Raw genomic sequence first — 922,746 nt, 5'->3', positions numbered from 1 at the left:
CAGACGTTCATGCTGGCCATGGGATCAACCTCCGCCGCCCGCACGCCCGCGACGAAAAGTTATGGCGCAGTGGGCAGCGTATCCGATTCAACGGCATCGGCATCCGCGCAATGGTTAAGCATCCAGCGTTCGTTCGGTCCGGTTGCTTTGAACCGGATCGGAGTCAGCTATCAGAATGGCCTGCTCTGGTTTTTGCTTGACGGTTCGCTGTCGGCGTTCGGGCTGACCATTACGCTAAGCGGAATGGGCTTTGGTTCTCCGTTATCGGCGTTCGAGCCGCAATTCTCGCTTCTCGGGCTCGGATTTGATGTGAAGGAAGGACCGCTGGAGATCGGCGGTGCCTTTTCTGAGGTATCGCCTGCACCGGACGGCACCGCTTTTTCCTATGAAGGCGGCGTCGTAATAGAAACGGAACGTTTCTCTATAGAGGGGATCGGCTCCTATGCTGAGTTGACGGACGGACAGCCTTCCATGTTTATATTTGCCACGGCCAGCGCGTCGCTTGGCGGACCGCCGGCGCTGTTTGTGACGGGCTTGTCTGCCGGTTTTGGATATAACAGCTCCATGGCGATGCCTGCGCCGGAGCAGGTGGCGGATTTTCCTTTGATGGCTTTGGCAGGGGGAGGGACGCCGCCGCCGCTCCTTGGGCTGTTGGCTGAGCTTGACGGAACGGCGGATTACGCGCCGGGCAAACGGCAAGCTTGGGTCGTGCCAAGTAAGGGCGACTCCTGGCTCGCCGCCGGCGTCTCTTTTCAATCCTTTGGGCTTATCCAGAGCCAAGCGCTTTTGCTGGGGAAATTCGGTAGTGATCTGGAATTTGCGCTGCTCGGAACATCCATGCTGCGTCTTCCAAAATCCGGCGATACGGTGTACGCTCAGGCGGAACTTGAGCTGCAAGCGATATGGAAGCCGTCGAGCGGATTTTTCGGTCTTACTGCCTTGCTGACCCCGGATTCGTTCGTGCTGGATCCGAGCTGTCATTTGACAGGGGGCTTTGCCTTTTACTTATGGTATGACGGACCGAACGCCGGACAATTTGTAGCGACATTAGGAGGCTATCATCCGGCGTTTCAGCCGCCATCCTATTACCCGTCAGTCCCTCGGCTCGGTATCAATTGGGCGCTCAGCGATCAGTTTCAAATCGAGGGGGATGCTTATTTTGCCATAACGCCGGGGGCGATTATGACGGGGGGAGCGCTCAAAGCGCTGTATCATGACGGCAATCTGAAGGCATGGTTCACGGCTAATGCCGATATGCTGATTACATTCAATCCATTCAGCTTTCAAGCGGATATTGGCGTAAGCATAGGAGCGTCTTACCGGATCAATCTGTTGTTTACGAGCAAAACGATCTCTGCGGAGCTTGGAGCGTCACTGGAGCTGTGGGGGCCGCCGACAGGGGGGAAAGCCCGCGTTCACTGGTGGATTATCTCCTTTACGATCGATTTCGGAGCGGATGCCAATGCCGCTCAGAACGACCCGCTTGCTTGGGAGCAGTTCAAGCCGCTTCTTCCGGCGCTCGACAGCGTTGTGACCATAAAAGCGGCGGGAGGGCTGGCACAGAGCCCGGCTGCCGGAACGAACGGAAGCGGCTCGAAGCCGGATGATACGGACCTTGGCTGGCTTGTACGGGCCGGAACCTTTAGCTTTACCACGCAAACCGCGTTTCCGGCAAGCCATTATGCGGCCGGTTCGAGCCTTGCCGCTATTCCGGATCCTGCCTATCCGAACGGATATTCCGTTCAGGTCCGGCCGATGAATACGACAGACGTGTCGGCTTTGCATCAGATTGTCATTGAACAGGGCGGCAGCGAGATCGACTTGTCAGGCTGGACGTTTGCGCCATACGGCTCGAACTTGCCGTCCGCGCTATGGGGAGAGCCGCTTAAAGATGCGGCCGGACAGTTTGTGCTTAACCCGCAGGTGCCCAGCGCCGATACGGTGGCGAATGTGCCTTCCGGATTAGCGGTTTCTCCTCCGCAGACGGAGCTCGGATCTTCCCGCTCGGCGCTATCCGGCGAACTGCTCGCTTTTGAGGATTTATCGCCGCAGGGTGAAATGCCGCTTGCTTTGTCTGCCCAGGCGGAGCCGCTCTATGTTCCGGTATTCGCCGAAGATACGCCGGATTCAATAGCAGCCATTATGGGAACTGCGATGCAAAATAGGAACAGCATTTATGAAGTGTTAAGCGGATTGCAGATTTATACGGGCAACAACGGTTCGCTTGCAGGGCTCGCTTCGCAGGCGGACAGCTTGTACTGCGACTCTCCGCTGCAGGTTGCCGCCGCAGGAAGGAGCAGGCGAGATGGCTGACAGTTTGCCGATTGGAGATATTCGATTTTACGACAATAAGATACCGGGGCTGGAAGCCGGCACATATACGGTAACGGTAAGCCACCAAATCGAAGGGCTGGGATTGTCGGCGGCGGAGCAGCAGCAGTTAACGGCTGTGCAGTCGTTCACGGTGTCTGGTCCGCAATTTGCGCTTGACGCTTCGGAAATCCACAGCGTCGTGCCGCCCGCGACCGCATCGGGTGATTTCGGTGGCGAATTGCCGCATATTGTGCTGAACGAGCCTATTCTTCCGTGGGAGAGGAGAATGAGCGCGGCCGGAACGCCGTGGCTCGGCTTGTTAGTTTTCAAAGAGGGGGAATTGCTTCCGGGCGATCCCGACGCGACGGATGCCGCGACCTGCGCCATCCGGACGACTGCAGGCGATTTTATGGCCTTGCAGGGAAGCGGAGATATTCTGATACCTCCGGGTCTTGTAAAAGATCCGGCTGTGCCCGACAGTCTTCCTTGCAGGTATATCCAGATGAGCAAAGAGCAATTTCAGGCGATGACGCCTTACGCTGCCGAGCTTCCCTACTTGGCGCATGTGAGGGAGATCAACGCCGGGGATAAGGCTTCAGCAGGGGACGACGGCTGGTATGGCGTCGTCGTTGCGAACCGGCTCGTGGCGTCCGATCAGGACGGCGGGAATTATACCGTTCATCTCGTATCGTTCGAGGGGATGGAAAGCATGATGGCGGCGGATGCCTCTATTGCACAGCCGACCGTGGCGCTGTTATCGCTGACTTCCTGGTCGTTCCGCTGTCTGTCGTCAGACGGCGAAAACTTTGGAGGGCTTGCGGCGGGAATTGCGCAAGGCGGCATGTCCGGCGGAGAGTACAATCCGGATCTGCTCTGGCTGCGCCATCCGCAAGCCGGTCAAGTGACGGCCGGCGATGCCGCCCATACCGAAACGGCAAACCGGCTGATGAACGGCTACGTGGCGCTGCCGTACCATACCCGCACCGGCGAGGATACTTTTGCATGGTATCGGGGGCCACTCGCTCCGGCGGTGCCGGCAACGCTTGCCAAAAGCACACCGTTTCTGTCGTCGGACGCCGCTTTGATCTATGATGCAGGCAACGGCCTGTTCGATTGCTCGCTTGCTTCCGCTTGGGAGATCGGCCGATTTATGGCGCTTGCCGACGAAAGCTTCGGACGCACGCTCCTCCAGTACCGGCAGCAGAGCACGGGACTTACGCAAAAGCTGTATGCGCATGCGGAGGCTCACGGGCTGACGGAAGCCGGCGATTTGCAAAAGCTTGCGCATCCCGGAGCTGTCAAGCATTCATGGCTGGACACGCTTGCAAAAGATCTCGGACGGTTGATAGGAAGGAAGCATTCTGCGGAATCCGCGGAATCTGAGCAAGCATCCGTTACAGCGTCATCCGGCGCTGTCCGCAAGCGGGGGGAATCTCCGTCTTCGGACCGGACGGCTTCACTGCGCCGGTTCATGCAGCAGGAGGATATTCGTCAAATGGTGCGTGACGGCGCATCGGAGCCGCTGCAAGCGGCAGCGGCTTGGATTGCCCGCAAAATGCTGCTGGAGAATGTGCCGTTCGGTCATTTGGTTCCTATAGAATCGATGCTGCCGCCGGAATCCATTCGCTTCTTTTACATGGATATGAATTGGATGGATGCGATGCTTGACGGGATGATGTCCGTTGCGATGCAATCCCGCCTTGATACGCTCGCTTATCAGCTTGACAAAGAAGCAATCGTAGCGGCTGTTAAGAGCAATCTGGAAAGCTACGTGAACGGGCTTCAGGGGGACGGAGCCGATCCCGGTCCAGACGGGGAAACGCGTGTAGCGGGCTTTTTACTCCGATCTGCCCTAGTGTCGGGTTGGCCCGGAATGCCGGTGCGCGCATTCGATGCCCAGGGCAATGCGTTAAAGCTTCTTCGTCTCTCCCGGCTTTCTTCCGGCATCATGCTCGCATTGTTCTGGGGGGTGCCGTCCAGTCTGGCGTTCAGCGAGCCTCAGGAAAGCTTACGCTTCGGTATAGACGATAGCGGTTCCCTTGATTTGCGCAGCCTTTCAACTGCTAACGCGCAATATCCGTTCGGCAGCGAACTTGGCATCCATTTGCCGCTGTCCGGGAATTATTTGCGGAACGGGGAGTATTTGAATTTGAATCCGGACGATCCGAACGGACTTGTCCAGTCCGTCGCCGGGCTGTTATCTCAGAAGCTGGCGGAAGGGGCGCTTGCTATAAGCCCGTCCGATCTGGCGCTGCAGCTGGTTAAGGCGCCGGAGCGGCAAATATTTGTGCCTGACAGCTCGGCTTCCGCCTTGTCGGAAAACGGCAAGCAGGAACGGGAGACAGGGCGTAACCGAGGAGGGAACGATTAATGGCCGATCCGATTGTGCTTGTGCCAATGGAAGTAAGCGCCTTATCGGCGAACGCATATGTGCTGCAAAATCAGCCGTTCCGCCGATGGGAGGAGACATACGGCAATATTGCTCAATTTGACAGCGCGGAGCCGGGACCAACCGACGTGACGGGCGGATTCGGAAGCTCCAACACCGGTGTTTATTTGCATTGGAAGCTGCCGGACGCTTGGACGCACGGGCGCCAGCAGCCCGATTCGCAACAGGTGGAGTATCCGGTAACTCCGAACCGCTGGCTTATCGTACGGCTAAGCGGCCCGCTGGACGCAAGAACGGCACTCGCTTTCGTTGTGGAAAGCGACGCCCCCGGAACGGCCGATTCCAGTGTCTGGCTGTTCGATCCCGACATTGTATCCGCATGGGAGGGTAGCGCCGATCCGCTGCGTCAGCAGGCAGGCAGCGCTTTGAGCGGTGCGGGACCTTTTATAACGGGCATGCTTGGAAGGTCCTTTCCGCTTACGGACTGGAAGGAGCAGGGAATTGAGCAATTGTTCGTAACAGCCGTTGCTCCGGGCAACCATCTGTTTAGCGCTTATCAAAGCCATTGCCGCGAAGTTTTTTCGTTTTACGATGCGCTTGCAGACGTCACGGAGCCTGACAGTATTCTCAGCTACCTGGTAGCGGGATGGTATTCCAATTCAGCCTCGGACCCGGTCGCTTCTTGTTTGAACGGGCAAACGGGGGATGAAGCGGAGCAGCTTCTGTCGGCGCTGTTGTCCGGCTATGGCTGGTCGCTTGATAGAGCCGAGGGCGATCCGCTTCCGGCGGGAACGGTCTGCCATGGCATGGTATACGGGGTGGATTGGCAGCCTCAAGGCACGATGCAGACGGTAAAAGACCGCTTTACGGCCGCAGGCGGGTCGATCAGCGTTGCGGTGGGAAATACGTCCAACGACGCTTTTGCCGCTATGATCGGGCAGCAGCTTCAGTCGCTGTCCGCAGGGGGCAATGAGGAGGCGGCGCAAATAGTAGCGGAGCAGCCGAATGCAGCCGCACTGCTTGAAGCGTTCCAGTATAACTTGCTGCACTTGGCCGACAGCGGCGATTGGACCGGGCTTGATTACCGGATTCGGCAGGAGTGGTTCGGCTCAAAAGCCGGGGGTTACCGCTGGACAATCGTTGATATTGACGCGGGGGATTCCGGAACGGGCGAAGGCGTGAACGACGAGAGCTGGCTGACCGGGCTGAATGCGGATCAAGCGGCCTTCGACGCGGCTCGTCTTCAATTGCACGATGCACAGTGGGAGCTGTACGCGACATGGTGGAAGGAGGGGCGTTTTGCTACTTATCCCGGCTTTGCGCAGCCTTCCGGCGTTACTCAGGCCCAATTTGCGATGGCGCTCGCAGCGGAAAACGATCCTTCGTACAATCCGGATCAGCTGCCCGGGCCGGCCAATATATACAGCGCGCCGAAAAAAGTGCTGGATTTGGCGAATCTTCTTAGCGGCACACTTGCTCCGAAGGTGCCTCAGCCAGTATATGCGGATGCGGCCACTACGCCTGAAGACGCGTTTCAGGCCGGTATCGCCGTTTTTGAGCAGCAATTGAGAGCGGAGGGCCTGCTGGCGCAAAACCGGGGGCTTAAAGCTGCGGCAGAGCCGAGATTTTGGCAAGCGCAAGATCCCGTCGTTCTGATTTCGGGAGCCGGCAATACGGCCGAGATTCCGCAGGCCGGCAGCCAGCTCCCGTGCCGAATGACCGCACAAACGATTGCCGGGCTTCAGAATGGCGGGACCGTTATTCCGGCTTCGTCCATTGCCGGATTGCCGGCTTTTCCGGCTTCGGCTGGAAATTTGGCAGAGATGCTGCAAGGCGCTTATAGTTCGGCTGATTTTGCCGCGGCGGTGTCGGCAGCGGCAGGGGCCTTGTTTACCGAGTGGCTTTTGTGCGATCCCGACAATGCGGCATCCATTTCCGTCCCCTATCCGGCGTTTACAAGAGAAAGGCTGGCCGAGCACAACCCATCCGATTTTGAAGGGGTGCTTCCGGCGCTGCTGCCGGAACAATGGTCGCAGCCATGGAATCCGTTCATGCTGAAATGGGTCGCAGAGTGGTATCCGCTTCCTTCCGGCGGCAGCAACTGGACCTTTCAAGGGACGGATTACGCTTATACAGGAGGAAGCCAGACGCTGACTCCACAGGCGATAGGCGGGGATTGTCTGCTTACGCCTCAAACAGCGTTCTTGTTCAGGAACCGGCTAATGCAAGCGGCCGCCGCGGGCGGCGATCCCGCCGATGCGGCGCTTGGGCAGCTTGCCGACTTGATCGGGGAAACGGACCGGTGGGATTTCATCTCCCAGCGCCTTAGCGGCTTCGGGGATCAGCTGTCGCTGCGCGATTCGCGAACGAATCAAGCGCCGGCTGCGGGTGTCGCCTTTACGTTCGACGACGGCACGACACACACGCTCGCCGAGCTGACCGGCAATCAATTCGACCGTCTGCCGCTTATTCTGAATACAGGCGGCACGACACCGTTTCAGGCCGTCCGGCAAGGACAGTTCTGTTTTTCTTATTTAGCGTTGTACGACGCTTTCGGTCAGGTGCTGGAAGTTGTGGGCGATTCCGGCCTGACGAGCTCGTCGCTGTTCGCGCCTGTTGCGGCAGAAGGTCTGAAGCCGAACACTCCGGTCGTGCAGGCCAATCCGCAGCGTTTTCTCCAATTGCCGCCTCGGCTGCTTCAGCCGTCGCGTCTTGATTTCCGCATGGTCGATGCGAACAATCCAGACCGGCCGGCCGATCTGGATTCTGGCGCCAATCCGGTTGCCGGCTGGCTGATTGCGAACCATTTGAACGGATCGGTAGCTATTTATGGCGCGAATGGGGATGCGATCGGCGCGGTCAGCCAAAAAATCGGTGCGCATGGTGCGCCGATTCTGAGTTTGGCATTCGCTCCGGATGGCGGCTATCAGTCGCTTGCCGAACTGACGGAGGCTTCTCCGCAGCTGGCCGCGATGCTGCAGGGGCTGCTTGCGCAGAGCGCAGCCGCTTTTGAAGATTTTCTGGAAGCGATCGACAATACGCTCTGGACGGTAGATCCGGCCTCGGTCGGCTTGGACGAAAGTTTGAGCATCTTGTCCGGCAAGCCGCTTGCCCTTGTCCGCGCTGGTATGCAGCTTTCTTTGGCTGATCAGCCTCTTGCCGATACTAGCTGGGCGGCTACGTTCTATCCGCCGGTACCGGATTTCGTCGTCCAGCCGTTCGAGGTGAGACTGGGGGATTCGGCTCTTCGCGAAGATGGACTCGTCGGTTACTTTTTGAACGGATCGTTTGATTCGTTCTATTGCGTGCAGCCGCCCGCCGAGGCGGACGGGTATTTGATTGCAATCGGGCAAGGGCAGTATATCCCACTTCGTTTTGACGGCAAGACAAGCGCAGACCTGCTCATGCTCGTCGATCCGATGTCGGCCGTCCACGCTTTTACCGGCATTCTTCCCGCCCAGCCGGTCAAATTGGACAGGCGTTTCTTCGATACGGCTATAGACCGGTTGTCCGTCCGATTACCGGTAGGGCCGATGCTGACGGCGGTGGGGCCCAATCCTCAGCCTATATCGGCTCCGTCAATGCCCGCCAGCGCCGTCAAGATTCCGGTTCCGGTAGAACGGGGGAATTCGTGGACCTGGATGGAGCTTGCGGCGGCGGACGAGATAACGATACAGAGGCTTGCAGTGACAGATACGGATGGGAGAGCGGTTATAGACGGCAGCGATCGCTCCTTGAGAGAAGGACAGATGGTCGTTCAATTGAAAAAGGAGGAAGAGAAGCATGAACGAAAATGAATATGGAGCAGTCACGGACGCTCCGGTATTGCTGACCTATACGATTATGACCGACCCGGCGCCGCTGTCGGCGAGCACGCCGACCTACAATTCTTACGGTACGATTACGGTGACGGTATCTCCCGCCGCAGCGAGCGTTTATTGCAAAGAAATAGATATTTATATTCCATCCGGCATTGTCAGCCGGACAGATCAATTCGTCGCTTCCACCGACAGCAGCAATTGGCAGACGCATGTGGGGAATGAGGTTCCGGGCAGTCAGGTAGGGCTTAATCCCCGTCTCAGCTATGTGCAAGTTAAATTTATGTGCAAATCGCCGGAGTTCTATTTGTTTACCAGTCCGGTCAATCTGACCGTAGGGATACAGCAATTGACGCAGCAGCCGGGATGGATCGGAAGTCTCGGCCTGACCGAAATGTCGACAAACGATTCGAGCCAGCCCTACATTTTGCGGTCGATGACATTCGGGGTTTCGGTTGGCGCGGCTCTGTTGTTTGCGCGCAACTTCACGGCAAGCGCAGCTGACGGAGGAGCCTCTCCGGCGGGCGTTTTTACGAACGGTCAGCCGATCCGGCTAAGCTGGGAAAGCAACGGAGCCGAATTCCAAATCTTTGAGGCCGCGGGCTCGGGTCCGCTTTATACCGGTACGGATAATTCCTTCAAGCTGTCTTCGGGACTCGCGAAGACGACGACCTTCATTCTGGCTGCCAGCCAAACCGATCTCCGAGCCGAAACGCAGTATATTTACGATAGCGTCACCGTTGTCATTTCGAATGAAGATTCAACCCCTCATTCCGTTACGGCAGCCGGTACAGTATCGGGTGCATTAGTGGAATCGACAGGGGAAATGTCAACTCAAGGCAAGTTTACCGCCAGCGGGGGAGCCAGCTTGGAAGGCCAAATAGACGTGATCGGCAATTTGACTATGACGGGTCCCGCGCATCTGTACGGCCCCTTGAACGTAGAGGGGGATATCCAAAGCAACGGGAATGCCCTGCTCGGTGCTACGTCTATAAACGGAACACTGTCGGCGACCAATACGGCGGCATTTCAGTCCGTCGTCGTTTCAGGCCTGCTCGGCTTGAGGGGCGGCAGCAATATATTCGGCGTTCCTATGTCTCTGTCGAGTGACAACAGCGTTATCTATATGGCTCATACAGACGGCTATGCCATAGCGACCATCACCCCTCCGGGAGGGGATATTTCCTCGACGATTTCGACTTGCAACGTTACTTTGCAGGCCATAATAGGAGGGAAGATTGTATATGGAATGTCAGTAACGGGAGGCTTGGCGACCGCATACAACTCCAGTTGGACAACGGTCAATTGGTATAGTCCGAACAGCATTACGATGCCTGTGCCGCAAGGATATAGATGGCAAATCTTGGTTAATCAGTACAGCGGAAATGACAAAAACCCGACCGTTTCGCTGTACTGGATTCCGCTCGGCAACAATGAAGGTTAGGGTTGATGAGTATTTCCTGAAGCCCGCAATAAAGGAACTATCTTATTCAGAAAGGAGGCCAATCGGACATGACGCATATCATTCAGACAAGAAGTGCTGCCAAGTCGCACTTGAATATCCCGTTCATTGTTCATTGGCCTCTACGGGCACCTGCAAGAGACAGGCTGAGACAGCGTTATTCCGATGCAACCGGAAGCCGCGCAGCCAGCCTTGTATTTGCAAAAAAGACCGTAAGCCTTTGGGCTTGCGGTCTTTTTTGCAAGCAGAAGAAAATAAAGCTCTAGACTAAAAATAAAGTGTTTTCTTAGTTAAGATTAAAGACGTACTGCAGTCTTCAGAGTTCACTGAATTTGTTAAAGGAAGTACGATCGCAGAAAAAAGAGGTCGAACCAGTAAGTTCCGGTGACCTCAAATCCGATCGGTTAGGTTATGAATTCATGAGAAATAGAACCGGGCTAAAGAACAGGGAATCTTGCCAGGCTTGACAGACATCCAATGCAAGTGACGATCTATTCTTTAGTGCTAAGTGACAACAAGTGTTTTAGATTGTCATCAATAAATTGATTATCGGCATTGTTGATTCCACGTCCGGCAAAATGGCCCCAGATCGATTGGATGGGTTTCAAGACCGCATGAGGTATACGCTTAGCTTCGTATTCATTATCGTCCGCTGTGCAGAAGAGATCCGTGCTTCCCGGCATGATACAGGCAAGAGCTTTTATGCTCTGAAGTGCTTTATCGAAGTCTCCGTTATAGGAGGGGTTTGCACTGATATCTGCATGTTGGCCTGTCCATAACATTGCCAGAACATTATGAGGATCCATATTCATAAAGCTATCTTCCCAGACACCGGCTACAAAATCCTCCAATGTGTCAAATCCCATCTCACGGTAAAGCTCTTCTCTATAAAACGCATGTGATAGTCCCCATCCCGCATACACCCGACCAACGGCACGCATGTCTGTAGAACTTAGCAGGTTTAATTTACTTGAGTCGAAGCCGACTGCTGATAGCAGTGAGGCTTTTACACCTTCCAGCACTACAAATGTGTGAGGCCAAGGTTTGGCGATGCCTCCGAAAGGTGCGATTCGTTCGACCATCTCCGGGTAACTTGCCCCCCATTGAAATGCCTGAATGCCGCCCATCGACCACCCGACGACGAGAGCAATCTTTTGAATACCGAATTTTTCGGTCAGCAGTTGGTGCTGGAATCGAACGTTATCATAGATGGTTACCTGCGGAAAGCTAGCCCGATCAAATGGAGGAGGCGTGTTACTGGGAGAGGAAGATAGCCCATTGCCCAGCAAATTGGGCACGATAATAAAATATTTCTCTGGATCGAGTGCCATCCCGCTGCCAATGAGCCATTCATTCTGAACATGATGATCCCCAAAAGCCGTTGGATAGACAATAACATTATCCTTCTGTTCATTTAATTTTCCGTATGTTTTATAAGCAAGAAAAGCATTTGGTAACTTTACTCCTGATTGTAAGAGTACATCACCCAAATTAAAAATTTCATAGTCCATCGTATAGTCGCTCCCTTCAAAATGAAAAACCACATGTTAACTGTGATCTCTTGTGCTCAGTATAGAGCCGTGATACTCTCAATAAAAGTGAATAGAATTCAAGATAGCTTTCAATAAATTTGATAGATGAAGGGGAAGCACCGGATGGAATTACGTCAACTGAATACGTTTTGTACGGTTGCAGCAACATTGAATTTCACGCGGGCAGCAGAGGTGCTGAGCTACGTTCCTTCCAACGTCACGATGCAAATTAAAGCATTGGAAGATGAGCTAGGTGTTCGCCTCTTTGACCGGTTGGGCAAGCAACTCGCGCTCACAACTGCGGGTAAACGCTTTTTAACACACGCCCGAGGCGTTCTTGAAAAAATGGACGAAGCCCGCAGCGCTGTCCATGATAATGAAAAACTCAATGATACCTTAACGATAAGTGCGAATGAGGTTATTTGCTCCTACCGGCTTCCGCCTGTCTTCCAACGCTTTCGTTCGCAGCATCCGGGAGTTCGTCTAATCTTCCGTTCAGTTCCGAATCAAGAGCTCAAGCAAACGCTCTTTGAGGGAACCACGGATATTGTTTATATGTTGGATGAACCCATTCGCTCAAGTGGACTTTCCGTGGAACCTTTGCTGGAAGAACATTTCCGATTGCTAGCTGCTCCGGATCACCCGCTCGCCAAACGAACTGTGCTTCAGTTGGAAGATTTTCACGGAGAAGTATTCCTGACGAATGAAAAGGGTTGTCCTTATCGAACTATGTTTGATCGATCATTTGAGAAAGAGGGCATTGATAGCCTTACATATTTAGAGTTTCAAAGTGCTGAAGCCATTAAACAATGTGCAATTTCAGGAATCGGTATTGCCTTTCTTCCTGAGATCGTCGCGGAATCCGAAGTTGAACGCGGAGAACTTGTTGTCCTCCCATGGCAAATTCCGGACTTGCAGGTATATACACAGATGTTGTGGCATAAAGACAAGTGGCTTTCACCAATCATGTTATCTTTCATAGAAGCAACCAGCTCAGTTTTTGGTTCACAGAATGAGAAACTAGTTTTTCCGGCGGAGGGCAAGAACTTAACTCCATAGCTGTAAAGGATTTTCGTGAACGCCGGCCAGGACTTAATGAAAAATGGATGCTAGGATTACGGCTTATATGGGGTGGCACAAAACCCTTCGTCCTGATATGCGTTCGGTGCGAATAGTTGGTCATGCAAGTGCAGAGCAGGTTTTATACCGCACATTAACAAGGGTCTCCTCAAATCGGTGAGTCAGGCTCACTCGGCGCGGCGGGCTGCGGTAACGGGAAGAAAACGAAAGCGGAACGTCTGCATGCGGACGTTCCGTTTTTTTTGCCGCATTCCCGGAGGGTGTTGACAGCTTGTAACTTTATAAGTTACAGTAAACGTTGTTCTTTTTACGGATGCTTTCGTTTATAGTAGGAACGGACAAAGCAATCAAAATTTCACAAGATAGGGTTGAATCGGATGAGTAACAACAGTCTTGCCGCAGCGGAAGGAGCAGGCCGTTCGCGGAAAATTACGCTCGCCGTCATTCTCGGTTCCTTGTCGGCTTTCGGACCGCTGTCGCTGGATATGTATCTGCCTGCGCTTCCCCGGCTGGCGGACGATCTGCATACAACGGCCTCACTGGCTCAGCTGAGCCTGACCTCCTGTCTGCTGGGACTCGCGATAGGGCAGGTTTTCGCGGGTTCCATCAGCGATATCAAAGGCCGGCGGGCGCCGCTGATGACCGGACTCGCCATCTATACGGCCGCATCCTTGCTGTGCGCGATCGTCCCTTCGATCTGGGGACTTATCGTGCTCCGGTTCATACAGGGAATGGCCGGGTCGGCGGGCATCGTGCTGTCACGCGCAGTCGTGCGGGACATGTACAGCGGCTCGGAGCTGACGCGGTTTTTCTCGCTTCTGATGCTTATTAACGGAGTCGCGCCGATCCTTGCGCCCATTGCGGGCGGGCAGCTTCTCCAGTTCACCTCCTGGCAGGGCGTATTTATCGTACTGGCCCTGATCGGCGTCATCATGCTGCTCGCATCCTGGAAAGGCCTGCCCGAAACGCTGCCCCCGGACAGGAGAACGAAAGGCGGCGTCAAGCAGACGGTCGCCGTGTTCAAAACCTTGCTGCGCGACCGGATTTTCATGGGCTACGCGCTGTCGCAGGGGCTTGTGGCCGCGGCCATGTTCGCCTATATTTCGGGATCGCCGTTCGTGATCCAGAACATTTTCGGCGCATCGCCCCAGATGTTCAGCCTCTTCTTCGCCATCAATGGCCTTGGCATCATCCTCGCGGGTCAAATCGCCGGGCGCCTGGCCGGACGGGTGAGCGAGACGAAGCTGTTGATCAGCGGCCTGGTCATTGCCGGTCTCGGTGGCGTCACGCTCCTTGCGATGATTCTTGCCGGAGCGGGGCTGACGGCTATCCTGATTCCGCTGTTCTTCGTGGTGTCGAGCGTCGGAATCGTAAACACGGCGGGATTTTCCCTGGCGATGCAGAACTACGGGCATTCCGCCGGCAGCGCCTCGGCGTTGCTCGGTCTGCTGTCGTTTATTTTCGGCGGACTCGTCGCGCCGCTGGTCGGAATCGCGGGAAGCGGCACGGCCGTACCGATGGGCATCGTCATCGCATCGTCGGATGTCGGCGCCATCCTTTGTTATTATTTCATGGTCAAGCGCCATAAAGCGCGCACCTCGTAGTCGTCCGTCCCGGCTGCGGGGCTGCGGCCGTCCGCGGATGTGGTTATAAAACGGTTGAATACTCTTTGCTTCCATCAGGGAAGCGGGAGATTCAGCCTTTTTTTGTGCGCGAAAAAATAGTTTAAGGGCCCTGTAAAAAAAGGATGCTTTTTTATTGAAAATAGGTTACACTATAAAAGTAGGTAACTTACAAAAAAGAGGTGGCTAAGAAATCATGGATTTCAATACTGCTGTAAAAAACAGACGCTCGATCTATGCGATCAGCAAAGACGCCGTCGTCTCGGACGAAAAAATCGTAGAACTGGTAAACGAAGCTGTTAAACATACGCCTTCTTCTTTTAACTCCCAAAGCGCGCGGGTGGTCGTTCTGCTGAACGAACAGCATGACAAGTTCTGGGATCTTACTAGGGAAATTTTGCGCGGTATCGTCGGTGACGGCGAGAAGTTCGAAGCAACCGCCCAGAAAATGACACTCTTCAAAAACGGCTACGGAACGGTGCTGTTCTTCGAAGATCAAGCGGTTGTGGAAGGGCTGCAGCAGCAATTCGCGGCCTATGCCGACAACTTCCCGATCTGGTCCCATCATTCTTCCGGCATGCTGCAATTCGTCGTCTGGACGAGTCTGGAAGCCGAAGGTTTCGGCGCTACCCTGCAGCACTACAACCCGCTCGTCGACGAAGCGGTGCGCAGCGAATGGAACGTGCCGGCTACCTGGAAACTCGTGGCTCAAATGCCGTTCGGCAAGCCTGCCGCTGAAGCCGGCGAGAAACAGTTCGCGCCGCTAGAAGACCGCGTGAAAGTGTTTAAATAAGCTTTTCGGCTCTGTTATAAAGACCTTCTCTTCCGGGAGAAGGTCTTTTTTGCTTGTATGACGGGTTAAATTGTCCTCTTCGCTAATTTTTCTCGCGTGTACAAGGGCGTTTGAGCTATATTCGAGGGGGATGGACATACACACTCGCAGCCGGAAGAAAGCCGGCATACTCTGTCCTATCAAACAGACGTTGAAGAGGTGAGGAGAATGGCTGTATCCCAGCATCCGATCATGGGCACTTCGCAAGCTTCGTCAGATGTCATCACAGCATTCATTCGCAAGGTGAATCCGTCCTTCAACCCGGAAATAGCCAGGCAGTTTCTGAGCGTAGGGGCCAAATACGGCGTCCGCGGCGATGTTGCCGTCGCTCAGTCCATTCATGAAACGAATTGGTTCCGATTCGGGGGGGACGTCAAGCCCGGGCAGAACAACTTCGCGGGAATCGGGGCGACGGGGGGAGTTCCCGGCAACAGCTTTCCGACCATCAAGGACGGCGTTACGGCCCAGATTCAGCATCTTTTCGCTTACGCGTCCAAAAATCCGCTCCCGGCGGGGGAGACGGTTGTCGATCCGCGGTTTTCGCTTGTCACGCGCGGCGCCGCGCCGAACTGGGAAGATCTTGCCGGACGCTGGGCCGTTCCCGGTTACGACAAGAAAAAATACGCCAGCCTGCAGGCTGCCCTGGAAGCGGGAGAATCTTACGGGCACTCCGTCCTGAAGCTTTACGGCAGTATGGTTGCGGCGGCTCCGGCTCCGTCGCCGGGCCCTAAACCGCTTATCGTGATCGACGCCGGTCACGGCGGCACGGATTCGGGCGCTTCCGGCAGCGGCCTGCTGGAGAAAAACTTGACGCTTGCACTGGCTTTGCAGGTCCATGACCGGCTCGTGAACGAGTACGCGGCCAATGTGAAGCTGACCAGAAGCACCGACGTTTTCGTTGCCTTGTCCGAACGCGCCAATCTGGCAAACGGCTGGGGAGCGGCTTATTTCGTTTCCATTCATATTAATGCAGGCGGTGGAGAAGGATTCGAATCTTATGTATACCCGGGCACTTCGGGAGGGTTGACGGGACAGAAACGCACGATTGTGCATGATACGGTTTACAAATATTTAAGCACGCTGGGGGTCGCGGACCGGGGCAAGAAGGAAGCGGATTTCGCGGTGTTGCGGGAGACGGATATGTCCGCCGTACTTCTTGAAAACCTGTTTATCGACAACGCGGTCGACGGCAAGCTGCTCGGCAATTCAGGTGTACTTCAAAATCTGGCAAACGCCATAGGAGACGGGGTGGCAAAAGCGATGGGACTGAATCCAGGGGTTCAACCGGAAGTGCCGGACTGGAAAAGAGAAGGCGTGGATTGGCTCTACGAGAAAGGTTTTCTGACCGATCCGGCATGGAGAGACAAACTCGACGAGCCTCTTCCTTTGTGGGCGGAGGCGGCTATTCTGAAGCGTTTGTACGATCTTCTTAACAGAAACGGGGCGTAATAAGCGCAGCGGGAAAAGCAGTCTGTAAACAGGCCGGTCCGATACTCGGAAGCGGCCTGTTTTAGGTGCGGATTCCGTCAGGACGATGCTTCAGGCCGGAGCCGTTTTCGGGGCTCAAGCGGAAGATTTCCTGACGGGCTGCCGCCTTTTGAGCCGGGAACGGAGCGCGTCGGCCAGCAGATAGACGATGGGAATCAGCTCCGCCAGCAGGATCATGGGTACCTCGGCCGTTCCCGCGAACCGGTCCAGCGTTTCGGACGATTTCACCATCCAGAGGCAGAGGAAGACGACCGTAACGCCGAAAGGCAGTGTGAGCGGCCGGGGATCCTTCATTTTCAGAGTCTGCGTGACCGCAATCACCGAGATATACAGGAAAAGGCTGATTTTGACGAGCAGCGTGAATAACCACATCAGAATGAGAATCGGGTCCATGTTCTGGATAAAATTGCCGAGCTGAATGTAGCGCGTCATTTCCAGATTGGCATAAGTCAGATTGGCTGCCAGGGACGGGCCGAAAAGGAGTACCATCGGAATCAGATTTCCCAGCGTCAGAACCCCGGCGGTGACGATCGCCCATACCAGTGCCTTCATCGTCTGTCCCGTTTCTTTGAATTTGGGGAAAAACAGCGCGATAAACGTCATTTCTCCAAAAAGACCCGTAATCATGGCGGTTGCTTTAAAAATGCCGTGTCCGTCAAAGTTGGTGATCAGGGATACGACCGAATAGGGCGCGATATCCTGGCAGGAAGCTACGGCAACCAGCACGACAAGAGCCAGTGTCAAGAAGAACACGCCTTGCGTCGAGCGGAAAATATTCGTCACGCCCGAGTGGACAAGCCTTGTCGTGCAAAGTCCGAGCAGGCCGGCCACGGCCCAGAGAGGAGTGCCCGGCAAGTAAATTTCGACGATAAAGTCCGTCAATTGCCTCAGAACAAGCGCCGCCGTAAACAAATAAACGAACGCCATGAACAGGACGAACAAATAATGCAGAGGCCGTCCGACAATCTCCTGGCCATACTCCGCCATATAACGTCCGGGTCTGCGGCAGCTTAATTTGTAAGCCAGGTAGGTAAGAACGCCTCCCAGGAGGCAGCCGGCAATGACGGGAATCCAGACTGAATAGCCCGCATGATCGATAAGGGGCGCCGCAAGAAAACTGACCAGCGTAGACAGAAGATACTGCGTGAACAGCATATAAGTCTGCAAAGGGGTTATTTTGTCCATGTTTGCCTCCTTTCACGGGTTAAGACGTCACATTCACGGAACCGAAGACGATTTCGAGCCAGTTAACCAACGTTTCGCCGTTTCTCGTATAATGCAGAAGCAGAATGCAGACGCAGAGCACGCCCGTTACGCTCAAGGAAACGGCGAAGGTCCGTCTCTTTTTGCCGCAGCGCACCAGATATCTCCATTGCATCCTCATCACGATCGCATACGTCAAGAGAATCGCAATCATTTCGAAACCTCCTCGCCGCCGTGCGGCTCTTGGGAGAATGTTTTCTTAACCACCCCGATCCGCCGGATGGTGGCGTCGGTCGTACATCGGATTTCCACTTGTTTACTGAAAAACTCATTCCATTTTTTACTGAGGCGGTTCCATTGTTTGGGATATTTCCACTCCATATAGCGGTTCAATTGAAAGGCATCGGTGCCCATCTGCCGGGTCAGCAGGATCGAACGCTCAACGTCTTCCCTGATTTTGTCTTCTACACTTTTTTCCATTTTTTTGAGCTGGTCGTGATTTTCTAAATCAATGGCGGAGTAAGAAGCGACGACATCCAGGTCCGTTTTCACATGGATGCTGTACGTGAGGCGGTCCCCTTTAAACTCCGGACGGATATCCGTCGAATTCCGCTCGACAAGCAGGCTGACGGTTTTGCCGTCGGTCGGAGAAGGCACCGTGATCTCCCGCGTTTCGGGCTTGCCTTGTATCCATAAAGCCCCGGCGGCTTTTTTGCCCGGCAGGGAGCCTATCATCTTGTCCTCCTTAAATACGGCCGCTCCGTCCGGACCCATCCAGTTCTCTTCATTGGTTTCGTTCATAATACCCGCTTTGCCGAAGACGAGACGGGTCGCCAGAAAATCTCCGCCCATATAATGGGCTTTCAGAATATCCTTGAAATTGATCGTCGTCGCGATTTTGCGCCGGCCGTACGCGTAGAAGATGTCGGACGGAAAACGCTCCATCGTCAGAGGCAGCTGGATAACCTGTGTGGCGGGGCCGTGCGTTACGAAAAGGTTCGCGTTGATGTGTACCCGGGGTTCCCGGGCGATCAGGTCCAGAAGCTGGCCGATTCCTTCTTCGGCATACCGGTTTCCGATGATGACGACACGGGTTTGTCCGAATGTGATTTTTCGCGAGAGATCGTTCTGGATTTTACGAAACGCGTCGCTCAGGTTCGAATCGATCTTCGAAAAATACGTAAACGGCTGGCCCTGGGATTGGGAGGAGCCTCCCACTTCGCCCGGGATGAGCCGGTTCGCCAGGGGCATGCCCAGCACAAGCTTGTAGCCCTCGTCCGTTTTGTCGACCATCACCATCCTCACGAAGGCCCGGTCGTTCAGCTCAACCGAAGACCAGCATCCCGCAAGCAGAAGAAGAGAAAGGAAGATGCCCGCTAATCTTGCCGTCATGCGCATGCTCGTTCAATCTCCTTCCTCGGCGGAATTTGCCCACTTGCGGCCGTCCGGTTTCTGCCTGTGAAGGTTACGGGAGGAAGTGAACTTGGGCCGCGTGATCATCGTCCACCACGGTGCCCTCACGAAAACGTCTTTCAAATCTTTCGGAACCATCGGCACGACCGGTGAGAGGTAAGGGATGCCGAACGACCTCAGCTCCGTGAGATGGATATAAATCAGAATCATGGCGCAGGCAATGCCTACGAGCCCGAAACCGCCCGCCAGAATCATGATGGGAAAGCGCAGCAGCCGGAAAGAGAGCCCGAGATCATAGTGCGGGATAATAAAAGAGGCGATGCCCGTCAGCGAGACGATAATGACCATCGCCGCGGAGGCGATGCCCGCCTGTACGGCCGCCGTCCCGATAATAAGCGCGCCGATAATGGAAACGGCCTGCCCGACCGATTTCGGAATACGCGTGGCCGCTTCCCTCAGCGCTTCGAAGAAAACTTCCATGATCAGCGCCTCGACAAACGCCGAGAAAGGGACGACTTCTCTGGACGAGGCGATTGTGATCAGCATTCTTTCGGGAATCGTTTCCGGATGAAACGTCGTAACGGCGATATAAAAGGACGGCAGCAGCAGAGAAACGAACAGGAACATGTACCGGATCCAGCGGATCCACGATCCCGCCCAGAACCGCTGGTAATAATCTTCGGCAGACTGCATCATCATGAACAAGGTGGTGGGCGCCATAATGACAATGGGCGTGCCTTCCACAATAATGGCGATTCTGCCCTCGAGAAGGGCGGAGGCGACGACATCGGGACGTTCCGTATACTGCAGCTGGGGAAAAGGAGAGTAAGGATTGTCTTCGATAAATTCTTCCAGGTAGCTGGAGCCCATGACCGCATCGATGTCGATGCCGGCGAGCCGTCTGGCCGCTTCGTCGACCAGCGAGGGATTGCAGACATCTTCCATGTAGGCCGTTATGACCCGCGTGCGGGTCTTCGTCCCGATGATTTGTTCCGTACATTTGAAATCAGGCGTTCGGAGCCGTTTCCGGAGCATAGACAAATTGTCCTGGATGTTCTCGACGAACGCTTCCCTCGGCCCGCGGATGACGGTTTCGCTGTTCGGTTCGTCGATCTGTCTCTTGATATAAGAACTCAGACCGAACGACATCATGCGGGGCTCCAGGTCGAGCAGGAGCACGGCGCTGCCCTCCAGAATATCCTGAAGCGCGTCCTTCAACTTCAGGAGCGTTTTCTGACGGTCGGCGGGAAGCATTCTTCGTTCGAACAGGTTTCCGGCAAGAGTTTCTTCGTCCTGCACGAAACCGCCGCTGAGAATCTCTCTCAGCACGCTCTGCTGCAAATCGTTCCGATCCACGGAGCCTTCGATATAAACAAGGAGACAGGGCGTATTTTTCCCCGCCGTAAAGGTGTGGTAAACGACATCGGAGCAGTGGGCGAGCCGGGCTTTCAGCCAGCCGGTTCTCTCCTCCAGGGAATAGCTTTCCGGTTCTGCCGGTGTGCCGGTGCCCTTACTCTCTTTTGACGACGGTTGTGACGGGCGTTTGGGAGGACGGTTTGCAATTTTGGAAATCCCGCGAAGAAAAAATGCCATGGCGTATCCTCTGCCTTTACTCGTGAAGTCCCCTTAGTTTGTCTTCAAGCGTTTTCTTTATTCTGGATGTGAAGGAATGAGAAGGAACAGGCCTGCACAGGCAGGCCGGGAAGCAGATTGAGGTTGCGCCGTTTTGGCGAATCTGATAAGATTTTCCGGCTGTCTTTAAAAAGAGCGAAAACAACCGCCTGATGGGGGGAGAACAGGAGAACGGAATGAAACTATTGCTGATCGGTCCCGGAGGTTCGGGAAAATCGACTTTTGCCCGCGAACTCGGCGAGAAGCTGAAGCTGCCTCTTTATCATCTGGACGCCTATTATTGGAAGCCCGGTTGGGTGCCGACTCCCCAAGAAGAATGGGACGAATTTCTGGAGAAGCTGGTCGGGGAGCCCGCATGGATTATGGACGGAAATTACGGCCGGACGCTCGATATGCGCCTGAAGGCTGCGGATGCGGTCATTTTTTTTGACCTGCCGTCCTGGCTGACCGTTTACCGGGTCATCAAACGCCGGATCATGTACCACAACCGGACACGGCCGGATCTTAATGAAGGCTGTCCGGAACAGCTCGATTGGGAATTCGTCAAATGGGTGTGGAATTTCCGCCGGCACAAAAGACCGCAGCTCCTGAAAAAGCTGGAGAACTGCGGGGATAACGTCCGGGTCTTCATCGTGAAGAACGGAAAGGACAAGCTGACCATTTCGGAGGAACTCCTTTCTCTCCGTTCCCTCTTCTGAATGCACAGGCTGTTCTTTCGGTTGGAAATAGGGAGAGCCTCTGGCCTTTATCTTGCGGCTTTTGTTTGAGATTGGCGGGTTTGAGGTACTTAGGTATATCTACGGAAGGAAGGTGAGTCCCATGACGGAACCGAAAAAAACGAGCCATGAACTGGAACGCCAGACTCAGCAAAAAGGCAACCGAGACCATCCGGAGCAGTATCCGACCGAAAACGAAAGCCTTTTCGATCTTCATGAAAGCGAACAGCATGTCGATCCGATTCCGATGGAAGATTTAAATATGGAGCAGAAGGAAGAAAAGGACAAGAGCGCTACGAAGACCAATTCTTCCAGCCCGGACAAGTATCATTCGGGTTTCTGAAACAAGCTGCCGGAAATTTTTCAGGCAGTCCGGGACGCATACCAAAAGCCGGTGTCCGCTTCATGAAGCGGACACCGGCTTTTTCGGCGCGGTCTGTACATGCTCGGCAGGTGACTTTACCGCCCGAAACCGTCAGGGGCCTGCGGGCTGTCCGTTCCGGTCCATGAGCTGCCTCAGTTTCATCTCCGTGGACGTTTCCTGTGCAGGAGTATAAATGCTGCAGCGCAAATCCGTGCTGCCGTGTACCTGCAGGGACGTCAGTTCGAAGAGCATTTTTCCCGCCTTGGCATGGCGGAATTCGATGAGAACTTCCGGTGCGGAGCTCACCTTGCTTTGTTCCCAGAGGCGGTTGAACTCGGGATAAGTTCCCTTCATTTCGGCCAGGAATCCGTTGTACCACTCGTCTTCGAAATACTGGCCGTAATAGGCGCGGAAGATAGCGAGAAAGCCGCTGACGAAATCTTCCCAGTTTACCGCCAGCCGGCGGAATTCCTTGCGCGCAAACAAGAGGGAGATCATGTTGCGCTCCCCTGGCGGTATCTTCTCGAAATCGAGAAAAACGCGCGTGGCCGCTTCGTTCCAGCCGACAATCGTACACCGGCGGTCGGAGATGATGGTCGGGCAGTTTTTCAGCTCCTGCAATATTTTCTGCAGGGAGGGGGGAATTTGCGGCGGCTCTTCATGGAGCAGCCGGATGCCTGAGCTGGTTTCCAGCGCCAGGGAAGTGAGATACTTCCGCTCATCGACCGTAAGCTGCAGAGCGGAAGCGATATTTTCCAATACGGATGCCGACACTTTGATATCCCGCCCCTGCTCCAGCCACGTGTACCAGGTGGTACTGACCCCGGCGAGCTGAGCCACCTCCTCTCTGCGCAGGCCGGGAGTTCTTCTCCTCGTACCGGCGGGCAGCCCCATGTTTTGCGGAAGCAGTTTGGACCGCTGGCTTTTCAGAAAAGCCGACAGAGCCTCCAGTCGTTCGTCCTTGTTCATTCGCACATCTCCTTAGTACCTTATCCTAGTAGTAATTATACTAGAATAAACTACAACTTGTAATAGGATACATACGATGACAAGATGAGGATAGAAGTCATGGACAGTCTATGGAGGAGGATATACGATGGAACGAGTCGTTATTACGGGAATGGGCATTATTTCGCCGCTGGGCAACGGGGTGGACCCGTTTTGGAAGAGTCTGGTGCAGGGGGAATCGGGAATTTCCCGGATCGATACCTTCGACGTCACCCTTTACAAATCGAAAATTGCCGGACTCGTGCGCGTTTTTGACGGAGAAGCTTTGTTCGGCCGCAAGGAAGCGAGAAAAATGGACCGCTTCTGCCAGTTCGCTCTGGCCGCCGCCGATCAGGCCCTGCAAGACGCGGAGCTGGATCTGGACCGGACGGACCGCGAACGCGTCGGGGTGTACGTCGGCTCCGGAATCGGCGGAATCGGCACCCTGGCCGAGCAGAACCGGGTGCTGCTGGAGCGGGGGCCGGGGCGTGTCAGCCCCACGCTCGTGCCGATGATGATCGCGAACATGGCGGCGGCCATGATCTCGATCCGGCATCAGGCGCTCGGGCCGACGATGTCACCGGTCACGGCCTGCTCCATCGGCAACACCGCCATCGGCGAAGCGTTCCGCACGATCCGTACGGGCGATGCGGACGTCATCATCGCAGGGGGCTCGGAAGCGGCGATCGGCGAAATTTCGCTGTCGAGCTTCGGCAACGCCACGGCGGTTTCCACGCGCAACGAGGAACCCGCCAAAGCGAGCCGTCCGTTCGATGCGGGAAGAGACGGCTTCGTAATGGCCGAAGGCGCCGGTATCCTCATTCTGGAGTCGCTCAGCCACGCGCGGAGCCGGAATGCCCGCATCTACGCGGAAGTGATCGGATACGGCGCGAGCTCCGACGCCTATCACATGGTGGCGACTCATCCCGAGGGAAGAGGGGCGCGGCAGGCCATGAAGTCGGCTCTGGCGAGCGCGGGAATCGCTCCGGGCGAGGTGGACGTCATCAGCGCCCATGCGACGAGTACGGAAGTAGGGGACAAGTCTGAGACGACCGCGATCAAAAGTCTCTTCGGAGAAGACGCCTATCGCATACCCGTCACAGCCAACAAATCGATGACAGGCCATATGCTCGGAGCGGCGGGCGGTGCGGAAGCGATCGCGCTTGTCAAAACTTTGCAGGAAGGTATCATTCCTCCCACGATCAATCTGGAGCATAGCGACCCGGACTGCGATCTGGATTATGTTCCCGGTACGGCGAGAAAAGCGGAGCTTGAAATCGGCCTCTCGAACTCGTTCGGATTCGGCGGGCACAATGCGGTCATCGTGCTGCGCAAATACAGAGAATAGCTGAGAAGGGTTTTGACATGATGGACATGCTCCTAACAGCGTTTCAAAACAATCCGCGGTTTGCAAGAATATCTCCGTCACCCGCATAGTCGCCTCACCGATGGTCACATCGCTTGACTGGAGAAAAGACCGAATGGCTGCATCCCCGACCGATGTCCGGCAAGAGAGTACAAGCCCGCTCACGTAACATAAGAGTCAAGAAAAAAAGGAAAAATCCGGTATTTAGAGACAGCTCGAACGAGCTGTCTTTTTTAACTTATAAAAAGTTAAAATCTTACATAGTCTTACATAAAAGGAAAAGGAAAAAGAAGGAAGACTGTCGAATACATGGCTAAGGAACAACAGACGTGAAGGCTGGAGGGGATTGAGCCGGAGGAGAACAAGACCAGTAACGAAGATGTCAAAAGCGGCTTTCCGGATATGCGGGCTTCGTCGAAGGTTCCGGCATTCCCGGGCAAACGAGCTGTCGGCGGCTCGGCGTTCAGAGCGGCGGCTCTTGCCCTGCTGGCTGTCCTCTGCATTCTGGCATATATCGGAACCGATACGCCGGATCAGGACCCTTATCTCATTACGGACTACAGCCGTCTGCATCCGGTTAAGGTGGAGCGTGTCGCGGAAGGCCGTGAGGAGAAGCAGCTAGTCAAGCTGCTGGAGGAAGCCAGGGCGAATAAGCTGAGCGTAGCCATAGCGGGACAGCGTCACAGCCAGGGGGGCCACACGTATTACAAGGACGGAATCGTGTTGGACATGACGCGATATAACCGTGTCCTTTCCTTCGATCCCGGGGCCCGCACCATCCGGGTCCAGGCCGGGGCGACCTGGAAAGACGTGCAGGATTTCGTCCATCCTTACGGACTGGCCGTCAAAACGATGCAGTCCCAAAATATGTTTACCGTCGGCGGCTCCGTGTCCATTAATGCCCACGGCCGGGATCTCCGCAGCGGCTCTATGATCAGCAGCGTCGAGTCGTTCCGGCTCCTGACCGCGGACGGCGTTATCCAAGAAGTCAGCCGCACGGAAAACGCGGATTTGTTTCCTTACGTGCTCGGCGGATACGGCTTGTTCGGCGTGATCCTGGATGTCACGCTGACTCTGGCGGAAGATGAAGTATACCGGATGACCACAGAAGCGACCCGGGTGGAGGAGTTTAGCGCCTATTTCAAGGAACGGGTAAAAGGCAGCCCCGACGTCCGCATGAGCATCGCGCGTATTTCGGCAGCGCCGGAACATTTCCTGACGGAGATGTATGCGACTCTGTACACGGCCGATCCTTCGCTGAATCCGGCTGATTATAACCGGCTTCAAACGAGGGAATACGGGGTTTTGCCGAGCAAGGTCCTGTTTCACTTGAACCGGAGCTCGGAGTGGGGCAAAAATTTGTTCTGGTCGCTGCAAAAGAACTATTTTTCCTACCGCCAGAACGAGATTATCTCCCGGAACAACGCGATGCGTTCGGAGTCCCTTTTTATGGAATACCGGGAGGCGGGGAAAAACGATCTGCTTCAGGAATATTTTATGCCGGTGGACGAATTCGCGAATTTTGTGAACCGCTTGCGGGGCGTGCTGCTTGAAGAGGACCTCAATCTGCTCAACATTACGGTCCGCTATGTGAACCGCGATGAAGAAGCCGTGCTGTCTTATGCGCGGGATGATATGCTGGCTCTGGTATGCCTGTTTAACGCGTCACTGTCGGAAGAAGCGCAGACGCGGTTTAAAGCGGGCATCCGGCGGATTATCGACGAGGTGATCCGGAGCGGAGGGACTTATTACTTGCCTTATGCCGCCTATCCGAGCGTGGAACAATTCCGGGCGGTTTACCCGCGGTATGAGCAATTTTTCCGCAAAAAAGAAGAGGTGGACCCCGGTCATCTGTTTATGAACGAATTTTATGAAACGTACAGAGGGGATAAATAGATGAATATCGGGTGGCTTATCCGCTTCCAAAGCATAATCACGCTGGCATCCGGGATGATTTATCCGTATTACCTGCTTTTCCTGAAAAACCTGGAAACAGCTATTCCAAGTACGGGCTTGCGTTCGCGGTATTTACCGTCAGCTCCGCGGCGGTTTCCCGTTATCTGGGACCGCGGCTGGACCGCTCCGGCAGGGAGATTCTGGCCTTCAGCTCGCTGGGGATGATGGCGGCCATGCTGGCTTTTCCCTGGATCGGCTCCTACGCGTGGGTGCTCGCGGTGCAGGCGTGGATGGGCGTATGCAGCGCCATGCAGAGGATGAGCGAGAGACTCCTGCTCGCCGATTACACGGACCGCGGAGCAAGAGGACCCGCTCTGGGGACCTATCATTTCTGGACGTCGGTCTCTTCCGGATTTGCGGTTATGGCCGGAGGTTATCTCATCGATTGGCTCACGATCGACGTCCTGTTTTATTTGAGCGCGTTCTTGTATGCGGCAAGCGCCTGGATGGTCTGGCGGCTTCGCGGCGGGACGTCCCGTAAAAGGGCGGCGGCCGAATAGTTGTAACGGCCGCCAATAAACCATATACTGGAAGGAGCTTGTGGATGTATGGCAGGGAGCGAGTCCGATGAAGAAGGAAACGTATTTTAACCTCAGCTGTCTGCTGTCGCTGCTTTCCTGCTATACGGAATATAAAAAGTTTGAATACTTTGTTTTGTGTGGAGATCTGAATGCGACCGGAGCGGATAATATGGCCGGAGCAGCGATTGCGATGATCGTTTATCCCTTGTTTGCCGCTGTGATTTACGGGATTTTGCATGTTGTTTTTTATGCACTCTCGCTGCTTAAATACAGGGACGTTCCGGTAGAGCCGGGCGCTGTCCTGTTCCGGAAAGATTCGCGGCTCTTGAACGGAGTCCGTCTCTTCGGATGGGGCTGCTGCTTTACATGAATACGCATCCCGACAGATTCGGCTTATACACCTGGTGGATGTATCTGGTTTCTAATCTCGTTGGATTGAATTTATTGGTGTGGATCGTGGGAATCATCCGGGAAAGACGCACAGACAGGCATCTGCGCTCACTATAATAAGGAGAAGAAGATGAAGAAATATATTCAGCATCAGGCACCGGTACTGCCCGTTAAAGATGTACTGAAGGCGCTTGAATTTTACCGCGACGTGCTTAAGTTTGACCTGGCCTGGGTTCTGGAGGATACATACGGATCGGTCTACAATGGGAATATCGAGGTTCATTTTACGAAAACGGACAAGGTGGAAGCCCAGACGCTCTATTTTTTTGTCCGGAACGCGGATCAAGTCTATCAATTTTTGAAAACGCAGCAGGTGGATTTCATAGAGGAGATCCAATCCAAGTCTTGGGGAATGAGAGAGTTCGTGATCCGGGATTTGGACGGACACCGCCTCCGTATCGGGCACGGGGAGCGGAACAAACACGAGATCGAGGTGCTGTCCAGAGAGATCGGCTGAAAGAGGACAGAGACCGCAAGACAGGACCGATTTAACGAAACGGGGTCGCTTTAAATTATGGATACGATTGGATTCATTTCCTGGGCCAGCATCGTTTATCTGCTCGTTATCATCGGAATCATCGCCATTTTTATTACCAGCTTATCGATGTTTATCCGGACGAGAACTAACCGTAAACTGTTTACACTGTCCAAGCTGCAGAGAATCGAGGACAAGCTGGATCGTTTGCTGGATATGCAGGCGCAGCAGACACAGAACAACAACCCGGATCAGGGGCGTTCGTGCACAGGGCCCGAGGATGAGCGGAAATACTGAGTCGGGACAAGAAAAACGGGAGGCCGTCTTCTCATTGGAGAAGGCGGTTTTTTTAACGGATCTGTTGACAGATCCCGGAAATCTGTGTACGATACGATTTATCGTAATAGTTACGAATAATCGATCATTTTTCATACCTAACTGTAAAAAAAGGAGACCGTGATGACAACTTGGAATCTGAACGGCATGAAGCATCATCTCTTCTTCTGTAACGGAGGCAGCTGCACCAAAAAAGGGGCGGAAGACGTTGTCGAGGCGATGCGCGATGAAATCAAGCGGCATGAAGCCGACGTCCGCATTCATACGACCCGGACGCGCTGTCAGGGCCGATGTGAGGATGCGTGTGTTATTACCGTGTACCCGGAGGGGGTATGGTACAAAGAAGTGACCCCGGAAACGGGCAGGCGTATCGTCCGTGAGCATCTGATCGGCGGCAGCCCGGTGGAAGAACATATCAGCTATACATATGAAGGCGAACTCGTATCCAGACCGGCCGCGAAAGAAGGACAAAGCAAAACGAAACGGAAAGAAGCGCAGACGAAATAGCCGCTGGGAAAGCCTCGCCAAGTGAAGGCAGCAGTGTACAAAGTAACAAGCGAAGGAAGGCGGACAAAGTTCTTATAAGGAACGTCCGCCGCGCAGTCGTCCCGATTGCCGGGGCGAAATGCCGCCGCTCTCCTTTGTCCGGCAACGGAAAGACCGGTTCTGCTTGGCGGAATCCGGTTTTTTTCGGTTATTTTGGGGAAGAATCGGGCTTACGGGGTAAAAAAGAAAGGTAACTCTTAACCCGAAAGGAGCCAATCCATGAAAGCCGTAACTTACCAAGGGAAGAAAGACGTCAAAGTCAAAGAGGTCAAGGACCCTGTTCTCGAAAAAAAGGACGATATTCTGGTCCGGATTACGACTACCGCCATTTGCGGTTCCGATATTCACCTGGTGAACGGGATGGTTCCGGGGATGCCTGAAGGCTACGTCATCGGGCATGAGCCGATGGGGATTGTAGAGGAAGTCGGTCCGGAAGTGACCCGAGTAAAAAAGGGCGACCGCGTCATAATTCCGTTTAACGTTTCCTGCGGGGAATGCTTCTTTTGTAAAAACCAAATGGAAAGCCAATGCGACAACTCCAATGATAATCCCGCCAAAGATACGGGCGCCTATCTGGGCTATTCGGAAACCTACGGGGGGTATCCCGGGGGCCAGGCCGAGCTGCTGCGCGTCCCTTACGGCAATTTCATGCCGTTCGTCGTTCCCGAAGATGCGGAGATGGAGGACGAGCAGATCTTGTTCCTGTCGGACATTTTGCCGACCGCTTATTGGGCGGTGGAAAATTCGGGAGTCAAAAAAGGCGACACCGTCATTATTCTTGGAAGCGGTCCCGTCGGTTTGCTGGCCCAGAAAATCGCCTGGCAGAAGGGCGCCAAGCGTGTAATTGCCGTCGACCACGTCGATTACCGGCTGCAGCATGCCAGACAGATCAACAAGGTCGAGGCTTACAATTTTAAAGAAAAAGACGATATCGAAAACTATCTGTTCGATTTGACGAGCGGCGGCGCCGACGTGGTCATTGACTGCGTGGGAATGGACGGCGAGAAATCCGTCGTGGAGAAGGTAGAGACGGCCCTTAAGCTTCAAGGAGGAACGCTGGGACCGGTCCAGACCGCAACGAAGGTCGTCCGCAAAAACGGCACGATCCAGCTGATCGGCGTTTACGGGTTGACATACAACATGTTCCCGCTGGGCGATTTGTTTTCCCGGAATATCACGCTGAAGATGGGACAGGCTCCCGTCATCCATTATATGCCCGAGCTTTACCGCCAGCTTAAGACCGGCGAGCTCGACACGACGGACATTATCACCCATCGGCTGCCTTTAACGGACGCGGAGCACGGTTACGATGTTTTCATGAACAAGCTGGAAGACTGCATCAAAGTCGTCCTGAAGCCGTAACCGCCGTTCATAAATTCCGTTGAGAAAAAGAAGAAGAGCTGTGATTTCATGACGGAATCACGGCTCTTTCTTTTTTTGCCGGGTAAAACGGAAGGGAATCGCGCGCCGGAAGGAGAAGTAGTCCTTTGGCTAAGAAGCGGCGGACGAGCAGCGCGCATGTTTCTCTACACCGTTTCAATTTCATCCTTAAAGGAGCGGGGCGCATCGATGTACCTGCACGAAGTGATCAAACGGAACGACAAGATCCGGAATCCGCACGAGTATCCGTTTCATATTCCCGCGATCGACAAGCTTGACCGGCTGAAATTCCATAAAAACGTCACGTTTTTCGTCGGCGAGAACGGCTCCGGCAAATCGACCCTGCTGGAAGCGATCGCTTACCAATGCGGGTTCAATACGGCCGGAGGCGGCCGGAACAATTTGTATAAGCTGGATTCGTCGGACGCTAAGCTGGGAGACTATTTGCGCTTGTCCTGGATGCCGAAGATGAATCAGGGCTTTTTTCTGCGGGCGGAGTCGTTCTACAATTTCGCCAGTCATATCGACGAGCTGGCACGGGAAGACCTCAGGGCGTACGATGCTTACGGCGGCAGGTCGCTCCATGAGCAGTCCCACGGCGAGTCTTTCTTGTCCTTATTCAAAAACCGTTTCGGGAGAAGGGGAATTTATCTCCTCGATGAGCCGGAGGCCGCGTTATCTCCCGCCCGCCAGCTCGCTTTTCTGAGCATCATCCATGAGCTGGCCAAGACGTCGCAGCTTATCATTGCGACGCATTCTCCCATTCTGCTGGGCTACCCCCAAGCGGATATTTACAATTTCAACGATTCGCCGGTCCGCCTTATCTCCTATGAGGAAACCGACCATTACCGGATTACCCGCCGATTTCTGGAAAATCGTTCGTTCTATCTCCAGGAACTGCTGGATTGACTCCCAAAAAAGCAACCCGTCCTAAAGGAAGGATTGCTTTTTTTGGTGCCGGCAGCAAAGCGGCAGGCTATGGGGGAAGGCTACAACAGCGTCCAATGCTTGCCCGCATCGGACGTCTTGAGCAGCTTCGACTTCTTGCCGTCCTCCGAGCCGAGCAGCAGCCAGCCTGTCTGAGGGCTTGCAAACCCAAGCCGGATCACGTTCGGGTCGGCCTTGAGCGTATCCGTCAAAACCGGATCGGCAGGAACCGGATTCCAGCTCACGCCTCCATCGGCAGTCGCATGGAGAACTTTATTCTTGAATCCCCAGCCGTGAAGGCTGTCCGCGAAAGCCAGATTGTTCTGCATACCGGTCTGTTTATACGTCCAAGTTTCCCCTCCGTCTTCCGTTATATATGCGTCGCGGCTGTCCGTGCTGCCGTTCAGTACCTGTACCGGAATCCAGCCTTTGCGGGGGTCATCTTTGAAGAATACGGGTGCTCCGTCCAGTGTAACCGATGAACCGTTCAGCTCCTGCGGAACTTTCATGGGGACGCTGTTCCACGTTTTCCCTCCGTCCCGCGTGCGGTATAAGACGGGCTTTTCTTCATTGCCCGCGAGGGCGATCCAGCCGTTTCCGGTGTCCCTAAAGGTCATGCCGGAGGCATGACCGGACAAGGGGAGCGCTCCCGGCGCGGGTTTGTCCATGGAAACACTCGTCAGCGGTTTCCAGTCTTTGCCGCCGTTCTCCGTGCCGTACAACGTTTTCTCCGATTTGCCCATCGCCGCGTCGGAGGAAGTAAGCATCCAGCCGTGAAGGGGATCGGCAAAGGAGAGGCCGGCGGCATTAGTCGGCTTATCCAGCGTGCCCCGGGTCCAGCTCCTTCCGCCGTCAGCCGTATAAGCGGTAAGAGTCTTCCGGCCGTCATCCGCAGCCGCCGTCCACCCGTGCAGCGCGTCGAGGAAGTAGAGGGAACCGCCCGCCAGAGGCGCTCCGCTTTTGACCGTGTCGTCCCAGGGTTGCAGGAAGGTCCAGTTCCGCCCGCCGTCATCCGTGCGGTAGAGCCGCAGGGAGCCGTTCGTTTCCCCCCAGGCGAACCCCGCCGTCTCCGAGATTAGCTGAAAATCGGCCAGCCGGGTCTGGATCTGAGCGGGTTTAGCCGCCGGGACAGGCGTCGCCCCGTCCGGAGAGGCCGTTCCGGGAGCGGGGGCCGGGCTCGCGGCGGCGGATGCCGCTGCTCCTCCGGTTCCCGCGGGGGCCCCCGCCGTCTCCGTGCCGCCAGGGCTGCAGGCGGTAAGGGAGACCGCCGTGAGAAGCGCGAGCAGGGCGGTTTTTTTGACGGTAATATTCGTCGTCTTCATTACGATCACTCCGTTTCGATACAGACTGTTCGACATGTTGTTGTCTGGTTCTTCCGATGTCTTCAAGTATTCTTACCCTTCCGCCCTTCTTAAGGAGCACATTCTGGAGGATTGTTACTTTATTGAAATAATTAAAGTACAGCTCTTGCAAAATATAGGGTAGGGGGGTATACTATAATTAACCGAATGAAGGAGAGGTATTTTTCTCATCTTATAAAACAAGCGGATACTGAGGCGGAAAGAGGTGTTTCGAAATGACGGCACATGTGAAAGCGGCCGGTGAAGAGGCGGCGAAACAGGCCAACATGCAGATAGCGGGTATGACCTGCGCGGCTTGCGCCAACCGGATCGAGAAAGGGCTGAGCAAAATCGAAGGCGTGCAGGCGGCTAATGTAAACTTCGCATTGGAACGCGCGACGGTCACTTACGATCCTTCCCGGGTAAATACGAATCAACTGGAAGAAAAAATCAGCAAGCTGGGCTACAGCACCGTGAAAGAAGCCGTAGACTTTCAACTCGAAGGCATGACGTGCGCGGCCTGCGCCAACCGGATCGAGAAAGGGCTCGGCAAAATGCCGGGCGTCACGTCAGCGACCGTCAACTTTGCGCTGGAAACGGCTCATGTCGAATATCAGTCTGGAGAGGTTACTCCCGGCGATATGCAACGCAAAGTGGAGAAGCTCGGCTACAAAGCGCTTCTCAAGCAGGAGCAGGGGGACCCGGCGGTACACAGGCAGGAGGAGCTTAAGCGGCACAAGCGCAAGCTGATTCTTTCGGCGATTTTGTCCCTGCCGCTGCTCTGGTCGATGGTCAGTCACTTCACCTTCATGTCATGGGTCTGGCTGCCCGACTTGTTTATGAACCCGTGGTTCCAGCTGGCCCTTGCCACTCCGGTACAGTTTTATATCGGGCGCCAGTTCTATACGGGAGCTTATAAAGCTCTGCGCAACAAAAGCGCCAACATGGATGTGCTGGTGTCGCTCGGAACTTCCGCGGCTTATTTCTACAGTCTCTATCTGACCGTGGAATGGGCAAGGCACGGCGGAAACGTTCACCACGGGCCGGAAATGTATTACGAAACGAGTGCGGTCCTGATTACGCTCGTTCTTCTCGGTAAGCTTTTCGAGTCGCTGGCTAAAGGCCGCACCTCGGAAGCGATCAAATCGCTGATGGGGCTTCAGGCCAAAACGGCGCTCGTGATCCGGGACGGAAAAGAAGCGGCGGTACCGGTCGAAGAAGTGATCGCGGGCGATATCGTGCTGGTCAAACCCGGCGAGAAAATACCGGTGGACGGGGAAGTGCTGGAAGGCAGCTCTTCGGTGGATGAGTCAATGCTGACCGGCGAGAGTCTGCCTGTCGGCAAAAAAGCTGGTGATCCGGTCATTGGGGCGACGCTCAACAAAAACGGCAGCCTGAGAATCCGGGCGACCAAAGTCGGCAAGGATACCGCCCTGGCCCAGATTATTAAAGTGGTCGAGGAAGCTCAAGGTTCCAAAGCGCCTATCCAGCGCGTGGCTGACGTTATATCCGGCATTTTCGTACCGATCGTCGTCGGTATCGCTCTTGCGGCGTTTGTAGTCTGGTATTTCTGGGTGACGCCGGGTGATTTTGCGGGAGCATTGGAAAAAGCGATCGCGATCCTCGTCATAGCCTGCCCATGCGCGCTAGGATTGGCGACACCGACGTCGATTATGGCGGGGTCCGGACGTGCGGCGGAGCTCGGCATTCTTTTCAAAGGCGGAGAGCATCTGGAATCCACGCATAGAATCGACGCCATCATTCTGGACAAAACGGGAACCGTGACGAAAGGCAAGCCGGAGCTTACCGACGTGTTGACCGCTTCGATGGATGAGAAACGGTTCCTGGAGCTGCTGGGCGCCGCGGAAAAAAATTCGGAGCACCCTCTGGCGGAAGCGATTGTAAGCGGCATTGCGGCGAGGGGCGTGCAGGTACCGGCTTCGTCCGAGTTTGAAGCCATTCCCGGCTTCGGCATCCGTGCCGTCGTGGACGGAGTGGAAGTTCTGGCGGGAACGCGCAAGCTGATGAGCCGCTACGAGGTGGACGCCGGGCACGCGGACGAAACGATGGCGCGGCTGGAGCAGGAAGGCAAAACGGCGATGCTCGTGGCGGTTAACCGCAGCTACGGCGGACTCGTGGCGGTCGCCGATACGGTCAAAGAAACGTCGAAAGAAGCCGTTGCCCGCCTGAAGGCAATGGGCATCGAAGTTATCATGATCACCGGCGACAACGAGCGGACCGCCCAGGCGATTGCCCGTCAAGTCGGGATCGAGCAGGTAAGGGCCGAGGTGCTTCCCGAAGGCAAGGCCGAGGAAGTGAAGAAGCTTCAGGCCCTGGGCAAGAAGGTGGCAATGGTCGGCGACGGCATCAACGACGCTCCGGCGCTGGCGCAGGCCGATATCGGCATGGCGATCGGCACCGGTACGGATGTCGCCATGGAGGCGGCGGACGTCACCCTGATGCGCGGCGATCTCAACTCGATTCCCGACGCGATCTATATGAGCCGCAGAACGATGGGCAACATCCGCCAGAACCTGTTCTGGGCGCTCGGCTACAACACGCTCGGCATTCCGGTCGCCGCGCTCGGCCTGCTCGCCCCGTGGATCGCCGGCGCCGCCATGGCGCTCAGCTCGGTGTCCGTCGTGCTGAACGCGCTGAGACTGCAGCGGGTCAAGCTGTAAGTCTCTCGCGGCAGCCGGCCCGGCCCGTCCGGCCGCAAAACAGTCCGCGTGAACGGCGAGTGCCGCCCACCCTCAGTTCCGTACACTGCGTTAAGCACCCGGCGAGCGGTACTCAGCGTCGTATGATGGCGGTCAATGGCTTGCACGGGAGCCGCGGCAATCTTGTAAAGAGCCTTTCCGAAGCGTATGAAGCTTCGGGAAGGCTATTTCTTTTCTTTCCCGCTCTTTCTGGTATCATAAGAGGACGCGACGTCCGAACCGGGACGGACAAAAATAGAGAGGTTTTTTTGCCGGAAAGGAGTGCCGGATGAGTTCTGCATTGACACGCAAAGCGGTCCAGCTGTTATGCGGCCGGACCGCTTACGATAAAGGAGAGGCGCTGAACCGCTCCGGAAAAGTTGTTTTTACCTACCATGACCCCGTTTTGCAATGTGTGGAAGCGGCCGTGGACGACCGCGAGAGCTACGTTGTCAAAGTGACCGTACAGTCCGGCGGCGGCATCGACGCGGAATGTACATGCCCGTCGCTTCCTTCTTTCAGACAGCCCTGCAAGCATACGGCGGCCGTGCTGCTCAAGCTGCTTGATTCCAGCCGGAATGACAAGGACTTTCCCGGAGCGGCTCTGCTTGCCCGTTCCTCCGAAAGCCCGGCTGACAGCGTGGCCGCTTCCAAGGGATCGGCTGAGTCTGCCGAGGAGGGGGAAGTGTCCCCCTATGACACCGAACTGACGAGCAGCATGCTGGGACTGTTCGGGGGGAGCCGGCGGCCGGGGAGTACCCGGTTCACGCGGGATGAACGGGACATGCTGGAGCTGGAAATCGTGATCCGGCCCATCACCTACGGATTCCGTAAAGTCATGTTCGCCGCCGAACTGAAAACCGGACCGAAACGGCTATATATCGTACAAAAAATAAGAGATTTCATGGAACGGCTCGACCGCAGGGAAGCTTACGAATTTTCCAGGGTGTTCACGTATGAACCGGATCTCCACGGTTTCCGGCAGGAGCACGATCAGATTTTGCGGCAGCTGATCAAGATTTATCAGAACGAAAACTTGTACAGAGAGACCGGCTATTCGCCCGGCTCTTCCGCGAAGGCGCTGCCGGGAGGGGAGCGGATGCTGCCCATTCCGCCGTTTTCGTGGACATCCCTGCTGCCGCTGCTGACTCAAGCGCCGGGGGTCAAGCTGGAGCTTGCGGAAGGCGTTTACGACGGCATCCGGATGTCGGAAGAGCCGCTTCCGCTCTCGTTTGACTTTGACCGCTCGGAAACGGGCGGCTACCGGATGGACGTAGAGGGGCTGGACCGCATCACGGTTATGGAAGCATACGGAATCGTCCTGTACGAAGGCGAGCTGATGAAGCTGCCCGATCACCACGGCAAACGGCTTGCCGAGCTGAAGCGGCTCATGGAGACGGCTCACCGGAACCGGCTTACCATTACGCCCGGCCAGATGGAGCCGTTCATGGAGAAAGTAGTCCCCGGACTGATGAAGCTCGGACAGGTCAGGATCGCCCCCTCCGTGTCGGACCGGATTTACCAGACACCGCTTAAGGCCAAGCTGTACCTGGACCGGGTCAGGGACCGGCTGCTGGCGGGTCTGGAATTCCACTACGGCAATGTGGTGCTGAACCCGCTGGAGGAAGCCGGCCTGCAGCGGGGAACCGACTATATTGTGATGCGGGACACCGAGAAAGAAGAAACGATCATCCGCCTCATGGAACAAAACTCGTTTGCCAAAACGGAAGGCGGTTATTTCTGGGACGACGAGGAAGCGGAATATGATTTCCTCTATCATACCGTTCCCCTGCTGGAGCGGATGCTGGATATTTATGCGACCTCGGCCGTAAAAGAAAGGCTGTACACCGGCTTTCCGCCCCAAATCACGGTGGAAGTGGACGAGCGTACGGACTGGCTTGAGTTCAAATTCGAGCTGCTCGGTCTGCCGGAAGCGGAAATCCGGGATCTGATCCGGTCCATGCAGATAAAGCGAAAGTATCACCGGCTGCCGGGCGGCTCCCTTGTGCCGCTGGAAAGCGCCGAGTTCCGGGAAATTATCGCGCTGATGAACGAAGCCGGAGCCGGAAAAGGCGATATGACGGATACGGGCTTCCGTCTGCCGGTTACCCGCGGCATGCACTTGTCCGACACGCGGGAAAGAGGAAGTCTCCGTTAAACTCGGCAAGTCGTTCCGGCGTCTGCTGGAAAATATGCGGAATCCGGACAACCTGGATTTCCCGGTGCCGGAGCGGCTTTCCCCCATACTGAGGGATTACCAGAAATTCGGTTACCAATGGATGAAAACGCTGGCCCATTACCGTTTCGGCGGAATTCTGGCGGACGATATGGGACTCGGCAAAACGATTCAGAGCATTGCCTTTCTCGTGTCCGTTCTGCCGGATATCCGTAAAAAGAAGCTGCCCGCTCTGATCGTTTCCCCGGCCTCCCTTGTGTACAACTGGCTTCACGAGCTGGAAAAATTCGCGCCGGAAATCCGCGTCGTTATCGCCGACGGGACCAAGACGCAGCGAAGCCGCGCACTGCGCAAAGGAACGAGGGCGGATGTTATTCTAACGTCCTACCCGCTGCTGAGGAGGGACACGGATCTTTACGGAAAAGAATCGTTCCATACACTCATCCTTGACGAGGCGCAGATGTTCAAAAACTACACGACGCAGACTGCCCATGCCGTTAAACAAATCCGGGCGGCTTACCGCTTCGCCCTAACCGGCACGCCGGTAGAAAACAAGCTCGAAGAGCTGTGGTCGATCTTCGACGCGGTCTTTCCGGGGCTTTTCCCGGCCCGTCAGGCGTTTAACGAGCTTTCCCGGGAAGCGGTAGCGCGGAGATCCAGGCCGTTTCTGCTGCGGAGGCTGAAAACCGACGTGCTCAAGGAACTGCCGGACAAAATCGAAACCGTGCAGGCATCGGAGCTTCTGCCGGAACAGAAGAAGCTGTATACCGCTTTTCTGGCGAAGCTCCGGCAGGAAGCGCTCAAGCATCTTCACGAAGAAAGCTTCCAGCAGAACCGCATCCGCATCCTGGCCGGCTTGACCCGGCTCCGCCAGATTTGCTGCCATCCCGCATTGTTCGTCGACGGCTACGAGGGAAGCTCGGCCAAGTTCGAGCAGCTGCTGGAGATTGTCGAAGAATGCCGCAGCGCAGGCAAGCGGATGCTGATTTTCTCCCAGTTCACCGAAATGCTCGGTCTTATTTCCCGCGAGCTCGGCTATGAAGGAGTGCCGCATTTTTACCTGGACGGCAAAACGAAGGGCAGCGAGCGGGTCGAGCTATGCAGCCGTTTTAACGAAGGGGAGAAAGAAGTGTTCCTCATCTCGCTGAAAGCGGGAGGGACCGGACTTAATCTGACGGGAGCGGATACGGTCATCTTGTACGATTTGTGGTGGAATCCGGCTGTCGAACAGCAGGCTGCGGACCGTGCCTACCGGATGGGCCAGAAGAAAGTGGTGCAGGTGATCCGCCTGGTCAGCCAAGGCACAGTCGAGGAGAAAATGTTCCAGCTTCAGCAGAGAAAGCGCACGCTTATCGAGGAAGTGATCCGTCCGGGGGAAGAATCGGTGTCCACGATGACGGAACAGGAAATCCGCGATATTCTGATGCTGGATGAGAAGATGGAAATAGGTGAAAACCAGGATTGACCCTCACGTAACGGGATAGTGTAAAGTTCATAATGGGGTGATGTTGTGGCGTATAAGGTAAAGGAAGTGGCGGATCTGGTGGGCGTGAGCGTACGCACGCTTCATCATTACGACGAAATCGGCCTGCTTGTACCCGACTCGGTTAACGCCGCCGGTTACCGGCTGTATACGGATCGGAATTTGGAAAGACTCCAGCAAATTTTGTTTTTTAAAGAAATAGGCTTTGCGCTGCAGGAGATCAAGATCATGCTGGAGAGTCCCGATTTTGACCGTAAACGTGCGTTAATCGGACACAAGGAACTGCTTCTCCGCAAGAAAAAGCGGCTGGAAGACATCATCGATACGGTGGACAGGACGATCGCTTCTGTCGAGGGAGGTATTCCGATGAGAAAAGAACAATTATTCGAAAGCTTCGACCGGACTCCGCTGGAAGAGCATAAACAAAAGTTTGCTGCCGAAGCGCGCGAAAAGTATGGAAATCAAACAGTGGAAGCCGTCGAGAAACGCACGGGTTCCTATACCAAAGAACAGTGGGCGGATATTATGGGGCAGTCCGGACGGATTTATGCCAAAGCGGCCGCCGCAATGGAAGAGGGCCCGTCAAGTCCTATGGCGCAGGAAGCGGCGGCGGAACTCCGGGAGTGGATTACCGGCCATTTTTACGAGTGCACGCCGGAAATTTTCAGGGGGCTCGGCGACCTGTATGTCACAGACGAACGGTTTACGGCCAACATTGACCGGCACGGGACCGGACTTGCCGCTTTCCTGAAAGACGCGATGCATATTTACTGCGACCGTCTGGAGGCAGCGGGAGAGGACCCGGCAAAGCGATAAAACCCAAAAAGATCCGGAGCCGTAAAGGCTCCGGATCTTTTTGCCAGTGTTGGTATTCTTGATTGACTGCCGTCATGTGGCGCCCAGTAACGTGTACTAGGAACTCTTCGCGGTGCGGGATGCGCATGTATTGGAACCCGGAAACGGGCAAGTTCTCCCGCGTGTTTCAGCCCGTAAAATCGGTCGCAGGACCGTTGGGCTTTCCTCCGGCTGGATACGCCCGTTACTCGGCCGCGGCCGCGGAGCCTTCCGTGATCCAGACGGTTTTGTCCTGTACGGGGCTGCGTTTGCCGGCTTGCGGCGCAATTTGCGGGTAGCCGACATAGACGAGGGCGACCATCTCGTCATTCTCCTGCAAGCCGAAAGCCGCTTTCATCCGGGGATGATACATCGGGTCCCCGGACCGCCAGATGGAGGCAAGCCCCAGCCCGTGCGCGGCGAGCAGCATGTTCTGCACCGCCGAGTGGGCTGCGGCGAATTCCTCCATCCGGTTAACGGCCGGATCTTCGGAGGGAGAGACCGCGACGCCGATGATGACGGGAGCGCGGTAGGCTTTGCTCCCCTGCTTGGCACGCAGCTCTTCCAGCGCCTCGCCGGAAGCGTCCGAGCTTTCGGCCGCGATATCGGCGTAAGCTTCGGCGAGGACGCCGCGCCCGTCGCCCGTCATGACGAAGAAGCGCCAAGGCTCCGTGCACCGGTGGCTCGGGGCCCAGTTGGCCGCTTCAAGCAGCTCCTCGATGATTTCGCGGGGAACCGGTTCGTCTTTCATTCTTCCGACGGATCTCCGCCCGCTGATTGCTTCGGTCAGCTTCATATCTGTAGGCATGACTGCACCTTCCTTTTCCATTGATAAAAGTTCTCAATGATTCAAGCATAGGCGGGGAGGGCATAGATGTCAACCGCGGATTACTGGGGCCTCCTGTCCGGCGGGCCGATGCTTCGGGGGCATAGTCGGGCTGCTGATGCTGACCTCAAGCCGAGGGACGCGTAGGTTCCGTCCCCCCATGGCGGCGGCGTGGATCTCTTCGGGAATGCTCTTTTCCTACAACCTACTTTCCGCTATTCACCCCGAATTAATATGACACAAGGTGACATATTTAAGGTCTAAAATGGGTGGTAGATCACTGAAAGGAATGATAAATCATGAAACGAAAAATAATTTTAGATTTAGCGGTTACTTTAGATGGTTTTATTGAAGGGAGAAATGGGGAAGTCGATTGGTGCATTATGGACTCTGAGATGGGGTTTATTAATTTCCTGAATCAAATTGATACAATTTTATATGGAAGAAAAAGCTATGATTTATGGGGACAATTTACTCCGGAAATTGAACATACGGATTTTGAAAAAGAATTTTGGGAATTGGTTCACAGTAAAGAGAAATATGTGTTTTCCAGGACGCGAAAGGGGACGGATAATAAAGCAATATTTATAAATGATCGTATTCTTGAAGAAGTAAATGAATTAAAGAATAAGCCTGGCAAAGACATCTGGCTCTATGGTGGAGCAAGTCTGATTACAACTTTTATCAATTTAGGACTCCTTGACGAATTTAGATTATCTGTTCACCCTGTTGTTTTGGGAGAAGGAAAACCGCTGTTTGTGGATATAAAACAGAGGTTGAATTTAAAATTGGTTCATACGAGAACGTTCTCCTCAGGTGTTGTACAACTCATTTATCATTTTAACGAAAACTAATCATATTGCACATTCTAATCATAAAATCAATCGTTTTATATTAAAAGCGGCAAGTCTAAGACTTTATTCACTGGTCTTCGACCGCCGCTTTATTCTTTATCGGGTTCAGTCAAACCTTATTTTCGCAGCGTTTGCTCTGGCTTGTCCAGCACCATCGTTAGCCCTCCAGGTGTCAAACAAACTTTATTCGCACGGAAAGCATTCGTCCAATCATGACAATAGGTGTCATGATTCTGCAGTTATACTGTGAAAATCTTAGTGAATAGAGATCCGAGGTGAAGTCTATGAATGTCAATGATATTGTAATCAAAGGAGCACGCGAGAATAATCTAAAAAACGTGAATATCCGCATCCCGAAGCGAAAAATTACGATCTTCACCGGTGTCTCGGGCTCGGGAAAATCTTCCCTGGTCTTCGATACTATCAGCGCCGAAGCTCGGCGACAGCTTAACGAGACGTTTTCCGCATTCATCCGCAATCGGCTTCCCAGGGTTAGTCAACCGGATGTCGATCTCATCGAGAACTTGTCTACGGCGGTTGTGATCGATCAGAAAAGGCTTGGCGGCAACTCCCGTTCGACGGTCGGCACGATCACTGATATTTATGCGATGCTCCGGCTGCTGTTCTCCAGAATCGGTAAACCTTTGGCTGTAAATTCACATGTTTTCTCGTTTAATGACCCGGCCGGTATGTGCCCGGAATGCTCCGGAGTCGGACAGGTGGTGCAGTTTGATGTGGATAAGCTGCTCGACAGGTCCAAGTCGCTGAATGAAGGTGCAATCCTATTCCCCGTATTTAAAGTGGGAAGCTGGTACTTGAATACGTATACCCATTCCGGCTTGTTTGACAACGACAAGCGGCTTGCCGACTATACGCCGGCAGAATGGGATACTCTACTCCACGGCAAAGAAAGCAAGATCGTATACCGCACCAAAGGCGGCGATATCGAATCGGATTATGAAGGTCTGCTGCCCAAGCTCACACGACTGTATGTAAAGCGGGACAGCAGCGAGATGTCAGATGCCAAGCGCGAAACCCTTGACCGCTTTCTTTCCTATAACGAGTGTAACCATTGCGGGGGAAGCCGGCTTAATCAAGCGGCATTAGGCTGCCGGATTAACGGCTACAACATTGCAGAGTGCGCGGCTATGGAGATTGGCGAGCTAATCCGTATGATTGAAGCCATTCGGAATCCCGTTGCCGGTCCGATGATTGACGGTATTCTCACACGGTTGAACCATCTGGTCTCTATTGGGCTGGAGTATCTGAGTCTCGACCGCCAAACCGTAACCTTGTCGGGCGGGGAGTCGCAGCGCATCAAGATGGTCCAGCATCTGAGCAGCAGTCTTACCGATATGATCTACATTTTCGATGAACCGAGCGTCGGACTGCATCCGCGGGATGTCCATAGGCTGAACGGCATGCTGTGCCAGCTCCGGGACAAAGGGAATACCGTACTTGTCGTCGAACATGACCGCGAAGTCATGGAGATCGCCGATTACATCATCGATGTCGGACCTCATGCGGGAACCCGCGGCGGAGAAATCGTCTACGAAGGCGACTTTGCGGGCTTGCTCCGCGCGGATACCTTGACAGGACGGTACTTGAAGCAAAGTCTGCCCTTGAAAACTTCAACCAGGGTGCCCAAGGGTCGGATGACCGTAGCCGGCGCCAGCCTGCACAATCTGAAAAATGTGACAGTCGATATACCCCTCGGTGTGCTGACCGTGGTAACTGGAGTAGCCGGCTCAGGCAAAAGTACGCTGATCAACGGAGCATTCCTGCCGTCGCATCCGGAAGCGATTGTCATTGATCAGACGGGCGTTGGCACGTCCATCCGCTCCAATCCGGCTACCTACACGGGGATGATGGACGCGATCCGCCGGCTGTTCGCGGCAGCCAATAAGGTAAGCGCTTCCCTGTTCAGTTTCAACTCCAAGGGAGCCTGTTCCAACTGTCAGGGTCTCGGGATGATCTACACGGATTTGGCCTTTCTCGAGCCTGTAAGGACGATATGTGAAATATGCGCGGGCAAGCGGTTTAGCGATGAAGTGCTGCAGTATAAACTGTACGGAAAATCCATCAGCGACGTCCTCGCTATGACGGTACGGGAAGCTTCGGTGTTCTTCAGCGGGAAGGAACTGCTCCGTCAAATGCAGACGCTTGAGGATGTGGGACTCGGATACGTAACGCTGGGCCAGCCTCTGAGCACCTTGTCGGGCGGAGAATGCCAACGGATCAAACTGGCGGGGGAACTTCACAAGGAAGGAAGGCTATATGTCATGGACGAGCCGACAACCGGGCTGCATATGTCCGATATCTCCCGTCTGATGGACATTATAAACCGCTTGGTCGACGGGGGCAACACGGTGGTTGTCATCGAACACAACCTGGATGTGATCAGGAGCGCGGATTGGATCATTGACATGGGTCCCGAGGGCGGCCAACGAGGTGGCCGAATTGTATTCGAAGGCACCCCTGCCCAGCTTGCTGCTGCCGAGCATTCGATAACGGGGGCGTATTTGCGTAAGGCGGAAACCGGACCTAGTCATTCCACGTGAATTTCCAGAATTCAAAAAAAGTCGACCATCCCGTTGGTCGGCTTCTAAATTATTTTATTGCGCCTTCAGGATTTGTGGACTTTCAGCGGTGATGCCGGGTTTAATCATGGCTGTGTCGGATGCGGATAAGCGCGCAGTGCCTCGGGTGCTTGGATTCGCGCGCCTCTGAAAGAAGCCGGAGTTGCTTTCCCGTATAGTTTTTTACGGGCCAGGAAAACTAGAATGAATGCTTTTTTACAAGCGAAGGGAGAGTATAGCGATGAGTGATAAGCATCCCAAAGGCCGCGTGGAATTCAGGCAGCCCCCGGTCAAACTGACGGCCGATCTTCCCGGCGATCCCGAAATGCGCGAGCATCTGGACGAGATGAGAGAAAACGACGGGTATCCCGGATCCTGCGGAATCCTAAGCACGCCCGAGGAGACGGGGAAATAACCCGTTCCCGCTTCGGTCTGCGAAGCTCCGCCACTAAGAACCTTGACTGCCTGCGGTCACGGTTTTTCTTTTTTTACGCACGGGTAAGCATGTACAGCCGCAAGGCGGCTCCCGGATTCAAGAGTTCCGATCCGGCGGTTGGATATATGTGCCTCTTGCTGCTGTAGGGCCGGAACGGATTTCTCCAAGGTTACATCTTGCTGACGTGCGGGAGCAGCTTGGTCGTGTATAATATGGAGAAAAGTTCGGAGTGAAAACGGAGGAACGGCATGGACTACAAAATACTTGTTGCAGATGATGAACAGACGATAACCAGCGCAATCGCATACGGCCTCAAACGGGAAGGATTTATCGTGGAAACGGCCGCGGACGGGGAAGAAGCGCTCCGTAAAACAGAGTCGTTCCGGCCTCATGTGCTGGTCATGGACGTCATGATGCCCCGGTTGACGGGTTTTGAAGTGTGCAGGAAGCTGGACAACCGCAAAAACCTGGGTATTTTGCTTCTTACCGTAAAAAACGACATTGTGGATAAAATTCTCGGGCTCGAATTGGGCGCGGACGATTATATGACGAAGCCGTTCGATTTGCGGGAACTGATTGCCCGCGTAAGGGCGCTGTGCAGACGTCTGGATAAAAGCGAAAAGGGCGAAGAGCTCTCCGTTTTGAAGATCGGCGAACTGAGTGTGCACCCCGAGCAGAGGCTTGTGAGCCTGAAAGGGGAGGCGCTGAACCTCACCCCCAAGGAGTTCGATCTGCTTGCACTGCTGCTTTCGAATTTAAAAAGAGCGTTCTCGCGCGAAGAATTGCTGGATCTCGTATGGGGAATGGACTATGCCGGCGGAACGCGCACGGTCGATATTCACATCCAAAGACTGAGAACGAAGCTTGGCGAGACGTATCAGAACGTGCTCCAGACGGTCTACGGAGTGGGATACAAAGCGGTCGGGGAAGTGCCATGCGAATAAGCTTGAAATGGAAGTTTGCGCTGTTCATTGCCGCGCTTCTTCTGTTCGCCGTCGGCGTGCTCAGCGTGCTCGTTCTGACCGGCGTACACAGGTATCAGAAAGAAGAAATGGAGAAGACACTGAACCGGCAGGCGGAAATCGCGAATAACCGGATCGGGCAGCAGTATGTGACGGGGACGCGCTTCGATCCTCAAACCTTTATGCAGCTTCAAGGACAAAATCTGGCCGTCGAAATCGGAGCGGCGAGCGGCATGAGGGTCCTGCTCTACGATATGACGGGCGCCGCAGCGGGAGATTCGCTTCCCATGGCTGAATCCCCCGACGTAAGCGGCGTGCTTTCCCATGCCCTGAACAACAAGATCGTCTACAAGGTACTGGGGGATACGGAGGATTATCTGGCGCCAGTGCGGGGTCCGGACGGACAAATCGGCGTTCTTCATTTTCAAGTGCCGCTGGCGGCCCAGAACGCGTTTTACCGGAATCTGCAAAATTCCTTTCTTATGGGGGGCAGCGCCGTCCTGCTGCTCAGTTTCGTCCTCGGTCTCTTGTATATGAACCGCCAGGCGAAGGCGATCCGGCGGCTGAAAGAAGCGGCCGACGACATCCGTATGGGTGATTTTATCGGCGCGCCGCCCTTCCGGCGCAAAGACGAGCTGGGCTCGCTCAGCGACGGCATTTACGATATGAGCCGGGCTTTACAGGGCAGTCTGCGTACACAGCAGCAGTTTATCAACAACATCAGTCATGAACTGAAAACGCCTCTGACTTCCATCCGGGCCTACACGGATCTGCTTCATATGTACGAGGATGATCCCGGATTGGTCCGGGAGGCGCGGGACGTTATCGATAAAGAAGCGGTGCGGCTTTATGAGTTCGTCGAGAAAGTGCTGAAGCTGGCCGCGCTGGAAAAGTATGAATTCGAGCAGCAGCCGGAGAAACTCCGGATCGATCTCCTTCTGGAGGATCTTGCCTCCCGGATGAAAGGGAAAGCGGAGAAATTCGGCGTTGCCGTCTCCCTTGAACTCGTTCCGGCGGAAGTGTGGGCGGACCGCGAAAGCCTGATTCAGATTTTTCTTAATCTGCTGGACAATGCCATTAAATATAACGTCGAGGACGGCACCGTTCTGATCCGCAGCCGGACTACGGAGGTATGCGCGCTTGAAGTTGAGTTCACCGATACGGGCCTCGGGATTCCGGAAGACCGCAGGGAACGGATTTTCGAACCTTTTTATACGGTAAACAAGGACCGGGCCAGGAAGTCGGGAGGCAGCGGTCTCGGGCTGTCGCTCGTCAAGCAGCTTGTAAACAAGCAGCAGGGGCAGATCCGGGTCGAACACCCCGCCGATGGCGGAACGTCGTTTATCGTGACTTTTCAGGCAGGGCAAAGGTGAAAAGTTTTGCGTAAACATTTACAAGTTCGAAACAAGTTGAAATCTTGCGGAAAACTTTGAGGGGTATAGTCTAAACAGAGCTTGAAAGGAGGACATCATTCTGAAGCTCGGTACAATCGGTAGGCGGCTCACCGTATGGGCGGGAATGATGTTCCTGCTCGCAGCCGCCCCGGGATGCGACAGTTCGCCTTCCCCGTCAGTGACCGTTGTGGATCCGCCGGCCTCTGGAAACAACGGGGATACCGTCCTGGCAGGAATCCGGCATCTCGACAAGTTCTATGCGATGGGCTGGAGCCCGCAGGGCGAACTGATCGGCATCCCGGGCGATTCCCCGGTCGGCGCCACTTTGGAGTTCCGGAATCTTGCCGGAGACAAAACCCGCGATACGGGGATAAAGGGAGCGACAGGGATTCAGATGGCCCCGGACGGCAAGTATGCCTGGGTGTATCACCGCTATGAGGGAACGGCGGATATATACCATCTTGAAACCGGCCGGGTCATCCGGATCGGGCCTCAAACCCGGGAACTCCTTGGAGCTTGGATAGATGAGGAGTCGTATCTGGCTGTGCTGACGGAGCCGAATAACCGGCTCGTCCGATTCGGCACAGACGGCGAAATGACGGCCGTAGAACACGAAGACGTGCCGTCCGGCATCGTTAAAGCCGCCATAAAAGACGGCAGGCTGTATATGCTGAGCGGCGATGGGGAGCTGACCGTGACGGAAACGGGCGGCGGGTCTGCCCGGATCTGGAGCCGGAGCGGAGTTTCCGACTTCGCCGTAGCTCCCGGCGGGCAGCGGATCGCCCTCGTCACCGTGACCGGTCCCGATCAGAAGACGCTCGTCCTGGCCGATGCCGCACGGGGCGGCAGCGAGAAGCCGGCGGCGAGGGGGCGCCTCCTGCAGCAGCTCTCCTGGTCACCGGACGGAAGCCGGCTCGCCTTCTCCGTCTTCAGCCCGGATCAGGGAATGACGGGACTTTACGTGATGAACGAGGCTTCGGGACGGATGATTCCCGTCTCCTATAAGCCCAATGTAACAAGTGACATTGAATGGAGCCCTTCGGGAACCTCCTTTGCGGTAAGTGAATTTCTGCCCGGTGAGACTGCGGAGCGATTATTCACGACCCTTTATCAATTGAAATAAGGAATCAGACACAGAGAGAGTGAAGAGAAATTGAAAGCGAACCTAGTCAAACAAGCGGCGGTATGCACCCTGTTGACCGCGTCCCTGCTGACCGGGTGCGGCTCCCCGGAGGGGAATGTTCAAGTAAAAGAGCCATCCGGATCGGGCTCCTCCCAGCCGGCTGCCCCGGGCACCGAAGCGGCCGCAGGCGGCAATGTCCTCGCCAAGTTTCAGCTGAAAATTTCCCAAGCCAAAGAAGCGCGGGAAGTCACGGCTTTCCTTGACGAGAACATGCCCAAAGCCGATAAAACGACGGCGGATAAACTGTTTATCGAACTGCAGAACTATTACGACACTCACCTGCCCGGGTTGAACGCCAGTTTTTCCGAAATGATGAGCCAGCCGGGCACGGCGGACAACATGCGCGAAATCGGCTATCCCGCGGATTTCGACAAGATCGTGAACGACGATACATTGAAGCAGTGGCTGAAAAATCAGACGGAGGCCAAACTCCAGCTGACCGATAAAGAGGGCAGCTATTACTGGAAAGTCGACTATGAAGCGCTTAACAAAGCTTATGCGCCGTACGTGTCGGACGAATTGAAAGCGTATCTGGCCATCCAGTCGCTGGAGAACAAGACGCCTTTCCGTTCCGACGCCAGCCTGAAAATAGCCCGCGATGCACTTGGAGAGCGTACCTTGGCCGCGGAGAAGTTTTTGACCGCCTATCCAAAGGGGCCTAAAGCGGAAGAAATGCTGGCTCTCTACAGCGAATATTTGCACGAATATATTCATGGCTACCGCTACGAGGCCATCGAAGAGCCGGGCATGAAGCTCATTCCGCTTGTGAAGCAGAGCTACGTGAAGCTTGTCAAAAACAGCCCGGATTCGAAGACGGCCGCCATCGTAAAAGAGTATTTGACGGTCATCGACGCGAACAAGGATGTTATTTATACCCCAGGCAAAAAAGGGGAAAGCATCATCGGCGATCCAAAACCCGGCATCGGCGCTTTCTGGAAAGGGCTTGACGCCCGTATCGCCGCCGCATTTCCGGATGTGTGATCCGCAAATTGAACGACAAAGGATGGGATGAAGGATGAAACGGATAAAAAAGATAAGAAAATGGACAACCGTACTGACGGCCGGAGGCGTTCTTCTTTTTTCGCTGACTTCGACCACGCAGGCTCACTGGCTTTTTAAAGATATCGACCATGTAGCCTGGGCACAGGAAAGCATCATCAACGCGTACCAGATGAATGTCATCGACGGCATCGCCGATCGTGAATTCGCCCCCCAGAGCCAGGTTACGTGGGCTCAGTTCATTAAAATGGTTGTGATGACGGACAACCCGGCCTTTACGGCAAAGGACGCTGCGAACGGCGGCTGGTGGCAGCCGTACTTTACGGAAGCCATGCAGAACAAGGGCTTTATCGACGGCAGCGTGAAAAAGGAGCAGATGAACAGGCCGATCTCCAGGCTGGAGCTTGCCCGGATCGTCAGCCGCGTGATAGAGCCTTCCCTGCGGTCCAAGGCGGTTGACGACAAAACGGCGGCAGACATCAGCCGGAAGAACGGTATTCTTCAAGGCCGAACCGATACCGATCTGGCGCTGGGTCAAAATTTGACCCGAGCGGAGGCAGCCGTCATTATCGACCGGCTTTTCGAAAAAAACGGCAAATACGGCAAACGCCACGATACCCTTCAGGTGAAAGCGGAGAACGGCCGATTTATCCTGAACGGATTGGCGGCGGGCCAAACGACGGAGGAAGTCCACGCGCTGCTCGGCCAACCGTTCGCGGTCGGTAAAGACGAAGCGGACGGCAATCCGGAGGAGGTTTATAAAAATTTCGTCGTCACGTATTATGAGGGAAAAGTGAGCCGGATCACGTTTAAGGGCGCGGACCGGGAACTCCTGCAAGCCAAAAAAGACTTGGGCGGAGCGGCCGTATTCCAGAATGCGGACACGACATTCTATTATTTCCCGGCGACCTCCGAGCTGCTGACGGCAGCGAACAGCACCGTCTATGTCCGCAAGGACGGCAAAAACTTCCCTTCTTATGTGCAGGGTGGCGAATTGAAAGCGGTGAATGCGGCCGCGAAAGCGTATGCGGATTCACTTAAGTCGGATACACCGGCCGCAAGCCGGCTGAAAGTGACCGTTGACAACGGTGCCTTCGCCCTGAACGGTCTCACGACCGGGATGAGCAGCCGGCAGGTTCAAATTTTGCTCGGCAAGCCTCTCCAGACGGGATTCGATGAGGTGGACAACAATCCGATGGAGACATATTCGCATTTCATCGTCACTTATCTGGACGGCCAATCCAAGCAGATCACGTATAAAGGCACCGATTCGGGGCTTGCCGGCGGCGAAGAGCTTGCCGGAGCGGCGATTTTTAAAGATAAGGATACGGCATATTACTATATTCCTTCGACCTCTCAGCTTCTTACCGCCGATAGCGCTTATATCCGCGTTGTCAAAGACGGCAAGAACTTTCCTTCCTACGTTAAGGGAGGCGAGACTGCAAGCCGTTAACGATGCGGCCAAGGCTTACGCAAAGCAGCTCAGATAAGTAAGCCGCAATCTATTTCAAAGCCGCAGTCATGCGGCTTTTCTTTTTTTCGCCGAGCGGGCTGTGGTGTACGAAAAATCGGCTGGCGGCACTCCCTGCAGGGGGTTGGTAGAACCGGGCCACCGGCTTCCCCGATTCGCAACTCACTGGAGCGGGAGGTATAATCTTCTTGGGAGTGCCTGATCCCTCTAAAAGCTGCGGAATTTCCAGCCCGTCTACATCTTTTCTACATATTGTGCAGGTAAAGTAAAATAGGGCCCGGCAGGGCCCGAATCCGGCAACGCCAACTAAAGGGGGAATCTGCCCTGAAGACGATTCTGGTAGTGGATGACGAAGAGAAAATCAGGGAAGTGATCGTATCTTATCTGCAAAAAGAAGGCTTCCGGACCGCCGAAGCGGGCAGCGGCCAAGAAGCGCTGAACATTGTCCGGCATGGAGGCGCCGACCTGCTCGTCCTGGATTTGATGCTGCCCGATATGGACGGGGAACAGGTATGCCGTGAAATCCGGCGGAGCGATGCCCTTCCGGTGCTGATGCTGACGGCCAAAGCGTCCAAAAATAATCAAATTTACGGTCTTTCGCTGGGAGCCGACGATTACTTGACGAAGCCATTTGATCCGCGCGAGCTTGTGGCACGCGTCCGGGCCGTTCTGCGCCGTTCGGACGACAGCCAGCTGCTGGCGGACCGCGTTTCTTTTCAGAACGGGCATCTGGAGATCGACTCTCTGCGGCAGGTCGTGTTCTGCGAAGGAGAGCCGGTAAACCTGACGCCTATCGAATACAAACTGCTGATCGCGCTTGCCCGTTATCCCAAAAGGAGCTTTGCACGGGACGAGCTTGTCGAGAAAATTATGGGCTACGCCTATGACGGAGACGTGCGGACCATCGATCAGCATGTGAAGAACATCCGTCAGAAAATCGAGAAGGATCCGAAAAATCCCGTCTACATCCAGACGGTCTACGGAGCGGGATACCGTTTCTCGGGTGAGATCAAGTGAAGAAGAAGCTGCATGTCCGGCTTGCCGTCATGATCGTCGCGATGGCTACGGGAATTCTGATCATCTCGACGGCGACCATTCTGATCAGCACGCATTATCACATCACGATGTACATGAACCAGGCCGACGGTGCCATGCACGATATGCCCCGGCTCAATACGCATCTGGAACAGGCGATCATGCAATCGGTGCTCTGGACGTTCCTGGGTTCGATCGTGCTGGCCGCCTGCATGGGTTTCTTCGTGGCGAAGCGGGTATCGGCTCCTCTTGTGGAGATGAAGGCCGTCGCCGAGAAAATGACGGGAGGCCAGCTCGACAGCCGGACCGCCGTGGGCGGAGACGACGAGCTGGCGGAGCTCGGGCGTTCGATCAACGAGCTGGCGGAGCAGCTGCAGAGGCTGGAGAAGATCCGCATCACGATGACGGAGGATATCGCCCACGAGCTCCGCACGCCCCTCGCGACTTTGAAAAGCCACATGAGAGCGCTGGAGGACGGTATCTGGGAGCCGACGCCGGAGCGCATCCATTCGTGTTACGAAGAGATTGTCCGTCTGGCCGATCTCATTAACGAGCTGGAAGAGCTCAACGAGCTGGACTCGCCGGTATTCCGCCTAAACCGGACGAAGGTGCCGCTGGAAACCGTGATGGAGAAGGTCAAGGCTTTCATGTCCGCCGCTTTTCTGGAAAAAAAGATCCGCTTCACCGTCGGTGCTCCCCGGAGCGTGTATCTCGATGCCGACCCTGACCGGCTCACGCAAATTCTGGTCAATTTGCTGAGCAACGCTTTGACCTATACGCCTCCGGGCGGGGAGGTGGCGCTCAAAGGCAGGCGTGCGGGAGACAAGGTGCTCATCACCGTCCAAGATACCGGGCCGGGTATACGGGAAAGCGATCTGCCGTATATTTTCGAGCGCTTTTACCGGGGCGACAAGTCGCGCAACCGCAGGTCCGGAGGCAGCGGTCTCGGACTTGCCATCGTCAGCAAGCTGGTGGAGGCGCATGGAGGCCGGGTATCGGCGTTCAACGAACGGGGAGCGGTGTTCCTGATTACTCTTTCCGCGGCGCAGCCGCCGGCAAGTATGCCGGTGAGATTGGCAGAGCAGGAAACGGCGGCCGAATAAACGTTTAACTTTTTTACGGTTGAGAGTGCCTCGCCTACACAGGTTCTTCATAACTGATGGGTAAACTGATCATTAGAACCATTCAGAATTGTGAAGGAGGCACACGTAAAATGAAAAAACGGATAGGCGCAGGGATGATTATTTTGACCGCATCGCTTGCTCTTTCGGGCTGCTTCGGCAATCCTTCCAATAACACGGCCGGTACGGGAGCGACGGCTCAGCCCGTGATGGCGGGAAGCGGGGGGAACGATTCGAAGGCGCCCTGGATCGCGTCCAAAAACACGACGCGCATCAATTCGAGCGATCCTTACGAAGCGGCGGCGCTCACCTCGCGCACGTTGTGGATGGCCACAAGCGACGACAACCGCCCCGGCGGCGTCGTGCTCGTCAACCCCGAGGAATGGCAGGCCGCTCTCGCGAGCGCGGATCTGATTCACCATCCCAACAACGGACCGGTGCTTTTCGTCAACAAGGACGGCATTCCGGATGTGACCGTGCGGGAGCTGAAACGACTGAAACCGGCGGGTGTCGCGTCCAATCAAGGCGTTCAGGCCATTCTCGTCGGAAATATGGACCCGAAAGTAGAAAAACAGGCCCAAGAATTAGGACTGAAAACGGACAAGATCCCGGCGCACAACCCCGCGGCGGCGGCGAAAGCGATTGATGCCTACTACGCGAAGGTTGCGAAGGAAACCCCGCCTTCCGTTATCGTCGGCTCCAGCGAGAGCAAGGAATACACGATGCCGGCCGTCAACTGGATCTCCCATATGCCCGAGCCTCTGCTCTACGTGAGCAAGGATCAAGTTCCGCAGGAAACGATCGACGCCTTGAAAACGCGGGGCGGCAAAGCCAACATCTACCTGCTCGGCCCGGATTCCGTCATTTCCGGGGCCGTCGAGAAGCAGCTCGGCGAATACGGCAAAGTCGTCCGGATAGCGGGGAAGGATCCCGTCGAGAACAGCATCGCGTTCGCCAAGTACAAGGACCCGGCGACGGGATTCGGCTGGGGAATCACGACGCCGGGCCATAACTTCTCGCTGATCAGCAAGGAGAACCCGGGCCTGGCCCTGGCTGCCGCCCCCTTCTCGCATCTGGGCAAGCACGCGCCTCTCATCTGGACGGAGAAGGACAAGCTGCCGGATTCCGTCATGGCCTACCTGATGTCCGTGCAGCCGAAGTATGACAAGTCTCCCGTCGAGGGCCCGTTCAACCACGCGTGGCTGACGGGAGACGAGCGCTCGATTTCGGCCGCGGGCCAGGGCGAGATCGATTCGATGCTCGAAATCGTCTCCAAGACCGGGGGCGGACACGGAAGTCACGGCGGCATGTCCGGCATGCCGGCTGCCGGTGACCAGCCCGCCGCGGCGGGCGGCGGTACCGGAAGTAGTTCCGGCACAAGCACAGGCACAGCCGGCACGGACTCCGGTACGGGCAAAACCGACATGCCTGGCATGTCTCATTCCGGCCATTAACGGAATCCGGACCCTAGACGCGTCAACGACAAAGAGAACGCCCACGGGGCGTTCTCTTTGCTTTTGGCAGCGAAGCTGTGCGCCGCGCTTCTGCCGGGCGGGGTATGCGGCTCTTTGGGTATCCGGCTTTATTCCACAACCCCCGTGCGGAGGAGCTCCATGTTCAGATGGACATCGACGGACATGGAAGACATTTTGTCATGCCAGTCACTCTTGGTCAGCGTACTGCCTCGAAGCGACTGGCGGTAAATCTCTCCGAAGCCGACGGGATCCGTTTTCAGTTCGATCATTTTGGCGAGCACGTTTTCCGTTTTTTTCGTAAATTCCTCGGTTACGAGCTTCTCGATCGTGCGCGTCACTTCGGTCTCGGTTAAATTGATCCCCGCCGAAATTTCCTCCAGAACAAATTTCAGCTTCATATTAAGTTCGTAAGCAGGCTTGCGGCGGTCCGTCATGCGGATTTCCTGGTTGGCATGGACAATCCGGACAACCGTATGAATATGCTCCCGCCGGTCCTCGGCATTTTCTTTTAAATAAGGCTCCAGCCTCTTCTTGTCCAGCTTCAGTTCGAAAGTGCCGGCTTTGAATCGGTTGCGGATCAGCTTCAGATAAGCGGAGTCGCTGTTGGACAGCATTCCGACAACTTTATCGGATTGGAATAATGCCATCTTTTCAGAGGCGATTGTTTCGCCCTTCCGGATAAAAACGGGAAGGACGGCATCTTTGCCCGCGGAGTAAAAATCCCGGAGAAATTCGTGGAGCGTCGGCGAAATAATTTGGCCTTCCAGCACATTTTGTTTAATCGTGTCGTACAGGTAGGTCCCGATATTGCTGATGCTCTTATACGGATGCTGGAGCAGATCGGCGGTTTTTTCGGTGCTGATTCCCAGATATATTTTCGTGCCGATAGAGGGATCGCGGATCAGAGAATCGACGAGATCGATCAGCCCGTCACGGGCGATCGCTTCCTCGTACAAGACGACGCGCAGCTGGCCCAGCATCAGTTTTTTGGAGGATTTGCGGTTCTGGTCCTCCCGCAACTTCTTGGTCGTGTAAGCCTGGTTGGACAGAATCGTAGCCCGGTGACCGGATTCCTTATCCAGGGTATACATGACGGATGTGCCGCTGAGGCGGCTGTCGGGGCCTTTATCGTAACCAAGTGCCACCACAAGACCGATTCTCTCGAAGACACGCCTTTCCACGCATCCTGTCAGAGCCAAAACGATCACAAGGGCCAACAGGCAGAGCAGCCTTTTTTTCACGGGGAATCACCTCCGTTCGCAGTCCGTACGATCTTTTTTCTAAAGAAAAGGATGATGCCCAGCAGGAGCGGATACACAAAAGCCATGTACATGCTCACTTCTCCGGAAACGGCGTTCAACTGCTTAATTTCAAGCCTGCTGCTGAAAAGCGTGCAAATCACAAACAAAATGGCGATTACGAGATAGAGGGACGCTTTTTCTTTCAGCGGGCTTATTTTCGGTATACCGCGGGAGGCGGACCACACAACCAGCATCACGTTCGGCAAAATTCCGATAAGATAGAGCGAAACCGTTATATATTCAACGCGCTCGATAAAAGGAAATTCCACGATTTTCAGCAAAGTCAGAGTCGGCCAAATGGTGTGGATAAGCTGTCCTCCGCTGAAATAGACAAGCGCCGTCAGCATGTAAATGAGATAAGTAGCCGTCGTAAACACAATAGCGAAATGTGCGTATTTCGGTGCTTTTTTTGGATCCCGTATAAAAGGAAAAACAAACATCAGCAGTTCAAAACCGACAACCGAGAAGGAAATTTCCTTCGTTCCTTCCAAAAATTCCTGCGGAGAATGACTTATGACGGGGAGCAGATATCCCCAATCCGCATACTGGAGAGGATAGTACAACAGCAGCATCTCGAAGGTTAGGATCAGAATACTTATAAATCCGATTCCGGTAATTACTTTGATGCCTCCGAGTACACCGTACAAAGTGAGGGAAAGAATCATAAAGGCCAGGAACCAGGGCGGCATGTCCGGAAAAATCCACGTCTGCACGATTTCCGCATAATTCCGGATAATCGTCAAAGCAATGAGTGTCAGGTAGGCCACATAGAGGAAGGACAGAACGCCGCCCAGCCATTTTCCGAAAACTTCTTTCTGTATGCCGTAGAGATCCTTGCCGGGGTATTTTTTGAGAAAAGAGAACATGGCCAAGACGACAAGATGGCAGAACAGTCCGGCGAGCAGGACGGTAACCCATGAATCCTGGCCGACTATTTTGTAAATTTTGCGCTGAAAGCTGGCTCCTCCCACACCTATCTGCGTTGTTGTAATGATAAAGAAAAGCAGGTAAGCGCGCAGTGAAGTGTGGGGAGATTCCGGATAGCTGTTCATGTCAGTCACCTAGTTTTCTTCTTGAAATTGTTCGAACAAATCTATTTTTTGTCTGTTATCCGGGGTTTGAGAGTCGTCCCCTTTGTTTTTCCGGGCTTGGGAAGAGAAGGTTTTGACAAGGTTGTCCATGAATTTGCCGTAAGGCCGTCTGATAAACAATTCGGTAAATTCGGAGCTGTCAAACGGATAAAACGGCTTCAGGTACGGCGTGCCGAGCGACGTGAGTCTCAGGAGATGAATGAGCAGAAAAGATACGCCGATGACGATGCCGACCCCGCCCCAGAACCCGGCGATCAGGATCATCGGGAAGCGGAGAATCCGGATGGCCGTGCCCATCATAAACCCCGGGGAGGTGAAGGAGGCCAGCGCGCCGAGCGCGACGATCATGATGAGCAGGTTGCTCGTGAATCCGGCCTGCACGGCAGCCTGCCCGATGACGATACCGCCCACGATACCCATCGTCTGGCCGACTTTGGTCGGCAGCCTGGCGCCCGCTTCCCGCAGAAGCTCAATGATGAATTCAAGCAGCAGGGCCTCGAACAAGGGAGGGAACGGAACCTTCGCTCTGGAGCTTGAAAGCGGGTCGAGCAGGGCAGACGGAATCATCTCGTAATGAAACGTGAGCGCGGCCACATAGAGCGGAGTCAGCAGCATGGAGAAGAAGACGGCCAACATTCTCAGCGTGAATACGAAAGCCGACATCTGCCAATGCACGTAGCGGTCTTCTTCGGCTTTAAAAAAGTCGATAAACGTGGAAGGGCAGATCATGACCCGGGAGCTGCCTCCCGCGAGTACGATTACTTTGCCTTCAAGAAGGGCGCCGACTGTCCGGTCCGGCCTTTCCGTCAGGAAATACATCGGGAAGATGCTGTCGGGATTATCTTCAAGCAGCTTGGCGAGCATACCGCTGTCCAGGATGCCGTCCGTCTTGAGATTAGACAGCCTTTTGCGGAGCGTCAGGGTATACGCATGGTTGTTGAGGCCTTCCATGTAGCACATGAGTACGCGGGATTTGGTTTGATCCCCGATAACGAACGCTTCGGTTTTGAGCCGCGGATCGTTCAGGGTGCTGCGGATCAGAGCCATATTCTGGTCGAGTGATTCCGCGAAACTGACCTGCGGCCCGAAAATCTGGCTCTCATTCTCGGCGGCCGTCAAGCTTCGTCCCGGAAAATGGTCGGCCTGAAGGACCACACCTTTGTCGAAAGACGCCGGATGCACGTAAATCCAGCCGGCGAGCATCAGGGAGGCTATCTCCCCCCAATCCTCTAATTTTTTGCCGCCCCCAACGGGCAAATAGGAGAGAAGCTCATCCGGTCCCAGGCCCCCGCCCAGCTCCAGTAGCGGATGGAGAATGTCGCGGTGAAGAATATCTTTGTCGATCAACTGGTCCAGGTAAAACAGTTCGTAAGATTCTCCCGGTATCCCGATGATTTTGCTTTGAATCTGGTTGGTCTCGAGAGAGCAGTAAGTTTTAAAATCGTCATAACTGCGAATGGTAAAATCAGACATGGGGCCGTCACATCCTCCCTTGCGGGCTTGGTTCCTTTAGTATGACCGGAAGGAGCTTTCTTTACTTACATTTAGCGGGAAGAAAGGAAACTGCGGGACGGAAAACGCGGTTCGGAGACCTAATCCGGAAGATAAGCCCTCCGGCATGTGATAGAGTGGTAAAAAAGTGTAAGGATGAATGCCGGCAATGGAGGATAACGTTTATGGAGCCGAAAGGAGAAAAAAAGCTGCTTCGGAGGAAGCCGCGGACAGTTCAAGGAAGTTACGCCGCCGGCGCTTAAGGCAGGCATTCCGCCTGTGCCGCAAGGAGGCACGGAGGCTGGAATACGGCCCGCGAACCTGCTATAATGTGGGAACCGAGGTGATGAGTGATGGGGAAGAAGAAAAGACCCGCCCCTGCGCCGCGTGCGGCCGATACGGATAAGCCCGCTACGCTTAAAGACCTGCTGAATCCGCAGGTTATCGAGAAGCTGAAGGCACAATCCGACCAGATGAAAGCGGACGAGGCGAACCGGCGCGAGGAAGAGCAGCGGAAAGCGGCTGAAGCCCGCAAGGCCGAGCAGAAACGGCTGGACAACAATTTCGAACATTTGCTGGCCAACAGTGAGATGGATTGGCGCAAATACAAATAAGCAAGCACTCAGGCAGTCTGCTCCGGCAGGCTGCTTTGGTTTTAACGGACGGCCCGCTCCCGCTTCGTAGGGGAAGGGGCACGGTTGCTCATGGAGCGGATTGCATTTTATAATTATGTAAGCCTATACAAATACGGGAGGAGCTTAAAGGGATGGAACAACTGCAAAGTTTGGCCGACACGTTTAAGCTCATGGGGGACAAAACCCGGCTGACGATTCTCGCCCTCCTGCGGGAACGGGAGCTCTGCGTCTGCGATCTGGTGGATATAACGGGAATGTCCCAGCCGAGCATTTCGCAGCATTTGCGGAAGATGAAGGATGCGGGACTGGTGAGCGAGACGAGAAAAGGACAGTGGATCTACTATTCGCTGGCCGCCGACCGGAAGGACCGGACTCTGGAGCTGCTCCGCCAAGTCCCTTCGATGAAACACATCATCGCTGAATCGCAAGAGCAAACGGACGGAAGCGGCCGCTGCGGCTGAGCCCGCAAAAAGCATGATTTTCGCAAGCGGCGGCGCGTGCAGCGATCCGCCGCGCTTCGCTCCGCAACTGCACGGCCCGGAATATATCCGGGCTTTTTTTGCTGTTGACACTGACATTAATGTGAGGGTTTATAATAGCCTCAGGAACAAATACAGGCAGAAAGGAGTTTGCCGGAATGAAAATCGGGGAGCTTTCCGCCCGTACCGGAGTCAGCATCCGCTCCCTCCGCTATTACGAGGAACAGGGGCTGCTTTCGCCGATCCGCGGGGACAACGGATACCGGGAATATGCTCCGTTCGCCGTCGAACAGGTGCAGACGATCCAGCTGTATCTCGGGCTTGGACTCAATACCGGGCAAATTTCCGGGTTTCTCCACTGCGTGCTCATGAATAATGAAGCCTTCTGTTCCGAGGTGCTTCCGGTTTACAAGCAGAAGCTTTCGGAAATCGAAGAGCAGATCGGAGTGCTTCAGAGCATCAAATCGAATCTGGAAGAAAGAATCTATTATATTTTAAGCAACGAAACCAGGGAGGAGAAAAGCCAATGAGTCTGACAACCGTAAACGATGCCACATACCCGGATCATATTTCCGCTGAAGGCGTGACCGTTATCGATTTTACCGCGGTGTGGTGCCCGCCCTGCAAAACGCTTCTGCCGATTCTGGAGGAGCTCAGCACGGAATATGCCGGTAAAGCGAACATCCTGAAGATCGACTGCGATGACTCTCCGGAAGCGGCCTCGGCCTTCGGTGTCATGTCGATGCCTACCGTGCTTGTCCTGCACCGGGGACAGCCGGTCGAGAAACTTGTCGGGCTTCGCCCCAAATCCGTATACGAGTCCGTTCTTTCCCGATATATCGGCTGATTTTTTGGTCCTGCTTAGGCGGCGGGAGAATGAAAACGAAAGATTTCGTTCAACTTATACAGAATCGGGGTAAAGGAAGATAGAGTCTCATTACGAGAAGGAGGGGTACCTATGGCTAACGAGCTCCAGCCCGTCACGGACTGGTTAAATTCCAACACGAATAAGTCAATTCGGATCGCCAAAGAGGAACAGGAAGATATCGACCGCGTCGATCTTCAACTGAACCAGTTTGAATACCGGGAGTATCAGCCCGATGCTCCGGACGATTATACGAACGGCAGTGCGCTGCTTCTTTACGGGGAAGGCACGGTTCTCAACAACGGCAGTGAAGAAGCCCTTCCGCAAGGAACTTTCGTCATCCCGCTGGAAGGCCTCTCCGTGGCGGATCTAAGCGAAGACAGCGTCGTGCTGAAAACCGAGCGCGCCATTTACTCGCTGACCCTCCAGTAACCGGCCGGAAGCCGGGCACACATGGCGAGCGATAGCCCCTTTTGCGGGGCTATTTTTTTTGCTCCGGGTTATTATGGATCGTGTAAAGAAGAATAAATGGCGGATGAAACGCGTCTATTAAAAGGAGACGGTTTTTAAACATCGACGAGGCTGCGAATCTTTATCCGGGTATTATGAAAGCGATTTCTTTGAAAAAAGGAATAATCCGTTTTTATAATAATATAAAGGTAATATTATCCAATACTTCATTCCGGGGAGGGTTTTTATTGAAAACATCTTTACGATGGCTTCCGTTAGTCATGGCCGCAGGGCTGTTCTTCACGGCAGCCTGCTCCAAATCGGATACGGGTCCGGGAACGTCCGCATTGCCTGACGCTTCCGCTGAGCAGTCAAGCAAAGGAGACAAGAAAGAAATTACGTTCTGGACGATCGCGCTGAGCCCGACCTTCGACGTTTACTTAAACGGTGTCATTCAAGAGTTTGAAAGCAAAAATCCCGGCGTGAAGGTGAAGTGGCAGGACATTCCTTTTGAGGCCGTTGAACAGAAAACGCTTACATCCGCTACCTCGGGCTCTTTGGCCGATGTGCTGAATCTCAACACGGATTATTTGAAAAAGCTGGCCGCTCTCGGCGCGGTCGCCAGTATGGAGGAGCTGGCTGCCGACGTGAAGAAGGATTACTTCGAGGGCGTCTGGTCGGCCGGCGAATTCCAGGGAGTCTCGTATGCGCTGCCCTGGTATTTATCGAACAGCGTTCAGCTGTATAACAAGGAGCTTCTTAAGAAAGCGGGCTTCGACGCTCCGCCGAAGACGGAAGAAGAGTCGTGGGAGATGTCCGGGGTGATTAAAGAAAAGACGGGTGCCTACGGAAATACGCTGAAAGATATTCACTTGTATCTGCCTCAGAACGGAATTAAGCTCGTCAGCGACGATTACAAGAAAGCGGCCTTTAACCATGAAAAGACGCTCGAAATTTTTAAGAAATTCAAGGAGCGCTACAAAGCGGGACTCATTCCCGATGAAATATTGTTAAACCAGGCAAAGCCGCAGGAGTGGTACGCGCAGGAGAAAATCGCGTTCTGGGGAACGGGGCCGCAGCTTTTCCGGCAGGTAAAGGATTTGTCCCCGGCGGTATACGCCAAATCGGATTCGACCGGCGCGCTGGTCGGCTCCAGCGGCAAGGTGAACGTGGCCATCATGAATATCGCCGTTTCCGCCAAGAGCAAACATAAAAAAGAAGCCGCCGATTTCGCCAAGTTCCTGACTAACGGCGATAACCAGCTGAAGTTCGCCCGAATTGTCGCCATTCTGCCATCCGTCAAGAAAGCGGCGGAAGATCCGTTCTTCACGAAAGGAAAAGAATCGGCCGATCCCGCCGAGAAAGGCCTTTACTATGCGGCCAAACAGCTGGAAATTTCGGAAAACATGTTCCCGCCGGTCGAGAACATTTCGAAAATCAACAAAGCCCTTAACGACGAGTTTCATAAAGTGCTGCTGGAGGATAAAGATCCGGCCCAAGCGCTGAACGATGCCGAAGCGGCCGTAAACAAGCTGCTTAAATAGGCGGAGCCGGCTTCGCCGACATCACGAATTTACGGAAGAAGACAGGATCCCGTCACCGGGCTGTGCACGAGTGCGTGTGTGCGCTTGCGCTTGTACCGTCCGGTGACGAACGGACTGGGAGGTCTCTTCGAGATGTACAAGACAATTCACGCCTGGGCGTTCCTGGCGCCCGCAGGGCTTTTGCTGCTCCTGTTCAGCATACTCCCTGCCGCGGCCGCCTTCTATCTCAGCTTTACGTCTTATAACGTATTCGAACCGATGGAGTGGATCGGGCTGGCCAATTACCGGTCTCTGCTGGGGGATGCGCAATTTTGGCGGGCGATGTTCAACACGTTCTATTACTGGCTTCTCGTTACGCCGGCCCTTGTCATTCTGCCTGTTTTTCTCGCCATTCTCGTCAATCAGACCCTGACCGGTGTGAAAGTTTTCCGCCTGATTTACTATTTTCCGGCGCTTGTATCCGTCGTCGTCACGGCCTTCTTGTGGAGCTGGATGTTTCAGAGCGAAGGCATTCTCAACTACATGCTGAGCTTGTTCGGAGCGGAGCCGGTCAAGTGGCTGACAAGCAAGTATTTTGTGATGCCAAGTCTTGCGATCGTGACCGTCTGGCAGGGGCTCGGCTATTATATGCTGTTTTATTTGGCCGGTTTGCAGGCCGTGCCGGAAGATCTGTACGAAGCGGCGGAGCTGGACGGCGCCGGCTTCTGGAGCAGGCATATCCGCATCACGTTTCCCATGCTGAAGCCGGTTGTTTTCTTTGTTTCCGTCGTCTCTACGATGGGGGCCTTCAAAGAGTTCACGCTCATGCTGACCATGACCGAGGGAGGTCCTATCGGAGCTTCGACGACCGTTGTGTACATGGTGTTCGACGAAGCTTTCAAGCAGTTGGATATGGGCTATGCCAGCGCCGTCTCGTTCGTGCTGTTTATCGTCATCCTGCTTCTCACGCTCGTTAACAAGCGTTCGATGGAAGGAGAGTGACAATGCGATGAAGATACAACCGGCAGCCGCACCGTCCGCACCGGATCTGCGGAAATGGAGGAAGAGACGACCGGCAGTCAGGCACCTGCTTTCTTACGTGTGCTTGACTCTGATGGCGGTCGTCATGATTGTTCCTTTTTTATGGACGCTGTCCACCTCTCTGAAAGGGCAAAATGAAACCTTGAATTCGATGCCGCCGCGTTTTATACCCGAGCTGTTTACGCTCGAAAACTATGCGGCGGTGTGGAATTCCCTGCCCCTGCCCTTGTATGTATGGAACAGTACCGTGCTCGCCTTCTTCGGCGTGCTGCTCCCGGCCGTGTTCTGCTCCATGGCGGCTTTTCCTCTGGCAAGGATGACATTCAAAGGGAAGGAGGCCGTATTCCTGGTCATTATCGCGACGATGATGATTCCGGGCGAGGTGACCATGATTCCCGTCTATCTGCTCCTGAACAAGCTGCATCTTCTCGGCTCGTATACGGGCGTCATTCTGCCCGCCGCCGTATCGGCTTTCGGCATTTTTCTGATGAGGCAGGGGTTCCTCGGCATTCCCAAAGAAATCGAGGAATCGGCCGTGATCGACGGGGCGGGCGTGATCCGGATTTTCCTGCTGATCATGATGCCGATGGTGAGGCCGATGCTGGCGACGCTTGCCATTCTCAGCTTTATCGGTTCGTGGAACAATTTTTTGTGGCCGTACCTCGTCATCGAGGACGACCGGCTTTACCCGCTTACGCTGGGTCTTTACAAGCTTAAAGGCACGTTCGTCACCAACACCAGGCTGATCGCGGCAGGCTCGGTTATTGCCCTGCTGCCCATTCTCGCCGTATTTATCGGCTTCCAGAGCTATTTTATCAAAGGCGTTCAATCGGGCGCGGTAAAAGGGTAAGCGCTTTATCGGCCGCATGGCGAGCCGCGGTGCGCTGCGGACCGCTTTTTCTTTTTTTACATAAAAAGTCCGGAACCGGGCAGGATAAGAATTCCTTTATAAAACGTGCAAATTGTATTATAATTTCTAGTGGATCACTGGACATGAACGCCATTGATTTTTGGGGCAGACAAATTTAGGATCCTTGGACGTAGACGCCAACGGTTTAAAGGAAGGTTACTTTTGGAGAAGAAGACTGCACTGAGCCAATTATCAAGCCAGACGGGAAAGATGCTCAGGGAACGTTTTGGCAAAGGACCTGAGTCCATTTTTATCTCGTATAATGAATACGGCATTACTCTGCATTTCCGGAATTTCGTAAGTGCGGTTGAAATGATTCTGCTCGATAAGCAGAAAGGCGAAGCGGTCCGTGAAACCCGCCAGATGGTTATGGATGTGCTGCTGCCGGACTTGAAGGAATTTATTACCCAGACCGTGGGCATCGCGATTGAGGAAATCTATTATGACTGGGATTTGGAAGATCACTCGGGCATTATGATCGGTTTGACGAATAAATCGCTCGATGCGGATATACAGGAGAAATACGCCGGCTACGAGAAAGTTCACCAGCAGGTGAGCGATGTGACGGCACACGTACAAAAAATTCCCGACCGTATATACTCGTTCTGGACGAATCCGAGAACGCTTATTATCGTCAGGGAAGGCTTGCTCATCATGCTGGAAAAAGAGCTGATTAAAACGGGCTACGAGAACGCCTTGAGGGTCGCCAAAACCTCCCTCGAAAAAAAGCTCTTACTGCATGATGTCGATATGGAACAAGCGATCGGCAGAACCGTAACCGGCTTATATCTGGACTGGGACTTCGAAAGAGACAGAAGCGTTCTGGTCTATACATTTAAATAAATTGACGGACTGAATGCCCAGATATCATACATACGCTGGTCATGAGCCAAGAACACGCGGAAGCGTGTTTCTTGGCTCTTGCTTTTTACCGAATCAAATCGCCGCAAGGAGGGATCCGGAACTCTTGAAACACTTACATGGAATGAGAAAGCACATGCCGTATGATCTGGCGGAGGGCGGCAGAACGTCCGGCGAATCGGACGCCACTTCCCCTGGAGCGCAACTCGAGAAGCCCAAAACGAAAGCATATACGTATACGCTGGAACGAAAAATCAGGCTTCCGGAAAAATTAGCCGTCTCCAAAGAACTGGATTTGACGGGCGCTTACCTGTTATTCCGCTTCTCGGATTCACCGGGCCCGGCTTATCCCGCTCTAACGCTGCTGCCTTCGGCCCCTTCCAAGAAATATTCCGGCGATGGGGAGGAGTTGTCCATCCTGATCGCGGAAGACAATCCGATGAACCGGAAACTGCTGCAGACGATTTTGAGAAAGCGCGGGTACGAACCCGACATCGCGGAGGACGGGGCCGAGGCGGTCGAAGCTTTTGCGCGGAAATCATACGATCTTATCTTTATGGATATCGCGATGCCCAACATGGACGGTCTGGAAGCCGCGAGAAGAATCCGCCAGGGGGCGCCTGCGGACAACAGTCCCGTCATCGTCGCCGTGACGGCTTACGCCCGCAAAGAAGACCGGGTGAACTGCCTGGCGAGCGGGATGCAGGATTATGTCAGCAAGCCTTTCCGGATCGCGGAAATCGAAGATGTGCTGACCAAATGGACCGGGTATATCAACGGACTGAAAAAATAATAAAGAAGCTGGTTTTCGTCCCGCGAAAATCAGCTTTTTTTGTTGAAGCGACGCGGGCCTTCCCGAACCTCTTCATTTGCTTTATTTGTTTCATTTACAGGAGATTACAGGATGAAAAGGGAGGTTGGCGGAAAAACTGAAAAGGCGCTTTGACAAAGCACAAAAGAAATTGTTACACTAGGAGTCCGTCAAAATTCAGGGTTATCCCCGCGGAATAGAACCCTTTACCAAATTCTAACTACGAAAGAAGCGTCTGCATAATGGAAAGCAAATTTGTCAAAGAAACAAGATGTATGAAAGTAGCCCGTGTATTCCCTCCCGATGTTAACAATCACAATACGATGTTCGGCGGTAAGCTGATGTCTTATATCGACGATATTGCCTCCATCTCGGCGTCCAAGCTCTGCCGGGTTACGGCCGTTACGGCCTCGACGGACTCCGTCGATTTTCTATACCCGATCCGTCCGTCCGATTCCGTTTCCCTGGAGTCTTTCGTGACTTGGACAGGCAGGACCTCCATGGAAGTGTTCGTCAAAGTCATTACGGAAGACCTGGTTACCGGCGTAAGAAAAATCGCGGCGACCGCTTTTCTGACCTTTGTCGGCCTGGACGACGACAACAAGGCGGTGCCGGTTCCGAGAGTCATTCCCGAAACGGAAGAAGAGAACAAGCTCTACGAAACCGCCGAACACCGTGCGGAAATCCGTAAGGTAAGAAGAGAAGCCAGCAAAACGTTTGCCGACTTCCTGCTGACCAAATACCCTTGGGAATAAGCTCCGGCAGGCGGGGAGCGCAAGCAAAAAGACTTCGGCGGTAAAAACCGGAGTCTTTTTTTATTTTTGTTTCGACCCGGCCATAATCGGGTAAATAAACAGTTTATTTCCTTTCCCGAATTCGATATAATAGCTGGTAACAACATCGAAGACTATCAAGGAAGGGATTGAAGATCGGTTGAAAAATCGGTTGATTGAAGATCGTGTGAATCGGCTGTTGAGCGTTTCGAACAGTCAGGTTCGTGTCGAGCTGGAGTCGCATTTTCCCGGAGGACGGATGGCCGGCGGAAAGTACAATATGGGCCGTCATCTCATTACCTTATATATAGAAGAAATTAAAGCGCAGTGCACGCAGCTGTACGGTTCGCTCGACAGGCTGGACGCGTATGTCGACATCGTGCTTGCCCACGAAATCGGCCATGCCGAGGACGGGGACCTGGATCGGCTGGCGTCCCTGCTGGAGACGTCGGACAGCGAGCTGGAGCGCAGACGGATCGCCTTGCGCATCGAAGAAAACGCCTGGGCTTACGCCCGTGAGCTGCTTCCGTTGACGAGCGGGCCGATGCTCGACGAAATTATCCGGGAGTCGCTTCTGGCTTATCACGAAGCGATCGATGAACTGGAGCTCGAACTTCAACCGATCGGAGCTTAGGCCGAGCGCCTAAGGCATGTACAAAAGAACGCGGAGCATGCCGCGTTGAGCTTGAGTATTACACCTATACAACCGGAAGCTTCCGGTTTATCGGACCCGCAGGTCTGTTCCTTCGCGAACGGACCCTGCGGTTTTTTTAGTTGGGCGGGAACAGAGCGGACTGGAAAGCCGAAGGCTGCCGGTGGCGCCGCTGGCAGCCTCTTTAGCCTCTGATAGCCGCAGCATTACCGGACATGAGGAAACCTGGGATTCTTTGACCGGAGAGAGCCGCGGGCGAACGGAAGATACATAAGCAGGAAAATGACGAAAGCGGCAGCCTCCAATGACAGGAGATACCACGGATACGGTCCGAGATAGTCGAGCAGGGAGGCACTTTCGGGTTTGCGGGCCAAGAACATATAATTGCCCCCGGTCAGGAGGTTAACGGTCCCGACTGCTACGAGCAGCACGTTAAGATAGCCCATCGTCAAGAACACGGATTTGAAAGCGGGGCGGAAGTCTTCCACCCAGATCAAATAAAGAACGCCGAGAATGATGGCGATATGAGCGGCAAAAAATTCGAAAAAACGGAAGTGCGGAAACGCGTACCAGAGAACAGGCGTAGCCAGTGCCATCAGGGCCCCGCCGATTCCGGTGAAATAAACGACCTGAAACAGAAGCTTGCTCCTGAGCAGCAGCATAATGACGCTGAGATACAGAGAAATGCTGCAAAGTTCAAGCGGGAGGGTATACCGGACATCGTAGATGCCCTCGGCGGCATACCACACGTTCAGGCCCGCTTCGCAAAGCACCAGCGTAAGGGCAAGAGCGATGCGTCCCCGCACAGCCCGTTTCCCCTGCCTGAGCCAATTCCTCGCGCAATAGAGCGCAAGAACGAGTGCCGCGCAAACCGTTAAAGCCATCCAGTGAGCTCCCGAAAAAGCGGTAAATCCCTCCGCCTCGTTTGCACCGAAAAAGCGCTCCATCACGCAAGCCCCCTCAATAACTCGTTTTTTTCATAATATTAACATATTTACCTGGGAGCCGAAGACCTTTTTGCAAAAAGACTCTTTCAAACTGCCGGGGATTGGTTAAGTAAGAGAAGAGGAGGTGTTGATTAGGTTATGAGAAACAACGAGGAAGCCAGTAAGGCCGTTTTTTCCAATGAGACTCCTGAGATAACACCCAAGACACCGCCGGAAATCAAGCCGAACGATGTGCCGGAGGTCGCTCCGCGGACGGTTCCCGAAACACCGCCTGCCGCGCCGCCGGAAATCAAGCCGACGGTTACACCCGAGATCAGCCCGCAGACAAATCCGGAGTTTCCGGACCCGAACAGATAGATTTCCAGAGACGGACCGGACGGTTCCGGACGCTTAAAATTCCATCTTACCGTTTTCCATTTTTCAACAATAAATTGGAAAATATCCGCCGAAGGTTTGACAAACATCTCGGCCTATACGATCTATAATCACATTTATGCGCGTAATCGCACATATTCAAGCGGGCTCCGTCATAGGTATCTTGTAGAGTGTTTTCAAAGATTAGGTCATCTATGACAGGCAAACGCTAATTGACATGCACAGAAGGAGAAGATTAATTGTTTATGGAGAGAAGAGAAGAACCCGTGATTTTGTTTCAAGCTTCGCTTTCTTTAATCGTGTCTGCGGGAAGTAAATCGCAGGCTGCCGAAACGGCCGCTTTCCTGTTAAACAGAGAAAGCATCGATCTCAGCCCCGTTCAGATGGTGAACGACGAGGGGGAGAAGGCCGAGTTCCGGATGGAATCCGTAGATGCGGTCGAGTGGACGCGTGTGGAGGATATCCGCGAAGGAGGCCGTTTCAAAGTGTACGGCACGATCCGGCTGAATCTGAGAGTTAGCAGACCGGAAGATTACGCGTCCGTGATTCAAGCGGGCTTGTCGGGTTATCGCCTGCCGCGTTCGATCATCCACGATCACACGGTATGGGTCATTCCGACGAACTGCGGTCCGGCATTCGCATGTGTGCTGGATGAGAAAGCGTCCTGGAAACCGGCCGTCCAAGAACCCGCTATGCTGGTTGCGGCAGGGTAACGATAAAGACTGTCTCCCCGGAGACAGTCTTGTTTTATGTCTTTATCTTTTTCTTGTTTCGAAAAACTCGCAGAGAAGTCGGTCATGATAAGTCAGCTCGCTTACCCGTGTCTGCACCACAACCGTGGAATCGTCGAAGCGGGTAATGACGGCCCCCGTATCAACAATATGATCGTTCTTGAACACGCGGACCGGCGCTTGGCGGTCCATTGCTTCTTTAAAATCCTGGTCGGTCGTTAATCGTCGGTTCTGGGCCATGGTCAGCTCTCCTTGATCTGTTGGGCGCTTTCTCGGTTACACCTCTTTACCCGCTCTATGTTACCACACATGCCGGGTTGAGTCAGGTATTAACAAGGAAAAGGCGGCGGAACATGCATTGGTAGATTGCTGGAAGTTGCCGTCCGCCACCCCCATATCCCCGATGCGGTACGAAAGGTAAAGGAGAAGGGGGGATTGGCAGATGGAAAAAAAACGGTGTTTATTCTGCGATCAAATCGTGCCGATCGGCCGTGAGGACGGGTACGATTTATATACAGGGTGCTACTGCTCGCCGGATGGCTCCTACGGGCTTCACCGGGACAGCTACGACCCTTACAGCGTTCTGTCTTACCAGACGAAGCATCTTATGTTTCCCGTCATATCCGCATACATCAGGGAACTTACGGACTGCGGGGAGACGGTTCGACTTACCATTGACGATCTGGAAGGAATCCGGAACTCGCCGCGTGTACCGGTAACGATAGAAGATAAAGGGATCCGGCTGCTGCAATATTTTTACAGGCACAGCGGAGGACCGGACGAAGCGGTCGTGCTTCAGCAGCTTCCGAAGAGTTACAACTTGACCTATTCGCCGAACCTTCAGGAGCTGATCTATATCATGGAGAAGCTGAAGGAAGAACGGCTTCTCGAACGCATGGGTTCGAGCTTCAAACTGACGGCGCAGGGCTGGAAAACAGCCGAGGAAAGCCTCGGCGGCAAGCGGCTCAAGCCGTGCTTTGTCGTGCTTCCCGAAGACGGGGAGGACCGGCTCCAGTGGGCGGAGAAAGTGCTGCCCGTTATTGAGCAGTGCGGATATGCGCCGCGTACGGCGGAGAAAACCGCGAAGGAGAAGGAAGCCGATTACAGCCTCCGCATGATCGCGGAAAGCAAGCTTCTGATCGCGGATCTCGGCGCTCCCGAACCCGAAGTGTTTCTTGCAGGCGGGTATGCGATGGGACGCGACATTCCCGTTATTTGGACGTCCAGAAGGGACGGTGAAGAGGCGGCCGCTTCTCCTTCCGAGAAAATCCGGCCTTTCGTCTGGGATACGGCGGAAGAGCTTGCCGCGATCTTAAAGCAGCGGCTTACAAGTGAAGTGTTTTAAGGAAGGCCATCCGGGAGGATGGTTTTTCTCTTGTCCGTCCGGGAGCAGCGACCGTAACTTTTCGTCATTTTCTGCGTCCAATACAACGAACACATGGGGGAGGGCACATAATGAGGAATAAAAAATGGGCCGCTGCGGCCGTTTTGGGCTGTATACTGACGGGCTCGGCCACGGCGAACGCGTATGAATCGAGACTAAAACCGTTCGGAGATGTGCCGGAGAGCGCCTGGTCGGCCGAACATATTTATACGCTGGCGGCCGTGCGGGCGCTGGACGGCTACCAGGACGGCGGATTTCATCCGCTCGCGGCCATGTCCCGCGAAGAATTTATCAAGCTGCTCGTCACGGCGGACAAAACCGGATACGATCCGGCTCATCCCGTGACTCTTACGGATGTCGGCCGGGACCGCTGGTCTTATCCCATGATCGGCGCCGCCCACCAGCGCGGCTGGATCAAAGCGATGGTAGACAGCGGCGGAGGTTTCCAACCGGCCGCACCGATCCGCAGGGAAGAAGTCGCCTACGCGATGGGAAGCCTGCTGCTGGACAAGCTGAGCGAAGCGGAACGCGCAAGCTGGCTGGAGAGCGGCTGGAAGCGGGAGCAGAGCAGCCGGGCTTTCGCGGACGCGGCGGGAGTCGACGAGGCGCTGAAGCCTTACGTGTATTACGCGGTAAACCGCGGAATGCTGGAAGGCAGCGAGAACGGCCTGGAGCCGGATAAGGGGCTGAGCCGCCAGGAAGCGGCGGCGGTGATCAACCGGCTGCTGCACAAGGAAGCGGCGGACAAGCCGCTTGAAGTCACCGGATTTTATGCGGTGCAGTCGTACAACAGCCTCGGCAAAATGCCGCTGCTGGACCGCGTTGCCCTCGGGTGGTGGCATCTGAATTACGAAGGTGCCGGCTCCGCCAAGCTCGGCTCGGCGGGCGATCCGTTTAAATTCAATCAGCCTGAAGGCTGGCAGGAAGTGACGGCTGCCGCTAATTCCGCCGGAACAGCCAAAGATCTGATGGTATTTGCCAATAAATCGCACCGCGTGGAGGAGTTTCTGGGCGATGCGGCCGCACGCAAAGCGTTTACGGCAGCGCTGGCGGAAACCCTTTCCGATCCGAAATACGGTTTCACCGGCGTCTGCATAGATTTCGAAGATTTGTACGGAGCGGACAAGAAAGCGGAATTTTCCGCCTTCTTAAGCGAAGTCAAGGAAGCGGCGAAAGGCAAAACGCTTACCGTAGCGGTGCCTCCGACCTATTATTTCGAAGGCTATGATCTTCCGTCCATCGGGAAAACGGCGGATACGGTCATTCTCATGGCGTACGGGTTTCTGTACAAACCGGACCGGCTGCCGTCCGCACCGCTTCCGCTCGCTGCCGAATCCGTGAGAGATACGATCAAAGCCGGCGTGCCGGCGGAGAAACTCGTTCTCGGCATCAGCAAGAAAACGGACCAGTTTATCGAACAGGGCGGAACGACTACGTATGCTTCGCCGGCAAGTTCGGCCGTGGAAGAGCGTCTGAAGAAACCGGGTGTGCAGTCGGCCTTATCCGTTCCTTATCTGCTCGGGCACATCCGGTATACCGATGGGGGCAAGCATGAATTGTTTTACGAGGATTCCGACAGCGTGGACCGCAAAATCTGGCTGGCGCGGTATTATGGCTTAAAAGGTGTTTCCCTGTGGTATATGGGCCAGTTTACGGATAGCGACTGGCAGCGGATCGACGCAGTGAAGTGAGAAGTGCGGGAGCTTTGAAGCGAAGACAGAAGCCGGGAATGACAGCTAAAGGAAGGCTGTTCAGAGCCGCATTCGCCATACTGGCCGCTGTGGTGTCCGCCGTCATGCTTTTTCAGCTCGTGATGACGAAAACGGACGAGAAAAATCTGGAGAAGCTCGGACTGGACAGCGCGCGGCTGCTGACCGGACTTGACCCGGGAGTCGTCCGGAAAATGGACGAGCTGCTGGCCAAAACGGCGGCTATCGGCATTAAAATCGTCATTACGGACGATTTCCGCAGCATGGAAGAACAGGACAAGCTGTACAGCCAGGGACGGACAAGCGAAGGGAAAATTGTGACGCACGCCAAGGGCGGGGAGTCTTATCACAACTACGGCTTGGCGATCGATTTTGCCCTCAAAACGAAATCCGGCAAAATCATCTGGGACATGAACGCCGACACGAACGGCGACGGCCGCAAAGACTGGACGCAGGTCGTCGCGATTGCCAAGGAGCTCGGCTTCGAATGGGGAGGGGACTGGACGAGTTTCCCCGATTATCCCCATCTGCAGCTGAGCTACGGCTTGAGCATCGCCGAGCTTCAGCGCGGCACGAAAACGGCCCGTTCGGGTCCTTAACGGATAAAAAGGCGGTTTCACGGGACATCCCCGGGAAACCGCCTTTTGTATGTAATTACACGTCCTCACGGGAATCCGGGCTGAACGTCACGCGGTTTTTCCCGCTGCGCTTGGACATATACAGAGCCTGGTCGGCAAGGCGCATCGTTTCGATCGGATCTTCATGATGAAGCGGCCATACGGCTGCGCCGATGCTGCAGCCGATTCTTAACGCATGGTCGTCTACGAGAAACGGCTCGTTCATTTTCTCCAGAATGCTTCCGGCCAGACGGATGGCGGCAGGATCGGGAGCGGTGTCGCCCGTCGGCAGGACGATGACAAATTCGTCTCCGCCAACCCGGGAAAGGAGGCTCTCCGGACTCAATCCCTGTGTGAGCCGCAGAGCGGTCTGCTGGAGAAGCTTATCCCCGAACAGGTGGCCGAGCGAATCGTTTACTTTTTTGAATCCGTCGAGATCCAGATAAAGAAACGTCAGTGTCGTCCCGTTCTCTTTCGCCTGACTCATCGCCTGTTCCAGGTAGGCGTCCAGAGCGATACGGTTCGGGAGTCCGGTCAGCTTGTCGTGAAGGGCAAGATCGGACATATGATCCAGAGCATGCTCGGTTTTCGTCAAGTTGTCGACGAGATTGCGCAGGGAATCCGATAAGATGCGGATTTCCCGGATAAACGTGAAAGCCGGGAAAACCGCAGGCTCGCCTTTCCGGAGAAGATCCGCGGACCGGGTGATTTTTTGCAGCGGCCGGACGACCCAGCCGGCGAGAAATGCGGCAAGCACCGCGAAGACGAGGGACAGGATAATGCCGGCTGCGGTTATGTATGTATTCAGCTCGCGAACGGACGTGAATGCGACGTCGGCAGGTTCCCTGACCAGAACGGACCAGCCCAGCCCGGGGTAATCCAGATACCCGTCTCCGTAGGCATGTCCGCTCAAATAGGTCTGCCCGTTCGGGTACGTCTCCGTCAGCCATCCGTTGCTTCCTGCCTGAGCCCGGCTTAAGCTGACCGTTTCCAGCGGACGGAAGAGAGATTCTTTGGGTCCGAGCAGAACCGTATTTTCTTTCTTGCTCACTATGAACACTTCAAGCTGATTCATTTTCTCTTTAAGGGGCTGCAGGAGCGCAGCTTCGACTTCGCGGGACCACTCCCAGCTGAGATGAGCGGCTAGGACTCCGGTAAGCTGACCCTGCTTGTTGTATACCGGAGTGCTGATATCGACGAATTGAAGCGGTTCGCCCGACGGATTGGGCAAAAGTTTGGCGAGCAGAACGGCTTCGTGAACGTCGCCGATGAACCGCCCTTTCCTTCCTTCGGCGAAAACGGGTCTGGACGCGATGTTGGTTCCGGTCAGGATGCCGTCCGTCGAAGCCGTCACCTTCCCTTCGGGATCGATAAAAGCGACCCATGTGTAGGAAGGGAAGCTTTTTTTCAGCTGTTCGAGCAGATTCCGCAGCTCTTTGGCGTCGCCGGCATTGTCACGGCTTGAGAGCAGCTCGCTCAGGACTTCGATTTCTCCCGCGCGGGACCACATAAAATGGTCCAGTTTGTCGGCCATTTGATAAGCGACCTGCGAAAGCGAGGTGCCGATCGTTTCTTCGACCTGATGGGTCGTTTTTTTGCCGATCACCGTACTCAGCACCAGCGTCAGAAGACAGATGACCAAGGCGGAAATCAGGGCAAACGTTGTTCGTAAACTGAGTGACATTCAATAGTCTCCTTGTTCCTGCTAAATCCGGTTCCCTTACGCAAAGGCGGTAACCGGGAACACTTTTATTTATATCGGAAACCATCGACAGCTTGTTTAGAGAAGGGGGAGGGATAAACGGGTGAGTGGAAATGAGGGTAAATTACACATTGACTTTTCGCTAAACATGAATTTAAAATATTTGATATAGTACAAACAAATATAATTATCGTTTAGTTTAATGAAAGAGGAGAGAGCGATGAACAGAAGGGCAGAGCTGATTCGGCAGTTTAAAGAAATGGAGACCGAAGCCGGGGTTTATCAGATCCGCAATACGACGAACGGCAAGATTTTCATAGAAAGTTCCCCGAATTTTAAAGGTCTCAACGGACGGAAGTTTGAACTCAACCTAGGTTCTCATCTAAACAGGGAGCTGCAGAAAGACTGGACGGAGCTGGGCGAAGAAAATTTTGCGTTCGAGATTCTGGAAATTGTCGAAAAGAAAAAAACCGGCTATTTCGATCTGAAAGACGCGCTGAAAAAAATGGAACAAAAGTGGCTGGACCGTCTTCAGCCCTATGGCGACAGAGGCTACAACAAACAACCGAGACCTTAAGTCTAAAGAGCTTTAAGCATGGGGACCGAGCCTAAGTCTAAAAAGCCTTAAGCATAGGGACCGGGCCTAGAAAGCCGGAAGTCGTAAGAGGATGCCGTCCCGAGGGGCGGGCCTCTTTTTCTTTTTTGTAGACGGAGTCCGGAAGTTGGTATAATGGGTGGAAAAAGATTTCAGGAGCCGGAGGAACGAGAAGGATGACATACATAGCCTCCTTTGATATCGGTACGACCCATGTAAAAGGCATTCTCGTCAACAGGGATGGAGAGCTGTTTCACGAACGGAACGTTCCGCTGACCTGCCGCCAAGACCCGCCTTTCATCGAGCAGGAGCCCGATCAGTGGTTTAAAGCGGTAGGCGTCATTGTGAGCGAGTGGACGGGGATCGGGATTAGCGCCGCACAAATCGGTCTCGTCGCGTTCAGCGGGCAGATGCAGGACTGTATCCCGGTAGATATGCAGGCGCGCGCGGTACGACCCGCCATTCTTTACTCGGACAGCCGTGCGGGAGCCGAAGCCCGGCTTATCCGCCGGGAAATCGGGGAAGAAGAGATTGTACGATGCGCCGCCAACCGGCTGGACGGAACTTTAACGTTTCCCAAACTCCTCTGGCTGAAAACACATGAACCGGACACGGACGCACGCACTAGCCGCTATCTGATTTCTTCGAAAGATTACGTCGTCGCGCGGCTAACCGGAGCTTTCGTGACGGACCCTACCTCGGCGGCCACCACCGGATGCATGGATATCCGGCGGAGAGAGTGGCGGGAGGACTGGCTCGTGCGGGTGGGACTGTCCGCCGGCAAACTGCCGGACATACTCCCTTCGGGAGAGACGGCCGGGCAGGTGCATGCGGAAGGAAGCCGCCTCACGGGCCTGGCGGAGGGTACGCCCGTTCTGTGCGGCATCGGCGATGCGGGTGCCGCAACGCTGGGCGCCGGAGTTTACGAGCCCGGCGAGGTTTACGCCTACATCGGAACGACTGGATGGATAGCCGGCGTATCCGGCGGGTTGGCTGACCCTGCGGCGGGGCTGTTTAACCTCGCTTACGAGGAGCCGGGCCGCTACATTCAGGTCGCTCCGCTGACGAACGCGGGCAATGCCCATCATTGGGCCGCCGAGGTGTTCGGGCCGGAAGCGGCCGGAACGGACGACGGCCAGGATATGTACGAGGCGGTCGAACGCCTTGTGGAAGCATCCGACCGGAGCAGGAACGCGATCTTGTTCCTGCCTTATCTGAACGGGGAGAGGTGCCCCGTTCAGGATGAGGAGGCGTCGGGCTGCTTCATCGGCCTGCGTCCTTCCTCGACGAAAGCCGATATGGCGGCCGCCGTGCTGGAAGGCGTCGCTTTCGCGATGAAGCAGGTCATGGAGCTGCGGGGGGCGTCTGAACGGGCCGCCTCTCTGACCCTTATCGGAGGAGGAGCAAGAAGCCGCCAGTGGTGCCGGATTCTGGCCGATGTTTTCGGGACGGAAGTATCCGTTCCCTCCGAATCGCAGTTTCTGCCCTGCCTGGGTGCGGCAATACTCGGATTTCCCGCCCTGGGCTGGGAAATCAGCTATGAACGGCTGTGCGAGCAGTTCAAGAACAAACGGAACTGCGAAACGTTTAGGCCGGTTGCGGCGCATAAAGCGCATTACGAATCCAAATATGCCCGCTATTTGAAGTTGTATCCCGCGCTTGTTCCGGTTTTCCGGCAGGCTGCGCCGAAAGTTTAACGAGATGGGAGATCAAGATGGAATGGAGCATTATCAGACGCTTATCGGAGTGGTTCTGGAAAAATTGAGCCAGTCTCATCAAGAACTGAAATTTAATCTGGACGGGTTGAACAGCGTGCTGGCCGGCCATACCGCGGAAGAAATCGCCGCCGCTCCCGAGCTGCTGACGATACGCGAGCTTAGGGATGTGTATGCGGACATAGTCGCGGCTGCGGAAACGCGGTTCCCGGGGTTGAAGGGGTAACCCGCCCCGCCCGCCCCTAAAACGCCAAATAAACCGGATCGTGAAGTTCACGATCCGGTTTATTTGCGTCCGCGCGCCCGGCTGTCAGCCGTATTTACCGAGCAGCCGGGAAAGCAGGGCTTTCATTTCCGCGAGAAGCTCGGGTGAGCGCTCCACGGTTGCTTCGCCGCCCAAGCCGATAAAAAACTTCGCGAAATAGGGCACATCCTCTTTCGAAACGGTTCCGCGAAGCCAACCGGAGCCGTCTTCGCGGACCGTAAGCCCGGGCTCCGGCCACGGCTCGGCTTCGCACGCCTCGACCCCTTCACGGGTCAGCTCCGCGAATACCGGCACTTCGTCCCGCGTTTTATATTCCGCAGACACCTTATTTTCGAGATGAATATGACGGAGGTCCAGCGGTTCAACTGCCGAAAGCACGGCCGAATGGATGCGGTCGCACCGGAACACGCGCATCCCTTCCGACAGGTGGCAGTAGGCGGAGCAGTACCACAGCCCGTTTCTTGTGTATATTCCGATCGGCTGAATTTCGCGGTCGGAGCTTTTATCCCGGGATTCGTACCGGATGAGCAGAACGTTCTGGCGAACGGCCGCATCGAGCAGAACGGACAAGAAAGGAGCCGGAGCACTTCGCACCGGTGTAATGAAATCTACCCGGTTTTTCATCTGATCGATACGTTCCCGGACATCTTCGGGCATGAAGGCGTAAAATTTTGTCAAGGCGGCGGAAGACTCCGTTTCAAACGGGAGGGAGGAATAGTGCCGGAGGGCGTGAACGGCGAAAAAGATAGCAACGGCTTCTTCCTCGGTAAAGGCGATAGGAGGCAGCAGTCTTTCCCGTAGCACTTGATACCCGCCGTGCGGACCGACCTCCGAATAAAGGGGAACCCCCAATTCGCCCAGTTCCTGCAAATCCCTCAGAATCGTTCTCTGCGAGACGCCGAATTCACGCGCGAGCTCCCCTACCGTAAATTTGCGCTTCCGGTTTACCGTCAACATCAGTTCCATGAGGCGTTTTGATTTAGACATTGGAAGTCTCCATCGTTTTTTAATTATGACAATAGTTGTCACTATTATGCGTTATACTGAGTACAAAGTCCAGAGAGATTCAATAAAATCGAACGAGAAAAAGGAGATTCCAAGATGGAATATGGTAAAGAACAATCGTCCGCAGAACGCCGTTATTTCAGATCGGGAGCGAATGAGCTTTCTTACGTGGATTACGGAGGGAACGATAAACCCGTCCTGCTGCTGCTGCACGGACATATGAACGATGCCGGGACGTTTGCGGATCTGGCCTCCCGTCTCAGAAAAGAGTGGAGGGTGATCGGTCTCGATCAGCGGGGCCACGGCTGGAGCGGACATCCGGCCGATACGGATTATTCCCGGGAAAGCTACGTTGCCGATATTTTGAATCTGGTCCGTCAGGAGCTGGGCGGCCGGCCTGTTGTTATTCTGGGCCACTCGCTGGGCGGCGTCAATGCTTATCAGTTCGCTGCTCGGTACCCCGAGTATGTGCGGGCCGTCATTGTCGAAGACGTCGGAGCGGAAATTCACGCCGACCTTTCTTTTGCCGACAAGCTTCCCGAACGTTCCGCGACCCTGCAGGATTTGAGAGATTCGCTGGCGCGGCTGGGACTTAGAGCCATCGATTATTTTTCGGAAAGCGTGTTTGAGGATGAGAGAGGGTGGGGATTCCGGACCGATTTAAAAGGAATGAAGGCTTCCCAGGAAAACATTAACGGACAGTGGTGGGAGGACTGGCTGGCTTCGACATGCCCGATTCTGCTTATTCACGGTAAAAAAAGCTTTGTCATGAATGCCGAACACGCGGAGCTGATGAAATCCCGGAGGCCGAATACGTCTCTTGAGATTTTTGAACATTGCGGACATGGAGTTCATTCCGACGATCCCGACGGGTATTATGCTGTTGTGAGACAATTTCTTGACGATCTGGGCGAAAGCAGGAACTTGAACGGGAATGTGGAAGTGAATGACTAAACGGGGAAAAGCAAAGCAAATCGCCTCCGGATGAAGGGACGGAAAGGCCGGCATGCGGGGGAAGCACCAAAACAAGATAAGGCAAGACAGAAGCAAGATAATTCCCGGTCGGATGCGGCATCATAGGCCAGCGGGCACCCGCAGTATGTAAGTAAATTATGCAGGCCTGAGTGAACTCTCTTATAGAAGGAAAAAGCATAAGAAAAGGAAGAAGGGCGAGAATTGCCTTCTTCCTTTTTTCATGCTTTAAAACCCGGCCAAAGCCAGTACTCCGACCCCTGGGAGACTACAAACAAGTCCAGCCATGTTTCGAAAGAAACTTTCAGGTTAAGAGGCGTATCGTCATTGCAATCTTGCCAGTACAAATACGCGGGATTTCCTTGCTTTACATCCTCTTCTTGCACAGCAGCAGCGCTTCTTCCCAAGATAAGGAAGGGGCGGCCTGCGCAGATTTTTGTTCGTCCGGACCGAACTCGATCTCGATCAGTTCAAGGGGGCCCGAAGAATCCGCCAGCAGGGCGTGCCCTGTTCCGGCTTCCAGATGAAAGACGTCCCCGGCTTTGACGGCGGTTAAACGCCCGTCCATAATCATCCGGCCGGAACCGGACAGCAGCGTCCAGCTTTTTTTCGCGGTGTCATGCGCCCGGTAAGGAAAAGATTTGCCGGGAAGCAGGGCGATCCGGCGAATTACCGCGTCCGCGCCGTCCTCCGTACGGCCGAGCGTAGTGACGGTGCCCCACCTGTATTCCTCGTACATGGGAGCCCGGTCTTTACCCGGATTGATTTGCTTGATCCGGCTGCTGCCCGCCTTGCTGGCAACGAGAATTCCGTCGGCGCTTGCCGCCACGATAATGCCCGATACGTCGATGACATGGACAGGAGAGGCAAGCTCGTTGACGATGTGCGTGTCCGCCGAATCGTCCGATACTTCACCGGGACCGACGGCCCGGCTTTCCAGATGCGGAGCGAGCGCTTCCCAGTTCCCCAGGTCATCCCATCTGCCTTCATACGGAAGGACGACGATGGACTCCGTCTTCTCGACGACTTCCTCGTCAAAGCTCAGTTCCGGCAGCCCCCCGTACAAGCCGAGCAGCTCCTCGCAGCTGCTTGGCAAACCGTGCGAGGCCAATATTTTCAGCATAAAAGCATTCGCGAAAGCGAACACGCCGCTGTTCCACAGAGCGCCCCGCGCCAAGAGCGCCGCAGCACCCTGTTCGTCGGGCTTTTCCGCGAATTTCTCCACGGGCAGGTAGGGCGTTTTCTCCCCGTCCGGCACGGCTGCCGGTACGATATACCCGTACTGGGTGGACGGGAAGGACGGCTTGGTGCCGATCAGAGCCATGCGGGCGCCGGACTTCGCGAGCACGGAAGGAAGGGAGGCGACCTGCTTGAAGAAAGCGGCATCCACGAACGGATCGGCCGGCATAAAGCAGACAACTTCATCGGGGCTTGCGCCTTGAGCGTGAAGATACAGGCTCGCGAGGCCGATGGCCGTGAAGGTTCCTCTCTTGTAAGGCTCAGCCAAAACGGGAATGCTCTCGCCGATCTGGCTTTTGACGATTTCAAGCTGGCTGAAGTGGGTAACGATAGATGTCGAACTGAGCAGACCCGCCTCGTCCAACTGTCTGCATACCCGCTGCAGCATGGATTCCCTGCCGCCGTCCGGCGCCGGTAACAGCTTTAGAAACGTTTTGGACCGGATTTCGTTGGACAGCGGCCAAAGTCTTTTGCCGGATCCCCCCGACAGCAAAATGATTTTCACGACTCTTCCTCCTTGTCTGAAAAATTCCGGTCAGAAAATAGCCGGGCGCCGGGCGCTACTTGGTCTTCTTGGCTTTGAAATAGTAGCCTCCGCGTTTATGGAACGAGAGCGACCGGAATTTGCCGGCCCATTTCTCCCTTTCACTGTGCGGGACGAACCGGATGCTTTTTTTGAACTCCTTGTTGCGGGCGGGTTTTAACAGGGAAGTACCCGGATACCGGGCATGAACGAAATTGCCGTACGTTTCGAATTCGGAAAAACCGAACTGCTTGGCAGTATTCAGGTTTTTGAGAATGGCTCTGTACCACGGCATTTTATGACGGGCCGAGATCGCTTTTTTCAGACGGGACAGCTTGACTTTGTCGTAGAGCATATAGTGATTGACATAGGAAGGGCGGGAGGTGGCTTTCTGCCCGAGAAGCTTGGCATGAATGCGGAAATATTCGGTGTGGCTCCAATTACGGGTAAAAAACACCTGCTTGCCGTTTTCCAGAAACCGGTGAGGGCGTATAAGCACGGTATCGGCGTCGGTGACGAGGAAATAGCGGTTTCCGCAAATTTTATCGCCGTTCAGCTTAAGCAGCTGCTGATACAGCCAGCCGGAACGGTCCCACCGTTTGGAACGGTAGCGGATGTCTTTTTTCGTCAGAGGAAGAACGGAATTTTCATGCACAAACTTGCATTTCTTAACCTTACAAAGTTTTTTGATCCGGGGACTGTCGGGGGAAACGATATAAATGCTGCCGATCGGATGCTTGACATGCCGGCGGAGGCCGTCGATTACGAAAGGGAGAGTTTCCAAATCTTTGTCGATAGCCGGGATCAGTACATCGATGGGGGTTCTGCCGCTTCCGGAAGCTTCGCTCATTCTCGCTTCATCTCCATTTATCAAAATCTATCGAAAGTCATGCAGTAAGATATGCGAGGAGGGTCCAACCCGTTTGTGTCACCGTCTACTTCTTTCTTTCATAGAAAAAGAGGGCGGAGGCCGGATAAGAGACTCCTTATCGGCATTAACTAAAGCAGGAAAACGCGCTGAAATGTCGAATGTGATTCTAAAGTACTAGGTCAATTCGACTCGCTGCCTGCATCGGGTCCTTTTTATGTTTCCGCTTGGAGCGGGAGCGGTCCGGGGGCGGGATGCTTGCAAATAAACGGAAAGTGACGGAAACAGCATGAAAACTAGACAAGTGAAAATTTTGGGAACTGGAGCTTATCTGCCGGAAAAGCGCGTAACCGCGGAAGATTTGGATGCAAGACTCGGCAAACCCGAGGGCTGGGTCTATAAAAAATCGGGCGTTAAGGTCAGGCATTACGCCGAAAACGAAAGTGTGTCCCAGATGGGAGCGAAGGCCGCCTTCTCGGCACTGGCGGACGCCGGTCTGGAAGCGGGCCGGCTCGACTGCATCATCTGCACGAATGCGGTTCCGGAGCAGCCCATTCCGTGTACGGCGGCGCTTATTCAAAGGGAGATGGGACTGGGCGATTCGGGCATTCCGTGTCTGGACGTCAACTCCACCTGCCTGTCGTTTCTTGCCGGTCTGGATCTGATTTCCTACCTGATCGACGCGGGACGGTATGAGCGCGTTCTGCTGGTGGCCCCGGAAATCGCCTCGGTCGGGCTGAATTACGGCCAGTCCGAAAGCGCGATTCTGTTCGGGGACGGAGCGGCCGCCGTAGTAGTCGGGCGAACGCCTGCGGGCGAAAGTTCGGGGATTTTGGCTTCCCGGATAGAAACCTACGGCTCGGGTGCGGCACTTTCCGAGGTGCGGGGTGGCGGCTCCAAGCTGCCGTCAATCGCTTACGAACCGGAGCGAATAGATGATTTCCTGTTCGATATGCAGGGGGAAGCCCTGTTTAAGAAAACGTCGAAGCTGCTTCCCCATTTTCTGAAAAAGCTGTTCGGAGAAGGCGGTGTCACGATGGAAGACGTCGGCCTCGTCATTCCTCATCAGGGGAGCGCCATGGCGATGAGGCTTTTGCAGCGGAAGCTGCAAATCCCGGACGGCAAGCTGATGAACATCATCGAACATCACGGCAATATGATTGCCGCCTCGCTGCCGATGGGGCTGCATGAAGCGGTCCGGCTGGGCAGGCTGAAGCGCAGGGATTTGACGGCCGTCATCGGCATCTCGGCGGGACTGTCCCTGGGCGGGCTTCTCCTTGAATATTAGGAAGAAGCCGGAGAGCCGCCGCATCCTGATTACCGGCGGACGGGCACCCGCGGCGCTGGATTTGGCCCGCCAGCTATCCGCCCTCGGCCATACGATTTGCGCGGCGGAAAGTCTGGAGAGCCCTCTGCTGCGCTTTTCCCGCTGCATAGAGAAATTTACCCGCATTCCGGGGCCGCGGGAAAATCCGGACGCGTTTGCGGAAGCGCTGCAGAACATTGTAAGGGAACAGCGCATCGATCTGCTGATCCCGACATGCGAAGAGATCTATTACATTGCGGCCATCAAGGACCGGCTCCACGGCTGCACCGTGCTGACCGACAGCTTCGCCAAACTGACCGCGCTTCACGACAAAGCGTCTTTTATCCGGCTTGTAGAAGCCATGGGGCTGCCGGCACCTCATACGATTCTAATGGAGACGGATGAGGAATTACGCGCGTTTCAGGAAAAGGACGACGGCCGGAAGTGGGTATTAAAGCCCGTTTACTCCAGATTCGCGAACCACATGCGCCTGTACACTTCGGGAGAAGATAGGCTTCGGATTCCCGTTTCGCCGGAGAACCCGTGGGTTGCCCAGTATTTCGTCGAAGGACGGGAGTACTGCACCTATGCGATTGCCCATGAAGGCCGCCTGACCGCCTATGCGGATTATGCCGCGGATTATACGGCGGGACGCGGGGCCGGTATTTATTTCAAATTTTGCGGCCGGCAGGATCTTTACGAATGGGTGGAGCGATTTGTCCGCGAAACCGCATTTACGGGACAAATCGCGTTTGACTTTATCGTCAATGAAGCCGGGGTCATTTATCCGCTGGAGTGCAATCCGCGGGCCACGAGCGGGCTTCATCTTTTTACGCCCGAAGAGGGGATAGACCGGGCTCTTTTGGACTGCGCGGACACGGTTATAACGCCTTCGCCCGGGGGCCGTCCCGCCATGATTACCGCCGCGATGCTGATGTACGGGGGGGTCGTGAACCGAACGCCCGCCGGATTCAGACATTGGGTCGCCAGCCTTGCGCGGGGCAGGGATGTGATTTACAGCCGGGGCGACTGGGGGCCTGCTCTTGCCCAAGGCCGGATTTTGCTGGACTTATGGAGAGAGGCGCGGGCAAAACGCGTACCTCTTAAAGAGATTACGACATACGACATCGAATGGAATGGTTGATATGAAAGCGTTGGTGACGGGGGCGACAGGTTTTCTCGGAGGAAATCTGGTACGCCGTCTGTTGGAGGAAGGCTATGAAGTGACGGCGATAGGCCGTAACCCGGAAGCGGGAAAAAGACTTATGCTGGAAGGAGCCGGATTCCTGCGGATGGATCTGGCGTCTGAGGAGCTGCCGGCAGCCGTACGGGGCCACGAGCTTGTTTTCCACTGTGGAGCGATGTCCGCTCCGTGGGGGGCTTACCGGGATTTCTACACCTCCAATGTGACGGGGACGAGGCAGATTATCCGGGGGTGCATGGAGCACGGCGTCCGCCGGCTGGTTCACGTATCGACGCCGTCGATCTATTTCGATTACCGGGACCGTCTGGGAATTTCCGAAGATGAACTCCTGCCGCCAAAAGGAGTCAATGCTTACGCACAGACGAAACGCCAAGCGGAAAACGAACTCGACGCCGCTCATAAGGCCGGGCTTCCGGTAATCACAATTCGCCCGAGAGGGCTTTTCGGACCCGGTGACACGGCGATTTTTCCCCGGCTGCTGCGGGCCAACGAGGAGAAGTTCGTGCCCGTTTTCGGCGGGGGACGCGCGTTTATGGATGTCACTTACGTCGACAACGTGACGGAAGCGCTTCTGTGCTGCGCCCGCGCCGATCAAGCCTGCGACGGAAGGAAGTACAACATCACCAACGGTGAGCCCGTCTATGTGTACGAGCTGCTGGCGGAGCTATTCGGGCTGCTGGAGATGCCCTTCCGCGCGAAGAAAATTCCGTATCCGGCCGCATACGGTGCCGCCGCTGCAATGGAAGCCTTCGCCGCGCTGCCTTTCGTGAGCAAAGAACCGATGCTCACGAGATACACGGTAGCGCTGCTCGCTTTCAGCCAGACGCTGGATATATCCAAAGCGCAGCGCGAGCTCGGCTACAAGCCTCTCGTGTCCGTCGCCGACGGTATCCGGCGCTTCAGCCGGTGGTGGCGGGAACAGGAGGAGCGAGCATGAAACTGACGATGCACTGCACAGGTACGTGCAAACAACTGGAGAGTTTGTCTATCCGCGGAGGGAAATGGAGGAACATCGCGTTTCCGGGTCTTTTTGCTATGATTGAGCATCCTTCCGAAGGGTTAATTTTGTTTGATACGGGATATTCCTCCCGGTTTGCGGACGCGACGAGACGGATGCCTTATGCCCTCTACCGCTGGACGACTCCGGTGGATACGGCGGGATATTCATCCGCCGCGGAGCATGTAAGGGCGGCGGGATACGTTCCGGAGGACGTGACTGCGGTCATTATTTCACATTTTCATGGAGATCACATCTGCGGGCTGGGAGACTTTCCGAACGCGAGATTGATCTGCTCCAAAGCGGGCTACGAATCGGTCGCTGCTTTAAAAGGGCTGGCCGCGGTAAAAAGGGCGGTGCTGCCGGACCTGATTCCACCGGATTTTGAGGCCCGGGCGAGCTGGCTGGAGCAGTTCCCGGAAGCGGAACTGCCGGCCGTATGCCGCCCGTTCGAACGGGGCCGGGACCTTTTCGGCGACGGGAGCGTGACCGCCGTGGATCTTTCGGGCCATGCCGCGCACCAGATCGGCGTTTTCCTGAAAGGAGCGGACGGAGATCCCGTGCTGCTCGGCGCGGACGCAAGCTGGTCGGCGCAGGCCGTCCGGGAAAACCGGCTGCCGAGTCCGCCCGCTTTTATTTTGTTTGACGGCAGGAGGGACTACAAACGCACTTTCGGCAATCTCGTCGAGCTGCAGCGCAGGCAGCCGGGGATGCGCCTTCTTTTTACCCATTGCGCGGAAGCGTGGGAACTTTGCGGAAAGGAGGGCATTGAACTCCCGTGAAACTCGCCCTGCTGCTTAAACAATACGCGTTGACCAAATGGAACAAACGAAGATGGAAAAGCCGGGATGATCTTGAGACGTGGCAAAATGCGCGCGTGCGTGCTTTTCTCGAAGAAACCCGGCGCAAGTCGCGTTTTTACGCCCGCCTTCATGACGGTCTTCCGCTTGAAAACTGGCGCGAATGGCCGGCTATAGACAAGGCGGCCATGATGGACGGCTTCGACGAGCTGAACACCGCGGGCATCACGAAGGACGAAGCGCTCCATGCGGCGCTTCAGGCAGAGCGCGAACGTGACTTTACCCCCGAGCTGAACGGGGTTACCGTCGGGCTCTCTTCCGGCACGTCGGGCAGCCGCGGGCTGTTCATCGTCAGCGCCGGGGAAAGAGCGGCGTGGGCGGGGGCCGCACTGGCGAAGGCGCTGCCGGGCTCTCTGCTGCGCAAGCACCGCATCGCCTTCTTTCTCCGCGCGGACAGCAACCTGTACCAGACGGTAAAGTCCCGGAGAATCCGGTTCAGCTTCTTCGATATGATCCGCCCCGTCCGGGAGCATATCGAGCGGCTCGGCAGGCTCCAGCCGACTCTTCTGATCGCCCCGCCGTCCATGCTCAGGCTGCTGGCGGAAGCGAAAGGGCGGGGGGAGCTGACGATTGAGCCGGATAAAATCATATCCGTCGCGGAAGTGCTGGAGCCGATCGACCGGCAGGTGATCGAGCATGCCTTCGGCAAAGGGCTGCACCAGATTTACCAGTGCACCGAAGGGTTTCTGGGCGCAACGTGCGAGCACGGGACGCTGCATCTCAACGAGGATATCGCCGTAATTCAGCGGGAGTACGTGGATGCGGAGCGGCGGACGTTCATGCCGGTGATTACGGATTTTTCCCGCACATCTCAGCCCATTATCCGCTACCGGCTGAACGATCTGCTCACGCTCCGGGCCGAGCCTTGTCCCTGCGGTTCGGTGTTCACGGCGGTCGAATCCGTCAGCGGACGCGCGGACGATTTATTCTTCGGCCGGTGTACGGACGGAGGCGGGGACGTTCCGCTTTTTCCGGATTTTATCCGGCGGGCGGTTATGATGGCTTCGGACGAAATTACCGAGTACAAAGTCGTCCAGCTTGGTCCGGAAAGTCTGCAAGTATCGGTCCGCACAAAAGAAGGAGCGCCGGACGTCACCGGAGCGCTCCGGCGGGAACTGACCGGCATTTTCGCGCAGCATGGCTGCCGGCCTCCCGAAATTACGTTTACGCCTTACTCGTTTCAGCCGGGATTAACGAAATTGCGCAGAATTGAGCGCGCTTTTTCCGTGGAGACAGATGGCGGGACAGACGGGGAGAGGAACGTCAGGAGATGAATGTGCTTCTCACGGGCTGCCGCTCCTACACGGCTCTGGATCTGGCGAGACGATTCCGGGCTTGCGGATGGAATGTTTTTGCCGCGGACAGTGTAAAATTTCCGGTCTGCCGCGGTTCACGGGCGGTAAAAAAATTGTTCCATGTTCCTTCTCCGAGAGAAGGATACCGGGAATTTATTGACGCGCTGTCGGCCGTTATCCGGGTGGAAGGAATCGATGTGCTTTTGCCCACGAGTGAAGAAATCTTCTATATCGCCCATAGCCGGGAAGAACTGGCCCGATACTGCCGCGTGTTCTGCGACGATTTCGAGGTGCTGAAATCGCTGCACAACAAGTGGACATTTTCCTTGCGGACGGAAGGGATGTCCGTGAAAACTCCCGCGACGAAGCTGCTCACGTCCACTGACCGGCTTGCAGAGCTCGGCGATCCTTCCGCCTTCGTGTTCAAGCCGGTATACAGCCGCTTCGCTTCGGAGGCGCTTCTGGCTCCGTCCCGGTTTCCGGAAGGATTTGCGCCGTCCTTGGAGCGCCCCTGGATCGCGCAAAGGTATGTCCGGGGCCGGGAGCTGTGCAGCTATCACTTGGCCGCAGACGGTGAAATCACGGCTTCCGGTTCCTACGAACCGCTGTACCGGCTCGGCCAGGCTTCGGGTTATTACTTCAAGCCGGTACAGCGCGAGAAAATCGACAGCTTCGCGGCCGAACTGGTGCGCAAGCTCGATTTTACGGGGCATGTGGCTTTTGACTACATAGAGGAAGAGGACGGAACCCTGCATGTGCTCGAATGCAATCCGAGGGCGACGAGCGGGCTGCATCTCGCCGGTACCGCCGGGCTGATGAGGCCGTTCGGCCGAATGGGAGAAGGGGTTCCGGAAACATCCGCGAAGAAGTTTTTCGGGGAAGGCGCTGCTCTCGGGGCTGTGGATTGCGGACGGGAACCTGGCGAGTTATCAACCGATCATGCGCCGAACAACCGGCCGGCAGGATTGGCTGGACAGGTAAGGCCGGCAAGCCCGGTAACCCTCAAGCCTGCGGAAACTCCCCGGATGATCGGGTATGCGATGCTGGGGAATCCCTTTTACCACGGCTTCAGGCCCGCCGGAATCAGGCGGTGGTTCAGCGATTTCCACAAAGGGCGGGATGTGCTTTTCAGCAGGGAGGACCCCTGGGTGCCTTTGCTGCATGCAGGCAGTCTGGCCGAAACGGTATTCGACTCGCTGCGGAAGCGGACCGCTTTTAAGGATGCGGCGACGGCCGACATCGAATGGGACGGCGAAGATTTGAACGGCGGGCCTGATGCCTGATGCGCTTCCAGAGCTTTTTTAGCTGTAAACCAACAACGGAGCGGGAGGTGCCGCGGGTGCGGAACTATACTTTTGACGAAACGTTTGTAAAACGAGCGGGGGCGGCGGAGGAAATTTTGGAGATGTTCCTTCAAAATTGGAAGCTTCCCCTGACGGAAGACGAAACGAAAGAGATCGCCGCAAGACAGGGAAATCCTTTTCCCGCGAATTCGCCCTTTTACGATGCCTACACCCCGATCGATCCCGCCGGATGGCGTTTGCCGCAGGGGGAACTGCCGGACGCGTATGCGGATTTGTTGCGTTACTCGGACGGAGGGGAATTTCAGAACGGAGAACGCTATTTCCAGTTTTTCTCCACATCCGACTTCAGGGAAATGAACCTGGCGTACGAGCTGCCCGAATACATGCCTTTATCCGTTTCTTTTGCGATGGACGGCTGCGGAAACCATTATATTTTTGATATGAGACAAGCGCCGGTGAAAGGCGAATATCCTATCCTTGCCGCGCATTCGGGCAGCCTGGGTTACGACGACTGCGTCCGGGTGGCGGATTCTTTCGAGGAACTGTGCCGGGGAAGAAGCTCGCTGGACGATGAATTAGACAGCCGTTACATCTGAACGGCCGGGGAGGGACGCAATGACACAGCCGGCTGAATCTACAGAAGAATGGCAGGCAGAGAATAACGATTTGAACGGGGCTGAAGCATGGAATACTCCCGTGAATGAATACGGACCGGAGAAAACTCACCCGGCTAACGGGATGACAACGGCCTACACAAAGCCGCTGATCGACGGCGGCACCGAAGCGTATATCCGCAACGTCCGGACGACAGTCGAACTGGCACGGGCCGGAGAGCAGCTGCTTCCCGTAACGGTGAACGACACGGAGTACGGGAATTCCTATGTTTGTTCGCCGTATTCAACCTACGTGTCCTACGCGCTGGAAGAGCTGGTGCTGTTCAAGAGCGGGCTGCTCAAAGGCATATTACGAGGAGTGATTAGCCTCTTATCGCCGCTGCTGAAAAGCGCCCGGATCAACCGGAACGTGCACGTCAATAACTGGCTGCTTTCCACGAATTTATATGAGGAGCTGCCGAGGGAGGATATCCGGGAGCTGACCGGCGGTCTGCTGAAGCGTTTTCCGTCGCATGCGGTCATTTTCAGATCGCTGAATGAGGTGACGAACCCGCAGCTGATGAAAGATCTGACGGCGCTGGGATGGATTCTCGTTCCGAGCCGGCAGGTGTACTTTTTCGACGGGCGCAAGCCGGATTATCTGCACAAACCGAACAACGTATGGGACAAAAAGCTGCTCGCGCGCTCACCGCTGCGGATTGTGGAGCACGAAGAGATTGCAGCATCCGATTATCCGCGCATCGTGGAGCTTTACGAAGATTTGTATATCCGCAAGTATTCCCGGCTGAATCCGCGGTTTACGGAAGCTTATATCGCGAATTGCCATAAACACGGGCTGCTTCGGATCGGCGGTTTGAGGGACAGCTCGGGGATACTGCAGGGTGTGATCGGCTGTTTCGAAAAAGCCGGCGTCATCACGGCGCCGCTGGTCGGCTACAACACCTCTCTTCCGCTGAAGGACGGGCTTTACCGGATGCTGATGAATCTGGTGCTGACCCGGGCGGCCGAACAATCGAAGCTGCTGCATTTAAGCTCCGGCGCCGCACATTTCAAGCGTATCCGGGGAGGAAGACCGGCCATCGAATACAGCGCCGTCTATATCCGGCATCTGCCGCTCAGGCGGCGGGCCGTATGGCTCGGATTAAGTCGACTTTTGAATGGAGTTGGGGTACCCGTGATGAGGAAGTACCGGTTATGAATCGGACGAGGAACGATGGTAGCAAAACGGACGGCGCAAAGGAATCCGCCGTGTACAAGGAGCTTCAAAACCACTGGCTCCCGCTCTGCCCTTCGCAGGATTTGAAGCGCAAGCCGCTCGGGTTGACGGTGCTTGACGTACCGCTTGTCCTGTTCCGCACGAAGGAGGGCGTACACGCCCTGCTGGACCGCTGCCCGCACCGGAACGTGCCTCTGTCGGGAGGATGGCTGAAAGAGGAAAAGCTGGTCTGCCCTTACCACGGCTGGGAATTCGACGGGACCGGCGCCTGTACCCGGGTGCCGGGTCTGTGCACGTTTAAGCCGGGTCCGCACCATGACGCGACTCCGGTAGCCGTGCTTGAGCGGGACGGCTTTGTATGGGGCCGGCTCGGTGAAGGGAATGCCGCGGGGGAGCCGGAAGGCGCTCCCGGTCCGGAGCCTCTGCCCCTACCGTTTATGAACGATCCGGAGTATTATTCCTTCGTCTGGAAAACGGCCGTCCGCGGTTCGCTGCTGAATGCGGCGGAAAATCTGCTGGACGCCACGCATACGCACTATGTCCACGCCGGACTCATCCGGACGGACAGCGGACGCCAGACTGTCAACGCCCGCATCCGGGCCGAAGGCGCCGCCGTCGAGATCGAATATACCGGCGAATCCGGGCAGGCCGGTCTTATCTCGCGCCTGTTCGAGCGGGACAGGCAGCGGAGCTGCGGCCGGTTTTTTATGCCGGGTGTCGCCCAGATCGAATACGGTTCGGCCAAAGGCTTGACGCTGCTTATTACCGCCGTGATGAGACCGACTTCCTACGCTTACCAGGATGTATACGCGGTCATTACCATGAAGCGCGGCCGGTTCACGAACGGGCTGAAGAAGCGGGTGCTTACCCCTTTTCTGAAAAAAGCGCTGAATCAGGACATCGCGATCGTCGAGACCCAGCAGCGGGCCCTGGAACGCTGGGGCGGCGAAAGCTTTCGTTCCACGCAGGCTGACCTGATCCGTCCTTATCTGGAACAGCTTATAAAAGGGAAAATATACGAGGCTCCTTATGAGAAGAAGGTGCAGTTGTTTGTATGAGGCTCTTCATCCGGTATCGGCTCTTCTTTTAAATCCGCAGAATTTCAGATAAAAGTTGTTATTTCCGTGAATAGAGATGGGATTTCCGGAAATTCTCTTTTTTTTTCGAAACCATTATGCCTGAAAGAGGCGGAAGTATAGTACACTTAATAAGATCTTATCTGAAAGTATAGAAAGCTGTGTGATAGCCATGACAGGAGAACATCAAGACCAGCTCGGTTTTTATAATAATATAGAGGAAGCTGCCGCTCATATCATTGAGGTCGTCAGCGGCCTGCTTCAAGTGAACACCATTTTTGTCGCAACCAACGACGGACGGACCAATACGATTCTGAAGGCGTTCAATCGTCAGGAACAGCTCGTTAAAGAAGGCGACGAGCTCCCGTATGACATTAGCTACTGCAGCCTGGTGGGACGCAATACCGGCGAGCCGCTTGTTATTGCCGACACGGCGGTTAGTCCGCTTACGGCGGATCTGGAAGTCACCCGTGCGCTCGGAAGCCGTTCTTTTATCGGGCTGCCGATTATTTTGAAGAACGGGCATTTTTACGGTACGATCTGTATTCTCGACCATCCGTCTTATCCCGTTTCGGAAACGGATCTCAAAACCCTGAGCGCGATGGCGGTCTTTCTGGCCCACGTGGTGGAGCTTGAGCATACGGTTACGGAACTGCGGGAAGCCCAGCAGATCCTTCGGGAGTCGCATGCCGCTTCCGAGCAGTCATCCAAGATCAAGAGCAAGCTTCTTGCCATGATCGGCCAGGAGATCAAGACGCCGATGACAGGCATTATGGGCATGACGGATTTGATGCAGGATACGGAGCTGACTGAGGAGCAGAAGAGCTACATGAGCATTATTGAAACGAGCAACAACTCCCTGCTCAATCTCGTAACGGACATTCTGGATTACAGCAAAATGGAATCGGGCGGCGTATCGGTAGAGGCGGAGCCGTTTGAGCTGCTTCCCGCCTTGGAAGAAGTCGTGAATCTTTACGGAATCAGGCATGCCGGCGGGCGGGCGGTCCGTCTCGACGCGGCTCCCGGACTTCCGGCGGTTGTCGTAGGCGATCCCGTGAAGATCCGGGATGTGCTGATCAAGCTGCTTGAGCATGCTTCCAAAAACGCCCGCGCCGGCGATCTCACACTAACGGCGGTTCAGTTGGCGGATAAGGATCATCCCGACGCGCATCATATCCGTTTCGCCGTTAAAGCGCCGCTTATTACTCCCGATAAACTGGAATTTCTCATGGAAGGATCCGGCGTCAAAGCCGACGCTTCTTCCGTTCCCGTCTATGAAACGAGCCTGGATCTGGCGATCAGCAAGAAGCTGGTGGATCTTATGGAAGGGCAGATCTGGACGGAGAGCGACAGGCAGAGAGAGACGGATCTGCTCTTTGACCTTACGCTAAGCAAGTATGCCGAAGCGGCCGAAGAGGCGGCAGTTGAAAACATAAATAAAAGATGACAGAAGCGCTCCGCGTTTCTGTCATCTTTTTTTCGTTTGGCGGTCATACTTGTCTTATGGAGAAGGAATCCGGAAAGTACGCGGCAATCAGAAAAGCGGCATGGAGAGTAAGGAGGGAAGCTTTGAAAGCCGATCATGAATTCAAAACCATCCGGACGTCGCTTCCGCTGTGGATTGAGGAGAGCCGCAAGCTGACTTCACGGGGAACCGTGGCGTCTTACATTCCGGAACTTGCAAAAGCTCCGGCTTCCGCACTGGGCATTCACCTGCTGAACGGGCAGGGGGAGCACTTGTCCGCGGGAGACTGCGGGCTGCCTTTTACGATGCAGAGTATTTCCAAAGTGTTTACACTGATTCTCGCACTGATGGATAACGGGGAAGAAGCGGTCTTCTCGAAAGTCGGCAAAGAGCCGACGGGCGACGATTTCAACTCCATGCTGAAGCTGGAGCTTGTGGAGCCCGGCATTCCGTTTAATCCGCTGATCAACGCGGGAGCGATTGCCGTGTCTTCGCTAATCAAAGGTGCCGGTCCCGAGGCGAAATCGGCGAGAGTGCTGGCGTTTTTCCGGGAGCTTGCGGCAAACGGCACCCTGGATTACGACGAGGCGGTATACCGGTCGGAGAATGAAACCGGGCATATGAACCGTTCGCTCGCGTATTTTCTGAAAGAGAACGAGGTTCTCGACGGAAGTGTCGAGGAGGTTCTCCAGGTGTATTTCCGCCACTGCTCGATCCGGGTCACATGCGGCGATCTTTCGCGGATGGCTTTGATTCTCGCTTTCGACGGGTACGACCCGCTTACGGGTCAAACGCTCATTCCGCGGCGTTACGTTCAGATCGCGAAAACGTTTATGACCACCTGCGGAATGTATAACGCTTCCGGAGAATTTGCGATCAGCGTGGGGCTGCCGGCCAAAAGCGGCGTTTCCGGCGGTATTCTGACGCTCGTGCCGGGCCGGTACGGCATCGGTCTTGTCGGGCCCGCGCTCAACGGCAAAGGCAACAGTGTCGCAGGCGTCGACCTGCTTGAGAAGCTGTCGGCAAGCTATGACTGGAGCTTGTTCTGATGAATTATTTCCGCCTCCCGCGTGCGGTTACGGCCCGCCCGGGACGGCTTTTGGCGCGGGACCGGGCGGATAACCGGAGCTCGATCCGCTGAAGCTTCACTTCGAGCTCTTTTAAATTTTGCTGAATTTCCAGGTTCTCCTGCTCGGCTTTATAATTGATGGCGATGTCGAGCATCTGCTCCTGTTTATCTTTGGCGGCCTGGCGGTTCTGGCTTTTCTGAATCAGTGTCGACTGAAACAGGGAAAGGATGGAGAGGGCGAAGCTGAGAATAAACAACGAGTTTCTTTCGCTGTTGACGAGCATCCAAAGCGTAATGATGACCGCCGAGCATGTAACAAACCACCAGCTTCCTGCCAGGACAGCTACGTGATCGGCCAGACGGTCCCAGCGGTTCGTCTTTTTCTCCTGCTGCTCGTGCAGATGCGCCTTGATCTTCCCCTGATAGTCGCGGACCATATCGGTGACGCGCTCGACATCTTTTTTGTGCAGCTTCTGCCTCGGATATTTCTCCAGCTCCTTCAGAAGCCTTTCTTCGGAAGTTCTCTCCGTCTCGCTTATATAACTCATGGTGTCTGTTTCCTCCCGGTTTAGAGCCTGTTTAAATTTACAACGGAAATGTTAGCCAATTGGACAGAATCGGGGTAAAATAGGGAATTACCCGGTATGCTTCTCCTTTTAACTGGAAAAGTATAGGGGCATCCTCGGAATGCGCCCCTTTGGACAGGACAGAATAAGCAGAACATACCTACTAAACGACAAGGGAGAAGCCCAATGCGCGCTATTGCGATGCTTCAAAATCCTAAACAGCGGAAGCTGCTGTTCAGCGCCGGTTTAAGCTGGCTGTTCGATGCCATGGATGTCGGCATTATTTCATTTATCGTCGCGGCTTTAACGGTTCACTGGAAGCTCAGTGCGGGACAGGTCGGCATTCTGACCAGCATTAACTCGGTCGGGATGGCTTTCGGGGCGGCGATCGCCGGGTATTTGGCAGACCGTTACGGCCGCAAATCCGTCCTGGTCTGGACCCTGCTCATTTTTTCGGCCGCCAGCGGCTTGTCGGCTCTGGCCGCGAGCTTTACCGTCCTCTGCATCCTGCGGTTTATCGCGGGTGTCGGACTTGGCGGAGAGCTCCCCGTCGCATCCACGCTCGTATCGGAGAGCATGCCCGTACAGGACAGGGGAAGAGCCGTCGTGCTGCTCGAAAGCTTCTGGGCGGGGGGCTGGATTCTGGCGGCGCTCATCGCTTACTTCGTCATCCCGAAGTACGGCTGGCAGTCCGCCTTCGTTATCGGAGCCGTGCCTGCGCTCTATGCGCTCTATTTGAGGCGGGCGATTGAAGATCCTCCGCGGTTCCGGAAAGAACGGTCGGGCGAATCTTCGTTTACGGCGAAGGTGAAATCCGTCTGGTCCCGCGATTACCGGCGGTCGACCGTTATGCTGTGGGTCTTGTGGTTTACGGTCGTATTCTCGTATTACGGCATGTTCCTGTGGCTTCCTACGGTTATGGTGATGAAAGGCTTTACGCTCGTAAAAAGCTTTCAGTATGTGCTCATCATGACGCTCGCCCAGCTTCCGGGTTATTTTACGGCCGCCTATTTTATCGAGAAATTCGGCCGTAAATTCGTTCTCGTCACCTACCTGGTGCTGACCGCTTTCAGCGCCATATGGTTCGGTGGAGTTTCCACGGAAGGCATGCTGATCGCGGCGGGCATGTGTTTGTCCTTCTTCAACCTCGGAGCCTGGGGCGGCCTGTATGCCTATACGCCGGAGCTGTATCCGACCGCGATCCGCTCGACGGGAGCGGGACTCGCCGCCTCGTTCGGCCGCATAGGCGGTATTGTCGCGCCGCTGCTGGTCGGAGTGCTTGTCGGCTGGGGCATCGGCATTCAGGCGATTTTCATCCTCTTTTTTGTCATGATCCTGATCGGCGCGCTCGCCGTGCTGTTTTGGGGAGACGAGACCAAGGGCAGAGAGCTTTCTTCCTGACCTGAGCGAAGCGCCTATTTTGTGATTGTGACACCGAATACCGATATGAACGGCGTTTGCAAAAAAACAGCTTGTCCGTCCGCCGGAAGACGCCGGTTGGCCATCGCTCCCGCGCTGCAGAGCAGCGCGTGCAGTGAGCTTCGCGGATGCGGAAAGCAAGCTGCGAAGGCGCGACGAATCAAGGATTGTCTCTACATGGGACAATCCTTTTTTTGTCGGCGGATGAAAGTGCCCGATAAGCGGACAGGACCGACTTGCCGGGCGGCTAGACTCCGAACAGGAACACACCCGTGACTGGACTGTCATCATGTGCTACCGGTATGAAATCGGAATGAAACGGCATGAACTTGCATGAAACTGTCATGAACTGACATAGAAACAGACATAGAAACAGACATAGAAACAGACATGGAAACTGACATGAAAACCGAGATGAAACCGAGATGAAACCGACATGCGGTGCATTCTTGTGTTACTGTCATTCGCTACCGTTATGAAATGCCGCAGGAGGGTTCGTCGTATCCGAAACGATTTGCGCAAGACATTTTACAGATCACGTTCCTTGTGGTATTTTAAATAAAGACCAATCATCCTATGTTTGGAGGTTTAGAGAAAGATGCTGGAAAAACCGAAAAAATTAACGCTGGTGGAGCAGGTTGCCGATCAGCTTCAGACTTTAATCGAATCCGGCCGGTGGCCGGTAGGTACGCGCATCCCTCCGGAGCCGGAGCTGTCGGAGACGCTGGGCGTCAGCCGCAATACGATCCGCGAAGCCGTGCGGGCGATGGTTCATGCGGGGCTGCTGCAGACGAAGCAGGGGGACGGCACGTATGTGTGCTCGTCCAGTGTCCTTGGCGTCGTTCTGCAGAAACGGGTCCGCCAGTCCACGCTGATCGAGACGCTGGAAGTGCGGCAGGCGCTGGAGCGCGAAGCGGCAAGACTTGCGGCGGAGCGCAGGACGGACGAAGACGTCGCTTCCCTGAAGCTTCATCTGGACGCGTGCACGGCGGCTGCGCAAGCCGGAGACATGGCGGCCTATTCGGGCGCGGATATCCGGCTTCACCAGGCGGTCGTCACGGCGGCGCATAACGAGCTGTTCAGCGAACTGTACGCTCACATGACCGAAGCGGTGGATCTTTCCGTACGAAGTTTGACGGAGGTTGTCACGGAATTCACGGAAATCGATCTTCATCACCGCAGTCATGCCAGAATGATCGACGCCATTATCCGGCAGGATGTGGAAGAAGCCGCGGAGGCGGTGCACGAATATATCTCGCATTCGAGAAACGATTTGAAACGCTTGGAGGAACTTTCATGAACACTAGAAATATGACACCATCCGAAGACCTGCCGCTTGCGGGGCAGGATCAAGCTGCGGCGAGAACGGCCGGCTGGCTGCTGATTGTCGGCATTTTATTTATCGGAGCCGTACTGAGAGCTCCTCTTACATCCGTCGGTCCTTTGATCGGCACCATTAAGGGAGAGCTCGGCATCTCCAATACGCTGGCGGGCATGTTGACGACGCTGCCTCTTCTCATGTTTGCCGTTATTTCTCCTTTCGCTCCGAAATGGGCTAAGAAGTACGGGATCGAAACGGTTTTGCTTGTCGCCGCAACCGTGCTGACCGCCGGAATTTTACTCCGGTCGGCATCGGGAGCGGGAACGCTTTTTCTGGGAACCGCCCTGTTAGGAGTAGCCATTGCCTTGTGCAACGTGCTGCTTCCCAGTCTGATCAAACGGGATTTCCCTGCCCGGATCGGTCTGATGACCGGCGTATATTCCGTGTCAATGAATTTGACCGGAGCGGCGGCATCGGGCGTCAGCGTACCGGCGGCAAGCAGCCTGGAGCTCGGCTGGAAAGGCTCGCTGGGAATCTGGGCCGCGCTGAGTATGCTGGCTCTGCTGTTTTGGGTGCCGCAGGTGACAGGCGTCCGCAAAGCGCGCCGGGTGGCCCGAGTATCCGCCATTTCGGCGAATAATTCCGGCGATACAAACATTTCCGTATGGAAATCGCCGCTAGCCTGGAAAGTCACCCTGTTCATGGGACTCCAGTCGACGTTTTTCTACGCATTCATCGCCTGGCTTCCGGCAGTCCTGAATACAAGAGGATTGTCCGCGGGGTACGCGGGATGGATGCTTTCCCTCATGCAGCTCGCGCTTCTGCCCATTTCGTTTGTGGTACCCGTACTGGCGGCGAAAATGGCTAATCAGCGCTTCCTGGTCACCCTTACGTCCGCGCTGTTCCTGGCCGGCATTCTCGGACTGCTGCTGGGAAGCACGGCTCTTGTGCCGCTGTGGATTATCTTGACGGGGATAGCCGGAGGCTGCGCGTTCAGTCTGGCGATGATGTTCTTCAGTCTGCGCACGCGAAGCGCCCAGCAGTCCGCCGAGCTGTCCGGTATGGCCCAGTCGTTCGGGTACCTGCTGGCCGCCGCCGGCCCGATTTTGTTCGGTTTTCTGCACGACACGACTGGCGGGTGGACGACTCCGCTGCTCCTGCTTGCCGCAATCGCCGTTCTGCTCTTTATCGTCGGCCAAGGTGCCGCCGCTAACCGGTTCATCGGAGAAGAACACGGAACGGAATGAAAGCTTTACGCTGTACGCGTTCACGAGACACGGAAGAAATCCGGCGTTCATCTGTGGTAAGATAGGGGGCAGGAACCCGGTAAATGGAGTGAGGCTTTTTGACGAAAAAACAAATCAAGCTCATACTTGCTTTCGGACTGTTCATTGTCCTGATGATCGCGTTGAAAAACGCGGGAACTTTCCTCGTCTATACGGAAGAGCCGGTTAAATCCGATGTGATTCTCGTTCTTTCGGGAGACAGGGGGGATAGGACCGAGAAAGGAGCCGAGCTGTACAAAAACGGAGTCGCCCCTTTTCTAATGTTTTCGGGGGGTGAAGTGTATCGAAACAGCAAAATGGCCGGTCTCATGAAAGATCACGCCATGGAACTCGGCGTCCCCGAACAAGCGATCGTCCTGGAAGACCGGGCGGACAGCACCTATGAAAATGCCGTTTTTTCCAAAAAAGTCATCGGGGAGCACGGGTTTAAATCCGTAACCGTCGTTTCTTCGGACTTTCATATGAGAAGGGTCAAGCTTCTTTTCGACCGGGTCTTCAAAGATTCCGGCATCCGGCTTCATTACGTGGCCGCCCCCGACAAAAATTTTACTCCCCTGAAATGGTGGGGCAACAATAAAAGTCTGATGGTTACTTTTACGGAATATCTGAAGCTGACCGGCTATTTTTTCGGTAAAAATTCATAAGTATGCAAGCCGCGCTTTTGAAGTTACCCCCGTCAAGTAGACAGCCTTAAAAAAGCGTCCTTAAGCAACCTTAGTTCGGTATTCTATCGGACTAAGGTTGTTTAGTTTTCCTTGAAAACGTTCGTGGTTGTAAAAATGGATGTACTGTTCTACAGCTTTTACCAGCTGGCCTTCGTTCGAAAAAGTGTGGAGCCGAAGACATTCCGACTTGAAGTGCCCAAAAAAGCTCTCGATACAGGCGTTATCCCAGCAGTTTCCTTTACGCGACATGCTTGCTTTCATCTTCTTGCGCTTCAACAGGGCATGGTACTGCTTATGGGTATATTGAAAGCCCTGGTCGCTGTGAAGCAGCAGATTCGTTACGCGGCGTTTGTGTACGGCTGCTTCTACCGTTTCCAGCACAAGCTTTAGGTTGTTGTGGCGCCCAATTCGGAAGGAAACGACTTCGTTGTTGTACAAGTCATAAATGACCGACAAGTATAGAAAACGAGAGCCGATCGGCAGGTAGGTCACATCCGTAGCCCATTTCGTATTCGGCGCTGTCGCCCCGAACGCCCGGTTCAGTACATTGGCGGATACGACCGTGGCCTCCCGACGACCAAAATACGGTTTTCTGCGTCTGATCCGTGAACGAATCCCTAACTCATTCATCAGCCGGTACACACGTTTGTGATTGACGTTTAGTCCGTAGGTTTTTTTCAGCCATACCCGAATCCGGCGATACCCGTAGATTCCTTTGAGCCGTGTGTGACACTCCAAGATTTTTTCCTTCATTGTGTGCTCTTCTGTACGTTTGGGTGAAGGCTTCCGTTTTGCGGTTCTCCACTTGTAGTAGCTACTCCGGACAACGCCTGCCAGCTCACATAGCAGGACGACCGGATAATCGACAGCTAGCGCTTCGATAGCTTGGTAGGTTTGACGCCGCTTTTCTCTTGCCCCCTTTGCAGTTCCCATAGCTTTTTTAGCAGCGCATTTTCTGCTCTTAGCCGCACCAATTCTTCCTCTTGGGACATTGCCTTTTTAGGCCTTCCTTTTCTGGAACCGACCGCGGTTCCTCTTTTTCTTTGAGCCCTTCCATTCCTTCTTGCTCGTAGTGAGCGACCCATCTTCTCACCATTCTGTCGTTAATACCAAGTTTCTTGGCTATTGTTTTATAGCCAAGTCCCTCTTCCAGGAACATGATGACGGCCCGGCGTTTAAAATCTATATCGTAGGTCTTTCGTATTTGTCCCATAAAAAAATCCCCTCCAAGTTAGACTTTAGTGTGCTTTTTACACTGTGTCTACTTAAAGGGGATCATATCATTTATGCGGCTTTTTTTATTTGGCGCAAAAAGGCGGCCGGGACGAGAGGCAGAGGGCTGCACAGCCTTTTCGGATATGCGGCCATGTAAAAGCGGTCGAATTTCCGTCCGCAACGGGGCACTATTCCCATGACAACATACAGGGCTTTGAGGGCGAAGCGCTTGCGTCACATGCCGGTTGGCGGCCCGCATGCTGCTCACAGGCAGCGGCGCAGCCGTGTATCCTGGCTGAACGTAGTGCCTGTACTAAGCTTCTTCCGCTGTGAATACAAATAAACAGAGGGGCCGGTAGAATGTGGGGCCGGCCTGCCGTATTGCTGTTTTCGGCCGAACAGGCTTATTCATAGACGAGGAGATGAACCTGTAGATGAACCAGAACCAGACGACTCCCGCAACCGCGATTCTTGGACTAGGCACGGCAGTCCCGGCCTACCCGCTGGAACAATCGGAAGTAGTTCTCCGCTTGGCTCAGGCATTGGAGCGTTATCCCGATTCCGCCCGCTGGGCCAAGAGGCTGTTCAGGCAGTGCGGCGTACAAACCCGGTACACCTGCGAACCGGGCCTTCTGGAGCCGGTCTCTTCCTGCCGCTATTTGCCCGATGCGGTGCCGGGTCTTATCCCGTCGACTGCCGAACGGATGGAGATTTATAAAAGAGAATCGGTGCCGCTGGCCCGTCAAGCGGCCGGACAAGCTCTGGCAGACAGCGGCCTCCGCGCTTCGGATATCACGCATTTGATCACCGTAAGCTGCACGGGGCAGTTCCTGCCGGGGCTGGATGCCTCGCTCGTGAATGAACTGGGCTTATCCGCAGAAGTCTCCCGCATCCCGCTCCAATTTATCGGATGCGCGGCCGGCCTGCGTGCCGTATGCCTGGCCCGCGAAATTGCGGATGCCGCTCCACAGGCGAACGTGCTGATCGTAAGCGTCGAACTGTGCACGCTGCATATACAGCCTTCGGGCAGCAAAGAAGCTCTTTTCGGAGCATCATTTTTCGGAGACGGGTCCTCCGCCTGTGTAATCGGCCGTACGGGACAATCGCGGCAGGGAATATTCGGGCTCGGTGACCACCGCTCCGTTCTGATTCCGGAAGCTGCGGAGGAGATGACCTGGGAAGTGGGCAACTTCGGTTTCGACTTGTACTTGTCGCCCCATATACCGAGGCTGATCACGAACCGCATTCCGCCGGAAGTCGGCAAACTGATTGGCGGGGAACGCCTCCCCGAGCTGTGGGCGATCCATCCCGGAGGCAAGGGAATCGTGGATGCGGTCCAGCAGGTATACGGCCTGACCGAAGAACAGACTGCGCCCAGCAGACAAGTGCTGCGGGATTTCGGTAATCTTTCTTCCGCGACGATTTTTTTCGTCCTGCAGCAGATGCGCGAGGAGCTTAGGACAGCGGGAGCGGGTGCCGCCGACGGAATCGCTCTGGCTTTCGGTCCCGGAATTACGGCGGAGCTTATCCGATTCACCTACATACCGGTAGGCGCCGCGGAGGAGGAAACAGCGCATGCCGCCGTTTGACCGTCTGAGCAGCCGTTCGCCCGAAGCGGAGCTTATGGACGATTTTACACGCGGCGGAGCCGAACTCCGGGAAGCTTTGCGGCATCTTCGCAGACTTAACCGTCTTTTCGCGGCCCCGGGTCCGACCTTGTACGGGATCGAGAGATTGTGGGCGGCCGCCGGAAAACCTGGGCACTTGACCGTGCTTGACGTCGGTTCCGGCTCCGGCGACATAAACCGTCATGTGCTCCGCTGGGCGGATGAACGCAAAGTAAGCATCAAGATTACCCTATGCGATATTACGGAGGAAGCGTGCGAGGAGGCACGGCATTTGTTCCGCGGCGAACCGAGAGTGGATATCCGCCGGGCGGATTTGTCCGAGCTTCCCGAAGGGGGCGCCGATATTGTGACCGCCGCCCAGTTTCTCCACCACTTCTCCCCGGAAGATCTCCCGGACGTCGTGAGAACGATGCTCCGGGCTTCCCGCTTCGGCATCGCGGTTAACGATATTCACCGTCACTGGCTTGCCTGGTCCGCCGTCTGGCTGGCTTCCCGCATCTTGTCGGGGAACCGGTACATCCGGCATGACGGACCGCTGTCGGTCGCCAAGGGCTTCTCGCGGAAGGACTGGTCCGAGCTTGGAACAGTCCTGAAGATGCCTGGCTATCACGTTTCGTGGAGACCGCTGTTCCGCTATGCGGTCGTAATCCTCCGGCAGCCCCGGCGGGGAGCGGACCCGGAGCCGAACCCGTGACTGTAACCGAGACGGATGCTGCCGTTCTGGGAGGAGGTTTGGCCGGAAGCCTTATCGCTAAAAGCCTGGCGGAAAAAGGATGGCGGACGCTGCTCGTGGACCGGCACCGCTTTCCCCGCCATAAGGTGTGCGGGGAGTTTCTGTCGCCGGAAGTCCGGCAGATGCTGGATGCGGCCGGACTGACGGACCGCGTGTCGGCCCTTCGTCCCGCCGCGGTAGAGCGGGTGCGGCTGATTTCCGCGGAAGGCGGACATGTCGATATCCCGCTGCCGGGAACCGCGATGGGACTCAGCCGCTTCCGTCTTGACGGAGCGCTGCATGAAGCCGCCGCGGAGGCAGGAGCCCGGGTGCGGACATCTTCGGCCGTTCTCTCGGTTGAGAGGTTCCCGGACGAGAATTTTGAGGTGAGAGTGAAGAGCGGGGACGACCTTGAGGTCATCCGGGCCCGCACGGTTATTGCCGCCTGGGGTGCTAACGGGCAGGCTGTCATAACCGGTTTTCCGGGCCGGACACCCCTTGGTAACCCGGCAAACCCCTCCGCACCGGCGGATCGCGGCCCAAGCGCCTTGTACCCGTGGAACCGCCGCGCCCCCGATTATATGGGCGTCAAATCCCACTACAGGGGCATCGAGATGGAGCCGGTCGTCGAGCTGTATCTCTTCCCGGGCGGCTACCTGGGGCTGTGCCCCGTCGAAGACGGCCTCGTGAACGCGTCCGCGCTGCTGTCGCGGGATGCGTTCCGCGGCGCGGGCAAGAGCGTGCCCGCTCTGCTCGAAGCTGCCGCTCGGCGGTGCCCCCCGCTTCTTTCGAAGCTGAAGCGGGGGCTGCCTGTGCCCGGTGCACAGGCAGCGGTCGCGCCGGTGATGCTGAACCGGCGCCTCAACCCTTGGGACATGGTGCCGCGCTTGGGGGATTCATCGGTGATGATTCCCCCGCTGTGCGGGGACGGCATGTCCATGGCCCTCCGCTCGGCGCGGCTGTGCGCTCCCCTGGCAGACGGGTATCTGCGGGGGGAGCTTAGCCTTGCCGGGTGGGAAGAGCAGTACGTCCGCGCCGTTGAGCGGACGTTCGGGGGGCCGCTGCGGTGGGGACGGCTGCTGCAATCGTCCCTCGGCAGTCCGGCCGCGGTCCGCTTGCTGCTGCGTCTTGCGCAGCTTTCGCCGGGCATGGCCTCAGGATTATTGAAGGCCACGCGGCTGAAGCCCGAAGGAGAAAGCTGAATTACGTTACCTATTCGGAAAAGAGGGGAGGGCATGGGCTTGTACAGACTGGCTGTCCTCTCTTTCCGTTATCCGAAAATCATTCTCATCTGCTGGACGGTGTGCCTCGTTATTTTCGGAGAGGGTGCCCTTCGTCTTCCATCCGTGCTTGGAGGACACGGTCTCGACCCCGGCGGCTCGTCCGGAACAGTCCGGCAGCGGCTGGATGAGGGCTTTAACCGGCCGGCGGAGCCGGTCGTGATCTGGTTTGAACAGAACAAGCCCGGTTCCAAGGCGGAGTTTAGAGCTTATATCCGGTCCGCTCTGCGGAATGCCGAGGGCTTGCCCGGACTGGAGAGGATCGTTTCACCCCTCGATAACGGGGACATGCTGCGTTCCGGCAAAGCCTACGCGCTGCTGGACTTACGCTTTACTGGCCGGGACGAACGAGCGGTGCTGGCCGAGCTGCGGGCACGCCTGCCTGTTCAGTCGGGCTTCACGTGGATGCTCACCGGGAAGCCGGTCGTTCAGGCGGATGTGAATGCGGCGAGCGAAACGGATATGAGAAAAGCGGAACTGATCGGACTTCCGGCCGCGTTTCTTATCCTGTGGATAGCGTTCGGCGGAGCGGCGACCGCTATGATTCCGGTCGTACTCGGATCGGTTGCCGCGGTCGTCTCGATGGGAATCGTCTACGGAATCGGAATGCGGACGGAATTGTCCAATTTCGTTCTCAATGTCATTCCGATGGTGGGACTGGCGCTTTGTATCGATTTTTCCCTCATGCTGGTAAGCCGGTTCCGGGAAGAACTGAGCTGCGGCAGGGCCGAACAGGCGCTTCGGGTGACGATGCGGACCTCGGGAAGAGCGGTCTTGTATTCGGCCGGCTGTGTGGCGCTTGGTCTGCTCGGCATTCTGTTCATTCCTCTGCCGATGTTCGCTTCGGTGGCCTGGGCCGCTCTTACCGTGCTGCTTGTCTCCGTGCTCCTGTCATTCACGCTGCTGCCTGCGGTATTGTCCATACTGAGAAGGAGAATCGAAGCGGAGAACTCCGCCCCGCCGGAACGAACCGGCAGCCGTTTCTGGCACCGCCTGTCCGAGGCTGTTATGAAAAGGCCCATGCGGATGGCGGTGTTCGCCATCCTGCTTGTTGTCCTATGCATCCTGCCGGCGGGACGGATGAAGATTGCGGTTCCGGATGCGGCATCGCTTCCCGAAAGCACGGAATCGCGCGCCGCTGCCGAACGGCTGGCCGTGCGTTTTCCTTCCCCGGATGCCACCCTTCTTCTCGGAGTACCGGATGCAAACCCCGGCAGCGGACGAAGTTTTGACTGGCCGTATGCTTACGGGAAGTTTCTGCAGCTTCAAGGAGATCCGCAAGTGGTCCGGGTGGACTCGGTTTTTTCCAGACTGGACATGAACGGCGAACAGCTCGCTGTGCTTCACGAAAAGCCGGGTATCCGTCACGAAGCCGCCGTGTTTCCCTTTTATTTTCACGGAAATCAGCTGGTTATGGACGTTTATCTCCGCACGGGCTCCGATTCGGAAGAAACGAGGCAGTGGCTGCGCAAATGGGAGGCGGCAGGAAACCAGGAACGGATTCCATTTCGGATCGGCGGGGAGGCCAAGTATCGTCAGGAAGTGTATGACGCTATTTTTACAAACCTGTATAAAGTGGCGCTGTTTGTCATCCTTACGAATTTCATCCTGCTGTACGGAGCGTTCCGGTCCGTATTCATTCCGCTTAAAACGCTCCTGATGAATGTTCTGAGCATTAGCGCTTCATTCGGCCTGTTGACCTGGATTTTTCAGGAGGGAGCGGCAGGGGGCGGTACTATCGCGATCATGATTCCCGTTTTCATCTTTGGCCTGGTGTTCGGCATCAGCATGGATTACGGCGTGTTCCTTGTCGCGCGCATCGCCGAGCTTTACGGACAGACACGGGACAACGATTACGCGGTTGCGGCAGGCTTGGCCGCGACTAGCCGGATCATTACTTCGGCGGCCGCTATTATGATCGCCGTCACGCTTCCGTTTGCGGGAGCGGACGTAGCGGGAGTCAGACAACTGGGAACCGGAATCGCCATGGCGATTTTACTGGACGCGACTTTGATCCGCATGATTCTGGTGCCGGCTTTAATGAAACTTCTGGGCAAGTGGAACTGGTGGTCGCTTTAATCTCATCAAACTTAGGAGACCGCAGGTGCTGCGGTTTTTTTGTGTGTTTATTGGGGATTGAGGTTGTTTTTCAATAAGAATTACTTGTCACTTTTTACGAAGTTATAAATATATCGGGGGTAAGGCCGTTTATTTGTGCTACAATCGAAGTAACTTTGTGCCTTGCGCTTGATCTCTAGTCTAAACTTCGTGAGTGAGGAGCAACGCTATGTCAGATGATGAACCCGATGATTACCAGGAAACCGGAAGTATCAAGAAAGCCGAACCGGCCGGAATTTCCGGCGGCTCGGACCGCGTGGAGGAACATGCGCCCATGGCCCGTGAAGCGGTTACTTTCTGGAAGCTGCTCGTCTTCTTTGTACCGCTCGGCATAGCGGCCAGTCTGGTCACGATGTCTCATTCGATCATTAACAGTACGCTTGCCCGGGCGCCCGATCCCGAGCATGTTATCGCGGGCTACGCCATTGCGATGAGCCTTCTCGGTATAACGGAGAAACCGGCCGTGCTGCTCCGGCAGACTTGTTCCGCGCTTGTCCGCGACCGGGTTTCTTTCCGCGCCATGCGGCGGGTCGCCTTTTATGTGTTCGCGTCCATTATGGCGGCCGGGCTGATTTTGTCGTATTTGCCGCCCGGTAAATGGCTGATGGGCGCCGTTTTCGGAATCGGCGGCGCCCAGCTTGAGAACGTTCTGAACGTTTACAGGATTCTCATGTTCGTCAGCCTGTTTTCGGGGCTGAGGTGTCTTTATCACGGATTGATCATCTATAACAAAAGAACGTTCTGGCTGACGATCGGGATGGTCGTCCGTCTCGTCGGCATGTATCTGGTCGCGCAGTATTACATACGGGTACACGGAGTTACCGGAAGCAGCGTGGGCGCGATTATTTTTCTCGTCGGCATGATTATCGAGAGCGCCGTTGCGGTATGGGAAGGCACGGCGCTGCTTAAGCATAAAATACCGGAGAAGGACCCCGAGCATACCGTCGAGAAGACGGGCGATGTTTTCCGGTTTTACAAGCCGCTCCTTTTCTCGTCGTTTATTGCGGTAGTGATCGGCCCGTCACTGAACGCGCTGCTCGGCAAGGCGGGAGATGCGGTTATCGCCATCGCGGCGTTCGCCGTCGCTTCCAATTTGACACAGCTCGTGCAAAGCTTTTTTTCGTATATTCATCAGATTGTGCTGAATTTTTACCGCATTCACCCCGGACGCGTCAAACGTTTCGTGCTGGTCATCAGCTTCATTCCGTCCGTTCTGATCGGTTTACTCGCTTATACGGCGGCCGGACCGTGGTTTCTGAGCGAGGTGATCGGCGTCGGCGACCGGCTGATGGAGGAAGTGATCAAAACGCTGCGTGTGTTTATGATTCTCACCCTTGTATTTCCCTGGCTCGATTACTGCAACGGCATTCTTATGCTGCGCAGGGAAACGCGGACGATGGTCTATTCGCAATCGGCCAACGTTACCGTAATGTTCGTTTCGCTTGTTCTGCTGATCGTGTTAACGCCGGGCTGGAACGGAGCTATCGGGGCTTTTGCCCAGTCGATCGGAACGCTGGCGGAGTTTGTCGTCGTCCTTTTTGCGGTAAAGCGGGGCAGGGAAGAAGCGCAGATAGACAGCCGACTGCCGCAGGGAAAATCCGTCTGAGTTTTCCGGAAATTTAAACGAAATTTAAACAGAATGCTTCCTCCTTTTAAATGACAGGGTCTAGTATAAAAGTGGTCATCTTCGTTGTGACGCTATTACTTACCGGTTTACTAGGGGGAATTTCTTTTGCATTCACATCATCTGAACCTGAAAAAAATCCGGACGGCGATTGCCTTGACGATCGCCGCCGTCTGCGCGTTTCCCGCCGCAGGAATGGCAGCCGCCGGAACCGCTGCGGACAGCGAGCCGCCAGCCGTCAGCACAACTCAGCAGTACGGCCGGAACTGGGGAGACTGGATTCAACGTCATGCTTACGCGCTGGACCGTATCCAGCCTGAAGCAAGCGAGAAGGGCGTTATCGAGAAGGACCGGTTTAACGATCTGGAATTTCTGAAGCCGCTCCTAATCGATAAAAGACTGGTCTACCTCGGTGAAAACACGCACGGGGCGGCGGAATACAGTTCTTCGAAAGTCCGTCTCATACAGTATCTGCACCAGGAGCTCGGTTACGACGTCATTGCCTTTGAATCGGGACTCGGAAACGCGTCGGCCGCCCTTGCCAAGAGCGCTGAATCGACCCCGGAACAAATGATGAAAGAGGCCATTTTCGGGGTATGGTGGTCCAAAGAGACGCTGCCTCTTTTTGACTATATCAAGCAGACTCTCGCAACGGACAAGCCGCTGATCCTCAGCGGTTTCGATATGCAAATCCAGTCCCCGTACTCGGATTTCGTCCGTGACTGGATCGGGACCGGGGACGCCAAACTTGCGGCAGCATTCGCGGATGCGGAGCAGGAGCTCGGCGACTGGAGCTTCAGCGAAGACGAAGCGGGGTATGCCAAGGCGAAACCGCGTCTCCTGGAAACGTATGAAAGCATGAGGACGTTTGTGAAAGAGAACGCCGGCAAGCTGAAAGCGGACTATCCCCGCAATCCGCACTTGGTCGAAATGACGCTGCGCGTTCTGGATAACCGCATCGAGGTCATCAATACGTATACCGAGGCGAATATCCGAAGCAACCTTGCGCTCAAGAAGAACGATATTGCCCCTTTCCAGGAAACCGTGCGGATGCGTGACGAGATGATGGCGGGCAATCTCACATGGCTTGCCGACCAAATTTACCCCGACAAGAAAATCATCGTCTGGGGACACAACGTACATATCCGTAAGAAAAACTCGGCGGTTTTAAACTCCGCCTACTCGGGTCTGAGTCTTATGGGCGAGAGCATGCCGGCCCGTTTAAAAAAACAGAGCTACGTGATCGGCCTGTATACGTATGGAGGTGAAGCCGCCAACAATATGGGGCAGAGCTATCCTATCGTTAAGCCGGAACGGGGCTCGCTCGAAGACATTTTGAAACAGCATGGACATCCCTATACGTTTGTCGACCTTAAATACCGCAAAGACAAATCGGGAACGTCCTGGATGTTCGAACCCCGCCTTTCCCTCGATTGGGGATTGATGCAGGAAAGCTTTATTCCACGCGATCAATTTGACGGGCTGCTGCTTATCGAAACGGTCCATCCGCCGTCTTACATGCGGGGTAAACCGGGCTCACAATAAGAGGGCCTCTTAACATGCACGGCCGGAATCCGCCTAGGCGGGTTGCCGGCTTTTTTGTGCAAGCGGCATCTGCAATAAACTCGGATGATCTTCCTTACCTTGGACTATAGATTGATCCGAAACGGGGCAAATGCGAAGAGTAACGCCGGCATCGTTACACCTGAAAAGATGCAAGCTGCCGGCAACTTCCGCTATAATAGAAAACAAAGTAAAAATGTTCCAGTTGCAGGAGGCGGGAGAATGGACTTTTTTAAAGAGCGTATCGAAGCCGAAGCGGAATTGCGGGAGATGCTCGGGTACCCGAACAAAATCGTGGAAGCGATGAAAATCACCTGTATGGAGCGGCACTGCCGGGAGTTTATCGGACTGTCGCCCATCCTGTTTGCCGCAACGGCCGATCTCCGGGGCAATTGCGACGTTTCGCCCAGAGGCGACGCGCCCGGATTCGTCAAAGTGCTGGACGATCATCATCTGGTTATACCGGAAAGACCGGGCAACCGGCGGATGAATACATACCGCAATGTCCTGGAAAACCCTCATATCGGACTTGTTTTTATTATACCGGGTCTGGAAGAGACCTTGCGGATCAACGGAAAAGCGTGCCTGACGAGAGATCCCGGTCTGCTTGCTCCGCTGGAGGCGCACGGCAAGATCCCGAAGCTGGCGATCGGAGTCGAAGTGGAAGAGGTTTTTCTGCACTGCGCAAAAGCGTTTAAACGCTCGGAACTGTGGGACAGCGGAACCTGGCCCGCGACTCTGCCCTCCGTGCCGGAAATGATCGCCGCCCATGCCAATCGTCCGGACATTACGGCGGATGAGGTTTCCAAAGGGTTGAAGGAAAGCTATGAGAAAAGAATGTACTGAGACGTGACGGTATACACATGAAGGAGGCGGGCTTGATGACAAACATTGTGGAAGAAAAGGAGCCTGCCGGGGAACGTCCGGGTTTTGTTTCCTTGTGGGTGGGACGGTTCAGCGGGGATGAAGAACTTGGGCGGTATACGGAATTTACGTATGATGAAGACGGGGAAAGCGTACTGCCGGCATTTTGCAGCGATTTCGGAATCGGCTGGTTCGACGAAGATTTTTTCGAAGCCTATCTTGTTGAGGATGAAACTTCATCGCCGGCTGATCTCCTGGAAGGATGTTCGTACGATGAACAGATCATTCCTGCATTCGAGGCGCTAGGTCTCCCGGAGGAAAACGACTGGAATACGGTGGTGCTCCTTTACGATTTCGTCTATCCTCTACGTTACCGGGGGAAAAGTGCCGCGTCCGGAACGAACCGTCTTGTATTCGCAGGGATGGCCGAGTACGAGTAAGGAGACAAAATTTTGTTATCTCCCCGATTAAAAGGATGATTTTTACATCCGCTTCTCTTGCCGGTAAGGTAGAGATCAGAGGTGAGAATGATGACAACTGATTTCGGAAAAGTATCGGACGATTACGCGAAATACCGGGATGCTCTTCCCGATCTACTGTTCCGGCAGTCTGAAAGCGCGCGGAACCGATTTTGAAGGCGGGAAGGGACTGGATCTCGGTGCCGGCACCGGTATTTTTAGCAGAGCTCTTGCGGAGCGCGGGGCAAATATTACGGGAATCGAGCCTTCGGCGGAGCTGATCGCAGCGGCTGTCGCTCAAAGCCCGAAAGCCGGATTGGGACAGATTTCGTACGTCCAGGCCTCTGCCGAGGAGTTCAGGCTGCCGGACACGTACTCGTTCGTTACGGCCGTCCGGGCCTGGCACTGGTTTGACCGTGACCGGACGCTGGAAAATATCCGGCGGCATCTGACGCCCGGGGGAAGCCTCATCGTGATAAATTCGGGTTTCGAATCCGCGTCGAAGGCTGTTCAGCTCACATTCAGCATTTTGAAAGAAAACGGAATCGTCCTGAAACCGGCCGGCTCAAACGCGGAAGTCAGGGAAAGAAGAAGCGGTTTTCCCGCGAATTGGTTCGAGGAGTGGGACCGGCATGGATTCCGTCTCAGGCACGAATGGGAACAGACTTATTCGCTTGCCTATACCCCCGAAGACTGGTGCGGTAAAATCAGGTCGGTTTCCTGGCTGGCAAACGAACCTGAGGAGCTTCGCATGAAGGTAAGCGGCGAACTGCTGCGGAACTTGTCCGCCTTTGGCCCGGTTTTGTCTATTCCGCACAAATACTCGGTGATCGTAATGACTCTGGAGAGCTAACGGGTCTCCACACATGTACAGAAAAGAGGGTGACTTCCGTGATTATATGGGTGAACGGCGCCTTCGGCTCCGGTAAGTCCCAAACGACGCACGAACTGCACCGGCGCATACCCGGTTCGTTTTTATATGATCCCGAAAATGCGGGATTTTTTATTCGCAAAAATGTGCCTTCTTCCACGACGCTGGATGATTTTCAGGATTATCCCATGTGGCGGGAAAGCAATTACGGCATGCTGAATTACATAAGCGGCAAATTTGACGGTGTGATCCTCGTTCCGATGACCCTCGTCAACCCGGTCTATTTCGACGAGATTGTAGGGAGGCTCCGGAGGGATAACAGGACGGTTCACCATTTCGCCCTCTGCGCGTCCAAGGAAACGCTTCTCCGAAGGTTAAAATCGCGGGGAGAAGGACCGAATTCGTGGGCGGCCCGCCAGATTGACCGGTGCAGAGAGGGGCTTTCCCACGAAGTTTTCAACTATCACCTTGATACGGATTTATTGACGATCGGTGAAGTAAGCGAGAAGATCGCTGCTCTTGCGGGGATACGGCTGCTCCCCGACAACAGGAGCGCAGTCCGGAAGAAGGCTGACCGCCTGCTGACCCAGCTTAAACAAATCCGCTTTTAGAAAGGAAGCCGCCGTGACGACTATACAAAGCATTACAGGCCAGCTTCTGCTCCTATTCGGTACGTTTTTCTCTTTAGCGGCCGGTAATTTGCCGGCGGCATTTATAAGTCTGGTGGGAGGTTTTATCCTGATATCCCTGTCTAAGCTTGTGGATTTTCAACAAGCTGCGTACCTCAAATCCCTCGGACTTCCGGTAACGGGTGAACAGATCCACCTGATTATGAAATATTCACCGGAATATGAGGTGGAGTCCGGGGATTTTAACGTATTTCCGGAAGCGCATAAGGAATATAGCCTCCTTCGTCTGGAAGGTGAGTTATACATCTCGACGCAGGTTTTTCAGAACATATTGACACGGGTGGAGAGCGAGTACACCTTTAACTTTCCGGGCCGTGAGGCCGTTATTCTGTTCCGTGCGCCATCGTTATACAAGGGGGCCGAGTTGTTTGAATACGGAGGAGAGGGATTCGTCCGCATTTCGGCACTGGATCTGGTGTGCCAATTTTGCGAAGGCCGGCTTCTGCTGAATTTCGCGGCTCAGGGAAGAGAGACGGACGATTAAACTCTGGTTTCTTTGCAGCACAAAGTAGGCGGTAGATTTTGGCGGCCGAGATCATGATTAACGGGGTTAATAATTGGCAGGTCCGCTCTGGCGGAACGGAAGAAAGCGAACGGATCAAAGTGACGGAAAGCCAGATCGGCTGGACGGACGTCAGTATAGCCATGGAAGAGAAGCTTTGGAGAAGGATGTCATCTCAGCGCTTATCTTAGCGTTTTGTGCGGTTGCCCGGGAAATGAAAGATATATTTCTCAAATTATTTCCTGCAGCGCAAAGCAGGGGACGGAGGGACGGGGCTATGGAGGTAAACGGCATCGGCTGGCTCACTTTGGCGCTCATCAATGCGGGTCTGGCCCAAGGAAAAAACAGAAGCGGATTAAACTGGTTTTTCATTTCGCTGCTGATGGGGCCGCTGGCTACTCTGCTTATTGTGGTTTGGGATAGAATTCCGAACGACACCTAGCGGAACAAACGGACTAAAAAAGAGCTGTCTCCCTGCGAGGGAGACAGCTCTTTGCATTACCGGAACCGGGGAGCGGGATGATAAGACGGCGCTCCGATTCGCGTCATTTCGACCGTAACGGAGCCCATGAACTGGGCCAGCTTGCGGATGGCGATCACTGCGACCGGAGCGGCCAGGATGCCGATTCCCGTATAAATCAGGGAAAGCTGCATAGAGTCGATCTTTTCGTTCATCAGGAAGAAGTTCAGCTGATCCTGGAAAATATCGATGTGGAGGGACTGAAGAAGAACCCAGTACACAATCGGAGCAACCAGCAGAGCCAGCACAACAGCAGCAATCGAGACCGCGAGCGCAAATGCGATAATGCCTAGGGGCAGGCGGACGAACTGCCAAAGCAGTGCGCTGAACGAGCGCGTGTCGACCACTTCCGCGCTTAGCCGGGACCAGAAGGACTTCCCTTCCTGAGCAGATGCACCCCGGGAAGTTTCCGTCTCCGTCTGGGGTTCCAAGCCGAGGAGCCGGGATGCGAGACGGGCGTCCAGGTCCGTCAGGTGCCGGTTCGTCCGCAGAACGAACAGAAGAAGCGGAAATCCGATAAAGATCGGCATGAGCCCGATGGACAACGCTATTCCTGCTACCGCATATACAAAACCGAAAATTCCCATGGGAAGAAGTGCGAGCAGATATAAAAACGATGCCGTAAAGTCTGGAGATTTGTTCAAGGCTTCCACCGTCCTTAAGTGATTTGCTTAATAAGACGACGGTGGAAAGAGGCCCCCTTCAAAATCTACAGAAACGGGATTTTAAAAGACTTCTTGTACAATGGATACAGCCATTTCACGCCGCTTGGCGTCAAAGTATCGGCGAACAGATGGGAGAAGTAGCCCGCGACGGCGACCATCATAATACCCTCCAGCTGCAGCTGTTTCTCCAGCTCCATGCCGATGGCGCCCCATGCCGCAAGCGCCCATACCGTGTGCGTCATCCCCCGGTGCTTCAGCCAGGGAGCCCACACGACAAATGCGCCGAGTCCCATCAGCCACCTCATCTGGGTATCCCATCCCCAATAAATGAGTCCCGCTCCGACCAGGCTGACGAGCGCGTTGCGGATGATGCCTTCTTTGGTCACGAAGCCGATCAGAAAGATCATGACCGCGATCGTCATCCGTTCCGGGTAAAACTGATGCTTCGTAAAGAAGAGGTAGGCCACGGCCGCTACAAGCAAAGCGCCTCCCCACAGAAACACTTCGCGCAGCCATTTGGAAATTTTGCCGAGCTTGCTGCTCAGCATGCTGGGGCCGTCCAGATCCGCGCTTAGCGCGGAGAAAGCGGCCACCGATATGTATACCGCGGCGTTGGTTAAGGTAAGAGGATGAAAAGCGGACGCGGCAAGTCCGATGGCCGTACCGATTGCGAGATGAGTTGATCCTTTCATAAGGCCTCCGTTGACTGACGATGATAGTGAAGGCAAACATATGTTTGCTATGACAGTATACAAGGAAAGCCCGGTTCACACAAGAGACGGAGGAAAAATATACCCTTTGCCGGAACAAAAAAGGAAACCCGGCGGCTTCCTTTTATAGCTGCTTCTATTTCGTACCCTCATACAGTCAATCAAAAAAATTACCGAAATTTTTAATACGGAACTCGGATTTGACATGCACTTGTATGGCCGGGTAGGTCTCTTCCCAGTCCAGCTTCTTCCACCCTTCATGCCCCAGCTTGTTCCGGACGTACCGGCCGAGCCCGATGCTGTCGGTGCCGTTTTCCTGCAGGATAGAGAACACCCTTTCGGAATGTTCGGAAATATAGGCGGCCACTTTCTTCTCCACCTTGGTGAGTTCGTCCGTGCTTAAATCGAGGCTGCCGATGTATTCAAGAACGCTTCCTTGGACGGCCATATGAATGTCCGCGTGAATAACGCCTTTTTCGTCTGTCCGGATCTTAATTTTCCGTTTGCTGGAGATGGCGGTGAACATGATCGACTTAACTTCCTCGTCGTTCAAAGCGAAAGAAAATTCACCCTGTCTCTGGTTCTGGTACAGCAGATTAAAGAAGATCATGTCTTTCGTAGGAAGTTTGGTGACGTAGACATCGTTTTTGAATAACCCGATTCCGCTGATCTCCAGGTCTTTTCCGGATGCGCGGATAACGGTCGCGATCGGATCGATGCCCTCGTCGAAATAATCCCGGATAAACTGATGGAGAAGAATACGCGGCATGTTTTGGAGCTGAAACTCTTTCTGCACCAGCTTGGCCACATACTGCTCCGTTTTGGGGTGGCCGGGATAATCGCGGCTGATAATATCGCGCGCTTCGCCTTCCACAAGAATGATGTTGGCTCTTTTGGAGATGGAAGGATCGCGCAGAAGGCTGTCCATATGCTGGCGGAGGCCGGTTTTGGCCAGCTTAATGCCATACAGCAGGTTTCTGAGCTGTCCGCTGACGAGCGTCCGGCTCGTTTTCCGGGAAAGCAGGTTTTTCGCCGCTTTATTGCTCGATGCCGTTATCATCAGTACTTCGTCATGCCCGTCCTGGGATTCCCTCTCGATAACGGGGATGCTCAAGGTGGCCTTCATTTTGTTGTCCGGCGCCCAGTCATAGGCGGCAGACTGCACGTAGCCGATCTTTTCGAGAATGTTCTGGTCGCTTGTGCAGCCGGTAAGAAGAAAGAGCGCCGCAAGGACAAGAATGCCCGGCTTACGCATTCGTTCCCCTCCTTTTACGGAAAAGTAAGACAACGAGTGCAAACACCGGCAAAAAAAACGCGAGAAAAATCGTCATGACACTGAGATAACCGAACCACTTTTCCACGGTAATAAGGGTTTTGGGAATGTACGAAATGAAGAAGGTGATGAGCACGATCCCGGCGGACATATATTTGACGTTTATTTTGGGAACCAGCCGGGCCAGCGTTTCTTTACTGCTCCAGATATACATGGAGGCCGTTACGATCACGGAAATGAGAAAAACGCTGTACAGGAAATTTTGAACGCGTTCCATAAACGGAAATTTTACATACGCGAGCAGATCCAGCAGCGGAAAAGACTGATGCTTAAGCTGGATATAGCTGAAAACGCCGTAACAGATGAACGTGACCATCATATATACGAACATCACCACGAAGTTTCCGAGGTAAACCCCCTTCATCCAATTGACGCTCCGGCTGGCATAGGGAATGAGGAACAGGCTGACTTCGTAGCCCATAAACGCGCTGTACATTTTCACGAATCCCAAAGCCATGTTTTCCCCGTCCTTAAAAAAGGAAGTTGTGAGCCGGATGGAATCGAACTCCGTCGTAAAAGCGATGAAAATCGGAGCGAGCAGCAGCAATAACAGACAGAATATGATGTTTGCCTTCGAGATGGTGTAAATGCCCTTGAGCAGCAGCAGCAGAACGAGAACGTCCAGAACCATTTTCAATACCATATCGGGCGTGGAAGGAAAAATCAGCAGCTGATAGATAAGCGCATACTGCTTGACCACCAGGCATCCGATCATGCTGAAAACGCCTGTCATGAACAGATAGAGCGGTGCCAGCAGCCATGCGGGAATCGCCTTCTCCACGATTTCGAAGAAAGAAGCTCCTTTCCCGTGCTTGTTGACAAGCGAGATCAGATAAATGTTGAAAGTAACGAGAATCCCGACGAAAAACATGGATGCCCAGCCGTTCGTTCCGAAATGAGTGGCCGCTATCCGCGGGAGAGTGAAGAATACGACACCCATCTGCGTGTTGAAAACGAGAAACCCGGCATGGTGGGTATATAATTTCTCCCTGGACAAAGCCGACCACCTACTTTTTGAGCTTGTTGTATTTTTTGTTCATGGCAAGGGACTGGGTAGGCCTGCTTTTCAGGCTCCAGAAAGGGGCGCGGATAAAGATGTCCTTCCAGTCCTTAAATTTGATGGGAGCGACCGGTATCGTGTACGGAGCGCCGAGGCTCGTTAATTTGGCCAGATGGATGATGACCAGCGCGATGCCGGCCATGAGGCCGAAATTGCCCAGCACGCCTGCCGCGATGACCAGTCCGAAGCGGATCAGCCGGATGGAAGCGCTCATCGTATAGCTGGGAATCACATAGGAGGCTATCGCCGAAGAAGCCACCGCAATGATCAGGATGTTGCTCGTAAAACCCGCCTGAACGGCCGCCTGCCCGATGACGATACCGCCCACGATGCCGATCGTCTGCCCGATTTTGGTAGGGAGCCTGGCTCCGGCTTCCCGGAGCAGCTCGATTGTCGTCTCCATGAGAAGCGCTTCAAAAACGGGCGGAAAAGGGACACGGCTGCGTGATTCCGTCAGCGTCGTGATCAGATTGTCCGGAATCATCTCGTAATGGTATGTCGTAATGGAAACATACAAGGCCGTAAAGGAGATGGTGATGATAAAAGCCGCGTAACGCAGCAGGCGGGTCATGGTACCGACCGCCCAGCGGCTGTAATAGTCGTCGGGTGAAATAAAAAACTCGAAAAAGGAAGTCGGTCCGCAGATGACCGAAGGACTCTGCTCCACGATGGCGACGACTTTGCCTTCCACAAGTTTGGAGGCCGCTACGTCGGGACGTTCCGTGTTCAGCATAATCGGGAATACCGAGTTGGGATAATCGTCGATGAGCTGGACGAGCATGGTCGCATCGAAGACCGCGTCCGTCTCGATAGCCTGTATGCGCTGCGACATCGTGTTCACGTATTCCATATTGGCGATTCCGTCGATGTACAGGACGAATATTTTGCTGTTCGTAACTTCGCCCACGGTAAACGTCTGGACTTTCAGATGACTGCTTTTTACCCGCCTGCGGATAAGAGACAGGTTCGCTTCCAGAGATTCCGTAAAAGCGTCGTGGGGGCCGACGATTACGCCTTCCGTCTCCGACTGCTCGATGCCGCGGACTTCAGGCCCGTAAATGTCGACGGTATAAGCGGTCCCCCTGACAAACAGGGCGGCCCAGCCGCTGACGATTTTTTCGATAAGCAGGCTTTCCTCGGTCACACGGATAAAAATCGAATTTTTCAGCAGCTCGTCCGTTTCGTCCGCTTGAACGTTTTCGAGAGGGGTCAAAATTTCGCGCTCGAACAGATCGGGGCTGACCATATGCTTGAAATAAAAAAGCGTGACTCCCAGCTCCGGAAACTCCCGCTCGGTAAGATCGCTGCAGTCTTTAAACTGTTCTCTGATCCTTTCAAGCACGGGAGGGACGGCATGGATTTGCCGGATAACGGGAGAAGGGGGATTCGTGCCGGACAACAAGCGTATCCATTTTTTGAAAAGCATGGCCCCATCTCCTCCGCCGGTTTTTCCTATTTTGTGAAAAGCGGGAAGATTTATACCTCCTGTCGAATTTTGCGCTTTGAAGTGCCTCCGCACCCGGGGAACTCACAGAATGCCCGGACAGAACCGATTTTTTTGCGGTGAATGGGGTAAGTATAAGCAGGGACAGAGTTTTCTGGAAAACTACGGAGTAAGAAAGGAGCCGAACAGATGGAAAATACATTTGAAGATAAAAGGATGCCGGTCACGTCCGTCAAGAGCGGAGAAGGGACCGAGGTTACCCCGGACATCTATTGTCTCACCCTGCAGATCGTGAACGTCGTGTTTGTGGGCGAAGTCAGCAATCCGCAGGGATGGGTGCTTGTGGACGCAGGAATGCCGCGCTCGGCGGACGACATTGCCGAAGCCGCGGAAAAGCGTTTCGGGACGGTGCCTCCGCGCGCGATTGTTTTGACCCACGGTCATTTCGACCATGTCGGTGCTATCGTCGATCTGGTCAAGCGGTGGAACGTGCCCGTATACGCGCACGAGCTCGAGATTCCTTATTTGAACGGCATGCAGGACTATCCGCCGGCCGATCCGGACGTGGACAGCGGACTCGTCGCGAAAATGTCGCCGACTTTCCCGAACGAAGGAATCGATCTGGGCAGCTATCTGCGCAAGCTTCCTTCGGACGGCTCCATTCCGGAAATGCCGGACTGGAGATGGATTCATACGCCGGGCCACACCCCGGGGCACATTTCCCTTTTCCGGGACAAGGATAAGGCATTGATTGCGGGAGACGCTTTCGTGAACGTGAAGCAGGAGTCGCTTTATAAAGTGATCATGCAGACGCCTGAAGTGAACGGGCCCCCGAAATATTTTACGACCGATTGGGAAGCGGCCAAAATCTCCGTCCGTTTTCTGGAAGGACTGCAGCCTTCACTGGCCGTTACGGGACACGGAAGACCCGTTTCCGGACAAGAATTGGCGGAAGGTTTGCGAACACTTTCTGAACATTTTGAGGAACGGGCGGTACCGGAGGGGAAATAAAAGCTGAAATCTCTCTTTTTTTAAGGGGAATTGTCTGAAAACTTGGCGAAAAAACCGGCAATCTATGAGCTTTTTACCAAAAAAACCATAATTGCCGGTTAAATTGTGAACTCTTGTGACAAAATGCGCAATTTTTTTGGACTTTTCTATAGACTGCATTATAATAAGTATTGTAATTTCCACATTTGATGACGATACCTGAAATTGAGAAGAGATTCTCAACGAGGAAGGCTATCGTTATTGTTATGCTAGAAGTTCTTTACGAGCAGAACTAATATCTTAAAAGTGAGGCGGAAAATTACAGCTATGAAGAATGAAGTGGAAGGCAGTCGATGGCCCTGGGAATCTTATTACGGGCCGAACCTAGGTTACATTCAAGAGAAGTATGAGCAGTATCTGAACGATCCCGATTCTGTGGAAGCAGCTTATCGGGACCTGTTTGCGCGTTTTGGAGCGCCTCCGGCAACGGTACAAACCGTCCAATCCGAAGGTCAGGCAAACGCAGGAACCACTACCATCAGCGACCCGAACGTGCTGAAGAAAGTCGTCGCCGTCGGCAAACTGGTGTGGAATATTCGCACATACGGGCACTTAGCTGCCAACCTGGACCCGCTGGGTCTGAGCACCAACCCGGATACAAGACTGCTTGAGCCGGGCACATACGGCCTGACCAAAGAAGATCTGATGGCAATGCCTGCTTCAATCGTCTGGGAAGAAGCTCCTTCGGACGTGGCGAACGGCTGGGAAGCGATCCAGCGCCTTCGTCAAAGGTATTCCCAATCGATCGGTTTTGAATTCAGCCATGTTCACGAAGAAGACGAGCGCAACTGGCTGAACCGCCAGGCGGAATCCGGCGCCTCCATCGAGCCGCTGACGAAAGAAGAGCGCACCAAGCTTCTTGACCGGCTCGTACAGACAGAGCAGTTTGAAAACTTCCTGCACCGCACGTTTGTCGGCCAGAAACGTTTCTCACTGCAAGGTACGGACGTACTTATTCCACTTTTAGACGAAATCGTGCATGAAGTCGTTCACGACGGAGCGGAACACATTCTGATGGGGATGGCTCACCGCGGACGCCTGAACGTGCTTGCTCACATTCTGGGTAAGCCGTACAAGAAAATTTTTGCGGAATTCCATCATTCGCCGAACAAAGACATCATTCCATCCGAAGGATCCACAGGAATCAACTACGGCTGGACAGGGGACGTAAAGTACCACCTGGGTGCACGACGCTCAATCAAGGAAGGCGAAACTAGAGAAGCCAAGCTGACACTCGCGAACAACCCGAGTCACTTGGAGTTTGTAGGCGCAGTCGTTGAGGGTTTTGCGCGTGCGGCACAAGATAATCGTGAAAATCCCGGCTATCCAGATCAGGATCTGAACAAGGCGGCTTGTATTGTCATGCACGGCGACGCCGCGTTCCCGGGTGAAGGCATCGTTGCCGAGACACTGAACTTTACGAAGCTGACCGGTTATGAGAACGGCGGAACGATCCACATTATCGTCAACAACCGGATAGGTTTCACAACCGACAGCTCGGATTCGCGCTCCACTCACTATGCGAGCGATCTTGCCAAAGGTTACGAAATCCCGATCGTTCACGTTAACGCGGACGACCCGGAAGCATGTCTCGCTGCGGCGCGTCTGGCTTGCGAATACCGCAACCGGTTCAAGAAGGACTTCCTGATCGACCTGATCGGCTACCGCCGTTACGGCCATAACGAGAACGACGATCCGGAAACGACTCAGCCGCTGATGTACGGCAAGGTGAAGAATCATTCCACGATCTCCGTCCTGTATGCGGAAAAGCTGAAGCAGGAAGGGCTTGTAGACGACAACGGCTACCAGCAGATGATCCAGAACATCCAGAACACGCTTCAGGAAGCGTACGATCTCGTCAAAAATCATCAAGGCAAGGGAAAACGTGTCGCCGAGCCCGCTATTTTCGATGATCTGAAAAAAATCAATACGGCCGTTCCGCTTCCGGAACTGCAGGAAATCAACCGCGAGCTGATCACTTGGCCGGAAGATTTCAACGTCTATCCGAAATTGCAGCGGATCCTGGAACGCCGCGGAGACGCGCTTAACGAAGGCGGCAAGGTAGACTGGGCGCTTGCGGAGACGCTGGCGTTCGCTACGATCCTGGCCGACGGCAAGCCGATCCGGATCAGCGGACAAGACGTGGGCCGCGGAACGTTCGCGCACCGTCACCTTGTTCTGCACGATGTGAAGAACGGCTCGACCTACTCGCCGCTGCACAAGCTGCCGCAGGCGCGCGCATCGTTCGCTATTTACAACAGTCCGCTGTCCGAAGGCTCCGTTCTTGCTTTCGAATACGGCTATAACGTATATTCGCCTGAAACGCTTGTCATTTGGGAAGCTCAATACGGAGACTTCGCCAATGCGGCGCAGGTTATCATCGACCAGTTCATCTCCGCGGGCCGCTCCAAGTGGGAGCAAAAATCCAGTCTCGTGATGCTTCTGCCGCACGGCTACGAAGGTCAAGGACCGGAACACTCCAGCGCCCGTCTGGAACGTTTCCTGCAGCTTTCCGCGGAAAACAACTGGACGGTCGCTAACCTGAGCAGCGCGGCGCAGTATTTCCATATTCTCCGCCGTCAAGCCGCCATTACGGAACGCGAAGAGGCTCGTCCGCTCGTGATTATGGCGCCGAAAAGCTTGATCCGCAACGCGCGCGTATCGTCGGACGGCAAGGAATTCAGCGAAGGCTCCTTCCTGCCGGTCATGGAACAGAAAGGCCTTGGCGATCAGCCGAAGAAAGTGAAACGTCTTGTGCTGACCACCGGTAAAATGGCGATCGATCTGGAAGAAGCGGTTGAAACTTCCGAAGACCGCGATTTCTCGTGGCTTCATATTGCCCGCGTCGAGCAGCTTTACCCGCTGCCGGAACAGGATATCGCGGACATTATCGCGAAGTACCCGGGACTGAAAGAAATCGTCTGGGTACAAGAAGAGCCGCGGAACATGGGCTCCTGGAACTTCATGGAATCCCGAATCCGTTCCCTTGCGCCGGACAAAGTCAACGTGCGTTACGTAGGTCTGCCTGACCGCTCCAGCCCGGCCAGCGGCTTCCAGGAGATTCATACGTTCGAACATAACCAGATTATCTCGCTCGCTCTTAAACAACCGGAATAATAACCATTGCATAGGAGGTCACCATCGTGGCTGATATTAAAGTGCCTGAACTAGGCGAATCGATTACTGAGGCAACCATTTCTAAATGGCTTGTGACAGAAGGAAGTACGGTAAGTCAAGGCGACTTGCTGCTTGAACTTGAAACGGACAAAGTCAACCTGGAAATCAGCGCGGAACAGGACGGCGTCCTGTCCGAAATCCGCAAGCAGGAAGGCGACAACGTATCGGTCGGCGAAATCGTCGGCGTGATCGGCGCTTCCTCCGGCGCACCGGCGGCAGCGGCTCCAGCGGCAGCGCCTGAAGCTCCTAAAGCGGCGGAAGCTCCTGCAGCTTCCCCGGCAGCAGAGGCGCCTGCCAAAGCTCCGGCGGCTTCCCCAGCGGAAAGCGACAGCGCGGCACTGGCTGCTTCGCCGGCCGCCAGAAAGCTTGCCAGAGAGCGCGGTATCGACCTGAGCCAGGTCAAATCGCAGGATCCGATCGGCCGCGTGTACCCGGACGACGTGAAGTCCCACGGCACGCAAGCGGCACAACCGGCAAGCGCGCCGGCTGCGGCGAAGTCCGCGGGTGCAGGACAAGCCGCCCAGCAAGCGGTACCGGGCAAACCGGTTGAGCGCAAGCGCATGTCCCGCCGCCGTCAGACGATCGCGAACCGTCTCGTGGAAGCTCAGCACACGGCTGCCATGCTGACGACGTTCAACGAAGTCGACATGACGGCGATCCTCGACGTGCGTAAACGCCGCAAGCAGGCGTTCCTGGACAAGCACGAAGTGGGCCTCGGCTTTATGTCTTTCTTCACGAAAGCGGTCGTCGGCGCTCTGAAGAAATTCCCTCATCTGAACGCGGAGATCGACGGAGACGATATCGTCGTGAAGCAGTTCTATGATATCGGTATCGCCGTATCCGCCAAGGAAGGCCTGGTCGTTCCGGTCGTACGCGAAGCGGACCGTCTGAGCTTTGCGGATATCGAGAAGCAGATCGGGGACCTGGCCGCCAAGGCGCGCGCCAACACCCTGGCACTGTCCGACCTTCAAGGCGGCACGTTCACGATCACGAACGGCGGCGTATTCGGCTCCCTGCTGTCCACGCCGATTCTTAACGCTCCGCAAGTGGGCATTCTGGGCATGCACAAAATCCAGATCCGTCCGGTTGCGATCGATGCGGAAAGAATGGAAAACCGTCCGATGATGTACATCGCGCTTTCCTACGATCACCGTATCGTAGACGGCAGCGAGGCCGTTCGCTTCCTCGTCACCGTGAAAGAACTGCTCGAAGATCCGGAATCCCTGCTGCTTGAAGGTTAATCGCTCCCAAGGAGTTTAACCCGGCGGCACACTCACACAACGTAGCTTATTGATATAAAAGCCTGCCGGGCATTTGCCCGGCGGGCTTTTTTGCATTCAGATGCGACTGCCTTTACAAAAAAACGTCTTATTAAAGGGATTTTAACAACAATAATTATTAATGAGATTAATAAATGTTTCAGACAACTTGCCTTCCTTCGTACTTCTGCCGCTTCTGTTCTTCTGATCCCTCCCGATACCGGTGCTCGTCAGCGCTTTTCCTCGAAGTTCTACCACACATCCGGGTTTGCCGGACCCGCAGACGTTATTAAAATTCGGAAGGCTCCGGCTGTCATAGGAAATGCTTTTCTGGGTAATGAATGAAGAGAAGCGGACACAGCGGCTGACCAGACAGACCATTTCAAAGGGGGAAGTAAAGATGAAAATTATGATTACGCAGAGCGAAGCGCTCGAGAAAGGAATTTGGCCCGAAGTGATGAGCATGTTCGGCTTGAATCAGGAGGACGACGTATGGGCCAATGAGGAATTTGTCTTGACCGAGGAGCAGGCCAAAAAGCTCGGATTGATCTCCTGAAAATCCGGGACCCGAAGAGAGGGATGGGAATTTCCCGGATTCGGTGTATAATAGGCTTCGAAGGTTTGGATGAGAAAGGAATGCTGACATGCTAACGATTACGGCTTATAGTGCAGAACTTGTAAAAGACCCGTTCGGAATTATTCCGGGCAAGCGTTATGAATTTAATCTGGAGGTAGACGTGCCCGAAGACGACGAGCTGTACACGGCGAACGGAATCTATCTGCGGGTGATATACGGCGTGGATGAAGACCAGAGCCGAATCATCAAGTACGATATCCACGAAAATTCGACGGATGCCTACCTTGAGTTCGATCTTGAGGACGAAGAGCTTGCGGTCGTCGATACGTTTTGCAGGGAGCACCTTCCGCAGGACGAATAAGGGGGAGGATGAGAGGGCGTTCAGTGCGCTCGCCCATCCCGCCGTTTTGGCAAAAGGCTTACCAGGACCGTCTCCGGACGGCCTCGTAAAGCCTTTTTGTGCTGGGAAATCTATAAATCCCGGGACATCCGGACCATATCGATCACCTGCATCCCGTTCTCGTAAATTTCTTCGGCATAGTGCCGCACAAAAAAGTCCTTGTCGATTCCCGTAATGCGGAATCCGCATTTCTGATAAAGCGCAAGCTGGGCGACACCGGTGCTGCCTGTCCCGATTTCGATCGTTTTAAAGCCGGATTCCCTGGCTTGCCCGATGGCATGGAGAACGAGCCGCTTGCCGTAGCCTCTGCCGTGATAATCTTCGCGGACCGCCACGTTAACGAGCTCGACCGTCCCCGGGCGGGTCGGGAGCAGCACGTAGACGCCTATCACGGTCCCGTCCACGTCCGCTGCGGTAAAGCAGCGTCCTCTTTGCATGTATTCATGTACCAGCTCCTCCGAAGGATCGGCAAGCAGGAGCAGGTCCATCGGATAGGGCTCGCCTTGGCGCAATTCTGTAATGTTCATGATTGTTCTCCTTTTGTACGGGTTCTGTTTTCTGATGACTCCACCTTTAATCCTATTAAACATCAACCCCCTAATTCCTGTTTCATGTAAAGGAAAAACGGCTTCCGGCCTCGAATTGTTTTGGGAACAGCACTTCGGGAGGCGCGACAAATGAAACCGATCGTAAACTATTACAGCCGTTTTGACGAGTGGGGGCGATTGGACCGGGAACCGTGGGAATATATCATTAATCTCTCTTTTATCAAAAAGTATATGCCGCCGGGCACCGCTGTTCTCGATAACGGGGCAGGACCCGGCAAATACGCGATGGAGCTGGCCCGTGAGGGACACCGGGTGACCCTGGCCGATTTGACGCCCAAGCTCGTGGAAACGGCGCGGGGCAAAGCGGAAGAGCTGGGACTGCTGGAGCGGTTCGGCGGCTTTCACGCGGCGGATGCCAGGGACCTCAGCCTGTTCGGAGACGGTCAGTTCGGCGCATCCCTGATGCTCGGGCCTCTTTATCATCTGCAGGCCGCAGAAGACCGGGTGAAGGCGGTGCGCGAGCTGCACCGGGTAACGGCCAAAGACGGCTTGGTTTTTGTCGCTTTTATGCCGCGGATCAGGCATCTCGCCAATTCCCTGCGCTTTCCGCGGAACTGGAAGCCCAACGATACCGTCAGCGGGCTGGAAGCTTTCGCCGAAACGGGCTCCTTCAATCACAGCGAGGAAGGGCGCTTTACCGGCGCGTACTATTTCCAGGTTGGCGACGTCGTCCCGTTCATGGAATCACACGGCTTCGAAACCGTCAAGCTGATCGGTTCGGGAAGCATCGCCGCCGGAATGACAGAAGAACAGTGGGATTATTGGCGTGGGCAGGGAGAGGAAGTTTCCCGCAGAGTGCTGGATCTGATCCTTCAGGCGGCCGAAGATCCGTACAATCTCGGTTCTTCTTCACACCTTTTGTATATCGGCCGGAGACTTTGAAGCAGCCCCCTGATTATTCTCTGTATAGGGATTGGAATAAACAGGTTTTAACGCTATAATCGAGGTAGGATTTTTAGCTTATCTTGCGATCCTTTAAATTCAAACGAAGTAAGGAGCCTTTATTAATGGAAAAAACATTGATTTTCGGACACAAAAACCCGGACACCGACACCATTTGTTCCGCACTCGCATATGCAGACCTGAAAACCCAGCTTGGCGAAAACGTAGAAGCGGTCCGCCTGGGAGCCGTAAGCGGCGAAACCCAATTCGCGCTGGATACTTTTAAGGCAGAAGCTCCCCGTCTTGTCGAGACGGTTGCCGGCGAAGCCAAGACCGTTATTCTCGTCGATCATAACGAACGTCAGCAGAGCGTAAGCGACATCGATCAAGTGCGCGTTACCGAAGTCATCGACCACCACCGTATCGCGAACTTCGAGACAAGCGGTCCGCTCTACTACCGCGCCGAACCTGTCGGCTGCACGGCGACGATTCTGAACAAGCTGTACAAAGAAAACGGCAAGACCGTTCCGCAAAACATTGCCGGACTGATGGTATCCGCCATTATTTCGGACACGCTGCTTCTGAAATCGCCGACCTGCACGGAGCAGGACGTGGCGGCTGCCCGCGAACTGGCGGAAATCGCCGGTGTTAACCTTGAAAGCTACGGGCTGGACATGCTCAAAGCTGGCGCGGACCTTAGCGACAAAACGATCGAGCAGCTCATTTCGCTGGACGCGAAAGAGTTCCAGATGGGCTCCCACAAGGTGGAGATCGCACAGGTGAATGCGGTGGACACGAACGATGTTCTCGCCCGTCAGGACGAGCTGGAAGCCGCTTTGAACGCGATTATCGAGAAAAAAGGACTGGATCTTTTCCTGTTCGTCGTAACCGACATTCTTAACAACGATTCCATCGGTCTCGCGCTCGGCTCTTCCGCCAAAGCGGTTGAGGAAGCGTACAACGTAACGCTGGCCGATAACAAAGCGGTGCTGAAGGGCGTCGTTTCCCGCAAATCGCAGATCGTACCTGTCCTGACGGACATTTTGAGCAAATAAGCTTCAACGATAACGGCCGCCGGACCCAAGTCCGGCGGTTTTTTAACGTGCGCTAAAGTCGAAACGAATGCCGATACCGGGCTAATCAATCGGAGCACCGACTCTATTCATATCTCTATAGGTAAGCAGGCGCGGTCCTATACGCTTCACGTAAAACCTAAGCGCTTTTGGAGGCGATGCAGCAAGTTTCGGCAGTTTCAGGTAGGGAGAAAGCGGAAAACAGCAGGCAGTGAAAAGCTGCAGGCAAAAAAAGTTAACGTTGCCTCTTGACGAAACGGCCGCTCGGCTTTTATGATTTATTTATCAATAAATAAAAGAGGGGGTGCGGAGTTGGTTGTCCGCGAAGATCGCAAAGAACAGATTATAGACGCAGCCGTGGGAATATTCGCGGAACTCGGATACTATAAAGCAACGACAGCCATGGTGGCTAAAGCGGCGGGCGTAACGCAGCCCTACGTGTTTCACTTTTTCAAGAACAAGGAAGAACTGTTTAAGGCGGTGGTTGACCGGGCCGTACTGCGGCTCTATAATGCCTTCATGCAGGTGGAGTCTCCGGGAAATCTCATCATGGAATCGATGGGCCAGGCATTCAACGAGCTTATGCGGGTCCACCGGGCGGAAATGTTGATGGTGCTGCAGGCTCCCGCCATATCGGAACCCGAAATCCGCAGATATATGAGCGAGAAGTTTGCGCTGATACACACTTCAATCGTGCGGAAGTTCACGGAAGCCGGGGTGGACGATGTCGAAACGGCGGCCGGCCATTTTATGGCAATCGGACTTTTGATTGTAACTTCGGATGTGCTGCAGCTTCCCGGACTGCTTCCATTCAAAGATTTGAACTGCTAAAACAGACCAAGGCGGCACGTTTAAGCTGCCTTTTTTTTACAGAATTATTTATTGACTAATAAATAAATTGTGAGAATAGGGAGTGTATAAAATGAAATCAGCTCTTTATAACGGACACGAAAACTCCAACTCGATGTTTTCAGGCGAGCGCATACTAATTTGGACGGGGTTGGCAGGTTTTATACTTGCGGCTTTTATGGCGGTTTACATGACGTTATACGGAAGCCGGATACTTCCGGAAGGCAACGTGGAAAGCGCCTTTTCGTTTAACGCCGCACTAGGCATGTTTATCTTGTCGATCGCGGCCATTCTGCCTCTGGCCCGTATGAGCGTCCGCTCGCGCAAAGTATACCGCTGGCTGCTCGCCTTTACCGCAGGGGCAGCCTATCTGCTGGAATCCGTCCAGCATTTGAGGGGAATCAATCCGCGCTTTTCGCAGGCGGGTTCCGCCCTGGACCGTATCGCGGGCATCACCTTCGGTATGGACTCCATGCTGCTGATTGTTCTCATCGTCTGGCTTGCAGCGGCTTTTTTCAGAAAATCGGCCTTTGCGGACCGGCCGCTTGTCATTCTCGGCATCCGATACGGGTTTCTCTCCACTATGGCGGCTGTTTCGGCAGGTATCGGCATGGTCGTTCTGGAGAGCCGTTATACCGGAGCTTCAGGCAATCTGATCGTCCTGCACGGGCTGGGATTTCATGCGGTTCAGACGATTCCGCTGCTTGGCTGGCTGCTGGAAAAATCGGACGAAGCGCAGTCCCGCAAAGCACTGCTTGTCCATGCGGGCGCGATCGGCTGGATGCTGGCGGTTGCCGGGATCGCTTTCCAGACGGCTTCGGGCATGTCCGTCTCCGGGCTGTCGCCCTGGACGCTCACGGCAGCGGCCGGGATGCTTGTGTGGCTCCTTGCCCTAGCTGCGGCCCTACGGATGTCGGTAACCGTAAGCTGGAGAACCCGGACGGGCCTGCCGAAGCTGTAACGGCTCCAAGACGCAGCGGGGAGCCGCATGACGGAGATTAACCGCATGCGGGAACGCGCTTGGCCCTGACTTGATAAACGGCCGGATCTCCTTGCAGACGAAGGAAATCCGGTCTTTTTTCCGGCTGAGCGAAGAGAGATTGAAAGTTTTAGAGGGAGGAAGTAATTTCGGCGTTTCTAAATGGTTCGTTGTTGTTATAATAACTACATCGAACCTATCTGTTTTCCGGCCGGATCACCGGTTTCAGTGAAACAGCGCCCCCGATTAGGGGGTAGAAATCAAGGAGGCTTTCCGTGAACATCCCTTCGCAGGCTAAAGAAACCCTTTTTACTCATTTGTACGGTCAGGCCGCGAACGGTCTTGTATTTGCATCTCCGGAAAACGGGGAGTGGCTAAGCGTTAATCCGGCTTTATGCGGTATTCTCGGTTACCCGGAAGGGGAACTGCGCGAAAAAAACGAGCAGGAGATTGTGCATCCCGAAGACCGGTTCACCGATGAGCATGGGCAAGTTATGGAAAAGTTGACCTCTTTTCCCGGTGAAGTTTATGAAAGGGAGAAACGGTATTTTCATAGGAACGGAAACGTTATCACGGTATCCGTCCGCACAACGCTCGCACACGATAACGCGACAGGCCAGCCGCTCTATCTTATCCATGAAATCGCGGATATAACGGGCAAGAAAGCAGCCGAGAAAGAGCTTGAGGACAACCGGGACCTTTCCCTGCTATTTTCGAAAAACATTCAGGATGTCATTTCGTTCAGCTCGCCAAGCGGAACGATTCTATATATTTCCCCTTCCGTGGAAGGGCTGCTCGGTTACAAACCGGAAGAAATGATCGGGCGCAAGCGCGTCGATTTCTATCACCCCGAAGATGCTTTTCAGATGAGGAACCGCGACAAGCTGTATTCGGAGAAAGAAACTTTCATAAGGAGGGTTCGGCACAAACAGGGCCACTATATTTGGCTGGAAACCGCTTTTCAGTTGGTGCGCGGCAGTGAAGGCCGCGTTACCAAAATTTTGGCGATCGGCCGCAACGTGACGGAGCGGAAAAAATATGAAGAAACGCTGGCCGAGGCACAGCGGGTTGCGCATATCGGTTCATGGGAGTGGGACCTGCTGAATTCGCGGCTTTCTTTCTCGGATGAAATGCGCCGTATTTTCGGTTATGCCCTCCATTCCGTCGATTCCAATGCGGATTCCTTCATGCGCTGCGTATACCCCGGAGATCTTCCGCGTGTCCGCGAAAGTATCGGGAATGCGATAGCTAATGGGGAGTCGGGTGAGCTTGTCTACAAAATCTGTCTGCCGGACCAATCGGTCCGTACGATAGCGGGCCAATGGGAGGTTGTTACCGACGAATTCAACCATCCTATTCAAATCATCGGAATGGTGCAGGATATAACCGAACGCCGGAGGATGGAAGAACGGATTCTGGAAAGCGAGCAGAATTACCGGCTTATTGCGGAATATTCGCTTGATTTTATTTCCCGGCATGCCGTCGATGAGCAGGCAACGTTTCTGTTCGTGTCTCCGATCTGCCGCACGATGCTCGGTTACGAGCCCGAGGAAATGGTGGGCACACCGGGACTGGACTACATTCATCCCGACGATGTCGGCTATGTTAAAAAGTATTTGCAGGAAAACCTTCACGGGGAAGGAGCCGAGAAAATTACGTACCGGTTCTTCCGCAAAGACGGCACGTGTGTCTGGTTTGAAACGACAAGCCGCTACACCGTGGACGATCAAAACAGAAATCAGGAGATCGTGGCCATTTCCCGCGATATTACGGAGCGCAAAAATACCGAGCTCCGTCTCCAGGAATACAAATCGCTGTTTGATTACAATCCCGTCGGCGTAGCCTCGCTCGATCTCCAAGGAAACCTGCTGACGGCTAACCGCGGCCAGCAGGTCTTGACGGGATACTCCGAGAAGGAGCTGACCGACGGTCATTTCGCATCTCTCGTTCATCCGGACGATTACGAGAAAACCCTCCGGCACTTCCGGCTGGCGGTGCAGGGCGATCCGCAGACTTACGAAACCGGTCTTATCCATAAAGACGGACACCGTATCGAAGCGAGTATTCTAAATGTTCCGATTGTGCTCGGCGGCACTATTGTCGGGGTGTATGTGCTGACGAGCGACATTACGGACCGGAAAAAATACACGGAAGAGATCGAGAAGCTGAGCTATGAGCACGCGCTCATTCTTAATTCCGTTTCCGAAGGGATTTTCGGACTGGACCTGCTGGGGCAGGGGATGTTTATCAATCCCGCCGGCGCATCCATGCTCGGATTTAACCCGAAAGAACTGATCGCAAGCCGTTACCTCCAAACCGTGGAGCAGGCTTGCCCGGACGGCAATCAATATCTTCCCGGAGACTCGCCGATCGAACGGGCCGTAAGGGACGGCGTATCGGTAGCCCCGAGCGAAGGCATATTCTGGCGGAAGGACGGAACGAGCTTCATGGCGTCCTATCAAGTTACCCCTCTGTTCGATAAGGGAGAAAGGAAAGGCGTCGTGGTCGTTTTCCGCGATGTGACGAACGAGAAAGAAATTATCCGGGCCAAAGAATTTGCCGAACAGGCCGACCGGGCGAAGTCGGAATTTCTGGCTATCATGTCCCATGAGCTGCGCACGCCGATGAACGGAATTATCGGCATGACCGGCCTTCTTCAGGAAACGATGCTGGACGAGGAGCAGCGCAGCTACGCGGATATTATCCGGGAGAGCAGCGACGCCCTGCTTCATATTTTGAATGAAATTCTGGATTTCTCCCGGATCGAAGCCGGCAAAATGGAATTAAACCTGGGTGCGGTCGATTTAAGGGAAACGCTCGCGGGCGTAATGGAATTGTTCCGGATGAAGGCGGAAGAGAAAGGTCTGGAGCTTTCGCACGATATTCCGGCCGGATTGCCCCGGTACGTAATGGGGGACGAAGCGCGAATCCGGCAAGTGCTGATCAATCTGATCAGCAACGCGATCAAATTTACCGAGAAGGGAAGCGTATCGGTAGCCGTGGAAATGACGCCTGCACCCGATCACCGGTCGGTGCTGCTGGAGTTTATAATCCGCGATACGGGGATCGGAATTCCCGCAGACAAACTTCACCGGTTGTTTCAATCGTTCTCCCAGCTGCATCCCGCTATTAACCGCAAATATGGCGGCACCGGACTCGGCCTGTCCATCAGCAGGAAGCTGGCCGAGCTGATGGGGGGCGAAGTCGGCGTCGAGAGCGAAGAAGGCGCCGGCTCTACCTTCTTCTTTACCCTCCCTTCGGGGTTGGGCATTACGGAGACTCCGGGCCCCGCAGCGGGCAGCCCTAAGGCCGCGGCCGCCACGGTTCCGTCTCTTCCGGAGGCGCAGCCCGAGCCTTTGCGGCTGCTGATTGCGGACGATCATCCGATGAACCGGACGCTGCTGCTGACGTTAACCGGTAAGCTGGGATACTCCGCGGATGTCGTAACGAGCGGCGCGGAAGCCGTGCAGGCTGCGGGAGAGCGTGCGTACGATATCATTTTTATGGACGTGCAGATGCCGGTTATGGACGGGTTGGAGGCGACCCGTCTCATCCGCGAGAAATACGGGCAAGATTCGCCGGCTCCCGTCATTATTGCGGTCACCGCGTTTGCCAGGGAGGAAGACAAACAGCAGTGCCTGGCATCCGGGATGAACGATTATATCAGCAAACCGATTCTTTCGGATGAGCTCAAACGTCTGCTTGCCCAGTGGTCCGCCCGGATAAAAGAGCGATAGAACCCGTGAAAACCCGCCGTGGAGCGGGTTTTTTTGTTGCAGAAGCCGGATTACCGGGACTATTCGAACCGGAGGCGATTTGTGAAGTCGCTCATAATGTTTTATAATAAGCTACATTTAAACCTACAATAGATTAGCCGCATACAATAGTTTAGGTGAATACGTCAGTATATTACTGGAGGAATCTTCATGCAGTTTATTAACCAGGCAGCGGTTCAGCAGGTTCTTGATCTGCTTAAGGGCCAAGACCTGTATATTCATCTGGAAATGACCAACGGGGCGTACGCTTCCCATCTGGATCAGTCCAAGCATACGGCCTCCACCTTTATCCGCAATTCCAAGATTCGTTATGTGCAGGGGTCGATTGCCGGAAACGGTCCCTACCGGGTCGGGCTTAAAATGGAAGAAGGCTGGGTTTATTCCGAAGGGCTCACCCATTGGGACGAAACGGAGACGGAAAGACTGATTTTATCGGGACATGATAAGGACGGCAAGCTTGTCGTTTCCCTGCAGCTGAGCCGGAGCCCTTTTTAACTTACAAAGAGAGAAGGTAAATGGAGATGGAACGACACATACTGGTCGTCCTGCCGCATCCCGATGACGAAGCGTTCAGCGTGTCCGGTACGCTTGCGGGCCATATACGGCAAGGAACCCCTGTGACTTACGCGTGCTTGACACTGGGAGAAATGGGACGCAATATGGGCAACCCCCTTGCGGCCAACCGCGTGACGCTGCCTGAAATCCGCAAGGCCGAGCTTGAGGAATCGTGCCGGTCGATCGGAATTGAGGATCTGCGCATGCTGGGCTTTCACGACAAAACGATTGAGTTCGAAGACCGCGAACTGCTCGTCGGCAAAATCCGCGGACTCATAGAGGAATTGAATCCTTCACTGGTCATTACGTTCTATCCGGGCTACAGCGTACACCCTGACCATGACGCGACAGGTGCAGCCGTTATAGACACGGTTCAAAGAATGCCCCTGGAAGAGAGACCGGCCGTTCACTGCATCGCTTTTTCCAAAGGATGCGAAGAGGTGCTCGGTAAAGCGGACATCGTGAACGATGTCAGACCGTATATGGCGCAGAAGCTGGGCTCGATCCTTGCCCACAGCTCCCAGTTTCAGCTGAACGGACAGCTCAGCGGTAAATCCGCAGGCGACAAAGAGGTACTGGACCGGTTCGGCCATGAGCGGTTATGGACCTACCGGTTTCAATAAGGGGCGCATAGGTGCGAGCACGACCGCTGAAGAGCCGCCAAGGAACAGTTGTACCGTTCCATGGCGGTCTTTTTTGCTTTATTCGAGAGAGAGGGCGTCCAAAGCGTTGGCCGCATCATTTTCCAGCAGTTTCTACAAGTCGTAAGCGGCATACGCGCCTCTGCCTACATCCGTTCGAACACTTTGGACAGGAGTTCAGGGGGATAGTTGATTGTTAACTAATTCATGCCTATCGGGGACACGACAACGATGTTAAGATGATTTTATACTTAATTAAGGAGCTCCCGGAGTGCCGAATAATAACAGTCTTATTTCAAAAACGGTTGTACTAGCAGAAAAAGCCGGATTAAAGGACATTACTCCTCTCGAGCTTGGGAATGGCGGGAACCTGGTCGTTCATTTGGCCCCGTATCCGATTGTGGCTCGAATAGCCACTGTGCTTTCAAGAGATCATGCAGAGTACGCTTACAAGGTACTGGTTCGTGAATTAAGAGCCGTACGTCATCTCCATTCAAAGGGGGTGCCGGTACGATGGCCAACTGACCTTACGGATGCGGGACCATACGATATTGACGGCACATGGATGACGCTTTGGAAGTATGTTCCCCCTACAGACCTGCAACGCCCTTCGCCAAGCGAAGCGGTTGAATTGGTTAATAGACTTTCACTGGCATTGAAAGATTTTAGCGACGAGATTCCTGTGCTTGGTGTTTGGGAGCGGACATGTCAATCGGCTTTTAGATTAATTAAACATCCGGATAGGCGCATACAAAAGTTGCTAAATCTGTTCTTCGCGATTGATAGAGAGATGCGTCTCGAAACAAGTTTGCTAATACCGTCTCATGGAGATGCTCATTCAAGAAACTTATTACCGAGTCCTGAAGGCTGGATCTGGTCGGACTTTGAAGATTTGTCGTTGATGCCCGCATACTGGGATTTGGCTTCATATGTAAGCAATCTTGCCTTATTCAATGGAATACAGGAGCCAACCTTTCAATATATCTGGAGTCGGATAAATAATCAGGCCGATAAGCAAGCTTTTGGATTTGCTGTTACCGCACGCATACTTATGTCCACTTTAGGTAACTTGGATTTCGCGCTTTCAGGCAACGGAGATTTGGAATTTGCATATAAACAGCTTGGTTTGGCAAAAGATTTTATTAATCAAATAAACCTGATTATTGAAGAGGGATAACCTTCGCGGCTCCCCTCCATAGTCCGAAGCTTGGAGGTCCCGCCTTACCGGTACACCTGCCTGCACGTTTGCTCCGCTCATTTGCCAAAACGCGGGATTTCAACTACTATTAACCGTGAAGTTGTTTGGCATGCTGCGTATCTTAAGACAATTGAATAACAAACATTCTTTATCAAACAGGTTCCGGTTCATTCTCCAAGGAGAGGGAACGGATTAAAAGGGAAGTCCGGTGCAATTCCGGCACGGTCCCGCCACTGTAAGGGAGAAGGGGGATATCCCCCGGCTGAAGCGCAATATGCCACTGGGTAAACCGGGAAGGCGCGCAGGAGTTTCCCGAGTCAGGAGACCTGCCTGTTTACCGGTAACTTCATTCCTACGCGGATATAGGATGGCGTTGATGCGAATGTTCTCCCTAATCGCCAGGGTCTTTCTGCTTCCATCTGTTGTGGAAAGGACCCGCACGCCTTTATGCGACGAACCGAACATCCTGCCTCCGGGGGGATGTTTTTTTATTTGCGGATAAATGAAATCCGCTCCCCGTCATGACAGTAATCAATGCGCGTAAGAAAAAAGGCAGCCGGAACCGACTATTTACCACCTATGGGGAGGAAAAGAGATGTATTACGGAGTCAAACTAAATACGAATTACAAATCCCTCTGGCAGGAGGGGATGAAAGACTGGGACGGAAATCTTCCCGTAAGGATGACGGATGACGTCAAGGAAGAAGGATTCTGGAACGCTTTTATGAAAAAGAAAGAAGAAACGGGCGTGGATTCCTGGGTCGCCAATCTGCGAAAGGAGCTTATCTCTTTTATCGATCCCGGTGAGGACGTGCTGGAAATCGGGCCCGGCTGGGGTAACTATACGTTCGAAGCGGCCGAAAAAGCGGGTTCCCTTACGTGCGTCGACAGCTCCGAGAGCGTGCTTGCTTTCTTGAAGGCGGCAGCGGAGCGGAAGGGGTGGAATCACGTAAACTTTGTGCACGCCAAGTGGGAGGAGCTTCCCGTGGTGGAGCCGGCCGACGTTGTATTCGGTGTCAACTGCTATTACCGGATGCAGGAGATCGACCGTGCGCTTCTGCACATTAACAACACGGCGAAGCGTCTTGGAATCGCGGGGATGGTAAGCGGTCCGGAAAGACCGCATTACAAAGACATCGCGGAGCAGTTGGGCTGCAGAATCAAGTTTCAACGCAGAGATTATATTCATTTGCAGAATCTGCTTTATGAACTTGGAATCGATGCAAACTGTAAAATCGTCAACCTGCACAAAACATACGCGTATGACACGGAAGAGGATTTGCTGAAGGACAACCTGAGCATGATTCTGGATAAGGACTACGACCGGAAGGAGGCAGTCCGGCTGCTGTATGCGTACGTGCGTGAAGCCGACGGCAAGCTGATATACCCCCACAATTTCAAAGCGGCTCTCCTTTACTGGAAGCCGGAGAAACGGCTGGAGCCTGCGGACCTGTCCACGGAAGTGAAACGGGTCGTCCAGGTTTAAAATCAGCCCCGTTTAAGCATTTGCCCGGTAACGCGATTTGGCGTGCCGGGATTTTTTGTGGCTTTACCACTGGACAAGGGAAAGGCTTGTCATAAATTCCAACAGGCCCGCATAGAGATGAACAAGAGGAATCGGTTGAGGGAGAAGTCTTTCTTGTTGAAAAACGTAATGATTACGATTAAAATAAAGGAACTGCCGCAAACAGGAGGGAAGAACGTGCATGTTGACGGAACAAACAGAAGGATGAGGAAAAGAAACCTGATCGTTCTCGCAGGGGGAAGTTTCCTGGCCGTACTGATCTGGCAAGCCATGCGAAAAGGGATAATGGTTTTGCCGGACCCCTCGGTCATCGGGCTGTTCAAAACGATGTTCATCGGCATCGTGCTCGAAGCGGTTCCTTTTATTATGCTGGGTGTGGTGCTGTCCTCGTTCATGCAGGTCTACATCCCCGAAACCTGGATCCGTAAAGCGATCCCCCGGAATCCCTTTCTCGGACTCGTGTTCGCCTGCCTGCTCGGCATTTTGTTTCCGATCTGCGAATGCGGCATGATTCCGGTCGTCCGCCGGCTGATCAACAAGGGAATGCCCTTGTACATAGGCGTGGTCGTCATACTTGTGGGGCCCATCGTCAACCCGGTCGTTTATGCGGCCACCTACACGGCTTTCCGGATGAATCCCGAAATGGTGTATGCCCGGATGGGACTGGCTCTTGGTGCGGGCGCGCTGATCGGCCTGTTCGTCTACGCGTTTATCAACAAAAATCCTCTGAAACACAGGCTGGACACGCTGTACTCGGGGAACGGCCAAGACTGTGCGCATGTGCGGGAGTGCAGTAAATTTTTTGCGATGACGGGCCATGCGGGCGCGGAATTTTTCGACATGGGGAAGTACCTTATTTTCGGCTCCCTTGTTACGGCCGTTATTCAGGCATTCGTACCGAGAGGAGACTTGTCGGCGCTGGGGGAAGGAGAAGTGCTTCCGCACCTGTTTATGATGGGATTCGCCTACATCCTGTCCCTGTGCTCCACCTCGGACGCATTTGTCGCTTCCTCCTTTCTGCAGACGTTTTCCAAAGGGTCGCTGCTCACGTTCCTTGTCTTCGGACCTATGCTCGATTTTAAAAGTACGCTGATGCTTTTGTCCGTTTTCAAAATGAAGTTTGTTCTGCTGCTTGCCCTGCTCATTACGATGACCGTGTTTGCCGGTTCTGTCATGGTCGAGCATTTGTTTTTCAGATAAGCTGTTGAAATCGGGAGGTGGACCGGGTGGAAGACAGGCGCGTTTACGCCTTTCATTATTTTTTCAGAGCGGCAATTTTATGCGGGTTTTCGTTCTATATCGTTTATCTCGTCAAAACGGGCGGTATGGCCCATTATTTGGCCCCCCGTCTGGTCCCTTACGTCAAAGCTTCGGCGATCGCATTGTTCGTATTGGCGGTGTTCCAGATTTATCTCGCTTTGCAGCCCGCCGTAAGCAGCGAACCCGACTGCGGATGCGAGCCCGTCATACGCAAGTCCAAGCTTTCGCACACTGCCGCCTATTCCTTGTTTCTTTTGCCGCTGCTGCTCGGCTTCCTGCTGCCTGACCGTGTAACGGGGAGCGATATCGTGCAGGTTAAAGGGATTCGATTGAATGCCTCCAACCTGCAAAAGCAGCAGAGTGCGGAGCCGCAGGAAGGACCTGCGGAGAAGCCGGAATCATCGGGAGAAGCACGGCAAGCTGGAGAGCAAACGGACGAAAGCTCGCTTAAGGAGATGTTTAAAGGCAGCCGGTTTACGGAAGAGTATGCGAAGCTGGCCATGCGGCTTTACCGGAACGAAACCATTCTGATCGGGGAAAAAGGGTTTATGGAGAAGCTGACCGCAGTGGATCTGTTTGCCGGCCGTTTTGCGGGGAAGCAAATGGAAATCAGCGGCTTCGTATACCGCGAGGAAGGGATGCCCAAAAACCGGTTTGTCGTAGCCAGGCTGACGATGCAGTGCTGCTCGGCCGATGCTTCCCCGTATGGCGTGATCGTTGAGGCGCCGGATGCGGGCTCGTATCCGAAGGATACCTGGGTTACGGTGAAAGGCACGATCCGAAAGTCCGTGTATGAAGATAAGGACGTGATGAAGCTGGAGGGAGCCGTTATCCGCAAAATAAAAGAGCCGTCGTCTCCATACGTCTATCCGTATGCCGGCGATTTTGGCGATCTGGGGAAATAGAGCTCAGGCAATAAAACCGCTTTCCATTGGAAAGCGGTTTTTGGGCGTTGCTGGAGCCGGTGGGTACAAGAGCCGGTAGGCGCAAGATTGGTGAGTGCAAAAGCCGATAGGTAGGAGACGGTAGGTACAAGCACTGATGAGTGCAAAAGCCGGTAGGTACAAGAGCCGGTAGATGCAAGAGTGGTAAGTGCAGGAGCCGATAGGTAGGAGAAGGTAGGTACAAGCACTGGTGAGTGCAAAAGCCGGTGGGTACAAGAGCCGGTAGGTGCAAGAGTGGTAAATGCAGGAGCCGGTAGGTACAAGAGCCGGTAGATGCAAGAGTGGTAAGTGCAGGAGCCGGTAGGTGCGAGCACTGATGAGTGCAAAAGCCTATAGGCGCAGGTAGTCGAACCGCATACGGCTCCCGGCGCACGGTGATTCGCAGCATGACGGCGGCAGGCCGACCATCTTGACCGGCAGATACGATCGGTACAGCAGGGAGCAGGCGGAAGAAAATCGTTCCGTGCCACGAGGTGACGATGCCCGCTGCTTGGTTCCATGAAAAATTCGCTGAACAGCAGGCAACTGTCTGACTGGACCCGAAGTTATCTCCGACGGCCCGGCTCCGGTTGAGCGGGCACCGGCTTTTCCGGCAGCCGTTTCCACTCTTCGCTCAGCCGCTGCGTATCGAGATCGATCCCTATAAATACGACATACGGTTCTCCCCGGTAAAAAGAAGGCTCCCAGCAGCTCCGGTTTCCAGCATACTGAAGCAGATGCATGTGTCCGGATTCTGAGAAGGCCACATACCCTTTGGCACGGATCAGCCCGTCCTTCCAGCGGTGGAGGAAAGCGTCCACGTCACCTTTGGTCAGCCCCGCAGCCTGATTCCAGGGGAGAGTAACGGTACGGACGCGCGAGTGGGAAGGCGCCGTTTGCGCCGGCGCAGGCGAGTTCGCGGGTGGCTTGCCGCTTTCTGCAACGGCTGTGCTGGGCTCCTTCGGATGAGTCCGTATCTTCGTCATCCGGATAGGCCGGACCGTCAGAGGCCCGTTCTGCGCAGGCTGGACACCTTCCAGGAGCGGCTGAAGCTCGACACGGCAGTGAGTGGTGTACACGAGCATGGCATGCCCGTTCAGCTTGCGTATCGCCTTCTCGATTTGATGCAGCCGGATGCGGTGCACATAATCCGTTTTGTTGACCAGGATGACGTCGGCCACTTCAACCTGTCTGCGAAGCGTCTTCACGAGCTGTCTGTCCGATGCGAACAAGCTGTTGTAATCCATGAAATTTTCCGCATCAAGCACCGTGATGATCTGCTTCAGAAAAACGCGGTCCAGCAGACCGGGCTCCGTGAGGACATCGGCGATTTCTTCGGGATTAGCGACCCCGGTCAGTTCTATGAAAAGTATATCCGGATTGCGCAGCATCAGCGTCTGCAAACTGCCTGTAAGTTCGCTTTTTTTACTACAGCAGACGCAGCCGTCCAGTAGTTTCTCGATCGATGCGGAGCTGTGCCCTTCCAGAATCAAGCCGTCGACATCCGCTTTGCCCAGCTCATTCATAAGAATCCCGGGGCGCAGACCGAGGTTCTTCGATTCTTCGAGCATCCGGACCAGAAGCGTCGTTTTACCGCTGCCCAAAAAACCGCTAAGTACGAATACAGGTATTTTCACGGCTCAGTTCCTTTCTGAGATCAACTATTTGTTTGTATTCTATTCTTGTCTGGGATAGAACATGCAATAAAATCGTAATTATTACGTTTAATTTTATTTTACAGGAAGCGGGGGTGTCCGGCAAGCCGGATACCATTATCAAGAGGGGGAGGGGGAAGGAGGTTTAAAGCCTGCTAGTCTTTCTAAATTTGTAACTGATAGAGGTGTATCCGGGTAAAAAGTCCTAAATTATTTGTAGTGGTAAAAAAATCCTCCAAACCCATTAAAGAGTCGGAGGATTTTTTAAGCAGCTTATCCTTTATTGCAGAGATTGTTGAGTTTTGGTGGAACCCGCAAAGGTTTGAAATTGATCCTTTAATTTCTGACGGGCGTCTTTATTGCGGAGTAAGTAAGCAGCTCCTAGACCAATTGCAGTAAACATCATTTTTTTACCCATTTTCGTTTACCTCCTGTATGTTAAGGTTGCGTGCTCTACAGAAAATTACCCGCTCAGCCCGATGCTAAACATTTTTCCGCTTCATAAATTAAAAAGAGAGGATGTTCTTCCCCGGAAAAGCTTTCTTTTCAACTAAAAAAAGACCACCCGATAAGAAATCGGATGGTCCTGCTTGTTGAGTAAATTAGACGGTTTTCCAAACGTCTGCTTTACCAGGGATGTCGCCTTGTGTCCACCATTTGGCTTCGTATACGACACCGTTGTAAGTAACGCGGTTGCCTGCCGTGTAAACAGAGGATGCGCTCCATGCAGGTGCAGTCGTGCCGCCGCCAGTACCGCCGGCAGTTGTTTTAGCCGTTACAGCGGAGCTTGCAGCGGAAGTGTTGCCTGCTGCGTCTTTCGCTTTAACTGTGAACGTGTAGCTAGTGTCAGCCGTCAGGCCTGTTACTGTGAAGCTTGTAGTTGCGGAAGTTCCTACTTTAGTGGAACCTTGGTATACATCGTAACCAGTTACGCCGACATTGTCGGAAGAAGCGCTCCAGTTCAGAGTTACGGAGTTAGCCGTAACGCCGGAAGCAGTTACACCTGCAGGTGCAGTCGGAGCTTGAGTGTCGGTAGGTGTGCCAGTTCCGCCACCATTAACATTAACGTCGATTACGTTGTAGAAAGCGTTAGGCGTGTCTGCGATTTCCCAAACAGCCAGGATTACGTTGTAACCGCTGCGTGCAGGAACGTTACAAGTGTGGGAAGTGGAAGGATCCGGTTTTTTACCGCCGTCTTGGAAAGAGCAGAACAGTTCGAAATCGGAACGTTTCAGAGGAGCGTTAGGATTCCAGCCTGTTTTCGTGATGTAGTATTTCCATTCTCTCGTTGCGTGTGCGGCAGTGAGCTTCCAAGTGAACGTGTTGCTTCCGCTGTTGATGTTCACTTTGGACCAGCGGTCTGCAGTTTGAGCGTTCAGCTCAGGGAAAGCGGCGCCAGCGCCGGCGATTTGACCGTCAGCAGGACCGCCTGTCGGGTAGCTGCCGGGTGCTTCAAGGCTTTGCGGCTCGTATACGATGGCTCCGCAGTTTTTGTTGATGCCTTGGTTACAAAGAGCCGCGCGGCTTGCCGGACCGGTAATGTAACCGTGTGCGGAAGCGCTTTCAGCGAAAACGAGCGAACAGATAGCTCCGATTACAAGCGCTGCGAATGCCACGAGAAAAGGAGAAACTTTGAAAAGAGAGCGGTTCCAAGAAATGGATTGGGACATTATTTAAATACCTCCGATTTTAGTGAATTGGAATACAGGGAATTTAGAGCTATACTGCCGAGAATCGTACAAGAATCAATAAGACTCAAACCAGAGTAATCTGGTGGAAAGGTCAGGATCCGGCAATGTAAGCAGTGAATGGCTATCTACCGAGAACAGCAAATGAGCTTTAATTCCTGCCTGTCAAAATGTTTAGCATCTACCTCCTGTCAGTTTATGTCTAAACTTTTCATTTCACCTCCTCATATCCATATTATAGTACAAGGTAGAAGTAATGGAAGTAGGTCTTTAGAACTATTTATAGACATAAAATGGCGGAAATAGTAAAACATATCCTCCGAAATATCCTAAAATTTTGGAATTTTTTTGCATGTACCGCGTAATAGAAAAAAGTTTAGAAATAAAAGGGAAAAATGTCGAAAGGAACGAATTAGAGGTAAACAGGTTCAGAACAGGGAGGAAGTGAGCCGGATATGAGTGTGGCGGCAGACATAAAAATGTTTATTTCGGTCAAAAAAGCGTGGGTTCTGGTTCTGGCGATGATTTTATACGGAATCGGCGTCGGAATTTTGGCGCCCATGAACGCCATTTACTTAAAAGAAGGAGTCGGTCTGGGGAAGGGCGAGATCGCTTCGATTTTTGCGATTTCGCTCCTGCTCAATATGATTTTTACGATTAGCGTGGGCATCTTAAGCGATAAGATTCCGCGCAAGAAAATCATTCCTATGGCGGCCTCGGTGGTGTGTGCGGCCGGGCTGCTGATTTATATGAGAGCCGGCGGATACGTATCCGCGCTCGTCGGCATGTCAATCGCCTCGGCCCCGTCCGGAATGGTGATGGGCCAAATGTTTGCCATGGCGCGGAATCATTTCTCGAAGCTGGCTCCGGACATCGTGGAGATTTCGCAGCTCTGGCTGCGCGCGTCTTTCAGTGTGGGTTTTTTTACGGGACTGCTGCTGGGTGCGAACATTTATTTGTGGTTTACTTTTTACGGGGTGCTCTGGGGCAATCTTGGGGGATATACGGCGCTCTTCGTTCTGCTGTTGTTTTACCGGGAAACGGTGGAAGCGCCTTCCAAGGCCGTCGTTAAAAAGAGCGGCGAGCCGTTCTCGCTGGCTATGCTGATCGCGCTGCTTATGCTCTCGTGCGCCGATGCGATACGGGGATTGTATCTTCCCCTTGTCGTGAACGAGAAATTCGGCAATCCGGAACTGATGTCCTACATCTGGAGCGCGCAGGCGGTTTTCGAGCTGGTGTTTATGACAGTCGCGGGTTATTGGGCGCTTAAATACGGCTTCAAACCGGTCATTTTATTTGCCAGCCTGTTCGCGCTCATCGTCTATCTGGTGTATGCCAATGTCGATTATTTGCCGCTCTTTTTCGCAATGCAGCCGCTGTATTCGTTTTACGTGGCCGTGCTGCTCGGAGTGGCCATGGGTTACGTTCAGCGCATGTTTCTGCATAAAACGGGGTTCGGAGCCAGCCTGTACGTCGTGATTTCCCAAATGGCATCTCTGGCCGGGTATTTCCTGCCGCTGCTGATAGAGGGAATCACCCCGGCAATCTTTTATATCCCCGGTACGCTCATCGTCGTTTCCATGCTGCTCATAACGAGAACGATGCTGAAAGAGCGCCGCAGCGGAAAGGCGCAAAACGTACAAACGTTGTAAGTGATACAGTGCTCTTGCAGCCTGCGCAGAGATACCCCTGCTCGGGTCCTATGCGGAAACAGCCGGTTGTGCCAAACGAAGCCCGCCGAATAGTGTGCAGCTGACGGAATATAGGGAGACACGGGTGCGGACCCGAAGAAAAACCGCCTGGTATTTCTTCCGGCCAAGAAGAAGTACAGGCGGTTTTTTGCCGGTTTAGGGCGAGCCGGCGTATGCTCTATTCGTACCGGCGGGTGGCCGGCCAGGAGCCCTGAAGCTTGCGGATCAGCACGATTTCGCCGGTGTGAAAAGCGTCGTGCTGGATCATGCTGCTTATGCGGAAACCGATCGGAGAATCGCGGTATTCGGTATTCATGTCCCCATCGGATTTGCTGTCCAGCAGGCTGCCGACCCGGGTATGAACGTCGTCAAGCTCGCGGAGTGTCCGCTGCCACGCTTCTTCGGAACCGTGGGTATCGGGCGTCTTGAACGTATCGTCATTGTTGCGGGCGGAGTGGTTCTGCTCATCTCCTTGGAGCAGTTCCAGCAGACGCTGCTTGTAATAGACCAGATGGTTAACGGTTTCCCAGATTGTATTGCCCGCTTCGCCCGGAGGCCGCCAGGAAGCCTGTTCGGCGCTTACGCCGCTGACGGCGTCTTTCAAAGGGGCATACCAGTCTTCCGTTCCGTAAGCGTTCTCCCAGCCGCGTTTAAGAAGATCCAATCCGTTCATTCGATTTCCTCCTGAATTAAGAATGGTGTAAAATTAAAAAAGCGGTGTCATCATGCGTGGACAGGTGAAGTAAGAAGCCTGCCCGGTATGCGAACAATTCGCACAGTTTTGATGTAACCATCTAAATCAGTTATGGTGGTTACAATTAGGATTTTAACATGAATTGGAAGAAGACTCAATCTTTAACCGGAGGTTGCTTTGGAAAATTCGGCTTTAGAGTTTATGAACAGCCAGTGGTATGACTGGCGGGGAACGGGGAGAAGCGAGGACAGGCTTGACCGGCCCGGCTGGCTGGAAGCCTTTCTGGAGAAATGGGAGCTGGAGGCTCCGCTGCCTCCGCAGCCCCATGAACGCGCCGCTCTCGGCGATCTCCGGCAGGCCATGCGCGCCGTTACGGAATGCGTTAGCTCGGGCAGAGAGCCTGATCATGAAGACATTTCAAGGCTGAATAAAGCGATGGCCGAAGTGTCTTCCCGTCCGGTTCTGGCAAGAGAAGCCGGCGGCTGGCGGCTGGAGCGCCGGACGGGCGACAGGGGCTGGGCGGCGGTCATGGGCCGGATAGCTGTCGCGTTCGCCAGTCTGCTGGCGGAAGAGGACGTGCGGCGCCTCAAAATTTGCGCCAACGAAGACTGCCGCTGGGTTTTCTTCGACGAGAGCAGAAGCCGGACGGCCCGGTGGTGCGACGATAAGATGTGCGGCAACCTGATGAAAGTCAGGCGGTTCCGCAAACGCCGGAAAGAAAGCGACTGATCCGGCGTCCGGTCTTTTTTTGGGGAAAGAACACAAGGAAAACGGCTGGGAAAGTCGAAGAAGTAAGAGGACCTTACATAACGTGCAGTGTGGCAGTGAATATACCTCAAAGGAGAATGAAGATGGCCGATCAATTCGAAAGAAATCTGGGAAAATACGCCGAGCTGGCGGTGAAAGTCGGTTTGAACATACAGCCGGGTCAGTCCTTATGGGTGAACGCTTCCATTCAGCAGGCTCCTTTAGCCCGTTTTATTACGCAAAAAGCATACGAAGCGGGAGCTAAATCGGTTCACGTCGAGTGGATGGACGATACGATTACGAAGCTGAGATATACGCTTGCGCCCGATGATTCGTTCGATACTTATCCGGCGTGGAGAGCGCAGGCGGTAGAAGAGCTTGCGGAAAACGGCGGCGCCTATCTGCTTATCGAATCGGGCAACCCGGAACTGCTTCAAGGGGTGAAACCCGAACGCATCACGGCTTATTCCAAGGCCGCGGGCAAGGCGCTTGCCAAATGGAGAGAGTACATGACCTCTCACAAGATGACGTGGTCGATTCTCGCCGCCCCTTCCACCGGCTGGGCCGGCAAAGTATTCCCGGATCTGCCTGAAGAAGAAGCCGTGGCCGCTTTGTGGGAGGAGATTTTCAAAGCTGTCCGCGTGGACCAGGATAATCCCGTCGAGGTCTGGGAGCGGCACAATGCGACGCTCCGCGCTAAAGTCGAGGAGCTGAACGCCAAGCAGTACCGGAAACTTCACTACCGGGCGCCGGGCACGGAGCTCAGCGTAACGCTGCCGGAGCGGCATATCTGGTCCGGCGGTTCGACGGTGAACGAGAAGGGGGATGCGTACAATCCGAACGTTCCGACGGAGGAAGTATTCGTTTCGCCTCTTAAGGACGGCACGAACGGAGTGGTACGCAGCACGAAGCCGCTGAGCTATCAGGGGAATCTGATCGAGAATTTCACACTCACGTTTGAGAACGGCCGTGTTGTGGATTTTCAGGCGGAGAAAGGTTACGAGGCGTTAAAAGGACTACTCGAACTGGACGAAGGAGCCCGCCATCTGGGCGAGGTTGCGCTTGTGCCGCATGAGTCGCCTATTTCCGCAAGCAACATCATCTTCTTTAACACGCTGTTCGATGAGAACGCGTCAAATCACCTGGCCCTCGGGAAAGCTTTCGGCTTCAGCATCCCGGACGGAACGAAAATGTCGGTGGAAGAGCTGACGAAAGCGGGTCTCAACGACAGCATTACCCATGTGGACTTCATGATCGGCTCGGCGGACATGGACATTGACGGCGAACTGGCCGACGGGACGCTCGAACCGATTTTCCGCAAAGGAAACTGGGCATAAGGTTCTGCAAGAAGTCGGACGTCCTGCCTCTGCCTGTAAAGGCACGGTACGTGCACGAGAAAGATAGAAAAAGCCAGCCGGATTGCCGGCTGGCTTTATTTATGCGAGATACGCGTGCAATTGTCCTTATTTCGGCAAGCGGGTATAATGGGACAATCAGCCGACTCCCGCTGCCGGAGGCGGCAACCTTTTTCTTAACAGAGAGGAAAGTCTGTCGCAACAAAGGAGATTGAGCTTATGTATACGATCATGATTGTGGAGGATGACCCCAAAATCGCAAATTTGCTTCAGGCCCATATACAAAAAAACGGGGATGAAGGCGTTGTGACGGAAGATTTTGATGGGGTGCTGGAGCAGTTCCGGCGGATACAGCCCCACGTGGTTCTGCTCGATATCAATCTGCCCCGGTTTGACGGCTACTACTGGTGCCGCCAAATCCGCTCGGAATCGACTTGTCCGATTATTTTTATTTCGGCCCGCAGCAGTGAATTCGACCAGGTAAGAGGTCTTGAAAACGGAGCGGACGATTATATTACAAAGCCGTTTCACTATGAAATCGTTATGGCCAAAATCCGCAGCCAGCTGAGACGGGCATTCGGGGATTATTCTTCCGGAACGCAGGAGCGAACCGTCGAGAAAAAAGGGATGATCCTATACCCGGAACGGATGGTGCTTCAGTTAAAGGAGAACAGCGTAACGCTTACCAAAAAGGAAGCCGTTCTGATGGAGACGCTGCTCCAGCGGAGTCCCCGGGTTGTAAGCAGAGAGACGATTCTGGACAAGCTGTGGGACGACACGTTCGTAGACGACAATACGCTCAGCGTAAACATAACCCGCATCCGGAAAAAACTGCAGGATTTCGGTATTGAAGATGCCCTGGAAACCGTGCGTGGAGTAGGATACCGGCTCAACGTGACCTGGACGGGCGGAGAGCGGCCATGAAACTGTTCTGGCGCGAACAGATGCCTCTGATCGGCTTTACGGCGGTCATCCTCTTGCTAGTGCTGCTTGTTTACCGGTATGACGGATACACGGACGTCCTTACTTCTCTGTACGCCGTTTTTCTGGGGATTTGCGTGCTCGGCGCCTATCTGGCTTACAGGTATTTCAGCCACCGGGAATTATACAGGCGCCTCTCTAAGCCGCCCGGCTCGCTGGGAAGCTCTGTGCAGAAATCGGATGCGGCACCGCTGTCTGCGGCGCTCGGACGCCTGCTTGAGACGCAGTACAGTCACTATCAGAGTGAAATAAAAGCGTGGGAGCGCACACAGCGCGACCATCTTACGTTTATAAACCAGTGGGTTCATCAAATGAAAACTCCGCTTTCGGTCATTGAGCTGATCACGGAGGAAGACAGTGATCCGCGCTTTGCCAGCATTGCGGAAGAAACGGACCGGATCAGAAGAGGTTTGGAGATGGTCCTCTACATGGCTCGTATGCAAACCTTCGAGCAGGATTTTTATGTGGAATCCGTGGCGCTTAGAGAACTGGCAAGCGAGGCGGTCCATGATTATAAACGTTTCTTTATACACAGTCATGTATACCCGGCAGTTGTGATGGAGCAGGAGCTTAAGGTGGAAACGGATTCCAAATGGCTCCGTTTTATTCTCCAGCAGCTGCTCTCCAATGCCATTAAATATTCGGCGGGAAGCGGTAAAAAGGTTGAAATCGCCGCGTTTGAGGAAGACAATGCGGTCGTTCTGGAGGTGCGCGACAGCGGCATCGGAATTCCTCCCGAAGATATTCCGCGTGTGTTCCGCCCGTTTTTTACAGGAGAAAACGGACGCAGGTTTAAAGAATCGACCGGCATGGGGTTGTATCTGGTGCAGCAGGTTGCGGCGAAACTTCATCTTACGGTCGGCATCCGGTCACGGGTCGGGGAAGGAACAACGGTTCGGCTCACGTTTGAAAGCAGCAGAGCCGTTAAGACGAGCGGGTAAGCCGCTCGTTTTTTTGTCGTTTCGCCGTTGCGGGAAGATGACATTCTTACAAAGCTGTCACCTGTCTGAAAGAAAGGCCGATAGGAGATCGGTACAGCCTCGGGTAAACTTTTAGGAGAAATAGCCCGGACTGAATAGAGGAGGATAAACCTATGGAAATTTTGAAAGTTTCTAATCTCAGCAAAATATACAAGGGCACGATCTCTTACGAGGCGCTTGTCGACATAGACCTGACGATCGAAAAAGGTGAGTTTGTCGGTATTATGGGGCCTTCCGGCAGCGGCAAAACGACGCTGCTTAATCTCGTATCCACCATCGATACGCCGACATCCGGAGCGGTGCTGATTAACGGAAACGATCCGCACCGTCTGACGGCGGACGAGCTGGCCGTATTCCGCCGCCGCGAGCTGGGATTCGTGTTCCAATCGTTTAATCTGCTTCATACGCTTACGGTGAAGGAGAATATTCTTCTCCCGTTGACTCTTGACGGCACCGATTTGACGGAGATGAACAGGCGTGTGGAGGAAATCGCAGACAAACTCGGCATCTCCGGAATTTTGAACAAACGCACGTATGAAATATCCGGCGGCCAGGCCCAGAGGACGGCTATCGCACGAGCGCTTATCCATACGCCCAAGCTGGTGCTTGCGGACGAGCCGACCGGCAATCTCGATTCCAAGTCCGCCCGTGACGTCATGGAGCTCCTGACGATGCTCAACAGGGAAGAGGAAGCGACCATGATGCTCGTTACGCACGATGCGATGGCGGCAAGCTACTGCAACCGGGTCGTTTTTATCAAGGACGGAAGGCTGTATAACGAGATTTATTGCGGGGACAGCCGGGAAGCCTTTTACCAGAAAATTATCAATGTCTTATCGTTGCTGGGAGGAAGCGGGAATGAATTTTCGACAATTCGCGTTTAACAATATTGTCCGCAACAAGCGGACCTATATCGCTCATTTTCTCAGCAGCGCGTTTTCCGTCATGATTTTCTTCACGTATGCTCTGCTCCTGTTCCATCCCGATCTGCAGGGGGAACTGTCTTCGACAAGCGCAACGATCAGTCATTTGAGCACGATGGGCATGCGGGTATCGCAAGTGTTGATTTTTATTTTCTCGTTCTTCTTTCTGCTGTACTCCGTCAGTTCGTTTCTTAAAAACCGGAAGAAGGAATTCGGGCTTCTCATGGTGCTCGGAATTTCCCGCAAGCAGTTGAAACAGCTTATTTTTCTGGAAAATATGATGATCGGGGTGGCTGCAATTGCCGCCGGCATAGGAACAGGCCTTATTTTCGCCAAGCTTATCCTGCTTATCAGTTCCAAAGTGCTTTATATTATGAACGGACTGCCGTTCTACCTGCCGGTAAAAGCGGCCCTGACGACGACAGGGGCTTTTCTGCTGCTGTTTCTGCTGATTTCGTTCTTTACCGCAGGTCTGGGTAAATCGGGGCCGCTTGTTGACCTTCTCCAATCGGAGGATAAGCCGAAACCGGAGCCGAAAGCGTCCGTATCGTTGTCGCTGCTGGCTTTGGCGCTAATTGCCGCGGGGTACGGGTGTGTCTTTTATTTTACTCTGGAGCGCGCCTTTCTATTTTCTCTGCTCGGTGCCGGAGTCATCTTGACGGTTGCGGGAACGTATTTTTTGTTTACGCAGTTGAGCGTGTACGTGATCGGCGCACTTAAAAGAAGAGAACGGCTGTTTTTTAACAAAACGAACCTGCTCACGTTGTCCGAACTGAGTTACCGGATGAAAGATAACGCGATTATGTTTTTCATGGTGGCCATTGTGTCGGCCGTCGCTTTTACGGGTATCGGTACCTCCCTGGCGATCAGCGATCCCGGTTTGTCCGAAATGCAGGACCCTTACGCATTCAAATATATTTCCTTGCAAAATAACCCGAAGGAGAAGGAACATGTTCAGGAAATCCGGACGCGTCTTGAGGATGCGCGTTATTCTTACAAGCAGGCCGTGGTTACCCCGTTCCAGACGGAAAATGCATACACGGTCCTGAAATTAAGCGAATATAACAAATTGGCGGATATGCTCGGCTACGAGAAAGAAACGATCGAAGACGACAGCCGAGTGATTATTTCGCCGCACACGATCAGCGAGAAAAACGATTGGGATCAAAAAAAACCGGATATAAAGACGCTTGACCTCGTCTATGACAATCAGGAGCAGACCTTGAACGTGCAGAAAATAACCCGTGATCTTGTACTACCGTTGAGCGGGAGGGTTGCCGTCGTGACGGATACGATGTTCGGTAAACTGCCTGTACAGGAGTATCAGCAGACCTATTATCTGTTTGTGGTGGAAGGCTGGGAAAAGTCGGCGGGAGTCTCCCGGGTATTAGCCGACAGCATCAACGATTCGGGCTCGGACGGGAGTTTTTACTTCGAGGCTCTCGTGCACGAATGGCTCTCGGCTAAACAGAAGAACGGCATCCTGCTGATCGTAAGCGTGCTGGTCGGGATCGTCTTTTTTACCTTCGCGGCAAGTTTTGTATACTTCCGGTTATATGCCGACTTGGAGCGGGATGAAAAACAGTACCGGATGATAGCGAAGGTCGGTTTGAGCCGCAAGGAACTTAGACGGATTCTGACCCGTCAGCTCCTTCTCATGTTTTTTCTTCCGATTGCCATGGCCCTTGTACACAGCGCGGTAGCCTTGACCGCTCTTCAGCTTCTTGTCGGCTATTCGATTTTGCAATCCTCGCTGACGGTTTTTCTCGCCTTTCTTACCGTGCAGGCTGTTTACTTTCTCATGGTCAGATGGCGGTATCTTCAGCATTTGTACCGGAAAATCGCTTCAGCGGTTTAGCCGCAGGCTTGGAGCGTTGACGGTACACGGAAAAGGAGCCTTTAACGGCTCTTTTCTTCGCAAGTTACGTATTTGTGAGTTTTTCCGGTGCACAGTCCGCTTGAACGCTTCGGGGTTGAAGGACGTTGAGAGGACCTGTCTGTCCTGAGATATACAGATTGTTTATACAGTTCGTTTTGCGTTTCTTCCGGAAGCGTGAGGCGGGCTTTTTATTTTAAAAAAAGGTTTATTTGGAACTCCTTGGAATATCCTTTTATACTTACAAAGTGGCCCTAATCAAACTCATAGGGAGTGATGAAAGTGAGCGTTTACGAGCATCCGATCCAACCGAATTTAACAGGCGATTTGAAAAAAGAGGTGGAGCCATGCGGAACTTAAGCCGCGGAAAGATCATTGCGCTGTTTATCGTTCTGATTATTTTAGTGGCTCCGCTTGTTTATGTTGAGGGAAATAAAATGGCCTATGCGGAAAGAGTCAAGAGCTACCTGCTCCAGGAAAAAGGCTACAAAGAGGATGAGCTGGCTTCGGTGAAAGGAGTCTGGGGAATCAAGCTGCCCGCCTTCTATACGGTCGTTGTTTTTAAGGATGAGCCCCACGTGAATTATGTATATTTCTCTCATAGCGATGTGATCCAATTCGATCAGCGGATTTCTCCCGAAGGAGTGGAGAAGGGGATAAAGCGTGAAAACCTGAAACATGCGGAAAAACTCAAGGAAAGATAAGGGAGGCTTAAAGAAACGAGCGGGAATTTACGTTTGATTTACCGGAAAAAATAAATTGTTGTTGACCAAAATTAAAACATTGTTATATTATGTTTGTGTATTAACCAAACGAAAATAAAAAACGTTTGTTAATTATCTTTTCTTCTGAGTTTATAAAGATCTCAGGGGAAATCGCGGAAGGGGTTTGCATTCGTGTTAAATAATGCTTTTGTCAGAACGATTATTTTGTCTAACGTTCTGCTGCAGCTTGGCATCTGGATAAGAAATTTTGCCATTTTGCTGTATGTGACGGATATAACGAATAACAATTCCAAATTTGTTTCGTTAATCTCAGTCGCCGAGTTTACTCCGATTTTTCTTTTCGCTATTATCGGGGGAACGTTTGCGGACCGCTGGAGACCGAAGCGGACGATGATCGCTTGCGATCTTCTCTCGGCATTGTCCGTATTCGCCGTGCTGCTCGTCGTGATGTACGGGTCGTGGCAGGCGTTGTTTTTCGCTACGCTGGTGTCGGCGATTTTGTCGCAATTCTCGCAGCCGTCCGCGTTAAAGCTGTTTAAACAACATGTCCCGGAAGAGCAGCTTCAAGGGGTTATGGCGATGTTTCAGACGCTGATGGCCATCTTCATGGTATTCGGACCGATTCTCGGCACATTCGTATACCAGCACTACGGCCTGGAAATTTCGATTGCCGTGATGGGGGTTTGTTTCATCGCTTCCGCCGCCGTTCTTACTTTACTCCCGGCCGATCAGGTGAATCCGGCCAAGGCGGAACGCAATTTCATGCAGGAAATGAAGGACGGACTGCGTTATGTGTGGAGCAGCCGGGCGTTGAAGACGCTGGGGGGAACGTTCGCCGTTTGCGGCTTTGCGGTAGGTATTATTCAGCCTTTGATGCTGTTTATCGCCATCGAAAATCTCGGGCAGGATAAACTGTTCCTGCAGTGGCTTCTCGCGGCAAACGGAATAGCCATGCTGGCGGGCGGGGGAGTCGTCATGGCACTCTCGAAAAAAATGCAGCCGCAATCGCTGCTTGCGGTGGGGCTTGTCGCAAGCACCGTGGGAACGATAGGAATCGGCTTGTCCGCCAGCGTTCCGCTGACGATCTTTTTCCAAGTCGTAAACGGTCTGTTTTATCCCTGCATAATGATCGGAATCAACACCATGATGATGAAAAACACGGAAGCGGCTTTTATCGGCCGCGTGGGAGGCGTGCTTACACCCTTGTTCATGGGATTTATGGTCATCGGCATGTCCGGCGCGGGATTTATGAAGGAGATCTTATCCCTTCAAGCAGTTTATACCGGAAGCGGAATTCTTTTCTTCCTGGGTGCGCTGCTGCTCGTTCCGTTGATGCTGCGGCGGCCGGAACCTCTCGGTGAAATTCATGGAGCCGCAGCAGCCGCGGACAGCACCGACTAACTCTGGGAAGGGGAGGGATTCCGCAGCCACAGGGTGCAACATGCGCTGTTACCGGTGTCAGGCAGCAGCACAATATGCGGATCAATCAACCTAAAAAAAACGCCGCCCCTTTATTAAAAAGGGGTGGCGTTTTGGCGTCCTAAGGCGCCGTATCGGCGTGCTGCAATCCGGCGTGACGGCTGAGCGCGCGGGTCAGCGTGCCGTCTACCAGATCGCTGATCCGTTTCATCATCGTTTCGGGCAGCTCTTTCATGCCCGTTTTGACCCATTTGACGACGATGCCTACGAACGCGAAGGTGTAAAATTCCGCGATAAAACTTTTGTCGGAATCCGAAACGTCAAGACCGGCGGAAGCGTCGTCCACGACACGTTTAATCATGTCTTTGGTTGCCTCAAACAGATAGTCGTCAAACGCATTCTGTCCCGGAGTGTTGAGCGCATTGATATAGAACAGCCGGTTGTTCATCAGATAATGCAGGATTTGTACGGCCATGTCGCTCCAATGCCCGTAATCGCGGTAATCCGCAATGCTTTCCACCGCTTCCGAATAGTAAATCCAGTGAACCAGGTCGTACTTGTCTTTAAAATGATAATAAAAGGTTTGTCTGTTCAGCCCGCTGCCGGAGGAAATATCCTGAACACTGATTTTTGCCAGAGATTTCGTTTCCATCTGCTTTTTAAGCGATGCGGCCAGCGCTTTTTTGGTCATTTGCGAATCGGTCATGATGTCACCTCGTTATGGTTCTCCACTTCCACTTGTAAATAGTATAAAGGAATCTTTTTCTTTTTTAAAATACAGGGGATTGACCTGGGAACACGTGTTCTTTATACTAAATTATGGAAGAACAACAAATAGGATGGACGGTGGTACTGTATGGTTCTACAAGAGAAGGACCTTCGATTATTTATTGTGGAAGCTAAAAAAAACGCGTACGCCGCAGGAGCGGCAAGCGGCGATGTTCCGTCGAGACCGGGCGCCAAAAATTTTCCTTATGCCGCGGGGAGCTACAGCTATCTCGACAGCTATTACGGAGAGTCCGACTTTGCGGGTCAGGAATTGGTCAGGCGGAACGGGACTCCGCTCTGGGCATTGAACTATTACGGAACTACACTGAATCCGGTAGACGGGTTTCCGGAGTTCTTGCTGGAGTGCCTCGGGAAAGTGACCGAAGCGGCTCCGTTCCGGGGACCCGAACAGTATCGCGACGAGAGGTTTGAGTACAACTGTTTTTGGAGCGGAGATATAAGCCGTTTTAAAGGAGAAGAGCGGCTTTTGCACCGCGGCGAAATGATCTTCACGCTTACTTTTCACGGAGGTTTTATTACATAGTCCGCTCCATGGTCCCGTTGCAAGGTACATATCCTGATTTTTTGCTCGGATGACGGCTCTCTCATAGGAACGAAAAACCGGTATTGCGCAGGTAGACATAACTTGGGAAAATGTTTCGTTTTTGGACATTTCACTGAAATTGTCTATTTGGGTGAACCGGTTTTTTGTTCTATACTGGAAATGATTTCATAAGACAGCCATTGAAGTGGTAATTTTTGCGCAAGCTGTCCTTAAGCCCGAAAAGAAATGGATAGCCGTTCCTTTCTTTTCAAATAGTAGTCATGATGTGTAAATACCCGTAAGGCATCAACAAGGAGGGCGAGAGTGTCTTGGCTAAATCAGAAACTTTAATTCCGCAGCCCAAAACATACGGGCCGCTCGGTAATCTTCCGTTAATTGATAAAGAAAGCCCGCTGCAATCGATGATGAAACTGGCGGACGAACTGGGCCCCATCTTTAAGCTGGAAATGCCCGGCCGGACGCAGCTGCTGATCTCCAGCCACGAGCTGGTCGCCGACGCGTGCGACGAATCCCGTTTCGACAAGAAAATCGGGGCCGCTCTATCGAACGTTCGCGCGTTCGGCGGGGACGGGCTGTTTACCGCCCACACGTATGAGCCCAACTGGCAGAAGGCACATCATATTTTGCTGCCGACGTTCAGCCAGCGTGCCATGAAGGGATACCACGACATGATGGTGGACATCGCGCTCCAGCTCATCCAGAAGTGGTCCCGGCTTAATCCGGACGAGATCATCGATGTTCCCGAAGATATGACGCGCCTGACTTTGGATACGATCGGATTGTGCGGATTCAACTACCGGTTTAACAGCTTTTACCGGGAGCAGCCGCATCCTTTTATTATAAGCATGGTACGAGCGCTTCATGAAGCGATGAATCAGACCCAGCGTCTCGGACTTCAAGACAAGCTGATGGTCATTACGAAAAGACAATTCAACCATGACATCCAAGCGATGTTCGCTTTGGTGGACAAGCTGATCGCCGAGAGAAGGGCCCAGGGAACGGAAGGTATCGACGACCTGCTTTCTCATATGCTGAACGGCAAAGATCCGGAAACGGGCGAATCTCTCGACGATGAAAACATCCGTTATCAGATCATCACCTTCCTGATCGCGGGACATGAGACAACGAGCGGACTGCTGTCGTTTGCGCTTTATTTCCTTCTCAAAAATCCCGACAAGCTCCAAAAAGCGTACGAAGAAGTGGACCGGGTGCTGACCGATCCCGTGCCGACTTACGCGCAAGTCCGCGAGCTTCACTATGTCCGGATGATCTTGAACGAAGCGCTGCGGCTGTGGCCGACGGCTCCGGCTTTCGTACTTTATGCGAAAGAAGACACCCTGCTGGCCGATAAATATCCGCTGCAGAAAGGGGACAGCCTGACGGTTCTCATTCCGAAGCTTCACCGGGACAAGTCCGTGTGGGGCGAGGATGTGGAATCGTTCATTCCCGAGCGGTTCGAAGACCCGGGTAAGATTCCTTACGATGCCTACAAACCGTTCGGCAACGGCCAGCGTGCCTGCATCGGCCAGCAGTTTGCCATGCAAGAAGCTACGCTGGTTCTCGGGATGGTTTTGAAGCATTTTAACATCATGCAGCATACGGATTATGTCTTGAAGGTGAAGGAAACGCTGACGATGAAACCCGACGGCTTTACGATGAAGGTAGAGCCCCGCCATCAGGGTGTTTCCGTCACCATTCCGGGAACTGCGGTTTCCGCGGCGGAAGACAAGCGGGTCAAAGAGCAGGCGGCACCCCTCAGCGTAAACGCCCATAACACGCCGCTGCTTGTGCTGTACGGTTCAAACCTCGGCACTGCCGAGGGCATTGCCCGCGAGCTGGCCGATGCGGCGAAATATCAGGGCTTCCGTCCCGAAGTCGCTCCCATGAACGACTATGCGGGCAAGCTGCCCAAGGAAGGGGCGGTGTTCGTCGTGACCGCCTCCTACAACGGCAAGCCGCCGAGCAACGCCAAAGACTTCATGGACTGGCTCGAAAGCGCGGAGCCCGATGAAATCGCCGGCATCAAGTTCGCCGTGTTCGGATGCGGCGACCATAACTGGGCGAGTACGTACCAGGACGTTCCGCGCCGGGCCGATGAGCTGCTCGCCTCCAAGGGAGGGCAGCGCCTGGCCGGGCGCGGAGAGGGCGACGCCAGCGGCGATTTCGAGAAGCAGCTGGAAGACTGGCGCGATGCGCTGTGGCCGGATGTCATGAAAGCGCTGGGTCTGGAGCTTGCCGAGATCTCGGAGAAGGAGAAAAGCTCGCTCAGCCTGCAGTTTGTGAGCGGCTTCGCCGGTACGCCGCTGGCGGAATCCTACGATGCCGTGCATGCAGTCGTCGCGGGCAATACCGAGCTGCAGCATGAGGGCAGCGGGCGCAGCACCCGCCGAATCGAGGTGAAGCTGCCCGAAGGCGTGACCTACCGGGTCGGGGACCACCTGGGCGTTCTGCCGCGGAACTCACGCGAAATGGTGGGGCGCGTACTCCGCCGGTTCGGGCTGCAGGGCAGCGACCATCTCATTCTGAGCGGAAGCGGACGGAGCGCCGCCCATCTGCCGCTGGACCGCCCGGTGAGCCTGGACGATCTGCTGGGCCACAGTGTGGACCTGCAGGAAGCGGCCACCCGCGCCCAGCTGCGGGAGCTGGCGGGCTGCACGGCGTGTCCGCCTCACAAGCGCGAGCTGGAAGCGCTGCTGGAGGAGGACGCGTACCGCGAGCAGGTGTGGAAGAAGCGCATATCCATGCTCGACCTGCTGGAACGCTACGAAGCGTGCGAGCTGAGTTTCGAGCGCTTCCTGGAGCTGCTGCCGCCCCTGAAACCGCGGTACTACTCGATCTCCAGCGCCCCGCAGGTGCAGCCGGAGGAGGCGAGCATCACGGTCGGGGTCGTGAAGGGCCCGGCGTGGAGCGGACGCGGCGAGTACCGGGGCGTGGCGTCGAACTACCTGGCGGAGCGCTCGGAGGGCGATGCGATCGTCATGTTCGTCCGGACGCCGGAATCGGGCTTCGGGCTGCCGGACGATCCGAAGACGCCGGTCATCATGGTCGGCCCCGGTACGGGCGTCGCGCCGTTCCGAGGCTTCCTGCAGGCGCGCAGCGCGATGCGGCAGGCAGGGACGGAGCTGGGGGAAGCCCATCTGTATTTCGGCTGCCGGTGCGAGAGCGACTACATTTACCGCGAGGAGCTGGAGCAGTACGAGCGGGAAGGCATCGTGAAGCTGCACACCGCATATTCGCGGGCCGAAGGAACGCCGAAGACGTATGTGCAGCACTTGATGAAAGAGAATGCGGCGGAGCTGATCGCCCTGCTGGACCAAGGCGGGCGGCTGTATGTATGCGGCGACGGAAGCCGGATGGCGCCGGACGTGGAAGAGCAGCTGCAGCAGGCTTACGCGAATATTCACGGGGTAAGCCCCGACGAAGCCCGGAAGTGGCTGGACAGCCTGCAAACGGACGGACGTTACGCCAAAGACGTCTGGGCGGGAATTTAGCGGGCACCGTTTCAATTGAACGGGACCGCCCCGAATAAAAATACAGAACGCCTCCGCAAGCGGGTAAAACCGCCGGCGGAGGCTTTTTGTCTGCCGCTTTTGCAAGCGCAAAAGGAAGAGAGGGCGCACGGGGCGCGTCCTTTTTTAGTCCCGTCTCCTTATTTCGCCGCTACGTCTGTTCTTACTACGCCCACGTCCGAGGCATTGATGGCGAATGCATTGCCGCCTTGTCCCGTATGAGCTCTGGCCGATTGCTTAACGTTTACCGTGTTGTGAGTCGTTTTTACTTTGGTGAATTTCACTTTTGTGTCTTTCCCATGCCGGTGTTTCCTCCCTTGTTTAGACATGTTTGCACCCCCTTTCCCAGCGATGATCCCTTAACGTTTTTTACCTTTTTTAAATACTTTCACATGGACGGCGTTGCTTGCCAGCGCATTTCCGGCGTGTGTCTTGGCGATGGCGGACTGAAAGATCTGGATGACAAGAAACTTGTTTTTGCCCACTTTATAGGTATAGGATTTGCTTTTCGTGTGAACCAAGGGATACGGCCTCCTTATCCGGTAAGTTATCCCTAACATATGAAAAATGACGGACTAGAGAGGCGGCAGATGTCAGAGTCAATTAGCGGGTTCGCGGAAAATAGCGGCAGTTGCCGACAGGCATGCAAAAGCTTCCTCGTTTTCATGGAAGTAAAGATAGGAAAGCGGAAGCTTTTAAGGTAAGCTTAAGCTAGCGGAAATGACCTTCCAAATGACCCTGAAAGGAAAAAACGGAATTCATGGAACTCTCAGACATCTTGTCCTATGTAACAAATGAAGACAATTTAAAAAATCTGCTCGAACAATACCGGTCGCTCGGTCCGTTTCCGGGTATTTTGCTTACCTTCCTGAAATCGTTTGTCCCGCCTCTGCCGACTTTGCTCATTGTCGGGGTAAACGCGGCGGTTTACGGGCTGTGGGCCGGTTTTCTGTACTCTTGGATCGGAATCGTCAGCGGATGCCTCGTCACCTTCCTGATCGTCCGAAAAATCGCCGGTCATCCGTATCTCGAAAGGCTGGCCCGCAAGCCGAAAATCGCAAGAACGACGAAGTGGATCCGGAGGAACGCTTACAGCTACGTTTTTCTGCTGAGCCTGTTTCCGGTCGGTCCGTTCGTGGTCATTAACATAGCGGCCGGACTTGCCGGCATGCGCCTTCGTTCTTTTCTGATGGCCGTTCTGATCGGCAAAGGCATTATGGTGTTCACCGTTTCGTATATCGGTTACGATGTGGCCAAATATATCGAGAATCCGTACCAGCTGCTCTATGTCGTCCTGTTCGTCGCCGTATCGCTGATCGTCAGCAAAAAGATAGAGAAGCGGTTTTCATCCGGTCAAAGGGTGGAGCTGGAATAGGTTTGAGACCTGATGGACGCCCGTTATGTGGGGCTCCTCATCCTTACGCTGCCTGGCTTCTGTTAAGCTTGTCCTTCTTCCGCCTCCGGATAATGTTCCGGCCGCCCGCATATGTATGAAGGAATGAAGGATACGGAACGGGGAGAGGAGCTTGACTAGTGAGCGGATACGGTTATAGGGCCGGCCCGGCGAGTTATCACAAAAGTTCCGGCATGCCCAATCTTGCCTTTAACGTAGGCGATAATGTGCTGTATAAACGCAACGAAGACAATGTGGCGTATGAAGTCACCTCAACTCAGCTTCCGCCCATGACGGGTGGGGCTTTTACGGATCTGCGGCTCGGCAGGGGACATATCCGCGAGCCTCACTGGCATCCGAACGCATGGGAGCTTCATGTCATCGTATCGGGGGAAGCCGAGATTTCGGTGATGTGTCCCGACAATCCCCGGCTCGTGAACTACCGCGCGAAGGAAGGGCAGGTCGTTTTCGTCCCCACAGGCTGGTGGCACTGGATTACCCCCGTTTCCGAGAAGGTGCATCTGCACGGTTTTTTCAATCATGATCAGCCCGAAACGGTTTACGGCTCCGATATCCTGCGGCTGACACCGCCGGAAGTACTGCAGAACGCCTACAATGTCAACGCGGCTCTCGCCGGCAAAGCCCTCGCGCCGATCACGGAATCGGTCCGTATCGGCCCGCCGGTCTCTGTGCACAGCGAACCGGGAAAACCGGCCAACCCGGGCCAGCCCTATTTCGGTGAGAAAAAGAAAACCTAGTGCAGGGGCCGGTTTTTCGTATAAAAGCTTTCCGCACTCTTTCCGAGGCGGGAGGCTTTTTGTATAATGATCTCGGCATGCCTGAAGGGGGAAACAGCATCAATAGAGCACGAGGACGACGCGTACGCGGGCCGTTCCTTGGCGAACCGGGCCTGACGGATTCCGGCTGCTGCCGCAGCGGACCGGAACAGTGCCGGACTGCCCGCCGGTCTCCCGGTCGCGGCCGCGCTTTTTTGCTGGAGCGCAGATGCTCGCCATGACGGGAATGCTGCGAGAATCTTCCCCGTGCCGTGCGGATGAACCTTCGGGAAAGCTTGCGGCTCTGCCGATTGCAGTTCAATGACTGTTAGGAGGAACGAGAATGCCCGGAGCGATTTTTAAAGAAAACGTGAAGAAAGAAACGGGAATTTCCTGGGACGAATGGGTCGTGGAGCTCAATCGTTCCGTGAACGAGCTTTGGTCGCACGAACAGATCAAGGATCACATTCGCAAGTCTCACGAGGTCTCGGAAGAGTGGAGCGAATGGCTGGCTGCCATGTACGCCCCTTGTCTGGGAAGGACACCCGTCGGTGTGACGAAAGATGCAGGCGTTCAGATCGGTGTAAGAAAAACGGTTGCGATGTCTCCTCAGCAAGCCTGGAATTATCTGACTTCGAGCCGGGGATTGGCGCTGTGGATCGGAAACGTGTCCGCCTTTCCTCTTGAGAGAGGAGCGGAATTTTCCTCCGCCGAAGGAGTTACGGGAAAGCTTGCTTCGGTCGTTCCGTTCCGGAAGCTGCGGATGACTTGGAAGCGTAAAGAGTGGACGAGCCCTTCTCGGCTCCAGCTTACTATAACGGCCGCAAAGTCGGGTGGAACCACGATTTCCATTCATCAGGAAATGCTCGACGATGTGTATATGCGTGAAATGATGAGACGGGAGTGGGAATCCGTGCTGAACCACATTCGTGAAATAGGGACGCGTGAACCCGGATAAGTCCGGCGGTCTTTGAAAGTCGGGAATGGAATGGTTGTGCCGCCAAAGGATACAAGAGTAAAAACATTTTCCAAAACGTACCAAAAGGATGTAAAATGTAGAAAACGGATTCACCATTCCAACTCTGTTCAAAGGCGGTGCGGACATGAAACTGAACCATCTTAATCTGACGGTTACGGACGTCCAGGCGTCCCAGGCTTTTCTGGAAACGTATTTCGGTTTGAAAACCACCGGCACGCGCGGCAGCGGATTCGCAGTTTTGTCCGATGACGGCGGAGCGGTCCTGACATTGATGAAAGGCTCGGAAGTCAGCTATCCGAAAACGTTTCATATCGGTTTTATACAGGACAGCGAAGAAAAAGTGAACGAGCTTAACCGGCGCTTCAAAGAGGACGGATTCGACGTGGAACCTCCTCAAAGACTGCACGGCTGGACATTTTATGTGAAAGCCCCGGGCGGCTTCGTCGTCGAGGTGCTGAGCTGACAGCCGCCAAGGAGGATTTGTTCAAATTGGATATCCGCTACAGTCATTCCAACGAAATCAACAAAGTCGAGCTCCGGGAGCTTTTCCTGTCCGTAGACTGGGAATCGGGCAAGCATCCCGACGAGCTGCACCAGGCGATTCTGAACTCTCACTCGGTCGTAACCGCCTGGGACGGAGAAAAGCTGGTCGGGCTGGTTAACGCTCTTTCCGACGGAGTGATGACGGCGTATTTTCATTACATGCTGGTAAGGCCGGATTACCAGAACCGCGAGATCGGCAAAGAGCTGATGACCGCGATTCTCGGCAAGTACAGGGAATACAAAACGAAAGTACTGATTTCTTACGAGGGGGCGGAATCCTTTTACCGTGCACTGGGATTCCGGCCCGAGCAGGGAACTGTTCCGCTTTATATTTCCGAATTGGTTTAAGGGAACTAGAAATAAAACCAAGTTGACAGCTTGGAAAAATATGTTATAAGATATGGAAATAACGGCTTCTTCCTGCCCGGTGCGGGGTTGCACAGCATGAATTTCCTATCCAGACAGCCTCGGGCAGATCCCTTAGGGACAGCCGTACGGCTGTTTTTTTATGTACACAGGAGGTGGGGGATTCATTCAAACCGGTACAAGCACACTTTTAATCCGTGTTATCCGGTGTGAATAGAAGGTTAAAATTTAGGAGGAGTATTGTGCATCTCGATACGGACTTTATGTGGAAGCATTTGCCCGATTTTATTAAAGCTGCGGGGGAAACGCTCAGAATAGGAGGCACTGCCGTCTTATTTTCCCTTCTTGTGGCCGTCTTTCATTCGTTTATTTTGTATTTCCGCATTCGTCCCCTGACCTGGGCGGTCCGGGTGCATATCGAATTAGCGAGAAACACCCCGCTGCTTATTCAGTTGTTTTTTCTGTATTTCGCCCTGCCGCAGCTGGGAATTAAACTTTCCGTCATGACGACGGTTTTTCTTGCGATGACCTTCCTGGGAGGCGGATATTTTACGGAGGTTTTCCGTTCCGGAATAGAAGCCGTAGACAGATCCCAGTCGGAATCCGGGCTTGCCGTCGGGCTTTCGAGATGGCAGTTGTTCCGGTATGTCGTCCTGCCGCAGGCTCTGCGGATTTCCGTCCCGTCTTTAGCGGCGAACGTTATCTTTCTGCTGAAAGAAACGACGGTCGTGTCCGCGATTGCGGTCCCGGAGTTGCTTTACACGACGACCAGCTATATCTCGCTCTACTACAAAACCTACGAGATGCTTCTGATGATGACACTCTGCTATCTCGTTATATTTCTGCCCCTGTCCTTTCTGCTCGGTTATCTGGAAAGGAGGTTCCGCCATGGCGCTTTCGGCTTATGAGCTGCTGGCCAGAAGCCTTCCCCAGCTTGGTGAAGGGCTGTGGGCAACGCTAAAAATCTCGCTTTTGACTATCGTGTTCAGCGTGATCCTCGGAACCGGCTTCGGGGTGCTCCGGACTTCGCGCCGGTTTGTGCCGCGTCTGCTGTCCGGAACGGTTCTGGAGCTGGTCCGCAGCGTTCCGATCCTGGTCTGGCTGTTTTTCTTCTTTTTCGGGCTGCCGATCCTTTTCGATGTTCATCTTTCCGCATTCGGCTCCGCGCTGCTTGTACTGTCTCTCTGGGGAATGACGGAAATCGGAGAAATTGTCCGGGGAGCCCTGCAATCTCTGTCCAAAGGGCAAACGGAGGCGGGAAAGTCTCTGGGGCTGAGCGGTCCTCAACTGCTGGTTTATGTCCTGCTCCCGCAGGCATTGAGGCGTATGGTCCCGCCTGCTATCAACGTGTTTACGCGGATTGTCATGACAAGCTCCCTGACGGTGCTGGTCGGAGTGACGGAGCTGATTAAATCGGGCCAGCAGATCATAGAACGCCATTACACGCTTTCTTACGCCTCGGTTGTGATTTACGGCCTTATGGCGCTGCTGTATTTTGCCTTATGTTACCCGCTGTCGGTGTTTTCGCGCAGACTGGAAAGAAGATGGGCCGGCTAGCTGCCGCCTGCCGGCCGGAAAGGAGGCTGTTATGGGGGAAGCGCTCCTGCAGCTTAGGCAAGTGGAGAAATCGTTCGACGGGCACCGGGTGCTCAAAAGCATCGATCTGGACGTCGCGCCGGGAGAGGTCGTCGTCATTCTGGGACCCAGCGGATGCGGCAAAAGCACGCTGCTTCGCTGCTTGAACGGGCTCGAACCGATACAGGGCGGGACTCTTTTGTTTAAAGGGGAAGATCCCGGTGCCGGAAAAGTACCGTGGCGGGCGACCCGCCAGAAAATCGGCATGGTTTTTCAAAGCTATCATCTGTTCCCGCATATGACGGTGCTCGACAACATTTTGCTGGGACCGCTTAAAGTACAAAAGCGAAACCGCCGTGAAGCGGCCGCGGATGCGGAAAAGCTGCTTGCGCGCGTCGGCCTGCTGGATAAGAAGAACGCGTATCCCCGGCAGCTATCGGGCGGCCAGCAGCAGCGGATCGCCATCGTCAGGGCGCTCTGCATGCGGCCCGAGGTGATGCTGTTCGACGAAGTCACGGCGGCTCTCGATCCCGAGATGGTGAAAGAAGTGCTGGAGGTGATGCTGGACTTGGCCCGGGAGGGCATGACGATGCTTATCGTGACTCACGAGATGAGATTTGCGCGGGCGGTGGCCGACCGGATCGTCTTTATGGACGAAGGTGAAATTCGTGAAATCGCACCGCCGGAAACTTTTTTCAACAGCCCTCAAAGCGGCCGCGCGAAACGGTTTTTGAATCAGTTTTTTGAATTGGAGACGGGTAAAGGGAGAGAAGAAGCATGATAAAACGATTAGCCGTATGGACAGCGGTCGTCCTGCTTGCGGGAGTATTGGCCGCTTGCGGAGCCGTCAAAGATCCGAAAGACGCTTCGGGAAGTGGGGCCAAACCGGTATCGGCCGGAGAAAAAGACGGTGGAAGCATTCAGAAAATCAAAGACCGGGGCAAGCTGGTCGTGGGCGTTTTTACGGACAAGCCCCCGTTCGGCTTTACCGATGACAAAGGGAATAAGATCGGCTTTGACAGCGATCTTGCCAAGCGTTTCGCGAAAGATCTGCTCGGAGACGAATCGAAGATCGAATTCGTGACGGTCGAGCCCGCCAGCCGCATCCCGTTTCTGCAAAGCGACAAGGTGGATCTCATCGTGGCGAATATGACGGTGACCGACGAGCGTAAGGAAGCGGTGGATTTTACGAATCCGACGATGAAAGTTGCGACGCAGGTGCTCGTGTCCGAGAAAAGCGGACTGAAGACGCTGGCCGATCTGAAGGGCAAAAAAATCATCGTCACGAAGGGAACGACCGCCGATCTCTTCTTGACCAAAAACCGCCCGGACGTGCAGCTGGTGAAGTACGAAAAAAATACGGAGTCCCTGCAGGCGCTCAAAGACGGACGCGGGGACGGCTATGCCCAGGACAACTTCGTTCTCTTCGCCTGGTCCCGCCAGAACCCCGGCTTCACGCTGATTCCCGAAAAGCTGGAGAAAGAAGCGCCTATCGCTCCGGCGGTCAAGAAAGGAAATACGGAGCTCCGGGATTGGGTGAACAAGGAGCTTGAAACGCTCGGGCAGGAGAAGTTTCTGCTTCAGCTTTACGACAAGTACGTCAAAGAAGAGCTCGGCGCAAATACCGATCCGAACGACGTCATTACAGAAGGCGGCAAGCTTTAAACGGCGTATTCGGCAAAACATCCCCTCTTGTGTATATAGAGAGGGGGTGTTTTTTTGCGCTTGCCGGGCATGTGCGGCCGTTTGTCTTGGCTTTTGAGGTCCCGTTGATTATCATAGACGCAGGGAAAGCAGTAATTACGGAGCAGTCCGCAAGGGGGGGAACCGCGTGTCGCCGAGAAATGTGGAACGGGATTTACGCGTCAGGGAAGAACGGACCGGGCTTATTCTGGATTCGGCCATTACAGTCATTTCGGCGAAAGGGTTCGGAGCCGCAAGCATCAGCGATATCGCCAAAGCGGCCGGGATCAGTATCGGCACGATGTACCATTATTTCAGCTCCAAAGACGAGATTTTCGCCGAAGTGTTAAAACGCGGGCAGCTCGATTACGGGAAGAGAGCGGCGGAACTCGCCGACGAGCAGACGATGCCGCCGCTTCTTAAGCTGCACGAATTCGCCGCGGGATGGCTTGCCAACCCGATCAATTGGGCGTACACGATCATGCTGCAGAGCGCGCGGACGACCGAAACCGTGCCTGCGGAGATCAGACAGGCGGTCACAGACCGGTTTACGGCCAATCTTAAGCCGATCGCGCGCATCATGGAGGACGGGCAAGGCCGGGGGGAGATTAGGGCCGGAGATCCGCTCCAGCTCGCTTTTTATTATGTGAGCTTGATTCAAGGTCTGACCCTGCAGAGGGCGCCGGGTTTCGAAATCCCCGTTTCCATCGAGGTAGACACGCTGATCCGTTTTTTTGAAGCGTAATTTAATTCCGATCTATCCGATAGGAAAAAAGTATTGACAATCCGGTTTTCTGCCTGATAGAATTCGGGTAACAAACCGAATCTAAATTCAATTTGTGAAATCAGCAAACCGAATAACTACCTTTTACGCACTCGACCAGACAGCTGGAGATTGGCGGCGGGCAAACAAGCGGGGAAGACACCTGCTTATGACCTGCGGCCATTTTTTTATTCTCTAATACCAATTAAACTGATCGGTTTTGTTATTTAAGGGAGCGTTACCTGTCCAAGCAATCTTTGGTGTTTAAGCACGTATCCCGCCGATTTCCGGAGCGTTACGACATTTCAGGAACTGCGCCGGAACGTGCCGCAGGTGTTCGAGAAAGAGAAGGGGCCCAAGCCGGATGGGTGGAGGAGCTAAATGAAAAGGGTAAAATTTACAATCGATATACATACGGAGGAGAGAAAGATATGAAAACATGGACAACGGCGCTGGTTCTGCTCGTAACGGTTATGTTCGCGGCCGGGTGCGCGCAGAAAGACCAGGCGGCTCAGGCCGATAACGGAGGCAAGCGGGATTACAAGGGGCTGACCCTCAAGCTGGGCGTGCAGGGAAGCGGAGGCATGTATGCCAAAGCGAGGGAAGAGCAGTGGTTCGAGAAAGCCTACGAGCCGCTGGGCGTAAAAGTCGAGTGGGCTGAATTTCAAAGCGGCCCGCCGATGACGGAAGCGATGGCCTCGGACAAACTGGATTTCGCTTCTCTAGGCAATATGCCGGTCATTGCGGCACAATCCGCCGGAATAAAGTTCGAGATCATTTCCCAGATACTGGACGGCAAACGGAATACGGCCATTATAGTTCCGGCGGACAGCCCGCTGAAAGATATCCGGGATTTAAAGGGCAAGAAGGTTGCCGTCACGAAAGGCAGCAACGCCTATAATCTGCTGACCCGCGGACTTCACGATGCGGGGGTTAACCCTGCGGACGTTCAAGTCATCCAGCTGCAGCCGAACGAAGCGCAGCCTGCCTTCGATTCGGGCAAGGTCGATGCCTGGGTGACCTGGGATCCTTATATAACCGTCAACACCTTGACAGGCAAAGGAAAAGTGCTTGCCGAAGGCGAGACGCTCGGCGTTCTGGCCCCGTCCTTTGTCATCGTGCGCAAAGAGATTGCGGATAAATATCCGGAGCTGGCTACCGTCTATTTGACCGTTCTGGAGAAAGCGAGGCTGTGGGAAGAGAAAAACTCCGCGGAAGCTCAGAAGCGGTATGCGGCGGATTACAAAATCCCCGAAGCGGTCGTCGGCGGGATGCTGGCGCGTTCGAAATCGATCAACATTCCGGTCAGTGAGGCTACCGCTGCGGAGCTTCAGAAAACGGCCGATTTTCAGGAATCGGCGGGAACGATCCGCAAGAAGATTAAAGTGGCCGACGCCGTGAACAATACCTTTATCGAAGAGGCTCTCAAAGCGGCCTCTGCGGCAAACTAACACCCGAAGGAGAGGTGCTGCACATGCTTTCGGCGAGTACCCGAAACAAACTTATGAACGGCGGGCGGACCGGGAGCACGACACCGGACCGGAAAACGAGGCGGAGAACTCCTCTTGCGGCCAACCGGTTCATCGGATTCCTGCTTCCTCTGAGTCTGCTTGCCGTCTGGCAGAGTGCCGGATCAGCCGGATGGCTGAACCCGATCCTCCTGCCGTCCCCTTTCGATATACTCGGTGAATTCGGAGCGATGCTGGCCAGCGGGGAGCTGCTCCGCAACCTGGGAGTCTCGGCATGGAGAGTGCTGTGCGGCTTTCTGCTGGGAGGAAGCCTCGGACTTGCGGCGGGTCTTTGGGTCGGATTTTCGTACAAGGCGGAAAGACTTCTGAATCCCACGCTGCAAATGCTGCGCACGCTGCCGCATCTGGCGATCGCGCCGTTGTTCATTCTCTGGTTCGGTTTCGGAGAAGAATCCAAGCTTCTTCTGATTGCAAAAGGCTCTTTTTTTCCGCTGTACATTCAAACCTTCCTGGGCATACGTTCGGTAGACAATAAATGGTTCGACGTGGCCAGAGTGCTTGAGTTCAGCCGTTTTCAGATGATTGCCAAACTGATTATGCCCGCATCTCTGCCCAACATCCTGCTCGGCACCCGGCTGTCGCTCGGCGTCGCATGGCTGGGGCTCGTCGTTGCCGAGATGATGGGCTCCAGCACAGGCATCGGATTTATGATCAACGATGCCCGTTCCATGTCGCTCACGACGGTTATGTTCGTCGGGATTATCGTATTCGCGGTAATGGGCAAGCTTTCCGACTCGCTCGTCCTACTCGCCGAACGCAGGCTGCTTCGCTGGAGAGACAGCTTTTCGGGAGAGGGGGGATGAGGGTGGTGGAATCCGTATCCGTTAAAAAGTCTGCCGCAACGCTTCGGGGCAAAGCGGCTCCGAAGGTGTACGGCAGGACGGCCAAAGATTTGGGCTGGCTCGGTGTGTTCCCGTCCTGGACGCACGGTCTGCTTGTCCCGATCGTCCTGCTGGCGGTATGGCAGGCGGCCGGTATGAGCGGACTGGTCGGCAAGGAGCAGCTGCCGGCGCCATCGGACATTGCCCGGCGTTTCGCCGAGCTTGGCTTGAGCGGCGAATTGCTGGAGCACATCGGCGTGAGCTTCGTGCGGGCCGCTGGCGGCTTCGCGCTTGGAGCGCTTGCCGGACTTCTCGTGGGATTGTTCACGGGAATCGGCAAACTGATCGAACGGACGCTGGACCCTTCGCTTCAAATGCTGAGGACGGTGCCGCTGCTTGCTTTGATTCCGCTGTTTATCCTGTGGTTCGGAATCGGGGAATTCAGCAAAATTCTGATGATTTCGCTTGCCGCTTTTTTTCCGGTCTACCTCAATACGTTCACGGGAATCCGGAGTGTGGATTCCAAGCTCTATGAGGTGACCCGCATTTTACAGTATTCGCGCGGCCGGCAGCTGACGAAACTCATTATTCCTTCCGCGCTGCCTCATATTTTGCTGGGTCTGCGTCTGGCCATGGGCGTTTCGTGGCTGGTGCTTGTTTTCGCCGAACTGATGGGAACGAGCGCGGGCATCGGATACATGATCGAGGATGCCCGGACGTATTCGAATACGGATATCGTATTCGTCGGAATCATTCTGTTCGCGCTCGTCGGTTCTTTATCCGACCTCGCGGTCCACGCGCTGGAGAAACGCTGGCTGGGCTGGCGGGATACGTTCAAGGGTTAACGCAGCCTATAATTTAGAGGAGGTTGAAAGCCGATGTCTAAACGCACGGACCAGCTCCATCTGGGAGCTTTCATTTATTATGCCGGCCACCATCATGCGGGCTGGCGCCATCCCGGATCCGGGGTGGAGGGGATGTACGACTTCGACTTGTACCGCTCCATCGCCGAAACGGCTGAGCGCGGCAAGTTCGACATGATTTTTTTCGCGGATTTATTGTATGTGCAGCATGTGGATATGGCGGCTTCGGGTATGCTGGACCCCATCACGCTGCTGTCGGCTCTGGCCGCCGTTACGAAACGGATCGGCCTTACGGCGACCGTATCCACGACCTATAATCATCCTTACAATGTGGCACGGAAGTTCGCGTCGCTCGACTATATCAGCAAAGGAAGGGCGGGCTGGAACATTGTGACTTCCCAGCTCGATATCGAAGCCCACAACTACGGTCTGCCGAAGCATCCCGATCATGCGCTTCGCTACGAGATGGCCGAGGAATTCGTCGAAGCGGTCACCCGGCTGTGGGACAGCTGGGAAGACGATGCGCTTGTGCTGGACCGGGAAGCGGGAATTTATGCCGATCCGGGCAAAGTAAAGGCGGTCGATTACCGGGGAAAATGGTTCTCCAGCAAAGGCCCGCTGAACGTTCCGCGTCCGCCGCAGGGGAACCCGGTCCTTATCCAGGCGGGCTCGTCCCCGCAGGGGCAGGAATTCGCTTCCCGTTACGGCGAGGTCATTTTCACCGCGCAGCAGTCGCTGGAGGCGGCCAAAGCGTTCTATGCCGCCGTCAACGGCAGGCTGTCCGGAGCGGGCAGAAAGCCGGGCAGCCTGAAAATTATGCCGGGAATCTCTCCGATTCTCGGATCGACGGTTGAGGAAGCCCGGCGGAAAGAGCGGGAGCTGACGGATCTTATCCCGACGGAGCTTGCCGTCATGGCTCTGTCGGGCATGGTCAGCCACGATCTGTCGGCTTATCCGCCGGACGGCCCGCTCCCCGATATTCCCGATCCGGTGGAGAAATCCAACGGGATGAAAAGCCGCGTCCAGCTTATTATGGATACCGCCCGCACCGAAGGGCTTTCCATCCGGGAACTGGGACAGCGGATTCTTGGCGCCCGGGGGCACTTGCAGTACGTCGGCACGCCGGAGGGGCTCGCGGACCTCATGGAACAGTGGTTCCAGGAGAAGGCATGCGACGGTTTCAACGTGATGGGGCCTGTCCTGCCGGGGGATCTTGAGACGTTTACCGACGAGGTGGTGCCGATTCTGCAGCGCCGGGGACTGTTCCGTACGGAATACAGCGGAACCACACTGCGGGATCACTTGGGCCTGGAGCGGGCCGAAGCCGGACATTTCGGCAGACGTGATGCGGCGGAAGCCGGCTTGATCGGATAGGAGGAAGGCGTCCTCCTCCGAAGTACCGGCATTCCAGTTAAAGGCCGTTTCCTTATGCGGGAAACGGTCTTTAAATTGGCATAAAATCAGGTTTTTCTATAAAAGTCATTAAAAACCTCAATAGATAAAAATTGCTACTTTCTGATAAAATGATAGGGAAACCACCCGTTCTACTAGAGAGGTGATAGATACGTTTGCCGGCGGAAGCGGTAAACCACGGATTTCGGTGTGACAAATCGAGAGAGAAGGATGGGAGAAAACTATGAAAAAATTGACTTACCTGACGACGGCGGCTTTTCTGGGACTGAGCCTGATCGGCGGTTTCGGCGTTTCTACGGCAGAGGCGGCTCAAACGACGTCTACGACCACCCCCAAAAATGTGGCGGCGGGAGGCACCATAACGGCAAGCGCCGAATTTGCGCCGACCCAAACCAAGGAAAGCGCATTCGACCAGTCTATTTATACAAAATGGCTTACGTTCAGCTCCACAGGCTGGATTCAAGTCCAACTCGATACGGCGAAGACAGTTACCTCTTACTCGATTACGGCCGCTGAAGATTATCCCGAAAGAGACCCGAAAAACTGGATATTGAAAGGCTCCAATGACGGATTGAACTGGACCGATCTCGATACCCGGCAGAATGAAGCTTTTACATATCGCTATCAGACAAAATCCTACCCGTTAGCGAACGCGTCCTCTTTTAAATACTTTAAATTTGACAACATTACAAACCATTCGGGCGGAATCCTCCAGGTCTCGGAAATCAAATTATTCGACGGCTCCGTCGATACTTGGACCAAGATTAAGCCGTCCGTTACGGCCAGCGCTGAAAATACGCCTAGCGAAGGCAAAGATAATCTGGTAGACGGAAACGAAGTGACCAAATGGCTGACATTCAATGCCACGGGCTGGCTGAATTTCGATTTCGGCAAACCAGTCACGATCGACGGCTACGCGCTTACGGCCGCTAACGATTTTGCCGAACGCGATCCCAAGAGCTGGGTGCTTCAGGGGTCCAACGATAACGCCACCTGGACGAACCTGGATACCAAAAGCAATGAATCATTCAGACTCCGGCATCAGCGGAATCATTATCTTCTGAACGGCAGCAATACCGCTTATCAATACTACCGGCTGAACAACATTACCAATCACAGCGGAGGCATTCTGCAGCTCTCTGAAGTCGAATTCACGCGCAAGGACGACATGTGGCGTGGGGTGGATCCGGTTATCGAGATTCAAAATCTTGACGCCGCAGGCAACGGTCAGCTGTTCGACCAGGCACTGCCTAACGCCACGGAAGATATTCGGGTTATCATTCGCAAAGTAAATGAACTGCTCTATAATAATCCGGGCGAGCTGCAGGGAGGCGTGCGGAAGATCAAGGTTACGATCGAAGACGTTCCCGGAGTGGCTTGGGCGTCGGGCGACCACATCCAGAAAACAGTCGGTTTCAGCTCCCGGTTTTTGCGTGATATCGCGAACAATCCGAACAAATCGGTGCGTGACGAAATTATCGGCGTCCTTTACCACGAGCTTACTCACTGCTACCAGTACGACGACAACCGGTACGCCGACAAAAGCGAAGGCGGTCTCAGCTACATGGTCGAGGGTCTGGCCGATACGGTCCGTTTTACAGTCGGTTATCATGACCGCTACAGCATGACCAAGGGCGGAACGTGGCAGGACGGCTACGGCATTACCGGCAACTTCTTCCGCTGGATCGAGGAAAAGAAAAAGCCCGGATTTATCCGCCAGCTGAACGCGAGCCTGACTCCGTTCGACGGTCAGGACTGGACAGAAGCCAAAATCCAGGAGCTGACAGGCACGAACGTAAATACGCTTTGGACGGAATATCAGGCAACACTTCCCAACTAAGCGCTGAAAATATTCCACTTGTAAAGGCTGCCGGTTTTCCGGCAGCCTTTCTTTTTTGGCAAAATGGTGTCCGCTTATATGAGCATGTAGAACCGTCCCAATGCAGAAGATGATTTTAGAGGGCTGTCATCCGGGGACGGACTCTGCAAAAGGCAAGAGGGAGACAGACCTGTTTCGGGCCTATGTTAACCGGGACACTGCGTGCCGGTATCGTTAAAAAAAGTCGTTCCTGCCGCCGGCCGCCGGCTCTGAAAACATTCCCACGTGTGAAGAGGAGGGAGTTTTTAACTTGGAGAAAATAACCGTTACTCTGATGATATAAAAAGAAAAGAAACATTTGTATCATGTTCTTGTATATTATGTAATATGAGGTATAATATGAGGTGTATTTTCGGCCGTATGCACCCGGTTCCATGTTCCAGCCGAATAGCTGTGGCCATGCAGCTTATGTACCGGCTGTTTTGAAATCGCTTACGCATACAGCCGTTATCGTAAAGAGGCGCGCAGGCTTTAATGCAGCAAGCACGCCCACCTGTGAAAGGAGGAGGATGCAGGGGTATCGCCAGGAATATCCTTACCGCTGCCCGTTCATGATCCAGTTTAATCCGGTCCCAGAGCCGGCATTTGTTAAAATGGTTTCATTTTCATTGCCCATTAAAAGGAGGAATTTATAGTGACCACTCGTTTGCCCTATCAAGGGATGATCAAGATGCTTGCGGCCGGAGCCATGATGCTCGTGCTGTCTATCGCCATGCTTCTTCTGCTGGAAAATAAAGCTTCCGCTCACGGGTATGTCAGCAACCCGTCAAGCCGTGCGGCTCTTTGCGCAAGCGGAGTGAACAAAAACTGCGGTCTCATTATTTATGAGCCATACAGCCTGGAAGCGCTCAAAGGTTTCCCGGTTGCCGGACCTGCCGACGGTAAAATCGCAAGCGCGAACGGACTGTTCGCACCGCTCGACGAGCAGTCGTCCACACGCTGGACGAAAGTAAACCTCAGCCCGGGCCCGACGACTTTCAACTGGACGCTGAAAGTTCCGCATGCGACGTCCGCCTGGAAATATTACATTACGAAGCAGGACTGGAATCCGAACGCGCCTCTGACCCGCGCTTCCTTCGACCTGACGCCTTTCTGCAACGTGCCGTACAAGGGACAACCTTCCGGTTCGTACTCCGACACATGTAACGTTCCGAGCAGAACAGGCTACCAAGTTATCCTTGCCGTATGGGAAATCGCAGATACGGCTAACGCTTTCTACAACGTGATCGACGTAAACTTCGGCGGCGGCTCCCCGGGTACTCCCGACACGTCCGCTCCGACTGCGCCTGCGGGCCTGACGGCTTCCAAAGTTGCCGCTACAAGCGCTACCGTATCCTGGACGGCGTCTTCCGACAATGTCGGTGTAGCCGGCTACCGGATCTATAACGGTTCCACTCAAATCGGCACGACCAGCGGTGCGCTCAGCTTCAACCTGACGGGGTTGACGGCGAATACGGCCTACGCCATTACGGTCAAAGCCGTTGACGCTGCCGGCAATGTATCGGCTGCAAGCAACACAGCCAGCTTCACGACCACTGTCGGCACGACTTACCCGGCTTGGAACGCTTCAACCGCTTACCCGGGCGGAAGCAAGGTTACGCATAACGGCGTAAACTACGAAGCCAAATGGTGGACGCAAGGCGAAACACCAAGCAGCAGCTCCGGTGTCTGGAAAGTAATTGCTTAACAGACACGACTGATCGTTTAACCTAAGATGACTTCCGGATATCCGGAAGTCATCTTTTTTTGTCGGGGAAGCACCGGAACTTACGGGAGGTATGTTATACGAGATACGCAATATGCAGATACGCAGATACGCAGATATGCGGCAAGCCGGCTACCGCAGGCAGCCTGGCTGCCGAAGGACATGAGAAGCCCGGGCGTTCATCCGGATGAACGCCCGGGCTTTGTTGTTCCCTGCCGGAGAGAAAACCGGCAGGGGAATTTTTGCGGGTCGCGACCGCAGCAGAGGGGGGGTTCACGTTTGGCGGCCCGTTGTCCGTTGTCTTTCCGCACCGCGCGAAGGTCCGGGGCGCGTGCCCGGCGTCACATGACGGTAGTCGCTGCCGCTGCCCGACGGCAGGATTAGGAACGGATAACCGACACCGTGTCTCCGTTGTTGTTGGTCACATACACCCGGTGCGTTTTGGAATTGACCTTGAGATCCGACGGCCGTGCACCGACCGTAAGAGTCGTAATGACTTTATTCTTGAAACCGCTGATAACCGAAATGGTCCCTCTCGATAAATTCGGTGAAGCGTTGGCGACGAAAATGCGGTTTTTCTTTGTATCGATACCCAAAACGGACGGCTGGCTGCCGACTCCGACCGTGTCGATAACCTTCAGGTTTTTTCCGCTGATGACGGAAACCGTATTGCCGGACGAATTAGCGGTGTAAATCCGGTTGGTCCGGATGTTGACCTTGATATCGGCAGGAAACGCGCCTACCCGGATCGTTTTGATGACTTTGTTCGTTTTTCCATGGATGACAGAGACGGAGCCGCTGTTTGTGTTCGCGACATAGATCAGGTTGGTTACAGGGTTGATCGCGATAGTATCGGGGCCTGTGCCTACTTTAACCGTAGCGATGACTTTGTTGAGGCTTCCGTTAATGACGGAAACGGTGCCGGCGCTGTTGTTTGACACATAGATCCGGTTGGTGAACGGATTGACGGCTGCGAAAAACGGCGTGTCGCCCACTTTAACGGTGGTGACGACCGTGTTGGTCCGGCCGTTGATTACGGTAACCGAGTTGCTGCCCGCATTGACGGCATACACCCGGCCGGTTGCAAGGTTTAAGGCGATATCCGCGCCGTCCTTGCCGACGTTAACGGACGAAACAAGCCGGTTCGTGACACCGTTCACCAGACTCACACTTCCGGTAAATCCGCGGGGATTTGACGTTACCGCCGTGTTTAATGTGTGAACACGGTTTTTCCGGGCGTTGACCACCAGGTAATTCGGCGCGTTATCGATAGGGATCGTTTTGATGACGCGATTTGTAAGGCCGTTGATGACGGCCAGCGCATCCAGACTCCGGGTTACATATACCCGGTTCGTTTTGCGGTTAACGGCCACGTGCAGGGGAGAATTGACACGGATCGAAGCGATGACTTTCGGTAATTTTTTTCTCCGGTGAGGGATTGTTTTCAGCATGGAGCGCAGTCCTGCCTTTCTATAGGGAACTACGACACTCTATTCAAGATCAAGACGGCTGCTTATGCATATGCCCATGGGAGAAGATTTCAAGCTTGACTTTTTGCGGGTGGTTGACCGATTTTGGGGCTAACAAAGTGAAACGGATAGGAGTTGAATGTGAGCAAAAAAAGGAAGAGGAATCCAAGGAGGAGATGATCCGCTTCGAGAGCCGGACGGCTGCGGAAGACCGTAGGGAGCGGTTTTTTGGCCTTGTAGTCGTGTCGGAAAGAGAAGTCGGAAGTCTGCACGGGTCTTTTCACACAAAATTTCAGGATGCCGGAGCGGAAGAGGGGAAGTAAAGAAGTGTATATAAAAGTCGGAAGTTATCTCTTTTATTCGAAAGGCGAGTCTCTTATGGTTACAGTGTAGGCGCTTTCACAATCATTATTTTAGGAGGGAAATTATGAGTTCGAATAAAAAATGGCTTTCGATGGCACTGGGAGTGACCCTGATGGCGACGATACTTCCCCAGGCATACGGCGCCCAGGCTCAACCTGAAATGCGCAATCTTGCCAAAGGTGCGAAGTACGAATGGTCGGAAGCACCCCATTCCAGCTATCCGGATACGACCGGCAAGCTTACCGACGGAGTGATCGGCAGTGCCAATGTGACGGATCCGTCCTGGGTCGGAAGCTTGAATAAGCAGACCCGCGAGATTGTTTTAGACCTCGGCGAGGCCAAGTCCATTTCCAAGATCCGGGCGCATTTTTTGCAGGATTGGCCGGGCTCGGCGGTTCTTTTCCCTCTGACGGTCTCCATGTATGTGTCGGATGACAAGCAGAACTGGGGAACGGTTAGCCACAAAGCGACGGAGCATCTTTGGGTAGACGGCCCTCCCGTCGATCAGTTCTATACGTGGGACGGAACGAAGGACGGTATTCCGAATGCGGGCTCCGATGCGAAGATGGCCTACGCCCGTTATGTCAAAGTGGCGTTTTCCATGCATCCGAAGGCGTGGGAGTTTATCGACGAAATCGAGGTCTGGGGCGCCGACGGCAAAATCGAAGGGGCGAAGCAGGTGCCCGCGGAAGCATTCGATTATATGCAGCCCGGTGAACATACCGCCGGTATCCGCAACCTTTCCCTGGTATATAACGGTTACTACTCGGACGGGGTCAAAATGACGAAGGAAAAACTCGTTCCCGAGATCGGCTATGTGAACAAGGAAGGCAAGACTGTCGACTGGTTTTTTGACGGAGCGCTTGTCCTCGGCTTGCAGTCCCCGCAAGGACGCGATTTCGGGGAAGGGGGGGCACTGCTGACCGACTGGAACTGGTACCTGGATAAAACGTTTGCGGCTCAAGGGGACTTGGAGCAGTTGAACGAAGCGACGAAGGAAGTCGGCCAAAAGCTGGGACAGCCCGGCCACAAAACGAAAACGGTTATGATGATCCCGAATCCCGGTGAGTATACGACCGATTTCGGGGATATCGACGGAGACGGCATCACCGAGAATTTCAACGAGAGCGCGGTCGGCAAGGATAAAGCCGTCGCCAACCGGCAAAAGGTGATCCGCTGGTGGATCGACGAGGTCAGCCGCAAGTTCGAAGAGAAGAACTATTCGAACCTGGAGCTTTCCGGTTTCTACTGGCTGCAGGAGCAGATAGGAACAAGCAGCAACGGGCCGGATATACTGCGCTTCACAAACGGTCTCGTTCACGAGAAAGGGCTGAAGTCGTTCTGGATTCCCCATTTCCTGGCGTACAAAAGTTACATGTGGAAAGATGTAGGCTTTGACGCGGTCACTTTCCAGCCGAACTATTATTTCGAACCTCTGAACATAGACCGCCTGCAGGATGCGGCCGGAACGGCCAAACGGTTCGGAATGGGCGTCGAGCTTGAATTTGACGACCGGTTGCTGACCGATGCCGTATTCCGCGAAAGATTCCTGGAATACTTGGATGCGGGCGAACAGTTCGGCTATAAGGGAAACGCATTCAAGGCTTACTATAAAGGCAGCGGGCCTGTCATGGCCCAGGCGGCGGCAAGCTCCGATCCCGAGATCCGCGGCCTCTACGACAAGCTGTACGAGTTCACGAAAAACGGACCGGCAGCCGGCGGGGCTCCCGTCGCTTCGGACAGCGCGCTCAGCACTGCGCCGGATACGCCCGTCTCCGGTACATTACCGGCGGCCGATGAGGACGGCGATCCGCTGACTTACAGCATCGTGCGCAACGGTGCCAAGGGAAATGCCGCAGTGACGGACGCGTCCAAAGGAACGTTCACGTATACGCCGGGCAAGGGCCAAACGGGGACCGACACGTTTACGTTCAAAGCCAGCGACGGCAAGACGGATTCAAACATCGCCACGGTAACGGTGACGATCGCGGCGGGACAGACGGGCTGGCAGACCGTACTCACAGGCAGCGGAACGGTTCCGGCGGGAGAGAAGTTCTCCGTCACCTATGGGCTGACGGGAGGTTCGCAGGCGGTATATGCGCAGGATCTTAAAGTCGAATATGATGCCTCCTTTATGGAGTTCGTGTCCGCGAAGCCTGTTCTGGACGGACTTTCCCTCCTCGAAACCGACAAGAAAACGCCGGGACAGCTCCGCCTCCTGGTGGCCAGTCAAGGCGACAGCCATGCCGTGAATCGCCCCGCCAAGCTGCTGGAGTTTATCTTCCGCAGCAAAAAGGACAACCAGACGATCAAGGGAATCGTCTCTGTCACGAATGCGGTGCTGGGCGACCGCGAAGGCAAAGAAACGGAAGCTGCGCCGTCTTCGCTGACGGTACAAAATCCGGGATCGGTACCGGGTGATTACAATGGGGACGGTAAAGTGAGCGTCGGTGACCTCGCTATCGTGGCGGCACCGTACGGAAAAACGAAACAAAGCCCGGATTGGGACCAGTTCAAGCACCTGGATATCAAGAAGGACGGAAAAATCGACAATCAGGACCTCTCTGCCGTTGCGGGTAAAATCTTGAAATAACCGCCTGCCGGCCTCCGCTCTTTATCGCCTGCGGTGACTGCGTGCATGATTCAAGGCGTGCAAGAGTCACCGAAGTTTGCTCTTTAAGCATGCGCCGGGAACAAAAGTAGCCTCTGATTCCGCCTACTTCCTGCATACCGGCATATACGTACAGGAAGGCCTTTAGAAAAACCGCCCGCTTCCCTCGAAGGAAGCGGGCGGTTTTTCTGTATGAAGATGCAAGGGGGAGGTAGGCGGGGTTATTCCCGTTCCATCAAACCGGCTTCTTTGCATAGCTCCACGAGTTCGGATACGGCCCGAAACTGCTGCCGGTTTCTTTCGTGAATGCTCAGGAGAGCCTGTTCCGTCACTTTTTTCGCCTTCCCGATGCTCTGGTGTTCCACGGCTTGTACGATATCCTTCATTCGTTCCAGGAAATAAACCGTTCTGCGCAGCGTGCGGATCAGCAGAATCTGCCGGATATGCATGGGCGTAAAAATCCGGTATCCGTTGTCCGGATCTCTTCCCGGTTTGAGCAGTCCTTCCTTCTCCCAGTGGCGGATCGCGGAATCCTGGACACCGGTGAGAGAGGCGGCCTCGCCGATGGTCATCGCGCTTTTCAGCTTTTTGTTGGCCAGGATCGGCAGCTCGGGGTCCTGCAGGAGAGCGAGCGTATTGTCGGCCACCGTTTTTTCATGCTGGAGAACGGACTGCTCGCGGCTGACGAGCCAGAACGCGCTGTCCATATCGCCGTGCTGGATATGGCGCAGTACGTCGCAGCTGAGACCGACGCCGAAGGCGGGGAACATCGCGCGCAGACAGCGGAAATAAGCCAGGTGTAAGTTCGTGTACAGGCGGTACCCGTTAGCGGCCCGGTCCGGTGCGGGTACGACGCCCCACGATTCGTAATGGCGCAGTGCGCTCGTGCTGATGTTCAGCCTCCGGGCTATATCGATGGGCTTGTAATATTCCAAATCTCGAACCTTTCTCCGCCTGGAAAGCGGCGGGCTTTAACGTTCGTTCAGGACGATTTCCCGGAAGCTCCGGACACTTCGGCGAAAGACAGGCCCTTGGCCGCCAGAGCGGGGCGCAGCACTTCGATCCCTTTTGGCCCCATGCCGTGAAGCTGCAGGATCTCTTTCTCGGTAACCCGGGTCAGCTGTTCCAGACGCAGAAAGCCGGCTCCGGCAAGCGCGCGGAGAGCGGGCTTGGACAAGCCTGCGGGAAAATCGGATTCCGGTCCGGATGACGCAGTTTTTTTATTTGGTCCGTCAGGAAGATTAGTCGGCATAAGAATACCTCCTCTCCGTGAATAGGTATGAATGTCTTAACACCGGTGCGGATGAAGCTATGTTTACTATACCACGGGGCACGTGATGTTCTTTCTTAGGAATTGCGGACCTTAAAAAAAGATAACTCATGTTAAGTCACGGTATCCCGATCGAGAAGCCCGTAAGGTACACTTCAATCATACCAAACAAAGCAAGGGTGATGGAATGTGAGCTACAGCGGGGCCGGACTCGAAGCCGGTACGAAAAGACAGCGAACGAGGAAAAAAGCCGGTTTTTTCTCCTATTACAGCCGGTACAAAGTGTTGTATTTATTGTCACTCCCGGGTATCGCGTATTTCCTGATCTTCAAATATATCCCGCTGACGGGATCTGTGATGGCTTTTCAGGATTACAACATCTTCGCGGGCGTCTGGCAGAGCGACTGGATCGGGTTCGACAATTTCAGACGGATGATCGAGTACGCGGATTTCTGGCGCATTCTGGGCAATACGCTTGCCATCGGGTTTTACACGCTGCTGTTCGGCTTCCCGATTCCGATCATTCTGGCCTTGATGATGAACGAGCTGCGCAATGCGGCTTACAAACGATTTGTCCAGACGTCGGTTTATCTGCCTCACTTTCTCTCCTGGGTCGTCGTCGGCGGAATTGTGATCGAACTGCTGTCCCCGACGAGCGGAGCCGTCAATTACCTTCTGGGCCTTTTCGGCCGGGAACCGGTGTACTTTATGGGCGAGGATTCGTACATCCGCACCATTATCGTAAGCTCGGGGATCTGGCGGGACGCGGGCTGGAGCACGATCATTTATCTCGCGGCCATGAGCGGCATCAATCCCGATTTGTACGAAGCCGCCCAGATGGACGGAGCCAGCCGGTGGAAGCAGACGTTCTCGATTACGATTCCGTCGATCATGCCGACGATTACGATTTTGTTTTTGCTGCAGATCGGGAATTTTCTGGATCTCGGTTTTGAAAGGGTTTTCGTTTTCCTGAATCCTTTGACGAACGGAAGCGGCGACATTCTCGATACGTATATCTACAGGGTGGGCCTGATCCAGCGGGAATACAGCTATACGACGGCCATCGGCCTGTTCAAATCCGTGATCGGTTTCGTGCTTATCGTATCGGCGAATAAATTCAGCAAAAAAACTACCGGAGAAGGATTATACTAGGAAGGAGGAATGAGCTTGTCTCCCTTGGAAAAACAAAGCAAGACCGCGCTGCTTAATCCCGTGCTGCTGCTTCTGATCTCGCTTGCCATGGTTTTGCCGATCCTGAACATCATAGCCAAATCGTTCAGCGGAGCCGGAGCGCTCAGCAGCGGCAGCGTTCTGCTGTGGCCCTCCGATTGGACGCTGTCGAACTACACCACCGTGCTCCAGCAGACGGCGATATGGCGGGCGTTCGGCATCAGTGCGCTCGTCACGGTCGCCGGGACGCTGATCGCGCTGGTGATGACGGCCAGCCTGGCTTACCCGCTGTCCAGGACCGAATACAGGGAACGCAAAGGGATTCTCGTGCTCGTGCTGATTACGATGATTTTCCACGCGCCCCTGATCCCGAACTACCTGCTCATCCGGTCGCTGGGGATGCTTGACAGTCTGTGGGCCCTCATGCTTCCCGGCGCGATCAGCGCGTTTAACCTGTTCGTGATGCGGTCTTTCTTCCAGTCGATCCCGAACGAACTTATCGAGTCGGCCCGGATAGACGGAGCGGGGGAGATGCGCATCCTGTGGACGATGATTTTGCCGCTTTCCAAACCGGCAATGGCCACGATGAGCATCATTTATTCCGTAGCCCTCTGGAACAACTATTCCAACGCGCTTTATTATATCAATGAACGGGCTTTGTTCCCGCTCCAGGTGAAGCTCAGGGAATACGTCGTCACGGATTCCTCGGACCTTGCCAATACGGCGGGCGATATAGCGAATTTGTCACCGGAAGGCCTCAAAATGGCGGTCATCGTCATTGCGACGATCCCGATCATGCTTGTTTATCCGTTCCTGCAGAAGCATTTCATCAAAGGTATGCTGATCGGATCGATCAAGTCTTAATCCGGGACCGCAGGATGCTGTAAAAGGGGTTAACACACGTACCTTAAGGGGGATATCCACATGAAAAGATGGAAAAAAAGCGCACTGCTCCTCACGTTGACCGCATCGCTGGCTCTGACGGCCTGCGCGGGCCAGGGGGCTAGCCCAAAGGAACCTTCGGGACCGGTGAAAGTATCCTTGTCGCTGAGCGATTCCTTGAATAAATACGCGCTCGCCAGCACCGATATCAACAACGACAAATGGGTGAAAAAGCTCGGCGAGATGACCGGCGTGCAGCTGGATATCAAACTGGTGCCGCATGCCGAATTCAAGCCCAAAACGGCGCTCATGTTCGCCAGCAACGACATTCCCGATGTTATGAACACCATTCAAGGGATGTTTCCGGAAGGGCCGGATATGCTCGGCGCGATTAAAGGCGGGCTGTTCATGCCGCTTGACGATCTGCTGAAAGAATACGGCCAGGATTTATTGAAAGCGATTCCAAAAGAAGCTTGGGACGAAGTCAAATACAAAGGAAAAATTTACGCCATTCCGGAATATTTGTCGGTGCCGACCCGGAGAGCCACGTTTATCCGCAAAGATCTTCTGGACGCGACGGGGCTGCCCGCTCCGAAGACGATCGATGAGTTTCTGAATGTGCTGCGCGCCATGAAAAAGAACGGAGTCGAGCAGCCGTTCGCGTTCCGGCAAAATTTCGTCTACTCCGATTTTATTTTCGGCGCCTACGATGTCATGCCTTACAGCACGATGTTCGAGAAAATCGGCGACGAGGTCGTGCCGAAATTTTTTAAAGTCGAGCAGATGCAGAAAGCCCTCCGGGTTTACAAAACGATGTATGACGAAGGGCTGATGACCAAAGACTTCGCCAGCGTAGACGGCAACAAATGGACGAACAACATCAATGCGGGCAAATCCGGCATCTGGAATCACAACGCCAACCTGCTCATGACATGGATCAACACAACAAAAGTGACGAATCCGAAATCCGAAGTCGTGATCATTCCGTCCCCGGTCGGCGACGACGGCAAAGGCGGCATGATGAAATACAGCTATACCGGCGGATTGACGTATATCAACAGCAAGGTGAGCAAGGAAAAGGCGGCCGCCATCATCAAAATGCTCAACTTTATGGTGACCGAGAAGGGCGACAAGTTCTTCAACTTCGGGATCGAAGGCGACACGTATCAGACGCAGGACGGCAAAGTGGTTTACAAGCAGCCTAAAACGCCGGAAGAAACGTACGAAGAGCAGTTCCGTTCGGTTATTCTGCGCCTTGTCGAGGATACGGCTCTGAACCGTACGCTGCTGAACCAGACCGAGGACGGCAAGAAGCTTATCCACCAATTCGATACGATCGTGGCCAAAGAAGGCCGGGACGGTATTTCGTTCGCACCCGAGCTTACGTCCAGCGCCAAATTTACCGATGCGGGTTTGAAGTTCTCCGACATGCCGCCGGTTATCCTCGACCATATGCTTAAAATGGTATACGGCAAGGAACCGATTTCCGATTGGCCGAAGGTGCTGGAGGAATGGAAAGCCAAAGGGGGAAATGATATCATTAAGGAAGCAACCGAGCGGTACAACAAGAAAGAAGGCGTCAAGCTCGGCGATTCGAAATAACGGCTTGAACATTTATCCACTCTCCGGGGCGGATAAATGTTTTTTGCCTTCCACAACATCAGATCCTTATACGAAGGAGGGGGCGGCATGAAGCGAATTTTGGTGGTCGACGACGAACCGTTGATCCGTCAGGGGCTGGTCGCCATGCTGGGGCAGCTGCCGTACGATTTCGAATGGGTAAGAACCGCCGGCAACGGACGGGAGGCGCTGGACAAGATGAACGAGAGCCTGCCTCAGCTTCTTTTAACCGACATCCGGATGCCCAAAATGGACGGGCTGGAGCTGTGCAGGCAGGTGTACGACAAATACCCTCTCGTGCAGAAGGTGATCATCTCGGGATACGGGGATTTCGAATATGCACAGAACTGTATTTCGTACGGCGTCAAAGAATATATTTTGAAACCGTTTACACCCGCTAAAATCGGAGATTTGCTGAACCGGCTTATCTCGCAGGGGAACCCGGCTTTGTCCATTTCCAAGTACGAGGATCTTATCGGAGACATGGCGGAATCGGTGTGGTCGATGCGGATCGAGGAAATGGAGACGGTTTTCGAGCAGCTCAAAACCTACTGTCTTACGGCTTCCCGGACCGATTACGACTTTGTCCAGCTGTTGAAAGATTGTCTTCCGATGCTGAAGAAAAGGCTTGCCCTGAAAGGGTTTTACCCGGCAGTCGGGGAAATACCGGATTCGGGCGATCATCTTCGTTATTTCGAAATGCTGCACGTCAGCATCCTGAAAATTATCGACGAGCTTGCGCTGCAAAGAGGGGGACAGGATCTGATGCTGAAGGCCAAAGACTATATGGACGCTCATATTACGAAGGAGCTTTCGCTGGAAGACACGGCCGATTATTTGGGCATCACCCCGCAGTATTTAAGCTTTCTGTTCAAAAAAGTGCATAAAGAGACGTTCGTCCAGTACCGGATACTCAAACGGATCGAATTGGCCAAAAAGCTGCTGGAAATTCCGCGTTACCGCACCAACGATATCGCATATGAGGTCGGCTACGAGAATTACCCTCATTTTTCGCGGATGTTTAAAAAAGTGACCGGCGTTTCTCCGCTTGAATACCGGCAGCAGTTGGGCATCAAATAAATGAAAAAGACGTTGTCCCGGACCATTTTTATTTATATCGCGGTTGTCGTGATTATTACGGCGGCATCGATCGGCTGGTTTTCCTACCATATTTCTTCCAGTCAGCTGCGACAGCAGAACGAACAGCATCTGATCGAAGCGGTAACCAACGCGGTCAACCATACGGATCTGTATTTAAAGCTGTACGAACGTGCGCATCTTTCTCTTTTTACCCACCCGGATATAAGAAAATTTCTCGATTCGCCGCCGAAAGACGATTATGCGTATTTTCAATATACCGATTCGCTCAAAAAGCAGGTTATCGATCCGCTTTTTCTGAAAACACCGGAAATTATGACCGTTTATTTGACGGATTACAACAAGAATTGGGTCTATTTCGTAAATCCGGCCCTGAAAATTATTCAGGATCCCGTTCCCGGAGCGACGCTGGAGGAGCTGGACAAGGAAACGGATTCCAACGGCAATCTGACGATCATCAACAACAGTGTGTTTTCGGAAAGCGACACCCAGCTCATTACGCTTTCGCGTAAAATACACGGCCAGGTGTTTAACGAATTCAAAGGCATTTTGACGATCCAGATCAAATCGGATGAGTTCTCCACGCTTTGGAAGGGAGTCAACCTCGGACGGGGAGGATTCTTTTCCATTGTGGATCACGAAGGAAGGATTGTGCATCATCCCGATAAAACCCGGATCGGACAAGTAATCGGCGGCGAGCTGCTGGCCAAGCTTGAAAACACGCAGCTCGACTTCGTTCACGGACGCCTCTTTCGGAGAAGAGCGCATGATCGTGAGCCGGAAGTCCTCGTACTCGGGCTGGAATCTCATGGTGTCGATTCCGACCGAAGACATCAACAGGCCGATCGCCAGCATCCGGTATTTATCGTTTCTCGTCGGAGGCATTACGCTGCTTATCGCGCTGCTCATTTCGTACCGGTTCGGCCGGGTCATCACGAAGCCGATTCATATTCTCAAAAGAGGCATGCGGCAGACCGAGCAGGGAAACTGGATGAAGATTCCCCAGCTGCGCACACGCAATGAATTCAGCGAGCTTATCGACCGCTACAATTTGATGGTTGCCAGCCTGTCGGAGCTGATGGATACCTTGTACAAAACGGAGCTGAGCAAGAAAGACGCGGAGCTGGAGCGGCAGAAAGCCGAGCTTCAGTCTCTTCAGCTCCAGATCAACCCCCATTTTCTGTACAATACGCTCGAAAATATTATCTGCTACGCGGTGATCCGGCAGTCCGAGGAAATCACGGAAATCGTGGACGCGATCGCCGCCATGTTCCGCTACTCGGTGCAGACGCATATCGAAGAAACCGCCATCGTCAACGAGCTTAAGCATGTGCTGAACTATATGACGATCATGAAGCACCGGGTAGGCCGGGATTTCGAGCTGGATGTGCGGATAACGCCGGAATTTTTCCTGAAAAAAACGGCCCGCCTCACGCTTCAGCCCTTGATCGAGAATGTGTTTCAGCACGCGTTCGCGGACGGAATCGAAGATTACCATTATATCCGGCTGGACGCCTGGACGGATGAGGAGGACAGGGATCTTCTCATCGTGATCGAGGACAACGGGGTAGGCATTCCGCCCGGGAAGCTGGCCTCCCTCCAGCGGCAGCTGGAATCCAACCAGCTGGCAGATTCCACCCTTGCCGGCCGCAAAGGGCACGGAGGGATCGGGCTTATGAACGTGCACCGCCGCATTCAGCTCGTCTTCGGAGAGAAATACGGCTTGTCCATAAGCAGCATCCAGGGCCAGGGTACCTCGATTTCCATCCGGTTTCCGAACATCGGTTCCTGAACCGGGAAAAGTTGTTACAGCAAGCAGCGCCTGCTCGAACAGAGCAGGCGTTTTTTTAGTTTGCGGAGGCGGCGGAAATTAAAAAAACACAATGAAGATTAAAAGGCGTCATGGGTTTGCGGACCGGCGGAACTTATAATAGGCATGAAATGAAACCGAGAGGATGGTGGATGGATGATTAAGAGCATGCCGGGTTTTAGAGCACGTGTCCGTGTCTTTCTAAGTTTGCAGCTGGTTCTCTCTCTATGCCTTTCCTTAGCTTTCGCCACAACTGTAAGCGCTACCGAAACCGGCGGTGCCGAAAATTTCACCGTTCCGGCCGCAGCCGCCGGCGTAACGGGCCCGTGGCTTGAACCTTTCGAGAGCTACGGATCCTCCCAGACGGGATACACATCTCCGGTTGGAACCGCCCCGACGGCAGCCCAGCCCTGGAAAGCGGTCACGGGCGGAAGCGCAGGCTGGAGCATAGGCGAAGAGACTGTTCCGGGATCTTCGGGGATCAATCATTTCCTGCAGCAGACCGATCCCGCGAGCGGTACCGCCAATCTGATCGCGAACGGTTACTGGGGAACGGACAATCCGGTTCTCACGGACGGCAGCATAACCTTGTCGGGCCGGGTGAAGGTAACCGGGGCCAACAGCACTTACGCGGGACTGACCGCCAAATATTCGGTTAACGGAACGGCGCCGGTCTATTACCGGTTTATGACCAAGAAAAATTCGGTCAGCTACCAGTTTTATCTGGAAAGGGTGACGGGTACTTCCAAAACGGCCGTCCCGCAGACACCCGGAAGTTCTAACGTCAGCGGCGTATCGGTTGCGAATACCGTGCTGAATCCTTCCTTCGACAGCCAGGGCTACCTGCCGCTGAAGCTGGACGTGATTCATCAGGAGGACGGCAGCCTTAAGCTGGACGCCTACTACGGCGGCACGCTAGTCCTGTCGGGCACCGATGCTTCTCCGCTGGCGTCGGGCGGGGTCGGCCTTTACAGCCAGTCCGGCACTACCGCCTTCGACGATATTCAAGCGGCAGCTTACACGGGCGGCGGACCCGGACAGCCGGGCGTTCCGTCCGCTCCGGCGGGCGTAGCCGCATCCCCGGCGGGAGCGGGAGCCGTCAAGCTGACGTGGTCGGCCGTTTCCTCCGCTGCGTGGTATAACGTGAGCCTGTCCGCAAGCGCAGGCGGACCTTTTACGAAGCTCAACGCGTCACCCGTTACGGGGACGGAGTATACCGCCGCCGGATTGACGGCAGGGCAGACGTACTATTTCACGGTAAGCGCCGTGAACGCTTCGGGCGAAGGCGGCGCAAGCGCGCCGGTAAGCGCGGTGCCTCTGTCGTCCTCCAAGCCGCCCGTCACGACGACACCGGAGCTGCTGACCCGCCTCAATGCGGCTGTGCCCGGTGAAGTGATCGAGCTGGCGGACGGCAGTTACACGGGCTTCACGGTGCGGAACAGGAACGGCACCGCGCAAAATCCGATCGTCGTGAAAGCGCAGCATAAGGGCAAAGCCGTTTTCCCCTCGACGGGCATAGCGGTTGAAACCAGCTCCTATATCACGATTCAGGATATGGAATTCCGGATGAATCCGCAGGATAAGTGGATTAACCTGAACGGCTCCAACAACATCCGGATCACAAACAATTATTTTCACTCCCAAAACACGACGACGGCTGCGGACAAATCGAACTGGATTTATATCAAAGGGAGTAACAGCCATCATAACCGCATCGATCACAACTTGATGGAAAACAAACGGGACCGTGGCAAGTTCATTCTGTTCGACGGCGTATCCAGCCGCCCGGAAGGCTCGACCATTCCGTATGAGATTACCCGGTACGATACCGTCGAGTACAACGTATTCCGCAACACGCTGGAACGGCAGACCAACGAATCGGAACCGATCCGCATCGGGGTGTCGGTTTTATCGGGCCTCGATGCCCATGCCACGATCCAGTACAACGTCTTCGATCACTGCGATTCGGATACGGAGATCGTATCGGTGAAGAGCGGAGCGAACACCATCCGCTACAACTATTTCGTCGAGTCGCTCGGAAGCGTAACGCTGCGAACGGGCAGCGGCTCCAGCATGTACGGCAACATGTTTATCGGCAAAGGGCGTCAAGTACTGAGCCCCGATCCGGACGATGCCCCGCTCGGGACCGGAGGAGTCCGTGTCTACGGCGAGAATCACAAAGTGTACAACAATTATTTCGAAGGTCTGACCGGCACGAATTGGGACGCTACGCTTGCGTTCACGACCGGCGACAACGATAACATGACAGGGACCATCGATCCGACGAACAACCATTATATCGCCAAAAATATCGTAATTGCCAACAACACTCTGGTGAACAACAAAAGCGGAATCGAACTCGGTATGGTCCGCTACGGAACCGCGCCGAAAAATCTTACTTTTGCCAACAACATCGTCGTCGGCTCGCAGGACGAGCTGATCCGCATAATGACTCCGATTCCGGGGTTGACGTGGTCGGGCAACATCATGTTCCCGCAGAAAGGTGTGCCGCTCATTACCGGAAATTCCGTTCCGCTGACGGAAAACGAGGTCAAAGTCGTCTACCCGAGCATGCAGAACGCGACTTTGGAGCTTGGACCCGAGGACTATCCGTGGTTATGGGCTTCCGGCGAATATGAGCCCCTTCGCCATATCGCTTATAAGAAACTCGCGGCGGACAGCCCGGCTGTCAACGCATCCAAAGGCAATTACGCGAGCGGGGGTCTCCTGTCTTTCGTAACGGAGGACATGGACAGGGAAGCCCGTACAGGTATTCCCGATGTCGGCGCGGATGAGTATAAAGCCGACGGCAGAACGGATACTGCGCCGCCTTCCTGGCCGTCTGCAAACCCGCTGGCGGTTGACGGCTTATCCCCCCGTACCGCGAAGCTGAAATGGACCGCCGCAGCGGACGACACGGGCGTCACCGGGTACCGGATTTACCGCAGCGGCGTTCTGCTCGATACGGTCTTCGGCGACGTCCTCACGTATGAGGCAGGCTCCCTTCAGCCGGGCACGGCTTATACCTTCAAGATCGAAGCGCTGGATAGAGCGGGGCACAAAACGGCCGGAAATACCGTCAATGTCACAACGCCCGCTTTTACGGGAATCAGCCTTACGGGCGTACCGGTCCAGTCTCGCTCTCGGAGGATTGCCTAAACAGCTTGCCGTGACCGCTCATTATTCCGACGGGTCTACGGAGCCCGTTCCTTCCGGCGCCGTGTTCTCAAGCAGCCAGCCGGGCGTGCTGGCCGTCTCGGCTGAAGGGAAGCTGACTCCGGCAGGTCTGGGCACTTCTTCGGTAAGCGCCGTTTACGGTGGCAAAACCGCCCCGGCGGTTGTTTACACGGTGCTTCCTTCTTCCACGAATCCGCTTGCGATCGGGGGAGACACCTATGTGGACAATATTTTGTCCGACAAGGCGGGAACGAACTTCAGTACGGAGCCCGAGATGCAGATCAAGCGGAAATCGGCCAGCCGCCGGAACGGGTACATAAAAGTTACCCTTCCGGCGTCCGCGCAGACGGTCGATTCGGTCCAGCTCAAGCTGTTTGTCACATCGGCCCAGTCCGGTTCGGACCTGCAGCTGACCGGCATACTGAACGACGGCTGGAACCCGGCGGCGGTAACCGCAAACGATCAGCCCGCCCGTTCTTATTCCGATATGCCGCTCGGTATCAAGACGCCCCTGGCAGGAGGCGGCTACGTGATTTTCGATGTCACGGAGTTTTATAAAAACCCGCAGGCCGCTCAGGATGGCGTCCTCAGCTTCCGGCTCAGCACCAATGAAAACGACCGGGAGGCCAGAGTCGCTGCACTCGAAGGAACGGATCCGGCCAAGGCCCCCGTTCTGCTCGTCACGACGATTCATCCGTAACCAGGCACAGAACTTACCGGAATCCGTACAATGTCTAAAGCCCGGCAGTCAAAACCCGGGCCATCTTATCCGCTGCCGGACGAGCGGGGAAAGGCGCAAGCATGCTGCATAACGGAGTGTATTTTCATAACGTTTCGGAACTGGAACAGAGGCCGGGATTGCCTGGCCTTCTGCTTCAGAGATTTCCCCGGGAAGTAAGGGAGGCGCTGTCCGCTAAGGGACGCACCAAAGCGGCGGAGTCCAGCGGATGCGAAATCCGCTTCGTGACGGAAGCGCCGTATGTCCGGGTCACGATCGGCGCCCTGGAAAAAGACGGCAGGGTCTACGTGTTCCGGGGAGATTTTTTCCACTTCGCCCATGATTTGAAGGCCGGAACGGCAGTGACCCTCCAGCTCGAAGAGCCGGAAAGATTCCCCGAGGTGCACAGGTCCGCCCTGCAAAGCGGGGCCTTCTCATCCGATGTGTGGCGCATCTGCTGCGACCGCTTTACGGCTGTTTTTTATGACGCCGACGCTTTCGGTTACGAGGTCAGGCCGCCGCATAAAGCGGAGATGCCGCCGTTCACTCTGCTCGCGTACGGTTCTTCCATCACGCAGGGCGCGGGCTCGCTCAACCACACCAGCAGTTACGTGCAGCAGGCCGCCAGAAGACTGGGAGCGGACGTCATTAATCTGGGGCTGAGCGGAACCTGTTACTGCGAGAAGGAAGCCGCCGATCACTTGGCGCGCAGCAGCGGCTGGGATGCCGTATTTCTGGAACTGGGCGTGAATATGCGCAGTGTCATGGAGCCGCCGGAATTCGGGCGCCGGATCACGTACCTGCTCGATGAAGTGACGGGGCGCAATCCGCACAAGCCTGTTTTCGTCACGACGATCTATCCGAACCGGGCGACTTTTTTTGAGGAAGAGGAGCATGTGTTTACGAAACGCGATCTGATTTTCAATGATATGTTGAGACGATACGTTTCGGACCGGAATCATCCCCGGCTTTATCTGCTGGAGGGAAGCGAAATCATGACCGAGTTTGTTTCTTTGACGACCGATCTTATCCATCCCTCCGATTACGGGCATATCCGTATGGGGGAACATTTGGCGCGGCTGCTTGAGCCGGTTTTAACCGGGCTGCGCACATCCGACCGAGAAACTGGGGGAATTTGAAATGGCTATCGACTTAACGGGAAAAATTGCACTTGTAACGGGTTCCAATGCGGGCATCGGACGCGCCGCCGCGCTTGCGCTCGCCGCTCATGGAGCGAAAGTTGGCGTTAACTGTCTGAGCAACACGGCTCAGGGAGAGGAAGTGGTGGAGACGATTCGCGCAGCGGGCGGCGAAGCCGTCCTGGTCCAGGCCGATGTGACCGACATTGCGCAGATCGACCGTCTTGTGAGCGGGGTGGAAGCGGCCTTCGGCGGGACTGTCGATATTCTGGTGAACAATGCCGGGCATCTGGTGCAGCGCGTTCCGAACGCGGAAATGACCGAAGACATGTACACGCGGATCATGGACGTCAACTTCAAGAGCACGGTTTTTATGTGCAAAAGAGTGCTTCCGGGCATGGCTGCCAAAGGCGCCGGCCGCATCGTCAATATGACCTCGGTCGCCGCCCATAACGGCGGCGGTCCGGGCTCCAGCATTTACGCGGCCAGCAAAGGCGCCGTAATGGCTTACGCCAAGGGGCTGGCCAAAGAAGCCGCCGGAAGCGGCATCACGGTCAATAATGTGTCTCCGGGGTTTATCGGAAACACGATGTTCCACGCCACCTTTACGACGGATACCGCCCGCCAGGCCACGATTAACGGCATTCCTCTCCAGCGCGAGGGAACACCCGAAGATGTAGCGGGAGCGGTGCTTTATCTGGCTTCGGATCTGGCTTCATACCTGACAGGGGAAACCATCGAGGTTAACGGCGGGATGATGATGAGATGACGAGAGAACGGGAAAGGGAGCGGGAACGGGAGCGGGAACGGGAGGGAGAACGAGCGAGAATACACCCGAATAGTGTATCCCGGCAGGAACCTGCGGACGCACCCGGCTCGAGGCGGCAGAGCAGCCCCGTGCCTTCGGTCTATGATAAGGAGGGGCGGCTGCTCCGGGTGACGCCAGGGGAGGTTTCGGCGCAGAAGGAGCGGAGCGGAGCGGAGGGCTCTGCAGCGGTTTCGGAACCGTTGTTCCCGGCACAAGGAAGCCTCCGGGACAAGGCGGCCCGTTTTCCGTGGGCGAGAGAGACGGCGGAAGCCGTCCGGGATGAGCTTAACCGGCTGAATGACGCAGGGAGCCTGGTGATTCCGCGGGAACCCGGCGGCTGGTGGCACCAGTATGTGTGCCCGGTGCACCATACGGAGCTGCTGTTCGATCCGGCCGAAACGGAGGCTTCGTCGTTCTGCTGCCCGTACGGCTGCGAGCTGGAAGGCGAAGAATACCGGGCCGCCTGGCTGGTGTTCAAGCACCAGTCGCTGGCGCGGGCCGCCTTGGAAGCGGCTGCCGTGCATGCGGCCCTGCGCGACGAATCCTGCGCGCGGCTCGGCAAGGAACTGCTCGTCGCCTATGCGGAGCAGTTTCCGCTCTACCCCGTGCACGCGGGCGCGCAGGGCTGGATGCTGAAGGGCAGAGCCTTCCACCAGGCGCTGACCGAAGCGATCTGGTCGACGTCCCTGCTCGGCGCTTACCTTCTGCTGCGCGACGAAGGCGTAACGTTCGGCGAGAAGGAGACAGAGGTGCTCGGCATCTTCATGGGACTTCTGGAACAAAGCATGACGGAATACCGTTATATCCTGATCCGTGAGCGCCAAAATGCCGAGAACAACTATACCGCCTGGCTGAACGCCTCCCTTTCCTGCGTCTATGCGGCCCAAGGCCGGAAGGACGCGCTGGAGGCGCTGATCGAAGGCGAAGGGGGCTTCAAACACCATTTGTCCATCGGGGTCAACGCCGATGGACTTGAATTTGAAGGCAGCACATATTATCACGTGTTCGTGCTGCGCGCCTATCTCATCTCCGCCCGGATGGCGGAGAGGTTCGGCATCGACCTGTATGCCTGCGAAGGCAGGAACGGCCGGTCGATGCGCGAGATGTTCGAGGCCATGGCGGATCTGGCCGACGACCGGGGCATGCTCCCGGCCCTGCACGACGGTCCGATGGAGCGTGGGCCTTACGCCCGGGAGATCGCCGAGATCGCGGAGCAGGGGCTGGCCCGCTACGGGATCGGCGGCCTGCGGCCGATCCTCCGCGAAGCGTACCGCCAGCTTGGCGGGACCCTCGTTTCGCCGCGTGCCCGCTGCGGGCTGGAGGCGCTGCTGTACGGCGAGGACGCGCAGCCGGATGCCGCCGGAGAAGGAGCGCACTCCCCGCGAGGCCCGCGGCTTTGGGCGGATACCGGCTTCGCCGTCGGCCGGAGGGCCGGAAATCCGCTGTCGTTTCTCGCCGATTTCGGCTCGCACGGCGGGGCGCACGGCCATTTCGACAAGCTTCATCTCACCGTGATGCATCCGGCCGGGACACTGACACCCGACTTCGGAGCGGTGCCTTACGGGTCCGCTCTGCGTCAGGCGTGGTACTTCGAAACGCGGAGCCACAACACCGTAACGCTGGACGGCCTGTCCCAGGCGCCCCATACGGGGCAGTGCATCCGTTTCGAGGAAACGGAGGAGGCTCTCTACGCGTGGTTTCAATCGACCGGCGGCTATCCCGGCTGCACGCTGGACCGCCATCTTCTGCTGACGGACGGCTGGCTGCTGGACTGGTTCCGGGTAACCGCGGACGACGGCGGGCCGCGTACCGCAGAGTGGTGGATGCATCCGGCCGCAGAACCGCTGCTTGTTCCGGAAGAAGCCGGAGAAGCACCCGGTGTGGAACAGAGGGTCTTGTCGGGAGCGTTCGGTGCCGACGAGGAGGGAAATCCCCTGCTGCTTGCGGAAAATCTGAAAGAGGGATTTACGGGACTGCCCGGCATCGGGCTGCGGTTAACCGGTCCGCCGGACCTTTCGGCCCGGTCAGCGGCTTCCGCCGCCATACGGCTGAAATACGGGCTGCCCGGCGGCGAATCCGTTTATCATACGGCGCTCGTTATGCCGGGGGACGAACTGCTTGCCGTGCGGACTCGGGAGATTCCGTGGACCCCAGCAGGCTTCTGACCGCGATTGTACATAGGCATACGGGCGCGACCGCAGATTTTGTCCATGTTTACCGGGCCGGTCAGGCGGCAGGTCTCCAATGGCTCGCCGGAGGAGTTGTCGAAGTTACGGCAGAGGGGGGCGTTTCGGGGGAAGGTTTCGCAAGAAGAGTCCGCCTGGCCGGTCAGGCGGGACTTGAGCTGGATGAGGCTGACCGGAAGTGAGTCGCGGTATGACACGCATCAACTAATAAAGGGGCACCCTTATCACCGTTTGTGGTAAAGGTGTCCCTTGTCGTTTGCTTCCGGCATGCGGGAATCACAGGCGTGCGCTGCGGCCCACTTCGGGGGCGGTCGAGCCCCCTACGGCATGAATATGTCCAGCGGCGTTGCGTAAAGCAGTTTGCTCCCGCTGGCCCGCCGGGGCAATTGCCATAAATGCCGGCGCGACTTTTCCGCCAGTGTACCCGTCAGTCTCTTTCGCGGCCGCTTCCGGCGGGTGCGGCTGCGGCTGCGGGGACCGGAAGCTTCTAACGGAACGGCTCATCCGCCGGTCATTCCCCGGATTCGGACAGCTCGGTGCTCCAGAGACTTTTCAACCCGTACACGGGTATTCAGCCCGCTTCCGGAAGCATCTGTACCGGTACAGATGCTTCTTTTCGGCATTGTAGGAGATTCCTAACCCTTCTAGAATGGAAGTACGCGGCTGGGAAATCCGTTTCCAAGAGCGCGGAATACAAGAATTCGGGGTGACTCTTTATGTATACATTGACACGGGAAGAAGTGCGCGCTTACTTAAAAAGAATCGGAATTTCGGACATCGGCGCGCCGACGCTCCCTTATTTGGCGGAGCTGCACAAAGCGCACGTCAAACATCTTTCCTGGCAGACGCTGGACATTTTCGGAGGAAAACCGGCGCCAATCGGATTCAAAGAGTCGGTTGATCTCATTTTGAGCGGGCGGAGCGGCTACTGCTTCCATTTGAACGGCGCGTTCGGCGTTCTTCTGCATTCTCTCGGTTACCGGGTGAATGTGCACCGTGCCGGCGTACAACCGATGGGAGCCGAGCCGCGGATCAATTCTTTTCATCTCGGTTTGACGGTAGATTTCGCCGGGTCAGCGGATGGAAGCGGGAGATGGATCATCGACGCGGGGCTTGGAGACATGCCTTTCGAGCCGCTGCCTTTAAGATACGGCACTTACGTTCAGGAGCCTTACACTTACAAGGTGACGAAATCGGGCGTTGCGGCGGACGGCTGGCGGCTGGAGCATGATCCGCTCGCGTCTTTTCCGGGTGTCGATTATGCCCCTGACGTGCTGGGGGATCTTGAAGAGTTTAAGCCGAACCACGAATTTTATATCCGTTCGGAGGAGTCTCCCTGGTATAACAAGCTGCTGATCAGGCAGCGGAATGAGGCCGACGGAAATGAGCTCAGAGGCTGTATCTGGACTAAACGGGACGCAAACGGGCTGAATAAAACCGAGCTTCGCACGAAAGCGCAATGGCTTGAGGTTCTGGCCGGTGTTTTTCATGAACAGCTTGTCCATTACAGCAAGCCGGAACGGGACGATCTATGGAAAAGAGTCGAGGCGGCCCATTCGGAGTGGCAAAAAATAAAAGAGCGCCAGGAAACGGCGGGAAGCCTGCCAACGGCATGATTCCGGTTGGGGTGACGATGGTGCTTAACGCTGCGCTGAACACCGCGCTTAAAGCCGTAAACCCGGGAAGCGCCGCAGATGCGGACTTTGGCCGCGTTAGGTCGTCAAAAAGACCCCATGGAAGCATGTGTGTAAGGCCGCGTGTCTGGCGGCTCCTGCTTTGTTTATACAAACCCTCCGTCTGAAGGGATGATCGCGTCAAGACAGCGCAAGCCGCATTCGAACCGCTTTGATAACGGCCGAATGCGGCTTTTGGCATTGTGTGCCCCGATCGGAAAACGTTCCTCCGCAAGCGGGGCTTCCAAGGGCTTAGTCCGCTTGCCTGTGGGACAAAATGTTGACGAGCTTGCCCAGCGGATCGCGCACAAAAAAGCGCCGGACTCCCCATGGCTCGTCCACAGGTCCGTACTCCGGGTGAAAACCCGCTTCCTCCATGCGTGCAAGCGCGGCTTCCAGATCATCCACTTCGATGGATAAAGCCGGTGTCGGGGTGCCGGCGCCTCCCTGCGAAGCGATGCTGACCTGGACGGTCATCGTTTCGCGGCTGCCGTATGTTGCGATCCAGCCGTGGTCCATGAGCAATTCGAGTCCGAGCGCATCCCGGTAAAAGCGCGCGGCGGCTGCGAGATCCGGCGATTCCAGATTCGCGATAATTCGTTTAACCTTCATAGTCGATCGGCCTCCGTTTCTAACCGCTGCCGGTTATAGGTAAACTACTTCGACAAAGGAGGCACTTTTTTCCTTTTTTTCGGAAATATCGGAGATCTCTTCTGAACAGCCGGCATCGGGGCGGGTAAGAGAAGGCGCATCACGAGGATAGCGCCGGACATGATTAATACGGACCCGGCGTGGTCCGCTATCGTTTAAAGACACAACACTTTAGGTGCTGTGTCTTTTTATTGCGCTGCGTTCAAATCATCCGTCTCTAACGAAAAAGGTATCCGGTTTCTAGTTTGCTTTTAGCATGCCGATTTCCGGTCTGGAGAGCTTCTGTACGCGGGACGGGGGGTTATTTCGCGTTATTGCCGGTCCAATTCGTTTAGAACCTTGAAGTGCTACGCTATACATTTTGCAGGCAAGCTCCTGACATAACAAGCAATAAAGAGCTAAACCTTATCATTTGCATGAATGTTATAGAATAGGGTTGTGTTCCTGGAAAGAATGGTTTTGATCAGGAAGAAAAAACAAAAATGAATGGAGGACTTATTTGTGAGCAGTGAGATCGTGATCCGGGGAGCCCGGGAAAACAATCTGAGGAACGTGACGCTTCGCATTCCGAAATACAAACTGGTTGTGCTGACGGGACCTTCCGGTTCCGGTAAATCGACGCTGGCCATGGATACGCTCCAACGCGAGTGCCAGCGGCAGTACATGGAGTCGATGGGCATGACCTCGGACGCAGTTGCCAAGCCGAAAGTAGACGCGATTGTCGGGCTGTCCCCGTCCATCAGTGTCGGGCAGCATGTCACGAACCGGAATCCGAGGTCGACGGTCGGTACGATTACAGATATTCACACGTACCTGCGGGTCATTTACGAGAAGCTGGGTGAACGTCCCTGCCCGGACTGCGGCAAGCGCTTCGTTCCGGGTCCTGACGGGGAAGCGGACGGGCCGGCTGACGGAGAAGACGGGGAGGACATACGGCCGGCCGTGAAGTGTCCGCATTGCGGCGCAGGTATGGAACGTCTTACACGCCGGTATTTTTCCTATAACACCCCGGAAGGCGCCTGCGGGGACTGCGGCGGGCTCGGTCATACGGTTACACTGAATGCGGATGCCGTTTTCGATGAGGAGAAAAGTCTGCGCGACGGCTGTGTAACGGTCTGGTACGACATGATCACCAAATACAACCTGCCGATCCTTAAAGCGGCGGGCGAACATTACGGTTTTCCCTTCGATGCCGACCTGCCGCTTAAAGAATACGGGACGGTCCAGCGCGACCTGCTGTTCTACGGTGTCGAGAGCGAGGCGTTCTCCGCCCATTTTCCGGGCGTAAAGCCGCCCAAGTCGGTCGGCGGCGGGAAGTTCGAAGGCGTCGTGACCGGAATCTGGAGACGCTACAAGGAGAAAGGCGGCGAATCGGGCGAGTCGGCGCTGTTCCTCGAAGAGCCGTGCGCGGGCTGTCACGGCGCACGGCTGAAGGAGAGCGTCCGCCGGGTGACGGTCGGCGGCTCTTCCATCTCCGATATATCCGGCTGGGCGCTGGAGGATGCGCTCGGCTGGCTGGAACGGCTGATGGAAGAGCTGCAGCCCGAAGCGAGAGAGAGGATCGGATCGCTTCTGCACGATTTGACGATCTGGACGGAGCGGATCGTAGCCGTGGGCCTGGGCTACCTGTCCCTGAGCCGTCAAACGGTATCGCTCTCCGGAGGAGAAGCGCAGCGTCTCCGGCTGGCCTCGATTCTCGGCTCGGGACTGACGGGCGTGCTGTACATCCTCGACGAGCCGACGGCCGGGCTGCATCCGCGGGATACCGCAGGGCTGATCGGCGTTTTGAAGCAGCTTAGAGACCTCGGCAACACGGTGCTCGTTATCGAGCACGACGTCGAGATGATGCAGGCCGCGGACCATGTGATCGACATGGGTCCCGGTGCGGGAAGCTTCGGCGGCCGTGTCGTCGGAGAAGGGACACTCGCCGAGCTAATGGACACCCCCGATTCCGTCACGGGAGCGTTTCTTCGCGAGATATCCGGATTGAACGCGTCTCAGTCCCGGCGGAGAAGGCCGGGAAACGGCCGGTTTCTGAACGTTCACGATGCCTTTGAGCGGAATTTGAAGCATATTGACGTCTCGTTTCCTCTAGGCTGCCTGACCGCGGTCACCGGTGTCTCGGGTTCCGGCAAGTCGACTCTGCTTTTCGATCTGGTGGCCGCAGGCGGGCGCGACGGACAGCAGCGCCGCGGCTGCCGGAGCATCACGGGCTTCGGTGATATCGGCGGGATCGTGACGGTCGACCAGTCGCCCATCGGCCGGATGAGCCGTTCTAACGTGGCGACCTACACCGACGTTTTCACGGCTATGCGAAGCTTGTATGCCGGCTTGCCGGAAGCGAAACGGGCGGGGCTTACCGCCAAAAGCTTCTCGTTCAACACGCCGGGCGGCCGGTGCGAGCACTGTCAGGGACTGGGCGTCGTGCCGATGGACATGTTCTTCCTGCCCGGTCTTGAGGTCCGTTGTCCGGTCTGCCGGGGGAAGCGGTTCAAGGAAGAAGTGCTGAGTGTCACCTACAAAGGGCACACCATCTCGGATCTGCTGAACATGACGGTCCAGGAGAGCCTGCCCCTGCTGCGGGGCAATATCAAAATGGACGGGCAAATCGCCCTTTTGACCGAAGTCGGATTGGGCTATCTGCACTGGGGGCAGTCGGTCCGGACCTTGTCGGGAGGAGAAGGGCAGCGGATCCGGCTCGCGAAGGAGCTGGGCGGCAAAACGAAGCAGCATATGCTGTATCTGCTCGATGAGCCGTCCACGGGCCTGCATCCGCGGGATACCCGGCAGCTGCTTCTGCTGTTGAACAAGCTGGTCGACGCAGGCAACACGGTCATTATCGTGGAGCACAATCTCGACCTGATCCGCGAGTGCGACTGGGTCGTCGATATCGGGCCCGAAGCGGGAGACAAAGGCGGCGAAGTAGTGGCCGCCGGTACACCGGAGATGGTCGCGGCAGCTTCGGCTTCCCATACCGGTCGCTTTTTGAAAAAAGCGCTGGCCGCTGCTTACTAAAAGAAGCCCCCGATGGCGGCCGGAATCCGGCCCCGCCGGGGGCTTTTGCGATCCCGGATTCCGCGATTCCGGATTCTGCGGACGCGCATAAACCGCTAGTAGCGGATGGCCGCATGCAGGTCCCTGCAGTGCCCGGCGAGTACTACGCAGCATCGTAACGTGCGCGTGCGCCTTGGATTCGCGGTCGCGCTTTTCGTGACCCGCTCTGCGCCTGGAGTCGCACATGATGTGCATGCCGCCGGAGCAGGCCGATTGGGGTTGAACGGTAAGGCACAGCAGGCCGGACGGGCCGAAAAAACGGTTATAATCAAATCCGCCTTAACGGCCGGTCAATTTTTCCATTATAATGGGTAAGACTATGAGCTTTTACGGCTCTAACTACATGAATAAGGGGAATCTCAATGCCGGATACCGGAATTGTTCTGCCTGTAAACCGTTTAACCCGCGATCAACTGGCGCAAGTGAAAGAACTGGAAAAGCGCTGTAACGAATACGATTCCATATCATTAAAACTGAACTGGGATATGCTCGAAAACCGGAAAGAGGAAGAATGCAGCGACTGGCTTTACATCGAGGAGGGAAAAGCAGTCGGTTTTTTGGCGCTGTTTGCCTTTAAAAGCAGCGAAGCGGAAATCAGCGGCATGGTCGACCCGGAGTACCGCCGCCGGGGAATTTTCGGGAAGCTGTTCGAAGCGGCCGCCGAGGAATGCCGGAAGCGCGGAATCCCCGAGATCCTGCTTATCGTGCAGCGGGGATCAGAGTCTGGGCGCTCTTTTGCCGGACATGCCGGAGCTGCTTATGAATTTTCCGAGTATTGGATGGAGCTGCCCTCCGATTATGACCGCGACGTGCTGAACTCCGTCATTTCCGCGGGTCAAATCAAGCTGCGTCCCGCGGAGGCGGCGGATATGGAGGTAGCGATCCGGCTGGATATTGCCGGGTTCGGCGTTACGGAATCGGATGCCAGGGGATTCAACGAACAGAAATTGGCCGCGGCCGGAGAAAGCTTCTGGATTGCCGAGCTTGAGGGGACTCCCATCGGGAAAATCAATATCCAGCTTTACGACGGCGGGTATATCTCGGGATTTTGCGTGCTTCCGGAATACCGCGGGCAAGGTCACGGAAGAGTGATCCTGGGCAAAGCGATAGCGATAGCAGAGTCGAAAGGGCTTTCGGGCAAGCTGGCACTGGAAGTGGCGGCGAGCAACGACCGTGCTCTCGGTTTATACAAATCGGTCGGCTTCGCCGAGCGCAGCGTCAACGATTATTACCGGGTAACCGTGTGATAACCGGCAGGTAAAAAAAGGACATCGGGGGCAACAGCCCTGATGTCCTTTTTTGTTGGGGGCGCATGTTGGCCCGAGGAACGGCCATGCAGACGCGCAGCCTGTACGAACCGCTTTTTTGGCAGCGGAAAGCTGCCGCCGGTTCTTAAGCGCGCGAATCCGAGGCGTACGCTGCGGCCTTGCCGGCACCGGTTGAACCGCAGCGGAACCGCAACGGGGACGGGTCGCAGGCGGGGCAATCGTGGCAGGCGGTGTACGCGTGCACGGTCCGGCCGTTAAGGACGCAGCGCTTTCATGACGTCGTCGACGATTTTCTCGGCCGCGATGACGCCGTTATACAGCCAGCTGCTGGATGAAGCGATCTCATAAACGCGGCCGTTTTTAACGGCCGGGATATTTTTCCAGAGGTCTTCTTCCAGATTTCCGGCCTGTCCTTTATCGTAATTGACGAGAAAAAGATAATCGGCGTCGAGCTCGGCCAGCTTCTCCAGCGAAACGGGAACCCAGTTGGCCTTGGATTCCGGCAAAGAATTCAGCAGATTCGGTTTGTTCAAGCCCAAATCCCCATAAAGCACCGCCCCGCTGGAAACGTTACCGTTGACGACGTAGAAGTTTTTCTTGGTGAGCCACAGAACCGCGACTTTCTTATCTCCCATCGTTTTTTGCAGGCTTTCTTTGGACTCTTTGGCCTTCCGGTCGTAAGCGTCCAGCGCTTTTTTCGCTTCCTCCTGCTTGTTTAACAATTGGGCCATTTTCGTTAATGTTTTCTTATAATCATCGGCGTCTTCCTTCGAGAGGACGAAGGTAGGCGCTATTTTCGCATACTGCTCGTAAAGGCTGTCTTGAGCGGCGTCTTCCGGGCGGAGAATGATCAGATCCGGGTTAAAGCTCAGAACGGTCTCCGGCGGCAGATTCGATGGAATGAGGGGAATTCCCTCCAATTGAGGGCGCAAATATTCCTGTACGTTTCCGCCTTTTACGGACCATTGGGCAACGGGTTTGATGCCGAGGGCAAGCAGAGGGTCCTCCAGGTAGGAGGCAATAATTTTCTTCGGTTCGGCCGGTAGGTCCACTTGGTGACCCATCCCGTCCGTGACTGTTTGCTGCCGGGGCTCCGCGCTCTCCTTATTGCCGCAGCCTGCCGTCAAGGCGAGCAGAAGCAGAGTAAACAAAGCGAGCGTACCGGGCTTTTTGAGCGTAAACACGATTGAATTCCTCCATATATGCAGGTTAAAAGGGATATCTTTTCCAAGCTTCATTATATTGATAATGATTCTCATTGTCAACAGACGAAAGAAGAGTTGCGCTGCGCAGGGCCCGTACACCAGCGGTTTTCCTCAAGGTAAGAAGCCGTTTCTTCGTCCGTTTTTTATTGTCGTGTCCGTGATTGTAAGATATAATCAATTCCGATGGAATTTATTAGGATAAATTACAAATTGATTTCGGGAAAGAGAATGGGAGGATGAGTGCTAGAATGACGATGCAATCGGAAGAGCAGGAAATCATACCGGTTCTTACAACGGGTAACAATCTGGCCGATTATGAAGAGGCGTACGCCAATTTCGACTGGGCGGATGTGGAGAAGGAATTTACGTGGTCCCGCACGGGAAAAGTAAATATCGCTTACGAGGCGCTCGACCGTCATGTGGAGGAGGGCCGGGGTGACAAAACGGCGCTTATTTTTACCGACGCGTCACGGAATGAATCGTATACGTTTGCCCAAATGAAAACACTCTCCGACAAATTCGGTCATGCTCTGCGGTCTCTCGGCATCGGCAAAGGAGATCGTATTTTCGTGTTTATGCCGCGTTCTCCCGAGCTGTATACGGCTTATATCGGGGCTGTAAAAATCGGGGCGATCGTCGGTCCGCTGTTCGAAGCTTTTATGGAAGCGGCCGTGAAGGACCGGCTTCTGGATTCCGAAGCCGTGGCCATTGTCACGACACCTGCGCTTAAAGACCGCATTCCCGTTTCCGAGCTTCCTGCGCTCAAGCATGTCATCGTGGTCGGCGAGAACAGCGAGCCGGGCGAAAGGGAAATTTCTTACGAAGATCTGATGGCAAAAGCGTCCGATCAGCTCGAAATCGAATGGGTCGGACTGGAAGATGGCTTGCAGCTCCATTACACGTCCGGTTCCACAGGCAAGCCGAAAGGGGTTCTGCACGTCCACAACGCGATGATCCAGCATCTTCATACGGCCAAAACGGTCCTGGACCTCCAGCCGGACGATATTTACTGGTGCTGCGCCGATCCCGGCTGGGTAACGGGAACCGTTTACGGAATGTGGGCACCCTGGCTGAACGGGACGACTTCGCTCGTACGCGGCGGCCGCTTCTCGTCGAACGACAGCTACCAGACGATCGAAACCTACAAAGTCACGGTCTGGTACTGGGCTCCGACCGCTTTCCGGCTGCTGATGGCGGCGGGCGACGATCTCCTCAAACAGTTCGATCTGTCCTCGCTGCGCCACATCCTGTCCGTGGGCGAGCCCCTTAATCCCGAAGTGGTGCGCTGGGGGATGAAAGTATTCGGCAAACGCATTCACGATACGTGGTGGATGACGGAGACCGGCGCGCAGGTTATCTGCAACTATCCGGCCATGCCGATCAAACCCGGCTCCATGGGCAAACCGATTCCGGGCGTATACGCGGCCATCGTCGACGATCAGGGCAACGAGCTGCCGCCGAACCGGATGGGCAACCTTGCGGTCCGCGCTCCATGGCCTTCCATGATGCGCCTCATCTGGAACAATCCCGCGAAATACGACGAGTATTACCGGCTGAAGCCGTGGTACATTTCCGGCGACTCCGCTTACAAGGACGAAGAAGGCTATTTCTGGTTCCAGGGCCGCGTCGACGACGTGATCAACACGTCCGGCGAACGTGTAGGTCCTTTCGAAGTCGAGAGCAAGCTGGTGGAACATCCGGCCGTTGCGGAAGCAGGAGTAATCGGCAAGCCGGATCCGGTGCGCGGGGAAATTATTAAAGCGTTTATCGCGCTGCGGGACGGCTACGAGCCTTCCGAGGAATTGATCAAAGAAATTCAGCAGTTTGTCAAAAAAGGCCTCGCGGCTCATGCGGCTCCCCGGGAAATCGAATTCCGCGACAAGCTTCCGAAGACGCGCTCCGGCAAAATTATGCGCCGCGTTCTGAAAGCTTGGGAACTGGGATTGCCTACCGGCGACCTGTCCACACTGGAAGATTAATTCATCCTTTTCGTTCGCTTGCCTTCTCCGGAGCTTGCGAAGCACCGGCTAAAACCGGTTAATCCCGTTGCCGTCAGGTAAGCAGACGGACTTATACGCAGATCTCTGCACACCGCTGCTTTAAAGCAGCACCCGGATAACCGGCCTCCCGCGAGGCCGGTTATTTTTTGGATTCCGGTAAGCCGGGGAAGCATTTTATAGTTTCGGGACATATGTCCTTTTCTGCGCTCCTCCGCTGGGATTTAATAAGAAAGAAGTTCTAAGCGAAGGAGACGGCCGTAATGAAAGGGATTTTATTCGCATTTTTGGGCGGGGCATGCATAACGCTGCAGGGCGTCGCCAACGCTCGGATCAGTCATGACATCGGCACGTGGCAGGCCGCCACGATAACGCAGTTGACGGGTTTCCTGATTGCGCTGGTAATCCTGCTTTTTGTGCGGGACGGCAGCCTGCGAAGTTTCAAAGGGATCAAGCCGCTTTATTTGATCGGAGGCGCACTGGGGGCGGTAATCATTTTCAGCGAGGTCACGGCCATTCAGAAAATCGGGGTTACGTTTACGATTGCCGCGCTGCTGATCGCTCAGCTCAGCCTTACTTTTCTCGTCGATATCAACGGATGGTTCGGCGTCGCCAAACAGAAAATGAAGCTGCCGCAGTTCATCGGAATCGCTCTAATGATCGCAGGTGTCGTGATCCTGAAACTGTGATAGGATGATGATTCGGGGAGAGGATAAGAAAAAGGCTGGAGGTGACCGGCAGTGAAAGAAATACAGGACCGGGAGCAGGTGGCGCTTTATTTGCGGGAGCACCGGCTGGAAGCGGTATTTAACGAAGCCTTGAACTCTCATTTGTCTCTGTTCAGCTTCGAGCAGGGAGAGATGATCTGTTCCAGGGGCGAGCCGGCCTGCTATCTGTATGTGCTGGTTAAAGGCAAAATCAAAATTTACACCTCCTCCGCGGAAGGCAAAACGCTCATTCTCTGCTTCAAGACGCCGATTGAAGTGATCGGCGATATTGAATATATACGGGGAAGCGATATCGTGAATACGGTGGAAGCCGTATCGCCGGTTCACATGATCGGGATTCATCACCGCTGGCTCAAAAAATACGGGAACGACCACGCTCCGCTGCTGAGATTTTTACTGGAAATTATTACGCAGAAGTTTTACATCGACTCGAATTTCTCCAGTTTTAATCTGATGTATCCGGTAGAAGTCCGGCTGGCCAGCTACTTGCTGTCGGTTTTCTGCGAAGAGTCGGATAATCTCGTCCGGGGGCAGCTCAGCACAAGTCACCTCATGGATGCGGCTAATTTGATCGGGACCAGCTACAGGCATCTGAACCGGGTGATCCAGAAGTTCTGCAGCGAAGGACTGCTTCAGCGCACGAGAGGGTTTATTACGATTAAAGACCGGGAAGGGCTGAGCGCGCTGGCCGGTCACAACATTTATGAGTAATCCGGTGCAGCGGTGACCGCTGTGTACGGGAAATAGCGTTTATATGTAGAGAGAGGGGAGCAAACCTCATGATACTGGGAATTTTGCTGGCGGTTCTGGCCGGCTCGCTCGTTAGTCTGCAGACCGTGTTCAACAGCAAAGTGAATGAGCGGACGGGATCTTGGGCCACGACGACCTTGGTGCTGGGAATGGGGTTTCTGGCTTCATTGACCATCAGCCTGCTTGTGGAAGGAAAGCAGACGTTCGCCTTGCAAAATATGCAGCTGTGGTATTGGATAAGCGGCATGATCGGCGTCGGCGTTGTTATCTGTCTCGTACAGGGAATGAAGCTTCTGGGCCCGACGTATGCCATTTCAATCGTGCTGACGGCGCAGCTCAGCTTTGCCCTGCTGTGGGATTCGCTGGGATGGCTGGGATTGGAGAAAGTGCCGTTTACGCTGAACAAGCTGATCGGTGTGCTGGTCATCGTCGCCGGAATCGTGCTGTTCAAATTCGGCGGCCGTCAGAGAGCCGAACCGTCCGCTGCCAAGGCGCCGCAAGGATTGCCGGACTGACGGACAGTCGGCACGCGGACATGAAAAAACTCAGTCTCTTCGCGGAGAGACTGAGTTTTTTTGCTGTTCACGCGGCTGTGAGCCGCGGCCTCATAGTCAGTGGACGGGGATGAAGAAAGAAACGGCGGTCCCGAGACCGGGAGAGCTTTCGAGCTTCAATCCCGTCCCGTACATGTGCCGCAGCCGGCGGTCGGTGTTCGCCAGACCGATTCCCCGGCGCTCGTCTCCGGCGTGGACGCTCCGGAGCTTCTCCAGAACTGCCAAGTCCATCCCCATGCCGTTGTCCGTCACACGGACTTCTGCTCCTTTTTCACGATTTTTCACTTCGATCCGGATAACGCCTCCCGACTTTTTCTCAAGCACGCCGTGGATGAGCGCATTTTCAACCAGGGGCTGGATGGAGAGAGGCGGAAGTCTCAGTCCGGGAATTTCCTCGATCTCCCATTGAATGTCCAGCCTGTGTCCGTGCCGGACAGTTTCTATGGCGAGATAGGAGCGGACGAGCTCAAGCTCTCTTTGAAGCGGGATAAGCTGCTCCGAGTTTTGAAAGTCGAAGCTGTTTTGTAAATAAGCGGAAAATTCCTCCAGAAGCGATCTCATCTTAGCCGGGTCAATCTCGCTGAGAATAGAGATGGAGTTAATCGTGTTGAAGAAAAAATGCGGCTTGATTTGAGCTTGAAGCCATGCGGCTTCCATGCGCAGCCGTTCTTCTACCGATAGCTTGAGGCCGATCAGGGAACGGACCCGCGCTTTCAGATCATAAGCTCCGAGCGGCTTCGTGACGTAATCGTTCGCGCCCGCCAGAAAGCCCGCCGTAATATCCTGCGGGCTGCTGCGTGCCGTAAGCAGGAGAACGGGCAGCTCGGCCAGCGTGTGCCTGCTTCGGATGATCCGGGTGAGTTCATAACCGGACATAAGCGGCATCATGACGTCGCTGATGACAAGATCCCAGCTGCTTCCGGCCAGCAGGGACAGGGCTTCTCTGCCGCCTGCCGCCGTTTCGACGCGGTAGCCTTCCGGTGCAAGCAGGTTGCGAAGCACCGTCAGATTGACCGGATCGTCGTCGACCACGAGTATATTCGGCAGCTTTTCCGCCCGCTCCGCTTCTTCTTGCAGGTCGGTTTGCGCGTCCTGTCCGGCCAAGGCGGCTGCGGAGAGTTCTTCCGCCGGGGACGCCGAGAGATTAGCGGGCAGGGCCTCGTTATCCGAGGGAGCGTTTATGACCGGCTGATTAGGATGAACCGGCTGGGCCGGATAAGCCAGATAAGCCGGATAGGCAGCGGTCCCGACCGTCTCCGCGAGAGGCAGCGTGAAAGAAAATACACTGCCCTTCCCGGGCACGGAGGAAGCTTCGAGCACACCGCCGTGAAGTTCCACCAGGCTTTTGCAGATGCCCAGACCAAGCCCCAGCCCTCCCGCGGATGCGGTAATTCCCGAATCGGCCTGCTCGTAAGGCTGGAATAATCTAAGCAGCAGCTCCCCTGTCCATTCCGATTCCCGTATCCGCAATCCGGATTTCCGCATGACCGTCCCGGACCCGCGCCTCAATGACAATCGTTCCCTCGTTCGTAAATTTAATAGCGTTGTGAACGAGATTAAACAGGATCTGGGTCAGTCTGTTCTCATCCGCCATGACGGCCGGAAACGTTTCGGGGATAGTCAGCTTCAGCTCCAGAGGCTTGCCGCCGGTCAAATAACGCAGCATATCCGCAACGCCGGCCGCGACGGACTGGATTTTCAGCTTCTTCGGCTGCAGGCGGACGCGGTTTTCTTTCAACAATGTGATGTCCAGCAGATCGTTGAGCAGCAGAGACATCCGCTGCCCGACCGTCAGGAGCAGTTCCATGTTTTTTCTGCTGTCCTCCGTAAGCTTATTCTGTTCCTTGTGGAGTACCGTCTGGGCCATATTCAAAATTCCGTGGAGCGGATTCCTCAGCTCGTGGGACGTGTTGGCGAGGAAGTCATCCTTCCGTTTGTCTTCTCTTTGTAATCTTTCGGCAAGCTCCGCCGTCCTGGCGGAAGTTCGGAAATAACGCTTAAACCAATAGGCGGCTAGGGCAAACAAAGCGGCAAGAAGATCAAGCGGATAAAAATCCGGTTCGGGGCCGGTTACCGGCTCTATGGCGCCCCAAAACACATTGGATACGACCGCCGTAATTCCGAGCAGCAGAAAAATGCCGTCTTCCTTTTCTCTTTTTACCGTTCTCAGCATAAGAACAAGAAATACAAGATCCGTCAACAAGCCGGATACCGTTAAAAAGAAAGAGGAGCGGGAGACCATATAAGCGGGCGCGAACAGAATAAACAGGGTGTAGATGACAAAAACCGATTGAAGTATTTTGAATATACGTTGGCCGGTCTGTTTGAGAAACCATACTCTCGCAAGCAGAATCAGGCAAAGGGCGATTCCCGAATAGGCAGTCAGTGTCGTCCTCGCCGTGGTTTCGTAACTCATATTCAGCCAGTCGGCCAGAGGCTTGGCGTCGTCAGAAAGCACGGCGACCGCCGCAAAGAGGCCGAGCGAAGCAAAGGTGAGGACGGATCTGCGCTGCGCGCCGATCAAATAAAGCAGCACCGCATAAGCCGAGTGAATCAGCAGCACGAGGGCGATGGCAAGCTGGGAGCCGGTGCCGATCCAGACGGTGCGCGTCAGGGCGGCCTTTTCACCGAAACGGACCGCACCCGTAATGCCTCCGGCTTTCATATAGGACGGGCTGGCTGCGTGAATGATCACGTCGGCTTGGCCGCTGTCCCCCGTAAACGTGACGGAGGCGGGGCGGTAGCCGGGCCTGAAATCATCGCCGGACTCCGCCGGCCGGCCGGTTTGATGAAGAAGCTGACCGTTTACGAACACCGCGGAAGCCGAACGGATATCGGGAAAACGGATGCCGAATGTCAGCTTCGTATCACGGGGAAGAGACACACGCAGCCGGTAACTGCCGAAGCGGTAGCTGTCTTTCGCTTCTTTCGCAAAGGCCCCCTCCCAGGAACCGGGAACAGGCAAATACCGCATCCCCGCCGGTGCCGGTGAGTCCCCGGTGGAAGGGGGGATCAGCTGGTTAGGGTAAAATTCCCACTCGCCGTCCAACGTTACGAGCGGATTCTCGGCAAAATCCCATTTTTCCAAATCCAGCGTTCCTTTAACGGCCGGAGGATGAGCGGGAATGGAGGTCATTTGAGACCAAATCAGGCGAAGACCGCCGAGCGACAGAAAGAAAAGAAGCACCCATATAAACACTCTAATTTTTTTGTGCGTTTTCATCTTGTTGGATTTCGACAAAATGGGCGGAAATCCTTTCTTGTTTCAAAACGCCTTAAGCACTCTATCATTCTTTTGACCTGATAAAAATAGGCAGGAAGACTCCTTGCATTTCTGATATGGTAGAGATAGAGGGCGAAGCCTTCTCTTGTTTGGACCCTAAGTCTAATTGTCATGACATCATTTTGATACATACATCAAGGGAATGGAAAGAACAGAGGTTGATTCGGAGGGACTGAGGATGTTAAAAGCAATTATTCTGGAAGACGAGCCTCTTGCCGCTTTACAAATGAACCGCATGCTAGAGGCGATTCCGGGAATTGAGGTGGCAGGCACCTTTTCGGATGCGGATGAAGCGGTAGCGAAGGCCGGAGGGCTGCAGCCGGATGTAGCGTTCCTGGATATCCAGCTGCCCGGGAAATCGGGGATGCAGGCGGCCGAGCTTTTGCAGGAGGTTTGCCCGGAACTGGACATCGTATTTGTGACGGCCTACGACAAGTACGCCGTTCAGGCGTTTGAGTTGAACGCTGTCGATTATGTGATGAAGCCGCTGCGCGAGGAGCGTCTTCTGAAAACCGTTCATCGCCTTAAGGAACACGCACGACTCTTCCGAGGGAACCGTACCGACGGTTCATCCCGCCCCGTGCGTATTCGTCTTCTGCAGACGCTGCAGTTCGAACGGCGGAACGGGGCAGTCGAGACGCTGAAGTGGCGCACGGCCAAAGCACAGGAGCTTTTCGCTTACTTGCTTTATTACCGGGGGCAGGTGATCCGCAAAAGCGACTTGATCGAGATGTTCTGGCCGGATCTGGAGGCCAAGAAAGCGGCCGCTCATCTCTATACCACCATTTATCATATCCGGCAGGCTTTAAAACAGACAGGAACGGACATCGAGATCCGCAGTGTGACCATAAAAGAGGGGTATGTCCTGGATGCCGGAGACATTCCGCTCGATACGGAAGAATGGGAGCGGGAGCTGAGCGGGCTGGCAGCCGTTCTTCCCGGCAATGCGGCGGAACACCGTAAAGTGCTGGAGCGGTATCCCGGAGACTTTCTGGCGGATTGCGATTATCTGTGGGCGGAGAATGAACGGCAGCGGCTGCGCATTTTGTGGATCAACCATGCACAGAAGCTGGGGGAGTATTACTCGGAGCACGGGCAGGTGAACGAGGCGGTCACAATCTACAGCCGTTTGCAGGAGAAATATCCGCATTTCGAAGGAAGCTGCTTTCCGCTTATGAAGCTGTATGCGTCTCTCAGGGACCGCAAAGCTGTAGAAGAACAGTTCGGCCGGCTGGTCGCCCTGCTTAAAGAGATGGATGTGCGTCCCGACACATCTGTTCTGACGTGGATGGAAGAGTGGCGCGAACGAGATAAAACTTTACGCTGAACATGAGTGCGTTCATAATTTCGAGGGCTCGTTTATAAGTGAACCGGACTGTGCGCACAGTCCGGTTTTTACATGTCCGGATTGTTCAGATTTTGTCGAGATGGACGCGTTACAATACAAAGTGTGCCTTTTTGCGGTATAAACCGATCGGGAGAAAGGAGAGGATTTTGGGAGATCAGACCCTGATAATGCCGGACGGCAAAAAAATCACCGTTGAAGTCTCTGTCCATTTTGTATTCACTTGTCCGAAGAGATGAGGAGCCGGACGACTTCAGCGTCTCCGGAGACTTCTTCCTGCACGGTGCAGGTGTTCGAACCTCTTGCAAGTTAACTACAAAGATAGAGTGATATTGACTTCAGCAAAAATAGGAGAATGGAGGCTTGAAACGTTCATGCTGAAGCAAAAAATTAGCGCTGTATTGGTTGCGCTGCTGGTCTTCGTCCAGGTTTTCAACGGATTCGGACAGTGGAGTGCGGCGAATGCGGCGGGCATTACCGGTTCTATTTTGGACAGCGTAACCTTGGCTGTGTACGATAAAGCCGGTAACGTTGTGACCGACAATGTTTACGAACAGGGCTCTAAAGTACAGGTGGATTATAATTGGTCTCTGCCTAACGGCCACGGTTACAAGGACGGAGACACGTTCAGTTTTACCCTGCCTGCGGAGTTTCTTCTTTTCAATAACATAAGCGGGCCTCTTCTCATCGAGTCCGATGATGTTGGTTCTTTCACGGTCAACAAGGATACCCGTCAAGTACTCATGACTTTCAATTCCTACATAGAGACACACGATGACGTACGCGGGATTTTAACGATCAAAACCCAGTTTGACAAACAAAAGATGACCGGCTCGACTCTTCAGAAAATCAAAATTCCGATTAAAAGCGGAGAGCAGATTATCTCCCTCCAGTTTAAACCTAACGTTGCCTCGACAATCGGAAAAAGCGGTGTTCCTCAAGGTTACAACGCTAAAAATATCGATTGGACAGTGGACGTTAACAAAGAATTAAAATCCGTCGAAAACGCGGTAATGACGGATCCGCTTCCGGCAGGACTTTCCGCTCCGGTTACGGCAGCGGTTTATGCGCTGGATGTAAATCTGGACGGTACGGTCGTTCAAGGAGCGCTTGTCGATCCCGGCAAGTATAGCCTGGACACATCGGGCGGTACGGTAAAGGTAAGTTTTGCCGACAGTCCTATTACGACCGCTTACCGCATTCAGTTTACAACGCCCCTGACGGACGGCTCTCCGGCGTCCTTTACCAATACGGCCACGTTTAAGGGCAGCAATCAGAGCGCGGTCAGCGCGAGCACAACCGTAACCGTGCAGCGCGGAAGCGCGCTGAGCAAGAGCTCAACGAGCTATGACGCGGCCACGCAAACGATCGGCTGGGCCATCAAGTACAATTACAACGAAAGAAACATCTCCCAGACGAATGCCGTTCTGACCGATTTGTTTGACGATGTTCATGAACTGACGGCAAACTCGGTTCACGTGTACCCGGTTACGCTGGATAGCGCCGGCAGCGAAACGGTCGGAGGAGAAATCCCGGCCGGCGATTATACGGTGACACCTGCGTCCGCTACCGGAAAGAACGGATTCAAGCTCCAGTTTAACCAGGCGGTCACAGGCGCTTATAAAATTACTTACGAGACCAAGACCGCCGACCGCGTGATTGCGGACGGTACCGTTAACAACAAAGTGACTTCGGGAAGCGGCGACAGTGCGACGGGAAGCCGTCCCGTCAAGCAGCTTGTTCTGGTCAAAACGATGGATACCGCTAATTATCAGGACAAAACGGCCGCATGGACATTGACGGTAAACGGCGACAAGCAGCCTATGACCGATGTTGTCGTGACGGACGCGTTCCCGAATAAGGGGATGAAAATCGTACCGGGCACGTTTAAGGTCAAGCAGGGAAGCACGGTTCTGAACAGCCCTGCCGACTACACGCTAGACGGAACGGTAACGGAAGATTCCGGCTTCAAGCTGACGTTCGCGGGTCCTCTGTCGGAGACCGTCACGATCAGCTACAAGACTGAATACAATTTCGATTGGATCACGCCTCCGGGCAGCACGAAGAACTTTGTGAACAATGCGGACATCACGTGGAAAGACAGCACTTCCACAGCGCAAACAAAGTCCGTATCGGCTACTTTCACCCCGCGTAACGAGGCTAAAAACAACGGATTCAAAAACGGCGCGTACAATGCTTCGACGAAACAGCTGAGCTGGACGATCGGCGTGAATTACAACAGCAAGCCTCTCAGCAGCGCGAGCGTCGAAGACCTTCTTGAATCAAAACAAACCCTGGTTCCGGGTTCGCTTGCTCTGTATACGATGAATATTGCGGCGAACGGTAATCCTTCCTTGGGTACGATTATCGACAGTTCTGAATACAGCTATTCGGTTGACAGTGCGAACAAGCTCGCAGTATCGCTCTTAAACCCTTCCTCAACGCCGTTCTATATCACGTATAAAACGAGTCTGGACGGGGAGCTTATCGACAGCACGGTCAGCAATACCGCGGAATTGTTCGACGCCGCGACGCCCGTATCGGAGAAACTTACCGCCAAGGTAACGATTCCGAAAGGCGGCGAATACGTCAACAAGACCGGTTCCCAGAGCGGAGACAAGATCAACTGGACCATCAACATCAACAGGGGACAATCGACGGTAGCGGACGCAAAAATCGTAGATACGCCTACGGAGAATCAATTGCTTCTGCCCGAATCTTTCCGTCTCTACACGACGAATGTAGCCGCTAACGGAGACGTCGTCAAAAGTGCAGAGGCTGTCAAAGGTACGGATTACAACTTGGTAATACGGACCGACGATGACGGCAAGCAGACGTTTGAGCTTAACTTCCTTAACGAAATTACCGCTCCTTACGTCCTGGAATATCAGTCTTTGATCGTGGCCAACGATCAGGATACGGTTTCCAACAAGGTAAGCTTTAGCGGAAACAACGTGAGCGTAGTATCGAAGGAAACGACCAACAGCATTGTTGTAGGAGTATCCAGCGGTTCCGGTACGGGGAGCGGCATACGTGGATCGCTTACCGTCCAAAAATCGGATGCGGCCGACAGTTCGCATAAGCTCCAAGGCGCCGTGTTCGAGCTGTACCGCAAATCCGGCTCCTCGCGTTCTCTGATTGACAGCGGAACAACGGATTCGACCGGCACTTTGGTCTTTAAAAAGCTGCTGGCCGGAGATTATATCATCAAAGAAAAAACGGCCCCGTCCGGCTATGTGCTTGACACTACCGACCGTCCCGTTACGATTAATTCCACAGCGGGCTTCACGCTGAACGTGACAAACGCGAAGGTGTCCGTGCCTACGCCGACACCACCGGTGACACCAACGCCAACACCGCCGGTGACACCGACACCGACACCGCCGGTGACACCGACACCAACACCGCCCGTGACACCGACACCAACACCACCGGTGACACCAACACCGACACCGAAGGTGACGCCAACACCGACACCGCCGGTGACGCCAACACCGACACCGCCGGTGACACCGACACCGACACCACCGGTGACACCAACACCGACACCGCCGGTGACGCCAACACCGACACCATCGGTGACACCGACGCCGACACCATCGTCGTCGCCGTCCGATGATGACTCGTCGGAGACACCAACACCGACGCCAACACCATCGGTAACGCCAACGCCGACACCGTCGGTAACGCCAACGCCCACACCATCGGTAACGCCAGGACCGACACCATCGGTGACGCCAGGGCCGACACCGTCGGAGACACCGGCACCGACGCCGTCAGTGACGCCAACGCCCGGGCCAACGTCTTCTCCGGTGACAGGTAAAGTCACAACGGACAAAGATACGCCTATCGGAGGAAAAGTCGTTGTGCCGGAAGGGCAGAAGCCGTTTATCGGCAAACAGCCAGAACACGGCAAAGTGTCGATTGACGAAAACGGCCGCTGGACGTATACGCCTGATCCGGGGTATACGGGCAAGGACCGCTTTACTGTTGCAGCCAGGGACAGCCAAGGCAATGAAACGGTACTCGCCCTTCTGGATGTTACGGTTCAAACAAAGCCGGTCTCCGGCCAGCAGAATCCCGACACACCGGCAGCCCTCTTGCCTCAAACGGGTGAATACGGGCGCTGGTATATCCAAGCGGCCGGTCTCGCTTTAATTGCGCTCGGACTGCTTTGGAGAAGAAAATTAACCGTAAAAAAGTAAAAATCTTTATTGAATGACAGACGCCCTTTAAGTAGACTTTGTTTAGAGACTAAACGGGTTTACTTAAAGGGTTTTTCTTCGCAAGAAAGAACGGGAACAGTATAAATCAAAGGCGGGGTGTTCAGACAGATGAAAAAACGGATATTCCCCCTGCTTTGCGTGATCCTGGGCATCGCTGTTTTTCTGTATCCGGCTCTCCGGGACCGTTATGACGATATTCAGCAGAGCAGGCTGCTGGAGCAGTGGCAGGCGAATTTGCATAATATCGATCAATCGGAACCGGAGAACGAAGGGAACGCTTCTTCTGCCGGACAAGCCCCAAGCACAGCGGAAGATCCGGTTACGCTTGCGACAGGGGGGAAAAACGTGGAGGGAATTCTGGTGATCGATAAAATCCAGCTGAAGCTCCCGATTCTGACGGATGCCACCAAAGAAAACTTGAAGGTTTCTCTTGCAAGCATCGCCAAGACGGGGAAGCCCGGGCAAATCGGAAACTATGCCGTTGCGGGTCACCGGAATTTCGCCTACGGAAAAAATTTTAACCGGCTGGATGAAATGGCCGAAGGCGATACGATCGAAGTGGATACGTCCACGGGCAGGTTCATATACCAAGTTCAAGAGAAGCGGTACGTACTCCCCGAGCAGGTGGAGGTACTTCAAGGGAACGGCAAAGATAGCGAAATTACGCTGGTGACCTGCCATCCGATGAAAAATCCGACCCACCGGATTATCGTGAAGGGAACGCTTATCGAAACGGTTCCCGTGTAGACTTTCCCCAGCGAATGAAGCCTCCGGCGTTTTAACGAAGCCGGACACCATAAAGAAACCCGTCAGCCCTTGCGCCGACGGGTTTCTTTTATTTTTTCAGCAATAAATAGATGAAGTACGGGGCACCGATTAAGGCAACCATAATACCTGCCGCGATACCGTCGGGTTCGATAATGTTGCGTCCAATCGTATCGGCAGCGAGAAGCATCCAGCCGCCGAGCAGAATGGCGAGGGGGATGAACATCTGATTTCTCGGGCCTACGAGCGATTTCGCGATTTGGGGCGCCATAAGCCCGATAAAGGAGATGCCGCCGGTTACGGAAACGACGGAAGCCGCCAGTGCGATGGCCGCCAGCAGGAGGCCGGCCCGCTCCTTTTCGACCGCTACGCCGACGCCGACCGCTACGCTTTCGCTCATGCCGAGCAGGTTCAAGCGGTTGGCTTTATAGAGGACGAACGGAATGAGGAGGATCAGCCACGGAAGAACGGCACCGATAAAAGGCCAATCCGCTCCCCAGATGCTGCCGGCCAGCCATTTCGCGATAAAATCGACTTTGACCCGTTCCGCGGACGAGATGATCACAATCATGACGCCCGACAGCGCCATGGAAAATCCTACGCCGATCAGCACAAGCCTGACGGGCTGCAGGCCGGTTTTACGGCTGTATGAGAGCAGATAGATCAGGCACGCGGTAATCAGTGCGCCTGCAAAAGCGACAGCCGGCAGCAGATAGACAAATGACCCCGGATCGATCGGGACGAATAAAAAGAAAACGGCAATGGCGACTCCTGCACCGGAATTGATTCCGATAATACCCGGATCGGCAAGGTCGTTGCGGGTAATGCCTTGAAGAACCGCGCCGGACAGGGCCAGTCCCATCCCCGCCAGGAGGGTGATGATAATACGCGGCAGCCGTATCGAGAATAAAACAAAATTTTCTTTGAACGACCCTTGGCCCATCAGAGTGGGAAGCAGGCGGTCATACGACAAAGAAGAATACCCGAGGCCCATGCCCGCCACGATGGTTAAAACGATTAGCACGACAGCGCCCGTAACCAGGAGCCGCTGTTTCCGGATCAGAGAAGGATGGATCATGAGAGGGTTTTACCTCCTTTACGTTCAATGAGCAGGAAGAAAGGCAGACCCAGCATAGCTACGATCGCGGCCGCAGGCGTTTCATACGGGGCGTGGATAGTCCGCGCGATCGTGTCGGCGAAGAGCATGAAAGACGCCCCGCAAACGGCCGACATCGGCAGGATGAAGCGGTAGTCGGTTCCGACGACGGCACGGACGATATGGGGGACCAGCAGGCCGATAAACGCCATATTACCGACGAGGGCGACGGAAGCGCCGGCAAGCAGAACGACGACGACAAAAAGGACCGCTTTCACCCGAAACGTCTTCTGGCCAAGCCCCACGGCAACCTCTTCGCTCAAGCTGAGAATGGTAAGCTGCTTCGAAAGAACGAACGAGATAAAGATTCCCGCCGTGATAAAAGGGGCGATCGTCTGAAGCTGGCTCCAGTTCGTACCGACCAATCCGCCTGCGGTCCACATGGAAACATCTTTGGAAATTTTGAAAATAAGCCCGATGCCTTCCGACACGGCATAGAGGAAGGCGGATACGGATGCGCCTGCCAGCACGATCCGGAGCGGAGAGAATCCGCCCTTTTTGAGCGCCCCGATGCCGAAAACGAGTCCGGCTCCGATAACGGCTCCGACGAAGCAGGCCGTCATGATGCCGAAGTAGCCCACCGCCGGGACGAACGCGATCGTGAAGGCGAGCGCGGCGTTCGCGCCGGCGGTTAATCCGAGCAGGCCGGGGTCGGCCAGCGGGTTGCGTGTCATGCCCTGCATGACGGCGCCGGATACGGCAAGCGCTGCGCCTACGAAAACCGCGGCAACCTCTCGCGGCAGCCGGATTTCCCGGAGAAGGGTAATCTGCCCGTCCGATGAGGAAGAAGTGAGAGCGAGCCAGACCTCCTTTACGGTAACATCGGCCGCGCCGAAAAGCATGGCCGCCATAAACATGCCGGCAAACACGAAGATACCGGCTGCGAGCTTGTATGAAAAAGGAAGGATACGCGGGTTTTGTTTGTTCATCCGTCTCATCTTTTCTGTACTGGAATGGAAGAAGGAATTCTTCCGAGAAAGAATCCCTTCAGGAGGGTGTGCCTATTTTCCGAGATGCTTGATAAAGAAATCGAGCTGGTAATCAAGGGTAAGCGGGTCGTTGAAATAAAACTCTTTGGCGTTCGCTTCGTATACATGGCCGTTTTTAACCGCGGGAATGTTTTTGTATGTTTCCGTCTGCTGGAACGCGTTATCGGCTTCCGGGTTTTTACTGAAGATGACATAATCACCGGCATATTGCGGCAGCACTTCGGCGGACAGGGCATAGTAGCCATCTTTCAGCGCCATTTCTTTCACTTTATCCGGCATTTTCAGCTTCATTTCCTGATAGAGGATTTCCGTGCCGCGTCCCCAGTTATCGCCGAAGACGTACAGCTGCTTGTCGAAGCTTTCGATGACGGAAATCGTTTTATCCGCACCGATTTTGGCTTTGATGTCATCACCGGCTTTAGCCGCCCGTTTTTTGAAATCGTCGACCCAAGCTTTGGCTTCTTTTTCCTTATTGAGCAGTTTGCCGATTTCCAGGTGCTGCGTGAGATAATCGACTTTTCCGTATGTAAAAGTGACGGTGGGAGCGATCTGCTTCAGCTTGTCGGTGTTTTTGATAGTGGAAAGGCCGATGATCAGGTCCGGCTTCAGCTCGATGATTTTTTCCAGACTTTCGTCGGAAACTTCCTGAACGTCTTTTAGTTTATCGAAACGGGGATTTTTTTTGGACCAGGAGTCCACGCCCACGAGGTTTACGTTGAGAGCCATCACGCTGCCGGCGTAAGTGGAAAGCACGATCACGCGCTGAGGGTTTGAGGGAACTTCAACGGGACCGCTTTCGGACTGGTAGGTAATGGTTGCAGGCTGTTTAGCATCCGAAGCGTTTCCTTTGTCGGCATTGTTTTGCGGTTTGGCGACGCAGGCGGATAGTGCGAGAACCAGAATGAGCAGAACGGGAAGCAGAAGTTTTTTCATGATGTCAATCTCCCTTGATTAAGTTATAGGTGCAGCACATCGGCTTGCCCGTACGGGGATCGCTGCCGATCTCCGCGTCGATTTGAAACACTTGCTTTAGAACGTCGTGGTTGATTACCTCTTCGCAGCTCCCGGCTTTTACGACTTCGCCGTCTTTAAGAGCGATGATATAATCGGCGAACCGGGCGGCCTGGTTGAGATCGTGAAGAACCATAACAATGGTGCGCCCCTGTTCAAGGTTCAGCTTGTGCAGAAGTTCAAGAACTTCCAGCTGATGCGCCATATCGAGGTAAGTTGTGGGCTCGTCGAGGAAAATGATTTCCGTCTCCTGGGCGAGCGCCATGGCGATCCAGACGCGCTGCCGCTGTCCACCCGAGAGGGCATCTACGGGGCGGTATTTGAACTCACTTGTACCCGTGACACTCAGCGCCCAGTCGATGACTTCGTAGTCTTTCTTCGTTAAACGGCCGAAGCCCGTCTGATACGGAAACCGGCCGTAGGATACGAGCTCGCCGACCGTAAGTCCGTTGGCGCTTTCCGGAGACTGGGGGAGGATGGCCATTTTCCGGGCCAGGACTTTCGTGTTTTCCTTGGAAATCAGTTCGCCGTCCAGAAGGATAGAGCCCGACTGATGGGAAATAATCCGAGTAGCCGCTTTCAGCAGCGTCGATTTGCCGCAGCCGTTGGCGCCGATAATCGTCGTGATTTTTTTGTCGGGGAACGACACGCTCAAATTTTTTACGATTAAACGATCCCCGTACCCGATGTTCAGATCATCTGTATATAGGCGAACCATGATGTGACCTCCAATTGCGGTGTGAAAAATAAATGCTCTATAAATGAACTTCCTATCATTGATAATGATTATCATCATCAGCACATTACATACTCTAAAGGGGAGGAAAACATTTGTCAACCCGCATTTTGACTTGTAAAATTCAAGAAAAGGTCGTATATTTTATTGAGAATGATAATCAATCACAACTTAAAGGCAAGGAGTGAGGGAACATGAGCGAGAAAGAACTATTCGATGTAACCGTCATTGGAGGGGGGCCGGCGGGTCTCTACTCTGCTTTCTATAGTGGGTTAAGGGAACTCAAAACGAAGATCATCGAGTTTCAGCCGCATTTGGGCGGGAAAATTCATGTATATCCGGAGAAAATGATCTGGGACGTGGGGGGGCATACGCCGCTTCCGGGAGCTGAACTCATTGAGAAATTGGTGGAGCAGGGGTTAACGTTCCGTCCCGAAGTGGTGCTGAATGAAAAGGTGGAGTCGATTAACCGCGACGATGAAGGAATTTTTGTTTTACATACGGCTTCCGGACAGAAGCATTATTCCAAAACGGTCATCGTGGCTGTCGGCGGAGGGATCTTGAAGCCGCAAAAGCTGCAAATCGAGGGAGCAGAAAGGTACGAGGTTTCGAACTTGAACTATACGGTGAAATCGCTGCAGCGCTTTCAAGACAAGACCGTGGTCATTTCGGGAGGCGGAAATTCGGCGGTCGACTGGGCGAACGAGCTGGAACCCATAGCGAAGCAGGTTTATCTGACTCACCGCAAGGAGGCGCTCACCGGTCACGAAGCGCAGGTCAAACAGCTGATGGAGAGCTCCGCCGTCTGTTTCCTGAATTCGTCGATCACGAAGCTGATCGCCGCTTCCAGCCATGACATCATCGACTATGTCGAGCTGACGAATCACTTGACGGGCGAGCTCACCCATCTGCCTGTCGATGAAGTGATCATCAATCACGGCTATGAACGGGACAGCACGCTGCTCAAAAGCAGCGGACTGGAGATCGAGCTGGCGGACGATTTCTACATTGCGGGCAGCTCTTCAAGCGTCTCTACGGTAGAAGGGCTCTATGCGGCGGGAGATATTCTGAAACATGACGGCAAGCTGCATTTAATCGCCGGCGCTTTCCAGGACGCGGCGAACGCGGTCAACCAGGCGAAGCAGTATATTCAGCCGGGCTCGGATAAAACCGGCATGGTTTCTTCCCATAACGATATCTTCAAGAAACGGAACCGTGAGCTTGTGAAGCAGATGATGGGGTAGAAGCGGCAATATGCCGCAGCACCCGAAGTATGCCGAAAGGTTCTTGCGCCGCCGTTTTCAAGGCAGGCTCAGGAACCTTTTCTGGACATTCCGTAATAGTCCGGATACATCAGTTTGAAACCGTATGATTGGTACAACCGGATTCCCGGCGTATCCGAGATGACGAATACCTGGGATGCTTCGGACGCATTCTCATCCAGGTACCTGACAAGTTCCTGCATAATCGTTTCTTCGACAACGCTTCTTTGTTCCCCGCAAGAAGGATGCACCAGCACATCCGCGATTTGAAAATAACAGGCGCGAGGGGAGAGGGAGTAAACGATGCTTCAAGGCACAAAAAAAGCGGTAGACCGGAGGTGATTGCCGGATTCCCGCTTAAATAACCGTTATAGCTGTAATCTTCCATCGTAATCAACAGGGTAAACCGGCCCGCCGGAATAGTCCGGAAGTTGGGCATATTCCTGAAATTCGGGACTGGGTGTGAATGCAGCAAATCCTTCCCGATGTTTTCTTCTCATTCTGACATACAAACGGATGTAGCGGTCCACCGTAATTTTTTCATGTCTTCTCCTGAAAGGATTCCAGACTTTAATATAAGTGCTCCAATAGGCATCTCCGGCAGAAACCTCGAATTCTCCTGCTCCGAATATTTTTCCTTTGTTGCTCAAAGCTTGTTTAACTGCGTCGGCCCCAACTTTTTTCATAAGATCTTCCAAACGTTGACCAAGATAAGCCTGAGCACAGCCTAAATAAACGCAAGCGGCTAACACGGCAAAATCTCCGGGACCGTAAGATTCGGACCAAAGTACAATGTCCCATCCTTGTTCAACACTGTTTTTCATATCCTGAAAAGTACTAGGCATATAACCCCTCCGTCAAGTAATATTAAACCTTTTATGGATATATGTGTTAAACAGCTTTTCTAATTCCTGGTGAATAAATATTTACCCGAAAAAACCCGGCAGCAGATCGTGGAGATCCGCTGCCGGGTTTTTCGGGTAAAACGATTATTTGGACGAAACCGACTTATACCAGTCGTTGACTTCTTTCGTAATTTGTTCGCCGCCGTTTGCTTTCCAGTTGGCGACAAATTCGTCAAAAGCCGTGATAGGCAGTTTGCCGTAAATAATTTTGTTGAACGTTTCCATTTCCGATTGACGGAGAAGGTTCCACTTGGACACCATCGTCGGCGTAGCCGCCCCGGTGAAATAGTTCTGCTTGCGGATGTTCTGCTGGGACATGACGATTTTGGCCGCCGCCCAGTTTTCCGGTTTTCGGAATTCGGCCATCTGCTTCTCGTAAGGTGTCTCGGGAGTCTTGCCGTCGGCTAGCTTCACGAGCGTTTTCATATACAGATCCGGAATCCGGGCGGGACCGGTCAGGAAAGGGAACTCATTGGAGAAGTCTTTGATTTTCTCCTTGTCGCTGGTCGGTTTGCCGTCGATAATATCCCAATCGTACCCTTTTGCGAATCCGTATTCGTACTTGCTTCCGGCAGTCGGGTTAGCCAGATTGTCGAGCAGGTAGTTGTAATACAGGAAAATGGCTTCCGGATGTTTGGCGTCTTTGTTGATCATGATACTGGCGTTCACGCCGGAATTTTGCCACTTCGTTCCGATTTTGCCGTTAGGTCCGGCTGGTATCGGATATGCTTTATACTTCGAGCCTTTTACGTTCTTAAGCAGATCCGGTGCGGGCCAGTCCGGTACCCAGTTCGCTCCGGGCAGAATGCCCGCGGTTCCCTTGGTCCAGCTTTCCGCCGACTTGGCTTCGTCCCATAAGGCGGAATCCGTATGGATGTAACCTTTGTCCATCCATTCCTTCAGCTTGGCGAGGGCTTCTTTGGCACCCGGATTGGTGGATCCGTATTCAAGGTTGCCGGAAGCGTCCTTGTTCCACTGCTCCTGAATCGTTCCGTAAGCGCCGAACAGCCAGTCAAGCGAGCCCATCCAGGTGTTCGTATTGTTTTTCAGCGAAATCGCCAGCGGAAAAACGTCTTTCGGAGCGAGGCCGTCCGGATTCTGATTTTTGAATTTGTCCATAATGACTTCCAGATCGGCAATCGTCTTAGGCGCCTGAAGATTCAGCTTTTCCATCCAGTCCTCTCGCAGCCACAGCAGTGTGTCGTCATTATCGGTATACTCCAGAATCGGCATGTTGTATTTCTTGCCGTCTCTTGTGAACGGATACCATAATTCCGGGTGCGCTGCGGAATGGTCTTTTAATATTTTGTTGGCATATTTGTCGAAAAGCTCGTCAATGGGCATGAACTGTCCGGAATCGATGAGCTGGTTGGTGAGTACCGGGTTGGTCGGTACGGACACGAAATCGGGTAGTTTTTCTCCCGAAGCGATCGCGAGCTGCAGCTTTTGTTTATATTGGTCGTCATTGGCTGGGTACCAGGTATCCTTATGTTTAATGCCCAACGTTTCCAGCATCCAGCGGTCGTGGACGTTGTTTTCCTTGGTATCGCCCTGTACGTATTTCTTGGGCATCAGCACGGAGCTGATTTCGATCGGCGGATCATATTTTCCTTTGGAGAAGGCGGCTTCGGCTCCGGAGGAAGCAGTACTGCCTTTCGTTGTGTCATTGGATGCCCCGCTGCAGGCCGTAAGCGTGACAAGTCCCGCCGTGATGAGAACCGATCCCAATTTCCTGAACTTGACCATTCATCATTTCCCCCTACTTGTGTGATCCTTACATGTGTTACTGTATCAACTTTCCGGGGAAAGCATCTATATGAGTTTGTTAGTTTCGATAGGAATCTGTCATGGTAATAAAGCCCCGTCCCGGTACTCCTGCGGCGTCACACCGAAATGGCGCTTGAACACTTTGATAAAATAGGCGGGGTCCATATAGCCGATTTCCATGCTGATTTCATACACTTTCTTGCCGGTGGCTTTGAGCAGATGACAGGCGCGTTCCATACGAAGCCGGGAAATATAATCACTGATGCCTTCGCCCGTCTCGATCTTGTAAATTTTGGACAAATGGGTCGGATGCAGATTGACATGGTCCGCCAAGGCCCGCAGGGACACATCCTCGTGCAAATGCTTGTCCGCATATTCCTGGATCTTCTTCACGTATTGGGAGCGGCTGTCCTTCACGCTGCTGGAGCTGACTTCTTTCAGCTTGTCAAGCACGCTCCGCGACCAGTTTCCGAGCTTCTTGATGGAAACGAACGCTTCTCCGCTCTGAAGCGCCTCCATATCGTCGGAGCCGAGCAGCTTCGTAAGCGTATACCCGCTGCGGTGTGCGAGGTTACTGAAAGAAGCGGTGATGAGGAAGCCGGCTTCCATGCAGTGCTCCCACGATTCCGGCCATTTGTCCTCCAGCTCCGTACATACGGCCGCAAGCTTGGCTTCCGCCGCATCCCAGTGACCCGCCTCCAGCAGGTTGATGAGGGAAGGCGGCACGTACAGCGCGTTCAGGGGACCCTGCGCCGGTGTGTGGTCGACTTCATTGACGCGTACGACAAAATCCCGTTCGTCGCCTACGATTTCCCGGAAATAGGCGGAAGCCTGCCGGAACCGGTCGGGAAGCTGTTCAGGGAAGGCAAACCATTCCGTGATAACGATGGAGAGGGAGCCCTGCAGGAACTGCTTCACTTTCGACTGGAGCTGCTGGGACAGCTTCTCCAGGAGATTTTCCCGGCCTGCGGCGCTTGCGGTTTCTTTAAGCTGGAGCAGGAAGACGAGATAGCAGTGCTCTTCCTTAACGCCCCAGACTTCCATAAACTCGCCGAGAATTTCTTCGGCCATGTTCATGATCGCATATTCGATCAACGGTTGTCCGTTGTTCTTGTAGCGGCCGAATTCTTCTTCGAGCCGGACCAGCATCAGCGCGCTGTCCCCGAAATCGAACGGCAGTCCGTAGTCGCTCAGCTTCCGGTGCCATTCGTCCACAGAGAGACGCCGGCCCTGCAGGGCATCGAGCAGAAGCTGGCCGCGCAGAATCGGCAAATTTTCGCGGAGCGTATGCCGGGTGCGCTCCAGAGAGCTGACCAGCTCCCACTCGGCATTGAGCTGATCGATGGCCGTTTGGACGGCGCCGAACAGCTCCTGGTCGGTCGGCGGCTTGAGGAGATAATCGACGGCGTTGTGCCGGAGCGCTTTTTTGGCGTATTCGAACTCCGAATGTCCGGACAAGATGATGCATTTCATCTTCTTGTCGCGGATTCGTATGCGTTCGATAAGCTCGATACCGGACATCTCGGGCATTTGCACGTCCGAGATCACGATATCGATCGGATGCGTATCGATCAGTTGCAGCGCTTCAAATGCGGAATAGGCTCTGTATACGTGTTCGATTCCGAATTCATGCCACGGCTTGTGCAGTGCGAGGTTGTCCACCCAGTGGGCTTCATCGTCAACGATGATCATGTGCATGTTTAAGGTCTCCTTGCGGGCTTTTATAGCCGGATGTTTTTGCGGCAGGGGGGATCTCCCAGACGATTTCGGTCCGGAGTCCGCCGAGCGGTGACTTGACGAAAGCCAGATAAGACCGGCCGCCGAACTGATGCATGATGCGCTGATTCGTATTCCATAAGCCGCAGCCCATTTCTTCCTGCAGCGGCTCCTGCATTTTCCGGTTCAGCGCCTCTTCCTGTTCGGCGTTCAATCCCGGTCCGTCGTCATCCACGTACACTTTGCAGAAGCCGTCTGCCATCTCGCCGGTAATCCGGATCTGGCCGGAGGTGTACGATTTTCCGACCCCGTGGATAACGGAGTTTTCCACGATCGGCTGAAGCATCAGCCGGGGAACGGACTGGTTCCGCATGTCTTCGGGAATGTCGATCTTATAGTCGATCCGGCCGTTACGCAGCTTCTGGATATCGAGATAGTTCACGAGCAGCTTGATCTCTTCTTCCAGCGAAGCCGTTTCCCGCTCCATCCGCGTGGTATAGCGGTAATAGGCGCTCAAATTATACGCCATCGCGACGACGGCGTCCTCGTCCTTCATCTGGGCCATATTAATAATATAGCCCAGGCAGTTGTACAGGAAATGCGGGTTTATCTGGGCCTGAAGCTGCTTAAGCGTCGCTTCCCGGGCGCGGATTTTTTCGTTGAACACGTTCTCGATGAGATCCTGGATCTGGCGCGACATGTCGTTAAACCGGTAAAACAGGAACGAAAACTCGTTATGGTACCGGGTATGCAGCCGGACGGAATAATCTCCGCGCTGTACACGGCGCAGTCCGTTGATCAGCGTGAGAATCGGCTTCTGAACGTTGCGGTACAGCAAAATCGAAGCCGAAATGCCGACAAGGAACAGCAGGAGCATGGAGAAATAGAACAGGTTCCGGCTGAACGAAATAGGTCCCAGGATCTGATCGAGCGGAACCACGTCAACGAGATGCCAATCCAGATAGGATGATTTTACGGAGCTTACCAGATAATTTTTGCCGTCAAGTTTGACGACATGCTGGGTCGTGTTATCGGGAGAATGCTCGTCCAGGTAGCGGATCAGCTCTCCCGTCAAATTTTTATCCGCGCTGCGGTTCAGGATCGGCGTGCTCCCTTTATGATAAAAGAAAGGATCGCCTTGTCCGCCCGCTTTGTACGTATCCAGCATATTCTGGATATTCTCGAAACTGAAGCTCGCTTCGATGACGAGACTGCTGCCCGTTAACATGCCCGGCTGGGCGAGGGAGTCGTTGTAGAACCAGTAGAAAGCGTCCAGCCCTCCGTGAGCTTCGCCAGTGCCGTCCCCGTAGGTCCATTTTCCGCTCCGGTTGTTCTGTAGATAGTTCTCGTCGTACGCCGGCGATTTGTAATTGGAAATAATGTCTTTGTTCTGCTGGGAATAAACGGCGTACCGGGCCGGCCAAATATCGGTCACTCTGGACTGAAGGGCCATTTTCTCCTGAATGACATACCTCGTCTGCATACGGTCGTAGCGGTCTTCCCAGATGTTCAGCCCGTTGAATTTACGGACGTTCGGGTCCCGGGAGAAGATCAGGCTGAATTCCATCATCTGACTGATGCGCGAATCGATTTGACTGGACAAAAAAGTGAGCTGCTTCGTGCTCGACTTCTGCAGCTCCGAGCTGACGACGTTGTAGGTGACGTCGTTTGAATACGTATACACCAGAATAATCGGAATAAAAAGCACGATAATCAAACTGTTCATTTTGGCGAACAGACTGAATCTGTACCGCGCCTTCCCCCGGACTTTCGCAGCGATTCCCGCTAATCCCAAACCCATTCTATCTCCTCCAGCTGGTACCCTAATATATCCCTATGGAAGCCTAACATTGTACTATAGTCAGCTTTCCGAAATGCTTGCTACTATTTATAGCAGAGATTCATCGTACACACAAAATAATTTTTTGGGGCGGGAGAGAGCGATGGGAGTGAACACGGTGCGGCAGGTCAAGGCCGGCAAAGCCCGGCGCACAGACACAAAAAAAGGCTACAAGCAGCCCTGGATCCTTCACTTTATGGTTCTGCCGGCGGCTGTTCTCGTATTTATATTTTCGTATATTCCCATGTCGGGGATTATTATGGCTTTCCAGGACTATAAACCCGCGCTGGGAATTTCCGGCTCGCCCTGGGTCGGTTTGAAGCATTTCCGGTATATGTGGGAAAACGATTATTTTCTAAAAATCACGTGGAACACGCTGTTTTTCGCCATTTCGAAAATGGTCATGAATCTGATTATTCCGTTTTTCTTTGCTCTGCTGCTTAACGAAGTGCGGAAGATGGCGCTGAAAAGAACGATCCAAACGCTCGTTTATTTGCCGCATTTCCTGTCCTGGGTGACTCTCTCGGGGATATTGATCGATATGCTCGCTCAAACAGGACTTATCAACCAGTTTCTTACGGCCGTGTTCGGCATCAAGCCGATTTTTTTCCTGGGAGACGGCAGCTGGTTCCGGTTTACCATTATTTTCAGTGACGTCTGGAAGGAATTCGGCTTTAACACGATCATCTTCCTGGCAGCGCTCTCCGGTATTAATCCGTCTCTGTACGAAGCGGCGGAAGTAGACGGGGCCGGACGCTGGAAGCAGACGTTCTACATTACGATTCCCGCGCTTATCCCGATTACGATCGTCATCGCGACTCTGGCGCTCGGCAACGTGCTCAACGCGAATTTTGACCAGGTATTCAACCTGTACAGCCCGCTCATTTACCAGCAGGGCGATATTATCGACACGTTCGTGTACAGGGAAGGTCTGTTAAGCGGACAGTTCAGCTTCGCCACGGCCGTCAGCTTGTTCAAATCGTTCATCAGTCTGATCCTGATCGCGGTCTCGTACAGGCTGGCCTACCGGTTTGCCGGATACCGAATTTTCTAGAAGGGGAGAGAGCGGATGTATCATAAAACACTGCCTTACCGGATATTCAGCCTGTTCAACAATGTGTTTTTAACGGTTCTGGCCATTCTGTGCCTGCTGCCCCTGTATCACCTGCTGATGGTGTCCCTCAGCGCCTCGGCGCCGGCGAACGCGGGACTGGTCACATTCTGGCCGATCGGCTTTACGTTCGAAGCCTACGCGAAAACATTCGACAACGCGAATTTCTTGTCGTCCCTATGGGTGTCCGTGCAGAGAACGGTGCTCGGAACGGCGATGGCTCTGGTCGTGAACACCATTGCCGCCTACGCGCTGTCCAAAGAAAGTCACGTCTTTCGCGCACGCAATCTGTATCTCTGGTATTTCGTCGTGACGATGCTGTTCAGCGGCGGACTCATTCCAAGCTATATTCTGATCCTGAAGCTTGGGCTTATGAATACGCTGATGGCCCTGATTCTTCCGGGGCTGGTGGGTGTCTTTAACATCATTCTGCTTATGAACTTCTTCCGCACGGTGCCCAAAGATCTGGAGGAAGCGGCTTTCATTGACGGAGCCGGCCAGTTCCGCACGTTCCTCAGCGTATACCTGCCGGTTTCCCTGCCCGTCGTGGCGACGGTCTCCTTGTTCATGATGGTCGGACACTGGAATTCGTATTTCGACGGGATCATCTATATCCGGGATTCCGAGAAGCTTCCCCTTGCCACGTTTATGCAGACGATTATCGTGCAGGCCGACATGTCGAAGCTGGATCCGGCAGCCGTTGCCAGCCTGTCCCAGCGTACGATCCGGGCGTCGCAGATCTTTATCAGCGCCCTGCCGATCCTGCTCGTCTACCCTTTCCTGCAGCGCTATTTCGTAACCGGCATCGTAGTGGGTGCGGTTAAAGAATAGGCCGGTTCACCGGCGTTTCAGATTATAGACAGAGAAGAGAGACAATAAAGTGTGGAGTTTTGCGATAAAAAGTCCGTGCACCGCGCGGGCTTTTTTGTTTTGTGCGGAATTAGGCCGGAAGGGGATGCAACGGTGCGCTTTATACATCAGCATGATGAGGGTATCTAATGGCCAAAGGCCAAAGTAAACGATTGTATATAAAAGTAAGAAGATATCTCTTTTTAACAGGATGGGGCGCCTTATAGTATTAACAGTGGATGGGTCTATTCATCACTTCAAGCAGCGGAAGGAGGTAAATGACGAAACGGAAATACAGCCGGTGTGCGGCCCAGCCTTACCGCTAAAACGCAGGATAAACAAACGATCTCCACTCCTTCTGAGAAATGAGGATGAGTCAATGAAGACCAATCAAGGATTGAAAGCGAAACTTTCACGCATACTCACATTTGTACTTGGATTCTCGATCGTTTTAAGCGCGGGCCAGCCTGCCGTCTATGCGGGTCCAAACCCGCAGAGTCCGGGTGCGGCGGAGGTGCGGACGGGAACGGCACCGGAGGTTATTCCCGTTGCGGAAGAAACGTACGGCGGACCGGTTGAACGCCCGGCTCCCGAACAACGTCAGGGGCCTTTTCTGAGCGCGCCGTCCGGCAGCGGCGAAAATTTTGCCCTGAAGAAATCCGTCAAAGTTTCGGGAAACGAGGTGGATTACGGTCTGTTTCCCGAGATGGCCGTCGACGGGGACGGAGGGACCCGCTGGTCGTCCGCCAAAACGGATGATTCCTGGTTCGAGGTGGATCTTGGCGGCAAAAAGGACATCGGCCAAGTGGTGATCCACTGGCAGACGCCCGCCAAATCATACCGTGTGCTTACGTCCGTATACGGGGACGTATGGGAGAATATTAAAGAAAACGACGGCTTGATCCAATGCGAAGGGGGCAGGGAGGTGCTGAATTTTCCTTCCCGCGAAGCAAGATACGTCAAGTTCCAGGGAGTGGAGCGGGCGCCGGCAAGCGACGGTATCTTGTACGGGTATTCTTTTTACGAATTCGAAGTGTACCAAGAGGACCCTATCGCTAAAATAATCAGCGGCATTCAGAAGCTGGATCCGGTCGTCAAGGGCCAGACCTCACTTACGCTGCCGCCCATGCCGCCCGGTTATAAAATATCCGTCTACGGCAGTGACGCCCTGCCGGTCATCGACAAAGAAGGCCGCATTCATCCGCCGCTGTCGGACCGCACCGTCCAGCTTCTTCTGCAGGTAGAGAGCGAAGCCGATCCCGCCCGGAAAGCAGTGACCGGCAACATCGGCGTGCATGTGCCCGGGCTGTACACCGAGACGCCGGATCAGAATCCCGAACCGAAGGTCATTCCTTCGCTGCGCGAATGGGCCGGCGGAACAGGCCGCTTCGCCCTGACGTCCTCCTCCAGGATCGTGATCAGCGATCCCGCTTTGCTGAAGACGGCCGAGATAGTCCGGACGGATCTGAAAGAGATGACCGGACTTAGTCCGCAGGTCGTTCAAGGCAAAAAAGCATCCGCCGGGGACCTGGTCATGATCCTGGATCCGGCCTTGAAGCATCTCGGCGCGGGCGGCTACCTGCTGGATGTGAAAGACAACGTGACGATTACAGCTCCGGAAACGAAAGGCATTTTCTGGGGAACCCGCTCGGTGCTGCAGATTCTGAAAGGGGATCCCGAGCGCCGGCATCTTCCGGCCGGGACGGCGCGCGACTACCCCAAGTACGAAACGAGGGGGCTGATGATCGATGTCGCCCGGAAGTTTTACACGATTGATTTTCTGCGGGACTATGTGAAACTGCTGGCCTGGTACAAGATGACGGATCTCCAGATTCATCTGAACGACGATGTCGGAGTTCCGTTCAAAAACGGGCAGCGGGCCGCCTTCCGTCTGGAAAGCGAGCGTTATCCCGGCCTGGCGAGCACCGACGGCCATTACACGAAGGAGGAATTCCGCGAGCTGCAGCGACTTGGAAGCGATTACAGCGTGAATATTATTCCTGAAATCGACACGCCGGGGCATTCGCGGATATTCACGACCTATGATCCTTCACTCGGCACGGACCATACGCTTGACATTTCGAAGCCCGCAACCGTGGATTTTGTCAAAAGTCTTTTCGACGAATACATCGACGGCCACAACAATGGGGAACCGACGTTTCTCGGGCCGGATGTTCATATCGGAACGGACGAATACGGGGGGCCTTCCAAAGAAGTTTTCCGCGGCTATATGGATACGCTAATCAAGTACATCAACAGCAAGGGCAAGCATCCGTATCTTTGGGGCGGCCTGAATGAGTATGCCGGAACGACTCCCATCAGCAACGAGGCCACCATGGGCATTTGGTATGAGCCGTACGGAGGTCCGAAGCAGGCGATGGATTTGGGCTATGACATCGTCAATTTCGACACCAATTACATGTATCTCGTTCCGCGGTTGTACCGGGATTATTTAAATACCCCGTTTCTTTATAAACAGTGGGAGCCTGTGAAATGGCCTGGCGTTACGCTGCCCTACGGGCTTCCGCGGCTCAAAGGCGGCATGTTCGCCATCTGGAACGATATTTCGTACGAAACCGGTATTTCGATGGACGATTCTCATATCCGGATGCTTCCCGCCATGCAGGTACTTTCGGAGAAAATGTGGCAGGGAGCAAGGGAAGGCAATGATTATGACGCCTTTATCGCGACGGCTGCGGAAATCGGCGAAGCACCGGGCGTAAACCGCCTGCACCGGGTCTCTACAGACCGGCCGGACGGTTTGGTGATCCGGTATCCTTTCGACGAGGGCACGGTGGATACTTCCGGCAGCAAGCTTCACGGAAAAGGCGAGAATGTTGCTTTTACGGAAGGAAAATACGGGAAGGCGGTGTATCTCCGGGGCGGTAAAAGCTACGTCGAAACTCCGATCGACACGATGGGCTTCGGCTGGACGGTATCCATGTGGATCAAGCCCGAGAGGGATAATCCGGACGATGCCGTACTGATGGAGTCTCCTATGGGGAAAATCAAGCTGAAGCAAGGAAAAACGGGCAAATTGGGCTTTTCCAAAGAGGATTACGATAGTGTATTCAACTATGAGGTGCCGGCTGACAAATGGACGCATCTTTATTTGACCGGGGATGCGGAGGGTGTGTCTCTTTATGTGAACGGCAATGGATATGCCGAAAAACTCGGTCTGCCGGTCAGACGCATTCAGACGCTGATGCTGCCGGTTCAGAAAATCGGAAGCGGGACGAACGCTTTTAAAGGCGCGATCGACAATGTGCACATTTACAACGAATTTCTGCCTCTGCTGGATGTCAACAATCTGGCTCTTCATCAAAAAGCGGAGTCTTCTCCCCTCGAAGCTCCCGAACATACGCCGGGCAATGCGATCGACGGCAATTTGTTCACCCGGTGGTCGAGCGCGTACGACGACGCTTCATGGATGATCGTTGATCTCGGCAGCTCGCAAACGATCAACAAAGTCCAGATCGGATGGGAGACGGCAGCGGAGAAATATAAGCTTCTCGTATCCGAAGACAAACAGACATGGACCAATGTCAAAGGGAGTGACGAGACACTGACTTCCGCCGGCAAGCTGGATATCATCGACTTTCAGCCTGTAAAGGCGAGGTACGTCAAATTTCAGGGAGTCGAGAGAAAACCGGTCGAAGGGAACAAGTACGGGTACTCCATCTATGAGTTCGAAGTATCCGGAGACGATAAAATGGTGCCCTACCAGGCATTGATCGCCGAATCCGCCAAGCTGCTGGCCACAGGTAAAGGCAGTCCGGATTTACGCCGCCAGGTGGAAAATCTGCTGCTGCAATATCCGATCCGCTTCGAAACGGTCATAGATACGCTGCGCGATCTAAATGCCCGCTTAAAAGAATCCATCGATCATACGGGACCGGACCCTGATCCGGGGAGTCCCGGAGACGGAGGCAGCGGGCCGGGTGCAGGCGGCGGCTCAAGCGGTGCGGGAGGTTCGCAGCCTGACGGCGAGACCGGAAAAGTTACGCTGAAGCCCGGTGAAGGGGGGAGAACCGGGATCGGAAATGAAATCGGAGTCGAGATACCTGCCGGAGCCTCGAAGGAAACCGTCACGTTCGGCATCCGAAAAATCACGGATCCTTCCGGTCTTATCGGCGGGGGACGGGAGAGAGTCAGCCCTGTCTTTGAACTGACGCGCAGCGCCGGCACGAGCCTGGATAAGCCGATTAAACTAACGCTGGCTTACGATGCGGAGAAGACTGGCGCGAAGCGTCAAGCGGCCGTTTTCTCCTACGATGCCGTCCGGAAGCAGTGGATACGGCTCGGAGGCGAGGCCGCGGACGGCAAAATCAGCGTGGAGGCTGGCGAGACGGGAATATTCGCCGTTTTTGCCGCGAAGGAAGAAGAGGCGAAGACCTCTCCGCATTTCGGGGATACCTCCGGACATTGGGCGGAGGAAGTGATTGCTGCCGCGGCCGCGGAAGGGATTGCCGCCGGATATCCCGACGGAACATTCCGGCCGGATGCCCGGGTGACGCGGGCTGAATTCACGGTGCTGCTTGCAAGAGCGCTGCACCTTGAGGATACCGCGTCCCTTCCCGGTTTTACGGACGCGGCCGATATCGGCGCCTGGGCCGGGACGGCGGCGGCACAAGCCGTCACGGCCGGCATCATCGACGGCTACGATGACGGCACGTTCCGGCCCGGGGCGGACATCACCCGCACGGAGATGGCGGTCATGACCGCCCGTGCGCTGAAGCTTCCCGCGGAGCGGGAGACGCGGGCCGGCTTTGCCGATGACGGCGACATTCCGGCTTGGGCACGCGGTTATGTCGGCGCGGCCGCAGGGCTGGGACTTGTCGCGGGACGTGACGGCGGCTTTTTCTCGCCGGCTGATCCGGCTACTCGTGCGGAAGCCGTAACGCTGCTGCTTCGGGCCGCCGGCCGGAAATGAGCAGAGGGTTTCGGCAGGAACACCGGGGGGCCCCGCGGCTTGTGTGCCTCCCCGGCGCCTTTGAAAAAAGGGCGGGAGGTGGTATACTTTTGAGAAAAAACAAGCGGGGGTACATCGTATGTCAGCAGCAGGAATAGACAAAATCGCGTGGATTTATGTGGAGAACGGCCGCATTCTCAGCGCGCGCTCCAAAGGCAAAGACACGTATTACATTCCCGGAGGCAAACGGGATCCCGGCGAATCCGATACCGAAACGCTGATGCGTGAAGTCGAGGAAGAGGTTTCCGTCCGCATCAAGCCCGAAACCGTGTCGCATTTCGGGACGTTTGAAGCCCAAGCTCACGGAAAAGAGGAAGGAATACTCGTGCGGATGGCTTGTTATCAAGCGGAATTCGAAGGCGATCTAAGCCCGGCTTCCGAAATCGAGGAACTTGTCTGGTTAACTTACGCAGAGCGGGAGCATGTCTCTCCTGTGAGCCGGCTCATTTTTGACCGGCTTCATGAATTAAAGCTGCTTCTGTAGCCGGTAAAGCCGGGAGGCGGTACTTGGCACGCAGGAAAGGTCAAGGTGCAGGACTGACTTCAATTGAGCTTCTTTTGAGCCCTAACTGGACCTAATAAGTGTTTATGTTTGAGACCCGAATTAAAAACCAGTAACAGCAAAAACCTTGCTGCTGCTGGTTTTTTCTTTTTTCATCCTAGGATGGTTTCCTGGCGTGCCCCGTTGCGAAATACTTGGAGTAATTTCGTCGGGCCAGTCGACATACGCGAATTAGAGCAGCCCACCTGGCAGTTGTAATAAAGAAAAGGAAAAAAATAGCCATAGTCAGCTATATTTCTATGAATCCGTTTGCTGTAAAATTTAAACTGTCTTTCATAATTATACCTAAGAGGGGGAGTGGTTCTCTTACAGTGGATTTTAAAAAAACGCTATGCGGATGATTAAACCGGGAGGGAGTGAATTTGTGAAAAGTAAATACGCTTTCCTGCTCTCGTTGCAATCGCTTGAGTATGAAATCAATCAATTGAATGCGTTCTCAAGAGAGTATCCGGGATGCTTTGAGCTTCTGAAGATCAAGCTTGACGATCTTTGCCGGTTTATGGTAAACGACGAAAACGAAAAGCGTTGGCACGAATGGGGAAATCACGATGAAGTGAGACAATACAGTGAGAAATTGCGGGAGACATCGGTCAAGGCGCTCTGTGACATGGAAAAATATCAATCGCAGCTATTGATCAACAAAGAGTTGGAAGCTACCTCTTACATCGAGCAGTTGTCCCATGCCGTACAGGAGGAGCTTGATTTATTCGGAATCGGACCCGCATCCAGAGTGTTTTTTATCGGATCGGGAGCTTATCCGCTGTCGGCCTTAACGATAGCCAAGGAATCGAGAGCCAAGGTGCTGTGCCTGGATATTGACGAGGAAGCCGTCGAACTTGGCTTCAAGGTTGCTTCGGCTTCCGGACTGCAAACGTTAGTGGATTTTGCGGGAGGCCGATTATCGGACCATCCGTTTATCCGACAGACTACACATGTTTTTATCGCTTCTCTCGTTCCGAATAAGCTGGAGATCGTAGAAGAGGTGAAGCGTGTGGCGAGGCCGGACACCAAAATTATCGTACGTTACGGCAACGGATTGAAGTCGCTTTTTAATTATCCTCTGCATGCGGACCTGTCTTATGAGTGGAACCTGACGCCCATTATCCGAAATAACAGCCTATACGATACGGTTCTTATGGAATCCAAACTATTAACCCAAGAAAGGACGATTGGCTATGACCCGTCCTGAGCAGGTTATTCCTCCGTTCGGAAACACATTGATCGTGGGAGCGGGTCCGGCGGGCATTCACATCGCTGTGGATGCGGGCCGTGGTTGGTGCGGCCGGCTGGGCCTGGCGAATCGCAGAGGAGCGCATTCGGACCGTATCCTTTGTGAGCTGGATCGGCAAGGCTATACTCTTTCTTCCGTTGTTCAAATTCAATCAAAGAGTCATCTTTCAGGTGAGGTCCTGCTGGACGATTACTACAATGGCTTTGACGAAATTGACGATAAGTGGCATACCGTGATCCTATGTACACCATCGGACAGCTATTCGGATGTAATAGCCGCGTTAAAGCTGGAGAACCTTTCACAAGTAAAACGGATCGTGCTTTTATCGCCGGGGATCGGATCGAATCTGCTGGTGCAAAGTCTGGTGAGACGCTCGGGCTCCGATATCGAGGTTATCTCTCTATCCACCTATTACGGCGCCTCCAGGTTCGCCTTTGAAGCAGGTCAGTCCACGGTGCTGAGATCGATCGTAAGAGGGCTCAAGCGCAAAGTTACAGCCGGCAGCAATAAGCCCGGCAGCCAGACGATAGAGGATGTGAAAAGGTTTATCGAATCGCTCGGCATTCAATTCGAAAGCGCTTCCCATCCTGCGGCTGCTGAAAGCCGGAGTATTACGACCTATGTACATCCGGCTTTTTTCATCAATGACTTTTCAATGAATGAAATATTTAGCCGCACGCCTTCCAGAAAATATATGTACAAGCTGTACCCGGAAGGTCCCATTACCCCACAGGCGATCCAATCTATGCTGCTGCTGTGGAAGGAAATAGGGGAGCTTGTCACACGTTTGCACGCCGAACCGATCAATCTGCTTAAATTCCTTAACGATGACAACTATCCCGTACTTGAGGCCACACTCTCCCGGGAGGATATCGAAGGTTTCACCGAAGCGGATCCCGTAAAGCAAGAGTATCTATTATATATCCGATATGCTTCTATTCTGATCGACCCGTTTGCCGAACCGGACGAACGGGGCAGATATCCGGATTTTTCGGCTTTTCCTTATAAACAAATTTCAAAAGACTCCGAAGGCAAATGGATCATCCCGAGAGTGCCGTACGAGGATTACAAGAAAATAAAGCTGGTGGAGCGTTTAGGCAAAAATTTAAATCTTTCTATGCCGCAAACGTCCGCCTTCATCAACAAGTTTGAAAGCAAACTGGCTTCCTTTGTGGAAGAAGAAGGCATGGAGCGCTTCCGTCCCGGTCTTTTCACGGATACGACTGAGAGTGAGGCCGACCTCATTTTTGGTGAGCTGGAGCTCTTTCGGGCGGCACCTGTGACAAGCCGCGCCAATTCCGGAACTAAAGGGGAACAGGGGTCTTTATAGAGCCTATTCACGATAGGAGGAGATACGGAAGGATGTATGATTTATTCAAAAGAAAAGGGGGCAGCAGGCCAAGGTTTAGAACGACTTCGGCCGGTACCCTGCTATGTGCGGTACTCTTGTTAACCGGCTGTAATCATGCCAGTCCGCTGAACGAAGGACAACCGTCCGAGGCGGGCGATCCTGCACGGCGGGAAGCCGCCAAGAAATTAACCCTTATCCACAGTCTCCCGAGCGATACGCTGGACCCCCATAACAGCTGGGTTCCCCTCAGAGCGGGTGTCTCCGAAACGCTGGTACGCCTGGACGAAAAGATGCAGGTGGTACCTTGGCTCGCCGAAAAGTGGGAGACAAAGGACAACCGGATATGGTCGTTTACCCTGCGTGAGGGAATCTTCTTTCATGACGGCACTAAGCTGGATGCCGCCGCTGCAAAAGCGTCCTTCGAACGGGGACTCGCGGACAGTGCGGCCCTTTCCGCTTCCTTGAAGGTAGAGTCCATTGAAGCGAACGGGCAAGAACTGATAGTTGTAACGAAGGAACCTTTTCCCGCCTTTCCCGCCGAACTGGTTCATCCGACAACAAGCATCATAAGTACGGCGGCCGAGAAAGCCGCGGGCAAGGATGCCTTCAACAAATCACCTGTGGGCACGGGGCCATTTAAAGTAGCTTCCTTTGTTCCGGGAAAAGAGGTTGCCTTGGTTCGTAACTCCGAATACTGGGACGGCAAGGCCAAGCTCAGCGAAGTCAAGTATCAATTTAATTCCGATGCCAACGTCCGGACGCTGGCTCTACAGTCTAAGCAGGCGGGAATCGTGTATCATTTGGCGCCCGAAGCGCTGGCGGCAATCCGGCAGGACGGACAGCTTTCGATACAATCGGTTACGAGTCTCCGTACGCATTATTTTACGTATAACCCCCGAAGCACGGCGGTTCAAGACATCCGGGTAAGACAAGCGATAGACAAACTCATCGACCGGGACGCTATCGTCAAAGACGTAATGCTGGGTTATGCGCTTCCCGCGAACGGACCGTTTAACAGCACGCTTCCATTCGGCAGAAAAGGCAGCTATCAGAAGCTCGATCCGGAAGGTGCATTCCAGCTGCTGGAAAGTGCAGGATACAAGAAAAAGACGAATGGCAAACTGGAAAAGGACGGAAAACCGCTTACTCTCAAGCTGATTGCTTTCAGCGGCATTAATCCTGAGCTTCCATTGATCCCGCAACTGCTCCAATCGGAGGCGGCCAAGGCGGGAATCGAGCTAAAGATCGTTTCGGTGGAATATCCGGATGTCTATATAAAGGATCACCACGATTGGGACCTTTCAACATCCAGTTACCTTACTTCACCACGCGGCGACGGGGGTTCTTTTCTGAATTCGGCCTATGTGCCGGGTGAATCCTATAACCCCGCCGGAGTTATAGTCGAGAAGCTTGCGCCTGTGCTGAAGACACTGAACGAAACGGGGGATGTGGAAAAGCGCGATATGCTCACACAGCAGGCCGTTGAAGTCATTGCGGAAGCCATGCCTCATTCCTATATTATTTATCCGAATATACTGGTAGGTATGGACAAAAGGATCAGCGGTTGGAAACCCGGAGCGGAAGAGTTCTACATTGTCACCAATAAGCTGGATGTGAACTAGGATGATTAAGCATGCGGCTAGGCGGATTGCTTATTTCGCCTGTGTTCTCTTCTTTTTGAGCATCGTTACTTTTGTCCTGATGAAGCTGGCACCCGGCGATCCGGTGAGGGCTGTGCTGAAAGAGGACGAAGGGGCGGTATCCGCTGCGGATGTGGCGGCTGTGCAAGAAAAGCTCGGTCTGAACATGCCGGTCTACGAGCAATACGTAAGGTGGTTTGCCGGGGTTCTGAAGCTCGATCTCGGACAATCTTATACGACAGGCCGGGATGTGTTCGATGTTCTCATCGAACGTCTGCCGGCTACGTTTTTCCTGATGGCGGGAGCCATGCTTGTCGTTCTGCTGACCGCAGTTCCACTCGGGGTGCTGGGAGCTAAGTATCAAGGCCGGTGGCCGGACCATATCAGCCGCCTGATCGCATTGCTGGGCATCTCCATGCCAACCTTCTGGCTCGGACTGCTGCTTATCTATCTGTTCTCCTTCCAATTGAACTGGCTGCCGGTCATGGGCGGAGGGGATCTGCTGCACTTGGTCCTGCCGTCGCTTACCCTGGGATTTGTAATGGCGCCGGAGTATATACGGTTGCTGCGGTCGGGACTGCTTGACACCCTTTCGCAGCCATATATCCGGGCGGCACGGGGGAGGGGAATACCGGAATGGCGGATTATGATAAATCATTCGCTAAGAGCCGCTTTACTTCCGGTAATCTCGCTCTTCGGGCTGAGTGTCGGCAGCCTGCTGGCCGGGTCTGTCGTCACGGAGTCTCTCTTTGGCTGGCCGGGCCTCGGCAGCCTTGCGATGGAAGCTTTTACGCAGCGTAATTATCCGGTCATCCAAGGGTATGTTCTGTTTTCGGGTCTGTGCATTGGTCTTGCCAACCTGCTGTCGGATATTAGCCTGGGGTATATGGATCCCAGAATTCATTACGCGAAGGGGAGAGAAGCATGAACGGCCGCATAGCGGACAGCACCGCATTCGCTCCTAACACTCCATGGAACAGGCTGCGTCGTAACCGAATGGCCTGCGCCGGGCTGCTCCTGATCGCGTTGTTTCTCCTGCTGGCCTTGTTCGGGGGATGGCTTGCTCCCCATGACCCTCTGCTGATCAGCATGCCGGAGCGGCTGAAGCCCCCCAGCCTGCAGTATCCGCTCGGTACGGACCATCTGGGCCGGTGCGTTCTGTCCAGACTTCTGGCGGGTGCTTCGGTCACGCTGGGTCTCTCCTTTCTCGTCGTGACGGTTGTTATGCTGATCGGTATTCCGATCGGCATTCTTTCCGGCTACAGGGGAGGCCGCACGGACTCTTATTTCATGAGGCTGGCCGACGCTGCAGCCGCTCTACCCGAATTTCTGCTTGCCGTTACGGTTACGGGCTTCCTGGGGCCGGGTTTGATGAAGGTTATGCTTGCGATTTCCTGCGTCAAGTGGATCGGCTACGCGCGGGTGGTACGCGGGACCGTAATGTCCGAGAAGAAACAAGATTATATCCTGGCTTCGATCGTCGCCGGCAGTACCGCTTGGGCGGTGAATCGGCGTCATCTCATCCGGCATATCGCCTCTCCGCTTGCCGTATTGGCTGCCCTGGATGTGGGAAGGACAATCCTGCTTATTTCGGCACTGTCTTATCTCGGGTTGGGCGTACAACCTCCCGCTCCCGAATGGGGGGCCATGCTGAGCGAAGGACGGCCTTATTTTCAGGCGGCACCGCAGTTGATGATCTATCCCGGCGTCACTATTCTTGCTGTTGTCATCGCATTAAATCTGTTAAGTGAAGGTTTGAGGGATGCGCTAGATGTTCAGAGCGACCGTCACAGCAACAGTAAGAGGAGGCATTCGTAATGAGTACGGACTATGGGAAAAGGCCCCCGGGAGCCCTCGCCGCTTCAATGTCTGCAGGTGAACTTGAGCAGGCAACCGCATTCTCTGATGAGCCCGTGCTGGTTATAAAGGAGTTAGGTGTCTGCAGGAGAGGAAGCGACGGGTCTCAGCCCATTATCCAGGATATCTCCTTTTCCATTTCTAAAGGGGAGACGCTGGCCATCGTCGGGGAGAGCGGCAGCGGCAAAAGCGTGACCGCTTCGGCCATCACGGGTCTGCTGCCTTCGTCACTCCGGGTAGCACGGGGAACCATCACTTTTCAAGGAGATGACCTTCTGACATTGCGGTGGAGGCAAAGAAAAGGGCTGCTTGGACCCAGGATCGGCTGGGTGTGCCAAGACTATCACAGCAGCTTTACTCCGTTGATTAGAATCGGTACTCAATTGACCGAAATGATCCGTGTACATCAAAGGTTGCCATCGCAAGAGGCGGTTGCTCTGGCACTGAGCTGGCTGGAAAGGGTTATGCTGCCCGCGAAGCGCGTGTTCGGCAGTTATCCGTTCCAGCTCAGCGGCGGCCAGCTGCAGCGGGCAGCGCTTGCCGCGGCATTTATGCTGCAGCCTGCCTTGCTAATCGCGGATGAGCCGACCACAGCTTTGGACGCGCTCTCCGCCGGCCGTATCCTTGATCTGCTGGATGAGCTTCGGGCCCAAACGGAATGTGCGGTGCTGTTTATATCCCATGATCTCCGCCACGTGGGCCGCACTGCCGACCGGGTGGCTGTTATGCGGGAGGGACAATTGCTGGAAATGGGAGAAACGGCTGAAATCTGCAGGCTGCCCCGGCATCTTTATACGCGGCAGCTGTGGGATGCTTGTCCGCGGATTGTAGTTCAAGGCAGGTCAACGGACATGCAGAACACTTCTAACTTATATGAGAGTGGGGCCGTCCGCGATCAGCCATTAATGACGGCCGTCGGGCTCGTAAAAAGCTACGGCGCCAAGACGGATCATGAAGCGGCAGTCCGGCAAATCTCCTTTGAGATTGATGGAGGGGAATGTCTGGGACTTGTCGGGGAGAGCGGCAGTGGCAAGAGCACGGTCGCCAGGCTGCTCTTGGCGCTGGAGCGGCCGGATGCGGGAGAAGTGAGTTTTGACGGAGTATCCTTGCATGCTCTTACAGGGCGTTCGCTGCGGCTGATGCGCAAAAATATACAGGCCGTCTTTCAAAATCCCGCTTCATCTTTGAACAGCCGGCTGCCCGTTTGGCGTTCCATTGTGGAGCCGCTCGATAATTTTCACCCTAAAGATCTTCCGGAATTTGCGGAAAGAGGGCACTCAAGAAGAGGCACGGCCGCCAAGCTGCTGGAGATGGTCGGTTTAGAGCGTACGCTTGGAGACCGGTACCCCCATGAGCTCAGCGGTGGGCAGCGCCAGCGCGTAGCGATCGCCCGGGCTATCGCGCTTAGACCCAGGCTTCTCATCTGCGATGAGCCCACTTCCAGTCTGGATGTTACCGTACAATCGCAAATTTTGACCTTGCTGAAGCAGTTAAGACAGGAGCTCGGCATGTCCTGCTTGTTCATCTCTCACGATATTGCTGTGGTTCAGCGGATGTGCAGCCGTATCCTGGTAATGAAGGAAGGGCGGATTGTGGACCGTTTCCCTGTCGACGGGCTTTGCAGTGAAGAACGTCATCCTTACACGCGTCAGCTTGTTTCGGCGTTTATGCGCGAATAGGATGAAGTCTGAGGTGAATATGAAAAACGGAATTTTGCTTTCTCTTCTTTCTTCCCTGGTGTTCAGTGTGATGAACGCGCTTGTTAAAGGCATCAGCGGTACCATTCCCGCCGCCGAAATTGCATTCTTCCGGGGACTTGTAGGAACCCTGCTTATCTTGATCTTGATGCGTTTCAGCGGAATAGCCTTTTCTAGGAAAGGCATTCCAATGCTCGCGGTAAGAGGGCTGAGCGGCGGCCTGTATATGCTTGCCTTTTTTTACACGTTGTCCAGCATACCGCTTACAGACGCGAGCCTTTTGGCACAGCTGGCACCTATCTTCGTAGCATTGCTATCCGCGCTCCTTCTGAAGGAGCAGCTCAGTCTCAGGGGAGCGGTAGTATTCCCGGTTATTTTTGCGGGGGCGCTCCTTCTGTTGAAACCGCATGAATATTCCAGTTACTCGATCTATGCGTTCGTCGGACTGCTCAGCGCTTTTTTCTCCGCAGCAGCGAGCATATCGATCCGATATTTGAGCAGGACGCATCCGTCTTATGAGATTGTGTTTTATTTTGTGGCAACCTCTACGCTGGTTGCCGTTCCCTTCATGTGGGACTCGTTTGTTATACCGGATGCAGGAGAAGCCGTCATGCTGCTGATCATCGGGTTTGTATCGCTGCTGGGTCAGGTATTCCTGACGAAAGCATTCACTCATGAAAATGCGGTAATTGTTCAGGTAGTAAGCTACTTCGGTTTGTTTCTGAACGTCTTATTCGGGTATCTTTTCTGGAACGAAGTTCCTGACCTGCTGACGGTAGCGGGCGGTATCATGATTGTAGCCGGCTGCATGGTATTGTTCGGAGGGAACCGCCGAAGCAGTCCAAAGACGAAACTTAAATTATGAAAAAGTATCAGTTGACACTAGGGGGAATAGCGATTGAATCGGGATGTTTTGTACGATGTTTGGTGGAAGCATGATGAAGAGGGTGACCAGGGGATGGAAAACGATCATATCCCCCACTGGAGACGGGTGCTCGGCTTTATACCGGAAGAGGACCTCTCGCAGTGCAGTGTCCTGGATTTCGGCTGTAATCAGGGAGGGTTCCTCCGACTGCTCTACGAGCAGAGGCCCTTCAAGGAAGGCATCGGTACCGACCTGGCACGTCAATCGGTAGAGGTGGCCAACAGCCGTAAAGGTGATCTGCCGATTCAATATGTGGCCACTGCCGATCCGGAGCAATTCGAGGGACGATTTGATCTCGCTTTCAGTTTAGCGGTGCTGTATTTGATAACCGATCTGGGAGAGCATGCGAGGAAGATGAAGAAAGCGCTGAAGCCGGGAGGGGTTTACTATGCCACCTTCGCCGATTACAGCGAAAATCCGAGTCTGCCTCATATCCGGGAGCGGATTAACGGCAACGCTTCCATTCCCATGCAGGAACATACCCTCGACCATATAGCGGAGGTGTTCTTTCAAGAGGGTTTCCGCGTTGGCATCCGGCGCATGACTCCATCGTGGTATCTTGATTTGTCACCGGGTAAAAGGTGGTACCAGCGTGTGGCCGATCATCTTCAATATGCTTACGAGCAGGCATATGTACTGCGGTTCGAGGCGCCCGGTGCTCCCAAAGCACATGATTGAAGTGATTTAGAAACAAAAATGAGAAGAGTTGCGATCGACGGTTCATGCGTTTTCCCGATTGGCAATGTTGAAAGCCTGCAGGTTAGCGTTAAAAAGCATGAGTTCGGCAATTTGCCGGACTCATGCCTTTTTGCTTTAATACGTTTAGCTATAGAGATGATGTCTAAACCTATTATTTAGAGCGGAAAAATGAGGAAACGGCCTTTCCGACCGGCAGTATCCGTTTTTTGTAAATCGCAAGAGGAAGGCTTTATACTGTATAAAAAGAGACCGTCGGGTACGTAAACCGATGGCGGGAACATCGGGTCCGGCAAACCGGCTCGCGGCATCCTTAATCCGAAACATTCTCCGGAAGGCCCGTCGTTCCGCTGACTACGAGAGGGCACCGTTCTCTCAGCTAAACCTCATCTCACGATAATTATCTGCCGTGTCGTTCAATGCCCGGCGGCTGACCAGTGCGAAGGATGAACAAGCGCTGCCGGAATCCGCGTGCGCGCATCGCCTCTCGCCGCATTGAGCTGGGCCTGCGTGAGGAATAAGCTCCCGCGGAGATCGGCTCCGCCCAGATTGGCGTCCCGGAAATCCGCGCCGATCAGGTCAGCCCCTCTCAGATCGGCGTTCCGGAGATCGGCGGCGATGAGGTACGCTCCCCGCAAGTTGGCGCCGCTCAGATCGGCTCCTTTCAGGTTCGCCCCCATGAGATCGGCGCCCCGGCCGACTTTGCGGGGCAGTGCACCGTTTTTCCGCCGGCTCGCGGCATCGGCTCGGACGAGCTCGCTCGTCCGCAAAAGAAGTTCGTTGACTTTCCCCCTATGTACGGAGACATTAAGCTCCAGAAGAGCTTCCGGGGACAGGAAAGTCAGGCGCTCCGTCTCGTCCAGCGCGGAGCGCAGCTCGCTGTGTACGGAACGGGCGGGCTGGAGAGTCAGCGCTTCGGACAAGTACCACAGAAGCTCGTGAAGCTGCCGCATAACCGGGAACACCTCGAACATCTGCTTCGCGGATCCGGGAACCCGGCGCCAGTCTTCTCCGGCATAAGTCACCTGCGAAACCTTCTGCCCCGCGCCGAAGCAGTCATATACCGTGCAGCCTTTGAAGCCCTGCTGACGCAGGCCGGTGTGAATGCCGCAGCGGAAGTCATGCCGCAGATTCGGACAAGGCTGTCCGGCTTCCTTGTCTTGCGCAAAGTCGGCGGATGCCGCATAAGGCAGCGCGACGCAGCAGAGGCCGAAGCATTTTTCGCAGTCGGACAGTAGTCCCTGCGGGTTTTTATAGGAATCCGTTTCCGGATTTTCATGAGGTTGAGACACTGTACTAACTCCCTTCATATGACCGTACAAATGCGATAGGCATTCTCCATTTTAAGGTAAGATCCACCCGAAGCGAAAGGATTTTTTTCTTATCAATCAAAAAGTCGGTTGTTTCGGAGCGCGCTAAAATACGATCAAGGAGGAAAAACAGGCATGAACCCGAATTTGCTGGAGCATGAGAATTAACTACTTTGGTTGAGAATAAGAGGTCCTCCGTAAATGCCGCTTCTTGGCAGGTTCCCGGATTCGAGACAAACCTCTATCTGGAAAAGCTGTACGAGATTCACCGGATTATTGTAGAAAAAAGTTATTTCCAAACGACACAGCACCGCTTTATTATAAAAGCCCGGCCTGCATAAACGGCAGGAGCCTTCCTTGGCGGAAGGCTTTCTCCTTTTCTCAAGCAGCCGCAGACAGGAGGGAAATCATGCCTTTCACGTTCGCGCATCCCGTTGCGGTTATGCCGTGGTGGAATAAAACGTCCCTTCCGGTATCCGCCCTAATTATCGGAAGTAAGTCTCCCGATTTCGAGTATTTCATCCGGTTCCGGGCTGCGGGCGTATGGAGCCACGACGGAGCGGGAATCGTGCTGTTTAATCTTCCGGTGATTATCCTGCTGTTTCTGCTCTTCGAAACCGTTGTCAGACCTGCGCTATACGTTTATTTGCCGGACCGGTTTCCTTACCGCTGGAGAAGGGAAGGCAGAATTCCCGGTTCCTTCAAGGGCTGGTTCACCGTCGCGGTTCTGGGTCTGGCCGGCACGGGCACTCATCTCATTTGGGACCAATTCACGCACAAAGGCGCCTGGATAGTCAACCATGTCTCGTTCCTCAGCGGAGCGCTAACGATGGGAGGCCTGGAGGTCCCCGTCTACAAAGCGGCGCAGCACGGAAGCACGCTGATCGGGTTGATAGGGACGGCTTGGTGGATACACCGGCATTTGCGTGTACCGGCAGATGCGGCAGAGGATAAACAGCAGGGTTCCACTGCGCCCTTCTGGTTGACCGTGCTAGCCCTGTTTGTCTTGATTTTCGCGATAGCGGCTGTGTTCACGGCGGACGGCGAGGGACTTGCGTTTCTTTTGCAGCTTGTCGTTCCGGCCATCAGCTCATTTATGCTTGCCGTTCTTCTGACTTGTCTGCTTTTTATCAAAAGCATCCGTAAGAACCGCCCGGTCTGAACCGTGCTTAACGGAACACGGTGTTTACCGGCTTTAAAAAAACAGGATACAAAAAGAGCGGGAGAATCCCGCTCTTTTCTGTTACGGATGGACCGACAGCCAGAAGTAAATCATGAACGATAAGTTTTGGCTGCCGCGGTTTCCGCAAGGCTTAAAAGTTAGGCGCTAACCGGATCAGTTTATCGGGCGTCCCGTCTCCGTTCTTGTCCCCGTTGTTGCTGGTTACGAGATAAAGCGAGCCGTCGGGGGCCTCGACAATATCGCGGATACGGCCGTATTTATTGACGTACAAGTAATTGAGACTGCCGCTGTCGATGACGGGCTTGCCGTTCTGTTCCTTGACGGTCATGCGGATAATCTGTTTGCCCTTCAAGTTCGTAACAAGCAGATTCCCCGCCCACGGTCCTTTGGTCACAAACGCGATGCCGGACGGCGCCCATGTGGTTCCGCTGGCGTAAAGGAGAGGAGGCGTAATGCCCGGCTCATTCTGATTTCCGCCTTCATACTGCGGCCAGCCGTAATGGGCTCCGGGCTGGATGAAATTGATCTCGTCTTTGGACGATTCTCCATGCTCGGACTCGAAAAGCCGGTTCGTTCCGGGCTGCCACGCCAATCCCTGCGGATTGCGGTGTCCCCGGCTGTAAATCGGGGAAGAAGCGCCGAACGGATTGTCGGCCGGGATCGTGCCGTCCAGATTCAGGCGGAATATTTTGCCTCCGAGGTAAGTCAGAGTGTCGTCCTTGTTTCCGTAGTTGCCGTTACTGAAATAAAGCTTTTTGTCCGGGCCGATTTTGAGGCGGCCGCCGTTATGATACACCGCTCCGGGGAGGTTTGTCATCAGGACTTTGTCAATTTTGGCGGTATTGTTGCTTTCGATGAGACGAACCACCCGGTTGGCTACCTTGTTGTCGGAAGTCTTGTAGGAATGGTAAATATACATATAATGGTTCTTGTCGAAATCCGGGTCAAGCGCCAGTCCCAGCAGACCGCCTTCGCTCTTGGGCATATAATAGAAAGGCGATCCCAGCGTAATGACCGGTGTGGATTTCAACTGGCCGTTCACCACGACACGTACTCTTCCGCTGTTGCGTTCGGTGAAGAAAATCCGGCCGTCCGGCGCGAAATCGACCGCCCACGGCGTTTCGAGGTTGGATGCGACGACCTCAGGCGTATACGGCTCCGAAGAGGCCGGATTCGTTTTAACCGAGAGCGCTTTGCTCGCGGGGGAGACGTTCCCGGCCAAATCGCGGGCCTTCACCGTAAAGCTGTAGGAAGTATTGGCGGCAAGCCCGGTCACGTTGTAGGAGGTCTTGTCGGTGCTGCCGGCCAATTTCCCGTTCGTGTAAACATCATAGGCATACACGCCTACGTTATCCGTGGCTGCGGTCCACGTTAACTGGACGGATGTGGACGTTTTGCTTGAACTCGCAAGTCCGGCGGGAGCGGCAGGGCTCTCCGTATCGGACCCGCTCGTTGTCTTCACTGTCAGAGGAGCGCTGGCCGCGGAACTGTTTCCGGCCGCGTCTTTGGCCTTTACCGTGAACCGGTAGGTAGTGGCGGGGGTCAAGCCCGTGAATGTATAGGAAGTGCCGGTCACGTTGCTTTGGGTCAAAACATCATCCTTGTACAAATCGTAGCCGGTAACACCGACATCGTCGAGCGATGGAGTCCAAGAGATTTCCGCGGACGTATCGGTCACGGATTTGGCCTGAACGTTCGTCGGCTCGGTCGGAGGAAACACATCTCCGGAAGCGTTCACCGTCACATTGGTAAAGGTCGCCGTGCTCAGCTTGGAAGTGCTGTGACTGGTGACGGCAAGGCCGACAAACACGGAGGCGTTCATCTTTAAAGTCAGCGTCCCCAGATCGCCCCAGTTCAGCCCGTTGTTGGACACGTACCCCCGGATGACGCTGCCTTTGCGCTCCAGCTTAACCCAGGCCGGACTGGTCGAAGCGATTTTCTCGCTTTGGGAGGTGCCGCCGTTTTCCGTCCGGTACTGGAACGTGAACCCGTTGGAAGGGGTCAGAAGCAAATCGGCATGTTTGGCATCCGGCTTCAGCGTTTCGCGGATCGTAATGCCCGCTTTGGCAAAATCGTGCGTGTTCGTCTGCGAGGAAATGAGCGCTACGATCGAGCCGTCCCCCGTCCAAGGCTGATAGACGAAATTGAACTGATCCGATTTGCCCCAAATGTCCGTTCCTGAGCCGCTGACTTCAAAACGGCCCGCATCGGAATCATAGGAAGCGCTTCCCGCCAAAGCGGGCGAACCGATGTTTTGCTGTTTCCAGGGGGCAGGCACACTTTCCGCCTTCACCGGTCCCGGCACGGGTATCAAAACGAACAGAAGACAAAAGCAGAGACTTAAAGCAACCTGTTTGCAATGCGTAATCATTCCCACACGTCCTTTTTGATTTGGAATGGCACTAAGGGTTTGCTTAAAGACGAATCCGATCCTCCTTTCGAAAGTTAAAGCGCTTTTACTTTCGGAATTCATTTTACCATAAATTCCAACAAAAGGTATATAGAATAAATGTAAACGCTATGCTTTTTGTGGCCAATGGCAGGCGTGCTACAATAAATACTAGGTAAATCCGAGATGAAAGAAGGAGTTAGGAACCCATGACGGACCCGCAGTCTATGACCGAAAAACAAAAAATGATCGCCGGCAAGCCTTATAAAGCGTTTGGAGAAGAGCTTCTGAACGAACGGCAGCATGCCAAGGAAGTGCTGTTCGACTATAACGCCCTGCGTCCCGGCGAAGTCGATAAAAGGAACGCCCTGCTCCGGCCGCTGCTCGGCCGTACGGGCCGGAATTTTTTTGTGGAACCTCCATTCCGCTGCGACTACGGTTACAATATTTCGCTGGGGGAAAACTTTTATTCCAATTACAATTTAACGGTTTTGGACTGCAACCGGGTAATGATTGGGGACAACGTACTGATCGGTCCCAATGTGAGTATCTTTACGGCCGGCCATGCCATACATCCCGAACCCAGAAGGGATGGAGTGGAGTACGCGCTCCCGGTTACCATCGGCAGCAACGTCTGGATAGGCGGGGGCGCGATTCTCAATCCCGGCGTGTCGGTCGGAGACAATACGATTATCGGCTCGGGGAGCGTGGTTACCAAGGATATCCCGGCAAATGTCATTGCCGCGGGCAATCCGTGCCGCGTTCTTCGTCCGATTACGGAGGATGACAGGAACCAGTTCCGGGACGCTTAATGCCGGACATCCTGCCAAAGACTGCTTCTGCGGAAGCAGTCTTTTCTTGTTTGCCGGGCCGTACGGGCCGCATTTCTTCTTCCGAAGCGCCGGCGGGCTGTGTCCGTCAATGCTTGAACGCTTAGCACAATAAAGAAAGAACCTGGATGCCTGATTGTAGGCGTCCTTTTTTTATGATTGACGCTTTCCCGGATTGTGAGTATATTAATAGTAATCGTTACGATTACGATTAAAGTTCCGAAGACGTAATTGTGCACTTTTTCAAAAAAATCGGTCCCGAGGTAGTTGTCTGATGAAACGTGAAATCGAATTTGTAAAATGCAATCCCACGCAGAATATGACTATTCTTGTGAAAACGAATCATCCGGCCGAAGACTACAAGCCCATCGCCGCTAAAATGATGTCCTACGACAGTGTGTACGCCGAACAAGTAGGCTTCATCGAAAAACCGGGCAAGTCTGAAGCCGAGGCCAGTTTACAAATGGCGGGAGGTGAGTTTTGCGGGAATGCTTGCATGGCCTTAGCCGCTTTTCTTGCCTCCGAAAAAGATCCGAATCGTGACGGATTCATGGAAATTGTCCTCGAAGCTTCCGGAACGGAACAGTTAGTCGCCTGCCAGGTGAAAAAGGTCAAGGAAGAGTACGTGTGCCGGCTGGCCATGCCTGTGCCCAAAAAAATCGACCGGAAGACAATCAAGTTTGAAGGCGATGAATTGGATATTGTCACGGTGAGATATCCTGACTTTCTACATATCGTGATTGAAGTCGGTCATTTCACTGAAACGGTGAGAAATCGGGCACAGGCCTTGGCGAAGCTCCTTGGAGCGGCCTCGGAAGCCAGCGTGATCGGCATTCTGTTATTCAAGAGTCATTCGGCCGAATTGGCTCCGCTCATTTATGTCCCGCTCTTGGATAGCCTGATTTGGGAAAGAGGATGCGGGTCCGGCACGGCTTCAATCGGTGCCTTGTTGTCCTGGAGAAACAAAGGGGCCGCGACTGCGCAAATCAAACAGCCCGGCGGCACGATGACTGTCACGGCGGAATGGGAAGAAGATAGGGTAACAAGCCTCGCTATCGAAGGGTCCGTTGGAATTGTAGCCCAAGGCAGAGCTTTTGTTGATGTTTAACGAACTGAATCGGATTGGAGTGAAAGTATGCATACACCCGAACAATTTCATCGGACTTTAACCGGGTTTCAAGCAAAATTCAGGCATTTGGCAAAACGTTACGAAGGTACCGTCCGGCGAAGCTCCGAGTTAGAAGCGGTACTGGATGACTATTCCGCTTTTATTACGAACGAGGCTAACGAAAAATCATGGGAACATTTGAACCGGCATGACCCCGGCCATATGTCCAGGCTAGCGGAAGATTTGAGGAAGACGTCAGCGTTTTGTGTCGCGGTAATGGAAAAATACCATGCATGGAAGCTGCTGAACGGTGAAGCGGAACGGACGGAATATTTCCGGAATATAGAATCGTGCATCGAGAAAGAATTCGGAAGTTTTCACGTGACGGCGGATTCGAAAGTTTTGTTGGTGGGCTCCGGTTCATTTCCTATGACGCCCTTGTACATAGCTAAGCAAACCGGTGCGGAAGTGGTCGGCATTGATATTGATAAGGAGGCTGTTGAACTCGGAAGAAGAGTTATAGAGGAATTGGGAAGCGGATTGAAAATCAGGCTGGAAAACGTGTTCCTGCAGCATCTGGAAGATATCCAAGAGGTGACTCACATCATATTCAGCTCAACGGTTGCCAATAAATACGAGCTGCTGGACCGGATGGATCTGCTGACTAACCCGCATGTGATTGTGGCCATGAGATACGGCGGCGGCTTAAAATCTTTATTCAACTATCCCATGCAGGAAGTGAACGGACGCAAATGGAGCTTGGCAGAAATCGTCCTGCGTCCCGGTCATGTGTTTGATATCGCTTTGTATCAGAAGGCATAGGCTTTATTGGGGAGAGGAAGGTTCAGATGGGTGATGATTTTCAACGTGTCTTAATGCTGGGGACGGGTCCCGCTTCGATTCAATTGGCCGTCCTTCTAAAAAAATATGCGAACTGCCGCATAGGAATCGCCGGTCGGGAGTCGGTCCGTTCGAAACACTTCTTTGCGGCGATCAAGCGGAGCAGCCGGCGTATCCGCGCCCACATTCAAAATGAAAAGCACCGGCGGCTGCAGGGTGAATGTATCATCGATGAGGTTTTTCACGGATATGAGAGCATTGCCGGAAGTTGGGATACCGTGATTTTGTCCGTTACGGCGGATGCGTACATAGGGGTACTCAAACGAATCCAAAACCAGCTTTTGCGGCAAGTGAAGTGTGTGGTCTTAGTTTCTCCGACCTTCGGTTCGAACAGCCTAATCCGGCACTATATGACGGATATTCATGCAAATGCGGAAATTATCAGCTTCTCCACCTATCTCGGCGATACGCGCTGGAAGCACGGCAAGCCGTCCGGTCAAGTCATCACGACAGGCCTCAAGAAAAAAGTGTTCATCGGCTCCACGAAGACCTTGTCCGATAATGTGCTAAAGCTCCGTACGCTGTACCAAGAACAGTTGGGTATAACACTGGAAATCATGCGTTCTCCATTCGAAGCGGAAACGAGAAATATTTCCTTATACGTCCACCCGGCTCTGTTTATGAACGACTTTTCGTTAAATGTCCTGTTCGGAGAAGAAGCCCCCCGGAAATTCGTATATAAAATGTTTCCCGAAGGTCCCATTACACCCGGTTTGATCCGCGATATGCTGGCATGCTGGAAAGAGATGACGGCCATTGTCCGCAAGCTGCATATAAACGGCCTTAATTTGCTTGGATTCATGACAGACGACAATTATCCGGTGCGGCCGGAAAGCTTATCGCGTCATGAGATCGAAAACTTCCTACATTTCGAAACGATCCACCAAGAGTATCTGGTATACATCCGGTATACATCGCTGTTAATCGATCCGTTTTCCGAACCGGATCCCGATGGGAAATATTTCGATTTCTCGGCCGTCCCCATCCGGCAAATCTATGTCAACCATGAAGGGCACTGGGACATCCCGCGCATGCCCAAGGAAGATTACTACCGGATCAAAATCATACAAGGCATTGCGAGGTTTGTGGACGCGAGCTGTCCGACGATCGACACATTTATTGCAACGTACGAGCGGAAATTGCAGGAAGCGGTTCAACAAAGGCTGCGGGGCGAGCTGTTGTCAGAGGCATTTACCGTGCAAAGTTTTGAAGAAGACTTGAAGAGGATATGCAGCGAAATCGAAACCGGGCCCGGAACCAAGAACATATAATACGCTGCATACGGGAGGAAAAATTATGACTGGACTAAAGAACATGGTATGGGCTGCTTTAATCGGTGCCGTTGTCATCTTGGCAGGCTGTGCCGGCGAAAAGAGCGCGAACACGGGGGCCGCGGAAGGGAGCCAAGAACTGGTGTACGCCTCGGCAAAAGACATCAACGATATGAATCCCCATTTATATACGGGTTCCATGCCGGCGCAGGGAATGATTTACGAATCTTTAGTGGAAAACACGGAAGACGGAATAAAGCCGCTGCTGGCCGAGTCATGGGAAATTTCGGAAGACGGGAAAACATACACTTTTCACCTGAGAAAAAATGTGACCTTTCACGACGGAGAGCCGTTTAATGCGGAAGCCGTAAAGAAAAACATCGAAGCCGTACAAAAAAATGCAAGCAAACATTCCTGGATCAAACTATCCGCCAAGATCGTCAGCTGTACGGTGACCGATGAGTTTACGGTTGCATTGAATCTGTCGGAGCCTTACTACCCGGCTTTGCTGGAATTGTCGATGACCCGTCCCTACGTGTTTCTCTCGCCCAAAAGTTTCGTTAACGGGGGGACAAAGGATGGCGTGAGCGGATACAACGGAACGGGACCCTATAAGCTCACGGAACATAAAACCGACCGGTACGCCGTTTTTGAAGCCAATGAAAACTACTGGGACGGCGCGCCTAAAGTGAAGAAAGTTACGGCAAAAGTTCTTCCGGCCGGAGAAATGACCCTTTTGGCGCTGCAAAAAGGTGAAGTTAATTTTATTTTCACGGATGACCGGGGTGCAGACAGTATTGATGTGGAAGCGATGAATAAGTTAGTTCAATCCGGTAAATTCCAGCTGATCAGAAGTAAAGCGATGAATACGAAAATGATCATTGCCAACAGCGGCAAACCAGGCCCTGTTCATGAAACGGCTGTGCGTGAGGCGATCTGGCATTCCATTGACCGGGAAACCGTCAGCAAACAAATCTTTAGCGGGCTGGAGACGCCGGCCGGGACTCTTTTCTCATCCAATGTCCCTTATGCCGACGTCGACTTGAAGAAGCGGGGCTATGATTTGGAAAAAGCGAAAACGCTGCTGGAGGAAGCGGGCTGGAGACTGGAAAACGGCAGCGAAGTCAGAGCGAAAGCCGGAAACCGGTTAGCCGTGAAGCTGTACTATGACGTCAATTCTTCTTCACAAAAAACGCAAGCGGAGTTCTTTCAGAGCGCATGGAAGAAGATCGGCTTGGGGCTGGAGCTTATCGGCGAAGAATCCTCTTCCATTGCAAAAAGAAGATCGTCGGGAGACTATGATTTGATGTTCAATCAAACATGGGGGCTGGCCTATGATCCGCAAAGTACGATTGCCGCCTTCACTTCGGAAGCCTCTTACAAACATACCACAAGCGGCATAACGAAAGCGTCCGAGCCGTACAAGAAAATAGATGAAATGACGGCGTCATCTGACGAGAAGACACGGAAATCGTTGGTTGCGGATATTTTGAAAACGGTCCATGAGGAAAGCGTCTTTATCCCCATCACAAATGGCGGCGTTACCGTCCTGGCTCCCGAAAATTTGAAAGGAATCTCGTTCAAGCAGACGCAATTCGAACTGCCGTTTGAGCGGATGTACTTTGAGTAGCTGCAAGAATGCACGGGGTTACCTCTTGGTGACCTGAGCAAAAAAAAGGAGACGGCTATGGGCAGTTATATTCTCAAACGATCTTTACTATCGCTTCCTTTGCTGGTACTGGTATCCTTTTTGACGTTTGTCCTGAACAATCTCTCTCCTTTGGACCCGGCCGAAGTGATTTTGCACGCCCAAGGCGTACCGGATATTACCGAAGAATTGATAGCCGAAACGAAGAGAACGCTCGGAATGGACCGGCCGTTTCTCACCCGTTATTTGAGTTGGTTCGTTTCCTGCTTGCAGCTCGATTTCGGTCAATCGTATGTCACGGGAAAACCGGTGTGGTCACTGTTGGGACCGGCTTTGCTGAACACATTAAAACTCACAAGCGTTTCCATGGCGGCCATAATCGTCTTATCGGTCGCCCTGGGCGTAATTTGCGCGTGGAGAGAAGGGAAACCGGCAGACAAATCGATTAGAGGCGTCTTGTTTTTTCTGACGGCAATGCCGTCCTACTGGCTTGGGGCGCTGATGGTGTGGTATTTCTCCGTCCATTTGGACCTGCTCCCGACAAGCGGGCTGGAATCTTACACCGGTTATGTTTTACCGGTTACCGTAATTACGATCAGTTACACAGGCATTTACTTTCGGCTCGTCCGAAGCTCCATGATCGGCCAGTTGAATGAGGACTATGTGCTTTACGGCCGGGCAAGCGGTTTACCGGAAAGAAAAATAACGATGCATGTGCTGCGAAATTCGCTTCAGGTGGCCGTTTCCGTGTTTTGCATGGCCATCCCGATTATTTTGGGTAGTACGGTCGTAGTTGAAAATCTGTTCGCGTGGCCGGGTCTGGGAACGTTAAGTGTCAAATCCGTTCTAAGCAGGGATTTTCCGGTCATCCAAGCCTATGTTCTTGTGCTGGCGGCGGCCTTCGTTCTGTTCAATACCTTGTCGGACCTGATTCTTGCGGTGATGAACCCCAAACTAAGGAAGGGGAATTAAATGAAGCTTTTCAAAAATGTATGGAAAGATAAGCTGGCTGTCCTGTCACTGGCCGTCATCTCGGTCACCTTGATTGCCGGGATGTTCGCCCCTTTGGTTGCACCGCACGCGCCGGGAGAAGTACATATGGAGCTCCGGTTTGCGGGTCCGTCGCCGGAATATTTGTTAGGCAACGATCACCTGGGCAGATGTGTGTTATCCCGATTAATTTACGGGATCCGTCCGAGCGTGCTCGGGGTGATGGCCGCCTTGATCCTGACGGTGGGAACCGGTGCCTTTTTCGGCTTTATTGCCGGGTATTTCAGAGGGAAAACAGATGCCGTCGTGATGAGAATTTGCGATGTGATGCTTTCTTTTCCGGGCTATGTCATGATTTTGGCCGTAATCGGAATTATGGGCATGGGCTTTGAAAATATATTAATCGCGTTTGTTTGTACGAAATGGGCATGGTTTGCCCGCGTCATCCGAACGTCTGTCCTTCAAGCTGCCGAAGCGGATTATGTGAAGTTCTCTAAGGCGCTTGGCGTCGGCAGCTTTCAAATTATGGCGAAGCATATTGTGCCCGTTTCGCTTCCCGACATTGCCGTACTATCCAGCAGTTCTTTCGGTTCGATGATTTTACAGGTATCCGGCTTCTCTTTCCTCGGTTTGGGCGTCCAAGCTCCGAATGCGGAATGGGGCATGATGTTGAATGAGGCAAGGGAAGTCATGTTCTCGAAGCCGGAACTTATGTTAGCGCCGGGTTTGGCGATCGTTCTTATCGTGTCGGCGGTCAACTTTCTGTCCGATGCCCTTCAAGCTGCGTCGGATCCTAGATTAAGAACCTCCAATCCAAAACGGCGAGGACAGACCCTCGCTTCCGGTACGGCGATTCAAGGAAATGGGGGGGCTTAATCCGCCATGAATAGTTTAGAGGTGGAAAATTTAAAAGTTTGGGATAACTTGACCGGTGAAGTAATTATCCCGAACAGTTCTTTTCAGGTAAAACGGGGAAGCTGTCTGGCCATTGTCGGAGAAAGCGGAAGCGGGAAGTCTCTGACGTGCAGAGCCGTTATGAGATTAAATAAAACCCGGCTCCGGCAAACCGGTGACATCGTGTTCAATGGAATCAACTTAAGCGGGCTGCCGGAGAAGGAAATGAGAAAACGAAGAGGAAAACAGCTCTGCATGATTTTGCAAAACGGCATGCGCGCCTTCGATCCCTCTTGCGTAGTGGGGGTTCATTTAAAAGAAACGCTGGCCGGACATTTCGGCTGGAGCCGTGATGAAATAACGGCGAAGATGAGAACCGCCATGGAGAGCGTGATGCTCAAAGATCCGATCGCGGTGATGAACGCGTACCCGCACCAGCTCTCGGGAGGCATGCTTCAGCGCGTCATGATAGCACTGGCGATCGTGCTGGAACCGGATTTGGTTATCGCGGACGAACCGACGACGGCGCTGGATACGATTTCCCAATTCGAGGTGGTCGAACAGTTTACGCAGTTGCGGAAGAGAATGGGCTGCTCAATGCTGTATATTTCGCACGATCTGGGCATTGTCCGAAAGCTTGCGGATGAGGTGCTGGTTATGAAAGAAGGAGAAATCGTGGAAAGAGGACCGGCTCCGGTCATTTTCTCGGAACCTGCACACGAATATACCCGTTACCTGGTCTCCTCGAAGCTGCTGCTGAATCATCATTTTACGAAAATAATGGGAGGCGGCGGCCGTGCTGAAAGTTGAAGGCGTCGGGAAATCGTACCGAAAGGGCGGCTTATTTTCCCCGAAAAAACAAAACGTGCTGGCAGACGTCAGCTTCGAATGCGGGCAAGGGGAATGCCTGGGCATCATCGGAGAAAGCGGAAGCGGCAAATCCACCCTGGGCCGATTGATCATAGGGATAGAAGAGCCGGATCGAGGGACCGTTCTATTCAATGGAAAGAGGGTAGGGGAACGGAATGCTAGACGGGGGAGCATTAGCGCTGTTTTTCAAGACTATACCTCCTCGATGAATCCGTTTTATACCGTTGAGCAGGCTATTATGGAACCCTTGAAGCTGAAAAATATACCGCGGAAAGAGGCATCGGGCAAGATGGATCTGCTGCTGCATCAAGTCGGGCTGGACTCGTCCTACCGGACAAAATACCCCCATGAATTATCGGGTGGAGAAGCCCAAAGAGTATGCATAGCCAGAGCCGTTTCGACCGGGCCCCAATGTATTTTGCTGGACGAAGCCATCAGCTCGCTGGACGGTTCGGTTCAAATCCAGGTGCTCCGATTGCTCAAAAAATTGAGGGAAATTTACGGCATGGGATACATCTTTATCACCCATGACATCCAGGCAGCCGCCTATATTTGCGACAGGATCGTTTTCATGCGACAGGGCAGGATCGAAGAAACGGTGAGCATCGCACACCTAAAAGACGTTCAATCCGAGTATGCGAAAAAATTGCTGAACATGATCATTCCCTAGCGATAGGAAGCGGCCGGAGAGAACCGGGAAGGAGGAAGAACGATGAGAGGAGCTTTGTCCTGGCCTTTCCTGAGGCTGTATTTATTGACTCTCATGTATTTCAGCGCCAACTCCATATTAAACGTGATTATTCCTTTGAAGGGCGAATCGCTGGGAGCCACGAATACAACGATCGGGATCATTATGGGGGCGTACTTATTTACAACGATGTTTTTCCGCCCTTGGGCGGGTCATATGATTCACAAGTATGGTCCGGTTAAAGTGCTGCGCACGATTCTTATGATGAATGGATGCGCCCTGATTCTATATACGTTTACCGGGCTCGGGGGATATTTCGCCGCACGTATGCTGCAAGGGGTCTGTACCGCTTTTTTCTCCATGGCTCTGCAGTTGGGTATTATAGACGCGCTGCCGGACAAGGAGCGTTCGCAAGGCATTTCGATGTATTCCTTATGCGCGTCCATGCCGAATATTGCGGGTCCTCTGTTGGCGTTGAGCATGTGGCAGACAGCGGATAGCCGTTATTTTACAGCGGCCATGATCACGATTGCCCTTCTTACCGGGGTGGTGGGCTATAGTGCGAGGTTGGAAAAAAAAGAGGCCGAGCCCGCCGGTGCCGGGGATCAGCCCGGACATGGTGCCAAAATGCTCAATTCCTTCGGCCAGTTGGTTAAAAACCCGCCTTTATTCAAATGCAGCGTTCTGATGCTCACGGCTTCTCTTGTATTCGGAGCGGTGACAACCTTTATTCCCCTATATGCCATGCAGATCGAAAGCGGCAATGCGGCCGTTTATCTCATGATTCAGGCGACGGCTGTCGTGGCCGCCCGTTTTGCGCTCAGGAAGAAAATTCCTTCGGACGGGAAATGGCATTCGACTTTTATGATGGCGATTATGCTGATGTTAGCCGCAGGAGCGCAGTGTGTAAGCTTTTCCGCATCCGGAGGAACGGTGTTTTTTTATGCCGGTGCATGTTTGACCGGGATTGCCCAGGCACTGCTTTATCCGACCTTAACGACATATTTGACTTTTGCACTACCGCAGCATAATCGAAATGTGTTAATCGGTTTATTTATCGCAACGGCCGATTTAGGCGTTTCGCTGGGCGGCGTCGTGATGGGCCCCTTCGCGGATCTTTTCTCGTATTCGTTTATGTACATGATTTGTGCGGGTTTGGGTTTATCGATGATCTTTTTTGCCTATGACCGACGTAAGATTGCGCGCCCGGGTTTATAGAAGTAAAAACGAGAGACCCCCAATCTAGTGGGCGAAGCGCAGCATAGCCCACATGTGAGTTGACGGGAGCGATTTGAACGTCTAACACCTCCATATTGATTAGATTTGGCTTAAATATAGAAAACGCCAGCGGCGAGGAAATGAGACATGACTTGAAGAGATACTATCTATATTTCTATTTAATATACTTAGTCCGACGTATTTGTCCGATCATATGAGAGATATTATTATCCTAAATTAAAATTTAATAGCCTTAAATTGATAGAAAAATTAGACAATAATATGTATAATTTTACCTAGAGATAAAAGGGGGAAGTTCTTTGAAGATTAGTGCACAATTTAATTTAGGAGTAACTCAACAGGAGTTAGATTTTATAGATATAGACACTTCAGAAGATATACCTCTTTTTCTTGATCCCTTTCTTCTGTCAATAAGACAAGATCAATGGTCATTAAACGCTTCACGAACTATTAGAGGATTCTTTCAATACTTAATAGAACTTCTCAATGTTAATCGTATTGAAGACGCAAGGGATTTATTTAATTATCTAGGTGAGCCAAACGAAACCTGTCTTGGGATATCTCAGGGGCTTCCTCGTGGGAGGGGAGTTGGTGAAGAGGATGCAATTGAAATATTTGAAAATTTACTAGAGAGTCGTGCTGTAGAGTCTGGACTTGTTGAGGATTTAGAAGATTGCGTAATTTTTGTAGATAACTTTGGAAAAGACAAATTGTCAGATATGACAACTAACATCATTAGAAAACATTTGATAGAGTATACACATAAACAGTGTAGGTTGTGGGGGATACCATTAACGAATAATGTACCTTCTGGTTATTATTGGAGTAGAGAGAATGTTAGATGGGAATCCAGTTTAACCGAGATGTTAGTCGTCGATGGCAAGGTAATTCTGCTGGTTCCTAAAGCTATTGTTTCTTATAGCAAGAATTACTCTTACGAAAAATATCATCAACATTTTGTACTGAATTTTCTACAAAGAGAGCACCTTACTCTCAATTCAGTATTAGTCAAGAGAAAAGTATTAAGGAACGGCACGGAAAAAGTATGGGTTTCAAAGAAAGATATAAAGGAGTATGAAGCCCCATGTACTAAGGAGTTTATCAGAGAGTTTACACAAAGACACCCATCCGTTTATGAAGATTTTACTAATCACGTCAAAAGAATTCATGAGCCGCTAATGCATGAGGAACTTAATGCAGGGTACGATGTAAACACATTCGTTGAATATCTAATACATAAATTAGAACAAATTCCACCAGGAAGAACTAATGCTAATGAATATCATAAACATATAGTCGGGATATTAGCTTATATATTTTATCCTAATCTTTCATCGCCTCAACTCGAAAGAGAAATTCATGAGGGCAGAAAACGAATAGACATAGTCTTCGATAATTCTGCTGACAAAGGATTTTTTTACCGTTTCCCTAATAGATTTGATTTACCTGCACAATTCATTTATGTTGAATGCAAAAATTATTCCTCTGACCCTGAAAATCCTGAACTTGATCAACTGTCTGGACGTTTCTCATGGCAAAGGGGAAAGCTAGGTTTCCTGCTTTGTCGTTCGATTAACAACTTGAATTTATTTATAAATCGGTGTAAAGACACGTATAATGATGGACGTGGGGTCATTATCCCAATTGTTGATAATGAACTAATTTTCTTATTGAATAGTATCAAGGATGGGAACCTTGATTCTGTAGATACTTTTTTAGATGGACGTGTTAGAGAGATTGTATTGAGATAAATTGAACATATAGAACAAATATCAAGATGAAGAAGTCTAAATAAAATAAGCCATAGTCTGTTTGATTAAAGCTATAATTTTTAGGTCGTCGAGACTTTCTTCACATCTATATCTTATGCCAGTAATTTATATAAATAAATTCCTTGAGATTTTTAAAAAACAGAACTAATTCCATGAAGGATTGCAGACTTTTCGTATGTCTAATCGCAGGATCTCACTGCCAGGCAAATCGATGATGCGCAAAAAATTCAAGACCTCGAACTGTAGTTAAGCCCGGGGTCGTTTTTTTATGTCCGAAATATGAAGTTAGGCGAGGGTCCACGCGAACCTATGTAATCAGAAAATATAGAAGATGAGACCTTTACCGTCGGCTGCGGTTTGGCTGAAGAAACGCCGGATTTCGTTAAAATGCTGCAGGATGTAGGCAAAAAACTCGTCCGAATCCTCATCTGAATGAACGCCGGCTTCGAGCGGATATACCTCTTCCTTGAGCATGACCGGAAAATCATACCGCAAGCGGAGCTGCGCTTCATCCAGCTCAGATATAGCCTGAAGCGCTTCGGCAACTTGGTCGGCGCCTAAGGAAAACGCCCCGAATGAGCCGAAATCGATGCCTTTGTCTGATGTTAACGGAACCACATAGCCAAGAGGGGGTTCCCCATCGGCAATACTTCCGCAAAGCAAGTAATGGATCGCCTCCCAGGATCTATCAATATTCAGCCCGGGATACTTGTCTATTTTCAAATCCTTCAATGCAGTGTCGCCTGCAGCAATTTGCTGCACCAGTTCGTTATCCACAGAAAAGTAATATCCTCTCATTGCCATGTTGTCAGCCTTCTTTCCATATTTAGTAGGGACTATACTGTACGATCTAAATGTAACATTCTGGAATTGTATAATTCAAGGAACAGCAGGCACGTGCGTAAATCTGAAATATTTTGTCGTCACTTCCAATCACAGTCCTACTGTACGTGTGCAGGCCGAAATAGGCGGGTATTCTCTAGAATGTTGCAATGTAGAAGCGGGCATGTTAAGATCGTGCTGACACTAAACGATCGGAGTTGAAGAGGATAATGTAAGTTTTCTTGCCGCTTTTTAAAGAATAAAACACAACAAATTTGGTTTATTCTTTATCGGCAAGAAAGTTACCTTATTCTTTTCATTCAAAAAATATCTTTCTCATACCCTTCACCGGGATTGAATGTGCCGATATTTTTTTGAGCTACAAGAAAGGTAACTTTCTTGTGGCTCTTTTTTTATTTTGACATTTTCCGGGAGGATGAAAGCGATGAAGAACGAGGTTGTAGATGATTTTGTGAATCGGTTCCTGACAGGTGAAGCGGTTCACAAAAAAACAAATCGGTTGCCGGAGGTTTACCCATCTATCGACAGGGGCACATAGCGATCTGTCTGCAAATGTTATGCGCTTTTTCTGTCTAGTTGGTTAACGACGTGTCAAAGCGCCCAAGGACGGCTGCTTTTTTTGCGTTTTCTCCGGCAGTAAGGAGAAGACATGAAACTACCCTCGAAATACCAAATGATTCGGCAAATGTTGTCCGACCTTAAGCAGCCCGAGTATCGGTATGCTCAAATTATAGATGCGATTTTCAAGAGAAACGCCGGTGAATACGAACGGATGACCATGCTGCCCCGGTTTTTGCGCGATGAGTTGACCCGGATGCTGGGTACGAACGTCTGCAGCATCGTTCCAATAAAAGAACTCACGTCGAAACAGGTTAACAAGGTGCTGTTTGCCATTGAGGGCGACGAGCGCGTGGAGGCTGTACGGCTTACTTATGAGCGGGGCTGGCAATCGTATTGTATTTCGACGCAGTGCGGCTGCGGATTCGGGTGCAGGTTTTGCGCCACCGGCACCATCGGCCTGAAGCGAAATCTGACCGCCGACGAAATTACCGACCAATTGCTGCACTTTCGCTTAAACGGCCACGCCCTGGACAGCATCTCATTCATGGGCATGGGGGAGGCGCTCGCCAACCCGTATATTTTTGATGCCATAAAGATATTGACCGACCCGCATCTTTTTGGTTTAGGACATCGACGTGTTACGGTGTCCACCATCGGCCTGCTGCCGGGTATCGAAAGGCTGACACGTGAGTTTCCGCAAGTCAATCTAACCTTCTCGCTGCATTCGCCGTTCGACGATCAGCGGAGCGAGCTGATGCCGATCAACGACCGATTCCCGATTCAAGATGTGTTGAACGTATTGGATCGACACATCAGGCAAACGGGGAGAAAGGTATATATTGCGTATATTCTTCTTCGGGGAGTCAACGACTCGGCGGCGCATGCGGAAGCAGTTGCCGGGTTGTTAACGGGTAGGGGACCTGTGGAACATCTCTACCACGTGAACTTGATTCCGTTCAATTCGACAGAAGTTACGCCGGACAGCTACCGGCAATCTGAATCTGATCGGATTAAAGCGTTTGTTCGGGTTTTGAAGTCAAAGGGAATCCGCGTCACGGTCCGGACTCAGTTCGGATCAGACATTAACGCGGCTTGCGGCCAGTTATACCGCTCCGAATAATCGATCAATCGGTCCTTACGTATGAGGCTAAGGCGATCAAATTGCCCTCTCTTGATTGAGAGGGTATTTTTTTATGTGGGAAGGAGTGCAGGAGGAGTTCATAATTAGGATGAGACAGATTAGTGCGAATGAAAAGAAAAAAGTATAGGATACTGTATAATGAGACTTGTTGGAGCACCAGATTGTTTCAAATAAACAGCCCGGCAGCCGTGAATACGAGGGGTCAGGCATTGAGAACATAGGAGGATTATATGTCCTGGAGCAAATTGAAGCAGCAGCTGGAGAGTTTTCTCTGTCCCGCCTTGCATGGCAGGGTGGAGTACCGCGCAACCAGTTACCGGTATTTACCTGATAAAGCCGGGGATTGCTACATTACGGTGGATAAAAAGAATGTACTCAATATGAGTGATAAAACCGGCTTAATCAAATGGTATCAGACGGAACTGGAAATTAAGAATGATTCCGATATCCAAATTCCTATCCATAAGGAAGAAATGGAAGCCTTCCGAAAAGATACCAAGGGGACGGTTCCGGAGGATCGTATACAAGTTATTATAAGAAACAGAAAAATATCGGAGCACGCAAAGGAGCTTTTGTCCGCACAAGCTTCCTTAAGTAAATCCAATTTTAACGTGGCGGCTAACAAGTTCTTAACCACTTCTATAGAAGATAGTTTAGAGAGCAAGGATATCCTGCTGAATATTCTAGCTTTAGTGGACAGACGAGTCGGAAAAAAACGGATTTTAAACATGAGTGAGAAGATAAAATTAAAACATCCGATCGTGCAGTATTTTTATGAACTCCGGCTTCGAACATTTTGAATGTCTTGTAAACTAATTTCTTTCAGGCCGGGACAAACACAAAAAAAGCACGCTGCGAATTGGCGTGTTTTTTTGCGCTTGCTGTAAATTGTACAAGCAACCCGGCTCCTACCCGGTTGATGAGGTTCTGACCAGTTCTTTGGCGGCCTGCTTGCCGGCCGAGAGAAGATTATCGCTCAGTTCAGCATCATTAACCGTCCGTGCAAGAATAAGAGAGCCGACCATGGTACTGAACAGAGCTCTCCCTTTGGACAGATCCATTTCCGCCAGATTGGAGATAAAAGCAATCATTCTCTCCACTTCGCGGGTGAAAATTTGCCGAACTTCTTCTGAAGAACGGGATATTTCCGCAGAAAGGGCGGGAATCATGCAGCCCGTGTCCGTCTTGTCCCGGTGATAAGAACTTAAATAATAATCGATGACCGTATTGATTTTGGGGTTCTGCTTCTCCTGATCGGCGGCTTTCTGCAAAAGCGCGATGGTATCGGTAATGGCATACCGGCAGGCTTCTGCAACCAGTTGTTCTTTGTTGTCAAAGTGCGCATAAAAACCTCCGTGAGTCAATCCGGCCCCTTTCATAATGAACGGAACGCTTACATCGTGAATACCCTTGGCGCGAAAAGCCTGGGCAGCACTTTCAATGATCTTATTGCGCACTTTCGTTTTATGGCCTTTGGGATACGGCATGACAGTCACCCCGCTGCTTCAATCTCTTTTCAAAATATTATAATCATCATAATAATAGCTGTCAATTTAGGGAGATCCTATCTGTCAGCTCCATGAACTGTTGATCGCGGCTGTTGACGTTTCTGAAATATGATGACTATAATATATTATGAACATCATATTATAAGCGACTTTTACTGGAGGGTATCGGAATATGAGCAAGCTAGAAGCGGTTGAAACGTTGGTAATCGGATCAGGTCCCGGAGGTTACGTGGCGGCGCTGCGTTCTTCACAGCTTGGTATGAAGACGGCGATTGTGGAACGTGGTCAGCTTGGGGGAGTCTGCACGCACGTCGGCTGCATTCCATCCAAGGCGCTAATAGCTGAATCGCATCGCTATGAATGGCTTAGAACGTTTAAACATGCGGATGCGGCAGCCTCATTTGAACATGCCCAGGATTTTAAGCAGGGGATTGTGAATAAACAGGCAGGCGGAGTCAGCTATTTATTAAAGACTGCCGGTGTGAGCATTCTGGAAGGGGAGGCCCGTTTGGTTGATGAACATACGGCTGTTATCAATCAATCCGGACAGGAACAAACCATATCTTTTAAGCACGCCATACTGGCAACAGGCTCCCGGCCGATTGAACTGCAAGCATTCCCGTTCGGCGGCCGTATTCTGTCTTCCACAGAAGCACTGTCGCTCCGTGAGGCTCCGGCCAGCCTCATAGTGATTGGAGGTGGATATATCGGTGTCGAACTGGGGCAAATGTATGCCAAATTCGGAACAAAGGTTACGATTGTGGAGGGAGGAGAACAAGTACTGCCCGGATTCGAGTCGGAGCTTACGGGCCCTGTTATCCGGCAATTAAAATCCGACGGTATCGAGGTGATTACAGGTGCGACAGCGGAACATGCAGTCCAAAACGCAAACACCATTACACTCCACTATTCACAAAATGGGATGAAGCATCAAGTTGCAGCGGAATATATGCTGGTCACTGTCGGCAGAAAACCGAACACAGACGGCAAACTGGGACTGGAGCGCATAGGCTTGCCGGTGACGAGCAGGGGATTGATTGCGACGGACGCACAGGGCAGAACGGCTGTCCCGCATATTTTCGCAATCGGAGATATTACGGCCGGTCCGGCCCTCGCTCACAAGGCTTCCTATGAAGCCAAAGTTGCGGCGGAAGCTATCGCGGGCCTTACGTCCGAGATTGATTACAAAGCACTTCCGCTCGTCGTCTTTTCAAATCCGGAGCTGGCCAGCGTCGGCGTGAGCGAAACGGAAGCAAAGGCAAAAGCCATCCCGGTTGTTACCGGAAAAGCATTTTTCGGGATCAACGGACGAGCGTTGGCATTGAGTGAGCCAGAAGGATTCGTCAAGATTGTGGCGGACCCGGTTTCCGGTATCGTGATCGGTGCGCAGATCGTTGGAGTGGAGGCCTCGACACTCATATCGGAGCTTGCTCTTGCTATCGAGATGGGGGCGACTGCGGAGGACTTGGCTATGACGATTCATCCCCATCCTACATTGGGCGAAGTGATTATGGAAGCTGCCGAAAACACGGTCAAAAAAATGACGAAAAAATAAGTCCGATATCCCTTTGAAAATACCCCGGCCGGGATGTGAAATAATAACAAACTGTAAGCGGTGTGTGACTGGCGGAGACATGGAGTACCATGAGAGAGCACACCGACGCTGCTGCAAGGATGACCGCGGAGTTCCATCCGTGCATCTCTTACGGCAAACGCCTGGGCATAGTATCCGATTTCCGGTCGGGTACTTTTTGTTTTTTTAAGTTTGGGAGAGGACAGGTGAAGAAGCGTTGAAAATGGGATTTGTTTTGTTCGACGGTATGACTGCGCTCGATTTTGCCGGTTTTTATGAGGCCGTCACGTGGATGGGCATCTTGAAGGCGAAAGGAACGTGGCTTGGGAATTTTGTGCGGACAAGCCCGAAGTGACGGACGACCGGGGCACGGCCTTGTTATATTTTCACATGTCAGCAAGGTTCGGAAAGCCCGGACGTTTTCGTTTTCGTCCCTGCCGCATGTTCTCTGAGCTGCTGCCCCCGGTGAAAGAACGGAAAAGCGGCAAACGCGAGCAGCATCAAAATGCCGAAGATAACAGGTCCCTGGCCGAACCCAAGCTCCTTAAGCAGCAGCCCGCCGATCCAGGCGCACAGGCTCTGCCCCAGGAATGCGAAGCCGCTGGCTCCGTAATAAGCGCCCCGGAGACGCTCGGGAGCGATTTCGCCTATAAGCACGTCACCGACGACGAAGCATAGAATCTCGCCCATGGTGAACACAATCATCGAGAGAAAAAGCAGAGCCGTATTCTCGAAAAGACCGAATCCCAGAAGTCCCGCCCCGAACAGGAGGCAGCCCGTTTTCAACGCGGTCAGGGACGTGTAACGCTTCATAAACCGGGTCAACGGATACTGCAGGATAAGCACGCATAACGTGTTGACGACAAACAGGCTGGAATAAACCGCTACCCGGTCATGGCCGATGTACTGCGATAAAGTTGTATCCAAGTGCGAGTAAGCGCCCGCAACGAAAAAATTGCCGAGCAGAAGGTACAGGAACACCTTATCGGTAAAAACGATTTTCATCATCTGCTTCACGGTCGCGCCGGGCTCATCCCTGCTCTGGAGCAGGTGCCTGAAGGAGAACATAAACACGAGGAGCAGTGCGGCATAGACGGCATAAATAGAAGCGCTGACCAGAAAAGGCAGCAGGGAAGACGTGCCTCCGACACCCAGCTTTAAGCCGATCAAAGGCCCGACGGCACCGCCGATATTGATGGCGAAATACCGTGCGTTAAACACCTCTGTGCGGCTTTCGGCAGGTGTCACATCGGCCAGCAGGGCGCGTGCGGCAGGCTCGAACACGTTCCGGAACAGTCCGTTCAGGGCGCTGAGGACAAAAAACAGCCAAGTCGCATCGGCGAAGGCAAAGCCGACAAACACCAGACTCCAGGCCGCCATCGAGGCGATCATCACGGGATAACGGCCCAGACGGTCCGACAGCGCGCCTCCGGCAAAACTGCCCAGCGTGCCCACGAACAGGCTTACAGCCAGGATGGCACCGATTGTCGCCGGATCGATCCCTTTGACTTTGCCCAGATAAATGCCGAGAAACGGGATGGTCATAAAAAATCCGGTCCGGGACAGGAATGTCCCGATAATGACTCCCCAGGCGACGGGGTGAAAGGAGGGAATGCGGAATTTTCTTGCCTTTTTTGCTTGCATGGGGATCATCCTTCTCTTTTGTCGTTATGTTCAGTATAGCTACACAAAAGGGGATGAAAAGTGTATGATTTGATGGAATCAGTTCACCTTTTAGAATGAACTTATCCGAAACGGAGGGCAAAACCATGCAGACCGCGCTGCCTTTTTTGGAACTTCGGCTGTATTTCAGAGACAGGGAGCCGCAAAAGCCTTTCTCCGTTACGGTCGAAGAACTGGCCGGTATCTGGCACTGCACGCCGCGTTACGTGAAGCTGATCGTCCGCGCACTGTGCGAGCAGGGATGGATCGATTGGCAGCCCGGCAGGGGGCGCGGAAACAAATCGAAGCTGACATTCGTGCTGGATTCCGAGGACCTGCTTCTGGAGGAAGTCCGCCGGCGAACGGAACAGGGCGAGGTTCACGAAGCGATGGAGCTGATGAACCGGTTCGGCGGTCCCGCCGTCAAGGACCGGTTTATGGACTGGATATCCGAAGGCATCGGCTTTTCGACGGAAGGCGTGTCGGAGTCTCCGCTGGAAACGCTTTGTATGCCTGTTTTCCGATCCATTACGACACTGGACCCGGGCCTTGTCTATTACGCCTTCGACTGTCATATGGCCCGGCAGCTTTTCAACACCCTTGTCGAATATGATGAACAATTGCAGCGTGTTATTCCCTGTATCGCGCACTCTTGGGAAAGCAGTCCGGACGCCAGAGAGTGGACCTTTTATTTGAGAAAAAACGTCCTTTTCCACCACGGGAGAGAGCTTAATGCGGAAGATGTGATGTTTACCCTTAACCGGCTCAGGAACGAACCCGACCGTTATGACAGCGGATGGATGTTCCGGGACATCGAGCGGATGGACGCTCCCGACCGGAAGACCGTCGTCATCCGGCTAAGGGAGCCGAATTACCTGTTCCTGAGATTTTTATGTACGATCGCGGCCGCAATCGTACCGGAGGATATCGTGAGCCGGGATGAGGCGGGATTCGCCCGGATGCCTGCAGGCACGGGACCTTTCAAGGTCGTATACCGCAATGAGGGCAAATGCGTGCTGGAAGCTTTCCCGGATCACTTTCGTGGCCGGGCCCATCTCGATCGCGTGGAAGTGCTCATATTCCCGCCGGAAGAATCAGGCCGGTTGAAGGAGCCTGACTGGACGTCGATCATGACTTCCCACGGCGAGACATCCGGAGCGGGACGGGAGGCTCTGGTCAACGGAGGTGGGGGCTGGCGCAGCATGGAGACCCTGCTCAACTGCAGCAGCATGCTCGTGTTTAACCAAAGAACAAGCGGCCCTCACAATCATCCCTTATTCCGGGAAGCGCTCCATCATATTATCGAGAGGGAAGCTCTGATCGCGGATCTGAAAGGAGAACGGCTATGCCCGGCCCATGGCTTCCATCCGCAGGCGGATATGAGGCAGAGGGCGGAAGACGGTTATCCCGTGAAGGGACGGTCTGAAATCAAGACGCTTCTGGAGCAGAGCGGGTATGCCGGGGAAATACTGGAGCTCGTCACGTATTCCTATCACGAAGAAGACGCCCGCTGGATTCAGGAACGCGCCCGTTCGTTCGGCGTTGCTATTAAGATCTTGGTCCGAACCCCGGAGGAATGGTCGGACCGGGCCTCTCTGGAGCGTTATCACTGTCAGCTGTACGGCATTGTTCTGGGAGGCGACGAAGTGCGTGAGCTGGAAGTGTACCTCCAGAACAATTATTTTGCGGCGCTTTGGGATCATGCGACAGAGGAAGTCATCCGCCGGGAGACGGCCGCGATTTTGCGGGAGCCGGGCGAGGCGGAACGCAGGGCGAGATTCGCACATCTCGAACAGTGGGTTTCTCAAACCCGCGCGATTTTGTTCCTCGTTCATAAAACGACGAACACCGCCTTCCACCAATCCGTCCGCGGAGTAAAAATCAACTCTTACGGGTGGGTTGATTTTTATCATATCTGGTTCAATACGCGGGCTGCCGTTTCGACTTGACGGACTGTCGAGAGTTGCTGCCGTTACTGCGGGCAGAATGGCTGGTACATATCACGAATACAGGAAGGCTGCCGATGAAAAAGTTCCGGGGAAAGAGAAGATACTTCCGTCAATTATGGGAGCAGGTTAACGCCTTTTATTTGCAGCCGGATAATGAATCATGGTTTGATTTCTGGCATTTTCACCTTGATTTTTACGGGTTTGGAGAACATAGCGTTAAGCTCAGAAGAGAGCATATTAAAGCTCATATTGCCCTGTACAAAAATTTATTAAAAAGATTGGAACAAATCGAAAAACCCTCTCAAAGCTGGATCTGCCTTCATGAAGAAGACGCGGGTTTGGATGCCGTATATATTCATACATCAAATCCGAACCACGACAATTTCCCTCATAAGTTTGATGCGGTAGATTGGAATTGTAAGATACCGGCTGCGTTTAATGATTTAATTGATCCTGATCTATTCCATGTCGGCTATAAAAAATCCGATGACGGGGGTATCTATTTTATCCAGTCAAAGGAACAAAACATAAAATTGTTTTAAGTTTCGGCTTACCTTTGAACGCTAGCGGAAACATAGGTAACGTTGGATATGCCAAGAAAATGATGGCCGAAAGCTTCAAAAAAAGAAGAACCTTTCTTAGGTTCTTCTTTTTATAGCGGAAGCGGCTGCCCCCGATAATTGAAATGGCCGGAGATGTATGAGATATCATTTGCACGTACTTCGGACAAGTAAAATTTATTTCCTTTCTTAGCTGAGGCTTTCTTGGAGCGGCAGCCTTTTGGCTTCACTCCAGTCCCTTCAAAGTTTCGAGCCCGCTCTTCAGCGCCTCGGGATCTTTGTTTTCCACGCCGAACAGCGCTTCCTGCAGGGCAAACGTTCCTTTGTAAAAGATTATCCGGCTCAGCATTTCGCGGGCTTCCGGGTTATTATCGAGAACAAGCCGGAAGAAAGATTCCCCGTACGAGGCAAGTAAAGCCGCATAATCGACTGCCGGATCTCCCAATCCGGCCGAACCGAAATCCAGAATTCCGCTTACCCGTCTGGATACGGGCTCATACAAAATATTCGCAGTCCCGAAATCCCCGTGGATGAGCGAAGGGATGATTTCGAAGTTCGCTTTGCAGCCGAGAAACGCGGAGAAATGCCGGTCTGTCCAAGTACGCGCGCCCTGCCTCATGCAGGGATAAAGCCGGCTTTGTATGCGTTCATACATATCCGACCATTCGCGGTAGCCGTCATACACGGGTTCGTGCTGCGCCCGCGCCAGACCTTGCGGGTCCAGTCCGTGCAATTCGTGCAAGAAATCGCCAAGTTGTCCGGCTATATGATGCAGAAACGCTTCGTTCGGGACATGTTCATTCTGGGAATCCTTCGACGCCTCCGCCTGCAAAAGATCGGCTTCAAGCGGTTCTCCCGCGATCTTGTTGTACCCGATGAAAGGGTGTTTTTTAAGTGAGGGGCGTGCATGGATAAAAAACGGTCGTGGAATTTCCAGCGATACATGATCCGCCGCGTAAAGCAGGAAAGCGGCTTCTCTCTCCATTTCACGGATGGCCGATTCGTATTTGGGGAACCGGAAAATCAGCCGGCCGTTTACGAGCCAAACGTCGTTATTTTGCCCGGCTCCGATTTTTTCCATCGTGTCTAAACGCAGTCTCGGGATAATGCTGCCGGATGATTTCCAGATAAGGTTCTGCTTTATTCATAGCGGGCATCTCCTTTTTACTGAATTTTACCAGTACGAACGTTTGAAAGTCTTGGTTTCGTTTGTTGTACGCTCCTTTTGCCTGAAAAGCACATGAAAACCGGGCGGCTACGCGGCCCTGCGCTGCTGGACAGAATACAGGGCGGAATTGTTATAATAGCAGCATAACAAGTTTGCCGACAAACGATAACCTGCGGAAACACGCAGGCCAAGTCTTTTAACATGTTTGACGAGAGGAGCCTTGTGATGAAAAAAATTATGAACACGCCGGAGAACCTTGTTAAAGAGATGTGCAGCGGCTTCGTGCTCGCTCATCCGGGTCTCGAATTTGATCGTAAATATACGGTTATCCGCAAAAAAACAATCTCGCCCGATAAAGTGACGCTGATCAGCGGCGGTGGGAGCGGGCACGAACCGGCGCATGCCGGATTTGTGGGCCAAGGAATGCTCGATGCCGCGGTCTGCGGCGATGTTTTCGCTTCTCCGTCCCAGATTCAGGTGTATCAGGCGATTCGTTCGACCGCCGGCCGGAAGGGAACGCTTCTCCTTATAAAAAATTACAGCGGCGACATCATGAACTTCAAGAATGCGGCTCATCTTGCGGGCGAAGACGGCATACAAGTCGATTATGTGAAAGTGGACGACGATATTGCCGTTGAGGACAGCTTGTACACCGTAGGAAGAAGAGGCGTTGCCGGAACGGTTCTGGTACATAAAATAGCGGGCGCGGCCGCGGAAGCGGGGCTGTCACTGGATGAGGTAAAGCGGGCGGCGCAGAAAGCCGTGGACTGTACGAAAAGCATCGGTTTCGCCCTGTCGTCATGCACGGTACCCGCCAAAGGCACCCCGACTTTCTCGATAAACGGGAATGAAATGGAGTACGGGGTCGGCATCCACGGCGAACCCGGCATCCGGCGCGAGCCTCTGCTTACGGCCGGTGAATTGGCCGGCCGAATGGTTGCCGAGTTGCTGCGAAGCCTGCCCGAAGACAGCGGCCGTCCGCCGGAAGTGGCCGTCCTGGTCAACGGTTTCGGCGGCACGCCTCTGCAGGAATTGTATGTGCTGAACCATTCCGTTCAGAAGGAGCTGGCCTTGCGTAACGTTGCCGTTTATAAAACGCTTGTGGGCAATTACATGACCAGCATCGATATGGAAGGCGCTTCCCTCACCCTGATGAAGCTGGACGAAGAGCTGAAAGAATGGCTTCGCGCGGAATGCGATACACCGGCTCTCACCGTCCGTGAGCACGTTGAGCCCGCCAGCTATACGGAAGTCGTTCCGGCGGCGGAGGCACACGGAGATAAGACCGTTTCCTTCCGTGTAGGGACCCCTGAAGAAAGCGCCATTGTTCATCACGGCAGGTTGTCATTGGACAATATGATCTATCTGGTGGATACGATGAGCGAAATCATTATCGACAACGAGGTGCCGTTCTGCGAACTGGACGCGCATGCGGGAGACGGCGATTTCGGTATGAGCGTCGCGAAAGGGTTCAAGCGGCTGAAAACGGAATGGGATGAAATAACCGCTTCGGCTGAGGACATCGGGTCTTTCCTGGATGCCTGCTCCCTGATTATAATGGAGCACTGCGGCGGCGCTTCCGGTCCGATCTGGGGGTCCGCTTTCCGTGCGGCGGGCAGAAACGTCCGGGGCAAAGACAGCCTGGATGCGGCGGATATCGCCGGAATGCTGCAGGCTGCGGTCCGGGGCATTCAGGACACGGGCGAGCGATCTTTCGGCAGAGGAGCGGTAGTCGGTGACAAGACGCTGATTGATGCGCTTGTTCCTTACGCCGATTCCTGGGAAGCGAGCGCCGCCTCAGGAGCGGATTTAAAGTCCGCCGGGGCAGCTGCCGCCGAAGCCGCGGTCCGGGGAGCGAAGGAGACGGAGACTATCGTCGCCCGGATGGGCAGAGCGGGAACCGTCGGCGAGCGGAGCATCGGCTATCCCGATGCGGGAGCGCACGCGCTGGGAGTTATTTTCACGGGCCTCGCCAAAGCGCTCAAATAACCGAAGGGAAGACACCATCCCGCCTTCGCGATACGTCAAAGAACCGGCCTCTGCAAAGAGGGCCGGTTCTTTTTGCCGATGCGGCGGAGCTGCTCGCAGCGGGGTTTTAACCTATTTTCCGTATAGGGGAGCGATCCGGTCAATAGGGTTTGTCCAGATTCCGCCGGTATAAGCGTCAGACAGGCGTTAGATGTCTGGGGGGTATCGAAGCCGCTGGAAAAATCGCTTCCGTCGCCTCCGACTACAATAACGCGGGTGCCTGCCTTGTCCAACCGGTGGAGGAATTTGTCCGGACAGCCCCATAACCACGGCGCGATTTTCTCGGGAATATGCAGCTGTGTCCGGTCGCAAACGGAGGGCATATAGCCTGTCCAGCCTGCGTCGATGTATGGAATCAGACAGCTTTTCAGCGTGGCTTTCGACAGCACCCGGATTGCGGGAAGCTCTGCTTTGAGCGCATCGATCGGCGATTGTTCATCGAATTCAGCCGTATCCGAAAGGGCCGTACAGCTCGGCGGTGACCCCGGACAGGGTCCGTTTTTCGCTTCTAATCTTCACTGCTACGAATTTCACACAGCCGGAAAACATATATAAGGAAGTAAAGCATACGATTAGCGGAGAACCGGGAAAAAGGGGGATCGGCTATGCCGGCTAACGAGACGCAGTTGACTTTGCTGGTTTCGACGTTTTTGCCGCATGGAGCGCAGCTGGTAACGATAGAAAAGCCCGCCCCTCACAAAGCGATTCACTTCGCTGACTTAACAGGGGGCGGCATACCGGAAATCGCGGCGGTTTATCGGTTGAACGATGAACTGCATCTGCTTATTTTGACGTACCGGGAAGGCGTTTGGCAAAAAGCGGCGGCCGCTAAAGGAGCCGGCTACGGAGTAACGCTGCTGTCGTCGGCCCCCGTGCTGCGGGCGGGTCTTAACAACCTTATCGTCGGCTGGCAGGTCGGGTCCATCTGGTCGAAGCTGTCGGTTTACGAATGGACGGCCGAGGGACTGAAAGATGCCGCTCCCGCGGACATGAGCTACAGTTATATCGAAGTGGAGGATATGCCGGGTGCTGCGGGGCGTGACGGGCAAGCCGAGGCGGCGCTGTGGATTCATGACACGGGAGAAGCCTACCGCGTGGAGGTGTTGAGATGGAACAAGGGGACGTTTGTGCCGGCGCCGGATGTGTACCCCTATTATTTTCCGCGTGTAGTCCGGTACTACGAGGCGATGACACATCGGCATCCGGATTATACGTTTTACTGGTATTATCTGGCCGACGCCCGGTACCGGGCGGGAATGCCGGAGGCGGCGCTGCCGGCGGTTCGTAAGGCGCTGTCATTCGAAACGCCCTATCCTTCGCGCGATAAACTGCTGGAGCTCCAGTGGAGGATTTTGAAAACACTGGGCGGATCGGACACGCCGCGTATCCCGGCCCTGTATCCCGCTCCTCTGCAAACGGCATCCGGACGGAAATGGGGCTACATCGGCCCGGACGGAAAGCCGGTGATCCGGCCGGTTTACGAGGAAGCCGCCGACTTCCAGGAGAACGGCCTCGCAGTCGTCGGGCAGAACGGAAAATACGGCCTCATCGACGGGAATGCTCGTTTTGTCGTACCGCCCGTTTACGAGTCGATCAACCCGTTTTCCGAGCACCGGGCGGTCGTCATCGACAAGGAAGGGTTCAGGCTCATCGACGAGAAGGGACAGGTGCTTACCGGCCCCGCTTACCCGTTCATCGCCAATATGGAGGACGGAAGAGCCGTCTTCTATGTGACCGGCGGCGATGGAAGCGGCGATCCCGGAACCAGCAGATACGGCTACCTCGATGCGGAGGGCAGGGAGGTGATTCCTGCCCGTTACGGGGAAGCGAACGATTTTGACGACGGCAAGGCCGTCGTCAAAATCCGGGACAACGACTATGCGCTGATCGCTCCGGACGGCCGCAAGCTGGCGTCCTACCCTTACGCCTACGTCGGGCCGCACGGGGACGGCCTGCTTGCCTTTCAGCAAACGTCCGGCGGCAAGTACGGTTACATCGACGAACGTGGAAAAGTGGCGATTCCGCCTTCCTTTACGACGGCGCTTCCTTTTCATGACGGCCGGGCCATTGTCAATACGGCGGAAGATTACAAGTGGACTTACGGCGTTATCGACAAGGCGGGCAGGTTCGTGATGGAGCCGGCTTACAACGATATCCGTGACTTGGGCGAGAAGCAGTTCGCACTGGGCAGAGCGGTAGACCCCGAACAGCCTTTCCTCGGTTCGGTGTACGCGATTGCGGATTGGAACGGGGCACTGCTGTCGGATTTTGTGTACGACGAGGTTTCCGATTTCGAGGACGGGTTGGCTTCCGTGTCCGGAGCCGGGCGCACTTATTTCATCAACCGCAGCGGCAAACCGGCGCCGGGCTATCCGCGTGTAGAGGGAAGCGGCTCGCTGACGCTCGAACCGGGTGGACTCATCAAGGCATACACCGACCGGAGATTGGCTTATTTGAACAGGGCCGGGAAGGTCGTCTGGCGGCAGAATACCGTCATTCCCTTAAGACCGCCCTATGCCGTAAAAGAATTGAAATACAAGCCGAACCCGGACTATCTCGTTTACTACCCGCAGGTCGAAGGTATGCAAGATAAGACCGGGCAGCGTTCGGTCAACGCTAAATTGAAGGAATTGAGCCGGGTAATACCCGTTCCGGCGGACACGAAGCTCGATTATTCGTATTCCGGCGATTTTGAAGTCGCTTTTTATAAGGAAAAATTGCTGGAGCTTGAGCTGAACGGGTATCACTTCCCGTTTGGCGCCGCCCACGGGATGCCGTCCAAAACGTATGCGATCCTTAACCTGGAGAACGGCCGCATGTACGCGCTTAAAGATTTGTTTAAACCCGGGAGCGATTACGTCCGGATCCTTAGCGGCATCGTCGGCAGGCAGATTAAAGAAGATCCGCAATATTCGTACGTGTTCCCGGACAGTTATACGGGCATCAAACCGGATCAGCCTTTTTATGTGACCGAACAGGCTCTTCATCTGTATTTCTTACCGTATGACATCGGCCCTTATGCGGCTGGTTTTCCGGTTTTTAACATACCCTTCTCCGAGATCGGGGCCATTATCGACAAGGAAGGGGAGTTTTGGAAAGCGTTCCATGCCTGAGGCGGAACGTTTTTCTTTTTTGTTATCATTGATAATCATTATCACTTAAATTAAAATAGAGAGAAGAACCGGAATCCGGCACTTTTGATTATGAATCCCAGATGAGGGGGAATGCAGATGAAGCCGAGCAAATCAGCGGCACGCATCGAGGGCCGCGGAGAGCGCGCAGCGGCCACAAGGCCATACCTGACTGACATCCGGGTATATATGGATACGCATTACCATGAGCCGCTGACCGTCCGGCAGCTTGCCGAACGCGTTCATGTCAGCCCGAAATATTTTGTCGATTTGTTCAAAAAAACGTTCGGGCAGAGCGCCATGGACTATTTGACCGATCTGAGGATAAACCGGGCCAAACGGTATTTGTCCGAGCCGGAACCGCCTCTTTTGAGGGAGATCGCCCAGCGTGTGGGTTATAAAGACGAATACTACTTCAGCCGGAAGTTTAAAAAGGAGGTGGGCATGTCTCCGACGGAGTTCGCGCGCAGTTCGAAGCACCGCATTGCGGCGTGGTCCCCCGACATGACGGGGTATCTGATCGCGCTCGGCCTTACGCCGCTGGCGGCCCCGCTCGATCCCAAATGGACGGCTCACTATTACTACTCGTACCGGAAAAAAATCAGATATGCGCTCAAGCTGACGGACCCTTACATAACGGGCACCTTCGAGGAAAACGCGGATCAGCTGGCCCGTCTGAGACCGGACGCCGTCGTGGCCGGCGACGGATTGAGCGCCGGTCAGCAGGAAGCGATCCGCAATATCGCGCCGGCTCTATTCGTCCCGACTTCGCGCGAGCTTGGCTGGCGGGAGTATTTGCGCGATATCGCGGCTTTTTTGAACCGTGCCGACGAGGCGGAAAAGTGGATCCTCGGATATGATAAACTCGCGGAAGAGGCCCGCGTTCAGTCGGAAGCGGCGCTTGGGGACGACGGGATTCTGATCGTGCGCCTTTACGGCAAAGGGCTGTATTCCTACAGAAACCGGGGAATGGAGGACGTGCTTTTCAAAGATTTGAACCTGCGCCAAGTCGCGGCGGGCACCCATTCCGCACCGATCACTCCCGAAGAGATCAAAGCGCTTGATCCCGGCCGGATTCTCGTTCTGGTCTGCCCGGAATCGGAGTCCAGAGCCTATTGGCTGGCTCTTCAGCATTCACCCGAGTGGAAAACGATCGGAGCTGTCCGTACGGGAAGCATTTATCCCATCTCCGCCGATCCCTGGCTGGAATACTCCCCGGTTGCCGTCGCGCGGATGCTGGATGAAGCGATGCTGCTTTTTACGGGAAAATGTCCAAACGCCTTTCTGGATCATGTGCATGGCGGAAGCCCCCCGGCTGACTTATAATTCCTGTGAATGAGAATCATTATCATAGGGGGCAGGGTCTTTTTATGCGGAATCAATCTGGTATCATGAATAAAATATTTACGGTGAAGGTGCTCACCGTTGTGTGCGCCGCTCTGATGCTGAGTGCTTGCGGAGCCAATCCGAACGCCGAGACGGCTGACGGCAAAAAGGTGGAGACAGGCGCTTCGGCGGCACCGGCCGGAACGGCCGGCGGGCAGGAAAAGACGTTTACGGACGAGCAGGGCCATACCGTGAAAATACCGGCTTCGCCGAAACGGGTTTTTGCGCCATATCTGGAGGACTCGCTGACAAAGCTGGGAGTGACTCCGATCGCCCAGTGGTCCGCGGGCGGACAAGGCAACAGCTACTTGAAGGACAAGCTGAGTCAGGTGCCCAAGCTTGACTTCTCGGGCGGTCCTCCTTCTCCGGAAGTCGTGATCGAGCTTCAGCCCGATCTGATTATTCTGCAGACCGAGTCGTACGCGTCCAACGGAGTGTACGAGAAATATTCCAAAATCGCTCCGACGTACGTGTTCAAAAACGCTTCAAGCGACACGGCTTCTTCGCTAGTCAAGCTGGGAGAGCTGCTTGGCAAGACCGAGGAAGCGAAGCAAGCCTTGCAAGCTTATGACAAGAAGGTTCAGGAAGCGAAAGCAAAGCTGCAGCAGGCCGCGCCGGGCAAAAAAGCCGCCGTTATCCGTTTCGCGAGCAGAGGCGTGAGCCTGATGGGCGGCAAATATCTGGCGGGTGCCGTCGTCCATGATAAGCTTGGCCTGGGTATGTCCAAGCTGGTGGACGGCAAAAATTCCGCGGCCATCTCGCTTGAAGTGCTGCCGGATCTGGATGTGGATTACATCTTTATGATGAACCAGTACGGCCAGGGGACGGAACGGATGAAAGAAATAACCGAAAGCCCGTTCTGGAAAAAGGTTCCCGCCGTCCAGGCCGGTCATGCTTACGAAGTAAACAGCGAGTTTTGGTTGGGAAGCGGAATGATTGCGGACGAAATGATGATCGATGATGTGGTCAAGCTGATTGTAAAATGAGTGAGAACCGTATCCGGCACAACCGGATACGGTTTTTTTGTGAGCTTTTTTCGCTAAAAATGGATTTTAACCAAATAAATTCCGGATTTCTTCCATGTGCCGGGGAGATAGGAGCCTATATAATTTTAAATGAAAATGATTATCAATATCACTAAATTGATTAAATTTACTTCATAGGAGGCCGTAAGGAATGGTTTCACGTGTGGGAACACCCCGCAGAACTTTTCAGGGAGAGACAATGTATGGCGGCGTGGAGATTCCGAACACCGGCCAGCATGTGATGCGTTCGTCCAAAACGAATCTTTCCTACCGGATTATGACGGCACTTCCGCCCGGACCGCCTCCGTCGGCGGGCTATCCCGTCTTTTATGTTCTCGACGGCAATTCGGTTTTCGCCACCGCCGTGGAGGCTGTGCGCGTTCAGTGTCGCCGTCCCGAGGTGACGGGAGTCAAGGCTGCGCTTGTCGTCGGCATCGGGTATCCGACGGACGAACCGTTTCACCCGCAGCGTTATTACGATTACACACCGGAGAAGACCGCCAAATATACGCGCAAGCCGGACGGTACCGTGCTGCCGGAGCAGGGAGGCGCGGCCGCCTTCCTCGATTTTATTCAGGAAGAGCTGAAACCGGCCATCGAGAGGGAATATCCCATCGACCGTCTGAATCAGACGATCATGGGACATTCGCTCGGCGGACTGTTCGTGCTGCATGCGCTTTTTACAAGGCCGGATTATTTCCGTACTTATATCGCAGGAAGTCCCTCCATCCATTGGAACCGCGAATGGCTGGAGGAGCGGGAGAGGCTGTTTACGTCCGCGCTTGACGCGGGGTCCCTGCATGGCCGTGCGGGTGTCCGGGCCTTGATCGCGATGGGCGAACTGGAAAATGCCCATCCGTCGGGCAATTACGGCATGGCCAGAGAGATGGCCGCCCGGTTGTCGAAGCTGGAGAGCCGCGGCTTAACCGCGCAATGGCATTCGTTCGAAGAAGAAGGACATGTCTCCGTTCTTCCCGGGTTGATCAGCCGGGGCCTGAGATTTGCTTCCCGCACGTAGCGTAAGCGGCAGGAGAGCCTGAAAATACAGCATAAGAAAGGGAGCGAATTGAAGGATGAAAGAAAGCCCGTTTGCAGGTGCGCCATACACGGGAATCTCCGGCAAAGTTGCCGTCGTGACCGGAGCCGCCCAAGGCATCGGTGAAGCGGCGGCAGCCGTTCTTGCGGGACTGGGCGCCATTATTGCCGCCGTAGATCTCCAGGGGGAGAAGGTGGAGCGGACAGCCGGAGCTCTGGCAAACTCGGGCGCTTCCGCCGCAGCCTATACGGCCGACGTGTCGGACAGCAGGAGCGTGGAAGAAGTTCTTGCCCGCATCGAGCGGGAGCAGGGCCCGGTCGATATTCTCGTCCATGCGGCCGGAGTACTGCAGCACGGGACCGGGGTTTCCCTGGGCGACGAGGAATGGGAGCGGACTTTTGCCGTGAACACGACGGGTGCCTTCTACGTCTGCCGTTCCGTTATCAGACGTATGTCGGAGCGGCGGCGGGGATCGATCGTGCTGATCGGCTCCAATGCCGGAACTGTGCCCCGTCACGGCATGAGCGCTTATGCCGCTTCCAAGGCCGCCGCGGCCATGATGCTGAAATGCCTCGGTCTGGAACATGCCGCGGACGGCATCCGCTGCAACATCGTTTCCCCGGGGTCCACGGACACGCCGATGCAGCGGGGCATGTGGAAAGACGACGAGGGAGAATTCAAGACCATTTCGGGATCGCCGGAGCTGTACAAGCTGGGCATTCCGCTCGGCAAACTGGCGACTCCGCAGGATATCGCCTGGGCGGCGGCTTTTCTCTCGTCGGATCAGGCGGGTCATATAACGCTTCACGATATTCGAATCGACGGCGGAGCCACGCTCGGCCGCTGACAGATAAAAAGGAGTGGAAAAAAACATGATGCTGGGACAAGAGGAAAAAGTGTTATCCCCGGCCGACCTGCTCGATAGGTATCGCGAAGGTTCGGCGTTTTATTTCGGATCGCCCCGCCGTACGCTGCTTGCCGAAGGGGAACTTGTGAAGCTTTCCGTTGAGGGAAAAGGGGAAGAACTGGAACGGCTGCCCCGCCGGGTCGCCGACCTGCTGGCGGGTGTCCGCGCGGGAAATTCCGCGGAAGCCCTGATCGTAGGCGCGATTCCGTTCACCGTGAACAGCGGCGTCAGACCGGAGTTGTTCGTACCTCGGCAAACCCGGTGGGCGGGTCCTTTGGCCGAGGCGGAGGAGGCTCTCGCCGATCTTGCGGGCGATATGGACCGTTCTGTTTTTGCCGGGGAAGCGCAAGGCGAATCCTTCAACATCGTTTCGTTTCCGACGGAATCCGATTACGAGGCAGCGGTGCGCAAAGGACTGGAACAGCTCCGGTCGGGCAAACTGCGCAAAGTCGTGCTGTCGCGTTCGCTGCGGCTGGAAAATTGCCCGCCCGTTCAAACGGGGCGCCTCCTCCGCCGCCTTGCGGCAGCCAACACGCGGGGCTACACGTTTGCCGTTCCTTTACGGGGACAGCAGCCTTTGGCGGCGGGCAGCGAACACAGCGCCCGGCAGGACGCAGGCACGGCGGAGGCAGTTGCCGCCCGCACTCTGATCGGCGCCAGTCCGGAGCTGCTTGTGGCGCGTTCGGGCCGGCTGGTCACGGCCAACCCCCTGGCCGGTTCGGCGGCACGCAGCAGCGACCCCGCCGAGGACAAGCGGCGCGCAGACGCGCTTCTGCAGTCGGCGAAAGACCGCCACGAGCACGCGGTTGTAATCGAGGCGGTAGCCTCCGCGCTCCGGCCTTACTGCCGGAAACTCGACGTGCCGGCCGAGCCTTCGGTCATCGGGACGAAGACAATGTGGCATCTGTCCACGAAGGTGACCGGAGAACTGCTGGAACCGGCGGCAAGCTCCCTTGAGCTGGCCGTCGCCATGCACCCGACTCCGGCGGTGTGCGGCACCCCGACGGGTCCCGCAAGAACCGCCATCCGCGAGCTGGAATCGTTCGACCGGAGATATTTTACCGGAATGGTCGGCTGGTGCGATGCGGCGGGTGACGGGGAGTGGGCGGTTACGATCCGCTGCGCGGAAATCGGGGAAGATGCCGTGACTTTATACGCGGGCGCCGGCATTGTGGAAGGCTCGGACCCGGCTGCCGAGCTGGCCGAAACTTCCTCGAAGCTCAAAACGCTGCTTCTTGCGATGGGAATGGACCCGGAGACGGCAGGCAGCGTCGGCGGAGGAGGGAAAGGCGTATGAGCGAAGATTATCCGTACTGGCCGGACGAGTTCGTCCGGAAATACCGCGAAGCGGGCTGCTGGCGGGGTGAAACGTTCGGCGGCATGCTCCGCGAACGCGCCGCGGCTCACGGCAGCCGAACCGCGATTGTCGGCGGCGAGGAGCGTGTAAGCTACGCCGAGCTGGATCTGAACGCCGACCGGCTGGCCGCCGGATTGAAAGAACTCGGAATCCGGAAAGGCGACAGGGTCGTCGTTCAGCTTCCGAACGTGCCGGTTTTCTTCGACGTGATTTTTGCGCTGTTCAGGCTGGGCGCTCTTCCCGTTTTTGCGCTGCCCCTTCACCGCCGGAGCGAGATTGTCCATATCGCTTCATATTCGGAAGCCGCGGCATATATCACCATCGACAAATACGGCGGTTTCGATTATCGTAAGCTCGCTTCCGAAGTGAAAGGGGAAGTTCCGGGCCTTCGTCATGTTCTCGTAGCCGGAAATCCTGGCGATCATCGGAGCCTGGAGGATATGTATGTCAACGAGATTCCGGCTGTTCCGGATAAGCTGCATCCCTTGTCCTTAAACGCTTCGGAGGAGAAGGCGGCAGATTCGGAAGTGCAACCGGATGCCGGGCCTTCTCCCGGAGACACCGCTTTTCTTCAATTATCCGGCGGCAGCACGGGACTTCCCAAACTTATCCCGCGTACGCACGACGATTATATATACAGTCTTCGCCGCAGCGCGGAAGTGTGCGGACTGGACGGCGCCAGCGTGTATATGGCTGCTTTGCCTGTCGCTCATAACTTCCCGCTGAGCTCTCCCGGTGCGCTCGGCACCCTTTATGCCGGAGGCACGGTCGTCCTGGCACGATCAGGCAGCCCGGACGAAGTGTTTCCGCTGATCAGGAAAGAAAAATGCACCATAGCGGCAGTCGTTCCGCCGCTCGCGCTCCTTTGGCTGGAAGCCGCCCGGACAAGAGGTGAAAGTCTTCATCCGCTCCAGGTCCTTCAAGTGGGCGGAGCCAAATTCAGCGAGGAAGCGGCGAAACGCGTCAAACCCGAGCTCGGCTGTACGCTCCAGCAAGTTTTCGGCATGGCCGAAGGCCTCGTGAATTATACCCGGCTGGATGATCCGGAAAGCATCATAACCGCCACACAAGGACGGCCCATGTCGCCCCTCGACGAAGTGCTGATTCTCGATGACGAGGATCGCCCGGTAGAGCCCGGTGCGGTCGGCCATCTGCTCACCCGCGGGCCTTATACGATCCGCGGCTATTACAAGGCCCCCGAGCATAATGCGCGGAGCTTTACGCCGGACGGCTTTTACCGGACGGGAGATCTGGCCCGCCTTACAGCCGAAGGGTACCTCGTCGTGGAAGGCAGAGACAAGGACCAGATCAACCGCGGAGGCGACAAAGTAGGCACGGAAGAGGTAGAGAACCACCTGCTGGCCCATCCCGCCGTCCGGGACGCCGCTATCGTGGCGATGCCCGACGAGTTTCTGGGCGAGCGTTCCTGCGCGTTTATTTTATCGAGGGAACCTCATACGGGGAGCGATGAGCTGCGCTCTTTCCTGCGGAGCCGCGGCCTGGCCGCTTACAAAATTCCCGACCGGTTCGAATTTATCGATTCGTTTCCCCAGACGGGAGTCGGCAAGGTGAGCAAAAAAGATCTGCGCCAGCGTATCGGAGCTCTGCTTGAACACGAAAACGGAATTAAAAGCTAGATTCGCACAGCGGGTTATCAGGACAATAGCCCCGCTTATTTTATAAAGCATGACAAGGAGAGGATTATAATGGCAATACCTTTAGTAAAATCATACCCCATGCCTGCGGCGGCGGAGCTGCCGGCTAACAGGGTTTCCTGGACACCGGACCCGTCCCGGGCGGCTTTCCTCATCCATGACATGCAGCAGTATTTTATGGCCTGCTTCGAGCCGGGCCAATCGCCCGCATCGGAACTGACGGAGCATATCCGTCTGCTTGCGGAGCGCTGCAGAGAACTGGGAGTACCGGTTATTTACTCGGCCCAGCCGGGTGCGCAGACACCCGAACAGCGCAGGCTGCTTCAAGATTTCTGGGGTTCGGGCATCGGTCCCGATCCGCGGGAACAGCAAATCATTGCGGAACTGGAGCCCGGTGAGAACGATATCCGGCTGACCAAGTGGCGCTACAGCGCATTTCAGAAGACGGATTTGGCCGAGCAGATGAAGGCGATGGGCCGGGATCAGCTGATCATTGTCGGAATTTACGCCCACATCGGCTGCCTGATGACGGCCTGCGAGGCTTTTATGCGAGATATCGAGGCGTTTATGGTCAGTGACGCTCTTGCGGATTTTTCCCGGGAGAAACACGATCTGGCGCTGCAATATGCAGCCGAGCGCTGCGCGGTTACGCTGACGACGGAACAACTGCTGAACCAGTGGGCAAAAGAAACTTCCGGCGCAAACTCCGGAAAAACCGAAGCGGCGGCCGCTTCAGCCGGATCACGAAGCTTTAACGGAGAAGCCGCCGGTATCGCCCAAACGGCAGCTGCCGCCGGCCGTAAGGACGGCACTGAAGCGATAAGCGCTTCGGATCCTTATGCTTTTGCCTTATCGGCTCTGCGGCAGCAGGTGGCCGGGCTTTTGCGGGAGCGGCCGGATGCGATAGGGGACGAAGATAATCTTCCGGAATACTGGGGACTCGATTCCATTCGTATTATGACACTGGCTGAACGCTGGAGAAGCCTGGGGGCTGAAGTTACGTTTGCGGAACTTGCCGAAGAACCGACACTGCTGGCATGGAGCAGGCTGCTGGCCTCAAGAACCGCAGCCTCCGTCCCGAACGGGGATTATTACGACGCGGCCGCAAGGGGGGAGCGCTGATGATAGGGAGCGCCCTCCGGCTGCCGCTTTCGGGCGCCCAGCAAGGAATCTGGTACGCGCATCATATGGACGAAAAACGTTCCGTTTACAACACGGCGGAATGGCTTGAAATCCAGGGAGACATGAACGAAGAATTTCTGGAGAAAGCGATATACCTGACGGTGCAGGAAGCGAAATGGCTGCACGCCCGTTTCGGTGAGGACGGGGAAGAACCTTGGCAGGAGCTTGGATCCGAGACGGACTGGACTTTGCTGAAGATGGACGTCAGTCGGATGAAGAATCCCCAGTCCGAGGCGGAAGCCTGGATGCGCCAGGATTTGCAGAAGCCCGTGGAACTTACGGAAGGCCCGTTGTTTACCCAGGCGCTGATCAGGCTGGATTCCGACCGCTGGTGCTGGTATCAGCGCATTCATCATATTTTGATCGATGCTTACGGGTATGCGCTGCTGCACCGGAGAGCCGCTCAAATTTATACGGCCCTCGCCGAAGGCAGGCCCGTGCCGCCCGAAAATTTCGGTTCACCCGGGCAGGTGCTGCGGGAAGAGGAAGCTTACCGGGCATCCGAACAGTTGGAGCGGGACCGGACGTTTTGGCTGGACAAGCTTGCTGGCGCTCCCGACTCCACCGTAATGGGCAGAGGCGGAAACAGTCCGGGCGGCGGCACCCTTCGCCAGTCGGGACGGCTTGCGGCCGCGGTAAGCCGCAAGCTGACCGAATCCGCCGCGGAGGACGGGTTCAGCTGGGCGGAAGCGGTCCTTGCGGCCGCCGCCGCTTACGTGCACCGGATGACGGGCTCGGAAGCTGTCCGTCTCGGCCTTCCTTTAATGAACCGGCTGGGCAGCTCCGCACTGAATGTACCCGGTATGGTTATGAACGTCCTGCCGCTGTGTCTCACCGTCAAGCCGGAAATGAGCTGGGGAGACTTAAACCGGCAGGTTGCCGCTGAACTGCGTCAACTCCGCAGGCATCAACGCTACCGGCAGCATGATCTGGTGAGAGATCTGGGGCTGCTGGGTGAACGGCGCAGGCTTTACGGACCGATGATTAACATTATTCCGTTCGTGGAAACTCCGTCCTTCGCCTCGGGCGGAACGGTGCGGCACTCGCTTTACGCGGGTCCTGCCGATGACTTGTCGCTGCAGATTTATGAAGCTTCCGGCGGTGACGGGCTTCAGATCGACTTCGATGCGAATCCCGGCATCTACAGCGAGCAGGAGCTTTCGGGCCACAGGCGCCGTTTTCTCAGCTTCCTGGAATCCGCGGCTTCCGCCGGCCCGGAAACATCCGCGGGTCTGCTGGACATGCTGCTGCCTGCGGAGAAGGATCTGCTTCTGAACCGCTGGATCGATACCGCCTGCGACGTGCCGGCAGATTCCCCCGCGGAACTGATCCGCCGGCGTGCGGAGCTTTCGCCTCATGCGCCTGCCGTTCTGTGCGGCGGACAAACGCTGACGTACGCGGAGCTGGACCGCCGGGCTGCCGTTCTTGCCGCGGAGCTGAGGCGACTCGGAATCGGCCCGGAGTCTATCGTGGCGATTGCGCTTCCGCGGAGCGAGTCGGCCGTCGTTTCCATCCTGGCGGTTCTCCGGCTGGGGGCGGCTTATATGCCCGTCGATCCCGATTATCCGGCGGAACGCATCGCCTACATGCTGGACGACGCGAACCCGGCCTGCGTCCTGACGGATTCCGCGTCGATAAGCTCGCTGCCGGATACGGGAAGCGTATCTCCGCTTCTGCTCGATCAGCTTGGGCACAATGACGCCCCGGTCCTTGCCGGCTCCCAGCCGGGAACAGGCAACGGTGTCCCTGCGGATGCCGGATGTCTTCCTCTGCGGCCGTCCCCGCTCAACCCTGCCTATGTGATCTATACCTCCGGCTCCACCGGCAGGCCGAAAGGCGTGCCCGTTACCTACGGGGGCCTCGCCAATCTGCTCCACGCCATGCAGGAGAAGTTCCGTCTGCAGGAGGGAGACCGTTTCTTGTCGGTGACGACCATCGCGTTCGACATTTCCGTGATGGAAATATTACTGCCGCTCACCGGAGGCGCCTGCCTGGATATCGCATCCCGGGAGCTGATTCTCGAACCGGGGGCTTTGGCCCGCAGAATCCGGTCCACAGGCGCTTCTATCATGCAGGCGACGCCGACTTTGTGGCAATCGCTCGTGACGGCAAGACCGGGACGTCTTGACGGACTGCGTGTTATTGCGGGAGGGGAGGCACTGCCCCTGAGTTTGCAGCTGGCCCTTCAGGAGCTCGGCTGTGAAGTGCACAATCAATACGGCCCGACGGAAACGGCCATCTATTCTACCGCGGCCGCACTCCCTGCCGGTTCGGCGGTCAAGCCTCCGATCGGACCGCCGATCGCCAACACCCGGACGTATATCCTGGATGCCGGTCTCCAGCCTGTTCCTCCCGGAGCGGAAGGAGAACTGTACATCGCCGGAGCCGGGGTCGCCCGAGGTTATCTGAACAAACCCGTTCAAACGGCGGATCGTTTCGTAGCCGATCCATGGGGAGAACCGGGTTCCCGCATGTACCGTACGGGGGATCTGGCCCGCTGGCTTCCCGACGGAAGCATCGATTATCTGGGGCGGGCGGATCATCAGGTGAAATTGCGCGGCTTCCGGATCGAGCTTGGGGAAATCGAGTCGCGTATCGCGGGCCAGCCGGGGATTGCACAAGCTGCTGTGGTGGTCAGGGAAGATAAGCCTGGTGAGCGCAGGCTCACGGCTTACATCGTGCCTGAGGAGCTTCATGAACCGGATCATGCCCAATTGAAAAAAGAGCTTCAGCAGGAGCTGCCCGAATATATGGTTCCGCTCGTCTGGGTTACCCTGGACAGCCTGCCGCTGACGCCCAACAAAAAGGTGGACCGCAAGGCACTGCCCGCACCGCAAATATCCGGCACCGGAGAATCGTCTTCCGCACGGACGCCTCACGAAGAACTTCTCTGCCGGATATTCACGGAGGTGCTGGGGATGTCTTCCGTCGGAATCGACGACGACTTCTTCCGTCTCGGCGGTCATTCGCTTCTGGCCGGTCGGGTGGCTCTGCGCATCCGCGAGACGACGGGGGTGGACGTGCGGTTATCCGGCATATTCGAAGCGCCGACGGTGCGTGAACTCGCACAGCTGCTGGGCCGAAAGGGGACAGCTGTCCCGCCGGTCGTTCCGGCCTCTCGGGGAGTAACAGTCCCTCTTTCGAGGGCGCAAAGACGATTATGGTTCCTGTACCGCCTGGAGGGGCCGAGCTCCACTTACAACATCCCGCTGGTGTGCTCGCTTTCCGGGAAGCTGGACCATCAGGCGCTTAAGAGGGCTCTTATCGACGTGCTCGGACGCCACGAGCCGCTGCGCACCGTATTTCCGGAAACGCCCGACGGCATGCCTCAGATTCGCATTATGGAGCGTGAAGATGCGGCCAACAAGTTCGTGTTTCAAGAAGTTCCGGCACACGGCCCGGACGGAGCCCGCTGGCAGGAAACGCTTGACCGGGAGGTTCGCCACGGATTCGAGCTGTCTTCCGAACTGCCGCTGAAAGCGGTCCTTTTCGAGCGGGAAGAGGGGGAACACGTCCTGCTGCTGGTCGTGCATCATATCGCGGCCGACGGCTGGTCGCTCTCGGTCATCACGTCCGATCTTTCCGCCGCCTATTCGGCACGGATCGCGGGACGTGAACCGTCACTCGGCGATACTCCGGTCCGTTACGGCGATTTTACGCTGTGGCAGGAAAAGCTTCTGGAGGAAGAGGGCGAACCGGACAGCCTGATGGGAAGCCAGCTCGCGTATTGGAAAGAGGCGCTGCGGGGTCTGCCCGAAGAGCTGCCGCTGCCGGCCGATCATGCTCGTCCGTCCGTCTCCGGACAGGCCGGAGGCGTGATTCCGTTCCGGATCGGCGAGGAACTGCACGCGCAGCTGCTTGAACTCGCGGCCGAAGGGAAAGCCAGCCTGTTCATGGTGATGCACGCGGCGCTGGCGGCGCTGCTGTCCCGGCTGGGCGGCGGCGAGGATATTCCGGTCGGAAGTCCGGCCGCAGGCCGGCCTGACGAGGCAACGGGGGCCCTCGTGGGCATGTTCATCAACACGCTCGTGCTCCGGGCGGATCTTTCCGGACAGCCTACGTTCCGCGAGCTGCTGGCTCGTGTCCGGCAGACGGACCTGGGTGCCTACGAGAACCAGGAACTGCCGTTCGAGCGGCTGGTCGAAGCGCTGAGCCCGGCCCGTTCCCGTTCCCGGCATCCCTTGTTTCAGATTATGATTGTGCTGCAAAACACACCGGCCGCCAGACTGGATCTGCCGGGAATCGCCTCCAAGCTGGAGCTGCGGGGGACCGGTTCCTCCAAGTTCGACCTTACCTTCGAGCTTACGGAAAACCGCCGGCCTGACGGAGAACCGTGCGGCATTGAAGGCCTGCTGGAGTACAGCGCGGATTTATACCTGCCGGACACGGCAGAGGCGCTTACCCGGCGGTTCCTGAAGCTGCTGGAACAGGCGGCGGCGAAGCCTGATGAGCCGATTGGGCGCATAAGCGTACTACTGGAGGAAGAGAGGCTGGCGCTCACGGCGAAACCGGAATTCCCGGCGTCGAAGCGATCGGCCGCGGGCGGCGACCCGTCTGCCGCCGGCCGCACTCTTGCGGAGCTGTTCGAAGGGCAGGCCGCACTGCGGCCGGATGCTCCCGCCGTCGTGTACGGCACGCAGGTGCTGAGCTACCGGCAGCTCAATGAGAGGGCCAACCGGATCGCCCGCCTCCTGATGGAGGAAGGAGCCGGACCCGAGCAGTTCGTCGCCTTGGCTCTGCCGAGATCGGCGGACCTCCCGGCAGCCGTGCTGGGCGTTCTGAAAACGGGCGCGGCTTATCTGCCGCTTGATCCGGATTATCCGGCCGACAGGCTGGCTTACATGCTGGAGGACGCGGGGCCTTCGATTCTCGTTACTTCGGCGGACGCCGCCGCAAGTGTGCCGGAAAGCGACAGTCTTAAAGTCGTGGTGCTGGGCGATTTTGCCTGTGAGGAACGTCTGCGTAAGCTCCCGGATTACGATCCCGATGCTCTACTGCGGGAAGGAAAACTCCATCGCCTTCATCCCGCGTATCTCATCTATACGTCGGGCTCGACAGGCCGGCCCAAAGGGGTCGTGATTCCGCACGAGAACGTGATCCGGCTGATGGAATCGACAGAGTCATGGTACGGTTTCGACGAGACGGACACCTGGACGCTTTTCCACTCGTATGCTTTCGACTTCTCGGTATGGGAAATGTGGGGCGCACTCTTGTACGGAGGGAAGCTCGTGGTCGTGCCGTTTTCCGTAAGCCGGTCGCCTTCCGAATTCCTGGGTCTGCTGGAAGAGCAGGGCGTAACGGTGCTCAATCAGACGCCTTCGGCTTTCTATCAGCTGATTCAGGCGGACCGGGAGCATTCCGGGAGAGCTTCGGCTCTTTCGCTCAAGCATATCATATTCGGCGGGGAAGCGCTTGATCCCGGTAAGCTGGAGGAGTGGTACAGCCGCCATGCGGACAATTTTCCCAAACTCGTTAATATGTACGGCATTACGGAAACGACGGTACATGTGAGCTACTATCCGTTAGACCGCCGGATTGCGGCGGCAGGCCCGGGCAGCGTAATCGGCGTACCGATTCCGGATTTGGACGTATACGTGCTGGACGATAATCTGGAGCCTGTGCCGTTCGGCGTCAGCGGGGAAATGTACGTGTCCGGCGCCGGGCTCGCAAGAGGCTACTGGAACAGGCCCGAGCTGTCTGCCCAGCGGTTTGTGGCCGATCCGTTCGGTCCGTCGGGAAGCCGGATGTACCGGACAGGGGATCTGGCCAAGAGATTTGCCGACGGCTCCCTGGAGTACCTGGGCCGGGCCGACCAGCAGGTGAAGCTGCGCGGATTCCGGATCGAACCCGGCGAAATCGAAGCCGTGCTGGAGAAGCATCCGGCGGTTGCCCAGGCGGCCGTCGTGCTGCGGGAGGACCAGCCGGGTGACAAAAGGCTCGCGGCTTATATCGTTCCCGCGCAAGCCGGCGAAGCGCCGGACACGGGGATGATCCGTCTGCACGCCTCCGCGGCGCTGCCGGATCATATGGTCCCATCCGGCATCGTCGTGCTGGACAGCCTGCCGCTGACCGTTAACGGCAAACTGGACCGCAAAGCGCTGCCGGCACCCGTCTACGCTTCCGTATCGGGCAGCCGGAGTCCCCGGACGCCGCAGGAAGAAGTGCTCTGCGGGCTGTTCGCGGAAACGCTCGGGCTGGAGGATGTCGGTATCGACGACGGATTTTTCGAACTGGGCGGACATTCGATGCTGGCCGTCCGTCTCATGAGCCGGATACGGGAAGTGTGGGGCAAAGACCCCGGTATCGGTATCCTGTTCGAAACACCGACCGTTGCCGGACTTGCCGCAAGGCTGGAGGAAGACACGGGCGACGGGGCGCTGGAGATGCTGCTGCCGCTGCGGTCCCACGGTTCCGGAGCTCCCCTGTTCTGCGTGCATCCGGCCGGAGGGCTCAGCTGGTGCTATGCCGGCTTGATGAAGCACCTCGATCCGGACGTTCCGATCTACGGACTTCAGGCGAGAGGCATAGCGGGACCGGACCGTCTTCCCCAGACGCTGGGCGAGATGACTGAAGATTATATCCGCTGCATCCGCACCGTCCAGCCGGAAGGCCCGTACCGCCTGCTCGGATGGTCGCTGGGAGGCAACGTGGCGCATGCCATGGCCGTCCAGCTTCAGAAGGAAGGCCAGGCGGTCGAGTTTCTGGCCATGCTGGACGCCTATCCGAGCCATTACCTGCCGCTTCGGGGCGAGCCGGATGAGGAAGAAGCGCTGACCGCGCTGCTCGCACTCGGCGGGTATGATCCCGACAGCATCGGCGACGGGCCGCTGACGATGGAAACCGCGATCGAGATTCTGCGCGGGGACAACAGCGCGCTGGCTTCGCTGAGCGTCGAGACGATCCGCCAGCTGCGCGTTACCTACGAGAACTCGGTCAAGATTTTGGCGGCCTACGTGCCGGAGAAATACGAGGGCGATTTGATGTTTTTCCATTCGACGATCATTCCGGACTGGTTCGATCCTATCGACCCCGACATGTGGATTCCATTTGTGGGAGGAACAATCGAGCGGCATGATATCGCATGCCGGCATAAGGATCTGTGCCAGCCGGGACCATTGTCGATCATCGGCCGCATGCTGGCCGGAAAGCTGTCGTCCGCGAAAGCGGAAGAGGAGGAGGGGAGTTTCTATGGCTAATCCGTTTGACGATCAGAGCGGCACTTTCCGGGTTCTGGTTAACGGCGAAGGGCAGTATTCGCTTTGGCCCGCTTTCGTCCGGACACCGGACGGCTGGACGGCCGTTCTGGAGGAAGGCACGCACCAGGAGTGCCTGGATTATATCGAGAGCAGCTGGACCGATATGAGACCGGCCAGTCTGCGGGAGTAGCGAGGCACAGAAATCGGATAGAAGCGGAGTTATCCGTCTGCCGGTAATCCGCTTGGCTGCCTGTTCAAACTGCAGGAAACTAAAAATTACGGACGGTTTCGGGTAGTATTGCCCGGATACCGTCTTTTTTTTACGGTCTGGGCTTGCTTATTCTAATGGTTTTTGGAAGAACGGCAACCTGTTCCGTTTACGCAGAAATAGGCCTTTTTTAAGCAACGGGCCGGAGGCAAAATAAATTCTTAACAACGAGCGTCCTCCGTCCGGGAGGACTTGTTCCGCATCCGATCCCGATCTCATTCCGGTACGCTTGCCGGGGGAGATTCGGAAGCCTATACACCGGCAAGGGCGACCCCCAGCCTCTTCATAAAACCTTAAAATTCGACGAAACGCTTGCCGTTGACATTAAAAATTAAAGCGCTTATTGTTCTAGTTGAATTGGGGCCGGTTGATGGTTGTTCTGATTCACAGTGAATCTTTATTCCGGTTGAGCACAAGGATATCATTCGGATCTCCGTCATAAATTAGAGTTATAGCGCTTTAATTTTGGTGGAGGCAATTCGGGTGAAATGCGTAAGGGAGGTGGCCGGAAGCGGGATAAGATAGGCTGGCAGCGACGTTTACCGAATAACGAACGCAATTTTGAGAGGAGAAGGATTCTATGAAGAAAAGATTGCTGGAATTAAGCACTTGCGCTTGTCTGTTAGGCAGTTTGATAGCAGGACCGGTGACGGCTTCCGCTCAGGAAAACGTACCGGCTTCATCCATCCAGACCGAACCCGTTTATGAGGGGAGTTCCAACGTTTCGATTGCCGCAACCGCGTTGAAGCCGTTTCCTCAGCATGTTTCCTACACCTCCGGCACGATCAAGCCCAACCATTTTACACAGGATCAGATGGATAAGCAGGTAAAGCAAAAATATGACGAATGGAAATCCAGATACCTTATCAAGCATCCGAAAATTTCGAACCAGTATTACGTTTTTTATAACCGGGAAAAAATTGTGGACGATCCGAAAAATGTGGTGTCCTGCTCGGAAGGCCATGGCTACGGGATGCTCATTACCGCTTATATGGCGGGACACGACGCCAGTGCGCAAACTTATTACGACGGTCTCTACCGGTTCTATAAAGCTCATCCGAGTTCGGCTGACCCCGCTTTGATGGCTTGGCAGCAGGCTAAGGACTCGTCGGGCAACATTGTGGACAGCTCAGGCTCCTATTCCGCGACGGACGGGGATCTGGACATCGCTTATTCCCTGCTTCTTGCCGATAAACAGTGGGGCAGTTCGGGGGAAGTCAACTACAAGAGTGAAGCCGTCAAGATGATCAATGCGATCCTGAAGCGCGACGTGCACGCCAAACAATTTCATCTGAAGCTGGGCGACTGGGCCTCCGACAGCGATTCGAAATACGGACCGGGCACGCGTCCGTCGGATTTCATGCTCCATCAACTCAAAGCGTTCAAGGACGCGACCGGTAATGCGGATTGGGACAAAGTAATTGATACGACCTACAAGATCATCAACTCCGTCTATAAAAAGCACTCGCCGAAAACGGGGTTGCTTCCGGATTTCGTCGTCCGTAAATCGGACGGAACATACGCACCGGCTCCGGATAAATACCTGGAACAGACGACGGATGACGAATACAGCTGGAACTCCTGTCGTACCCCGTGGAGAATAGCGACGGATTATCTCATCAGCGGCGACACACGCGCTTTGGAGCAGCTCCGCCAGATGAACGGATGGATTCAGTCCGCAACGGGCGGCAAACCCGCCAAAATCGGTTCGGGCTATGATCTGAAAGGCAATGTGAAAAAATCCGATCACGCCATCGCGTTCACGGCGCCGTTTGCGGTAAGCGCGATGATAGACTCGTCCAATCAGCAGTGGCTGAACAAACTGTGGAGCGACATCGTCGACTCGCCTACCTCGGACAGCTATTATTTCGACAACAGCATCCGGCTGCTGAGCATGATCGTCATTTCCGGCAACTGGTGGACACCCGGCGAATAACAAGCAATGAGCGAAAAGCGCCTGCTGTATGCAGGCCCTTTTCTTGTGACCAATAGAGAGGGATGTGGGAGCGGAATGTGTGGAAGCGCCATACGATTGAGTAAGAAGCTTTATCGCGTTTTAACGGTACTGACGATGTTTGCCGTCCTGTTTTCAAGTACGGCGGGCAGCCTGTTTGCCGCTGCTGCGCCGCAGCAGGCGGCAGCGCCTGCCCAACCAATTGCGGAGCAGCGGGGATCGGGGGATGTGCAGTCCGACCAGGGAGTTATCAACGCTACCTACGGAGTAGACCGTCCGTCCCTGGGTCAATGGAATTTCCGGAACGCCGGTACGGGCGACAACGGAATTTACCGTTCGACGGGCGGAGTTTACGGCTCCGCGTCTACGTTCCGCAACTCCGGAGGCGTATTCGAGTACGTGGAAGACGACACGCTGAGCTATCAGGGCTGGGATGAAGGGAACGGGGTCAAGTACTGGCTGGCTGCCGTCCCGACCAAAGGATTCCGCAGCATCACCCTGTCGTCCCAGCAGAACTCTTCCGGATCTGGACCGCGGAATTTTAAAGTCGAGATCAGCCCGGACAAGCGGACATGGATCCCCGTGGCCGATCTTGTGATGGCCAAATCGTCGTACAACTGCAGCGGAGATTCCTGCAAATTGAACGATTTGCCGCTTCCTTCCGAAGCGGATAACCGGCCTATGCTGTATATCCGCTGGATCGTCAGCTCCGACGAAAAAACGTCCGGCGGGCCGGGCATCGGCGGAGCGGGTTCGAGCCGGATCCGCGCCGTAGAAGTGAAAGGAGAGCGCATCGGCGGCTCGGATATTTCGGAGCCCACGGTGGCAGTAGCGGAATTTCCGGGAGACAAGTCGGAAGAAATTTCGGCGGACCGGGAAGTGTCCGTGAAATTCAATAAAAAAATCGCTCTGGAGAACGGAAAGCAGGTAGTCATAGCGGACGAGAACGGAAACGCGTCCGAAACCTCTCTCCAAGTATCCGGCGATACACTGGTAATCAAGCATACTCCTTTTGCGTATGAAAAGACGTACACGGTCTTGATTCCGAAAGAACTTGTAAAAGGAGCTGATAACGGGCATCCGCTTGCCGAGGATATCACCTGGAGCTTCAAGACCCGAACCTCGCCCAAAACGCCGAAGCTGCTGAACATGACGTTTAACGGGGACCCGAAAACCTCGATCGGCTTTGCCTGGTATACGCCCCAAGACATTTCGGGAACCGTGGTTCAGGTCATCGAAGCATCCGAAATGAAAGGCGGCGTGTTTCCGGAAGCGAAAGCTTCCGTATATTCCGGCAGCACGGACGTCATCGAAACTTATTTCGTCAAAAGCGACCGGGATACCGACAAAAAGACGAAATTCGCCAGCCACAAAGTAACGGCCGACAAGCTTAAACCCGGCACGGCATACAAGTACCGGGCGGGCAACGGCGACCCGGACGGCTGGGGACCGGTCGGATCGTTTACGACCGACGAAGCCGGCAACGAAGATTTCCGCTTTATTGTGGGGTCGGATTCCCAAGGGTCCAGCAAGTCTTCTTTTGAATTATGGCAGGATACTTTCCGTAAAGCGGTGGACAAAGCCGGACAACCGAAGTTTTTTATGGTTACGGGGGACCTGGTGGACAACGGGGATTTGGAGCAGCAGTGGCAGTGGCTGCTGGATACGGCCAAGAACGAGCTGGCTCACACGCCTTACGTGCCGATCCTCGGAGGGCATGAGGTTCACGACTACGAGGGTGACGAGAATACCGAAAACAACAACTTTTATTATCATTTTAATCTGCCCAAGCAGATCGTCCCGGGTACCCATGAAGGCTCGGTCTATTCGTTCGAATACGGTGACGCCCTGTTTATCCAGTTCAACACCCAGTTCGAAGGGGGACTGGATTCCAACGGCCAGGTGGAGTGGGTGGACCCGGAATTCACCGCCCAATTGGAGTGGATGAAGAACGTTGTGGCCCGGACGGACAAGAAATGGAAGTTCGTTTCGTTACACAAAGGGCCCTATTCGGCCGGTGACAATGCCGGGGAATGGGAAGGCGAACGGATCGCCTTTTACAAGAAACACTTAATTCCGGCATTGGATCAAATGGGCATTGATGTCGTATTCGAAGCCCACGATCACATGTATATGAGATCTTATCAGATGCTGAACGATGTTCCGATAAAAGACATCAAGGAAGATGGAGAAGGCAATGCCCTCAATCCGCCGGGAACCGTTTATCTGATGACCAATACGGTCGGAAGCAAATTTTACGAGAAATACAAGGGGTACGACGATTATTTCGCCAAGATCAACGAGCAGCCTTTCAAAAAGATGTTCACCGATGTTTCCGTGTCCAAAGACGTGATGAAATTCACTTCGTACACGGCAGCCAAGGGGGAAGACGTCAAGCCGTATGACGAGTACGGCATTAAACGGACCGACGAGAAACCGGCGAAAGTCGAAAATGCCGCCGTACAAAACGGAAGCGGCGGAGCGGTTCTGTCATGGAACGCTCCGAAGAACTCCAAAGAGCCGGTGAAAGGGTACCGGATTTACGAGAAGGACGATAAAATCCGTCCATTCTGGAGCGAATATGTGCCGGCCGATGCCAATTCCGGTACGTACAAGCTAGAGCTGGGCAAGCTTGATCCGCAGCAAAGCTATACTTTCTTCATTAAAGCTGCCGGAGTACGCACCAATTCCGATGCGGTGCAGATCGACGTCCGGAAAGATAACGGTTCGTCCGGCGGCGGCTCTTCCGGAGGAGACGGCGGATCATCCCTGCCGCCGGTAACTACGGTTCCGCCCGTCACGGGCACCAAACCGCCGGTGAATCCGGACGGCAAGCCAAAGCCGGATCCGGAGCCGAAGCCGGAACCTGCGAGAAAGACGTTCGCGGACGTGGACAGCCGCTTCGCATGGGCCAAAGACGCGATAGAACTTCTCGCCGGCAAAGGCGTTATCCAAGGCGTCACCGGCGACACGTTCGAACCGGCACGTCCGGTTACGAGAGGCGAATTCGTGACGCTGCTCGTGCGGGCGCTCGGTTTGAAGGCCGACACGGCGGGCCGCTTCGGGGATGTGTTACCCGGCGCGTATTATTACGATGCGGTCGGAACTGCGAAAGCGCTCGGCATCGCGGAAGGCACCGGTCCGGATACGTTCGAGCCCGGAGCACTCCTTACGAGACAAGACATGATGGCACTCATCGTCCGTGCGCTGAAGGCGGCCGGTTACGGCATTCAGCCAGGCAGTGCACAGGATCTGGCTGGTTTCGAGGATGCCTCCGAACTTGCTCCTTACGCGGTGGAGAGCGCAGGCGCCCTCGTTCGGGAAAAACTCGTCGAAGGCAGCGGAACGGGCATTATGCCCCGCGGCCTGACGACCAGAGCCGAAACGGCAGTGATCCTCTACCGGGTTACGAGCTTAAAATAAAAAGTCTGGCCACCTGTCCGCCTGGAGCGGACGGGTGGTTTTTTATCCGCCCGGTGCAAATCCACGCTGCCGCTTGCAAAAGCGAACCCTGTACGCTATAGTATATTTAATTAGATTATCTAACTAATAAGAGCGATAAGGTTATCTTTGAACAATCGAACGAAGAAACTGCCCACAGCGGAGAAGGGAGTACTGACTTTGAACAGAAAGCCCGCCAAAGAGTACACGACCGGTCAACAGCTTCCGAAGCTCGGAACGGAACCTTACCGGGATTTATTGGAACAGACCGCCGATCCCGGTACGGACCGGGAATCCGCTCTTACCGGCCTCCTTATGCTTTGGCTTGGGGATAGTGTTCTTGATGTGATGGATATTCATTTATCCGAATACGACATCACGGAGAGCAAGATGGATATTCTGCTGCTGATCTCCCTCCATCAAGACAAGGAGCTCGTGACTCCTTCCTCGATAGCGGACCGGCTCGGAATACGACGCTCGTCGGTTACGTCATTGTTGAACTGGCTCCATGAGAGAGACCTGATCATCCGCGAGCCGTACAGCAAAGACGGGCGGATGACACATATCCGGCTCAGTTCCGAAGGAAGCGGATTAATAAAGAGGGTGCTGCCGGTTTTCTGGACTACCTGCGCATCTCTTGTCGAGGAATTGGACAGAGAAGAGCGGGCGCTTTTCGATAAGGTGCTGGTTAAACTGAACGCAAAAATAGAAAAATGGCTCGGTACCGGCAGATAATTTTTTTGGTCATATAGTTAGATAATCTAATTACTTTTTCGAATTTTAATACATGAGGTGAAGTATGAATAGTCCGACTCAACTTACGGATGCTTCTGTCGTGCGCAGAAACTATTCCCTTATGACCGTGATTTTGTGCTGGTCCGGTCTTGTGGTCATGTCCAGTCTGTATGTGACGATTCCCCTGATTTCGGTTTTTGCCCGGTTGTATGACATTACGCCGACAGAGGCGGCCGCTGCGGGAAGCACGTTTTCGATCGGTTTTGCACTCGGGTGTCTGATTTATGGAGCTTTATCCGATAAATACGGACGTAAAAAGGTTATTTTTACCGGTCTCCTTGTGCTGGCATTTATTTCGCTTCTGTTAGGAACGGTTCATACGTTTGAGTGGATCGTGGTTCTAAGAGGATTTCAGGGAGCGGCGGCGGCCACTTTTTCCCCGGTGGCTCTTGCCTATGCCGTGGAAATGTATCCGCCGGAAAAACGCGTGACGACGATCGGGTTCATCAGCACGGGATTTTTGACAGCCGGCATTGCCGGGCAGGTGGTCAGCAGTCTCATCAGCGAACAGGCCGGATGGAATGCGGTTTTCTATGTGCTTGCCGGCGTTTATGCGCTGACTGCGGTTCTGGTTTATGCTTTTCTTCCGAAAGGAGGCATCCGGCAAGCTCACGCGAATATTTGGGAACCGATCAGACAGATCGGGCAAGTTTTTGTCCGCAAACAGCTTGTGCTCAGTTATGTGGTCGCTTTCGTATTGCTGATGTCTTTCGTCAGCATGTATACGGTTCTGGGCAGTTACTTAAGCAGCGCCTCCTTCAGTCTGGATAAACAAGGCATATTGGTTGTGCGGTCCATCGGAATCGCGGCTATGCTTCTGTCGCCGTTTGCCGGACGTGTTTCGAAACGCTTCGGCCTGCTCCCGACACTGCGCGGATTCCTGTCGCTGGCGGCAGCCGGATTGGCTGCGATGGGATTAATCTCCAACCTGACGGTTCTCGTGGCGGTAAGTCTCGTATTCGTGGCGGGCATCGCGCTGGCGGTTCCTTCGCTCGTGTCGCTCGTGGGTCAGTTGGGCGGTGATCTGCGCGGAATCGCGGTGTCCGTCTATACGTTTATTTTGTTTGCGGGAACGAGCTTCGGTCCGGTAATATCACTCTCTTTGATGAAAAGCGTCAGCTATCCCGTTACGTTCCTTCTGCTCGCTGCGATACTGTGCATTGGTTTGGCGGCAGCCTGTCTAATTAACCCGGAAGAGACACCGGAGGTCAAAAAAACGGGGTAAGCGGAATGTTTCAGCTGATGACGGAAGATTTTTACAGGAATAAAGCTGCCATCTGTCCGCCCGGGGCGGAAGGGCGGCTTTTTTTTATCCGCTTGGTGCAAATAAATGGTAATTAGTTTCTGGTAACGGCGGCATCGGTTGTGCTACGATTTCATCTAGGAACGGAGTGAAGGTATGGAGAAGACCAGACTACTGATTATCGAAGATGAAGCAGCCATTGCGGATTTGCTTGCGTACGGGCTGAACCGGGAAGGATTCGAAACGTTCACGGCCCATTCGGCGGCGGAGGGACTGCTCAAGATCGGCCAGGCGCGGCCCGATCTGCTTCTGCTCGACTGGATGCTGCCGGATCTGAGCGGACTGGAGGTGTGCAGGCAGGTGACGGCTTCCTATAATATTCCGATTATTATGATCACAGCCAAATCGGATATTACCGACAAGATTCAGGGGCTTGAATACGGGGCCGACGATTATATCACGAAACCGTTCGATTTGCGCGAGGTAGCCGTCCGCATCCGGACGGTGCTGAGAAGAGTCAGCCAGGCAAACGTACCGGCGGAAAAACCGGCGGGCTCCGTGATCCGGTTCAGGGGCATCGAAATCGTCGAGCACGAGAGAATCGTTACCATCGGAGGCGAGGCTGTCGATCTGACTCCCAAAGAGTTCGATCTTCTTCTCACACTGTACAAATACAGGGGGAAGATATTTACCCGGACGGAACTGCTGGATTTCGTGTGGGGCTACGATTATACGGGAGATACGAGAACGGTCGATATTCACATTCAGCGGCTGCGCAAAAAGCTGGGAGCGGGCGATCTGATCGTGACCGTATTCGGGGTGGGATACAAATTTGAAAAACAGGTGGATTAGTGTGTTAAGTGTGCTATCGACCATCAGAGCCAAATTTCTGATCGGCCTGTTCGTGATCTTTTCCGTTTCTTTTCTGCTGCTTCATCATTTTGTCGTCCGGATCATTGAAACCAGCAATGAAAAAATCATTACCCAGGACTTGGTTCAGCTCAAAAATAACAGCAGCATTTACGTCAAACAGGCGTTTATGATCAATCATTTCAACACGGACGACATGTACTTCCGGCAGATGGCGGAGGAAATGGTCCGGGATCTGAACCATGTCACTTCCAGCGATACAAGCGCTTATTCGATAGAAGGCGAACTGATCTACGCTTCGGATGAAGCAAGGTTTTTGTCCGCGGACCCGGAGGATCTTCAGCACGCGCTGGACGGAAAAACAGCCTACCGGATTCACTACATGGACGAGAAGGCGGAAGTGTTCTATGCCTATCCGGTTATTGTCGAGGGCAAAAATGTAGGCATTCTGCGTTTCGGCAAAGATTTTTCTTTATTGTATGAACAAAGAAAACATATCCTGGATGTGTTCTCCTCCGTAACGATTGCTATTTTTGTAGCGGCGTTCGTTTTTTCGTATCTGCTGTCCAGAAACATTACGATTCCCTTGATTAAGCTTACAAGAGCCTCATCGGAAGTGACGAACGGCAACTTGAATATCAAGATCGGCTTCCGCAGAAAAGACGAGATCGGGCAGCTTGCGCACAACTTCGGCAATATGATCGTGCAGATCAAGAAACAAATCCAGCGGATCAAAAAGGACCGTGACCGGCTGGAGGAACTTAACCGCCACCGCAAGCAATTTTTCGATAATGTCACGCATGAATTGAAAACGCCCCTTACTTCGATTATCGGGTACGCGGAGCTCATCCGGGAAGTAGGCAGCCGGGACGAAGCTTTTTTTGCCAAAGGGATGAATCATATCGTAAACGAAAGCAGGCGTCTGCACGAAATGGTGCTTCAACTGCTTACCTTATCCCGGGAAAACGGCGGACAAGACGAGACGGAAACGATCGAAGCGGGACAAATTCTGCACGACGTATGCGACGGCATGCTGCTGAAAGCCCAGCGGTACAACAAATCCGTTCATTGCGAGGCCGATGAAAATCTGATTCTGACCGCGGATCCCGATAAAATCAGGCAGGTTTATATCAATATTATCGACAACGCGATTAAATACGGCCGATCCCCGTCGGAAGTTCATGTCAAAGCCGAGAAGCTGCCGGAGAGCGTCGTGATCTCGGTGAAGAACGAAGGAGATACGATCCCGCCGGAGGCTTTGTCTAAAATTTTCGAACCTTTTTACCGGGTAAACGGACAGGCCGAACGGGAAGCCGGCAGCTGCGGTCTGGGCCTGAGTATCAGCAAAGCGATTGTGGAAGGAATGGGCGGTACGATACGGATGAACAGCGCCGGCGAAGTAACGACGGTCGTCATCGAACTGCCTTACGAAGCTTCGGGAGAGGGGGAAGCCCATGAATAAACGGCTCATGCGGAACGTGCCGTTTCTGCTTGTGGTCTTAACTCTGCTGGCGGGCTGCGCGGATTCGCCGAAGGCGAGAACCGTCGTGATCGGAAATACGGTAGAAGACGCGCAGAGTGAAGAGGACAGCACCGATTATTTTGAAACGAACAAAATATATAAGCTTTCCTTGCCCGGCAACAAGTCGGTGGATTTGTGGGGGTGGATGTCATCCCGCATGCTGCTCGGTTCCTACAAGAATGAGGGGATAGAGCATGATATTCAAACGGTGGATTACCGGAATCTGTCCGCCGTTAGCTTGACCCGGCTTGCGGGCAATACGGCGGCCGGCAAAGTTTCTCCCGACGGAAAGTATATGGCCTATATGGGGCAGTCCGGTACAAGGGAGACCTTGTTTATGCTCGATGTAAGCACGGCGCAAAGCTTTGACCTTGCGGTACCGGATTTCGGGAAAGCGATTACAAGTCCCATGTCCTGGTCCGGCAACAGCCGATACTTGTCTTTTACGGTAAAAAGCAAGGAGTACGGGACCGAGTCGGTCGTCGTATACGACATGATGAACCGGTCTTCGCAGGAAATCCCTCTGCCGAGGTGGCAGGAAAACAGCGAAGCGCCCGCTCCACGGTCGTTGAAACGCTATACCAAATATACGGTGATTTCGGTTAAATTCGCGGACGACGGAAACACGGCCCTGATGGGAAGGGTAGGCGAGGAAGGTTCGCATGTTACTCTCGGGGCCGTAACGGAGGACAAGTGGGCCCGGAAGTTCGAACATTCGGCGAGCGAGAGGCAGTTCGATTATGTGAACGACAGTCAAATTATTTTCCTGGATGCCAAAAATACATTGATGCTTTACGACTTGCGAGATGAGAGCACGGTTTCTCTTTCTGCGGGGATCAGCACTTTCCGCCTGTCCGGCGACAAGAAATATATCGCCTATACCAAAGACGAAGAATCTCTTTATGTCGCAAAGCTGCAAGGGAACAACATGATCAAGGAGAAATTGGTGTATAAGGGCCTCGTGCTGTCTCAGATGGACTGGAGTCCCGATAACAAGAAGATTTTAATAACGGGCTGGAAATCTTACGGTTTGGGGTCTTCCGCAAGCGGTGCGGAACAAACCCCGCTAGTGATCGAATTCAAATAAAATCCCTGTCTCCGTCAAGGCGGTGTGCAGGGATTTTTTCGTTAGGGCGCGGCTTTCCAAAGTTGGAAACATTTTGTTTACAAGTTAGAGAGCTTTCTTTTACAAGCCGGGTTTATAACTAGAGATAATACCTTTTAAGAATGGCGGTACAAATCATGTGAACTTATGGAGGAAGGCGGAATGAAAACGACGCTGCGGCTGATCGCGATCCTGCTGCTTCTTGCGATGACCGCCGCCTTCGGAGGAGGGGGGCTTAAGCAATCTCCCGGTTCCGGCGGCAGTTTAAGCATAAAGGACAAGACCGGCAAAAAAACCGTAGTCGTTTCCATGCTGTTTCTCGAAGACGTGTTTAAGGAGGCGGAGAAGAAATTCGAGGAAAAGCACCGGGATGTCGATATCCGGCTGAAGTACGTCCAAACCAAAGACGACTGGAAAGAAGGCGATCTGGAGAAGTTCGTCAAATCGGCGAACACGGACTTGCTCTCCGGTAACGGCCCGGACATACTCGTGACGGACCCGCTGCCCGTAGGGAAATACGTGAGCGGAAGTAGGCTCGTTAATCTGAGCGGCTTTATGGATCAGGACCCTTCCTTCCGGAAAGATCTGTACTTCGGCAACATTTTGGACAATCTCCAAACAAATGGAGCCCTTTACGGGATACCGGTGCGTTTCATGCTGGAAACCATGGTCGGAGACGAAGAGGCGGTCAAGAAGTCGGGCGCCCGTATTGACGATACCACATGGACTTGGAATGAGTTTGCCCGAATGGCCCGGACCCTCAAAAAAAGCGGTTCACCGGCCGCGTATGCCGCCAGTCCTCAAAGCCTGCTGACGGCAAGAGTCAGAGCCGATTATTCGGCTTTTGTGGATGAACCTCACAGAAAAGCGAATTTCGCTGGCGCTATTTTTATCAAGCTGCTGAAGGAGACCAAGGCGTTGTTCGACGGAAATCTCGTTACGGACAAGGCGGGAGACGCGTCCTTCAAAAGCACGTATATTCAAAATCCCGAGGAATTTTTCAGTTTTCCCCGGGCTTTTTACAAGCAGCCGGGGCTATATCGGATTCCGCTTGAGGAGGGGCAGAAGCCGGGCGGATTTTTTACGGCTTTTCAGACTCTGGGCATAAACGAGAAATCCCTTGTGAAAACGGAAGCCTGGGAATTTATCAAGTTTATGCTGTCCGAGGAGATGCAGGATTACAAAGGGCTGGACGGATTTCCGCTGAACAAGGCCGTATATGAAAAGCAGCTCGGTCAACTTCTGCAATCCGGCCGAGTCACGATCGAAGCCGGCCCCGACGAAGGCATGACCGTGGACGTTAACCCGGCGGACGCCGAGTATCAGAGACGGCTGATTTTGGAGCTGAGCAATCCGGTGTCTGTTAATAACTTTGTCGTCGAGAATACGCTGCTGACGGAAACCAAAGCGTTTTTCACCGGACAGAAATCGGCGGAAGAAACGGCCGAACGGATTCAGAATCGTATAAACGCTTATCTTAATGAATAACCGCCCGCGCTTCATGACCGGGACGTCTCATTCCGTATTTTAATGATTCATTCAAGCTTCTGATGATAGCGTCTGCGTGATCAGGGAGCCTATAATGGCGCTAAGCTACGGTTATTAACGGGTCCGTCAGGATACTACAACTTGTGGAAAAGGGGATTCGTAAGGTGTATACAATCTTGCTGGTTGACGATGAATCAACGACGATTAAACTGATGCGTTATATGCTGGAGAGTTCCAAACTTCCGATTCATCGTATTTTCGAGGCTTCCGACGGGAAAGAGGCGCTCGGGATCATGCGCGAGTACGGGGCCGATCTCGTTATCACCGATGTAAGTATGCCTTATATGACCGGTTTGGAGCTGTGCCGCCAGCTGTCCGGAGAGTTCAAATACACGCCCAGCATCATCGTGTCCGAGCACGATAAATTCGATTACGTGAGAGAAGCGCTGCTGTGCGGAGTGAAAGATTACCTGTTGAAGCCGCTGAGCAAAGACCGTTTCCTGTGTTCCGTGCGCAGGACGCTGGAGGAGCTTCCGGAAACGGTTCATTCCATAGGCGAGACATCGGACAGATGGAGAGGGCTTGCGGATTCCTGGATTGAAGCGGTGCTTCAGGACAACCGTCCCGCTCAGGAGACGGCGGGCCGCAAATGGCTGGCTTCGCTGCATGCGGTGCCACCTTATCTGTGCGTGAAGTGGCATAACGCGTTTCACCGCATCCTTCTGCAGAGCGCCGGGGCCAAGCTGGAGAGAGAGGTCGAATGCTCCTTGCAGCCTTATCGCGGGCAAACAGGCGCCGACCTGACGAACTGGATCACGGCCGATTTCAAAGCGATGCAGCATGCCGTCAAACTGGCGGCGTACACGGACAACCAGCGCATGATCTATAACGCGCAAAAATATATCCAGCAGCATTACAACAAAGAAATCACCCTGGAAGAACTGGCTTCGTCGGTGGGGTATTCCGCGCCTTACTTCAGCTATCTGTTCAAGCTGAAAACGGGCATCTCCTATATGGCTTACCGCACTCAGCTGCGGTTAAAGAGGGCTCAGGAGCTGCTGCTCAAAAGCGACAAGCCGATGCCCCAGATCGCCAGCGAGGTCGGTTACAACGATGTAACGAGCCTGATCCGCGCTTTTAAAAAAGAGCTGGGCTATACGCCTTCGGATTACCGGAAGGGCGGTTTAGTGTAGGCGGGGTTAGCGGAAACGACCGGGGAGCAAACGAGGAAGAAGCCGGAATTCAAAATTATACAGGAAATGTCTGCTTGTAAATTAAAACGCTTAAATTTACCGGTAATGCCTCACAGGAAGAAAAGATTAAGTGGAAATGACCGAACCGGGACACTGTTCGATGAGGAGCCGCCGGCTCTCTTCAAGCGGGAGAAAGGGCCGTAAACAGTATAACTATTGCAGCGCGCGCGATTCCCAAGCGCGTGTTGCAGCACTGCCCGGTGAGAGGCCAAGCCCTGCGGGAATTGCAATATTTGGAGCAATAAGCTATATTGGATATGTGATTAGATTATCTAACTAAAAAAGAGTGAGAGGGAGAGAGGTGGATAAAATTGCGCTTTTATAGTTAGATAATCTAATTAAATATAGCTGAAGGTACGTGATCTCCATGAAAGAAAGACAGCACACAACAGACCGGCCGGACCCTTCACATTGTATAATGAGCGTACGCGTCATGCTCAAAGAGATGTTTGTACACACAAAGGCCCATTGGGGCCTGCTTTTGACCGGGGCACTGGCCGTCCTGTTCATGTCGTTCTGTGAATTTATCATTCCGCAGCTGACAAAAACCGTTATCGACGACATCATTCCCGGCAAAAAGGCAGACGCCCTGCTGGAAACGGGCGGGCTGATTGTTCTGACGGCTTTCGTACTCGGACTCCTCCATTTTACTTCAAGTTACGTAATGACCATTGTGAGCCAGAAGGCCATTCTCGGGCTGCGCAACAAACTTTACACCCATACGATAAGGCTGGATTTAAAGTTTTTTGACCGCAGCAGGACTGGGGATCTTATGGCGAGATTGACCGGAGACGTTAACCAGCTTCAGGAACTGGTTTCAGCCGAGAGTCTATCCATTCTTGCCGATTTTGTCACTTTCGCCGCGATATGCGGCTATCTGTTTTATGTGGATTGGCAGCTGGCGCTTTTGACGGTTGCGACCCTGCCTTTTCTATTCCTATCGTCCCGTTTTTTCAGCTTGCGGATTAAAAGCGCTTATAGACGGGTGCGTCAAATCTCTGCCGAGCTGAACAACTTCCTGCAGGATACCCTATCCGGTATCCGCATGATCAAATCATTCGCGGGCGAAGAAAACGAAGAAAAGCAGTTCGTGAAGCTGAGCGACCGGAACCGGATCGCCACGGTTTCGGCATCGCGGCTTTCGGCGCTCTTTTCACCGCTGACCGATTGGCTCAATACTATAGGAATGACGCTCGTTCTTCTGTTCGGCGCCTGGCAGACGATGCAGGGCAGCCTGACTGTGGGGGAGGTCGTCGCGTATCTCGCTTACCTGCGCCTGCTGCAGGCGCCTATCCGTTCCTTCAGCAGGCTGGTTACGAAAATCCAGCAATCGGCAGCGGCCTTCGAACGTATCCAGGATATTCTGGCTGCGGTTCCGGAAGTCCGCGATCAGGAAGGCGCGATTGTGCTGCCGCCGGTTAAGGGCGAGATCGTTTTCTATGACGTTGATTTCGCTTATGACGAAGGGCAGCCTGTGCTGGAAAACTTCTTTTTGAAGCTTCGCGGTAACGAGACGACGGCTCTGATCGGTTCGTCTGGCTCCGGTAAATCCACCATTGCGGACCTCATCGCCCGAATGTACGACGTGCAGCGTGGAGATATCTACATCGACGGCTATCCGCTGAAGGCGGTCACACAGCAGTCTCTGCGAAGCCAGCTGGGAATCGTATCGCAGGAAGTCATTCTGCTGAACGGCACGATCCGTGAAAATATCGCCTACGGACAGCCTGCCGCATCGGACACACAAATCGAAGCGGCCGCGAAAGCCGCGAACGCGCACGAGTTTATAACCGCTTTGCCGCAAGGCTATGACACTCCGATAGGGGAAAGAGGCGTCAAACTGTCCGGCGGACAGAAACAGCGGCTGTCTATCGCCAGAGCCTTCCTGAAAGATCCCCGTTTGATCATTCTCGATGAAGCGACGGCCGCCCTGGATACGGAATCCGAGCAGAAAATCCAACAGGCGCTGTCACGCCTTCTTCCCGGCCGAACTTGTCTGGTCATTGCCCACCGGCTATCCACGATTCAGAATGCCGATCAGATTGTCGTTCTGGAGCATGGAGAAGTTGTGGAATACGGAAAGCATGATGTTCTTCTTCGCCGGAACGGAAGGTATAAAGAACTCCATAGGATGCAGTTCACTTGAAACTTACCGGCAAAGCCGCAGAATTCACACGCAAAAGACCGCGATAACCGCGGTCTTTTTATTTTACGAAATGGAGCGACAAAACCCCCGTGCCATAAGCATGGACGTGAGGGAGATGAGGTGCAGGGGGTTAGACTTTAGCCGCCCACAGTTCAATTTCAATTTTTAGTTCGGGCAATCCCAATTCGGTAATATAAGCTACCGTCATGGCCGGATAGCTCCCGCCGAACAATTCAGTCCATTTCTCATCCAGAAAATCCCAGTCTATTTTTTGGGTAGCCCATATATTCACTTTAATAATATGTTCGGACGTCAATTCCTCGGAGTGGAGGAGGGCATGGATATTCTCGAAAGTAAGGCGGATTTGTTCGTTCAGGCTATCGGGAATTTTTCCGTCTGGATCCGCTCCGATTTGGCCGGAAGTCACATACAATTCCGCATTTCTTGGAATTTTAGTGAGATGAGTGTAGTGGCCTACGGGGCTGTGCATACCTGCCGGATTTTTTCTGATGATTCTGGAATTTTCCATTTTAAAAGACCTCGCATTCTAGAATTTTTCTGCTGTCTTCGCTAACCGCATTTTTGGGCATACTTCACCCGTAAAAACAAGGATTAGAAAAAAACGGCAGTAGAGTATCCGTAACCGGCGGACAGAAAACCCAAAGACTTTTTCTTCATGGACGGATACCCCTTTCTTTCTAAATGCGAAGAAGATTTTGCATAGATTGTAGACTAAATCCTTGGGGGTGTCAAAATTTGTGAACGCTCAAAAATGTTTGTGCGGCCGCAAGTTAGATTACCTATGATTGAGAGGGCAGCTTCATTTGCCATTTTTTATCATTGACTCCTTTTTTGCCGGTTGTTTTGCGGGATTTTACAAAGGCACAAATACCTCTTGCATCCTTTGAAGCTAAGGTGTAAGATAAAGCCATAAGACATTGTGATTTATTTCACAGACAATATCTGGTCAGTATTTTCTCCTTTATACGCTATGGTTAATCGCCAACAGCTCTTTTTTTAACTAAGTATGTGAATAAATTCACTAATAAAATTCGGGAGGCTATCATCATGACATTCAAAGTTGCCGTAATCGGATGCACTCACGCAGGAACCGCCGCTGTTAAAAGCATTGCCGCACAATATCCCGACGCTGAAATCACGGTTTACGAACGTAACGATAACATTTCGTTCCTGTCGTGCGGGATCGCGCTTCATGTCGGCGGAGTGATCGGAGATGCGAAGGGGCTTTTCTACAGCAGCCCGGAAGAGCTTGCCCGGCTCGGAGTCGTTACGAAGATGCGCCATGAAGTACTTGAAGTCGATGTCCGGGCCAAAACGCTCCGGGCCCGCAACCTGGAGAGCGGGGAAGAGTTCGGTGACACCTACGATAAGCTGGTCGTGACGACAGGCTCGTGGCCGGTCATTCCGCGGATGGAAGGCATCGGGCTGGAGAACATCCAGCTGTGTAAAAACTACGGCCATGCCCGTGAAATCATCGCCCGGGCAGCGGACGCAAAACGGATCACGGTAATCGGAGCGGGTTATATCGGCATCGAACTCGTCGAAGCATTCCGTGATCTGGGCAAAGACGTGACGCTTATCGACAACATGGACCGCGTCATGGCCAAGTACCTGGACCCCGAATTCACAGCAGTCGCTGACAACGAGCTTAGGGAACGGGGAGTGCGGCTCGCACTCGGACGGACCGTCGAAGGATTCCGGGGCACGGACGGCAAAGTCTGCGAGGTCGTGACAACCGACGGCACTTTCGGGACCGACATGGTCGTGCTGTGCATCGGCTTCCGACCCGGTACGGATCTGCTCAAAGGCCAGGTCGATATGATGCCGGGCGGAGCTATCCTCGTGGACGATTATATGCGCACGAGCCATCCCGACGTGCTGGCCGCCGGTGACAGCTGCGCCGTCCGGTATAATCCGACGGGCGAAGCCGCCTATATCCCGCTGGCCACGAATGCGGTGCGCATGGGAACCCTGGCCGGCCTGAACCTGTTGAAACCGGCCGTCCGTTATCAGGGTACCCAGGGAACATCGGCCATCAAGCTGTTCGACTGGAATATCGCTTCGACGGGTCTTACCGAAGCGGCCGCGGCTGCGGCAGGCATGAATACGGAGACTGTCCTCGTCCATGAGAACAACCGGCCGGAATTTATGCCGACCTATGACGATGTGATGCTGAAGCTGGTATTCGAAGCGGAAGGAGGCCGCCTGGTCGGGGCGCAGGTCATGTCGAAAGCGGATATGACCCAGGCCGTCAATACGCTGTCGGTTTGTATCCAGAACCGGATGACCGTGCAGGAACTTGCTTTTGTGGATTTCTTCTTCCAGCCGCACTACAACAAACCGTGGAATCTGCTCAACACCGCAGGTCTGGCAGCTATGAAACGGCTCAATGAAGCGGCGGATGCTGCAAGAGAGCCGGAACGGTCGAAACCCGACGGCGCACGTACCGATGCCCGGACTCCCGAGAAATACGGAGTCGCTTAAACGGGCTAAGATGCAAAGACAAAAGACTTCCGCATCGGTGCCGGGAGCGTTCCGCACTGTGCAAGACTCCCGGCGCCGGGCCTGGCGTTCTATGACGCAGGCTGTTCCTAAGTCTGATAAAAGACAGAACCCCTGCCTTAAAGGCAGGGGTTCTTGTATAGATCCGTATTTTATCAGATGGAGTTGAAAATTTGAAATCGACCGCTGGTCCCTACACCGGCAGAGTGAGATCAGCGTTCGATCACTCGGGGATAAACAGCTAAAATTCACTTAACACAAGGATTTTCGAATGTTTGCGCGTTTTTTACTATGTTTGGATGTTGAAGATTATGGGGGGCACTTATTCGGTCACTTTTCCGACATTCTCTTCAATTTTCTTTAGTAACAACAGGGGTTCCAATCGGGCTGCCCGTTTTTTGAAATAGCAGGATCGCAAGAATCAAGGCTGCACTTACAGCGGCAAGACCCGGCCAATTTAAATACAGCACATGTGTACGGCTGATGATAAACCCGCCTAATCCCGATCCCAGTGCAAACCCGAATTGGATGAAGGAAGTATTTACGCTGAGCGCAATGTCCGGTTTTTGAGGTGCCAGAGTAACCAGATACAGCTGTTGGGCAGGGGAAATACTCCAAGTTGCCAACATAAAAATCATTAAGACCAAGATCAGCATAAAGAGATTGACACTGGCCAGAGCGAATAAAAGGAGAGCTGCCCCTTGTAACAGGAGACCGAGACAAATCGTGAACTTCGATCCCTTCGCATCTGCCAATTGACCGCCTACTCTGGATCCGACGAAGCTGCAAATGCCCGCCAGGAATAGAATCCCGCTGATTTCGGTTATGGTAAGAGAGGACGCGGCCTGCAAGAAGGGCGTCATATAAGTGAATAGGGTAGAATAGCCGCCGATATACAAGAGAGTAATAGCCAAGGCAGTCACAATTTTCGGATGTTTTAAAATGGAGAGCTGCATTCTGAGGGTAACCTTTTCTTCTTCTTTTATGGCCGGAACCTTCTTATAGATGATAAGCAACGGCAGAACGCTTAATAGGCCGATCCAACCAAATAAAACTTTCCATCCGAACATCTCGCTAAAAAAGGTGCCAATCGGAACACCCAGCACCAGCGAACTGCTGAGCCCCATCAAAATAATCCCGATAGCCCTGCCTCTTCTTTCTTTTTCGACGAGTCGGGCCGCTACTGCCATGGCCACTACCGTAGCGATTCCTCCGCTAGCTCCTTGAATAATTCGCACCCAAATGACTGTTTCATAGGACAGGTTCAGAAATATAAGTCCGTGGCTGGCAATAAAAACACTAAGGGCAGTCAGGAGCAGCTTCTTGCGATCCGCATTTATCGTTAAAGCAATCATAATGGGAGCGATAATAGCCGCTGCGAGAGCAAAAACAGTCACTAGCAGCCCGGCTTCGGAAGTAGATACTCCCAGGTCCGCGGCGATCATTTCAATGATGCCCGTTATAATGTATTCAATGGTTCCGATCAGAAAGACAACAAGTGCCAATATATAAACGATCAGGTTATTTTTCAATTAAACCCACTCCATCTCCGGTTATCTTTTTAGTATCGGAATTTGTAGTTCCATTAATTGTGCATCCTGCTTTGTTGATAACGGTAAATATATCTCCCGGCCGGGTTCGTTTTCTTTGATCGCATAGTTATTTTTCTCAATCCATTTGGCTAAATCAACACAGGCCGTACAAGCAAAGGCAGAGTCCGAACGAAACGTCATGGTGGCCATCATCGGCTCAGGAGGAAGAGTCCGCAGTTGGAATACATCCAGTGATAGCATAAGCTCCCGCGTTAAAAAATAACCGACTTCAAATTCGAACTCATCGTCTTTTTCTTCCGTTTCTTTCCATAAAACGACCTGGGGACTTTGAGCCAAATGACGAGTTTCTTTTGTTAATAATTGATTAAATGTACGAAACAGCTCTGGGATGTCTTCTTCTTTTCCGCGTGCTTTCAAAAATAGAAACGATTGGGCCTCTACTGCCTTGATCCTGATTTCTTGTTTCGTTTCCGCTTGCCCCTGTCTTTCTATAAGCCGCATACGCTCCTCGATCCGGGCGAGCTTGGCTTGTTCGCTTTCAATGATCTGCTGGGTTTCACTTTTTTTCAGCTTAAACATCCCTTGAATATGATCCGGTGTAATATCTTCACGAAGCAGCTGTATAATTTGCGGCAGGGTGAACCCTAATTCCTTATAGAGGAAGATCCGGTTCAGTTCAAGAAGCTGCTCTGCTGAATAGTAACGATAGCCGGTATCGTGATCGACCTTTATCGGCTTTAATAGGCCAATCTGGTCATAATAGCGCAGAGTTTTTAACGAGACCTTGCTTATTCTGGAAAACTCACTGATTTTAAACAAACGATCATCTCCAATCTATGCCTTAATGAAAGTATATAGTTTCCCGTGCAGGGGAAAGTCAAGTGCCTTTCTTGTCATCGTTTTACGACTGCGGCGCATTCGAACGCAGAAACTTTCTTCCGAATTCTTTCTAACATATAGAGCTCGATCTCTCCACTGTCAAGGCAGATCTTCGTGTCTTTTCCTATCACAACCGGAAAATTTCCGTCTGTCTCACGAATATGGTAAAATTTATTAGATAGTATAAATCAAAACCGGAAGGAACTGACTCAAGCAAGGTAGACGTTACTTACATACGCAGCGTAACGGGCTTAAACGGCCCAATGGCTATACAAAAAATTTGCGGGGAGGACAAGCTGATGACGTTCGCGGAACATTTTACATAACTCGATTTACCGTTAATCCGGGGACCTCCTTGAGACGTCTTCATTTCACAATTTGAATATGAAAACCCGGGAGGTGCCGATCCATGCGTTCGGAACAAGAAATGTTTGATCTGGTATTAGATGTGGCAAAGAAGGACAGCCGTGTAAGAGCGGTCGGGTTGAACGGTTCAAGGACGAATCCGAATGTTCCCAAAGACATTTTCAGGGACTATGATATCGTCTATGTCGTCACGGAAATGGAATCTTTTATAAACGATCCCGATTGGGTGAATGTGTTCGGAGAACGGCTGATAATGCAGACGCCGGAAGATATGGCTTTGTTTCCTAACGACCTGGGAAACCGCTTTTCCTACCTCATGTTATTTGAAGACGGCAACCGCATAGACATGGTGCTTATTCCACTTGAAGAGAAAGAGGAGTACTGCCGGGAAGACAAGCTGACGGTAATCCTGCTCGACAAGGACAACGATTTGCCGGAAATACCGCCTCCGACGGATGAAGACTACTGGGTTCAGCGGCCCGACGCCCAACGTTACGCCGATTGCTGCAACGAATTCTGGTGGGTATCTACCTATGTCGCCAAAGGACTCTGGAGACAGGAAATTTTGTATGCGATCGATCACATGAACCTGGTCAGGGCGATGCTGCTCAAAATGCTGGAATGGAAGGTCGGGATAGACACCGGTTTCTCGCTCAGTATCGGGAAGAACGGCAAATTTCTAAATCGCTACATGGATGAAAAATCTTGGAACAAGCTGCTGTCCACCTATGAAAACGGAAGTTATGAGCGGGTATGGCACGCTTTGTACGTTATGGGAGAGCTATTCGAGCCGGTTGCCCTTCAAGTGGCGGCTGAATTCGGATACGCGTATCCTGCGGATGAAGCGGAGAATATTAAACGATATGTGCGGGACGTTCAACTCCTTGCACCCGACGCACGGGATATGTACTGAAATTTGATAACGAAAAGAGCCCTGACACATAGCTGTCAGGGTCTTTTTGTTACGTTGAAAGCGGAAGAGGGCGGCCTATCCCGTATTTATATCCGTATTCCGAAAAGAAAAACAACGGTGTTTAACGGCGTGTCGGGATGAGGCAAATCATCCGTTGTTTTTATACGATCAGTGTCAAGGCTCACCGCCAGTCGAACGAAACGTTCTTGAGCTTCTTCCGAAACGCCTTCCCGAAAGTAAGACTGCGGCGGATCTGCAAATAAACGGCTGCCGTTATTTATTTTATATTGACTGTACGTTCATTCAATAATAAAATAAACGTATGAATTTGGAATATTTTAGATGGTGAAAGGAGTCTGTTGACATGGATCTGTATTATGAAGTAGCAGGTGAGGGCGTTCCGGTCGTGCTCATCCACAGTCCCGGTGTAGATTCTCGCGAATGGAAATTTATCGCTCCGATTTTGGCGCGGTCGTTCCAGGTGATCACATTTGACGGACGGGGGACCGGGAAGTCTCCGGCTTTGACCGCTCCGGCCGATTTGGTCGAGGATCTTAGGCGTCTGCTTCAGCATCTGAATATCCGTCAGGCGGTTCTGGTGGGTCATTCCATGGGCGGGCAGGCGGCAGCGGAATTCGCGTTGTCCTATCCTTCTATGGTGAGCCGGCTTGTCCTGCTGGCCCCGTCGCTTACCGGATTTCCTTACTCGGAGGCATTTACGCAGTGGATGGCCGCCGTGAACTCTTTTGCCCCCGACCTCGGCAAAATGATCGACTACTCCTTGTCGGGTCCTAATTACCGGGTTACAATGGCAAGCCCGCAGCGGGATTTTCTGATCGAGATGCACACCGACTATATGCGAAAAGTGTTTACGGAATGGAAAAGTTTCGAAGTGAACTGGCCGCAGCCTCCCGCAATCGAGCGATTAGAGAAGATTTCCGCGGATACTTTGTTCATTCAAGGAACGGTGGAATGGGAAGATATGGACCGCGTCGCGGAGGAGTATCAGCGTGTGCCTTCCTTTAAACACATCAGGATCGAGGGTGCCGACCATATGCTGACATTAACTCATCCCGCGGAAATCGCAGGTTTTATCGGACAGTTCCTGAAGGATCTAGTCTGATGCCGCGCACTAAAGAAGAAAACGAGCGGATCCGGCAGCTTGCCAAACAAAACATCCGTGCTTCGGCCATGCAGATTTTTATCGAAAAAGGCTATTACAACGCTTCTATCGCCGATATCGCGCAGAGGGCAGGGGTTTCCAAAGGCCTTTTATACAATTACTATAAAGGAAAAGAAGAACTTCTCGGCGATATGGTACAAAGCCGGATAGAAGAAATCGAAGACGTCATGCTAAAAGCGGCCTCTCTCGATACACCGTCCGGGCAGTTGAAACATATCATCGACGGCGCTATTGACAATGTGCAGCAAAACCCTAAAATTTACCGGTTTTATCTGCATTTGCAGACGCAGCCCGAAGAAGATCTGCTGCTTTCCCGGTACAGCCGCCTGCTCAACGAGGAGATGGCCCGGCAGTTTCGGCTCCAATGTGAGATGTTCCGGAAGCTTGGGGTTTCGGACCCGGAAATTAGATCTCTTCATTTCTCTTCGGCCATCCACGGGATTTCCTTGATGATCTCGACTTATCCCGAGCATTATCCCGTCCGCCAGGTGAAAGAGCAGCTGTATCGTGATTTTTGTGTAACCGAGTAATTATTCGAGAGGAGCATTAGGATGGAGAAACGTACGGCGGTAAACTTGGTTGAAAAGTATGTGGAGGCCTACAACGCTTTCGACATTGACGGCATGCTTCTGCTCTTGCACGAGGAGGTTGTGTTCCGAAACATTTCGAACGGCGTCGTGAATGCGGAGACGAAAGGGAAAGAGGCTTTCCGCGAATTAGCCGGACAATCGAAAAAGCTGTTCTCCCAGCGCTGTCAGACGATAACGGAAGTTAATTTTGCAGATGACCGGCTCGAAGCTGAGATTGATTACGAGGGAACACTTGCGGCCGATCTGCCTAACGGGCTTAAAGCAGGGGAAAAGATCACTCTCAAAGGAAAGTCGGTATTTGAAATCGAAGACGGCAAAGTGCTCCTGATCGAAGATTACAGTTAGAAAAAGGGACCGTCAGGTTTTCGCGTGCCTTTCGGAAACCTGACGGGCTGTCCCTGGACAGAGCCGTCTTGGCCTGCGGCGTTGCTCATACGGCGGCCGTCATGCGAAGCGTGAAACCGCCTCATGAAGAGGGGCACAAGTTTCATTCAGAAGACGGACAATGGGCCTTATATGAGGCGGCGAGCGAAAAACAGGTGCAGGCTTTTTTTAGCCTGCACCTGTTTTTTTGTCCCGCCGTTAGTAGCGGTCCATAATCAGCTGGGTTTTCAGCGAATCCTGCGCGAGGAACCAGCCTTTGCTCTGCAGCAGCGCGATAAGTTCGTCGTGCTTCGCGGCAGCGGTGGACTCGCTCGTTGTCTTGAACGAAGCTTCGACTATGTATTCGGTGCCGGTTCCGGCAGAGTTGCGGATCGGCCACACTTCGATGTACAGCTTCAATCCGTCCCAGGTGCCGATCGAGCGCTTGGCCAGTACGGGCCCGTAATAGCGGGAGCTTCCGAGCAGACTCGTGCCCCAGCCGTCGCCGAGCCAATCGTCGAACTTGCCCGGCGCGTTGCCGATCAACAGGCTGCGGGCATCGCTGATAGACGGGAGGTCCATGCCGCTGTAGCCGGATTTGCTCGCTTTTTTACTTCGCGAAATGCTGAGGGTCTTGTTCTGGTAACCCCATTCCACCTGAGCTTCATAGTTCGTCTCCCCGGAGTCGAATCCATCCTGTTTGGCCTTCGTAAGGGCAGCGTTGATGTCGTTGTTGACGATCGGGTACCGCTTTTTGTAAGTCAGCTCGAATTTGCTCTCGTCTTCGGATTTACGGATGCGCGTGCTCCAGCCGTTTGTGTAAATATCTTTGGCGTTCGTATCCAGGAAAGCCACATTCATTTTAGTAACGCTGGACGGCATGCCGAACGTATTAAGCACACTGCTTTTCAGCTTGTTGTCCGAACCGAGAACGGCTTCCGGTTTCAACAAAATTTTCACTTCATAGTCCGGTACCATGTTGCTTGCGGCTTGCGCGGGAGCGGACTGGATCACCGTTCCGGTCAACAGAGTCGTACCGACGGTCAGGACGAGCGCGGTGGTGCGGAGTAAACGTGTAAACATCCGATTTTCTCTCTCCTTTATTCTCACTAGAATAGTTTCCCATTATTTAGCATAAAGAATGTCTGTTAGCTCATTATCAAAAAAAGATGCGATTTATGTAAATACTTCTCTGTAACGAAAATCTGTAACGAAAAATAATGGCGCAGCGTACCCGTTCACACTTACGGCCGCTGTCTTTTTTAAATCCGCCTGTTAATTTATATTCGTAAAAAAGAAATGAATGCTGGAAATAAGTAAGGAAAGGATGCTGGAAGAGGTCGGGTGTGCGAACTAAACGAAAATGAAGGAAAGAGGCCGCGCTGAGCGGTTTTTTGGATTGGCCGGGTATACAGGGGGAGGCACTGGACGTTAAGCGCACATTTAGGCAAGGACAAACATCACACCAAATGTTGTTATTTTGTAAAATTGGATAAAAATAGACCTTATTATTAAATTAATACAAAATAGTTCAAAAATACCATGTTTACTTGGAGGACATCATATATAATTGGGAATTGATGGGGAATTATGTAATTTTATAAGATGAGGCAGCAAAGGGTCTTTCTACAAAGCTTTGAAACGATGGATCATTTTGTTTCAAGCACCTCAATCTATTCTCGTAAAACCCGGTTGCCGGGTTGATTTTGCCCATTTGTTCAAATGCCATCGAAGGGAGGACGCCTGTACTCATTATCTCTATCCGACATCATCTGTCAAGTTTTTGAGGGAGATTTTTGCCCGCCGGACAATTAATCAGACGAGCCTGCCGAAGGCTGCCCTTCACTTTTTGCCGAAATTTTTGCGAAAGTTTGGAGTGTGGAATTAGATACAGGGTTGCATACCTGAAAACGAATCTCTATAACAGGAGAGTGTCGATGTGAGAGAACATACTAACAAACGGTTTGCTTTAACTCAAGCGCAGCGAAGAATATGGAGTATGGAAATGATGTATCCGAACACATCGGTCGGAGTCATCGTGGGTACTTTGTTTATTCGCGGTCCCGTGAATACCGAAGCTCTAATGCAGGCGATTCATAAGCTGATCCGCGACCATGATGCGTTCCGGATCCGGATCGCGTCTACCGATGCCGGCGAACCCGTCCAGTGGTTTACGGAAGAGTCCGACATCGAACCGCAGTGCGATTATCTGGAAATGAGCGATGAAGCCGAGGCCAAAAAGTGGCTGGATCAGTTCAATCAAGTGCCATTGACAATTTTTGACGATCAGCTGTACAACTTCTGTCTGTTGAATCTTAATAACGAAGAACATTGGTTTAACATTAAAATCCACCATAGTATAGCGGATGGCATCTCCTCACACCTTCTTAGCGCAACGATTATGGAGAATTACGTGAAAATAGTCGGCGGGCAGGAACCGGACGCTAAAGCTAAAGGCACTTATCAGGAATATATTTATGCCGAACAGGAATATGAACGTTCGGAACGCTATCAGAAGGACAAAGCTTATTGGCTGGACAAGTTTGAGTCCTTTTCGGAAATTACAAGGATGAAACCGAGTTCGCCATACTCCGTGAGTACAGATGCCGACAGGGTCAGTGTGCTCTTCTCCGGCAAGCGCTACGAACAACTGCAGCGTTTTAGCGAGGAAAGCAACATCAGTACTTTTACGGTGTTTTTGGCGGCTTTATACATATTGCTTCACAAGGTAACGGGAAATGAAGATATCACGGTCGGTACGATATACGCAAACCGGACATCCAAGCAGGAGAAAGATACGCTGGGCATGTTCGTAAGTACGGTAGCGACCCGAATGCTGCTCGATCCGGATCAGCCTGTATTGGCGTTTTTGCAGCATATCTCCAAAGAACAGAAAACAAATCTCCGCCATCAGAAATATCCGTACAACCAGCTCATTCAGGATTTAAGAGAACGGAACAAACAGTGGGACGTTCCCGAACTGTTCCGGGTCGATATTGAATATTTGCCCGTCACCGTGACGAATTACGACGGCCTCAGCGTGGTCCGCAAGAGCAGTCATTCCGGACATGAAGTGGGCGATTTTGCCATACACGTCGTAGATGCGCTGGACGATAAGGAGATTGATCTCAATATCGATTACCGGGTCCAATTGTTCGACGAAAGTGAGATTTTGCGGATCGCGGAGCAGCTCTTTACGATCATTGACGGGATTGTCCTTAACCCGGAGCAGACCGTTCGCGAATTGTCCATGCTCAGCGATGAGGAGAAACGGAAGATTTTAACCGAATTCAACCCTGAGGCGTCCGAGCTTCCTCCAGCCAAAACGTTCCACCGGCTGTTTGAGGAACAGGCTGCGTTAAACCCGAATGCGGCGGCCGTGGTGTATGAGAACAATCAGCTCGCCTACGGGGAACTCAACGAGCGGGCAAACCGCCTGGCGGGCACCCTGCGGGGAGCCGGTATCGGCAGAGAATCGGTCGTGGGCATTTTGGCCGACCGGTCGGTCGATCTGCTCGTCGGCGTCATGGCGGTATGGAAGGCCGGAGGCGCATACGTTCCGCTCGACCCGGATTATCCGTCCGACCGCATCCGCTTTATGCTCGGGGACAGCGGAGCTTCGGTGCTGCTCACACAAACCGGTCTGAAGGACAGGGCCGGAGCTTGGCAGACGGAAGGCGGGACGCTGCATACGGTTCTTTGCCTGGACGACGAGAATTCGTACGGCGAAGAAAAGGCGAACGCGCCGGCCGGCTTCACAGACCAGGCAGCTGACGCCGTAACCGGCAGTGTGCCGGCGGAGAGCAGGCCGGAAGACCTTGCTTACGTGATCTACACGTCCGGCACGACAGGACGGCCGAAGGGCGTCATGATCGAGCACCGGAGCCTCGTGAACACGGCAGCGGCCTACCGCAAGGAATACAGGCTCGATCAATTTCCCGTGCGCCTGCTTCAGCTTGCGAGCTTTTCTTTTGACGTGTTTGTCGGGGATATCGCCCGCACCCTTTACAACGGGGGCACCATGGTAATCTGCCCGAAAGACGACCGGATCGATCCGACACGCCTGCACGGCTGGATACAAAGCCGGCAGATTACCGTGTTTGAATCGACGCCGGCGCTCATCATACCGTTTATGGAACATGTGGCCCAGCAGGGGCTTGATATGAGCTCCATGAAGCTGCTCATCACGAGCTCCGACAGCTGCAGCGTTGAAGATTACCGTCAGCTTCAGGAACGGTTCGGGTCTCAATTCCGGATCATCAACAGCTACGGCGTCACGGAAGCGGCCATCGATTCGAGCTTCTACGACGAGCCTCTCTCCAAGCTGCCGGAAGCCGGCAACGTGCCGATCGGCAAAGCGTGGCTGAATGCCAAATTTTATATCGTGGACGCTCAGCTAAATCCTGTCCCCGTCGGAATTTTGGGAGAACTGTGCATCGGAGGGCCGGGCGTCGCCCGGGGATACATGAACCGTCCGGAACTGACGGAAGAGAAGTTTGCGGAAAGTCCGTTTGCCGCCGGAGAACGCCTGTACCGTACGGGCGATCTGGCGCGCTGGATGGAAGACGGCAATGTGGACTTTATCGGACGGATCGATTATCAGGTGAAAATCCGGGGATACCGGATCGAACTCGGCGAAATCGAGACGGCGATGCTGCGCTTTGACGGCATCCGCCAAGCGGTCGTAACCGACCGTACCGACGAACGGGGCCAGAAGTATTTGTGCGGCTATGTCGTATCGGAATGTGATATCGATACCAGAGCCCTGCACGCGTATCTGGAGCAGACGCTCCCTTCGCATATGGTGCCGGCTCGCGTGATGCGTCTGGACTCGCTGCCTCTTACGCCGAACGGCAAAGTAGACCGCAAGGCCCTGCCTGAGCCGGAAGGCAGCGTACAGGCGGAGGTCAAGTACATCGCTCCACGGACTCCGGCGGAACAAGCGCTTGCCGCCGTCTGGCAGTCCGTACTCGGCGTGGACAGAGTCGGTCTGTCGGACAATTTCTTCGGACTCGGCGGAGACTCGATTAAAGCGCTCCAGGTTTCTTCGAGGCTCCTTCAGGCCGGTTACAAGCTGGTCATGCGCGACCTTTTCCACTATCCGACGATAGCGTCCCTAAGTCCCCAGCTTCAATCGGCCGGCAAAACGGCCAGCCAGGAAGAAGTGACGGGAGCCGTGACGCTGACGCCGATTCAGCGTTGGTTTTTCGGACAGAATCCGGCCGATCCGCATCACAGCAACCAGGCGTTCATGCAGTACCGCAGAGAAGGCTTCGACGAGACGGCGCTTCGACTGACGATCGCGAAACTGGTCGGGCATCACGACGCGCTGCGTACGGTTTACCGTAGAACCGGTACCGGTTATGAAGCATGGAACCGGGGGACGGACGAAGAGCTGTTCAGCCTGGAAGTGACGGATTTTACGGGTTACGAACATTGTGCGGATGCCGTCGAGGCGAAGGCAAGCGAAATCCAGGGAAGCATCGACCTGGAAAAAGGACCGCTTGTCAAACTGGGCCTGTTCCGCTGTTCGGATGGCGACCATCTGCTCATGGCCATCCATCATCTTGTTGTGGACGGCGTGTCCTGGCGCATCTTGTTTGAAGATTTTGCGGCCGGCTACGAACAGGCTCTTGGCGGACAACCGATTTCGCTTCCGCATAAAACAGATTCGTTCCAGACGTGGGCCGGACAATTGTCACGCTATGCGGATAGTGAGGCGCTTGAATCCGAGCGGGCTTACTGGAAGCAGATCGGACGGATCGAGCATACACCGCTCCCCAAAGATTTGGGGCAGGAGAACTCACGGCTTCAAGACAGCGATATCGTGACCGTAAGATGGACGGAAGGTGAGACGGAGCAGCTTTTGAAGCAGGCACACCGCGCCTACAATACGGAGATGAACGATCTTCTGCTTACGGCCCTCGGTATGGCCGTTCAAGCCTGGACCGGACAAAGCCGGATACTCGTGAATCTTGAAGGCCACGGACGTGAAGACATTCTTCCGGATGTGGACATTACAAGAACCGTCGGCTGGTTTACGAGCCAATTTCCGGTCGTGCTGGAGAGCGGCGGGGACCAGACGGTTGCCCAGCAGATCAAAGGGACGAAGGAAAGTCTCCGGCGTATTCCCAACAAGGGAATCGGCTACGGCATTCTGAGGTATATGGCGCAGGAGCGGGAGGACGATCTGTGGGGGCCCGATCCGGAAATCAGCTTTAACTACCTTGGCCAGTTCGATCAGGATTACGCGAGCAGCGGTCTGGAGCCGTCCCCGTTCTCCACCGGCAACGATGTCAGCCCGAATGCGGCGATGGATTTTGCCTTGGACATGAACGGAATGGTTACGGAGGGGGCGCTGGAGCTTACGATCCGCTATGGAACGACCCAGTACCGCCGGGAGACGATTGAACGGCTGGGCAACCTGCTCGAAAGCAGCTTGCGGGAAGTTATCGCGCACTGCTTATCCAAGGAAATGCCGGAGCTTACGCCGAGCGATGTCCTTCTGCCGGAGCTGTCCGTGGAAGAGCTGGAGCAGCTGACGCTGCGTACCGCCTCTATCGGAGAGCTGGAGAACGTGTATACGCTGACCCCGATGCAGAAGGGCATGATGTTCCACAGCCTGCTGGATGCCGATTCGGAAGCCTATTTCGAACAGGTGACGTTCGACCTTCAGGGGAGCCTGGACGCCGATGCTTTCGCGAAAGGGCTGGATGTGCTGATTCAACGGCATGAAGCGCTTCGGACCAATTTTATGATCGGCTGGAAAGACGAACCGGTTCAGATGGTGTTCCGCGAGCGTAAGGGCGAAATTTATTACGAAGATATAAGCGGACTTCCCGGGACGGAGCGGGAGCATGCGCTTGCTGAACTGGCAAACGCCGACAAAGCCCGGAAGTTTGATTTGGCGGAAGACTCCCTTATGCGGGTGACTCTTGTCCGGACCGGCGAACAGTCCTGGCATCTTATCTGGAGTCACCATCATATCCTGATGGACGGCTGGTGCATGTCCTTCATGATCAAAGAAGTGTTTGAAAGCTATTTCGCATTTTTGGAAAAAAGAAAACCCGAGCTTCCTCCCGTTACACCGTTTGCCCGTTATATCGAATGGCTGGAAAAACAGGACCGCAAAACGGCGGAAGACTATTGGAGCGGTTATTTGAACGGCTACGACCAGCATACGAAGCTTCCTCAGGAAAAAGCGCAGCGCAAGCAGGGAAGTTTCAACGCGGTCGAACTGGATTTCGAATTCAGCCGGGAACTGAGCGAGAAAATCGAACGTGTATCCAGGCAAAATCAAGTGACGCTAAGTACGTTTGTCCAAACGCTGTGGGGTCTCGTTCTCCAGGTGTATAACAACAGCCGGGATGTCGTGTTCGGCTGCGTCGTTTCGGGCCGTCCGGCGGATATCGCCGGTGTAGAAAGCATGATCGGCTTGTTTATTAATACAATTCCGGTCCGGGTCCGGAGCGAAGCGGGAGAATCCGTGGCGGATGTGATGCGGAAAACCCAGGAGCAGGCTTTGGCATCCGGGGCGTACGACACGTTCCCGCTTTATGAAATACAGGCCCTCAGCGAGCAAAAACGCGATCTCATCAGCCATATCATGGTATTCGAAAACTACCCGATGGAAGAGCGGATCGAAGAGCTTGTCGGAGGCAGCGGGGCTTTGGCCATTTCCAACATTCAGGCTCCGGAACAAACGAACTATGATTTCGATATAACGGTTATTCCCGGGGAGCGGATTATGATCCGGTTTACCTATAACGCGGATACGTTCAGCGAGGAGGATATCCGGGGCATTCACGGCCATTTCTCCCGTGCGGTCGAGCAGGCTGCGGCCGATCCGAACATTCGTGTGGAACAGTTGGAGCTGCTTACGCATTCCGAAAAAGAGCAGCTGTTCGAAGGGTTCAACCCCGCCATGTCCGAGCTGCCGCAGGTGCAAACGTTCCACCGACTGTTCGAGGAACAGGCTTCGCGCACGCCCGATGCGGCTGCCGTTGTGTACGAAGACAACGAGTTGTCCTACCGGGAGCTTAACGAAAAAGCGAACCGACTGGCGGCAGCGCTGCGTGCGGACGGCGTCGGCAGAGAGTCGATCGTCGGCATTCTCGCCGAGCGTTCGGTGGAACTGCTCGTCGGCGTGATCGCCGTATGGAAAGCGGGCGGCGCGTACGTGCCGCTGGATCCGGAATATCCGGCCGACCGCATCCGCTTTATGCTCGAAGACAGCGGGGCGACGGTTCTGCTGACGCAGACGGCACTCAGAGAGGGCGCTGAAGCTTGGCTGGAGGCGGACGAGACGGCGCTGCGTTCGATCCTCTGCCTGGACGACGAGAAGTCGTACATTGGGGACGGCGAAAATGCGGCTGTCGGCAGCAAGGCTGAGAGCATTACAACAGGCACGCAAGATAGCGTCCCGACCGAAACCCAGCCGAACGATCTCGCTTACGTGATCTACACGTCCGGCACAACTGGACGGCCGAAAGGCGTTATGATCGAGCACGGCAGCCTCGTGAACACGGCGGCGGCTTACCGCCGGGAATACCGGCTGGACCAATTCCCGGTCCGCCTGCTTCAGCTCGCGAGTTTCTCCTTCGACGTGTTCGTCGGGGATATCGCGCGGACGCTGTACAACGGCGGCACCATGGTGATCGTGCCGAAAGACGACCGGATCGACCCGGCCCGCCTGCACGGCTGGATCCGCGAGAAGCAGATTACCGTGTTCGAATCAACGCCCGCGCTTATCGTGCCGTTTATGGAACATGTCGCCCAGCATGAGCTGGATATGAGCTCGATGGAGCTGCTTATTACGAGCTCCGACAGCTGCAGCGTCGGGGATTACCGCGTGCTGCAGGAGCGTTTCGGCTCGCAGTTCCGCATCATCAACAGCTACGGCGTCACGGAAGCGGCGATCGATTCCAGCTTCTACGACGAGCCGCTGGCGAAGCTGCCCGAAACAGGCAGCGTGCCGATCGGCAAAGCGTGGCTGAACGCAAGGTTCTACATCGTGGACGCGCATCTGAACCCGGTGCCGGTCGGTGTCCTGGGCGAGCTGTGCATCGGCGGTCCGGGCGTGGCACGAGGCTACCTCAACCGTCCGGATCTGACGGAAGAGAAGTTCGTGAACAGCCCGTTCGTCCACGGTGAACGTCTATACCGCACGGGCGACTTGGCCCGCTGGACGGCCGACGGGAACGTCGACTTTATCGGGCGGATCGACCACCAGGCGAAAATCCGGGGCTACCGGATCGAAACGGGCGAGGTCGAGTCGCAGCTGCTCCAGGCGGACGGCGTCCGCGAAGCGGTCGTGCTCGTGCGCGAAGACGGCGGCGGCCAGAAAGCGCTGTGCGCGTACTACACCGCCGAAGGCGAGCTTGCCGCGAGCAGTCTGCGCAGCGCACTGGCGCAGGAGCTTCCGGGCTATATGATCCCGTCGTATTTCATCCGGCTGGAGCGGATTCCGCTGACCCCGAACGGGAAAGTGGACCGGAAGGCGCTGCCCGCGCCGGAGGCAGACGGAGGCGCGGAGTATATCGCGCCGCGCACGCCGCTGGAAGCAAAGCTGGCCGCCATCTGGCAGGACGTGCTCGGGCTTCAGAAGGAAATCGGCATCCGCGATAACTTCTTCGACCTCGGCGGGCATTCCCTGCGGGCGACCACGCTCGTCGGCAAAGTCCGCAAAGAGCTGAACGTGGACTTGCCGCTGCGCGACGTTTTCCGGTATTCGACGGTTGAAGGAATGGCCGAGGCCATCGCCTGGATGGAACGGCAGGAACATATTTCTATCCCTGTTGTTGAGAAAAGAGAATATTATCCGCTGTCGTCCGCTCAGAAACGGTTGTACATCCTCAACCAGCTTGAAGGAGCGGAGCTGAGCTACAATATGCCGGGTACCCTGATGCTGCAAGGGATGCTTGACCGCAAGCGGTTCGAGGAAGCATTCCGCAGACTGGTTGAACGGCACGAAACACTGCGCACAGGCTTCGAAATGGCGAACGGGGAAGCGGTACAGCGGATCTATACGGACGTTGATTTTGCCGTGGAACATGTCGCGGCAAGCGAGGCGGAAGCGGAGGAAGTGGTCCGGAAATTTGTCCGTCCGTTCGACCTCGCGAAACCTCCTCTAATTCGGGTCGGATTGATTGAACTGGCGGTTGAGCGGCATATTCTCATGTTCGATATGCATCATATCGTTTCCGACGGTGTTTCGATGGACGTTTTGGTGGAAGAGTTTGTCCGCTTATACAGCGGGGAAGAGCTGGAGCCGCTGCGGATCCAGTACAAAGACTACGCCGTCTGGCAGCAGTCTGAGGAGCAGAAAGAGCAGCTGAAGCTTCAGGAAGCGTATTGGCTTCAAATTTTCCGCGGAGAACTGCCGGTTCTGGAACTGCCGACGGATTATGCACGGCCCGCCCAGCAGAGCTACGAGGGGAGAACGCTCGGGTTCACTATGGATGAGCGGAAGAGCGATGGCTTAAAGCGGCTGGCGGCGGAAACGGGCACAACCTTGTACATGGTTTTGTTTGCGGCCTATACCGTCATGCTGCATAAATACACGGGCCAGGAAGACCTGATCGTCGGTACGCCGATTGCCGGAAGGACACACGGCGATGTACAGCCGCTTATCGGCATGTTCGTCAATACACTGGCAATCCGCAATTACCCGGCCGCAGACAAAACGTTCTTGTCCTACTTGCAGGAGGTTAAAGAAACGACACTCGGCGCATACGAGCACCAGAACTACCCGTTCGAGGAGCTGGTGGAAAAAGTGCAGGTTGCCCGGGATTTAAGCCGCAATCCGATTTTCGACACCATGTTTACGCTGCAAAACACGGAAAATAAGGAACTTCAGCTTCCGGGGCTGCAACTGGCTCCCTATGCGAGCGAAGAAATCGTCTCCAAGTTCGACCTTAGTCTGGACGTAACGGAAACCCCGGGTGGTTTGGACTACTTATTTGAATATGCAACCTCTTTGTATAAAAAAGAAACGGTAGAACGGATGGCGAAGCATTATGAACATCTTCTCGGTGCCATCGTGGAAAAACCGGAAGCGAAAATCGCCGAGCTGGAGCTGCTGACCTCTTCCGAAAAAGAGCAGCTGTTCGAAGCGTTCAATCCGGCGCTGTCCGAACTGCCGCAGGTACAGACGTTCCACTGGCTGTTCGAGGAACAGGCTTTGCGCACGCCCGATGCGGCTGCCGTTGTCTATGAAGACAAGCAGCTGACCTACCGGGAGCTTAACGAAAAAGCGAACCGACTGGCGGCAGCGCTGCGTGCGGACGGCGTCGGCAGAGAGTCGATCGTCGGCATTCTCGCCGAGCGTTCGGTGGAGCTGCTCGTCGGCGTGATCGCCGTATGGAAAGCGGGCGGCGCGTACGTGCCGCTGGATCCGGATTATCCGGCCGATCGCATCCGTTTTATGCTCGAAGACAGCGGGGCGACGATATTGCTGACGCAGACGGCATTTAGAGAAGGCGCCGAGGCTTGGCTGGAGGCGGAAGAGACGGCGCTGCGCTCGATCCTCTGCCTGGACGACGAGAAGTCGTACGTTGGGGACGGCGAAAATGCGGCTGTCGGCGGCAAGGATGAGAGCGGAACGGACGACAGGCTGACTACCGGCGCTGCGGGTAATCTCGCAGAGCGTGCCGGAATCTCCGCCGGTCAAGAGGCTGGAGCCGTTAGCGGCCGCAAGGAAGATATCGCAGCCTCCGGCAGCATGTCCGCGTCAGGCTCATCGGTCAGCGATTCTGCCGAAACCCAGCCGCACGATCTCGCTTACGTGATCTACACGTCCGGCACAACGGGACGGCCGAAAGGCGTCATGATCGAGCACGGCAGCCTCGTGAACACGGCGGCGGCTTACCGCCGGGAATACCGGCTGGACCAATTCCCGGTCCGCCTGCTTCAGCTCGCGAGCTTTTCCTTCGACGTGTTCGTCGGGGATATCGCGCGGACGCTGTACAACGGCGGTACCATGGTGATCGTGCCGAAGGACGACCGGATCGACCCGGCCCGCCTGCACGGCTGGATCCGGGAGAAGCGGATTACCGTGTTCGAATCGACACCGGCGCTCATCGTGCCGTTTATGGAACATGTCGCGCAGCATGAGCTCGATATGAGCTCGATGGAGCTGCTTATTACGAGCTCCGACAGCTGCAGCGTCGGGGACTACCGCATGCTGCAGGAGCGCTTCGGCTCGCAGTTCCGCATCATCAACAGCTACGGCGTTACGGAAGCGGCGATCGATTCCAGCTTCTACGACGAGCCGCTGGCGAAGCTGCCGGAAACAGGCAGCGTACCGATCGGCAAAGCATGGTTGAACGCAAGGTTCTACATCGTGGACGCGCATCTGAACCCGGTGCCGGTCGGTGTCCTGGGCGAGCTGTGCATCGGCGGTCCGGGCGTGGCACGAGGCTACCTCAACCGTCCGGATCTGACGGAAGAGAAGTTCGTGGACAGCCCGTTCGTCCACGGTGAACGACTGTACCGCACGGGCGACTTGGCCCGCTGGACGGCCGACGGGAACGTCGACTTTATCGGGCGGATCGACCACCAGGCGAAAATCCGGGGCTACCGGATCGAAACGGGTGAGGTCGAGTCGCAGCTGCTCCAGGCGGACGGCGTCCGCGAAGCGGTCGTGCTCGTGCGCGAAGACGGCGGCGGCCAGAAAGCGCTGTGCGCGTACTACACCGCCGAAGGCGAGCTTGCCGCGAGCAGTCTGCGCAGCGCACTGGCGCAGGAGCTTCCGGGCTACATGATCCCGTCGTATTTTATCCGGCTGGAGCGGATTCCGCTGACCCCGAACGGGAAAGTGGACCGGAAGGCACTGCCGGCGCCCGAAGCAGGCGCAGACGGAGGCGCGGAGTATATCGCGCCGCGCACGCCGCTGGAAGCGAAGCTGGCCGCCATCTGGCAGGACGTGCTCGGGCTTCAGAAGGAAATCGGCATCCGCGATAACTTCTTCGACCTCGGCGGGCATTCCCTGCGGGCGACCACGCTCGTCGGCAAAATCCACAAAGAGCTGAACGTGGACCTGCCGCTGCGGGATGTTTTCCGGCATTCGACGGTTGAAGAAATGGCCCGTACCCTAGCAGGGCTGGAGCACCGCGAACATACCGCCATCCCTGTACTCGAAAAACGTGCTCATTACCCGCTGTCTTCCGTACAGAAAAGACTTTACATCCAGCATCAGATGGAAGGCGCGGAACTTAGCTATAATATGTCCGGTCTTATGGTCCTTAAAGGAGAGTTGGATCGTGACCGCTTTGAAGCTGCGCTTCGCGGACTGATCGGCCGCCACGAAATTTTGCGCACGGCTTTCGAGATGGTGGACGGGGAACCCGTTCAGGTTATTTACCCGGAAGTGGATTTTGCATTGGAGTATTGGCTGGCTGACGAAGAAAAGGCCCGCGAACTTGCCGAAGGATTCGTTCGCGTCTTTGAACTGGATCGTCCGCCGCTGCTGCGGGTCGGCTTGATCGGGCTGGAACGGAACCGGCATATCCTGATGTTCGACATCCATCATCTTGTGTCCGACGGCGTGTCCACCGGCATTTTAATTGACGACCTTCTCCGTATGTACACGGGGGAAAATCTCCAGCCGCTGCGGATTCAATATAAAGACTTCGCCGCGTGGCAGCAATCCGAAGCGCAGCGCGAACGATTGAAAAAACAGGAAGCGTACTGGCTGGACGTATTGGACGGCGAACTGCCGCAGCTTGAGCTGCCGACCGATTTCGCGAGACCGCCGGTGCGGAGCTATGAGGGAGACGTGCTGGATTTTGCCATCGCGGAGGGGCAAAGCGAAACTTTACAGCAAATCGCCGACGCGAACGGCGCGACCTTGTATATGGTTATGCTGGCCGCCTACACCGTTCTGCTGCACAAGTATTCCGGACAGGAAGACATCATTGTGGGAACGCCGGTTTCCGGCCGGACTCATGCGGATACGGAGCCGCTGATCGGAATGTTCGTGAACACGCTGGCTGTCCGGAACTACCCGTCCGGCGACAAGATGTTCCTTACTTATCTGGAAGAAATCAAGGAAACGATGCTGGGAGCATACGAGAATCAAGATTATCCGTTCGAGGAGCTTGTGGAAAAAGTTCAGGCGGCAAGGAATTTGAGCCGGCATCCGATATTTGACTCGGTGTTTGTGATGGAAACCAGAGAAGACCGGATCAGCCGTTTCGGAGAGTTAAGCGTCGAGCCTTATATGGAGGCCCGGACGGTCGCTAAATTTGATTTGACCCTGGAAGTTACGTACGAGGAAGAAGGCATGAGCGGCCACTTTGAATATGCGACGAAACTGTTTTCCCGGAACATGATCGACAATTTTGCCCAAGACTTTCTGACCATCCTCTCCAAAATTTGCGAGCAGCCTCACGTTCTGCTGAAAGATCTGGCTTTAAACGGGTCTCCGGAGCAGGAAGAGGACTTGCTGGAAGCTATCGATATTGTTTTCTAAAGCTTTACCCGGCGGATGTGCGTGCGGCGCATTCCGTGCGCTATCCGCCGGATTGCTTTTTTTAACGAAAAGAGAGGGGAACGATGAAGGTGGCTTTCGAAAAAGAAATCCTTTATTGGAACGATAAATTCACAGGTGAAGATGATTCGCTTACCCTGCTGCCTTACAGCAAAGCTCCAAGCCATGCGGCTTCAAGCGTCCGGTCCGTATCCGGAACATTGTCCGGCGAGGCGGCGCAACGGGTCATTCAAATGAGCAAGGGTGCGCCTCTGGCCGCTTATATGATCTTGCTTGCGGGAGTTCAAGTCTTGCTGCACAAATATACAGGTGATTCCGCTGTTCTTGTCGGTATGCCGGTCGTGAAGAAACCTCAAGAGACGCGTCGGCCGATTAACCATACAGTCATTCTGAAAAATATGTTCGGCAGCGGGGTCACCTTCAAATCGGTTTTGAACGAATTGAAGGTTTCTCTCCCCGAAGCTATCCGGCATCAGCAGATTCCTTTTCTGAAAATGACGGAAAAGCTTGAGCTTCAGTATGCGGACGGGGTCCCGGTCGTCAATACACTCGTTTCATTGGATGAGCTGCACGGCACCGATGCAGGCGGGAGCGTAGTCTGGGACTGCCTGTTCAGGTTCCGTCTCCAAGAAGGCTCGATACATCTTCAGATGTCGTATAACGAAAATCTGTATCACGCGGACTTTATGACCAGGGTTATCGGTCATCTGGACCGTCTGCTTGCTGTCGGATTAAACAACCTGGATGGGGAAACGGCTGAAGCGGCCATGCTGTCTCCGGAGGAGGAGTATCGGCTTGTTCACGCTTTTAACGAGACGGAAACGGACTATGCGGCAGATAAAACGATCCACGCGCTGATCGAGGAGCAGGCGGCCCGGGTTCCGGATGCGACAGCTGTCGTCTTCGAACAGGAACGTCTCACATACCGGGAGCTCAACGAGCGGGCGAACCGTCTGGCGCGGACGCTGCGTGCGGCGGGTGTGCAGCCGGATCAGCTCGTCGGTCTGATGGCCGGACGCTCGCTGGAAATGGTTGTCGGCATATTGGCGGTTTTGAAGTCCGGAGGCGCGTATGTGCCGATCGATCCCGAGTATCCCGAAGAGCGCATCCGCTACCTGTTGGAAGATTCGGGTGCGAAGCTGCTGCTGACTCAGCGGCGGCTGCTGGACCGGGTTCCGTTCGAGGGGACCGTACTGCCGCTTGACGACGAGAGTTCCTACAGTGCGGATAATACGAATCCGGAGCCGGTTAGCGGCCCGAATCATCTGGCTTATGTTATCTACACATCGGGTACGACGGGGAAACCGAAAGGCGTCATGGTGGAGCACCACGGGCTCGTCAGTCTGAAGCACATGTTTCAGGACACGCTGGGCATCAACGGATCGGACAGAGTTGTCCAGTTCGCGAGCTTGTCTTTCGACGCGTCATGCTGGGAAGTCTACAAAGCGCTGTTTTTCGGAGCGGCGCTCTACATTCCTACAGCCGATACGATTTTGGATTACCGGCTTTTCGAGCGCTATATGGACGAGAACGGCATCACAGCCGCAATCCTGCCGCCTACGTATGCCGCTTATTTAAACCCCGATCATATGCCGGGACTGCAAAAGCTGATCACCGGCGGCTCGGCCGTGTCGGCGGAATTCGTGCACCAGTGGAAAAGCAAAGTGCGTTATTTCAACGCTTACGGTCCGACTGAGGCTTCGATCGTCACTTCGGTCTGGGCCGCCGAGGCGAATGATACGGGTTGGAAATCCGTTCCCATCGGACGTCCCATCCAAAATCACAAGATTTATATTTTGGACAAGCATGGGCAGGTTGTGCCAGAAGGAGTAGCGGGTGAACTGTGCATAGCGGGTGTCGGACTGGCGAGGGGATATTTGAACCGCCCCGAGCTGACGGCGGAGAAGTTCACCGACCATCCTTTTGCCTCCGGCGAGCGGATGTACCGGACCGGGGATTCCGCCCGCTGGCTGCCGGACGGGAACATCGAATACATGGGCCGGATCGACCATCAGGTAAAAATCCGCGGCTACCGGATCGAGACCGGCGAGATCGAGGAACAGCTTCTGAAAATCCCGTCCGTACAGGAAACGATTGTCATCGCGCGCGAAGAAGAAAGCGGACTGCAGCTGTGCGCCTACGTCGTGGGAGATCAATCGCTGACGATCGGCGAGCTCCGGACAGCACTGGCGCAAAACTTGCCGGGTTACATGATTCCGGCGCATTTCGTGCAGCTGCCCAAGATGCCGCTGACGCCGAACGGGAAAATCGACCGGAAGGCGCTGCCGGATCCGCAAGGGAACGCGCTCGGTGGAGGCGAGTATGTCGCGCCCCGTACCGAAGCGGAGCAGGCGCTTGCCGACGTGTGGAAAGCCGTGCTGAATACAAGCCGCGTCGGGGTTACGGATCACTTCTTCGAGCTTGGAGGAGACTCCATCAAGTCGATCCAGGTTTCGTCCCGCCTGCACCAGGCCGGGTACAAGCTGGAGATTCGCGACTTGTTCAAATACCCGACGATCGCTCAGCTCAGCCTGCATGTGAAGCCCGTCGCCCGGACGGTCGATCAGGGAGAAGTGACCGGACAAGCCGTGCTGACTCCCATCCAGCAGTGGTTTTTCGAACGCGAATTCGCCGATGCGCATCACTTTAACCAGTCCGTCCTGCTGCACCGGAAAGACGGCTTCGACGAGGCTTCTCTCCACAAGGTGCTGCAGAAGTTAATGGAGCATCACGATGCGCTGCGGATGGCGTTCCGCAAAACCGAGCACGGCTGCACGGCCTGGAACCGCGGAATCGGGGAAGGTGAGATGTACAGCCTGGAAATCTCCGATTTCAAGGGCGAGGTGAACCCCGGAGCCGCGGTAGAAGCGAAGGCAAACGAAATCCAGAGCGCGATCGGATTGGAAAACGGGCCTCTCGTAAAAGCGGGCTTGTTCCGCTGCACGGACGGCGACCATCTGCTAATCGCGGTTCACCATGCCGTCGTGGACGGGGTATCGTGGCGGATCTTGATGGAAGATATCGCACTCGGATACGAACAGGCGCGCAAGGGCGAGGAAATCCGTTTCCCCGCGAAAACCGATTCTTATCTTTCCTGGTCCAGACAGCTCGCGGCCTATGCGCAAAGCCCCGACATGGACGCCGAAAAGGCTTACTGGCAGGAGGTGGAGCGCACGCCGGTTCCGCCGCTGCCGAAGGATTCGGATGCGGAGGATTCCCTGCAGCGGGACAGCGAATCGCTTTTTGCCGTCTTGTCTTCCGAAGAAACGGAACTGCTGCTGAAAAAGGTACACCGGGCCTATAACACGGAAATGAACGACATCCTGATCACCGCGCTGGGAACAGCCGTGCAGGAATGGAGCGGCCATGACCGGCTCCTTTTGAATCTGGAAGGTCACGGGCGCGAATTCATCGGTACGGATATCGATATTACGCGTACGATCGGCTGGTTTACGAGCAAGTTTCCCGTCGTGCTGGAGCCGGAGAGCGGCAAAGACTTATCCACTCAAATCAAAGCCGTCAAGGAAAATCTGCGCCGGATTCCGAACAAAGGGATCGGATACGGGATATGCCGTTATCTTTCGGAGCAGGAAGACGGATTGGCATGGGGAGCCGAACCCGAAATCAACTTTAACTATTTAGGCCAATTCGACGACGATCTGCAAAATAACGAGATGGGTCTGTCGCCGTATCCGAGCGGCAGTCCGGCAAGCGACCGGCAGGCTCGAAGCTTCGTACTGGACATAAACGGCATGGTTCTGGACGGCAAGCTGTCGCTTGACCTGAACTACAGCCGGAAACAGTTTAACAAAGCGACGATTGAAAAACTGGCAGGGCTGCTGGAGCAGAGCCTTCGGGAAATCATCGCCCACTGCGCGGCCAAAGAGCGGACGGAACTGACCCCGAGCGACGTACAGTTCAAGGGTCTGACAGTCACCGACATGGAGCGGATCGCGGAAGATACGGCGTCTGTCGGCGAGATCGAAAATATCTACTCCCTTACGCCTATGCAAAAGGGCATGTGGTTCCACAGCGCGATGGACCCGCAGACAGGCGCCTATTTCGAGCAAGCGCGATTTACGCTGCTGGGCGAGCTGGATGTCGACGTTTTCTCCGGAAGCTGGACCGAATTAGCCGCGAGGCATGTCGTGCTCCGGACCAATTTTTACGGCGGCGCGGGCGCGGAACCTATGCAAATCGTGTACCGGGAAAAACCCGTCGGTTTTGAATATGTCGATCTGCGTCATCTGGAACCGGCAGAGCGTACCGTCCAAACCGACCAAAAAGCGGAAGAAGACAGGCGGCGCGGCTTCGATCTGGAGCGGGATGCGCTTTTGCGCGTCACGGTTCTCCGGCTGGAGGAACAGCGCTACCACGTACTGCTCAGCTTCCAGCATATTTTGATGGACGGCTGGTGCCTGCCGCAGCTTACGCAGGAATTGTTCGAAACTTATTCGGCCTTTGTCCGGAATGAGAAGCCCAAACGCATCGCTTCGGCGGACTACATTCAATATATCGACTGGCTGGATAAACAGGATGAAGAAAGTGCTTCCCGCTATTGGTCCGGCTATCTGTCAGGGTACGAAGGACAGACGGTGCTTCCGAAAAAAGCCGATGCGAAAAGCGGCCCCTTCCTTCCGGAGCATGTCGTTTGCGAGCTGGGCAAAAGCTTGAGCGAACGGATGGAGCGGGCGGCCAAGCAGCATCAGGTAACGCTTAATACTTTGCTGCAATCGGCATGGGGCGTCGTTTTACAAAAGATTAACGGGACGGGCGATGCGGTGTTCGGCAGCGTCGTCTCGGGAAGACCGGCCGAGATTCCGGGAATCGAGGAAATGATCGGTCTTTTCATCAATACAGTGCCGGTGCGGGTAACGAGCGAGCCGGACACTTCTTTTGCCGACGTAATGATTAAGGTGCAGGAGCAGGCGCTGGAATCCGGCCGTTACGATTATTACCCGCTGTATGAAATCCAGGCCCGGAGTTCCCAGAAGCAGGATCTCATCCACCATATTATCGCGTTTGAAAATTATCCGATGGACGAGCAGATGCAGCAGGCGGGCGGCGGCCAAACCGGAGGTCTGGCTATAACGGATGTCGAGATGGCGGAACAGACGAATTACGACTTTAATATGACGGTCGTGCCGGGAGAAGCCATTGAAATACGCTTTGATTACAATGCGGGTGTATTCGCGAAAGCGGACATCGAGCGTTTGCGGGGACAACTTCTGCACGTGCTCGAACAAATTGTGAATGATCCCCGAATCAAAGTGGGCGACCTGGAGCTCGCGACGGACGCTGAAAAGTTACAAATCATCGAAGCGTTCAACGACACAACGACGGAATTCCCGCGGGATAAAACGCTTCATCAACTGTTTGAGGAACATGCGGAGAGAATACCGGATGCGGCGGCGGTCGTGTTTGAGCAAAAGGAACTTACGTACCGTGAACTGAACGAGCGGGCGAACCGCCTGGCACGTACGCTCCGGGGCGAAGGAATCGGCCGGGACTGCCTCGTAGGCATTATTGTCGAACGTTCCGTCGAGATGATTGTCGGCATTATGGCCGTGCTGAAAGCCGGCGGCGCTTATGTACCGATCGACCCCGAGTACCCGGAAGAACGTATCCGGTACCTGATCGAAGATTCGGGCGCCAAGGTTATGCTGACGCAGCGTCATCTGCAGGAACGGATTCCCGTCCGGAGCGTCGTGATCGTACTGGATGACGAAGAATCTTACCACCCTGACGGGTCTGAGCTGGAACGGATCAGCGAATCGACCGATCTGGCTTGTGTGATCTATACCTCGGGAACGACCGGAAAGCCGAAAGGAAACCTGGTGTCCCACCGCAATATTATCCGGATCGCACGGAACACGAACTATGTCGAGATTACGGAGCAGGACCGGGTTCTCCAGTTGTCCAGCTATTCTTTTGACGGGTCGATTTCCGACATTTTCGGCGCTTTGGTCAACGGGGCCGCCCTCGTTCTCATTCCGAGAGAAATCATGCTGGAAATCGGGCAGCTGGCCGAATTGATCGAAAAACAGCGGATTACGGTTTCACTCATTACGACAGCTTTTTTCAACGTCCTCGTGGATGTAAATGTGGACTGCCTGCGGCATATGCGGGCCATTCTGTTCGGCGGAGAGCGTGTTTCTGTCGGTCATGTGCGCAAAGCGCTCGCTCATCTGGGTCCTGGCAAAATTATTCATCTGTACGGCCCTTCGGAGAGCACGGTGTACGCTACGTACTATGTGGTGAACGAAGTGGCCGAGGATGCCGTAAATGTTCCGATCGGTCGTCCGATCAGCAATACGACGGCTTATATTGTGGATGCCCGCAATAATCTGCAGCCGATCGGTGTAGCCGGGGAGCTTTGCGTGGCCGGCGAAGGCTTGGTCCGGGGATACTTGAACCGGCCTGAATTGACGGCGGAGAAATTCGTGGACAACCCGTTCGTTCCCGGCGAACGCATGTACCGGACCGGGGATGTGGCGAGATGGCTTCCGGACGGAACGATTGAGTATGTGGGCCGGATGGACGACCAGGTGAAAATCCGCGGCTTCCGTATCGAGCTTGGTGAGGTGGAGGCTCAGCTCCTGAAGGTGGATTCGATCCGGAAAGCGACGGTCGTGGCCCGTGAAACCGCGAGCGGAGACAAGCAGCTTTGCGCTTATTTCACGGCGGACGGACAGCTGCAGGCAAGCCGGTTAAGAAGCGCCTTATCCCGGGAGCTTCCGGGGTATATGATTCCTTCTTACTTCGTCCAGCTGGATGAAATGCCGTTAACGACGAACGGCAAGGTGGACCGCAGAGCGCTCCCGGCTCCGGAACTCAGCCTGCAGGAGGGAACGGAGCATACCGCGCCGAGGACTCCGCTGGAAGCGGATCTGGCCGCCATTTGGCAGAACGTTTTGGGGCTCGGCAAAGTTGGCGTGAAGGATAACTTCTTCGAACTCGGAGGACATTCCCTGCGTGCGACAACCCTTGTCAGCCGCATACGCAAAGAGCTTCACGTCGATTTTCCTCTGAAAGATGTTTTTGTTTACTCGACAATAGAAGAAATGGCTCAAGCGATCGCCAGTCTGGCACAGCTGTCGTTCTCTTCGATCCCGAAGGCGGAGGAAGCCGATACTTATCCGCTGTCTTCCGCGCAAAAAAGGCTGTTCATCCTTCAACAGCTCGAAGGAGCCGACCAAAGCTATAACATGCCGGGAGCTTTGCTTCTGGAAGGAGAGCTTGACCGGACTCGTTTCCAAGAGGCATTCAGAGGTCTGATCGCGCGTCATGAGACGCTTCGTACCGGTTTTGAAGTCGTAAACGGTGAAGCCGTGCAGCGGGTATACGACCGTGTCGACTTTTCGGTGGAGCATATCCGGGTAGTCGGAGAAGACGCGGACGAGGCCGTACGGCAGTTCATCCGGCCTTTCGATCTGGCGGAGCCGCCATTGCTGCGTGTAGGCTTGGTCGAACTTGCCGCCAACCGTCACATCCTGATGTTCGATATGCATCATATCGTATCCGACGGTGTTTCCATGGATGTGCTGGTGGAAGAATTCGTCCGGCTGTACAGCGGCGAAGAGCTGGAGCCCCTGCACATTCAATACAAGGACTATGCGGTATGGCAGCAATCGGAGGCGCAGAAAGAGCAGTTGAAGCGGCAGGAAGCTTACTGGCTCGATGTGTTCCGGGGCGAGCTGCCCGTGCTGGAGCTGCCGACGGATTTTGCCCGTCCTGCCGTCCAAAGCTATGAGGGACAGACGCTCGAGTTTATTGTGGACGGACAGAAGAGCGACGCTTTGAAACGTCTTGCGGCGGAAAGCGGCTCGACCCTGTATATGGTTCTGCTTGCCGCGTATACGGTACTTTTGCATAAATATACGTCACAGGAAGATCTGGTCGTCGGAACTTCGATTGCCGGAAGGACTCACGGTGACGTGCAGCCGCTGATCGGAATGTTCGTCAATACGCTGGCAATCCGCAGTTACCCGGCTGCCGGCAAAACGTTTTTGTCCTACTTGCAGGAGGTCAAAGAAACGACTCTCGGTGCATACGAGCACCAGAATTATCCGTTCGAGGAACTGGTTGAAAAGGTCGGAACGGCTCGTGATTTAAGCCGCAATCCGATTTTCGATACGATGTTCTCCCTGCAAAACCTGGAGAATAAAGAATTTGAGCTGGACGGTCTTAAGCTCACTTCCTATCCGAGCGAATACGGCATGGCCAAATTCGACCTTAGTCTGGATATCGTGGAAGAAAGCGGGCGTCTCGAATGCAGCCTGGAGTATGCGACCTCCCTGTATAAAAAAGAAACGGCCGAACGGATGGCGAGACATTACGAGCAGCTTCTCGGTGCCATCGTGGAAAAACCGGAAGCGAAAATCGCCGAGCTGGACCTGCTGACCTCTTCCGAAAAAGAGCAGTTGTTCGAAGCGTTCAATCCGGCGCTGTCCGAACTGCCGCAGGTGCAGACGTTCCACCGGCTGTTCGAGAAGCAGGCTTTGCGCACGCCCGATGTGGCTGCCGTTGTCTATGAAAACAGCGAGCTGTCCTACCGGGAGCTTAACGAAAAAGCGAACATGCTGGCGGCAAGGCTGCGGGAAGACGGCGTCGGCAGAGAGTCGATCGTCGGCATTCTCGCCGAGCGTTCGGTTGAACTGCTCGTCGGCGTAATCGCCGTATGGAAAGCGGGCGGCGCATACGTGCCGCTGGATCCGGATTATCCGGCCGACCGCATCCGTTTTATGCTCGAAGACAGCGGGGCGACGGTTCTGCTGACGCAGAGTGCTTTGAGAGAGGGCGCTGAAGCATGGCTGGAAGCGGAAGAGACGGCGCTGCGTTTGATCCTCTGCCTGGACGACGAGAAGTCGTACGTTGGGGACGGCGAAAATGCGGCTGTCGGCGGCAAGGATGAGAGCACCAAACCAGGCGCGCTGGATAGCGTCCCGACCGAAACCCAGCCGAACGATCTCGCTTACGTGATCTACACGTCCGGTACGACGGGACGACCGAAAGGCGTCATGATCGAGCACGGCAGCCTCGTGAACACGGCGGCGGCTTACCGCCGGGAATACCGGCTGGACCAATTCCCGGTCCGCCTGCTTCAGCTCGCGAGCTTCTCCTTCGACGTGTTCGTCGGGGATATCGCGCGGACGCTGTACAACGGCGGCACCATGGTCATCGTGCCGAAAGACGACCGGATCGACCCGGCCCGCCTGCACGGCTGGATCCGCGAGAAGCGGATTACCGTGTTCGAATCGACACCGGCGCTTATCGTGCCGTTTATGGAGCATGTCGCGCAGCATGAGCTCGATATGAGCTCGATGGAACTGCTTATTACGAGCTCCGACAGCTGCAGCGTCGGGGACTACCGCATGCTGCAGGAGCGCTTCGGCTCGCAGTTCCGCATCATCAACAGCTACGGCGTCACGGAAGCGGCGATCGATTCGAGCTTCTACGACGAGCCGCTGGCGAAGCTGCCGGAGACAGGCAGCGTGCCGATCGGCAAAGCGTGGTTGAACGCAAGGTTCTACATCGTGGACGCGCATTTGAACCCGGTGCCGGTCGGTGTCCTGGGCGAGCTGTGCATCGGCGGTCCGGGCGTGGCACGAGGCTATCTCAACCGTCCGGATCTGACGGAAGAGAAGTTCGTGGACAGCCCGTTCGTCCACGGTGAACGACTGTACCGCACGGGAGATTTGGCTCGCTGGACGGCGGACGGGAACGTCGACTTTATCGGGCGGATCGACCACCAGGCGAAAATCCGGGGCTACCGGATCGAAACGGGCGAGGTCGAGTCGCAGCTGCTCCAGGCGGACGGCGTCCGCGAAGCGGTCGTGCTCGTGCGCGAAGACGGCGGCGGCCAGAAAGCGCTGTGCGCGTACTACACGGCCGAAGGGGAGCCTGCCGCGAGCAGTCTGCGCAGCGCACTGGCGCAAGAGCTTCCGGGCTATATGATCCCGTCGTATTTCATCCGGCTGGAGCGGATTCCGCTGACCCCGAACGGGAAAGTGGACCGGAAGGCACTGCCCGCGCCGGAAGCAGGCGCAGACGGAGGCGCGGAGTATATCGCGCCGCGCACGCCGCTGGAAGCAAAGCTGGCCGCCATCTGGCAGGACGTGCTCGGGCTTCAGAAGGAAATCGGCATCCGCGATAACTTCTTCGACCTCGGCGGGCATTCCCTGCGGGCGACCACGCTCGTCGGCAAAATCCACAAAGAGCTGAACGTGGACCTGCCGCTGCGCGATGTTTTCCGGCATTCGACGGTTGAAGAAATGGCCGAAGCCATCGCCCGGATGGAACGGCAGGAGCACGTTTCCATCCCGCTTGCCGACAAACGGGACTATTATCCGCAATCCTCGGCGCAAAAAAGGCTGTACATCCTCAACCAGCTTGAAGGAGCGGAACTGAGCTATAACATGCCGGGGGCGCTGATGCTCGAAGGAGCACTGGACCAAAAGCGGTTTGAGGAAGCGTTCCGCAGACTGGTTGAGCGGCACGAAACGCTGCGCACGGGTTTCCAAATGGCGAACGGGGAAGCGGTACAGCGGATCTATGAAGCTGTTGAGTTTTCCGTGGAACATATTTCGGCGAATGAGGAAAAAGCGGCCGAAGTGGTGCACAATTTTGTCCGTCCGTTCGATCTTGCAAAACCGCCTCTGCTCCGCGTAGGTTTGATCAAGCTTGGGACTGAGCGGCATATCCTGATGTTCGATATGCATCATATCGTGTCCGACGGGGTTTCGATGGACGTGCTGGTGGAGGAATTCGTCCGGCTTTACAGCGGTGAAGAATTGGAACCTCTGCGCATTCAGTACAAGGATTACGCTGTCTGGCAGCAGTCCGAGGGGCAGAAAGAGCAGCTGCTGCGCCAGGAAGCTTACTGGCTTAATGTTTTCCGCGGAGAGCTGCCCGTGCTGGAACTGCCAACGGATTATGCGCGTCCCGCCGTCCAGAGCTACGAGGGGCAGACGCTCGAGTATTTCCTGGACGCTCCGAAGAGCGATGCTTTGAAACAGCTTGCGGCGAAAACCGGAACAACGCTCTATATGGTGCTTCTTGCCGCTTATACCGTTATGCTGCATAAATATACCGGACAAGAAGACGTGATTGTCGGCACACCGATTGCGGGCCGGAACCACGGCGATGTGGAACCGCTGATCGGCATGTTTATCAATACGCTGGCGATTCGCAGTTATCCGGCCGCAGACAAAACGTTCCTCTCCTACTTGAAGGAGATCAAGGAAACGACCCTCGGTGCGTACGAGCACCAGAACTACCCGTTCGAGGAGCTGGTGGAAAAGGTGCAGGTTGCTCGGGATTTAAGCCGCAATCCGCTTTTCGACACCATGTTCACACTGCAAAACACGGATAACAAAGACTTTGAACTCGAGGGTCTCCGTCTGACTTCGTATCCAAGCGACAGTTCCATGGCGAAATTCGATATAAGCCTGGATGTAGTGGAGGAAAACGGCGGCCTGGATTACAGCTTTGAATATTCGACCGCTTTATATACGAAAGAAACGGTAGAACGGATGGCCAAGCATTACGAGCAGCTTCTCGGTGCCATCGTGGAAAAACCGGAAGCGAAAATCGCCGAGCTGGACCTGCTGACCTCTTCCGAAAAAGAGCAGCTGTTCGAAGCGTTCAACCCGGCGATGTCCGAGCTGCCGCAAGTGCAGACGTTCCACCTGCTGTTCGAGGAGCAGGCTTTGCGCACGCCCGATGCGGCGGCCGTTGTCTACGATGACAAGCAGCTGACCTACCGGGAGCTTAACGAAAAAGCGAACCGGCTGGCGGCAGCGCTGCGTGCGGACGGCGTCGGCAGAGAGTCGATCGTCGGCATTCTCGCCGAACGTTCAGTGGAACTGCTCGTCGGCGTGATCGCCGTATGGAAAGCGGGCGGCGCGTACGTGCCGCTGGATCCGGATTATCCGGCCGACCGCATCCGTTTTATGCTCGAAGACAGCGGGGCGACGATACTGCTGACGCAGACGGCACTTAGAGAAGGCGCCGAGGCTTGGCTGGAGGCGGAAGAGACGGCGCTGCGTTCGATCCTCTGCCTGGACGACGAGAAGTCGTACGTTGGGGACGGCGAAAATGCGGCTGTCGGAAGCAAGGTTAACGGCAGTGCGACCAACGGCGGCAGGACTGACGACAGTGCGACCAACGACAGCGAGGCTGATGACAGCTTGACCGTCGACACTGCGGGTGACACCGCAGAGCGTGCCGGAATATATGCCGGCCAAGAAGCTGGCACTGCATTAGACCGCACGAATGACAGCACAGCCTCCGGCAGCATGTCCGCGTCAGGCTCATCGGTCAGCGATTCTGCCGAAACCCAGCCGCACGATCTCGCTTACGTGATCTACACGTCCGGCACGACGGGACGGCCGAAAGGCGTCATGATCGAGCACGGCAGCCTCGTGAACACGGCGGCGGCTTACCGCCGGGAATACCGGCTGGACCAATTCCCGGTCCGCCTGCTTCAGCTCGCGAGCTTCTCCTTCGACGTATTCGTCGGGGATATCGCGCGGACGCTGTACAACGGCGGCACCATGGTCATCGTGCCGAAAGACGATCGGATCGACCCGGCCCGCCTGCACGGCTGGATACGGGAGAAGCAGATTACCGTGTTCGAATCGACGCCGGCGCTCATCGTGCCGTTTATGGAGCATGTCGCGCAGCATGAGCTGGATATGAGCTCGATGGAGCTGCTTATTACGAGCTCCGACAGTTGCAGCGTCGGGGACTACCGCGTGCTGCAGGAGCGTTTCGGCTCGCAGTTCCGCATCATCAACAGCTACGGCGTCACGGAAGCGGCGATCGATTCCAGCTTCTACGACGAGCCGCTGGCGAAGCTGCCCGAAACAGGCAGCGTGCCGATCGGCAAAGCGTGGCTGAACGCAAGGTTCTACATCGTGGACGCGCATCTGAACCCGGTGCCGGTCGGTGTCCTGGGCGAGCTGTGCATCGGCGGTCCAGGCGTGGCAAGGGGCTACCTCAACCGTCCGGATCTGACGGAAGAGAAGTTTGTGGACAGCCCGTTCGTCCACGGCGAACGTCTGTACCGCACGGGCGATTTGGCCCGCTGGACGGCCGACGGGAACGTCGACTTTATCGGGCGGATCGACCACCAGGCGAAAATCCGGGGCTACCGGATCGAAACGGGCGAGGTCGAGTCGCAGCTGCTCCAGGCGGACGGCGTCCGCGAAGCGGTCGTGCTCGTGCGCGAAGACGGCGGCGGCCAGAAAGCGCTGTGCGCGTACTACACGGCCGAAGGCGAGCTTGCCGCGAGCAGTCTGCGCAGCGCGCTGGCGCAGGAGCTTCCGGGTTACATGATCCCGTCGTATTTCATCCGGCTGGAGCGGATTCCGCTGACCCCGAACGGGAAAGTGGACCGGAAGGCACTGCCGGCGCCGGAAGCCGGCGCAGACGGAGGCGCAGAGTATATCGCGCCGCGCACGCCGCTGGAAGCAAAGCTGGCCGCCATCTGGCAGGACGTGCTTGGTCTTCAGAAGGAAATCGGCATCCGCGATAATTTCTTCGACCTCGGCGGGCATTCCCTGCGGGCGACCACGCTCGTCGGCAAAGTGCACAAAGAGCTGAACGTGGACCTGCCGCTGCGCGATGTTTTCCGGCATTCGACGGTTGAAGAAATGGCCGAAGCCATCGCCCGGATGGAACGGCAGGAGCACGTTTCCATCCCTGTTGCCGAAGATCGGGAGTACTATCCGATGTCGTCGGCGCAAAAACGGCTCTTTATCCAGCACACGCTGGAAGGAGCGGATGAGCTTTACAACATGCCGGAGATGCTGCAGCTGGAAGGGCCGGTGGATATCGGCCGGATAGAGGAAGCTTTCCGGACCTTGATCGCAAGGCATGAGACGCTGCGTACCGGGTTTGAAATGGTTCACGGCGAACCGGTTCAGCGGGTGTATGCTCATGTGGAATTTGCGGTCGAGCGGAGTAAATCTGCCAAAGAAGAAGCGGAACAGGTTGTCCGCCGCTTCGTCCGCGCGTTTGACTTGAAGACGCCGCCTCTGCTTCGCGCGGGCCTGATCGAGCTGGAGCCGGAGCTGCACCTTCTACTGTTCGATATGCACCATATGGTCTCCGACGGTGTGTCCATGTCGATATTGGTGGACGAATTCTCCAGGCTCTACGCGGGAGAAACGCTTCCTCCGCTGCGTATTCAATACAAGGATTACGCGGTGTGGCAGCAGAGCGAAACATACAGGGAGCGCACACGGCGGCAGGAAGCGTACTGGCTGCAAGCTCTGGCCGGCGAGCTGCCTGATGCCGAACTCCCGGCCGATTACGATCGTCCGGCGGTACGCAGCTATGAGGGCGCTCATCTGGAATTTGAAGTCGGTGAGGATCTCTCGGCAGAGCTGAGTAAACTGGCGGCCCGATCGGGAACCACCTTGTTTATGATTCTTTTATCCGCCTACAGCGTACTGCTGTCCAAATACAGCGGACAAGAAGATGTGATTGTCGGAACCCCCGTCGCGGGCAGAACGGATGCGGATCTGGAGCCGGTTATCGGCATGTTCGTCAACACGCTGGCGATCCGCAACCGGCCTGCCGGAGATAAAACCTTCCTTTCCTTCCTGGAAGAAGTGAAAGAGACGGCATTGGGAGCTTTCGAGCATCAGGATTATCCGTTCGAGGAGCTTGTGGAGCGCTTGAATGTGAAACGGGATACGGGTCGGAACCCGCTGTTCGACACGGTGTTCGATATGCAAAATATCGAAGAGCACGACGCCGAGCTGGGGACACTTCGTCTAAAGCCGTATGAGCTGGACGATTTGGAAGAAGCGAAGTTCGATCTGACCTTGTTCATGTCCGAAGAGAACGGAACGCTCAGCGGAGGTTTCTTTTACGGGACGAAATTGTTCCAAGAGGGAAGAATCCGGACGATGGTCCGGGATTACCTGCATGTCCTGTCCCAGATTTGCGAAAATCCGGAAAGCCGGTTAAGCGAGATTCACTGCCTCAAGCCTTCCGCCGGCACGAAGAGTTCGGTAGAAGCGATTGAATTTGCCTTTTAGACAATGCCCTGACAGCCGCTAGGTGTTCATGCCTGAAGAGTGTGTGTCCGGTAAAAAGGGGCGCGCACTCCGGGTATGGGCGATCTTATTTTAGGGGAGGTACGCATGAAATCGTTGTTTGAAAAGGAAGAAGCGTATTGGAAACAAAAATTCAATGCCGAAGACAGCTTGACCTTTCTTCCGTACAATCCGCCTTCCAAGACTGTGGACCGCCCGAGTTCCGAAGAGAAACCGGACGTTGTCAGCCTTACGCTGCCGCCGGAATTGTCCGCAAGAATCCTCCGGCTCGCCAACGGCTCGGATCTGGCTGTTTTTATGATCGTACTGGCGGGGGTAAACTGCCTGCTCCACATTTATGCGAGACGGGAAAATGTGCTCGTCGGGATTCCTGCCGATACGGGAAACGGGGAAGAGCCGGCGATCCACGATTTTCTTCTGATTAAAACGTACATAAACCGCGAAAGCACGTTCAAATCCCTGCTTGGCCAAGTGAAGCCGGCTATCGGCGAAGCGCTGGAAAATCAGCAGTTTCCTTTCAGGAAAATGACGGAAGCCCTGAACATTGAGACCACACTTGAAGGAATTCCCGTCCTGAATACGATTGTTACCTACAAAAAAATCCATAAGGCGGATGTTCAAGGAAAAGCCGCCGCGGATACCGTTTTTGAATTTGATTTAAGCGGAGATTCCATCCGGATGGACGTAAGTTTTAACGGCCGGAGGTATGATACCGATTTTATTGAAAAGGCCGCCGGGCATCTCGTGCAGCTTTTTTCCGTCCTGTTGTTTCAACCGGATCTTGAATTGGGCAAAGCGGATATGCTTACTCCTTCCGAGAAACAACGGCTTCTTGCTGAGTTTAACGACACGGAAACGGACTATGACCGGGACCAGACGATTCATGGATTGATCGAGGAACAGGCTGCCCGGGTTCCGGATGCGACAGCCGTCGTTTTCGAGCAGGAACATCTTACTTATCGGGAGCTTAACGAACGGGCGAATCGTCTGGCGCGGACGCTGCGTGCGGCCGGAGTGCAGCCGGATCAGCTCGTCGGCTTGATGTCCGGACGTTCGCTGGAACTGGCGGTCGGCATTTTGGCTGTATTGAAAGCCGGCGGGGCGTATGTGCCGATCGATCCCGAGTATCCCGAGGAGCGCATCCGCTATCTGCTGGAAGATTCGGGAGCGAAGCTGCTGCTGACTCAGCGGCGGCTGCTGGACCGGGTTCCGTTCGAAGGAACCGTCTTGACGCTCGACGACGAGAGTTCCTACAGTGACGACGGAACGAATCTGGAGCCGGTTAGCGGTCCGGATCATCTGGCCTATGTGATCTACACGTCCGGAACGACGGGGAAACCGAAGGGCGTGATGGTGGAGCACCACGGCCTGGTCAGCCTGAAGAACATGTTCCGGGACACGCTGGGCATCACCGGCACGGACAGAATCGTCCAGTTCGCGAGCCTGTCGTTCGACGCGTCTTGCTGGGAAGTGTACAAGGCGCTGTTTTTCGGGGCCGCTCTCTACATCCCCACAGCCGAGACCATTCTGGATAACCGGTCGTTCCAGCGCTATATGCACGAAAACGGAATTACGGCGGCCATCCTGCCGCCGACCTACGCGGCCTATTTGGACCCGGAACATATGCCCGGGCTTCAAAAGCTGATCACCGGAGGCTCGGCCGTATCGGCCGAATTCGTTCAGCAGTGGAAAGACAAAGTACGGTATTTTAACGCTTACGGTCCGACGGAGGCTTCGATCGTCACTTCCGTTTGGACGGCAGGCAAAGGGGACAACGGGCTGAAGCCGATCCCGATCGGCCGGCCGATTCAGAACCATCGCATTTACATCCTGGACGAACATCGTCAACTGGTTCCTATTGGAGTCGAGGGAGAGCTGTGCATTGCGGGCGATGGATTGGCGCGGGGATATTTGAACCGTCCCGAGCTGACGGCCGAGAAGTTCGTCGATCATCCTTTTTCACCGGGGGAGCGGATGTACCGGACCGGCGACCTGGCCCGGTGGCTGCCGGACGGAAACATCGAATACCGGGGCCGCATCGATCATCAGGTGAAAGTCCGCGGCTACCGGATCGAAACGGGCGAAATCGAGGAGCAGCTCCTCAAGATTCCGTCCGTACAGGAAACGATCGTCATCGCCCGGGAGGAGGCGGACGGGCAGCAATTGTGCGCTTACTTCGTGGCGCAGTCCAAGCTGACGGCCGCCGGACTCAAGGAAGCGCTGGCTAAGGAGCTTCCGGGCTACATGATTCCGGCGCATTTCGTGCAACTGGTCCGGATGCCTCTGACGCCGAACGGCAAAATCGACCGGAAAGCTTTGCCCGCCCCGGAAGAAGCCGTGGAGCAATCAGCCGAATATACCGCACCCCGAACGCTTTTGGAGGTGAAGATCGCCCAGATCTGGAAGGATGTGCTCGGTCTTCGCAGAATCAGCGTGAAGGATAACTTTTTCGATCTCGGAGGCAGTTCCTTAAGTCTTATGCGGCTGATACAAACGATTTATGACGAAACCGGCATCGAAGTTCCGCTGAATCAGCAGTTCAAGAATCTTACGGTGGAAGCGATGGCACTCGGAAGCGGTGAAACGGGCCTGGAGATTAAGGGGCAGTCGTTTATCAAGCTCAATAAGAGCGGAGCCATGAACGTATTTTGCTTTCCTCCGGGAAGCGGATTCGCTATCGGGTACCGGGAACTCGCAAACCTGCTGGACGACCGTTTCGTTCTGTACGGGACCGATTTTATCGAAGGTTCGGAAAACTACGAAGCGATGCTGGACGACTATATCGACGAAATCGTGCGCCTGCAGGAGGAATCTCCTTACGTGCTGCTCGGCTACTGCTTCGGCGGGAATTTGATGTTCGAAGTCGCTCAGAGGATGGAGAAGAGAGGCTTTCGCGTCTCGGACTTGATCATGGTAGACTCCTGGATCAAGGAAACGCTGACACCTCTCGAGACAACCGACAGTGAATGGCAGGAAATACTGGAGGATTTGTCGGAAACGGAAAAAGAGCTGATGGAGAACCCCGTTATCCGCGAGCGTGTCAGCAGCAAAGTGCGGGCAACTTTGATGTACGAAGCGCAGCTCATAAACAGGGGAGCGGTTGAGGGAAATATCCATGAGCTGATCGCCGAAGACAGCGACGTCTTCCGTCTGGAGCACGGCCTGCCATCCTGGCGCGGGGCGGCTGCGGGAACCTATGCGGAATACAAACTCCCCGGCGCACACGAGAAGCTGCTTGAACCGGAATGCCTGGACGGAACGGCCAAAGTCATCCTCCGGATTCTGGAGGAAGCCGCTCAGCGGAACGGCGCATCGCCGAAGGTGCTCCATGGAAGCTGACGGCCGATCCATCGCCGGGAAGGGGGACCCAATGGCGGCACAAAAAAGCAAGCGCGTATACGCTGCATGGAAAGCGTTCCGCTGGTTATTAACGTTTGTAAACCGTCACAGAGGCTGGATGATCGCAGGCACCGTATCTGCGGTTGCGGCAGCCGTTATCGAAGTGTGGACGGGCAGCTTGATCGAACAGTCTGACATCCCAGGCGGAGAACGGAGCGGGGCCGGTTGTCATCGAAATCGTTTATACCGTTTTTTTCCTCATTCTGATCGGAGTACCCGCGAAATACTTGATGATCTATGGGGTTGAGCGAAGCAGCGCATCGGCTGTAAGAGATATCCGCAACCATGTGATGAACCATATCGGCAAATTGCCTATCCATTATGTGGAAAAGCAGCATTCCGGCGATATTCTGTCCCGGATCAGCAGCGATCTGCAGCTTATACAGCAATTTATGAGCCGGGATTTGGCCCAATGGTTTTATCATCCGCTGCTGTTTGTGGGCTGTTTCACCTATCTGATCTGGATTCAATGGGAGCTGATGATGTACAGCCTGCTGCTTTTTCCCGTATCCCTGCTTGTGTCTCACTGGATCGGCAAGCAGCTTCAGCAACTGACGGAAGAAGCCCAGGCGAATATGGGACGGATGAACATGAACCTCCAGGATACGCTTGGCGGCATGCCGGTGGTGAAAAGTTACTTATTGTCGGGGCTGCTGTTCCGTTCCTATCAGTCTCTTCTTCTGCTGACGGCTCAGAAAAAACTGGCCGTAAAGAAAAGGGAAGCGTGGGTCAACCCCCTCTTGTCGACGCTGATGATCAGCCCCATCATTTTTGCCGTCAGCTACGGAAGTTATCTGATTTCCAAAGGGGAGACTCGGCACCGGAGAACTTATCGCGTTTCTTTACCTGCTTAATCTGTGCCTGGAGCCGCTCGATCATATTCCGGAGCTTATTACGCGCACGTTCGAGATGTCCGGCGCTTTGAAACGGGTTTCCGATATTTTGGAACAGCCTGCCGAAAATCAGCAGGGGCATGCGATCACGAAAACCGCCTCAGCTCCGGTCGAGTTCCGGGACGTATCTTTTTCCTATGACGGCGGTTCTCCCATTCTGCAAAATTTGAGCTTTACGGTGCCGGAAAGAAAGACGATTGCCCTGGTAGGCGCTAGCGGCGGGGGCAAGAGCACGGTTTTCAAGCTGCTGTGCGGCTTTTATCCGCTGGAAGACGGGCAGGGGGACATTCGCGTTTTCGGCCAGCAGGTAAACGGCAGCAACCCGGAACAGCTGCGTTCCCATTTTTCCGTGGTGACCCAGGAGTCGTACTTGTTCAGCGGCACCGTAGCCGACAACATCGCGTACGGACGGGAAAACGCGTCTATGGACGAGGTGATCGCGGCTGCAAAATCGGCGCAAGCGCACACGTTCATAATGAGTCTGCCCGACGGGTATCAGACCTATGTCGGGGAACGGGGCGGCTTTCTATCGGGCGGCCAGCGTCAGCGGATCGCCATTGCCCGGGCGCTTCTCAAGGATGCTCCCATTCTGCTGCTCGATGAGCCTACATCCGCTCTGGATCCCGAATCCGAAAGCGCCGTGCAGGAAGCGTTGGGCGTTCTGATGAGAGAAAGAACGACAATCGTTATCGCCCATCGGCTGTCTACCGTTCAGAATGCGGACGAGATATGGGTTATGGAGCAGGGGAGGCTCGTTGAAGCGGGTACCCATGCGCAGCTTTTGGAGAAGAAAGGGCTGTACGCCCAATCGTTCCTCCAGGAGTTTACCGGTCTTGCGGAAAGCAAGGAGGTCGTTTACACATGAAGAGCGGCGGATTAATCTCGCAGGTGAAAGAACTTTTATACTTAATGAGATTCATGAACCGCAGACGCAAAATTCAGTACTACACAGGTCTCGGTATTACGGCAGTCAATCAGACGCTGTTTCTCGTTTCTTTCAGCCTGGTTGTCCAGAACCTGGTCAACTTTGCCGATTACCGCGATTCGGCTCTGATGTATCGTGCTTTCTATATTCTTGCAGGGGCTCTGCTGCTCGAAAATGTCATTTCGCCTTGGTTTACGTATTTGTATCATCGCAGCGTCGAATTTACGATTGTGGACGTGCGTGAGCGTCTGTACCGGAAATTTTGCCGTCTCCGGCCGAAATATCTGGAACAGACGCATCACGGCGACCTGCTGTCGCGGGTAAATAACGACGTAGCCGCGGTGGAACTTACCTTTACCAGCATTTATTTCATGCTTTTGCTGCAAGTGGTGTTCAGTGTGGGTTCCATCATTTCGATGGTGCTGATCGACTGGAGATTCGCCTCCGTTTCGCTGCTCGTTCTGCTTGTTTCTTTCTCGATCAGTGCCCGGTTTGCCCGGCAGATCCGTGTTCTGTCCGATAAGTCGCTGCAAACACTGGCACGGATGACCGAAAAGTTTAAAGACTTTATCGGCGGCATTCAGCTTGTGAAATTGTTTCATATCCGGCCGGTTTATTCCCAGTACCGGAGCTTGAACGAAGAAGTGACCCGGCTTGCCGAGCAAACCGCGAGGAAGAACGGGCTGCAGGCCGCCGTCAACCATTTTGTCAGCTATGTCACGTTCTGCGGCATTATCGTCATCGGAAGTCTGCTGTACGCTTACGGGCTTATCGGGATGGGAAGCGTTGCGGCGCTTGCCGTTCTCCAGATCAACCTGACCCATGCCATTATGAACTTCGGAACGGTGCTTTCTATGGCGCAAAATTCGCTGGCCGGCGCGCATCGGATTGAGGAAATTTTAGCGGAGGAAGAAGAGCCGGAAAGGCTTGGATTGCCCGATCCCGGAAAATCCTCGGAGGCGATGGTGGAGTTCCGGGACGTGGAATTTTCCTATCGCGCGGACAAAAAAGTGCTGTGCAGGATGTCCATGAAAGTGTATCCGGGACAGGTCGCGGCGATTGTGGGCGCGAGCGGGAGCGGCAAGAGCACCTTGATCAAGCTGCTGCTCGGCTTTTATCCCGCGGACAGCGGAGAGATTTTGCTCGACGGCAAACTCTTCGGCTCGTACACGCTGGATGAAATTCGCGGGCAGATCGCTTATGTACCGCAGGAGCCGTTTTTGTTCAGCGGAACGATCGAAGAGAACATCCGTTACGGCAACCCGCAGGCGACGGCGGACGACGTGATCAAGGCGGCTAAGGCCGCGTATGCCCATCATTTTATCGAGGAACTGCCGGGCGGGTATGGAACCCAGACAGGGGAGCGGGGAGCCTCCTTGTCGGGCGGGCAAAGGCAGCGTATCGCCATTGCCAGGGCCATCCTGAAGAACGCCCCGATTCTGCTTCTCGACGAAGCCACGTCCGCACTCGACAACGAGTCGGAGCACTGGGTTCAGAAGGCGCTGGGCGAACTGATGAAGGGCAGAACGACGATTCTGATCGCTCACCGCCTGAGCACGGTGGAGAAGGCGGATTCCATTACCGTGATGAATCAGGGCACGGTTGTGGAGCGGGGAACACACCGGGACTTGCTGGCAAAAGGCGGCCATTACGCAAGGCTGTACGGCTGATAGAACCTGATCCGGCACAAAGTTGTGTCATTGTGTCCGCGCAGGGAATAACATCCTAACCGCAGTCCGGTTAACCGGGCTGCGGTTATTTTGCGTGCGGAAGGGAACAACTGCTGATAGAGCGTTTTTATGAATTCAGCGATCCGAACCGGGTTGGAAGGATGGATAATCCGCTTTATACAGGTATAATGAGGATACGAAAGTCGGGCGATACCGGGTGTGGAAGGTGATGGAATGAACAAGGATTTTAAAATGATGAAGGCGCTCATCGAGCTGCTGGATTCCGAAGAGCGGTGGTTTACTTTCGGGGAGGCCGAAAGGGAGCTTGGCATATCGGACAAGTCCGTCCGCAGACTGGTGGAGGAGATTACGGCGCTTATGCCGGAGACAATGAGTATCGAAGTTTCCAGAGGCAAGGGCATCTTCTTCCGCCGCGAACGTCACGGACCGACTATCCGGGAAGTCCTTGTGGAGCAGTTCAGGCAAACCTCTTATTACCGTCTTATGCACAGGCTGTTCGTCTACGGCGGTCAGGCTTCCGCGGAGGAGCTTGCGGAGCTGCTTTATATGAGCGCTTCGTCGTTTAAAAAATTCATTATTCAACTGAATCGGGAAGATCTGAAGCCGTCGTGCCTGCGGCTCGCTTATTCTTCTCCGGCGCTAAAAGGAAATGAAATACACATCCGGTATTTTTACTGGAAATTGTTTTCCGATTCACACCCTTATACAGGCTGGCCGTTTCCGGAGGTTGATTATCGGCAAATCCACGACTGGATAACGGAACTTGAAGAGGAACAAGGGATCGTTTATTTTCTGAATTCCAAACGGAGTCTGATTTTCCTGATAGCCGTCACGCTGGAAAGAATCCGGCAGGGGCATTCCGTTTCGGTAAGTAGGGAGCTTTACGACTGGGAAAACGGCATATTTCATGAATCCGTCCGCTGTCTAGCCGGAAAGCTTGGACAAGCATACGGTCTGGACATGGCCCGGGAAGAGATTTATTTCCTGCAGTCGTTATTCGGCTTGAGTCAATATCATTACCGGAACGAAAGGGAAATGGCTCTGGAGCAGGAAGAGGCTCTCCATAGGAACGAGGAGCCCAAATACCGGATGATCAACAAACTTTTACCCTTGCTTAAGGAAACCTTCCCTTCGTTGGCTGCCGGCCGGCGTTTTGTAATGGAACTATGCGAATTTTTCGAGAAGCTGATGATCGATAATGCCGTTCCCGAACTGATGGCGGTATCGAAAAGCCGGCTGATCGCCTATATGCGCCAGGAAGAGCCGCTTATTTACGAAGGGGTAGCCGAGTGTATACACCGGTGGAGCCGTGAATACCCCGCCGTATCGGTCAGTTCGTACCATCTCGTCAAGCTCGGTTTTATCGTCAGCTCCAATGTCCGGTATAAAAGCAAAAAAGCTTTTCTCATTATCGGCGAAGAATTTTCCGTCCGTCATTATGTGGCCAACCGGATCAAAAGAGAAATCGGCGACGAGTTGACGATCGAAACTTCCATCCTGCATGAACTCAGCGATGAAACCGTACGAGAGCGGGAGATCGATTTTATTATAAGTACAATGCCCGTTGCGCTGAAAACCGTGCCCGCCGTGATCATTTCGGCCATACCGACGAAAAGGGATCTGGAAAATATCCGCAAAGAGCTGCTCGAGTAAAACGCTTGGTCCGGATTATTCCGTATTCAACGGCTTATAAGTGTCTAGTTTCCGTCCGCGGATTCTTTTATGCTGTGGTTGAAAGCGGTTGCGAACCGCCGATCCACGACAATCGAGGAGGAAACACAACATGAGTATCCACTTGGAAGCCAAACCCGGAGAAATCGCCGAACGCGTCCTGCTGCCGGGAGATCCGCTGCGAGCTAAATTCGTAGCCGAGAATTTCCTGAATGAGGTGCGCTGCCATAACGAAGTGAGAGGGATGTACGGCTATACCGGATTATATAAAGGAGTTCCCGTTTCGGTTCAAGGAACCGGCATGGGCAATCCATCGATGAGCATTTACGTGACGGAGTTAATCCGGGATTACGGGGCAAAGAAACTGATCCGGATCGGTACTTGCGGCGCCATGCAGCCAAATCTCAAGATCCGCGATCTTGTGCTGGCCCAGGCAGTTTCGACGGACAGCAACATGACGGACAAAATGTTTCATGGCTGCAGTTACGCCCCCACAGCCGACTTCGGCATGCTGATGCAGGCGTACCAGGGAGCGAAGCGGAGCGGCGCCAACGTATTTGCGGGGAATGTATACAATTCGGATGAATTTTACCGCCATACCCTCGACAGACTGCATACGTTTATGGAGTTCGGCGTTCTCGCCGTCGAGATGGAAAGCACGGCGCTTTATACGCTTGCCGCCAAATACGGAGTGAAAGCATTGAGTATTTTGACGGTGGGCAGCCAGCTTCTTACAAACGAGCGTTCCGCGCATAAAGACAGCGAGCAATCTTTTAACCAGATGGCAGAAGTCGCCCTGCAGACGATTATTGAGGATGCCGTATGAAATATGCGGTAGCTTTGATCGGCCTTATCGTCATATTGTCGCTCGCGTGGCTTGTCAGTTCGGATAAGAAAAAGATCAAGTACCGGCCGGTACTTGTGATGATTGCCCTGCAAATCATTTTAGGATTGATTTTGCTAAAAACGGGCGTCGGAGAATTTCTGGTAAAAGGATTCGCGGACGGGTTTGCCAAGCTGCTCGGCTTTGCCAACGCGGGAACGGACTTCGTCTTCGGCGGAATCGTAAACGATAAAATTCACTCGTTTTTCTTTCACGTCCTGATGCCGATCGTGTTCATGTCCGCTCTGATCGGAATCTTGCAGTATTACAGAATCCTGCCTTTTATTATCAAATACATCGGACTTGCCTTAAGTAAAGTGAACGGAATGGGAAAACTGGAATCTTACAATGCGGTAGCTTCCGCGATTCTAGGACAGAACGAAGTCTTTATCTCCATCAAAAAGCAGATCGGGCTGCTGCCGAGAAACCGCCTCTACACGTTATGCGCGTCCGCCATGTCGACGGTATCCATGTCGATTGTCGGTTCCTATATGACGATGCTGAAGCCGGAATATGTGGTGGCCGCACTGGTGCTGAATCTTCTGGGCGGATTTATTATCGCGTCGATCATCAATCCTTATGAAGTGAAGCCCGAAGAAGATATTTTGGAAACACGGGACGAGACGAAACAGACATTTTTCGAGATGCTGGGTGAATATATTATGGACGGCTTCAAAGTCGTCGTAATCGTCGGCGCCATGCTGGTCGGGTTTGTTGCTCTCATCGCCATGATTAACGGCATTTTCAGCGGTGTGTTCGGAATTTCGTTCCAAAACATTCTCGGATACGTTCTTGCTCCGTTCGCCTTCCTCATAGGCGTTCCTTGGAACGAGGCCGTACAAGCGGGAAGCATCATGGCTACCAAAATTGTGGCGAATGAGTTCGTGGCTATGCTGGACTTTGTGAAAATCCAAGGCGATTTCAGTGAACGTACTCGGGCAATCGTGTCCGTATTCCTTATCTCGTTCGCTAACTTCGGATCGATCGGTACGATCGTGGGCGCGGTGAAAGGGCTGAACGAGAAGCAGGGCAACGTAGTGGCCGGTTTCGGGCTTAAACTCTTGTACGGAGCGGCTCTCGTAAGCTTTCTGTCGGCGATTATTGTAAGTATCGTATTCTGATCATGCTTCTGTTTATGAAGTGCTACAGCCAAAAGAAAAAGGGGAACCGGGTGCCTGAGTGAGACTTTCCCGGCAAAATTCGTATCCTTCTCACGCAAGTCCAGCCAAAAAGAATACAAAATCACCGGCTGCGAAGAGCCGGTCAATGAGCCGGAAGCGATTTATGCTTCCGGTTTTTTGGTTTTTGCAGAAAACCGGTTCTGTCCCGCAGAGGCAGAGTAGGTCCGCAAGCTGCTTAGACGCGGCTTAACGGAAATCTCTCTTCTCCTTGGAGCTGCCAGCCGGCATCGGCTTTTAAGGATTTTTTGTACGCCATTCCGTATACAGGAACAGCTACATTGCGGGTCACCGAACCAGCGATTACGATACAGGCAGGCAAGACCATTCAGATATTAGGGGGATCCAGGCATGAAAAAAAAACAGGTAGAGATGAAAACAAACGGCTTTCCCGTAATCCAGGCCAAGCTGTTCGCGCACAAGGCGGCCGAATACGAATCGGAGATCCGGATCGTGTGGGAAGAGAAAAACATTATCTCCGACGGAAAAAGCATTCTTGGCTTGATGGCCATGGAAGTCAAACAAGGCACACAGATCGTGCTGACGGCGGAAGGTGCGGATGAGGAACGCGCCGTCGATGAGCTGGTGGATTGGCTGGAGACCTACCCCGTATAAGGGGCGAAGCGGATATGTCGAAACGAATATCAGGAGCTAAAGAACCGCGTTTTAAAAGGTTATGGAAACAGACGGTCCGGCAGGCGCGGCTTATCCGGACCCGGCTGATTGCAGCTTTCCTCGTTGTTCTCACCATTCCCAGTGTGCTGATCGGTTATTACTCTTATCAGAGTGCGAAGAATGAAGTCCGGCAGCGGATCGAAGACTCCATTTATTACAATGTCGATCTTATCCGCGGCAATGTGCATGCCAGGCTGGCGTCCGCAGCGAGTGCTCTCCAGGGAGCCGCGAGCTTGCTGGAGCGGCACAATACGTTGAACAAGGCAGATGTTCAAGCCGGGCTGGAGCAGCTTTTGCTCGCCGTGCCTGAGCTGACGGATGCCTGGATCGTCACGCAGAGCGGGGAGGTCATCCGGCCGCTTTCCCGCGGAGAGTCCGCATCCGATGCGAAGCGGACGGACGATGCCGAGTCCGGCTGGCTGGCGCGAAGCCGGGAGATGAAAGGCGCAATCGCGATAGGAGACGTGCGCATGGACGCGCAAAACGGCGCGATGACCGTGCGTCTTTCCAAAGCGCTCGCCGACGAAAGCGTCCTGACGGGGACACTGTCTACGAGCGAGCTCTCTGCGCTGATTAAGCGAACCAAAGCCGGAGATACCGGCACGCTGGTTGTGATAGACGCGCAAAATACGATCATAGCGGGCTCGGGCCCTGTGTTTGAGTCCGGGTTTCTCCAGCCGGGGAAGCCGTTTCCCTTCGAAGTTTTGACGGCACTCGCGCCTCCCGAGGAGAAGGACATTAAGAGGGATATCGTCAAAGCGTTTAAGGATTGGGACGATTTGGAGATGAATGTGTTTACGGGCACGGACCCGGATACACAGTGGAGCGTCATGGGGATCACAGCCGCCGCCGATTATTCCCGTGCGGCGAGACCGATTCTGGATACGAGCATGATCGTTATCGCCGTTTCGATGATTTTGACGGGACTGATTATTTTTTGTATCCTCCGGATGCTGTTTGTTCCGCTGAACCGGCTTCGCCAAGGAGCCAGAGCGGTACGGGAAGGCGATCTGACACAAAGGATCGGCATCTATAGAGCGAACGAATTAGGAGATTTGGCGGCGGATTTTAACGAGATGACCCTTTCGCTGCATAGCATGGTTACCGAACTGAGCGAGACTTCAGCCGTTCTTGCGGCTTCCTCGGACATTATCAAAAAAGAGGCCGGGCAGACGGAACGCTCGATCACGCGGGTGTCCGGTGCCGTCATGGTAACGGCGAAAACGGCCGTATCGGGTGCGGAAGCTTCGCGGGAAACCTCGAATGCCGTGGAAGAGATGGCCAGGGGAATCGGGTCCATTGCCGAGTCCGCGAACATGATCGTCGAATCGGCCTCGGTGACGGCAGCCGATGTCGCGGCCGGCAGCAGAACCGTACTCGACGTACAGGAACAGATGAGCCGCATTTTGGATGCGGTTCTGGTGTCGTCCGGTATGATGGATGACTTGTCGGAGCTTTCCGAAAAAACGAAACGGCTCAACGATGCGATATCCGATATGGCGGGCCGGACAAGTCTGCTGGCCTTGAACGCGTCGATTGAAGCTTCCCGGGCAGGAGATCACGGACGCGGATTCGCGATTGTGGCGTCAGAAGTCCGCAAGTTGTCGGAGCAGTCCGGAAGAACCGCCGAAGATATCCGGGAATCGCTTCGCCAGATGTTCGGACTTATCGAACGGCTTGCGTCGCACATCAACGACCAGGTGAAAAACCGCGTGGGAGAAGGCATCCGTACGAGCGGGGAAGCAGCAGCGGCCTTTCGCAGCATCGAGCGTTCGGCGGCAAGCATTGCGGAACAGATCGGGGAGATATCGGCGGCTTCCGAGCAAATTGCCGCCGGAACGGAACAAGTTTCCGCCTCGACGGCGGAGTTGTCCGTGCTTTCTTCCAAGTCTGCGGAAGGAGCGCAAGTTACCGCGGAGGCGGTGGAGCGCCAGATGAAAGCCGTCCGTACTATTCATTCGTCGGCGCAGCTGCTGGCGGATCGTTATGCCGATCTAGAGCGGCTCGTGAACCGGTTCAAGCTTTAGCAAGATATGCCGGCGACAGCGGAGTTCCGGAAAGGTGTGATTGCCCTGACCGGTTAAGTCGCCCAGGAAAGAATGGGAGACAGCGGCAGGAAGGAGGTCAAGTGCGCCCGCTCGGGCAAGCTTCAGCTTCTGCAGTCCCGGCGGATTCCTTCCCTGACGGTGGTGCGGCGGTGGAGCGGTAACAGCAGAACGCCGTCACGCGCGATCCCAGGGGGACGCGAAACGGCGCTGCGCGATGTCGGTCGAGCCCCGCTGTCTTGGCGTGATCCGGGAGCCGGATCACGCTGCTGTTCAGCGACATACAAAAGCAGGCCCGGGTCTTTCCGGGCCTGCTTTTTATAGGTAAGACAAAACAGCGGCCGGCCTGGCCAGTCCCCTGTAAATGATGCTGACAGCATGGCTCATTATTGTGCGGGATACTTCTATCCCTTTGTTCGGAACGATACGCGGAGGCGGAGATAGACTCCGCCGTCTCCGCTATAACCCTATTTCAAGTAGCCGAACCTGCGCGATATTTCTTTTGCCGCTTTGACCACTTTGCTTGTCAGCAGACTGATCCGCTTCTCATCGAGCCGGTCGGATGCGGCGATTAGCGTCAACACCGAGATCACGTGACCGGAGGCGTCGCGGAGAGGGGCGGATACGGAGCCCAGGGTCTTCCTGTATTCGCCGGCGGATACACAGTAGCCCTGCTTCCGCAGCACTTTAAGATGCGCCCTCAGTTCGTCCGGATCGGTTCGGGTAAGCGGGGTATGGCGGTTCAAAGGAGCGCTTAGCACCTTGGCGAGCCCGGCTTCGCTCTCATAGGCGAGCAGAAGTTGGCCGCCGCCTGTAGCGAAAGCGGAAGCCCGTCCGCCCGAGAATGCTTCTTCGTCGAGGAGATTCCGGGGGCCGACCTGATGGATGTAGACGACTTCGTTTTCCTCCAGCACCGCAACCCGGATATCTTCGGAAGTTTCCGCCGCGAGACGTTCGATGACCGGCATGGCCGCTTCCTGCAAATCCATATGGGACAAGAGGATAGTATGGTAGAGCGTTACAATCCGCTGCCCAAGCCGGTATTTATGCGTAACGGGATCCTGATAAACGAAGCCTTCACTGAGAAGAGTGGACAGAAGGCGGCTGGTGGTGCTTTTGCCGAGCCCGAGCTCACGGGCGATTTCGGTAAGTCTTTTTTCAGGCGACTGGAGCGTAAACAATTTCAGCAGGCGCAGCGCGTTGGTGACGGAGGAAAGCAACTGCGGATTCGTCTGTTTCACTTTCATACCCCCGTGGAAGTTTTTGGAGTTCCGTATAGAGGAACAATCGCGTTGTTCCTTCCGATCATGGCATATTATGATTCATTTGTAAACGCTCTTACGAAGAGCGAGTCCAATGATACGGGGGAGATGGCAGCATGAACACAGCAGAACATGCCGAAGCGCTTGTTAGAAAGCTTGGGAAAGAAACAGCGGTAACGGAGCGGGACGGATACCGGTTCACGGTAAAACATATTCCGGATTCCGACGCGGCCGGACGGCTCGATCCCAGAGTGTATGACGTTCTCAAGGAGCAGGTTATGCATCCTTTCTCGAACGTCGAGCGTCGCATGGAAGCGGAGGACGTCCGTCAAATGCGGGCCATGATGGGATGGCCGAATACACCGGTTAACCGGACGGAGGTCGAGACCGTTTGCCGGACGATTCAGGGCACGAACGGACCCGTCCCGCTGCGGATTTATACGCCGGAAGGGGAAGGTCCTCGTCCGGCCGTCGTTTTTTTCCACGGCGGAGGATTTATCGGCGGAACCGTCGATGTGATGGATAATCCGTGCCGGGCGCTTGCGGAAAAGGCCGGAGCGGTCGTCGTCTCGGCCGACTACCGGCTGGCCCCGGAGCACGCGTTTCCCGCCGGTCTGACCGACTGCTTCGAAACGGTGCAGTGGGTGCACCGCCATGCGCGGGAGCTTGGCGCCGATCCCGCCCGGATAGCCGTTGCCGGCGACAGCGCGGGAGGCAATCTGGCGGCGGTATGCGCCTTGATGGACCGAGACCGGGGAACGGGGATGATCCGGTTTCAAGCACTCGTCTATCCGACCGTCAACGTATCGGGCACCGAAACGGAGGATTTCCGCTGGAGCGAGGAGGCGTACGGTATCCGGGAACACGGGGACCGTGAGCTAATCCTCGGCGGGCTGCACGGTCTGGGCGGAAGCTTTCCGGGTCTGATCGGGCTTTACCTGCAGGGAAGAACGGAAAGCACGCATCCGTACGTATCGCCGCTGCTTGCCGGAGATCTGCAGGGGCTGCCGGAGACGCTTATCGTCACGGCCGAGTTCGATTACCTGCGGCTGGAGGACGAAGCTTACGCACGCAAGCTCACACGTTCCGGCGTTCCCGTCAGCATGATCAGGTACAACGGGATGGATCATGCTTTTTTGGACAAATTGGGCATGTACCCGCAGGCGGAAGACTGCCTGAACGAAATGGCACGCGAAATGAAAAGAGTGCTCACTTAAGCTTGCTGCCGGCATTGTGGCCGCTTTCAAGCCATTCGGGCAAGGCTAGACTTTAAGAGATTACGGAGGAAAACGACATGGAAACGATAAAACCTGCCGGAAGCGGGGAAGCGGCCGTCCATCCAACGGTTCATCCGTCAATGGCACGAATCGGGACTAAAGAGAGATTGAGCTACGGCTTCGGAGAATTCGCGAGCAGTCTGATTTGGACGGCTTTATCGGCTTTTGCCGCTTACTATTACACCGATGTCGTCGGTCTGTCCGCAGCCGCGGTCGGGACTCTGCTGCTTATTGCCAGACTCCTGGACGCATTTGCCGACGTGGGAATCGGCATTCTTGTGGACAAAACGAAGAGCAGGCACGGCAAAGCGCGGCCTTGGTTGCCGTGGCTGGCCGTTCCGTACGGAGTCGCGGGCGTTCTCTTGTTCTCGGTTCCGGATCTGGGACCCGTCGGCACACTTGTGTATGCGTATTTTTCGTACTTGCTCGTGAACATTATATTCTCGGGCATCAACATTCCGTTCAGCGTTTTGAATGTCATGATTACCCAGGAGCCTTATCAGCGTTCGATGCTGAACGTGGTCCGGACGATTTTCGCATCCGTGGGCGGGATTGTCGTCACCTTTTTCACCATGCCGCTCGTTAGCTTCTTCGGGGGCGGCAAGCTCGGCTGGCTGCTGACCTTTGTGGTGTTCGGCGTGTTCTCCACGGGTTTTTTCCTGCTTACGTTTTTCGGGACAAAAGAGAGGGTAAAGCCCTCCGTGGTTCAAAAAGACGTGCCGGTAAAACGGGCGGGCAAAGCCCTGCTCCGGAACAAATACTGGGCGCTGCTGGCCGTTTTCGCCCTGTTTACCTTTATCGGAAACGCGGCTTCGACGGGGATCAACGTCTATTATGCGCAGCATGTGCTCAAGAACGCGGAGCTGGTCGGAACGATCGGTCTGGCGAGTCTGCTGCCCATCCTGATCGGTCTGTTTTTTCTGCCCCTCGTTATCAAGCGGATCGGCAAACGCAACGCCTGTCTCATCGGTATTTCGCTTACCGCAGCCGGTTCACTGGCTGTAGCGTTCGATCCGGCCAACCTTACACTGGTGCTGACGGGAACCGTAATCAAAGCGATCGGCACCGTTCCGATCGTCGGCACGATTTTTGCGATGCTGGCCGATACGGTCGACTACGGGGAATGGAAAACGGGAATCCGCAGCGAGGGGCTCGTTTACAGCGCCACAACTTTCGGATCGAAGGCGGGAACCGGCATTGGAGCGGCGATCGTCAGTTGGATTTTGGCCTGGAGCGGATATTTGGGCGGGCAAGCCGTTGTAAGTGCTTCCGTTCAATCTTCCATTGAATTTCTGTTTATTTATTTACCCGTTCTAATCGGAGTTATTCAGATTGCGATACTTGTTTTCTATAAACTCGATAAGGAATATCCGCAAATTATCCAAGAATTAAACGAAGCAAAAAGCATTTAATTAATGACATAAATAATAAATGCCATTTAATGAACTGCTCATGCAGAAAAGGCGGCAAATGCCATGGAAGCTCGATTTCCGAGCGTATACACACCATTCCGTCTAAACAGGCCGTTCATCGGGTTTCACTTATTTTAAACGATCAGGAGGACTAGTTGTCATGGAAGAGATACCGTTTCCGTCAAGAGATGTAGAGGTTCCCGCCGACCAGAGTCATCCCGAAGGGATGCAGGTGATGTTCGGTGTTCAGGAAGACCGGTATGCCGCTTTCTACTATCCCGATATCGAGTATATGCGGCATGGCGAGCGTGTGATGCGGCTGAATATGATCCGGCCCGCTTTCCGGCAAGGGCCTCTGCCGCTTCTCGTTTACGTGCAGGGATCGGGCTGGCGGGAGCAAAAGTTGTATGAAGCGATTCCCCAGCTCTCGGATTTCGCACACCAGGGATACGTCGTGGCAAGTGTGGAATACCGGCCTTCGTCGGAAGCCGAATTCCCCGCTCAGATTCAGGATGTAAAATCGGCGATCCGCTATTTGCGGGCAAATGCCGGCCGTTACGGAATCGACACGGACCGTGTTGCGATCTGGGGAGACTCTTCCGGCGGTCATATGGCCTCGCTTGCAGGCGTAACCGGGGGCGGGCAGGAATTTTTGACGGAATTTGAAAAAGACCAGCGAGTTTCCGTTAAAGCGGTAGTCGATTTCTACGGACCTTGCGATCTTCTCCAGATGAGCAAATATCCGTCCAAAATCGATCACGATGCGCCGGGTGGACCCGCATCCTTGCTGATGGGCGGACCGATTCAGAACAAGAAGGAGAAAGCCGCCGCGGCGAATCCGATCGGGTATATTACCGCGGAGAAAAAACTGCCTCCTTTTCTCATTATGCACGGCGACCGGGACGAGGTCGTTCCTTTTAACCAGAGTGTGCTGCTGTATGAGGCACTGCGCCAAGCCGGCCAGGACGTTACCTTTTATAAAGTAAAAGGGGCGGGGCACGGTCCCGGTTTCTGGACCCCCGAAGTGCTCGGGGTTGTGGGCGATTTTCTGAGAGCCAATTTGTAGAGCTAATGTCATAATGCCGACAATTAAACCGGGAGGGACAATATGCTGGCGGAAAAATTAGGGTACCGGGCGGATGAACGCATTCTGATCATAAACGCGGACGATTTCGGCATGTGCAGCAGTACGAACCGCGCTATTTCTTCCCTTCTGGAAGAAGGAGTCATCACGTCAACTTCGCTGATGGTACCTTGTCCCTGGATGAAGCAGGCTGCCGCTATCGCGGGCAGACATCCGGAGTTTGATGTGGGTCTGCATCTTACGCTGACAAGCGAGTGGGAGCAGTATAAATGGGGGCCGCTGACGAGGGCCGGGGAAAAGCGTCCTTTCGAGGACGAATACGGGCATTTCCGGAACGATAACCGGTCCGTCGTTCTTACGGACCCTGAACTTATCGAGCGGGAGTGTACCGCCCAGATCGAAACCGCTCTGAAGCTGGGGGTAGATCTTACCCACTTGGACAATCATATGGCCAGCCTTCACGGAGCGATGGGGGCTGACCGGCATTTCGTCGACCTCCTTATCGGGCTCTGTGTCCGGTATAAGCTGCCGCTGCGGCTGCCGAGGCATCCGTTCCCGATGTTCCCTCATGACGAGGCTCTGATAGAACTGGCGGATTCGCGCGGGGTTATTTTTCCCGATTATCTCGAAGGTCTGCCGTTCGCGCCGGAACCTGGAGAAGACTCGAATCCGGTCAAAACGAATGCGGTCCGCATATTGCGGAATTTGCAGCCGGGTGTGACGGAGCTGATTTTCCATCCTTCTCTCGAAACCGACGAGTTAAAAGAAATTACGGACACTTGGCCTGTGCGTCAAAAAGAGTACGAAGTTTTTCGGGACCCCGAAATCCGGCAGGTTATGGAGGAAGAGAATATCAAGCTGATTAACTGGCGTAATTTACGCGATTTGCAGCGAAATAATTAGGCGAATCGTATGGAGATTGTACCGCCTAAGCGCAAAAAGGCTGATCGTACCGTAACCGGGGCGGTCAGTTTTTTGCTTGAGGAGGCGATATAATCATGCATTTTTTCAAGTCCATACGCTTAAATTACCTTCCTCAAAAAATAGTCACTTCCTTCGCAAATTCACTTTATCACAGGCCTTGAGGCGTCGACAAAACTCCTCGCGGGGTCTGTGTTTTTTTCTTTTATTGAGTTTTCTCCGATCCGGGTAATGTATGGCATAACGTAATTCGGCGATTGCCGTACAAAAAGGAAAGGGGGAGAGGAACATGTACCTTCAAAGCCGTTTTTTCCGCATATGCCTGGGAATTATCTCGGTGCTTCTGATTATTCTGCTTTTCAGCAAGATCAGTTTCGTGTTCAATCCCTTGATCACGATGATCAATATTTTGATCGTTCCGTTTATGATGGCGGGCTTCTTCTATTATCTGCTCCGTCCCGTGATCCATTATTTAACGACCCGGAAACTGAATAAAGTTTTGTCTATTCTCCTGGTGTATTTTGTACTGGGTGCGATTACCGTCGTTTTCGTAGCGGGCGTATGGCCGACGCTGCAGCATCAGGTGGAGAATTTCGTGAACGGGGTTCCCGGCCTGATTGAAAATTTCAAGCATCAGATAGCCAGGCTGCAGCAGAACCGGATGTTCTCCATGTTTGCGGGAAGCGAATCGGATCTGTCTACGAAGCTTTCGGACTATTTGAACCGGGGGATTACGGCGGCTTCCGATTATGTGTCCAATGTGGTTGCGATTTTGACGAATTTCATAATCATTATTGCGACGGTGCCGATCATTCTGTATTACATGCTGAAGGAAAGCGAGCATATCCCGTCCTCGATTCTGACAGTCATTCCAAGGCGCTACCGCCGGGACGGGAAGGAAGTGCTGGCCCAGATCGATTCCGCGCTCAGCGGGTTTATCGTGGGTCGCGTCATCATCACCTGTTTGCTGGGTGTCATGCTGTACATAGGCTTTCTGATTATCGATCTTCCCTACTCGCTTCTGCTGGCCATTGCGGCAACGATCTTGAATATCATCCCGTACATCGGGCCTATTCTCGGCGCTATTCCGACGATTATCGTCGCTTTTACCGTTTCCCCCGCCATGGTAGCCTGGGTGCTGATCGTGACGGTTATCGCGCAGCAAATCGAAGGAAACCTGCTTTCTCCTCACATTTACGGGAAAAGACTCGATATACATCCTTTGACGACTGTGATCCTGCTGCTGGTCGCCGGGGATATCGCGGGAATACTTGGCGTTATTTTGGCGATACCCGCGTATATAGTGCTTAAAATTATTATCGTGCGCATTTATTCGCTGTTTCTCGCGGAGAAAGTGGAGGAGCTCGTGGAATAGAAGCCGCTAGTCCGAAAAAAAAGGCTGCCGGCGGGCAGTCTTTTTCTTTAGGGAAGAGAGGTGGTAAAATTTAATCGAGGAGGGGATTGTTCATGCAAAACGTGCTTATTTTGGGCGGGACGCGTTTTTTCGGTAAAAAGCTTACCGCGAATCTGCTCCGCAGCGGAACTGATGTAACGATTCTGACCCGGGGGAATGCTTCCGATTCGTTCGGACCCGCCGTCAAAAGACTTCATGCCGACCGCACGGATGCGGCAGCGCTGCGTCAGGCGGTCGGATCCGTAGACTATGACGTGGTGTACGATAACATTTGTTACACGCCTCAAGATGCGGAAGCCGCTGTCCGGTTGTTTGACGGCCGGGCCGGCCGTTATATTGTGACATCATCGAAGAGCGTCTATCCCTATGGCGGCCCCCGCAAAACGGAAAACGATTTCGATCCTTACGGTTACCCGCTGCCGTCCGAATACCCGGACAAGCCGGATTACGCGGAAGGCAAGCGGCTTGTGGAAGCGGTGTTGTTCCGGAATGCGGCTTTTCCTGCGGCGGCCGTGCGGTTCCCCATCGTGCTCGGACCCGATGATTATACGCGCAGGCTTCATTTTCATATCGGGCATATCAAGCAGGGACTTCCGCTCGGTATTCCGAACCCGGATGCGCTCCTGACTTTCATCGATTCGGATGAGGCCGCTTCTTTCCTGGGCTGGCTTGGAACTTCCAAGCTGGAAGGACCCGTGAACGCCTGCTCCAAGGGAGAGACTACGCCGGGTAAAATCGTCTCCCTGATCGAAGAAGCTTTGAACAAGCAAGCGCATGTTACGGACAAAACGGACGAAGATCACATGTCCCCGTTCGGCGTACCGGAATCCTGGTACATGGACACCTCCAAAGCCGAAGCCGCGGGCTATACGTTCCGCCGCCTGGACGACTGGCTGCCGGACTTGATCCGCAACCTTGCCGGGGAGGACTAGAAGCGGTGTAATGTGGAGGATGACCGTCCACCTGGAGGAGGAACGCTTGCTTGGGATTGCAGGCGGCAATATACGGGTGAAGATAGCTGCCCTTTGGGTTACGGAATTGCAAAAAGCACGCTCGTATAACGGAGTGTGCTTTTTTTGTGCGGCTAAAATCAGATGCGGCGCATCTTAGTATTAAAAACTTGCTGTCCGCTCGTCTGCCGATCCTTTCGGATGCGGGCGGGCCGCGGATTTTCCTTTACCTTTATAAAGGGACATAAATAAGCATAAACCCGCTACGAACGCGAATTTCTGGTAATGGAGAATAAGGAAATCCGTCATTGGCATAGGCATGGCAAATATAAGAAGCGGGTAAAAGCTCAAGAGAAGAAACACAAGAAATACCGTAAAAAACAAGCTCCGGTGCACAGTCAACTGACTGGTCAGGAAAAGGGTGCCGCTGCAAACCCCCGTCAGCATGTACAACAAAATTTTGATGCCGCTGAGCAACAGCATGACTGAAAATGTAGATTGGATACTTTTCGCATCCAGAAACCGTTCCAGTTGTATGATCCCGTAAAAAATAATCGCAGCCCCGAGCAGCCAAATAAAAATAAACGCCGTTCTGTTTAATCGCATAGAAAGAAATCCTCCTTGAATTCGTAAGGTTAAATTTACCATATTATTTGTAATTTTGGTAGGGAAGCTGTTCGGCCGATTGACATGCTGCTATGAAGAGGTATGTTCCACTTGCCAAACCAATTACTGTTGTATATTATAGACATTGTAGATCCATAATAAATAGAAATGAATAGGAACGTTAATCTTCGTTCATTTTTAATCAAGCACCGAAAGGAGGCGCAGCCGAATCATGCAATTTTCCAAAAGTACCGGGTACGCTCTGCATGCATTGATTCATTTGGCTCATACGAAACGCGGCCGCAACGTAGGCATTAAGGAATTATCGGCCTGGCTCGGCGTATCCGAAAGCTACTTGTCCAAAATTATGTCCAAGCTTCGGCAGGACGGTATCGTCCGTGCAGTACCGGGAGCGAGCGGCGGTTATGAGCTTGCGCGGGAGACCGACAAAATCTCTTTTTTTGATGTGATTCAGGTGATCGAAGGACGCCAGCATATGTATGAATGTTTCAAAATCAGCGAAGAGCATCACCCGATGTTTTTTGAATCGGAGGTTTTGGAGCCTGAATCGCCGGACGGTACGGGCGGCAGAGAATGTCTGGTTAAAAAAGTGATGATGGGTGCCGAAAAGCATCTGAACGATTATTTAAGGCATCACACGATCCAGTCTGTCCTTGACTCGGCTTCCGCGGGAAGCGTCGAAGGCATGCACAAGAAGGTGTAACCTTCTTGCACCCTAATTATAGACATTAAAGATCCGCGAGGAGGATAATATGAAGCAGCAAATCGATGTAGGCATTATCGGCGGGGGGCCGGCGGGATTGAATGCGGCCCTCGTGCTCGGCAGAGCAAGAAAAAGCGTGGTCGTGATCGACGAAGAGCGTCCGCGCAACAGGGTTACCCGCGAGTCACACGGCTTTCTGACCCGGGATGGCATTAGTCCCGCAGAATTCCGCCGCATTGCGAGGGAACAAATAGGGGCGTACCCTTCCGTCTCTTTCGCTGCGGACGCGGCGGAAGCCGTCACGGGATCGGACGGTAATTTTCAAATCACGACCCGTCAGGGAAAGGTCTACCGGTGTAAAAAACTTCTTTTCGCCACGGGTAAAAAGGACCTTCCGGTCGATATTAACGGCCTGGCGGACGTTTACGGCAAAAGCGCGTTCGTCTGTCCTTACTGCGACGGGTGGGAACTGAGGGACCAGCCCCTGGTGCTGATCGTCAAGGGAGGGGCCGCGATGCATTCGGCCCGTACGATTTCCGGCTGGTCCGCGCGGACGACGATCTGTACCAACGGTCCCGATGAGCTCACGGAAGAACAGCGTGAAGAGCTTAAAGCGCATCATGTGCCAGTTTACGATTCGCCCATTGTGCGTATTGAGTCAAGCGGCGGCATGGTGGAAAGGGTTGTGCTCCAGGATGGCAGCGCCATCTCATGCAAAGGAATTTTCTTCGCGCCTAAACTGGCCGCCGGTTCGGAACTTCCGCGTGAGATCGGCTGCCGTATGACGGAAGGGGGAACCGTCGCGGCCGATCCTTTCGGCAAAACGAACGTGCCGGGAGTCTTTTCTGCCGGTGATTCCGCAACCGAAATGTATCAGGTGGTCACGGCCGCTTCTCTCGGATCCCTTGCCGCCGTCGGCATAAACACGGAGCTGCTTGCGGAAGCGTGGGGCAACCGGGCCTAGCGGGAGCTTTTGCGAGTTCTTTGTTGCGGCGGGTCATAAGGGACCGCAGGTCTCTTGCCTTGCACCTTTTTATATTTAAACCAAACACAGCGGCTCTTTGAGGCCGCTTTTTTATTGGAAACATTAGGATCTTATATTGACTGTACGGTCAGCATCCGGTAAAATTTTATTAACCGATCGGTTAGTATGGCAGAAGGAGGGCGCCGGTTGCCTTTACAACTTTACGAAAGAAACGAGATCTTCGAGGCTTGCCTTTCCGTTTTCGCGCGTCACGGGTATAAAGACACTTCGACCGGTATGCTGGCGGAGGCGGCGGGAATTTCCAAGGCGTTGATTTTTCACCATTTCAAAAGCAAAAAACTGCTGTATCTCAGCTTGGTAGATCACTGTTTCGATAAGGCGCGGGAAGAACTCCGGTTGGAGGCTGTTCCGGACTACGGTGATTTTTTTGAAGCGATTGAGACACACAGCCGCAAAAAGCTTGATTATTTCCGGAAGCATCCGAAGGATATTCAACTGATTTACGAGGTTTATTATCAAACCCCGGAAGAGCTGAAAGAGGAGATCGACAAGAAATACGGGTACGTACTAGCCTCCAAGAATGAGGTGTGGGAGCGGTTGTTTGAGAAGGTGTCTCTCCGGGAGGGAGTGGACCGTAAGCAGGCATTTGAGCTGGTCATCATTACTCTGGAGCATTTCGAGAACAAGTTCGTAACGGAAGTTACCGATCTGAGCGCCATCGACGACCGTTATATCGAAAACCTGTTTACGAAGATGAATGAATTCTGCACCATGATCCGTCATGGCATCGCGCAGGACCGCGCCTAATTGCTGCAGCACGAGATTTTCGCATAAACGTCAGCCGTTTTTCCGCTTATTCGCTTTTTGAGAAGAAGGGAGTAAACTCATGGAAAAAATTACGGGCGGCGATTTAAATTCGCCGGAAACGATGCGTGATGTTGCCGCGTTCTATAAGCGGCTGGCCGCACAGAAGGAACCGCTTCTCCGTCTCGATGATTTTTACGGGATGGGAGGGGCCTGGATCGCTTTTCGTCACGAAGATGTGGCCGCGATGCTGAAAGATCCCCGGTTGGTCAAGGATATGAGGAAATACGTGCCGCAGAACGAACCTGACGAAGCCGGGGCAAGCACGTATGTGGGCAAACTGTTTGAATGGCTGAGGAACATGCCGAATATGCTTACGGCCGATCCGCCCGATCATACCCGGCTGCGCAGGCTGGCTTCGAAAGCTTTTACGCCCCAGATGATCGAGGGCATGCGTCCGCGCATCCAGCAGATCGCCGACGAGCTTCTGGATGCCGTTCAGGATCGGGGGCAAATGGATCTGGTTACGGATTTCGCTTATCCGCTGCCCATTACTGTCATTTCGGAGATTCTGGGGATTCCGGCGGCCGACCGAAGCCGATTCCGGGGCTGGACTCAGAAGCTCCTGCAAGCCGCAACGGACCCGAGTCAAGGTTCCGCGGTGGAAGAGGCGCTGGATGAGTTCATCAGGTATATCCGTACGCTGCTGGACACAAAGCGCCGCAATCCCGGCGAAGACGTCACAAGCGGCCTCGTCCAGGCATACGAACAGGGAGACAAGCTGAGCGAGAACGAGCTTCTCTCCACAGTCTGGCTGCTTATCATCGCGGGTCATGAAACGACGGTCAACCTGATCGGCAACGGCGTGCTCGCGCTGCTGCAGCATCCCGGACAAATGCGTCTGCTCCGGGAAACGCCTTCTCTTCTTCCGAACGCTGTAGAAGAGCTGCTGCGTATGGAGGGTCCCATTGTCATCGCCAGCCGGTTTGCCGGGGAGGACATCGCCATGCACGGCAAAGTCATCCGCGAAGGTGAGATCGTGCTGCTGGCTCTGGCCGCCGCCAATCTGGACCCGGAGAAATTTTCGGATTCCTACAAGCTTGATATCACCCGCGAAGAAAACGAACATCTTGCTTTCGGCAAAGGGATCCACCACTGCCTCGGTGCGCCGCTTGCCCGAATGGAAGGAGAGATCGCTTTCGGCACGCTTTTGCGGCGCCTGCCGGACCTGCGTCTGGCGGTCGAACCGGAGAAGCTGACTTATAACCACGGAAAATTGCGCTCACTTACCAGTCTGCCTGTTCTTTTTTAACGCCTTAATATCAGTTAGAGCGTGGTATAGTTAGCCGGATCGCGTGCTTGACCGGTATCCTCGTATAATTTACGGTGGCATTGTAGCTCTGGCAAATGCTTTGGCGAATTGTAAACAAGTAGGCCCCATCCTATTGGAAGGGGCTTTATTTGTTACCTAATGTATGGAGCGCTGATCTACTCCTCTTTACTTCCTCCAGCCGCCCAAGCACAAGTATCCAAACTCTATAACGACACCAAAGTTCCCAAGTATTACAAAGGAAAAGCCATCAAGGAGAAGACCGCATCCTTAAATCGTTTTAACCCCGCACGCAGCTCTTTTTCATTCAAATAAGAATAGCTGATCCGCACCCGGGATCCCGACTCTCTGAGCGGATCGCAGATCGTACCCGGAACAAAGGTGAGGGACTGCTCCATGCAGCGGCTGAGCAGACGGTCCATCGGTACCGAAGCCGGCAGTTCCACCCACAGATTAAAGCCGCCGGCAGGGCTGGTCCAGCTCCAGCCCGTTCCGGCCAATTCATCTTCCATGATGTCTTTGCGCACGGCAAGGGCAATTCTCAGTTTCTCCAGATGCTGCTGCATCCGGTCCGAGAAGAAATAATGCAGAAAAATTTTCTGATTGAGAAGGGGAGCTCCGCTGTCGGATAACGATTTGGCCCGGATGAGGAAGGTCATCAACGACGGACGGCAGGCCACAACGGCTATGCTTAATCCCGGAGCGATATACTTGCTGAAACTGCGGAGATAGATGACGTAGCCAGCGGTGTCGTAGGCAAAGAGCGGGAGGGGAGGCTCATCGCCGAAATAAATATCGCGGCACGGATCGTCCTCGATCAGCAGGCACTTATAGGTTTCCGCCAGCTCGACCAATTTTTTGCGCTGTTCGGCCGGTACGGTGAAACCCGTCGGGTTGTGAAAGGTGGGGTTGAGGTAGAACAGGCGCGGCCTGCAGGTCCGCATGAGAGTTTCCACCTGCTCCATATCGTAACCGGACGGATAAATATCGACCGGTATGATCCGGGCGCCCTGCCGGCTGAAAACATCTATGGCCGGACTATAAGTCGGCCGCTCCAGCATAACGGCATCCCTCGGCTTTACGAGGACTCTGGCGACCAGATCGATCGCTTCCTGGGAACCGGAAGTGATCAGCAGTTCATCGGGAGACACGAAGAAACGGCTGGCTTTCGAGAAATAATCGCGAAGAGCTTCCCGCAGCTCCTGATCCCCCTGAACGGTCGAGTAGGTACCAAGCACTTTCGGATACAGATCGAACACCTTTTTTACATATTCCGACAAGTACAAATTCGGCAGCAGATTAGGATCGAGCAGCGCTTTGGAAAATTGATAGTCCGCCTGCACTTGATGAATTTCCGAAAGGTGGCTTTCGTGCACATACGCGGAAACGATCGGATCGTTCGAAGGACCCAGAAGCGACCGGCTGCCGGGATGAACATAGTACCCCGATTTGTCTTTTACATACACGTCTTCACTGCTCTTCAGCAGCTGGTAAGCCTTGAAAACGGTCAGCCGGTGAACCCGGAACTCCGCCGCCAGCGACCGGATCGAAGGAAGCTTGTCATGCGCTTTCCATTCCCCGCGTCTTATCCTTTCCAGCAGATAATTGTAAATTTGTTCGAACAGTTTATCCGAGTGGACGTTCGGACGATTTTCTTTTTCCACCCTGCATCGCTCATTTCTTCGGTTTTCGTTTTCACCAGTATAGCCGATTTCGGCGTTAATCTGTTCTGTACTTTGAAATCTGTTCTGTTCTTTCCCCTTTATACTGGGGGAAAAGGAGGAATGGATATGATCCCGCTCAACTATATCCTGATGTGTTTAATTTTCGGGACAACTTTTTTGGCCATCAAAGTGGGGATCGACGCAGGAGCGTCACCTTTCTTCTCGGCCGGAATCCGGTTTTTTCTTGCCGGTGTAATTCTGTTTATTGCCATGGTCGTACAAAAGAAAGCGAAAATCTCGCTTCTGCTCCGCAAAGAGATGGTGCTGACCGGCTTCGCGCTTACTTTCGGCGTTTTCGCCAGCCTCTACTGGGCGGAGCAGTATGTAAGCTCCGGAATCGCCGCCGTACTATCGGCAACGGCTCCGCTTATGATTATGCTGCTTCAGACGGCCATGATCAGGCAGAGCATGTCCGCGTCGTCCTGGGCAGGCTGTCTGGTGGGATTCGCGGGTGTGATTATTCTGCTTGTACCCGGCATGACTGTCGCTTTCAGCGCGGTTTGGGCGGCGGGATGCATCGCGGTTTTAGCGGGGCAGATCTTTTATTCGGCGGGGACGGTGTACTCCAGGCGGGTTATCCGGAGATTTTCGGATACGTCTCCGATTGCGCTGAATGCGGCCCAAATGCTGCACGGGGGAGTCATGCTCCTGCTGTTGTCGCTGTTCACGGAGCAAATTCATCCGGAAGCGCTGTTAGTTCCGGAAGCCGCTTTTTCACTGCTGTATCTCGTTGTCTTCGGCTCGATGATGGGGCACACCATATTTTACTGGCTTGTAGCCAAGACGAATCCCGTCTTTCCGTCCACCTGGCTTTATGTTTCTCCGCTGATCGCCCTCGGCCTGGGAGTTTATCTTTACGGTGAACCTTTCTCGTTGTTATCACTTCTGGGGGGAGTCACTATTATCGCGGGCATTTTCCTGATCAATCTCAAGAGCCTGCGGCAGCTCGCGGGCAGCCGGACTAATCTGGCTGAATGAAGTTAGCGGGCGGGAGGACTTTCGGATGAAAGCCGGCGGATCATTCGGTATGGAAATGTTCATAAATATGTCACTTATGCGGAGCCTTCCGTTGTCCCTATAATAACAAAGGTAAACAGAGAGGATGATGGAAGTGCCGACAACGAAGAAAGAACATGTTTATTTCGGGTTGATGATGTGCTGCGGGATGGTCGTGGGTATGATGTCTTATAATTTAATTAGGACTGGCCTCATCGGCACGATATCCTGGCAAGGAATACTGCTTCAATTCGTACTTTGCTTTATTACCGCGTTTCTTGTGGAATCGTTTGTCGTAGGCCCCGTGGCGAAGAAAATCGCTTTCTCGCTGCCTTTTGACAAGTCGAAGCAGATACTGGTCATTTTGTCCATGTCCGTCTGTATGGTAACCGGAATGGTTCTGGTTATGTCGGTGTACGGACTGGCGACGTCTTACTTCATGAATCCCCCGGCGGGACAATCATTGCTGGGCAGCTATTTTACGACGGCAGGTAAAAATTTTATATTTGCTCTGCCTCTACAGCTTCTTGTTGTGGGTCCGATTGCCCGTTATTTGTTTAAAAGATTCATTAAAAGCGAAAAAATGGGGGTATCCTTAACCTGATTTTACGTATTTTCGATTATTTGACGGAATATGACCAAATCTCCGTAGAAAAAAAGATTGACACAGTTATATGAATCTGTTACCTTGAAGGTAATTTCATACCCTTCAAAGGGGAGTAGCTTATACATGCTTAGTCGTCATTACGTGGCTTTATCGCCTCCGGCTTTGCATGCGACGTAAGAACGATCACGTTGTTAGCGAGACCTTTGCCTTACGGCATCGGTCTTTTATTTTGGGAAAAACAGCAGCCTTTGCCGGCCAACCGGTGAAGGCTGTTTTTATTTTGCCCTATTTCGGGGGAGGGAGGAAAAGCGGCGCGAGCTTTCAAGGGAATTTTTTTACCGCAGCATCAGATTATATGAGGAGGTAGATCAGCCCCATGTTAATTTCTTCATCCGCCCGGCTGAACGAGAAGGCGCTCGATATTGCGGCCGCCAGGCATCAGGCGATTCTGAGCAATCTTGCGAACGCGGATACGCCCGGTTACAAGAGCCGGTTTGTTTCTTTCGAAGAGGAACTGAGGAAAGCGACGGAAGGAACGGCTTCTTTGGAAGGAACCGTGACCCACAAGCGGCATTTCAAAATTCCGGGCTCCGGAGAATCGGACCCCATTAAAACCTCGATTCTCGGCCCGTATGCTTTTAACACTAACGGAAATAGTGTCGATGTGGATTACGAAATGTCCTTAATGGCTAAAAACCAGCTTGCCTACTCGGTTTTCGCCGAAAGGGTGAGCGGTCATTACAAGAAAATGAACGGGCTGCTCAGAAACTTGAAATAACACGCCCGGCGTAAATTCAACCTACCATAAAATTGCAGGAGGATAACGTATGGATGTTTCTCTAATTCTCGAATACGGCTGGGTACTGCTTGTGCTTGTCGGCTTGGAAGGTCTGCTTGCGGCGGACAATGCTCTCGTGCTCGCCATCATGGTCAAACATTTGCCCGATCAAGAAAGAAAAAGGGCGCTGTTTTACGGATTGGCCGGCGCTTTCGTCTTCCGCTTTCTGTCGCTGTTCATCATTTCTTTTCTCGTTGACGTCTGGCAGGTTCAAGCCATCGGCGCGGTGTATCTGATCTTCATCGCGCTCAATCATATTTTCCGTAAAGTTCTGGTCAAGAAGAGTGAAAACGGAAGTGCAAAAGAAAAACCGGCCAAAACGGGCTCTTCCTTCTGGGCGACCGTTTTCAAGGTGGAGCTGGCCGACATCGCTTTTGCGGTCGATTCTATTCTAGCGGCTGTCGCCCTGGCGGTGGCGCTGCCGGAAAGCGGGCTGCCGAGAGTCGGGGGGATGGACGGGGGACAATTTTTTATCGTCTTTGCGGGGGGACTCATCGGGTTGATCATTATGCGTTTTGCCGCCTCCTACTTCGTGAATCTGCTCAACCGGAGGCCCGGCCTTGAGATCGCCGCATTCGTCATCGTGGGCTGGGTGGGAGTGAAGCTGATCGTCTATACGCTCTCGCATCCCGCGCTTGCCGTCCTGCCCGAAGGATTTGCGAAGCTGCCGGCTTGGAAATATACGTTTTACGGCGTTCTGGTTCTTATCGCCTTGTGCGGCTGGTTTCTGTCGAAAGAAAAAAAGGAGACGGCGGTCTGACAACGGCGTGCCTTTATCCGCGGATCTAAGTAGATACGGGAGGAGAGATGTAAATGGAGCAGTGGATTACCGAAACGATGGGAACATTCGGGTATTTCGGCATCTTCCTGCTGATCGCGCTGGAAAACTTGTTTCCTCCGATTCCTTCGGAGGTTATCCTGACCTTGGGCGGGTTCATGACGACCACGTCCGCATTGACGGCAGCCGGCGTTATAGCGGCCGCAACCGCCGGTTCCGTGCTGGGTGCCGTCTGTCTGTACGGAGCCGGAAAGCTGATGTCAATGGAACGCCTGAAATCGGTAGTTGCCCGGTATGGGGGGATTTTCCGGCTGAAACCGGACGATATCGAAAAAGCGGGCTCCTGGTTTGACAAGTATGGTGTATGGGCCGTGTTTCTCGGGCGGCTTGTGCCCCTGATCCGCAGTCTGATTTCCATCCCTGCGGGAAGTGCCGGAATGAGCTTCGTTCCTTTCCTGCTTCTCACTACGGCGGGATCGCTTGTCTGGAACAGCGTTCTCGTCTATGTCGGCGCGGCCGTGGGAGCATCCTGGGAGACGATTGTGGGCTACATGGACATCTATTCGTCCGTTATTTACACGGGACTGGGTCTGTCCATCGTGCTTGTCGGTTTTTTCTACGTGCGAAGGCGGATCGTAAAAAACGATCCCGGGAAAGAATCGGCGGAGATCCGAACCGATAAATAACGGACAAGCTTAGGATGACTTTGGGATGACTAATGAGACTTGTGCCGGGCAAAGAGTGAAAAACAAACCGTTCCCGTTCCGGCTGGATACGAAAGACGGTCAAAAGGGGTGCCCGCAAATTTCGCGGGCACCCCTTCCGTTTGAGGCCGTACTATTCATTCCCCCTTTGAATTGTTGCATCGAGACCGGCGGCTTCTGAATTCAGCAGCACGCTCACACCTTCTTTCGGCTGAATAACTTTCCCTTCGACGACAACATGGAGCCGGCCGGTAACGGGATCGATAACGAGTCCGTGTACAAGAACCGATTCCGGGAACAGGGGATGCGAGCGGATCATGGAGACACTGTTGGCGATGCTTTCTTCCATGCTGGAAAATCCGGACAACCATCCGTTCAGATCAATGCCCGCTTCGGACAGCGTCCGCATATAAGGATCCGGGTCACTGAAGCCCCGGGCGCATTCGATATCGTCGTCGCTTCTTAAATTCGCTATCCTGCAATCGCGATGACCGATCACAAATAATTCTTTGGCCTTCGATTCGCAAATGGCAAGCAGAATGCTTCTCAGCACACTTCCCGACGGATGAGACACGACAGCGCCGGCGTTTTTGATGACTTTGACATCTTCATTTCGGATTCCGAGCGCTCTGGGCAGAAGTTCGGGGCTTGGAATGTCCATACAAGTAAGAATCACCATCTGTGTATCCGGGTAAGAGGACGCCGGCAAAGGGAGGGTCTGTTTCTCCTTCAGGAAAATCCGGTTGCGAGCGAGTACTTCATTCAGGCTTGACATGCAAAACACCTCCTTTCTTTTGTGATCTAAATTACCAAAATTAGTAAAATTACATCCTAATGTTAATTTGACGTTGGGTATTCGTAAATAATAAAAATCAACGAAAAATGATACATATCAATTTAACCCTCGCATTTTACCGAAAATTGATTCATTTTACGGATGTATAAAAAAATATCCCCGATGTGTATGGCCGAAATCCTTGTGCGTGAAGTACGTTTATGAGGTCGATTTCCTGACCCGGATGAATTACGGCATCCTCTCTCACCATAAAAAATCGATGATGTGCTGAAAGTGCCGGCATGAGGTTTGGCTCATTCATCTATCGGACAGAACGCGCTTTATCCCCAGCCGGTTATCGGGCAAAGTCAGCATGATTCCGTGCTTTTTTCGCTGGTCTGAGGTAATCTTAAGGTATACGAATCAGGGGAGGGGCCGGGATGAACGAACCGGGAATCGTCACGTTAAACAACGAGAATATCAGCGGGGAACATATTTGCTGTGCCATATCCGATAAGAAATGCGCCGACGGAGTGACGCTGAAAAAGGAATGGCTCCAGCAGCGCTTTCAGGAAGGTCTGCGTTTTAAAAAGCTGGACGTCCGGCAAAAGGTATTCATCGAATATATTCCGGCGGAATACGCCTGGTGCCCGGTGGAAGCTCCCGGTTACATCTACATAAACTGCTTCTGGGTAGCAGGTTCTTACAAAGGAAAAGGGTACGGTAAAAAGCTTCTCAGGGAATGCCTGGAAGAAGCGGGGGCGGAAAATGGCGCGATTGCGGTAACAAGCCGGACCAAACGGCCCTATTTGTCCGACAAATCTTTTTTTGTCCGCAACGGATTCCAGGTGTGCGATCAGGCGCCCCCTTATTTCGAGTTGGTCGCGCTGAAGTTCAAGGAAGACGCACCGTCTCCGAAATTCAAAACAACCGTCCATGAGCAGAAAGTAGACGTTGTAAAAGGATTTCAGGTTCTGTACACCGCCCAATGCCCCTATACGGACCATTATGTCGGCGAACTTGCGGATTGTGCCCGAGAGCGCTCCATTCCTGTCGAAATCAGGAGAATCGAGTCTACCGAGGAAGCGCAATCCGCGCCGACGCCCTACACCAGTTACAGTTTGTTTTATAACGGTCATTTTATCACACACGAAATTTTGACCCGGAGCAAGTTCGCTAAACAAATAGACGGCTGGATAGAAACGTACGGGTTGCCGGACGCCTGATAAATTTGGTGTATTTGTGCGTGGGGACGAACTGGCAGAGAAGAAAAAGCTTCGGTAATTCGAGTGCGGAGGTTGAAAGATGAAAGAAAAATATGTGTTTCGTTAAGTCCGCGGACCTCCGGGTATCCGTTTGTTCTTCATGCTTTTACGGTGATAAAACAAACATTCGGGAGGCTGAACATGGATATTAGGATTTGTGCATTAACCGCAGATGATAAGCTGGGGACCATGGAAGTGGACGGGAGTTTTATCGTCGATTCCGAACTTGCACTTACTATGGAGAACGGCCGGATCGGCTATACGGTTGCAGAAGTGCCCCGTTATACGAAAAGATATCCCGGCGAACCGGACGAAACAGGGGAGGACGGCGGGTATGCAAGCTATATCGGCAATCCCGATAAAGTCATGTACTTGGCGTGGGCGGAAGACCGGATCGTCGGCCAGATTATGCTGATGAAAAACTGGAACGCCTACGCTTACGTCGAAGACATCAAAGTCGCTCCTGCATACCGTAAATTCGGTATCGGCCGTAAGCTGATTGATGAGGCCAAGGACTGGGCCAAGTCAGGGGGAATGCCCGGAATCATGCTGGAGACGCAGAACAACAATGTCCGGGCTTGCAAGTTTTATGAAAGCTGCGGTTTTGTTCTGGGAGGATTCGATTCCTGTCTGTACAAAGGTCTCGACAAACAAAGTCAGGAAGTTGCGCTGTACTGGTATTTGATGTTCGATTAAGCTTATGCCTTCATAAATCGTATTTTGCGGTTTAGCGGAGGCATTTTTTCAGATTGGATGGATGGGCCGTCGATGAACATAAACAAACAGTCATCAGTGGAAACGGAAAAAAGTGAACGAGTAAAATCCCGGAAGGAGGAGGTGATTTTCCTCCTTCCGTCCGCTTGACTGCAGCTTGATTTTCATGTAGATTGATAAAAATAATTATATGAAAAGCGTTGAACAAGGAAACGGAGTTCAGCGGTCGCCGCACAGAAATGAAACCCAAAGGCTGAAAGGTTTCACGAAACGATCGGACTCTGTCCCGCCTTGCCAGTTGTAACGGGACTCCATTGGAGATGCCAGATAACCGTTGCCGGGTTAAGCCGTTATCCGAATGAGGACCGCGCACGCCTGCACGGTTGAATTAGGGTGGTAACACGACACATTCGTCCCTGACGAATGTGTCTTTTTGTTTTTTTATGAGCTTTCATAAGGAGATTACCAAGGAGACGATAGCGATGAGACAAAGCCGATTATTGCTTAACACTTTACGGGAAGCGCCTGCTGATGCGGAAGTGATCAGCCATCAGCTTATGCTGCGGGCCGGATATATCCGGCAGCTGGCGGCTGGGATTTATACCTACCTGCCTCTTGGAAGAAGAGTTTTAAGGAAGGCGGAGCAAATCGTGCGTGAGGAGATGGATCGTGCGGGAGCCCAGGAGATGCTCATGTCGGTTTTGCAGCCGGCAGAACTGTGGAAAGAATCCGGAAGATACTCGGTATACGGCCCCGAATTAATGCGTCTTAACGACCGGCACGACCGTGAGTTTGCACTGGGCCCGACTCATGAGGAAGTTATCACTTCTCTCGTGAAAGGAGAAATAAGTTCATACCGCAAGCTGCCGGTCACGCTGTATCAGATTCAGACGAAATTCCGCGATGAGCGGCGTCCCCGATTCGGATTGCTGCGCGGACGCGAGTTTCTTATGAAAGACGCCTATTCGTTCGATACCGATTGGGAAGGACTTAATGAATCATATAGGAAGATGTATCAAGCTTACAACCGGATACTCACCCGGTGTGAAATAAATTTCCGTGCCGTTGAGGCCGATGCAGGTGCGATAGGCGGAGAAGGCGGCACTCACGAATTTATAGCCCTTGCCGATATCGGGGAAGATACGATTGCCGCATGCACTGTTTGTGAATATGCCGCTAATCTCGAACAAGCGGAATCCAAGGCCGTACGAATGGAGTCCAATGAACCACCCTCGGAGGAGAAGCCGATGAAATTTCATACGCCTGACATCCGCACGATCAGTCAGCTCGTTCAGTTTCTGGGCATTCGTCCTTCCGATATTATGAAAACGATTGTTTATGTAGCCGATAAAACGGCCATTGCAGTTGTCGTTAGAGGAGACCGAGAAGTAAACGAAATTAAGGTGCAAAATTTCCTTGGGGCCCACGATTTCTCCATTGCGGATGCAGCAACTGTTGAAGAAGCTGTGGGTGCACCGGTTGGTTTTGCCGGACCTTTCGGCATGCACATCCCTGTTCTGCTCGATGAAGAGGTTCTAGGAATGGCAAATGGAATCGCGGGTGCCAACGAAGCGGACTACCATTACGGAAATCTCAATCCTTTACGTGATTTAGCGAATTATGAAATCGGCGATTTCCGACAAGCTGCCGAAGGAGACGGTTGTCCGCGCTGTGCCGAAGGCGTATTGAAATTGTCGCGCGGTATTGAAGTCGGGCATGTATTTAAATTGGGAACGAAGTACAGCGATACAATGGGGGCGTCTTTTCTGGATGCGGCCGGCAAAAACGCCTCCATCATTATGGGGTGTTATGGAATAGGTGTTTCACGCATTCTTTCCTCTGTAATCGAGCAAAAACATGATGCGAACGGCATCATCTGGCCCTTCGCTTTGGCGCCTTATCAGGTTCATCTTATTCCGGTTTCAATCAAGGACGACGCTCAAGTGCGAATGGCGAATGACATGTACCGCCGCCTGCAAGAGAATGGGATAGAGGTGCTGATAGATGATAGAGACGAGCGTCCCGGCGTTAAATTCAAGGATTCGGATCTGATCGGGATTCCACTGCGAATTATAATTGGCAAAGACGCGGTACAGGGCAGGGTGGAGTTTATAGAACGCGGGAGCGGATTGAAACAAACCATCACCGTCGAAGCTGCTTGCGAGCGGATTTTCGAACGGGCCCGTTTAGCCAAACTGGCGGATTGACAAGACCGCAGGGGCGTTATAAAATAGCTCCAAATGAAAGGGAGTATTCCAGATGAACTGCTTGGGAACTGAAAAAAGATATCCAAAATGCCGCTCCGTACAATCGGATACAAACGATGAAACGTTGTCCGGAGCTTAATCGAGAAGCGAACCGCTTTTCATTCATCGGCTGATAGCTTTCGAATTTTGCGTGAAGATTTCATGCTTATTTGAGCTGCCGTCCGCCGGTTAAATTAAGGCTGCCGACAATCGTTTGTCTGCAGCCTTTTGTGATACCTTGTTCAGTTTCCGCTGAAGAATGTATTGCTGTATTTGCACGCAAAATACAGAAAGCAGAAGGTTTGTGCCGCACCGGCGCATTCTTTCTGCTTTTTTTTATGGAAAAAGGAGAGATAACCATGAGCTTGCTGGAAATTACGGGCATGTCCCACTCGTTCGGAGACAGAACGTTATATAAAAGGGTGGATTTCGAATTATTCAAAGGGGAGCATCTGGGTGTCGTCGGACAGAACGGTACCGGAAAAAGCACGCTTCTGAGCATCTTGACGGGAGAAATTATCCCCGATGAGGGAGCAGTACGCTGGCAGCCGAACGTCCGGATCGGTTATCTCGATCAATATGCGGTCATCGACGGAAGCTTGACGGTTATGGAATATTTAAAAACGGCTTTTGCCCCGCTGTACGAACTTGAAAGGAAGATGAACGCTCTCTATGAAGAGAGCGCAGGCACCGGGAAGGAAGAACTTCTGCTGAAAGCCGCGCGCTGTCAGGAAGAGCTGGAGAGACAAGATTTTTATGGAGTGGACAGCACCATCGGGAAAATCGTCAACGGGCTAGGGCTCAGCGCCATCGGGACAGAGCGACCCATTCACGAATGGAGCGGGGGGCAGCGGGCCAAGGCGATTCTGGCCAAACTGCTTCTGGAAAAACCGGATGTGCTCCTGCTCGACGAGCCGACGAATTTTCTCGATAAAGAGCATATCGGCTGGCTGGCAGATTATTTAATGTCATTAACTAATGCCTTCGTCGTTATCTCGCATGATGCTGCCTTTCTTGATAAAATCACAACCTGCATTTGCGATATCGAAGGCGAAACGATAAAAAAATACCCCGGTAAATATTCGGATTTTATCCGGCAGAAGCAGCATTTGCGTGAGGAGCATATCCGGCGGTACAATGCCCAGCAGAAAACGATTCAAAGGACGGAAGAGTATATCCGCAAAAATATGGCCGGAGTCAACTCCCGAATCGCGCGGGGCCGTAAAAAGCAGCTGGACAAAATCGAAAGGATCGCGGCGCCTGCTTTTGTCTCCAAGCCGACCATCCGCTTCAGGGAAGTGCCGCTTGGGGCGCAGGAAGCGCTCCGTGTAAACGGACTCGAAGTGGGATATGACGATCCGCTGCTGCCCAAGTTAACTTTTTCCGTCAGAAACGGGGAAAAGGTCGTTATTACGGGGTTTAACGGAATCGGCAAATCGACCTTGCTCAAAACGCTTACGGGAAAAATTCCGGCTATTTCCGGCGTATTCCGTTTTGCTGAACCGGTCAGAATCGGCTATTATGAGCAGGATTTAGTCTGGGAAAACGACGCGATAACACCCGTTCAGTTTTTGTCGGATTGCTATCCGCAGTTGACTAACAAAGAAATCCGGCGTCATTTGGCACAGTGCGGAGTCAACGAAACGAGAGCCTCCCAATCACTTCGCAGCTTGAGCGGAGGAGAGCAGTCGAAAGTGAAATTGTGCCGGCTGCAGCTTTCGTCCTGTAACCTGCTCATCATGGACGAACCGACCAACCACCTGGATGCGGAAGCGAAAGACGCTTTGCGCAGCGCTTTGATTCACTTCGGCGGCTGCCTCATTCTGGTGTCTCACGAACACAAATTTTACGAGGGGTGGGTGGACCGGGTACTCGAAATCGGGAAAGGGAAGCGCAAGTTCGAATAAGCCAGGGCGGTCTCGTCTCATCGTATAGGATTGTGTAACGGAGAAAAGCACAGGGAAAGCGGCCCGATTCGTTCGGCCTGAAATTCCCTGTGCTTTGTTATTTTATTCGTACTATAAAACAGGCGTAACCGTCCGATTACTGGATCGTTAAGGTTCGCTTATTTCGTTCTGCCGTTTTGCAGCCCCGCCGAAAACACAAGCGCGATAACCACGGCAGCGGCTATGACCAGAAAAGCGTCGGAGTACGGAGCGGCGTTCAGAACATAGAAGGGGTTCAGGGGACCATGCGCGTTTTCTTTACGAGCCGCCAGGAACGCTCCGATAACGGAAGCGCCTGTACCTGCCCCGAGGAATAAGGCCCCCTGGAATATCCCGAGCCCCGCGCCGACTTGCTCTTCTCCAAGCGTATTCGCAGCAGCGTTGTTCGCCGGCGAATTGGCAAAGGCGACGCCCAGACCCAGACCGAGCATACCGGTCGCGGCCAATAGAGGAGAACTCCCCGCTGCGAAAGTGGAAATAAACAAGAGCGAAATGCCCATAAGCGAAAGTCCCGCGATAACGGGAATTTTGGCTCCGATCCGGTCGGAAAGACGACCGGCCGCAGGAGAGAACACGGCCACAGCCGCTGCGCCCGGAAGCAGGACAAGTCCCGCTGCTGCTGGGGATAGACCGTTTACTTCAACAACGAGAAGCGGGACGTAGACAAGTGACGAGACGTAAGCGAACATCGTGAAGAAGCCGACCCATACGGCCGCCGAGTAGCTTTTATCGGCAAATAACGCAGGTGGAACGAAGGGTTGCTCCGCCGTGAAAATTCGCCGGATGAATGCGGCTGTCAGGAGACAAGCGCCCGATAGGCTGCCCCAGGAGGCTGGCGACCGGAATCCTTCCGTTTGTCCCTGTGTGACGCCGAAAAGGAATAAACCCGCCGCCAGGCCGAACAAAATACCGCCAAGAAGATCCAAACGGCTCTCTTTGAGGGTCTCGGTTCGGGAACCGCCAGGGAGCACATAAAGAGCACAGGGAACAAGTGCCAGCAGCAGTACAAGCGTGAGCCAGAAGAGAGAAGGCCAACCGAACACTTGGCCGACAAAACCTCCGAAAATCGGCCCGGCCGCCGTCCCGAGACCGATACTGCCCGCAAGGAGACCGAGTGCGGCGCCTCTGCTTCCGGACGGAAGAACTTGAGAGACCGCGATGACGGAAAGAACCGGGATGGCCGCTGAACCCGCCCCTTGCAGCATCCGGCCTCCTACCAGAATCGGAAGGGCAGGGGCGACCGCGCAGACGAGGCTTCCGGCGGCAAATATCAAGAGAGCAAGAGCATAAAGCTTCCGTATACTAAAAAAATCCGAAATGCGGCCATACAGCGGAACACCGATAGAGATTACAAGCAGAACTCCGCTCACTACCCAGCCGGCCCCGGCTTCGGAGGCTCCGAAATCTTTGCGGATAAGAGGAAGAACCGGGTTGACCATATCGGCTGTCATACAGGCAAGGAATAAAGAAAAAACGAGCACAAGCAGCAGGGGAAGCTGCCGAGTTCTTTTAAAATCAGTTTGAACGTTCATCTATTTTACCTCCTAAAATTTAATGGGGTTAATCTTAGGAGGGAATTCCCATGCTTTGTTAATCAAGACAGTCACCTCCCTTCAGAAGAGATGTATAAGCACGTAAATGAACACAAAAAAGACGCCCCAACAAACCGGCGCCAAGTCGCTGCATGTTAAATGGAAATCTGCTGGTTAATGACAAACGTTTTTCATTGTGCAGATTCCCTTACGCGAGGCAAAAAGCGTCCGGCGGCAGTTTCCATGAAGTTCACTTCAACGCTGAGCGAAAAAAGGCAGACGTATCCCGTCACTGCCCGATCACCGGATTTTTTGATTCTCTTTTTAACCGGAACGAAGATGGGGTTCATCGCTTTTTGCCTCCTTTCCTGCGTGATTGTCTCTAATTTTATGAGAAAAACTTTTGAAAATCAATATTGCTTACATAGAGCCCCGTTTCTTCACGCACTTCACGGACTATCGCTTCAGCAGGCGCCTCGCCGGGTTCAATGGCTCCTGCGGGCAGGCTCCATTTCTCGCCGTTTCCTTTGTTTTGCAATAAAACTTCTCCCGAATCATTCCGGACAATTCCCCCAAAAATCAATTTCTTTAAAGAGCGGGATTTAGTATGCTAGGAGATAAGACTTTACGGCAGGGGGGAATACTGGATGAACGACAAAGATGCTTTGAAAGAGGCATTTAAACGGGTCTCTTATCCGCTCGGCGGTAACGGGCAGCGGGAAGCCGGGGTATTGAAGCGGGTCTTCGACGAGGTAGAGGACACGCTGGAAAGCGACGTTTACGGAACCGGGAAGCTTATAGAAGAGTTTCAGAGTAAAATAGCGGCTTATCTCGGCAAGGAATCGGCCGTATTTTTCCCGAGCGGAACGATGGCCCAGCAAATTGCGCTAAGAATCTGGTGCGACGAGAAAGGGAGCAAGCGGGTTGCGTACCATCCGCTCTGTCACCTGGAAATTCACGAGGAAGACGGTTTGAAGGAGCTGCACCGCATTGAGCCGGTTTTGCTGGCGGATAAGAACAGGCTGATTACGCTTGCGGATATAAAGCAGTTAGGCGAGGAGGTCTCCTGCCTGCTCCTTGAACTGCCGCAACGGGAAATCGGCGGTCAACTGCCCGATTTCGAGGAGCTGGCGTCTATTTCCGCTTATTGTCGAGAAAAAGGTATAAAGCTCCATTTGGACGGAGCGAGGTTATTCGAAATTACGCCGTACTACCAAAAAACGGCGGCTGAAATAAGCGCGTTGTTTGACAGCGTGTACGTGTCTTTCTACAAAGGAATCGGAGGCATTGCGGGAGCCGTTCTGGCCGGAGACGGCGATTTTACAGAGCGCTCCAAAGTATGGAAGAGGCGCCACGGCGGCGATCTCATTAGTCTTTATCCGTATATTATTACATCGGATTATTATTTTGACCGGCGCATCGGCAGGATGGCACAGTATTACGCAGAAGCGAAGGAACTTGCGGGTTTCTTCAACGAATGTGAAGGAATACATACGCTGCCCGCGGTGCCGGTTTCCAACCTGTTTCATGTTCATTTCAACCTTGCGGAGACGGCGATCATTCCGGTTCTTATTGAAGTATATGAAGCCACCGGGGTGGGGCTGACTTCCTGGTTGCATGAACGTGAAGAAGAAACCTGCTATTTCGAAATCAGCATCGGCGACAAGTATGAGAACGTCCCGAAAGACAAGCTTCATGAAGCTTTCCGCCTGCTGAACGGGAAGCTGGAAGCGGCTATCTACATAGGAAAGAAGGCGCGCAATGAAACGGACCTTAGTCATCAGTGACATACATGGAGAAATAGACAAGTTCATAAGGCTGCTTGAGCAGACGGGCTACGATTGCCGGCAGGACCGGCTGATTTTGCTGGGCGATTATGTGGATAAAGGCCCCGATTCCAGACGAGTGGTGGAAAAGGTCATGCAGCTTCACCGGGACGGCGCGATTGTCCTCAAAGGGAACCACGATCATATGATGGTCAAATCGTTCGAGCGTGATCCCGTATTTATTGAACGCTGGTTCCGGAACGGGGCGCGGCCGACATTAACGAGTTACGATCATGGAGGAGCAGCGGAGGAAGCTCCGACTCCCGAAACATTGGAGCTTACGCCCCTGCTGGAGGAGCACCTCTCCTTTTTGAACGGACTCCAAACGTATTACGAAACCGAGGATACGATTTTTGTCCATGCCGGCGTGCATCCGTCCACTCCGCTTGCGGAAACGGATCCTTATGTGCTGATGTGGATCCGCGACGAGTTTCACAAGGGTTACCGGGGCAACAAAACGGTTGTGTTCGGGCACACGATCACGCAAACCCTTCATGGTAAACATGATGTTTATTTCGGCGATAACAACATCATCGGAATTGACGGCGGAGCCGTGTACGGAGGGCTGCTGCACTGCCTTGAACTGCCGGGCCGGAATGTCTATTCCGTTAAATAAACAACCATCTGCACATGAAAAGGCCGCTTTGTAAAAACGCTCGCGAAGCGGAAGCAGCCTGCATCCTGAAAAACCGTTCAGTAGCTGAACGGTTTTTTTTCTTTTATAAACAAGTGGACAGAGGAAAGTAACAATTCCTTAACAAAGGCTTTATGATTCGTTTGGGATTGAGGGCGGCTCACCGTTGTATAATGCAAACAAACGTCTTCATCAGATCCATTCAACCATCAAAAACGGCTCAAACGGCCGCAAGTTTGCAGAAAAGAAAGGATGCCCCTCCATGTACCAAGGAAAACTCCGTAAAATGATGGTCCTCCTGTTAGTGTTATACACCGCGTTGATTTTTTATTTTTTGTATATCGGATTTGACCGGAGTTCCCGTCTCGCAGACGGGGCCATGCGCTACAATCTGAATCCGGAAGGAATTCCGCTGCATTTTCCGATGGGACGGGATTTTCATAATTGGATCTTCGAATTCGGCAACTTTGCCGCTTTTGTTCCTTTCGGGCTGCTTATCCCGCTCTTGTTCCGCAGTAAATTTCTTCCGTTTATCGGCTGCTTCCTGGTGTCGATCACGTTTCTTGAAACGATGCAAATGCTGACGCGCTTGGGTTCATTCGATGTTAACGACATCGTGATCAATACGCTGGGAGCCGCCGTAGGTTTTGGGGCGCAGCGCTTAGTCCCGGGCAGCCGGGACAATTTGCGGGGCGTCGTCCGGCTTGCCGTGATGACGGTTCTCCTTTCGGCCGGAACGGTTGCCGCTGTCGGCGGAATGAACGATTCACTGGAAAAAGGGAGCGGCAGCTACCGGTTTACGCCGAAGGAGCTTCCGCCACACAGTACAGTGCTGCATAACGACATACAGCGGCAGAGGGCGGATTAAGCCTCATCCGTCACTTTTCAACCCGCGCACAGTTGTCCGTGCGCGGGTTTTTGGCGTCTCATGAGAGCGGAATGTCTGCTTATCGCAAGATGGTGTTCCGCTTACTGTGACGGATTCACGGAAGAAGGGCCGCAAGGGCTTTGAAACCGAGCGGCCGGAGCCCAGTCATCATGTGAGGGAACCCACCAGCAGTTCTTTGAAGTTGGACGAGGCCCGGGATACAAATTGGTGCTGGAGCGTAATGATCGCGGTATCGGATTGAACGGGCGGATCTATCTCGGCATAACGCACTTGTCCGGGCTCTTTGAGAAGCAGAGCCGACCGCGGCACGACGGAAATCCCCAGACCGGAGTCCGTTAAAATCATAAGCGTGGAGACGTCGGGACTTTCGCATACCAGGTTCGGTTCGAAGCCGGATGTTTTGCATGTTTCGATAAATTTGTGATAAACGCTGTAATCGCCCTGGCCCCGGAGAATCAGCAGGGGGGAGGACGCAAGTTCACTAACCGGAACCGTTCCGCCGTCCGGGGCTTTCCAGTCCGGAGGAAATACCGCCACCAGAGGCTCCGTCTGCAGGCGCTGAACGGAAACTCCGGGCATGCGGTCCGGCAGATGCGACTGCAGGGGAAGCCTGACGATTCCCATTTCGATTACTTTGTTTTGCAAAAGTTCCTCGACGCGGAACGAATCGGCCTCCCACAGTTTAAAAGAAACATGGGGGTAACCGAGGCGGAACTTTTTCATTACGGACGGCAAGTACGGGACGCAGGACATCACGGTGCCGATAGACAAAGTTCCTCTCGCTCCGTCCTGCTGCTCTTTTATTTCAGCCATCATGCCGTCAATGGAATGCAGAATTTCTTTTGCCCGCTTATAGAAGGTCCAACCCGCAGGGGTGATCTCGAATTTCTTGTTCTCGCGGTCGATCAGCGTGATGCCGAGCTCTTCCTCCAGAGCCTTAAGCTGCAGGCTGAGGGGAGGCTGGGCCATATGCAGACGCTGCGCCGCTTTCGTAATTTGTCCTTCTTCGACAATCGTCAGGAAGTAGTACATTTTTTTGAAATCCATACCGGAGAACTCCACTCCATTTCATGATCATATATTTTATATATGTCATATAGCTATTATATATATTTTACATATGTATGGGGCGGAAAGTAAACTGAACGGGCGAGAATGAATAAAACAGCCAGGAGGTTAACGATATGAAGCCTGTTACAAGCTTTCGCGACTATGTCGAAGCGCTCGGACGTTACGGGGATTTGTTTACCGTGGACGAAGAAACGGACTGGAACCTGGAGATCGGGGCCATGATCCGGTACGCGTACGAGCTGCCCTCTCCGGCTCCTCTCTTCACCAAAATAAAAGACAGCGCCCCCGGCTTTCGGGTGCTCGGTGCGCCGGTAGGCCTAAGCCCGGTTAGGGAGCACCCGTATTTACGAATCGTGCTTTCTTTGGGCCTGCCGGTTCAATCGACGTTATCCGAACTTGTCGAAAAATGGTCCCGTCTTGCTGATGTGGAGCCGATCCCGCCACGAGAGACAGAGAAAGCGCCCTGCAAGGAAAATAAACTGTTCGGCGACGAGATCGATCTTACCCGGCTGCCCGTTCCTCTTATCCATGTGGGAGACGGAGGACGTTATTTGAACACCTACGGCGTTATGATCGTACGGTCCCCGGACGGCTCCTGGGTAAACTGGTCGATTACCCGGGTCATGCTTCACGATAAGCGGACCATGGCCGGCGTCATCGTTCCCACACAGCATCTCGGCAAAATCTACGCGCAGTGGAAAGAGACCGGAGAGCCTATGCCGTATGCGCTTTGCCTCGGAGTCGATCCGGGAATCGCGATGATAGCCGGGTACCCTCTTCCCGACGGAATCAGCGAAGCGGAACTGCTCGGCGGCTGGTACGGCGAGCCGATTGAGGTCGTTCGCTGTGAGACGAACGATCTCCAAGTTCCGGCTTCCAGTGAAATTGTCATCGAAGGAGTGGTTTCGCTTCGGGAAACGGTGCCCGAAGGCCCCATGGGCGAATACGCCGGGTATACCTGGGTCGGACACAGTAAGCCCGTTCCATGCTTTCATGTGACGGCTATGACTCACCGCGACAATCCGATCATGCCCGTTGTCGCTGCGGGCGTACCGCCGGAAGAAAATCACACGAACTGGGGAATCGCCATCGCGGCTAGTATCCGGCACGAACTGCGCAAGCGCCATCTTCCCGTGAAAGATTGTCTGATCCCTTTCGAATCGGCCGTGCACTGGCTTGTCGTTACCGTTGATACGCAAGCGGAAGGTGCCGCCGGGACAACGGGCGATTCTTTGGCTCGCCAAATCGGGGAAGCGGTATTTTCGTCACGCGGAGGGTCCTACATCCCCAAAGTAATAGTCGTTAACGACGACATCGATCCGGGCCGGCTCGACCAAGTCGTCTGGGCGCTCGCAACCCGGAGCCATCCGGATAAAGTCCTCCTCTTTCCCGGTCAGAAAGTACTCCCGCTGGTCGCTTATCTCGACACGCATGAGAAAGAAACGGGGACAACGACCAAAGTCGTGTACAACTGTTTGCCTTCCGAAGAATGGCCGAGGGATTACAGGCCGCTGGAAGCCTCTTTCGCGGGTTACCCGGAAGAACTCCGGGAGAGAGTGCGCGAGCGGTTTAAAGCTGCGGGGATACCGGTAAACGAAAATGAGAAGTGACAGAAGCCGCGGCAGCGATCGTGAACCCGACAACAGAATCACGGGAAAGGAATGAGGAACATGAAAGTTATTGTCGGCCTGTCGGGCGCGACGGGGGCTATCCTGGGAATCCGGCTGCTGGAGGGCCTGAAAGAAGCGGGAGCCGAAACGCACGCGGTCATTTCCCCTTGGGCCGCCGCCAACATTCAGCTGGAAACGGGCTGCACGGTGAAGGAAGTGGAGCAGCTCGCGGATTACTCCTATCCGCACAAAGATCTGGGAGCCGCCATTTCCAGCGGTTCCTGCCGGATAGACGCCATGATCGTCGCGCCGTGCAGTATGAAGACGCTGGCTTCGATCCGGCTCGGATTGAGCGATAATCTGATCTCCCGGGCGGCGGATGTTGTTTTGAAAGAACGGAAGAAACTCGTGCTGCTGCCGCGTGAAACTCCGCTGAATGATATCCACTTGGAACATATGCTCGCTCTGTCCAGAATGGGAACGACGATTCTTCCGCCGGTGCCGGCCTTCTATAACCATCCGGAAACGATCGAAGATCTGATCCGGCATCTCGTAGTCCGGACGATCGATCAGTTGGGCATATCCTTGCCGGCGGCCAAACGATGGGCGGGCATGAAAGAAGCTTGACCGGTATTGAATCCCCCTCTCTTGACGTATAGTTGAATTAACTTACAGACTTAACCATTCCAAGGGAGGAAGCGGAAACATGAGCGAGAAAGCCCCTGATCCGATTCTTTGTTTTGAAGATCAAGCGGCGTTTGAAAGTTGGCTCGGAAGCAATCACGGAACATCGGCCGGAATCTTTCTGCAAATCGCGAAAAAAAACGCCAGCCTTGCTACGGTTTCTTATCAGGAAGCTCTTGAAATCGCGCTCTGTTACGGATGGATCGACAGCCAGAAGAAAAAGCTGGACGACGAGTCGTGGATTCAGCGGTTTACACCGCGCGGAACGAGGAGCATCTGGTCCAAGGTAAATAAAGATAAAGCGGAGCAGCTGATCGCGGATGGGAGAATGAAGTCTCCGGGCCTTGAAGCCATTGAAGCCGCCAAGCGCAACGGTCAATGGGACAAGGCATACGAACCGCAAAGCAGCGGGGCCGTACCGGAAGATTTTGCCGCCCGCCTGGAGTTAAACGCCCGGGCTAAAGCGTTCTACGACACGCTAAACAATCAGAACAAATATGCGATCCATTTCAGAATCGGGAATGTCAAAAAACAGGAAACCCGTGAAAAACGCATCCTTCAGTTTATCGACATGCTTGAAAGAGGCGAAAAAATTTACCCCTGACAGGGTGGGCGATCGGGAGTAAAGGAAAGAGCAATAGGTGTGCCAATCATTGGCACGCCTTTTTTTGCGGGTAAAGTCAGGACACAGAAACACGTCTTGAAGTTTGACAACCGAAAAAGGAAGGTTTATTTTATACATATAGGGGTATTGGTATTAGAATCAATTTATTTTCACCATACCCTCCGGCAGCGGTTCAAAGAAGAACCGTATTTCACATAAAGGAGCAGCAAGATATGGACACTTCAGTACTGGCAGGGGGCATCGTTTTGGTGTTGGCCGCCTGGTTTCTCTACTCACGGATGACTCCGGTAAAAGGATTAAAAAGTCTGGACGAGGAGCAATTTCGGAGCGCTTTGGAGCAAACCCGCGGACTTCTCGTTGATGTCCGGGAACCCCATGAATACAAGAGCGGTCACATCCCGGGAGCGAAAAACATTCCCTTGTCCGGGCTCTCGCAGAAAATGAGCGAACTCCCGAAAGACAGGGATATTTTTCTGTACTGCAGGAGCGGGATGAGAAGCAGCCAGGCGGCGAAGCTGCTCGGGCGCGCAGGGTTTACGAAGCTTTCACACCTTAAGGGCGGGATAAACATATGGCGAGGCAAAACGAAAAAGTGAAGCAGGCTGGGCTGGAAAGGCGTTTAAGTCCGGCGGCACAGGGCAAGCTTAACCATAATAAAAACGTAGACAGGAGGAAACGGGATGTTTCATTACTCGGTAGAAACGGCCAAACCCGCCGGGCAAGCGATCAAAGATCTTGAGGAAAATCTTAAAGCGGAAAAGTTCGGTGTTCTATGGCACCTGGATATGAAAGAGAAGCTGGGGGAAAAAGGCGTCGAACTCGAACAGACCTATCATATTCTCGAAGTGTGCAACCCCGTTGAGGCGAAACGCGTGCTAACGGAGAATGCGCTAGCAGGTTATTTCTTGCCTTGCAAAATCGCCGTTTACGAAGATAACGGGACGACCCGGATCGGCCTGCCCAAGCCTACGGCACTCATCGGACTTCTGGAAAACAAGAACCTGATGGAAATCGCGGCAGATATTGAATCCCGGTTGATGGACGTTATTAACAAAAGCCGTTGACCTGCGGAAGAACCCACAGAAGACTGAGAAATCAGTCTTTTTTTATATGGAACGGGACTTTTGATTATAAAAACGGAAATCACAGTTGACAAAATAAGCCTCTCCCTGTAAGTTGATAGTAACATAATGATAATAACAAATGATTACGAACAGGTGGCGGAATGATGAAAAAAGACCGCAACGGGCTGACAGAAGAGCAATTTCTCGCTCAATACCGTGCGGGAGACTTTGTACGGCCGTCAGTAGCAGCAGATATGGTAATTTTCACGGTGGCCGATACGGCGGAGTTCAACTACCGCAAGCTTCCGCAGAAAAAATTGCGGGTTCTGCTCATTCGGCGGGGAGAGCACCCTTTTCTCGGAAAATGGGCACTGCCGGGTGGATTTGTCCGTCCCGGGGAAACGACGGAACAGACTGCACGCAGGGAACTCCGGGAGGAGACGTCGGTGGATAACGTTTACCTGGAACAGCTTTATCTGTTCAGTGAACCGGACCGCGACCCGCGGACATGGGTCATGAGCTGTGCCTATATGGCCTTGATCGATAGCACCGGGGTGCGGATAAGAGGCGGGGACGATGCGGCGGAAGCCGCCTGGTTCGATGTAACCTACCGGCTTATTAACGGGGAGAAAAGGCAGGCGGAAAACGACCGATGTTTAACGAGGCGATACGAGCTGACGCTGACCGGGGAACGAGAAACGCTAACGGCTGTGGTCGAATGCACAAAACACAAGACGGAAACTGCCGCGGCTGTGCAATATGCCATTAGCGACAGTGATGGGATAGCTTTCGACCACGCGAAAATAATCGGCTGCGCCATAGAGAGGCTGCGCGCTAAGCTGGATGAAAGCGATATCGCCTTTCATCTGCTGCCGGATCTTTTCACGTTAACGGAGCTTCAGCAGGTTTACGAGGTTATTCTGGACAGGGACTTGCTAAAGGCGGCTTTCCGCCGAAAAGCGGCTCCACTTGTTAAGGAATCCGGTCAATTTACCGAGCATGCCGGACACCGTCCATCCCGGCTGTACCGGAGAAATCGGGAGGAACTTATATGAATTATACGATTGAAGGGCTTAGGAAAGCTTATCAAGCGGGGGAAAAACAAAAATTTCTTTTCTTCTGGGGACATACGCCTCCGGCAGACGGAAGTATCAATGCGAGCTGCTTCAGCCAGTGGTGGAGATCCGGTTTTATTGTGGACGGCGAGACTTACACCTGTACGGAGCAGTATATGATGGCCGAGAAGGCAAGACTCTTCGGCGATGACAAGATGCTAGAGGCGATTATGAACGCCAGGCATCCCAAAGAGATGAAAGCGTTCGGTCGAGCGGTCTCATCTTTTGATGCGGATGTTTGGGAAAGCCGCTGCTACGCTATCGTGAAGAAGGGAAACCTTGCCAAGTTCGGGCAAAATCCCGAGCTGTGGAGCTTTATGAAATCGACCAAAAACCGCATCCTGGTCGAAGCGAGTCCGGTCGACCGGATTTGGGGAATCGGGCTGGCCAAGGACCATCCCGATGCGGATAATCCGATGAAATGGCGGGGAAGAAACCTCTTGGGATTTGCGCTTACCGAGGTGAGGGACGCTCTTCTGCTAGAGGAAACCGGCCATAGGTGAAGAGAGAGTGGTTACCGGCGTTCTGCTGTCTGCTGACACAGGCAATGAAAGGGAACGCATGACAACAAAAGGCATATCATACGTATGCCCAGCAAAGTAAGAGTTGTCATGAGAAAACCGTACCGGATTTCCGGTACGGTTTTTAGCCGTTAAAATTGCGATTGAACGTATCGCACGAGACAAATCGAGCTGCTTCTCGTCGCATGACGGCAGTCAACTTGTACCGGTTTAACGATCCTTTTACTGCTCCAGACTGCGTAAATAATGTTCATACTCGATGCTGAATTCCAGCGCTTCTTTAAAATCGGCGGACAAGCCGGATAAGGCTTCCACGATATCCTCTTGTCTCGTTTCGGCAAGGGCGATGATGCCCGGCTCGCGGGGGATACGAAACTGTGTATGGTCGTGATAGGTAATGGTGACAATCGTACCGACAGGGCCGTCCTCCTCCGTATAAAGCGTACTCCACATCCAGCGCTCCTGCTCGCTCCCGTCCGCTTTACGGCCCCACTCGCGGGAAATATCGAAATTGCCCGGGAGGCGGGGCTCCGGCCTGATTCCTGCTTCCTGAAGCTGGCGGTGTACGGGGAGGAAGAGGAGGTTCAAGTAGGTTCCGTAAGCGGGGTCACCCGCTTCCGCGTAAGCTTTAAGCAGCCGCTCGTTCTCTTTAACCAGAATTTCCTGCCAATTTTCACGGATGTGAGATTCGATAAAGGCGGCAGCGGCTCCGATCTTGCTTTCCGGCTGTTCATTCAAGTAATCGTTTAATGATTTGGTTGTTTGCATATAAGGTATAAAACTCCCTTCCTTCTATCCATTTTATGGAATACAATTTCATCTTACAACATGCATGCAAATGATAAGCTTATCGTCACAAAACAGGCTGTTGAAGCGGGATTAGGCGTAAAACGTTAGAAAGTGCTTTAAGCCTGGACGGGATGACATCTTTATGGATCCGATCTTTTTTTAAAAGAAACATGGAAAATAGTTTGCCAGTCACTGGAACACATGCTATATTGATAATGATTATCAATATCAATTAAATAGGAGTGAATACCCTTGCATACATCTATCCGGTCTTATACTTTATTGGTGTTCATTTTGCTGCTTGCTATGGTTATCGGCGGCTGCGGTCAAACGGCAGGTAACGCGGGAGCATCGTCCGGAGAGGCGGGAAAAACGGCTGCCGCTGCCGCTTCTTCAGACAATCACAAGTCTGCGGACAAGGGAGAGACGGTCACTTTCCATGCGGCAAACGGTGATATTCAAGTGCCCAAAAATCCGAAGCGGATCGTGGATACAACGAATTTTTACACAGGTTATTTTCTCGCCATAGGAGTTAAGCCGGTCGGTATTTCAGAGGGAGCCATGGGCAATCCCTACTTTAAGGGAATGCTGGACGGTGTCCGCAGCATTGGAGACAAGCCTTCGGCCGAATCGATTCTCGCGCTGAATCCGGACCTGATCGTTACGTTTACGGGGACCGAAAATATCGAGAAGCTGGAACAAATCGCTCCGGTCGTGGCGATTGATTACGGCAAAAAGAACTACAAAGATCAGCTCCTGGAATTCGGCAAACTGACGGGGAAAGAAGACCAGGCGAAACAATGGATCCACCAGTGGGAGAAAAAAATCAACGGACTGAAGCCGCAGATCCAAGCGGTCGTGGGCAATAAAACGGTGTCCATCCTGAATCCTTACGCCAAAGGGCTGTATGTATTCGGGCACAATTATGGACGCGGCGGCGAGATCATTTACGGGGAATTCGGCCTGAAAGCACCGCCGGAAGCACAGAAAGCCGCTATTGACAGCGGAAAAGGCTGGGCATCGATTTCCCTGGAGAAACTCCCGGAGTTTACGGGAGACATCGTGTTTACTTGCCCGTGGTCGGGCGATACGAGCGATCCCGGGAAAGTGTATGAAAATCCCGTGTGGAAGGGACTGCCTGCCGTGAAAAAAGGACATGTCTTCCAGCTCGATCCGAAGGGAGACACGTTTAATGATCCGGTGTCACTTGAAGCGGAGCTGACATTCATTTCGGAAAGCCTGCTTTCCGTGAAATAACAGCCGCACAGGCGGAAGGGGCGGCTATACACATCATACCCGGCAGTTCAAGGGCTGCCGGGTTTATGCTTGCCCTAGGGGGGGACAGCGGTTGACAGAACCGCTTTATTTTATCTATAATGGCATGGATTTTAAAGACGGAATCGAAGGTGAATCGGCATGTCTCCACGTACGAAAGAACAAAACGAAGCGATCCGGAACCAGCGCAGACAAGAAGTGCTCCAGGCGGCTATCCAGGTTTATGTCGATAAAGGTTATGCGGCGGCCGAAATGGGGGATATAGCGGATCGGGCGGGACTCGCCCACGGTCTCGTTTATTACTATTTCAAGAACAAGAAAGCATTGTTCCGCGAGCTTTACGAAACGATGCTGGATGACTCCAAACGCTTTACAAAATCTTATTTTGAGCAAGAGGGGAACGTGCTGGAACGGTTCGAGAGTTATGCCCGGATCGTCTGCGAACGGGTGGTGGACAATCCCGTGGTCCCGCGTTTTTATATGCGGATTAGCTCGGATGTGCATCATTTGTATACACCCGAAGAGTTTTCTCCGTTTTCATGGGTGCAGAGCTTTTTACAAGAAATGACAAGGGCTATCGAAAAAGGGATCGGAGAAGGCTCGATTCGGCCGGGGAATCCCGATCTTATGGCGAGACAGTTCTGGGGAGCCGTATCGCAGGGAATGAATTACTTGGACCAGGCGCACCAGGAGTGGCTGGCAAACGGCATTCCGGAAACTGAAAAGAAGAAACAATGGAGCAAGGCGCTGGACCAGGTGGTGGAGTCGTCGGTTTCCATATTGAAGCTCCGCTAATTTTTTTTGGTTTTAATATTGACTTGTATATCAATCAAAAATAAAATATGGGAAAGGAGAGTGATGTTTGTCTGAAAACGTTAGTCGTCGTGGCTCATCCGAATTTGCAAAAGTCCCGTGTCAACAAAAGATGGGTGGAGGAACTGAGGAAACATTCCGCCCGGTTAACCGTTCATGCGCTGTACGCCGAATATCCGGAGAAAGTGCTGGATGTCGGACGTGAACAGGCTTTGCTGGCGGAATGCGACCGGCTCGTGCTGCAGTTTCCGCTGCAATGGTACAGTACTCCGCCGTTACTGAAGCAGTGGCTGGATGAAGTGTTCACAACGGAGTGGCTGTTCGGTCCGGGCGGCAAGGCCGTGGCGGGTAAAGAACTCCTGCTCGCCGTTTCTGCCGGAGGAATGGAAGAGACTTACGAGGCAGGAGGTTTGATCGGCTACACGATCAGTGAGTTGACCCGTCCTCTGCAGGCTTTTGCCAATCAGATAGGCATGACGATGCTTCCGCATTTCAAATTTCACGGTGCGAATCAGGCGCCGGACGAACAGATCGAAAAGAGCGCGGAACGTTATATCCGGCATATTTTGAATCCCGAGCTTGATCCGCGGATCGCGCGGCAGAGAATGATCAGCGAAATGAAACTAAAGATGCAGGCCTCTCTATAAAAGCGAAGCCGAAGTTTCCCGTCGGGGAGGCTTCGGCTTATGTGACGTCCGGATTCAGACAGCGTATAATAGGAATGATTTGTATGCCCCGTACGGGGTTAAGTAGATTTTTGGACGGATATAATTCCGTGGGAGCGGCTTTCTTACGGATTAGCCGTATAACTGACACAGCATGAGAGCTAGGGAGGAATCGGACAATGAGTACAGAACCGAGTACGGCGGGATGGGACGCCATTGAGAAGGAATTTGTTAAGCTTTACGGGGAACAGGAACCGAAACATTACGGAACGCTAATCTCCTATATGCTGGGAGGACCGGATCCGCTGGATGGAATCAGCGCGTACAAAACGGACGAGCCTGTCCCGCATTGGCATATCGTAACGTTCGGATTTTCGGAACTTTACGATAAAGAGTCGGACAATACGGAAGAAAGCGGCTACGGATTCGAATTAACGTTCCGTCTGATCCGGGGTCCGGAAGAGGAGGAGCCTCCCGCTTGGGCGCTGAACCTGCTGCAGAATATGGGAAGATACGTATTCAACAGCGGCAATATTTTCCGGTCGGGCGACTACATGGACGCCAACGGCCCCATCTGCCTCGGCTCCGATACCCGGCTGACCGCTCTCGCTTTTATCGGGGATCCGGAACTTCCCGCTATCGACACGCCTAACGGACGAATGGAATTTATCCAGATGGTCGGAATTACAAGAGACGAGCTGGAAGCCATGCAGACGTGGAATACACTTGGCATGTTAAACGCTTGTCTGCCTTATATGCCGCGGTACATAACGGATTTATCGAGGGATTCTCTGCTTAAGAAGGAAGCCGTTTCCGAAGCGGCGGTGAAAGGAATCCGGGAGGACGGCTCCAACACCGGCTTCCTGTTTGTGGATCAGCTGGCATGGGAGCCGGGGAAAAAAGGCTGGCTGAGCAAAACTCCCGCCCTACTTACGCTTGGGGCAAAACAAGCCGGTATTATCGGCAAACTTCTTCAAGGGCGGATTTTGAAAGGCAGAGAGCTCACGCTTGTTGGTCCGGAAATCCGCGTGATTTTTGAAGCGGGAGAGAAACCGGAGTGTACTGCCCTGGAAGATACGGTCCGGATCATTCTCGACGAGGCTGCTGCCGCCGAGCTGAGCAGCGGTCTGGTGCCCAAAGAAAGCGACCTTGAGGTTGCTTCCTTGCCGGGCACTATTATCCGCATCGTGAAAACAAACATTAAAGACAGCGAAGGAAACGTAGTAGAAGTTATCGGCTGACCCTAACGTTAAAGTAGTGAAGGTGCCGGGAGCGGAGGAGGATTCATTCTTTCCGGCGGATTCGATGAACCTGCCGCCAAACAGCAGGCAGCTACGCTCCTCGGTGTTCATACAAGCTGTCCGATCCGGGAGGAGAAAAGGAAACCCTTTTCTCCTCCCGGATCGGCTTTTTTTTGTTGACGCTATTGAAGAAGACGCTTCTCCGCAGGCTGAAGCTCGCGATATCTTTCCGCGTATGCAGGAAGAAAATGGTGCAAAATCATACGCGCCGGGAAGGATAATATGGAGGAAGGCAAAAGTGAGAAAGGACTGCAAGCCGCATAGTCCGAGTAAGGGGGAGACTGCCGGGGGGCGGTCTTTTTGCCGTACGGATAAAAATGACGGCGGCGTTTACTGCGGCGTTTGTGCAGAGGAGAGCCCGCTTTCGGAAACGAATGTGTGGATTCTTGCCACGCCTTCCACGATCTCCCCGGCCGTCAAATTTCCGTACCCCAGAATAATGCCTCCAGGTTTTTCCGTCGTTTCCGCTATCGAATAATCGGAAGCAAGTTCAAGCCGGAAGCCGTATGAATCCGTATTCTTCCACGGAAGCCGCGCATAACAATCTGAGCGGAAACATACCTGGAGATGCATGCCGGCATCGTCGCCCAGGATACTTATCTCGTTTCCGAACAGGGCAAAAAGTCTTTCCTTGAGTAAGGCCCGCCTTTTTTTATATAGCTTCTTCATCGTATGAATGTGCCGCTCCAATTGGCCGTCGACAATAAAACGGGCGAGCGCCTTTTGAAGAACAAGCGGTGTGTACATGTTGAGCTCTTCTTTCGTGCCGGCAATTCTATCCATGAGATGAGGAGGAACGATCAGAAATCCGATTCGCAGACTCGGAGATAACGTTTTGCTGAATGTGCCCACATAGATAACGCGGGAAGGAGAGAGGGTCTGCATCGGCGGAACCGGGATGCCCTTTAACCGGAACTCGCTGTCATAATCGTCTTCGAGGATAAAGGAATCCGCTTCTTCCGCCATCCGTATGGCCTGCTGCCTCCGCTGTATCGAAAGCAAACTCCCGCTGGGGAATTGATGCGAAGGCGTGAGCAGCACAAGATGGCCTGGGGCGAACCGGGATAACAGGCCGAGATTCATGCCCTGCTGATCTACTTCGACAGGCACAAGATTATAATTCATTTTGCGGAATATGTCCCGGGCAAAACTGATGGTGGGATCTTCCAGGTACAAGGAATGAAACCCCGGCGATAACGAAAGTGCCGTGAGGAAAATGCCTTCGGAAGCCCCTGACACGATTAGGATTTGTTCGGTCGTACACCGGATACCTTTGGCTCTGAACAAAAAATCGCGGATTGCACACCGGAGAGTTCGGAAACCCCGGATGTCTCCGTAGCCGGATTCCGCAACCGCAAGTGTTTCGGCAGCCTCCCTCAAATATTTGGCCCATATGGTTCCCGGGAAGGAAGCCAGGTCCGGGATGCCTGTGGCAAAATCGATCACTTCCGGGCCGGAGACAGCTTCCTTTTGCGGTACAGGAGCTTCCGTTGGAGGTAGGTCCGGTTGGATCCCGGAATGTGTACGGATACCCGCCGCTACATAGGTGCCGGAACCTACCCGGCAATCGAGGTAGCCTTCGGCGGTAAGCTGTTCGTACACTTCAACGACCACATTGCGCGCGATTCCCCATTCTTTGGCAAGCACCCGGGTAGGAAGCAGCCTTGTTCCGGCTGCCAGCTGTCCGGATTCTATCAAGAGCCGCAACTGCTGGCATAACTGGCGGGTTGCCGATAAGGACGAACTTTTGTCAAGATGAATCCCGTACATAAAACGCCTCCCTAAATTGGTTCCTCGAATTTCACTTGAATTGGATCTAAAACAAAGCCATTTTACTTATTATAATGAAGTCAATTCGAACCGGAAAGGGAGAAAACAAGAATGAACGAATCATTGAAAAAAACACTGGGTACTACCGCTATTCCACTGAGTCCGCTTGGTTTGGGATGCTGGGCGATCGGAGGTCATTTTACGCTGGAAGGGTTACCGGACGGTTGGGGGGAAGTCAATGACGACGAATCCGTTATGGCGATTCAAACCGCTGTAGAAAGAGGAGTCACTTTTTTCGATACGGCGGATGCCTATGGGACCGGACACAGCGAAGAGGTGCTCGGACGGGCGCTGAAGGGACGCAGGAGCGAGGTTGTTCTGGCTACTAAATTCGGTTATACGAATAACGAAGCTACGAAAGAAGTTTTTGCCCGTCACGATGTTTCACCTGCTTATATACGGAGTGCTTGTGAAAAGTCATTAAAGCGGCTGAACACGGATTATATTGATTTGTATCAAATTCATGTCGGTTCTTTAAATCAGGAAGAGATGGAATCGGCGATCGAAACTTTAAACCGGCTGAGGCAGGAGGGATGGATACGCGCATACGGCTGGAGTACGTGGGATGCACAACTTGCCGAGCTGTTCGCCCGAAATTCGGAAGCCGCGGCCATCCAGCATACGTTGAATATCTTGAACGATCATCCTGAAATGCTCAGTATCTGCGAGAGGCATGGATTAACAAGTATTAACAACTCGCCGCTGGCGATGGGTCTGCTCAGCGGCAAGTTTACCGCCGCATCCGAATTGGCGGAGACCGATGTCAGGGGAAGCGGCCACGAATGGGTGACCTACTTTAAGGAAGGCAAACCGGTTCCTTCCTATCTGGCTAAACTCGAAGCGGTCCGTGAAATTCTGACCAGCGGCAATCGCACATTGGTACAAGGGGCGCTGGCATGGATATGGGGGAGAAGCGACGCGGCCGTCCCGATTCCCGGGTTTAAAAACCGCAAGCAGGTGGAGGATCTGACGGGAGCGATTGCACACGGACCTTTGACAGGGGCGCAAATGGAGGAAATCGAAACCATATTAAATTCCCGGCAAATACAGGATTAACGGACGATATCGAAGGAAGATCGAGGCCCTGGAAACCGGGCCTTTTTTTGTCCGGACACTTAAATATCCGTGTGTTTTGCATGATTGTCTTAACAAAAAAAGGGGTGAAGAAACGGCTTTCTTTCCGTTTCGGGCGAAAAGGTGATAGGACGCTCCGTACAAAATACGGGGTTGTAAAAATTCCCTCTTCATGGTAATTTAGCTCCTATCCGGTAAGAATCGGGAGGATATTTTCATGAATTGGCTCAAATGGGATTTGAATCTGAAAATAAGATTAACCGGCGATACCGTGTTTAATCTGCTTTTCTGGATGTACTTCCCGTTCATTACCCTGTTTTTCAGCGAAGCGTTCGGCAAAACCGTCGCCAGCGTACTGATGGCCGTGCCGCCTGTGTTCAGTCTGATAGGCGGCTTGTTCGGCGGCTTTCTCGCGGACCGTCTCGGCCGGAGACCGGCTATGCTGCTGGGAGCGTTTATGCAAGCCGGAATGTTCGCCCTGTTTGCGTTCTCTACTTCTCACTGGCTGGACTACTTCGCCTACATCGGTATCGGCCTGGGCGGCGCCGTCTATATGCCGGCCAGCTCGGCGATGGTGGCGGATTTGACGCCGCCCAAAGACAGGCGGATGGTCTATGCGACTTTCGTAACCGGGCGGAATATCGGGGCCGTGTTCGGACCCGCGCTCGGCTCGGTTTTCTTTTTCCAGTACCGCCAGGAGCTGCTCTGGACCTGCACCGCCGTAACGCTGCTGTATTCGCTGGCCATCCTGCTGATGATCAAGGAGACGCTGCCGGCAGCCTCCGGAGAAGCCCGGCCGGGCATGAAGCTGTCCGGCATTTTGAAAGAGCAGGCGGGCAGCTACGGCGTGATTTTCCGGGATAAACTGTTCGCTCTCTATATCGCCGCAGGCATACTGGTTACGATCGCTTTTATGCAGCTCGATATGTATCTGGCGGTGTACGTGACGGAGTACGTGCCTCAGCAGAAGCTGCTGACCGTCGGGGATTGGAGCCTGACCCTCGGCAGTTCGCAGGCATTCGGTTTGATCCTTGGCCTGAACGGCCTGCTGTTCGTCCTGGGTGTGATGCCGGTAACAAAATGGTTTGAAACATGGCCGGAACGCAACGTCCTTATTCTGTCATCCCTGCTGTTCGGGGCGGGTATGTTTATGTTCGGGTTCACGACACAGATAGGGCTGCTGCTGATTTTTACCGTTATTTTCACGATTGGAGAGATTTCACGCAGCCCGGTTACCGAAAGCTTTATCAGCAAATATGCGCCGGACCATGCCAGAGGCCAATATATGGGGGCATCCGGTCTTCAGTTTTCGATCGGCAGGCTGATTGCGCCGGTTACGGTTTTGTTCTCGGCCTGGCTTCCTCCGCTCGCGGTATTCGGGTTTATTCTTCTCGTTACCGTCCTCAGTTCTCTTCTGTATGTACGCGTGTTTAAAATGCTTCCCGCAAGCTACTACCATCCCCCGCGCGAGTCGGATACCGTCTGACCAGGAAGAGTTTGAGGAAATTAAGGCACCCAAAAGAAAGCTAAAAAAATAGCTCAAAAGAAAGCTCAAAAGAAAGCTCAAAAGAAAGCTCAAAAGAAAGCCGGAAAGGCTTTCTTTTTTTGCTGCGGGGATGCGCAGAAGGTCGAGATAAAAAAATATTCTTTTTTTTGGGCGGAGCTGTCGATTTCACGGTTTGTTCTTCGTCGCTTATAAGAAGGCGGCCGTTGAAGCGATAATGCAGGCTGATGCGAGCAGGAGAGAGCCGAAAGAAATGCCGTGGAAGAAGCGGCTGAAGGTAAGCACGGAGGAAATTCGCCGGCCTCTATCGTCCAGTACTTTCCAAAAACAGCGTTCCGTTTTAAGATAGCTAAATAATCCGTTCAGACAAAAGGAGACATTCATGATGGACTTCGTCATTTCAAAAGACGGCACCAAAATCGCTTATGACAAGTCGGGGCAAGGTCCCGCGCTCATTCTGGTAACGGGTGCGTTCAGCTACAGGAAATTCCCGGCACAGTTGCAGCTCGCCGGGCTGTTGTCGGACCGGTTCACGGTTTACAATTACGATCGGCGGGGAAGGGGCGACAGCGGAGACATAACGCCTTATACCGTTGAACGCGAAATTGAGGATTTACAAGCGGTCATTAAGGAAGCCGGCGGTTCCGCCTATGTCTGGGGCCTGTCATCCGGAGCGGTTCTCGCCTTGCAGGCGGCTGCGAGCGGGGCGGACATCGTCAAACTGGCCTTGCACGAGCCTCCGTTTGTGGTCGATCCGGCCGACCGGAAGCCCCCGCGCGATTTCACGGCGCATGTAGGCGAGCTTATTGCCGCGGACCGTCGTGCCGAAGCGATCAAATATTTTATGACCCAAGGTATGGGAGCGCCTTCGTTCGTGGTCGGCATGATGAAGCTGATGCCGGGTGTCTGGTCAAACCTGATGGCCGTTGCCCCTACGCTTCCTTACGACGCCGCCCTGCTCGACGGGTATATAGATGGAAAACCATTGCCGGCGGAATTATGGCGCTCCGTTACGCAGCCGGTACTTGTGCTCGAAGGCACGGAAAGTCCGGCGGGTCTGCGTCATGGCGCGCAGGCACTCGCTCACGCCCTTCCCAATGCGCGGCTGCTCAGCAAAAAAGGACTCGGCCACACGAAAAAGCTTCCCGCAAAATTAATTTCAGCGGAACTCTCGGCGTTTTTTGCCGGAAAGCAGTAAAACTTTATCCGGGCGGCGGCTGAAAGACCAGAATAAAAGACTTTGTGAAACACGGCCGGTTTAACGGATCGGCAGGATCAGGGGCTGCTGCCGGCGAAAAATAGTAACCAAATGATCGCGCTTTGTCGATTCCGTGTATTGCCGTTCGTTGTATTAATGAAGGTTCACGAGATCAAAGGAGGCATATACATATGAGATTTATGATGATCGTTAAAGCCACAACGGATTCCGAGGCGGGTACACTGCCGAGCCGGGAGCTTCTCGAGGCGATGCAGAAGTATAACGAAGAATTGGTAAAAGCGGGCGTTCTGCTCGCCGCCGACGGCCTGCAGCCAAGCTCGAACGGAATCCGGATTTCTTATCCCGAGCCCGGAGGCAAACCGAAAGTGGTTGACGGACCGTTCACCGAGGCGAAAGAAATGATCGCCGGCTACACGCTTATTGAAGTCAAAACGAGAGAAGAAGCTGTCGAGTGGGCTATGCGCATGCCCGATCCGCACGGGTACGGACAAGGCGAGATCGAGCTGAGACAGGTGTTCGAGGTAGAAGACCTGATGAGTAATCCCGAAACGGCCGAGAAGGAAAAATCGCTCCGCAGGCAGGTAGAGGAGCAGAAGAAAGCGTGACGCAGTCTTCCGCACACCGGACAATCGATGGGATATGGCGGATCGAATCGGCCAAACTTATCGCGGGACTGACCCGTATGGTGCGTGACGTAGGACTCGCGGAGGATCTCGCGCAGGATGCCCTCGTGATCGCGCTGGAGAAATGGCCGGTCTCCGGCATTCCCGACAACCCGGGCGCCTGGCTGATGACGACGGCCAAACGGCGTGCGATCGACCTTCTGCGGAGAACGAAAGTGCGTGACCGTAAATATGCCGAAATGGCCCGCACCTTGGATTTGTATACCGAGGAGGATCTTAACGGCACAGTAGACGGGGAAATCGGCGACGATCTCCTCCGTCTGATTTTTATGACCTGCCATCCCGTACTGTCCAGGGAAGCCAGAGTGGCGCTGACGCTCCGCCTCCTATGCGGGCTTACTACGGACGAGATCGCCCGTTCTTTCCTGGCTGCGGAATCAACGGTGGCCCAGCGGATCGTGCGCGCCAAAAAAACGTTAAACACGGAGAAAATACCGTTTGAAGTCCCCGCCGGAGAAGCGCTGAAAGAACGTTTGTCGGCCGTACTTGAAGTGATTTACCTGATGTTTAATGAAGGTTATTCCGCCACGTCGGGAGAAGACTGGATCAGACCGCTGCTGTGCCGGGAGGCGTTGAGGCTGGGACGCGTGCTTGCGGAAATCGCCCCCGGAGAAGGGGAAGTGCACGGTCTGGTCGCTTTGATGGAAATTCAATCCTCGCGGTTCCGGACACGGATCGGCCCTGCCGGCGAACCGGTCCTCCTGATGGATCAAAACCGCGCGCAGTGGGACCGGCTGCTGATCCGGCGTGGATTGGCGGCACTTGAACGGTGCCGCCAGCTCGGCCGTCCGCCCGGCCCTTACGCGCTGCAGGCCGCCATCTCCGCCTGCCATGCGGAGGCGCCGATCGCTGCCGAGACCGACTGGATCCGCATCGCGGCTCTATACGAGGCGCTCTCCAGAACGGCGCCGTCACCGATCGTCGAGCTGAACCGGGCCGTCGCGGTCGCGATGGCATTCGGTCCGGCGTTCGGGCTGCAGATAGTCGACGAGTTGAGCGGCGAGCCTGCTCTGAAGGGCTACCATCTGCTGCCGAGCGTCCGCGGTGACCTTCTGGCGAAGCTCGGCCGGCCGGAAGAAGCGCGGGCGGAATTCGAGCGGGCGGCTTCCATGACGCGCAATGCGCGGGAACGTGACCTCTTGCTGAGCCGGGCTGCTGAAAGCGGCACGGAAGCTGCGGAATAATTTTGAGCCGGCTTGTCGATTGTGAGGCTTCTCGTTCGTTGTCTTATAAAGGGAAGGGCTGCGGAGGGATACACGTAAGCACTCTTCCCGCAAGGAGGCGATGGAAATGCGATTTATGCTGATTGTACAAGCGACAAGTTACTCGGAGGCAGGAATAAAACCCGGCCGGAGCTACAGCGAAGCGGTAGAAGCCTACCGCAAGTCACTGGCCGAGGCCGGTGTGCTGCTTGCAGCGGAGGAGCTGCGGCCCAGTTCCACCGGAATCCGAATCCGGTATTCCCCGGACGGTGAACAGCCGGTATTCGAGGCGGGGCCTTTTGCGGCGGGACAAGGGCTTCCGGCGGGTTATACGCTCATCGAGGTAAATTCGGCTGAGGAAGCAGCCGTTTGGGCGCGGCAGATGCCGGTTCCGTTCGGTACCGGGGCATTCGCAATTGAAGTCCGGGAGCTTACGATGCGGTCCGGCCGGGCTAAAGAACCGATGGAACGGGCCTTGGAAGCCGATTTGAAAGATCAGCTCGATATGCTGAAATATACCTAAAAGGAGACTGGAACATGACCACCACAAACCAGGAAGTAACCGATTTTATTGAAGCGCTGAAAGAACAATGGCAGAAAGAACTGTCCGCCGGGCTGCGTGAAGTCGTTCATCAGGCGATTCCCGAGGCGTCGGAACGGATTCAGTACAAAAAGCCGCATTTTCTGAAAAACGGAAAATACGCCGCAGTCATTTCAACCTCGAAAGATGCGGTAAGCTTCACGATCTTCAACGCCACCGGTCTCCAGCTGCCCGAAGGCATGTTTGACGGTCCTCCCGAAAGAAAAACGTTAAAGCTGCGAAAAGGGGATACGTTTGATTCCGGGCTTCTGGTTTCTCTGGTTGTACAAGCTTCAAGCTCGCTTTGATTTCTCAGATCGCCCGAAAAGCAGGGACTAATTTAGCCGGCGCTAAGTTAATCCCTGCTTTTTTATTGAAAACAGACGGTTTCTTACCATGTGAAGACTATGTATAGTCCGGCAAGTAGCGCCGTCCCAGCCTCACTCATCGGCCTGAAGCGGCAGTTTCCTCTCGTAGACCGTATGGGATGATATTATTTAGAATTCAAAAATATAGGTGTCAACAGAATGGGCGGCGTCTGCCTAAGAAATCCCGTCACTATTCTAACCAGACAGTCCTGGATGAAAATAGTTTTTTAATATGCCCCAACTCAAATTAAAATAGTATTATTCCCGGCACGGAAATTTTTTAAAAAAGAAATAAAAAAACCGAACCTTTTTTCGATAGAGAGACAATATAGGGTGTAAGCTGCTTACTCAGGAGGGCCCTCTGAATGCAAAGTGAATATATGTACCAATTGCTCGCAAAAATGAAGGATGGTGACCAACAGGCGTTTCACGAGATGTATGACGCCACCTATCAGGACGTTTACCGAACCGTTTCCTTTCTGGTGGATCATCGGCAGGACCGGGAAGATGTCATGAATGAGATCTATATGCAAATGTGGACCTCACTTGCCAACTATGATACGAACCGGCCTTTCCACTTCTGGCTGCACGGCCTGGTCATCCGCCAAGTGCAGAGATTTCGGGTCAAAAGCTGGCGGAGATTCCGGATTTTCGAGCGCATCCGAGCCTTCTCCCGGGAAGAGTCTCACTGGGATCAGCCTGCGGTATTGACGGACGGGACGAACCAGATGATATCGCAGGCTATTCAAAAACTGACCGACAAACAGCGAGCGGTGATTGTTCTACGCTTTTTCCATGACTATACACTGGAGGAAATCGCGACATTGCTCGATATTCCGCTGGGTACCGTCAAGTCCAGATATCATGCCGGTCTACAGTCGCTTCGAAAAAACGTATGGAATCTCCCCCCGGAAAGGATGGAAAGAATCAATGACTATTGAACGCAAAATCCGAGAACATCTTCACGAAGAAGCAGAAACGATGGAATGTCCTCCGGCCGTTACCAGACGAATCGAACAATCCTATTCTACTTATTTCCAACAAAAAAGGAGAGAACCAACCATGAAGAAAAGACTAATTAGCGGAATAGTTGCCGCTGCGATCCTGATTCCAACCGCTGCCTACGCGGCTCCAACTCTGATTGAAATGCTTACGAGAACACCAATGACATCCGAGCAAGTCAAAACCGATGAAGTCGGCAAAGCGGCACTCGATAAGCTGTACCATGCATTTCCCGAAACAAAATCGTTTGAAATAATTGAAGCCAGCCAAGTTCAAGGGGTTCAAACAAGCATCATCCTGCAGGAAAAAGGAGGAACCGGTAAAAAGATTACCCTCCATACCAATGCCGGCACGGGTGCTATCGAGCACGTGATTCAAGAGAATTGGGAGCCTGCGGGCAAGCCGGTCACCGCTTTAACCGATCAGGAAATCAAAACAAAGACGGATTATCTGATTGATAAACTGTACGGCGGCGTGAAAGAGTACGAATTTGCGATGGAGCAAATGGAAAATCCGGATCAAAAAACGTTTATGCTGAATTACAGCAAAAAAGGTTCTCAAACACCATTCTACCAGGTATTCGTTCAAGGTAATACGATCAGTGCTTCTCTGATCGGAGGCGAGACTGCACCCGTAGCCGATAAGGTAGAAGGGTATTTCACGAGAGACGGCAAGCCCGATTATTATGCCGATAATTTCTTGAATGATCCGAAACTGTTTTCTTTACTGAAAATCAGCCCGGCCGAATTGAAAGACGAATTGGCAAAGGGTAAATCTGTGGTGGAAGTAGCGGCTTCTAAAAATGTCTCCAAACAACAGGTGATTGATGTTATTTCCCAAACACAGGTTGACGGACAGCTTCAAGGAGAAAAGCAAGGCGAAGTACCTAAAAGTAATCAATCGAATGAACAAATGTTAAAAGCTATTGAACCTAAAGTATTGCAAGTGATTGAACACAAAAATGAAGCATCCTCTAAGAAATAACTAGGCAAGCCGAAACGGTTCCCCCGCTCATTAAACCATGATAAAACCGGACCTGATGAGCATCGGCTTGCATGAAAATAAACGTCAAATACCCCCGCTTTGTTAGGCGGGGTATTTGACGTTGATACGAGTTCATGGCTATCGCAGAGAAAGCTTAGTGTAAGGGAAGCCGGACACCTTTCTTGTTCGCTGAATCCTTTTTCACCCGAGCTGTTTAATTAGAATGAGTAGAAATTGCTTCAAAAGCATAATCGAATCCGGTACGATCGTACGGGAAATGATTAAAATAAGAGCGCTGTGGCCATCACAGACGCTCTTTTATTTTTCGCTTGGCATCTTTTCGAATGGTTTTTTAAAGTCCGGGATAAACATTTCGTAACCTGAACGGTTTTTTCCCGTATAAATAGAACAAAATCGGTTACCGTCCGGCGAAGGGACTGTTCCTTTAAGACGGTTTAACCAAATAGAAGTCGAGGTCGTGCATCCTATGAACGAGACATTTACAGACCAGGCCGACGCCTGGTACCGGCTGGCTGAGCAGAGAGCCGCTCAGTATTTTACATCGCTTTACAAGCAGGTCAAGGAGAAGAGCTATGTGCCGGTCCTGACTGAAGATATCCGCTTATGGAAAAAAGATCATCTCCCGCCTTTTTCGCTGTTTTCCTTGTTAACCCGGAAAAAAAGAAATCCCGGTTCACGGGACTATTCCAAGTACATCCAATGGCTCCGTTACACGGGGAAATTGGACGATTATCTGGACCGGAGCATTTCCTACATCTATTTGCGTGATCTGGGCCAAGCCCTGGATTCCCCCGGCACACAGAAGAAGATCCGGCACCTGATCGGTGACGTTAAAGACCAACTGATAGGTTCCGGCAAATCGGACGGAGGGGATCAGCCGGATTATATAAGCTGGGCGGGCTTATACCGGTGGGCCCAGAAGGAAGGGATCGAATCCGCCGCCATTTGGTTAATAGCCAAGCTCAAAAGCGTTTCGTCCCGTATCCCGCAAGAAATGAATGCCGAGCAGGCCCAGCGTAAACTGCTCAAAATCATTCTCGGGGTCATACTGCACGTAAACGACGATATGGATGATGCAACACCGGCGGATGAACGGTCCCGCAGACTGGATGAAGCCATCCGGTTCGGCTATTCATACGGGCTGACCTATCCGTTCATAGACGATCTTCTCGATTCCGGGGTTTTAACCGACTGGGAGAAAGAAGAGTTTACGGGCATGATTCGAGACGCGCTTCTGACGGGAAGCGTACCTGAATTAGGCGATTGGTTCGACAATAACCGGACTTTGCTGGAATTCGTGCATGCGGAACTGCGGGATGCTTTTCAGTCGATCCAGTCGTATCAGCGGCCCGAAACATTAAAAATCTTTTACGAACAATCGTATGTATTTTTCCACTCCCAGGAGCTTGACCGTAAGAAGGATCTGTCCTGCGAGTCTTACACGAATGAAGAACTGTATATCCCCATCATTTTAAAATCATCTTCCTCCCGGCTGATTGTGCGTTCCGTGCTTAGCGCAGACGCGGACGAAGGCTTTGACAACCGGACTTTTTATTACGGCATTTACAATCAGTTGGCCGACGACTTCGCCGATATGTTCGATGACAGGGAAGAAGGCGCGGTAACACCCTATACCTACTATTTAAAATACCGGGATCGCCGTCCCGATCTGATCAATCCCTATGAATTGTATTGGACGGTTATTTCCCATCTGATTCATAACGTGTACGGCTCCGATGCCAAGACCCGGGAGGTCATCTTGGACCGTGCGATTAACGGTCTCAAACGATGCAAAGAACGTCTCGGAGCCGAAAAGTATAACAGCATCATGAATATATTCGCATCCGGTGATCCCGAGTTTAATCGTCTTGTCCAAACCATGGTAAGCAAAGCGGACGATGTCGATTTCTTTGACAAACTGCTGCGGGACCAGGTCGTTACCGTTCTGCGCAACAACCGGAGGGAGAAAGAAGCCTTCTCCGATACGGTCGCCAACGTACGTGACCGGATCAACAGCTTTCTGCACATAGCCAAGCCTCACGGAATGCCGGAGATGAAAGAAGCGCTGATTGACGCGGCCAATTACAGTCTGGAAGGCTCGGGGAAGCGTATCCGGCCTATTTTGACCTGGGTGATGGGCGTGAACGAATACGGCCTGCAAGCGGAGGAGATCGTCCCGCTGCTGAGATCGCTCGAATATATGCACACCGCTTCCCTCATCTTCGATGATCTGCCTTCCCAGGATAACGCATCCACGAGGAGAGGACGGCCGACCCTGCATCAGGTGCATAATATTGCCACCGCCGAACTGACCGGCCTTTACCTGATCCAGAAGGCTACCCAAGAGCAGACGTCGCTAGATCGTTTTCCGGCCAAATCCGTACTTGAACTTATCCGCTACTCGGCTGAAAAGACCGAAGAGATGTGTATGGGGCAGGCGATGGACCTGCAAGCCAGGGGAAAAGCATTGACCCTGGAGCAGTTGAACCGGATCTGCTTTTATAAAACCGGCATCGCGTTCGAGGCGGCTCTCGTTATGCCGGCCATTCTTGCGGAAGTTCCGGCTTCCGAGATCGAAGCGTTGAAAAAGTTCGCCTATCATGCGGGCATTGCTTTTCAGATCAAGGACGATTTGCTTGATGCGGAGGGAAGCGTGGATGTGCTCGGTAAACCTGCCGGAAAGGATATCGAAAACAACAACTCGACTTTCGTAACGATATTGGGACAGGACGGCGCAGGTAAAGAGATGTGGGAACATTACTGCCTGGCTATGGAAACGCTGAAAGAAGTCCCGCGGAATACCGCTTTCCTGAAGCATTTGTTGACTTATATAGTCGGACGGGATCATTAATCGTGCGGGAGCCCAAACATAAGGTTCTTTTTAAAAAGAAAAAAAGCCGATTTTCTGAATTCAGAAAATCGGCTTTTGCATTGAAGGACGCTTGCCTGAGAATGCCGCCTTATTTTACGGGCAGCAGCTTTTTGCTTACGAATACCATGATCAGCGACAAGACGAGAAAATACAGCGGCATGGTGAGTAAAGAATCGTTGTGAAGGTAACTCATACCGCTTGTGATCAAACTGACAAGGATATAATAGCCCAAGCCGAAGATGGCGCCCGCAGTCCCGAGTACATCGCCGTACCGGACCAGAGCCAAGCTTAGGCAGTTGGGGATAGCCATCCCGATTCCAAGCAGGAAGACGAAGATACAGACGGCCAGCAGGAAGAGAAAGGAAGCGGAAGGACTCGCCTTGAACAAGATAATGGCGGTCATGCAGGCCGCTCCGGCAGCGGATACGGCCGTACCGGTGACGATGATCTTCTCAGCGGTGAATCTCGTTAACAGTTTTTTCGACAACAAAGCGCCGAGAATGGAAGAAAGCGCCACAAGAATACCGAAAATACCGAATTCGCCCGGTGTCAGTTGAAAATATTCCATAAAAATAAACGGTGACTCGGCATAATAACTGAACAAAAGACCGTTAGTCGCACCGATGAGGAAGCCGAATGCCCATAACTTTTTATCGCCGATCATACGCCGGAACACGGACCGGATTTTGATGTCAGTCGTCAGGGCTCCTTTGGTTTCAGGAAGTGCGGCGAACGTATACGCGAAAACGGCCGCGCTCATGATAACAAGCGTGAGGAAAACGGCCCTGAAACCGAGCGCTTGATCGACCCAACCGCCAATTAACGGGCCGATCGCCGGAGTAAAGGCCAGCGCAGCGGAAATTTGGGCAAAAACGGCATGGCGTCTGGCGCCGTCGATACTCTCGCGCAGAATGGTTTGCGTAACAACCGAGCCGGTACTGGCTCCAAAAGCCTGAACGAACCGGCTTGCCAGCAGCCATTCGGCGGAGCCGGACAAATAACATCCCAAGCTTCCGATCCCGTAAACGAGAATACCCCAAAGCAGCGCGGGACGACGACCGATAAAATCCGAAAGTCTTCCCCAGCAGAAAACACCGAGGCCAAAGCCCAGGAAGTAGATACTGAGCGTCAACTGGATCAAGTTCCGGCTGGCCTGGAGCTGATCCGCGATGTCCGGTAAAGAAGGCGTGTAGATCGTTTCGCTAATTTGCGGAAAACCCACCAGAATAATAAACAGCAGGATGGATGGTGTTGAGATTTTTTTGGTTAACACAGTTCATGCCCCCTATAAATTGAAAAATCTCAATTCGGCACGATTATTACGGGATAGGGGGCTTGCATTTAATCAATCGGGCAAATGACAGCATATAATTTCACCTTCATTTTTTATAGGGGGACTATAGCGAGTATTATAACAGGAATTCTGTAAGTTCCCAAGAAGAACGCGGTGTGAATTCATCCTTCTCCATTGACAAAATATAGTGCGCACCGTATTCTGATGAAAAACATACGCTGCCGTATCCAGGGGGAGTTATGCAATTAACGAGGGAAGATTGGGTAAAAGCCGGAATACATAAACTGGCCAAAAGCGGCATACATGAAGTTCGTGTCGAAGTACTTGCCAAGGCACTGAGAATCAGCAAAGGCAGTTTCTACCATTATTTTCGGGACCGTAAAGAACTTCTGGATTCCATGCTGGATTATTGGGAAGATCACGCGACCAAACGGATCATTGAGAATGTGGAACAGGGGACCTTCTCGTTGGAACAACTGCTTCATCTAAGCATCAACAACGGGGACAAACAAATTGAAACCGGCATTTATGCCTGGGCCAAACATGATCCAGTCGTGGCTTCCCGGTTAGTCGATATCGAGGAACAGAGAATTCATTTTCTTTCCGTCTTGTATCAGAAGAGAGGACTGACGTTACCCGAGGCTGCTGACAGGGCCAGACTTACCTATTTAACCTATGTAGGATGGATATCCCGGTTTGAGAGCAATCCGAATTTTGATATCGGCAAAATGTTTGAAATTTTAGTAAAGCTATGAACACGCTCATGTCCCGATTCGGCTGTATACGTTGTGGGGACATAAAAATGCATCGACATACGGAGGCGTATGTTTACTTGCTTGGAAACCTTGTCAGGTTTCCGGACATTCTCTGAAAATTGTATCGGGAGGCGGGTTTAATGAAATCCGTGATAGTATTGTCAAGCGTGAGTATTTTGGCTCTGATCAGTCTGCTACATATGTATTGGGCTTATGGAGGGCGCTGGGGAGTCGGTGCTGTCATACCTTCGAAAGCGGGGGAGCTTAAACCTGCTTTTACTCCGGGGAAGTCGGTTACGCTGTTAGTGGCTGTTCTTCTTTTAACGGTTTGTTTGATACTCCTGGTTCAAGGCGGTTACATAGCTGTATTACCGGCCAATAGCGTTACAAAAACGGGGTGTATCGTTTGCGCTTCTGTCTTCTTTTTACGGTCGGCCGGTGACTTTAGACATGTAGGGTTTTTCAAAAAAGTAAAGCATACGGTATTTGCCAGAAATGATACGTGGTTGTATAGTCCGCTTTGTTTGTATATAGCGCTCACATGTACGATTCTTCTGTTTTAAAAAAGATTCGGGGAAACCCGATTTTTGCGGTCATGCCGCACACGCCTGCCGTTTCGCTTCAATCAAAATTATGAAGATCAGCCGGCGGCAGGCAGCGCACCACGTGGATTTCTACCCGCAGCGGGCTGAACGCGCGGGTTGTTTATTCCGGCGAGCTGGACGCTGCTGTCGTCATCGGAAGCCGCTGAGAAAGCCGGAATAATGGGGAAGAGGATGCGCTAACCCGCCCGTTTGCTTATCAGGTTGCCTGATAGCCAATCCGCTTTACGATAAGAAAACCGCCTCATTGAAGAGACGGCTTTGTGAGCTGTCGCACCCGTTAGTTGAGTCTCTTTAATCTGGTTTGCATTGTTTTCCGATAAAGTTCATGCATCACGAAGTCCCGCTCCGTTAAGGCAGTTTGATGCCGGACGAGATATGGTTAGTCGGAGCGGATGGGTCACTTATTTATTACGGAGTTGTTCCGCCAAACCGATTAGATGTCCTTCATTTCCGCGAATGTAGCAGAGCCGATACGAGTCCTCGTACTGAACCACTTCGCCAACGAGCTGAGCACCACGCTTAGTGAGTCTGGCTACCATTTCGTCAATGTCTTCAACGGTGAACATGACGCGCAGATAACCGAGGGCATTAACAGGGGCAGTTCGGTGATCTGCTGCAGCAGGCGGGGTGAGAAATCGCGAAAGCTCAAGTCGGCTGTGGCCGTCCGGTGTAACCATCATAGCAATCTCTACACACTGTGAACCGAGTCCGGTTACGCGACCAGCCCATTCACCTTCGACAGTAGCTCTTCCTTCAAGCTTCAAGCCAATCTCCTCGAAAAAAGAGATAGAGTCATCAAGAGATTCTACAACGATGCCTACATTGTCCATTCTCAGTAATTTGTTTTTTGCCATAGTTCTATCTCCTTATGTGAACAAATTTATTACCTGATCAGCTTCGTATTTATTTTATCAAGAATTACAAATTTATTCCAAACGATTAACGTCTTGTCACAGTTCGCGATAACAAAGATAAGTCACAAGGAACAACTATCAGCTAACAACATTAAAATTTTAGTCAAAGGTAAACAAAAAAAGCCGCAGTTTATGCGGCTTTCATAGTCTATATATTCCTGTCGTCTGAGAGCCGGAACAATATACAGGGGATTACAGCATAACCCGCCGGTCATTAGACTCGTGGAGAGGATTCGCGGGGTTGCGTCCCGGCCTTTCGGTCCGGTTTGACGTTTTTCCGTATGAATAGCCGTGCTCTAGGCTTCTTCCTCCGCCATGCCAAGTGCTTTGTTCCTTTCCTTGAACTTGGCGTTATGCGAAGAAACATAGGCCACCTTTGCTGCCGCCGGCTCCAAATACAGCTTGGCGCTGTTCACTGCCAACACGGCATCGGTAAAAGCCCCGGCGATCAGATTCACTTTAGACGGGTAGTCCGCCGTATCTCCGGCCACAAAAATACCGGGCAAATTGGTTGCGAGTTTCTCATTCACATGAATAGTCCATTGCCCCATATCCAACCCCCAATCGACTATCGGTCCGAAGTCACCGCGCAGCCCGTGATTCACGATCACGGCATCGATCACTAATTGTTCCGGTTCTTCCATAACCAGGCCCTCGGCATTCAGACGTGCAATCGATACCGCTTCAATGGCGTCGCCGCTAACATTGCCGTGAAGCCGGTCCAACACATACGGCGTACGAACATCGACAGATGATTCCTTCATCCGCTTCACATTCTTCTCATGTCCGCCGAAGCGCTCACGGCGGTGCACGACAGTGACACTAGCAGCAATCGGCTCCAGTGCGTTGGCCCAGTCAACTGCCGAATCACCGCCGCCCGAGATAAGCACCCGTTTGCCGTGAAACCTTTCGAGCTCTTGTACGGTATAGTGCAAATTGGTCACTTCATAACGTTCTGCGCCTTCGATGTCGAGCTTCGCCATCTTCAGCACGCCATGTCCGAGCGCCAAAACGAGCGTACGTGTATGGTGCTGCTCCCCGGTTGCGGAAGTCAGAAGCATGGTCCCGTCCTTGAGCCGTTCCAGTCCGCTGATCTGTTGGCCCAGTACGATGGTCGGATCAAACGTTTGAGCCTGCTGGATCATTTGCCGGATGAGGTGCTCGCAGCGGATAGGCGTAACTCCGCCGACATCCCAAATCATTTTCTCCGGATAAATCAACAACCGTCCGCCCAGTTCCTCCTTCGCTTCGATCAGTTTCGTTTTCAAATCGCGCATGCCGCTGTAAAAAGCCGCATACAACCCGGCGGGTCCCCCGCCAATGATCGTAATATCGTAAAGTTCCAACGCCTGTGTCATGCCGTTACCTCCTGTATGGTTTGAGTTCTGGTCACATCGTTTTCTTTTTAAAAAGATACGGCAGCATCTCTAATAACCGACCGCGTGTAAGGGGATCTTCATAATTCCATGCGGCATCCATAAGATGAATCTTACCGGGAGTTAACCCGGCTATAGGCTCTAATTGTGAACAATGAACGGTTGTTTGCAGTTCGAGGGGAGAAGCCAAGAAGAAATTGCGGTCTCCGGCATAGTGATTCATTTCGTTCTGCTGAATTTCTATCCATGCTTGCCCTTGTTCGATTAGATGCATCACCCGGGCAGAGGGACGAAAGCCAAGTGATTCATACAAGGTGGCTGCAAACCCGTTGTGGCCCATAACATAAAGCTTTGCACCTAACTTGAGATAAACGGCAGCAGTCTCTCCCACAGCATAAGCACCTGCTAATTGCCTGCGTACGAGTCTTACTTTGTCCTCATACGTAGTAATCCACTTCTCAGCCGCTTTAACACGCTCAAATAGTTTGGCGATATATCGTAACCGATCAAAGAGTCTGAACTTAGTGTCCAACACAACAGTAGGAGCGATCGCATCGAGTATTTGTAAATCTTGTGCTTGATGATGATAGCTTAGCAGCACGAACTCAGGCTGAAGCTGTGCTATTTTATCGGGATCTGCCCAATGTCCGATATTTTGAATATTTCGTAACTTGTTGTGATAAATCACATTCCCTTTCAAAGAGATGGCCGCTCCAATAGGGGATATGCCTAAAACGAGTAATTCTCCCAGCGTATATTTGCCATCCGTCACAATACGCGTTGCATTTTTGGGAACATGAACCTCTCTGCCAAGTGAATCGATAACTGTTCTTTGCTGAGTATGCAGATGAATATCGGCATATTCACGCGGAGCGTTTCCCGTTAATTTACGAAAGCACCGGCTGAAATAGTATTCATCCTTGAACCCGATTTGCCGGGATATTTTGCTCAATGGCTCGGTGGAATTGCAAAGAAGTTTCTTTGCCTGATTTATACGCAGATGCATCAAATAATCAGTCGGCTTTTGGCCGGTCAATGTTTTAAACTGTTGGCTATATTGCCATCGGACCATTTCTGCCATGTTAGCCAGTTGTTCCACGGTTAAGTCCTCGTCGTAATGCTCTTCCATGTAACGTATGGTGTGTTGAATCTTTGTTGTCTTTTCTTCGTTCTGCGAATGGGAAGCTTGCTGATCTAACTGGGCCATTAACCCTAGAATAAGTTGAAGTCTGCCTTGCATCATAGCCATTTCCGATGTGGATAGGGAGGAGCAATACCGATTCCTCGTCGATGATTCATTCCCTAAAACGTGATTGACCTGAGAAAATAACAGACTATAAGGGTATCCGCAAAGCAAAGGCGGGTGAGCAACCGGGTTCAAACTCAATCCTTCTACTTCAAAGGTTTCAAAAGTAAAGCGTGCAAGCTGGGCCTCATCGTTGCTTGATTCCACTGTGTAGTGTTGCACGGGTAAAACTAGAATGCAGTCTCCCTTGCCGCAGATCGATTGCCATTTTGTCTACATAGAGCCGTATGCCATGACTGAGCGCTATCAACAACGTGCATACATTTGTTTCCTTGTAATGAATGGCCTCATTATGACTGCCCGCTGACATCATTTGGTCAACTTGAAACTTATCATAGCGCTGCAGCCTAATATACAGGGGTGTTAGATTCATAAGCAGCTCTCCAACTATTGAAAATGATTCTCATTATCATCATAACATATCATGATCTGCTTTCAACTACAGCAATTCGAACATGTGTTATTTTTGAAAAGGAATAGGTTAGAGAACGGGGAGGGCAATACAATTCCTTACGACCGCTTCATCCATTGCGGCAGTTGTTTGAACAATTGCTCCAAAGCTAACAACCCATCTGTATTCCATTCCGCAGAAACAACGTAAACATGTCCTTTTTGAACCGCAGGCAGGGTTTTCCATACCGGGCTTTTCAGCAGTTGGCCGGATTCCGTTTTACTTTCATCATCATCCTGGACAACTACGAACAGATGATCTCCCGCAAACTCTGAAAGCACCTCTTCTGAAACTTTAACGAAAGAAACCCCTTTTTCATCCATAATATTTTTTTGTACTGCTGGCGGGACGGCAAACCCGTTTTTCCCATAAATAATGGAACCAAGTGAACGATTGCCCATAACGTAAAGCGTTTTACCCAGCTGGTAGAAAACGGTAGCGGTCTCCCCGTCCGTTAAATGAAGCTTATCAAACATTTCTTTCGACTGGGTTTCAAACTTAGCAATCAATTGAGCCGCCTTTTCCTGCTGGCCGAAGATATTTCCCATTTCTTTCAGACGTTCCGCATAAGGTAGAGCCGGATTAAAGGGGATAGTAGGAGCTATTTTCGACAATGCCTCATTTTTTACGGCATCCGCATTGTAATAACTGTTAATGATCAAATCCGGTTTCAAACTTAAAATCACCTCTAAGTCACCCGGATTGCCAACATCGACTATTCCTTCCGTTTTACCTTCATAGTAACTATGCTTAGTATGGATAAGATTACTGCCGACGATTGGAATCTCCATCACTAAGAAGTCGCCAAGCGTCGGACCGATATAAACCACCTGTTTGGGTTGTGCTGGTATTTCAATCTGCTCGCCTTTAATCGTTGTATATAGAAATGTTTTCTCCATTTTCTCTGCCTGCACAACGGATGCATCGCCTCCAGGGTTACTGCAGGCCGATATTAGTAACAATAGGAGAAAAATACCTCCCCCTAGCATAATTGGCATTCCACGATGTCTCTTCACACTTGCTGCCCCTTTCCTTCTCGCTTTTAATTGAAAATGATTATCATTCTCCGTGCTATTATAGTTGGTGTAAAAAGAGGGGACAATGAAAAAAACGCAAGGAATGATTTGGATAAATGTAAATAGCCGCGCTAGAAAGGTTTGATAGGGTAGCTGCAACCCTTTATTATCCGGTTTAGCAGTTCAATCCAGTATAGAATAGACATGCTTTGTAAGCCGCATAATGGGGGGCTTTTCTTTTTCATTGCTTCCATAAGCAATTTCTGTTAGTATCGGAACTACTTATTAAATGTATTTAATAAGTTTGTGAGGAGGGTGATTAAAGGATGAGTGAGCTGCCTCCGACGTCCAATGACAGCATGAAGAAAGCGATCCTGCGCAGTATGCGCGCAGTTCTTCTGGAGCTGGGGAGTGCCACGAAGGTTGAGCTGAGCCGCAAGCTGGGCCTCAGTTTTCCGACCGTCAGTAAGTTTCTTGCGCAAATGGAGAGAGACGGGGAAATTTATTCTTCCGGCCTGGACAACTCGAACGGAGGAAGAAGAGCCGCAAGGTATGTATATGATCCGGATTATTTGCTGGGGCTGGCGCTCTTTTTGGAGAAAGCGGAAACGAACTACACGGTATTTAACGGTTCGGGCGCGATAAAAGAACAGGGAACGGTACCCGGTGTGCTTCTGGATCCCGTTCTCTGCCTATCGGAGCAGGTCGAGCGGATCCTTGCAAAGTATCCGAGAATCGGGTCGATAGCGGTCGGGGTTCCCGGCGCGGTCAATAATGGCCGCATCATCTATATTCCCGGTTATGAGCAGTTTCATCATTTTGATCTGAAAAGCGACCTCGAAGAGCGTTTTTCCATCCCGGTAGCGGTTGAGAACGATATGAACGCGGCGATTCTGGGTTACAGCTTAAACGCGGCCGAGACGGAAAACCCGACGCTGATCTACCTGTATTTCGGTCAAAACGGACCCGGCGCCGGCATTCTGGTCAATGGGGACGTGGTGCGGGGAAGCACGTTTTTCTCAGGGGAAATTTCATTCGTACCTCAGTACGATGACCGTAATTTCCTGCAAGCTTTGGGGCGTGAAGCGGGAGTGGAAATAACCGCGCGGGAGAAGGAGATAGATGCCGTCAGCAGGCTGGTCGCCTCGTTTACCGCTATTCTGAATCCGCATGCGATTATTTTTTGCGACGATGAAGTAAGCGGACCGCTGCTGGATGGGATTACAAGAAGGAGCGCCGCTTACATACCGGAAGAACATTTGCCGGAACTTACGTCCAGTGACTGGAAGCGGGATTATTTAAGCGGATTACAGAGTTTGGGGCTTGATCTTATGATTCGGGAGAAGGGGTGACCTGTGGCTACTTTCTTTTTATTGATTATTTATATGGCTTTCATCAGCCTGGGACTGCCTGATTCCTTGCTGGGATCGGCATGGCCCGTCATGCAGACGGATCTTGGCGTGCCGCTTGAAACGGCCGGTTTACTGTTTATGACGGTTACGGCCGGCACGATTGTTTCCAGTATGGCAAGCGGCATGCTGCTTAAGCGGTTCGGAACGGGGAAACTTACCCTCATCAGCTGCATCCTGACAGCCGGTGCTCTGCTCGGTTTTGCCGCGGCCCCGTCGCTTGTCTGGTTAATAATCTGTGCGGTGCCCCTCGGACTTGGCGGAGGCGCCGTTGATGCGGGCCTGAACAATTATGTCGCCGCACATTACAAAGCGCATCATATGAGCTGGCTTCATTGCTTCTGGGGAGTGGGAGCTACGCTCGGGCCGATTATTATGGCCCGATTTATTTCGGGACCGGACTCCTGGAGGGACGGGTATTTGACGGTTGCCGGGATTCAGTTTGCGCTGGTGATTGTACTGTTCGTTACCCTGCCCTTATGGAGCCGGGTAGCGAAAAACCACGCTGCTTCAGGTGAAGATAAGGGAGACTTGCAGGACAAAGGAGAGCTTAGTTCTGAAGGTTCCGTGAAGCCTTTACAAGTCAGGGGCGTTAAGCTGGCTTTGGCCTCGTTCTTGTTTTATTCCGGAGTGGAAGCGACAATAGGGCTTTGGGGAAGCAGCTTTCTGGTGAATATGAAAGAGCTGCCGGCCGCGGTCGGGGCACAGTGGGTATCCCTTTATTTTGCGGGAATCACCGTCGGCAGATTGGTTACGGGATTTATTACGTTCAAGGTGGCTAACCGTACCCTTATCCGGTGCGGCCAAATTACCGCCCTCGTCGGTGCGGCCCTGCTGATTCTTCCGCTGCCGCCTGTTTTCTCGCTTGCGGGTTTTATGATAACGGGTCTGGGCCTGGCGCCTATTTACCCGTGCATGCTACATGAAACGCCCGAACGTTTCGGCCGGAAACACTCCCAGTCGATCATGGGGTATCAAATGGCCGTGGCCTATGTGGGCAGCACGTTTATGCCTCCTTTGCTCGGTTTTCTGGCTTCCCTTGTCAGCATCGGAGTTTTCCCGTTTTACATCGTTCTGTCCGCCGCGGCTATGCTCTTGTTCTCGGAAAAACTGAATGTCTTCTTAACGGCCAGGAAGAATGTCTTGAACAACAAGACGCCTTTCACGGGCTGAACCTTTTGTCCTTATGCGTTCCTAAGCTATAATAGATGTACTAAAAACTAGGGGGCATTTCAATGAGCCAGCGTTACCGAATTACAAGAGCGTTTCAGGAAAACGGCCATTCCGCAAAAACGATCTCTTTGGAAGAGTGCAAACAATATTTCTCGTCCAAAGCTGATTTTTCCTATACAACCGTTTTTACGGTGAAGGGTGCAACCAGCATGTCCATCGAAGGGGATTTTTTTATGTGGAGCTATGACGAGGATACCGTTATTCCATTCAGACATTACGACGGTGATATTTACGTGTCCGGTACGAACAAAGTCGTGATTCCCTTAGTTATTGAAGTCGCGAGTGATCTACAGGCGGATGTACAGGAAGAATAGGTCTTATCTAACCGTGTGCAGCCTAAACTAAAGGATACGAAAGCAAAAAGCCTGCCGGGTTTGATAGTCCGGTCGGCTTTTTTTGTGCGGGATGTTACATTCAGTGAAATAAAGCATTTGCGGGAATAAAAAAAGGGCTTGTCTTCACTAGAAGGCAAGCTCTTTCGTCATTTGTAAATGTTATGTTAGCTGGAAAACGGGGCAAAAGGCAGCGAATCTTTTAAGGCCAAGAGCTCTTCAAAGCTTCTTATCCGGTAATCGGCGAGTGAAAGATCCTGATTGCCCGAACCGGGATTTTGCAGCCCGATGCACCGCATGCCCGCGCTCTTCGCGGCTCTGACGCCGTTGCGCGAATCTTCGATGACGAGACAGGAAGAGGGTTCCACTCCCAGCAAGCCTGCCGCATGAAGGAAAATATCCGGAGCCGGTTTCCCGCGTTGCACTTCCTCTCCGCTGACCCTTACGTCAAAATAGGGCCCAAGGCCGGTCTTATCCATAATCAGCTCAATTAGCGGCCGTGGAGAAGAAGAGGCGACAGCGACCGGAATCTGCTTTTCTTTCAGCCAGCTTAGCCAGCGTTCCGCGTCGGGCATGGCCGTAAGCTGCGTATGTCCGGACAATATATTCATCACATTGTCCTTGTGATACGTTAGCACTTGCTCCAGCGCAAACGGAATCCGGTGTTTGTCCAGAACCTGCTCCCACATGGATTCCAGCGTTACACCCACAAAACCATGATGGTCTTCTTCGCTCACGGGCACGCCGAAATGGTCGAACGAACTGCGTTCGATATCAAAATAAATCGGTTCGCTGTCTATTAGGACGCCGTCCATATCGAACAGAACCGCTTTTATGGAAGTGTCCTTCCATTCGGATGTATTGAAATCCTCCAATGATATTCCTCCTTTGACATACAGCGCGGATTACAAACCAATGCTAGCATATCGGTCCGTTCTTTAAAAGATTAAAAGAATTTTCAGAGCCCGGACCGGCTTTCCGGAATTTGATTAAAGGCCCGGGAACGCAGGCATACCGTTGCAGCCGGAATAAACTTTTCAAATGTGCTACGCCATGTTATATTGTATGCAAGCAAGTACTTGCATGCGTGAAAGGGGATACCAATGGAGCAAAGTGCGCAAGAAACCCGGGATAAAATTTTAGCCGCGGCCATCTTTTTAATGAAAGAAAAAGGATACAAAGGCATGACTACACGCGCCATCGCCAAAGAAGCCGGCGTAAACGAGAGTACGATTTTCCGGCATTTCGTTAACAAACAGGGAATTGTGGACGCCTTAGTGGACCGGTATTCCTATGTTCCCGGCATTCATCAAGTTTTTGACAGCCTGACGGGAGAGATCCAATCCGATCTGATCCACATTGCGCGGACGTACCAGCAGTTTATGGAGCATCACGGCGGGATGGTATTAATCGGTTTAAGAGAGACGGGGCATTTTCCCGAACTGGACGAAAAAACGGCCGCTATACCGATTCAATTAAAGGAGCTGCTAATCGGATATTTAAGCCGTATGTATGAGAAGGGTGTCATTGAACGAACTGATTTAGAAGCGGCGGCGATGACTTTTATTTGGATGAACCTCGGATTTTTTATGTCGGCTTCGCTTTATGGTCAGAAAATAACACCCGTCAAAGTCGAAGATTTTTTGCAGTACGGTGTCGGTACATTCGCTCAAGGTTTGTTAAAGAGACTTTAAAGAGACGTTAGGTTAACGATAAAATCGCAGCCAGGGGAAATGTGAAAATGAATCATGTGGAAGTTATCATAATCGGCGGAGGACAAGCCGGTCTTGCTATGGGGTATTACCTGAAGCAGAAAGGAGTATCCTTCCTCATTCTCGATGCCCATAAACGGACCGGAGATTCCTGGAGATCACGCTATGATTCCTTGACTTTATTTACACCGAGGATGTACAGCAGCCTTCCCGGTATGAAGTTTCCGGGGGTTCCTGACGGTTTGCCCGCTAAGGATGAAACGGCCGATTACTTGGAGGCGTATGCCCAAACTTTCGATCTGCCTATCCGGCATGGGACGAGAGTCCGTTCACTTACGAAACATGAAAGGGGATTTATAATCGAAACCGCACAGGAAACTTTTGTTGCCCGGCAAGTAGTCGTGGCCACGGGGCCTTTTCATGAACCTGTCATCCCGGATTTTGCAACAAAACTGCCGGAGGAGATCGTTCAGATGCATTCTTCCGGCTATAAAAACGCATCCCAGCTTGCGGACGGCCCCGTACTGGTCGTCGGAGGCGGCAATTCGGGCGCACAGATTGCCGTTGAGCTTTCCGCTCATAGGCAAGTCACGATCTCGGTTAGCCGGCCTATGAGTTTTAAACCGATGCGTATATTCGGTAAAAACATATTCTGGTACTTTGAGACGTTCGGTTTGTTGAAAGCGGGCGAGGAGTCTGCGCTTGGTTCCTGGCTGAAAAAACAACCCGAGCAAGTATACGGCACCGAATTAAAAGCTCTTCTGAAACAAGGGATCGTTTCCTTAAGGCAAAGAGCGGTAGGTGCGGATTCCGGAGAGATTCTCTTTGAGGATGCATCAAAAATGAAGGCGGCTAACATCATCTGGGCCACCGGTTTTCGAAGTGTTTACCCGTGGATCGGTGTTCCGGAAGCGGTAGATGCCAATGGTAAGCCGATTCATGACAAAGGGGTCAGCAAGGCGAAGGGATTGTATTATCTGGGCCTGCCTTGGCAAACCTGCCGCGGTTCCGCTTTGTTAGGCTGGATGGCGCGGGATGCCGAACAATTGGCTGAAATCATCGAGCGGCATGCAGAGCGATCAGAATGAAGTACGCGGCTATCGATAAAAACGATGACCTCATCATCCAATCTCCCTTCGTTCGTATGAGTTATTCCGTTTAGAATGTATGGTGGAAAATTTGTACGTAGACCAGATGTTTTGGAAATGAAAATTTCAAAAACATCACTTCGCCAGAACTCCTCATTGCCTTTCTAATGAACTTTACCAATTTTATTGTATAGGATCTTGTATCAGTTCATTTAAACCGGTTATGGGGTGCTTATAGCTCGTTAAAACACGCATTTTATATAGTCAAATCATGTGATATTATATAGACCTGCATAAAAAGGAGGTTGTTTTTTGCGTTATTTCATTTTCCATGTAAAAGTGTCGAACAGGCTGCCTTGTTTAGCCGATGGGAGGGGAAGATGACATTCTCTCTGATCGTGCTTGTGGTCGCTGCGGTTTTTGTAGGTGCCTTCATGAAATCCGTCTTCGGATTCGGGGAAGCGATCGTGAGCATGCCTCTGCTTGCCCTGCTGTCGGTACCGCTGCAAACGTCGGTTTCCCTGATCGGTTTGGCGGGCCTGACCGTTGCTCTGCTGACCGTGTTCAGCGGTTGGCGTCATGTTGAACGCCCGGTTCTGATACGATTGGCCGTTTCTACCATAATAGGTATTCCTTTCGGGCTTATCATGCTTCACCTTGTTCCTGCCAGTATGATTACTTCGGCACTTGGTATTTTCTTGATGATCTTCGGCTGCTACTCTTTGCTGAAGAAAATGCTTTCCCGCAAAATCGGACAGCCGCTGCTTAATGACCGCGGATGGGTGCTTCCGTTCGGTTTTGCCTCCGGCGTACTTGGCAGCGCCTATAATTTTAACGGTGTGCCGGTCGTTGTTTACGGTACTTTGCGGCGCTGGAATCCGGATCGGTTCCGGGGCACGCTGCAAGCCCATTTTCTTATATCCGGCTTACTCGTTGTGACCGGGCATGCACTCGGCGGATTATGGACATCTGACGCCCTTGTTTTGTATGCGTACTCTTTACCGGCTATTCTTGCGGCTACCGGACTTGGCGTTCTTTTGAATAAGCGTATTTCCGCTGAAAAATTTGAGCGTTACTTATTTATGATGATTATCGCACTCGGTGTTCTGTTAATCCTGCCAAGCGGCTCCCGCTAAATCCGGCTTCTTATCCTTCAACTCAATCATTTATAGGACCGGCAGTTTGTATCTGCGGGTCTTTTTTATAGGAAAATTATTTGCTGCTGTAATTATCTCGCTCCATATATAGATACAAGCAACAATAATCTGAACTATGGTAAAATAAGGAAACGAATTATTTGTTGATTACATAAGAAAGAGGGGATGCAGGATGAATGAGGAGATCATTAAAGAAATATTAAAAGAACTAAGGACCTTAAACGAAAAAAACGATCATTTAAGCGCGGCAAAAGGATTATCGGCTCCTTATAAATTATTAGCCGCTTTTATCGGGTTTGCGGTGATTGGTCCAATCGTTCTGGCGATTGTGGCGGTTTTACTTAAGTTTTTCAAGATAACCGTGTAAAAGGCGATATTTTGTATAGGGGAGACAGTAGAGGAAAGAAAGGGATGATAAGAATGCAAAATAGACCGGGTATCGCGAAGGCAATCGATAGTTTGGAGGGACAGGGCGCTAAGATTTATCTGGCATTTGCGTTGGAACAAATCAGGAAGCTGAAGGAAGAGGAAGCAACACCGGAAAAAACGATGTTTCAGCTCTTTGAGCTGTATGACGAAGTCATCGAATTTTCAGAGAAAAGAGCGGCTTGGGACCCGGATCCGGCCTGTACCCATGTTCATTTTGTTCCAGGCTGTTCCTTTGCGGGCGGCATGAAAGCGGCTTTGAAGCAGTTGGGCTGGCCGGGCACACACAAAGTGATTACGCTACCGGACAACTACGCCATCGGCCCCCTTCGCGAGCTGGAGTCATACGAAGGACGGAGAGCCAGGCGGGACTGGTTTCAGGACCACATTACAGAAGATTGTGAAGTCTACGATGATTCTGACGAAGAGAATGATCAGTTGCTGGACAGGGTCAACAAAATTCCCGAGCAGGCGAAGGTAATCGTCTGGACCGGCCGCAATGCATGCGAGCGGATCGGGATGCTGCACGCGGTCCGTTTGATGAGCGGCCGTCCCCATTGTATAGCGGTATACGATGCGTGCACAATCTGTGAGGAGCTGATTAATTCTCCGGAGGCAACTTCCAGGTTTAGATACTCGGGGGAGATTCCCGCAAACCTTCTGCAGACGGCGCTTGTCCGTATGGACGGCAGCAGCTGCCTGAATGATGCGGATAAGGCCGGGTTGGAACGGGAATGGCAGGCTCTCATAAAGCAAAGCGGAACGCTTCGGATTTGGCACGACGGAGCAGTGGCCGAGGTGCCGGATGATTATTATGACACGTATTTGCTGGACAAGCTGGACCATCTCAGAACCGCTTTCGATTCCCGTTTTCTGAAAGCGGCTCGTCTGGTAGGAGAGGCGATGGGCTGCTGTGACCAATTTATCGGGGACGCTTATTTCGAATACCGGCTGAGGAAGTTGATTTATGAAGGTATTCTTGAAATCAAAGGTGTTCCTCGTTCGATAAGACACTATAGCGTCAGACGTAAAATGCTTTCGTCATACTGAGCTTACGGTTGGTAAGGAACCCCTTCATGATTTCCAGCGGAGCATACACTTATAGCGTGGTCCGCCCGGGGACCGGAAGCAGAGAGCATATGAAAGCTTTATCTGCATCTCAGCCGTCTAAGCATCCGGGATAATCGTAAAGGCTATGGTTCGTACCGGTGCTCCGGTATCTTCGCTGCCTGAATGATAGTACTTGGTCATTAATTCATTTAATTCGTTCTGAAAACGGCTAAATTGTTCTTCACCCAGCTTCATTTCAACCAATGAAAAGGTGGCCCCGTCGTTTTCCGGGGTGTTTTGTTCTTCTAATTTTTTAAGATAACCTTGATATTGTGTTATAAGAGAGAGCTGGTAATAAGAAACATAATCAAGCTTCTTCTCATGAGAAGCTTTTTTCCAATCTTCCACGCTCAATTTCGCCTCAAGTTCATTCAGTACATAATATTTTTCCACGACGGATTTCACTTTTTTCTCTTTAAATACGCGTATGATCCCCGAATCCAGCAACACCTGGATGTGCCGGTAGAGAGTAGCTTGAGGCACGTCTTTGATCCGTTTGACCATTTCCAGGGATGTCATTCCCGTGTCTTTGTTCCTTATCAGCACTTGCATGATTTTTATTCTTACCGGATGCATTAAAACTTCCACTTTGTTAGCCATCCTGTTCTCCTTATGCAAAATTAATTGGTTTCTGATGCTCCTTATATTGATTCTTATTATAAATAATGAGAATAGGTATTGCAACGAATGCGGTTTATCGATTATATTATCATTATCAATAACGATAATAAACAAAAGGATGATACACATGAAGTTGCACTACGGATTTAACGAATTAAAGGACTTCGATTTTATGGCTTTTATGCCCATGCTTCTCCCGTTTATAGCGATTGGTACTCTGTTGGTGCTGATTGCCTTAATGGATGTATTCCGGCACAGAGCGACGAGAAAGAATGTTCTCGTATGGACCTGTCTCATCTTTTTCGTGCCCACACTGGGTCCCATTCTTTACTTCGTGCTGGGCCGGAAGGATGACGTGAAAGCATGAAGTTGGAAATCAAGCGGGTAAAGAAAGCCTACAAAGACAAAATAGCGGTCCGTGATTTCTCGATGGAGCTTCATGCCGGGGAATGCGTCGGCCTGATCGGTCCGAACGGAGCGGGGAAATCGACTTTAATCAAAATGATTTCAGATATGATCGATCCCGACGAAGGTGAAATTTTGCTTAATGGAAACAAGATCTCCCGGATGAAAAGAGAAATCGGCTACTTGCCGCAGTACCCGAACTTTTATCCTTGGATGACGGCCCGGGAAACCCTTGCGTTCATGGGACAACTTTCGGGATTGCATAAAGAAGAGTTAACTAAGTCCATTCCGGAGATTCTGAACAAGGTCGGACTAGGCGAGGTGGGGAATGCAAAAGTCGGCACTTTTTCCGGCGGTATGAAACAGCGGCTCGGTATTGCCCAGGCACTGCTGCACAAGCCTGCGCTCCTCGTTATGGATGAGCCGGTATCCGCTTTGGATCCGGCCGGCCGGCGGGAAGTGGTTAACCTGATCCGGGAAATCAAACAAGATACGACCATTATATTGTCCACCCACATATTGAGCGATGCCGAAGAGATATGCGAACGATTCGTGATGATTAGAAACGGCGTCAAAATAGAAGATACCACGATTGCCGAACTGTTCGGCCGTGGTAACAAAAATAAGCTGAGCCTGCAATGCACAGCGAAAGATTTAACATGGGTGGACGCCGCAAAAAAATTGCCTTACGTGAAGGCGATAGAGGTTACCGGGCACACAATAGAGATAGAAGTCGAAAATATCCAGACCGATAAAAACCGATTGCTGGAAAATGCTCTTATGCATGGAGTAGACATCTTAAAATTCGAAATCCGAACCGAAACGTTAGAAGAAATCTTTCTGCAACTGGTGGTGAAGTAAATGAAATCTTTTCAAGTGCTCGCAAAAAAAGAAGGAATTCAAATGATACGCGAGTTAAAAGTGATTTGGCTGCCGATCGTCTTTATTTTACTCGGAATGACCCAGCCCCTGGTTACTTATTACTTGCCGGCCATTCTTGGAGCGTTGGGGAGCGGGAAGGGGATTACCATTGATCCGGTCTTGTCCGCCTCAAAAGGCGGGGAAGTCCTGGCGGGCACGTTAGGTTCTCAGTTTGATCAGTCTCGGTCTGATTATTCTTACCGTCTCTATGATGGGGATTATCCAAACGGAGAAGGGCAGCGGCATGCTGGCTTTTATCCTGACACGGCCCGTAACGGTCCGTTCTTATTTGGCGGGAAAAATCGCCACCCATTATTCCATGACCGCTTTTTCTGTAACGGTAGGCTATTTCATTTCTTATTTGTACGTAAATTTTCTTTTTACCAAGGTTTCTTTCTCATTAATGATTGCTTCTCTGCTGCTGTATCTGGTTTGGATTTTATTTGTCACGTCTTTCATAACCATGCTCAGCGCCCTATTTCATACACAGAGTATGATTGCCTTAGTAGCCATTGTACTGCTTATCGGCTTCAGAATGCTCGCGGGTATAAGTCCGGTTGTCGATTTAATCAATCCCGCAAGTATGAGCAAGCTAGCCATGGAAATGCTGATTAACGGATCGGTGCCGTCAGGTACTTTAGCCTATACCATCGTAACGCTTTTTTGGATCCTGCTGATCCTTCTTATTACCCATCACTGGATGGCGAGCAAAAAAATCCATGCCGAATGAAGGCTGCAGCCGTTTAATAGCGACTTCCGTTATATACTCTTTCCTATGTAGATTCTTCACAAAAGAGATTGTGAAGAATGCGGACTCATTTACATCACGGGACTAAGGGAAGAAATAAAGCTTAATTCAGATTGAAGAATACGCTGATCGGTAACAAGATTTCCAAATCCGTCGATACCGAACACGGACAGCAGCGCGTTGGGTGTTGTTACGGAAGCCGTATTAATCTGAACTTCATAAGCGACATTCCCGGCGATAAAAAATTCTCGGACATTATATGAATTTGCAGGAACGACGTATGAGATCAGGTAAGCCGTGTAGAACGTAGTGGAGTTTACAGAAGCGAATATTTGCACCGTAACGGTTACCGGGTTCGTCACATCCAGATTTCGGACGTTCATCACGATGTTGGAAGAGGCGGTACCTGCGTCTCTCGTATTTGTAATTACTCCTGTAGAAAATGGCATTCTTGTTCTCTCCTTTCGCTAGATTTGCTATAAGATATGAAAGATTCCGGCTCTTTGCTTGGATGCTTATCTCTTCTTCATACGAAAACAAGCCATCCTCGGAAAGCGAACGAAGGATAGGGCTTGTTTTTTTGCTGAAGCGTATCTGATTAAGATGTCGTTTAATCACGGCCGGTAACGGAAGCTGACCGTCGGGCTGATTTTCTCCCGCTTGTGCTTTTTCCCGAAACCGTAATGACGGCAACCGCGGCTACAATGAAGCAAGCGGCCGTAAGCGAACTGGAGGAGAGCTGTTCACCGCCAAGGAACCAGCCCAGAAATACGGCGACGACAGGATTGACAAAGGCATAGGTGGAAACCAGAACGGGTTCCGCATGTTTCAGTAGCCAGATATAGGCCGTATAACTGACGATAGAGCCGAATGCAATCAAATATCCAAGGGCCGCAAACGAACGGAGGCTAACGGCTCCCGGCTTAAAGCCGGACCACTCGCCAAGTAGAAGCGAGACGATTAAAAGCAAACTTCCTCCGACGATCATTTGAACGGCGGTAGACAGCAGCGGCGAGCCGGGAAGGTTGGCTTTACGTGAATACAAGGAGCCGATTGACCAGGAGACGGAAGCGAGCAGGAGAGCGGCGATGCCTGCCATATCCAAACTTCTGCCGGAAGATGAACCCGGGTGAACGACGAGGATGACAATTCCCGCGAAACCGAGTACGATTCCCGTCACGACACCTGCCGAGGGCTTTTTTCGGCCGGGGCCTGCCCAGCTGAAGAGCAGCATCCACAAAGGAACCGTTGCTACCAGCAGGGAGGCGACGGCGGATGGGACACGCTGCTCGGCCCAAGCCACGATCCCATTTCCGCCCAGCAGCAACAAGGCTCCGGTAATTCCTGCTCCTCTCCATTCGCGGGCATTCGGGCGTGTTTCCCCTTTCATTCGTGCCAATATGTACAAGATGAATCCTGCAGTGAGAAAACGAACTCCGCCCATCGTAAAAGGCGGGATCGTTTCAATGGCTATCTTCATGCCCAGGTAGGTCCCGCCCCAGAACAGATAAACCGATAGCAGTGCTGCCGCAATGCCGAGAAACGGGGGGACTCCTGCCTGAGGAAGCTTTGTCGCCGCAGGCTGTTTCATATTCTTTCTCCTTTCCGGTTCTATCCTGAAAATAACGGACAGTCCAGACTCAATTTTCTCTCTGGCCGTTTTCATAAACGGTAGACAAAACAAACGTCGTGGACGTTTCCAGAACTTCGTGAATCTTGACCATTTCATCGATTAGATCCGTAATTTGCCCGGGGTCGGATACCCTTACTTTAAGCATCATGCACCATTCTCCCGCGAGCCGCTGACATTCCAGGATGGTGACATTTGGAACCTGGAGTTCGACGATTCGGCCCGAGATTTCTTTAAAATTCAGGCATTTCATCTTTACGTAGATATAAGCTTTGATTTTTTGTTCCAGCTTGCTCCAATTCACGATGCCCCGATAACCTCGAATAATTCCGTTTTTTTCAAGCTTCGCGACCCGCTGATGAACCGCCGGACGTGAGATGTGGAGCAATTTGCTTATCTCTTCGTGAGAAAGTCTTCCGTTCTCTTCAAGCAGCCGGGTAATTTGTAAGTCGATAGGATCCATAGCTAACCTCCTCGCAATAAATTATAGCACGTGAAGAGGAATTCAAGACGATTCGTTAGATACAGGACACTAATTCAAACGAAACGTCAGTATACAAACCGATTTTTGAAATAATAATCCGGGCTTGCATGAAAAAAGACTGCCGCTTCTTTACGAATCGTAAAGAAGGATACGACGGTTAATCGGACAGCAACGTGTGCAGACTCCGTAGACATTGAAATGAATTTTATATATACCTTTACAGGAATATTCCTTATATGGTATATTCAATTCAGCAAGAAAAACAACATGAATACCGCCCCGGACACATACATACAAGACCGACACAGAAGGATGAGGACGATGGACGCTCGCGTCATGAGTGCTCTTGCTGAACCGAACCGGCTGCTGATATTGGAACTGCTGCGGGAGCGTCCGCTTACGGTAGGGGATATTGCAGAGCGCCTCCTGCTGCGCCAGCCTCAGGCTTCGAAGCATTTGCGCGTTTTGAGCGAAGCGGGCCTTGTCAAGGCGCAGGCAGATGCGAATCGGCGGATCTACAGCCTTCAGCCGGAACCGTTTCAGGAACTGGACGAATGGCTGGAGAGCTACCGCGTCCTCTGGGAGGAACGATTCGACCGTTTGGACGACTATTTACAGAAGCTGCAGAACCCGGCAAACGGAGAAGACCGGCACGATTGAGAGCAGAAGATGAAGAGAAAGACCAATTAGAGGAGGAATATAGGATGACAACCCCAATCACTTCCAAGGTAGAAGACAAGACCCTGACACTTGAGCGTGTATTCAACGCTCCACGCGAGCTGGTATTCCAGGCGTTCACGCAAGCCGAACATTTGAAACACTGGTGGGGGCCGAGAGGCTGGACGATCCCGGTAATCAACCTTGATTTCCGTGTCGGTGGCGTTTGGCATTACTGTATGAAATGCGAAGACAAGAATCAGGGCGATTTCTACGGCATGGAATCGTGGGGCAAAGCGGTATACAGCGAAATTCAGGCACCCGAGAAGATCGTGTATACCGACTATTTCTCCGACGCGGAAGGCAATGTTGCGGAGAATATGCCGGCTACCGTTTGCACGTTGAATTTTGTTGAAGTCGAAGGCGGCACCAAAGTCATCAATACAGCGGAATATGCAACGGCCGAAAGCTTGAAGCAGGTTATGGATATGGGAATGCTGCAGGGCATCACCGAAACATGGGACCGCCTGGTCGAGCACTTGGAAAGAATTCAGTAGAACATGGGTTCGGCGTTTTACATCCTACAAATAAGCGGAAGATCACTCCCCCGAGTGATCTTCTTTGTCGTTCACCGTCTAAACACACTGCTTAAGCAATCGGGAGACGTTAGTTCCATGAAGTTGGACGTCAAGAACATTGTCCCATTGAAAGAAGTTTTTGACATTATACAAAATTTTGCTACTCAAGACTCAAGACCTATTCGCCAAATCATTCTAAAATTCAATAGATATGTTTTAAAATCACATTGTAGCGGGGTAGGAGGAGTTTTATACCATAATATACCATTTATTTCGAGGCATCATTCTACATAACAGCACGACAAATTACTAATTACTTAGTTGGAGGAATCACTTTGTGAGAAAACTATCATTTTTTATTGCCTGTATCGTGTTAAGTGTAATGTTGTCCGCTTGTTCTGCCATTTCATCCACCGTAAATCAAGCGGCTGGCGTTACGACCGAAGAGAGCAAAAAAATCGAGAAATACAATGCGTATGTGGGGCTCAATAACTTGATGACGGGCCGAGTCAATGAAGTTCTGGTTCATTATTTCAAGAAGTTCGGAGCTGATCAACAGCCCGTAATCGAGAAGAATCTCAGTTTCATCATGCTCGGCGTTGCTCAAACGGAACGGGAAGTTATTGATAAAGCGAACGGCTATACCGCAAGCCAACCTGCTTTTGCGAACGCGGATCCTGTCGTGACCCAACTGACACCGGTCATCAAAGATCTGTTGTCCGTCCTGGATGATATGAAAGCCTACTATGATAGCAGAGGCTACGTGGATGATGATTTCGCAAAAGGTAAACAACTGCATACCAAGCTAGTAAGTGCCAATAGCGCTTACGAGACTGCCGCCAAACAATACTTCACCGCTTTGCAAAAATTGGGTAACGAGCAGCGTCAGGCCGAACTGCAGAAACTTAAGGATACAGACCAGCAGATCAGGTATAATGCCCTGAAGTTCATGATAGATGCCGAGGCTGCGGCCATTGAATTGGATGAGCAGGGCATCACCGCCGGCAATGTGCTGCAGCTTGATATGACGAAGTTTAAAGCCAAATACGACATTATGACGGAAGATTTGAATGCGCTCACGACAATCGCAAAAGACAAGCAACGAATTCAAACAGAAGGGGTTAACAGCTTCAGCATCGAGAACTATATCCATGCCGCTACCGAGGCAAAAGCGGCCGCTTCGAAAATTATCGAACGTATCAATAAGAAGCAACCTGTTTCTAATTCCGACCTGAACGGCCAGTTCCTGAGGACTACGGAAGGTACACCCGAGAATTTCAATTATCTGTTAAGCAAGGCAATCGAAAGATATAATGAAATGAATTAAGAGTATCTAAAGATTAATCTTCGGGACCCATCGGGCAGATGAATGAAAGCCGGTTTGTTCGATGCGGCTATCCGTATAAAAAGCCTGTAATTCACCGAGGCAGCCGGTCATAAGACCTGCTGTCTTTTCCGCATTTCCGATAAAGATCAGATATACCCGATAAATCCGTATACAACTTTATTCCCGCTTTGCTATAGTGTAGAAAAAAAGCGCCAGTAAATGAGAGGTAGTGAATCCATGAAAATTGCCCTTTTAATCGTTGATATGCAAATTGAATTTCTGCGGGATCAACCGGTCGCAGCAGCAAGCGAGTATATTAATCATACGGCTCATATTTTGAGGTCAGGCGGTCACCAAGTCATTCATATCCAGGATGTGGAAGGGGCTGAGACCGAGGTTCCCGAACAGCTCCAGTTTATTCCCGAAAATGCAGTGGAGCAAGATGATCTCATTGTGAAGAAGACGTTCTCCAACGCTTTCTGGCAAACGGATCTGGAACAAATTTTACTTGATCGTCAGATCGGTCTGGTCGTGGTAGCGGGCTATGACGCCGGCAACTGTGTCTTATTTACCTACAATGGAGCGATTGAACGCGGGTTCAAAACCGCCATTTTACACCGTGGCATTATGAGTGCGAAAGAAGATCTCGTCCTCCTTACCTACCGGGACCGCCATGTGATCTCCTATCCGGTTATCGAATTCATGGTTCAGTCCTAGGCAGCTCGGATCGGACGGCTTGACCACCGTCATGTGACAACCGGCACGGCGTGCTGCCGAAATCCCGCAGACCTTGAGAGATGGGCTGAAGAGAGACTGCTGTCACAGGCGCGATGATTAAAGACCGCCGTACCTATCGTTTAAATGTCCTCCATCTTGGTTACAAAGAGAAGTGTTAATCACTTTTCCGTCAACTGTCGAACGATACAGATACGACCAAGAGGAGGACTACACTATGCCGGATCAAAACCAGAATACCGTGCAGGATCCAACGACCCAATATCCGAAGGCGGCACCCGAATGGAAGCAAAAGCAGCCGGAACCGGGACTTCAGAACAAAATGAATCCCGTACCCGACGCGGGGGAGACCAGCTATCGCGGCACCGGGCGATTAACCGGACGCAAAGCGGTAGTCACGGGAGCGGACAGCGGAATCGGCCGTGCGGCGGCGATTGCTTTTGCCCGTGAGGGCGCCGATGTAGTTCTGTCTTACTTGCCGGAGGAAGAGGCGGATGCGCAGGAAGTCGTGGAGCTGATCGAAGAAGCGGGCCGGAAAGCCGTCGCTTTTCCAGGCGACCTGAAGGACGAGCAGTACTGCGGGCAGCTGATTGCTACTGCGGTGGAAAAACTGGGCGGAATCGATATTCTTGCCAACGTGGCAGGCAAGCAGCAGTTCGTGGAGGACATTGCGGATCTGACGACCGAACAATTTGACGCCACTTTCAAGACGAACGTCTACTCTTTGTTCTGGCTCTGCAAGGCTGCGATCAAACACATGAAGCCGGGCAGTTCCATTATCAATACTTCTTCCATTCAAGCCTATAAACCGTCACCGATCCTTCTGGATTACGCGACTACGAAATCCGCGATCAATACCTTCAGCAAAGCTCTCGCTCAGCAGGTAGCGGGCAAAGGCATCCGGGTAAATGTGGTGGCACCGGGCCCTGTATGGACTCCCTTGCAGGTGGCGGGAGGGCAGCCGACCGAGAAACTGGCGGAATTCGGAGCGAATACGCCCCTCGGCCGTCCCGGACAGCCTGCGGAAATGGCTCCGGCCTTTGTCTTCCTGGCCAGTCAGGAATCCAGCTATATCAGCGGGGAGACTCTTAACGCCAACGGCGGAACGCCTACGCCGTAATATTTTCAGAATTCGTGAGAAGGAGACGCCGTTGCCTGTAAAGAAACGACACTCCTCTAAATAGAACTCTTACCGGTCTTCATTAAGACGGTAAGAGTTTTTTAGGTTCGACAAGAAAAGCGGACGAATCGGGTCTCTCACACTTACCTTTAGGTAAGTACCTGTACTAAAAGTGCATACTTACCTATTTGCATCAGGCCCTTTATACTCAAGAGGTAAATACATCTGTAGGAGGACAAGGCCCTGAAAACACTTGTTATCGTTACACATCCCAGCCTGGAGACATCTGTCATCAACAAGCGGTGGGTAGAAGAGCTGAGCAAATTTCCGGAAAAATATACGGTGCACGACTTGCATAAGGCTTATCCGGACGGAAACATCGATGTGAAGAAGGAACAGCAGTTAATTGAGGCGCACGGCAGCTTTATTTTGCAGTTCCCGGTTTATTGGTTCAATTGCCCGCCTCTTCTAAAAAAATGGCTGGACGACGTTTTGACATACGGCTGGGCCTATGGTTCGGGCGGCGATAAATTAAAGAACCGCAAAGCCGCTCTAGCCGTATCCGCGGGAATTAAAAGAGAAGATTACAGGGAAGAGGGACGGTACCGTTATACGCTGGAGCAGTTGTTAGCCCCTTTCGAAACGACCTTCTTGTACTGCCGGGCGGATTATCGTTCCTTCTTCGCCCACTACGGTACGGAGAACGAGCCCGGTGAGAATGAACCCGGCCATGAAAACGAGCCTTTAGGAAGCGTCCTGGAAAAAAGCGCCCAAGATTATGTAAAGTTTATTGATCATTTGTAACAGGCGGCTTTACTTTCGAGTGTAAAAAAGAAGTATCTCCTGACGTGGAGATACTTCTTTTGATTTCATTAAAGCAGCCGGCCTTACCGCTGTCCGGTCTGCGGAGCCGGCAAGTTGTTTTCTCCCCACTCGCACATCAGGTTTAATAAAGGAAGAAGAGACAGGCCGCGTTCCGTTAAGGAATATTCGACTTTTGGAGGGACTTGGGGAAATTCTTCGCGAAGGATAAGTCCGTCCGCTTCCATTTCTTTTAACATGATGCTCAGTGTTTTATAGGGAATGCTTCCGATGCTTCGTTTCAGCTCATTGTGCCGCATCACTTTATTCTCGGCCAGCCAATACATAATGATCATTTTGTATTTGCCGCCTATGATAGACAGCGTATATCCGAACCCGGTGTCTTTCAGTGCCACGCCGGACGGAACACAGGTTTCGCTCACAAATTACACTCTCCTTCCGGTGAGTACAGGTCACCAATAGATATACTATAATTAGGGTCATTATGCAATCTTATGGGGAGAAAGTAACCGGGCAGCCGGTAAATCCGCGGGGACGGATGCTACAACTTGAACCTGTCCGCCAGACGCCGGATAGCGGGCGACCGCATCAGCATCTTGTAGATAAGAAAGCCGAAGGCTCCCCCCAGCGTGTTGGCCAGAAGGTCATTTATATCCGTGCTCCTTCCGTTACCCAGAGTGATCCGAATGATCAACTGCAATACTTCAAAGGTGAGGCTAACAGCCAGTGCCAGTTTCGCCGCTTTCATAACGATGCCGTATTTTGGGTTCAAGAGAGGCAGGTAAATACCTAGCGGTACGAGCATCAGGATGTTCAGGACAAAAGTCTTTATATCAAGCGTCAGAAGCGGAATAAAGTTAATCGTTTTATACCACGGCGTCAGATTGGCATACGGCCCGATATTGACGTCAATCGGAAAAAAGACCAAATGAATGACTGCCGATATATAGATGCCAAACGAAATCAGCAAAATGTACTGCAAACCAGTAAACTTACGGGTTTTAAATTTTGAAGTTCCGAACAAAGTGACCAGGAAAATCAAAAATAACGGTAACAGGATGAAGTAGGACTCAATCGTAAATTGGATAGACATCAGGTTCGAATCTCCTTATTCAGCGGCAGCGATCATGTCGATTTTCATTTCAAGCCCTTTGAGGTACTGATCTTCTTGCACCTTTTCCGTAAAATCGTCCTTGATCACAAAAGGCTTCAAAATCAAATAGCCGGTCTTACCCGGTGTTGAGGCGTACCGGCTGTCGAAGTTCAGCCGATTTCCGACATATACGCCGTCTCCGTTCAAACGGGGCAGCTGCCGGCCTTGGTCGTCGAATACCGCTATTCCGATCCGGCGCAATCTGTCTTCTTCTTTCAAATTCAAAGCGGTGACTTTATCCAGTGCCACGGAAGAATAAATGCGAGTCGTCAAAGGCGTCGCTTGCAGAGCGGATACCGAAAATGTAAGCTCGTCCTTAGTAACGGCCGCATCGGGATTCATTTCCAAGATCCGGTCCGTGGACTTACGGAAAGGAACAGCAACTTTAAACTCGTGATCGATTCCGTCCAAGACGAGCGTTACTTCGGCATCGAACGAATCGGGAATGGAGCGGACGTCCGACGTGTCCAGCACTTCTTCGAAGATCAGCATGTCCGGATTTGCTTCTCCGGCTCCCGCAAAGAATCCGCCTTTCAGAATAGAACCCGGATCACCCTGCCGTTTCCCGTCGACGCTGAAAATAACGTTGTCAACCGCGTTATTAAGATTCACTGTCTTTTTTCCGTTATCATACTTGCCATCCTGCAAATTTGGAGCCGTCACCTTGAGCAAGAAGGCGGCCCGGTTTCCGTCAAAGACCGTTTCGGTTACCTCAAGCTTAACGTCCTTGTACAAGACCTTTTTGTTCACGGGCGAAGCAAGCCCGAGGTCGCCGGCGCTGCGAAGTCCGATATCGCCCTCAATGGAGCTGAAGAGGCTTCCGATTAAAGGAATATTCTTGATTGAGCTCGCCATCACCGGAGACACGAACCCGGAAGCGAAGAGCGTTGTACCGAGGATAACAGCCGCTGAAGTGACGGAGGCAATCCGGCGCAGACGGGACTTCGGTTTATTTTTGCGGGCGGGAGCCCTATCCGGGAGCGAAGCATAGGTTTCATCCAGGCGCGAACGGACAAGCGATGAAATGGCCATATCTGCGGATTTCACTTCTTTCAGTTTTTTTAATTCGTTCCCAAGGTTAAACGGATCCATAATTCATCTTCCCCTCACGAAGAAATTTAAAATGTTTCAGCAGGGTATCGCGTGCTCTGGAGAGGCGCATCTTGACGGCACTCTCCGAAATGTTCAGGGCGCTTGCCACCTGGCGCAGGGGCAAATCTTCATAATAGTGCAGAATGACAACGATACGCTGGTTCTCATCCAACCGGTCTACCGCTTCTCTCAGATCCACTTTATCGTAATCATCGGAGAAGGAAGCGATTGCCGGGACTTCCGGATAAGCTGCGGTTCTGGACCTGTTTGCAAGAATCGTATGACATTCATTTATCAGAATCCGGAACATCCAGGTTTTAAAAAATTTCGGCTCGCGCAGCGAAGGAATCGCTTTATACGCCTTAAGTACGGTTTCCTGCAGCGCATCGGCGACATCCTCGTCTTTTCCCAAAATGGATTTGGCCATATGGTGTAAAGATTCCTCCGAGTGTCTGACAAGGCTGACAAAAGCTTCACGGTCGCCGGCTATCGCTTCAACCGCAAGTTTCGTTAAATCCACTTTCCACACTCCTCTTTCTTGTAAGCTTAGATTTATATTAGTTAGACGGCCCAGGTCCGAATATGGTCACATTTATTTTTTTGCCGCACGTCTGCTGCGGTGACAGGATACGTTCCGCTCAGGCACAAGACATCCTTTTCAGGAGAAAAGGCCGCTAATCGGCCGTTGACTTTACCCTTAGGGGAAGCTGTACAGTGAAGTAGAACAACGGTGAATACATATCCCGCACAGCCCTTAAACAACCCGAAGAATGGAGGTGATCGCTTGCTATCGATAGGGGAATTTTCGAAAATATGTGAAGTGTCCACCAAAACGCTTCGATATTACGATGAAATCGGATTAATTAAACCCGATGAGATTAATCCTGAAAACGGATACCGTTATTATTCCATCGGCCAGTTGAAAAAGATGCTTCTGATTAACCGCCTGAAATCTTATCATTTTTCTCTGGAAGAAATCAAAGCGCTGCTGGAAACGGAAGAGGATCATTCGGAAGAGAAGCTTTATTCGGCTCTCAGCCGCAAGAGAAAGGAGATCCGTGAGAGGCGGGATTCATTGGAATACACGCTGAATCAGATAAGTACGGACATTGTCCATTTGCAGAAGGGCATCCCCCTGATGTCGCACGTGGACCAAATAGAAGTGCAGCTTGTCGAAACCCTCCCCTTGAATATCCTTTCTACGCGTCAAATGTTAAGCAGTGATGACTTTGCCTCTGGCTACCAGGAGTATTTTGGCAGGCTATACGAGAAGGTTGCCGCCGAAAAGCTCACCATGCTGGGAACACCGATGACGATTTATCACAGCCTCGATTACGACCCTGCGGGCAGTGATACAGAGTTTGCCATCCCGATTGCGGAGGCGGTTAGGGGGACGCGGGATTTGCCGGGAGGTCTGTGCGCGAAGTCCGTATGGAAGGGTTCCTACCCGGAGTTAAGACCGGTTTACGCCAGGCTCACGGAATGGATAGAGAAGGAAGGGTATGAATGGGTGGGCGCGCCTTACGAAATATATGTAACTGATCCCCATCAAGCCGGGGTTTCGGGGGATATTGTTACCGAGGTGTATGTTCCGGTAAAGAAGAAGAGCTTATAGACTGACATTATCGTGGGGAGGCGTCGATCATGCAAAACAGCTATTGGCCGACTAAAGAATGGCAAGTCGAAGATCCGGAAGCTCTGGGAATGGATCAGGGAAAGCTTGCGGAACTCGAACCTGTTGTACGATCCGGGTACAGCAACATAAACGGAGTGGTTATCGTTAGAAAAGGGTTTCTTGCTTACGAAAGCTATTACAACGGTTACGGGCCGGATGATACGCATCATGTGGCATCGGTGACGAAAAGTATTTTGTCCGCCCTGATCGGGATTGCCATAGACGCGGGCTTTATTGAACATGCGGATCAGAAGGTGCTGGATTTTTTCCCCGACTATGTTCCCAATCCCGGTGCCGCTGGCGGACATATCCGTGACATCACGCTGCGCCACCTTCTTACGATGACGGCTCCCTATCCGTTTGAAGATTGGCACGAACCGCTCGACAAGATGTGCATGCAGCCGGATTGGGTAAAGTACACGCTGGATATGCTGGGTCAAAAAGGTGACATCGGAACATTTAAGTATTCTACTGCGGGCGCGCACCTGCTTTCGGGCATCATCACCCGCAGTACAGGCAGAAGTGCCCGGGAGTTCGCCAACGAAACGTTATTCAGTGCTATCGGCATGCGGAAAATTCCCGATTATGAAATGAATTCATTCGGGTTTGACGACTTATTCGGGGCCGGAGTAAGGGGATGGGTTAGCGACCCCGGCGGAAACTCAACGGGAGGCTGGGGCCTCACGCTCACTCCCCGCGATATGGCCCGTTTCGGTCTTCTTTATTTGAACCGGGGCCTCTGGGATCACGCTCGGATTATTTCGGAAACATGGATTGATGAATCGACCGCGATGAATGACAACCATTACGGTTATTTGTGGTGGCTGCGCGAAGAAAGCGGGGTTCAAGCCTATATGGCGCTGGGAGACTGCGGGAATGTCCTTTGCTGTATACCCGAGCATGAACTGATTGTAGCCATTGCGTCCGGATTTATCATGCAGCCCCGCGACCGGTGGACACTGATTAACGATCATATTCTGCCCGCCGTCATCGGTTAAACAGTATCGGCGGATACAAATTTGACCGCAGTCCGGAATATATGAAGAAACAGCTTGCTTCTTTCGCGGGGAGGCCCGATATGCGTAAGGAGGAGTCGTAGGGGACGGAGGACGAAAACAATGTTGTAAAGTTTTTATTTTCGCGGCTTGTTTATTTTCCCTGGAGAGGTTCTTGTTTAAAACGTTGAACGGGAACCTCTCCGCGGGGCGCATTAATAGGTTTCATAAACGAGCTGACTGCTGATTTCATGATCCCCGTTAAATACGGCGTATATGTACAAGTGTCCCGCCGGAGTTTCGCCTGCATCGTAGCCGATCCGAATGACATCGTCTTGATTAAATTCGAGCTCCGACAGCACGAGTTCAGATACATCTTCGTCGGGATGAGTGCGGGCGATCAGATCTTCAGCCTGCTCATGAAGCACCTCTAATTGCTCCCATGTTTCGCCGATCAAGGGCGACAGCCGGATCATATCCGCTTCAGCGGGTACATCGGCTCTGACGGTCAATTCCTTTCCCTTATACTGGAGTGTAACGTGATAAGAGCAGAATGAATTGTCATATCGAAAAGTTCCCATACCGTCGATCGTATGATCCGGTTCAAAAATCAGGTTGTCGGCATACACCGGTTCTTTCAGCAGCGGATTTGTGTCCGTACGAAGTTCCGAAAGCTTATTATCGGAGCAGTATAGCTCTTTTAACAGCGGATTATGCGTCAGATCCAAGCGGCTAAGATGATTCTGGAAACATCTTAAGCTTTCCAGCGCCGGGCTTTGAGTTATATCCAACTGTTTCAAATGATTACTATTGCAGCGGATTTCAACCAGGCTTGCGCAATGGTTTAGGTTCAGACTTATCAAATAGTTGTTTCCGCAATCCAGATGCATGAGAGAGGTATTCCGGTCCAAATCCAGGCTGAAGATGGAATTATAGCAGCAGTTAAGTTCCAGCAAAGAAGTGTTGTGCTCCACAAGCAAGTCTGAAATCATGTTCCAACTGCAGAGCAGCTTGGTCAGCATGACATTGCGGCTCACATCCAGATGTCGAAGCCGATTAAAACTGCAATCTAAGGTTTCCAACTGCACATTGGCCGTCAAATCGATCGAATAAATTTCATTGTTTCCGCAGGACAGCTTTTTCAGTTCCGGGTTATGTTCCGTATCCAATACATGAAGTTGATTTCCACGGCATTCCAGATGTTTCAGCTTCGAATTCTTACGGATGTCAAGTTCCGTCAAGCTGTTAAATGAGCAATCGAGCTCCTCAAGAGAGGCAAAGTGCTCCAGTCCTTTTAGACTGGAAATTCCGAGTTTCACAAGTTGAAGAGACAGAACTCCTTGTATATCTTCTTTCTGTATCATTTCGCGATTCTCGCAAAAGTGTTGAAGTACATAAGCTTTAAAGCGCTCGTCCGTAAAATCTTGGGTAATATCCATGACAATTCTCCCCGGGTTATGGTTTTTCCTGTCATTCCTACATTCGGTACAGATGCTTCATTAAATAATAAGCGGCCAACAGGTTTAAAGTAATCTATTTCCAAAAGTATTGCAAGTCAAAGCCCTGCGTACAAAACGAAACTATACCCGCATCATTTTAGGTTTTTTCGAGAAAAGCGCTTGTTTAGCGATCTTTCAGAAAGCCGCTTGACAGGTTGTTGCATTCACAGCTATCATGGATGCATGAAGTCCATAATAAAAAGTGAATAACTCTGCCGAAAGCGGAATGACCGGTCGTCGCGTTTACAAACGGAATGGCGTCGGTTGATGATAAAAGGGTTACCGAGTGCTTGTCCCGCGGCATGATTCTTGTCAAATCTGAGTCAAAGGCAAACGATTATTTTATTATGGATATTATCCATCCATGGAATCCGTAAAATACTTGCAACCATGCAGCTTGCGTGCCGAATTTTAAATATAAGGAGATTTACCTCAATGTGCGATAAGTCAACTGCCCATCTCTTCAAGTCGAATGTGGATCAAGCGAACCGGAATTTTAGCATGAACCCGGGAGCAGGGGTCTTGTCCTTGCTGCAGCCGCAGCCTGGCGAACGGATACTGGACATCGGATGCGGGAACGGTGACCTGATGTCCGAGATCGCGGCAGCCGGGGCCATACCTGCGGGTATCGATGTCTCACAGGAAATGGTGAAGCGGGCGAGACAGAAGCATCCCGGGCTTGATTTTCAAGTCGGGGACGCCAGCCGATACAGGACCGGTGCCCGCTATGACGCTGTAGTCTCGCATGCGGCGCTGCATTGGATCAAGGATGCTCCCGCTGCTGCCCGTACGATCTGGCTGGCCCTTCGGGACGGCGGCCGGTTCGTTGCGGAATTCGCCGGCAGCGGCAACGTAGCCGTGCTGACCACAGCCATCGAAAAGGCCCTGGTTGAGCATGGGTACGCGTGGGAGGGACGGAATCCGTGGTATTTGCCCACGATTGGGCAGTACGCCGGTCTGCTGGAGCAGACCGGATTCCGTGTCACACTGGCTCAGCACTTCGACAAGCCCACTCCGCTCAAGAGAGAGAATGGACTCCGGTTCTGGCTGGACAGTTTCGCCGAGCATTTCTTTCCGGATGTAACTCCGGCCGATAAAGCATCCATCTATGCAGCCGTCGAGGTGCAGGCTGCACCCCGTCTTCTGCGGGAAGGGCAATGGACGCTCGACACCAGCCGACTGCGTATCGAAGCCGTTAAGGAGTCTGTCTTTGTACCTAATGATGGAAAGCGGGATTAACGCCGCTGCTTACGCCTGTCAAGGTCCGCTCGAACATCTCAATAATCTCCAGAAACCTTTCCGCTTCGCGAAAAACATGGTCGGCCAATAAAGGATGGATGATACTTTTTATTTTACATTGTTCAATTAAATCTCTTGCCGTTTTCTTAAAATCTTTTAGTGACGCGACCGAGACCCGATTCTGATCGAGAAACTGGTTTAACAGCGGTGCCGTCTGAGATTGAGGGCGCATCGAATCCATATCCCTCGCCTGATATAACAATTGATCGAAATCATGGCTGAAATCCCGGGCTTGTTCCACTAACTTCCGCTCGGAAGGGTCCAGCAGATGCCCGATAAATTTGGCATGATCCGCCATAATGCGTAAGAAAAATACATTCTCGTCAATAATGGCATCCGGAAGCGGCTCCAGTTTTCCTTGGTTCAGTTCCTCTAAACGATTGCGGAAATACCTGGCTTCTCTGCTGACGTGATCCACTAAGAGAGGAAAGTTCGTTTGCCCCGGCAGCCGGCAAGTCAAAATGAGCCCGAGTACTTTTCGTTTGAAGACCCAAATATGAGAAACGGCTGTGTGTACTTCCTGATTAAAGGTATAAATCGCAGCCGGATCCGTTTCCTCGGGAAATGAAAGCGCCCTTTGCTCAATCGTTTCGAACGTTCGGTAGAAATGGTTGGCTTCATTTATAAGCTGGGTGTCTTCACATCTAAAACCTAAACGCAGGAAAAAGGAATGCTCTTTCATAATGCGCGACCAAAACCTGATCTCCTCCAACGAACGGGAAACAAACACATCAGCCATATAATTCCCTCCCCAAAATAAACGTACTTTCGTATAAGAATATGAGCGGGGCGGCTTGTTTAAATACAATCGAAGGAAGAAAACCCATGGCCGAAAAGAGATTCATCCGCTTCTGCATGCTCTAGTCTGTTAACATGTGGTAATATAGAATAAATATTCATAGAACTATCAAAGGATCCAACGACAATCATTCTATACCGCCAACTAAAGGAGCACTTGACGACATGGATTTCACACCCGAAACGATTTTGGACGAAATGAAACGTCAAATCGATAAATGGATCGCTTATATCAGCGACAAGGATGCGGATCAAATCATAAAGCGCACTTCGCTGCAGCTCGGAATTCACGATTACGCTCTGCTCGAATACAACAACGGCAGGGTCACGGTAACGGATAATAAAATCGACTTCGGGATACCCGAAGATGGGCCCCGGAGGAACCGGGCTGCGGAAATGCTGACGGAAGAACTAGTGCGCGAACGGATCGTTCCTGAGCTGGCTTCTTATATCCGGGATACATTCAAAGAGATTCCTTCCGCGGTGATCGACTATCATTTTACTTGGAACGGCAAGTTTCAGACGAGGGAAGGCGAAATTCTCGTTCTTCTTTACGAATACATAGACGAAGAAAAGAAGAATCTATTGCTGGAACGAATCTCCGATTATATCTCGAAAAAGCTGGAAGAAGGAAAATATCCGACTAAACCTTTGGAGACGTTTTTCCTATCCAGGCATCTGTTAGACGAGGGGCTGTTTCCGGAATCGGATGCCGGGCGTATTATTTCGCTTTTCGAAAAGATCCAGCAGGTGAACAAAGGCAACAAACATCTTGCCGAGCACCGGAAAGACGTGACCTCCGCCCTCCGGAATTGGGTGGAAGATCGCTGGCTGCCCCGTTATTTTGATCCGGTAAACGAACAGTTCACGAAAGAATATAAGAAAAAGAGCGAAGCCCGGCTGGAAGATACGGAGCGGGGTCCCATCGAACTCGTCATCTATACCGCGGTTATGATTCTAAAGTATGAGCCTTCCTACAGCAGAAGTACGGGGCTTACTATGCTGAACTGCGCTATCGAACTGGGAAGCGACAAGGCTAAGCGTCTGACGATGGAAGGCAGCGGAACGCTCGCCAAGGAAGATGTCTGCCGGAGCGATGAATGGGTTGAATGCAAAGCCAACGATGTGTTTGCCAAAGTAACCCTGGTGATTAAACAGGAAACGGAGGAGAGCTATGGCCGCGCTCTACGGTTTCTGACTCGCCTGCTCAGCCAGGGCTTTCCTAAAAGCTATGGGATTAAACTGAAGTCCGGCGTCAAACACTGGCTGCCGATCAAAGGCTTGGCCAAGTCGGGAACACATCGCTTCTTCGCCCAAGCCCTGGAATACTCGGACCTGCATCCGCTTTTGGAGGAATACGCCCGGACTGCGATGGAACCGTTCGAATGGTACGCGGATACGGAAGGGGAGAAGAGCTGCATGCCGGGCAGTTATGCGGTCTTCGGCCTCGGTTTGGCGGATGAGGCTTATTTTCCGCTGGTCGAAGAATACATGGCGAAGGTGGATGAGGAACACCAATCGGTGCAAAACCAGTTCACGGCCGCATTGGTAGAACGGCACGGCGTTAACACGCAGACAATCCCTGCTCTGGTGAAGTGCATGCTGCACTGTACGGATTCCATGAAGCTGAAGATTAAAGCCGAGATGGAAGACGACAAGAATCTCGCTCTGCTGCTCGATCAGGTCAGAAGTCTCCGGGACTATGAAGCGGCTCATCTCTTTTATTTAATCTGGGGCGGCACGGACAAGCTGAAAAAGCTGGCTGCCAAAGCCGAGAGAACGCGCGCACAGCAGCTCAACGAGCTGGTGGAACTGGCCGGTCGGCGGAAACGGTAAATGCCGAGTTGTAGAACACATAAGAAAGTCGCCTTCAACGGCGGCTTTTTTTGATTGCATGCCGTCACGATAAGTGCCTCGCCGGATATACCACTCCTTCGAAGAAGCCCGGCAAGTCTGACTTTGGAGCAAGGGTGAGTTTGGACAGTCGCGCTTTTTCCGAACGGAGAGATGAATAGGAACGTATCCTGTTAGAACTAAACGATACATTCCGTTACAAAGTCACCTTTTTTTGTTAAAATGATTGTGATCTAAACCATTTAGGCTTATAATATGGAAGATATATCCACGGGGACTTCGATCCATCCCCACAGGATAAACATAGAAGAGAGGTGAGGCAGTTTAAATCTTATATGTAAGCGCTTTTCTGCTTTAAAACCCAAAATCGAGGAGGAATGAATAATGAATTTGGCTTTGCCGAACAATGCTTGGCTGCAAAAACTGGTTGTCGCATGCGGAATGCTGCTGATGCTCGCTTTAGTGATGGTTTTGTTTCCCGAAAAAAGCTCCGCTCACGGGTATTTGGATGTACCTGCCAGCCGTGCTCTATTGTGTAAAAACAACGTGAATACGGACTGCGGAGGAGCGTCCTACGAGCCGCAAAGCGCCGAAGCGGGCAAAGGTTTTCCTAACGGAGGCCCCGGCGACGGTCATATCGCGAGCGCAGGCAATACTTTCCCTAAACTCGATGAGCAAACCTCCACACGTTGGAGCAAAGTTCCTATGAAAGCGGGCCCGCAGGCTTTCAAATGGCAGCTGAACGCAGCTCATGCCACAACGACTTTTAAATATTTCATCACTAAACCCGGCTGGAATCCGAACGCTCCTCTAACGAGAGCTTCCTTTGACTTGACGCCTTTCTGCCAAGTGGATTTGAACGGTGCAAGCCCTTCCAACTACTACACGACGAATTGTAACGTTCCCGAAAGAACCGGCTATCATGTCATCCTGGCTATCTGGGAAGTTTCCGGGGCGCCTACCGCTTACGTCAACGTAGCGGATGTGGATTTCGGCGGAGGCAGCGCACTTCCAGCTCCGGCTAATCTGGCATCCACAGCCGTAACGGAGAACAGCGTTTCCTTGAGCTGGGCATCCGTGGCGGGAGCGGCCAGCTATCAAGTATACCGTGATAACGTTGCGGTCGGCACGACAACTTCGACTTCCTATACGAACACGGGCCTGACAAGCGGCACTTCCTACAGCTTTACCGTATCCGCTATCGATTCCTCAGGCAAAGCGTCTCCATCCTCTAACGTAGTGACAGTCAAAACGACAGGAGGCAGCACAACCACGTATCCGGCCTGGAGCGCGACTACCGTTTATGTGGGCGGAAACAAAGTATCCTACAACGGCGTCAACTATGAAGCCAAATGGTGGACACAAGGCGAAACTCCGACCGGCACCAACGTTTGGAAGGTCATTCCTTAACGTTAGAACGCCAAAAGCCCTGGAGGCATAAACCTCCAGGGCTTTTTTTTCCCTTTTCCGGGTTGAGGTTTCGCGGGATACCACACTCTAACCATAAGCTCGCGGTGATTTTTGGGAAGGTTAGGATAGCTATCTTACCGCGTGAGATCCGTAAAGTGAAAGATTCGTGTTCCTACCGCGGTCTTTCCTCCTGGCTTTGGCAAAACCAAGCACGGCGACTATAGAATAGCCGATGTATCGAGTTTTTCCCGGTTTAAATGTGGGTTAATTAGACGACAGAACCCTTAATCATTGTCCATTGTACTTGAAATTGTTCGTCTAACAAGACAAGATCCGCATCAAAACCCGCGGAAATCTTACCTTTGGCAGCAAGTCCTAACAGCCGTGCAGGTGAACTGGATGCCATTTTAACCGCGTCCGTTAAAGAAATACCGGTTTCTACGGTTAGACGAAGTGCCTCATTCATCGTAACCGTACTGGAAGCTAAAGTTCCGTCCTCAAGGCGTGCTACACCTTCGGAAACCGTAACGGGATGGCCGCCGAACATATATTTCCCATCACCGAGCCCCATGGCTTGCAGAGCATCTGTGATAAGTACCATACCATCAGGTCCTTTGAGACGATGCATCATTCGAACGATGGCGGGATGCAAATGAATGCCGTCTACAATCGCTTGGAGGCTTACATGTTCTTGTTCAAAAGCGGCTACAACCAGACCGGGATCCCGATGATGAATCGGACGCATGCCGTTGAAACAATGCGTAACATGACTGGCTCCCGCTTCAAAGGCCTGTTTGGCTTCCTCGTATGTGGCATCCGAATGCGCGACGGCGATAATTACGCCCCTCTCCTTAAGAAAAGAGACGAGTTCCATACCGCCGGGTAATTCGGGAGCTATTGTAACCATCTTGATCAGCCCGTCCGCTTCATCAAAAATTTCTTTCATTTCAGTAAGATCCGGATGTCTTAAAAACCGTTCATTTTGCATCCCTTTACGCTTCGGATTGAGGTATGGACCTTCTAGATGAAGCCCGGCAATTTTGGCCCCGGCTTCATGCCCCGCGACACGCTTCACACTGCGAATCATGGCTATTAATGCTTCAATCGTCGAGCTGACGGAGGTGACCAGAAATGAGGTGCAGCCCGTTGCCGCACAAGCTCGCGAAACCTCCTGAATACTCGTCTCGCTTCCATCCATCATATCGAAACCGTTGGCGCCATGAATATGGACATCGATCATGCCCGGGATTAATAAGTGGCCTTGACCGTCCATAAATTCATAATCACCCTCCGGAAGAGCAGACAGGGAACTTTCTATCCGTTCAATTATTCCGTCCCGTATCCAAAGTGTGGCAGACATAACGGAGTTATCTTCTTGAACCACGTTTACATTGTGCAAAATTTTAAGACTCATCTGTATATTCCTCCTCGTATTTGTCTTTCTCCTGACATTGTATAAGCGTTATATTTTTAGTATGAAGTACCTCTCTAATAGGTAAAGGCACTTCTTGATCGGTAATCAAAATATCTATAAAATCAAAGTCCAACCGATAAACCGACTTGCTTGTAAACTTCGTAGAATCTGCTACAACAATGACCTGATCCGATCTGCGGGCCATCTCTTTTTTAACCGAGACATCCTCTTCGTACGGAAAGTAAAGCCCATCGGCCCGTATAGCCGTAGCTCCGATAAATGCCTTATCGGCTCTTAATTCCCTTAGCTTGTCGATGACGGAAGGTCCGTATAACAACCGGTTTTTGGCATGTAAATAGCCGCCGAGCACATAAACTTGCAGATCTTCCCGACCGGAGAGAATCCCTACAATGTCTATGGAGTGCGTGACCGCCGTAATATATTTAGCTGAAATTTGTTCGGCTGCGGACTGTACCGTAGTGGATACGTCCAAAATGACGGTTTCGTGATCTTGAACTAATTTAGCCGCTAACTTCCCGATTTTTCTTTTACTGTCTGTTTCGTCAATTAAACGTTCCTGATAAGTGGCTATTTCCTTCTGTAATTGAGGGAGAGCGACACCACCGTGTGTACGAATAACGACCCCTTCCTGCACTAATTTAACAATATCTCTTCGAGCCGTATCCCTGGATACATTTAGAAGCGAACAAATATCCATCACACTCATCGCGTGGTGTTTATTAATATAGTCGAGTATTTTCAGTAATCGTTCTTCTTGATACATCATTTTCACCTCTTATAAGTAAATTTATCATATGTTATAAGTATTTCAAGTTACATTTTAAGTACATGTAAGTATTTTGTTGAGTTGCCTAAATTAATTGTTTTATAGGGGTTCAAATAAGGCTGGGCAGCAATCATGAGGACGAATCGAGACCGGGATGAAGAAGTGTAAAATGTAAATTAAAAAAACAAGCCACCCTTCGCTTTAGTCCAGGATGGCTTGTTTTTATGAATAAACGGATCGGCCTTTAAGACGAGGTATCGCTCTGACCGGGAAAAATATATCAAGAACACGGCCGCTCCGACCGGAACCGATCTTCTGGGAAGGGACGCCCGCGGCGTAGCCGTGTACGGGACGAAAGCTCCCCAGTCGATCCACGACCTTACGACGGGAGCAGGCTAAGCTGACCGCCGGTTTCTAAGCCCGAAGGCTTAGTAGAGCGGCGGCGCTTCTTGCTTCAGATTTTTGAAAACAGCGCCCGCTTGACCTATAAAGTTGTCAGGCAACCGATAGTAGCTGTCTCCCATCGATACGATATTTAACTCGGGAATGATATACATGAATGTGCCGGTCCCGTCTTTCAGGTTAAACTTCAGTTGATACGACTTTCCTTGGGACTGTGCCTCCGCGATGCCCTCGTAATCTTTGCCGGCCAGTTCGGCCGTTTGGGCATTGTACAGCCCGTCAATGAGAGATTCCACAGAGGCTGGTTCCGTTATTTTCTTCAACACGTCATTTCCCGCATGATTGAGAATGTGAATGTCCTGCACCTGTGCCTTAAGGTTGGACATGTCCAGATATTCCTTCGCGGTGAACGCGGAGTCGTTTACCTTCGCCACGACTTCCGCCAGGTAGTAGTGCTGTTGGTACTGCACCGCTATGCGGAAGTGAGACGGGTAGCCGGGAACTTCATACAAGGTTCCGCCGGCGGCGAAAGTGGCGGCATAATCCTTTTGCGTATCGCCGCTTTCGTTGGTGTTCCCGTTTTCGCCGTTGAGGTCAATCGTTAACTTACCAAGGGATTTTACCGGTTCGGCACCTGTGAACTTAAAGGGAGCGCCGTCGTCGACAAAGGCGTAACGATAACCGTTGTAATTTAAATATTTCCGGATTCCGGTCGGTGACGAAGCAGGTGCCTGCTCTGAAATCTGCGGAACGGCCGGCTGCGGTGCTGGCAGAGAGCTATAATTCGCTAAACCTACTGCCAGTGTGATACAAGCGGCGGCAGCGATTGAACCCAGTACGGCATAGTTTTTTTTGTTCGCGCGTTTCGCGGTGTCGGCTTGTTCGATGAGCCGGTCGTCAATGTGACCGATCGTTTTAAAGAGATCCTTGTTATTCATACGGCATATCCCTCTTTCATCAGATAAGTTTGCAGTTTTTTTCGTGTCCGGAACAAGACGGATTTGGCTTTGCTTTCGCTTATCGAGAAACGCGAGGCAATCTCCGCCATAGAGTCGGAATACCAGTACCGTCTCAAGAAAATGTTTCGGTGATCTTCATGGATGCTTTTCAAAAAATGGCTGATGGCACCGGCCATCTGTTGTTCCTCAAACCGGCTTTCAACGTTGTCGGAGGAGGGCAGACAGTCGTTTAGTTCATCGAGTATCGTTTCGAATTCCTTGCTCCGTTTCTTAGCCGTGTAATAATCGAATTTATCCAGGGCGATATTCCTTGCGATCCTTCCCAGAAAAGACGACAGGTTTACGGGAGACTTCGGCGGGATCGCTTTCCATGCGCCTAGAAAGGTATCGTTCACGCATTCTTCCGCATCTTCCGCACTGAACAAAATATTCCGGGCAATCCGGGTACAATAATTCCGATATTTTTTGGATGTTTCTTCAATAGCTTTTTCGTTGCGCGCAAAGTAAAGCTGTATGATTTCTCGGTCTTCCACTCCGTCACTTCCGTTCGCTTTAATTAAAGGCCTTCACTTATCAAGTAGGAAAAGAAACACTCCGGTTGCAAAAAATTGTTCGCGGAATCGTTCTTTTTTGTATGTAGGAGATGAAAAATCGCGTAAGCATGTAATATAAAGAAGGTGAACTTTAATTTCAACTGGAAGATATGTACAGCTTGAGAAGGCGCCGAAAACATCAAACAGCCCTCGTCCGGCAGATGGCCGAACGAAGGCTGTTTTTTTGCTGCGCAAGGATGATTCGCAAGCTTTCCGCTTGAAGTCAGCGCGCCGGACGCTTTGTTGTCCGGTAGATAACCATGGCTGTAAGAATGATGATAAGAGCGGTAAGCAGACCGGATTCTCCGATCCAGATCTCCGTATGAGTTCCGGTAGTTGCACGCGTAAACGGTCCTTGAATGACGGCATTCCACGCGGAATGAGCGATAACCGCCGGCCAGACGCTGCCTGTGGCGAGCCGCAGATGGGCGATAATAAAAGAAAACGGAACGATACACAAGTAAAGGCCGATTACAGAAAGAATAACGGACGTTCCCGACACATATAAGCCGGCAATGACGATCGGAACGTGCCAGGTTGCCCAGATCAATCCGCTGAGAAGGATGGGACGGGATACTCGGGCATCGACTAACCTTGTCAGCATGTAACCTCTCCAGCCGAGTTCTTCACCCATAACCGGGATGAAGTTGATCAAACTCCCCAGAATTCCGGTCAACACGACTATAAGAGCGAAATGAAGCGGGGCCGGTAAATGCTGCAGTCCAAGCAGTTGAAAGACCGGTTCTAACGTTCCGCTCGCAGGAAGCTGAAATGCGGCAAGTCCGGTCGACCAGGCGATGGAGTAAGTAATCGAGCAGATAAGGATGGGAATCAGCACGGCCAATCCGATGCCTCTCCAAATTTTGGCGCGCCGGATACTGAACGACACGTCTTTGAATCCTTCCTTGAGAAGGAGACGGGCAAGTATAGAAGAAATCGAGGGTATAAACATGTACACGATGATGAGCGGAACACTTTTAGTCAAAATGACGACGGCATTCATAATAACGGATAAAACGAGCAAGATGCCCAGATAGAGCCGGAGACCTTTTTTTGCCTGTCGGACATGACCCTCGCTTGAGAGCGTTTCTGAATAAGATACCATGATAAACCCTGCTTTCCTGAATTATTAGTTTGCGTATCGAAATGAATTCCTGCCCTACATGCGTCTGAAACCTGCGCTAATCCTTAAGAAATCCTTTGATTTTTGTGTATCACACCCATCCCTTTTTTGTCATTTCTTTGTGTCCGGTGAGCTCATTATCAGTGGCACTTTGTCATTTTGGACAGTGAGAAAACGTAATTTCATGCCGTATGATGTTTTGTCAAAACGAGTTTGTGACGGTTCGTCACTAGGAAAAATGATAGAAAATGAGTGACAATCGGTTCAAAGCGATTGACGCATTGTAACAGCTGCGGATCATCTTGCTTAATGATATGAATGAGGTGGAGACGATGAAAAAGAAAATGATGTACGGCGGAATCGTAGCGGTGGTTAGTGCCGCTATGCTGGTTGGAGGATGCGCAAAAGAAGAGGGAACTAAAACGGTAGTGGTTTCGCAATCACCCGGGCCTGCCCAAAACGATCTGATCTCATCCATTAAATCGCAGGTAAAGCCTTTGAAGACGATTGACCCTGCACAGCCATTCGATGATTTGCAGCCGCTGAAAGGCATGATCGGAGAGGCTCGTTATGTGGGATTGGGAGAGAATACTCACGGAAGCTCCGAAATATTTACGATGAAGTTTCGGCTGGTGAAGTATTTGGTTACCGAGCTGGGTTTTACGAATTTCGGGATGGAAGAAGATTGGGGGAGCGGTTTAAAGCTGAACGAATATATCCAAACGGGTAAAGGAAATCCAAGAGAATTTTTGAATCTGTTGTACCCGACGGATGAAATTGTTGCCATGGTGGAGTGGATGAAAGATTATAATGCCGATCCCGCGAACAAGAAGAAGATTCAATTTATCGGACTTGACTTAAAAACGCTGGACCCGGGTGTCTATCAAAAAGTGACGGATTATGTTAAGCGGCATTATCCCGATATGCTGGCGGAAGTGGAGCTTAGCTACAAAGAGCTTCAGACCTCGACCGGAAACTTGGCCGAATACATGAAGCTGCCGCCCGAAGTAAGAGAGCGGTACAAGGTTAACGCCGAGAAAGTCGTCCGGTTGCTCGAAGAGAAGACCAAACAAGCTGACAAAGCGAAAGATGCAACCGAGCTGACATGGGTGAAAGGCTCCGCCAACGCGATACGGAATTTCACAAACATGCTGATTCCTGATGACTATCCAAGCATGATAAAGCTGCATGAGCAGTATCTGGCCGACCATGCGGTATGGGCCGAGAAGGCGCTTGACGGAAAAACGATGGTTTGGGGCCACAACATCCACGTTGCCAAAGGCATTATCGATAAGCAGTTATATCCGGATGGTTCCGGTAAATTCCTCAAAGAACGTCTTGGCGACCTGTATATCGTCATAGGAAGCACCACATCGGAGGGCGACTTCACCTTATACGGTGAATACAGACCTGATGGTACCGGGAAGCTCGCAACGGAAAAAATCCCACAGGATGTGAACAGCTCCAATTACACCCTTGGAAAAGTTTCTCCGGAAATGTTCCTGCTGGATGCCCGTCATCTTGAAGGGCCGGCCAAGCAATGGGTTGGTGAAAAGCGGCCTCTTCTCAGCCTGGGCGGGCAACTTATTCCGAACGCTCCGGTATACTTCGACGCTTCCTTGCAAGAGCAATTTGACATTCTTTATCACATCCGGAAAACAAGCCCCTCTCATATGAAGTAAAAACATGTGCTCAGCGGGAACGGCGAGACTGGCGTCGTTACCGGGAATCACAAGAAAAATCCTCCTTATCAATAGGGAGGATTTTTTCTTTTATTCACAATAAAGGACGGGTTCTGTATTTTGACGCACGGTTACATTGTGACACTTTCCTGAACATGTGGAATTAATCTTCCGGGTACTTAACAAATTTGGGAAGTTTGTCGATATATAGGATGCTGTAAATTAACAGACAAAAGAGGCGATCATATGGACTACCAACTGTTAGGAAAACAATTTATAGGCGGCGAATGGAGAGACGGCCGGAGCGGCAAAACGCTGCCAGACATCAATCCGTACAATGATGCCGTGATTACCACTTTTCAAATAGCCAATGTTGCCGATATAGACCATGCGTACCAAGCCGCCTATCAAGCAAAGCTGGAATGGGACAAGGTAAACCCCTACAAGAAACGTGACGTCCTTGAGAATGCGGTTAAATACATAGAAGCACATGAAGAAGAAATTACGTCACTGATCGTGCAGGAGCTGGGCGGAACACGTCTGAAGGCGGCTTTCGAGATCGGTCTTGTGAAAAATATGATCAAGGAAGCGGCTACGTTCCCCTTGAGAATGGAGGGCAAGATTCTGCCTTCTACCGAGGACGGCAAGGAGAACCGGCTGTACCGGATCCCCGTCGGCGTAGTGGGCGTTATCAGCCCGTTTAATTTCCCGTTCTTCTTGTCGATGAAGTCGGTCGCTCCGGCTCTGGGTGCCGGTAACGGGGTTGTGCTTAAGCCGCATGAGGATTCTCCGATTACGGGCGGCACGCTGATCGGCAAGATTTTTGAAGAAGCGGGAGTGCCGAAGGGCTTATTAAATGTAGTGGTTACGGATATTAAGGAGATCGGCGACGCGTTCGTTGAGCATCCGATTCCGAGAGTCATTTCTTTCACGGGTTCGACGAAGGTCGGAAGTTATATCGGCCAAGTGGCGATCAAAAATTTCAAAAAACCGCTGCTTGAGCTGGGTGGGAACAGTGCATTCATTGTGCTCGGGGATGCGGATATCGACTATGCGGTACAAGCGGCTACGTTCAGCAGATTTACGCACCAAGGCCAGATTTGTATGTCGGCTAACCGGATACTTGTGCAGAAAACGATCTATCAGGAGTTTGTGGATAAATTCAGAGAGAAGGTCTCAACGCTTACTACAGGTGATCCGAGTGATCCGCAAACTGTCATCGGTCCGGTCATCAATAACCGTCAGGCGGAGACTCTGGACAAGCTGATTGCAAAAGGCATTGAGCAGGGTGCCGTTCCGCTGGTTCATGGCAAGATTACCGGCAGAATGGTAGAGCCTACCGTCCTCGCCAATGTGAAACCGGATATGGAGGTAGCCCAGGAGGAGCTGTTCGGTCCGGTTATTTGCATCCTTCCGTTCGAAACCGAAGAGGAAGCCGTCGAAATCGCCAACGATACTCGTTTCGGACTCAGCGGAGCCATTCACACCTCCAATCTGGAGCGCGGCGTAGAAATGGCGAAGAAGATTCACACCGGTATGATCCATGTCAACGATGTCACCATCAACGACGAGCCGATTGTAGCTTTTGGCGGAGAGAAGCAGTCCGGTTTAGGCCGTCTCAACGGCGAATGGAGCCTGGACGAATTCACGACGCTGAAGTGGATTTCGGTAAATTACGGGCAAAGGAGATTCCCATATTAAGAGCCGGGGAGAGTATAGAGCATGAATAACGTAACAGACGTACAAACGCAGCATGAGCTGATTCAAGCTTTTGTAAGGGTAGCCCCGCTGCTGGGCAGTCTTACGCATGATGACATCACGATCGGCATTTACGACACGGAGAAACTGATCCTGAACATTCCGGGCAAAACCTTCTCGCTCAACGTCAATCCGGGTGACCCCCTGATGGAGGGGGATATTGTAACCAACGCGATCCGCGGCAATACGGCTTTAACGGCTGTCGTCCCGAAAGAGCTGTTCGGTTTTCCGCTTGCGGCGCGTGCCATTCCGCTTCACGACGAGCAGGGCAGTGTGATCGGCGGAGTAGGCATGGGCACAAGTCTTGAGAAAGCGAATAAACTTTTTGAGATGGCCGAAAGTTTTTCCGCTATTGTGGAACAAACAACCGCTTCTATCGGAGATATCAGCCAATCCGTTTCCCGCCTTACGGGGCGCGTTACCGACGTAACCAGCCAAATGAAGGATGTCAGCTCCAGTGCGCAGCAGATCGGCAAAATCTCCGCCGCAGTGAAGGAAATTTCGGATCAGAGCAACATGCTCGGCCTTAATGCCGCCATTGAGGCGGCAAGAGCGGGAGAAGTGGGCAGAGGCTTCTCCGTCGTGGCCGATGAGATCCGGAAGCTGGCGACGAGCTCCAAAGAAAATGTGGAGCAGATTAATGGCATTACGAAAAATATTCAAGAGCTTTTACAGCGGTTAAACCATGCGTTTTCCGATATTCACACGTTAACCGATACCCAGTCAAGAGCGATTCAGGAATTCTCCTCCACAATCCAGGAGATCAGCGTGAAAGCGGAAGATTTGGCGCAGGTTGCCGAAGCAACCCTTTATTCAACAGAAAGCAAAACGGCAGAAAATTAAAATTTTCATTTCCAGCCCTCTGCGGACCGGCAAGGAAGAAGTGCGATGTATGTTCTTCTTTGTGCGGTCCGTTTTGTTTTGTCTGCAGATTTTCATAAAGCGTGCGCCTCGTTCTGTATCTGTTCAGAGGCGGATTCAAGTTTCGCAGGCGGGAGGAAGGCAGTAGTTCAAAGCTATTTATAGTATACTAATGGCAATTACATGGATAGGAAAACAGAAAAGAGGGAAAGGATGCCTACTATACTGGTTGCAGACGACGATGTGAACATTCGCGAACTGGTCTGTTTATTTCTGCGTAATGACGGATTTGCAACGCTTGAAGCCGCTGACGGTAAAGAAGCACTGGCCGTCTATACGTCGGCGCATATTGATCTTGTCGTGCTCGATATTATGATGCCGATTATGGATGGCTGGACGTTATGCAAGGAGCTCCGAAGAGCCAATCCCGATCTTCCCCTGCTGATGCTGACTGCCAGAGGCGAGACATGGGAGAAAGTAAAAGGGTTTGAACTCGGGACGGACGACTATCTGACGAAGCCATTCGATCCGCTGGAGCTGACGGTTCGTGTGCGGGCGTTACTGAAGCGGTACCGGATCGGCTCCACACAGACGATTCAGTTAGGCAGCGTCACGCTTGATCGACAGACCTATAAGGTGATAAAAGGAACGGAGACGTTTACTCTGCCGCTTAAGGAGTTTGAACTTTTGTATAAACTTGCGGGAACACCCGGACAAGTCTATACGCGCGGGCAGTCTGATCGATCAGATATGGGGGATTGATTATGCCGGAGATGACCGGACGGTTGACGTGCATGTTAAACGACTGCGTGAACGGTTCGCCCCGACACCCGACTTTCGGATCGAAACTGTCCGGGGGCTCGGGTACCGGCTTGAGGTTTGTGAATGATCAAGTCCTTGTATACACGTGTCGTTCTGATCTTTCTAGTCTCCGTCATCGGAGGGACAATCATTTCATTTTTTGTGTCCACTTGGATATTCGAAGAAAAATTAAATGAAAACGCGCAAATCAACTTGCGTAATTTCGGCCAGGACATTGTCCGGATATACGAAACTCTTCCGCAGCATGAAGCGGATTCGTTCGTAAGCGAAATGAAGCAGCTCGATTCGTATTCCATTCGGATTTACGAAGCGGCGGGGCAGTTCCGGTCTTACGGAAAACTGAACGGACACAAACCGGCCGTCGTGACGAAAGAGCAGCTAAAGAAAGTAATCGACGGGGGCGCTGTTCAAGGCACTCCGAACGGTATTGCCTCGGTCCTCTTAGGGCTGCCGCTGCAAACGGAAACGGGAACGAAAGCGATGTTTCTGGAAACGCTCGCCCCGCCTTCCGCTTCTTTTGTCGTCAAGTGGGCCTTGATTTTTGCGAGCTGTTCGCTGATTGCGGGAAGCTTGTTCATTCTGGTCGCTTCCGTATTTCTGATAAGACCGATCAAAAAGCTGACTAAAGCAACCAAGCGTATAGCTACCGGTGATTTCAACGTCAAGCTGAATATTAAACAGAAGGGCGAGCTGGGTACTTTGGCCCGCAGCTTCGAAGACATGATGCATGATTTGCAGCAGTTTGAGCAGATGCGCAGAGATTTCGTATCGAATGTATCGCATGAAGTTCAGTCACCGCTCACCTCTATATCGGGCTATGCCAAAGCACTCAAGCAAGTAAATATCGCAGATCAAGAGCGGAGCCGTTATCTCGATATTATTATCGCCGAAGCGGAACGGATGTCCAAGATGAGCGACAGCTTGCTCAAGCTAAGTTTGCTTGAATCGCAGTCACAGCAGCTCCGGCTCGGCACGTTCAGCCTGGATGAACAGATCAGACGAGTCATCGTCGCGATCCAGCCGCAATGGTCGGCTCGCAACATCCGTTTCGAGCTGGATTTGAAAGCCGTCAGCCTAAGGGCTGATTATGATCTGTTAAACCAGGTATGGACAAACATAATGGCTAATAGCATTAAATTTTCCAAAGACGGCGACGTAATTAGCGTCACCCTCCTGCAAGATATTAAAAACGTAACAGTCCGAATATCCGACACGGGGATTGGTATTTCCTTAGAGGACCAGAAGCGTATATTCGAGCGGTTTTTTAAGGCCGATCGTTCCCACAGCCGCAAATATAGCGGCAGCGGTATGGGACTCGCCATCGTTAAACAGATCGTATCGCTTCATCAAGGCGACATCCGGGTGGAAAGCGAACCCGGCCGGGGAACGACTTTTCTAGTCACCCTGCCCATTACAACACCGGCAGAGTAATGAATCTTCTATTGTGTAATCCGGATTGTCTAAAACGCTGTTCCGTATTCTCCATGTTACGGTATCCTGTGCAAGCTTCCTTGCATGTGGTACCGTAACATTTTTTTTCATGTTCATACTCCGTTCATATTGTCGTCACAGAGAGTATTTATTCGTCGGGTAAGCTTTACTTAACTGGCGAATTAGTAGAGGCCTGATATACAGATGAGGACAGGGGAAGATGAAAGTGACACAACAAGAGATGAAAGTGACACAACAAGAGGAAAAGAAAATGCGGATTGGAACGAGAACAAGTAAAACGCGAAGCATGCTGCTTAAAATCACAGGAGCGATTCTTGCGGCAATCGCGCTTTTTCTGGCTGCTGTTTATATAAGTAATAAAATCAGCAATCATTCGGAACAAAAAAGAATAGAGCCCTACGGTCAGCACGCAGCGGTAGATGGGAAAAATATGAATGTTTTGATTCAGGGACAAGGAGAAGAAACGGTCGTACTCCTGCCCGGTTTCGGGACAGCGGCACCCGCGCTTGATTTTAAACCGCTAATTGAAGAGCTGTCCCCTTTTTATAAGGTCGTTGTGGTGGAGCCGTTTGGTTACGGATTAAGTGATCTAACCGAGAAGGAACGAAGCACAGAAAATATAGGGAGCGAAATTCATGAAGCGCTGCAGGGCCTTCATATCGACCGTTATATTCTCATGGTCCACTCCATTTCAGGGATTTACGGACTCGACTATGTAAATAAGTATCCAAACGAGGTGAGTGCATTTGTCGGGCTTGACAGCAGTGTTCCAACGCTAAGCGAGCAGGGGTTTTCCTCTTTAGAAATAGAAACGGTAAAACTGCTCAAAAAATCAGGTCTCACCAGATTGCTGGCCAAACCGGATACGGGCGTCTATGCCGGACTTCCCTATGATTCTCAAACCCTGGAACAAATCAAAATTTTTATGAACAAAAATATGTATAACCCGAGTCAATTAAACGAAATTGAAAATATGCCTGCTAATTTTAAAAGGGCTGAACATGTAACGTTTCCCAAAAGTCTTCCCGTTATTTTCTTTATCCAAGCGAATCATCCGGCAGCGGATCGATGGATACCCGAACATCAAAAGCAAATAAAAGATTCCGTACATGGAAAAGTGGAGCTGCTGGATGCCGGACATTATTTGTATCGTTCCCACTCTAAAGAAATTGCCGAGGGTTTTAGAGGATTTATGAAAGAAATAAAATCTGGAAAGGAGTAGATGAGTATGGAGCTAAAAGAAGAGATTGTAAAAAAGAGAGTGAGTAAACCGCTTCGGATTATCCTTCAATCGTTAGGTGTTATCGCGATCGTAATCGTCCTTTTTCTAGCCATCGTCTTTATCATGAATAGGGTCAGCAGCAAATCGGAAGAAGGAAAAATAGAACATTATGGCCAACTTGTAGCCGTCGACGGCAAAAATATGAATGTGTTTATTCAAGGAAAAGGCGAGGAAACCGTCGTACTTTTACCCGGTTATGGAACAGCGGCACCCGCGCTTGATTTTAAGGCGCTAATAGACGAACTGTCCCCTTATTATAAAGTCGTCGCGGTTGAGCCTTTCGGCTACGGATTAAGTGATATAACCGAAAAAGAGCGAAGCACGGACAATATTGTCCGTGAAATCCATGAAGCGCTGCAGAGTCTGGATATTGACCGCTACATTCTAATGGGTCATTCCATCGCAGGGATATACGGCCTGGATTACGTGAATAAATACGGGAATGAAGTAAATGCGTTTGTGGGGATCGACAGCAGCGTTCCAGCGCAAGGCGGTATGGATGTTGAATTTCCGGTAAACAAATTAAAACTGCTCAAACAATCGGGTTTGGCCAGACTGCTCTTGAAGTCGGGTGACGACCCTTATGCCGGACTGCCGTTTGATACCAAAACAAAAGAACAAATGAGAATGCTCACGCTCAAAAATATGTATAACTCCAGCATCTTAAACGAACTGGAGACCATTTATCCCAATTTTCTTGCCGTTAAACAATTAAAATTCCCTAAAAATCTCCCTCTTCTTTTATTTGTACAAGCGAATAATACAGAACGGAAAGATTGGGTGTCCTTACACGAAGAGCAGGTTAAAGAGTCTGCCAACGGAAAAATGATAACGTTTGAAGGAGGACATTATTTACACCATACCCGTTCAAAAGAAATTGCTGAAAACTTTAGACAATTTATGAAAGAAGTAAGGGGAGGCCATTAAAAGAGCTTGTACAATAATGTTCTGTTATTGATAATCATTATCAGCAAAGGTATAATGAATAAAATTCCATGTACGTATAAAGGTTGAATGAGGGGTTGAGCAAAAAAGATGAACGAAGCCATGCTGGAGAAGTTAGACAGTACCTTTAAATTGACGACAACAAAACAGAAAAACCCCGTGTTTAGCTGTCCTGCCGACGACTTGACCGATGAGAACAAAATGAAGCCGCTGCTGGATTTTTACACACCACTAATAAAAGGGCTGGATCCGTCGGTTGGTGAAGTCTATATGGCGGCCTGGTTTCAAGGACCGCTTCTTGGTCTCATTTACATGTTGTCCGCCTGGAATAAAACGCCTGTTCTCGCCTTAGATAATCTGACGGTTCAAATGTATACCGCTTCTTATAAGGACCGCGAATATTGTGCGGTTAACTTTTTAGTGAACAATCCCCAGCTTCAAGAGGGGCCTGACGATCCGCTAAAGCGCGCAAGCTGGGCGGAAGAGAACCTGAGCCGCTTTCTATCCCAGACCGTGCGGCCTGTTTTGGAGACGATTGCAAAAGCAGGCACTTTAAAGCAGGGCATGCTCTGGAGCCAGCTGCCAACGATGCTTGAGTACGGATACGAAAGGCTGATGGAATCGGAACAATGTGAGACTGTCAAGCAGCGGATGATGAGAAACTACGGAATTGTGAAATCATTGGACGGGGCAGTTTTCGGAAGAAGTAAAAACCCGCTGAACGTCAAATTCCTCAAAACCCAATCTCTTGCCTCTCCCGATAAGGAAACACGGCTGAAGGCGGCTTGCTGTTTGTATTATCTGGTTGATGGCGGATATTACTGTTTTACATGCCCTCGGATCAAGGAAACCGAGCGTGACAAACGGCGTGAAGAATACAGAGAAAAGCAGGAAGCCAAATAAGCAGCCGGGGACCGGAGAACATGACGGAGAAGAGGGGATTAATGGTTTTGCAGCAGCATCTGAACAGCCGAATCATGTAATGACCCGGCTGTTCTTATTTTTCTGTATATACGAATCTCCACACGTTACCCTCGATGCTGCGGGAATTTCCGCTGCTTTCATATCCGATTCCATATGACCGTAGGTCTAATTTTTCTTCAAATCGATTTTGAACACATCGCCCGCATGACCGCCGAACACGACCAGCCCGCCTTCAGGCAGTACGGCCGAATACTGTTTGCTTATCTTGGAGAAGTTCACAAGCTTTCCTTCTGCGTCATAAACGGCGAATTCCCCGTCTGCGGGTGCCTTTACGGTTAATGTCCGGCCTGCCGATTGTTTATCAATCCTGTACCAGGAGGCTTGACCATTGTATGGAATGCTGCGAATTTCGGAGCTTCCGTGGGAGAAGGGTGGAATATCGTCTCCTTTGATATACGTTTGTCCGGCGATCGTTACATATTCTTTATGATTCTTTTTATAAAAATTCAAGTCAAAAGAGTCTCGGCCGTTCATGACCGGAACAACCGCTGCGTTGACGGCTTTATTTTTGTTCACAATTTTCGTGCCGGAGGCGTAGCCGTAATCGGCATTAACCGTTATTTCTTTGGTCAAAAGCGCTTGGTTCGTGTAACCGACGGAAGTGATTTTTTCATCCAGGGCGTAATAAAGCTTCCCGTTTCTTTGTTCCCAGACTTTTTTGGTTGCAGGGTCCAATGGATTGCGGTCCAGCTTTTGAGACTCGTATACGACCATAACCGTTTGTCCTAAACCCGGAAAGGTCAGGAGTGCGTTTAATTTCAAATAGGTTTTTCCATTCTTCAGCCGGTCGAAACTTACGGTAAGATTTCCCTCATTGTTTTTAAATTCTCCCTTGCCCGTGTAGACGAATTTTTGAGCGGGGGTTAATCCTCCCAAAGCGGGCATATCAATCTCTCCGTCTTTGATGTCCAGATTGATCATTTTATCCGTAGCACCGTATAGTCCCGAATAAGCACGCAGTTCCGAAGGCATATCCGTTTTGACGGCAGGCTGAGATATTTTTTCAGGCAAAATCTCTTTAATGATGCCTTTCTTCTTTACGTATTCGAGCAGAACATTGGATGCCATGATGCTGTTATGGATGGAAGATCCTCCGGACGAAAGCACGGCTATGGAAATATCATGTTCCGGCAGAGCCGTCAAAGTGGCATGATACATTAGTGTGTCTCCGCCTTTGGATAACGCCGTGATTCCGTATTCATCGAACGGGGTTAACTTGACGGCGTCCCAACCGAGACCGTAATTGAAGGCATTTGATTCCTCCGGTACCCATAGTCCTTTGCGGTACTCATGGCTTTGCATGGCTTTGGCGGACTTCTCCGATAAAAGATCCGTCCGGTTGCCGATCAGAACATCACCGAATTTGCTTATTTCTTCAGCCGTAGAGTAAATGCCTCCGGTCCCGATGAGATTGACATTTTCAACCGGCCAAGCTTTATCGCTTCCTGGAGCATATGTTTTTGCAAGTCTGTTTCTGTCAAACGTATCGCGCGGTGTTTTGGTAGAGCTTAAATCGAGAGGCTGGCCAAAATGAATGTTCAAGAATTCGCTGTAGCTTAATCCGCTCATACGTTCAACCAGGATTTCAAGCAGTTGAAAACCATCGTTGCAGTAGACCGAAAATTCACCGGGGTCTGCCTTCAAATGTTCAGACCGCAATTTGGTCAATAATTGATCATGAGTTTTCGTATCATTGTCATCGAACAAAAAGCCGTTTTCATAGTGACTGCCGTAAAGTCCCGAAGAATGGTTCATCAGCATACGCGGTGTAATCTTTCTGTATCGTTCATCGGCCATTCTAAAGTCTTTCAAATACGTAGTCAGCGGTTTATCGAGCTCAATTTGTCTGGAATCCACAAGCTTCATCGCTGCGGCCGTCGCGTACATTTTACTTACAGAGCCTATTCCGAACATCGTGTCTTTCGTTACCGGAGTGCCTGCGGCTTTGTCCTTCAGACCTGCGCCGCCGGATACAACGACGGATCCGTGATCTCTGATCGCATACTGGATGCCGCTTACCTCATAGTCGGATACGATTTTCGAGGCCAGCACTTTCGCCTTCTCTTTAACGGGATCATCCATCGATTGAGCTAAAGCGGGGGCGACCGGAACAGCTAAAAACACGACACTCATAAGTAGGGAAACCATCTTCTTCAAGAATCATTCCTCCTCATTGATATGGATTATGCTTACTAAAATAATCATATATGGAAATTCCGGTTGAGATAAAAAATGACCCTGAAACGAAAAAAACAATCCCCAAACAACATGGGACTTGTCGAGCCTCATGCCGATCGCCCCGATCGGCGCGTCGTCAGGATACGGCTTTCGGACAAAGGTAAGACGGTATCCGGCCCATTGATGAAGCCCGCCTGAATATGTTCGCTATTGCGCCGAATTCACGCGCCGCCGGCTCATGAATACCAAAGACAGCGCAATGACCGTGAGGATAATCCCGAGCAGCCGAAAGCCCCCGAAGCTGAACTCGTCTCCCATTACGACACCTGTCAGCAAGGAGGAGAGAATCGTTCCCAAGTATCGGGATGTGTTAAACAAGCCCGATGCAACACCGATTATTTCCTTTGGTGAACTTTTGAACAAGGCCGCTTGCATAGCGACGCTGTTCAACCCGTTGCTAATCCCGAATGCCGCTAGCGCCAGACACACGCTTATAACCGGAGACGCCGGACTTAAGGTCACGATCCATACCGACCCGAATGTCATCAGCAATGCGGATAGGATCAATGCCGGTCTTGGTCCCGACTTATCGATCCATCGCCCTGCCAGCGGGGAAACGGCCAGCGAGCATAAGCCTAGGCTGAGCATAAGGATCCCCGTATGAAACTCGCTGACATGCCGTACCAATTGCAGGTAGGACGGAAGCCCGAAGAACAGCGAGTAAAAAAGCACGTTGACCAGCATGAATTGGACATTGACCCAAGTCATCTCGCGATAGCTGGCGAATGTGCGCAAAGGAATGAAGGGGGACGCCGTTGTTAATTCATGCCGCACGAATACCCCAAGCGCAGCGAGACCTGACATACTGAGCAGGACATGCCGGTACGAGATATACCCGGAAGTTTTTGCAGAGAGCAATCCGACGAGCAGACTAACCAGACCCGCTGTAAAGAGCAGGATTCCCGGCGCGTCGATCAGATGGAACCATTGACGAAAAGACAGGCCCTGTGCGGCGGATGTTGGCGATTCATCCCTCGGGATAGTTTTCCAAGCCAACAGAAAGCTCGCTGCCGCAAACGGAACATTCACGACAAAGATAGCGCGCCAATCCCACCAATGAATCAGGATCCCGCCGATAAAGGGGCCGATTGCTGCCGCTCCCGACAGAAAAATGGACAAAACCGAAAGCGCAGTCGCCTGTTTCTCGGTCATATGAATCCGCACTAAGGCCATTCCAACGGCAACCATCATGCTAGTTCCGATGGATTGGATCACCCGGAATGCGATGAGCCACCCGAAGCCGGGCGACAGCGGAGCCAGTAATGACGCGGCAAAGGCTACAACCAGCCCGGTGAGAAATATCTTTCTCCGGCCGAATAAATCGCTGGCTTTTCCCATTACTGGCTGAGCGACGGCACTAGCGATATAGAAAGATAAAATAATCCAGGAAACGCCTGTGAAATCCAGTTGAAACCCCTTTTGCAGACTCGGAACAGCTACAGAGACCATTGAAGAATTCAACGGGTTAAGCAGAATTCCCAGACCGATTGAAATCATCAGCCACCAGCTTCGAACGTTCATTTTTTGTTCCTCCCATCGTGTATTGATGACATCGTACTGGAGATCGGTTATTTATTCCAACGCATTTTGTGTTATGATTTGATAGATTTGAAGGAATATAGGGAGGCGTCTTATGGAACTTCTTCAACTGCACTATTTTCTCACGGTAGCCCGTTTGGAACATATGACCGAAGCCGCCCGGAGTCTGCACGTTACCCAGTCGTCCCTAAGCAAAACGATTCAGCGCTTGGAGGAAGATCTGGGAGTTCCTCTGTTCGACCGCATAGGGAGGAAGCTGAGATTGAACGAATTCGGAAGCAGATTCCTCCGCCGTGCGGAAAGAGCTCTGTTCGAGCTGGAGCAGGGGAAGCAGGAGCTTGGCGATTTGTCCAGCCCGGAACAGGGCACACTCGAATTGGCGGTAACCACCGCAAGCACATTACCGCATATCCTTCGGGAGTTCCGCAAAAAGCGGCCTTCTATCCATTTTCATGTACAAATGCTGACTACACGGGAAATGACTACGCTTCTTCATCGGGGAGAAGTCGATTTCTGCTTGTCATCTCCTCCCATACAAGGAGATGATATCGAATGCCAGATCGTATTCACCGATCCGATCCTTGTTGCTGTTCCCGAGGGGCATCGGCTGGCGGACCGGAGCAGCGTGTCTTTGGCAGAACTGAGGGATGAGTGGTTTGTGGGGGTAAAAAGAGGCTACGGCACTCGGGATCAGGTGGACTCACTGTGCGAATCGGCCGGCTTTGCGCCTAAATACGTGTACGAGGGAGACGAGCCCGCAAGGCTGAGCGCTCTGGTGGAAGCGGGAATCGGCATTGCCTTCATACCGGGTACGGCAAGGAATTCACGGGAACATATCCGCTATCTGCAAGTAGAAGACCGTGAATTGGCAAGGGAAATCGCTCTAATTTGGCACAAAAGCCGGTATATTTCGCGGGCCGCCCAGGAATTCCGGGAGGTCGTTGCGGAATATTTCGGTGAGATATCCAAACAGTCCGAACAGGCGATAGAGCCGGAGAGGTGAAGCAGAATAAGGAAATAACCGGAGAGATTAAAACGGAAACCGACTATAGATACAAAAGAAAAAGGCACTCCCATATAGGGTGCCCTTCGCTTTAAACATGATTTAATAATGATTCACAGCTTTAACCGGCAGAGTATAGTAGGCGTTTCCTTTCTGCTTGCCGTAGCTGTGCACCGCGACGCCGCCAAACCCGGCATGTCCGCCGAAGTGAGCTTTTAATGCGGCCAGTGCGCGGTCCAGATCATCCAACCCTTCTTCGTAAAAGGTTACGCTGTCTCCGCCGGCCGTTGCGGGATCGATCGTTTCAAGCCCGACAGTCACTTTTTTGCCAACTTGTGCCGCATAATCGATTTCGTTTTGGGCGTCACGGACGGCTTGCCATTGACCGTCGGAAAACCGGTCCGTATAGTCCATGAGTCCGACCCAATCGAGCCGATCGATCAAATGTTTATAGAACCCTTTATCGATACCGTTGTACGTAACGGTATATTCCGGACCGTCATACCATCTCGGAATATCCTGCGCATATGTCATGCCGGTTCCGCTCATAAGTGCCGTGGCTTTATCGATATAGGCAAGAGCCTGCTGCATGACAAGAGCTTTATTCGCTTCCCACAGTGTTTTATTCCGGTAAACTTCGATATCTTGATGCACTCCGTCGAATTTTTCGTTAGATGCCGCACTTCCGTTGAAGGTAATGACATCGGTTATTCTTTCCAGCCCTATCGAATGTTTATCTGTCAATCCCCAATCTATTTCTCCGCTTACCGCTTCAACCCGTATTCCCTTGGCATGTGCTTGAGAGATAAATTGCTTAAGCTGCGAGTTATTCGTGGTCAAATGGGTTTTGTTTATGGAAAGAAGTAGAACATTAACTCCTTTGTCTTGAGCGAATTGGAACAATGCCGAACGTTCCGCCGCATCCTGCAATACGGAAGCCGTTTCCTGCCAAACCCACATAGCTTTGACATCCTTGTTTATCGCTTGGATACCGCTTCTGGCTTTGAGACTAAGATCGTCCAAATAGGCATTTGCCCCGCTGTCGGCATTTTTGTATACATATACCTGGAGTTTAGCGGTGCCCGGGACGGTCGTAAATGCGGTCGATTTAAATTCATACAGCGTTTGATTAAATCTCAACGTGTTCTTGGCCAGTACATTGTTATTGGCGTCTAAACAATCTACACCGACTATGGCCGTATCCGTAGAGGCGCTTACGCTGCCGTGACCGGACAAAACATAAGTCGTCCCTGCTGAAATGCCGGAGATGATTTGCCCTGCGCCTCCTTCACCGGAAGAGACACGTGCCGCTTTGGCGCCCGCAAATGCCGGAGAAGTGACGGCAGCGGTATTTCCCCAGTTGGTCCAGCTTGTCAAGTTGTCTTCAAATCCCGGATTGGCGATCAGATTATCGCTCAGATTCAAAGCGGCCGCGCCCGGATCGGTACGATCTGCCGACCCGCTGTTGGACTCGGAACTAGAAGGTAACTTGTTGTCCGCCGCATGTCCAACAGATGCCATTCCCGAAAAGCTTATTAAGAGGGAAAAAGCCATAACTACCGACAAGCTTGTGTTCATAACCTTTTTCATCAACATAACTCCTTTTAACATTGAATGGTTTTAATACATATTTATGGTACCATGCCTGCTTTTAATAGTATATATAAGCTGGTTTATAGACTGTTAATAGACATAAAAGGTGAAAAATGAACAGTTAAAACGGTTTGTATCCTTTTTATGGTAATAACGTTACTTTTCCTGGTAATCTGATGACGATTGATTATACAGTTATTGTTAAAATGATACATAAATGTTAATTTGAACACGAGAACAGAGTACTCACTCTCAAACCGGAAGAAAAGGAGGAGGCTAAAAAAATTTTAACTTACTCGTTCGACAGATACGTTGTATATCCGGTCTGCTTTTAGTTTAGCCGCCAATTAGGGGCGGGCATTGCTGCAAAAATCAACAAAAATAATCCGTTTGCGAAAGGATGTTAAATGATGATGAAGAAAATTTTAATCAACTCGGCTCTTTCGTTATCTCTGTTGTTCTCGGCAGCACCGGCTTTTGCTTCCGTAGACACTTCAGCTTCTGCTTCTTGTAATGATACGATTCAGAACAGATATCTTAAAAATCGGACAGGAATTTTTTCGGATCATTTCACCGAGAACGGAACTACATGGTATATCAAGGGAATTACTTCCGAGCATGTTTCAAATGACGGCGGGTACGTTGTGTATACGGCCCATTATCAGGCACATGTTTGCGGGTAATTAGGATTAATCGTGGGATCGCCTCGTAACGCACGAGGCCCCCAAGGACAAACGGAAATGAAATAATTTGCGCCAGACAGCCCGGTCAATGATGACCGGGCTGTTTCTGAATTTTTGAAGTTGTGCCAGGTGGTAAAATTGCGGGCCGGTGTTATAATGATAGCCGTAAAGGTAGTTTACGGGGCGGGGTTACCCTTTTTAACTTTTCCCCTCCAAAAAAACGGACAGAAATGATGTTGATGATGAAAATTGAACTCGGGCAACGGCAAGTAGACATTCATGTGGAATACGGTCCGCGCAAAAAACTCTCCATACAGGTGCACAGTTCAGGTCTGATTACAGTGAAGGCCCCGAACCATACGGCCGATGATGTGGTGGCGAACGCCGTAAAGCAGCATGAGAGTAACATTTTAAAGCAATTGCAGGCGATTGAGTCCGCTCGCCAACCACAGAAGCTTCGGGAATATGAAGAGGAAGGAAAGTTTCTCCATCTTGGCCGGTATTATCCGCTTCATGAGTTAATCGAGACAAACGGGCGCACGGAACAAGAGCTTCAAGATGATCTGAAGAAGTTTTACTTCGCAAGCTGCAAGCAGGTAATCGGGGAGCGCATCAAAATCTATCAGAAACAGCTGAAAGTGACGCCCAAATCTTTCATTATCGAGGAATCCCGAACGAAGTGGGGCAGCTGCAGCTCGGCTAAGCATCTTACCTTCAATTATCGTTTGGCAATGGCGCCCCTGGATGTTATTGATTACGTGGTTATACATGAACTATGTCATCTCTTGCATATGAACCACGACAGGTCTTTCTGGCGGCGCGTCGGAAGTGTGATGAAGGATTACAAAGCGAAGGAAGCGTTCCTCGCGAGATATGGGCACGCCATGACCTTGTGATGCAAAGTTACAGGCACTCTTCAGCAGAGTGCCTGTCGTTGTTGGTTGGCCTATAGCTGCTGCGCACCTTTGAGCCACACGGCTTCGATCGACAAGGTATCCGAAATATCGGTTGTCGGATCTCCGTTTACCAGTATAAGGTCAGCACGCGCGCCCTCGGTAATTCGGCCTCGATCGTTAAGGCCAAAGCGGCGGGCCGGTTTTGAGGTAGCGGACTGAAGCGCTTCTATAGGAGTGAACCCCGCCGCAACCAGCAGCTGCATCTCATGATGGACGCTGGCGCCGTGCGCGAGGCCGCCAAGATTCGCAACGGGAACAGGGGAGACATCCGTTCCTACCAGAATATCCACTCCCGCATGGTGAAGATCCATCACGTTTTTATAGCTATTCTCCATGCTGCCTTGTGGAAACGTATGGAAGCTGGAGTTCAAAATATCGATCCATTCGGGACTTAATTTGGAAGAGACACGCGGGTCGTTTGCCAATTCCGATGCCGAATTCCCGAGAATGGAGGAGTTCAATACCAGGCACGGTGTCACAAACGCGCCCGATTGCGCTATGGATTTCACTAATTCGGCTGTGTTTCCGGGTCTGTCGATGAACAAGTGGCCCAGTCCGTCCACTCCAATATCGATGGCGGTCTGCGAAGAATGAGCGGTCAAAACGTGGGCAATGACGATTTTGTCGAGCTTATGGGCTTCTTCCACGGCCGTTTTCAAAATCTCGTCGCTTAAAACGGGCAGGCCGGGCGCCCCCATAACCGTTCCTTCTTCGATCATGATTTTGATATAGTCGGCCCCGTTTTCCACTTGGGTATGCACATGTTTGACCGCTTCTTCCACAGTCGTCACTTGGGGGATTTTTTCGTGATCGTGAGCGTAAGCGGCCAGCATAGCTTCCCGGTCTTCTTTCGATAACTTTTCCAGTTCTTTTAAGACGAATTCAGGGATTTCATCCCCGTCGGGCAGCAGTTCATCGGGATGACCGCCTGGAGCGGTAATCGCTGTGCCGGCAGAACGGACATCGGCAGCGTCCGTCACATTCTTCAATTGAATCGCACGTCCTCTTTCCGTAAAATCACCGTTCATTTCGAGTTCTGTCGTCACGCCGAATTTCAAAGCATCCCGCAATCCGCCGACGGAAGTGTGTACATGCGCATCAATCAGGCCCGGCATCAATGTCGCTTTTTTTGCATCAAAGATGGTGGCATGTGCCGGAAGATCTCCGCCAACCGCACTAATAGTTTCCCCTTTAATGACCACATGGCTCGCCTCGATAAGTTTTTCCCCATCAAAAATACGTGCGTTCGTAATCACCGTAAGTTTTTCCGGCGTAGAGTTTTGAGCGTTTTTCATGCTGGTATTCCTCCTTGTGTTGTTGATATGACAATTCGGATTTTAACAGTTAGAATTCTAACAGTCAATAAGTTAAGTCTCTGTTTGACAACAAGAAATAATTTTCGTATAGTTTAACTGTTAAAAGTTAGCCTTCTAACATTTCGGGGAGGTACAAGCATGAAATCTCACAACGATACGCCTTATCTGGAATTATTTCAGGTTATTGGCCTTAAGTTAAAGAAAAAAGCGGATGAAAGCATAAAAGAATTGGGGTTAAGCGCGCAGCAAGGAAAAATAATCGACTATATTTACCGGAACCAGGATAACAATTTAATCCAAAAAGACCTGGCCGATCGATTTCATCTGCGCGGGGCGAGCATTACGAGCATGCTTCAAGGTCTTGAGAAGAAAGGATACATCGAACGAAAAATCCCTGCCAATAATGAACGGCAAAAAAATATATATGCCCTGCCAAAAGCCGTTGAGTTGATTGAAGCCTTTAATGACTCTTTCCAGAAAGTGGAGGACGAGATCGTTCAAACCCTTAGCGAAGAAGAGAAGCGGACTTTGAAGGAATTGCTGATCAAAATTAACGACCGCTTTTAATGGCGCTGTGATGGATGCAAACGGGGGTTTAAACGGACGGGTCCTGAATTGAAACGTGTCAAGTAAACAAAGCATTTCTCTGCCAAGAGAGATGCTTTTTATTTTTGCTTAAAATAAAATGGAATGAACAAAACAATCGAAACATATCCTAAGGCGATCAAAATATATTGATAAACGATAAATTATGTGTTAAATTCAATAAGAAAATAACTAAGCGAGGTGCGTTATGGAACGAGGAACGACACTATTTTTAAAAGCGGCTCTTATTCTTATCGGAATCCCGGTTCTGGCGATGTGTATATTTTTGGTGCCGGAGATCGGGAAATTTGCGGCAGAGTTGTATCCGGATCATAGTTATATAAAATATCTCGTCTTACTTGATTTGTATGCGGCCGTGATCCCTTTTTACTTAGCTTTGTATCAAGCTTTTAAACTTCTAAGCTATATTGACAAGAACAAAGCATTCTCGGAATTATCTGTGCGGGCACTAAAGAATATAAAATATTGTGCGGTTACGTTCAGCGGCTTGTTTGTGGCGGGAATGCCGCTCTTTTATCTCATGGCTGAGGTGGACGACGCTCCCGGCATCATAGTGATCGGTTTGGTCATGATTTTTGCTTCCATGGTAGTCGCCGTTTTTGCGGCGGTTCTCCAGAAGCTTTTAAAAGAGGCTATCGATATAAAATCTGAAAATGATTTGACGGTCTGAGGTGAATAACATGGCGATAATAATCAATATTGACGTGATGCTGGCCAAAAGAAAAATGAGCGTAACGGAACTTTCGGAGAGGGTTGGAATCACGATGGCGAACCTGTCCATATTGAAGAACGGGAAGGCAAAAGCGGTTCGGTTATCGACTTTAGAAGCGATTTGCAAAGCTCTCGATTGTCAGCCTGGAGATATTTTAGAATATAAAGCGGACGATAACACTCAGGACTAGAGGAACAACGGAACAACGATAAAACCTGTCGAAACGACAGGTTTTTTTGTGCAGCGATATCTTGTTCCTGCTCTGCTCATAACCGGAAGAACGGCTTAGGGGAGCTGCTTGTAATCGGCGCACGCTCCAATTCTTCTGCGATAATACGAATACCTTCTTCAATATCCCGCTCATCGGCCCTGATAATGCTAATACGCAGCAAGTCAGGATCTGCTTTACGATCTGTTTCCAAATCGCCTCTCCGGTTGCTTGGAGACTCGTTATTCACTACTATGAAATAAACGGCAGCGGTGAAATAGGAGGGAAATCATATGATTTCAATCGTTCGGATGAAACTTGAAGATTCATTTAAAATACGCGACATAGACCGTTCCGAAACCATAGAGCGGATCTACACCTATAAGAATGAAGTTCTGGAGGAAACTAAAACGGATCATGAATGCTCTAACTGGGAAGAAGAAGATTATTCTTCTATCATTTCACGCTATGAGCGTGAACTTCAAAACGGCGGTACAGCATTTGGAGCGTATGACGGGGCTACCTTGGTCGGGTTCGGAGTCTTGGCTAACAAGTTTAGAGGCAGAGAGAAGGACCGGCTTCAGATAGACCTGATGTACGTTTCCCGGAATTACCGGAGACAAGGAATAGGCCGCCGGATTATGGATGAGCTAAGTAAAGCCGCAATCGATAAAGGCGCGAAGTATCTGTACATTTCCTCTACGGAAACAGAATCCGCTGTGAATTTTTACAGGAGCTGCGGGTCGGCCATTACGCCGGAAGTCGATGAGGAGCTCTTTGAGAAAGAGCCCTGCGATATTCATATGGTCAAACGACTGTAAGGACAGCCAACCGGATGAATGAGTAAGACGAACAAACCGTGAACTATGAAGGGAGAAACTATATGATTACTCTCAGAAAAATTACGCTGGAAAACCGACGTTCCATATTTAACTTAGAAGTTTCAGAGGAACAACGCCGCTTCGTAGCTTCCAATCTATCAAGTATGGCCTCTTGTTATGTGCTTGCAACCAATGGGGGACGTCCGTTTCCATTTGCTATTTATGCAGATGAGCAACCCGTCGGTTTTGTTATGCTGACTTATGGCATTACCGGTTACGATCTCCCTTCAATTGCAGACGATAGCTATTGTATTTTACGATTAATGATTGACAAGCATTACCAGAACCGGGGGTACGGCCGGGAAGCCATGAATAAAATCTTGGAATTTATCCGCACCTTTCCGGCAGGACCGGCACGTTATTGCTGGATTCCATATGGAACTGATAACCTTGCTGCCAAAAAGCTTTATGAAAGCTTTGGCTTTCGTGACAACGGTGAAATCTGCAATAACGAGCCAATTACCGTTCTGCAACTTTGACGGCGTACCCTCTTTGAATGATGTGCCCTTAGTCATCCCTTTGCCAACTCAAGGTCGTGTCCAATAAGAGGGGATGAAGGGTCGGCTTTTGTACGAATAACAGGGTGAACATTGCAATCGGAGTTAAATCATTCGAAGAACAGTGGCGGGAATAACTTAAATGTTTAGATGACCTTGACTGTAACGTTACGTCATAGCTCATACTTCAAACTAACTTACAAAAGAGGTGAGAACATGAATATTAAATCTTTGCGCTCCGATCAAGTATATCGAAAAGTGTTGCAAGCCCCGCCCCAGGAGAAAGTCGAGTTATTCAGACAGGAAATGATGGCCCCTTTTATGAAAAAATGGGAAATCCAACAAATTCCCTTTAAAGCGGAGGAGCCCGGTGGTTTTGATGTGATTGCACTAAATAACCTAATGGGCATGGCACCCCTTCAGATTACCACTGAGATTTCAAAAGAAATCGCATTGATTTCGTCCGATTCTTTTTGGCAGGAATGTGAAGAAGCCGTTGAGAGAAGCTTGAACTTATTTCCGCAGAACGGTGTAAACCTTCGAGTATCCGATTATTTATTTACTATTCTGTTAGGCAATCCGAACAGTCCCTCTTTACTATTAAACGAAGGATACACAGGGGACGGGGGGATTCCGGGTTATATTTTTTGTACACTCCTGCCTAATGACTACACACTGCCGCGTATAAAGGCTGCTTTGGCTCATGAATGCAACCATAACGTCCGCTATCAATTTATTGAGTGGGACCATTCCGCCGTTACTTTAGGTGAATTAATTGTTAGTGAAGGGTTGGCGGAGAACTTTGCAACAGCTATGTTCGGGAAGGAACTGCTCGGTCCCTGGGTATCGAAAACAAAGCGTGAAAACCTTAATAAGCGGATTAAACCGGTGCTCAAGCATAAATTACAACTAACGGGCTTTCAAAATATGGCCCCGTATCTTTATGGGGACGAATTAGCAAAACTTCAAAACGCCGTACCCGTCCAAATGCCTTATTGCGCCGGATATGCCTGCGGCTACTATTTAATTCACTATTATTTAGAAAAAACGGGCAAAACTATTTTTGAAGCGACCGTTACCCCGGCCCGGTCAATACTAGACGAAGTAAAGGAATTTTGGGATGAAGACACCATTATTGGCGATTAAAGATATGGTTCAAATTACAGGCGTATCAAAAAGAACCTTACAATATTACGATAAAATAAATCTATTAAAGCCCGCTCATCTGACGGATAGCGGATATCGGTTTTACGATAGAGAAGGTTTAGCAAAACTTCAGTTGATCTTATTTTTAAAAGAAATGGATTTTTCATTGAATGAAATCGCGGATATCTTAAAGCTGACGAAAGAAGAACAGCGACAAGTGTTAAAAAAGCATACCCACACCTTATTGGCAAAAAAAGAGCGATTAGGAACTATCCTTACCGCACTGGATGAGTATGTAGCGGGAAAGGATCTCTACAACCTTACTATTTTTAATCATTCCTCCGTTCTTCCCTTGCAAGAGCAGTATGCTCAAGAAGCGAAACTTATCTATGGAGAAAAAGAATCCTATAAAGAGTATGAGGGAAGACTGAACAAGCTTTCTCCTGCCGAAAAAGCCGATCTGTTCTCCGAGTTTGAACAAAACATGGAGAGCGTATTCAGAAGACTTGCGGCCTGTACCAATCAATCTCCATCTTCCGATGAAGTGCAGCAATTAATCGCGGAGTGGAAAGGATATCTCGAACAATCCGTTGGTTGTGACTCTGAAATGTTAACCTGTATCGCAACTACGTATAAATTTGACGAGCGGTTCAATCATTATATCAATCAATTCAGTACGGAGGACTTCACCGATTTTTTGTATAACGCGATTATGTATCATATCCGTCGGGCACCCGCCGATGAATGAGGATTGTTGCTTTATACGCGCTATTCCGTACAAAGAAAAAAGCCCGGTTTCTCCATGAACGCTGAGAAATCGGGCTTTTTGATGCGCGTTTTCCTTACCTTACAGTGGGTAAACGTTGCGGCAGATCCGCAAGCCGTGCGGCCAGGCCAATACCGGCTTATACGAACGGGTTACATTTTTAGCCTTCAACCACCGATACGTCCGCCTGAGGGTCTTGAGAAGTTTTGCCCCGGCGCAGCAGTAGGCCCAGAACCGCCCCTATGATCGCCACAACCACCATGACACCGAACGTATCGGCGAAGGAGTTGGCCGCTAACTCGGCCGCCGCCTGCTGAAGCATTTCGGGAGTCGGAGCTGTCGTCTGGGCTGCCGCCGCAGCTTTCAGCTCAGCCGTTCTGGATGTTACACGAGCCGAGAGGATCGTTACCAGCGCCGCTACAGACAGGGAGTTGACAACCTGCTGCATGGAATTGGTCAACGACGTTACCCGGCTGACCAAGTGGCGGGGAGCTTTATTGAACAGATGGGTATTCATCGGCATGGTCATCATGCCCATACCTGCTCCGGCCATAATTAACGGGACGATCAGGTCTTTGCCGACGGTTGTCACATCCACCTGAGAGTATTGGTAAGTAGCTCCGGAGACCAGTCCCAGCCCTATGACGACCAGCCAGCGCACACCGATCCGGTCGAACAAGTAACCCGCAACGGGCATGATCAGCATCGAAGCAATCGCCTGCGGGAGCAAAATCATCCCCGTATCAAAAGCGCCGAAGCCTCTGGCTTGCTGGAGAAACTGCGGAAGAAGGAAAATCGCTCCGAATAATGCAAATTGTCCGATCCATTGCACTAAAATTCCGATCGAAAAGTCTACGGAGCGGAAGACCTGAAGATCCAGAAGCGGTGTCGAAGTGGTCAGCTCTCTGGCGACAAAAGCAAGGAGAGCGATTCCTCCTATTACCAGACCGGCGACAGTGTTAACCGAGGTCCAACTGCTGGCCCCTTCGATGACGCCATAAGACAAGCCGGCGAAAGCGATAGGGGCGAGCAGCATTCCCGGGATATCAATTCCCGTTACCGCCTGACGCTCTACTTTGGGAAGTGTTTTTAAACCAAGGAGGATCGACAAGATTCCCACCGGGATATTGATAATGAACAGCCATCTCCACGAATAGAATTCCACGAGCCAGCCGGAGAGGACGGGACCGATGGCCGGAGCAAACAGAATGGGAATCCCCATCATGGCCATGACCGTTCCGACCTTGCTCTGCGGGCTGAGACGATACACATAAGCCATGGCGACAGGGATAACGCAGCCTCCGCCAAGACCCTGGATAATCCGGAATGCGATCAGCCAGCCCGCGTTGTCAGGAAGAGCGCATAGTACCGAAGCTGCGGTGAAGAGCGCAATGGAGCTCAGAAAAACCGTCTTTGCTCCGAAACGGTCCGATAACCAGCCGGCTAATGGAATGACGGATGCCTGGGCAAGCATATAGCCCGTAACCGTCCACTGGATGGTCGGAAAATCCGTATGTAAATCAGTCAGCAATGTAGATAGCGCCACGTTCATCGAGGTACTGTTAAGAACAACCATGAATACCCCTGCTATAATGGCCAATAATGGAACCAGTATACTTCTAAGCTTAAAATCTTCTGATGCGTTATTTTCCATTCTAATTTCCTCCCGGCATTTTTCAAGCTCATTGACCGCAATTTAGGCTGTTTGATATAATCAAAGCGGACAACTGTCCGCAGAAACTATATTACGGACAGTTGTCCGCTTTGTCAAATAGATTGTTTTATGAAAAATAGGCATCAAAGCCAAGGAGGCTTACGCAATGACCGAGCCGCTTAACGGGACAGACGAAGTGAACGAAACCAAGGTTCGCAAAACAGATAAGAGGGATTCCGACTATCAAAATAGGATTATGACCGCTTCCAACCGCCTGTTTAAAGAGCATGGCGTAGAGAATGTCAGTATGCACCAAATTGCCAAAGCTGCCAATGTCGGCCAAGCTACTCTTTATCGCCGCTATTCCAACAAAGGTGAAATCTGTATGGCGATTTTGAGCAGCAATACACAAGATTTTTTGAGGGAGCTGGATTCCTTTCGCTTGACCAGGGGACCTCAGATAACTTCGCTGGCCTTATTGAGTGAAGTGATCGATAAAATCGCGGACTATTTAGACGATCAGGCGGCCATGCTGGTCATCATTAAAAATGAATACAACCGCAGCAGTGAGCTTCAATTGTTACAATTTAACCATCCTGTTTTTCTTTACTTGCAAGAATTGATTGCTCAGTTGTATGCCCAAGCGGTAGAGGAAGGGGAAATCGCTCCTTTGCATGTTACTTTGACTACACAAACCTTAGTGGCCGCATTGAGCCCGGATCTCTTTCTTTATCAGCAGAAAACACTCGGGTACAGCAAAGAGGATATTGTGGCCGGGATAAAACATGTCTACATTCAAGGGCTGAGAAAATAAAATAAGCCAGGTTCGGCTCTGAAAGAGAAGAGATAGAAAGAAAGGGCTGCGCGGGGGGGTGACGGCAGACAGCAGATTCAAACTGTAAACAAAAGGCCATCCGGCGGAGGATGGCCAAGAAGACCGGCTGCATTTTACCGAAGGATTTCGGAGGGTAAATCGGTGATTTGTGTATCCACGCTTGGAGCCATGGGAAATGGGCCGGCAGGATATAAAGCTGAGCTTTATTGTCCGCTGGCGGATGAAATGCGTGAAGCCGAGCGGACAATCGCATCCCGGTCAAAATATTCGATCAGATAGAACCAGCACGAATCGCCCCCCATAATTTTATATTTTTTCATCAGGAATTCGGAAGTGGTCAGAGAATAGGGGGCAAACGCCTTCATGCTGCTTCTGTGTTCGATTCCTGTTTCCGTGATTTCCCTCCGTGTCGGATATTCGGCCAGCAGTTTGCCGAGCGGAAACTGCCGGTTATCAAGCTGCCTGGCTAAATCTGCCGGGAGTGTCTGCAGGTTCGCATACACGATATTGTAAGATAACACATGACCGGGCAATGTCAGGCTCGACAGCCGTCTGATAAACTGTCCGTCGTCCGGAAAAGCTTGCCGGATGTCTTCCGGAACGGATTCCGGCGCTGCCCGTTCATGTTCATACACATGAATATTGACTTGATTACGGACGATAATCTCAATCGTTCGTGTTGTCGTCCCGTCCGTTTGCAGCAGAAGATCGGATATGAGGCGCTTATCCTGTTCATTGTCCGTGTAAATGGTCATAATACCTCCCTTAATCTCTGTTTCTTACTCTTGATTATATATAAAATGGTTAATTTTTCAATTTATTAGTGTAAATTTAGTAATATTAGGAATAAGTGTTTGTCTTTACATTAGCCCCAGGAACCGGCATGCTTTTCACCTTGGAAAAAATACCAGCCCGTGCTATTGTAATCTGAAAGAACAAGAGTTTGAAGAAACAAAACACTCTCTAGTAAGTAAGCACAGCGAAAGGATGAATTTTATGACCCCTCAGATCATGCGTGTACTCAAAAAACTGTATCGCTACGGCAATCACGAATATGACCACGAACGTTCGGTTTCCGTTTATTGGGAACATACACTCCTTGATAAAGAGCGTGAATTGTTGAAGCAACACGGATGGAGAGCCAATGAAATTGTACATTTTGCCGATCATCAGGATAGTTTGCAAAAGCTGCTTTCCTTGAAAGCGAATTCTGCTCTTACCAAGCAAAGATGTCTAGAAAGTTTCATCGCCGGGGTTGGCGGAAGTTATCCCCGAGGGCGTTCCGTTTTATCCGCCTGGCACAAATTAAATACGCTAACTATGCATACTTACGAGGAGCGCCCCCAATTCGTATGCTGCTGGGTTTGTCAAGGAATGGACAAGCCGCGGTTTGAAAATGACGCTTACTTTCAATATTGTCTCTATATCGGAAATGCCTATTCTTCCCAGCCCCATTATGCCTACCTCAATCTCAAACATCTTTTGGACGCGCCGATTGTACAACCGACAGAGCAAGATATTCAAACCTTTTCTACATTATTGGATTTGCTTCGGACCGCCCCCGAGGATGAAACACCTGGCCAATTTGAAAAACGACTGATAGCCTCCAAAATTTTAAGCGGCGACAAGTATACCAAGCGGGGTATATTGGATTCCTTGGCCAGAGTGGGGGCAATTCCGAATTCCTTTTTAACATTGAGCCCGGATTCCTGGACGGATTTTGGAGATATCGCATCTTGCGAGGGCCGTTTGAAGAACACGAAAGGACGCTCGGATATGGAAATGCCCTGGGCGGGCTGGCAGGGTTCGTTAAAGCTTAATGAGGATATCGTATCGGAGCTGTTTGGTGATTATTTATAAAATGAAAGTAGTGATCCGAAAAATCCGCGATATTAACGCGGGTTTTTTTGTTGTTTATCGAGGGTACAAACAAAACCCCGTATGGTTACAGCTCCGCACAAAACGCGGGCTTTACAGCAGCAGATTAGAAATCAGTTATAACCCATAAAAACCGGTAAGGAGGTCCATTTGTTTCCCAAACAGAGAAGGGGATCACCTGCCTTTACAAGAAAGCAACAACCAAGAAAATAACTTTATTGTAAAACATTTGGTTTTGCTATATCATGGACAATGATTTTAACCTAGTTTTCCAATGCAATTAATAAACTTTATTAAATTGAGGTGAAGCTGTGCGTATTATTTATCTGGATATCGATTCGCTGCGGCCCGATCATATGGGATGTTACGGGTACAATCGCAATACGACGCCGAATATCGACGCGATCGCCGCACAAGGCGCACGGTTCAATCACTGCTACTGCGCCTCGTCCCCCTGTGTGCCGTCGAGGGCAAGTTTTATGAGCGGGCGCTTCGGTATCAACCACGGTGCGCTTACACATTGGGGACCCGGATATGAGTTTTACTACCCGGAAGGTGAGAGGCACAGCGAGCCGTATGCCTTTTTTACGCGTAAACTGCGGGAGGCCGGCTACAAAACCGTTACTTTCTCCTCGTTCGGGGACCGCCATCATGCCTGGTGGTACTTTGCGGGCTGGAATGAAGTGCATACCCACACGCTGAAGGAAGGCAACGAAGATGCGGAGGAAGTGAATGCGGCGGTCATTCCTTGGTTGAAGCGCCACGGGAAGGAGGAAAACTATTTTCTTCATGTCCAGTATTGGGACCCGCATACGCTGTACACGTACCCTGAGTCCTATGCCGCCCAGTGGGATGCAAGCACGGCAAAAGCGTTCCCATCGGAGGAGCGAATAGCCGGACACCAGGCGGACAGGTTTCCCCATTCTGCCATTTACTTGCATACGGACGCTGCGTTTCCCGGCACGATGCCCGGAAAAATCGCGAATAGGGAAGACTTCGTTCATTTGCTGAACGGTTATGACGGCGGCATCAGCTACATGGATCATCATGTGGGCGAGATTGTCGAGACGCTGCGGCAGCTGGGCATTGAAGATGACGTTTGTTTTATCGTGAGCGCCGATCACGGGGAGTCGATGGGCGAGCATGGCATTTATGCCGAACATGCAAGTGCGACGGAATCCGTGCACCACCTTCCCTTGATTATAAAAGCACCGGGCATAACCAAACCCGGAACGGTCGTGGACGGCTTTGTTTATAATGTCGACGTCATAGCGACGGTCACAGAACTGGCAGGGCTTAAGGTTCCTTCCGGCTGGGACGGGGAATCATTTTTAGGTGCGCTGCAGGGCGAATCCTGGCAGGGGCGCGACTACCTGATCATGGACCATGCCCTTTACACATGCCAGCGGGCGGTACGCGACTCTGTCTGGTATTTTATCCGAACGTATCATTCCGGGTTGTATAACTTCGAACCGGTCAGCCTGTATAACATGGAAAATGATCCCTATCAAACAAACAATGTGGCCGGACAGTATCCCGAAATTGTTCAGGAAATGGACCGCCGACTTCAAGAATGGAAACGGAGCCAGGCAAGCAAACACGGGCATATCGCCGATCCGCTGCAAAAAGTGATTGAAACCGGGCCTTGGAAATACGTCACACTGGACGGATGGATAAGCACATTGCGCGGATATGGCGATCACAAGTCGGCCGAGGCATTCGAAAGATTGTACGCCGGCCGCTAACGGAAAACAGGAGAGACGCTGCTTTTTTGGCGCCCTCCTGTTTTTTGTTTAGGTCGCCAGATAAGAGAACGACAAATGTTTATCCAGCATGAAGTTTGCCGCACCGAGCGCACCGCCGATCTCCTTGAATTGTCCGACTTTCACTTCGGTATCCCGGGAGAGCGTGCTCATCGCTCGCTGCCGCATAACCTTTTCCGCTGTTTGTACGTACAAAGAGCTGTCTTTTGGGATCGGACCGCCCAGTATGATGGCCTCGGGGTTAAGCAGATTAACCAGATTGGCCATGGCCGTCCCCAAATAAGACGCGGCTTTCTCGATGATTTGCACGGCCAGCTCATCACCGTTCTCGGCGGCGGCGCAAACATGTTCGGCCCGCAGCAGCTGCAGGTCGGAGACGGTTTGCGCCTGCAGGGAGGAAGCGGCGCCCGAACGAAGCAGCCTGCGTGCTTCCAGTTCGATTGCCTGCGCAGCCGATAACGTTTGCAGGCAGCCGGTATTGCCGCAAGGGCAGAGGGGCCCGCCGTCGGTCACCGTCGTGTGGCCGATCTCACCGGCTCCGCCGATAGCACCGTGAATCAATTCGCGATCGACATAGATACCGGCGCCGATTCCGGCGTCGATCCCGATATAGATCATATGACGGTGCTCTTTTCCCGAGCCGTAGCGGCACTCCGATAACCCTCGCGCCCGGCTGCGGTTAATGAGGGTCGTCGGCCATCCGAGCTCCCGTTCGAAAAGGGGGCCCCACTCGACATCCTGCCATCCGAGCACCGCCGAGCTTCGCAGAACGCCCTGATTGGAATCAACGATGCCTGGCAGGGAAATACCGAGGAGCGGCACCGGACTTTTGTCAAGATTCGAAATAAATGATGGCAATTCATCAACCAATGCGCGAAAAGCTGCTTCGGGAGTCAACCGGCCGAAAGGGATCGGCCTGCTGCTCACCGTACTGCCAAGCAGGTCAAAAGCGCCCAGCATCCAGCCGTGCTGGTTAAGGTCGGCGCCCAGCACCAGATGCGTATGCGGCATCAGTTCCACATCGGTCGGGCGTCTGCCGCCCGTTGATTGCCGAGTCTCGGTTTCATGGGCAATGCCCAGCTCGATAAGTTCCTGGATCGACATCGAAATCGTGGCCCGGCTTAATTCCGTCCGCTGCGCCAATTCGATCCGGGACATCGGACCATAAAGGCGGAGGGTTTGAATAATAGCCGTTTTGCTGCCTTTTTGATCCACAACTTTACGAATCGTTTCCATGGTCCATTCCTTTCGTGTTCGGACATGAAGGTAAATAAGTTTATATACATCATAGCAGATTCCGAAGTTAGTTTAAATATTGACAAAAGATTGGGGGAGGGCTTATGATGTGTCTAACCCGCGATATCTAAGTAAAACCATAGGAATTAAAGGTTTATGAAGGATGGCGACTATCGAAGAGAGGTGTCGAGGATTGAGCGGTAAACCCGGTAAACCCCACGTTGTGCTCATTATGGCCGATCAATTGAGATGGGATGCCATAGGCGATCACACGCCCAATCTGAACCGGCTCCGTGCGGAAAGCGTGGATTTCACGAGAGCCTATTGTGCCTCGCCGTTATGCGTTCCCGCCAGAGGCGCATTCTTAACGGGGAAATATCCGAATGTGACAGGTTCGCTTATTAATGCGTGGACGGAACAGGAGAGACGGCATGGCAACGTTCGTTGTGATCATACGCACTGGTATGATTTGCTGGAGAGTGAATGGGACAGTTGGCATACCGGGAAACAGCATTTGTTTGCCGAGGTGAAGCCGGAGCGTGTCACCGGCAGCAAAACGCACTGGCTTCCTCTGGAAGAGCGGTACGAAGCGTTTTTGAAAGAGCAGGGAAAACCGAAGCCCGGAGGCAGAGATTATCAAGGCCCGGTAGCCGAGCAAGTGTATGGAGCCATCACACGAAAGAGAAATTATTCGATACCGGCGACCGGACGTTACGAGGAAGGTTTGGATTATTTTTATGACGGCTTTATTCTGAAAGATTGTCTGCATGCGATTCGGAACCGTGACAAGAGCAAGCCGTTCGCGCTTACGGCGATGTTTACCGCCCCGCACCCGCCTTTTCACATTCCGGAACCGTGGTATTCCATGATTCAGGATGCCCAGCTGCCGGACAATGTCGGAGAATGGGGAGACAACCAATCGCCTTTGCAGTTGTATAACTTGCCGGGCCTGCTCGGAAGCACGTATTCCCGCATGGAGTGGGAGCGTATTTGGAACGTCTACCTGGGTTTGACGGCGCTGCTGGACCATTGTGTCGGAGAGGTGATCGCGCAGTTGAAGCGGGAGGGGATTTATGACGAGACGCTGATCGTTTTTGCCAGCGACCATGGCGAGATGCTCGGTTCTCACAGACTTTGGCAGAAGATGTGCATGTACGAAGAAGCGGTCCGCACCCCTCTTTTCTTCAAATTTCCGCATAGCTTTTCTCCGGCGATCCGCAGCAGCAGCGAGCTCGTCAGCGGCGTCGATTTCCTGCCGACGCTATGCGATTTTCTTCAGATCACGGCTCCGGAAAACATATCCGGCCGTTCATTAATGCCGCTGATAAGCGGAGAAGTCGACCGGCTGCGGCGCGAGCGGATATTTATCCAGTTTGACGGCAACGGCGCCCGGGGCCATTTTCAGCGGTGTGTTCTTGAAGGTTCGTACAAACTGATTGTCGACATGTTTAAAGACGAATTGTTTATCGAGCTTTACGACAGTCAATCCGATCCGCTGGAGATGAGCAATCTTGCGTTTCTTTCGGAACAACATAGCCGGATCGGTTCGATGCTGGACGCGCTTAGAGTCCATATGGGGGAAACGGGAGATATGCTGACGGTCCCGGAAGATGCTTATGACCGGTTTTTGTTCCGGTACGGCCCCTTTCAAACGCACGGAAACATTTGAGAAGGTGGGATGAAAATGTCTGCAGCAGATGCGGAGGTGTACCGGGTGGATATTAAGCGGTGCATAAGAATAGGGAGAAGCGATCTTACTGCATGGACCCGGTAAATTTCGTGGAACAAAACAACGCCTTAGGACAGATCTGCGTCGATTGCTTTTTACGTTGAAGCCCCGACGAAACTGTGCGGACAGAAAGAAACGTTCTGGTGAACAAAGCGCTGCCGGACCACAATGTGTACCGAACGACAGGAGATGAGCAGAGAATGAATTTATATTGGGGAGATTTACATAACCACTGCGGAATCAGTTACGGTTTTGGCGGGTTGGAAAACGCGCTGAACGCCGCCAAAAGCCAGTTGGATTTTTGCGCCATTATCGGCCATGCTTCCTGGCATGATATGCCGGAACGTACGCAGGGGCTTGAATATCTGGTCGATTTCCATACGGAGGGCTTCGCCAAACTGCGCGGCCACTGGGAACATGTGCGTGAAACGGTTAAATCGTTCAACATCCCGCACGAGTTTGTTACGTTTCAAGGCTACGAAGCGCATTCGAGCCGATACGGCGACCATCACTTCGTATCGCCGGATGACGATCTTCCGTTAGTCGAAGGAAGCTCGACGGCAGCGATCCTGGAACAGTTAAGGACGTATAGAGTAATCGCGGTACCGCATCATGTCGGGTACACGCCCGGCTATCGCGGAGGCAATTGGGACAGCTTTAATGCCGATGTCAGCCCGGTTGTGGAAGTGTACTCCAAGCACGGCAGCGGGTTGTCGGATCACAGTCCCTATCCGTATTACCACGATATGGGTCCCCGGGATTCAAGATCAAGCGCGTATGCGGCGCTGAAACGCAAGCTCCGTTTCGGCTTCGTCGGATCGACGGATCATCATGCCGGTTATCCGGGATCGTACGGCGACGGCCGTTTGGCCGTTCTGGCCGAGTCGAAAACGCGCGAAGCGATTTGGGACGCGATTCTGGCGCGCCGGACGTATGCCGTGACGGGCGATAAAATCCGCTGCAGTTTTACGCTGAACGGGGCACCGATAGGCAGCGAAGTGCAGGCGGCCAAGCGGAATTTTGCCTTAGATGTTACGGCAAGCGATCAAATCGACAAAGTCGTCGTTTTCAAAAACGTGAAGCCGTTTAAAGTATTCAACGGCGAAGATTTGACCGCTCCGCAGCCGATTTCCGGCACCGGAAGCTCCAAATACAAAGTAAAAATCGAATGCGGTCTGGGGCAACGCCAAGAACGGATTTGCCTGGCATGGGAAAGCTAGGGTTGACGCGGGTAAGCTCCTGTCGGTGGAAACATGCTTCCGCGGCCGCAGCATTCTGGCCCCGACGCCCGATTTGAAGGACGACCCTGCCATGAACATGCTTGGCAACGAAATTTCCCGACAAACGGACGCATCCGTGGAATGGACCTGTACGACCTTCCGCAATCCCACCACACTGCATCCACATACGGCAGGGCTTATCCTTGAGGTGGAAGGTGACCGCGACACGGTTGTGAGCGTGGAACTGAACGGCGGCATCCTCTCGGCTGCAATCGGAGAACTGCTGGAAGGCAACCGCACGACCCATCTAAGGGCGTATAATTCGGAAGCCTTTATGATTCACCGTGCCGTGGAAGAACGGTTGTATACGCTGCGGGAAACCTGGAGCGACGATGCCGTGGAGTCCGAATGCGATGTGTATCACGTCGAAATCCGGCAGATGAACGGCCAGTGCGCCTGGTTATCCCCGATCTATGCACTTGCCTGAACGAAGAAGCCGACAGCCGAGCAGTAGGACATCTTAAGACGATAGCATAACGATTTTACATGACGAATACCGGACGACCGGAGACGTCTGCCCTTGAACACTTTCATGGGGGAGGTCTTTTTATTATGCGATCAAGAGTTCCGCGCCGGGTTTTAAGAGAAAGGGGCACATGATGGAAACTGCCATGCAGACACAATCACGAAAGGGTGCTGAACGCAAGCGTTTCACGTTTCATTACCGCAGCCGGAAGGCGTTGTGGTGCTGGCTGTTTATTGCACCGCAGCTGATGCTGTTTTTATCGTTTACGGTTTATCCCATAGCGATGAGCTATGTGTATGCTTTTTTCGACTGGTCGGGCTACGGACCGCTCCATACGTTCATCGGATGGGACAACTTCCGGGAAACGCTGGCGGACCCGTTATTCTGGAACGCATTCCGCAACAGTCTGGTTTTCATGCTCTGGCTTGTCGGCATCCAGGTGCCTCTCGCGCTTTTGATGGCACTGCTGCTGAATGCGGACTGGATGCGCGGCAAGGTCCTATACCGGACGATTTACTTTTTGCCGGTGGTGACGACGACCGCTGTGGTCGGACTCGTGATGCGCTTTATTTTCGGAGCTTACAAAGGACTGGTCAATGAAATGCTGCTGCGTATCGGAATTCTTCACAAACCGGTCGATTGGCTGGGCTCTGCGGACACCGCTTTGCTCATCGTCATTCTCGTAGGCATTTGGAAAAGCTTCGGCATGAAGCTGATCTATTGGCTGGCCGGCATTCAGTCGCTGCCGAAAGAGCTGTTTGAGGCGGCCCGCATCGACGGTGCTTCTCACTTGCAATTGTTCCGCTATATCACCGTGCCTCTTCTCATTCCGGTAGGAACCGTGATTTTGCTGGTGTCGGCAGTTAATGCCCTGCATGTTTTCGATCTGGTGAAATCAATGACCGAAGGAGGCCCCGCTTTTAAGACGGATATGGTGGATGTGTATATTTACCGGTATGCGTTCGCAGGCAAAGGAGAGGCCAGGATCGGCTTCGCATCGGCGGCAGGTGTTGTGTACGGAATAGCCGTCATGCTCATCTCGCTGCTTCTGAGCCTGCTTGTCAGATTGAGCGGCGGGCGAAAATCCGCAGACGCGGGCAGATGACTGGAAAGGGAAGAGGCTTCATGACAAGAAAACGGGGCGGCCGTTCGCCGTTACTCGCGGCGGCTCATCTGGGGCTCATCGGCGTCGGAATCGTCTGGATCTATCCGTTCGTCTGGATGCTGATGTCCTCATTCAAAACAAACAACGAATATATCACATCGGGCATCTCGCTGCTGCCTGAGAAGTTCCAATTCGCTAACTACCTGAGAGCCTGGGAGACGGCACATTTCTCGGTCTATTTCTGGAATACGGTTGTGGTTACCGTCTCTGTCGTGCTCATCGTCATTGCGGTTTGCTCGCTAACAGGTTATGCGATCGGCCGCTATCGTTTTCGCGGAAGGCTGCTGTTCGTCTCGGCGATCACAGCGACGATGTTTATGCCCAAAGGCTATACGATCATCCCGACCTACATGTTGATCAACGAAATAGGGCTGAACAACTCCATCTTGGGCGTCATTCTGGCGGAAGTCGGAGGGGGGCATGTGCTGTTTATTCTGCTTTTCGTCGCCTACTTCAGAGGCTTGCCGAAAGAGCTTGAGGAATCGGCCGAAATGGACGGCAGCGGATTTTTCCGCACTTTCGCGCAAATTATGCTGCCGCTGGCGAAACCGGTCATCGCGACCTCTGCTATCATGCAGTTCATGTGGACCTGGAACGCGTTCTTGATGCCGCTTGTGTTCACGTTATCCAAACCGGAGCTTCGCACGCTAGGCGTGGGGATGTATCAGTTTGTCGGCGAGCAGACGATGGACTGGACGGGAATGGCGGCGGCCGCGAGCATCTCGCTGCTGCCTATTCTCGCCGTATTTATAGCGCTTCAGCGTTACTTTATCGAAGGAGTTGCCGGAGCCATTAAAGGATAGGTACAGCTCAAAAAAATAATGTCCGATCGGACTAAGGATGGAGAACCGATGTTGAACAAACAAGGGAAAGCGGGAGGGGCGCTTGCGTTATGCGCCGCATTGCTGCTGAGCGGATGCTCGGGCATTTCCGACAAATCGGCAGAAGCAAACGGCAAAACGCCGCCGGCGGATGGCAAAGAGGTTGTTCTCACCTTATGGGGAGGCGACGATTTTCTGAAAGGCGACGACAGTCCCGGTCAGCGTATGGTCAAAGCCTACAACGAAAAGCATAAAGGCAAAGTACGCGTCGAAGCCAAATATATGCCCTGGGCGGAGTATCATACGGCCATCCAGGCTGCGGCAACTTCGAATGAGCTGCCGGACGTGTTCGTGACACCGCAAAATACGGATGTCCGTACGGTTGTCGCAAGCGGTTGGGCGCTGCCGTTTGACGGAATCGTATCGGACAACTGGAAGAAGCAGTTCGCCGAAGGCTCTTTCCGGGAAGGCGTCAATATGATCGACGGCAAAACCTACTCCTGGCCGATTACCGGCCCTGTCCTGACTTCCATTCTCTACTACAACAAGGATGTGCTGAAAAACGCGGGCCTTGATCCCGAAAAGCCTCCTAAGACGTGGGACGAGCTGCGCAGCATGGCCAAAACCGTCACGGAAAAAGGCAAAGGCGACGTGTACGGCCTCGTCTTCAGCGGAGGGGAAAGCGCCACGGCTTCCGGAATCACCAAAATCGTCGACGGACTGGCAGCCGGGCTGAACAAGGAAGAGGTGGGTGACGGCTCTTATCGTTTTAACTATAAAACAGGAACGTATGCGTTCGATTCCAAAGCGACGATCGATTCCTTCGCCTTTCTGAACGAACTGAAGAATGATGGCAGTATCCTGCCGTCATCTTATACGATGAAGCTGGCGGAGGCCACGGTCCTGTTCGGCCAGGCGAAAGCGGCGTTCTTTATAGAGGGCCGCGCGCGGATGTGGATCATCAAACGCGACACGCCGGACGCGAACTTCGGGCTGGCCGCAGTGCCTACGCAGGACGGCAGCAAACCGGGTTATTATTACAACCGGGCTACCGGGACCGGCTATTTAATATCCGCCAATACGAAGCATCCGAAGGAAGCCGGCGAGTTTATCGAGAACGGCTTCGCATCACCATTGTTCTATGAGAAATATTTAAACAAGGGTGTTGCGTTAACCCCGATCGAAAGCATCAATAACGACAAGAAGCTGTATCCGTATCCCGAGTTCGAGCAGTTTGTCCGGCTTCACAAGGATTTGCTGCACGAGCGTCCGAACTACGCGGTAAGAAACCCGCAGACGGCGAAAGTGATCGTCGAGCTGGGCGCCTTATCTCAGCCGAAGATCAAACCGGCTTTCGGAGAGATTTTGCAGGCGGGGCTGACGGGAGCCCAGAAGGATTGGGCCGGGGCGCTCAAAGCGTATAACGACAAAGCCGATAAAGGCTTGGACGATGCGATCGGCAAGCTGAAATCCGGCGGTGTCAGCGTCAGCCGAAGCGATTTTACGTTTCCGAACTGGAATCCGGACAAAGACTTTACCGAAGGGGATTATAAGCAATTAAAATAACTTCACCGCTAGGGAAACAAATGCCGACCGGATGACTGGAGGCTCGTTTTGCAGGAGGAGGCATCGACAATGCCCTTATGCAAAGCGGGCTTCTTTCATATACATTCGTTCCTGGACAAGGAACATATTCAAGGGAGGATAAGCGATGAACCAAAGATGGGCAAACGCATGGAAAAAGGGAATCAGCTCCATGACGTCAGCGGCGATATTGGCGGCCGTCTGGGTTTCCGTCCCCGCTAAGACGCTAGCCGCAGACGACTATTCTCAGACCGAATCGTTTGAAGCGGCAGCGGTTCCGTCGACATGGAGCGTGGAAAACGGCGGCTCCGCAGCCATTTCCGGCAAGCATTACAAGCACGGGCAGAGCAGTCTGCGATGGACCTGGTCCAACGGCTCTAAACTGCGCGATACCCAGCCGGCCAATCTGGCCGCTGCCAACGTTAAGAACGGCGGCATGAAGTTATGGATTTATAACGAAACCCCCGTGAATGACAAAGTCACGTTTAATTTCGGCAAAATCGCTGAAATCAACAGCGGCATTTATCATTACTCCTTTGGTGTGAATCTCAACTTCAAGGGATGGCGGGCCGTCTGGGTTAAGTTCAGGGAGGAGGGGAATAACCCCGCCTATACGAAAAGTCAAAGCAATGCGCTCGAATCGATGCAAATCGTCCCTCCCGCTTCGGTTCCTTCGGGCAGCCTTTACTTCGACAATCTCGAATTTTCCTCATCCATGATTAAAGCGAGGTCCGCGGATTACCAGATGCCTAAACCCGGTATCGATGTAGGCGCCAGCACGTGGGATAACGTTTATTTGTACAGTCAGCAGCAGCCTTCGATTCCGCTGGAACCGGTGATTACTCCGCAGCAGATCCAAGCTTTTGACGCCATTGCCGATAAATATGAAAAGTGGATTTATGGCGATGCGCTTCAATATGCAGGCTTGACGGGTCCCCTGAAAACAAGGTACGACTCGCTTCAGGCTTTTATTGCGGCGGGACTTGCGGCTTACAATACGCTGGATATCACGAGACATCCCGATGGTTCGATAACCGGCGACGCCCTGTATGCGAGCCGTGACCCGCACTTGCGCAAATTCGGCGAAGATGTCAGCAAAAGAGTGCTCCTGCCGCTCGTTTTTGACTACAAAATAAATGGAAATACGGCCAGTAAGCAGAAAGTGATCGATGTGCTCGATTATATGAACGATCAAGGATGGGCGGAAGGGAGCGCACTCGGTACGCAGGATCATGAAATGAATAAGAACAACGGATATTTTCATGCGGTTTACTTGATGCGCAGCGAACTGAAGGAAGCGGGTATATTTGAACGCGAAGCCAGAACAAGCTTCTGGTATTCCAATTTCGGCAAGACGTTCGATAATTCCGTTTACGTGGAAACGACACCCGACGAATTCAGGACGAAATTTCTGTACGATCTGCTCTATGTGCTGGGTATGGAGAATACGCCCAAAAAAGTCCAGTACATGAAAGGTCTGATCGGGATGTATGAGCAAGCGCTTCAAACCGCTCCCGGCTATGCGGGAACGATCAAGCCCGACGGCTCCCTGTTCCATCACAGGGGCGTGTATCTGAATGCTTACGGGCCGGACGCTCTTCATGCCGCGTCATTAATCGCGTATTTCCTGAATGGTACGCCGTTTGCGCTGTCCGACGCCGCGTTCGGCAACATCAAAAAAGGCCTGCTCACCATTGAACAGGTTTCCAACAAATACGATATGCCGATCGGTGCGACAGGCCGTTTCCCCGGTCAAACAAGACCCATTACAGGCATTGTGCCGGCATACGCTTACTTGGCGCTTGCGAAGACGCCGACCGATAGTGAATTAGCTTCCACCTTCATGAGACTGTGGGATCCGCAGTCGATTTTGCTGCAAAACGAGCTGTTCCCGTCGGCAGATACGTATGGCGTCTCTTATTTGGATACGCTTGGCGGGTTGCAGCTGGCGGATTCTCTTTCGAAAGCCGGGTTCAGCCCCAAAGCGAATCCGCAGGGCTTCTGGGTAAAACCGTACGGCGCGCTTGCGGTCAACCGGATCAACGACAAGTTGGTCGGCCTCAAAGGCTGGAGTCAATACGCCTGGGACTTCGAAGCGTCCAATAAATTCGACCCGCAAACGACGGAGAATCTATCGGAAAATGTATATGGCCGGTATCAGAGTTACGGCAATTTGCAGATTATCAATAACGGTCCGACTTCCGGAATTATAGAAAGCGGAATTAACGTCGGGGCGGGTTGGGACTTCAGCCGCTGGCCGGGAACGACCGTCAAGCATTTGTCCCTGAGCGAGCTTGCGCTTCCCGAGGGGGGACCGACAAGGTCTTTTACAAACAGTACGTTTGCAGGAGGGGCGTCTCTCCAAAACCAATATGGTCTTTTCGCGATGAAGCTTCAGGATACCGTTTATGATACGAGCTTTAAAGCGAACAAATCCGTCTTTTTTTTCGGAGACAAGATTGTTAGCCTGGGCTCGGACATCGTAAATACGGATGCGGTACATCCGACGGAAACCGTCTTATTTCAATCGTATATGCCAAGCGGTTCGACGCCTTTCTGGTTTAATTCCACCACACCGGTCGTAAGCCCGATTTATACGAATACCGTTACCGGAACAAGCAAAGCATGGATCGTGGATCCGTACGGCAACGGATACGTGCTGCCAAGCCCGTCAGGCACGGTAATCACACGGGGAGTCCAACATTCCAAGAACAGCTCGGGAAGCGCGGACACGTCCGGCAATTATACGACGGCGTACATTAACCATGGCACGGCTCCGGCGTCTTCCGGCTATGAGTATGCGATTAAAGTCGGAGCGGGCGCTCAAGGAACAGCCGATTTCGCGAACAATACCCAATACACCGTTCTGCAGAAGGACAGTAGCGCTCATATTGTTCAAAATACCGAACCGGGCAAGCTGCTGACGGGATACGCGATCTTTAACAGCAGCTCGCCGGTTAACAAGGGGGTGCTGTACGGCAGCAGTGATCCGATTACGGCGATTGTCCGGCAGGTGGACGCGAATGAAGTTTTACTAAGCGTCGCCGATCCCGATCTTCGCCTGCCTAAATATCCGAACCAGTCCATACCGAATGCCGACGTGCTAAAACAAAGCGTCCTGAAAAAGGTCACGGTAACACTAAACGGCCTGTGGCTGTTGAAAAAGCCAAACAGCGAAGCGCGCATCATCGGTACAGGCGCCGCGACAACTACAATTGAATTCGACGCGGTAGACGGCAAGTCCATCGAAATCGAATTGGTGAAGTAAAATAAAAGTCTGCCGGAAGCCGGTAATGACGGCTCACGGCAGACTTTTTGAACAAAATAAAACAAGTTGGAATTTCTCTGACGGACGCAAAGAGGGTAGCCGTGTAAAAAGTATGAAATAATAATTGTTAGCGAAGAAAAGACCACCTTTTTAAAAATTAGGGGAAGCGTGCTCGGCAGTCGTTTGCAAAAAAAGGAAGGCTTTGATACTATGATCTCAATAATTAAACGCGATGACGAGAAGAGTAAGGGAATATGTTCTTGTACAGAGAGCTCTGGCAGGTGAAAAGGAGCCAAGAGTTTTCCCTGAAGCAAGCCTTTGAGCAGAATGCCGGAACCATACACGGGGATGGCATTACGGGAGCTCCCGTTACAGAGCTAGAGTATAAGCATGCATGGCATTGCCGTACTTGAAGAGGTTAATATGGCGACATATTAATGAATCTGGGGTGGTACCACGAAAATTTCGTCCCCAAGACTTAAAGTCTTGGAGGTGAAATTTTTTTTATTGATTTCTAACCAGATCATTAGGAGGAGTCGGCATGGTTAACGAGAAGGAGCATCTATCCGAAAATTTTATGTTCAGGTTGATTAAAGAAGAGCTAGAACACAACCCTTTTGACAAAAAAATGTGCACACGCTTTCCACCTGAGCCTAATGGCTATCTTCATATCGGGAGCGCCTATGCCATTCATACGAATTATTCGGTGGCTCAAAATTTTAACGGGACATTTCATTTACGCTTTGACGATACGAATCCGCTTAAAGAGGACATCGAGTATGTTAACGCGATCATCAAGGATCTCAAGTGGCTTGGATACGATCCGGGCAGCCACATCTACTTCGGCTCCGATTACTTCAACGAAATTTACAGAGCCGCAGTTAAACTGATCAAGCAGGGGAAAGCCTATGTTTGTGATTTAACACCCGACGAAGTGACTAAGTATCGGGGGACTTTAAAGGAGCCGGGCGTAGACAGCCCTTATAGAGGGCGTTCAGTCGAGGAAAATCTCGAACTTTTTGAGCGGATGAAAAAAGGCGCATTCCCCGTTGCTTCCAAAATTGTTCGCGCCAAAATTGATATGGCATCGCCCAATATTAATATGCGAGATCCTGTTATTTATCGAATTGTTTACGCCGAGCATTACAGGACAGGACGTGGCTGGTGCATCTATCCGATGTACGATTTTGCTCATCCTATTCAAGATGCAATCGAAGGTATCGCCTATTCCTTATGCTCTATTGAATTTAAAGACCATCGTCCCTTGTACGAATGGGTCTTAAACGAACTTGACTACCACGAGCCGCCGCGGCAAAGGGAGTTTGGTAGGCTGAACCTCACGGGTGTTGTGACAAGCAAACGCTTTTTAAGACGGATGGTAGAAGGAGGCTACGTTGACGGCTGGGATGATCCGAGGCTTCCAACTCTTCAAGGGCTTAGAAGAAGAGGCTTCACGCCGGAAAGCATCTGCAGGTTTATCGAAGCTATCGGCAGTATTCGGTCGGAAAGTACAGTGGATATTTCCCTCCTAGATCACTGCCTCAGACAGGATTTAAAAGAAAAAACGGTTAGTTTCATGGCTGTATTGGATCCTTTGAAAGTCGTCATTACCAACTATCCTCAAGATGAGGTGGAATTGTTACGGATTGAAAATAGCAGTGAAAACGAATCTCTGGGGAAAAGAGAAGTTCCTTTTTCAGGCACAATTTATATTGAACGTGATGATTTTATGGAGCAGCCTCTTAAAGGTTTTCACAGGTTGAGTCCGAATGGCGAGGTAAGGCTCAAAGGTGCGTATTTCATACGATGCGAGGAAGTAATCAAGGACCGGGAAACGGGTGAAATCACGGAACTTCGCTGTACTTACGACCCGCTTACGAAGAGCGGTACGGGGTTTACAGGACGCAAAGTGAAAGGGACCATTCATTGGGTATCAGCGGACCATGCCATTCAGGTTGATGTTAATCTTTATGATAAACTGCTGCTCGATCCGGATAACTCTACGGAAGATAATAAGGACTGGATGGGAAGGTTAAATCCTGAATCTCTGGTTACCCTAAAGAATGTTTTGGCAGAACCTGTCGTCAATCACGCCTCTCCGGAACAAAAATTCCAGTTCTTTCGTCATGGGTACTTTTGTGCAGATATAAAGTCAAGTACCAACGACCGGCTTGTTTTTAACCGGATCGTCCCTTTAAAGGATTCTTGGAACAGAAAATGAGGCTTCGAAGCATGCCTGAGCAGGTGTAAGAAAAAATGCAGCACATAGCCGTCATCATCATAATTGAAGGACACTCGTCACGGAGTGTCCTTCTTTGCATCCGCAACCCTCATCCTGCTGAGTTAACCGGTGTGTGCGACGGCGCGGATTTCGATCAGTTGGTGCGGGAAGGCCAGTCCTGATACGCCGACGAGAGTCGCGGCCGGACGATGGTCGCCCACATACTCCTTATACAAACCGATGCACGGTTCGAAATGTTCCTGCGGGTTGGTCAGAAAGACTTCCATCTCGGCGATGTTCGACCTCGTGACACCGAATCCCGCCAGCACGCGGTCAAGGTTCTCCAGCGTCTGCCTGGTCTGTGCTTCGATATCGCCCTCGCCAACGAACTCGCCCTGCATATTGTGAGAAAATTGCCCCGAAATATAGATAGTACCGTTAACGCTGTAACCTTGAGTAACGCCGAAAGTTTCTTCCCATGCCACACCATGATTGTAAGTTTTAGCCGTATTCATTTTTTTCTCTCCTTTACTTCAAAGTAAGGCTAGTATAAACTGGGCACAAATAAAAAAGTAGTACGCACTATTTTGATAGGTACTACCCGAAAGGATAGTGTAAATATGGGCATGTCTGAATATAAGGGTAAGATTACAAGTATTCAAGATACTCCTTTTGGTTATACAATGTCGGTCATTTCCGGCAAATGGAAAATGGTAATTATTTACCTGTTAGCGGAAAACCAGCCGGTTCGCTTCAATGATCTGAAAAGACAAATAGGAGCTATTACCTTTAAAACATTAAGTTCCCAACTAAAAGAGCTGGAAGCGGATGGGATGGTGAAACGCAAAGAGTATCCCCAAGTTCCTCCTAAAGTCGAATACAGTCTCACCGAAAAGGCGGAAACTCTGCTGCCCGTTTTGGAAGGTTTATGCGAGTGGGGAGCACAGAACCGGCATGATTAAATTCTTTAAGAACAGGTGATTTACAAAGCTGGTTGACACGACACCAAACGGTGTCATACAATCAATATGTCACCAAATGGTGTCCAATTAAAGAATCGTTGAATTAGTAGGAGAGGGTGTTGTGAGCGAGGACCATCAGCGGGATGTGTTTGACGCGATTGCAGATCCAACCAGACGCCGATTAATTCATCTGCTGGCTCTGGCCGAAGAGGTTCCTCTTCATGAATTAACGGCTCAGTTTCAAATGGGACGTACAGCGGTATCCAAGCATTTGACTATCCTGAAAGAGGCCGGTCTGGTCATGGACCGAAAGGTAGGCAGAGAAACACGATTTAGACTGAACGCCTCTCCACTCAGAGAAATTCAAAATTGGGTATCTTTCTACAGCAAGTTTTGGAGTACGAATTTATTGCGTTTGAACCAGCTATTAGAGGAGGAAGAAGAGTGAGTTTAACATTAACCCTTGATTTTCAGTACAAGACATCGATTGAGAAGCTTTGGTCCGCATTAACCGACTCCAGCAAGCTTGCCAAGTGGGTGGCCGACATCCACACCGGTCAGGCGATGGAGAATGATTTCAAGCCCGTCGTAGGACACCGGTTTCAGTTCCGTGCGCAGCCGACTCAATGGTGGAACGGAATTATTGAAGGTGAAGTGCTCCTTGTGGATGAACCCAACCGCTTGTCGTATACCTGGGCCAGTGGGGAGAAACACACGGTCACCTGGACGCTGGAAGACTTGGGGGACGGGAAAGTTAACCTTCATCTCGAACAGACCGGCATCTCGAATGAACCGGCACTCAATGGAGCCAGATATGGCTGGACTAAATGGTGCGGCGGGCTTGAACATGTATTGGAACAATAAGCGTGTGCCAAACTAACTTATACGTTCCTAGAGACTGTAACTAGGGGATAGGTAAACCCTGCTATAAGCGGTTCCATACAAACCGGCTGCAAACTGCCATGCAGCCGGTTTGGTCTACTTCGGCTAATCTGACCAGTTCAACTCGTTTCGAATCGAGTTCGCGCCACGTACAACGGATGGTACAATAACGTTTAAGTCCCAATTTAACTGCCGGAAGGATGTTAATCATGAGTGAATCCAATCAGGAATATATCGTCATCTCGGCTGCGAGGGAAAACAATCTCAAGAACGTATCCCTGCGCATTCCCAAACGGAAGATCACGATATTTACCGGGGTATCCGGATCCGGCAAGTCATCGATCGTTTTCGATACGATTGCCGCGGAGTCCACGCGGTTGCTGAATGAGAACTTCAGCATGTTCGTGCGAACTTTCCTGCCCCGCTATCCGCAGCCCGACGCAGACGCGATCGAAAATCTGAGCATGGCCGTTATCGTCGATCAGAAAAGGCTGGGCGGCGGTTCTCATTCCACGATGGGCACGATCACGGATATTTCTCCCATTCTCCGTCTTCTTTTCTCACGAGCGGGTCAGCCTCATGTGGGACAAGCGCACATGTTTTCTTTTAACGATCCCCAAGGCATGTGTCCGGAATGCAGCGGAATCGGCCGCAAATTAGGCATTAACTTGAGCAAAGCGCTGGACATGTCCAAGTCTCTCCATGAAGGAGCAATTAGGCTGCCGGACTATTCGGTAAACGGATGGGATTGGAACATGATCGTGCAGTCGGGGCCTTTCGATCCCGATAAGAAGCTTAGCGATTATCCGGAAGAGGAGCTGGAGCGGCTCTTGTACGGCAAAGCCAGAAAAGTGAAGATGGATTTCGCCGGAAAAGCAACGAATATTACGGTCGAAGGCGTCATCGAAAAGTTCACCAACAAATACATCAAGCAGGATGTGAAGACCAAGTCCGAGCGCACACAAAAAGCAGTGGCCCCGTACATCTCCGAGGGGCCGTGTTCGAGACTGCCGCGGCGCAAGACTCAATCAGGCTGCACTTAGCTGCAAAGTGAATGGTCTCAACATTGCCGAGATGTCCTCCATGGAGGTCGGCCGGCTTATTCGCGTCATTCGGGAGATCGACGATTCTGTGGCCGCGCCGATTGTGAAATCATTGACAGAGCGGCTCCAGCATCTGGCGGACATCGGCCTTGATTACTTGACACTGGACCGCGAAACGGATACGTTGTCCGGCGGAGAATCGCAGCGGGTCAAGATGGTAAAGCACTTAAGCGGAAGTCTGGTAGATGTGACGTACATCTTCGATGAACCCAGCATCGGTTTGCACCCGCGTGACGTACACCGGTTGAATGAATTGCTTCAGAAGCTGCGGGACAAAGGCAATACCGTGATCGTTGTCGAGCATGATCCCGATGTAATCAAGGTGGCGGATCATGTCGTCGACGTCGGGCCTCATGCCGGCAGCCGCGGCGGTACGATCGTATATGAAGGAAGCTACGAGGGGTTGCTTGCGGCGGATACATTGACAGGCACCCATATGAAGCGTCCGCTCCGGCTCAAGCAGGAGTGCAGGCAGCCGTCCGGCAAGCTGTGCATCAGGGATGCCAGCCTGCATAACCTGCAAAACGTAAGCGTAGATATTCCGACCGGAGTACTGACCGTAGTTACGGGTGTCGCCGGCTCGGGTAAAAGTACGCTGATTAACGAAGTGTTCCTCAGCGGGCACCCGGATGCGATCGTCATTGACCAGTCCGCGGTTGGAGTATCTACTCGCTCGAATCCCGCAACTTACACAGGCATTATGGACGATGTGCGCAAAGCTTTTGCTGCCGCGAACAAGGTGAGCCAGGGGTTGTTCAGCTTCAACTCCAAGGGGGCTTGCGAGAACTGCCAGGGGCTGGGTGTCGTGTATACGGACCTTGCATTTCTTGACAGCGTGAAGCTGCCATGCGAAGTATGCGGAGGCAGACGCTTCAAGGAAGAAGTGCTCTCGTACAAATTGAACGGAAAGTCAATTGCCGAAGTACTGGAGATGACAGTAGAACAGGCATTGGATTTTTTCCAGTTAAAAGAAGTGGTGCGCAAGCTTCAGGCGATGAGTGACGTGGGGCTCGGCTATATCACACTCGGCCAGCCGCTCAGTACACTATCGGGCGGGGAGTGCCAGCGCATCAAGCTGGCGAGTGAACTGCACAAGAAGGGAAGCATCTACGTGATGGACGAGCCTACGACCGGCTTGCATATGTCGGATATCGGTCACCTCGTGGGAATCATGAACCGTCTTGTGGATGCCGGGAATACGGTGATTGTCATCGAGCATAACCTGGATGTGATCAGCCAGGCGGATTGGATCATCGATATGGGACCGGACGGAGGCAGCAAGGGCGGACAGGTGGTGTTCGAGGGCACACCTGAGCAGATCATCCATGCGGAGCAGTCGATTACGGGAAAATATTTGATGTAAGACATGAAATTTCCCAAACACAGGTTGATGGACAGCTTCAAGGTGAAAAGCAAGGCGAAGTACCTAAAAGCAATCAATCCAATGAACAAATGTTAAAAGCTATTGAACCTAAAGTATTGCATGTGATTGAACACAAAAATGAACCATCTTCGAAGAAATAACAAGTGATTCCCACTCTCATTCAACCAAAGTGAAAGTAGGTCAAATGAGCCTCGTACTGCATGAAAGAAAGCGTCAAACAGCCCTCACCTCATTATAGGTGGGGGTTATTTGACGCTTTCTTTACCTCATGACAGAAGAGCAATGCGTGAGTTATGGATTGCTTCAATTCTATCTTTATGGACATTTAGTTTCATTCCAAAGGCTGATAAACTTGCCTAATAATCCTTCAATACACTAGGAGTGATAACAATGGATGGAGTACGTTACAAGATCAGAGAAGTGTTGGACAAGAGTAAGATGGATACATTTCTGCAGCAAGCTCGAATTGGACAACTTGGTATGGTCGATGGTCATCTGCCGTATGTAGTTCCGCTCAATTTCGTTTGGACAAATGGGAAGCTTTATTTCCATGGAGCCACCGGCGGGAGAAGAAATCAGGTTATGAGTGCTAATCCGGAAGTCTGTTTTACGGTGTGTGAAGAATATGGAACGATTACTGATCCGGTGCCTGCCAAGACGGACACGTCGTATATGAGTGTGATGATTTTTGGCAAGGCACAGCCTATCGTCGATCTGGATGAAGCTACACTCATGCTGCAAGAAATGATGGATAAGTATGTGCCTGGTTATTATAATCGTCCGTTATCTCGGCAGCACGTAGATAAATACCGGTCGGCGGTATTTGGCGGTGCCGTTCAGGTATACAGAATTGAACCCCATCATATCACCGCGAAAGAAAATGCAATAGAAGAAGAAAAAATGTTCAAACCTGGAAAAACCGTATAAGCTAGTTTTATTTATACATTACCTGCCGGATGGCTATTACTGGAACGTAAACGCGCACTGGGACGATCGGGAGCGGGGATGCTTGTCTTATACTAGCATCTTCGCTAGCCGATAAATGCCTTCTTCAATGGCTGTTTCATCTACTTTAGCAAAACCCAGTACCCATCCTTTACGATCGCTCTCCAAACAATACGCGCTAAGCGGATAAACACGGATTCCTTTTTGAAGTGCCAGGTTGGTCACGGCTTCTTCGTCAAAGGATCGATTAGCCTCAAGAAGCATATGCAGCCCCGTTTCTACGCCGCTTAGTGTGAAGTGTTCACTCAGACCTGTCGTGATGATGGCCTTCGTCATGGCTTCGTGTCTGCGCCGATATACATTTCGAACTCGTCTCATATGGCGCATGAAATGACCATGTTCGATAAAATGAGCAAGCGTCAATTGCTCCATAATCGGAAGATGACGATAGGTTAATTCATGGACTCGGGCAAGTTGACGAATGGCCTCTTTGGGACCAACGATTGCCGATATCCGAATACCGGGAGCAACCATTTTGGAAAAACTCATCATATACAACGTGTTCTGAGGTCGCTGACTGAACAAGGTTGGAAGCGGGTCGCCGCGATATCGAAATTCGCTGTCGTAATCATCCTCGACAATCCAAAACCGCTGCCCGGCAGCCATGTGTAGCAATTGTTGCCTGCGAGGCTCCGACATAATAACTCCAACCGCACACTGATGCGATGGCGTAACAAAGACAAGTTTGGATTGAGGGTGAATGCGGTTAACGCACAGGCCGTACTCGTCGACGGGAACGGGGACGACTTGCATACGCCGATACTTCATCGCCATCCAGGCGGCAGGGAAGCCGGGATCTTCAACCGAAACCGTTTCACCTTCATGCAAAAGGGCTTGTGCAATCAGGTCGATGCTATGCTGCGCGCCGGAGGTTAATATGATTTGATCGGTGTTCACATGAACGCCCCGTTCAAGTGACAAATAACGTTGAATCTGTTCTCGCAGGGGCAGGAATCCATAGGAGTCGCCGTAAGCCCAACTGTCCAGGTCAGTTTCAGTGGAGGCATGTAAAAATGATTGCCTCCAATTCTTTTGAAAATGTTCGTCTAAATAAGGCTCATGGGGACTGAAGTCGATCTCTACTTTTCGATTTGCTTTGTCTCCGAACCAGCTGTGCAAATGCCCGATTGCAGAGTCTAATAAAGGCAATTCGGGGGGGACGGGTCCTTGTGTCGCTGCAACCTCTGAAGGACGAGTCGCATATGTCCATTTGCTGACTCTTGTCCCGCCGCGACGAGAGGTTACGGTGTACCCGCGACTGAACAGCTCCTCGTAAACAATCTGTATGGTTGAACGGGAAACGCCAATCAAGGGAGCGAGTTCGCGGGATGGGAGCAGCAATTCGCCCGGCGGCCATTTTCCGGTTGTGATATTATGAATCGCTTGGTCTAGAAGCTGTTGCCAGATGGGACGTTCATCATCTCGGTTTACTTTTAGCATTCGTTCACCTCAAGTGTTTCTCCGAATTATGGATTACTCCTAAACATTAACTATGAATAATCATTAACACTCCATTTACTGATACGTTATCATAACCCTAGTTGTTTTCGCAAACGATAGAATTATCGGGTTTTTTAGACCGGTACAAGTAGGAATATGAGGACGTACAGGGGATAAAATGCGGAGGAACCACCGAAGGATTAAAAATCCAGTGCGGTGGTTCTTTTTTATCTCGTCTCCTATGCCATCATTATAGATGGGGGCGATGAACGATGTTCCAGGATTTCAAGCTCGTCGCTGACCGTCCGGTCGCGCTACAAGTGAAAGAATACATCAAACGGTTAATTATAGAAGGGGCGCTTCAAGCGGATCAGAAGCTGTCCTCCACACGAGAAATGAGCGAGCTGCTAAAGGTAAGCCGCAATACCGTCATTGCAGCCTATGAAGGCCTGGAGGATGACGGATTTAGGTATGCGATTCCCGGCAAAGGCAGCTATGTGGCAGCTACGGGAGTCCATTTGACTACAGACAACGGAGGAGTTGACTGCTCTGCCGCCTGGCAGATCGACTGGAAGGCAAAAATGAACGAGTATGCTATAACGGCTGTGGAGCTGGATAGGATGAAGCAGGGCATTCGCGCCCAAAAAGAAGTCATCTCTTTCACAAGCATCGCTTCGGATGAGCAGCTGTTTGATCTGAGGGATGTAAGGCGAGCCTTTATGGATCGGATGGCAATCGAAGGGCAGGTGCTGCTCAACTACGGCTATGCCAAGGGCTATAAACCGCTGATCGATTACCTGATCCGTTATATGGAGAATAAGGGCATGGATATAAGCGGAAAGGATATGCTGATTACAAGCGGATTTACAGAAGGCTTTGACATAGTGCTGTCGGTTTATCCAATAGCTACAGACATCACCTCTCTTATTGTTCTGATCGTTGCTATAGAAGTCATACCACCGTTTTGTGAGGAACTTCTATTCAGAGGGGTTCTGTTAACGGGATTTGAGAAGAAAGTCAGATGGATCGCGGCGGCAATAAGTTCCTTTCTATTTGCTCTTTTTCATGATAATCCATATAGATTAATAGAGTTATTTTTCGCTGCGTGGGTGTCTTCACTAATCGTGATATACGCACAATCAATCTGGCCAGCTATCCTTGTACATATGGTAACAAACATCTCTTACGTTGTGGGGTCATACTTTCAAGGCGGAGACTTGGTGAAATCTATGTCCTATGATTCACCTGAATATGTATTATTGGGCTTATCGGGTGTAGCGTCAATACCAGCATTATATATATGTTGGCTTTTACTGCACAAAATTAAAAGACAAGAACAACAATTTAAAATGGCAAAAATTTTAATAAAGAATTAAACTATTGGTTTTTACCAATTTTCATTTCCGTAATTTGGTTTCTTTTAGAGATTTTCTTATTTTAATGCGTTAACCCGATTAAATTTTTCTTTAGCAAAGAATCTGGTAACTCAGAAAATTAGCTGGAATCAAACCATTTGTTTTTCACATTCATCTGCTCCTCTGTACGTTTGAAATCAAAAAACAGGCTGTTTTATTATGGGATACTATTGCTGATTTATGCAGAGTCTTATTACGGAGTTAAGCCGATTTACGAGCCATGCTTTCGGTGCAACTTTCTCTTCTATCACGCATGGTCATGAGGCATGAGCCTGGTACGGGCACTGATGTCCGAGGTGTTATGTGATATACTAAACGGTAGGATCTGGAATTAAAACAGGCAGGAAGAGAGGATGAAACCCATGTATGAGCGTTTGGCAGACAAACTGAAAACAACCTCCGCTTTAAAATGGTTTCCTGGCCACGGTGCGGAAGAGAGCTGGATAACGGAAGTGGAAGAAGAGTTAGGATTCAGGCTGCCTCCGTCTTACCGCTGGTGGCTAACCCACTACGGAAATGCGCGGTTGAGCGGCGCCAATATTCTAACGGTTGTGTCTCCGGAGCACAGGGAGTATGACGACAGCGACATTCTTTATTTACATAGGCTTAACCAAGCGGAAGAGTGGTTAGTAAGCCGGTTTCCCCACAGGCTGGACTTGTTCGTTCCGGATGGTGACGAGCTTTACTATTTTGATACGTCTGTCAGCGACGAACAGGGTGAATTCCCGATTATGCGTTATGATCTCATGAATGACTTAATCGATACATATGCGTTGACTTTTGCGGAATTTTTGGAACAGTTGATCGACGAACGTTCATAATTGCAGAAGTCATCATTCAATCGCCGCTTGAATGTTCAGGGGGCAGGTATGGAACGAAACTCATCAGCGTGAAAATCAAAAAAAAGAACCTGATCAAATGATCAGGTTCTTTTATATTGCAACTAAACAGGCGCGATGATATAATCAGGTCACGACTGATTTAATTCTATTAGGCATATATATCACATCTTATACTTTAAGTATACCGTGCCGGTGAACTCTTGTCAAATGTTTTTTCTCAATTTAACGGTTAGGGGAGATATCGTATGAGTTCTTTGGTTCTCGGTTTTCAGGAAATGGAAAACACGCAGCTTATGCTTGTCGGCGGAAAAGGGCTGAATTTAGGAGAATTATCTAAAATTGAAGGCCTGCATGTACCCGAAGGATTTTGCGTGACAACCGTGGGGTATGAAAAAGCCATCGGACAAAACGAAACGTATCATGCTTTGTTGAACGAACTAATCACGCTAAGAATAGAAGATCGGGTTCGAATCGGTGAAATCAGCAGGAAGATCCGGGAGCTCATCATGAAAGCGGAAATTCCTTCCGATGTTGCGGAAGCAGTCACTCGGTATCTTTCGCAATTTGGCGAAGAACACGCTTATGCCGTGCGTTCCAGCGCGACTGCCGAAGATTTGCCGCACGCCTCTTTTGCAGGTCAGCAAGACACGTTTTTAAACATCATCGGCGTCGAAGCGGTCTTGCGGCATATCGGCAAATGTTGGGCTTCCCTGTTCACGGACCGGGCGGTCATTTACCGTATTCAGAACGGATTCGACCACCGTCAGGTTTATTTATCCGTCATCGTTCAAAGAATGGTTTTCCCGCAGGCTTCCGGAATTTTATTTACCGCTGATCCGGTTACTTCCAACCGGAAGCTGCTATCGATCGACGCCGGTTTCGGACTCGGAGAAGCACTCGTTTCCGGCTTGGTATCTCCCGACTGTTATAAAGTACAGGAAGATACAATCGTCGAGAAGAGGATAGCGGCCAAGAAGTTGGCTATCTACGGACGGAAAGAAGGCGGAACAGAGACCCGGCAAATCGATCCCGGTCAGCAGAAGGACCAAATTCTTACCGAGCAACAAATTGTACGACTGGCACGCATAGGAAGACAGATCGAAGCTCATTTTGGCTGCCCGCAAGATATCGAATGGTGTTTGGTCGATGACACGTTTTATATCGTCCAGAGCCGGCCGATTACGACTTTGTACCCGATTCCCGAAGCGGATGATCAAGAAAATCACGTCTATATCTCTGTTGGTCATCAGCAAATGATGACGGATCCCATCAAACCACTGGGTTTGTCTTTTTTTCTGCTGACGACTTCCGCACCCATGCGTAAAGCCGGTGGAAGGTTATTTGTTGATGTTACAGCCATGTTGGCTTCATCCGAGAGCAGAGAAAATTTGTTAACTGGCATGGGGCAGCACGATCCGCTCTTAAAAGACGCCCTTATGACCCTAATTGATCGAGATTTTATAAAACTAGTACCAGACGATACAAAAGAAACGCGTCCCGGCGCAAGCAATAAAGGGATGCCTCCTGCAGGTGCGCAACCGCAATTCGACAAAGATCCGGCAATCGTTTCTGATTTGATTAAACGTAGTCAAACATCGATCGAAGAATTAAAACAAAACATCCAAACGAAGTCCGGGACGGATTTGTTTGATTTTATCCTGGAAGATATTCAGCAGCGCTTAAAAAAGATCTTATTCGACCCGCAGAGTTCGGCGGTGTTTATGGCAGCCATGAACGCTTCATCCTGGGTCAATGAAAAAATGAACGAGTGGCTGGGTGAAAAAAACGCGGCAGACGCGCTATCTCAATCCGTAGCCCATAATATTACTTCGGAAATGGGTTTGGCGCTGCTCGATGTCGCCGATGCGATCCGTCCTTATCCGGAAGTCATTGATTATTTACAGCATGTCAAAGACGACAACTTTTTGGATGAACTGGTTAAGTTCGAAGGCGGGAAGGAATCCCGGGACGCGATCACTACTTATCTGAACAAATACGGCATGCGCTGTGCCGGAGAAATCGATATCACGAGAATTCGGTGGAGCGAAAAACCCGTTACGCTTGTCCCGCTGATTTTGGGTAACATCAAAAACTTTGAACCCAATGAAAGCGGCCGGAAATTCGGGCAGGGGCAGCAGGAGGCTTTAAAAAAAGAAAAAGAACTAATAGAACGATTGAAGCAACTGCCGGAAGGGGACGAAAAAGCGCAAGAAACCAAACGGATGATCGATCTTATCCGAAATTTCATCGGTTATCGGGAATATCCCAAATACGGTATGGTTAACCGCTACTTTATTTATAAGCAGGCTTTACTGAAAGAAGCCGGACAACTCGTTCAAGCGGGCGTTATTCAGGATAAAGAAGATATCTACTATCTTACTTTTCAAGAACTTCACGAAGCCGTACGCACGCATCAACTGGATTATTCGATCATCGACCAGCGGAAAGAGGAGTACACGTTATATGAAAAACTAACTCCGCCGCGTGTTATCACATCGGATGGTGAAATCGTGACAGGCAAGTACAAGCGGGAAAATCTCCCGGCCGATGCGATTGCGGGTCTGCCTGTTTCTTCGGGAGTTATAGAAGGACGGGCGCGTGTCATCTTAAACATGGAAGATGCCGATCTGGAGGATGGCGATATATTAGTCACCGCCTTTACCGATCCCAGCTGGACACCATTGTTCATAGCCATTAAAGGCCTGGTCACCGAAGTTGGCGGACTGATGACTCATGGAGCCGTTATCGCGCGGGAATATGGCTTGCCGGCCGTTGTCGGAGTGGAGAATGCGACCAAGCTGATAAAAGACGGGCAGCGTATCCGCGTGCATGGAACGGAAGGGTATATCGAAATCTTGTAGGGGCTAAAAGTAATCGGCGTAAACCAAGAGACTCAACCTGTGCTTTCACAGGTTGAGTCTTTTTTATTGCAAACTGATCTCCGTTAACGTGCCGTAAACTTTTTAAGTCATGGTTTCCTGTAAAAATCGCTTCAGATGGTTGTCGATTACGACGGAATCCGGCTCGTTGGCTCCGATTCCGAAACAGTGGCCCCATTTGGACTCCACCGGCCGGAATACGGCATTAGGCATATGCTCCGCTTCGTAGGCGCTGTCCCCGGGAGGAAAGAAGAGGTCGGTCGATCCCGGCATAACAAGGGCGCGGGCGGTGATCCGGTTCAATGCTCTTTCAAAACTTCCGTTGGCTGCAGGAACGGCGCTGATATCCCCGTGTATCCCCGTGCGGAGCATGGCAATCAAATCGTTCGCATCGAAAGAAAAGAATACTTTATCCCAGTAGTCTTCCAGATATGACTTCAACGTCGGGTATCCTTCCGCTTGATAAAGCTGTTCCAAATAATAGGCCTGAGAGAAGCCCCAGGGAGCGTAAGCTCGTCCCATTGCGGCAAGTCCTTGCGCAGGCTGACGGGTATAAAATCCGTCCTTCCAATCGGAGTCGGCTTGCAATGCGGCGATCAGTGATTCAAAAACCACTTGAGCATGCGGTCTGGTCTTAGCCGTTCCGCCGAACGGCGCAATTCGCCCGACCATTTCCGGATAGCTCGTGCCCCATTGAAAAGTTTGCAGCGCTCCGAGCGACCAGCCTACGACTAAAGCAAGTTTCGTAATGCCGAATACCTCAGTCACAAGCCGGTGCTGCAGCCGGACATTATCGTAAATCGTAACGAGGGGGAAATTCGCTCTGTCAAAAGGAGCCGGTGTATTGCTTGGGGAGGATGACAGGCCGTTCCCCAGCATATTAGGTACTATAATAAAATATTTGTCCGGATCGAGGGCTTTCTCCGGGCCGATCAACCACTCGTTATCGGTATGCAGGCCCGCGAACCAGGTCGGATAAACAATCGCGTTACTTTTGTCGGCGTTTAAAGTTCCATAGGTTTTATAGGCAAGAAAGGCTTGGGGTAGCGTAAGGCGCGATTGCAGCTCGACATCTCCGAGCGGATATACTTCGTAATCTTTCATGATCCGATTCTCCTCGTCTGCAAGTTTTGAGTTGAAGCTTGATTTTTACTCTACGTTAGAGCTAGTATCAAATCAATGAAACGTTTTTGAAAGCAACGTTCATTTATTTTGAATGAAGAGGTGCTTTTCCCATGGAAATACGCCAGCTGAAAACATTCTGGACGCTTGCTTCCACCCGGAGTTTTAGCCGTACAGCCGAATCCCTGAACTATGTTCCGTCTACGGTAACGATGCAAATCAAAGCTTTGGAGGAGGAACTGGGAGTTAAGCTGCTGGACCGTCTGGGCAAAACCGTTGTGCTAACAGACGCAGGCAGCCGGTTTTTACCCTATGCCGGCAAAATATTAAACGATGTGGAAGAGGCACGGTATGTATCAAGTCAGAGCGGGGAATTGACCGGTACCGTTATCATCGGGGCAGACGAAGTGCTCTGTACGTATCGGCTTCCCGTGCTGCTCCGGCTTTTTCGCGAGCGCTATCCGCATGTTCGTCTGTTGTTCCGGCCCTTCTCCAGCCACCATTTGAAACAGAGCCTGCGGGACGGAAATGCGGATGTGGTTTTTATGCTGGATGAATCCTCTGTATCTGCGGACCTGCATACGGAGCTTTTGCTGGACGAACCCTTTCATATGGTAGTTGCCCCCGATCACCCTTTAGCTTCGCGGACAACCTTAAGCATAGAGGACTTTCACGGAGAGCAGATTCTATTAACCGAGAAGGGCTGCTCTTACCGCTTGTATTTCTATCGCACGCTGCTTAGAAAAGGGGCCGACAGCTTGACCGAGCTGGAGTTTAACAGTGCGGAAGCCATTAAACAATGCGCAATGACAGGGCTCGGCATTGCCCTGCTGCCTGAAATGGTGATCAAAGGAGAAGTGGAGCGGGGGGAACTGATCGTTTTGCCCTGGGATTTGTCTGAAATACGTTTTGCTACTCAAATGGTATGGCATCAGGAGAAATGGGTTTCCCCATCGTTCAAAGCCTTCATCGAATTGGCGCGAAATGAGTTGTCTCCATGAAATCCGTCGACCGAATCTTCCTAAACCCGCATGGCAACCGGACATTGACAATTTTCAGAGTTGCTCTTATACTGGGTAAGAATTTGGATATTAAAACCTGTACCATTCAGGACGTGGATTTTTACAGAGGAAACTCTATTTTCGCCACACGGTTGTCTTTCGACAATCGTGTGGTTTTTTATTTGAGTAAGGAGGAAAACGATGAAAATTTGGCATTATGCATGTATTGTTTTTTTGGGAGGATGCTGCTATGGGGTGTTATCGACCTTTGTGAAACTTGCTTACTCCGCAGGGTTTTCGGTTTCGGCCGTCTCGGGCGGCCAATATTTATTCGGGGCGTTGCTTTCCTGGATCTTGGTGTTGTTTACCAAAAAACGAAAGCTGCCGTTTAAACGGATTCTCCAACTGCTTGCATCGGGAATTCCGTTTGGCTTGACGGGGGTATTTTATTACAAGTCCCTGCTAACGTTAAACGCCTCGCTCGCCATTATTTTTTTGTTTCAGTTCGTCTGGATCGGGACCCTTTTGGAATGGATTCTGTATAAGAAAAAACCGGGTGCAGTCAAGATGATCTCGATTGCCGTCCTGCTGATCGGCTCCGTTCTAGCCGCCAATCTCGTTTCCAAAAGCGGGATCGTGCTTTCCTGGACGGGAATGGCCTGGGCTCTTCTTTCGGCTTTGACCTTCACCGCATTCATTTTTCTTAGCGGTTCCGTCGGCAAAGACGTTGCGCCCGTCCAGAAAAGCGCTCTGCTCTCCACCGGTGGACTAATCGTTGTATTTATCTTGCTTCCGCCGACGTTCCTGCTGGATATGTCCGTATTAATGGGGATTGCGCCATATGGGCTGCTGCTCGGTTTTTTTGGAGTCGTTCTTCCGCCGCTGTTGTTTTCGATCGGAATGCCGCATATCGGACCGGGACTTGGCACGATTCTAACCGCTTCCGAGCTTCCGGTTGCCGTGTCGATGTCATCTCTTATTTTGGCCGAACATGTAAACTTATTGCAGTGGATCGGGGTAGTCCTCATCTTGGCAGGCATAGCGGCAGGTAACGTGACGTTCTCAAAAAAAGCCGCCGCCCGCGAAAGTTCCGCCGCGTGAGCTTTTGCAATATCCGTAGAAAGTCGCATATTTGCGGCTTTTTTTGTTTTCCGGATATTAAGCCGGATAAAGGTGGGCGGTTAAAATTCAGTTTATATTCAGATCGTATGAGGGGATGGGATGGGGGATATTTTATCAGCAAATGAAAGTGATATACTTATTAGAAAAATAACACCCGAGAAAGCCGCGCTCCGCGCGGTTTTTTGCTGTAAACACAGAAGTTATTTGAGACAAAGTATTTTATTGGTGATACTACCTTGACAGACACAGTAATGTGTCTTATCATACAAAGTGTGGAGGTGATTACATGAACGAGAACAAAATCACATCCGACCTGCTTCGCGGACATACGGATACGATGATTTTACGGCTCTTGTCCGAGGCTGATCATTACGGTTACGAGATCGTCAAGCTGATTGCCGAGCGTTCGGACGGCGAGTATGAATTAAAGGAAGCCACGATGTACTCCAGCTTCCGGAGGCTTGAAGCGGACGGCGACATCGAGTGGTATTGGGGCGATGAATCGCAGGGCGGACGACGCAAATATTTTAGGATTACCGCAAAGGGCAAGGATACATACGCCCGCAACAAAAGCAATTGGGAGTATGCAAAGCGCGTACTGGAAAACTTATTATAAGGAGATTGATGAGATGAATCAGAAGTTAACTGATTATTTGAACAGTGTTTTTACGCCATACAACGGGGTGAAAAGCGTCACTGAATTAAAGGCCGACCTGCTCTCCGATTTGCAGGAACGTTACACGGAACTGAGAGCCGAAGGCAAGGATGATGAAACGGCCTTTAAGATGACCGTTGAGAGCATCGGCGACATAGAGCAAACGATTCTGGAGGTCGCGAACCTATCACGCTCGTTGGAACGGCAGGTAGTGACTAACTTTAGCGCAAGCAACCTGGAGAAAAGCGACTTTGCGGGCGTCAGGGCCCACAAAGGTCAGTTTAATGGCAGCGCGCTTCACGGTTCTGACTTTTCAGGCGCGGATTTGACCGGCAGTTCATTTAAGGGCAGCGACGTACGTGAAGCCAATTTTGACGGCGCGAATCTGACGGACTGCAGCCTGTCCACGCTTGACTTAAGGAATGCAAGCTTCCATAAAACGATCCTGGTGAGAACCAATTTCAGCAAGTCGGGACTGGAAGGAGCCAAATTTACAGGAGTGAGACTGACCGACGTCACGCTATCGATGACCGATCTCAGGAAAGCGATTTTTGAAGGCTGCCTATTTGACGGGGTTGATTTCAATTACTCCGATCTGAGCCGGCAGTGCTTCGACGGACAGACGTTTATCGGCGTTAAATTTGAAAAAGCGGCTTTAACCGACGTTTCGTTCAAAGGCGCCACCTTTAAAAACGTATCTTTCCAGCCCGGCTTTACCTTTACCAAAAAGTATTATCGTATGATCAAAACGATCTGCTTTGACGGTGCAATGATGGATAAACTGACGTATGCCGCGCTTAAAGGCATGGAAGCCGATTTGTCGAAAGTCACCGTCATTTAAGGGAGGGAATCCGATGTTAACCGTGCAGACCAAGGCCATTCAAGTAAAAGGACTGCAAAAATCCTACAAGCAGCATGAGGTGCTGAAAGGCGTGGATTTCGAGGTGGAAAAGGGCAGTATTTTCGCCCTGCTCGGCTCCAATGGAGCGGGTAAGACCACGATCGTTAAAATCCTTGCCACGCTGCTCAAACCGGACGGCGGAACCGCCGCCGTAAACGGATGCGACGCTGTGCTCAGGCCCGATCACGTGCGGCAGGCAATCGGCCTGACCGGGCAATTCGCCGCCGTGGACGAAATATTGACCGGCCGGGAAAACCTGATCATGATCGCCAAGCTGCGATACCTTGAAAATCCGCGTCAGGTGGCCGATAACATGCTTAAACGCTTCGGTTTGACAGATGCCGCCGACCGCAAGGCGTCTACTTATTCGGGCGGTATGCGCCGCAGGCTCGACATCGCTTTGAGCCTTGTGGGAAGTCCCCAGATCATTTTCCTCGACGAGCCGACTACCGGACTTGATCCCGAATCGCGCATCGAGGTTTGGAAAATCGTCAAAGAGCTGGCCGACGGCGGCACGACGATACTTCTGACCACACAGTATCTGGAGGAAGCCGAGCAGCTTGCCGACCGGATAGCCATTCTGCACGAGGGCAAGATTATTGCCAACGGTACGCTCGCGGAGCTCAAAAAGCTGTTCCCGTCCGCAAAGACGGAGTACGTGGAAAAACAACCGACTTTAGAGGAAATTTTCCTTGCGATCGTCGGCAAAAAGGAGCGGAAATAAATGGAGGCGGTAAAGAAACATTATTTTAGCGATCTGGGCGTGATGCTGGGACGTTCCATGCGCCATATTTCCCGCAGTATGGACACCATCGTCACGGTCACCATCATGCCGATCGCGATGATGCTGCTGTTTGTCTACGTGTTCGGTGGCGCAATTCAATCCGGTACGGATAACTATGTCAATTATTTGCTGCCCGGAATCCTGCTGATTGCGATTGCCAGCGGTGTATCCTACACGTCTTTCCGCCTGTTTACCGATGTGCAGCGGGGCATATTCGAGCGGTTTCATTCCATGCCGATTTCCCGCTCCACCTTACTGTGGGGGCATGTACTGACCTCGCTGGTATCCAACGCCATATCGGTCATCGTTATCATTCTCGTGGCGCTGATTATGGGCTTTCGTTCGTCCGCGGGTGTTCTGCCGTGGCTGGCCGCAGCCGGTATCCTCCTGCTGTTTACACTGGCGTTAACTTGGGTCGCGGCTATTGCGGGACTGTCCGCAAAATCAGTGGATGGCGCAAGCGCATTTTCCTATCCGATTATCTTCCTGCCGTTTATCAGCTCGGCGTTTGTGCCGACCGAGTCAATGCCGACTGCCGTTCGCATTTTTGCCGAGAACCAGCCGGTGACCGCGATCGTGGAAGCCATTCGGGCGCTCCTCTCAAATCAGCCGGTAGGCAATGATATATGGGTCGCTCTGACGTGGTGTGCGGGAATTTTGTTCGTGGCTTACATTTTTGCGATGAGGGTTTATAAAAAGCGGGTATAAAACAAACAGGAGAGATGGGGAAGCTCTCGTGATTACCCCGCCATGTGACGCCGAGAAGCGCGGGCCGGAAGCTTCGCGCGGTGCGGGAACCCCTGAAAACGGCGAGCCTCCGCCATAAAAAACGCTCCACGGATGCATCTTGGAGGACAAGAAAATGCAATCGTTAAGAAGTCGCCGGACAGCGACTTTTTTGTTTTACTTGGCCAGTTTAATTGAACCGTTTATGGCCGCATGACACGAATGTAACCGACTAGTCTTGACAAGGGAAAAGGAATGCTTTATATTCCCATTAGACCGGACGGTCGGTCTGAGAAGGAGGTGGCGGTATGAATAAATCTACGGACCATGGCGAACAGACCAAGCGCAACATTGCGGCCAAGGCGAAAGAGCTCTTTGAGCTGAAAGGCTATGCGGCAACCACGATGGACGAAATTCGCCAGTTGTCGGGATCGAGCAAAGGGAGTATTTACCATCACTTCAAGAACAAAGAAGTGCTATTTTTGTACATCCTTGAGCTGTCTATGCTCGAGTGGACCGGCAAGTGGCGCGATAAAGAGAAGCCGCTCGGTACGGCTCGCGAGAAGTTGTACCGGCTTGCCGAGCATTATGCCGAGGATTTTCGGAATCCGCTGCTGCGGGCTGCGGATGAGTTTTCGGTAAGCGAAAACGGGAATCAAGAGATTAGAGACAAACTGCTGATGCTGACGCGAATGCACTTCCCGATCTTCCAACAACTGCTGGAGGAAGGAATGCAAAACGGAGAGTTTCGGCCGATACCGCTTGAAGATCTGACTTTTATCCTATTCGGGCTGTTTGGAGGCTTGAGTGTTTCGTATTACCAATACGACACCGATAAGATTGTCAGCTTATATCGGACTGCGATCGATGTCTTACTGCAAGGAATAGAGAATCGCTAATTTTTTTTGCTTATTAATTAGACCGGACGGTCGGTTTAGTATCGTCCTAAAAGGGGATATGTTATGAAAGCCTTGTTCGCCAACCGGGTATTCCGAATCGTAGCGTTCGCTGACCTTCTGCAGCAATTGGCGATCTGGATCCGAAATATCTCGCTGTTGTTCTACGTCATGGAGCAGACCGACAGTGATCCCGTCGCCGTTTCTCTGCTGAACGTAATGGAATACGCGCCGATCTTTCTGTTCTCTTTCATCGGCGGCGCCTTCGCCGACCGGTGGAATCCGAAGCGGACGATGATCGCCGGCGATCTGCTCAGCGCGCTGTCGATCGGAACTATTCTGTTGTTCGTGCTTGCGGGTTCTTGGCAAGCCGTATTCGCCGCGACGGTCGTGTCGGCCATCGTCAGCCAGTTTTCACAGCCTTCCTCGGCCGTCATGTTCAAGAGGCATGTGCCCGAGGAGCTGCTCGCGCCGGCCATCGGCATTTCTCAGGGGATCATGTCCTTGTTCATTATTGTAGGACCGGTCGTAGGGACGCTCATCTATTCGTCGCTCGGCCTGACCTATTCGCTGGCCGTGATGATCGGGCTGTTCCTCACGGCGGCAGCCGTCCAATTCTCCCTTCCTCCCTCGCCGCGCCCGCTCGAACGGAGCACCGTGCCGATTCTTGAGGATGTGAAAGAGGGGATTCGCTATATCCGCAGCCATCGGAATTTGATTGTTATTGCGCTTACGTTTGCCTGTATCGGACTTGGGTCTGGGTTGATCCAGCCGTTGGACATCTATATCGTGACCGAACGTCTTCAGCTTGAAAAGGAAAGCGTCCAATGGTTCTACGCACTGTCCGGCGCCGGAATGCTGGTCGGGGGCGTAGCGGCGGCGATTCTCGGTCCGAAGTTAAATCCGCGTGTCGTCATCTTCGCGGGCATCGCGTTCCTGTCTTTCTCTATCATCGTCGAGGCTCTATCCGTCTGGGTGTACCTCACGGCTGTTATGCGCTTCATGGTCGGCGTCATGACGGCGTTCATGCAAATCGTGCTCGGAGCGATTATGATGAAATTGGTCGAGGAAGCCTACATCGGGCGCGTGAACGGTGCGATTACGCCACTGCTCATGGCCGGGACGCTGACGGGGGCCGCTCTGGCGGGACCGCTCATGAAGTCCATTACGCTTATTCCCGTCTATAGCGTGTCTGCCGCGATTATTTTGATTGCCGCCTTTGTGAGCCTCGGGATGAAACTAGAAGGAGCCGCAGCCAAAGCGGATCAATCGGGAACATATCCGGATTAAGCCGCGCTGCTCAATCCGGAGCCGCTGTCCGTTCGTCACGTTTAACAATTGGATGGCAAAACTTCCACGAACTGCTGCCACGAATCAAACGAATGAATCTGCTCATGGAAAGAGCCGACTCGACGAATTTTCATGAGTCATTTATTTATCGGTTCATTCACCTTCCTGTCACGGCCACTTTTTAAAGTTTTTTATTTACAAAGTGGCCGGTTTGTTGTATATTCATAATGCCAATTGTGGTGAATATTTCCATTAAAGTGAGTTTTTTATGGAGGTGAGGAAGACAACGAACTCCAATCAGACTGGGATTTTCGACACTTCATACAGGGCATTGACGATTGGAATTATGCTCGTTCTGACAACTACAGCTTTCGAAGGACTGGCTATTACGACAATTGCCCCGAAAATGGCACAAAGCATGCAGGGCATTCATTTGTACGGTTGGATCTTCAGCTCGTTTTTGTTAGCCCAGCTTGTGGGGACCTTGGTCATGGGGCGGCAGGTTGACAAGCGCGGTATTTTTACGTCCATGCTTGTGTCATGCGGCATTTTTATGCTGGGTACCGTGGTTGCGGCGCTTTCTTTCCATATGCACGTGCTTATTGCCGGAAGAGCGCTTCAAGGTTTTGGGGCGGGGGCTCTGAGCACTTGTATCTATGCCAGTGTAACGTTACATTATCCGGATGCTCTTCGTACTCGGATCCTGGCGGCCTTCTCGATGGCATTTATCCTGCCTTCCTTGATCGGGCCTTATGTGGCCGGGCTTATCGCTTCCTATATTTCATGGCGGTTTGTTTTCTGGATCGTTTTACCCCTGCTTATATTGGCTTTAAGCCTAACATTCCGCTCTTTCCGTGATCTGCGGCATCGGCAGGGTTTGTCCGGTGAAACCTGCACGGGTGCAGCCCAAACATCCGGCGCGAAGGTCATCCAGGCGGTTCTGCTTGCCGTCGGGACGGGGCTGATGCTCACCGGGCTCGGTTTGATAACCGACTGGAAAGGAATTGTGCTCACTTCTGGCGGGCTATTCATCATGATTCCGCTATTGCGCAAGCTGCTGCCCGCAGGCACTTTTTCGGTAAAAAAAGGACTGCCCGCAACTCTGGTGTCCAGAGGGCTTTATGTCGCCTGTTATTTTGCGACGGAGAGTTTTGTGATCTTGGCACTGACCGAAGTGAAGGGGGTCTCGGCACAGTTTGCGGGGCTTCTCGTAGCCGCTGGTTCTTTGAGCTGGTCCGCCGCGGCATGGCTGCAGTCCAAGCTTGATGCGCGAGACCGGGGCCGTGGACGGAAGCAGAGAGTCATGCTGGGAATCGGGATTATGATCATCGGTACTGTACTTGTGCTCCTGGCCCTTATCCTGTCGGGCAGAGGAATCATGCTCATCCTGCTCTCGCAGATGATTACGGGATTCGGTGTCGGTTTAGCCAACCCTACAACCGGAACCATTGCTTTACAGCATGCCGAGCCCGGGAAAGAGGGAGAAGTGTCCGCGACTCTCCAATTCGTGGATTCCTTTTGTATAGGAGTGAGCATTGGAGTCAGCGGAGCTTTAATCGCGTTGGCCGAGGTTTTACAGTGGGGCGTATCTATTGGGGTTGTCCTCGTGTTAACGCTTCAACTAGTCTTTGTCTTGTTAAGTTTCTTGGCGTCCGTACGAATTACGGAACTCGTTCATCCTGAACATCCTAGGATGAGTCAAGCAAAGAACAAGCTTCCCATGTAACGGACAACGGGTCCGTCGTAGCAAAACATCAAGAAGAGCGGAGGGAATATATACATTTCGGAGGTGGGTAAGATGGCACGTGTGTTAGTTGTTATTACTCCGGCTGAAGGTCATGTGAATCCGTCGTTAGGACTAGTCACTCAGTTGATAAACAATGGCGAGGAAGTTGTGTATGTATGCACGGAGGAGTACCGTTCCCGCATTGAACAGACCGGGGCCCGGTTGCTAACCTACCCCTTTCCGAAAGATGCTTTCTCTCATGATCCGGTTTTGAAACCGCAGGAGTACAAGCATCCTTATGAGTTTATTTATATGATGGCAGGCGGGATTATTCGGCGGATGATCCCCGAAGTGCTCCGAGTGATTGAAAATCAAAGATTTGATTATTTGATCTTTGATTCCCTGATGGGTTGGGGAGGAACTATCCTCGCAGAGAAGCTGAACATTCCCGCTGTGTGTTCGATTGCCTCCTTTGCTTTCGTGGAGCCGCTGGGAGCAGACCAAGCGCGGAATGAGGAAGGGACGGATACGAAGGAACTGTATGAGGCCACGATGAGAATAACGCGTGAGTTAGCGGAGGAGTTTCAAGTGAGTATTCCGGCCATCGAAGAGATTCCGGCACATGCGGGCCGGTTAAAGCTGGTGTATACGAGCCGTTATTTTCAGCCGCAGGCGGAAAAGCTGGACGACAGTTTCGTTTTCGGCGGTCCTTCGATCCTACCGCGCCAGGATGCGCCGGACTTCCCGTTCGAGCTGCTTCGTGAACGATTCCCGCAAACCGTGTACATTGCGATGGGGACCATTTTAAATAAAGACTTGGATTTCTATCGGCTTTGCTTCGATGCATTCGGGGATTTACCCGTGAATGTGGTTCTATCTTCAGGAAAATACACGGATATGAAACCGCTGGCGGACCGCATTCCCGACAATTTTATCGTGAAGCCATACATAGCGCAGTTGGATATGCTTCAGCATACGGATGTTTTTATTACGCATGCGGGAATGAACAGTGCCAGTGAGGCGCTTTATTACAATGTTCCGCTGGTGATGATTCCGTTAACGTCGGATCAGCCGCTTGTCGCCGGTCGGGTCCGGGAGACTGGGAGCGGGTATCACACTCGATAAGCACAACCTCAGCCCGGCAGTTATGAGAGAGGCATTGAAAGAAGTGATGAGCAATCCGTTTTATAAACGGCAGGCTTCCCTTATCGGTGAATCTTTGCGGCAGGCGGGCGGTTATAAGCGGGCCGCCGATACGATTATGAACCTTTTTGCCGACCGGCGGCTCGACCGGGGACCCCGACTTCCAATGAGCTAACAATAAAATTTCTCCTGTTTAACCGCGTAAATCGCGGTTTTTTTATTAGATGGGACAAGATTCTTATCATTCGGTTTCGGAAGATGTAAGAAGACTAGCGGGGACGTTTAATTTGTCCGGCCGGCAACTTCATTGACAGTAACTGTCAGCGGAGTTACTTATAATTAACATACGGGACATCAATCTTAAGGAGGAAATCAATTGTCGACTTTCAGAATGGAGCACAAAAATCCGGACGGTTTATTCGTATCAAAAGCATTCAGTCAAGCGATTACCGTAAGTGGAAACGCAAAAACCATTTATATAGGCGGACAAAATGCGATCAACTCAGCAGGTGAGCTGATCGGAGCTGATAATCTGGAATTGCAGACGAAACAGGCGCTTAATAATATCGCCCTTATTTTAGCTTCTGAAAAGGCAACTTTCGCTAATCTGGTTAAACTGAACATCTATTTAGTTAGCGGAAGTGATCCGAAAATCGGTTACAAAGCATTCCAAGAGGTGGCCGGTACATTAGAGCGTCCGCCTTTGGTTACGGTTCTGTTTGTGTCAAAATTTGCGCGTCCGTCTTGCCTGCTTGAAATAGACGGGATAGCTGTCATTGAGGACAAGGACTAAAAGTATACCCCGAAGTTCCCGATGATTGGGGAGTGTTTTTACCCGAAAAGGAAATTCCCGTCTTATGCAGGGCTTTGCAGACAGCCTGCTTACTTTTTAGTTCCCATAGTACTTTAAAGTACGTACTTCTTTTTTGCGTTCGGTTGCTGCATAATCAATTTTGTCAGACGATGTAGAATACTCTATTGATTAATCAGTCCATAATTTCAGGATCGATTCATACCGATTGATCCATAGACTATAGATTATAACTATTTTCAGGAGGCAGAACTCTTATGAGAAATATATTGCAAGGAAAACTGGGATTTGGTACGGCGCCGCTTGGCAACATGTACCGCAATATCCCGGAGGAAGAAGCTATCGCGACCGTAGACGCGGCTTGGGATAGCGGCATTCGTTACTTTGACACAGCTCCGCTGTATGGATCTGGCTTGGCTGAAATGCGTCTTGGCGAAGCTTTGTCCAAAAGAAATCGGGATGAATACGTATTGAGTACAAAAGTCGGCCGAATTATTTCGGACGAATTGGAAGATCCGTCTGCACGTGATCTTGGAGAAAAAGGCGGGCTCTTCGAATTCGGCCGCAAGAATAAAATCATCAATGACTATAGCGCGGATGCAACACTGCGTTCTATCGAACAGAGTTTAAAACGTCTGAAAACCGATCGTCTGGACTTTGTCTATATTCATGATGTGGCGCAAGACTTTTATGGCGATGAATGGCTGTCGCAATTTGAAACGGCCCGTACCGGGGCATTCCGCACGCTTACAACTTTACGCGAAGAAGGAGTCATTAAGGGGTGGGGGCTTGGAGTCAACCGGGTAGAACCTATCGAACTCCTGCTGGAATTGGAAGAAGCAAAGCCGGATGTATCCCTGCTGGCAGGTCGATACACCTTATTAGACCATGATCGTGCGCTGCAGCGAGTAATGCCGGACGCAGAAAAACATCATATGGATATAGTCGTTGGCGGTCCATATAGCTCGGGCGTTCTTGCCGGAGGTACTCACTTCGAATATCAAAAAGCTTCGCCGGAAATCATGGCCCAAGTCGCGAAAATCAAAAGTCTTGCCGATCGTTATCAAATCAGCATCAAAGCTGCCGCTTTACAATTTTCGTTAGCGAATCCGGCGGTTGCCGCTGTCATTCCCGGTGCCAGCAAACCTGAACGAATCGCAGAAGATAAAGCTGCCTTGAACACCGTGATTCCGGCAGCATTCTGGGAAGAAATGCGCGAGCAAAAACTGATAGCACCTCATGCGCCGCTGCCAGTCAATCATTCCCGGCCTAAGCGGCAGAGATCGGTTAATCGATTTTTATGAAAGAAATCCAATGATGCAAAGCGGCCAAGGGCCGGCTTAGAGCCTGCCTCATTATTGCAGCTATTGAAAAGTCTTTACATGGCAAGCTGGCTCCGGGACCCCGGGTCCAGCTTGTTTAATTGGTTTTGATCCCGATTTTCACCCTAGCTGCCGATAGTTGAAAGCGTCTGCTGTATTCTTGACGGTATGAATCATAATAGTTATTATAGACTGGTAAAGTCTGTGTTTGAGGTGATTATGAATGAAGTATTCCAAGGCTACCGATTATGCGCTCCATACCATGCTCTTTCTTACTGCGGCGACTCCCCAAAAACCAATAGGTGTACAGCAGTTGGCGGAGCGGCAAAGTGTTTCTCCAACCTACCTGTCCAAAATACTGACCAAGTTGGTGAAGGCGGGCATGATTGAATCGATCACAGGGGTGAATGGCGGCTATCGTCTCAAACGTAATTGGGAAACTATTTCGTTCCTCGATATTATCCATGCGATTGAAGGCTCGGCTTCCTTGTTTGACTGCAGTTTCGAACATGGACCAGGATGCCCGATACAAAAGGTCGTATTATCGGCAGAAGAGAAGATGGAAGAACAGCTCCGCAATCAGAAAATGTCTGATCTTGTGCGGGAAATCAATATAGTCATCTAATTTCTTTTTTTAAGACTATTAAAGATAATAACAGTCTTTAATATCTACAATAATAATTTATAACGCAATTGATTGAATCGATAAAGGGGGTGATTGCCGGCTATTGATTCAAACGTAATCAGGAAAATATCTCTTCCTAGTTCTTGTTCATGTTCATGCTTAATTCAAAAAATGCGGCCGTGCCGCGGGATTGTGCCTGCCGAACGCAACATTAAGTTAGTGATGGACTGTAAGTTATCCCGGTAAACAGCCGGGCTTTCTGGAAAGGCCAAAATTAACCCTGTCAAACGGGAAGGAGCGGGAATTATGAGATGGAAAGCCATTGCACTTGGCCAATACGAGGAAGCGCAGTATCATCCTTTTACGTATATCTATTCGGAATTACAAACCATATTTGAACGTGTTATGGATGTTGAATGTACGGATGACTACGCTGTGCTTCAGGAGGATAAGCTGAATGGTTATGATCTGTTCATCTCGTACGCGGACATATGGGATCTAGAGATACCCGATGATCAGGTACAAGCGCTCCTTTCGTATGTAAGTAACGGCGGGGGGCTGCTGGTTATTCACAACGGTATATCGCTGCAGCAGAGTAAAGAACTCGAAAAGTTAATCGGCGGCAGAGTTACGGGACATCCGGAGTATACATCACTGCCCCTTCGGTATAATCAAGGGAGTCATCCTATCGTGGAGAATTTAAGCGATTTTACGATAGATGAAGAACCGTTTCGGTTCGAGCTGAGCCCGCATGAATCGGCGGTTATACTTGCCGAATATGTCCATGATGAGCAGCGTTGGCCTGCGGCGTGGGCACATACGTATGGCTCGGGCCGCGTGGTATATCTGATGCCGGGACATCATCTGCCGACTTTTCAGTCAGAACCCGTGCGTAAGCTGATTCGGAACAGCGGAATGTGGGCTGCCAGAAATTTGTAAAGTAGTTTAACCAGGCGGCGGAATCCCCCATCTGACGGTATTGCTGAAAAAGCCGCCTTGTTATTCAAAAGGGGAGCGAGAAGATGGATGTATTCGAAAACCAATATAAATTGATCCAACGCACGAGGGAATTATTATTTCGATATTGTGAAACTTTGTCCCCCGCAGATTATGTTAAAGAAGTTGAACCCTTAGGCGGAGCTTCTATTCGCAGTCTGCATGCTCATGTAGCCGATTGTTACAGGGTATGGCTCGGAAGCCGGGCCCTTGGTAAATCACTTCCCAAAATAAAACCCGAATCCGTTGGCAATGTACAGGAAATGCGTGAAGCTTTTAAGAATACGGATGCCCTGGTGTATGAATTTCTGAACAAATTTAAAAAGGAATGGGATCCAGCCGTTCAAGCATCCTGGCGGAGCGACAGCGTTGAGTCAACCGAATTATGGCTTTTTACGCACACCATTACCCACGAATTTCATCATAGAGGACAAATTGTTAAAATGGGCAGGCAGTCTCGGGTATATTCCGCCGAAAATAAATCTCGTTAAACCTTCGTGATTTTATGTTAGTTTGAGTCCGCCCGTGAGGGAACGATAACGATTCCCGCTTACCGGAAAACGGACCGCCGCCTGACCTTCGAACAGCAGAGAAATCAGAAAATGTCTGGTCATGTGCGGGAACCGAAAATAGTTATGCAGCCGTTCCTTTTAGGTTAATTATAGATATCTAATGCCTTTAAAGTCTGTTATATCGGAATGGGACTGAGAAAGCGGAGATGCAGGCAGTGAAGACACAAGTGCTTCTTGATGCTGTCGAAAATTACGACCGGGGATAGTTAAGAGCGTCCTAATCAAATATCCGTTAGAAGAGGGGTTTGTACGAATATCCGCATATTGACCAGTCTATTACATGGCCGGGACATTGTGCGGATAAATAGCCCCTCTTTTTTTGCGTTTAGCCGGCTAAGCCACGAACGAACTGAACCTTATCATAAAGGAGGAAAGGTTAAATCAATGACATAGAACATCACTGGAAGGAATCATGCGAAATTTGTCGAATTAAATCCGGTGTCGCCATATAAAGATCGTGGTCGTTACTTATCTAAAAGAGGTGCATCAATGTCAGATAGACCAATAGCGGTACTCATCCTGGGAATGCATCGAAGCGGCACTTCGCTTCTGGCTCAAACGGTAATATCGCTGGGCGTCTATATGGGCGGTGAACATCAGATGGTTCCTCCCAGGGAAGACAACCCAGAGGGCTTCTGGGAACACGCCGAGATCGTAGCGGTTCACGATGAGCTGCTGGCACGCCTGTCTTCGTCTTGGGATGCCACAAAGCCGCTGCCCGAGCAGTGGTGGCTGAACGAGGCGGGAATGGCGAGCCGGGCGAGACTGGTCGATATTATCGCCAGAGACTTCTCCAAGCATCCAATATGGGGGTTCAAGGATCCGCGGACGTGCCTCCTGCTTCCGTTGTGGCAGTCCGTGTTGGAAGAACTAAACATTGAACCCCGGTATATTCTCAGCTTGCGCAATCCTTTAAACGTAGCCGCCTCTCTGCATAAGAGAGATCAATTCCTTCCTGACAAGTCATTCGCAATATGGAATTTGTACGTCCTCTCCAGCTTGTATTACACGAGCCATAAGCGGCGGATCGTAGTTGACTACGACCGACTGCTGGAACAGCCAGTCGAGACCTGCCGGAAAATAAGCGATTTTCTAAACGTTCCGTTCGGTGCCGTGGAGCAGGCGAGAATCAGCGGTCTGCCAAAGCCTTCCCTGCGTCATAGCCGTTTTTCGGCCCGGGATGTGCTGGAAGATCGTCTGGTGCCCCCGATAGTACGGCAGACTTTTCAATTCGGACTGATCGGCGAGAAAGATTGTGATGAGTTGTGTAAAAACGAGCTGCACGAAAGTATTCAAAACTCCTATGATCAGCTCGTGCAGATCGATCGGCTTTTGAGCCACGAGACATCCCGCCGAATCCGGATTTATTGGACGGGAGCAGGGAAGCGGTTCACGGAAGATAAATCGACGTATTTTACCGTAAGCACGGATGGACGGAAAATTCTTCAAACGGTCGAAATTCGAGAATCGCTCGGATCGGTTTTGCGGATCGATTTTTTCGCCGAGCCCGCGTACGTCAGGCTGTCCAAGCTAAGCCTTGTTTATGAAGGACAAGAAGCCGATCTGCTCCGTGACTACGCCAAGGAGTACGTGCAGTTTCTGGCCTTCACAAAGCCGGGCGAAGAAGCGGACAGCGTATCCGGCATAAGCAAGGGCAGTACGTCTCAATTGTTGATTCGAGACTTGCCTCCGCATGGCGGGACGGCGACCTTGCACTTGGAGCTAAGCTGCTCGTTCGAAATAAGAGAAGATGTGGTGCAGGCGCTTCAGTTAGAGCGTCCGGCCGAAGTCGCGTTGTCCGCCGCACTGCACGATGCCGCCTTGCGGATCGAACGGCTGCTGACAGCAAATGCCGAGAAGGAGAAAGCGCTTGAACTGGCCGCCGGGCAGATTGAGCGGCAAATCGATACGCTCGAGCTTCTGTGTGAGGACGGCAGGAGACGCGAGGCGAAGCTCGCCGCTTTAAGCCGAGAGCTGCAAGAACAGCGAGCCGAAGCGAGCCGGTTAAACGACGAGATAAATAGAAGAGAACAGCGGGCGAGGGAAGACCAAATCCTGCTGATTCGACAAAAGGATTTGGAAATCGAAAACTATCGGCGGCAAGCGGCTTCCTATTCGGGTTCGTTGTCCTGGAAGGTAACTATGCCGCTCCGAATGACGAGAGAGATCGAGCGGCGAGCCAAGCGGCGAATCAAAGGATGGGCCAAAGGCATCCTGCAGAGATACGCGATTCGAAGGAACCGGCACTCACGCCACGCCGGCTTGGCTGACAGACTTCCTTATAAGCAATATGTGTTGATCTTCTCCCACACGAATTACTTGGAATCCATGGGCGGTACCGAGAAGTACATTTATGAGCAAGCTTCGTATTTGTCTCAGAACCATGTGGGTATCATTCAGATCTATCCGGGTCAGAGCGGCTCTTTCTTGGAGACAAAGGAAGATACATTTTACGGAGTAGTCGTAAGCGATCAATTCAGAGGCTTTTATTCGGCCGGAGAGATTATGGAGTGGCTCTCCCGCATTCATAAGCATCTTACCGAGATTTATACCCATCATCTGCTGAATTGGCAGATATGCGATTATACGGCTCTGCTCCGGAAAGTGGAAGAGACGGGCGTCCTTCCCCATACGTTTTTCATGCACGACTTTTTCGCGTTATGCTCGAGCTACCATATGATGTATCAGCCCAAGATTCGCCATAGCATTCAAGAAGCCAAAGAAAGACGTTCCTGCATTGCCGATATCTCCGCCGCCGCGGGAGCCGACGCGGCCATCTGTCAGAGCTGTACGCACGGCTTAACGCTCGCGCAGTGGCGGAATGCCCTCCGGCCTGTGCTTCATCGATCCGACCGGATCGTAGTTCCTTCTGATTTTGTCAAAGAGACGGTAGCTGCCGTTTATCCGGATATTGCCGATAAAAAAATACTAGTCCGGGGACATCTGATCTTCGACAGGCAAACGATCACCTGCAAGCCCCGGCCCGAGAATCGCAAAATCAGACTCGCTTTCCTCGGCTACAAGATGGAAAACAAAGGCTGGTCGTTATGGGAGCGCTTATATAAAGATGAGGCGCTCGGCCGCCTGTATGAATTCCATCATATAGGCTCGCAAGAGAAATATGCCGATCAGGTCGCGGTACACCGCTATTCATTCCTGCGGGAAGGAAGAATGGGAGCGCCCGATCTGCTGATCGCGCAAGACATCGACCTGGTCTTGTTGTGGTCGGTTGTTCCGGAGAGCTACTCTTACACGCTCCAGGAATCGATCGCCGCAGGCGTTCCCGTCCTCACCTCGCCGCTAAGCGGCAATATTGCCGCAACCCTCGATGCGCACCCGGAGCTGGGCAAGGTATTGAGCGGCGAAGATGAACTTAGAGCATTTTTATTCAATTCCGAGCATGTACGAAGCTATGTGTCGGGGGAGCGGGCGCGTTACGTGCTCGAATACAACCATTTGCCTTCCGGTAGAAGAGAGGCTCATTCATGATCGTGACTACATCCATATGCGCGAATTATTTGCCGAAAGCGATGGTGCTGGCAAAGTCGCTCAAAGAGACGAATCCGACCGCGCGATTTATCGTGTGCCTGCTGGAACGGGAGATTCATCCCGCCGCGCGAAGCTGCGAGCATTTCGACGAAGTCATCCTCGCGAAGGACCTGGGAATCGACCAGTTCGACAAGTTTATTTTTAAACATTCGATCGTCGAAGCCTCGACGGCGGTCAAGGGACAGCTATTTCTTTATTTGCTGCGGCACTATGCCGCTGAAGACCGCTTCGTTTATCTGGACCCGGACATCAAGGTCTACGGTGAGCTGACGGAGCTGGCAGAGGCGATGAACCGTCATCCGATCGTGCTGACGCCGCATTTGTGCCACCCCGAGGACATTATGGACGCGGTGATGGACAATGAACTAAGCGCCCTGCAGCACGGTGTGTTCAATCTCGGCTTTCTTGCGGTTTCCAGATCCGCAGAGGCCACGCGTTTCGCCGAGTGGTGGGCGAGCCGGCTGGCGATGTTCTGCTATGACGATATCCCGAGAGGCATCTTCACCGATCAGAAGTGGATCGATCTGGCGCCCTGCTACTTCGACGTACACATTCTGAAACATCCGGGCTACAATGTGGCGCCGTGGAATCTCTCCAAGCGAAAACTGTCGGATGCGGGCGAAGGTTGTCGGGTCAACGGACAGCCATTGCGATTTTTTCACTACTCCGGATTCGACTCGGGCGCAAATGAAGGGATGATTAACAAATATGTGCCGGATCGGAGCAATGTCGTGTACCTGCTGCGCGATGAATACGTTCGGGAGACTGCAGGAGGCGGATCAGGCTCATCTCGGTAATGCCAAGTGGACTTACGATCATTATCTGAGCGGAGAGCGGATCGAACGCGATGCCCGCATCGTCTACCGGGATACGCCTGAGATCCCGTACCGGGTGGACAACCCCTTCGGTCTCAGCAATGAGTACTTCGAAAGGTATATCAGCGTGGAGCAGGTTGCCGGCAATGTGATCAGGCAAGGCAAAAAGCTGCTGAAACGCCTGATTAACCGTTAAATCGCGGGCCCCGCGGAATTTTATGTTGGGAGATATACGATATGGCAAGATCAAGATGGATCTATACGGATGTTCTCCGGGTCGCGGCGGTAATCGGAGTGGTGCTCATACACCTGACCGCTCCGGTTATTGGAATCAGGGGCGACATCGGCGACATCCGCTACTGGTGGACGGCCCACATTATTAACGCCGCCTTCCGGTGGAGCGTTCCCGTATTCGTCATGATCAGCGGGATGCTACTGCTGGCTCCGGGCCGGAACGAATCGGCCATGGTGTTTTATCGGAGAAGACTGGGCAAGCTTCTGCCGCTGTTTGTCCTATGGAGCATAATTTATTATTTATGGGATATCCGGAACGGACCGGGTTCTTTCGAATGGGGGCAGTTCGCAGCAGGATTGATCAAAGGGACGCTTCACTACCATCTCTGGTACGTCTATATGATCGTTCTTCTTTATTTGATTACGCCTCTTGTTCGGGTACTGGTGAGACGCGCTCCGCTAAGTGCCGTCTTCTATACCGCAGCGGCGGGACTGGCTTTCTCCAATTTGTCAACGCTGGCAGGTTGGAAAAGCTGGGGATTCGTAATCGAGGCTTCCAGTATGCCCGGTTATATCGGTTATTTTCTGCTCGGTTACGTATTGTCGAAAGTGGAGTTGAGCAAGGGAAAGAGGGGACTTCTTTACGGAATCGGTCTTATATCCTACCTGGCAATCGTAGGAGGAAGCCACTGGCTCTTGACCATGAACTCTTCCGAGAATATGTATTTTTACAAATATACGTCCGTTCCCGTCATTTTTACAGCTGTGGCGGTCTTCGTCGGAGTCAAGCAGTTCGGATTCCGTACGGCAAGTGCAGGCGGCCCGCGTCTTCTGTCCTTTATGAGCTCTTCCGTATTTCATATTTATTTGAGCCACGTGCTGATCATGGAGTGGCTTTACGAGCGTCGGCCGTGGGATATTATTCACGGCAATCCTTTGGAGTATGTGCCGGTCGCCGCCGCTCTCATCGTATCCTTATCTCTTCTGCTCAATCTCGTTTGGCGCGGAAGCCTCTATGCATGGAAGGAAATCTTCAAGCTGGCTGCTCGCATTTACGAGGAGAGAGAATCGATTCGTCCGTTAAGGGACATCTACCAATACCGGGAGATGCTCCGGAACCTGGTATTAAAAGATTTGCGGACGCGCTACAAGGGCTCGGCACTTGGATTCCTGTGGACGTTCATGAATCCGCTTCTGATGCTGGGCGTATACGCTGCGGTGTTCTCCTTCATCATGAAAGCGGATATTCCCCATTTTCCGTTATTCATTCTGGTGGCGCTGCTGCCATGGAATTTTTTCTCCCAATCAGTCACCGGCGGCGCCAGAAGCCTGCTTAATCATGCGGAACTTATGAAGAAAGTTTATTTTCCGAGAGAAGTAATTCCGCTATCGGTCATCGGGAGCAATCTGGTCAACTACTTGCTTACATTGATTATTTTAGTCCCGGCGCTCTGGCTCAGCGGGATTCCGTTCGCATCGACCTTGTCGGCTTTTCCGCTCATCTTACTCGTGCAAACCCTGCTTATCCTGCCCATCGTGATGCTTACTGCTCTGGGTACGGTTTACCTTCGGGATCTGGAGCACATCGTTAACGTCATAATGGTCGTATGGTTCTATTTGACGCCCGTTTTATTTCCTTTGTCACTGATCCCTGACTCGTTCAGATGGATATTCGATTACAATCCGATGACGCCGATCATTTCTTCTTACCGGGACATCTTTTTATACGGCCAGTGGCCGGACTTCGGCCTTCTTCTCCCGATGCTGCTCGTTCTCATCGTCATCAACGCGGGAGTACTTGCCGTATTCTCGCTGTTACAGAAGCATGTGGTCGAGGAAATATGAATGGTTTACAAACGGGAGTGGGCACATGAAAAACGCAATCGAGCTGAATGGAGTATCAAAAAAATTCAACAAACTTAGCGGGCAGCGAAATACGATTAAAGACATGGTGACGACGCCCGCGCCTGCGGCAGCGAAAGACAAGTGGGTCCTGCGCGATATCGATCTGGAGATACCGAAGGGGACAAGCCTGGCGTTGATCGGCAAGAACGGCTCGGGTAAAAGCACGCTTTTGAAGCTGATCAGCCGCATTCTGCATCCTACCTCCGGCAGAGTCAAAGTCGACGGCAAAGTTGCGACGCTGCTGGAGCTAGGAGCCGGTTTTCATGCCGATTTCACCGGCAGGGAAAATATTTACTTCAACGGTTCCGTTCTCGGGTTTACGCGCAAGGAGATCCAGGAGAAGATGGACAGCATCATCGCGTTTTCCGAGCTGGGAGAGGACATCGACAGGCTGGTGCGGAGCTATTCGACCGGCATGTATATGAGGCTGGGCTTCTCTGTTGCCATCCACATGACTCCGGACATTTTGCTGATCGATGAGGTGCTCGCCGTCGGTGACCATGAATTTCAGAAAAAGTGCATCAACGCGATCTTGCGGTTGAAGAGCGCCGGAACCACGATTGTATTCGTCAGTCATGCGGGCGAACAGGCAAAAATCATTTGCGATCAGGCGATCTGGCTGGAGGAAGGCCGAATCAAGCTCAGCGGGCCGGCGCACGACGTGGTAACGGCTTATGAGCAGAGCGCGGCCGCCCATGATTATCTGGCGGAATATTATTACCGGATGGGCTGCAGGAGCCAGCAGCAGAAGGATTTCGAGAAAGCCTTGAAGTTTTTTGATCAATCGCTGGACAAGGGGTACAATGAATTTTCCGTTAAAATTTTGCGCTCGTCCGTGTACCTCGAACTAGGCATGCAAGAAGAGGCGGCCGGGGATGCCGTCCGGTGTTTGGAGATTGCGCCTCCGGGCACGGATATGGAGAGCATTGTCCAGCATGTACATTTCGTCAACAGCAAACGCGACGTGGAATGGGTACGATCCGCCCGGACAAAACTTTTCGATAACACGGCAACGGAGCCCGCTTTTCTGATTATCGGGACGCAAAAGGGAGGAACGACCTCCCTTTATCACGACCTCGCGCAGCATCCGAACATCGAATCCGCCGCAGTGAAGGAGGTTCATTTTTTCGATGAGCAGTATCACTTCGGTTATGACTGGTATAAGAAAAATTTCCCGCCCGATTTGCCGGAAGGCACCATAACGGGGGAGGCCAGTCCTTATTATATGTTCCATCCCCAAACGCCGGGCAGGGTGCGCGAATGGCTGCCTGACGTGAAACTGATTGTTCTCTTGCGCAATCCTATCCACCGGGCCTACTCCCATTATCAGATGATGGTCAGACGGGGTCTGGAACCGATGTCATTTCCGGAGGCGCTGCAGGCCGAAGGCACAAGGGTGGAAGAGGAGTATAACCGCATGAGCCGGGACCCCCGCTACTTAAGTCAGAACTGCTCGCTTTACTCCTATTTGAAGCGCGGGTTATATGCGGAGCAATTGGAGAGGTGGTACCGGTATTTCTCCAAGGATCAGATTCTCGTCATGAGCAGTGAGGCATTGTTCCGAAATCCGGCGGAAAGCTACCGGAAGGTGCTGGCCTTTCTAGATATGCCGCCATGGGAGCCGGACGGGTATGCTTCGTTAAATGAAGGGGAGTATGACCAGCCCATCCCGGACGATACGTTGGATTGGCTGCGGAGCTACTACGCGGAACCGAACCGGCGGTTGTTCGAATTGATCGGAGAAGTTTACGAGTGGGACTGTTAATCACTCAATGGAAGCTTATAGAGTGGAACTGAAGGAGGAGTAAGTATCATGATAGAAAAAAGGGAATGGAATCGCGTGAACGGCCATAAGGGTAAGGTGCTGTGGTTCACGGGATTGTCGGGCTCGGGCAAATCTACGCTGGCTGCCGCAACCGAGAAGGAGCTGTTCCGGCGGGGCATCCGGAGTGTCGTGCTCGATGGGGATCAGCTCCGGTCGGGTATTAATCGTGACCTCGGGTTCACGGACGAGGACCGTAACGAAAACCTGCGGCGCGCGGCGGAGATCGCCGCACTCTTTTTAAGCGTAGGATTTGTCGTTCTGGTGCCGATGATTTCCCCGTCTGCGGAAACCAGGAACACGATCCGGGAGAAGTTCGGACCGGAAGAGTACATGGAAGTCTATATAAAGTGCTCGCTTGAGGCTTGCGAAAAGCGTGATCCCAAAGGGCTGTACCGCCAAGCGAGATCCGGTCTCATCAAGCAGTTTACGGGTATCGATTCGCTGTATGAGCCTCCTTTGGAAGCGGAGCTGACGGTGGATACGGAATACGAGAACACAGAGCATTGCGTCCGGCTTCTCGTGGACAGCATCGTCCATGATTGCCAGTCCTAAGAGCGATGAATCCGTGTCACGGCAGTCTGCAAGGAGATGAGGCCGGACGAACGCGCTTCAAGTGGATTTATCTTATCCTTCTGAGCGCTTTGGTGCTTAGGCTCGTCTACATTTTCAGCAATTCGTTTCCTCCTCCGGTCGGCGATGCCATGTTCTACAGCAGAATGGCGAATCAATTTCTGGAGACCGGCATACTTGGCTATAATCAAACGGAGCCTAATGCTTATGTGACACCGGGATTTCCGCTGCTTCTTTCCGCGGTGTATGCGATGTTCGGTGCCGATCCGCTGGGGTTTCAGCTTACGCAAGTCGCGTTCAGCGTCCTCACGGTATGGGTAGTCTACCGGATCGCCCGAAAGTATTTGAGCGAGACGTTCAGTTTGATCGGCGCTGCGTGCATGGCGGTTTATCCGAGTTTTATTTATGCCAACGGGCTGCTTCTGACCGAGGCGACGTTTACGCTGCTGCTGGCCTCGTTTCTGCTGGTACTGTTGGAGGGATTGCAAAGCGGACGGCGTTCGACGTTGACGGCGGCAGGAGTTCTGCTGGGAATGAGCGTCTTGGTCCGGCCGACTCCCGCGGTCCTCGTCCTGCCCCTGGCGGTTTATTTCGCACGCAAGCTTCCATCCCGAAAGCTTATCGTCCAGGCGCTGATGTACGTGGGCTTCAGTTCGTTTATCGTCGTTCTCCCGTGGTGGATTCGCAATTTCCTGCTGTACGGCGAGCCCGTGTTATTTTCCACTTCCGGAAACAATCCATTGCTGTGGGGGGTTCATCCTTATCTCATCGGATGGGAAAATACTTTCCAATCGATTTATCAATTGAATCCCTCCGAGCTTGAACGGAATGCATTATGGGGGGAGAAAGCGAAGGAGATGTTTCAATCGCAGCTTCCTCAGGCATCCTTTATCGAATGGTTTCTGATGGGCAAGCTGAACTCTTTCTGGAAGATTCCCTGGGTCGAAAACGGAGAAATTGCTCATCTCCTCGAAAAATGGCGAAATCCTCTGCACCTATTGATCGTTGCGGGAGGCTGGCTGGGGTTAACGGCAAGTGTCTTGCGAAAGCATTCGATCGCTTTGCTTGCTCTTGTCGTCGTGGTTTATACGGTGATGCATCAAATCATGCTGCCGATTCCCAGGTATGCATACCCGATCATGCCCTACATCATTATTTTATTCTGTTTCGGAATGAATCTGCTCTATGATGCGGCAAACAAGAGAGTAAAGAAGGCGAATCGGCATGCTTCATAAAATCTATTCAGGAGTCATCGTCTTGTTTGCCGCCCTTGTCTTGTACAGCGTATTTATTTTCGACCGGGATAGAGGAGAGCTGGAATGGAGACAAGCTCAGGCGGAGAAAACTATAGAATTGGTGTACACGGATTTTGAAAATTGGACGTCTTACAACATCGGCAAAGAGGGAAGCGAATGGACTTCCACAACCAATGATCCGATCTTGATCGGCCCTTCCATGGAGAGCTCTCAAGCGAAGCAAACTTATTTGGGCATCGAACTTTCGATAAATAGCGGAAGAGAGGTTCAAGTGTTCTGGAGAGGAGCCGGAGAATCATTTTCGGAAGCGAAAAGCAAAGTGTTTTCCGGCAAGTCGATCGAAACGGTAGTCGACGGCGATGTCGAGCAGATTCGAATCGATCCCGCCATGAAACCGGGAGTGAATTTCGTCGTACAAAAGGTGCGGATTGTGAAATATCGCTAGTCCGCCATATTGATCGTCGGCAAGAAAAGCAAGCCAACATCGTTTGCCCGGATAAGCTCGCGAGCGGGCTTTCAACGGGTGCGGCCTAAGCGAGGAATGAAGGTGAGGGGGGGCTGACTGCTCTTCCTCTTTTTTCTTGTATCGGTAAATAAAATGAAAAGGGACGCGATGCGATTCGAACCGTTTACTCTCTTTTAAAATCTTGGATATATTTCATCATTTCCGATATGCCGTTCATTTGCTTTTCCAGCTGCTCATTCAGCTTCTGAAGAGCCGCCTTGAAAGAGCGTTCAATCGTCGTCAGATCATGTGTCTCTAAAGCTTCAAGCAGTTGTTTCATGCTGTCAATAAAGTAGACGGTTTTCCTTAGACTGCTTAGTACAATAATCTTTTTTAGTTCCCGCGCAGTAAAGACTCTATACCCGTTTTCGGGATTCCGACAGGCGCGGATAAGCCCCTCCTTTTCCCAATGTCGAATTGCGGACGGGTTTACACCGGCGATAACGGCAACCTCTCCGATTTTCAATGTATCCGTGACCTGAATATTCCTGTATACGGAAAAATCCGTTTGGTGAATGAGGTTCATGACCTCCTCGACTCTCTGCTTCTCTATCTGAATGTTATGCTGCTGTAAATTGATGATCCAAAGTGCCTGCTCAACGTGCCTTTTTTTCAATAAATTCATGACTTCGTAGGCGATGGGCAGATCGAATCCTTTAATCAAGGATCGTAAAGCAAGGAAAGCTTGAACATGGAGCGCCGTATAATATCTTCTGCTGCTGGCTGTCCGGGGTACGTCAGGCACTAAACCGAGACTTTCATATCTTCGCAGGGTTGTCGTGCTGACGAGAAGTTTGTTGGCCATCTGTTTCGGCGTAAAGATTTCGTCCACATGCGGCTCCTTCCTTAAAGTCAAACTCTAAAGTACAGCAACAATATTATAAGAGACAAAGTCCCGCCAAACAAGGATTCCCGGTATATCAAACGAAATCTTGCATGAATGTTGTATGATCGGAGGTGAAAGGAAAAATCGGGGAGGAAGCTTAATGGAACAGGGACATGCTGCTTTAAAGTACCGGAATCTTAAGCCCGGTCAGTTCATTATGTTCGGCACATATCCGCAGTCTGCAGACGGTAAAGAATCGGCGATTCAATGGCGTGTGCTTCAAAACTCAGGAAGCGAACTGTTTGTTATAAGTGAGTCTATTTTGGACTGTAAAAGGTATCACGGCAAAAGCGCGGATCTGAAATGGCGCGATAGCGTGGAAATGACGTGGCGTGACTGCGGTTTACGCGGGTGGCTGAATGACGAGTTCTTTAACACCGCATTTCATGCCGCGGAAAAGCCATTCATAAAGACGACTCATTGCTCGGATAATGGGGAGGACTGCCCGGATACGGAGGACAAGGTCTTTCTGCTTAGCGCTACCGAGATAAAAAATTTATCCGGGGTCCACGGCAAGGGTTTGAGGCGTGCTGCCGGAACCGATTTTGCCAAGTTAAAAAAGTCCGATGGATGCAGCTTGTATGTATACGATAAAACGAATATCGATAACTATATCGTCAAAGACGGTGAAAAAGCCGGCTGTTCCTGGTGGTGGCTGCGAACACAAGGAAACAAGCCCTCACGTGCGTGTTTTGCAGGTCCGGGTTGCAGTATTCGCAGCTACGGGAATAACAGCATAGACGGTTATGGGGTGCGTCCTGCTTTAAACCTCCATCTTGTATGACAAAGATGGGAAGCAAGAGCCGACAAGGCAGGCGAAATCGGGAATTTCACAAGGTAAACGATGGTTTTCAGTGATCCTGAAGTGAATCTATCCACTAAAACAAGTCTTTTTTCAAGGAGGTACGGCATGAATTACAGTTCACCGAATGAAGCGGCGTTACAGGTGAAGCGATGGCCTAAAAATACCTTGGCGGCGGGTTGTCGTCATACCGTCGGTCTTAAATCGGACGGCACGGTCACGGCTGCGGGTGATAATAAACACGGCCAATGCGATGTAAAGGGCTGGCGCGATATTACAGCGGTTGCGGCCGGAAATGTTCATATGGCGCCCAATACCGGTAACGCTCACACCATCGGCCTTAAATCGGACGGCACGGTGATAGCTGCGGGTTGGAACAAGCATGGCCAATGCGATGTAAACGGCTGGCGCGACATTGCGGCGGTAGCGGCGGGATGGCGCCGTTCCGTCGGGATTAAATCGGATGGCACGGTGGTGGCTGCGGGCCGAAATAAGGAAGGCCAATGCGATGTAAACGGCTGGCGTAATATCACGGCGGTAGCGGCGGGTGACTGGCATACCGCCGGACTTAAATCGGACGGCACAGTGACGATGGCGGGGAACAATCGGTATGGCCAATGCGATGTAAGCGGTTGGCGCGACATTGCGGCGGTAGCGGCAGGTTACCTTCATACCGTCGGGCTTAAAACGGACGGCACGGTCACGGCTGCCGGCATGAATAAGCATAACCAATGCGATGTAAGCGGCTGGCGCGGGATTGTGGCGATAGCGGCGGGCAGCCATCATACCGTCGGGCTTAAATCGGACGGCACGGTCATGGCTGCGGGCATGAATAAGCATGGCCAATGCGGCGTAAAGGGCTGGCGCGATATTGTGGCGGTAGCGGCGGGCTGCGCTCATACGCTTGGCCTGACATCCGACGGGAGAGTAGTGGCTGCGGGTGATAATGCATATGGCCAATGCGATGTAAGCGGCTGGCACAGCATGCAGCTTTCCGGCGCGGTTAGTTCAATCTTGCTTTCCCGAGAAAATAGGCCGGCTCTCTGCGCGATGAAAACGTCAATTGAATAGCATTTCAAATCGCGTTCCGAAACAGGCCGGCTCCGTTGGAGATCGGCTTTTTTCTAGTTGGATAACTTCAGAAACTGGATAAAAAATTGTTATAGATGTTGACAACAAAATTCGTCTATGGGAGTATGGATATATAAAACTTACATTATTTAGTTATTTTATTGATTTGCAGGTAAAAAAGATAATACTGCATTATTTTACAAATAAACCTAATCGAAAGAAGTGAGTATGGATTTGGGTATCAAGGAACTGGAATTGAGCATCCCGCCTATTGTCGGCTATCAGTATCTGGCGTATCCCCTATGCACAGTGCTCACGCGCAATGAGGCGCTGCCATGGTTTTACAGCAATTTCATTCATCTTTATTGTCAACATGATCTTGACGGAGAAGGCGCTGCGCGCTCTGTGCCTATGACTTTTTACGGGGAAGATTTTATCCGCTGTCCATGGCTGATTACGCAAAAGCTGGAACGCGACTATGTGTTGGATTCATCGCCCGGAATTATCGAATTTCTGATCAATAGTATCCGTTCAAACTATACGGTTTCTCTTCATGTAAATGAGTTCTATATCCCCCGGAGAAGAGTTTATCAACAAACTCACTATGCTCACGATATTCTGGTTTACGGTTACGATGACGCGAGAAGAACGTTTCTTGTTCTCGGTTACGATGAAGAAATGCAGTTCCAGAAAACCGTAGTGCCATACCATGAAATGGAGCAAGGGTTCCAGAACTTGGAATGGACGAGCAACTATAAAGAACAAATCTACCTTTTCAAATTTAATAAAACGGGAAGCTACCGGCTGGATGCGGCGTTCATCAAGGAATCCCTGGAAGAATATATGACGGGCAGTAATATTTCCTTACGGGACAGGGGAACGGCAGATCCGCTGGAGGCGGCATTCGGCATCCATGTGTATGAAGCGCTAATTCGCAATATGCCCGTACTTGTGCGCAAACGTGATATCCGTCCCATCCACATTCTGTGGGAGCACAAGAAACTGATGGGGCTGCGAATCCATTATTTATGCGATCAGGGACTCCTTTCACCGGATTTGGCTGATTGCTTCCGGCCCATTGAAGAGCAGGCATACGCTTTGCGGCATTTGTTAATGAAGTACGCTTTAACCGGAGACGACACCCTGTTGAAGCAAGGGCTGGGCGAAATGACTCACATCATGGAAAGCGAAAAACGAATACTGGGAACGGTTTTAAAAGCGCTGGACCTTCGGGTTCTTTCCTAGTATCCGTATCTTATTCCCATTGGAGGTTATTTCTATGGAGGCAAGCAGGCTCTATCCGCTCACACATCCGCAAAAACGAATTTGGTATGTAGAAAATATATACCCGGGTACGAGCATACATAATATCGGAGGGCTCATCAAAATTTATGGCCCTGTCGATTTTTCCTTGCTGGAGGAAGCCATTAATCAATTCATCCGGCTCAACGATGCCGTGCGCATACGGTTAGTCGAACAAGACGGTGCGGTACAGCAGACGGTGGCGGAATATCGCAGGAAAACGTTCCCGTTTGTCGATTTTACACATCACGAATCGGATGTGGATGCCTGGGTGAGTGCCGAGTTCGGCAAACCTCTCGCGCTGGACGGGGAACAATTGTATGATTTTGTACTTGTCAGGATCAGCGAAACGGAAAGCGCGTATCTCACAAAATTCCACCATATTATTTCGGACGGCTGGTCTTTTCAATTGATGACGACGCATATCAATCAAATTTATACGCAATTGATGCAAGGGGAGGAGGTTCGTCAGGAACCGCGTCCTACTTACCTGGAGTACATTGAACAAGAGCAAAAGTATTTGACATCCCCCCGTTTTACGAAAAACAAAACCTATTGGAACATTAAATTCGATCACCTTCATGACATTGAATTTCAAAATACGACAATCGGCACCGCCGGCAACCGCAAAAAGTTCTCTATAAGCCGGTCCGCTTCCGATGCCATCCGCGACTTTGCCAAAACCCATCATATTTCGTTGAATACTTTTTTTGTAGCAACGATGCTCCTTTATCTCCACAAAGCGAATCAGCAAAACCGTCTCCTGATTGGCACTCCTGTTTTGAATCGTACGGGGGCCAAAGAAAAAAATACATTCGGCATGTTTACCAGCACGATGCCTTTTCTCATTGACATCGAGCATGAAGTGTCCTTCACCTCGTTCATACATAACGTCAACCAGGAACTCATTCAATGTTATTTCCATCAGAAATATCCCTACAATTTGCTTGTACAGGATCTTCAGCTTCAGCAGCGGGGATTGGATCAATTATTTCAGATATGCGTGAACTATTATAATACGGCATTCGACCGGAACTTCGGTCCCGGATGGAAAATGCAGCAGATTGAAGCGAATAACGGGAACCAGTTGTATTCCTTGCAGCTTATCGTCACCGAGTGGTCATCGGATGAAGAGCTGGAGCTGTATTTCGATTATAAAGAAGGCGACTACACGGAGAAGCAAATCGATGAACTGCACAGCCGTCTTCTACATTTAACCGGCCAGGTCCTGAGCCGTCCCGATACTCCGCTTAATGAGCTGCAGACTGCTTCTTCCGGATGAGCGCTCGAAGCTTCTATATACGGTTAACGCGACTGACTGCGAATATCCCTCGCATAAAACGATCTTGCAGTTATTCGAAGAACAAGCCGAGCGGAATTCTGAACGCATTGCGGTTTCATGCAAGGGACAATCGCTTACTTATGGCGAGCTGAACGAACGCGCCAACCGGCTTGCACGAACACTGCTGGAAAAAGGGATAAGCCCTCAAACCCCCGCAGCTATCATGGGCCGTCACTCTCTGTCAATCGTTGTAGGCATCTGGGCGGTAATCAAGGCCGGCATGGCTTATCTGCCGATCGATCCCGAATATCCCAAAGAACGGATCGAGTATATTTTGAAGGATAGCGGAGCGTCCCTGCTGCTGACCCATGGCAAGGAATGGGAACGGCTTTCTTACAGCGGTGAGGTTCTTGCGCTCGATGATGAACGTATGTACGACAAGGACGGGAGTAATTTGCCGGCCACGCTTACGGCAGACGATTTGGTCTATATCATCTATACCTCAGGATCAACTGGTAATCCCAAAGGTGCGATGATCGAACACAGGGGACTGGTGAATTACATCCGGTGGGCGGGAAAAACGTATAACCGTTCCCAAAGCGACGTGTTTGCGCTGTACTCTTCCATTGCTTTCGACCTGACTGTGACTTCTATCTTTGTACCGCTAATTAGCGGAAGCCGTATCGAAATTTACGAAGATGACGGAAACGACTTTATAGTTAAACGTATTGTGGAAGACAACAAGGCCACAGTTATCAAGCTGACGCCGGCTCATCTGGCGCTTATCAAAGATATGGATTTCAGCGAATACACGGTCCGGACATTCATTGTGGGCGGTGAAGATTTGAAAAGTTCGCTGGCTCGCGAGATACATGAACACAGTCGGGGCGGAATTGAAATCCTTAACGAGTACGGACCGACCGAGACTGTAGTCGGCTGTATGATTTACCGTTATGATCCGGCGAGCGACGAAGGGGTATCGGTTCCGATCGGACAGCCGATTGACAATGTGCAAATTTATTTGCTGGATCGGCAGCTGGAGCCGGTCCCGAACGGATCGACTGGCGAAATCTATATATCGGGAGACGGGGTGGCCCGGGGTTATTTGCACAGAGAGGAGCTTACTCAAGACCGGTTTCTTCCCAACCCCTTCCTTACGGGCAAAAGGATGTACCGGACGGGAGATTTGGCCGTGCGCCACGATAATGGCCAAATCGTATATTTGGGCCGGATCGATCATCAGGTCAAAATTAAGGGATACCGCATCGAAATGGGGGAAATCGAGCATCAGCTGCTTGAAGTGAGCGGCATTGAAGAAGCCGTCGTCATTGACCGCACCGGAGAAGACGGTCAGCAGTATCTTGCCGCATATTACGTCGCTGCGGGACGGCTTACGGCTTTGGAGCTGCGGATGAAGCTGGCAGAGACGCTGCCTTCCTATATGATACCGGCTTACTTTGTCGGTCTCGATCAATTGCCGCTTACTCCGAACGGTAAAGTGGACAGGCGTCTTCTGCCGAATCCCGAACAGTACCTCGATACAAGAGAGCCCGGAAAGGCCAGTCAGATCGAGACGCTGTTAATGAACATATTCAAGGATGTACTCTGCAGGGATGAAATAACGGTTCAGGATAATTTTTACCGGCTCGGCGGTGACTCCATCAAAGCCATACAAATTGTATCCAAAATTAAAGCGGCCGGTTATCAGCTAAAGGTACAGCAAATTATGAGCTATCCCGTTATTCGTGAACTGGCGGTGTTTATTGAACGAAACACCACTGCCCCGATCGAACAGGGACAGAGTTACGGGGAAGTTAAGCCGCTGCCGATTGCATCCTGGTTTTTTTCAAGAGAATGGGATAATCCTCATTACTACGCGCAGTCTGTGCTGCTCCGGTTAAGTCCGTCCATAACGACAGATCAGCTTCGCGATGCGTTATTCGCCTTAATCGACCACCATGACACCTTAAGACTGCAGGCTGATGAAAGTCCGGGCCGCCTGATATACCGGCCTGTCGAACGCGGGGACGTGGAGCTTGCCCGCTGCGACCTGAGCGGTATTCCGGAAGCAGAGCGGGCTTCGGTTCTGAAAAAAGAAGCCGAATCATTCAAAGCAAGTGTGCGGCTCGGACAAGGCCTTTTATTCAAGGCTCTTGTATTTGATGAAGGAAGTCAGGGACAACGTCTCTTGCTGACAGCACATCATTTGATCGTAGATGGCGTATCCTGGCGCATTTTGCTGGAAGACTTGGACCTGCTGCTGCAAGCGGTCGTAAGCGGGGCGGCATGGACTCTGCCGAATAAAACGCATTCCATCCAAACCTGGTCGGATGCGATAGATGCTTACGGACGCGAAAAGGCGCCGGAATATCACGAATACTGGCATTCGGTCCTAGAGAACGCGGAAGACAGCCTGGATGCCGATTATCCTTCGGATGACGACCGGATTGCCGTATGCGCTACGCTTGTCCGGGAGCTTTCCGAGCAGGAGACGCACAGGCTGCTGGGGGAGGCGAATACCGCTTTCCGGAGTCATGCGGGCGATTTGCTGACCGCCTCGTTGGCGATGGCCTTAAGCGATATTACCGGCAAGCAAAAAATCACGGTCGAATTGGAGGGACACGGACGCGAAGAGTTGTTCGAGAACATGGATATATCCAGAACCGTCGGATGGTTCACTTCGCTGTATCCCGTTAACCTCCTGATGAATGAAACCGGAACAGCGGGGATCATCAAGAGCATAAAAGAACAGCTCCGCTCCATTCCAAACAAAGGAATCGACTATGGTATCTTGGCCTATGGTTCCGGCGGCATTCCGAAGACGGGCGGCAACCTGGTCCGTTTCAACTATATGGGTGAAATCGATAATCAGTTGCACAGCCCTGTGCTCGCGCTCGCCGGGGACGATACCGGAAGAGATACATGCCCGAGCAACAGGTTGTCCTGTCTGGTCGATGTGGTAGCCATGGTTACGGATAACAGGCTCCAGATCCGCATGACATACAGCACGGCTATGTTTAACCCGGAAACAATAGACACGTTCATGCAAGTTTTTATGCAGCGGCTGGCTGAAGTCATCCGGTTAGGCTCAGACAGGGAACAGACTGATTTTACGCCTTCTGATTTTGAGACTGTAAAGCTCGCGCAAGAAGAACTTGACGTACTTTTCCAATCATAAAGGGGCGGACAATCGTGGTTAAGAAGCTTGCTTTCTACGTACTGATGATGCTGCTGCTAGTCAGCCCGACAGCCGCATCCGCCGAAGACGGAGCCCCTGCTTCGCAAAAACAGCCGAACATAGATGCGGCCGCTATCGACGGGTTTGTGCAGGCCGAGCTGGTGAAGGCGCAAAGCCCGGGAGCCGCAGTCGTGATCGTGAGCGGGGACCGGGTGGTTTATACGAAGGGATTCGGGCTCGCCGACAGAGAATCGGGGATACCCGCTGCAAACACTACATTGTTTGAATTGGGATCGACGTCCAAAGCGTTCACCGGACTGGCCTTGTTAGAGCTGGAGCGTGAAAATGCGCTTAAACTTGACGATCCGGTCACCCGCTATATTCCTTGGCTCTCGCTAACCTATCAAGGACAGCCGGCGAATGTGACGCTGGCTCATCTGCTGCACCATACGAGCGGAGTACCTTTCGCTTCACTCGCTTCCATCCCGATCAGTTCCGAGGAGCAGGCCCTGGAGAAGACTGTACGGGCATTATCGGGCACGGAACTGGACACCCCTCCCGGAGACAAGTATCAGTATGCCACCATTAATTATGATGTTCTGGGGCTGGTCATCCAGGAAGTATCCGGCATGCCGTACGAAGCTTACATGTCGGGGATGCTGAAGCGGCTTGGCATGAACGACACGGTACCTGCGGCACAGCTGCAGGATAGGCAGCGGCTCGCCAAGGGATATAAGATCGGATTCGGCTCGCCTCGTCTGTACGAAGCCCCCGATTACAGGGGCAACACGCCCGCCGGTTATATAGTCTCCAACGCGGACGATATCGGGCAGTGGCTGCTGCTTCAGCTCGGGACGAAGAGTATCTCCGAGGCGGAACGGAGCATCATCGATCGTTCCCATATGCCCGATACGAGCGTAGGACCGGACGCCGGCGGAACCTACTATGCCTCGGGGTGGTTTGTAACTTCGGACGGCAAAGAGCTCTCACACCAAGGCTCTAACCCCAATTTTTCGTCCTATTTCATCATGCGTCCGCAAGAGCGGCTCGGCGTAGGAGTACTCGCCAACATCAACTCCGCCTATACGTTTCATATCGGTCAAGGTCTGATGAGCCTTCTGCGGGAACAGGAGCCACCGCCCGCTCAAGCGGATTTCTATCCGCTGCTTGATCGAATTGCGATGATCTCGCTGAGTGTCATCAGTGTCTTCGTGTTTATACTGGCAGGCAAAGCAGTCCGCGTCCCCGGACATTTACGCCGCCGGCGGCGCACTTTCGTTCCGCCAAAAGGAAGAAGGCTCATCGGCCTCGGAGCTGCGGTCGTGCTGACCGGAGCCTGCTTGTGGGGAATCGGCGTGCTGCTCAAGACTGCATTTGCAGGCCTGCCGCTTGCCGTTGTCGCGGTATGGTCGCCTGTCACCATCATCTGGCTCGTCTATGCGCTCTACCTATTCGTCGGAATCGCATTCCTGTCCTTTCTTGCAGTCTGGCTGTTTCCATCCGTGAAACGCCGTTCGGGGACGATTCCGCCGGCACAGGAGGAGGTGATCTAAATGAAATGCAAGCTGTTCTGCCTGCCCTACGCCGGAGGTTCCGCGACCGTCTATACAAGATGGAAACGCTATCTGCATGACCATATTGAACTGCATCCCGTTGAACTCGCCGGAAGGGGAAAAAGAATGCTCGAACCTCCTTACGACAGCATGGACGAACTGGTGGAAGATTTATATGACGGATATTTGGACACGCATCTGGACGAAGCTGATTTTGCTTTCTTCGGCCATAGCATGGGAGCCCTCATCGCTTACGAGCTGGCGCATGCCGTCAAGAAGAAGAGGGGGCGCGAACCCGTCCATTTATTCGTCTCGGGGACCTATCCGCCTCACACCCGCAGGATTCTTCCGCTGCATCTCTTATCCGATGCAAAACTGCAGCAGGAAATCAAACTGCTTGGCGGAACCGAGGATGAAGTGTTTGAGCGGGAAGATCTGCTGCGGCTGTTTTTACCGGGCCTGCGGAGAGATCTGGAGCTGGTGGAAACGCATCGCTTCGAGAGCAGAACGGAGCGTATTCACTGTGATATATCCGTGCTCAACGGAAAAGAGGACAGAGCGACAGAAGGTTTCAACCTTATGGAATGGTCCGCATATGGCAGCCGGGGCTGTCACCTTTATGAATTCGAAGGAGGTCATTTCTTCCTAAATGAACATACGGAGCAGGTAGTGGCGCTCGTCAATGATATGCTGAGCAGCCCTGTTGAACGTGAACAAATGTCCACCAAAAAGGAGTCGTGAATTCATGATACGAACCGTCGGAGTAGTCGGTGCGGGTGTAATGGGCAGCGACGTTGCCCTGGATCTGGCCTGCTATGGATACGAAGTGGTGCTCAAAGATATTAGCGAAGATATCTTGCATGGAGCTAAGGAGAAAATTAAGACGGATTTCCGGCTGTTAAAGCTGGTCAAGCCTCAGGCGAAACAGCTTACCGTGGAGGACGTTCTGTCCCGCATTACCTTTACCACGGCTTATGATGACTTCGCACGCGTCCAGTTTGTTATTGAGAACGTGACGGAAGAATGGGAACTTAAGAAAACGGTATTTACGGAACTGTCCGGGGTGTGCGGCTTAGAGACCCTCTATGCGGTTAACACAAGCTGTATTTCCATTACGAAGGTCGGCTCGTTAATGCCAAGACCGGAGAATGTCATCGGTATGCATTTTATGAACCCCGTGCCGATGAAGGAACTGGTCGAAGTCATCCGGGGCGAGCATACATCGGACGAGACCGTCGCCGCCGGGGAGCAGTTTTTAAAATCATTCGATAAAGTCCCGGTAGTGGTTAACGATTTCCCCGGTTTCGTAACGAATCGGGTCCTTATGCTGACGATTAACGAATGCGTCTGGACGGTGCAGGACGGTGTCGCGGAGCCGAAAGATGTCGATAAGATTTTCCGGCTGGGCTTCGGCCACAAAATGGGGCCGCTTGCTACATGTGATCTGATCGGCCTGGACACCATTCTCAATTCGCTGCTGGTGCTGCAGGACAGCTACAAGGATCCGAAGTTTCGGCCCTGCCCGCTGCTCGTTAAGATGGTGGACGCCGGTTACCTGGGCAAAAAATCGGGAAAAGGATTTTTCGATTACAGCAAGTAGGGAGGGATAACGATGAACGGGGCAGCGGACAAGGTAAAGGAAGTCAAATGTGTAATCTGGGATCTGGACAACACGATGTGGGACGGCATTTTGCTGGAGTCCGACGAGGTTCAGTTAAAACCCCATATGCGAGAGCTTCTCGCGGAGCTGGATTCTCGCGGCATTCTGCAATCAATCGCAAGCCGCAATGATACGGTGCACGCGCTGGACAAGCTGAAGGAGTTCGGGATCGACACCTATTTTCTGTATCCCGAAATCAACTGGAATGCCAAATCAGCCTCGATCGACAAAATTCGATCGAACTTGAACATAGGGATGGACACCATTCTGTTTATCGACGATCAGCCCTTCGAACGGGATGAGGTGCTGAGCATCCATCCGGAGGTAGAGTGTCTGGATGTGACGCCTTACGAGACCCTGCTTCGTCACCCGCGTCTCAATCCGCGGTTCATTACGGAAGATTCCAGACGCCGGCGCGCCATGTATCTGGAAGATATGCTGCGCAAAAACGAAGAAGAATCGTTTGCGGGACCTCAAGAGGCGTTTCTAAGTTCCCTCGGCATGCGCTTTGTCATTAGCGAGGCCAGAGAGGAAGACTTGAAACGGGCGGAGGAACTGACCATCCGCACAAATCAGCTGAATGCGACGGGTTATACGTACAGCTATGAGGAACTGGACAGGATCAGACAGTCGGATAATCATATCCTGCTCGTGTGCGAATTGACGGATAAATACGGCTCTTACGGTAAGATCGGGCTTGCACTGATCGAATTGAAGGAAAGCTGCTGGCATATAAAAATGCTGCTAATGTCCTGCAGGGTGATGTCTCGCGGAGTCGGTACCGTCATGCTCACGTACATCATGCAGCAGGCGAAGAATGAAGGGAAAGTACTCCGGGCCGACTTTAAACAGACGGACCGCAATAAGATGATGTACGTCACCTACCGTTTTGCTAATTTCACGGAAATCTCCAATGACGGAGAAGGAAACATCCTGTTCGAGAACGATTTAAACCAAATTCAGCCGTTCCCGCCTTATATTGATGTGTTGGTAACGGTCGCCGGGAGAAAGGGGTAACTAGATGGAAATCAAACAAAAGATCCGCAGTTTTATTGAAAGCAATCTGGTTGTATTTGAGGACGAGGCCGTGTTCACGGACGATGATCATATTTTTCAAAAAGGCTTCGTCAACTCTCTGTTCGCCATGAAACTTCTCAGCTACATCGAACAAGAATTCGGATTCACGGTCAGCAATGAGGATTTGGATATCGCGAATTTCAGCACGCTTAACAACATCGTAAAGCTAATCGAAAAGCATAAGCAGGAGGCCTAAACGATGGTTGCACAGACATGCGAGTCCGCCCTCCAAATCATAGAGGAGGCCAAAATTTTTGCCGGCCGGGAAATCCGTCCGCTCGCGGGTGAAATCGATGTCAAAGGCGAGCTGCCCCGCAGCTTGATTAATAAAATGGGGCAATTGGGATATTTGGCGGCCAGCTGGCCGGAGGAATACGGCGGTCTGGGGCTTGATCCTGTGGCATACGGACTGTTCACGGAGCAGATCGGCAAAGCATGCTGCAACACGAGAGCGCTGATAACCGTTCAAACCTCGCTGCTCGGAGAGACTATGCTGCGATTCGGTACGGAGGCGCAGAAAAGATACTGGCTGCCGCAAATGGCGCGGGCGGAGAAGCTGGGCGCCTTCGCTTTATCGGAACCGAATGTGGGCTCGGATGCGAAAAACGTTCAGACCACCTACCGTAAAGAAGGAAGCCATTATATTCTGAATGGCACCAAAAAGTGGATTTCATTCGCTGCAATCGCCGATTTTTTCGTTGTGGTCGCAGCCGATGCGGACGGGTTCATCACCTCATTCATCGTCGAGCGTGAACGTGAAGGAGTGTATACAATCCCAATGTCCGGCATGCTCGGCAACCGGGCGGCTCATCTTGCGGAGATTGAGCTTAATGAAGTGAAAATCCCGGCGGAGAATGTGCTCGGCATCGTAGGCGGAGGCTTTACTTATATCGTATCCACCGCGCTTGATCACGGCAGATACAGCATCGCCTGGGCAGGTGCCGCCATTGCGGGCGAAGCCTTGGAAGCGATGGTAGCCTACTCGATATCGCGCTCCCAATTCGGAGAGAAACTGCACCAGTTCCAGCTCGTCAAAGGACTGATCGGGGACGCGGTCACCAAGGTTCATGCCGCGCGTGCGCTTTGTATCGCCGCGGGTGAATTGCGTAAAAACGGGGCGGCGGAAGCGGTTGACGAGACAGCGATCGCCAAATATTTTACATCGAAAGTTGCTGTCGAGATTACGAACGATACGGTGCAAGTTCATGGCGGCAACGGCTACCGCAGCGGCTACCCTGCCGAGCGGTTATTCCGGGAAGCCAAAGTACTGGAAATCATAGAAGGCACCAGCCAAATTCAGCAGCAGGTCATTTCTCAATACGGACTTCGCAAATATGCGGTAAAGAAGCGGGAGGAAGTTCGAATCGGAAAGGATGGGTGATAGCGTGAAGGAACCTCAAAAGCTGGATAAAAGCAACGTTGAAGATATTTTGGCACTCACTCCTATGCAGTCGGGGATGCTGCTTCAATACTTGAGAGATCCCGAAACTACGCAGTATGTAGAGATGATCGCGCTTGGCGTCAGCGGAGAGCTGGAGCTAACGTTGTTTGAACGGGCGTGGGCTTACGTTGTGCAGGCCAATGAGGCGCTGCGGTCCTTGTTCCGCTGGAAAGAGGTGAACCAGCCTGTTCAAATCGTACTGCGGGAACATCGTCCCGTTATTCGTTATGAGGACTATTCCGGCTATGGCGAGAATGTGCAGACCGGGCTGATTGAAGACCGGATTGCCGCCGACAAAAAGGAGAAGTTCACGCTGGATCAGGTGCCTTTCCGCCTGACGCTGTGCAAGCAGTCCGAGCGCCAACACACCCTGCTGATGAGCTTTCACCATATCTTGTTCGATGGCTGGAGCACGGGTATTCTGTTGAAGGAGTGGCGGAGCGCCTATTTGACGCTGGCGCAGGGGAAGGAACCGGAGCGGCAGGACAAGCCGCGCCTCAAGCAGTTTATCTCTTTGCTCCAGCAGCAGGACAAGCAAGCACAAGAGGACTACTGGAGCCGGTACTTGCATGACTTACAGAACCGGCCCATCGGTACAAGGAGCGCAATAGCTTCGGGAGCTCCCGATATGGCCTTATACACGGAAAAACGGAGCAGCACCTTCGCAGCCGGACTGCACCAGAGCGTCCGTTCCGCAGAAGTGACGCAGGCGGCTCTATTTTATACGGCGTGGGGTATTCTGCTTCAGCACTATACGAACAGTGACGACGTATTGTTTGGTACTACTGTGTCGGGACGCAATACGATTATTCCCGGGATGGAGCAGATGGTCGGCTTATTCATTAACACGCTGCCGTTTCGCATGACGGCGGGTCCGGATAAATTGTTACCCGGGCTCCTGGCCGAGGTGAATGCCTCTATTCAAGCAAGCGAAGAGCATGCGAACACTTCCTTAACGGATATCAAAACGTATGGAGGGCTCAGAGCCGAAGGAAACCCGTTCGATACCCTGGTAGTTGTGGAAAATTATCCGCTGGATGAAGTCGTTACGAGCACCGACGGACCGCTTGTCTTAGAACCTCATCATATCGAGGAAGAGACCGAGTTCGATTTGACACTGCGCATTACGGTGGCTGAGAAGCTGGAAATAACCTTCTCTTATAATAAGCAGGCGTATCCGGAAAATACGATCAAGAAACTGGCTCATCATTACCTCTACATTCTTGAACAAATCACCCAAGTCTCCACACAGGTTACCGCGTACCGGGAGACAAGGCTTAAGGATATCGGGATTCTTACCCACGAAGAGCGGGAGCAAATTCTGTTATTCAACCTGACAACTTCGAATTATCCCAGTGAGAAAAGTGTTCATGAGCTGTTCGAGGAACAAGCGCTGTTGTCTCCCGACAGTCTAGCTGTAACAGATGAGCGGCAGTCCTATACCTATCGCGAGCTGAACGAACAAGCTAACCGGATAGCCCGTACGCTGCAGGCGAAAGGCTTGGAAAGCGGCCAGGTTGTGGGATTGATGGCGAACAGATCCACCGAACTGATTGCCGGAATCTTCGGTGTTCTGAAAGCGGGAGGGGTCTATCTGCCGCTTGATTCCGCCCACCCTGCCGAAAGAATCGCTTATATGCTGTCCGACGGCGATGTGCGTGTGGTGCTCGCTTCACCGGGCCTTGAGGCATTGATACCGGAACATGCTCAGGTGCTGGAGCTGAATGAAGCATTGCTTCATCACGGCGAAGCATCCGAGCTGCCTCCGGCAGGCGGTCCGGAACATCCGGCATACGTCATGTACACATCCGGTTCGACAGGTAAGCCCAAAGGCGTCATTGTCGGGCACCGGGGAATCGTGAGGCTGGTCCGGAACACGAACTACGTCCAGTTCGAAGCGCATGACCGGGTCCTTCAGGCAGGAGCAATCGGCTTTGACGCACTGACGTTCGAGGTGTTCGGGGCGCTCTTGAACGGGGCCAGCCTGCATATTGCGGACAAGCATACCCTGCTGGACAATGCCCGACTGGATGCCTTTTTGCGTACGCGTGCCATATCGGGCGGACTGCTGACACCGGCATTATTCAATCAGTTGGCCCAGCAGCGTCCGGAGATGTTCGCCGGAATTCGCAATCTGGTCGTCGGCGGCGATGTACTCTCACCGAAACATATTGAGGCCGTCCGGCAAGCATGTCCCGGACTGACGATCTGGAACGCGTACGGTCCTACCGAAAACACGGTCATTTCAACCTGCTTCCGTATCGACCGCGAATTTAACGAGCATATTCCGATAGGTCGGCCTATCAGCAATTCTACGGCGTACATCGTCGACCGCTATGATAACCTGCTGCCGATAGGCATTCCCGGCGAACTGATCGTCGGGGGTGACGGTGTTGCGCTCGGCTACTTGAATCGTCCGGAGCTGACTGCCGAGAAATTTATACCGGATCCCTTCCGCTCAAGCGGGAATATTTACAAGACAGGCGATATGGCGCGCTGGCTGGAAGACGGAACCATCGAATATATGGGACGAATGGACCAGCAAGTAAAAATCCGCGGCCACCGCATCGAAACCGGTGAAATCGAGACGGTGCTCCTGCAGCACAAATCCGTGCAAGAAGCAGCGGTGACGGTGCAGCGACGGGGCGCCCAGACTGAGTTATGTGCCTATGTGGCTTCTTCTGAAACGGTGTCCGTATCTGACCTGCGGGCCTATCTTGCCGAAAAATTGCCCGATTACATGATTCCGACTCACATGGTCCGCCTGGAGCGGATACCGCTGACACCTAACGGAAAACTCGACCGCAAGGCACTGCCTGCTCTTGCGGAGGCTCCGCGCGATGTGAAGGAGGCGGCGATGCCGAGGACAGAGTTGGAGAATCGGATCGCAGACGCCTGGAAAGCCGTGCTTGAGCTGGATCGCATCGGGATCCACGACAAGTATTTTGAAGTAGGCGGCAATTCGATTAACCTCATCCAACTGCAGAGCAAGCTGCAAAGACAGCTTAAGCGCGAGATTCCGATCGTTACGCTGTTCCAATACCCGACCGTGTATGAACTGGCTGCGCATTTGGCAGGCGAAAGTGAAGCATCGGCAGATTCGAAGAGCGAGAGCGCAGCGTCCGGAAGGAAGCACGAGCAGACTTCCCCGGCGCAAACCGGGCGTGCGAAGCAAGAGAATGAAGGCAGCCGGGACATCGCGATTATCGGTTTGGCCGGAAGATTCCCAGGCGCACGAAACATCGGTGAGTTTTGGAACAATTTGCGGCAGGGCAAAGAGTCGATCTCGTTTTTTTCGGATGACGAACTGGCTGAGTATGGCTTTGACCGCGAGCTTATGAAGCGGCCGGAGTTTGTCAAAGCGAAGGGCGTGCTGGATGAGATGGACCATTTCGATCCGGCCTTCTTCGGCTATACTCCCGATCAGGCGGCGATTATGGATCCCCAAGTCCGGCTGCTGCACGAATGCGCGTGGCATACTTTGGAGGACGCGGGGTGCGACCCGCAGCGACATGCCGGGTCTATCGGGCTGTTTGCCGGGGTTACGAACAATTTCCACTGGCTGTCGCAGCTGTCTGACCGCCTGCACGGGAATTTGTCGGATATGTTTGAGGTCGATTCGCTGAACGATTCGTACACGGTCAGTACCCGTATTTCCCACAAGCTGAATTTAAAAGGTCCCGCGATCTCTTTGCAGACGGCATGTTCTACTTCACTGGTAGCCGTGCATTTGGCCTGCCAGTCTATTCTTAACGGAGATTGCGACATGGCTCTGGCCGGAGGCGCGTCCATCGTGCTCCCTCATAAATCGGGCTACCTTTACCAGGAAGGAATGGTTAAATCGCCGGACGGCCACTGCCGCACTTTCGATGCCAAGGCAAAGGGGACGATAGGCGGAGACGGCGTCGGATTCGTGGCGCTTAAATCGCTCGAAGCGGCTGTCGCAGACGGTGACCGGATTTATGCGGTAATCAAAGGCTCGGCCATCAACAACGACGGCAGCCGCAAGGTCGGTTTTACGGCGCCAAGCGTACAGGGCCAAGCGGATGTGATCGCCCGTGCTCAAGAAGCCGCGGGAGTTCCGGCCGAGAGTATCACCTACGTTGAAGCGCACGGATCGGGAACTACGCTTGGCGATCCCATTGAGATCGAAGCATTGACGAAGGCGTTCCTGACGGACAAGACCGCTTTTTGCCGCATAGGCTCCGTAAAAACGAATATAGGACATCTGGATGCCGCTGCCGGGGTAGCGGGATTGATCAAGACGGCACTGGCGCTTCATTATAGACAGCTTCCGCCCAGCCTCCATTATGAGACTCCGAATCCGAATATTGATTTCGCAAACAGTCCTTTCGTGGTTAACACCGCCCTGACCGACTGGCGCAGCGATGGCTATCCGCTTCGTGCGGGAGTCAGTTCTTTCGGAATAGGCGGGACGAATGCCCACGTCATCGTGGAAGAAGCTCCTGTACAGGAAGCTCCCGGGAAGGGCCGGGCCGATCAGGTGCTGCTATTGTCCGCTCAGACACCGGCTGCGCTCGATTCGATGACGGCCAATCTGGGCGTCTATCTCAAGGAGCATCCTTCGGCGAATCTGGCCGACATTGCTTACACGCTGCAGACCGGCCGGCGTCCTTTCAAATACCGGCGTATGCTTTCCTGCAGCACGGTTGAGGAAGCGGCCGCGGCACTGATACCTGCCGCTGACAGGGCAAGCTTCGATACACGGAAAGTAATCTCCGGCACGGCCGCGGAGGAGCGCGGTTCAATCGTGTTCTTGTTCTCCGGGCAAGGATCGCAATATATCAACATGGGGAAGGGATTGTACGAAACCGAGCCCGTGTTCCGGGAAGAGATGAACCGCTGCTTCCGTCTGTATCTCGAGATTACCGGCACGGATATGAAGAAAACGCTCTACCCGGACGCCCAAGGGGAGACGACGGCAGCAGCCCTTGCATTGAATCAGACCAAACATATCCAGCCTGCCATGCTTATGCTCGAATACGCGCTCGCGCGTCTTCTCCTGTCATGGGGAGTGAAGCCGGATGCGATGATAGGTTACAGCTTCGGAGAATATACGGCCGCCTGCCTCGCCGGCGTTTTGTCACTGGAAGAGGCGATGCGGCTCATCATACTGCGCGGAGAGCTTATGCAGCAGGTACCGCCGGGCGGGATGCTCAGCGTGCCGCTTCCCGAGCAAGATATCAAACCTCTTCTTAGCGGCTCCCTGTCACTGGCCGTCGTCAACGGGCCATCCTGCATTGTATCCGGTCCTGATGAAGAAATTGCCGCATTTGAACAGCGAATGAAGGCAAGCAAATATGTTTGTATGAGATTGCCGGTGTCCACGGCTGCTCATTCTTCGCTTCTTCACGAGGTGGCGGAGCCATTCGCCGAAGCCGTCCGGAAGGTCTCTTTGAATCCGCCCCAAATACCGTATGTCTCCACAACGACGGGCAATTGGATAACGGATGAAGAAGCGACGGACCCTGGCTATTGGACCCGGCACATGACGGATACGGTACGTTTTGCGGATGGTATTAAGCGGCTTGTAGAGCAGCAGGGCAGGCTGTTCGTGGAAATCGGCCCCGGCCAGGATTTAACACTCCTGGCGCGCCGCTATATCGATACGGAGCGCGGACAGCAGGCATTCAACCTGATGCGGCCCGAGCAGAACAGTATACCGGACACCTCCCTGCTCGTGAACCGGATCGGAAGATTGTGGCTCTACGGCCAGTCCGTCGATTGGAGAGCCTTTCATGGAGAAGAACCGCGGCCGCGTGTCTCTCTGCCTGCTTATCCGTTTGCAAGACAGCGCTATTGGATCGAGTCTGCTGCTGGTATTTCACTGCCGGCGGGCAGCCCTGCGAGCAAGATTCAGGGCGCGGGCGGCAAAGTGGCCAAGCAGCCCGACATGTCCGACTGGTTCTATGTTCCGACCTGGAAAAAAGAGCAGCTGCTTCCTGGCTCCGCCAGCATCAACGCTAACCTTGCCGGTAATTGGCTTGTATTCGCCGACGAAAACGGCTTGGCCGCCGATATTATCCAATCACTTGCCAAATGCGGAGGCCAAATCGTTGTAGTTACCGCGGGCGAGCACTACGAACAGATCGCAGCTCGTCAATATACACTGAACCCGAAAAGTGAAGATCATTATATTAAGCTTTTTACGGATCTGAAAGCTGGGGGAATCCTTCCTGACCTGCTGCTTCATGCTTGGGGAATTTCCGCCCCATCCTCCCGTGACAGCGGTGAGGCTTGGCTGAGGGCCACACAGGAACGCGGATACTATAGCTTGTTATACACGGGAAAAGCGCTGAAAAAGCAAGCTTCGGGGCACGAAGTACGCATGTGGGTGCTGACGGATAATATGCAAGCTGTCGCCGGCGAATCTGTCCTGTATCCGGAGAAGGCGACTGTACTTGGACCGTGCCGGATAATTCCGCAGGAATTGCCGCACGTTCATTGTCACAGCATCGATCTTAACCTGCCGAAAGCGGGAAGCTGGCAGAGAGATAGACTGATCCGCCGTCTGCTCGACGAATTTGGCGCTGCCCGGTTCGAATTGGCGGCTGCTTATCGAGACAACGAACGCTGGGTACTCGGCTATGAACCGGTTAAGGTTGCAGAACCCGAAGCGGAAGCACCGCGGCTCCGTCAAGGCGGCGTCTATTTGATCACAGGCGGATTGGGATATATCGGTCAAGTCCTTGCCGGTCATCTGGCACGAAGCGTACGGGCGAAACTTGTCTTTACCAGCCGCTCGCCATTTCCGCCCCATGAACAATGGGAGCAGTGGCTCGCCGAACACGGCCCGGAGAATACCGTCAGTGTTCAGATCGGCAAGCTGCAGCAGCTCCAATCTCAGGGAGCCGAAGTGCTTGTATTTACGGCAAATTCGTCAGATCAAGAGCAAATGAAGGAGGCTATCCGGCAAACCGAGGCGGCGTTCGGTCCATTGAACGGGGTTATTCACACGGCCGGTATGACAGGCGAAGCGGCGTTCAGGATGCTGGAAGAGACAGACGAAGAATTAAGCGAGCAGCATTTCCAAGCAAAACTATATGGACTCCTGGTTCTAGATCAAGTGCTCGCTGACAAGGAGCTTGATTTCTGCCTGCTGGCTTCATCGCTGTCTCCGATGCTCGGCGGATTAGGCTTTACCGCCTACTCGGCAGCGAACCATTTTATGGACGCCTATGTACACGTACGCAACCGCCGTATGCCTGCGGCTTGGACCAGTATCAACTGGGACGGTTGGCAGCTGGAGAAAGAGCAGACAATTCATGGGCAGGCGGGCACTTCGATATCCGAGCTGCTCATTGCGCCGGAAGAGGGGACCGAGCTGCTGAGGCGCGTGCTGTCGGTCCGGGAAGCGAGCCAGATCGTCCTGTCGACCGGCAGCCTGCAGGACCGGATCGACAAGTGGGTGAAACGAACGGCTCAGGAAGAGGCAACTCTGCCCCAAGGAGACGGCAGCTTCTACACCCGCCCTGCGCTCTCCGGCGAATATATCGCTCCCGCAACGGAATCCGAACGCAAGCTTTGCGGGATGTGGGAGCAGCTTTTCCGGATTGAGAAGATCGGGGTGCAGGATGATTTCTTCGAACTGGGCGGAGATTCGCTCAAGGCGATTACCGTCGTAACCGGGATTCATAAAGAATTGAAGGTGGAAATCAGCCTGCCCGTCTTTTTCAATATGCCGAACATCCGGCAGCTTGCCGCACATATCGATGAGGCGGAACAAAGTGCCTACCACGAGATTGAAAAGGCTCCCTCCCGCGAATATTACGAGCTGTCCTCCGCGCAGAAGCGTCTCTATTTGATCCAGCAGATGGAGAAGGGACATACGGGATATAACGAAATTGTCGCAGGCATTCTGAAAGGCAAACTGGACAAGGCCCGATTGGAAGCGGTACTCAGGCAGCTGATAGAGCGTCATGAAAGCTTGCGAACTTCATTCGAACTGGTTAACGGCCTGCCCATGCAGAAAATAAGTGAAACCGTCGAGTTCGAAGTTGAATACGCGGATTTCAGCGGCGAAATTGAGCCGGGCGAATCCGACGCCGGACTATTAGAGGAAGAAGGGGAAACCGCCGGGAAAATCCGCGAAGCCGTGGCGAAGTTCGTGCGTCCCTTTGATTTGACCCGGGCGCCTTTGATGCGTGCCGGACTCATCAAGCTTGAGGATGAACGGCACGTGCTGATGGTGGATCTTCATCATATCGTGTCGGACGGTTTATCACAGGACATATTCGTTAACGATTTTATGGCCCTGTATGCCGGCCGTGAATTGCCCGGGCTTGCGCTGCAATACAAGGATTTTTCAGAATGGCAGAACCGGATGAAGGAAACGGAGGAGCAGCAGCGCCAGGGGGCATTTTGGCTAAATCAACTGCGGGACGTTCCCCGGTTAGCCTTGCGGACGGATTATCCGCGCTCCGAGACAAGAAATTTCGCCGGCAGCCGAGTTCCCTATGATCTGACTACGGAGCAGACGCAAGCTCTAAAATCACTCTGCCTGAAGGAAGATGTGACCTTATTCATGGCGCTGCTTGCCGTTTTCAACCTGCTTCTCGCCAAAGTTTGTGCCCAGCAGGACATCGTGGTGGGAACTCCGATTATCGGCCGCAAACAGCCGTCTCTGCAGCTTATTATCGGCAAATTCGTCAACATGCTTCCGCTGCGAAATCAATTGGATGAAGAAATGAGCTTCAGCGAACTTCTCCAGGCAGTGAGAGCCACGACTCTGGATGCCTTTGCCAATCAGGATTATCAGTTTGAAGAAATGGTTCAGCAATTAGGACAGGATCGTGATTTGGGCCGCAATCCGGTATTTGATGTTGTATTCGCGCTCCAGAACATGCAGAACCCTGAGATGAGCATTCCCGGTCTGAAAATGGAACCGTTCCCGTTCGTTCACGACGCCTCTCATTTTGATTTGTCTCTGATTGCGGAGGAGGACGGTGAGAAGCTGTCCTTCAAGTTCGAATACAGCACCCGCTTATTCCTGAGGGACACGATTGTGCGTTTTGCAGGTTATATGCAGGATATTATATCCGGTGTTCTGGCAAATCCGGACAAAAAGCTGAAGGACATTACGATTGCTCATCATCTAGCCGAGCCTGAACCTGTCTATCTTGCCGGAGCCCGGGGGGAATTCGGACTATGAGCGGATCCGGGGGAAGAAAGGGAGGAATAGGGATGGAGCCTGAAAAAAATCGTTTGGACCGGCTGGCAGTGGCAGCTTCTCAAAAGAGCAAGGAACGGGATTACTGGCTGTCCGCATTGTCCGGAGAATATGACAAGAGCGGTTTTCCCTGCGAATATTCGCGCGGAACAGGAGTGACGGTGGAAGAAGCTTCGTTCTCCATTCCGCAGGAGCTGGCGGACCGCCTGCTCCAAGTCAGCAACGGATCGGATTCAAAGCTTCATGTCGTGTTATCGGCCGTACTCGCCGTTTTGCTGGCCAAATTGTCCAATCGCAGTGTCGTTACGCTGGGGACTCCGATTTATAAGCAGAAGGATGAGGCGGAATTTATCAATACCGTGCTGCCTTTGCGGATCAAGGTCGATCACTCGCTTTCGTTCAGACAGTGTCTGCTTCACACGCAGGACACGGTTGTCGCAGCCGTGGATCATCAGAGTTATCCGATGGAAATGGTAGCGGAACAATTGGCGCTTCAGACGGACGATCCCATCGCACATCCATTGTTCGAGGCGGCCTTGCTCCTCGACAGCATTCACGAAGAGCGTTATTTCAGGAATGTGAAATGGACTACACTGTTTTCTTTTCAAAAGAAGCAGGACCGCATTAGCGGTACGGTTCAATATAACGCGCAGCTCTACCGCAGCGGCACAATAAATAATCTCATTTCACGTTACACGCTTCTGCTGCGGGAAACACTCGCGAATCCGGATCTTCCGCTGAAGGGCATCGACATCCTGCTGCCGGGGGAGAGAGAGGATTTGCTCGGCCCGCTGGCCGGCAGCCCGGCAAAATTTCCTGAACGTAAGACCGTACAGCAATTGTTTGAAGAACAGGCGGCACGCACTCCGCATGCGCCTGCCATCGTTAACCGGGAGCGGCAAATGACGTATCGCGAGCTGAATGAAAAGGCCAACCAGCTTGCCCGGATCCTGCGGACGGAAGGAATCGGAGCGGGCGGCATCGTGGGATTGCTGTTTGCGCCTTCCGCCGACATGATGCTCGGTATGATGGCCGTCCTTAAAGCCGGGGGCGCTTTCCTGCCGATAGATCCGGATTATCCCGACGAGCGCCTGACGTACATGCTGGAAGACAGCCGCGCACAAGTGGTGCTGACACAACAGGCTTTTACCGGCAGAACGGCAGGCCGCAAGACGCTGTGTCTGGATGATGAAAAGTTATTTGCCGGCGAGGCAGGTGATTTGGCGACGGAAAGCACAGCGGATGATCTGGCCTATGTTATTTATACATCCGGGTCAACAGGACGGCCGAAAGGCGTCATGATTGAACAGCGTTCGCTAGTCAACCTGGCCTTCTGGCACAATCGCGCTTTTGGTGTAACTGCGTCGGACCGCAGCATGAAGTACGCCGGTTTCGGATTTGACGCTTCGGTGTGGGAAGTGTTCCCCTATCTGCTTGCAGGGGCATGCATTTATGTCGTACCTGCCGAGATCAGACTGGACGCAAAAAAACTGGATGACTTTTTCACAGAGAACGGGATTACCATTGCCTTCCTGCCGACATTAATGTGCGAGCAGTTTATGGATATGCCAGACCGGGAACAGACCCCGCTGCGGATCTTGTTAACGGGCGGCGACCGTTTGAAGCGCTATAAGCCCGGCCGCTACCGGTTGTTCAACAATTACGGACCTACCGAGAATACGGTCGTGACCACGTTCACCGAAATTAAACCGGGTAACGGAAGCCTTCCGATAGGCCGTCCGGTCGATAATGTCCAGGTTTATATTTTGGACGATAATTTGCGGCTGCTGCCACAGGGAGTGCCCGGCCAAATATGCGTTGCGGGTACGGGTCTGGCTCGCGGTTATCTTGGCCGGCCGGATCTGACGGAGGAAAAATTCGTGCCTCACCCGTTCGCTCCCGGAGAGCGGCTGTATTTGACGGGTGATCTGGGACGCTGGCTTCAAGACGGAACGCTGGAGTACTTGGGCCGTCGGGATGACCAGGTCAAAGTACGGGGATATCGCATAGAGCCTGGCGAAATCGAAGCCCTGCTGCGGCGTCACGAAGAAATTCGCGAAGCTGTAATCCACATCAGGGAAGATGAGAGCGGACAGAACATTTTGTGCGCGTATTATACCGGGCCGGATGATCTTTCCGCCGCTAAACTTCGGGAGCATCTATCCGGGGAGCTGCCCGCTTATATGATTCCGGCCTATTTTGTTCACTTGAACCGGCTTCCCGTAACGGCAAACGGCAAACTGGACAGGAAAGCTTTACCCGATCCGAAAGCATATGTTCATACCGGCAAGGAATACGTGGCGCCACAGGGTAAAACGGAGAACACACTCGTCCGGATCTGGGCCGAGGTTTTGGTGGTCGGCGAAGACAAAATCGGGGTCCAAGATACGTTTTTCGACCTGGGAGGCAACTCGTTCCAGCTGGTCCAGGTAGTCAATATGCTGAAGGAAACCTTCGGGCATGACATTCCGGTACCCGTCATGTTCCAGTACACTACGGTTTCGGCGCTCAGCGGCTATTTGCAGCAGATGGACAAAGGCGAGGCTCCTATGCCTCAAGATATGGCCGACAATGAGGAGATGGATGCGGGATTCGAGACCATGGAACAGACGATGCTGATTTTGGAGGGGGCGCATGATGACTAAAAGCGGACAAACACAAGCGGCCACCGGGCTGGAAATCGCTGTGATCGGTATGGCCGGACGATTTCCCGAAGCGCGAAATATAGAAGAGTACTGGGATAACCTGAGAAACGGCAAGGAATCGATTCACTTTTTCTCCGACAGCGAACTTGAGGCCGCTGGAATCGACCCCGAACTGATTCAGAACTCCAGGTATGTGAGAGCAAAAGGGCTCGTACCCGATGCGGAATGGTTTGATTCCGATTTTTTCGATTATTCGCCGCGCGAGGCCGAAGTCATTGATCCGCAGCTGCGGATCTTCCATGAGTGCGCCTGGGAAGCACTGGAGCACGCAGGCTACGATACGGAGCAGACAAGCGGCGCCGTCGGTCTGTATGCGGGAGCATCTTCGAGTATTTATTGGCAGCTGGTAGCTATGCTTTCGCGCAGCGAGAGCACAGCCGAGCAGTTCGCCGCACTGGCTTTGTCGGATAAAGATTTCTTGAGCACGCGAATTTCCCACAAGCTGAATTTAAAAGGCACGAGCGTGAGCGTCGACTCGGCTTGCTCCACCTCCCTGTTGGCCATTCATCTGGCCTGCCGGGCGCTGCTTACGGGTGAATGCAGGATAGCCCTAGCCGGCGGGGTTACCGTAACGGTACCCCGGACGGAAGGCTATTTATACGAGGAAGGGATGGTCAGCTCGCCGGACGGCCATTGCCGCGCTTTCGATTCCAATGCCAAGGGAACCGTGGGCGGCGAAGGGGCGGGGGTCGTGGTGCTGAAGCCGCTTAAGCAGGCATTAGCCGACGGAGACGCTGTTTATGCCGTCATTAAGGGCTCGGCGGCGAACAATGACGGTACGCGTAAAATGGGATACTCCGCTCCCAGTGTAGAGGGGCAGGCGGAGGTAATCCGGGCGGCGCAGCGGATGAGCCGGGTCGCTCCGGAGAGTATCAGCTATATCGAAGCGCACGGAACCGGTACGACGCTGGGCGATCCGGTCGAGATCAAAGCGCTTAAGCTGGCTTTCCAGACGGACAAGACAGGGTTATGCCGGATCGGCTCCGTCAAGACGAACATCGGCCACTTAAACAGCGCCGCCGGAGTTGCGGCGTTCATCAAAACGGTGCTGGCCCTTATGCACAAGCAGCTTCCGCCAAGCTTACATTTCGAGAAGCCTAATCCCAAAATCGATTTTGCCGGCAGTCCGTTTATCGTCAATACGGAACTCACGGACTGGACGAACGAGTTTCATCCGCTAAGAGCCGGAGTGAGCTCGTTCGGCATCGGCGGAACCAATGTGCATGTGGTACTTGAAGAAGCGCCTCCGCCGGCGGAAGAGACCAAAGGCAGAGACGCACAGCTGCTCCTTTTATCCGCAAAGACGGAATCGGGACTTGAACAGGCTACGGCACGTTTCCGCGAATATTTGCGGGCCAATCCCGGCCTGTCTCTACCCGATGCGGCCTATACGCTGCAGATCGGGCGCAGGGCATTCAAGCATAGACGCATGCTGGTAAGTTCTTCGGCGGAGGAAGCCATGGAACTGCTGGACAGCCTGCCTCCTGATCGGGTTTACAACCGTGTCGGCGGAAATGAACAGCCCAGGCTCGTGTTTATGTTCCCTGGTCAGGGCGCGCAGTATGTCAATATGGGACTGGATTTGTACAACCGTGAGCCCCAATTCCGGGAAGCGGCCGACCGTTGCTTTGAGATAGTCCGTCCGTTGATGGACGTTGATTTAAAAGATTTGATGTATCCCGCCCCCGCCGCAAGCGAAGCGGCCGTTGATCATCATGATCGTTTAAAACAGACGGATGTGACACAACCGATCCTGTTTATATTCTCCTACGCGCTGGCAAATCTGCTGATCGGATGGGGGCTGAAGCCCGCCTCCATGATCGGACACAGTGTCGGAGAATATGTGGCCGCTTGTTTGGCAGGAGTCATGACCGTAGAAGAAGCGCTGGAGCTGGTCGTGCTGCGCGGCAAGCTTATGCACAATCTGCCGGGGGGAGCGATGTTAAGTGTACCCTTACCTGAGCAGGAACTCTTGCCGTTCATGAACGAAGGCTTATCGCTTGCGGCCGTTAACGGTCCGGCGATGTGCGTCGTATCGGGATCTTACGAGGCGATAGATCTTTTGGAAGAAAAGCTGACCCGGAAAGGGCAGGCCTGCACAAGGCTGCATACGTCACATGCCTTTCACTCCCTCATGATGGAACCGGCAATGGAGCCGTTTCGCCTGAAGTTGAGAGGGATGAAGCTGCAGGCCGCGGACATACCCTATGTTTCAAATGTAAGTGGAGGCTGGATCACGAAGGAAGAAACAACCGATCCCGATTACTGGGTCCGTCATTTACGCGGCACCGTCCGCTTTGCCGACGGTCTCCGCGAGCTGCTGCATGACGACAAGGCCGTGTTTGTGGAAGTCGGTCCCGGCAACACATTAAGCGCATTCGTGCGCCGGCATCCGGATAAGCAGGAACGGCACGCCGTCGTCAATCTTGTCCGGCATGTGAAGGAGCAGGTACGGGATGACTATTATTTGCAGCAGCAGGTGGGACGCTTGTGGCTGGAAGGCGCCCGGCCCGATTGGAAGGCATTCCATGCGAACGAAAAGCGCCGGCGCACAGCTTTACCGACGTATCCGTTTGAGGGTCGGCGGTACTGGGTCGATCCGCCTTTTGATACGGATGTTCTAAAGCAAGGACTTGTCCGCAAGCAAACGAAGGAACCTACATCCCAAAACGCTGCCGGTCCGGTTAAAAAGAACGACCCGCGGGAGTGGCTGTACACGCCGGTCTGGGAACGTTCCCTGTTGAATGAAGCGGCGGGTGCGGCAGCGGGCATAAACGCAAAAAGCACCTGGCTTGTTTTTACGCCGGAGCAAGGAACAGGTTCCCGGCTGGCAGCCCGGTTGCAGCAAGACGGTCATCGCGTCGTTTCGGTTTATCCGTCGAATACGTTTGCTCGGCAGAATGATCATGCGTACGGGATCGATCCGGAGCAGGGAGAGCATTATACCCGGCTGCTGCAGAGTATGAAGGAAGCCGGCACAATGCCGGAGCGTATTGTTCATGCCTGGCTGACCGGGGAGAGCGAACACACCGAAGGGTGGACCGCTTCCCGCAGCGCAAGGGCACTCGATAAGGGTTATCTAAGCCTTATTGCACTTGCTCAGGCGATCGGGGCTTGCGGACTGCAGGAGGAGCTGCAGCTTACGGTCATAACGACGGGAATGCAAGAAGTGACAGGATCTGAGCGGGTGCAGCCGGAACAAGCAGCGGCGCTTGGGGCATGTCTGGTTATTCCGCAGGAATACGGCAATGTGCGCTGCCGAACCATCGATATTGCGGATTCGCCGGAGCAGAAGGATTCAGAACATCGGCAGCAAGCGCTATTGAGCCGGTTACAAGCCGAATTAACCGCTTTTTCCGCGGACATTTTCGTGGCGTATCGCGGTCCGAACCGCTGGGTACAGACCTACGTTCCAATTCCGTCCCCCATCGCTGTCGAAGAGAATCCCGGCCTCAGGGAAGAAGGCGTATACCTAATAACCGGAGGCTTGGGCGGTATAGGAATGACCTTGGCCGAGCATTTGGCAAAGAGCGTGAGAGCCAAGCTCATCCTTGTCAGCCGATCGGGGATTGGTGATGAAGCGGATTGGCGCCACAAGGCCGAACATACGACCGACGAAACTCAGGCGTTTCAACTGCAAAAGCTCAAGGAGCTGGAGCAGTATGGTGCCGAGGTGCTGATCTGCAAAGCGGATGTAAGCGACGAGCAGCAAATGGAACAGGCCGTAGCCCGGGCGATCGACCGCTTCGGAACGATCCACGGCGTTATTCACGCGGCCGGCACGCCCGACGGGGCGCTCATCCAGCGGCGCACCCGGGAGATTGAAGAACGTGCATTGGCGGCCAAGGTGAGCGGCACGCGTGTCCTTGAGCGAGTGCTCGCGGGAAGGAAGCTGGACTTCCTTGTATTGTGTTCTTCTCTCACCAGCGTGCTGGGCGCTTTGGGCCAAGCGGGGTACTGCGCGGCCAATGCGTTCCTCGATGCTTACGCCTACCGCAAACGAGCGCTGGACGATACGCACGTGGTCGCGATTGATTGGGACGGGTGGCAGACCGTCGGAATGGCCGCTGCGGCAGAGCAGGAAGTGGCCGTTGCTGCGGTACAAGCGGGAGTGTCGGCACAAGGCCCAGACAAGCGGACCCGGCTGTTACCGGAAGAAGGAATCGCCGTGTTCCGGCATGCACTGGCCAGTGGTCTGCCCCAGGTAACGGTATCGACGACGGATTTGAGTTTGCGGTTGCATGCCGCCCGCACTTCATCCTTGCAATCCCTGGTGGACGGGGAGAAGAGCGGCATATCCCGCGCAGCGGCACGTTCCGGCGTCAGCAAGCCGTTTGCACCTTCGGAGGACGAACTGGAGCAGACTCTAACGGAGCTATGGCGTGACTATCTGGGTATCGATCATGTCGGCCTGCATGATAATTTCTTCGAGCTGGGAGCTACCTCACTCGATATTATTCAAATGAACTCCAAGCTCCAACGTTCACTCCAGCAGGAAGTGTCTGTGGTTGACATGTTCAGCCATCCGACGATTTATGCACTCGCCGGGCTGCTGAGAAGAGCGCAATCGGGAACCGCTCAGGGGCAAGAAACGGCGGACCGCACTGAACTGATACAGGACGGAAAGAACAGGCTGCAGAAGCGGCTGCAAAAAAGGAATAGAACGTGAAGGAGGTGGCAGGATGAGTGCCGAGAACGAAAAGTACGGTGAAACCGGGTTGGAAATTGCCGTTATCGGAATGGCAGGAAGATTTCCGGGTGCGAAGAACCTCTCGGAATTTTGGGAAAACTTGCGTACCGGCAAGGAGTCGGTCACTTTTTTTACGGACGAAGAACTGGAGAAGGCGGGAATAGCCCCGGAGATACTTAAGCACCCCCAGTATGTAAAAGCAAAGTCCCAGATCGAGGACGTGGAGTCGTTCGATGCGCCGTTTTTTGAATACACGCCGCGAGAGGCTGAGCTAATCGATCCTCAGTTCCGTCTGTTCCACGAATGCGCTTGGGAAGCGCTTGAGAATGCGGGACATCCTCCCGAAACCGAGGATCAGTTAATCGGGGTATATGCGGGCGCTTCTCCCAATACCTATTGGGTCGCAAGCCAAGTTATGAATGCCGCACATGCCAGTGATCATTTTCAAATTCTGCAATTGAATAATCCTTCGTTTACGACGCGAATTTCATATAAGCTCAATCTGAAAGGCCCGAGCGTAAGCGTGCAAACGGCTTGCTCCACCTCTCTTGTATCCATCCATCTGGCTTGCCAGGGATTGCTGGCGGGGGAGTGCGATCTTGCTTTGGCCGGAGGGGTTTCGATCAATTTGCCCCGCACAGCCGGCTATCTTTACCAGGAAGGAATGATCCAATCTCCCGACGGCCACTGCCGGCCTTTTGACGAAGGCGCAAGCGGCACTTTGTTCGGCGACGGAATCGGAATCGTCGTGCTCAAACGGCTCGCGGACGCCGTTAAAGACGGTGATACTATTCAAGCCGTTATCAAAGGCTCGGCGGTTAACAATGACGGCAGCCGGAAAGTAGGGTACACGGCGCCAAGTACGAACGGCCAGGTGGAAGTCATCCGCGCGGCCCATCAGATGGCGGAAGTTCAGCCGGAAAGTATCGGATACATTGAGGCCCATGGAACCGGGACTGTACTGGGAGACCCGATCGAAGTGGAAGCTCTCCAGGCTGCTTTTGCCACGGATAAAAAGGGCTTTTGCAAAATCGGCTCGCTCAAATCCAATATCGGTCATCTGGACGCCGCGGCAGGAGTCGCGGGCTTCATCAAGGCCGTATTGGCGCTTAAGCATCAGCAGATCCCGCCCAGCCTTCATTTTCATAATCCGAATCCCAAAATCGATTTTGAAAACTCGCCCTTCAAAGTCAATTCGGAGCTTAGCGATTGGAAAAGAGAGGAAGGACCTCTGCGAGCAGGAGTCAGTTCTTTCGGGATCGGGGGTACGAATGCCCACGTCATTCTGGAGGAGGCTCCGATTGGCGAGGCAAGTTCGGCGGGACGCGATCTGAAACTGCTCGTGCTCTCTGCCCGGACAGAGGAAGGACTGGAACGGGCGACTCGCAATCTCGGCGAGTTTCTGCGGACTTGTTCCGAAGCCGACTTGGCCGATGCGGCGTACACGCTGCAGACAGGCCGCAAACGGTTCCGCCACCGCAGAACACTGGTCTGCTCCGATGTCCGTGAAGCTTTGGAGCGTCTGGATGCTCCCGACGAAGGCAAACTGCAAACGGGGGAGTCGGAGAGGGATCAGACCCGCGTTGTTTTCCTCTTCCCTGGGCAGGGTTCGCAGTATGTGAGCATGGGAGCCGATTTATACCGCAAGGAACCTTTATTCCGGTCGGAAATGGACCGCTGCTGCGAGATCATTGCGGCAGAGGGCGGCGTCGATCCGCGAAATGTGCTGTACCGTGGTCCGGACAGTGCGACGGCGGCCGATGGGATCAACCGGACGGAAGCGGCGCAGCCGGCATTGTTCGCGTTCGAATATTCGCTCGCGCAGCTCCTGATGTCATGGGGCGTGGAGCCGGATGCAATGATCGGGCACAGTATCGGAGAGTATACGGCCGCGTGCCTGTCGGGTGTTCTGTCCCTTAAGGACGCGCTGAGGCTCGTCACACTGCGCGGCAAGCTTATGCAAAGCCTGCCGGCCGGAGAGATGCTGAGCGTCTCCCTTGCCGAGGAGAGTTTATTAGAGCTTCTTCCGGAGGAACTGGCGCTTGCCGCCGTTAACGGACCCGGGCTCTGCGTCGTTTCCGGCCCGCATGCGGCTATCGCTTCCTTTGAAACCAAGCTTACCGGGCTGCAAATCGCGCACCGAAAGCTTCATACGTCGCATGCGTTTCACTCGGCCATGATGGAGCCGATATTGGAGACGTTTGCGGACAAAGTCAGGCAAGCCGGCCTATCCGCCCCGTTAATTCCGTATGTGTCCAATGTTACGGGAACATGGATAACGCCGGAAGATGCCGCCGATCCCGCCTATTGGAGCAGGCATTTGCGGGAAACGGTGCGGTTTGCAAGCGGGGCGGCCGAGCTGCTTAAGGAGAAGCAGGCCGTATTTTTAGAAATCGGGCCAGGCAACGTTCTCAGCAGCTTCATCCGTAAACAACAGGGGATGGACACGGATCGCAAACATGAAGTGCTGCATCTGGTCCGTCACCCGCACGAACAGGCCGCTGACGATGCTTTCTTACTGGAGAAGATAGGCAAACTGTGGATCGCGGGCGCGCAGATCGATTGGAAAGGGTTTTACGGCTCGGAACGCCGCCGGAGGATTGCACTGCCGACTTATCCGTTTGAACGCCGGCGGTATTCCGTAGAGGGCACACAATTGTCATTGGGAGGCATGCACGAAAAAACCGCCCGGCCGAGGACGGCCCCTCCCGCAGCGGAGACGGGAAGCGAGACCGTTAAACCGACCCAAGCAGCCGACCGTATACGGTCTGCATCCTCTCTAGAACAGACGGTTGCGGATCTTATCCAGAGTCATTTCGGATTCGCGCAGCTTGGGATAAACGACAACTTTTTTGAAATCGGGGCAAGTTCGCTCGATATTTCCCAGCTGGCCGATAAGCTTGCGGGAGTGCTGGGAAGGGAAGTGCCTGTGGTTACCTTCTATTCCTATCCCACTGTCCGAACCCTGGCGGCATTCTTCCATGAAAGCGGGCAGGAATGGTCAGCGTCGGCCGGGACGGCTGTCGAAGACGAAACAGAACGCCGGAATGTCATTCACGAAGGAATCGCGCGTTCCGAGCGAATGCGGATCCTATCGGCCCAAGACAGGAATCTGCCGGGAGGACGGGAACAAGCGGAGCGTGAAGCCTCGGGAGAGAACGGACTTGAGATAGCGGTCATAGGTATGGCCGCCAGATTTCCGGGTGCGGACAGCATCGGACAGTTCTGGAACAATTTGCGCGACGGCGTCGAGTCGATAACGTTCTTCACGGACGAAGAGCTGGTACAGGCAGGCGTTGATCCGCAGCTTGTATCCCATCCTTCCTATGTAAAAGCCAAAGGCGCTTTGAACGGGATCGATCAGTTTGATGCCGCGTTTTTCGGTTATTCACCCCGGGAAGCGCAGCTGATGGACCCGCAGCTGCGGCTGTTCCACGAATGCGCATGGGAAGCGATCGAATCCGCCGCCTACAATCCCGACACTTACCCGGGACTTATCGGCGTTTATGCGGGCGCGACTCCGAATCTGGAGTGGGTTTCCCGCTTTGCGCCCGCCTTGGGCGGAACGGAACGATTCAGCGCTATGCTTCTTAACGACAGGGAATTCTTCAGCACCCAGCTGTCGTATAAACTCAATCTCCGGGGCCCCAGCATTTCGATGCAGACCGCTTGCTCCACATCCCTGGTTAATATCGTTCTGGCCTCGCAAGGTTTATTGGCGGGCGCGTGCGACATTGCACTGGCCGGGGGCTCTACCGTCAGCGTACCCGACAAATCCGGATACTTGTTTGAAGACGGTATGATTCAGTCACCGGACGGACATTGCCGGGCGTTCGACGAGCAGGCGGCAGGAACCGTTTTCGGTGACGGAGTAGGTGTCGTCGTTCTGAAACGGCTGAGCGATGCCATTGCGGACGGTGATGTCATCCACGCCGTTATCAAAGGTTTCGGCTTGAACAATGACGGCACCCGCAAGGTAGGCTTTACCGCTCCGAGTACGAAGGGGCAGGCCGAAGTCATTCGTGCCGCCCATCGCATGTCGGGTGTGGACCCGGAAAGCATCACGTATGTAGAGGCGCACGGAACAGGCACAAGCATGGGGGACCCGATTGAGATTGAAGCTTTGAAGGAAGCTTTCGGCACCGATAAAAAGGGATTTTGCCGGATCGGATCCGTCAAGACGAACGTCGGCCATCTCAACAGTGCAGCCGGAGTGGCCGGGTTCATCAAAACGGTACTGGCGCTCAAAGAGAAGCAAATTCCGCCGAGCCTGCATTATGAACGGGGAAATCCCAAGATTGATTTCGCCAACAGCCCTTTCGTCGTCAATACCGAACTTGTGCCTTGGGAAAGCAGCATGCATCCTCTGCGCTCCGGAGTCAGCTCATTTGGCATCGGCGGCACGAATGCGCACGTTATTCTCGAAGAAGCTCCGCCAAGAGAGCCGTCGGACGAAGGCCGGGCAGAGAAGCTGCTGCTCTTGTCGGCAAGAACGCCGACGGCATTGACGGAGGCGAAAACACGTCTTGCCGCATTTTTGACCGAGCACCCGCAAGTTAATCTGGCTGATACGGCGTATACGCTGCAAGCAGGCAGGAAGGCTTTTGAATGGAGAGCCGCATTTGTGTGCAAGGATACGGAAGAAGCGGCAGCCCTGTTAACAGCGACCGGGGCCGACAAAATGGCCGAAAGCCACGCGGGATCGCAAACAAGCTCGGTTGTATTCATGTTTCCGGGCCAAGGATCGCAATATGTCGGCATGGGCCGCGAACTTTATCACAGCGAACCCCAATTCAGGGATGAGCTTGATCGCTGCTTCGAACTTGTGCAACCGTATGTGCAGGTTGACTTAAAGGCTGTCCTTTACTCCGGCGAACCGGACCAAGACGCGCGGGAGGAACTCCTGAAGCGGACGGATATTGCCCAGCCCGTGCTTTTTATGATCGAATACGCGTTTGCCAAACTGCTGATACGCTGGGGCATCCGGCCAGAGGCTATGCTGGGCCACAGTATCGGAGAATATGTGGCAGCCTGTCTGGCGGGGGTATTCACGCTGGAAGATGCGCTGCAGCTCGTGGCGCTTCGCGGCCGGCTCATGCAGGGGCTGCCGGCGGGATCCATGCTCAGTGTGGCGATGCCGGAAGCGGAACTGCGCCCGTTACTGCCCGATGATCTTGCACTGGCGGCGGTCAACAGTTCCTCCTTGTGCGTCGTATCCGGCACATCGGCAGAGATTGATGCATTCTCACGGCTGCTTGAAGACAAAGGGTATGCCTACCGTCTTCTTCACACCTCTCATGCCTTCCACTCTCATATGATGGATCCGATACTGGCGGCATTTGCGGATAAAGTGCGCTCCATCCGGCTGAATGAGCCTGCCCTGCCCTTTATTTCCAACGTTTCCGGCACGTGGATTACACCGGAAGAGGCTACGGATGAGCAGTACTGGGTCCGGCATTTGCGATCGACCGTACGGTTTTCGGACGGGCTTGAGGAATTGTTGAAAAATCCGCGTTCCGTATTCATAGAAGCCGGCCCCGGCAATTCACTCAGCACCTTCGTGCGCAAGCATGAAGCCGGTTCGCGCGACCGGATAGTCGTAAATATGCTGAGACATCCCCAGGAAGCCGTTTCCGATACGGAGCACCTGTTGAACAAAATCGGACGCCTCTGGCTGGCGGGCATCGACATCGATTGGACAGGCTATTACGCCCATGAGCGGAGAAGACGCATCGAGCTTCCCACTTATCCGATGGAGCGCCAGCGCTATTGGCTGGATGATGAGCAGCAGCCGTTACCGGGAGCACGGCCATCCCAGGTTCGAAAAGGCGGTAAAAACCCCGACATGGCGGACTGGTTTTATTATCCTTCCTGGGAACGTGCTCTGCTGGAGGAGCAACCGGAAGACAATCGTCAGAACGGTCATAACTGGCTTGTGTTTGAGGATGCTTGCGGGTTTGCCGACGAATTAGCCGTAAATGTCCAGAATATGGGGGAGCGTACCGTGATGGTCAAGGCGGGTGACGCATTTCGTGCCCATGAGAATGGAACGTTCACACTAGTTCCGGGCTCCGCGGAACATTACGTTCGGCTGCTGGAGGAACTTCAGAAGCGGGATTTCGTTCCAGACAGAGTCGCGCATCTGTGGAATGTTTCCTCTTCGAAAGAGGAAGAAGCGGAGATGGACTCCTCCAATGCGGAAGCGGTTGAACGCCGCCAGCAAGAAGAAGGCTACTACAGTTTGATTTATTTGGCGCAGGCACTTCGCAAGCATAAGGTAGAGGATATCCGGATAGCGGTCGTGTCCTCGGGGATGCAGGAAGTAACCGGGATAGAGCGGCTGTCTCCGGGTAAAATGACGCTGCTTGGCCCATGCATGGTCATTCAGCAGGAATACAGCGGAATTACATGTGTGAGTATTGATATTGATGTGCAGGGAGAAATAAAGCAAAAGCGGCGAATCGCCGAAAGCGTCATCGGGGAACTATCGTCTCCGTCCTCGGATCTGCTTATCGCTTATCGGGGAAATTACCGGTGGGTTCAGAACTTCAAGCCGTTGGAACTGCGCCAGACAGATAAACCGGCAGCTTCATTCCGGCAGCAGGGTGTATATCTCATTACTGGAGGGCTGGGAGGAATCGGGATGCTGACGGCAGAATTCCTGGCGCGTAATTACGGCGCACGGCTCATTCTGACCGGACGTTCTAGCTTTCCCGACCGGAACGAATACACGAGCTGCCTGGCCGAATATGGAGAGGAACATCCGCTTTCCCGAAAAATCAGACGTGTGCTGCAATTGGAAGAACTCGGCGCCGAGGTAACTTACATGCAGGCCGACTTGTCCAATGAAGAACAAATGCGCCAGGTGTTCAAATTTATTGATCGTGAGTACGGCCGTCTTCATGGTGTCGTGCAGGCGGCCGGTCTTCCCGGCGGCGAATCTTTCCGCGCGATCGAGAATATCAGCGGAGACCAGTCCGACGAGCAGTTCCGTGCCAAAGTCCAGGGTTTGCAGACGCTGGGCAGGCTGATCGCCGACAGGGAGACAGAGATATGCATCTTGTTCTCTTCGATCGCCAGCATACTCGGGGGACTCGGCTTCAGCGCTTACTCGGCCGCGAATTTGTACATGGATGCTTTTGCCCGCAAACAGAACCGGGCAGGCGAAACGAAGTGGCTGTGCGTCAATTGGGATGCGTGGGAGTTTTGGGAAGAACACCGCTCGACGATCGGAGAGTCGCTTGTCGAATTGGCGATTACCCCTGCCGAAGCGCCTGATTTATTCCGGTACGTCTACAGCCCGTGCGGCAGCAGCCAAATCATTGTATCGACCGGCGACCTTCAGATGAGGATCGATCAGTGGATTCGGCACGCGGGCAAGAAGGAAGACAGTCACGCGGCAGGCGGCGCTTCATTCAGCAGGCCTGATTTGACCACACCTTACGCGGCACCACGCAACCGGGTCGAGAAAACGATAGCCGACGTGTGGAAACAATTTTTCCGTATTGACGAGGTAGGGATCCACGATAATTTCTTCGATATGGGAGCAAGCTCGCTGGATATGATTCAGGTGACCGCCAAATTAAATGAAGCGTTGGACGAAAGTATTGCCGTTGTTGATATGTTCACCTATCCGAGCATTCATGCCCTCGCTCAGCGCCTTACCCCCAGTGAAGAAGACGAGGCGGAAGAGGCTGAGATGGAAAATCAGATGATCGACTCCGCCGCCAAGGGAAGAAAGCGGCAGCAGCAGCAAAAAGAAAAAAGACGCAAAGGAGAGGTCTTGCTATGAGCATATCGAACGGTACAGAGTATAACGGATCGGAAATTGCCGTAATCGGCATGTCGGGCAGGTTTCCGGGAGCCAAAAACTTGCGGGAATATTGGAATAACCTCTGCAGCGGCAAGGAGAGTATTTCTTTTTTCAGTGATGAAGAGCTGTTGGAAGAGGGCATTGATGTAAATGCGGTGACTCACCCCAATTATGTGAAGGCGAAAGGAGTACTCGATGATCTCGAGTACTTCGATCCCGAATTTTTCGATTATACGCCACGTGAAGCGGAGCTTATGGATCCGCAGTTCCGCCTCATGCACGAATGTTCCTGGGAGGCGCTCGAACAAGCGGGTTACGATCCCAGGACGTATAGAGGCTCGATCGGGTTATACGCAGGCGCGGCTTTCAACTCCAACTGGTTCATGCGCGCATTCAAGGGGCTGGGTACAGCGGAGGAATCCGCTACCCTGGAGACGGCTATGCTCAATTTGCGCGATTATATGGCCACGCTCGTTTCTTATAAGCTCAATATGAAGGGACCGAGCTTTACGGTGCAGACGGCCTGTTCGACTTCGCTTGTCGCCATTCATCTTGCTTGTCAAAGTCTGCTCAGCGGAGAGTGCAGCATGGCGCTGGCCGGCGGTGTATCGATACAGCTGCCCAAGAAAGCCGGTTATTTCTATCAGGAAGGGATGATCAATTCGCCCGACGGCCACTGCCGGGCCTTCGACGAGAAAGGGGCGGGCACCGTCTTCGGCGAAGGCGCCGGGATTGTCGTCTTGAAACCGCTGGAGGATGCGCTTGCGGACGGCGACCATATATATGCCGTAATTAAAGGCTCGGCGATCAATAACGACGGCAGCCGAAAAGTAGGCTACACCGCCCCCAGCACTTCCGGTCAGGCGTCCGTAATCCGTGCCGCTCATCATATAGCGGAAGTGGAGCCTGAAAGCATCTCCTATATTGAAGCGCACGGTACAGGTACGACACTGGGCGATCCGATCGAAATCGAAGCCTTGAAAACCGCTTTTCAAACGGACAACAAGAGATACTGTGGCATCGGCTCGGTTAAATCCAACATCGGGCATCTAAACAACGCCGCAGGGGTAGCGGGGTTCATTAAAGCGGTGCTCGCTTTAGCCCATAAACAGCTGCCGCCCACCCTTCATTATGAGCGTCCGAATCCCAAAATCGATTTTGAGAACAGCCCGTTTTTTGTCAATGACCGGTTAAGAGACTGGACCAACGACTCTTTCCCTCTCCGGGCGGGCGTCAGCTCTTTTGGCATCGGTGGCACGAATGCCCACGTTGTCTTGGAGGAAGCGCCGCCGGCTTCCGCCTCCTCTCGGGGCAGGTCGGCGCAGCTCATCTCATTGTCGGCCAAGACGGAAGTATCGCTGGACAGACTGACGGAGCGGATAGCGCTGCATTTGCAGGAGCATCCGGATGTATGCTTAGCCGATATGGCCTATACGCTCCACGAGGGACGGGCGTCTTTCCCGCACCGCAGGTCATTCGTTTGCGGCAGTGCGGTTGAAGCGGCCGAACTGCTGGCTCAACCGGGATCGCCCGATGTTCAGAACGGACTTGCCGCTGCCGATGAGCAGCCGGTCGTATTCATGTTTTCCGGCCAAGGCTCGCAGTACACCGGAATGGGCAGGGAGTTGTACGAACAGGAGCCGGTCTTTCGCGAAGAGGCGGATCGCTGCTTCGAGCTGATGCCGGACGACATCCGTCAAATGGCGAAGCGGGTTCTGTATCCCTCCGCCGATGAACCGGATACGTCGCTTATTAACCGGACTGATATTGCCCAGCCGGTCCTGTTTACGGTCGAATATTCGCTGGCCAGACTCCTCATGAAATGGGGCGTGCAGCCGCAAGCCATGATTGGGCACAGCATCGGTGAGTACGTTGCCGCATGTCTGGCAGGCGTCTTCTCGCTGGAGGATGCCGTACGGCTCGTAACTCTTCGCGGCCAATTGATGCAGAGCCTGCCAACCGGTGTCATGCTGAGCGTCCCGCTGGCCGAGCGGGAAATTCTTCCGCTGCTACCCGGCGGCGTATCGCTGGCTGCGGTGAATGCTCCTTCCATGTGCGTTGTTTCCGGCACTTCGGAAGCCGTTGGAGCATTGGCCGCTTCCTTGGAAGAGAAAGGAGTCGAATACCGTCGACTCCACACGTCGCACGCCTTCCATTCCGACATGATGGAACCGATTCTGGAATCCTTCGAGCGCGAGGTAGGCAGGCTTGTACTGAAAGCGCCTCAGCTTCCTTTTATCTCCAATGTTACGGGATCTTGGATTCAGGATGAGCAGGCAATCAGTCCCGCTTACTGGGCGCAGCACCTGCGCGGCACGGTAAGGTTCGCAGACGGGCTCAGTACCCTGACAAGCGAGATGGACGCCGTGTTTGCAGAAGTCGGCGGAGGCAATGCCCTGACCGCATTTGCGAAGAGTCATCATGACTTTTTGAAACAATCAGCCGGATCTGACAAAGAGCGTGTGATGGTAAACCTCCTGCGTCATCCGAAGCAGAAAACCTCCGATCTCGCTTACCTGCTCCTTCAAGTGGGGCGTCTATGGAATGCGGGTGTCAAAATAAATTGGAGCCGCTTCTACGGGGAAGAGAAAAGAAACCGGATTCCTTTGCCGACTTATCCGTTTGACCGCCGCCGTTTCTGGCTTGATGAGGAAGGAATCCGGATCGTCCATTCCGATTCGCCGGGAAAGAGGACCGGACAAAACGCCACTGCCAAGCCGGATGACCGGATAGAGGCGAAGAAAGAAGAATCCGAACCGAGCAGTCCACTGGAAGAAACGCTGGCAGGCATATGGCGCAATCTGTTCGGATTGGAGCAAATTGGCGTTCATGAGGATTTCTTCGAAATAGGCGGGCATTCTTTGAAAGCGACCAGCCTGATCACTAAGATTCACAAAGAACTTGATGTGGAGCTGACTCTATCGGATATTTTCAACATGCCGACCATTAGTGCGCTTGCCCGTTATATCGGACAGACGGCTAAAAATAAATATTTAGCTATCGAACCGGCCGAACCCAAACCGTACTACCGCTTGTCCTCCGCACAAAAACGCACGTTCCTCATTCATCAGCAAATCGGCTCGGTAACCACCTACAACATGCCGATGGCTTTGTGGGTGTACGGAAAAGCGGACGCCGACCGTTTTGAGCAGGCTTTCATTAAATTGATTCACCGCCATGAGAACATGCGCACGTCGTTTCATATGGTGGACGGGGAACCGGTTCAGCGTGTTCATGATCGTTTCACGTTTACCGTGGAACGCATGGAAGCGGACGAGGAAGATTTGAAAAAAATCATGCGGAAGTTTATCAGGCCGTTTGATCTGGGCAAAGCTCCTCTTATCCGCGCCGCTTTTGTCCGGATAGAGCCGGAAAAACATGTGCTGTTTATGGATATGCACAATATTGTTTCGGACGGCGCTTCAATGAATGTATTTATTAAGGAGTTCAGCGATCTGTATGCCGGAAAAGATCTGCCGCCCCTGCGCATTCAATATAAGGATTTCGCGGAATGGCAGCACCGCCTGCTGAGCGGGGACGTTATCCGGAAGCAAGAGGATTACTGGATGAACCAGTTCCGGCAGACAATCCCCGTGCTGAACATGCCGTATGATTTTGAGAGACCCGAATTTCAATCCTTTGTCGGCAGGGCGCACAAGATCAGTCTGTCCAAGGAAACCGCAGACCGGCTGAATGCTCTGGCCAAATCGCAAAATGTTACGATTAATGTAATCTTGTTTCACCTATACACGATTGTGCTGCATGAATATACCGGCCAGCGCGACATTACGGTCGGCTCGCTGGTAGCGGGCAGGCGGCATGCCGATGTGGAGCCTTTAATCGGCATGTTCACGAACTTCCTGCCGATCCGGGTTCGTTTCCAAGACCGGCTCAGTTTTCTCGATCAACTGCAGCTTCTGAATGATACGATGATGAATGCCTATGAGAATCAAGACTTCCCGTTTGACCGTATGGTGGAGAAGCTCTCGGCGAAATTACCGCGCGGACGTAATCCTCTTTTTGATACCATGATGATTTTTCACAATGAATTTGACGGAGAGACCGTGCTTACCGCCGAAGGACTCACGTTCGAGAACTTTGAAATTACGAAAGGAATCTCCAAGCTCGATTTCAAACTTGATATCGGCTATGGAGATAACGGCGGTCTGCTCTGTGTCATGCAATACAATACCGCATTGTTTGCGGAAGCTACCATGGCCGGTCTCATGAAGCATTTTACGGATCTGATTGAACTGGCCCTGGACAATCCCGCAATCGAATTGAGCGAAATCCGGCTGTTTACCGAAGAGCAGGAAGCCGAAGCGGCGTCAAAAAGAAGCAGTTCGCTGCCGGAGCGCGTCTTTACCGTAACGGCCGTCTCAACCTTTACAGCGGACCCGATCCGCCCTTATGTCAGCTGGTGGGGAGAACAGTTCGGCACGCGCATTGACGTCCGTTTTGCCCCGTATCAGCAGGTGTTTCAGGAGCTATTGAACCCGGACAGCTCCTTCTCTTCCGAAGAGGCTGCGGGACTGCTGCTCGTCCGCTTCCAAGACTGGCTGCGGGATGACCGCTCTCCGGAGGCCCAGCAGATTAAAAAGCTCGAGCGGGCACTGGCCGATCTGCTGCAGGCTTTGTCTGCCGGCCGGAGCACAAGCCCGATATTCGCCGGCGTATTCCCGGTATCCGCTTCTTCAGGCGCGTCTCCGGTCATGGAGAGCTACCTGGAAGAGCTCGGTAATCGTTGGAAGCGCGAATTGGAACGGATGGAGCATGTTCAGGTTATTGATTTCAGAGAGCTTGACGTAACGTTCAATATTGAACGCATACATGATTCCACTGCCGATCAAGCTGCGCATATGCCGTTCACGCCGGAAACCTTTGCGGCAATCGGCACCCTGACGGCACGCCGGCTGCTCGCTTGGCAAGGACATCCTTTCAAAGTTATTGCGGTGGACTGCGATAACACTCTCTGGCGCGGAATATGCGGGGAGGACGGAGCGGCAGGGATAACGGCCTCGGGTTCTTACCGCGAATTTCAGAACTATCTGCTTGGCAAGCAGCAGGAAGGCATGCTTCTGGTACTGGTCAGCAAGAATAATGAAGAAGATGTTTGGAATGTACTGGACAAAAATCCCGACATGCCGCTTAAAAAAGAGCATTTTGCGGGAACGCGGATCAATTGGAATTCAAAATCCGAAAACTTGCTTTCATTGGCGGAAGAACTGGGGTTAGGACTGGACAGCTTTATCTTCATCGATGACAGTTCGCTGGAATGTGCCGAGGTACAGATGCAGTGTCCGGAAGTTCTTACGCTTCAGCTCCCTGAGGAGCGGCTAATTCCAGCATTCCTGGAGCATGTCTGGGCAACAGACCGTCTGCGCGTCACGGAAGAGGATAAACGGAGAACCGGCATGTATGCATCGGAGCGCCAGCGCAGACAAATTCGCTCTTCGGCTTCCTCCCTGCAGGCTTTTCTCGAAGAATTGGAACTTAAAATGGGCATGTACGAAGCGGCTGCCGAACAATTTCCCCGCATAGCCCAGTTAACGCAGCGCACTAATCAATTCACGCTTAACGCGGATACAAGGGCAGAGAGTGAACTGAGAGCCTTGCGGGCTGAACCGGAAACGAAATGCTGGGCGATTGAAGCCTCGGACCGGTTCGGGCATTACGGACTGACGGGGGCGGTCATAACGCGCTTTGAGAACAACATGGTTCATCTGGATGTCTTCCTGCTAAGCTGCCGCATTCTAGGCAGAGGGATCGAGTCGGCCGTAATCAGTTCGTTGAAGGCTTATTGCCGTGAACGGAAGGCCGAATATATGGAGGCGGTGTGCACAATTACCGGGAAAAACGAGCCGATGCTCGACTTTTTCAGAACGGGACCGTGGAGCGTCACGGAAGAGTCCGGCCGCAGGGTGCGTTTCCGGATTGCCGTACAAGATATTCCTGACTCCATTCCATATATAGAAGTCTTTAACGAGTCTTTGCCCGGTGCAGAACCGGCTCAGTCTCCGATTTCCGCCCGTGAAGTTCAAGGAGAAGAGAGCAGAGCCGCAGGGACATTGCGAAGTTTAGAAAGAACGGATTGGGAGGAAACTCTCGGCGGCCGTGAAAATCAGCGGCATCGCCGTCATTTGCTTCCGCTGCTGTACTCGGACGCTTCAAAACTGCTTCAGATTCCGGTGAGAGAGATAGAAGAGAGCGAGGCTCAGAGAGCGCCGTACCGGGCTCCGTCCAACGAGACAGAGGCCGCCCTGGTGCAAATTTGGGAACGCGTGCTCGGGATCGGGGGCATTGGGATTGATGACGATTTTTTCCGGCTCGGGGGGACGTCCCTTCATGCCGTTCGGGTTGAGATCGAGATGGAGAAACAAGGGTTGTCGGCGGAAGGACAGCAGCTATTCAACTATCGGACGATTCATCAGTTAAGTCCGTTCCTTCGCATCTCCGTCATGGAATAAAACGAGGCAATTTTACCAGCAAGGCATCATGTGACAAGGCTATCGCCTGTCATGGGGTGCCTTGCTTTTTTATGGTAAATATAGGATAATGGTGGCGCCTGTTGGAAATACAATAATATACATTTGTGCATTATGCTGGATAATGTATTCGTTAAAGGAGCCGATGGTAAATATATGAATAAAAATTTGATAGATTATGTATATTCTCAAGTGTCCATTAAGGAAGGAAAAAAGGTAATTGAGAATGTTCTTCTTGATATTTATTTCAAACCGGGCATTTCCACCAAAGAGATGGCCAGAAGAACACTGCTGCCCCTGCCGCTTGTATCCGCAATTAAGAAAGAGCTGATCAAGGTGGGGCTCATTGAACAAAAGCGGGGAGTGAACTGTACGGCAAGAGGAAACGGATTTGTCGAACAAATGATGGGCTACGGCCATTTGGATCACGCCCTGTATCAGCGCTTGAAGTACGAGCAGTGGCAGCCTGAAGAGCTGAAAGACATGATGACCAAGCTTGAGAGTGTGTTTGAGGGCCGGCCCCAGGTCGATGTTACGATTGACCAGTCTCGCTGCACGCTGGCTACGAGCATGAACCGGGCTGTTCTGGCGCTTCGCCACGAAGCTCTGATCGGCAGGGACATCGTTTGTCTGGGCGATGATGATCTCGTCAGCGTATCGCTGGCGTTTCTTCTGAAGCAGCTTTTCCGTAACGAGGCCTCCAAGTCGAATACCCGTATTCATGTGTTCGAAATTGACAAACGTATTATCGGCTACGTGAACGATCTGGCGAAAAGCGAAGATTTGCCGATCGTCTGCCACGAAATGGATTTTCGCGAACAGCTTCCGTCTGATTTTCTGCACCGCTTCGATTGCGTGTTCACCGATCCGCCTTATACACAGCAGGGAATGTCGTTATTCGTCTCCCGTGGTATTCAATTGCTGAAGCGGGAAGTTGGACTGCCTATCTTCCTGTCGTTCGCCCACAAATCACCTGACTTTACCTTGGCGATGCAGCGCGAATTTGCCGATATGGGCTTGTTCGTGACGAGCGTTCTGCCTCGCTTCAATGAATATATCGGGGCGGAAATTATTGGTAACACAAGCCAGATGATTGTGTTACAATCTACTGAAGAGACGCACGAAAGCATCGAGCGTGAATACAGACAAGCCCTTTATACCGGAGAAGTCAAGCGTACGGTTCGCTTTTACGAATGCAAACGTTGTAATCGCGTGACCGAAGTAGGCTTCCAAATGCAGTGGCAAACGATCGAACAGCTGAAGAAAGAGGGCTGCCCGAGCTGCCGCTTCGAAACTTTCGAGCTCATTCAAAAAAAGAACGCATAAGAACGCAGATTGGAGTTACAGCAAGATGCCGATTAGAGAAATCGAGCCTCAGGACTTTGCCGTTATTACAAGATTCGAGACAGAAATCTCCACGATTTCATTCGGAGAAGAGGCGATTACCGATCCTCTTTTTCATACGAAAAAACTGGAAAAGGCTTTTCGCTACGAGAGGAAAGGGATGCTTGTTCTTGATGTGGACGGGGAGGTCTCAGGCTGGATGTGGATAACTCCTCGAAGAAACTCGGTCACCAAGGAGACGTATGCGAATTTCAAAAGTTTCTATATTGCGGAATCCTGCCGGGGCACCGCTTATGTCGATGAGCTTTTCGAGGCGGGAATGAACTACTGCAAGAGCGAGGAAGTTACGCAAATCGTCGGTAAGGTGCATGTGAGCAACTTGCCGATGCGGCTTCTTTATAAGAAATACGGCTTCAAGCCGACACATTTGACAATGGAGCTATTTCCCGATGGATCCCAAGATTAAATGTCTGGTATGGGACTTAGACGATACGTTATGGCAGGGGACGCTTCAAGAAGACGAAGCGGGCATTAAACTGCGGCCGGAGATAATTAACGTCCTCGACGCATTGGACCGGCGCGGAATTATTCAGAGCATAGCCAGCCGAAACAATTGGGAACAGGTAAAAACCAAGCTGGAGGAGCTGGGCGTCGGCCAATATTTCCTGTATCCGCAGTGCCATTTCAACTCAAAAGCGCTCAGCATGGAAAAGATAGCGAAGGAACTGAACATCGGATTGGATACGCTGGCTTTGATCGACAACGATCCGTTCGAACGCTTTGAAATCAACTATTATTTTCCCCAGATACGAACTTATGATGCCGGTCAATACCCGGATTTGCCCGATTACCCCGAATTTCAGATGAGTCATGCGACCGAGGAATCGGAAAACCGCCGTCAATATATGCAGGCGCGAGCCAGAAGAGAAGAAGCCAGAAAAGAACACAAGGGAAGCCGGGAGCAATTTTTAAAGGAATGCGGCATGAAGCTGGGGATCCGTTTAGCGAGGAAGGAAGATTACCCGCGGGTTGTTGAATTGTCCCATCGCACGAATCAAATGAACAGTTTGTTAGAAAGAATTGACATGACGTTCGTCGATTCCTACTGCGAGCAGGACGGGAACTATCTGTATGTGGCCAAGCTGGAGGATCGGTTCGGCGCGCATGGGCTTATCGGAACTTGTTTTATTAATACCGCCGACGCAGAAATCAATCTGGATCTTTTTTGCATCTCCTGTCGGATCGAAGGCCGTGGCATCGCTTCGGCATTTTTGTATGCGGTTCTTGAAAAGCTCGGACAACAGCTTCCGATGGCGGAAACGGTACGATGCCGATTGGTCCGTAAACAACGGAATTTACCGGCGAGACTGTTGTTGGAAATGCTCGGCTTCAAGAAATCCGCTGCGGATGACTTGGAATCGATTTACATTCTGCAGCTGCCGCTTCCTCATAAAGTATTTAATTGGCTCGAGATTGGAGTAATGAACGATGAACCGTGATGCGATCGAACGAGAGATTGCCGACCTAATTAAAAAAATGCTTCAACTGCCGTTTGTTGATAACGATACCGTCTTAGTCGGCACGACCGGAGTATTGGATTCCATGACGTTAATTAGACTGCTTGCGGAGTTAGAGAAGCGGTTTGACTTTACGGTGGACGAAGATGATTTGACTCTGGATTCCATCAGCAGCGTTAAGAATCTGACGGATTGGGTGATTAGGAGCAAAGGGGAAAACGCCTGAATCCCCGCAGGCATCCGAAGACACGATATCGATCCCCCGAATACCATGACCAAGCGGAATTTTTTCTGTTTAGTCATGGTATTTTTTATACCTCGAAGAGACAAGTGGATAATCCGCTAAGGATTATTTTTGTGTCCCTGTCTATATTCAGAACAGTTTATTATACACAATATTTACCTATTTTCCTTATTTTTAACATGTTATACTTCTATTATATCTCATACACCTGGCGGCAAACTTTCACAAACTTGTATGCGGTATAAGAGGAAGGAACTAAGGTTTCGTTCTCATCTTACTCAAGGCAGGCATAACAGAACCGATTCACGTTGTACAAAGAAAAACTTTGAACTACGGGAGGAATGTAAGAATGTCTAAAGAAGATGTGAAAACGAATGTGACCGATCCGCAGGCGCCAAATCCCGTGACTATCGTCGGGTATGCGAGTGAATTCAGCGTCCAGCCCGGTCAAGATCTGGACTTTATGATTGATACCGGAAGCTCGGTATATACGGCTAGTGTTGTGCGTTTAAGCGAAGGAATGCCTGATCCGGACAACTCGGTTTTTTTGCCGACGGAACCGGTGACGGCGGATTGTGCGGGTGAATATCCCGGGCGACGGCAAATCACGGCTCCAGGTTCTTACGCCGAGCTGCCTCTGCCGGAAAATTGGATGCAGAGCGGCGAATTCTCGGTTCAGTTGTGGATTTACCCGACGGTTCCCGTCTATGACAATATTCAAACCGTCTGGTCCGCACGCTCTGCGGATGGCGTATCCGGTGCTGCCCTGGCACTGGAAACCGATGGACGTCTCGCGTTATCCCTAACCGGCGGCTGCGGGCAATCCGTTACAATCCGCACCGATATCCCGCTTAAGAAAAATAGATGGTATTCCGTAGTCCTTCAGTATGCTGTAAGCACACAGGAAGCCAAACTTCGCGTCAAAGACCGGGACGGTTGGAGGTCGGATAACGGCCTGCAGTTTCATACCGCTACCGCAAATTTGGATTACAGCAATGTTTCCTTATCGCGCGTCCTGCTCGCTGCGGATTCCGATCCTGCCTCTGCGGGACGCACCATTCATCACTACAACGGTAAAATCGGCAATCCCCGGTTCTGGGGAGAGCTTCTGACCGAAGAGTTGATACCGGACGTGCTGCTTGGCACAAAAGGAATTGGCGCCGCTCCTTTGGCGGATTACGATTTCAGCGCCGATATTGCATCTACATGCCTTAAGGACCTGTCGGCAGGCGGCTATCACGGCACTCTGCACCAGGGAGGCACAAGGGCGGTAACCAGTCATAACTGGAACGGGGAACAGCTCGATTACCGGCAAGCGCCCGAACAATATGCGGCTGTTCATTTTCATGATAACGATCTTGTCGATGCCGGGTGGGAGATTGATTTTTTCTGGAAAATCCCGGACGATCTGCCCAGTGGAATCTACGCGCTCAAACTTGAAGCGGAAGGCAGCGTAGACTTTATTCCTTTCTTTGTACGTCCTCTTCAAGGAACTGCAAATGCACCCGTGTTGTTTCTTGCGCCGACTAATACTTATGTGGCTTACGGAAACGAGCGTCTGTTTAAATTTGCCAAAGACTATCTGGGAGAGGACTACGTTCTTCCTTCCCAAGACGTTTATTTGGATGAGCATCCGGAGCTGGGCAACTCCATCTACGACCTGCATAACGATGGGAGCGGCGTTCAATTCTCCTCCCGTCTGCGGCCGCTTTTGAATATCCGGCCTCACTACCGTAATTGGCGGGCCGTACGGCATTTTTCCGCCGATCTGTACATTACAGGATGGCTGGAGAAACGGGGTCAGAGCTACGACGTTGCTACGGACGAGGATTTGCACCATGAGGGAGTTGATCTACTGTCCCCTTACAAAGTGCTGATCACCGGCAGCCATCCCGAATACTGGACAAGACCGATGATGAAGGCTCTGGAGCAATATTTAGCGAGCGGCGGGCGTGTGATGTATTTAGGCGGGAACGGGTTTTATTGGGTGACGAGCCTCGATCCGGACCGCCCGTCCTTATTAGAAGTAAGGCGCGGCAACTCCGGTTCACGCGCTTCGGACTCTCCTCCGGGCGAACTGTTCCATAGTACGACGGGAGAGTCCGGCGGACTATGGCGTCATCATGGTTATGTGCCCCAGCGTGTTGTCGGTGTAGGAACAAGCGCTTTGGGCGGCGGATCCGCTACCGGCTTCCGGCGGTTAGATGACAGCTTCAAACCGGAAGCCGCATTTATTTTTGACGGAATCGGCGACAATGAGCTTATTGGTAATTTCGGCCATGCTGCCGGAGGAGCCGCCGGCGATGAAATCGACCGTTACGATCTGAGTTTGGGGACACCCCCGCACACGCTGCGTCTGGCGACATCGACCGGTCATGACGATAATTACCAATTCGTGCATGAAGATCTGCTTCACACTGCGCCGGGTCAGGGAGGCACCGCAAATCCGCTCGTGCGGGCGGACATGACTTATTTTGATATTCATGGCGGAGGCGCCGTGTTCTCTGTCGGTTCGATTAACTGGGCCGGCAGCCTGGGCTGGAACAATTACAACAACAACGTAGTCCGTATCAGCGACAACGTACTGAGCAAGCTGCTGCTGTAATCGTATAAAAACTGAAACGAGCACGTACAAAGCCGAGGGAAGAGCTCCCTCGGTTTTTATGTTTAGCAGAGACACAGCATTAACATTGCATGGCAGTAACCAGGAAGAGTTCAGTCGGATTATACGAGAGCCTGCAATCAGATAGGAAGCTGAAAGCAAGATGCGAAAGGTGCAGAGGAGACTTTCAACTGCCAAGGCTGCATACGGCAGTTCCAGCGAAGCAAGTAAAAATTTCCATTCTAGGATTGCAAAGACATCGTGAACGTTATATACTGTAATCATATATGTTTCAGTTAGTTGTTCGGCCGCTTATTTTGAGATATACGGTGCCTGATAGGAGCGCCGTAATTATTAAGGAGGAGAGAGCTATGTCCATTTTACAAACATCTTTAACGGTGGAGCAGCAGCAATTTTTCAATGTTATTCAGGATCGCCGGTCTGTCCGCAGCTATGATCCCGATGTCAAGATTTCGCGGGAGGAAATGAACGAAATCTTGCAGCAAACAACGCTGGCTCCTTCAGCGGCCAATTTGCAGCCGTGGAGGTTCCTCGTGATCGACTCGCCGGAGCTAAAGCAAATGCTGCTTCCCATCGCGTATAGTCAGCAGCAAGTGATCGAGGCTTCAGCCGTGATTGCGGTCTTAGGAGATCTGGAGAGCTACAAATTGGCCGAAAAAATTTACGGAATGACGGCTGATGCGGGTTACATGCCTGCAGAGACGGCTAAATCGTTTGTGGAACGCTACGAAGGAATGTTCAAAAGCATGCCAGCGGAAAGAATTCGCCGGATTGTTTCTATTGACGGCGGTTTGGTATCCATGCAGCTCATGCTTGTAGCCCGTGCCAAAGGCTACGATACGGTCCCGATGGCCGGTTATGACGAGGCCAAGTTTATGGAAGCATTCAATATTTCAGAGCGGTACGCTCCTGTTATGCTTATCGCCATCGGCAAAGCGGCGAAACCGGGACATCCGACGGTAAGATTGCCGATTGAGGATGTCACTTTCTACAATGAAATGCCCAAGGCATAAATAGTCCACAACGAAAAGACGCCCGCGGATTCAATGGGATCCCGGCGTCTTTTTGGTTTATCAGGCAGAAAGCTGCAGATCGAGATCGAAACGAGAGGTTCCGACTCGAGCCTTTTCCTTATTTTATTGAAATTGCTTCGTCCTCGAATGCGGAGGCCGGTTGAAGGGCAGGCAGGGGCTGAAGAGCGGTAGTCCGATCGAGATGAATAAACGCATCATAACGGTCCTTCATGCTGGATGGCACATAATTTCCGAATCGCTCCTGATTCGGATTGTACACCACTCCGATGGCGCGGTGGCCAATGGTCTTCTGGAGCACGGAGGAGGCCTCGGAGAGTAGAACCATGCCGTCCCGTCCGCTTCCGGCGAGGTGCATATATTCTTCCCAGCTTCCAGGTTGTCCGGGCGGTACAGTCATTTTCTCCACCGGGGCTCCCCAGGAACTTCCGGCCAGCACCTCGCCCTGATAAGTGCCGAAACCGACGGCGAACACGCGGTGTTCCGGATCTTCCCGCAGGAGCTGTCCTACGTTGACCATGCCCTCCTGCGTCATATCCGTTGCCCGCGCATCCCCGATATGCGTGTTATGCTCCCAGACGATGGCTTTGGCGGAGGACCCGTAATAGGCCATAATCCGTTTCAGCGATTCAACCATATGCCGGTCCCTCACATTCCAGGACTTCGGTCCGCCCCGGACCATCGTCCGATAATAGGCTTCCGAGCTGGAAGTGACCAGCATATTCACCTCCGCATTCAATTCTTCTTCGTTGTCCGGATGTGCGATGCGCCGGCTCTGCATCTGCTTGAGCAGTTCAACCACTTCATCTTCGCAGCTCTCCGAGAGCAAGCCCGCCGCAATGCCATACGTCTGATGGTCCTTACTGTAGGGATCGAAACAGGCGAAGGTCCGGCGGGCCTGTTCCAGCTGGGGAGACCCGGTCTTTTCCAGATAGCCGATAATGGCCTCCATCGATTCCCACAGCGAATACATGTCTATGCCGTAAAAACCGGCCTTCTGCCGACCGCTGCCGCCTCCGTGATTTGCCGTATTATGCGCCTTGAGCCATTCCGCGAAATCCCGAATATCCGTATTCGCCCACATCCAGGCCGGCCACCGGGTAAAATCGCCCAGCGCCTCGGCCGCCGAGGAATCAGCTCCCGCCATTCCTTTGACATACCGGTTCAACCGGTAAGCCGCGGGCCAGTCTCCTTCGACACCGATGATGTTGAAGCCTTTGCTTGTAATCAGCCTCTTCGAAAGCTCGGCCCGCACCCGGTAAAAATCAGATGTCCCATGGCTCGCTTCGCCGAGCAGCACAATATCCGCGTTTCCGATGGCTTCAATCGCCCGGTCCAGGTTATCCATTTCGTCCAAGGGGATAAACAAGGCGTTCAGCTCTTTCAAATAGGCATTTTGCCCGGTTGTTCGATTGTTGGAATTCATCCGGCAGTTCCTCCAATTGTCGGTATGAGTGAATTATTTCCGATTTAGCTAATCATTAACCGCAAACGGTTCGCGAATATCGAGGCCGAAATGACCCTTACGCAAGCAAGCAGCGGCAAAAAAACCACGGATCTACGGAATAAGGTGGGGCAGTTATTAAAAAATAAAAGGGCATCCGCTCGCTGAAATCTAAAGCGGATGTCCTTTTTTGCAATCTTCATTCGCCACAACTGATGGCAAGGTGAATCAAATTCTTCAGTGGCCTAGCCGTATTATCATGGGGACCGCGTTTATTTTCATACTCGGCGGGTTCCGTTTCGCTCCGCCAGCTTGAATGCCAGCGGAAGGATGAGCGCCGTGGCGGCGGCCAGCACATACAGACAAATGTTATACGCGCCGGAATAAGCAGAGACAGAGCCGTTATAGGCTTCAAGAGCGCTAAGCCAAACAGTCCCGATCAGAGCGATTCCGATCGTAGAGGCGATCTGTATGCTGGTAGTCATGACACCGGATGCGGAGCCGATGTCCGCCGGGCGGATTTTCGCCAAAACGATATTAGTCAGCGGCGCGGCGACGAAACCTTGACCGATGCCGAGCACGGCCAGAGCCGGGAGCCATATGCCGATATCGGATGAACCCCCGGTCGTTCGGACCGCCCAGCTAAGCAGCAGGTAGCCTGCTGTCGTCAAGATGGAACCGAGGGTCAGCACATGGGCTCCAAACTTTGCGGCGACTCGGGAAGAGAACAGCGAGGCGAGGAAATACCCGATTCCCATCAAACCGATTACAAGACCTGCCTGCAGAGCCGTGAAATGAAGACCAAGCTGAAGCATGTAGGCGGAGACAAGGAAGAAGGCCCCCTGCGACGACATTAACAGAAGCACAACGATAATACCGAGCGCAAACACCTTGTGTTTGAAGAGATCGACATTCATAAACGGGAGCCGGCCGCGGCGCAGTAGTCTCCGTTCGTACCAGGCGAACAAAACCAACATAGGCGCAGACAAGAGCAAACTGACAACGAGGCCGGCGGGCCATCCCGTACGCTGTCCCTGCACGAGCGGATACACGAGCATCAGCAGGCCGGCCGCGGCGAGTGCGGCTCCGATCCAATCCAGCCGGGCACGATCCTGTGAGCCGGACTCCGGAATAAACGGAATCAAGGCTAATATCAGAGCCCCGAGCAGGACGCTGATCAGGAACACCGCTCTCCAATCCAGATCCCACAAATTCATGCGGAGAAGCAGCCCGCCGATGATCTGCCCGGCTGTCGCGGCGATTCCCTGGGTCGCTCCATACATGCCGAAGACCGCACCTCGACGTTCCGGAGTATAATTCGCTTGAATGAGGGATAAAACCTGCGGCATAAACAGAGCGGCGCCGACGCCTTGAAGGACGCGCGACGCAATAAGCATAGTGACGTGTGCAGATAAGCCGCATACCAGAGAAGCGACCGTGAATAAAGCCACTCCGATGAAGAGCATTTTCCGGCGTCCATACCGGTCACCCAGCCGGGCGCCGATAATCAGCAGAACGGCGAACGTAAGAGTATACCCGGTCAGCATGAATTGTACATCGGCGAAACTGGCTCCGAGCCCTTTCTGGATCGAAGGCGTAGCTACGTTCACGATGAACACGTTCGACACTGCCATAAATACCGGCAAAAGCAGAGCGGGCAGCATCAGACGCGATCTGCGTCCGTCTCCTTTGGAGACGGAATCGCGAGTCCGGACCACCTGGCCGGAAGCGTCCGGAAGCGTGTTGGGCATACAGAATTCCCCTTTCGCACTACTCGCTCGATTGACAGGAGGCGAGAGGCTTTCATATAATGGAGGAGACAGGTCTGTCTCTTTATGTTGAAATGATACAGACAGATCTGTCTCATGTCAATATACTTTTTTTCTAAGCCTTTTGCAAACCAATAGAGACGGGGGACGAAAATGAAAAAAGAATCGGCCAGAGATCGTATACTGCGGGTCGCCTCCGAGTTGTTTTACATGGAAGGAATTCGGGCGGTCGGCATTGACCGGATTATCAAAGAATCCGGCGTTGCCAAGGCAAGTTTTTATCGAAGTTTCGCGACAAAAGACGATTTGGCGGTTGCTTATCTCGAATCCAGGGATGAACTAAAAGTAGAAAAACTGGAAAAGCTGAGGCAGATGTACCCAAGCTCCCCGAAGGAACAACTCGGCGTCCTCATTCGCGATGTGACCGAACAGATGAGGACGCCGGATTACCGGGGGTGCCCGTTTTTGAACGCGGCGGTTGAATTCCCGGATCCGGATCACCCCGCCCACGTTAAATTACTGGACATCCAAAGGAGCTTCTGGTCCCGGGTTCTCGAGCTTGCGGAGGAAGGCGGGGCACGGCACCCCGAGGAGCTGACTGTTCAACTGAGGATGTTGTATGACGGATTCGTCATGAAGAGTTACTTGGATACGTCCGATTCTGATCCGGAATATTTCCGGAAGGCTGCGGAGCTGCTCCTGGAAAAGCAGCTCACTCCAGGCAACGATCGCGGGTAACGGAGGGGATTCATTGTACCGTAGTCGCTAGCGGTTGAAGAACTATACCCGGAATTGAATTCGAAAGCAAAAGCAGCCCGCCCTCGAATGAGGAGCGAGCTGCTTTTTTTAAAACAAAATAGCTTCCGCCCTTATAATAAGAAGCGGAAGCTATTATTAACCGGTGCCGGAAGCAGGGACGCCTACAAGCTCAGCGTCTCGAACCGGGCTTTGATGTCCTCAACCAGCAGCTTCGCCGCGATGATACCGCCCGATGTATTCCATACCGCTTCATTCACATTGAAAATCCGTTGTTTTTTTACAACGTTCAGACTTTGTCCAAGCGGGCTTTTCAGCCATTCATCCGCCGTTTTGGAGGCACCGGTTTCACCGTTGCGGTCAGAAGTGAAATAGAAGAGGACATCGCCATCAAGCACGTTCATTTGCTCCGTTGTAAGATCGGCGGTGAACTCATTTTTGTTTTGAGCGTCCGGGCGGGCAAAACCCAGTTGTTCAAAAACGACGCCGGCAAAATTGTTTTTGTAATAAACGCGCACTTTTCCGGGCTGGAACCGGGCCAGCGAAACACGCATTTTCGTTTTATCGCCCAGGGCCGCCTTCGTTTGTCCGATAGTCTTGTTGTAGTTATCCAGAGCCGTTTTGCCTTCCGCTTCTTTGTTCAGCGCCTTCGCGTACAGCTCGAAGTTTTCAATCATGCTATCGCCGAGATTCTCCGTAAAGACGGTTGGGGCAATAGCGGATAACTGCGTATATATTTTTTCGTGGCGGACCTTGGTTCCTAAAATAAGATCCGGTTTCAAGCTGGCTATAAGCTCCAGATTAGGCTGCGTCTCGTCGCCGACAACTTTCACGCCGTCCATCTTATCTTTGATATGATCAAACCAGGGCTCGCCAATCCACGACTTTACCGCAGCGACCGGTTTAATGCCAAGTTCCAACAAAGATTCGGTACCCTGGTTCGTCAATACGACGACTCGCTGCGGCGTTCCGGTAATGGGCGTTTCGCCCATAGCATGTTTAATCGTGCGGACCGGAGCTTCGCTGCCTTTCCCTTCCGTCGGCTGGGGGGCGTTCGGTTTGGCGCAGGCTGCGAATAGTAAGGACATGAGGAGGAGGAGAGGCAGCGCCATCCATTTTTTTGATGTTCCCAACAATAATACCCCTTTTCGTTTTTTCTTATTTGTAAAAATGATTATCATTCTCAATGAAAGTTTACAAAAGACTCCCTTGATTTGAATGATGCGTCTCTCTGAAAAACAGAAACGTTACAGATGTAACACGTGTTGTCCTTGTTTACCTTAATATAAAATCTTTTTGGTTGCAATGCTTGCCGGGGAAATGAGAACAAAAATGGACACATAAGAGAATGTGTCACACTTTGAACCCTCAGCCGTTTTTCTATAAAATTATTCACGGTTCGATAGTTTTTTGAACAAGCTTTCATGGTACAAATGCAGCATATGGTATAGTTGGATCGGCTGCGCTCAAAGCATTCTTGCAGCAGCGGTTGAATGAAGGATAGGAATTTACACGACAGAGGATGTGGCACACATGAACGCGCAGTCAGGCAAACTTGCTCTGCGATCGCAGGAATGGATTCAAACGGCCTTGTTTCAACTTATGGAAAAAAAAGAGTATTCACACATATCGATAACCGAGATCGCGGATAGAGCCGGGCTTGCACGACAAACCGTTTATCGCAATTTTCAAGATAAAGACGTTATCCTGCTCAACTATTTGAACGGATTTATGAAAGGAATGTGGCACGATGTGGGTGCCGGTATGAAGACCTCATTCGACGAAGACATGTTCGTCCTGCTTTTCCGCAATTGGAAACGCAATGCTCCTGCCGCCTTAATCCATAGTATTCTGACCAAAGACCGCAAGATCAGGCAGCTCATTTATAAAAGCATTTGTGACTATTTCGACGGGCTGCTCGCGGGCAGAACAAATGAGCCGGGCGGAAACGGGGAGGGAGCGGCTCCTATACACAGGCTGTATGCGGGAAAATCGCTATCCTCCATCGTGCATATGATGCTGATCGAATGGACTTTGAATGATTTCCATCTGACGCCGGAACAAATCGGAAGGATGGTTAGCGATTTGACCGCTTCGATCCGGGCGTACTTATAAAGCCAAAGCAGTTCTGATCGGTAGGAAATGAGAAGCCCGCTCTTCAAATCGTCGGATACCGTGCTAACGGCTCCCTTTTCAGAAGGTCCATTTACATAAAAGAGACAAGATCGGGGAGTGCCCTTATCCTGTCTTTATGCGTGAAATATGCTTCTACTGTACTAAATGATCCAAATCCGGCTGCAATTTGTTCCGCAAAACATACAGCATGATGGTACCAACAAGGAACGCGACGGCATCCGCAATGACGAGCGACCAGACGACCCCGTGGAAACCGTTCATTCGATTGGCGATATAGAGCACTGGAATGAGAGTAATTCCTTGAATAACCGACATAATAAACGCGGCGGTTCCTTGCGCTGTCGCTTGGAAAATTCCCGTAAACAATGTGGTCATTCCCGTAATGAACAAGGATAAGAACGTCACATGTAGAATATAGCTGCCCGTTTCAATTAATTGCGGGTCATTCGTAAATAAACCGATCAAGTGGCCGGAAATGAGATAGACGATGATGCCGAACACGACAGCTAACGCCACAATCACTTTGATCGTAAAGCCAATGGTGTGCTTCATGCGTAATTTATTCGCTGTAAACGAGAAGGCAATAAGCGGCACGACTCCCTCGCATAAGCCCATCAAAATAAACTCCGGAAATTGTAACAAACGCGATGAAATTCCGTAAGCCGCTACGGACTGATCCCCATACTCGACAAGGAAATGGTTAAAGATAAGCGACATGGCACCCAAAAAGATACTCATAATAAACACAGGGACTCCGATTTTGAATACATTGCTCAGAATGTCTTTGGTTACCTTAAACCATTTTACAGAGATCGTTAGGAATTGACTCTTGTTTTTTATATGGAAAGCGTAGAAAGCACTTGCAACCAAGTTAGAAATAACCGTAGCCGACGCAACGCCGATCACGTCCCAATGAAACACGAAGATGACTAACGCATCGAGAATAATATTTACGGCCACACTGAGAACCATCCCGATCATTGATGTGACGGCTGCTCCCTCCGAACGAACGATATTCTCCAGCGTGAAGAATAATACGACGAACGGTGAACCCATAAGCATAACCGTGACATAGTCCTTCGTGAATTCGAAGGAGTCCGGCGTTGCCCCCAAGGCATGAACGATTGGATCAATCAATGGGAGGCCGGCGATCATCACGATAAGACCGAGAAGCAGGCTGCTGTAAAAGGCGAATGAAGACAGATGCTTTACATCCTCAATTTTTTTCTCTCCCAGTAAACGAGAAATGAAAGTACCGCTGCCCATACCGATCAAGTTGCCTAGCGCCATAATCGCCGCGAATAACGGCAAGGTTAGTGCAAGTGCGGTCAGCATGGCCGTATTGCCCAGTGTACCGAGGAAATAGGCATTCAAGATGGAATAGATGACACTCATTGACGTGCCTAGCATCATCGGTACAGCGAAGTGAGCTACGGCTTTAGCGATTGGTGCTTTTTCAAAGTAATGGAGGTTTTCTGCATCCATGCGGGTCACTACTTTCTTTATCATATTTTGGAATGCAATCTAACAGTGTTAGTTTGTGCCTTACAGTGTTAGATGATATCATGAACCTATGGACCTGTAAAGCATAAACTTACACTGTTAGGTAAAAGGGCGGATAGAGATGAAAAAACAGCAGCCTCAGATTTCTGAGGTTAAAATTTTGGAAGCCTCGTGGGAGATTCTCGCAGAAGAGGGAATCGAGAAATTCAGCATGAGACGATTGGCCGACCGATTGGGGATTCAGGCCCCTTCTTTGTACTGGTACTTCAAGAACAAGCAGAATCTTTATCAGCGTCTGGCCAACCACGTATCGAAAATGATTCTGGAGGAGTTTCACTCCGATGGGAACTGGAAGGAGCAGTTGACGGAGCTTGCGGTGACGGTACGAAACGTACTCAGCCGTTATCCATGCTCCACCCAGCTCATGATGATGACGCTGCCCCACGAACCGGACATCATCCGGTTCACCAACCGGATGCTGCTCTGCGTGGAATCGACGCCACTTGAGCAAGAGCAGAAAATGCAAGTGGTGACTACGCTTGTGAACTATGTCTTTTATTTTGTTCTGGACCATTATCAGCATGAGCGCAATGTCTCCGCTATCTTTAAGGGCAAGGAAACACTACCCGGTGATGAGATGATTCGCCTTCTGGACTCCTTGGGCGAGAATGATGCGGGACTGTTCCGGAAGATGTTCACTAACGGGCTGTTCGAGCTGATGGGAACCGACGAGGCGTTTGAGTTCGGACTGAAGCTGATTCTGCTGGGGATTGAGCAAGTGATAAAGGAGCAGGAGAAGTAGGGGGTAACACGCCATCCGGTCATCGTTTGACGTTTTCAATACAGGTAATATTCATTTGTACTTGTAAACGTAATTTACTTGTATTTATGAACAAGGCAGAACTAAGTATTTTCGTTTACTTCTGCAACCTCAATGGGTGGCGCTAAGACCAGCCATTATAGATAACGCGAACCGTATAAAAGAATCAACCAAAACTCCATGCTTATGTATGGAGTTTTAGTTTACCTTGTAGAGGGCGGTCGATTCTGATCACCCTGGTTGCTGCGAACCGATGAACCGATGAACAGGATGACCAAAGCAACGCGGAACTGTGGCGTTATGCGTAAATGACGCATCGTACCTTTAGCGTTTCGGAATTGCGAGCAATTTGGCATTTCCATGTGGGGAACAGGTACCGTTTTGACTCATAACCAGGACGTGTTTAAAACGCCGCACGCTTTTTGCACTTGACGGGTTCCCCCCTACGCAATTACACTGACGATGGTTTAAGTCCTATATTTTGTAAAATTGGGAGTGAAGCGAATGGAGCCGTTGATAAGCATTGTGATGCCGACGTACAATCGAGCGCAAATCATTTCCGGCGCGATCGAATCCATCATACGCCAGTCTTACGCCAACTGGGAGCTCATCGTCGTTGACGACCGAAGCACGGATCATACGGAAGAGGCGATCCGCGACTGGATGCGCAAAGATGAACGAATCCGCTATGTGAGCAATGAACGTGAAAAGGGACCGGGCGGCGCGCGAAACACGGGAATGCTGGAAGCGCAAGGCGAATATGTGGCGTTTCTTGATTCCGATGACGAATGGTTTCCATGCCATTTGACCGACAGCATGCGGACGCATGCGCTCACGAAAGCGGATATCAGCTTTGCGCTATGGGTGGAACAACACGGGGATATGATTTCCTATAACTTCGACAATAAGATGGAGCGGTATTTGCTGCATTCGATGCGAACAACGTTCGAAACATGGAATGAAGGGGAAACGATCGTTTTTGAGGAGGGGTTGTTCGAAGCGTTTTTATCGCATACGCGCAATTTTTTTCAACTGAACACGATGGTATTCCGCCGGGGAACTGCTGGCCGAAGTCGGCCTGATCAACGAACATTTTCATCTGGGGGAAGATACGACCTATCTGCTCCGCTTTTTCGACAAATACAGAATCGCCCTCCAAACCAAACCTCATTCCGTCTACCGGGAGTCACCCGACAGCCTCTACTTCTTCTGCGACCGCTGGCAGCTTGATCCCGATACGATTCATCTCAACGAGGACCTATATAAAAAAATCGAGGAACTTAGCTTTAAATCCATCCAGGTGCGCGAGCATATCCGGAATTTAGTCGCTCGGTCCGATTCCGTCCGCAATAAAGCGAAACAGCTTTCTTACATTGACATCGGTATCGCAGGCAAATATTATACGCTCAGCTATTTGAACCGTTATGACCGCAAAAAAGCGCTCCGCTACTGCCGCCAATCCCTTCGTTACAAAGTTAATATTTTTAATTTGTATTTGTTTCTCAAGCTACTGTTTGCAAGCAAGAGCGGAAATGCTTTTTTACAAAAGGCTCTTAATATTTGGTAGAATTAACCAAAATAAGTTAAAAAATAAAAGAATTTCCCCCTCCATTGTAAGATTATTACCCTATCGAAAGTAAACATTAAGCAATACTATTAGGGTAGGTTACAAGAAATAAAAGGAATTATTTCGCTTCAATGCTTTAAATTATTGCCGCTATACCTGGTTACATACTCTGGATTTCTCCTTCCTTCGCAGTATTCAACCGTCTGTATAATGAACTGCTGCGATGTACAAACCAAGTTTTCCATTTATTTGTCAGAATTTTCAAACATCTAGACTCCGCATAATAGCTAACCTGCAAAACATGTTTTCATCCGAAAGCAGGGGCTTACCCAATCAGCAAGATTCCACACAAAGGCATGAGCCTATCCACTCAGCGAGATCCCACACAAAGGCATGAATCTATCCACTCAGCAAGATCCCACACAAAGGCATGAATCTCTACCGCTCAGCAAGATCCCACACAAAATGCACAAGCTTGCCGGTCAATCTTCCCCCTCTCACAATCGCATGAAATTTTCATTCAGCTTGATTCACACATAAGCGTGAACTTGCTTACTCCGTACGAACAACCCCATGGGCACCCGTTTGCCGCCCGCTTTTTTTGAAGGGTTTTATGGCTCCAATTTGTTCATTTTCGTTAAAACAAAAGAAAACATGCAAGTTTGTTTGCACTCTGGATGTTCCTTTAAAAGGATATTCCGGAAAATAACGTGCGTTATAAGCAATCAGCTAAGTTTTACTTATTACAAACTACTCCATGGGGAGAGTGTATTCATGTTCAGAGAGATGCACAAATCTAAAATTCACCGGGCGGTCGTGACAGAGGCCAATTTGAATTACGTAGGAAGCATAACCATCGATCAGGATATTTTGGATGCGTCGAATATCTTGGAGAACGAAAAAGTACAAGTTGTCAATATCAATAACGGAGCCAGGCTGGAGACGTATGTCATAAGCGGTCCCAGAGACTCGGGTATGGTTTGCTTGAACGGCGCCGCTGCCAGACTGGTGCAGCCGGGCGACCGCGTCATTATTATTTCTTACGCGATGATGGAAGAATCGGCAGCCCGCACGTATCGTCCGCATGTCGTCATTATGGACGAGAACAATCGCATCGTAACGGAGGATTATCAAGAACTGCATTCCACAACGGTGTGATAAAAGACAGAGCGGAGGGCTGCCGACTATGAGAACCATCCGTAACTTGTCCGGCGTATTGCTGGCACGCAAGGAAAACGATGCGGGAATTTTGTTTTGCGAAAGCGGCGGGGAGCGCTACATGCCATACGGCCAGTTACTTGCATCGGCCGGAAGAACGCTCCATCTGCTGCGCGAGCAGGGTCTTGGGCCAGGCGACTTTGCCGTCATGCAGACGGAAGATAACGAACGGTTTATCCTTCTGTTCTGGGCTTGCGTGCTCGGCGGTATTGTCCCCGTACCTGTGACGGCCGCGCGTACGGACGAAGGACGCAAAAAGCTGATCCAGGTATTTAAGCAGTTGAAAGCGCCTACATTACTCTGCGACGAAGAGTTGTGGCCGGGAATTCAAGGCTACGCCTTAAAGCAGGATGAGTCGGAGGTGCTGGCCCGGCTTGAGTCCGGCAGACTGCCGATTGCGGAGGTACTTGCGGCTGCGGCGGATGCCGGCCGCCCCGAGGCTGAGCCGTATGACGCAGCCGAATCGGACACGGCATTCATCCAGTTTACATCCGGCTCAACCGGAGACCCGAAAGGGGTCGTGCTGACGCACGGCAATCTTCTGTCGAACATGCGCGCCATTACCCATGGGGCGCAGTCGACGGAGCGGGATTCATCGCTAAGCTGGCTGCCGCTGACGCATGATATGGGGCTCATCGGCTTTCATCTTACGCCGCTGTTTTGCGGCATGAATCAGCTGCATTTGCCGACCTCGACGTTTGTCCTTCATCCGATGAAATGGCTGGAACTTACGCATAAGCATCGCGTGACATGCCTTTCTTCGCCGAATTTCGGTTATGTGCATTTTCTGCAGCATTGGAAGCCGGAAGGAGCGGCGGCATGGGATTTGTCCTGCGTCAGGCTCATTTTTAACGGGGCCGAACCGATATCGGCCGCCCACTGCCGCGATTTTCTGGAGGCAATGAAGCCGTACGGGTTAAAGAAAACTTGTATTTTCCCGGTATATGGGCTTGCGGAAGCGAGTCTGGCCGTATCGTTCCCGGGGACGGAAGAACACCTGACCACTGTCAAGCTTGACCGCCAATCGCTCGCTGTCGGACAGCCTGTACGAATGGCTTCGCCCGAGGATCATACCTCGATCGAAATCGTCGAACTCGGTTTCCCCGTGCAAGAGTGCGAGGTACGCATCTGTGACGAAGGGGGAAACCCTACGGCAGCAGGCAGCGTAGGCTTGATTCATATCAGAGGCCGCAATGTTACGAGCGGCTACTATAAGCGGCCCGATGTAAATAAGCAAACGATTTCCCCGGACGGATGGCTGAATACGGGCGATTTGGGCTTCCTGCTGGAAGGGCGCTTGTATGTGACCGGCCGCATGAAGGACGTAATCTTCGTCAACGGGCAAAATGTGTATCCGCACGACCTCGAGGCGTTGATCAGCGGATTGAAAGGGGCCGAAATCGGAAAAACGGCGATTGCCGCCGTTCAGGATGCGACGACCAAACGGGATGCGATCGCGGTTTTTATTCAGCATCGCGGCAAAACCGGCGGATTTGTACCGCTGATGGCCGAGGTGAAGAAGCTGCTGAACGGATCGGCCGGTCTGGACGTTTCTTTTGTCGTCCCCGTTCGGCGAATTCCGAAAACGACATCCGGCAAAATTCAACGCTACGTATTGGCGGAAGCGCTGCGCGAAGGGGAGTTTGACCAATCGTTGGCCGAACTGACGGAACTGGAAGCGGCAGCCGCATTGGAGCGGTGTGATGCGGAAGAGGGCGATGCCTTACGCGGGGATGTCGGCTTGAAACCGGTTACGGAGACAGAGCAGCGGATCATCTCCATTTGGCGCGAAGTGTTGAAAAAGGATTACATAGGCCGAAACGACGGCTTTCTCGAGCAAGGAGGCAATTCGCTTAAGGCTGCTTATGCCGCCGCCAGGCTGCAAGAGACGTTTGGCGTCGAGCTTACGCTTACCGAGCTGTTTTTGCATGAGACGGTGAGCTCGCTGGCCGCTTTGCTGAAACAAAAGATGCAGGAGGGTGAAGGAACGGCCGGCGCCATTCCTCCACCGGTGGCCAAAGCGGAGGAGCGGACGGTCTACCCCGCGACATCGGCGCAAAAGCGGCTGTTCATCTTGGAAGAGCTGAATCCGGGGCTGCTAAATTACCATCTGCCGTTTGCGGTCCGCGTCCAAGGCCCGATCGATATCGAGCGGTTCCGCGCGGCATGGCGGGCACTGATAGAGCGGCATCCGGCGCTGCGGACTTCCTTTTACATGGAGGATGGCCATGTGATGCAGCGCATCGGGAAAGAGACCGAGCCGCCGCTTGCCGTCGTTGACGGAAGGGGCTGGCCGGAGTCTGCGCTGGCGCTGCGGCAGCGGAGCTTCCTGCAGCCGTTTCGACTGGACCAAGCTCCGCTTCTACGCATGGAGCTTGTTCAACTGGGACATGAATCAAGCGTACTGCTGCTGGATATGCATCATATCATTACGGACGGAACGTCAATGGGAATTTTGATGTCCGATCTTGTGAGATTTTACGAGGGGAATGCGCACGAGCCGTTGCCCGTTCATGGCGGGGATATGGCGCTGTGGGAGGCAGCGGGCCGAAGCGGCGGCTGGCTGGAGCGCCAGAAACTTTATTGGCGCGAAATCTTTGGGGATGGCGTGCCGTCTCCGGCGCTTCCCTCCCCCCGTCCAAGGCCGCAGATACCAAGCTACCGCGGGGCAGTTGAACGCTTCGAGCTGGAGCCGGAACTTGCCGGATCGCTGCGTGCGCTGGCTGGACGCGAGGGCGTAACGTTATACACCGTCCTGCTCTCGATTTACTATGTGCTGCTTGCAAAATATACGGGCGAATCCGACATCGTTGTCGGCACGGCAGCCGCAAGACGCGTGCGTCTGGAGCTGCAAAGCGTGGTCGGAATGTTCGTCAACATGGTACCGATCCGCCTGCGCGGGCAAAGCGGTTTGCGCTTCGATCAATGGCTGAAGCAGGTCAATGGGGAGGCGCTGGCGGCTATCGGCAACGGTGACGTGCCTTATGAAGAAATCGCCGAGCTGGCGGATGTGAAACGCGAATACGGGCGGAATCCGCTGTTCGATTCGGTGTTTACGCTGCAAAATATGGAGCTGCCGGAATGGCGGGGCAAGGATCTCGTTTATACGCCTCAAACGATGGACAGCGGCTCGGCCAAGTTTGACCTGTCTTGGGAATGTACGGATACAGGCGAAGGCATTGCCTTCACGCTGGAGTATGCGCTGGATTTGTACGATGAGCGGTCCGCTGCGCAATTGGCCCGGCATTATACGGCGCTGGCCCGGGCAGTCGCCGAGCAGCCGCATGCGGCGCTTGGCGAACTTGATCCCGTCGATGCAGAGGAGCGGACAGGGCTGCTCCGGCTTGGCCGTTCAAATGCCGTACCGACGCAGGAGCTGTCGCTGCACAGGCTGTTTGAACGACAAGCGGAGGAGACACCGCGGCAGATTGCCGTTGAAATGGGCGAGCGGGCGTACACCTACAGCGAGCTGAACGAACGCGCCAACCGGTTTGCGCACGCGCTTGCGCGGCACGGCGTTACGCCGGGGGCGAAAGTGGCGCTGCTGCTCTTGCGCTCGCCCGATATGATGGCGGCAATATTGGCTGTGCTGAAAGCGGGAGCCGTCTATGTGCCGATCGACCCGCAATATCCCGAAGAGCGGATTTTATTTATGCTGCGGGATACGGAAGCGCGGGTGATCGTGGTTGCGGCTGCGACGATGGAGATGGGCTCCCGGGTTGCCGGAGACAGCCTAGATGTCATTGACATGGATGGACTCGATACGAAGTGGACCAAAGAGGCCAGCCATGATCTGGATATTGACGGCTCAGCGGACGATCTCGCCTATATCATGTATACATCCGGTTCGACGGGCAAACCGAAAGGCATCATGACGACGCATCGCAATGTATCCCGGATTGCCGTCCATACCGATTATGTAAGCATTTCGGAAAAAGATGCGCTGTTGCAGCTTTCCAACTACGCTTTTGACGGATCGACGTTCGATGTGTACGGAGCGCTGTTGAACGGCGCGAAGCTGACGCTGGTCGGTGAGGAAGAGGTTGCCGACGTGGTGCGGCTGACCGAGCTGATTGAAGACAGAGGCATTACCGTATTCTTTGTGACGACGGCACTCTTCAATACGCTGGTCGATCATGGGCTGGAGTCGCTGCGCGGCCTGCGCCATATTTTATTCGGCGGAGAGCGGGCTTCCGTGCCGCACATCCGCAAAGCGCTCCGCGCGCTCGGACCTGGCGTGCTGCTGCATGTCTACGGCCCTACGGAAACGACGGTCTTCGCTACCTGTTATCCGATCACGGAGACGTGGGAAGGACAAGAAGCGGCTACCGTGCCGATCGGAATGCCGATCGCGCGTGCGGAAACACTGGTGCTGAGTGAGGAGGGCAGGATACAGCCGGACTTGGTGCCGGGCGAATTGTGGATAGCGGGCGACGGTGTCGCATCCGGCTATGTGAATTTACCGGAACAGACCGCTTTGAAGTTCCGGCCGCATCCGTTCCGGGAAGGCGAAACCGTGTACGGAACCGGTGACCTGGTGCGCCGCTTGCCTGACGGAAATTTGGAGTTTCTGGACCGGATCGACAGCCAGGTCAAGCTGCGTGGTTACCGGATTGAACTCGGCGAAATCGAAAGCAGACTGCTGGATTGCGCGGGCGTCAAGGAAGCGTATGTAGCTCTCATCGAGAATGACGGCGCGTCCTATCTATGCGCTTATATCGTCACGGTGCCAACCGAAGAACAAACAAGCGTACGGAGCCAACTGACAGGCAAGCTGCCGTCCTTTATGATTCCCTCCGCGTTTGTGCAGTTGGAAAAACTGCCGCTGAACGCGAACGGCAAGGTGGACAAAAAACGTCTGCCCGCGCCGGAGCGGGCGCTCCCGTACGAAGCGCCCGCTACAGATACGGAGCTCATTGTCGCAGGATTGTGGCAAGAAGTGCTTCATACGGCGCAGGTTGGCGCGCTTGACCACTTCTTTGAGCATGGCGGCCATTCTCTGAAGGCGGCCGCATTGACCTCGGCAATCCACAAGCACTGCCGGGTGCGCATGCCGCTTCAGGAAATTTTCAGGCTGCCCACGGTCAGAGAGCAGGCGGCCTGGATCGACAGGGCTGCCAAGGAAGCGTACGAACCGGTTGCGGAAGCGCCGAAAGCCGCATCTTATCCGCTCAGTCCGCCGCAGCGGCGCATGTTTTTGGCGGAAAGTATGGCAGATATCGGGCTAACCTACCATATTCCCCTTGCGCTTAAACTGTCGGGTGCGGTCGGTGAGGCCAAGATCGGGCCGGCGCTTCAAAAGTTGATCGACCGGCATGAGCCGCTGCGGACCTCCTATCATTGGATCGACGGCGTGCCGGCCCAGATCGTGCACGATTCGGCCGCCTTTGTTCTGCAAACGGCCGAGCTGGCGAAGACGCCGCTGCCGGAATGCATGAGCGAGTTTTTCCGGCCGCTCGAGCTTGCTGCAGCGCCGCTGATCGCGGCATGTTATTGCCGGCCCGGACCGGAAGGAGCGGAAGCCTATCTGCTGCTCAACATCCACCACATTGCCGCGGACGGCATATCTGTCAAGCTGCTCCTGGAGGAATTGACCGCTTTGATCGACGGCGTGGAACTTGCGCCTTTGCCGCTGCATTACAAGGACTATGCGGTTTGGCAGGAGCGGCAATCCGGTTCGGAACGGGCCAGTGCGAGCCGGGCATTTTGGACGGAGCAGCTTGCAGAACCGCCGGCTCCGCTAGATATGCCGCTGGACCGGCCTCGCGGCGACCGTCAGACATTTGCAGGCGATACGTACACCTTCCGCATTCCGGCGGCGCTCGCCTCACGGCTGAAAGAGACGGCCGCAAGCGCCGGAGCGAGCATGAACAGCCTGCTTTTCGCGGCTTACGCGCTGCTGCTCAAGGGAACGACGCATCAGCAGGAATTTGCAGTCGGTTCTTTGGCGGCCGGACGGTCACATCCGGACACGGCCAGGATGATCGGCATGTTCAACCAATTTCTGCCGCTTCGGATGCGGGTGGCGGACGAGCTGCCGTTTCTGGCGTTTGTCAGTGAAACCCACGGGCGTTTGCTTGCCGCATACGAGCATGGCGATGTCAGCTTCGAGCACATGATGGAAGCCGCCCGGTATCCGCACGATCCGTCGCGCAACCCGCTGTTCGATACGATGCTGATCGTTCACAACCAGTTTGAAGACGAGAAGCTGGCGGCGCGCGGCGACGGCTGGAGCATGGAGCCTTTATCCGTCAGCCACGGTACATCCAAGCTGGACTTCAAGCTTGATCTGTATAGCGATGGCGATGGCGGTCTGCGGGCGGAACTGGAGTATAATACGGGATTGTTTTATAAAGGCACGATAGAGCGGCTGGCGAATCGGCTGCTTTACATCTTGGAGCAAACGGCCGCAAAACCCGACCTGATCTGCGGGGACGTCGCAATGGCGACGCCTGCCGAAGCAGCCGCCTTTGCGGCATGGAATGATACGGAACATTCGTACCCGGCGGAGAAAACGATTCACGGTTGGTTCTCCGAGTCCGCCCGGCGGTGGCCGGATCGGACCGCGGTGCGGTCGGCCGATGGCTCGCTGACGTATGGGGAGCTGCATGACCGCGCCGAACGCATGGCTGCCTTGCTAAGAGCGAGGGGGGTTACAGTCGAAACGATTGTGCCGATTGCCGCTCAGCGTTCGTTGTCCATGATGATTGCGATCATGGCGGTGCTCAAAGCGGGAGGGGCCTACTTGCCGATCGACCCGGAGCATCCGCCCGAGCGGATCCGCGGCATTCTGGAGGACAGCGGGGCCAGGCTGCTTCTGGCGGGAGCGGAGTGGATTCCGACGCTCCCGGCCTTCCGAGGAGAAATACTCGAACTGGACGCGCTTGCGGCTGACGCCGCATCGGAGCCGCCGAAGGGCGTAGAAGAAACGGATATGACGCCTCAAGCGGGCCCCGGGCATTTGGGCTATGTCATTTACACGTCAGGCTCCACCGGCAAACCCAAAGGCGTTATGGTGGAGCACCGCGCGGCGATTAATCGGCTGAACTGGATGCAGACGGCTTATCCGCTCCATGAGCATGACGTTATTTTACAAAAAACACCGATTACGTTCGACGTTTCCGTATGGGAGCTGTTCTGGTGGAGCCTTGCCGGCGCTTCGCTCTACTTGCTGGAGCCCGGCGGGGAGAAAGAGCCTTCTGTCATGCTGCGCACAATCGAGGAACAGGCGGTTACGGTCATGCATTTTGTACCGTCCATGCTGGGCGTCTTTTTGCCCTATGCGGCGAACAGCGGCAGAAACGGCGAGCTTCGTTCCCTGCGCTATGTATTTACGAGCGGCGAAGCGCTTAAACCCGCGCATGTCGCAGGTTTTTACAACCTGATGGAGCGCGGGGGCGGCAGGTGCCGGCTCATTAATCTGTATGGCCCTACGGAAGCGACGGTCGATGTATGCTATTACGATTGCCCGGACGCTGAGGCGGTTACGATTCCGATCGGCAAACCGATCCATAACATCCGGCTCTATATTGTGGACGAGCGGATGAGACCTCAGCCGGTCGGCGTATCCGGCGAGCTGTGCATCGCGGGTGCCGGCCTTGCGCGCGGATATCTCAACAGGCCGGATTTGACGGAGCGAAGCTTTGTTCCGAATCCGTTTGCCCCGGGAGAAAAGCTGTACCGCACCGGTGACCGTGCAAGGTGGCTGCCGGACGGCAATATTGAGTATTTGGGTCGCTTTGACCACCAGGTCAAGCTGCGCGGTCTCCGCATCGAATGCGGCGAGATCGAGCATGCGCTGCTCTTGCAGGCGGGAGTTCGCGATGCCGTGGTAACGGCGGTGACGGACCATGCGGGAGAGCCGGCGCTATGCGCCTATCTCGTAACGGCGGATGGGAATAAACCGGAGGAAGGAAGCCTTCGGGCCGCGCTTAAGGAACGGCTCCCGGAGTATATGATTCCTTCGTATTTTGTTGCAATGGAAGCATTCCCGCTGAGTGCGAGCGGCAAAGCCGACCGCGGCAGCCTGCCGCAGCCCCGATTCGCCGAACCGGAAACTTCCGGAGGGACGCCGGCTACGCCGACGGAGCAGAGCCTCGCCGAGCTTTGGCGGGAGGTGCTTGGTCTGACCGTAAGCGAGCCGGACGCCCCGGCGGCGATCGGGAGAGAAGCCCATTTCTTTCAAATGGGCGGTCATTCCTTGCGCGCCGCGCATCTTGCGGGCTTGATCGAGCAGCGTTATGGAACGTCGTTCGCAATGAAGGATGTATTCGGTGCTCCCCTGCTGAGAGAGATGGCAGCCCGCATCGACAATGCGGCCCCCAAGCGGGCTGCGGTCATTGCCCCGGCGGAAAGCCGGCCGTTCTACCCGCTGTCGCTCGCACAGAACAGGCTGTTCGTACTGCAGCAGCTTTATCAGGGCAGCACGGCCTACAATCTTCCGCTCGCTTTGAACTTGACGGGCAAGCTCCATCAGGAAAGGCTCCGCGAAGCGATTCAAGGGCTGATTGACCGCCACGAACCGCTCCGCACCAGCTTTGACTGGGCAGACGGCAAGCCTGTACAGCGTGTCCATGAGAGGGTTTCGTTTGAACTCGCCGTGCATGCCTTGTCGGATGCGGCGGACTTGAATACATTTGCTCGCACAGTCGTCCGCCCGTTCGATTTGCGGAAGGCTCCGTTGATTCGGGCGTTTCTCGCGACGGACGGCGAAAGCCGGCATACGCTGCTGCTGGACATGCACCATATCGTCGCCGACGGCGTGTCCATGAATGTGATGGCTCGTGATTTTGAAGAGCTGTATCGCGGCGGCTCCTTGCAGCCGCTGCCCATTCACTATAAAGATGCGGCCGTCTGGCAGCAGGAGTGGATGGCCTCGGAGGCGAGAGAGCAGCAAGAGCAGTATTGGGCGTTCCGGCTGGCGGGTACGCTTCCTGTGCTGCAGACTGCCGACCGATTATCCCCGTCCGCCTGAACAAAGCTTCGAAGGCGCCAAGCTTGCGCTGCCGATTCCGGCGGAGCTTGCGGAGGGAATCGGAGCGGCGGCGGAGCAATGGGGAGTTACGCCATTCCATATCTGGCTTGCCGCCTATCACACGTTATTGCATCTGATGACGGGGCAAGACGATCTTATTGTCGGCACGCCGATCGCCGGCCGCTTCCATCCCGCCACCGAGTCTCTGGTCGGCATGTTTGTCAATACGCTGCCGATCCGCAGCAGGCCATCCGGCGAACTGCCGTTCAGAGCATTCGCCGAGCAGCTCAAAGAAACCGCGCTTGCGGCGATGGACAACGGCTTGCTCCCGTTTGAGCATATGGTGACGATGCTGGATGTGCCGCGCGACCTGAGCCGCAATCCGCTGTTTGACACGATGTTTGTCATGCAGCATAGGGAGGCCGTACAGGAGACGGACGCCTTGCGGTTCGAGGCGCAAGTGCCGGATAACCGCGTATCCAAGCTGGACTTGACGTTTGAGATTGCGGATGAGGGCGCAAAAGGCGCGGCCTTGACGATCGAATATGCGACGGCGCTGTTTAAAGAAGACAGCATTCGCAGAATGGCGCAGTGGTATTTCCGGATTGCCGGCCTTGCACTGGCCGAACCGGAGCGGCCGCTCGGAAGAATCGGGCTGCAGGGCGCCGAGGAGGCGGAGAAGCAGAGCGAAGCGTTCAACCGCACGGCCGCGCCGTATGCCAGCGGAGATACGGTAGAGGTTTACCTCGAAAGGCAAGCGGCGGAAACGCCGCAGACCGCTGCGGTTGCGGCGGAAGACGGCGTATTGACGTATGCGGAATTGAACCGGAGGTCAAACCGGCTGGCGCAGGCGCTCAGAAAGCAGGGCATCAAGCGCGAGGAGCGCGTAGCCGTCGTGATGGACCGCAGCCTGGAGATGATGATTGTCATCTTTGGCGTGCTGAAGGCGGGCGGAGCTTATGTGCCTGTTACGCCGGGCTTGCCGCCGGAACGTATCCGCTACATGCTGGACAATTCCGGTGCCAAGCTTGTCTTGACGAAAGGCAGCGCACCGGAAGGACTGGAGACGTTCCTGCCATTTATGGACGTTCATGAGGCCCTGGTTCAAGAGCGGGACGACTCTCCTGTAGAGAAGCTGCATGACTCACGTTCGCTTGCTTATGTGCTGTATACATCGGGATCGACCGGACAGCCGAAAGGGGTCATGATCGAGCATCACTCCGTCGTCAACCGGATCGGCTGGATGCAGAAGCAATACGGACTGGACGCAAGCGGAGTTATCCTGCAGAAAACGCCGATTACTTTCGACGTATCGGTCTGGGAGCTGTTCTGGTGGAGCTTTGCGGGAGCCAAGCTGGTCCTGCTGCCACCGGGCGGCGAAAAAGACCCCGCGCTTATGGCGGAGACGATAGCGCGGCATGGCGTAACGACGATGCATTTTGTGCCGTCCATGCTGCACCTGTTCCTGGAGCATTCCGGCTTGCTGCGCGGCGAGGCCAGGCTGGAGAGCCTGAGTCATGTGTTCGCCAGCGGCGAAGCGCTGTCTGCAGATCAGGTGCGGCGGTTCCGCGAGCGCATTGGAGATCCGTTCGACGCCAGACTTGTGAACTTGTACGGTCCGACCGAGGCGACGGTGGACGTTTCCTATTACGATTGCTCTGACGGCGATATTCCGGTCCAGGTACCGATCGGGAAGCCGATCGACAATATCTCGCTTTATATCGTGAACGAAGCGATGATGCTGCAGCCTGTCGGCATTGCCGGGGAACTGTGCATATCCGGCGCGGGCCTGGCACGGGGTTATATCGGCCGGCCCGATTTGACGGAAGAAAAGTTCGTCGATAATCCGTTTGCGGCAGGCAGTCAGATGTATCGGACAGGCGACCTTGCCAGATGGCTGCTTGACGGAACGATCGAATATTTGGGCCGAATCGACCATCAAGTCAAAGTAAGGGGCCAGCGCATCGAATGCGGAGAAATCGAGCATGTGCTGCTCGGTCATCCGTCGGTTTCGGAAGCTGTGGTCATGAAGCGGGACGCCGCAAGCGGAAGCGAATATTTATGTGCGTACGTCGTTTGCTCCGAACCTGCGGACCATCAGGAACTGCGTGATTTTGCAGCGGTGCGACTGCCGGAGTATATGGTTCCGCAGGTCATAGTGGAACTGCCGGCCATGCCCCTGTCTTCAAACGGAAAAATCGACCGGAAGATGCTCCCTGAGCCGGAGTTGGCGGCGGATAGCGGCACTCCGTTTGCGGAAGCGGCAAGTGATATCGAGCTGGCGATTGCCGCCGTATGGCACGAAATCCTGCAAAGGGACGACTTCGGCATCCATCATCGATTCTTCGATGTCGGAGGAGAATCACTGCTGCTGGTGCGGGTGCATCAACGGCTGGAAGAGTTGTATCCCGGAGCTCTCGGCGTAACGGATTTGTTCACCTACCCGACGATCGCATCGTTAGCGGCATATCTGGAGTCGAGAACTCGCGAACTCGCGAGCTGGAGCTGGAGCGGTCTTCCTGTAGCGGACGACTGCGTCAATAGCGGCTATTCCGCGGAGCGTATCGGCAGCATTCAGTTCCAACTGGACAGGTCGGTTGCGGAAGGGCTTGCGGAACTTGCGTCGTCCCGCGCGGTGACCGTTGAAGCCGCGGCTTATGCCGTATATCTATACTTCTGGCGCGGCGAGTCCGGCACGGACCGGCTTGTGCTTCCGGCACTGACGGACAAAGGGCTGATTGCCCCGAGAGAAATCGACTTTGCGGAGGTGCGCGATTTCGATACGCTGCTGCGGCATGCCGCCAAGCGGGTGAGTGCGGGGGAATGTTATACCGCACGGCAAATCAGCAAGCAGCCGCAAGCCAATGCGGAGTTTGCCTTGTTCCCGTTATTTGCGGGAGCTGCGCAGCACGGCTTCAAAGAGCGGGAGGCGCTATTGGAACGATTCGATGTTGTGCTGTATATGGATGGCGCTGCCGCATCAAGCGGGGCGGAAGGGCCAGAACTTGGCGGGATGTGGACATATAACGCCAGGATTCTCGGCAAAGAGGCCGTACTGGATTGGGCTTCCGCCTATCTGGAGCTGCTGTCGAGCGTGGTGGAGCAATACCGCGCCTCAGCAGGAAGCGCCGTCCCGGGGGTGTAGACTGGACCAAGTCGGCTTGTCCCTGACCCTGAGAATACATCTGCCAGAAGAAAGGAGCTTTCCTGTGAAAAAAGTATTGGCCGTGATAGGGAATATCGCGCTTTACATCGGGGTCTTTTATGCGCTGCTCTATTTGCTCCGCTCTACTTACAATTACGAAGTGACACTGTCCTTCGCCCAGTTTCTGGATCGCAACCCGGCCATGTTTATGGCCGTTCTGTTCACGCTGATTACGCTTGTGTACATGCTCATCTTTCGTATCAAAGGATGGATCTGGCCCCATGCGGAGAAAAATCTGTTTCGCGCCTCGGGCTTCAAACGGCTGAGCGCCCCGCGCGCCTTGCTGATGATTGGGCTGGGTCTTGCCGGAAGCTTGTTCAGCATCGGTCTTATCGTCATTGACGATATTGCGCGGCTGTTTCCGTCCATTCCCGCGCTGGTCGACGATACGATCAGAGGGGAGTCGATCTGGTACGTCATTCTGGGGGCCGGGCTGATCGGACCGGCGTTTGAAGAAATTTTATTCAGGGGCCTCATTTTCAGAGAGCTTCGCAGGGTTATGCCGGTATATGCGGCCTTGTTGCTGCAAGCCGCGGCGTACGCCTACTTTCAGCCGAGCGCGGTGCTCTCGGTCATCAGCATCGGTTCGGGCCTGATTTACGGGTCGCTGTATTTGCGCACCGGGTCGCTGTGGGCGCCAGTCCTGGTACAAAATACGGCCATGGGCACCATCTTTCTGTTTAAATACATCGGGTTCTACGAATGGTTTGACAAGCTGGGCGATGTTTCGCTGTATATCATTACAGCGCTTTGTCTGGCTGCGTTGATTGGAGGTTCCGCCTATGTCTGGCGGACCTCCGGCAACGGCGTCGGCGCACGCGCCGGTCAAGCGCTTACGGCTGAAGCGCCGTCGGCAGCACAAAAGGGGGTCTGACCGTATGAAGGCGTGGGGAATAATGCTGGCTCGCGTGGCTGTCGTTATCGGTCTGTATTTTGCATGGTTTTTTACCGTGACGACATTATTTTTCGATTATGTGTATCCCAAAAGCACGTGGTTTGAACGGAACACGGTATCCGTCATTATTTTAAACGATATCGTGGGTTTACCGCTCATGCTGCTGGCCTGGAGGTTCATATTCAAGGAAAACCTGTTTAAGGCGGCCCAATTCCGCATGATGGGCGGCAAATCGGTGGCGATCGCTTTATGGATCGGGCTTGGAGCCGGCTTGTTTACGGTCGCTTTCTCCCGGCTTCCCCTCATTGCATCGGACAAGTACCAGTTCAACGAATTGTTTGATTATCTGAACCGCGCGGAATGGTATGTGTTTCTCGTTTTCCTGATTCTCGGAAATATTTACAAAGAGACATTGTTCAGAGGCATTCTGATGAATGAGTTCAGACGCGTGCTTCCGGTTTGGATCGCAATTGTGATTCAGGGCGTGCTGTACGGGGCGTTGTTCTTTTTAGGAGACATTCCTCTGTCGCTTTACGGTTTTCTGGGCGCGGTTATTTTCGGGCTCTTGTATGTCTGGTTTAAATCTATCTGGGCGCCGATTGCCGCGCAGGTCGCCTGTCAGGGGAGCCAGTACCTGCTTTGGCATTACGGTCCGAAGACGACAGACGTTACCGTTATGTCCGTCGTGATGGCTGTGGCAGCCGCCATGATTGCGATTGGCATATTCCTTGCGGTCAAGCATCGCACTTCGAGCTCTGTGCAGTTGTCTTCCAAGGCGGTGACGTCGGCGTGAAGGGATTGCGATTGGCGGGAAATACGGTCTTCTATTTGGTCATTTATGCGGCGATTGTGATGCTTGTAAATCACGCGCTCTACAACTGGATCGGTGATCCCGGTTTAAACGACTGGATCAAAGACAATTCCGGCATTGTGCTGATTGTATCCAATATCATCGCGCTTGCCGTCTATCTTCCGCTGCTTCGCTGGCAAAAAATTTCGCTGAGGGATTTGGGGTTCGTGCCTGTGCGCGGCGGATCGCTGCTGCTGTCCGCAGGGACAGGCGTCTGGCTCGGCCTGTTTATCGCCGTATTTACCCGCCTACCGTGGATAAAGACGACTTTTCCGGCCATTTCGGATCTGGTCGCTTTTGTGGCCGGCGGCAGCCTGATCATTTTTGTACTCGGCAGCTTGCTGCTTGGATCTTTGCTGGAGGAATGGCTGTTTAGAGGTATGCTGTTCCATACGCTGCGTCAGCGTCTTTCGGTTCAGTGGACGGTTCTGCTCCAGGCCGTATTGTTCGGCGCGGTATTTATGAATGTGACGATTGGCGCATTCGCGGCGCTGGGCGCGATCGTATACGGCGCCGTTCGTGCCGGCTCGCATTCGCTTTGGGGGTCGCTTGCGGCTCATGTGTGCAGTACAGGCACGTTGTATATCGTGCTGCAACAGGCGGGCGATTGGCAGCCCGGTACACTCGGATTGTTAGCCGTAATCAGCGGACTCGGCATCGCGGCGCATGTGCTGTTGCTGCTGCGGGGGAGCGGCGGAAGGGCGAAAAAAGAACAGGCCGTCAGCAGTTCCATTACTAGCTAGGAGGGATAGGAGCCATGTTTCAACTGGATTTGCTGGATACCAAGAAAGACACATCCCGGCGGAAAGGACGGAGCGGGGGCTCCGTCTCCGAGGTTTCCCTCAAAGATATTGCGATTATCGGAATATCCGCCAAGCTGCCGCGCGCGGATTCGCACGAAGACTTCTGGGAACTTCTGCGGAGCGGCAAAGACCTGGTAGGCGGGTTTCCGGATTCCCGCAAGGAGGAATTAAAGCCGTATTTGCGCCGCATGCAGGCGCAATACGGCTCCGTTTCCTTTTTTGACGGAGCGTATCTCGAAGATATTTCAGGTTTTGACTATTCTTTATTCCGGCTTTCGCCGAAAGAAGCCTCGCTGATGAGTCCGGCGCAGCGCCTGTTCCTGCAGACGGCTTGGGGCGCGCTTGAGAATGCGGGGTACGGCGGAGATTCGCTGCATGGTTCGCGCACCGGCGTCTTTATCGGCTATAACGGGGACACGCTGCATGATTACAAGCGAATCATCGAAGCACTGGACCCGGATGCCCTATCCATGGCGGCGCCCGGCAATCTGAGCTCCATGATACCGAGCCGGATTTCGTACCTGCTTAATTTACGGGGACCGGCGATCAGCGTGGACACCGCCTGCTCCTCCTCGCTGGTAGCTGTCCATCTGGCGTGCCAGTCTATCCGCAGCGGCGAATGCGAGACGGCAATTGCCGGCAGCGTCAAACTTAACGTGCTGCCGCTGGATACCGGCATACGGCTTGGCATCGAGTCAAGCGACAACCGGGCCAGAACATTCGACGACTCGGCGGACGGAACAGGCATCGGCGACGGCGTGATTGCGCTTGTACTGAAGCCGCTGTCCCGCGCGCAGGAAGACGGGGACCCTATTTATGCCGTCATCAAAGGCAGCGCGATGAATCAGGACGGCAGCTCGGTCGGCATTACCGCACCGAATGCCCTCGCGCAGGAGGACGTCATTACACGCGCTTGGCAGGATGCGGGCATTAATCCCGAAACGTTAACGTATATGGAGGCGCACGGCACGGGAACCTCGCTGGGCGATCCGATCGAAATAGACGGGCTGACGCGCGCTTTCCGGAGATATACCGATAAACGGCAATTTTGCGCCATCGGCTCGCTGAAAACAAACATCGGCCATCTCGACCATGCCGCCGGCATAGCAGGGCTGCTCAAGGCAATCCTGTCACTTGTCCATAAGCAGCTTCCGCCAACGCTTCATTACCGCTCGCCGAACCGCAACATTCCGTTTGTGGATTCGCCTGTTTATGTTAATGACGAATTGACGCCATGGGAGACGGACGGCGAACCAAGAAGATGTGGAGTAAGCGCGTTCGGCATGAGCGGAACCAATTGCCATGTTGTACTGGAGGAAGCTCCCGCCGGGATGCCTTCGGGCCGTTCGGACAGAGCGGAGCTGTTCTGCTTGTCCGCGCACAGCATGACGGCGCTGGAACGGCTCGTGCTGCTGATGCGGGACTGGGTTCAGCAGCATCGCGGCGATGAAAGCCGCAGCCTTGCCGACCTTTGCTATACCTTGGCCGTCGGCCGGGGGGCTCATCGGTATCGCCTGGCGATTGCGGTAAGCGGCTGGGAAGAGCTTGCTCGCACCTTGCATGCCGCAGCCGAAAGCGGCCTTACCGGCCTTGCGCTGCCGAACGTCCGCTTCGGGACGACCGATTCGGCTGTCGCCGGGGGGATGGGGCGGCAGCCCGTTCCGAACGAACGGGAAATGGACGCGCTGGAGCTGGGCGGGCGTTACGTGAGCGGATACGAGATCGACTGGAACGCGATTTACCAAGGACAACGCCGCCAACGGCTGCCGCTTCCGACATATCCGTTCGATTCCCACCGCTGCTGGGTGGAAGACGCGAGCGCCGGAGCGGCGCTTCAACTGCCGTTTGCGGCCTGGAACGGATTTTCGGTCAGTGGGGATATTCCCGAGGAACTGCAAAAAGAAATGAACGAGACGTTTGCCAGATGGCAAGCCGAACTGGTGCGGAACGGCGGGATGGCAGGCCATCGCCGCCGCGGCGTTGCATTAACCGGAGAGCGCTCCGGCCTGGAATGGGAGCAGCAAGTCGCAGACGTCTGGGGAGAACTGCTCGGTTATGACGAATTGCCTGCGGATGCCGGGTTTTACGAGCTGGGCGGAGATTCCATTATCGCGCTCAAAATTGTAAACCGGCTCAGCGAACTTGCGGGCGTCCGCATTCAGGCGGCGGATCTCCTGGGGCATGCGGATCTGCCTTCGTTCACCGCTCTGATTGAGCGGCGAGTAAGCGAAAGTGGCGCGGCGTCAGCGAAAAGAACGAAGGCTGGGCACGATGGACAAGGGGAGGACGCCGGGCACGATCGGCACAAAGCGAACGGCGGACATGACGGGCAGGCGGAGGACCGCGGCCATAACGAAGCAGGATCGGACGGCAGGCATCTAGAGCCGTTGACCGGCCAAGTATCCGACTCTTTGTCCCGCGATGCGATGGAGCCGATTCCAAAGGCGCCTCCTCAAGAGCATTATCCGGTTTCGTCGCCGCAAAAACGCATGTATTTGCAGCAGCAGGCGATGCCGGATGATCGCAGCTACAATTTGCCCGAATTGCTGCACTTGGACGGGGCTGTCGATGCAGACCGTCTGGAGACCGTCCTGCAAGCCATCGTGGAACGTCACGAGACGCTTCGCACCACCTTCCACGTCATCGACGGTGAGATCCGGCAGCGCATACACGCCGCCGTTCCTTTCCGCCTGGTTCGCATGGAGACCGATGAAGCGGAAGCGGACGGCGTGCTGCAAAGCTTGTTCCGGCCGTTCAGGCTCGATAAGGCTCCGCTGCTCCGCGCAGCCCTGCTGAAACTGGGGCCGGAGCGTCATGTGCTTTTTCTTGATGTGCATCATATCGCATCCGACGGTATGTCGGCCGGCATTCTCTTGTCCGACCTGATGACTTTATATCAAGGCGGTTCGCTGCCGCCCCTGCCGCTGCAATACAAGGATTACGCGGTATGGCAGGAGAGCAGACCCCTCTCCGGGGAGGCCGAACGGTATTGGCGCGAGCAATGCCGGGGAGACTGGCCGACACTTGCGCTTCCGACCGATGCGCCGCGTCCGCCCGTCAAAGGAAACCGCGGTGAAACGTTCGACGTGTACGTCGAGGCGAGTTTGACGGCGGCGGTGCGTAGCCTCGCGGCCGAATCGGGCGCGACTCCGTTTATGGTACTGCTGTCAGCGTATTACACTTTCCTCGCCCACTACACGGGAGCCGAGGACATTGCGGTCGGCACGCCGATTGCGGGCCGTAACAGGCGCGAAATGGAAGCGATCGCGGGCATGTTCACCGGTACGCTGGCGCTGCGTGCTTATCCATGCGCGGACAAGGCGTTCAGAGCCTTTTTGTCCGAAGTGAAAGAGATGGCTACCGGAGCTTACGCCCACGCCGATTATCCATTCGAAGAAATCGCGCAATGGACGGACAGAAGGGATGCCAGCCGGAGTCCGCTGTTTGATACGATGTTTATCATGCAAAACCTGGGTATTCCGGACGCTTCGTCTGCAGGATTGTCGTATCGCCACCAGCGCTTTGAGCATGGCACGGCCAAATACGATTTGATGATTCAGGCTGTGGAACACGGTGCGGAATTGCGGCTTGTCGTGGAATATAACGCCGATTTGTTTCACCGCGCGACAGCCGAGCGGTTTATGCGGCATTATGTGCAGCTACTGCGCAGCGTGACGCTCCGTCCCGACGCCGCGCTCGGCGAAGCGGAGATAATGACGGAGGAGGAGCGCCTGCATATGCTGGCGCTGGGGAAACGCGAAGCGGACTTTCCGCCGCCGCGCTGTCTGCATGATTGCTTCAAGGAGCAGGCGAAGGCCGTTCCCGACCTGCCGGCCGTATCCTGCGGCGGTGAATCCGTGACCTATCGGGAGACTGGATCGCCGCACCGATGCGTTGGCGCGAACTTTGCGTGCCAAAGGTGTGGGATACGGCAGTATCGTCGGCATCATGGCGGAGCGTTCCATCCCCATGCTGACCGCTATGCTTGCCGTTATGAAAGCCGGAGGCGCTTATATGCCGGTAGATCCGAATTATCCCCAGGAACGCATCCGATATATGCTGGAGGACAGCGGCACGGAGCTGGTATTCGCGGACGGCGCGCGTTCCGGAACCGCGGCCGTCGTGCCGGCTTCCCTGCAGGTACTGGACATTGCGGACGAGACGCTGTTCTCCGGCGGAGACGATACCGCCGCCGTACGGCCGCAGGACGCCGCCGATCCGATGTACGTCATCTATACCTCCGGTTCTACGGGTCAGCCGAAGGGCGTTATTGTGCCGCACCGCAGCTTTTACAATTTCGGACATTCGCTAAGGACGTTTTTCGACGGGAAGTACGGAGAGGGAGACAGATGCCTCAGCCTGACTAACATATCGTTTGACGTCAGCGTAGCGGAGCTGTTTATGCCGCTTATGTTCGGGGCATGCACGGTACTTTACCCCGAGCCGAAATTGCTTGATCCGCGGCGGATTGCCGAGGTGATTGCGGAAGAGCGGATTACATTCGCTTATTTGCCGCCGTCTTTGCTGAAAGAGGTTGCACGGCTGCTGGAGCAATCGGCTTCTGCGATTACGCTGGACAAAATGCTCGTTGGGGTAGAGCCGATTAAAGACGAAACGCTGGAGCTGTATACGAAGCTGAATCCCGGGATTCGGATAATTAACGGCTACGGTCCGACGGAGGCAACGGTTTGCTCCAATATGTACGTATACAAACCGGGTGCTTATCGCGGCGGCTATGTGCCGATTGGCGGGCCGATGCATAACGTTGAAATTTGTATATTCGGTTATGGCGGCCAGCTAGCCCCAATCGGTGCAGCCGGAGAACTGTATATTGCCGGCAGCGGCCTTGCCGGCGGTTATGTGAACAAGCCGAACATGACAGCCGAACGCTTTCTGCCGCATCCGTATCGTGAGGGCAGCTTCATGTATCGCACCGGCGATATAGCAAAGTGGCTGCCGGACGGCAACGCGATGTATGTGGACCGGGCCGACCAACAGGTAAAAATCAGAGGCGTGCGGATTGAAATGAACGAGGTTCGCTCGCAATTGATTTCTCTTCCCGGGGTGGAGGATGCGGTTGTGGTGGTCCGAGAGCAGCCAAGCGGCGACAAAGAGCTGTGCGCATATGTGGTCGCTTCCGATAAGCTCCCTTCACGGGAATGGCGAAGAAAACTGAAAGACAAGCTGCCGGAGGCGATGATACCGGCCTATATCGCGGCGATTGACGCGATACCGCTGACGCCGAACGGGAAAGTGGACCGGCGCTCCCTGCCGGAGCCGGAACTCGGGCTTCGTGAGCGGGAAAAACCCGAGCTGCCGCGAGACGGGATGGAAGAGCGCATCGCCGCCATTTGGGAAGAAGTGCTGGGCGATACGGCCGGACCGTTCGGTATCCACGACGACTTTTTCGAGATTGGCGGCCATTCTTTGAAAGCTGCCGTGCTGGCGGGCAAGCTGCAGCAGGAGACGGGCGTCCTGGTTCCTCTCAGCGTGATATTCGACTTTACCTCTATTGCGGAAATGGCCGTCTGGCTGAAGGATCGGGACGGTACCGCTGCGGCGGCCGAGCCGATCCCGAAGGCAGAGCGCCGCGAGTGGTATCCGATGTCGCGCGCCCAGCGCCGCCAATATATGATGCAGATGCTCGCCGGAGACACCGCCACGTATCATGTGCCGTTCGCGCTCCGTTTGCAGGGCAGACTGGATGCGGCGCGGCTGGAAGACGCGTTTACGGCGCTGGTCGGCCGACACGAAAGCTTGCGGACGACCTTCCATATGACAAAGGACGAGTTCAGGCAAAAAGTTCATCCGCCGTATGCGTTCAAGCTGGAGACGCTGGACCCTGCAATGTTGACTGGGGAAGAGATGCTTCCCGAAACGCTGCCGGACGGTGCCCAGGTAACGAGGCTGATGGAAGTTTTCCGGCGGCCGTTCCATTTGGACAAGCTGCCGCTGATTCGCGCGGGGCTGATGCGGATGAATGAGGAAGTTCATCTGCTGCTGCTGGATGTTCATCACATTATTACGGACGGCGTATCCGCCGGTTTGCTCGTGGATGAGTTGTCACGGCTGTATGCCGGACAAGCGCTTCCGGAACTGCGCGTGCAATACACCGATTACGCGGTATGGCAGGAAGCCGGATTTGCACATGCCGCTTATGCCGATGATGAGCGGTACTGGATGGAAATCTTCCAAGGCAAGCTTTCTGTGCTGGAACTGCCGACGGATCGGCCGCGGCCGCCTCTGCCGAGCTATAAGGGCCGCCGCCATATATTCCGGCTGGACGAGCGGACGACGGCGGAGGCGCGGAAGCTGGCGCGGGAAGCGAAGACGACGCTGTATACGGTGCTGCTGGGCGCTTTTGCCGCGATGCTGGCCAAATACAGCGGGCAGGCCGAAGTAATTGTGGGCACTCCCGCCGCCGGCAGGGATCATGCCGATACGCACCGCATGATCGGTATGTTCGTCAACACGCTGGCGCTTCGGACGAAGCCGGAAAGAGACAAAACCGTACGCGCCTATATGGCGGAGCTGCACAACCATGTCGTAGAGGCGCTTTCACGCCAGACGTATCCTTTCGAGGAGCTGGTAGATGGACTGAAGGCGGATAGCGACAGAAGCCGCAATCCTTTGTTTGACGCCATGTTTATCTTGCAAAATATGGACCGGGCGGTAACGGAAGCAGGCGGTGTCGTCTTTGGCGAACTACCGTTCGAGGCGGGGACAAGCAAGTTCGACCTGACTCTGGAAGCGGTCGAGCGGGATGCGGAGATCGAGCTTCAACTGGAATACGCAACGGATTTGTTTCATGAAGAAACCGCGCGCCGGATGGCGGAAAGCTACACCGTACTCCTGCGGGAGATGTGCGGATCGCTTGACCGCACGGTCGGCGAGCTTGAGCTGATGAGTGAAAGCGAGCGGGAGCAATTGCTGGCTCTGTTGGCCGGAAGAAGCAGGCCGGTACAAGCGGCGAGTATAGAGGGGAGCAAGGGTAGGATGGAAATTGGAGCTGGGAAAGGCATGACGGACCGGCAAGGAGAAGCGGCAGCGGCTTCCGCGCAGGCAACGGCGGAATGGACGGGGTTTGTACAGGAAGTGGAACGCCAGGTGGCTCGCACGCCGGATGCGGCAGCGATTCAATTCGGCGCCGAGACGGTAACGTACGCCGAGCTGAACGAACGCGCGAATCGGCTTGCCCATTCCTTGCGGGCGAAAGGTGTAGGACCCGAGCACATTGTCGCGCTGATGGCGTCCCGCAGCCCGCTTCTGCTAGTCGCCATTTTGGGTGTGCTGAAAGCCGGAGGCGCCTATGTGGCCATTGATCCCGCTTACCCCAAAGAGCGGATCGACTGGATGCTTGAGGATTGCGGCGAAGCGCTTCTGCTGACGGAAAAAGCCTATGCAGGAGTCTTAACTAGAGCCGTTGCCGAGTGGTATCTCGACGATCCGGAACTGTACGCGGCGGACAGAGGCAATCCGGAGTTTGTCCAAAAACCGGACCAATTGGCGTACGTACTGTATACGTCGGGATCGACCGGCCGTCCCAAAGGAGTGATGATCGAGCATCGCGGGCTGGCGCATTTTATCGGCGGCTTCCGAAACCGGATTCCGTTTGAGAAGAGTCAGAGTATCCTGGCGATGGCATCGGCTTCTTTTGATATTTTCGTCGTTGAAAATCTGCTTCCGCTCACGCTGGGTATGCGGATTGTTCTCGCTAGCGAAGAGGAACGGGGCGACGCCGCCTTGCTTCAAGGCCTGATCGACGCTCACGGCGTCGATGTGCTGCAAATTACGCCGTCGCGCTTCAAGTGGTGGATGAATCAGCGGGGAGAAACGGACGGCTTGAAAAAGCTGAGCATCTTAATGATCGGGGCGGAGCCGCTGACCGCCGATGTGCTCGGCAGGCTGCGCGCCGCTACCGGAGCCAGATTGTTTAATTTGTACGGTCCGACGGAGACGACGGTGTGGACCTCTATCCGGGAAGTGACCGAAGGCGAGGACATTTCGATCGGCACCCCGATCGAAGGTTCCCTCATGATGGTGCTTGACGAAGGACTGAAACTGCAGCCGACAGGCGTGACGGGCGAAATTTGCATCGGCGGTCCGGGCGTCGGGCGCGGTTATCTCAGCCATCCCGAATGGGATGTCGCTTTTGTGCCGAATCCGTATGCGCCGGGCGAGCGCATGTATCGCACGGGCGACCTTGGACGAAGGCTTGAAAATGGGGAGTTTGTCTACGCGGGACGCCGTGATTTCCAGGTGAAAATCAGGGGCCACCGGATTGAAATCGGTGAGATTGAACAGCTGCTGCTTCGCCATGAGCAGGTGAAGGAAACGGTCGTCACCGCGTTTCAGGAAGAGGATGGGGAATATGCGCTCTGTGCTTATGTCGTCATGCGCAAAGCCCCGGATGCTGATGCGGAGCCGGACGGCGCCTCGCGATCCGGACCGTTAACCGGGCAATTGCGCGAATTTCTCGGGGATAAGCTGCCTTCTTATATGGTTCCGGCCTTCATGGTCGTTCTGGATGCGATTCCGCTTACGCCGACGGGCAAAATCGACAGAAGAGCACTGCCCAAGCCGGGACCGGTCGACGCGGGCAAACGCGAGCTTGTTCCGCTGTCGACGGATACCGAGCGCAAGCTTGCGGAAATTTGGAAGGAACTGCTCGGTACGGATGCGATCGGGGCTAAAGACAGCTTCTTCGAACTGGGCGGGCATTCCTTGAAGGCGGCGGGCATGATCAGCCGCATCGCGGAACGCTTCAGTATTCAAATTCCGCTGCGCGATATTTTTATGAATCCTACGCTTGAAGGTTTAGCGGCCCATCTGGACACTAGCGGAACGGTCGCGGCCGCACGCATTCCGAAGCAGCCGGAGCTCGATTATTACCCGATGTCGAGGGCGCAGCGCCGCCAATTTATGATGGGGCTGATCTCGGACGAGGCAACGATGTATCATGTGCCGTTCGCCGTGCATATGCAGGGCAAGCTCGATGTGGAGCGGCTGGAGGAAGCTTTCCTTGCGGTGATGCGCCGCCATGAATCGCTTAGAACGACGTTCCATCACGAGGAAGACGAGTTCCGCCAGCGTGTGCATGCGGAGCCGGTATTTACGCTGGAGCGGGGCGCCCGGCTGAGAATGGCGGCGGGCAAGCTGCTCTCGGAAGGCGGAGATGAAGGATTGTTCGGCGGCATCGGCGCGCTGATGGAGCGATTTATCCGTCCGTTTGATCTCGGCAGTCTCCCCCTGTTCCGGGCCGGTTTGATTCCGCTTGACGAGGAGCGCCATCTGCTGCTCCTGGACTTTCATCATATTATTACCGACGGCGTCTCCGTCAGCGTCCTGCTGCAGGAACTGACCGCTTTGTACGGCGGCGGCGAACTGCCGGAGCTGGATATCCAGTATCGGGACTACTCGGTATGGCAGGAAGAACGAATCGGCAGCGAGACCTATATGGAGCATGAGCGCTACTGGCTCGAAGCGTTCGAAGGGGAACTGCCGACGCTGGAGCTTAAGACGTCCTTGCCTAGACCGGAACTTCAAAACTTCAAAGGCGCTCTAATGGGCTTCACCCTGGATGAAGAGCTGACGTTCAAGATTAAGGCGTTTGCGCGTGAGCGCGGCACGACGTTGTATACGGTAATGCTTGGCGCTTATTCGATGCTGTTGAGCAAATGGAGCGGTGAGGAGGATATCATTGTCGGTACGCCGGTAGCAGGCCGCAATCATGCGGAATTGGAAGGGCTGATCGGGATGTTCGTCAATACGGTCGCGATTCGCAGCTTCCCTGAATCGTACCGGACAGTCGGCGACTATTTGTCGGAGCTGCATGAAGATGTGCTGCGGGCGCTGGAGCATCAAAATTATCCGTTTGAGGATTTGGTGCAAAAACTGGGAATCGAACAGGACCGCAGCCGTAATCCTCTATTCGATACGATGTTTATTCTGCAAAATATCGATCGCGTCGCTTACCGTTCGGGCGGCATTGAATTCGATCCCAAGGAGTTCGATCCGGGCGTAAGCAAATTCGATTTGACGCTTGAAGCGGCGGAGCGGGACGGCGGGATCCGTTTTGCGCTGGAATATGCGACAAGTCTTTTCAGCGAAGAGACCGTCCGGGCGATGGGCAATGATTATACGGCGATTATGCGCGCGCTGGTCGAAGACGGAGCAAAGAAAAAAATCGGTGCCGTGCTTGCCGAAAGCAAGTTTGCTTGAACCAACATTCTGAGCCTAAGGGGGCGGCGAACGATGAAGCTGTCGATGAATAGGAAACCGTTTAACGAGTTTTGGATGAACTGCATGCTGAACCAGGCGTTTTCCATTGCGGTGTCGGAGGAGCCCAGCTACAGAGATGCGGCGTATTTGAACATTTACCGGTACTACCCTTGGGAGGCCGCAACGGACAAGGACTTCCGCTATCCGACAATCGATACGCTGTATTATATGGACGATCCGGCAAGATTCCCGCTGTCGCAGGTGATCCGCTATATCGAGCCCGGTCATTTCCGCAGTAAGGAGACGGTGCCGGATGAAATCAGGGCGATGCTTGCGGGCGGACGAAGCTTGAGCGTGAACGTCGATTTGTATGACTGGCTGCCGGGCAGCATGGCCTGGAAAAAGTTCCATTGGTATCATTATTCGCTGTTTAACGGATACGACAAGGAGCGCGGCGTCTTCTACGTCATCGACGATACGCTTGCGGGTTACGAAGAGCACGAGGTGCCGGAAGAAAGGCTGCTCAAGGCATACGGCAACTCGGAATACAATGTGAACCCGGACTATCTGGGGCCTGCCTTCTACGTATACAACTTGCAGGAAAAGGTGCAGCCCTACGAGCTCAAGCTGTCTGAAGTGGTGGAAAATGCCCGGCGGCTGGCGGGGGAGCTTGGCGAGTTCTCATTAGAGGGCATGTGGAATGTCGATTCCGACCCGGAGAAAAAGCAGGCTCATCTGACGTATGGCCTTGTCGGCGTCAACATCATTTGCAACCGGCATATCGCAAACATGTCGCTGCTTCGCTCCTTGCGGGAGAAGAATCTGATCGGCGAAGCGCTGCATGAGTCGCTGTACGGTCAGCTAGGCGCAGTAAAAGACGGATGGGATCTGTTGAAGGACCGCTTTGTGACGGGAGACTTCGAACGCGGCAGAGAGCTGGCGCTCGCGGCCGATTTGTTCGCGAAGGAAAAAGCGTTCTGGACCACGCTTGCCGCCGGCGCGTAAAGGCAGCTTGCGTCAACATGTTACCAGGGAGGCGGGCGTTATGACGATAGCTTTAATATGTTTGCCGTATGCGGGAGGCTCCGCACAAGTGTACAAACGCTGGACGAACCGCCTGCATCCCGGCGTTCGTCTGGTGCCGGCCGAACTGGCGGGCCGGGGAAGCCGCATGGACGAGCCGTTCTATGCGGATGCGGCGGAGGCCGTGCGGGATTTGCTGCCGCTGGTGCGGAAAACCGCGCTTGACTCCGATGCGTATGCTTTATTCGGCCATAGCATGGGAAGCCTGCTCGTGTATGAAGTGCTGCATGCGCTGCGGGAAGAAGGATTCCCTCTGCCTGCAGCAGTCTTCCTCTCCGGCAGAGGGGCGCCGCATTGCCAGCAGAAGGAGGCCCGCCCGACCCACATGCTGCCGGATGACGAGTTTCTGGGCGAACTGAAACGGCTCGGCGGCATGCCGGGCGAGCTGTTCCGGCACCGGGGGACTGCTGGATATGTTTATGCCGATCCTAAGAGCCGACTTTAAGCTTGTCGGCGAATACGAGCACCGGAAGCGGCCTCTGCTGCCGCTCCGGCTCACCATCTTGAGCGGCAGGGATGACGACAGCGTCAAAGGCCCGCTCGGTGAATGGGAGCGCTATGCGACGGGAGGATGCGAGCTGATGCTGTTTGAAGGCGGGCATTTTTTCCTGCATGAGCGGGAGCCTGATATTGTAGCGGTAATAAACAAAATGCTGACCGAGGCGCCTGCCCCGATCTGACCCTGAGGAGCGTGATGGTAGATGCTGAACAAACATGCGATATGGTTTCCCGGTCAGGGCTCGCAGCGCGTCGGAATGGGAAAAGCGCTGAGCGAGCGGTATGCGGTCGTCAAAGCGACGATGGAGGAAGCGAACGAAGCGCTGGGCATGCGCCTTGACAGTCTGATGTATGAGGGACCGATGACGGATCTGACGCGGACGGACAATGCCCAGCCCGCCATTCTTGCGCTCGGCGTGGCGATGTACCGCGTCTACAGCCGCGAATGGGGATACGCACCCGCGATGGCCGCCGGCCACAGCCTGGGCGAGATTACCGCTTTAACCTGCGCGGGAGCCATCACGTTCCCGGATGCGCTCAGGCTCGTACGCAGCCGCGGCGAATTGATGCAAGGGGTCGCCGCTGCGGGGATCGGCGCAATGGCCGCAATCAATGGGGCGAGTCCCGATGTTGTCGCCAAAGTATGCCTGGAAACCAGCGCAGGCTGCGCGGACGGTAGCCGTATGGTTGTGGTATCGAACATGAATTCAGCGCGGCAAACAGTGATTTCGGGCCACAAAGAAGCCGTTCATGAAGCGTCCGAAAGACTGTCCGCCCTTGGGGCCGCAGTCATTGCGCTGCAGGTAAGCGCGCCGTTTCACAGCCCGTTGATGGAACCCGCGGCGGCGCAATTTGCCGAAGTGCTGAGCCGCGTATCGTTTGGCGAAATGGATTTTCCCGTAGTTTCTTCCTTGACGGGTCGACCTTACGGGAGTATTGCGGAAATCCCGGGTATGCTGGCAAGAGGACTGACCGCCCCCGTCAATTGGCCGGCGGTGCTTGCGTTCCAGAAGAGCATGGGCGTTGCCGCTGCCGTGGAATTAGGCCCTGGCGAAGTATTGAAACGCCTGGCTCCGCCGGACGGACTGCGCGTATTCGCTTTTGACGGCAAGGAAGATGAAGCGCATCTGGTGGCCGCAAGCCGGCAAACGGACACATATCCGATTGAACTGCTGAATCGTTGTCTGGCAATCGCCACTTGTGTCCGCAACCGCAACTGGAACGCGGCCGAATATGAACAAGGCGTCGCTGCGCCGTACCGCGGCGTACAGCAACTGGTCGAGCGGCTGCGGGAGACGGGGGAGCAAGCGGCGGAGGCACATGTTCGGCAGGCACTGGCGATGCTGGAATCCGTGTTTCGCACCAAAGGCACGTCCTCCGAAGAACAGGAGAGGCGGCTTGCAAGACTGCAGGGTGAGTTCGGCCTGCGCCTGCCGGGCGTTTCTCCTGCCGACCGGCCGTACGCGGGAAGTCTATCGTAGGAAGGAGCGGGGGCATGGGTATCCGGCTGGCCAATGACGAGTTGGAACAGGAAGGAGTCGAGCGGGGAACGGAGCTGCCGTCTCCCGTGGAGATTTTGCAGGCATTGATCCGCTTCAATACAACCAATCCGCCGGGCGAGGAATCCGCATGCATTCTGTATATCCGGCAATTGCTTGAGGATGCGGGCATTGAGACGCGGATCTGTGCGCTTGACCCGGCCCGGCCCAATCTGCTGGCCAGGATAAAGGGCAGCGGGGAGGCGCCGCCGCTGCTGCTGTACGGGCATGTTGACGTCGTCGGCACAGGCAAACAAGCCTGGAGCCGCGACCCGTTCGGCGGCGACATTGCGGATGGCTTCGTCTGGGGGCGGGGTGCCCTTGATATGAAAGGCGGCGTGGCGATGCTCGTATCGGCGTTCCTCCGCGCGCATGTCCGCAAGCTGCCGCTGCGCGGCGATCTCATTCTGGCGATTGTCAGCGACGAGGAAGCGGGGGGCGAATACGGCGCCTCCTTCCTCGTCGAGCGGCATGCCGAGTATTTTGCGGGCGTAAAGTATGCGCTCGGCGAATTTGGCGGCTTCGCGTTTCATGCTCTGGGGAAAACCTTTTGTCCGATTATGGTGGCGGAGAAGCAGCTGTGCTGGCTTAAAGCGACGATTCGGGGAGACGGAGGCCACGGCTCCATGGACAAGCCGGGAGCCGACTGTATGGCACAGTTGGGGAACATGCTTCAATCGCTCAACAGGAATAAGCTGCCGATACGAGTGGTACCGGCGGCCCGGTTGATGATTGAAGGCATGGCCGCCGCGCTGCCGCTGCTGCCCGCAATGCTGCTGAGAGGGCTGCTGCGTCCCCGGTCTGGGCCGCCTCATCCTGAAGCTGCTGGGGGAAAAGGGCGGGACATTCGCCCCGCTTCTGCGTAATACGGTCAGCGCGACCGTCGTTCGCGGCGGCGAGAAAATCAACGTTCATCCCAGCGAAATTACCGTCGAGCTGGATGGCCGAACGCTTCCGGGCGTCACTCCGCAGCAATTTATGGACGAGCTCCGCCGATTCGCGATTCATGATTCGATCGGGCTGGAAGTGCTGCGCCATGACCCATGCGCCTCAGCTCCCGACATGGGGATGTTCGGACTGCTGTCCGATGTGCTGAAAGAAGCGGATAAGGAAGCCGTTCCGGTGCCGATGCTGCTGCCCGGCGGAACGGACGGAAGATTGTTTGCGAGGCTCGGCATCCAAACCTACGGTTTCCTGCCAATGCCGCTGCCCAAGGACATGCAGTTTACCAAACTGATTCATGCGGCGGATGAACGCATTCCCGTAGAAGCGGTCGGGTTCGGCACGGATGCGATATACCGGGTGCTCGAGCGGTACGGAACGCAGCCGTTGTCATCGGGTCATTAGAGCAGGCTTGCCATACACATGCTCTTACCGTTGACCCATGCAAGGAACGTTCAAGTCGTGCCTGGAAGAAAGCGTAAGTGCAGGGCGGCTCCCGCCGGGGAGAGACCCTGACGCGAGCAAATAAAAGCACCTTCAAACGAAGGCTTCCATGTCGTAAGATGTGGAGCACAACTTTGAAGGTGTTTTTATGCCGGGAAACTAAAACCCGATCCCGGATATGTAAGACGACAAGAACATAAAGAATTTAAAGCCGCATAAATGCGGCTTTTTTTGTTACGGTATATGGATCACTAACTGATGCTGATTTCTAAGAAGCAAGGAAGCAGGGATTATTTAGCCGCAGATCGAAAATGTCGTGGCTTGAAGGTGGATTCGATTAACAGGATGGTTATTTAGTGCGGCCATAATGCTTCCCGTAAGACAGAATCTTGTAATATAACTGTTTATTTTTAAACGCTTTGAGCGGGTATATTTGCGGCCGTGTGTTCACTTCCAGAATCCATACTTTCCCCTTTGAATCGAGAGCCACATCCAAGCCGAGTTCTTGGAAACCTTTGTGATGACGGTCAAAGTTTTTGCCGACGGCAACGCCAAGCTTTTTGAGTTTCGACTCCAGCTGTCGGGTGAAAGTCGTACTAAAATCGGTACCGCTCATCGTATGGCTGAATGTTTTAACAGTGCCGCCTTGATTATAATTGGTGGCTACTTTGCCGGGTTTGCCGATTTTGGTGAATAGGGCGGTACTAACCCAATCTCCCTGCCTGGTTTTCTGGACCATAACCCGGATATCGAATGGTTTCCCGTTGCTTTTAGCTAAGCGAATTCCTTTTTGCAGCAGATAAGACTTACTCCCTGCAAAGCGATTCAGATCACGATACAAGTGAGCTGTACTTGTGTACGACGTTTGGGCAGCATTCATCTGGCTGAGGCAGCCCGCGGCTGTTTTGCGGATACGGATAATGTTTTTCCCGCCTGATCCGATGGTCGGCTTAAAAAAGACGGTGCTATAGTCGTCCAGCATAGCGGACAAATTTTTTTGGTTAAACGGTAATGTGTGCGGTACGTATTTTCGGAAATAGGCATCTTTAAGCAACCATTGGGTTTTCTTCCACTTGCTACTGATAATGCTGCTTTTATAGGTCATTGTAAGGGACTCCCCTCTTGTTTTTGTTCAGCATATGCCGAAAAAAAAGAGCGAGTCTCCATGATGGCCTTGAACTATGGTATAAGCCTGCGACCATTTTTACCTAAGTACAAGAAAATGATCATTAAAATGCGGGAGCACGAACGTTTTTAACGTATCGCCGTTTAACATTACAGGAGTCGGGAATTAAAAAGCCGGGGGCGTCACCGAAAAAAGTACGGCTGCATGTTCATTAAAATCGTTTTCCCATTTATGCTTCATTTGTGCAGGTATTTTTACGCTATCGCCGGCTTCCAATACGTACTCTGCATCGTCTAAATACACTTTAATTTTCCCCTCCAACACAAAAGCAACTTCTTCTCCTTTATGCTCCATCTGTTTCTCGGATGACGCCGTATTCGGCGGAACATTCATGATAGCTGTCGCCAGGTTTCCGGTAAAATCAGGCGAAACCAGCTCATAAGATAAATTTTCAATGACCATTTTCTTTCGGTTATTCGATCTGACCACTAAATCAGCCGTGTTTGTTTCTTCAAGGAAAAAACTAAAGGTAGGAACTTCCAGAGATTTCGCAAGAACTTTAACGGTCTGAATAGAAGGGTTTGCTAAACCGCGTTCGATTTGACTCAACATGGAAGGCGTTATTTCAGCTAACTTTGCTAATTCTCTGATACTTAAGTCTTTCGCTTTTCTATATTTCTCAACTTTTTTGCCGATATCTATATTCTCCATTACCGTGCACCTCTTGATCCTTTATCGTTAATTATAACTTAACATAGTGAAATGATACTTAACAATTAAATGCGTTCGTGTTAAACTGTGTTTAATAAAATTTAATTATATTTTATCTGTTTTTGATATCACTAATCAAGTCAATGAGGAGGATGAACAAAGTGAACGAGTTTGAATCCGGAGAAGCTGCAAACATGGAAAGAGAAAGAATATGATCCTTTACTAAACCATCTCATTTCGAAGAGAGAGATGTGGTGGTTAAATCCTAAGATTGAAAAGTTTAAAACAGCGATTAAAAGATCCCCTCTTACACAAGAGGATGTAACGGATGCAGAGGCAAGGTTGAACCGTTTCGCTCCGTATATTGCCAAAGTTTTCCCGGAAACAAAACCGATGAATGGGATAATCGAATCTCCTTTAAAGAGAATTCCTGCCATGAAACAATCCTTAGAGCAGAATTACCGGCAGCCTATATCGGGTGAATTGTTGCTTAAGTGTGACAGTCATCTTCCTATATCGGGGTCAATAAAAGCAAGAGGCGGGATTTATGAAGTTCTTAAACACGCGGAAGAATTAGCCTTTGAACATCAATTGTTGACGATCCGGGACGACTATTCCATTTTAGATAGTGACAGGTTTCGGACCTTCTTCTCACAATATTCAATCGCGGTAGGTTCGACTGGAAATTTAGGACTCAGCATTGGCATCATGAGTGCGAAGTTAGGCTTTCATGTGACCGTTCATATGTCGGACGATGCAAAACAATGGAAGAAAGACTTACTCCGAAACAATAATGTGAATGTAATGGAATATGAAGCGGATTACAGTAAAGCGGTAGAGGAAGGCCGGCTCCAAGCGGACGGGGACCCTTCCTGTTATTTTGTGGATGATGAAAATTCTCACGACCTATTTTTGGGATACGCGGTAGCGGCATCCCGGCTAAAAAGACAATTAGAACAATTAGAGATCGCAGTTGATGAAGATCATCCTCTGTTTGTTTACCTTCCATGTGGAGTAGGTGGGGGGCCTGGCGGTATAGCTTTCGGATTGAAGTTATTGTACGGAGATCATGTTCACTGTTTCTTCGCGGAACCGACCCACTCTCCATGTATGTTACTTGGTTTAATGACCGGACTTCACGACAAAATTTCCGTACAAGATATCGGGATTGACAATGTAACGGATGCTGACGGCCTTGCTGTCGGAAGACCGTCGGGATTTGTGGGTAAAACGATTGAACCGTTTCTGAGCGGTTCTTATACGGTTAGCGATGAAGAGTTGTATAGGCTACTAAAGGAATTAGCGGATACAGAGGGACTTCATTTAGAACCTTCAGCGCTGGCGGGTATGATAGGCCCCGTTAAATTAAGTAAGGAAGGAACCGATTATATACACAAGCATAATTTAACGGAAAAAATGGGCAAGGGTGCTCACATTGTTTGGGGGACTGGCGGGAATATGGTTCCTGAAGACATGATGAAGGACTATTATCAGAAAGGATTAAATTTAACACGAACGAAAAAGAACCCCTAAATGAGGGGTTTTTTATGTCCAAACCTTCCGGATTAACGCTAACGGTTATTCAGTAAATAATACTTGTAAGCAATCTGTATGCTATCTTTCGCATGATTTCCTATGCGAGGAATGCCGTGTCCTCCCGCTATAATCGTCGGCTCAAGGGAAAGCTGCCAAAGTTTAGAAAAGCTCCCGCCCAGTTTTTCCGCACTATATCCCAAATCGCCCTTCCAGCCGGTAGATGCCGTGTTACCGGTCTCACCGTCCGGAAAAAACATATCTCCCGTAAACAGAACGGTATCGTGATCTAATTTTACATAAAATAGAACACTTCCATCGCTGTGACCTGGCATTAAGTATACATGGATAGTCAAATCTCCGATATTCAGCCGGGTGTCCTCTGTAAATAATTGATCCGGGATGCAAGGCGGCATGACATGGTTCGTGTAAGGACTGTCGGGTCCGAAATTTCCCGCCTCCATCATGGATTGATCGGGTGCTCCCACGTAGATCTGAGCCCCTTGCTGTTGAAAATAGGCTGCACATCCCGCATGATCATCGTGACCATGTGTTAAAAGTACATGGGTGATAGATTGTTCGCTGATTCCCCAATAATTAAGATTTTCCAGTAGTGTATCTAATGCTCCGGGATTACTGCAATCCACCAACATATACCCTTCGCTATGCTTGATTGCATAGGCATTTCCCAATTTACCGTATGTTCCTCCGGAAAGGAGGAATAGTCTTTTTCTTAATTGCACGTACGTTCACCTCTTTTAATCGTTTGCGGCACTTGAACATCGGTGTACCGCTTTATTATAGTATCAGGTGCATTATTGTGCAACATTACTAGATATATTTACGAATTCAATGAATAACATTGCAAATAATTGCATGACGTGGTACTTTTATTGCGAGGTGTGAACACGATGTTAATTGAAGAACGATTGGACAAAATAAAAGCTATTATTGAAGCAAACAAGAGCGCGACCATTGAATTCTTGGCTGAGACGCTCGATGTATCGAAGGATACCGTTAGGCGGGACCTGATTAAATTAGAGCAGCAAAATGTTGTTCGACGCACTCATGGAGGTGCGGTTTCCGCGAACCGTGAAGCCATGATTCTGGACTATGAACAGAGGTCAGGCCGATTTAATCGGATTAAAGAACGAATAGCGCAAAAAGTTGCCGAAATCGTTAAAGATCATTCGAGTATTCTGTTTGATTCTTCAACAACGGTTGAAGCGGCCATCATGCAATTGGGGAACAAAAGGTTGTATGCGATCACGAATTCCCTGACTCATGCGAAATTGCTTGCAAAGTTTGAAAAGGCGGAAATTACACTGCTTCCAGGAAAGCTTCATAAGGATCAATTGTTTTTGTATGGAACGGAGACGGTGAAAAAGATCGAACAGTATAACACCGACTATACTTTATTGGGCGTTTTTGCTTTATCTAAAGATGGCCTATTTATTCATACCGAAGAAGAGGGTCTGGTGAAACGACAAATGATTGCTCAAGGACATCAGGTTATCGCGCTAGCCGACCACACCAAAATCGATACAACCGGTTTTTTTAAAGTATGTTCATTAGCGGAAATCGACATCCTGGTCACCGATCAACAACCCGAACCTCTAATTATGGACTATCTAAGCGAGAACAAGGTGAAAGTCATCGTAGCGAATGAGCAAAGAGGTGAGAAATAATGGCGCGTAATAAAGAAATCATTTTAGATACCGTGAAAGAACCGGCTAGTTTTCCAAATGTACCGCCAACTTTTTTGACGGATGAGACAATGAACGAGCGGAAAACCAAAGTTTTGAACGCGATGAAAAAAGAAGGGTTTCAAGTAGTGGCCGTCTATGCGGATAAAGAACATGGAAGCAATTTTGAATATGTAACCGGATTTATTCCTCGTTTTGAAGAAGGGCTGCTTCTTATTGAGGATTCGGGAAAGTGCACCGTTATTTTAGGTAACGAGAACTTAAAAATGGCGCCTTATTCACGTGCGGCCGTAACTTTAAAACACAGCCCGTTATTTTCATTGCCCAACCAACCGATGGATAATGAAGCGCCCTTAGAGGAGATTCTTCAAGAAGCGGGATTAGATCAGAAAAATAAAATAGGGCTCGTCGGCTGGAAAATGTTCACAACCAAAAAAAGCGATCCTTCCACTTACTTTGATCTTCCGTATTTCATTGTGGAAGCTTTCAAGAAAGCGAAACATCAGGATGCCGAAGCTGGTCAATGCCGCTCATCTTTTTATCGGGGGAGACGGCGGCGTACGTACAAAGAATAATGCCAACGAAATCGCTCATTATGAATACGGCGCCAATCTAGCTTCCACCTGTATGTTAAGGGCTATGAATGAAGTAGAGGTAGGAAGAACAGAAGCGGAAATCGGGGACAAATTGACAGCGGACGGACAATATCACTCGGTTGTCACCATTGCTGCAGCCGGTCAGCGTTTTGAAAAAGCAAACTTCTATCCTACACATAAAAAAATCCAGTTGGGAGATCCCTTGTCATTAACGACCGGGTTTAAAGGAGGCTTATCCAGCCGGACTGGTTTTGTTATTGAATCGGAAAAACAACTTCCGTCAGCTCAAAAAGATTATTTGGACCGGGTTGCCAAACCCTATTATCGGGCAGTAGTCACCTGGCTGGAAACGATCCGGATCGGCATGAGAGGCGGCGAGTTATATACTCAGATCGAAAATGTTTTTCCGAAAAACGAATATCATTGGCACCTGAATCCAGGTCATTTAGTATCCGATGAAGAATGGATGTCTTCTCCGATTTATGAAGGATCAACAGAAATAATAAAGAGCGGGATGATCTTTCAGATCGATATTATTCCATCCGTGTCCGGTTATACAGGCGTTAGCGCGGAAGAATGTGCAGCAGTAGCCGATCAGTCCTTAAAGGACGAAATTAAACGGCAGTACCCCGGACTCTGGCAGCGTATAACTACGAGAAGAACTTACATGGAAAATGAATTGAACCTGAAACTGAGTGAAGATGTCCTGCCATTATCCAATACCGCAGCCTATTTACGCCCCTTCTATTTAGCGAAATCTCAAGCTTTTGTTGTCAAAAGATAAAACTCCTGAAGCTCGTGAACTCAAGTCAAGAAACACGTGAATTCAAAGCCATATACAGAGAATGCCTCGGAAATTTGTGAGAGCCCGCTTCGGAAGCGAGCTCTTTCTCTTTGTCAGACATGGATAGACCCGTTAATCGGCTTCTCTTAAATCCTTTATTACGTCCTCGGCAACCCGATCGGTAAACCGGATAGTTCCATGATCCTGGACGATCCGCCCTTCCTTGATGCGGAGATCGAGCCAATCCGTAATAAAGCCGGGGGCATAACCCCCTTGTCCGAATTCTCCGCCAAAGGCAATGATGTTCGGATAGGCTGCCACGTATTGGTCGCGACTTGTGTTCGGATTTGCCTTCGTATATAACCAGAACTGCACATCATACATGAAGGTCGATAATTCATCGGCATGAAAAGAAAAATGGCCTTTCTCTTCAACAATTCGTGTACATAGGCTGCGGATTTTCCGTTCAATTTGATCCACTTCGGTTACCTTAGAGCAAAGCTCCTCCAGCAAAGGAGAAAATTTGCCGTGTGCTACTTTATTTAAGTCATGTTGCTTGTCTTCCTCGGAAGTATCATATTCTTCATCGCTCACTAAGCCTCTAACAAACGCCTCAAAATTCTCGGCCAGGAAAGTAATCTCATAGTCATCTTCTTGATCGACATGAATAACCTCAGGTTCGCCCTCTCTACCGCAAGCCCGATAGTCTAACATGACCACATCATGACCTGCTGAAGGACAATCGCAAATCACCACTCCAATGTCAGGATATCCCCATTCTTCAATCATAAACGGACTGCCCAGATCCCCGCACAGTGAATAGCTTTTCTCGCGCCCGATACCCATGATGCCCGTAATCGCTATGTGGTCCTCGGCCCAGGAGGTAGGTTCCTCTGTTGGAAAGTTGGTGTTCCTCGGTACACCGCCATTCTGCTGTTTCATCAGTTGAATATAAGAGGAGGGGAGTTTGTAACCAAGCTCTTGCTCGATAGATAGGATGAGTTCATCCGTAGGCGGTTCGGATTGATAGGAGTTTCTTGCATACTCGCTGTCATCCCAGAAATCCGCTAGAGACCCGTCTGAAAAAGGAACCTTCTCCTCAACCGAGCCGCGCTCCTCCAGGGAAGCTTTCTTCTTGGCGAGCCGGAGTTCTTCTTTTTTGCGCTTCTCCGCTTTTTGAATGCTTTCTTTTAAAAAGTACTCCGTACTTTGATCGCCGGACTTTAATGCATCCGAGTGACGGAAAGCTTGAACTGCTTCCTCATACCTTTTCAGATGATAAAGACTATAACCTGCCCGAAAATACCAGAGGGAATCCTGTTTGCCGGCTTCTGAAATGGTCTCAAGCTGACTGAGCGCTTCTTCATAAAGCCCCAAATTGTTATAAGCTCTGGCCAGCAGACTGACCTCATCATAGTCTCGTTCTTCATCGGGAATAGCGATCAGGGCATCCACAATTTTCTGATGTTCGTCTTCTTCATACCACTCGTTCAGTTGATTAGTAAGCGTTTCTTTCATTTCTACCTCCGAGATGTTTATTGAGAATTGCTTCATTCCTACTTTGGCAGCCTCTACCATAACTATAGTACTATCTATAAGGAGATGCCAGCAGAGCCGGAAACGACAGATGAACAAGCAGGCCGCAACAATGGTCCGCTTTTCTGCTTTTACATGGACGAGTTCTCCAAATCCGCAAGATCGATATTACAAACTTGTAAGGTACATGTAAGGCAAATCGATCGCTTAGGCCAGCCCGTCAGGATAAAATTGGAACAAATGAAAATAGAAGTTTTTAAAAGGAGAATCGGGATGAGGCTGTTTGAACTGCTGCTTTTATTGTCCAACATCGGCTCGTTTGCTTTAACAGTCCTATTAAAAAAAGGACGGCGTAGAATTCCAGTGTTCGCTGCAAGCGGGATCGCCACACTTTTACTGGTCATTCATTGGACGGTGGAAGGCTACAGAGTTCAGTTATTTTTCTCTTATTGCTTAACGATCGTGTTTTTAGCCGTCTCAGTTTATAGCTATTTTAAAAAAACGGGTCCCAAGAAAATCCCGCGATTCATGTTAGGTTCAGCTTATACTGCCATAGCGCTAATGCTGGTCGTAACAGCCGGTCTCCTGTATGTTTTTCCCGTATTTAAACTGCCTGCACCGACAGGCGAATTCAAAGTAGGAACGCAAACTTTTCATTTCGTGGATACAAATAGGGAAGAGATTTTCGACAAAACGAGAGACGGTAAAAGAGAATTAATGGTTCAGGTATGGTATCCGGCTCAAGCCGGCACCGGCAAGGACGCTCCCTTTGTTCCCGACACCCGGATTTTACATTACATGGCTGCGGAGTACGGGCTTCCCGGGTTTACTCTTCAACACTTGAAGTACGTATCCGGTTATGCTTATTCGGGGGCCGAAGTTTCTTCGGCACAGCCTTCATACCCGCTGATCCTTGGGAATCCCGGCAACGCCTCTTCCAGGTTCCTCCACACGTCGCAAGCTGAAAATCTCGCAAGTCACGGATATATCGTGGCAGTTATCGACCACACCTACAATACATTTGCAACCGAGTTTCCGGACGGACGAATCACAACCAGCAAAACCAATGATTTGTTCTCTCCCGGCCAGGATTACAAGACGAGCAGAGAAAATCGCGATAAGTTGGGAAGCGTTCTAACCGGCGATGTGGCATTTGCGCTGGACCAATTCGAGCTTATCCAATCGGGGCAGCTTCCTAGTCATCTAAAAGGGAGGATTGATCTCGGTCACGTCGGGGTGTTCGGTCATTCCATCGGTGGAGCGACGGCCTATGACGCTTCTTATGATCCGCGAATCACGGTTGGAATAGACTTGGATGGCGGGCTTTATCGTCTGCGTGAGAGAGAGGGTCTGCGCAAGCCGTTTTTGTTCATCAACTCGGAAAGCTATTTCGAAAAATTAAAAATGGTGATGGATCACCGGGTCTACACGGATGAAGAGCTTAACCGTATGGGCTCAACAAAAGAGTGGGAGGATCAAGTAACGGAGGACAAAAAGTTGGAGCTTGAACGGATGCGCGAAACGGCTGCTTCAGGAGGGAAGTTCTTCTATATCGACAATACGGAGCATTTGAATTTTACCGACATACAGTTCCTTTCTCCGATTTTCAAAATAACGGGCATTACCGGAAAGATTGCGCCCGAAAGAGCAAACTCCGTTATCAATGCGTATATGCTGGATTTCTTCGATATGTATCTGAAAAATCAAGGCGGAAACTTAATGAAAGGACCGGATAACCGCTTTCCGGAGGTGAAGTCTGTAACCTCACTATTGTAAATTAGGGAGGCTACTAAGCCGGAAAAACCAGAAAGCAGCTTAAGCTGCGGTGCCGCTGTATTTGTACGAACTGTTCCTGGTTAAAACAAATAGCTAGCTCGTGAAGACGATTATGTAGATATAAGCAGAGACGACAAGAAGCCCTGGAAGAGGGCTTTTTGTTTTGTCGAAAGATTAGCGTGGATTTATTGGCTATATATTGATATATTAATAACAGAAATCCACATTTTGGTAAATACACCATATTTTACAGAAAGGAGTAAAGGTATAGTTATTTGATTCTACTAGTATCTAAATCAAATTACAAGGAGTGATAATCTTATGAACAAAACTATTATCAGTCTTGCTGCTTTTGCTCTCCTAACTTCTTCTGTACCAGCTTTTGCTCAAGCTAATCATACACCAACTAACACCAATACCAATGAAACGAATATCCTTAATCCGTCTGAAATCTCCGTTTTAAACACGGGAACCGTGTTTGTAAGCCATTTTAACTCCCCGAGTAGTACACAACTGCTCGAATTTACAGTCCGGAATGAAACAGATAATATATTAGTTCAAGGCTCCCTAATTCCAAAATCCCAATCACAATTTGTTACTTACGGTTTGACAAGAGGAAAAAATTATTCAATAAAGGTACGAGCACTTGACGCATTCTACAATCAAGTTGCTACGGGTACCACCGGTGTGTTTAAAGTGGATACTGCAGAAGCTCATTACTTTGTTTACCTCAACTAAAAGTAAATAACTTTTAAAAAATAAGCCCCTGTAACTAAGGGGCTTATTTTGTGTCACAAACGGGTTGTAAAAAAAGCGATGGATGCGCTGGAGTTCTCAGCGAGGACCGGGAGACCGCCGTTTTTATGCGTATGTTCAATAACTCTTGTGTTTATGCTCGAAAGAATGGTAATATTTTACGGGAACATGCGTTTGTTTTTTTGTATTTTCTAACGCCAGGGGGAATAGACGTGGTTGAAATCATTGATAAAGAGCAGGTTTCGGTTATTGGAACATCATTTGTTGAGCTAAGCAATCTCTCCATCCATCATCATGTGCAAACGGCTCCCGTTTGTTTCGTTAAGGAGCGGATGTTAACATGATCCGATTGACGAACCGCCAGGCAAGGCAATTTCTGTTGTTGAAGCACGGGTTGTTGGGCGAATATCGTTTTGCCGGTAAGCAGGGAGTATTGGATTTTGTGCGGCAGGCCGGCTGTATCCAGTACGATCCCATCGATGTGTGCGGAAAAAACGCCGAACTGGTCCTGCAGTCGCGAATCAAAGGATTTACCAAGAACATGCTCGCCGAGTTGCTGTATCAAGAGAGAATCCTTGTCGATTATCCCGATAAAAATTTGGCCATTATCCCTGTCGAGGACTGGCCTTATTTTGAACGGTACAGGCAGGCCGCCCGACAACATGCCAAGCGGTATCCCGAAATGGAAGCGTTGATAGAGCAAGTACGAACTCACATCCATAATCACGGTGCGCTAAGTTCGGATGATCTAAAACTGGATGGCAATTTCGCTTGGCGATCGGCCATCCACTGGAGCAGCGGAAACAATACATCCCGGTCGGTGCTGGAGCAGATGTACTCGACAGGCGAGTTGATTATACATCACAAAAAAGGAACACGTAAATATTACGATATCGCAGAGAAGTACATACAGCCAAATCTGCTGAATGCGCCCGAGCCTCTGGAGGGCGAGCTTGAGCATTATAAGTGGCGGGTACTGCGCCGAATCGGCGCTGTTGGCCTTTTATGGAACCGCGCATCCGATGCCTGGCTGAACATATGGGGATTGAAAGCGGGGCAGCGCAACGAGGTTTTCCGCCACCTGCTGCACGAAGCCCGCATTGTTGCTGTATCCGTGGAACAGATGAAGGATATCCTTTATTGCCGCGCGGAAGACTTGCCGCTCATTGAAACCGTTCTGCAAAATCCATCGCCGGAGTGGCGCTGCGAGCTGATTGCCCCGCTAGATAATTTCATATGGGACAGAAAACTGATCCACGCCTTGTTTGGATTCGATTATACCTGGGAGATTTACACGCCTGCGATCAAACGGAAATTCGGCTATTATGTGCTGCCTTTATTATACGGAGAAAGCCTTATCGGACGAGCCGAGGTAATCGCGGAGCGAAAATCCGGGACGCTCGTTGTTAAAAATATCTGGTACGAAGGCGACCTAAAGCCAACCAAGCATTTGCGGGAAGCCCTGAACAATTGTTTTCAAAATTTCGCAGTATTCAACGGATGCGGGACGATTGTGAATGAGTCTATGAACTGACCTTTCTAAGGCTGCGGAAAAAGGGCAGAAATACAGAACAATACGGCAACCCTGTTTCTTCTTACTTAAAATAATCTGCAATAAAGTCAAGAAACTTGCGCGCCGCCAAAGAAAAATAGCGGGTCTCCGACCAATAGACCCGGTAGCTCCGCTGGCAAGCGGGAGACTCGACCCGCAGCAGCTTAAAGTCTTCCTCTTCACCGCTCTTACAGCCGAACAAAGCTACGCCTAGTCCGGTGCGAACGAGGCTGATGATAGCCGCGGGTTCGTCTACTTGGCAGACGAATCTTGGCGATATGCCTGCTTGCCGGAAGAAGGCGTCGTTTATTTTCTGCATGGCGTGGCCTTCCTTGTATCCGATAAACGGATCATCGCCTATCTCGCTGAGACGGATCGTACTGCGATTCGCAAAACGGTGATCGCGGGAAACGGCGAGATAAACATCTTCCTTGAGCACGGTCGCCTCACACAATCCCGCCAGCTCGATCGGCAATGCCGTAAAACCGATATCGATGCTGCCGGCCTCAAACATACGAGTCATTTCCTCCGTCGATGCTTGCGTTATTTGTATATTAACGTCCGGATATAACGCAAGAAAGGAACCCAGGGGATCCGATAAACGATCCAGTGAGGTCATGGCGAGACGAATACGGCCATATTCCAATCCTGCGAGATCAGTCACTTCCCGGCGTCCCTCCTCAAGCAGCTCAAGCGCCGCATCCACTTTTTCCAGAAAGGTTTTGCCGAATGAATTCAGCCTGATTTGCTTGCCGATCCGGTCAAAGAGCAGAACGCCGATATCCTCTTCCAGCCGAGCAATCGTCTTGCTTAGAGCGGGCTGAGCGATTTGCAGCTCTTGAGCGGCTTTCGTCATATGCTCCATCCGGGCAACCTTCTGAAAATATCGCAATTGTAACATTTCCACAGTTGAAACCTCCACTTATATACTTGATGGAATATGAGATATGTTCAAATATGTATTTTTAATAATTGATTATCGGTTATAGAATAGCTTTAAGCAAGTGAAAAATGTCAGGTTTACCCAGAAAATAAGCTTGCGTAAATGAAAGCAGGTGGAGAGGTGAAATTACAAGCGCAGAAGGGGCAAGGGCAGCCGATCATTTACATTCTCGCGTTCACGCTGATCCTATCCGTCATGAGCGGAACGATGTTCAACATCGTTTTGCCCGTTATCGCTGAACAGTTTCAGCTAACGGTCGCTCAAGTCAGCTGGGTGACGTCAGGCTATTTGCTAGTCTATGCAGTCGGGACCGTCATCTACGGGAAGTTGTCGGATATGTATGGACTGAGAAGCGTGCTTACGTTCGGTTTTGTTCTTCTCGCGCTCGGATCGTTATTCGGTTTGGTCGCGCAGGCTTATTGGATGGTTCTTCTAGGCAGGGTCATACAAGCCGCGGGAGCGGCAGTCATTCCGGCGGCGGGAAGCATTATACCTGTTCGCTATTATCCGGAAGAGCAGCGCGGCGTTGTATTGGGCATAGCGATGACCGGCATGTCGATCGGCAGTGCGATTGGTCCGGTCGTTGCCTCTTTCGTAGTCAGCTTCCTCCATTGGCGATGGCTGTTCTTCATGCCTATCCTGACCTTAATCACTTTGCCGTATTATCGCAGGTTTCTGCAAGAGGAGAGCAGAAGACCAGACAAGCGCATGGATTGGATGGGAGGAGGACTGCTCGTCGGAGCGGCGGCCATGGTGCTTCTGGCGATCACGTACGAGTCGTGGCTTGCAGGTGCCGGCTCCGCCGTATTGCTCCTCTTGTTATTCATGCGAATTCATTACGCCAATGAGCCTTTTATTCCACCGGGCTTGACGCGCAACAAACGGTATGCGATCGGGTTAACGTTAGCCTTTCTTGCAACGAGTATCGGATATTCGCTGTATTTCCTGACTCCCCAGCTAATGAATCAGGTCCAGCAGCTGGATCCTGTAATGACGGGGTTCGTAATGGTGCCGGCAGTTGCCGTGGCCGCGATAGTGGGAAAGAGCGGCGGCAGACTGGCCGATGTGAAAGGGAACCCGTTCTTATTTTATTCAGCGTCCGCCATGTTGTTGATCTGCTTTGCCCTCATGTCTTCTTTTGCGGAAAAGTCACCTGCTGCTATCACATGTTTTCTTATACTGGGTGTCGTCGGGCAGTCTTTTCTTTACATGTCCTTATCTAATCAGATATCCCGGACATTAGCGAAGGAGCAGATTGGCGTAGGGATGGGTGTATTGGGTATGTCGAATTTTATAGCCGGTGCCGTGGCCGCAAATCTATACGGGAAAATCGTCGATCAAGGATCCGGTGTGCATTGGAACCCGATGATTACGGAGCCGGAAGCATTCGTGTACAGCAATCTTTATCTTGTGCTTGGCATTTTGCATGTGTTCATTCTATGGATTTACCGGTATAAACTCGGCAAAACGGGAAGCGACCGTATAACCGGGAATAGTTGATCATTGTCCAACAATCGATTCAAGGAGGAGATAGCAATGAAGGCAGCGGCGTTTAATCAATACGGCGGACCGGAAGTGATGAAAATAATCGAGTTTCCCGACCCGCAGGCGGGGCCTGGTCAAGTAAGGGTACGGGTGAAAACAGCGGGCGTACAGCATTACGATTGCAGCATACGAAGCGGATGGATGCCCCAGGGAGTGAGCGATCAATTGCCGAAAATACCCGGAAATGAATTCGCGGGCATCGTCGATCAAGTAGGGGATGGCGTGCACGGGTTCGAAGTTGGCTCCGAGGTACTCGGTTTCACCTTGTTGAATGGTTATGCTGAATATGTTATCGCCGGTGTTGACCAAATCGTGAAGAAACCCGCGAGTATGTCTTGGGAGGTAGCGGGCGGTCTGACGGGAAACGGTCAGGGTGCTTATATCGCGCTGCAGGCTATCGGTGTTAAAGAGGGCGATACGATTCTGATCCATGGCGCCGCCGGTTCGCTTGGCTCTTATGCGGTGCAGCTTGCGAAGCTGTGGGGTGCGAAGACGGTCATCGGAACGGCAAGCGAAAGCAACCACGACTATATTCGTTCCTTAGGAGCCATACCGGTTACGTACGGAGAGGGGCTTGTCGACAGGGTACGCGCTCTGGCTCCACAAGGCGTGGATGCCGCCTTCGACACGGCAGGCGCCGACGCTGTCCGGGCATCGGTCCAATTGGTGGAGGACAGAAACAGAATCTGTACGTTTGTCGCTTACGATATTATCGAGGAGCTTGGCATCCCCGCTGTCCGCGGTGTTCGCTCTGCGGCCAGGCTCGCCGAGCTAGCCGATCTTCATGCCAGCGGAAAGCTGCGCACGACGATACGCCAGACGTTCCCGCTCGAGCAGGCCGAAGCGGCTCATCGATTGATCGAGACCAGACATGGCCGGGGCAAAATCGTTCTTACTATAGACTAACTATTGAGGAGGATAACACTATGGATAAAGAAACTTTAGAATCGGGATTATTCTTGGCAGTACAAGGCAGGGCAGGGTTAGTCCACAAGTAGGCGAATGGGTGAAAGGTATAACGGACAAGCGAGCGGATGCTGAATACGAAATCGTCGATATCCGCGAGTATCAATTGCCTTTCTACGGGGAAGGAAACGGCGAAGAGCCTGGCAGCCAGGCATGGCAGCAAACAATCGATCGACTCGACGGGTATGTCTTTATCGTTCAGGAGTATAACCATAGCATTACGGGCGCACTGAAAAATGCCCTCGATTCCGCGTATAAAGAATGGAACAACAAAGCAGCCGGCATCATAAGCTACGGTTCGACGGGTGGCGCTCGCGCCGCAGAGCATTTGCGTGGCATATTGGGCGAATTGTCGGTGGCCGATGTCCGTGTGAATCCGACCTTTTCCCTCTTTACCGAATTCGAACAGTACAAAACGTTCAAACCATCCGACTTGCACGCGAACAACGTCAACGCGATGCTGGACCAAGTTCTTGCTTGGAGCGGCGTTTTGAAGAGCTTGCGTAGGAGTTAAGTTAACGAAAAGACCTTATCAGAGCCGTGCTCGATAAGGTCTTTTTTTGAGGGATGTCTTATGTCTGCATAACGTGCCGGTAAGGGTCACGGATTTCGTAAAAATTATCCAATAATGAAACAAGTTGTTTGGCCGCAGGGGAAAGATGTTTTTGGCGATGGTAGACATAACAGATCCCCCTCATGAAGGTAACTCCTTTTAGGGGTACTTTGACGATTAAACCGCTTTTAACTTCTTGTTGTATGGCAAAGTTAGATACAATCGATACACCAAGTTCATGGATGACCGCTTGTTTACTTCCTTCCAAGTTGCTGATTTCCAGATATTTAGGCGGTGTAAACCCTAATTTCTTAAATTCCCCCTCCAAGTAACTTCGCGTGGCCGACTTATCAGGTTTTATGATGAACGTTTCGTTGGCCAAATCCTCTAGGGTACAATCCGGCTTTGCGGCAAGCGGGTGCGAAGGATTGACAATAAGAACAAGCTCGTCATCGTAAAAAGTTTTACTTTCATATCGGGATTCATCCATCAAAACTCGATCAGACAGAACAAGAAATTCAACTTTATTAGAATCCAACATGTGAATAAGATGGCTGGAAGAAGTAATACTCATGTTGATTTTGATATTTGGAAAAGTTTTGGAGTAATTGCGCAGGATCACGGGAAGCAGATAGACACCGACAAAATTGCTCGCACCGAAAGACAATGTACCATAGGACAAGTCTTCCAGCTGCCTGATATGATCTTTAGCTGAATGAAGCAGGTTAATCATTTGCTCTGCGTAAGGCTTGAAATGCTCGCCTTGTTTAGTCAGGTAGAGCTTTTTGCCGATCCGGTCGAAAAGTAAAACGCCCAACTCCGCCTCAATGCTTTGAATTTGCATGCTTACGGAAGGCTGCGAGCAATAAAGTAATTCGGCCGCTTCGGTAAAGTTCAAGCATTCCGATAGTGTGATAAAAGTTTGCAGTTTGCTAAAGTTCATGCACAGGACACCTTTCATGGAAATTGTTCTATAACGATTTGTTATTGTTTATCATAGATAATCAAATTGATTGATGCAACTATCGTTACTATACTAAAAGTGCAACTAAAAACAAACAAAAGGACGGGATTCAATGAATGAAGGATGTTTGTAATTCTTTCGAAAGTCAGGCGGCCGATATGCAAATTTCAAAAAGTCCGTTATTTGATTTGGGAAGGTGCATGTTTTGTCTCTTGGTGTTGGAACAGCGGTCGGGGGCGATCAATTCAAATTATTAACCTGGTATGAAAATCAAATTGATTTACAGAAAGATACTATCTAAAATGAAAGCGTTATCATAAGACGGGGAGGGCACAAGATGTCTGAGGTCAAAGAGAGCATAGAAAGTGATGTCAAACAGCCGCCGACCAAAAAAAAGAGCAAGATGGAGGAAAGGTTGAAGAAATGGGGGATTCCCCTGGCAATTACGGTCGTATTGCTGCTTTTCTTTATGCCCACGCCTGAAGGCATGAGCGCGCAAGCCCAAAGTTCGATCGCCATATTTACCGGAGCTCTCATTCTTTGGATTACCACCCCGATTCCTATTTATTTGACATCCATCCTTGCGATTTTACTGCTTCCTTTAGTCGGAGCTGTTAAGGATCAATCAGTCGCGTTCGGAACTTTAGGATATGACGTCATCTGGCTGATGGTCTCCGCGTTTATTCTCACCGCTGCCATGATCAAGTCGAATTTGGGTAGAAGATTGTCGTTATGGATGGTCACCAAGTTCGGGAAGACGCCGAAAACGACGTTGTTCTTATTAATTGTCATCAATTTTATTCTCGCCTTCTTCGTTCCTTCCACTACGGCTAGAGCTACACTTATGGTGCCTATTTGCTTAATTTTGTTGGAAGTCTACAAAGCAATACCGGGTAAAAGCAACCTTGGAAAAACGATGATGCTCCAAGGGATTCAAGCAGATGCGATTGCAACATCGGGTGTCATGACGGCAACTTCGGGAAACATTATCGCAGTCGGATTCATTAATGATCAAGCAGGGGGCAACATCGGCTACATGGATTGGCTTCTGGCCTCTATGCCCACTGCGATCGTTACGATGCTCATCACGTTCTTCGTCGGATTAAAGCTGTTTTCATTCAAGGATGAAAATAATTTCACAAACGCTATGGGTACTCTTAGGGATGAGTTAAAGAAGTTGGGTTCGTTTTCCCTGGATGAAAAGAAGGCTGTGGCGATCTTTATTTTTACTGTCATTCTATGGGCAACCGGTGACTATCACAAGGCTTGGTTTGGTTTCGAAATCAGTACGGAACAAACGGCCGTGCTCTCTGCGCTCCTGTGTCTCTTGCCCCGAGTCGGTTTACTGACCTGGAAAGAGACCAACATCAAATGGGAGTTGATGATTTTCGCAGCAGGCGCCTATGCGGTCGGTAATGCGCTGGATAAATCGAAAGGCGCAGAATGGATCATCAGCAAGGTCGTAGCCGCTTTGGGATTAGAGCAGATGAACAATGTCTGGTTTATATCGTGGTGGTGTTCCTCAGCATGTACAGCCATCTCATCTTTACAAGCAAAACCGTACGAGTGACGATCTTAATACCTGCATTCATCGCACTGGCCAAAACGCTCGGGATGGACCCTGTCCCGCTAGCTTTAGCCGCAGCCATGACCATGACGTACACCATTACGCTTCCTCCGCATTCCAAGGTGAATACGATCTATTTCGGGACAGGATATTTTACCGTATTGGATCAAGTGAAATATGCGGTCGTTACATGCTTTATCGGTGCTTGCGTGATCAGCTTGGCCATATTCACCTGGTTTAAAGTAATCGGAATATAGAATAGTAGGAGGATACCATGCTGCATAGAAAAGTTATTCTAGCCATTGCTGATGGGGTAGGAGACCGCCCCCACCCGTTGCTTAATCATGAAACGCCGCTGGAATTCGCAAAGACGCCCCATTTGGACAAGCTGGCTTTGATGGGCATTTCAGGCATGATGGATTTGATCGGTTCCGGCATTCCCGTCGGTACGGATATGGGGCATATGATTTTATTCGGCTACCAGCCGCATCATTATCCCGGACGGGGGCCGATCGAAGCTTTGGGAATCGGAATGAATGTTCAGGCAGGAGATGTCGTACTTCGGTGCAATTTCGCCACGGTGGACGACAACGGAATCGTTCTCGATCGCAGAGCCGGAAGGATACGCGAGGGAACGGAAGAAATCGCGAATGCAATCGACGGCTTGGAGCTTCAAGGGGTAAAGATTTATTTTAAACCGGCAACGGAACATCGAGCAGTACTTATTCTGCGAGGATCCGGTTTGAGCGAAAATATCAGCGATTCGGACCCTAAAGCACCAAACGATGGATCTCCCTATCAAAAGGTACTGCCGTTAGACGATTCCGAGGAGTCCAAGAGAACGGCATCGGTCCTGAATACGCTTCTTTCTAAATTTCATGCCATCTTATCGGATCATCCGGTCAATGCAAAACGTATCGAACAGGGCAAGCTGCCCGCTAATTTTATTCTTACCAGGGGAGCGGGGAAGATGGCTCATCTTGTACCGGTCACGGATGAACTAAATATAAAGGGAAACTGCATCGCGGGAGAAAGTACGGTTCTCGGTGTTGCACGGCTGGCCGGCTTTACAGCCATCACAGATGGCAGTATGACAGGAAATATAGATACGAATATTGAGCTGAAAGCTAAACTGGCGATCGAGGAAATCACCCATAGTGACATGGTGTTGGTACATTTCAAGGCGCCTGACCTGAAAGGTCATGATAACGAACCGCTTGAAAAAGCAAAAGCGATCGAGCTGTTCGATAAAATGGTAGGGCTTATCGCTCAGGGAATGCCTGAAAACACATATCTCGCATTGGCTGCCGATCACTCAACGCCTTGTGAGGTAGGAGAACATACTGGCGACCCCGTGCCGATTCTGATCTACGGGCCTAGCATTCGAAGAGACCGGAATTGGCGGTACAATGAAATTGATTGTGCTTATGGAGGGTTAGGACATTTAACCGGAAGTGATTTTGTCCGAACACTCCACGGTCTTATAGGCCGAGTGAAAAAAAAGGGAAATTAGCTATAGCATACGAACATCCAAAAGGCGCTGTAAACGGCAGCCTTTTGGATGTTGTTTATGTAGCCCAACTATGTGATGAACCTGGTGCGGTGTCGGTTGAATATATGCTTAAAAGTCGCGAAGGGGCGGCTTTATTTATTTTCACGACATAAGATCTTATCTCAAGTCAGTGACAACCAAGACGCAAAGAGCGTAGAAAACGCGACCTCTGACGGTTATATGATGTGATTACCATAAGGGAAGACAATCTGATCTGTGGATACGCTGTAGTGAGATCGGCTAATGGAGGTTTTTCAATTCGGTTATCGAGGAAAAAATCAGGGAGATTTATCATCGCGAACTGTTGGGGGGGATTCCCCTTCCAGTTCGGCATCGTTTGGGCCTGCTCGATTGTTCCTATTACAAATCCCGACTAGCTGAAACTTGCCAACTTGGATAGAGGTAATTGCTGCTTATGAAATCGAAGAACAACCGGCTTACATAGGGGTCGGTTTTTTTGTGTCGGAGTCTTAAGCTGTCGTGTCACAAAATTGATCCTCTTTTTGTCTGTATATGCGTATCGCAAAATAGGAAAAGGGAGAGATTCAGTTGGAAAACCTGCTCGTTATTAACGCACACCCAAAAGTAGATAGCGATTCATCCGTCAGTCTGCAAGTGCTTCGTCATTTTCTGGAAACATATACAAAAATGAATCCGAAAGCATCCGTCGAACAAATCGATTTATATCGGGAACACATCCCTTGCATTGACCGCACCTTTCTAAGCCTGCAGGAAAAAAAGGGGAGGAACGAGCCCTTGACTGAAGAAGAACAAACGCTCAACTCTCGAATGTCGGAAATTCTGCAGCAATTTAAACGTACAAAAAAATATGTCATTGCCATGCCGCTGCATAACTTTAACATTCCATCCAAGCTAAAAGATTACATCGATAACATCCTGATCGCTAAAGAGACTTTTGCCTATACAGACAAGGGATCGGTCGGTCTGCTAAATGACGGGAGGAACGTGCTTGTCATTCAAGCGAGCGACGGGATTTATACGAACCAAGATTGGTACGAAGAAGTTGAGTATTCTCACAAATTTTTAAAAGCGATGTTCAACTTTATGGGAGTCGACTATCAAATCATCCGTGCACAAGGGAATTATTCCTTAGGAAGAGACGAAGTATTAGCTAAAGCATTCCAAGAAGCCGAGTCTGCGGCAGCTTCCTTCACAAGGGCTGTTCCTATAGAGGGGGCTATTAAGTGATTAGAGGATTGTATGAAGCGCACTTGCCCGTAAGCGATCTTGACCGTTCTATACGTTTCTATGAATCGTTGGGTTTGGAACTTGCCCACAGAACGGAAGGACGCGCCTTCTTTTGGACGGAAAAGGGACGAAGTTGGCTGGCTTTATGGGTAGCGGAACAGGTGAACATTCCTTATCACGTTTCTATCAGGCATGCCGCTTTTCGCATTGAACTCGAAGATATGGATCGGGCCAAGGATTGGTTGCGGGAGCGGAACATCGACGTGGTCGATTTTTATGAGTTTGGGCCGAATCAGCAGCCTGTAGTCCCACCCCTTTATCCACAAGTGCACGGGGCTGTTTATTTTGAAGATCCCGACGGGAACTTATTAGAATTGATTGCACCGGTCAAACTGGATGCCCAGAACTATTTCGAAACCATGGAGTTGGATACGTGGATTAGAACTAACGGAGAACGATAGTCCCATGTCGACATAACGACAACCGGCCAAGGTCGGCTGCCTTTGTTTATTGAAGTAACGGGCGGGCAGGATAGCTCGAATCCAGTAAAAAACAGATATATGACAATGAGGACGTCCGTTTTTGGGGCGTCTTTTTTACGGCTGCATAGCGGACGGGAATGTACGGTGTGGGGAAGAGGAAATAACTGTTGTTTACATAATATATATTATGGTTATAATAGGGCCGGAGTTTGACTGTAAAAATGCGAGACAAACCTTCAAGTTTTTTCTCGCGTTGAAGTTGTATCTGAGTAAATTGGTAATTATGATTTATTTATTGACTTTGGAGTTAGATAGAGATCCGGATCAGGTGTCACCAAGTAGACGAAAAAATGCATGAGCTCGTTAATAATAAAAACCTCAGTTTGCTCCAAAAGCGACGTATTGAGTATCTGTTCCCGTATACAGGAAGAAGAATCTGAAAAACGCAACTCGGGGAATTTACTCAGGATCACAATCACTGAATAGGTTTAAAGGGGAACTCGTCAGGCTACCGCATCTCGAAAACAATGATACATGCGTTAACCTGCTAAGGTCGCACACAAAGCGGCTAATTGGGCGCAAAGAGAACGATGTGAGTTAAGCGTAGAAAACGCGACGTCCCGCATCAGCTCAAGTGGCATAGGAATTTTTCCGTAATCCCCCCCATAACAAGGAACATTCGAAATCAACCATGTCAAGCCGGGCGGGGCCATCGTTCGCTGACGCGCAGCTACCTCTCGGACCAAGTCAGCGTAAGCTCATTCACTCCCTCTTGACTAGATAAAGTACCACCTATAAGCGACCAGTTCTCCTTGTCGGTTGATCCTTGGATAATTAAGTTCTTCTCGTCTATCGTTTCGCCGCTATCCGTAACACCGCGCTTCCGAAAGTAGTCTTTATAAGTATCGGCTAGTTTGCCGAGCTGTTCCCGGGAGGAAAACACAAGCAGTGCCGACTTTTTGCCGTTGCTCTGATCGGAATGGGAAGTCTTCAGGTCTGCATCCTTAGGCAGAGGAAAGTCTTTCGGCAAGTGCTCCGGTATTTTGGCTCCATTGGATTGGGCGGTAACGGATTTCGATTCCTTGCCGCCCGTATTGGCAGCTTCCTTGGTCGAGCAAGCTCCCAATACCCCTACCAAAGTGATCGACATGACGATAAGCATACTCGGTTTCCATTTTGCCATATTCATGATCTGACTTCTCCTCTTTTAAATATATTTTCTTTATTTTATCTCTATTAGTATATAACAGGAAGTTAAGAGGAAACAAATGGAAGATGGGCCGTTGGGAGTTACGTGATGGCTGGCCCCGTTCGCCCGAGCGACAAGATGTATCATGAAAGGTACACGCCGACAGATTGGATGTAGAAATTTCCCATGGAATGGCGGTTATCCGAACTCAATACCAAGTTATTTTTCAAAATTTACGCTTCCGGACCCATGAGACCGATGAATTCCCGGATCGGATGTCGTCTATATAAACGAAGACATAATGAACACAAACTAATTTGACGAAGAGGTGTTTTGAAAATGGCATTAATGTCCGCATTCACGAGCTTCAACCTGCCTGTAAAAAACGTAGAACAATCGAAAGCGTTCTTCACCGGAATCGGATTCGAGCTCAACCCGCAATTCCCCGAGAACGAGAATTCGGTAGCCATTGTGATCGGCGACAACCTGCAGGTCATGCTGATCAATCATGCAGTTTTTAATACGCTCACGGAGAAGGAAACCGTCGATACGGGCAAGTATGCGCAGATGACGATCGCATTGGCCTTCGAGAGCCGGGAAAAGGTCGATGAAATCGTCAATACCGCGGTCTCCTTGGGCGGGAAATTGCACGCTGAACCTGAAAATCATGGGGTCGTGTATCATTGGGGTTTCGTGGACTTGGACGGCCATCTGTGGGCCATTAACTATATGAATACTGATGCGGCACAAGATTAAGGCTAATGGAGAGCATGCTCGTACTAGGGTTCAAAAAGAAAGACGCCGGGCATCTTCCCAGGCGTCTTCTTCGCGATGATTAGTTTTGTTCGGTATAGGCTTTGAAATTGTCCATGATCGCTTGCCAGCCTGCTTGCTGGAACTCGACGGGATTGGAGCTTTCCGCGTCGAACGTTTCTATAACCTTCGTCTCATTGCCTTGAGCGACGAAAGCAATATCCACTCTTCTTCCGTCCCCCATGGTGTAGCCAATCGCCTCATGCCGCTTCACGACATCGTAGACGCCGCCAAAATCAAAGCCCATGCTGCCATCCTTTGCTTCCATCCGTGTCAGAAACTTGCCACCAGCCCGCAGATCGTTTTCGGCTCTCGGCGCATGCCAGTCCTCGGACGCTTGATTCCACTTCGTGATATGATCCGGTTCGGTCCAATAGCTCCATACCTTCTCGACAGGGGCCTCTATGACGGCTTGCACGGTTACTTTCGTCGGTTGATTCGTTTCCATTTCAACTAGACACCTCTCTCATGATATTCATCGTTTGGTTATTCTTCATTAATATAGACGTATGCCAACGACTAAATTCATTGGTCGATTCGCTCAGGCAGCCCAAATCGCGAAAATAATGGGGCATGAATGAAGTTTTGAACGTGCAGAATTTGATTATCTTTGGTTTCGATCACGTGGATGCCCCAGGGTACCAGACCAAAGCCCTCTTTGTCCGGCATATACTGGGCCAACGCCGGATAACCGCCATTCACCGTAATAGGCACAAATCGCGAACCTTCGCAATGCCAGCGAGTAAGCGAATAGAAGGCGGACAAATCTTCCTTGCCGCGGATCCACATCTCGAAGGGCGGCATCGACATGCAGCCTTCCTCGTGGAACAACGCGACGAGCGCAATAATATCGAATTGCTCGAAGGCCTCCACATACCGGGACAGCAGCTGCTGCTCCGGTTGAACATTCATGCTGCTGAGCTCATCCGAGCGAAGCTGCGCCCGGTCCATCGTCTCTCGGGCTCTTTGCAAGGCGCTGTTCACCGCTGCCGGTGACATCGCGAGCGTATCCGCGATCTGCTTGGAGGACCATTCATATACATCCTTCAAAATGAGTGCCGCGCGCTGCCGCGGAGGCAAGGTCTGCAGGAGAGCGATGAAGCACAGTTGAAGGGTATCTCTGCGGACGAGCCGATCCTCCGGATTGCCCCCAAAGTCTGGAGACGGCCAGATCCAGGCAGAGTCCGGCAGCGTGTCGCGGGGCTCGACGATGGCGACGGCCGGGTCGAACAGGTCAACGGGAAGCGCGTGGCGTTTGGATTGTCTCAGCTTGTCCAGGCAAAGGTTGGAGGCAATCCGATAGACCCAAGTTTTGAACGAGGAATCCTGTCTGAACGTGCTCCAGCTCTGCCAAACCCGAATACTCGTCTCCTGAACGGCATCGTCCGCATCATCCCTGGAACCTAGCATTCGGTAACAGTATGAAGTTAAGCCCGGCTTCAAGCTTGCAAATAATGATTCGTCAAATGCGGTCTCGTTCATCGCGGCCTCCCTTAACGATCTCCCCGAAGGGTGGTACTTTCATTATATGTAATGGAGCGGAAAGCCTCAATCCGAATAAATAGGCAGGATTTAGTACACATGGATACTAGAGCTATCCATGAAATCACTCGTTTCAACAAGAGCTTAAAATACTGGTTAAACGAGATACTTGAATGAAAAAAGAGCAAGGCAGCGTGGGGAAGTGGGGAGGTAGACAAGTTAAGGAGGACGTACCGAATATAAATTGGCTTAATAACTTATTTATCCGACCGTAATACTCTCCTTGTTCGATGGTCCTGCGAGGAAAATTGTCCAGCTAGAGGAGAACATGAATATTCAGCTCCGAATTTCCTTTTCTTCCAGTATAGAATAGCTGATTATCCAAAGAATCAATCCTGTCTCTTATTTTCGATTAAGTCTAATATTCGATCTATTTTTTGAGCCATCTCTTTATCATGACGTTTTTTCCAACCCGTATAGGTAGTTATGTTAAACATGGTGTACAAGAGTGCACCAAACGTAAGCATAACTATTAATGATAGCAAACCACTATCCATAATTCTCCTCCTTTTCGTTAAGAATTTCTAAGTGTCTATAGTATAGTGAAAGAAAAGACATGAAAACAAGGATTAAATCTTCAAGGATAGTGGAATGATTCATTAATTTCAAATTTCGACGGCCACGGCTATCTGTTTACGCCTAAACATTTGATTTTTTGGTGTTGACATTAAAAGGATGATCGGATACATTTGTTACATACCAACCGAATGTATGAAAGGAGGAAGCGAATGGCAAGGAATAAATATCCTGAAGAAACAATCAATCAAATTCTAACCGTGGCTCTTAACCTGTTCATACAAAAAGGATACGAGCAAACTTCTGTTCAGGATATCATCAATGAGCTGGGCGGGCTGACAAAAGGGGCAATTTACCATCACTTCAAGTCGAAAGAGGAGATCCTGCAGGCTGTCACCGACCATATGTACAAAGGTGTTGACGAGATGCTGTCCGGCGTCAGGGACGACAAGGAGCTGAACGGACTGGAAAAGCTTCGCAAGATTTCCCGCATCTCTCTCGATAATCCGGCCCAGAACGAAATGGCATCGGCGGCGCCGAACCTCTTACGCAATCCGAAGCTGCTGGCGGCACAGATCGAGAATATATTCCAGAAAGGCGTACCTCTCTATATCCAGCCCATCATCGAACAGGGTATACGTGACGGCTCGATTCAAACCGACTATGCAAGGGAGCTAAGCGAAGCGTTGATGATTCTCACCAACCTTTGGCTAAACCCGGTGGTCATCCAAGCTACACCCGAGATGATGTTGCGAAGGGTAAGGCTTTTCGATGAAATATTGAAAGGCTTGGGTCTTGACCTATTCGATGAGCAAATGATTCAACGATACGAGGAATTGTACCGTTTGTCAGCTCGAGAAGTCAGCAAAGAAAACTAAACTGCCGAAAGGCAGCTTATTTTTAAACCTATACATACCGTCGGTCGGTATGAAAAAGCTGATCCAGGTTTATACGTGTTAGAAACACTGATTTTAAGGAGATGTATAGGGACAGAACACAAGCAAATTCTTTGATATAGAAAAACGCCGAACCAGAGAGAGTTTTCAGTTTAAAACAATAGGACTGATAAAATAGTTAAAGTGAGGGAAACAAAATGGAAAAAATAACAGCAGAAGATTTTAGTTCGTCAGAACATATGAAGGAAAAAAGATTCGCTGCCGGGCAGGATCGCCCGGAGTCTGCAGAAGGTCATCCAGGAGATCGTCGATTCCGGTTTCCTCGGGGTGCAGCTGCGCGTGCACGATGAGCGGGGCGCGTGGGTCGGCAGCGCCGGTGTGAGCACGCTGGGCGAAGAGGCGAAGCCGTCCACAAACGGGCACTTCCGTATAGGCAGCAACACCAAGACCTTCACCGCGACTGTAGTCCTGCAATTGGTTGCCGAGGGCAGGATCGGGCTGGATGATCCGGTGGCAGACTACCTGCCCGAGTTCGGGCTGGACCGGCGGATCACGGTGCGGATGCTGCTGCAGCACACCAGCGGGGTGTTCAACTTCACCGGCGAGTATTACGAAGACGGGACGGTCGTACCGGGAATCCCCTGGCAGGGCCAGGAGTGGGTAGACAACCGGTTCAGGACCTACCGGCCGGAGGAGCTGGTACAGCTGGCATTGTCCAAGCCGGTGCGATTCGAGCCGGGAACGGGCTGGAGCTATTCCAACACTAACTACGTGCTGGCCAGGCTGCTGATCGAGAAGGTCACCGGCAGTTCGCTCGCCGAGGAGATGCAGCGGCTGATTCTGGGGCCGCTCGGGCTGACGGGTACCGTGGTACCAGGCATCCGGCCGGAGATACCCGAACCGCACGCCCACGCCTACTACCGGTACGAGGACGCCGGCGAGCAGAAGACAGTCGACATTACCCGCCAGAACCCCTCCTGGATCTCCACCGGAGGTGACATGATCTCGACCACCCGGGACCTCCACACGTTTATCTCGGCGCTGATGGGCGGCAAGCTACTTCCGGCCCCTCTGCTGGCCGAGATGTGCAAGCCATACCCCAAAATCGGCTATGGTTTAGGGGTATTCGTTCAGGCCGGCCCGAACGGCGAAGGTACCATCATCACCCACAACGGCGGCATTTCGGGCTATGCGGCACTGATGTACAGTACGCCTGACGGCAGTAAGACCCTGACCGCCTCCGTGAACTATGTGGACGACGTCGCAATGTCCCTAGCAGCGGCATTTCAGAAGGCGACGCAGAGGCTCATCGAGGAAGTGTTCAGCGACGGGCCGTCCAGTCTACAGGGCTGAGCCCCGTTCTTTCAGGTGATGAAAATTTGCTTGAAAGATTTTCTACGATTCAAAAAATTAAAGATAGCGTTGACAGCAAGATAAAGTGAGTATTAGTTAAAATAAAGTTTTTATAGGGATATGAAATGACGGATTTTGACTGTAAGTAGAAGCACATCAAATTGAATTGAATGTCTAAAAAGTGTGATGTCGTTAAGGGCATTGCATTTTTTATTTGTCGGATGACAAGAACATACATGTTTATAAGTCGCGCAGCAGCGGCATCTCTTCAGCTCGGCGTTTTTACATAAGAGGAATAGCACTTAATCAATTGGATAAAAATTCTCCTTACTCTATGGGCATGAAAACTATGCTTTCCTGGTGTAAAGTATTTCCGCTGACAAAAGATCCTTTTTCTTTCGAATTGTTTCTACAAAAACATCTACGAAATTACGACAAAAAACCGATAAATATCTTAATCATCCCGTGATAACTACATGTATTAATAAAACGGTGCCATTCAAATTTAGGGGGATTTTGTAGAATGTCTATTTCTTTGTCCGAAGCCAAAAAATTTGCAAGCGGAGCAGCAAGCCTTGATTTCGCGATCGCACCCGATTACACGGTGGTTGCCGCATGGTTGGCCCGCCGCAGCAGCAGTCTGATGAGCAGCTATGGAGTGCCGGGAGCGGATAACCAGCTCCGGTGGAGCGACAAGCCCAATACTTACGACGACGGTATGGATCCGTCCATTGCGGTAAGCGGAAGCGGCAAGCTTCTTGAAATTCACGAATCGGACGGCCCTTTCACGACACAGATGTGGTATCATATCGGAACGGCGGATAAGAACGGCATCGACTACAGGAAATCGATACAAGTAGGTATGGATGATGACACCTACGGAGGAGGCAATCCCTGTATCCGTATCAATAATGAAGGCACAGTAGTGGCGCTTTTCCAGACCGACAGCCATCTTATGCTGCTGCATTATCTGGTCGGTTCCATAGTAGGGAATGTCGTACAGTGGGGAAGTGTTCACGACCTGCCGACGGGAATGAGGGCGATCTCCCCGAGATTTGCCTTAAATAACAAACATCTGATGGTATCCGCCTTTTTCACAAACAATCTGTTTGATTCAAACATGGTGATTGCCACTGCGCTTGTTTCGGGAGGGACACTCAACTATCAAGCCTTCGAAACGAGCATGGAAGGCATGTTTCCATCCGTAGCTCTTGATGATAAAGGAAGTGTCTTTCTGATGTACCAGAAGGGCAGCTCCATCTATTTCCGTTCGGGACATGTTCATGAAGAGACGTTTGTCATTAACTGGGACTCGGAGCCTAAGCGAATCGCCGAGGGATATCGTACTGCCTTGGCTGTTCGGGACAACTTGCTCGTATATGGGTACGTCGACGATGACAACAACGCTTACTGCGGAACAGCCGTGATTTAATCGCTTGGTGACGAGGCTTCCGTAATCAATTTTTACTATCGTTTCGACTTAAAATGGAAATTGAAAGGCCTCATTTAACTGCCAAGAACCGCGAACGAAGGCGTGGTTTGATATCGGTAATTAAGTTATCTTTATCCAGATATAAAGCAAAAAAAAGAACCTAACGGTTCTTTTTTTTTGCTTCAAGGAGGCAGACGGTTGAATTCCACTATGAATGATCGTTTTGCTAGCGGGAAATTCCCAAACTTTGCTTGAATGTTTATCGCAAAAATACCCCAGACAGGCACACTTGCTTTGACGGGTATCGGGGTGTTTCAAAGAGGCGATTGTGATCGTCTCTGGTTTCCCAGTTGTCGCGCCGAGGAGGACTAGACTGGCTTGATCAGGCTGTTGACATATCGCGGCTTGATGCAGAAAGATCGTTGTTTTGAATCCTGCATTCAGCCGCTATATACAATAACCCTAATTTCCGAAATACGCTTGCCGGTCAATATCTGAAAGAAGTGTGAGCTGACCGGGACGCCATTCGAAGCGTTTTTGAGTCAAAGCACTGGAGGCAGGATTGTCCATCATCATAAAGTGCATCAGCCAATTAAAGTGATCAACCGCCTCCTCTGTAGATTTGCTGACTACAGGCACGTTGAGGCGGCGGCCGATTAAGTTGGCAATATCGCGAAGCGCCACGCCTTCATCGCCAATCGCATGCAATCGGGTGCCGGCAGATGCAGATTCGAGCGCCAGTCGATAAAGTTTGGCTGCATCGAGCCGGTGCACAGCGGGCCAACGGTTCGTTCCATCGCCTACATAGGCGGAGACGCCCGTTCTCCTTGCAACATCGATCAAAGCAGGGACCAATCCCTTGTCGCCGTCACCATGGACGGATGTCGGAAGACGAACCACGGATGCGCGAACGCCTTGTGAAGCCATGGCCAATGCAGTTTCTTCCGATGCGACGCGTGCGACTGAATGGGGATCGGCTGTATCCAACTCCGTACCCAGGCGTCCAGGTGTTAAGAGTGCAGTTACGGAAGTGACTACTAAGGGTCGGTCAGAACCGGCTAATGCCTCACCGAGCGCTTTAACCACCCGGCTATCTTGATGGTTGGCCCCGGCATAATCCCTAAAGTCATGAACAAACGCGGCATGGATCACCCCATCCGCTGCAGCCGCCCCGCTGCGCAGACTGTCGAGGTCATCTAGAGATCCGCGATGCACCGACACTCCAACTTCGGTGAGTGCCGCAGCAGCCGCTTCCGAGCGGGCAAGACCGACCACTTCATGTCCCGCTCCGATCAGTTCCCGCACTATGGCCGAACCAATAAAACCAGTTGCCCCTGTAACGAAAACACGCATAATCTATTCCTCCCACAATGTAAGTAGCAACGCTATACGTTTATTGTAGTTCAGTCTCACCTGGGAGGTTTGCCTATTCCGCGCCGCTTTTTGCCTGATCCGTTGGAAATGGGATAGTCCCGGTTCACCGCAGGAAGAATAACACCCGCACGCCTTGTGGCTGCGGGTAGAAGAGAAATCCAAAGCGAATCCGCATCGCCTATGAAATGTTCCATCAATCGGCGCTTCAGTCGTGAGGAACTTGTTCTTGCTGGCTCCATCTGGCGATATCCCTGCTTGGCGAAATTCCAAAAAAACGGCTGTAATCACGGCTGAATTGAGAAATGCTTATATATCCAACTTGTCTGGAAGCCGTGCTGACATTCCTTAAATCGGAAAACATAAGACGCCTTGCTTCATGCAGCCGGAGTGCTTTTTGGTATTGCAGGGGACTCATGGAAGTGACGGATTTAAAATGCTCGTTAAACGAGGAAACACTCATATGCATCAAATCGGCTAAGTCTGTGACCTTCATTTGCTGAGAAAAGTTGGATCGGATCCAGGTAATCGCTTTGGCGACTCGCTGCACGCCGGAATCAACGAAACCCATTTCTGCAACCTGTTTGCCAATGGGACTTCGCAGGATGCGTATCAAGATTTCATCCATCACAAGCGGAGCAATCCATTCCGTATCTCCAGGATCTGATAAACAATCCAGAAGTCGGCTCACCGCCTTGATTATGCTTAAGCTGGCGTTCGCGGCGTACCCCGCACTCCGCTGACGAAGGGGGGGCAGCCCGTCGGCATATACTTTGAGGACAAGCTCGGAAATTCTTCTCGAGTCGAGATTCAGCCTGATACCAAGAAACGGCTCGGAAGGAGTGGCATTTGTAGTCTGCATGGTGACTGGCAAGGCAACGGGAAACAGGAGCATTTCTAATTTGTTCAAGGTGTATTCTTGCTGACCAACCGTAATGACTTTTGCCCCTTGCACTGCAAATAATAGGGAAGGGGAACTAAAATCATTTACCGTGTCGGAATCGATCCGAGAAAAGCGGCTGATCAGCAATCCGGGAATGCGTTGTTTAAAAGCGCCGTCATAAGGGGCAAGGGCCAAAATCATTCGGGCCAGCCGGGATCTTTCCTCATCTATGAGCCCTTTGGTCTGATTTGACACTTGCAGCGGTGAATCGGTTACGATACGCATTCTTTCACCAACAACTCCTTATTTTAATACAGAATCATCAACATATATTCCCGTCCACGGCTCCATTGCCGAAATTGGATAAGAACATGGTACTATTGCCGATTTGATAATTATCTACCTGGGAAAAGTCGGCTCTTTTAGGTACCACACTTCAAATTTAATTCGTTTACCATAGCTGCAGCCTTGCTTCCAGAACTCTAGCCATCTGTTCAACCATCTCTTCTGGCGTATATGGCATAGATTGGACGACCCACCACTCAATCAACCCCGTAATGGAAACGGACAAGAATTGCGCCAATACATCCCTGTGGATACCGGTATCTAGCTTCATTTGGTTCACTACCAAGGTGATATTCGCTTCAATCATCTTTGTCATGCGGTGTCTGAACGTCGGAATACCTTTATTGGTAATCAAAACGCGATAGATTTCTTCATGCTCTTTTAGATACGTGAACGCACGAATCAGGAGTTCCCGGGACAGTTCATTGGTTGCCCCATCCTCCGGCACACAACTGTCAGCAAGCATCATCAGATACGTTTCCACGCTCTGTTCCAGCAGGTCATATTTGTCTGTAAAATGCAAATAGATCGTTCCGCGGTTAACATTGGCCCGATCCGCAATACCTTGAATGGTGACCCTCTCAAAATCCTGCTCTCCCAACACCCCAATGAACGCTTGCATAATCATTTGTCTTGATCGCACGATGCGCCGATCCATGGTTTTCCCCTCTTTCCTGAACACATCCAGCATTTTTTGTTCATTTCTCAACAGAAACGAAAGCAATTAGCCATTGCACCTGCATCTGTTCCAATGCTATCTTGATTGTAATGAACAGGTGATAAATATACAACAACTGTTAATTATAAGGGGAGAGATACGATTGAATCTACTTGTGTACGGTGCAGGTGTGCAGGGAAGCTATCTGGCACATGTCTTAGTAAAGGGCGGTCATGACGTGACTATGTTGGCAAGAGGAAAGCGAGCGGAGGAACTGGAAAAGGAGGGACTGGTCATACGGCATTACTTTCAGCGCAAGACAACTGTTGACCGGGTTCGTGTAATTCGCAGACTAGAGTCAGATGACGTGTATGACTTGATCTTCGTCATGATGAAATATTCGGATTTCGGGGCTGTGCTGCCGATCCTCGCAGAAAACGTTAGCCGTCATATGGTATTGGTCGGCAACAATATGAATACCTACGCCATGCAGGAGTATTTGAGTAAACATGGACAGTTTCCTAAACAGGTCGCTTTTGGATTCCAAACTACCGCAGGTACACGTACCGACGGACGAGTCATTTGCATTCGTGGCGGCCATGGGGGGATGGTCATCGGGGGTCTGGACGGTCCCGTTCCGTTTCGCTCCCTGCTGGAGCAGGCATTCATGCGAACCAAGTACAAGCTCAGTTACCATGATCAGATCGATGCCTGGCTGAAAAACCACATGGTGCTAATCGTGCCCATGAACATGGTCAACCTGTTCCATAGCTTCCAGATGAAACTGGTTGTCCGTGACGACAGGCGAATGCGTCAGGTAGTGGCGGCGATGGGAGAGGGCTTCCGTGTACTTGAATCATTGGGGTACCCGTTAATTCCTGCGAAGCAGGCGTCTTGGATTACCGGCTATCCAAACTTAATCCGCTGGGCGTTGAAGATTTTCTTCATGCTTCCGGTTAGCGGGTTGATTGATGGGACAGCAGTTGAGCTCAAAGCTTTGAATGAGGACTTTGCTGAATGGAGGGCAAGATCGGATATACCTACGCCAAACTGGAATGCGTTAGAAACAGATTGGCTTATTCAATCATAGTCTCTGCTGCAACGATATATCGTTAAGCATCACGGCTTTTTTGTTTTGACGATACACCCCATCGGCGAAGATTCTTTGTCGAGGACTTGATAGCTTTACGTGAGAAGTGGGAGGAGAGGGCAGCAACACCAGGAGCTGCTTGAGAAGGACTTTACGGTTGTCCGATATGACCAACGAGCCAGCGGAAAACATCCAAAGTGGACAAATGATAACGATAGACGGGGCGATGGGGAAGGTGAAGCTCAACGAACAAAAAGCCTATAAGCTATATTAAAGATTTGAGCAACAGTTCTTCAACTAAAAACAACATTGTCCAGGGATAAAAATGAGTTCCCTTTAAAAGTCGCTTTTAGCGACTTTTTATTTATCGGTACAAGTTGGTGTCCCGAGCCAATGACCAGAACTTGACATGCTGTCATAACCGTACATAGCCATGCATATATATCCCCGAGAATGTAGGTATGGGAGGCGGACCAATGGACGGTTACAAAGCTAACAATCAGGCAAACGGTCGAAGCTGGCAGGCTGGCAATACTCCATCACAATGGAATGCTAAACAGTCGCCGGAACACCATTCGCTGACGGTTGGGGAACGGGGACCGATTCTGGAACAGGACAGCATGTTGCATGAAACACTAGAAACCTTTGTCCACGAAAAGATATTAGAGCGTCCGGTCCACGTGAAGGGGTTTGGTGCCTTGGGTTATTTTGAAACCCTTCACTCGATGGCCACTTATACGAACCTGTGTTTCTTACAGCAACCGGGACAACGGGTTCCCGTTACAGTCCGTTTCTCATTTGCGGTCAGCAACAAAGGGACACCAGATACATCCCGCAACGTGCGTGGTTTCTCGACGAAATTTTATACCGAGCATGGCGTTTTCGATCTGCTGTGTAATCATATTCCTGTGTTCCTCGTTCGTGACCCGATCCGGTTCCCTGAGTCCATTCATGCTTTCCTGCCATCACCTATTAACAATCTCATCGATCCGAATCGGTTTTGGGGTTTCATTGCTACAGCGCCAGAGGCAACCCATTTCGTTGTACGTCTATACTCGGACGAAGGGACGCTCAAGAGTTTCCGCCATATGCCAGGACACAGTGTTAACACCTATGTTTGGAAAAATAAACAGAACGCCCGCTTCTACGTCAAGTATCACTGGGTTCCGTTAGCTGGAGAGCAATATATCGATGCGGAAGAAGCGGCTCGCTTGGCCTGCAAGAACCCGGATTATTCGGGTAAAGATCTATATGACACGATTGCCAAAGGCACTCCAGTCCAATACGGGCTGTATGTGCAGTTGATGAACCCACAGGATGAGGCGACGCTGTCGTTCGATCCGCTGGATGACACGAAAGTGTGGGATGTGCGTCTCTACCCGCTGCTGCCAGTTGGTCGACTCATATTGGATAAGAACCCTACGAATTATCAGGAGCAGGTCGAGAAATTGGCATTCTCCCCGTCAAATCTTCTGGATGGTGCCGAGCTGTCCGATGATAAAATGCTACAGGGCCGCAGCAATATTTATTGGGATTCACAGCGGCATCGCCTTGGATCGGATTTCCGCAAAATTCCGATTAACCATCAAGCAAACTGGTCACCGTCTGAACAGGTAACGAGCGGTGAAGGGCGCTATGTAGCCGGCCGGCTCGTTCGATCCGAAATTCCGGAGGCCGATAATTTCACGCAAGCGGGACAATTCTACCAATCGCTCACACAAGTTCAGCAGGATCATCTTGTTCAGAACCTCGCTAGTGATTTATCGGCGACTTCTCCTGAGATTCAGAGGATTGTTTTAGGCTATTTATTCCAGGCTGATGCAACATTAGCCGATAGGGTAGCACGTCAGATCGCTGCACCGAACAAGGGATGATTCACGCATGATTATGAAGGACAAGAAGGTCAACCATTCAGTTGGCCTTTTTTTTGATCCTAAAAACCGAATCGGTTGCATTGAACTCCAGGATGAGCCGTTTCAACGGATGATACGACAGTACAGCACGCAAGCCACAAGCTGAAATCTAGCAAACAAAACATAATTTCCTCCAGTCTTATCAAACGGCCAGCCGGATGCCCCGCGCGGGTTCGCGATCGGCATGGTAGATTAATATGTTATTATTGGATTGTGCAAAGCTTATTCCGCCCATTCGAAGGGAGATTAGTAGAAAATGCAAAGTGCCCAACAAGTGTTAACAAGTTATTTTCAAGCATTAGGAAGCAAACAGATTGATAAAGTGATCGAATTGATTCATGATGAAGCAAAATTTATTATTCTTAAAAAAGAGCCCTCTAATAAAATTCCTTTATACGGCACATTTCATGGAAAAGAAGGTGTTAGAAATTATTTAAACTTATTAGAAGAAGCAGAACAAATAGAGAGGTTTGTCCTTCACAAACTCATCGGTAATCAGGAAGCAGCGTGTGCATGGGGGAATTTCCGCATCAAGGTCAATGTAACCGGGAAAGTGTTCGAGAGTGATTGGGCAATTATTTGCGAAATAGAACAGGAGAAGATAAGGTTTTTTCAAATCTTCGAAGATACCGCTGCACTAGAAGAAGCTTTTGATTTAAGAGACTGTTGATAGGTTAGTGCGTCTAAGACTTTATTTTCAGTCTTGATCTGCCGCACGTTTGGCTGATTGCTGTTGAAGCCCGCAAAAAAAGTGGCGCCAGTTGTTCGCAGAGAACTCCGGGGCAATAAGCCCAAGCGATTAGACGATTGTCGGATGACAAGAACATATATGCTTAAAAGTCGCGTAGCAGCGGCTTTTTTTGTTTTAACGATATAAGTACTTGTCACTGACTTGTGACAAGTACTTATATCATTTGCCATAATTGAGGATCTTTCTCAAGAGTTTGAATGACAGACTCATTCTTTAAAATAGGGAGTCATCCCTCTTGAATAGAGGTTCTCCACTAACTTGGAAAATTCTTCTGACGATAAATCTTTTTGACGCTGGATCCAAAGACGAAATAAAGAAAGGCAGGTTGACAGATAAAACTCAATCAAGTATGGCGTTAAGAAATGGTTTTGCGGAACGTTTAATTCTAATTGATCCAAAGTGATTTCTTTTTTTAAGCGTTTTAAAAAACGAGGACTCCCATAATCACCTAAAAGGGCATTGAGAACCAAGAGATGTCTTTTTTGTCCAGACAATGGAGCGCATCTTGAACCGTATGCATCGATAGCTCTTTATCCGCTAATTCTTTTTTTATGTCATTCAATAACTCATTTTCAACAGAGTCTACCAATTCGTAAATATCAGTAAAGTATTGATAAAAGGTGCTGCGGTTATATCCTGACTTGTTCGCAATTTCCTGAACCGAAATTTTCTCAATCGGCTTTTGGCTATATAACTCACAAAAAACTTCTATAAACTTTTGTCTTGTTTTCTCCGTTATTTCAGGCTGCTTTTTCATGTTACCCTCCTACTAGCAAACAAGAATATCATCCGACAAATAATAAAAAACTGATGGTTGATCAAGGAATAATTAAGATCTACAATCACATCATACAACATGTTGTCTGATAATAAGTAGGGGGTTTTTATGTCAGCAAAACAAGATAGAATTTTAATTTTTGGTGCAGGTGTTATCGGGAGCATGTACGCAATTAAGCTCATTGAAGCAGGATTTGACGTTACCCTGTTTGCACGTTCTCATAAATTTAAATCATTAAGAGAAAATGGCCTGCAATATAAGGAAAAAGATACGGTTAAATCGATACAAGTGAATGTCATTGATACGCTCGAAAATGACGATATATACGATTTTATTTTCGTCACCGTTCGTTATGATCGGTCAGAATCCGCGTTGTTAGCGCTAAAAGATAATCAAAGCAAACATATAGTTACGATGACTAATATTTCAATTGGATTTTCTTCGTGGCTGGATATCGTAGGGGATAGACTTTTACCAGCTTTTCCAGGCTTCGGCGGGCAGATTAAAGATGGAGTATTGCATGCTCGATTTCCACCAAAGATTATAGCGGCAACTGCATTTGGAGAAATTAATGGTGTAGTGACCGAACGGATAAAAAACCTCGCAAAATTATTTAAAACAGCAAAGCTTCCCTACGTTGTTAAAAAGGATATGCAAGCGTATCTAATCACACATTCCGTATTCGACATTGCCATGATGAGCTTTTTGCATTCTGAGAATAAGATAATTGACAAAAAAACATTCAGAACCAGTAAGACGGCACGCAAAATAACAGTCACTTTAAAAGCGTACCTAAGGGCCATACAAAAAGCCGGCGTTTCAATAGATCCACCCATACTTAAAATGGTGCTTAAATTTCCAAACTTATTATTGGATTTTTTCTTTATGACATGGCTACGAACCAAAATGGTTAGGGATATGATGCTGCCGGATTATGCGAATAATGCTAGCAAAGAGATTGTGCAGTTGAGTAATGATTTAATGAAATTTTTAAGTCAAAATGATATCAAATCGGAACTACTTGTTCAGTAATTTTTTTGTTAAATGTCGATATTGTAATTAGCATTGACTTTTTTTAAAAGTAATTATGTATTAATTTATGAAAAAAATTTTCACAGTGTCGGTTTTGAAGATACCGGTTCGTTGTATTTATAATAGGGTCAATTTTTGCCTCTAAAAAAGAAGGAGGAAATTTTTATGCTGTTTATTTTGATTGTCAAAGCCTCGAAGAATTCGGAAGCCGGAAATCTCCCGAGTCCTGAGCTCATGGAAGCCATGGATAAGTACAATGAGGAATTAGTTAAGGCAGGCGTGCGAGTTATGGCTAAAGGTCTTCATCCAAGTTCAAATGGGATTCGCCTTTCGTTTCTGAAACCAGGGGAAAAGCCGATGGTTACGGATGGCCCATTTACGGAAACGAAAGAATTGATTGCCGGGTTCATTCTGATTGATGTGAAGTCGAAAGAAGAAGCCATCGAGTGGGCCATGCGTATGCCGGACCCGCAAGGACATGGGGAAGGTCAGATTGAATTGCGTCAAATATTTTAGGCACCGGACTAACGGCCCGGTTCGCAATACCATAGTTGATCGACCTTCCTCACCACCCAGCGGATTCAAGCAATCTAAATGTACCTGAACATTCGGAAGAAAAGATGACCAGAAGACGAAGCATGTCCATACGCTCCAAAAATGACTCTAAACAAGAAATCCGAAAACCATTGAGCGTAGCGGGTTTTCGGAGTTTTTTCATTACTCCCATTGGATCGTCGCCGACAGCCTTCTAAAACTTGCCGTTATAGACAGCGCGGAGAACCGTATCATCGATAGTGGAAAAGCAGAAGATTGAATTGAACATTGGGGTTGCAATGATAAATTTCCGAATTGGATTTTAATTGCTCGACACTTATTGAATAAGCAAGTGTCAAATTTCACACTCCTATAGCGACCTATAAAACTTGAGATAATAAACTTCCTCAGAATGTTTTGAGCTGTCCGTGGTATAATAGACCTTTGGTCCATGCTGATCAACCTTGATGCGCAGCAACCGGCATTGGTAGGGCTTTACTGGAGGGCGGATCTATTTGTCGTCCAGACCTGTGTTGCTTGCAGTAGTAACGATACGGTGTATATGGAGACTGATAGGGCAGGGAGAGCCGTCTGGAGTGAACATAATGCAAGGTCGTAAGGAGCGGGAGAGATTTGCGCGGGCAGCACATCGATTTTTCGAAGATAAAGGAGAGGCCGAGCGGAACATGAATGTGGAAGTGTATACGTTAAATGCGTTTGCGAAAGGGGAGCGTGGTGGTAACCCAGCAGGCGTTGTTTTGGAGGGTGGCCTTTCGCTGTGTGCTGCCGAAATGCAGCTTATAGCGAAGAAATTGGGCTTTTCGGAGACGGCATTTATGGAAAAATCCCTGTTTGCGGATTACAAAATCCGCTATTTCACCCCCGCCAGCGAAGTTGATCTGTGCGGACATGCCACGATTGCTGCATTTGGACTAATGCATTCGCTGGGTTTGGCAAAGGAAGGGACCTCCTATAAGATAGAGACCAAGGCAGGGATTTTGGATGTTGATATTAGCTCTGAGGGTCTTGTTTATTTGTCACAAGCCTTACCACAATTTCTTGAAAGGATATCCTGTGGGGAAATCGCCCCATCTTTGGGGATGGATGCCGAGGATCTGGAAACCGGATTGCCCATTCAGATTGTTTCGACGGGGCTGCGGGACATTTTGATCCCGATCCGCAGCAGGAAGCTCTTGAATGAAGTTCAGCCAAATTTTGACGCTATAACCGCCATCAGCGAAAAATATGATGTGGTTGGATATCATCTGTTCACGATGGACACTCCAGATGATGCTGTTGCGGAATGCCGGAATTTTGCGCCGCTGTACGATATTCCCGAGGAGAGCGCGACAGGAACATCCAACGGTGCCCTGCTCAGCTATTTGTACCAACATAGCCAACTATCTTTGCGGGAAGTGGAACACGTCATGTTCAGGCAAGGGTATTCGATGAATTGTCCTTCTGAAATTAAGGTAGGATTGCGCCTGAGCGAGAGCGGTGAAATCAACCAGGTTCGGGTTGGCGGTGCAGTGGCTGGTATTGCACGAAAACATATCACGATATAAGTGAAATCAAACAGGCTGTTTGTGTTTGCAGCTACTGTACCTTACGGAGCAACGGGCCGGGCTGCGTAGCAGCAACTTTTTTTGTTTTAACGATATAAGTTCTTGGCACAGGTCAGTGACCAGAACTTATATCGTTTGCCGTATTGGGAAAAGAACATATACCGCTTCCGTAAGACATATGTACAAAATACGGATTTTGTGAATAAGTATACCCGGCGACCTTATATTTTTTTCTGTGCCATGACATTACACATCATCTTTAACTGTTAAAGTTAATTGTTTGTAACATTTGGAAGCCCCTCGACTTTTTGTTCTAGCTGCAAAATGTCTCCACGGTCGCCATAAAAACATATTCTTAAATACTCTCCATAAACTCTGGAACGACCTTTTGAACTATGCATCCAGTTCTCACGGTTAATCGTCTGACCATCAAAGGAACTCTCAAAACCATATGAAAAATATTTAATTTCCTGAGGTAAATGCTTAGCCAGTGTACGATATTGTCTTCCTGCTCCATGAGCTTTGCATACCATTAATATGGATTCAATCGTATTGAAATCAAATACTTCTTTACTAAATAACACATTCTCTAGAGTATTTCTGGAACGGTCTTCATACACAATGATGTTCGAAGGAATACCCGCATCAAGTAATTTTTTAACGATGACATGGGCTTCCGGTACCGTTTTGTCTTCCCAATCTTTATGCTTGATTCCTGTGGGACTAACCCCGCCTGTGACGATGATCTTTTTTCCCAATCCTTTTTTATAAGCATCAATTGTTGATTCCCAATGACCTGGATGAGTGCCGCCAAACACAAAAATTGCATCGCAAGGTGCTATTTCATTGCCTAAGAAAACGATGTTAGTCAATTGATTTATTTGTATTTCATTCAGTTCGGGAACTTCGGGATCTTTAGAAATATGCGGTTGCATAGAATTTCCTCCTTTCTAGTATGCCTTAAAGGACGTGAATCATAACAACTTCTGTAACTCACTGCGCATTATATCCGTGGCATCCCCTTAATTCGTGTCTATTTTGAAAATGTGCTAAGTAAAGCCGGCCATACGGAAATTTTCTCACCGCAGGATGGACATAAGGTTTCCCCCGCTAAATAATACAGATGCCTAGCCAATGTTTGCTCCCCGATCGCTTCCGCCCGCTCCGCTAATGTTCGTATGTCTTCATTTGCAAATGACGTGACCGGGACGATCACACGGGATTCCTGATCAGCGTGAAAGACGGGATCTTGTTCATAGGCTTGAAGTATTTCGTTTTCTGCAGAATCATCTTCATGAGGCCAGATAAATATATCATTTTCGCAGGCCGGACAAACCGCCACATATTCATCGCCGTTAATAAAAGTCATCAACATATCGGCAAGCATATACGAACCCCGATAAGCGGCATCCGCAATAAGGATATAACGTTTCTCCGTTTCATCGATGGAATTACGGGCTGTATAAGTGAGAACTTCCTTTGTAAGCGCCTTAAGTTTTCCAATGGCCTCTAAATACTCACGATACAATTCAGTACAGACAGAGCTGCCTACATCTTCAGCCAGTCCAGCCCAAGATTCGGGAAATGGCTCCTCATCGTGCCCGTCACGGCTAGCCTCGATTATCCCGCAATTTACAAATATCTCTTTACGCACTTCGGCATCAGATGTAGAACATGCTATTTGTGCCAAAAACGGCATCGCTGCATAGGTAGCCGTATATATCGTGTTTTGATGATACAAGTACTTTTGAAAGATTTCATCAAAAATCTCCTGATTATATTCCCGCATTAACTGCTGCAATAACTCAGATACTCCTTCTGCAGAACTGTACGGTCCCGTCAGCTTTCCCCATATATCGCTATTCCACTTAAGCAAGCTTTCCCTCCGTCCTCGTTTTCCAAATTCCACCTTTTCTAATTCATGTATCTTTTTTGCAGCTTTTATACTATCCAATCGCCTCCAAAGGTATATTAACGGAAGCCATCGCGTTTTTCTTTTGCTCATCATTTACATGCGTATAAAGCGCCGTGGTTTCAATGGATGAATGCCCCATAAGCTCCTTCACGATTCGAATATCATGTCCTTTTTTGAGCATCATGGTTGCAAAAGAGTGCCGCAGCTTGTGGCAGGATAAATTCATGTCCGTTACCTTCGGATTTTTCTCCTTAAACGCTGAGAAAGTTTGGTTGGCAATCTTCTGGATCTGTCTGATCGAGAGCCGTCTTCCTTTTTGTGATACGAAGAAGGCATCTTCTTTTTGGCTATAAGGAGTAAGCCGTTCTTCCAAGACGTTACTTAAGTAGTCCTTAAGCATATCAGGAAGCGGGATCTCGTTCCACTTCCTCCCCTTACCGAACACTTCGATCGTTCCTTTTGCCTTTTTAAAGTTTATGAGGTTCAACCGGTGCACTTCACCTACTCGTAACCCGCAATAACCCATTAACAGAAATATGGCGATATTTCGATTCCGATACCTTCCGTTCATATACTCCAGGCTTTGAACCAGTTCTTCCTCTTCAAGATATACGGGCTTCTTGTTTTTTTCGGTCTTGGATTTCTTCACTTCCAACGCCGGATTCTTCGCTGCCAGCTCAAAGTCGATTAGAGCGCTGTAAAAGGATCTTATTGCGGAAAGCGACCGGTTTCTTGTGGACTCACCGGCCGTTTGTTGCTTGGAAACAAGGAAGTTGATAACGTCGATCTTGCCCGCTTCTTTAATGGGGCACCCTTCCAAGGAATGAAGAAAGCTCAGTACCTCCCTCATATACTCTTTTTGCGTTGCTCCGGTATATCCGGAATGCTTCATCCATAATGAAAATGCACGGATCTGCTCCGCATATCTCTCTTTGATTTCATCGCTATCCTTCAAGGTGCGTTTCCCTCCATCGACAAGTACTCTCCGGTACATCCGGGTTACTTCTAAATGTTGATCCGGTACTAGCAGATCATTTTCACGCCGTTTTCTATCGGAAAAACCGATCCGTATACCACTTTTGATGATAAAAGAACCCCTGCTGTGAGCCGTAAATAAAAATAAAAATCGTTTTAAAAGGAAAGTGCGCAAAATATGTATTTGGCGCACTTATTGTAACACATTTTTCCCTTAGTTGGACAAGGCGAATAAGGTTATATTTTCGTGTCATTTGACAATGTAACTTGGAATTTATCAATTTGACTTCCATAATTACTTTGTATTATGCTCATTTCGCTCTACAGAGTACAGAAAAAATTCCATATCTTTATTCCTAAAATTCTTAGTATCTTTATCAATAATATTCATACCAGTTCGAACAGCAACTTTTTGAGAGGCTGTATTTGTGTCCCTAACAATAGAATAAACCCTATTTGCATTAAGAACTGAGAAAGCATATTCCTTGCAAGCAATTGCCGCTTCTGTTGCGTAACCTTTGTGCCAATACGCTTTTTGAAACAAAAATCCGATTTCCAAAATTTCTTTTTCTCTCCAGCCTTGCATTGTCAAGCCACATTGACCAATCATTATGTTTGTTTCTTTTAATACTACAGCCCAAAGTCCAAACCCATACTCTTCATATCTTTTAAGATGTCTGTTAAGCCAATTTTGTGCTTCTTCTAAGTTGAATGCACTTTCATAAGCAGCACGCATTACTTCCTCATCACACAATATTCCACACAATGCATCATAATCGGACTGCACCATTTCTCTAATGATAAGACGTTTTGTTTTTATCAAAAATCTCCCACCTTTTCATTATGAATTCAAATGTATAACTCCCAACTCGACGCTTAGTTCGTCCCACTCATCCCTTGGTAGAATTGGTCTACGGTTGCGTACGATTAAGCACCTCCAACTTTGAAAAGTATCACTACAGCAAATATACCACATTTATAAAGGGGTTTCTGCGGACTTCCGGATCTAAAGGGATTGATCGGCGATCATTCGCCGCTGTACATAAAGCCAACATTGTTGCCTGTTACGATAACGGCAGTCCGGGTTTGCAACGGCAGGTAACCCCCTCCTGCCGCAAACATCTGCCTTCCTGGAACGTTTTTCCCTTTTTCGACATAAAACGTTAAATACATGACACACTAAACAGGTACAACAAATTTAGGGGGATAGTTCGCTTGCTCATTCATACAATCGAAACCTTTCCACTCTTGTATCGTCTCCCCGCGCCATATGGAGATGCCAATGGCATCAAATCATATAGAACCGCTTATTTGTTCCGGATCACGACGGATACGGGCGTCGAAGGCTGGGGGGAGTGCGTGGATTGGCTGCCCACCTTGCACAAAGGTTTTCAGGAACGCATCATTCCTTATTTGACAGGTAAACCGGTCGTAGAAAGAAGCAAACTGGTCCTGACTTTAAAAAAGTGGCATTCGCGCGCAGCCACGGCTGTTAGTATGGCTCTAACCGAAATCTTGGCCAAATCGGGCGGGTTGTCCATATGCGACCTGTGGGGCGGCAAATACCGGGATAAAGTACCGGTCTATGCCTCGTTTCAATCCTATTCAGCCGAACAAGATTGGCAAAAACATTCACTTGAAGCGATCCAGAGAGCGGTTAGCGACGGATTTAACAACATCAAGATAAAAATAGGCGGTAAATCAATCACGGAGGATCAAGGCCATGCCTTATCTGTACAAAACTTACTGCAAGAAAGAATCGGTTTGGCTTTGGACGCCAATGAAAGTTATGATGTGGCGGCAGCTCTTCAGTGGAATCCTTTGCTTGAGAAATGGCCTAATCTCCTGTGGATGGAAGAACCGCTCCAAATTAAATACATAGCTGAATATGCCGCATTAAGAAACCGGTTCGTTGTTCCCTTGGCCGGAGGCGAGAACTTCAAAACGGCTTCGGATTTTATTCCTCTGCTTTCCCGGCATGCTCTGGATTATATCACTCCCGATCCTTTGCATATCTCAGGAATTGACGATTACAGGGAAACATTAGGCCTCGCCAGAAAATTCGGTATTCGTGCGACGCCCCATGCTTATGACGGTGCATTAACACGCTTATACGCTTTATTCGCTCAAGCTTGTTTGGAACCATGGAGTAAAATGGAGACAGACATGATCGAACCTGTGGAATGGGATGCCATGGACAATCCGTTTAACCGATTAATCTCGGTTCAGCCTTCAAATGGCGAAATAGCCATTCCCGGCGGCATCGGCACCGGAATTGAAATCGATATGGACATGCTTGCATTTTATCAATGGGACGGAAGCAGTTACGGCTAATCCTCTAAATGAGGATAATCAAACATTTGTTAACATAATAATTATTATGTATTCTAATTACTTCCTCCATGCCCGCCAAACAAAAAAGACGCCCGAGCATGGGCGTCCTGCAATATATTTTCGATCACGTACTCGCTCTTCTAAGCAGAAAATACGAAGCGGCGGCAAATATCAGCGTTAAAGGAAACAGCCAAAGAGCTAATTGCAAAGCCGTATGCCCCGCTATCCATGTAAAGATGGCCCCCCACCAGCCGTTGGCGGTACACAGAAAAGCCGCTACAGTGATGATCAGGAAAAGAGACGCCATCAGAATAAAGGTCCCCTTTCCCCCGAATCTGCGCTGGAAGCTTCCGATCCCAAAACCGGCGGACAGGTTGTAAAGAAGCAGGCTTAAGTAAATAACGAACTGCTCAAAAACCGATCCTTCGCTCAAATAAGGCAAATGAAAGAAATGAAGGCTGCTTCCCCAATTTCCGGTCCCTACTTCCAGCAGGGATAACAGTAAAATCAGCAGAGCGGTCAGCACGGACACGCCTGCAAACATGAGCAGTGTTCCTTTATAATAATCGGTGCGCCGTACACTAAAGCCGAGCGCGAATGGAAATGTCTGAGCGGCCGTAAGGATACCCCCGATGAACAGGCAGACAAAGACGGAAGCCAACCCGCCGGTGTAGATCTCCACACTTTCCGTCAGCCGGCTTACGAGATAATTAACGATAAAATTCCCCAACAAAACTCCGCCGGGTACATACAGCCATAACACTTTATTCCGGTAATGAATACTCATGATTCCGGACAACCGCTGCAAATTCATAACCCGTTCACCGCTTTCTCTTCGAGATTGGTTTTCGTCAGGTAAATGATAAGCTGCTGCAGGGAGACGGGAGCGATTTCGAGCCCCATATCTTTGGCCAGCAGCTTAGCCCGTGATTCGGATTCTCCCATAACCGTGACGGAGAGCATGGACGCAAACGGTTCCCGGTGAATCACTTCTTTTCCTTGTACGAAAGATTCCACGCTCGAAGCCGGACCGATCACAGTGTAAGCCATTCCGCGCAGTTCTTCCGTTTCCGCGTCCAGGATCAGTTTGCCGTTATCGATAACAAGCACATGTTCCAGCAGCCGGCTTACTTCGTCGATCAGATGAGTGGATAAAATGATCGTCCGCGGATACTGCGTATAATCTTCGATCAACCGGTCGTAGAAAAGACTCCGTGCCACGGCATCCAACCCCAAATAAGGCTCATCGAAAATAGTGAGCGGCGAACGGCTGGCAAGACCGACCACTACCCCGACCGAGGAAAGCATCCCTCTGGAAAGCTTTCTGATATTCCGCTTCAGCGGCAGTCTGAAATCCCGGATCAGCGATTCCGCGAAATCTCCGTCCCAATTGGGAAACACGGCTGCCGCTACTTTCAGCACATCCGCTACCCGGAAGTTATCGGGATATTTCTGACTTTCTTTAATAAAGCAGATCCGTTTCATCACTTCGTAATTTTCATAGGGGTGCTCCCCAAAAACGTGCACTTCCCCGCCGGTCGGAAACATTTGTGCGGTAACCATTTGCATGACCGTCGTTTTGCCCGCTCCGTTTCTGCCGAGCAGACCGTAAATCTTATCCGGCTCCAGGGTAAAGCTGATTCCGTCAATCGCCGTAACCTCCTGGAACGTTTTAGTAAGCCGCTTGACCTGTACAACAGCTTCTTTCATCCGCTTCTGTCCCCTTTCCGGATCATTTCAACGAGCTGCTCGGTTGTGATGCCGAGTTTCCCGGCCTCCTGGACCATCGAGACAACAAATTGCTCGTAAAATTGAGTTTTCCGCTTTTCCATCAGTTCTTGACGTGCTCCCGATGCAACAAACATCCCGATCCCCCGCTTCTTGTATAAAATGCCTTGGTCCACCAGCAAGTTGACGCCTTTAGCCGCCGTCGCCGGATTGATCTGGTAGAAGGCGGCGAACTGATTGGTCGACGGAACCTGGGTTTCCTCAGGCAGCCGCTGCTCCATGATGTCATCTTCGATTTTTTCCGCGATTTGCACAAATATAGGACGGCTGTCATCAATTCTGAACGACACTTTTATCACCACTCTCATGTTCAAACTTAACTGGTTAGTTACTCATGTAATTAACCATACAAGAAAAAAGGCGCCCCGTCAATAGGCACCCTTTGTATTTCCTTTTAATAAACATAATATATTTTATGTTAACTTAAATAAATTGCATTTCTCTTACCTTCCTGCCGAGATGCAAAAAAGCCGCCCGAAGGCGGCCAAGTTTAATTATCTTTACCTGTCTATTATCCAAGGTCTACGTTGTGGTAGACCTGCTGTACATCTTCCAAATCTTCCAGTACATCGATCAACTTTTCAAATTGAGCCTGCGCATCTTCCGGCAGCTCCAGATCGTTTTGCGCGAGCATCGTTAATTCCGCTACGGTAAACTCGGTGATTCCCGCGTTTTTGAAAGCCTCTTGCACCGCATGGAACTGGTCGGATTCCGCGTAAACGATGACGGTGTCTTCTTCCTCGATAATGTCGCGGACATCCAAATCCGCTTCCATCAGCAGCTCCAGCACTTCTTCGGAAGACTTGCCCTGCACACCAAAAACAGCCGTGGGATCGAACATGTATGTAACCGATCCGCTGACGCCCATGCTGCCTCCGTTTTTGTTGAAAGCGGAGCGTACTTCCGACGCGGTCCGGTTTACGTTGTTGGTCAGCGCATCGACAATGACCATGGAACCGTTAGGCCCGAAACCTTCGTAACGAAGGGTGTCATAGCTTTCTTCTCCTCCGCCTTTCGCCTTTTCGATCGCACGGTCGATAATCGCTTTCGGCACCATGTATGTTTTTGCCCGCTCCAGAACGACTTTCAGAGCACGGTTGGATTCCGGATCAGGCTCGCCCTGCTTGGCCGCCACGTAAATCTCACGGCCGAATTTCGCGTAAATCCGGCTTGTGCTTGCGTCTTTCGACGCTTTTTTCTCTTTTATATTGTTCCATTTACGGCCCATTGATGATCCCACTCACTTTCAGAAAAGTATTTACCGAGGATGGCAGCGTTGGAAGCTCTACTTCCGCCCTAATACGTGCTGCCTCTATTATAACGTGTATATTATATATCTAATGTGACCTCTTGAACAAGTTCGAATCCGTTCAAAATCGTCTGCCACCCGCTTCTCCACCGCCTCACAAACAGAAAAACCCGCCGTTATCGCGGGTTTTGTCGCTTATGCTAAAGAATCGGAGAAACCAGACGGGCTACCGACTCCTTCATACGGTCCAGGAGAGACCGGGCTTTGTACATATCGGGCGTAAACTGCGAGCAGTACAGCATGTCCTCTTCGAAAATAAGCCGCTGCCGCGTAGCCGTCCGGGTATCAAACAGAAAAGCGTTCACTTCAAAATTCAGCTTAAAGCTGCGCATATCGAGATTGGCCGTTCCGACCGAAGCGACTTTGCCGTCGATGACGATCGTTTTTGCGTGGAGAAAGCCTTTCTCGTACAGATACCCTTTCACGCCCAGCTCAAGCAGTTCTCCCAGATACGATTTGGTGGCCCAGTAAACCATTTTGTGATCGGGAATCGACGGAATCATGATCCGGATATCCACGCCGGAGAGCGCGGCCATTTTTAAAGCGGTCAAAAGACTCTCGTCCGGCACGAAATACGGAGTTTGAATAAAAATGCTCTCTTTGGCCGCATAAATCATTTTGAGGTAACCGTTGCGGATTTGCTCCAGCTCATTATCGGGACCGCTTGACACGATCTGGATACCGACCGCCCCCTGGTGCTTGATCAAAGGATAGTAGCGCGGTACCGCCTTCAGATAGTGGGAGGACGCCAGATTCCAGTCCATAAAGAACTGAGCCTGCATTTGCAGCACGGCGCTGCCCGTGACCTTCAGATGCGTATCGCGCCAGTCGCCGAACCGCTTGTTGATGCCGAGATATTCGTCGCCGATATTAAATCCGCCGATATATCCGGTTTGGCCGTCTATGATCGCAAGCTTCCGGTGATTCCGGTAATTGACACGGAAATTCAGGTACGGAATACGGGATGGGAAGAAAATCGCCACTTCCCCGCCAGCATCCAGCAAGGGCTTGTAAAACTGACGGGGCAGCCACGAGCTGCCGATATCGTCGAAAAGAAAGCGGACCTCGACGCCTTCCTTTGCTTTCTCCGCAAGCGCCTCGATAATTCTGCGCCCGAGCCGGTCGTCTTTGACGATATAGTACATCAGGTGAATGTGGCTCTGTGCGTCTTTAATCGAAGCAAGCAGAGAGGCGAATTTGTCATTGCCGTCCGTAAAAATCTCGACCTCGTTGTCCTGGGTATAAACCGCGGAACTGCTGGTCAAGTTCATATAAATGAGATCCTGATAATCGGCCATAACCGGATCCTTGTATCTCACCTGGCTTTCACGGAACCCTCTGCGCTGGGATTCGATCAGATTGTCGATATCTTTCTGATTAAATTCCTTCAGCTTGTAAATTTTGCGCCGGCTCATGTTCTGACCGAAGATCAAGTAAAGGATAAATCCTATCCCCGGCAAAAAGATCAGAACCATCACCCAGGCCCACGTAACGCTGGCGTTCCTCTTCTCCATAAACACGACAGCCAGAGCAAACAGAAAGTTCAATAGAGGAACAAAAGAATAAAGCTTCATCAAGATGTCCAAAGATGCGTACCTCCATTTAACTAAGGGATCCGGGAATATTTTGGTTGCCGGTCCCTTTCCTGATCATACATCATTTCGGATGAAATCGAAAAGTTTATCCCGCTTCTTTTCGGATAAATTGTCGTTTTCGGAGGATTTTTGACGTTTCTTCCCGTAAACATGCTAAAATAACATATCGAAATGCACAATTGTTGAAGAAGGGTGCGATCCGTCATGCGAACAGAAGATCAAGTCCAAAGAAAGTTAACGGAGTTAAATAAACAAAAACAATCGGTACAGGAGCGCCTTAGCAGCGATCCGGAGAACGATTTCCTGAAAGCGCAGCTGGAAAAACTCGAAGATATGACGCTTATGCTGGAATGGGTGCTCAACGCGCCTTCAGGCAGCTACCATAATTAACCCCATGAACTAAAAAAAGAACGGGCGCATGCTACGCCTGTTCTTTTTGCTGCCGCGCCCAAAGCGCCCTATTTTATTCGCTTATCTGTTTACCGATTGCATTAACTCATAAAAGTATTGAGGCTGATGAGTCTTGTTCAAGTTATACCAGGAATGCAGGGTGTCCGGTGCAAAGAAGTCTAATTTTTTCAAGACTTCCATCGCGAATTCCAAAGGAGCTACTCCCGATGCAGTTATCAGATTATCACCGGATACTGCCGGTCCCGCTTCATACAACTTTTCTCCTTTATACTGAGGACAGACCATTTTAAGATATTCCAAGTCATTGCTCGTATGCGATCTGGAATCCAGGTAGCCGGCATTGGCCAGTCCCACGGTTGCACCGCAAATTGCCGCGACAACAGTCCCAAGCTTTAAAGCTTCGCCTGTTTTTTTCATGATAGGCTCATGGATATCTTCTCCCCAAGTATTCCCGCCAGGCAGAACTAAAACGTCTTGACTCTCCAAGCTGCACTCATCAACAGAAAGATCCGGTAGTACGCCCAGCCCTCCCATCGTGGTAATTCTTTCTTTATCCATTCCTACCGTAACTACGTTTAGAGGCGCTAAATCTCTTTTAAAATATCTTCCCGAGTTTAGTTCGGCTATTAAATATCCATATTCCCAGTCTGACATCGTATTAAACACATAAAGATAAACTTTTTGGGACCCCATCTGACACCACTCCAATACAATTGATATGGCCAGTATAAACTCACTTCCCTGACAGCCAAGGTCAGCGAAGATTTTTTTTCTAAGAAAGAAGAAGCACCGGAGACATTGATACAGCAACTTTTTGCTTCAACTATCAGATTCTACTAAAAGCTTTGCTGCAATTTAACCAGCACTTCCGTGCCGTCCTGAGCCCGGACATCGACCCGAACCGTCTCTTGTAACACTTAGACTAGGAATGACTAAAAAAACACAAAAAAGCTCCCGGAAATATCCCGGAAGCCGCTAATCTTTCAAAACCTTGTTACCGTCTATGATTTATATTGGACATGCCAAGAGCAAGGGTGAGGTCTGTGCGTTCACATAAAAATCTCTTTTCTTAATTTCCTGCGCGAATGCCGTAAAATCAGCTCCGCATCAAACAGCTCATGAACCAGAAAACAAACGGAACCGCTGCATGTAAGCTGATATTCTTTTACGGGAAAAAGATCCGCCTTGAGCTTAACCGGGTGGAAATAAATCTCGGCGCTCCGGTCGTTCTCGTAGCCGGCATACAAGATCTCCCGCTTCGCTTCCAGGCTCCCGATCAGCTTCTCCAAATGAATTTCCTCAGGATTCATCCCGTCAAGCGCGCCTTCCGGCAAGCTCTCAAGATGAGCATAAATCGCCTTATAAAGAATGGTCTCTTCCCTGTATCGATATGAACTGACTCTGCGCAGCAGCGGGCTTGTTTGTCCGAAGACGGCGCGAGGCCTTTTATGTAAGCTATTAGCCGGGATTAGTACCTGTTCGACGACTTCCTCTCTCAGTTCTTCCTGGAGGATGATTTCCAGCATCTTAATGGATGAGCCTTCCGAATGCATAAGCAGATCAAACAAATAACGCTCGTTGCCCCATATCGACCACTCTTTCTCCACTCGCCCCCGTCCTCCTTCTTAACGATTCGGTCCCCCTGAATTATGGTAAACGATTTCCAGTCTTTCAGCTAGGTTATCAAATGTCTTGTGGAGGGATAAATTTGCAGAGAATCCGCGAAATCCGCGAAAAAAAGAGCCGTTCCACCCGAAGGTGCAGGCTCTTTTACTAATTCTGGAGCTGCCGGTTACTGTCCTTTACTGATATAAAACGTAACGCGGTCGCCTTTGTTTGCCGGCTGGTTAGGCGCGGGCTCCTGCCTGAACACTTTGCCGTTCTCGGCGGGGTTCGGTTCGATGAAGAACGAATACCGCATGCCCGCCGCTTTCACCGCCTGTTCCGCTTCCTCCTGGGTCATTCCGATCAGATTCGGAATCTGACCCGGCACCGCATCCGGTGACGGAGTAGGCGTCGGTGTCGGCTCCGGAGTCGCCGTGTTAACCGTCGGCGTCGGTGTAGGCGCGGGAGTGGAAGTCGCCGTGTTACTTGCCGTACCGCCGCCGCCGGAACCTTTGTTGGGTCCTCCCGGCAGCAGCATATACATGAATACGGCGATGCCGAGCAGGACTACGGCCGCGGTTCCCAAGGTCCAGATGGTCCGTCTGAGCGGCATCTTCTCCCGGGTATCGGCTTCCTCCGCTTCCGGCTGCTTCGCCCTTGGAGGTTTCTCCGTCCGCCGCACCCGTTCGGGCGCAGGCTCTTCTTCCTGCCGGTACTGGATACGCGGCGGCGCGGATTCCCGTATCGGCTCCCGCACAGGTTCCCGCACAGGTTCTACCGGAGCGGCCGGCGGTATGAACGCTTTAGGCGGAGCCTCCGCCGTTTTCTCCAGAGCGATAATTTCCCGCAGGCTGAATATAAAAGAAGACAGCGAAACTTCTTCACGGAAAACACGCCGCGACAAAGCAAGCAGCGCTTCTTTCTGTGCATTCGTCAGGCCGGTCAAGTTCGGCACTACATTCTCCTGGTACTGGTCAAACGTTGCCGGACCTTGTTTCGAGTGTGTGCTGATCTGGTAGAGCAGCGTACACAAACCGAGCGAGCCGCGCGAAACCAGTTTGCCGGGTGACCAGTAATTCATCACCTTCAGGCGGTTATCCTCCGTCAGCCACATATTTTCGGCCGTAACCGAGAAGCCGGAGATTCCCTCTTCCATCGCTTCCTGCATGCCTTTGCCCAAATCGAAAATAGCGGAGACGATTTCCGTGCCCCGCATGCGGTGGCGTCCCAGCTGTGCGGGAAGCGGTGTTCCTCTCTGTGCGGTCAATACCGTGTATACATGATTTTCGGCAAGCCCCGCGTTTAGAATATGAAAAAAACGTTCGTCCGAAAACTGTGCGGCCTGACCGAGCACACGCAAGTAATCGGATGATGAAGCGTCCCCTGATTTTTCTACCATGAGCAGAAATACATCCCGGTGCAAAGACAGGTCTTTCCCTGCATACATGACGCCATCCGCCAAAGGATGAACCGGTTCGGTCAATACGTACCGCTCTCCAATGCGCTGTTCCATTTTAACAGTCCTCCCGTCCGTGCGATCCTCTACGATATCCAATCGTTCTCTTTCTATAGTATACCATTCGGAGCTTATTCATGTTTTGAGCGCGAAAACAAGCGTCTCTCGTGTCATTATGAAGGAAAACGGAGAAAATAGCAAAAATCCTTCCCGCTTCTTCCAGTTTTGAAAAAATGTTTTATAATGGGGGAAGGCCTTTCCGGAAAAGGCTGGAAACTAGACAGAGAGAACCGTAAAGGAAAGGGTGATGAGAAATGAACAGACCGCTGACCCGCCGTCTGGACCGGCGATTTGTGACCGTATCTGTGATCAGTTCGCTGCTGACCAACGGCATTTTGCTGCTGGCTTCGCTTGCTTATCTGGCGGCGGCGCACAGCCGTGACTGGCCCATGCTGCCCGGCTGGATTGCGGCAGCCGCTATCGCCGTGTCGCTTGTATGGTTCACTTTCGTGATTCCGCAGGCGAGATACCGGCTCTATGCGTTCTAAGTGACCGAAGAAGAACTGGAAATCCGCAGCGGCTGGATCTGGATTACGAATACTCTGGTGCCGGTGGTACGTGTCCAGCATGTCGAGATTGAGCGCGGGCCGCTTCAGAGACAGTACGGGATCGCCGAACTGAAAATCGTGACGGCCGCCACGACCCACCGGATCAGGGGCCTCAGCGAGGACGATGCGGAAGCGTTAAAACACCGGCTTGGCGTGCTCGCAAGGGCGGTGGACCATGATGAATGAGCCGCGCAAATTACATAAGTCTTATATTCTTTTCCCCGTCTTAAAGGGTCTTCAAACCCTGATTCCGGTGCTGGTGCTAATATCCGCTCGGGAAGGAGAATGGAGATGGGCGCCTTTTCTGATCCTGCTGGGCGTCTGCGCAATGTTTGCGGGGTTTGGTGCGGTCGGCTGGCGTACGTTTCGCTACCGGCTGGAGAAAGACCGTCTCGTTATTCAGAAAGGCCTTATTTTTCGCGAGGAAAAAATGTTGTATTATCCTAAAATTCATTCGATGAACACGGAGCAGCCTTTGGTCCAGCGCCTGCTCGGCGTTGTACAGCTCAAGCTCGAAATGCCCGGCGGTAAAGGCGAGTCCGACGGCGTGTTGCCGGCCGTATCGTCTCAAGAAGCGGCATCGATTATCCGGGAGATTAACGCTTTCCTCTCCTCCTCGGGTTATGCTCCCCTTGCCTCAGAAAACGGCGATGGGACCGAAGGCACGGAGAAAGCGGCCGCACAACCTGCGGGATCTGCCGGGAACGACGACACGCATCCGCTCCACGCATCGGCGAAAGCAGAGGGCGTGTATGCTTACCGGGCATCGGCCGGGACATTGATACTCGCCGCTTTCTCCACGCTGAACATCGGGCTGATCGCGGCCTTCGTGGCCGGTGTTTTGTCTCTTGCCGACGACTTGCTCCCCGGCAATGTATACGAGCGGTTATGGAACGCTCGCAATGAGCTGAACGGCGGCTGGCTGGTCTACGTCCTGCTCGGCCTGGGAGGTCTGGCGGCGGCATGGCTGCTGGCAGGGTTTTTGTATCTGCTCAAATATGCGGGATTCAGCGTCCGGGCACAAGCCGGGACACTCACCGTTTCTTACGGGCTGCTGGAAAAAAAGAAGTATACCTTCCAGGAAGCGCGCGTACAGGCGGTGCTTATTAAAGAAGGGCTGGTGCGGCAGCTTATCGGGCGGGCTCAAATCGAGCTGCGGGTCGTCTCTTCTTCCAAAGAAGAAAAAATCATGCTTATGCCGCTCGTAGCCGCCAAGCGTATTCCGGAACTGCTGCCGATTCTGCTCCCACGTTTCAGCCTGCCGGAAATCGAGAACCGGCCTCCGGCAAGAGCGCTGCTGTATTACAGCCGCACCGACGGTGCCCTTGTGGGCTTACTTGCGGCGGCTGCCGTCTATGTCTGGGGGACAGTCGCCCTCTGGGGACTGCTGCTGCTTCTGCTCGATTTCATCTGGTCCTACTCCCGCTTCCGAAGCTCAGGGATGACTCTCCGTGAAAACCAGCTTACCGTCCGCAGCCGGATGGTCGCGAGATCGACCTGGCTCGTACGGCGCCCTCAAATTTTGAGCCTGCGCCTGAAAGGCACTTCCACGCAGCGCCGCAAGCATCTCCTGAGCTTGTCCGTATCGGTTATGGGAGACACGGCCGCTGCCGCCTGCGAAGTCTCCTTCATCGAAGAACGGGATGTTCAACGGGTATGGTCCTGGTACAGCAGAAGCACAGATTGCAGGCATGCCAAGGACTAAAGCTCAGTACCGGCGCCGGACAGCCCGGTAAATATCGAAATGAAAAGCGTCGATCACATCCGCCGGAATATCGAACGGATTGAGTGGATTCAAGGGGTTTACTTCAAAAGAGTAAACCCCTTCTTCGTTATCGGGCTCATAACCGCTGCTGCCGATCCACTCCTCCAGCAGACCGTATATGTTCCTCATTTCCTCCCGGCTGCCCCGGCAAGTAACGACCGCGTAGGTTCTTTCCGGAACGGCAAGAAGCTCAAGCTCTCCGTTGCCGGCAATTCCCGCGCCGGCCGGAAGACGCACGCCGACTTTCAGACGGTGGACGGAGGGAGACGGATCTCCCCATTGGGGGATAAAGACATATCCGGCTTCCTCTCCTTCACGCGCATATTCGGCGTGATGGCTTCCGACTGTCCGCCAGGCCTCCCGAACTTTTTGACCCAACTCTTCAAAACGCCCCTCCGCCTTACATACCACCGCTCTAAATGCAGGAATTCTTCTTATGGATACCTTCATGTTCAAACCCTCCCTTTCATGAGTTGCTATTGTTTTCACCGTTTTGGTACCCGCGCTCACCCGGAATAGAACATTTGTTCCCCGACCCGTAAAATTCGCATTTTGCCTTCTGAACATTCATTCTTCTTCGCTTTTTAATTAATTTCGCCGTCATCCAATATTTCCCTTTCGCCGCTTTTCGTTTCATCCCGCTTCAGTTGCTTTAAGGAGAAGAAGCGGACAAATCCTTGATTTGGCTGACATTCCTCATATTCGAAAGGAGATAAACGATCATGAAAACCATGTACACGACTTCCGCAACGGCTCAAGGTGGACGCAAAGGACGGGTGGCTACCCCGGACGGCAAACTGGATTTACAGCTCAGCATGCCCAAGGAAATGGGCGGCGACGGTGGCGAAGGAACGAATCCCGAACAATTGTTCGCTTTCGGTTATTCGGCTTGTTTTTTGAGTGCGGTTGAGCTGGTCGCCAAGAAAAAAGGCATCTCCACGGAAAACGCGAAGCTGACGGCAGATGTTTCGATCGGTAAAAACGAGGATGGAAGCCTGCAATTGGCGGCTAAACTCCAGCTTTCCGTACCCGGAACGGATAAGGCCCAAGTGGAAGAGCTGCTGGAAGAAGCGCACCAGGTTTGCCCTTACTCTCGTGCGACACGCGGTAATATAGACGTCGAGCTCCAAGCGGTTTAAATCTTCCAATCCCTACCTGGATAAAGTGGATTGCGGCTCCGCTCATAGGCTACAATAGAAGAGACGGTATGTCCGTCCATCTTCCCGGTAGAAGGAGATCCCACTATGAAAAACTTTACTTTCCATAATCCGACCAAACTCATTTTCGGCAAAGGACAGCTGGAGCAGCTGCCTAAAGAGCTTACCGCATACGGCAAAAAAGTTCTCCTCGTATACGGCGGAGGCAGCATCAAACGCAGCGGGCTTTACGATGGGGTCGTTTCCCTGCTTAAGGGTGCCGGCGCCGAAATTTTCGAATTGGCCGGCGTAGAGCCAAATCCCCGTGTAAGCACGGTAAAGCGAGGCGCGGATTTGTGCAAGCAGGAAAACATCGACGTCATCCTCGCCGTAGGCGGCGGCAGCGTCATCGACTGCACGAAAGCGATCGCGGCAGGGGCCAAATACGACGGCGACGTATGGGATTTCATGACGCGCAAAGCTACCCCTGCGGATGCCCTGCCGTTCGGAACCGTCCTTACGCTGGCGGCGACCGGTTCGGAAATGAACTCCGGTTCCGTTATCACCAATTGGGAAACCCAGGAGAAATACGGCTGGGGGTCCCCGCTCGTTTTCCCGAAATTTTCTATTCTCGATCCGGTCTTCACGGCAACCGTACCGAAGGATCAGACGGTGTACGGCATGGTGGATATTATGTCGCACGTATTCGAGCAGTATTTCCATCATACGCCAAACACGCCGGTCCAGGACGGTTTTTGCGAGACCATCTTGAAGTCCGTAATCGAAACGGCCCCGAAGCTTGTTGACGATCTCGGGAATTATGAATACCGGGAAACCATTCTCTACAGCGGCACGATGGCTTTGAACGGCCTGCTCGCCATGGGCGTACAGGGAGACTGGGCGACCCACAATATCGAGCATGCGGTTTCCGCCGTCTACGATATTCCGCACGGCGGGGGTCTTGCCATTCTGTTCCCGAATTGGATGACTCACGTTCTGGACGAGAATGTCGGACGGTTCAAGCAGTTCGCGGTCCGTGTATTCGGCATTTCGGCAGACGGCAAATCCGACCGCGACGTCGCGCTCGAAGGTATCGAAGCATTGCGCGGCTTCTGGAATTCCATCGGCGCGCCAAACCGTCTGGCGGATTACGGCATCGACGACAGCAAGCTGGAAGTTATGGTCGACCGGGCGATGGTATACGGTCCGTTCGGCTACTTCAAGCGCCTGGACCGCGAAGATGTGACGGCCATTTACCGGGCGTCGCTGTAACCGCTGCGGCAGCGGTACGGACCATCCCGGCAGAGCCGCCACCAGGCGGCTGCGCGCACGCAGGGCCAAGCCCCCTGCCGGCATAGAAGAAGCCCCGCTTCATTGACAGTTGTCAGTGAAGCGGGGCTTCTTTGCGCCGTCAGGATTGCCCGGCCCGGCGGGATGTGCCCGGCGCGAAGCCGCTGTCGCTACCTGCGGCGCCGCCTGATTTTTGGCGCTGCATACCGGCAGCCGCGCGGCAGGCGGTGAGCTTGCTGAAGCCGTGGCAGGCTTGCGCGCAGCGCCCTCGGCATCGGGCCGGGGCAGCGCCTGCATGCAGCGCCCTCGGCATCGGGCCGGGGCAGCGCCTGCATGCAGCGCCCACGGCAGTGGGCCGGGGCAGTGCCTGCGTGCAGTGCCCTCGGCAGCGCCTGCGTGTAGCGCCCACGGCAGTGGGCCGGGGCAGCGCTTGCGTGCAGCGATCGCCGCCGGCGGAAGGCCGGGCTTGCCGCTGGCCGAACCGGCAGGGCAACGCGGCGTCTATGCGTCCAGGCGGCCGGGTACTTCCTGCCAGGCTTCGCGCCAGGCGGCAAGCTTACGCTCCCAGCCCATCGCGTTGGCCGGACTCGATGACGGCAGCCGGATAAAGCTCAGCCGGCTATCGTCGGTCAAGTGGGCGGCGTGCTTGCGGAACAGTTTCTCCGAAGCCGCGCCGTTAAACATGACGGTACGCAGGTTCGGATACTCCGCGAACAACGCGTCAAAATCGTTCACGTCCGGCTCCCGGATGTTGGCGTCCAGACTCCCCTCACGTTCACAGGACGACAGCACATCCCACAAAGCGATCTTGCGGTCGAGGGCGAACTTCAGACGCTCTTCATAGGTACCCGGCACCTCGTCTTCACCATGCAGCGAAGCCAGCAGCCTCCAGAAATCGTTGCGCGGATTTCCGTAATATTCCTGTCTCTCCAGCGAAAGCTCTCCCGGCATGGAACCCAAGATCAGCACGCTGCTGTCCGGAGCGATGACGGGCTCGAATCCTTTACATAACATAAGTCCCTCTCCTGTTCTTATTTTCCCCATCCCGAAGCGTAAAAGCCGTGTTCGCGATGCCATTCCGCATAGAAAATTTCTTTGATCTGCTTAAAACCCGACTCCTCGATCTGCCCCTTCAGCCATTCTTCGTCCCGGCCGATGCGCTTCAGCTCTTGGGGTTTGATTTCTCCTTCTTCAATTAGAGGAACCGGAAGCTCCACGGATTCTTCCGGCAGGTTCAAGTCTCCGCGGACAACCGTGTCGTACGGTGACTTCTTCAACACGCTGAGCGAACCGTTGTTTTCGAAAATACCATAGGCGACTTCTTGTAGGGAAAAAATCCCCTGTTCCCTAAGCAGCATAAGAAGCTGCTCCAGATCGAGACTGTTCGATCTCATCGCCTTTACGTTCAGCTTCCCTTTTTCAATGACGACAGCCGGACTGCCTTCGAACGCGCGGCGCAGTTTTTTATATTTTTGCGTGATTTTTTCAAACGTCAGAGAAAGCACGGTCCAGAAAGCGAGCGCAAACAACAGCTCAAGATATTTGACCTCTTTATCATACACCGTGTTCCCCACAAGTTCACTCAGCATAAGAGCCGAGACAAAATCGAACGGGGTGAGCTGGGAAATCTCTTTCTTGCCGAGCAGCCGGGTCATGCCCCAAAGGCCGATGAATCCGGTTATCAGTTTAATTCCGATGTACATAAAATCCATGCTGAACACCCGCTTTCCGGTCGAGTAATGTCGGTAACCTGAAAACAGCTGTCATGCCGTTCAGTTAGTACTCAATAACCCGAAAAGACTCTTTGCAAACAGGAATTCCGCGCCAGCCGGGCATGGTTTATACTAGTAGAAGGACAACAGGGGACTACGACTCAAACATAACAATCAATATAGATACATAATAAATATTATGTAAACTAAAATCCCGCTCTCTTCCCGATTGATACCATACCGCCTAACACCCGGTTTTAGATCGAGCTTTGTTTTTGCGGCACTTCCGGCTTCTGTTTAGTTCTGTTTCCGTATGATAGACCTATTTTGTTCCTATCAGCAAATTTGCTCAAATACGGTTTTCCGGCTCGTTCGATTAAGAAAAGTATTGAGGTGCACCCGATGAATATTCAAAAGCAAAAAGATCGTGAAGAACTCGATAAAAGGATTCCTTCTATGCCCTGGTATGTAGATAAGTTTATCCATCATAAGCTTCCGGACCTCTCCCCTTCTACCCTGCTTGAATATGTACGGGATTACGAAACGTTTTTTTCCTGGCTCCTGGCCGAGGGACTCAGCAGTGCGGAAAGACTGGCGGACATCCCGCTGGAGGATCTGGAAAAACTTCATATGGAAAGCGTCGATCATTACCGCGCTTATCTGGCGACGAAGAAGGATCAAGCCAACACGAAGATCACGATCAACCGCAAAATTTCTTCTCTGCGTTCCCTGTTTCATTATTTAAGCCAGATTGCCGAGGATGAAAATTATTATCCGCTGCTCAAACGGAATGTGATGGCCAAGATTGAAATCAAGCGGACGAACAAGGCCAAAGATTTGGCGGGAAAACTGGAAGGAAAACTCCTTCAGGAAGATGAGATTTTCGAATTTATCGACTATATCCGCAGCGGATACGAACAGGACATTGCGAACAATAAGCAGGCTTTGTATGCGTACGAGCTGAACAAAATCCGTGATGCCTGTATCGTAAGCCTTATTCTTCATTCGGGGCTGCGTGTCTCGGAAGTCGTCAACTTAACGCTGGACGATCTTGATATGAAAAAAAGAACCGTGTACGTGTACCGTAAAGGTAACAATGACGGTTCCTTTAAAACAAGGGTGTTTTTTCGGCAGGAGGCCGTGGACGATTTAACCTGCTATCTGCAGACTCAGAGAAACCCGGTATCATCCCCCGAAGAAGGAAAAGGCGCTTTTTCTTACGATACCGAACGGCAAAAAGGAAGGACAGCTGATGTCCAAGCGGGCCATTCAGGAAATGGTAATCAAATATGCGAAGCGCTTCGGCAAGCCGTTTCTGAGTGTACATAAGCTGAGACATTCGTTCGCAACCGACTATTATTTGCAAAATGACTTATATAAAACGCAAGAACAGCTTGGACATGCCTCTTCCGATACGACTCAGATTTATGCCCACTTGACCGATAAAACGATGGAAGAAGCGATCGACAAGCGAAAAGAAGATTAAAATTCCATTAATGCCGTATATGTTTAATGTCATTAATTAAAATTAGTTAACCTCATAAATGATTCTTGTTTTCTGCTGGATTTGTTCTATTCCTTTCTCTTCTCTCACTCAACTTTGACGCAAAGGATGCCGTGACTAAGATGACTATGACGACCGACCGTATTTATTTTCGTTATTTGACCCCTGATGACGCTCCCGCTCTACTCGATCTTATGCAGAGGAACCAGGCCTATTTCGAGCCCTTTACGATTACACGGCCCGACTCGTTTTATACGCTTGAAGAACAGGCGGCACGCATACGGGTATGGACCGAGGACCGGTTAACGGACAAAAGCTACAATTTCGGGATATTTTTTAAAGAAAACGATGAGCTCATCGGCGAAATGTCCTTGTTTCACGCCGCTCGCGAACCTGCGCACAAATGCATGATGGGTTATTGTCTGGACCACGCCTACCAGGGCAAAGGAATTATGTCCCATGCGGCGCGCCTCGCCCTGGAATTCGCTTTTGCCGAGGCCGGGTTCCACCGCGTGGAAGCGGGCGTTATGCCGCACAACATCGGCTCCATCCGGGTGCTGGAAAAGGCGGGTTTTCAGCGGGAAGGCCTCGCCCGTAAAAACGTGAAAATCAACGGAGTCTGGCAGGATCATGTCATGTTCGCCATCCTCGAAGATGACGAGCGGCCGCGGCCTTAACGTCCGGCATAAATGACTCTAACCACACAAAAGACAGTTCGTGCGGAGCTTGCGCAAGCTCTCCTGAACTGTCTTTTTAAATGCCCTTGCCGCTCGACCGGTATAGATGGCAGGCTATTTCTTTTTTCGCAAAGTTTTCGCCGGTTTGCGGGTATCCGTTTTCTTTTTTAGCGGCGGCTTCTTGGTCTCTTTTCTCCGTTTGCGGGGTGCCGGTAGCGGATCCCGCTGGGGAAGAACAGAGCCTGGCTCATGCCGGAACGTGCTTTCAAGCGGCTGCCGGCTTTCCGCCCGGGCGGCCTCTTCCCTTCTCCGCTCCGTCAGGAGGATCGGCTCTTCGTAAGTTCCCTGTGCCAGCTCTTCCAGCTCCTGCTCGGAAATCGGCTCTTTAACGGCCACGAAGTAATACAAAATTTCGTCTACCACATTGAGCGTGGATTGACGCAGCATACGCCGGTCTTCATCGTCATAAATGGGAGACAAATACTGCGGCAGGTAAAAAAACTCGCAGCGCAGCAGCCTTAAGTCGATCTCGGACCTGGAATCTTTATCCCATCCGGCGGGCACGTCCGTCATATAGGTGTTTTCACGCAAAGGATCATAGACATACAATTCGTTCGTAAAAAAACGGGGAAGCTGTTCGTCGAACCAGGAACGGAAGTTGGGGTTTACCGCATGATAAGACGTATGCGCGTACGGAGCGAGCAGACAGACGACCGCTTTGTGCCGGCAAACCCGGTAGATCTCTTTCATTACGTTCATCAGATCAGGCACATATTCCAGCGAGCGGCTGGCCATGACGAAATCAACCGTATCGTTACCAAGCGGGATACCCTCATTAAAATCGCACTGGAGATCAACACCGGGGAGCGGCTCTTTGTCGATGCCGATATAACCGGGATGTTTGCGCAGGCCGCATCCCAAATCGATTTTCATACCCATCGCTCCCTATCCCTTTACCTGATACTATTACCGTATGGATGGAGAGGATGTTTCGCGTGGGTCAAGCGCCAATCTCCCGGAAATTGTGCGAATCGGCTTGCCTGTGTTTATACGTATCCGCGTCTTCAGGCTCCAGAATAAGCGTTACTTCAAGCATCGCCATGTTTTTTCCCGTATACATCGGTTCGAGAAGCTCGGGAATCCCGAAATTTTTCGTTTCTAGGCCGGTGCACCTGGCTTTTAACTCCATCCGGCTGCCGTTATGCTCGATATTCCCTTTGAACTGGACCGGTTGGGTCATATTCCGTACGGTCAATTCGCCTTCGATCGTCAACGGATGAGGGATTCCTTCAAGGAACGGCTTTTCAAAACCTCCCACCTTCACGATCCGAAAGGAGGCCTCCGGGTAGGCTTTCACATTAAAGAAGTACCAATCCCGCAGCTTCGCGTTCCACGCCGGATCTTCCGAATAAAGAGAGGACATGTCCGCGGCAACCGTGCCCGTTAAGTGGTCCGTATCTTGCGGAGTGATTTTTAACAGTCCCGAAAGCCTGGGAAACGTAATATCCAGTGATTCATGCGGAGATAGGACCGATACGGTCGCCGATGACCCCGCGGTTACTATCCATGTTTTGCCGAGTTGGAGCGGACCCAGCTCGTCTCCTTTTTGTATTTCCTTCTCCTGTGTCCATAAAGGTTCCCTGGCTATTGCGATGTATCCCGTCAAACTCCCCAAAATCAGAACAGCCCCAAGCGTACCGAACCACCAATAGCGACTCCGATTCATTCGTAAGCAATGCCCCCTTTTTGGTTTAACCGGATGACTTTATGAGTTAATGACTACATAACATATATTATGTAAAAAAATAATTATCTTACAAACGCTTTCAGTTTACTTCCTAAAAGCCGCCTTTATAGGAAATTTGTCCTAGATAACTAATTCGTCATAAATATTCATATTCCTTTCCCAATTTTTCTGGGTATACGGAATTATTCAAATTTTAAGTCAATTTTTACATCCGCCAGGAATCGAGTACAATAATGGAACAATCACTCCTCCAAAGAAGGTGTAAGCTTGAAGACTCATCTCCTGATTGCCGATGACGACGCACACATCCGCGAGCTTCTGCAATTTATTTTCAAAAAAGAAAACTATCTCGTCTCCGAGGCCTCCGACGGCGAAGAAGCCGCTTCCCTGTTGGAACGCGAACAGATTCATCTCGCGGTGGTTGACGTTATGATGCCGGGCAAAAACGGTTTGGAGCTTTGCGAGGAAATCCGCAGCTATTACGACATCCCGGTTATTTTGCTCACCGCCAAAGGCGAACTGGAGGACAAGGAAAAAGGCTACCTGTCCGGAACCGACGATTATCTCGTGAAACCGTTCGAGCCTAAAGAACTACTTTTCCGGGTAAAAGCTTTATTGCGGCGGTACCAGCTCGTATCCTCGGACGTTATTACGCTGAACCGGACCGTTATCGACCGCAAAAGCTATGAAATCCATATAGACGGAGAGACCTTCGTCATTCCGCTGAAAGAATTTGAGCTGCTGGCCCAATTGGCCAGTCATCCGGGCCGTATTTTTACGAGAGAGCAGCTCCTCGAACGGGTATGGGGAGCCGGATACGAAGGAGGCAGCCGGACGATTGACGTGCATATTAAGCGGCTGCGGGAACGTTTTAACGAAAAATCGCGCGATTTTATACTGACAACGGTACGGGGTCTCGGCTATAAACTAGAGGTGTGCGCCACATGAAGACTTTATACGTACGTATCGTCGTCACCTTCCTGCTCATCGCCGTAATCAGCAGCGCGGCCGCGCTGCTCCTTTCCAACGGCTACTATTCGGCCAAGCTCCGGGACTACAACGAACAGAAGATCTTAAAAATCTCTCAAGAAATCCGGGGCTTGTACGAAGAGACTCCGGGACTGCAGCTTCCCGAATATTTGACGCGCATCTCCAATATGGGTTTTCAAGTATATGCCGTTGACGACGAGCTGCGGGGAACTTTCTACGGATCACCTTTTAAACATAAGGAGATCGAACGGGACACGATTGTTCGCGTGCTAAGCGGCGACACGTATCACGGCGTGATGGAAGAACGCCATCTGCTGCTCGTTACCGGTTTTTTCGAGAACAGCATCCGCAACAGCATCGGCCTTCCCGTACGAAGCGGCGGCAAAACGACGGCTCTGTTCATCCGTCCCGACATGGAGCAGCAGATCGGGGAAGTCCGGATTCTAATGGCGCTCCTGCTCGGCTTTACGTTCCTGCTCAGTCTGGTGCTGATTATTGTTTCCACCCGCTTTATCGTCAAGCCCGTGCAGAAATTGACGGAAGCGACAAACAAGATCGTAGGCGGAGATTACAACATCCATATGGACGTTACGCGGAGGGACGAAATCGGCAACCTGGCGCGGCATTTTACGCAGATGGCGAAATCGCTGGAAAAACTCGATCAGATGCGGCAGGAATTTGTCGCCAATGTCTCGCATGAAATACAGTCTCCACTTACGACGATTCAAGGTTTTGCCCGGAGCATGCTGGATAATGACGCTTCACGCGAGGAGGAACAAAGATACCTCCGCATTATAGAAGAAGAAAGCCGCAGACTTTCGGCTCTCAGCAAAGAGCTTCTGACGCTCGCCGCCCTGGACAAAGAGACCAGTGTCCTTAAACCCGCTTCCTTCCGGCTGGACGAACAGATCCGGCACATTTTTATTACGACGGAATGGCAGTGGACGGAAAAAGAACTCCAGCTCCGGCTGGATCTTCCCGAGCTGGTCATTCGCGCGGACGCGCAGCTTTTGTATCAGGTTTGGTTCAATCTGATTGCCAACAGCATCAAATTTACCCGTCCGGGAGATACGATCTCCGTACAAATCCGGCAAGAACAACACGATATCCTCGTCTCGATCGGTGATACCGGACCGGGTATCCCTTCCGAGGACCTCCCCCATATTTTTGACCGCTTCTATAAAGGGGACAAAACCCGCAACCGCTCCCGCTCCGGCAGCGGCCTCGGACTTTCCATCGCCCATAAAATCGTCTCCCTGCACCGGGGAAGCATCGAGGTGCTTAGCCCCCCGGAGGAAGGAACGGTATTCCTGATCCGTCTTCCGCAGTTGTAACCTTCCGTTCATCGTCCGTTCATAATCCTGTCCTACAATTCATGTGAGAATAAGGACAGGAGGTTATGAACATCATGAACAACCCGTGGAACAAACTCGCGCGCGCCGTGAGCTCCCCCAGAGGGGCTAAGATCGTCGCCGCCGTGTGGATAATCGCAATCGTGGTACTCAGCCTGATCGCGCCCGGAGCGAAACAAGCCGCCGTAAGCAGCGGAGAAGGCAGCGCTCTCGGCGAGACGCCTTCGGAAACGGCTCAGAAAATAATGGATGAGCGGTTTCCGTCCGAGGACGGTTTGACGGCTCTGCTCGTTTTTCACGGTAAAAACGCGATTACGGCCGAAGAACGGTCGAAGATCGCGGAAATCAGCGAATGGCTGTCTTCCCCCGGAAAGCCGCAGCAGCTCGCCGGGGCACTTCCTTTTCACACACTGCCCAAAGCGGTCCAGGACAAAATGTTCTCCGATGACGGCACAACCGTCCTGCTCAACGCCGCTTTCCATAAAGACCTGGAATCCGGACAGCTCTATGAAGGATTGCAGCAGATTCGCTCGCATGTCGGGCAGACGGGAATCGGTTCCCTGGATTTCAACATCACGGGGCCGGCCGGCATAGCGGCGGATACCACTTCCCTTTTCAAGAACGCCGACTTTGTCCTCATGTTCGCCACCGTCGGCCTGATTCTGGTGATCCTGATGATCATTTACCGGTCACCGCTTCTTGCCGTCATTCCTCTCCTCATTTCCGGGATGGTCTACATGGTCGTGGACCGGATACTCGGCCTTGCGGGAAAATACGGCTGGTTTCTCGTCGACAAGCAGGCGCTGTCCATCATGATGATCCTCCTCTTCGCCGTACTGACCGACTACTGCTTATTCGTACTGGCCCGTTACAGAGAGGAGCTCAAAACGGCTGGAGACAAATACGAAGCCATGCAGCATGCCTTGAGCCGGGTAGCCGAGCCGATCCTCTTTAGCGGCGGTACGGTGCTCGTCGCCATGCTCACGTTGTTTACGGCCGTTTTCAAGCCGTACCACCACTTCGCGCCCGTATTCTCGGCTGCAATGGCCGTTATCCTGCTCGGCGGACTAACGCTGATTCCCGCCGTGTTCGCCCTGCTGGGTCGAAAGGCGTTCTGGCCTTTCATTCCGAAACCTTCGAAACCCGCGGCCGGACAAGGGAAGGGCTTTTGGGCTTCCATGGGCGGATTCGTTACACGCAGGCCCGGTTTAACGGCAGGTATCCTGCTCCTCGCCCTGCTCGCGTCTTCGCTTACCGTCACTTCGATGAAATATTCGTTTAATCTTTTGAAATCTTTTCCTGACAATATTTCATCCCGCCAAGGTTTCGAGATTCTTGAAAGCAAATTCCCGCCGGGCCAGCTCGCCCCCGTATCGGTTCTTTTAACTTCGGATAAAAAGCTGCCGCTGGACGCCGCCTTTTACGATAAGCTCGGTACCCTCACCGGCCGCTTAAAAAATGAGCCGGGGGTGAACGCCGTCTCACCGGAGATTGCGCCCGCCGCTGCGGAAAAAGGCACGCAGACTGCCGAAAAACACCTTATCGGCGGATGGAACGGCGATCAAACTGCAGCTGACGCCGGACAGCAATCCGTACGAGCCGGTCTCGCTCGATCTGATCGGCCGGCTTCGCGACAAGAGTCCTGCGCTTCTGGAGCAAAGCGGACTGAATCCGTCCGAGTTCACCCTGCATTATGCGGGACAAACGGCGGAGCAGCTTGACGTAAGAAATATGAACAAGCGGGATACGATTCTGCTGTTCACTCTGATTACGCTGTTTATTACCGTAATGCTGCTCATCCAGACCAAGTCGTTCAAGCATGCGTTCACCATGATCGCAACGATGCTGCTGTCCTATACCGCCACACTCGGCCTCGGCTGGATGATTTTTCATTTTATACTGGGATACGACTCCATCAGCTACCGGCTGCCGGTGTATACGTTCGTCTTCCTGATCGCGCTTGGCGTCGATTACAACATTATGCTTGTGTCGCGCATTAAAGAAGAAGCACTGAGACATCCGTGGAAAGAAGCCGTAAGCCGGGGCGTCGCTTTAACGGGAGGAGTTATCTCATCGGCGGGGCTCATTCTAGCCGCCACATTCACGGTGCTCATCACCCAACCGCTGCAGGAGCTCTTTCTGTTCGGCTTGACGATGTCGCTCGGCATTCTCCTTGATACGTTCCTGGTGCGCGGCATGCTGCTCCCCGCCCTGCTGGTCTTCGTCGGGGACCGCAAGAAATACCGTATGGACCGGCAAGCCGGTCCGGATCTCGCTTCATCCCGCGGGCAAAACTAATTTCAGGAGGAGTTATACGATGTTCGGATTCATGTTATTTCTTCATTTAACGGGTTTATTCGGATGGCTGGGAGCTCTGCTCGGCATTCTGGTCACTATGTTTCTGCTGAAAAAGCAGCTCGGTTCTGCCGACGCCAATGCCCTAGCCGGTAAAACGATCCGGGTATTCGGACGAATCGCTCATCCGAGTTCGATTCTCGTTCTTCTCAGCGGTGTCTATCTCATTCTCCAAATGGGCCTCGGCTCCGGCAAGCCTCTCTGGCTTCAAGTGATGGAAAAAGGCGGAGGGATGATCATTGTGCTTGGGATCGTCTTTACGGCGGTGCTCGGAAGCAAAATGAACAAACGGCTTAATTCCGCCGGCGGGAGCTCCGTCAAGATAACCGGCTACCTGGGCACGGTGAGCGTCTTCATGGTTCTGATCGTTTCGGTCGTTCTGGTCGTCAGCTTGAAGCTGTAAACCCGCTTTTCACCTCCCCTCTTCATGACAAAACGAAAAAAACGCCTTTACGGCGTTTTTTTGTTTATTTTTTAATTGGAGCCGCCGGCCGGAACCAGCTTGCGTTTGTTTTTGCCGCTCCAAGAAGTCGAAATGATAAACGAAATGACGAGGATAACCGCACCGAACATATACGGAAGGTTAATTTGAACGTCGAACAGGATACCCGCAATGGCCGGACCAAAAATATTGCCGAGGCTCATGTAGGCATTGTTCATTCCCGCGACGAAGCCCTGCTCATCTCCCGCCATTTTGGACAAGAGTGTATTGATTGCGGGACGCATGATGGAAGTCAGGGTGAAGAACAGCATCGTGACCAGCAGAATGTACCAGAAGTTGCCCGACAGAAGCATCAGAATCAGACACAGTGCGGACAGGATAAAGGTCAGATTAATAAGTTTCTTCTCCCCGAAACGGCGGATCAGCTTATCGATGAGAATCGCCTGAATGACAGCCCCGATCAGGGCTCCCACGGTAATCAGAATCGAAATATCTTTCGCTGTATATCCGTATTTGTTATCCACGAACAGCGGGAATACCGCTTCGAAGTTCGCCAGTCCGAAAGTCAGCGCAAACACCAGAAGCAGAAGGATAAAATAAGGGGCTTTGAACGACTGTCCCAGCTGGATAAAAATACTTTCCTTCTTAACCTGAGACGAACGGTTTGAAGCCAGCTCTTCTTTGGTGAGCGATTCCGGCAGGATAAGCAGGGAACCGATCATGGCCAGGGCGCCGACTGCAGCCGACACGTAGAACGGAGCGCGCAAACCGAGTTCCGCCAGAAACCCGCCGATGCCGGGTCCGATAACGAAACCGAGCGACATGGCCGCACCGAGCATTCCCATTCCTTTTCCCCGTTTATCGTCCGTCGTGATGTCCGCAATGTAAGCCATCATGGATGGAATCATAGCGGCCGCGCCGATACCGCCGATCAGACGGGAAGCATACAGCATCCAGACTTCGGAAGCCATGGCGAACAGCAGATTGGAAATCGTGAACAGCGCCAGACCGGACACGATCATTTTTTTGCGGCCGTATTTGTCCGACCACTCTCCACCGATCGGGGAGAAAATAAACTGAGTGAGGCCGAAAGCCGCGACGAGATACCCCGCCGTCTTGCCTCCCAGACCAAACTCTTTCAAAAATTCAGGCAGGACCGGAATAATAAGTCCGATACCGAGCATCGCGATAAACATATTGATCATCAAGATGACCAACGGCGAGCGGCGGTTTTTCATTGAGCTCATGTGGATTCTCCCTTCAGCTATCCTTAATAAGGGTAACTGCTTCTTTTTGTATTACAGAAGTATAGCGCACAGATTAACTTTTAGTCAATTTGTAAAGTTGTAAAGTTTTTTTATAAGTTAACTCTCCCGGACGGACTTGACTTTGATCAGTTCGCATTCCTATGATAAGGTGGGTATTGAATGCTTAACCGAGGTGAAAAGATTGCCGAGAAATCCAGAGAGAGACCAGGAAATCCGTAAAGAACGATGTGACCAGATCTTATCCGCCGCTGTCGAACTCTTTGCCAAAAACGGGCTCAGTTCCACGAAAATTTCAGATATCGCCCATAAAGCCAAGATGAGTCACGGCCTTATTTATAACTATTTCCGATCCAAAGAAGAGATTTACATTTCCATCGTGGAGAAAAATCTGTGTATCCTGACGGCGCTCTTCGAACAGGCGCACGAGCTGCCGGATGCCGATTCCTATGAAAAACTGACCTGGCTGCTGGATCAGGTGCACAGCGAAAGATGGGATGACGCCGTGTTCTATCAGGTCGTCGCCGATCAGATTCTCACGTCCGACTCCGTGTCCGACCAGCTCAAAATGTCCGTCCGCACGAGCATCGGCGATAACCTGAAGCTGCTCACCCGCATTTTCCGGGAAGGCCAGGAGAAGGGCGAATTTATTCAAGGCGATCCGCGCGAGCTGGCCTTTTATTTTATGAATATGATTCAGGCCGTCCTTCTTGCCGAAACGAGAGGAATTTATTTCACAGGCACTCCCATGCACCGGAATTTGCTCCGGCTGTTTTTGCCGAAAGCTTTATAACCACCGTCATGTGACGCCGAGCACCACTCCCGCATTTGCAGCCGGTCGCACCTACCCAGGTCGGCCGGCTTTTACGTACCCTGCAAAACGGGGCACGAAATGTCGGATTCCGGATTTAAGTTTTTGCTATCGTAGACATTGAAAGGAGGTTACCCTCATGAACGGGCTGGAGAAAATGAATGACGCTCTCGCTTATATTGAACAAAATCTGACGGGGGATATTGATTTCAAAGAAGTAGCCCGGCTTGCGCTTTGCTCGGAATATCACTTCAAAAGGATGTTTTCATCCCTGGCCGGAGTTACGCTCTCGGAGTATATCCGCCGCAGACGCTTAACGCTGGCGGCCTTTGAACTGGCCCATACGGACCTGAGGCTGCTGGATGTCGCCGTGAAATACGGCTACACCTCCGCCGATTCTTTCGCAAGGGCATTCCTCAGTCTCCACGGGGTGGCTCCATCCGAAGCGCGGACCCGTGGTCAATCTTTAAAAGCTTATCCGCGCATGTTTTTTCAATTAACGATACAAGGAGGAAATGAAATGAACTATCGCATTGTTGAAAAAGAAGCCTTCCGGATCGTCGGTCTCTATAAGAGAGTCCCTCTCGTCTACCGGGGAGTGAATCCCGCCATGAATTCGATGTGGCAAAGTCTGACCCCTGAGACGATCACCCTGCTGAAATCGTTATCCAACGTAGAACCGTCCGGCATCATCAGCGCGTCCGTCAACTTCTCGGAAGGACGTCTCGAACACGGAGAACTCGATCATTATATCGGGGCCGCAACGACGCAAGACTGTCCGGATCACCTGGCTGTGCTGGAAGTTAAAGCTTCTGCCTGGGCGGTATTTGAAGCTGTCGGCCCGTTCCCGGATACCCTGCAAAATGTTTGGGGCCGCATTTATGCCGAGTGGTTTCCGTCCTCATCCTACGAATCCACTCAAGGCCCGGAAATTTTGTGGAACGAAAGCAAGGACACAAGCTCTCCGACCTATAGAAGCGAAATTTGGATTCCGGTTGTGAAGAAGTAATTCTCTGTATCTTCATCGAGTTCAGCAAAGTTATAGCTCATTTAAAAAAGAGCCCCGTTAATCAACGGGGCTCTTTCGCGTACGGTTCTGGAATAGAACGTATGAATGAGATAAGTGCGGATTAGATCTTCATCACGCCGCCGGTGCTGGCGCTCGTAACAAGCTTGGAATAGCGGGCCAGGTAGCCGGTTTTCACTTTCGGCTCGAACTCTTTCCAGCCTTTGCGGCGCTCTTCCATTTCTTCGTCGCTGATTTTCAGCTCGATTTTGCGCTCGATCAGATCCAGCTCGATGATGTCGCCGTCCTGAACGAAGGCGATCGGTCCGCCTTCCGCTGCTTCCGGCGAAATATGACCGATGCTGATTCCGCGGGAAGCGCCGGAGAATCGGCCGTCCGTGATCAGGCCGACTTTGGCGCCGAGGCCCATGCCGACGATCTGCGAAGTCGGAGCGAGCATTTCCGGCATGCCGGGGCCGCCTTTAGGGCCTTCGTAGCGGATGACCACCACGTGGCCTTCTTTGACTTTGCCGTTGGCGATGCCGTAAAGCGCATCGTCCTGGGAGTCAAAGCAGATGGCCGGGCCGACATGGCGTCCGCCTACGGAAGGATCTACCGCGCCGACCTTGATGATGCTGCCGTTCGGCGCCAGGTTGCCGAACAGAACCGCAAGGCCGCCGCGCTCGGAATGCGGGTTATCCAGCTTGTGGATAACGTCGGTGTTCAAAATTTCCGCGCCTGCCACGTTTTCGGCCAGCGTCTTGCCGGTTACGGTCATGCAGTCGCCTTTGATGGCGCCCGGCTTTTTGAGCAGCTCGTTGATAACCGCGCTTACGCCGCCGGCTTCGTGGATATCCTCGATGTGCCAGTCCGATGCGGGAGCGACTTTGGACAAATGCGGCACACGGTTCGCCACTTCGTTGATGCGCTCGATCGGATACTCGAATCCCGCTTCATGAGCGAGAGCCAGCGTATGAAGAACGGTATTCGTCGATCCGCCCATAGCCATATCCAAAGCGAACGCGTTGTCGATGGCATCAATCGTAACGATGTCCCGCGGCTTCAGATCGAGCTTGATCAGCTCCATAAGCTGTGTCGCGGACTGTCTTACGAACTCTCTGCGCTCCGGAGATACGGCAAGGATGGTGCCGTTGCCCGGCATGGCCAGACCCAGCGCTTCACACAGGCAGTTCATGGAGTTAGCCGTGAACATGCCGGAACAGGAGCCGCAAGTCGGACAGCCGTATTGTTCAAGCTCCAGAAGAGCTTTATCGTCGATCTTGCCGACCTGGTATGCCCCTACGCCTTCGAATACGGAAGTCAGGGAAATCGAACGGCCGTTGCTGTCTTTACCCGCTTTCATCGGGCCGCCGCTTACGAATACGGTCGGAATGTTGACGCGCAGGGCGCCCATCATCATGCCCGGGGTGATTTTGTCACAGTTCGGGATACAAACCATGCCGTCGAACCAGTGCGCGGAAACGACCGTCTCCAGGGAATCGGCGATAATCTCGCGGCTCGGCAGGGAATAACGCATCCCGATGTGGCCCATGGCAATGCCGTCGTCCACGCCGATCGTGTTGAATTCAAACGGAACGCCGCCCGCTTCGCGGATCGCTTCCTTAACGATTTTACCGAATTCTTGCAGGTGAACGTGTCCCGGTACTATATCGATATAAGAGTTGCACACCGCGATAAACGGTTTGCCGAAATCCTCTTCTTTGACTCCGGCTGCGCGCAGCAAGCTGCGGTGCGGTGCCCGGTCGAACCCCTTCTTGATCATATCGCTTCTCATGCCTTGTTTAGCCATCTATGATTCCTCCCGCTTCTATCAAGTGCGTTGCCGTTTTACTGCATTAAAAGGAATTGTATCACGGATAATCCTTTTTTGCCTATCTTTTTTGCAAAGGAATGTCGAAAAATATCAATCGAATATTTTGGCGCGCTCCATCGAAGTAAGCTTGCGGCCGGCAATGTCCAGGACGATCTTCCCTCCGGCAAGGCCCCAGATGCGGCTGGCATACCGCTCCGCGAACTCCACATTGTGCAGGGAGCAGACGACCGTCACCTTCTCCTTTTTGCAAAGCTCGCGCAAATCTTGCAGCACGCCGTTGGCGGCTTCGGGATCGAGACCGGATACGGGCTCGTCCGCAATGACAATTTTCGCGCCCTGCACGAGCGCCCGCGCGATCGATACTCGCTGCCGCTCTCCCCCGCTCAAATCCTCGACCTTTTTCTCGGCTTTATCGAGCAGGCCGACTTTCTCCAGATAGTCCATCGCAAGCACATGCTCGTCCCGGGCATTCGTGCCGGTTAACACGCGCATGACGGATTTCTCGTAAAAGCGCCCTTTCAGCACGTTCTTGACCGCCGTCTGCTTCCGGTCCAGTGCAGGGCTCTCTTCGATAAACGCCCAGTCCCGCTTCAGCTTGAACTTCTCTGTGATCCCGAGCGACGTAATGTCCCGGTCGTTATAAATGAACTGGCCGTCGTCCCATTTTTCTTTCAACGCGATGCACTTGAGGAGGGTCGTTTTTCCGCTCCCGCTTGCGCCGACAAGCCCGATCAACTCGCCTTCGTCGATTTGCAGCGATATTTTGGAAAGGATCTCCTGACCCGTGGTCAGCTTCTTGGTCAAATTGCGTATCGTCAACATCAGCCGTATGCTCCCTCGTCTCCGTTAGGTGCACACGCTTACAACTGCGTGCGTCAGCCTTTGCTAGTTTCATCTATTATAGCAAAAACACGGTCGATGAGAAATCGTTTCGTCAGGAGAACGCACGGAACCCTCCCTACGGTGTCCGTATGAAGACAACCGCGGAAGGGTCCGCAAAAATTTTATGACCTTTTGCCTTTCAGGGTTAACCGGCCGGATCGTCTGGGTGACACGGTTTCGCCGCTTCGCCTTTTACTTTTTCAGGCTTGCGTTAAGCTGATCGCATTCCGCGGCGGTTACGTTCTGGCCGCAAACCGCAATCTGCTCTTTCGGCTTGCCGTCTGAGACATCGCTGACAAGTTTATTGCCGAGAATATGGTTCAGCGCGTTCAAGTTGTAGCCGTTGTCCTGCTCGATCTGCCAGCCGAAAATACCGGCAAGCCCGTTGTCCTTGGCATACTGCGTCTTGAGCGCGACGGTGCGCGGCGTTTCGACGGTGATGAACGAGCCGATCGGATTCACGAGATAATCGGCATTGGCCGCTTTGTCGGTGTAGAGCTTATAACCGTTCTTAGGCTTCAGATCTTTATCCAGGTAATTCTGATAAAGATCGTAACCTTCGACGACTCCCGCTTCCCAGGAGCCTACACCGGCGATGCCGAGGATCAGGTTTTTGCCTTTCCAGGCGAGGTCACCGAACGTCGATTTACCGATTAAACCGTTCGTGTATTCCGTAATGTCTCCGTTTTTCATTGCCTTGGCCCGGTGGTAGTTGGCGATGCCGATCATGATTTTGTTGGCCGGTACGCCGTAACCTTTAAGCAGCTTGACGGTCGTATCCAGAGACAGGTCCACGTGCTTGCCTGTGGCCGGGTCCTTGGTGTTCGGGTTCGGGTACAGCGGCGTGTGATGGCCGAGCTCCCGCTCCCAGGCTCCGCTCAGGTCATAGGTCATGGCGTAGAGACGGTTGAGGTATTTGCTCGCTTCGGCCCAGTCTATTTTGGCCAGTTTGTCTTCCGTGGCCGGAATCGCGCTCGACAGGCGGTATTCCTTGCCGGTTTTCTTGGTGAGCCAGTCGAGGCCGGCCCGCAGTTCTTTCAGAAGTTTGATATAGTTCTCGGGATCGTCCTTGCGTGCCATCCCTATGACGGCACCGTCGGAAGCGGGATATTCCCAGTCGATATCGACGCCGTCAAAGCCGAACTGTTCCAGGAAGCGGACGACGGAATCGACGAACGCCTTACGGCGAGTCGTATCGGAAGCCATCCAAGGGAAGCCTTCGCTCAGTGTCCAGCCGCCTACGGAAAGATCCAGCTTCAGGTGCGGGTTCGCTTTGCGGAGCTGGTAAAGCGCGCCGAAAACGCCTGCGACATCATTGGGATCGAGATCGTACATGCTCTCGGTTCCCGTGATTTTGCCTCCCGTCTGTCCCGGAAGCGTACGCAGGAAAGCGGCTTCAAAATCCGCGATAGCCATGGCTCCGTCAGGCAGGCTGCTCTGCTTGCACGTCCGGTTGACCGAAGCCGGCGCGGTTGTCGGGAAGCCCGGGTCCTGCGTATTCTGGGCAGCCGGGAAGCAGATGCCCGCGAAACCGTAAACGAGCCGGTTCACGTTCTTCACCGGAAGCTTGGTAAAATCGAACCGGCGGCCGTAGATGGCCCAGTCGCCGAGGTACTCGACCACTTCCTGCCCGGCGCTCATTTCATACGTATTGTGCTGCGTAGGCAGGGTGCCGGAAGGAAGCTTGGCGACCCGGCCGCCGTTGTCGGCGTCAAAGCCCGGGTGGTTACCGCCGGGATCCGTGGCGGGATCGATGCCGCCCTTGGTGCCACCCGTTCCCGTTCCAGATACGGGGTGGCCCGCGCTGACGGCTCCCGTCGGGTTAAGTTTACCGGCGTTCGTGTTGCCGGTTCCGGGATTCGCCGTTCCGTAATCTATGTTATTCGGGATGGACACCGGACAAAGATCGTTGCTGATTTTGCCCGCTACCTCCCACATGTTATAAGTCGTGTCGTCAGGGGCGATGCCGTGCACATCGTTAAGTGCCCGGTAAGCTTTGCCTTTATAACCGACAATTTTACCTTTGGCGTAAATTTTCGAAGCGCTCCAGTCCGGGGCGCAGAAAGGCGTTGTCGGCTCGGGCTTGGTCGGATCCGACGAATCCAGTTTCCACAGCGTCGGCGTCGTAGCCGGCTCCCAGCCTACAAGCGCGGTGTGCGCGGCGAGAGCTTTATACGTTTTGCCGTTATAAGTCACAAGATCGCCTACTTTATAGGCGGTGCCGGCCTGCCAGGCGGGTGCTCCGGTACCTGGGCTTGGGCTTGGAGTCGGACTCGTACTTGGAGTCGGGCTTGGACTTGTAGTCGGTCCGGGGCTTGGGCTTGGGCTCGGACTTGGGCTTGGGCTTGGACTCGGTGTAGGGTCCGCCGTTTTTTTCCACAGCGAAGCTACGTTCGGCGGTTCCCAGCCGTTCAAAGAAGTATGAGGCTGCAGGCATTCATACGTGACACCGTTGTAGGAAACAAGATCTTTCGCTTTGTAAGCCGTGTTCGGCGCCCATTGGGCGGCCGCTCCCGATGATGTCGAGGGATAGATGGGAAGTAAACTGAGCAATAAGGTGACCAGCAGCAGCAATGGGAGTAATTTCTTACCGTACGCTTGCGTTGCGTGCATAAAATAACTCCTTCCATTATTTGAGTTTTGTGCGGTCCTTGCCTTCCCTGGCAGGCGTAAAGATTCTATCGTCTCCTTTCTTGTAAATTGTATAAAATCTCCCGAAATGAAAGGAGCTTATACCGGTGTCGGCGCTGAAGCCATGCTCTTATTTTTAAATATGGAAGCGTTTTCCACAAGGGGGACATTCGCATGATAGAGGGAGAATTATATCCATTTTACTGGAAAATGAAAAAGAAGCCCTCAGGCTCCTTTTGTACATGAACTAGGCGTGACGCCGAGCATCGCGCTGCGGGAGCTTCGCGCGGTAAGGAATACGGATCGAAATCCGCTGCAGCCGGAAAAGCCTTCTATTCCGAAGCGGAAGCGGAATCGGACGGCCCGGTCTTATCATGTCTCATCACATGAATGCCGGCCAGAAAAGCGGAGATAAGCAGCTTCTGGCTCTCCTCCACCGATAGCGCCATTCCGAAACCTCCGGAACGCTCGATGGACGAGAAGCCGTGCAAAATGCTGCGAAGTCCTCTCGTCGCGTGGATGGCCCCATCTCCTTCGAGACCGTAGTACCGGAGTACTCCGACGATAAGGCTGACAATTTCAGCCGAAATACGCTCCAGCTCGATTTCTTGCCTTCCGGGTGCACGGAGAGTGGCTTCGTAAAGGCCGGGATGTCTGCGTGCATAGGCCGCGTAAGCCGCCCCGAAGGCAAATACAGCCTCGTCCCCTTCCAATCCTTCGACGGCAGCGGCCAAATCATCGTGGAGGATCGTCAGGCTGTAGAGGGCGAGTTTGGCCCTCAGGGCACCCAGTCCTTCGATGTGATTGTACAGAGATGGAGAGCGCACGTTGAGCTTCTGTGCGAGCAAGGCCAGGGTTACGGCATGGAAGCCGTGTTCGTCGGCCAGCTCGGCAGCCGCTCTGAGAAGCGTTTGTTCATCGAGACCGATTCTGGGTGACATTTACAGGGAGCTCCTTCCGTTCAACGTGGTTGCAAGATTCCGCTCTACGGCGGAAATGGCCAGATCCAGCTTGACGGCAGGGTCCGGCAGCATCGTTCCATGGCCGACCGCAAGCAGAGACGGGGAATAATCCCGGAGCTTCTTGACGCTTTCCAGCGCTTCGTGCTTGTTCCAGGTAGCCAGCGCCGGAAACGGGAACAACAGCTTCATTTGACCCGAGACTGCTATCCCCGCTCTGAGCTGGAGAGCGTCACCCGCAATGACAGCATGGCTCCGTACATCGAAGAAGCTCATTGAACCCGGCGTATGTCCCGGTGTCGACAAGGCAAGCAGGGAGCCGATCCGGTCGCCTTCCTTTAAAAGCACGTCGGGGACCGTCGTCACTTTCTTCGGAACGGCCCCGCGCACGGGCAGTTGAGGCTCATCCTCATCAAGAGTGACGTCTCCCCTGAGCAGCCGGGCGTCACGAGCCGAGATATACACCTCCGCTTGAGGCAGTGTCTTTTTAAGCTCGTCCAGAGCGCCCACATGATCGTCATGGGCATGCGTCAGGACGATCCGCTTGACGGGCTTCCCGATCTCCCCGGCGGCTTTCAATATACCTTTGGCACTAAAAGGCATCGCTGCGTCAACGAGCGTCAATCCGTCTTTTTCTTCCACCAGATAACAGTTCACCGGAAAAAGCCGGGGCAAAAAAGCCAACTGGTATAGGTTTCCCGCTTGTGTCATTTTCATCGATTCATCCTCCGCTTCCAAAACTAATGTCGTTAGTTTTATAATAACTAATATCATTAGTTTTAGCAAGCCATCATTTTTATCTCCTCCTCTGTTCCCTGAAAATAAAGCAAAAAGACCCCTGATTGGTCAGGGGTCTGTCTATCGTTCAAACCTGCCGAAAGATGCGCGGTTTCTCTGCTTCCTTACTTGGCCTGCGAATGCAAACTGCGGTTCCAGTGGCGGTGCTGGGCGACGGCTGCCGCGAAATCACGGCTGAAACCGGCCGCTTCGTCCGCGCGATCCGCCGTCAGAACACCCGGCTGAATTTCCGGTGCGGCCGGAGCCGCAGCCTGGGCGTTTCCTGCCGCCGCAGAACCGGCGATTCCCGCTGCGGCGAGAAGCTCCGCGCCTTCGCCGACAGCACCAATGGTTTTATAGTGCTGGAAGGCTTCTTTAATGAAGTCCGCCGTTTTGGAATCCGCCAGAAGCTCATCGGCGCTTTGGCGACCGCCCGCGATATAAACGGCGTCAAACAGCACGGAATCGGCCGTGAGCAGGGAATGATCCACTTCCAGCGGATTTCCGCCGTCGCACACGATTGTGCCGAGCTGCACACTGACCACTTCCGGTACGAGGCCAGCCGCTTTCAGCGCTTGGAGCATGCCGCTCACTTCCTTGCCCCGGAAGCCGTTGCCGGCCAGCACGGCCACTTTGCGGGTCAGCGGTGTTTTCACCGTGTTCATCTGGCTGAGTGCCGGCGATGACAGCGTCACGCCGTTATCGGCAGCGCCTTCCGGTGCTTTGGCGCCGATTCCAGCCGCGATCCGAGTCGCCAGATCCACACTTACCTGGCTGAACATGTCGACGGCCCGCTGGCGGATTTCTTTCGTTTTTACTTTGCCGAGCTCAAACCGGAAGGCGCTCACGATATGCTGTTTTTCCACGTCAGACATGCTGTTCCAGAACAAGGTCGCCTGGCTGAAATGGTCCTTGAAGCTGTCGCTGCGCGCCTGAATTTTGCGGCCCTCGACCTTCTCCGCGTAGTGGGCGTAGCCGCCCTCTTTTTCGGACGCGGGTTCCGGGGAGTTGCCGGCCAGGGAATTTTTGTGATAGCTGACCGGACCGCGGTTGATCGTCATCCGGTGCATGCCGTCGCGCTGATTGTTGTGCACGGGAGCGACCGGCCGGTTGATCGGGATTTCGTGGAAGTTCGGCCCTCCCAAGCGGGAAAGCTGAGTGTCCGTATAAGAAAACAGTCTGCCTTGAAGCAGAGGATCGTTCGTAAAATCAATCCCCGGAACGACATGTCCCGGGTGGAAAGCGATCTGCTCGGTTTCCGCGAAGAAATTGTCGGTATTGCGGTTGAGCGTCATTTTACCGATCATTTTCACCGGAATCTGCTCTTCCGGCCAAATCTTGGTCGGGTCGAGAATATCGAAGTCAAACATGAATTCGTCTTCTTCTTTAATAACCTGAACGCCGAACTCGAATTCCGGGTAATTGCCCGTCTCGATGGCATCCCACAAATCCCTGCGGTTGAAATCGGGATCTTTGCCCGCCAGCTTCTGCACTTCGTCCCACACCAGGGAGTGTACGCCCAGCAGCGGCTTCCAGTGGAATTTGACGAAATGGCCTTTGCCCTGTTCGTTTACGAATCGGAATGTATGTACACCGAAACCTTCCATCATCCGGAAACTGCGCGGAAGCGAACGGTCCGACATCGCCCACATCACCATATGAGCCGTCTCGGTATTGGAAGTCACGAAGTCCCAGAACGTATCGTGCGCGGACTGGGCCTGCGGAATTTCATTATGTGGCTCCGGTTTGACCGCATGGACGAAGTCCGGAAATTTCATCGCGTCCTGGATAAAGAAGACGGGCATATTGTTACCGACGAGATCGTAATTGCCTTCCTCCGTATAAAACTTCGTGGCGAAGCCGCGGACGTCACGGACGGTATCGGCAGAGCCGCGCGACCCGGCAACGGTCGAGAATCGGACAAAAACCGGCGTTTTCACGGAAGGATCCTGAAGGAATTTCGCTTTTGTATATTCCGTCATAGGTTCGTATACCTGGAAATAGCCGTGCGCTCCAAATCCTCTTGCGTGTACGATGCGCTCCGGAATACGCTCGTGGTCAAAATGAGTCATTTTTTCCCGGAAATGAAAATCTTCCATCAAAGTCGGACCGCGTACCCCTGCTTTCAAGGAGTGCTCATCTTCACTGACCCGCAGGCCCTGATTGGTCGTCAACTTCTGCCCGGTATCGTCCACCCGGTACTGGTCAAGCTGGTTATCCTTGCTTTGTTCGTTTACAGGTTCGCGCTGATCGTCTTTTTTCATCGGACAACCTCCTTTGATCGTTAGGAAATGAACTCTTCTACTTAGTAACCTGTTTGGGGCAAAGCCAAACGGATTTGAAAAAGGGAGAATGTTACATTTACAGCCGGACGGAAATTCGATGCTAACGGCTGGTCGGCTGAAACGCACAAAAAATCCCTGCCTCCGGGGCAGGGATTCCGATTGCCGAGTGACGCCTAGTACAAGAAAGTGCGGGAAACGATAACCAGCAGAATGAAGAGAACCAAAATTACAGCCGTGCTGGTGTATTTGAAGCCGTAACCCGCTCCAACGCCTGCTCCTCCGACATAACCCATGCGTTAACACCCTTTCTTTAGTTGGGATAATACATCGTATGCGCCGTGCTTTCACCGTTATTGGACTCCTCTCCCGTTACCGGAAATTTTTTATGGAATCGCGCCAAGCGGGCAGCTCCCCTTAAGGTCGGCATCAAACTACCAGAAATGGTCATGACATTGACCTACTAAGAGGAAGGCTCTCCTTTTACAATAAAATAAATCCGCCCCAAGCGGGCCTGTCAACTTGGAGGAACCAACTAGATGAAGCTGTCTTTAAGCATGTGGAGCATGCATCGTACGACCCGCGAGAACCAGTGGACCGTCCTGGATTTTCTCGCTTTTTGCCAGAGGGAAGGCATCGGGCAGGTCGAACTTCTCGATGTTTTCTGGAAAGATAAAGAAGATGAAATTCCGGCGGTGCTTGCCTTTATGAAAGAAAACGGCATCACCTTGTCCAGCTATGCCGTCGGCAACGATTTCGTAAAAGAGACTCCCGGCGAAAGAGCCGAGGCTCTCCGCGTGGTGACGGACGGGATCGAAACGGCGGAAAGGCTCGGCACGCCGGTTGTCCGCGTTTTTTCGGGAAATTTGTCGGACGCTTTTACGTTCGACTCCGCTCTCGGCTGGATCGTATCCGGTCTCCGGGAAGCGGCCGCTGCGGCTGAAAAAGCCGGCATCACCTTATGTCTGGAAAATCACGGCAAGCTCGCCGGCCAAGGCGATCAGGTGCTGGAGATTTTAAAACGCGTCGATTCGCCGGCCCTTAAATCGACCTTCGATACGGGGAACTTCCTGCTTGTGGATGAACAGCCTCTCCATGCGCTGGATGTTCTGCTTCCTTACATCGGGCATGTACATGTTAAAGACTTTGCCGAGACACCGGAAGGACGATATAAAGCGCTCAGCGGTAAAACATATGAAGGCGTCTTCGCGGGTAAAGGCGACGTTCGGCTGGATGCGATCGTCTCGAAGCTGAAGGAAGCCGGATATAACGGCGCCTATGTCCTGGAATACGAAGGGACCGGAGATGAAGCCGAAGGAATCCGCAAAAGCTATGAAAATTTCAACCAACTTGTCCAGACCAAAGGAGAATAATCCCATGACCCCCATACAGCAGGCAGATATCGTCATTATCGGAGGAGGAACCGGCGGGTTCGCCGCAGCGCTTGCGGCGGCCGAGGCGGGTAAAAGCGTCATCCTGACGGAAGAAACCGAATGGATCGGCGGGCAGCTCACCAGTCAGGCGGTTCCGCCCGACGAACACCCGTGGATCGAAAAATTCGGCTGCACCCGTACCTACCGCAAATTCCGCGAAGGCGTCCGCAGCTATTACCGGGATTATTTCCCGATGACGCCCGAAGCCAAGGCGATAACGGAGCTTAATCCCGGCAGCGGCTCCGTCAGCCGTTTGTGCCATGAGCCAAGAACGGCACTGGCCGTGCTCCAGCAGATGCTCGCTCCTTACGTTCACGGCGGACAAGTGACGGTTCTGCTCCGTCATATTCCGGTCCGTGCGGAAACGGACGGGGACGCAATCACATCCGTCGAGGTGAAGAGTCTGGACAGCGGTAAGCTGACCGTTCTCCAGGCTCCCTACTTCCTGGATGCTACGGAATGCGGTGATCTGCTGCCCCTTGCAAAAGCGGAGTATGTGACGGGCGCGGAATCTTACGCCGAAACCGGGGAACCGAACGCGCCAGCCGGTGATCCGCTTCCCGGCGATATGCAGGGCTTTACGTACTGCTTCGCGGTGGATCATCTGGAAGGCGAGCATCACGTTATCGAGAAGCCCGATATGTACGAATTTTGGAAAGCGTACAAGGCCGATTTCTGGCCGGACCGGCTGCTCAGTCTGACGGGGGTAAAGCCGGCCACGAACGAGCCGGTCCGGTATGAGATTTTCCCGGGGACGGAGCATTTCTCCCTGTTCCGATACCGGCAGATTGCGGACAAGGAGCATTTCCGTGAAGGTACCTACCGCAGCAGCGTTTCGCTCGTCAACTGGCCGCAAAACGATTACTGGCTCGGTTCCATTATCGACGTTCCCGAGGAAGAGAAGGAGAAGCACTTGTACCAGGCGAAGCAGCTGTCGCTCTCTCTCCTGTACTGGCTGCAGACGGAAGCGCCCCGCCCGGACGGCGGCACGGGCTATCCCGGCCTGCGTCTGCGCAAAGATGTCGTCGGCACGGAGGACGGCCTGGCGATGTACCCTTACATCCGCGAATCCCGGCGGATCAAGGCAGAGTTTACCGTGCTGGAGCAGCACGTCGCCACCGCCAGCAGACCCGACGGCCGTGCCGAAGCGTTTCCCGACAGCGTAGGAATCGGCTGCTACCGCATCGATCTTCATCCGAGTACGGAGAACCGCCCGTATATCGACGTCTCCTCCCTGCCGTTTCAAATTCCGCTCGGCAGCCTCATCCCGGTACGTGTGCGCAACCTGCTCGCCGCCGCCAAGAACATCGGCGTCACACATATCACGAACGGCTGCTACCGGCTTCATCCCGTCGAGTGGAACATCGGCGAAGCGGCCGGCCATTGCGCCGCTTACTGCATCGACAACGGCATGACGCCAAGCGAACTGCGGGCCGATCCGGCCGAACTGGCGAAATTCCAGGCGCATCTGACCAAAGCCGGCTTCGAGCTGGAATGGCCCGCCCTCCGGCCGGTTTAAGTACGCCGGGAGCCCGCTCGGGTTTGCGGGTCTGCCCTGCGTGAAGCTTATAGCGGCCCATACCCGGCGTTTGACCACCGTCTTATGAGACGGGCTGCATCGTTTTGCGCGATTGCTTATCCACGTTTATCCGCGGATAGTTGTCAGTCCGCCATACCGCTTTTTATCAATCCGGCTTCAACGATAATTTAACCGGCCGGTCCTAAGGCCGGACCAAAGCCTCCAGTTCTTTCTGGGGGCTTTTCTTTAGAGAAAAAAAACCTTGAGTCCGCTAATTTTTTGTTATAATCAGGAAATACGTTTTTAATTTCAGGAGGTTAACGAATGACCGGCTCTCTTACGGATGACTTGTTCATCGGGTCCATGATTTCCCTGCTCATTTGGGGATGCACCAGCGGTATTTTCACCAGGTTTAAATTGCTTGATGCGGAAGACGGAAACATACAGCCTCCGGACGCCGAGGAGTATTTCTCTCCAAAACGTGACAAAAAGCCTTTTTTTCACGCTTTCCGATCCGTCTTTTTTATTTGCGCCGTGCTCGGTTTTGCCGCTTCCGTAATCGTTTCTTATTTTCAACTTTAATCGTTAGCGGCCTGTTAGTTCCCTTATAGCTCTCTTTGAACGCTGATTACACTCCGGTCGAAAAGGGTAAGCTGGAAATTGGGAGTCCATCCCCCGATGAATCCTATATCATGAACACCCGATACGGAGGTGCGACGATGAGCCGCCGGAAACTGCAGGAAAGACTCAAAATGAAAAGCGTGGAGCCTCAGCACGGAGAACAGTTCAACCAGCTGCTCCGTTATGTGTTCCAGGTTACAAACCATGATTTGCAAACATTCGGCTGGGAAGACCGGGAAATCGCCCAGGCAAAACTGCCGGTGCTGAAGCAGGCCGACGTTTTGGGCTGGTTTGACGAAGACAAACTGATTTCCCAGCTTGCCGTGTATCCGTTTCAAGTCAATATTTTCGGCCGGTTGTACGATATGGGCGGCTTGACCGGCGTCGGCACTTATCCCGAATATGCCAATATGGGGCTGATGAACCAGCTGATGCGGCAGGCTCTCACCAACATGCGCGGACGCAGGCAGTCCATTTCCTATTTGTATCCTTACTCCATTCCTTATTACCGGCGCAAGGGCTGGGAAATTATTTCCGATAAAATTTCGTTCGAGGTCAAAGACACGCAGCTTCCGAAGCTGAAAACGGTCCCCGGCAACGTGGAACGGGTGACGATCGAACACCCCGATATCAAAAGCGTCTATCAGCGTTTCGCTCTGCAAAACCACGCCGCCATGCTGCGCAACAATTTGGCCTGGGAAGAATATTTACGCTGGGATCTCGATGACATGACCGTGGCTATTTATTACGATGCCGATCACGAGCCTTCCGGATTTTTGCTGTACTGGATTGCGGGTGAAATTTTTCATATGAAGGAAATGGTTTTTCTTGACGAAGAAGCCCGGACGGGCCTGTGGAATTTTATAAGCGCGCATTTCTCCATGGTCACCTATGTAAAAGGCCACACCTATAAGGACGAGCCGATGTCGTTCCTTCTGGAGGACGGGGATATCAAGGAAACGATCGCGCCTTATTTCATGGCCCGGATCGTGGATGTAAGCCAGTTTATCGAACAGTATCCGTTCCAGGCACAGGGCGAAGAATGCAAACTGACCTTCAATCTGCATGATCCCATGCTGGAATGGAATCAGGGAACGTTCACTTTGACCGTGGACAAAGAAGGACAAGGCCGGCTGGCCGACGGGGGCGGAGCACCTTCCGCATCCTTCGATATCCAGACCCTGACCACGATGCTGATGAGCTACAAGCGGCCTTCTTACTTACAGCGGATACGCCGGTTTCATGCGGACAAAGAATCGGTTCAACTGCTGGAGAAGCTGATTACGAACGACCAGCCGTATTTCTCGGATTACTTCTAAGTCATCAGCGCCGGTGGACCGCTTCACGCTCTTTGAAAAAACACGCAAAAAAAGCCGCTCCTTGCCGGAGCGGTTTTTTTGTGTATATCGCGGTCTAATCGTCGAGCTCTACTTTAGACAGCGGCTTCAAAGCCGGACCCTCGATCACTTCGCCGGTATACGCGAAGCGGGAGCCGTGGCAGGGACAATCCCATGTCCGTTCGGATTCGTTCCAGTCCACCTCGCAGCCCATATGCGTGCAGGTGGTGTCGACCACGTGCAGGCTGCCTTCGCGGTCGCGGTAAGCGCCCGCTCTTTTACCCCGGACACGCACTACGGCTCCTTCATCCTCGGCGAGCTCATCGGCTTCTTTCGCAGGAAACTCCAGCTTGCCGGTGATGAGTTCTTTGGCGACGTTCGCGTTTTCCGCCACAAAGGTTTTAACCGACGGGTTCGCGTGAAACCGGGAGGGCGAGAACAAATCCTTGTAGGGACTCTCTTCCCCGAGAATGAGTTTCGCGTTCAACTGGGCGGCGGCGATGCCTGAGCTCATCCCCCACTTCTTGTAACCCGTGGCGACATACAGATTCGGATAGTCATCAAGCTCCTGCCCGATATATGGGATCGTGTCGAGCGTGTACAGGTCTTGGGCCGACCAGCGGTACGCGATTTCTTTCACCCCGAAAGTTTCCCTGGCGAATTTCTCAAGCGCCTCGTAATATTGGAACGTACAGATGCCTTGTCCCGTCTTGTGGCCTTCCCCGCCCACGATTACCATCGGCTCTCCGTTAACCAGCACGGATCTCAGCGAACGCTTCGGCTTATCTGCGCTGAGGTACATGCCACCGGGATAACGCTTGTCTGTTTTGACGGCGAGTACGTAAGAACGCTCCGCATGAAGGCGCGCGAAGTACAGCCCGTGCAGATTGTTAAAAGGAAAATGGGAAGCGGACACGACATGCGGGCTGCTGACGGTAAACCCTCCGCTTGTTTTGAGAACGGACGGACTTCCCGGCTCGTAGCCGGTTACGGTCGTTTCCTCGTAAATCCGTCCCCCTTTCCGCACAATTTGTTCCGCCAGATGCGTAAGAAACGGGACGGGATTATACTGGGCCTGATCTTTCATCACGACCGCGCCTTTCGTCTCGAAAGGCAGGGCCGTTTTTTCCACATAAGCCCCGGGAATTCCCAGTCTCTCGTATGCCTCGTATTCCTTGAACACTTTGTGCAGGGAGGATTCGTTCTCCGTGTACACGATAGCATCCTGCTCTTCGAACTGACAGCGGATGTCGTGTGCCTTGACGAGATGACGGACGAACTGCAGAGCGTCACGGTTCGCTTCATAATAAAGCCGTGCCTTTTCCTCACCGAAATCGGTCATATACTGATCGTAGATCAAATCGTGCTGGGCCGTAATTTTAGCTGTCGTATATCCGGTCGTCCCGTGTAAAATACGGCCCGCGTTCAGAACCGCGACCTTCAAGCCTTTCATGGCCAGCAGGTAGGCCGTCGTCAAACCCGTTATCCCTGCGCCGACGATAGCGGCGTCCACCCGGATATTTTCGTTCAGCCTGGAATAAGAGGGAATCTTCGCGGAAGCCAGCCAGTACGATTCCGGAAACTGGGGAAAAGCTGCGACTGGTCTTGAGTTGGTTTCGTTCACGTGGATTAGCTCCTTTTACCATTATTCTCCTAACTTCTCCATAGCCGCCTCATTCTATTCGTTCCGCGGCAAAGTAAAAAAGCACCCCGAGGGGTGCTTTGAAGCGTAAATCAGGCGTTATCCACCTGCATAATGTCCATAAAAGGAACTTTCGTCAGCTGTTCGCCGTCCTGAACATGGACGAGTCTCGTCCGGGGATCCATGACCGTAATTCTGCCGTAGACCTGCTCTTCCCAGCCCCATACCGTAAGAAGAATCAAAGAATCTTCGTTCTTGGCTTCCACCAGCCGGTTGCCCAGTTCTTCCAGCTCAAACTCATCCCGGGTCGGACGTTTTACTTTTGCCTTAGCCATGATACCTCCTGAATGACGGTCTTACCTTTTGCCGTTTATCCTCCTATCTTACCATGTTTACGGGTTTCTTCCAACAGGTTGGAAACTCACTCTCGCGCTTTCTTCTCTTCCCGCTAAAAAAGCCTCTGCCCGGTGCTTCGCCGGACAAAGGCTCGAATTTCGGAATGGCTTTAGGTTCTACGAGGCTCGGGCCGGGGCGGTCGGACCTTGGTTCAGCTCGGTCAGCCTTGAGAAACCGCCATCGTTACCCGGCTCTGTTTGGCGGCCGCAACCATGTTGCGCAGGGCGGCCACGGTTTCTTGGGCGGCTCTCGTTTTGAGTCCGCAGTCGGGATTGATCCAGAACAGCTGCGGGTCGAGGACGCGCAGCGCCCGCTCGATCATGCTTGCCATTTCTTCGACGGAAGGAACTCTGGGACTGTGAATGTCGTAGACACCCAGACCGATTCCTTTCTCATACGTGTTCTGCTCGAAGCTTTGGATCAGCTCACCGTGGCTGCGGGATGTTTCGATGGAGATGACATCGGCGTCCATGTCTCTGATAGATCCGATCATGTCGTGGAATTCGCAGTAACACATATGCGTATGAATTTGCGTCGTGGCCCGGACGTTCGCCGTCGTGCTGCGGAAGGCGTTGACCGCCCAGTCGAGATAAACCCGGTGCTCATCTTTCTTGAGAGGAAGTCCTTCGCGGACAGCGGGCTCGTCGATTTGGATCATTTCGATTCCCGCTTCTTCGAGAGCATTCACTTCCTTACCCAGCGCGAGGGCAATCTGGTAGGCCACCACTTCTCTGGACAAGTCGTCCCGGACGAACGACCAGTTGAGAATCGTGACCGGTCCGGTCAGCATTCCTTTCACGGGACGCGGCGTGAGCGACTGGGCGTAGACCGTTTCTTCGACGGTCATCGGCCGGGTAAAGGCCACATCGCCGTAAATAACCGGCGGTTTTACGCAGCGCGATCCGTAGGACTGCACCCAGCCGCTGCGCGTGAAAGCGAAGCCGTCCAGCTTTTCGCCGAAAAATTCCACCATATCCGTCCGTTCGAATTCCCCGTGAACGAGGACATCCAGGTCCAGCTCCTCCTGCAGTTTCATCCATTTGCCGATTTCGCTCCGGATAAACGCTTTATACTGCTCGTCCGTCCATTCCGCTTTTCTCCATTTGGACCGAGCCTGTCTCACTTCCGCCGTCTGCGGAAAGCTTCCGATCGTCGTCGTCGGCAGAAAAGGCAGCTTCCACTTTTCACGCTGCAGAGCCCGGCGCTCGCCGAAGGCCGCGCCGCGCGCCGCCGGTACCTTCTGAAGCCGCAAAGCGGCCGCCTGCACGTCTTTGTTGCCGCGGGCTTCGGATGACCGGAGGGCGGCAAGCGCTTGTTCATTCTGCCGCAGCGCTTCGTCGGTTTCCGCCGCCGGGGATACCGCCGCTTTCGCCAGCAGAACGATTTCCTCCAGCTTCTCGTCCGCGAAGGCAAGAGCGTCTCTCAGCACCGGTTCCAGCTTGTCTTCGTGAACGGTGGACACCGGCACATGCAGCAGGCTGCAGGACGTCTGGACGATCACCCGTTCCTCGGGAACGACGGCTAAAATGTCTTGAAGCGTATTCAGCTTCTCCTTCAGATCGGAACGCCAAATATTGCGGCCGTCCACTATACCCGCTCCCAAAACTTTGCTGTCGGGAAATCCTTCGCTCTTCAGAAGTTTCAGTGTCTTCTCGCCGCCGTGCACGAAATCAAGCCCGATCCCGCTTACGGGCAGCCGTACGACCCTGTCGTAATGTTCCACGGATTCGAAGTAGGTCTGGAGCATAATGTTCAGCCCCGGAGCCGCCTCGGTCAAAGCTTTGTAGATCCGCTCGATCCGTTCCATATCGCCGGCGCTTACGTTAGTCGACAGCACCGGTTCGTCGATCTGCACCCATTCGGCGCCTTCGCGCTCCAGCTCTTTCAGCACTTGGCCGTACAGCGGAAGCAGCCGGTCGATCCAGGCATCGGTTTCCGTATCCACATATCCTTTGGACAATTTCAGAAACGTAAACAGTCCGAGCAGAACGGGCTTGCCCTCGATTCCGAGCGTCTCCTTCGCTTCGCGATAAGCTTTAAGAGGCTTGTTCTCGACCAGCTTCGGCTCGGCGCCTTGAAGTTCCGGCACGATATAATGATAGTTGGTGTTGAACCACTTCGTCATTTCGCACGCGGCCGCTCCCTCTTCCCCTCTCGCCATCGCGTAGTAGGTGCGCAGAGATACTTCACCGCCCTCGTAAGCGAACCGGTCGGGTACGATGCCGAACATCACGGCCGTATCCAGCACATGGTCGTATCCCGTAAAATCGTTGACCGCGATAAGCCCGATACCCTTTTCCCGCTGATTGCGCAAAATTCCCAAACGGATTTCCGCCAGCTTCCCCGTCAGCTCCTCTTCGCCGATTTTGCCGGCCCAGTAAGACTCCAGCGCCTTCTTCCATTCACGTCCCGCTCCGATCCTCGGGTATCCCAAACTGCTGCTTGTCAATGCGTTCATGATCTTGACCTCCTGATAGTCGCTTGAATTGGATGTTTGCATAAGTTCTCTGTTTCGTTGCTTTTTTAACTGATCAAATAAAAAAAGGACGTCATTATCCCGAAGCAGACAAGGATAAAGACGCCCTCTGTTTGTATATACAGCGGCCCGTACTTTAACACCTCCCTATCTCCCGTAGGTAAAGCAGTGCTGTCAGAACAGGCAGGTCTCCTGGCTCCAGAATCATCATCTTCGGCTGCCTTCCCGGTCTAAGACCAGTGGCATGTTCGCCTTGACTCCTCTGTTACAGTGGCGGGACCGCGCCGGTTTTTCACCGGACTTCCCTTTTAAGCTCCAGTTCCCCCGAGGGGCTGGGCACCTATTCCCAACATATTCAATTGGTTAACTTAGAAATGACTATACACAACGCGGCATGTTTATGCAAGCTTTATTCCGCCGGAATGCCGAAATGGGTCAGCAGAGCTTCCTTGTAGGCGGCATCGTTTTCAGGGATGAACGTCTGCACGCCTTCGGAGGTGAAAAGCTTGAACTCCTTGCCCGACACCGAATTTCGTCCTTCCCGGGTCCGGATGGCTACCATCGCATTTTTTGTGAAAATGGAGTCCGGGCTGTGCTCGCACCAAAAACTGGCCATGACAAAATCTTTGGGCAGTTGAGGCTCTTCGGTGAACGAGTAGATGCGTCTCCAGCTTCCATGGTGCTTCTCGGAAAGCACCCAGCCGAATACGGGGTCCCGTTCCATGACGTATTGCTCCTCGCCCTGCCGCTGCTCCACCTTCTCGGCAAGACGGACGGGTCTTCTCGGCACTATGCCCCCGACGCCAACGTCGCATAAGTAGCTGACTCCTTCCGCTTCCACTTTCAGCACGTGATGGCGGCGTTTTGGCGGCAGCTCCGTCTCGTCCCGCCAGAACCGGGCGACATAATCGGTCACGGGGTAACCGAGCTGGCGCAGCAGCCAGCCGAACAGGGCGTTCAGCTCGAAGCAGTAGCCGCCCCGCCGCCGCTCGACGATTTTGTGGCATAAATGTTTTATGTCCAGTGACAGCGGAACACCGTTCAGAATATCCAGATTTTCATACGGAACGGTGTGCAGGTGGAGCTCCTGCAGCCTGGCAAGCGCTTCCTGACTGCCATCCAGCGGCCCTTCGTAACCGATCCGGTTGAGATACGCCTCCACTTCAGGTTTTAAAGCTTCTCTGTCGGTTTTCATGAGATATCCTCCTTTACGGCATCCTCGCAAACCGTGATTTCTTTGGTGCGCAGATTCACGATACGGCTGCGTACATCGCATTTCGAGATGAACAGCGGTTCGCCGTGCAGATTCCGCTCCAGCTTAGGCTGGCTGACGAGTATTTTCATTCTCAACACCTCCGGCTTGTTCTGAAAAGATTCAACAACTTGGTGAAATAATCCTCCATGTTCACCAATATTTGATGATTTTCCGCCCGGGCGGCATCATTATTTATTGCATTATCTGCCAGAGAACTCCATAATAGGAATCTGAGTTCTTTTTTCTTTCAGAAAGAGAGTGCGGCCCGTGAAAGATATCCTTGTCCATTTGTTCATCATGACATTTCCTCCTCATATTTATCAGATTTTTATGCTAACCCGATTTTACAAAAGAGAAAAAATCCGGAACCGGTTTCTGATGGGAATCCTGATGGGATTTTCCGGCATTTTCAGCATAAGTTATCCGGTCATGTACCTCGTTCCCGATTTTTATTGGGATTTAAGAGGCGTTCCTCTTCTGCTCGCTTTTATGTACGGAGGGTACTACGGCGGGTTTACGGCGCTCGGGATGATGCTCATTTTTCATGGGGTCATGTTCCCGTCTTTCGGCGTTTCGGACGTCATTCTCTATGCGGCCGGCTTTGTTCCCATTCTGCTGAGGGCAAGATTCTTCTACCAGTATCCTTCACGCAAAAAAATCGCCCTGTCGCTCTTGTACGCGGGCATCGGCACCGCCGCTTTGCTCCTCTGGCTGTCTTACATCGTTTCGCATCACGGTTTTGTCTGGAAGGACCTGCTGCCGCAGGTAAGTCTTCTTACAGTCGTACAGCTCCTGCTGCCGGTTCTGCTCATCCTGTGGTTTCAGCATATGCTCCGACATGACCAGATGAGTATCGAGATCCAGAAAGCCGAGAAGCTCCAGCATCTAAGCGATCTGGCCGCGAGCGTCGCTCACGAGATCCGCAATCCGCTTCAAGTGACGCGCGGTTATATCCAGATTTCTCAGAAGGAAGCCGACGAGAAGCTTGGCCGCTATTTAAACATCGCTATCGGTGAACTCGATCAGGCCGAGAAAATCATCTCTGAATTTCTCCTGTTCGCTAAACCCGAACTGACCGAAACGGGCCTCATCAATATCGGCGATTCGCTTCAGCAGGCCGTGACGATGCTCGAACCTTACGCCAGCATGTCGGGAGCCGTCATCCGGCTTTCCTGCGAGGACGATATTTTTATCGATGGAGATCCTTCCAAGCTAAAGCAGGCGTTCATCAATCTGATCAAAAACGGAATCGAATCGACCCAAACGGACGGTCTTATCCGGATTCACGGTCATATCCGCAAGCAAAAAGCCGTTATTACCATCACCGACAACGGGAGCGGCATGACCAAGGAAGAAATCGAGCGGCTGGGTGCTCCCTTCTATACGACCAAGAGCAGAGGAACCGGGCTCGGCCTTATGGTCACGACCCGCCTGATCGACGCCATGCGCGGAAAAATGCGGTTTGCCAGCGAAGTCGGCAAAGGGTCCGAGGTGATGATCATCTTCCCTTTGTCCGCAAAAAAAAGAGTATCTATTTCCGGAGAATAGATACTCTGTTTCTTATACGTGCACAAGATGCTGCAGGGTTTGGCGGAAAATTTCTTTCACATGATCGTCGTCCAGAGAGTAGAAGACGGTTTTGCCGCTTTTGCGCCGCTTGACGATCCGGACATTCCGTAAATAACGGAGCTGATGGGAAACGGCCGACTGCCCCATTTCCAGCACGACGCTCAGATCGTGGACACACAATTCCTGCTGGGATAACGCATAGATAATTTTGACGCGCGTGGGATCGCCGAGTGCCTTGAACATTTCGGCCATGTTAACGGCCATGGATTCGTTCATTTTCGCATGCTCCAGAGCGGTCCCGTCCGGTCCCGTCCCCGCGCAGGATTCGTCACAGAGGTCTTCGATTGGTTTTTGCATGATCCATTCACCGCCTTCGTTTCCATACGGCCTATTATATCAAAAACATTACGGTTAAGGGAGTCCCTTCTCCGCCGGGCAAATAAGAAAGTGCCCCGCACCCGGTGCGGAGCACTTTTTTTATGGATTTAAGATCATGAAGAGGGCTTCTTCTCGATAAGAACCGTCAAGCTGATCAGCGTGACGAAAATGGTGGCTCCCATGTCCGACAATATGGCGATCCATAAGGTCAGCAGTCCGGGGATCGTGAGCAGCAGGGCGATGGCTTTCAAACCGAGCGCCAGGCTGATGTTCATCTTGATCACCCGGTTCACCTGCCGCGCCACCGATATGGCTTCAGGCAGCTTGCCGAGGTGATCCTGCATCAGCACGATGTCGGCGGTTTCCACCGCACTGTCCGTGCCTTTGCCCATGGCGATGCCCAGCTGCGCGGAGGCGAGAGCGGGAGCGTCGTTGATGCCGTCCCCGATCATGGCAACCGTTCCCTGCGCGGCAAGCTCCTTGATCTTGTCGACCTTCTGTTCGGGAAGCAGATTGCCGTAATATTCGCTTACGCCGACGGCTTTGGCGACTTTCTCCGCAGTCTTCCGGTGATCTCCGGTCAGCATGACCGTTTTATGAATGCCCGCTTTGTGCAGGGCGGCGATCACTTCACGGCTTTCTTCCCGGATCTCGTCGGAGATTCCGAACATGCCAAGCACTTTTTCCTGATCGGCGACTATAACTAAAGTAAGTCCTTCTTCTTTCAGTGAATCGATTTGCCGCTGAATATCCGCCGGAATCCGCAGGTGCTCCATGCTTTTCTCGTTGCCGAGCCAGTAGCGCTCACCTTGGAAGCTCGCCACGACTCCCCTGCCGGATACCGTTTCGATAGAGTCGGCTTCTCCGGCCCGTATGCCTTTCGCTTCGATTTCCTTCATGATCGCTTTGGCCAAAGGATGGGAAGAAGACTTCTCGATAGCACCGGCGGCCGGATAAAACCTCTGCTCATCCAGCACGACGGTTTTCTCCACATGCGGCTCCCCTTTAGTCAGCGTGCCGGTTTTATCGAACGCGAGCGTATCGATTTTGCCCAGCTGCTCCAGAAATACGCCGCCCTTGATCAGAATACCGTGACGGGCGTTGCGGGTAATGCCGGATACGATGGCGATCGGCGAAGACAAAATCAGGGCGCACGGACAGCCGACGATCAGAACAGCCAGCCCCTGATACAGCCACGTCGACCAGCTGCCGCCAAGGAACAATGGCGGAATGATAATGACAAGCATCGAGATGATCATAATAAGCGGCGTGTAATACTTGGCGAAGCGGTTGATAAACAGCTCCGTCGGCGTTTTCGTCTCCTGCGCTTCCTCGACGAGATGAAGGATTTTCGCCAGGGACGAATCCTGGTACGCCTTCTCGATACGGATTTTAAGCAGCCCTTCGTTGTTGATGCTGCCTCCGAACACCTTCTCGCCGGGCGCTTTCTCCACCGGGAGAGATTCCCCGGTTATCGCGGCTTCGTTGACCGAGCTTCTTCCTTCTTCCACGATGCCGTCGGAAGGAATTTTCTGCCCGGAGCGGACCTGTACGAGATCTCCGATCTTAAGGGACGCGATCGGGACGATCGTTTCTTGGCCGTCCGTCAGAAGCACCGCTTCTTTCGGAGCGACCTGGAGCAGCGTTTCCATGGAACGGCGGGCTTTCTCCATTCCCATTCCTTCGAGCAGCTCGTTCAGACCGAACAGGATGGCGACAAGCGTCGCTTCCTTCCATTCTCCGATCACAATGGCTCCCACGAGCGCGATAGTCATTAGCGTATCGATGTTGAATTTCAATCGGAACAAGTTTTTGGCGCCTTTAACAAACGTCATGTAACCGCTCAGCGCCATGATAATCAGGTACAGCGGGATGGACACATAAGCGGATACCCGTCCGTCCGTGAAAAACGCGATAGCGAAAAGCACCGCGGAAATGACAAGATTACGGGTGATCGCCCGGTTGGATTGCCCCCCGTGATCATGTGAGTGGCCATGATCGTGATCATGTGAGTGGCCGTGATCGTGACCATGCGAATGGCCGTTATGGCTGTGGCCGTGCCCCTCGTGCGAATGTACGCCCGCAGGCTGGGGTTTGAGCAGATAAGCCCCGTCGCTGCTCAAAATTTTCTCGACCGCAGGCATGGATATACGGCTGTCCACGGTCAGTTTGCCGCTGTTGTAGCTGAGTCTGGCTTCGGCCCCGTGTTCCAGCTTCTGAATCTGTTCTTCCAGTTCACGGGTACAGTTGGCGCAGGTTAGTCCTTTTACGCGGTGCTCCTCCATCTCCATTCCTTCTTTCCAAACAAACGTTTTTTATAAGGTATGCAAAATATGAGTATATGTTCATATAATAAATTTCTGGAAAAGCAAAGTCAAGATGCTGGAAGTTCATGGAGCACAAAAATATCGGATTCCCCCATCTCGCTTCCCTTTCCGCATCCCTTCCCGTATTCCTTTCAGCATCCCTTTCTGGAGCCGACAAGAGCGATTAGAGACTGAAATCCGAAAGGATGCTATGATAAAAAAAGAACAGGTACCAAAGGAAATCGGGAGGTTCGGATTCCATGACGGAAACGTTGTACAAACAGTACCATCCGCTTCTTTATTCCATCGCTTACCGGATGCTCGGGACTTTGAGCGATGCCGAAGATATCATTCAGGATGTTTATCTGGAGATCCAGCAGCAGGATCTCAGCCGTATCGGGAATATCAAGGCTTATTTGTGCAAGGCGGTTACCAACCGGAGCATTAATTTTCTTCAATCCGCACGCAGCCGAAGAGAAGTTTATACGGGTGAGTGGCTGCCGGAGCCGTCGGCCGTCCTGCCGGACCTTGCCGAGCAGGTGGTACAGGAAGAAACCGTCTCCTATGCGCTGCTCGTTATGATGGAGATGCTGAATCCGGTCGAGCGGGCAGTATTCATCCTGCGTGAAGCGCTCCAGTACAGCTACAAGGAGATCGGAGAAGCTCTCCAGAAGTCTGAGGAGAACTGCCGCAAAATTTACAGCCGCGTCAAAACGAAGCTTGTCCGGATGGAGCCCGCCCCCGCGCAGGCAAGCAAGCAGGAGGAACAATTCGTGAAATTGTTCATGGAGGCGGCCAAAACGGGTGATTTTGCGGCTTTTATCGCACAGATGACTACGGAAGCCGTGCTCGTTACGGACGGCGGCGGCAAAGTCCGCTGTGCATTGCGTCCCATTTACGGCTCGCGGCGGATCCGGGCGCTGTTCGAAGGCATCTGGCCGCGCGGGTATTTCAGCGGCACTCTCATTCCCGCCCGGATCAACGGAGAGTCTGGCTGCGTACTTATCCGCGACGAGCGTCCGGCCCTTGCGGTCAGCATGCGCTGGGACTGGGAACAAGGCCGTGTAGACCGGCTGTATATAGTCGGCAATCCCGAGAAGCTGCACGGAATCCGTCTATAGAGTTAACCCGAAGCAAGGAAGCGGAAAACTTTTTCCGCTTTTTTCTTTTTTTCTGTCACAAAAAAGCCTCCTCATCTGTTCTATGACTGAACTGCTAATAAGAGGAGGAAGATACCATGAAAACACGTCTTCAAATGGACCGGCTGATTCCCGAAGGATATACCGCCATGTTGGGCCTGGAGCAGTACCTGGGGTCCTCAAGTCTGGACAAATCGCTGAAAGAACTGATCAAAATACGCGCTTCCCAGTTGAACGGATGTGCCTTCTGCATCGACATGCACACGAAAGACGCGCGCAAGCACGGGGAAACCGAGCAGCGCATCTACGCCTTGAACGCCTGGCGTGAAACGCCGTTTTTTACGCCGGAGGAACGTGCGGTGCTCGCTTTGACGGAAGCCGTTACGCTCGTCGCCGAAACCCATGTCCCGGACGACGTGTACGACGAAGTGCGCCTCTATTTCGATGAGGTCCGGACCGCCGAGATTATTATGGCTATCGTCGTCATCAACGCCTGGAACCGGATTGCCGTAACGTCCAGGAAGATGCCGGCCGCCGACTGATTTCTCCTTATACTGACTTCGTTGGAAGGCTCCCTAACAAACTCTCTTGCCCTATGGCAAGGGAGTTTTTGCCGTAACGGCAGTCTCCCAGGCGACAATCAACTCCGCTTCTAATTGTCCCCCCTCTATAAGCTTGTCCGGCTTTCCTGCATAACTTGCAGAAATTTCCGCATTCTAAAGAAAAAGAACACCGGATGCTTACAAGGAGGGAACCGCATGGAAACGAAGGGACTGATGTACGAAAATATACAAAAGCTTCTTACCGGAAGCGAGGATACGGTTTATCAGCCTTTTTTCCTGTACGAGCGCTCCTGTGTCCTGATCTATATCCAATCGATTGTCGATGTGAAGACGCTTCAGGAGAAGGTCGCTTCCGTCCTCATAGCCGAAGCCCAGGGCGATCATGAGTATGAAGAATTTCTCCAGCTTCTGGAGGAAGGGACGCTGTTCCCGCTGCCCGCCAAACCCGTTTACGCGTCGCAGGATGCGGTCCGGGAACTTGTGCACGGCAAAGCGGCGCTCTGCATTGAAGGACTGGGCAGCGCTTATATTTTCGATGTCGTCAAATACCAGAAACGGGCGGTTTCCGAATCCCAGAACGAGCTCGTCGTTATCGGACCGCAAGAAGCGTTTATCGAAGATATTGTCAGCAACTTGTCCCTGCTCCGGCATAAAATCAAGCATCCCGATTTGAAAACCGTCAAATACACCGTAGGCACCTATACGCAGACGACCGTGTACATGGTTTATATCGAGGGGCTGTGCAAACCCGAAATATTAAAAGATCTGGATAAAGGAATCAAGGAAATTTCCATCGACGGGGTGCTGGGGATCAGCTATCTGTCGGAGCAGATGAAGAAAGGCAACAAGACGCCCTTTCCCCAATTCCAGTATACGGAGCGGCCGGACTCCGTCGCCGCTTCCCTGCTGGAAGGCCGGGTCGCCATTATGCAGGACGGGACGCCGTCCGCCCTTCTCGTTCCCGTCACCCTCTTGTCTCTGCTCCAGTCTTCCGAGGATTATTATCAGAGCTATTTGTCGGCGAGCTGGATTCGGCTTGTGCGGATCTTCTTCGCCATGATATCGATGCTCTTGCCTTCGTTGTACGTGGCAATCACAACTTTTCAGCCCGAAATCATCCCTTCGGATCTGCTGCTTACGATCTCCGCGGCCCGCGAAAATATTCCCTTCTCCGCGCTGACGGAGGCTCTTATTATGGAGCTGACCTTCGAAGGTCTGCGCGAGGCGGGCACGCGCATTCCGAAGCCTGTCGGCCAGACGATTTCGATTATCGGCGCGATCGTAATCGGACAGGCGGCCGTACAAGCCGGGATCGTGTCGGCGCCCATGGTTATTGTCGTCTCCATCACGGGAATCGCCTCTTATATCATCCCCCATTTTGAGCTGGGGCTGGCCTTTCGTCTGCTGCGCTTCCCTCTCCTGCTCATCGGAGGTACGACGGGCCTCATCGGCGTTTTTACCGCCACGTTCATCGTATACGGTCATCTCTGCAGCCAGAGATCGTTCGGCGCCCCATACCTGAGCCCGCTGGCGCCTCTCGTTCTCCGGGACTGGAAGGACATCTTCATGCGTGTGCCTTCGTCTTCGATGACCAAGCGTTCCAAAGCGTTCACCGACCGGAATTTCAGGAGACAGAAATAATATGCGGAGGATCGGACTTTTTCTGGTTCTGCTTCCGCTGCTGCTCCTCACAGGCTGCTGGTCGAAGGTCGAAATCGACGAACAGACGTTTATTTTCGCCTTATACATCGATCAGGGGGATTCTCCGGATAAAGTCGAAATCACGATCTCCAGTCCCCTGCCGAACCGTCTTATGTCCGGACAGCAGGCGGGAAGCGGCGCGGCCAACGGGAAACCTTACGCGATGATCAGCAAGCAAGGCAGCTCGATTCCGCAAGCGCTTATGCTGATTCAACGGGATTTGACGCGGAAGATTAATTTCGGCCATACCCGGGTCGTCGTTATCGGCAGACAATACGCGGAAAACGGAATCAAGGATCTGCTCGACTGGATGCAGCGGGAAGCTACTTTTCATCTAAGCACATATGTGAATACGGCCCCGGGGAAAGCGAGGGAAATAGCGGAACTCATGCCCGTGTACGAACAAATGCCGGCAGAAGTGCTGCTTAAAATGTTTCTGCAAAAAACCATGCTGGATACAAGCGCCAAAGAGTGCCTGATCGCAGAAGCTTCCGGTCATGGCGTCGCCACCAACTATTTGTCTATCGGGACGATGAAAATGGCAAGCGAAAACGAAAAGCCCGAGCATTGGACGGGCATTCAAGGAGTCGCCCTGTATAGCGATGACAAGCTTACGGGAGTCCTTCCAAGCGCAGAAGGCCGGGCCCTCTCCTGGGCATTGGGCGGGTTGGGCAGGCAGGTTTATACGGTGGAATGGGACGACGGCCAGGCGGATGTCCTGTTTAATCAGCTGACGAGTAAAAAAACCGTTCGCATGGGGCCCGGGGGTCCCCGGTTTACGCTGACTCTGAAAGGCGACGGAGACTTGCTCCACAAAAAGGATCCGATGAACCGCGAGGAGTTGGAAATCAATACCCTCATCGAACAAAAGCTGCGCGAAAAAATCGAAAAAGATTTGAAAAGCGCATTTGCCAAAACACAGAAAGCGAAAACGGATGTCTTGAAGCTCGGCATGCTGCTCGACTGGAATTATCCTGAATTTTGGGAGAAGAACCGCGAGAATTGGGGCGATTATTACAAGAACGATCTCGACATCGAATTCAAGTGCGAGATTACCATAAAACGGACCGGTATCCAGTCTTAAATTTTCACCGTCTCCGTCTTCTACGTACAGGAGGAATTTCCGAAATGATCGCACTGGCTTTCTTCGCTTTCGGCTTGCTGGAATGGGTGCGGACTAAGCCCAAGCCTCCCGGCAACACCGTCAAATTCTGGATTCTGTTTGCCGTACTCGGCAGTTGGAATACCTTGGCTTCCGTCTTCACCTGGTGGCCTCAGCCCAATCAGCTGACGCTTTATCTGTTGGGCTGGCTGGATTAATTTATTTTCCGGATGAAGGAGGTGAACGCGTGCGCTCGACATCCTGGCAGACGTTCCGCTTTGCGACGATATACATGATTTCTCAGCCTGTCGCTTTTCTGATTTCTCCGTTGATTACGACCTCGGGTTATCAGGGCTGGATTTCCCTGCTTATAGGCGGTCTTATCAGCGTGATTTTTCTCTGCTGCACCGTCTATATCGGACGGCTAAACCCCGGCGTACCCTGGGTCCAGTTCGGGGAACAAATCGTCGGAAAATGGCCGCACCGCATTGTGTTGTTCGTTGTGCTGTACTGGTGCGTGTATTATGTTTCTCTTGATCTCGAAAGCTTTACGCTGTTCTACGGATCTACCTACATGAGAGAAACGCCCCAGTGGGTTCTTCAGCTTCTCATCGGACTGGTCATCATGATAACAGCGCGGTGGGGATTCGTTTCCATCGTGTATATGGCGGACGGGCTTTTTCTCATCACAATGATCGGAGTGGCCGTCATTTTGGGCTTGTTTACGGCGAACGCCGATTTTCAAATGCTTCCCGCCTTATGGACCCACCACAAAATGGGCTTGGCGGTGCATGACGCGTTCACCGTCGTCTCCTGGTTCGGCGAATGGTTCGTTTTTCTGTTTATGGTGCCCCATCTGAAATTCGGTCCGAAAACGCTCCGCAACCTGCTCGCGGCCTGTGTGCTTGTGACTTTAGCTGTCTTCCTGCAGTGGCTGCTGACTTTATTGAATTTCGGCCCGTATTTCGGCAGCCGGATTCAATATCCTTTGCTTGAACTTATCCGGAGTTCCACGTTGAAAGGGTTTCTCGGCAATGCGGATCCTCTGCTGATCGGATTATGGACAACCTCCATGTTCGTGCATGACGGATTTATTCTTTATGTGGGAACCAAGTGTGCGGCCCAATTGTTTAAATTTCAGACGAGAAAAGCGATTCTCCCTCTGCTGGGGGGCACATCGGCCATATTGGCTCTTCAATATTCACGGGATACGGCCCGTTTTCTGGTCGAAATGAACTCCATGGCCATCGTCGGCTTTTGGGTGCTGGTAGACGCGCTGCCCGTTTACTATGCGATCATCGCATATGCAAGAAGCAAGCTCGGCAAAAAATACGTCGAGGCCGGCGAATAAACGGCAGATGAGCTCCGTTTCTAATTGTGCTTCCCATACAAATTCATTTTGGGCTGTGATATGGTGTAAGAAGAAGAACCGTTTTCAAAGCAGGTTCAGACGCTCATTACACTAGAAATTGGAGAGATACAATGTCAGCATCTGCCGTAAAACCATTCGTACGTCTGGAATTTTATACAAACGGGTATGAGGAAAGGCTCCGTTCTTACTATTTGCCGGACGAGCAGTCTGCAGTACAGCGCTATGCCCCGGGAAGTGCTCGCGTCTGCCGCGGGTGACCCTCACCGCTTTCCGGTTGTCATTGCGGCCGGTTCCGAGCCTGTCGGTTTTTTTGTGTTGTATGACGGCGAAGAGACCTCCCTGTATTCAGACGAACCTCAGACACTTGCCCTGAGAGCTTTCTCTGTCAATCACTCCGAACAGGGAAAAGGATACGCCAAACAGGGACTGCTCCTGCTCCCCGATTTCGTCCGGGAGGAATTTCCTCTGGCCCGTATCATTGGACTCGGGGTCAATAAGAAAAATATTCCGGCCCGGAATTTGTATTTGAAATGCGGATTCGAGGATCACGGCAAAACGAAAATCGGGCCGCTGGGTCCTCAGCATATTCTTACCCTGCCGTTGTAAAAAGAGGCAGATGCGGTCCGGCGGCTGCATCTGTTTTCCCGGCACCGAGGACTCGTTAACCTGCTGACGCCGGTTCGGCTTGACGTTTTATGCGGACCATAGTAGTATCATGAAATAATACTACTCAAAATAAGAGAGAAGGTTCCCTATGATCGAAGAGCTGCGCAAAATCGGGCTGTCGGATCTGGAAGCCAGGTGTTACCTCGCGTTGCATGAAGAACCGCACTTGTCCGGCTACGAGGTCGCCAAGCGGGTGTCTGTCTCCCGGACCAATGTTTATGCAGTGCTCCGCGCTTTGACGGAACAAGGCATATGCCGGGTCATCGAAGGGGATCCGGCGCTTTATGACGCCGTTCCGATCGAGGAGCTTATCCGCACCCTTCAATCGGATTTCGAGAAAACTTCCGCCAAGCTTCTCCAGGAGCTTAAGCCGCCGCCGCGGAAAACGTCTTCCTTCTATTCCTGGTACGGCGAAGAGCCGCTTAAAAAAGCGGTCCGCCGGGTCATTGCGAATGCCCGCAAAACCCTTGTAGTCGATATTTGGGCGGAGGACGTCCACTGGGTCGAGGAAAGCCTGCTTGATGCGGAGCGGCGCGGCATCTCCGTCACGCTCATTACGATCGGAGAAACACACAGCCCGCTCCGGCGCGTACTCGTTCACCGGCGAAGCGAAGAATGGAACAACACGGCCAGCCGGAAGTTTTCGATCTTGAGCGATTCCACCGCAGCCATTATCGGCAGCTTCACGTCCGGCCTCAAGCTGTCCGCGCTGGAAACGGATCATCCTTCGATGACGGAACTGCTGATCACCGCTCTTTATCACGATGTGGTGCTGGAAACGATCGAGGGGGATTTCGACCGGGAGCTGCGTTCCGCCTACGGCGAGGATTACAAAAAGATACTCGAACCTTACCGGGATATTTTGTAGGGGGATATGAAGCGGGGGAACGGTAACAAGCTTGAGCGGCACGGTCTTTTCTGCAAATAACACCCGAATAATGACGGGTAATGCAGCCATTCATAAGGCAGTGAAAAAAATTGAAAGCCTGATTCCATTTAATTAATAACATTAACTAACTATTTAATTAATCTCGTTAACTACTGTCATTATTTAATCCCATTAACTATTCAAGGAGTCTGCTTTAGACTCTTTTTTGTCGTTTCCCAGTTACGCTTATTATGCAATTTCCTAATCCGTTAGGCGGCATCCGTAAAATTCGATCCCCGTCGAATAGTGGATGTGCTATTGTGGAAGTATGGAAATTCAACCGTTTTGGAGGGATGCGAATATGAATGCTTCACCTGATACGATCACCCTGGCAGGCTTAATCGGAGAACCGTCCAGGATGCAGATGCTACTGGAGCTCCTTAGCGGCAAATGCATGCCGGCAAGCGAGCTGGCCGGAGCCGCCCGCATTACTCCCCAGACGGCCAGTTCCCACCTGGCCAAGCTGGTGGAGGGCGGCCTGCTCACGGTCGAGCTCTCGGGACGGCACCGGTACTACAAGCTTGCGGGGCCGGAGGTGGCCGATGCGCTTGAAGCGCTGAATGCGCTGGCGCTGCCCAAGCCGGTCAAGTCGCTGCGGGAGCACGACCGGCTCAATCATCTGCGCTTCGCCCGCACCTGCTACGACCACCTTGCGGGGGAAGCTGGAGTGGCACTCGCGGACCGCCTGCTTGAATCGGGCATCATCGGACAGTCCGGCCGTGATTTTACGGTTACGGAGAAAGGCGAAATCTTTCTCCGTGCCTTCGACATAGACTGCGCGGAGCTCCGCAGAAGCCGCAGACAATTCGCCAAGTGCTGCCTGGACTGGAGCGAGCGCAGGTATCACATCGCCGGAAGCCTCGGCGCCGCCTTGACGGAGCAGCTCTTCCGGCGGGAATGGATCGAGCGTATTCCCGGCGGGCGGGCCGTCCGGATCACCGAATCCGGGCGCGACGGACTGAGGCACTTAGGGGTGAATCTGAACCTGCGCTGAAATCGCGCTGAACTTGCAGGGATCATTCGACGGAGACCGAACAATCGGACGTGTATACTTTTTACGAGGTGATAGTGATGATCAAACAAGAAGCACAGGAAACGTTCCGGACGATCCGGCCTTCGATTCTTTATTTTGGCACGCCCGTCGTTCTGCTTACGACTCTGAACGAGGACGGAAGCACGAATATCTCTCCCCTGTCGTCCGCTTGGGCGCTCGGCAGCCGGATTGTACTTGGCATCGGGAACGGCGGTAAAGGACTGGAAAATTTGTCGCGTACGGGCGAATGCGTGATCAACCTTCCGGACAGCCCGCTGTGGGAACAGGTCGAGAAGCTCGCTCCCCTGACCGGCAAATCTCCCGTTCCGGAAGCTAAACGCGGGTTATACCGGTACGAAAAGGACAAATTTGCGGCTGCCGGCTTTACCTCTGTTCCCTCCGAACATGTGAAGCCCTTGAGAATCCGGGAATGCCCGCTCCAAATCGAAGCCGTCCTCGCGACCCTACATCCCAGTGACGGATTCTGTATCGTGGAGACGGAGTCCCGGGCCGTTCACGCCGAAGAGCGGATCATACAGGGAGAACGCTATGTAAATCCCGCCGCTTGGAATCCGCTTATTTACAGCTTCCGTCATTACTTCGGCTTGGATGCGGAGAAAGGCAAATCATTCAGGTCCGAAACCTGACCGGCATCCGCATAGACCGGCTTGTCCTACTCTACCGTCCATTCCACCCTGAACGTTCCTTCCGCATGATCGCCTGTAACGATTAAGGTAGCAACGCCGGATTCCGGTGCGCGGATGCGGATTTTGTCAGATTCCGGCGGATCTCCGGGAAGCTGCTGCACGTCAGTAAAGCTGACCTCGTATCCGCCTTTTTTCATCGTCCACGAATAGGTCAACAGGGCGGTTTCACCCTTCGGGATAGGGACCGGAACCGCTTTTTCACCGTTAAAATAAGCGAAGCTTGCCTCATAGGACGAAGGAGTGCGGACCTCCTGCCATTGTTTCGTTTCGGTAAAATCACTCCCGGCAATTACGGCCAGAACCACCGGCAAACACAAGCCAACAGCGGCCCACACTATTTTCGTTCTTCTGAACAAGGAATCCGCCGCATAGAAAAATAGCGCGCAAAGAGATCCGGTTAAACCCGAAACCGCTATATAGGACGTATTGAAAAAAAGAACGACGAACGGGGCAAATCCCCCCCGCACCGTAGATCACTATTCTCGTGCCGATCCGGGCCGACGGAAAAAATCTGAACAGGATGAGGTCGACGAGAACGGAGTAAACAACGCCATACCCGTAAACGAGCCACCAAAGATACGGAAAACTTGCCGCTTCCGAAATCTGATAGAAGCCCGCCCCGTCCCCGAGGGTGATCCCTATAAAAACGGCAAACAACGTCCCGGCCGCAGCCAGCTTGGACCCTAAAAAGCTCACCGTTCTTTTTCTCCGATGACGTATAGCCTCTGTTTCCTTCATGCCTTCTCCCCCTCCATATAAAGGCAGCTGCCTGTTCCGAGCATATCAAACGGCTTTTCGCTTAAACAGTTCTAACTTTCATAGGTCCCCCGACAGCAAAAAGAAACACCTTCTCATTCGGTTTTTTGCAACCGTCATGAAAGGTGCCTCTTTGGGTAATGCCGCAAAATGCAAACTTTGCTGTTTGGAATCGGAAGCCGAAGACTCAATAGATTCGGGTATCCGGGTGGAACGCCTCCAGATTTTGCTTGACTCTGTGCAGGAATTGACCGGTCACACGGCCTTCGAGAATCCGGTTGTCGCTGGAGAGGCAGAGATTCGCCATGGAGCGGACCGCAATCATGTCGCCCACCACCCGGGGTCTTTTTACAATGGATTCGATCGTCAGAATGGCAGCCTGGGGGTAAAGGATCGTCGGGGAGGAAAGGATGGAACCGAAGGCACCCGTATTGTTGATGGTGAACGTTCCGTCCTGCATGTCGTCCAGTGTGAGGCGCCCCGTCCGGGCTTTCTGTGCCAGAGCCGCGATTTCCTGTGCGATCCCCGAAATGCTCTTCTGGTCCGCGTATTTGATAACGGGGGCAAGAACCGAATCTTCCGTCCCGATGAGCAGGGAAATGTGCACATTGCGCTTCCTGATCATTTTGTCTGCGGCCCACACCGAGTTCATGAGCGGATAATCCTTTATGGCCGATACTACCGCTTGAATAAAAAAAGCCAGATAGGTCAATTGAACGCCTTCCCGGCGCTTAAAATCATCTTTAAGCTTCGTCCGCAGCTTCACCAGATCCGTTACATCCGTCTCAATCGTCGTCAAGGCGTGGGGAATTTCACGGACGCTCTGCAGGGTGCGCGTGGCTATCGTGTGACGAACGGGCGTTACTTTAATCATTTCTTCCTCTTCTCCGGTTGTCTCCGCTTCCGTTTGACCGAGCGGGGCCCGAGGATTGTCCGACTGAAGGATGCCCGCGCTTCTTGCGTGAACAGGCATTTCTTTCGTTTCCGTTTGATTAGTCTGGCCATGCTCCATATGCTCCCGCTCCTTTTCCCGACTCATATCAAATACAGCCGCCTTTCTATCGAGTTTTATGTATTTTCTTCCAATATTGGTTAATGGACCCTTTTGTTGTTTGAAATTTTACCTCACACATTTATAAGCTGTCAATCGATTCGCACCTATCAAAAAACCCACGTCATTTCTTACAAATTCCGTCAAATTTCACCCGCTGTAAGGAAAGCATCTAGCTGGCTAACGATTTAATTGGATGCAACTGGAAATTGCGAGAATATATGATACAATATAGGAATAAGTATTAAATAAGTCCTATTCTTGTTTCAGGCAGTACTTTTCTAAGGTGGGCTGACTGATTATCGAAATAGAAAAAAAGCCCTGCCGTACAGGCAAGGCTAATAGACTCGTTTGTAAACCGCTGCAAAACCGCAAATCTTCATCCGTGTTCAAAAGCAGGTTTGTTGTCCTTGTCGAAACCGACCGCTTTTCTTTTCCGGCCCGCCTTAGAAGCTAAATACGGAAGCAGGTAATAATCAAGTCCGAATCTCCCGGCGTTTGCTCCTGCGGCCGCCACGAAAAATCCGAGCAGGATCATCCAGGGATTCGTGCTCACCGTTCCCGCAAACATATACATGAAGTTCATCAACAAACCGAAAGAAGCCGCTACAGCCGTCAATCCTCCGAGAATCAGACCGAGACCGACCAGAAGCTCTCCCCATGGAACCAGAACGTTAAAAGCTTTGACACCCGGCAGGGCCACATTTTCCAGAAAAGCATGATACGTCGGATAAACGAGAGCGTTAGTCGCCTTATCCGTCACCGGCTTGGCGATAGCACCCTTCATAAAACCGCTTGCATCAAACCCTCCCGTAATCTTGCCCCATCCGGCGCTTGCCCATTTCCAACCCACATAAAGACGAAGCAAAAGCAGTAAACCCGAAGCGTAAACATTCGTTCTTAACCAATTCATCATTCCGATCATCTCCTTTTGGTATGGCTCCGCATCAGCATGTCAGAGCTGTGTTTTGGTGAAAATCTCCATTCATTCAATCCAATAATGGATATAGATACCCTCCTTTCCATGTAATGGTAAACGACGCCTTAATTGTACTTGATTTTTAAAACGCTATCAATTTGTTTTTTGCCGTTAATTAATGGACTTTTCTCTCCCTCACATCGAATGTGAAGCACAAATGGCGCCAGTTCAGGGAGAATTAAAAAAAGCCCGCTATGACCGGGGGCTAAATTTAATGAATCTGTCCTCACTCCCGAAGCTCTTCCCGCAGCGGTTTTACACGATCCGGAATGTCGGCCGTTCCGCAGGGGACAAGCTGCGCACGGAAGGTGCCTTCATAGCCGAATACAGGACCGAGCACGGGATTGCTCACCTTTACGGAAATTTTATACGCGTCTTCGCGATCATCGTACCATTCGCAGACATCGGCGATACCGGTTAATCCCGCGGGGAAAGGAAACTGGAGCAGGCCTTCATAAAACCGCTGGTCTCCCGACCGGATGCGGATGCCGCCGCCGGGGGTTGGCGCAAGATCAAGATCTACGGCGAGATGCTGCTTGTTTCCGAGATAATCGACGATACGTCCGCGCCGGGTGCTGTAGATCATCGTGGCATCGAAATGACGGACTTTGGAGCCGAAGGCGAAGTTGCGGATCCAGGTTACCGTTTCCCGGCCGTAGCTGTCCCGGTAAGCGAAGTTTTCGATGGAGAACGGAATTTCCGTGCCGCTCTCCGGAAACATGATGTGCCGCGCTGTGCCGATCAGCAGCGGGAGCGCCGACCACTTGCTGGCCCAGATGCGGTGCATCACCCCTTCGCCGATGGAAGCGACACCGTCAACGCTGTCAAATCCGAACCGCTCCCGGATGCGGGGATGCAGCCTGGCGAAGTCCTCCCCTAGCGCCCGCTCGTATATGGATGCCATTTCGGTTCCGCCTCCTTCCCCTTGCCGCGCGGCTTACGCAAACATCGCCTTGCCTGCGGCAAATCCACCCTCGACCAGAAAGCCAGCAGGCACAGGCCGGCCATCGCTCCGCTTAAGGTCAGCGGATTAAACGGCGCCTGCAGCAAATGCGGGCTCCTGGTCAGGGCGGCCGCGGCCAGCGCAATCAGCAGCGCCGCCTGGGCGAGGTATACGCCGCCCTGCCTGTGAACCGCGGCACCCAGCAGGCCGATGCCGATCTCGCCCGCTCCGAGCAGGGCGAGCACAAATCTCTCGCCGCCTGGGAACCACCCGGCCGCCTGCAGAACGGCCAGCTCGCCTCCCTCCGGGAAGAGCAGCTTCGGCACCAGCCCCTGGTACATCCAGAGCAGTGCGAGGAGTCCCGCGCTAAAATAGTGCATAAGTGCGCGCTGGATGCTGACCGACGGGGGGATTTCTTTTTCCAGCCAGATCCGGAGCATGTCAAAACTCCAAGCCGTCGCATAGCCGAATAGCGGGCGGAACAAAATCCGGTCGAACCAGCCTCCCGCCGTTCCGAAACGCGTCTCGTACGTATAGGAGGTCGCGAACGTTACTCCGCCGCCCTTGGGCGTATATTTCCAATATCCGCTCCCGCTGCGGATCAGCGAGATCCGCTGGGCGGAACCGAATTTGAGGCCTGAAATGCGTTCCCCGGTAAGCAGGTTTACTTTGGCTTTCGTCTCGCCCGTTCCCGCGATGTCCATTCCGAAACCGATACGTGTCCGGTAATGAAACCGCTGAGGCTCTTTTTCCCCGCTTCGGGGCAGATAGGTAATTTCCGTAAAGCGCAGATCCCACTGCTGATGCAGTCCCGGAGTCTGCGTCGCTTTCCAAAGCGCCTCCATGTCCGTCTGAATGTCGAGCTCCACATAGACCGGCTTTGCTTTCATTCGATTCGCCCCTCTCCGCGTCCCGGCGGATCACAAACCGGGTGATTCCGTGACACAAAATGTAGAACCCTTCGAGCATTTCTCTCCTATCACCATTGTCATAACGCCAGTATAGGACATAACAATGCTTTTGCTCAGTTCTAACTTTTTTAGAACGCGACAAAAAGAGGTTCTACGATCGTAGAACCTCCTGTCGGCCATAGCGCCGGATCATGGGGGGTTATTTCCCTTGTTTATCCCGCGAAATGCCCCGTCTCCTCACTTTTTCCACCGCTTCTTTACTGCTTTTGACCCCGAGCTTTTTAAGCATCTTATTGACCTGGTTTTTCAGGGTGCTTTCCGCCTTCACGAGTTTTTTCTCGATTTGGGACTGCGTGTAGCCCTCCTCTATCAATTCGAAGACTTCCCGTTCCGCGGCCGTCAGCTCTTTTAGCTGTTCTTCCCGTTTGAGCCGGGAAAATTCCTTCAGCAGAGCATCCATTGCGGCCGGATGACGATAGGCGCTGCGTATGGCCTGGGGAACTTCGCGGAATCTTGTTTTTTCAATATAATTGACGGCTCCCGCGGTAAAAGATTCCGTCATGATATGTTCGTCGGACATCGAGGTCAGCATGATGATCTTGACCGGACGCAGTTCCATCATTTCCGCTGCGGTATAGATGCCGTCAAGTCCGCGATCGGTCAGCTGAATATCCATCAGCACCACGTCGAAATCAAGCTTCGCCGCCATACGGACCGCCTCGTCGGGATGAACGGCCGCGCCGACGACCAGGAGATCGTCTTCTTTATTTAAATAGGAAGTCATCGCTTTGATCCAATCCGGATCATCTTCCACGAGCAGTATTTTAATAAGTTCCATCAGTCTTCTCTCCGTTTAATTGAACGATTTTGCTGCGCGGAAAATAAAGACGCACGCTCGTTCCGGCACCCGGTTTGCTTGAGATCTCCACCGAGCCTCCGGATTTCTGCATCACGTTGTACACGTAAGACAAGCCGAGTCCGTAATTGTCCGCTTTTTTCTTGGTCGTATAAAACGGCTCAAACACGCGCGGCAGTTCGCCCGGAGGTATTCCGCCGCCCGTATCGGAGATGCTCAGCACAGCGCCCTGCCGGACCGGTGCCAGCGTCACGGTAAGCGTACCCCCGTCCGGCATCGCTTCGGCCGCATTGCCCAGCAAATTGCCGATAACCTCCGTCAGATGAACGGGATCAAGCCGGACCGAAGGACGGCATTCGAAACTAGTCGTGATCGTTATCTGCTGCGTTGCAAATAACCGTTCGTGCAGGCGGACGGCGTCCATAGCCAGCTTATCGATTGATACCGGCCGTTCTTTAAGTACGATCTCCTTCGTCCGGTTATGAATACGGCCTACCATATCGAGCATATGATCGGAGGCGGATGCGATAATCCGCAGATGCTCCTTCACTTCCGCATCCTTTTCGCCCAGGCTTTCCTGCAAATTTACCGTACTGAGCGATATTTTGCCCAGCTCGTTTTTGATCGAATGATTGAGCAGCGTCGTGCCGGATGTGACCGCCTGCATCGTCGTGTCGAGCGAATCCCTTTCAAACCGGAGCCGGATGCCCAGCACACCGTAAACAAACACGCAAAGCAGCGCCACCGCAAACGAATATAGAATAAAAACGGAAACATACCCGAAGAAATCGAATGCGGGAGAAAATACGCGTGCCACGTTAATAAACAGCAGTACGCCAAGCAGCGTGGGAACGATGATCAGCGTTGTGATGAGCCGGTTCCTTCTATGAACGGGATTCCTTTCTTTCCGGAGAGAAAGAACAAGCAGCCAGCAGGCGCTCAGATAATAAGGAGCCGTCCACAAAAGCAGCGGGCCGTAATGGATGGCAAACGCATCCTTATAAGCCGTGTACATCAGCATGGCGGGAACAGGCAGCAGCAGCAATCCTTTGGCAAGCCGCCTGGCCCGCGGATTGTTCTCTAAAACGCCCGAATAGACCAGACTGAAAACGAGTACACCGTAAGGCGTCAGCGTATGGTTAATAAATTCCGCGGCGTGAGCGAGTTCCGTAAAGCCATTTTGCCGGAGCAAGCCGGTCAAGCCGCCGATGGAAGCGCTGAAAAGAAAAAACGCCGCCCACCGGTTGGTCTCTTTATGAAGGTGCGGAATCAGAACAAGCAGCGAGGCCGTCGAGAGGGCCACAAAATAAAAAATCATTGTATCACCTTTAGGAAAGCCGTTATGTTTATCCTACCATATTCCTCCCTAGAAATCCGATCACGGATAGCTTTTGCGGAAAATTCTGATAGTATAGAAGGAAGGGCTCCTACCGGGAGTCTTATTTTTACATAAGGAGGCATACCCCTATGACGACTAACTGGAAAGAAAGGCTTACCGGCATTGCCGGCGCGGATTTGGGGATGGAAGGAGGAATCTACTATGAACCTTAGTCTGACGGGTTCCCGGCACCAGCTCATTAATCAGCTCGTCTATTTCGACGAGGAACTTCATCAGTTCCTTGAGCTTTATTTTCCTTCCCCGACAAAATCGCGAACCTATACGGAAGAGCGCCTTCACGAGTATTCCGAAGCGCTCACGAATCTGATCAGTGAATTCAGCGAAGAGCTTCTGCATTCCAAAGTGCTGATCGGCAGCAAAGTGCAGATCCGGTACCTGGATGATAACGAGTCCGATACGTACTCGATCGTTTTTCCGTCCAAAACAGACCCGGCCAGCAACCGGATTTCATTCTTATCTCCTATCGGAAGCCATCTTCTGCTGGGATCGCGGGAACAGACGTTTACGATCGAAACTCCATCGGGTGAATGCAGCGTGAAGATCGAAGATATCCGGTACATGAACGCCGGCGACGTTTAACCGGTATACGATTTGTATCAAAGGGTAGAATACAAGCAACCTTCTAGAAATTTTTTCCGTTAGTAAGGTTGAGGTGAACGACATGATGAAAAATAAAAAGAACATGATTGCAGCACTGACTCTGGGATGCTCTCTTCTGGCAGCTTCTTCCGCTTCGGCGTTTTCCGACGTTCAAGGCCCGGATGCCGCCGTTATCGAGTCTTTACAGAGCAAAGGAGTGATCCAGGGCGTGTCGGAGGACAAGTTTGCGCCTCAGGGCAAGCTGACGTCCGTGCAGGGCGTGCATTTGATCGTCAAAGCTCTGCAGTTAAAGGCAGCCGGAGAAACTTTACCTGGTGCAGACGCGCCCTGGTACGCCGAATCGCTTGAAATCGCCGCAAAAAACGGGCTGCCCGTCGAACTGGCGGCAGATGCGTCTGCCGAGCTGACCCGGGAACAGTTTGCGCATCTTCTGTTTAAAGGAATCCGCGCGACCGGCGACTATCCGCTGATCAAGATGTATATTCAAGTTGCGGACGAAAAAGAAATGACTCCGTCGTACCAAGGCAGCATACAAAATCTGCTGCTTATGAAAGTAGCCTTCCTCGACGGCAAAAACGAGTTCCATCCCAAGGCACCTATTACCCGGATGGAAGCGGCCGGCATGATTGCCAAAGCGATTGAATTCACCGACCGCTACAAGGAACGGACGGATAATCAAGAGAACCAGGAAGTAAGCTTTACGGTCGAAAAGGTAAACGAGGACATCAACAAAATCGTACTTACCCGCAAGGAGCAGCCGAGCCCCGGATACGGCATTTCGATTACGAAAATCGAAATGAACGACAACGGGCACGCGAAAGTCCATTACAAGCTGACTTCTCCCGAACCGGGCAAAATGTACCCTCAAGTCATCTGGTCTTCGAAAACGGAAACCTATGTTTCTAGTAAATATAAAGTCGATATCCAGGCCGACTGACTGACAAGCGCCGCTTCCGTTTAGAGGAAGCGGCGCTTTTTTATCCGCATATTGTCACTTGCATCCGCATGAATTTTTTCCCCCGGTACTTGAAGACGGCATTCTGATTAAAACACTTTTATTGGGGTAAAAATGGAAGGAAAGCTCAGCGTCTATCTCGCTCTGGAGGTATCCCCCAATGGCTGCACGACACATAACCGGACATAGCTCCGAAGGGCGTATCGCCTACCTCGGCCGCAATTTAGGATCCGGATTTCTTTTCGGAGTCGGAATGGTTGCTTTTATAGATGAGACGGTTTTTCATCAGTTGCTTCACTGGCATCATTTCTATGACAAGTCCACTACGGACATCGGACTGATCTCCGACGGTCTGTTTCATGCGCTCAGCTGGTTTGCGACGATCGCCGCGCTGTTCATGTTTGCCGACCTCCGCAGGCGGAACGTCTGGGTAAAAAAACGGTGGCTGGGCGGTTCGCTTCTCGGCAGCGGTATTTTTCAACTTTATGACGGAACGATCCAGCATAAACTTATGCGTCTCCATCAAATCCGCTATGTAGACGATGTTGCGGTGTACGATATCATCTGGAACCTGGTGGCCGTTGTCATGATCGTGACCGGAAGCCTGCTTGCAGCCCGTGCCCGCAAAGAAGTGGAAGCGGCAGAAAGAAGCGGCGCAAGGTGAGCGGTCATGTGCATCACGACAGCGCAGTATGGCCGGGCTGGCTTTCTTTTCTGCCCTTCCTGCTTATACTTCTGCTCTACGTTTATGGCGCGCTTAAAAGCGGCCGGAGTTACAAAGCATGGCCGCGCCGCAGATATTTGGTTGCGTTTCTCGGTATCGCGAGTGCCGCCGCCGCTCTTGCTGGCCCCCTTGCCGACCGTGCGCGCACGGATTTTGCCGCGCATATGACCGGGCACCTGCTGCTCGGTATGCTGGCTCCGCTCTTTCTTGTACTCGCGGCGCCAGTCACGCTGCTTCTGCGGTCATTGCCCGTCCGGGTATCGCGGCGTGTTGCCGGTGTAATGAGGCACCGGGTATTCGGGCTGCTGAGCGACCCGCTAACCGGTTCTCTTCTCAATATCGGGGGACTGTATATTCTATACTTGACGCCGTTATATTCCCGGATGCATCACAGCTTTATGTTACACGTGCTTGTTCATGCCCATATTTTCCTCGCAGGCTATTTATTTACGGCTTCTCTTATTTCCATAGACCCGGCACCGCACCGTAAAAGTTTCGTTTACCGGTCCCTGGTGCTCCTCCTCGCACTGGCCGCACACGGAATTTTGGCGAAATATTTATACGCCCACCCGCCGGAAGGTGTTACAGCGGAGCAAGCGGAAACCGGATCGCTGATCATGTATTATGGCGGCGATGCCGTAGATATTGTGCTCATCACGTTATTTTGCCTGCAGTGGTACAAAGCGGCCCGCCCCCGCGGCGCCGCCATAGCTGGCCTGCCTCAGAAAAGCCGGAACTCCTAACAGTTCGGCTTTTTTGTCGTCCCGACGAGAGGCTGCTCATCGACATCCGCTGCTGCAGGTTCGATGCTTAAAGATTTCTACTACCGGCTTTACGGAAAGCGGATTGCTATACAGCGGCTTTTCATCCTAATGGAAATAATCAAAGGAAGGTTTTAAAAAAAAGCTTGATAAACAGGAACATTTGTTCTAATATACGGATATTAGGTATTTAATGGAGGGATTGGCAGCGATGGACACACTTCATTCCGGCAAGCCGGATAATCTTAATACATCAATCCGTCCATGGTCAGATGATGACTTCTCCTTGCTTCAGCGGATGAATACCGACGACATGTGGGCCCATCTCGGAGGACCCGAGACGGAAGCCGCGGTAGCTTCCAGACACAAGAGGTATTTGAAACTCGAACCGGGCAAGGTGCGCATGTTTACTATTCTTTCGGATGACGACACTGTAGGCAACGTAGGCTACTGGATGCAAAATTGGAGAGATCAGAACATTTTTGAAGTGGGCTGGGGCGTTCTGCCGGAATTTCAAGGGCGCGGCATCGCTTTCACCGCAACATCGGCCATGCTCACCATCCTTCGAAACGATGTGCCCGGTGCAATCGTTTATGCGTTTCCCGACGTGTCCAACTCTGCTTCCAACGCCATTTGCAGGAAGCTCGGCTTCTCGCTCGTGGGAGAAACGGAAGTTGAATTTCCTGCAGGCTCCTGGATGAAGTCGAATGAATGGAGACTTCAACTTTCCGGACAAACCGAATAGCGGACTGTTTCGTTTACTTCTTTACATTTAAGAGAAGAACGGCCGCAGACCGATCCGGCGCTTATTTTTTAGTCTTTTTGCCAAAGCTCTCGGTTTACTTGGTTTTGTGAAGGATCCAGTTTGCCTGGTCCGCCAAATTGAGTGCTTCCCGCATCTTTTGGAGCATAATATTCCCTGCTTTTCTCCGTACCGTCCCCCGTTCCTCAAGCTGTTCCGGCATTTCTTCGGTTGTCCTTGATCGGGATTCCTCCTTTTTACGTTGCGGCTCCGCGCATAATGTACGGCCGCGCCGCCTCCCCCTCTTTTCTTAATTCTATCTCGCTTTCATTATTTCTTCCGTGATGACTATCAGGTAAGTACATGGAAACAACATGTAAAGTTCATTCTGCCGAAAAATCCATAAAGATGAGATGTGTTCTCTCATGAATGGATTGATTCTCCAAATATGTTTTTCTATAATAGAGCTGATTGCCAAAAAAAGAAAGGAGATCCCATTATAACGGAATAACGACCGTATACGTCGAGCATTTCCCAAAGCCGGCCCTTTAAAAACAGATAAGGAGTGATACTTGATTGGATCGCACATTTAGGCGCTATCGTCCCACTCTCTCATTTTTTACGGTCTTCGCGCTTTTGATCGGCTTATTCCCTTCCATTTCTGCAAGCGCTTACTATGACTCGGCCTCTTCCCTTTCCGCCAGTTCAGTAACCGGTGTGACATACGGCACTTATCGTTCAATCTCCTTGACACCCAATCCGGTGACCGTTGCTCCCTCTTCCCAGCAGCAGTTTGCGGTATATGCACAAGAAACCGGCGGAAACACGGTTGCACTTCAGGCCGGCGATGTCATCTGGTCTGTCGACAGCGCGATCGGTACTGTGGATGCGAAAGGCTTGCTGACGGCTGCGCCGGTCGGCGGCGGGTTCAAAGCCGGTTATGTCACCGCTTCTTACGGAGGGTTAAGAACCCAAGCGCTCGTCATGGTTGGAAGCAAAACGACAACCTTGCTTGAAGATTTTGAGAGCATTAACAACGGCAAAGCACTCTTAAGCGCGGGAACCGCGGGCGCAGCGGGAACGAAGAGCTCTATCGGCTTGGTCGAGAGACCAGAGCCGGTGCTTTACGGCAGCCGCTCTCTTAAATTTGCTTATGACATGAGAGGAACCGCCGGTACGTCGGCCGCATTCGTCAGTCTCCGGAATCCCGACACGGGAGCTCTCGACAGACCGATTGAAGGCACGCCGAAGAAGATCGGCGTCTGGGTTTACGGAGACGAGAGCAATCATTGGCTGCGCGCAAGGCTCAGAAATCAGGCCGGTGTTTCTTTTACGGTCGATTTTACGAGCAGCACAGGCTTCAACTGGAAAGGATGGCGCTACGTTACGGCAGACATTCCTTCCTCACAGCCGGGTCCCTTCAAGTTTATGGATCTATATCTGGTTGAAACGAAAGATACCAACAAAAATGCCGGGGTCCTATATTACGACCGGTTGAGCGCAATCTACTCAAACACCGAAATTACGGGGCTGGATCTGACCGGATTAACTCCGATGAAAACCGGCCAGAGCAAAAACGCGGAGGTCTATGTGACCAAAGCCAACAGCATCTCGCCTCAAAAAGTTGACAATGGAGTCAGCTTTTACAGCAGTAATCCCGATGTGGCAGCCGTAGACGCCAACGGCCGGGTAAGTGCTTTGAGCGAAGGAAAAGCGGTCATTGCCGCTATTTACTCCGACAGTCAGCCCGCGGTGTTTGAAGTGGAAGTCACCTCTGGAGAACCGCAGGTGCTCGGGATTCAGGCCTACGCACCGGAGCGGCTGGAAGCGGGCCGAACGGGTGCTTCCAAAGTTTTCGCCGCATACGCCGGCCTGGCAGATCCGCTCGAAGTCACTAAGGAAGCCGGTTTCGCAAGCTCCAACCCTTCCGTAGCCGAAGTAACGGCGGATGGAAAAATTATAGCAAAATCGCCCGGTATCACTTCGATTACAGTTAGCTTCGCGGGCCGGCAGACGGTTGTTTCCGTTACGGTTATCGAACCCGTTCCGGTTCTTACCAAAATTCAGCTGACAGACGTGAAGTCAATGAATATCGGAGCCGTGCGGCAGACCAAAGTGCTTGCCACCTATACACTGCTTGATATCCCTCAGCCGCCGGCGGCAGCGACAAGCGGCGTGGTCTTTACGAGCAGCAATCCCGCAGCAGCCGAGATCGACGCCGCAGGAGTTATTACAGCCAAGAGTATCGGTGTAACGACGATAAGCGCTTCGCTAAACGGCAAAACCGACACGTATGCGCTGGTCGTTAACAAAGAAACCGGCGCTCCGAAACGTGAAATGAGAGCCGCCTGGATCGCGACCGTCGAAAATATCGATTGGCCCGCAAAAGGAACTTACGATGCGGAGCAGCAGAAACAGCAATTGGTCCGTTTGCTTGACGAACTTGAAGCCACGGGAATTAACACCGTAATTTATCAGGTTCGTCCCACTTCGGACACGTTCTACCGTTCCGCCTTGAATCCGTGGTCCGCCTGGCTGACGGGGACGCAGGGCAAGGATCCGGGTTACGACCCGCTTGCTTTCGCCATCCGGGAAGCCCATAAACGGAATATGGAGCTTCACGCCTGGTTCAACCCTTACCGCATCAGCAACGATACGGATAAAAGCAAGCTGGCGGATAATAATCCCGCGGTTCTGCATCCCGATTGGGTCGTCAATTACGGAGGCAAGCTCGGTTACAATCCCGGCAAGCCGGAAGTCAAACGGTATATCATCGACAGCATCATGGAAGTGGTAAACAACTATGATATCGACGCCGTACATTTTGACGATTATTTCTATCCTTATCCCGTAACCGGAGTGGATTACCCCGACGCTGCGGAATATGCGGCCTACGGATCGGGTATGAGCATAGCGGATTGGCGCCGCAGCAACGTAGACTCGCTGATCCGGCAGCTCTCCGCCGAAATTAAAAAGTCCAAATCTTACGTCCAGTTCGGTATTAGCCCGTTCGGCATTTGGAGAAACAAAGCGAACGATCCGGCGGGTTCCGAAACGAACGGATTGGAAAGCTACTCGGCGATCTATGCCGACAGTAAGAAATGGGTGGACGAACAATGGATCGACTACATCACGCCTCAGCTCTACTGGAACATCAATTACAGTCCCGCCGCTTATGATAAGCTCATTGAGTGGTGGAAGCGCCAGGTAGAGGGCAAACACGTTCTGCTCTATGCCGGTCACGGCGTTCATAAGATCGGAGCAGACGATCCGAATTGGCTGGATCCGGACCAACTGCCTAACCAAATTTTATTCAACCGGAACTTCACTGACGTTAAAGGCAGTATGTTTTTCTCAGCCGCACAGGTACTGGAAAATAAACTCGGTTTTCAAGACCGTTTAAAAACCGATTTGTATCGATATCCGGCCCTCATGCCGGAAATGAGCTGGCTTTCCAAGTCTCTCCCCGCCGCCCCGGCCGTAACGGCAGCAGCTGAAGGCAGCGGAATCAAGCTGAGTATCCGAAACGAGGCGGGCGGCACGGCGGGCACCTATGTGATTTATAGGTCGGAAGGTGCCGGGGCAGCCGACATTTCAAATCCCGCTCACATCTGGAAACAGGTAAAAGCAGAACTTGCTGGACTTCAAACCGTGTCGGACAGCACTGTGCAAGCGGGCAAGACCTACACGTATGTCGTGACGGCTCTCGAACGCGGGAGCAGCCTGGAAAGCCAAGGAACCACCGTTACCGCAACCGCGCAGTCTTCTTCGGGTTCCGAGGGGTCAGGATCGGGAGGTTCCGGATCGACCGGCGGTTCAGGACCGACAAGTCCGACGGTTCCTGCACCTTCACCGTCGGGCGGGATTCAAATCATAGACCCGGCCGAGCTTAAGGAAACGGACGGTAAAATAACCGTTTCCGTACCGGCGGGCATCCGTGAGGTACATCTGCCGGCCGACACGGGTACGATTCTCGGCGGCAGCCGGCCGCTTATTCTTCAGTTTGCCGGTGTAAGCGTATCGATCCCGAACACGGTCATACAGCAGTGGCAGGCGCTGACCGCCGATACCGCCGCGAAGCTGGTTTTCAAAGCCGAACCTGTCGATGGGAACCGGCTGCAGGCACTGCTGCAAACGGCCAAGCACAAAATGGGTGTTGAGGTCCGCAGCCGGGGAATTTACGACTTCCGGATGGAAGTCAAAGCCGGAGGCAAATCCCAAGCCGTGCTGGACCGTTTCGCCGCTCCGCTTGAAACCGCGTTTCATGCGGCTGGAGGAAGCGACTCTAACCTTACGTCGCTTTATCACCTGTCCGTAGACGGAACGCTTCAATATGTCGACGGTCAGAAGCTGTCCGGCAGCGGAACGATTGTGGCGAGCATCAGCCATTTCAGTACTTACGGCTTGTTGGAAGTAACCAAATCATTTCTGGATGTCGATGCCGGCCATTGGGCGTATCCGGCCATCAGCGAACTGAGCCGCAAGCTGATCATAAACGGTGTTACCGAGAACCTGTTCAGTCCCCAGCGCCAAGTGACCCGTGCCGAATTCGCCGCCCTGCTCGTACGTGCTTTGGGACTTTCCCAAAAATCGGGTACCCCCTTCACGGACGTAAAAGCCGGGGACTGGTTCGCCGGGGAAGTCGCCGCAGCATTTCATGCGGGAATCGTAACCGGTATGACGGATTCGCAATTTGAACCCGGCGGAACGGTCACCCGTGAGCAGATGGCGGCGATGCTGGTCCGTGCCTACGAGGCGAAGCGCGGAAAGCTGACGGCCGCAGCGCCTTCCCTATCCTTCACGGATGCCGAAAGCATCCGCGAATGGGCTAAGGGAGACGTCGCGAAAGCGGTCGCCGCCGGGCTGCTGAACGGGCGCGAAGGCAACTTGTTCGCGCCTCAAGCTATCCTTAACCGTGCGGAAAGCGCACAGGCGGTTTACAATCTTTTGAAATAAACGGGCAGGTCGCCCGCCTTCCCGTAAAAAATACAAGCTGGCGCCGGATAATTCCGGGCCAGCTTGTTTTAATTGCGGTTTTTACGTACGCATTACTTGATGTAATCTTTGATGTACCGGTCTCCCCAATCGCACATTTGGTCGAGAATCGATTTTAACGACCAGCCCAGGGGACTCAGCTCATAGACCACTTTAGGAGGTACCTGATTATAGACAGTTCTGGTAATAACCTCGTCTTCCACAAGCTCCTTAAGCTGCTGGGTCAGCATTTTCTGGGTGATGGCCGGTATATCTTTTTTCAGTTCGCTCGTTCTTTTGGGGCCTTCGGTCAGGTAGCACAAAATAACGGTTTTCCACTTCCCCCCGATAACATCCAGAGTCGCTTCCACCGGAATATTATACCTATGTTTATTTTTTGATTTTACGGGCATCGGCTGCTGCACATCCTTATTGTCCGAATGTTTTTCGTACGGTTCCTACGCCCATTTTAACCCACACCCCTATCAATAACCAGTATTTGTCTAAATTGTGAACAGGTTTTCGGAAGGATAAAAAGAACTTGAAAAACCTTCCCGTAAAAGGAACTTTTAAGGCACCGATTGGTGCCTATGACACTTTTTGGTAGCCATATAACAAAAAAGTGCGTACTTCCCATTCCCGATTCCGGAAGGCATAATCCCCTTATACCCGAGTGCGTTGGAAGCAATTCGGCGTGCGTATTTTTATTATCAAGGAGGTTAAAAAATGAAAGTGCTGACAGTTGTTACCCACCCGAGAAGCGATTCCCTAACCATGGCGGTTACCGACCGCTTCGTTCAAGGCTTGAAGGATGCAGGACACGAAACGGAAGTGCTGGATCTTTACCGCAGCGGGTTTGACCCCGTCCTGAATGAACCGGATGAACCCGACTGGTCGGATAGCGGCAAGCGATATTCCGCCGAAGTGCAGACCGAAATGGAGCGCATGAACCGGCACGACGGTTTGGCTTACATTTTCCCGCTCTGGTGGTATGGTGTGCCGGCTATGCTGAAAGGATATATCGAACGCGTGTGGAACCACGGATTCGCCTATGGTCCCCGTAAGCTGCATCACCGGAAAGTATTGTGGCTGAGCCTGGCCGCGGCAACTTCCGAGCAGTTGGCCAAAAGAAAGTACGACGAGATGGTATACCATCAGCTCAATGTCGGTTTGGCGGAATACGCCGGTATTCAAACTTCTAAAGTTGAATTTCTCTATGATACGTTGAACGCCGATCCCGCTCATATTCAACGTTTGTTTGAACAGGCCTACAAGCAGGGGCTGCACTACAGCGGCGAGTAACGGGAATGTCTCTTTTCACGCTATAAAAAAGGCACATTTTCCCCTTGGGGCTAACGTGCCTTTTTCCTGGAATCCTTCTATTGCAGTTGCCACAGCCCGACTAACGTTGACAAAACAATGCTGATCCGGCGCGTTTTGAACGGCTTGCACTTTCGGATGGATGCCACGGGCAGTCCATATAAAACCTCCCTTGCGGCACAGGCTGCTTACTGTTTATACCGGAGGAGAAGGCGTGCCTAATCGTGAATCTCCTTTTGTCTGTTTCGGTTCCGGTACGTCCAGCCGAGCAGAACAATGATGCCGATGATTACGGAACCGAGTGATATCAGATAACTTCCGTAAGGCGACAAATATTCCACTTCAATAAGGGCGAAGTCGGAAGGAACGATCACAAAACGGACCGTTTCCAGCCAGGCCAGATGAAACCCGATACACATCCACAAATTTCCGGAGAAAATCCGGCACAATTGAAGCGCGGTACCGAAGGCAATCAAATTCACAATGTAGTCGAAAGTGATCAGTTCCCATGTACCCACTCCGGCGGCAACCATAGCGGCAGTCAAAGCGACAGGTGCTGTCACAAAAAGAACGACTTGCAGCAGCAGAGCCAGCCATCTGCCGAATCGCGTGCGCAGGTTGGTGTACAGATACCCCCGAAACGTCACTTCCTCCGGAAACGCCTCGTAAAAAAAAGCGATCGGAACGTTAATCAGAATGACAAGCAGGGTCTCGGCAGGCAAATGTACATCCACCACGCGGACCCAGCCTGCCAGCGTTCCCGCGAGCAAAGCTGCGCCCATCATGGCGATCAAAAAAACCGCGCCAAACAGCAGGTACGGAAGGCCCGACGGTAAAGGACTCAGCCCTAATCCGCTCCACGGCCTGTTGTCGGCATACCGTCTCAGCAAATAAATAAGCGGCACGGCGACACTCGACGTCACGAACGCAAGAATAATTTGTTGGGCAAGGACGGGAAAACCGTACTTTTGTGCGGCCAGGGTAACGATGACAGCCAGTCCCAATGCGGCAACGAACGACAGCCAGCCGAGCAGAATACGCCAAACCAAGTGAATTCTTCCTTCGGTATCCCGGATAAAACGCGTGGACGCATGGCTGCGCTGGGTATTAACTGAAGGGTTAATGGCACATTCTCCTCTCATAAACTACTTGGGTGCCTCTCTATTTTCTCTCTCGACACCTTCTATATATAATGGGATGAAAAGAATTATGTGATTGGAAAATAACCCATTTATCCGACAGTTCCCGGAATGGCCTTATGCTCCCGAGTTTTTGGACCTTGCCATGCTCTTGCTTTTCCCGGGCTGAGCGCACCTTACATAATCCCGCCGCAAACGGGCATATTAGTTCAGAAAAAATAGGCGTAAAAAGGGAGCGAAACATGTGGGAATTTTAAGCGGCAATCCGAAAGATGAACCGATGCACTTCGGAGAAATTAACAGTGTCTGGCAGTTTGCCATGGCGGCTAAAGGCTCCGTCTCCTGCTACCAGGCGTATCTAAATCATGCCGGCGATAAAGACCTCAAAAAAATACTGGACGATCTTATCGATCAGGCAAAACTAGAGATCAAAGAATGTGATACCTTACTAACCGATAACGGTATCCCTACGGCTCCCGTACTGCCGGAACGGCCTTCCGTTAAACTGGAAGATATCCCGCCTGGTGCCCGTTTCTCGGATCCGGAAATTGCCGCAAAGCTGGCCGCGGATACCGCGATCGGTCTGGTTGCCTGCAGTCAGGCTATGGGTCAGGCTATACGGGAAGATATCGGCGCATTGTTCGCCAAATATCATCTGACTAAAGCCGCACTGGGCACCCGGATTTTGGAGCTCAACAAGGAAAAGGGCTGGCTCGTCCCTCCCCCGCTGCAGCTGAAACGTCCTGAAACCGATTAAGCCTGTCTATGTTCGTGAATCCTGCCTCCCGGCAGGATTTTTTTATTCCTCCAAACTATTTTTTAGTCTTCGAGTCTTCTTCCCCCTTCTGGGTGAAAAATGTCAAAAAAGAGAAAATTTCTCCCTGATAATAAAAAAATCCCCCTTTTTCTGGTAAAAAGTTTAAACGATAATAGGAGAGCAAGCAGATTCATAGCCTTGCAGCAGCATACTTTTCAAAAATAAATGACTTCCGCTGCCGCCTGACGAAGGTACCGTTCTTTACATGCGGTTTTCTGCAATCAGGCTCATCTTAACGGCGGATCGTTCGGGGGTCATTACGAAATGAGGTGGAGCAGCGAAATACGTTCATGTAAGCGGTATCATATCTTTCTATTATAAGGAGGCATTACGTAATGAATTGGCAATCTATCCGCTCTCAATCTCCCAAGCAGATCCTGTTACGCGTTCTGCTCGTCTTATCCTTGCTTGTATCTCTGCTGCCTTTCCTCGGTTTGAATACGCAGCAGGCTTCCGCAGCATCAAGTGTTGCGGCTGCCGCTTGTACGGAAGCGGCTTGGGAATCGGCTAAAGTCTACACGGGCGGACAAAAAGTTTCCTATAACGGTAAAGTATTCGAAGCGAAATGGTGGACGCAGGGCGAAACGCCTTCCCAGACGAACACATGGGGAAGCTGGAAATACGTCAGCGACTGCACAGGCGGCGGCACGCCGGATACAACGGCTCCGACGGCTCCTGCAAGCCTGACTTCGACCGCCAAAACATCCACAAGCGTTACCCTTTCGTGGAATGCTTCCACGGATAATGTCGGCGTAACCGGCTACAATGTATACAACGGTTCCGCCCTGGCAGCATCGGTTACCGGCACAACCGCTACGGTTACCGGCCTGACTGCCAATACCGCTTACTCTTTCAGCGTGAAAGCGAAAGATGCGGCAGGCAACCTGTCGGCAGCCAGCAATGTTCTCTCGGTGACGACGTCCACGGACGGCGGCGGTACGACGCCTCTTACCAAAATCAACGGCGCCTACGTTGCTTCCTGGCATTTCCCGGCTGTGAGCACGGTTCCTGCCAACAAATTGACGCACATTTTCTACGCGTTCGCGGATGTCGCCAATAACGGCGTCAGCGGCGGCGATACTTCGCAAATCGCCCAACTGGTTACGCTGAAACAAAAAAATCCGAACCTGAAAGTTCTGATTTCCGTAGGCGGCTGGGGCCGTTCCGACGGTTTTGCGAGCGCAGCATCCAACGATGCGAACCGCACCGCTTTCGCTAACAGCGCCCTGCAGTATATCCGTACCAACAAACTGGACGGAATCGATCTGGACTGGGAATACCCGACTGCTGCGGATAAAGCAAACTACACTCTTTTCCTGAAAAAGCTTCGTGAAGTTCTCGATGCCGGAAGCGCGGCCGACGGCCGGACAGGCTCCAAAAAGTATGAAATCACCGCGGCTATGGGCGCTTCCGAGTACGGCGTACAAGGAATCGACCTGGGAAGCGTACACCCTTACTTCAACTTCATTAACATCATGACCTACGACATGCAGGTCGGTGCCAACACGCATCACACGAACCTGTACACCTCTTCTCTGAATTCCAGCTACAGTGTGGACAATGCCGTGAAGCTTTATAAAGGACGCGGCGTTCCATCCGAGAAAATCGTAATCGGCGGAGCGTTCTATTCCCACGGTGCCGGCGATTACACGTATGACGAGCTCAAAGCCAGCTATATCAACAAAAACGGCTGGACCCGCCAATGGGACGATGTTGCCAAGGCACCTTACCTCACTAACGGCAGCAACATGCTGAGCTATGACGATGCGGAATCTTTGACTCACAAAGTCAACTATCTCAAAAGCAACAACCTGGGCGGCATCATGTTCTGGGAGTATGGTCAAAACCTGGGCGGAGAGCTTCTGGATGCCATCTATACCGCTTTGAAATAAACCATGATTCCGTTCCGGAACGAAAAAGCTGTCCCGATGTCCTCCTTGGACCGGGGCAGTTTTTATTTTGATGGTTGACTTCCACGATACTTCAACCGTTTACTTTTGAGCGGAAGCATGGTATAGTTATTTCGAAAATAGTGGAAATAAGAAAAACGGCAGGCAGCATGTCAGGCCGGACGAAAAAGGGTGCAGCTAGCATGGAAACTAATCAAGCCGTTAAAGTACATAGGGCGCTGGGCGAGCATACGCGCTATAAAATCGTTCAAATTTTGTCCAAGGAAAGCAATCTTTGCCCGGCGGAGCTCGAGAGCCGCCTGGAATCGATCGCTCTTTCCACCTTGTCGCATCATTTAAAACAATTGGCGGACTGCGGACTGCTTCATTCCCAGAAAAAAGGAACCTACATTTACTACAGTCTCAATGAAGATACGGTCAAGAAATTTGCGCCTTATTTGTCAGAGTAGTTTTTTTGTTCATTATTTCGATATATCTAGAAATATCAAAAGTACACCCATTAAAATCCGTATGAAATACTTGCGTGCCTGAACAGCCTGAATACCCTGCCCTTTTTTATTTCTACTCCTTTTAATTTCTATATTTCTAGAAATATAATATTATAAGAAATGAGGATGACACATGTTTAAACCGTGGAAAATTTATATGCTTGCCCTGATCAGCTTTCTGGTGGGAACGTCCGAGTACATCATTGCCGGAATTCTGGATAAAATCGCCGCCAGTCTCGACATCTCCCTGGTTGCGGCAGGCCAGTTGATTACCGTCTTTTCGCTCGTTTACGGGCTCGGGACTCCCCTGCTTATCGCATTGACGGCCCGCTGGGAACGGCGCAACTTACTGATCTGCTCCCTGGGACTTTTTGTCGTCGCGAACGTGCTCGCCTATATACTTCCGGGCTTTGCCGCTTTTGTAGGAGCCCGCGTTCTGATGGCGCTCGGTGCGGGTGTGGTCGTCGTGACCGCCTTGACCCTAGCCGCCAAAATCGCCCCCTCCGGTAAACAGGCAAGCGCGATAGCGACCGTCATTATGGGCTTTACGGCTTCTCTCATCGTAGGTGTCCCGCTTGGAAGGCTGGTTGCTGCGGCTTATGACTGGAAAACGGTTTTCGCCGGGATCGGTGCGCTCGGACTGCTGGCGATGTTTATTCTGTCCGTCACGATACCGAAAACGGAAGGAGACGCCCCCGTTCCTCTTCGCGAACAGTTGGCTTTGCTCAAAAAGCCCCGGATACTACTGGCTCTTTCCGTGAGTTTCTTTTGGCTCGGCGGGTATTCCATCGCTTACACTTATATTTCCCCTTATCTGCTGACGATTACCGGAATGAATGAGAAAACGCTTGGCGCCGCACTGCTTGCATTCGGCATCGCCAGCCTCGCCGGCTCCAAAGTCGGCGGCTACAGCGCCGATAAGCGGGGAGTGTTCCGCACGCTCATGGCCGGCATGACTCTGCACGTTATCACGCTTATTTTGCTGTCGCTGGCTGCCCATACCCCTGTCGTCGTATTCGCCTTGCTGATCCTATGGTCGTTCGCCGCCTGGTCTTCCGGCCCGACCCAGCAGTACAATCTCGTCACCATGGCACCCGAATCATCCGGAATTATGCTCAGTCTGAACAATTCCGTCATGCAGCTTTCCATGGCGGCCGGTGCGGGGATCGGCGGCATCATCGTCGGAAGCGTCTCGCTGCATGCCGTTACATGGATCGGAGCTTCCGGAGTCGCTGCGGCAATCGTCATCAACTACGTCTCTTTCAAACTTTCGAACGCCCAAAGGCGCGAAGCAGAGAACATACAGCACACCTGACAGCCGAATGCAGGCGGCAAGTTATTCCGGCCGGAGCAGCTTTTTGATGGACGAATCATTCTTACACGGTGCTTTTCTGCGTCCTATTCCCTGTTCAGCTTAAGAACAACAGCCGGCAAGAAATCACATTCGTCTTTCCGCCGTATAAATTTGCCGCCCCTTTACAAATTCTCCATGATACACTTACTTAACGTTAACAAAGCCCTGCTATAGTCAGGTTTAGTAGTTCATACATACTATTCGACTTTAGAAGGGGAGCTGCAACAATGAAAAAGAATTGGCTTATCGCCGCATCGGCAGTACTTACGCTCGTATCCGGAACGGGGTCCGTTTTTGCCGCGGATCTGAAAGGTTCTACGGCGGATTCGGTCACCTACACCAACAATGGGGAAGCCGTGGCTCCGTCGGTTCCGGCCGTGAACATTGACGGCAGTCTGTATCTGCCCTTCCGCGCCCTAAGTGAAGCGACCGGCAAGTATGTCGATTGGGACGAGTTCCGCAGCCGTGTTTCTCTGACGGACAAGCCTGCGCTGACAGGCAAATACAAATTGAATGCCCCCGATCTGGCCAAAGGCGTCAAAATGGGCATCGGTTCCTCGCTGACCCACCTTCCGGGCGATCCGGACAACGTTTTCTACACAACGGCGGACCGCGGTCCGAACGGAGAAGTCGATGTGAAAGGAACGACCGTCCGTACGTTCCCGCTCGTGGATTACACGCCGACCATTTACAAAATCGAAATAAAAGACGGTCAAATCAACATTCTCGATCAATTTCCGCTTAAGTTGAACGGGATCAATCCGGCAACCGGAAAAGCTAACGTCAGCGGTCTGCCGAACATCAAAGGACGGGACGAAGTGCCTTTCGACGCCAAAGCCGAGAAAGAACTCGCATACGATCCGTACGGCCTTGACGTAGAGGGCCTGGCATACAACCCTAAAGACGATACGTTCTGGATATCGGACGAATACGGTCCCTCCCTCGCTCACGTAAAACGTGACGGTACCCTGATCGAACGCATCGTGCCTAAAGGCTGGTCCGCTCAAGTATCCACGCCGCTGGTTCCTGCCCGTGAAACGCTGCCGGCCGTCTACAACAAGCTCCGCCAAAACCGCGGCGCCGAAGCCGTAGGCATCACACCGGACGGCCGCTATATGTTTATGGCAATGCAAAGCCCGCTGCGCAGCCCGAATAAGGAATCCGACAACTCCCGTCAGCTGCGTATCGTCAAGTTCAATCTGGAAACGCTGGAGCCGGTAGCCGAATTCGCTTACGTTGCGGAAGACGCCAAAGGCTTTAAAGGATTGAAGCAGGCCGACATCGTCATTTCGGACCTCGTGGTGGTGGACGAAAATACACTGCTTATCGACGAGCGCGACAAAAATGCGGGAGACAAAGCACAGCTCAAACGCATTTATTCCATCGATCTGTCCAATGCGACCAACATTCTGGGCAAATACGATGACACCAAAGCGGCAGGTAAAACACTGGAGCAGATGACACCGGCCGAACTGAAAGCTCAGGGCATCCTCCCTCCTTCCAAAAGAACATTGCTCGATCTGGTCGCTTTCAAATATCCGTACGAGAAAGTGGAAGGCGTTTCCCTCGTAAACGGCAATACGCTTGTTATCGTCAACGACAACGACTTCGGCGTCGACAGCAGCTCCCCGGAAAACGGCACCGAGCTCTGGACGTTCAAGCTCCCTTACACCGTCAAGTAAACGCGTAACATCAGCAAACCCGGTCAGGACCTCGGTCCGCCGGGTTTTATTTTTTTGATACGGTTAAACCTGCAGATGCATGCAAAAGCGGCGAAAGCCAGCACTCCGCTCGCGGCGGTTGTAACGGAAAAAGCTCTGAGATAATCTCCCGGGCCGGCTTCGGCAAGTGTCGAATTAAGCGCGGCCGAAAACAAAATGCCGATCCCTGCTACACCCAAAGCGTTCGCCAAATACATAAAAGTCGTAAACAGTCCCGAACCGGTTCCGGCCGATGCCGCCGGCACTCGATTCAAAATCGTATTGGGAAGAGGTGTTGTGGCCATGCCCAGACCCAGCCCGTATACCAACAGAATCAATAGATTTTGAAAATGAAAGAAATGCGCGGCATCGGCTTGCAAAGACCAAATCAGCATAAATAAGCTCGCTCCCATCGTTAGCGTCCCTGTTTTTAATACGGCATCTCCCCATCTTTTCACCAACCACGCCGACATTAAAGAAGTGGCGAAACATCCCGAGCCAAGCGGTAAAAAAACTAGGCTGGTCGATTTAAGATCGAATTGCAGTCCCGCCTGCAAATAATAATTTAAAATGAAGAAAAAAGAGAACATGCTGAGATAGACAACTACCTCCGTGATGATTCCGATCCGGAATGAACCTATTGTGAACATGGAAAGCTTCATCAACGGCGCGCGTCCCGCCTCTTCTCTCCGTTTCTGCAGAAGCACGAACAGAACCAGAAGCACAATCGATAAAAGCAAGCATCTCCAGGTCCATATCGGCCATCCTTGTTTTTGCCCGATCGTTAACGGATAAATGAGCAAAAACAATCCGGACATAACAAGAGCAATGCCGATCCAGTCGATATCCGGTTCGCAATACCCGCGTGACTCGGGAACGACCGACAGTCCCACCATCACAAGCAGCCCAAAAGGCACATGAACCAGAAAAACGAGCCGCCAGCTAAGGCCGAACAGGTTTCCGTCCACCAGAAACCCGCCGAAAATCAGGCCAAGGGTGAAACCTATGCCGATAACGGCCCCATAGATGGCAAAAACCAGCCCTTTTTCCCTCGGGAGGAAGATACTCTGCATAATGGACAAAACCTGTGGTTGGATCATCGCTGCCGATAAACCTTGGATGATGCGAATGATAATGAGCAAAGTCGGGTTCGCTACCAATCCGCCGAACAAACACATGCAGGTAAAACCCGAAACCCCGATCCATAGCATACGTTTTCGGCCATATAAGTCACCCAGTTTTCCGCCCAGAATCAAAGCAACGGCAAGCCCTAACGAATATCCCGAAAAAATAAGCTGCGCTTCGGCAAAGCTGGCATGGACGCTCGCCTGCATCATCGGAAGTGCCACCTGCATCATGTAAGTGTTCAGCGAAATCATCAGCGTCGGCAGCAAAATCAGGACTAAAGCCATCCAGCGGCGTGGATCGGCATCCGGTGTCGTTCCGGGTTCCCTTGTACAGGCGGTAGTCAGATCTTTCATGGTTAATCTCCTCCTTTCAATCAGCGTCAAATTAAGGGAATCAGCATGAGAAATTGATTATTATTATCAGTGATAAATAAACCGGTGTTCTACCTGTAAAAGTATTTTTTCTACCTGTAGAAGGAGTTGGAGGAACAAAAAAAGATTCCGAACATGATCGCTATGTCCGAAATCCTTTTCAAAAGAATAAGCTAATCTATTCTGTTTTGGCATCCCGACGGGATAACATCTTAAGGTATTCGCTCGGATTATATCCATACATTTTATGAAAGGCTGACGCAAAATTGCTGAAATTGCTGTAGCCGACGGCCGCCGCCGTTTCTCCGACATTCATCCGCTGTACTTCCATGCAATAAAGCGCCTTTTCCATTCTCTGCTTGCGTACCAGTTCAAATACAGTCATGCCAAAACGTTCCCGAAAACCTTTCTTCAGCTTAAATTCATTGAGTCCGACCTTTCTCGCCAGGTCCCGGATCGATAACGGCTGTTCGAAATGACAAATCACCAGTTCCCTAGCTCGATCCAGCTTCTCCAGATCATCACGGGACAAAAATTGTTTTCCAAGCTCCGCTTTATGACCTTCTACTTTCCCGAACAAAGCGAGCAGCTCCATGGCTTTGCTCTCCATGTAAAGCCGTTTCATCGCTCTATCATAAGAGCAGTTCAGCATATCCGACACACAGCGATGAATTTCCGGCGTATTCGGGTATTTATCAATTCTGCCCTTATGCCGCTTCAGCCAGGATTCCATCCTCTGCTTCTCGGTAAAATCGGCCGCATAATGAAGCAACTCCTGCGGAGATAAGCGGATTTCCAGCATATGATTGCGGACACCCGCCTTTTTCTCTTCATATACCAATTCATCCTCAAAAAACAGCACATTGCCCGTCCAATCAGTGGTATGGCTTTCCTTTCCTTCCCACTCGCAATAAATATCGCCACTCAGGCAATAACTTAGCTCAAACAACGGACATGCCTCCTGAATACGAAGCTTCATATCCTGTTCATAGGTCAAGTCAGTTATCACAATTTCCATGCCGGAACGGACTCGCGTCCTGATAATGCTACCTTGTCCGATCTCGTGCGGAATCGTAATATGCTGCTCCCATGCCCGATGCCGGGATTGTCCGTGAATCAGATCCGTAAATTGATCTAAAAGACTATGAACTTCGCTATTAACTATATGTAAAGTCAAATGGACACCTTCTTGCCTGATTGTTCCAGAGATTATCTGCATTATAGTCTATGCCTATCAGGAATACAATTTTATATAAATCTGTTGAGCCACTGGAGAAACCCAATACCCGATTCGGAAATCCGGCAATCGTTTAACTGAACTAACGGAGGTACGGAAAAGGACAGACTTTCTTCTACAGAGAAAAGTCTGTCCTTTTTCCAAAATCCGCTTAAGAAGTTAGAAAGCCGCGGACGATCCGGATATATTCATCCGGTTCTTCCACATATCCCACATGAGAGCTGTTCTCCAGCACATGAAAATCCGAATGCGGAACCAACGAATGATAATAAAACGTAGACTCCGGCGCCGCTTCGTCGTACCGGCCGCAGAGGAACAGTGACGGCACGTTAATTTCATGAAGCCGCGGTGTAACATCGTAGGTTTTCAGACTGCCGGTCGGGCAAAATTCGGAAGGTCCCCACATGGACATGTAAATGTCCTTATTGGCCTTCTTCCGGCTTTCCAGCATGACGGCGGGCTTCGGATCGATCCGGCATACGTGCCGCCGGTAGTATTCCTCCATCGCTGCCCGGTAGTCGTCCGAATCGGTTGTGCCCTGCTCCTCGCTGCGCGTGATGACCGCCTGGACCTCATCCGGCAGTTGAGCCAGGAAGCGGTCCGCATCTTCTTTCCAGCGCGCCGCACTTAAGCAAGGACTGGAAAAAATAACGCTGCGCACTCCGGCCGGCTTGCGCTCGATCAAATAGGAAGCCGCAAGCATCGTGCCCCAAGAATGCCCGAGCAGATGAACCTCGTCCAGCCCGAGTGCCTCTCTGACGCAGACCAGCTCATCGATGAACCTTTCCGTCCGCCACAATGAGGCGTCTTCCGGCCTGTCCGAGTTACCCCCTCCGAGCTGGTCGTAGAAAATAACCGGCCGTTCATCCGCCAACACGTGCAGCGCTTCTTTTAGCGGATCGTGCGTATTGCCGGGCCCGCCGTGAAGCACAAGCAGAGGCGTTTCGCCTCCTTCTCCCAGCGAGCAGTACCACACTCTGCCCCCGGGTACTTCGATAAAGCCTTCCTTATGCCGCATACCGCATGCCTCCCGCTTTCTATCTTCATTTCATTATAAAGCTTCCCGCGCCTTTACGAAATGCCGGATGCCTCTCCTCTTCTTCCTGCCCGCAGGGACAGAGCGAAGCATAGAAACAGAATGAGGGCAGCCGACACGTACGGATAATTCAAATTCCGGTCAAATAAAATTCCGGCCACGATCGGGCCTGTGATATTCCCGAGACTGGTATACGCCGAATTCAGTCCCGCCACATAGCCTTGGTGTTCGTTTGCCATTTTGGACATCTGAGTACCGATCGCGGGTCGCAAAATATCGATCGACAAAAATACGATAAACGTCACGACGACAATCAGCCAGTATTGATTTACGAACAACGTCAGCAAAACGAACAGACCGGCCATGGCCAGGCAGACCGAAATGACGGTTCTTTCTCCGAAACGGTTAAGAATCCAGCCGAAAATCGTGACTTGCACCACTGCCCCCGAGATAGAGCCGAACGTAATGATAAAAGCGATATCCTTCGGTGTAAATCCGAATTTATGATCCACGAAAAGTCCGAAAACCGTCTCGTAATTCGCCAGTCCGAAAGACATCACGAATACGATCACAAGGCTGATAAAATACGGTTCCTTGAAGGAACTCATCATCTGAGTCGTAAGGCTCTGCTTCTTTACGGGTACCGCTTCCGCTTTGACGGGAGGTTCCACAGGCTTCGATTCAGGCAAAATAAACAGGGTGACAACCGCGGCGACGGCGCCTACGGCCGCAGCGGCGTAGAAAGGCGCGCGGATGCCGAATTCCGCTATGAAACCGCCGATACCCGGACCGATGATGAAGCCCGTCGTGATCGCGGCGTTGATAAATCCCATTCCTTTGGCCCGTTCCGCGGTCGTAGTAACGTCCGCTATGTACGCCATAATCGAAGGCATAATGAGCGCCGCGCCGATCCCTCCGAGCATTCTGGAAGCGAAAAGCAGGACAGGCGAGCTCACTAGGCCGAAGAGCAGCTCGGACACGGTGAAGATGACCATGCCGGCCACGATCATTTTCTTCCGGCCCAGCGAATCGGAAAGTCTGCCCGCCAGCGGCGAGAAAATAAGCTGGGTCAGCGAGAACGCGGCAATGAGGAAACCCATAATGCTTCCGTTCAAATGGAGTTCATCCATATAAGTCGGCATAATCGGAATAACGAGTCCGATACCGGTAAATACGAGAAAAATATTAAGCATGAGAAGCAGTACGGCCCCTCTGTTTCTAAGCAGCAAATCCACTTCCATCCCCTCCTCCACGAGTTTTTTATCTGTATAATTATCTATCCGGGGTCGCTTCATGCGCTATTCATATACTGAACGTTCGTTCTGTATTCTGGTCATGTCAGAGACGCCAACGAACTGCCGCAAATTTGGTCAGCGTTAGCGGTTAGCGTTAGCGGTTAGCGTTAGCGGTTAGCGTTAGCGGTTAGCGTTAACGTTTAGCGTTAGCGGTTAGCGTTAACGTTTAGCGTTAGCGGCAACCCGTCTTATCGGCCTGGTTTCGCGATTCCGTGCAAGAAGACGCCGAAAGCCAGCCGGTACAGCTCCAACGCTTCCTTCGTAGTCGATTTCCGCGACATCTGGCTCAGTCCCATAATCAGACTCTCCAGAATCAGGGCAAGCGGCTCCACATCGGCGTCATTAAATTCGCCGCTGTCCATCCCCTGCCGGATCAAGGCTTGATTGAACGCAAGATGACGGTTGACCAGTTCGGCGATCCGTTCCTCCACATCGTTCGTTTTTTCTTCCTTATTGAAAAATTCGTCGGCCGCTTTGGTCAGAGGATGATTCAGATCTTCGAGGACCATCTGCTCCGCCATTCCCAGCAGCTTCTCGGTCGTCGTTTTGTAAAGCGGTTCTTTTTCCCGCCATTTTTCTTCCCAGTCGCGCTCCCACTCGTCGATCAAATAAAGAAATAAGCCTTCTTTACTTTTGAAGTGATAATAAATGTTCCCTTTGCTGCTTCCTGTGGCCTCCACGATATCCTCGATAGAAGTGGCTTTGTAACCCTTCTGGACGAACAAAGTCCTGGCAGCCTCCGCAACCCGTTTTTTTGTCTGCTCACTTTGCAGCTGCTTTTTATTCATCCGCACCTCTTCACTCCTTCGCGGATCGTTGTCGGCATCCGTACGTGCCGGCCGTATCCCGGAAATAATACTGAACGTTCGTTCTGTATCTTATCAAAATCGGCTGATTAAGGCAACTTTTTATTGTATCCTTGTCCTTTCCTTCCACAAAAAAAACCGGCACAAATCGTGCCGGCTCCAGTTCCATTACCTGTCACGCCAGTCTGCGGACAGCGGCGCTTTCTTTTCCCCTTAACAATCAGGGAGCATCCGGACCCACTTCAGCGGGAGTCAGCGGACGATTCGTGAAGCTTGTTGCACTCGAACGCTCATCGGCTCCGGCGTCGTTCACCGAGCGGATTTCCCCGTCCATGTCCTCCTGGACAAAAGAATAAGAGCCTTTGGCATAATTGATCGCCGGGCTGGTAGCCGATAATTTCTGCAGCCCTTGCACGACCGTCAGCAGCGGATTTTTATTCCAGATTTCGGCGGACGTTCTGTTTTTGTTCGTTACCGTCCCTCCGTAGCCGATGTTGCCTTCGAATACCGTATTGGTCTCGGCAGCCTCGTTATACAGGGTACCGGAGCTGTTTTTCACGATATTGTTGGCTACCCGGCTGTCTACCGGGGTGAAAGCTTTGCCCGAGCCGACTACGATACCGGTCGTGCTGTTCACGATCGTGTTGTTCACAACCTGGGCCCGGTAAATTCTCCATTGTGCCTTCAGATCGTCTTCGCTCGGATTCGAAGGATAACCGTCCGTTCCCCCGTCGTAATTTCCGTTGTCCAGAATGATCGCGCTGTCCGTCAGATTTTCCATGTAATTGTTGTAGATCTTATGATCGTTCCCGTAAAAGCGGATGCCTGCCTGCTTCGTTTCTACCCCGTCGCCGAGAAAGAAATTTCCGTAAAAGCTGTTTTTATGCCCGTGTCTCGAAGTAAGCCCGCCCTTGGACGTCTTGAACGTATTGTAGCGAACGGTATTGTTGCTGCTTTTCACGGAAACGATTTCCGGTTCGCCGTCCGTATTTTCAAACAGATTATACTGAATTTTGTTAAACCCGTCGGAAAGCGAAATTTTGGACAAGCCCAGCCGGATCGTTTCTTTGCCGTTAGCGACCCATGGACCTACATCATGAAAATAATTATATTCGATCACATCGTGCTGGGAAATGTTCCCTTGTCCATCCCCTTCATAAGCAATCAGTGGATTGGTGTCCGTTTTGTTGCCGAAATCGTTGCGGTCGATCTGGTTATGATGGCTGTTCGCACCGCTGACCTGAAGCCAGATCGTGTCTTTGCCCCGCGCAGGTAAGGCAAACTGATTGCGCGTCAGCCGGATATGGTGAGACCCGTTCAGCAGAACGCCCGTGTCGGCCGAATTCGTAAATTTCAAGCCTTCAATCGTGACGTAAGACGAATTCTTGATTTCAAAAGTAGTGGAACCCGTAATAACGGCCTTTCCCCGGTTTGCGGCTTTGATCGTAATGGGATTAGCTTCCGTTCCGTTTTTGTTATCGATCAGAATCGACGTATTGCTGCCGCTTACCGTATAGCTGCCGTCCGCCAGTACAATCGTCTGTCCCGCGCTTGCGTTTTTCAGAGCAGCCGCCAGTCCTGCCGAAGTCGATACGGGAATTCCTCCCTGGCCGGCGTTTTCTCCGTAAATTTCGACCTCCGTGTAGCTGTTCCACAAATTCGCGGAATTGCCGTGTCCGACGATTTTTACATACCGCGCCGAAGCCACATCGGTAAAGTCAAAAGTCTGAAGCTGCGCGTTCAGGCTGCTCGTCACATTTGTCTTGGCATTCGTGAACGTGACGTTGTCCGCCGAAGTCTGGATATCGAAAGTGGATGTCCGCGTATCGCCGTTCAGAAAAGCGATCTTAATGTAGGAGACCTTGCGGAGTGAACCGAGATCGAATAAGATCCACTGGCCGTCGCCGTTCGAAGACCAGCGGGTCCCCAGGTTTCCGTCCACCGTATTCCCCGGCTTGTTGCCGTCATCGTTGCTTGCCGTTACGGAGGAAGCGGGGATCGTAAACTTGAAGTCCGCCGCACTACCTTGAGCGGGAACCAGCATGAGAAGCAGACAAAGACTCACAATGAGCGAAAAAGTACGTTTACTTGCGTTCATCACAGCACATCCTTTTTTGAACGTATTTTCGGCGCATGGCTTGACTCGCGGTTTCTTTCTCCTTCCGGTAAACAGGTTGCAGAGTGCGCACTCTACTTCCGGTATACCGCAAATATGCCGGGAAAGCCATCTTTAAATCCCGGAAAAGCTCCTCAAAATCCGGAATAAACGGCTCTTTTCTTTTAAAAAAGCTTCACCTTCACCGTTTCCAGCCAGGCTCTGGCGATCAGGCCGTGGCCGGCGGCCGAGGGGTGCACCCCATCCGGAGCCCAATAGGCGGAGGGAGCTTCCGCGGAAGCTCGGGCGAACAAGCCGTCGAGCGGAACAAGCCGGGCGCCGAATTCGCGGGCCAGCTCCCGTACGGCTCCGATCTTCGGGTCGAGATCTTCCCGCCAAGCCTTGCGGTCTTCCGGCACGGGCAGCACAAAAGGCTCCATCATCACGATCCGGGCTCCCGTTTCTTCCTTCGTGCGCGTAAGGAGCTGGCGGTATCCCTCGGCAAATGTCTCCAGCGATGTGGGGTCATTGCGGTCATACCTTCTCCAGCAATCGTTGATCCCGATATAAATCGTGACCCAATCCGGTTTCAAATCGATGCAGTCCTGCTGCCAGCGGTTCTGCAAATCTTTCACGCGGTTTCCGCTGATCCCTCTATTAAGAAAGGTGACTCCGTTTTCGGGATAAGCGGCGCCGAACAAGCCCGCTATCATCCCCACATAACCTTTGCCCAGGTCGTAATGACTTTCCCGGTTTCGGCCGGTATCCGTAATGCTGTCTCCCTGAAAAAGCAGAAGTTCTCCACGTCCGATCATTCTATCTGTCAGCTCCTTCACATTCTCTACTCCTCCAGCAGGCTTCGGAACGGAAATCCGTGCAGGCGCCATGGCTTGGAGCCTCCGAAATACCGGACAGGTCCGGTCTTGCCCTCCACGGGTCCGATCCTCAGCCGGGGTTCTTCGCCGGCCGGATACACGATCGCTTCCTCCCCCTGTTTCAGCGGAAGCACAAGCGTTTCCCGGCTGTCCGCCAGCTCCACGGCATGGCGCGCGTTCTCTCCGGCCTGCCTCCAATACACCGTACCCGTCCAGCCCGTCCGGATTTCACACGGTTCCCCCGCCAGGCTCTTGACCCGTACGAAAGCCGTGGCCCCGCCGCGGCGGACGGCGCTGACGAGGAAGGCGCCTTCGGCGCGCAGGTCGTGGAAGAAGGCCTCCTTCCACTCTTCCGGGACCGCAGGGAAGATCCGGATCGTGCCTCCCCAGCTCTGCAGTAGCATATCGTGCAGCGATTCGGCCCCGGCCAGAGGCGTTTCGATGACAGGCCCGGCTTCTCTGTACATCGTGTTCGGCTTGACGATGCCCAGAAGGGTATGCAGCAGGCGCAGGGCCGTGTCCCCCCAGCCCAGCGTGGCGGCGATCGAAGCCGCCCCGGTAAAGCTGAAGCCGCGCAGGTCGCCTTCGCTGTCCAGCCAGTGCCGGAGGGAACGGGCGATCAGCTCCCGTTCTTCTTCCCGGTCCGGGCTGGCCAGATGCAGCGGAAAAACCGCCAGCAGGTGGCTGAAGTGCCTGTGCCCGAAGGCAAGGGGAACTCCGCGGCCGACCATATAGCCGCTTTCGTCCACCGGCAGCGGCGTCAGGTTGTCCAGCACTTCGCGCCATCTGCCGGCGAGGGGGTCGCCGCACCCGAGCCTGGCGTTTATGGCAAGCAGCGTCTCGCACCCCCAGCGGAGCAGAGCCAGGTCGTAGTGGCAGTCGCTGACGGTCAGCCGCTTGAACGAGCCGTATTCCGGCGAGATCGTCGGAGGCAGGTGCAGTTTCCCGTCCGCGCCCGTCTCCAGCAGATGCAGATAGTAATTGACGCTTCCGCGGAGAACGGGATACAGGATGTCCTCCAGCATCCGGTCGTCCATCGAATAGCGGTACTGCCGCCAGAGACAGTGGCAGAGCCAGGCCAAGTTCCCGGTCTCCTCGCCCACTTCACTGCGCAGGTCAAAGCTGCCGCTTCTTCCCAGCCCGGCTGAGTCGTGACGGTACGGCTGCGGAACATTGTCTCTCAGATGTTCTCTGTTGTCCGCTACCGCTTTGACCATCGACTCTCCAATCGCGAGACGGTTGGACGCGTACACCGGGGAATAACTCATCTGGACGTTCATGTTGAACCAGTTCCCGGCCCAGGGAGTCGGCGCGAGCCACGGACCCTGATTGTCCAGCAGGGCACTGTCACCTCTGGCTGCCGAGGCCAGCTTATACATCTGAATCCAGTAAAAGCTTTCCAGACGCCGGTCGGGGATGGAAACAAAGCTTTGGCGGTAATAGTCGTGCCACCACTTCCGGTGGGCGGCCACCCATTCGCCGAAATCGGCGGACGCCGCTTTCCGGACGGCTTCCGCCGCCTCTTTTCCCGCCTGCCCGGAGCAGCCGTTCCGGACAGAGACGAAGGCAATTCTCCGTCCTTCCGGACGTTCCGTTACGGTCCAGGCGGTGACGCATCCTTCGCCGCCTTCTTTTCCTTCCTTGAAGCGCTGGACCGAACAGGGTATTCCATCCTCCCAAAACGTCTCGTGCCCGGTATCCGGAATGTATTGATTCACGTTGATCCCGTCGGCAAACTTGAGCACTTCGTCCACTTCGGAGTGAGGCACCCATACCAGGCGAGCCTCCTTTTCTTCCTCCGATGTTTCCAATTCGATTGCCATAACCGCTTCTTCGGCGTGCACAAGTGCCCGGACGCGTACTTCGCCGCATGTCGTAGTCATCAGGCCATTGAGCTCAGCGTTCCACAAATCCAGCCGCATCCGCGTCGGATTATAGATCAGGCCCGTCAGCTCCAGATTCATTTCCCCTATCGGCACACGGGGTTTAAAATCTTCGCGGTCCGTACGCGTCGCCGTTACATCGGTCCGGCCCATGACAAACCGCAGCGTCCGCCGCTTTTTCACATTTTCCGCTCCGTAGACCATTGCTCCGATCGTTCCGTTGCCAATGAAAGCGCCTTCATCCCAGCTCGTCGGTTTGACGACCCATTCCATATCGTGCTCTGCCATAAAAGCCCGCCAATCGAGATCCAGAAGCGGACGATCCGTTACGGATTGCTTCATGAAGCGTCACTCCTATCCTTTTATCGCTCCGATGAGAGCTCCTTTTACGAAATATTTCTGTAAAAACGGATAAACGAGCAGAATGGGCACCGTTGCGACGATAATGGTCGCGTACTTCAGCGTGACGGTAAGCATAGCCACGTCGCCTTCGGATGCGCCCAGATTGGAATTCGCTTCCCCTTGCAGAAGAATTTCCCGCAAAATGAGCTGCAAAGGAAACATGGATCTTTCCTGCAGAAAGATTAGGGCATTAAACCACGCATTCCAGTGACCGACACCGTAATAGAGCAGCATAACGGCAAGAACCGGAAGCGATAGCGGCAGGACGATCCGGAAAAGAATAACGAAATCGTTCGCCCCGTCGATCTTGGCCGATTCTTCGAGCGCATCCGGGATGCCCTCGAATGCCGTTTTCATCAGAATCAGGTTAAACGTGTTGACCGCCGTCGGGATAATGAGCGCCCACAAGGTGTTCGCAAGCCCCACTCCTTTGACCGTCAAATAAAACGGGATCAGCCCTCCGCTGAAAAACATCGTGAACACGATAAACAGCATGATCCGTTTGCGGTAAGCGAGACTTTTGCGGGACAATGCGTAAGCGCCGAGCGAGGTCAGCAAAATATTGATCGCAAGACCCGCGATGACCACGAAAAACGTGTTGGCGTACCCTTTTAAAATCATGGGATTGCGGAAAACATTGGCGTAGGCGTCCAGCGAAAAGCCGACCGGTTTCCACAGAAACCCTTTGTGCGCGAGAAGACTTCCCGCATCGCTGAGCGAGGCGAATACGACATAAACGAGCGGGTAGATCGTTACGATCATGAGCAGGGTCAGAAAAAGCATATTGAAGCCGTCAAACGCCCGTTCGGAGAGAGTCCGTCTGTTCACAAGGCATTCCTTCCTTTCCTACCAGAGACTCGTGCTGTTCAGCTTCCGGCTGATCCAGTTGGAACCGAGAAGCAGCGTGAAGTTCACCGCGGAATTGAATAGACCGACCGCGGAGCTGAAGCTGTAATTAAACTCCTGCAGGCCGACGCGATACACGTAGGATGACACGACGTCCGCGGTATCGAACGTGCTCGGATTGTAGAGGAGAATGATTTTTTCGAAACCGACGTTCATCATACGGCCCAGTTCCAGAATCAGCAGAATGATGATAGTCGGCATAAGTCCCGGAAGCGTCACGTTCAGCATCTGCTTCCAGCGCCCGGCCCCGTCCATTTTGGCCGCCTCGTATTGTTCCTGATCAATCCCGGTCAGTGCGGCCAAATAGATGATCGTTCCCCAGCCGATATGCTGCCAGATGCCCGAGGACACATAAATGGTTCGGAACCACTCCGGTTCCAGCAGGAGCGTCAGGCGTTCACCGCCGAAGAAAGCGATGATATCGTTAATCACTCCGCTGCTGGCCGTGAAATCTTTGATAATGCCGCAGATAACGACAAGGGAAATAAAGTACGGCATATAAGTGACGGTCTGAACCGTCCGCTTAAAGATCGAGTTCCGCACCTCGTTCAGCAGCAGAGCCAGAATGATCGGCGCCGGAAAACCGAAAACAAGTTCGTTCAAGCTGATGAGAACCGTGTTTTTGATCGTTCTCCAAAAATAGGCTCCGGTAAAAAAATTCTCGAAATGGGCAAATCCGACCCATTCGCTTCCCCATATGCCCAGCCTCGGCGAAAAATCCTTAAATGCGATAATCGCACCGTACATGGGAGCATAGTGGAAAACCACGTAGTACAGCAGAACAGGCAGCAGCATTACATACAGAAGTTTATTTCTGCGGATATCGAGCAGGAGGCCGGGCCGGGCTTTTTTCCGGACAGCCGTGTACGTTAAAACCTCCTGATTTATGGCAGCCATGATACAATCCCTCCGTTCGTATCGGCAGCTCCGTCCGGACACATGCACAAAGCACGCGCCAGATCTGATCGGAGGCTGCCGCAAAGCATATGAGATTAGCGCTTGTTGTAGCGATCGAAGGCATCCTGGTAAATCTTCGTCACTTTATCGACTCCCATTTCCTTGATCCGCTTTACATATTCGTCGTATTTCTCAAGAGGTTCTTTGCCCATCACAAACTTGATAAACATTTCTTCCTTGTAGCTGGTGATGGCCGTGTTCAGCTTGGCGATTTCTTTGCTTTCCTCTACGGTAGGCGTAAGAAACTGCGGCATGACGTGCTTTGCGGCATCGGTTTCCGACCATATTTTCAGAGCCTCGTCCTGCTGTTTGAACGTATTGAAGTTTTTCCGGCTGTCTCCGAGATAGGGCCCGTTCGGTTTCGTATACTGGGAAATCATCTGCTGGAGAGTGTATTTTCCGTCCTTCGCTATTTTATCGGTGAACTTGGGAGTGCCGTTCTCAACGCTGTAGCTCTCCCCTTCCGTACCGAAGTTGAAAAGCAGGCTGCCCTTCTCGCCGTAAGCGTAATCCAGCCACCTCACGGCCAGTTCCGGATTAGCGGCGGCGTCCGTAACCGCTTTGCTGGCCGCCGGATTATACTTGAAATCCCGCTGGCCGATGAACGGCCTCTCCCCTTTGGTCAATGTCGGATACGGAGCGGCGACGAGCTGGAAATTCGGGTTCTTTTTCTTCCCCGTTTCCATCCATCGTCCCATTCCTCCGCTGAGGAGGTGAACCGTCGCTCCGGTGCTGTCGTTCAGCATTTTCGTATCCAGGGATTTGGAATCCGTGTTGAGGGCGAAATCTTTATCGATCAGCCCTTCCGCATACCACTTGCGCAGAAGAGTCAGCGCGTCTTTGAACTGGGGATCGACCGGCCCGTACCTGACTTTTCCCTGGTCGTCGATATAATAGCGGTTTGCCGTTTTATAAGCGCCGATGAAAGCGTCCTGGATATTAAACTCGTTCTGATACAAGGCGGAAAACGGCGAGGCGGCACCCTTGCGCTCTTTAAACGCTTTCAAAACGGTGTACCACTCATCGATCGTCGCCGGAATGTCCAATTTCAATTCGTCCAGCCAGTCCTTACGGATCATGGGTCCCCGGAATACAAGTCCGTTCTCCGGACGGATCATCGGAAACACGTAATAATTCCCGCTGTCCGTCTTGATCATTTTGTCCAGCTCTTTGTCTTTTTCCAGCAGCTTTTTCAAGTTCGGGGCATACTTGTCGATGTACGAATTGAGCGGAATAATTACCTTATCGGCGATAGCTTTCTCCGGTCCGCCCGGGTACGATCCGCTGCCGCCGCTCCAGTTGTACTCGATCACATCGGGCAAATTGTTGGATGCGATCAGAAGATTGAACTGGTCTTTGGACTGTCCGTCGGCCGGATGCGTGTACTTGACTTTGATGCCCGTTTCTTTCTCAAGCTGTTTGCCGAACGGTGAGTCCGCCAGATTCGTTACGAACGCGGAAAGGTTCGTGTCCATGGGCTCCCACGAAGTTAGCGTTTCTTCCGCATGAATCGGATATTTGCCGGGTTCCGAGTCCATCCCGGATTCCTTGCCTTCCTTTCCTCCTCTTCCTCCGGCCGAACAAGCCGCCAGCATAACCGACGCCGCAAGAACGACGATGACGCCCGAGCGGGTGTTTCTGATCCCCGAATGTCTGACCATGTAAACCCTCCTCTACAAAATCACGGATGCACGGCTGCGTCGCACATCTCAGTGTCAGTATGACCTGCCGTTATCCCCAAAAGATATCTTCAAAAGCCGGAATGATTCATCAATTTGCCGAAAAACGTCCTGCACGGCAGGCTCCAAAAACCGCAGTCTCTCTGCAAAAAACATATAAATAACCGGTAACGAATGCGGTGAAGCCTACAAAATCTCTTTGTACTTGCCCGGTGTCACGCCTTCGAATTTTTTGAAAATCCGGTTGAAGGTATTAATATCGGAATAGCCGACTTTCCGGGCGATTTCGATGATCGGATCGCTTGACTGCGACAGCAGTTTCTTGGCTTCCGCGAGACGGATTTTCTGGATCACGTCCAGCAGCGCTTCGCCCGTCTGCGCTTTAAACTGTTTGGATAAATAGGAAGGCGTGAGACCGAACGCTTCTCCGATCATCGTAATGTTCAGATTTTCCGAGCTGTAATTGTGCCGTACGTATTCCATTACCTGCCGGCTGAGCTGGTCATGCTCCGGTTTACGGCTTTCCTGGATAAATCCGCATACGCGCGAGAGCACCTCCCGCATGCCGGCGGTCATTTCCTTGAGCGTCTCCGAGCCGGCCAGCCGTTCGGCCGGATTCAGTTCACGGATCAGTTCCCGTTTGCCGGGCAGTCCGATTTCATCGAGCGCTTTGAGCAGCGTACCGACCAGATCGAACAGAAGACAGCGGCTTAGCGGCACGGACAGCGTTTTCCGAACCACATTAAGCTCGATAACCTCCTCCACGAGAGCGTTCGCCTGCACGAAGTCCCCCGCTTTCACGAAGTTGATCAGTCTGCTGCTCCACATGCATCGGATACGAATAGAAAGCCGCCTCGCCGGACTCGTCTCTACCGGGCAGATCACCGTATGCGATCATTTCTCCGCTTCCCATGACAATCCGGTACTCCATGGCCCCCAGCGCTTCCTGATAAGCGAGCGGAATGCCCGCAATCCCGGCATGGATTCCGCTGATCGCGATCGTTAGCCGGACCTGAAAATGGTCCGCAAGAAACGTTCTCACCTGCCCGGCGAGCCGCCCGATTTCTTCCGTGCCGGCCTCCGGTCCGATATTCAGAATGCAGGCCTGCACATCATCTATGCCGGTCGTGACCGCGCGACAGCTTCCGGCCGCCGCCGCTTCTTCCGCCACGTTCATCAGGAGAAAATGAATCTGCCGGATCTTCTTGGCGTTGTTTCCGCCGGACTCGTCCCATTTTCCGAATTGGTCGATCCGGAACAGCAGGACGGCGTAGTTCTCATACTGGAATCCGATCTCGTGAGCCGCCAGCGATTCGTGAACCGGGACATTCGGATCGAGCCTGCCTTTAAGCAGCCCCTGCAGAAAATGGGACCGGATCGCATCGCGATGCTGCATCAGTCTGCGGCTGACAATCTCCTTTTCGGCGAAAGCGTTGTTCAGCGCGTTTTGAACAAAACCGTATTCATTGGAACCTTCATCGAACGCCACGCCGGATTGCACGGATAGATTGCGGATCAGGCCATGAATGGGGCTGTAGTTCTTTTTCAGAAACAGGAACGTCAAAATCCCCCCGACCAGCAGGCTCAAAAACAAATTCACAAAGATAAGAATCGACATATGCTTCATTTTCTCGTTATAAATGTCCGCCGGCATCATCGACACGTACTTCCAGCCGGTCTGCTCCGATGTCGTATAAGACACGGCCATTTTCCCGCCGGACGATTCTTTATAGATCAGCCCGCTTTTGCCCGAAAGCTCCCCGTAAGCCGGAAAGTCGGTTCTGGGGCCGGGACCGGAGGAGGCCAGCAGACGGTTCTTCTGATCCAGCACGGCGACGGAAGCGTGATTAACGGACGAGAGATTCGCGAGAAGCTTGGAATCTTTAATCACAAAAAGAATAACTCCGCCCGGCAGATCCGGGTTGTCCAGAATAATCGATTTGGCGTACAAGACGGCGCTGGCAGTACCGCCGTTTTCCATAAGCGTCACAGGCGCGTACTCCTGGATAAATCTTTTATCGAAAAAAGATTTCCATTCGCCGTAGCCCGTCCTTTCGTTTTCCCGTAAAATCTCATACAGAGCACGGCTGTCCGTCCGTTCGCGGGAAGAGATGACCGTATCGCTGTTTTTGTAATACACATAAATCTGATCGATAAAGTCGTTGGCCACCTTGTACACGCCGAGATCGCCCGCAATACCGATCAGTTCGTAGTGATCGTTGTCCGTCAAAGGGCTGCCCGCATGAATAAAACCCGCAAGCCGCTTGTTGAGCGCCATTTCGACGCTGAGCCTTTCGATGCCCTTCAAATGATTGTCGATCGCCTGCTCCATCTGCCGGATTACGGCCTCGTTGGACCGGTTTACTTCCGTCTCGACCACATTCCACGTCACCATATAAATAATGCCGTTGATCAGAACGGGAACAAGCAGCACGGTCAGGTAAGAAATGAGCCAGGTTACGATAACGCTGCGCCGGTTGAAACGAATTTTCTTCATGCTGTACACTTCTCCACCACCTCGTCATGTAAACGCTTTATTTGCTATTATACCGAAAAGCCCGGCCGCTAAGAGGAGTGAAAACCGTGCTTATTTTAAGATTTTTTTGTAAAGGTGCATAAAAAAAGCCAGTGTTCTCAGCGGAACAAGCTGGCTTTAGGACAGCAATCGCATGACTGCGATGCGGTCGTATTATTTTTTGACGGCAGCAATCATAAACCGCTTCGAGTTCGTTCGGATTCCTTTGCCCGTGCGGTTCTTTTCGCAAAACTCGCGCAGAATGGTGCGGTCGTTTTCCTGTTCGCCGAAACCGGGAATAATGGGCGTCATTTGCAGTAAATAGTCCAGATCCTCATACGAGGGATAGTATTCAGCCGCATCATATTCGTTGTAGCGGATGTCGCTGAAACCGACTTCTTCAAGTTCCGAAAGAACACGTTCCCGCAAATCCGCTGCGTTCGTCTCCAGACCCTGGCCTCTGCCGAAAGCCTGCTTCAGGTTCAGCTTGTCGTGCGGACTCACCTGCTGTGTCAGAAATAAACCGTCCTGGACCAGAACGCGCGCGGTTTCTTGTGCCGAATAAAAGGATTGGCGGCAGGAAACGAGGTTAAAAAACCCGTCCGGGAAAGCAATTGCCTCCGCTTCCATGTGCAGGAAGCGCACATTTGACTTCCCGGCTTTATGCCGGTTCATGTCCGCCGTGCGGATCATGGCTTGGGAATGATCAATCCCTATCAGGAGCAGGGCGGAATCCGTTATGGTCAGAAGCCGCTCCCCGCCTCCCGTACCGATATCGAGAAGAAGGTCAGACTTCCGGCATCTGTGTGCCACCTCTCCGAAAAAATCCCATCTTTTTCCTTCCGTCGTAACTTGGATATGGCTAAAGTCCCAGCCGTTGACAGCACCGGTTTTTTCGTAAAATTGTTTGTCTTCCATTGGATTCATCTTGTTCTCCACCTTTTAAATGAGCTGTCGGTTTACGATTTTCCGTTCCGTTTAGCCGTGTTTGTGTCCGAAAGGACAGACTGCCCCCTCGGCAGCCGGTACGCGTTTTACCCGGCCCGAAACACATCTACTTCGAACAATACGGAAGATCAACCCGCTCACCTCATTTCAAAAGTTAACCCCATTTTAAAAGGATTCCCTGCCGGAATCAACCGGAGTTGATGCAGCTCATCTTCATGACGCCAGTCTTACGACCAGAATACCGGCCAAAGCCAGAAGCATGCCGCAAGCTTCCCTTCGGGAAATGTTCTCTTTAAGGTAAAACTGCGCGTACAGCAGAACCAGCACGACGTTCATCGCGGAGATGGCGGATACGATCCCCGTCACCCCTCCCCGGAACGCGGGGATGATAAACAGCATGCCGGCCAGATTCGTAATGCCCACGGTCATCCCCCAGAGCACGGTCCGTTTCATCGACCAGACCGGAGACGCCGTTCTGACCGGACCGCCCTGATCTTGCTGCGGCCGGTGGCCTTCTCCGCTGCCGGGGGAACTTCCCGATTCGCTAGAGTGCCCGGAAATCCGGGCTTGCTGCGCATACGGGCCTTCCCCGGTCTCCCGTTCGCGCGGGGTTTCGTGCACCGTCCCTGCGGCGGTGATTTTCAGCCCCTTCTCCGCAGGAGACTTCAACCGGGAGAGCAGGTACATGCACGCGAACAGGATAGTACCCGTGCCGTACATGACGGTTAATACAGGCAGGGTGTTCGCTGCCGACAAGGTCGCCTGCTTGGACGATAAATCGGTGAAGCCGAAAAACAGCATCGTGAGCAGGCCCCACTGGATGCCTTGCAGCTGCCCAAGCTTCAGATCCTGTGAATACCGGATGACGAGCAGGCCGAGAATGACGATGCAAAAGCCTGCCAGCTGCACGAATCCGAGCGCTTCCCCCCACAGAAAATAAGCGAGAGTCGCCACGACGACCGGAGGCAGACCCGTAAACAGCGCGATCAAGGAAGCTCGTCCGACTGAATAGCCTTTATACATAGACGCATTCGCAATAAAGGAAAACAGTCCCATGGGGACTCCGAACCACACGCCTTGACTCCATGTCTGGTTAACAAACAAGTTAACGACAAATGAGATCAGCGCCCCCGACAAATAAACGCCGAAAAGAAGCACGTTCCGGTCGGTACGGCGCTGGGAAGTCCATTGGTACAAAATTCCGCGCAGCCCGAAAGAGACTGCGGCAAGTAAAGCATACATAAACCACATCGTTCGTTTCCTCCGCTCTGTACAATCCATCATGATGTAATGTCTATCATCTTTATAGACATAATAGCCTTTCGCACCGCCCGTTGTATACCCGGTCACGGATTTGCTTTGCCGGCATCCGTGGTTTTCAGGTCACGCCGGACATGATTTTCACAGATTAGCGGCCGGTCTTGTTGTGCAAAAGTTTCATAAAACGGGACCGTATTTCGTTATCTTGCGGTTTCATTCCGGAACCGGTACGCAAATGTTCTTCCGGAGGTATACTGTTTTCAGACCGCCTAAGCGGACAGCCATAGCGCTGTTACCCGTCATTATCCGAAAGAAAGGACTGTTCTGCCATGAAAAATCATTCCGCTGATTTTGACCCCTGCCGGACCTTTTTACAGGCGAGGGCAAAAGGTTCGCTTATTCCGGCATCGCCGGAACCGGGCCGTACCGGACCTGCCCTACGCTTCATATTCGCAACGAACGCGGGTGGCGGCTTATGTACAGGAGGAGGGTGCCCGTCATGCGGGATAACATAGCGAAGCGTATCGCGGGGTTGGATTGGGGCTTCATCCGGCAGTCTTTGGATGAGCACGGATATGCGAAGCTGCCTCCTATGCTCGATTCCTCGCAGTGCGGGGAGCTTATCGGCGGTTACGGTGATGAGCCGCTTTACCGAAGCACGATTCATATGGCACGGTACCGTTTCGGGCTGGGCGAGTACAAATATTACCGGGCTCCCCTTCCGTCCGTCATTCAGGAGATGCGCGAAGGGTTTTATCCTGCGCTTGCGGATACGGCCAACTCCTGGCTGAAGCTGCTGAACAAAGAAGCTGTTTATCCAGGTACGTTATCCGAATTTTTGGAACAGTGCCGCCTGGAGGAACAGACACGCCCTACCCCGCTCATTCTGAAATATGAAGCCGGAGGCTACAACTGCCTGCATCAGGATGTATACGGAAGCGTGTTTTTCCCCTTTCAGATCGTTTTTGCTTTAAATCAGAAAGAAGAGGACTACACGGGCGGAGAATTCCTGCTGGTGGAACAGCGGCCCCGTGCCCAAAGCAGAGGGCATGTCCTTACGCTAGAACGCGGCGAAGGATTGATTTTCCCGACCACTCACCGACCCGTGCCGGGTTCCAGGGGATACTACAAGACTACGCTCCGGCACGGCGTAAGCACCGTAACGGCGGGCACACGCTACAGTCTGGGCCTTGTTTTTCACGACGCCAAGTAACTGCCGCTACTCATGCCCGGGAGGCAGGAAACTATAGTTCACTCATGCGAAAAGCGCCGCTTTGAGGTATACTGGATAAATCTACATAGAGGAAGGACTGAACGATGCGCAGATATCAATACTTTAACCTGCCGAAGATAAGCTTAAATTAAATGGAGGTAAAGCTATTGGTGAAAGATAAGCTGATATCGGAAAGACTCCTGCTGCGGACTATGACGGAAACTGACGCTCCCCGACTGTTCCAGATCTGGTCTTCTCCCGATGTGACGAAATTTATGAATATCGAGCCGTTCACAGAGATTAAACAGGCAGCGGATATGATTGATTTTCTGAACGGTCTGGCGCGGGAAAACAAGGCGGTCCGCTATGCGGTCACCGACCGGCAATCGGGTGCGATTATAGGTTCATGCGGGTTTAATGAGCTCGATTACGAACAACGGAGAGCGGAAATCGGCTACGATCTGGATCGTGCTTTCTGGGGAAAAGAATATGCACCCGAGGCGATCGGATGCCTGCTCGCTTATGCGTTTGATGAACTCGAAATGGACCGGATCGATGCTAAAGTCGAGCCCGAAAACGTCAATTCTATCAAAGTTTTAGGGAAACTGCGGTTTACTTTCGCCGGAACGCTCAGGCGTGAAGAAGACGCCGAGTCCGCCCCTTCTGCACCGCTTTTAAACCTGTATACCAGAAGCCGGGAAGACTGACTCGCCATCGCCCCGGCAACGCAGCAAAAGCTGCCGCACATTTGCGGCAGCTTTTTGGCGCTTCGTCTTACTTCTCGTATCTTGTAACTTTGAGCCAACCGGCAGTCTGTAGCAGCATCCGTACGATCTGCCGGGACCGGCTCACGGCTAGTTCACGACAAGTTCGGGTTTGTTAGCCGGATTTTCCCGGCTGTTAAACTGGATCGTACGGTCCTGGTCGGACACGCCTTCCACGATCAGCGTGACGATGCCGTCGGAGAGCTGGTCCTTGACGAAAGACGTGACATCCAGTTCATAGTACGTCAAGTTGCTTCCGACCTGGATGGTGGACAAAGCTCCTGTGGTGGCGGCAGGCGCGTTGTTCCAGGTAAGCCCCGTCTCCGTCCAGCCGTCGGCGGCCGCTCCCGACACCTTGACTTGGACGTTCGAACCGTCCTGCGTGTTGCCGCCGAACAGGCGGAGCTTCGCGGAATTCACGGCAGACAGACCGCTGACGTCGAATTTGAGGTAAGCTTTCCGGGTGTAGCCCGCGGCCGTGCCGTCTTTGACGTACAGCGTCGGGGCTGTACCGTAATTGGTCCCGGCGCCCGAACCGTCAAGCACGTAGGCGTCGGCTGCCGGCGCTTTGACTCCTGCCGGAGGCGTTACCGTAACGCCGGCGCCGTTGTAAGCTCCGATATTCGGTGCGGCCGTTGCGGAAACGGCTCCGCCGAAATAATCTTTGCCGCCGTTGTCTGCGATAAGCTTGCCGGCGTTCAGCGCCGGGGAACCCGCCTTCAGGCGGTAGGCTGCCGCCGTGGCCAGACCGGTGCCCGCACCGCCGGGGTTTACAAACGCCGGATCGGCCGTCCGTTTACCGGGATCGGAAGGTTCATTCGCCGAATGGGTTCCGCTGGCTTCAAAGAAAATATTGTTGCTGAAAGAGGTCTGGCCCCAATTGGCCGATGTTCCCCAATTCGTCGCTACGGACGGATTCGCATTGTAGAAAATATTGTTCATAAACTGGTAGCCGGTTTTCGTGGCATCGTTGCCGCCGATTACCTTGTGCGCGGCGCCGTTGTAGTAAAAGACATTGTTGTAGATCGAAGCCGGAGTCGCCTCGTTCGCATTAAAATGACGGATAATGGTGCCTTCATTCTGGCTGATATGATAGCGCATCACATCGTTCTTGTTCGTTCCCATCATCAGCACATGTCCCATCGGATTATCGTGGCTGTAATTGTACTGGTAGGTCGTATTTTCCAGATACAAATCGAAGTCCCACGCGCAGCCGTCCTGATTGGACGCCGGTCCGCCGAACGCTTCGTTATACTGCAGCACGGTGTTTTTGGCGACGGCCAGCCAGATGGCGGCAATCGCATTGGTAGAGGCGACTCGCGTACCGAAACGGTTTGCCACGTTATATTCAACGAGAGCCCCGTCCGTGTCCCGCAGAATGATGCTGTCTCCGCCGACATCTTCCAGATTGTTATGACCGATATAGACGTTCGTATTCCAGTTGCCGTACGTGCGTGTGCTCGTCGTGCTGAAGCTGTCGTCGTTCACATAGTTGCTGTGGGCCGCAGCCCGGATTCCGACGCGGTCCACTTTGCGGATGGTATTGTTTTCGATGCGGACATCGTTGAATCTGGCATAAGTGCGGGTAGAAGTCGCCGCGGTGCCTTGAATGACCGTAATAATACCGCCGTTTTCCTTCGGTCCCGCGTTATTGCTGCCGTCCACATCATGAACGTCATTGTTGCGGATGTAGATGTGATTATAGACCCGATCGCTTTCGTTGGCGTCGATGACGACGAAAATTCCGGCCCGGAGGGCGGCGGAGTCATTATTTTCCACGGCAAAATTGTCATCGTTCGTGACTTCCAGGTTGTTGATTTCCCAGTACTCCTGATTGCGCAAAAATACGGTTCCGGTATTGTACGTTTTCGTACTGTTGTAAACGGTCTGGTTAAAGCTGCTGCCGCCGCCGTTTATAACCGGTTTGCTTCCGCTCCCGTATTTGTCGATCACGATCGGGCTTCCGTTCGTACCCGAACCTTTGGGCCAAAGCTGGCCGTTCCAGATACCGCCGGATTTAAACAAAATCTGATCTCCCGGCTGAAACGTCGTGGCATTCACCTTGGCTAACGTCTTCCAGGCCTGCGCCTGGGAAGTTCCGCTGTTGGCATCGTTACCGGCCGCCGAATCCACGTAGTAAGCCGTCCCGGCCGCATAAACCGGCTCCACTCCATAGAAAGCGTTTACAAAAAGCGATAAAAATAAAACGGCTGCCGTCCAGGCACTAATGCTGCTGGAGATTTTCTTCATGATGACTTGCCTCCTTTTCGTAATGTGCGATAGCTTCGCCTCTTCACTTTACAAAAAATTCCTCTCCCCCCAACAGGCACGATTTTGACTTTCCTGTGCAGCCTTTTTACTTTATGACGCTTGTATTTCCTTCCGGTGACAGCGGCTTTGTGACGATTATTTCGGTCCGGGATATGCGCGAGGCAAGTTCAACGGCATATCTCTCTTCCGTAAAAAGGATCCGTACGCGCTCTTTCACATCTTCGAAAGGCTCGTATTCCGCCTTTCCCCGTTCCGCGCACCGGATGACATACAACCGGTCCCCCTCCCCGATCACTCCGCTCAGCCCGCCCGGTTGAAGCCCTTCCGCCGCTTGAAGCAGCGCCGGATACTTCTCCGCGTCCGCCTTGCGCTGTTCCGGCTCGAACCACCGCACTTCCGCCGTTAGACCGCTGTCAGCCTGCCCGGCCAGGTTTTCGAAAGCTTCTCCCGCCTTAAGTCCGGCCGCCGCTTCGTTCAGCTTCGCTGCACCGCTTTCGCTGTTTTCCGCCGATAAGAGCTCCAGGCGGATCCGGGACGGACGCATGAACCGCTCGTCCTTCATGCGTTCATACGCGGCCCGCAGCTCGGCGTCACCGGCGGCAAAATCTTGTCCGGCCAGCGCCTCTTTCAGCCGAATCTGCAGATTCGACTGCTCGTACCGGTAGAACCCGGCCGGATCGTAAACGAGCGGGCCGTAGACGGGTTCGCCGCGGCCGGCCGCGGTTTTACGCCTGGCGTTCTCCCGCTCCCAGCGCTTTTCGAAGTCGCCGAAACCGAGGCCGCCGGCCGCCACACCTTTTTCCCTCGCCCACAGCTGCTCGGTTTTGAGCTCCTTCACCCGTTCAAGGGTCTTCGCGTCCAGTTCTTCCGGTTTAACCGTGCTTCTCAGCATGTCGCGGACCAGGGCAAACTCGCCGTACTGGACAGGCTCGTTTCCGATAGAAGCGACGACGGCATACGGCTCCGCCGAAGAAGACGTATAGTGCGTAAATCCTGCCGCCGCAGCCCCTGCCGCCAAAACGAAAGCCGACACGATCATAATACGGGCGAACCGTTTTTTCTTCCCTCGCGGGTTCTGTATGGGCTTTCTTTTAGTGCTCATCATGACCCCCTCCTTCCATGATTCAGCTTTGCTTTTCCCTATCTTAAAAAAGGCCGTGCCGGTTTGCCAGGAACTTCATTGACTTTTTAACGCTAAAATGTGAACGATTTTTACTTTTTTCCCTATAGGTTCCCATAATCCGGCAAAATAACTTCGCCTCTATAGCCCGGTTGAGTCATGTTATTTTTCACATTCATGGATATAATTGGTTTACGGAATTCCGGAACTACACAAGAGGAGGAAGAAAGACATTCATGAAAACACGTAAATATCATTTGTGGGTAGGGTTGATCGCGTCGATATTTATTTTTGTGGAAGCGCTAACAGGCATTCTTCTGGTCCACACAAGCTCCATGGGTTTCAACAAGCAGGTACAAACCTACGAAGCCCCCGCGGCTTCGAGCTCCGGTCAGCAGCCATTGAATGTGGCCGAAGCCGTTTTGAAAGCGAGCCAATCCGGCGCCTTTGATCTCTCGCAGGCCCGGCTCGTCATGAACCATACGCTTGGAGACGGGCATCACGGAACGGCGGGAGATTACAAAGTCCGGCTGCGCGACGACGATCAGACCCTCTATGTCATCGATCTGTACGGGAATGTGATTCGCAAGGAAGTAAACAATGTCAACAATTTCGTCCGGGACCTCCACTTCGGCGAGCTGTACGGAAAAGATATTACGTGGTTCGTCGATATCGCGGCCATTTCCATTATGTTTCTGACCGCCACCGGCATTGTCCTTTCCATTCGTGTTCTGAAAGCGGGGTCGATACGCAAAAACAAGCGCAAAAAGGCGGAAGCCGCAGGCTAGATCTGAACTTATAGAGGAGGTACGGATAATGTCCACGATTCTCGATACGATCGGCAACTCCCCTCTCATACGGTTAAACCGGCTGGTGGAGTCTGCGGATTCGGAAATTTATTTGAAAATGGAGCGGACCAATCCCGGCGGCAGCATTAAGGACCGTCCCGCGCTCTACATTATCGAGGAAGCGGAAAGAAGAGGCTGGCTCAAACCCGGCGGCACGCTCATCGAATCGTCTTCGGGTAATTTCGGGATCTCGCTGGCCATGATCGGTGCGGCCAAAGGGTACCGCATCATCGTGCTGGTGGACCCGAAAACGACTCCCGTCAATCTGGCCATGATGAAAGCGTACGGTGCGGAAGTGATCGTGGTCACCGAACAGGATGACAGCGGGTCTTACCACAAGACACGGATCGCGCTGGCCAACAAGCTGCACCGGGAAATTCCCGGCTCGTTCCGGCCGGACCAGTGCTTTAACCCTTGGAACGGGGAAGCTCATTATGTTCAGACGGCGAAGGAACTGATGGACCAAAGCGGCCACCGGATCGATGCCGTTATCGTCACCGTCAGCACAGGCGGACAGATCGGAGGCCTCTCGCGCTACATCAAGGAATACGCCCCGCATGTGAAAGTGATTGCGGTCGATGCGGTCGGCTCGACCATTTTCGGAGGCAAAGCGCACGCCTATCTGCTGCCGGGCATGGGCCTGAGCTGGACGCCGACCAATGTAGACGATTTGCGGCGCATCGACGAAGTTTACAAAGTTCCCGATGAGGATGCGTTCCTCATGTGCCGGATGCTTGCCAAGCACGAAGGCATTTTGGGCGGCGGCTCGACGGGAGCGGGAATGGTCGCGGCCTGGAAGCTCGCACAGCTTATGGGCAGCGGCAAAAGGATCGTGTGCGTTGCTTCCGACAACGGAGAACGCTATCTGCCGACTATTTATAATGACGATTGGCTTCAGGAACGCGGAATTTTAACGGATATCGGCCTGCAGGAAATGAAAGTCCGTGTCCGCCAGCTGCCGCCCTACAGCAGAAATCCTCCCGAAACGGCCAACTACAAACCCGAGCTGGCCGAGCAGTCGGATTCCCCCAGCCGCTTGATTTCAAGGGAGCTGTTCCGGCATGGATAACCCGTATTCCTTCCGGGCTCTGCAAGTATATGCGGTTACGATTCTCTTTTACTGCATTGTCTACATGGTGCTGATGATTCTTCCCTTTTATGCCATCACGGCCGGCGCCGGCGAAATGGAAATCGGTCTTATCATGGGGACGACGATGTTCGCTTCCATGATCTGCAGACCTCTGGCCGGAAGCGTTATCGACCGGTATGGAACCCGGAAAGTATTTGTGCTCGCCCTGCTTCTTTTTACCGTTTCTTTAGCAGGCTATTTCATTCCGAATTTGTGGCTGTTCGGTCTGGTCCGTGCCGTTCAAGGCATCGTAGCCGCTTTCTTCTCCACGGCCATGGAGATCATTACGATGGACCTGCTTTCCGAGAAAATGAGAGCGCAGGGCTTGTCCCTTTATTCCCTCGCGACCATGATTCCTTCCACCTTCGGACCGACCATCGCCCTGCTTCTGAAAGACTGGCTGCCGATGACTATGATTTTCGGTTCGTTGTTTATGATGAGTGCGGGAATTTTCCTGTTCGGGCTTTCGCTTTCCAGACAGATGAAGCCGGCACCTGGTGTTCCTGCGGCAGAAGCGGCGGATGATCCGGCAGCGGCGGGTCCTCTTTCCCGAAAAGGCGTATGGAAAAGCCGAGCTCTGCTTCTCTCTTCCGCCGTTATGCTTCTTGCCTCGGTCGCCAACGGCGCCATTTTCACCTTTCTGCCCCTGTATCTGGAGAAACAAGGATTAAAATTCGCGGAGCTGTATTTCCTGATCCAGACGCTCGTGCTGGTCTTGACCCGGTTCGCGGGCCGGAAATATATTCCTTCCGACGGCAGCTTTCCCGGGAGGATTCTGTTCCCCGCTCTCGCTTTAGCCTGTCTGGGCTCGCTGATTCTGGGAACCAGCCTGTCACCTGCCGCGCTGTCGGCCGCCGCTGTTTTTAACGGCATTGCGTTCGCTCTGCTGTACCCGTCGCTGCTGACCTACGTGTCCTTCTCCGTGCCGCATTTTGCGCGCGGACTGTTGATCGGTCTTTTTATAGGCGCCGCCGATCTCGGATTTTCGCTGGGTGCTTTAGCCATGGGGCCTGTCGCGTATTCCTTCTCGTTTCCGGTCATGTTTATTACGGGAGGCGCCCTTTGTTTCGTGGCCGGTTTAGCGGGCTTAGGCTTTCGCGCGCGGCGAAAGGAGAAGGGAAAGAAGACGACGGCGGCAGGTTTGTAGATGCTGCTTTTATCCCGCTTCGGCTGAATTCGTACGACAAATCGCGTATATTGTCTAGTTTATTCCTCTCCGCCCCGTGTCCAAGTAATTAGGGAGAGGAGCTGATGAGATTGAATACGTATAAAGAGACAAACAACCATGCTTATTTCATAGGAGGCGGCATCGCCTCTCTGGCGGGAGCCGTCTTTCTGATCCGGGACGGCGGCTGGACGGGCGAACGGATTCATATCCTGGAAGACCGCCCGGTAAACGGGGGTTCGCTGGACGGAAGCGGGAACGAAGAACAGGGCTACGTGATCCGGGGCGGCCGGATGCTGAACGAACCGACCTACGAATGCACGTGGGAGCTGCTGGATTCCATTCCTTCGATCGATTCGCCCGGCAAAACCGTCAAAGACGATATCTACGCCTTTACGGAAAAATATCCGACCCACGCACAAGCGCGCCTCGTGGATAAGGACCGGAATATCGTCGATGTGGAGCATATGCTCTTTTCCAATAAAGATCGTCTTGCTATCGGCAAGCTGCTTGTCACACCGGAAGATCGTCTCGGCAAGCAAAAAATTAACGAATGGTTCGAGCCCGAATTTTTCGAAACGAATTTCTGGTTTATGTGGGCGACGATGTTCGCTTTTCAACCATGGCACAGCCTGGCGGAGTTCAGAAGATATATGATCCGGTTTATGCATGAGTTTCCACGCATCCATACTCTAGCCGGTGTCGCCCGCACGCCTTACAATCAATTCGATTCGATCGTGCTTCCGATCCAGAAATGGCTGGAAAACCAGGGCGTCCGGTACGAGAGAAATACGCGTGTAACCGATCTGGATTTCATGCCGGATCCCACGGGAAAAAGCCGGGTAACGGCGCACCGCATCCAGGTCGTTAAAGACGGGAATACAGGCTCGATTGAGGTAAAACCGGATGATCTCGTTTTCTTCACAAACGGTTCCATGACGGAAAGCTCGGATCTCGGTTCGATGACCTCCGCACCTGAACTCGGAGGAAAAGGACCTTCGTTCGGGCTGTGGGAAAAAATTGCCGCAAAGCTTCCGGGCTCCGGCAATCCGTCCGCTTTCGACGACAGTATCCCCGAGTCCAAGTGGACATCGTTTACGGTCACGTGCAAGAACCCGATGTTTTTCGACTTTATGGAAAACTTCTCCGGCAACAAAGCGGGAACGGGCGCGCTCGTCACCTTCAAGGATTCCAGCTGGCTGATGTCCGTTGTGCTCGCACACCAGCCGCATTTCCGCAACCAGCCGGAAGATGTGCAGGTGTTTTGGGGCTACGGCCTTTTCCCGGACAAACGGGGGGATTTCGTTCCCAAGAAAATGTCTGAATGTACGGGAGAAGAAATTTTAACGGAACTGCTGTCTCATCTGAAGCTGGCGGAAAAACTGCCGGAAATGCTGGATAGCTCCATCTGCATCCCCTGCATGATGCCGTTCATCACAAGCCAGTTCATGCCTCGTGAAGAGGGGGACCGACCGCAAGTCGTTCCGGACGGCTCCGGTAATTTCGCTTATATCGGGCAATTTACCGAAATACCGGATGATGTCGTGTTTACGGTGGAATATTCCGTCCGAACGGCTCAAACGGCTGTCTATAAGCTGCTCGGCATCGACAAAAAGATTCCCGAGATGTACCACGGGAACCATCATGCCAAGGTGTTGTTCGATTCGCTGGTGACTATGGTCAGATAGCCCTGCTCCGAGAAGCTCCCGTCAACCGGCGGGGGCTTTTTGAGATGCCTGCTACATTTCCCTGCCCCCGCTGACCGGCAGGTAAGTGCCCGTCAAATAAGAACTGTCTTCTCCCGCATACAAAGCAATCACGCGGGCGACCTTGGAGGTGCCGTGCGATATGAACAGAGGTGCCGCATGAAACTAAGACACTTCGCCGGAACGAAGTGTTACGATAGGATACGCAATTCTCCCGCTAATCAGGTAACTGGTAACTTTACCTTGCCTCCTTTAAACCGGACCGCTTCCGGCATAAGAACGATGAAAAACCAGGACAGCGGAACACTGCCTGGTTTTTTGCCGCTGAATAATAACGACTCCCGTTCTCACTCATTCAATACGTCTTTTATCTAAATTTTCAAGACTTTTGAACTCATACCCCTGCTTGCGCGCTTCATCGATAATTTTGTCCAGAGCATCGGTATTGTCCTTTGAAATCGAGTGAAGCAGAATGACAGCGCCCGGATGAAGCTGGGCAACCACTTTATCGAAGGCATATTTCCAGCCTTTCTGATCTCTCACGTCCCAGTCTTTATAAGCGACCGACCAGAATACGTTGGTGTACCCCTGTTGTTTGCTTACCTCCAGAACCCGGTCGCTGAAAATTCCGCGCGGCGGACGCATGAAAGTCATCGTCTGCACACCTGTCAGATTAGCGACGGCATTTTTGACCCGGTCCAGCTCGGTCTTAATTTTCTCATCGGAAATTTGGGACATATCCGGATGACTCCAGGAATGATTCCCGATCAGATGGCCTTCGGCCGTCATCCTTTTAACCAACTCAGGTTTATCCTCGACAAAATGGCCGGTTACGAAAAACGCCGCGGGTACCTGTTTGGCTTTCAAAACATCCAGTATTTTGGTCGTACACCCGTTCTCATACCCGTTGTCGAAGGTGAGATAAAGTTCTTTCTTATCGGAATTCCCCAAAAAAACAGCATCATGTTTCTCCAAAATGCTCTTGAATCCTTCTTCATTAATCGAAGCGGGCTTCCCTTTCTTACTCTTCTTAAATCCGAAATGATAAGGCTTATTCCCCCCGTCGGCTGCCAAGGTATTTAAAGGAAACAGTGTGATGAAAAGGGTGAATAAAGCAAAAACGATCGTAAACCGCTTCATGATTTCCCTCCGTTTTTCATAACTTTGATTCATTTGGTAATATGTCTTTTACCGGAAGGATTCATGCGATTTCATGCTTTGGAACTTTGTGGGACCTGACAAAAAAATACCCGCCGGGACCGGCGGGTATTTTCTCTTAAGTGGAGCGTGTTTCTTATTTGTTGCTCGAAAACGTATCTCCATCCTCGATTTTTCCCGATTGATAGCCTTTATTGAACCAGAATTTTCTTTGTTCGGAAGTGCCGTGCGTAAAACTTTCGGGAACTACGTAGCCGCGCGCTCTTTTCTGAATCGTATCATCCCCGACCGCGCTGGCCGCCGTTAACGCTTCCTCCAGGTCCCCCTCTTCAAGCACGTCCATCCCCTTGGCATGATGCGCCCAGACACCCGCGAAATAATCCGCCTGCAGTTCAAAACGGACGAGATATTTATTAAACTCCGTTTCACTCATCTTTTGACGCAGCGGCATAATCTTGTCGGACGTTCCGAGCAGCGTCTGAACATGGTGTCCGACTTCATGAGCGATGACGTAGGCCATCGCAAAGTCTCCCGGTGCCTTGAATTCCTGCTTAAGTTCGTTATAAAAACTTAGGTCGATATACAGCTTGCGGTCACCCGGACAATAAAACGGTCCCGTTGACGAACCCGCAGACCCGCATGCGGACTGCACTTGGTCCGTGTACAGAACTAGCGTCGGTTTTTCATAAGTGAGACCCCGCTCCTTAAACTGGGCGGTCCAAACGTCTTCCGTATCGGCCAGCACGACCGAGACAAACTGGGAAAGCTCCTTCTCCTGCTGCGTTTCCTCGTACGGCGCGTTTGATCCCTGGCCCGCCCCCGTCAAATTGCCTAACAGATCGCCGGGATTACCTCCGAGCAGGGTCATAAGGAGCACGATAATGATCCCTCCGATACCTCCTCCGACGAGCGTTTTACCGCCGACACCCCTCCGGTCCTCCACATTTGAACTTCCTCTTCTTCCCTGCCATTTCATCGCTTGTCCTCCCCCTGTTGTAAAGAAACAATTCCGGTTAGAATGAATGATTTATATAGGTATATACCCGATCTGCACAGTCAGAAACTCAACGAAAACATCCCACGGGTTTAACTATCCAGTCCTTTCCATAAAAACAAAAAGAACCGCGTATACCGCGGCTCTTTCAACAGAAAGCATAACCTCATTATTTCCAAATTATACGGCGCTTTATCCCTGAGCAGCCGCACTCTCGTCCATATAAATATACTCCCAATGATGACCGTCGATATCGCGGAAGCTCCACGTATACATGAAACCATGATCCACTTTGTCATTCATCGGGCTTCCTCCTACCGCCAGCGCCTTGTTTACAATTTCCTCCACCTGTTCTTTGCTGTCGGCAGACAGCGCCACAATAACTTCTGCACTTCTTCCCGTATCTGCAATTTCCTTGTTTGTAAACGTTTTGAAGAAATTCTCTACCAAAAGCATCACATAAATTGTATCGCTGACAACCATGCAGGTTGCATTTTCGTCCGTAAATTGGGGATTGAATTCATAACCGAGCGCTGTAAAAAACTCAACGGATTTGTCCAAATTTTTAACCGGTAAATTCACAAAAATTTTGTCCGATTTAGTTGCCATGCAGAAATTCCTCCACATCGTCTAATGAATTTTCCGGAAGATCTTTCCGGTTGCTTTTATTGTAGCATGGGTTCCAGGCCGGCATTTCTTTTAAATTGCGCTCTTCGTTTCGGGAGTATATTCAGGATAACCGTCTTAACAAACGATCCTCATCTTGGTTAATCACCGTCATTCATGTCCTCTGTACCGGGAACTGCATGTTCTGAAGCGTTTAGCGATATGTTGCTGTCTCATTCCAATATACGTACATACGTTCACTTTAGAGGTATAATGGGTACATAAGAGGAGGTGCTTCCGATTATGCCAGAACGGCTTCAAATAACGATTAAATTGGAGAGTCCCGCAGCCGATAAATGGCAGGCGATTATCAGCAACGATGCTTCATTCGACGGCGTCTTCTTTTACGGAGTGAAAACGACCGGTATTTTTTGCCGGCCCTCCTGCAAATCCAAAGAACCCAAACGGGAAAACACCTGCGTTTTCCAAAATGCCCAACAAGCACAGGAGGCCCGGTTTCGCCCCTGCAAACGTTGTAAACCGACCGGCAACCGGCTTCCCGATGACGACTGGATCGAGCAAATCGCCCATTACGCGGATCACCATTATAAACAACCGCTGACGCTCAGAAGCTTCGCGGAAATCGGCCACGGCAGCCCTTATCATCTTCAGCGTACGTTCAAACGAGTCAAAGGAATGACACCGTCGGAATATCTACAGCACATTCGCATTGAAAATGCCAAAAGTCTGCTCGGAACTTCATCCTTATCCGTATCCGACATAGGTTCCAAAGTCGGCATCCCGAATACTTCTTATTTTATTACCCTCTTTAAAAAGAAAACCGGATATACGCCGGCGGGCTACCGGCAGTCTCAATGCCGTACTCATAAGATTGAAGGCTGAGTGTCGTTGCGGGAACAAATAGGGTCCGTCATAAAAATTGTTTAAAATTAATCTGAGGAACGGAGATGTTATGAAACTGGAATACGGTTATAAAACGCCCAAAACTCTGCTTAATAAAGGAACGGGGTTCCTTGCCGGATATACCCATTCGCTGAATCCTTATACCGGATGTTCTTTCGGTTGTTCATATTGTTATGTAAGAAAAATGCCTGTCTCTACTTTCCGCGGGGCCGAATGGGGTACTTGGGTGGATATTAAGCAAGATGCGGCCGAACTGCTCCGCAAAGAATTGCGCCGGGCGAAAGCGAAAGGGCCCGTCACGATTTTTATGTCATCAAGCACGGATCCGTATCAGCCTGTCGAATACAAAGAAAGAATCACCCGTTCTCTGCTGGAAGTGATGACCGAAGATCCGCCGGACTTTGTACTGGTGCAAACAAGAAGCCCGTTGGTAACGCGGGACCTGGATCTGTTTCTCCAATTGAAGGACAAAGTTCGAGTAAGCATGACCGTAGAAACCGACTTGGATGAGATACGCAAGCGCTTCTCCCCGGGGGCACCTTCCATACAAGCGCGGCTGAAGGCTCTTGAAACGTTAAAGGAAGCCGGAGTACCCTCGCAAGCTGCGATTGCTCCTCTCCTGCCAAGCAGTGAACGGTTTCCGGACCTGTTAAAACCGGTCGTGAACCGGGTTTGTGTGGACGATTATTTTATGGGGGACGGCAGCGGCGGGAAAAGAACCGGGAGTTTGAAAATGGAGAACATCTATATGGAGCTAGGATTGGAAAAGTGGTATCATCCGCATGCTTACCGGATTGTAGTAGAACGCTTGAAAGAAGTGTTTCCCGAGAATGCGATCTTTATAAGCCAGGAAGGTTTTGAACCGTAGACTTCAATCGGGCAGTCGTGTGCAGACCAATCATAAAGGCAAAAATCCGCAGTCTGCGGATTTTTGCTTTAATTAGACTCTACTCCGAGTCTCTGCATGCGGATGTGTCGGACGTAATCATCCACGAGATGCCGAACTTGTCTTCCAGTTGGCCAAACAGGGCACCCCAGAAAGCCGGCTCCAGAGGTTGTTTAACATTGCCGCCCTTCGACAAATTGTTAAAAGCCGTGTGAGCTTCTTCTTCGGTAGCGAATTCAAGACAGAGACTTACCATATTTCCCGGTGTCAGCGCTTCAAACATCGAATCCGACATGAGAAAAGTAACTCCGGCCGCAACCAGGCTCAGGTTAATGACTTTATCTTTCAGTTCTTCTTCACTCGCGCCCGGAACCTGACCGTACGTCGTAACCGACGTGATCTCTCCTCCCAGCGCCCCTATGTAAAATTCAGCTTGTGCCCGCGCGTCCTCGGAAATAATATACGTCGTATGTGTAGCCATACATCATCATCCTCTCGAAAGGTATATGTCGTTTCTGTAACTATCGTAACACCGATACCTGACTGATATTTCTTATAAATTGCGGTCATGCTTGGAAAACCTTTACGGTTACCCGCTGCCCGGTGAGCTTCCCCGCCTCAGAAAGTTATTCATGAGTACCGGCAGAGAGATTAGAATCGGCGGATCGTCATAGCGCGGAACGTGCAGAGTTACGAGCTGCTGCGGGACGGGGATACCCGGTTTAACGACGATCGGTTCTCTAGAGCGGGTACGCAGCGTCGCTTCCGGCAAAAGAAAGTCAACCGCCTTCGTTCCCCAGGATACGGAGGTCGCCATCAGGTAATAAGTGCCCGGCTTAACATCCGCAAGGCAGAAGCTTCCCAGCGAGGAAAGCAACGTGCCGTACAGCGGCAGCCCTTCCGGAATCGGTTTGGCGAACAGACCGAGCAGAATGATGCCCTCGAACGGGATCGCGGCTTGAACGATCCCCTCGATTGTTCCGAAAGGCAGCCGTGCGGCGGGTTCGGGCATCGACCAGTCATCGAGCTTGCGCAGAGAATGGAAGTGGCTGTCGGCGAGGAGAGTAGAATTCCGGAATTCCGACGGAGTCATTCCTACTTTCTCGGTAAACCGCGTTGTGAAAGTACCCAGGCTTTGCTGGCCGATTTCAAGACCGATGTCACGGATGCTCAAATTCGTACGGAGCAGCAGATCTTTGGCTTTCTGAAGACGAAGCGATGAAACGTAGTATTGAGGAGTAAGTCCGGTTTTTTCTTTAAAAATTCTTGTAAAATGATACGGGCTGTAAGCCGCGTAAGCCGCCAATTGGTTAAGCGAGAGAGGTTCGAAAATGTTCTTCTGAATATACAAAATAACCTCATCGATTTCGGAATACCGGTCAGTCAAACGCTTCACCATCCTTGTATTGTTTGCTCACCCATTTTACCACATCCTTCCTTGCATGGGTACGAACAAAACATTAAATAACGAATGTTTGTTCCCTTTTTTACTCATAAAAAAGCCTGCCCGGCAAAAGCGGCAGGTCTTTTTGTATACAGCTGCACCGGACTGAAACGGTTAAAACACTTTCGTCGTCCAGGATTCGCAGTTCCATGTCTCCGTCACGACTTCACGATAAAATTCGGGTTCGTGGGAAATCAGCAGGATACTTCCTTTGTAAGCTTTGAGGGCACGGGCCAATTCTTCCTTCGCGTCGACGTCCAAATGGTTGGTCGGCTCGTCGAATACAAGCAGGTTGGTTTCGTTGTTGATAAGCTTGCAAAGGCGGACTTTGGCCTTCTCACCACCGCTCAGCACCGTGATTTTACTCTCGATGTGCTTGGTCGTCAATCCGCATTTCGCCAGAGCGGCCCGCACTTCAAACTGGGTATACGAAGGGAATTCCTTCCATATCTCATCGATGCACGTGTTGTAGTTAGCCTCTTTCATTTCCTGTTCGAAATAACCGATACTCAGATGTTCCCCAAGCTGAACGGAGCCCGAGAGCGCGGGAATCTCGCCGAGAATGCTCCGCAAGAGCGTCGTCTTACCGATCCCGTTGGCACCGACAAGGGCGATTTTCTGCCCGCGTTCCATACGGAGATTGAGCGGTCTGGACAACGGCTCTTCATAACCGATGACCAGGTCTTTCGTTTCGAAAATGAGTTTACCTGACGTTCTGCCTTCTTTAAAATTAAACTGCGGTTTCGGCTTCTCTTTGGCGAGCTCGATAACGTCCATTTTGTCGAGTTTCTTCTGACGGGACATCGCCATATTCCGGGTGGCAACGCTCGCTTTGTTACGGGCCACGAAGTCTTTCAGGTCCGCGATTTCCTGCTGCTGGCGCTTGTAAGCCGATTCCAGCTGCTGTTTTTTCATCTCGTAAACTTGTTTGAAATGATCGTAGTCGCCTACATACCGGTTTAATTCCTGGTTTTCCATATGATAAATCAGGTTAATGACGCTGTTCAGGAACGGTATGTCATGTGAAATGAGAATAAAAGCGTTCTCGTACTCCTGCAGGTAGCGCTTCAGCCATTCGATATGCTGCTCGTCCAGATAGTTGGTCGGCTCGTCAAGGAGCAGAATGTCCGGCTTCTCCAGCAGCAGCTTCGCCAGCAGCACCTTGGTGCGCTGACCGCCGCTGAGATCGTTGACGTCCTTGTCCAGACCGATATCGGTAAGGCCGAGTCCGCGGGCGGTTTCCTCGATTTTGGCATCGATCATATAAAAATCCTGATTCGTCAGCGTATCCTGGATCGTGCCGACGTCTTCAAGAAGCTGTTCCAGTTCCTCCGGCGTCACGTCGCCCATCTTCTCGTACATGCCGTTCATTTCCTGTTCCATATCGAACAGATATTGAAAAGCCCCTTTGAGGACATCACGGATAGTCATGCCTTTGCTGAGAACCGCGTGCTGATCCAAATAGCCGACCCGCATCCGTTTCGACCATTCCACTTTGCCGTCATCCGGCTGGAGCTTGCCTGTAATAATGTTCATGAAGGTAGACTTACCTTCTCCGTTGGCGCCGATTAATCCGATGTGCTCGCCTTTAAGGAGGCGGAAGGATACGTCGTTGAAAATCGCGCGGTCTCCGAACCCGTGGCTCAGTCTTTCTACGTTTAATATGCTCATGAATAGACACCTTTTCTTATAAACTTTTTACTTGCTTTATTATAAGCGTTACAGGGTGGACAACTCAATGCACGTTTGAAAAAAAGCCGTTTTCTTTCAAAGTTTCCGCATCGGCGGCAGCCATAAAAATAAAACGAAAACAAAAGATGGAATTTATTGACATTCCAAAAACTGTCATGCTAGAATTCTGGTAAATGTTGTAATTCCATAGATTCTATTAGTTTCTCCCTTCCTTTCTCCGGATGTTATTGCTGGACGGCAGTGAACACACGACCGACAAAGTCTTCCGATATGAAGCGCCCTGCGCTTACATATAAACCGCCTGCGCGGTAATTTTATGGAGAAGGTGAGGAAGAAACATGGTGAAGAAATGGTTATTGTCTCTCGCTCTCGCAGGCTCGGCCCTACTCGGCGGGCTGGCCGGACAAGCCGAATCATCCGCGTCGGCAGTCCCTGCAGCAGCACCGGTTGTCGTAAAGGGAGGCGACTTGAACTCCCCTGCCGAATTCAAGTCCGGCCGTCACGCATTGCCGGATTCAAGCAAGCCCCTGGAAGCTCCTCAGTCACTGGAAAAAGCGGCGCGCAATCAAGGATTAACCGTGAACGTGAATGCCGCGCTGAACAACAATCCCAACAATGCGGCGCAAGTCGTAACGGGAGCCGTTTATTCCGACAAAATTACGGAAGCGGACGGACAGCGGTGGTACGTTTTCCAAACGACCGCTCCGGGCAAACTTACCGCCTATCTTCAAACGATTCCTTCCGCTTCCATTGATTATGATCTCCACTTGTTCCGGTACGACCCGGCAACAAGCAGCCTCGTGGAGCAAGAGACTTCCTCCTACGGCCCTCAATCCAACGAGCAAATCAGCAGAATCGCGCCTGCGGGCATCTACTTCCTGGCAGTTTCGGCCTATACGGGATTCGATGCCAATACAGCCTACTACTTTACCGTCGTAGAATCCGCATCCTACGATACGGCTGAGCCCGATGATAATATCTGGCATGCCCAGCAGACAACAGATTCGTTTACGGTCAGCGGCCGGACGATCGACAACAGCCTGGACGCCGATTGGATCAAATACACGGTTACCGCCGCAAAATCTTTCCATATCAAACTGGCCAACAGCGCACCGGGCACTACCTATCAGCTGCAAATTTTCAACCAGAATTTAGGATCGGTCGGTACAGTGGACCAGAACAAGGATGTGGACGGTTCCCTGTCTCCCGGCACCTATTATTTGCGGGTGGTATCCTTGAATTCGTTTAACGCTTCCGTTCCGTATTCACTTACTTTCGGCGAGTTCAAAGCTCCGGCATCGGTAGATATCGTAAGCATTAAATCGGATCCGAATGTCGACGCCGGCCAGCGGATCAATTACGGAGAAGGAAACAAATGGAGGATCCAGAATTACTTGACGGTGACTGGTCTCGCCAAAGACGCTTCGGGAGCGCCTGCTTTCAATGCTCCGGTTACCGTCTATATACAAACCAAACTTAACAACAAAATTTACAGCGGAACGGGCACGACGAGCAGCAACGGAACCTTCAGCGTAACGATCAGCGGAATACAGCCTGCCATCGGACAAAATGCGTTCTACGGCTACGCTTCCACCCATTATTACGATATTATCCCTATTCTCTTCTACTCCGGCGGCACACAGCTGAGCGCCAACGACAGTTCGCTCTATCATTTCGGTTATTCCATTTACAGCCCTCATTAACTTCTTGCATCCCGTAAAAAAGAGCCCGACCTCGTCGGGCTCTTCCGCATGCCCCTAGAAAGGAGGCAGCTGATCCAGATTGTTAGACTTCACTCCATCGGGCTCACTGCGGAGGATGTCGCGTCCGTACCGGTGAAATACATCCACATGGGCCAGAGCGCCGGATTTGGCTTCATTCAGTGCGGATACATAGTCTAGCTCACGCCCCGAAGACGTTTTTACGGCAATAATATCCCCGTCGTCGTTTTTGCGGACGGCTACAATCGATTCCAATCCGTCCCCAGCTGCCGCCTGCGACTGCTCCTGAAAGGCCTGGAGCTCTCCCTGCTGCTTGTAATTCTCGTAAATCGCCTCAAAATCTGTGTTCGTCGGTCCTTCATTCATCTGAATCACCTCGGTTATAGCATGTCTGTTTTTGCGTTCTTTTATGAAAGACCCGCACCCGGGCCGGGGCGCTGCCAAAGCTGTCCTATTCCAAGCAGCAGCAAATGTCTCATTCAAGTTCCCCCAGGATGCCGGCTGTTTCTAACTCATATACAAGCGGTCATTCGGCCGGCCGTTATGCTTGGTTACGTTTCATCAGAGCCTGAATCGTATCGGTAATTGCTTTCTCGTGAGGCGTCCAAACGATCGGACCGATTTCCTGCTCATACTTGCGGCCGCTTAACACGAACGGTTCTTCCGTCAAGTAGAGCATTTCGACGACTTCCTTCATAACGGGATTAAAAAGCCCCGCCAATGACAAGCCTATTCGTCCGAGCGGGAATACCGCCTTCCGCTTACCGCTGGCCCGTTGTGCGAGCCGGACGATTTCTTTTCCCGATAGGAGTCCGGGTCCGGGAATGTGCCAGTTCTGCCCTTCCGTACCGTCGCGGCCGGCAATCTCGACAATCATCCGGGAGGCGTCCGGCAAATACACATACTCCCGCGGAACGGTCATATTGCCGATAAAGGCAGTCGGCTTCCCGGCGGCTATCGCTTCCATGGTAACGGAAAGATAGGAAGCCTGGGCGGAAGGCCCGTAATAATCGGGCAGCCGGACGATAAGCGGTTTCGCTTTCTTCCACCGCGATGCGAAAATCAGCTGCTCGTACGCAAGCCTCACTTTTCCCTTACGCGTATGCGGATGTTTGGGATGATCCTCCTCCGCCTTCGCCGCGCCGGTTCTCCTGCCGTACGGATAAATTCCGTCCACCACAACCACTTTGACGGCCAGGTGCTCGGCAGCTTTCATAACGGCTTCACCTAGCGACAGAAGTCTCGATTCCATTTCGTGGTATGGAATGTTCGCGCTGTGAAACAGGACATCGGCTCCTTCCGCAGCTTTGATGATGTCGGCGCATTCGAAGGCATCTCCCTTTACCAGCTTGAGATGTGCGGGATTTCCGAGCTCCTGCTTCAGCTTTTCCAGTTTAGCTGCGGATCGGCCGAAAGCTACCGTTTCTATCCCTCTCTTGACCAGCTCCTCCGTAAGAGTCGTTCCCACTCCGCCTGTCGCACCCAAGACAACCGCTTTTTTCATTAAAATCGCTCCTTTTATATTATTGATTGACCAATTACTAATATTCAAAAAAATTTCCCGTACCCTGTTTTATTTTTTTAGCATCAAGTCCGGCAGCCCGATCGCCATCGATACATTGCACAGCATGCCTCTGGCCAGAAAATCCGATGTCCGCTGCTCCGCATCCTCCATGCCCGCCTCTTCAAAAGCGTTCAGCACAAGCCGTTTAACGCGGCTCATCCCCTCCTGCATCGCCCTGCGGACCGCTTCTTCCTGAATTGTCTGCGCCTGCATTTGAAGCAGAATTTCACTCCGGTGAGCGAGCAGAATGCCTTCGTAAGCTTCAATGAAGCCTCTCTCCAGCGTGTCGGGAGAAGCCGATTCCAGCACCTGCCGGAAAGCCGTTTCTATCCGCTGCCACGACACTTCCAGCGCTTCGACAAGCAGCGATTCTTTGGTGAAAAAGCGGTACACGTACGGCTGGGATATAGCGGCACGCTCGGCAACCTGGGCCGTAGTCGCGCGATAATAGCCGATTTCGGCAAACACTTCGATGGCGGCCGATACGATATCGGTCCTGCGGCTGGCGGAGGACGTATTTTTTTTGACCATAAGCCGGCTCCTTTTCTGAATATCATATTTATTGATTGGCCAATCACTAATTTAAATCCATCTTATGCCACTCCGTGCAAATTTGCAAGTCTTTCTCACAAAAAAATCAGACTGCGTACAGTCTGACTTTTTTTATAACACATCCGCAGTGAATGTAAAGCAGGCTCCGTCCCTTATTCTTCCGGCAAAAGCAGGCTGTGCTGGCACACGGTTTGCAGATCTCTCCACGTCCGGTTAACCGGACTGTCCTCCATGGCCGCCGACAAGCCCAGCAGCGAGAAGAGCTCAAACGTGCCCGTCAGCACGTCGCGTACCGTACTCAGGCATTGTTCGGACACCCGCTTCTCGTCAGCCTCGGACATTCGTCCGTGCCGGACTAGCTCTTCCCATGAGCGCGTAATGGCCGAATAGAAAGCGGACTCACTTTTTTCCAGAAGGGCTTCCTGCTCCTCCAGCTTCCCAAGGACATGCGGTTTCCGTTCCTTCAAGCGGATATATGCGCGGGCCTCTTCCGCGAAATGTGCGGCGATGCCTAAAGCGACCGCGGCAAACGAAGCCTGGGCAAACGGGACAAACGGGTAGCGGTAGATAAGCTCGTCTTCGTATGCGTGGACTTCCGTGAACAGAAACGTCATCTTGTCCGGGACGAACAGACTCCTCAACGGAAACGCTGTGGCTGCCGGTCGCCTTAAGGCCGAACGTATTCCAGTCCGGGTGAATACGGACCTCATCGGGCATGAAAATAAACGAGCGGATTTCCGCTTGCTCTCCCCCTTCCCGCCCCTCCGGCTCTTCAACCGCACAGTTAGCGGTGAACATTGTGGCATGGGCGGCCCCGCTGCAGTATTTCCATCGGCCGCTCACGAGATAGCCTCCCTCGACCCGTTTTGCCGTACCGGTTGGGGCGCCGCTACCCGCAACGACGGCTTTTTCACCGCTAAACAAGGCCGCTCCGACTTCACGCTTCATTAACGAAGCAAAAAAACCGCCGCCCGCTCCGATGGTCACCAGCCAGCCGAAACTTCCGTCCGCCCGCGAGCATTCCCGGAAAATCCGGAGAGCGTCCGGAAGCGGAGTCATCCGCCCGTTCAGATCGTCGGGGACGAACAGCTTGAACCACCCCTTTTGATAAATCAGATCGAGCAATTTTTGCGTCAGAGTTCCCTCCGACTCCATACCTCGCGATTGTTCTCTGATCCGCTGCACGTCCTCTTGTGTGAGTATCATAAGGTACCGCATCCTTTTGTTTATGTTTGAATGGATCTTTGGGTTCTCGGCTCTTTGCAGGCAAGTTCCCGTATATGTAAGGCTCCTTGTATTTTAACACGGGACAGTACATCGTTCACGGCGATTTGCCGGCTGCCGCTTTTATAAGGACTTGTAAAGAATGGTTATAAAGGAAACTGTCCCTCGGAAGACGGCGGCGGCTGTGATAAAGTGAATGTATCTTAAAAGAGGAGGCGTTACGTGTGGTAGATTTTATCCGGGTCAGATCTTTGCACATCTAAAGATGATGTCAAAGACTCTGTGTGTCGCATGCAGAGGACTACGGGATAGGTCTGTCATTTTACAGGTAACCCTCGGACGGTTAAACGGAGAGGTTCATCTATAGACCCTATATATCCGCAGGGCAGGAAATCCGCGCGATTTCCGTGCCCGGTCCTCTTGTATCTTCAGCACGGGAAATATCTTGTGCTGTTTTTATTTTTTTATCGAGAGGATGATTGGTTTGAAACGACACCCACAAAAAGCGATTCTTATCGGGATTCATCCGGGCAACCGTTCGGATTTCGGCTATTATATGGAGGAACTTGCAAATCTGGCCGCAGCGGCCGGTATTGAAGAAGCCGGCATGGTGACCCAGAAGCTGAGCCGCAGCAATCCTTCCCATTATATCGGAAAAGGGAAAATCGGCGAGCTGCTGGAGCTCATTCATGCTCGGGAGGCCGATCTCGTCATCTGCAACGATGAGCTTACGCCTTCCCAGCTGCGCAATCTGGAAGCGGCCTTGGAGCGGACCGTTATGGACCGGACGGCCCTTATTCTCGCGATTTTCGCCGAGAGAGCCCGGACGAGAGAAGCCCAGCTCCAAGTCGAGGTGGCCCGGCTTCACTATATGCTGCCCCGGCTTGTCGGTTTGCGCGAATCGCTCGGACGGCAGGGCGGCGGCTCGGGACTTAAGAACAGAGGCGCCGGGGAAACGAAGCTGGAGCTGGACCGCCGCAGAATCGAGGAAAGGATCGTTATGCTTCAGAAGGAGCTGGAGCAGCTCGTCAGCCATCGTCAAACCCAGCGGAAGAAACGCCGCAGGAACGATGTGCCCGTCGTCTGCCTGGTCGGCTATACGAATGCGGGCAAATCCAGCCTGATGAACGCGATGATGAAAACCCACAATCCCGGCGCGGGCAAGGAAGTCATGGCGGAGAACCGGCTGTTCGCGACTTTGGAGACTTCGGTTCGCAGCATTACCCTGCATGACCGTAAATCTTTTCTGCTGACCGATACGGTCGGATTTGTCAGCCAGCTTCCCCATCACCTCGTTAAAGCGTTCCGCTCTACGCTGGAAGAAGTTGCGGAGGCGGATTTGCTGGTGCACGTCGTCGACAGCTCCAGTCCGATGTACGAGCGGCAAATCGCGGTAACGGAGGAGACGCTCAAGGAGCTTGGTGCCGACCATATCCCCAAGTTGTTCGTTTACAACAAGGCGGACTTGGCCTCCCTCCCGTTTCCTAGCGTGGATAACGGCAAAATCGCGCTCTCGGCCAAACTGGGTTCCGGAATCTCCGAACTGACGCGGGAGATCCGGGAGCGTATTTTCGAACGCGATGTCCGGTGCGAAGTTCTCGTCCCTTACGATCAGAGCCGCGTGACCGCTTATTTCAATGAGTTTGCCAACGTCCGTTCTGTCAGCTTCGAAGCGGACGGCACACGGCTTACTCTGGAATGTCCCGAATCCGTGCTGGAACGCTACCGGGGCTCCTACATTCCGCTTTTGGAAAGCGGTCATTTTCCCGGCAGGTAACACACCTGCACATCATGTACCCGCAAGCGCCCGGTCATAATAACGAAACTAAGATACCCCTTGATGTCCGCATGACGCGGCAGCGGCGGGTATCTTTTCTTTTGACTCCACTTCCCCTTCCCATAGAAAAAAACCTCCCCGGTCCGGAGAGGCTTCATGATTGCGGCTTGCACAGGATTATGCCGTTATAGCCATTTACATGAATGTGGTAACGATCAGAAATAAATTCAGAAAAATTACGATTGCGGCGATAATCCAACCCAGTACCGTCGTCCATCGCTGATTGACGAGTCCGCCCATAATCGAGCGGTTGCTCGTAAAGAGCAGCAGAGGCACCAGCGCGAACGCAATGCCGAACGACAGCACAACCTGGCTCATAATGAGCGCTTTGGTCGCGTCGATTCCCATGATGATAATGACCAGCGGCGGAATGGTCGTAATGGCGCGGCGCAGGTACAAATTAATCCGCTTGTTAATGAAGCCCTGCATGACCACGTCCCCGGCCATCGTTCCGACAGATGCGCTGGAAAGACCGGCAATCAGGAGGGCTAAACCGAACGATACGGCGGAAACCGGACCGGCCAGCTCGTAAAACTTGTGGAACGCGTCATCGAGCTCTTCCACACCGAGTCCGTTTTTGAAAAACAAGGCGGCGGATATAATGACCATCGCCATGTTTACCGCGCCCGCGATCAGCATCGCCAGCACGATATCGATAAATTCAAGTTTAAAAATCCGTTTCTTCTCTTGCTCGTTCTTGCCGACAATCCGTTTCTGGGTCAAAGACGAGTGCAAATAAATGGCGTGCGGCATGACCGTAGCTCCGAGCATCCCCGCCGCCAGCAAAATGCTGTCGACCCCTTCGAATCTGGGAGTGAAAATACCGGCGGCTACCGCCCCCCCATCGGGCTGCGCGTTAATCACCTGAAGCGTGAAAGAGCAGACGACGATCAAGATCATCCCGGCTATTCCGGCCTCAAGCCATCTGTATCCCCTCCGCTGCAGCTCAAGGATAGCGAAGGAGCCTACCGCCGTAATCAGCGCGGCCGGCAGCATCGGAATGCCGAATAGCAGATACAAGCCCAAGGCGGCGCCTATGAATTCGGCGAGATCCGTCGCGATGATGACCAGTTCGCTTTGAATCCATAAGAAGATAGATACCGGCTTCGGAAACCGCTCGCGGGCGACTTCCGGCAGGTTCATTCCCGTCGCAATGCCGAGTTTCGCCGATAAAGCCTGAATAAGAACCGCCATCAGATTCGAGACGGCAATCACCCAGAGAAGGAGATAGCCGTATTTCGAACCCGCCGTTATATTGGTTGCGAAATTTCCCGGGTCCAGGTAAGCGACCGCCGCGATGAAAGCAGGCCCCAGAAAAGGAAGCAATCGTTTGAGTCCCTTCACATCCCCGTTCAAAACGGATTCTGCGGTAAGAGGTATTCGTTTATATTTCGTGATGTCCTGTTCAGCCATATCCCTCACCTCTTGCCTTAAAAGTTACCTGCGTGCATAAATGTTTCTCGCACGCAAAATATTAACTCGATTATAGACCCTTCCCGGCCGCTTGTAAACCGTCAACCTGTCTGTCTGAAGAGACTTTCCCCTATTCTCTGAACTATTGTATGTAAATATTACGCGGGGGCGCCATATCCTAAATGTCTTTAACCTTATCTTTGGAGCGAAAAACCGAATCCGCAAATAATTCCATTAGATGGCTCTATAACTTCCATTAGTTAACATGATTAAGGCATGAATATGTTTGATTATCCGGAAGAAAACGTAAATAAACGGGGAAGGGAGAGGATACAATGAAAACAAAACGGATAAAGAGTTCCGTCAGCGCTATTCTCGGCGGGACGCTGCTGCTTGGTTCTTTGGCGGCGGTGTCCCCTGCCCCGGCTAATGCGGCGGCGGACAAAACCCGTTACAAGAGTTTTTTCAACGCGGCACATGAAGGTCCCGTCATTCCCGGTCTGAAAAGCGAGAAGAAATGGGTCCCTCAAGGCCTTGCCTTGTGGCCCGGAAAAAAATGGATCATCGCATCCCAGTATTCCGGCAGCGGCAGCGAAGCGAGCAGCATTTCGATCACCGACAAAACGACCGGAAAACGGTTAAAAACCTTTTATTTATATGAAAGCGGCGGCAAAAAACATACGGGACATGTCGGCGGATTAGCGGTGAGCGGCCGTTATTTGTGGGCGACCTCCGGGAAAAACGCGTTTCGGATTCCGCTCACTTCGCTGACCGGTCTTCCCGATTACAGCAAAATCGTGATGAAAAAATACACCCTTTCTCATCAGGCATCGTATGCGACGTTCTCGGAAGGCGTGCTCTGGATCGGCACTTACACGAAAGGGGCCACCTGCACCACTGCCGGGCCGCAAGGAACGGTGTACGGATACCGCCTGCCTGCCGGTGAGGACCTTCCTTCCAAAGCCAGTTACACGTGGAAAACCCCGGACCGTGTCCAGGGTATGGCATTGACGAAGGACAAGGTCATGTACAGCCAGTCCTGCGGCAGGGACAACGACAGCAAACTGCTTGTTCACAAGCGCGGCTCGGGCGGCGCAAAAATAAGCCAGCTGACGATGCCTCCGATGTCCGAAGGAATCAGCTTCTACGGAACCGATTTGTACGTCAACTTCGAATCGGGGTCCAAAATATACGACGGCCGGGACCGGCTTTATAATTTTTATTACCTGGACACCAAAAAATTCAAATGATGCGGTTGACGCGTCCTTAACAGACAAAAGACCCTGCAGAGCCTTCTATAAGAAGGCTTGCGGGGTCTTTCTATCGCGTGCTTTATACCGGGCGGATAACCGACACGCGGTTTCTGCCTTCGTTTTTTGCCTTCTGCAGCGCGTGTTCCGCCGCATAGACCAGATCATCGGAATTGCTTCCCGGCTCCGGATAAGCCGACGCCACGCCCAGACTGACGGTGAGGTAATCGCCGCTGTCGCTGTGCGTCTGCGGAATTTTCATGGAAAGGACGCCGAGCCGGATCTGTTCGGCCAAATCGACGGCCTTCTCAAGCTCAGCCGCAAGCCGGAGGACGAAGGTCCCGCCGCCGTAGCGGGCGATCACGGCTTCATTCGGCTTGCCGATTGCGACAAGGATATCCGACATCCACTGCAGGCAGGTGTCGCCTCCCTGATAGCCGTACAAGGCGTTGTAGGCTTTGAAGTGGTCGATGTCCATCAGAATGAGGGAAACGGGTGTTCCCGCCGCCGCGGCACGATCCCACTCCTTCGGCAGATTATCGTCGAAGAAGCGGCGGTTGGGCATTTCGGTCAAGGAGTCCGTGTTAATAAACGTCTGCAGCTTGGCTGCCGACTTCCGAGAACTCTTCCCTCTCCCCTTCTTCTCTGCGCCGCGCGATGGCAAACAAGGAAGGCTTGCCGCCGTAAATGACGCTCGCCATCGTAATTTCAAGCTGCAGCACTTCTCCAAGCGCGGTCACGCAGATCCCGTTTATCGTGAACAGCGAAAGCGCGGACACGTCGAGCTCCGCCATTTTCCCCTGCAGGACCGGCAAGAAATCGGGATGGATGAAATCCGCCACCGCTCTTCCGGTCATCTCTTCGGGGTCGGAGGCTTCAAAAAGCTCTGCGCCCTGTTCGTTGCAGTAATCGATCCGCTTGTCCGAAATGGTGAAAAAGGCAACGGGCGAAAGCTCCATGAGCTGCAAATATCTTTTCTCGTTTTCTTTGAGAATGCGGGAATTTTGCTGCGCCTGCTCTTCCGCCTGCCGCATCTGATTCTCCGTCTGCTTCAGCACAATCGATTTCAGGTCGGGCAGCGCCCTCAGCTCCTGGATTTTCCACGGCAGAGAGGACGATTCTACAACCTGTCTCCATTTCTCGAACGATTTGCGCGGAGACAGGCGGAAGCCGTCGTTTTCCTTTAACACAGCCTTGGCGGGATCGCCCGCCCAATTGACGATCTGGACGACCTCGGGACGGAACCAAATGATATAATCTTTGCCGTCCGAAGATAAGGCCAGGTAAAGGGCCCCGGAAGCGGTCTTTTTGTAAGCGGCCGCAGGCGGATGCTCCTTGCTGAGCCGGGACGTGTGATATTCGTAATCCTCGGCTTGCCTGGACATCCAGAACGCCAGTTCCCGGATCTGCTCTGTTTCCGGAGCGGCGCCGAATACCATCAGCTTGTCCTTGTAGCTGACTGCGACACCGGACGCGTTCATAACCTGCAGAAGCGATTTTTCTTCGAGTTTAAGCTGCTCCATGACACGGTTCGCGCTCGTATTTCCAATAAAAATATTGGAAATCCGGTTAGCCTTCGTCTTCAGTTCAATCTCCGTCTGATAATCGTCAAGCTGCTGTCTCTGATACAGCTCACTGGAGAAAAAGAAACCCAGGAAGTTGCACAGATTACGGACCCGGTGGGTGATATATTTCGGTGAATAGTGATGACAGGTAACCAGCCCCCACAATTTGTTCTCATTGATAAGCGAGATCGTTGTCGTCGCTCCTACTCCCATGTTCTGCAAGTATTCGATATGCAGAGGAGAGACGCTTCGGAGCACGGACAAGCTTAAATTAAGCGGCCTGCCGGTCGCGGGATGAAGCGTAGGAACGATTTCCACCGGCTTGTAATGCACATCGACGATCGTCCTCAGCCAGTTCCGCAAATACAGCTCGCGGGCCTGCTTGGGGATGTCCGACGCGGGATAATGATGACCGAGAAACGGCTCCAGCCCGTTCTCTTTCGCCTCGGCGATCACTTTGCCGTTCCATTCCTCGTCGAATTCGTACACCATCACCCGGTCGTATCCCAGCATCTCCTTGATCTGCTCGGCGGCCAGCTGGCTGGCCTCTATCCGGTTGCCCGCCCGTTTCATTTTGCAGAAGAAAGTCTGAATCCACTCGTAATCCTGAAAGGCCGGTTCTTCTTCGCCGGCGGCTGGTTCGAGTTCAAGAATAAGCGAGTCTTCGCTTTCGTGCATAATCCCGTAAAAAGAGACAGGTTCTCCTTTCACTTCGATGGTGATCGTCATGTAATGCAGCTTGGAAGGATCGAACGTCCGGCTCCCTAGTTCATCCTGTAAAGCATCAAGCTGCTTTTTTCCAACCAGCTCTTCCAATGAAGTTCCCAGAAGGTCCTCGGGAGTCCGGCCCAGGAAATAATCGACATTCCGGCTGCACTGAACGATCAACGGCTGTTCCGTTGTGTGGGTAACGGCAAGGAGCACACCGTGCGGCTGAATCAGACCCGGAATATGAATGGGCTCCTTGTCGCAATTCGTCAGGTCAATCTCTTCATTAGGGGAAGTGAAATTCCCTTCCGTTAAAAGAGTCCGGTTCAGAATATCCGGGTCTCTTGGCTTGCTTGTATCCGACATAAAGGCATCCGCCCCTTATTTATTTAAATTACAGCCTCACGTGCGGCCGGGGCTTCCTTCAGCCATTCATCCAGAAGGATAAAGGTTTCCTTGGCGGCGGCCACAACCTGGTCCTGCTCTTCTTCCTTTACGTTCTCCAATAGAAACTCGCGGAATTCGGTCCATTTGGTCCGGACATCCGTTCCGTAACTGCTGAAATAACGTCCGTTGACTTCGGGATCAACCGAAAGAACCGCTTTCAGCTGCTTCGTAATTAACTGCCCCCCAAGCGTGGAGCCTTCCAGTACGTACAAATATCCGAGCGCACGGGGTAAAGTGGAGACATCCGGGAGACTGGCGCACAGCGGCAGCTCCCCGATTTGCCCCTTTGTCAAGCCAAGCTGCTCCAAGTCGCTTTCGAGAAGGGGCGCTTTCCGGCGGGATTCGATATCGAAACCGCGAACCTCCCATTCCGGCAGCTCTCCGAGCGCTTTTTCCGACGGCAGAATAAAGCCGTAAAACTTCTCCAAGTAAGCTTTATAGGTTTCAAGCGTCAAAGATTTATCCATAATCGCTTTTGCATACGCGTTCTGTTCGATCCGGTCGTGAAAAGAAGCCGTTTCTTCCCTTAAGCGGCTGACGATAGTAGTTGTCATTACGATTTCCCCTTATGCTTTTTTTATAATGATAGCAAAAGCACGGAATAAAAGCACCCGCGGCGTCCCTTCGCCTAACGGAAACCTTCGAAATCCGGCATGTACGCGTTCAATTACTTCTAAAATATATGGCTGTTCATCGAAGGATGTAAGCAAGGAAAATAAGAATGGAACATGAAAACAAGCAAATAAGCGAACAATCAAATTGAAAATGGCTTACGGAGATTTTTTTTGAAAAGTCATAGTCAACGCGAGAAGACCAAAATGCAGTATACCCGGCCATGTTCCATGCGGATATACTGCATTTGGTGTAAATGAACTAACGTCTCCCGTTAGTTTATCCCGATCTCATTCCAAGTAATGATGATTAGGCCCTGTTAGAGCCTCGCGAACGTGATGTAATCGATTTGGACAGGCTCCGCCGATTCGATCCGGAGTGCCCGGTTGATCTGTCCCCGGTGATACTGCCCATGCAAGAGCACCTGCAGCAGGATATCCCGGACGGACGTACGGAACGGAACCCCGCTCTGATTCGCATAGTCGATCATCTCGTCCAGCTCGGATTTCCGGAGCCCTTCGACATAGACGCGATATTGCTTGGCGTTTTCTTCGAATATCTTCCGGATTGCCGCCAGGTCTTCCGCTTCCTCCCACAACAAATATTGCGCGTTGCCTTTGCCCTGCAACCGGGACAGCCAGACTTGTTCCGCGACCGCGACGTGCCGGACCAGCTTCAGAAGGTCCTTGTTCTTCGTCCCACTCTCCTCGAGCGCGTCCAAGATGCGTCCGTCCGCCCAGTACAGATGGTCCATCATGCATCTGATCGTTTTCATTTCGGTTTCCCCCTCTTCCTCTTCGTCTCATCGATTACTTGAACCTGCCGTTATCCGTAGTTTAATCATTTCAATGTTCTAAAACAACCTTTTTTCGGGGAGTTTCCTTGCCGGTGCAACACTTCCAGGGAGAAACGTTTATTTTTTAAAAAACTCCCTTTCAGTTGTCATGACCTTTAATGAATCCGCTTATTTAAAATAGAATCTTGGTACAAATTGAAAGGTTCGGATACTTTCCCCGGAAATAAAAAAATCCGCGTGTTCCGCGGATTTTTCGAGCATTTTTTTACTTGTTCAGATGGTAAGGAACCGTTGAGATAACCACGTCTTTGCGGTTAAACAGGTAGGCTCTGAGCAGCAGACTGGTCTGGTTATGCAGAATGTGCTGCCACCAGTGTTTGGTGATAAATTGCGGAATCAGCACCGTAATATGGTCGGTTTCCGCGGTTTTCCACTCCACCGTATCGACAAACTTGAGGAGCGGCCGGATAATGCTGCGATAGCTCGAACGAAGTACGATAAGCCGCACACCCGGGTCCCATTCCGCCCATTTCTTCTCCATGCGCTCGATATCTTCATCGTTAAAACCGACATAGACGGCTACCCTACAAGCCCCGCCATGCGAAGGGTCATGAGGTGTTGATGAACGAGTTCCCCCCTCCGCCCTGTATTCGTGCCTCTTCTTATGAACTTATCCGCATTTCGATTCCAAGCGCCTCGACGCTGTCGATCCAATCCCGCGGACAGCCCGAATCGGTGATCACCATCGAAAATTCCTCCAGCTTGGCCACGCGGGCAAATGTCGTCACGCCGAATTTTGTATGGTCGGCAACGAGAATGGATTCTTCCGCCCGCTGCATAATTTTCTGCGAAAGAAGAGCTTCATCCAGATGATAATCGGTAATGCCGTCAACCAGCGATATCCCTCCAACCGATATAAACGCTTTGTTCACCTTAAACTGATCAAGCAGCCGATCCGTCAACGCGCCCGTTGCAGCCTGATAATGCCGGTTGATTTCGCCTCCGGCAAAAATGATTTTGCCCGCAAACATATCCATCGCGGCCGTCAAAACCGGCACGGAATGCGTGATCAGCGTCACGTCGGGGCGATTCCCCAGATGACGCAAAATTTCAAGCGTTGTCGTTCCGTTATCCAGAATGACGGTTTCACCGTCCCGGATCAGAGAAGCGGCAAGCTTGCCGACGGAAGCTTTCTCCTCGCGCATCATTTGCGCGCGTTTAAGAAACGGCGGCTCAACCCGGTCGGATCGCATTTTTACGGCGCCCCCGTAAACTTTGCGCAGCCTGCCCTCTTTTTCCAGACGATCCAAATCTCTGCGGACCGTTTCCGTGGACACGTTAAATTCAGCGGAAAGCAGGTGAACCTGGACTTTCCCTTCCATTTCCAGCTGTTTTAAAATCGTACTCCTTCTGTCTTCGTAAGTTAAGGACATAAACGGCCTCCGATAATAATTTTTCCCGGTTCTATGTTGAATGTTGTTGTTTTATCTTCAGTGTAAAATTACCTCTGCCTTCTGTCAACTTCCGGATTCAAACCAGACCCCCCTAAGAAATTGTCCATATTTCTCTGCCAGACCAGAAAACACATGATAACAAATCGTTCTGTTTTTAACATTGACAGTTGAGATATACAGTCATACAATTACACTTAAAACCACATAATCATTCATAATACCTCAAATAAAACAACATTCGCTCTGTGATTAAAACAAAATCGCCGGGCGGGAAAGCTATGGAGATGATGGTATGATTCTGCTTGCTTTTATTCTCGTTGTACTTTCGGGCCTCACTCACTCTATCTGGAGTCTGTTCGCGAAGAGCAGCCGCAACAAAAGCGTTTTTTTGTGGTCCATCTCGATGATCGCGGCCGTCGCTCTTTTCCCCGCGTTTATCCGGGAATTATGGACTTCATCGCTTGATATCGGCGCCTGGCTCCTGCTTCTCGCCTCTGCAGGGCTTCAGGCCGTCTACGGACTTCTTCTGTCACGCACTTATCAAATGGGGGATCTTTCCCAAGTGTATCCGATTATGAGAGGCACCAACACCCTGCTCATTCCGGCGTTCGGCGTCGCTTTTCTGGGGGAATCCCTGTCGGGTCCCGGCTGGATCGGCCTTCTCTGCATGATTCTCGGCTTCGTGATGCTGAGCGGTCTTCCGGCGCGCCGGTCCGCCTTACGCGAAGAAGGATATTCGTTTGCCCCCGTGCTGATGGCCTTGAGCGTCGGCTTGTGCACGACTGCTTATGTGCTCGTGGACAAAATCAATTTGCAGCACGTATCCGCCTTTGCCCTGCTGGAGGTAACCAGCCTCGGCTTCGCGGCCGGATTAACTCCGGCGGTTCTCGCGTCCCGTCAGCTCACCTCCGAATGGAAGCTTAACGGGAAAAAGATTGTGCTCGGTGCCGTCTTGAACACCGGCTCCTATTTGCTTTTTTTGCTTGCGCTCGCCTATGCGCCGGTCGCGCATGTGTCTCCTGTCCGCGAAATCGGTACCGTGTTCGCCGCCTTACTCGGTATTTTCGTGCTGAAGGAAAAACAGGGTACGCTGCGGATCGTGAGCGCCCTGGTCATAACCGCAGGAATCATGCTTATCGGATTTTTCGGCTGAACCGGGCAGAGTCCGGTTGACCACGGTCATGTGACGCCGGACGCCGCGCGCCGGGAGCTTCGCCCGGTGCGGAAAGAGAACCTTCCGGCGCTCCGGCTGTTGTTCGACTGCCCCCGTAACTGCGCAGTATTCCGGGTTCCGGCGGTCCTTCATGACCGCATGACGAGCGCCTACGGAAGCCTACCCGATGCGCAGCGTGGGATGCGGCGCCGCCTAACTGCGGTGTTCTGCTCGTGACCGCATTAAAAAAGCCCGGAGAACCGGTTCCGGATGGAACCTAATCTCCAGGCCCGGCTAGATATGCACAGCCCCATTGCCTAATCGAACGGCCGGTGCCCGTTCTTCCGCTGTGCAAGTACCGCATAGTGCAGCAAGGGGAATTCGCGAACACCCGCAATACCGTGCATCGCTTCCCCCTGCTGCATCCCCGCTATCCGGGTTATTCGCTCTGCGTTTACTCCATCGTCCAACCCGTCACTTTTTTAACCGCCGCATCCGCATTTTTCAAATCCGTTTCTCCCATGCCCAGCAGCGAACTCCACTGCTTCACCCGGTTTTTGCCGTTCGGAGGCTGGTTGTATTCGTTCGTATCCACTACCAGCGTGCGTTTGGCGTAGAAATTCGTCATAAACGTCTTCTCGTTCGTGCTGCTTCCGGATTTGGCCAGAATGCCCTTCAGGCTTCCGGAATCACCCTCGGCCCCCTGATTCAAAGCCGTGTCCACAAAAGAACCGATCGTCAAAGCCGAGTTAAAGCCTCGCTGGCGCGCCTGGTCGACACTGTATTTGATATACACGTTGTAGAACGTGTGCCACATGGCTTCTCTCCATGCCGCATCGTTCTGCAGATTTTTGATTTTACCGCAGAAAACCTTCTCGCTGTCGGTAATTTTCAGGATCGATCCCTTCATGGAACCGTGGGCTCCGATCCGGGCAAGGCCGCCTTCCACGGACGGGTTTGAAGCTCCTTTTATGGCATCATATTCCTTGAACAGCGCCGGTCCGTCCGGACCCGTATCGTTGGAACCGCCTGTCGTCGCCCCGAAAATACCGATCGTGTAACCGCGGTTATCGTCGATATCCTCGCAATACCCGTAATACTCGGTCCATTTAAGCGAATCTTGTTCGGCTTTGTTCACCAGCTTCATAATGTTGTTCCACTGCTCGCCGTCCAGACCCGTCTTCGATTTCAGAAACTGCAGAGTAGACGGTGAGAAATTGTCATCGGGGGAGCTCGCCGCAGCTTCCGCATAGGCTTCACCCTGTGCCTGATTTGCGTCAGCCCAAACTTTTGCTGGAAAAGCGGCGGACGTGAACAAAATCGTGCCCGTTAAAGTAAGGCTCAGTGCGGTAAGCAGACATGATTTCACCCGTTTTCCTACGGATACCGGTTGGTTCTGTTTCAAGTAAATTCCTCCTTAAAATTGTAATAAAGTTAAAGCGCTTTAACTTTTGAAGCAGGAAGGCCTCCCTACTCCCAACCTATTCGGCCTTTGCGTTCTCTATCCCTCTTTTGCACCCGTTAAGAATTTGTTAATCATCCCCGGCCCCCTATATCGTGAAAAAGAACCCGCACAAAAAAGCTCCCGCCGGTTTCCCCGGCGAGAGTCTTTTATAAAAACGTACGACTTCGGAAGCCCGCTTAAGCGGCATGGCATGAAATCAAGAGCTTCGCCATTCTCCTACGGCCGGCAAATTAAGACGGCGGGCTGCACGCAAGCGCAGCTATTCACAGGAGCGCAGCAGCCACATTGCGGTGCTACCTTTTCGTGATCATCCTGAGCAGACAATCTACCTGGGGAACAAGATAATCGCCGCTGCCGTCCGCAGAGATTACCATAAGTCCCGACAAGACCGAAATATAGGAAGCGATCATCTCCTCCGTATCGCCCGCTTCCAGCTCGCCCCGCTCCTGTCCTTCCCGGAACAGAGGGAGCAGCGGCTCGACATACGTTGCCATGGAATATTCCCGCATGAGCTGATTGACCTTGTCCGGCACTCCCTCCGAGGTCCGCGCCTGGTGAATCAGCATAAAATAAGGCGCCCCGCTCTTATCGAGCATCTCTTCGGATAACCTCCGGATTTTATCAAGCGGCGTACCCGGAATCCGGTAAACTTCCCGCATCGCTTCCTGTGAAGCTTCCATGGCGCTTTGCACGAGCGTAGTAAACAATTCTTCTTTCGAAGTAAAATAATGGTAGAGCAGTCCGTGACTGATTCCCGCTTCAACGGCGATCATGCTCATTTTCGTACCGATGATTCCCCGTCTCGCAAAAACCTTGAGGGCGGCCCCCATAATTTGTATTCTGCGTTCGTCCCGTATCTGATTCAACTGCCGATCGTTTAATGGTGCCACAGTAATCCTCCACTTCACGTGCTGATGCCCAAATTATATCATCCTTTCAGACCGTTTCGTAAGCCGTTTCGGAAAACGCCGGGACGATCTTCTCAAGAGCCGCGGACAGGCAGCCGCTCCCTTCCCGGAGAAGCTCGTCAAGCAGCTCCCTGCCCTCACCGGAGGAAGAAAGCACCTCGCGGACCAGATCCGGCCTGAACAGGTGATCCGGGGGAAGGGAAAGCGTATTGACGGCCCAGTACAGGCCGAAAAATTTCATATTCTTTTCCCCGGTCGCATATTTCAGCACCAGGTTCATATATCTCCGGCCGAATTCGATCCCTTGCAGGGGCACGGTGCCCGAATACGTGACGCCCTCCCAGCGGAGATCGGCCGCGCAGTTTAACCACCAGGCAGGATCAATGACGTCCTGGAGACGGCGCAGCACACCCCGTTCGAACTCCGGAGAAGGGACCGGCGCCAGACTCTGCTTCCGCAGGCAGGCTTCCAGAGCCTCCGCTTCGATGGCCGCCACCGTCATCCCCTGCCCGAAGATCGGATCGAAGATGCAGTAAGCGTCGCCGAGAACAAGCAGGCCCGCCGGCCAATCCTTCATCTGCTCGAAATGCCTGCGGTACAGCTGCGGCACGCGAAATCCTCTCGGAGAAGCGGCCGGTTCCAGTTCTTCAAGAATTTCGCCGATGGCGGAGCCGGGGAGCGCGGCGGCGGCCTTTTCGTAGTCGCCTTCTCTCGTAGGCGGGTAATGTCCTCCCGGCCGGTACAGCAGCATTTCCGCGCGATTATTTTCGATAAAGGACAACACACCCGTAAATGTACCTTTAGCCGGCTGCCCGGCGATATTAATCACATCCCATTTCTGAAGGAGATGCTCTTTGCCGGCCGGTACCTTGTACCTGCGGGTACTGTATCCGAGATTTACGTCCAGGTAATCGGATGGGGGCACCTCCAGCCCTATAAATTCCAGCCATTTCGTCAGACCGGACAACCTCCCGCCGGTATCGATAACGAGATCCGCCGGATACGGCTTCTCTTCTCCGCTTCCGCTTCTGCAACGGACAACCGCTCCGGTCACTTTTTTCCGGTCCGGTGTGCTCATAAGCTGAACGGCCTCGTGACCCGGAAGGAAAGACACATTCGGGATGCGTTTCACCCGTTCCCGGATGACCCATTCCAGAAGTGCTCTTGTGAACTTGATATCACGGCGCGGATAGGGCCCGCTGATCGTTCCGTACTCGTTCGTGTTCGTTACGGTTTTGTTCAGTGAGGACAGCGCGCCCAACTGAAGCAGATCCTCCTCATAGCCGGGAAAATAACGCTCGAAAACCGTCTTCCCGCGCTGCGTAAAACGATGAGGATGATAGCCGTGCGGCGTCCCGGAACGGTCGGCGGGCTCCAGTGGAAATTCGTCTTTGTCGACGATGAGCACTTCATCATAAAAATCCGCGAGCACTTTGGCGGCCAACATTCCTCCTATGCTACCTCCGATTACAAGCGCTTTTCTCTTAGCGTGATTGCCTTTGTCAGGTGGGTTCATCTTAATCGCTCCTTTTTTTGATTGATTTATTCAGTCAATTTACAGGTAAAAAATTTTACCCGCTTAATCGGGTATCAAGAACAGAATTTTATGATTGATTAATTCAGTCAATTTTAGAATAAGACAGCTTTTTCCATATGTCAATAGGCTTTCAACAGATCGCTAACAAGAAAAAAACCGCCCTTGGAAAGGACGGGAACGGAAGTAATATTCAGCGCAAGGGCAGTATGAATTCATACAGACTGAATCCGCCCGACTCGCCTATATAGGTATAGCCGCAGCTTTTGTAAAAAGCGTTCAACGTTTCATTGCTGCCGATGCAATCCAGACGGATACGGTCTTTGCCCGGAAATGATATTTCCCGTCCGATCCAGTCCATCACCGTTCTTCCCAAACCTCTGCCCGCTTGTCCGCGCTCTACGACCAGACGGTGAAGGTAAACGGCGGTTCCGGTTTCTCCGCGTTCCGGATGCCAAAGATTGAGGTCCCACTCGGCGGGTTCCTGCTGAAGAATTACACAGGCCAGGAGCGTACCTTCCGCCCCCTTAAACACGACAACCTCTCCCCGTTCCAGGGCCCCGGCCATATCGTGATCGTCACTGCCAGTTAGCAGTCCGGACCACTGGGTCGATCCTTTGCTCCGCAGCCATTTTGCGGTATCCATCATCAGGCGCTCAATTTCCGGGTATTCCTCCACACCTGCTATATGCGCCCGGATCTCAGGATTAACTTGTTCGTTCAGGAGTATCATCGTCGGCATAGGACACCTCTGTTCAGCTTGTATATTTTGCCGTCTCGTCCGGCTTACGTGATTGTACCATAACCGGCGGCGGCTTTTCTAACAACGCGAGCGGAGTAAAAAGACATAGGATAGCCGGCTCCTGTCTGGGAGCGGATTCTTTAATCCGCTCGTTCTAATGGAACGGAAAATTCCGGCGGACAGGGATACCGCCGTAATGGAGCCCGGAAACATAAACCGATGTTGATTTCCAACCAGAAGATCAGGTACACCGCTGGCCGGACGGATCTAGACCGGCCGAGCCAACGTTCGTATGAGTGATTCCTGCGCGTCCGCCGCGGGTAAGTAACGCTCACCGAAATCAACCTCCCCGGGAGGAAAGGAAAGGTGAGCTATGACCCGATCGCATACCCCGTGGCCGAAAAAAATCGGAATCTTTCTCTTCGCCGTCTTTTTCGCCTGCGCTTGCTTTTACCATTTCAAAGAGGCTGACGGCTTTGCCCGTATGCTGCCGGGATTCGTCCCGCTCCGGATTCCTTTGATCTATGCGACAGGCATCTTGGAGCTTGTGCTGGCCGTCCTGCTGCTCGTACCATCCATGCGCCGGAAGGCGGGAGTGATCATCGCCGTCTATCTCGTGCTTGTGTTTCCGGCGAATATTTACGCGGCCTTGTACAACATTCCCGCCCCGTCCCAATCGTACACGCCGCCTTCACTCCTGTGGCTGCGGCTTCTATTCCAGCCCCTTCTAATCTGGTGGGTGCTGTGGGCATCGTCCGAACCGGCAGCGGATAATCCGCGCCTGGAAAAACCTTCCCGCGTCCGGTAAAGTCAGAGACTGCGGCTCTGGCTTTTTTTGCTATGCCGGTGTATCCCGAAACGCCGCAATTCGCTGTAGCCCTAGCCCGGGCATCAGAAGACGTACTTGGCGGCAACCCTGTCCGCCGCATTACGATTATTTGGAAGGAAAACGGAACTGCGAGCGAAATCAATCCCAAAAAATTACTTTCTCCATTGATCCATCCACTGGAAGCTTTACGTATCTGAATGCCGCCAAGCTGGCCGCAACGTGTACGCAATCGCTGAAAAACGAGGACAAAGCAAAGAAGAAAGCGGCTGGTCTTTTTAATATCCTCGGCTCGCCCTCGAAAGTTATGGAGTCCCTTCACCCCCTAGCCGAAAAAGATGCCGTAAACCGTTCCGGGGCGTTGAACTCGAATACGGCGCTCCCGGCACAGACACGCTTCACGTAAGCCTGCGGCAGGATCATACTGCAGTCAGATTTGATTAACGATATTAACATCTTTAATTAATGCCCTTAATCAATTGAAATCCCTGCCGCCGTTCACCAAAAAAAACCGCTGATTTCAGCGGCTTTTTCCTGTATTCCTTTAAAATGCCTGTTCCCCTTCCGGCTGGGCGGAAGCATCTCTACCTAAAGATCCCGTTTCCCTTTCCTCATAGGCGGCGGGCACGACCGGAAGCCGGATCGTAAACCGCGTGCCTTCGTTCCGGCGGCTGTGAATATCGACGGTACCGCGGTGTTCCTCCAAAATCCATTTCGCGATCGACAAGCCGAGTCCGGTACCCGGCGTTTCGCCTCTTGAAGGATCGGCCCGGTAAAATCTGTCGAAGATATGGGGAATATCTTTCTCGTCCATGCCGATGCCCGTATCCTCAATGATAAGCTCCACATGCTCTTCCCCTGCTTTTGCATAGAGCCTCACCCTGCCGTTTTCGGTATACTTGAAAGCATTTTCCACAAAAATAAACAGCAGCTGCTGCAGATAGTCCCTGTCGCCTACAACGAACAAAGATTGAAGCTCGTCCAAAGGCCCGGCTTGAAACTCCGCGGATTTCGCCAGTACCTGGGATTTGCGGATTACATCCTGGACGACGGCGCTAATGCTCAGTCTGTCTTTTCTCAGATGCAGTCCCGAATCGGCACGCGCCAAGGTAAGCAGATTATGGACGAGCCTGCCCATCCGGCTTGCCTCGTCGGCAATATCATGAATGGCTTCGATGGAAAGGTCGAGCCGATCCGTGTCTATTCTCTGCTCCGGTGTCTGCCGGAACGACTGCCACGCCTTTTGTAAAAATTCCGCATTGCCGCTAATCGTCGTCAGGGGCGTTCTCAGCTCGTGAGAAGCGTCCGCCACAAACCTCCGCTGGGTCATATACGACTTGTCCAGTTCCCCGTACATGTGCTGAATGCGTTCCAGCATGCCGTTGATGGTCGAGCCCAGCAGGCTCACTTCGTCTCCGGTAGATTTAACGGCGATCCGGTTGCCGAGATCGTCGCTTTTCTGTATTTGGCGGGTCGCTTCAATCAAGGTATATACGGGCTTTAACGCCCGCTTGGAAGATAGCCACCCCATAAACGAAGCCGTACAAACCACCACGAGGGAGAGCAGGATCAGCACCAGACGGAGTATAGACAGAAATTTGTCGATGAGGCCGATGTTATAAGCGGACTGCAGCACGCCCACGAGCTTCCCGTTCAGCAGCAGCGGCTGGTTATAGATAAGGAAGGGCGTTTGCTGGACATCTTCCGTGATGTAGTAGCCCTGCTTCTTTTTAACGGCGGCATCTTTGGAGAAAGGCAACTCCACCTGGCCCAAATTGGCCGTCCTCGCCTTGTCGCCGTTGATCAAGTTGACGAGTTGCAGGAACATGCCCGACTGGACGGTATCGACATGGTCAAGCTGTATGTCCAGATCCGAACCCAGCGGGTCCACTTTAAGCTTATAGGTGACGCTCTCCTGCAGAACATCCGTCTGCTCTTTGAGCGAATCTTTAAGGTCATTAATGAAATAGATTTGCAGAAAGCTGTACAGGACGATTCCGAACAGCAGCAGTGTAGCGGAAAGAATACCCGAATATAACAAAGTCAGCCGCATGCGTATAGACATAGCTTCCTCCAGGGTTTTTCCTTGATTATCCACTACGAATCTTAAAAGCAACTTAATAGAACCTAAAAATTGCTTCCAGTGGTCGGGATTCGCCGCTTGGTTTGTACAAAATCAAAATCCGTGCCGGGGATTTGTCCATTGCCGGCCGCAGCCGCGTACGCTATGATAACAGCAGCCGATAATGAGAATCATTATCGATACATAAGACCGATGGAGGCTGACCGAATCATGAAATTGGCACGATCTGTTACGACTTTGTTCTTCACTACCCTGCTAAGCACCGCCTTATTGAGCGGGTGCGCTGGCGCCGGATCACAGAAATCCGGTGATGCCGCAGGCACACATACCGGAAACCCGACGGGCTCTCCCGCACCCGCTGCCGATAAATCTGCCGCCTCTCCCCGCAAGGTTACGGATTACAAGGGGCATACGGCCGAAATTCCGGCCGCCCCCAAGAAGGTCATTTTTTACGGGGAGACATTCAGCGATCTCGACGCACTGGGTGTGCAAGCAATCGGTACGGCAACCAACTGGCTCACGGGCACGGTGTATGCGGACAAGCATAAAGACATTACGGATACCGGGTCCCCCATCAATCTGGAGAAAGTGCTGGAACTGGGGCCTGATCTCATCCTTACGGGAAGTACCGACGAGAAAGAATACGAGCAGTTGAGCAAAATCGCTCCCACGCTCATGTTCAATACGTTCCTGCCTCTGAAAGAACGGCTTCTTCTGCTCGGCGATCTTCTGGGTAAAAAGCCGGAAGCCGAAAAATGGCTGGCCGGTTACGAAGCTCGTTCGGAAGCGATGTGGAAGGCTCTTCATGACGCGGGAGTCAAACCGGGCGAGACGGCTTCCGTGTTTACCTATTATCCGGGCAACCGTCTGTTTGTAATGGCAAGTACGGGGCTCTCCCAGGTTCTTTACGACAAGGACGGATTTCTGCCGACGCAGCCGATCCGGGAAGTGCTGGACGAAAAAGCGGGTTTCAAGCAAATTTCGCCCGAGATTCTCCCCAAAGTGGCCGGTGACCGCATCTTTATTCTGACTCCGGTGGACAAGGAAGCGCAGCAGTCGACGGACGAACTTTTGAAAAGCCGGATCTGGCTCGATCTTCCGGCCGTAAAGAACGGGAACGTCTACACGCTTGATATTCTCAAGTCCGGCAGCGACGCCGCTACGAGAGAATGGCTTCTGAACGAAATACCGAAACTGCTCAAGAAATAAAAAGATCTCACGAACCGCACGGCACTTCCCGGCGGCAATAATCGGCTGCCTTTTTTTAAAAGAAGCTATCAACTCAGTTGAAAAGCTTCTTTTTTTTGGTTACAATAAGTTTAATTGATAATGATTATCAGTATCAAACAGGATGTGATCTTATGACCTTTTCCGATTCCGGCTCTCTTCCTCTCCGTTCTCTGCTGTTCCAATTCGAGGCTGCCGAAAAAATCGAGCCCGGTACCTATGCCCCCGCTTCGTTACCCGAATCCGATGCGGACGAACAACCGGATCTGCATACCCTTCTGCTCATTAGCGCCGGTACCGGCACGCTTAGAGCCGGAGACGAAACTTTTTTCTGTGCCCCCGATAAATGTTATATGATCCCTCCCGGCACTTCTTCCCGGCTCCGGACGGACAGCGACCGGTGCTTGACGTTCTACCGCCTTACGTGCCGGATCGTCGACTGCGCCGGCTCCCAGCCGGTTTTATTCCTGAAACCGCTCGTTCGGGGGCGTGTGGAATGGGCGGTCTATCCTTTCGCGAAAGCCGTGCGTTTTGCCGAACTACTGGCGGAGACCGAACCTTCCGGAGAACTGCAGCACTTTTACCGCCAACTGCAGTTTCAGGAACTGATGGGTTTTCTGCTGGAGCACAACCTGAAAAGCCCCGAGCAGTCAAGCTGCGCACATGCGGTGGAGAACAGCATCCGATACATTCAGGAGCACTATAGACGCCCGATTACGGTAAAATTTCTGGCTGATCAGGCACGGGTTCCCCATTGGCAGTACAGCACGATTTTTCAGGAACTGACCGGCAAAAAGCCGCTGGATTACCTGAACGGGCTCAGAATCGAGAAAGCCAAGGAATGGCTGCGGTCTACGCGGGAGCCTTTGAGGGAAATCGCCCGGCGGGTAGGCTTTGCCGACGAGTATTACTTCAACCGGCGCTTCCGGCAGCTTACCGGCGTCACTCCGAGACAATACAGCCAGTCTCTGCAAAAACGGACCCGGCTTAAAGACTGGACGGGTCATGAAGTCGAAATTCCCGCGCTTCCCCGCCGGGTGATTTATCACGGGGAAACGTTCGGGGATCTCGCCGTCCTGGGCGTGGAAGCCATAGGCGGAGGCTATCCGTGGATTAATCAGGCGGGCCGTCACCAACCTCCGGTCAAAGACTTGGGTTTTCCGATCAATCCGGCCCTTACCGAGGCGTTGAAGCCCGACCTCATCATCGTTGCAAGCGAAGATGAGTCGCAGTATGATACGCTTCGCGCGATTGCCCCCACGCTCACGTTCGATTCTTTCGCCCCCCTTGGCGAGCGGATGAAGCTGCTGGGGAAAATTCTCGGCAGACGCCGGGAGGCGGAAACATGGCTCTCCCGCTATGAGGAGAAAGCCGCCGCCATGTGGCACCGGCTCCGGGATTGTATGAGGGCGGAAGAAACCGCGTCCGTGTTCACATTTGCCAGAAACCGCTTTTTTGTGATGGGCACGATCGGTCTCTCCTCTATGCTTTACCATCCTGCCGGTTTCCGGCCCGCCGGAAAGACGCGCAGGCTTCTCGATAAGAATCTCTCTTATCTCGAACTTGCGCCCGAAGAAATGAAACATTATGCGGGCGACCGCGTGTTTATGCTGCTCCCCCCGGATGCGGAATCCCGCCGGGCCGCCGCCCTACTCATGCGGTCTCCTCTCTGGACGGAGCTTCCGGCTGTCCGCAGCGGCTGCTGGTATGCGGTCGAAGCGGACCAGTGGAATTTTGCCGACGCCATGACGACGGAGAAATTCCTCGACGAGCTTCCCCGTCTGCTCGGTAAAACGCAGGTCCCACCCGCCTATGGCGGCGCTCTTTACTGCCGCAAGCCGGATGAAAGCTGAAAAACCCTGCCGATCACAGCGGATCGGCAGGGTTTCTTTTCGTACAGCGCCTCGTCATGCTTCCGGGGCCAGTTCGTACGGCAGGCACAGCGGCACTCCCGTGCGCGGGTCGGTAACGATATCCGCATGAATCGCGAATACCTCGCGGAGCATATCTTGATTCATAACGTCGGCGGGCGAGCCTTCGCATATCACGCTGCCGGACTTGATGGCCACGATATGCTGGGCGTACCGGGAGGCATGATTCAGATCATGGATGACCATCACGATCGTTCTTTTCTCCTCGATGTTCAGCTTATGCAGCAGTTGAAGCACTTCAAGCTGGTGGGCCATATCAAGAAAAGTGGTCGGTTCGTCCAGGAAGAGAATATCGGTCTGCTGGGCAAGCGCCATGGCGATCCACGCGCGCTGCCTTTGGCCGCCGGAAAGCTGATCCACGGGCCTTGCGTGGAAAGGCATCATCCCCGTTACTTCCAGGGCCCACCCGATTACGCGCTTATCCTCCGCAGAGACCGTACCGAAGCCGCTCTGGTGAGGATATCTGCCGTAAGCGACCAGCTCCGTCACCGTTAAGCCCGCCGGCGCCGACGGATTCTGCGGCAGAATGGCCAGTTCCTTGGCCACTTCCTTCGTCGATTTGCCGTGAATCGAAACCCCGTCGAGCAGTACGCCTCCCGAAGCCGGTTTCATGAGCCGGGCCATCGTTTTGAGGATGGTTGACTTGCCGGAACCGTTCGCGCCTACGAGCGCGGTTATTTTGCCCTGCGGGATAGAGATATTCAGATCGTTCACGATACTGAGATCCCCGTAGCCGATGTGAAGCCCGGACGTATGAAGCCTTTCCTGTACTAGCGTCATCCGATATTCCCTCCTTGGTTTGTCCGGCCGCCAATGAATCCGCGTCCGGCTTCTATCCTCTATATTCTGTGAATGCCCATACCCGAAAAGTATGTAAAAACGACGAGCGCATGCGCTTAAGCCGCCCTGCGTTTCGGGCACTAGAGCTTACGGGTCAACAAGCCGCTCCCGTTATCCGACCGTACCGGCAGCCCGTTCTCCCCCCGTCCTTACCGTTCCAAGCTTACTAAGCAGCTCGGCGCCGAATTGCGCCGCATACAGCTTGCTGTAAGCTCCGCCCCCGGCGAGCAGGTCTTCGTGGCTTCCCTGTTCGGCGATGCCTTCTTTCGTGATCACGACGATCCGGTCGGCGTGCTTCACCGTAGCGAGCCTGTGCGCGATAATCAGCGTGGTCCGGCCTTTGGAAAGCTCCCAAAGCGCTTCCTGAATGACCGCTTCCGTCTCGCTGTCCAGCGCCGATGTCGCTTCGTCGAGAATCAGGATCGGCGGATTTTTCAGAAACATCCGCGCGATGGACAGCCGCTGCTTCTGCCCGCCGGAGAGCTTCACTCCCCGTTCGCCGATCGTAGTATCCAGCCCTTCGGGCAGCGACAGGATCAGTTCTTCGAGCTGGGCTCTTTTCGCGGCGTCCCAAATCTCTTCATCGGAGGCCCCCAGCTTGCCGTAGGCGATGTTTTCGCGGATGGTGCCGTCAAACAGGAACACTTCCTGCTGGACGATTCCGATATGGGCGCGCAGCGACTGCAGCTTCATCTCGCGGACATCGATGCCGTCAATGGTGATCTCCCCTTCCGTTACTTCATAAAACCTGGGGAGGAGGCTGCACAAGGTCGTTTTGCCCGCACCCGAAGGGCCTACGAAAGCGACGGTTTCTCCCGGCCGGATGGAAAGGTTCAGCCCGTTCAGCACGCTTCCCTTGTTTTCGTAGCCGAAGCTGACATTGCGGTACCGGATATTCCCCTGGAGGCGATCAACGTCCCGCGCATCCGGAGCATCGGCGACATCGGGTGCCAGCTCCAGGATTTCCAGATATCTTTTGAAGCCGGCGATTCCTTTCGGATACATTTCGATCACGGAATTGATCTGTTTGATCGGCCCGAGAAATACGTTCGAAAGCATCACGAAGGCTATGAATTCCCCGTAGCTCATTTGTTTCGCCAGCACAAACCAGGTTCCGCACAGCAAAACGAACAGGGAAATGATTTTCATCAGCAGGTAACTGATGGAAGAATTCCATGCCATGATCCGGTAAGCCAGCAGCTTGCTGCTTCTGAACTGACCGTTGTTGGAAGCGAACTTGGCGATTTCGTGATTTTCATTCGTAAAAGCTTGAACGACGCGGATTCCGCTGACATTGTTCTCGACCCGTGCGTTGTAATCTGCAATGGATTTGAACATCTTGTCGAAAGCGAGCGACATTTTACGGCTGAAATAAAGCGAAAGCGAGATCATTCCCGGCACGATAATAAAGGTAAGCACCGCCAGCTTCCAGTTGATGCCGAGCATAATGCCGAATGCGCCTGCCAGAGTCATCACGGCTATGAATAAATCTTCCGGCCCGTGATGGGCGATTTCCCCGATATCCATCAAATCGTTGGTCATCCTCGAGACGAGATGCCCCGTCTTGTTGTTGTCGAAGAAGCGGAAAGAAAGCTTTTGCACATGGTTAAACAGTTTGGTACGCATATCGCTCTCAATATTGATACCGAGCTTGTGCCCCCAATAAGTGACGACATAATGCAGAGCCGCGCTGATCACATAAATACCGAGAAGACCGACGCAGCCCCATACGATCCATTCCCATTTGCCGCTCGGCAGAAGATCGTCGATGACACGGTTAACCGCCAGCGGAAAAGCCAGCTCAAGAACGGCGGCTATGATCGCACAGCTGAAATCGAGCATAAACAAGCCCTTGTACGGTTTGTAATAGGCAAAAAAACGGCGGAACATAAAGCACCTCTCTTTCTGTAAAACCTTCCTTGGCCGCAAAAGCGCGTTTGTTCTACTCCGTCTTGGACCGCGCAAGCAGATACAGGAAATAAGGAGCGCCGATGACCGCGACCACGATTCCCGCAGGCATTTCGGAAGGCTGGAGCACCCAGCGGCCGAGTGTGTCGGCCGCGCAGACAAGCAGCGCTCCCGCAAGTGCCGCGGCCGGGAGAAGGACTTTGTGGCCGGGTCCTACGAGTCTGCGGGCCAAATGCGGGGCGATAAGCCCGACGAAGCCGATGCCGCCGCTTACCGCGACACAGGAACCCGCAAGTCCGACGGCGGAAGCGAGCAGCAGGAACCGCTCCTTCTCCACCGGAGCGCCGAGTCCCGAGGCTAACTGGTCGCCGAGGTTCAGCACATCGAGCACGCGCGCTTTGCAGAAGACATAGACCGACAAGATGACGATCCAGGGAAGAAGCGCGATCACAAACTTCCACGTCGTTCCCCAGATGCTTCCGGCCATCCATGTGGCCACGAACTGGTATTTCTCCGGGGATATCCGTAAAGTCAGCACGATGGTGGCGGCGCTGATTCCGGCCGCCACGGCGATACCCGACAGCAGGAGACGGGTCGGAGACAATCCTTCGTTGCGCTTGAACGCCAGCGTATAAATCAGCATCGCCGTCGCACCGGCGCCCGCCAGCGCCAGCACGGGAAGCAGGAAGACCGGTGCCGCCGCCGCCGAAGGGTAGAAGCAGATGAACAGCAGCACCGCCAGTCCAGCTCCGGCATTAATGCCCAGAATTCCGGGATCGGCCAGCGCGTTGCGCGAGATGCTCTGCAGGATCGTTCCCGATACTGCCAGCCCCGCGCCCGCCAGCATCGACAGCACGATGCGGGGAAGCCGGAAATCGAACAGAATCAACGATTGCTTCCGTGTTCCTTCTCCGATAAGCGTCTTGAAGAGCTCGCCGGGCGATAACCGGATAAAGCCGATGTTCATACTGATAATAAAGGTAAGGACAAGAAGCAGAACGAAAATAACGAGAATCATGAAGTTTTTTCTTTTCCGTTTTCTCTCCTGCTCCATAATAGGCAGATAACCGGGATTCGGGTACACGTTACAGTTCCCTCCTTTCTTTGCGCGTCAGATAGAGGAAGAACGGCACCCCGATCAGCGCGATCAGCGCCCCGATGGGCGTTTCGTAAGGAGGATGGATCATTCTGGCCGCCAGATCGGACACGACGACGAGCAGGCTGCCCAGCACCGCCGAACAAGGGATGATCCAGCGGTAATCCACGCCGACCAGAAAGCGTGTCAGATGCGGAATGATCAGGCCGACGAAGCCCACCGCACCGACAATGGAGACCGATGCTCCGGCGAGAATGAGAACGACGAGCGTACCGCCCAGTTTAACGAGTCCGGTCCGCTGCCCCAGCCCTTTGGCGATCTCATCCCCCAGGCTGAGCATGGTGATCGAACGGGAAAGCGCGATCGCGCCCAGAAGAGCGGCCAGAAACCACGGCAGCATCACCTTGAGCTGAGCCCAGGTGGTGCCGCTCACGCCTCCCGCGTACCAAAAGGCAATATCCTGGCCGATCTGAAAATATAAAGCGATACCTTCGCTCAGCGCGGAAAGAAGAGCGCTCAAAGCCGCTCCCGCAAGAACAAGCCTCAGCGGCGTCAAGCCGCCTTTGGCGATGGAGCCGATCCCGTAAATCAGCATGGCCCCGCCGGCCGCACCGAGAAACGACATTAGAATAATCTTGGAATAAGCCATTCCGGGGAAAAAGGCGAAGCAGAGCGCCAGCATAAAGCCCGCGCCCGCGTTCAGGCCGAGAAGACCCGAGTCCGCGAGGGGATTTCTCGTCATGCCCTGCATGATCGCACCGGCGACCGCGAAACTCGCCCCTACCATGGCGCCGCCCAGCACGCGCGGCATCCTCAAATCGGCGATGATCTGATGCTGCGTCGATTCAGGGTTAAAATGAAAGACAGCTTCCCACACTGTCGAGAATACAATGTCGGCCGCCCCGAACGAAACCGAAACCCCTATCCCCAGCACGAGGAGAAGAATCCCGCCCGTGAGAATAAGGGCTGCGGCCAGCGGACGGGTGCGAAGCGGAACAGATGAAGCCACTTGCGTTTCCCTTGCTGCGTTTTGCTGAATCATACCTGCCACCCTGTAGTTTAGTATTTAGTGAGACAATTATCAGTGATATTGATTCTCATTATCACAATGTTCAGTTTAAGCGACAATTTTTGCCTAGGCAATGGACAAAAGCAAGAACTTTTTTGTACAAAAAAGAAAGGATTTGTACGGCTGCCGGACGTAGTTGCTGAAAATGCGTCATCTAACAAGTGAAATCCCGGATGACTGGGTCCGTTTCAGGACCCGAGTCTCCATAGAAAACTGCTCCCTTTTGATCCAGTTAGACCGACAGCATGGACAGGGCAAACAAGCCATTCTCTCTGCTTGCAATCGAAACCGCAAACAAGACCTGAGCAAGAATGGCTGCAATTGATCCTCGGCAGAAACCCCGAATCAATATAATGGAAATTCTCGCACTGATTTTCAAACGCCCTATGACTCATTAGCAAAATAAGCCGATCTTGCTTGAAGTATTCATATGGCGATTATGCCTGGCACCCGCGACAGGCTGCCAAACTAATCCGGCCGTGTTTCACATTTTACAAAAAATAAGCCGTCCCTCCGGACGGCCTTCACGCAAATTGCTTCTATTATATATGGCTGAGATATACACAGGCACTAAGACCGCACGTTCATCCGGGACGGATGATTACCTGTTCATGACGTGCCGGAAACCGGGACAATTTCATGCTTCGCCAGATAAGAGCGCAGCAATCCGGTATCCTGACCGGTGTTAACGAAACCGATATGGCCGTCCGGCCGGACCAGGTACAGGGCATCTTCGATGAATCCGGCATTCTCCGTCTCGCGGTTCCACGGAAATTCATGCAGAGGCAGCCGCAGCTCTTTCCCGGCATCGCGAAGAGGCCGCCCCGCTCTGCCATATACATGAAGCTGCCAGTCCATCGACCGCAGCGGAGAGAAATTTACTTCCGCATAAGGCAGACGATCACCTCCCTGCAGTTTTCCGGCTTCTCCGGCAGCAAGCGCGCTGCCCCGGTACGTGATCCTGATTTGCGAGATCACGCTGTACAATCTTCTGCGGACGGCGGAACTGCGGAACAAGAACGGGCCGGCATAAGGAAAAAGATGCTTTTTGACGAGTCTGCTTATCCGGCTTGTGGAAATTACCGCTTTGAAAGCCCGGTCCGTCGTATCCACAAGAAGCTTTGCAAATGGAAGACGTTCGGCCTCGTAAGTATCGAGAAGGGACGGGTCCGCTCTCTTCTGCATGACGGCAGCCAGCTTCCAGCCCAAATTTACGGCATCGCCGATGCCCGTGTTCATGCCCTGTCCGCCCGCGGGACTGTGGATATGGCCGGCATCGCCGGCAATAAATACATTCCCTTCTCGGAAATGACGCGCAACGCGGTGATGAACGTGATACTTCGAGAACCAGTTGACTTCAGCCGTACCGAGGCCGAGATTACGCTGAAAATAAGGGTACATATCCTCGAAGGAAAGAGGGTCGCGATCCCGGAAAGCCGGAGGCACGACACCGATCAGCCGGTAAGTTCCGCTGCTCCGCACAGGGAAAACAAGAGCGAACTCCTCATCCCCGAAATTGATGCTCATGCTGCGGCCCGCAAACATTCCGCCTTCCCCGTGAAGGTCCGCCACGTAAAAATCTTGTTCGTACTTCTCGCCTTCGAACGGGTTATCCATGCTTTTACGCACCCGGCTGTGGGCGCCGTCGCATCCGCACAAATAGCGGAACGTGTGGATCTCTTCTCTGTCGGAATGTTTTAAGACCGCCTCGACACTTCCGTCCTTTTGTACAAAAGAAACCAGCTCCGTATCCCATTCCACTTCGGCGGACTCCGCTTTCAAAGCCTCGATAAGCAGACGCTCGTGATCGTCCTGAGGAAACGTGAAGACGAACGGAAACGGGCTCAGCCCTTCCCCCAGCCTGCCGAACGGAAGGGTTGCTTTCCGCTTGGTTCCCGTCCAAATGTGTCCCCGGTCTACCTTGATACCCCGGCTCACCATTTCCTCCGCCAAACCCAACTGCTGGTAATATTCCAGCGTCCGCGAAGTAACCGCCATCGCCCTTGATGCCCGGCCGGGTCCCTCATTTTTATCGATGATCCGAAACGGTACCCCGTAACGAGCGAGCTGGAGGGCCAGCATCAGACCGGTAGGCCCGGCTCCGGCAATAAGAACTTGTTCCATATGAGTCTCCTCCCGTCTGAAAAGAGTAGAATCTGCCTCTTCCTCCGTTCGTCCCCATTAATGAACACAATGTTGATTAACTTCTTTATGCTCATTATAATCATGGAATGTTGTCCGCTACAATAAACACATAGGCGGGTTGTGACGATTAATGCACACATATTTGCCGCTTGTTCATAAATACGGGAAAAGAGGGATCGAATGCAGCCGGGTAAAGACCGCCATACGATACGGACAAAAGATGGAATCCGGAAAGCCTCTACTGAGCTGATGGAGGAAAACGCTTCCTGCCTCACTCTGCCCACTCAAGCGTTGTTCAGGAATGGCTGCAGGGAGGGCGTCGCGAAACGCCCCGAGAAATGGCGCTCATCCTCACCCGACTGACCTTCAACGGTCCTCTTCACGCGGCCGGTATGAATCCGGTGTCGCAAAAACGCGGTGAAACCGGGCAGACCGGCGGGCTGTAAGAAAACCGGAAAAGAACCGGTTCACCGGTTTCGCGGAAAACATGCGAACAGCAGAAAACGGACAGCCGAAAATTCGGCTGTCCGTTTGACCGGGCTGCGGCTGCCCCGCTTCTTCTATAAATATGCCGCCAGCTTTTTTAATACTCCGGCCTCTTCGGCGGTAAGCTTCCTGCCGCTGAATGCGTCCACCTGCTTGTTAAAAGCGAGGAGCACGGCCGCTTTCGCTTTTGTCCCACCTTTTTCTTCCGCTTTGCGTGCGGCCGTCAAGGTGGCGCATAAAGCCAGCTCGGTTCCATGGTCGTCCGGGGTAAACTGCTTGACGAGGGAGCACATTCCGTCGTATGTGACGGCAATCTCGTAAGTGTAGTCAAGCGTCTTCCGGTTGCCCGCCTTATCCGCGGCAGTGACGCTGATCTCGTGCTTTCCGGGTTCCCGGCTGTAGGCCGGAGCGCTCAACAAAGCCTGCGCGCACGGATCGCCGGCCAGTCCGGACAAAGCATCCTCCGCCGCGCAGCGGATCTCGATGGTCCGGTCCACGGAATAAACGGCTTCGGCGTTAAACTTTACCGAAGGTGCCGTTTTATCGAGCCGGACCACGGCCTTTCCCGGCGGCGACTGGATACCCGACGCACCTATGGCCGAATACGTGACCGTGGTTACGCCTTCCGCGCCGACGGAGACTTCGGCCGCGTTGCCGCTCACGGTCACTTCGGCGGAGGACTGGGCTCCCTCGGCCGAATAGCGCACCGCCGAAGCGTTGTCAGCCCGGATGCGGAGGACCGCATCCCGGTTCAGCCAGCCGTCCGCGTTAGGCTCGGGAAGAAGCGACGCCGAGGCTGACGGGACCAGCGCTTCTTTTTTCTGAACGAAAAAATCATCGTAATACGCCGAGGCGATATTGTAACGGCTCGTGACCGCGATCAGGCGGGCGTAAGCGGCACCGGCGGGAGCCTTGCCCCTCAGCGTGACTTTCTGCCACTGGGCCAGCCTTGATTCGTCCAGATGCGTTTCGAGCGTCGAAATCGTCGCGTTATTGGCATCGAAGAAGCGGAGCATCAGTCCCGGCTGTCCCGATTCAATGTAAATTTGCGCTCCCGCTTCGTAATCTCCGCCCGGCTCGACCGTTATTTTGTCGCTTTGAAGCGCGACGGAAGCGGTACGCAGCTTGTCGGTGATTTTCAGGCTTTTCGTGCCCGATACGCTCCTGTCCCCGCTGACTCCGTAGAAATAGTCCGTTCCGGCAGCAAACAGCGGACTCCATCCGGGAATGACATTGTTCACGACTCCCTCCTCAAAACCTTCGTTGCGGACAGGAAGAGGCGTGCCCGGCGGTTCTTCCGTCACTTCCCCGTCGACTTCCATCCGGTACAGAATCGTGTTGGTCGCCTGGTCGGTGAAATACAAGTTCCCGTCCATGCCGAGATCGAACCGTGAAGTATCCGCCAGCGTCCGGAATTCCAGGGTGTCCGGATCAATGACAGTCAATTTGTTGTTGAAAAGGACGTAAAGAAGTCCGTCTTCGGACCAGCGGAGTGGATGGTGCGCCCACTGGGTGAAGTTGAGCTGCGGGTAAATCTTTTTGCTTTTGACGACCTCGTAAGTTTGGGGGTCGATCGCGAAAATATATTCATAGGAAGCGCCCCAGATAAGCCCGTCCGGACCGACAGCGAGATCTCCGATGAAGATCGGTTTGTCCAAACCCGGAACCCTCAGCGGAAATTCGGTTATTTTCTGCTCCTTTACCGCGTCCCATACGAATATCTTGGCTTCCGCTTCCGTAGGCTCGGAACCGAGTCCTCCCCGGATCGTGGTGGAGCCGAAAATTTTTCCGTCGTGGAAGGTCGTACTGAGCACACTTTGATTTTGAACGACGTTGCGGTGCACTTTAAGCTCGCCGGAAGCCGGATCATACACAGTCAGTGAACCTCCGAGCGTTCCGTACCCCGAGATCGTCGAAATGTACAGCTTGCCGAGTCCGCTTGTCATGTTCACCAGACGTTCCTGATCGTTTTCCAGAACCGCGAGCTTTTTGGGATTGTTGTCGCCCGCTTCCTTAGTCAGATCGTACTCGAACAGGCTGCCTTCGGGGTAGACGCCCATATACACTTTGGACCCGATCGGGTACACACTGTCCGCCTGGCCGATACTGAACGGCTTTGCCGTGTTGTCCGTCAAGTCGACCAGCGACGACCGCGCCTGCGACCCCGTTGTTATCAATTGGGTCGGAGAAACGGCGGCCAGGCGGTTGACCACGCCGGGCAGCCCCGGAATGACGGGCGGCTTCTGGATAACCTGCTTCGTGTCGATGTTCAGGTAAGTGACACCGCCGTCATAACGGACTGTAACGAGCGTTTTACCCGGGAGATCGGGATTGTTCGTGAATTCGACCCAGTCCGCGCCCCTCAGCCCCGTACCGTACTCCATTCCGGTTTCATCCACCGTATGGGTGGCGAGATCGAACGTTTTCAGCTTCTTGTCGGACATAAAGTAAAGCTTTCCATTCTGAGAATCGGTCGCGTGAAGGCCGGTCACGTTCTGAAGCTCGATGTCCAGCCACGACTCCGTTTGTGTATCGTAGATGTACCCTTCGCCGGGTACACCGCTCCCATCCGTATAACGGGCAAACAGATAGCGGTTGTCGATCGTATCCAGATCGTAGACCGTATCGTTTTTGACCGTCAAGGAAGCGGCTATGTCCGTCTTGGCGCCCGTTTGCAGATTGACGCGGACGATCTGCTTATGAGCGGTGCCGGCATATACGCTGCCGCCCTGATAAGCGATGGAACGGACATACTCGGAATCGAGCTGTCCGATGACGCGCCCGTAATCCTTCGTCTGCTTCGTGGACGGGTCGTATTGGTAGACTTTACCGCCCGGATACGTACCGACGTACACTCTGCCCTGCTCGTCGGTCGTAATGCTGTTCGGTACGGATTGTCCGTCGAATTGGGCGACCTGTACGGGCGTATGGGTTACGGGCGAATAGCTCCAGAGCCTGGCCCCGCCTCCGTCCGCGGCCAGAAACAAGGTTCCGTCAGGCGCCACGGTGTGAGCCCAGGAGCTCTCGGACGGAGCGATCGGAATGCTGCGCAGCAGCTTGTAGTCGTCCAGATCGATGACGTTAAGATGGCCCGGTTTTCCTTTACTCGTCGCATACAGCACGTTGCGGCCGTCTTCCTTGCCCGCCGCGCCGTTGAATACGGCTACCGTATAGTTGTTGGGAATGAGCAGCTCTTCCGGACTGCCGTATGTTTTCTGGGCAAGCTTGCTCGTAAGCACCGCGGCAGACGCTTCCGCACCGGAAGTATCCGCGGCCGAAGCGGCCCCGCTCCAGCCCGCGAGTGTCATCATCAGACTCATAAACACGAGAAGGGGCCGGCGTGTCTTTCCTTTTTTCATCATAATTCCTCCTTCATCCGTTGGTTGACAAGCGGTCTTACAACAAAAGCTCCCAAATTAAAGATGTCCTTAGTGTAAGCGTTATCATAAAATACTTTAAGCAGTCGCGCGGTCAGCTTCCTCCTTTCTCATTGACTCCGGAAGAATACTTATTCTGTCTCTGGTATCCTTCTGGTTTCTATAATAGCTATACAGGAAGAATGTGTCAATGTAATATTCGGTTATAATCTCCATTTGATAACCACGTGGTTCCTTGTAGTGAATTCATGAATAGGTTCTCCTTCCACGTGTTGTCTGCCGCGTCATGCAGCGCCCTATTAAACACCGAAGCCGCGTTCATGCGCAAAAAAGCGTATCCCTTCCGGGATACGCCTTTTGTATACGGTCCGATTTTACTGACTTTTTACTGACTTTTGCTGACTTTTCTGATGCCTTATCCGGTCGCTTTGATCTGCTTGCTTCTTAACTGTCCGCAGGCGGCGTCAATATCCGCTCCATGCTCCAGCCGCACGCTGCAGCTCACATTCTGTTTCTTGAGAATATCGTAAAAAGCGCGCACGGATTCCTTCTCGCTCCGCTGATACTGGCTGTGCTCATCCACCGGATTGTACGGAATGAGATTCACGTTAACCAGCGGCCGGCGGTCCCCGATCAATTCGGCCAGTTCCTCCGCATGCTCCCGGGCATCGTTCACGCCTTTTAGCAGAATATACTCCAGAGTCAGTCTGCGGTTCGTTTTGCCCAAATAATAATCGATCGCTTCCATTAATTTCTCAATGGGGATCGCTTTGTTGATTTTCATGATTCGCGTACGCAGCTCGTTGTTCGGCGCATGCAGCGAAACCGCCAAGTTCACCTGGAGATCCGAATCGGCAAACTCGACGATTTTGTCGGCGAGTCCGCTTGTGGAAACCGTGATATGTCTCGCGCCGATCGCCAATCCTTTGTGATCTTTAATGACGCGCAGGAAATCGGACAGATTTTCAAAATTGTCAAACGGCTCCCCGATTCCCATCACGACGACATGGCTTACGCGTTCTTCCTTGCCCGCCTTGTCCAGGTGAAACTGGACTTTCATGATCTGTTCCACGATTTCCCCGCCGGATAAGTCCCGGCTCTTCTTAAGCAGGCCGCTCGCGCAGAAGCTGCAGCCGATATTGCAGCCGACCTGGGTCGTGACACAGACGGATAACCCGAACTTGTGCCTCATCAGCACCGTTTCGATAAGGTTACCGTCGGAAAGCCGGAACAGGAACTTAACGGTCCCGTCAGAAGATTCCTGTTTTACGTGTTCCTCCATCGTTTGAAGGACAAAGTGCTCTTCCAGCAGTCCCAGGCAATCTTTATTCACGTCCGTCATCTCGGCAAAACTCGCCACGCGTTTACGGTACAGCCAGTCCCAAATCTGGGAGGCCCGGAATTTCTTATGGCCGTATGGCTGCAGCCAGGCGGTCAACTGATCAAAAGTTAATCCATAGATGGATGGTTTATTCATTCGTACTCCTCTTTTCAGCAAAACATATCAGCCGGTTTCATCCTCGCCGAAGGGCGGATGCCAGCTTTACATTCTATCATTGTGCCAAAATTCCAAACGTAACACAAGAACTTTAGGACAGCCGCCATTTATAAGCTGCCGTTCCTCCTTGCCCTTATCTTTCTATTCGCCGAACAACTCCCGCAGCATGGTCTCTTTATTGTTGAGAAACTGCTTCATGATGACGTAATGCTCCGTTTCCTCGAGCGTTGTCTCTTCGATTCCATCCGAAGACAGGCGGTACATAACAGAATCGGGATAAGCCATCAGAATCGGAGAATGAGTCGACACGATGAACTGGGAATCCCGGCAGGTTAACCGTTTTATACATTAAAAAAAGGACGCGTCAGACGCATCCTCATTTTATCCTATTCATTATACCAGTATAACGCATATTCGGTCATAACGGAAGACTGGCCGATTTGGCGCAGCATAGCCGAAAGATTACCCCTGTGGTACGTTCCGTGATTGGCCACCTGGAAAAGAACTTCGGCATAACTCGTATCCCGTTTGCGCGTATACGGATTGTCGAGCATAAAGCGCTGATCAAGATCCTGTCCCTGAGCGATCCAGTCCTCATAACGCCGGGATACTTGCTCATAGGCGGCCTCCAGCTCCTCCAGGCTCAGCTTCTCGATTTCTTCCTGCCGGGAGAGCGCATCCCCGGTGGCCTTCCTCATATCCACTCCCTCTAAAATATAAATCCAGCACAGATCCACGAAATAAATATGAGCCATCAATTTGGCGACGGTCGGAAAAACGCTCGTCATTTCCTGCCGGTATACCGTTTCGGGAAGCTCTTTTAACCGCTTGAAAATCGTTTCGTTCGCCCAATTGTGAAATTTGTACATTTCGACTGCCTGATGGTTGCTCATTTGTCAACACACTCCTTTTCTTAATAAACTCAATATAAAACAAAAAGACTGACATCTGTATGTCAGCCTTTGATGTAAAGATTCCGCATTTTTTCGATCCGCTGCCGGATGTCCTCGATCAGTTCGCCGGGCTCCAGCACTTCCACACCGTCCCCGAAGCTGAGAATCGATTCCGCAAGCCAGGAAGAAGGGGTGATAGCCGCCACGCTGAAGGTGACATACAGGGACCCGTCTTCCGCGTATCGTTTGTCCGCATAATAAAACCGGTCGAGAGCGGTCGCCAGCACTTTCGTTGAAAATCTCAGCCTGACCGTCGTCCCGGCAGCCGATTCGTTGTCCCGTTTCATCTCGGCCGTGCCGCGCTGCGGGGGAACCTCACGAGGCTCGAAACGTTCCTCCGTAAGCTCCAGCGAACTCATCCTCGACAGCCTGAATTCCCTGTAATCCGCGCGGGAACGACAATAAGCGTAAAGGTACCAGGCTTCGTGTTTGTACATTAAACGGACAGGCTCGACGGTCCGCACGGTTCTTTCGCTCTTGAAATTAACATAATGGAAGCGGATCACCTGCCTCCCGGAAACCGCTTCCCGTATATGCCGGATCGTTTCGAGCATCTCCTTCCGGCTTCCGATGTCCATCGTCAGGGTCTCGGCCAGCGGTTCCGTGCGGATCGTCTGGAGCTTCCGGATCGTCTCTCCCGCTTTCTCGTCCTCCCCGAAAAGTGTGGAGATGCTTTGAAGCACCGTGATCAGGGAATTGACGTCGTAGGCGCCGAGCAGGCTCCTGTCCAGCTTGTACCCCTCGATGATTCCGTAACCGCCGTTCACCCCTTGATGAGAAACGACGGGAAATCCTGCCGCGCAAATAACGTCCATATCGCGGTATATCGTCCGCTGCGAGACGTTGTATTTGTCGGCCAAAACCGAAGCGGACACCACTTCATGATTCAGCAGCATATAGATCATGGATACAAGACGTTCAAGCTTCATGAAAATCCTCCGCACTCTGGAAGTTAAAGGTCTTCCCTTCGTTTTTTCATTATAGCACAAAGAAAGCGGGCCTCACGGCCCGCTTTCTTCTGTTCATAAGGTACGTGTTTTTTGAGCCAAACCCGCTTCCGGCAAAAACCGTTTCAAGTGAAAAAAGCCGGCGAGAGGGGGTTCGGCACAAGTGCAGAAACCCGTCTTAAAGCTCCGTTTACCCGGGCTTATGAACAACCTTTCATGTTCACATTCGCGGTTAAACGTCCGGCAGGATTTGTTATCCTTTTCTCGTTGTCTCGTACATGCCGGAGGAATGCCTGACGGACTTTTTCCCGTAGGTTCCCAGCCGCCACAAGTACTCCGCGGGTCCCATCCGAAAATAGCGGAACCACCATGTGCTCGCGGCCAGCTGGATCAAGAGAATACCCGCCGCCGTCCAGGCAAGCTCGGTTGCGTGGATGCGGTTCGGCCAGCTGAACAGCGCGCTTAGCGACAGAATAAGAACCGTCTGCATGAGATAATTGGTCAGCGCCATTCTCCCGAGATCCTTCATCGGCGCCAGCAGACGCCGGGCCGCTTCGCTCCGCAGCAGCAGCGTGAGCGCCGTCACATATAAGACGCTGAATGCAAGCCCCCCCGCCGCAAGAGCCACGTCGACCATCCCCGTGCGGTCCAGAATGGCTTCCTGAGCATAGTAAGACGGAACCAGGAGCAGCAGGGAAACGGTCATTGTGATCAGAAGCCCCCGCCGGTAGCGGTCACCTTGTTGAAACAATCCGATCTGTCCGGCCCACAAACCGAGCAGAAACAGTCCCCAGATTTCCAAAAGAAAAATCGTAAAGCATCCGGCGATCGTCAGGATAAAACCCGTCAAAAATACGACGGCCGGCTTTCTATTAAAGAAAGGCAGCAGCAGGAACCCCAGAATCGAATAGATCAAAAGCGCTTCTCCCGGCTGAAAAAAGTGATGCGCCAGACCGATCACCAGCAGCAGAAGCAGCCTCCGGGCAAATAAATACATAGCGCGGTCTCCCCGCTCCTTCGCCCGGGAAACGAAGAGATAAAAGCCGACTCCGAAAAGGAAAGAGAAGATCACATAAAACCGGTGGCTGACCATTATATCCATAAACGTATTGACCGCCATATCCTCGGCCGTTTGGTCCATTGTTGCGGATACCATCTGCCGGATATTGATGAAAATGATGCCGAGCAGCGCAAACCCTCTTACATAATCCAGCGTTACAATTCGTCCGTTGTTATTCATATCAGTTGTCATGTTCCTTCTCTACTTTCTTGGATTAGACCATCCACTTATTCAAAGTACGCACATAGCGCGAACGCACAATGAGGAAGTAAACCGCCTGTGCCGCAAGGAAAGCGGCAGATACCGTCAAGGCGGGGCCAAGCGATTTGGCAACGCCGAAACGGTTCATTATAGGACCCAGAACGACGATGGTCTGAACGGTCGAAACCACGATCGGCATAAAAAACAGCAGTGCAATCTGCACAGTCGCCGATTTTCTCATTTCGCCGGCGCTGAGACCGATCTTCGAAAGCGCCCGGTACATTTGACTATCCGCCGCCAGCTCCGTGTGAAGCTTGAAATACAGGAAACTTGCGGTCGATATCGAGAAAATAAGCGCGATGAACACCCCGATAAACCGGAATAGCGATGTACCCTGCTGCATCTGCAAAAAGTCATGGGCGCGGGTCGACATGAAGCTGTCCGTTTCACGCTTCTTTTGAAGCTCGTCGTGCCAGGCCAGAAGTTTGTCGCCGGTAACGGATTCGGGGCTGTCCGGTGCGGGCAGCCTGCCCGTATTCCATTCCGGAACAAGATAAACAAAGCTCCGGGAGCGGAACGGACTATCTTTTTCGGAGACGCTTTTCAGCCGCTTAAACTCTTGATCCTCCAGGACGAGCACCGTCCCGGAGCTGTACAGAGAAGCCAGCGATTCCGCGTTTCGCGTCTGTTTCACGTGCAAAATACCGGGCAGGTCTTTCAATTCGACGGGTCCTTCCGAAATGTCTGCCGCTCCCGCTTCTTTCGTGTAAACGACAGCGGCTTCCCCGGTATTTATGGGTCCGAATCGAGGCAGTCCTTTGCCGAAAGCGTCCGCGATCTTGTTATATTCACTCTCGGAAACCAGATCCACATAGGAACCCGGTTTTCCTTTGAGCAAGGCGTAGAACGAGTTTGTTTCCAGCCGTTTGTAGGCCGTTCCCGCGTCCTTCAGCATGCCGTCGATAACTCTCAATTCTTTATCGGCGTTATCCGGATCGTAAGACGTATATTGAATGGCCGCAGGGTTGTTTAAATAATACGCCCGGTTCTCCTGCTCGAAAGACAGGACGAAGCCTGCACTCATGCAGGACACGGAAGTCACGACCGTCACCAGAAACAGCATTCGTGCGTTATCTTTCAGCTTGTAACTGAACTCCGATACCCACAGCAGTCGTGTCCCACGCCACACTCTTTTCCGGTTGCGCTTCACGGCGCGGGTTGCCAGCACGGTGAGCTGCGAATAAAAAAGATACGTCCCCGCAATTCCCGCGGCTGCGGCGATAAAGATATTGGCGGGTTCCACTTCCCCGATCCGCAGCGCCAGAAAACCTACGGCGAGCAGAATAAAGCCGAGCAGGCAGAGCCAGATCGACAGCTTCGGCTCTTTTTTAGGCTTCTTGCTGCCGTTCAGCAGCTCAAGAACGTTATTTTTACGGATAAAAAACAGCGTAAGCACGGAAATGACCAAGAACAAGAGAGCGAAGCAGACCGCAGTCAGAAGAATCGCCCGGAACGGCCAGTAAAACGGCAAATCTTCCATTCCGGTCATTTTCACACTGATCAGCAGAAACAGTTTCGACAGGAAAATTCCGCTGAAAATGCCCGTCACGATAGAAGCTCCCCCGACCAGCATATTTTCCAGAAAAATCAGCCGGTTGACCTGGCCGGAGTCGGCACCGAGAATCGTTAGAATGCCGAATTCCTTGTTCCTGGATTTAAGAAACATGCTGATGGAATACAGAACGAAAAAAAACGAAAAAATGAACACGACATACGCGGCGGCCTGCATCCCGGCCCGGGTCATCGGTCCCATCAGGGAGCGGTCGAGCTGGGGATGATAAATGAAGACGGCATACGTGAAAAAGATCATCACCATAAACGCGCTGCTCAGGAAATAGGCAAAATAAGCCCCGCCGTTGCGTTTGACGTTATTAAACGCGAATCGAGGAAAGTTCATTGCTATTCCCTCCCCAGAAAGACAGTGTGTCGATGATGTTCTGGAAAAATGTCTGTCTGCTGTCGCCCCGGTGAATTTCGGCGGCAAGCTTTCCGTCTTTGATAAAAACGATGCGCTGGCAGTAGCTCGCCGCGAGCGGATCGTGCGTCACGAGCATGAGCGTCGTCCCTTCACGCTCGTTGATTTCGGCAAGAGACTCCATTACGACGCGCGAGGCGTTGGAGTCCAGAGAGCCCGTCGGTTCGTCCGCAAGGAGCAGAACCGGCGAAGTGATGACGGCCCTCGCGATGGCCGTCCGCTGGCGCTGTCCGCCGGATATCTCGTACACGCGTTTGCCGAGAATATCCGTAATGCCCAGACGCGCGGCGACTTCTTCCAGCTTGCGCTCCATTTCGCCGAGCTTGCGGTTGTCCAGCGTCAGCGGCAGCACGATGTTTTCGGCGACCGTGAGCGTATCCAGCAGGTTGAAATCCTGGAAGACGAAGCCGAGCTGCCTGCGGCGGAATACCGCCAGTTCTTTTTTCTTCATCCGGTACGGGTTTTGACCGTTGATGCTCACTTCTCCCGAGCTTGGCCGGTCAATGGTCGACACCATGTTCAGCAGCGTCGTTTTGCCGCTTCCCGAAGGGCCCATAATACCGACGAACTCGCCTTTTCCTATCGTTAAATGAATATCGGTCAGAGCTTGGGTCACGACTTTGCCCGGATACGTTTTATGAAGAGCTTTTACTTGCAAAACATCCATATTTCTCACTCCTGTCCCGGAATGTCCGTCCGGTTGTTGTTCATGAATCAGCCAGCCTACCCCTACTGTACAAAAAGCCGGGCCGTCCGGCTATGGATTTACCTTAACTCATCCTTACAATCGCTTTAAGATTATGTTCGGTTTTCTGTTCGGAAGTATTCCGTGGAGCGCCCCTGCGGGCAAAAAAAAACGCTGCATTACGCAGCGCCTGTCTTAAACGGGTGTCTTCGGTCTTCGGTCTTCGGTCTTCGGTCTTCGGTCTTCGGTCTTCGGTCTTCGGTCTTCGGTCTCCGGTCTCCGGTCTCCGGTCTCCGGTCTCCGGTCTCTGATCTCCCGCCCCACTCTCCGGGCTTCGTTCAGGTCCCGTTTCCCGGCCGGAAAATGATCCGCACGGTCGTGCCCGCTCCCGCCTCCGATTGCAGCTCGACGGCATGCCCGAGCTTCCCGGCGATTTCTTTGACCAGGTAGAGGCCCATTCCCGTGGATTCGTGATACTGCCTGCCCCGCTGGCCCGTAAAGTACGGGTTGAACACCCGCTTTAAATCTTCCGGGGCGATCCCGATCCCCTGATCCGTAATTTCAAGCACAGTGGCACTGCCCTGCCTCACGGCGGCAATCGTGACACTGTCGCCTTTGCCGGCGGAATAGTTAACGGCATTCGTCAAAATCTGGCCGAGCATAAACCGCAGCCATTTCCGGTCCGTGTACACTTCCAGACTCTCCCCGACAAGAAGCTTCGCGGCAATTCCCTTGCGGATAAAAAGGCGCCGGTTTTCCGCCACCGATTCGCTCACTATCCGCAGAAGGTTCGCCGGCTCCACGCGGAAATCTTCATTGAACCGGTCCAGCCGCGACGTATAGAGCACCGTCTCCAGCCCTTTGCGCATGCGGTCGAGTTCTTCCTGCAGGCTCTGCATATGCTCGTCTTCCAGCTCGCGGAGCGTAAGCTGCATGACCGACAGCGGGGTTTTCATCTGGTGGACCCAGCGGTTCATAAACTCGATGTGCCTGTCCATCCTGCTTTGAGACTCGTGAAGCCGCTTCTCGTAAGCCTGCTCCTTCACGCGGAGCACCTCACGGAACGCCTCGGCAAGGGGCGAATCGCCCGGGATCTCGAAACTGCCGTCCGCGGCGGACGAAGGATCGTCCAGGCGCTTGTAAAGCATGCTCTGCTGCCAATACCGGAACAAGAAGTACACGAGGAGCACGGCAAAGCTGATCGCCATCCCGTACAGCACGATGCCCGGAGGCCGACCTTCTCCGCTCAGCCAGTAGAGTGCGGGCACCAGCAGCATCTGGGCCAGATAAAACAGCAGCAGCGGCTTGTGGTCCTTCCAGAACAGGCTCATATCTGTTCGGCAGGCGGCGCGCCGAAGCGGTAGCCGGCCCCTCTTACGGTCTCCACGGCCTGCCGGCAGCCCAGCTCCTTAAGCTTTTTGCGGACGCGGGTAATATATACGTTCAGTGTGTTGTCGTCTATAAAGTGCTGATCTTCCCACATCAGATCCAGCAGCCGTTCCCGGCCGACTACACGGCCCTGTTTCTCCATAAGGGCCTCCAACAGCACGGACTCCTTCTGCGTCAGTTCGGCGGAACGGCCGTCCACGCTGACGACGTACCGCTCCGGATACAGCACGAGCGATCCGCATTTGACGGTTCTTTCTTCCTGTGCCTGGGCATACGAGCCGTAAGCCCTCCGCAGATGACTGCGGATTTTGGCCAGAACGATTTCCATATCGTAAGGTTTCGTTATATAATCGTCCGCCCCGTTCTCAAGCGCCATAACCTGATCCATCTGGCTGTCCCGGGCCGATATAAAAAGAATGGGACAGATGGAATGAGCGCGGATCTGGCGGCACCAGTAAAACCCGTCATAGCTCGGCAGGTTGATATCCAGCAGAATCAGCTGCGCTCCGGACGCCAGAAATTCTTCAAGTACACGGCTGAAATCGCCCGCTTCATCCACCTCGAACCCGTATTTGACCAGATAGGAACGCAGAAGGCCGGCGATTTTGGGATCGTCCTCCACAATGAAAATTTTATACATCTCAGCCTCACAACCTCTTCAGCAGTTAAATAGCGGAACAGTTTTACATTACCATGCCGCTAAAATCGGTGCAAAGCAGAGTGCTTTTATGCCGCCTGTCAACTCGGGACTCTTTTTTCGTTTTCGTACTCTGTTTGTAAAACTCATTGCGATATCCCTCTCCTTACTCTGGTGCTCATCTTCACCGCCGCCTCACATCAAAAAAGCTGCCGGTTTCCCGGCAGCTTCACATTTACACAGCCTTTCGCCGATCAGAACGGCTTCATTCCCAGCGTATCCAGCTTCTCACCGGTAATATCGAGGCCCATACGGCTGGTTATATCCCGGTAATGGGCCGCACGGCGGGTCTCAGGCTGATTTTCTTCCAGCCCGTTAAGCACCATCGTCGTGATGCCGAATCCGGCGGGCTTCAGTCCTTTAACGGCCTGTTCTTTCGTCGGTTTCCATTTACCGACTATCACATCGTGCGCGGAAGGCTTCGGAGATTGAGGCGTCATCCAGAACAAAATCGCCGTCATGAAACCGACTTTTCCTTCGGCCGCCACGATTTCGGGATTTTTAAGCAAAATGTTCTTGTCTCCGTAAATGATGGAACTGAACAAGCCGTAGTTGAAGTTCCAGCTGAGCATGATCGGTCCGCGCCCGTAATAGCGCTTATCCCCGAATCCCGGGTACAGCTTGGAGCTGTCTGGATCGACGAAGTTGGACATGTTCTGGCCCGTTCTGCCGGCTATGTTCTCGTTCCAGAACAGCCCCCAGCGCAGCGGTCCGCCCGGAGCCGCATCCCAACCGCCGCCCGTTTCATGGGAGAGGTGAGCCATCAGAGCGGCCAGTTCCCGCTTGCGGTTTTTCTTCGTGCCTTCTTTCAGAAAGGTGCCGTAATCCACGATTTCGGTTTCGATGATTTTGTTCCGGTTGGCTTCCGAATTAAAGTCGGCCGAACGGGAAACTAACGTTTCCGTCTTCCCTTCTTTATCCAGCCGGAAAACTTCCTGTGAATTTTTGGAGCCTTTCCGCGTGCTGACCTTGTACTTGATATTCGCCGCTTCGGTTACAGCCTGGATAAGATTGTCGTACGAAAAATAATCGGTCTGGTTTTCCTTGTAATATTCTTTTCCTTTGGCCGCTTCAAACCACTGGGCCGAACCGAGCCTGTATGGAAACAGTTCCTCGTAGTCCTTTTGCGGCAGAGCCGCTTTGACAGCCTCTACGGCCTTATCCGGACTGTATTCAGGCTCGATACCGTCCCATTCTTTACGGATTTCCCTGGAATTGAGAACACGACTCTCACCGACTTCAAGCGAGCTCCCCTGAGTTAAACGCTTATGTTTCCCCCAGTTTCTGTAAGCGTTATCATTTTCGTTTTTATGAGAGGAAATAGAAGTTCCCGACTCAACGGCATGCGACGTTTCCGATGCTGCAAGCGCTTGCACAGGTGACAAAAGAATGGCGCTCCCCAGAGCGAGACAGAGGGCACGATATACAAACCGGGTAGAGAGCGGATATTTCCATTGAGACATAATCATTCTCCTTTAACTATAAATATTTGTTTGTATTACTAATCTATAGGAAAATGGATATTAATGTATATAGTCTTATAATCCTATGGAAAACAGGACCATTTAACTAAGTAATGCGTCACTCAGGCATCGGTTTAATGGATTAAAACAAGAAAGTCTGGCCCGAGAAGAACTGCGCTCTAACAAAAACAGTCGCAGCTCATGTTAAACACACAAAAAAAACGGCTGCGGGAACGGCCGTTTTTTGTCGGTTGGCATTTAACCGCGGCTGTCGCGGCGGTACTGTTCGGGCGTTTTTCCCGTGTCTTTGAGGAACGCCCGGTAAAACTGGCTCGCGCTTGAGAAACCGAGTCCCGCACTGATCGCCGTAACGGTTTCGTTTGTCCGGACAAGCAGCCGCCGGGCCTCCCGCATTCTCAGTTTCAGCACGGTTTGATGAGGAGTCAGCCCTGCCGCCGCTTTGAAGGACCGGATGAAATGATACCGGCTTTGCAGGGCGATGGCCGACAGAGTTTCGACGGAAATCGCGGATTTGTAATGGGCATGGATATAGTCCCAGGCCTCCCGCAAATGAGGGTCCGCTATGGAAACGGTCAGCTCCGTCTCCTGTCCGCCCGCCGCCGGCACCCCCGTCTCCAGCATCCGCTTTACATCAAGCACCACGAGGCTTTCGGCGGCCCGCAGGCTGTGCTCGTTCCGGGAATTGATCAAGCCGGACGTCCAGACTCCGAACTTTTCGTCCGCTTCGGAGGGGTTCACGTCGAGCCGGTTTCCGCAGCCTTCCGGTACGGGAAAGAGACTTTCGTGCAGCTTAACAATCAGTACGCTTTCCCCCGGTCCCGTCCTGAAATGATGCTCCTCGGCGGGACGCTGGAACAGCACTTCTCCTTCCGCCAAGCGGTAGTTTCTGCCTGATTGCGTAAACTCACAGGCTCCGCGGACAGAGATGGTCACCTGAAACCAGTCGGGATGGCTGTGCGGCTCGTTCTTATATGCTTCCTCATATTTGTACAATTCGAGACGGCCGGTTGTCATTTCCAGCTTCATGGGCCTGAACCTCCCCGCAATAGCGAAAATTGCTTTTTATTGATCCTGATCCGGCACAATTGGTATCGACAGCGTCTCCAACTGTCTTTATGATGAATAAAAAGCTAGGGAAACTTTCCTTTCCCCAATTCACGAAAATGGAGACGAAAACTATGGATAGTGCGATCATCGAACTAAAAGATGTAACCTGGAAAACAGGAAACAAGGAATTGCTCAAAGGGGTCACCTGGACGGTACGGCCTAAAGAGCATTGGGCTCTTCTCGGCTTGAACGGGTCCGGCAAAACGACGCTGCTTAATCTCATTAACGGCTATATCTGGCCGAGCCGCGGCTCCGTAACCGTGCTCGGTCACCGGTTCGGAGAAATCGATCTGCGTGAACTGCGGCAGTCGATCGGCTGGGTAAGCTCTTCTCTGCAGGACAAATTGTACGGCACGGACAAAGCCCAAATGGTCGTCATCAGCGGAAAGTACGCTACGATCGGCTTGTACGAACGGCTTACGGATGATGATTTGAACCGGGCCGAAGCCCTTATGCGCACGATGGGCTGTCTGCATCTGTGGGACCGCGAATTCCGGACCTGCTCCCAGGGCGAAAAGCAGAAAGTTCTCATCGCCAGAGCGCTGATGGCCGAGCCGAAGCTGCTGATTCTGGACGAGCCGTGCAATGGGCTCGATTTGTTCTCGCGCGAGAAGCTCCTGGAAAGCATCGGCGAACTGACGCGTCAGGAACAGGCGCCGACCCTGATCTACGTCACCCATCATACCGAAGAAATTCTTCCGGTATTCGGACATACGCTTCTGCTCAGGCAGGGAGAGGCCGTGCGTCAGGGAGCGACCGGCGAGCTGATGAACTCCGCTGTGCTGAGCGAGTTTTTCGAAGCGCCGGTTCAGGTGGACAACCACGACGAGCGCTTCTATGTACGCGTGACATGAACGGGGCTGCCGCTGCCCTCCCTCTAAAGCAGACGGCTGCGTCTTTCCGCTTTGCTTGAGCCTGCCGCGGGTATGTCATGCCTCAACACGCGGTGGTCTCAGAGCCAAGCGGAGAAAAAATACCCCGCGCCGCAAGCGGCAGACAACATCCGCTTTGGATGAACCTTCCCCAGCCGTCCGGCAGGACTGCGGCTACCCTTCGCTTTCGTCCGTTCCGCGCCAATACTGGCGCGTTCCCTCATCCCGGATCACGAAGCCGAGTTTGGCGATTTCGCGCCGCAAATCCGCCGCTTCTTCCTTTTCCTTCTTCTGCAGCGCCCGTTCGCGCGCTTTCAGGAGCGCATTGACAGGCGGGCTGACGCCGGGCATATCGGGCACCCACCTGGCGTACCGGTCCCTGTACGGGTCCCCATCGCCCGACCAGGGGTAGCCGAACGGTTCTAACGCGGCGGGAAGGCTTTCCGCGGGAGCCTCATACGTTTCGCGGGCCAATTCCCGGCCGGCGGCTCCCAGAATAACCATTTGTTTGCCGTCCATAAACACGGTACGGACCGACTCATGGGGAATTCTCTGCACCTTATTGTCCTTTTTCAGCTGAATTTCTTGCTCCGATAAGGTGACAAACACGATTTCCTTAAACGCCTGTCCCGTAAACCATAGACCTGCTCCGGCGCCGAGCAAGGCGGTAAGGAGCGCTATCCAGGAACCGTGGAAAGAAGTAATCACTTCAATGGGACCCTGAAACGGGATCCAGGGAAGCTTAAGGGCCAACCTCGCAAGACTGGGCACAAAATAACCCAGAATACCTCCCAGCAGGACCGGTCCGGCAAGCAGTATAATCCGCGACGCCTTATCGAGTCCGACGGTTACCTCCTGCTGTCGTGTAGGGAAACTTGTCAAATGAAATCACCTGCTTTGCTTAAAATAATCACCGGCGGTAACAGAATTTCGTGCAGTCGCAGAGCTTCAGCCGTGAATCAATACGCCTCTGACAGCTTCGCTCCACACTTCTCTAACGTCCGGCTTGAAGCCCATCAGCATGAAGTTGCTTAAATTGTCGATGACGAGCGCAAGAACGTATGCCTTCGCCGAAATTTTTTCCGGAGCGACGACGCCAAGCTCAACGCCTTTTTGCATCAAGGCCGTGAAGCCAAGCAGAAAATCTTCTTCGATCTCATAGAGCCGCTGCTTGTAAACGTCCTGACGGCTTACGGCCAGCAGGAATTCGTTCAATACACGCAGAACGCTGTATTCTTCTTCTTCACTCGGAAGCATTTTCAATCCGTTCTCGACAAGCAGAGTCTGAAAGTTTTCTTTTGTAAATTCGTCGGGCTTGAAATAGTGGGAAAACGTGTAGTCCCGGAACGTTTCCTCGAAAATGAACGAAATCAGCGCCTCTTTCGAAGAAAAATGATAATAGATGGCGGGTTTCGTGATCCCGACTTCGGCCGCAATCATAGAGAGGCTTGTTTTATCGATGCCATGCTCCGCAAACAGCTTGAAGGCGGCTTCGAGGATCTGTTGATGGGTCTGATTATTGGACATGGATTTTTCTCCCTCACTGCTGCTATTCATTTTACTTACCGATAGGTAAAATTATAACACAACGCTTTCGTCAATTAAACCTTCTCTTTATTTCGCTCTCTTAAAAAACAAAAGCCGCCGGATTTCCGGCAGCCTTTTGTCAACGTTCGGCGGGCATTTCTTTTAACGCATTCGTCCCTTATTCGGCTTTAACCAAACGACTGAGGTCCGTCTAATACTTCCGGTTCGTCAAACGGAGAACTTCGGCCAGATCGGCCGGCTGTCCCGTCTGTTCCTTATAAAAACCGTTCCGGACGACGCGATCCACGAACAGGATGCCGTTCAAATGATCCATCTCGTGCTGGATGCAGCGGGCCAGATAACCCTCCCCTTCCAGCTCGCATGTATTCCCGCTCCTGTCCAGCGTCGTAATCTTCACGTATTCCGCTCTTTTCACGATGCCCGCAAAGCCCGGATAAGATAAACACGCCTCGGGCCCGGTTTGTTCTCCGCTCATGTCCACAATTTGGGGATTTATAAGCTCAATCAAACCCTCCCCGCAGTCCATCACAATGATACGGCGAAGAATACCTACCTGAGGAGCGGCCAATCCCGCTCTTCCTTCCTCCGCGTACAAAGTATCCGTCATATCATCCAGCAATTTGAGCACTCTCGCGTTAATTTCCTGGACGGGCTTCGCTTCTTTTCTTAAGATGGGATCTCCGAAAGGAAGGATTTTTTTTACGGCCACGGGCTTCAACTCCTTATAAAATAACCGGCTTAAGCGCCTCTCCTGCCGGACGGCTTGTGAACCCACAAATCTCCCGGCGTACAGTCCAGTGCGGTACATAAAGCGTCAAGCGTGTCCGCTTTCATCTGTTTCGGCGTTTCGTTCAACAGAGCGGAAATGGAAGGGGCCGACAAGTCGTAACCGGCTTTCTCCTTCAGCAGACGCGCAAGTGCGGCGCCGGTCCACAGTCCTCTTTCAGCCATGATTTTCCGCAGCATCCAGATCAGCAGAACACTCACCTCCAGATAATAATTAGGTATTGCCTTAATTAGTTAGGTACTACCTAATATATCATATGCAGGATCTCCCGGAAAGATGATTATCCTCCCCTTCTTCTGCTCCAGCCGGATTAATTACCTGACAAAAAAAGAAACCCGCTGCCGCATCGGACAGGGGTTTCGCCGCAGTCGGAGGAGCCCGGTGCACTCCTCTTTTTTAAGGCCGCTTGACGTTTTTGTCTTCACTGACGCGCCCCCGGTCGGACCGGGCATCGATTTCTTTAATCAGCCGGCACAATTTGTTCAGCGAGCTGTCCAGTTTATCCAGCTTTTCGCCCATCGTCTGCAGCACGTAACGGAGCAGAACGAAGCAGAGCGTAACCGGAAAGCCGACATTCGTCACCAGAGACACCAGACTTTCGGCAGTCAGATCCATCCTTTTTTTCCTCCTTTCCGCCTCATTTTGTAGGGTAAAAAATGTGTCTTTTTTACAACAAATGAGGTATAATAAAGAGAGGAAAACAAGAACATACGTTCTATTTTCGGTTGTAAAAAGCCGACTGGAATTACCCTATTAGATAAAGACGAAGGGGTGATTTTTTATGTCTCAGCAGTCTACTTTGGTGGAGAAATACAGAAAGGAAGTGTACCGGATCGGGTGGCGCATCCAATATAAAGCCCGGGTGCTCAGCAACCGCGAATATGCGGCGTCGGACAACGGCTGGGCCTTTACGGCACGGGGTTTTGCCGAAAGCTCCGACAGCAAACTGGACACGCTCGCCATGATCCAGTCTCTCCCTTCCCGGACGGGCAGGGACGTGCTCCATCAGCTTTATATCCAGGATAAAACGGAAGCGCAGGTCGCCAAAGACCTCAATATGTCCCAACAGGCGGTGAATAAATGGAAAAGGAAAATGCTCCGCTTCCTATCTCAGACGAAGAATTTCTCCAACTCGTCCGGCTAAGCAAGGACGGAGACCCCGAAGCCATGCTCCGGCTGCTGCAAGTTTTCGAAGACGATATTCTGAAAATAAGCCGTTACATCCGGATGTCGCGCGAAGACGCCGTCCAAAGCATCGTGACAGACTTTATCGCGCTGGTGAAACAAAGCGAGGATTTTCCTCCTTCACCCGCCCCGAACCCGGACAAGTCCTGACGAAATACCCGCGAATGGGTAAAGCCACCTGAAAAATCTCCTTTCCCAAGGAGATTTTTTTTAGTTTCGGTTGTTAATAGCCCCCCTTTTTTACCTACATAGATGAGAAGGGAAAACGAGGCGGCGGAAACGGAAGCGGAGTCCTTCCTTCCCGCTGCGGCTCCATCGGATTCCCGTCTACATTTCATTAGGAGGCTGATCGTATGAGTTACCATATTATTGCCAATTTCCCTGCCAACCGGGACAACAAGGGAACCCTGAAAATGTACGACGGAAGCGGAGCGCTCGTCTTCGGTCCGGTCGAAGCGCTGGGACGCGGCTCGAACGATCCCGCCAACAACAATAACCACGCCAACTGGAAGATGACGAATGCCGATACGCCGACCGGCGTGTATGCCGCTTCCGTCATCGGTGCCGGGACGCCGCAGTCTTCGTACGGCCCGTACAGCCGGGTCAATCTCGATCCGACGAGCGGCAACGCGCTTATCGCGGAGAATAACGGCCGTTTCGGCTTTATGATCCACGGCGGCGACGCGTCCACGGACTCTTCCGCTTCGTGGTATCCGCTGAGACCCACATACGGCTGTATCCGTTTGTCCAACAGCAACCAGAATGCGCTGATCAACAAAATCAAATCCGTCGGCGGCAGCGGTAAGCTGACCGTAAACAACATCTGACGCCAAAAAAGGCGGGGAACTTTCCCCCGCCTTTTTCCCCTGCTTTCGTCACGCGCCGCTGCCGGGCGCATGATCCGCCCCGACCGCTTCGGACAGGCTGCCGAATCCGTCCAGCTTCAGCAGGTCCAGCAGCTCGCTGCTGCATGCCCGGTTGATGCCGGGTCCTTTGTAAATAAAGGACGTGTAGATTTCAACGAGGGAGGCGCCCGCACGGATTTTATCGTACACGTCCCGGGCCGTGAAGATACCGCCCGACCCGATGATTTTCAGCGTTCCCCCGCTCTGCTTATAAATACTGCGGATAATCTCCGTCGATTTCAGATGCAGCGGTTTTCCGCTGAGTCCGCCGGTTTCCTCCCTGTGGGGATGAGTGAGCCCGCTTCTCGTCACGGTCGTATTGGCCGCTATGACGCCCGGTATTCCGTGCTTCATGATTTTGCCGATCATGTTTTCGAGCTCTCCGCCGTCCATATCCGGCGCAATTTTTACAAAAACGGGCTTGTCCCCCCGGTGGCGGGCGTTGAGTCGCTCCGTTTCTGCCGTAATGCGGATCAGCAGTTCATCCAGTTCGCTCCCGTGCTGAAGCTTACGGAGATCGGGCGTGTTGGGCGAGCTGATATTGATGATAAAAAAGTCCGCGTACGGATACAAGGAACGAAGACACTTCGTATAGTCCTCATGCGCTTTCTCGTTGGGCGTCTGTTTGTTTTTGCCGATGTTGATGCCAAGCGGAATTTTGAGAACGCTGCAGCTCTCCAGCCGTTCCTTCATGGCGTGAATGCCTCCGTTGTTGAAACCCATCCGGTTAATCAGAGCCTCGTCGTCGGGCAGGCGGAACAGGCGCGGGCGGTCGTTTCCCGCTTGACCGACGGGCGTGACGCTGCCCACTTCCATAAACCCGAAGCCCATCGAAGAAAGAGCGGGCACCGCCCGGGCATCTTTGTCCAGACCCGCAGCCAGGCCGATGGGACTGGGAAACCGGATTCCCAGCATTTCGCTGGCCAGCCGGGGTTCCTCCCTGACTCCGTACAGCTTCTCAAGCAGATACAGAAGTCCGGGCTGCCGCTGGATTCTCTGCAAATTCCGCAAAACGAAGTCATGAGCTTCCTCAGGCTCCATTCTAAAGAGCATGGGCTTCACCAAGGCTTCATAAATCAACTGATTTCCTCCCCTTTTCAGACTAACCGCGAGGCCGGAGGCGACATGCAGGCCGGCTTCGCTGTTGACGGTCAGGCGGTACCGTGAAGCTGCAGGTAGGTGCCGATCCTGTCCAGCAGATCTTCCCTATTCCCCTGAGTCCGCATGTACGCCACAATATCCCGGATGCCCGCTACCGAATAGATGTTGACATCATAGGCCAAGGCGGCTTCCTCTAACGCGGAGAGGCGTCCCTGCTGCCCCTTTTCCTCCCTATCCAGCGCAACCAGGAAAGCCGAGAGCCGGCCGCCCTGGCTTTCGATCAGTTCCTTCGTATCTTTGATCGTCCTGCCCGAGGTCAGCACATCGTCCACCGCCAGCACGTTTTTGCCCGCGATTCCGGACCCGATAATATTTCCGCCTTCCCCGTATGCCTTCGGTTCCTTGCGGTTAAAGGCGAAATTCGCGTTGATTCCGTGTCCGCTGAACAAAGCGAGCGCTGTCGCAAGCGAGATCGGGATCCCCTTGTACGCCGGCCCGAAAATCACGTCATATTCGATTTGTTCCCGCACAATCGTCGAGGCATAGAACGAACCCAGTGCCGTTAATTTCCTGGAATCGTCGAATGAGCCGAAATTAAAGAAATATGGGCTGACCCGTTTCGATTTCAAAATAAATTCGCCGAACCGGATGATCCCTTCGTCCACAACAAATTTGGAAAACGATTCTCTCGTTTGTTCCACACTTCGTCCTCCGTTTCTTATACACATTGTGCCTGCAGACCGTGCCCCTTTATCTACCGCATCATCACGTTAAGGTTTCCTGCCGGCTTAAATTCGTAAATGCCTTCTGCCGCAGCCTATCCCCCAGTTCTGCTCTGTCGAGCAGCTTGATTTCTTTGGCGATCAGCCACTCGTCGTCATAGAACTGGTCGAGGTAGTTCGTGCCCGCGTCAGGTATGATCGCGACTGCGGAAGAATCTTCGCTGTGCCTGAGCCAGGCCAGCGCGGTGAACACGGTAAGTCCGCCCGATCCGCCCATCAGAATGCCGTGATCACGTGCAAGCAGGCGGCAGACGGAGATCGCTTCCTGATCGCTCGACAGGCTTACCGCATCAAGCACGGACGTATCCGTGTTCGCGCTTCTCCAGCTGAGGCCGACTCCGTTGATCAGGTAAGGCGCAAACGGCTGACCGAACACGGCGGAGCCCGTCACGTCACAGGCAACCACGCGCAAGTGCGGCTTGTGTTCTTTGACAAATCTTCCGATTCCGCAGAGGTGGCCGCCCGTGCTGACGGCCCCCACGATCGAATCGACCGGAAGGTCCGCGATTTCCTTCGCCGTCGTCTCCGCATGATAGGCCGGATTGGACGGATTGTCGTACTGATTTGACCAGAAAGCGCCGGGATACTTGTCCAGCAGCTGCTGAACGCGGTTGAGCCTGGCTCTCTGAAATCCGCCTTCCGAAGCGGGTGTCGTGACCATATCCACCTCGGCTCCGTACGCCTGGTACCATTTCAGCAGGCTGGCACTCACTTTCGGATCGACTACAATGATGACTTTAAATCCGTAAACCGCCCCCAGCATCGCCAGGGATTTGCCGAGATTGCCGGATGTGGATTCGATCAGGATGGAACCGGGGCGGATTTTGCCTTCCGCCATGGCCGCTTTGACCAGTCCGAGCGCCGTTCTGTCCTTTATGCTGAAGTTCGGATTGAAATAATCGAGCTTGAGATAAAGCTTTTTGCCGGACGGGACAAGTTTATCGTCCAGCGAGACGACCGGCGTGTTTCCAATACACTCCGTAATATCGGTATGAATCATCATTTCACCCCACGATTTTGATTTGACTCGTATCCGCTTTGGTAAGGCAGACGCACTCTTCCCGGGTTACGAGAACCGGGTCTTCGACGTGCAGCGCACCGAGGCCGAATTCGTAATACGGCGTTTCAATGGAAAGTACCATCCCCTCTTCGATCACATCTCCGCTGCCCGGAGCCAGGATAGGCAGCTCATAAGGTTCCAGGCCGATACCGTGACCGACATGGTGCCTTCTGTAGGCGGTAAAACCTGCCTCGTGCACCGCGTTCATCGTCAGATGAAAAACGTCGCTGCCCGTCATCCCCGGTCTTACCTGACGGATGGCCTCCTGCTGCCCCGTATACAAAGCATCGTACTTTGTATACTCGGGTTTAAGCGTCCTGTAAGCGACTACCCTCGCGATATCCGCCCAATATCCGTCGCAGACGATATCGCAGTCGAACCAGAGCAGATCTCCGGGCTGCAGCCGGATGTCCCGGCTCGGCCTGCGCTGGCCGCCTACCGCATGCCGGCCCGCTTTGATCATCGGCAGAACGGCTAGACCGCCCCGAGCGGCGACAGCGGTCGAAAAGACGGCCGCGATCTCATGCTCGGTAATACCTTCGCGAAGCTCTTGAATAACCTGCCCGATCGCGTAGTCGATGCATTCGGCCGAATACGCGAGGGCATCGGTTTCCGCCTGCGTCTTCACGGCCCTTATGTGCCGGAGGAGAGCGGCGCCTTCGATGAATTCGCCCTGCGGATGCCGGCCGCGGATTGAACCGAATACGGAGGCCGTAATCCCGTCTTCGTCCAGCGCAACCCGATCGGCGGACAGATTCAGACGGGCGAGCAGAACCGCGAGCGCTTCCTCGGGACCGGCCTGGCTCTTCTGTACGTCCGACAAGTATTTCAGCCGCTCTTCTTCTACAGGCAGCGATCCCCCGTCCGGATGTTCCCTGTAGAATGTGCCGTATGTGACGACCTGCCCGATGTTCGAGCGGGCATCGAGGATCTGGTCGATTTCACCTACGGAGTGCACGACATGCACCTCTTCGGGCGAATCCGCCGTTACGACCGCGTAGCACTGCCCACGGTACGGATTCAATGTTTTCACAACCGGCTCGAATCCGGTCAAGTAGCGGATATTTTCTTTGGTCGTCGCTATGGCCGCCGCCAATTGATGTTCCTTCAGCTTCGCTTGAAGCCGCTGCGCATTGTACAGCATGGCTCACCTCGTATCGGTTTCGGATTCGTTCTTGATCGCCCGGACCAGGTCCGCTACGGCGGGAGCCAGCAGGTCATGCCGGTCCATCTCGATCCAGCCCGCTTCGCTGATCTCCGAGCAGGGGGCGATTTCCCCGTTCCAGTCCGCTTCGTAGCAGAGAAGTTCGACCTGCGCGTCTTCCTTGTAGGCGGCACCGATCACTGTTCTCATATACGTAATGCTTTCGGGAAGCAGATCTATGTCCAGTTCTTCTTTTAACTCTCTTCGCAACGCGGTCTCCGGCTCTTCCCCCGCCTCGATTTTACCGCCGGGCAGGTACCACCGCTCGTTGTCTCTGACACGGACCAACAGCAGCCGGGCTGCATCCCTTTTTACGAGGCACGCGCATCTAATCCGCTTTGTTTGCACGGGCCAGTACCCTGTCCACCATCGACAGCATTCCGCTTTTGTCATAATGAAGATAATGGCCGGCCGCAATTCTCATGGGGTCCCCCGCATGGAAAAATTCGTACACCAGTTGACGCTGCCCGAAACCGTCCCCGGAGGCGTCCCAGGCCAGATTCAGAAGCTTCGAACGGGTCGCCGCGTCCGTCTCACCCGTAGACAGCGAGACCGCCAGACCGCCCAGTTCCTCGGCCAAAAAATCCTCGTAATGAGGAGTCGACAGCATAGAGCCGGCCGCCAGGGATTGAATCGTTTTCACCATTTTTTCGTACATTTTGGGAAAATTATAGCGGATCGCCTGTATGGCGTTGATGCTCGGCGTTTGTACCCCCTCATGGCTGACAGTCGAGTCGGCTTCGCTTAACAGGATGCTTGCCCGCAGAAGCTCGACGTACGAAGTCATTTCTCCCAGCTTTTCCTGGATATTTACGAATCCGTCCAGTTTCAGCATCCCGGCAAGTTTGACGGCGATTCCAGTCAGAAGCTCCGCCTTGGACAAGCCGCGCACGATCCCCTGATGCCCCGTATGATTCCGTGCAAATGTTTTGTCGTAGAACAGGTTCGACTTAGCCACGTCTTTAAACACGAATACTTTATTCCAGGGGATAAAGACGTCGTCCAGAATCAGGTAGGCGTCGATTTCGTCAAAGGAGTTGGCCAGCGGATGGTCGAAAGCGTGGTAAGATGATTTCACAAGCGGTTTCCGGCAGATGATTTTAACCCCGGGATAGTCGACCGGCAGCGCGAACGACACGGCATAGTCTTCATCCCCAGGCTTTAAACCCGGCATGTTAAAAATAAGCAGCTCGTCCGCGATCGGCGCAAGCGTCACAATCATTTTGGCTCCGGTGACGGTAATTCCGTCTTTATCGTGAGCGACTACTTTAACACCCGCGTAATGGTTCGTTTGGGACCCCAGAGACAGCGAGCGGTCGATTTGCGGATTGATTGCGCCGTGTCCGACGAAAAGGTTGTTCGTCTTGACAAACCGGTAATACGCCCTCATATTCGCGGAAAAATCGGTGTACGCATTTTCACCCAGCAGCTTGCTGTGGGCATAAAGCGTAGCCAGGGCCGCGTTGATGAAATCCGGCGTTCTGCCGAGCATGCCGTATGACAGATCCGCGACTTCCTTGTATGACTTCGCTTTTTTCCGCAAGTCTTCTTCTGCTGCGGGTACAAGCAAACTGACGGGAGCGTTGAGGCCTTCCTCGTCTTTAAAGCAGTGGACGTCCGGCTTCTCATCCTGCAGATCGTAATAACGTCCGATGCATGCTATAGCTCCCATAAAAGCGGGTTCTGTGCGGACATCGACTTTCACGCCGTTTACATACACGGTATTCCGGTCCTTCAGTCTCTCCAGATACTGACCTGCGGCCGATTTTGCGGTAACTACCATGTCGTGTGCCTCACTCCTGTCTGATTGTCACTGAATGACAAATTTTGTTTACCAAAACATAATTAAATAATTTATGACAAATTTTACTATATTTAAGGTTACCATGCCGCCTTCTTCTTTTTCAATAGAATTTATGCAATTTTTACCAAAAAGATAAGAAGATGACTTTTTCCGGCTTGGGGTTCGCATGATCGCTTCATATAGTGTACAATGCAAGAAACACCTGTTATCAAAAGTTTGGGTACCATTAGGAGATGTTTACATGGCAGAAGAAGAAGTGATCTTAACCCCCGAAGGACTGGCTCAGCTGGAGCAGGAGCTGGAAGAGCTCAAAACCGTGAAGCGCAAAGAGCTGGCGGAACGCCTCAAGACCGCGATCAGCTACGGGGATCTTAAAGAAAACAGCGAATACCACTCCGCAAAAGACGATCAGGCTTTTATGGAAACCCGGATTATCACGATTGAGCGGATGCTGAAAAAAGCCCGTGTTTCCGACAATACCGATACGTCTACCGTTAAAGTCGGCTCTATTGTCGTGCTGAACGATATCGAATTTTCCGAAAAGGTGGAGTACCGGATCGTCGGTCCGGCCGAAGCGGATGTAGCGGATAACAAAATTTCTTACGAAAGCCCGCTGGGCGTTTCTCTTATGGGAAAATCGGTCGGCAGTATTGTCAGCGTGGATGCTCCCGTCGGAGTCATCAAATACGAACTTCTCGAAATCAGAGCGAAATAATCGCCCTTTACCGGCAAAAAGGGGCAGCCTGCCCAGTCATTTGGTTGACTGGGCAGGCTGCCCCTTTCATTTTGTTTTTTTCGCGGTCTCCGCCCGAATTACACCGCTCCCGGTTCCCCCGGGCAACGCTTCCCTGAACAGTACCTTCCGAATGCCGGGTTTCGGGTTTCGGGTTTCGGGTTTTGGATTTCGGATTTCGGATTTCGGGTTTCGGGTTTCGGGTTTCGGTATTAGCGTCTTAGCGTTCGTCCTTCTCAGGGTGAGACTGGGCTTTAGCGCATAGCGGCAGCGGGAGTACGCAGGGTACTCGCCCAGCGGACGGATGCCGCCGGGCTGCCGCGAAGGACGAACGTGTGAAGGTCCGTTATACCTGCCGGTCAGCGGGTTCGGGACGAAGCGCGAACCGGACGGCGCGGCTGATCAGCGGCGGCAGCACAGAGACGTGCCCCTCGCCTTCGAACTCTTTGTACACGGCTTCCACGCCGCAGGGGGCTAACGCCGAAAGCCGCCCGCAAAGCTCGGACGCATTCTCCCCGCCGCCGGTATGATGCGACTTTTCCAGTTCCCCGATGGCGAGGAATACTTTTATATCCGCAAGCTCACCCGGAGACTGTCCGGCGGAGGCGGACAGCCTGGAAGCGAAAGCCTGCTCTTCTTCAAGCAGCACCCGCTTGTTCCAGTGGATGGACGGGCTGCCGGCGATGTAACATTGGAACGCTTCCGGCCTTGCGAACAGCAGGTGAAGCACAAACAATCCGCCCAGTGAATGGCCGAAGATCGTCTGTCTCCGGCGGTCGATGGGGTACGTCTCTTCGATCGCCGGCTTCAACTCCTCTTCGATGAACGCCATGAAGGCTCCGGCGCCCCCATGCTCCGGCCGTTCACCCTCCCTGAGTTTGAAGGGCAGCTCCTCCACACGGATGTCACGCGTAAAATCATAATGCCTCGCGGGATGAAACGGACCGTCCGTCGGGTAACCGATACCGACGACGATAGCGGGGATCACTCCGGTTCTCTGCGGAGCCCGGGACTGGACGCGCACGGCTTCGACCATCGTGCCGAAGACGGAGTTGGCGTCCAGCACGTAAACAACGGGGAAACCCGACGCGGGTGGTTCTCCCTCGGGTACAGCAATGAATATCCGGTATTCCCGGTTTTTCGCGCGCGAATGCATCGTACGCTGCTCGGACCGCGGCATGGTCACACGCTCCAGGACTCCGGCTGCCGCTCGGGACTTGTCATTCTCTCGATTGACTGTTCTCAATCTACCTCACTCCTTCGCCTGCCGCTTCTTTTTGCGGTTCCGTGCCGCTTCCCGGCGATGCCGATGCAGCCGCCTTATTGCGCAGATAACTTTCATATCCGTAACAGACCGGCGCCCCGTTCTCGGGGTCCAGCATGATCCGGGCATCGATATGGAACACCTGGTTGAGCACGTCTCTGGTAATAATTTCATGCGGGTGCCCGGCCGCGATAATTTGTCCGCTCTTCATAGCGACGATCCGGTGGGAGAACCGCGCCGCATGGTTAATGTCGTGGAGCACCATCACGATCGTCTGTTTCCGCTCCATATTCATTTTCTCTACGATCTGGAGCACTTCCAGCTGGTGGGCCATGTCCAGGAAAGTCGTCGGTTCGTCGAGCAGCAGCACTTCGGTATCCTGGGCGAAAGCCATGGCCAGCCATACCTTCTGCCGCTGTCCGCCCGACAGACTGCCGATTTCCCGGTCCCGGAAAGCAGCCACGTTCGTAACTTCGAGCGCCCACTCGATCACTTCTTTGTCCCGGGGAGAAAGCCTGTTCAGGTTTTTACGGTGCGGATACCGCCCGTACGACACGAGCTCTTCGACTTTAAGCTCGGAAGGGGCGATGGGATTCTGCGGCAGAAGGGCGATATGCTGAGCGATCTTCCGGGTCGGAATCGAACTCAAATTTTGGCCGCGGAAAAAAACAGTCCCGTTCTTCTGCTTCAGAATGCGCCCGATCGTTTTGAGCAGCGTCGATTTTCCGCAGCCGTTAGGGCCGATGATCGTCGTGACCTCCCCTTCCTTCACCTCAAAATTGAGATCACGGAACACGGTGTTTTTCTCATAACACGTTTCCAGATTCTCCACACGAATGATACTCAAGAACGAACACTCCCTCTATGCTTTGGCCTTAAACAGCAGGTAAATAAAATACGGAACGCCTAGGATCGAAATAACGACGCCGACAGGCAACTCCACCGGATCAAATACGGTTTTGGCGATAAAATCCGATCCGATCACCAGCAGCATGCCGATAACGGCGCTGACCGGCAGAACGCGGTTATGATGAACACCGACCAGACGTTTGGCGATATGCGGCGACATCAGCCCGATAAAACCGATACCTCCGGATACGGACACGCACGCGCTGACAAGGCCGATGCTGCCGAGCAGAAGAATTCCCTTCTGCCTTTCCACGCGGACTCCCAAACTTTTCACACTGCTTTCTTCAAGCTGGAAAAGATCCAAAGTGTACGCGCTTCTCCGTATCAACGGAATCAGGATAAGGAGCCACGGCAAAATGGAAACGACATATTTCCAATTGGCGCTGTAAATGCTGCCCGAAGTCCAGACGGCGGCCATTTCGAAATCTTTGGCATCCATCTTGAGCGTCAGGAACAAAGCCAGCGCGCTGAACCCGGCTCCGATCGCGATCCCCGTCAATATCAGACGCTGGGAATCGATCCGGCCGTTTTTCCACGAAAACAGGTAGATAAGAATGGCGGACGCAAGCCCTCCGACCAGTCCGAACAGGGGCATCGTCATAATCCCCCACCAACCCGTTCCGTGCAGCTTGCCCTGGAAAAAGAACATGAAGATAACGATGGCCGCCCCGGCTCCGGCGTTGATACCGAGAATGCCCGGATCCGCCAGCCCGTTGCGGGTAATCCCCTGAATGACGGTTCCCGCAATGGCGAGGCCCATGCCGACCAGTCCCGCGATCACAATACGCGGCAGCCGGAATTCGAGAATGACGAGATCATTTTCCGGACTCGGGTTAATGCGTAAAAGCGTATGCAGCACATCCCGGACCGTGATATCGAACGAACCGTTCGTCAAGCTTGTGTAGGCGGCAATCGCAATTAAAACTATGCCGGTCAGAAGAACCAGCGTATAGCGGCGGAACGATTGTTTAGGCATGTTTTTCCCCGCCTCTCGTTCTGGCCAGATACAGGAAAAACGGCACGCCGATAATAGCGGTCACGACTCCGATCGGCATTTCATACGGATAATTCAGGAACCGGCTGAGAATGTCCGCCAGAGCGAGGAAAATACCGCCCAGCACACCGGCGCACGGAATGACCCATTTGTAGTCGATGCCGATCAGGAAGCGGGTAATATGGGGAATAATGAGTCCCACAAATCCGATTTTGCCGGCCAGAGCCACGGAAATTCCTGTGAGAATAACGACCGCGCCCATGGCGACGATCTTCACCAGAAGCGTTCTTTGCCCCAGATTGATCGCGACTTCTTCTCCGAGCGAGAGAATCGTGATCGATTTCGCAATCCGGAAGGCGGCGATAAGACCGACAATCGCGAAAGGAACACAAAGTAGAATCAGCTTGGGGTCAAGTTGATGAAGTCTCGCGTTGTACCAGAAGCTTATGTTCTGCGATTTCTGAAAATACATGGAAAGAGCCGCCGAAACGCTGCTGAGGAACGTACCGATCACGGTGCCGACGATCGCCATCCGCACAGGCGTCAATCCGTTCGGAAGCAGCGAGGCAAGCCCGAATACAATGCCGACCCCAAGCGCGGAGCCGATCAGAGAATAGAAAATCATATCCAATGAAGACGAATTGGGCAGGAAAATCATACAGAGCGTAATAACAAACGCAGAGCCGTCGGTCACCCCCATGATGGAAGGGGATGCAAGGTAATTCCTTGTCATCCCCTGCATGAGCGCGCCCGATATGGCAAGGAACGCTCCAATTAGAAGCGCCCCCACTACTCTCGGCAAACGGGAGGTCCGGATAATCTGATGATCGACATTACCCGGGTCGAAATGGAACAAGGCGTCCATAACCGTTTGCAGATGAATTTGTTTGGCCCCGTAAAGAACGGACAGCACGATGGTGAACACGATGATCACCGGTGAAACCCATAAGATCCATTGAGGCTTTGCCAGACTTCTTTTCATATCGGATTACTCGCTTTATGTTGAAATTTAGTTGGTAAGCTTCGGAAGAGCGGCCTCAAGGAACTTGATCTTGCTGTACGACGTTCCTCCCTGCGCCAGCGGGTCTACGACGTTTACGAATACTTTTTTGTTTTTCACGGCGTTGATACTTTGCCAGATCGGATTTTTCTCCAGGTCTTCCAGCGCTTTCGGCTGCTCTTTGTTCTCGTCTTCCGAGAACTGGACGAACATATAGTCCGGATTGATTTCGGACAATTTCTCCAGCGAGATCAGCTGCTGCGCCTTGGCTTCTTTCACTTCGTTCGGAACGGCGAGACCAAGATCGGTATAGAGCGACGGGTTGAAGAACACACCGGCCGGATAAATGGCGATGCTTCCCGCACGTACACGGAGCACCAGCACTTTTTTGTCTTTCAGGGAAGTGCCGAGCTTTTCTTTCGCGGCGGCGGCGTCTTTCTTGTACTTCTCAATGACTTCTTTGGCCTTATCCTGATGACCGGTCAGCTCCGCCAATACGTTCAGGTTCGCTTCCCAATCGGTCGAAACATGGGAGATCGGAAGCGTCACTTTAACCTTGTTCAGCTTTTCCATCATTTCGGCAGGAAATTTGGTTGAACCGAGAATGACATCGGGCTTCAGCTTCAGAATTGTTTCCACATTCGGCTGCGTTTTCTCGCCGACGGATTCCGCTTTATCGGTAATGCTCTTGAACATATCGGGGAACTTGCCGCCGACCGAAATCGCGCCGACCGGTTTCACGCCCAGCACGAGAGCGTCTTCCATCGATTCCATGGAGCCGGCGATTACGATGCGCTCCGCTTTGGCGGCAACGGAATATTCTTTGTCGAGGTATGTAATTTTGCGGGGTTCGTTATTGCCCGCCGCCGTCGCCGCCGGACTTTTGGTCGCTTCGGCTCCGCCCGTATTAGCCGCTTCTTTCTGTGCTCCGCATGCGGAAGATAGTAGTGTTACCGCAACCAGACCGGCTGCCACCCATGTTTTTTTCATTTTTCTCTAACCCCTCTCCGTATCCGGAAAAATTATATTTGTTTTTTTGTATCTCTGCCGAAAATCCATATCAGTGCTTCTGGAAACTGTTCCACGAATACGGGAACCTGGTGATGGCCGCCTTCTCCGATAACCAGACGCAGTCCGGCTCCGCCAAAGCCGGAGTCCGCAAGCAGCGTGTAAGCCTGCCTCGTTCTGGCCATCATGGCACTCTGAATCGTTTGCTTGCCTACGCCTTCCTGATCCCCCACATACATGTAAAACCTCTGTCCCTCGTCGGCCAGCCTGCGCTCCGCCATATATTCGGTGAACCCTTCATACCAGAAGGACCCTGAGATGCAGCCGATTTTCCCGAAAACACCGGGATGTTCGAATGCCGCAAACATCGAGATCAGACCGCCTAGCGAAGCTCCTATCATTCCCGTATCGGCAGGTCCCGTCCGCGTCTCGTACCGAGCGTCGATATAAGGCTTAAGCTCATGAACCACAAGGTTCAGATACTTCCCGCCGAATCCCCCGAAATCCTGGACGGATTCGACCAGCGCCTTCGCGGGCCACGGCGTATATTCATCCAGCCGTTCATGCGGCTCCAGCCCGACGAGAATCATTTCCGGCAGCTTCTTCTCCCGGAACAGCTCTTCCATGCGGGTCACCGCCTCGTTGGAGACCGTATCCATATAGTCGGTCGGATCGTTGACATACATGACCGGATAGCGGTGCTTCGTTAAGCCGTATGACGGTGGTGTGTAAATGCTCAGTGTCCTGCCCTGAAAAACTTGGTGTTCCAGACATCCTCTCTCTCTGCTGTGTTCCATGCCATTCCCCCAACGCTCTCTTTGTAAAACTGAGAATCATTATCACTTAACAACAAAAAAAAGAGGGAGGTTCTTTTTTGTTCATTTGTATTGATAACAATTCTCAATTGAAATTATAACCCACGTTCCTTTGACGGGACATGGACAATAACCGGATTTCGTGCTGGACTATTTCCGTAAAAACAGTTTTTCCACTTCACCCAGAATACGTTCGTGGCCGGAAGCCGAGTATTCCCTCCAAGGATCCGAAGGGATTTCGTAAACCCGGTTCGTCCGCACCGCTTTAAGATCCCGCCAAAGAGCCGTCGCCTGCAGATCGCGCCACCGACGGAGCGTCTCCGTTTCCTGGCAGACGTTGACGAGGATATGGTCTGCCGCAAGTTCCGCGAGCTGCTCCGGATGGATCGGCACATTGATCCGGTCCCGCGCGTACTCGAAGGCCGGCTTCATGCCCAGCTCGTGAAAAAACACGTCGCCCATGCTTCGGGTTCCGCATACCCGGATCTCCTGCTTATGCAGGCTGATCAGCAGAAATGTTTCTTCCCCCGCCCATTTCCGCAGCCTGCCGCGCAGCGACTCCACACGGCCGTCGAATTTATGAAGCCACGCCTGCGCTTCGGCCGTACGGTCCAGATAGGCGGCGATAAGGAGCAGCTGCTCCCGCCAATCCGCCTGCCGCTCGGGAATGTACAGCACTTTGCCCGCCTGCTCCAGGCGCTCTTTTTCTCCGGGATTGAGGGTGTCCATCGAAATGATCAGATCCGGGCGTGTTTCACGGAGCTTCTCGATGTTGTGCTCCCAATCTTCGCTGTACCGGTAGGCGCTTAGATGAACGGGAATATCCGACCGATAGCGCTCGTAATAGTGACCGGTCCACTTGGGATGCAGCGGGGCCGCGTACGGAAGGTGATGAATGGCAAGCAGCTGGCCAATCAGGTGTGATTGATGGACCGCGATTTTTTTCTTCCGGTTCTTCATATAAACCGTCGGCGAAACGCCCACTTCCTGCTTGAACTTCCGGCTGAAATAAAATTCATCCTGGTAACCCACGACATGAGCGATGTCTTTAAGACGGGATTGGGACAACGCCATCAACTGCTTGGCCCGGTTAACCCGCTGTTCGGTCAAATAATCGATCACGCTCAACCCGTATGTTTTCTTAAACAAATCCCCGTAATACTTCGGCGATACTTCGGCCATCCGCGCAAGCTCGTCGATCGTGATGTTCGTCTGGTAGTGATTTTCAATATAGTGGCGGGTCCGTTCGAGAGCGCTCCGGGCATCCTGCCGGGATTCGTCCCGCGTATGAGAACAGACCGCATGGAACAGTTCAAGAAATCCCGCCTCGGCTTTCAGCCGGTCGAGCGGGTCGCTGCCGTGCCAGAAAGCATGAAGCGCTCCGCTAAGCACCGGAAGCTGCGGCAAGGGCTGAACGTGGAGCACCTGAGGCCCCTTCCAGGTTCCCTTTTCGCGGCTTACTCCCTTTTCATCCTCATAAAAAAGGTCGAAACCGGCAAGAGTCAGCTCCAGACCGTCCCCTTCCGCTTCCATACCGATTACTTGTCCGGGCAGGCATATATGTACTTTATCTTCGCCGAGGCGGCTAAGTGCGCCGTCCCGTTTGAGCGTTCCTTCGCCGGCCGTAACGGCGATCAGCAGATGCGTATCGATGAGCCGGTAATCCATTTCCCAGCTCTCCCCGGCTTTGATGATTTCCACCTGGCGCAATTTATAGGAAGCATCCGCAGCGGCTGACGTTAAATCCGGGCGTATGTCTTCATCGATATTCGGAATGTCACTCAACTCTTTCCCCTCCTATGGTGCTGGCTGTCGTTCCGCTCAGGAGTCCGTTATTTATGATAATGATTCTCAATATCATTTGATTATACCAGATGTCTGCGACCTTGAGAATCGGTTTCTTTTGCACAAAAAAAGAACCTATTAAATATTTCGAAGCGGAAATAGTGGAAAAGCTCCGGCTCATACAGTAAAGAAGCTGATTGCGCGGGCTTCGCCCAAAATATCCGCAAAGGAGCAACCTTATGCCATTTGTAAACCGGTTTGTGACCAACCAGAACGGCGCCGTTACGTTTACGGGCAATACTCTGGGTTTAAGCCGCTCCAATACCGTCGGCGTTCCCGGTACCGTGGACAGTATCGGCGCGTTTATCACCACCAATACGTCCCAGCAGTTCGGAACCTATCCGCCGGGCACCACAAACAATTTTGCCGCCGACAGTTCGTCAGCCGTACTGGTTATCCCTCCCGGGAGTACGATCCTGTATGCCGAACTGATCTGGGGAGGCACCTACATCAACAACGGAGTCGACCTCAGCGCTTTTATCGACAACCCGGTTACGTTTGCCACACCATCCGGCACTTTCAGCGCCGTACCCGATCCCGCAACCTCCTTTAACGTTCAGCTTTCCGCCGATCCGGGTTTCCCTCCCGCCTTCGCCTACTCCCGTTCCTCCGTCGTGACGAATCAAGTCAGTGCCGCCGGAGCGGGAACCTATACGACAAGCGGCGTCGCAGGGACGATCGTTATTCCGGACCCGACCTCCAACCACGCGGGATGGACGCTGGCCGTCATCTACCAGAATCCTGCGCTCCCCTTCCGGAACTTGTCCCTGCGGATAGGCGCGACCGTCATTTTGTCGACATCGGGTCCCGTCAATACGGTCGTAAGCGGATTCGCCACGCCTTTTGCAGGCGCCCTTAACGCGCGTGCTCTCTTCAGCGCCCAGGAGGGGGATGCCAACAAAAGCGGCGACCGCGCTCTGTTCGGACCGGCGCTCGCTTCGTTAACGGCCTTGTCGGGACCGAACAATTTTGCCCAGAATTTTTTCGCCTCGCAAATTAATAAAGACGACGGAACACTGGATACGAGCGGAACGTTCGGGCTGCGGAACCAGACGAACGGACAGCCGGGTACCAATATCGTCGGCGGCAGGCAGGGCTGGGATATCACAAACGTTAACGCGTCCTCCACCCTGCTCAACAACCAGACGTCTGCCGTCCTGCAAGCTGACTACGAACGGAGACGGCTATCTGGTCAATGCCAACGCTCTGCAGATCGATATCAATATTCCGCTGATTGAAATCGTCAAAACGGCGGACGAAACGATCGCCGCAATCGGCGACATCGTCACATATACCGTTACTACGCGCAACACGTCTCAAGTGGATGCGACTAACGCGATGTTTTTCGATCTCATTGCCGCCGGTTCTTCCTTTATTGACGGAAGTGTGACTATCGATAACGTTGCCGTTGCATCGGCCGATCCGACCGTCGGTTTCCCGATCGGCGATCTTCCTGCCGGCGCGGCCGTAGTGGTGAAATTCCAGGTCCGCATCGACTCCCTGCCCGATTCGGAAGAAATCCGCAACCAGGCGCAGGTTGCCTACGATTTTAAATCGACGCCGGATAGTCCGGTGCTGTCCAACTGGGTCCCTTCCAATATTGTGCGGATCCCTGTCGTAGATGCCGGAATAGTTGTCGTCAAAAGCGCGGATACGGCGGGCCCCGTTGATGTCGGAGACACCGTCACGTTTACGCTTGATGTGACTGCCACCGGAAATACCCCCGTTACCACGACGGTTACCGATCTGATTCCGCAGGGAGCCGCTCTCGTTGCTGGCAGCGTGGCGATCGGCGGAGTTCCCCAAGCCGGTGCCGATCCCGCCGCAGGAATTAACCTGGGGACCCTTAACCCCGGCGACACCGTCACGGTCACGTTCCGGATTACCGTAAGTGCGTTTCCGGAAAGCGGAAATATCGTAAACCAGGCAACGGATATTTTCACGTTCCAGGCGGGATCTCGTTCGATCCCCGGTACCACGTCTTCTAATATCGTGACGATTCCCGTTAATATTCCATTCATCGGGCAGGCGACCCTGACCCTGATCAAAGCCTCCAGCCTCACCGCTGCCGTAGTGGGCGATGTCATTACGTACACCGTAAACGTTCAAAATCTCGACCCGGTCGTCGGTACCTTTAACGTTCTACTGCTGGATCCAATTCCGGCAGGTTCCGCATTCGTTCCGGGCAGCGTGACCGTAAACGGGGTTTCACAACTGCTGGCCAGCCCCGTCACGGGAATTCCTCTCGGAAATATCGGTCCGTTAACGACCGTGCCGGTTACTTTCCAGGTCACCGTCACATCCGTTCCCGTGCCCGCCGTACTTACTAATCAGGCGACCGCGAATTATACATCCGGCGGTCAGGCTCTCAGCTCCGGCTCCAATATCGTCAATATTCCTGTCTATCAGCCGGCCCTGACCGCGAACAAACTTGCCGGCACCATACAGGCAACCGTCGGTCAAACGGTCGTATTTACTCTTCTTCTTCAAAATACGGGCAGCATTGCCGTCACTCCGGTCGTAACCGATATTGTACCGCCGCAAGCTTCCTTTATCGCGGATTCTTTGCGCATTAACGGCGTTCTCATCCCCGGTACCGATCCTGCCGCCGGAATCACGCTGGAACCTCTGGCACCCGGCGGAAGTACGGCCATCACGTTCGATATCGTTGTAAACGGCCTGCCGCCGGGCCAACTGCTGACGAATCAGGCATCCGCCGCCTATACGTACCAGCCCTCCCCCGGAAGAGTCCTCACCGGCGTAGCCGATTCCAATCCGGTAACCGTACTTATTACGGTTACCGGGGTCACGCTGACGAAATCGGCTGATCTTTCAACCGCTGTCATCGGAGATATCGTAACCTACGAGCTGGTGTTTACGAATACGTCGACAGGTCCGGTTACCGCCGTAATTTTGACGGACCCGGCCGTAGAAGGAGCCGTGTTCATCCCGGGTACGGTCGTCGTCAACGGAGTTCCCGATGCGGCCGCCGTGCCCGCTTCCGGCATCGCTGTCGGAACCGTGGCTTCCGGCGGAGTCGTCACGGTGACTTACCGGCAGCGCGTCGATTCCCGGCCTGCCAACTCGTTTATTGCCGACCAGGCATCCGCCGGCTTTACAAGCGACGAAGGACCATCCACGGTCATTTCAAATCCGGTCAATATCGCTGTCGCCGAACCTTCCCTCACGCTGGAGAAAAGCACCGATACACGCTTTGCGCTTATCGGGGACCTTGTGCGTTATTTTCTTACGGTTACGAATACGGGCAATTATAACGTGAATGTCTTCTTGTCGGACCCGATTCCGCCGGGTTCCGTATTCGTGCCGAACAGTCTGGTCGCTGGCGGAACCCCTCTGCCTGGTGTCGATCCTTCGGAAGGAGAATTCATCGGAACCATAGAAGCCGGTGATACCTTTGAGGTTACGTTCCTCGTTGAAGTCGTGTCCGTCCCTCCTTCTCAGGCTCTTATCAACAGAGGAACGCTCATTTACGAATTTGTCCTGCCCGACGGACGCTCTTTCAGCCGGTCGCTTCTTTCCAACGAAGTGAACATTCCGGTGGCCGCTCCCCCACAAGCTCAATTGCTCAAATCCGTCAATACCAATGAGCTGGACGTAGGCATGCTCTTCGTCTTTACCCTGCAATTTCTCAACCCCGGCCCCTTCCCTGTAACGGAAGCGACCTTGTTTGATCCGCTTCCTGCCGGATTGGTTTTTATCTCTGGCAGCGTAACGCTAGACGGAACGGCGCGGCCTGCCGCCATTCCTTCTGCCGGAATCACGCTTGGGAACGTGCCTTCCGGCCGGACGGCAGTTGTGACCTTTACCGCCAGAGCGTCCGCTCCTCAGATTGCCGTCAACCAGGCGTCGGCATCTTTTGCTTATCTGCTTCCTGACGGCCGCCGCCTCACGGATGCAGCCACATCGAATCCGGTTCGGGTCCGGATCAACGAGAACGAAGAATAAGGGGCTGCATCCTGCGCAGCTCCCCGGGTTTCCACTTTTTATCCGAACGAAAAAAAGACCGCACATCATTTGTGCGGTCTTTCTCAGTTCAGGCGGTTCAGGCGGTTCAGGCTGTTCAAGCGGTTCTGCCGGGTTCGGGGTTTGTTCATCTTGCGATGCACAAGAATGCGGCTCTAAACGGCAGTGTATTTTCCCCGCAGTGCGAGAGGCTCGTGGATGACCACGGTCATCTGACGCCGGACACTGTGCTAGGAGTTTCGCGTATTGCGGAAAAGCTCGTAAGCTCGTCCCCGAACGACATGGCACAAGATCCTTCTTCAGTCGCCGGACCCCGCTTCAGACAGTCGAATCCGCTGAACCCGCCTTGCGGGATCAGGCCGCTTTTCTGTCCAGTGCGAACACCCATAGGGCAAGCAGCATCCCGATCAGCGACAATACCGCTCCGGTCCAAGGAAGCATCGATAAGCCGGCTTGGTTAATGACCATGCCGCCAAGAAAAGCTCCTCCGGCATTTCCGAGATTTAAGGCCGAATGGTTAGACGTCGAAGCAAGAGCGGGAGCGTCTTTGGCCAGCGTCATAATTTTGACCTGAAGGCCCGGCAGCACCCCGAAAGCGGCAACGCCCCAGATGAAAATCGTAACCACGGCCGCTGCCGGCATTTTAACCGTATAAGCGAAGACGGCCAATATAAGCGCCAGCACGGCGAAACTGCCGATCATCACCGGCATCAGTTTCCAGTCCGCCAGTTTTCCGCCGAGAATATTACCGAATGTAACGCCGAAACCGAATAAAACCAGAATCCACGTCACACTGTGCTCGGCATAACCGGTAACCTGCTCCAGAAGCGGGGCGATGTAAGTGAACACCGTGAACAGACTGCTGCAGCCGATGGCTCCCGTAAGGAGAACAAGCAGCAGTCTCGGCTGCGCCAGCGCCCGGATCTGCCGGACGAGGCTTGATGATTCCTCCCGGGGAATGACGGGAATGAGGGCAATGATGCCGACGAGGGAGATAACCCCCATAACGGCCACGGCTCCAAACGATGCCCGCCAGCCCATATTCTGGCCGATAAACGTCCCGAACGGAACGCCGATAATATTGGCGATCGTTAGTCCCGCCATCATAATGGAGACCGCCGCAGCCCTGCGGTGCGGTTTTACCAGATTGGCGGCGATAACCGAACCGACGCCGAAGAAAGTACCGTGCGCCAGCGCAGTGAGCAGCCTTGCTCCCATCAGCAGGCCGTAATTCGGCGCGATAGCCGCAACCGCGTTGCCGAGGATAAAAAGCACCATCAGCAGGCAGAGCAGCATTTTCTGCGGCAGCCTGTGTGTCGCGACCGCCAGCAAAGGAGCGCCGACGGCTACTCCGAGCGCGTATCCCGTAATCAGTTGTCCCGCATGCGGGATGGAGACATGAAGGTCGCCCGCGACGTTTGGCAGCAGCCCCATGATGACAAATTCCGTCATCCCGATCGCGAAAGCTCCGCACGTTAAGGAAACGAGTGCGAGCGGGAACCGGTCCTTGGCCGTTTCCGTTGTTCCCGCAAGATGTGCATGATTCATGATGTCCGGTCGATCCCCTTTCCACTGTTCACTAACACAACGATCTATGTTAGCACGCTTGAGGAACAAACTCCACCCCTCAGGCCGGACGATCATGATTGTTCACGCACCTAAAAAGGGACGGCAGCAGTCGGGCGGTATCCCGTCGGCCGGCCACACCTCGTTTCCGGCGTAATAAAATCGTATGCCGTCCAGCCTGGCCATGGCCTATCAACCTCGAGAATGAGGAGCTCTCCTCTTCTCTTCCCGCTAAAGTGGCGAAATGCAGCCTTTCGGATAGATGGACGTATTGACGCGACATGGGCAGGTTTTCGGCACTATACTATCCGCTCAGATCGTTTCATCGCTCATCTAATTAAATCTCTATATGAGTAAGCATTAAACCAAGGATCAGCAGGAGCATACCGATGACTGCGGGGCCAACCATTTTTATCCAACGTGCTGTTTTATAAGGCTTGCCGCTGCTTTTGATTTTCTGCTGCTTACGCCATCCATACTTAGTCAACCCTTTCGGTTTGTACACCGACAAGACTGTTGCCACAAGCACGATCAATAATCCTCCACTTGGATGTACGATATGAATCGAATCCTTCAAAATAGTTATGTCGGCGCTCGACCATGCACTTTGTGACGCTATGGATACCGCATGGCTCAGTTCTAGAATATAGGCGATCAACATAAATACGGCGATAACGGTAAACACAAGCTTAAATAAGATCCAATAATGACGGAATAACCCCCATCCCGTGCCAAGTGATATCGCAATTCCACTGAGCAGCGATGCAAAAGCCACGGGGACAACAATATAATTAGCAATCAAGGTCATGATTTCGAAAGCGGATCGTATCCTTTCAGCATCTTGATTGTTTAGGAGATAAGCTGCTATGGGAATATAAGCGGCTGCGGAGCCCAGCCATCCCATGGTAGTAATCACGTGTATAGTGAGTACAAGCTTACGGAGAGTGGGTGAAAAAGTCATGTTCCCCTCCCCCTTGTCCCATACACGGTACTTCGTTTTGTCGCCATATTTTTTTCATTACCATATCCTCCCCCTATAAAGGAATGTTTTCTTCTGTTTTCTAAAAAAATCTCATTACAGGAATGGCTCCTATTCATAAACATGCTTGGGACAAGTCTAGCCATGCTGAGCAGACGATGAACCAGGGAATCGCGGGGTATATCACACATCGAAGAAATCATCATCCTTGTATACATAGGGCCGCTTGCCCCAACATTTGCTTGCTATAAGATGAAAGCTGTTTGCCCGGGATTTTTGTTGAGACTACGGATTACTGGGGATGACCGCTGCTCTCCAATTGTTTGATCATCTCCATTAGTTGGCTTTCTGATAAAGCTGCGCCACCAATGTCATGACATGCTGTGGAGGCAAGCCCATTAGTACTCTTCCATATAGCTCTAGTCCAGTCGATGCTGTGGTCAAGGCATGATTGGAGCCGCCTCTAATGTCCCGGAAGATTTGAGACAAGCGGTTGGAGTCGGCAATGACACTTCCTCCGCTCTCTGCCACGAGCAGATCTACGGCTTCCCAGCACAACATGGCTGCATAGGTCATATCTGTCTGCAGCTGTGCCATTTCCTTTAAACTAAACGGTTCCATGTTGTGCACGTGCCGCTCCAAATTGTCGATGGTTCGACTTATATGAAGATGAGCGGATTCAACCTTCATGGCCGCAAGTCCTACTTTATACTGAATATGACCGACTGCCGCCTGTGAGGTATGGACCGTCATTGAAATTCCCTTGTGAGGTGCTTTCTCAATAAAATATTCGACAGCCCCTCTGGCGAGTCCGAGAATCGAGCTTATACCGGTTGTGAGGATGGTAATATGCTGTGCGTAAGGTTTGTATCTGTCACGTCCCTTCAACTGGGCAGGCAACTCAGCTCCCTGATGCATGTTTTGGGTGATGACATTTTGGTCGGGTACAAACAAATTTTTGATTTCCAGACTATTACTTGCGGATCCCCTTAAACTCATCGTGTACCAATCGTCAACAATCGTGATTTCACTCATCGGAATGACGGCCAGCATCATCTCCATAGCCCTGCCGCCTTCCTGCATGGACTTTCTGTCCTTCAAGTTTAACAAAGCATGAGTGGCGTGCTTTGAAGCTGAACCAAACCCCCATAAGCCCTCCTCTATCAGATACCCTCCGTCCACTTTCTTCACGACCGCTCTATTGGCTAGCAATACCGAACAAAAACGGATCTCCTCTGCCTGGTTGTAGATCGATTTTAACAATCGGGAAGGTAATGATAGTGCAGCATTATAGTTATTTCCGTTGATGATTTGAACGACCCAGCCTACAGACCCATTTCCCTTGGACACCTCGGATATAATTTCGATCATGGCACGAATACTCACGTCATGTCCCCCGTACTCTTTCGGTGTGCCGAGCTTAAACAGCCCCGCATCCGAAATCTTTTGAATCACTTCATCGGGAATTTCCCGTTCTTCATCAATAATCGTACCGAACTTTTGTAGATAGGAAACTAATTCGGAAGCATGGTTGAACAGTTGCTGTTCATGAGCAGTGAGTTGACTTCCTGTACTTAAATGAGTCATGAATATCCACTCCTTTATTATACACGTGTATATTTAAACTATCTTTGTAGAATAAATGATATAGTGTATAATTAATTTCAACAACCGATAATATCGCCGAGATGTCGAAAAACGATACAGAAAGAGGAATCTGTCATGGGAAATAAAACAAGCGAAGATCTTCGAGTCAAAAGAACACATAAGCTTTTGTACAATGCCTTGTTAGACTTAATGGAAAAACACCCGTTTGAGAGTATAACGGTGAAGCAGATCTGTGATCTGGCGATGGTACATCGAACTACGTTCTACACACATTTCCAGGATAAATTCGATTTACTTTCACGGGCCATGCAGCAAATTGCCGATGAAGAATTTAAGGGATTTGACGATGCATCCTTTTCTCCATCCGATAATTTCAGGGAATTATTTTCCTTAGCAATGAAACATAAGAAATTGTTTTCCCATCTTTTAGCCGAAGAGAGGGATTCTTTGAGAAATCTGTTGCGAAAAGAGATGGCAAGGGGCATGAAGCAATACTTGCTTAAGCATAATTCGATTGAAGAGAATGACATCGACATACAAATTAAGATAGAGGCTTACATCGGAGCCGTGCTTGGTGTGCTGAATTGGTGGATAGAGAGCAAAATGCCTATCGATCTTGAGGAAATAATTAAAAAAATGAATATCTTTTCCGAAGGAAATTTCGCGGATTAATCTCATATTTCTTACTGATGAGGTTCTGTTCCGACTATTCCGTTACTTCAACGAACAAAGGCAGCCGATCGATTGGTGTCGGCACTGACACTTGACCCATTACGGGAATGTCCCCCTTCGCCTCGATTCCGTTGTTGCAAATCCCGTCCAGGTTCCGTATTTCATGTATAATAAAGGAAAATCATTGGCAGGCTTAGTGAGGAAGGAACCTATGAAAAAAGTTTTTTATATCATGGACTGGGGGATATTCGGACTCCGGTCCTATAATTATGTTTTGCTGTTATTTCATATTTTAATGGGGAATGAATATTCGGCTCGAATATTCGTGAACATCGTCTGGCTCTTGGCGGCACTTATTATTCCGATTCTAGTATGGTTTCCGCAGCGAAGGATGAACAAAGAATGGTTCATCTCACTTGAACTATTGCTAGGCGGATCTTATTATATGAAATCGTTCATGCAGGCGGATCATTTGGGGAGTGTCGATTATCTGATTCCGAGTCTTACAATCGGTTACTTATTAACCAGAAAGACAGCCTGGACTATGCCGGTCCTACTATTGATGCCATTTATCAGCACGTTATTTGGAAAAGTTACATGGGAGCTGGCGCTCGGTTCAAGTTCAGATAACCTTCTTTTCTTCTTTATCGGGATTTGGGTCAACTTCATTGCCAAAGCCTATCATGAGAAAAATAAATTAGCCAAAGAAATTGATGAACAAAATAAATTGTTAACCCAATATGCCGCCGAGATCGAAAGGATGACACTGCAAGAGGAACGAAGTCGTATGTCTAAGGAGATGCATGACACGCTAGGACACTCTTTTATTTCCCTTATTATGAGTCTTGATGCTGCTATTGCACTTCTAGACAAAAACCCAAAGCTGGCAAAAGATAAATTGATTCGTATAAGAGGACTGACGGAACAAAACTTGGATGAAATGAGGGATATCGTGCACAAGATGGGAGAGGATGAGAATATAAGCCTAGTGGACCATATTGAGAGACTCGTGAACAACTTTCGAGAACATACCGGGACGGTTATTCGTCTCACGCTGAACGGAACAGATCGGCTCCTTCGTTTCGATGTGCAGCAATCGATACTTCGGGTAATACAAGAATCCTTTACGAATGCACTAAAGCATGGAAAAGCAACGGAAATCGAGTTGGGTATCCACTTTTATCCATCGGCTTTGCGGGTTTCCATTCAAAATAACGGAAAATCCTTTGGCAAGATAGAGCCCGGGTTCGGCCTGACAGCAATGAAGAATCGGATTGAGAGGCTGGGAGGTACTTTTTCAATCTCCGCCTTGGCGGTCACTGGCGTTGAAGTCAGATGCGAAGTACCACTGAAAGGAGGTGCGTTGGATGCCGAAAATTAAAGTACTCATCGTTGATGATCAGGAATTGATCCTTGAAAGTTTAAATATAGTCCTGGAGATGGAGGACGATATCGAGGTTGTCGGATTGGCTAAGAATGGTGAAGAAGCGATCAGTTATTGTGAAAAAACCCAGCCGGATATCATCCTCATGGATATAAATATGCCTATTATGGATGGCGTTGCTGCTACAGAGAAGATCAAGCCTCGATTCCCGTCATCGAAAATTATTATTCTAACTTCCTACAAAGAAGTTGAATATGTGCTGGCAGCGTTAAGCCATGGAGCTGAAGGCTTCCTGCTCAAAGCCATCCACCCCAAACATCTCATCGCCGGCATACGGGTGGTTCACACAGGAAGCACACTCATTTCGCCCGAAATGGCAGACAAAATGATTAAAAGCATGCTGAAAAGCAGTGTTGCCTCGACTATGGATACAAGATCCCCGGAACCCGAATGGCTTGAGAAAAAAAATGAATTCGGACTTAGCACCCGCGAAGTTCAAGTTCTTCACAAACTGGGGTTAGGTCTGCGCAATCAGGATATCGCTAAAGCATTATACCTTAGTGAAGGTACGGTTAAAAATTACATCTCGACTATTTACTCGAAAATGAATGTAAAAGGAAGAAGAGAAGCTGCCTATAAGGCTAAGGAAACAGGAATTATAGATCCTTAAAGAAGACACACTGCAGAAGGAATAACCTCTCGCAATAGATCTGCTCAAAGCCGACACCTTAACGGATGTCGGCTTTTATTCTACTAACGTCATATGACCGTGATATGACGAAAGGGTACTACTGACATATGACTTTTTTAAAGTATTGTATGCTTTGTAACCTGCAAGAGCGGAATATAAATCGATATCCCCTCAGGGGAAGAGGAGCGATCGCTGATCATGAGAGAGACGAATACACCCGACACTAAAGCGCTTAGAAGGAAAAGAACATCCCGTTTGGATTCGTTCTTCCAATTCCCCCTCGTCTGGATGTTGGTGGGAGCGCTTGGAATCATCCTCGCCAACGTGACATTCAGCTTGTTGTCCAAAGATTTAAAAGCACCCGAGTCCATTATTCTGACCCTTGTCGAAAGCGCCGTTGTCATCGTAATCTACTGGCTTGCGATGAAATTTCTGGCGCGGCGTCCGGTTCCCGAACTTCCGTTCCAACGGCGTGCGGTATCGGAAGTTATTTACGGCTCTGTCGTCGGCCTTATCTTTATCATCGTTTCAACAGGCCTCATCGTCTTATTTGGCGGATATTCATTCAAATGGTCACCCGAAAACGCCGGCTCTGTCGTCTGGCCTATCCTCACCACGCAGCTCGTCGCTGCCTTAGTAGAAGAATTGATCTTTCGGGGACTTGCCTTTCAAGCCATTGAAAAAAAGGGCGGAAGCTGGCTTGCACTGGCCCTAACCTCCCTCTTCTTCGGGATCGCCCACCTGGGAAACCCTGGAGCTACGCTTTGGGGAGCCTTTTCTATTACCATTGAAGCTGGTGTATTGCTGGGTGCAGCCTTCCTTTGGCGGCGAAATGTTTGGTTTATCGTAGGACTTCATTTTTTTTGGAACGCCATAGAAGGACTCTTAGGCATTCCCGTATCAGGCCATCCCTCCTCCGGTCTTTTCACGGTCGAAGTTACGGGCCCGGCCCTTCTCACTGGAGGCAAATTTGGCCTTGAAGCTTCGATAGTTCCCGTAATTGTCAGTCTGTTGATCGCTATCCCTATGCTGTTCTTTGCTCGCCGCAAAGGGCATCTCGTATCACTCCGTCAAAATCCGAAATCATAACGAAGGGAACAAATAAAAAATTTTGCCGTTAGAGTGTTCACCGTATCACTCTAACGGCAAACAGGCAAGGGAGGAACTGGCACGGTCAGTTCCTTCCTCTCCTATCGTTGCTCCCAGTTACCTTAATTAACAAGGATCAAGAATCCAAAAAATAAGGAAACTGCCGCTACTTAATGAATGTCGAACCGATCTCTATTCTCATCCACCCATTCCGCAAACGACTTCAGCGCCAAGCCATACTGCCTGGTTTCCTGCATATCGAAGCCGTATCCGGGGAATTCCTCCAACCACTCCATGAAATAAGTCGTGCCTTCCAGCATACCGCGTTTCTGGGTTTCCTCGGTGCTGACTGTTTCGAAAACCACTTGTTTATCAAGCACCCGACTGAGCGTCTCGGCAATTTCCGTCATGGACAGCTCGTCGCTAGCGACATTAATATCCCTGGCATGAAACTTCTGCGGATCTTCGAACGCTGCGCGTGCGAATCGGGCCATATCCTCCCCCGAATTGAGCTTCAACGGCGTGTCTCCATGCATCGTGCCGAACAAGACGCCGTTTTTCAGTTCCGGAGCCATAACGGCTGAAAGGGGCGCCGTGAAATTTTCCATAAACCAGCACGGATGCAGGATCGTCCAATACCGGAAACCGCCACCGCGGATCAACTCTTCGATGTAGTATTTATTATCCCATGTCCGAGCCAAATACTCGTATTTATCCCAGCGCGGAAAAAAATTGCTGCCAGCGACCGAGGTATGGACGACTTGTTCGATTCCGGCGTCCCTGGCGGCCTGCACCATGTTAGCGGCGTTCCGCGGCTCGATCGTCTGGTCGTATGGATCAGCGTACTGCACAGAAAAAATCGCCGCTACCCGATGCATGGCTGGCCCGAGCGATGCCGGATCGCCTAAATCTCCCCGGCTCACTTCCGCACCTTGGGCAGCTAACGTTTGGGCGGCTTCGGATTCAGGGTTGCGGGTCAGAATACGTACGCGTTGGCCGTGCCTTAACAACTCTCGGGCTACGCTGCCGCCTTGCGTACCGGTACCGCCTATCACCAATATCGTTCTCGTTTCCTTCTGCTCCATATCCGACCACTCCATTCGCTTCGAATAAGCGAATTATATTACCGAGGTAATGTAATGTCAACACTGTGGTAATGTGAATTTTTCACGTGGAAAACAAACTAAAAAACGCCCCCTCTACCGAGCGGAGCGTTCTGCCTCTTCTCTCATTTGACGACCAACAGAATTTCAAATCGCTTTCTTGTTTCTTCCAGAATATCGAAGCTGCCGCCTGTCATGGCCCAATTCAGAATAACCCCGTTGGCCAGATTGCACATCGTGTCCAGCAGTTCCTCGGCGCTCGCCGGATTTTTGATTTGGCCCGCGTCTTTGGCTCGTTGAAGCAAAGCAGGAATAATGCTGCCGAGCAGCGCGGATTTGCTCTTATCTAGAGGAAGAATTTGATTTCGCAAGTGAACCCGATAATTTTCCTTCGTCATTTCGACGCCCGATCGGACAATATGCTTCACGAATATTTCCATCGCTTTGATGGCCTGCTCGGCAAAATCGGTAACGGCAAGAATATTCAATAAATCGTCGTTGGATACGAGGTTGTCAAACGAAAAAAATTCAGAAATCAACTCGTCCTTGGATTTGAAATGGTAGTAAAACGCGGTTTTGGTCACATTGATTTCTTGACAAATCTGATTGATCGTCACATTTTCGAATCCATATTGATTAAATAAATTTATGCTTGTAGTTAAAATAGCTTCTTTGGTTGAACCTCTAGCACTCATATTCGCTCTCAACCCCTTTGCCTTATTATAAATCATTTATTAAGGAGAATGAATTATATTACCAAGATAATGTTTTTTAGTATAACAGTAATATTAATAATTAAACTTGGTAATATTATGTTTCCTAGAATCGTAAATCGTTATGAGCTCATAAATGAAGATGTCGGCGTATTCCCGACAGCACACCATCCTGGCATGCCTTAGAAATCAAACTCAAAAAACGCCGACAATTTGGTTGTCGTTGTCCGAACATGCCCACCACGATATTTGGCTTTTCCGCCACGTTTACGAAGCTCACGTTCGACATTATTCCGTTTGCCCTTTTCGGAGTATAAGAAATACGTTTCGTCCATTTCAACGATTCCCCGGAACGCTTCATACATTCAATAAAACGAACCCAAATATAAGGTCTCCTCGTTCGTTGCAGAGGGTATTTGTAAGGTCATTGAACGTTTAGCGACAGGATTTACAACGGTAACGATTTGCGCCTGGTTCGTATATCTTGGCTGAGAAAATTAAAGTTATGCGAAGACGAAGCGAGAAAAGCAAAGTAATGTTTACAGTCCTGTATTGAGAAGCAGTTGCTTAATGCCCAAATGATATAAAACTTTGGAAAATTCCAGACGATTTCCTAATTAGAACGAACTAAAAGCCCCTGAAACCCAAAGTCTCAGAGGCTGTAAATTCCTTTATACCAAATGCTACTCAACATTCCTCTATCACACTCAAACACCAAAATTTTTCGCCGTCACTTAGGGTACGGTTCAGCATATCATCACCAATTTCAATATTTTCCAAAACCCTTTTCGCAAGTAATGTCCAACGTGAGAATGTCATACAGGTTTTGCTTGGATTCATCTAATTTTTTTTGAGCGGCTTCTATTTCCGCAATTTTCATTTGTATCAGGCTTACATGCTCTTCCTTCGACATTCCGTTTTTCGAGATCATTGATTTAATATCCTGAATTGAAAAGCCAACTGCCAAACAACGCTTTACAACATTCAGATGATGAATGATGTCTGTCGCATAAATCCGATAGTTGTTTTGATCTCTCCATACATATTCATTCGTGATAATGCCTATTTGCTCATAATAACGGATCGTTGAAATCGGGAGTTCCATAATTTTCGCTACTTCACTTATCCTCATGACCATCCCCCAGTTCTAGCGCTTGCTATAAAGTGTACTTTATAGTTTACCCTTTTAGTAGTACTGGTGAACAACATCATTTCTAAATTCAACCGAAAAAAGGAGAGAGACATGTATGAGCATCCTTACAGGCAACTACCAGAAGACAAACGATTTCAACAAAATTGCTCTGGAACGTCGCTCCGTTAAAGTTTAGGATCCCGAAGTGAAAATCAGTCGGGAAGAAATGACCGAGATCTTAGCGCAAGCTTCCCGCGCCCCATCTGCCATTAACATGCAACCCTGGCGTTTCCTTGTGATCGACAGCCCCGAAGGCAAACAAAAACTCGCATCACTGGCCTCCTTCAACCAGACACAGGTTTTGACATCCTCGGCTGTTATTGCGGTGTTTTATGACTCCAACAATATTGAATATATGGACGAAATTTTTAGTAAAGCAGTAGAACTTGGCTATATGCCCCAGAACATCAAGGATATGCAATTGCAGCAGGCAAAGCCGTATTATGCAAGCCTGACTCCATCCGCCTTGCGCGATATAAACATATTGGACTCGGGTCTTGTGTCCATGCAACTAATGCTTGTAGCTCGCGCCCACGGCTATGACACCAACCCAATGGCGGGTTATGACAAGGATCGAATCGCGGAGGTCTTTCACTTGGACAAGGAGCGGTTCCAGCCGGTCATGCTGCTTTCGATCGGTAAAGCGAGCAAAGAAGGCTACCCTTCGTATCGGTTACCGGTAGATACGATTACCACTTGGGCTTGATCGGACTATCCCGTTGCACCATTGCCGATGGTTGAGACTTCGGTGCATAACAATCTTCTTTTATACTAAGGTTTAGGAGGGCTTTCCAGAAAGTGTGAAACAGTCGGCAGGCCAGGTGGAGAGCGCTTGCTCGGCAACAGACTCTAGCATGTCGCGACTGAAGCCGGCTTTGGCTTGAACAGCCATACCTTGGAGCACCACCAGCAGCATAGTAATTGAGAATGAACTTCAATTACGGCAAACGATATAAATTCTTGTCACTGACTTGTGATAAGAACTTATATCGTTAAAATAAAAAAAGCCGCTTCTACGTAACTTTTAAGCATATATGTTCTTGTCATCCGACAATAAAACCCTTATTGATGTGCCACATTGTATAGGTTTGTTTATGAGTTGTTCTCCTCGCTTGAAATACTAAGTTGTTTTTCTTATATCTATTCTGCCCCTCCCTTTAGATGTGTGAAAACGGCAGCTCATCATGTGATTAGCTGCCGTCGTATTGTATTGAGCTATCGTTCCCATTTAGTTTAATGAACTATTGGGAATTTATAAGAGAAAGTACATCCTTCGGATGCTCAAACTTATATTTAGCTGGAATAAGATCGGGGTGCTTACAACCCCAAAGTGCTAGTCCAAAATCCATACCTGCGTCTCTTGCACATTCATAATCATAGATAGTATCACCAATATAGATGGAAGACTCAGCAATTGCATCTGAAATCTGTAGGAATTTTAGAAGCGGATCCGGTTGCGGTTTATGAAGATCCGTATCATCTGCACATACAATGTAATTCAAATCATGAGTAAGCCCAAACGGAACAAAGTCATTTTGAAATTCTTGATATGTCTTTGAAGTTACCACTCCTGTTTTAATTGAACGTTCCTTTAAAATGATAAGGACCTGCTGAATTCCATCGTATACATGAATAGTCTGTCGATAATCTGTCATGTACTTATTCCAATATTGATTCGCCAGATCGATATCCTCTATCCCAAGTTGGGGCAAAGATACTGCTCCAGGGATTCCTAAAACGAACGTGAGGTCATGTTGGTCCACAGACCGATTAAAATGAACCTTCAGCATTTTCTGTAAAGACCCCAAAACTGCTTCTTCGGTATTTATGAGCGTTCCATCAATATCGAATATAATTGTCTTATACATTATTATCCCCTTTAGCATTAGTAACTCTAATGGACATGATAAAGTATGAAATCCTTTTCAGGTCAACCCTTAATTAAGTGGATTGCCGTTCGATAATGCGATAAGGAATCTCTACTTTATCTGTCGATTTTTGAATGACAAGATTAAAGGCCTGCTCACCTACTTGCACCAATCGATGGTCCACTGTAGTTAGCCCTAAACCAACTTCAACAGGCTGATTTTCTTGACCAATGATCGCCAGATCATCTGGCACGGAAAGCTGCATGCCTTGAGCATATTGATAAATTCCCGTCGCAACTTCGTCTCCATTTGCATAAACGGCGGTTGGCTTATTCTTTGTATTAAGTAGTTGTTTTGCTGAACGTTCATTGGTTACCTCTTCCATATTACGAAGTTACTCAAAACAGTTCTTTTAAGTATTAAAGCTGGGGGCCACACGGCCAATGATGATGTGCAGGGGTCTTTCTCCCTGCACATCTCCTGTGTTGGACGGAAGGGAGCAATTTCGTCACGCCATTAGCGGGTACTATCTTGAAATCACCGTTAAAATGTGATGAACAAAATAATGTGTTATATTTTATTAAAAGTAAGGAGGTGGGCATTTAAGATGATCACACTATTTCTTTTAAGCCTGGCTGGATTTTTAGTTCTATGGACTGGCGTTTTTTTCTTCATCAGGAATCGTACTAAAAAGACAGACATTATTTCTGCTGCGAGACCAATTGTTTTAGGGGTTTTATTACTTGGAGTAATAGTAACTTTAGTTCAAATCTTAGTATATAAGATTGATTCCCCGAATTGGATATTGCTTTCAATGCTTATGGTTATTGCTTTTATATTTGGTTTGCAAACTTATAAATTGAAAAGAAAGTAGTTTAGCGGTGCCAAACGGGAGGAACTACACAGCCCGCTCGATTTCCGTTAGTTCCTGTTTGTCCAAGACCGACCTTTTCTACTCCCTTCTTCCGACTGCCGTTCCATGGCTTGCCGGTGTTCCGGCAAAAAACTGCTCCACATCATATGCCTGGTGACTTCACCGGTTCCAATGAGTCACCTGCGTTACTGCCTGGACGTCGCGTTTTCTAAGTTTAACTCACATCGTTCTCTTTGCGTCTTGAGAAAGATCTCAATACGGCAAACGATAAAGTTCTTGTCACTGTCTTGTGACAAGAACTTATATCGTTAAAATAAAAAAGCCGCTGCTACGCGACTTTTAAGCATATATGTTCTTGTCATCCGACATTTGACTTAATATGATGTGCCACATTATATGTGTTGTTGCTTTTTACCCATTTGTCAGATAGCTTGAAAAAAATTGGGACCTGTATCACTTTAAGAAATGAGTCCATGTAATAAAAACGAGTGCATTAAAAACCAAACTCACCATTCATAAAAATGTTCCTCGATCAGCGCCTCGAATGAATCCGCTATTCGTGATCACAGATATGTCCTGACTCTATTACAGCCGGGAACATGTGAGTCTTAATCAGCGTTTACACATAAAAGCTTTTCAGCGGGCAGAAACCTTCCCCATCGAGGATTAGCCCGAAATCTCAGGGCGTATGCCGCAGCATCATGCTCATCGGCTTGCTTAAGCGCGTATCTTCTTTTGAAGCCGGCATGGGTATCAAACTCCTTTTACGACAGCCATCGGCTTGCATTTGGCCACGACGGAAGCGAGGCCCGCACCGACGACGCTTTCGATAATTTGGTCTACGTCTTTATAGGCTTGTGGCGATTCGTCAAGGATCGTTTCAAGGGAACGCTGGTTCACGACGACCTCGTCCTCCTGGCCTACACGCATACTGGCGGAAAATTCATCTACCGTGACGAGCCTTTTCGTGGCGCTGCGGGATCGTATGCGTCCCGCTCCGTGGCAGATGGAATGATAGTTGGCTTTTCCTCCGTCTGCACCCACCATAATATAAGAAGAAGTTCCCATCGAGCCCGGAATTAAAGCGGGATGGCCCGTCGAAGCGTACGGCTCGGGATTATCCGGATGATTTGCGGGAAGCGCTCGCGTGGACCCCTTGCGGTGGACGAACACCCGGCGGCCTTCTTCTTCCGTATCTTCCTCCCAAGCATAGTTATGCATCAGATCGTAAAGGGTGGCCATCTCGAATTTGGAACCGAACACGTCTTTACCCGCTTCACGGATCGCGTACGCGATAAGATGACGGTTGGCGACCGCGTAGTTCAGCGCCGAATACATCAAATCCGTGTACCGTACGGCCAGCGGATGATCCAAGGAGGCGAACAGCAGATTAGGATCGGCCGTTCCCATTCCTTCGGCCCGCATCATACGTTTGATGTCACTGCCGCAAATCTGGCTCACCGATCCGCCCCATGCACGCGATCCCGAATGGATCATGACGATCACCTGGCCGTCGAAAAGTCCCCATGCTTCCGCCGTCGCCCGGTTTTCTTCCGCGATTTCCACCGACTGAATTTCGGCAAAATGATTGCCTCCCCCCAATGTTCCGAGCTGGCGGTGCGAACGGTGCCAGACGTTCTCCGGCAGCCGGTTCAGCGAATCCTCGTCAAAAGCGAAGCGGCTTGATTCCACGTGAGTCAGCGATTTGGCTTTACGCGGCGTATAGCCGTCGGGGATATACTTTTTCGGAAGGCCGTGAAGCCCTTTTTTCACCACATTCTCCAAACGGATATCGGAAAAATGCCCGCGGGTATGGGCGTCGACCGGCAAGTATTTCTCGATCGTGCGCACCAGCTTCTTCCGCAGCTTGGAATCCTTCAGCTCGTCCTTGTGCACATTCGTCAGATGCACTCTCATGCCGCAGCCGATATCGCTCCCCACGATGGATGGAGACACATACCCGTCCTCACGGTTCCAGACGGCCGTCGTGCCGATGCATGTTCCGACTCCGACGTGAACGTCCGGTGTATAGCTCATGTACACCCCGTTCGGGATTTGCAAATTGTTGTTCGCCATTTCGAATACTTTATAATCCAGTGCCTCATACAAGGACGGTCCGGCGTACACGTGTACGGTCCCCGAGGGCAGTTTTACCTGACGGTAGTAATTTTCTTTCATAGATAGACTTCCTTTCCTGGTTGAAAAACTTCATTTTGAAAAAATTAAACGCAAAAAAGCCACGGACCTTTCGTCCATGGCTGTCTTCTTCAGCTCTGTCATTCAGGTTCGCAAGTGTTAACGCGCGCGCCTGACCAACTTTCACATGATCCCGTCGAGACCGGTGAAATGGACTTCTCTATTCGATTGATAAGTGAGCGAGATGGTAAATGTCATTGGTTCCGGCCTCCTTTCGAATAATTGTACCTATCATACGGTCTATTTCGATGAATTGTCAATCCGTTCCATTGGGAAAAAATGATTATAATCATTTGGGAAGTAAAAAAATAAGGGCTTATAAAGATTCAATAACAGAATTATTTACCATTTTATGGGTTGTAAATTCTAACCGTTTGTGAGACGATTGCCAAAAAGACTTTCAACTAGTAAAGGGGAACCTCATTTTGAACCGGAAAACAAAAACCGCACTTTTGTCCGCCCTGCTTGCGGCTTCATTCGCCATGCCCGCCAACGTTTTTGCCAATGATCCCGTTAAAGTTTTCATACAAAACGAGCGGGTGCATTTCGACGTTGAGCCCGCGATTGAATCGGGGGTAACGCTTGTCCAATTCCGTCCTATTTTTGAAGAACTGGGCCTAACCGTGGAATGGGACTCCAAAACCAACACCGTCACGGGGCGCAAAGACGGACTATCTATCGTCTTGCAAATCAACAACAACCATGCGACTGTTAATGGTCAAACCAAAATTTTGGAGGTGGCGCCGGCGAATGTGGACGGCAACACAGTCGTTCCCTTGAGATTTATCGGCGAAGCGACAGGCAATCGGGTGAATTGGAATGAATCCGCGCGGCAAATCGTAATCCGCAGCAGCGCGGAACACGGATCAAGCGGCAGCTCTACAGTGAGCGACCCTTATTTAAATTGGACCTGGGGAATGAGTCCCGCCGAGGTGCAGGCTACGCTGAATCAAAAGCCGTACATCCAATATACCGACGACAAAGACGGATTCGATTACGCGATCTATCACAACCGGTTCGTCGAGGAAAACGACAGCCAGCTCGCTTTTAAATTTGATTCCACCGGGCTGGCTGAGGTCGCTTATCTTATCGATCCGGATTCTTCGTATGACGAGATTTATGATATGTTCAGCGAAATCTCGGGTACGGTGTCCGCCTTTTACGGGCAGAACGAGGATGATTTCTTTATATGGGCCGATGAGCTTGCGGAAGCTTTTTACAAGCAGCTTTTCGGCGGGGACCGGAGGGGCATGATCGAAATGGCCTTTGCATCGGACAATCTGGCGATTTTTAATCAGTTCGAGACAGACACCTACAAAGCTGCCCTGCTCTTTACTAACAGTGGCACGCTCACGGAGCCGGAATATAAAATGGGGCTGATTTACTCGCGCCTCAAGTAATTCAAAGGCATCCGATAACATTAGCCCATGCCTACCGTCTCTATAGAATGCACAAGCGGGCATATTCATTGAGCTGCCCTTCTTGTTTTTGCTTAAAACGATCAAGAAATTTATAATAACAGAGGACTAAGCTACAAGAAGGAGAATGGACAATGAAGATTTACGTGGTTCTCTCGTTTAACGGGGAAAGTACGGAAAATGTGTGCGTAACGCCGGACGAAGAGAAAGCGACGGCGCTTAAACCGGAAGATTTCGAAGATTGCGATGCGCTGTTCCTGGAAATTTGGGAAGACGGCGAGAAAATAGACGATTACCGTCTTGTTTGAAAAAAGAACCGGCCGGCCGTTCTTTCCGAGGAAAGAATGAGCCGTGCCGGTTTTTTGTACCTGTATCAGTACTTGTAAAGATGTACCTGTACCTATGTGTACCTGTACCTATGTGTACCAGTACCAGTATCAGTACCACTATCTGTACCTGTATCAGTACCTGTAAACATTTACCTGTACCGCTATGCGGGCCCCGGCTTCTTAAAAGAGGCCGGATTCCGTTACGGTTTTGTAGAATTCCGCGAATTCCTTGAAATTCAGCTGCTGTGCCGCGTCTGAAAGGGCGGTTGCCGGATCGGGATGGACTTCGACCATTACGCCGTCCGCGCCTGCAGCCAGCGCCGCTTTCGCACAGGGCGCCAAAATATCTTTGCGTCCCGTAGAGTGCGTGACATCGACAAGCACCGGCAGATGGCTCTCCTGCTTAAGGATCGGCACGGCCGAAATGTCGAGCGTGTTGCGGGTCGCCTTCTCGTAAGTGCGGATCCCTCTCTCGATCAGCATCACCTGCGTGTTGCCGCGCGACACGATGTACTCCGCCGCGTTCAGGAACTCATCAAGCGTGGCCGCCAGACCGCGCTTCAGCAGGACGGGAACGCGCACGTCGCCGGCCGCTTTAAGCAGCTCGAAGTTCTGCATGTTGCGCGCGCCGATCTGGATCACATCGATGTATTCGCAGGCGATTTCGATATGAGCCGGATCTACGATTTCACTGATGGTTTTGAGGCCGAATTCGGAGGCCACTTCCTTAAGAATTTTTAGCCCTTCGATGCCGAGCCCCTGGAAATCGTAAGGGGACGTGCGGGGTTTGAACGCCCCTCCGCGCATAACGTTCACACCGGCTTCTTTGAGAACGGCCGCGACCTGCCGAACCTGTTCGTAGCTTTCTACGGAGCACGGACCGGCGATCATGACAGGCTTGCCGTTTCCGACCGCAATCCCGTCCCCCAGCGTGACGATCGTGTCCTCGCTCTTGTTCTTGCGGCTTACGAGCAGATGCTTCTTTTGGCCCTCCTCCTGCAGGTTGAGCGACGCCTTGAAAATTTGCTTGAACAAGTGCCGGACCGTCTCGTGGCTGAACGGGCCTTTATTGAGCGCCACCAGCTCGTCGAGCATCTTTTTCTCACGGACGGGATCGAATTTCGGCACCCCCTGGCGTTCCTTCTCCAGCCCGATCTCCTGAGCGATTTCAGCCCGCTCCGAGAGCAGCTCCAGCAGTTGTCCGTTGATCGTATCCAGCCGTTCGCGCAAAGCGTCCAAATTTCCTTGTGCCATTGTAATCTCTCCTTTTTGATGTTCGGAAAATAAAAAAAAGACCTCTCCTCCGCAAGGGACGAGAAGTCGTGGTACCACCCTTATTCGAGAGAACGGTCCGCATAAAAAAGTACGGTTCTCTCACTTTCGGCCCTGTAACGAAGGGAATACGGGTCACCCTAGAGAAAGCCGCTTGCGGCTGTCCTTCAGGGACCGGCTCCGGAGTGAACTTCGGCGGGGACATTATCTCGGACGCTCTCAGTCGGTGGCAGTCCGTTCCTGTCATAAACGTCAATCCGCTTACTCTCTCCTTCTCAGCCTGTTCAACAAGTAATTTCAATCATTCTAACCCAATCGGAAAAATAAAAGCAAGCTGCCGGTTTAATGCGAAGTTGCTTTATTGCGATAAAGCAGCCCCGGAAACCCGGCAATCAGCCGAATCGGACGAGCACGTGCCAAAGCTGCTTCAAATATTGAAGCACCTCGGCCGGGGTCCCCAAGTCTATCCACACGTCCGGCTGACGGTGCAGACTGAGCGCGGCTCTGCCGATCGCAGCCGCATCGATCACGCCCGCGGCATCCGTCTCCGCCCCGCGGGACACGGCAGCGACACGCCGCGCAAGCGGGGGCATAACGGGACCGCGGAAATCGTCCGGCACCTGACCGGCGGCAAGCCGGAAGCCGGGGTGCCAGCACAGCGGAATGCCGTACGCCTTGCTGAGCGCGTCAAGCTGCGCGCCGGTGGCCGTGCCCCGGAACGACGGGTCGGCCACGAGCGCTTCCACATCGTACTCCAGGCGGACCGCGCCGTGCACCTGCGCTTCGATGTAGTCGTCGAGGGCACGGCCGACCCGGGCGTGCCGCGGACCGTTCTCGCCGTCATCTTCCCGTGCGGCCAGGAAGCGGGCCGCAAACTGCCCCGCATCGTCCGCTTCCGAAGCGAGCGCGGTGCCCGCGGACCGCACTTCTTCGAGCAGCGCGGCGAGCACGGGCATAAACCTTTTGCGGGTGCCCGCATGTTCCGGCTGCGCATGACTGTCCCCGTAGGTAAACGTGCACCGGTCCAGGACGCCGGCTTTCAGCCGGAAGTAGCAGGAGCCGAAACGCGGCGACGCCCCGTCCGCGTAACGCAGCACGTTCAGCGCGCCGTATTTCGGACGGTCGCGGGGCTGCGCGCCCTCTCCCTGATAAGCGCCCGCGAACAGACTCCGCTCCCAGCGGTCGCGGTCTCCGCCGGGATACGCGCTGAGGCCCCCGTTTGAAATGCCCGTTTCAAACTGGCTCCGGTACTCCCCGTCCCGCAGCAGCCCTTCGGCGACAGTAAGACCGCCCGCGATGAGCCGGTCCGGATGAAAATTCAGCGTGACGCGGGAGCGGGACAACACCGCTTCACAAAGCTCTTCCGCGGAGAGAGCGTCAAAGGAAGCTTCCCGCAAAATCCCGGCCGCCTTCTCCTTCGCATGCGGCTGCACCGCTTCCGCTTTCGTTTCCACAGCCTCCAGAGCCCTCCTCTGGCAGCGTTTAAGCTCCGTCATCGCGAAATCCTCCCTCCTCAACCGAATCCGCCTCACATGTTTCTCAAGTTGCCGTGCAATTCGGCTCACAAACGTTTCGACCAAGACAACCGCCCCTAATCATGGCATGGCTCGATTTTTACAAATTATAAGCCCTGCACGAAAAAAGACCAAGGGTTTTTATCCCTTGGCCTCCGTCCAATTTTACAACTGCTGTAAAAACATAAATTGTTTATCGCTCATACCCGGAAGCCCCTCGTGAGCAAAATCGGGGTAGATCTCCAGCTGTACCGGCGCCTTTAGTTTATTCAGCACCGCATACTGCGTAGAAGGCGGGCACACGGTGTCCATCAGGCCGATGCCGAACAAAATATCCGCCTGAATACGGGGAGCCAGATGCTGGATGTCGATATAGCCCAGCTTGTAGAATACTTCCTCTTCCCGCTTGTGCTGGGGATCGAAAAAGCGGAAGTACGTGCGAAGCTCCGCGTAAGCGTCCTTGGCCAGATCCATTTCCCAGACGCGCTTGTAATCGCTCAGAAACGGGAAGTTGGCCGCTGTCCTGCGGATCCGCGGTTCCAGTGCCGCGCAGGCGAGCGCCAGCGCGCCGCCCTGCGATCCGCCCATCGTGGCGACGCGGTTGCCGTCCACTTCCTCGAATTCCATGACGATCCGTGCCAAACGGACCGTATCCAGGAATACATGGCGGAAAAGCAGCTCGTCGGGATGCTCATCCAGTCCGCGGATAATGTGGCCGTGGTGCGTGTTTCCCGCGATACCGCCGATATCCTGGGACTTGCCGCCCTGGCCGCGGACGTCCAGCGCCGCTACCGAATAGCCGAGCGCGGCATACGGAAGCCGCTCCAGCCAGTCTCCGGCATGACCGGTATAGCCGTGAAACTGAAGAACCGCGGGATGCGGCTTGCCGTCTGTTTTCGGCTTCACATATTTCGCGTGAATCCGGGCTCCTTTTACCCCCGTAAAATAAAGGTCGAAGCACTCGGCGTAAGGGACTTGAAAATCCGACGGGACCAGCTCCACCTGAGGGTCTACGGAATCCAGTTCGGCCAGCGCACGCTCCCAGTACTCGTCAAAGTCAGACGGACGCGGATTTATTCCCTGATACTCTTTCAGTTTTTCCAGCGGCAGATCGATTAGTGGCATTTTGGACTTTCCTTCCTTGTCTAATATGTATAAATGGAGGTTTATTCCCAAACTACCTTGATCATATCACCGTGCCAAAGCAAAAAACAACTACAATTTTTGTCCCGTCTAGAGCAGTACGAGGTAGATAACCGCGGCCAGCACGAGCCGGTAAATCGCGAACGGAACGAGCTTGATCCGGTTGATCAGCTGCAGGAAGAAGCGGATGGAAATCAGGGCGAACACAAAGGCGCTCACAAAACCGACGGCGAAAAAAGGGATAGCGTCCGAAGGGATCGAATCCCAGCTTTTGAGCAGCTTCAGAAAGCTTGCGCCGGCCATGATGGGAACCGCCATAATGAACGTAAAATCGGCCGCCGCCCTGTGGCTCAGACCCAGAAGCACACCCCCGGAAATGGTAGAACCCGAACGGGAGAAACCGGGCCACATGGCAAGGCACTGGAACAAGCCCATGCCCAGCGCCTGCTTGTAAGTCAGCCGGTCCACCGTGTCCGTCTTGGGGACGGCCGGCTTCCGCCATTCCGCAATCAGCATCAGAACGGCGCCGAGTACGAGTCCGATAACGACGGTGCGCGTAGAGAACAGATACTCGTCGATATAGTCTTCGAAGAGAACACCTAGTACGCCGAAAGGAATGAGTCCCACAATGACTTGAAGAAGATTGAGGCGCGGGCCTCCGTCGTCCTGTCCCGGCAGCTTTTTCAGTCCGAGCAGATTCATAAAACGGTCCCGCATCAGGACGACTACGGCCAGTATGGAGCCGAGCTGAATGACGACCTTGAATGTGTTGGCCGCCTGCGGTGTAAACAAATCTTTGGTCTGGAACCAGACATCATCCACGATAATCATATGGCCGGTGGAAGAAACCGGGGCAAACTCCGTGAATCCTTCAACCAGTCCGAGTATAAACGCGGCAAAAACTTCCCACAGATTCATAGCGAGTGCTCCTTTTTAATGAATATCCGATTTGTTAAAATAAATGACCGTTGCCGTCAGTCCGGCGACAAACGCAGCCAGAATGACAAGGACGGAATACAGAACCGGGTATTCGGGCACGTACGCTTTATTGGCGATCACATGAACCGCCGACCAGGGAAACAAGGCGCTGTATTTTTTGTCTACCAGAGCCACGTTCACCATCGTCGCAATCGCCGTGAAAATAATGGTCGGCACGTAGTTTTTAAACCAGAAGGTCACGAAAACCGCAGGGGTCGACAGCAGAAAAAGCAGGACCGCCCCGATCAGATACCGGCCGAGCGAATACAGGATTACGTCGATCGTAAGCCCGTCGAACCCGCCGATCAGTCCGAATACGAACGTCATTCCCCACGACACCAGCGTCAAAGCAAGAATCCAGATCAGCAGCATGAGCAGCTTGCTGAAAAGCAGGCTCGTCCGCGATACGGGAATCGTCAGCAGATTTTTCATTGTGTCCTCTACGTATTCCCGGTTGAACAGGTAAGCCGTAATGACGCCGTACAGCAGAGTCCCGCTGAGCAGCAGCACATACATATTCGTGTTGTAGAAGGAGATCTCGTACGTGACGGAAGTTTCCGGTTTTTCGCTCTTCATGTTGAGAAATCCGATAAACATAAGGACGGGCGCGGCAGAGGCTCCGATGACGCTGACCAGGAACATCTTGGCTCGTTTTAATTTCAGCAGCTCGGTGTACAGCAGATTAACCAATCGTTCCGCCTCCAATCAGCTTGATAAAATAATCCTCCAGCCTGTCTTCACTGATCGTAAGGCGGGAAACCTCGATGCCGTTCTCCACGAACAACCGGTTCAGACCGGCCTGGCGGCCGATATGGGAATAAATGCGGATGGTCCCTTCTCCCCGGACTTCGTAATCGTGAATGTCCAGCTCCTTTTCCAGCAGCATGGCCGCTTTATTGTCGTCCGACACTTGGAATTCCAAGTGCTTGCGGTTGCGCTTCCGCAGTTCTTCGAAGGAAATTTCCTCCAAAAGACGACCTTGGTGAACAATCCCGATCTGATCGGCCAACTGTTCGATTTCAGGCAAAATGTGGCTGGAAATGAGGATCGTCATTTTTCTTTCCTCGGCGAGCGATTTGATCAGCCTCCGGATTTCCTTAATCCCGATGGGATCAAGACCGTTGGTCGGCTCATCCAGAATAAGCAGCTCCGGGTGATGCAGAACGGCTCTTGCTATTCCGAGACGCTGTTTCATACCCATCGAATACTGTCCAACGAGCTTTTTCGTTTCCTGATGGAGACTGACGATTTCAAGCGCATCTTGGATCGCCGTCTTTTTGTGGACTCCCATCAGCCTCGCGTTGATCAGAAGATTTTCGGCCCCGGTCAAATTTTCATAAAAGCCCGAATGCTCGACGATCGAGCCGATTCTTCTCAATAAATTCCGTTTCTGCTTGAACAAATTTTCACCAAATAGTTCGATTTGTCCTTCCGTCGGTTTAATCAATCCCAGCAGCATCCGGATCGTCGTTGTTTTCCCCGCCCCGTTACGTCCCAGGAAGCCGTAAATCTGCCCTTGCCTTACGGTCAGCTCCAGACGGTCCACCGCTTTTTGATCCCCGTAGGTTTTGGTCAAACCCGTTGTTCTGATAATGGCGCTCATGGTTCCCTCCTGCTCCACATGGTTCTTTTCTCTGTCTGTATTCAGGATAAGCAGCCGATTTTAAATGCCTCTTAACAAGTTCTTAATTGTTTCTTAAACCGTCGTCCGCTGGCCGCAGTCCCCTGCCCGGTTCCGGCAGCGTCAGGTAAAAAGCGGTCCGTATGCCCGGATCGCTGTCCGCTCCCAGCGCTCCACCGTGCTTTTCGGCAAGAGCTTTCGCAATGGCCAGTCCGAGCCCGCTTCCGCCGCCGGCCCTGGTTCTCGAAGCATCCGTCCTGTACATCCGGTCAAAAACGAGGTGAAGCTCATCGGCCGGAATACCCGCTCCATTGTCCCAGACGGTGAGGCGGTACTCTCCGGTTCCACGGGACAAGTCCAAGCCGAGCTTATTCCCGTCCGCACCGTGCTTAACGGCGTTATGGATCAGATTATTCAGTATACGCAGAAGACTGACACGATCCGCGACAACGGGACATGCCTCTTCGGGAAGTTCCAGAACAAGCTCCAGCCCGGCTTTGTGCACTTCCGGCAGAAACTCGATGACGGCTTCGCGCACGGTTTCGGCCAAATCCAGCCTGACGGGCTCCAGGCGTACCTCGTCCGCGTCCAGCTTAGCGAGCAGAAACACTTCATCGATAAGCTTTTTCAAGGCGCCGGATTTCCGGGCCAGCACGTCCAGGTACTGCCCTCTTTGCTCCTCGCTTGCCGCCACTCCGTCTTTGAGCGCGTCAATATAGCCGATGATGGACGTCAGCGGAGTGCGGATGTCGTGAGAAATATTCGAAAGGAACCTTTTGCGGCCGACCTCGGTTTTGATTGTGTTAATCTGCAGCTTGTCCAGCTCCCCGATCAGTTCATTGATCGAGAAAATGACTTCGTTCAAGGCCGGATCGTCCTTAGCCAAAATCCGGGTGTTCACGTTCCCTTGCAGCGCCCTTGCCAATTGACGGTTCACGTCCCGGAGTCTGACGGTATAACGGAACCTGGACGCGAGCAGCCCGGCCCCGGAAGCGAAAAGCGCGGCAAACAGCACCCCGCCCGCCATACCGACCGGAGTGCCGGCTGCCGTCATCCAGGCCAAAGCCGCCAGTAAAAGCAAATGAATCATGCCGAGAAGCTTAACGGGATCTCTCTTCATATTTCTCTCCTGCAAATTTGTATCCGATCCCCCAGACCGTGACGATTCTTTTCGGATTCGACGGATCTTCCTCGATTTTTTTCCGCAGTTTGCGGATGTGAACCATGACCGTATTGTCGTCTTCCAGATAATCGCTGTTCCATACTTGGCGGAAAATCTGGGTTTTGGTGAAAACTTGTTCGGGGTGTGTCATAAAAAATTTCAGCAGTTCGAACTCTTTTGCCGTTAACGCGATCTCTTCCCCATTTTTGGACAGCACGAATTTCTTCAGGTCCAGCTTTAAGTCTCCCGACGACTGAGCCGTATCCGCTGCGGGACTATTCTCGCTGTATTCGCTGCCCAGCACTTTGTATCTTCGCAAATGCGCCTTGATCCTGGCGATCACCTCGTGAATACTGAACGGCTTGGTGATATAATCGTCGGCTCCGATACTCAGTCCGACTAATTTATCCACCTCCTGGTCTTTGGCCGTCAGCATCAGGATGGGCACGTTCGACGTCTGGCGAAGCCTTCGGCACACTTCGATTCCGTCTATTTTGGGCATCATCAGGTCCAGTACGATCAGGCTGTAGGAGCGTTCCTGCGCAAGCCGGAGCGCTTCCTCCCCGTTATGCGCGGTGTCCGCCGTATAGGTTTCTCTCTCCAGATAGGTCTTCAGCAGCTCTCTGATTTCTTTCTCGTCGTCAGCTATAAGAATGTGAACTTCCGTCATCATGATGCACCCGCTTCGCAACAATTTTGCCTCTACTTGTACACCCAGTTTACCGAAATCTCTTTTAAAAGCCAATAAACCGGCAGATACACGGCTTCCGCATCGCTCCTCCTCTGAAAAAACGAAAAGTTTTCTCGCCGAAACTACCGGAAGGGAGAGATGGCCCGCAAAGCGGCGCTAAAAAAGCCTCTCTTCCGGCCGGCGGCGGAAAAAAGGCTTGAAAGGGAAAGCGGTTCTTACGGCTCGGAATCCAGGGCGTCCCGCAGCCCGTCGCCTACGAAGTTTATGCTCAGCACGACGAGCAGAATCATGGCACCCGGCGGAATCCAGAGCCAGGGCTGTTCCGTCAGCACGGTCAGGGACTGGGCATCCGTAAGCATATTGCCCCAACTGGCGGTCGGCGGCTGGACGCCCATGCCCAGGAAGCTGAGTCCGGCCTCGCTCATAATGGCGGAAGCGACGCCGAATGTAGCCTGGACGATAACGGGACCGGCCGCATTCGGAAGAATATGCCCGAACAAGATGCGGGGCGTGCCGTAGCCCATGGCTACACCCGCTCTGACATAATCCAGCTGCTTGATCGTCAGAACGCTCCCCCTGACCAGGCGGGCGACGCCCGGCCACGAAAACAAAGCCAGAACGAGAATGATCGTGCTCATATCCGAGCCGAGTACGGCTACTACGACCAGGATTACCATCAGAAACGGAAACGCCATGAACATGTCGGTTATCCGCATGATCGCCATATCCAGCCAGCCTCCGAAGTAACCTGACACCAGACCGGCCAGCGTCCCGAATGTCACGTACAGCAACACCGAAGCGAAGCCGACGATCAGCGAGACGCGGGTCGCATAGATCAGCCGGCTGAATACATCCCGGCCGACCTGATCCGTCCCCAGCCAATGCTCCGCGGAAGGAGCCGCCGAAAATGCGCCGGTCACTTCCTCCGGATCGTACGGCGCGATAGCGGGAGCAAGCAAAGCGGCGGCCAAGAGCAGCAGAGTGACGGCGGCCCCGGCCACGGCCGGTTTGTGCCGGCTGAACTTCCGCAGCGTTTGCCGCCACGGCCTCGGCGAATCACTTTCGGATTCCGTCTCTGCCGTGCCTCTTCGGAAATTCGTTTCTCCCAGCTTCCATTCGGTTAACGCCACGGCTTCCACCTCCTGTTCATCTATGTCTGGTAACGAATGCGCGGGTCCGCTGCGGAGTACAGAAGATCGGTCAGCAAATTGGTTGCCAGAACGATACAAGCCGCCGCAAGGTTAAGCCCCATCAGGGTAGGATAATCCCTGGATAGAATCGATTGAATGGTCAATTGTCCGATCCCCGGCCACTGGAAAATTTGCTCGATCAGAATACTTCCCCCGAGCAGGAGAGGAATCTCCATCGCGATCACGGTAATCATCGGGATCAGCGCGTTCCGGAGCGCATGCTTATTCGTGACGATAAAAGGATGCAGCCCTTTGGCCCGGGCGGTCCGCAAATAATCTTGTTTCAGCACGTCAAGCATGCTCGCCCTCACGTACCGGACCTTCTTGCCGGCGATAAAGACGCCCAGTACAAAGACCGGAAGAATCATATGCCGGATAAGATCCCAGACGCCCTCGCCGGCTCCCAGCGTGTACATTCCTCCCGTCGGCAAAACCTTCAGCCGGACGGCAAAAATATAAATCAGGCTGAGTCCGAAAAAAAATTGCGGGATCGACGTTCCGATAAAGGAGAGGCCCGTCATCAGATAGTCGAATCTTGTATTTTGCCGCACCGCGCTAATGATGCCGACGGGTACGGCGATCAGCAGGCCGAGAGCCAGCGAAGCGGCCGCAAGCCCCAGTGTGGGGCCAAGTCTTTCGCCGATCAAGGTGCTCACGGGAGCATAGGAGCTGAACGAATACCCCAGCTCTCCGCGCAGCAGGCCGCTGAGCCACTTTGTATACTGGAGCCATAGAGGATCGTTAAGGCCCAGAAGTTCCTTGCGCGCGTCCAGCAGCTCCTTGGGCATCGTCGGATCGATAAGCATGTCGACCGGATTGCCCGGAGCCATGTTGATCAGGAAGAAATTAATGACCGTGATGCCGAATAAGACGGGAACGGCAATGAGAATCCGCCGGATCGCATACGGAAGCATAAGCGGGATTTCCTCCTTCCCTTTCGCCGGCTATTTACCGGCTTATTTTCAGAACGGGGAGGCCGGACGGTTCGTCCAGCGGAAAATGACAAGCCGCGGCATGAGCCTCGCCGCCCAGCGGCGGTTCGGCGGTTCTGCACAAATCCCGGACATACGGGCAGCGCGTATGAAACCTGCACCCGGAAGGCGGATGCTCCGGACTCGGCACATCCCCGCGGATCAAGATCCGGCCCGCCGAGCGGGCTTCCGGGTCCGGCGGCGGATAAGCATTCAGCAAAATCCGGGTATACGGATGCTTCGGGTTCCGGAACAGCTCTTCCTTGCTTCCGATCTCGACGATTTTGCCCAAATACATAACCGCGATCCGGGTACTGATATATTTGACCGCTCCTATTCCGTGAGCGATAAACAAATAGGTCAGCTTCAATTCCTTCTGCAGGTCGCCGAGCAGGTTCAGAATCTGGGCCTGGATCGACACATCAAGCGCGGAAACCGGTTCGTCGCATACGATCAGCTCCGGTTCGAACGAAATCGCCCGGGCGATACCGATTCTTTGCCGCTGCCCGCCCGAAAACTCGTGCGGGAACCGGTTTCCCGATCCTCGGGGAAGCCCTACCAATTCCAGGAGGCGGGCGACGCGTGCGGGAATGTCTTTTTTGTCCGCCAGCTTGTGTGCGATGAACGGCTCCGACAGCAGCTCGCTTACCCTTTTGCGGGGACTCAGGGAAGAGTAAGGATCTTGAAAAATAATTTGCAGCCGCGTTCTTACCGGCTTTAACTGCCGCCGGGTTTTGGCCGTAATATCCTCGCTGTTGAAAAGAATCCTGCCCCCGACGGGATTTTCCAGCCTTACGATGGAACGGCCGATCGTCGATTTCCCGCAGCCCGACTCTCCCACGAGGCCCAGCGTTTCACCTTTGGAGATGCTCAGGCTCACATCGTCCACTGCCCGGATATAACCCGTGGTTCGGGAAAAAATTCCGCTTTTGACGGGATAGTACGTTTTGAGATGTTCGACCTGAAGGAGTGGCGCCTCACCTGCCGCAGTAATTTCCGGCATGCCGCTCATAAGGCAGCCTCCTTGCGGACCGGCTTTCCGGGCAAGCTTCCCTCTACCTGGGAGACCCAGCACCGGACACGCCGGCCCCCCTCCAGAGCAGTCAGTTCCGGCTGTTCTCTTGCGCAGACGGCGGAAGCCCATGCGCACCGGGCATAAAAGCGGCAGCCCTTCGGCATCCGGCTCAGGGAAGGCACGGTTCCCGGAATAGCTTCCAGCGGCGCGTTGTCTCCGGAAATTTTGGGCATAGAGTTGAGCAGCCCTCTCGTATACGGATGAAGCGGCTCGCGGAACAGCGTGAAAACATCCGCCTCCTCGACGATCTGGCCCGCATACATCACCACGACCCGGTCCGCCATCTCGGCGATAACGCCCAAATCATGGGTGATCAGCATGATAGCGGCCCCGCTCTCTTCGCGAAGCCGCTTCATCAGCTCCAGAATTTGAGCCTGGATGGTCACATCCAGCGCGGTGGTCGGCTCGTCGGCGATCAGCAGCTTCGGGCTGCAGGCGAGCGCCATCGCTATCATGACTCTTTGGCGCATGCCCCCAGACAATGCGTGAGGGTACGATTTCATCAGGACTTCGGCGCGGGGAAGACCCACTTTTCCGAGCATTTCAATGGCATAAGCCCGTGCTTCTTTGCGGGAAAAATCCATATGCCGCCGGATGACCTCCAGAAGCTGGTCCCCGATCGTAAAAACCGGATTGAGCGAACTCATCGGCTCCTGGAAAATCATCGACATGTCCCGGCCCCTCAGCCGCCTCAGCTCCGGATCGGACGATTGCGCCAGATTGCTTCCCTCAAAAAGGATGTCGCCTTTCTCGATGCGGCCGCTTCTGCCCAAGAGCCTCATGACCGACAGCGCCGTTACGCTTTTGCCGCTGCCGGACTCACCGACAATCCCGACCGTTTCGCCGGGCAGAAGCTGAAAACTGACTTCATCCACGGCCGTCACTTCTTCGCGCCCCGTCTTGAAAACAGTCTGAAGACGGCGGACTTCCAGCACAGGCAGCATACTTGCACCCCTTTTCCGTTAAAATGGCCGTTCCTGCTGCAGCAGCTTCGGGCGGAACCTGCTACGCCGCAAAACGGCGGTGATCGTTATGCGGCGGAGAAGCCGCATAAGCCCTGTCCATCCGCACCGGCCTGCGAACGATGGTGGTTCAAACCAGCACCGGCGCCCGAACATCGCCGGGGATGGCGGGTACGTACCCGCGCCCGTTTGTGACGCGCAGGAACTCCGCCTTGGCTTCGGCCAGCAGCACACCGTCGTCCGTCAGCAGCTCGTAAGCCGCAAGTGCCAGCAGCTTGGAAGCAAGGTGCATGCCTTTGAGGCCGATCGGCGAGCCGAAGGACGCCGTCGCCTGCCACGTATGCACCTGCACGCCAAACGGCGCGCACGTGGTGATGATTTGCCCGACCGGCGTAATCCACGAGACGTCGCCGACGTCCGTCGAGCCTCCGCCGTAGGTTCCGGGCGCCGGCTTCACGTTCACGAACCCGGCGGGCAGCAGTTCTTCCGCGGGAATTCCAAGCTCTTCCCGGCGCCTCTGCGCCGACTCCCGCAGGTCGGGAGGCAGTGTATCCGCGAGGGCGGCGGCCAGTCGGATATCCTCGTCCGTGAACGTAAGCGGGCCCGCCTCATCCTTCTGCCGGAAAAGCAGATCGTTGAGCGTATGGTTGACGTTCAAATCGTAGGCGCCCGCCTTGATCTCCCACGTCACCTCGGTTTCCGTCATCAGGGCGGCTCCGCGGGCGATGTTCTGAAGCCGCCGGAGCAGCTCGTCGACATGATCCCGGCTGGAGCCGCGCAGGAAATACCAGACACTCGCGTCTTCCGGCACGATATTCGGCGCCTGTCCGCCGTTGGTGATCGTGTACTGAATCCGGGAGCCGTCCGGCACGTGCTCACGCAAATAGTTGGCGCCGACGTTCGTCAGCTCGACGGCATCCAGCGCGCTGCGGCCCAGATGCGGGAAACTTCCCGCATGGGACGCCCGTCCTTTAAATGAAAACTCGACGGACGTCAAAGCCGACGTCGGCACGTTCCACGGCATATTGGTGCTGCCGGGATGCCACGTGAGGGCGGCGTCAAGATCATCGAACACGCCTTCCCGGGCCATGAACGTCTTGCCCGAGATAACCTCTTCGGCCGGGCAGCCGTAATACCGGATCGTCCCCGGAAGCTTTTCTTCGCGGATGCGGCGGCTCAGGGCGACGGCGGCGGCTACGCCGGCCGTGCCGAGCAGGTTATGCCCGCATCCGTGACCCGGTCCGCCCGGAACGAGGGCTTCCCGTTCGGCGCCTGCCTTCTGCGACAAGCCGGGCAGCGCGTCGTATTCCCCGAGGATGCCGATGACCGGTTTTCCGCTGCCGAACTCGGCGACGAATGCCGTTGCGGCTCCTCCGATATCCCGGGAGACCGCGAATCCCGCTTCCTGAAGCACGGCGGCTTGCAGCCTGGAAGCATACGCCTCCGTATACGCGACTTCAGGCTGTTCCCAGATCCGCAGCGCAAGCTCTTCGAACGTTTCCGCATGGCCGTTCAGCCACTCCACCAAGTGCGGCTTTCCCATCGCCTTCACCCCTTTCTATTTTTTCAAATCCCATTCGTTCGTATTGTTGTACATCCCGATATCGCGGGGTCTTCCGACCAGAACGTCTTTGGATACGGCAAGCAGACGCTTCTCCGAGTAAACCGCGAGCGTCGGCACATCCTCGTGAATGACCGCCTGCAGCTCATTGTAAATCAGACGCCGCTTCGCCGGATCGGACTCCGTCTCCCCCTTCGTGATCAGCTCATCCGCCTTCGGATTTTTGTAGCTGTAGTAATTGCTCGGGCTGTCGCTTTTGTATAAAGTGAAGTACGAGCTCGGTTCAATATAGAAGTCCCGGTTGAAAATAGTAAGATCAAACTCCTTCTTGCGCACCTTCTGGATCAGCGTGGCAAAGTCATACTTCTGAACCTGCACCTTAAATCCGACGCTCTGCAAATTTTGGACGAGAATATCCGCAGCCTGCTCGCGAACTTTATTTCCCACCGGAATCAGGAACCGGATAGGCTTGTTCGTGTCCCATTTCGCCTCCTGAAGCAGCTTTTTCGCTTTCTCCGGATCGTAGGGGTAAGGCTGGATATCTTTATTGAAATTGGGGTGATAGCTCGGAATGCCGCCGTCAATCACTTCCCCTTGGCCTTTCAAAAGCTGATCGACGATAAGCTTGCGGTTGATCGCATATGCAACGGCCTGACGGACGCGGGCATCGCTTATATTCGCCGTATTGAAAAACAGTCTCGGGCGGAATCGACGGATTGCTCGTCGTAAGCTCCACGTTCGGCAGCGCCTTGACTTTCTCGTATTCCGTGATCGGAATGAGACCGACGGGCAGCGAATTCATGTGAATTTCGCCCGTTTGAAGCTGTGCCACCAGATTGGCGGCCGGAAGAACTTTAATAAAAATTTTGTCGAGCTTGGCAGGGGATAAATAATAATTCGGGTTTTTGACCACCTCGGCATACTGCCCTTTCACGAAGTTGGCGAATTTGAACGCCCCGACCGTCACTTCAGGCTTTTGAAAGTAGGGGTGGGTCGAGATTTGTTCGGGGGGAACGTCTTTCAGAATGTGTTTCGGCAGGAAAAACACCTTCGTTCCGAACCGTTCTTTGAAAAGAAGCGGATCGACCGGGGTCTTCGTCCGCACTTCGAACGTTCGGTCGTCGACGATTTTGAGGCCGCTGATTTCCGTTTTCCCCTCCTCCAGCTTGCCCGCTTGATTTAGCCCTTCGATAAAATTCAGCTTGAAGTACGTTTCCACTTTCGGGTGCAGAGCCGTCTGGAGCGTAAAGGCGACATCGGCCGTCGTAAAAGGCTTCCCGTCATTCCATTTCGCGGAAGGATTCAGTTTCACGATGAACGTCTGATTGTCTTTCGTCTCGACGGATTCCGCGAGCTTCGGTGTAAATTCAAATTTGTCATTCAGATTCAGCAGAGAGTCGTTGAGGAGCGCGATAACGTTATCCGAGGCGGAGTCGCCCTGGTCATTAATCTGGCTGAGCGTCATGGGCGCGTTTACAATCCCGATATATAAGGTCTTTCCGCCGGCTTTCGCTCCCTGGCCGGGCTCTGCCCCCTGGTTCGGCGACGAGGACGGAGACGCGGCAGGCGCCCCGCATGCCGATAAGCCGGTTATTACAGCCGCAAGTATAATCAGCCAAGTAAACCGATATCTTTTTTTCACCATACAATCCCCCTACTTCAATGTTTGCTTAACTATCCGGAAAAAGAATGCGTGGCTGCTCCCCGCCGGGCGGAAAAACAGAGCCTTCCCGGTCCATGTCTGACCCGCCGCGAAGATTTTTAATCAGGAAAACCAGCTTGTCGTCGGTTCCGAGATCCCTTTCGTAGAAAGGCTGATAGCCTTTACGCTCGTAAAAAGGAAGCAGCCACGGATGTTTCCGTGAAGTGGCCAGCGTCGACGCGGGCGACAGCAGCGTATCACGCACGATGTCTTCTTCCACATACCGCAGAAGACGGCTGCCTATCCCCCGCGACTGCTCAGCCGGATGAACGGCCAGCATAAACAAGAACGGATACACGGACACTTCCTCCATGTATTTCAGCGAAAGAGTGGCAAGGATCCGCCCGTCTTGCTCCAGAACGTAACACGCGTTTTCTTCACTGTTTGTCCGTACGAAGTCGTAATCCGCCCGGGTCGCCCTGAAATCGATATTCAGGTCCCGGATAGACTGATAAGCCTCCCCGATAAGCGTTAAAAGCTGCCCGGTGTCGCTTTCCCCCGCCAGCCGGAAAATTTCTCCCATACTCGTCACCTCACCTGAAAGAACCTATAAAAAACGTTTTACAGCGGATAATGGCAAGCTGCGGCATGTCCCGGACCGACCTCGATCCATTCGGGCGGAACTTCCCGGCACAGCGCAGTCGCCGCCGGGCAGCGCGTATGAAACCGGCAGCCGGATGGCGGATGGGCCGGGGAGGGAATTTCGCCCGCGAGCCGGATCCTCTCCCCTGAACCTGTGGGGCCGCGCCCGGGGACGGAAGCCAGCAGAGCGGCCGTATAAGGATGCGCCGGATGGCGGAACAGCTCGTCGCTCGGTGCCGTTTCCACAAGCTTGCCGAGATACATCACGCCGATCCGGTCGGACATATGCCGGACTGCCTGGAGGCCGTGTCCGATAAAGAGGTACGTAAGATTCTCCCTCTGCCGGAGCTCCTGAAGCAGATTCAGAATCTGTGCCTGTACCGACACGTCCAGCGCCGACACGGCTTCATCGGCCAAAATAAATCTGGGGCGCAGCGCCATCGCTCTGGCTATGCCGATCCTTTGACGCTGTCCCCCCGAAAATTCATGGGGATACCGCTCGCCTGCCGAAGGAGGCAGCCCGACCGATTCGAGCAGCTCCGCGACTTTGTCGCCGCGTTCCTTCCCGCGGTGCGTCCCGTGTACGGCGAGCGGCTCGCCGATGCTCTGCCCGACCGTCCAGCGCGGATTAAGCGAGCCGTACGGGTCCTGGAAAATGACCTGCATCTGCTTTCTCGCCTTCCTCAGCTCTAAGGAAGACATGGCGGAAAGCTCTCTGCCGGCAAAAAGCACTTCGCCTTCCGTAGGCGGCTCCAGATGAAGAAGCGTCCGGCCGAGCGTCGACTTGCCGCTGCCGGATTCGCCGACCAAACCGAACGTCTCGCCTTCCCGTATCGTGAAGGTGACGTCGTCCACGGCATAGATCGTGCCTTTGGCCGGGCGGAGAAATCCGCCTCCGAGCCGGTACGTTTTCCGCAGGCCGTGTACGGAAAACAGCGGCGCCTGATCGCCGGAGATTTCGCCTGCGGCGTTTTCCTCCCGCGGAGCGGAAACGGCGGCGGTCCGGGCCACGGCGTGCGGAGTCACCGCATGCTCCCGGAAAACGTCCGCCGAGCCTTCCGCCGCCTGCCCATGCGCATCCGTAGCGGCCCCCTGACCGGGCGCCTGCACGAACTCCCTCTGCCGGAGTTCCCCGGCAAGCCAGCACGCCGCCTCGCGGCCCGCAATCTCTTCCAGAGGCGGTGCGGAGTGTGCGCATCTCTGGACGGCATGCGGGCAGCGCGGGTGAAAGCGGCAGCCGGAAGGCAGCCCGGCCAGCGGGGGTATGCTCCCTTCGATGGAAGGAAGCCGGGTCCCCCGGGGAGTCTCCAAACCCGTGACGGAGCCGATGAGTCCCTTGGTGTATGGATGAAGCGGCGACCGGAGCAGCGCGACGGCTTCGCCGATTTCGACGATTCCGCCCGCGTACAGAACGGCAACCCGGTCGGCGATCTCGGCTGCCACGCCCAAATCGTGCGTGACGAACAGGATCGACATGCCGTATTCCTTCTGGATTTCCTTCAGAAGGTCCAGGATTTGCGACTGGACGGTTACGTCCAGCGCCGTCGTAGGCTCGTCGGCGATGAGCAGGTCGGGCCCGCAGGAAAGCGCCATTGCAATCATCGCCCTCTGGAGCATCCCTCCGGACAATTCGCCCGGATACTGCTTCATCCTCAGCCCGGGCTCCGGGATGCCGACTTTGCCGAGCAGCCGGGCCGCATGTTCCCGCGCCTCCTTATGGGAGGCACGGTTATGCCGAAGATACGCCTCGGCGATTTGCTTCCCGACCGGAAAAAGCGGATCGAACGCGGCCATCGGCTCCTGGAAAACCATCGCCGCCTTTTTTCCGCGGATGGCGCCCATCTGCTTCTGGGGACGCCGGGTCACGTCTTCCTGGCCCAGCCGGATCGTGCCGTGCGTAATGAGCCCTCCTTCAAACTCCACCAGACGGAGGATCGCTTTGGACAAAATCGTCTTGCCGCTGCCGGACTCCCCGACCAGACAGAGCGTCTCGCCGGGCTTGATGTGCAGGCTGATTTCCGACAGGGCCGTCAGGCTTTCGTTTTCTTTGGTAAATTCCACTCTCAGCCGCTCGATTTCCAGAACCGGCTTTGCCAAGTTCGTCCCCTCCCCTCCGGGCCTCAAAAGAATGAATTTTTCATTGGGTATATTTTCGGTGTGTCTTTTCTACGGTCAACCCGCTTTAACACCCGCGATCTTCATGTTAATGATTTCCCAGCGAACCTATCGGATTTTCATGTTTATTGAGTATGATGTTTGGGGTCCAGCGCGTCTCTCCAACGGTCTCCCAGCAAATTAACGGCCAGCACCAGCAGCGTAATCGCCAGTCCCGGGAATGTCGCATTCCACCAGGCGACGGTCAGGTAGCCTCTGCCCTGCGAAAGAAGCGTACCCCAATCCGGAATTTCCTTAAGCACGCCAAGACCCAGGAAACTAAGCGCAGAGCCGACCAAGATCGAAGATCCGATCCCGATCGTCGCCATGACGAGCAGCGGGGACACAACGTGAGGAAGCACATGCTTCACGAAAATATGACCGCCGCCCGCACCGATTGACCTGGAAGCGGCGATATAGGGACGGCTCTTGATACTGATCACCTGGCTGCGGACTACCCGGGCAAATTTGGGTACCAGCGATACGCTGACAGCCAGCACGATATTGAGCAGACTCGGCCCCAAAGCGGCCGCGATAGCCAGAGACAGGAGCAAGCCCGGTATGGTCATAAGCACGTCGATGATTCTCATGAGGATACCGTCCGCCAAACCTCCGATATAACCGGCCAGACTGCCGATCAGCATACCTGCGGCTCCACCGATGACGACGGATCCTGCACCGATCAGTAAAGAATCTCTGGCCCCGTATATGAGAAGGCTGAGCACATCCCTTCCGTAGTAATCCGTGCCCAGCCAGTGGGCAGGGCCCGGCTTCAGGAGCAGGGCGTCCGCATTCATTTCCGCAGGCGGGTAAGGCGCCAGCCACTGCGGCATGACTGCGCTGAGCGCAATCGCCGAAACGATCAGAAGCGCCGCATAATACGGAAGATCCCCCAGCCGCAAAAAGCCGGATATCCTCCGTTTCCGTGCCCCTTCCCGGCCCCGTTCGCGGACGAACTGTTCCGGCACATAATTCACTTCGGCTGCCGTTTTCATACCTTCCCTCCCTTTTCAAGCGTCTCTTTACCGGCCGTCCGCATCAGACTGCCCTTCTCACTCTCGGATCGATAAAAGCATAGGACAAGTCCACCAGCACATTGACAAGGACATACACGATAGCGGTAAAAAAAACGACGCCTTGTACGACAGGAAGATCTTTGGAAAGGATGGCGCCCGCCAGCAGCCGGCCGATTCCCTGTCTGGAAAACACCGTTTCGATCACGACGGCTCCGGCCATGAGTTCGCCGATCTGGATACCGATCATGGTAAGAGCGGGAATGAGGGCGCTGCGCAGCGCATGCCGGTACATGACGACTTTTTCGCTGAGTCCTTTGGAACGCAGGGTGGTAATAAAAGGTTCGTTCATCACCTCTAGCATGGAGCTTCGTACCATTCGTACGATAAAACCCGATCCCACGAGCCCGAGCGCGGCAGCCGGCAGAACGAGGGACTTCCATCCTTCCGAGCCTACGGCCGGAAACCAGTTCAGACTGGACGGAGAACACGAGGATGAGAAGAATGCCCGACCAGAAAGTCGGCATCGAAATTCCGAACAGCGACACGATCCGCGCGGCCAAATCGATGAAGCCGTTGCGGTGCACGGCCGAAAGCACGCCGAGCCAGATTCCCGTCACGACCGCCAGGAAAGTCCCCGCTGCGGTTAGCATCGCCGTTGCGGGAAACTGTTCCAAAATTTTGGGGAGGACGGGATCGTCGTTAACGAGGGATTTCCCGAAATCTCCCCGCAGCAAATTTTCGGCGTAGACGAGAAATTGCCGGATCACGGGCTGATCCAAGCCAAGCTGGTGCCGCAAATTCGCCGCCGTCTCCGGAGAGGCGGACGTTCCGGCCAGCATCATCAGCACCGGATCTCCCGGAAGCAAGTACAGGATAAAGAATACGAGAACCGAGGCGCCTCCTATGACAAGCAGCGAAGAGACCAGCCTTCTTGCGATTGCGTAAATCAACCGGCTCCCCTCCCGTTACGATTTTTTCAGGCTTACGTCATAGAACAACGGATAACCCAATGAATCGAATTTAAGTCCGCTCACGTTTTTACCTGCCGCGACGGTGTACGGAAATACATAGACGGGAAACCCGTACGCATTTTCAATGAGATACGACTGAACCTGCTTATAAATCTCCGCCCGCTTCTTCGGGTCCTGCTCTCTAAGCCCCTCTTCCAGCCAGGCGTCTACCTTGGGATCGGATTTATGGGTGTGATTGTGTCCCCATTTCCCGTCTTTCGGAATGGCATTCGTGTGAAAAAAGCTACGCAAAATGTCCGGGTCGCCCGAAACGTTGCTGACGCCGACCAGATCATTCGTCCCCTTGACCATCAGAGCTGTCGTTGTGTCGGCCAAAATTTCGACTTCGACGGCGATACCGGCTTTTTTCAACTGCTGCTGGATCATTGCCGCAATGTCGTTGCGCTTCTCCCTGTTCGGCGAGGCGTCGATATAATGAATCGTCAGCTTTTTGCCGTTTTTCTCACGGATTCCGTCTGCCCCTCTCGTCCAGCCCAACCCGTCAAGCAGACGTCCCGCTTCGTCCGGATCGGGTTTCAAAGCTCCTTCCAGAGAGGCGTTATAGCCGAGCACGGAGGGAGTCAGCGGAGACCAGGCTCTCGTGTACGCGCCGAGATACAGCGTTTTGACGATGGCGTCGAAGTCAATCGACAGTTGGACGGCCTTGCGGGCGTCCAGCTCGTTCCATGGCGCATGATCCTGATTCAGCATCAGCGTGTAGGGGATGCCCGAGGACTCCGCCTGAAACAGTTGAACGTTCGGGTCCTTTTTCAACGAGACGAAATTCTGGGGAGGAACCGTCTCACCCGCCGAAACCTGCCCGCTTTGCACACTGCCGATACGGGTCGCCTCTTCGGGAATAATTTTGAATACGAGCTTGTCTATGTAAGGCGCGCCTTGATTGTCCGCCGGCTCCGGCGGCCATTTGTAGTCGGGATTGCGCTGCAGCGTGACGGCTGAATTTTCGGTCCAGCTTACGAATTTGAAGGGTCCGGTGCCGACGGGGTTTTTCGTCAACTGGTCCTTGTATTTTTCGGCGGCCGCCGGCGACACGATTCCGAGAAAAGCCTGGCTCAGCGAACTCAGGAACGCGCTGTAAGGCGATTTCAGCCGAACTTTTACGGTGTGTTCGTCGACCGCTTCGGACGATTCGTACGGGCCCAGCAGAGTAACCGCGAACCGGGATTTCGTAGCCGGATTCACGATCCTGTCGAAATTCGTTTTCACCGCAGCCGCATTAAAAGGAGTTCCATCATGAAACTTAACGTCCTTGCGCAGCTTGAACGTGTACGTTTTGCCGTCCGGTGAAACCGTCCATTCCTCGGCGAGCCACGGTTTGATGGTCCCATCCGGCAGCTGAACGACAAGACTGTCGTAAATGGAGCGCATCACCCGGTAATCCAGCGCGGCGGGCACCACATTGGGGTCGAGTCCCGACGGCGATCCGGCGAGCGCGTACGTAAATGTGCCGCCTTGAACGGCCGACGGCGTACCGGCTGCTCCATTTTCAGATGCCGGAGGATTTGCGCTGCCGGTATTTCCCGCGTTTCCTCCGCAGCCGGACACGATCACGAGAATAAGTGCAGTTAAAACAGTCTTGTGAAAACTACGTCTGGATGAAATCATAGGTCCTCTCCATTTCATTGGTTTTATGTCCTGCTCAGATCCCTTTTCGGATATGGGCTTACCCGGTCCCACAAAAAAAGGAGACACAGCTTTCCTCCGGGAAAGACCGTATCTCCAGCAGCCTGGTCGATATCTGATTAAACCGATAATATTAGTATGTTATGATTATAGCCACACCTTTTATTTCTGTCAATCCTTGGGAATCAGGTCGTAAAATAAAAAAAGGACACCTCCTCCCGGAAGCGTCCCGTTCTTATCGTCTGTTACCCGGCTGTCTGTTCGGCTTCTTCCGCCGGCTTAAATCGTTCTTTGCCGAAGAACACATGGAACAGAATACAAATCACCGTATACACGACGGCCGTAATGCTGAAAGCATAGGCGTAACCGTAGTAAGAACCGTAAGTCGCCACAAGCCCCATGCTGACCGGAGAGGCCAGAAACCAGCCCAGATTGAACATCGCTTCCCCGGAGCTGGACGCAAGTCCCCTCATCGAGCGGTGGACATACTTCATTTTGATCGTACTGTAAAAAGGATTTGCCGCATTCATCAGCGCCTGTCTGAACAAGTATCCTACGCTCGCCAGCGTAAAATTGGACGAGTACGCCGTGATCAGCAGAAAAGGAATCGAACTCAGCTGGAGCAGGACGACCGCTCTCGCTTCGCCGATTTTGCGCGCGATGGCAGGGCCGAGCAGGAAAGCAAGCGCAGTGGCCCCTTGACCCAGTGACACGATAAAACCGATCATCGTTTTGGAAGCATCGAACCTGTCCTCGAAATACACGTTCAAATAAGGCACGATCATGCCGCCCGCCGTCGAAGACAGAAGGCTCAAAAACGCGAAAAGCGCGATAATTTGCAGCGAAGACTTGTGCCTGACTGCCGTTTGCCGCCAGCCGGGTTTGGGACCGGCTCTTCTATCCTCCCTTTCTTCCTTTTCTCCGGAAGCTTCCGATGTATACATGAGTACGGGAATGAGTCCGAGTGCCATCGTCCCGACGCCGATCAGCAAAGTCGTTCTCAAGCTGAGCACTTCCGAGATGCCGAAGGCAAACTGGAACATGTCCGTCAAAACGCCGCCCAGCATATTTCCCGCCACGCTTGCGAACATACTCAGCGCCATGTTGAAGCTAAACAAGTGAACCCGCTGCCTGGGCGTTGAATTGTTCGCCATAAAAGGGATGATCGTAGCCGATACGACCGCCTGCGACATTCCGCCCAGAAACGAAGTAACGAGCAGGGCGTTTTTAAACTCGAAAAGAGAGCGGGCGGTAAGCGCCAGCAGCACAAAAAAGAGACCGGCGGATACGATCCGCTTGGGCCCGAATCTGTCATTCATTATTCCCGCCGGGATTAATATGATTGCGGATGCTATGGCCGTCATTCCGACCAACTGTCCAACCATCGTCTGATCGTAGCCGAGAGCGCGGACGTACAAATTGTACACGAGCCCGAACATGCCCAGACCCGTATTCCACACGAAAATAAACACGAAAAAAAGACGAATGTTCCGGCTGTATTCGAGCAGTTGGGTTTTCCATTCGTTGAGAAAGTTCGTCATACCCTAAGCATAACTCATTTCGCAGGTAAGCGGTATCTTTTTTCATTCGGCGGTGAATAAAAAGTTTCTTCCAAAAGGCGATTCCGCCCGGTTCCTTTCTCCGTCTTTGGATGCTACAATTTCTTGTAAATGCCGGACGCAATTCGTCCATGAAGCAAGGAGATTGTGAACCCTATGATCCAGTATCGCAGCGGACAGGTAACTGTTTTTCAAAGCGCGGTCTATAAAACAACTTCGACCGTGATCGTAACGGATGATCTCGTCCTGATCGCCGATCCAAACTGGCTGCCTCGGGAAATCGAAGAAATCCGGCAGCATGTCGAAGCCGTACGGGGCGGCCGGCCGGTTTATGTCCTGTTTACCCACGGCGATTTCGACCATATCATCGGGTATCGGGCGTTCCCGGGGGCTGTCACGATCGGGAGCAAAGGGCTGCTGAACCATCCGGAGAAAGAAAAAAAGCTGGCGCTCATCACTTCGTTCGATGCCGGCCACTATATCGACAGAGATTATCCCGTCGAGTTTCCGCATATCGATATCGCCGCGGCCGGTAACGGCCAGGTGTTTCAGCTCGGTGAAACCTCCCTCACTTTCTACCTCGCTCCCGGTCATACTCCGGACGGGTTGATGACGGTAGTCGAGCCGCCGGGCGTACTGATCGCCGGGGATTATTTGTCGGATTTTGAGCTTCCTTTCATTTATGACAGCGCCAAAGCATATGAAGGGACATTGGACACGGTCCGGCACATTTACCGCACCCATGTCTTGAAGCTGCTTGTTCCCGGACACGGGCAGGCGACCGGAGACGTCCGCGAAATGGAGCGCCGGCTGGAGCTCGCGGACCATTATCTGCAAAGCCTGATCGCGGCCGTTCAGGCTGACGACGGCGACGCTCTGCTCGCGCTCCGGGACGCGCACGCTTACCGCTCCGCTTTTACGGACGGCTGCCATGACGAGAACGTCCGTATCATCCGGAGCGAGTACGCCGGCCGATAGCGCGGTCGGCTGGCGCGGTCGGCTGGCGCGGTCGGCTGGCGCGGTCGGCTGGCGCGGTCGGCTGGCGCGGTCGGCTGGCGCGGTCGGCTGGCGCGGTCGGCTGGCGCGGTCGGCTGGCGCGGTCGGCTGGCGCGGTCGGCTGGCGCGGTCGGCTGGCGCGGTCGGCTGGCGCGGTCGGCTGGCGCGGTCGGCTGGCGCGGTCGGCTGGCGCGGTCGGCTGGCGCGGTCGGCTGGCGCGGTCGGCTGGCGCGGTCGGCAAAAAGACCTTTCATGCCGCTAGGCGGCCGAAAGGTCTTTTTGTATCCACGCCGAAGCCTACGGCTCAGGACTGGATCTTCTCTTCACGGCCGGTTTTGGCAAAGCCCCGGCCGCGCGAAACGATCCAGATCTGCCCGAGCAGCGCCGCCGCAATCAGCGCTCCCGCCGCGATCGGCAGCTGCCCGGGTGCCAGCCCCGCAAGCAGGACCGCTCCGCCGAGCGCGGAGCCTACCGCGCTGCCGAGATAATTCGCGGAGCTGTTCAGCGCAACGGCGGCGGGCCCGTGTTCGGGCTGAAGGACAAGCAGCACATGCTGCTGCGGAGCCTGGGAAGCCCAGCCGGTCGCCCCCCACACGACAAATGCCGCGAAAGCCGCGAGCGTGTAGTGAATCCCGGCAGGAAGAACGAAGACAGCCAGCGCCATCAGCGCCAGAATGACGGTCATCAGCAGACCGGGACGTCCCGTACGGTCAATGAGCGTTCCGATGGAAAAGCTGCCGATGACCCCGCCGATCCCCCACGCCCATAAGTACGGGGTGATCGTCTGGATGTCGCCCAGATCCTGAAGAACGGACGCCACGTACGTGTACAGTCCGAGACTCGCAACGCTCGTAATAAACGTGATGCCTACGGTAGCGGCAACCCGCCCATTCGTCATCATGGCAAGACGCTGACGCAGGGACGGCGGAGCCGCCGCCGGAAAGTTCGGAAACCACGCGGTAATGCCGATTATCGCAATGACGCCGAGTGCCGTTACGGCCCAAAGTGTTCCCCGCCAGCCTATCTGCTCGGCAATGAGCAGCCCTACGGGAACCCCGATGACCGTCCCCATGCTCATCCCGCCCAGCGTCATGCCGAGCGCCCTCCCCCGTTTCTCGCTGGAAACGAGGGCAGCCGCAGCTGCCGCAGCCAGGGGCGAGTACAGCCCCGCTCCGATTCCGGCAAGCGCACGGGAGAGCAGCAGAAGCGTGTAGGTCGGCGCGACAGCGGTAACCGCATTGGCCAGCGTGAACACGACGAGCGCCAGCAGAAGGATACGCCGGACCGGTTTGCCGGCGAGTATGGTGGCGAATATCGGCGCCGCCAGTGCGTAACAGAGCGTAAACACGCTCACGGCCTGGCCGGACTGCGATGCGCTGATGGCAAAATCCGAGCCGATTGCGGGAAGCAGACCCGCCACCACATAGGCGTCAAAGCCCAACGCGAACATGCCGATGGTAAGCAGTAAAACTTTTTGCATGGAAATCTCCCTCGCTTATCTTGTTCGATGGTAGCCCGGAAGCTCAGCCGAGGCGTTCCCAGTTCGTTTCATCATTAAAAAACTCCCGTTCGGAGCCGACCACATACTGCACTGGGCCGATTGTCCTCGCATCCCCGTCGATCGTATTGAGCAGCTTCTGGAGCTTAAGTGAGCTCGGCAAATCCGCGAACGGCTGGGAAGGTTCCGTACCCGAAGCGGCAAACGCCGAAGCGTCGGCAACGAGCCGGATTAACTTGCGTATCGTGTTCAGCTCCGGCCGGCTTTCGTCGATTTCGGTCTTAAGATCCACGATGACACGTTCTCCGGTATTCGTTTTTTCCCAGATCCGCAAATAATCGATATCCCAGACCGGCGTATCGAAGATCATCGTCGCGAAAATCAGCTTGTTCGCCGGCGAGGCGAAGACTAGGTCCACTTCCCGCTTGCGCAAAATGTTGACGAAGCTGCTGTAGCCTGTCACGACGGCTCCCGCCAGGCTGGCTGTGATCGCCGCACTGTCCAGCACGGCCGTTCCGGAAATGGAGAAATCCGAGCGGATGCCCTGCAGATCTTTCAGCTCCAGCTCCCGCGTTTTCGCCGCTCACCCACTGCACGAGATCGAGCGGATGGATAATTTCACTGATCACCCCGCTTGTAGGCCGGTGGTCGTTGATCCGGTCTTTTCCCCAGTAAAAATTGGCGCGTACGAGACGCAGGCTATGCTCCTGCACATACTGCTTCAGCGTGAGCGAAGCATCCGAGTACCTCTCCACCAGATCCAGAGCGAAACCGGAAATATTTTTCAAGCTGCTTTCCACCGTTTCCAGATCGTCCTGAGGGTGTACCAGCGGTTTCTCGCAAATGACGAACCCGCGGTAATCCTTCAGCTGTCTGATTACGTCGATATGATATTCATCGTTTACGCTTACGACTACAATGGAAGGCTCGAACTCCTTAAGCGCCTCCTCTATGTTGGAAAAATACCGGTAGCCGTTCGTTTTCGGACTGCGGTTCACATAAGCGATCTCCACGGGCTCATTGCCCGTCACCGCCGGATCCAGATTGGAAAAGGCTTGCGAGAAGCGGGTTCCCGCATAGCCCAGTCCGATAATTAATACGTTCATGAATGTCCTCCCGGGAATCATCAAAATTCTTTAATCAGAAGATCTTCCCCCGATTCCGAAAACCCCAGATTCTCATACAGCCGCTTGGCGGCGGGAGTCGTCTGGAGCGTCACTTTTCCCACTTCGTTCGCACGGAACCAGGACAACACATAATTCATAATTCCTTCGCCCAGCCCCTGACGCCGCTTATCCGGATGAACGACCACGGTCTGAATCCAGCCGACTTTGCCGTTCAGGCAACCTTTCATCGGGGCCCGGTCGTCGATAATTCCGATCGCGCAGGCACAGATTCCTTCTTCGTCGTCCAGACTTGCCGCAGCCACTAGGATACGGTCGTTTCCCTTCAGATTGGCTCCGAGCCAATCCCGGTACTCCTTCTGCCAGGCGAGGTCTTCTTCGGCGGAACGGGAAACATAATGTCCCTCGCCCCGGCTGAGCAAAATTTTCCGAAGCTCCACAAGCTCTCCTATATCTTCAAACGAAGCCCTTCTTATCCGCAGAGTCAGACTAGTGTTCATGCTGAATCACTCCCGTTCCATCTGTTGGCAGGCTGACGGAACCGACCTTTCGACCGGAAGATCGGTCAGGCTTTCAAAGCCAGCGTTTTGATATTGAAATACTCGAATACTTCGGTTAACGCGTTAACCAGTTCATAGATATGCTCTTCCGTATGATTCGGAGTCACATTCACCCGGAAACGCTCCGTACCGACCGGCACCGTCGGCGAGTTGATCGGCTGCAGATAAACATGATGCTTCTCCAGAAGTCTGCGCGCCGCCAGTTTGCATTTCTTCGCCTCGCCGATCAATACGGGAAGAATATGCGTCTCGCTGGATTCCATCACCGGAATGCCGGCATCGGCCAATGCTTCGCGCAGCAGGGCCGTCTTGGCATGGAGAGCGTCCCGTTCGGCATCCGAGCGTTTCAAATGCTCCACGCTGGCGTAGCAGGCCGCTACTACGGCCGGGGGCAGGGACGTTGTGAAAATAAAGCCCGAGGCAAAGGAACGCACACTGTCGATCAGCGGAGCCGAACCCGTTATGTAGCCGCCGATAATCCCGATGCCCTTCGCCATCGTTCCCTGGATGAAATCGATCGAATCCGCTACGCCGAGCTGAGCCGCGATTCCCGCGCCTCTAGGTCCGTACATCCCGATGGCATGTACCTCGTCCAGGAACGTGAGTGCCTTATATTTTTTTGCCAATTGGACAATTTCACGGATCGGCGCGATATCCCCGTCCATCGAATACACCGATTCGAACACGATGATTTTGGCCCGGTCGCTCGGCTGGGCGGCCAGCAACTCTTCCAGATGCTGTACGTCGTTATGCCGGAAGACGGCTTTTTCCGCTTTCGAACTGACGATTCCGTTAATGATGGAAGCGTGATTCAAAGCGTCCGAGAAGATGATACTGTCGGGGAAAATGCGGGCCAGGCACTGGAGAGTGGCATCGTTGGAGCCGTAGCCCGTCGGAAACACGAGAGCCGCTTCTTTGCCGTGCCATTCCGCAAGAGAAGCTTCCAGCTGCGCGTAATAGTGGTGGGAACCACCGATATTTCTGGAACCGCCGGAGCCGGCTCCGTACAATTCAATCGCTTTGTGCATGGCTTCAATAACGACGGGATGCTGAGACATACCGAGATAATCATTGCTGCACCATACGACCACCGGGTGATCTCCCTGGTTATCGACCAGAGCCATAGGATATTTCGTCCGCAGCCGGTTAATGGTGACAAACTCGCGGTATTGGCCGTTTTCCTTCAATTGGTTCAATTTGCTTTCAGCAATTTCCGTGTACATCTTTCATCCCTCCAGTTACTTGTTTTTGTATGATTTTATAGTATGTGGATCTCCTATCCAATTAATAGTATAGGTTAACTCGGATATAACAATCAAGA

General features: G+C 52.8%; 739 protein-coding genes, 18 pseudogenes, 2 riboswitches and 1 other annotated feature (1 of these 760 running past the window's edge). Of the genes and pseudogenes, 484 read left to right on the top strand and 273 right to left on the bottom strand.

Annotated features, from left to right (window positions below):
* The 4 genes in view from ABC395_RS15590 to ABC395_RS15575 are tightly spaced (each overlapping or abutting the next) and all read left to right on the top strand, a layout consistent with a single transcriptional unit that may run on beyond the window.
* Positions 1-2,313, top strand: the 3' portion of a protein-coding gene (locus ABC395_RS15590) for a DUF6603 domain-containing protein (protein ID WP_413004481.1). It extends 2,259 nt beyond the left edge of the window; only the last 2,313 of its 4,572 coding nucleotides appear in the window; the start codon falls outside the window, past its left edge; its stop codon occupies positions 2,311-2,313.
* Positions 2,306-4,684, top strand: coding sequence for a hypothetical protein (locus tag ABC395_RS15585; RefSeq protein ID WP_413004480.1), 2,379 nt, complete (start codon positions 2,306-2,308; stop codon positions 4,682-4,684). Before ABC395_RS15590 ends, ABC395_RS15585 begins: the two co-directional genes overlap by 8 nt.
* On the top strand, positions 4,684-8,499 hold the full coding sequence (locus ABC395_RS15580) for a hypothetical protein (RefSeq protein ID WP_413004478.1): 3,816 nt from the start codon (positions 4,684-4,686) through the stop codon (positions 8,497-8,499). The genes ABC395_RS15585 and ABC395_RS15580 overlap by 1 nt, the downstream gene beginning before the upstream one ends.
* Complete coding sequence (locus tag ABC395_RS15575) at positions 8,486-9,964, top strand: hypothetical protein (RefSeq protein WP_413004477.1); 1,479 nt, start codon at positions 8,486-8,488, stop codon at positions 9,962-9,964. Before ABC395_RS15580 ends, ABC395_RS15575 begins: the two co-directional genes overlap by 14 nt.
* A gap of 509 nt (positions 9,965-10,473) precedes the next feature.
* On the opposite strand, the gene ABC395_RS15570 is transcribed toward ABC395_RS15575, so the two are convergent.
* On the bottom strand, positions 10,474-11,493 hold the full coding sequence (locus ABC395_RS15570) for an alpha/beta fold hydrolase (protein ID WP_413004475.1): 1,020 nt from the start codon (positions 11,491-11,493) through the stop codon (positions 10,474-10,476).
* Positions 11,494-11,637: 144 nt separating this feature from the next.
* On the opposite strand from ABC395_RS15570, the gene ABC395_RS15565 reads away from it, so the two are divergent.
* The 4 genes from ABC395_RS15565 to ABC395_RS15550 all read left to right on the top strand — a co-directional run bounded on the left by ABC395_RS15565 (position 11,638) and on the right by ABC395_RS15550 (position 16,497).
* Complete coding sequence (locus tag ABC395_RS15565; protein ID WP_413004473.1) at positions 11,638-12,573, top strand: LysR family transcriptional regulator; 936 nt, start codon at positions 11,638-11,640, stop codon at positions 12,571-12,573.
* Positions 12,574-12,971: 398 nt separating this feature from the next.
* Positions 12,972-14,198 carry a multidrug effflux MFS transporter gene (locus ABC395_RS15560; RefSeq protein ID WP_413004471.1) on the top strand — a complete coding sequence of 409 codons (1,227 nt, stop codon included), beginning with the start codon at positions 12,972-12,974 and terminating at the stop codon, positions 14,196-14,198.
* A 214-nt stretch (positions 14,199-14,412) separates the two neighbouring features.
* Positions 14,413-15,009, top strand: coding sequence for a nitroreductase family protein (locus tag ABC395_RS15555; protein ID WP_413004469.1), 597 nt, complete (start codon positions 14,413-14,415; stop codon positions 15,007-15,009).
* A gap of 207 nt (positions 15,010-15,216) precedes the next feature.
* A complete protein-coding gene (locus tag ABC395_RS15550; RefSeq protein WP_413004467.1) occupies positions 15,217-16,497 on the top strand; it encodes an N-acetylmuramoyl-L-alanine amidase in 1,281 nt (426 codons plus the stop codon).
* 114 nt (positions 16,498-16,611) lie between these two features.
* Here ABC395_RS15550 and ABC395_RS15545 read toward each other — a convergent pair whose 3' ends face one another.
* Genes ABC395_RS15545 through ABC395_RS15530 form a run of 4 tightly spaced genes read right to left on the bottom strand, consistent with a single transcriptional unit; the run spans position 16,612 to position 20,745 of the window.
* Positions 16,612-17,721 (bottom strand): GerAB/ArcD/ProY family transporter, encoded by a 1,110-nt coding sequence (locus ABC395_RS15545; RefSeq protein WP_413004465.1) that lies wholly within the window; start codon positions 17,719-17,721, stop codon positions 16,612-16,614.
* Between the two features lie 19 nt (positions 17,722-17,740).
* Positions 17,741-17,953, bottom strand: coding sequence for a hypothetical protein (locus ABC395_RS15540; protein WP_413004463.1), 213 nt, complete (start codon positions 17,951-17,953; stop codon positions 17,741-17,743).
* A complete protein-coding gene (locus tag ABC395_RS15535; RefSeq protein ID WP_413004461.1) occupies positions 17,950-19,131 on the bottom strand; it encodes a Ger(x)C family spore germination protein in 1,182 nt (393 codons plus the stop codon). The genes ABC395_RS15540 and ABC395_RS15535 overlap by 4 nt, the downstream gene beginning before the upstream one ends.
* A gap of 12 nt (positions 19,132-19,143) precedes the next feature.
* Positions 19,144-20,745 carry a spore germination protein gene (locus ABC395_RS15530; protein ID WP_413004460.1) on the bottom strand — a complete coding sequence of 534 codons (1,602 nt, stop codon included), beginning with the start codon at positions 20,743-20,745 and terminating at the stop codon, positions 19,144-19,146.
* 215 nt (positions 20,746-20,960) lie between these two features.
* Here ABC395_RS15530 and ABC395_RS15525 point away from each other — a divergent pair, with 215 nt between their 5' ends.
* A complete protein-coding gene (locus ABC395_RS15525) occupies positions 20,961-21,482 on the top strand; it encodes a DNA topology modulation protein (protein WP_413004458.1) in 522 nt (173 codons plus the stop codon).
* 121 nt (positions 21,483-21,603) lie between these two features.
* Positions 21,604-21,843: a hypothetical protein gene (locus ABC395_RS15520; protein ID WP_413004457.1), complete on the top strand. Its 240-nt coding sequence runs from the start codon at positions 21,604-21,606 to the stop codon at positions 21,841-21,843.
* A 132-nt stretch (positions 21,844-21,975) separates the two neighbouring features.
* Here ABC395_RS15520 and ABC395_RS15515 read toward each other — a convergent pair whose 3' ends face one another.
* Positions 21,976-22,833 (bottom strand): helix-turn-helix transcriptional regulator, encoded by an 858-nt coding sequence (locus ABC395_RS15515; RefSeq protein ID WP_413004455.1) that lies wholly within the window; start codon positions 22,831-22,833, stop codon positions 21,976-21,978.
* A gap of 127 nt (positions 22,834-22,960) precedes the next feature.
* Here ABC395_RS15515 and fabF point away from each other — a divergent pair, with 127 nt between their 5' ends.
* From fabF to ABC395_RS15470, 9 genes are all read left to right on the top strand, one after another.
* Positions 22,961-24,199, top strand: coding sequence for a beta-ketoacyl-ACP synthase II (gene fabF / locus ABC395_RS15510; RefSeq protein WP_413004453.1), 1,239 nt, complete (start codon positions 22,961-22,963; stop codon positions 24,197-24,199).
* A 420-nt stretch (positions 24,200-24,619) separates the two neighbouring features.
* Positions 24,620-26,113, top strand: coding sequence for an FAD-binding oxidoreductase (locus tag ABC395_RS15505; RefSeq protein ID WP_413004452.1), 1,494 nt, complete (start codon positions 24,620-24,622; stop codon positions 26,111-26,113).
* A gap of 11 nt (positions 26,114-26,124) precedes the next feature.
* A complete protein-coding gene (locus tag ABC395_RS15500; RefSeq protein ID WP_413004450.1) occupies positions 26,125-26,673 on the top strand; it encodes an MFS transporter in 549 nt (182 codons plus the stop codon).
* Between the two features lie 67 nt (positions 26,674-26,740).
* Positions 26,741-27,064: a hypothetical protein gene (locus tag ABC395_RS15495; RefSeq protein ID WP_413004449.1), complete on the top strand. Its 324-nt coding sequence runs from the start codon at positions 26,741-26,743 to the stop codon at positions 27,062-27,064.
* Positions 27,065-27,214: 150 nt separating this feature from the next.
* Entirely contained in the window at positions 27,215-27,601 is a 387-nt protein-coding gene (locus tag ABC395_RS15490; RefSeq protein ID WP_413004447.1) for a bleomycin resistance protein, read from the top strand.
* Between the two features lie 57 nt (positions 27,602-27,658).
* Positions 27,659-27,916: a DUF4083 family protein gene (locus ABC395_RS15485; RefSeq protein ID WP_413004446.1), complete on the top strand. Its 258-nt coding sequence runs from the start codon at positions 27,659-27,661 to the stop codon at positions 27,914-27,916.
* 162 nt (positions 27,917-28,078) lie between these two features.
* On the top strand, positions 28,079-28,462 hold the full coding sequence (locus tag ABC395_RS15480; RefSeq protein ID WP_413004444.1) for a (2Fe-2S) ferredoxin domain-containing protein: 384 nt from the start codon (positions 28,079-28,081) through the stop codon (positions 28,460-28,462).
* Positions 28,463-28,720: 258 nt separating this feature from the next.
* On the top strand, positions 28,721-29,863 hold the full coding sequence (locus ABC395_RS15475) for a zinc-dependent alcohol dehydrogenase (protein WP_413004443.1): 1,143 nt from the start codon (positions 28,721-28,723) through the stop codon (positions 29,861-29,863).
* A gap of 207 nt (positions 29,864-30,070) precedes the next feature.
* On the top strand, positions 30,071-30,790 hold the full coding sequence (locus tag ABC395_RS15470; RefSeq protein WP_413004441.1) for an AAA family ATPase: 720 nt from the start codon (positions 30,071-30,073) through the stop codon (positions 30,788-30,790).
* Between the two features lie 80 nt (positions 30,791-30,870).
* Here ABC395_RS15470 and ABC395_RS15465 read toward each other — a convergent pair whose 3' ends face one another.
* On the bottom strand, positions 30,871-32,130 hold the full coding sequence (locus tag ABC395_RS15465) for a WD40/YVTN/BNR-like repeat-containing protein (protein WP_413004439.1): 1,260 nt from the start codon (positions 32,128-32,130) through the stop codon (positions 30,871-30,873).
* A gap of 254 nt (positions 32,131-32,384) precedes the next feature.
* Here ABC395_RS15465 and ABC395_RS15460 point away from each other — a divergent pair, with 254 nt between their 5' ends.
* The 3 genes and pseudogenes from ABC395_RS15460 to ABC395_RS15450 all read left to right on the top strand — a co-directional run bounded on the left by ABC395_RS15460 (position 32,385) and on the right by ABC395_RS15450 (position 39,322).
* Complete coding sequence (locus ABC395_RS15460; RefSeq protein WP_413004437.1) at positions 32,385-34,829, top strand: heavy metal translocating P-type ATPase; 2,445 nt, start codon at positions 32,385-32,387, stop codon at positions 34,827-34,829.
* Between the two features lie 307 nt (positions 34,830-35,136).
* Positions 35,137-38,488 (top strand): annotated as a pseudogene (locus tag ABC395_RS15455) (SNF2 helicase associated domain-containing protein).
* Positions 38,489-38,533: 45 nt separating this feature from the next.
* Positions 38,534-39,322, top strand: a complete 789-nt coding sequence (locus tag ABC395_RS15450; RefSeq protein WP_413004436.1) for a MerR family transcriptional regulator — start codon at positions 38,534-38,536, stop codon at positions 39,320-39,322.
* Between the two features lie 223 nt (positions 39,323-39,545).
* Here the strand turns inward: ABC395_RS15450 and ABC395_RS15445 are convergent, their stop codons facing one another.
* Entirely contained in the window at positions 39,546-40,148 is a 603-nt protein-coding gene (locus ABC395_RS15445) for a nitroreductase family protein (RefSeq protein ID WP_413004434.1), read from the bottom strand.
* 317 nt (positions 40,149-40,465) lie between these two features.
* On the opposite strand from ABC395_RS15445, the gene ABC395_RS15440 reads away from it, so the two are divergent.
* The 11 genes from ABC395_RS15440 to ABC395_RS15390 all read left to right on the top strand — a co-directional run bounded on the left by ABC395_RS15440 (position 40,466) and on the right by ABC395_RS15390 (position 53,654).
* On the top strand, positions 40,466-41,020 hold the full coding sequence (locus ABC395_RS15440) for a dihydrofolate reductase family protein (RefSeq protein WP_413004432.1): 555 nt from the start codon (positions 40,466-40,468) through the stop codon (positions 41,018-41,020).
* Between the two features lie 284 nt (positions 41,021-41,304).
* Positions 41,305-43,581 carry an ATP-binding cassette domain-containing protein gene (locus ABC395_RS15435; RefSeq protein ID WP_413004430.1) on the top strand — a complete coding sequence of 759 codons (2,277 nt, stop codon included), beginning with the start codon at positions 41,305-41,307 and terminating at the stop codon, positions 43,579-43,581.
* A gap of 259 nt (positions 43,582-43,840) precedes the next feature.
* Complete coding sequence (locus tag ABC395_RS15430; RefSeq protein WP_413004428.1) at positions 43,841-44,014, top strand: hypothetical protein; 174 nt, start codon at positions 43,841-43,843, stop codon at positions 44,012-44,014.
* A gap of 269 nt (positions 44,015-44,283) precedes the next feature.
* On the top strand, positions 44,284-44,979 hold the full coding sequence (locus ABC395_RS15425; protein ID WP_413004426.1) for a response regulator transcription factor: 696 nt from the start codon (positions 44,284-44,286) through the stop codon (positions 44,977-44,979).
* Positions 44,970-46,370, top strand: a complete 1,401-nt coding sequence (locus ABC395_RS15420) for an ATP-binding protein (RefSeq protein ID WP_413004425.1) — start codon at positions 44,970-44,972, stop codon at positions 46,368-46,370. Before ABC395_RS15425 ends, ABC395_RS15420 begins: the two co-directional genes overlap by 10 nt.
* Before the next feature lie 145 nt (positions 46,371-46,515).
* Positions 46,516-47,514, top strand: coding sequence for a hypothetical protein (locus tag ABC395_RS15415; RefSeq protein WP_413004423.1), 999 nt, complete (start codon positions 46,516-46,518; stop codon positions 47,512-47,514).
* Between the two features lie 30 nt (positions 47,515-47,544).
* A complete protein-coding gene (locus tag ABC395_RS15410; RefSeq protein WP_413004421.1) occupies positions 47,545-48,555 on the top strand; it encodes a hypothetical protein in 1,011 nt (336 codons plus the stop codon).
* Positions 48,556-48,589: 34 nt separating this feature from the next.
* A complete protein-coding gene (locus ABC395_RS15405; RefSeq protein ID WP_413004419.1) occupies positions 48,590-50,026 on the top strand; it encodes an S-layer homology domain-containing protein in 1,437 nt (478 codons plus the stop codon).
* Positions 50,027-50,368: 342 nt separating this feature from the next.
* Complete coding sequence (locus tag ABC395_RS15400) at positions 50,369-51,061, top strand: response regulator (RefSeq protein WP_413006755.1); 693 nt, start codon at positions 50,369-50,371, stop codon at positions 51,059-51,061.
* Positions 51,058-52,182 carry a sensor histidine kinase gene (locus ABC395_RS15395; protein WP_413004417.1) on the top strand — a complete coding sequence of 375 codons (1,125 nt, stop codon included), beginning with the start codon at positions 51,058-51,060 and terminating at the stop codon, positions 52,180-52,182. Before ABC395_RS15400 ends, ABC395_RS15395 begins: the two co-directional genes overlap by 4 nt.
* A 110-nt stretch (positions 52,183-52,292) precedes the next feature.
* Complete coding sequence (locus tag ABC395_RS15390) at positions 52,293-53,654, top strand: cell wall-binding repeat-containing protein (RefSeq protein WP_413004415.1); 1,362 nt, start codon at positions 52,293-52,295, stop codon at positions 53,652-53,654.
* Between the two features lie 128 nt (positions 53,655-53,782).
* Here ABC395_RS15390 and ABC395_RS15385 read toward each other — a convergent pair whose 3' ends face one another.
* Genes ABC395_RS15385 through ABC395_RS15375 form a run of 3 tightly spaced genes read right to left on the bottom strand, consistent with a single transcriptional unit; the run spans position 53,783 to position 57,540 of the window.
* Entirely contained in the window at positions 53,783-54,916 is a 1,134-nt protein-coding gene (locus ABC395_RS15385) for a Ger(x)C family spore germination protein (protein WP_413004413.1), read from the bottom strand.
* Positions 54,913-56,028, bottom strand: a complete 1,116-nt coding sequence (locus ABC395_RS15380) for a GerAB/ArcD/ProY family transporter (RefSeq protein WP_413004411.1) — start codon at positions 56,026-56,028, stop codon at positions 54,913-54,915. Before ABC395_RS15380 ends, ABC395_RS15385 begins: the two co-directional genes overlap by 4 nt.
* 9 nt (positions 56,029-56,037) lie before the next feature.
* Positions 56,038-57,540: a spore germination protein gene (locus ABC395_RS15375; RefSeq protein ID WP_413004409.1), complete on the bottom strand. Its 1,503-nt coding sequence runs from the start codon at positions 57,538-57,540 to the stop codon at positions 56,038-56,040.
* Positions 57,541-57,911: 371 nt separating this feature from the next.
* Here ABC395_RS15375 and ABC395_RS15370 point away from each other — a divergent pair, with 371 nt between their 5' ends.
* The 12 genes from ABC395_RS15370 (at position 57,912) to ABC395_RS15315 (ending at position 66,540) form a co-directional block, all read left to right on the top strand.
* Positions 57,912-58,172: a YqkE family protein gene (locus ABC395_RS15370; RefSeq protein WP_413004407.1), complete on the top strand. Its 261-nt coding sequence runs from the start codon at positions 57,912-57,914 to the stop codon at positions 58,170-58,172.
* Positions 58,173-58,324: 152 nt separating this feature from the next.
* Positions 58,325-58,654 (top strand): ArsR/SmtB family transcription factor, encoded by a 330-nt coding sequence (locus tag ABC395_RS15365; protein ID WP_413004405.1) that lies wholly within the window; start codon positions 58,325-58,327, stop codon positions 58,652-58,654.
* Positions 58,655-58,830: 176 nt separating this feature from the next.
* Positions 58,831-59,202 carry a MerR family transcriptional regulator gene (locus ABC395_RS15360; RefSeq protein ID WP_413004403.1) on the top strand — a complete coding sequence of 124 codons (372 nt, stop codon included), beginning with the start codon at positions 58,831-58,833 and terminating at the stop codon, positions 59,200-59,202.
* Entirely contained in the window at positions 59,199-59,519 is a 321-nt protein-coding gene (locus ABC395_RS15355) for a thioredoxin family protein (RefSeq protein ID WP_413004401.1), read from the top strand. Before ABC395_RS15360 ends, ABC395_RS15355 begins: the two co-directional genes overlap by 4 nt.
* A 111-nt stretch (positions 59,520-59,630) precedes the next feature.
* Entirely contained in the window at positions 59,631-59,969 is a 339-nt protein-coding gene (ymzB, locus tag ABC395_RS15350) for a protein YmzB (RefSeq protein ID WP_413004399.1), read from the top strand.
* Between the two features lie 266 nt (positions 59,970-60,235).
* The gene (locus ABC395_RS15345) at positions 60,236-61,531 is read left to right on the top strand and encodes an ABC transporter substrate-binding protein (protein ID WP_413004397.1); all 1,296 of its coding nucleotides are present in this window, start codon (positions 60,236-60,238) and stop codon (positions 61,529-61,531) included.
* A gap of 132 nt (positions 61,532-61,663) precedes the next feature.
* Positions 61,664-62,512 carry a carbohydrate ABC transporter permease gene (locus ABC395_RS15340; protein WP_413004395.1) on the top strand — a complete coding sequence of 283 codons (849 nt, stop codon included), beginning with the start codon at positions 61,664-61,666 and terminating at the stop codon, positions 62,510-62,512.
* Between the two features lie 7 nt (positions 62,513-62,519).
* The gene (locus ABC395_RS15335) at positions 62,520-63,401 is read left to right on the top strand and encodes a carbohydrate ABC transporter permease (RefSeq protein WP_413004393.1); all 882 of its coding nucleotides are present in this window, start codon (positions 62,520-62,522) and stop codon (positions 63,399-63,401) included.
* 222 nt (positions 63,402-63,623) lie between these two features.
* A complete protein-coding gene (locus ABC395_RS15330; RefSeq protein ID WP_413004391.1) occupies positions 63,624-64,304 on the top strand; it encodes a Na-translocating system protein MpsC family protein in 681 nt (226 codons plus the stop codon).
* A 124-nt stretch (positions 64,305-64,428) separates the two neighbouring features.
* On the top strand, positions 64,429-65,115 hold the full coding sequence (locus tag ABC395_RS15325) for a response regulator (protein ID WP_413004389.1): 687 nt from the start codon (positions 64,429-64,431) through the stop codon (positions 65,113-65,115).
* 260 nt (positions 65,116-65,375) lie between these two features.
* Entirely contained in the window at positions 65,376-65,888 is a 513-nt protein-coding gene (locus tag ABC395_RS15320; protein WP_009672792.1) for an acyl-CoA thioesterase, read from the top strand.
* A gap of 178 nt (positions 65,889-66,066) precedes the next feature.
* Positions 66,067-66,540, top strand: coding sequence for a hypothetical protein (locus ABC395_RS15315; RefSeq protein WP_413004387.1), 474 nt, complete (start codon positions 66,067-66,069; stop codon positions 66,538-66,540).
* Positions 66,541-66,764: 224 nt separating this feature from the next.
* Here ABC395_RS15315 and ABC395_RS15310 read toward each other — a convergent pair whose 3' ends face one another.
* Positions 66,765-67,505 (bottom strand): YwaF family protein, encoded by a 741-nt coding sequence (locus tag ABC395_RS15310; protein ID WP_413004385.1) that lies wholly within the window; start codon positions 67,503-67,505, stop codon positions 66,765-66,767.
* Positions 67,506-67,643: 138 nt separating this feature from the next.
* Between ABC395_RS15310 and ABC395_RS15305 the strand changes: the two genes are divergently transcribed.
* Entirely contained in the window at positions 67,644-67,862 is a 219-nt protein-coding gene (locus tag ABC395_RS15305) for a hypothetical protein (RefSeq protein ID WP_413004383.1), read from the top strand.
* Between the two features lie 263 nt (positions 67,863-68,125).
* Positions 68,126-68,593, top strand: coding sequence for a hypothetical protein (locus ABC395_RS15300; protein WP_413004381.1), 468 nt, complete (start codon positions 68,126-68,128; stop codon positions 68,591-68,593).
* Between the two features lie 42 nt (positions 68,594-68,635).
* Here the strand turns inward: ABC395_RS15300 and ABC395_RS15295 are convergent, their stop codons facing one another.
* The gene (locus ABC395_RS15295; protein WP_413004379.1) at positions 68,636-68,851 is read right to left on the bottom strand and encodes a hypothetical protein; all 216 of its coding nucleotides are present in this window, start codon (positions 68,849-68,851) and stop codon (positions 68,636-68,638) included.
* Between the two features lie 202 nt (positions 68,852-69,053).
* Here ABC395_RS15295 and ABC395_RS15290 point away from each other — a divergent pair, with 202 nt between their 5' ends.
* The 3 genes from ABC395_RS15290 to ABC395_RS15280 all read left to right on the top strand — a co-directional run bounded on the left by ABC395_RS15290 (position 69,054) and on the right by ABC395_RS15280 (position 72,303).
* Positions 69,054-69,956 (top strand): hypothetical protein, encoded by a 903-nt coding sequence (locus ABC395_RS15290; protein WP_413004377.1) that lies wholly within the window; start codon positions 69,054-69,056, stop codon positions 69,954-69,956.
* Between the two features lie 110 nt (positions 69,957-70,066).
* Positions 70,067-71,686: a glycosyl hydrolase family 18 protein gene (locus ABC395_RS15285; protein ID WP_413004375.1), complete on the top strand. Its 1,620-nt coding sequence runs from the start codon at positions 70,067-70,069 to the stop codon at positions 71,684-71,686.
* A 38-nt stretch (positions 71,687-71,724) separates the two neighbouring features.
* The gene (locus ABC395_RS15280; protein WP_413004373.1) at positions 71,725-72,303 is read left to right on the top strand and encodes a M15 family metallopeptidase; all 579 of its coding nucleotides are present in this window, start codon (positions 71,725-71,727) and stop codon (positions 72,301-72,303) included.
* Positions 72,304-72,358: 55 nt separating this feature from the next.
* Here the strand turns inward: ABC395_RS15280 and ABC395_RS15275 are convergent, their stop codons facing one another.
* Positions 72,359-74,005, bottom strand: a complete 1,647-nt coding sequence (locus tag ABC395_RS15275; RefSeq protein WP_413004371.1) for a diguanylate cyclase domain-containing protein — start codon at positions 74,003-74,005, stop codon at positions 72,359-72,361.
* Between the two features lie 238 nt (positions 74,006-74,243).
* On the opposite strand from ABC395_RS15275, the gene ABC395_RS15270 reads away from it, so the two are divergent.
* The 3 genes from ABC395_RS15270 to ABC395_RS15260 all read left to right on the top strand — a co-directional run bounded on the left by ABC395_RS15270 (position 74,244) and on the right by ABC395_RS15260 (position 76,559).
* Positions 74,244-74,600: a GIY-YIG nuclease family protein gene (locus ABC395_RS15270; protein ID WP_413004369.1), complete on the top strand. Its 357-nt coding sequence runs from the start codon at positions 74,244-74,246 to the stop codon at positions 74,598-74,600.
* Between the two features lie 194 nt (positions 74,601-74,794).
* Positions 74,795-76,315 (top strand): xylulokinase, encoded by a 1,521-nt coding sequence (locus ABC395_RS15265; RefSeq protein ID WP_413004367.1) that lies wholly within the window; start codon positions 74,795-74,797, stop codon positions 76,313-76,315.
* 22 nt (positions 76,316-76,337) lie between these two features.
* Entirely contained in the window at positions 76,338-76,559 is a 222-nt protein-coding gene (locus tag ABC395_RS15260) for a hypothetical protein (RefSeq protein WP_413004365.1), read from the top strand.
* 84 nt (positions 76,560-76,643) lie between these two features.
* Here ABC395_RS15260 and ABC395_RS15255 read toward each other — a convergent pair whose 3' ends face one another.
* The gene (locus ABC395_RS15255; protein ID WP_413004363.1) at positions 76,644-77,585 is read right to left on the bottom strand and encodes a helix-turn-helix transcriptional regulator; all 942 of its coding nucleotides are present in this window, start codon (positions 77,583-77,585) and stop codon (positions 76,644-76,646) included.
* Between the two features lie 114 nt (positions 77,586-77,699).
* Between ABC395_RS15255 and ABC395_RS15250 the strand changes: the two genes are divergently transcribed.
* Positions 77,700-78,557 (top strand): alpha/beta fold hydrolase, encoded by an 858-nt coding sequence (locus tag ABC395_RS15250; protein ID WP_413004361.1) that lies wholly within the window; start codon positions 77,700-77,702, stop codon positions 78,555-78,557.
* 385 nt (positions 78,558-78,942) lie between these two features.
* Here the strand turns inward: ABC395_RS15250 and ABC395_RS15245 are convergent, their stop codons facing one another.
* Positions 78,943-80,319 carry a sugar phosphate nucleotidyltransferase gene (locus ABC395_RS15245; RefSeq protein WP_413004360.1) on the bottom strand — a complete coding sequence of 459 codons (1,377 nt, stop codon included), beginning with the start codon at positions 80,317-80,319 and terminating at the stop codon, positions 78,943-78,945.
* A gap of 55 nt (positions 80,320-80,374) precedes the next feature.
* Positions 80,375-81,187 carry a DUF6492 family protein gene (locus ABC395_RS15240; protein WP_413004358.1) on the bottom strand — a complete coding sequence of 271 codons (813 nt, stop codon included), beginning with the start codon at positions 81,185-81,187 and terminating at the stop codon, positions 80,375-80,377.
* Between the two features lie 307 nt (positions 81,188-81,494).
* Here ABC395_RS15240 and ABC395_RS15235 point away from each other — a divergent pair, with 307 nt between their 5' ends.
* The 11 genes from ABC395_RS15235 to glsA all read left to right on the top strand — a co-directional run bounded on the left by ABC395_RS15235 (position 81,495) and on the right by glsA (position 93,591).
* Positions 81,495-82,493, top strand: a complete 999-nt coding sequence (locus ABC395_RS15235) for a beta-ketoacyl-ACP synthase III (protein ID WP_413004356.1) — start codon at positions 81,495-81,497, stop codon at positions 82,491-82,493.
* Positions 82,483-83,655, top strand: coding sequence for an ATP-grasp domain-containing protein (locus ABC395_RS15230; RefSeq protein ID WP_413004354.1), 1,173 nt, complete (start codon positions 82,483-82,485; stop codon positions 83,653-83,655). Before ABC395_RS15235 ends, ABC395_RS15230 begins: the two co-directional genes overlap by 11 nt.
* Positions 83,648-84,652: an NAD-dependent epimerase/dehydratase family protein gene (locus ABC395_RS15225; protein ID WP_413004352.1), complete on the top strand. Its 1,005-nt coding sequence runs from the start codon at positions 83,648-83,650 to the stop codon at positions 84,650-84,652. Before ABC395_RS15230 ends, ABC395_RS15225 begins: the two co-directional genes overlap by 8 nt.
* A complete protein-coding gene (locus tag ABC395_RS15220; RefSeq protein WP_413004350.1) occupies positions 84,649-85,494 on the top strand; it encodes an MBL fold metallo-hydrolase in 846 nt (281 codons plus the stop codon). Before ABC395_RS15225 ends, ABC395_RS15220 begins: the two co-directional genes overlap by 4 nt.
* On the top strand, positions 85,491-86,846 hold the full coding sequence (locus ABC395_RS15215) for a F390 synthetase-related protein (protein WP_413004348.1): 1,356 nt from the start codon (positions 85,491-85,493) through the stop codon (positions 86,844-86,846). Before ABC395_RS15220 ends, ABC395_RS15215 begins: the two co-directional genes overlap by 4 nt.
* Entirely contained in the window at positions 86,843-88,150 is a 1,308-nt protein-coding gene (locus tag ABC395_RS15210) for an ATP-grasp domain-containing protein (RefSeq protein WP_413004346.1), read from the top strand. Before ABC395_RS15215 ends, ABC395_RS15210 begins: the two co-directional genes overlap by 4 nt.
* Positions 88,151-88,206: 56 nt before the next feature.
* Positions 88,207-88,767: an SMI1/KNR4 family protein gene (locus tag ABC395_RS15205; RefSeq protein ID WP_413004344.1), complete on the top strand. Its 561-nt coding sequence runs from the start codon at positions 88,207-88,209 to the stop codon at positions 88,765-88,767.
* Between the two features lie 19 nt (positions 88,768-88,786).
* Entirely contained in the window at positions 88,787-89,983 is a 1,197-nt protein-coding gene (locus tag ABC395_RS15200) for a GNAT family N-acetyltransferase (RefSeq protein ID WP_413004343.1), read from the top strand.
* A complete protein-coding gene (locus ABC395_RS15195; protein WP_413004341.1) occupies positions 89,980-91,059 on the top strand; it encodes a Rieske 2Fe-2S domain-containing protein in 1,080 nt (359 codons plus the stop codon). Before ABC395_RS15200 ends, ABC395_RS15195 begins: the two co-directional genes overlap by 4 nt.
* Before the next feature lie 190 nt (positions 91,060-91,249).
* Complete coding sequence (locus ABC395_RS15190) at positions 91,250-92,524, top strand: sensor histidine kinase (protein WP_413004340.1); 1,275 nt, start codon at positions 91,250-91,252, stop codon at positions 92,522-92,524.
* A gap of 122 nt (positions 92,525-92,646) precedes the next feature.
* Positions 92,647-93,591 (top strand): glutaminase A, encoded by a 945-nt coding sequence (gene glsA / locus ABC395_RS15185; protein ID WP_413004338.1) that lies wholly within the window; start codon positions 92,647-92,649, stop codon positions 93,589-93,591.
* Between the two features lie 4 nt (positions 93,592-93,595).
* Here the strand turns inward: glsA and ABC395_RS15180 are convergent, their stop codons facing one another.
* A complete protein-coding gene (locus ABC395_RS15180; RefSeq protein ID WP_413004336.1) occupies positions 93,596-94,159 on the bottom strand; it encodes a DUF1003 domain-containing protein in 564 nt (187 codons plus the stop codon).
* 204 nt (positions 94,160-94,363) lie between these two features.
* Here ABC395_RS15180 and ABC395_RS15175 point away from each other — a divergent pair, with 204 nt between their 5' ends.
* The 4 genes from ABC395_RS15175 to ABC395_RS15160 all read left to right on the top strand — a co-directional run bounded on the left by ABC395_RS15175 (position 94,364) and on the right by ABC395_RS15160 (position 98,847).
* Positions 94,364-95,578, top strand: a complete 1,215-nt coding sequence (locus ABC395_RS15175) for an MFS transporter (RefSeq protein WP_413004334.1) — start codon at positions 94,364-94,366, stop codon at positions 95,576-95,578.
* A 616-nt stretch (positions 95,579-96,194) separates the two neighbouring features.
* A complete protein-coding gene (locus ABC395_RS15170; protein ID WP_413004332.1) occupies positions 96,195-96,896 on the top strand; it encodes a FadR/GntR family transcriptional regulator in 702 nt (233 codons plus the stop codon).
* A complete protein-coding gene (locus ABC395_RS15165) occupies positions 96,893-98,164 on the top strand; it encodes a CynX/NimT family MFS transporter (RefSeq protein WP_413004330.1) in 1,272 nt (423 codons plus the stop codon). The genes ABC395_RS15170 and ABC395_RS15165 overlap by 4 nt, the downstream gene beginning before the upstream one ends.
* Positions 98,165-98,262: 98 nt before the next feature.
* Positions 98,263-98,847: a YdcF family protein gene (locus ABC395_RS15160; protein ID WP_413004328.1), complete on the top strand. Its 585-nt coding sequence runs from the start codon at positions 98,263-98,265 to the stop codon at positions 98,845-98,847.
* Positions 98,848-98,907: 60 nt separating this feature from the next.
* Here ABC395_RS15160 and ABC395_RS15155 read toward each other — a convergent pair whose 3' ends face one another.
* Positions 98,908-99,801, bottom strand: a complete 894-nt coding sequence (locus ABC395_RS15155; RefSeq protein WP_413004326.1) for an IS3 family transposase — start codon at positions 99,799-99,801, stop codon at positions 98,908-98,910.
* A 28-nt stretch (positions 99,802-99,829) separates the two neighbouring features.
* Positions 99,830-100,081, bottom strand: a complete 252-nt coding sequence (locus ABC395_RS15150; RefSeq protein WP_413003227.1) for a helix-turn-helix domain-containing protein — start codon at positions 100,079-100,081, stop codon at positions 99,830-99,832.
* A gap of 436 nt (positions 100,082-100,517) precedes the next feature.
* Here ABC395_RS15150 and ABC395_RS15145 point away from each other — a divergent pair, with 436 nt between their 5' ends.
* From ABC395_RS15145 to ABC395_RS15085, 13 genes are all read left to right on the top strand, one after another.
* The gene (locus ABC395_RS15145) at positions 100,518-101,672 is read left to right on the top strand and encodes a type III polyketide synthase (protein ID WP_413004325.1); all 1,155 of its coding nucleotides are present in this window, start codon (positions 100,518-100,520) and stop codon (positions 101,670-101,672) included.
* A complete protein-coding gene (locus ABC395_RS15140) occupies positions 101,659-102,405 on the top strand; it encodes a methyltransferase domain-containing protein (protein ID WP_413004323.1) in 747 nt (248 codons plus the stop codon). The genes ABC395_RS15145 and ABC395_RS15140 overlap by 14 nt, the downstream gene beginning before the upstream one ends.
* The gene (locus ABC395_RS15135) at positions 102,402-103,625 is read left to right on the top strand and encodes an NAD(P)/FAD-dependent oxidoreductase (protein ID WP_413004321.1); all 1,224 of its coding nucleotides are present in this window, start codon (positions 102,402-102,404) and stop codon (positions 103,623-103,625) included. The genes ABC395_RS15140 and ABC395_RS15135 overlap by 4 nt, the downstream gene beginning before the upstream one ends.
* Positions 103,626-103,658: 33 nt before the next feature.
* The gene (locus ABC395_RS15130) at positions 103,659-105,782 is read left to right on the top strand and encodes an MMPL family transporter (RefSeq protein ID WP_413004319.1); all 2,124 of its coding nucleotides are present in this window, start codon (positions 103,659-103,661) and stop codon (positions 105,780-105,782) included.
* Between the two features lie 208 nt (positions 105,783-105,990).
* Positions 105,991-107,427 (top strand): multi antimicrobial extrusion protein MatE, encoded by a 1,437-nt coding sequence (locus ABC395_RS15125; protein ID WP_413004317.1) that lies wholly within the window; start codon positions 105,991-105,993, stop codon positions 107,425-107,427.
* Between the two features lie 126 nt (positions 107,428-107,553).
* The gene (locus ABC395_RS15120; RefSeq protein WP_413004316.1) at positions 107,554-108,990 is read left to right on the top strand and encodes an erythromycin esterase family protein; all 1,437 of its coding nucleotides are present in this window, start codon (positions 107,554-107,556) and stop codon (positions 108,988-108,990) included.
* Between the two features lie 240 nt (positions 108,991-109,230).
* Positions 109,231-109,854 carry an MSMEG_1061 family FMN-dependent PPOX-type flavoprotein gene (locus ABC395_RS15115; protein ID WP_413004314.1) on the top strand — a complete coding sequence of 208 codons (624 nt, stop codon included), beginning with the start codon at positions 109,231-109,233 and terminating at the stop codon, positions 109,852-109,854.
* A 35-nt stretch (positions 109,855-109,889) separates the two neighbouring features.
* Positions 109,890-110,312: an immunity 22 family protein gene (locus tag ABC395_RS15110; RefSeq protein WP_413004312.1), complete on the top strand. Its 423-nt coding sequence runs from the start codon at positions 109,890-109,892 to the stop codon at positions 110,310-110,312.
* A gap of 139 nt (positions 110,313-110,451) precedes the next feature.
* Positions 110,452-111,183, top strand: a complete 732-nt coding sequence (locus ABC395_RS15105; protein WP_413004310.1) for a class I SAM-dependent methyltransferase — start codon at positions 110,452-110,454, stop codon at positions 111,181-111,183.
* Between the two features lie 38 nt (positions 111,184-111,221).
* Positions 111,222-111,812: an AAA family ATPase gene (locus tag ABC395_RS15100; protein WP_413004308.1), complete on the top strand. Its 591-nt coding sequence runs from the start codon at positions 111,222-111,224 to the stop codon at positions 111,810-111,812.
* Between the two features lie 13 nt (positions 111,813-111,825).
* Positions 111,826-112,374, top strand: a complete 549-nt coding sequence (locus ABC395_RS15095) for a hypothetical protein (RefSeq protein ID WP_413004306.1) — start codon at positions 111,826-111,828, stop codon at positions 112,372-112,374.
* A 38-nt stretch (positions 112,375-112,412) separates the two neighbouring features.
* Positions 112,413-112,583: a hypothetical protein gene (locus ABC395_RS15090; protein ID WP_413004304.1), complete on the top strand. Its 171-nt coding sequence runs from the start codon at positions 112,413-112,415 to the stop codon at positions 112,581-112,583.
* 86 nt (positions 112,584-112,669) lie between these two features.
* Complete coding sequence (locus ABC395_RS15085; RefSeq protein ID WP_413004302.1) at positions 112,670-112,834, top strand: antitermination protein NusB; 165 nt, start codon at positions 112,670-112,672, stop codon at positions 112,832-112,834.
* Between the two features lie 56 nt (positions 112,835-112,890).
* Here the strand turns inward: ABC395_RS15085 and ABC395_RS15080 are convergent, their stop codons facing one another.
* The 5 genes from ABC395_RS15080 to ABC395_RS15060 all read right to left on the bottom strand — a co-directional run bounded on the left by ABC395_RS15080 (position 112,891) and on the right by ABC395_RS15060 (position 118,106).
* A complete protein-coding gene (locus ABC395_RS15080) occupies positions 112,891-113,565 on the bottom strand; it encodes a sensor domain-containing protein (protein WP_413004300.1) in 675 nt (224 codons plus the stop codon).
* A gap of 56 nt (positions 113,566-113,621) precedes the next feature.
* Positions 113,622-114,269: a metal-dependent hydrolase gene (locus ABC395_RS15075; RefSeq protein WP_413004298.1), complete on the bottom strand. Its 648-nt coding sequence runs from the start codon at positions 114,267-114,269 to the stop codon at positions 113,622-113,624.
* A 175-nt stretch (positions 114,270-114,444) separates the two neighbouring features.
* Complete coding sequence (locus ABC395_RS15070; protein WP_413004296.1) at positions 114,445-115,542, bottom strand: Ger(x)C family spore germination protein; 1,098 nt, start codon at positions 115,540-115,542, stop codon at positions 114,445-114,447.
* The gene (locus tag ABC395_RS15065) at positions 115,535-116,617 is read right to left on the bottom strand and encodes a GerAB/ArcD/ProY family transporter (RefSeq protein ID WP_413004294.1); all 1,083 of its coding nucleotides are present in this window, start codon (positions 116,615-116,617) and stop codon (positions 115,535-115,537) included. Before ABC395_RS15065 ends, ABC395_RS15070 begins: the two co-directional genes overlap by 8 nt.
* Positions 116,618-116,627: 10 nt before the next feature.
* Entirely contained in the window at positions 116,628-118,106 is a 1,479-nt protein-coding gene (locus tag ABC395_RS15060; RefSeq protein ID WP_413004292.1) for a spore germination protein, read from the bottom strand.
* Positions 118,107-118,313: 207 nt separating this feature from the next.
* Here ABC395_RS15060 and ABC395_RS15055 point away from each other — a divergent pair, with 207 nt between their 5' ends.
* From ABC395_RS15055 to ABC395_RS15035, 5 genes are all read left to right on the top strand, one after another.
* The gene (locus ABC395_RS15055) at positions 118,314-119,135 is read left to right on the top strand and encodes an MBL fold metallo-hydrolase (protein WP_413004290.1); all 822 of its coding nucleotides are present in this window, start codon (positions 118,314-118,316) and stop codon (positions 119,133-119,135) included.
* Positions 119,136-119,441: 306 nt separating this feature from the next.
* Complete coding sequence (locus ABC395_RS15050; RefSeq protein WP_413004288.1) at positions 119,442-122,291, top strand: 2-oxoglutarate dehydrogenase E1 component; 2,850 nt, start codon at positions 119,442-119,444, stop codon at positions 122,289-122,291.
* A gap of 26 nt (positions 122,292-122,317) precedes the next feature.
* Entirely contained in the window at positions 122,318-123,592 is a 1,275-nt protein-coding gene (gene odhB / locus ABC395_RS15045; protein WP_413004286.1) for a 2-oxoglutarate dehydrogenase complex dihydrolipoyllysine-residue succinyltransferase, read from the top strand.
* 418 nt (positions 123,593-124,010) lie between these two features.
* The gene (locus ABC395_RS15040) at positions 124,011-124,166 is read left to right on the top strand and encodes a hypothetical protein (RefSeq protein ID WP_413004284.1); all 156 of its coding nucleotides are present in this window, start codon (positions 124,011-124,013) and stop codon (positions 124,164-124,166) included.
* Between the two features lie 88 nt (positions 124,167-124,254).
* Positions 124,255-124,548 carry a DUF6509 family protein gene (locus ABC395_RS15035; RefSeq protein WP_413004282.1) on the top strand — a complete coding sequence of 98 codons (294 nt, stop codon included), beginning with the start codon at positions 124,255-124,257 and terminating at the stop codon, positions 124,546-124,548.
* 110 nt (positions 124,549-124,658) lie between these two features.
* Here the strand turns inward: ABC395_RS15035 and ABC395_RS15030 are convergent, their stop codons facing one another.
* Positions 124,659-125,114 carry a GNAT family N-acetyltransferase gene (locus ABC395_RS15030; RefSeq protein ID WP_413004280.1) on the bottom strand — a complete coding sequence of 152 codons (456 nt, stop codon included), beginning with the start codon at positions 125,112-125,114 and terminating at the stop codon, positions 124,659-124,661.
* A 150-nt stretch (positions 125,115-125,264) separates the two neighbouring features.
* Between ABC395_RS15030 and ABC395_RS15025 the strand changes: the two genes are divergently transcribed.
* The 11 genes from ABC395_RS15025 (at position 125,265) to ABC395_RS14975 (ending at position 138,838) form a co-directional block, all read left to right on the top strand.
* Entirely contained in the window at positions 125,265-126,077 is an 813-nt protein-coding gene (locus ABC395_RS15025; protein ID WP_413004278.1) for a class I SAM-dependent methyltransferase, read from the top strand.
* Between the two features lie 125 nt (positions 126,078-126,202).
* Positions 126,203-127,132: a manganese-dependent inorganic pyrophosphatase gene (locus ABC395_RS15020; RefSeq protein WP_413004276.1), complete on the top strand. Its 930-nt coding sequence runs from the start codon at positions 126,203-126,205 to the stop codon at positions 127,130-127,132.
* A 330-nt stretch (positions 127,133-127,462) separates the two neighbouring features.
* Positions 127,463-127,981 carry a TetR/AcrR family transcriptional regulator gene (locus ABC395_RS15015; protein WP_413004274.1) on the top strand — a complete coding sequence of 173 codons (519 nt, stop codon included), beginning with the start codon at positions 127,463-127,465 and terminating at the stop codon, positions 127,979-127,981.
* A 91-nt stretch (positions 127,982-128,072) separates the two neighbouring features.
* Positions 128,073-128,960, top strand: a complete 888-nt coding sequence (locus ABC395_RS15010; RefSeq protein WP_413004273.1) for a hypothetical protein — start codon at positions 128,073-128,075, stop codon at positions 128,958-128,960.
* A gap of 293 nt (positions 128,961-129,253) precedes the next feature.
* Entirely contained in the window at positions 129,254-132,715 is a 3,462-nt protein-coding gene (locus ABC395_RS15005; protein WP_413004271.1) for a PAS domain S-box protein, read from the top strand.
* A gap of 189 nt (positions 132,716-132,904) precedes the next feature.
* Positions 132,905-133,249, top strand: coding sequence for a YojF family protein (locus ABC395_RS15000; RefSeq protein WP_413004269.1), 345 nt, complete (start codon positions 132,905-132,907; stop codon positions 133,247-133,249).
* Between the two features lie 26 nt (positions 133,250-133,275).
* Positions 133,276-133,932 (top strand): bacillithiol biosynthesis deacetylase BshB2, encoded by a 657-nt coding sequence (gene bshB2, locus ABC395_RS14995; protein WP_413004267.1) that lies wholly within the window; start codon positions 133,276-133,278, stop codon positions 133,930-133,932.
* A gap of 289 nt (positions 133,933-134,221) precedes the next feature.
* Positions 134,222-135,127 carry an aminoglycoside phosphotransferase family protein gene (locus ABC395_RS14990; RefSeq protein ID WP_413004265.1) on the top strand — a complete coding sequence of 302 codons (906 nt, stop codon included), beginning with the start codon at positions 134,222-134,224 and terminating at the stop codon, positions 135,125-135,127.
* A 161-nt stretch (positions 135,128-135,288) separates the two neighbouring features.
* Positions 135,289-135,496, top strand: a riboswitch (cobalamin riboswitch).
* 247 nt (positions 135,497-135,743) lie between these two features.
* Complete coding sequence (locus tag ABC395_RS14985; protein WP_413004263.1) at positions 135,744-136,634, top strand: class I SAM-dependent methyltransferase; 891 nt, start codon at positions 135,744-135,746, stop codon at positions 136,632-136,634.
* Positions 136,635-136,787: 153 nt separating this feature from the next.
* Positions 136,788-137,873 carry a permease gene (locus ABC395_RS14980; protein WP_413004262.1) on the top strand — a complete coding sequence of 362 codons (1,086 nt, stop codon included), beginning with the start codon at positions 136,788-136,790 and terminating at the stop codon, positions 137,871-137,873.
* A gap of 26 nt (positions 137,874-137,899) precedes the next feature.
* Entirely contained in the window at positions 137,900-138,838 is a 939-nt protein-coding gene (locus ABC395_RS14975; RefSeq protein ID WP_413004260.1) for a TIGR03943 family putative permease subunit, read from the top strand.
* A gap of 584 nt (positions 138,839-139,422) precedes the next feature.
* Here the strand turns inward: ABC395_RS14975 and ABC395_RS14970 are convergent.
* The 3 genes from ABC395_RS14970 to ABC395_RS14960 all read right to left on the bottom strand — a co-directional run bounded on the left by ABC395_RS14970 (position 139,423) and on the right by ABC395_RS14960 (position 142,181).
* Positions 139,423-140,493, bottom strand: coding sequence for a CobW family GTP-binding protein (locus ABC395_RS14970; RefSeq protein ID WP_413004258.1), 1,071 nt, complete (start codon positions 140,491-140,493; stop codon positions 139,423-139,425).
* 298 nt (positions 140,494-140,791) lie between these two features.
* Positions 140,792-140,929 carry a hypothetical protein gene (locus ABC395_RS14965; RefSeq protein WP_181024294.1) on the bottom strand — a complete coding sequence of 46 codons (138 nt, stop codon included), beginning with the start codon at positions 140,927-140,929 and terminating at the stop codon, positions 140,792-140,794.
* Between the two features lie 184 nt (positions 140,930-141,113).
* Positions 141,114-142,181: a lytic polysaccharide monooxygenase gene (locus ABC395_RS14960; protein ID WP_413004256.1), complete on the bottom strand. Its 1,068-nt coding sequence runs from the start codon at positions 142,179-142,181 to the stop codon at positions 141,114-141,116.
* 473 nt (positions 142,182-142,654) lie between these two features.
* Here ABC395_RS14960 and ABC395_RS14955 point away from each other — a divergent pair, with 473 nt between their 5' ends.
* Entirely contained in the window at positions 142,655-143,851 is a 1,197-nt protein-coding gene (locus tag ABC395_RS14955) for an MFS transporter (protein ID WP_413004254.1), read from the top strand.
* Between the two features lie 217 nt (positions 143,852-144,068).
* On the opposite strand, the gene ABC395_RS14950 is transcribed toward ABC395_RS14955, so the two are convergent.
* Complete coding sequence (locus ABC395_RS14950) at positions 144,069-144,563, bottom strand: DinB family protein (protein ID WP_413004252.1); 495 nt, start codon at positions 144,561-144,563, stop codon at positions 144,069-144,071.
* Between the two features lie 198 nt (positions 144,564-144,761).
* Here ABC395_RS14950 and ABC395_RS14945 point away from each other — a divergent pair, with 198 nt between their 5' ends.
* The 8 genes from ABC395_RS14945 to ABC395_RS14910 all read left to right on the top strand — a co-directional run bounded on the left by ABC395_RS14945 (position 144,762) and on the right by ABC395_RS14910 (position 153,572).
* Positions 144,762-145,313, top strand: a complete 552-nt coding sequence (locus ABC395_RS14945) for a CGNR zinc finger domain-containing protein (RefSeq protein ID WP_413004250.1) — start codon at positions 144,762-144,764, stop codon at positions 145,311-145,313.
* A gap of 122 nt (positions 145,314-145,435) precedes the next feature.
* A complete protein-coding gene (locus tag ABC395_RS14940) occupies positions 145,436-146,668 on the top strand; it encodes an aminopeptidase (protein ID WP_413004248.1) in 1,233 nt (410 codons plus the stop codon).
* Between the two features lie 237 nt (positions 146,669-146,905).
* Entirely contained in the window at positions 146,906-147,610 is a 705-nt protein-coding gene (locus ABC395_RS14935; RefSeq protein WP_413004246.1) for a response regulator transcription factor, read from the top strand.
* Positions 147,607-148,608 carry a sensor histidine kinase gene (locus ABC395_RS14930; protein WP_413004244.1) on the top strand — a complete coding sequence of 334 codons (1,002 nt, stop codon included), beginning with the start codon at positions 147,607-147,609 and terminating at the stop codon, positions 148,606-148,608. The genes ABC395_RS14935 and ABC395_RS14930 overlap by 4 nt, the downstream gene beginning before the upstream one ends.
* A gap of 152 nt (positions 148,609-148,760) precedes the next feature.
* Positions 148,761-149,531: an ABC transporter ATP-binding protein gene (locus ABC395_RS14925; RefSeq protein WP_413004242.1), complete on the top strand. Its 771-nt coding sequence runs from the start codon at positions 148,761-148,763 to the stop codon at positions 149,529-149,531.
* Complete coding sequence (locus ABC395_RS14920; RefSeq protein WP_413004241.1) at positions 149,506-151,428, top strand: FtsX-like permease family protein; 1,923 nt, start codon at positions 149,506-149,508, stop codon at positions 151,426-151,428. The genes ABC395_RS14925 and ABC395_RS14920 overlap by 26 nt, the downstream gene beginning before the upstream one ends.
* A gap of 365 nt (positions 151,429-151,793) precedes the next feature.
* Positions 151,794-152,150, top strand: coding sequence for a DUF3139 domain-containing protein (locus ABC395_RS14915; protein ID WP_413004239.1), 357 nt, complete (start codon positions 151,794-151,796; stop codon positions 152,148-152,150).
* 192 nt (positions 152,151-152,342) lie between these two features.
* Positions 152,343-153,572 (top strand): MFS transporter, encoded by a 1,230-nt coding sequence (locus tag ABC395_RS14910; RefSeq protein WP_413004237.1) that lies wholly within the window; start codon positions 152,343-152,345, stop codon positions 153,570-153,572.
* Positions 153,573-153,711: 139 nt separating this feature from the next.
* Here ABC395_RS14910 and dhaS read toward each other — a convergent pair whose 3' ends face one another.
* The gene (gene dhaS, locus ABC395_RS14905) at positions 153,712-154,296 is read right to left on the bottom strand and encodes a dihydroxyacetone kinase transcriptional activator DhaS (RefSeq protein ID WP_413004235.1); all 585 of its coding nucleotides are present in this window, start codon (positions 154,294-154,296) and stop codon (positions 153,712-153,714) included.
* Positions 154,297-154,446: 150 nt separating this feature from the next.
* On the opposite strand from dhaS, the gene ABC395_RS14900 reads away from it, so the two are divergent.
* Both ABC395_RS14900 and ABC395_RS14895 read left to right on the top strand, forming a co-directional pair.
* Positions 154,447-154,902: a DUF5680 domain-containing protein gene (locus ABC395_RS14900; RefSeq protein ID WP_413004233.1), complete on the top strand. Its 456-nt coding sequence runs from the start codon at positions 154,447-154,449 to the stop codon at positions 154,900-154,902.
* A gap of 329 nt (positions 154,903-155,231) precedes the next feature.
* Complete coding sequence (locus tag ABC395_RS14895; RefSeq protein ID WP_413004232.1) at positions 155,232-158,414, top strand: bifunctional cytochrome P450/NADPH--P450 reductase; 3,183 nt, start codon at positions 155,232-155,234, stop codon at positions 158,412-158,414.
* A 158-nt stretch (positions 158,415-158,572) separates the two neighbouring features.
* Here the strand turns inward: ABC395_RS14895 and ABC395_RS14890 are convergent, their stop codons facing one another.
* Complete coding sequence (locus tag ABC395_RS14890; RefSeq protein ID WP_413004230.1) at positions 158,573-158,761, bottom strand: hypothetical protein; 189 nt, start codon at positions 158,759-158,761, stop codon at positions 158,573-158,575.
* A 30-nt stretch (positions 158,762-158,791) separates the two neighbouring features.
* The gene (locus ABC395_RS14885) at positions 158,792-158,953 is read right to left on the bottom strand and encodes a hypothetical protein (RefSeq protein WP_413004228.1); all 162 of its coding nucleotides are present in this window, start codon (positions 158,951-158,953) and stop codon (positions 158,792-158,794) included.
* Positions 158,954-159,192: 239 nt separating this feature from the next.
* On the opposite strand from ABC395_RS14885, the gene ABC395_RS14880 reads away from it, so the two are divergent.
* From ABC395_RS14880 to ABC395_RS14805, 16 genes are all read left to right on the top strand, one after another.
* Positions 159,193-159,807 carry a TVP38/TMEM64 family protein gene (locus ABC395_RS14880; RefSeq protein WP_413004226.1) on the top strand — a complete coding sequence of 205 codons (615 nt, stop codon included), beginning with the start codon at positions 159,193-159,195 and terminating at the stop codon, positions 159,805-159,807.
* A 158-nt stretch (positions 159,808-159,965) separates the two neighbouring features.
* Positions 159,966-160,583, top strand: coding sequence for a cupin domain-containing protein (locus tag ABC395_RS14875; RefSeq protein ID WP_413004224.1), 618 nt, complete (start codon positions 159,966-159,968; stop codon positions 160,581-160,583).
* Positions 160,584-160,944: 361 nt separating this feature from the next.
* A complete protein-coding gene (locus ABC395_RS14870; RefSeq protein ID WP_413004222.1) occupies positions 160,945-161,559 on the top strand; it encodes an SRPBCC family protein in 615 nt (204 codons plus the stop codon).
* Between the two features lie 145 nt (positions 161,560-161,704).
* The gene (locus tag ABC395_RS14865; RefSeq protein ID WP_413004220.1) at positions 161,705-162,043 is read left to right on the top strand and encodes a VOC family protein; all 339 of its coding nucleotides are present in this window, start codon (positions 161,705-161,707) and stop codon (positions 162,041-162,043) included.
* Positions 162,044-162,069: 26 nt separating this feature from the next.
* The gene (locus tag ABC395_RS14860) at positions 162,070-162,471 is read left to right on the top strand and encodes a GNAT family N-acetyltransferase (protein ID WP_413004218.1); all 402 of its coding nucleotides are present in this window, start codon (positions 162,070-162,072) and stop codon (positions 162,469-162,471) included.
* A 260-nt stretch (positions 162,472-162,731) separates the two neighbouring features.
* Complete coding sequence (locus ABC395_RS14855; RefSeq protein ID WP_413004216.1) at positions 162,732-163,397, top strand: amino acid ABC transporter permease; 666 nt, start codon at positions 162,732-162,734, stop codon at positions 163,395-163,397.
* Positions 163,378-164,046 carry an amino acid ABC transporter permease gene (locus ABC395_RS14850; protein WP_413004215.1) on the top strand — a complete coding sequence of 223 codons (669 nt, stop codon included), beginning with the start codon at positions 163,378-163,380 and terminating at the stop codon, positions 164,044-164,046. Before ABC395_RS14855 ends, ABC395_RS14850 begins: the two co-directional genes overlap by 20 nt.
* A gap of 31 nt (positions 164,047-164,077) precedes the next feature.
* Complete coding sequence (locus ABC395_RS14845) at positions 164,078-164,845, top strand: amino acid ABC transporter ATP-binding protein (protein ID WP_413004213.1); 768 nt, start codon at positions 164,078-164,080, stop codon at positions 164,843-164,845.
* Positions 164,842-165,729, top strand: coding sequence for a transporter substrate-binding domain-containing protein (locus ABC395_RS14840; RefSeq protein WP_413004212.1), 888 nt, complete (start codon positions 164,842-164,844; stop codon positions 165,727-165,729). The genes ABC395_RS14845 and ABC395_RS14840 overlap by 4 nt, the downstream gene beginning before the upstream one ends.
* 166 nt (positions 165,730-165,895) lie before the next feature.
* A complete protein-coding gene (locus tag ABC395_RS14835) occupies positions 165,896-166,492 on the top strand; it encodes a TetR/AcrR family transcriptional regulator (RefSeq protein ID WP_413004210.1) in 597 nt (198 codons plus the stop codon).
* A gap of 449 nt (positions 166,493-166,941) precedes the next feature.
* A complete protein-coding gene (locus ABC395_RS14830; RefSeq protein WP_413004208.1) occupies positions 166,942-167,961 on the top strand; it encodes an aliphatic sulfonate ABC transporter substrate-binding protein in 1,020 nt (339 codons plus the stop codon).
* Between the two features lie 23 nt (positions 167,962-167,984).
* Complete coding sequence (locus tag ABC395_RS14825; protein ID WP_413004206.1) at positions 167,985-168,842, top strand: ABC transporter permease; 858 nt, start codon at positions 167,985-167,987, stop codon at positions 168,840-168,842.
* Positions 168,839-169,705, top strand: coding sequence for an ABC transporter permease (locus ABC395_RS14820; RefSeq protein ID WP_413004205.1), 867 nt, complete (start codon positions 168,839-168,841; stop codon positions 169,703-169,705). Before ABC395_RS14825 ends, ABC395_RS14820 begins: the two co-directional genes overlap by 4 nt.
* A 33-nt stretch (positions 169,706-169,738) precedes the next feature.
* On the top strand, positions 169,739-171,097 hold the full coding sequence (locus ABC395_RS14815) for an LLM class flavin-dependent oxidoreductase (RefSeq protein WP_413004203.1): 1,359 nt from the start codon (positions 169,739-169,741) through the stop codon (positions 171,095-171,097).
* Between the two features lie 262 nt (positions 171,098-171,359).
* Positions 171,360-172,976: a basic secretory protein-like protein gene (locus ABC395_RS14810; RefSeq protein WP_413004201.1), complete on the top strand. Its 1,617-nt coding sequence runs from the start codon at positions 171,360-171,362 to the stop codon at positions 172,974-172,976.
* A gap of 673 nt (positions 172,977-173,649) precedes the next feature.
* A complete protein-coding gene (locus ABC395_RS14805; RefSeq protein ID WP_413004199.1) occupies positions 173,650-174,702 on the top strand; it encodes a lytic polysaccharide monooxygenase in 1,053 nt (350 codons plus the stop codon).
* Between the two features lie 398 nt (positions 174,703-175,100).
* Here ABC395_RS14805 and ABC395_RS14800 read toward each other — a convergent pair whose 3' ends face one another.
* Positions 175,101-176,171 carry a YncE family protein gene (locus tag ABC395_RS14800; protein WP_413004197.1) on the bottom strand — a complete coding sequence of 357 codons (1,071 nt, stop codon included), beginning with the start codon at positions 176,169-176,171 and terminating at the stop codon, positions 175,101-175,103.
* A gap of 445 nt (positions 176,172-176,616) precedes the next feature.
* Here ABC395_RS14800 and ABC395_RS14795 point away from each other — a divergent pair, with 445 nt between their 5' ends.
* Positions 176,617-179,145 carry a DUF4855 domain-containing protein gene (locus ABC395_RS14795; RefSeq protein WP_413004196.1) on the top strand — a complete coding sequence of 843 codons (2,529 nt, stop codon included), beginning with the start codon at positions 176,617-176,619 and terminating at the stop codon, positions 179,143-179,145.
* 239 nt (positions 179,146-179,384) lie between these two features.
* Here ABC395_RS14795 and ABC395_RS14790 read toward each other — a convergent pair whose 3' ends face one another.
* Both ABC395_RS14790 and ABC395_RS14785 read right to left on the bottom strand, forming a co-directional pair.
* Positions 179,385-180,098 carry a TioE family transcriptional regulator gene (locus ABC395_RS14790; protein WP_413004194.1) on the bottom strand — a complete coding sequence of 238 codons (714 nt, stop codon included), beginning with the start codon at positions 180,096-180,098 and terminating at the stop codon, positions 179,385-179,387.
* A gap of 47 nt (positions 180,099-180,145) precedes the next feature.
* Positions 180,146-180,415: a helix-hairpin-helix domain-containing protein gene (locus ABC395_RS14785; protein ID WP_413004192.1), complete on the bottom strand. Its 270-nt coding sequence runs from the start codon at positions 180,413-180,415 to the stop codon at positions 180,146-180,148.
* 207 nt (positions 180,416-180,622) lie between these two features.
* Between ABC395_RS14785 and ABC395_RS14780 the strand changes: the two genes are divergently transcribed.
* The 12 genes from ABC395_RS14780 to ABC395_RS14725 all read left to right on the top strand — a co-directional run bounded on the left by ABC395_RS14780 (position 180,623) and on the right by ABC395_RS14725 (position 195,223).
* Entirely contained in the window at positions 180,623-181,585 is a 963-nt protein-coding gene (locus ABC395_RS14780; RefSeq protein WP_413004191.1) for an ABC transporter permease, read from the top strand.
* 15 nt (positions 181,586-181,600) lie between these two features.
* On the top strand, positions 181,601-182,467 hold the full coding sequence (locus ABC395_RS14775) for a carbohydrate ABC transporter permease (RefSeq protein WP_413004189.1): 867 nt from the start codon (positions 181,601-181,603) through the stop codon (positions 182,465-182,467).
* 60 nt (positions 182,468-182,527) lie between these two features.
* Positions 182,528-184,087, top strand: a complete 1,560-nt coding sequence (locus ABC395_RS14770; RefSeq protein ID WP_413004188.1) for a type 2 periplasmic-binding domain-containing protein — start codon at positions 182,528-182,530, stop codon at positions 184,085-184,087.
* A gap of 87 nt (positions 184,088-184,174) precedes the next feature.
* Positions 184,175-185,185, top strand: coding sequence for a response regulator transcription factor (locus tag ABC395_RS14765; protein ID WP_413004186.1), 1,011 nt, complete (start codon positions 184,175-184,177; stop codon positions 185,183-185,185).
* Positions 185,186-186,226 carry a cache domain-containing protein gene (locus ABC395_RS14760; protein ID WP_413004184.1) on the top strand — a complete coding sequence of 347 codons (1,041 nt, stop codon included), beginning with the start codon at positions 185,186-185,188 and terminating at the stop codon, positions 186,224-186,226. It begins immediately after the preceding gene.
* Positions 186,195-186,995, top strand: coding sequence for a sensor histidine kinase (locus tag ABC395_RS14755; protein WP_413004182.1), 801 nt, complete (start codon positions 186,195-186,197; stop codon positions 186,993-186,995). Before ABC395_RS14760 ends, ABC395_RS14755 begins: the two co-directional genes overlap by 32 nt.
* A gap of 174 nt (positions 186,996-187,169) precedes the next feature.
* Entirely contained in the window at positions 187,170-190,172 is a 3,003-nt protein-coding gene (locus ABC395_RS14750) for a chondroitinase-B domain-containing protein (protein WP_413004180.1), read from the top strand.
* Positions 190,165-190,890: a CBM96 family carbohydrate-binding protein gene (locus tag ABC395_RS14745; protein ID WP_413004178.1), complete on the top strand. Its 726-nt coding sequence runs from the start codon at positions 190,165-190,167 to the stop codon at positions 190,888-190,890. Before ABC395_RS14750 ends, ABC395_RS14745 begins: the two co-directional genes overlap by 8 nt.
* Positions 190,891-190,991: 101 nt before the next feature.
* Positions 190,992-192,047: an SGNH/GDSL hydrolase family protein gene (locus tag ABC395_RS14740; RefSeq protein WP_413004176.1), complete on the top strand. Its 1,056-nt coding sequence runs from the start codon at positions 190,992-190,994 to the stop codon at positions 192,045-192,047.
* A 1-nt stretch (position 192,048) separates the two neighbouring features.
* Positions 192,049-192,816, top strand: a complete 768-nt coding sequence (locus ABC395_RS14735; protein ID WP_413004174.1) for an SDR family NAD(P)-dependent oxidoreductase — start codon at positions 192,049-192,051, stop codon at positions 192,814-192,816.
* Positions 192,813-195,020, top strand: coding sequence for a heparinase II/III domain-containing protein (locus tag ABC395_RS14730; RefSeq protein WP_413004172.1), 2,208 nt, complete (start codon positions 192,813-192,815; stop codon positions 195,018-195,020). The genes ABC395_RS14735 and ABC395_RS14730 overlap by 4 nt, the downstream gene beginning before the upstream one ends.
* Positions 194,999-195,223, top strand: a complete 225-nt coding sequence (locus tag ABC395_RS14725; RefSeq protein WP_413004171.1) for a hypothetical protein — start codon at positions 194,999-195,001, stop codon at positions 195,221-195,223. Before ABC395_RS14730 ends, ABC395_RS14725 begins: the two co-directional genes overlap by 22 nt.
* Positions 195,224-195,317: 94 nt before the next feature.
* On the opposite strand, the gene ABC395_RS14720 is transcribed toward ABC395_RS14725, so the two are convergent.
* A complete protein-coding gene (locus ABC395_RS14720) occupies positions 195,318-195,545 on the bottom strand; it encodes a hypothetical protein (RefSeq protein WP_413004170.1) in 228 nt (75 codons plus the stop codon).
* Positions 195,546-195,757: 212 nt separating this feature from the next.
* Between ABC395_RS14720 and ABC395_RS14715 the strand changes: the two genes are divergently transcribed.
* The gene (locus tag ABC395_RS14715; protein ID WP_413004169.1) at positions 195,758-196,657 is read left to right on the top strand and encodes an arylamine N-acetyltransferase family protein; all 900 of its coding nucleotides are present in this window, start codon (positions 195,758-195,760) and stop codon (positions 196,655-196,657) included.
* Between the two features lie 309 nt (positions 196,658-196,966).
* Here the strand turns inward: ABC395_RS14715 and ABC395_RS14710 are convergent, their stop codons facing one another.
* Positions 196,967-197,326 (bottom strand): VOC family protein, encoded by a 360-nt coding sequence (locus ABC395_RS14710; RefSeq protein ID WP_413004167.1) that lies wholly within the window; start codon positions 197,324-197,326, stop codon positions 196,967-196,969.
* 540 nt (positions 197,327-197,866) lie between these two features.
* On the opposite strand from ABC395_RS14710, the gene uvrA reads away from it, so the two are divergent.
* Together uvrA and ABC395_RS14700 are read left to right on the top strand one after the other, a co-directional pair.
* Entirely contained in the window at positions 197,867-200,380 is a 2,514-nt protein-coding gene (gene uvrA / locus ABC395_RS14705; protein ID WP_413004166.1) for an excinuclease ABC subunit UvrA, read from the top strand.
* A gap of 401 nt (positions 200,381-200,781) precedes the next feature.
* The gene (locus ABC395_RS14700; protein ID WP_413004164.1) at positions 200,782-201,666 is read left to right on the top strand and encodes a GNAT family N-acetyltransferase; all 885 of its coding nucleotides are present in this window, start codon (positions 200,782-200,784) and stop codon (positions 201,664-201,666) included.
* 275 nt (positions 201,667-201,941) lie between these two features.
* Here ABC395_RS14700 and ABC395_RS14695 read toward each other — a convergent pair whose 3' ends face one another.
* Positions 201,942-202,871 (bottom strand): ABC transporter substrate-binding protein, encoded by a 930-nt coding sequence (locus tag ABC395_RS14695; RefSeq protein ID WP_413004162.1) that lies wholly within the window; start codon positions 202,869-202,871, stop codon positions 201,942-201,944.
* Positions 202,872-203,140: 269 nt separating this feature from the next.
* Here ABC395_RS14695 and acsA point away from each other — a divergent pair, with 269 nt between their 5' ends.
* The 4 genes from acsA (at position 203,141) to ABC395_RS14675 (ending at position 206,882) form a co-directional block, all read left to right on the top strand.
* Positions 203,141-204,871 carry an acetate--CoA ligase gene (acsA, locus tag ABC395_RS14690; protein WP_413006754.1) on the top strand — a complete coding sequence of 577 codons (1,731 nt, stop codon included), beginning with the start codon at positions 203,141-203,143 and terminating at the stop codon, positions 204,869-204,871.
* 281 nt (positions 204,872-205,152) lie between these two features.
* On the top strand, positions 205,153-205,578 hold the full coding sequence (locus ABC395_RS14685) for a DMT family transporter (RefSeq protein ID WP_413004161.1): 426 nt from the start codon (positions 205,153-205,155) through the stop codon (positions 205,576-205,578).
* A 51-nt stretch (positions 205,579-205,629) separates the two neighbouring features.
* The gene (locus ABC395_RS14680; protein ID WP_413004159.1) at positions 205,630-206,328 is read left to right on the top strand and encodes a Crp/Fnr family transcriptional regulator; all 699 of its coding nucleotides are present in this window, start codon (positions 205,630-205,632) and stop codon (positions 206,326-206,328) included.
* A 68-nt stretch (positions 206,329-206,396) separates the two neighbouring features.
* Entirely contained in the window at positions 206,397-206,882 is a 486-nt protein-coding gene (locus tag ABC395_RS14675; RefSeq protein ID WP_413004157.1) for a DMT family transporter, read from the top strand.
* Between the two features lie 96 nt (positions 206,883-206,978).
* Here the strand turns inward: ABC395_RS14675 and ABC395_RS14670 are convergent, their stop codons facing one another.
* Positions 206,979-208,406, bottom strand: a complete 1,428-nt coding sequence (locus tag ABC395_RS14670) for a response regulator (RefSeq protein ID WP_413004155.1) — start codon at positions 208,404-208,406, stop codon at positions 206,979-206,981.
* Positions 208,348-210,162 (bottom strand): sensor histidine kinase, encoded by a 1,815-nt coding sequence (locus tag ABC395_RS14665; RefSeq protein WP_413004153.1) that lies wholly within the window; start codon positions 210,160-210,162, stop codon positions 208,348-208,350. Before ABC395_RS14665 ends, ABC395_RS14670 begins: the two co-directional genes overlap by 59 nt.
* Positions 210,163-210,382: 220 nt before the next feature.
* On the opposite strand from ABC395_RS14665, the gene ABC395_RS14660 reads away from it, so the two are divergent.
* The 3 genes from ABC395_RS14660 to ABC395_RS14650 all read left to right on the top strand — a co-directional run bounded on the left by ABC395_RS14660 (position 210,383) and on the right by ABC395_RS14650 (position 216,522).
* The gene (locus ABC395_RS14660; protein WP_413004151.1) at positions 210,383-211,531 is read left to right on the top strand and encodes a response regulator; all 1,149 of its coding nucleotides are present in this window, start codon (positions 210,383-210,385) and stop codon (positions 211,529-211,531) included.
* Between the two features lie 392 nt (positions 211,532-211,923).
* The gene (locus ABC395_RS14655; RefSeq protein ID WP_413004149.1) at positions 211,924-215,754 is read left to right on the top strand and encodes a collagen binding domain-containing protein; all 3,831 of its coding nucleotides are present in this window, start codon (positions 211,924-211,926) and stop codon (positions 215,752-215,754) included.
* A 129-nt stretch (positions 215,755-215,883) separates the two neighbouring features.
* A complete protein-coding gene (locus ABC395_RS14650; protein WP_413004147.1) occupies positions 215,884-216,522 on the top strand; it encodes a class D sortase in 639 nt (212 codons plus the stop codon).
* A gap of 88 nt (positions 216,523-216,610) precedes the next feature.
* Here the strand turns inward: ABC395_RS14650 and ABC395_RS14645 are convergent, their stop codons facing one another.
* The 4 genes from ABC395_RS14645 to ABC395_RS14630 all read right to left on the bottom strand — a co-directional run bounded on the left by ABC395_RS14645 (position 216,611) and on the right by ABC395_RS14630 (position 220,414).
* Positions 216,611-217,618, bottom strand: a complete 1,008-nt coding sequence (locus tag ABC395_RS14645) for a FecCD family ABC transporter permease (protein WP_413004145.1) — start codon at positions 217,616-217,618, stop codon at positions 216,611-216,613.
* A complete protein-coding gene (locus ABC395_RS14640) occupies positions 217,615-218,625 on the bottom strand; it encodes a FecCD family ABC transporter permease (protein WP_413004143.1) in 1,011 nt (336 codons plus the stop codon). The genes ABC395_RS14645 and ABC395_RS14640 overlap by 4 nt, the downstream gene beginning before the upstream one ends.
* Before the next feature lie 72 nt (positions 218,626-218,697).
* Complete coding sequence (locus tag ABC395_RS14635) at positions 218,698-219,618, bottom strand: iron-hydroxamate ABC transporter substrate-binding protein (protein WP_413004141.1); 921 nt, start codon at positions 219,616-219,618, stop codon at positions 218,698-218,700.
* A 4-nt stretch (positions 219,619-219,622) separates the two neighbouring features.
* On the bottom strand, positions 219,623-220,414 hold the full coding sequence (locus tag ABC395_RS14630) for an ABC transporter ATP-binding protein (RefSeq protein WP_413004139.1): 792 nt from the start codon (positions 220,412-220,414) through the stop codon (positions 219,623-219,625).
* 212 nt (positions 220,415-220,626) lie between these two features.
* Between ABC395_RS14630 and ABC395_RS14625 the strand changes: the two genes are divergently transcribed.
* Entirely contained in the window at positions 220,627-221,676 is a 1,050-nt protein-coding gene (locus ABC395_RS14625; RefSeq protein WP_413004137.1) for an NAD(P)/FAD-dependent oxidoreductase, read from the top strand.
* Between the two features lie 68 nt (positions 221,677-221,744).
* Here the strand turns inward: ABC395_RS14625 and ABC395_RS14620 are convergent, their stop codons facing one another.
* From ABC395_RS14620 to ABC395_RS14600, 5 genes are all read right to left on the bottom strand, one after another.
* Positions 221,745-221,897, bottom strand: a complete 153-nt coding sequence (locus tag ABC395_RS14620; RefSeq protein ID WP_413004135.1) for a hypothetical protein — start codon at positions 221,895-221,897, stop codon at positions 221,745-221,747.
* 165 nt (positions 221,898-222,062) lie between these two features.
* Positions 222,063-222,539 carry a hypothetical protein gene (locus ABC395_RS14615; RefSeq protein WP_413004133.1) on the bottom strand — a complete coding sequence of 159 codons (477 nt, stop codon included), beginning with the start codon at positions 222,537-222,539 and terminating at the stop codon, positions 222,063-222,065.
* A gap of 144 nt (positions 222,540-222,683) precedes the next feature.
* Positions 222,684-224,345, bottom strand: coding sequence for a type 2 periplasmic-binding domain-containing protein (locus tag ABC395_RS14610; protein ID WP_413004131.1), 1,662 nt, complete (start codon positions 224,343-224,345; stop codon positions 222,684-222,686).
* Between the two features lie 99 nt (positions 224,346-224,444).
* Positions 224,445-226,064: a response regulator transcription factor gene (locus tag ABC395_RS14605; RefSeq protein ID WP_413004129.1), complete on the bottom strand. Its 1,620-nt coding sequence runs from the start codon at positions 226,062-226,064 to the stop codon at positions 224,445-224,447.
* Positions 226,045-227,883 carry a cache domain-containing sensor histidine kinase gene (locus tag ABC395_RS14600; protein ID WP_413004127.1) on the bottom strand — a complete coding sequence of 613 codons (1,839 nt, stop codon included), beginning with the start codon at positions 227,881-227,883 and terminating at the stop codon, positions 226,045-226,047. The genes ABC395_RS14605 and ABC395_RS14600 overlap by 20 nt, the downstream gene beginning before the upstream one ends.
* 142 nt (positions 227,884-228,025) lie before the next feature.
* Here ABC395_RS14600 and ABC395_RS14595 point away from each other — a divergent pair, with 142 nt between their 5' ends.
* From ABC395_RS14595 to ABC395_RS14540, 12 genes are all read left to right on the top strand, one after another.
* A complete protein-coding gene (locus ABC395_RS14595) occupies positions 228,026-228,976 on the top strand; it encodes an ABC transporter permease (RefSeq protein ID WP_413004125.1) in 951 nt (316 codons plus the stop codon).
* A 15-nt stretch (positions 228,977-228,991) separates the two neighbouring features.
* Positions 228,992-229,864: a carbohydrate ABC transporter permease gene (locus ABC395_RS14590; RefSeq protein ID WP_413004123.1), complete on the top strand. Its 873-nt coding sequence runs from the start codon at positions 228,992-228,994 to the stop codon at positions 229,862-229,864.
* Between the two features lie 397 nt (positions 229,865-230,261).
* Positions 230,262-234,815, top strand: coding sequence for a galactose-binding domain-containing protein (locus ABC395_RS14585; RefSeq protein WP_413004121.1), 4,554 nt, complete (start codon positions 230,262-230,264; stop codon positions 234,813-234,815).
* 118 nt (positions 234,816-234,933) lie between these two features.
* A complete protein-coding gene (locus tag ABC395_RS14580; RefSeq protein WP_413004120.1) occupies positions 234,934-235,338 on the top strand; it encodes an NUDIX hydrolase in 405 nt (134 codons plus the stop codon).
* Positions 235,339-235,780: 442 nt separating this feature from the next.
* Complete coding sequence (locus tag ABC395_RS14575) at positions 235,781-236,605, top strand: nicotianamine synthase family protein (protein ID WP_413004119.1); 825 nt, start codon at positions 235,781-235,783, stop codon at positions 236,603-236,605.
* Positions 236,592-237,977 carry an opine metallophore biosynthesis dehydrogenase gene (locus tag ABC395_RS14570; protein ID WP_413004117.1) on the top strand — a complete coding sequence of 462 codons (1,386 nt, stop codon included), beginning with the start codon at positions 236,592-236,594 and terminating at the stop codon, positions 237,975-237,977. Before ABC395_RS14575 ends, ABC395_RS14570 begins: the two co-directional genes overlap by 14 nt.
* A gap of 32 nt (positions 237,978-238,009) precedes the next feature.
* A complete protein-coding gene (gene nikA / locus ABC395_RS14565) occupies positions 238,010-239,620 on the top strand; it encodes a nickel ABC transporter substrate-binding protein (RefSeq protein WP_413004115.1) in 1,611 nt (536 codons plus the stop codon).
* A 1-nt stretch (position 239,621) separates the two neighbouring features.
* Entirely contained in the window at positions 239,622-240,566 is a 945-nt protein-coding gene (gene nikB / locus ABC395_RS14560; protein ID WP_413004113.1) for a nickel ABC transporter permease, read from the top strand.
* Positions 240,563-241,456: a nickel transporter permease gene (nikC, locus tag ABC395_RS14555; RefSeq protein ID WP_413004111.1), complete on the top strand. Its 894-nt coding sequence runs from the start codon at positions 240,563-240,565 to the stop codon at positions 241,454-241,456. The genes nikB and nikC overlap by 4 nt, the downstream gene beginning before the upstream one ends.
* Entirely contained in the window at positions 241,456-243,174 is a 1,719-nt protein-coding gene (nikE, locus tag ABC395_RS14550) for a nickel ABC transporter ATP-binding protein NikE (RefSeq protein ID WP_413004110.1), read from the top strand. The genes nikC and nikE overlap by 1 nt, the downstream gene beginning before the upstream one ends.
* Positions 243,175-243,193: 19 nt before the next feature.
* A complete protein-coding gene (locus ABC395_RS14545) occupies positions 243,194-244,057 on the top strand; it encodes a DMT family transporter (RefSeq protein ID WP_413006753.1) in 864 nt (287 codons plus the stop codon).
* Between the two features lie 33 nt (positions 244,058-244,090).
* A complete protein-coding gene (locus ABC395_RS14540) occupies positions 244,091-244,795 on the top strand; it encodes a class I SAM-dependent methyltransferase (RefSeq protein WP_413004108.1) in 705 nt (234 codons plus the stop codon).
* Between the two features lie 434 nt (positions 244,796-245,229).
* On the opposite strand, the gene ABC395_RS14535 is transcribed toward ABC395_RS14540, so the two are convergent.
* Complete coding sequence (locus ABC395_RS14535) at positions 245,230-246,105, bottom strand: pentapeptide repeat-containing protein (RefSeq protein WP_459564678.1); 876 nt, start codon at positions 246,103-246,105, stop codon at positions 245,230-245,232.
* A 427-nt stretch (positions 246,106-246,532) separates the two neighbouring features.
* Here ABC395_RS14535 and ABC395_RS14530 point away from each other — a divergent pair, with 427 nt between their 5' ends.
* The gene (locus ABC395_RS14530; protein ID WP_413004106.1) at positions 246,533-247,285 is read left to right on the top strand and encodes a DUF4184 family protein; all 753 of its coding nucleotides are present in this window, start codon (positions 246,533-246,535) and stop codon (positions 247,283-247,285) included.
* Positions 247,286-247,436: 151 nt separating this feature from the next.
* Here the strand turns inward: ABC395_RS14530 and ABC395_RS14525 are convergent, their stop codons facing one another.
* Complete coding sequence (locus tag ABC395_RS14525; protein ID WP_413004105.1) at positions 247,437-249,584, bottom strand: PQQ-dependent sugar dehydrogenase; 2,148 nt, start codon at positions 249,582-249,584, stop codon at positions 247,437-247,439.
* A gap of 320 nt (positions 249,585-249,904) precedes the next feature.
* Here ABC395_RS14525 and ABC395_RS14520 point away from each other — a divergent pair, with 320 nt between their 5' ends.
* The 11 genes from ABC395_RS14520 to ABC395_RS14470 all read left to right on the top strand — a co-directional run bounded on the left by ABC395_RS14520 (position 249,905) and on the right by ABC395_RS14470 (position 261,884).
* Positions 249,905-250,507 (top strand): sugar O-acetyltransferase, encoded by a 603-nt coding sequence (locus tag ABC395_RS14520; protein ID WP_413004103.1) that lies wholly within the window; start codon positions 249,905-249,907, stop codon positions 250,505-250,507.
* A 292-nt stretch (positions 250,508-250,799) separates the two neighbouring features.
* Positions 250,800-251,633: a histidine racemase CntK family protein gene (locus ABC395_RS14515; RefSeq protein WP_413004101.1), complete on the top strand. Its 834-nt coding sequence runs from the start codon at positions 250,800-250,802 to the stop codon at positions 251,631-251,633.
* A 27-nt stretch (positions 251,634-251,660) separates the two neighbouring features.
* Positions 251,661-252,455, top strand: coding sequence for an SAM-dependent methyltransferase (locus tag ABC395_RS14510; RefSeq protein WP_413004099.1), 795 nt, complete (start codon positions 251,661-251,663; stop codon positions 252,453-252,455).
* 26 nt (positions 252,456-252,481) lie between these two features.
* Positions 252,482-253,804: an opine metallophore biosynthesis dehydrogenase gene (locus ABC395_RS14505; protein WP_413004097.1), complete on the top strand. Its 1,323-nt coding sequence runs from the start codon at positions 252,482-252,484 to the stop codon at positions 253,802-253,804.
* A 25-nt stretch (positions 253,805-253,829) separates the two neighbouring features.
* Positions 253,830-255,434 carry a staphylopine-dependent metal ABC transporter substrate-binding lipoprotein gene (cntA, locus tag ABC395_RS14500; RefSeq protein ID WP_413004096.1) on the top strand — a complete coding sequence of 535 codons (1,605 nt, stop codon included), beginning with the start codon at positions 253,830-253,832 and terminating at the stop codon, positions 255,432-255,434.
* A gap of 57 nt (positions 255,435-255,491) precedes the next feature.
* Positions 255,492-256,424: a nickel/cobalt ABC transporter permease gene (gene opp1B, locus ABC395_RS14495; protein ID WP_413004094.1), complete on the top strand. Its 933-nt coding sequence runs from the start codon at positions 255,492-255,494 to the stop codon at positions 256,422-256,424.
* On the top strand, positions 256,425-257,318 hold the full coding sequence (cntC, locus tag ABC395_RS14490; protein ID WP_413004092.1) for a staphylopine uptake ABC transporter permease subunit CntC: 894 nt from the start codon (positions 256,425-256,427) through the stop codon (positions 257,316-257,318).
* A 6-nt stretch (positions 257,319-257,324) separates the two neighbouring features.
* Positions 257,325-258,146, top strand: a complete 822-nt coding sequence (gene cntD, locus ABC395_RS14485; protein WP_413004091.1) for a staphylopine uptake ABC transporter ATP-binding protein CntD — start codon at positions 257,325-257,327, stop codon at positions 258,144-258,146.
* Positions 258,133-258,876: an ABC transporter ATP-binding protein gene (locus tag ABC395_RS14480; RefSeq protein WP_413004089.1), complete on the top strand. Its 744-nt coding sequence runs from the start codon at positions 258,133-258,135 to the stop codon at positions 258,874-258,876. The genes cntD and ABC395_RS14480 overlap by 14 nt, the downstream gene beginning before the upstream one ends.
* A gap of 42 nt (positions 258,877-258,918) precedes the next feature.
* Complete coding sequence (gene cntE, locus ABC395_RS14475) at positions 258,919-260,112, top strand: staphylopine family metallophore export MFS transporter CntE (RefSeq protein WP_413004087.1); 1,194 nt, start codon at positions 258,919-258,921, stop codon at positions 260,110-260,112.
* A 320-nt stretch (positions 260,113-260,432) separates the two neighbouring features.
* Positions 260,433-261,884 (top strand): hypothetical protein, encoded by a 1,452-nt coding sequence (locus ABC395_RS14470; RefSeq protein WP_413004085.1) that lies wholly within the window; start codon positions 260,433-260,435, stop codon positions 261,882-261,884.
* Positions 261,885-262,220: 336 nt separating this feature from the next.
* Here the strand turns inward: ABC395_RS14470 and ABC395_RS14465 are convergent, their stop codons facing one another.
* Entirely contained in the window at positions 262,221-262,709 is a 489-nt protein-coding gene (locus ABC395_RS14465; protein WP_413004083.1) for a YfbM family protein, read from the bottom strand.
* Between the two features lie 688 nt (positions 262,710-263,397).
* Here ABC395_RS14465 and ABC395_RS14460 point away from each other — a divergent pair.
* Both ABC395_RS14460 and ABC395_RS14455 read left to right on the top strand, forming a co-directional pair.
* Positions 263,398-264,429 (top strand): Cfr family 23S rRNA (adenine(2503)-C(8))-methyltransferase, encoded by a 1,032-nt coding sequence (locus ABC395_RS14460; RefSeq protein ID WP_413004081.1) that lies wholly within the window; start codon positions 263,398-263,400, stop codon positions 264,427-264,429.
* Between the two features lie 251 nt (positions 264,430-264,680).
* On the top strand, positions 264,681-265,250 hold the full coding sequence (locus ABC395_RS14455; RefSeq protein WP_413004079.1) for an SF0329 family protein: 570 nt from the start codon (positions 264,681-264,683) through the stop codon (positions 265,248-265,250).
* A gap of 108 nt (positions 265,251-265,358) precedes the next feature.
* On the opposite strand, the gene ABC395_RS14450 is transcribed toward ABC395_RS14455, so the two are convergent.
* Complete coding sequence (locus ABC395_RS14450; RefSeq protein ID WP_413004077.1) at positions 265,359-265,937, bottom strand: TetR/AcrR family transcriptional regulator; 579 nt, start codon at positions 265,935-265,937, stop codon at positions 265,359-265,361.
* A gap of 193 nt (positions 265,938-266,130) precedes the next feature.
* Here ABC395_RS14450 and lpdA point away from each other — a divergent pair, with 193 nt between their 5' ends.
* Positions 266,131-267,513 carry a dihydrolipoyl dehydrogenase gene (gene lpdA / locus ABC395_RS14445; protein WP_413004075.1) on the top strand — a complete coding sequence of 461 codons (1,383 nt, stop codon included), beginning with the start codon at positions 266,131-266,133 and terminating at the stop codon, positions 267,511-267,513.
* Between the two features lie 235 nt (positions 267,514-267,748).
* The gene (locus tag ABC395_RS14440) at positions 267,749-267,886 is read left to right on the top strand and encodes a hypothetical protein (RefSeq protein ID WP_413004073.1); all 138 of its coding nucleotides are present in this window, start codon (positions 267,749-267,751) and stop codon (positions 267,884-267,886) included.
* A 38-nt stretch (positions 267,887-267,924) separates the two neighbouring features.
* Here ABC395_RS14440 and ABC395_RS14435 read toward each other — a convergent pair whose 3' ends face one another.
* Positions 267,925-269,175: an MDR family MFS transporter gene (locus tag ABC395_RS14435; protein ID WP_413004071.1), complete on the bottom strand. Its 1,251-nt coding sequence runs from the start codon at positions 269,173-269,175 to the stop codon at positions 267,925-267,927.
* A 125-nt stretch (positions 269,176-269,300) separates the two neighbouring features.
* Between ABC395_RS14435 and ABC395_RS14430 the strand changes: the two genes are divergently transcribed.
* Entirely contained in the window at positions 269,301-271,142 is a 1,842-nt protein-coding gene (locus tag ABC395_RS14430; protein ID WP_413004070.1) for an SgrR family transcriptional regulator, read from the top strand.
* 74 nt (positions 271,143-271,216) lie between these two features.
* Positions 271,217-271,684, top strand: coding sequence for a hypothetical protein (locus tag ABC395_RS14425; protein WP_413004069.1), 468 nt, complete (start codon positions 271,217-271,219; stop codon positions 271,682-271,684).
* A gap of 244 nt (positions 271,685-271,928) precedes the next feature.
* Here the strand turns inward: ABC395_RS14425 and ABC395_RS14420 are convergent, their stop codons facing one another.
* A complete protein-coding gene (locus ABC395_RS14420) occupies positions 271,929-272,783 on the bottom strand; it encodes a phosphotransferase family protein (RefSeq protein ID WP_413004068.1) in 855 nt (284 codons plus the stop codon).
* A 312-nt stretch (positions 272,784-273,095) separates the two neighbouring features.
* Here ABC395_RS14420 and dhaK point away from each other — a divergent pair, with 312 nt between their 5' ends.
* Positions 273,096-274,859 (top strand): dihydroxyacetone kinase subunit DhaK, encoded by a 1,764-nt coding sequence (dhaK, locus tag ABC395_RS14415; protein ID WP_413004067.1) that lies wholly within the window; start codon positions 273,096-273,098, stop codon positions 274,857-274,859.
* Between the two features lie 35 nt (positions 274,860-274,894).
* On the opposite strand, the gene ABC395_RS14410 is transcribed toward dhaK, so the two are convergent.
* Positions 274,895-275,287: a PI-PLC domain-containing protein gene (locus tag ABC395_RS14410; RefSeq protein ID WP_413004065.1), complete on the bottom strand. Its 393-nt coding sequence runs from the start codon at positions 275,285-275,287 to the stop codon at positions 274,895-274,897.
* A gap of 216 nt (positions 275,288-275,503) precedes the next feature.
* On the opposite strand from ABC395_RS14410, the gene ABC395_RS14405 reads away from it, so the two are divergent.
* From ABC395_RS14405 to ABC395_RS14310, 20 genes are all read left to right on the top strand, one after another.
* Positions 275,504-278,011 (top strand): WG repeat-containing protein, encoded by a 2,508-nt coding sequence (locus ABC395_RS14405; RefSeq protein ID WP_413004064.1) that lies wholly within the window; start codon positions 275,504-275,506, stop codon positions 278,009-278,011.
* 117 nt (positions 278,012-278,128) lie between these two features.
* Positions 278,129-279,355: an ABC transporter substrate-binding protein gene (locus ABC395_RS14400; protein WP_413004063.1), complete on the top strand. Its 1,227-nt coding sequence runs from the start codon at positions 278,129-278,131 to the stop codon at positions 279,353-279,355.
* Between the two features lie 44 nt (positions 279,356-279,399).
* The gene (locus tag ABC395_RS14395; protein WP_413004061.1) at positions 279,400-280,401 is read left to right on the top strand and encodes an ABC transporter substrate-binding protein; all 1,002 of its coding nucleotides are present in this window, start codon (positions 279,400-279,402) and stop codon (positions 280,399-280,401) included.
* Between the two features lie 190 nt (positions 280,402-280,591).
* Positions 280,592-281,458, top strand: a complete 867-nt coding sequence (locus ABC395_RS14390) for an alpha/beta hydrolase (protein ID WP_413004060.1) — start codon at positions 280,592-280,594, stop codon at positions 281,456-281,458.
* A 55-nt stretch (positions 281,459-281,513) separates the two neighbouring features.
* Complete coding sequence (locus ABC395_RS14385) at positions 281,514-282,323, top strand: 2,3-dihydro-2,3-dihydroxybenzoate dehydrogenase (RefSeq protein ID WP_413004058.1); 810 nt, start codon at positions 281,514-281,516, stop codon at positions 282,321-282,323.
* Between the two features lie 25 nt (positions 282,324-282,348).
* Positions 282,349-283,680, top strand: coding sequence for an isochorismate synthase DhbC (dhbC, locus tag ABC395_RS14380; protein ID WP_413004056.1), 1,332 nt, complete (start codon positions 282,349-282,351; stop codon positions 283,678-283,680).
* Positions 283,677-285,377 carry a (2,3-dihydroxybenzoyl)adenylate synthase gene (locus tag ABC395_RS14375; protein ID WP_413004055.1) on the top strand — a complete coding sequence of 567 codons (1,701 nt, stop codon included), beginning with the start codon at positions 283,677-283,679 and terminating at the stop codon, positions 285,375-285,377. The genes dhbC and ABC395_RS14375 overlap by 4 nt, the downstream gene beginning before the upstream one ends.
* Positions 285,378-285,446: 69 nt before the next feature.
* Entirely contained in the window at positions 285,447-286,517 is a 1,071-nt protein-coding gene (locus ABC395_RS14370) for an isochorismatase family protein (protein WP_413004053.1), read from the top strand.
* Complete coding sequence (locus tag ABC395_RS14365; protein ID WP_413004052.1) at positions 286,517-293,773, top strand: amino acid adenylation domain-containing protein; 7,257 nt, start codon at positions 286,517-286,519, stop codon at positions 293,771-293,773. Before ABC395_RS14370 ends, ABC395_RS14365 begins: the two co-directional genes overlap by 1 nt.
* Positions 293,766-293,963 carry an MbtH family protein gene (locus ABC395_RS14360; protein WP_413004051.1) on the top strand — a complete coding sequence of 66 codons (198 nt, stop codon included), beginning with the start codon at positions 293,766-293,768 and terminating at the stop codon, positions 293,961-293,963. The genes ABC395_RS14365 and ABC395_RS14360 overlap by 8 nt, the downstream gene beginning before the upstream one ends.
* A 658-nt stretch (positions 293,964-294,621) precedes the next feature.
* Complete coding sequence (locus ABC395_RS14355) at positions 294,622-295,977, top strand: family 8 glycosyl hydrolase (RefSeq protein WP_413004049.1); 1,356 nt, start codon at positions 294,622-294,624, stop codon at positions 295,975-295,977.
* Positions 295,978-296,073: 96 nt separating this feature from the next.
* Positions 296,074-299,418, top strand: coding sequence for an S-layer homology domain-containing protein (locus ABC395_RS14350; RefSeq protein ID WP_413004048.1), 3,345 nt, complete (start codon positions 296,074-296,076; stop codon positions 299,416-299,418).
* 198 nt (positions 299,419-299,616) lie between these two features.
* A complete protein-coding gene (locus ABC395_RS14345; protein ID WP_413004046.1) occupies positions 299,617-300,171 on the top strand; it encodes a MarR family winged helix-turn-helix transcriptional regulator in 555 nt (184 codons plus the stop codon).
* A 64-nt stretch (positions 300,172-300,235) separates the two neighbouring features.
* Positions 300,236-301,456, top strand: a complete 1,221-nt coding sequence (locus tag ABC395_RS14340) for an MFS transporter (protein WP_413004045.1) — start codon at positions 300,236-300,238, stop codon at positions 301,454-301,456.
* A gap of 174 nt (positions 301,457-301,630) precedes the next feature.
* Positions 301,631-302,326 (top strand): response regulator transcription factor, encoded by a 696-nt coding sequence (locus ABC395_RS14335; protein WP_413004043.1) that lies wholly within the window; start codon positions 301,631-301,633, stop codon positions 302,324-302,326.
* A gap of 10 nt (positions 302,327-302,336) precedes the next feature.
* Positions 302,337-303,806: a sensor histidine kinase gene (locus tag ABC395_RS14330; RefSeq protein WP_413006751.1), complete on the top strand. Its 1,470-nt coding sequence runs from the start codon at positions 302,337-302,339 to the stop codon at positions 303,804-303,806.
* Positions 303,799-304,953: a hypothetical protein gene (locus ABC395_RS14325; RefSeq protein WP_413004041.1), complete on the top strand. Its 1,155-nt coding sequence runs from the start codon at positions 303,799-303,801 to the stop codon at positions 304,951-304,953. Before ABC395_RS14330 ends, ABC395_RS14325 begins: the two co-directional genes overlap by 8 nt.
* Positions 304,954-305,133: 180 nt before the next feature.
* Positions 305,134-306,459 (top strand): ABC transporter substrate-binding protein, encoded by a 1,326-nt coding sequence (locus ABC395_RS14320; RefSeq protein ID WP_413004040.1) that lies wholly within the window; start codon positions 305,134-305,136, stop codon positions 306,457-306,459.
* Between the two features lie 164 nt (positions 306,460-306,623).
* Complete coding sequence (locus tag ABC395_RS14315) at positions 306,624-307,652, top strand: response regulator transcription factor (RefSeq protein ID WP_413004038.1); 1,029 nt, start codon at positions 306,624-306,626, stop codon at positions 307,650-307,652.
* A 493-nt stretch (positions 307,653-308,145) separates the two neighbouring features.
* Positions 308,146-309,858: an ABC transporter ATP-binding protein gene (locus tag ABC395_RS14310; RefSeq protein WP_413004036.1), complete on the top strand. Its 1,713-nt coding sequence runs from the start codon at positions 308,146-308,148 to the stop codon at positions 309,856-309,858.
* A gap of 130 nt (positions 309,859-309,988) precedes the next feature.
* Here ABC395_RS14310 and ABC395_RS14305 read toward each other — a convergent pair whose 3' ends face one another.
* Complete coding sequence (locus ABC395_RS14305) at positions 309,989-310,387, bottom strand: RidA family protein (RefSeq protein ID WP_413004034.1); 399 nt, start codon at positions 310,385-310,387, stop codon at positions 309,989-309,991.
* A 539-nt stretch (positions 310,388-310,926) separates the two neighbouring features.
* Between ABC395_RS14305 and ABC395_RS14300 the strand changes: the two genes are divergently transcribed.
* Positions 310,927-312,363, top strand: a complete 1,437-nt coding sequence (locus tag ABC395_RS14300) for an FAD-dependent oxidoreductase (RefSeq protein WP_413004032.1) — start codon at positions 310,927-310,929, stop codon at positions 312,361-312,363.
* A 368-nt stretch (positions 312,364-312,731) separates the two neighbouring features.
* On the opposite strand, the gene ABC395_RS14295 is transcribed toward ABC395_RS14300, so the two are convergent.
* The gene (locus tag ABC395_RS14295) at positions 312,732-313,913 is read right to left on the bottom strand and encodes an MFS transporter (protein WP_413004030.1); all 1,182 of its coding nucleotides are present in this window, start codon (positions 313,911-313,913) and stop codon (positions 312,732-312,734) included.
* A gap of 21 nt (positions 313,914-313,934) precedes the next feature.
* Positions 313,935-314,753, bottom strand: a complete 819-nt coding sequence (locus tag ABC395_RS14290; protein WP_413004028.1) for a MerR family transcriptional regulator — start codon at positions 314,751-314,753, stop codon at positions 313,935-313,937.
* A gap of 469 nt (positions 314,754-315,222) precedes the next feature.
* Between ABC395_RS14290 and ABC395_RS14285 the strand changes: the two genes are divergently transcribed.
* The 4 genes from ABC395_RS14285 (at position 315,223) to ABC395_RS14270 (ending at position 318,210) form a co-directional block, all read left to right on the top strand.
* A complete protein-coding gene (locus ABC395_RS14285) occupies positions 315,223-316,092 on the top strand; it encodes an aminoglycoside 6-adenylyltransferase (RefSeq protein WP_413004027.1) in 870 nt (289 codons plus the stop codon).
* Positions 316,093-316,456: 364 nt separating this feature from the next.
* A complete protein-coding gene (locus ABC395_RS14280; protein ID WP_413004025.1) occupies positions 316,457-317,215 on the top strand; it encodes an alpha/beta fold hydrolase in 759 nt (252 codons plus the stop codon).
* Entirely contained in the window at positions 317,215-317,805 is a 591-nt protein-coding gene (locus ABC395_RS14275) for a TetR/AcrR family transcriptional regulator (protein ID WP_413004024.1), read from the top strand. Before ABC395_RS14280 ends, ABC395_RS14275 begins: the two co-directional genes overlap by 1 nt.
* A 21-nt stretch (positions 317,806-317,826) precedes the next feature.
* Positions 317,827-318,210 carry a nuclear transport factor 2 family protein gene (locus ABC395_RS14270; RefSeq protein WP_413004022.1) on the top strand — a complete coding sequence of 128 codons (384 nt, stop codon included), beginning with the start codon at positions 317,827-317,829 and terminating at the stop codon, positions 318,208-318,210.
* A gap of 237 nt (positions 318,211-318,447) precedes the next feature.
* Here the strand turns inward: ABC395_RS14270 and ABC395_RS14265 are convergent, their stop codons facing one another.
* Positions 318,448-319,311 carry a hypothetical protein gene (locus tag ABC395_RS14265; protein WP_413004020.1) on the bottom strand — a complete coding sequence of 288 codons (864 nt, stop codon included), beginning with the start codon at positions 319,309-319,311 and terminating at the stop codon, positions 318,448-318,450.
* A 916-nt stretch (positions 319,312-320,227) separates the two neighbouring features.
* On the opposite strand from ABC395_RS14265, the gene ABC395_RS27410 reads away from it, so the two are divergent.
* The 10 genes and pseudogenes from ABC395_RS27410 to ABC395_RS14210 all read left to right on the top strand — a co-directional run bounded on the left by ABC395_RS27410 (position 320,228) and on the right by ABC395_RS14210 (position 361,132).
* A complete protein-coding gene (locus tag ABC395_RS27410; RefSeq protein ID WP_459564685.1) occupies positions 320,228-332,701 on the top strand; it encodes an amino acid adenylation domain-containing protein in 12,474 nt (4,157 codons plus the stop codon).
* Positions 332,702-332,790: 89 nt separating this feature from the next.
* The gene (locus tag ABC395_RS14250) at positions 332,791-347,772 is read left to right on the top strand and encodes an amino acid adenylation domain-containing protein (RefSeq protein ID WP_413004018.1); all 14,982 of its coding nucleotides are present in this window, start codon (positions 332,791-332,793) and stop codon (positions 347,770-347,772) included.
* Positions 347,773-347,877: 105 nt separating this feature from the next.
* Positions 347,878-351,129: a non-ribosomal peptide synthetase gene (locus tag ABC395_RS14245; protein ID WP_413004017.1), complete on the top strand. Its 3,252-nt coding sequence runs from the start codon at positions 347,878-347,880 to the stop codon at positions 351,127-351,129.
* Positions 351,130-351,160: 31 nt separating this feature from the next.
* Positions 351,161-352,947, top strand: a pseudogene (locus ABC395_RS14240) (ABC transporter ATP-binding protein).
* Positions 352,944-354,677, top strand: coding sequence for an ABC transporter ATP-binding protein (locus ABC395_RS14235; protein ID WP_413004015.1), 1,734 nt, complete (start codon positions 352,944-352,946; stop codon positions 354,675-354,677). Before ABC395_RS14240 ends, ABC395_RS14235 begins: the two are co-directional and overlap by 4 nt.
* Before the next feature lie 234 nt (positions 354,678-354,911).
* On the top strand, positions 354,912-356,351 hold the full coding sequence (locus ABC395_RS14230; protein WP_413004013.1) for an AcpB/EbpR/MafR family transcriptional regulator: 1,440 nt from the start codon (positions 354,912-354,914) through the stop codon (positions 356,349-356,351).
* 130 nt (positions 356,352-356,481) lie between these two features.
* A complete protein-coding gene (gene deoD / locus ABC395_RS14225; RefSeq protein WP_413004011.1) occupies positions 356,482-357,195 on the top strand; it encodes a purine-nucleoside phosphorylase in 714 nt (237 codons plus the stop codon).
* Complete coding sequence (locus ABC395_RS14220) at positions 357,192-358,373, top strand: NupC/NupG family nucleoside CNT transporter (protein ID WP_413004010.1); 1,182 nt, start codon at positions 357,192-357,194, stop codon at positions 358,371-358,373. Before deoD ends, ABC395_RS14220 begins: the two co-directional genes overlap by 4 nt.
* A gap of 408 nt (positions 358,374-358,781) precedes the next feature.
* Complete coding sequence (locus ABC395_RS14215; RefSeq protein ID WP_413004008.1) at positions 358,782-359,045, top strand: HPr family phosphocarrier protein; 264 nt, start codon at positions 358,782-358,784, stop codon at positions 359,043-359,045.
* A gap of 14 nt (positions 359,046-359,059) precedes the next feature.
* On the top strand, positions 359,060-361,132 hold the full coding sequence (locus ABC395_RS14210) for a methyl-accepting chemotaxis protein (protein WP_413004006.1): 2,073 nt from the start codon (positions 359,060-359,062) through the stop codon (positions 361,130-361,132).
* A gap of 485 nt (positions 361,133-361,617) precedes the next feature.
* On the opposite strand, the gene ABC395_RS14205 is transcribed toward ABC395_RS14210, so the two are convergent.
* Positions 361,618-362,391 (bottom strand): IclR family transcriptional regulator, encoded by a 774-nt coding sequence (locus tag ABC395_RS14205; protein WP_413004004.1) that lies wholly within the window; start codon positions 362,389-362,391, stop codon positions 361,618-361,620.
* A 137-nt stretch (positions 362,392-362,528) separates the two neighbouring features.
* Here ABC395_RS14205 and ABC395_RS14200 point away from each other — a divergent pair, with 137 nt between their 5' ends.
* From ABC395_RS14200 to ABC395_RS14175, 6 genes are all read left to right on the top strand, one after another.
* Entirely contained in the window at positions 362,529-363,629 is a 1,101-nt protein-coding gene (locus ABC395_RS14200; protein ID WP_413004002.1) for an alpha/beta hydrolase, read from the top strand.
* A gap of 77 nt (positions 363,630-363,706) precedes the next feature.
* Positions 363,707-365,101 (top strand): MFS transporter, encoded by a 1,395-nt coding sequence (locus ABC395_RS14195; RefSeq protein ID WP_413004000.1) that lies wholly within the window; start codon positions 363,707-363,709, stop codon positions 365,099-365,101.
* 160 nt (positions 365,102-365,261) lie between these two features.
* Positions 365,262-366,167, top strand: a complete 906-nt coding sequence (locus ABC395_RS14190; RefSeq protein ID WP_413003999.1) for an alpha/beta hydrolase fold domain-containing protein — start codon at positions 365,262-365,264, stop codon at positions 366,165-366,167.
* A 42-nt stretch (positions 366,168-366,209) separates the two neighbouring features.
* Positions 366,210-367,088 (top strand): polysaccharide deacetylase family protein, encoded by an 879-nt coding sequence (locus ABC395_RS14185; RefSeq protein WP_413003997.1) that lies wholly within the window; start codon positions 366,210-366,212, stop codon positions 367,086-367,088.
* A 307-nt stretch (positions 367,089-367,395) separates the two neighbouring features.
* A complete protein-coding gene (locus tag ABC395_RS14180) occupies positions 367,396-368,481 on the top strand; it encodes an AI-2E family transporter (RefSeq protein WP_413003995.1) in 1,086 nt (361 codons plus the stop codon).
* A gap of 92 nt (positions 368,482-368,573) precedes the next feature.
* The gene (locus ABC395_RS14175) at positions 368,574-369,452 is read left to right on the top strand and encodes an NAD-dependent epimerase/dehydratase family protein (protein ID WP_413003994.1); all 879 of its coding nucleotides are present in this window, start codon (positions 368,574-368,576) and stop codon (positions 369,450-369,452) included.
* A 180-nt stretch (positions 369,453-369,632) separates the two neighbouring features.
* Here the strand turns inward: ABC395_RS14175 and ABC395_RS14170 are convergent, their stop codons facing one another.
* A complete protein-coding gene (locus ABC395_RS14170) occupies positions 369,633-370,076 on the bottom strand; it encodes a hypothetical protein (protein ID WP_413003993.1) in 444 nt (147 codons plus the stop codon).
* A gap of 232 nt (positions 370,077-370,308) precedes the next feature.
* On the opposite strand from ABC395_RS14170, the gene ABC395_RS14165 reads away from it, so the two are divergent.
* The 4 genes from ABC395_RS14165 (at position 370,309) to ABC395_RS14150 (ending at position 373,901) form a co-directional block, all read left to right on the top strand.
* Positions 370,309-370,800: an RrF2 family transcriptional regulator gene (locus ABC395_RS14165; protein WP_413003992.1), complete on the top strand. Its 492-nt coding sequence runs from the start codon at positions 370,309-370,311 to the stop codon at positions 370,798-370,800.
* A gap of 49 nt (positions 370,801-370,849) precedes the next feature.
* Positions 370,850-371,764, top strand: a complete 915-nt coding sequence (locus ABC395_RS14160; RefSeq protein ID WP_413003991.1) for an NAD(P)/FAD-dependent oxidoreductase — start codon at positions 370,850-370,852, stop codon at positions 371,762-371,764.
* A gap of 207 nt (positions 371,765-371,971) precedes the next feature.
* Positions 371,972-372,592, top strand: coding sequence for a TetR/AcrR family transcriptional regulator (locus ABC395_RS14155; protein WP_413003989.1), 621 nt, complete (start codon positions 371,972-371,974; stop codon positions 372,590-372,592).
* Positions 372,593-372,671: 79 nt separating this feature from the next.
* Positions 372,672-373,901: a cytochrome P450 family protein gene (locus ABC395_RS14150; protein WP_413003988.1), complete on the top strand. Its 1,230-nt coding sequence runs from the start codon at positions 372,672-372,674 to the stop codon at positions 373,899-373,901.
* A 251-nt stretch (positions 373,902-374,152) separates the two neighbouring features.
* Here the strand turns inward: ABC395_RS14150 and ABC395_RS14145 are convergent, their stop codons facing one another.
* On the bottom strand, positions 374,153-375,583 hold the full coding sequence (locus tag ABC395_RS14145) for an aminotransferase-like domain-containing protein (protein WP_413003986.1): 1,431 nt from the start codon (positions 375,581-375,583) through the stop codon (positions 374,153-374,155).
* A gap of 126 nt (positions 375,584-375,709) precedes the next feature.
* Here ABC395_RS14145 and ABC395_RS14140 point away from each other — a divergent pair, with 126 nt between their 5' ends.
* From ABC395_RS14140 to ABC395_RS14120, 5 genes are all read left to right on the top strand, one after another.
* Positions 375,710-376,621, top strand: a complete 912-nt coding sequence (locus ABC395_RS14140; RefSeq protein WP_413003985.1) for a DMT family transporter — start codon at positions 375,710-375,712, stop codon at positions 376,619-376,621.
* A gap of 133 nt (positions 376,622-376,754) precedes the next feature.
* A complete protein-coding gene (locus tag ABC395_RS14135) occupies positions 376,755-377,243 on the top strand; it encodes a DUF2798 domain-containing protein (RefSeq protein ID WP_413003984.1) in 489 nt (162 codons plus the stop codon).
* A gap of 379 nt (positions 377,244-377,622) precedes the next feature.
* Positions 377,623-378,024, top strand: coding sequence for a flagellar basal body rod protein FlgB (gene flgB, locus ABC395_RS14130; protein ID WP_413003983.1), 402 nt, complete (start codon positions 377,623-377,625; stop codon positions 378,022-378,024).
* Between the two features lie 49 nt (positions 378,025-378,073).
* Positions 378,074-378,844, top strand: a complete 771-nt coding sequence (locus ABC395_RS14125) for a TerC family protein (RefSeq protein WP_413003981.1) — start codon at positions 378,074-378,076, stop codon at positions 378,842-378,844.
* A gap of 53 nt (positions 378,845-378,897) precedes the next feature.
* Positions 378,898-379,548, top strand: coding sequence for a DedA family protein (locus ABC395_RS14120; protein WP_413003979.1), 651 nt, complete (start codon positions 378,898-378,900; stop codon positions 379,546-379,548).
* 151 nt (positions 379,549-379,699) lie between these two features.
* Here ABC395_RS14120 and ABC395_RS14115 read toward each other — a convergent pair whose 3' ends face one another.
* A complete protein-coding gene (locus ABC395_RS14115) occupies positions 379,700-380,341 on the bottom strand; it encodes a beta-class carbonic anhydrase (protein ID WP_413003977.1) in 642 nt (213 codons plus the stop codon).
* Between the two features lie 440 nt (positions 380,342-380,781).
* Between ABC395_RS14115 and ABC395_RS14110 the strand changes: the two genes are divergently transcribed.
* The 4 genes from ABC395_RS14110 (at position 380,782) to ABC395_RS14095 (ending at position 386,473) form a co-directional block, all read left to right on the top strand.
* Positions 380,782-381,567, top strand: coding sequence for a GNAT family N-acetyltransferase (locus ABC395_RS14110; protein WP_413003975.1), 786 nt, complete (start codon positions 380,782-380,784; stop codon positions 381,565-381,567).
* A 180-nt stretch (positions 381,568-381,747) separates the two neighbouring features.
* On the top strand, positions 381,748-382,302 hold the full coding sequence (locus ABC395_RS14105; protein WP_413003973.1) for a GNAT family N-acetyltransferase: 555 nt from the start codon (positions 381,748-381,750) through the stop codon (positions 382,300-382,302).
* Between the two features lie 500 nt (positions 382,303-382,802).
* A complete protein-coding gene (locus ABC395_RS14100) occupies positions 382,803-384,527 on the top strand; it encodes a proline--tRNA ligase (RefSeq protein WP_413003972.1) in 1,725 nt (574 codons plus the stop codon).
* 398 nt (positions 384,528-384,925) lie between these two features.
* Entirely contained in the window at positions 384,926-386,473 is a 1,548-nt protein-coding gene (locus tag ABC395_RS14095; RefSeq protein WP_413003970.1) for an ABC-F family ATP-binding cassette domain-containing protein, read from the top strand.
* A 158-nt stretch (positions 386,474-386,631) separates the two neighbouring features.
* On the opposite strand, the gene ABC395_RS14090 is transcribed toward ABC395_RS14095, so the two are convergent.
* The 3 genes and pseudogenes from ABC395_RS14090 to ABC395_RS14080 form a co-directional block, all read right to left on the bottom strand.
* Positions 386,632-388,044, bottom strand: coding sequence for an MFS transporter (locus ABC395_RS14090; RefSeq protein ID WP_413003968.1), 1,413 nt, complete (start codon positions 388,042-388,044; stop codon positions 386,632-386,634).
* Between the two features lie 191 nt (positions 388,045-388,235).
* The gene (locus ABC395_RS14085) at positions 388,236-388,394 is read right to left on the bottom strand and encodes a hypothetical protein (RefSeq protein WP_413003966.1); all 159 of its coding nucleotides are present in this window, start codon (positions 388,392-388,394) and stop codon (positions 388,236-388,238) included.
* Positions 388,395-388,438: 44 nt separating this feature from the next.
* Positions 388,439-388,612, bottom strand: a pseudogene (locus ABC395_RS14080) (NUDIX domain-containing protein); the annotation flags it as partial.
* Positions 388,613-388,691: 79 nt separating this feature from the next.
* Between ABC395_RS14080 and ABC395_RS14075 the strand changes: the two are divergent.
* The 3 genes from ABC395_RS14075 to ABC395_RS14065 all read left to right on the top strand — a co-directional run bounded on the left by ABC395_RS14075 (position 388,692) and on the right by ABC395_RS14065 (position 391,372).
* A complete protein-coding gene (locus tag ABC395_RS14075; RefSeq protein WP_413003964.1) occupies positions 388,692-389,831 on the top strand; it encodes a threonine aldolase family protein in 1,140 nt (379 codons plus the stop codon).
* The gene (locus tag ABC395_RS14070; RefSeq protein WP_413003962.1) at positions 389,806-390,486 is read left to right on the top strand and encodes a metallophosphoesterase family protein; all 681 of its coding nucleotides are present in this window, start codon (positions 389,806-389,808) and stop codon (positions 390,484-390,486) included. Before ABC395_RS14075 ends, ABC395_RS14070 begins: the two co-directional genes overlap by 26 nt.
* Positions 390,487-390,766: 280 nt before the next feature.
* Positions 390,767-391,372 (top strand): VanZ family protein, encoded by a 606-nt coding sequence (locus ABC395_RS14065; protein WP_413003960.1) that lies wholly within the window; start codon positions 390,767-390,769, stop codon positions 391,370-391,372.
* Positions 391,373-391,540: 168 nt separating this feature from the next.
* On the opposite strand, the gene ABC395_RS14060 is transcribed toward ABC395_RS14065, so the two are convergent.
* Positions 391,541-392,440, bottom strand: coding sequence for a LysR family transcriptional regulator (locus tag ABC395_RS14060; protein ID WP_413003958.1), 900 nt, complete (start codon positions 392,438-392,440; stop codon positions 391,541-391,543).
* Between the two features lie 137 nt (positions 392,441-392,577).
* Between ABC395_RS14060 and ABC395_RS14055 the strand changes: the two genes are divergently transcribed.
* From ABC395_RS14055 to ybiA, 7 genes are all read left to right on the top strand, one after another.
* Positions 392,578-394,074: a UbiD family decarboxylase gene (locus tag ABC395_RS14055; protein WP_413003956.1), complete on the top strand. Its 1,497-nt coding sequence runs from the start codon at positions 392,578-392,580 to the stop codon at positions 394,072-394,074.
* Positions 394,075-394,134: 60 nt separating this feature from the next.
* A complete protein-coding gene (locus ABC395_RS14050; protein WP_413003954.1) occupies positions 394,135-394,701 on the top strand; it encodes a UbiX family flavin prenyltransferase in 567 nt (188 codons plus the stop codon).
* Between the two features lie 79 nt (positions 394,702-394,780).
* Positions 394,781-395,362: a YdeI/OmpD-associated family protein gene (locus tag ABC395_RS14045; protein WP_413003952.1), complete on the top strand. Its 582-nt coding sequence runs from the start codon at positions 394,781-394,783 to the stop codon at positions 395,360-395,362.
* A gap of 233 nt (positions 395,363-395,595) precedes the next feature.
* On the top strand, positions 395,596-395,979 hold the full coding sequence (locus ABC395_RS14040) for a rhodanese-like domain-containing protein (protein ID WP_413003950.1): 384 nt from the start codon (positions 395,596-395,598) through the stop codon (positions 395,977-395,979).
* 84 nt (positions 395,980-396,063) lie between these two features.
* Positions 396,064-396,447, top strand: coding sequence for a DUF302 domain-containing protein (locus tag ABC395_RS14035; protein ID WP_413003948.1), 384 nt, complete (start codon positions 396,064-396,066; stop codon positions 396,445-396,447).
* A gap of 161 nt (positions 396,448-396,608) precedes the next feature.
* A complete protein-coding gene (locus tag ABC395_RS14030) occupies positions 396,609-397,502 on the top strand; it encodes an NUDIX hydrolase (RefSeq protein ID WP_413003946.1) in 894 nt (297 codons plus the stop codon).
* Positions 397,499-398,065 (top strand): riboflavin biosynthesis intermediates N-glycosidase, encoded by a 567-nt coding sequence (gene ybiA / locus ABC395_RS14025; RefSeq protein WP_413003944.1) that lies wholly within the window; start codon positions 397,499-397,501, stop codon positions 398,063-398,065. Before ABC395_RS14030 ends, ybiA begins: the two co-directional genes overlap by 4 nt.
* A 240-nt stretch (positions 398,066-398,305) precedes the next feature.
* Here ybiA and ABC395_RS14020 read toward each other — a convergent pair whose 3' ends face one another.
* Complete coding sequence (locus tag ABC395_RS14020; protein WP_413003943.1) at positions 398,306-398,851, bottom strand: DUF6022 family protein; 546 nt, start codon at positions 398,849-398,851, stop codon at positions 398,306-398,308.
* Positions 398,852-399,124: 273 nt separating this feature from the next.
* Between ABC395_RS14020 and ABC395_RS14015 the strand changes: the two genes are divergently transcribed.
* The 4 genes from ABC395_RS14015 to ABC395_RS14000 all read left to right on the top strand — a co-directional run bounded on the left by ABC395_RS14015 (position 399,125) and on the right by ABC395_RS14000 (position 402,866).
* Positions 399,125-400,129, top strand: coding sequence for an iron-hydroxamate ABC transporter substrate-binding protein (locus tag ABC395_RS14015; protein ID WP_413003941.1), 1,005 nt, complete (start codon positions 399,125-399,127; stop codon positions 400,127-400,129).
* Between the two features lie 159 nt (positions 400,130-400,288).
* Complete coding sequence (locus ABC395_RS14010; protein WP_413003939.1) at positions 400,289-400,942, top strand: TetR/AcrR family transcriptional regulator; 654 nt, start codon at positions 400,289-400,291, stop codon at positions 400,940-400,942.
* A 47-nt stretch (positions 400,943-400,989) separates the two neighbouring features.
* Positions 400,990-401,607, top strand: a complete 618-nt coding sequence (locus ABC395_RS14005; RefSeq protein WP_413003937.1) for an NAD(P)H-dependent oxidoreductase — start codon at positions 400,990-400,992, stop codon at positions 401,605-401,607.
* Positions 401,608-401,804: 197 nt separating this feature from the next.
* The gene (locus ABC395_RS14000; protein WP_413003935.1) at positions 401,805-402,866 is read left to right on the top strand and encodes a suppressor of fused domain protein; all 1,062 of its coding nucleotides are present in this window, start codon (positions 401,805-401,807) and stop codon (positions 402,864-402,866) included.
* A gap of 390 nt (positions 402,867-403,256) precedes the next feature.
* Here ABC395_RS14000 and pdxR (ABC395_RS13995) read toward each other — a convergent pair whose 3' ends face one another.
* Complete coding sequence (pdxR, locus tag ABC395_RS13995; RefSeq protein ID WP_413003933.1) at positions 403,257-404,696, bottom strand: MocR-like pyridoxine biosynthesis transcription factor PdxR; 1,440 nt, start codon at positions 404,694-404,696, stop codon at positions 403,257-403,259.
* Positions 404,697-404,807: 111 nt separating this feature from the next.
* On the opposite strand from pdxR (ABC395_RS13995), the gene ABC395_RS13990 reads away from it, so the two are divergent.
* From ABC395_RS13990 to ABC395_RS13945, 10 genes are all read left to right on the top strand, one after another.
* Positions 404,808-405,812 carry an aldo/keto reductase gene (locus ABC395_RS13990; RefSeq protein ID WP_413003931.1) on the top strand — a complete coding sequence of 335 codons (1,005 nt, stop codon included), beginning with the start codon at positions 404,808-404,810 and terminating at the stop codon, positions 405,810-405,812.
* Positions 405,813-406,047: 235 nt separating this feature from the next.
* A complete protein-coding gene (locus ABC395_RS13985) occupies positions 406,048-407,316 on the top strand; it encodes an MDR family MFS transporter (protein ID WP_413003929.1) in 1,269 nt (422 codons plus the stop codon).
* A gap of 403 nt (positions 407,317-407,719) precedes the next feature.
* Entirely contained in the window at positions 407,720-408,532 is an 813-nt protein-coding gene (locus ABC395_RS13980; protein WP_413006749.1) for an alpha/beta fold hydrolase, read from the top strand.
* Between the two features lie 191 nt (positions 408,533-408,723).
* Positions 408,724-409,158, top strand: coding sequence for a YciI family protein (locus ABC395_RS13975; RefSeq protein ID WP_413003927.1), 435 nt, complete (start codon positions 408,724-408,726; stop codon positions 409,156-409,158).
* Positions 409,155-410,420 carry an RNA polymerase sigma factor gene (locus tag ABC395_RS13970; protein WP_413003926.1) on the top strand — a complete coding sequence of 422 codons (1,266 nt, stop codon included), beginning with the start codon at positions 409,155-409,157 and terminating at the stop codon, positions 410,418-410,420. Before ABC395_RS13975 ends, ABC395_RS13970 begins: the two co-directional genes overlap by 4 nt.
* A gap of 106 nt (positions 410,421-410,526) precedes the next feature.
* Positions 410,527-410,961 (top strand): YciI family protein, encoded by a 435-nt coding sequence (locus ABC395_RS13965; protein ID WP_413003924.1) that lies wholly within the window; start codon positions 410,527-410,529, stop codon positions 410,959-410,961.
* Between the two features lie 14 nt (positions 410,962-410,975).
* Positions 410,976-411,326 (top strand): DUF1801 domain-containing protein, encoded by a 351-nt coding sequence (locus ABC395_RS13960; protein WP_413003922.1) that lies wholly within the window; start codon positions 410,976-410,978, stop codon positions 411,324-411,326.
* Between the two features lie 425 nt (positions 411,327-411,751).
* On the top strand, positions 411,752-412,327 hold the full coding sequence (locus ABC395_RS13955) for a sigma-70 family RNA polymerase sigma factor (protein WP_413003920.1): 576 nt from the start codon (positions 411,752-411,754) through the stop codon (positions 412,325-412,327).
* A complete protein-coding gene (locus ABC395_RS13950; RefSeq protein WP_413003918.1) occupies positions 412,317-413,372 on the top strand; it encodes a hypothetical protein in 1,056 nt (351 codons plus the stop codon). The genes ABC395_RS13955 and ABC395_RS13950 overlap by 11 nt, the downstream gene beginning before the upstream one ends.
* 487 nt (positions 413,373-413,859) lie before the next feature.
* Positions 413,860-416,244, top strand: coding sequence for a polyprenyl synthetase family protein (locus tag ABC395_RS13945; protein ID WP_413003916.1), 2,385 nt, complete (start codon positions 413,860-413,862; stop codon positions 416,242-416,244).
* Between the two features lie 109 nt (positions 416,245-416,353).
* Here the strand turns inward: ABC395_RS13945 and ABC395_RS13940 are convergent, their stop codons facing one another.
* Complete coding sequence (locus ABC395_RS13940; RefSeq protein WP_413003914.1) at positions 416,354-417,538, bottom strand: multidrug effflux MFS transporter; 1,185 nt, start codon at positions 417,536-417,538, stop codon at positions 416,354-416,356.
* A 260-nt stretch (positions 417,539-417,798) separates the two neighbouring features.
* Between ABC395_RS13940 and ABC395_RS13935 the strand changes: the two genes are divergently transcribed.
* Both ABC395_RS13935 and ABC395_RS13930 read left to right on the top strand, forming a co-directional pair.
* A complete protein-coding gene (locus tag ABC395_RS13935) occupies positions 417,799-418,314 on the top strand; it encodes a TetR/AcrR family transcriptional regulator (RefSeq protein WP_413003912.1) in 516 nt (171 codons plus the stop codon).
* A gap of 140 nt (positions 418,315-418,454) precedes the next feature.
* The gene (locus ABC395_RS13930) at positions 418,455-418,877 is read left to right on the top strand and encodes a DUF3995 domain-containing protein (RefSeq protein WP_413003911.1); all 423 of its coding nucleotides are present in this window, start codon (positions 418,455-418,457) and stop codon (positions 418,875-418,877) included.
* 443 nt (positions 418,878-419,320) lie between these two features.
* Here ABC395_RS13930 and ABC395_RS13925 read toward each other — a convergent pair whose 3' ends face one another.
* The 4 genes and pseudogenes from ABC395_RS13925 to ABC395_RS13910 all read right to left on the bottom strand — a co-directional run bounded on the left by ABC395_RS13925 (position 419,321) and on the right by ABC395_RS13910 (position 423,964).
* Positions 419,321-419,773, bottom strand: a complete 453-nt coding sequence (locus tag ABC395_RS13925) for a VOC family protein (protein WP_413003909.1) — start codon at positions 419,771-419,773, stop codon at positions 419,321-419,323.
* Between the two features lie 356 nt (positions 419,774-420,129).
* Positions 420,130-421,191 carry an NAD(P)/FAD-dependent oxidoreductase gene (locus ABC395_RS13920; RefSeq protein ID WP_413003907.1) on the bottom strand — a complete coding sequence of 354 codons (1,062 nt, stop codon included), beginning with the start codon at positions 421,189-421,191 and terminating at the stop codon, positions 420,130-420,132.
* Between the two features lie 31 nt (positions 421,192-421,222).
* A pseudogene (locus ABC395_RS13915) lies at positions 421,223-422,888 on the bottom strand (helix-turn-helix domain-containing protein).
* Positions 422,889-423,025: 137 nt separating this feature from the next.
* Positions 423,026-423,964 (bottom strand): ABC transporter substrate-binding protein, encoded by a 939-nt coding sequence (locus tag ABC395_RS13910; protein WP_413003905.1) that lies wholly within the window; start codon positions 423,962-423,964, stop codon positions 423,026-423,028.
* Positions 423,965-424,308: 344 nt separating this feature from the next.
* On the opposite strand from ABC395_RS13910, the gene ABC395_RS13905 reads away from it, so the two are divergent.
* The 3 genes from ABC395_RS13905 to ABC395_RS13895 all read left to right on the top strand — a co-directional run bounded on the left by ABC395_RS13905 (position 424,309) and on the right by ABC395_RS13895 (position 426,938).
* Complete coding sequence (locus ABC395_RS13905; protein WP_413003903.1) at positions 424,309-425,334, top strand: ROK family transcriptional regulator; 1,026 nt, start codon at positions 424,309-424,311, stop codon at positions 425,332-425,334.
* Between the two features lie 3 nt (positions 425,335-425,337).
* Positions 425,338-426,564, top strand: coding sequence for an MFS transporter (locus tag ABC395_RS13900; RefSeq protein WP_413003902.1), 1,227 nt, complete (start codon positions 425,338-425,340; stop codon positions 426,562-426,564).
* Positions 426,565-426,626: 62 nt separating this feature from the next.
* On the top strand, positions 426,627-426,938 hold the full coding sequence (locus tag ABC395_RS13895) for a hypothetical protein (protein ID WP_413003900.1): 312 nt from the start codon (positions 426,627-426,629) through the stop codon (positions 426,936-426,938).
* Between the two features lie 185 nt (positions 426,939-427,123).
* Here ABC395_RS13895 and ABC395_RS13890 read toward each other — a convergent pair whose 3' ends face one another.
* Positions 427,124-427,831, bottom strand: a complete 708-nt coding sequence (locus ABC395_RS13890; protein WP_413003898.1) for an HAD family hydrolase — start codon at positions 427,829-427,831, stop codon at positions 427,124-427,126.
* A 228-nt stretch (positions 427,832-428,059) separates the two neighbouring features.
* Here ABC395_RS13890 and ABC395_RS13885 point away from each other — a divergent pair, with 228 nt between their 5' ends.
* The 5 genes from ABC395_RS13885 to ABC395_RS13865 all read left to right on the top strand — a co-directional run bounded on the left by ABC395_RS13885 (position 428,060) and on the right by ABC395_RS13865 (position 432,389).
* Positions 428,060-428,650, top strand: a complete 591-nt coding sequence (locus tag ABC395_RS13885; protein WP_413003896.1) for a TetR/AcrR family transcriptional regulator — start codon at positions 428,060-428,062, stop codon at positions 428,648-428,650.
* Between the two features lie 47 nt (positions 428,651-428,697).
* Positions 428,698-429,756, top strand: coding sequence for a flavin-containing monooxygenase (locus tag ABC395_RS13880; protein WP_413003894.1), 1,059 nt, complete (start codon positions 428,698-428,700; stop codon positions 429,754-429,756).
* A gap of 380 nt (positions 429,757-430,136) precedes the next feature.
* Entirely contained in the window at positions 430,137-430,892 is a 756-nt protein-coding gene (locus ABC395_RS13875; protein ID WP_413003893.1) for a sulfite exporter TauE/SafE family protein, read from the top strand.
* Positions 430,893-431,085: 193 nt separating this feature from the next.
* The gene (locus ABC395_RS13870) at positions 431,086-431,280 is read left to right on the top strand and encodes a hypothetical protein (protein ID WP_413003891.1); all 195 of its coding nucleotides are present in this window, start codon (positions 431,086-431,088) and stop codon (positions 431,278-431,280) included.
* A gap of 53 nt (positions 431,281-431,333) precedes the next feature.
* Positions 431,334-432,389 carry a DUF1835 domain-containing protein gene (locus ABC395_RS13865; RefSeq protein WP_413003889.1) on the top strand — a complete coding sequence of 352 codons (1,056 nt, stop codon included), beginning with the start codon at positions 431,334-431,336 and terminating at the stop codon, positions 432,387-432,389.
* A 117-nt stretch (positions 432,390-432,506) separates the two neighbouring features.
* On the opposite strand, the gene ABC395_RS13860 is transcribed toward ABC395_RS13865, so the two are convergent.
* On the bottom strand, positions 432,507-433,049 hold the full coding sequence (locus ABC395_RS13860; protein WP_413003887.1) for a helix-turn-helix domain-containing protein: 543 nt from the start codon (positions 433,047-433,049) through the stop codon (positions 432,507-432,509).
* 148 nt (positions 433,050-433,197) lie between these two features.
* Here ABC395_RS13860 and ABC395_RS13855 point away from each other — a divergent pair, with 148 nt between their 5' ends.
* From ABC395_RS13855 to ABC395_RS13845, 3 genes and pseudogenes are all read left to right on the top strand, one after another.
* Positions 433,198-433,437: a PLD nuclease N-terminal domain-containing protein gene (locus ABC395_RS13855; protein WP_413003885.1), complete on the top strand. Its 240-nt coding sequence runs from the start codon at positions 433,198-433,200 to the stop codon at positions 433,435-433,437.
* Complete coding sequence (locus ABC395_RS13850; RefSeq protein WP_413003883.1) at positions 433,434-434,336, top strand: ABC transporter ATP-binding protein; 903 nt, start codon at positions 433,434-433,436, stop codon at positions 434,334-434,336. Before ABC395_RS13855 ends, ABC395_RS13850 begins: the two co-directional genes overlap by 4 nt.
* Positions 434,337-435,126, top strand: a pseudogene (locus ABC395_RS13845) (ABC transporter permease).
* An 89-nt stretch (positions 435,127-435,215) separates the two neighbouring features.
* On the opposite strand, the gene ABC395_RS13840 reads toward ABC395_RS13845, so the two are convergent.
* From ABC395_RS13840 to ABC395_RS13830, 3 genes are all read right to left on the bottom strand, one after another.
* A complete protein-coding gene (locus tag ABC395_RS13840; protein ID WP_413003882.1) occupies positions 435,216-435,593 on the bottom strand; it encodes a hypothetical protein in 378 nt (125 codons plus the stop codon).
* 161 nt (positions 435,594-435,754) lie between these two features.
* Positions 435,755-436,735 (bottom strand): EamA family transporter, encoded by a 981-nt coding sequence (locus ABC395_RS13835; protein ID WP_413003880.1) that lies wholly within the window; start codon positions 436,733-436,735, stop codon positions 435,755-435,757.
* A gap of 49 nt (positions 436,736-436,784) precedes the next feature.
* Positions 436,785-437,237, bottom strand: coding sequence for an Lrp/AsnC family transcriptional regulator (locus tag ABC395_RS13830; protein ID WP_413003878.1), 453 nt, complete (start codon positions 437,235-437,237; stop codon positions 436,785-436,787).
* A gap of 342 nt (positions 437,238-437,579) precedes the next feature.
* Here ABC395_RS13830 and ABC395_RS13825 point away from each other — a divergent pair, with 342 nt between their 5' ends.
* From ABC395_RS13825 to ABC395_RS13800, 6 genes are all read left to right on the top strand, one after another.
* Positions 437,580-437,918 (top strand): ArsR/SmtB family transcription factor, encoded by a 339-nt coding sequence (locus tag ABC395_RS13825; protein ID WP_413003876.1) that lies wholly within the window; start codon positions 437,580-437,582, stop codon positions 437,916-437,918.
* Between the two features lie 44 nt (positions 437,919-437,962).
* Positions 437,963-438,472 (top strand): SRPBCC family protein, encoded by a 510-nt coding sequence (locus ABC395_RS13820; RefSeq protein WP_413003874.1) that lies wholly within the window; start codon positions 437,963-437,965, stop codon positions 438,470-438,472.
* Between the two features lie 358 nt (positions 438,473-438,830).
* Positions 438,831-439,820 carry a YiiG family protein gene (locus tag ABC395_RS13815; RefSeq protein ID WP_413003872.1) on the top strand — a complete coding sequence of 330 codons (990 nt, stop codon included), beginning with the start codon at positions 438,831-438,833 and terminating at the stop codon, positions 439,818-439,820.
* Between the two features lie 237 nt (positions 439,821-440,057).
* Entirely contained in the window at positions 440,058-440,537 is a 480-nt protein-coding gene (locus tag ABC395_RS13810; RefSeq protein WP_413003870.1) for a cysteine hydrolase family protein, read from the top strand.
* Positions 440,538-440,772: 235 nt separating this feature from the next.
* A complete protein-coding gene (locus ABC395_RS13805; RefSeq protein WP_413003868.1) occupies positions 440,773-441,675 on the top strand; it encodes an SDR family oxidoreductase in 903 nt (300 codons plus the stop codon).
* Between the two features lie 243 nt (positions 441,676-441,918).
* Positions 441,919-442,479, top strand: a complete 561-nt coding sequence (locus ABC395_RS13800; protein ID WP_413006748.1) for an NAD(P)H-dependent oxidoreductase — start codon at positions 441,919-441,921, stop codon at positions 442,477-442,479.
* Positions 442,480-442,562: 83 nt separating this feature from the next.
* Here ABC395_RS13800 and ABC395_RS13795 read toward each other — a convergent pair whose 3' ends face one another.
* The 4 genes from ABC395_RS13795 to ABC395_RS13780 all read right to left on the bottom strand — a co-directional run bounded on the left by ABC395_RS13795 (position 442,563) and on the right by ABC395_RS13780 (position 445,262).
* The gene (locus ABC395_RS13795; protein WP_413003866.1) at positions 442,563-442,919 is read right to left on the bottom strand and encodes a winged helix-turn-helix transcriptional regulator; all 357 of its coding nucleotides are present in this window, start codon (positions 442,917-442,919) and stop codon (positions 442,563-442,565) included.
* Between the two features lie 119 nt (positions 442,920-443,038).
* Positions 443,039-443,590, bottom strand: a complete 552-nt coding sequence (locus ABC395_RS13790) for a VanZ family protein (protein WP_413003865.1) — start codon at positions 443,588-443,590, stop codon at positions 443,039-443,041.
* Positions 443,591-443,605: 15 nt separating this feature from the next.
* Positions 443,606-444,742, bottom strand: coding sequence for a DUF4179 domain-containing protein (locus tag ABC395_RS13785; RefSeq protein ID WP_413003863.1), 1,137 nt, complete (start codon positions 444,740-444,742; stop codon positions 443,606-443,608).
* Complete coding sequence (locus ABC395_RS13780) at positions 444,729-445,262, bottom strand: sigma-70 family RNA polymerase sigma factor (protein ID WP_413003861.1); 534 nt, start codon at positions 445,260-445,262, stop codon at positions 444,729-444,731. Before ABC395_RS13780 ends, ABC395_RS13785 begins: the two co-directional genes overlap by 14 nt.
* A 264-nt stretch (positions 445,263-445,526) precedes the next feature.
* On the opposite strand from ABC395_RS13780, the gene ABC395_RS13775 reads away from it, so the two are divergent.
* Entirely contained in the window at positions 445,527-446,357 is an 831-nt protein-coding gene (locus ABC395_RS13775; protein ID WP_413006747.1) for a MerR family transcriptional regulator, read from the top strand.
* A 29-nt stretch (positions 446,358-446,386) separates the two neighbouring features.
* Positions 446,387-447,415: a serine hydrolase domain-containing protein gene (locus ABC395_RS13770; RefSeq protein ID WP_413003859.1), complete on the top strand. Its 1,029-nt coding sequence runs from the start codon at positions 446,387-446,389 to the stop codon at positions 447,413-447,415.
* A gap of 212 nt (positions 447,416-447,627) precedes the next feature.
* On the opposite strand, the gene ABC395_RS13765 is transcribed toward ABC395_RS13770, so the two are convergent.
* On the bottom strand, positions 447,628-448,851 hold the full coding sequence (locus ABC395_RS13765) for a leucine-rich repeat domain-containing protein (RefSeq protein ID WP_413003857.1): 1,224 nt from the start codon (positions 448,849-448,851) through the stop codon (positions 447,628-447,630).
* Positions 448,852-449,412: 561 nt separating this feature from the next.
* Here ABC395_RS13765 and ABC395_RS13760 point away from each other — a divergent pair.
* On the top strand, positions 449,413-450,150 hold the full coding sequence (locus ABC395_RS13760; RefSeq protein ID WP_413006746.1) for a class I SAM-dependent methyltransferase: 738 nt from the start codon (positions 449,413-449,415) through the stop codon (positions 450,148-450,150).
* Here ABC395_RS13760 and ABC395_RS13755 read toward each other — a convergent pair.
* Positions 450,128-450,949 (bottom strand): DUF2935 domain-containing protein, encoded by an 822-nt coding sequence (locus ABC395_RS13755; RefSeq protein WP_413003855.1) that lies wholly within the window; start codon positions 450,947-450,949, stop codon positions 450,128-450,130. The two genes, ABC395_RS13760 and ABC395_RS13755, sit on opposite strands and share 23 nt — an antisense overlap.
* Positions 450,950-451,173: 224 nt before the next feature.
* On the opposite strand from ABC395_RS13755, the gene ABC395_RS13750 reads away from it, so the two are divergent.
* Complete coding sequence (locus tag ABC395_RS13750) at positions 451,174-452,844, top strand: DUF6138 family protein (RefSeq protein ID WP_413003854.1); 1,671 nt, start codon at positions 451,174-451,176, stop codon at positions 452,842-452,844.
* Positions 452,845-453,246: 402 nt separating this feature from the next.
* Complete coding sequence (locus tag ABC395_RS13745; RefSeq protein ID WP_413003852.1) at positions 453,247-454,272, top strand: lytic polysaccharide monooxygenase; 1,026 nt, start codon at positions 453,247-453,249, stop codon at positions 454,270-454,272.
* A 268-nt stretch (positions 454,273-454,540) separates the two neighbouring features.
* On the opposite strand, the gene nagA is transcribed toward ABC395_RS13745, so the two are convergent.
* The 5 genes from nagA to ABC395_RS13720 all read right to left on the bottom strand — a co-directional run bounded on the left by nagA (position 454,541) and on the right by ABC395_RS13720 (position 459,532).
* The gene (nagA, locus tag ABC395_RS13740; RefSeq protein WP_413003851.1) at positions 454,541-455,686 is read right to left on the bottom strand and encodes an N-acetylglucosamine-6-phosphate deacetylase; all 1,146 of its coding nucleotides are present in this window, start codon (positions 455,684-455,686) and stop codon (positions 454,541-454,543) included.
* Positions 455,676-456,470, bottom strand: a complete 795-nt coding sequence (locus ABC395_RS13735) for a DeoR/GlpR family DNA-binding transcription regulator (RefSeq protein ID WP_413006745.1) — start codon at positions 456,468-456,470, stop codon at positions 455,676-455,678. The genes nagA and ABC395_RS13735 overlap by 11 nt, the downstream gene beginning before the upstream one ends.
* Positions 456,471-456,901: 431 nt before the next feature.
* Complete coding sequence (locus tag ABC395_RS13730; protein WP_413003849.1) at positions 456,902-457,813, bottom strand: hypothetical protein; 912 nt, start codon at positions 457,811-457,813, stop codon at positions 456,902-456,904.
* Positions 457,810-458,367, bottom strand: coding sequence for an RNA polymerase sigma factor (locus ABC395_RS13725; protein ID WP_413003848.1), 558 nt, complete (start codon positions 458,365-458,367; stop codon positions 457,810-457,812). The genes ABC395_RS13730 and ABC395_RS13725 overlap by 4 nt, the downstream gene beginning before the upstream one ends.
* A 283-nt stretch (positions 458,368-458,650) precedes the next feature.
* The gene (locus ABC395_RS13720) at positions 458,651-459,532 is read right to left on the bottom strand and encodes a CPBP family glutamic-type intramembrane protease (protein WP_413003846.1); all 882 of its coding nucleotides are present in this window, start codon (positions 459,530-459,532) and stop codon (positions 458,651-458,653) included.
* A gap of 350 nt (positions 459,533-459,882) precedes the next feature.
* Between ABC395_RS13720 and ABC395_RS13715 the strand changes: the two genes are divergently transcribed.
* The 8 genes and pseudogenes from ABC395_RS13715 (at position 459,883) to ABC395_RS13680 (ending at position 469,255) form a co-directional block, all read left to right on the top strand.
* Positions 459,883-461,232: an erythromycin esterase family protein gene (locus ABC395_RS13715; protein WP_413003845.1), complete on the top strand. Its 1,350-nt coding sequence runs from the start codon at positions 459,883-459,885 to the stop codon at positions 461,230-461,232.
* A gap of 246 nt (positions 461,233-461,478) precedes the next feature.
* Positions 461,479-462,933 carry a benzaldehyde dehydrogenase gene (yfmT, locus tag ABC395_RS13710; protein WP_413003843.1) on the top strand — a complete coding sequence of 485 codons (1,455 nt, stop codon included), beginning with the start codon at positions 461,479-461,481 and terminating at the stop codon, positions 462,931-462,933.
* A 21-nt stretch (positions 462,934-462,954) separates the two neighbouring features.
* A complete protein-coding gene (locus ABC395_RS13705) occupies positions 462,955-463,833 on the top strand; it encodes a methyl-accepting chemotaxis protein (protein ID WP_413003842.1) in 879 nt (292 codons plus the stop codon).
* Between the two features lie 231 nt (positions 463,834-464,064).
* Positions 464,065-464,740, top strand: a pseudogene (locus ABC395_RS13700) (response regulator transcription factor).
* Positions 464,737-466,104 (top strand): sensor histidine kinase, encoded by a 1,368-nt coding sequence (locus tag ABC395_RS13695; protein WP_413003840.1) that lies wholly within the window; start codon positions 464,737-464,739, stop codon positions 466,102-466,104. Before ABC395_RS13700 ends, ABC395_RS13695 begins: the two are co-directional and overlap by 4 nt.
* A 220-nt stretch (positions 466,105-466,324) precedes the next feature.
* The gene (locus ABC395_RS13690) at positions 466,325-467,347 is read left to right on the top strand and encodes an alpha/beta fold hydrolase (protein ID WP_413003838.1); all 1,023 of its coding nucleotides are present in this window, start codon (positions 466,325-466,327) and stop codon (positions 467,345-467,347) included.
* 6 nt (positions 467,348-467,353) lie between these two features.
* Positions 467,354-468,334, top strand: a complete 981-nt coding sequence (locus ABC395_RS13685; RefSeq protein ID WP_413003836.1) for an alpha/beta fold hydrolase — start codon at positions 467,354-467,356, stop codon at positions 468,332-468,334.
* A gap of 108 nt (positions 468,335-468,442) precedes the next feature.
* Positions 468,443-469,255, top strand: coding sequence for a hypothetical protein (locus tag ABC395_RS13680; protein WP_413003835.1), 813 nt, complete (start codon positions 468,443-468,445; stop codon positions 469,253-469,255).
* Positions 469,256-469,441: 186 nt separating this feature from the next.
* On the opposite strand, the gene ABC395_RS13675 is transcribed toward ABC395_RS13680, so the two are convergent.
* Entirely contained in the window at positions 469,442-471,493 is a 2,052-nt protein-coding gene (locus ABC395_RS13675) for a serine hydrolase domain-containing protein (RefSeq protein ID WP_413003833.1), read from the bottom strand.
* Positions 471,494-471,721: 228 nt separating this feature from the next.
* Positions 471,722-473,095: an MFS transporter gene (locus tag ABC395_RS13670; protein WP_413003831.1), complete on the bottom strand. Its 1,374-nt coding sequence runs from the start codon at positions 473,093-473,095 to the stop codon at positions 471,722-471,724.
* 112 nt (positions 473,096-473,207) lie between these two features.
* On the opposite strand from ABC395_RS13670, the gene ABC395_RS13665 reads away from it, so the two are divergent.
* Positions 473,208-474,116: a LysR family transcriptional regulator gene (locus tag ABC395_RS13665; protein ID WP_413003830.1), complete on the top strand. Its 909-nt coding sequence runs from the start codon at positions 473,208-473,210 to the stop codon at positions 474,114-474,116.
* Positions 474,117-474,218: 102 nt separating this feature from the next.
* Here the strand turns inward: ABC395_RS13665 and ABC395_RS13660 are convergent, their stop codons facing one another.
* Positions 474,219-475,706, bottom strand: a complete 1,488-nt coding sequence (locus ABC395_RS13660; RefSeq protein WP_413003828.1) for a carbohydrate binding domain-containing protein — start codon at positions 475,704-475,706, stop codon at positions 474,219-474,221.
* Between the two features lie 410 nt (positions 475,707-476,116).
* On the opposite strand from ABC395_RS13660, the gene ABC395_RS13655 reads away from it, so the two are divergent.
* Positions 476,117-476,392 carry an LCI fold-containing protein gene (locus ABC395_RS13655; protein WP_413003827.1) on the top strand — a complete coding sequence of 92 codons (276 nt, stop codon included), beginning with the start codon at positions 476,117-476,119 and terminating at the stop codon, positions 476,390-476,392.
* Between the two features lie 242 nt (positions 476,393-476,634).
* Positions 476,635-477,288 (top strand): M48 family metallopeptidase, encoded by a 654-nt coding sequence (locus ABC395_RS13650; RefSeq protein WP_413006744.1) that lies wholly within the window; start codon positions 476,635-476,637, stop codon positions 477,286-477,288.
* A 50-nt stretch (positions 477,289-477,338) separates the two neighbouring features.
* Here the strand turns inward: ABC395_RS13650 and ABC395_RS13645 are convergent, their stop codons facing one another.
* On the bottom strand, positions 477,339-478,643 hold the full coding sequence (locus tag ABC395_RS13645; protein ID WP_413003825.1) for an amidohydrolase family protein: 1,305 nt from the start codon (positions 478,641-478,643) through the stop codon (positions 477,339-477,341).
* A gap of 159 nt (positions 478,644-478,802) precedes the next feature.
* Here ABC395_RS13645 and ABC395_RS13640 point away from each other — a divergent pair, with 159 nt between their 5' ends.
* The 3 genes from ABC395_RS13640 to ABC395_RS13630 all read left to right on the top strand — a co-directional run bounded on the left by ABC395_RS13640 (position 478,803) and on the right by ABC395_RS13630 (position 480,172).
* Entirely contained in the window at positions 478,803-479,231 is a 429-nt protein-coding gene (locus ABC395_RS13640; protein WP_413003823.1) for a MarR family winged helix-turn-helix transcriptional regulator, read from the top strand.
* 226 nt (positions 479,232-479,457) lie between these two features.
* Positions 479,458-479,940 (top strand): DUF2975 domain-containing protein, encoded by a 483-nt coding sequence (locus ABC395_RS13635; protein WP_413003822.1) that lies wholly within the window; start codon positions 479,458-479,460, stop codon positions 479,938-479,940.
* Positions 479,941-479,950: 10 nt separating this feature from the next.
* Positions 479,951-480,172, top strand: a complete 222-nt coding sequence (locus ABC395_RS13630) for a helix-turn-helix domain-containing protein (protein ID WP_413003820.1) — start codon at positions 479,951-479,953, stop codon at positions 480,170-480,172.
* Positions 480,173-480,248: 76 nt separating this feature from the next.
* Here ABC395_RS13630 and ABC395_RS13625 read toward each other — a convergent pair whose 3' ends face one another.
* Positions 480,249-480,404 (bottom strand): hypothetical protein, encoded by a 156-nt coding sequence (locus tag ABC395_RS13625; protein WP_413003818.1) that lies wholly within the window; start codon positions 480,402-480,404, stop codon positions 480,249-480,251.
* Between the two features lie 79 nt (positions 480,405-480,483).
* On the opposite strand from ABC395_RS13625, the gene ABC395_RS13620 reads away from it, so the two are divergent.
* The 4 genes from ABC395_RS13620 to ABC395_RS13605 all read left to right on the top strand — a co-directional run bounded on the left by ABC395_RS13620 (position 480,484) and on the right by ABC395_RS13605 (position 483,462).
* The gene (locus tag ABC395_RS13620; RefSeq protein WP_413003816.1) at positions 480,484-481,011 is read left to right on the top strand and encodes a GNAT family N-acetyltransferase; all 528 of its coding nucleotides are present in this window, start codon (positions 480,484-480,486) and stop codon (positions 481,009-481,011) included.
* Between the two features lie 62 nt (positions 481,012-481,073).
* Positions 481,074-481,550, top strand: a complete 477-nt coding sequence (locus tag ABC395_RS13615) for a GNAT family N-acetyltransferase (RefSeq protein ID WP_413003814.1) — start codon at positions 481,074-481,076, stop codon at positions 481,548-481,550.
* 234 nt (positions 481,551-481,784) lie between these two features.
* Positions 481,785-482,714, top strand: a complete 930-nt coding sequence (locus ABC395_RS13610; RefSeq protein WP_413003812.1) for a DUF2268 domain-containing putative Zn-dependent protease — start codon at positions 481,785-481,787, stop codon at positions 482,712-482,714.
* Complete coding sequence (locus ABC395_RS13605; RefSeq protein ID WP_413003810.1) at positions 482,689-483,462, top strand: MerR family transcriptional regulator; 774 nt, start codon at positions 482,689-482,691, stop codon at positions 483,460-483,462. Before ABC395_RS13610 ends, ABC395_RS13605 begins: the two co-directional genes overlap by 26 nt.
* Before the next feature lie 178 nt (positions 483,463-483,640).
* Here the strand turns inward: ABC395_RS13605 and ABC395_RS13600 are convergent, their stop codons facing one another.
* Positions 483,641-485,134, bottom strand: a complete 1,494-nt coding sequence (locus ABC395_RS13600; protein ID WP_413003809.1) for a DHA2 family efflux MFS transporter permease subunit — start codon at positions 485,132-485,134, stop codon at positions 483,641-483,643.
* 166 nt (positions 485,135-485,300) lie between these two features.
* On the opposite strand from ABC395_RS13600, the gene ABC395_RS13595 reads away from it, so the two are divergent.
* Positions 485,301-485,948, top strand: coding sequence for a TetR/AcrR family transcriptional regulator (locus ABC395_RS13595; RefSeq protein ID WP_413003808.1), 648 nt, complete (start codon positions 485,301-485,303; stop codon positions 485,946-485,948).
* A 224-nt stretch (positions 485,949-486,172) separates the two neighbouring features.
* Here the strand turns inward: ABC395_RS13595 and ABC395_RS13590 are convergent, their stop codons facing one another.
* Positions 486,173-486,724, bottom strand: a complete 552-nt coding sequence (locus ABC395_RS13590; protein WP_413003806.1) for a chorismate pyruvate-lyase family protein — start codon at positions 486,722-486,724, stop codon at positions 486,173-486,175.
* A 241-nt stretch (positions 486,725-486,965) separates the two neighbouring features.
* Here ABC395_RS13590 and ABC395_RS13585 point away from each other — a divergent pair, with 241 nt between their 5' ends.
* Together ABC395_RS13585 and ABC395_RS13580 are read left to right on the top strand one after the other, a co-directional pair.
* Positions 486,966-487,829, top strand: coding sequence for a hypothetical protein (locus ABC395_RS13585; protein ID WP_413003804.1), 864 nt, complete (start codon positions 486,966-486,968; stop codon positions 487,827-487,829).
* A 329-nt stretch (positions 487,830-488,158) separates the two neighbouring features.
* Positions 488,159-489,592 carry a sulfatase family protein gene (locus ABC395_RS13580; RefSeq protein ID WP_413003802.1) on the top strand — a complete coding sequence of 478 codons (1,434 nt, stop codon included), beginning with the start codon at positions 488,159-488,161 and terminating at the stop codon, positions 489,590-489,592.
* Positions 489,593-489,640: 48 nt separating this feature from the next.
* Here ABC395_RS13580 and ABC395_RS13575 read toward each other — a convergent pair whose 3' ends face one another.
* Complete coding sequence (locus ABC395_RS13575; RefSeq protein WP_413003801.1) at positions 489,641-490,846, bottom strand: ROK family transcriptional regulator; 1,206 nt, start codon at positions 490,844-490,846, stop codon at positions 489,641-489,643.
* A gap of 193 nt (positions 490,847-491,039) precedes the next feature.
* Between ABC395_RS13575 and ABC395_RS13570 the strand changes: the two genes are divergently transcribed.
* The 8 genes from ABC395_RS13570 to ABC395_RS13535 all read left to right on the top strand — a co-directional run bounded on the left by ABC395_RS13570 (position 491,040) and on the right by ABC395_RS13535 (position 503,380).
* Positions 491,040-492,515 (top strand): sulfatase family protein, encoded by a 1,476-nt coding sequence (locus ABC395_RS13570; protein WP_413003800.1) that lies wholly within the window; start codon positions 491,040-491,042, stop codon positions 492,513-492,515.
* 260 nt (positions 492,516-492,775) lie between these two features.
* The gene (locus ABC395_RS13565) at positions 492,776-493,795 is read left to right on the top strand and encodes a DUF3604 domain-containing protein (RefSeq protein WP_413003798.1); all 1,020 of its coding nucleotides are present in this window, start codon (positions 492,776-492,778) and stop codon (positions 493,793-493,795) included.
* Positions 493,796-493,886: 91 nt separating this feature from the next.
* On the top strand, positions 493,887-494,282 hold the full coding sequence (locus tag ABC395_RS13560) for a hypothetical protein (protein WP_413003797.1): 396 nt from the start codon (positions 493,887-493,889) through the stop codon (positions 494,280-494,282).
* Positions 494,283-494,451: 169 nt separating this feature from the next.
* Positions 494,452-495,426 carry a carbohydrate ABC transporter permease gene (locus tag ABC395_RS13555; protein WP_413003796.1) on the top strand — a complete coding sequence of 325 codons (975 nt, stop codon included), beginning with the start codon at positions 494,452-494,454 and terminating at the stop codon, positions 495,424-495,426.
* A 20-nt stretch (positions 495,427-495,446) separates the two neighbouring features.
* Entirely contained in the window at positions 495,447-496,289 is an 843-nt protein-coding gene (locus ABC395_RS13550; RefSeq protein WP_413003794.1) for a carbohydrate ABC transporter permease, read from the top strand.
* Positions 496,290-496,337: 48 nt separating this feature from the next.
* Entirely contained in the window at positions 496,338-497,873 is a 1,536-nt protein-coding gene (locus ABC395_RS13545; protein ID WP_413003792.1) for an ABC transporter substrate-binding protein, read from the top strand.
* A 145-nt stretch (positions 497,874-498,018) separates the two neighbouring features.
* Positions 498,019-501,159 carry a chondroitinase family polysaccharide lyase gene (locus tag ABC395_RS13540; protein WP_413003790.1) on the top strand — a complete coding sequence of 1,047 codons (3,141 nt, stop codon included), beginning with the start codon at positions 498,019-498,021 and terminating at the stop codon, positions 501,157-501,159.
* Between the two features lie 223 nt (positions 501,160-501,382).
* Positions 501,383-501,635, top strand: a binding site (T-box leader).
* Between the two features lie 65 nt (positions 501,636-501,700).
* Positions 501,701-503,380, top strand: a complete 1,680-nt coding sequence (locus tag ABC395_RS13535; RefSeq protein ID WP_413003788.1) for a glutamine--tRNA ligase/YqeY domain fusion protein — start codon at positions 501,701-501,703, stop codon at positions 503,378-503,380.
* Positions 503,381-503,502: 122 nt separating this feature from the next.
* Here ABC395_RS13535 and ABC395_RS13530 read toward each other — a convergent pair whose 3' ends face one another.
* Positions 503,503-503,895 (bottom strand): RidA family protein, encoded by a 393-nt coding sequence (locus tag ABC395_RS13530; protein ID WP_413003786.1) that lies wholly within the window; start codon positions 503,893-503,895, stop codon positions 503,503-503,505.
* A 105-nt stretch (positions 503,896-504,000) separates the two neighbouring features.
* Here ABC395_RS13530 and ABC395_RS13525 point away from each other — a divergent pair, with 105 nt between their 5' ends.
* The 5 genes and pseudogenes from ABC395_RS13525 (at position 504,001) to ABC395_RS13505 (ending at position 508,638) form a co-directional block, all read left to right on the top strand.
* Complete coding sequence (locus tag ABC395_RS13525; RefSeq protein WP_413003784.1) at positions 504,001-504,342, top strand: winged helix-turn-helix transcriptional regulator; 342 nt, start codon at positions 504,001-504,003, stop codon at positions 504,340-504,342.
* A 121-nt stretch (positions 504,343-504,463) separates the two neighbouring features.
* Positions 504,464-504,790, top strand: coding sequence for an ArsR/SmtB family transcription factor (locus tag ABC395_RS13520; protein ID WP_413003783.1), 327 nt, complete (start codon positions 504,464-504,466; stop codon positions 504,788-504,790).
* Complete coding sequence (locus tag ABC395_RS13515; protein ID WP_413003781.1) at positions 504,787-505,206, top strand: SRPBCC family protein; 420 nt, start codon at positions 504,787-504,789, stop codon at positions 505,204-505,206. The genes ABC395_RS13520 and ABC395_RS13515 overlap by 4 nt, the downstream gene beginning before the upstream one ends.
* Before the next feature lie 227 nt (positions 505,207-505,433).
* A pseudogene (locus ABC395_RS13510) lies at positions 505,434-507,690 on the top strand (ATP-binding cassette domain-containing protein).
* 411 nt (positions 507,691-508,101) lie between these two features.
* Positions 508,102-508,638 (top strand): pyridoxamine 5'-phosphate oxidase family protein, encoded by a 537-nt coding sequence (locus ABC395_RS13505; RefSeq protein WP_413003779.1) that lies wholly within the window; start codon positions 508,102-508,104, stop codon positions 508,636-508,638.
* 87 nt (positions 508,639-508,725) lie between these two features.
* Here ABC395_RS13505 and pdxR (ABC395_RS13500) read toward each other — a convergent pair whose 3' ends face one another.
* Positions 508,726-510,156: a MocR-like pyridoxine biosynthesis transcription factor PdxR gene (pdxR, locus tag ABC395_RS13500; RefSeq protein ID WP_413003777.1), complete on the bottom strand. Its 1,431-nt coding sequence runs from the start codon at positions 510,154-510,156 to the stop codon at positions 508,726-508,728.
* A gap of 272 nt (positions 510,157-510,428) precedes the next feature.
* Between pdxR (ABC395_RS13500) and ABC395_RS13495 the strand changes: the two are divergent.
* From ABC395_RS13495 to ppsA, 4 genes and pseudogenes are all read left to right on the top strand, one after another.
* A pseudogene (locus ABC395_RS13495) lies at positions 510,429-511,049 on the top strand (GntR family transcriptional regulator); the annotation flags it as partial.
* Positions 511,041-511,532 (top strand): CPBP family intramembrane glutamic endopeptidase, encoded by a 492-nt coding sequence (locus ABC395_RS13490; protein ID WP_413006743.1) that lies wholly within the window; start codon positions 511,041-511,043, stop codon positions 511,530-511,532. The pseudogene ABC395_RS13495 and the gene ABC395_RS13490, both read left to right, overlap by 9 nt.
* Positions 511,533-511,933: 401 nt before the next feature.
* A complete protein-coding gene (locus ABC395_RS13485) occupies positions 511,934-512,392 on the top strand; it encodes an SMI1/KNR4 family protein (RefSeq protein ID WP_413006742.1) in 459 nt (152 codons plus the stop codon).
* 266 nt (positions 512,393-512,658) lie between these two features.
* A complete protein-coding gene (gene ppsA / locus ABC395_RS13480; protein ID WP_413003776.1) occupies positions 512,659-515,274 on the top strand; it encodes a phosphoenolpyruvate synthase in 2,616 nt (871 codons plus the stop codon).
* A 102-nt stretch (positions 515,275-515,376) separates the two neighbouring features.
* Here ppsA and ABC395_RS13475 read toward each other — a convergent pair whose 3' ends face one another.
* Positions 515,377-516,396 carry an alpha/beta fold hydrolase gene (locus tag ABC395_RS13475; RefSeq protein ID WP_413003774.1) on the bottom strand — a complete coding sequence of 340 codons (1,020 nt, stop codon included), beginning with the start codon at positions 516,394-516,396 and terminating at the stop codon, positions 515,377-515,379.
* Positions 516,397-516,527: 131 nt separating this feature from the next.
* Here ABC395_RS13475 and ABC395_RS13470 point away from each other — a divergent pair, with 131 nt between their 5' ends.
* From ABC395_RS13470 to ABC395_RS13360, 23 genes and pseudogenes are all read left to right on the top strand, one after another.
* Positions 516,528-517,415, top strand: coding sequence for a LysR family transcriptional regulator (locus ABC395_RS13470; RefSeq protein WP_413003772.1), 888 nt, complete (start codon positions 516,528-516,530; stop codon positions 517,413-517,415).
* Positions 517,416-517,616: 201 nt separating this feature from the next.
* On the top strand, positions 517,617-518,516 hold the full coding sequence (locus tag ABC395_RS13465; protein ID WP_413003771.1) for an EamA family transporter: 900 nt from the start codon (positions 517,617-517,619) through the stop codon (positions 518,514-518,516).
* A gap of 307 nt (positions 518,517-518,823) precedes the next feature.
* Complete coding sequence (locus ABC395_RS13460; RefSeq protein ID WP_413003769.1) at positions 518,824-519,153, top strand: PadR family transcriptional regulator; 330 nt, start codon at positions 518,824-518,826, stop codon at positions 519,151-519,153.
* 13 nt (positions 519,154-519,166) lie between these two features.
* A complete protein-coding gene (locus ABC395_RS13455; protein ID WP_413003767.1) occupies positions 519,167-520,033 on the top strand; it encodes a pentapeptide repeat-containing protein in 867 nt (288 codons plus the stop codon).
* A gap of 13 nt (positions 520,034-520,046) precedes the next feature.
* A complete protein-coding gene (locus tag ABC395_RS13450; RefSeq protein ID WP_413003765.1) occupies positions 520,047-520,817 on the top strand; it encodes an ABC transporter ATP-binding protein in 771 nt (256 codons plus the stop codon).
* Positions 520,818-521,585 carry an ABC transporter permease gene (locus tag ABC395_RS13445; protein ID WP_413003763.1) on the top strand — a complete coding sequence of 256 codons (768 nt, stop codon included), beginning with the start codon at positions 520,818-520,820 and terminating at the stop codon, positions 521,583-521,585.
* Positions 521,586-521,911: 326 nt separating this feature from the next.
* On the top strand, positions 521,912-522,502 hold the full coding sequence (locus ABC395_RS13440) for a TetR/AcrR family transcriptional regulator (protein ID WP_413003761.1): 591 nt from the start codon (positions 521,912-521,914) through the stop codon (positions 522,500-522,502).
* Between the two features lie 63 nt (positions 522,503-522,565).
* Complete coding sequence (locus ABC395_RS13435) at positions 522,566-523,789, top strand: MFS transporter (RefSeq protein ID WP_413003759.1); 1,224 nt, start codon at positions 522,566-522,568, stop codon at positions 523,787-523,789.
* A gap of 268 nt (positions 523,790-524,057) precedes the next feature.
* On the top strand, positions 524,058-525,515 hold the full coding sequence (locus ABC395_RS13430) for an MFS transporter (RefSeq protein ID WP_413003758.1): 1,458 nt from the start codon (positions 524,058-524,060) through the stop codon (positions 525,513-525,515).
* Between the two features lie 72 nt (positions 525,516-525,587).
* Positions 525,588-526,833 (top strand): annotated as a pseudogene (locus ABC395_RS13425) (macrolide family glycosyltransferase).
* A gap of 201 nt (positions 526,834-527,034) precedes the next feature.
* Entirely contained in the window at positions 527,035-527,451 is a 417-nt protein-coding gene (locus ABC395_RS13420; protein ID WP_413003757.1) for a RidA family protein, read from the top strand.
* A gap of 275 nt (positions 527,452-527,726) precedes the next feature.
* Positions 527,727-528,773: an aldo/keto reductase gene (locus ABC395_RS13415; RefSeq protein ID WP_413003755.1), complete on the top strand. Its 1,047-nt coding sequence runs from the start codon at positions 527,727-527,729 to the stop codon at positions 528,771-528,773.
* 241 nt (positions 528,774-529,014) lie between these two features.
* Positions 529,015-529,416, top strand: a complete 402-nt coding sequence (locus ABC395_RS13410) for an Rrf2 family transcriptional regulator (RefSeq protein ID WP_413003753.1) — start codon at positions 529,015-529,017, stop codon at positions 529,414-529,416.
* A gap of 306 nt (positions 529,417-529,722) precedes the next feature.
* Entirely contained in the window at positions 529,723-530,355 is a 633-nt protein-coding gene (locus tag ABC395_RS13405; RefSeq protein WP_413003751.1) for a ThuA domain-containing protein, read from the top strand.
* A gap of 83 nt (positions 530,356-530,438) precedes the next feature.
* Positions 530,439-530,903 carry a DinB family protein gene (locus tag ABC395_RS13400; protein ID WP_413003750.1) on the top strand — a complete coding sequence of 155 codons (465 nt, stop codon included), beginning with the start codon at positions 530,439-530,441 and terminating at the stop codon, positions 530,901-530,903.
* Between the two features lie 570 nt (positions 530,904-531,473).
* Positions 531,474-534,473: a hypothetical protein gene (locus ABC395_RS13395; protein ID WP_413003748.1), complete on the top strand. Its 3,000-nt coding sequence runs from the start codon at positions 531,474-531,476 to the stop codon at positions 534,471-534,473.
* The gene (locus tag ABC395_RS13390) at positions 534,470-535,330 is read left to right on the top strand and encodes a glycosyltransferase (RefSeq protein WP_413003746.1); all 861 of its coding nucleotides are present in this window, start codon (positions 534,470-534,472) and stop codon (positions 535,328-535,330) included. Before ABC395_RS13395 ends, ABC395_RS13390 begins: the two co-directional genes overlap by 4 nt.
* Positions 535,281-535,544: a hypothetical protein gene (locus ABC395_RS13385; protein WP_413003744.1), complete on the top strand. Its 264-nt coding sequence runs from the start codon at positions 535,281-535,283 to the stop codon at positions 535,542-535,544. Before ABC395_RS13390 ends, ABC395_RS13385 begins: the two co-directional genes overlap by 50 nt.
* A 41-nt stretch (positions 535,545-535,585) precedes the next feature.
* The gene (locus ABC395_RS13380) at positions 535,586-537,427 is read left to right on the top strand and encodes an acyltransferase family protein (protein ID WP_413003742.1); all 1,842 of its coding nucleotides are present in this window, start codon (positions 535,586-535,588) and stop codon (positions 537,425-537,427) included.
* 25 nt (positions 537,428-537,452) lie between these two features.
* Positions 537,453-539,252: a sulfotransferase domain-containing protein gene (locus ABC395_RS13375; RefSeq protein WP_413003740.1), complete on the top strand. Its 1,800-nt coding sequence runs from the start codon at positions 537,453-537,455 to the stop codon at positions 539,250-539,252.
* Between the two features lie 48 nt (positions 539,253-539,300).
* The gene (gene cysC, locus ABC395_RS13370) at positions 539,301-539,864 is read left to right on the top strand and encodes an adenylyl-sulfate kinase (protein ID WP_413003739.1); all 564 of its coding nucleotides are present in this window, start codon (positions 539,301-539,303) and stop codon (positions 539,862-539,864) included.
* 5 nt (positions 539,865-539,869) lie between these two features.
* The gene (locus tag ABC395_RS13365) at positions 539,870-541,117 is read left to right on the top strand and encodes an ArnT family glycosyltransferase (protein WP_413003737.1); all 1,248 of its coding nucleotides are present in this window, start codon (positions 539,870-539,872) and stop codon (positions 541,115-541,117) included.
* Positions 541,107-541,583, top strand: a complete 477-nt coding sequence (locus ABC395_RS13360) for a hypothetical protein (RefSeq protein ID WP_413003735.1) — start codon at positions 541,107-541,109, stop codon at positions 541,581-541,583. Before ABC395_RS13365 ends, ABC395_RS13360 begins: the two co-directional genes overlap by 11 nt.
* A 184-nt stretch (positions 541,584-541,767) precedes the next feature.
* Here the strand turns inward: ABC395_RS13360 and ABC395_RS13355 are convergent, their stop codons facing one another.
* Positions 541,768-542,475 (bottom strand): MerR family DNA-binding transcriptional regulator, encoded by a 708-nt coding sequence (locus ABC395_RS13355; protein WP_413003733.1) that lies wholly within the window; start codon positions 542,473-542,475, stop codon positions 541,768-541,770.
* 154 nt (positions 542,476-542,629) lie between these two features.
* On the opposite strand from ABC395_RS13355, the gene ABC395_RS13350 reads away from it, so the two are divergent.
* The 22 genes from ABC395_RS13350 (at position 542,630) to ABC395_RS13245 (ending at position 593,519) form a co-directional block, all read left to right on the top strand.
* Positions 542,630-543,313 (top strand): DUF6273 domain-containing protein, encoded by a 684-nt coding sequence (locus tag ABC395_RS13350; RefSeq protein ID WP_413003731.1) that lies wholly within the window; start codon positions 542,630-542,632, stop codon positions 543,311-543,313.
* Positions 543,314-543,439: 126 nt separating this feature from the next.
* Positions 543,440-544,402, top strand: coding sequence for an RCC1 domain-containing protein (locus ABC395_RS13345; protein ID WP_413003729.1), 963 nt, complete (start codon positions 543,440-543,442; stop codon positions 544,400-544,402).
* 228 nt (positions 544,403-544,630) lie between these two features.
* The gene (locus ABC395_RS13340) at positions 544,631-545,647 is read left to right on the top strand and encodes a cysteine peptidase family C39 domain-containing protein (protein WP_413003727.1); all 1,017 of its coding nucleotides are present in this window, start codon (positions 544,631-544,633) and stop codon (positions 545,645-545,647) included.
* 34 nt (positions 545,648-545,681) lie between these two features.
* Positions 545,682-546,986 (top strand): condensation domain-containing protein, encoded by a 1,305-nt coding sequence (locus ABC395_RS13335; protein ID WP_413003725.1) that lies wholly within the window; start codon positions 545,682-545,684, stop codon positions 546,984-546,986.
* Positions 546,958-550,164 (top strand): amino acid adenylation domain-containing protein, encoded by a 3,207-nt coding sequence (locus ABC395_RS13330; protein ID WP_413003723.1) that lies wholly within the window; start codon positions 546,958-546,960, stop codon positions 550,162-550,164. Before ABC395_RS13335 ends, ABC395_RS13330 begins: the two co-directional genes overlap by 29 nt.
* A 14-nt stretch (positions 550,165-550,178) precedes the next feature.
* Positions 550,179-551,717, top strand: a complete 1,539-nt coding sequence (locus ABC395_RS13325) for a serine hydrolase domain-containing protein (protein WP_413003721.1) — start codon at positions 550,179-550,181, stop codon at positions 551,715-551,717.
* On the top strand, positions 551,718-552,458 hold the full coding sequence (locus tag ABC395_RS13320) for a thioesterase II family protein (protein WP_413003719.1): 741 nt from the start codon (positions 551,718-551,720) through the stop codon (positions 552,456-552,458).
* Positions 552,459-552,462: 4 nt separating this feature from the next.
* Positions 552,463-553,317 (top strand): 3-hydroxyacyl-CoA dehydrogenase family protein, encoded by an 855-nt coding sequence (locus ABC395_RS13315; RefSeq protein ID WP_413003717.1) that lies wholly within the window; start codon positions 552,463-552,465, stop codon positions 553,315-553,317.
* Positions 553,318-553,329: 12 nt separating this feature from the next.
* Positions 553,330-554,394, top strand: a complete 1,065-nt coding sequence (locus tag ABC395_RS13310; protein WP_413003715.1) for an HAD-IIIC family phosphatase — start codon at positions 553,330-553,332, stop codon at positions 554,392-554,394.
* 4 nt (positions 554,395-554,398) lie between these two features.
* Positions 554,399-554,650, top strand: a complete 252-nt coding sequence (locus ABC395_RS13305; RefSeq protein WP_053491437.1) for an acyl carrier protein — start codon at positions 554,399-554,401, stop codon at positions 554,648-554,650.
* A 3-nt stretch (positions 554,651-554,653) separates the two neighbouring features.
* Positions 554,654-555,835: an acyl-CoA dehydrogenase family protein gene (locus ABC395_RS13300; RefSeq protein ID WP_413003712.1), complete on the top strand. Its 1,182-nt coding sequence runs from the start codon at positions 554,654-554,656 to the stop codon at positions 555,833-555,835.
* A complete protein-coding gene (locus ABC395_RS13295) occupies positions 555,828-565,067 on the top strand; it encodes an amino acid adenylation domain-containing protein (RefSeq protein ID WP_413003710.1) in 9,240 nt (3,079 codons plus the stop codon). The genes ABC395_RS13300 and ABC395_RS13295 overlap by 8 nt, the downstream gene beginning before the upstream one ends.
* Before the next feature lie 32 nt (positions 565,068-565,099).
* A complete protein-coding gene (locus ABC395_RS13290) occupies positions 565,100-567,730 on the top strand; it encodes a non-ribosomal peptide synthetase (RefSeq protein ID WP_413003708.1) in 2,631 nt (876 codons plus the stop codon).
* Complete coding sequence (locus tag ABC395_RS13285) at positions 567,720-572,459, top strand: type I polyketide synthase (RefSeq protein ID WP_413003706.1); 4,740 nt, start codon at positions 567,720-567,722, stop codon at positions 572,457-572,459. Before ABC395_RS13290 ends, ABC395_RS13285 begins: the two co-directional genes overlap by 11 nt.
* A gap of 13 nt (positions 572,460-572,472) precedes the next feature.
* A complete protein-coding gene (locus ABC395_RS13280) occupies positions 572,473-580,272 on the top strand; it encodes an SDR family NAD(P)-dependent oxidoreductase (protein WP_413003704.1) in 7,800 nt (2,599 codons plus the stop codon).
* Entirely contained in the window at positions 580,269-586,760 is a 6,492-nt protein-coding gene (locus ABC395_RS13275) for an HAD-IIIC family phosphatase (RefSeq protein WP_413003702.1), read from the top strand. The genes ABC395_RS13280 and ABC395_RS13275 overlap by 4 nt, the downstream gene beginning before the upstream one ends.
* 174 nt (positions 586,761-586,934) lie before the next feature.
* Positions 586,935-588,104, top strand: a complete 1,170-nt coding sequence (locus ABC395_RS13270) for a bis-aminopropyl spermidine synthase family protein (protein ID WP_413003700.1) — start codon at positions 586,935-586,937, stop codon at positions 588,102-588,104.
* Positions 588,105-588,129: 25 nt separating this feature from the next.
* Positions 588,130-588,588 carry a GNAT family N-acetyltransferase gene (locus tag ABC395_RS13265; protein ID WP_413003698.1) on the top strand — a complete coding sequence of 153 codons (459 nt, stop codon included), beginning with the start codon at positions 588,130-588,132 and terminating at the stop codon, positions 588,586-588,588.
* Positions 588,572-589,621, top strand: a complete 1,050-nt coding sequence (locus ABC395_RS13260; RefSeq protein ID WP_413003696.1) for an HAD-IIIC family phosphatase — start codon at positions 588,572-588,574, stop codon at positions 589,619-589,621. The genes ABC395_RS13265 and ABC395_RS13260 overlap by 17 nt, the downstream gene beginning before the upstream one ends.
* Positions 589,611-589,865: an acyl carrier protein gene (locus tag ABC395_RS13255; RefSeq protein WP_413003694.1), complete on the top strand. Its 255-nt coding sequence runs from the start codon at positions 589,611-589,613 to the stop codon at positions 589,863-589,865. The genes ABC395_RS13260 and ABC395_RS13255 overlap by 11 nt, the downstream gene beginning before the upstream one ends.
* Positions 589,866-590,232: 367 nt before the next feature.
* On the top strand, positions 590,233-592,488 hold the full coding sequence (locus tag ABC395_RS13250; RefSeq protein WP_413003692.1) for a N,N-dimethylformamidase beta subunit family domain-containing protein: 2,256 nt from the start codon (positions 590,233-590,235) through the stop codon (positions 592,486-592,488).
* A 368-nt stretch (positions 592,489-592,856) separates the two neighbouring features.
* Positions 592,857-593,519 (top strand): nitroreductase family protein, encoded by a 663-nt coding sequence (locus ABC395_RS13245; RefSeq protein WP_413003691.1) that lies wholly within the window; start codon positions 592,857-592,859, stop codon positions 593,517-593,519.
* 118 nt (positions 593,520-593,637) lie between these two features.
* On the opposite strand, the gene ABC395_RS13240 is transcribed toward ABC395_RS13245, so the two are convergent.
* Together ABC395_RS13240 and ABC395_RS13235 are read right to left on the bottom strand one after the other, a co-directional pair.
* Positions 593,638-594,963: an erythromycin esterase family protein gene (locus ABC395_RS13240; protein ID WP_413003689.1), complete on the bottom strand. Its 1,326-nt coding sequence runs from the start codon at positions 594,961-594,963 to the stop codon at positions 593,638-593,640.
* A 296-nt stretch (positions 594,964-595,259) separates the two neighbouring features.
* A complete protein-coding gene (locus tag ABC395_RS13235; RefSeq protein WP_413003687.1) occupies positions 595,260-596,732 on the bottom strand; it encodes an MFS transporter in 1,473 nt (490 codons plus the stop codon).
* A 171-nt stretch (positions 596,733-596,903) separates the two neighbouring features.
* Here ABC395_RS13235 and ABC395_RS13230 point away from each other — a divergent pair, with 171 nt between their 5' ends.
* A complete protein-coding gene (locus tag ABC395_RS13230) occupies positions 596,904-597,488 on the top strand; it encodes a TetR/AcrR family transcriptional regulator (RefSeq protein WP_413003685.1) in 585 nt (194 codons plus the stop codon).
* Positions 597,489-597,670: 182 nt separating this feature from the next.
* Here ABC395_RS13230 and ABC395_RS13225 read toward each other — a convergent pair whose 3' ends face one another.
* Entirely contained in the window at positions 597,671-598,639 is a 969-nt protein-coding gene (locus tag ABC395_RS13225; RefSeq protein WP_413003684.1) for an ABC transporter substrate-binding protein, read from the bottom strand.
* Positions 598,640-599,039: 400 nt separating this feature from the next.
* Between ABC395_RS13225 and ABC395_RS13220 the strand changes: the two genes are divergently transcribed.
* The gene (locus tag ABC395_RS13220) at positions 599,040-599,621 is read left to right on the top strand and encodes a TetR/AcrR family transcriptional regulator (RefSeq protein WP_413003682.1); all 582 of its coding nucleotides are present in this window, start codon (positions 599,040-599,042) and stop codon (positions 599,619-599,621) included.
* A 153-nt stretch (positions 599,622-599,774) separates the two neighbouring features.
* Here the strand turns inward: ABC395_RS13220 and ABC395_RS13215 are convergent, their stop codons facing one another.
* Positions 599,775-601,127 (bottom strand): MATE family efflux transporter, encoded by a 1,353-nt coding sequence (locus ABC395_RS13215; RefSeq protein WP_413003680.1) that lies wholly within the window; start codon positions 601,125-601,127, stop codon positions 599,775-599,777.
* Positions 601,128-601,266: 139 nt separating this feature from the next.
* Here ABC395_RS13215 and ABC395_RS13210 point away from each other — a divergent pair, with 139 nt between their 5' ends.
* The 17 genes and pseudogenes from ABC395_RS13210 (at position 601,267) to ABC395_RS13130 (ending at position 634,164) form a co-directional block, all read left to right on the top strand.
* A complete protein-coding gene (locus ABC395_RS13210; protein ID WP_413003677.1) occupies positions 601,267-601,947 on the top strand; it encodes a TetR/AcrR family transcriptional regulator in 681 nt (226 codons plus the stop codon).
* 522 nt (positions 601,948-602,469) lie between these two features.
* The gene (locus ABC395_RS13205) at positions 602,470-603,195 is read left to right on the top strand and encodes a glycosyltransferase family 2 protein (RefSeq protein WP_413003675.1); all 726 of its coding nucleotides are present in this window, start codon (positions 602,470-602,472) and stop codon (positions 603,193-603,195) included.
* Positions 603,196-604,306: 1,111 nt separating this feature from the next.
* A complete protein-coding gene (gene panD / locus ABC395_RS13200; protein ID WP_413003673.1) occupies positions 604,307-604,690 on the top strand; it encodes an aspartate 1-decarboxylase in 384 nt (127 codons plus the stop codon).
* 28 nt (positions 604,691-604,718) lie between these two features.
* Positions 604,719-613,724, top strand: coding sequence for an amino acid adenylation domain-containing protein (locus tag ABC395_RS13195; RefSeq protein ID WP_413003672.1), 9,006 nt, complete (start codon positions 604,719-604,721; stop codon positions 613,722-613,724).
* Complete coding sequence (locus ABC395_RS13190; protein ID WP_413006741.1) at positions 613,654-616,869, top strand: non-ribosomal peptide synthetase; 3,216 nt, start codon at positions 613,654-613,656, stop codon at positions 616,867-616,869. The genes ABC395_RS13195 and ABC395_RS13190 overlap by 71 nt, the downstream gene beginning before the upstream one ends.
* Before the next feature lie 64 nt (positions 616,870-616,933).
* Positions 616,934-617,803: a CPBP family intramembrane glutamic endopeptidase gene (locus ABC395_RS13185; RefSeq protein WP_413003670.1), complete on the top strand. Its 870-nt coding sequence runs from the start codon at positions 616,934-616,936 to the stop codon at positions 617,801-617,803.
* A 4-nt stretch (positions 617,804-617,807) separates the two neighbouring features.
* Positions 617,808-618,617: a CPBP family intramembrane glutamic endopeptidase gene (locus ABC395_RS13180; RefSeq protein ID WP_413003668.1), complete on the top strand. Its 810-nt coding sequence runs from the start codon at positions 617,808-617,810 to the stop codon at positions 618,615-618,617.
* Positions 618,614-619,417 (top strand): CPBP family intramembrane glutamic endopeptidase, encoded by an 804-nt coding sequence (locus tag ABC395_RS13175; RefSeq protein WP_413003666.1) that lies wholly within the window; start codon positions 618,614-618,616, stop codon positions 619,415-619,417. The genes ABC395_RS13180 and ABC395_RS13175 overlap by 4 nt, the downstream gene beginning before the upstream one ends.
* Before the next feature lie 14 nt (positions 619,418-619,431).
* A pseudogene (locus ABC395_RS13170) lies at positions 619,432-623,151 on the top strand (condensation domain-containing protein); the annotation flags it as partial.
* A gap of 232 nt (positions 623,152-623,383) precedes the next feature.
* Entirely contained in the window at positions 623,384-629,698 is a 6,315-nt protein-coding gene (locus tag ABC395_RS13165) for an amino acid adenylation domain-containing protein (protein WP_413003664.1), read from the top strand.
* 33 nt (positions 629,699-629,731) lie between these two features.
* Complete coding sequence (locus ABC395_RS13160) at positions 629,732-630,703, top strand: cysteine peptidase family C39 domain-containing protein (RefSeq protein ID WP_413003662.1); 972 nt, start codon at positions 629,732-629,734, stop codon at positions 630,701-630,703.
* Between the two features lie 40 nt (positions 630,704-630,743).
* Entirely contained in the window at positions 630,744-631,226 is a 483-nt protein-coding gene (locus ABC395_RS13155; protein WP_413003661.1) for a thioesterase II family protein, read from the top strand.
* Positions 631,195-631,461, top strand: coding sequence for a thioesterase II family protein (locus ABC395_RS13150; protein ID WP_413003659.1), 267 nt, complete (start codon positions 631,195-631,197; stop codon positions 631,459-631,461). The genes ABC395_RS13155 and ABC395_RS13150 overlap by 32 nt, the downstream gene beginning before the upstream one ends.
* Positions 631,462-631,482: 21 nt before the next feature.
* Positions 631,483-632,760, top strand: a complete 1,278-nt coding sequence (gene fabD, locus ABC395_RS13145; protein WP_413003657.1) for an ACP S-malonyltransferase — start codon at positions 631,483-631,485, stop codon at positions 632,758-632,760.
* 14 nt (positions 632,761-632,774) lie between these two features.
* Entirely contained in the window at positions 632,775-633,683 is a 909-nt protein-coding gene (locus tag ABC395_RS13140; RefSeq protein WP_413003655.1) for a M20/M25/M40 family metallo-hydrolase, read from the top strand.
* Positions 633,619-633,756 (top strand): annotated as a pseudogene (locus ABC395_RS13135) (hypothetical protein); the annotation flags it as partial. The gene ABC395_RS13140 and the pseudogene ABC395_RS13135, both read left to right, overlap by 65 nt.
* A gap of 39 nt (positions 633,757-633,795) precedes the next feature.
* The gene (locus ABC395_RS13130) at positions 633,796-634,164 is read left to right on the top strand and encodes a M20/M25/M40 family metallo-hydrolase (RefSeq protein WP_413003654.1); all 369 of its coding nucleotides are present in this window, start codon (positions 633,796-633,798) and stop codon (positions 634,162-634,164) included.
* Between the two features lie 388 nt (positions 634,165-634,552).
* Here ABC395_RS13130 and ABC395_RS13125 read toward each other — a convergent pair whose 3' ends face one another.
* Positions 634,553-635,308 (bottom strand): YheC/YheD family protein, encoded by a 756-nt coding sequence (locus tag ABC395_RS13125; protein ID WP_413003652.1) that lies wholly within the window; start codon positions 635,306-635,308, stop codon positions 634,553-634,555.
* 186 nt (positions 635,309-635,494) lie between these two features.
* Positions 635,495-636,040: a helix-turn-helix domain-containing protein gene (locus ABC395_RS13120; protein WP_413003650.1), complete on the bottom strand. Its 546-nt coding sequence runs from the start codon at positions 636,038-636,040 to the stop codon at positions 635,495-635,497.
* 171 nt (positions 636,041-636,211) lie between these two features.
* On the opposite strand from ABC395_RS13120, the gene dsdA reads away from it, so the two are divergent.
* Positions 636,212-637,573 carry a D-serine ammonia-lyase gene (gene dsdA / locus ABC395_RS13115; protein ID WP_413003648.1) on the top strand — a complete coding sequence of 454 codons (1,362 nt, stop codon included), beginning with the start codon at positions 636,212-636,214 and terminating at the stop codon, positions 637,571-637,573.
* Positions 637,574-637,611: 38 nt separating this feature from the next.
* Here the strand turns inward: dsdA and ABC395_RS13110 are convergent, their stop codons facing one another.
* Positions 637,612-638,316 carry an MBL fold metallo-hydrolase gene (locus ABC395_RS13110; RefSeq protein ID WP_413003646.1) on the bottom strand — a complete coding sequence of 235 codons (705 nt, stop codon included), beginning with the start codon at positions 638,314-638,316 and terminating at the stop codon, positions 637,612-637,614.
* A gap of 168 nt (positions 638,317-638,484) precedes the next feature.
* Here ABC395_RS13110 and ABC395_RS13105 point away from each other — a divergent pair, with 168 nt between their 5' ends.
* The 3 genes from ABC395_RS13105 to ABC395_RS13095 are packed head-to-tail and all read left to right on the top strand — an operon-like array spanning position 638,485 to position 640,659.
* Positions 638,485-639,261, top strand: coding sequence for a DeoR/GlpR family DNA-binding transcription regulator (locus ABC395_RS13105; protein WP_413003644.1), 777 nt, complete (start codon positions 638,485-638,487; stop codon positions 639,259-639,261).
* Positions 639,261-639,854: a hypothetical protein gene (locus ABC395_RS13100; protein WP_413003642.1), complete on the top strand. Its 594-nt coding sequence runs from the start codon at positions 639,261-639,263 to the stop codon at positions 639,852-639,854. The genes ABC395_RS13105 and ABC395_RS13100 overlap by 1 nt, the downstream gene beginning before the upstream one ends.
* Entirely contained in the window at positions 639,787-640,659 is an 873-nt protein-coding gene (locus ABC395_RS13095; RefSeq protein WP_413003640.1) for a M24 family metallopeptidase, read from the top strand. Before ABC395_RS13100 ends, ABC395_RS13095 begins: the two co-directional genes overlap by 68 nt.
* Positions 640,660-640,791: 132 nt before the next feature.
* Here the strand turns inward: ABC395_RS13095 and ABC395_RS13090 are convergent, their stop codons facing one another.
* Positions 640,792-642,177 carry an SMI1/KNR4 family protein gene (locus tag ABC395_RS13090; protein WP_413003639.1) on the bottom strand — a complete coding sequence of 462 codons (1,386 nt, stop codon included), beginning with the start codon at positions 642,175-642,177 and terminating at the stop codon, positions 640,792-640,794.
* Between the two features lie 291 nt (positions 642,178-642,468).
* Between ABC395_RS13090 and ABC395_RS13085 the strand changes: the two genes are divergently transcribed.
* The 4 genes from ABC395_RS13085 to ABC395_RS13070 all read left to right on the top strand — a co-directional run bounded on the left by ABC395_RS13085 (position 642,469) and on the right by ABC395_RS13070 (position 646,261).
* Positions 642,469-643,971, top strand: coding sequence for an alpha/beta hydrolase family protein (locus tag ABC395_RS13085; RefSeq protein WP_413003637.1), 1,503 nt, complete (start codon positions 642,469-642,471; stop codon positions 643,969-643,971).
* Between the two features lie 321 nt (positions 643,972-644,292).
* Positions 644,293-644,709: a hypothetical protein gene (locus tag ABC395_RS13080; RefSeq protein WP_413003635.1), complete on the top strand. Its 417-nt coding sequence runs from the start codon at positions 644,293-644,295 to the stop codon at positions 644,707-644,709.
* A gap of 50 nt (positions 644,710-644,759) precedes the next feature.
* Positions 644,760-645,071, top strand: a complete 312-nt coding sequence (locus ABC395_RS13075) for a hypothetical protein (RefSeq protein ID WP_413003633.1) — start codon at positions 644,760-644,762, stop codon at positions 645,069-645,071.
* Positions 645,068-646,261: a winged helix-turn-helix domain-containing protein gene (locus tag ABC395_RS13070; protein ID WP_413003631.1), complete on the top strand. Its 1,194-nt coding sequence runs from the start codon at positions 645,068-645,070 to the stop codon at positions 646,259-646,261. The genes ABC395_RS13075 and ABC395_RS13070 overlap by 4 nt, the downstream gene beginning before the upstream one ends.
* Positions 646,262-646,322: 61 nt before the next feature.
* Here ABC395_RS13070 and ABC395_RS13065 read toward each other — a convergent pair whose 3' ends face one another.
* On the bottom strand, positions 646,323-647,186 hold the full coding sequence (locus ABC395_RS13065; RefSeq protein ID WP_413003630.1) for a LysR family transcriptional regulator: 864 nt from the start codon (positions 647,184-647,186) through the stop codon (positions 646,323-646,325).
* A 156-nt stretch (positions 647,187-647,342) separates the two neighbouring features.
* Between ABC395_RS13065 and ABC395_RS13060 the strand changes: the two genes are divergently transcribed.
* Genes ABC395_RS13060 through ABC395_RS13050 form a run of 3 tightly spaced genes read left to right on the top strand, consistent with a single transcriptional unit; the run spans position 647,343 to position 650,247 of the window.
* Entirely contained in the window at positions 647,343-648,722 is a 1,380-nt protein-coding gene (locus tag ABC395_RS13060) for an MFS transporter (protein WP_413003628.1), read from the top strand.
* A gap of 36 nt (positions 648,723-648,758) precedes the next feature.
* The gene (locus ABC395_RS13055; protein ID WP_413003626.1) at positions 648,759-649,673 is read left to right on the top strand and encodes an NADP-dependent oxidoreductase; all 915 of its coding nucleotides are present in this window, start codon (positions 648,759-648,761) and stop codon (positions 649,671-649,673) included.
* A gap of 40 nt (positions 649,674-649,713) precedes the next feature.
* On the top strand, positions 649,714-650,247 hold the full coding sequence (locus ABC395_RS13050) for an NADPH-dependent FMN reductase (RefSeq protein WP_413006740.1): 534 nt from the start codon (positions 649,714-649,716) through the stop codon (positions 650,245-650,247).
* Between the two features lie 58 nt (positions 650,248-650,305).
* On the opposite strand, the gene ABC395_RS13045 is transcribed toward ABC395_RS13050, so the two are convergent.
* Positions 650,306-651,229: a LysR family transcriptional regulator gene (locus tag ABC395_RS13045; RefSeq protein WP_413003624.1), complete on the bottom strand. Its 924-nt coding sequence runs from the start codon at positions 651,227-651,229 to the stop codon at positions 650,306-650,308.
* A gap of 358 nt (positions 651,230-651,587) precedes the next feature.
* Between ABC395_RS13045 and ABC395_RS13040 the strand changes: the two genes are divergently transcribed.
* The 5 genes from ABC395_RS13040 (at position 651,588) to ABC395_RS13020 (ending at position 656,039) form a co-directional block, all read left to right on the top strand.
* The gene (locus tag ABC395_RS13040; RefSeq protein WP_413003622.1) at positions 651,588-652,820 is read left to right on the top strand and encodes an SLC13 family permease; all 1,233 of its coding nucleotides are present in this window, start codon (positions 651,588-651,590) and stop codon (positions 652,818-652,820) included.
* Positions 652,778-653,074: an anion permease gene (locus ABC395_RS13035; RefSeq protein WP_413003620.1), complete on the top strand. Its 297-nt coding sequence runs from the start codon at positions 652,778-652,780 to the stop codon at positions 653,072-653,074. Before ABC395_RS13040 ends, ABC395_RS13035 begins: the two co-directional genes overlap by 43 nt.
* A 17-nt stretch (positions 653,075-653,091) precedes the next feature.
* A complete protein-coding gene (gene apgM, locus ABC395_RS13030) occupies positions 653,092-654,330 on the top strand; it encodes a 2,3-bisphosphoglycerate-independent phosphoglycerate mutase (protein ID WP_413003618.1) in 1,239 nt (412 codons plus the stop codon).
* A gap of 588 nt (positions 654,331-654,918) precedes the next feature.
* Positions 654,919-655,578 (top strand): FMN-dependent NADH-azoreductase, encoded by a 660-nt coding sequence (locus ABC395_RS13025; protein WP_413003616.1) that lies wholly within the window; start codon positions 654,919-654,921, stop codon positions 655,576-655,578.
* Positions 655,575-656,039 carry a VOC family protein gene (locus ABC395_RS13020; protein WP_413003614.1) on the top strand — a complete coding sequence of 155 codons (465 nt, stop codon included), beginning with the start codon at positions 655,575-655,577 and terminating at the stop codon, positions 656,037-656,039. Before ABC395_RS13025 ends, ABC395_RS13020 begins: the two co-directional genes overlap by 4 nt.
* A gap of 751 nt (positions 656,040-656,790) precedes the next feature.
* On the opposite strand, the gene ABC395_RS13015 is transcribed toward ABC395_RS13020, so the two are convergent.
* Positions 656,791-657,249, bottom strand: coding sequence for a hypothetical protein (locus tag ABC395_RS13015; protein WP_413003612.1), 459 nt, complete (start codon positions 657,247-657,249; stop codon positions 656,791-656,793).
* A 339-nt stretch (positions 657,250-657,588) separates the two neighbouring features.
* Here ABC395_RS13015 and ABC395_RS13010 point away from each other — a divergent pair, with 339 nt between their 5' ends.
* Entirely contained in the window at positions 657,589-658,005 is a 417-nt protein-coding gene (locus tag ABC395_RS13010) for a VOC family protein (protein WP_413003610.1), read from the top strand.
* Positions 658,006-658,084: 79 nt separating this feature from the next.
* On the opposite strand, the gene ABC395_RS13005 is transcribed toward ABC395_RS13010, so the two are convergent.
* The 3 genes from ABC395_RS13005 to ABC395_RS12995 form a co-directional block, all read right to left on the bottom strand.
* Positions 658,085-658,510 (bottom strand): SRPBCC family protein, encoded by a 426-nt coding sequence (locus tag ABC395_RS13005; protein WP_413003609.1) that lies wholly within the window; start codon positions 658,508-658,510, stop codon positions 658,085-658,087.
* Between the two features lie 77 nt (positions 658,511-658,587).
* Complete coding sequence (locus tag ABC395_RS13000; protein ID WP_413003608.1) at positions 658,588-659,544, bottom strand: sigma-70 family RNA polymerase sigma factor; 957 nt, start codon at positions 659,542-659,544, stop codon at positions 658,588-658,590.
* 389 nt (positions 659,545-659,933) lie between these two features.
* Positions 659,934-660,101: a hypothetical protein gene (locus tag ABC395_RS12995; RefSeq protein ID WP_413003606.1), complete on the bottom strand. Its 168-nt coding sequence runs from the start codon at positions 660,099-660,101 to the stop codon at positions 659,934-659,936.
* A gap of 231 nt (positions 660,102-660,332) precedes the next feature.
* Here ABC395_RS12995 and ABC395_RS12990 point away from each other — a divergent pair, with 231 nt between their 5' ends.
* From ABC395_RS12990 to ABC395_RS12980, 3 genes are all read left to right on the top strand, one after another.
* A complete protein-coding gene (locus ABC395_RS12990; protein ID WP_413003605.1) occupies positions 660,333-660,998 on the top strand; it encodes a TetR/AcrR family transcriptional regulator in 666 nt (221 codons plus the stop codon).
* Positions 660,999-661,274: 276 nt separating this feature from the next.
* Positions 661,275-662,369 carry a serine hydrolase domain-containing protein gene (locus tag ABC395_RS12985; protein WP_413006739.1) on the top strand — a complete coding sequence of 365 codons (1,095 nt, stop codon included), beginning with the start codon at positions 661,275-661,277 and terminating at the stop codon, positions 662,367-662,369.
* Between the two features lie 523 nt (positions 662,370-662,892).
* Complete coding sequence (locus tag ABC395_RS12980) at positions 662,893-663,801, top strand: hypothetical protein (RefSeq protein ID WP_413003603.1); 909 nt, start codon at positions 662,893-662,895, stop codon at positions 663,799-663,801.
* A 462-nt stretch (positions 663,802-664,263) separates the two neighbouring features.
* Here ABC395_RS12980 and ABC395_RS12975 read toward each other — a convergent pair whose 3' ends face one another.
* The 3 genes from ABC395_RS12975 to ABC395_RS12965 form a co-directional block, all read right to left on the bottom strand.
* The gene (locus ABC395_RS12975; protein ID WP_413003602.1) at positions 664,264-665,154 is read right to left on the bottom strand and encodes an SDR family oxidoreductase; all 891 of its coding nucleotides are present in this window, start codon (positions 665,152-665,154) and stop codon (positions 664,264-664,266) included.
* A 226-nt stretch (positions 665,155-665,380) separates the two neighbouring features.
* Positions 665,381-666,340, bottom strand: a complete 960-nt coding sequence (locus ABC395_RS12970) for an AraC family transcriptional regulator (protein WP_413003601.1) — start codon at positions 666,338-666,340, stop codon at positions 665,381-665,383.
* 166 nt (positions 666,341-666,506) lie between these two features.
* Entirely contained in the window at positions 666,507-667,058 is a 552-nt protein-coding gene (locus tag ABC395_RS12965) for a TetR/AcrR family transcriptional regulator (RefSeq protein WP_413003600.1), read from the bottom strand.
* Positions 667,059-667,221: 163 nt separating this feature from the next.
* Between ABC395_RS12965 and ABC395_RS12960 the strand changes: the two genes are divergently transcribed.
* The 3 genes from ABC395_RS12960 to ABC395_RS12950 all read left to right on the top strand — a co-directional run bounded on the left by ABC395_RS12960 (position 667,222) and on the right by ABC395_RS12950 (position 670,731).
* Entirely contained in the window at positions 667,222-668,148 is a 927-nt protein-coding gene (locus tag ABC395_RS12960) for a ketopantoate reductase family protein (RefSeq protein ID WP_413003598.1), read from the top strand.
* 476 nt (positions 668,149-668,624) lie between these two features.
* The gene (locus ABC395_RS12955) at positions 668,625-670,022 is read left to right on the top strand and encodes a catalase (RefSeq protein WP_413003596.1); all 1,398 of its coding nucleotides are present in this window, start codon (positions 668,625-668,627) and stop codon (positions 670,020-670,022) included.
* 295 nt (positions 670,023-670,317) lie between these two features.
* Entirely contained in the window at positions 670,318-670,731 is a 414-nt protein-coding gene (locus ABC395_RS12950; RefSeq protein ID WP_413003594.1) for a nuclear transport factor 2 family protein, read from the top strand.
* A gap of 529 nt (positions 670,732-671,260) precedes the next feature.
* Here ABC395_RS12950 and ABC395_RS12945 read toward each other — a convergent pair.
* A complete protein-coding gene (locus ABC395_RS12945; protein ID WP_413003593.1) occupies positions 671,261-671,569 on the bottom strand; it encodes a TetR/AcrR family transcriptional regulator in 309 nt (102 codons plus the stop codon).
* 129 nt (positions 671,570-671,698) lie between these two features.
* On the opposite strand from ABC395_RS12945, the gene ABC395_RS12940 reads away from it, so the two are divergent.
* The 3 genes from ABC395_RS12940 to ABC395_RS12930 all read left to right on the top strand — a co-directional run bounded on the left by ABC395_RS12940 (position 671,699) and on the right by ABC395_RS12930 (position 674,721).
* A complete protein-coding gene (locus ABC395_RS12940) occupies positions 671,699-672,622 on the top strand; it encodes a ketopantoate reductase family protein (protein WP_413003592.1) in 924 nt (307 codons plus the stop codon).
* Positions 672,623-672,787: 165 nt separating this feature from the next.
* A complete protein-coding gene (locus tag ABC395_RS12935; RefSeq protein ID WP_413003591.1) occupies positions 672,788-673,138 on the top strand; it encodes a YciI family protein in 351 nt (116 codons plus the stop codon).
* 704 nt (positions 673,139-673,842) lie between these two features.
* The gene (locus ABC395_RS12930) at positions 673,843-674,721 is read left to right on the top strand and encodes a PhzF family phenazine biosynthesis protein (RefSeq protein ID WP_413003589.1); all 879 of its coding nucleotides are present in this window, start codon (positions 673,843-673,845) and stop codon (positions 674,719-674,721) included.
* A 272-nt stretch (positions 674,722-674,993) separates the two neighbouring features.
* Here ABC395_RS12930 and ABC395_RS12925 read toward each other — a convergent pair whose 3' ends face one another.
* The 4 genes from ABC395_RS12925 to ABC395_RS12910 all read right to left on the bottom strand — a co-directional run bounded on the left by ABC395_RS12925 (position 674,994) and on the right by ABC395_RS12910 (position 678,434).
* A complete protein-coding gene (locus ABC395_RS12925) occupies positions 674,994-675,656 on the bottom strand; it encodes a YdcF family protein (RefSeq protein WP_413003587.1) in 663 nt (220 codons plus the stop codon).
* A gap of 98 nt (positions 675,657-675,754) precedes the next feature.
* Positions 675,755-676,597, bottom strand: coding sequence for a hypothetical protein (locus tag ABC395_RS12920; protein WP_413003586.1), 843 nt, complete (start codon positions 676,595-676,597; stop codon positions 675,755-675,757).
* A 70-nt stretch (positions 676,598-676,667) separates the two neighbouring features.
* Positions 676,668-677,591 carry a tyrosine-type recombinase/integrase gene (locus ABC395_RS12915; RefSeq protein ID WP_413003585.1) on the bottom strand — a complete coding sequence of 308 codons (924 nt, stop codon included), beginning with the start codon at positions 677,589-677,591 and terminating at the stop codon, positions 676,668-676,670.
* Positions 677,592-677,906: 315 nt separating this feature from the next.
* Positions 677,907-678,434 (bottom strand): GNAT family N-acetyltransferase, encoded by a 528-nt coding sequence (locus ABC395_RS12910; RefSeq protein WP_413003583.1) that lies wholly within the window; start codon positions 678,432-678,434, stop codon positions 677,907-677,909.
* Between the two features lie 392 nt (positions 678,435-678,826).
* On the opposite strand from ABC395_RS12910, the gene ABC395_RS12905 reads away from it, so the two are divergent.
* Entirely contained in the window at positions 678,827-679,945 is a 1,119-nt protein-coding gene (locus tag ABC395_RS12905; RefSeq protein WP_413003581.1) for a mandelate racemase/muconate lactonizing enzyme family protein, read from the top strand.
* Positions 679,946-680,069: 124 nt separating this feature from the next.
* On the opposite strand, the gene ABC395_RS12900 is transcribed toward ABC395_RS12905, so the two are convergent.
* The 5 genes from ABC395_RS12900 to cls all read right to left on the bottom strand — a co-directional run bounded on the left by ABC395_RS12900 (position 680,070) and on the right by cls (position 684,628).
* The gene (locus tag ABC395_RS12900) at positions 680,070-680,759 is read right to left on the bottom strand and encodes a hypothetical protein (protein WP_413003579.1); all 690 of its coding nucleotides are present in this window, start codon (positions 680,757-680,759) and stop codon (positions 680,070-680,072) included.
* Positions 680,756-681,655: an ABC transporter ATP-binding protein gene (locus ABC395_RS12895; RefSeq protein WP_413003577.1), complete on the bottom strand. Its 900-nt coding sequence runs from the start codon at positions 681,653-681,655 to the stop codon at positions 680,756-680,758. The genes ABC395_RS12900 and ABC395_RS12895 overlap by 4 nt, the downstream gene beginning before the upstream one ends.
* Positions 681,652-682,041, bottom strand: coding sequence for a GntR family transcriptional regulator (locus tag ABC395_RS12890; RefSeq protein ID WP_413003576.1), 390 nt, complete (start codon positions 682,039-682,041; stop codon positions 681,652-681,654). The genes ABC395_RS12895 and ABC395_RS12890 overlap by 4 nt, the downstream gene beginning before the upstream one ends.
* Positions 682,042-682,244: 203 nt before the next feature.
* Positions 682,245-682,961, bottom strand: coding sequence for a YebC/PmpR family DNA-binding transcriptional regulator (locus tag ABC395_RS12885; protein WP_009673580.1), 717 nt, complete (start codon positions 682,959-682,961; stop codon positions 682,245-682,247).
* Between the two features lie 221 nt (positions 682,962-683,182).
* Positions 683,183-684,628, bottom strand: a complete 1,446-nt coding sequence (cls, locus tag ABC395_RS12880) for a cardiolipin synthase (RefSeq protein ID WP_413003573.1) — start codon at positions 684,626-684,628, stop codon at positions 683,183-683,185.
* Between the two features lie 213 nt (positions 684,629-684,841).
* On the opposite strand from cls, the gene ABC395_RS12875 reads away from it, so the two are divergent.
* The gene (locus ABC395_RS12875; protein WP_413003571.1) at positions 684,842-685,027 is read left to right on the top strand and encodes a hypothetical protein; all 186 of its coding nucleotides are present in this window, start codon (positions 684,842-684,844) and stop codon (positions 685,025-685,027) included.
* An 81-nt stretch (positions 685,028-685,108) separates the two neighbouring features.
* Here the strand turns inward: ABC395_RS12875 and ABC395_RS12870 are convergent, their stop codons facing one another.
* From ABC395_RS12870 to ABC395_RS12860, 3 genes are all read right to left on the bottom strand, one after another.
* Positions 685,109-685,741, bottom strand: coding sequence for a type 1 glutamine amidotransferase family protein (locus tag ABC395_RS12870; protein WP_413003570.1), 633 nt, complete (start codon positions 685,739-685,741; stop codon positions 685,109-685,111).
* A gap of 356 nt (positions 685,742-686,097) precedes the next feature.
* The gene (locus ABC395_RS12865) at positions 686,098-686,655 is read right to left on the bottom strand and encodes a hypothetical protein (RefSeq protein ID WP_413003569.1); all 558 of its coding nucleotides are present in this window, start codon (positions 686,653-686,655) and stop codon (positions 686,098-686,100) included.
* Between the two features lie 185 nt (positions 686,656-686,840).
* Positions 686,841-688,166 carry a Stk1 family PASTA domain-containing Ser/Thr kinase gene (locus tag ABC395_RS12860; RefSeq protein ID WP_413003568.1) on the bottom strand — a complete coding sequence of 442 codons (1,326 nt, stop codon included), beginning with the start codon at positions 688,164-688,166 and terminating at the stop codon, positions 686,841-686,843.
* A 257-nt stretch (positions 688,167-688,423) separates the two neighbouring features.
* Here ABC395_RS12860 and ABC395_RS12855 point away from each other — a divergent pair, with 257 nt between their 5' ends.
* From ABC395_RS12855 to ABC395_RS12845, 3 genes are read left to right on the top strand one after another with little or no spacing between them, the layout of a single operon-like run.
* Positions 688,424-688,657, top strand: a complete 234-nt coding sequence (locus ABC395_RS12855; RefSeq protein ID WP_413003566.1) for a hypothetical protein — start codon at positions 688,424-688,426, stop codon at positions 688,655-688,657.
* The gene (locus tag ABC395_RS12850) at positions 688,658-688,903 is read left to right on the top strand and encodes a PH domain-containing protein (protein ID WP_413003564.1); all 246 of its coding nucleotides are present in this window, start codon (positions 688,658-688,660) and stop codon (positions 688,901-688,903) included. It abuts the gene before it with no gap.
* On the top strand, positions 688,893-690,422 hold the full coding sequence (locus ABC395_RS12845; RefSeq protein ID WP_413003562.1) for a PH domain-containing protein: 1,530 nt from the start codon (positions 688,893-688,895) through the stop codon (positions 690,420-690,422). Before ABC395_RS12850 ends, ABC395_RS12845 begins: the two co-directional genes overlap by 11 nt.
* Positions 690,423-690,425: 3 nt before the next feature.
* Here ABC395_RS12845 and ABC395_RS12840 read toward each other — a convergent pair whose 3' ends face one another.
* Positions 690,426-690,932: a GyrI-like domain-containing protein gene (locus ABC395_RS12840; RefSeq protein ID WP_413003560.1), complete on the bottom strand. Its 507-nt coding sequence runs from the start codon at positions 690,930-690,932 to the stop codon at positions 690,426-690,428.
* 272 nt (positions 690,933-691,204) lie between these two features.
* Between ABC395_RS12840 and ABC395_RS12835 the strand changes: the two genes are divergently transcribed.
* A complete protein-coding gene (locus tag ABC395_RS12835; RefSeq protein WP_413003559.1) occupies positions 691,205-691,621 on the top strand; it encodes an organic hydroperoxide resistance protein in 417 nt (138 codons plus the stop codon).
* A gap of 105 nt (positions 691,622-691,726) precedes the next feature.
* A complete protein-coding gene (locus ABC395_RS12830) occupies positions 691,727-692,890 on the top strand; it encodes an iron-containing alcohol dehydrogenase (RefSeq protein WP_413003557.1) in 1,164 nt (387 codons plus the stop codon).
* Positions 692,891-693,409: 519 nt separating this feature from the next.
* On the opposite strand, the gene ABC395_RS12825 is transcribed toward ABC395_RS12830, so the two are convergent.
* Both ABC395_RS12825 and ABC395_RS12820 read right to left on the bottom strand, forming a co-directional pair.
* Positions 693,410-693,922 carry a DNA-deoxyinosine glycosylase gene (locus tag ABC395_RS12825; RefSeq protein ID WP_413003555.1) on the bottom strand — a complete coding sequence of 171 codons (513 nt, stop codon included), beginning with the start codon at positions 693,920-693,922 and terminating at the stop codon, positions 693,410-693,412.
* 17 nt (positions 693,923-693,939) lie between these two features.
* Positions 693,940-694,620, bottom strand: a complete 681-nt coding sequence (locus ABC395_RS12820) for a DUF421 domain-containing protein (protein WP_413003553.1) — start codon at positions 694,618-694,620, stop codon at positions 693,940-693,942.
* Between the two features lie 402 nt (positions 694,621-695,022).
* On the opposite strand from ABC395_RS12820, the pseudogene xerS reads away from it, so the two are divergent.
* Together xerS and ABC395_RS12810 are read left to right on the top strand one after the other, a co-directional pair.
* Positions 695,023-696,106 (top strand): annotated as a pseudogene (gene xerS / locus ABC395_RS12815) (tyrosine recombinase XerS).
* Between the two features lie 140 nt (positions 696,107-696,246).
* Entirely contained in the window at positions 696,247-696,801 is a 555-nt protein-coding gene (locus ABC395_RS12810) for a GNAT family N-acetyltransferase (RefSeq protein ID WP_413003551.1), read from the top strand.
* A gap of 114 nt (positions 696,802-696,915) precedes the next feature.
* On the opposite strand, the gene ABC395_RS12805 is transcribed toward ABC395_RS12810, so the two are convergent.
* Both ABC395_RS12805 and ABC395_RS12800 read right to left on the bottom strand, forming a co-directional pair.
* A complete protein-coding gene (locus ABC395_RS12805; protein ID WP_413003549.1) occupies positions 696,916-697,734 on the bottom strand; it encodes a class I SAM-dependent methyltransferase in 819 nt (272 codons plus the stop codon).
* A 67-nt stretch (positions 697,735-697,801) separates the two neighbouring features.
* Positions 697,802-698,527: a YceI family protein gene (locus ABC395_RS12800; protein WP_413003548.1), complete on the bottom strand. Its 726-nt coding sequence runs from the start codon at positions 698,525-698,527 to the stop codon at positions 697,802-697,804.
* 288 nt (positions 698,528-698,815) lie between these two features.
* Between ABC395_RS12800 and ABC395_RS12795 the strand changes: the two genes are divergently transcribed.
* The 5 genes and pseudogenes from ABC395_RS12795 (at position 698,816) to ABC395_RS12775 (ending at position 703,648) form a co-directional block, all read left to right on the top strand.
* Positions 698,816-699,496, top strand: a complete 681-nt coding sequence (locus tag ABC395_RS12795; RefSeq protein ID WP_413003546.1) for a response regulator transcription factor — start codon at positions 698,816-698,818, stop codon at positions 699,494-699,496.
* The gene (locus ABC395_RS12790) at positions 699,493-700,872 is read left to right on the top strand and encodes a sensor histidine kinase (protein WP_413003544.1); all 1,380 of its coding nucleotides are present in this window, start codon (positions 699,493-699,495) and stop codon (positions 700,870-700,872) included. The genes ABC395_RS12795 and ABC395_RS12790 overlap by 4 nt, the downstream gene beginning before the upstream one ends.
* A gap of 65 nt (positions 700,873-700,937) precedes the next feature.
* A pseudogene (locus ABC395_RS12785) lies at positions 700,938-702,038 on the top strand (MMPL family transporter); the annotation flags it as partial.
* 343 nt (positions 702,039-702,381) lie between these two features.
* Complete coding sequence (locus ABC395_RS12780; protein ID WP_413003543.1) at positions 702,382-703,188, top strand: MMPL family transporter; 807 nt, start codon at positions 702,382-702,384, stop codon at positions 703,186-703,188.
* Between the two features lie 19 nt (positions 703,189-703,207).
* Positions 703,208-703,648, top strand: coding sequence for a hypothetical protein (locus tag ABC395_RS12775; protein ID WP_413003541.1), 441 nt, complete (start codon positions 703,208-703,210; stop codon positions 703,646-703,648).
* 71 nt (positions 703,649-703,719) lie between these two features.
* Here the strand turns inward: ABC395_RS12775 and ABC395_RS12770 are convergent, their stop codons facing one another.
* Positions 703,720-704,934, bottom strand: coding sequence for an MFS transporter (locus tag ABC395_RS12770; RefSeq protein ID WP_413003540.1), 1,215 nt, complete (start codon positions 704,932-704,934; stop codon positions 703,720-703,722).
* Between the two features lie 202 nt (positions 704,935-705,136).
* Here ABC395_RS12770 and ABC395_RS12765 point away from each other — a divergent pair, with 202 nt between their 5' ends.
* Together ABC395_RS12765 and ABC395_RS12760 are read left to right on the top strand one after the other, a co-directional pair.
* A complete protein-coding gene (locus ABC395_RS12765; RefSeq protein WP_413003538.1) occupies positions 705,137-705,745 on the top strand; it encodes a TetR/AcrR family transcriptional regulator in 609 nt (202 codons plus the stop codon).
* 157 nt (positions 705,746-705,902) lie between these two features.
* Positions 705,903-706,772: an AraC family transcriptional regulator gene (locus ABC395_RS12760; protein ID WP_413003536.1), complete on the top strand. Its 870-nt coding sequence runs from the start codon at positions 705,903-705,905 to the stop codon at positions 706,770-706,772.
* A gap of 121 nt (positions 706,773-706,893) precedes the next feature.
* On the opposite strand, the gene ilvD is transcribed toward ABC395_RS12760, so the two are convergent.
* The 7 genes from ilvD to yjcZ form a co-directional block, all read right to left on the bottom strand.
* The gene (gene ilvD / locus ABC395_RS12755; protein WP_103997156.1) at positions 706,894-708,579 is read right to left on the bottom strand and encodes a dihydroxy-acid dehydratase; all 1,686 of its coding nucleotides are present in this window, start codon (positions 708,577-708,579) and stop codon (positions 706,894-706,896) included.
* Between the two features lie 114 nt (positions 708,580-708,693).
* Positions 708,694-709,425, bottom strand: coding sequence for a phosphonate ABC transporter ATP-binding protein (locus ABC395_RS12750; RefSeq protein WP_413003534.1), 732 nt, complete (start codon positions 709,423-709,425; stop codon positions 708,694-708,696).
* 252 nt (positions 709,426-709,677) lie between these two features.
* A complete protein-coding gene (locus tag ABC395_RS12745) occupies positions 709,678-712,098 on the bottom strand; it encodes a glycosyl hydrolase family 18 protein (protein WP_413003532.1) in 2,421 nt (806 codons plus the stop codon).
* Positions 712,099-712,448: 350 nt separating this feature from the next.
* On the bottom strand, positions 712,449-713,057 hold the full coding sequence (locus ABC395_RS12740) for a TetR/AcrR family transcriptional regulator (RefSeq protein ID WP_413003530.1): 609 nt from the start codon (positions 713,055-713,057) through the stop codon (positions 712,449-712,451).
* Positions 713,058-713,792 (bottom strand): MBL fold metallo-hydrolase, encoded by a 735-nt coding sequence (locus ABC395_RS12735; RefSeq protein ID WP_413003528.1) that lies wholly within the window; start codon positions 713,790-713,792, stop codon positions 713,058-713,060.
* Between the two features lie 185 nt (positions 713,793-713,977).
* Complete coding sequence (locus ABC395_RS12730) at positions 713,978-716,116, bottom strand: catalase (RefSeq protein ID WP_413003526.1); 2,139 nt, start codon at positions 716,114-716,116, stop codon at positions 713,978-713,980.
* Positions 716,117-716,310: 194 nt separating this feature from the next.
* On the bottom strand, positions 716,311-716,430 hold the full coding sequence (yjcZ, locus tag ABC395_RS12725; protein ID WP_413003524.1) for a sporulation protein YjcZ: 120 nt from the start codon (positions 716,428-716,430) through the stop codon (positions 716,311-716,313).
* Positions 716,431-716,673: 243 nt separating this feature from the next.
* Here yjcZ and ABC395_RS12720 point away from each other — a divergent pair, with 243 nt between their 5' ends.
* The 4 genes from ABC395_RS12720 (at position 716,674) to ABC395_RS12705 (ending at position 721,026) form a co-directional block, all read left to right on the top strand.
* A complete protein-coding gene (locus ABC395_RS12720; RefSeq protein WP_413003523.1) occupies positions 716,674-717,507 on the top strand; it encodes a sugar phosphate isomerase/epimerase family protein in 834 nt (277 codons plus the stop codon).
* A 4-nt stretch (positions 717,508-717,511) separates the two neighbouring features.
* Positions 717,512-719,086, top strand: a complete 1,575-nt coding sequence (locus ABC395_RS12715) for an FAD-dependent oxidoreductase (protein ID WP_413003521.1) — start codon at positions 717,512-717,514, stop codon at positions 719,084-719,086.
* A 324-nt stretch (positions 719,087-719,410) separates the two neighbouring features.
* Positions 719,411-719,668 (top strand): hypothetical protein, encoded by a 258-nt coding sequence (locus ABC395_RS12710; RefSeq protein ID WP_413003520.1) that lies wholly within the window; start codon positions 719,411-719,413, stop codon positions 719,666-719,668.
* Positions 719,669-719,805: 137 nt separating this feature from the next.
* A complete protein-coding gene (locus ABC395_RS12705) occupies positions 719,806-721,026 on the top strand; it encodes a GNAT family N-acetyltransferase (protein WP_103997170.1) in 1,221 nt (406 codons plus the stop codon).
* A 94-nt stretch (positions 721,027-721,120) separates the two neighbouring features.
* Here ABC395_RS12705 and ABC395_RS12700 read toward each other — a convergent pair whose 3' ends face one another.
* From ABC395_RS12700 to ABC395_RS12680, 5 genes are all read right to left on the bottom strand, one after another.
* Positions 721,121-722,668 (bottom strand): FAD-dependent oxidoreductase, encoded by a 1,548-nt coding sequence (locus tag ABC395_RS12700; RefSeq protein ID WP_413003518.1) that lies wholly within the window; start codon positions 722,666-722,668, stop codon positions 721,121-721,123.
* Positions 722,669-722,778: 110 nt separating this feature from the next.
* The gene (locus ABC395_RS12695; protein ID WP_103997173.1) at positions 722,779-723,021 is read right to left on the bottom strand and encodes a YolD-like family protein; all 243 of its coding nucleotides are present in this window, start codon (positions 723,019-723,021) and stop codon (positions 722,779-722,781) included.
* 221 nt (positions 723,022-723,242) lie between these two features.
* Positions 723,243-725,540 carry a 5-methyltetrahydropteroyltriglutamate--homocysteine S-methyltransferase gene (gene metE / locus ABC395_RS12690; RefSeq protein ID WP_413003516.1) on the bottom strand — a complete coding sequence of 766 codons (2,298 nt, stop codon included), beginning with the start codon at positions 725,538-725,540 and terminating at the stop codon, positions 723,243-723,245.
* 183 nt (positions 725,541-725,723) lie between these two features.
* A riboswitch (cobalamin riboswitch) is annotated at positions 725,724-725,917 on the bottom strand.
* Positions 725,918-725,967: 50 nt separating this feature from the next.
* Complete coding sequence (locus ABC395_RS12685; protein WP_413003514.1) at positions 725,968-726,753, bottom strand: arylamine N-acetyltransferase family protein; 786 nt, start codon at positions 726,751-726,753, stop codon at positions 725,968-725,970.
* Positions 726,750-726,902, bottom strand: coding sequence for a hypothetical protein (locus ABC395_RS12680; protein ID WP_413003512.1), 153 nt, complete (start codon positions 726,900-726,902; stop codon positions 726,750-726,752). The genes ABC395_RS12685 and ABC395_RS12680 overlap by 4 nt, the downstream gene beginning before the upstream one ends.
* Before the next feature lie 178 nt (positions 726,903-727,080).
* Here ABC395_RS12680 and ABC395_RS12675 point away from each other — a divergent pair, with 178 nt between their 5' ends.
* Positions 727,081-728,361, top strand: coding sequence for an ATP-binding protein (locus ABC395_RS12675; protein ID WP_413003511.1), 1,281 nt, complete (start codon positions 727,081-727,083; stop codon positions 728,359-728,361).
* Between the two features lie 12 nt (positions 728,362-728,373).
* On the opposite strand, the gene ABC395_RS12670 is transcribed toward ABC395_RS12675, so the two are convergent.
* Together ABC395_RS12670 and ABC395_RS12665 are read right to left on the bottom strand one after the other, a co-directional pair.
* Positions 728,374-728,739 carry an ArsR/SmtB family transcription factor gene (locus tag ABC395_RS12670; RefSeq protein WP_413003509.1) on the bottom strand — a complete coding sequence of 122 codons (366 nt, stop codon included), beginning with the start codon at positions 728,737-728,739 and terminating at the stop codon, positions 728,374-728,376.
* A 134-nt stretch (positions 728,740-728,873) separates the two neighbouring features.
* Complete coding sequence (locus ABC395_RS12665; RefSeq protein WP_413003507.1) at positions 728,874-731,045, bottom strand: heavy metal translocating P-type ATPase; 2,172 nt, start codon at positions 731,043-731,045, stop codon at positions 728,874-728,876.
* A gap of 281 nt (positions 731,046-731,326) precedes the next feature.
* On the opposite strand from ABC395_RS12665, the gene ABC395_RS12660 reads away from it, so the two are divergent.
* From ABC395_RS12660 to ABC395_RS12615, 10 genes are all read left to right on the top strand, one after another.
* Positions 731,327-732,187, top strand: a complete 861-nt coding sequence (locus tag ABC395_RS12660) for an RNA polymerase sigma-70 factor (protein WP_413003505.1) — start codon at positions 731,327-731,329, stop codon at positions 732,185-732,187.
* 116 nt (positions 732,188-732,303) lie between these two features.
* Positions 732,304-732,747 carry a carboxymuconolactone decarboxylase family protein gene (locus tag ABC395_RS12655; RefSeq protein ID WP_413003503.1) on the top strand — a complete coding sequence of 148 codons (444 nt, stop codon included), beginning with the start codon at positions 732,304-732,306 and terminating at the stop codon, positions 732,745-732,747.
* A gap of 216 nt (positions 732,748-732,963) precedes the next feature.
* Positions 732,964-734,409, top strand: a complete 1,446-nt coding sequence (locus tag ABC395_RS12650; protein WP_413003502.1) for a spore germination protein — start codon at positions 732,964-732,966, stop codon at positions 734,407-734,409.
* 1 nt (position 734,410) lies between these two features.
* Entirely contained in the window at positions 734,411-735,553 is a 1,143-nt protein-coding gene (locus ABC395_RS12645) for a Ger(x)C family spore germination protein (RefSeq protein ID WP_413003501.1), read from the top strand.
* A gap of 44 nt (positions 735,554-735,597) precedes the next feature.
* The gene (locus tag ABC395_RS12640) at positions 735,598-735,789 is read left to right on the top strand and encodes a hypothetical protein (protein WP_413003500.1); all 192 of its coding nucleotides are present in this window, start codon (positions 735,598-735,600) and stop codon (positions 735,787-735,789) included.
* Between the two features lie 29 nt (positions 735,790-735,818).
* Positions 735,819-736,922, top strand: coding sequence for a GerAB/ArcD/ProY family transporter (locus ABC395_RS12635; protein ID WP_413003498.1), 1,104 nt, complete (start codon positions 735,819-735,821; stop codon positions 736,920-736,922).
* Between the two features lie 243 nt (positions 736,923-737,165).
* Positions 737,166-737,549, top strand: coding sequence for a GNAT family N-acetyltransferase (locus ABC395_RS12630; RefSeq protein ID WP_413003496.1), 384 nt, complete (start codon positions 737,166-737,168; stop codon positions 737,547-737,549).
* 148 nt (positions 737,550-737,697) lie between these two features.
* Positions 737,698-738,477: a TrmB family transcriptional regulator gene (locus tag ABC395_RS12625; RefSeq protein ID WP_413003494.1), complete on the top strand. Its 780-nt coding sequence runs from the start codon at positions 737,698-737,700 to the stop codon at positions 738,475-738,477.
* A gap of 361 nt (positions 738,478-738,838) precedes the next feature.
* Positions 738,839-739,531, top strand: a complete 693-nt coding sequence (locus ABC395_RS12620; protein WP_413003492.1) for an ArsR/SmtB family transcription factor — start codon at positions 738,839-738,841, stop codon at positions 739,529-739,531.
* A gap of 77 nt (positions 739,532-739,608) precedes the next feature.
* Complete coding sequence (locus tag ABC395_RS12615; RefSeq protein WP_413003491.1) at positions 739,609-740,217, top strand: flavin reductase family protein; 609 nt, start codon at positions 739,609-739,611, stop codon at positions 740,215-740,217.
* A 26-nt stretch (positions 740,218-740,243) separates the two neighbouring features.
* On the opposite strand, the gene ABC395_RS12610 is transcribed toward ABC395_RS12615, so the two are convergent.
* The 7 genes from ABC395_RS12610 to ABC395_RS12580 form a co-directional block, all read right to left on the bottom strand.
* The gene (locus tag ABC395_RS12610) at positions 740,244-740,612 is read right to left on the bottom strand and encodes a hypothetical protein (protein WP_413003489.1); all 369 of its coding nucleotides are present in this window, start codon (positions 740,610-740,612) and stop codon (positions 740,244-740,246) included.
* A gap of 608 nt (positions 740,613-741,220) precedes the next feature.
* Positions 741,221-742,072, bottom strand: a complete 852-nt coding sequence (locus ABC395_RS12605; protein WP_413003487.1) for a 2-oxo acid dehydrogenase subunit E2 — start codon at positions 742,070-742,072, stop codon at positions 741,221-741,223.
* Between the two features lie 391 nt (positions 742,073-742,463).
* The gene (locus ABC395_RS12600; RefSeq protein WP_413006738.1) at positions 742,464-742,997 is read right to left on the bottom strand and encodes a DoxX family membrane protein; all 534 of its coding nucleotides are present in this window, start codon (positions 742,995-742,997) and stop codon (positions 742,464-742,466) included.
* A 292-nt stretch (positions 742,998-743,289) separates the two neighbouring features.
* Positions 743,290-743,967 (bottom strand): DUF4166 domain-containing protein, encoded by a 678-nt coding sequence (locus ABC395_RS12595; protein ID WP_413003485.1) that lies wholly within the window; start codon positions 743,965-743,967, stop codon positions 743,290-743,292.
* On the bottom strand, positions 743,940-744,896 hold the full coding sequence (locus tag ABC395_RS12590) for a DoxX-like family protein (protein WP_413003483.1): 957 nt from the start codon (positions 744,894-744,896) through the stop codon (positions 743,940-743,942). The genes ABC395_RS12595 and ABC395_RS12590 overlap by 28 nt, the downstream gene beginning before the upstream one ends.
* A 220-nt stretch (positions 744,897-745,116) precedes the next feature.
* A complete protein-coding gene (locus ABC395_RS12585; protein ID WP_413003481.1) occupies positions 745,117-745,755 on the bottom strand; it encodes a response regulator in 639 nt (212 codons plus the stop codon).
* Positions 745,742-747,091, bottom strand: a complete 1,350-nt coding sequence (locus tag ABC395_RS12580) for a sensor histidine kinase (RefSeq protein WP_413003479.1) — start codon at positions 747,089-747,091, stop codon at positions 745,742-745,744. The genes ABC395_RS12585 and ABC395_RS12580 overlap by 14 nt, the downstream gene beginning before the upstream one ends.
* A gap of 222 nt (positions 747,092-747,313) precedes the next feature.
* On the opposite strand from ABC395_RS12580, the gene ABC395_RS12575 reads away from it, so the two are divergent.
* The 6 genes from ABC395_RS12575 to ABC395_RS12550 all read left to right on the top strand — a co-directional run bounded on the left by ABC395_RS12575 (position 747,314) and on the right by ABC395_RS12550 (position 755,910).
* Positions 747,314-747,751: a GreA/GreB family elongation factor gene (locus tag ABC395_RS12575; protein WP_413003477.1), complete on the top strand. Its 438-nt coding sequence runs from the start codon at positions 747,314-747,316 to the stop codon at positions 747,749-747,751.
* Between the two features lie 82 nt (positions 747,752-747,833).
* The gene (locus ABC395_RS12570; RefSeq protein ID WP_413003476.1) at positions 747,834-748,709 is read left to right on the top strand and encodes an S-layer homology domain-containing protein; all 876 of its coding nucleotides are present in this window, start codon (positions 747,834-747,836) and stop codon (positions 748,707-748,709) included.
* Positions 748,710-748,887: 178 nt separating this feature from the next.
* Positions 748,888-749,391 (top strand): DUF2243 domain-containing protein, encoded by a 504-nt coding sequence (locus ABC395_RS12565; RefSeq protein WP_413003474.1) that lies wholly within the window; start codon positions 748,888-748,890, stop codon positions 749,389-749,391.
* Positions 749,388-750,194: a cytochrome c oxidase assembly protein gene (locus tag ABC395_RS12560; protein ID WP_413003473.1), complete on the top strand. Its 807-nt coding sequence runs from the start codon at positions 749,388-749,390 to the stop codon at positions 750,192-750,194. Before ABC395_RS12565 ends, ABC395_RS12560 begins: the two co-directional genes overlap by 4 nt.
* 229 nt (positions 750,195-750,423) lie before the next feature.
* The gene (locus ABC395_RS12555) at positions 750,424-750,957 is read left to right on the top strand and encodes a GNAT family N-acetyltransferase (protein WP_413003471.1); all 534 of its coding nucleotides are present in this window, start codon (positions 750,424-750,426) and stop codon (positions 750,955-750,957) included.
* 573 nt (positions 750,958-751,530) lie between these two features.
* The gene (locus ABC395_RS12550; protein WP_413003469.1) at positions 751,531-755,910 is read left to right on the top strand and encodes a family 10 glycosylhydrolase; all 4,380 of its coding nucleotides are present in this window, start codon (positions 751,531-751,533) and stop codon (positions 755,908-755,910) included.
* Between the two features lie 92 nt (positions 755,911-756,002).
* Here the strand turns inward: ABC395_RS12550 and ABC395_RS12545 are convergent, their stop codons facing one another.
* The gene (locus ABC395_RS12545) at positions 756,003-756,341 is read right to left on the bottom strand and encodes a winged helix-turn-helix transcriptional regulator (RefSeq protein WP_413003467.1); all 339 of its coding nucleotides are present in this window, start codon (positions 756,339-756,341) and stop codon (positions 756,003-756,005) included.
* 313 nt (positions 756,342-756,654) lie between these two features.
* Between ABC395_RS12545 and ABC395_RS12540 the strand changes: the two genes are divergently transcribed.
* Positions 756,655-757,230 carry an NAD(P)H oxidoreductase gene (locus ABC395_RS12540; protein ID WP_413003465.1) on the top strand — a complete coding sequence of 192 codons (576 nt, stop codon included), beginning with the start codon at positions 756,655-756,657 and terminating at the stop codon, positions 757,228-757,230.
* A gap of 236 nt (positions 757,231-757,466) precedes the next feature.
* Here the strand turns inward: ABC395_RS12540 and ABC395_RS12535 are convergent, their stop codons facing one another.
* The gene (locus ABC395_RS12535; RefSeq protein WP_413003463.1) at positions 757,467-758,297 is read right to left on the bottom strand and encodes a CPBP family intramembrane glutamic endopeptidase; all 831 of its coding nucleotides are present in this window, start codon (positions 758,295-758,297) and stop codon (positions 757,467-757,469) included.
* A gap of 334 nt (positions 758,298-758,631) precedes the next feature.
* Between ABC395_RS12535 and ABC395_RS12530 the strand changes: the two genes are divergently transcribed.
* The 5 genes from ABC395_RS12530 to ABC395_RS12510 all read left to right on the top strand — a co-directional run bounded on the left by ABC395_RS12530 (position 758,632) and on the right by ABC395_RS12510 (position 764,638).
* The gene (locus ABC395_RS12530) at positions 758,632-759,144 is read left to right on the top strand and encodes a DUF3231 family protein (RefSeq protein ID WP_413003461.1); all 513 of its coding nucleotides are present in this window, start codon (positions 758,632-758,634) and stop codon (positions 759,142-759,144) included.
* 395 nt (positions 759,145-759,539) lie between these two features.
* Complete coding sequence (locus ABC395_RS12525) at positions 759,540-761,096, top strand: glycosyl hydrolase family 18 protein (RefSeq protein WP_413003460.1); 1,557 nt, start codon at positions 759,540-759,542, stop codon at positions 761,094-761,096.
* A gap of 200 nt (positions 761,097-761,296) precedes the next feature.
* A complete protein-coding gene (locus ABC395_RS12520) occupies positions 761,297-761,563 on the top strand; it encodes an ArsR/SmtB family transcription factor (RefSeq protein ID WP_413003458.1) in 267 nt (88 codons plus the stop codon).
* A 172-nt stretch (positions 761,564-761,735) separates the two neighbouring features.
* Positions 761,736-762,917, top strand: a complete 1,182-nt coding sequence (locus tag ABC395_RS12515) for an MFS transporter (RefSeq protein ID WP_413003456.1) — start codon at positions 761,736-761,738, stop codon at positions 762,915-762,917.
* Between the two features lie 266 nt (positions 762,918-763,183).
* The gene (locus ABC395_RS12510) at positions 763,184-764,638 is read left to right on the top strand and encodes an esterase-like activity of phytase family protein (protein ID WP_413003455.1); all 1,455 of its coding nucleotides are present in this window, start codon (positions 763,184-763,186) and stop codon (positions 764,636-764,638) included.
* Between the two features lie 23 nt (positions 764,639-764,661).
* Here ABC395_RS12510 and ABC395_RS12505 read toward each other — a convergent pair whose 3' ends face one another.
* The 15 genes from ABC395_RS12505 to ABC395_RS12435 form a co-directional block, all read right to left on the bottom strand.
* On the bottom strand, positions 764,662-766,137 hold the full coding sequence (locus tag ABC395_RS12505) for an MFS transporter (RefSeq protein ID WP_413003453.1): 1,476 nt from the start codon (positions 766,135-766,137) through the stop codon (positions 764,662-764,664).
* Positions 766,138-766,333: 196 nt separating this feature from the next.
* Positions 766,334-767,374 (bottom strand): helix-turn-helix transcriptional regulator, encoded by a 1,041-nt coding sequence (locus tag ABC395_RS12500; RefSeq protein WP_413003451.1) that lies wholly within the window; start codon positions 767,372-767,374, stop codon positions 766,334-766,336.
* A 169-nt stretch (positions 767,375-767,543) separates the two neighbouring features.
* A complete protein-coding gene (locus tag ABC395_RS12495) occupies positions 767,544-768,410 on the bottom strand; it encodes a proline iminopeptidase-family hydrolase (protein WP_413003449.1) in 867 nt (288 codons plus the stop codon).
* Between the two features lie 53 nt (positions 768,411-768,463).
* Entirely contained in the window at positions 768,464-769,663 is a 1,200-nt protein-coding gene (locus tag ABC395_RS12490; protein WP_413006737.1) for an MFS transporter, read from the bottom strand.
* Between the two features lie 248 nt (positions 769,664-769,911).
* Positions 769,912-770,511 (bottom strand): TetR/AcrR family transcriptional regulator, encoded by a 600-nt coding sequence (locus ABC395_RS12485; RefSeq protein WP_413003448.1) that lies wholly within the window; start codon positions 770,509-770,511, stop codon positions 769,912-769,914.
* A gap of 238 nt (positions 770,512-770,749) precedes the next feature.
* Positions 770,750-772,627 (bottom strand): chondroitinase-B domain-containing protein, encoded by a 1,878-nt coding sequence (locus ABC395_RS12480; protein WP_413003446.1) that lies wholly within the window; start codon positions 772,625-772,627, stop codon positions 770,750-770,752.
* 182 nt (positions 772,628-772,809) lie between these two features.
* The gene (locus tag ABC395_RS12475) at positions 772,810-773,439 is read right to left on the bottom strand and encodes an SGNH/GDSL hydrolase family protein (protein WP_413006736.1); all 630 of its coding nucleotides are present in this window, start codon (positions 773,437-773,439) and stop codon (positions 772,810-772,812) included.
* 26 nt (positions 773,440-773,465) lie between these two features.
* Entirely contained in the window at positions 773,466-775,724 is a 2,259-nt protein-coding gene (locus tag ABC395_RS12470) for a glycosyl hydrolase family 95 catalytic domain-containing protein (RefSeq protein ID WP_413003444.1), read from the bottom strand.
* Positions 775,725-775,736: 12 nt separating this feature from the next.
* The gene (locus tag ABC395_RS12465) at positions 775,737-776,612 is read right to left on the bottom strand and encodes a carbohydrate ABC transporter permease (protein ID WP_413003442.1); all 876 of its coding nucleotides are present in this window, start codon (positions 776,610-776,612) and stop codon (positions 775,737-775,739) included.
* Positions 776,613-776,630: 18 nt separating this feature from the next.
* The gene (locus tag ABC395_RS12460) at positions 776,631-777,587 is read right to left on the bottom strand and encodes an ABC transporter permease (RefSeq protein ID WP_413003440.1); all 957 of its coding nucleotides are present in this window, start codon (positions 777,585-777,587) and stop codon (positions 776,631-776,633) included.
* 95 nt (positions 777,588-777,682) lie between these two features.
* Complete coding sequence (locus ABC395_RS12455) at positions 777,683-779,308, bottom strand: extracellular solute-binding protein (protein WP_413003439.1); 1,626 nt, start codon at positions 779,306-779,308, stop codon at positions 777,683-777,685.
* Between the two features lie 204 nt (positions 779,309-779,512).
* On the bottom strand, positions 779,513-780,109 hold the full coding sequence (locus ABC395_RS12450) for a helix-turn-helix transcriptional regulator (protein ID WP_413003438.1): 597 nt from the start codon (positions 780,107-780,109) through the stop codon (positions 779,513-779,515).
* Positions 780,069-781,823, bottom strand: coding sequence for a PDC sensor domain-containing protein (locus ABC395_RS12445; protein ID WP_413003436.1), 1,755 nt, complete (start codon positions 781,821-781,823; stop codon positions 780,069-780,071). The genes ABC395_RS12450 and ABC395_RS12445 overlap by 41 nt, the downstream gene beginning before the upstream one ends.
* Positions 781,824-782,015: 192 nt before the next feature.
* Positions 782,016-782,768: a class I SAM-dependent methyltransferase gene (locus ABC395_RS12440; RefSeq protein WP_413003434.1), complete on the bottom strand. Its 753-nt coding sequence runs from the start codon at positions 782,766-782,768 to the stop codon at positions 782,016-782,018.
* A gap of 234 nt (positions 782,769-783,002) precedes the next feature.
* Positions 783,003-784,040 (bottom strand): EamA family transporter, encoded by a 1,038-nt coding sequence (locus tag ABC395_RS12435; RefSeq protein WP_413003432.1) that lies wholly within the window; start codon positions 784,038-784,040, stop codon positions 783,003-783,005.
* Between the two features lie 508 nt (positions 784,041-784,548).
* Here ABC395_RS12435 and ABC395_RS12430 point away from each other — a divergent pair.
* Positions 784,549-785,262, top strand: coding sequence for a 2OG-Fe(II) oxygenase (locus ABC395_RS12430; protein ID WP_413003430.1), 714 nt, complete (start codon positions 784,549-784,551; stop codon positions 785,260-785,262).
* Between the two features lie 152 nt (positions 785,263-785,414).
* A complete protein-coding gene (locus ABC395_RS12425) occupies positions 785,415-785,969 on the top strand; it encodes a GNAT family N-acetyltransferase (protein WP_413003428.1) in 555 nt (184 codons plus the stop codon).
* 147 nt (positions 785,970-786,116) lie between these two features.
* On the opposite strand, the gene ABC395_RS12420 is transcribed toward ABC395_RS12425, so the two are convergent.
* Positions 786,117-788,276, bottom strand: coding sequence for a CBM96 family carbohydrate-binding protein (locus tag ABC395_RS12420; RefSeq protein ID WP_413003426.1), 2,160 nt, complete (start codon positions 788,274-788,276; stop codon positions 786,117-786,119).
* A 106-nt stretch (positions 788,277-788,382) separates the two neighbouring features.
* Complete coding sequence (locus tag ABC395_RS12415) at positions 788,383-789,402, bottom strand: peptidyl-prolyl cis-trans isomerase (RefSeq protein ID WP_413003424.1); 1,020 nt, start codon at positions 789,400-789,402, stop codon at positions 788,383-788,385.
* Positions 789,403-789,653: 251 nt separating this feature from the next.
* On the opposite strand from ABC395_RS12415, the gene ABC395_RS12410 reads away from it, so the two are divergent.
* The 4 genes from ABC395_RS12410 (at position 789,654) to ABC395_RS12395 (ending at position 794,247) form a co-directional block, all read left to right on the top strand.
* The gene (locus ABC395_RS12410) at positions 789,654-790,205 is read left to right on the top strand and encodes a PepSY domain-containing protein (protein WP_387537537.1); all 552 of its coding nucleotides are present in this window, start codon (positions 789,654-789,656) and stop codon (positions 790,203-790,205) included.
* A gap of 28 nt (positions 790,206-790,233) precedes the next feature.
* Positions 790,234-791,334 (top strand): PLP-dependent cysteine synthase family protein, encoded by a 1,101-nt coding sequence (locus ABC395_RS12405; protein WP_413003422.1) that lies wholly within the window; start codon positions 790,234-790,236, stop codon positions 791,332-791,334.
* Entirely contained in the window at positions 791,327-792,541 is a 1,215-nt protein-coding gene (gene cntE, locus ABC395_RS12400; protein WP_413003420.1) for a staphylopine family metallophore export MFS transporter CntE, read from the top strand. Before ABC395_RS12405 ends, cntE (ABC395_RS12400) begins: the two co-directional genes overlap by 8 nt.
* Positions 792,542-792,645: 104 nt before the next feature.
* Positions 792,646-794,247, top strand: a complete 1,602-nt coding sequence (locus ABC395_RS12395) for an oleate hydratase (RefSeq protein ID WP_413003418.1) — start codon at positions 792,646-792,648, stop codon at positions 794,245-794,247.
* A gap of 369 nt (positions 794,248-794,616) precedes the next feature.
* On the opposite strand, the gene pdaA is transcribed toward ABC395_RS12395, so the two are convergent.
* From pdaA to ABC395_RS12380, 3 genes are all read right to left on the bottom strand, one after another.
* Complete coding sequence (gene pdaA, locus ABC395_RS12390; RefSeq protein ID WP_413003417.1) at positions 794,617-795,405, bottom strand: delta-lactam-biosynthetic de-N-acetylase; 789 nt, start codon at positions 795,403-795,405, stop codon at positions 794,617-794,619.
* Positions 795,406-795,559: 154 nt separating this feature from the next.
* On the bottom strand, positions 795,560-796,399 hold the full coding sequence (gene ypfJ / locus ABC395_RS12385; RefSeq protein WP_413003415.1) for a KPN_02809 family neutral zinc metallopeptidase: 840 nt from the start codon (positions 796,397-796,399) through the stop codon (positions 795,560-795,562).
* A gap of 210 nt (positions 796,400-796,609) precedes the next feature.
* Positions 796,610-797,026 carry a VOC family protein gene (locus ABC395_RS12380; protein ID WP_413003413.1) on the bottom strand — a complete coding sequence of 139 codons (417 nt, stop codon included), beginning with the start codon at positions 797,024-797,026 and terminating at the stop codon, positions 796,610-796,612.
* A gap of 300 nt (positions 797,027-797,326) precedes the next feature.
* Here ABC395_RS12380 and ABC395_RS12375 point away from each other — a divergent pair, with 300 nt between their 5' ends.
* Both ABC395_RS12375 and ABC395_RS12370 read left to right on the top strand, forming a co-directional pair.
* Positions 797,327-797,926 carry a bifunctional transcriptional activator/DNA repair enzyme AdaA gene (locus ABC395_RS12375; protein ID WP_413003411.1) on the top strand — a complete coding sequence of 200 codons (600 nt, stop codon included), beginning with the start codon at positions 797,327-797,329 and terminating at the stop codon, positions 797,924-797,926.
* Positions 797,927-797,996: 70 nt separating this feature from the next.
* Positions 797,997-798,815 carry an SPL family radical SAM protein gene (locus ABC395_RS12370; RefSeq protein WP_413003410.1) on the top strand — a complete coding sequence of 273 codons (819 nt, stop codon included), beginning with the start codon at positions 797,997-797,999 and terminating at the stop codon, positions 798,813-798,815.
* A gap of 79 nt (positions 798,816-798,894) precedes the next feature.
* On the opposite strand, the gene ABC395_RS12365 is transcribed toward ABC395_RS12370, so the two are convergent.
* The 3 genes from ABC395_RS12365 to ABC395_RS12355 form a co-directional block, all read right to left on the bottom strand.
* Positions 798,895-799,314, bottom strand: coding sequence for a VOC family protein (locus tag ABC395_RS12365; protein WP_413003408.1), 420 nt, complete (start codon positions 799,312-799,314; stop codon positions 798,895-798,897).
* 108 nt (positions 799,315-799,422) lie between these two features.
* The gene (locus ABC395_RS12360) at positions 799,423-800,220 is read right to left on the bottom strand and encodes a helix-turn-helix transcriptional regulator (RefSeq protein ID WP_413003406.1); all 798 of its coding nucleotides are present in this window, start codon (positions 800,218-800,220) and stop codon (positions 799,423-799,425) included.
* 171 nt (positions 800,221-800,391) lie between these two features.
* Complete coding sequence (locus ABC395_RS12355; protein WP_413003405.1) at positions 800,392-801,948, bottom strand: ABC-F family ATP-binding cassette domain-containing protein; 1,557 nt, start codon at positions 801,946-801,948, stop codon at positions 800,392-800,394.
* Between the two features lie 359 nt (positions 801,949-802,307).
* On the opposite strand from ABC395_RS12355, the gene ABC395_RS12350 reads away from it, so the two are divergent.
* A complete protein-coding gene (locus ABC395_RS12350) occupies positions 802,308-803,672 on the top strand; it encodes an Ig-like domain-containing protein (protein ID WP_413003403.1) in 1,365 nt (454 codons plus the stop codon).
* Positions 803,673-803,726: 54 nt separating this feature from the next.
* Here the strand turns inward: ABC395_RS12350 and ABC395_RS12345 are convergent, their stop codons facing one another.
* From ABC395_RS12345 to ABC395_RS12330, 4 genes are all read right to left on the bottom strand, one after another.
* Positions 803,727-804,056: a DUF3892 domain-containing protein gene (locus ABC395_RS12345; RefSeq protein WP_413003401.1), complete on the bottom strand. Its 330-nt coding sequence runs from the start codon at positions 804,054-804,056 to the stop codon at positions 803,727-803,729.
* A gap of 175 nt (positions 804,057-804,231) precedes the next feature.
* Positions 804,232-805,194, bottom strand: coding sequence for an SDR family NAD(P)-dependent oxidoreductase (locus tag ABC395_RS12340; RefSeq protein WP_413003399.1), 963 nt, complete (start codon positions 805,192-805,194; stop codon positions 804,232-804,234).
* 69 nt (positions 805,195-805,263) lie between these two features.
* The gene (locus ABC395_RS12335) at positions 805,264-805,785 is read right to left on the bottom strand and encodes a TetR/AcrR family transcriptional regulator (protein WP_413003397.1); all 522 of its coding nucleotides are present in this window, start codon (positions 805,783-805,785) and stop codon (positions 805,264-805,266) included.
* A gap of 173 nt (positions 805,786-805,958) precedes the next feature.
* A complete protein-coding gene (locus tag ABC395_RS12330) occupies positions 805,959-806,447 on the bottom strand; it encodes an acyl-CoA dehydrogenase family protein (protein WP_413003396.1) in 489 nt (162 codons plus the stop codon).
* A gap of 1,058 nt (positions 806,448-807,505) precedes the next feature.
* On the opposite strand from ABC395_RS12330, the gene hflX reads away from it, so the two are divergent.
* The gene (hflX, locus tag ABC395_RS12325) at positions 807,506-808,807 is read left to right on the top strand and encodes a GTPase HflX (RefSeq protein WP_413003395.1); all 1,302 of its coding nucleotides are present in this window, start codon (positions 807,506-807,508) and stop codon (positions 808,805-808,807) included.
* A 195-nt stretch (positions 808,808-809,002) separates the two neighbouring features.
* On the opposite strand, the gene ABC395_RS12320 is transcribed toward hflX, so the two are convergent.
* Positions 809,003-810,280: an Nramp family divalent metal transporter gene (locus tag ABC395_RS12320; protein WP_413003393.1), complete on the bottom strand. Its 1,278-nt coding sequence runs from the start codon at positions 810,278-810,280 to the stop codon at positions 809,003-809,005.
* Between the two features lie 335 nt (positions 810,281-810,615).
* On the opposite strand from ABC395_RS12320, the gene ABC395_RS12315 reads away from it, so the two are divergent.
* Entirely contained in the window at positions 810,616-811,530 is a 915-nt protein-coding gene (locus ABC395_RS12315) for a hypothetical protein (protein ID WP_413003391.1), read from the top strand.
* A gap of 82 nt (positions 811,531-811,612) precedes the next feature.
* Here the strand turns inward: ABC395_RS12315 and ABC395_RS12310 are convergent, their stop codons facing one another.
* From ABC395_RS12310 to ABC395_RS12285, 6 genes and pseudogenes are all read right to left on the bottom strand, one after another.
* Positions 811,613-812,095: a diguanylate cyclase gene (locus ABC395_RS12310; RefSeq protein WP_413003389.1), complete on the bottom strand. Its 483-nt coding sequence runs from the start codon at positions 812,093-812,095 to the stop codon at positions 811,613-811,615.
* A gap of 19 nt (positions 812,096-812,114) precedes the next feature.
* Complete coding sequence (locus ABC395_RS12305; RefSeq protein ID WP_413003387.1) at positions 812,115-814,169, bottom strand: GAF domain-containing protein; 2,055 nt, start codon at positions 814,167-814,169, stop codon at positions 812,115-812,117.
* Positions 814,170-814,192: 23 nt separating this feature from the next.
* Complete coding sequence (locus ABC395_RS12300) at positions 814,193-814,804, bottom strand: biliverdin-producing heme oxygenase (protein WP_413003386.1); 612 nt, start codon at positions 814,802-814,804, stop codon at positions 814,193-814,195.
* 377 nt (positions 814,805-815,181) lie between these two features.
* Positions 815,182-815,637, bottom strand: coding sequence for a DinB family protein (locus tag ABC395_RS12295; RefSeq protein WP_413003384.1), 456 nt, complete (start codon positions 815,635-815,637; stop codon positions 815,182-815,184).
* A 286-nt stretch (positions 815,638-815,923) separates the two neighbouring features.
* Positions 815,924-816,241 (bottom strand): annotated as a pseudogene (locus ABC395_RS12290) (amino acid permease); the annotation flags it as partial.
* Positions 816,242-816,320: 79 nt separating this feature from the next.
* A complete protein-coding gene (locus ABC395_RS12285) occupies positions 816,321-817,091 on the bottom strand; it encodes a DeoR/GlpR family DNA-binding transcription regulator (protein WP_413003383.1) in 771 nt (256 codons plus the stop codon).
* 313 nt (positions 817,092-817,404) lie between these two features.
* Between ABC395_RS12285 and ABC395_RS12280 the strand changes: the two genes are divergently transcribed.
* Positions 817,405-818,265, top strand: a complete 861-nt coding sequence (locus tag ABC395_RS12280) for an EamA family transporter (protein WP_413003381.1) — start codon at positions 817,405-817,407, stop codon at positions 818,263-818,265.
* A gap of 454 nt (positions 818,266-818,719) precedes the next feature.
* On the opposite strand, the gene ABC395_RS12275 is transcribed toward ABC395_RS12280, so the two are convergent.
* From ABC395_RS12275 to ABC395_RS12260, 4 genes are all read right to left on the bottom strand, one after another.
* Complete coding sequence (locus tag ABC395_RS12275) at positions 818,720-819,670, bottom strand: chitosanase (RefSeq protein WP_413003379.1); 951 nt, start codon at positions 819,668-819,670, stop codon at positions 818,720-818,722.
* 353 nt (positions 819,671-820,023) lie between these two features.
* Positions 820,024-820,620, bottom strand: coding sequence for a TetR/AcrR family transcriptional regulator (locus ABC395_RS12270; protein ID WP_413003377.1), 597 nt, complete (start codon positions 820,618-820,620; stop codon positions 820,024-820,026).
* Between the two features lie 46 nt (positions 820,621-820,666).
* A complete protein-coding gene (locus ABC395_RS12265; protein WP_413003376.1) occupies positions 820,667-822,154 on the bottom strand; it encodes an FAD dependent oxidoreductase in 1,488 nt (495 codons plus the stop codon).
* A 211-nt stretch (positions 822,155-822,365) separates the two neighbouring features.
* Complete coding sequence (locus ABC395_RS12260; protein WP_413003374.1) at positions 822,366-822,914, bottom strand: GNAT family N-acetyltransferase; 549 nt, start codon at positions 822,912-822,914, stop codon at positions 822,366-822,368.
* 373 nt (positions 822,915-823,287) lie between these two features.
* Here ABC395_RS12260 and ABC395_RS12255 point away from each other — a divergent pair, with 373 nt between their 5' ends.
* Complete coding sequence (locus tag ABC395_RS12255) at positions 823,288-823,722, top strand: DoxX family protein (protein WP_413003372.1); 435 nt, start codon at positions 823,288-823,290, stop codon at positions 823,720-823,722.
* Between the two features lie 562 nt (positions 823,723-824,284).
* Here the strand turns inward: ABC395_RS12255 and ABC395_RS12250 are convergent.
* On the bottom strand, positions 824,285-825,805 hold the full coding sequence (locus ABC395_RS12250; protein ID WP_413003370.1) for a sensor histidine kinase: 1,521 nt from the start codon (positions 825,803-825,805) through the stop codon (positions 824,285-824,287).
* Positions 825,806-826,033: 228 nt separating this feature from the next.
* On the opposite strand from ABC395_RS12250, the gene ABC395_RS12245 reads away from it, so the two are divergent.
* Positions 826,034-827,032, top strand: coding sequence for an ABC transporter substrate-binding protein (locus ABC395_RS12245; protein WP_413003368.1), 999 nt, complete (start codon positions 826,034-826,036; stop codon positions 827,030-827,032).
* 152 nt (positions 827,033-827,184) lie between these two features.
* Complete coding sequence (locus ABC395_RS12240) at positions 827,185-828,903, top strand: helix-turn-helix domain-containing protein (RefSeq protein ID WP_413003366.1); 1,719 nt, start codon at positions 827,185-827,187, stop codon at positions 828,901-828,903.
* Between the two features lie 54 nt (positions 828,904-828,957).
* On the opposite strand, the gene ABC395_RS12235 is transcribed toward ABC395_RS12240, so the two are convergent.
* The 17 genes and pseudogenes from ABC395_RS12235 to ABC395_RS12155 form a co-directional block, all read right to left on the bottom strand.
* Positions 828,958-829,761, bottom strand: coding sequence for an ABC transporter ATP-binding protein (locus ABC395_RS12235; RefSeq protein ID WP_413003364.1), 804 nt, complete (start codon positions 829,759-829,761; stop codon positions 828,958-828,960).
* Between the two features lie 171 nt (positions 829,762-829,932).
* A complete protein-coding gene (locus ABC395_RS12230) occupies positions 829,933-831,711 on the bottom strand; it encodes an ABC transporter ATP-binding protein (protein ID WP_413003362.1) in 1,779 nt (592 codons plus the stop codon).
* A gap of 52 nt (positions 831,712-831,763) precedes the next feature.
* Positions 831,764-832,747: a FecCD family ABC transporter permease gene (locus ABC395_RS12225; protein ID WP_413006735.1), complete on the bottom strand. Its 984-nt coding sequence runs from the start codon at positions 832,745-832,747 to the stop codon at positions 831,764-831,766.
* A 67-nt stretch (positions 832,748-832,814) separates the two neighbouring features.
* Positions 832,815-833,867, bottom strand: a complete 1,053-nt coding sequence (locus tag ABC395_RS12220) for a FecCD family ABC transporter permease (protein ID WP_413003360.1) — start codon at positions 833,865-833,867, stop codon at positions 832,815-832,817.
* Positions 833,868-834,503: 636 nt separating this feature from the next.
* Positions 834,504-836,018: an FAD-dependent monooxygenase gene (locus ABC395_RS12215; RefSeq protein ID WP_413003358.1), complete on the bottom strand. Its 1,515-nt coding sequence runs from the start codon at positions 836,016-836,018 to the stop codon at positions 834,504-834,506.
* 581 nt (positions 836,019-836,599) lie between these two features.
* On the bottom strand, positions 836,600-839,887 hold the full coding sequence (locus tag ABC395_RS12210) for a hypothetical protein (RefSeq protein WP_413003356.1): 3,288 nt from the start codon (positions 839,885-839,887) through the stop codon (positions 836,600-836,602).
* 430 nt (positions 839,888-840,317) lie between these two features.
* Complete coding sequence (rlmN, locus tag ABC395_RS12205; RefSeq protein ID WP_413003354.1) at positions 840,318-841,379, bottom strand: dual-specificity RNA methyltransferase RlmN; 1,062 nt, start codon at positions 841,377-841,379, stop codon at positions 840,318-840,320.
* Positions 841,380-841,541: 162 nt separating this feature from the next.
* Positions 841,542-841,727, bottom strand: a pseudogene (locus tag ABC395_RS12200) (AAA family ATPase); the annotation flags it as partial.
* 59 nt (positions 841,728-841,786) lie between these two features.
* Positions 841,787-842,293: a DinB family protein gene (locus ABC395_RS12195; protein WP_413003352.1), complete on the bottom strand. Its 507-nt coding sequence runs from the start codon at positions 842,291-842,293 to the stop codon at positions 841,787-841,789.
* Positions 842,294-842,355: 62 nt separating this feature from the next.
* Positions 842,356-843,282 carry a helix-turn-helix transcriptional regulator gene (locus tag ABC395_RS12190; RefSeq protein WP_413003350.1) on the bottom strand — a complete coding sequence of 309 codons (927 nt, stop codon included), beginning with the start codon at positions 843,280-843,282 and terminating at the stop codon, positions 842,356-842,358.
* A gap of 271 nt (positions 843,283-843,553) precedes the next feature.
* Positions 843,554-844,552, bottom strand: coding sequence for a DUF418 domain-containing protein (locus ABC395_RS12185; RefSeq protein ID WP_413003349.1), 999 nt, complete (start codon positions 844,550-844,552; stop codon positions 843,554-843,556).
* 22 nt (positions 844,553-844,574) lie between these two features.
* Positions 844,575-846,518, bottom strand: coding sequence for an FtsX-like permease family protein (locus ABC395_RS12180; RefSeq protein ID WP_413003347.1), 1,944 nt, complete (start codon positions 846,516-846,518; stop codon positions 844,575-844,577).
* Positions 846,493-847,263 (bottom strand): ABC transporter ATP-binding protein, encoded by a 771-nt coding sequence (locus ABC395_RS12175; protein ID WP_413003345.1) that lies wholly within the window; start codon positions 847,261-847,263, stop codon positions 846,493-846,495. Before ABC395_RS12175 ends, ABC395_RS12180 begins: the two co-directional genes overlap by 26 nt.
* Before the next feature lie 356 nt (positions 847,264-847,619).
* Positions 847,620-848,612 carry a sensor histidine kinase gene (locus ABC395_RS12170; RefSeq protein ID WP_413003343.1) on the bottom strand — a complete coding sequence of 331 codons (993 nt, stop codon included), beginning with the start codon at positions 848,610-848,612 and terminating at the stop codon, positions 847,620-847,622.
* Positions 848,609-849,310, bottom strand: coding sequence for a response regulator transcription factor (locus ABC395_RS12165; protein WP_413003341.1), 702 nt, complete (start codon positions 849,308-849,310; stop codon positions 848,609-848,611). The genes ABC395_RS12170 and ABC395_RS12165 overlap by 4 nt, the downstream gene beginning before the upstream one ends.
* Positions 849,311-849,561: 251 nt before the next feature.
* Complete coding sequence (locus ABC395_RS12160) at positions 849,562-850,830, bottom strand: chitinase (protein ID WP_413003339.1); 1,269 nt, start codon at positions 850,828-850,830, stop codon at positions 849,562-849,564.
* A gap of 258 nt (positions 850,831-851,088) precedes the next feature.
* On the bottom strand, positions 851,089-851,877 hold the full coding sequence (locus tag ABC395_RS12155) for a helix-turn-helix domain-containing protein (RefSeq protein WP_413003337.1): 789 nt from the start codon (positions 851,875-851,877) through the stop codon (positions 851,089-851,091).
* A 152-nt stretch (positions 851,878-852,029) separates the two neighbouring features.
* On the opposite strand from ABC395_RS12155, the gene ABC395_RS12150 reads away from it, so the two are divergent.
* Positions 852,030-852,812 (top strand): ABC transporter ATP-binding protein, encoded by a 783-nt coding sequence (locus ABC395_RS12150; protein ID WP_413003335.1) that lies wholly within the window; start codon positions 852,030-852,032, stop codon positions 852,810-852,812.
* 192 nt (positions 852,813-853,004) lie between these two features.
* On the opposite strand, the gene ABC395_RS12145 is transcribed toward ABC395_RS12150, so the two are convergent.
* The 5 genes from ABC395_RS12145 to ABC395_RS12125 form a co-directional block, all read right to left on the bottom strand.
* A complete protein-coding gene (locus ABC395_RS12145; protein WP_413003334.1) occupies positions 853,005-853,712 on the bottom strand; it encodes a YqeB family protein in 708 nt (235 codons plus the stop codon).
* Positions 853,713-853,778: 66 nt separating this feature from the next.
* On the bottom strand, positions 853,779-854,357 hold the full coding sequence (locus ABC395_RS12140) for a TetR/AcrR family transcriptional regulator (protein ID WP_413003333.1): 579 nt from the start codon (positions 854,355-854,357) through the stop codon (positions 853,779-853,781).
* A 211-nt stretch (positions 854,358-854,568) separates the two neighbouring features.
* A complete protein-coding gene (def, locus tag ABC395_RS12135; protein ID WP_413003331.1) occupies positions 854,569-855,087 on the bottom strand; it encodes a peptide deformylase in 519 nt (172 codons plus the stop codon).
* A gap of 29 nt (positions 855,088-855,116) precedes the next feature.
* A complete protein-coding gene (locus ABC395_RS12130; RefSeq protein WP_413006734.1) occupies positions 855,117-855,356 on the bottom strand; it encodes a helix-turn-helix domain-containing protein in 240 nt (79 codons plus the stop codon).
* Positions 855,357-855,561: 205 nt separating this feature from the next.
* Positions 855,562-855,780: a hypothetical protein gene (locus ABC395_RS12125; protein ID WP_413003329.1), complete on the bottom strand. Its 219-nt coding sequence runs from the start codon at positions 855,778-855,780 to the stop codon at positions 855,562-855,564.
* Positions 855,781-855,946: 166 nt separating this feature from the next.
* Here ABC395_RS12125 and ABC395_RS12120 point away from each other — a divergent pair, with 166 nt between their 5' ends.
* The 3 genes from ABC395_RS12120 (at position 855,947) to ABC395_RS12110 (ending at position 857,177) form a co-directional block, all read left to right on the top strand.
* Positions 855,947-856,309, top strand: a complete 363-nt coding sequence (locus tag ABC395_RS12120) for a DUF1492 domain-containing protein (RefSeq protein ID WP_413003328.1) — start codon at positions 855,947-855,949, stop codon at positions 856,307-856,309.
* Positions 856,246-856,500, top strand: coding sequence for a helix-turn-helix domain-containing protein (locus ABC395_RS12115; RefSeq protein ID WP_413003326.1), 255 nt, complete (start codon positions 856,246-856,248; stop codon positions 856,498-856,500). The genes ABC395_RS12120 and ABC395_RS12115 overlap by 64 nt, the downstream gene beginning before the upstream one ends.
* Positions 856,501-856,703: 203 nt before the next feature.
* On the top strand, positions 856,704-857,177 hold the full coding sequence (locus ABC395_RS12110) for a L,D-transpeptidase family protein (protein ID WP_413003324.1): 474 nt from the start codon (positions 856,704-856,706) through the stop codon (positions 857,175-857,177).
* A 48-nt stretch (positions 857,178-857,225) separates the two neighbouring features.
* Here ABC395_RS12110 and ABC395_RS12105 read toward each other — a convergent pair whose 3' ends face one another.
* The 6 genes from ABC395_RS12105 to ABC395_RS12080 form a co-directional block, all read right to left on the bottom strand.
* Complete coding sequence (locus ABC395_RS12105; protein ID WP_413003322.1) at positions 857,226-858,335, bottom strand: quinone-dependent dihydroorotate dehydrogenase; 1,110 nt, start codon at positions 858,333-858,335, stop codon at positions 857,226-857,228.
* 71 nt (positions 858,336-858,406) lie between these two features.
* The gene (gene pyrE / locus ABC395_RS12100; protein ID WP_413003320.1) at positions 858,407-859,057 is read right to left on the bottom strand and encodes an orotate phosphoribosyltransferase; all 651 of its coding nucleotides are present in this window, start codon (positions 859,055-859,057) and stop codon (positions 858,407-858,409) included.
* Between the two features lie 64 nt (positions 859,058-859,121).
* Positions 859,122-860,138, bottom strand: a complete 1,017-nt coding sequence (locus ABC395_RS12095; RefSeq protein WP_413006733.1) for a PLP-dependent cysteine synthase family protein — start codon at positions 860,136-860,138, stop codon at positions 859,122-859,124.
* A gap of 4 nt (positions 860,139-860,142) precedes the next feature.
* Entirely contained in the window at positions 860,143-861,342 is a 1,200-nt protein-coding gene (locus tag ABC395_RS12090; protein WP_413003318.1) for a M24 family metallopeptidase, read from the bottom strand.
* A 3-nt stretch (positions 861,343-861,345) separates the two neighbouring features.
* Entirely contained in the window at positions 861,346-861,690 is a 345-nt protein-coding gene (locus ABC395_RS12085) for an NUDIX hydrolase (RefSeq protein ID WP_413003316.1), read from the bottom strand.
* Positions 861,691-861,730: 40 nt separating this feature from the next.
* Complete coding sequence (locus ABC395_RS12080) at positions 861,731-863,185, bottom strand: 4-hydroxyphenylacetate 3-hydroxylase family protein (RefSeq protein WP_413003314.1); 1,455 nt, start codon at positions 863,183-863,185, stop codon at positions 861,731-861,733.
* 262 nt (positions 863,186-863,447) lie between these two features.
* Here ABC395_RS12080 and greA point away from each other — a divergent pair, with 262 nt between their 5' ends.
* On the top strand, positions 863,448-863,921 hold the full coding sequence (greA, locus tag ABC395_RS12075; RefSeq protein ID WP_413003312.1) for a transcription elongation factor GreA: 474 nt from the start codon (positions 863,448-863,450) through the stop codon (positions 863,919-863,921).
* A gap of 364 nt (positions 863,922-864,285) precedes the next feature.
* On the opposite strand, the gene ABC395_RS12070 is transcribed toward greA, so the two are convergent.
* The 7 genes from ABC395_RS12070 to ABC395_RS12040 all read right to left on the bottom strand — a co-directional run bounded on the left by ABC395_RS12070 (position 864,286) and on the right by ABC395_RS12040 (position 871,714).
* A complete protein-coding gene (locus ABC395_RS12070; RefSeq protein ID WP_413006732.1) occupies positions 864,286-865,119 on the bottom strand; it encodes an alpha/beta hydrolase in 834 nt (277 codons plus the stop codon).
* A gap of 67 nt (positions 865,120-865,186) precedes the next feature.
* The gene (locus ABC395_RS12065) at positions 865,187-866,050 is read right to left on the bottom strand and encodes an ABC transporter ATP-binding protein (RefSeq protein ID WP_413003310.1); all 864 of its coding nucleotides are present in this window, start codon (positions 866,048-866,050) and stop codon (positions 865,187-865,189) included.
* Between the two features lie 15 nt (positions 866,051-866,065).
* A complete protein-coding gene (locus ABC395_RS12060; protein ID WP_413003308.1) occupies positions 866,066-867,088 on the bottom strand; it encodes a FecCD family ABC transporter permease in 1,023 nt (340 codons plus the stop codon).
* Positions 867,081-868,088 (bottom strand): FecCD family ABC transporter permease, encoded by a 1,008-nt coding sequence (locus ABC395_RS12055; RefSeq protein ID WP_413003307.1) that lies wholly within the window; start codon positions 868,086-868,088, stop codon positions 867,081-867,083. The genes ABC395_RS12060 and ABC395_RS12055 overlap by 8 nt, the downstream gene beginning before the upstream one ends.
* A gap of 27 nt (positions 868,089-868,115) precedes the next feature.
* Entirely contained in the window at positions 868,116-869,096 is a 981-nt protein-coding gene (locus ABC395_RS12050; RefSeq protein ID WP_413003305.1) for an ABC transporter substrate-binding protein, read from the bottom strand.
* A gap of 32 nt (positions 869,097-869,128) precedes the next feature.
* A complete protein-coding gene (locus ABC395_RS12045) occupies positions 869,129-869,911 on the bottom strand; it encodes an alpha/beta hydrolase (RefSeq protein WP_413003303.1) in 783 nt (260 codons plus the stop codon).
* Between the two features lie 168 nt (positions 869,912-870,079).
* On the bottom strand, positions 870,080-871,714 hold the full coding sequence (locus tag ABC395_RS12040; protein WP_413003301.1) for an ABC transporter substrate-binding protein: 1,635 nt from the start codon (positions 871,712-871,714) through the stop codon (positions 870,080-870,082).
* A 239-nt stretch (positions 871,715-871,953) separates the two neighbouring features.
* Here ABC395_RS12040 and ABC395_RS12035 point away from each other — a divergent pair, with 239 nt between their 5' ends.
* Positions 871,954-873,012, top strand: a complete 1,059-nt coding sequence (locus ABC395_RS12035) for a hypothetical protein (RefSeq protein ID WP_413003299.1) — start codon at positions 871,954-871,956, stop codon at positions 873,010-873,012.
* A complete protein-coding gene (locus ABC395_RS12030) occupies positions 872,924-875,740 on the top strand; it encodes a DUF7507 domain-containing protein (RefSeq protein ID WP_413006731.1) in 2,817 nt (938 codons plus the stop codon). The genes ABC395_RS12035 and ABC395_RS12030 overlap by 89 nt, the downstream gene beginning before the upstream one ends.
* Before the next feature lie 372 nt (positions 875,741-876,112).
* Here the strand turns inward: ABC395_RS12030 and ABC395_RS12025 are convergent, their stop codons facing one another.
* The 3 genes from ABC395_RS12025 to ABC395_RS12015 all read right to left on the bottom strand — a co-directional run bounded on the left by ABC395_RS12025 (position 876,113) and on the right by ABC395_RS12015 (position 879,890).
* Positions 876,113-877,306: an MFS transporter gene (locus tag ABC395_RS12025; RefSeq protein ID WP_413003297.1), complete on the bottom strand. Its 1,194-nt coding sequence runs from the start codon at positions 877,304-877,306 to the stop codon at positions 876,113-876,115.
* A 355-nt stretch (positions 877,307-877,661) separates the two neighbouring features.
* Positions 877,662-878,285, bottom strand: a complete 624-nt coding sequence (locus tag ABC395_RS12020; protein WP_413003296.1) for a hypothetical protein — start codon at positions 878,283-878,285, stop codon at positions 877,662-877,664.
* 354 nt (positions 878,286-878,639) lie between these two features.
* On the bottom strand, positions 878,640-879,890 hold the full coding sequence (locus ABC395_RS12015) for an acyl-CoA dehydrogenase family protein (protein ID WP_413003294.1): 1,251 nt from the start codon (positions 879,888-879,890) through the stop codon (positions 878,640-878,642).
* A gap of 135 nt (positions 879,891-880,025) precedes the next feature.
* On the opposite strand from ABC395_RS12015, the gene ABC395_RS12010 reads away from it, so the two are divergent.
* The 4 genes from ABC395_RS12010 (at position 880,026) to ABC395_RS11995 (ending at position 883,747) form a co-directional block, all read left to right on the top strand.
* A complete protein-coding gene (locus ABC395_RS12010) occupies positions 880,026-880,583 on the top strand; it encodes a TetR/AcrR family transcriptional regulator (protein WP_413003292.1) in 558 nt (185 codons plus the stop codon).
* 211 nt (positions 880,584-880,794) lie between these two features.
* On the top strand, positions 880,795-881,964 hold the full coding sequence (locus ABC395_RS12005; RefSeq protein ID WP_413003290.1) for a sensor histidine kinase: 1,170 nt from the start codon (positions 880,795-880,797) through the stop codon (positions 881,962-881,964).
* Positions 881,951-882,637, top strand: coding sequence for a response regulator (locus ABC395_RS12000; protein WP_413003288.1), 687 nt, complete (start codon positions 881,951-881,953; stop codon positions 882,635-882,637). The genes ABC395_RS12005 and ABC395_RS12000 overlap by 14 nt, the downstream gene beginning before the upstream one ends.
* 219 nt (positions 882,638-882,856) lie before the next feature.
* On the top strand, positions 882,857-883,747 hold the full coding sequence (locus ABC395_RS11995) for a CPBP family intramembrane glutamic endopeptidase (RefSeq protein ID WP_413003286.1): 891 nt from the start codon (positions 882,857-882,859) through the stop codon (positions 883,745-883,747).
* 170 nt (positions 883,748-883,917) lie between these two features.
* Here ABC395_RS11995 and ABC395_RS11990 read toward each other — a convergent pair whose 3' ends face one another.
* The 4 genes and pseudogenes from ABC395_RS11990 to ABC395_RS11975 form a co-directional block, all read right to left on the bottom strand.
* Complete coding sequence (locus ABC395_RS11990; protein ID WP_413003284.1) at positions 883,918-884,832, bottom strand: NmrA/HSCARG family protein; 915 nt, start codon at positions 884,830-884,832, stop codon at positions 883,918-883,920.
* A 143-nt stretch (positions 884,833-884,975) separates the two neighbouring features.
* Positions 884,976-885,545, bottom strand: a complete 570-nt coding sequence (locus tag ABC395_RS11985) for a TetR/AcrR family transcriptional regulator (protein WP_413003283.1) — start codon at positions 885,543-885,545, stop codon at positions 884,976-884,978.
* Positions 885,546-885,802: 257 nt separating this feature from the next.
* Positions 885,803-886,025 (bottom strand): annotated as a pseudogene (locus ABC395_RS11980) (IS1595 family transposase); the annotation flags it as partial.
* A 304-nt stretch (positions 886,026-886,329) separates the two neighbouring features.
* Positions 886,330-886,695: a MerR family transcriptional regulator gene (locus ABC395_RS11975; protein ID WP_413003281.1), complete on the bottom strand. Its 366-nt coding sequence runs from the start codon at positions 886,693-886,695 to the stop codon at positions 886,330-886,332.
* Between the two features lie 115 nt (positions 886,696-886,810).
* Here ABC395_RS11975 and ABC395_RS11970 point away from each other — a divergent pair.
* Positions 886,811-887,461, top strand: a pseudogene (locus ABC395_RS11970) (nitroreductase family protein).
* Between the two features lie 535 nt (positions 887,462-887,996).
* Here the strand turns inward: ABC395_RS11970 and ABC395_RS11965 are convergent.
* Together ABC395_RS11965 and ABC395_RS11960 are read right to left on the bottom strand one after the other, a co-directional pair.
* Complete coding sequence (locus ABC395_RS11965) at positions 887,997-888,623, bottom strand: HAD family hydrolase (RefSeq protein WP_413003279.1); 627 nt, start codon at positions 888,621-888,623, stop codon at positions 887,997-887,999.
* 73 nt (positions 888,624-888,696) lie between these two features.
* Positions 888,697-889,008 (bottom strand): substrate-binding domain-containing protein, encoded by a 312-nt coding sequence (locus ABC395_RS11960; protein ID WP_413003277.1) that lies wholly within the window; start codon positions 889,006-889,008, stop codon positions 888,697-888,699.
* Positions 889,009-889,230: 222 nt separating this feature from the next.
* Here ABC395_RS11960 and ABC395_RS11955 point away from each other — a divergent pair, with 222 nt between their 5' ends.
* Entirely contained in the window at positions 889,231-889,497 is a 267-nt protein-coding gene (locus ABC395_RS11955) for a hypothetical protein (protein WP_413003275.1), read from the top strand.
* A 753-nt stretch (positions 889,498-890,250) separates the two neighbouring features.
* Here the strand turns inward: ABC395_RS11955 and ABC395_RS11950 are convergent.
* Positions 890,251-891,675 (bottom strand): RtcB family protein, encoded by a 1,425-nt coding sequence (locus ABC395_RS11950; protein WP_413003273.1) that lies wholly within the window; start codon positions 891,673-891,675, stop codon positions 890,251-890,253.
* A gap of 443 nt (positions 891,676-892,118) precedes the next feature.
* Between ABC395_RS11950 and ABC395_RS11945 the strand changes: the two genes are divergently transcribed.
* Both ABC395_RS11945 and ABC395_RS11940 read left to right on the top strand, forming a co-directional pair.
* On the top strand, positions 892,119-893,093 hold the full coding sequence (locus ABC395_RS11945; protein WP_413003272.1) for a copper amine oxidase N-terminal domain-containing protein: 975 nt from the start codon (positions 892,119-892,121) through the stop codon (positions 893,091-893,093).
* A gap of 152 nt (positions 893,094-893,245) precedes the next feature.
* Positions 893,246-893,419, top strand: coding sequence for a hypothetical protein (locus tag ABC395_RS11940; RefSeq protein ID WP_181024436.1), 174 nt, complete (start codon positions 893,246-893,248; stop codon positions 893,417-893,419).
* Positions 893,420-893,620: 201 nt separating this feature from the next.
* Here the strand turns inward: ABC395_RS11940 and ABC395_RS11935 are convergent, their stop codons facing one another.
* The 21 genes and pseudogenes from ABC395_RS11935 to ABC395_RS11835 form a co-directional block, all read right to left on the bottom strand.
* On the bottom strand, positions 893,621-894,694 hold the full coding sequence (locus ABC395_RS11935; RefSeq protein ID WP_413003271.1) for a bifunctional 3-deoxy-7-phosphoheptulonate synthase/chorismate mutase: 1,074 nt from the start codon (positions 894,692-894,694) through the stop codon (positions 893,621-893,623).
* Positions 894,695-895,104: 410 nt separating this feature from the next.
* Positions 895,105-896,208: a DUF3626 domain-containing protein gene (locus ABC395_RS11930; protein WP_413003269.1), complete on the bottom strand. Its 1,104-nt coding sequence runs from the start codon at positions 896,206-896,208 to the stop codon at positions 895,105-895,107.
* Positions 896,209-896,391: 183 nt separating this feature from the next.
* A complete protein-coding gene (locus tag ABC395_RS11925) occupies positions 896,392-897,351 on the bottom strand; it encodes an alpha/beta fold hydrolase (protein WP_413003267.1) in 960 nt (319 codons plus the stop codon).
* Between the two features lie 108 nt (positions 897,352-897,459).
* A complete protein-coding gene (locus tag ABC395_RS11920) occupies positions 897,460-898,287 on the bottom strand; it encodes an undecaprenyl-diphosphate phosphatase (RefSeq protein ID WP_413003265.1) in 828 nt (275 codons plus the stop codon).
* A 15-nt stretch (positions 898,288-898,302) separates the two neighbouring features.
* On the bottom strand, positions 898,303-899,037 hold the full coding sequence (locus ABC395_RS11915; protein WP_413003263.1) for an ABC transporter permease: 735 nt from the start codon (positions 899,035-899,037) through the stop codon (positions 898,303-898,305).
* Positions 899,030-899,950, bottom strand: a complete 921-nt coding sequence (locus ABC395_RS11910; protein ID WP_413003261.1) for an ABC transporter ATP-binding protein — start codon at positions 899,948-899,950, stop codon at positions 899,030-899,032. Before ABC395_RS11910 ends, ABC395_RS11915 begins: the two co-directional genes overlap by 8 nt.
* Before the next feature lie 82 nt (positions 899,951-900,032).
* Entirely contained in the window at positions 900,033-901,088 is a 1,056-nt protein-coding gene (locus tag ABC395_RS11905) for a sensor histidine kinase (RefSeq protein ID WP_413003259.1), read from the bottom strand.
* Entirely contained in the window at positions 901,069-901,800 is a 732-nt protein-coding gene (locus ABC395_RS11900; protein ID WP_413006730.1) for a response regulator transcription factor, read from the bottom strand. The genes ABC395_RS11905 and ABC395_RS11900 overlap by 20 nt, the downstream gene beginning before the upstream one ends.
* A gap of 236 nt (positions 901,801-902,036) precedes the next feature.
* On the bottom strand, positions 902,037-902,951 hold the full coding sequence (gene opp4C / locus ABC395_RS11895; RefSeq protein WP_413003257.1) for an oligopeptide ABC transporter permease: 915 nt from the start codon (positions 902,949-902,951) through the stop codon (positions 902,037-902,039).
* A gap of 20 nt (positions 902,952-902,971) precedes the next feature.
* Positions 902,972-903,925, bottom strand: a complete 954-nt coding sequence (locus tag ABC395_RS11890) for an ABC transporter permease (protein ID WP_413003255.1) — start codon at positions 903,923-903,925, stop codon at positions 902,972-902,974.
* A gap of 34 nt (positions 903,926-903,959) precedes the next feature.
* On the bottom strand, positions 903,960-904,994 hold the full coding sequence (locus ABC395_RS11885; RefSeq protein WP_413003253.1) for an ABC transporter ATP-binding protein: 1,035 nt from the start codon (positions 904,992-904,994) through the stop codon (positions 903,960-903,962).
* Complete coding sequence (locus ABC395_RS11880) at positions 904,991-906,001, bottom strand: ABC transporter ATP-binding protein (RefSeq protein WP_413003251.1); 1,011 nt, start codon at positions 905,999-906,001, stop codon at positions 904,991-904,993. Before ABC395_RS11880 ends, ABC395_RS11885 begins: the two co-directional genes overlap by 4 nt.
* Before the next feature lie 148 nt (positions 906,002-906,149).
* On the bottom strand, positions 906,150-907,562 hold the full coding sequence (locus ABC395_RS11875) for an amidohydrolase (RefSeq protein ID WP_413003249.1): 1,413 nt from the start codon (positions 907,560-907,562) through the stop codon (positions 906,150-906,152).
* A gap of 15 nt (positions 907,563-907,577) precedes the next feature.
* Positions 907,578-908,216 carry an ABC transporter substrate-binding protein gene (locus ABC395_RS11870; protein ID WP_413006729.1) on the bottom strand — a complete coding sequence of 213 codons (639 nt, stop codon included), beginning with the start codon at positions 908,214-908,216 and terminating at the stop codon, positions 907,578-907,580.
* On the bottom strand, positions 908,161-909,225 hold the full coding sequence (locus ABC395_RS11865; protein ID WP_413003247.1) for an ABC transporter substrate-binding protein: 1,065 nt from the start codon (positions 909,223-909,225) through the stop codon (positions 908,161-908,163). Before ABC395_RS11865 ends, ABC395_RS11870 begins: the two co-directional genes overlap by 56 nt.
* 25 nt (positions 909,226-909,250) lie before the next feature.
* Positions 909,251-909,805 carry a GNAT family N-acetyltransferase gene (locus tag ABC395_RS11860; RefSeq protein ID WP_413003246.1) on the bottom strand — a complete coding sequence of 185 codons (555 nt, stop codon included), beginning with the start codon at positions 909,803-909,805 and terminating at the stop codon, positions 909,251-909,253.
* Between the two features lie 38 nt (positions 909,806-909,843).
* The gene (locus ABC395_RS11855; RefSeq protein WP_413003244.1) at positions 909,844-911,961 is read right to left on the bottom strand and encodes a dipeptide ABC transporter ATP-binding protein; all 2,118 of its coding nucleotides are present in this window, start codon (positions 911,959-911,961) and stop codon (positions 909,844-909,846) included.
* Between the two features lie 143 nt (positions 911,962-912,104).
* A complete protein-coding gene (locus ABC395_RS11850) occupies positions 912,105-913,013 on the bottom strand; it encodes an ABC transporter permease (RefSeq protein ID WP_413003242.1) in 909 nt (302 codons plus the stop codon).
* A 43-nt stretch (positions 913,014-913,056) separates the two neighbouring features.
* Positions 913,057-913,984 (bottom strand): annotated as a pseudogene (locus ABC395_RS11845) (ABC transporter permease).
* 15 nt (positions 913,985-913,999) lie between these two features.
* Positions 914,000-915,670 (bottom strand): ABC transporter substrate-binding protein, encoded by a 1,671-nt coding sequence (locus tag ABC395_RS11840; RefSeq protein ID WP_413003241.1) that lies wholly within the window; start codon positions 915,668-915,670, stop codon positions 914,000-914,002.
* Positions 915,671-915,933: 263 nt separating this feature from the next.
* Complete coding sequence (locus ABC395_RS11835) at positions 915,934-917,229, bottom strand: MFS transporter (protein WP_413003239.1); 1,296 nt, start codon at positions 917,227-917,229, stop codon at positions 915,934-915,936.
* Between the two features lie 174 nt (positions 917,230-917,403).
* On the opposite strand from ABC395_RS11835, the gene ABC395_RS11830 reads away from it, so the two are divergent.
* Positions 917,404-918,225 carry an MBL fold metallo-hydrolase gene (locus ABC395_RS11830; protein WP_413003237.1) on the top strand — a complete coding sequence of 274 codons (822 nt, stop codon included), beginning with the start codon at positions 917,404-917,406 and terminating at the stop codon, positions 918,223-918,225.
* 322 nt (positions 918,226-918,547) lie between these two features.
* Here the strand turns inward: ABC395_RS11830 and ABC395_RS11825 are convergent, their stop codons facing one another.
* From ABC395_RS11825 to hemA, 5 genes are all read right to left on the bottom strand, one after another.
* The gene (locus tag ABC395_RS11825; RefSeq protein ID WP_103996179.1) at positions 918,548-919,723 is read right to left on the bottom strand and encodes an MFS transporter; all 1,176 of its coding nucleotides are present in this window, start codon (positions 919,721-919,723) and stop codon (positions 918,548-918,550) included.
* A 43-nt stretch (positions 919,724-919,766) separates the two neighbouring features.
* Entirely contained in the window at positions 919,767-920,033 is a 267-nt protein-coding gene (locus tag ABC395_RS11820) for a hypothetical protein (RefSeq protein WP_413006812.1), read from the bottom strand.
* The gene (locus ABC395_RS11815; RefSeq protein WP_413003235.1) at positions 920,023-920,847 is read right to left on the bottom strand and encodes a Gfo/Idh/MocA family protein; all 825 of its coding nucleotides are present in this window, start codon (positions 920,845-920,847) and stop codon (positions 920,023-920,025) included. The genes ABC395_RS11820 and ABC395_RS11815 overlap by 11 nt, the downstream gene beginning before the upstream one ends.
* Positions 920,848-920,867: 20 nt before the next feature.
* Positions 920,868-921,365 (bottom strand): GNAT family N-acetyltransferase, encoded by a 498-nt coding sequence (locus ABC395_RS11810; protein ID WP_413003234.1) that lies wholly within the window; start codon positions 921,363-921,365, stop codon positions 920,868-920,870.
* A 65-nt stretch (positions 921,366-921,430) separates the two neighbouring features.
* Positions 921,431-922,648 carry a 5-aminolevulinate synthase gene (gene hemA / locus ABC395_RS11805; RefSeq protein ID WP_413003232.1) on the bottom strand — a complete coding sequence of 406 codons (1,218 nt, stop codon included), beginning with the start codon at positions 922,646-922,648 and terminating at the stop codon, positions 921,431-921,433.
* Positions 922,649-922,746 lie beyond the last annotated feature (98 nt).

It is taken from the genome of Paenibacillus canaveralius (assembly GCF_047238265.1).
GTDB lineage: Bacteria > Bacillota > Bacilli > Paenibacillales > NBRC-103111 > Paenibacillus_F.
The sequence above is the reverse complement of the archived record's forward strand: the minus strand, read 5'-3'. Positions and strand labels throughout refer to the sequence as shown.

What these genes read in the sequence shown, in the direction of transcription:
- ABC395_RS15585 (WP_413004480.1), top strand. Translation starts at nt 2,306, where the DNA reads ATGGCTGACAGTTTGCCGATTGGAGATATTCGATTTTACGACAATAAG.
- ABC395_RS15580 (WP_413004478.1), top strand. Translation starts at nt 4,684, where the DNA reads ATGGCCGATCCGATTGTGCTTGTGCCAATGGAAGTAAGCGCCTTATCG.
- ABC395_RS15575 (WP_413004477.1), top strand. Translation starts at nt 8,486, where the DNA reads ATGAACGAAAATGAATATGGAGCAGTCACGGACGCTCCGGTATTGCTG.
- ABC395_RS15570 (WP_413004475.1), bottom strand. Translation starts at nt 11,493, where the DNA reads ATGGACTATGAAATTTTTAATTTGGGTGATGTACTCTTACAATCAGGA.
- ABC395_RS15565 (WP_413004473.1), top strand. Translation starts at nt 11,638, where the DNA reads ATGGAATTACGTCAACTGAATACGTTTTGTACGGTTGCAGCAACATTG.
- ABC395_RS15560 (WP_413004471.1), top strand. Translation starts at nt 12,972, where the DNA reads ATGAGTAACAACAGTCTTGCCGCAGCGGAAGGAGCAGGCCGTTCGCGG.
- ABC395_RS15555 (WP_413004469.1), top strand. Translation starts at nt 14,413, where the DNA reads ATGGATTTCAATACTGCTGTAAAAAACAGACGCTCGATCTATGCGATC.
- ABC395_RS15550 (WP_413004467.1), top strand. Translation starts at nt 15,217, where the DNA reads ATGGCTGTATCCCAGCATCCGATCATGGGCACTTCGCAAGCTTCGTCA.
- ABC395_RS15545 (WP_413004465.1), bottom strand. Translation starts at nt 17,721, where the DNA reads ATGGACAAAATAACCCCTTTGCAGACTTATATGCTGTTCACGCAGTAT.
- ABC395_RS15540 (WP_413004463.1), bottom strand. Translation starts at nt 17,953, where the DNA reads ATGATTGCGATTCTCTTGACGTATGCGATCGTGATGAGGATGCAATGG.
- ABC395_RS15535 (WP_413004461.1), bottom strand. Translation starts at nt 19,131, where the DNA reads ATGACGGCAAGATTAGCGGGCATCTTCCTTTCTCTTCTTCTGCTTGCG.
- ABC395_RS15530 (WP_413004460.1), bottom strand. Translation starts at nt 20,745, where the DNA reads ATGGCATTTTTTCTTCGCGGGATTTCCAAAATTGCAAACCGTCCTCCC.
- ABC395_RS15525 (WP_413004458.1), top strand. Translation starts at nt 20,961, where the DNA reads ATGAAACTATTGCTGATCGGTCCCGGAGGTTCGGGAAAATCGACTTTT.
- ABC395_RS15520 (WP_413004457.1), top strand. Translation starts at nt 21,604, where the DNA reads ATGACGGAACCGAAAAAAACGAGCCATGAACTGGAACGCCAGACTCAG.
- ABC395_RS15515 (WP_413004455.1), bottom strand. Translation starts at nt 22,833, where the DNA reads ATGAACAAGGACGAACGACTGGAGGCTCTGTCGGCTTTTCTGAAAAGC.
- fabF (WP_413004453.1), top strand. Translation starts at nt 22,961, where the DNA reads ATGGAACGAGTCGTTATTACGGGAATGGGCATTATTTCGCCGCTGGGC.
- ABC395_RS15505 (WP_413004452.1), top strand. Translation starts at nt 24,620, where the DNA reads ATGCGGGCTTCGTCGAAGGTTCCGGCATTCCCGGGCAAACGAGCTGTC.
- ABC395_RS15495 (WP_413004449.1), top strand. Translation starts at nt 26,741, where the DNA reads ATGAAGAAGGAAACGTATTTTAACCTCAGCTGTCTGCTGTCGCTGCTT.
- ABC395_RS15490 (WP_413004447.1), top strand. Translation starts at nt 27,215, where the DNA reads ATGAAGAAATATATTCAGCATCAGGCACCGGTACTGCCCGTTAAAGAT.
- ABC395_RS15485 (WP_413004446.1), top strand. Translation starts at nt 27,659, where the DNA reads ATGGATACGATTGGATTCATTTCCTGGGCCAGCATCGTTTATCTGCTC.
- ABC395_RS15480 (WP_413004444.1), top strand. Translation starts at nt 28,079, where the DNA reads ATGACAACTTGGAATCTGAACGGCATGAAGCATCATCTCTTCTTCTGT.
- ABC395_RS15475 (WP_413004443.1), top strand. Translation starts at nt 28,721, where the DNA reads ATGAAAGCCGTAACTTACCAAGGGAAGAAAGACGTCAAAGTCAAAGAG.
- ABC395_RS15470 (WP_413004441.1), top strand. Translation starts at nt 30,071, where the DNA reads ATGTACCTGCACGAAGTGATCAAACGGAACGACAAGATCCGGAATCCG.
- ABC395_RS15465 (WP_413004439.1), bottom strand. Translation starts at nt 32,130, where the DNA reads ATGAAGACGACGAATATTACCGTCAAAAAAACCGCCCTGCTCGCGCTT.
- ABC395_RS15460 (WP_413004437.1), top strand. Translation starts at nt 32,385, where the DNA reads ATGACGGCACATGTGAAAGCGGCCGGTGAAGAGGCGGCGAAACAGGCC.
- ABC395_RS15445 (WP_413004434.1), bottom strand. Translation starts at nt 40,148, where the DNA reads ATGCCTACAGATATGAAGCTGACCGAAGCAATCAGCGGGCGGAGATCC.
- ABC395_RS15440 (WP_413004432.1), top strand. Translation starts at nt 40,466, where the DNA reads ATGAAACGAAAAATAATTTTAGATTTAGCGGTTACTTTAGATGGTTTT.
- ABC395_RS15435 (WP_413004430.1), top strand. Translation starts at nt 41,305, where the DNA reads ATGAATGTCAATGATATTGTAATCAAAGGAGCACGCGAGAATAATCTA.
- ABC395_RS15430 (WP_413004428.1), top strand. Translation starts at nt 43,841, where the DNA reads ATGAGTGATAAGCATCCCAAAGGCCGCGTGGAATTCAGGCAGCCCCCG.
- ABC395_RS15425 (WP_413004426.1), top strand. Translation starts at nt 44,284, where the DNA reads ATGGACTACAAAATACTTGTTGCAGATGATGAACAGACGATAACCAGC.
- ABC395_RS15420 (WP_413004425.1), top strand. Translation starts at nt 44,970, where the DNA reads ATGCGAATAAGCTTGAAATGGAAGTTTGCGCTGTTCATTGCCGCGCTT.
- ABC395_RS15415 (WP_413004423.1), top strand. Translation starts at nt 46,516, where the DNA reads ATGATGTTCCTGCTCGCAGCCGCCCCGGGATGCGACAGTTCGCCTTCC.
- ABC395_RS15405 (WP_413004419.1), top strand. Translation starts at nt 48,590, where the DNA reads ATGAAACGGATAAAAAAGATAAGAAAATGGACAACCGTACTGACGGCC.
- ABC395_RS15390 (WP_413004415.1), top strand. Translation starts at nt 52,293, where the DNA reads ATGAAAAAACGGATAGGCGCAGGGATGATTATTTTGACCGCATCGCTT.
- ABC395_RS15380 (WP_413004411.1), bottom strand. Translation starts at nt 56,028, where the DNA reads ATGAACAGCTATCCGGAATCTCCCCACACTTCACTGCGCGCTTACCTG.
- ABC395_RS15375 (WP_413004409.1), bottom strand. Translation starts at nt 57,540, where the DNA reads ATGTCTGATTTTACCATTCGCAGTTATGACGATTTTAAAACTTACTGC.
- ABC395_RS15370 (WP_413004407.1), top strand. Translation starts at nt 57,912, where the DNA reads ATGGGGAAGAAGAAAAGACCCGCCCCTGCGCCGCGTGCGGCCGATACG.
- ABC395_RS15365 (WP_413004405.1), top strand. Translation starts at nt 58,325, where the DNA reads ATGGAACAACTGCAAAGTTTGGCCGACACGTTTAAGCTCATGGGGGAC.
- ABC395_RS15360 (WP_413004403.1), top strand. Translation starts at nt 58,831, where the DNA reads ATGAAAATCGGGGAGCTTTCCGCCCGTACCGGAGTCAGCATCCGCTCC.
- ABC395_RS15355 (WP_413004401.1), top strand. Translation starts at nt 59,199, where the DNA reads ATGAGTCTGACAACCGTAAACGATGCCACATACCCGGATCATATTTCC.
- ymzB (WP_413004399.1), top strand. Translation starts at nt 59,631, where the DNA reads ATGGCTAACGAGCTCCAGCCCGTCACGGACTGGTTAAATTCCAACACG.
- ABC395_RS15340 (WP_413004395.1), top strand. Translation starts at nt 61,664, where the DNA reads ATGTACAAGACAATTCACGCCTGGGCGTTCCTGGCGCCCGCAGGGCTT.
- ABC395_RS15335 (WP_413004393.1), top strand. Translation starts at nt 62,520, where the DNA reads ATGAAGATACAACCGGCAGCCGCACCGTCCGCACCGGATCTGCGGAAA.
- ABC395_RS15320 (WP_009672792.1), top strand. Translation starts at nt 65,376, where the DNA reads ATGGAAAGCAAATTTGTCAAAGAAACAAGATGTATGAAAGTAGCCCGT.
- ABC395_RS15310 (WP_413004385.1), bottom strand. Translation starts at nt 67,505, where the DNA reads ATGGAGCGCTTTTTCGGTGCAAACGAGGCGGAGGGATTTACCGCTTTT.
- ABC395_RS15305 (WP_413004383.1), top strand. Translation starts at nt 67,644, where the DNA reads ATGAGAAACAACGAGGAAGCCAGTAAGGCCGTTTTTTCCAATGAGACT.
- ABC395_RS15300 (WP_413004381.1), top strand. Translation starts at nt 68,126, where the DNA reads ATGGAGAGAAGAGAAGAACCCGTGATTTTGTTTCAAGCTTCGCTTTCT.
- ABC395_RS15295 (WP_413004379.1), bottom strand. Translation starts at nt 68,851, where the DNA reads ATGGCCCAGAACCGACGATTAACGACCGACCAGGATTTTAAAGAAGCA.
- ABC395_RS15290 (WP_413004377.1), top strand. Translation starts at nt 69,054, where the DNA reads ATGGAAAAAAAACGGTGTTTATTCTGCGATCAAATCGTGCCGATCGGC.
- ABC395_RS15285 (WP_413004375.1), top strand. Translation starts at nt 70,067, where the DNA reads ATGAGGAATAAAAAATGGGCCGCTGCGGCCGTTTTGGGCTGTATACTG.
- ABC395_RS15280 (WP_413004373.1), top strand. Translation starts at nt 71,725, where the DNA reads ATGACAGCTAAAGGAAGGCTGTTCAGAGCCGCATTCGCCATACTGGCC.
- ABC395_RS15275 (WP_413004371.1), bottom strand. Translation starts at nt 74,005, where the DNA reads ATGTCACTCAGTTTACGAACAACGTTTGCCCTGATTTCCGCCTTGGTC.
- ABC395_RS15270 (WP_413004369.1), top strand. Translation starts at nt 74,244, where the DNA reads ATGAACAGAAGGGCAGAGCTGATTCGGCAGTTTAAAGAAATGGAGACC.
- ABC395_RS15265 (WP_413004367.1), top strand. Translation starts at nt 74,795, where the DNA reads ATGACATACATAGCCTCCTTTGATATCGGTACGACCCATGTAAAAGGC.
- ABC395_RS15260 (WP_413004365.1), top strand. Translation starts at nt 76,338, where the DNA reads ATGGAGCATTATCAGACGCTTATCGGAGTGGTTCTGGAAAAATTGAGC.
- ABC395_RS15255 (WP_413004363.1), bottom strand. Translation starts at nt 77,585, where the DNA reads ATGTCTAAATCAAAACGCCTCATGGAACTGATGTTGACGGTAAACCGG.
- ABC395_RS15250 (WP_413004361.1), top strand. Translation starts at nt 77,700, where the DNA reads ATGGAATATGGTAAAGAACAATCGTCCGCAGAACGCCGTTATTTCAGA.
- ABC395_RS15240 (WP_413004358.1), bottom strand. Translation starts at nt 81,187, where the DNA reads ATGAGCGAAGCTTCCGGAAGCGGCAGAACCCCCATCGATGTACTGATC.
- ABC395_RS15235 (WP_413004356.1), top strand. Translation starts at nt 81,495, where the DNA reads ATGAAAACTAGACAAGTGAAAATTTTGGGAACTGGAGCTTATCTGCCG.
- ABC395_RS15225 (WP_413004352.1), top strand. Translation starts at nt 83,648, where the DNA reads ATGGTTGATATGAAAGCGTTGGTGACGGGGGCGACAGGTTTTCTCGGA.
- ABC395_RS15220 (WP_413004350.1), top strand. Translation starts at nt 84,649, where the DNA reads ATGAAACTGACGATGCACTGCACAGGTACGTGCAAACAACTGGAGAGT.
- ABC395_RS15210 (WP_413004346.1), top strand. Translation starts at nt 86,843, where the DNA reads ATGAATGTGCTTCTCACGGGCTGCCGCTCCTACACGGCTCTGGATCTG.
- ABC395_RS15200 (WP_413004343.1), top strand. Translation starts at nt 88,787, where the DNA reads ATGACACAGCCGGCTGAATCTACAGAAGAATGGCAGGCAGAGAATAAC.
- ABC395_RS15195 (WP_413004341.1), top strand. Translation starts at nt 89,980, where the DNA reads ATGAATCGGACGAGGAACGATGGTAGCAAAACGGACGGCGCAAAGGAA.
- ABC395_RS15190 (WP_413004340.1), top strand. Translation starts at nt 91,250, where the DNA reads ATGACAGGAGAACATCAAGACCAGCTCGGTTTTTATAATAATATAGAG.
- ABC395_RS15180 (WP_413004336.1), bottom strand. Translation starts at nt 94,159, where the DNA reads ATGAGTTATATAAGCGAGACGGAGAGAACTTCCGAAGAAAGGCTTCTG.
- ABC395_RS15175 (WP_413004334.1), top strand. Translation starts at nt 94,364, where the DNA reads ATGCGCGCTATTGCGATGCTTCAAAATCCTAAACAGCGGAAGCTGCTG.
- ABC395_RS15170 (WP_413004332.1), top strand. Translation starts at nt 96,195, where the DNA reads ATGCTGGAAAAACCGAAAAAATTAACGCTGGTGGAGCAGGTTGCCGAT.
- ABC395_RS15165 (WP_413004330.1), top strand. Translation starts at nt 96,893, where the DNA reads ATGAACACTAGAAATATGACACCATCCGAAGACCTGCCGCTTGCGGGG.
- ABC395_RS15155 (WP_413004326.1), bottom strand. Translation starts at nt 99,801, where the DNA reads ATGGGAACTGCAAAGGGGGCAAGAGAAAAGCGGCGTCAAACCTACCAA.
- ABC395_RS15150 (WP_413003227.1), bottom strand. Translation starts at nt 100,081, where the DNA reads ATGGGACAAATACGAAAGACCTACGATATAGATTTTAAACGCCGGGCC.
- ABC395_RS15145 (WP_413004325.1), top strand. Translation starts at nt 100,518, where the DNA reads ATGAACCAGAACCAGACGACTCCCGCAACCGCGATTCTTGGACTAGGC.
- ABC395_RS15140 (WP_413004323.1), top strand. Translation starts at nt 101,659, where the DNA reads ATGCCGCCGTTTGACCGTCTGAGCAGCCGTTCGCCCGAAGCGGAGCTT.
- ABC395_RS15130 (WP_413004319.1), top strand. Translation starts at nt 103,659, where the DNA reads ATGGGCTTGTACAGACTGGCTGTCCTCTCTTTCCGTTATCCGAAAATC.
- ABC395_RS15125 (WP_413004317.1), top strand. Translation starts at nt 105,991, where the DNA reads ATGTCAGATGATGAACCCGATGATTACCAGGAAACCGGAAGTATCAAG.
- ABC395_RS15115 (WP_413004314.1), top strand. Translation starts at nt 109,231, where the DNA reads ATGGACTTTTTTAAAGAGCGTATCGAAGCCGAAGCGGAATTGCGGGAG.
- ABC395_RS15110 (WP_413004312.1), top strand. Translation starts at nt 109,890, where the DNA reads ATGACAAACATTGTGGAAGAAAAGGAGCCTGCCGGGGAACGTCCGGGT.
- ABC395_RS15105 (WP_413004310.1), top strand. Translation starts at nt 110,452, where the DNA reads ATGCTCTTCCCGATCTACTGTTCCGGCAGTCTGAAAGCGCGCGGAACC.
- ABC395_RS15085 (WP_413004302.1), top strand. Translation starts at nt 112,670, where the DNA reads ATGGAGGTAAACGGCATCGGCTGGCTCACTTTGGCGCTCATCAATGCG.
- ABC395_RS15075 (WP_413004298.1), bottom strand. Translation starts at nt 114,269, where the DNA reads ATGAAAGGATCAACTCATCTCGCAATCGGTACGGCCATCGGACTTGCC.
- ABC395_RS15070 (WP_413004296.1), bottom strand. Translation starts at nt 115,542, where the DNA reads ATGCGTAAGCCGGGCATTCTTGTCCTTGCGGCGCTCTTTCTTCTTACC.
- ABC395_RS15060 (WP_413004292.1), bottom strand. Translation starts at nt 118,106, where the DNA reads ATGCTTTTCAAAAAATGGATACGCTTGTTGTCCGGCACGAATCCCCCT.
- ABC395_RS15055 (WP_413004290.1), top strand. Translation starts at nt 118,314, where the DNA reads ATGGAAAATACATTTGAAGATAAAAGGATGCCGGTCACGTCCGTCAAG.
- ABC395_RS15050 (WP_413004288.1), top strand. Translation starts at nt 119,442, where the DNA reads ATGAAGAATGAAGTGGAAGGCAGTCGATGGCCCTGGGAATCTTATTAC.
- ABC395_RS15040 (WP_413004284.1), top strand. Translation starts at nt 124,011, where the DNA reads ATGAAAATTATGATTACGCAGAGCGAAGCGCTCGAGAAAGGAATTTGG.
- ABC395_RS15035 (WP_413004282.1), top strand. Translation starts at nt 124,255, where the DNA reads ATGCTAACGATTACGGCTTATAGTGCAGAACTTGTAAAAGACCCGTTC.
- ABC395_RS15030 (WP_413004280.1), bottom strand. Translation starts at nt 125,114, where the DNA reads ATGAACATTACAGAATTGCGCCAAGGCGAGCCCTATCCGATGGACCTG.
- ABC395_RS15025 (WP_413004278.1), top strand. Translation starts at nt 125,265, where the DNA reads ATGAAACCGATCGTAAACTATTACAGCCGTTTTGACGAGTGGGGGCGA.
- ABC395_RS15020 (WP_413004276.1), top strand. Translation starts at nt 126,203, where the DNA reads ATGGAAAAAACATTGATTTTCGGACACAAAAACCCGGACACCGACACC.
- ABC395_RS15010 (WP_413004273.1), top strand. Translation starts at nt 128,073, where the DNA reads ATGAAATCAGCTCTTTATAACGGACACGAAAACTCCAACTCGATGTTT.
- ABC395_RS15000 (WP_413004269.1), top strand. Translation starts at nt 132,905, where the DNA reads ATGCAGTTTATTAACCAGGCAGCGGTTCAGCAGGTTCTTGATCTGCTT.
- bshB2 (WP_413004267.1), top strand. Translation starts at nt 133,276, where the DNA reads ATGGAACGACACATACTGGTCGTCCTGCCGCATCCCGATGACGAAGCG.
- ABC395_RS14985 (WP_413004263.1), top strand. Translation starts at nt 135,744, where the DNA reads ATGTATTACGGAGTCAAACTAAATACGAATTACAAATCCCTCTGGCAG.
- ABC395_RS14965 (WP_181024294.1), bottom strand. Translation starts at nt 140,929, where the DNA reads ATGGGTAAAAAAATGATGTTTACTGCAATTGGTCTAGGAGCTGCTTAC.
- ABC395_RS14960 (WP_413004256.1), bottom strand. Translation starts at nt 142,181, where the DNA reads ATGTCCCAATCCATTTCTTGGAACCGCTCTCTTTTCAAAGTTTCTCCT.
- ABC395_RS14955 (WP_413004254.1), top strand. Translation starts at nt 142,655, where the DNA reads ATGAGTGTGGCGGCAGACATAAAAATGTTTATTTCGGTCAAAAAAGCG.
- ABC395_RS14950 (WP_413004252.1), bottom strand. Translation starts at nt 144,563, where the DNA reads ATGAACGGATTGGATCTTCTTAAACGCGGCTGGGAGAACGCTTACGGA.
- ABC395_RS14940 (WP_413004248.1), top strand. Translation starts at nt 145,436, where the DNA reads ATGGCCGATCAATTCGAAAGAAATCTGGGAAAATACGCCGAGCTGGCG.
- ABC395_RS14935 (WP_413004246.1), top strand. Translation starts at nt 146,906, where the DNA reads ATGTATACGATCATGATTGTGGAGGATGACCCCAAAATCGCAAATTTG.
- ABC395_RS14930 (WP_413004244.1), top strand. Translation starts at nt 147,607, where the DNA reads ATGAAACTGTTCTGGCGCGAACAGATGCCTCTGATCGGCTTTACGGCG.
- ABC395_RS14925 (WP_413004242.1), top strand. Translation starts at nt 148,761, where the DNA reads ATGGAAATTTTGAAAGTTTCTAATCTCAGCAAAATATACAAGGGCACG.
- ABC395_RS14920 (WP_413004241.1), top strand. Translation starts at nt 149,506, where the DNA reads ATGAATTTTCGACAATTCGCGTTTAACAATATTGTCCGCAACAAGCGG.
- ABC395_RS14915 (WP_413004239.1), top strand. Translation starts at nt 151,794, where the DNA reads ATGCGGAACTTAAGCCGCGGAAAGATCATTGCGCTGTTTATCGTTCTG.
- dhaS (WP_413004235.1), bottom strand. Translation starts at nt 154,296, where the DNA reads ATGACCGATTCGCAAATGACCAAAAAAGCGCTGGCCGCATCGCTTAAA.
- ABC395_RS14900 (WP_413004233.1), top strand. Translation starts at nt 154,447, where the DNA reads ATGGTTCTACAAGAGAAGGACCTTCGATTATTTATTGTGGAAGCTAAA.
- ABC395_RS14890 (WP_413004230.1), bottom strand. Translation starts at nt 158,761, where the DNA reads ATGTCTAAACAAGGGAGGAAACACCGGCATGGGAAAGACACAAAAGTG.
- ABC395_RS14880 (WP_413004226.1), top strand. Translation starts at nt 159,193, where the DNA reads ATGGAACTCTCAGACATCTTGTCCTATGTAACAAATGAAGACAATTTA.
- ABC395_RS14870 (WP_413004222.1), top strand. Translation starts at nt 160,945, where the DNA reads ATGCCCGGAGCGATTTTTAAAGAAAACGTGAAGAAAGAAACGGGAATT.
- ABC395_RS14865 (WP_413004220.1), top strand. Translation starts at nt 161,705, where the DNA reads ATGAAACTGAACCATCTTAATCTGACGGTTACGGACGTCCAGGCGTCC.
- ABC395_RS14850 (WP_413004215.1), top strand. Translation starts at nt 163,378, where the DNA reads ATGGCGCTTTCGGCTTATGAGCTGCTGGCCAGAAGCCTTCCCCAGCTT.
- ABC395_RS14845 (WP_413004213.1), top strand. Translation starts at nt 164,078, where the DNA reads ATGGGGGAAGCGCTCCTGCAGCTTAGGCAAGTGGAGAAATCGTTCGAC.
- ABC395_RS14840 (WP_413004212.1), top strand. Translation starts at nt 164,842, where the DNA reads ATGATAAAACGATTAGCCGTATGGACAGCGGTCGTCCTGCTTGCGGGA.
- ABC395_RS14830 (WP_413004208.1), top strand. Translation starts at nt 166,942, where the DNA reads ATGAAAACATGGACAACGGCGCTGGTTCTGCTCGTAACGGTTATGTTC.
- ABC395_RS14825 (WP_413004206.1), top strand. Translation starts at nt 167,985, where the DNA reads ATGCTTTCGGCGAGTACCCGAAACAAACTTATGAACGGCGGGCGGACC.
- ABC395_RS14820 (WP_413004205.1), top strand. Translation starts at nt 168,839, where the DNA reads ATGAGGGTGGTGGAATCCGTATCCGTTAAAAAGTCTGCCGCAACGCTT.
- ABC395_RS14815 (WP_413004203.1), top strand. Translation starts at nt 169,739, where the DNA reads ATGTCTAAACGCACGGACCAGCTCCATCTGGGAGCTTTCATTTATTAT.
- ABC395_RS14810 (WP_413004201.1), top strand. Translation starts at nt 171,360, where the DNA reads ATGAAAAAATTGACTTACCTGACGACGGCGGCTTTTCTGGGACTGAGC.
- ABC395_RS14800 (WP_413004197.1), bottom strand. Translation starts at nt 176,171, where the DNA reads ATGCTGAAAACAATCCCTCACCGGAGAAAAAAATTACCGAAAGTCATC.
- ABC395_RS14795 (WP_413004196.1), top strand. Translation starts at nt 176,617, where the DNA reads ATGAGTTCGAATAAAAAATGGCTTTCGATGGCACTGGGAGTGACCCTG.
- ABC395_RS14785 (WP_413004192.1), bottom strand. Translation starts at nt 180,415, where the DNA reads ATGCCGACTAATCTTCCTGACGGACCAAATAAAAAAACTGCGTCATCC.
- ABC395_RS14770 (WP_413004188.1), top strand. Translation starts at nt 182,528, where the DNA reads ATGAAAAGATGGAAAAAAAGCGCACTGCTCCTCACGTTGACCGCATCG.
- ABC395_RS14765 (WP_413004186.1), top strand. Translation starts at nt 184,175, where the DNA reads ATGAAGCGAATTTTGGTGGTCGACGACGAACCGTTGATCCGTCAGGGG.
- ABC395_RS14760 (WP_413004184.1), top strand. Translation starts at nt 185,186, where the DNA reads ATGAAAAAGACGTTGTCCCGGACCATTTTTATTTATATCGCGGTTGTC.
- ABC395_RS14755 (WP_413004182.1), top strand. Translation starts at nt 186,195, where the DNA reads ATGAAGATTCCCCAGCTGCGCACACGCAATGAATTCAGCGAGCTTATC.
- ABC395_RS14750 (WP_413004180.1), top strand. Translation starts at nt 187,170, where the DNA reads ATGATTAAGAGCATGCCGGGTTTTAGAGCACGTGTCCGTGTCTTTCTA.
- ABC395_RS14740 (WP_413004176.1), top strand. Translation starts at nt 190,992, where the DNA reads ATGCTGCATAACGGAGTGTATTTTCATAACGTTTCGGAACTGGAACAG.
- ABC395_RS14735 (WP_413004174.1), top strand. Translation starts at nt 192,049, where the DNA reads ATGGCTATCGACTTAACGGGAAAAATTGCACTTGTAACGGGTTCCAAT.
- ABC395_RS14730 (WP_413004172.1), top strand. Translation starts at nt 192,813, where the DNA reads ATGACGAGAGAACGGGAAAGGGAGCGGGAACGGGAGCGGGAACGGGAG.
- ABC395_RS14720 (WP_413004170.1), bottom strand. Translation starts at nt 195,545, where the DNA reads ATGAGCCGTTCCGTTAGAAGCTTCCGGTCCCCGCAGCCGCAGCCGCAC.
- ABC395_RS14715 (WP_413004169.1), top strand. Translation starts at nt 195,758, where the DNA reads ATGTATACATTGACACGGGAAGAAGTGCGCGCTTACTTAAAAAGAATC.
- ABC395_RS14710 (WP_413004167.1), bottom strand. Translation starts at nt 197,326, where the DNA reads ATGAAGGTTAAACGAATTATCGCGAATCTGGAATCGCCGGATCTCGCA.
- ABC395_RS14700 (WP_413004164.1), top strand. Translation starts at nt 200,782, where the DNA reads ATGCCGGATACCGGAATTGTTCTGCCTGTAAACCGTTTAACCCGCGAT.
- acsA (WP_413006754.1), top strand. Translation starts at nt 203,141, where the DNA reads ATGACGATGCAATCGGAAGAGCAGGAAATCATACCGGTTCTTACAACG.
- ABC395_RS14685 (WP_413004161.1), top strand. Translation starts at nt 205,153, where the DNA reads ATGAAAGGGATTTTATTCGCATTTTTGGGCGGGGCATGCATAACGCTG.
- ABC395_RS14675 (WP_413004157.1), top strand. Translation starts at nt 206,397, where the DNA reads ATGATACTGGGAATTTTGCTGGCGGTTCTGGCCGGCTCGCTCGTTAGT.
- ABC395_RS14670 (WP_413004155.1), bottom strand. Translation starts at nt 208,406, where the DNA reads ATGCGGAAATCCGGATTGCGGATACGGGAATCGGAATGGACAGGGGAG.
- ABC395_RS14660 (WP_413004151.1), top strand. Translation starts at nt 210,383, where the DNA reads ATGTTAAAAGCAATTATTCTGGAAGACGAGCCTCTTGCCGCTTTACAA.
- ABC395_RS14655 (WP_413004149.1), top strand. Translation starts at nt 211,924, where the DNA reads ATGCTGAAGCAAAAAATTAGCGCTGTATTGGTTGCGCTGCTGGTCTTC.
- ABC395_RS14650 (WP_413004147.1), top strand. Translation starts at nt 215,884, where the DNA reads ATGAAAAAACGGATATTCCCCCTGCTTTGCGTGATCCTGGGCATCGCT.
- ABC395_RS14645 (WP_413004145.1), bottom strand. Translation starts at nt 217,618, where the DNA reads ATGATCCATCCTTCTCTGATCCGGAAACAGCGGCTCCTGGTTACGGGC.
- ABC395_RS14640 (WP_413004143.1), bottom strand. Translation starts at nt 218,625, where the DNA reads ATGAACAAACAAAACCCGCGTATCCTTCCTTTTTCATACAAGCTCGCA.
- ABC395_RS14635 (WP_413004141.1), bottom strand. Translation starts at nt 219,618, where the DNA reads ATGAAAAAACTTCTGCTTCCCGTTCTGCTCATTCTGGTTCTCGCACTA.
- ABC395_RS14630 (WP_413004139.1), bottom strand. Translation starts at nt 220,414, where the DNA reads ATGGTTCGCCTATATACAGATGATCTGAACATCGGGTACGGGGATCGT.
- ABC395_RS14625 (WP_413004137.1), top strand. Translation starts at nt 220,627, where the DNA reads ATGAGCGAGAAAGAACTATTCGATGTAACCGTCATTGGAGGGGGGCCG.
- ABC395_RS14620 (WP_413004135.1), bottom strand. Translation starts at nt 221,897, where the DNA reads ATGCAGGAACTTGTCAGGTACCTGGATGAGAATGCGTCCGAAGCATCC.
- ABC395_RS14615 (WP_413004133.1), bottom strand. Translation starts at nt 222,539, where the DNA reads ATGCCTAGTACTTTTCAGGATATGAAAAACAGTGTTGAACAAGGATGG.
- ABC395_RS14610 (WP_413004131.1), bottom strand. Translation starts at nt 224,345, where the DNA reads ATGGTCAAGTTCAGGAAATTGGGATCGGTTCTCATCACGGCGGGACTT.
- ABC395_RS14605 (WP_413004129.1), bottom strand. Translation starts at nt 226,064, where the DNA reads ATGCACATGATCATCGTTGACGATGAAGCCCACTGGGTGGACAACCTC.
- ABC395_RS14600 (WP_413004127.1), bottom strand. Translation starts at nt 227,883, where the DNA reads ATGGGTTTGGGATTAGCGGGAATCGCTGCGAAAGTCCGGGGGAAGGCG.
- ABC395_RS14595 (WP_413004125.1), top strand. Translation starts at nt 228,026, where the DNA reads ATGGGAGTGAACACGGTGCGGCAGGTCAAGGCCGGCAAAGCCCGGCGC.
- ABC395_RS14590 (WP_413004123.1), top strand. Translation starts at nt 228,992, where the DNA reads ATGTATCATAAAACACTGCCTTACCGGATATTCAGCCTGTTCAACAAT.
- ABC395_RS14585 (WP_413004121.1), top strand. Translation starts at nt 230,262, where the DNA reads ATGAAGACCAATCAAGGATTGAAAGCGAAACTTTCACGCATACTCACA.
- ABC395_RS14580 (WP_413004120.1), top strand. Translation starts at nt 234,934, where the DNA reads ATGTCAGCAGCAGGAATAGACAAAATCGCGTGGATTTATGTGGAGAAC.
- ABC395_RS14570 (WP_413004117.1), top strand. Translation starts at nt 236,592, where the DNA reads ATGACCCGTCCTGAGCAGGTTATTCCTCCGTTCGGAAACACATTGATC.
- nikA (WP_413004115.1), top strand. Translation starts at nt 238,010, where the DNA reads ATGTATGATTTATTCAAAAGAAAAGGGGGCAGCAGGCCAAGGTTTAGA.
- nikB (WP_413004113.1), top strand. Translation starts at nt 239,622, where the DNA reads ATGATTAAGCATGCGGCTAGGCGGATTGCTTATTTCGCCTGTGTTCTC.
- nikC (WP_413004111.1), top strand. Translation starts at nt 240,563, where the DNA reads ATGAACGGCCGCATAGCGGACAGCACCGCATTCGCTCCTAACACTCCA.
- nikE (WP_413004110.1), top strand. Translation starts at nt 241,456, where the DNA reads ATGAGTACGGACTATGGGAAAAGGCCCCCGGGAGCCCTCGCCGCTTCA.
- ABC395_RS14545 (WP_413006753.1), top strand. Translation starts at nt 243,194, where the DNA reads ATGAAAAACGGAATTTTGCTTTCTCTTCTTTCTTCCCTGGTGTTCAGT.
- ABC395_RS14530 (WP_413004106.1), top strand. Translation starts at nt 246,533, where the DNA reads ATGCCTTTCACGTTCGCGCATCCCGTTGCGGTTATGCCGTGGTGGAAT.
- ABC395_RS14520 (WP_413004103.1), top strand. Translation starts at nt 249,905, where the DNA reads ATGACGGACCCGCAGTCTATGACCGAAAAACAAAAAATGATCGCCGGC.
- ABC395_RS14515 (WP_413004101.1), top strand. Translation starts at nt 250,800, where the DNA reads ATGAAACGTGAAATCGAATTTGTAAAATGCAATCCCACGCAGAATATG.
- ABC395_RS14510 (WP_413004099.1), top strand. Translation starts at nt 251,661, where the DNA reads ATGCATACACCCGAACAATTTCATCGGACTTTAACCGGGTTTCAAGCA.
- ABC395_RS14505 (WP_413004097.1), top strand. Translation starts at nt 252,482, where the DNA reads ATGGGTGATGATTTTCAACGTGTCTTAATGCTGGGGACGGGTCCCGCT.
- cntA (WP_413004096.1), top strand. Translation starts at nt 253,830, where the DNA reads ATGACTGGACTAAAGAACATGGTATGGGCTGCTTTAATCGGTGCCGTT.
- opp1B (WP_413004094.1), top strand. Translation starts at nt 255,492, where the DNA reads ATGGGCAGTTATATTCTCAAACGATCTTTACTATCGCTTCCTTTGCTG.
- cntC (WP_413004092.1), top strand. Translation starts at nt 256,425, where the DNA reads ATGAAGCTTTTCAAAAATGTATGGAAAGATAAGCTGGCTGTCCTGTCA.
- cntD (WP_413004091.1), top strand. Translation starts at nt 257,325, where the DNA reads ATGAATAGTTTAGAGGTGGAAAATTTAAAAGTTTGGGATAACTTGACC.
- cntE (WP_413004087.1), top strand. Translation starts at nt 258,919, where the DNA reads ATGAGAGGAGCTTTGTCCTGGCCTTTCCTGAGGCTGTATTTATTGACT.
- ABC395_RS14465 (WP_413004083.1), bottom strand. Translation starts at nt 262,709, where the DNA reads ATGGCAATGAGAGGATATTACTTTTCTGTGGATAACGAACTGGTGCAG.
- ABC395_RS14460 (WP_413004081.1), top strand. Translation starts at nt 263,398, where the DNA reads ATGAAACTACCCTCGAAATACCAAATGATTCGGCAAATGTTGTCCGAC.
- ABC395_RS14455 (WP_413004079.1), top strand. Translation starts at nt 264,681, where the DNA reads ATGTCCTGGAGCAAATTGAAGCAGCAGCTGGAGAGTTTTCTCTGTCCC.
- ABC395_RS14450 (WP_413004077.1), bottom strand. Translation starts at nt 265,937, where the DNA reads ATGCCGTATCCCAAAGGCCATAAAACGAAAGTGCGCAATAAGATCATT.
- lpdA (WP_413004075.1), top strand. Translation starts at nt 266,131, where the DNA reads ATGAGCAAGCTAGAAGCGGTTGAAACGTTGGTAATCGGATCAGGTCCC.
- ABC395_RS14435 (WP_413004071.1), bottom strand. Translation starts at nt 269,175, where the DNA reads ATGCAAGCAAAAAAGGCAAGAAAATTCCGCATTCCCTCCTTTCACCCC.
- ABC395_RS14430 (WP_413004070.1), top strand. Translation starts at nt 269,301, where the DNA reads ATGCAGACCGCGCTGCCTTTTTTGGAACTTCGGCTGTATTTCAGAGAC.
- ABC395_RS14425 (WP_413004069.1), top strand. Translation starts at nt 271,217, where the DNA reads ATGAAAAAGTTCCGGGGAAAGAGAAGATACTTCCGTCAATTATGGGAG.
- ABC395_RS14420 (WP_413004068.1), bottom strand. Translation starts at nt 272,783, where the DNA reads ATGGAAAAAATCGGAGCCGGGCAAAATAACGACGTTTGGCTCGTAAAC.
- dhaK (WP_413004067.1), top strand. Translation starts at nt 273,096, where the DNA reads ATGAAAAAAATTATGAACACGCCGGAGAACCTTGTTAAAGAGATGTGC.
- ABC395_RS14405 (WP_413004064.1), top strand. Translation starts at nt 275,504, where the DNA reads ATGCCGGCTAACGAGACGCAGTTGACTTTGCTGGTTTCGACGTTTTTG.
- ABC395_RS14400 (WP_413004063.1), top strand. Translation starts at nt 278,129, where the DNA reads ATGAAGCCGAGCAAATCAGCGGCACGCATCGAGGGCCGCGGAGAGCGC.
- ABC395_RS14395 (WP_413004061.1), top strand. Translation starts at nt 279,400, where the DNA reads ATGCGGAATCAATCTGGTATCATGAATAAAATATTTACGGTGAAGGTG.
- ABC395_RS14390 (WP_413004060.1), top strand. Translation starts at nt 280,592, where the DNA reads ATGGTTTCACGTGTGGGAACACCCCGCAGAACTTTTCAGGGAGAGACA.
- ABC395_RS14385 (WP_413004058.1), top strand. Translation starts at nt 281,514, where the DNA reads ATGAAAGAAAGCCCGTTTGCAGGTGCGCCATACACGGGAATCTCCGGC.
- dhbC (WP_413004056.1), top strand. Translation starts at nt 282,349, where the DNA reads ATGATGCTGGGACAAGAGGAAAAAGTGTTATCCCCGGCCGACCTGCTC.
- ABC395_RS14375 (WP_413004055.1), top strand. Translation starts at nt 283,677, where the DNA reads ATGAGCGAAGATTATCCGTACTGGCCGGACGAGTTCGTCCGGAAATAC.
- ABC395_RS14370 (WP_413004053.1), top strand. Translation starts at nt 285,447, where the DNA reads ATGGCAATACCTTTAGTAAAATCATACCCCATGCCTGCGGCGGCGGAG.
- ABC395_RS14365 (WP_413004052.1), top strand. Translation starts at nt 286,517, where the DNA reads ATGATAGGGAGCGCCCTCCGGCTGCCGCTTTCGGGCGCCCAGCAAGGA.
- ABC395_RS14360 (WP_413004051.1), top strand. Translation starts at nt 293,766, where the DNA reads ATGGCTAATCCGTTTGACGATCAGAGCGGCACTTTCCGGGTTCTGGTT.
- ABC395_RS14355 (WP_413004049.1), top strand. Translation starts at nt 294,622, where the DNA reads ATGAAGAAAAGATTGCTGGAATTAAGCACTTGCGCTTGTCTGTTAGGC.
- ABC395_RS14340 (WP_413004045.1), top strand. Translation starts at nt 300,236, where the DNA reads ATGAATAGTCCGACTCAACTTACGGATGCTTCTGTCGTGCGCAGAAAC.
- ABC395_RS14335 (WP_413004043.1), top strand. Translation starts at nt 301,631, where the DNA reads ATGGAGAAGACCAGACTACTGATTATCGAAGATGAAGCAGCCATTGCG.
- ABC395_RS14325 (WP_413004041.1), top strand. Translation starts at nt 303,799, where the DNA reads ATGAATAAACGGCTCATGCGGAACGTGCCGTTTCTGCTTGTGGTCTTA.
- ABC395_RS14320 (WP_413004040.1), top strand. Translation starts at nt 305,134, where the DNA reads ATGAAAACGACGCTGCGGCTGATCGCGATCCTGCTGCTTCTTGCGATG.
- ABC395_RS14310 (WP_413004036.1), top strand. Translation starts at nt 308,146, where the DNA reads ATGCTCAAAGAGATGTTTGTACACACAAAGGCCCATTGGGGCCTGCTT.
- ABC395_RS14305 (WP_413004034.1), bottom strand. Translation starts at nt 310,387, where the DNA reads ATGGAAAATTCCAGAATCATCAGAAAAAATCCGGCAGGTATGCACAGC.
- ABC395_RS14300 (WP_413004032.1), top strand. Translation starts at nt 310,927, where the DNA reads ATGACATTCAAAGTTGCCGTAATCGGATGCACTCACGCAGGAACCGCC.
- ABC395_RS14285 (WP_413004027.1), top strand. Translation starts at nt 315,223, where the DNA reads ATGCGTTCGGAACAAGAAATGTTTGATCTGGTATTAGATGTGGCAAAG.
- ABC395_RS14280 (WP_413004025.1), top strand. Translation starts at nt 316,457, where the DNA reads ATGGATCTGTATTATGAAGTAGCAGGTGAGGGCGTTCCGGTCGTGCTC.
- ABC395_RS14275 (WP_413004024.1), top strand. Translation starts at nt 317,215, where the DNA reads ATGCCGCGCACTAAAGAAGAAAACGAGCGGATCCGGCAGCTTGCCAAA.
- ABC395_RS14270 (WP_413004022.1), top strand. Translation starts at nt 317,827, where the DNA reads ATGGAGAAACGTACGGCGGTAAACTTGGTTGAAAAGTATGTGGAGGCC.
- ABC395_RS14265 (WP_413004020.1), bottom strand. Translation starts at nt 319,311, where the DNA reads ATGTTTACACGTTTACTCCGCACCACCGCGCTCGTCCTGACCGTCGGT.
- ABC395_RS27410 (WP_459564685.1), top strand. Translation starts at nt 320,228, where the DNA reads ATGGAAATGATGTATCCGAACACATCGGTCGGAGTCATCGTGGGTACT.
- ABC395_RS14245 (WP_413004017.1), top strand. Translation starts at nt 347,878, where the DNA reads ATGAAATCGTTGTTTGAAAAGGAAGAAGCGTATTGGAAACAAAAATTC.
- ABC395_RS14235 (WP_413004015.1), top strand. Translation starts at nt 352,944, where the DNA reads ATGAAGAGCGGCGGATTAATCTCGCAGGTGAAAGAACTTTTATACTTA.
- ABC395_RS14230 (WP_413004013.1), top strand. Translation starts at nt 354,912, where the DNA reads ATGAACAAGGATTTTAAAATGATGAAGGCGCTCATCGAGCTGCTGGAT.
- deoD (WP_413004011.1), top strand. Translation starts at nt 356,482, where the DNA reads ATGAGTATCCACTTGGAAGCCAAACCCGGAGAAATCGCCGAACGCGTC.
- ABC395_RS14220 (WP_413004010.1), top strand. Translation starts at nt 357,192, where the DNA reads ATGAAATATGCGGTAGCTTTGATCGGCCTTATCGTCATATTGTCGCTC.
- ABC395_RS14215 (WP_413004008.1), top strand. Translation starts at nt 358,782, where the DNA reads ATGAAAAAAAAACAGGTAGAGATGAAAACAAACGGCTTTCCCGTAATC.
- ABC395_RS14210 (WP_413004006.1), top strand. Translation starts at nt 359,060, where the DNA reads ATGTCGAAACGAATATCAGGAGCTAAAGAACCGCGTTTTAAAAGGTTA.
- ABC395_RS14200 (WP_413004002.1), top strand. Translation starts at nt 362,529, where the DNA reads ATGAACACAGCAGAACATGCCGAAGCGCTTGTTAGAAAGCTTGGGAAA.
- ABC395_RS14195 (WP_413004000.1), top strand. Translation starts at nt 363,707, where the DNA reads ATGGAAACGATAAAACCTGCCGGAAGCGGGGAAGCGGCCGTCCATCCA.
- ABC395_RS14190 (WP_413003999.1), top strand. Translation starts at nt 365,262, where the DNA reads ATGGAAGAGATACCGTTTCCGTCAAGAGATGTAGAGGTTCCCGCCGAC.
- ABC395_RS14185 (WP_413003997.1), top strand. Translation starts at nt 366,210, where the DNA reads ATGCTGGCGGAAAAATTAGGGTACCGGGCGGATGAACGCATTCTGATC.
- ABC395_RS14180 (WP_413003995.1), top strand. Translation starts at nt 367,396, where the DNA reads ATGTACCTTCAAAGCCGTTTTTTCCGCATATGCCTGGGAATTATCTCG.
- ABC395_RS14175 (WP_413003994.1), top strand. Translation starts at nt 368,574, where the DNA reads ATGCAAAACGTGCTTATTTTGGGCGGGACGCGTTTTTTCGGTAAAAAG.
- ABC395_RS14170 (WP_413003993.1), bottom strand. Translation starts at nt 370,076, where the DNA reads ATGCGATTAAACAGAACGGCGTTTATTTTTATTTGGCTGCTCGGGGCT.
- ABC395_RS14165 (WP_413003992.1), top strand. Translation starts at nt 370,309, where the DNA reads ATGCAATTTTCCAAAAGTACCGGGTACGCTCTGCATGCATTGATTCAT.
- ABC395_RS14160 (WP_413003991.1), top strand. Translation starts at nt 370,850, where the DNA reads ATGAAGCAGCAAATCGATGTAGGCATTATCGGCGGGGGGCCGGCGGGA.
- ABC395_RS14150 (WP_413003988.1), top strand. Translation starts at nt 372,672, where the DNA reads ATGGAAAAAATTACGGGCGGCGATTTAAATTCGCCGGAAACGATGCGT.
- ABC395_RS14140 (WP_413003985.1), top strand. Translation starts at nt 375,710, where the DNA reads ATGATCCCGCTCAACTATATCCTGATGTGTTTAATTTTCGGGACAACT.
- flgB (WP_413003983.1), top strand. Translation starts at nt 377,623, where the DNA reads ATGTTAATTTCTTCATCCGCCCGGCTGAACGAGAAGGCGCTCGATATT.
- ABC395_RS14125 (WP_413003981.1), top strand. Translation starts at nt 378,074, where the DNA reads ATGGATGTTTCTCTAATTCTCGAATACGGCTGGGTACTGCTTGTGCTT.
- ABC395_RS14120 (WP_413003979.1), top strand. Translation starts at nt 378,898, where the DNA reads ATGGAGCAGTGGATTACCGAAACGATGGGAACATTCGGGTATTTCGGC.
- ABC395_RS14115 (WP_413003977.1), bottom strand. Translation starts at nt 380,341, where the DNA reads ATGTCAAGCCTGAATGAAGTACTCGCTCGCAACCGGATTTTCCTGAAG.
- ABC395_RS14110 (WP_413003975.1), top strand. Translation starts at nt 380,782, where the DNA reads ATGAACGAACCGGGAATCGTCACGTTAAACAACGAGAATATCAGCGGG.
- ABC395_RS14105 (WP_413003973.1), top strand. Translation starts at nt 381,748, where the DNA reads ATGGATATTAGGATTTGTGCATTAACCGCAGATGATAAGCTGGGGACC.
- ABC395_RS14100 (WP_413003972.1), top strand. Translation starts at nt 382,803, where the DNA reads ATGAGACAAAGCCGATTATTGCTTAACACTTTACGGGAAGCGCCTGCT.
- ABC395_RS14095 (WP_413003970.1), top strand. Translation starts at nt 384,926, where the DNA reads ATGAGCTTGCTGGAAATTACGGGCATGTCCCACTCGTTCGGAGACAGA.
- ABC395_RS14090 (WP_413003968.1), bottom strand. Translation starts at nt 388,044, where the DNA reads ATGAACGTTCAAACTGATTTTAAAAGAACTCGGCAGCTTCCCCTGCTG.
- ABC395_RS14085 (WP_413003966.1), bottom strand. Translation starts at nt 388,394, where the DNA reads ATGAACCCCATCTTCGTTCCGGTTAAAAAGAGAATCAAAAAATCCGGT.
- ABC395_RS14075 (WP_413003964.1), top strand. Translation starts at nt 388,692, where the DNA reads ATGAACGACAAAGATGCTTTGAAAGAGGCATTTAAACGGGTCTCTTAT.
- ABC395_RS14070 (WP_413003962.1), top strand. Translation starts at nt 389,806, where the DNA reads ATGAAACGGACCTTAGTCATCAGTGACATACATGGAGAAATAGACAAG.
- ABC395_RS14065 (WP_413003960.1), top strand. Translation starts at nt 390,767, where the DNA reads ATGTACCAAGGAAAACTCCGTAAAATGATGGTCCTCCTGTTAGTGTTA.
- ABC395_RS14060 (WP_413003958.1), bottom strand. Translation starts at nt 392,440, where the DNA reads ATGGATTTCAAAAAAATGTACTACTTCCTGACGATTGTCGAAGAAGGA.
- ABC395_RS14055 (WP_413003956.1), top strand. Translation starts at nt 392,578, where the DNA reads ATGAAGCCTGTTACAAGCTTTCGCGACTATGTCGAAGCGCTCGGACGT.
- ABC395_RS14050 (WP_413003954.1), top strand. Translation starts at nt 394,135, where the DNA reads ATGAAAGTTATTGTCGGCCTGTCGGGCGCGACGGGGGCTATCCTGGGA.
- ABC395_RS14045 (WP_413003952.1), top strand. Translation starts at nt 394,781, where the DNA reads ATGAGCGAGAAAGCCCCTGATCCGATTCTTTGTTTTGAAGATCAAGCG.
- ABC395_RS14040 (WP_413003950.1), top strand. Translation starts at nt 395,596, where the DNA reads ATGGACACTTCAGTACTGGCAGGGGGCATCGTTTTGGTGTTGGCCGCC.
- ABC395_RS14035 (WP_413003948.1), top strand. Translation starts at nt 396,064, where the DNA reads ATGTTTCATTACTCGGTAGAAACGGCCAAACCCGCCGGGCAAGCGATC.
- ABC395_RS14030 (WP_413003946.1), top strand. Translation starts at nt 396,609, where the DNA reads ATGATGAAAAAAGACCGCAACGGGCTGACAGAAGAGCAATTTCTCGCT.
- ybiA (WP_413003944.1), top strand. Translation starts at nt 397,499, where the DNA reads ATGAATTATACGATTGAAGGGCTTAGGAAAGCTTATCAAGCGGGGGAA.
- ABC395_RS14020 (WP_413003943.1), bottom strand. Translation starts at nt 398,851, where the DNA reads ATGCAAACAACCAAATCATTAAACGATTACTTGAATGAACAGCCGGAA.
- ABC395_RS14010 (WP_413003939.1), top strand. Translation starts at nt 400,289, where the DNA reads ATGTCTCCACGTACGAAAGAACAAAACGAAGCGATCCGGAACCAGCGC.
- ABC395_RS14005 (WP_413003937.1), top strand. Translation starts at nt 400,990, where the DNA reads ATGGGAAAGGAGAGTGATGTTTGTCTGAAAACGTTAGTCGTCGTGGCT.
- ABC395_RS14000 (WP_413003935.1), top strand. Translation starts at nt 401,805, where the DNA reads ATGAGTACAGAACCGAGTACGGCGGGATGGGACGCCATTGAGAAGGAA.
- pdxR (WP_413003933.1), bottom strand. Translation starts at nt 404,696, where the DNA reads ATGTACGGGATTCATCTTGACAAAAGTTCGTCCTTATCGGCAACCCGC.
- ABC395_RS13990 (WP_413003931.1), top strand. Translation starts at nt 404,808, where the DNA reads ATGAACGAATCATTGAAAAAAACACTGGGTACTACCGCTATTCCACTG.
- ABC395_RS13985 (WP_413003929.1), top strand. Translation starts at nt 406,048, where the DNA reads ATGAATTGGCTCAAATGGGATTTGAATCTGAAAATAAGATTAACCGGC.
- ABC395_RS13980 (WP_413006749.1), top strand. Translation starts at nt 407,720, where the DNA reads ATGGACTTCGTCATTTCAAAAGACGGCACCAAAATCGCTTATGACAAG.
- ABC395_RS13975 (WP_413003927.1), top strand. Translation starts at nt 408,724, where the DNA reads ATGAGATTTATGATGATCGTTAAAGCCACAACGGATTCCGAGGCGGGT.
- ABC395_RS13965 (WP_413003924.1), top strand. Translation starts at nt 410,527, where the DNA reads ATGCGATTTATGCTGATTGTACAAGCGACAAGTTACTCGGAGGCAGGA.
- ABC395_RS13960 (WP_413003922.1), top strand. Translation starts at nt 410,976, where the DNA reads ATGACCACCACAAACCAGGAAGTAACCGATTTTATTGAAGCGCTGAAA.
- ABC395_RS13955 (WP_413003920.1), top strand. Translation starts at nt 411,752, where the DNA reads ATGCAAAGTGAATATATGTACCAATTGCTCGCAAAAATGAAGGATGGT.
- ABC395_RS13950 (WP_413003918.1), top strand. Translation starts at nt 412,317, where the DNA reads ATGACTATTGAACGCAAAATCCGAGAACATCTTCACGAAGAAGCAGAA.
- ABC395_RS13945 (WP_413003916.1), top strand. Translation starts at nt 413,860, where the DNA reads ATGAACGAGACATTTACAGACCAGGCCGACGCCTGGTACCGGCTGGCT.
- ABC395_RS13935 (WP_413003912.1), top strand. Translation starts at nt 417,799, where the DNA reads ATGCAATTAACGAGGGAAGATTGGGTAAAAGCCGGAATACATAAACTG.
- ABC395_RS13930 (WP_413003911.1), top strand. Translation starts at nt 418,455, where the DNA reads ATGAAATCCGTGATAGTATTGTCAAGCGTGAGTATTTTGGCTCTGATC.
- ABC395_RS13925 (WP_413003909.1), bottom strand. Translation starts at nt 419,773, where the DNA reads ATGGCAAAAAACAAATTACTGAGAATGGACAATGTAGGCATCGTTGTA.
- ABC395_RS13920 (WP_413003907.1), bottom strand. Translation starts at nt 421,191, where the DNA reads ATGACACAGGCGTTGGAACTTTACGATATTACGATCATTGGCGGGGGA.
- ABC395_RS13910 (WP_413003905.1), bottom strand. Translation starts at nt 423,964, where the DNA reads ATGCCAATTATGCTAGGGGGAGGTATTTTTCTCCTATTGTTACTAATA.
- ABC395_RS13905 (WP_413003903.1), top strand. Translation starts at nt 424,309, where the DNA reads ATGAGTGAGCTGCCTCCGACGTCCAATGACAGCATGAAGAAAGCGATC.
- ABC395_RS13895 (WP_413003900.1), top strand. Translation starts at nt 426,627, where the DNA reads ATGAGCCAGCGTTACCGAATTACAAGAGCGTTTCAGGAAAACGGCCAT.
- ABC395_RS13885 (WP_413003896.1), top strand. Translation starts at nt 428,060, where the DNA reads ATGGAGCAAAGTGCGCAAGAAACCCGGGATAAAATTTTAGCCGCGGCC.
- ABC395_RS13880 (WP_413003894.1), top strand. Translation starts at nt 428,698, where the DNA reads ATGAATCATGTGGAAGTTATCATAATCGGCGGAGGACAAGCCGGTCTT.
- ABC395_RS13875 (WP_413003893.1), top strand. Translation starts at nt 430,137, where the DNA reads ATGACATTCTCTCTGATCGTGCTTGTGGTCGCTGCGGTTTTTGTAGGT.
- ABC395_RS13870 (WP_413003891.1), top strand. Translation starts at nt 431,086, where the DNA reads ATGAATGAGGAGATCATTAAAGAAATATTAAAAGAACTAAGGACCTTA.
- ABC395_RS13865 (WP_413003889.1), top strand. Translation starts at nt 431,334, where the DNA reads ATGCAAAATAGACCGGGTATCGCGAAGGCAATCGATAGTTTGGAGGGA.
- ABC395_RS13860 (WP_413003887.1), bottom strand. Translation starts at nt 433,049, where the DNA reads ATGGCTAACAAAGTGGAAGTTTTAATGCATCCGGTAAGAATAAAAATC.
- ABC395_RS13855 (WP_413003885.1), top strand. Translation starts at nt 433,198, where the DNA reads ATGAAGTTGCACTACGGATTTAACGAATTAAAGGACTTCGATTTTATG.
- ABC395_RS13850 (WP_413003883.1), top strand. Translation starts at nt 433,434, where the DNA reads ATGAAGTTGGAAATCAAGCGGGTAAAGAAAGCCTACAAAGACAAAATA.
- ABC395_RS13840 (WP_413003882.1), bottom strand. Translation starts at nt 435,593, where the DNA reads ATGCCATTTTCTACAGGAGTAATTACAAATACGAGAGACGCAGGTACC.
- ABC395_RS13835 (WP_413003880.1), bottom strand. Translation starts at nt 436,735, where the DNA reads ATGAAACAGCCTGCGGCGACAAAGCTTCCTCAGGCAGGAGTCCCCCCG.
- ABC395_RS13830 (WP_413003878.1), bottom strand. Translation starts at nt 437,237, where the DNA reads ATGGATCCTATCGACTTACAAATTACCCGGCTGCTTGAAGAGAACGGA.
- ABC395_RS13825 (WP_413003876.1), top strand. Translation starts at nt 437,580, where the DNA reads ATGGACGCTCGCGTCATGAGTGCTCTTGCTGAACCGAACCGGCTGCTG.
- ABC395_RS13820 (WP_413003874.1), top strand. Translation starts at nt 437,963, where the DNA reads ATGACAACCCCAATCACTTCCAAGGTAGAAGACAAGACCCTGACACTT.
- ABC395_RS13810 (WP_413003870.1), top strand. Translation starts at nt 440,058, where the DNA reads ATGAAAATTGCCCTTTTAATCGTTGATATGCAAATTGAATTTCTGCGG.
- ABC395_RS13805 (WP_413003868.1), top strand. Translation starts at nt 440,773, where the DNA reads ATGCCGGATCAAAACCAGAATACCGTGCAGGATCCAACGACCCAATAT.
- ABC395_RS13790 (WP_413003865.1), bottom strand. Translation starts at nt 443,590, where the DNA reads ATGTCTATCCAATTTACGATTGAGTCCTACTTCATCCTGTTACCGTTA.
- ABC395_RS13785 (WP_413003863.1), bottom strand. Translation starts at nt 444,742, where the DNA reads ATGGATCCGTTTAACCTTGGGAACGAATTAAAAAAACTGAAAGAAGTG.
- ABC395_RS13770 (WP_413003859.1), top strand. Translation starts at nt 446,387, where the DNA reads ATGCAAAACAGCTATTGGCCGACTAAAGAATGGCAAGTCGAAGATCCG.
- ABC395_RS13765 (WP_413003857.1), bottom strand. Translation starts at nt 448,851, where the DNA reads ATGGATATTACCCAAGATTTTACGGACGAGCGCTTTAAAGCTTATGTA.
- ABC395_RS13760 (WP_413006746.1), top strand. Translation starts at nt 449,413, where the DNA reads ATGAACCCGGGAGCAGGGGTCTTGTCCTTGCTGCAGCCGCAGCCTGGC.
- ABC395_RS13755 (WP_413003855.1), bottom strand. Translation starts at nt 450,949, where the DNA reads ATGGCTGATGTGTTTGTTTCCCGTTCGTTGGAGGAGATCAGGTTTTGG.
- ABC395_RS13750 (WP_413003854.1), top strand. Translation starts at nt 451,174, where the DNA reads ATGGATTTCACACCCGAAACGATTTTGGACGAAATGAAACGTCAAATC.
- ABC395_RS13745 (WP_413003852.1), top strand. Translation starts at nt 453,247, where the DNA reads ATGAATTTGGCTTTGCCGAACAATGCTTGGCTGCAAAAACTGGTTGTC.
- nagA (WP_413003851.1), bottom strand. Translation starts at nt 455,686, where the DNA reads ATGAGTCTTAAAATTTTGCACAATGTAAACGTGGTTCAAGAAGATAAC.
- ABC395_RS13735 (WP_413006745.1), bottom strand. Translation starts at nt 456,470, where the DNA reads ATGTATCAAGAAGAACGATTACTGAAAATACTCGACTATATTAATAAA.
- ABC395_RS13730 (WP_413003849.1), bottom strand. Translation starts at nt 457,813, where the DNA reads ATGAATAACAAGGATCTCTTTAAAACGATCGGTCACATTGACGACCGG.
- ABC395_RS13720 (WP_413003846.1), bottom strand. Translation starts at nt 459,532, where the DNA reads ATGGTATCTTATTCAGAAACGCTCTCAAGCGAGGGTCATGTCCGACAG.
- ABC395_RS13715 (WP_413003845.1), top strand. Translation starts at nt 459,883, where the DNA reads ATGAAAAAGAAAATGATGTACGGCGGAATCGTAGCGGTGGTTAGTGCC.
- yfmT (WP_413003843.1), top strand. Translation starts at nt 461,479, where the DNA reads ATGGACTACCAACTGTTAGGAAAACAATTTATAGGCGGCGAATGGAGA.
- ABC395_RS13705 (WP_413003842.1), top strand. Translation starts at nt 462,955, where the DNA reads ATGAATAACGTAACAGACGTACAAACGCAGCATGAGCTGATTCAAGCT.
- ABC395_RS13695 (WP_413003840.1), top strand. Translation starts at nt 464,737, where the DNA reads ATGATCAAGTCCTTGTATACACGTGTCGTTCTGATCTTTCTAGTCTCC.
- ABC395_RS13690 (WP_413003838.1), top strand. Translation starts at nt 466,325, where the DNA reads ATGAAAGTGACACAACAAGAGATGAAAGTGACACAACAAGAGGAAAAG.
- ABC395_RS13685 (WP_413003836.1), top strand. Translation starts at nt 467,354, where the DNA reads ATGGAGCTAAAAGAAGAGATTGTAAAAAAGAGAGTGAGTAAACCGCTT.
- ABC395_RS13680 (WP_413003835.1), top strand. Translation starts at nt 468,443, where the DNA reads ATGAACGAAGCCATGCTGGAGAAGTTAGACAGTACCTTTAAATTGACG.
- ABC395_RS13670 (WP_413003831.1), bottom strand. Translation starts at nt 473,095, where the DNA reads ATGAACGTTCGAAGCTGGTGGCTGATGATTTCAATCGGTCTGGGAATT.
- ABC395_RS13665 (WP_413003830.1), top strand. Translation starts at nt 473,208, where the DNA reads ATGGAACTTCTTCAACTGCACTATTTTCTCACGGTAGCCCGTTTGGAA.
- ABC395_RS13660 (WP_413003828.1), bottom strand. Translation starts at nt 475,706, where the DNA reads ATGAAAAAGGTTATGAACACAAGCTTGTCGGTAGTTATGGCTTTTTCC.
- ABC395_RS13655 (WP_413003827.1), top strand. Translation starts at nt 476,117, where the DNA reads ATGATGATGAAGAAAATTTTAATCAACTCGGCTCTTTCGTTATCTCTG.
- ABC395_RS13650 (WP_413006744.1), top strand. Translation starts at nt 476,635, where the DNA reads ATGAAAATTGAACTCGGGCAACGGCAAGTAGACATTCATGTGGAATAC.
- ABC395_RS13645 (WP_413003825.1), bottom strand. Translation starts at nt 478,643, where the DNA reads ATGAAAAACGCTCAAAACTCTACGCCGGAAAAACTTACGGTGATTACG.
- ABC395_RS13640 (WP_413003823.1), top strand. Translation starts at nt 478,803, where the DNA reads ATGAAATCTCACAACGATACGCCTTATCTGGAATTATTTCAGGTTATT.
- ABC395_RS13635 (WP_413003822.1), top strand. Translation starts at nt 479,458, where the DNA reads ATGGAACGAGGAACGACACTATTTTTAAAAGCGGCTCTTATTCTTATC.
- ABC395_RS13630 (WP_413003820.1), top strand. Translation starts at nt 479,951, where the DNA reads ATGGCGATAATAATCAATATTGACGTGATGCTGGCCAAAAGAAAAATG.
- ABC395_RS13620 (WP_413003816.1), top strand. Translation starts at nt 480,484, where the DNA reads ATGATTTCAATCGTTCGGATGAAACTTGAAGATTCATTTAAAATACGC.
- ABC395_RS13615 (WP_413003814.1), top strand. Translation starts at nt 481,074, where the DNA reads ATGATTACTCTCAGAAAAATTACGCTGGAAAACCGACGTTCCATATTT.
- ABC395_RS13610 (WP_413003812.1), top strand. Translation starts at nt 481,785, where the DNA reads ATGAATATTAAATCTTTGCGCTCCGATCAAGTATATCGAAAAGTGTTG.
- ABC395_RS13605 (WP_413003810.1), top strand. Translation starts at nt 482,689, where the DNA reads ATGAAGACACCATTATTGGCGATTAAAGATATGGTTCAAATTACAGGC.
- ABC395_RS13600 (WP_413003809.1), bottom strand. Translation starts at nt 485,134, where the DNA reads ATGGAAAATAACGCATCAGAAGATTTTAAGCTTAGAAGTATACTGGTT.
- ABC395_RS13595 (WP_413003808.1), top strand. Translation starts at nt 485,301, where the DNA reads ATGACCGAGCCGCTTAACGGGACAGACGAAGTGAACGAAACCAAGGTT.
- ABC395_RS13590 (WP_413003806.1), bottom strand. Translation starts at nt 486,724, where the DNA reads ATGACCATTTACACGGACAATGAACAGGATAAGCGCCTCATATCCGAT.
- ABC395_RS13585 (WP_413003804.1), top strand. Translation starts at nt 486,966, where the DNA reads ATGACCCCTCAGATCATGCGTGTACTCAAAAAACTGTATCGCTACGGC.
- ABC395_RS13575 (WP_413003801.1), bottom strand. Translation starts at nt 490,846, where the DNA reads ATGGAAACGATTCGTAAAGTTGTGGATCAAAAAGGCAGCAAAACGGCT.
- ABC395_RS13565 (WP_413003798.1), top strand. Translation starts at nt 492,776, where the DNA reads ATGAATTTATATTGGGGAGATTTACATAACCACTGCGGAATCAGTTAC.
- ABC395_RS13560 (WP_413003797.1), top strand. Translation starts at nt 493,887, where the DNA reads ATGAACATGCTTGGCAACGAAATTTCCCGACAAACGGACGCATCCGTG.
- ABC395_RS13555 (WP_413003796.1), top strand. Translation starts at nt 494,452, where the DNA reads ATGATGGAAACTGCCATGCAGACACAATCACGAAAGGGTGCTGAACGC.
- ABC395_RS13550 (WP_413003794.1), top strand. Translation starts at nt 495,447, where the DNA reads ATGACAAGAAAACGGGGCGGCCGTTCGCCGTTACTCGCGGCGGCTCAT.
- ABC395_RS13545 (WP_413003792.1), top strand. Translation starts at nt 496,338, where the DNA reads ATGTTGAACAAACAAGGGAAAGCGGGAGGGGCGCTTGCGTTATGCGCC.
- ABC395_RS13540 (WP_413003790.1), top strand. Translation starts at nt 498,019, where the DNA reads ATGAACCAAAGATGGGCAAACGCATGGAAAAAGGGAATCAGCTCCATG.
- ABC395_RS13535 (WP_413003788.1), top strand. Translation starts at nt 501,701, where the DNA reads ATGGTTAACGAGAAGGAGCATCTATCCGAAAATTTTATGTTCAGGTTG.
- ABC395_RS13530 (WP_413003786.1), bottom strand. Translation starts at nt 503,895, where the DNA reads ATGAATACGGCTAAAACTTACAATCATGGTGTGGCATGGGAAGAAACT.
- ABC395_RS13525 (WP_413003784.1), top strand. Translation starts at nt 504,001, where the DNA reads ATGGGCATGTCTGAATATAAGGGTAAGATTACAAGTATTCAAGATACT.
- ABC395_RS13505 (WP_413003779.1), top strand. Translation starts at nt 508,102, where the DNA reads ATGGATGGAGTACGTTACAAGATCAGAGAAGTGTTGGACAAGAGTAAG.
- pdxR (WP_413003777.1), bottom strand. Translation starts at nt 510,156, where the DNA reads ATGCTAAAAGTAAACCGAGATGATGAACGTCCCATCTGGCAACAGCTT.
- ABC395_RS13485 (WP_413006742.1), top strand. Translation starts at nt 511,934, where the DNA reads ATGTATGAGCGTTTGGCAGACAAACTGAAAACAACCTCCGCTTTAAAA.
- ppsA (WP_413003776.1), top strand. Translation starts at nt 512,659, where the DNA reads ATGAGTTCTTTGGTTCTCGGTTTTCAGGAAATGGAAAACACGCAGCTT.
- ABC395_RS13475 (WP_413003774.1), bottom strand. Translation starts at nt 516,396, where the DNA reads ATGAAAGATTACGAAGTATATCCGCTCGGAGATGTCGAGCTGCAATCG.
- ABC395_RS13470 (WP_413003772.1), top strand. Translation starts at nt 516,528, where the DNA reads ATGGAAATACGCCAGCTGAAAACATTCTGGACGCTTGCTTCCACCCGG.
- ABC395_RS13465 (WP_413003771.1), top strand. Translation starts at nt 517,617, where the DNA reads ATGAAAATTTGGCATTATGCATGTATTGTTTTTTTGGGAGGATGCTGC.
- ABC395_RS13460 (WP_413003769.1), top strand. Translation starts at nt 518,824, where the DNA reads ATGAACGAGAACAAAATCACATCCGACCTGCTTCGCGGACATACGGAT.
- ABC395_RS13455 (WP_413003767.1), top strand. Translation starts at nt 519,167, where the DNA reads ATGAATCAGAAGTTAACTGATTATTTGAACAGTGTTTTTACGCCATAC.
- ABC395_RS13450 (WP_413003765.1), top strand. Translation starts at nt 520,047, where the DNA reads ATGTTAACCGTGCAGACCAAGGCCATTCAAGTAAAAGGACTGCAAAAA.
- ABC395_RS13445 (WP_413003763.1), top strand. Translation starts at nt 520,818, where the DNA reads ATGGAGGCGGTAAAGAAACATTATTTTAGCGATCTGGGCGTGATGCTG.
- ABC395_RS13440 (WP_413003761.1), top strand. Translation starts at nt 521,912, where the DNA reads ATGAATAAATCTACGGACCATGGCGAACAGACCAAGCGCAACATTGCG.
- ABC395_RS13435 (WP_413003759.1), top strand. Translation starts at nt 522,566, where the DNA reads ATGAAAGCCTTGTTCGCCAACCGGGTATTCCGAATCGTAGCGTTCGCT.
- ABC395_RS13430 (WP_413003758.1), top strand. Translation starts at nt 524,058, where the DNA reads ATGGAGGTGAGGAAGACAACGAACTCCAATCAGACTGGGATTTTCGAC.
- ABC395_RS13415 (WP_413003755.1), top strand. Translation starts at nt 527,727, where the DNA reads ATGAGAAATATATTGCAAGGAAAACTGGGATTTGGTACGGCGCCGCTT.
- ABC395_RS13410 (WP_413003753.1), top strand. Translation starts at nt 529,015, where the DNA reads ATGAAGTATTCCAAGGCTACCGATTATGCGCTCCATACCATGCTCTTT.
- ABC395_RS13405 (WP_413003751.1), top strand. Translation starts at nt 529,723, where the DNA reads ATGAGATGGAAAGCCATTGCACTTGGCCAATACGAGGAAGCGCAGTAT.
- ABC395_RS13400 (WP_413003750.1), top strand. Translation starts at nt 530,439, where the DNA reads ATGGATGTATTCGAAAACCAATATAAATTGATCCAACGCACGAGGGAA.
- ABC395_RS13395 (WP_413003748.1), top strand. Translation starts at nt 531,474, where the DNA reads ATGTCAGATAGACCAATAGCGGTACTCATCCTGGGAATGCATCGAAGC.
- ABC395_RS13390 (WP_413003746.1), top strand. Translation starts at nt 534,470, where the DNA reads ATGATCGTGACTACATCCATATGCGCGAATTATTTGCCGAAAGCGATG.
- ABC395_RS13385 (WP_413003744.1), top strand. Translation starts at nt 535,281, where the DNA reads ATGAATACGTTCGGGAGACTGCAGGAGGCGGATCAGGCTCATCTCGGT.
- ABC395_RS13380 (WP_413003742.1), top strand. Translation starts at nt 535,586, where the DNA reads ATGGCAAGATCAAGATGGATCTATACGGATGTTCTCCGGGTCGCGGCG.
- ABC395_RS13375 (WP_413003740.1), top strand. Translation starts at nt 537,453, where the DNA reads ATGAAAAACGCAATCGAGCTGAATGGAGTATCAAAAAAATTCAACAAA.
- cysC (WP_413003739.1), top strand. Translation starts at nt 539,301, where the DNA reads ATGATAGAAAAAAGGGAATGGAATCGCGTGAACGGCCATAAGGGTAAG.
- ABC395_RS13365 (WP_413003737.1), top strand. Translation starts at nt 539,870, where the DNA reads ATGAATCCGTGTCACGGCAGTCTGCAAGGAGATGAGGCCGGACGAACG.
- ABC395_RS13360 (WP_413003735.1), top strand. Translation starts at nt 541,107, where the DNA reads ATGCTTCATAAAATCTATTCAGGAGTCATCGTCTTGTTTGCCGCCCTT.
- ABC395_RS13350 (WP_413003731.1), top strand. Translation starts at nt 542,630, where the DNA reads ATGGAACAGGGACATGCTGCTTTAAAGTACCGGAATCTTAAGCCCGGT.
- ABC395_RS13345 (WP_413003729.1), top strand. Translation starts at nt 543,440, where the DNA reads ATGAATTACAGTTCACCGAATGAAGCGGCGTTACAGGTGAAGCGATGG.
- ABC395_RS13340 (WP_413003727.1), top strand. Translation starts at nt 544,631, where the DNA reads ATGGATTTGGGTATCAAGGAACTGGAATTGAGCATCCCGCCTATTGTC.
- ABC395_RS13335 (WP_413003725.1), top strand. Translation starts at nt 545,682, where the DNA reads ATGGAGGCAAGCAGGCTCTATCCGCTCACACATCCGCAAAAACGAATT.
- ABC395_RS13330 (WP_413003723.1), top strand. Translation starts at nt 546,958, where the DNA reads ATGAGCTGCAGACTGCTTCTTCCGGATGAGCGCTCGAAGCTTCTATAT.
- ABC395_RS13320 (WP_413003719.1), top strand. Translation starts at nt 551,718, where the DNA reads ATGAAATGCAAGCTGTTCTGCCTGCCCTACGCCGGAGGTTCCGCGACC.
- ABC395_RS13315 (WP_413003717.1), top strand. Translation starts at nt 552,463, where the DNA reads ATGATACGAACCGTCGGAGTAGTCGGTGCGGGTGTAATGGGCAGCGAC.
- ABC395_RS13310 (WP_413003715.1), top strand. Translation starts at nt 553,330, where the DNA reads ATGAACGGGGCAGCGGACAAGGTAAAGGAAGTCAAATGTGTAATCTGG.
- ABC395_RS13305 (WP_053491437.1), top strand. Translation starts at nt 554,399, where the DNA reads ATGGAAATCAAACAAAAGATCCGCAGTTTTATTGAAAGCAATCTGGTT.
- ABC395_RS13300 (WP_413003712.1), top strand. Translation starts at nt 554,654, where the DNA reads ATGGTTGCACAGACATGCGAGTCCGCCCTCCAAATCATAGAGGAGGCC.
- ABC395_RS13295 (WP_413003710.1), top strand. Translation starts at nt 555,828, where the DNA reads ATGGGTGATAGCGTGAAGGAACCTCAAAAGCTGGATAAAAGCAACGTT.
- ABC395_RS13290 (WP_413003708.1), top strand. Translation starts at nt 565,100, where the DNA reads ATGGAGCCTGAAAAAAATCGTTTGGACCGGCTGGCAGTGGCAGCTTCT.
- ABC395_RS13285 (WP_413003706.1), top strand. Translation starts at nt 567,720, where the DNA reads ATGATGACTAAAAGCGGACAAACACAAGCGGCCACCGGGCTGGAAATC.
- ABC395_RS13280 (WP_413003704.1), top strand. Translation starts at nt 572,473, where the DNA reads ATGAGTGCCGAGAACGAAAAGTACGGTGAAACCGGGTTGGAAATTGCC.
- ABC395_RS13275 (WP_413003702.1), top strand. Translation starts at nt 580,269, where the DNA reads ATGAGCATATCGAACGGTACAGAGTATAACGGATCGGAAATTGCCGTA.
- ABC395_RS13270 (WP_413003700.1), top strand. Translation starts at nt 586,935, where the DNA reads ATGAATAAAAATTTGATAGATTATGTATATTCTCAAGTGTCCATTAAG.
- ABC395_RS13265 (WP_413003698.1), top strand. Translation starts at nt 588,130, where the DNA reads ATGCCGATTAGAGAAATCGAGCCTCAGGACTTTGCCGTTATTACAAGA.
- ABC395_RS13260 (WP_413003696.1), top strand. Translation starts at nt 588,572, where the DNA reads ATGGATCCCAAGATTAAATGTCTGGTATGGGACTTAGACGATACGTTA.
- ABC395_RS13255 (WP_413003694.1), top strand. Translation starts at nt 589,611, where the DNA reads ATGAACCGTGATGCGATCGAACGAGAGATTGCCGACCTAATTAAAAAA.
- ABC395_RS13250 (WP_413003692.1), top strand. Translation starts at nt 590,233, where the DNA reads ATGTCTAAAGAAGATGTGAAAACGAATGTGACCGATCCGCAGGCGCCA.
- ABC395_RS13245 (WP_413003691.1), top strand. Translation starts at nt 592,857, where the DNA reads ATGTCCATTTTACAAACATCTTTAACGGTGGAGCAGCAGCAATTTTTC.
- ABC395_RS13240 (WP_413003689.1), bottom strand. Translation starts at nt 594,963, where the DNA reads ATGAATTCCAACAATCGAACAACCGGGCAAAATGCCTATTTGAAAGAG.
- ABC395_RS13235 (WP_413003687.1), bottom strand. Translation starts at nt 596,732, where the DNA reads ATGCCCAACACGCTTCCGGACGCTTCCGGCCAGGTGGTCCGGACTCGC.
- ABC395_RS13230 (WP_413003685.1), top strand. Translation starts at nt 596,904, where the DNA reads ATGAAAAAAGAATCGGCCAGAGATCGTATACTGCGGGTCGCCTCCGAG.
- ABC395_RS13220 (WP_413003682.1), top strand. Translation starts at nt 599,040, where the DNA reads ATGAACGCGCAGTCAGGCAAACTTGCTCTGCGATCGCAGGAATGGATT.
- ABC395_RS13215 (WP_413003680.1), bottom strand. Translation starts at nt 601,127, where the DNA reads ATGGATGCAGAAAACCTCCATTACTTTGAAAAAGCACCAATCGCTAAA.
- ABC395_RS13210 (WP_413003677.1), top strand. Translation starts at nt 601,267, where the DNA reads ATGAAAAAACAGCAGCCTCAGATTTCTGAGGTTAAAATTTTGGAAGCC.
- ABC395_RS13205 (WP_413003675.1), top strand. Translation starts at nt 602,470, where the DNA reads ATGGAGCCGTTGATAAGCATTGTGATGCCGACGTACAATCGAGCGCAA.
- panD (WP_413003673.1), top strand. Translation starts at nt 604,307, where the DNA reads ATGTTCAGAGAGATGCACAAATCTAAAATTCACCGGGCGGTCGTGACA.
- ABC395_RS13195 (WP_413003672.1), top strand. Translation starts at nt 604,719, where the DNA reads ATGAGAACCATCCGTAACTTGTCCGGCGTATTGCTGGCACGCAAGGAA.
- ABC395_RS13180 (WP_413003668.1), top strand. Translation starts at nt 617,808, where the DNA reads ATGAAGGCGTGGGGAATAATGCTGGCTCGCGTGGCTGTCGTTATCGGT.
- ABC395_RS13160 (WP_413003662.1), top strand. Translation starts at nt 629,732, where the DNA reads ATGAAGCTGTCGATGAATAGGAAACCGTTTAACGAGTTTTGGATGAAC.
- ABC395_RS13155 (WP_413003661.1), top strand. Translation starts at nt 630,744, where the DNA reads ATGACGATAGCTTTAATATGTTTGCCGTATGCGGGAGGCTCCGCACAA.
- ABC395_RS13150 (WP_413003659.1), top strand. Translation starts at nt 631,195, where the DNA reads ATGTTTATGCCGATCCTAAGAGCCGACTTTAAGCTTGTCGGCGAATAC.
- fabD (WP_413003657.1), top strand. Translation starts at nt 631,483, where the DNA reads ATGCTGAACAAACATGCGATATGGTTTCCCGGTCAGGGCTCGCAGCGC.
- ABC395_RS13140 (WP_413003655.1), top strand. Translation starts at nt 632,775, where the DNA reads ATGGGTATCCGGCTGGCCAATGACGAGTTGGAACAGGAAGGAGTCGAG.
- ABC395_RS13130 (WP_413003654.1), top strand. Translation starts at nt 633,796, where the DNA reads ATGGACGAGCTCCGCCGATTCGCGATTCATGATTCGATCGGGCTGGAA.
- ABC395_RS13125 (WP_413003652.1), bottom strand. Translation starts at nt 635,308, where the DNA reads ATGACCTATAAAAGCAGCATTATCAGTAGCAAGTGGAAGAAAACCCAA.
- ABC395_RS13120 (WP_413003650.1), bottom strand. Translation starts at nt 636,040, where the DNA reads ATGGAGAATATAGATATCGGCAAAAAAGTTGAGAAATATAGAAAAGCG.
- ABC395_RS13105 (WP_413003644.1), top strand. Translation starts at nt 638,485, where the DNA reads ATGTTAATTGAAGAACGATTGGACAAAATAAAAGCTATTATTGAAGCA.
- ABC395_RS13100 (WP_413003642.1), top strand. Translation starts at nt 639,261, where the DNA reads ATGGCGCGTAATAAAGAAATCATTTTAGATACCGTGAAAGAACCGGCT.
- ABC395_RS13095 (WP_413003640.1), top strand. Translation starts at nt 639,787, where the DNA reads ATGCCGAAGCTGGTCAATGCCGCTCATCTTTTTATCGGGGGAGACGGC.
- ABC395_RS13090 (WP_413003639.1), bottom strand. Translation starts at nt 642,177, where the DNA reads ATGAAAGAAACGCTTACTAATCAACTGAACGAGTGGTATGAAGAAGAC.
- ABC395_RS13085 (WP_413003637.1), top strand. Translation starts at nt 642,469, where the DNA reads ATGAGGCTGTTTGAACTGCTGCTTTTATTGTCCAACATCGGCTCGTTT.
- ABC395_RS13080 (WP_413003635.1), top strand. Translation starts at nt 644,293, where the DNA reads ATGAACAAAACTATTATCAGTCTTGCTGCTTTTGCTCTCCTAACTTCT.
- ABC395_RS13070 (WP_413003631.1), top strand. Translation starts at nt 645,068, where the DNA reads ATGATCCGATTGACGAACCGCCAGGCAAGGCAATTTCTGTTGTTGAAG.
- ABC395_RS13055 (WP_413003626.1), top strand. Translation starts at nt 648,759, where the DNA reads ATGAAGGCAGCGGCGTTTAATCAATACGGCGGACCGGAAGTGATGAAA.
- ABC395_RS13045 (WP_413003624.1), bottom strand. Translation starts at nt 651,229, where the DNA reads ATGAACTTTAGCAAACTGCAAACTTTTATCACACTATCGGAATGCTTG.
- ABC395_RS13040 (WP_413003622.1), top strand. Translation starts at nt 651,588, where the DNA reads ATGTCTGAGGTCAAAGAGAGCATAGAAAGTGATGTCAAACAGCCGCCG.
- ABC395_RS13035 (WP_413003620.1), top strand. Translation starts at nt 652,778, where the DNA reads ATGTACAGCCATCTCATCTTTACAAGCAAAACCGTACGAGTGACGATC.
- apgM (WP_413003618.1), top strand. Translation starts at nt 653,092, where the DNA reads ATGCTGCATAGAAAAGTTATTCTAGCCATTGCTGATGGGGTAGGAGAC.
- ABC395_RS13015 (WP_413003612.1), bottom strand. Translation starts at nt 657,249, where the DNA reads ATGAATATGGCAAAATGGAAACCGAGTATGCTTATCGTCATGTCGATC.
- ABC395_RS13010 (WP_413003610.1), top strand. Translation starts at nt 657,589, where the DNA reads ATGGCATTAATGTCCGCATTCACGAGCTTCAACCTGCCTGTAAAAAAC.
- ABC395_RS13005 (WP_413003609.1), bottom strand. Translation starts at nt 658,510, where the DNA reads ATGGAAACGAATCAACCGACGAAAGTAACCGTGCAAGCCGTCATAGAG.
- ABC395_RS13000 (WP_413003608.1), bottom strand. Translation starts at nt 659,544, where the DNA reads ATGAACGAGACCGCATTTGACGAATCATTATTTGCAAGCTTGAAGCCG.
- ABC395_RS12995 (WP_413003606.1), bottom strand. Translation starts at nt 660,101, where the DNA reads ATGGATAGTGGTTTGCTATCATTAATAGTTATGCTTACGTTTGGTGCA.
- ABC395_RS12990 (WP_413003605.1), top strand. Translation starts at nt 660,333, where the DNA reads ATGGCAAGGAATAAATATCCTGAAGAAACAATCAATCAAATTCTAACC.
- ABC395_RS12980 (WP_413003603.1), top strand. Translation starts at nt 662,893, where the DNA reads ATGTCTATTTCTTTGTCCGAAGCCAAAAAATTTGCAAGCGGAGCAGCA.
- ABC395_RS12975 (WP_413003602.1), bottom strand. Translation starts at nt 665,154, where the DNA reads ATGCGTGTTTTCGTTACAGGGGCAACTGGTTTTATTGGTTCGGCCATA.
- ABC395_RS12970 (WP_413003601.1), bottom strand. Translation starts at nt 666,340, where the DNA reads ATGCGTATCGTAACCGATTCACCGCTGCAAGTGTCAAATCAGACCAAA.
- ABC395_RS12965 (WP_413003600.1), bottom strand. Translation starts at nt 667,058, where the DNA reads ATGGATCGGCGCATCGTGCGATCAAGACAAATGATTATGCAAGCGTTC.
- ABC395_RS12955 (WP_413003596.1), top strand. Translation starts at nt 668,625, where the DNA reads ATGGACGGTTACAAAGCTAACAATCAGGCAAACGGTCGAAGCTGGCAG.
- ABC395_RS12950 (WP_413003594.1), top strand. Translation starts at nt 670,318, where the DNA reads ATGCAAAGTGCCCAACAAGTGTTAACAAGTTATTTTCAAGCATTAGGA.
- ABC395_RS12945 (WP_413003593.1), bottom strand. Translation starts at nt 671,569, where the DNA reads ATGAAAAAGCAGCCTGAAATAACGGAGAAAACAAGACAAAAGTTTATA.
- ABC395_RS12940 (WP_413003592.1), top strand. Translation starts at nt 671,699, where the DNA reads ATGTCAGCAAAACAAGATAGAATTTTAATTTTTGGTGCAGGTGTTATC.
- ABC395_RS12935 (WP_413003591.1), top strand. Translation starts at nt 672,788, where the DNA reads ATGCTGTTTATTTTGATTGTCAAAGCCTCGAAGAATTCGGAAGCCGGA.
- ABC395_RS12930 (WP_413003589.1), top strand. Translation starts at nt 673,843, where the DNA reads ATGAATGTGGAAGTGTATACGTTAAATGCGTTTGCGAAAGGGGAGCGT.
- ABC395_RS12925 (WP_413003587.1), bottom strand. Translation starts at nt 675,656, where the DNA reads ATGCAACCGCATATTTCTAAAGATCCCGAAGTTCCCGAACTGAATGAA.
- ABC395_RS12900 (WP_413003579.1), bottom strand. Translation starts at nt 680,759, where the DNA reads ATGAATTTGCAGCGGTTGTCCGGAATCATGAGTATTCATTACCGGAAT.
- ABC395_RS12895 (WP_413003577.1), bottom strand. Translation starts at nt 681,655, where the DNA reads ATGAAAGAAGCTGTTGTACAGGTCAAGCGGCTTACTAAAACGTTCCAG.
- ABC395_RS12890 (WP_413003576.1), bottom strand. Translation starts at nt 682,041, where the DNA reads ATGAGAGTGGTGATAAAAGTGTCGTTCAGAATTGATGACAGCCGTCCT.
- ABC395_RS12885 (WP_009673580.1), bottom strand. Translation starts at nt 682,961, where the DNA reads ATGGGCCGTAAATGGAACAATATAAAAGAGAAAAAAGCGTCGAAAGAC.
- ABC395_RS12875 (WP_413003571.1), top strand. Translation starts at nt 684,842, where the DNA reads ATGCGAACAGAAGATCAAGTCCAAAGAAAGTTAACGGAGTTAAATAAA.
- ABC395_RS12870 (WP_413003570.1), bottom strand. Translation starts at nt 685,741, where the DNA reads ATGGGGTCCCAAAAAGTTTATCTTTATGTGTTTAATACGATGTCAGAC.
- ABC395_RS12860 (WP_413003568.1), bottom strand. Translation starts at nt 688,166, where the DNA reads ATGGAACAGCGCATTGGAGAGCGGTACGTATTGACCGAACCGGTTCAT.
- ABC395_RS12855 (WP_413003566.1), top strand. Translation starts at nt 688,424, where the DNA reads ATGAACAGACCGCTGACCCGCCGTCTGGACCGGCGATTTGTGACCGTA.
- ABC395_RS12845 (WP_413003562.1), top strand. Translation starts at nt 688,893, where the DNA reads ATGATGAATGAGCCGCGCAAATTACATAAGTCTTATATTCTTTTCCCC.
- ABC395_RS12840 (WP_413003560.1), bottom strand. Translation starts at nt 690,932, where the DNA reads ATGAAGGTATCCATAAGAAGAATTCCTGCATTTAGAGCGGTGGTATGT.
- ABC395_RS12835 (WP_413003559.1), top strand. Translation starts at nt 691,205, where the DNA reads ATGAAAACCATGTACACGACTTCCGCAACGGCTCAAGGTGGACGCAAA.
- ABC395_RS12830 (WP_413003557.1), top strand. Translation starts at nt 691,727, where the DNA reads ATGAAAAACTTTACTTTCCATAATCCGACCAAACTCATTTTCGGCAAA.
- ABC395_RS12825 (WP_413003555.1), bottom strand. Translation starts at nt 693,922, where the DNA reads ATGTTATGTAAAGGATTCGAGCCCGTCATCGCTCCGGACAGCAGCGTG.
- ABC395_RS12820 (WP_413003553.1), bottom strand. Translation starts at nt 694,620, where the DNA reads ATGGATTTTATGTACATCGGAATTAAACTGATAACCGGATTCATCGGC.
- ABC395_RS12810 (WP_413003551.1), top strand. Translation starts at nt 696,247, where the DNA reads ATGACTATGACGACCGACCGTATTTATTTTCGTTATTTGACCCCTGAT.
- ABC395_RS12805 (WP_413003549.1), bottom strand. Translation starts at nt 697,734, where the DNA reads ATGAAAATCGATTTGGGATGCGGCCTGCGCAAACATCCCGGTTATATC.
- ABC395_RS12800 (WP_413003548.1), bottom strand. Translation starts at nt 698,527, where the DNA reads ATGAATCGGAGTCGCTATTGGTGGTTCGGTACGCTTGGGGCTGTTCTG.
- ABC395_RS12790 (WP_413003544.1), top strand. Translation starts at nt 699,493, where the DNA reads ATGAAGACTTTATACGTACGTATCGTCGTCACCTTCCTGCTCATCGCC.
- ABC395_RS12775 (WP_413003541.1), top strand. Translation starts at nt 703,208, where the DNA reads ATGTTCGGATTCATGTTATTTCTTCATTTAACGGGTTTATTCGGATGG.
- ABC395_RS12770 (WP_413003540.1), bottom strand. Translation starts at nt 704,934, where the DNA reads ATGAGCTCAATGAAAAACCGCCGCTCGCCGTTGGTCATCTTGATGATC.
- ABC395_RS12760 (WP_413003536.1), top strand. Translation starts at nt 705,903, where the DNA reads ATGAACGGGCTGGAGAAAATGAATGACGCTCTCGCTTATATTGAACAA.
- ilvD (WP_103997156.1), bottom strand. Translation starts at nt 708,579, where the DNA reads ATGGCTAAACAAGGCATGAGAAGCGATATGATCAAGAAGGGGTTCGAC.
- ABC395_RS12750 (WP_413003534.1), bottom strand. Translation starts at nt 709,425, where the DNA reads ATGTTGACGATACGCAATTTGACCAAGAAGCTGACCACGGGTCAGGAG.
- ABC395_RS12745 (WP_413003532.1), bottom strand. Translation starts at nt 712,098, where the DNA reads ATGCACGCAACGCAAGCGTACGGTAAGAAATTACTCCCATTGCTGCTG.
- ABC395_RS12740 (WP_413003530.1), bottom strand. Translation starts at nt 713,057, where the DNA reads ATGTCACCCAGAATCGGTCTCGATGAACAAACGCTTCTCAGAGCGGCT.
- ABC395_RS12735 (WP_413003528.1), bottom strand. Translation starts at nt 713,792, where the DNA reads ATGAAAATGACACAAGCGGGAAACCTATACCAGTTGGCTTTTTTGCCC.
- ABC395_RS12730 (WP_413003526.1), bottom strand. Translation starts at nt 716,116, where the DNA reads ATGAAAAAAGACGATCAGCGCGAACCTGTAAACGAACAAAGCAAGGAT.
- yjcZ (WP_413003524.1), bottom strand. Translation starts at nt 716,430, where the DNA reads ATGGGTTATGTCGGAGGAGCAGGCGTTGGAGCGGGTTACGGCTTCAAA.
- ABC395_RS12720 (WP_413003523.1), top strand. Translation starts at nt 716,674, where the DNA reads ATGAAGCTGTCTTTAAGCATGTGGAGCATGCATCGTACGACCCGCGAG.
- ABC395_RS12715 (WP_413003521.1), top strand. Translation starts at nt 717,512, where the DNA reads ATGACCCCCATACAGCAGGCAGATATCGTCATTATCGGAGGAGGAACC.
- ABC395_RS12710 (WP_413003520.1), top strand. Translation starts at nt 719,411, where the DNA reads ATGACCGGCTCTCTTACGGATGACTTGTTCATCGGGTCCATGATTTCC.
- ABC395_RS12705 (WP_103997170.1), top strand. Translation starts at nt 719,806, where the DNA reads ATGAGCCGCCGGAAACTGCAGGAAAGACTCAAAATGAAAAGCGTGGAG.
- ABC395_RS12695 (WP_103997173.1), bottom strand. Translation starts at nt 723,021, where the DNA reads ATGGCTAAGGCAAAAGTAAAACGTCCGACCCGGGATGAGTTTGAGCTG.
- metE (WP_413003516.1), bottom strand. Translation starts at nt 725,540, where the DNA reads ATGAACGCATTGACAAGCAGCAGTTTGGGATACCCGAGGATCGGAGCG.
- ABC395_RS12685 (WP_413003514.1), bottom strand. Translation starts at nt 726,753, where the DNA reads ATGAAAACCGACAGAGAAGCTTTAAAACCTGAAGTGGAGGCGTATCTC.
- ABC395_RS12680 (WP_413003512.1), bottom strand. Translation starts at nt 726,902, where the DNA reads ATGAAAATACTCGTCAGCCAGCCTAAGCTGGAGCGGAATCTGCACGGC.
- ABC395_RS12670 (WP_413003509.1), bottom strand. Translation starts at nt 728,739, where the DNA reads ATGCAAAAACCAATCGAAGACCTCTGTGACGAATCCTGCGCGGGGACG.
- ABC395_RS12665 (WP_413003507.1), bottom strand. Translation starts at nt 731,045, where the DNA reads ATGGAGGAGCACCGCGTAAAAGGACTAACCTGCGCCAACTGTACCCGT.
- ABC395_RS12660 (WP_413003505.1), top strand. Translation starts at nt 731,327, where the DNA reads ATGACGGAAACGTTGTACAAACAGTACCATCCGCTTCTTTATTCCATC.
- ABC395_RS12655 (WP_413003503.1), top strand. Translation starts at nt 732,304, where the DNA reads ATGAAAACACGTCTTCAAATGGACCGGCTGATTCCCGAAGGATATACC.
- ABC395_RS12650 (WP_413003502.1), top strand. Translation starts at nt 732,964, where the DNA reads ATGGAAACGAAGGGACTGATGTACGAAAATATACAAAAGCTTCTTACC.
- ABC395_RS12645 (WP_413003501.1), top strand. Translation starts at nt 734,411, where the DNA reads ATGCGGAGGATCGGACTTTTTCTGGTTCTGCTTCCGCTGCTGCTCCTC.
- ABC395_RS12640 (WP_413003500.1), top strand. Translation starts at nt 735,598, where the DNA reads ATGATCGCACTGGCTTTCTTCGCTTTCGGCTTGCTGGAATGGGTGCGG.
- ABC395_RS12630 (WP_413003496.1), top strand. Translation starts at nt 737,166, where the DNA reads ATGCCCCGGGAAGTGCTCGCGTCTGCCGCGGGTGACCCTCACCGCTTT.
- ABC395_RS12625 (WP_413003494.1), top strand. Translation starts at nt 737,698, where the DNA reads ATGATCGAAGAGCTGCGCAAAATCGGGCTGTCGGATCTGGAAGCCAGG.
- ABC395_RS12620 (WP_413003492.1), top strand. Translation starts at nt 738,839, where the DNA reads ATGAATGCTTCACCTGATACGATCACCCTGGCAGGCTTAATCGGAGAA.
- ABC395_RS12615 (WP_413003491.1), top strand. Translation starts at nt 739,609, where the DNA reads ATGATCAAACAAGAAGCACAGGAAACGTTCCGGACGATCCGGCCTTCG.
- ABC395_RS12605 (WP_413003487.1), bottom strand. Translation starts at nt 742,072, where the DNA reads ATGAGTCGGGAAAAGGAGCGGGAGCATATGGAGCATGGCCAGACTAAT.
- ABC395_RS12600 (WP_413006738.1), bottom strand. Translation starts at nt 742,997, where the DNA reads ATGAATTGGTTAAGAACGAATGTTTACGCTTCGGGTTTACTGCTTTTG.
- ABC395_RS12595 (WP_413003485.1), bottom strand. Translation starts at nt 743,967, where the DNA reads ATGGCATCCATATACGAGCGGGCGCTAGGGGAGGACTTCGCCAGGCTG.
- ABC395_RS12590 (WP_413003483.1), bottom strand. Translation starts at nt 744,896, where the DNA reads ATGAAAGCAAAGCCGGTCTATGTGGAGCTCGACATTCAGACGGACATG.
- ABC395_RS12585 (WP_413003481.1), bottom strand. Translation starts at nt 745,755, where the DNA reads ATGGAACTTATTAAAATACTGCTCGTGGAAGATGATCCGGATTGGATC.
- ABC395_RS12580 (WP_413003479.1), bottom strand. Translation starts at nt 747,091, where the DNA reads ATGATTTTTTATTTTGTGGCCCTCTCGACGGCCTCGCTGCTTGTTCTG.
- ABC395_RS12575 (WP_413003477.1), top strand. Translation starts at nt 747,314, where the DNA reads ATGAACCTTAGTCTGACGGGTTCCCGGCACCAGCTCATTAATCAGCTC.
- ABC395_RS12570 (WP_413003476.1), top strand. Translation starts at nt 747,834, where the DNA reads ATGATGAAAAATAAAAAGAACATGATTGCAGCACTGACTCTGGGATGC.
- ABC395_RS12565 (WP_413003474.1), top strand. Translation starts at nt 748,888, where the DNA reads ATGGCTGCACGACACATAACCGGACATAGCTCCGAAGGGCGTATCGCC.
- ABC395_RS12555 (WP_413003471.1), top strand. Translation starts at nt 750,424, where the DNA reads ATGGACACACTTCATTCCGGCAAGCCGGATAATCTTAATACATCAATC.
- ABC395_RS12545 (WP_413003467.1), bottom strand. Translation starts at nt 756,341, where the DNA reads ATGCCCGTAAAATCAAAAAATAAACATAGGTATAATATTCCGGTGGAA.
- ABC395_RS12540 (WP_413003465.1), top strand. Translation starts at nt 756,655, where the DNA reads ATGAAAGTGCTGACAGTTGTTACCCACCCGAGAAGCGATTCCCTAACC.
- ABC395_RS12525 (WP_413003460.1), top strand. Translation starts at nt 759,540, where the DNA reads ATGAATTGGCAATCTATCCGCTCTCAATCTCCCAAGCAGATCCTGTTA.
- ABC395_RS12520 (WP_413003458.1), top strand. Translation starts at nt 761,297, where the DNA reads ATGGAAACTAATCAAGCCGTTAAAGTACATAGGGCGCTGGGCGAGCAT.
- ABC395_RS12515 (WP_413003456.1), top strand. Translation starts at nt 761,736, where the DNA reads ATGTTTAAACCGTGGAAAATTTATATGCTTGCCCTGATCAGCTTTCTG.
- ABC395_RS12510 (WP_413003455.1), top strand. Translation starts at nt 763,184, where the DNA reads ATGAAAAAGAATTGGCTTATCGCCGCATCGGCAGTACTTACGCTCGTA.
- ABC395_RS12505 (WP_413003453.1), bottom strand. Translation starts at nt 766,137, where the DNA reads ATGAAAGATCTGACTACCGCCTGTACAAGGGAACCCGGAACGACACCG.
- ABC395_RS12500 (WP_413003451.1), bottom strand. Translation starts at nt 767,374, where the DNA reads ATGCAGATAATCTCTGGAACAATCAGGCAAGAAGGTGTCCATTTGACT.
- ABC395_RS12495 (WP_413003449.1), bottom strand. Translation starts at nt 768,410, where the DNA reads ATGCGGCATAAGGAAGGCTTTATCGAAGTACCCGGGGGCAGAGTGTGG.
- ABC395_RS12485 (WP_413003448.1), bottom strand. Translation starts at nt 770,511, where the DNA reads ATGAATAAAAAGCAGCTGCAAAGTGAGCAGACAAAAAAACGGGTTGCG.
- ABC395_RS12480 (WP_413003446.1), bottom strand. Translation starts at nt 772,627, where the DNA reads ATGAACGCAAGTAAACGTACTTTTTCGCTCATTGTGAGTCTTTGTCTG.
- ABC395_RS12475 (WP_413006736.1), bottom strand. Translation starts at nt 773,439, where the DNA reads ATGATCGGACGTGGAGAACTTCTGCTTTTTCAGGGAGACAGCATTACG.
- ABC395_RS12470 (WP_413003444.1), bottom strand. Translation starts at nt 775,724, where the DNA reads ATGAAGCAATCCGTAACGGATCGTCCGCTTCTGGATCTCGATTGGCGG.
- ABC395_RS12460 (WP_413003440.1), bottom strand. Translation starts at nt 777,587, where the DNA reads ATGGCTGCCATAAATCAGGAGGTTTTAACGTACACGGCTGTCCGGAAA.
- ABC395_RS12455 (WP_413003439.1), bottom strand. Translation starts at nt 779,308, where the DNA reads ATGGTCAGACATTCGGGGATCAGAAACACCCGCTCGGGCGTCATCGTC.
- ABC395_RS12445 (WP_413003436.1), bottom strand. Translation starts at nt 781,823, where the DNA reads ATGAAGAAAATTCGTTTCAACCGGCGCAGCGTTATCGTAACCTGGCTC.
- ABC395_RS12440 (WP_413003434.1), bottom strand. Translation starts at nt 782,768, where the DNA reads ATGAATCCAATGGAAGACAAACAATTTTACGAAAAAACCGGTGCTGTC.
- ABC395_RS12435 (WP_413003432.1), bottom strand. Translation starts at nt 784,040, where the DNA reads ATGTGGTTTATGTATGCTTTACTTGCCGCAGTCTCTTTCGGGCTGCGC.
- ABC395_RS12430 (WP_413003430.1), top strand. Translation starts at nt 784,549, where the DNA reads ATGCGGGATAACATAGCGAAGCGTATCGCGGGGTTGGATTGGGGCTTC.
- ABC395_RS12425 (WP_413003428.1), top strand. Translation starts at nt 785,415, where the DNA reads ATGGAGGTAAAGCTATTGGTGAAAGATAAGCTGATATCGGAAAGACTC.
- ABC395_RS12420 (WP_413003426.1), bottom strand. Translation starts at nt 788,276, where the DNA reads ATGAAGAAAATCTCCAGCAGCATTAGTGCCTGGACGGCAGCCGTTTTA.
- ABC395_RS12415 (WP_413003424.1), bottom strand. Translation starts at nt 789,402, where the DNA reads ATGATGAGCACTAAAAGAAAGCCCATACAGAACCCGCGAGGGAAGAAA.
- ABC395_RS12410 (WP_387537537.1), top strand. Translation starts at nt 789,654, where the DNA reads ATGAAAACACGTAAATATCATTTGTGGGTAGGGTTGATCGCGTCGATA.
- ABC395_RS12405 (WP_413003422.1), top strand. Translation starts at nt 790,234, where the DNA reads ATGTCCACGATTCTCGATACGATCGGCAACTCCCCTCTCATACGGTTA.
- cntE (WP_413003420.1), top strand. Translation starts at nt 791,327, where the DNA reads ATGGATAACCCGTATTCCTTCCGGGCTCTGCAAGTATATGCGGTTACG.
- ABC395_RS12395 (WP_413003418.1), top strand. Translation starts at nt 792,646, where the DNA reads ATGAGATTGAATACGTATAAAGAGACAAACAACCATGCTTATTTCATA.
- pdaA (WP_413003417.1), bottom strand. Translation starts at nt 795,405, where the DNA reads ATGAAGCGGTTTACGATCGTTTTTGCTTTATTCACCCTTTTCATCACA.
- ypfJ (WP_413003415.1), bottom strand. Translation starts at nt 796,399, where the DNA reads ATGAAATGGCAGGGAAGAAGAGGAAGTTCAAATGTGGAGGACCGGAGG.
- ABC395_RS12380 (WP_413003413.1), bottom strand. Translation starts at nt 797,026, where the DNA reads ATGGCAACTAAATCGGACAAAATTTTTGTGAATTTACCGGTTAAAAAT.
- ABC395_RS12375 (WP_413003411.1), top strand. Translation starts at nt 797,327, where the DNA reads ATGCCAGAACGGCTTCAAATAACGATTAAATTGGAGAGTCCCGCAGCC.
- ABC395_RS12370 (WP_413003410.1), top strand. Translation starts at nt 797,997, where the DNA reads ATGAAACTGGAATACGGTTATAAAACGCCCAAAACTCTGCTTAATAAA.
- ABC395_RS12365 (WP_413003408.1), bottom strand. Translation starts at nt 799,314, where the DNA reads ATGGCTACACATACGACGTATATTATTTCCGAGGACGCGCGGGCACAA.
- ABC395_RS12355 (WP_413003405.1), bottom strand. Translation starts at nt 801,948, where the DNA reads ATGAGCATATTAAACGTAGAAAGACTGAGCCACGGGTTCGGAGACCGC.
- ABC395_RS12350 (WP_413003403.1), top strand. Translation starts at nt 802,308, where the DNA reads ATGGTGAAGAAATGGTTATTGTCTCTCGCTCTCGCAGGCTCGGCCCTA.
- ABC395_RS12345 (WP_413003401.1), bottom strand. Translation starts at nt 804,056, where the DNA reads ATGAATGAAGGACCGACGAACACAGATTTTGAGGCGATTTACGAGAAT.
- ABC395_RS12340 (WP_413003399.1), bottom strand. Translation starts at nt 805,194, where the DNA reads ATGAAAAAAGCGGTTGTCTTGGGTGCGACAGGCGGAGTGGGAACGACT.
- ABC395_RS12335 (WP_413003397.1), bottom strand. Translation starts at nt 805,785, where the DNA reads ATGGTCAAAAAAAATACGTCCTCCGCCAGCCGCAGGACCGATATCGTA.
- hflX (WP_413003395.1), top strand. Translation starts at nt 807,506, where the DNA reads ATGATTGGTTTGAAACGACACCCACAAAAAGCGATTCTTATCGGGATT.
- ABC395_RS12320 (WP_413003393.1), bottom strand. Translation starts at nt 810,280, where the DNA reads ATGGCTGAACAGGACATCACGAAATATAAACGAATACCTCTTACCGCA.
- ABC395_RS12315 (WP_413003391.1), top strand. Translation starts at nt 810,616, where the DNA reads ATGAAAACAAAACGGATAAAGAGTTCCGTCAGCGCTATTCTCGGCGGG.
- ABC395_RS12310 (WP_413003389.1), bottom strand. Translation starts at nt 812,095, where the DNA reads ATGCCCAACCGCCGCTTCTTCGACGATAATCTGCCGAAGGAGTGGGAT.
- ABC395_RS12305 (WP_413003387.1), bottom strand. Translation starts at nt 814,169, where the DNA reads ATGTCGGATACAAGCAAGCCAAGAGACCCGGATATTCTGAACCGGACT.
- ABC395_RS12300 (WP_413003386.1), bottom strand. Translation starts at nt 814,804, where the DNA reads ATGACAACTACTATCGTCAGCCGCTTAAGGGAAGAAACGGCTTCTTTT.
- ABC395_RS12295 (WP_413003384.1), bottom strand. Translation starts at nt 815,637, where the DNA reads ATGAAAACGATCAGATGCATGATGGACCATCTGTACTGGGCGGACGGA.
- ABC395_RS12285 (WP_413003383.1), bottom strand. Translation starts at nt 817,091, where the DNA reads ATGTCCTTAACTTACGAAGACAGAAGGAGTACGATTTTAAAACAGCTG.
- ABC395_RS12280 (WP_413003381.1), top strand. Translation starts at nt 817,405, where the DNA reads ATGATTCTGCTTGCTTTTATTCTCGTTGTACTTTCGGGCCTCACTCAC.
- ABC395_RS12265 (WP_413003376.1), bottom strand. Translation starts at nt 822,154, where the DNA reads ATGAACCCACCTGACAAAGGCAATCACGCTAAGAGAAAAGCGCTTGTA.
- ABC395_RS12260 (WP_413003374.1), bottom strand. Translation starts at nt 822,914, where the DNA reads ATGCCGACGATGATACTCCTGAACGAACAAGTTAATCCTGAGATCCGG.
- ABC395_RS12255 (WP_413003372.1), top strand. Translation starts at nt 823,288, where the DNA reads ATGACCCGATCGCATACCCCGTGGCCGAAAAAAATCGGAATCTTTCTC.
- ABC395_RS12250 (WP_413003370.1), bottom strand. Translation starts at nt 825,805, where the DNA reads ATGTCTATACGCATGCGGCTGACTTTGTTATATTCGGGTATTCTTTCC.
- ABC395_RS12245 (WP_413003368.1), top strand. Translation starts at nt 826,034, where the DNA reads ATGAAATTGGCACGATCTGTTACGACTTTGTTCTTCACTACCCTGCTA.
- ABC395_RS12240 (WP_413003366.1), top strand. Translation starts at nt 827,185, where the DNA reads ATGACCTTTTCCGATTCCGGCTCTCTTCCTCTCCGTTCTCTGCTGTTC.
- ABC395_RS12235 (WP_413003364.1), bottom strand. Translation starts at nt 829,761, where the DNA reads ATGACGCTAGTACAGGAAAGGCTTCATACGTCCGGGCTTCACATCGGC.
- ABC395_RS12230 (WP_413003362.1), bottom strand. Translation starts at nt 831,711, where the DNA reads ATGTTCCGCCGTTTTTTTGCCTATTACAAACCGTACAAGGGCTTGTTT.
- ABC395_RS12225 (WP_413006735.1), bottom strand. Translation starts at nt 832,747, where the DNA reads ATGATTCTCGTTATTTTCGTTCTGCTTCTTGTCCTTACCTTTATTATC.
- ABC395_RS12220 (WP_413003360.1), bottom strand. Translation starts at nt 833,867, where the DNA reads ATGATTCAGCAAAACGCAGCAAGGGAAACGCAAGTGGCTTCATCTGTT.
- ABC395_RS12215 (WP_413003358.1), bottom strand. Translation starts at nt 836,018, where the DNA reads ATGGAACAAGTTCTTATTGCCGGAGCCGGGCCTACCGGTCTGATGCTG.
- ABC395_RS12210 (WP_413003356.1), bottom strand. Translation starts at nt 839,887, where the DNA reads ATGATGAAAAAAGGAAAGACACGCCGGCCCCTTCTCGTGTTTATGAGT.
- rlmN (WP_413003354.1), bottom strand. Translation starts at nt 841,379, where the DNA reads ATGAATAAACCATCCATCTATGGATTAACTTTTGATCAGTTGACCGCC.
- ABC395_RS12195 (WP_413003352.1), bottom strand. Translation starts at nt 842,293, where the DNA reads ATGAGCAACCATCAGGCAGTCGAAATGTACAAATTTCACAATTGGGCG.
- ABC395_RS12190 (WP_413003350.1), bottom strand. Translation starts at nt 843,282, where the DNA reads ATGAAGCTTGAACGTCTTGTATCCATGATCTATATGCTGCTGAATCAT.
- ABC395_RS12185 (WP_413003349.1), bottom strand. Translation starts at nt 844,552, where the DNA reads ATGACAACTGATATGAATAACAACGGACGAATTGTAACGCTGGATTAT.
- ABC395_RS12180 (WP_413003347.1), bottom strand. Translation starts at nt 846,518, where the DNA reads ATGAACTTTCCTCGATTCGCGTTTAATAACGTCAAACGCAACGGCGGG.
- ABC395_RS12175 (WP_413003345.1), bottom strand. Translation starts at nt 847,263, where the DNA reads ATGGATGTTTTGCAAGTAAAAGCTCTTCATAAAACGTATCCGGGCAAA.
- ABC395_RS12170 (WP_413003343.1), bottom strand. Translation starts at nt 848,612, where the DNA reads ATGAGCCTGTTCTGGAAGGACCACAAGCCGCTGCTGCTGTTTTATCTG.
- ABC395_RS12165 (WP_413003341.1), bottom strand. Translation starts at nt 849,310, where the DNA reads ATGTATAAAATTTTCATTGTGGAGGACGATCCCAAAATCGCCGGCCTT.
- ABC395_RS12160 (WP_413003339.1), bottom strand. Translation starts at nt 850,830, where the DNA reads ATGTCTCAATGGAAATATCCGCTCTCTACCCGGTTTGTATATCGTGCC.
- ABC395_RS12155 (WP_413003337.1), bottom strand. Translation starts at nt 851,877, where the DNA reads ATGAAGCTGGAAATGACAACCGGCCGTCTCGAATTGTACAAATATGAG.
- ABC395_RS12150 (WP_413003335.1), top strand. Translation starts at nt 852,030, where the DNA reads ATGGATAGTGCGATCATCGAACTAAAAGATGTAACCTGGAAAACAGGA.
- ABC395_RS12140 (WP_413003333.1), bottom strand. Translation starts at nt 854,357, where the DNA reads ATGTCCAATAATCAGACCCATCAACAGATCCTCGAAGCCGCCTTCAAG.
- ABC395_RS12125 (WP_413003329.1), bottom strand. Translation starts at nt 855,780, where the DNA reads ATGGATCTGACTGCCGAAAGTCTGGTGTCTCTGGTGACGAATGTCGGC.
- ABC395_RS12120 (WP_413003328.1), top strand. Translation starts at nt 855,947, where the DNA reads ATGTCTCAGCAGTCTACTTTGGTGGAGAAATACAGAAAGGAAGTGTAC.
- ABC395_RS12115 (WP_413003326.1), top strand. Translation starts at nt 856,246, where the DNA reads ATGGAAAAGGAAAATGCTCCGCTTCCTATCTCAGACGAAGAATTTCTC.
- ABC395_RS12110 (WP_413003324.1), top strand. Translation starts at nt 856,704, where the DNA reads ATGAGTTACCATATTATTGCCAATTTCCCTGCCAACCGGGACAACAAG.
- ABC395_RS12095 (WP_413006733.1), bottom strand. Translation starts at nt 860,138, where the DNA reads ATGATTCATACCGATATTACGGAGTGTATTGGAAACACGCCGGTCGTC.
- ABC395_RS12090 (WP_413003318.1), bottom strand. Translation starts at nt 861,342, where the DNA reads ATGCTGTACAATGCGCAGCGGCTTCAAGCGAAGCTGAAGGAACATCAA.
- ABC395_RS12080 (WP_413003314.1), bottom strand. Translation starts at nt 863,185, where the DNA reads ATGGTAGTTACCGCAAAATCGGCCGCAGGTCAGTATCTGGAGAGACTG.
- greA (WP_413003312.1), top strand. Translation starts at nt 863,448, where the DNA reads ATGGCAGAAGAAGAAGTGATCTTAACCCCCGAAGGACTGGCTCAGCTG.
- ABC395_RS12070 (WP_413006732.1), bottom strand. Translation starts at nt 865,119, where the DNA reads ATGCCGCGGTCCGAGCAGCGTACGATGCATTCGCGCGCGAAAAACCGG.
- ABC395_RS12060 (WP_413003308.1), bottom strand. Translation starts at nt 867,088, where the DNA reads ATGCCTAAACAATCGTTCCGCCGCTATACGCTGGTTCTTCTGACCGGC.
- ABC395_RS12055 (WP_413003307.1), bottom strand. Translation starts at nt 868,088, where the DNA reads ATGAAAAGAAGTCTGGCAAAGCCTCAATGGATCTTATGGGTTTCACCG.
- ABC395_RS12050 (WP_413003305.1), bottom strand. Translation starts at nt 869,096, where the DNA reads ATGAAAAAAACATGGGTGGCAGCCGGTCTGGTTGCGGTAACACTACTA.
- ABC395_RS12045 (WP_413003303.1), bottom strand. Translation starts at nt 869,911, where the DNA reads ATGGAACACAGCAGAGAGAGAGGATGTCTGGAACACCAAGTTTTTCAG.
- ABC395_RS12035 (WP_413003299.1), top strand. Translation starts at nt 871,954, where the DNA reads ATGCCATTTGTAAACCGGTTTGTGACCAACCAGAACGGCGCCGTTACG.
- ABC395_RS12025 (WP_413003297.1), bottom strand. Translation starts at nt 877,306, where the DNA reads ATGAATCATGCACATCTTGCGGGAACAACGGAAACGGCCAAGGACCGG.
- ABC395_RS12020 (WP_413003296.1), bottom strand. Translation starts at nt 878,285, where the DNA reads ATGACTTTTTCACCCACTCTCCGTAAGCTTGTACTCACTATACACGTG.
- ABC395_RS12015 (WP_413003294.1), bottom strand. Translation starts at nt 879,890, where the DNA reads ATGACTCATTTAAGTACAGGAAGTCAACTCACTGCTCATGAACAGCAA.
- ABC395_RS12010 (WP_413003292.1), top strand. Translation starts at nt 880,026, where the DNA reads ATGGGAAATAAAACAAGCGAAGATCTTCGAGTCAAAAGAACACATAAG.
- ABC395_RS12005 (WP_413003290.1), top strand. Translation starts at nt 880,795, where the DNA reads ATGAAAAAAGTTTTTTATATCATGGACTGGGGGATATTCGGACTCCGG.
- ABC395_RS12000 (WP_413003288.1), top strand. Translation starts at nt 881,951, where the DNA reads ATGCCGAAAATTAAAGTACTCATCGTTGATGATCAGGAATTGATCCTT.
- ABC395_RS11995 (WP_413003286.1), top strand. Translation starts at nt 882,857, where the DNA reads ATGAGAGAGACGAATACACCCGACACTAAAGCGCTTAGAAGGAAAAGA.
- ABC395_RS11990 (WP_413003284.1), bottom strand. Translation starts at nt 884,832, where the DNA reads ATGGAGCAGAAGGAAACGAGAACGATATTGGTGATAGGCGGTACCGGT.
- ABC395_RS11985 (WP_413003283.1), bottom strand. Translation starts at nt 885,545, where the DNA reads ATGAGTGCTAGAGGTTCAACCAAAGAAGCTATTTTAACTACAAGCATA.
- ABC395_RS11975 (WP_413003281.1), bottom strand. Translation starts at nt 886,695, where the DNA reads ATGAGGATAAGTGAAGTAGCGAAAATTATGGAACTCCCGATTTCAACG.
- ABC395_RS11965 (WP_413003279.1), bottom strand. Translation starts at nt 888,623, where the DNA reads ATGTATAAGACAATTATATTCGATATTGATGGAACGCTCATAAATACC.
- ABC395_RS11960 (WP_413003277.1), bottom strand. Translation starts at nt 889,008, where the DNA reads ATGGAAGAGGTAACCAATGAACGTTCAGCAAAACAACTACTTAATACA.
- ABC395_RS11955 (WP_413003275.1), top strand. Translation starts at nt 889,231, where the DNA reads ATGATCACACTATTTCTTTTAAGCCTGGCTGGATTTTTAGTTCTATGG.
- ABC395_RS11950 (WP_413003273.1), bottom strand. Translation starts at nt 891,675, where the DNA reads ATGAAAGAAAATTACTACCGTCAGGTAAAACTGCCCTCGGGGACCGTA.
- ABC395_RS11940 (WP_181024436.1), top strand. Translation starts at nt 893,246, where the DNA reads ATGAAGATTTACGTGGTTCTCTCGTTTAACGGGGAAAGTACGGAAAAT.
- ABC395_RS11935 (WP_413003271.1), bottom strand. Translation starts at nt 894,694, where the DNA reads ATGGCACAAGGAAATTTGGACGCTTTGCGCGAACGGCTGGATACGATC.
- ABC395_RS11930 (WP_413003269.1), bottom strand. Translation starts at nt 896,208, where the DNA reads ATGACGGAGCTTAAACGCTGCCAGAGGAGGGCTCTGGAGGCTGTGGAA.
- ABC395_RS11925 (WP_413003267.1), bottom strand. Translation starts at nt 897,351, where the DNA reads ATGCCACTAATCGATCTGCCGCTGGAAAAACTGAAAGAGTATCAGGGA.
- ABC395_RS11920 (WP_413003265.1), bottom strand. Translation starts at nt 898,287, where the DNA reads ATGAATCTGTGGGAAGTTTTTGCCGCGTTTATACTCGGACTGGTTGAA.
- ABC395_RS11910 (WP_413003261.1), bottom strand. Translation starts at nt 899,950, where the DNA reads ATGAGCGCCATTATCAGAACAACGGGTTTGACCAAAACCTACGGGGAT.
- ABC395_RS11905 (WP_413003259.1), bottom strand. Translation starts at nt 901,088, where the DNA reads ATGAAGAGAGATCCCGTTAAGCTTCTCGGCATGATTCATTTGCTTTTA.
- ABC395_RS11900 (WP_413006730.1), bottom strand. Translation starts at nt 901,800, where the DNA reads ATGACGGAAGTTCACATTCTTATAGCTGACGACGAGAAAGAAATCAGA.
- ABC395_RS11890 (WP_413003255.1), bottom strand. Translation starts at nt 903,925, where the DNA reads ATGCTTCCGTATGCGATCCGGCGGATTCTCATTGCCGTTCCCGTCTTA.
- ABC395_RS11885 (WP_413003253.1), bottom strand. Translation starts at nt 904,994, where the DNA reads ATGAGCGGCATGCCGGAAATTACTGCGGCAGGTGAGGCGCCACTCCTT.
- ABC395_RS11880 (WP_413003251.1), bottom strand. Translation starts at nt 906,001, where the DNA reads ATGCTGCCTGTGCTGGAAGTCCGCCGTCTTCAGACTGTTTTCAAGACG.
- ABC395_RS11875 (WP_413003249.1), bottom strand. Translation starts at nt 907,562, where the DNA reads ATGGGAAAGCCGCACTTGGTGGAGTGGCTGAACGGCCATGCGGAAACG.
- ABC395_RS11865 (WP_413003247.1), bottom strand. Translation starts at nt 909,225, where the DNA reads ATGGTGAAAAAAAGATATCGGTTTACTTGGCTGATTATACTTGCGGCT.
- ABC395_RS11860 (WP_413003246.1), bottom strand. Translation starts at nt 909,805, where the DNA reads ATGGGAGAAATTTTCCGGCTGGCGGGGGAAAGCGACACCGGGCAGCTT.
- ABC395_RS11850 (WP_413003242.1), bottom strand. Translation starts at nt 913,013, where the DNA reads ATGAAAACGGCAGCCGAAGTGAATTATGTGCCGGAACAGTTCGTCCGC.
- ABC395_RS11840 (WP_413003241.1), bottom strand. Translation starts at nt 915,670, where the DNA reads ATGATTTCATCCAGACGTAGTTTTCACAAGACTGTTTTAACTGCACTT.
- ABC395_RS11835 (WP_413003239.1), bottom strand. Translation starts at nt 917,229, where the DNA reads ATGACGAACTTTCTCAACGAATGGAAAACCCAACTGCTCGAATACAGC.
- ABC395_RS11830 (WP_413003237.1), top strand. Translation starts at nt 917,404, where the DNA reads ATGATCCAGTATCGCAGCGGACAGGTAACTGTTTTTCAAAGCGCGGTC.
- ABC395_RS11825 (WP_103996179.1), bottom strand. Translation starts at nt 919,723, where the DNA reads ATGCAAAAAGTTTTACTGCTTACCATCGGCATGTTCGCGTTGGGCTTT.
- ABC395_RS11815 (WP_413003235.1), bottom strand. Translation starts at nt 920,847, where the DNA reads ATGAACGTATTAATTATCGGACTGGGCTATGCGGGAACCCGCTTCTCG.
- ABC395_RS11810 (WP_413003234.1), bottom strand. Translation starts at nt 921,365, where the DNA reads ATGAACACTAGTCTGACTCTGCGGATAAGAAGGGCTTCGTTTGAAGAT.
- hemA (WP_413003232.1), bottom strand. Translation starts at nt 922,648, where the DNA reads ATGTACACGGAAATTGCTGAAAGCAAATTGAACCAATTGAAGGAAAAC.